872 protein-coding genes, 11 tRNA genes and 5 pseudogenes (2 of these 888 running past the window's edge) are annotated in these 915372 nt (G+C 61.4%); 409 read left to right on the top strand and 479 right to left on the bottom strand.

The features are described from left to right. Both BB347_RS06985 and BB347_RS19275 read right to left on the bottom strand, forming a co-directional pair. Positions 1 to 1178, bottom strand: partial view of an NAD(+)/NADH kinase gene (locus BB347_RS06985; protein ID WP_076582258.1) — the 5' portion only. It extends 622 nt beyond the left edge of the window; the window shows 1178 of its 1800 coding nt (coding positions 1-1178); the start codon lies at positions 1176 to 1178; its stop codon lies beyond the left edge, outside the window. Between the two features lie 103 nt (positions 1179 to 1281). Next, positions 1282 to 1458 carry a DUF7838 family putative zinc beta-ribbon protein gene (locus BB347_RS19275; RefSeq protein WP_168170937.1) on the bottom strand — a complete coding sequence of 59 codons (177 nt, stop codon included), beginning with the start codon at positions 1456 to 1458 and terminating at the stop codon, positions 1282 to 1284. A 157-nt stretch (positions 1459 to 1615) separates the two neighbouring features. On the opposite strand from BB347_RS19275, the gene BB347_RS06990 reads away from it, so the two are divergent. The 3 genes from BB347_RS06990 to BB347_RS07000 all read left to right on the top strand — a co-directional run bounded on the left by BB347_RS06990 (position 1616) and on the right by BB347_RS07000 (position 6513). Continuing rightward, positions 1616 to 2149, top strand: coding sequence for a cob(I)yrinic acid a,c-diamide adenosyltransferase (locus tag BB347_RS06990; protein WP_076582260.1), 534 nt, complete (start codon positions 1616 to 1618; stop codon positions 2147 to 2149). A 98-nt stretch (positions 2150 to 2247) separates the two neighbouring features. After that, positions 2248 to 2322, top strand: a tRNA-Val gene (locus BB347_RS06995). 390 nt (positions 2323 to 2712) lie between these two features. Continuing rightward, a complete protein-coding gene (locus tag BB347_RS07000) occupies positions 2713 to 6513 on the top strand; it encodes a helicase-related protein (RefSeq protein ID WP_076582261.1) in 3801 nt (1266 codons plus the stop codon). 280 nt (positions 6514 to 6793) lie between these two features. Here BB347_RS07000 and BB347_RS07005 read toward each other — a convergent pair whose 3' ends face one another. Further along, positions 6794 to 7705 carry a DUF4268 domain-containing protein gene (locus BB347_RS07005; protein WP_076582263.1) on the bottom strand — a complete coding sequence of 304 codons (912 nt, stop codon included), beginning with the start codon at positions 7703 to 7705 and terminating at the stop codon, positions 6794 to 6796. Positions 7706 to 7858: 153 nt separating this feature from the next. On the opposite strand from BB347_RS07005, the gene BB347_RS07010 reads away from it, so the two are divergent. Next, positions 7859 to 9649 (top strand): homing endonuclease associated repeat-containing protein, encoded by a 1791-nt coding sequence (locus BB347_RS07010; RefSeq protein WP_077202631.1) that lies wholly within the window; start codon positions 7859 to 7861, stop codon positions 9647 to 9649. Between the two features lie 19 nt (positions 9650 to 9668). Here BB347_RS07010 and BB347_RS07015 read toward each other — a convergent pair whose 3' ends face one another. The 7 genes from BB347_RS07015 to BB347_RS07045 all read right to left on the bottom strand — a co-directional run bounded on the left by BB347_RS07015 (position 9669) and on the right by BB347_RS07045 (position 21192). Continuing rightward, a complete protein-coding gene (locus BB347_RS07015) occupies positions 9669 to 10232 on the bottom strand; it encodes a hypothetical protein (RefSeq protein ID WP_076582268.1) in 564 nt (187 codons plus the stop codon). A gap of 9 nt (positions 10233 to 10241) precedes the next feature. Further along, positions 10242 to 13868: an Eco57I restriction-modification methylase domain-containing protein gene (locus tag BB347_RS07020; protein ID WP_076582270.1), complete on the bottom strand. Its 3627-nt coding sequence runs from the start codon at positions 13866 to 13868 to the stop codon at positions 10242 to 10244. 1017 nt (positions 13869 to 14885) lie between these two features. Beyond that, a complete protein-coding gene (locus BB347_RS07025; protein WP_076582514.1) occupies positions 14886 to 15908 on the bottom strand; it encodes a hypothetical protein in 1023 nt (340 codons plus the stop codon). A gap of 214 nt (positions 15909 to 16122) precedes the next feature. Next, a complete protein-coding gene (locus BB347_RS07030) occupies positions 16123 to 16953 on the bottom strand; it encodes a prenyltransferase (RefSeq protein WP_076582272.1) in 831 nt (276 codons plus the stop codon). Then, positions 16950 to 18476 (bottom strand): phytoene desaturase family protein, encoded by a 1527-nt coding sequence (locus BB347_RS07035; RefSeq protein WP_076582273.1) that lies wholly within the window; start codon positions 18474 to 18476, stop codon positions 16950 to 16952. Before BB347_RS07035 ends, BB347_RS07030 begins: the two co-directional genes overlap by 4 nt. Then, the gene (locus BB347_RS07040) at positions 18473 to 19540 is read right to left on the bottom strand and encodes a phytoene/squalene synthase family protein (protein WP_076582275.1); all 1068 of its coding nucleotides are present in this window, start codon (positions 19538 to 19540) and stop codon (positions 18473 to 18475) included. Before BB347_RS07040 ends, BB347_RS07035 begins: the two co-directional genes overlap by 4 nt. 74 nt (positions 19541 to 19614) lie before the next feature. After that, complete coding sequence (locus BB347_RS07045; protein WP_076582276.1) at positions 19615 to 21192, bottom strand: bacterio-opsin activator domain-containing protein; 1578 nt, start codon at positions 21190 to 21192, stop codon at positions 19615 to 19617. A 479-nt stretch (positions 21193 to 21671) separates the two neighbouring features. Here BB347_RS07045 and BB347_RS07050 point away from each other — a divergent pair, with 479 nt between their 5' ends. The 3 genes from BB347_RS07050 to BB347_RS07055 all read left to right on the top strand — a co-directional run bounded on the left by BB347_RS07050 (position 21672) and on the right by BB347_RS07055 (position 24248). Then, positions 21672 to 23498 (top strand): MBL fold metallo-hydrolase, encoded by a 1827-nt coding sequence (locus BB347_RS07050; protein ID WP_083687757.1) that lies wholly within the window; start codon positions 21672 to 21674, stop codon positions 23496 to 23498. Between the two features lie 100 nt (positions 23499 to 23598). Beyond that, positions 23599 to 23733: a hypothetical protein gene (locus BB347_RS19775; RefSeq protein WP_257787638.1), complete on the top strand. Its 135-nt coding sequence runs from the start codon at positions 23599 to 23601 to the stop codon at positions 23731 to 23733. Between the two features lie 62 nt (positions 23734 to 23795). Further along, entirely contained in the window at positions 23796 to 24248 is a 453-nt protein-coding gene (locus tag BB347_RS07055) for a MaoC family dehydratase (RefSeq protein WP_076582278.1), read from the top strand. An 8-nt stretch (positions 24249 to 24256) separates the two neighbouring features. Here the strand turns inward: BB347_RS07055 and BB347_RS07060 are convergent, their stop codons facing one another. From BB347_RS07060 to BB347_RS07075, 4 genes are all read right to left on the bottom strand, one after another. Continuing rightward, a complete protein-coding gene (locus BB347_RS07060) occupies positions 24257 to 24664 on the bottom strand; it encodes a hypothetical protein (RefSeq protein WP_076582279.1) in 408 nt (135 codons plus the stop codon). 715 nt (positions 24665 to 25379) lie between these two features. Next, positions 25380 to 27341, bottom strand: a complete 1962-nt coding sequence (locus BB347_RS07065; RefSeq protein WP_076582517.1) for an archaea-specific SMC-related protein — start codon at positions 27339 to 27341, stop codon at positions 25380 to 25382. A gap of 92 nt (positions 27342 to 27433) precedes the next feature. Further along, on the bottom strand, positions 27434 to 28060 hold the full coding sequence (gene rdfA, locus BB347_RS07070) for a rod-determining factor RdfA (protein WP_076582281.1): 627 nt from the start codon (positions 28058 to 28060) through the stop codon (positions 27434 to 27436). Between the two features lie 312 nt (positions 28061 to 28372). Then, positions 28373 to 29149: an IclR family transcriptional regulator gene (locus BB347_RS07075; protein WP_076582283.1), complete on the bottom strand. Its 777-nt coding sequence runs from the start codon at positions 29147 to 29149 to the stop codon at positions 28373 to 28375. A 146-nt stretch (positions 29150 to 29295) separates the two neighbouring features. Here BB347_RS07075 and BB347_RS07080 point away from each other — a divergent pair, with 146 nt between their 5' ends. The 6 genes from BB347_RS07080 to BB347_RS07105 all read left to right on the top strand — a co-directional run bounded on the left by BB347_RS07080 (position 29296) and on the right by BB347_RS07105 (position 36123). Further along, positions 29296 to 30492 carry an acyl-CoA dehydrogenase family protein gene (locus tag BB347_RS07080; protein WP_076582285.1) on the top strand — a complete coding sequence of 399 codons (1197 nt, stop codon included), beginning with the start codon at positions 29296 to 29298 and terminating at the stop codon, positions 30490 to 30492. Positions 30493 to 30495: 3 nt separating this feature from the next. Next, a complete protein-coding gene (locus BB347_RS07085; RefSeq protein ID WP_076582286.1) occupies positions 30496 to 31491 on the top strand; it encodes an MBL fold metallo-hydrolase in 996 nt (331 codons plus the stop codon). 176 nt (positions 31492 to 31667) lie between these two features. Continuing rightward, positions 31668 to 32615: a carbohydrate ABC transporter permease gene (locus BB347_RS07090; protein WP_076582288.1), complete on the top strand. Its 948-nt coding sequence runs from the start codon at positions 31668 to 31670 to the stop codon at positions 32613 to 32615. Next, a complete protein-coding gene (locus tag BB347_RS07095) occupies positions 32612 to 33511 on the top strand; it encodes a carbohydrate ABC transporter permease (protein ID WP_076582289.1) in 900 nt (299 codons plus the stop codon). Before BB347_RS07090 ends, BB347_RS07095 begins: the two co-directional genes overlap by 4 nt. A gap of 65 nt (positions 33512 to 33576) precedes the next feature. Beyond that, positions 33577 to 34653 carry an ABC transporter ATP-binding protein gene (locus tag BB347_RS07100; protein ID WP_076582291.1) on the top strand — a complete coding sequence of 359 codons (1077 nt, stop codon included), beginning with the start codon at positions 33577 to 33579 and terminating at the stop codon, positions 34651 to 34653. A gap of 90 nt (positions 34654 to 34743) precedes the next feature. After that, complete coding sequence (locus tag BB347_RS07105; RefSeq protein WP_083687758.1) at positions 34744 to 36123, top strand: ABC transporter substrate-binding protein; 1380 nt, start codon at positions 34744 to 34746, stop codon at positions 36121 to 36123. Here the strand turns inward: BB347_RS07105 and BB347_RS07110 are convergent. From BB347_RS07110 to BB347_RS07125, 4 genes are all read right to left on the bottom strand, one after another. Further along, positions 36117 to 36662: an RDD family protein gene (locus BB347_RS07110; protein ID WP_076582292.1), complete on the bottom strand. Its 546-nt coding sequence runs from the start codon at positions 36660 to 36662 to the stop codon at positions 36117 to 36119. The two genes, BB347_RS07105 and BB347_RS07110, sit on opposite strands and share 7 nt — an antisense overlap. A 115-nt stretch (positions 36663 to 36777) precedes the next feature. Then, positions 36778 to 38259 carry an APC family permease gene (locus tag BB347_RS07115; RefSeq protein WP_076582294.1) on the bottom strand — a complete coding sequence of 494 codons (1482 nt, stop codon included), beginning with the start codon at positions 38257 to 38259 and terminating at the stop codon, positions 36778 to 36780. 397 nt (positions 38260 to 38656) lie between these two features. Further along, positions 38657 to 39844, bottom strand: a complete 1188-nt coding sequence (locus BB347_RS07120) for an acyl-CoA dehydrogenase family protein (protein WP_076582295.1) — start codon at positions 39842 to 39844, stop codon at positions 38657 to 38659. A 164-nt stretch (positions 39845 to 40008) separates the two neighbouring features. Beyond that, a complete protein-coding gene (locus BB347_RS07125) occupies positions 40009 to 40281 on the bottom strand; it encodes an MTH865 family protein (protein ID WP_076582297.1) in 273 nt (90 codons plus the stop codon). A 243-nt stretch (positions 40282 to 40524) separates the two neighbouring features. Here BB347_RS07125 and BB347_RS07130 point away from each other — a divergent pair, with 243 nt between their 5' ends. Next, entirely contained in the window at positions 40525 to 41673 is a 1149-nt protein-coding gene (locus tag BB347_RS07130; protein WP_076582298.1) for an acetyl-CoA acetyltransferase, read from the top strand. After that, the gene (locus BB347_RS07135; protein WP_076582300.1) at positions 41670 to 42110 is read left to right on the top strand and encodes a Zn-ribbon domain-containing OB-fold protein; all 441 of its coding nucleotides are present in this window, start codon (positions 41670 to 41672) and stop codon (positions 42108 to 42110) included. The genes BB347_RS07130 and BB347_RS07135 overlap by 4 nt, the downstream gene beginning before the upstream one ends. Before the next feature lie 115 nt (positions 42111 to 42225). Here BB347_RS07135 and BB347_RS07140 read toward each other — a convergent pair whose 3' ends face one another. After that, positions 42226 to 43212: an FAS1-like dehydratase domain-containing protein gene (locus tag BB347_RS07140; protein ID WP_170872014.1), complete on the bottom strand. Its 987-nt coding sequence runs from the start codon at positions 43210 to 43212 to the stop codon at positions 42226 to 42228. A 293-nt stretch (positions 43213 to 43505) separates the two neighbouring features. Here BB347_RS07140 and BB347_RS07145 point away from each other — a divergent pair, with 293 nt between their 5' ends. The 4 genes from BB347_RS07145 to BB347_RS07160 all read left to right on the top strand — a co-directional run bounded on the left by BB347_RS07145 (position 43506) and on the right by BB347_RS07160 (position 48207). Beyond that, entirely contained in the window at positions 43506 to 44276 is a 771-nt protein-coding gene (locus tag BB347_RS07145; protein ID WP_076582301.1) for an SDR family NAD(P)-dependent oxidoreductase, read from the top strand. A 112-nt stretch (positions 44277 to 44388) separates the two neighbouring features. Further along, on the top strand, positions 44389 to 45975 hold the full coding sequence (locus BB347_RS07150) for a class I adenylate-forming enzyme family protein (protein ID WP_076582303.1): 1587 nt from the start codon (positions 44389 to 44391) through the stop codon (positions 45973 to 45975). A 48-nt stretch (positions 45976 to 46023) separates the two neighbouring features. Further along, entirely contained in the window at positions 46024 to 47376 is a 1353-nt protein-coding gene (locus tag BB347_RS07155) for an MFS transporter (protein WP_083687759.1), read from the top strand. 93 nt (positions 47377 to 47469) lie between these two features. Next, positions 47470 to 48207: a 3-hydroxyacyl-CoA dehydrogenase family protein gene (locus BB347_RS07160; protein WP_076582305.1), complete on the top strand. Its 738-nt coding sequence runs from the start codon at positions 47470 to 47472 to the stop codon at positions 48205 to 48207. A 71-nt stretch (positions 48208 to 48278) separates the two neighbouring features. Here BB347_RS07160 and BB347_RS07165 read toward each other — a convergent pair whose 3' ends face one another. After that, entirely contained in the window at positions 48279 to 49073 is a 795-nt protein-coding gene (locus BB347_RS07165; protein WP_076582306.1) for an enoyl-CoA hydratase/isomerase family protein, read from the bottom strand. A 204-nt stretch (positions 49074 to 49277) separates the two neighbouring features. Between BB347_RS07165 and BB347_RS07170 the strand changes: the two genes are divergently transcribed. After that, positions 49278 to 50255: an MBL fold metallo-hydrolase gene (locus tag BB347_RS07170; RefSeq protein WP_236995989.1), complete on the top strand. Its 978-nt coding sequence runs from the start codon at positions 49278 to 49280 to the stop codon at positions 50253 to 50255. Positions 50256 to 50298: 43 nt separating this feature from the next. Next, positions 50299 to 51456: a thiolase family protein gene (locus BB347_RS07175; RefSeq protein WP_076582308.1), complete on the top strand. Its 1158-nt coding sequence runs from the start codon at positions 50299 to 50301 to the stop codon at positions 51454 to 51456. 454 nt (positions 51457 to 51910) lie between these two features. Here BB347_RS07175 and BB347_RS07180 read toward each other — a convergent pair whose 3' ends face one another. Then, on the bottom strand, positions 51911 to 53161 hold the full coding sequence (locus tag BB347_RS07180; protein WP_076582310.1) for an acyl-CoA dehydrogenase family protein: 1251 nt from the start codon (positions 53159 to 53161) through the stop codon (positions 51911 to 51913). A gap of 186 nt (positions 53162 to 53347) precedes the next feature. Here BB347_RS07180 and BB347_RS07185 point away from each other — a divergent pair, with 186 nt between their 5' ends. The 3 genes from BB347_RS07185 to BB347_RS07200 all read left to right on the top strand — a co-directional run bounded on the left by BB347_RS07185 (position 53348) and on the right by BB347_RS07200 (position 58570). Continuing rightward, positions 53348 to 54901 (top strand): class I adenylate-forming enzyme family protein, encoded by a 1554-nt coding sequence (locus BB347_RS07185; RefSeq protein ID WP_076582311.1) that lies wholly within the window; start codon positions 53348 to 53350, stop codon positions 54899 to 54901. Between the two features lie 1322 nt (positions 54902 to 56223). Then, the gene (locus BB347_RS07195) at positions 56224 to 57285 is read left to right on the top strand and encodes a zinc-dependent alcohol dehydrogenase family protein (protein ID WP_076582314.1); all 1062 of its coding nucleotides are present in this window, start codon (positions 56224 to 56226) and stop codon (positions 57283 to 57285) included. Between the two features lie 1069 nt (positions 57286 to 58354). Next, positions 58355 to 58570, top strand: coding sequence for a hypothetical protein (locus tag BB347_RS07200; RefSeq protein WP_076582316.1), 216 nt, complete (start codon positions 58355 to 58357; stop codon positions 58568 to 58570). A gap of 72 nt (positions 58571 to 58642) precedes the next feature. Here BB347_RS07200 and gvpM read toward each other — a convergent pair whose 3' ends face one another. The 8 genes from gvpM to BB347_RS07240 all read right to left on the bottom strand — a co-directional run bounded on the left by gvpM (position 58643) and on the right by BB347_RS07240 (position 63595). Further along, positions 58643 to 58939, bottom strand: a complete 297-nt coding sequence (gene gvpM / locus BB347_RS07205; RefSeq protein WP_076582318.1) for a gas vesicle protein GvpM — start codon at positions 58937 to 58939, stop codon at positions 58643 to 58645. Further along, positions 58936 to 59838: a gas vesicle protein GvpL gene (gvpL, locus tag BB347_RS07210; protein WP_076582319.1), complete on the bottom strand. Its 903-nt coding sequence runs from the start codon at positions 59836 to 59838 to the stop codon at positions 58936 to 58938. Before gvpL ends, gvpM begins: the two co-directional genes overlap by 4 nt. Continuing rightward, on the bottom strand, positions 59835 to 60179 hold the full coding sequence (locus BB347_RS07215; RefSeq protein WP_076582321.1) for a gas vesicle protein K: 345 nt from the start codon (positions 60177 to 60179) through the stop codon (positions 59835 to 59837). The genes gvpL and BB347_RS07215 overlap by 4 nt, the downstream gene beginning before the upstream one ends. Further along, positions 60176 to 60808, bottom strand: a complete 633-nt coding sequence (gvpJ, locus tag BB347_RS07220; RefSeq protein ID WP_076582322.1) for a gas vesicle protein GvpJ — start codon at positions 60806 to 60808, stop codon at positions 60176 to 60178. The genes BB347_RS07215 and gvpJ overlap by 4 nt, the downstream gene beginning before the upstream one ends. 167 nt (positions 60809 to 60975) lie before the next feature. Then, positions 60976 to 61914 (bottom strand): hypothetical protein, encoded by a 939-nt coding sequence (locus BB347_RS07225; RefSeq protein WP_076582324.1) that lies wholly within the window; start codon positions 61912 to 61914, stop codon positions 60976 to 60978. Then, positions 61911 to 62714, bottom strand: coding sequence for an Hsp20/alpha crystallin family protein (locus BB347_RS19885; protein WP_076582325.1), 804 nt, complete (start codon positions 62712 to 62714; stop codon positions 61911 to 61913). Before BB347_RS19885 ends, BB347_RS07225 begins: the two co-directional genes overlap by 4 nt. Continuing rightward, the gene (gene gvpF, locus BB347_RS07235) at positions 62714 to 62968 is read right to left on the bottom strand and encodes a gas vesicle protein GvpF (protein WP_076582327.1); all 255 of its coding nucleotides are present in this window, start codon (positions 62966 to 62968) and stop codon (positions 62714 to 62716) included. Before gvpF ends, BB347_RS19885 begins: the two co-directional genes overlap by 1 nt. Before the next feature lie 3 nt (positions 62969 to 62971). Then, positions 62972 to 63595 (bottom strand): GvpL/GvpF family gas vesicle protein, encoded by a 624-nt coding sequence (locus tag BB347_RS07240; protein WP_076582328.1) that lies wholly within the window; start codon positions 63593 to 63595, stop codon positions 62972 to 62974. A 426-nt stretch (positions 63596 to 64021) separates the two neighbouring features. Here BB347_RS07240 and gvpA point away from each other — a divergent pair, with 426 nt between their 5' ends. The 4 genes from gvpA to BB347_RS07260 all read left to right on the top strand — a co-directional run bounded on the left by gvpA (position 64022) and on the right by BB347_RS07260 (position 66506). Next, complete coding sequence (gene gvpA / locus BB347_RS07245) at positions 64022 to 64306, top strand: gas vesicle protein GvpA (protein ID WP_076582330.1); 285 nt, start codon at positions 64022 to 64024, stop codon at positions 64304 to 64306. 6 nt (positions 64307 to 64312) lie between these two features. Then, complete coding sequence (gvpN, locus tag BB347_RS07250) at positions 64313 to 65350, top strand: gas vesicle protein GvpN (RefSeq protein ID WP_076582331.1); 1038 nt, start codon at positions 64313 to 64315, stop codon at positions 65348 to 65350. A gap of 84 nt (positions 65351 to 65434) precedes the next feature. Beyond that, a complete protein-coding gene (gene gvpO, locus BB347_RS19590) occupies positions 65435 to 66010 on the top strand; it encodes a gas vesicle protein GvpO, halophile-type (protein WP_076582333.1) in 576 nt (191 codons plus the stop codon). Positions 66011 to 66173: 163 nt separating this feature from the next. Continuing rightward, positions 66174 to 66506 (top strand): CHY zinc finger protein, encoded by a 333-nt coding sequence (locus tag BB347_RS07260; RefSeq protein WP_076582335.1) that lies wholly within the window; start codon positions 66174 to 66176, stop codon positions 66504 to 66506. Positions 66507 to 66631: 125 nt separating this feature from the next. On the opposite strand, the gene BB347_RS07265 is transcribed toward BB347_RS07260, so the two are convergent. Further along, positions 66632 to 67024, bottom strand: coding sequence for a DUF7344 domain-containing protein (locus BB347_RS07265; RefSeq protein WP_076582336.1), 393 nt, complete (start codon positions 67022 to 67024; stop codon positions 66632 to 66634). A gap of 240 nt (positions 67025 to 67264) precedes the next feature. Between BB347_RS07265 and BB347_RS07270 the strand changes: the two genes are divergently transcribed. Both BB347_RS07270 and BB347_RS07275 read left to right on the top strand, forming a co-directional pair. Next, positions 67265 to 68446, top strand: a complete 1182-nt coding sequence (locus tag BB347_RS07270; protein ID WP_139327024.1) for a DUF7504 family protein — start codon at positions 67265 to 67267, stop codon at positions 68444 to 68446. Next, on the top strand, positions 68443 to 70593 hold the full coding sequence (locus BB347_RS07275) for a hypothetical protein (RefSeq protein ID WP_076582340.1): 2151 nt from the start codon (positions 68443 to 68445) through the stop codon (positions 70591 to 70593). The genes BB347_RS07270 and BB347_RS07275 overlap by 4 nt, the downstream gene beginning before the upstream one ends. 135 nt (positions 70594 to 70728) lie before the next feature. Here the strand turns inward: BB347_RS07275 and BB347_RS19980 are convergent, their stop codons facing one another. Continuing rightward, entirely contained in the window at positions 70729 to 70860 is a 132-nt protein-coding gene (locus BB347_RS19980; protein WP_449289607.1) for a DUF7503 family protein, read from the bottom strand. 285 nt (positions 70861 to 71145) lie between these two features. On the opposite strand from BB347_RS19980, the gene BB347_RS07280 reads away from it, so the two are divergent. Then, positions 71146 to 71583, top strand: coding sequence for a universal stress protein (locus BB347_RS07280; protein ID WP_076582342.1), 438 nt, complete (start codon positions 71146 to 71148; stop codon positions 71581 to 71583). 29 nt (positions 71584 to 71612) lie between these two features. Here the strand turns inward: BB347_RS07280 and BB347_RS07285 are convergent, their stop codons facing one another. Next, a complete protein-coding gene (locus BB347_RS07285) occupies positions 71613 to 72314 on the bottom strand; it encodes an RAD55 family ATPase (protein ID WP_449289608.1) in 702 nt (233 codons plus the stop codon). A gap of 335 nt (positions 72315 to 72649) precedes the next feature. Between BB347_RS07285 and mutS (BB347_RS07290) the strand changes: the two genes are divergently transcribed. After that, positions 72650 to 75451, top strand: a complete 2802-nt coding sequence (mutS, locus tag BB347_RS07290) for a DNA mismatch repair protein MutS (protein ID WP_076582345.1) — start codon at positions 72650 to 72652, stop codon at positions 75449 to 75451. A gap of 62 nt (positions 75452 to 75513) precedes the next feature. Here mutS (BB347_RS07290) and BB347_RS07295 read toward each other — a convergent pair whose 3' ends face one another. Both BB347_RS07295 and nucS read right to left on the bottom strand, forming a co-directional pair. Then, entirely contained in the window at positions 75514 to 75972 is a 459-nt protein-coding gene (locus BB347_RS07295) for a DoxX family membrane protein (RefSeq protein WP_076582347.1), read from the bottom strand. Between the two features lie 107 nt (positions 75973 to 76079). Next, on the bottom strand, positions 76080 to 76859 hold the full coding sequence (gene nucS / locus BB347_RS07300; RefSeq protein ID WP_170872013.1) for an endonuclease NucS: 780 nt from the start codon (positions 76857 to 76859) through the stop codon (positions 76080 to 76082). Positions 76860 to 77011: 152 nt separating this feature from the next. Between nucS and BB347_RS07305 the strand changes: the two genes are divergently transcribed. Then, entirely contained in the window at positions 77012 to 77689 is a 678-nt protein-coding gene (locus tag BB347_RS07305) for a hypothetical protein (RefSeq protein ID WP_076582348.1), read from the top strand. A 12-nt stretch (positions 77690 to 77701) separates the two neighbouring features. Here BB347_RS07305 and BB347_RS07310 read toward each other — a convergent pair whose 3' ends face one another. Continuing rightward, complete coding sequence (locus BB347_RS07310) at positions 77702 to 78184, bottom strand: hypothetical protein (protein ID WP_076582350.1); 483 nt, start codon at positions 78182 to 78184, stop codon at positions 77702 to 77704. 332 nt (positions 78185 to 78516) lie between these two features. Here BB347_RS07310 and BB347_RS07315 point away from each other — a divergent pair, with 332 nt between their 5' ends. Continuing rightward, a complete protein-coding gene (locus BB347_RS07315) occupies positions 78517 to 80451 on the top strand; it encodes a beta-CASP ribonuclease aCPSF1 (protein WP_076582352.1) in 1935 nt (644 codons plus the stop codon). A gap of 565 nt (positions 80452 to 81016) precedes the next feature. On the opposite strand, the gene BB347_RS07320 is transcribed toward BB347_RS07315, so the two are convergent. The 9 genes from BB347_RS07320 to BB347_RS07360 form a co-directional block, all read right to left on the bottom strand. Then, positions 81017 to 81820 (bottom strand): ABC transporter permease, encoded by an 804-nt coding sequence (locus BB347_RS07320; protein WP_076582528.1) that lies wholly within the window; start codon positions 81818 to 81820, stop codon positions 81017 to 81019. Then, positions 81813 to 82691: an ABC transporter permease gene (locus BB347_RS07325; RefSeq protein ID WP_076582354.1), complete on the bottom strand. Its 879-nt coding sequence runs from the start codon at positions 82689 to 82691 to the stop codon at positions 81813 to 81815. The genes BB347_RS07320 and BB347_RS07325 overlap by 8 nt, the downstream gene beginning before the upstream one ends. Further along, positions 82688 to 83839: an ABC transporter ATP-binding protein gene (locus BB347_RS07330; protein ID WP_076582356.1), complete on the bottom strand. Its 1152-nt coding sequence runs from the start codon at positions 83837 to 83839 to the stop codon at positions 82688 to 82690. The genes BB347_RS07325 and BB347_RS07330 overlap by 4 nt, the downstream gene beginning before the upstream one ends. A 41-nt stretch (positions 83840 to 83880) precedes the next feature. Beyond that, positions 83881 to 85011 (bottom strand): ABC transporter substrate-binding protein, encoded by a 1131-nt coding sequence (locus tag BB347_RS07335; RefSeq protein WP_076582357.1) that lies wholly within the window; start codon positions 85009 to 85011, stop codon positions 83881 to 83883. A gap of 273 nt (positions 85012 to 85284) precedes the next feature. After that, positions 85285 to 85935 (bottom strand): 5,6-dimethylbenzimidazole synthase, encoded by a 651-nt coding sequence (bluB, locus tag BB347_RS07340; RefSeq protein WP_076582359.1) that lies wholly within the window; start codon positions 85933 to 85935, stop codon positions 85285 to 85287. A gap of 190 nt (positions 85936 to 86125) precedes the next feature. Then, on the bottom strand, positions 86126 to 86935 hold the full coding sequence (locus tag BB347_RS07345; RefSeq protein ID WP_076582360.1) for an endonuclease III domain-containing protein: 810 nt from the start codon (positions 86933 to 86935) through the stop codon (positions 86126 to 86128). A gap of 51 nt (positions 86936 to 86986) precedes the next feature. Continuing rightward, entirely contained in the window at positions 86987 to 87406 is a 420-nt protein-coding gene (locus BB347_RS07350; RefSeq protein ID WP_076582530.1) for a DUF371 domain-containing protein, read from the bottom strand. Positions 87407 to 87482: 76 nt separating this feature from the next. Beyond that, entirely contained in the window at positions 87483 to 88913 is a 1431-nt protein-coding gene (locus BB347_RS07355; protein WP_076582362.1) for a sodium:solute symporter, read from the bottom strand. Between the two features lie 81 nt (positions 88914 to 88994). Next, a complete protein-coding gene (locus BB347_RS07360) occupies positions 88995 to 90017 on the bottom strand; it encodes an NrpR regulatory domain-containing protein (RefSeq protein WP_076582363.1) in 1023 nt (340 codons plus the stop codon). An 86-nt stretch (positions 90018 to 90103) separates the two neighbouring features. Between BB347_RS07360 and BB347_RS07365 the strand changes: the two genes are divergently transcribed. Beyond that, the gene (locus BB347_RS07365; RefSeq protein ID WP_076582365.1) at positions 90104 to 91423 is read left to right on the top strand and encodes an aspartate aminotransferase family protein; all 1320 of its coding nucleotides are present in this window, start codon (positions 90104 to 90106) and stop codon (positions 91421 to 91423) included. Beyond that, positions 91420 to 92427, top strand: a complete 1008-nt coding sequence (locus tag BB347_RS07370; RefSeq protein ID WP_076582366.1) for an agmatinase family protein — start codon at positions 91420 to 91422, stop codon at positions 92425 to 92427. Before BB347_RS07365 ends, BB347_RS07370 begins: the two co-directional genes overlap by 4 nt. A 95-nt stretch (positions 92428 to 92522) precedes the next feature. Here the strand turns inward: BB347_RS07370 and BB347_RS07375 are convergent, their stop codons facing one another. From BB347_RS07375 to BB347_RS07380, 3 genes are all read right to left on the bottom strand, one after another. Beyond that, complete coding sequence (locus BB347_RS07375; RefSeq protein ID WP_076582368.1) at positions 92523 to 93866, bottom strand: alkaline phosphatase family protein; 1344 nt, start codon at positions 93864 to 93866, stop codon at positions 92523 to 92525. A gap of 206 nt (positions 93867 to 94072) precedes the next feature. Further along, entirely contained in the window at positions 94073 to 94207 is a 135-nt protein-coding gene (locus BB347_RS19780) for a hypothetical protein (RefSeq protein ID WP_257787639.1), read from the bottom strand. Between the two features lie 149 nt (positions 94208 to 94356). Continuing rightward, positions 94357 to 94890 (bottom strand): inorganic diphosphatase, encoded by a 534-nt coding sequence (locus BB347_RS07380; protein ID WP_076582369.1) that lies wholly within the window; start codon positions 94888 to 94890, stop codon positions 94357 to 94359. Between the two features lie 205 nt (positions 94891 to 95095). On the opposite strand from BB347_RS07380, the gene BB347_RS07385 reads away from it, so the two are divergent. Continuing rightward, positions 95096 to 95455 carry a PadR family transcriptional regulator gene (locus tag BB347_RS07385; RefSeq protein WP_076582371.1) on the top strand — a complete coding sequence of 120 codons (360 nt, stop codon included), beginning with the start codon at positions 95096 to 95098 and terminating at the stop codon, positions 95453 to 95455. 25 nt (positions 95456 to 95480) lie between these two features. Here the strand turns inward: BB347_RS07385 and BB347_RS07390 are convergent, their stop codons facing one another. After that, positions 95481 to 96146, bottom strand: a complete 666-nt coding sequence (locus tag BB347_RS07390) for a DUF7108 family protein (protein ID WP_076582373.1) — start codon at positions 96144 to 96146, stop codon at positions 95481 to 95483. A gap of 75 nt (positions 96147 to 96221) precedes the next feature. Then, the gene (rnhA, locus tag BB347_RS07395) at positions 96222 to 96815 is read right to left on the bottom strand and encodes a ribonuclease HI (RefSeq protein ID WP_076582374.1); all 594 of its coding nucleotides are present in this window, start codon (positions 96813 to 96815) and stop codon (positions 96222 to 96224) included. 162 nt (positions 96816 to 96977) lie between these two features. On the opposite strand from rnhA, the gene BB347_RS07400 reads away from it, so the two are divergent. Next, entirely contained in the window at positions 96978 to 97940 is a 963-nt protein-coding gene (locus tag BB347_RS07400) for a transcription initiation factor IIB (RefSeq protein ID WP_076582376.1), read from the top strand. Positions 97941 to 98260: 320 nt separating this feature from the next. On the opposite strand, the gene BB347_RS07405 is transcribed toward BB347_RS07400, so the two are convergent. Continuing rightward, positions 98261 to 98665, bottom strand: coding sequence for a hypothetical protein (locus BB347_RS07405; protein ID WP_076582377.1), 405 nt, complete (start codon positions 98663 to 98665; stop codon positions 98261 to 98263). Between the two features lie 297 nt (positions 98666 to 98962). Next, positions 98963 to 99619, bottom strand: a complete 657-nt coding sequence (gene gfcR, locus BB347_RS07410; RefSeq protein ID WP_076582532.1) for a transcriptional regulator GfcR — start codon at positions 99617 to 99619, stop codon at positions 98963 to 98965. Positions 99620 to 99759: 140 nt separating this feature from the next. On the opposite strand from gfcR, the gene BB347_RS07415 reads away from it, so the two are divergent. The 5 genes from BB347_RS07415 (at position 99760) to BB347_RS07435 (ending at position 104825) form a co-directional block, all read left to right on the top strand. Further along, complete coding sequence (locus tag BB347_RS07415) at positions 99760 to 101013, top strand: HAD family hydrolase (protein WP_076582379.1); 1254 nt, start codon at positions 99760 to 99762, stop codon at positions 101011 to 101013. Positions 101014 to 101357: 344 nt separating this feature from the next. Then, positions 101358 to 102035 (top strand): helix-turn-helix domain-containing protein, encoded by a 678-nt coding sequence (locus BB347_RS07420; protein ID WP_076582380.1) that lies wholly within the window; start codon positions 101358 to 101360, stop codon positions 102033 to 102035. 54 nt (positions 102036 to 102089) lie between these two features. Next, positions 102090 to 103010 carry a dihydrodipicolinate synthase family protein gene (locus BB347_RS07425; RefSeq protein WP_076582382.1) on the top strand — a complete coding sequence of 307 codons (921 nt, stop codon included), beginning with the start codon at positions 102090 to 102092 and terminating at the stop codon, positions 103008 to 103010. Positions 103011 to 103069: 59 nt separating this feature from the next. Next, positions 103070 to 104200, top strand: coding sequence for an acyl-CoA dehydrogenase family protein (locus tag BB347_RS07430; protein ID WP_076582383.1), 1131 nt, complete (start codon positions 103070 to 103072; stop codon positions 104198 to 104200). Between the two features lie 85 nt (positions 104201 to 104285). Next, positions 104286 to 104825: an HAD family hydrolase gene (locus tag BB347_RS07435; protein WP_076582385.1), complete on the top strand. Its 540-nt coding sequence runs from the start codon at positions 104286 to 104288 to the stop codon at positions 104823 to 104825. Positions 104826 to 104859: 34 nt separating this feature from the next. Here BB347_RS07435 and BB347_RS07440 read toward each other — a convergent pair whose 3' ends face one another. Continuing rightward, entirely contained in the window at positions 104860 to 105093 is a 234-nt protein-coding gene (locus tag BB347_RS07440) for a DUF5822 domain-containing protein (RefSeq protein WP_076582386.1), read from the bottom strand. A gap of 138 nt (positions 105094 to 105231) precedes the next feature. Here BB347_RS07440 and panB point away from each other — a divergent pair, with 138 nt between their 5' ends. Further along, positions 105232 to 106044 carry a 3-methyl-2-oxobutanoate hydroxymethyltransferase gene (gene panB / locus BB347_RS07445; protein ID WP_076582389.1) on the top strand — a complete coding sequence of 271 codons (813 nt, stop codon included), beginning with the start codon at positions 105232 to 105234 and terminating at the stop codon, positions 106042 to 106044. A 91-nt stretch (positions 106045 to 106135) separates the two neighbouring features. Here the strand turns inward: panB and BB347_RS07450 are convergent, their stop codons facing one another. Beyond that, positions 106136 to 106927: an alpha/beta fold hydrolase gene (locus BB347_RS07450; RefSeq protein WP_083687760.1), complete on the bottom strand. Its 792-nt coding sequence runs from the start codon at positions 106925 to 106927 to the stop codon at positions 106136 to 106138. 207 nt (positions 106928 to 107134) lie between these two features. On the opposite strand from BB347_RS07450, the gene BB347_RS07455 reads away from it, so the two are divergent. Then, a complete protein-coding gene (locus BB347_RS07455; RefSeq protein WP_076582392.1) occupies positions 107135 to 107383 on the top strand; it encodes a DUF7127 family protein in 249 nt (82 codons plus the stop codon). After that, complete coding sequence (locus BB347_RS07460) at positions 107380 to 109647, top strand: CDC48 family AAA ATPase (RefSeq protein WP_076582394.1); 2268 nt, start codon at positions 107380 to 107382, stop codon at positions 109645 to 109647. Before BB347_RS07455 ends, BB347_RS07460 begins: the two co-directional genes overlap by 4 nt. Before the next feature lie 112 nt (positions 109648 to 109759). Here BB347_RS07460 and BB347_RS07465 read toward each other — a convergent pair whose 3' ends face one another. The 5 genes from BB347_RS07465 to BB347_RS07485 all read right to left on the bottom strand — a co-directional run bounded on the left by BB347_RS07465 (position 109760) and on the right by BB347_RS07485 (position 114535). Then, positions 109760 to 111052 (bottom strand): MFS transporter, encoded by a 1293-nt coding sequence (locus tag BB347_RS07465; RefSeq protein WP_076582396.1) that lies wholly within the window; start codon positions 111050 to 111052, stop codon positions 109760 to 109762. A gap of 163 nt (positions 111053 to 111215) precedes the next feature. After that, positions 111216 to 111671 (bottom strand): peroxiredoxin, encoded by a 456-nt coding sequence (locus BB347_RS07470; protein WP_076582534.1) that lies wholly within the window; start codon positions 111669 to 111671, stop codon positions 111216 to 111218. A gap of 147 nt (positions 111672 to 111818) precedes the next feature. Further along, entirely contained in the window at positions 111819 to 112724 is a 906-nt protein-coding gene (locus BB347_RS07475; protein ID WP_076582398.1) for a DNA replication complex subunit Gins51, read from the bottom strand. Continuing rightward, positions 112721 to 113896 carry a DNA primase small subunit PriS gene (priS, locus tag BB347_RS07480; protein ID WP_076582400.1) on the bottom strand — a complete coding sequence of 392 codons (1176 nt, stop codon included), beginning with the start codon at positions 113894 to 113896 and terminating at the stop codon, positions 112721 to 112723. The genes BB347_RS07475 and priS overlap by 4 nt, the downstream gene beginning before the upstream one ends. A 162-nt stretch (positions 113897 to 114058) precedes the next feature. Next, positions 114059 to 114535 carry a GNAT family N-acetyltransferase gene (locus BB347_RS07485; RefSeq protein WP_076582401.1) on the bottom strand — a complete coding sequence of 159 codons (477 nt, stop codon included), beginning with the start codon at positions 114533 to 114535 and terminating at the stop codon, positions 114059 to 114061. A 137-nt stretch (positions 114536 to 114672) separates the two neighbouring features. On the opposite strand from BB347_RS07485, the gene BB347_RS07490 reads away from it, so the two are divergent. The 3 genes and pseudogenes from BB347_RS07490 (at position 114673) to BB347_RS07495 (ending at position 118143) form a co-directional block, all read left to right on the top strand. After that, complete coding sequence (locus BB347_RS07490; protein WP_076582403.1) at positions 114673 to 115179, top strand: archease; 507 nt, start codon at positions 114673 to 114675, stop codon at positions 115177 to 115179. A gap of 66 nt (positions 115180 to 115245) precedes the next feature. After that, a pseudogene (locus tag BB347_RS19920) lies at positions 115246 to 115560 on the top strand (RtcB family protein); the annotation flags it as partial. Then, on the top strand, positions 115561 to 118143 hold the full coding sequence (locus BB347_RS07495; protein WP_394329262.1) for an RtcB family protein: 2583 nt from the start codon (positions 115561 to 115563) through the stop codon (positions 118141 to 118143). It begins immediately after the preceding pseudogene. 52 nt (positions 118144 to 118195) lie between these two features. Here BB347_RS07495 and BB347_RS07500 read toward each other — a convergent pair whose 3' ends face one another. After that, complete coding sequence (locus BB347_RS07500; protein WP_076582405.1) at positions 118196 to 118411, bottom strand: hypothetical protein; 216 nt, start codon at positions 118409 to 118411, stop codon at positions 118196 to 118198. 152 nt (positions 118412 to 118563) lie between these two features. On the opposite strand from BB347_RS07500, the gene moaA reads away from it, so the two are divergent. Continuing rightward, on the top strand, positions 118564 to 119553 hold the full coding sequence (gene moaA, locus BB347_RS07505) for a GTP 3',8-cyclase MoaA (RefSeq protein ID WP_076582407.1): 990 nt from the start codon (positions 118564 to 118566) through the stop codon (positions 119551 to 119553). A 45-nt stretch (positions 119554 to 119598) separates the two neighbouring features. Here the strand turns inward: moaA and BB347_RS07510 are convergent, their stop codons facing one another. From BB347_RS07510 to BB347_RS07520, 3 genes are read right to left on the bottom strand one after another with little or no spacing between them, the layout of a single operon-like run. Beyond that, positions 119599 to 120123 carry a DUF7519 family protein gene (locus BB347_RS07510; RefSeq protein WP_076582408.1) on the bottom strand — a complete coding sequence of 175 codons (525 nt, stop codon included), beginning with the start codon at positions 120121 to 120123 and terminating at the stop codon, positions 119599 to 119601. Further along, positions 120120 to 122129 carry a DUF58 domain-containing protein gene (locus BB347_RS07515; RefSeq protein WP_076582410.1) on the bottom strand — a complete coding sequence of 670 codons (2010 nt, stop codon included), beginning with the start codon at positions 122127 to 122129 and terminating at the stop codon, positions 120120 to 120122. Before BB347_RS07515 ends, BB347_RS07510 begins: the two co-directional genes overlap by 4 nt. After that, a complete protein-coding gene (locus BB347_RS07520; protein ID WP_076582412.1) occupies positions 122126 to 123079 on the bottom strand; it encodes a DUF4129 domain-containing protein in 954 nt (317 codons plus the stop codon). The genes BB347_RS07515 and BB347_RS07520 overlap by 4 nt, the downstream gene beginning before the upstream one ends. Positions 123080 to 123376: 297 nt before the next feature. Here BB347_RS07520 and BB347_RS07525 point away from each other — a divergent pair. The 14 genes from BB347_RS07525 to BB347_RS19785 all read left to right on the top strand — a co-directional run bounded on the left by BB347_RS07525 (position 123377) and on the right by BB347_RS19785 (position 129958). Next, positions 123377 to 123459 (top strand) — tRNA-Ser (locus BB347_RS07525). 97 nt (positions 123460 to 123556) lie between these two features. Then, on the top strand, positions 123557 to 124081 hold the full coding sequence (locus tag BB347_RS07530; protein WP_076582413.1) for a 30S ribosomal protein S13: 525 nt from the start codon (positions 123557 to 123559) through the stop codon (positions 124079 to 124081). After that, entirely contained in the window at positions 124081 to 124602 is a 522-nt protein-coding gene (locus tag BB347_RS07535) for a 30S ribosomal protein S4 (RefSeq protein WP_076582415.1), read from the top strand. The genes BB347_RS07530 and BB347_RS07535 overlap by 1 nt, the downstream gene beginning before the upstream one ends. Before the next feature lies 1 nt (position 124603). Then, the gene (locus BB347_RS07540; RefSeq protein WP_076582417.1) at positions 124604 to 124993 is read left to right on the top strand and encodes a 30S ribosomal protein S11; all 390 of its coding nucleotides are present in this window, start codon (positions 124604 to 124606) and stop codon (positions 124991 to 124993) included. Positions 124994 to 124996: 3 nt separating this feature from the next. Beyond that, positions 124997 to 125746: a DNA-directed RNA polymerase subunit D gene (locus BB347_RS07545; RefSeq protein ID WP_076582418.1), complete on the top strand. Its 750-nt coding sequence runs from the start codon at positions 124997 to 124999 to the stop codon at positions 125744 to 125746. A gap of 129 nt (positions 125747 to 125875) precedes the next feature. Next, positions 125876 to 125960 (top strand) — tRNA-Leu (locus BB347_RS07550). 153 nt (positions 125961 to 126113) lie between these two features. Continuing rightward, the gene (locus BB347_RS07555; protein ID WP_076582420.1) at positions 126114 to 126467 is read left to right on the top strand and encodes a 50S ribosomal protein L18e; all 354 of its coding nucleotides are present in this window, start codon (positions 126114 to 126116) and stop codon (positions 126465 to 126467) included. After that, complete coding sequence (locus BB347_RS07560; RefSeq protein WP_076582421.1) at positions 126464 to 126913, top strand: 50S ribosomal protein L13; 450 nt, start codon at positions 126464 to 126466, stop codon at positions 126911 to 126913. Before BB347_RS07555 ends, BB347_RS07560 begins: the two co-directional genes overlap by 4 nt. Further along, a complete protein-coding gene (locus tag BB347_RS07565) occupies positions 126907 to 127305 on the top strand; it encodes a 30S ribosomal protein S9 (RefSeq protein WP_076582423.1) in 399 nt (132 codons plus the stop codon). Before BB347_RS07560 ends, BB347_RS07565 begins: the two co-directional genes overlap by 7 nt. 12 nt (positions 127306 to 127317) lie before the next feature. Beyond that, on the top strand, positions 127318 to 127512 hold the full coding sequence (locus BB347_RS07570; protein ID WP_076582425.1) for a DNA-directed RNA polymerase subunit N: 195 nt from the start codon (positions 127318 to 127320) through the stop codon (positions 127510 to 127512). Position 127513: 1 nt separating this feature from the next. Next, positions 127514 to 127699, top strand: coding sequence for a DNA-directed RNA polymerase subunit K (locus tag BB347_RS07575; protein ID WP_076582427.1), 186 nt, complete (start codon positions 127514 to 127516; stop codon positions 127697 to 127699). Beyond that, positions 127696 to 128907 (top strand): phosphopyruvate hydratase, encoded by a 1212-nt coding sequence (gene eno / locus BB347_RS07580; protein ID WP_076582428.1) that lies wholly within the window; start codon positions 127696 to 127698, stop codon positions 128905 to 128907. Before BB347_RS07575 ends, eno begins: the two co-directional genes overlap by 4 nt. Continuing rightward, positions 128904 to 129719 carry a 30S ribosomal protein S2 gene (gene rpsB / locus BB347_RS07585; RefSeq protein WP_076582430.1) on the top strand — a complete coding sequence of 272 codons (816 nt, stop codon included), beginning with the start codon at positions 128904 to 128906 and terminating at the stop codon, positions 129717 to 129719. Before eno ends, rpsB begins: the two co-directional genes overlap by 4 nt. A gap of 113 nt (positions 129720 to 129832) precedes the next feature. Beyond that, positions 129833 to 129958, top strand: a complete 126-nt coding sequence (locus tag BB347_RS19785; RefSeq protein WP_257787640.1) for a hypothetical protein — start codon at positions 129833 to 129835, stop codon at positions 129956 to 129958. A gap of 33 nt (positions 129959 to 129991) precedes the next feature. On the opposite strand, the gene BB347_RS07590 is transcribed toward BB347_RS19785, so the two are convergent. Then, positions 129992 to 130882, bottom strand: coding sequence for a glycosyltransferase family 4 protein (locus BB347_RS07590; RefSeq protein WP_394329261.1), 891 nt, complete (start codon positions 130880 to 130882; stop codon positions 129992 to 129994). A 62-nt stretch (positions 130883 to 130944) separates the two neighbouring features. Then, a complete protein-coding gene (locus BB347_RS07595) occupies positions 130945 to 132060 on the bottom strand; it encodes a DUF354 domain-containing protein (protein ID WP_076582434.1) in 1116 nt (371 codons plus the stop codon). A gap of 237 nt (positions 132061 to 132297) precedes the next feature. Between BB347_RS07595 and BB347_RS07600 the strand changes: the two genes are divergently transcribed. The 4 genes from BB347_RS07600 to BB347_RS07615 are packed head-to-tail and all read left to right on the top strand — an operon-like array spanning position 132298 to position 137831. Beyond that, positions 132298 to 133236, top strand: coding sequence for a DUF7283 family protein (locus tag BB347_RS07600; RefSeq protein WP_076582435.1), 939 nt, complete (start codon positions 132298 to 132300; stop codon positions 133234 to 133236). After that, positions 133214 to 133729: a DUF7285 family protein gene (locus BB347_RS07605; protein ID WP_076582436.1), complete on the top strand. Its 516-nt coding sequence runs from the start codon at positions 133214 to 133216 to the stop codon at positions 133727 to 133729. Before BB347_RS07600 ends, BB347_RS07605 begins: the two co-directional genes overlap by 23 nt. A 2-nt stretch (positions 133730 to 133731) precedes the next feature. Continuing rightward, positions 133732 to 134811 (top strand): DUF7284 family protein, encoded by a 1080-nt coding sequence (locus tag BB347_RS07610; RefSeq protein WP_236995990.1) that lies wholly within the window; start codon positions 133732 to 133734, stop codon positions 134809 to 134811. Further along, positions 134808 to 137831 (top strand): DUF7286 family protein, encoded by a 3024-nt coding sequence (locus BB347_RS07615; RefSeq protein ID WP_076582438.1) that lies wholly within the window; start codon positions 134808 to 134810, stop codon positions 137829 to 137831. Before BB347_RS07610 ends, BB347_RS07615 begins: the two co-directional genes overlap by 4 nt. A 37-nt stretch (positions 137832 to 137868) precedes the next feature. Here BB347_RS07615 and BB347_RS07620 read toward each other — a convergent pair whose 3' ends face one another. From BB347_RS07620 to BB347_RS07630, 3 genes are all read right to left on the bottom strand, one after another. Beyond that, entirely contained in the window at positions 137869 to 139059 is a 1191-nt protein-coding gene (locus tag BB347_RS07620; protein ID WP_083687765.1) for a PQQ-like beta-propeller repeat protein, read from the bottom strand. Between the two features lie 105 nt (positions 139060 to 139164). Beyond that, positions 139165 to 140352 (bottom strand): outer membrane protein assembly factor BamB family protein, encoded by a 1188-nt coding sequence (locus BB347_RS07625; RefSeq protein WP_083687766.1) that lies wholly within the window; start codon positions 140350 to 140352, stop codon positions 139165 to 139167. A gap of 220 nt (positions 140353 to 140572) precedes the next feature. Then, positions 140573 to 141499, bottom strand: coding sequence for a thiamine-phosphate synthase family protein (locus BB347_RS07630; protein WP_076582443.1), 927 nt, complete (start codon positions 141497 to 141499; stop codon positions 140573 to 140575). A 121-nt stretch (positions 141500 to 141620) separates the two neighbouring features. Between BB347_RS07630 and mvk the strand changes: the two are divergent. The 4 genes and pseudogenes from mvk to idsA3 all read left to right on the top strand — a co-directional run. Continuing rightward, a pseudogene (gene mvk, locus BB347_RS07635) lies at positions 141621 to 142610 on the top strand (mevalonate kinase); the annotation flags it as partial. Further along, entirely contained in the window at positions 142607 to 143359 is a 753-nt protein-coding gene (locus tag BB347_RS07640; RefSeq protein ID WP_076582446.1) for an isopentenyl phosphate kinase, read from the top strand. The pseudogene mvk and the gene BB347_RS07640, both read left to right, overlap by 4 nt. A gap of 300 nt (positions 143360 to 143659) precedes the next feature. Next, the gene (locus tag BB347_RS07645; RefSeq protein ID WP_076582448.1) at positions 143660 to 145012 is read left to right on the top strand and encodes a ribonuclease J; all 1353 of its coding nucleotides are present in this window, start codon (positions 143660 to 143662) and stop codon (positions 145010 to 145012) included. A gap of 1 nt (position 145013) precedes the next feature. Further along, a complete protein-coding gene (idsA3, locus tag BB347_RS07650) occupies positions 145014 to 146063 on the top strand; it encodes a geranylfarnesyl diphosphate synthase (RefSeq protein WP_076582449.1) in 1050 nt (349 codons plus the stop codon). 121 nt (positions 146064 to 146184) lie between these two features. On the opposite strand, the gene BB347_RS07655 is transcribed toward idsA3, so the two are convergent. After that, positions 146185 to 147402, bottom strand: coding sequence for a mechanosensitive ion channel family protein (locus BB347_RS07655; RefSeq protein WP_076582451.1), 1218 nt, complete (start codon positions 147400 to 147402; stop codon positions 146185 to 146187). A gap of 178 nt (positions 147403 to 147580) precedes the next feature. Here BB347_RS07655 and BB347_RS07660 point away from each other — a divergent pair, with 178 nt between their 5' ends. Then, positions 147581 to 149299, top strand: coding sequence for a glutamate--tRNA ligase (locus BB347_RS07660; protein ID WP_076582452.1), 1719 nt, complete (start codon positions 147581 to 147583; stop codon positions 149297 to 149299). Between the two features lie 32 nt (positions 149300 to 149331). On the opposite strand, the gene BB347_RS07665 is transcribed toward BB347_RS07660, so the two are convergent. From BB347_RS07665 to BB347_RS07670, 3 genes are all read right to left on the bottom strand, one after another. Further along, positions 149332 to 149646 carry an FmdB family zinc ribbon protein gene (locus BB347_RS07665; protein WP_076582454.1) on the bottom strand — a complete coding sequence of 105 codons (315 nt, stop codon included), beginning with the start codon at positions 149644 to 149646 and terminating at the stop codon, positions 149332 to 149334. 123 nt (positions 149647 to 149769) lie between these two features. Further along, complete coding sequence (locus tag BB347_RS19280) at positions 149770 to 149943, bottom strand: hypothetical protein (RefSeq protein ID WP_168170938.1); 174 nt, start codon at positions 149941 to 149943, stop codon at positions 149770 to 149772. Positions 149944 to 150015: 72 nt separating this feature from the next. Further along, the gene (locus tag BB347_RS07670) at positions 150016 to 150501 is read right to left on the bottom strand and encodes a DUF456 domain-containing protein (protein ID WP_076582456.1); all 486 of its coding nucleotides are present in this window, start codon (positions 150499 to 150501) and stop codon (positions 150016 to 150018) included. 170 nt (positions 150502 to 150671) lie between these two features. On the opposite strand from BB347_RS07670, the gene BB347_RS07675 reads away from it, so the two are divergent. Further along, entirely contained in the window at positions 150672 to 151412 is a 741-nt protein-coding gene (locus BB347_RS07675; protein WP_076582457.1) for an SDR family NAD(P)-dependent oxidoreductase, read from the top strand. Positions 151413 to 151439: 27 nt separating this feature from the next. Here the strand turns inward: BB347_RS07675 and tmcA are convergent, their stop codons facing one another. After that, positions 151440 to 153806, bottom strand: coding sequence for a tRNA(Met) cytidine acetyltransferase TmcA (gene tmcA / locus BB347_RS07680; RefSeq protein WP_076582459.1), 2367 nt, complete (start codon positions 153804 to 153806; stop codon positions 151440 to 151442). Between the two features lie 278 nt (positions 153807 to 154084). Here tmcA and rpl7ae point away from each other — a divergent pair, with 278 nt between their 5' ends. The 6 genes from rpl7ae to sod all read left to right on the top strand — a co-directional run bounded on the left by rpl7ae (position 154085) and on the right by sod (position 157080). Next, on the top strand, positions 154085 to 154447 hold the full coding sequence (rpl7ae, locus tag BB347_RS07685) for a 50S ribosomal protein L7Ae (RefSeq protein ID WP_076582460.1): 363 nt from the start codon (positions 154085 to 154087) through the stop codon (positions 154445 to 154447). An 11-nt stretch (positions 154448 to 154458) separates the two neighbouring features. Then, entirely contained in the window at positions 154459 to 154683 is a 225-nt protein-coding gene (locus BB347_RS07690) for a 30S ribosomal protein S28e (protein ID WP_006064297.1), read from the top strand. Positions 154684 to 154686: 3 nt separating this feature from the next. Continuing rightward, positions 154687 to 155124: a 50S ribosomal protein L24e gene (locus tag BB347_RS07695; RefSeq protein ID WP_076582462.1), complete on the top strand. Its 438-nt coding sequence runs from the start codon at positions 154687 to 154689 to the stop codon at positions 155122 to 155124. Then, positions 155121 to 155585 carry a nucleoside-diphosphate kinase gene (gene ndk / locus BB347_RS07700; protein WP_076582464.1) on the top strand — a complete coding sequence of 155 codons (465 nt, stop codon included), beginning with the start codon at positions 155121 to 155123 and terminating at the stop codon, positions 155583 to 155585. The genes BB347_RS07695 and ndk overlap by 4 nt, the downstream gene beginning before the upstream one ends. A gap of 297 nt (positions 155586 to 155882) precedes the next feature. Continuing rightward, positions 155883 to 156302, top strand: coding sequence for a DUF7344 domain-containing protein (locus BB347_RS07705; RefSeq protein WP_076582465.1), 420 nt, complete (start codon positions 155883 to 155885; stop codon positions 156300 to 156302). A 175-nt stretch (positions 156303 to 156477) separates the two neighbouring features. Beyond that, the gene (sod, locus tag BB347_RS07710; RefSeq protein WP_076582467.1) at positions 156478 to 157080 is read left to right on the top strand and encodes a superoxide dismutase; all 603 of its coding nucleotides are present in this window, start codon (positions 156478 to 156480) and stop codon (positions 157078 to 157080) included. Positions 157081 to 157154: 74 nt separating this feature from the next. On the opposite strand, the gene BB347_RS07715 is transcribed toward sod, so the two are convergent. Beyond that, on the bottom strand, positions 157155 to 158981 hold the full coding sequence (locus tag BB347_RS07715) for a histidine kinase N-terminal 7TM domain-containing protein (RefSeq protein WP_076582468.1): 1827 nt from the start codon (positions 158979 to 158981) through the stop codon (positions 157155 to 157157). A gap of 196 nt (positions 158982 to 159177) precedes the next feature. Between BB347_RS07715 and BB347_RS07720 the strand changes: the two genes are divergently transcribed. Both BB347_RS07720 and BB347_RS07725 read left to right on the top strand, forming a co-directional pair. Further along, positions 159178 to 159480, top strand: a complete 303-nt coding sequence (locus BB347_RS07720) for a DUF5827 family protein (protein WP_076582470.1) — start codon at positions 159178 to 159180, stop codon at positions 159478 to 159480. Continuing rightward, a complete protein-coding gene (locus tag BB347_RS07725; protein WP_076582471.1) occupies positions 159477 to 160322 on the top strand; it encodes an ATPase in 846 nt (281 codons plus the stop codon). The genes BB347_RS07720 and BB347_RS07725 overlap by 4 nt, the downstream gene beginning before the upstream one ends. A 23-nt stretch (positions 160323 to 160345) precedes the next feature. Here the strand turns inward: BB347_RS07725 and BB347_RS07730 are convergent, their stop codons facing one another. After that, entirely contained in the window at positions 160346 to 160924 is a 579-nt protein-coding gene (locus BB347_RS07730) for an MBL fold metallo-hydrolase (RefSeq protein ID WP_076582540.1), read from the bottom strand. Positions 160925 to 161135: 211 nt separating this feature from the next. Between BB347_RS07730 and BB347_RS07735 the strand changes: the two genes are divergently transcribed. Together BB347_RS07735 and BB347_RS07740 are read left to right on the top strand one after the other, a co-directional pair. Continuing rightward, the gene (locus tag BB347_RS07735) at positions 161136 to 162428 is read left to right on the top strand and encodes a helix-turn-helix transcriptional regulator (RefSeq protein ID WP_076582473.1); all 1293 of its coding nucleotides are present in this window, start codon (positions 161136 to 161138) and stop codon (positions 162426 to 162428) included. Positions 162429 to 162584: 156 nt separating this feature from the next. After that, a tRNA-Glu gene (locus tag BB347_RS07740) sits at positions 162585 to 162659 on the top strand. 231 nt (positions 162660 to 162890) lie between these two features. Here BB347_RS07740 and BB347_RS07745 read toward each other — a convergent pair. Both BB347_RS07745 and BB347_RS07750 read right to left on the bottom strand, forming a co-directional pair. Beyond that, on the bottom strand, positions 162891 to 165761 hold the full coding sequence (locus tag BB347_RS07745) for a UvrD-helicase domain-containing protein (protein ID WP_076582474.1): 2871 nt from the start codon (positions 165759 to 165761) through the stop codon (positions 162891 to 162893). Next, complete coding sequence (locus tag BB347_RS07750; RefSeq protein ID WP_076582476.1) at positions 165758 to 168460, bottom strand: PD-(D/E)XK nuclease family protein; 2703 nt, start codon at positions 168458 to 168460, stop codon at positions 165758 to 165760. The genes BB347_RS07745 and BB347_RS07750 overlap by 4 nt, the downstream gene beginning before the upstream one ends. Positions 168461 to 168992: 532 nt before the next feature. Between BB347_RS07750 and BB347_RS07755 the strand changes: the two genes are divergently transcribed. Next, entirely contained in the window at positions 168993 to 169358 is a 366-nt protein-coding gene (locus BB347_RS07755) for an asparaginase domain-containing protein (protein WP_076582477.1), read from the top strand. A gap of 202 nt (positions 169359 to 169560) precedes the next feature. On the opposite strand, the gene BB347_RS07760 is transcribed toward BB347_RS07755, so the two are convergent. Together BB347_RS07760 and BB347_RS07765 are read right to left on the bottom strand one after the other, a co-directional pair. Next, positions 169561 to 171036 (bottom strand): COG1361 family protein, encoded by a 1476-nt coding sequence (locus tag BB347_RS07760; RefSeq protein ID WP_236995991.1) that lies wholly within the window; start codon positions 171034 to 171036, stop codon positions 169561 to 169563. A 146-nt stretch (positions 171037 to 171182) separates the two neighbouring features. Further along, positions 171183 to 171857 (bottom strand): IS6 family transposase, encoded by a 675-nt coding sequence (locus BB347_RS07765; RefSeq protein WP_077202633.1) that lies wholly within the window; start codon positions 171855 to 171857, stop codon positions 171183 to 171185. Between the two features lie 82 nt (positions 171858 to 171939). Here BB347_RS07765 and BB347_RS07770 point away from each other — a divergent pair, with 82 nt between their 5' ends. After that, positions 171940 to 172386 carry a hypothetical protein gene (locus tag BB347_RS07770; RefSeq protein ID WP_076580271.1) on the top strand — a complete coding sequence of 149 codons (447 nt, stop codon included), beginning with the start codon at positions 171940 to 171942 and terminating at the stop codon, positions 172384 to 172386. 92 nt (positions 172387 to 172478) lie between these two features. Then, positions 172479 to 173240 carry a sugar phosphate isomerase/epimerase family protein gene (locus BB347_RS07775; RefSeq protein WP_076580273.1) on the top strand — a complete coding sequence of 254 codons (762 nt, stop codon included), beginning with the start codon at positions 172479 to 172481 and terminating at the stop codon, positions 173238 to 173240. A gap of 45 nt (positions 173241 to 173285) precedes the next feature. On the opposite strand, the gene BB347_RS07780 is transcribed toward BB347_RS07775, so the two are convergent. The 3 genes from BB347_RS07780 to BB347_RS07790 form a co-directional block, all read right to left on the bottom strand. Continuing rightward, positions 173286 to 173714 carry a universal stress protein gene (locus BB347_RS07780; protein ID WP_076580275.1) on the bottom strand — a complete coding sequence of 143 codons (429 nt, stop codon included), beginning with the start codon at positions 173712 to 173714 and terminating at the stop codon, positions 173286 to 173288. 167 nt (positions 173715 to 173881) lie between these two features. Next, on the bottom strand, positions 173882 to 174760 hold the full coding sequence (locus BB347_RS07785) for a VOC family protein (protein ID WP_076580277.1): 879 nt from the start codon (positions 174758 to 174760) through the stop codon (positions 173882 to 173884). Between the two features lies 1 nt (position 174761). Beyond that, positions 174762 to 175712 (bottom strand): winged helix-turn-helix domain-containing protein, encoded by a 951-nt coding sequence (locus BB347_RS07790; protein WP_076580279.1) that lies wholly within the window; start codon positions 175710 to 175712, stop codon positions 174762 to 174764. A 196-nt stretch (positions 175713 to 175908) separates the two neighbouring features. Between BB347_RS07790 and BB347_RS07795 the strand changes: the two genes are divergently transcribed. Then, on the top strand, positions 175909 to 176091 hold the full coding sequence (locus BB347_RS07795; RefSeq protein ID WP_236995992.1) for a hypothetical protein: 183 nt from the start codon (positions 175909 to 175911) through the stop codon (positions 176089 to 176091). Between the two features lie 276 nt (positions 176092 to 176367). Here BB347_RS07795 and BB347_RS07805 read toward each other — a convergent pair whose 3' ends face one another. Then, the gene (locus BB347_RS07805) at positions 176368 to 176790 is read right to left on the bottom strand and encodes a universal stress protein (RefSeq protein WP_076580283.1); all 423 of its coding nucleotides are present in this window, start codon (positions 176788 to 176790) and stop codon (positions 176368 to 176370) included. A 260-nt stretch (positions 176791 to 177050) separates the two neighbouring features. On the opposite strand from BB347_RS07805, the gene ppc reads away from it, so the two are divergent. Continuing rightward, entirely contained in the window at positions 177051 to 179756 is a 2706-nt protein-coding gene (ppc, locus tag BB347_RS07810; RefSeq protein ID WP_076580285.1) for a phosphoenolpyruvate carboxylase, read from the top strand. Positions 179757 to 179782: 26 nt separating this feature from the next. Here the strand turns inward: ppc and BB347_RS07815 are convergent, their stop codons facing one another. Next, positions 179783 to 180319: a DUF7097 family protein gene (locus BB347_RS07815; protein WP_076580287.1), complete on the bottom strand. Its 537-nt coding sequence runs from the start codon at positions 180317 to 180319 to the stop codon at positions 179783 to 179785. Between the two features lie 118 nt (positions 180320 to 180437). Here BB347_RS07815 and BB347_RS07820 point away from each other — a divergent pair, with 118 nt between their 5' ends. Further along, complete coding sequence (locus BB347_RS07820) at positions 180438 to 180881, top strand: DUF192 domain-containing protein (RefSeq protein ID WP_083687724.1); 444 nt, start codon at positions 180438 to 180440, stop codon at positions 180879 to 180881. A gap of 112 nt (positions 180882 to 180993) precedes the next feature. Here the strand turns inward: BB347_RS07820 and hpt are convergent, their stop codons facing one another. Then, on the bottom strand, positions 180994 to 181554 hold the full coding sequence (gene hpt, locus BB347_RS07825; RefSeq protein WP_076580289.1) for a hypoxanthine/guanine phosphoribosyltransferase: 561 nt from the start codon (positions 181552 to 181554) through the stop codon (positions 180994 to 180996). Between the two features lie 231 nt (positions 181555 to 181785). On the opposite strand from hpt, the gene BB347_RS07830 reads away from it, so the two are divergent. Continuing rightward, a complete protein-coding gene (locus BB347_RS07830) occupies positions 181786 to 183312 on the top strand; it encodes a (R)-citramalate synthase (RefSeq protein ID WP_076580291.1) in 1527 nt (508 codons plus the stop codon). A gap of 163 nt (positions 183313 to 183475) precedes the next feature. On the opposite strand, the gene BB347_RS07835 is transcribed toward BB347_RS07830, so the two are convergent. The 8 genes from BB347_RS07835 to BB347_RS07870 form a co-directional block, all read right to left on the bottom strand. Further along, positions 183476 to 183955: a type II toxin-antitoxin system VapC family toxin gene (locus BB347_RS07835; protein ID WP_076580293.1), complete on the bottom strand. Its 480-nt coding sequence runs from the start codon at positions 183953 to 183955 to the stop codon at positions 183476 to 183478. A gap of 11 nt (positions 183956 to 183966) precedes the next feature. Next, a complete protein-coding gene (locus BB347_RS07840; protein WP_004216296.1) occupies positions 183967 to 184236 on the bottom strand; it encodes an AbrB/MazE/SpoVT family DNA-binding domain-containing protein in 270 nt (89 codons plus the stop codon). A 188-nt stretch (positions 184237 to 184424) separates the two neighbouring features. Further along, on the bottom strand, positions 184425 to 184622 hold the full coding sequence (locus BB347_RS07845) for a hypothetical protein (protein WP_076580296.1): 198 nt from the start codon (positions 184620 to 184622) through the stop codon (positions 184425 to 184427). 123 nt (positions 184623 to 184745) lie between these two features. Beyond that, positions 184746 to 186365: a 4Fe-4S ferredoxin N-terminal domain-containing protein gene (locus tag BB347_RS07850; protein WP_076580298.1), complete on the bottom strand. Its 1620-nt coding sequence runs from the start codon at positions 186363 to 186365 to the stop codon at positions 184746 to 184748. A 352-nt stretch (positions 186366 to 186717) separates the two neighbouring features. Next, positions 186718 to 187575, bottom strand: coding sequence for a phosphate ABC transporter ATP-binding protein PstB (gene pstB / locus BB347_RS07855; protein ID WP_076580301.1), 858 nt, complete (start codon positions 187573 to 187575; stop codon positions 186718 to 186720). A 270-nt stretch (positions 187576 to 187845) separates the two neighbouring features. Next, positions 187846 to 188778, bottom strand: coding sequence for a phosphate ABC transporter permease PstA (gene pstA / locus BB347_RS07860; protein WP_076580303.1), 933 nt, complete (start codon positions 188776 to 188778; stop codon positions 187846 to 187848). Further along, complete coding sequence (pstC, locus tag BB347_RS07865) at positions 188775 to 189698, bottom strand: phosphate ABC transporter permease subunit PstC (RefSeq protein WP_076580305.1); 924 nt, start codon at positions 189696 to 189698, stop codon at positions 188775 to 188777. Before pstC (BB347_RS07865) ends, pstA begins: the two co-directional genes overlap by 4 nt. Positions 189699 to 189756: 58 nt before the next feature. Then, complete coding sequence (locus BB347_RS07870; protein ID WP_076580307.1) at positions 189757 to 190743, bottom strand: PstS family phosphate ABC transporter substrate-binding protein; 987 nt, start codon at positions 190741 to 190743, stop codon at positions 189757 to 189759. Positions 190744 to 190947: 204 nt separating this feature from the next. Between BB347_RS07870 and BB347_RS07875 the strand changes: the two genes are divergently transcribed. Next, complete coding sequence (locus BB347_RS07875) at positions 190948 to 191943, top strand: phosphate signaling complex PhoU family protein (RefSeq protein WP_076580309.1); 996 nt, start codon at positions 190948 to 190950, stop codon at positions 191941 to 191943. A 147-nt stretch (positions 191944 to 192090) separates the two neighbouring features. Here the strand turns inward: BB347_RS07875 and BB347_RS07880 are convergent, their stop codons facing one another. The 3 genes from BB347_RS07880 to BB347_RS07890 all read right to left on the bottom strand — a co-directional run bounded on the left by BB347_RS07880 (position 192091) and on the right by BB347_RS07890 (position 195851). Further along, entirely contained in the window at positions 192091 to 192417 is a 327-nt protein-coding gene (locus BB347_RS07880) for a DUF5789 family protein (protein ID WP_076580311.1), read from the bottom strand. A gap of 293 nt (positions 192418 to 192710) precedes the next feature. Beyond that, entirely contained in the window at positions 192711 to 193079 is a 369-nt protein-coding gene (locus BB347_RS07885; protein WP_076580313.1) for a 30S ribosomal protein S8e, read from the bottom strand. Between the two features lie 516 nt (positions 193080 to 193595). Further along, positions 193596 to 195851, bottom strand: coding sequence for an NADP-dependent malic enzyme (locus BB347_RS07890; protein WP_076580315.1), 2256 nt, complete (start codon positions 195849 to 195851; stop codon positions 193596 to 193598). 148 nt (positions 195852 to 195999) lie between these two features. Here BB347_RS07890 and BB347_RS07895 point away from each other — a divergent pair, with 148 nt between their 5' ends. Beyond that, positions 196000 to 196482, top strand: coding sequence for a phosphopantetheine adenylyltransferase (locus BB347_RS07895; protein ID WP_076580317.1), 483 nt, complete (start codon positions 196000 to 196002; stop codon positions 196480 to 196482). 180 nt (positions 196483 to 196662) lie between these two features. Here BB347_RS07895 and BB347_RS07900 read toward each other — a convergent pair whose 3' ends face one another. Further along, on the bottom strand, positions 196663 to 196971 hold the full coding sequence (locus tag BB347_RS07900; protein ID WP_076580319.1) for a transcription initiation factor IIB family protein: 309 nt from the start codon (positions 196969 to 196971) through the stop codon (positions 196663 to 196665). Positions 196972 to 197449: 478 nt separating this feature from the next. Between BB347_RS07900 and BB347_RS07905 the strand changes: the two genes are divergently transcribed. The 4 genes from BB347_RS07905 (at position 197450) to BB347_RS07920 (ending at position 201123) form a co-directional block, all read left to right on the top strand. Continuing rightward, positions 197450 to 197534: transfer RNA gene (locus BB347_RS07905), tRNA-Leu, on the top strand. A 278-nt stretch (positions 197535 to 197812) separates the two neighbouring features. Next, positions 197813 to 198625 carry a diadenylate cyclase DacZ gene (dacZ, locus tag BB347_RS07910; RefSeq protein WP_076580321.1) on the top strand — a complete coding sequence of 271 codons (813 nt, stop codon included), beginning with the start codon at positions 197813 to 197815 and terminating at the stop codon, positions 198623 to 198625. A 1-nt stretch (position 198626) separates the two neighbouring features. Next, positions 198627 to 199391, top strand: a complete 765-nt coding sequence (locus BB347_RS07915) for a mechanosensitive ion channel family protein (RefSeq protein ID WP_076580323.1) — start codon at positions 198627 to 198629, stop codon at positions 199389 to 199391. Positions 199392 to 199749: 358 nt separating this feature from the next. Further along, a complete protein-coding gene (locus BB347_RS07920; protein WP_076580325.1) occupies positions 199750 to 201123 on the top strand; it encodes an APC family permease in 1374 nt (457 codons plus the stop codon). A 279-nt stretch (positions 201124 to 201402) separates the two neighbouring features. On the opposite strand, the gene BB347_RS07925 is transcribed toward BB347_RS07920, so the two are convergent. Next, the gene (locus tag BB347_RS07925) at positions 201403 to 202230 is read right to left on the bottom strand and encodes a nucleoside phosphorylase (RefSeq protein ID WP_076580327.1); all 828 of its coding nucleotides are present in this window, start codon (positions 202228 to 202230) and stop codon (positions 201403 to 201405) included. A gap of 202 nt (positions 202231 to 202432) precedes the next feature. Between BB347_RS07925 and BB347_RS07930 the strand changes: the two genes are divergently transcribed. The 6 genes from BB347_RS07930 to BB347_RS07955 all read left to right on the top strand — a co-directional run bounded on the left by BB347_RS07930 (position 202433) and on the right by BB347_RS07955 (position 208829). Continuing rightward, the gene (locus BB347_RS07930; RefSeq protein ID WP_139326988.1) at positions 202433 to 202819 is read left to right on the top strand and encodes a hypothetical protein; all 387 of its coding nucleotides are present in this window, start codon (positions 202433 to 202435) and stop codon (positions 202817 to 202819) included. A gap of 260 nt (positions 202820 to 203079) precedes the next feature. After that, a complete protein-coding gene (locus BB347_RS07935; RefSeq protein WP_077202634.1) occupies positions 203080 to 203730 on the top strand; it encodes a twin-arginine translocation signal domain-containing protein in 651 nt (216 codons plus the stop codon). A gap of 376 nt (positions 203731 to 204106) precedes the next feature. Then, entirely contained in the window at positions 204107 to 205033 is a 927-nt protein-coding gene (locus BB347_RS07940) for a PKD domain-containing protein (RefSeq protein WP_076580333.1), read from the top strand. Between the two features lie 196 nt (positions 205034 to 205229). After that, positions 205230 to 207527, top strand: coding sequence for a methyl-accepting chemotaxis protein (locus tag BB347_RS07945; protein WP_139326989.1), 2298 nt, complete (start codon positions 205230 to 205232; stop codon positions 207525 to 207527). A gap of 114 nt (positions 207528 to 207641) precedes the next feature. Next, the gene (locus BB347_RS07950; RefSeq protein WP_076580337.1) at positions 207642 to 208073 is read left to right on the top strand and encodes a DUF488 family protein, N3 subclade; all 432 of its coding nucleotides are present in this window, start codon (positions 207642 to 207644) and stop codon (positions 208071 to 208073) included. Between the two features lie 162 nt (positions 208074 to 208235). After that, entirely contained in the window at positions 208236 to 208829 is a 594-nt protein-coding gene (locus BB347_RS07955; protein ID WP_076581667.1) for a flavin reductase family protein, read from the top strand. A gap of 68 nt (positions 208830 to 208897) precedes the next feature. Here BB347_RS07955 and cdd read toward each other — a convergent pair whose 3' ends face one another. From cdd to BB347_RS07990, 7 genes are all read right to left on the bottom strand, one after another. Then, positions 208898 to 209290: a cytidine deaminase gene (cdd, locus tag BB347_RS07960; protein ID WP_076580339.1), complete on the bottom strand. Its 393-nt coding sequence runs from the start codon at positions 209288 to 209290 to the stop codon at positions 208898 to 208900. Positions 209291 to 209435: 145 nt separating this feature from the next. After that, positions 209436 to 210482, bottom strand: coding sequence for an ABC transporter permease (locus BB347_RS07965; RefSeq protein WP_076580341.1), 1047 nt, complete (start codon positions 210480 to 210482; stop codon positions 209436 to 209438). Next, positions 210475 to 211719 carry an ABC transporter permease gene (locus BB347_RS07970; RefSeq protein ID WP_076580343.1) on the bottom strand — a complete coding sequence of 415 codons (1245 nt, stop codon included), beginning with the start codon at positions 211717 to 211719 and terminating at the stop codon, positions 210475 to 210477. The genes BB347_RS07965 and BB347_RS07970 overlap by 8 nt, the downstream gene beginning before the upstream one ends. Continuing rightward, positions 211716 to 213362 carry an ABC transporter ATP-binding protein gene (locus tag BB347_RS07975; RefSeq protein WP_076580345.1) on the bottom strand — a complete coding sequence of 549 codons (1647 nt, stop codon included), beginning with the start codon at positions 213360 to 213362 and terminating at the stop codon, positions 211716 to 211718. The genes BB347_RS07970 and BB347_RS07975 overlap by 4 nt, the downstream gene beginning before the upstream one ends. Before the next feature lie 6 nt (positions 213363 to 213368). After that, positions 213369 to 214430 carry a BMP family lipoprotein gene (locus tag BB347_RS07980; RefSeq protein WP_076580347.1) on the bottom strand — a complete coding sequence of 354 codons (1062 nt, stop codon included), beginning with the start codon at positions 214428 to 214430 and terminating at the stop codon, positions 213369 to 213371. A gap of 183 nt (positions 214431 to 214613) precedes the next feature. Next, complete coding sequence (locus BB347_RS07985) at positions 214614 to 216020, bottom strand: phosphohexomutase domain-containing protein (RefSeq protein WP_076580349.1); 1407 nt, start codon at positions 216018 to 216020, stop codon at positions 214614 to 214616. 159 nt (positions 216021 to 216179) lie between these two features. Continuing rightward, on the bottom strand, positions 216180 to 216815 hold the full coding sequence (locus BB347_RS07990; protein WP_076580351.1) for a MaoC family dehydratase: 636 nt from the start codon (positions 216813 to 216815) through the stop codon (positions 216180 to 216182). A gap of 245 nt (positions 216816 to 217060) precedes the next feature. On the opposite strand from BB347_RS07990, the gene BB347_RS07995 reads away from it, so the two are divergent. From BB347_RS07995 to BB347_RS08020, 6 genes are all read left to right on the top strand, one after another. After that, the gene (locus BB347_RS07995; protein WP_076580353.1) at positions 217061 to 217381 is read left to right on the top strand and encodes an AbrB/MazE/SpoVT family DNA-binding domain-containing protein; all 321 of its coding nucleotides are present in this window, start codon (positions 217061 to 217063) and stop codon (positions 217379 to 217381) included. A gap of 21 nt (positions 217382 to 217402) precedes the next feature. Further along, positions 217403 to 217888 carry a hypothetical protein gene (locus tag BB347_RS08000; RefSeq protein WP_076580355.1) on the top strand — a complete coding sequence of 162 codons (486 nt, stop codon included), beginning with the start codon at positions 217403 to 217405 and terminating at the stop codon, positions 217886 to 217888. A gap of 50 nt (positions 217889 to 217938) precedes the next feature. Further along, the gene (locus BB347_RS08005) at positions 217939 to 218481 is read left to right on the top strand and encodes a poly(R)-hydroxyalkanoic acid synthase subunit PhaE (RefSeq protein WP_076580357.1); all 543 of its coding nucleotides are present in this window, start codon (positions 217939 to 217941) and stop codon (positions 218479 to 218481) included. Further along, the gene (gene phaC, locus BB347_RS08010) at positions 218478 to 219827 is read left to right on the top strand and encodes a class III poly(R)-hydroxyalkanoic acid synthase subunit PhaC (protein WP_076580359.1); all 1350 of its coding nucleotides are present in this window, start codon (positions 218478 to 218480) and stop codon (positions 219825 to 219827) included. Before BB347_RS08005 ends, phaC begins: the two co-directional genes overlap by 4 nt. Positions 219828 to 219987: 160 nt before the next feature. Beyond that, positions 219988 to 220731: a beta-ketoacyl-ACP reductase gene (locus BB347_RS08015; RefSeq protein WP_076580361.1), complete on the top strand. Its 744-nt coding sequence runs from the start codon at positions 219988 to 219990 to the stop codon at positions 220729 to 220731. A gap of 124 nt (positions 220732 to 220855) precedes the next feature. After that, complete coding sequence (locus tag BB347_RS08020) at positions 220856 to 221260, top strand: VOC family protein (RefSeq protein ID WP_076580363.1); 405 nt, start codon at positions 220856 to 220858, stop codon at positions 221258 to 221260. A gap of 120 nt (positions 221261 to 221380) precedes the next feature. Here the strand turns inward: BB347_RS08020 and moaC are convergent, their stop codons facing one another. Together moaC and BB347_RS08030 are read right to left on the bottom strand one after the other, a co-directional pair. Continuing rightward, entirely contained in the window at positions 221381 to 221902 is a 522-nt protein-coding gene (gene moaC / locus BB347_RS08025; protein ID WP_076580365.1) for a cyclic pyranopterin monophosphate synthase MoaC, read from the bottom strand. Continuing rightward, positions 221895 to 223328 (bottom strand): bifunctional ADP-dependent NAD(P)H-hydrate dehydratase/NAD(P)H-hydrate epimerase, encoded by a 1434-nt coding sequence (locus BB347_RS08030; RefSeq protein ID WP_076580367.1) that lies wholly within the window; start codon positions 223326 to 223328, stop codon positions 221895 to 221897. The genes moaC and BB347_RS08030 overlap by 8 nt, the downstream gene beginning before the upstream one ends. Before the next feature lie 121 nt (positions 223329 to 223449). Here BB347_RS08030 and BB347_RS08035 point away from each other — a divergent pair, with 121 nt between their 5' ends. Both BB347_RS08035 and BB347_RS18955 read left to right on the top strand, forming a co-directional pair. Further along, a complete protein-coding gene (locus BB347_RS08035; RefSeq protein WP_076580369.1) occupies positions 223450 to 223932 on the top strand; it encodes a hypothetical protein in 483 nt (160 codons plus the stop codon). A gap of 190 nt (positions 223933 to 224122) precedes the next feature. Next, complete coding sequence (locus tag BB347_RS18955; protein ID WP_157524988.1) at positions 224123 to 224293, top strand: hypothetical protein; 171 nt, start codon at positions 224123 to 224125, stop codon at positions 224291 to 224293. A gap of 186 nt (positions 224294 to 224479) precedes the next feature. On the opposite strand, the gene BB347_RS08040 is transcribed toward BB347_RS18955, so the two are convergent. Both BB347_RS08040 and BB347_RS08045 read right to left on the bottom strand, forming a co-directional pair. After that, positions 224480 to 224758 (bottom strand): acylphosphatase, encoded by a 279-nt coding sequence (locus BB347_RS08040; RefSeq protein WP_076580372.1) that lies wholly within the window; start codon positions 224756 to 224758, stop codon positions 224480 to 224482. 61 nt (positions 224759 to 224819) lie between these two features. Then, on the bottom strand, positions 224820 to 225701 hold the full coding sequence (locus BB347_RS08045; protein ID WP_076580374.1) for a DNA-3-methyladenine glycosylase family protein: 882 nt from the start codon (positions 225699 to 225701) through the stop codon (positions 224820 to 224822). A 141-nt stretch (positions 225702 to 225842) separates the two neighbouring features. Between BB347_RS08045 and BB347_RS08050 the strand changes: the two genes are divergently transcribed. Further along, positions 225843 to 226388: a DUF555 domain-containing protein gene (locus BB347_RS08050; protein ID WP_076580376.1), complete on the top strand. Its 546-nt coding sequence runs from the start codon at positions 225843 to 225845 to the stop codon at positions 226386 to 226388. Between the two features lie 165 nt (positions 226389 to 226553). Here BB347_RS08050 and BB347_RS08055 read toward each other — a convergent pair whose 3' ends face one another. From BB347_RS08055 to BB347_RS08070, 4 genes are all read right to left on the bottom strand, one after another. Beyond that, positions 226554 to 226790, bottom strand: coding sequence for a UPF0058 family protein (locus tag BB347_RS08055; RefSeq protein WP_076580378.1), 237 nt, complete (start codon positions 226788 to 226790; stop codon positions 226554 to 226556). Between the two features lie 264 nt (positions 226791 to 227054). Next, positions 227055 to 227234: a DUF7836 family putative zinc-binding protein gene (locus BB347_RS08060; protein WP_076580380.1), complete on the bottom strand. Its 180-nt coding sequence runs from the start codon at positions 227232 to 227234 to the stop codon at positions 227055 to 227057. A gap of 120 nt (positions 227235 to 227354) precedes the next feature. After that, a complete protein-coding gene (locus BB347_RS08065) occupies positions 227355 to 228326 on the bottom strand; it encodes a transcription initiation factor IIB (protein ID WP_076580382.1) in 972 nt (323 codons plus the stop codon). A gap of 346 nt (positions 228327 to 228672) precedes the next feature. Beyond that, positions 228673 to 228957 carry a DUF357 domain-containing protein gene (locus BB347_RS08070; RefSeq protein WP_076580384.1) on the bottom strand — a complete coding sequence of 95 codons (285 nt, stop codon included), beginning with the start codon at positions 228955 to 228957 and terminating at the stop codon, positions 228673 to 228675. A gap of 173 nt (positions 228958 to 229130) precedes the next feature. Between BB347_RS08070 and BB347_RS08075 the strand changes: the two genes are divergently transcribed. The 6 genes from BB347_RS08075 to BB347_RS08100 all read left to right on the top strand — a co-directional run bounded on the left by BB347_RS08075 (position 229131) and on the right by BB347_RS08100 (position 237195). After that, entirely contained in the window at positions 229131 to 230456 is a 1326-nt protein-coding gene (locus BB347_RS08075; protein WP_076580386.1) for an FAD-dependent oxidoreductase, read from the top strand. Between the two features lie 326 nt (positions 230457 to 230782). Then, positions 230783 to 231976 (top strand): sugar phosphate nucleotidyltransferase, encoded by a 1194-nt coding sequence (locus tag BB347_RS08080; protein WP_076580388.1) that lies wholly within the window; start codon positions 230783 to 230785, stop codon positions 231974 to 231976. Further along, positions 231976 to 233772 carry a glutamine--fructose-6-phosphate transaminase (isomerizing) gene (glmS, locus tag BB347_RS08085; protein WP_076580390.1) on the top strand — a complete coding sequence of 599 codons (1797 nt, stop codon included), beginning with the start codon at positions 231976 to 231978 and terminating at the stop codon, positions 233770 to 233772. Before BB347_RS08080 ends, glmS (BB347_RS08085) begins: the two co-directional genes overlap by 1 nt. Before the next feature lie 208 nt (positions 233773 to 233980). After that, the gene (locus BB347_RS08090; protein ID WP_076580392.1) at positions 233981 to 236413 is read left to right on the top strand and encodes an MFS transporter; all 2433 of its coding nucleotides are present in this window, start codon (positions 233981 to 233983) and stop codon (positions 236411 to 236413) included. A gap of 96 nt (positions 236414 to 236509) precedes the next feature. Then, positions 236510 to 236782: an AbrB/MazE/SpoVT family DNA-binding domain-containing protein gene (locus BB347_RS08095; RefSeq protein WP_076580394.1), complete on the top strand. Its 273-nt coding sequence runs from the start codon at positions 236510 to 236512 to the stop codon at positions 236780 to 236782. After that, positions 236779 to 237195: a type II toxin-antitoxin system VapC family toxin gene (locus BB347_RS08100; protein WP_076580396.1), complete on the top strand. Its 417-nt coding sequence runs from the start codon at positions 236779 to 236781 to the stop codon at positions 237193 to 237195. Before BB347_RS08095 ends, BB347_RS08100 begins: the two co-directional genes overlap by 4 nt. A 100-nt stretch (positions 237196 to 237295) precedes the next feature. On the opposite strand, the gene BB347_RS08105 is transcribed toward BB347_RS08100, so the two are convergent. Continuing rightward, positions 237296 to 237697 (bottom strand): hypothetical protein, encoded by a 402-nt coding sequence (locus BB347_RS08105; RefSeq protein ID WP_076580398.1) that lies wholly within the window; start codon positions 237695 to 237697, stop codon positions 237296 to 237298. 247 nt (positions 237698 to 237944) lie between these two features. On the opposite strand from BB347_RS08105, the gene BB347_RS08110 reads away from it, so the two are divergent. From BB347_RS08110 to BB347_RS19290, 5 genes are all read left to right on the top strand, one after another. Continuing rightward, entirely contained in the window at positions 237945 to 238202 is a 258-nt protein-coding gene (locus BB347_RS08110) for a winged-helix domain-containing protein (protein ID WP_076581668.1), read from the top strand. Positions 238203 to 238284: 82 nt separating this feature from the next. Next, complete coding sequence (locus tag BB347_RS08115; RefSeq protein WP_076580400.1) at positions 238285 to 240093, top strand: ABC transporter ATP-binding protein; 1809 nt, start codon at positions 238285 to 238287, stop codon at positions 240091 to 240093. Beyond that, the gene (locus BB347_RS18960) at positions 240093 to 240878 is read left to right on the top strand and encodes a hypothetical protein (protein ID WP_139326990.1); all 786 of its coding nucleotides are present in this window, start codon (positions 240093 to 240095) and stop codon (positions 240876 to 240878) included. Before BB347_RS08115 ends, BB347_RS18960 begins: the two co-directional genes overlap by 1 nt. Positions 240879 to 240919: 41 nt before the next feature. Beyond that, on the top strand, positions 240920 to 242008 hold the full coding sequence (locus BB347_RS08120; protein WP_083687725.1) for a glycosyltransferase: 1089 nt from the start codon (positions 240920 to 240922) through the stop codon (positions 242006 to 242008). 79 nt (positions 242009 to 242087) lie between these two features. After that, a complete protein-coding gene (locus BB347_RS19290; RefSeq protein ID WP_168170913.1) occupies positions 242088 to 243341 on the top strand; it encodes a hypothetical protein in 1254 nt (417 codons plus the stop codon). Here BB347_RS19290 and BB347_RS18790 read toward each other — a convergent pair. Beyond that, positions 243284 to 243617: pseudogene (locus tag BB347_RS18790) on the bottom strand (IS6 family transposase); the annotation flags it as partial. The gene BB347_RS19290 and the pseudogene BB347_RS18790 sit on opposite strands and share 58 nt — an antisense overlap. Before the next feature lie 169 nt (positions 243618 to 243786). After that, positions 243787 to 244542, bottom strand: a complete 756-nt coding sequence (locus BB347_RS08135; protein WP_076580406.1) for a class I SAM-dependent methyltransferase — start codon at positions 244540 to 244542, stop codon at positions 243787 to 243789. A 371-nt stretch (positions 244543 to 244913) separates the two neighbouring features. Between BB347_RS08135 and BB347_RS08140 the strand changes: the two genes are divergently transcribed. Then, positions 244914 to 246023, top strand: coding sequence for a glycosyltransferase family 4 protein (locus BB347_RS08140; protein WP_076580408.1), 1110 nt, complete (start codon positions 244914 to 244916; stop codon positions 246021 to 246023). 26 nt (positions 246024 to 246049) lie between these two features. Here the strand turns inward: BB347_RS08140 and BB347_RS08145 are convergent, their stop codons facing one another. The 3 genes from BB347_RS08145 to BB347_RS08155 all read right to left on the bottom strand — a co-directional run bounded on the left by BB347_RS08145 (position 246050) and on the right by BB347_RS08155 (position 249803). Then, positions 246050 to 246796: a class I SAM-dependent methyltransferase gene (locus tag BB347_RS08145; protein ID WP_076580410.1), complete on the bottom strand. Its 747-nt coding sequence runs from the start codon at positions 246794 to 246796 to the stop codon at positions 246050 to 246052. Positions 246797 to 246841: 45 nt separating this feature from the next. Further along, positions 246842 to 248581 (bottom strand): phosphotransferase, encoded by a 1740-nt coding sequence (locus BB347_RS08150; RefSeq protein WP_076580412.1) that lies wholly within the window; start codon positions 248579 to 248581, stop codon positions 246842 to 246844. Positions 248582 to 248702: 121 nt separating this feature from the next. Further along, positions 248703 to 249803 (bottom strand): glycosyltransferase family 4 protein, encoded by a 1101-nt coding sequence (locus BB347_RS08155; protein WP_076580414.1) that lies wholly within the window; start codon positions 249801 to 249803, stop codon positions 248703 to 248705. A gap of 289 nt (positions 249804 to 250092) precedes the next feature. Here BB347_RS08155 and BB347_RS08160 point away from each other — a divergent pair, with 289 nt between their 5' ends. The 3 genes from BB347_RS08160 (at position 250093) to BB347_RS08170 (ending at position 251643) form a co-directional block, all read left to right on the top strand. Continuing rightward, positions 250093 to 250590: a single stranded DNA-binding domain-containing protein gene (locus BB347_RS08160; protein WP_076580416.1), complete on the top strand. Its 498-nt coding sequence runs from the start codon at positions 250093 to 250095 to the stop codon at positions 250588 to 250590. Next, positions 250583 to 251068 carry a metal-dependent hydrolase gene (locus BB347_RS08165; RefSeq protein WP_076581670.1) on the top strand — a complete coding sequence of 162 codons (486 nt, stop codon included), beginning with the start codon at positions 250583 to 250585 and terminating at the stop codon, positions 251066 to 251068. Before BB347_RS08160 ends, BB347_RS08165 begins: the two co-directional genes overlap by 8 nt. Before the next feature lie 215 nt (positions 251069 to 251283). Beyond that, complete coding sequence (locus BB347_RS08170) at positions 251284 to 251643, top strand: hypothetical protein (protein ID WP_211137172.1); 360 nt, start codon at positions 251284 to 251286, stop codon at positions 251641 to 251643. 25 nt (positions 251644 to 251668) lie between these two features. Here the strand turns inward: BB347_RS08170 and BB347_RS08175 are convergent, their stop codons facing one another. Next, entirely contained in the window at positions 251669 to 252748 is a 1080-nt protein-coding gene (locus tag BB347_RS08175) for a hypothetical protein (RefSeq protein WP_076580418.1), read from the bottom strand. Between the two features lie 193 nt (positions 252749 to 252941). Continuing rightward, positions 252942 to 253184, bottom strand: a complete 243-nt coding sequence (locus BB347_RS08180) for a hypothetical protein (RefSeq protein ID WP_076580420.1) — start codon at positions 253182 to 253184, stop codon at positions 252942 to 252944. Positions 253185 to 253367: 183 nt separating this feature from the next. Between BB347_RS08180 and BB347_RS19925 the strand changes: the two are divergent. Beyond that, positions 253368 to 253566 (top strand): annotated as a pseudogene (locus BB347_RS19925) (hypothetical protein); the annotation flags it as partial. A 222-nt stretch (positions 253567 to 253788) separates the two neighbouring features. Here the strand turns inward: BB347_RS19925 and BB347_RS08185 are convergent. Further along, the gene (locus tag BB347_RS08185) at positions 253789 to 254049 is read right to left on the bottom strand and encodes a winged helix-turn-helix domain-containing protein (protein WP_076581671.1); all 261 of its coding nucleotides are present in this window, start codon (positions 254047 to 254049) and stop codon (positions 253789 to 253791) included. Positions 254050 to 254185: 136 nt separating this feature from the next. Between BB347_RS08185 and BB347_RS08190 the strand changes: the two genes are divergently transcribed. The 3 genes from BB347_RS08190 to BB347_RS19295 all read left to right on the top strand — a co-directional run bounded on the left by BB347_RS08190 (position 254186) and on the right by BB347_RS19295 (position 255397). Beyond that, the gene (locus tag BB347_RS08190; protein ID WP_236995993.1) at positions 254186 to 254419 is read left to right on the top strand and encodes a HalOD1 output domain-containing protein; all 234 of its coding nucleotides are present in this window, start codon (positions 254186 to 254188) and stop codon (positions 254417 to 254419) included. Between the two features lie 375 nt (positions 254420 to 254794). Continuing rightward, entirely contained in the window at positions 254795 to 255193 is a 399-nt protein-coding gene (locus BB347_RS18965; RefSeq protein WP_076580424.1) for a type II toxin-antitoxin system death-on-curing family toxin, read from the top strand. Positions 255194 to 255226: 33 nt separating this feature from the next. Then, positions 255227 to 255397, top strand: a complete 171-nt coding sequence (locus tag BB347_RS19295; protein WP_168170939.1) for a hypothetical protein — start codon at positions 255227 to 255229, stop codon at positions 255395 to 255397. Positions 255398 to 255555: 158 nt separating this feature from the next. Here the strand turns inward: BB347_RS19295 and BB347_RS08200 are convergent, their stop codons facing one another. Together BB347_RS08200 and BB347_RS08205 are read right to left on the bottom strand one after the other, a co-directional pair. Beyond that, positions 255556 to 257055 carry a sugar transferase gene (locus tag BB347_RS08200; RefSeq protein WP_076580426.1) on the bottom strand — a complete coding sequence of 500 codons (1500 nt, stop codon included), beginning with the start codon at positions 257053 to 257055 and terminating at the stop codon, positions 255556 to 255558. Positions 257056 to 257461: 406 nt separating this feature from the next. Further along, positions 257462 to 259906 (bottom strand): BGTF surface domain-containing protein, encoded by a 2445-nt coding sequence (locus BB347_RS08205; RefSeq protein WP_083687727.1) that lies wholly within the window; start codon positions 259904 to 259906, stop codon positions 257462 to 257464. Between the two features lie 587 nt (positions 259907 to 260493). On the opposite strand from BB347_RS08205, the gene BB347_RS08210 reads away from it, so the two are divergent. Beyond that, positions 260494 to 261609, top strand: a complete 1116-nt coding sequence (locus BB347_RS08210) for a hypothetical protein (RefSeq protein ID WP_139326992.1) — start codon at positions 260494 to 260496, stop codon at positions 261607 to 261609. A 216-nt stretch (positions 261610 to 261825) separates the two neighbouring features. Here BB347_RS08210 and BB347_RS08215 read toward each other — a convergent pair whose 3' ends face one another. The 5 genes from BB347_RS08215 to BB347_RS08235 all read right to left on the bottom strand — a co-directional run bounded on the left by BB347_RS08215 (position 261826) and on the right by BB347_RS08235 (position 266927). Beyond that, positions 261826 to 262620 carry a VOC family protein gene (locus BB347_RS08215; RefSeq protein ID WP_076580430.1) on the bottom strand — a complete coding sequence of 265 codons (795 nt, stop codon included), beginning with the start codon at positions 262618 to 262620 and terminating at the stop codon, positions 261826 to 261828. Positions 262621 to 262719: 99 nt separating this feature from the next. After that, positions 262720 to 263481: a hypothetical protein gene (locus BB347_RS08220; protein WP_076580432.1), complete on the bottom strand. Its 762-nt coding sequence runs from the start codon at positions 263479 to 263481 to the stop codon at positions 262720 to 262722. A 116-nt stretch (positions 263482 to 263597) separates the two neighbouring features. Continuing rightward, positions 263598 to 265298, bottom strand: coding sequence for a Na+/H+ antiporter NhaC family protein (locus BB347_RS08225; protein WP_076580434.1), 1701 nt, complete (start codon positions 265296 to 265298; stop codon positions 263598 to 263600). 194 nt (positions 265299 to 265492) lie between these two features. After that, positions 265493 to 266602, bottom strand: a complete 1110-nt coding sequence (locus tag BB347_RS08230) for an OBG GTPase family GTP-binding protein (RefSeq protein WP_076580436.1) — start codon at positions 266600 to 266602, stop codon at positions 265493 to 265495. An 82-nt stretch (positions 266603 to 266684) separates the two neighbouring features. Then, positions 266685 to 266927: a PRC-barrel domain-containing protein gene (locus tag BB347_RS08235; protein WP_076580438.1), complete on the bottom strand. Its 243-nt coding sequence runs from the start codon at positions 266925 to 266927 to the stop codon at positions 266685 to 266687. 242 nt (positions 266928 to 267169) lie between these two features. On the opposite strand from BB347_RS08235, the gene BB347_RS08240 reads away from it, so the two are divergent. Then, positions 267170 to 267373 carry a VNG_1110C family protein gene (locus BB347_RS08240; RefSeq protein WP_076580440.1) on the top strand — a complete coding sequence of 68 codons (204 nt, stop codon included), beginning with the start codon at positions 267170 to 267172 and terminating at the stop codon, positions 267371 to 267373. 12 nt (positions 267374 to 267385) lie between these two features. Here BB347_RS08240 and BB347_RS08245 read toward each other — a convergent pair whose 3' ends face one another. Continuing rightward, positions 267386 to 268684, bottom strand: a complete 1299-nt coding sequence (locus tag BB347_RS08245; RefSeq protein WP_076580442.1) for a tRNA(Ile)(2)-agmatinylcytidine synthase — start codon at positions 268682 to 268684, stop codon at positions 267386 to 267388. Between the two features lie 277 nt (positions 268685 to 268961). Between BB347_RS08245 and BB347_RS08250 the strand changes: the two genes are divergently transcribed. Beyond that, positions 268962 to 269933, top strand: coding sequence for a transcriptional regulator (locus tag BB347_RS08250; RefSeq protein ID WP_076580444.1), 972 nt, complete (start codon positions 268962 to 268964; stop codon positions 269931 to 269933). 118 nt (positions 269934 to 270051) lie between these two features. On the opposite strand, the gene BB347_RS08255 is transcribed toward BB347_RS08250, so the two are convergent. Both BB347_RS08255 and BB347_RS08260 read right to left on the bottom strand, forming a co-directional pair. Beyond that, on the bottom strand, positions 270052 to 270297 hold the full coding sequence (locus tag BB347_RS08255) for a glutaredoxin family protein (RefSeq protein WP_076580446.1): 246 nt from the start codon (positions 270295 to 270297) through the stop codon (positions 270052 to 270054). A 97-nt stretch (positions 270298 to 270394) separates the two neighbouring features. Further along, positions 270395 to 271837, bottom strand: coding sequence for an NCS2 family permease (locus BB347_RS08260; protein WP_076580448.1), 1443 nt, complete (start codon positions 271835 to 271837; stop codon positions 270395 to 270397). A 288-nt stretch (positions 271838 to 272125) separates the two neighbouring features. Between BB347_RS08260 and BB347_RS08265 the strand changes: the two genes are divergently transcribed. Together BB347_RS08265 and BB347_RS08270 are read left to right on the top strand one after the other, a co-directional pair. Then, positions 272126 to 273478 (top strand): glycerate kinase type-2 family protein, encoded by a 1353-nt coding sequence (locus tag BB347_RS08265; protein WP_076580450.1) that lies wholly within the window; start codon positions 272126 to 272128, stop codon positions 273476 to 273478. A gap of 66 nt (positions 273479 to 273544) precedes the next feature. Then, positions 273545 to 274207, top strand: a complete 663-nt coding sequence (locus BB347_RS08270; protein WP_076580452.1) for a potassium channel family protein — start codon at positions 273545 to 273547, stop codon at positions 274205 to 274207. Between the two features lie 247 nt (positions 274208 to 274454). Here the strand turns inward: BB347_RS08270 and BB347_RS08275 are convergent, their stop codons facing one another. From BB347_RS08275 to BB347_RS08285, 3 genes are all read right to left on the bottom strand, one after another. Further along, positions 274455 to 275543 (bottom strand): DNA methyltransferase, encoded by a 1089-nt coding sequence (locus BB347_RS08275; RefSeq protein ID WP_076581675.1) that lies wholly within the window; start codon positions 275541 to 275543, stop codon positions 274455 to 274457. An 89-nt stretch (positions 275544 to 275632) separates the two neighbouring features. Next, positions 275633 to 275908: a DUF7513 family protein gene (locus BB347_RS08280; protein WP_076580454.1), complete on the bottom strand. Its 276-nt coding sequence runs from the start codon at positions 275906 to 275908 to the stop codon at positions 275633 to 275635. After that, positions 275905 to 277479, bottom strand: a complete 1575-nt coding sequence (locus BB347_RS08285; protein ID WP_076580456.1) for a Na+/H+ antiporter NhaC family protein — start codon at positions 277477 to 277479, stop codon at positions 275905 to 275907. Before BB347_RS08285 ends, BB347_RS08280 begins: the two co-directional genes overlap by 4 nt. 256 nt (positions 277480 to 277735) lie before the next feature. Between BB347_RS08285 and BB347_RS08290 the strand changes: the two genes are divergently transcribed. Next, entirely contained in the window at positions 277736 to 278749 is a 1014-nt protein-coding gene (locus tag BB347_RS08290) for a glutathione S-transferase family protein (RefSeq protein ID WP_076580458.1), read from the top strand. Between the two features lie 567 nt (positions 278750 to 279316). Here BB347_RS08290 and BB347_RS08295 read toward each other — a convergent pair. After that, entirely contained in the window at positions 279317 to 279535 is a 219-nt protein-coding gene (locus BB347_RS08295; RefSeq protein ID WP_076580460.1) for a DUF7535 family protein, read from the bottom strand. 125 nt (positions 279536 to 279660) lie between these two features. Beyond that, positions 279661 to 280434, bottom strand: coding sequence for an NAD-dependent epimerase/dehydratase family protein (locus BB347_RS08300; protein ID WP_076580462.1), 774 nt, complete (start codon positions 280432 to 280434; stop codon positions 279661 to 279663). Positions 280435 to 280574: 140 nt separating this feature from the next. On the opposite strand from BB347_RS08300, the gene BB347_RS08305 reads away from it, so the two are divergent. Next, a complete protein-coding gene (locus BB347_RS08305; protein ID WP_076580464.1) occupies positions 280575 to 281360 on the top strand; it encodes an IclR family transcriptional regulator in 786 nt (261 codons plus the stop codon). A 25-nt stretch (positions 281361 to 281385) separates the two neighbouring features. Here the strand turns inward: BB347_RS08305 and BB347_RS08310 are convergent, their stop codons facing one another. The 4 genes from BB347_RS08310 to BB347_RS08320 all read right to left on the bottom strand — a co-directional run bounded on the left by BB347_RS08310 (position 281386) and on the right by BB347_RS08320 (position 286127). Then, on the bottom strand, positions 281386 to 282855 hold the full coding sequence (locus BB347_RS08310) for an amidase (RefSeq protein WP_076580466.1): 1470 nt from the start codon (positions 282853 to 282855) through the stop codon (positions 281386 to 281388). Continuing rightward, a complete protein-coding gene (locus BB347_RS19795) occupies positions 282852 to 282983 on the bottom strand; it encodes a hypothetical protein (RefSeq protein WP_257787603.1) in 132 nt (43 codons plus the stop codon). The genes BB347_RS08310 and BB347_RS19795 overlap by 4 nt, the downstream gene beginning before the upstream one ends. Positions 282984 to 282985: 2 nt before the next feature. Continuing rightward, positions 282986 to 284527 (bottom strand): sodium:solute symporter family protein, encoded by a 1542-nt coding sequence (locus tag BB347_RS08315; RefSeq protein ID WP_083687728.1) that lies wholly within the window; start codon positions 284525 to 284527, stop codon positions 282986 to 282988. 367 nt (positions 284528 to 284894) lie between these two features. Next, the gene (locus BB347_RS08320) at positions 284895 to 286127 is read right to left on the bottom strand and encodes an HD domain-containing protein (RefSeq protein ID WP_076580468.1); all 1233 of its coding nucleotides are present in this window, start codon (positions 286125 to 286127) and stop codon (positions 284895 to 284897) included. 177 nt (positions 286128 to 286304) lie between these two features. Between BB347_RS08320 and BB347_RS08325 the strand changes: the two genes are divergently transcribed. Continuing rightward, a complete protein-coding gene (locus tag BB347_RS08325; protein ID WP_076580470.1) occupies positions 286305 to 286583 on the top strand; it encodes a hypothetical protein in 279 nt (92 codons plus the stop codon). Here BB347_RS08325 and BB347_RS08330 read toward each other — a convergent pair whose 3' ends face one another. From BB347_RS08330 to BB347_RS08380, 11 genes are all read right to left on the bottom strand, one after another. Further along, complete coding sequence (locus tag BB347_RS08330) at positions 286584 to 287714, bottom strand: Gfo/Idh/MocA family protein (RefSeq protein WP_076580472.1); 1131 nt, start codon at positions 287712 to 287714, stop codon at positions 286584 to 286586. It lies immediately after the preceding gene. A 139-nt stretch (positions 287715 to 287853) separates the two neighbouring features. Then, positions 287854 to 288636: a class I SAM-dependent methyltransferase gene (locus BB347_RS08335; RefSeq protein ID WP_076580474.1), complete on the bottom strand. Its 783-nt coding sequence runs from the start codon at positions 288634 to 288636 to the stop codon at positions 287854 to 287856. An 85-nt stretch (positions 288637 to 288721) separates the two neighbouring features. Further along, positions 288722 to 289333 (bottom strand): nitroreductase family protein, encoded by a 612-nt coding sequence (locus BB347_RS08340; protein ID WP_076580476.1) that lies wholly within the window; start codon positions 289331 to 289333, stop codon positions 288722 to 288724. Between the two features lie 225 nt (positions 289334 to 289558). Further along, positions 289559 to 290587, bottom strand: coding sequence for a hypothetical protein (locus BB347_RS08345; protein ID WP_076580478.1), 1029 nt, complete (start codon positions 290585 to 290587; stop codon positions 289559 to 289561). Positions 290588 to 290707: 120 nt separating this feature from the next. Beyond that, positions 290708 to 291781, bottom strand: a complete 1074-nt coding sequence (locus BB347_RS08350; protein WP_076580480.1) for a methionine synthase — start codon at positions 291779 to 291781, stop codon at positions 290708 to 290710. Further along, complete coding sequence (locus BB347_RS08355; protein WP_076580482.1) at positions 291778 to 292782, bottom strand: 5-methyltetrahydropteroyltriglutamate--homocysteine methyltransferase; 1005 nt, start codon at positions 292780 to 292782, stop codon at positions 291778 to 291780. Before BB347_RS08355 ends, BB347_RS08350 begins: the two co-directional genes overlap by 4 nt. Positions 292783 to 292951: 169 nt before the next feature. Further along, positions 292952 to 294145, bottom strand: coding sequence for an outer membrane protein assembly factor BamB family protein (locus BB347_RS08360; protein ID WP_076580484.1), 1194 nt, complete (start codon positions 294143 to 294145; stop codon positions 292952 to 292954). A 49-nt stretch (positions 294146 to 294194) separates the two neighbouring features. Further along, positions 294195 to 294773, bottom strand: a complete 579-nt coding sequence (locus BB347_RS08365; RefSeq protein ID WP_076580486.1) for a HemK2/MTQ2 family protein methyltransferase — start codon at positions 294771 to 294773, stop codon at positions 294195 to 294197. Continuing rightward, positions 294773 to 296089: a mechanosensitive ion channel domain-containing protein gene (locus BB347_RS08370; RefSeq protein WP_083687729.1), complete on the bottom strand. Its 1317-nt coding sequence runs from the start codon at positions 296087 to 296089 to the stop codon at positions 294773 to 294775. The genes BB347_RS08365 and BB347_RS08370 overlap by 1 nt, the downstream gene beginning before the upstream one ends. A gap of 118 nt (positions 296090 to 296207) precedes the next feature. Continuing rightward, positions 296208 to 297059 (bottom strand): 16S ribosomal RNA methyltransferase A, encoded by an 852-nt coding sequence (locus BB347_RS08375; protein WP_076580488.1) that lies wholly within the window; start codon positions 297057 to 297059, stop codon positions 296208 to 296210. A gap of 77 nt (positions 297060 to 297136) precedes the next feature. Next, positions 297137 to 297718: a DUF655 domain-containing protein gene (locus BB347_RS08380; protein ID WP_076580490.1), complete on the bottom strand. Its 582-nt coding sequence runs from the start codon at positions 297716 to 297718 to the stop codon at positions 297137 to 297139. A 200-nt stretch (positions 297719 to 297918) separates the two neighbouring features. Between BB347_RS08380 and BB347_RS08385 the strand changes: the two genes are divergently transcribed. Continuing rightward, positions 297919 to 299064, top strand: coding sequence for an acyl-CoA dehydrogenase family protein (locus tag BB347_RS08385; protein ID WP_076580492.1), 1146 nt, complete (start codon positions 297919 to 297921; stop codon positions 299062 to 299064). Between the two features lie 79 nt (positions 299065 to 299143). Here the strand turns inward: BB347_RS08385 and BB347_RS08390 are convergent, their stop codons facing one another. The 3 genes from BB347_RS08390 to BB347_RS08400 all read right to left on the bottom strand — a co-directional run bounded on the left by BB347_RS08390 (position 299144) and on the right by BB347_RS08400 (position 300951). Then, positions 299144 to 299500: an RNA polymerase Rpb4 family protein gene (locus BB347_RS08390; RefSeq protein WP_076580494.1), complete on the bottom strand. Its 357-nt coding sequence runs from the start codon at positions 299498 to 299500 to the stop codon at positions 299144 to 299146. 7 nt (positions 299501 to 299507) lie between these two features. Next, positions 299508 to 299816 carry a 50S ribosomal protein L21e gene (locus BB347_RS08395; RefSeq protein ID WP_076580496.1) on the bottom strand — a complete coding sequence of 103 codons (309 nt, stop codon included), beginning with the start codon at positions 299814 to 299816 and terminating at the stop codon, positions 299508 to 299510. A gap of 139 nt (positions 299817 to 299955) precedes the next feature. Then, positions 299956 to 300951 carry a hypothetical protein gene (locus BB347_RS08400; RefSeq protein WP_076580498.1) on the bottom strand — a complete coding sequence of 332 codons (996 nt, stop codon included), beginning with the start codon at positions 300949 to 300951 and terminating at the stop codon, positions 299956 to 299958. Between the two features lie 138 nt (positions 300952 to 301089). Between BB347_RS08400 and BB347_RS08405 the strand changes: the two genes are divergently transcribed. Further along, positions 301090 to 301788, top strand: a complete 699-nt coding sequence (locus tag BB347_RS08405) for an MBL fold metallo-hydrolase (RefSeq protein WP_076580500.1) — start codon at positions 301090 to 301092, stop codon at positions 301786 to 301788. Between the two features lie 77 nt (positions 301789 to 301865). Further along, positions 301866 to 302306, top strand: coding sequence for a hypothetical protein (locus BB347_RS08410; RefSeq protein WP_076580502.1), 441 nt, complete (start codon positions 301866 to 301868; stop codon positions 302304 to 302306). 96 nt (positions 302307 to 302402) lie between these two features. Here BB347_RS08410 and BB347_RS08415 read toward each other — a convergent pair whose 3' ends face one another. The 3 genes from BB347_RS08415 to BB347_RS08425 form a co-directional block, all read right to left on the bottom strand. Then, entirely contained in the window at positions 302403 to 303695 is a 1293-nt protein-coding gene (locus BB347_RS08415) for an MFS transporter (RefSeq protein ID WP_076580504.1), read from the bottom strand. A gap of 173 nt (positions 303696 to 303868) precedes the next feature. After that, positions 303869 to 304135, bottom strand: coding sequence for an elongation factor 1-beta (locus BB347_RS08420; RefSeq protein ID WP_076580506.1), 267 nt, complete (start codon positions 304133 to 304135; stop codon positions 303869 to 303871). Between the two features lie 9 nt (positions 304136 to 304144). Next, on the bottom strand, positions 304145 to 304324 hold the full coding sequence (locus tag BB347_RS08425) for an HVO_2753 family zinc finger protein (RefSeq protein ID WP_076580508.1): 180 nt from the start codon (positions 304322 to 304324) through the stop codon (positions 304145 to 304147). 301 nt (positions 304325 to 304625) lie between these two features. Here BB347_RS08425 and nreA point away from each other — a divergent pair, with 301 nt between their 5' ends. After that, positions 304626 to 305927, top strand: coding sequence for a DNA repair protein NreA (nreA, locus tag BB347_RS08430; RefSeq protein WP_076580510.1), 1302 nt, complete (start codon positions 304626 to 304628; stop codon positions 305925 to 305927). 69 nt (positions 305928 to 305996) lie between these two features. Next, positions 305997 to 306206, top strand: a complete 210-nt coding sequence (locus BB347_RS08435; RefSeq protein ID WP_076580512.1) for a hypothetical protein — start codon at positions 305997 to 305999, stop codon at positions 306204 to 306206. 47 nt (positions 306207 to 306253) lie between these two features. Here BB347_RS08435 and BB347_RS08440 read toward each other — a convergent pair whose 3' ends face one another. The 4 genes from BB347_RS08440 to BB347_RS08455 all read right to left on the bottom strand — a co-directional run bounded on the left by BB347_RS08440 (position 306254) and on the right by BB347_RS08455 (position 309071). Further along, entirely contained in the window at positions 306254 to 307369 is a 1116-nt protein-coding gene (locus tag BB347_RS08440; protein ID WP_076580514.1) for an AI-2E family transporter, read from the bottom strand. A 153-nt stretch (positions 307370 to 307522) separates the two neighbouring features. Further along, the gene (locus BB347_RS08445) at positions 307523 to 307987 is read right to left on the bottom strand and encodes a DUF302 domain-containing protein (RefSeq protein ID WP_076580516.1); all 465 of its coding nucleotides are present in this window, start codon (positions 307985 to 307987) and stop codon (positions 307523 to 307525) included. Positions 307988 to 308081: 94 nt separating this feature from the next. Then, entirely contained in the window at positions 308082 to 308780 is a 699-nt protein-coding gene (locus BB347_RS08450) for a CPBP family glutamic-type intramembrane protease (protein ID WP_076580518.1), read from the bottom strand. Positions 308781 to 308786: 6 nt separating this feature from the next. Next, positions 308787 to 309071 (bottom strand): DUF5789 family protein, encoded by a 285-nt coding sequence (locus tag BB347_RS08455; protein ID WP_076580520.1) that lies wholly within the window; start codon positions 309069 to 309071, stop codon positions 308787 to 308789. A 165-nt stretch (positions 309072 to 309236) separates the two neighbouring features. On the opposite strand from BB347_RS08455, the gene BB347_RS08460 reads away from it, so the two are divergent. Further along, positions 309237 to 310217: a DUF7139 domain-containing protein gene (locus BB347_RS08460; protein ID WP_076580522.1), complete on the top strand. Its 981-nt coding sequence runs from the start codon at positions 309237 to 309239 to the stop codon at positions 310215 to 310217. A 128-nt stretch (positions 310218 to 310345) separates the two neighbouring features. Further along, positions 310346 to 311281 carry a M48 family metallopeptidase gene (locus BB347_RS08465; protein ID WP_076581676.1) on the top strand — a complete coding sequence of 312 codons (936 nt, stop codon included), beginning with the start codon at positions 310346 to 310348 and terminating at the stop codon, positions 311279 to 311281. Positions 311282 to 311439: 158 nt separating this feature from the next. Here the strand turns inward: BB347_RS08465 and BB347_RS08470 are convergent, their stop codons facing one another. The 3 genes from BB347_RS08470 to BB347_RS08485 form a co-directional block, all read right to left on the bottom strand. After that, positions 311440 to 311925, bottom strand: coding sequence for a metal-dependent hydrolase (locus BB347_RS08470; protein ID WP_076580524.1), 486 nt, complete (start codon positions 311923 to 311925; stop codon positions 311440 to 311442). 47 nt (positions 311926 to 311972) lie between these two features. Further along, complete coding sequence (locus BB347_RS08480; protein WP_083687730.1) at positions 311973 to 312656, bottom strand: hypothetical protein; 684 nt, start codon at positions 312654 to 312656, stop codon at positions 311973 to 311975. A gap of 158 nt (positions 312657 to 312814) precedes the next feature. After that, positions 312815 to 313351, bottom strand: a complete 537-nt coding sequence (locus BB347_RS08485) for a CinA family protein (protein ID WP_076580526.1) — start codon at positions 313349 to 313351, stop codon at positions 312815 to 312817. A 128-nt stretch (positions 313352 to 313479) separates the two neighbouring features. Here BB347_RS08485 and BB347_RS08490 point away from each other — a divergent pair, with 128 nt between their 5' ends. The 3 genes from BB347_RS08490 to BB347_RS08500 all read left to right on the top strand — a co-directional run bounded on the left by BB347_RS08490 (position 313480) and on the right by BB347_RS08500 (position 316707). Then, positions 313480 to 314580, top strand: a complete 1101-nt coding sequence (locus BB347_RS08490; protein ID WP_076580528.1) for a pyridoxal phosphate-dependent aminotransferase — start codon at positions 313480 to 313482, stop codon at positions 314578 to 314580. A gap of 103 nt (positions 314581 to 314683) precedes the next feature. Continuing rightward, on the top strand, positions 314684 to 315322 hold the full coding sequence (locus BB347_RS08495; RefSeq protein ID WP_338141499.1) for a hypothetical protein: 639 nt from the start codon (positions 314684 to 314686) through the stop codon (positions 315320 to 315322). Positions 315323 to 315486: 164 nt separating this feature from the next. Next, on the top strand, positions 315487 to 316707 hold the full coding sequence (locus BB347_RS08500) for an ArsA family ATPase (protein WP_076580529.1): 1221 nt from the start codon (positions 315487 to 315489) through the stop codon (positions 316705 to 316707). 54 nt (positions 316708 to 316761) lie between these two features. Here BB347_RS08500 and BB347_RS08505 read toward each other — a convergent pair whose 3' ends face one another. The 3 genes from BB347_RS08505 to BB347_RS08515 all read right to left on the bottom strand — a co-directional run bounded on the left by BB347_RS08505 (position 316762) and on the right by BB347_RS08515 (position 319000). Further along, on the bottom strand, positions 316762 to 317223 hold the full coding sequence (locus BB347_RS08505) for a universal stress protein (protein ID WP_076580530.1): 462 nt from the start codon (positions 317221 to 317223) through the stop codon (positions 316762 to 316764). Between the two features lie 66 nt (positions 317224 to 317289). Further along, positions 317290 to 318486: an MFS transporter gene (locus BB347_RS08510; protein ID WP_076580531.1), complete on the bottom strand. Its 1197-nt coding sequence runs from the start codon at positions 318484 to 318486 to the stop codon at positions 317290 to 317292. 118 nt (positions 318487 to 318604) lie between these two features. Beyond that, positions 318605 to 319000, bottom strand: a complete 396-nt coding sequence (locus BB347_RS08515) for a tautomerase (RefSeq protein WP_076580533.1) — start codon at positions 318998 to 319000, stop codon at positions 318605 to 318607. Between the two features lie 268 nt (positions 319001 to 319268). On the opposite strand from BB347_RS08515, the gene BB347_RS08520 reads away from it, so the two are divergent. After that, positions 319269 to 321053 carry an SLC13 family permease gene (locus tag BB347_RS08520; protein ID WP_076580535.1) on the top strand — a complete coding sequence of 595 codons (1785 nt, stop codon included), beginning with the start codon at positions 319269 to 319271 and terminating at the stop codon, positions 321051 to 321053. 192 nt (positions 321054 to 321245) lie between these two features. Continuing rightward, complete coding sequence (locus tag BB347_RS08525; protein WP_076580537.1) at positions 321246 to 321512, top strand: helix-turn-helix domain-containing protein; 267 nt, start codon at positions 321246 to 321248, stop codon at positions 321510 to 321512. A gap of 569 nt (positions 321513 to 322081) precedes the next feature. Here the strand turns inward: BB347_RS08525 and BB347_RS08530 are convergent. From BB347_RS08530 to BB347_RS08540, 3 genes are all read right to left on the bottom strand, one after another. Then, positions 322082 to 323035: an SDR family oxidoreductase gene (locus tag BB347_RS08530; protein ID WP_076580539.1), complete on the bottom strand. Its 954-nt coding sequence runs from the start codon at positions 323033 to 323035 to the stop codon at positions 322082 to 322084. 188 nt (positions 323036 to 323223) lie between these two features. Beyond that, a complete protein-coding gene (locus BB347_RS08535) occupies positions 323224 to 324015 on the bottom strand; it encodes an endonuclease V (RefSeq protein WP_076580541.1) in 792 nt (263 codons plus the stop codon). Between the two features lie 62 nt (positions 324016 to 324077). Further along, complete coding sequence (locus tag BB347_RS08540; protein WP_076580543.1) at positions 324078 to 325013, bottom strand: rhomboid family intramembrane serine protease; 936 nt, start codon at positions 325011 to 325013, stop codon at positions 324078 to 324080. Between the two features lie 240 nt (positions 325014 to 325253). Here BB347_RS08540 and BB347_RS08545 point away from each other — a divergent pair, with 240 nt between their 5' ends. Genes BB347_RS08545 through BB347_RS08555 form a run of 3 tightly spaced genes read left to right on the top strand, consistent with a single transcriptional unit; the run spans position 325254 to position 327964 of the window. Continuing rightward, a complete protein-coding gene (locus tag BB347_RS08545; RefSeq protein WP_076580545.1) occupies positions 325254 to 325694 on the top strand; it encodes a DUF5788 family protein in 441 nt (146 codons plus the stop codon). Next, positions 325694 to 327445: a DNA polymerase/3'-5' exonuclease PolX gene (gene polX, locus BB347_RS08550; RefSeq protein WP_076580547.1), complete on the top strand. Its 1752-nt coding sequence runs from the start codon at positions 325694 to 325696 to the stop codon at positions 327443 to 327445. The genes BB347_RS08545 and polX overlap by 1 nt, the downstream gene beginning before the upstream one ends. 21 nt (positions 327446 to 327466) lie before the next feature. Beyond that, the gene (locus tag BB347_RS08555) at positions 327467 to 327964 is read left to right on the top strand and encodes a Mut7-C RNAse domain-containing protein (RefSeq protein WP_076580549.1); all 498 of its coding nucleotides are present in this window, start codon (positions 327467 to 327469) and stop codon (positions 327962 to 327964) included. Here BB347_RS08555 and BB347_RS08560 read toward each other — a convergent pair. Next, the gene (locus BB347_RS08560; protein ID WP_076580551.1) at positions 327958 to 328722 is read right to left on the bottom strand and encodes a PHP-associated domain-containing protein; all 765 of its coding nucleotides are present in this window, start codon (positions 328720 to 328722) and stop codon (positions 327958 to 327960) included. The two genes, BB347_RS08555 and BB347_RS08560, sit on opposite strands and share 7 nt — an antisense overlap. A 203-nt stretch (positions 328723 to 328925) precedes the next feature. Here BB347_RS08560 and BB347_RS08565 point away from each other — a divergent pair, with 203 nt between their 5' ends. Continuing rightward, positions 328926 to 329207, top strand: a complete 282-nt coding sequence (locus BB347_RS08565; RefSeq protein WP_076580553.1) for a DUF7565 family protein — start codon at positions 328926 to 328928, stop codon at positions 329205 to 329207. 232 nt (positions 329208 to 329439) lie between these two features. Here BB347_RS08565 and BB347_RS18970 read toward each other — a convergent pair. The 3 genes and pseudogenes from BB347_RS18970 to BB347_RS08575 form a co-directional block, all read right to left on the bottom strand. Then, positions 329440 to 329508 (bottom strand): annotated as a pseudogene (locus BB347_RS18970) (transcription elongation factor Spt5); the annotation flags it as partial. Between the two features lie 107 nt (positions 329509 to 329615). Beyond that, positions 329616 to 330053, bottom strand: a complete 438-nt coding sequence (locus BB347_RS08570; protein ID WP_007109343.1) for a transcription elongation factor Spt5 — start codon at positions 330051 to 330053, stop codon at positions 329616 to 329618. Beyond that, complete coding sequence (locus BB347_RS08575; protein ID WP_076581678.1) at positions 330053 to 330232, bottom strand: protein translocase SEC61 complex subunit gamma; 180 nt, start codon at positions 330230 to 330232, stop codon at positions 330053 to 330055. The genes BB347_RS08570 and BB347_RS08575 overlap by 1 nt, the downstream gene beginning before the upstream one ends. 129 nt (positions 330233 to 330361) lie before the next feature. Between BB347_RS08575 and BB347_RS08580 the strand changes: the two genes are divergently transcribed. Next, the gene (locus BB347_RS08580) at positions 330362 to 330574 is read left to right on the top strand and encodes a hypothetical protein (RefSeq protein ID WP_076580555.1); all 213 of its coding nucleotides are present in this window, start codon (positions 330362 to 330364) and stop codon (positions 330572 to 330574) included. Positions 330575 to 330716: 142 nt separating this feature from the next. On the opposite strand, the gene BB347_RS08585 is transcribed toward BB347_RS08580, so the two are convergent. Together BB347_RS08585 and BB347_RS08590 are read right to left on the bottom strand one after the other, a co-directional pair. Further along, positions 330717 to 330965 carry a hypothetical protein gene (locus BB347_RS08585; protein WP_236995930.1) on the bottom strand — a complete coding sequence of 83 codons (249 nt, stop codon included), beginning with the start codon at positions 330963 to 330965 and terminating at the stop codon, positions 330717 to 330719. A gap of 466 nt (positions 330966 to 331431) precedes the next feature. Then, a complete protein-coding gene (locus BB347_RS08590; RefSeq protein ID WP_076580559.1) occupies positions 331432 to 332592 on the bottom strand; it encodes a S1C family serine protease in 1161 nt (386 codons plus the stop codon). A 222-nt stretch (positions 332593 to 332814) separates the two neighbouring features. Between BB347_RS08590 and BB347_RS08595 the strand changes: the two genes are divergently transcribed. Continuing rightward, a complete protein-coding gene (locus tag BB347_RS08595) occupies positions 332815 to 334752 on the top strand; it encodes a glycoside hydrolase family 15 protein (protein ID WP_076580561.1) in 1938 nt (645 codons plus the stop codon). A gap of 136 nt (positions 334753 to 334888) precedes the next feature. Then, complete coding sequence (locus tag BB347_RS08600; RefSeq protein ID WP_076580563.1) at positions 334889 to 335248, top strand: hypothetical protein; 360 nt, start codon at positions 334889 to 334891, stop codon at positions 335246 to 335248. A gap of 88 nt (positions 335249 to 335336) precedes the next feature. Here the strand turns inward: BB347_RS08600 and BB347_RS08605 are convergent, their stop codons facing one another. Continuing rightward, a complete protein-coding gene (locus BB347_RS08605; RefSeq protein ID WP_076580565.1) occupies positions 335337 to 336575 on the bottom strand; it encodes a mandelate racemase/muconate lactonizing enzyme family protein in 1239 nt (412 codons plus the stop codon). Between the two features lie 169 nt (positions 336576 to 336744). On the opposite strand from BB347_RS08605, the gene BB347_RS08610 reads away from it, so the two are divergent. Beyond that, entirely contained in the window at positions 336745 to 337452 is a 708-nt protein-coding gene (locus tag BB347_RS08610) for a DUF2270 domain-containing protein (protein ID WP_076580567.1), read from the top strand. A 25-nt stretch (positions 337453 to 337477) separates the two neighbouring features. Here the strand turns inward: BB347_RS08610 and BB347_RS08615 are convergent, their stop codons facing one another. Then, entirely contained in the window at positions 337478 to 338380 is a 903-nt protein-coding gene (locus BB347_RS08615; protein WP_076580569.1) for an alanyl-tRNA editing protein, read from the bottom strand. A 94-nt stretch (positions 338381 to 338474) separates the two neighbouring features. Next, on the bottom strand, positions 338475 to 339005 hold the full coding sequence (locus BB347_RS08620; RefSeq protein ID WP_076581680.1) for a helix-turn-helix domain-containing protein: 531 nt from the start codon (positions 339003 to 339005) through the stop codon (positions 338475 to 338477). A 141-nt stretch (positions 339006 to 339146) separates the two neighbouring features. On the opposite strand from BB347_RS08620, the gene BB347_RS08625 reads away from it, so the two are divergent. The 4 genes from BB347_RS08625 to BB347_RS08640 all read left to right on the top strand — a co-directional run bounded on the left by BB347_RS08625 (position 339147) and on the right by BB347_RS08640 (position 341812). Then, positions 339147 to 339231 (top strand) — tRNA-Leu (locus BB347_RS08625). A gap of 233 nt (positions 339232 to 339464) precedes the next feature. Next, entirely contained in the window at positions 339465 to 340028 is a 564-nt protein-coding gene (locus BB347_RS08630) for a DUF420 domain-containing protein (protein ID WP_076580571.1), read from the top strand. A 200-nt stretch (positions 340029 to 340228) separates the two neighbouring features. Then, positions 340229 to 341113 (top strand): SDR family oxidoreductase, encoded by an 885-nt coding sequence (locus tag BB347_RS08635; RefSeq protein ID WP_076580573.1) that lies wholly within the window; start codon positions 340229 to 340231, stop codon positions 341111 to 341113. A gap of 108 nt (positions 341114 to 341221) precedes the next feature. Continuing rightward, positions 341222 to 341812, top strand: coding sequence for a methyltransferase family protein (locus BB347_RS08640; RefSeq protein ID WP_076580575.1), 591 nt, complete (start codon positions 341222 to 341224; stop codon positions 341810 to 341812). 9 nt (positions 341813 to 341821) lie between these two features. Here the strand turns inward: BB347_RS08640 and purF are convergent, their stop codons facing one another. Continuing rightward, complete coding sequence (gene purF, locus BB347_RS08645) at positions 341822 to 343294, bottom strand: amidophosphoribosyltransferase (protein WP_076580578.1); 1473 nt, start codon at positions 343292 to 343294, stop codon at positions 341822 to 341824. Positions 343295 to 343552: 258 nt separating this feature from the next. On the opposite strand from purF, the gene BB347_RS08650 reads away from it, so the two are divergent. Further along, positions 343553 to 345331: a MutS-related protein gene (locus BB347_RS08650; RefSeq protein WP_076580580.1), complete on the top strand. Its 1779-nt coding sequence runs from the start codon at positions 343553 to 343555 to the stop codon at positions 345329 to 345331. Here the strand turns inward: BB347_RS08650 and BB347_RS08655 are convergent, their stop codons facing one another. After that, positions 345332 to 345916, bottom strand: coding sequence for a DUF6735 family protein (locus BB347_RS08655; protein WP_076580583.1), 585 nt, complete (start codon positions 345914 to 345916; stop codon positions 345332 to 345334). A 232-nt stretch (positions 345917 to 346148) separates the two neighbouring features. On the opposite strand from BB347_RS08655, the gene BB347_RS08660 reads away from it, so the two are divergent. Further along, positions 346149 to 346802 (top strand): HAD family hydrolase, encoded by a 654-nt coding sequence (locus tag BB347_RS08660; RefSeq protein ID WP_076580586.1) that lies wholly within the window; start codon positions 346149 to 346151, stop codon positions 346800 to 346802. A gap of 24 nt (positions 346803 to 346826) precedes the next feature. Here BB347_RS08660 and BB347_RS08665 read toward each other — a convergent pair whose 3' ends face one another. Beyond that, positions 346827 to 347273 carry an SRPBCC domain-containing protein gene (locus BB347_RS08665; protein ID WP_076580589.1) on the bottom strand — a complete coding sequence of 149 codons (447 nt, stop codon included), beginning with the start codon at positions 347271 to 347273 and terminating at the stop codon, positions 346827 to 346829. Between the two features lie 130 nt (positions 347274 to 347403). Here BB347_RS08665 and BB347_RS08670 point away from each other — a divergent pair, with 130 nt between their 5' ends. Then, positions 347404 to 348426, top strand: a complete 1023-nt coding sequence (locus BB347_RS08670; RefSeq protein ID WP_076581681.1) for an amidohydrolase family protein — start codon at positions 347404 to 347406, stop codon at positions 348424 to 348426. A 116-nt stretch (positions 348427 to 348542) separates the two neighbouring features. Continuing rightward, the gene (locus BB347_RS08675; RefSeq protein ID WP_076580591.1) at positions 348543 to 349019 is read left to right on the top strand and encodes a universal stress protein; all 477 of its coding nucleotides are present in this window, start codon (positions 348543 to 348545) and stop codon (positions 349017 to 349019) included. Between the two features lie 47 nt (positions 349020 to 349066). Here the strand turns inward: BB347_RS08675 and BB347_RS08680 are convergent, their stop codons facing one another. Next, positions 349067 to 350005 (bottom strand): biotin--[acetyl-CoA-carboxylase] ligase, encoded by a 939-nt coding sequence (locus tag BB347_RS08680; RefSeq protein ID WP_076580593.1) that lies wholly within the window; start codon positions 350003 to 350005, stop codon positions 349067 to 349069. Positions 350006 to 350139: 134 nt separating this feature from the next. Between BB347_RS08680 and BB347_RS08685 the strand changes: the two genes are divergently transcribed. Beyond that, positions 350140 to 350676, top strand: coding sequence for a hypothetical protein (locus tag BB347_RS08685; RefSeq protein ID WP_076580595.1), 537 nt, complete (start codon positions 350140 to 350142; stop codon positions 350674 to 350676). 21 nt (positions 350677 to 350697) lie between these two features. Here the strand turns inward: BB347_RS08685 and BB347_RS08690 are convergent, their stop codons facing one another. The 3 genes from BB347_RS08690 to BB347_RS08700 all read right to left on the bottom strand — a co-directional run bounded on the left by BB347_RS08690 (position 350698) and on the right by BB347_RS08700 (position 353470). Continuing rightward, positions 350698 to 351678 (bottom strand): tyrosine--tRNA ligase, encoded by a 981-nt coding sequence (locus tag BB347_RS08690; protein WP_076580597.1) that lies wholly within the window; start codon positions 351676 to 351678, stop codon positions 350698 to 350700. A 103-nt stretch (positions 351679 to 351781) separates the two neighbouring features. Then, the gene (locus BB347_RS08695) at positions 351782 to 352567 is read right to left on the bottom strand and encodes a pirin family protein (RefSeq protein WP_076580599.1); all 786 of its coding nucleotides are present in this window, start codon (positions 352565 to 352567) and stop codon (positions 351782 to 351784) included. A 126-nt stretch (positions 352568 to 352693) separates the two neighbouring features. Then, entirely contained in the window at positions 352694 to 353470 is a 777-nt protein-coding gene (locus BB347_RS08700; protein ID WP_076580601.1) for a 4-phosphopantoate--beta-alanine ligase, read from the bottom strand. Positions 353471 to 353601: 131 nt separating this feature from the next. Between BB347_RS08700 and BB347_RS08705 the strand changes: the two genes are divergently transcribed. Next, positions 353602 to 354315, top strand: coding sequence for a class I SAM-dependent methyltransferase (locus BB347_RS08705; RefSeq protein WP_076580603.1), 714 nt, complete (start codon positions 353602 to 353604; stop codon positions 354313 to 354315). Positions 354316 to 354336: 21 nt separating this feature from the next. On the opposite strand, the gene BB347_RS08710 is transcribed toward BB347_RS08705, so the two are convergent. The 3 genes from BB347_RS08710 to BB347_RS08720 all read right to left on the bottom strand — a co-directional run bounded on the left by BB347_RS08710 (position 354337) and on the right by BB347_RS08720 (position 359184). After that, on the bottom strand, positions 354337 to 354984 hold the full coding sequence (locus tag BB347_RS08710; protein WP_076580604.1) for a helix-turn-helix domain-containing protein: 648 nt from the start codon (positions 354982 to 354984) through the stop codon (positions 354337 to 354339). Between the two features lie 182 nt (positions 354985 to 355166). Further along, a complete protein-coding gene (locus BB347_RS08715; protein WP_076580606.1) occupies positions 355167 to 358058 on the bottom strand; it encodes a YegP family protein in 2892 nt (963 codons plus the stop codon). Positions 358059 to 358350: 292 nt separating this feature from the next. Next, positions 358351 to 359184 carry a pantoate kinase gene (locus BB347_RS08720; RefSeq protein WP_076580608.1) on the bottom strand — a complete coding sequence of 278 codons (834 nt, stop codon included), beginning with the start codon at positions 359182 to 359184 and terminating at the stop codon, positions 358351 to 358353. Between the two features lie 222 nt (positions 359185 to 359406). Here BB347_RS08720 and BB347_RS08725 point away from each other — a divergent pair, with 222 nt between their 5' ends. The 3 genes from BB347_RS08725 to BB347_RS08735 all read left to right on the top strand — a co-directional run bounded on the left by BB347_RS08725 (position 359407) and on the right by BB347_RS08735 (position 362750). Next, entirely contained in the window at positions 359407 to 360282 is an 876-nt protein-coding gene (locus BB347_RS08725) for a lipase/acyltransferase domain-containing protein (protein ID WP_076580610.1), read from the top strand. Positions 360283 to 360627: 345 nt separating this feature from the next. After that, positions 360628 to 361512, top strand: a complete 885-nt coding sequence (locus BB347_RS08730; RefSeq protein ID WP_076580612.1) for a lipase/acyltransferase domain-containing protein — start codon at positions 360628 to 360630, stop codon at positions 361510 to 361512. A 344-nt stretch (positions 361513 to 361856) separates the two neighbouring features. After that, the gene (locus BB347_RS08735; protein ID WP_076580614.1) at positions 361857 to 362750 is read left to right on the top strand and encodes an alpha/beta hydrolase; all 894 of its coding nucleotides are present in this window, start codon (positions 361857 to 361859) and stop codon (positions 362748 to 362750) included. Positions 362751 to 362973: 223 nt separating this feature from the next. On the opposite strand, the gene BB347_RS08740 is transcribed toward BB347_RS08735, so the two are convergent. Beyond that, positions 362974 to 363537 (bottom strand): CHRD domain-containing protein, encoded by a 564-nt coding sequence (locus BB347_RS08740; protein WP_168170940.1) that lies wholly within the window; start codon positions 363535 to 363537, stop codon positions 362974 to 362976. Between the two features lie 59 nt (positions 363538 to 363596). Here BB347_RS08740 and BB347_RS08745 point away from each other — a divergent pair, with 59 nt between their 5' ends. Beyond that, positions 363597 to 364595 (top strand): zinc-binding dehydrogenase, encoded by a 999-nt coding sequence (locus tag BB347_RS08745; RefSeq protein WP_076580618.1) that lies wholly within the window; start codon positions 363597 to 363599, stop codon positions 364593 to 364595. A 406-nt stretch (positions 364596 to 365001) separates the two neighbouring features. On the opposite strand, the gene aspS is transcribed toward BB347_RS08745, so the two are convergent. Then, complete coding sequence (gene aspS / locus BB347_RS08750; RefSeq protein WP_076580620.1) at positions 365002 to 366306, bottom strand: aspartate--tRNA(Asn) ligase; 1305 nt, start codon at positions 366304 to 366306, stop codon at positions 365002 to 365004. 156 nt (positions 366307 to 366462) lie between these two features. On the opposite strand from aspS, the gene BB347_RS08755 reads away from it, so the two are divergent. Next, positions 366463 to 367305 (top strand): SIR2 family NAD-dependent protein deacylase, encoded by an 843-nt coding sequence (locus BB347_RS08755; RefSeq protein ID WP_076580622.1) that lies wholly within the window; start codon positions 366463 to 366465, stop codon positions 367303 to 367305. A 24-nt stretch (positions 367306 to 367329) separates the two neighbouring features. Here BB347_RS08755 and BB347_RS08760 read toward each other — a convergent pair whose 3' ends face one another. From BB347_RS08760 to BB347_RS08780, 5 genes are all read right to left on the bottom strand, one after another. Then, the gene (locus tag BB347_RS08760) at positions 367330 to 368034 is read right to left on the bottom strand and encodes a phosphoglycerol geranylgeranyltransferase (RefSeq protein ID WP_076580624.1); all 705 of its coding nucleotides are present in this window, start codon (positions 368032 to 368034) and stop codon (positions 367330 to 367332) included. 84 nt (positions 368035 to 368118) lie between these two features. Then, on the bottom strand, positions 368119 to 369048 hold the full coding sequence (locus BB347_RS08765) for a branched-chain amino acid transaminase (protein WP_076580626.1): 930 nt from the start codon (positions 369046 to 369048) through the stop codon (positions 368119 to 368121). Between the two features lie 111 nt (positions 369049 to 369159). Further along, positions 369160 to 371298 (bottom strand): copper resistance CopC/CopD family protein, encoded by a 2139-nt coding sequence (locus tag BB347_RS08770; RefSeq protein WP_076580628.1) that lies wholly within the window; start codon positions 371296 to 371298, stop codon positions 369160 to 369162. A 3-nt stretch (positions 371299 to 371301) separates the two neighbouring features. Beyond that, entirely contained in the window at positions 371302 to 372543 is a 1242-nt protein-coding gene (locus BB347_RS08775; RefSeq protein ID WP_076580630.1) for a cytochrome D1 domain-containing protein, read from the bottom strand. A gap of 124 nt (positions 372544 to 372667) precedes the next feature. Then, positions 372668 to 373186 (bottom strand): winged helix-turn-helix transcriptional regulator, encoded by a 519-nt coding sequence (locus BB347_RS08780; RefSeq protein ID WP_076580632.1) that lies wholly within the window; start codon positions 373184 to 373186, stop codon positions 372668 to 372670. A gap of 212 nt (positions 373187 to 373398) precedes the next feature. Between BB347_RS08780 and BB347_RS08785 the strand changes: the two genes are divergently transcribed. Continuing rightward, on the top strand, positions 373399 to 373818 hold the full coding sequence (locus tag BB347_RS08785) for a DUF7471 family protein (protein WP_076580634.1): 420 nt from the start codon (positions 373399 to 373401) through the stop codon (positions 373816 to 373818). 54 nt (positions 373819 to 373872) lie between these two features. Here the strand turns inward: BB347_RS08785 and ribB are convergent, their stop codons facing one another. The 7 genes from ribB to glpK all read right to left on the bottom strand — a co-directional run bounded on the left by ribB (position 373873) and on the right by glpK (position 380460). Then, positions 373873 to 374586 (bottom strand): 3,4-dihydroxy-2-butanone-4-phosphate synthase, encoded by a 714-nt coding sequence (gene ribB / locus BB347_RS08790; protein ID WP_076580636.1) that lies wholly within the window; start codon positions 374584 to 374586, stop codon positions 373873 to 373875. Continuing rightward, positions 374583 to 375290, bottom strand: coding sequence for a DUF120 domain-containing protein (locus tag BB347_RS08795; protein ID WP_076580638.1), 708 nt, complete (start codon positions 375288 to 375290; stop codon positions 374583 to 374585). Before BB347_RS08795 ends, ribB begins: the two co-directional genes overlap by 4 nt. A gap of 234 nt (positions 375291 to 375524) precedes the next feature. Beyond that, positions 375525 to 376550 (bottom strand): 4-demethylwyosine synthase TYW1, encoded by a 1026-nt coding sequence (twy1, locus tag BB347_RS08800; RefSeq protein ID WP_076580640.1) that lies wholly within the window; start codon positions 376548 to 376550, stop codon positions 375525 to 375527. 97 nt (positions 376551 to 376647) lie between these two features. Next, entirely contained in the window at positions 376648 to 376938 is a 291-nt protein-coding gene (locus tag BB347_RS08805; protein WP_076580642.1) for a hypothetical protein, read from the bottom strand. Positions 376939 to 376982: 44 nt separating this feature from the next. Next, entirely contained in the window at positions 376983 to 377666 is a 684-nt protein-coding gene (locus BB347_RS08810; protein ID WP_076580644.1) for an HAD-IIB family hydrolase, read from the bottom strand. A 101-nt stretch (positions 377667 to 377767) separates the two neighbouring features. Next, positions 377768 to 378919 (bottom strand): hypothetical protein, encoded by a 1152-nt coding sequence (locus BB347_RS08815; protein WP_076580646.1) that lies wholly within the window; start codon positions 378917 to 378919, stop codon positions 377768 to 377770. Beyond that, positions 378916 to 380460, bottom strand: coding sequence for a glycerol kinase GlpK (gene glpK / locus BB347_RS08820; protein ID WP_076580648.1), 1545 nt, complete (start codon positions 380458 to 380460; stop codon positions 378916 to 378918). The genes BB347_RS08815 and glpK overlap by 4 nt, the downstream gene beginning before the upstream one ends. A 308-nt stretch (positions 380461 to 380768) precedes the next feature. Here glpK and glpA point away from each other — a divergent pair, with 308 nt between their 5' ends. The 4 genes from glpA (at position 380769) to BB347_RS08840 (ending at position 386361) form a co-directional block, all read left to right on the top strand. Beyond that, entirely contained in the window at positions 380769 to 382439 is a 1671-nt protein-coding gene (gene glpA / locus BB347_RS08825) for an anaerobic glycerol-3-phosphate dehydrogenase subunit GlpA (RefSeq protein ID WP_076580650.1), read from the top strand. Then, positions 382440 to 383753, top strand: a complete 1314-nt coding sequence (gene glpB, locus BB347_RS08830) for a glycerol-3-phosphate dehydrogenase subunit GlpB (RefSeq protein WP_076580652.1) — start codon at positions 382440 to 382442, stop codon at positions 383751 to 383753. Between the two features lie 109 nt (positions 383754 to 383862). Beyond that, positions 383863 to 385209 (top strand): anaerobic glycerol-3-phosphate dehydrogenase subunit C, encoded by a 1347-nt coding sequence (locus tag BB347_RS08835; RefSeq protein ID WP_076580654.1) that lies wholly within the window; start codon positions 383863 to 383865, stop codon positions 385207 to 385209. A gap of 3 nt (positions 385210 to 385212) precedes the next feature. After that, positions 385213 to 386361: a Cdc6/Cdc18 family protein gene (locus BB347_RS08840; protein WP_076580656.1), complete on the top strand. Its 1149-nt coding sequence runs from the start codon at positions 385213 to 385215 to the stop codon at positions 386359 to 386361. Between the two features lie 77 nt (positions 386362 to 386438). On the opposite strand, the gene BB347_RS08845 is transcribed toward BB347_RS08840, so the two are convergent. Both BB347_RS08845 and BB347_RS08850 read right to left on the bottom strand, forming a co-directional pair. Beyond that, on the bottom strand, positions 386439 to 387365 hold the full coding sequence (locus tag BB347_RS08845; protein ID WP_076580658.1) for a DUF368 domain-containing protein: 927 nt from the start codon (positions 387363 to 387365) through the stop codon (positions 386439 to 386441). Between the two features lie 152 nt (positions 387366 to 387517). Beyond that, positions 387518 to 390517: an oligosaccharyl transferase, archaeosortase A system-associated gene (locus tag BB347_RS08850; RefSeq protein ID WP_076580660.1), complete on the bottom strand. Its 3000-nt coding sequence runs from the start codon at positions 390515 to 390517 to the stop codon at positions 387518 to 387520. A 198-nt stretch (positions 390518 to 390715) separates the two neighbouring features. On the opposite strand from BB347_RS08850, the gene aglG reads away from it, so the two are divergent. From aglG to BB347_RS08880, 5 genes are all read left to right on the top strand, one after another. Then, positions 390716 to 391633, top strand: coding sequence for a glucosyl-dolichyl phosphate glucuronosyltransferase (aglG, locus tag BB347_RS08855; RefSeq protein ID WP_076580662.1), 918 nt, complete (start codon positions 390716 to 390718; stop codon positions 391631 to 391633). A gap of 56 nt (positions 391634 to 391689) precedes the next feature. Next, positions 391690 to 392838: a glycosyltransferase family 4 protein gene (locus BB347_RS08860; protein WP_076580664.1), complete on the top strand. Its 1149-nt coding sequence runs from the start codon at positions 391690 to 391692 to the stop codon at positions 392836 to 392838. A 1973-nt stretch (positions 392839 to 394811) separates the two neighbouring features. Beyond that, the gene (locus BB347_RS08870) at positions 394812 to 395729 is read left to right on the top strand and encodes a glycosyltransferase family 2 protein (RefSeq protein WP_076581683.1); all 918 of its coding nucleotides are present in this window, start codon (positions 394812 to 394814) and stop codon (positions 395727 to 395729) included. A gap of 97 nt (positions 395730 to 395826) precedes the next feature. Further along, positions 395827 to 397287, top strand: coding sequence for an oligosaccharide flippase family protein (locus BB347_RS08875; RefSeq protein WP_076580668.1), 1461 nt, complete (start codon positions 395827 to 395829; stop codon positions 397285 to 397287). A gap of 108 nt (positions 397288 to 397395) precedes the next feature. After that, on the top strand, positions 397396 to 398379 hold the full coding sequence (locus BB347_RS08880) for an SDR family oxidoreductase (protein WP_076580670.1): 984 nt from the start codon (positions 397396 to 397398) through the stop codon (positions 398377 to 398379). 264 nt (positions 398380 to 398643) lie between these two features. Here BB347_RS08880 and BB347_RS08885 read toward each other — a convergent pair whose 3' ends face one another. After that, complete coding sequence (locus tag BB347_RS08885; protein WP_076580672.1) at positions 398644 to 399189, bottom strand: CDP-2,3-bis-(O-geranylgeranyl)-sn-glycerol synthase; 546 nt, start codon at positions 399187 to 399189, stop codon at positions 398644 to 398646. Positions 399190 to 399394: 205 nt separating this feature from the next. Between BB347_RS08885 and BB347_RS08890 the strand changes: the two genes are divergently transcribed. Together BB347_RS08890 and gdhB (BB347_RS08895) are read left to right on the top strand one after the other, a co-directional pair. Continuing rightward, positions 399395 to 400573 carry a M24 family metallopeptidase gene (locus BB347_RS08890; RefSeq protein WP_076580674.1) on the top strand — a complete coding sequence of 393 codons (1179 nt, stop codon included), beginning with the start codon at positions 399395 to 399397 and terminating at the stop codon, positions 400571 to 400573. Positions 400574 to 400613: 40 nt separating this feature from the next. Then, positions 400614 to 401903, top strand: coding sequence for a glutamate dehydrogenase GdhB (gene gdhB, locus BB347_RS08895; protein ID WP_076580676.1), 1290 nt, complete (start codon positions 400614 to 400616; stop codon positions 401901 to 401903). A gap of 159 nt (positions 401904 to 402062) precedes the next feature. Here gdhB (BB347_RS08895) and BB347_RS08900 read toward each other — a convergent pair whose 3' ends face one another. The 5 genes from BB347_RS08900 to BB347_RS08920 all read right to left on the bottom strand — a co-directional run bounded on the left by BB347_RS08900 (position 402063) and on the right by BB347_RS08920 (position 407780). Continuing rightward, positions 402063 to 402404, bottom strand: a complete 342-nt coding sequence (locus BB347_RS08900) for a type II toxin-antitoxin system PemK/MazF family toxin (RefSeq protein WP_076580678.1) — start codon at positions 402402 to 402404, stop codon at positions 402063 to 402065. Then, positions 402401 to 402751: a MarR family transcriptional regulator gene (locus tag BB347_RS08905; RefSeq protein WP_076580680.1), complete on the bottom strand. Its 351-nt coding sequence runs from the start codon at positions 402749 to 402751 to the stop codon at positions 402401 to 402403. Before BB347_RS08905 ends, BB347_RS08900 begins: the two co-directional genes overlap by 4 nt. A gap of 342 nt (positions 402752 to 403093) precedes the next feature. Beyond that, positions 403094 to 403474 carry a VOC family protein gene (locus BB347_RS08910; RefSeq protein WP_076580681.1) on the bottom strand — a complete coding sequence of 127 codons (381 nt, stop codon included), beginning with the start codon at positions 403472 to 403474 and terminating at the stop codon, positions 403094 to 403096. Positions 403475 to 403590: 116 nt separating this feature from the next. Further along, positions 403591 to 406803 (bottom strand): FAD-binding and (Fe-S)-binding domain-containing protein, encoded by a 3213-nt coding sequence (locus BB347_RS08915; protein ID WP_076580683.1) that lies wholly within the window; start codon positions 406801 to 406803, stop codon positions 403591 to 403593. Positions 406804 to 406805: 2 nt separating this feature from the next. Then, positions 406806 to 407780 (bottom strand): D-2-hydroxyacid dehydrogenase, encoded by a 975-nt coding sequence (locus tag BB347_RS08920; protein WP_076580684.1) that lies wholly within the window; start codon positions 407778 to 407780, stop codon positions 406806 to 406808. A 145-nt stretch (positions 407781 to 407925) separates the two neighbouring features. Between BB347_RS08920 and BB347_RS08925 the strand changes: the two genes are divergently transcribed. The 3 genes from BB347_RS08925 (at position 407926) to BB347_RS08935 (ending at position 410865) form a co-directional block, all read left to right on the top strand. Next, positions 407926 to 409323, top strand: a complete 1398-nt coding sequence (locus BB347_RS08925; protein ID WP_083687732.1) for an amidohydrolase — start codon at positions 407926 to 407928, stop codon at positions 409321 to 409323. Next, positions 409320 to 410558, top strand: a complete 1239-nt coding sequence (locus tag BB347_RS08930) for a threonine ammonia-lyase (protein WP_076580686.1) — start codon at positions 409320 to 409322, stop codon at positions 410556 to 410558. The genes BB347_RS08925 and BB347_RS08930 overlap by 4 nt, the downstream gene beginning before the upstream one ends. Positions 410559 to 410658: 100 nt before the next feature. Continuing rightward, positions 410659 to 410865, top strand: a complete 207-nt coding sequence (locus tag BB347_RS08935) for a hypothetical protein (protein ID WP_139326997.1) — start codon at positions 410659 to 410661, stop codon at positions 410863 to 410865. Between the two features lie 176 nt (positions 410866 to 411041). Here the strand turns inward: BB347_RS08935 and BB347_RS08940 are convergent, their stop codons facing one another. The 7 genes from BB347_RS08940 to BB347_RS08970 all read right to left on the bottom strand — a co-directional run bounded on the left by BB347_RS08940 (position 411042) and on the right by BB347_RS08970 (position 419509). Continuing rightward, positions 411042 to 411848, bottom strand: a complete 807-nt coding sequence (locus BB347_RS08940) for a DUF6612 family protein (RefSeq protein ID WP_139326998.1) — start codon at positions 411846 to 411848, stop codon at positions 411042 to 411044. A 138-nt stretch (positions 411849 to 411986) separates the two neighbouring features. Next, positions 411987 to 413345 (bottom strand): aminotransferase class III-fold pyridoxal phosphate-dependent enzyme, encoded by a 1359-nt coding sequence (locus BB347_RS08945; protein WP_076580694.1) that lies wholly within the window; start codon positions 413343 to 413345, stop codon positions 411987 to 411989. 166 nt (positions 413346 to 413511) lie between these two features. After that, a complete protein-coding gene (locus BB347_RS08950; RefSeq protein ID WP_076580696.1) occupies positions 413512 to 415188 on the bottom strand; it encodes a BCCT family transporter in 1677 nt (558 codons plus the stop codon). A 334-nt stretch (positions 415189 to 415522) separates the two neighbouring features. After that, positions 415523 to 416170, bottom strand: coding sequence for a hypothetical protein (locus BB347_RS08955; RefSeq protein ID WP_076580698.1), 648 nt, complete (start codon positions 416168 to 416170; stop codon positions 415523 to 415525). Positions 416171 to 416296: 126 nt separating this feature from the next. Next, positions 416297 to 417577 carry an amidohydrolase gene (locus BB347_RS08960; protein ID WP_076580701.1) on the bottom strand — a complete coding sequence of 427 codons (1281 nt, stop codon included), beginning with the start codon at positions 417575 to 417577 and terminating at the stop codon, positions 416297 to 416299. Between the two features lie 102 nt (positions 417578 to 417679). After that, positions 417680 to 418069: a Rid family detoxifying hydrolase gene (locus BB347_RS08965; protein ID WP_076580703.1), complete on the bottom strand. Its 390-nt coding sequence runs from the start codon at positions 418067 to 418069 to the stop codon at positions 417680 to 417682. Positions 418070 to 418135: 66 nt separating this feature from the next. After that, a complete protein-coding gene (locus BB347_RS08970) occupies positions 418136 to 419509 on the bottom strand; it encodes an aspartate aminotransferase family protein (protein WP_076580705.1) in 1374 nt (457 codons plus the stop codon). Positions 419510 to 419748: 239 nt separating this feature from the next. Between BB347_RS08970 and BB347_RS08975 the strand changes: the two genes are divergently transcribed. Next, on the top strand, positions 419749 to 420597 hold the full coding sequence (locus tag BB347_RS08975; protein WP_076580706.1) for a proline dehydrogenase family protein: 849 nt from the start codon (positions 419749 to 419751) through the stop codon (positions 420595 to 420597). 39 nt (positions 420598 to 420636) lie between these two features. Continuing rightward, positions 420637 to 421377, top strand: a complete 741-nt coding sequence (locus BB347_RS08980; RefSeq protein WP_076580708.1) for a DUF502 domain-containing protein — start codon at positions 420637 to 420639, stop codon at positions 421375 to 421377. An 8-nt stretch (positions 421378 to 421385) separates the two neighbouring features. Here BB347_RS08980 and BB347_RS08985 read toward each other — a convergent pair whose 3' ends face one another. The 3 genes from BB347_RS08985 to BB347_RS08995 all read right to left on the bottom strand — a co-directional run bounded on the left by BB347_RS08985 (position 421386) and on the right by BB347_RS08995 (position 423135). Beyond that, complete coding sequence (locus tag BB347_RS08985; RefSeq protein ID WP_076580710.1) at positions 421386 to 422576, bottom strand: threonine synthase; 1191 nt, start codon at positions 422574 to 422576, stop codon at positions 421386 to 421388. A 158-nt stretch (positions 422577 to 422734) separates the two neighbouring features. Further along, a complete protein-coding gene (locus BB347_RS08990) occupies positions 422735 to 422911 on the bottom strand; it encodes a 50S ribosomal protein L37e (protein WP_076580712.1) in 177 nt (58 codons plus the stop codon). Beyond that, entirely contained in the window at positions 422908 to 423135 is a 228-nt protein-coding gene (locus tag BB347_RS08995; protein ID WP_076580714.1) for an LSM domain-containing protein, read from the bottom strand. The genes BB347_RS08990 and BB347_RS08995 overlap by 4 nt, the downstream gene beginning before the upstream one ends. 219 nt (positions 423136 to 423354) lie before the next feature. On the opposite strand from BB347_RS08995, the gene BB347_RS09000 reads away from it, so the two are divergent. Further along, positions 423355 to 423669 (top strand): hypothetical protein, encoded by a 315-nt coding sequence (locus BB347_RS09000; protein ID WP_076580716.1) that lies wholly within the window; start codon positions 423355 to 423357, stop codon positions 423667 to 423669. Between the two features lie 67 nt (positions 423670 to 423736). Continuing rightward, entirely contained in the window at positions 423737 to 424699 is a 963-nt protein-coding gene (locus BB347_RS09005; RefSeq protein ID WP_076580718.1) for a zinc-dependent metalloprotease, read from the top strand. Positions 424700 to 425252: 553 nt separating this feature from the next. Here the strand turns inward: BB347_RS09005 and BB347_RS09010 are convergent. Next, the gene (locus BB347_RS09010; protein ID WP_076580721.1) at positions 425253 to 425543 is read right to left on the bottom strand and encodes a hypothetical protein; all 291 of its coding nucleotides are present in this window, start codon (positions 425541 to 425543) and stop codon (positions 425253 to 425255) included. Continuing rightward, the gene (locus tag BB347_RS09015) at positions 425540 to 425941 is read right to left on the bottom strand and encodes an AtzH-like domain-containing protein (protein WP_076580723.1); all 402 of its coding nucleotides are present in this window, start codon (positions 425939 to 425941) and stop codon (positions 425540 to 425542) included. The genes BB347_RS09010 and BB347_RS09015 overlap by 4 nt, the downstream gene beginning before the upstream one ends. Before the next feature lie 220 nt (positions 425942 to 426161). Between BB347_RS09015 and BB347_RS09020 the strand changes: the two genes are divergently transcribed. Then, positions 426162 to 426977, top strand: coding sequence for an SRPBCC family protein (locus BB347_RS09020; RefSeq protein ID WP_076580725.1), 816 nt, complete (start codon positions 426162 to 426164; stop codon positions 426975 to 426977). An 81-nt stretch (positions 426978 to 427058) separates the two neighbouring features. On the opposite strand, the gene BB347_RS09025 is transcribed toward BB347_RS09020, so the two are convergent. Then, positions 427059 to 427610 carry a hypothetical protein gene (locus tag BB347_RS09025; RefSeq protein WP_076580727.1) on the bottom strand — a complete coding sequence of 184 codons (552 nt, stop codon included), beginning with the start codon at positions 427608 to 427610 and terminating at the stop codon, positions 427059 to 427061. 289 nt (positions 427611 to 427899) lie between these two features. Between BB347_RS09025 and BB347_RS09030 the strand changes: the two genes are divergently transcribed. Beyond that, positions 427900 to 428163, top strand: coding sequence for a hypothetical protein (locus BB347_RS09030; protein WP_076581684.1), 264 nt, complete (start codon positions 427900 to 427902; stop codon positions 428161 to 428163). 18 nt (positions 428164 to 428181) lie between these two features. Here BB347_RS09030 and BB347_RS09035 read toward each other — a convergent pair whose 3' ends face one another. Continuing rightward, positions 428182 to 428778 carry an SPW repeat domain-containing protein gene (locus tag BB347_RS09035; RefSeq protein WP_076580729.1) on the bottom strand — a complete coding sequence of 199 codons (597 nt, stop codon included), beginning with the start codon at positions 428776 to 428778 and terminating at the stop codon, positions 428182 to 428184. Positions 428779 to 429414: 636 nt separating this feature from the next. Between BB347_RS09035 and BB347_RS09040 the strand changes: the two genes are divergently transcribed. The 5 genes from BB347_RS09040 to BB347_RS09060 all read left to right on the top strand — a co-directional run bounded on the left by BB347_RS09040 (position 429415) and on the right by BB347_RS09060 (position 437404). Continuing rightward, positions 429415 to 431343 (top strand): asparagine synthase-related protein, encoded by a 1929-nt coding sequence (locus BB347_RS09040; protein WP_076580731.1) that lies wholly within the window; start codon positions 429415 to 429417, stop codon positions 431341 to 431343. After that, positions 431336 to 432535, top strand: a complete 1200-nt coding sequence (locus BB347_RS09045; protein ID WP_076580733.1) for a carboxylate--amine ligase — start codon at positions 431336 to 431338, stop codon at positions 432533 to 432535. The genes BB347_RS09040 and BB347_RS09045 overlap by 8 nt, the downstream gene beginning before the upstream one ends. Before the next feature lie 58 nt (positions 432536 to 432593). Next, entirely contained in the window at positions 432594 to 435359 is a 2766-nt protein-coding gene (locus BB347_RS09050) for an AAA domain-containing protein (RefSeq protein ID WP_076580735.1), read from the top strand. A 64-nt stretch (positions 435360 to 435423) separates the two neighbouring features. Then, a complete protein-coding gene (locus BB347_RS09055; protein WP_076580737.1) occupies positions 435424 to 436323 on the top strand; it encodes a hypothetical protein in 900 nt (299 codons plus the stop codon). A 139-nt stretch (positions 436324 to 436462) separates the two neighbouring features. Next, positions 436463 to 437404: a phosphatase PAP2 family protein gene (locus tag BB347_RS09060; protein WP_083687733.1), complete on the top strand. Its 942-nt coding sequence runs from the start codon at positions 436463 to 436465 to the stop codon at positions 437402 to 437404. Here the strand turns inward: BB347_RS09060 and BB347_RS09065 are convergent. The 6 genes from BB347_RS09065 to BB347_RS09090 all read right to left on the bottom strand — a co-directional run bounded on the left by BB347_RS09065 (position 437401) and on the right by BB347_RS09090 (position 444143). Continuing rightward, on the bottom strand, positions 437401 to 439320 hold the full coding sequence (locus BB347_RS09065) for an ATP-binding protein (RefSeq protein WP_076580739.1): 1920 nt from the start codon (positions 439318 to 439320) through the stop codon (positions 437401 to 437403). The two genes, BB347_RS09060 and BB347_RS09065, sit on opposite strands and share 4 nt — an antisense overlap. Positions 439321 to 439517: 197 nt before the next feature. Continuing rightward, a complete protein-coding gene (locus BB347_RS09070) occupies positions 439518 to 440504 on the bottom strand; it encodes an AIR synthase family protein (protein WP_076580741.1) in 987 nt (328 codons plus the stop codon). Between the two features lie 113 nt (positions 440505 to 440617). Further along, positions 440618 to 441571, bottom strand: a complete 954-nt coding sequence (locus BB347_RS09075) for a phosphatase PAP2 family protein (protein WP_076580743.1) — start codon at positions 441569 to 441571, stop codon at positions 440618 to 440620. 98 nt (positions 441572 to 441669) lie between these two features. Beyond that, the gene (locus BB347_RS09080) at positions 441670 to 442083 is read right to left on the bottom strand and encodes a DUF4870 domain-containing protein (protein WP_076580745.1); all 414 of its coding nucleotides are present in this window, start codon (positions 442081 to 442083) and stop codon (positions 441670 to 441672) included. 171 nt (positions 442084 to 442254) lie between these two features. Next, positions 442255 to 443259: a TIGR04024 family LLM class F420-dependent oxidoreductase gene (locus BB347_RS09085; protein ID WP_076580747.1), complete on the bottom strand. Its 1005-nt coding sequence runs from the start codon at positions 443257 to 443259 to the stop codon at positions 442255 to 442257. A gap of 107 nt (positions 443260 to 443366) precedes the next feature. After that, a complete protein-coding gene (locus BB347_RS09090) occupies positions 443367 to 444143 on the bottom strand; it encodes an SDR family NAD(P)-dependent oxidoreductase (protein WP_076580749.1) in 777 nt (258 codons plus the stop codon). Between the two features lie 197 nt (positions 444144 to 444340). On the opposite strand from BB347_RS09090, the gene BB347_RS09095 reads away from it, so the two are divergent. From BB347_RS09095 to BB347_RS09105, 3 genes are all read left to right on the top strand, one after another. Further along, the gene (locus BB347_RS09095; protein WP_076580751.1) at positions 444341 to 445558 is read left to right on the top strand and encodes a lactate 2-monooxygenase; all 1218 of its coding nucleotides are present in this window, start codon (positions 444341 to 444343) and stop codon (positions 445556 to 445558) included. Next, positions 445555 to 446313, top strand: a complete 759-nt coding sequence (locus BB347_RS09100) for an HAD family hydrolase (protein ID WP_076580753.1) — start codon at positions 445555 to 445557, stop codon at positions 446311 to 446313. Before BB347_RS09095 ends, BB347_RS09100 begins: the two co-directional genes overlap by 4 nt. A gap of 159 nt (positions 446314 to 446472) precedes the next feature. After that, entirely contained in the window at positions 446473 to 447129 is a 657-nt protein-coding gene (locus BB347_RS09105; protein ID WP_076580755.1) for a TetR/AcrR family transcriptional regulator, read from the top strand. A gap of 34 nt (positions 447130 to 447163) precedes the next feature. Here BB347_RS09105 and BB347_RS09110 read toward each other — a convergent pair whose 3' ends face one another. Next, positions 447164 to 448459, bottom strand: coding sequence for an MFS transporter (locus BB347_RS09110; protein WP_076580757.1), 1296 nt, complete (start codon positions 448457 to 448459; stop codon positions 447164 to 447166). A gap of 535 nt (positions 448460 to 448994) precedes the next feature. On the opposite strand from BB347_RS09110, the gene BB347_RS09115 reads away from it, so the two are divergent. The 6 genes from BB347_RS09115 to BB347_RS09140 all read left to right on the top strand — a co-directional run bounded on the left by BB347_RS09115 (position 448995) and on the right by BB347_RS09140 (position 455918). After that, entirely contained in the window at positions 448995 to 450056 is a 1062-nt protein-coding gene (locus tag BB347_RS09115; protein WP_076580759.1) for a phosphotransferase family protein, read from the top strand. A gap of 42 nt (positions 450057 to 450098) precedes the next feature. Beyond that, on the top strand, positions 450099 to 450635 hold the full coding sequence (locus BB347_RS09120; RefSeq protein WP_076580761.1) for an SHOCT domain-containing protein: 537 nt from the start codon (positions 450099 to 450101) through the stop codon (positions 450633 to 450635). Between the two features lie 394 nt (positions 450636 to 451029). After that, the gene (locus tag BB347_RS09125) at positions 451030 to 452691 is read left to right on the top strand and encodes a tRNA uridine(34) 5-carboxymethylaminomethyl modification radical SAM/GNAT enzyme Elp3 (RefSeq protein WP_076580763.1); all 1662 of its coding nucleotides are present in this window, start codon (positions 451030 to 451032) and stop codon (positions 452689 to 452691) included. A gap of 149 nt (positions 452692 to 452840) precedes the next feature. Next, entirely contained in the window at positions 452841 to 453338 is a 498-nt protein-coding gene (locus BB347_RS09130; protein WP_076580765.1) for a DUF411 domain-containing protein, read from the top strand. Between the two features lie 162 nt (positions 453339 to 453500). Further along, positions 453501 to 455459, top strand: a complete 1959-nt coding sequence (locus tag BB347_RS09135) for a 3-hydroxyacyl-CoA dehydrogenase/enoyl-CoA hydratase family protein (RefSeq protein WP_076580767.1) — start codon at positions 453501 to 453503, stop codon at positions 455457 to 455459. A gap of 3 nt (positions 455460 to 455462) precedes the next feature. Next, complete coding sequence (locus BB347_RS09140) at positions 455463 to 455918, top strand: PaaI family thioesterase (protein WP_076580769.1); 456 nt, start codon at positions 455463 to 455465, stop codon at positions 455916 to 455918. 10 nt (positions 455919 to 455928) lie between these two features. Here BB347_RS09140 and BB347_RS09145 read toward each other — a convergent pair whose 3' ends face one another. From BB347_RS09145 to BB347_RS09160, 4 genes are all read right to left on the bottom strand, one after another. Then, the gene (locus BB347_RS09145) at positions 455929 to 456444 is read right to left on the bottom strand and encodes a winged helix-turn-helix domain-containing protein (protein ID WP_076580771.1); all 516 of its coding nucleotides are present in this window, start codon (positions 456442 to 456444) and stop codon (positions 455929 to 455931) included. A gap of 297 nt (positions 456445 to 456741) precedes the next feature. Beyond that, positions 456742 to 459591, bottom strand: a complete 2850-nt coding sequence (locus BB347_RS09150) for an ATP-dependent helicase (protein WP_076580773.1) — start codon at positions 459589 to 459591, stop codon at positions 456742 to 456744. Positions 459592 to 459789: 198 nt separating this feature from the next. Further along, positions 459790 to 460044 carry a hypothetical protein gene (locus tag BB347_RS09155; RefSeq protein WP_076580775.1) on the bottom strand — a complete coding sequence of 85 codons (255 nt, stop codon included), beginning with the start codon at positions 460042 to 460044 and terminating at the stop codon, positions 459790 to 459792. A gap of 78 nt (positions 460045 to 460122) precedes the next feature. After that, positions 460123 to 461208, bottom strand: a complete 1086-nt coding sequence (locus tag BB347_RS09160) for a zinc-dependent alcohol dehydrogenase family protein (protein WP_076580777.1) — start codon at positions 461206 to 461208, stop codon at positions 460123 to 460125. 115 nt (positions 461209 to 461323) lie between these two features. On the opposite strand from BB347_RS09160, the gene BB347_RS09165 reads away from it, so the two are divergent. The 3 genes from BB347_RS09165 (at position 461324) to BB347_RS09175 (ending at position 466775) form a co-directional block, all read left to right on the top strand. Then, complete coding sequence (locus BB347_RS09165) at positions 461324 to 462058, top strand: MBL fold metallo-hydrolase (RefSeq protein WP_076580779.1); 735 nt, start codon at positions 461324 to 461326, stop codon at positions 462056 to 462058. Between the two features lie 266 nt (positions 462059 to 462324). Then, positions 462325 to 466017: an efflux RND transporter permease subunit gene (locus tag BB347_RS09170; protein WP_076580781.1), complete on the top strand. Its 3693-nt coding sequence runs from the start codon at positions 462325 to 462327 to the stop codon at positions 466015 to 466017. After that, entirely contained in the window at positions 466014 to 466775 is a 762-nt protein-coding gene (locus BB347_RS09175) for a TrmB family transcriptional regulator (protein ID WP_076580783.1), read from the top strand. Before BB347_RS09170 ends, BB347_RS09175 begins: the two co-directional genes overlap by 4 nt. A 34-nt stretch (positions 466776 to 466809) precedes the next feature. Here BB347_RS09175 and BB347_RS09180 read toward each other — a convergent pair whose 3' ends face one another. Further along, positions 466810 to 467877 (bottom strand): mRNA surveillance protein pelota, encoded by a 1068-nt coding sequence (locus BB347_RS09180; RefSeq protein ID WP_076580785.1) that lies wholly within the window; start codon positions 467875 to 467877, stop codon positions 466810 to 466812. 185 nt (positions 467878 to 468062) lie between these two features. On the opposite strand from BB347_RS09180, the gene BB347_RS09185 reads away from it, so the two are divergent. After that, the gene (locus BB347_RS09185) at positions 468063 to 468632 is read left to right on the top strand and encodes a hypothetical protein (RefSeq protein ID WP_076580787.1); all 570 of its coding nucleotides are present in this window, start codon (positions 468063 to 468065) and stop codon (positions 468630 to 468632) included. Between the two features lie 197 nt (positions 468633 to 468829). Here the strand turns inward: BB347_RS09185 and BB347_RS09190 are convergent, their stop codons facing one another. Then, the gene (locus BB347_RS09190) at positions 468830 to 469390 is read right to left on the bottom strand and encodes a cupin domain-containing protein (protein ID WP_076580789.1); all 561 of its coding nucleotides are present in this window, start codon (positions 469388 to 469390) and stop codon (positions 468830 to 468832) included. Between the two features lie 331 nt (positions 469391 to 469721). Between BB347_RS09190 and BB347_RS09195 the strand changes: the two genes are divergently transcribed. Further along, complete coding sequence (locus tag BB347_RS09195) at positions 469722 to 469997, top strand: hypothetical protein (RefSeq protein ID WP_076580791.1); 276 nt, start codon at positions 469722 to 469724, stop codon at positions 469995 to 469997. Positions 469998 to 470116: 119 nt separating this feature from the next. On the opposite strand, the gene BB347_RS09200 is transcribed toward BB347_RS09195, so the two are convergent. Then, entirely contained in the window at positions 470117 to 470410 is a 294-nt protein-coding gene (locus BB347_RS09200) for a hypothetical protein (RefSeq protein ID WP_076580793.1), read from the bottom strand. 103 nt (positions 470411 to 470513) lie between these two features. Between BB347_RS09200 and BB347_RS09205 the strand changes: the two genes are divergently transcribed. Beyond that, positions 470514 to 472301 carry an asparagine synthase-related protein gene (locus BB347_RS09205; protein WP_076580795.1) on the top strand — a complete coding sequence of 596 codons (1788 nt, stop codon included), beginning with the start codon at positions 470514 to 470516 and terminating at the stop codon, positions 472299 to 472301. Between the two features lie 56 nt (positions 472302 to 472357). Next, on the top strand, positions 472358 to 473419 hold the full coding sequence (locus BB347_RS09210; RefSeq protein WP_076580797.1) for a thiamine ABC transporter substrate-binding protein: 1062 nt from the start codon (positions 472358 to 472360) through the stop codon (positions 473417 to 473419). 39 nt (positions 473420 to 473458) lie between these two features. Here the strand turns inward: BB347_RS09210 and BB347_RS09215 are convergent, their stop codons facing one another. Then, complete coding sequence (locus tag BB347_RS09215) at positions 473459 to 473773, bottom strand: thiamine-binding protein (protein WP_076580799.1); 315 nt, start codon at positions 473771 to 473773, stop codon at positions 473459 to 473461. Between the two features lie 10 nt (positions 473774 to 473783). Beyond that, positions 473784 to 473969: a hypothetical protein gene (locus BB347_RS09220; protein ID WP_076580801.1), complete on the bottom strand. Its 186-nt coding sequence runs from the start codon at positions 473967 to 473969 to the stop codon at positions 473784 to 473786. A gap of 5 nt (positions 473970 to 473974) precedes the next feature. On the opposite strand from BB347_RS09220, the gene BB347_RS09225 reads away from it, so the two are divergent. Together BB347_RS09225 and BB347_RS09230 are read left to right on the top strand one after the other, a co-directional pair. After that, a complete protein-coding gene (locus BB347_RS09225) occupies positions 473975 to 475768 on the top strand; it encodes an ABC transporter permease (protein WP_076580803.1) in 1794 nt (597 codons plus the stop codon). Continuing rightward, on the top strand, positions 475758 to 476921 hold the full coding sequence (locus BB347_RS09230; RefSeq protein ID WP_076581686.1) for an ABC transporter ATP-binding protein: 1164 nt from the start codon (positions 475758 to 475760) through the stop codon (positions 476919 to 476921). The genes BB347_RS09225 and BB347_RS09230 overlap by 11 nt, the downstream gene beginning before the upstream one ends. A gap of 39 nt (positions 476922 to 476960) precedes the next feature. Here the strand turns inward: BB347_RS09230 and BB347_RS09235 are convergent, their stop codons facing one another. After that, complete coding sequence (locus tag BB347_RS09235; protein WP_076580805.1) at positions 476961 to 477698, bottom strand: SDR family NAD(P)-dependent oxidoreductase; 738 nt, start codon at positions 477696 to 477698, stop codon at positions 476961 to 476963. Between the two features lie 188 nt (positions 477699 to 477886). Further along, on the bottom strand, positions 477887 to 480085 hold the full coding sequence (rqcH, locus tag BB347_RS09240) for a ribosome rescue protein RqcH (protein WP_076580807.1): 2199 nt from the start codon (positions 480083 to 480085) through the stop codon (positions 477887 to 477889). A 189-nt stretch (positions 480086 to 480274) separates the two neighbouring features. On the opposite strand from rqcH, the gene BB347_RS09245 reads away from it, so the two are divergent. Continuing rightward, positions 480275 to 480913, top strand: a complete 639-nt coding sequence (locus BB347_RS09245; RefSeq protein ID WP_076580809.1) for a hypothetical protein — start codon at positions 480275 to 480277, stop codon at positions 480911 to 480913. Between the two features lie 13 nt (positions 480914 to 480926). On the opposite strand, the gene tenA is transcribed toward BB347_RS09245, so the two are convergent. From tenA to BB347_RS09260, 3 genes are all read right to left on the bottom strand, one after another. Beyond that, positions 480927 to 481586: a thiaminase II gene (gene tenA, locus BB347_RS09250; protein WP_076580811.1), complete on the bottom strand. Its 660-nt coding sequence runs from the start codon at positions 481584 to 481586 to the stop codon at positions 480927 to 480929. Between the two features lie 522 nt (positions 481587 to 482108). Beyond that, positions 482109 to 484331 carry a DHH family phosphoesterase gene (locus BB347_RS09255; protein WP_076580813.1) on the bottom strand — a complete coding sequence of 741 codons (2223 nt, stop codon included), beginning with the start codon at positions 484329 to 484331 and terminating at the stop codon, positions 482109 to 482111. Positions 484332 to 484448: 117 nt separating this feature from the next. Then, positions 484449 to 484712 (bottom strand): hypothetical protein, encoded by a 264-nt coding sequence (locus tag BB347_RS09260; RefSeq protein ID WP_076580815.1) that lies wholly within the window; start codon positions 484710 to 484712, stop codon positions 484449 to 484451. Positions 484713 to 484829: 117 nt separating this feature from the next. On the opposite strand from BB347_RS09260, the gene BB347_RS09265 reads away from it, so the two are divergent. The 7 genes from BB347_RS09265 (at position 484830) to BB347_RS09295 (ending at position 489470) form a co-directional block, all read left to right on the top strand. Then, on the top strand, positions 484830 to 485555 hold the full coding sequence (locus BB347_RS09265; RefSeq protein ID WP_076580817.1) for a metal-dependent hydrolase: 726 nt from the start codon (positions 484830 to 484832) through the stop codon (positions 485553 to 485555). Positions 485556 to 485767: 212 nt separating this feature from the next. After that, the gene (locus BB347_RS09270; protein ID WP_076580818.1) at positions 485768 to 486163 is read left to right on the top strand and encodes an OsmC family protein; all 396 of its coding nucleotides are present in this window, start codon (positions 485768 to 485770) and stop codon (positions 486161 to 486163) included. 87 nt (positions 486164 to 486250) lie between these two features. Then, positions 486251 to 487342, top strand: coding sequence for a ComEC/Rec2 family competence protein (locus BB347_RS09275; protein ID WP_076580820.1), 1092 nt, complete (start codon positions 486251 to 486253; stop codon positions 487340 to 487342). Further along, the gene (locus BB347_RS09280; RefSeq protein ID WP_076580822.1) at positions 487339 to 487617 is read left to right on the top strand and encodes a DUF3006 domain-containing protein; all 279 of its coding nucleotides are present in this window, start codon (positions 487339 to 487341) and stop codon (positions 487615 to 487617) included. Before BB347_RS09275 ends, BB347_RS09280 begins: the two co-directional genes overlap by 4 nt. A gap of 325 nt (positions 487618 to 487942) precedes the next feature. Next, positions 487943 to 488443, top strand: a complete 501-nt coding sequence (locus tag BB347_RS09285; protein WP_076580823.1) for a gamma carbonic anhydrase family protein — start codon at positions 487943 to 487945, stop codon at positions 488441 to 488443. 130 nt (positions 488444 to 488573) lie between these two features. Beyond that, complete coding sequence (locus BB347_RS09290) at positions 488574 to 489041, top strand: DUF5799 family protein (RefSeq protein WP_076580825.1); 468 nt, start codon at positions 488574 to 488576, stop codon at positions 489039 to 489041. 141 nt (positions 489042 to 489182) lie between these two features. After that, complete coding sequence (locus BB347_RS09295; protein ID WP_076580827.1) at positions 489183 to 489470, top strand: DUF7545 family protein; 288 nt, start codon at positions 489183 to 489185, stop codon at positions 489468 to 489470. A gap of 258 nt (positions 489471 to 489728) precedes the next feature. Here BB347_RS09295 and BB347_RS09300 read toward each other — a convergent pair whose 3' ends face one another. Beyond that, positions 489729 to 494282: a DUF7282 domain-containing protein gene (locus BB347_RS09300; protein ID WP_076580829.1), complete on the bottom strand. Its 4554-nt coding sequence runs from the start codon at positions 494280 to 494282 to the stop codon at positions 489729 to 489731. Positions 494283 to 494711: 429 nt separating this feature from the next. Here BB347_RS09300 and BB347_RS09305 point away from each other — a divergent pair, with 429 nt between their 5' ends. Genes BB347_RS09305 through BB347_RS09315 form a run of 3 tightly spaced genes read left to right on the top strand, consistent with a single transcriptional unit; the run spans position 494712 to position 496777 of the window. Beyond that, entirely contained in the window at positions 494712 to 495299 is a 588-nt protein-coding gene (locus BB347_RS09305; RefSeq protein ID WP_076580832.1) for a biotin transporter BioY, read from the top strand. A 40-nt stretch (positions 495300 to 495339) separates the two neighbouring features. Then, positions 495340 to 496044, top strand: a complete 705-nt coding sequence (locus tag BB347_RS09310; protein WP_076580834.1) for an energy-coupling factor ABC transporter ATP-binding protein — start codon at positions 495340 to 495342, stop codon at positions 496042 to 496044. A 28-nt stretch (positions 496045 to 496072) separates the two neighbouring features. After that, positions 496073 to 496777: an energy-coupling factor transporter transmembrane component T family protein gene (locus BB347_RS09315; RefSeq protein ID WP_076580836.1), complete on the top strand. Its 705-nt coding sequence runs from the start codon at positions 496073 to 496075 to the stop codon at positions 496775 to 496777. 2 nt (positions 496778 to 496779) lie between these two features. Here the strand turns inward: BB347_RS09315 and BB347_RS09320 are convergent, their stop codons facing one another. From BB347_RS09320 to BB347_RS09330, 3 genes are all read right to left on the bottom strand, one after another. Beyond that, positions 496780 to 497271 (bottom strand): MOSC domain-containing protein, encoded by a 492-nt coding sequence (locus BB347_RS09320; protein WP_076580838.1) that lies wholly within the window; start codon positions 497269 to 497271, stop codon positions 496780 to 496782. A gap of 48 nt (positions 497272 to 497319) precedes the next feature. Further along, the gene (locus BB347_RS09325) at positions 497320 to 498867 is read right to left on the bottom strand and encodes an FAD-dependent oxidoreductase (protein ID WP_076581688.1); all 1548 of its coding nucleotides are present in this window, start codon (positions 498865 to 498867) and stop codon (positions 497320 to 497322) included. Between the two features lie 176 nt (positions 498868 to 499043). Further along, positions 499044 to 501482, bottom strand: a complete 2439-nt coding sequence (locus tag BB347_RS09330) for an MEDS domain-containing protein (RefSeq protein ID WP_076580840.1) — start codon at positions 501480 to 501482, stop codon at positions 499044 to 499046. A 798-nt stretch (positions 501483 to 502280) separates the two neighbouring features. Between BB347_RS09330 and BB347_RS09335 the strand changes: the two genes are divergently transcribed. Continuing rightward, a complete protein-coding gene (locus BB347_RS09335) occupies positions 502281 to 503354 on the top strand; it encodes a tyrosine-type recombinase/integrase (protein WP_236995933.1) in 1074 nt (357 codons plus the stop codon). Between the two features lie 2 nt (positions 503355 to 503356). On the opposite strand, the gene BB347_RS09340 is transcribed toward BB347_RS09335, so the two are convergent. After that, a complete protein-coding gene (locus BB347_RS09340; protein ID WP_076580845.1) occupies positions 503357 to 503539 on the bottom strand; it encodes a hypothetical protein in 183 nt (60 codons plus the stop codon). A gap of 588 nt (positions 503540 to 504127) precedes the next feature. On the opposite strand from BB347_RS09340, the gene BB347_RS09345 reads away from it, so the two are divergent. The 11 genes from BB347_RS09345 to brxC all read left to right on the top strand — a co-directional run bounded on the left by BB347_RS09345 (position 504128) and on the right by brxC (position 515689). Continuing rightward, positions 504128 to 504685 carry a hypothetical protein gene (locus BB347_RS09345; RefSeq protein WP_139326999.1) on the top strand — a complete coding sequence of 186 codons (558 nt, stop codon included), beginning with the start codon at positions 504128 to 504130 and terminating at the stop codon, positions 504683 to 504685. 538 nt (positions 504686 to 505223) lie between these two features. Next, positions 505224 to 505379, top strand: a complete 156-nt coding sequence (locus BB347_RS19595; protein ID WP_236995934.1) for a hypothetical protein — start codon at positions 505224 to 505226, stop codon at positions 505377 to 505379. A gap of 77 nt (positions 505380 to 505456) precedes the next feature. Further along, positions 505457 to 505702: a hypothetical protein gene (locus BB347_RS19600; protein WP_236995935.1), complete on the top strand. Its 246-nt coding sequence runs from the start codon at positions 505457 to 505459 to the stop codon at positions 505700 to 505702. A 94-nt stretch (positions 505703 to 505796) separates the two neighbouring features. Further along, positions 505797 to 506063, top strand: coding sequence for a hypothetical protein (locus BB347_RS19605; RefSeq protein WP_236995936.1), 267 nt, complete (start codon positions 505797 to 505799; stop codon positions 506061 to 506063). Between the two features lie 527 nt (positions 506064 to 506590). Further along, complete coding sequence (locus BB347_RS09355; RefSeq protein WP_076580849.1) at positions 506591 to 507775, top strand: hypothetical protein; 1185 nt, start codon at positions 506591 to 506593, stop codon at positions 507773 to 507775. 60 nt (positions 507776 to 507835) lie between these two features. Beyond that, positions 507836 to 508894 carry a hypothetical protein gene (locus tag BB347_RS18980; protein WP_139327000.1) on the top strand — a complete coding sequence of 353 codons (1059 nt, stop codon included), beginning with the start codon at positions 507836 to 507838 and terminating at the stop codon, positions 508892 to 508894. A gap of 48 nt (positions 508895 to 508942) precedes the next feature. Then, entirely contained in the window at positions 508943 to 509980 is a 1038-nt protein-coding gene (locus tag BB347_RS09360) for a hypothetical protein (RefSeq protein ID WP_139327001.1), read from the top strand. Between the two features lie 140 nt (positions 509981 to 510120). Next, positions 510121 to 510726: a BrxE family protein gene (locus BB347_RS09365; RefSeq protein ID WP_076580853.1), complete on the top strand. Its 606-nt coding sequence runs from the start codon at positions 510121 to 510123 to the stop codon at positions 510724 to 510726. Further along, entirely contained in the window at positions 510723 to 511514 is a 792-nt protein-coding gene (locus tag BB347_RS09370) for a BrxA family protein (protein WP_076580855.1), read from the top strand. Before BB347_RS09365 ends, BB347_RS09370 begins: the two co-directional genes overlap by 4 nt. A gap of 16 nt (positions 511515 to 511530) precedes the next feature. Then, entirely contained in the window at positions 511531 to 512067 is a 537-nt protein-coding gene (locus BB347_RS09375; protein WP_211137166.1) for a BREX protein BrxB domain-containing protein, read from the top strand. A gap of 1 nt (position 512068) precedes the next feature. Continuing rightward, positions 512069 to 515689 carry a BREX system P-loop protein BrxC gene (brxC, locus tag BB347_RS09380; protein WP_076580859.1) on the top strand — a complete coding sequence of 1207 codons (3621 nt, stop codon included), beginning with the start codon at positions 512069 to 512071 and terminating at the stop codon, positions 515687 to 515689. An 8-nt stretch (positions 515690 to 515697) separates the two neighbouring features. Here the strand turns inward: brxC and BB347_RS09385 are convergent, their stop codons facing one another. Next, entirely contained in the window at positions 515698 to 516363 is a 666-nt protein-coding gene (locus BB347_RS09385) for a hypothetical protein (protein ID WP_139327002.1), read from the bottom strand. A 146-nt stretch (positions 516364 to 516509) separates the two neighbouring features. Here BB347_RS09385 and pglX point away from each other — a divergent pair, with 146 nt between their 5' ends. Further along, entirely contained in the window at positions 516510 to 520217 is a 3708-nt protein-coding gene (pglX, locus tag BB347_RS09390) for a BREX-1 system adenine-specific DNA-methyltransferase PglX (RefSeq protein WP_076580863.1), read from the top strand. 1315 nt (positions 520218 to 521532) lie between these two features. Here pglX and BB347_RS09405 read toward each other — a convergent pair. After that, positions 521533 to 523392 carry a DUF262 domain-containing protein gene (locus BB347_RS09405; RefSeq protein ID WP_083687734.1) on the bottom strand — a complete coding sequence of 620 codons (1860 nt, stop codon included), beginning with the start codon at positions 523390 to 523392 and terminating at the stop codon, positions 521533 to 521535. A 136-nt stretch (positions 523393 to 523528) separates the two neighbouring features. Here BB347_RS09405 and BB347_RS09410 point away from each other — a divergent pair, with 136 nt between their 5' ends. Beyond that, positions 523529 to 525964 carry a PglZ domain-containing protein gene (locus BB347_RS09410; protein ID WP_076580869.1) on the top strand — a complete coding sequence of 812 codons (2436 nt, stop codon included), beginning with the start codon at positions 523529 to 523531 and terminating at the stop codon, positions 525962 to 525964. Then, positions 525964 to 527991: a protease Lon-related BREX system protein BrxL gene (gene brxL, locus BB347_RS09415; protein ID WP_076580871.1), complete on the top strand. Its 2028-nt coding sequence runs from the start codon at positions 525964 to 525966 to the stop codon at positions 527989 to 527991. Before BB347_RS09410 ends, brxL begins: the two co-directional genes overlap by 1 nt. A gap of 278 nt (positions 527992 to 528269) precedes the next feature. Here brxL and BB347_RS09420 read toward each other — a convergent pair whose 3' ends face one another. The 3 genes from BB347_RS09420 to BB347_RS09430 all read right to left on the bottom strand — a co-directional run bounded on the left by BB347_RS09420 (position 528270) and on the right by BB347_RS09430 (position 531197). After that, positions 528270 to 529886, bottom strand: a complete 1617-nt coding sequence (locus BB347_RS09420; protein ID WP_076580873.1) for a DUF7845 domain-containing protein — start codon at positions 529884 to 529886, stop codon at positions 528270 to 528272. An 87-nt stretch (positions 529887 to 529973) separates the two neighbouring features. Next, a tRNA-Thr gene (locus BB347_RS09425) sits at positions 529974 to 530047 on the bottom strand. Between the two features lie 133 nt (positions 530048 to 530180). After that, positions 530181 to 531197, bottom strand: a complete 1017-nt coding sequence (locus tag BB347_RS09430; protein WP_076580875.1) for a class I SAM-dependent methyltransferase — start codon at positions 531195 to 531197, stop codon at positions 530181 to 530183. A 108-nt stretch (positions 531198 to 531305) separates the two neighbouring features. On the opposite strand from BB347_RS09430, the gene BB347_RS09435 reads away from it, so the two are divergent. From BB347_RS09435 to BB347_RS09445, 3 genes are all read left to right on the top strand, one after another. Further along, positions 531306 to 531710 (top strand): Rieske (2Fe-2S) protein, encoded by a 405-nt coding sequence (locus tag BB347_RS09435; RefSeq protein ID WP_076580877.1) that lies wholly within the window; start codon positions 531306 to 531308, stop codon positions 531708 to 531710. Positions 531711 to 531792: 82 nt separating this feature from the next. After that, positions 531793 to 532581, top strand: a complete 789-nt coding sequence (gene dph5 / locus BB347_RS09440; RefSeq protein ID WP_076580879.1) for a diphthine synthase — start codon at positions 531793 to 531795, stop codon at positions 532579 to 532581. A gap of 198 nt (positions 532582 to 532779) precedes the next feature. Continuing rightward, complete coding sequence (locus tag BB347_RS09445) at positions 532780 to 534678, top strand: polysaccharide deacetylase family protein (protein WP_076580881.1); 1899 nt, start codon at positions 532780 to 532782, stop codon at positions 534676 to 534678. Positions 534679 to 534729: 51 nt separating this feature from the next. Here BB347_RS09445 and BB347_RS09450 read toward each other — a convergent pair whose 3' ends face one another. The 12 genes from BB347_RS09450 to BB347_RS09505 form a co-directional block, all read right to left on the bottom strand. Further along, the gene (locus BB347_RS09450) at positions 534730 to 535842 is read right to left on the bottom strand and encodes an alpha/beta fold hydrolase (RefSeq protein WP_076580883.1); all 1113 of its coding nucleotides are present in this window, start codon (positions 535840 to 535842) and stop codon (positions 534730 to 534732) included. A gap of 54 nt (positions 535843 to 535896) precedes the next feature. Then, the gene (locus BB347_RS09455) at positions 535897 to 536391 is read right to left on the bottom strand and encodes a protein-tyrosine phosphatase family protein (RefSeq protein ID WP_076580885.1); all 495 of its coding nucleotides are present in this window, start codon (positions 536389 to 536391) and stop codon (positions 535897 to 535899) included. A 163-nt stretch (positions 536392 to 536554) separates the two neighbouring features. Beyond that, positions 536555 to 537538: an isocitrate/isopropylmalate dehydrogenase family protein gene (locus BB347_RS09460; protein WP_076580887.1), complete on the bottom strand. Its 984-nt coding sequence runs from the start codon at positions 537536 to 537538 to the stop codon at positions 536555 to 536557. 141 nt (positions 537539 to 537679) lie between these two features. Beyond that, on the bottom strand, positions 537680 to 538594 hold the full coding sequence (locus tag BB347_RS09465) for a DMT family transporter (protein ID WP_076580889.1): 915 nt from the start codon (positions 538592 to 538594) through the stop codon (positions 537680 to 537682). A gap of 201 nt (positions 538595 to 538795) precedes the next feature. Further along, a complete protein-coding gene (leuD, locus tag BB347_RS09470; protein WP_076580891.1) occupies positions 538796 to 539437 on the bottom strand; it encodes a 3-isopropylmalate dehydratase small subunit in 642 nt (213 codons plus the stop codon). Beyond that, a complete protein-coding gene (leuC, locus tag BB347_RS09475) occupies positions 539434 to 540855 on the bottom strand; it encodes a 3-isopropylmalate dehydratase large subunit (protein WP_076580893.1) in 1422 nt (473 codons plus the stop codon). The genes leuD and leuC overlap by 4 nt, the downstream gene beginning before the upstream one ends. Continuing rightward, positions 540852 to 541130, bottom strand: a complete 279-nt coding sequence (locus BB347_RS09480; RefSeq protein ID WP_076580895.1) for a hypothetical protein — start codon at positions 541128 to 541130, stop codon at positions 540852 to 540854. The genes leuC and BB347_RS09480 overlap by 4 nt, the downstream gene beginning before the upstream one ends. A gap of 42 nt (positions 541131 to 541172) precedes the next feature. Next, positions 541173 to 542231: a ketol-acid reductoisomerase gene (gene ilvC / locus BB347_RS09485; RefSeq protein ID WP_076580897.1), complete on the bottom strand. Its 1059-nt coding sequence runs from the start codon at positions 542229 to 542231 to the stop codon at positions 541173 to 541175. Next, the gene (ilvN, locus tag BB347_RS09490; RefSeq protein WP_076580899.1) at positions 542224 to 542892 is read right to left on the bottom strand and encodes an acetolactate synthase small subunit; all 669 of its coding nucleotides are present in this window, start codon (positions 542890 to 542892) and stop codon (positions 542224 to 542226) included. The genes ilvC and ilvN overlap by 8 nt, the downstream gene beginning before the upstream one ends. Further along, complete coding sequence (gene ilvB / locus BB347_RS09495) at positions 542889 to 544715, bottom strand: biosynthetic-type acetolactate synthase large subunit (protein ID WP_076580901.1); 1827 nt, start codon at positions 544713 to 544715, stop codon at positions 542889 to 542891. The genes ilvN and ilvB overlap by 4 nt, the downstream gene beginning before the upstream one ends. 362 nt (positions 544716 to 545077) lie before the next feature. Continuing rightward, positions 545078 to 546319 carry a homocitrate synthase/isopropylmalate synthase family protein gene (locus BB347_RS09500; protein ID WP_170872003.1) on the bottom strand — a complete coding sequence of 414 codons (1242 nt, stop codon included), beginning with the start codon at positions 546317 to 546319 and terminating at the stop codon, positions 545078 to 545080. Between the two features lie 416 nt (positions 546320 to 546735). Continuing rightward, positions 546736 to 547329 (bottom strand): winged helix-turn-helix transcriptional regulator, encoded by a 594-nt coding sequence (locus BB347_RS09505; RefSeq protein WP_076580903.1) that lies wholly within the window; start codon positions 547327 to 547329, stop codon positions 546736 to 546738. Positions 547330 to 547450: 121 nt separating this feature from the next. On the opposite strand from BB347_RS09505, the gene BB347_RS09510 reads away from it, so the two are divergent. Both BB347_RS09510 and BB347_RS09515 read left to right on the top strand, forming a co-directional pair. Beyond that, entirely contained in the window at positions 547451 to 547906 is a 456-nt protein-coding gene (locus BB347_RS09510) for a ferritin-like domain-containing protein (RefSeq protein ID WP_076580905.1), read from the top strand. Between the two features lie 209 nt (positions 547907 to 548115). Beyond that, positions 548116 to 548406 carry a DUF5779 family protein gene (locus BB347_RS09515; RefSeq protein WP_076580907.1) on the top strand — a complete coding sequence of 97 codons (291 nt, stop codon included), beginning with the start codon at positions 548116 to 548118 and terminating at the stop codon, positions 548404 to 548406. A 46-nt stretch (positions 548407 to 548452) separates the two neighbouring features. Here BB347_RS09515 and BB347_RS09520 read toward each other — a convergent pair whose 3' ends face one another. Both BB347_RS09520 and BB347_RS09525 read right to left on the bottom strand, forming a co-directional pair. Continuing rightward, positions 548453 to 548950, bottom strand: a complete 498-nt coding sequence (locus BB347_RS09520; RefSeq protein WP_076580909.1) for a YciE/YciF ferroxidase family protein — start codon at positions 548948 to 548950, stop codon at positions 548453 to 548455. Between the two features lie 108 nt (positions 548951 to 549058). Further along, positions 549059 to 549745, bottom strand: coding sequence for a VOC family protein (locus BB347_RS09525; protein WP_076580911.1), 687 nt, complete (start codon positions 549743 to 549745; stop codon positions 549059 to 549061). An 83-nt stretch (positions 549746 to 549828) separates the two neighbouring features. Here BB347_RS09525 and BB347_RS09530 point away from each other — a divergent pair, with 83 nt between their 5' ends. After that, positions 549829 to 550518: a hypothetical protein gene (locus tag BB347_RS09530; protein ID WP_076580913.1), complete on the top strand. Its 690-nt coding sequence runs from the start codon at positions 549829 to 549831 to the stop codon at positions 550516 to 550518. Between the two features lie 38 nt (positions 550519 to 550556). Continuing rightward, complete coding sequence (locus BB347_RS09535) at positions 550557 to 550979, top strand: MPN domain-containing protein (RefSeq protein WP_076580915.1); 423 nt, start codon at positions 550557 to 550559, stop codon at positions 550977 to 550979. 280 nt (positions 550980 to 551259) lie between these two features. On the opposite strand, the gene BB347_RS09540 is transcribed toward BB347_RS09535, so the two are convergent. Further along, positions 551260 to 551469: a ribbon-helix-helix domain-containing protein gene (locus tag BB347_RS09540; RefSeq protein WP_076580917.1), complete on the bottom strand. Its 210-nt coding sequence runs from the start codon at positions 551467 to 551469 to the stop codon at positions 551260 to 551262. 135 nt (positions 551470 to 551604) lie between these two features. Between BB347_RS09540 and BB347_RS09545 the strand changes: the two genes are divergently transcribed. Next, positions 551605 to 551934 (top strand): DUF5789 family protein, encoded by a 330-nt coding sequence (locus tag BB347_RS09545; RefSeq protein WP_076580919.1) that lies wholly within the window; start codon positions 551605 to 551607, stop codon positions 551932 to 551934. A 188-nt stretch (positions 551935 to 552122) separates the two neighbouring features. Here the strand turns inward: BB347_RS09545 and aglJ are convergent, their stop codons facing one another. Together aglJ and aglM are read right to left on the bottom strand one after the other, a co-directional pair. Next, a complete protein-coding gene (gene aglJ, locus BB347_RS09550; protein WP_076580921.1) occupies positions 552123 to 553139 on the bottom strand; it encodes an S-layer glycoprotein N-glycosyltransferase AglJ in 1017 nt (338 codons plus the stop codon). A gap of 90 nt (positions 553140 to 553229) precedes the next feature. Next, a complete protein-coding gene (gene aglM / locus BB347_RS09555; RefSeq protein ID WP_076580923.1) occupies positions 553230 to 554537 on the bottom strand; it encodes a UDP-glucose 6-dehydrogenase AglM in 1308 nt (435 codons plus the stop codon). Between the two features lie 108 nt (positions 554538 to 554645). Here aglM and BB347_RS09560 point away from each other — a divergent pair, with 108 nt between their 5' ends. Continuing rightward, positions 554646 to 555047: a VOC family protein gene (locus tag BB347_RS09560; RefSeq protein WP_076580925.1), complete on the top strand. Its 402-nt coding sequence runs from the start codon at positions 554646 to 554648 to the stop codon at positions 555045 to 555047. Positions 555048 to 555131: 84 nt separating this feature from the next. On the opposite strand, the gene BB347_RS09565 is transcribed toward BB347_RS09560, so the two are convergent. Next, positions 555132 to 556115 carry an alpha/beta hydrolase gene (locus BB347_RS09565; protein WP_076580927.1) on the bottom strand — a complete coding sequence of 328 codons (984 nt, stop codon included), beginning with the start codon at positions 556113 to 556115 and terminating at the stop codon, positions 555132 to 555134. Between the two features lie 152 nt (positions 556116 to 556267). Here BB347_RS09565 and pyrE point away from each other — a divergent pair, with 152 nt between their 5' ends. Beyond that, positions 556268 to 556795, top strand: coding sequence for an orotate phosphoribosyltransferase (pyrE, locus tag BB347_RS09570; RefSeq protein WP_076580929.1), 528 nt, complete (start codon positions 556268 to 556270; stop codon positions 556793 to 556795). An 85-nt stretch (positions 556796 to 556880) separates the two neighbouring features. Here the strand turns inward: pyrE and BB347_RS09575 are convergent, their stop codons facing one another. Continuing rightward, on the bottom strand, positions 556881 to 557522 hold the full coding sequence (locus BB347_RS09575; RefSeq protein ID WP_076580931.1) for a class II aldolase/adducin family protein: 642 nt from the start codon (positions 557520 to 557522) through the stop codon (positions 556881 to 556883). Continuing rightward, on the bottom strand, positions 557519 to 558220 hold the full coding sequence (locus BB347_RS09580) for an HAD family hydrolase (RefSeq protein ID WP_076581691.1): 702 nt from the start codon (positions 558218 to 558220) through the stop codon (positions 557519 to 557521). Before BB347_RS09580 ends, BB347_RS09575 begins: the two co-directional genes overlap by 4 nt. A 253-nt stretch (positions 558221 to 558473) precedes the next feature. On the opposite strand from BB347_RS09580, the gene thrS reads away from it, so the two are divergent. From thrS to glmS (BB347_RS09595), 3 genes are all read left to right on the top strand, one after another. Next, a complete protein-coding gene (thrS, locus tag BB347_RS09585) occupies positions 558474 to 560429 on the top strand; it encodes a threonine--tRNA ligase (RefSeq protein ID WP_076580933.1) in 1956 nt (651 codons plus the stop codon). Positions 560430 to 560629: 200 nt separating this feature from the next. Further along, positions 560630 to 561343 carry a phosphoribosyltransferase family protein gene (locus BB347_RS09590; protein ID WP_076580935.1) on the top strand — a complete coding sequence of 238 codons (714 nt, stop codon included), beginning with the start codon at positions 560630 to 560632 and terminating at the stop codon, positions 561341 to 561343. A gap of 184 nt (positions 561344 to 561527) precedes the next feature. Then, positions 561528 to 561977, top strand: coding sequence for a methylaspartate mutase subunit S (gene glmS, locus BB347_RS09595; RefSeq protein WP_076581692.1), 450 nt, complete (start codon positions 561528 to 561530; stop codon positions 561975 to 561977). Positions 561978 to 562042: 65 nt separating this feature from the next. Here glmS (BB347_RS09595) and BB347_RS09600 read toward each other — a convergent pair whose 3' ends face one another. The 3 genes from BB347_RS09600 to BB347_RS09610 form a co-directional block, all read right to left on the bottom strand. Beyond that, the gene (locus tag BB347_RS09600; RefSeq protein ID WP_076580936.1) at positions 562043 to 562477 is read right to left on the bottom strand and encodes a universal stress protein; all 435 of its coding nucleotides are present in this window, start codon (positions 562475 to 562477) and stop codon (positions 562043 to 562045) included. A 163-nt stretch (positions 562478 to 562640) separates the two neighbouring features. Further along, positions 562641 to 563231, bottom strand: coding sequence for a 50S ribosomal protein L15e (locus tag BB347_RS09605; RefSeq protein ID WP_076580938.1), 591 nt, complete (start codon positions 563229 to 563231; stop codon positions 562641 to 562643). A 245-nt stretch (positions 563232 to 563476) separates the two neighbouring features. Further along, positions 563477 to 564010 (bottom strand): hypothetical protein, encoded by a 534-nt coding sequence (locus tag BB347_RS09610; RefSeq protein ID WP_076581694.1) that lies wholly within the window; start codon positions 564008 to 564010, stop codon positions 563477 to 563479. A 319-nt stretch (positions 564011 to 564329) separates the two neighbouring features. Between BB347_RS09610 and BB347_RS09615 the strand changes: the two genes are divergently transcribed. The 4 genes from BB347_RS09615 to BB347_RS09625 all read left to right on the top strand — a co-directional run bounded on the left by BB347_RS09615 (position 564330) and on the right by BB347_RS09625 (position 573019). Beyond that, the gene (locus BB347_RS09615; protein ID WP_076580939.1) at positions 564330 to 565862 is read left to right on the top strand and encodes a S8 family peptidase; all 1533 of its coding nucleotides are present in this window, start codon (positions 564330 to 564332) and stop codon (positions 565860 to 565862) included. 167 nt (positions 565863 to 566029) lie between these two features. Continuing rightward, on the top strand, positions 566030 to 566152 hold the full coding sequence (locus BB347_RS19800) for a hypothetical protein (RefSeq protein ID WP_257787604.1): 123 nt from the start codon (positions 566030 to 566032) through the stop codon (positions 566150 to 566152). Continuing rightward, positions 566149 to 569409, top strand: a complete 3261-nt coding sequence (locus tag BB347_RS09620; protein ID WP_076580941.1) for a helicase-related protein — start codon at positions 566149 to 566151, stop codon at positions 569407 to 569409. The genes BB347_RS19800 and BB347_RS09620 overlap by 4 nt, the downstream gene beginning before the upstream one ends. After that, on the top strand, positions 569402 to 573019 hold the full coding sequence (locus BB347_RS09625) for an Eco57I restriction-modification methylase domain-containing protein (RefSeq protein ID WP_076580942.1): 3618 nt from the start codon (positions 569402 to 569404) through the stop codon (positions 573017 to 573019). Before BB347_RS09620 ends, BB347_RS09625 begins: the two co-directional genes overlap by 8 nt. A gap of 15 nt (positions 573020 to 573034) precedes the next feature. Here the strand turns inward: BB347_RS09625 and BB347_RS09630 are convergent, their stop codons facing one another. Beyond that, positions 573035 to 573646, bottom strand: a complete 612-nt coding sequence (locus tag BB347_RS09630) for a hypothetical protein (protein WP_076580944.1) — start codon at positions 573644 to 573646, stop codon at positions 573035 to 573037. A gap of 745 nt (positions 573647 to 574391) precedes the next feature. Continuing rightward, positions 574392 to 575303 (bottom strand): serine/threonine-protein kinase RIO2, encoded by a 912-nt coding sequence (locus BB347_RS09635; RefSeq protein ID WP_076580946.1) that lies wholly within the window; start codon positions 575301 to 575303, stop codon positions 574392 to 574394. 233 nt (positions 575304 to 575536) lie between these two features. On the opposite strand from BB347_RS09635, the gene BB347_RS09640 reads away from it, so the two are divergent. Beyond that, complete coding sequence (locus BB347_RS09640; protein ID WP_076580948.1) at positions 575537 to 576373, top strand: lipoate--protein ligase family protein; 837 nt, start codon at positions 575537 to 575539, stop codon at positions 576371 to 576373. 30 nt (positions 576374 to 576403) lie between these two features. On the opposite strand, the gene BB347_RS09645 is transcribed toward BB347_RS09640, so the two are convergent. The 3 genes from BB347_RS09645 to BB347_RS09655 all read right to left on the bottom strand — a co-directional run bounded on the left by BB347_RS09645 (position 576404) and on the right by BB347_RS09655 (position 578352). After that, complete coding sequence (locus BB347_RS09645; protein WP_076580950.1) at positions 576404 to 576682, bottom strand: hypothetical protein; 279 nt, start codon at positions 576680 to 576682, stop codon at positions 576404 to 576406. A 99-nt stretch (positions 576683 to 576781) separates the two neighbouring features. Continuing rightward, a complete protein-coding gene (locus BB347_RS09650) occupies positions 576782 to 577456 on the bottom strand; it encodes a class I SAM-dependent methyltransferase (RefSeq protein WP_076580952.1) in 675 nt (224 codons plus the stop codon). Between the two features lie 119 nt (positions 577457 to 577575). Beyond that, on the bottom strand, positions 577576 to 578352 hold the full coding sequence (locus BB347_RS09655; RefSeq protein ID WP_076580954.1) for an NAD(P)H-hydrate dehydratase: 777 nt from the start codon (positions 578350 to 578352) through the stop codon (positions 577576 to 577578). Positions 578353 to 578511: 159 nt separating this feature from the next. Between BB347_RS09655 and BB347_RS09660 the strand changes: the two genes are divergently transcribed. Continuing rightward, complete coding sequence (locus BB347_RS09660) at positions 578512 to 579132, top strand: phosphoribosyltransferase (protein WP_076580956.1); 621 nt, start codon at positions 578512 to 578514, stop codon at positions 579130 to 579132. 40 nt (positions 579133 to 579172) lie between these two features. Here the strand turns inward: BB347_RS09660 and gdhB (BB347_RS09665) are convergent, their stop codons facing one another. From gdhB (BB347_RS09665) to BB347_RS19300, 7 genes are all read right to left on the bottom strand, one after another. Beyond that, positions 579173 to 580495, bottom strand: a complete 1323-nt coding sequence (gdhB, locus tag BB347_RS09665) for a glutamate dehydrogenase GdhB (RefSeq protein ID WP_076580958.1) — start codon at positions 580493 to 580495, stop codon at positions 579173 to 579175. Positions 580496 to 580509: 14 nt separating this feature from the next. Further along, complete coding sequence (locus BB347_RS18985; RefSeq protein WP_139305409.1) at positions 580510 to 580650, bottom strand: rubrerythrin-like domain-containing protein; 141 nt, start codon at positions 580648 to 580650, stop codon at positions 580510 to 580512. Between the two features lie 91 nt (positions 580651 to 580741). Continuing rightward, complete coding sequence (locus tag BB347_RS09670) at positions 580742 to 583726, bottom strand: bacterio-opsin activator domain-containing protein (RefSeq protein WP_076580960.1); 2985 nt, start codon at positions 583724 to 583726, stop codon at positions 580742 to 580744. A gap of 132 nt (positions 583727 to 583858) precedes the next feature. Beyond that, a complete protein-coding gene (locus tag BB347_RS09675) occupies positions 583859 to 584716 on the bottom strand; it encodes a YihY/virulence factor BrkB family protein (protein WP_076580962.1) in 858 nt (285 codons plus the stop codon). 141 nt (positions 584717 to 584857) lie between these two features. Continuing rightward, positions 584858 to 585064, bottom strand: a complete 207-nt coding sequence (locus tag BB347_RS09680) for a DUF2196 domain-containing protein (protein WP_076580964.1) — start codon at positions 585062 to 585064, stop codon at positions 584858 to 584860. Positions 585065 to 585159: 95 nt separating this feature from the next. After that, positions 585160 to 585579: a peptide-methionine (R)-S-oxide reductase MsrB gene (msrB, locus tag BB347_RS09685; RefSeq protein ID WP_076580966.1), complete on the bottom strand. Its 420-nt coding sequence runs from the start codon at positions 585577 to 585579 to the stop codon at positions 585160 to 585162. A gap of 86 nt (positions 585580 to 585665) precedes the next feature. Further along, complete coding sequence (locus BB347_RS19300; protein WP_168170941.1) at positions 585666 to 585827, bottom strand: hypothetical protein; 162 nt, start codon at positions 585825 to 585827, stop codon at positions 585666 to 585668. A gap of 184 nt (positions 585828 to 586011) precedes the next feature. Between BB347_RS19300 and BB347_RS09690 the strand changes: the two genes are divergently transcribed. From BB347_RS09690 to BB347_RS09710, 5 genes are all read left to right on the top strand, one after another. Beyond that, positions 586012 to 587292 carry an ornithine cyclodeaminase gene (locus BB347_RS09690; RefSeq protein ID WP_076580968.1) on the top strand — a complete coding sequence of 427 codons (1281 nt, stop codon included), beginning with the start codon at positions 586012 to 586014 and terminating at the stop codon, positions 587290 to 587292. A gap of 153 nt (positions 587293 to 587445) precedes the next feature. After that, the gene (locus BB347_RS09695) at positions 587446 to 588396 is read left to right on the top strand and encodes a phytoene/squalene synthase family protein (protein ID WP_076580970.1); all 951 of its coding nucleotides are present in this window, start codon (positions 587446 to 587448) and stop codon (positions 588394 to 588396) included. A 549-nt stretch (positions 588397 to 588945) separates the two neighbouring features. Next, a complete protein-coding gene (locus BB347_RS09700; protein WP_076580972.1) occupies positions 588946 to 590106 on the top strand; it encodes a poly-gamma-glutamate biosynthesis protein PgsC/CapC in 1161 nt (386 codons plus the stop codon). Beyond that, positions 590103 to 591380, top strand: a complete 1278-nt coding sequence (locus BB347_RS09705; RefSeq protein ID WP_076580974.1) for a Mur ligase family protein — start codon at positions 590103 to 590105, stop codon at positions 591378 to 591380. The genes BB347_RS09700 and BB347_RS09705 overlap by 4 nt, the downstream gene beginning before the upstream one ends. A 159-nt stretch (positions 591381 to 591539) precedes the next feature. Next, positions 591540 to 592586: a poly-gamma-glutamate hydrolase family protein gene (locus BB347_RS09710; protein ID WP_168170942.1), complete on the top strand. Its 1047-nt coding sequence runs from the start codon at positions 591540 to 591542 to the stop codon at positions 592584 to 592586. A 109-nt stretch (positions 592587 to 592695) separates the two neighbouring features. On the opposite strand, the gene cruF is transcribed toward BB347_RS09710, so the two are convergent. The 6 genes from cruF to BB347_RS09740 form a co-directional block, all read right to left on the bottom strand. After that, a complete protein-coding gene (cruF, locus tag BB347_RS09715) occupies positions 592696 to 593589 on the bottom strand; it encodes a bisanhydrobacterioruberin hydratase (RefSeq protein ID WP_076580978.1) in 894 nt (297 codons plus the stop codon). 2 nt (positions 593590 to 593591) lie between these two features. After that, complete coding sequence (locus BB347_RS09720; RefSeq protein ID WP_076580980.1) at positions 593592 to 594452, bottom strand: prenyltransferase; 861 nt, start codon at positions 594450 to 594452, stop codon at positions 593592 to 593594. A gap of 21 nt (positions 594453 to 594473) precedes the next feature. Next, a complete protein-coding gene (locus tag BB347_RS09725) occupies positions 594474 to 595970 on the bottom strand; it encodes a phytoene desaturase family protein (protein WP_076580982.1) in 1497 nt (498 codons plus the stop codon). A gap of 155 nt (positions 595971 to 596125) precedes the next feature. After that, a complete protein-coding gene (locus BB347_RS09730; protein ID WP_076580984.1) occupies positions 596126 to 596410 on the bottom strand; it encodes a translation initiation factor eIF-1A in 285 nt (94 codons plus the stop codon). A 205-nt stretch (positions 596411 to 596615) separates the two neighbouring features. Beyond that, a complete protein-coding gene (locus BB347_RS09735; protein ID WP_076581695.1) occupies positions 596616 to 597128 on the bottom strand; it encodes a YkgJ family cysteine cluster protein in 513 nt (170 codons plus the stop codon). 106 nt (positions 597129 to 597234) lie between these two features. Further along, complete coding sequence (locus tag BB347_RS09740) at positions 597235 to 597957, bottom strand: fumarylacetoacetate hydrolase family protein (protein WP_076580986.1); 723 nt, start codon at positions 597955 to 597957, stop codon at positions 597235 to 597237. Positions 597958 to 598095: 138 nt separating this feature from the next. On the opposite strand from BB347_RS09740, the gene BB347_RS09745 reads away from it, so the two are divergent. Then, positions 598096 to 598332 carry a hypothetical protein gene (locus BB347_RS09745; protein ID WP_236995937.1) on the top strand — a complete coding sequence of 79 codons (237 nt, stop codon included), beginning with the start codon at positions 598096 to 598098 and terminating at the stop codon, positions 598330 to 598332. A gap of 200 nt (positions 598333 to 598532) precedes the next feature. Here BB347_RS09745 and BB347_RS09750 read toward each other — a convergent pair whose 3' ends face one another. The 11 genes from BB347_RS09750 to BB347_RS09800 form a co-directional block, all read right to left on the bottom strand. Then, on the bottom strand, positions 598533 to 598739 hold the full coding sequence (locus BB347_RS09750; RefSeq protein ID WP_076580990.1) for a hypothetical protein: 207 nt from the start codon (positions 598737 to 598739) through the stop codon (positions 598533 to 598535). A gap of 214 nt (positions 598740 to 598953) precedes the next feature. Then, the gene (locus tag BB347_RS09755; protein WP_076580992.1) at positions 598954 to 599376 is read right to left on the bottom strand and encodes a hypothetical protein; all 423 of its coding nucleotides are present in this window, start codon (positions 599374 to 599376) and stop codon (positions 598954 to 598956) included. 70 nt (positions 599377 to 599446) lie between these two features. Beyond that, positions 599447 to 600205 carry an adenosylcobinamide amidohydrolase gene (locus tag BB347_RS09760; protein WP_076580994.1) on the bottom strand — a complete coding sequence of 253 codons (759 nt, stop codon included), beginning with the start codon at positions 600203 to 600205 and terminating at the stop codon, positions 599447 to 599449. Then, entirely contained in the window at positions 600202 to 601365 is a 1164-nt protein-coding gene (locus BB347_RS09765; protein ID WP_076580996.1) for an aminotransferase class I/II-fold pyridoxal phosphate-dependent enzyme, read from the bottom strand. Before BB347_RS09765 ends, BB347_RS09760 begins: the two co-directional genes overlap by 4 nt. After that, a complete protein-coding gene (locus BB347_RS09770; protein WP_076580998.1) occupies positions 601355 to 602380 on the bottom strand; it encodes a nicotinate-nucleotide--dimethylbenzimidazole phosphoribosyltransferase in 1026 nt (341 codons plus the stop codon). The genes BB347_RS09765 and BB347_RS09770 overlap by 11 nt, the downstream gene beginning before the upstream one ends. 1 nt (position 602381) lies before the next feature. Then, a complete protein-coding gene (locus BB347_RS09775) occupies positions 602382 to 603002 on the bottom strand; it encodes an NTP transferase domain-containing protein (protein WP_076581000.1) in 621 nt (206 codons plus the stop codon). Then, positions 603002 to 603763 (bottom strand): adenosylcobinamide-GDP ribazoletransferase, encoded by a 762-nt coding sequence (gene cobS / locus BB347_RS09780; protein ID WP_076581002.1) that lies wholly within the window; start codon positions 603761 to 603763, stop codon positions 603002 to 603004. Before cobS ends, BB347_RS09775 begins: the two co-directional genes overlap by 1 nt. Continuing rightward, complete coding sequence (cbiB, locus tag BB347_RS09785) at positions 603760 to 604803, bottom strand: adenosylcobinamide-phosphate synthase CbiB (protein WP_076581004.1); 1044 nt, start codon at positions 604801 to 604803, stop codon at positions 603760 to 603762. Before cbiB ends, cobS begins: the two co-directional genes overlap by 4 nt. Before the next feature lie 91 nt (positions 604804 to 604894). Continuing rightward, positions 604895 to 605530, bottom strand: coding sequence for an HAD family hydrolase (locus BB347_RS09790; protein WP_076581006.1), 636 nt, complete (start codon positions 605528 to 605530; stop codon positions 604895 to 604897). 202 nt (positions 605531 to 605732) lie between these two features. Continuing rightward, a complete protein-coding gene (locus tag BB347_RS09795) occupies positions 605733 to 606344 on the bottom strand; it encodes a translation initiation factor IF-2 subunit beta (protein ID WP_076581007.1) in 612 nt (203 codons plus the stop codon). A gap of 146 nt (positions 606345 to 606490) precedes the next feature. Next, complete coding sequence (locus tag BB347_RS09800) at positions 606491 to 606877, bottom strand: DUF5789 family protein (protein ID WP_076581008.1); 387 nt, start codon at positions 606875 to 606877, stop codon at positions 606491 to 606493. A gap of 741 nt (positions 606878 to 607618) precedes the next feature. On the opposite strand from BB347_RS09800, the gene BB347_RS09810 reads away from it, so the two are divergent. The 3 genes from BB347_RS09810 to BB347_RS09820 all read left to right on the top strand — a co-directional run bounded on the left by BB347_RS09810 (position 607619) and on the right by BB347_RS09820 (position 613940). After that, complete coding sequence (locus tag BB347_RS09810) at positions 607619 to 608080, top strand: type IV pilin (RefSeq protein WP_076581010.1); 462 nt, start codon at positions 607619 to 607621, stop codon at positions 608078 to 608080. Between the two features lie 18 nt (positions 608081 to 608098). Further along, positions 608099 to 608635 (top strand): type IV pilin, encoded by a 537-nt coding sequence (locus BB347_RS09815; protein WP_076581011.1) that lies wholly within the window; start codon positions 608099 to 608101, stop codon positions 608633 to 608635. A 442-nt stretch (positions 608636 to 609077) separates the two neighbouring features. Then, positions 609078 to 613940, top strand: a complete 4863-nt coding sequence (locus tag BB347_RS09820; protein ID WP_076581013.1) for a S8 family serine peptidase — start codon at positions 609078 to 609080, stop codon at positions 613938 to 613940. 305 nt (positions 613941 to 614245) lie between these two features. Here BB347_RS09820 and BB347_RS09825 read toward each other — a convergent pair. Further along, a tRNA-Tyr gene (locus BB347_RS09825) sits at positions 614246 to 614319 on the bottom strand. Between the two features lie 128 nt (positions 614320 to 614447). Here BB347_RS09825 and BB347_RS09830 point away from each other — a divergent pair. From BB347_RS09830 to ftsZ, 3 genes are all read left to right on the top strand, one after another. Then, positions 614448 to 615044, top strand: a complete 597-nt coding sequence (locus BB347_RS09830; protein WP_076581015.1) for a double zinc ribbon domain-containing protein — start codon at positions 614448 to 614450, stop codon at positions 615042 to 615044. Positions 615045 to 615238: 194 nt separating this feature from the next. Further along, the gene (locus tag BB347_RS09835; protein WP_076581017.1) at positions 615239 to 615418 is read left to right on the top strand and encodes a ribbon-helix-helix domain-containing protein; all 180 of its coding nucleotides are present in this window, start codon (positions 615239 to 615241) and stop codon (positions 615416 to 615418) included. 3 nt (positions 615419 to 615421) lie between these two features. Next, positions 615422 to 616603, top strand: a complete 1182-nt coding sequence (gene ftsZ, locus BB347_RS09840; protein WP_076581019.1) for a cell division protein FtsZ — start codon at positions 615422 to 615424, stop codon at positions 616601 to 616603. 235 nt (positions 616604 to 616838) lie between these two features. Here ftsZ and ncsA read toward each other — a convergent pair whose 3' ends face one another. Beyond that, the gene (gene ncsA / locus BB347_RS09845; protein WP_076581021.1) at positions 616839 to 617798 is read right to left on the bottom strand and encodes a tRNA 2-thiolation protein NcsA; all 960 of its coding nucleotides are present in this window, start codon (positions 617796 to 617798) and stop codon (positions 616839 to 616841) included. A 69-nt stretch (positions 617799 to 617867) separates the two neighbouring features. Further along, the gene (locus tag BB347_RS09850) at positions 617868 to 618608 is read right to left on the bottom strand and encodes an alpha/beta fold hydrolase (RefSeq protein ID WP_076581023.1); all 741 of its coding nucleotides are present in this window, start codon (positions 618606 to 618608) and stop codon (positions 617868 to 617870) included. A 324-nt stretch (positions 618609 to 618932) separates the two neighbouring features. Here BB347_RS09850 and BB347_RS09855 point away from each other — a divergent pair, with 324 nt between their 5' ends. Further along, positions 618933 to 619601: a DUF7095 family protein gene (locus tag BB347_RS09855; RefSeq protein WP_076581025.1), complete on the top strand. Its 669-nt coding sequence runs from the start codon at positions 618933 to 618935 to the stop codon at positions 619599 to 619601. Here the strand turns inward: BB347_RS09855 and BB347_RS09860 are convergent, their stop codons facing one another. Continuing rightward, complete coding sequence (locus BB347_RS09860; RefSeq protein WP_076581026.1) at positions 619602 to 619979, bottom strand: DUF7344 domain-containing protein; 378 nt, start codon at positions 619977 to 619979, stop codon at positions 619602 to 619604. A gap of 111 nt (positions 619980 to 620090) precedes the next feature. Between BB347_RS09860 and BB347_RS09865 the strand changes: the two genes are divergently transcribed. Beyond that, positions 620091 to 620753, top strand: coding sequence for a helix-turn-helix domain-containing protein (locus tag BB347_RS09865; protein ID WP_076581028.1), 663 nt, complete (start codon positions 620091 to 620093; stop codon positions 620751 to 620753). Between the two features lie 101 nt (positions 620754 to 620854). Here the strand turns inward: BB347_RS09865 and BB347_RS09870 are convergent, their stop codons facing one another. Both BB347_RS09870 and BB347_RS09875 read right to left on the bottom strand, forming a co-directional pair. Further along, positions 620855 to 621649: an ABC transporter permease subunit gene (locus BB347_RS09870; RefSeq protein WP_076581030.1), complete on the bottom strand. Its 795-nt coding sequence runs from the start codon at positions 621647 to 621649 to the stop codon at positions 620855 to 620857. Then, entirely contained in the window at positions 621642 to 622646 is a 1005-nt protein-coding gene (locus BB347_RS09875; protein ID WP_076581032.1) for an ABC transporter ATP-binding protein, read from the bottom strand. The genes BB347_RS09870 and BB347_RS09875 overlap by 8 nt, the downstream gene beginning before the upstream one ends. A 109-nt stretch (positions 622647 to 622755) precedes the next feature. Here BB347_RS09875 and BB347_RS09880 point away from each other — a divergent pair, with 109 nt between their 5' ends. After that, the gene (locus tag BB347_RS09880) at positions 622756 to 622956 is read left to right on the top strand and encodes a hypothetical protein (RefSeq protein WP_076581034.1); all 201 of its coding nucleotides are present in this window, start codon (positions 622756 to 622758) and stop codon (positions 622954 to 622956) included. A gap of 15 nt (positions 622957 to 622971) precedes the next feature. Here BB347_RS09880 and BB347_RS09885 read toward each other — a convergent pair whose 3' ends face one another. The 3 genes from BB347_RS09885 to BB347_RS09895 form a co-directional block, all read right to left on the bottom strand. Beyond that, positions 622972 to 623784 (bottom strand): class I SAM-dependent methyltransferase, encoded by an 813-nt coding sequence (locus BB347_RS09885; protein ID WP_076581697.1) that lies wholly within the window; start codon positions 623782 to 623784, stop codon positions 622972 to 622974. A gap of 103 nt (positions 623785 to 623887) precedes the next feature. After that, positions 623888 to 624385 (bottom strand): hypothetical protein, encoded by a 498-nt coding sequence (locus BB347_RS09890; protein WP_076581036.1) that lies wholly within the window; start codon positions 624383 to 624385, stop codon positions 623888 to 623890. Positions 624386 to 624544: 159 nt separating this feature from the next. Then, the gene (locus tag BB347_RS09895; protein ID WP_076581038.1) at positions 624545 to 625417 is read right to left on the bottom strand and encodes a deoxyribonuclease IV; all 873 of its coding nucleotides are present in this window, start codon (positions 625415 to 625417) and stop codon (positions 624545 to 624547) included. A 396-nt stretch (positions 625418 to 625813) separates the two neighbouring features. Here BB347_RS09895 and BB347_RS09900 point away from each other — a divergent pair, with 396 nt between their 5' ends. Together BB347_RS09900 and BB347_RS09905 are read left to right on the top strand one after the other, a co-directional pair. Further along, positions 625814 to 626089, top strand: coding sequence for a hypothetical protein (locus BB347_RS09900; RefSeq protein ID WP_076581040.1), 276 nt, complete (start codon positions 625814 to 625816; stop codon positions 626087 to 626089). Positions 626090 to 626180: 91 nt separating this feature from the next. Continuing rightward, complete coding sequence (locus BB347_RS09905) at positions 626181 to 627380, top strand: redox-regulated ATPase YchF (protein WP_076581042.1); 1200 nt, start codon at positions 626181 to 626183, stop codon at positions 627378 to 627380. A gap of 178 nt (positions 627381 to 627558) precedes the next feature. Here BB347_RS09905 and BB347_RS09910 read toward each other — a convergent pair whose 3' ends face one another. The 4 genes from BB347_RS09910 to BB347_RS09925 all read right to left on the bottom strand — a co-directional run bounded on the left by BB347_RS09910 (position 627559) and on the right by BB347_RS09925 (position 630302). Continuing rightward, complete coding sequence (locus BB347_RS09910) at positions 627559 to 627792, bottom strand: hypothetical protein (RefSeq protein ID WP_076581044.1); 234 nt, start codon at positions 627790 to 627792, stop codon at positions 627559 to 627561. Next, positions 627789 to 628949, bottom strand: coding sequence for a sugar-transfer associated ATP-grasp domain-containing protein (locus BB347_RS09915; protein WP_168170943.1), 1161 nt, complete (start codon positions 628947 to 628949; stop codon positions 627789 to 627791). The genes BB347_RS09910 and BB347_RS09915 overlap by 4 nt, the downstream gene beginning before the upstream one ends. A 44-nt stretch (positions 628950 to 628993) precedes the next feature. After that, positions 628994 to 629950, bottom strand: coding sequence for a 7TM domain-containing protein (locus BB347_RS09920; RefSeq protein ID WP_083687735.1), 957 nt, complete (start codon positions 629948 to 629950; stop codon positions 628994 to 628996). Positions 629951 to 630077: 127 nt separating this feature from the next. Beyond that, a complete protein-coding gene (locus BB347_RS09925) occupies positions 630078 to 630302 on the bottom strand; it encodes a hypothetical protein (RefSeq protein ID WP_076581050.1) in 225 nt (74 codons plus the stop codon). Positions 630303 to 630464: 162 nt separating this feature from the next. On the opposite strand from BB347_RS09925, the gene BB347_RS09930 reads away from it, so the two are divergent. Then, positions 630465 to 631130 carry a hypothetical protein gene (locus tag BB347_RS09930; protein ID WP_236995938.1) on the top strand — a complete coding sequence of 222 codons (666 nt, stop codon included), beginning with the start codon at positions 630465 to 630467 and terminating at the stop codon, positions 631128 to 631130. Here the strand turns inward: BB347_RS09930 and BB347_RS09935 are convergent. From BB347_RS09935 to BB347_RS09945, 3 genes are all read right to left on the bottom strand, one after another. Then, on the bottom strand, positions 631127 to 632974 hold the full coding sequence (locus BB347_RS09935; RefSeq protein ID WP_076581052.1) for a carbon starvation CstA family protein: 1848 nt from the start codon (positions 632972 to 632974) through the stop codon (positions 631127 to 631129). The two genes, BB347_RS09930 and BB347_RS09935, sit on opposite strands and share 4 nt — an antisense overlap. A gap of 122 nt (positions 632975 to 633096) precedes the next feature. Then, a complete protein-coding gene (locus BB347_RS09940) occupies positions 633097 to 634047 on the bottom strand; it encodes an ArsA family ATPase (RefSeq protein ID WP_076581054.1) in 951 nt (316 codons plus the stop codon). After that, a complete protein-coding gene (locus BB347_RS09945) occupies positions 634047 to 634343 on the bottom strand; it encodes a hypothetical protein (protein ID WP_076581056.1) in 297 nt (98 codons plus the stop codon). The genes BB347_RS09940 and BB347_RS09945 overlap by 1 nt, the downstream gene beginning before the upstream one ends. 156 nt (positions 634344 to 634499) lie before the next feature. Here BB347_RS09945 and BB347_RS09950 point away from each other — a divergent pair, with 156 nt between their 5' ends. Then, positions 634500 to 635828, top strand: a complete 1329-nt coding sequence (locus BB347_RS09950; protein WP_076581058.1) for a CobW family GTP-binding protein — start codon at positions 634500 to 634502, stop codon at positions 635826 to 635828. 42 nt (positions 635829 to 635870) lie between these two features. Here BB347_RS09950 and BB347_RS09955 read toward each other — a convergent pair whose 3' ends face one another. After that, the gene (locus BB347_RS09955) at positions 635871 to 636284 is read right to left on the bottom strand and encodes a polyketide cyclase (protein WP_076581060.1); all 414 of its coding nucleotides are present in this window, start codon (positions 636282 to 636284) and stop codon (positions 635871 to 635873) included. Positions 636285 to 636374: 90 nt separating this feature from the next. Between BB347_RS09955 and BB347_RS09960 the strand changes: the two genes are divergently transcribed. Both BB347_RS09960 and BB347_RS09965 read left to right on the top strand, forming a co-directional pair. Continuing rightward, a complete protein-coding gene (locus tag BB347_RS09960; protein ID WP_076581062.1) occupies positions 636375 to 636602 on the top strand; it encodes a hypothetical protein in 228 nt (75 codons plus the stop codon). A 169-nt stretch (positions 636603 to 636771) separates the two neighbouring features. Further along, positions 636772 to 638457, top strand: coding sequence for a spermidine synthase (locus tag BB347_RS09965; protein ID WP_076581064.1), 1686 nt, complete (start codon positions 636772 to 636774; stop codon positions 638455 to 638457). Between the two features lie 30 nt (positions 638458 to 638487). On the opposite strand, the gene BB347_RS09970 is transcribed toward BB347_RS09965, so the two are convergent. The 3 genes from BB347_RS09970 to BB347_RS09980 all read right to left on the bottom strand — a co-directional run bounded on the left by BB347_RS09970 (position 638488) and on the right by BB347_RS09980 (position 639599). After that, positions 638488 to 638817 carry a hypothetical protein gene (locus BB347_RS09970; RefSeq protein WP_076581066.1) on the bottom strand — a complete coding sequence of 110 codons (330 nt, stop codon included), beginning with the start codon at positions 638815 to 638817 and terminating at the stop codon, positions 638488 to 638490. Between the two features lie 132 nt (positions 638818 to 638949). Continuing rightward, a complete protein-coding gene (locus BB347_RS09975) occupies positions 638950 to 639369 on the bottom strand; it encodes a universal stress protein (RefSeq protein WP_076581068.1) in 420 nt (139 codons plus the stop codon). Between the two features lie 44 nt (positions 639370 to 639413). Then, on the bottom strand, positions 639414 to 639599 hold the full coding sequence (locus BB347_RS09980) for a hypothetical protein (RefSeq protein WP_076581070.1): 186 nt from the start codon (positions 639597 to 639599) through the stop codon (positions 639414 to 639416). A 137-nt stretch (positions 639600 to 639736) separates the two neighbouring features. Between BB347_RS09980 and BB347_RS09985 the strand changes: the two genes are divergently transcribed. From BB347_RS09985 to BB347_RS10015, 7 genes are all read left to right on the top strand, one after another. Then, positions 639737 to 640591 carry a hypothetical protein gene (locus BB347_RS09985; protein ID WP_076581071.1) on the top strand — a complete coding sequence of 285 codons (855 nt, stop codon included), beginning with the start codon at positions 639737 to 639739 and terminating at the stop codon, positions 640589 to 640591. Beyond that, complete coding sequence (locus BB347_RS09990; RefSeq protein ID WP_076581072.1) at positions 640588 to 641160, top strand: hypothetical protein; 573 nt, start codon at positions 640588 to 640590, stop codon at positions 641158 to 641160. Before BB347_RS09985 ends, BB347_RS09990 begins: the two co-directional genes overlap by 4 nt. Positions 641161 to 641285: 125 nt before the next feature. Beyond that, a complete protein-coding gene (pdhA, locus tag BB347_RS09995; RefSeq protein ID WP_076581700.1) occupies positions 641286 to 642413 on the top strand; it encodes a pyruvate dehydrogenase (acetyl-transferring) E1 component subunit alpha in 1128 nt (375 codons plus the stop codon). 77 nt (positions 642414 to 642490) lie between these two features. After that, positions 642491 to 643006, top strand: coding sequence for a hypothetical protein (locus tag BB347_RS10000; RefSeq protein ID WP_076581073.1), 516 nt, complete (start codon positions 642491 to 642493; stop codon positions 643004 to 643006). A gap of 245 nt (positions 643007 to 643251) precedes the next feature. Then, positions 643252 to 643515 (top strand): hypothetical protein, encoded by a 264-nt coding sequence (locus tag BB347_RS10005; protein WP_076581075.1) that lies wholly within the window; start codon positions 643252 to 643254, stop codon positions 643513 to 643515. Then, complete coding sequence (locus tag BB347_RS10010) at positions 643499 to 644884, top strand: APC family permease (protein WP_076581076.1); 1386 nt, start codon at positions 643499 to 643501, stop codon at positions 644882 to 644884. The genes BB347_RS10005 and BB347_RS10010 overlap by 17 nt, the downstream gene beginning before the upstream one ends. A 167-nt stretch (positions 644885 to 645051) precedes the next feature. Next, positions 645052 to 645987 carry a ferritin family protein gene (locus BB347_RS10015; protein WP_076581078.1) on the top strand — a complete coding sequence of 312 codons (936 nt, stop codon included), beginning with the start codon at positions 645052 to 645054 and terminating at the stop codon, positions 645985 to 645987. Positions 645988 to 646029: 42 nt separating this feature from the next. Here BB347_RS10015 and BB347_RS10020 read toward each other — a convergent pair whose 3' ends face one another. After that, positions 646030 to 646794, bottom strand: coding sequence for a DUF6517 family protein (locus BB347_RS10020; RefSeq protein ID WP_236995939.1), 765 nt, complete (start codon positions 646792 to 646794; stop codon positions 646030 to 646032). Positions 646795 to 647178: 384 nt separating this feature from the next. Between BB347_RS10020 and BB347_RS10025 the strand changes: the two genes are divergently transcribed. Further along, positions 647179 to 648822 (top strand): long-chain fatty acid--CoA ligase, encoded by a 1644-nt coding sequence (locus tag BB347_RS10025; RefSeq protein ID WP_076581080.1) that lies wholly within the window; start codon positions 647179 to 647181, stop codon positions 648820 to 648822. 130 nt (positions 648823 to 648952) lie between these two features. Here BB347_RS10025 and BB347_RS10030 read toward each other — a convergent pair whose 3' ends face one another. Further along, entirely contained in the window at positions 648953 to 649918 is a 966-nt protein-coding gene (locus BB347_RS10030; protein ID WP_076581082.1) for a TIGR03885 family FMN-dependent LLM class oxidoreductase, read from the bottom strand. Between the two features lie 421 nt (positions 649919 to 650339). Then, positions 650340 to 651695, bottom strand: a complete 1356-nt coding sequence (locus tag BB347_RS10035; protein WP_076581084.1) for a glutamine synthetase family protein — start codon at positions 651693 to 651695, stop codon at positions 650340 to 650342. 125 nt (positions 651696 to 651820) lie between these two features. Between BB347_RS10035 and lrp the strand changes: the two genes are divergently transcribed. Beyond that, the gene (gene lrp, locus BB347_RS10040; RefSeq protein WP_076581086.1) at positions 651821 to 652282 is read left to right on the top strand and encodes an HTH-type transcriptional regulator Lrp; all 462 of its coding nucleotides are present in this window, start codon (positions 651821 to 651823) and stop codon (positions 652280 to 652282) included. Between the two features lie 146 nt (positions 652283 to 652428). Here lrp and BB347_RS19305 read toward each other — a convergent pair whose 3' ends face one another. The 9 genes from BB347_RS19305 to BB347_RS10080 form a co-directional block, all read right to left on the bottom strand. Further along, positions 652429 to 652569 carry a hypothetical protein gene (locus tag BB347_RS19305; protein ID WP_168170944.1) on the bottom strand — a complete coding sequence of 47 codons (141 nt, stop codon included), beginning with the start codon at positions 652567 to 652569 and terminating at the stop codon, positions 652429 to 652431. A 381-nt stretch (positions 652570 to 652950) separates the two neighbouring features. Next, positions 652951 to 654612: a thermosome subunit beta gene (gene thsB / locus BB347_RS10045; protein ID WP_076581703.1), complete on the bottom strand. Its 1662-nt coding sequence runs from the start codon at positions 654610 to 654612 to the stop codon at positions 652951 to 652953. Between the two features lie 245 nt (positions 654613 to 654857). Beyond that, a complete protein-coding gene (locus BB347_RS10050) occupies positions 654858 to 655622 on the bottom strand; it encodes an SOS response-associated peptidase (RefSeq protein WP_076581705.1) in 765 nt (254 codons plus the stop codon). 674 nt (positions 655623 to 656296) lie between these two features. Then, positions 656297 to 656377 (bottom strand) — tRNA-Ser (locus BB347_RS10055). A 27-nt stretch (positions 656378 to 656404) separates the two neighbouring features. After that, positions 656405 to 656662 (bottom strand): hypothetical protein, encoded by a 258-nt coding sequence (locus tag BB347_RS19610; protein WP_076581707.1) that lies wholly within the window; start codon positions 656660 to 656662, stop codon positions 656405 to 656407. A 31-nt stretch (positions 656663 to 656693) separates the two neighbouring features. Continuing rightward, positions 656694 to 657074, bottom strand: a complete 381-nt coding sequence (locus BB347_RS10065) for a Rid family detoxifying hydrolase (RefSeq protein ID WP_076581088.1) — start codon at positions 657072 to 657074, stop codon at positions 656694 to 656696. 91 nt (positions 657075 to 657165) lie between these two features. Then, the gene (ilvA, locus tag BB347_RS10070; protein ID WP_076581090.1) at positions 657166 to 658377 is read right to left on the bottom strand and encodes a threonine ammonia-lyase; all 1212 of its coding nucleotides are present in this window, start codon (positions 658375 to 658377) and stop codon (positions 657166 to 657168) included. Between the two features lie 368 nt (positions 658378 to 658745). After that, positions 658746 to 659894 carry a citrate synthase gene (gene citZ / locus BB347_RS10075; protein WP_076581092.1) on the bottom strand — a complete coding sequence of 383 codons (1149 nt, stop codon included), beginning with the start codon at positions 659892 to 659894 and terminating at the stop codon, positions 658746 to 658748. 313 nt (positions 659895 to 660207) lie between these two features. Further along, a complete protein-coding gene (locus BB347_RS10080; protein WP_076581093.1) occupies positions 660208 to 660570 on the bottom strand; it encodes a cell division protein SepF in 363 nt (120 codons plus the stop codon). 212 nt (positions 660571 to 660782) lie between these two features. Between BB347_RS10080 and BB347_RS10085 the strand changes: the two genes are divergently transcribed. Further along, on the top strand, positions 660783 to 661547 hold the full coding sequence (locus BB347_RS10085; RefSeq protein ID WP_076581095.1) for a DUF1028 domain-containing protein: 765 nt from the start codon (positions 660783 to 660785) through the stop codon (positions 661545 to 661547). Between the two features lie 30 nt (positions 661548 to 661577). Here BB347_RS10085 and BB347_RS10090 read toward each other — a convergent pair whose 3' ends face one another. Then, positions 661578 to 662057 carry an RNA-binding protein gene (locus tag BB347_RS10090; protein ID WP_076581097.1) on the bottom strand — a complete coding sequence of 160 codons (480 nt, stop codon included), beginning with the start codon at positions 662055 to 662057 and terminating at the stop codon, positions 661578 to 661580. 171 nt (positions 662058 to 662228) lie between these two features. Between BB347_RS10090 and BB347_RS10095 the strand changes: the two genes are divergently transcribed. Further along, complete coding sequence (locus BB347_RS10095; protein ID WP_076581099.1) at positions 662229 to 662522, top strand: DUF7562 family protein; 294 nt, start codon at positions 662229 to 662231, stop codon at positions 662520 to 662522. 151 nt (positions 662523 to 662673) lie between these two features. After that, positions 662674 to 663972 carry a ribonuclease catalytic domain-containing protein gene (locus tag BB347_RS10100; protein ID WP_076581101.1) on the top strand — a complete coding sequence of 433 codons (1299 nt, stop codon included), beginning with the start codon at positions 662674 to 662676 and terminating at the stop codon, positions 663970 to 663972. 19 nt (positions 663973 to 663991) lie between these two features. Here BB347_RS10100 and BB347_RS10105 read toward each other — a convergent pair whose 3' ends face one another. From BB347_RS10105 to rtcA, 3 genes are all read right to left on the bottom strand, one after another. Beyond that, the gene (locus BB347_RS10105) at positions 663992 to 664543 is read right to left on the bottom strand and encodes a GNAT family N-acetyltransferase (RefSeq protein WP_076581103.1); all 552 of its coding nucleotides are present in this window, start codon (positions 664541 to 664543) and stop codon (positions 663992 to 663994) included. 116 nt (positions 664544 to 664659) lie between these two features. Then, positions 664660 to 665613 carry a bifunctional 2-dehydro-3-deoxygluconokinase/2-dehydro-3-deoxygalactonokinase gene (gene kdgK1, locus BB347_RS10110; protein ID WP_076581105.1) on the bottom strand — a complete coding sequence of 318 codons (954 nt, stop codon included), beginning with the start codon at positions 665611 to 665613 and terminating at the stop codon, positions 664660 to 664662. A gap of 234 nt (positions 665614 to 665847) precedes the next feature. Next, complete coding sequence (rtcA, locus tag BB347_RS10115; RefSeq protein ID WP_076581107.1) at positions 665848 to 667023, bottom strand: RNA 3'-terminal phosphate cyclase; 1176 nt, start codon at positions 667021 to 667023, stop codon at positions 665848 to 665850. 123 nt (positions 667024 to 667146) lie between these two features. Here rtcA and BB347_RS10120 point away from each other — a divergent pair, with 123 nt between their 5' ends. After that, positions 667147 to 668463 carry an MFS transporter gene (locus BB347_RS10120; RefSeq protein ID WP_076581109.1) on the top strand — a complete coding sequence of 439 codons (1317 nt, stop codon included), beginning with the start codon at positions 667147 to 667149 and terminating at the stop codon, positions 668461 to 668463. A gap of 20 nt (positions 668464 to 668483) precedes the next feature. Here the strand turns inward: BB347_RS10120 and BB347_RS10125 are convergent, their stop codons facing one another. The 9 genes from BB347_RS10125 to BB347_RS10170 all read right to left on the bottom strand — a co-directional run bounded on the left by BB347_RS10125 (position 668484) and on the right by BB347_RS10170 (position 680807). Next, the gene (locus BB347_RS10125) at positions 668484 to 668693 is read right to left on the bottom strand and encodes a hypothetical protein (RefSeq protein ID WP_076581111.1); all 210 of its coding nucleotides are present in this window, start codon (positions 668691 to 668693) and stop codon (positions 668484 to 668486) included. A 118-nt stretch (positions 668694 to 668811) separates the two neighbouring features. Further along, positions 668812 to 671001, bottom strand: a complete 2190-nt coding sequence (mutL, locus tag BB347_RS10130; protein ID WP_076581113.1) for a DNA mismatch repair endonuclease MutL — start codon at positions 670999 to 671001, stop codon at positions 668812 to 668814. A gap of 199 nt (positions 671002 to 671200) precedes the next feature. Further along, on the bottom strand, positions 671201 to 672097 hold the full coding sequence (locus BB347_RS10135; RefSeq protein WP_076581115.1) for a dihydrodipicolinate synthase family protein: 897 nt from the start codon (positions 672095 to 672097) through the stop codon (positions 671201 to 671203). A gap of 197 nt (positions 672098 to 672294) precedes the next feature. Continuing rightward, complete coding sequence (locus BB347_RS10140) at positions 672295 to 673092, bottom strand: SDR family NAD(P)-dependent oxidoreductase (protein ID WP_076581117.1); 798 nt, start codon at positions 673090 to 673092, stop codon at positions 672295 to 672297. A 116-nt stretch (positions 673093 to 673208) separates the two neighbouring features. Continuing rightward, complete coding sequence (mutS, locus tag BB347_RS10145; RefSeq protein WP_076581119.1) at positions 673209 to 675944, bottom strand: DNA mismatch repair protein MutS; 2736 nt, start codon at positions 675942 to 675944, stop codon at positions 673209 to 673211. A gap of 148 nt (positions 675945 to 676092) precedes the next feature. Beyond that, positions 676093 to 676428 (bottom strand): tRNA-binding protein, encoded by a 336-nt coding sequence (locus BB347_RS10150; RefSeq protein ID WP_076581121.1) that lies wholly within the window; start codon positions 676426 to 676428, stop codon positions 676093 to 676095. Between the two features lie 99 nt (positions 676429 to 676527). Further along, the gene (locus BB347_RS10155; protein WP_076581123.1) at positions 676528 to 677499 is read right to left on the bottom strand and encodes a TIGR03560 family F420-dependent LLM class oxidoreductase; all 972 of its coding nucleotides are present in this window, start codon (positions 677497 to 677499) and stop codon (positions 676528 to 676530) included. Further along, positions 677496 to 678860: a bifunctional hydroxymethylpyrimidine kinase/phosphomethylpyrimidine kinase gene (thiD, locus tag BB347_RS10160; RefSeq protein ID WP_076581125.1), complete on the bottom strand. Its 1365-nt coding sequence runs from the start codon at positions 678858 to 678860 to the stop codon at positions 677496 to 677498. Before thiD ends, BB347_RS10155 begins: the two co-directional genes overlap by 4 nt. A gap of 894 nt (positions 678861 to 679754) precedes the next feature. Then, complete coding sequence (locus tag BB347_RS10170; RefSeq protein WP_076581128.1) at positions 679755 to 680807, bottom strand: AIR synthase family protein; 1053 nt, start codon at positions 680805 to 680807, stop codon at positions 679755 to 679757. A gap of 392 nt (positions 680808 to 681199) precedes the next feature. Between BB347_RS10170 and BB347_RS10175 the strand changes: the two genes are divergently transcribed. The 3 genes from BB347_RS10175 to BB347_RS10180 all read left to right on the top strand — a co-directional run bounded on the left by BB347_RS10175 (position 681200) and on the right by BB347_RS10180 (position 683288). Continuing rightward, entirely contained in the window at positions 681200 to 682300 is a 1101-nt protein-coding gene (locus BB347_RS10175; protein ID WP_076581129.1) for a putative sulfate/molybdate transporter, read from the top strand. A gap of 399 nt (positions 682301 to 682699) precedes the next feature. Beyond that, entirely contained in the window at positions 682700 to 682822 is a 123-nt protein-coding gene (locus BB347_RS19805) for a hypothetical protein (protein ID WP_257787605.1), read from the top strand. After that, positions 682815 to 683288 (top strand): DUF7384 family protein, encoded by a 474-nt coding sequence (locus BB347_RS10180; protein WP_076581131.1) that lies wholly within the window; start codon positions 682815 to 682817, stop codon positions 683286 to 683288. The genes BB347_RS19805 and BB347_RS10180 overlap by 8 nt, the downstream gene beginning before the upstream one ends. Before the next feature lie 43 nt (positions 683289 to 683331). Here BB347_RS10180 and BB347_RS10185 read toward each other — a convergent pair whose 3' ends face one another. After that, a complete protein-coding gene (locus tag BB347_RS10185; protein WP_076581132.1) occupies positions 683332 to 683883 on the bottom strand; it encodes an XTP/dITP diphosphatase in 552 nt (183 codons plus the stop codon). A 140-nt stretch (positions 683884 to 684023) separates the two neighbouring features. Further along, complete coding sequence (locus BB347_RS10190; RefSeq protein ID WP_076581134.1) at positions 684024 to 684308, bottom strand: DUF5808 domain-containing protein; 285 nt, start codon at positions 684306 to 684308, stop codon at positions 684024 to 684026. A 162-nt stretch (positions 684309 to 684470) separates the two neighbouring features. Here BB347_RS10190 and BB347_RS10195 point away from each other — a divergent pair, with 162 nt between their 5' ends. Further along, complete coding sequence (locus BB347_RS10195; protein WP_076581136.1) at positions 684471 to 684683, top strand: YgaP family membrane protein; 213 nt, start codon at positions 684471 to 684473, stop codon at positions 684681 to 684683. Positions 684684 to 684686: 3 nt separating this feature from the next. On the opposite strand, the gene BB347_RS10200 is transcribed toward BB347_RS10195, so the two are convergent. The 5 genes from BB347_RS10200 to BB347_RS10220 form a co-directional block, all read right to left on the bottom strand. Then, positions 684687 to 686360, bottom strand: a complete 1674-nt coding sequence (locus BB347_RS10200) for a bifunctional N(6)-L-threonylcarbamoyladenine synthase/serine/threonine protein kinase (protein ID WP_076581138.1) — start codon at positions 686358 to 686360, stop codon at positions 684687 to 684689. 55 nt (positions 686361 to 686415) lie between these two features. Then, entirely contained in the window at positions 686416 to 686550 is a 135-nt protein-coding gene (locus BB347_RS10205; RefSeq protein ID WP_090507336.1) for a 30S ribosomal protein S27ae, read from the bottom strand. A 1-nt stretch (position 686551) separates the two neighbouring features. Beyond that, positions 686552 to 686893 (bottom strand): 30S ribosomal protein S24e, encoded by a 342-nt coding sequence (locus BB347_RS10210; RefSeq protein ID WP_076581142.1) that lies wholly within the window; start codon positions 686891 to 686893, stop codon positions 686552 to 686554. Positions 686894 to 687044: 151 nt separating this feature from the next. Beyond that, complete coding sequence (locus tag BB347_RS10215; protein WP_076581144.1) at positions 687045 to 688064, bottom strand: WD40/YVTN/BNR-like repeat-containing protein; 1020 nt, start codon at positions 688062 to 688064, stop codon at positions 687045 to 687047. 47 nt (positions 688065 to 688111) lie between these two features. After that, the gene (locus BB347_RS10220) at positions 688112 to 688840 is read right to left on the bottom strand and encodes a helix-turn-helix domain-containing protein (RefSeq protein WP_076581146.1); all 729 of its coding nucleotides are present in this window, start codon (positions 688838 to 688840) and stop codon (positions 688112 to 688114) included. Positions 688841 to 689072: 232 nt separating this feature from the next. Here BB347_RS10220 and BB347_RS10225 point away from each other — a divergent pair, with 232 nt between their 5' ends. Then, positions 689073 to 689384: a hypothetical protein gene (locus BB347_RS10225; RefSeq protein WP_076581148.1), complete on the top strand. Its 312-nt coding sequence runs from the start codon at positions 689073 to 689075 to the stop codon at positions 689382 to 689384. 802 nt (positions 689385 to 690186) lie between these two features. Here the strand turns inward: BB347_RS10225 and BB347_RS10230 are convergent. From BB347_RS10230 to BB347_RS10285, 12 genes are all read right to left on the bottom strand, one after another. Beyond that, positions 690187 to 690258 (bottom strand) — tRNA-Ala (locus BB347_RS10230). A gap of 113 nt (positions 690259 to 690371) precedes the next feature. Further along, positions 690372 to 691070, bottom strand: a complete 699-nt coding sequence (locus BB347_RS10235) for a rhomboid family intramembrane serine protease (RefSeq protein WP_076581150.1) — start codon at positions 691068 to 691070, stop codon at positions 690372 to 690374. A 262-nt stretch (positions 691071 to 691332) separates the two neighbouring features. After that, complete coding sequence (gene rpsJ / locus BB347_RS10240) at positions 691333 to 691641, bottom strand: 30S ribosomal protein S10 (protein ID WP_076581152.1); 309 nt, start codon at positions 691639 to 691641, stop codon at positions 691333 to 691335. Continuing rightward, a complete protein-coding gene (gene tuf, locus BB347_RS10245; RefSeq protein ID WP_076581154.1) occupies positions 691642 to 692904 on the bottom strand; it encodes a translation elongation factor EF-1 subunit alpha in 1263 nt (420 codons plus the stop codon). A gap of 294 nt (positions 692905 to 693198) precedes the next feature. Then, the gene (locus BB347_RS10250) at positions 693199 to 694146 is read right to left on the bottom strand and encodes a homoserine dehydrogenase (RefSeq protein WP_076581156.1); all 948 of its coding nucleotides are present in this window, start codon (positions 694144 to 694146) and stop codon (positions 693199 to 693201) included. Next, positions 694143 to 694733 carry an amino acid-binding protein gene (locus BB347_RS10255; protein WP_076581158.1) on the bottom strand — a complete coding sequence of 197 codons (591 nt, stop codon included), beginning with the start codon at positions 694731 to 694733 and terminating at the stop codon, positions 694143 to 694145. The genes BB347_RS10250 and BB347_RS10255 overlap by 4 nt, the downstream gene beginning before the upstream one ends. Positions 694734 to 694894: 161 nt before the next feature. Then, complete coding sequence (locus BB347_RS10260) at positions 694895 to 695299, bottom strand: NifU family protein (protein ID WP_076581160.1); 405 nt, start codon at positions 695297 to 695299, stop codon at positions 694895 to 694897. 75 nt (positions 695300 to 695374) lie between these two features. Next, positions 695375 to 696790, bottom strand: coding sequence for an LVIVD repeat-containing protein (locus tag BB347_RS10265; protein WP_076581709.1), 1416 nt, complete (start codon positions 696788 to 696790; stop codon positions 695375 to 695377). Between the two features lie 98 nt (positions 696791 to 696888). Continuing rightward, positions 696889 to 697860, bottom strand: a complete 972-nt coding sequence (locus BB347_RS10270) for an ROK family protein (RefSeq protein WP_076581162.1) — start codon at positions 697858 to 697860, stop codon at positions 696889 to 696891. 133 nt (positions 697861 to 697993) lie between these two features. Then, positions 697994 to 698668: a dihydrofolate reductase family protein gene (locus BB347_RS10275; RefSeq protein WP_076581164.1), complete on the bottom strand. Its 675-nt coding sequence runs from the start codon at positions 698666 to 698668 to the stop codon at positions 697994 to 697996. Positions 698669 to 698875: 207 nt separating this feature from the next. Continuing rightward, complete coding sequence (locus BB347_RS10280; protein ID WP_076581166.1) at positions 698876 to 699340, bottom strand: universal stress protein; 465 nt, start codon at positions 699338 to 699340, stop codon at positions 698876 to 698878. Positions 699341 to 699450: 110 nt separating this feature from the next. Next, a complete protein-coding gene (locus BB347_RS10285) occupies positions 699451 to 699915 on the bottom strand; it encodes a universal stress protein (protein WP_076581167.1) in 465 nt (154 codons plus the stop codon). 112 nt (positions 699916 to 700027) lie between these two features. On the opposite strand from BB347_RS10285, the gene BB347_RS10290 reads away from it, so the two are divergent. The 4 genes from BB347_RS10290 to BB347_RS10305 all read left to right on the top strand — a co-directional run bounded on the left by BB347_RS10290 (position 700028) and on the right by BB347_RS10305 (position 702760). Next, complete coding sequence (locus tag BB347_RS10290; RefSeq protein WP_076581169.1) at positions 700028 to 700768, top strand: SDR family NAD(P)-dependent oxidoreductase; 741 nt, start codon at positions 700028 to 700030, stop codon at positions 700766 to 700768. Positions 700769 to 700830: 62 nt separating this feature from the next. Further along, positions 700831 to 701289 carry an MOSC domain-containing protein gene (locus tag BB347_RS10295; protein ID WP_076581170.1) on the top strand — a complete coding sequence of 153 codons (459 nt, stop codon included), beginning with the start codon at positions 700831 to 700833 and terminating at the stop codon, positions 701287 to 701289. 98 nt (positions 701290 to 701387) lie between these two features. After that, a complete protein-coding gene (locus BB347_RS10300) occupies positions 701388 to 702185 on the top strand; it encodes a YqcI/YcgG family protein (protein WP_076581172.1) in 798 nt (265 codons plus the stop codon). Next, positions 702182 to 702760: a cysteine hydrolase family protein gene (locus BB347_RS10305; RefSeq protein WP_076581710.1), complete on the top strand. Its 579-nt coding sequence runs from the start codon at positions 702182 to 702184 to the stop codon at positions 702758 to 702760. The genes BB347_RS10300 and BB347_RS10305 overlap by 4 nt, the downstream gene beginning before the upstream one ends. Before the next feature lie 80 nt (positions 702761 to 702840). Here BB347_RS10305 and BB347_RS10310 read toward each other — a convergent pair whose 3' ends face one another. Beyond that, the gene (locus BB347_RS10310) at positions 702841 to 703659 is read right to left on the bottom strand and encodes a ZIP family metal transporter (protein WP_076581712.1); all 819 of its coding nucleotides are present in this window, start codon (positions 703657 to 703659) and stop codon (positions 702841 to 702843) included. 207 nt (positions 703660 to 703866) lie between these two features. On the opposite strand from BB347_RS10310, the gene BB347_RS10315 reads away from it, so the two are divergent. From BB347_RS10315 to BB347_RS10325, 3 genes are all read left to right on the top strand, one after another. After that, the gene (locus BB347_RS10315) at positions 703867 to 704334 is read left to right on the top strand and encodes a phosphopantetheine adenylyltransferase (protein ID WP_076581174.1); all 468 of its coding nucleotides are present in this window, start codon (positions 703867 to 703869) and stop codon (positions 704332 to 704334) included. A gap of 100 nt (positions 704335 to 704434) precedes the next feature. Further along, positions 704435 to 704839, top strand: coding sequence for a hypothetical protein (locus tag BB347_RS10320; protein WP_076581176.1), 405 nt, complete (start codon positions 704435 to 704437; stop codon positions 704837 to 704839). Positions 704840 to 705180: 341 nt separating this feature from the next. Further along, positions 705181 to 705396, top strand: coding sequence for an Mn2+/Fe2+ transporter (locus BB347_RS10325; protein ID WP_076581713.1), 216 nt, complete (start codon positions 705181 to 705183; stop codon positions 705394 to 705396). Positions 705397 to 705531: 135 nt separating this feature from the next. Here BB347_RS10325 and BB347_RS10330 read toward each other — a convergent pair whose 3' ends face one another. The 6 genes from BB347_RS10330 to BB347_RS10355 all read right to left on the bottom strand — a co-directional run bounded on the left by BB347_RS10330 (position 705532) and on the right by BB347_RS10355 (position 711062). Then, a complete protein-coding gene (locus BB347_RS10330; protein WP_076581177.1) occupies positions 705532 to 705975 on the bottom strand; it encodes a universal stress protein in 444 nt (147 codons plus the stop codon). 124 nt (positions 705976 to 706099) lie between these two features. After that, positions 706100 to 706864: an ABC transporter ATP-binding protein gene (locus BB347_RS10335; RefSeq protein WP_076581179.1), complete on the bottom strand. Its 765-nt coding sequence runs from the start codon at positions 706862 to 706864 to the stop codon at positions 706100 to 706102. Positions 706865 to 706867: 3 nt separating this feature from the next. Continuing rightward, a complete protein-coding gene (locus tag BB347_RS10340) occupies positions 706868 to 707932 on the bottom strand; it encodes an ABC transporter permease (RefSeq protein ID WP_076581181.1) in 1065 nt (354 codons plus the stop codon). 6 nt (positions 707933 to 707938) lie between these two features. Continuing rightward, positions 707939 to 709027, bottom strand: coding sequence for a hypothetical protein (locus tag BB347_RS10345; protein WP_076581183.1), 1089 nt, complete (start codon positions 709025 to 709027; stop codon positions 707939 to 707941). 115 nt (positions 709028 to 709142) lie between these two features. Continuing rightward, the gene (locus BB347_RS10350) at positions 709143 to 710372 is read right to left on the bottom strand and encodes a digeranylgeranylglycerophospholipid reductase (protein WP_076581184.1); all 1230 of its coding nucleotides are present in this window, start codon (positions 710370 to 710372) and stop codon (positions 709143 to 709145) included. A 279-nt stretch (positions 710373 to 710651) separates the two neighbouring features. Continuing rightward, on the bottom strand, positions 710652 to 711062 hold the full coding sequence (locus tag BB347_RS10355; RefSeq protein WP_076581186.1) for a universal stress protein: 411 nt from the start codon (positions 711060 to 711062) through the stop codon (positions 710652 to 710654). 209 nt (positions 711063 to 711271) lie between these two features. On the opposite strand from BB347_RS10355, the gene nrfD reads away from it, so the two are divergent. Continuing rightward, on the top strand, positions 711272 to 712621 hold the full coding sequence (gene nrfD / locus BB347_RS10360; RefSeq protein ID WP_076581188.1) for an NrfD/PsrC family molybdoenzyme membrane anchor subunit: 1350 nt from the start codon (positions 711272 to 711274) through the stop codon (positions 712619 to 712621). Positions 712622 to 712736: 115 nt separating this feature from the next. Here the strand turns inward: nrfD and BB347_RS19310 are convergent, their stop codons facing one another. After that, entirely contained in the window at positions 712737 to 712880 is a 144-nt protein-coding gene (locus tag BB347_RS19310) for a DUF7557 family protein (RefSeq protein WP_168170945.1), read from the bottom strand. A gap of 193 nt (positions 712881 to 713073) precedes the next feature. On the opposite strand from BB347_RS19310, the gene BB347_RS10365 reads away from it, so the two are divergent. Continuing rightward, positions 713074 to 714747 (top strand): AMP-binding protein, encoded by a 1674-nt coding sequence (locus tag BB347_RS10365; protein WP_083687736.1) that lies wholly within the window; start codon positions 713074 to 713076, stop codon positions 714745 to 714747. Between the two features lie 29 nt (positions 714748 to 714776). On the opposite strand, the gene BB347_RS10370 is transcribed toward BB347_RS10365, so the two are convergent. Next, entirely contained in the window at positions 714777 to 715634 is an 858-nt protein-coding gene (locus BB347_RS10370) for a hypothetical protein (protein WP_076581190.1), read from the bottom strand. A gap of 84 nt (positions 715635 to 715718) precedes the next feature. After that, the gene (locus BB347_RS10375; protein WP_076581192.1) at positions 715719 to 716495 is read right to left on the bottom strand and encodes a hypothetical protein; all 777 of its coding nucleotides are present in this window, start codon (positions 716493 to 716495) and stop codon (positions 715719 to 715721) included. Positions 716496 to 716617: 122 nt separating this feature from the next. On the opposite strand from BB347_RS10375, the gene BB347_RS10380 reads away from it, so the two are divergent. Further along, entirely contained in the window at positions 716618 to 717736 is a 1119-nt protein-coding gene (locus BB347_RS10380) for an aminotransferase class V-fold PLP-dependent enzyme (RefSeq protein WP_076581194.1), read from the top strand. A gap of 46 nt (positions 717737 to 717782) precedes the next feature. On the opposite strand, the gene BB347_RS10385 is transcribed toward BB347_RS10380, so the two are convergent. Beyond that, positions 717783 to 718286, bottom strand: a complete 504-nt coding sequence (locus BB347_RS10385; protein ID WP_076581195.1) for a hypothetical protein — start codon at positions 718284 to 718286, stop codon at positions 717783 to 717785. 196 nt (positions 718287 to 718482) lie between these two features. Here BB347_RS10385 and BB347_RS10390 point away from each other — a divergent pair, with 196 nt between their 5' ends. Further along, positions 718483 to 719133, top strand: a complete 651-nt coding sequence (locus BB347_RS10390; protein WP_076581196.1) for a hypothetical protein — start codon at positions 718483 to 718485, stop codon at positions 719131 to 719133. Between the two features lie 144 nt (positions 719134 to 719277). Here BB347_RS10390 and BB347_RS10395 read toward each other — a convergent pair whose 3' ends face one another. Then, positions 719278 to 719874, bottom strand: a complete 597-nt coding sequence (locus BB347_RS10395) for a DUF192 domain-containing protein (RefSeq protein ID WP_076581716.1) — start codon at positions 719872 to 719874, stop codon at positions 719278 to 719280. A gap of 225 nt (positions 719875 to 720099) precedes the next feature. On the opposite strand from BB347_RS10395, the gene uvrA reads away from it, so the two are divergent. Beyond that, positions 720100 to 723063 (top strand): excinuclease ABC subunit UvrA, encoded by a 2964-nt coding sequence (gene uvrA, locus BB347_RS10400; protein WP_076581197.1) that lies wholly within the window; start codon positions 720100 to 720102, stop codon positions 723061 to 723063. A gap of 23 nt (positions 723064 to 723086) precedes the next feature. Here the strand turns inward: uvrA and BB347_RS10405 are convergent, their stop codons facing one another. Both BB347_RS10405 and BB347_RS10410 read right to left on the bottom strand, forming a co-directional pair. Beyond that, positions 723087 to 723650, bottom strand: a complete 564-nt coding sequence (locus BB347_RS10405; RefSeq protein WP_076581198.1) for a DUF3368 domain-containing protein — start codon at positions 723648 to 723650, stop codon at positions 723087 to 723089. Continuing rightward, positions 723647 to 723943, bottom strand: a complete 297-nt coding sequence (locus tag BB347_RS10410; protein WP_076581199.1) for a ribbon-helix-helix protein, CopG family — start codon at positions 723941 to 723943, stop codon at positions 723647 to 723649. Before BB347_RS10410 ends, BB347_RS10405 begins: the two co-directional genes overlap by 4 nt. Positions 723944 to 724164: 221 nt before the next feature. On the opposite strand from BB347_RS10410, the gene BB347_RS10415 reads away from it, so the two are divergent. The 3 genes from BB347_RS10415 (at position 724165) to BB347_RS10425 (ending at position 726690) form a co-directional block, all read left to right on the top strand. Next, the gene (locus BB347_RS10415; RefSeq protein ID WP_076581201.1) at positions 724165 to 724584 is read left to right on the top strand and encodes a hypothetical protein; all 420 of its coding nucleotides are present in this window, start codon (positions 724165 to 724167) and stop codon (positions 724582 to 724584) included. A gap of 54 nt (positions 724585 to 724638) precedes the next feature. Further along, positions 724639 to 724998 carry a hypothetical protein gene (locus BB347_RS10420; protein ID WP_076581203.1) on the top strand — a complete coding sequence of 120 codons (360 nt, stop codon included), beginning with the start codon at positions 724639 to 724641 and terminating at the stop codon, positions 724996 to 724998. Between the two features lie 246 nt (positions 724999 to 725244). Next, complete coding sequence (locus tag BB347_RS10425) at positions 725245 to 726690, top strand: APC family permease (protein ID WP_236996002.1); 1446 nt, start codon at positions 725245 to 725247, stop codon at positions 726688 to 726690. 74 nt (positions 726691 to 726764) lie between these two features. Here the strand turns inward: BB347_RS10425 and BB347_RS10430 are convergent, their stop codons facing one another. Further along, entirely contained in the window at positions 726765 to 727169 is a 405-nt protein-coding gene (locus BB347_RS10430) for a CBS domain-containing protein (RefSeq protein ID WP_076581207.1), read from the bottom strand. Between the two features lie 144 nt (positions 727170 to 727313). Between BB347_RS10430 and BB347_RS10435 the strand changes: the two genes are divergently transcribed. The 3 genes from BB347_RS10435 to BB347_RS10445 are packed head-to-tail and all read left to right on the top strand — an operon-like array spanning position 727314 to position 734620. Then, on the top strand, positions 727314 to 729680 hold the full coding sequence (locus BB347_RS10435) for a hypothetical protein (RefSeq protein ID WP_076581209.1): 2367 nt from the start codon (positions 727314 to 727316) through the stop codon (positions 729678 to 729680). Next, on the top strand, positions 729673 to 730740 hold the full coding sequence (locus BB347_RS10440) for a PD-(D/E)XK nuclease family protein (RefSeq protein ID WP_076581211.1): 1068 nt from the start codon (positions 729673 to 729675) through the stop codon (positions 730738 to 730740). Before BB347_RS10435 ends, BB347_RS10440 begins: the two co-directional genes overlap by 8 nt. Then, entirely contained in the window at positions 730733 to 734620 is a 3888-nt protein-coding gene (locus tag BB347_RS10445) for a UvrD-helicase domain-containing protein (RefSeq protein ID WP_076581213.1), read from the top strand. Before BB347_RS10440 ends, BB347_RS10445 begins: the two co-directional genes overlap by 8 nt. A 48-nt stretch (positions 734621 to 734668) precedes the next feature. Here BB347_RS10445 and BB347_RS10450 read toward each other — a convergent pair whose 3' ends face one another. Then, a complete protein-coding gene (locus tag BB347_RS10450) occupies positions 734669 to 735088 on the bottom strand; it encodes an EamA family transporter (RefSeq protein ID WP_076581215.1) in 420 nt (139 codons plus the stop codon). Continuing rightward, positions 735088 to 735507 (bottom strand): EamA family transporter, encoded by a 420-nt coding sequence (locus BB347_RS10455; RefSeq protein ID WP_076581217.1) that lies wholly within the window; start codon positions 735505 to 735507, stop codon positions 735088 to 735090. Before BB347_RS10455 ends, BB347_RS10450 begins: the two co-directional genes overlap by 1 nt. 135 nt (positions 735508 to 735642) lie before the next feature. Here BB347_RS10455 and BB347_RS10460 point away from each other — a divergent pair, with 135 nt between their 5' ends. From BB347_RS10460 to BB347_RS19485, 3 genes are all read left to right on the top strand, one after another. Beyond that, positions 735643 to 736152: an 8-oxo-dGTP diphosphatase gene (locus tag BB347_RS10460; RefSeq protein WP_076581218.1), complete on the top strand. Its 510-nt coding sequence runs from the start codon at positions 735643 to 735645 to the stop codon at positions 736150 to 736152. Positions 736153 to 736268: 116 nt separating this feature from the next. Next, on the top strand, positions 736269 to 736856 hold the full coding sequence (locus BB347_RS10465) for a polymer-forming cytoskeletal protein (protein WP_076581220.1): 588 nt from the start codon (positions 736269 to 736271) through the stop codon (positions 736854 to 736856). Between the two features lie 263 nt (positions 736857 to 737119). Beyond that, positions 737120 to 737656 carry a hypothetical protein gene (locus BB347_RS19485; RefSeq protein ID WP_076581222.1) on the top strand — a complete coding sequence of 179 codons (537 nt, stop codon included), beginning with the start codon at positions 737120 to 737122 and terminating at the stop codon, positions 737654 to 737656. A 47-nt stretch (positions 737657 to 737703) separates the two neighbouring features. Here the strand turns inward: BB347_RS19485 and BB347_RS10475 are convergent, their stop codons facing one another. Then, positions 737704 to 738675, bottom strand: a complete 972-nt coding sequence (locus tag BB347_RS10475) for a quinone oxidoreductase family protein (protein WP_076581224.1) — start codon at positions 738673 to 738675, stop codon at positions 737704 to 737706. Positions 738676 to 738812: 137 nt separating this feature from the next. On the opposite strand from BB347_RS10475, the gene proS reads away from it, so the two are divergent. The 3 genes from proS to BB347_RS10490 all read left to right on the top strand — a co-directional run bounded on the left by proS (position 738813) and on the right by BB347_RS10490 (position 746414). Beyond that, positions 738813 to 740294: a proline--tRNA ligase gene (gene proS, locus BB347_RS10480; protein ID WP_076581226.1), complete on the top strand. Its 1482-nt coding sequence runs from the start codon at positions 738813 to 738815 to the stop codon at positions 740292 to 740294. 513 nt (positions 740295 to 740807) lie between these two features. Continuing rightward, positions 740808 to 745358 (top strand): glutamate synthase large subunit, encoded by a 4551-nt coding sequence (gene gltB / locus BB347_RS10485; RefSeq protein WP_170872002.1) that lies wholly within the window; start codon positions 740808 to 740810, stop codon positions 745356 to 745358. 105 nt (positions 745359 to 745463) lie between these two features. Beyond that, positions 745464 to 746414: a mechanosensitive ion channel family protein gene (locus BB347_RS10490; RefSeq protein ID WP_076581228.1), complete on the top strand. Its 951-nt coding sequence runs from the start codon at positions 745464 to 745466 to the stop codon at positions 746412 to 746414. Between the two features lie 30 nt (positions 746415 to 746444). On the opposite strand, the gene BB347_RS10495 is transcribed toward BB347_RS10490, so the two are convergent. After that, on the bottom strand, positions 746445 to 747044 hold the full coding sequence (locus BB347_RS10495; protein WP_076581230.1) for a peroxidase-related enzyme: 600 nt from the start codon (positions 747042 to 747044) through the stop codon (positions 746445 to 746447). Between the two features lie 183 nt (positions 747045 to 747227). On the opposite strand from BB347_RS10495, the gene BB347_RS10500 reads away from it, so the two are divergent. Then, positions 747228 to 748289, top strand: a complete 1062-nt coding sequence (locus BB347_RS10500) for an NAD(P)-dependent glycerol-1-phosphate dehydrogenase (protein WP_076581232.1) — start codon at positions 747228 to 747230, stop codon at positions 748287 to 748289. Between the two features lie 55 nt (positions 748290 to 748344). On the opposite strand, the gene BB347_RS10505 is transcribed toward BB347_RS10500, so the two are convergent. Further along, positions 748345 to 749370, bottom strand: a complete 1026-nt coding sequence (locus BB347_RS10505) for a lysylphosphatidylglycerol synthase transmembrane domain-containing protein (RefSeq protein WP_076581234.1) — start codon at positions 749368 to 749370, stop codon at positions 748345 to 748347. Between the two features lie 176 nt (positions 749371 to 749546). Between BB347_RS10505 and yqeC the strand changes: the two genes are divergently transcribed. The 3 genes from yqeC to BB347_RS10520 all read left to right on the top strand — a co-directional run bounded on the left by yqeC (position 749547) and on the right by BB347_RS10520 (position 753195). Then, positions 749547 to 750275: a selenium cofactor biosynthesis protein YqeC gene (yqeC, locus tag BB347_RS10510; protein ID WP_076581236.1), complete on the top strand. Its 729-nt coding sequence runs from the start codon at positions 749547 to 749549 to the stop codon at positions 750273 to 750275. A 190-nt stretch (positions 750276 to 750465) separates the two neighbouring features. Continuing rightward, positions 750466 to 750864 (top strand): hypothetical protein, encoded by a 399-nt coding sequence (locus BB347_RS10515; protein WP_076581238.1) that lies wholly within the window; start codon positions 750466 to 750468, stop codon positions 750862 to 750864. A 201-nt stretch (positions 750865 to 751065) separates the two neighbouring features. Next, positions 751066 to 753195: a hydrogenase iron-sulfur subunit gene (locus BB347_RS10520; RefSeq protein WP_076581719.1), complete on the top strand. Its 2130-nt coding sequence runs from the start codon at positions 751066 to 751068 to the stop codon at positions 753193 to 753195. A 122-nt stretch (positions 753196 to 753317) separates the two neighbouring features. Here BB347_RS10520 and BB347_RS10525 read toward each other — a convergent pair whose 3' ends face one another. The 5 genes from BB347_RS10525 to BB347_RS10545 form a co-directional block, all read right to left on the bottom strand. After that, positions 753318 to 754091, bottom strand: a complete 774-nt coding sequence (locus BB347_RS10525) for a hypothetical protein (protein ID WP_076581240.1) — start codon at positions 754089 to 754091, stop codon at positions 753318 to 753320. Positions 754092 to 754576: 485 nt separating this feature from the next. After that, positions 754577 to 756064, bottom strand: coding sequence for a geranylgeranyl reductase family protein (locus BB347_RS10530; protein ID WP_076581242.1), 1488 nt, complete (start codon positions 756062 to 756064; stop codon positions 754577 to 754579). Positions 756065 to 756192: 128 nt separating this feature from the next. Continuing rightward, positions 756193 to 756381, bottom strand: a complete 189-nt coding sequence (locus BB347_RS10535) for a hypothetical protein (protein ID WP_076581244.1) — start codon at positions 756379 to 756381, stop codon at positions 756193 to 756195. A 68-nt stretch (positions 756382 to 756449) separates the two neighbouring features. After that, positions 756450 to 757373, bottom strand: a complete 924-nt coding sequence (locus BB347_RS10540) for a DUF7124 domain-containing protein (RefSeq protein ID WP_236995940.1) — start codon at positions 757371 to 757373, stop codon at positions 756450 to 756452. Continuing rightward, positions 757370 to 759169 (bottom strand): aldehyde ferredoxin oxidoreductase family protein, encoded by a 1800-nt coding sequence (locus BB347_RS10545; protein WP_076581246.1) that lies wholly within the window; start codon positions 759167 to 759169, stop codon positions 757370 to 757372. The genes BB347_RS10540 and BB347_RS10545 overlap by 4 nt, the downstream gene beginning before the upstream one ends. 186 nt (positions 759170 to 759355) lie before the next feature. Here BB347_RS10545 and BB347_RS10550 point away from each other — a divergent pair, with 186 nt between their 5' ends. From BB347_RS10550 to BB347_RS10565, 4 genes are read left to right on the top strand one after another with little or no spacing between them, the layout of a single operon-like run. Then, positions 759356 to 762352 (top strand): molybdopterin-dependent oxidoreductase, encoded by a 2997-nt coding sequence (locus tag BB347_RS10550; RefSeq protein ID WP_076581248.1) that lies wholly within the window; start codon positions 759356 to 759358, stop codon positions 762350 to 762352. Positions 762353 to 762362: 10 nt separating this feature from the next. Then, on the top strand, positions 762363 to 762965 hold the full coding sequence (locus BB347_RS10555) for a 4Fe-4S dicluster domain-containing protein (RefSeq protein ID WP_076581250.1): 603 nt from the start codon (positions 762363 to 762365) through the stop codon (positions 762963 to 762965). Between the two features lie 7 nt (positions 762966 to 762972). Next, complete coding sequence (locus BB347_RS10560) at positions 762973 to 764094, top strand: dehydrogenase (protein ID WP_076581252.1); 1122 nt, start codon at positions 762973 to 762975, stop codon at positions 764092 to 764094. A 52-nt stretch (positions 764095 to 764146) separates the two neighbouring features. Next, the gene (locus BB347_RS10565) at positions 764147 to 764815 is read left to right on the top strand and encodes a TorD/DmsD family molecular chaperone (protein WP_076581254.1); all 669 of its coding nucleotides are present in this window, start codon (positions 764147 to 764149) and stop codon (positions 764813 to 764815) included. A 27-nt stretch (positions 764816 to 764842) separates the two neighbouring features. Here the strand turns inward: BB347_RS10565 and BB347_RS10570 are convergent, their stop codons facing one another. Both BB347_RS10570 and BB347_RS10575 read right to left on the bottom strand, forming a co-directional pair. Then, entirely contained in the window at positions 764843 to 765715 is an 873-nt protein-coding gene (locus BB347_RS10570) for an NAD(P)-dependent oxidoreductase (RefSeq protein WP_168170946.1), read from the bottom strand. A 111-nt stretch (positions 765716 to 765826) separates the two neighbouring features. Beyond that, the gene (locus BB347_RS10575) at positions 765827 to 767701 is read right to left on the bottom strand and encodes a S9 family peptidase (RefSeq protein ID WP_076581258.1); all 1875 of its coding nucleotides are present in this window, start codon (positions 767699 to 767701) and stop codon (positions 765827 to 765829) included. 213 nt (positions 767702 to 767914) lie between these two features. On the opposite strand from BB347_RS10575, the gene BB347_RS10580 reads away from it, so the two are divergent. The 3 genes from BB347_RS10580 (at position 767915) to BB347_RS18990 (ending at position 770246) form a co-directional block, all read left to right on the top strand. Continuing rightward, positions 767915 to 768580, top strand: coding sequence for a hypothetical protein (locus tag BB347_RS10580; protein ID WP_076581260.1), 666 nt, complete (start codon positions 767915 to 767917; stop codon positions 768578 to 768580). A 121-nt stretch (positions 768581 to 768701) separates the two neighbouring features. After that, positions 768702 to 769763 carry a glycosyltransferase family 4 protein gene (locus BB347_RS10585; RefSeq protein WP_076581262.1) on the top strand — a complete coding sequence of 354 codons (1062 nt, stop codon included), beginning with the start codon at positions 768702 to 768704 and terminating at the stop codon, positions 769761 to 769763. 219 nt (positions 769764 to 769982) lie between these two features. Continuing rightward, the gene (locus tag BB347_RS18990; RefSeq protein ID WP_139327006.1) at positions 769983 to 770246 is read left to right on the top strand and encodes a hypothetical protein; all 264 of its coding nucleotides are present in this window, start codon (positions 769983 to 769985) and stop codon (positions 770244 to 770246) included. Positions 770247 to 770632: 386 nt separating this feature from the next. On the opposite strand, the gene trpB is transcribed toward BB347_RS18990, so the two are convergent. From trpB to BB347_RS10620, 8 genes are all read right to left on the bottom strand, one after another. Next, positions 770633 to 771784, bottom strand: a complete 1152-nt coding sequence (gene trpB / locus BB347_RS10590) for a tryptophan synthase subunit beta (RefSeq protein WP_076581264.1) — start codon at positions 771782 to 771784, stop codon at positions 770633 to 770635. A 164-nt stretch (positions 771785 to 771948) separates the two neighbouring features. Further along, positions 771949 to 772788, bottom strand: coding sequence for a phosphate ABC transporter ATP-binding protein (locus BB347_RS10595; protein ID WP_076581266.1), 840 nt, complete (start codon positions 772786 to 772788; stop codon positions 771949 to 771951). Then, complete coding sequence (locus BB347_RS10600) at positions 772785 to 773645, bottom strand: PstA family ABC transporter permease (RefSeq protein WP_076581268.1); 861 nt, start codon at positions 773643 to 773645, stop codon at positions 772785 to 772787. Before BB347_RS10600 ends, BB347_RS10595 begins: the two co-directional genes overlap by 4 nt. Continuing rightward, positions 773645 to 774586 (bottom strand): phosphate ABC transporter permease subunit PstC, encoded by a 942-nt coding sequence (gene pstC / locus BB347_RS10605; RefSeq protein WP_076581270.1) that lies wholly within the window; start codon positions 774584 to 774586, stop codon positions 773645 to 773647. The genes BB347_RS10600 and pstC (BB347_RS10605) overlap by 1 nt, the downstream gene beginning before the upstream one ends. A gap of 8 nt (positions 774587 to 774594) precedes the next feature. Then, positions 774595 to 775569, bottom strand: coding sequence for a PstS family phosphate ABC transporter substrate-binding protein (locus tag BB347_RS10610; protein WP_076581272.1), 975 nt, complete (start codon positions 775567 to 775569; stop codon positions 774595 to 774597). A 487-nt stretch (positions 775570 to 776056) separates the two neighbouring features. After that, positions 776057 to 777040 (bottom strand): YeiH family protein, encoded by a 984-nt coding sequence (locus BB347_RS10615; RefSeq protein WP_076581274.1) that lies wholly within the window; start codon positions 777038 to 777040, stop codon positions 776057 to 776059. Between the two features lie 4 nt (positions 777041 to 777044). Further along, the gene (locus BB347_RS19315; RefSeq protein ID WP_168170947.1) at positions 777045 to 777185 is read right to left on the bottom strand and encodes a hypothetical protein; all 141 of its coding nucleotides are present in this window, start codon (positions 777183 to 777185) and stop codon (positions 777045 to 777047) included. Between the two features lie 335 nt (positions 777186 to 777520). Continuing rightward, positions 777521 to 779206, bottom strand: coding sequence for an NADH-quinone oxidoreductase subunit D (locus BB347_RS10620; protein ID WP_076581276.1), 1686 nt, complete (start codon positions 779204 to 779206; stop codon positions 777521 to 777523). Between the two features lie 578 nt (positions 779207 to 779784). On the opposite strand from BB347_RS10620, the gene BB347_RS10625 reads away from it, so the two are divergent. Continuing rightward, positions 779785 to 780684, top strand: a complete 900-nt coding sequence (locus BB347_RS10625) for an acyltransferase (protein WP_076581278.1) — start codon at positions 779785 to 779787, stop codon at positions 780682 to 780684. A gap of 124 nt (positions 780685 to 780808) precedes the next feature. Next, positions 780809 to 781138: a DUF7577 domain-containing protein gene (locus tag BB347_RS10630; protein WP_076581280.1), complete on the top strand. Its 330-nt coding sequence runs from the start codon at positions 780809 to 780811 to the stop codon at positions 781136 to 781138. Between the two features lie 32 nt (positions 781139 to 781170). On the opposite strand, the gene BB347_RS10635 is transcribed toward BB347_RS10630, so the two are convergent. Then, positions 781171 to 781920: a hypothetical protein gene (locus BB347_RS10635; RefSeq protein WP_076581282.1), complete on the bottom strand. Its 750-nt coding sequence runs from the start codon at positions 781918 to 781920 to the stop codon at positions 781171 to 781173. A 265-nt stretch (positions 781921 to 782185) separates the two neighbouring features. Here BB347_RS10635 and BB347_RS10640 point away from each other — a divergent pair, with 265 nt between their 5' ends. Further along, the gene (locus BB347_RS10640) at positions 782186 to 782431 is read left to right on the top strand and encodes a hypothetical protein (protein WP_076581284.1); all 246 of its coding nucleotides are present in this window, start codon (positions 782186 to 782188) and stop codon (positions 782429 to 782431) included. A 121-nt stretch (positions 782432 to 782552) separates the two neighbouring features. On the opposite strand, the gene prf1 is transcribed toward BB347_RS10640, so the two are convergent. Beyond that, positions 782553 to 783812, bottom strand: coding sequence for a peptide chain release factor aRF-1 (gene prf1 / locus BB347_RS10645; protein ID WP_076581286.1), 1260 nt, complete (start codon positions 783810 to 783812; stop codon positions 782553 to 782555). A 222-nt stretch (positions 783813 to 784034) separates the two neighbouring features. On the opposite strand from prf1, the gene minD reads away from it, so the two are divergent. Both minD and BB347_RS10655 read left to right on the top strand, forming a co-directional pair. Next, on the top strand, positions 784035 to 785039 hold the full coding sequence (minD, locus tag BB347_RS10650; protein WP_076581288.1) for a cell division ATPase MinD: 1005 nt from the start codon (positions 784035 to 784037) through the stop codon (positions 785037 to 785039). 347 nt (positions 785040 to 785386) lie between these two features. Then, the gene (locus tag BB347_RS10655; protein ID WP_076581290.1) at positions 785387 to 785902 is read left to right on the top strand and encodes a hypothetical protein; all 516 of its coding nucleotides are present in this window, start codon (positions 785387 to 785389) and stop codon (positions 785900 to 785902) included. 90 nt (positions 785903 to 785992) lie between these two features. On the opposite strand, the gene argS is transcribed toward BB347_RS10655, so the two are convergent. The 5 genes from argS to BB347_RS10680 all read right to left on the bottom strand — a co-directional run bounded on the left by argS (position 785993) and on the right by BB347_RS10680 (position 791341). Next, positions 785993 to 787780, bottom strand: coding sequence for an arginine--tRNA ligase (gene argS / locus BB347_RS10660; RefSeq protein WP_076581292.1), 1788 nt, complete (start codon positions 787778 to 787780; stop codon positions 785993 to 785995). A 91-nt stretch (positions 787781 to 787871) separates the two neighbouring features. Further along, entirely contained in the window at positions 787872 to 788552 is a 681-nt protein-coding gene (gene udk, locus BB347_RS10665; RefSeq protein WP_076581294.1) for a uridine kinase, read from the bottom strand. Between the two features lie 94 nt (positions 788553 to 788646). Then, positions 788647 to 789198, bottom strand: a complete 552-nt coding sequence (locus tag BB347_RS10670; RefSeq protein ID WP_076581296.1) for an NUDIX domain-containing protein — start codon at positions 789196 to 789198, stop codon at positions 788647 to 788649. 27 nt (positions 789199 to 789225) lie between these two features. Beyond that, a complete protein-coding gene (locus tag BB347_RS10675; protein WP_076581298.1) occupies positions 789226 to 790380 on the bottom strand; it encodes a pyridoxal-phosphate dependent enzyme in 1155 nt (384 codons plus the stop codon). Position 790381: 1 nt separating this feature from the next. Further along, positions 790382 to 791341 (bottom strand): succinylglutamate desuccinylase/aspartoacylase family protein, encoded by a 960-nt coding sequence (locus tag BB347_RS10680; RefSeq protein ID WP_076581300.1) that lies wholly within the window; start codon positions 791339 to 791341, stop codon positions 790382 to 790384. A 274-nt stretch (positions 791342 to 791615) separates the two neighbouring features. Here BB347_RS10680 and BB347_RS10685 point away from each other — a divergent pair, with 274 nt between their 5' ends. After that, on the top strand, positions 791616 to 791819 hold the full coding sequence (locus tag BB347_RS10685; RefSeq protein WP_139327007.1) for a hypothetical protein: 204 nt from the start codon (positions 791616 to 791618) through the stop codon (positions 791817 to 791819). A 231-nt stretch (positions 791820 to 792050) separates the two neighbouring features. On the opposite strand, the gene BB347_RS10690 is transcribed toward BB347_RS10685, so the two are convergent. The 3 genes from BB347_RS10690 to BB347_RS10700 form a co-directional block, all read right to left on the bottom strand. Further along, positions 792051 to 793211, bottom strand: coding sequence for an acyl-CoA dehydrogenase family protein (locus tag BB347_RS10690; protein ID WP_076581302.1), 1161 nt, complete (start codon positions 793209 to 793211; stop codon positions 792051 to 792053). Between the two features lie 145 nt (positions 793212 to 793356). Further along, entirely contained in the window at positions 793357 to 794889 is a 1533-nt protein-coding gene (locus BB347_RS10695) for a stage II sporulation protein M (protein WP_076581304.1), read from the bottom strand. A gap of 77 nt (positions 794890 to 794966) precedes the next feature. Further along, the gene (locus BB347_RS10700) at positions 794967 to 795245 is read right to left on the bottom strand and encodes a hypothetical protein (RefSeq protein WP_076581306.1); all 279 of its coding nucleotides are present in this window, start codon (positions 795243 to 795245) and stop codon (positions 794967 to 794969) included. Between the two features lie 245 nt (positions 795246 to 795490). On the opposite strand from BB347_RS10700, the gene BB347_RS10705 reads away from it, so the two are divergent. Further along, a complete protein-coding gene (locus BB347_RS10705) occupies positions 795491 to 796687 on the top strand; it encodes an MBL fold metallo-hydrolase (RefSeq protein WP_076581308.1) in 1197 nt (398 codons plus the stop codon). 124 nt (positions 796688 to 796811) lie between these two features. Next, positions 796812 to 796985, top strand: coding sequence for a hypothetical protein (locus tag BB347_RS19320; protein WP_168170948.1), 174 nt, complete (start codon positions 796812 to 796814; stop codon positions 796983 to 796985). A 22-nt stretch (positions 796986 to 797007) separates the two neighbouring features. On the opposite strand, the gene BB347_RS10710 is transcribed toward BB347_RS19320, so the two are convergent. After that, positions 797008 to 797331, bottom strand: a complete 324-nt coding sequence (locus BB347_RS10710; RefSeq protein ID WP_076581310.1) for a nuclear transport factor 2 family protein — start codon at positions 797329 to 797331, stop codon at positions 797008 to 797010. Between the two features lie 159 nt (positions 797332 to 797490). Between BB347_RS10710 and BB347_RS10715 the strand changes: the two genes are divergently transcribed. The 3 genes from BB347_RS10715 (at position 797491) to BB347_RS10725 (ending at position 800203) form a co-directional block, all read left to right on the top strand. Beyond that, complete coding sequence (locus tag BB347_RS10715) at positions 797491 to 799314, top strand: Rieske (2Fe-2S) protein (RefSeq protein WP_076581312.1); 1824 nt, start codon at positions 797491 to 797493, stop codon at positions 799312 to 799314. 116 nt (positions 799315 to 799430) lie between these two features. Next, on the top strand, positions 799431 to 799967 hold the full coding sequence (locus tag BB347_RS10720; protein WP_076581722.1) for a DUF367 family protein: 537 nt from the start codon (positions 799431 to 799433) through the stop codon (positions 799965 to 799967). A gap of 86 nt (positions 799968 to 800053) precedes the next feature. Beyond that, a complete protein-coding gene (locus BB347_RS10725; protein WP_076581314.1) occupies positions 800054 to 800203 on the top strand; it encodes a 50S ribosomal protein L40e in 150 nt (49 codons plus the stop codon). A gap of 124 nt (positions 800204 to 800327) precedes the next feature. Here the strand turns inward: BB347_RS10725 and BB347_RS10730 are convergent, their stop codons facing one another. Next, complete coding sequence (locus BB347_RS10730) at positions 800328 to 800687, bottom strand: DUF7344 domain-containing protein (protein ID WP_157524991.1); 360 nt, start codon at positions 800685 to 800687, stop codon at positions 800328 to 800330. A gap of 287 nt (positions 800688 to 800974) precedes the next feature. After that, positions 800975 to 801586, bottom strand: a complete 612-nt coding sequence (locus tag BB347_RS10735) for an MBL fold metallo-hydrolase (RefSeq protein WP_076581316.1) — start codon at positions 801584 to 801586, stop codon at positions 800975 to 800977. A 147-nt stretch (positions 801587 to 801733) separates the two neighbouring features. On the opposite strand from BB347_RS10735, the gene BB347_RS10740 reads away from it, so the two are divergent. After that, complete coding sequence (locus BB347_RS10740; RefSeq protein WP_076581318.1) at positions 801734 to 801907, top strand: DUF5786 family protein; 174 nt, start codon at positions 801734 to 801736, stop codon at positions 801905 to 801907. Continuing rightward, entirely contained in the window at positions 801907 to 802485 is a 579-nt protein-coding gene (locus BB347_RS10745) for an endonuclease dU (RefSeq protein WP_076581320.1), read from the top strand. The genes BB347_RS10740 and BB347_RS10745 overlap by 1 nt, the downstream gene beginning before the upstream one ends. Before the next feature lie 20 nt (positions 802486 to 802505). Here the strand turns inward: BB347_RS10745 and BB347_RS10750 are convergent, their stop codons facing one another. From BB347_RS10750 to BB347_RS10760, 3 genes are all read right to left on the bottom strand, one after another. Further along, positions 802506 to 802712, bottom strand: a complete 207-nt coding sequence (locus BB347_RS10750) for a hypothetical protein (protein ID WP_076581322.1) — start codon at positions 802710 to 802712, stop codon at positions 802506 to 802508. Positions 802713 to 802912: 200 nt separating this feature from the next. After that, a complete protein-coding gene (locus tag BB347_RS10755) occupies positions 802913 to 803977 on the bottom strand; it encodes a phosphoribosylaminoimidazolesuccinocarboxamide synthase (RefSeq protein WP_076581324.1) in 1065 nt (354 codons plus the stop codon). A gap of 152 nt (positions 803978 to 804129) precedes the next feature. Then, positions 804130 to 805500 carry an MFS transporter gene (locus BB347_RS10760; protein WP_077202636.1) on the bottom strand — a complete coding sequence of 457 codons (1371 nt, stop codon included), beginning with the start codon at positions 805498 to 805500 and terminating at the stop codon, positions 804130 to 804132. 169 nt (positions 805501 to 805669) lie between these two features. Here BB347_RS10760 and cofH point away from each other — a divergent pair, with 169 nt between their 5' ends. The 3 genes from cofH to BB347_RS10775 all read left to right on the top strand — a co-directional run bounded on the left by cofH (position 805670) and on the right by BB347_RS10775 (position 808468). Beyond that, positions 805670 to 807043: a 7,8-didemethyl-8-hydroxy-5-deazariboflavin synthase subunit CofH gene (gene cofH / locus BB347_RS10765; RefSeq protein ID WP_076581328.1), complete on the top strand. Its 1374-nt coding sequence runs from the start codon at positions 805670 to 805672 to the stop codon at positions 807041 to 807043. 139 nt (positions 807044 to 807182) lie between these two features. After that, a complete protein-coding gene (locus BB347_RS10770) occupies positions 807183 to 807941 on the top strand; it encodes an SDR family NAD(P)-dependent oxidoreductase (protein ID WP_076581330.1) in 759 nt (252 codons plus the stop codon). 245 nt (positions 807942 to 808186) lie between these two features. Next, positions 808187 to 808468, top strand: coding sequence for a hypothetical protein (locus BB347_RS10775; protein ID WP_076581332.1), 282 nt, complete (start codon positions 808187 to 808189; stop codon positions 808466 to 808468). Between the two features lie 96 nt (positions 808469 to 808564). Here BB347_RS10775 and cofG read toward each other — a convergent pair whose 3' ends face one another. The 4 genes from cofG to BB347_RS10795 form a co-directional block, all read right to left on the bottom strand. Continuing rightward, entirely contained in the window at positions 808565 to 809761 is a 1197-nt protein-coding gene (gene cofG / locus BB347_RS10780; RefSeq protein ID WP_076581334.1) for a 7,8-didemethyl-8-hydroxy-5-deazariboflavin synthase subunit CofG, read from the bottom strand. 71 nt (positions 809762 to 809832) lie between these two features. Beyond that, on the bottom strand, positions 809833 to 810537 hold the full coding sequence (gene cofC, locus BB347_RS10785) for a 2-phospho-L-lactate guanylyltransferase (protein ID WP_076581336.1): 705 nt from the start codon (positions 810535 to 810537) through the stop codon (positions 809833 to 809835). A 248-nt stretch (positions 810538 to 810785) separates the two neighbouring features. Beyond that, complete coding sequence (locus BB347_RS10790) at positions 810786 to 811967, bottom strand: tubulin/FtsZ family protein (RefSeq protein ID WP_076581338.1); 1182 nt, start codon at positions 811965 to 811967, stop codon at positions 810786 to 810788. A gap of 250 nt (positions 811968 to 812217) precedes the next feature. Then, on the bottom strand, positions 812218 to 813138 hold the full coding sequence (locus tag BB347_RS10795; protein WP_076581340.1) for a complex I NDUFA9 subunit family protein: 921 nt from the start codon (positions 813136 to 813138) through the stop codon (positions 812218 to 812220). Between the two features lie 124 nt (positions 813139 to 813262). On the opposite strand from BB347_RS10795, the gene tmk reads away from it, so the two are divergent. Further along, complete coding sequence (tmk, locus tag BB347_RS10800; protein WP_076581342.1) at positions 813263 to 813865, top strand: dTMP kinase; 603 nt, start codon at positions 813263 to 813265, stop codon at positions 813863 to 813865. Positions 813866 to 814352: 487 nt separating this feature from the next. On the opposite strand, the gene BB347_RS10805 is transcribed toward tmk, so the two are convergent. Together BB347_RS10805 and BB347_RS10810 are read right to left on the bottom strand one after the other, a co-directional pair. Next, positions 814353 to 814583 carry an Lrp/AsnC family transcriptional regulator gene (locus BB347_RS10805; RefSeq protein WP_076581344.1) on the bottom strand — a complete coding sequence of 77 codons (231 nt, stop codon included), beginning with the start codon at positions 814581 to 814583 and terminating at the stop codon, positions 814353 to 814355. Further along, positions 814583 to 815302, bottom strand: a complete 720-nt coding sequence (locus tag BB347_RS10810) for a potassium channel family protein (RefSeq protein WP_076581346.1) — start codon at positions 815300 to 815302, stop codon at positions 814583 to 814585. Before BB347_RS10810 ends, BB347_RS10805 begins: the two co-directional genes overlap by 1 nt. 121 nt (positions 815303 to 815423) lie before the next feature. Here BB347_RS10810 and BB347_RS10815 point away from each other — a divergent pair, with 121 nt between their 5' ends. Then, positions 815424 to 815654, top strand: a complete 231-nt coding sequence (locus BB347_RS10815) for an Lrp/AsnC family transcriptional regulator (protein WP_076581348.1) — start codon at positions 815424 to 815426, stop codon at positions 815652 to 815654. Between the two features lie 275 nt (positions 815655 to 815929). Here the strand turns inward: BB347_RS10815 and BB347_RS10820 are convergent, their stop codons facing one another. Beyond that, the gene (locus BB347_RS10820; RefSeq protein WP_076581350.1) at positions 815930 to 816454 is read right to left on the bottom strand and encodes a DUF5813 family protein; all 525 of its coding nucleotides are present in this window, start codon (positions 816452 to 816454) and stop codon (positions 815930 to 815932) included. Positions 816455 to 816649: 195 nt separating this feature from the next. On the opposite strand from BB347_RS10820, the gene BB347_RS10825 reads away from it, so the two are divergent. Further along, positions 816650 to 816829, top strand: coding sequence for a hypothetical protein (locus BB347_RS10825; protein WP_076581352.1), 180 nt, complete (start codon positions 816650 to 816652; stop codon positions 816827 to 816829). Positions 816830 to 816860: 31 nt separating this feature from the next. On the opposite strand, the gene BB347_RS10830 is transcribed toward BB347_RS10825, so the two are convergent. Both BB347_RS10830 and BB347_RS10835 read right to left on the bottom strand, forming a co-directional pair. After that, entirely contained in the window at positions 816861 to 817250 is a 390-nt protein-coding gene (locus BB347_RS10830) for a DUF7522 family protein (protein WP_076581354.1), read from the bottom strand. A gap of 95 nt (positions 817251 to 817345) precedes the next feature. Continuing rightward, the gene (locus BB347_RS10835; RefSeq protein WP_076581356.1) at positions 817346 to 818638 is read right to left on the bottom strand and encodes an O-acetylhomoserine aminocarboxypropyltransferase/cysteine synthase family protein; all 1293 of its coding nucleotides are present in this window, start codon (positions 818636 to 818638) and stop codon (positions 817346 to 817348) included. A 128-nt stretch (positions 818639 to 818766) separates the two neighbouring features. On the opposite strand from BB347_RS10835, the gene BB347_RS10840 reads away from it, so the two are divergent. Then, positions 818767 to 819411: a helix-turn-helix domain-containing protein gene (locus BB347_RS10840; RefSeq protein ID WP_076581358.1), complete on the top strand. Its 645-nt coding sequence runs from the start codon at positions 818767 to 818769 to the stop codon at positions 819409 to 819411. 62 nt (positions 819412 to 819473) lie between these two features. Beyond that, positions 819474 to 819806, top strand: a complete 333-nt coding sequence (locus tag BB347_RS19325) for a HalOD1 output domain-containing protein (protein ID WP_236995941.1) — start codon at positions 819474 to 819476, stop codon at positions 819804 to 819806. 181 nt (positions 819807 to 819987) lie between these two features. Here BB347_RS19325 and gpmI read toward each other — a convergent pair whose 3' ends face one another. Further along, a complete protein-coding gene (gene gpmI, locus BB347_RS10850; RefSeq protein ID WP_076581360.1) occupies positions 819988 to 821532 on the bottom strand; it encodes a 2,3-bisphosphoglycerate-independent phosphoglycerate mutase in 1545 nt (514 codons plus the stop codon). Between the two features lie 163 nt (positions 821533 to 821695). On the opposite strand from gpmI, the gene BB347_RS10855 reads away from it, so the two are divergent. Continuing rightward, entirely contained in the window at positions 821696 to 822112 is a 417-nt protein-coding gene (locus BB347_RS10855) for a thiol-disulfide oxidoreductase DCC family protein (RefSeq protein WP_076581362.1), read from the top strand. Positions 822113 to 822125: 13 nt separating this feature from the next. On the opposite strand, the gene BB347_RS10860 is transcribed toward BB347_RS10855, so the two are convergent. Further along, a complete protein-coding gene (locus BB347_RS10860; RefSeq protein ID WP_076581364.1) occupies positions 822126 to 822386 on the bottom strand; it encodes a hypothetical protein in 261 nt (86 codons plus the stop codon). A gap of 138 nt (positions 822387 to 822524) precedes the next feature. Between BB347_RS10860 and BB347_RS10865 the strand changes: the two genes are divergently transcribed. Then, positions 822525 to 823802, top strand: coding sequence for a DNA double-strand break repair nuclease NurA (locus BB347_RS10865; protein ID WP_076581366.1), 1278 nt, complete (start codon positions 822525 to 822527; stop codon positions 823800 to 823802). On the opposite strand, the gene BB347_RS10870 is transcribed toward BB347_RS10865, so the two are convergent. Then, entirely contained in the window at positions 823799 to 824146 is a 348-nt protein-coding gene (locus tag BB347_RS10870) for a DUF7113 family protein (RefSeq protein ID WP_076581368.1), read from the bottom strand. The genes BB347_RS10865 and BB347_RS10870 overlap by 4 nt on opposite strands. Positions 824147 to 824518: 372 nt before the next feature. Here BB347_RS10870 and BB347_RS10875 point away from each other — a divergent pair, with 372 nt between their 5' ends. Further along, positions 824519 to 825148 carry a DUF7344 domain-containing protein gene (locus BB347_RS10875; RefSeq protein WP_076581370.1) on the top strand — a complete coding sequence of 210 codons (630 nt, stop codon included), beginning with the start codon at positions 824519 to 824521 and terminating at the stop codon, positions 825146 to 825148. 236 nt (positions 825149 to 825384) lie between these two features. After that, complete coding sequence (locus BB347_RS10880) at positions 825385 to 827244, top strand: ATP-binding protein (protein ID WP_076581372.1); 1860 nt, start codon at positions 825385 to 825387, stop codon at positions 827242 to 827244. Between the two features lie 25 nt (positions 827245 to 827269). Here the strand turns inward: BB347_RS10880 and BB347_RS10885 are convergent, their stop codons facing one another. The 4 genes from BB347_RS10885 to BB347_RS10900 all read right to left on the bottom strand — a co-directional run bounded on the left by BB347_RS10885 (position 827270) and on the right by BB347_RS10900 (position 831857). Beyond that, positions 827270 to 828187: a CAP domain-containing protein gene (locus BB347_RS10885; RefSeq protein ID WP_236995942.1), complete on the bottom strand. Its 918-nt coding sequence runs from the start codon at positions 828185 to 828187 to the stop codon at positions 827270 to 827272. Between the two features lie 457 nt (positions 828188 to 828644). Next, positions 828645 to 829229 carry a CAP domain-containing protein gene (locus tag BB347_RS10890; RefSeq protein ID WP_076581376.1) on the bottom strand — a complete coding sequence of 195 codons (585 nt, stop codon included), beginning with the start codon at positions 829227 to 829229 and terminating at the stop codon, positions 828645 to 828647. A gap of 403 nt (positions 829230 to 829632) precedes the next feature. Continuing rightward, a complete protein-coding gene (locus BB347_RS10895) occupies positions 829633 to 830265 on the bottom strand; it encodes an alpha/beta hydrolase (RefSeq protein WP_076581378.1) in 633 nt (210 codons plus the stop codon). Between the two features lie 26 nt (positions 830266 to 830291). Next, a complete protein-coding gene (locus BB347_RS10900) occupies positions 830292 to 831857 on the bottom strand; it encodes a M23 family metallopeptidase (protein ID WP_076581380.1) in 1566 nt (521 codons plus the stop codon). A 122-nt stretch (positions 831858 to 831979) separates the two neighbouring features. Here BB347_RS10900 and BB347_RS10905 point away from each other — a divergent pair, with 122 nt between their 5' ends. The 3 genes from BB347_RS10905 to BB347_RS10915 all read left to right on the top strand — a co-directional run bounded on the left by BB347_RS10905 (position 831980) and on the right by BB347_RS10915 (position 834403). After that, the gene (locus tag BB347_RS10905) at positions 831980 to 832849 is read left to right on the top strand and encodes a winged helix-turn-helix domain-containing protein (protein WP_076581382.1); all 870 of its coding nucleotides are present in this window, start codon (positions 831980 to 831982) and stop codon (positions 832847 to 832849) included. A 174-nt stretch (positions 832850 to 833023) separates the two neighbouring features. Next, the gene (locus tag BB347_RS10910) at positions 833024 to 833863 is read left to right on the top strand and encodes a PspA/IM30 family protein (RefSeq protein ID WP_076581384.1); all 840 of its coding nucleotides are present in this window, start codon (positions 833024 to 833026) and stop codon (positions 833861 to 833863) included. A gap of 195 nt (positions 833864 to 834058) precedes the next feature. After that, entirely contained in the window at positions 834059 to 834403 is a 345-nt protein-coding gene (locus BB347_RS10915) for a hypothetical protein (protein ID WP_076581386.1), read from the top strand. A gap of 95 nt (positions 834404 to 834498) precedes the next feature. On the opposite strand, the gene BB347_RS10920 is transcribed toward BB347_RS10915, so the two are convergent. Then, the gene (locus BB347_RS10920) at positions 834499 to 834999 is read right to left on the bottom strand and encodes an FxLYD domain-containing protein (protein WP_076581388.1); all 501 of its coding nucleotides are present in this window, start codon (positions 834997 to 834999) and stop codon (positions 834499 to 834501) included. A 230-nt stretch (positions 835000 to 835229) separates the two neighbouring features. On the opposite strand from BB347_RS10920, the gene BB347_RS10925 reads away from it, so the two are divergent. Together BB347_RS10925 and BB347_RS10930 are read left to right on the top strand one after the other, a co-directional pair. Then, positions 835230 to 836279, top strand: coding sequence for an AAA family ATPase (locus tag BB347_RS10925; RefSeq protein ID WP_076581390.1), 1050 nt, complete (start codon positions 835230 to 835232; stop codon positions 836277 to 836279). A 99-nt stretch (positions 836280 to 836378) separates the two neighbouring features. Beyond that, complete coding sequence (locus BB347_RS10930; protein WP_076581392.1) at positions 836379 to 836945, top strand: HPP family protein; 567 nt, start codon at positions 836379 to 836381, stop codon at positions 836943 to 836945. A 72-nt stretch (positions 836946 to 837017) separates the two neighbouring features. Here the strand turns inward: BB347_RS10930 and BB347_RS10935 are convergent, their stop codons facing one another. After that, positions 837018 to 837605 (bottom strand): hypothetical protein, encoded by a 588-nt coding sequence (locus BB347_RS10935; protein WP_076581394.1) that lies wholly within the window; start codon positions 837603 to 837605, stop codon positions 837018 to 837020. Between the two features lie 176 nt (positions 837606 to 837781). Between BB347_RS10935 and BB347_RS10940 the strand changes: the two genes are divergently transcribed. From BB347_RS10940 to BB347_RS10950, 3 genes are all read left to right on the top strand, one after another. Next, positions 837782 to 838807: a hypothetical protein gene (locus tag BB347_RS10940; RefSeq protein ID WP_076581396.1), complete on the top strand. Its 1026-nt coding sequence runs from the start codon at positions 837782 to 837784 to the stop codon at positions 838805 to 838807. Between the two features lie 123 nt (positions 838808 to 838930). Further along, positions 838931 to 839980 carry a hypothetical protein gene (locus BB347_RS10945; RefSeq protein WP_076581398.1) on the top strand — a complete coding sequence of 350 codons (1050 nt, stop codon included), beginning with the start codon at positions 838931 to 838933 and terminating at the stop codon, positions 839978 to 839980. 58 nt (positions 839981 to 840038) lie between these two features. Next, entirely contained in the window at positions 840039 to 840323 is a 285-nt protein-coding gene (locus tag BB347_RS10950; protein WP_076581400.1) for a hypothetical protein, read from the top strand. Between the two features lie 39 nt (positions 840324 to 840362). Here BB347_RS10950 and BB347_RS10955 read toward each other — a convergent pair whose 3' ends face one another. The 3 genes from BB347_RS10955 to BB347_RS10965 form a co-directional block, all read right to left on the bottom strand. Then, complete coding sequence (locus tag BB347_RS10955; protein WP_076581402.1) at positions 840363 to 840707, bottom strand: cupin domain-containing protein; 345 nt, start codon at positions 840705 to 840707, stop codon at positions 840363 to 840365. A 135-nt stretch (positions 840708 to 840842) separates the two neighbouring features. After that, a complete protein-coding gene (locus BB347_RS10960) occupies positions 840843 to 843923 on the bottom strand; it encodes an FAD-binding and (Fe-S)-binding domain-containing protein (RefSeq protein WP_076581404.1) in 3081 nt (1026 codons plus the stop codon). 138 nt (positions 843924 to 844061) lie between these two features. Further along, a complete protein-coding gene (locus BB347_RS10965) occupies positions 844062 to 844580 on the bottom strand; it encodes a peptidylprolyl isomerase (protein WP_076581728.1) in 519 nt (172 codons plus the stop codon). 200 nt (positions 844581 to 844780) lie between these two features. Between BB347_RS10965 and BB347_RS10970 the strand changes: the two genes are divergently transcribed. Next, entirely contained in the window at positions 844781 to 845752 is a 972-nt protein-coding gene (locus BB347_RS10970; protein ID WP_076581406.1) for a succinylglutamate desuccinylase/aspartoacylase family protein, read from the top strand. An 18-nt stretch (positions 845753 to 845770) separates the two neighbouring features. Here the strand turns inward: BB347_RS10970 and BB347_RS10975 are convergent, their stop codons facing one another. From BB347_RS10975 to BB347_RS10995, 5 genes are all read right to left on the bottom strand, one after another. Then, a complete protein-coding gene (locus tag BB347_RS10975; protein ID WP_076581730.1) occupies positions 845771 to 846529 on the bottom strand; it encodes an SDR family NAD(P)-dependent oxidoreductase in 759 nt (252 codons plus the stop codon). A 218-nt stretch (positions 846530 to 846747) separates the two neighbouring features. Then, positions 846748 to 847815 (bottom strand): anthranilate phosphoribosyltransferase, encoded by a 1068-nt coding sequence (locus BB347_RS10980; RefSeq protein WP_076581408.1) that lies wholly within the window; start codon positions 847813 to 847815, stop codon positions 846748 to 846750. 101 nt (positions 847816 to 847916) lie between these two features. After that, positions 847917 to 848861, bottom strand: coding sequence for an alpha/beta fold hydrolase (locus BB347_RS10985; protein ID WP_076581410.1), 945 nt, complete (start codon positions 848859 to 848861; stop codon positions 847917 to 847919). A gap of 4 nt (positions 848862 to 848865) precedes the next feature. Continuing rightward, positions 848866 to 849285: a hypothetical protein gene (locus BB347_RS19615; protein ID WP_076581412.1), complete on the bottom strand. Its 420-nt coding sequence runs from the start codon at positions 849283 to 849285 to the stop codon at positions 848866 to 848868. 198 nt (positions 849286 to 849483) lie between these two features. Beyond that, complete coding sequence (locus tag BB347_RS10995; protein WP_076581414.1) at positions 849484 to 850686, bottom strand: iron-containing alcohol dehydrogenase; 1203 nt, start codon at positions 850684 to 850686, stop codon at positions 849484 to 849486. A 188-nt stretch (positions 850687 to 850874) separates the two neighbouring features. Between BB347_RS10995 and BB347_RS11000 the strand changes: the two genes are divergently transcribed. From BB347_RS11000 to ahbB, 3 genes are all read left to right on the top strand, one after another. Then, entirely contained in the window at positions 850875 to 852047 is a 1173-nt protein-coding gene (locus BB347_RS11000) for an MFS transporter (RefSeq protein ID WP_076581731.1), read from the top strand. 117 nt (positions 852048 to 852164) lie between these two features. Continuing rightward, entirely contained in the window at positions 852165 to 853397 is a 1233-nt protein-coding gene (locus BB347_RS11005; protein WP_076581416.1) for a hydroxyacid-oxoacid transhydrogenase, read from the top strand. A 266-nt stretch (positions 853398 to 853663) separates the two neighbouring features. Beyond that, positions 853664 to 854701, top strand: coding sequence for a siroheme decarboxylase subunit beta (gene ahbB / locus BB347_RS11010; protein ID WP_076581418.1), 1038 nt, complete (start codon positions 853664 to 853666; stop codon positions 854699 to 854701). Between the two features lie 148 nt (positions 854702 to 854849). Here the strand turns inward: ahbB and BB347_RS11015 are convergent, their stop codons facing one another. Further along, complete coding sequence (locus BB347_RS11015) at positions 854850 to 855047, bottom strand: hypothetical protein (RefSeq protein ID WP_076581420.1); 198 nt, start codon at positions 855045 to 855047, stop codon at positions 854850 to 854852. A 182-nt stretch (positions 855048 to 855229) separates the two neighbouring features. On the opposite strand from BB347_RS11015, the gene BB347_RS11020 reads away from it, so the two are divergent. Next, entirely contained in the window at positions 855230 to 855826 is a 597-nt protein-coding gene (locus BB347_RS11020) for a hypothetical protein (RefSeq protein WP_076581422.1), read from the top strand. Positions 855827 to 855968: 142 nt separating this feature from the next. Here the strand turns inward: BB347_RS11020 and BB347_RS11025 are convergent, their stop codons facing one another. Both BB347_RS11025 and BB347_RS11030 read right to left on the bottom strand, forming a co-directional pair. After that, positions 855969 to 856628 (bottom strand): ArsR/SmtB family transcription factor, encoded by a 660-nt coding sequence (locus BB347_RS11025; RefSeq protein ID WP_076581733.1) that lies wholly within the window; start codon positions 856626 to 856628, stop codon positions 855969 to 855971. A gap of 92 nt (positions 856629 to 856720) precedes the next feature. Next, positions 856721 to 857383, bottom strand: coding sequence for a hypothetical protein (locus tag BB347_RS11030; RefSeq protein WP_076581424.1), 663 nt, complete (start codon positions 857381 to 857383; stop codon positions 856721 to 856723). Positions 857384 to 857858: 475 nt separating this feature from the next. Here BB347_RS11030 and BB347_RS11040 point away from each other — a divergent pair, with 475 nt between their 5' ends. The 7 genes from BB347_RS11040 (at position 857859) to BB347_RS11070 (ending at position 864568) form a co-directional block, all read left to right on the top strand. Next, positions 857859 to 858233 carry a DUF5802 family protein gene (locus BB347_RS11040; protein WP_076581428.1) on the top strand — a complete coding sequence of 125 codons (375 nt, stop codon included), beginning with the start codon at positions 857859 to 857861 and terminating at the stop codon, positions 858231 to 858233. Between the two features lie 29 nt (positions 858234 to 858262). Further along, positions 858263 to 859195, top strand: coding sequence for a Vms1/Ankzf1 family peptidyl-tRNA hydrolase (locus tag BB347_RS11045; protein WP_076581430.1), 933 nt, complete (start codon positions 858263 to 858265; stop codon positions 859193 to 859195). 62 nt (positions 859196 to 859257) lie between these two features. Continuing rightward, a complete protein-coding gene (locus BB347_RS11050) occupies positions 859258 to 860277 on the top strand; it encodes a DUF1611 domain-containing protein (RefSeq protein ID WP_076581432.1) in 1020 nt (339 codons plus the stop codon). Between the two features lie 2 nt (positions 860278 to 860279). Then, positions 860280 to 861320, top strand: coding sequence for a dipeptide epimerase (locus tag BB347_RS11055; protein WP_076581434.1), 1041 nt, complete (start codon positions 860280 to 860282; stop codon positions 861318 to 861320). A 49-nt stretch (positions 861321 to 861369) separates the two neighbouring features. After that, positions 861370 to 862617, top strand: coding sequence for a Glu-tRNA(Gln) amidotransferase subunit GatD (gene gatD / locus BB347_RS11060; protein WP_076581436.1), 1248 nt, complete (start codon positions 861370 to 861372; stop codon positions 862615 to 862617). 370 nt (positions 862618 to 862987) lie between these two features. Then, on the top strand, positions 862988 to 864001 hold the full coding sequence (locus BB347_RS11065) for a GNAT family N-acetyltransferase (RefSeq protein ID WP_076581438.1): 1014 nt from the start codon (positions 862988 to 862990) through the stop codon (positions 863999 to 864001). Positions 864002 to 864199: 198 nt separating this feature from the next. Further along, positions 864200 to 864568, top strand: coding sequence for a hypothetical protein (locus BB347_RS11070; protein ID WP_236995943.1), 369 nt, complete (start codon positions 864200 to 864202; stop codon positions 864566 to 864568). On the opposite strand, the gene BB347_RS11075 is transcribed toward BB347_RS11070, so the two are convergent. Further along, the gene (locus tag BB347_RS11075; RefSeq protein ID WP_076581440.1) at positions 864555 to 864836 is read right to left on the bottom strand and encodes a ubiquitin-like small modifier protein 1; all 282 of its coding nucleotides are present in this window, start codon (positions 864834 to 864836) and stop codon (positions 864555 to 864557) included. The genes BB347_RS11070 and BB347_RS11075 overlap by 14 nt on opposite strands. A 220-nt stretch (positions 864837 to 865056) precedes the next feature. Between BB347_RS11075 and BB347_RS11080 the strand changes: the two genes are divergently transcribed. Further along, positions 865057 to 866238 (top strand): NAD-binding protein, encoded by a 1182-nt coding sequence (locus BB347_RS11080; RefSeq protein ID WP_076581442.1) that lies wholly within the window; start codon positions 865057 to 865059, stop codon positions 866236 to 866238. 40 nt (positions 866239 to 866278) lie between these two features. On the opposite strand, the gene deoC is transcribed toward BB347_RS11080, so the two are convergent. Continuing rightward, positions 866279 to 866914 (bottom strand): deoxyribose-phosphate aldolase, encoded by a 636-nt coding sequence (gene deoC, locus BB347_RS11085; RefSeq protein WP_076581444.1) that lies wholly within the window; start codon positions 866912 to 866914, stop codon positions 866279 to 866281. A 71-nt stretch (positions 866915 to 866985) separates the two neighbouring features. Here deoC and BB347_RS11090 point away from each other — a divergent pair, with 71 nt between their 5' ends. The 5 genes from BB347_RS11090 (at position 866986) to BB347_RS11110 (ending at position 871190) form a co-directional block, all read left to right on the top strand. Then, positions 866986 to 867963: a ribose 1,5-bisphosphate isomerase gene (locus BB347_RS11090; RefSeq protein ID WP_076581446.1), complete on the top strand. Its 978-nt coding sequence runs from the start codon at positions 866986 to 866988 to the stop codon at positions 867961 to 867963. A gap of 118 nt (positions 867964 to 868081) precedes the next feature. Beyond that, positions 868082 to 868903: a DUF63 family protein gene (locus BB347_RS11095; RefSeq protein ID WP_076581448.1), complete on the top strand. Its 822-nt coding sequence runs from the start codon at positions 868082 to 868084 to the stop codon at positions 868901 to 868903. Positions 868904 to 868941: 38 nt separating this feature from the next. Beyond that, entirely contained in the window at positions 868942 to 869823 is an 882-nt protein-coding gene (locus BB347_RS11100) for a carbohydrate kinase family protein (RefSeq protein WP_076581450.1), read from the top strand. A gap of 141 nt (positions 869824 to 869964) precedes the next feature. Further along, a complete protein-coding gene (locus tag BB347_RS11105) occupies positions 869965 to 870267 on the top strand; it encodes a HalOD1 output domain-containing protein (protein ID WP_076581452.1) in 303 nt (100 codons plus the stop codon). 194 nt (positions 870268 to 870461) lie between these two features. Next, complete coding sequence (locus BB347_RS11110) at positions 870462 to 871190, top strand: nucleoside phosphorylase (protein ID WP_076581454.1); 729 nt, start codon at positions 870462 to 870464, stop codon at positions 871188 to 871190. 40 nt (positions 871191 to 871230) lie between these two features. Here BB347_RS11110 and BB347_RS11115 read toward each other — a convergent pair whose 3' ends face one another. Next, positions 871231 to 872103, bottom strand: coding sequence for a hypothetical protein (locus BB347_RS11115; protein ID WP_076581734.1), 873 nt, complete (start codon positions 872101 to 872103; stop codon positions 871231 to 871233). A gap of 211 nt (positions 872104 to 872314) precedes the next feature. Here BB347_RS11115 and BB347_RS11120 point away from each other — a divergent pair, with 211 nt between their 5' ends. Next, entirely contained in the window at positions 872315 to 872902 is a 588-nt protein-coding gene (locus BB347_RS11120; RefSeq protein WP_083687738.1) for an amphi-Trp domain-containing protein, read from the top strand. Positions 872903 to 872954: 52 nt separating this feature from the next. Here BB347_RS11120 and BB347_RS11125 read toward each other — a convergent pair whose 3' ends face one another. Beyond that, on the bottom strand, positions 872955 to 873689 hold the full coding sequence (locus BB347_RS11125) for a DUF547 domain-containing protein (protein WP_076581456.1): 735 nt from the start codon (positions 873687 to 873689) through the stop codon (positions 872955 to 872957). A gap of 115 nt (positions 873690 to 873804) precedes the next feature. On the opposite strand from BB347_RS11125, the gene BB347_RS11130 reads away from it, so the two are divergent. Beyond that, positions 873805 to 874830, top strand: coding sequence for an AI-2E family transporter (locus BB347_RS11130; RefSeq protein WP_076581458.1), 1026 nt, complete (start codon positions 873805 to 873807; stop codon positions 874828 to 874830). Positions 874831 to 875010: 180 nt separating this feature from the next. Continuing rightward, positions 875011 to 876123, top strand: coding sequence for a glycoside hydrolase family 26 protein (locus BB347_RS11135; protein ID WP_083687739.1), 1113 nt, complete (start codon positions 875011 to 875013; stop codon positions 876121 to 876123). A gap of 111 nt (positions 876124 to 876234) precedes the next feature. Here BB347_RS11135 and BB347_RS11140 read toward each other — a convergent pair whose 3' ends face one another. From BB347_RS11140 to BB347_RS11150, 3 genes are all read right to left on the bottom strand, one after another. Continuing rightward, positions 876235 to 877842, bottom strand: a complete 1608-nt coding sequence (locus BB347_RS11140) for a glycosyltransferase family 39 protein (RefSeq protein WP_168170949.1) — start codon at positions 877840 to 877842, stop codon at positions 876235 to 876237. A 77-nt stretch (positions 877843 to 877919) separates the two neighbouring features. Continuing rightward, positions 877920 to 879428 (bottom strand): glycosyltransferase, encoded by a 1509-nt coding sequence (locus BB347_RS11145; protein WP_076581462.1) that lies wholly within the window; start codon positions 879426 to 879428, stop codon positions 877920 to 877922. Continuing rightward, entirely contained in the window at positions 879425 to 880450 is a 1026-nt protein-coding gene (locus BB347_RS11150; RefSeq protein ID WP_236995944.1) for a DUF2334 domain-containing protein, read from the bottom strand. The genes BB347_RS11145 and BB347_RS11150 overlap by 4 nt, the downstream gene beginning before the upstream one ends. A gap of 742 nt (positions 880451 to 881192) precedes the next feature. Between BB347_RS11150 and BB347_RS11155 the strand changes: the two genes are divergently transcribed. Beyond that, the gene (locus BB347_RS11155) at positions 881193 to 882446 is read left to right on the top strand and encodes a tRNA (N(6)-L-threonylcarbamoyladenosine(37)-C(2))-methylthiotransferase (RefSeq protein WP_076581739.1); all 1254 of its coding nucleotides are present in this window, start codon (positions 881193 to 881195) and stop codon (positions 882444 to 882446) included. Positions 882447 to 882466: 20 nt separating this feature from the next. Here BB347_RS11155 and BB347_RS11160 read toward each other — a convergent pair whose 3' ends face one another. From BB347_RS11160 to BB347_RS11170, 4 genes are all read right to left on the bottom strand, one after another. Further along, positions 882467 to 883990 carry a glycosyl hydrolase family 28-related protein gene (locus BB347_RS11160; RefSeq protein ID WP_076581466.1) on the bottom strand — a complete coding sequence of 508 codons (1524 nt, stop codon included), beginning with the start codon at positions 883988 to 883990 and terminating at the stop codon, positions 882467 to 882469. 2 nt (positions 883991 to 883992) lie between these two features. Beyond that, on the bottom strand, positions 883993 to 884133 hold the full coding sequence (locus BB347_RS19000) for a hypothetical protein (RefSeq protein ID WP_157524994.1): 141 nt from the start codon (positions 884131 to 884133) through the stop codon (positions 883993 to 883995). Positions 884134 to 884276: 143 nt separating this feature from the next. Further along, positions 884277 to 884672, bottom strand: a complete 396-nt coding sequence (locus tag BB347_RS11165) for a hypothetical protein (RefSeq protein ID WP_236995945.1) — start codon at positions 884670 to 884672, stop codon at positions 884277 to 884279. 126 nt (positions 884673 to 884798) lie between these two features. Next, the gene (locus BB347_RS11170; RefSeq protein ID WP_076581470.1) at positions 884799 to 885281 is read right to left on the bottom strand and encodes a redoxin domain-containing protein; all 483 of its coding nucleotides are present in this window, start codon (positions 885279 to 885281) and stop codon (positions 884799 to 884801) included. Between the two features lie 88 nt (positions 885282 to 885369). Here BB347_RS11170 and BB347_RS11175 point away from each other — a divergent pair, with 88 nt between their 5' ends. After that, the gene (locus tag BB347_RS11175; protein WP_076581740.1) at positions 885370 to 885606 is read left to right on the top strand and encodes a glutaredoxin family protein; all 237 of its coding nucleotides are present in this window, start codon (positions 885370 to 885372) and stop codon (positions 885604 to 885606) included. 23 nt (positions 885607 to 885629) lie between these two features. Here BB347_RS11175 and BB347_RS11180 read toward each other — a convergent pair whose 3' ends face one another. Next, entirely contained in the window at positions 885630 to 886031 is a 402-nt protein-coding gene (locus BB347_RS11180; RefSeq protein WP_076581472.1) for a cupin domain-containing protein, read from the bottom strand. Between the two features lie 146 nt (positions 886032 to 886177). Then, positions 886178 to 886717, bottom strand: a complete 540-nt coding sequence (locus BB347_RS11185; RefSeq protein WP_076581474.1) for an HIT family protein — start codon at positions 886715 to 886717, stop codon at positions 886178 to 886180. A 285-nt stretch (positions 886718 to 887002) separates the two neighbouring features. Here BB347_RS11185 and BB347_RS11190 point away from each other — a divergent pair, with 285 nt between their 5' ends. Beyond that, entirely contained in the window at positions 887003 to 887203 is a 201-nt protein-coding gene (locus tag BB347_RS11190) for a DUF7835 family putative zinc beta-ribbon protein (RefSeq protein WP_076581476.1), read from the top strand. Positions 887204 to 887278: 75 nt separating this feature from the next. On the opposite strand, the gene map is transcribed toward BB347_RS11190, so the two are convergent. From map to BB347_RS11200, 3 genes are all read right to left on the bottom strand, one after another. After that, positions 887279 to 888175, bottom strand: coding sequence for a type II methionyl aminopeptidase (gene map / locus BB347_RS11195; RefSeq protein ID WP_076581478.1), 897 nt, complete (start codon positions 888173 to 888175; stop codon positions 887279 to 887281). Between the two features lie 70 nt (positions 888176 to 888245). Next, on the bottom strand, positions 888246 to 888380 hold the full coding sequence (locus BB347_RS19810; RefSeq protein ID WP_257787606.1) for a hypothetical protein: 135 nt from the start codon (positions 888378 to 888380) through the stop codon (positions 888246 to 888248). 79 nt (positions 888381 to 888459) lie between these two features. Continuing rightward, positions 888460 to 889359, bottom strand: a complete 900-nt coding sequence (locus BB347_RS11200) for an isoaspartyl peptidase/L-asparaginase (RefSeq protein WP_076581480.1) — start codon at positions 889357 to 889359, stop codon at positions 888460 to 888462. Between the two features lie 99 nt (positions 889360 to 889458). Between BB347_RS11200 and BB347_RS11205 the strand changes: the two genes are divergently transcribed. The 4 genes from BB347_RS11205 to BB347_RS11220 all read left to right on the top strand — a co-directional run bounded on the left by BB347_RS11205 (position 889459) and on the right by BB347_RS11220 (position 893172). Continuing rightward, positions 889459 to 889740 carry a hypothetical protein gene (locus BB347_RS11205; protein ID WP_076581482.1) on the top strand — a complete coding sequence of 94 codons (282 nt, stop codon included), beginning with the start codon at positions 889459 to 889461 and terminating at the stop codon, positions 889738 to 889740. Between the two features lie 231 nt (positions 889741 to 889971). After that, complete coding sequence (icd, locus tag BB347_RS11210; protein ID WP_076581483.1) at positions 889972 to 891234, top strand: isocitrate dehydrogenase (NADP(+)); 1263 nt, start codon at positions 889972 to 889974, stop codon at positions 891232 to 891234. Positions 891235 to 891583: 349 nt separating this feature from the next. Next, positions 891584 to 892666, top strand: a complete 1083-nt coding sequence (locus BB347_RS11215) for an alpha/beta hydrolase (protein WP_083687740.1) — start codon at positions 891584 to 891586, stop codon at positions 892664 to 892666. 74 nt (positions 892667 to 892740) lie between these two features. Beyond that, positions 892741 to 893172: a GNAT family N-acetyltransferase gene (locus tag BB347_RS11220; RefSeq protein WP_076581485.1), complete on the top strand. Its 432-nt coding sequence runs from the start codon at positions 892741 to 892743 to the stop codon at positions 893170 to 893172. Between the two features lie 33 nt (positions 893173 to 893205). On the opposite strand, the gene BB347_RS11225 is transcribed toward BB347_RS11220, so the two are convergent. Beyond that, positions 893206 to 893985, bottom strand: a complete 780-nt coding sequence (locus tag BB347_RS11225) for an SDR family oxidoreductase (protein ID WP_076581487.1) — start codon at positions 893983 to 893985, stop codon at positions 893206 to 893208. A 78-nt stretch (positions 893986 to 894063) separates the two neighbouring features. Beyond that, the gene (locus BB347_RS11230; RefSeq protein ID WP_076581488.1) at positions 894064 to 895428 is read right to left on the bottom strand and encodes an NRAMP family divalent metal transporter; all 1365 of its coding nucleotides are present in this window, start codon (positions 895426 to 895428) and stop codon (positions 894064 to 894066) included. 187 nt (positions 895429 to 895615) lie between these two features. Between BB347_RS11230 and BB347_RS11235 the strand changes: the two genes are divergently transcribed. Next, positions 895616 to 897103, top strand: a complete 1488-nt coding sequence (locus tag BB347_RS11235) for an alpha/beta hydrolase domain-containing protein (protein WP_139327009.1) — start codon at positions 895616 to 895618, stop codon at positions 897101 to 897103. Between the two features lie 56 nt (positions 897104 to 897159). On the opposite strand, the gene BB347_RS11240 is transcribed toward BB347_RS11235, so the two are convergent. Continuing rightward, entirely contained in the window at positions 897160 to 897498 is a 339-nt protein-coding gene (locus tag BB347_RS11240) for a cupin domain-containing protein (protein ID WP_076581492.1), read from the bottom strand. Between the two features lie 135 nt (positions 897499 to 897633). On the opposite strand from BB347_RS11240, the gene BB347_RS11245 reads away from it, so the two are divergent. Both BB347_RS11245 and BB347_RS11250 read left to right on the top strand, forming a co-directional pair. Then, positions 897634 to 898158: a DUF5817 domain-containing protein gene (locus BB347_RS11245; RefSeq protein WP_076581493.1), complete on the top strand. Its 525-nt coding sequence runs from the start codon at positions 897634 to 897636 to the stop codon at positions 898156 to 898158. An 85-nt stretch (positions 898159 to 898243) separates the two neighbouring features. Beyond that, complete coding sequence (locus BB347_RS11250; protein WP_076581495.1) at positions 898244 to 898600, top strand: hypothetical protein; 357 nt, start codon at positions 898244 to 898246, stop codon at positions 898598 to 898600. Positions 898601 to 898663: 63 nt separating this feature from the next. Here BB347_RS11250 and hmgA read toward each other — a convergent pair whose 3' ends face one another. Both hmgA and BB347_RS11260 read right to left on the bottom strand, forming a co-directional pair. Continuing rightward, the gene (hmgA, locus tag BB347_RS11255) at positions 898664 to 899914 is read right to left on the bottom strand and encodes a hydroxymethylglutaryl-CoA reductase (NADPH) (protein WP_076581497.1); all 1251 of its coding nucleotides are present in this window, start codon (positions 899912 to 899914) and stop codon (positions 898664 to 898666) included. A gap of 53 nt (positions 899915 to 899967) precedes the next feature. Beyond that, entirely contained in the window at positions 899968 to 900354 is a 387-nt protein-coding gene (locus BB347_RS11260) for a hypothetical protein (RefSeq protein WP_076581498.1), read from the bottom strand. A gap of 169 nt (positions 900355 to 900523) precedes the next feature. Here BB347_RS11260 and BB347_RS11265 point away from each other — a divergent pair, with 169 nt between their 5' ends. Beyond that, a complete protein-coding gene (locus tag BB347_RS11265; protein ID WP_076581500.1) occupies positions 900524 to 902089 on the top strand; it encodes an amidohydrolase in 1566 nt (521 codons plus the stop codon). Between the two features lie 139 nt (positions 902090 to 902228). Next, the gene (locus tag BB347_RS11270) at positions 902229 to 903212 is read left to right on the top strand and encodes an LLM class flavin-dependent oxidoreductase (protein ID WP_076581501.1); all 984 of its coding nucleotides are present in this window, start codon (positions 902229 to 902231) and stop codon (positions 903210 to 903212) included. Between the two features lie 11 nt (positions 903213 to 903223). On the opposite strand, the gene gfo6 is transcribed toward BB347_RS11270, so the two are convergent. Beyond that, complete coding sequence (gene gfo6 / locus BB347_RS11275) at positions 903224 to 904294, bottom strand: D-xylose 1-dehydrogenase Gfo6 (protein ID WP_076581503.1); 1071 nt, start codon at positions 904292 to 904294, stop codon at positions 903224 to 903226. A gap of 204 nt (positions 904295 to 904498) precedes the next feature. Here gfo6 and nadA point away from each other — a divergent pair, with 204 nt between their 5' ends. The 4 genes from nadA to BB347_RS11295 all read left to right on the top strand — a co-directional run bounded on the left by nadA (position 904499) and on the right by BB347_RS11295 (position 909597). After that, positions 904499 to 905632: a quinolinate synthase NadA gene (gene nadA / locus BB347_RS11280; RefSeq protein ID WP_076581505.1), complete on the top strand. Its 1134-nt coding sequence runs from the start codon at positions 904499 to 904501 to the stop codon at positions 905630 to 905632. A gap of 2 nt (positions 905633 to 905634) precedes the next feature. Beyond that, positions 905635 to 907176 (top strand): L-aspartate oxidase, encoded by a 1542-nt coding sequence (locus BB347_RS11285; RefSeq protein WP_076581506.1) that lies wholly within the window; start codon positions 905635 to 905637, stop codon positions 907174 to 907176. Between the two features lie 5 nt (positions 907177 to 907181). After that, positions 907182 to 907997 (top strand): carboxylating nicotinate-nucleotide diphosphorylase, encoded by an 816-nt coding sequence (gene nadC / locus BB347_RS11290; protein ID WP_076581508.1) that lies wholly within the window; start codon positions 907182 to 907184, stop codon positions 907995 to 907997. Between the two features lie 106 nt (positions 907998 to 908103). Continuing rightward, positions 908104 to 909597: an aldehyde dehydrogenase family protein gene (locus BB347_RS11295; protein ID WP_076581509.1), complete on the top strand. Its 1494-nt coding sequence runs from the start codon at positions 908104 to 908106 to the stop codon at positions 909595 to 909597. A gap of 22 nt (positions 909598 to 909619) precedes the next feature. Here the strand turns inward: BB347_RS11295 and BB347_RS11300 are convergent, their stop codons facing one another. The 5 genes from BB347_RS11300 to BB347_RS11320 form a co-directional block, all read right to left on the bottom strand. Continuing rightward, complete coding sequence (locus BB347_RS11300) at positions 909620 to 909862, bottom strand: hypothetical protein (protein WP_076581511.1); 243 nt, start codon at positions 909860 to 909862, stop codon at positions 909620 to 909622. Between the two features lie 435 nt (positions 909863 to 910297). After that, positions 910298 to 910381 (bottom strand) — tRNA-Leu (locus tag BB347_RS11305). Between the two features lie 208 nt (positions 910382 to 910589). Beyond that, positions 910590 to 910931, bottom strand: a complete 342-nt coding sequence (locus BB347_RS11310) for a ferredoxin (protein ID WP_076581512.1) — start codon at positions 910929 to 910931, stop codon at positions 910590 to 910592. Positions 910932 to 911055: 124 nt separating this feature from the next. Next, on the bottom strand, positions 911056 to 912003 hold the full coding sequence (locus tag BB347_RS11315) for an oxidoreductase (RefSeq protein ID WP_076581514.1): 948 nt from the start codon (positions 912001 to 912003) through the stop codon (positions 911056 to 911058). A 436-nt stretch (positions 912004 to 912439) separates the two neighbouring features. Further along, a complete protein-coding gene (locus BB347_RS11320; RefSeq protein ID WP_076581743.1) occupies positions 912440 to 913324 on the bottom strand; it encodes a 3-hydroxyacyl-CoA dehydrogenase family protein in 885 nt (294 codons plus the stop codon). A 221-nt stretch (positions 913325 to 913545) separates the two neighbouring features. Here BB347_RS11320 and BB347_RS11325 point away from each other — a divergent pair, with 221 nt between their 5' ends. After that, the gene (locus BB347_RS11325) at positions 913546 to 914904 is read left to right on the top strand and encodes a metallophosphoesterase (protein ID WP_076581515.1); all 1359 of its coding nucleotides are present in this window, start codon (positions 913546 to 913548) and stop codon (positions 914902 to 914904) included. 120 nt (positions 914905 to 915024) lie between these two features. Continuing rightward, positions 915025 to 915372: the 5' portion of a thiolase family protein gene (locus BB347_RS11330; RefSeq protein WP_076581517.1), read on the top strand. Its footprint extends 795 nt past the window's final position; the window shows 348 of its 1143 coding nt (coding positions 1-348); it begins with the start codon at positions 915025 to 915027; its stop codon lies off the right edge, out of view.

Genomic DNA, 915372 nt, shown 5'->3' on the forward strand with positions numbered 1-915372 from the left:
TGCTCTGGAAACTCGTTGTCGATGACCGTCGAGATAATTCGATCCGCCTGATGGTCGGCTTCGGTGGCAATATCCGATTTGTCCGTCTTGTGGTCGATCGACTCGACCTGTCCGTGGAGTTCGCGCAGGGGTTCGCCGGCAGCCTGCGCCGCTTCCGTCGCGACCGTGAGCGCGCGTTCGACGGTCCCGGCGGCCTCGTCGGAGCGGCTGCCATCACCGGCGGCCGAGTCGTGCCGAGCGCGGATCGACGTTCGACTCGAGTCAGTCGCGTCGATCGGCGGGGACGTCGCTGCTGGAGCCTCGCGTTTTTTGTCGCGGGGGACGTCCGCGTCTCGGACATCCCAGCCGAGTTTCTTCGTAATCGCAGTGAAAAAGTGATCGTCGTAGCTGGTTCTGACGACGTGTGCGAGTGTGTCCGCCCCCGTGACGACCACCTCGTCGCCGACCTCGAGAAGTGTCTGTGCGCGTCCGCCGTCGACGAGCAGGTTCGCACCCCCCCGTGAGATAATTCGCAACTCCGTCTCGGGGGAGACGACGATCGGCCGGACGCCCAGTTTGTGGGTGTGGAGGGGGACGAGTTGGAGCGTGTGGTTGTTCACCGGATAGTGGACGGGTCCGTTCGCAGAGAGCGAGATGCCAGTCGAACCGGTCGGCGTCGAGACGGCGAGTCCGGTCCCCTCGAACTCGCCGACGTACTCGTCGTCCGCGTAGACGTCCAGACGAGTCACTTTTCGATCGATCGGATCGTCGGGCGGGACCTGCTGGATCATCACGTCGTTGATCCCCGTCGCCTCGACGCCCGGCGCATTCACGTACACCTGCTGGCGGCTGTCGACTGCGGCTCGACCCCGAAGGACCTCCTCGAGTGCGTCCTCGAGGTCTTCGGGTTCGACTCGAGCCAGAAACGCGAGCGTCCCCGTGTTGACGCCTAACTGTGGAATCTTCCGCGGGGCGAACGTCTTGATGCCCTCGAGAAAGGTGCCATCGCCGCCGAGCGTCACGCCGAGGGTCGCGCGGCTCTCGTCGTAGACGTCTCCGATGTCGTCTCCGACGTCGACCGTCGTCAGTTCGATCCCGCTTTGCTCCGTCCACGCGGTGAGCGTCTCGAGGGGCTCGTCGCTGTCGGGACTCACGATCGCGATGATCTCGTCCGTCGTCGCGAGCCTCCGTCCTTGCATACCTCACTTCACGAACAGGGGTCAGAAGTACGTTTGTACTGTTTCCCGTCGTCGGGGCGTCCACTCGGGTAGAAACGGGTCGGTTGGGGTGGGCGACCGGACCTTACGTCGCACTCGAGTCGACAGCCGTCCCGTTGTCGCCGATTCGCACGAAGCCGTAGTCGCAGTTCGGACAGTGCCACTTGACCTTCTCACCGAGGTGAACTTTCGTACTCGCCGCACGGTAGAAGGTCTGCTCTCCGTCACAGTCCGGACAGTAGTGATCGAGTTCCATGGCCATACGAGCGACTTGTGCACGACATCTGTTTAACGTACCGGTTGGGCACACTCTCCTCGTCGTGACAGGGGGCGCGGCGACCGGCTCGAGTAGGGTCGCCTGTGGTGGACTATTTGCCACCCCGACAGCAGTTAAGTGGCCCCCAGCCGTCGACTCGCGTATGTCTATTTACACCGGCCGCGGGGACGACGGACAGACCGATCTTCGTGACATGACCCGCGTCTCGAAGACCAGCGCACGCATCGAAGCCTACGGTACCGTCGACGAACTCAACGCGCTCATCGGAACGATTCGGCCCACCGGCTACGACGACATCGACGACCAATTGCGAACCGTCCAGAACCACCTCCACGTCGTTCAAGCTGACTTCGCGAACCCGGATCCCGACGAGGAGGACCCGGCCATCCGCACGGAACACATCGAAACCGTCGAAGACTGGATCGACGCTTCCGACGACGAACTCGAGCCACTCACCTCGTTCATCCTCCCGACCGGCAGCGAACACGGAGCGAAGCTCCACCACGCCAGAACGGTCTGTCGACGCGCCGAACGCCGCGCCGTCGCACTCGCCAGCGAGGAGGAGATCAACGAGCAGGCCGTCCAGTACCTGAACCGACTCTCCGACGGCCTGTTCACGTTCGGGCGAGTCGTCAACGCTCGAGACGAGACACCCGAGGAGTCGCCGGAGTATTGAGCGTGGACTCGCGGGGAGCGGTGGTGGGCTCGAGGGTGAGCCGTTCGCTGGCCGCTGAAAGGAAGTCTTAAGTTTGACCCAGCGATATAATCGGCTGCGGGTTGGTGATCTAGTCCGGTTATGATACCTCCTTCACACGGAGGAAGTCGGCAGTTCAAATCTGCCCCAACCCATTTCTCGAGCGACAACCGACGAGGAGCGGCGCGACGAGTCCGTCGCTCGAGAAATGGAAACGGGTAGATTTGAACTAGACGAGCCGCGCGCAGCGAAGCGAGCACGTCTCGGCGGAGTTCAAATCTGCCCCAACCCACTCGGAGTTAGAACGGTTCCTACCGATTTACGAACGGGGTCGTTAGTTCCCATTTCGTTAGTATTCGCCATGTTCTCTAATTCGTGATGACAGTCCGATTGTACACTTCGTTCGAACCACGAATGTAGCCAGACGCCATCTGGATTCCGGATAAGGAAACTCGTCATTTTGTGAGAATGTAGCGCTCGCATCTACCACACATTGAGTTTGCGGAATGTTTTATCGGGTTGGGGTTTAGAGAGAGTAGCAGCAAATGCTCTCGCTGGATCCGATCGTCGACAATACTGATTCGACACTCGAGGAGACGTACAGGAAGGTCGTCCCATTGAGTGAAGAGATCCGTATTTCGACAGGCTACTTCTACCTGTCCGGCTTCGATCTGGTTTCGGAGGACCTCGACCAGTTAGCCGATCCCGAGACGCTCGGCCGCTCACCGATGCGGGTTCTGATGGGACGAAAGACGGACCGCCGGACTGCTTCGGAGATCGAGGAAGGATTCTCGTTACGCGAGCAGTTCAGAGAAGAACTCCAGGAGGACATCGAGGGCCTAAACCGCGCTCAAATCGAACGTCTCGATCGGCTTCGGGACTTCATCGCGAACGACCTCATCGACGTCCGAGTGCGAGTCCCGGAAGATGGCTACTTCCACGCGAAGGGTGCGTGTTTCAGAGCGCCACCAGATTCCGAACGGGCGAAGGACCACGAAGAGGACAAACGCGGAGCGGTAACCATCGTCGGATCCTCGAATTTTTCAGCAAGCGGGCAGCGAAGGAACGTCGAGTTGAACATGACGAGTCAGGATCGACGGGAGGCGGAAGCGTTCGAGGAGTGGTATGACAACCAGTGGGCAAACGCCGAGGAGTTCAGCGAGGACATCGTCGAGGTCATCGAGACCAGTGACAAGTACCAAGAGTGGCGAGAGAAGCAGCGAGCCGAATCGGAAAGCGACCAGGACGAAGGCGAACTCGGGACCTATCTCGAGCCCTTCGAACTCTACAAGCTCCTCGCGTACGACGAACTCGGCGGAAACGTCAGCAGCCGAGACAGTCCGCTCTATCACTTTCAGCGGCTCGGGTACGAGAGCGCGAAAGAGAAGCTCTCCACGTACAACGGCTGTATCATCAGCGACAGTGTCGGTCTTGGGAAGTCGTTCATCGGTTCGGAACTCCTCTACGACTACCGACACCGAGGAGACAGCTGTCTCCTGATCGTTCCCGCGAACCTCACGGATCAGTGGGAACATCTGCTCCAGAACGAAACAGACGAGGACGGCGACCCGTTCTTCGGTCTCGAGGTCGACGGCGCGCACCTCGAGGTCATCAGTATATCCGACTTCCAGAACCGATCGTACGAGGAGGTGCAGAAACTGCGCGAGGCGTTCGACGTGGTACTTATCGACGAGGCCCACCGCTTTCGGAACTCCGGCAAATGGCGGCCGAATCCGAGCCACGACGACGATTACAAGGGAACGCGCAGACACGCCAACCTCCGGCAGCTCCGTGGCAAGACGATGATCATGCTGACAGCGACCCCGATCAACAACTCCGCGACGGACCTGCGGAACCTCATCAGCCTGTTCACAAGCAAAGAGGAGTTGCGAAACAAGTCCAGTCTCGACTTCGACGCGTTCGCTGAGTACATCGATCTCGCCGACCAGCGAAAGCGAATCGTCGCCGGGAACGAGGAGGCCGACGAGGAGACGGAACGTCGAATCACCGAGCAACTGCAACGCCGCGCGCTCGAAATATCGGACATCCTAAACGAAGTGATGGTCCTTCGGACGCGAAAACACGTCAAGGACGAGGTTCAGGACGGTGAAGAGTTCGAGATGAGTTTCGAGCCGCCGAGACTCTCCAAGGAAGAGTACTCGCTGCCCACTGCCTACCAGCCCATCTATCGAATGCTTCCGGACGTGATGGACGCGCTTCACCTCCCACACATCACGATCAAGAACCCGCAAGGCGGGAGCACGCTGAAGGCGCTGTACAAGCTCAACCTGCTCAAGCGACTCGAGTCCTCGACGTACGCGTTCGTCCAGTCCCTCGAGACGCTACACGAGAGCGAACGTCGGCTCCTCGGCCTGCTCGACGGCCTTCCCGAGGACGAGGACATCGACGCACTCCGGTCCCTGCAGGAGGAAGAGAACGCCTCTACGCTCGAGGACTTCGTCGAAGGCAAAGACGCCGCGACGGATCTCGAGGAGACCCTAGAGGAGTTCGGATTCGACACGGGCGTCGTTCGGGCCGGCGAAACCGACGCGCCGGACGAACTGGCCGACGCAACCGTCCGAGAGGTGAAGCGATACATTCGAGAGGACCTGACGCTGCTCGCGTACTTCCTGTCGCAGTTCATCGGCGACGTCGCCCACGACGCTGGCGACGTCAGCGATCACGCCGTCGAAACCAGAAGCTGGCTACACGAGCACGGCGCCGGAACGCTTCCAGAAGTGCCCGAAGAGGAACGGGATCCGGTCTTGTACCCGGACAACGACCTTAGTAACGTCGACGGAGCGACCCGCGAGTTCTACGAGTCGGTCTTCAGCCTGCGCAAGTTTCGGGATCCGAAGATCGATCGGCTCGCCGAGATCCTCGGCGCGTACGACAAGAAGACCCTCGTCTTCACCCAGTACCGGGGGACCGCGGAGTACGTCCATCGAGCGCTCCGAGAGGACCCCGAGTCGCCGCTCACCGACGCGAACAGCGCGGTCGTGAAAGGCGGCGACGAGAACAAGCGAGCGGTCGTCAAGCGGTTCGCACCCGAGGCGTCCGGCTACCAACAGACGCTCGCAGAATCCGACGAGAGCGAACTCCAGTACGTTGTCGCGACGGACACGTTGAGCGAGGGCGTGAACCTCCAAGACGTTAATGTGGTCGTGAACTACGACCTACCGTGGAATCCGATGCGAATCGTCCAGCGCGTCGGCCGAGTCGATCGAATCGGGAGTACCGCGGAGAAGTACGTCCACAACTTCTACCCCGACGGAGACATCGAAGCGGCGATCAAATTGCTGGAACGACTGCAGGCGAAGATCAACGATATCGCCCTTATCGTCGGAAAGGAGAACAACATCCTCGATCCGAACGAGGACCAGATCCTCGAGCAGGCGGGCGTCGAAACGCAGAAAACGATCGGCGAACTCGAGGTCGAGGAGATCGAGCGCTCGCTCAGAGAGTCTCGCGACGTCGAGGACATCAACGAGCTCGATGACACGAGCGTTAACCCGCTGCTGCGCAACGCGGGCAGCGACGAACAGGGGGCGTTCCAACGGTTCCGCCTCAAACACGAACTGAACGAAGAGTTCGGGCTCTCGACGGACGACTTCGAGTTCGCCGAGGAGTACTTCGACTCACCGGTTGGTGAGCGGGGATTCCTGTATACGAACGCGGTCGATCACGAGCGAGGACCGCGACCAGGTGTGTTCGGACTCGCGCACCTTTGGTTCGACGAGGAGGACGACGCGCCACTCGGACGGGTACGGAGGGCCTTCTACTACAAACCATTCGGCGACGACGTGAAGGAACGACCCGTCCGGATGCTCGGGTTGACGCCGGCGGTGGACGGGGACCCGATCACCGACGAAGATCGAACCGACCGCGTACTCACAGACCGAGGACAGATCGAGGACGTCGTCGATGCCCGCCTCGAGGAGATTCGCGACAGCCAGGTCGAAGGAGCGTACCTCCAAGGTGGTCAGCACTCGAAGGAACAAGAGACCCTCATCAGCTTCTGCCAGCAGTACGTCGAGCCGAGACGGGGTGACGATCCGGATCCGAGCGGAGAGTACGACACTATCGAGGATCGCTCTCGCGAACTTCGCGGCCGACTGAGCGACGTCGGTCTCAAAAATACCGACGAGGACCGCGTACTCCGCGAAAAGTTCCGCGACGACGCCGAGTACGACGCACTCACCGAGTGGCCCGTCGAGGAGTTTCTGGGGACGCTCGAGGCGTTTCTCGAGGAGTACGTCGACGGATCGACCGAGTATCAGGATACGCTCGTCGGCGAGAGCGAAGTTCGCGCTCGATTGGTGTGCTGGGGCGTCATCGGATCGTAGTTCGATCAACTGGAAAGTCGATAACGATTCGTTCGGAGGGGGAGATCAGTTCGATCTCGTTTCGTCGTTACACACCACTCACAGATCGACTCCCTCAGATATATTTGCCAGTCGTCGCCGAGTGGTGATGACTCGAAGAGCGATGCAAGCGCGTCGCCAGTAACATTGACGACTATATGGTAGCCCCGTGGATTCGGACTTTCAGATTACCGATTGAGTCGACAGCTATGCCGCCGCGAGTGGACTTCTTACCCGACCGGATAGTTGGACGGAGACGTGCTCAGCTAACGCGACTTGCGAATACGTCCCTGAATCGCTCCCCCATCTCGAGGAACCAATCGACGTACTCCACCCACCGTTCGTCGTCGCCGAGGTCAGCGTCTCGCTTGACCATCACGATGCCGTCTTTTCGCTCTTCGTCCGGGGGGAGCCACTCGGCGGCTTGCCCGAGCTCATCGTCGATAGTTTCGCGCTCCGCTTCGAGGGAATCGTAAATCGCGTCGTCCTTGACGACGATTCGCGTGTCGATCCAGTCGTCGCGAACGTGGAGCCAGAACCGCATCTTCACGTCCTGGGTTCCCACGGGCTGGCCGTACCAGCTGCTCTTCGAAGGCTTCCGGGCCGAGAGCGGCGTCTGCTGGGCCTGAATCTCGTTGCGCACCGTCGTCCAGAACTCGAGGCGAAGCGCCTGCGTCTCGGTGAGCTCATCGCTCTGTTTGAGCGAGTCTTTCCAGGCGCTCGGCTCCTCAATGGGGTTGAGTTTGACCGCGGGCGGCGAGTCCCCGATCTGCCACACCTCGAGCCTGATCGCGAAGAAGTCGACGCCCTCGCGCGTGTTGTCGTTGAGCCACTGGACCGCGTCGACGTGTTCGTCGTCGAAACTCTCGGCAACCCAGACGACGACGTCACCCTCGACGCCCGACGCGTAGGCGATCGACTTCCCTAGGTGGGCGTGATCGGAGCTCCGGAGCTGGTTCTCGACGACGACCTCGCGGTCGGTGTCCTCGTCTCGAGCTAGTAAGTCCAGTCGGTACTTTCCGACCCACCGTTCGGTGTCGACGACTTCGAGGTTGAGCCCGAGGACATCCTCCAAGTGGTCGACGTTCTCGGCGAGCCAGGGGGTGAAGTCGGCCTCCTCGTCCGGCCAGTGGTCAGTCAAATCGCGTTGCTCGAGATCACCAAATCCGCTCATTGGATCCTCATCTCGAGCGCACTATATAGAAAGCTGCTACTTAGAGGACGAAATGAGAGTGACGCTTCCCTGAGAACCGGCGAGTATCTGCGATATCGTGAGTGCTTCCTCTCTAGCCAAGTTTATTATGACTAGATAACACTCGTAACTGTAATGGACACAATACCCACGAAGGAACGTTTGATTGAAGATCTACAGTCATTTGCGGAGGAAGTAGACGGCGTTCCGACTGTTCGTGGAATGAGAAATGACGGTCCACATTCTCCTCATCATTACAAACAAGAGTTCGGGACGTGGCACGACGCGTTACGAGCGGCAGATATTCAGCCGACTCACGGAGTGACACCGGATGTTGATCGGGACGCGCTAGTAACTGAACTACAGAAAGTTAACGAAATAACAGAACGCCCACCACGACGTGCTGACATCGATGAACACGGCCAATACCCGTATACACTCTACGACGAAGAGTTCGAGTCGTACATTCGCGCCCTCGAGGAAGCCGAGATAGACCCTGACGAGAAACAGTACCGATTTAGTTCGGTAGAAACGCCCGAAGAAAAGCAAGGATCCGCGAACATCGAAAAGTTACGGAGCAACGGACCAACCCCTTCCTCCGAGTTACCACAGGGACGGAGTACTAAAGATCGTCAGCTCGGGGTATGGAAGTTCGATATGAACTCCGGATCTACACAACCTGCAGATGCCATGTATTATATACACGAGGAACACCCACCCGAGTTGGTTCTTCGTCGGTTCTTCCAACACAATCTCCACGTACTGGAATACCGTGATGCCCACGGAATCAAGATGGCGATCAAGGACCACCAACCATCGTGGAAAGAAATTGGACGGAGGATCGTCGACGAACTGTTAGAAGAGGGAGCTACTCCAAGCGCTGAGTTTCAGAATCTGGTCGTGATACGGACTCACGACGATAGTGTACTGAATTACTGCTTCGATAGTTCCGTTTCTACGGTAGTCGACGTGGATGAACTCCCCGTCACAGCGGGAGGCCAGACTGGTACCAGACCGGTCTGGGGCTTCCCTCGAGAAACCCAGGATTTGTGGCGAACCCTGTCCGAACGTGATGGGTTGATATTCAGTACACAAGCAGGCACCCTCACTCACTACGTTCCAATCGTCGAAAAACTCGAGAATACCGACGTTATGACCGAGTTGTGGGTCGAATACGAAAACGGGGTACGAAGCAACGGGATAGATCGGCCGTGGCCGTACCTGGTGATTGGTGGGGAGGTACAGGAGATCGATATCCAGGTGGAAGTTCTCCTCGAAGAGATCGGGTCGGAACGAACTGATGAGCCGATACAGTGGTTGGATGAAGAGGCGCTAAAGCCGTTTGTAAACACGTACGGGGACTTCGAGTCGTACGCGCGTCATTGTGAGTCTTCGGAGTCGGAAACTCCCAGCTCGCCAAACAGCACTGTCGACGATCGCTCTTCGCCTCAAGACGTAATAGACTCCCTGTTCCAGATCACTCCGAAAGACATTCCTCGAACTGAATCGAACTCCAGTCTCGGAGAGATAAATCACGGAACGCTCGAAGCCGCGTTCAGACGTGGGATACGCAACATCTATCAGAAGTGTTCCATCTGTGGCGATCTGCTCGAGTCTCCCGATGGAAGCCCGGATTTAGAAGCTGCACGTATCCTCCCGAAGGAACACGATGGACCAGCCGTACTCCAAAACGGACTTGGACTTTGTTCTCGCCATCACTGGGCGTTCACCAATGGATGGTTCGAGATCGACACGGATTACGAAATCCGCCTTCGAGAGTACCCTGAGCTACAGGGCTACGACGAGTTGAAGCAGTATGACGGCACGTACCTACACGTGCCTACGGACGGATCACTCCAACCACATTCTCACTACATCCGGCAACGAAACCAAATCGGTACTACCACTACGACACGCAGTGAGTGAGGCGTTCAGGCAGTACGAACTATCGTAACTGCTCTGTGATCTGCAAGAACCGGAACGCCGGCTCGCCGTAGGCTTTCGTCTCGTCGGCCGCGAGCGTCCGAAGCTCGTTGACGCACTCGGTGTACGTCTCGTTGATCACGAACTCGATGGACTCGCCGTGCTCAGCTTGGAACTCGCTGGACAGCACCTCGAGCCCGTCGGTTAGAATCCCGTCGACGACGTAGGGTGCCCAGAGCTGGAAGACGTACTCGTCGGCATCGTCGAATACCCTGGTCACGTAGCCGTGGTCGGATCGGAACTTCGTTTCGAGCTTCTCGAGGGAGTACTGGTAGCTCTCGTTTCCGAAACTGGACCAGTTGTCGGTGTCGGGCGTTCCGGAGTACAACTTCCCGTTCAGGTGGGTGACTACCTCGCAGGCGTAGACGGTCTGGGTGCCATCGCTCGAGTCGATCGCGACGACGTCGATCTCCATCTGCTCGCCGTCCTCCTTCGACCTCGAGTTGTAGCTGACGACCTCGGCGTCGGTGACGACTTTGTGGTACGCGCCGACGATGAGTTCGCCGATCTGGGCGTTTGAAACCATTCGTCTCGATTACTCCATCGGCCCTGCTTCGTCGAGTTCGTCGTATTTCTCGAGCACCATGTCGAAATAGGCCTCGTCCATCAGCCGGGGGTTCTCGACGCGGTGGAAGTCCTCGAGTACGAACGCCGTGTCCTCGCGCTCGAGGCCGTAGGCGTGGAACGCCGCGGCGTCGATCTCGGCCTGGAGTGCCCGGCGCTCGGACGTCTCGGTCGCGGGGTCGATTCCGCCGAGTCGCTCGCGCATCTCGGCGAACGCCTCGCCGTAGCAGTTGAGGCGAGCGGCTCGAGCGGAGATGTAGTGGAACCAGTCGTCGCCGTCGGTGAGGCGGGGCATCTGGGACTCGAGGAATTTGTATTTGACAATATGGGTGTCGACCTTGGTCCGTATGAGAAAGTCGAAAGGAATACTGTTCAGTAACCCGAGATGGACAAACAGTTCTTTGTCAGTGAACTCCCGCTCATATGCATCATGAAGTGGGAAGTTTGACAAATTTTCCTCTGTAGGATTAATTCTAAATGGTTTGATAGTCTGGACAGTGTGAAGACACGTTATATCTGGTGGCAACACCGAAGCAACTAACGTACGTTCGTTAGTGGAATTCGTAATGTCTCGATATGCTATTCGGTAATCTGAACAGTCTAAGAGAATATCTTGTTCCTGAAGTTGCTTTCCTCGACGTTCTTCAAGTAAATCATTGACAAATTGGATCTGCGATTTACTGGTAGAAGGGCCGTCAAAGTTCTCGTAGATTGATTTCTTTAAGGAACCTTTATTGAATTTCTTCTCCCGGATACGATTCTTGGTACTGTTTTCGGGATCGTCTAAGCCCTGACTCCAGTATTGGGGCGGATTAAGATCATCTAAAAATGAATTATCATGATTGAACTGATAAAAATTCTCTCCGCTATATATTGGGTAGTCACCCTCATTCTTCGAATTAGTGAAGAGATGATTATCCGATGGTTCGTGCAATTCTTTCGTTAGAACATTCACCTCCCATTTATTCTTAATTTCTTCACCAAGTGACGGGTTGTTTAGGAGCTTTTCTAAAACATTTGCCTCTTTTTGAGATCTAATTCCTGGAAAGATTCTTGCCTCAGAGGAATAACTGGCTAAGACTTCTCTCGAAATATCAATTGACTTTTCCTCCAAAGAGTGGAGGATATCAGTGTCTTTCTGCGCAAAAATTCCGCTGATAACATCTGTTTGACCACTGTTCTTGAAAGTCATTATACCGAATCTGTACCGATCATCAATCTCCGCAAAAATACCTTTATTCACAAATCCAGCGATTGTTTCTAGAGTGGTGTTTTCGAGTAAATATTCCCGAAGCCCCTTGGCAATCGCCCCGGAAAGTACAAAGCCTGGAAGAATGAGGCTAACATGGCTAGTTGAAGAAGCGATTTGGAACACACGTTCAAGGAAGAGTGCTGAAAGATCATTTTCACTGGCGACCGTTCTTCCAGCAACTTTTGGAGACTGTAATTGATACTCTTGGCTGCTGTTGAAATATCTTGCTCGCTGTTCCAAATTCTCCTGATAGCTTTCCCACATATGGTTAATGTCGTTTTCTTCAAGTAGCATCTCTTGAATATCATCCTTTTTCTCAGCGCCGTATGTTCTGAATAGCTCGTCGTATTTCGAGAAGAAATCGTCTCGGTTGGGACTCAGTACGTCCCACGGCGGATTTCCGATCACCACGTCGAACCCACCATCCCGATACACGGGTGCGAACTCGAGCACCCAGTGGAACGGATGAAACTCCTCGAGATCCGCCAGATCCACGTCCTCGAGTCCGGCCTCGTGGAACTGCTCGAGCACCTTCTCGTCTAGCGTCTCGCTGTGGGTGTCGATCCGGGACTCGGCCAGCTTTCGGGCGTTGGTAGCCTCTTGGCCGCTCGTGGCGTCCTGGTGGCGCTCGATCGCGTCGATCACGTCGTCGTACAGTTCCTTGACGCTCGTACCGACGCCGCCGCCGTAGTTCGTCAGCGCGGCGTCGCCCTCCTCGTTCGCGACCTCTTGGACCTCCGTGAAGCCGATCAACGAGTTCCCCTGCCGAATGTTGAAATCGATGTTGGGCAACGGCTCGACTTCCCTGGGCTCGTCCTCAATGTCGGCGACCATCGAGAGCCACAACCGAAGCTTGCAGATTTCGACCGCCCCATCGTCAATGTCGACCCCATACAGATTATTGAGAATGATCTTGCGCTTGGCATACAGCGATTTGCCACCCTTGCCATCGCGAATCCGATCGAGTTCGTTTCTCGTTTGGTTCTCCCAAACCCGGCTCTCCGCTTCGAGTTGCTCGAAGTACTCGAGACACTGCAGGTAGACGTCCAGTAGGACGTCCTGGGCTGCGAGCAAGAATGCGCCGCTGCCGACCGCGGGATCGAGGACTCGAGTCTCCTGCAGGACGTCGAAGTACAGCGTCTCGACGTGGTCAGTCTGGACGCGCTCGGTGGGTGCCTGCTGGGTGATTGCACCTCCGTCCGCGATGGCCTCCCCCTCCGCCGCGGCGGCGTCGACCGCTGAGAGCCCGAACACCTCGTCGATCTCCTCGTACTCGGCGTCGACGGCCTCGTTCAGCTGATCGAGGAGGTATGGGTGGATCGAGCGCCGGGCCATGAACCCGGTAATTTCCTCGGGCGTGTAGTACGCGCCCATCTCCTTTTGGTTGACCGTCTGCTCGAAGATGTGACCCAGCACCGCGGGCGAGAGATTCTTCGGGTCGACGATGTCCAGGCGCTCGTCGACGTTCCAGTTCCAGTCCGAGAGGAACTCGAGGATCCGACCGAACAGCTCGTTCGTCTCCTCGGCAGTGCTGCCGAGTCTCGCCTCCGGGAACTCCTCCTCGATCGGATTCGTGCTGAACAGTCCGCCGTTGAGGTACGGGAGGTTGCCAAACTCGAGGCTCTGCTTCCCCTCCGCGAGCAGGTCGAAAAAGAGTGGATGGTAGAATTCGTCGTAGACATCGCCGCCCTCGTCAACGATCCGCTCGTGGTGCTCGTGGAGGTACTCCGGATCGCGATCGAGCAGACGCTTCTCCTGAATGAAGTAGAGGAAGATCATCCGGTCGAGCGTCACTTGGACGTATCGTTGCTTGGCGTCCCCGCGATCGTCCGGCACGTTCGCGACCTCTTGGACGAGATCCGTCCTGAGGGCCTCGAACTGCTCGTAGAACTCCTCGACGATACGCTGCGTGTCGTAGAGATCGCCGTAGATCGCCGCCGAGGAGCCGTACTCGATCTCGTTCAGCTTCTGGAGGATAGTGTTCCTCTCACCGCCTTCGCCGGTGAATTGCGACCTGCTGAACGAGAGTTTCTGGTGTTTGATCTGGCCGTGCTGTTGGCCGAAGGTTCGGATTCGGGTGAGAAAGGTGAACTTCTCGAAATCGTTCGTGGCAACGAGGTTAGTGTGGCGACGGTCGACGTCCTTCGGCTTGAAGTCGGTCGCCGACTCACCGAGACCGGCTTCGATTAACTCGATGAATTCGTCGTCCGCGAGTTGGAGCACGAGCGTGTTCTCGTCACCTAGGTTCGGTTTCGGTCGCAGTCCGCGTTTTTCGAACGAGTCGGCGATGTCCTCGAGAGAGTCCCAGCCCTCGATATCAGAGGCGGTAATCGGCCGGAGAGTCATACGGTGGTGGAGACACTCACTTCATATGAATGTAGGGAACCAGTGACTACGGCTGTTGGTCAAATGCCGTTTGACATCCATTGCTATCCCTTGAGCAATGTATTCAGGACAACAATATCACATTCAACACTGCGTTCATTTCTCTCGGGCCGAGACAGATTCACCTGGGCCGACGAACAAAATAAATTCGAATCTGAATGTTTCCTCGGTAATGGACTAGGTACGTTGGAATTGTCCGTACAACCACGGAGGAACGGCCGACCGAACAGCAGTTGAAGGACCTCCACGCTCGCCGACAAGCAGATACGTTCAATTCCGTTTTCGCTGTGGGACTGCACGAAGACGGGAGTAGGGCGGGCGTCTGCAGTCTTGGTGTAGAACACCTCGCCACCGTTCGAAACCTGAGTCCAGATCGAGTCGAACGAATTTGCAAGACTATTTTGACACGTCGGGTTCGGATGACGTCCGACGGTTCCTTCGACTACAGCGGTAGGATCTCAACGGCGGCCAACCCGACGACTATCCACAACAGAAGCACGGAAGCCATGATTCGTTGTATCTAAACCAGTTCGACAGGTCAAACAGCTTTGCGAAGGTGGTGACTGTGACGAGGCGATCCAAGAGTTCTCTATCGGAACCATGATGATGAGTCGCTCTCCGAAATCACGGGTACAGCAGAATTAGAGCAGGCAGTTAGAGGCGAGTATTGGGATTCTAGGTATACGGAAAGATTCCGAACTCCAGAGGGGTGGTCGTACGTGGCCGGGAACGAGGTGGTATGGTCTGGAAAGCTGAAAAATCGTCGAGAAAACCTCCAGATGGATTTCGTATCGGTAGTGATCTCTTCAGCACTGTCCAACGTAGCGAAGAAGAACCAGAATCTGCTGTCAATGAAGACGAATCCTCAAAAAGCGTATCAGTTGTGATTTCCACGTTAGTCAACCGCTCAAAATCACAGTATCTGGTATAACTCGGAGAGTAGTATTCCCTCTCAGCTACGGGCGTTCCACTAGGTGTTTATTTGTCTATAGAAAACTCGAGTTCCGAACACTCGTACGTGTAGCACTTGATTCCGTTCTCCGCACAGTGGTCTGCCAACTTCGACGGCCAGACGTCCGTCTCGTCGAAGTCACCCAGATATGCGACCGTGACTTTATCACTACTCTGACTGGTTTCACTCTCGACCACTACGGCCGTATTCGGATCGTCGTGGCTCGTCTTGATCACGCAGTCACCCGGTACGTAGGGGTTCGAAGCGAACTCGAGATTCTCGTGTTTGTACCGCCAAAGTTTGATATCGGTATCGACACAGTACGACGCGAGGATGGCGGGGTGATACTCTCGCCACTCTGCCGGCCCCTCGTCAAGCGAACTCGGGAACGCAACGCTAACGGCTTCTCCGTCCATCTCTTGGCCGTACGCACCGGTATTCTTCTCGGGAGGCATCACCTCGATAACGACGCCTACCGACGGCTCGTCGGTTCCAGCTTTCACGACACGATCACCCGGCTTAAACGGGTTCTCGGGCTTTTGATTCATGTGGGCTGTGTTCGGACCGAGGTCGATCAGTTCGTTCATCGGTCGGGCCGCTAGATGGTCGAGTTTCTCCGGTGACTCCCCCGAGTACGCCGCTTCGGACTCGACCTTCGACTTGAGCGTCTCGAGTCGCTCCCACCCGAGCAACATCAGGCTGTCTTCGTTGTCTCGGTGCCAGACCATCACGACGATATCGTCGTCTGGATCACGCTCTACGAGTGACTCCGGGAGGAATGCAGAGACGTCTCGCGACGACTTGACGTCAACCTTGTAGCCGAAGACCTCAAAGTCATGCCCCGAGAAACTTTCGGAGTTGCACCGTCTAATTGCCTCTTCGTTCTTCCACTCCCACATCTCGACTGGCAGATATTCACGACAGAACTGTTCGAATGCAAGCTCCCCCAAGTTCCCAATTCGTTTGACATCCAAGTCGTCGACACCTTGAATGACTGCCTGATGATGTGCCCGTTTGTGGTCGATTTCATTTGGCGTATATCGATACACCATGTTGATTTATAATCCAATAAAAATAAAATTTCGCGTTTTTAGATATGAGCGCACAAGAACCTGTTCGAGCCGTAGAAAATACTATCAGATAGAGTCTATCTAACCACACGTTAGCTGTTCGATCAGTGTACAACTCGATCTAGTTGGCACTACAACTTCTGATCACCGTCTTGCTGGAACCCATCTTATTTGTTTGATTCTGTTGGTTACCCTACCCACAAAGCAATGCCCACAATCCGCCGAGTGTGAACACCATGCCAATACTGGCGTTCACTGCCGGATACCACCAGTACGCTCGCTCGAGGTCCACCTCGCCCAGCGTGATTCCGGCGAGCAAAATCGGATACGCCAGCATCAACAGCCCGAGTCGATGGTCGAGGAGTGCGAACACGCCCGCAGCGAGTGCCCAGACCGAACCGCAGTAGACCGTCGCGAGGTGCCCACCGAGACGGGTTGCGGTGGTTTCGATGCCCGCCCTACGGTCGGGTTCGATGTCCGGGATGGCCGAGAACGTGTGCATGGCCATCGCCCAGAGCCATCCCCCGAGGAGTGCGAGGGCGGGCGGTGTCGTTCCGGCGACCGCGGCGTACGCTGTCGCACCGGGGAGGATATAGAGGCCGTTCGAGAGCGAGTCCAGGGGTGGACGGGTTTTGAGACGCAGCGGCGGCGCGCTGTAGGCCGCCCCGAGAACGAGGAACCCGAGAAGCCAGGGGGCAGCGACGGTCGGGGTGATCGCCAACAGCGCGAAGCCGAGTGCGAACGACAAGGTGACTGACCAGCGAGTCGCGGCGTCGCCACGGTAGCGTGATTCCCGGTCGGCTTTTTTCGGATTTTTGCGGTCGGCATCGGCGTCGAAAACGTCGTTGATACCGTAGAGGAAGAGATTCGCGGGGACCAGGAAGTACCCGAACAGGACGAGCACCGTAGGGGTGAACAGCCCACCAACCGACTCGGCGGCATAGACGGCACCCACGAGTACGGGACCGGCGAGGTAGAGCCAAAAACGTGGTCGTGATCGAACCAGAAGCGCTCGAGAAGTCATATCGTCGGTGTCTCGGTGGCAACGTCGGCGATGAGCGCGTCGGCGGTGTGTTGCCCGCTGATAAGACACATCGGCACGCCGATGCCGGGCGTCGTGTACGCGCCGGTGTAGTACAGCCCCTCGAGTGCGGACGAACGGTGACCCGGACGGAACGGCCCGGTTTGGCGGAGCGTGTGAGCGAGACCGAGCGCGCTCCCTTCGCGGGCGTTGTACCGAGTCGCGAAGTCGGAGATGCAAAACGATTCCTCGACGAGGAGACGGTCCCGAAGGGCCACGCCAGTGTTGGCCGCGATATCGTCGAGGAGGAAGTCGCGATAGGCGTCGCGGATCTCCTCGTCGTCCTCGAGACCGGGGGCGATGGGGACGAGCGCGAAGAGCGCGCTACAGCCGTCCGGAGCGACGGTGTCGTCGGTGACCGACGGCGCACAGAGATAGTACGCTGGGTCGTCGGGCCACTCCGGGTCGTCGAAAATGGTCCCGAAGTGGGGGTCCCAGTCGGTCGGGAGCACGAGGGTGTGGTGGGCGATGTCCTCGAGGTCGCCGGTGATGCCGAGGTAGAGCAAGAAGGCCGACGGTGCGTAGGTTCGAGCGTCCCAATACGCTTCGTCGTGTTGCCGAGATTCGGGTTCGAGGAGTGATTGTTCGGTGTGGGCGTAGTCGGCGTTACTGACGACGAAGTCGGCGTCGACGTGCCCGGCCGACGTCTCGAGGTTGAACCCAGTTTGCTGGGGCGCGATCTCTCGAACCTCGTATCCGGTTCGGAATTCGACGCCGAGTTCGGTGCAGAGGTCGACGATTCCGTCAACGACGGCTGCGATTCCCCCTCGTGGATAGTAGACGCCGACGTTGAAATCGACGTGGCTCATCAGGTTGTAAAGTGCGGGGGTGTTCGACGGCGACCCGCCGAGGAAGACGAGCGAGTACTGGACGACCTGCTGGAGTTTCGGGTGGTCGAAGTACGACGACACGTGATCGTCCATCGAGCCGAGCAAGCCGAGTCCGCGGGCGTTTTTCAGGACGTTCCAATCGACGTAGTCGCGAAACTGCGGCCGGTTCGTGTAGACGAAGTGTTCCATCCCGATGTCGTAGGTTTCCCTCGAGCGCTCGAGGTAGTCCTCGAGTGCGTCAGCGGCACCGTCCTCGTAGAATTCGAACGCGGCTTTGGTGGCCTCGACGTCTGGTGTGACGTCGAATCGATCGCCGTCTTTCCAGAAAATCCGGTAGTGGGGATCGAGTCGGTCGAGAGCGTAGTAATCGGCGGGTTCGCGCCCGAATGCGGCGAAGAATCGCTCGAAGACGTCGGGCATCATGTACCACGACGGGCCCATATCGAATCGGAACCCGGCGCGCTCGAGGACGCTCGCGCGGCCGCCGAGTTGGTCGTTCTTCTCGAGGACGGTGACGGACGCACCTGCCGCTGCGAGATGGGCGGCCGTCGAGAGCCCACCGAACCCGCTGCCGACGATGACGACGGAGTTTCCCTCGAGAGCGTTCGGTGGGGCCGACCACGGCTCCGTAGTCATTCTGACCTCGTTCCGAAGTAGGCTCGAATGCGACCGACGGTACGGCGGGCCGAGTGCATCGGTCGGGGGAAGTTCGATTCTGATTGCGTCGATCCCGCGTTCGTCACTTGCGTGGTCTCACCCCGGCTGCTCGAGTCGGAATCGGCTGCGTCAGGATCGCCCGGTGAAATCGCGCTGACAGCCTCGAAGACGGCCTCCGGGTCTCGTGTTCGTCGCCAGTGATACCACGTTCGGGCGGTGACGGCGAGTCGTCGGGGTCTCGAGAGCGACGGCCGACTCGAGAGCGTGTCGTACCCGTTCTGGCGGATGAGTCGGTGGTGTTCGGCGTACAGTACGGCGGCGAGGAGGACGCCGAACTGAACGTCTTCTGGGAGGTGGGGGATGCCGGCGACGCCGTTCCTGTAGAGCGATTCGGTGCGTTCGAGTTCGTCTTCGATCACCGCGGCGACGCCGTCGTCGAACCGAAGCGATTCGATATCGTCGACGGTGACGCCGTGACGGTGGAGGACCTCGCGAGGGAGGTAGATTCTGTCGTACTTCCGGACGTCCTCGCGAACGTCTCGAAGGAAGTTGGTCAACTGGAATCCTTCGGCGAGCGCGGCCGCCTGAGAGTGAGCGGCTGGGTCGAGATTGGCGGCGAAGACGTCGGTCAACAGGTACGCGACTGCGACCGAAGAGCCACGAAGGTAATCGTCGACGTCGTCGATCGTGTCGTATCTGGCTCGCTCGAGGTCCATCGCCATGGCGTCGAGGAATATCTCGATCTCACGATGATCCAGGTCGTGTTCGTTGCGGACGGCGGCGAATCCCTTCATCACGTCGCTCGTCGGATCGCGTTCGCCGAGCGCTTCGGCGCGAAGTGCCTCGAGTTCGCGGCGTTGTGCCGTCGTCGACTCCGGTTCGGGATCGTCGACGATTTCGTCCGCGACGCGAAAGAACGCGTACAGGACGTGGGTCGGGCCCCGCGTTCGCGCGGGGAGAAGCCGCGTCGCGAGGTGGAACGTTTTCCCGGTGCGTCGATGGATGGACTCCGCGGTAGCCCGGTGAGACGATGGCGTAGACATGGTGGTTGCGTACCCTCACGTAGCGACCCTCGATCCGTATCACCGATACCTTACCAGTAAGTACTGGAGAGACTTCAGCCTAAAACGGCCGTGAGAAGCTTTCGTTCGGCTGCACGGAGGTGCTGGTGGAACGTCGGTCGAGAGACGCCCATCGACGCCGCGAGTTCATTACCAGTCGTCGTGCGGGGATCATCGTAGTACCCCGAGTAAAACGCGCTGTAAAGCGCCGTCGCCTGTCGGTCTGTCAGTCGGTCCTCCAGCGTCGCCTCGAACGCGCTGGGGGTCGTCGGGCGGTGCGTACGTTCCCGGTAGGCCACGAGTTCGAGCCCGTCGTATCGATCCTCGAGCAGTTCGAGGATCACCCGACCGCCGGTTTCGGCGGGCACGGTAATCTCGAGTTCTGCGACGCCGGGCTCGGCCGTCAGTGCCTGCACTTCCGCGCCGCGTTCGGCGAGGTGGTCGACGACCGATCCGGGTGCGAGTTCGAGTTCGATCAGTGGGGTTTCACCGCCACCGATCCGCGTCACCGACTCGAGATGTTCTGGCGTGGGTGTGGATTCGACGGTGCTCACCGCGTCGCCCTCGGAGGTGTCGACGAATAGGTGTAAACGACCGTCACCGCCTTTTGCGGAGCCACGAAGCTCGAGGGAAGTGTCCCAGGTGTCGGCGAGCGCCACCGGGAAGAACGACTCGTCGGTGATCGTGAACTCGAGCTCGATGAGATCGTCTGCTGTCAGTCCGCGCCGGCTCTGGGCTGCGTTGATCGCCGTCGCGATGGTTCGACCGACCGACTCGAGAACCACCAGTTCGCGCTCGTCCAGCGCGTCCGTGTTGGTCCCGACGACAACCAGCACGCCGTAGGTTGCGTCGCCGTAAACGAGGGGGATAGCGGCGAACCGTCCGGCGTCGCGCTCGAGTCGAAACCCGGGTTGGTCCTCGAGAGAGCCGAGGACGACCGTTTCCTGGGAGAACGCTCGAGCTATCGGGGAGTCACCGTCGAGACCGATACTGAGGTCCTCGAGGGAGTCGTCGAAGTGGGCGTGCGTGGAGGTCTCGAGAGTGTTCGTCGCGAGATCCGGTTCGCCGATCCACGTTGCGGCGTAGGACTCCGTCGCGGCGATTCGCTCGACGATGGCTTGTTCGGTTTCTTCTCGGTCGACCCCGTGCATCAGGAGTTCGGTGACGTCTGCGAGCAGGCCGTTGATTCGATCGACGAGACGGTCGAGGCGTTCGCGCTCGGCCGCCAGCGCGAGTTGGGCCTCCTTGCGCTGGGTGATATCGACCTGAAAGCCGACGTAGTTCGTGACGTCGCCGGTCTCGCCCCGAAGCGGTGCGACGGTGACTTCGTTCCAGAACGGGTCGCCATCTTCGCGGTAGTTGAGCAGTTCGACGGTGACGGGTTCAGCGCGCTCGATACCGTCTTTGAGCGCGCTAACGGCCTCCGGGTCGGTATCCTCACCCTGCAAAAACCGACAGTTTTTCCCGAGGACGTCTTCGGCCGCATACCCGGTGAGTCGTTCGAAGGACTCGTTCACGTAAACGAGCGAATTATCCGGCCGGTCCGGGTCACTGATCGTGATGCCGACGGGTGCCTCGTCGATTGCCCGTTCTTTGAGTTCGAAGTCGACCTGGTCCAGGTCCCGCGTCTTCATATGATGACTGACGAGTTCGAGGACAAGAAGGTTTGCTCGAGGCCGTCGTCTCCGAGCGAACCCAGTTCTAATCCAATTCTGCTTCTCGAGTGCGAAAGAATGATAAAAATATCGACTCTTCGCCGTCTCTTATACACCTTCATCCGCGCCTGACAAAGTAATCCGATACCTGATTTATCTCGATACACATCGATCCATGGTCTCGGAGATAATAACACGAAATATAGCTAGAAGCGATCTAATGCCGCCTTTTAGTAGAAAAGTTCCCGACGACCCAAATAGAGTTTGACCTAGTTAATAATAGTCGACTTTCAGAAGTGTTTCGTCTAAATTAGTACTGGGATTCGAGCTCACCACGGAGACTCGAGTACTCACTTCCCATACACGATTCGTTTGCAGGCATGATTTACCCCGAATTCAGTTCACATTATAATTCTGATACCAGAAACTCCAAATGAATCGTGGCCAACAGTATCGGTATGTCAGAACTGAATTCGGAGAGGCCGTGGATTCCGGCCGATACGGGTCCCGAGTTCGACCCGCTCGAGCACGCCGATATTCACCCGTCGTCGGACACCCCGATGGTCGTGACGCCGCGGGGTGGCGACCGCGAGGTCGGCCGAAGTTGCTATCAGGTCGATACCGTCTCCGGGACCTACCTCGTCGATTGTGGATTGAATCAAGGGGATGGCGACGCGTTTCCCGATTTTCGTGGCCTCGAGCCAGAATCCGTCGATGCTGTCTTTCTCACCCACGCGCACATTGACCACTGTGGCGGCCTACCGGTGCTCGAGGCCCGCGGCCTGCTCGCGGACGACGCACCGGTCGTCGCGACGCCGCCGACGGTCGACCTCGCGACGACGCTTCTGACGGACTCGCTGAAGATCCACCGACGCGAGACCACCCGTACGAAGCGAGATCAGGAGTTCACGCGACAGGATGTCGACGGGATATTCGAGCGGTTCGAAGCCGTCGACTACGGCGGTGGAACGCTCGAGGCCGTCGCGGACTCCGTCGTGCAAGATCCGATCGTCTTCCAGTTCGGAAACGCCGCTCACCTCCTCGGTTCGGCGTGGCTCGCCCTGCAGACCGGCGGCTATCGCGTCGTCTTTTCGGGCGATATCGGCGACAGGGCGAGCCACTTGCCGGATCTCGCGGCGCCGCCACAGGCCGATCTGTTGTTGCTCGAGTCGACCTACGGCGCGACGCATAGCCATACAGCCTTCCGAGACGCGCAATCGACGATTTACGAAACGGTCGAACGCGCGCTGAACAACCACGAACCGGTCCTCGTTCCGACGTTCGGCGTCGGCCGGGCCCAGACGCTTCAGTTACTGTTCGCCGATCGATTGCACACGCTTGCGAGTGACCTGCGCGACGACGTGCGACTCGTCGTCGACGGGATGGCGGAGGAGGCCACCGAAATCTACCACGAGTACGTGAGAAACACCGACTACGTGGACGAGTCGATCGCGAATCGCGCGACGGAGAGCGGCGATACGACGCCGTTCTCTCCGCCACACACCGAATTTCCGCAAAGTGATGCGGACCGGCGGGCAATTCTCGAGGACGCTGACCCAACTGCTGGCGGAAACATTCCGATCATCGTCGCCCCCTCGGGCATGCTCACCGGCGGTAACTCGCCGAGATACCTCCTCGAGATCGCGGCCAGATTCCACTCGGCGACGATCGTGCTCACCGGCTATCAGGCGACGCGGACGACGGGGCGAACCATCCAGAACCAGGTCGATGCCGGTGCCGAAGAGATCCAGTTCACCGTCGATGCCGATCCGTTCGGAACCGAGTGGCCAAGCGCCGAGAACGTCTCCTGGGTCTCCGCCGAGAACTCGAGCGAACTGGTGACCAGAGCGACGATTCCAGCGGAGTGGGTGTCTCTCGTCGGCGGCCTCAGCGCCCATGCCGCCCAACACGGACTACTCGAGTTCGCACGGACGGCCGACCCGGAGACGATCGCGCTGATCCACGGTCCGAATTACGCGCAGGAACACCTCGGCCCCCATCTGGCGAAGAACGTCGAAAGCGTCGAGAACGTAACCCGTAGTCGACGACTGACGCCGATCGCCGTCGACCGTGGGGCGACTCCGGAGACGCCAACGCTGTCTCCCGAACAGTTCGAGACGGACCACGAGAGCGCCTACGACCAACTCGAGGATGTCTTCGACCGCCTTGCAGCGTTGAACGAGGAGGTTGCCACGGCACGGACCGAAACGACTCGGAGCGAAGCCGAGATCCGCGCCATCGTTCGAGACGAACTCGAGCGAGCGGGTGTACTCGAGGGAGAGTGAGGACGCCTCGGAAATTCGGTATCGTCGCAGTGATTGCCAGTGTGAAAATCAGGGTTCAGGACAACGAACGCTTACAATCGTTACTGCCGTACGTTCCCGTATGGCATACGAATTGCACTGCGACAGCTGTCACCTCGAGCGAGAGTGTGCCGATTGGATCGAGGCGAGCAGCGACGCGAACGACCACGAAGCCGCGTATCCCGACCACTGGGTGACGATCGTCGCGCTCGAGTGATCGTCTGCAAGCGGGTTCGCCTTCCCATACGCTCATTGTCGTGTCGAACACAGTAGCGAGCGATGCAATACTACGAGGATATCGAGGTTGGCGACACTGCCGAGTTCGGCGAGTATCACGTCACGAAAGAGGAAATCGTCGACTTCGCCGAACGATACGATCCACAGCCGTTTCACACCGACGAGGAGGCAGCGGAAGACTCCGCCTTCGGCGAACTGGTCGCCTCGGGATGGCACACGGCGTCGATGTGCATGCGGATGCTCGTCGACGGCCCGCTTCAGGAGCGAGCGGGGATGGGTGCCCGCGGTGTCGACGAACTGCGCTGGAAACAGCCAGTGCGTCCCGGAGACACGCTCTCGATTCGCTCGGAAGTCATCGACAAACGCGTCTCCGAAAGTGACCCAAAACGCGGTTACGTGGACAGTTTCCTCGAGGGCCGAACCCAGGACGGCGACGTCGTCATCTCCTGGATTGGTCTGGGGATGATCGAGCGCCGAAACCCCGGTGAGGAGTGACCGAACGGCTACTCGCTCGGATCGGTCTCGAGGTATGCGGCGAGAATCGCCGTCTGTACCGTCCGAAGATCACTCTCTTGGATCGTCGCCGCAGCCTGAAAGCGCTCGCGTAACTCGGAAATTCGGCGGGGTTTCGCCGCGAGGTGAACGAGCGAAAACGCGTTCGGATCGACGGTGCGTGCCGCGTCGAACGCCGCGCGATCGTACAACGGCGCGAACGATTCGAGAACGGCCTGAAGGAGTTCGTCGGTCGCATCGGCACCCGGATCGCCGACGGGGACGGCGTCCTGACTCTCCTCGAAGTACGTCTCGAGGTCAACGACGCCCGCGTCGTCGTAGAGCGCTTTCGCGAGAGAATCAACGGTCGACGGCGAGAGGTAGACGCCGTAGAGTTTGTATCGATCGTCGCTCGTCATATCCACTCGTTCGTGACCGACCTACAAGAACGGTCGCTCGAGAACGAACGGACTCCAACGGTGATTTATCGCGTCGACGGGCCGTATCAAAATACGTAGTGAGCGATTTCGCTCGAGTCACACGCTGGGCACGCCTCTGGCTCGGCGTCGAATTTCGTCCCGCAGTTTCGACACTCGTAGAGTTCAGCCTCGTTTTGTACGAGTACCCGAAGCCGTGTCACTACTCCCATCCCACGTAGTGCTTGGATCGGCACAACCATGAATTGTCTTGCCAGCATTGTTCGAGAACAGACTTCGGTCGTGAGTCTCACGACGAGGCGACAGTCGTTTGTTACTCACCTTGCACTTTCAGTCCTAACTCCTCTCTTTCTCAACTATCGTTGTATTCTTCCATATATGGGGCGTAATAACTACTGGCTGACAACCACATACGATGATTCCGGAAGTATACAAAACTGGGCGAGTATCTGCGGTAGTCTGTGACTACTAACCATCATTCACAGGCAAATCTATAACTTGTACTCCCATCTTACCACAATATAGGGGCAATTCCTCTCCGCCTATGCAGTACATATCAGGAACGAGGCCTTTTCTCTGAATCATACTGAGTCTATCATAAGTTAGTGAATCGGTGAATGGACTCGAGACGATCCGTCGACGTACGTTTCGATGTTGGTGTACGAACGGGAAGGCCAGACAACAGTCGACGCCGCGTTCAGATCTCGGTGACGTACGTGTGCGAGTCGGGGAGGGCCTGTGCGTCCTCGTGAAGGAGAGCAACGACGAGACAGTCGGCGTACTCTTCGAAGTACGCGACGAGATCGGCGATGCGATCGGAGTCGATCGCCTCGAGTGAGTCCAAGAGCACAGTTGGGACGGCCTCGTGGACCTCGTGGACGAGGAAGCCCGCGAGGGCGAAGATCAATCCGGTCACCTCGCGTTCGCTCTCCGAGAGGTGGTCGATGCGATCCTCGTAGGTCGTCCCGTCGTCGGCCGCGCGGACGACGTGGAGGTCGAAGGCAGTCTTCGTGACTTTTCGACGGCCCTCGCGAACGGAGCGCTCCCGTCGTTCGATCCAGATCCGCTCGATGTTTCCGTACTCGAGGATCGAGAGAATCGAGTCCATGTGCTCGTTGAACGCGTCGACGGCGTTTTCTTCGAGTCGGCCGACGCGGGTTCGAAGGTCGGTCAGTTCGTCGTCGATCTCCTCGCGTTCGGCTTCGAAGTCCGCTCGCTCCTCGAGTTTCGTCTCGATCTCGTCGATCTGGGAGTGGACGTCGTCGTACTCCGATTCGAGGGACTCGATTTCCATCTCGAGTTGGGTGCTCTCACGGTGGGTTTCGATGACGTCGCCGTAATCTGCCGTCTCGAGCGTCTCCGCTTCCTCCTCGAGTTCCTCGACGCGGTCGCGCTGTTCGGCCTGTTGGGTTTCGAGATCGTCGATCCGCGACTCGCGGCGCTCGAGTTCCTCCTCGACGGCGGACCGACGGTCCTCGAGTTCTCGGTGATTATCTCGGCGCTCGCGAAGTTCGCGCTGGCGCGTTGAGAGTTCGTCGATCTGGGATTGGAGGTCGTTTCGCTCGCCGAGTTTGGCCTGATGCAGCGATCGAAGCTTTTCGACGGTGGTTTCGATGCGTTCGCGTTCGACCGACGATCCGCAGGTCCAACAGACGACGTCGCTCGACTCTTCGAGGAGTTGGTCGGTGACGTCACCGTCTGTATCGGAGCCTGCACCGGTGTCGCCGTTTGGCTCGATCTCGAGGTCGAGTCCGTCTTCCTCGAGTCGGTCCTCGTTGAACCGGATGACGCTCTGGAGTTCGTTCAGCGTCGTATCGAGTGCGCGTTTTCGGTTTCGAAGCTCCTGAACACGCCCCTCGAGGTGCTCCGGTGAATCGAGATCGTCGTCGACGGCCTCGAGTTGGTCGTCGATCTCCTCGCGTTCGGCCTCGAGTTCGGCCTTGCTCTCGCGTTCGGTTTCGAGTTCGTACTCGATCGAGTCGAGCGTCGACTGCGCGTCCTGGAGGTCGGCGACAGTCTCCTCGATGTCTGCGCGTTGCTCTCGACTCGCGTCGATATCGAGGTCGAACGACTCGAGTTCCGATTCGAGTTCCTCGAGTCGCTCAGTTTTGGCTTCGATGTCGTCTTCGATGGCCTGCCGTCGCGTTTCGAGAGCCGGCCGTTCGGACTCGAGATCGTCGAGGTCGGCGAGTCGGTCGTCGATCTCTCGCTTTCTGGATTCCAGTCGCGATATTTCGGCTTCGATCTCGTCCGTGTCGATCGGTCGCATAATCAACTCGCGGAGGTCGTCGCCCCGTCGAACGGTCTGTCGAGCCTCATTGGACTCGAGTAAGAACGCGAAGAGATCGGCGAGTTCGGCGTCCTCGAGGTACGGATCGCCGTCGAATCGGACGGCACCGTCGTGGCGCTCGAGCGTGCGAGTGTAGGTTTCGCCGTCGAGAGCTAATTCGACGTGGCCCGACTCGGCGTCGCCCTTCAGCGACGGGCGGTCGCTACCGATCGCGGCCATGATGGACTGGAGAAACGACGTTCGGTTAGTCGCGTTCCGGCCAGTCAGGACGTTCACACCGGGTTCCAGCGTAACCTCGGTGGAATCGATCCCGCCGATTCGCTCGGCGGAGACAGTGATCGACGACGTAACTGACTCAGGTGGTGACACACGGGTTCGTTGTCTGTCGGAGTAAAAAATAGTATCGACTGGCGACTGCTGTCGAATTGTCGCCATCATCGATCGCGGCTGTTTCGTTCCGGTCAGGTGCTACCCGCCGGCTCGCAATCGCAGCCGCCTCGCTCGAGTAAGTCGACGATCGGATAGTCTGAGCCGCAGTTCTCACAGACGACGCGGACGTTGACGAACACCTCGTAGCTGCGGTCCGTGAGCCGGTCTGCGGTCACCAGTTCTTCGAGTGTGGCGTCCGTGACGACCTGCGTCCGGCCGGAGAGGCGTTCGATCGTGGTCCGCTTTCGCTCGAGGCGGTCGGTCGGGTCTTCGTCGGGGAGGGCAGCGTCGCGGACGGACGTCAGGTAGGTGTGGACCGCCTGATGCGTGACGAAGTGTGACTGGAGCGCCTCGACGTCGATTCCGGATCGTTCGAGGTCACGGCGCTTTCGGACGGTGTCGGACCGGGGGACGCTGTCGTCCGTCAGCGTCTCGTAGAGGTGACCGACGTCGGCGTCGGTGACGGATTCGCCCGCATCGATGAGTGCAGCCCTGAGAACGGCCCGGTTGAACAGGTCGGCCAGGTCGCGCAGACTCGTTCGCTCCGTTCCGTCACCGATCCACTCCGCCTCGAGGCGAGCGCCCCACTCCTCGAGTCCGTACTCGTCGATGATGCGTTCGACTTTCGTTCGTCGTCGCCCGCTCTCGTCCTCGCCCATACCAACTGAGACAGAAGCCGCCGATACAAGCGTTGTGGTTACGGGCGGAAAGTTCGGTGTACTCGGTCGGTTGCAATCCGCGCCGGTTCGGCGGTCGACACAGTAAGACTATCGGCTGACGCGGGTGCCGATAGACTGACGGTACAATTACAGACATATATTTGTAATGGGTGGCTGTGTTCGTATCGGTCGAACGGGAGTATTTCGATGATTTCCGTCAATTGGCCGCCGTGCTCGAACAATTCTATTCTCGCGCATTCGATGAGCCGTTCAACCCAACCGAACACTCGCGCTCTTTCGCCGTTGGGTGGTTTACTCCGAGAACAAGAGGTTGACTTCGACGGTGTTCGCCGCCGAGAGCAGTTGGTTGTGCAGTTCGTCGTGTTCCCACTCGTTCTCGAGGCGGTGTTGTGGGCCGGCGACCGTAATCGCGCCGTGGACCTCCCCCTCGTTCGAGAGTACCGGGGCACCGACGGCGCTAATACCGGGCAAGTACTCGCCGTGGCTGTACGCGATGCCGGTCTCGCGAATCGTCTCGAGTTCGATTTCCAGCGTCTCCCGGTCCGTAATGGTCTCTTCGGTGAACGCGGGGAGGCCCCACCCCTCGACGATCCGACTCACACGGTGGGATTCGAAATGGGCGAGCATCGCCTTTCCACCCGCAGAACAGTGGAGGTACGTCGGCGTCCCGACGGTGATACTCGAGGAAACGGAGCGTTCGCCATCACACGCGCGGATGATCGTTCCTAATCCGTTTTGTACGGTCGAACACAGCACTCGTTCACCGGTCCACTCGGCGAGGTCTTCGAGAGGGGTTTCGGACGCAGCGTGGAGTGGTTCGGCGTGTTTGACGTGCTCGCCAAACGAGAGGAATCGAAGGCTCAGACGATAGTCGGTTCCGTCCTGAACGACGTACCCTTTCGAAGAGAGTGTCGTCAAGTGAGCGTGTACCGTGCTTTTGGGGAGCCCCGTTCGCTCGGTCAGTTCGGTAACGCCTGCGCCTTCGGCCTGCCAGAGTGCCTCGAGGATGTCGAGCGTCTTGACGACCGCTTGAACCCGATCCACCTCGTCCGTGCCCTGGATTGTCATACCAATAGTTCCAGAGAGAGCGCTATAATTGTTCTGTTCTGTCGAACGGCGTAATCACAAAACACCCCGAAACCGGGCACCAATTGGCGCGACGACGGCCTGTGAGCCACGATAACACTTATGTAGTCGGTTCTGTCATATAGGATATGGACTTTAGCGAACCGTCCGAGGCAGTGCAGATTACCCAAGCGCTCGACGATTTCATCGATCAGGAAGTCTCCCCACTCGAGAGCGAGTACGAGGAGTTCCTCGGCCCGGATTACGAGAAACACATCGTCGACGAGAATCACCGACAGGTGCCCGAATATCGAGATATCGTCGAAACCATCCGGAAGAAATCGGTCGAGGCTGGGTTCTACGGGATGACGATGCCGGAAGAAGCGGGTGGCGGTGACGTCGATATCCTCACTCGAGCGATCGTCGGCGAGCACATGTCGAACCGACCGCCGGGCTTTCACAGTGCGATCTTCGGCGGTGCAGGCGGACCGACGCCCATTCTCCTCGCCTGCGACGAAGACCAGCGCGAAGAGTACCTGAAGCCACTGATGGACGGTGAGATCACGACCTGTTTCGCACTCACCGAGCCGGGTCACGGTAGCGACGCCCATTACATGGACACGACCGCCGAGAAAGACGGTGACGAGTGGGTGATTAGCGGCCAGAAGTGCTTCATCACGAACGGCCCCTACGCGGACTTCGTGATGGTCTTCGCGCGAACGAGCGGCGAAGATGGTGACCTCGGCGGGATCACGTGTTTCCTCGTCGACGCGGACAACCCCGGCTTCGAAGTCGGGACGATCCACCGCTCGATGGGAATGACCCCCGGCACGCACTCGGAACTGTACTTCAACGACTGTCGCGTCGGCGAGGACAAAGTCCTCGGCGAGGTCGACCGCGGTTTCCAGTCGGCGATGGACTGGATCGGCGGCGGCCGAATCAACATCGCCGCTGGCTCCGTCGGCACGGCGCAGTTCCTCCTCGACATGTCCGTCGAGTACGCCCGCGAGCGAGAGACCTTCGACAAACCGATCGGACACCGACAGGGCGTCTCCTTCCAACTCGCCGAACTCGCGACTGACATCGAGCAGGTCAGACAGCTCTATCGCTACGCCGCCTGGAAGATGGACGAGGGCGAGCGCGCACGCAAAGAGGAGTCTATGGCGAAGCTTCGCGGAGCACAACTCGCCAACGACGCCGCCGACATCGCGATGCAGGTCCACGGTGGTGCCGGCTTCATGAAGGAACTCCCGATCGAACGCAACTACCGCTCGGCTCGCGTCTTTCGCATCTTCGAAGGAACCGACGAGATCCAAAAGCGCACGATCGCTCGAGAACTCATCTGAGCGATGTCCAAGCCGACCAAACAGACCGAGCCGTCGGTCGCCTCCATCACCCGACTCGAGTTCGACATCGAGTGGCCGCCCAAACACGCCGCCGCGTACCTGATAGAGGCTGACGCGCCAATCGTGATCGACGCGGGTGATCCAAGCGACCGCGCGAGTGAGACGATCCGTGAGACCCTCGCGACGAAGGGGTACGCCCCCTCGGACGTCGAGGCAGTCATCGTCACCCACCCCCACAGCGATCACATCGGACAGGTCCCCCTGCTTCGGGAGGCCGGTGCGACCATCTACGCGCCCCAACCCGTCCTCGAGCGACTCGAGCGCGACGGCGACGAGTTGGCCGCGGGCGTCAGTGAGGTCGGACAATCCGCTGGCTACCGCGGAGAGGCGATCGAACGCGAGATCGAACGCGCGCGAGACTCGTTGCAGCGAAATCGTCGGCTCCTCGCCCCGACGGAGGCGGTCGGTTTCGAGTTCGGCGAGGCGTTTACCGTCGGGGGCCTCCAGTTCGAGGCGGTTCACACCCCCGGCCACCAGCTCCATCACGCGAGTCTCGCGACGACGATCGGTGACCAGCGAATCCTGTTCAGCGGCGACGCACTCATCGAGCCGTTTCGTTCCGGCGCGATCCACGTCGGGATCGACCACGGCGCCTACGAGGCGATCGACGCGTTTCACGACGCGTTGGATCGCCTCGAGCCGTACTCGTTCGACAGCGTCTTCCCCGGCCACGGGCCCGTGTTCACGGATTTCGACCAGACGATCGAGTTCACGCGCAACGAACTCGAGTCGCTCACGGCCGAGACGCACGAAGCGATCGTGACCGTGGGGCCGGCCACGCCGATGGAGATCACGCGCCACCGAATGGGCGAGGTTCGCTATCCCGCCCAACTCCTCGACACTCTCGGCGCACTCGGGACGTTAGAGCGCCGCGGCCGCGTCGAACACGTCACTCGAGACGGCGTGCGGTCGTACGCGACGGTAAAGCCGACGCCGTAGCCGCCGTAGCCGGATCTGACACGGTGTCTCGACTCGACACTCATTTTTGCGTCTGCTCTCTGTGGGAGCTGTTGCAACGACCAGCACAATAGACTCAGATTCCAGTGCGCGAATAAAACTCGAGACAGATGCGATTCGGCGAAAATGTTAACAATTACCTTGTGTATAGTGTTGGCATGGCAACCGACATGGAGCCTGTCGACCAGTCACGTCGTTTTTACGACGACGGGATTTCGATCGGCGGGTTCGAAATTACCTCGGAGGACTTCTGGGGCTGGTTGACGATCCTGCCAGTGTTGGTCCTCTACACGCTCGTCGCACTGATACCGATCGGCTTCGCGTTCGTCGCATCGTTACACAACCTGCCGCTTTTGAACCCACAGTGGGAGTTCGTCGGGCTCGACAATTACATCGAGGTCTTCCAGATCGATCGGTTCTGGGGATCGATGTGGCGTGGCTTCGTGTTCATGGTCGGTTCGACGGTGATCCAGTTGGTCGTGGGCGTCTGGATGGCACTCGTCTTGAACAAGATATCGCGCGGCAGTCGGTTGCTGAGCACGCTCGTGTTCACGTCGTATCTGATCCCGACGATCATCGTCACCATGGTGTTCTTGTTCATGCTGGATCCCTACGACGGGGTACTCCACGCGGCGGGGACGCAACTCGGTCTCTGGGACGACTACTTGCTCGGGAACACGAGCCTCTCGATGACGGCGGTTATCCTCATCAGTAGCTGGAAGTTCTCGGCGTTCGTGACGCTGTTCACGCTCGCACAGTTGCAGTCCATTCCAGACCGGTTCTACGAGGCCGCGAAGGTCTGTGGGGCGACGACTTGGGAGATGTTCCGCGACATCACGCTGCCTCGACTCTACGGAGCGATCTTGGTCGTGATCTTCCTGCGCGCGGTGTTCATGTTCAACAAGTACGACATCATCTACCAGTTGACCCAGGGCGGACCGGGAAGTGCGACGACGACGATGCCGATTCTCGCCTACAGGGAGACGTTCGAACTCGGCGCGTACGGAATGGGTAACGCTGTTGCCATCGTTATGTTCCTGTTCTTGCTCGTGAGCGGGATCCTCTACTTGAAACACATGAACCCGAGCCAGGAGGTCCAAACATGAGTACCCAGACCGGCGGAGACGACACGCCTGACGAACCGTCCCTCGGCCGCTCGTTCCGCCTCTCGCACACCTACCGGAGCCTCATCTACCGAACGGGACTCTACGGCAGTATGACCGTCCTCTTCGTAATTTTGGGCTTCCCGATCTACTGGATGGCTCAGAACGCGTTCAAGACCCGTCTCGGGCTCCAAGAGGGGATTACGTTCTTCCCCACGCCGGACATCTTCACGGTCCAGCAGTTCGACGTGATCTTCAACCCGACTGTCGGTCGCTACCTCTTGAACAGCGTCATCGTCACGATCGGGGTCGTCGTGACCGTCATCGTCGTCTCCCTGATCGCGGGCTACGGCCTCGCCCGGTTCAACTACAAACACAAGGTCAAGACGGCGCGATTCTTGCTGGTCGGCTACATGTTCAGCCCGATCGTCCTCGCGATTCCGCTGTACCTCATCTGGGATACGCTCGGACTCCTGAACAGGTACGTCGGCCTCATCCTCGCACTGAGCGCGATGTCGATGCCGTTCGCCGTCTGGTTGATGTGGAAGTACATCCAGACCATCCCGGCCTCGATGGAGGAATCCGCGTGGGTCGCCGGCGCGCCGAGGTGGCGTGGCTTCCTCGACGTGATCGTCCCGCAGACGAAACCGGCGATGATCGCCAACTCGGTCTTCGCGTTCGCGATCGCCTGGGGCGACTTCACGTTCGCGTACATCCTCATGCCCGACGATTCGGCGACGACGTTCCCGCCGGGGATCTTCCGACTGTTTCACTCCTCGTGGGAAACCGGCTGGCCTGAGTTCATGGCCGTGAGCCTCCTCGTCTCACTGCCCGCACTCCTGTTCGCGTTCTTCCTCCAGTCGTACCTGCTGAAGGGCTTCAAGATTCGCGCACTCTGAGCACAGTCATTCGAACAGACGATCACACGACACAATCGACACAACCACACTAACACAACAAAATCATGGCAGCAATCACCATTCAGAACCTCACGAAACGATTCGGATCGCTCGTCGCCGTCGACGACTTCAGCCTCACCATCGAGGACGGCGAATTCATCACCCTCGTCGGCCCATCGGGCTGTGGGAAGACGACGACGCTTCGCTGCGTCGCCGGCCTCGAGAGCACGACCTCCGGCACGGTCATGTTCGGCGAACACGACGTTACCGACTACCCCGTCCAGCAGCGGGGAATCGCGTTGCTCTTCCAGGACATCGCGTTGTACCCACACATGACGGTCGAAGAGAACATCGGCTACCCGTTGAAACTCGAGGGCCAGAGCAAGGAACAGCGCAGCGAACGAGTTCGCGATGCCGCGGAGATGCTCCAGATCGAAGATCAACTCGAGAAACACCCGAGCGAACTCTCCGGGGGACAACAACAGCGCGTCGCGCTGGGGCGGTCCATCGTCAGGGAGCCCGCGATGTTCCTGTTCGACGAGCCGATGAGCGACCTCGACGCGAAGCTCAAACACGAATTGCGGCCGCTGTTCGCCGAAGTAACTGAGAAGGTCGGCTGTCCGACGATGTACGTCACCCACGATCAGGAAGAGGCGATGACGATGTCCGACCGTATCGCCGTGATGAACGACGGCGAACTCGAGCAGGTCGGGACGCCGAGGGAGGTCTACGACGAGCCACAATCGTCGTTCGTCGGGGAGTTCATCGGTCGACCGAACATGGAGTTCTTCGACGCCGACGTCTCTCGACAGAACGGAACGATGGATCTGTCGATCGGAGATACGGCCTATCAAATCGCCACCTCGGAGGCGTTAGCCCAGTACGAAGACGGAAACGTTCGAATCGGTATTCGACCACAGGACATCTCGGTTTCCTCGGATGCCGACGACGGACTCACCGGCGAACACGTCTTCGACGAGACGCTCGGCGATCAGACGCACAGCCTCTTCGACACGCCGCTGGGACGGCTCACCGTCGTGACGCCGCCGAAGTTCCGCGGAAACGGCCAGCAGTACGGCCTCGAGTTCGACACGAACGCGATGAAGGCGTTCGACCCGAAGAGCGGGCTTCGGATCGAGTAATTACCACTGCTCGATTTTCCGTCGTTCGTCGGCGAACGCGGTGAATACAGACGATATCTTTATAATGATTGTTAACAACAAGCACGGTATATGCCAGGTAGTGGTATACACAGGCGACAGGTACTGTCAGGCCTCGGCGTCGGAGCGGCCGGACTCTTCGCGGGGTGTCTCGGCGGCGGAGACGACGACGAACTACACATCCTCACCGATCTGACCGGCGGCGAGTGGGAAACGTACTGGGAGGAAGAGCTCATCCCGGGATTCGAGGAAGACTCGGACGTCCCGGTCAACATCGAGTACACGGGCTTACACGGGTCGGGCGAGCAACGGCTCGCGACGCTGTTACAATCCGGTGACGCACCCGAGTTCTATCACGGAACGACCTCCGAGTTCGGCGACCTGATCAACCAGGGGCTGACCAGACAGGTCGACGACGTGGTCGACGACCTCGAGGAGGAGTGGGGTGACGCGCTGTTCAAGTACACGCTCCAGCCGATGACCGGCGACCGCGACGAAGAGACGCACTCGATTCCCCACGGCGTCTACGTGGGTGGCTGTCTCAACTACCGAGCCGACGTGTACGAGGCGCTGGATCTCGAGGTGCCCGAAACCTGGGACGAACTCGTCGACAACGCCCAAGCCATCGACGAGTCGGACGAGTTCGAAGAGATGCGCGGGTTCGGCCTCGCCGGAGAGCCGGTCGGCAAATCCGGCTCGGACTTCGCTAATTGGCTCTACAACTCCGGCGGCGACGTCTGGCAGGAAAACGGCGACGGCGAACTCGAGTTGTGGTTCGACGAGGAACACGTGATGCCGGTGTTAGACGTCTTACTCGAGCTGTCGGAGTACTCACCGGACGCGTCGGCGATCGGCTGGGAGGACACCATCGAAGACTGGATCGGCGGCAGATACGGCCAGTGTTTCATGAACAACGCGTGGCTCTGTGGTCCAGCGTACGAGGCGGGCGCGGAGGACCTCGCCCTCGCAACCGAGCAAGCGCTGATACCGACTCGAGATGGTGCCGACCCGGTAACGCGAGGGTGGGTGCTCGTCAACGGGACGCCGATCATCGACGGCTCGAGCAACCCGGAGACCGCCGAGGAGTTCAAACGGTACATGTACGGGGCGGACAATCACGTCGAGGTCTCCCTGATGGAGCCGATGCGGTTCATCCCGCCCTACGAGGAGATCATCGACGACGACGAGTATCAGGAGGCGGAGATCTTCCAGGTCGAAGACGGGGCGTTCCTCGAGAAAAACGAGTTCATCATGGACGAGATCGTTCCCGAACTCGAGAGCCCGGAACTGCCCTCGAGCCCGGAGACGCTCCACGTCGGGACGTTCGACATCCCCGCAGAGTTGACCAACCGAGTGCTGGTCGACGGCGAGGATCCCGAAGAGGCCTACGAGTGGGCGGTCGGCGAGTACGAGACACGCTACGATGACGTCCAAGACCAAGCAAACTACTGACGCTCGCTCGAGGCGGAAGCGCCTCGCGCGTGCCTATCGCGATCATAGAGCGACTCCGCGGTCGTGACCGGTCGGACGACGAGCGTCCCGGCGAGACGATCACCTAATCTACGACCGGTCGGCGAGCGACGAACGACGAACCAGCCGAGGACGTAGCCGACGGGGAGCCAGTCGACGTATCGCAGGACGTTTCGAATTGCTGCATCGTGGACGGACAGGTGAGCGCCGTCTTCGCTAACGACGAGGAGTCCCATTCGCTTTTTCCCTGGCGTTCGGCCGTAGCGCCACTCGAAGCAAAACGTATAGCCGAGGTAGATCGGGACGAGCCCGACGAGGCTCAAGAGAAACGCACCGTTTCCGAGTGCCAGAAAGGCGTCCGTGAACGCGACCAGCAACACGGCCAGTATTGCCGTCTCGATAACGAAATAGCACACGGCGAGGTCGATTCCCGTCGCGATCGCTCGGCGTTTGAGCAACGACGGCGACGCCGACTCGAGGTCGGGGTCGGGCACTCGTTTGGTGGGAATCGAATCGAGCACTATTGCTCACCTGTATTAGCCACCGAGAGGCGTGTCGAGGTCCGCTCGTGGCCACGCTCGAGCGCCGGGTCGATTGCGATTGCGGAGTCGTTTCGTTCGCGTGCCGTGACGTCCATCAGTCTTCGGTGGTCGATGAGGTGTTCGATTGCGCCTCTGGCGTCTCAGTCTCTGCTTCGTCCTCGGACTCCGAAGCGCGAGAACCCTCTTCGGCTCGCTGTTCCTCGTAGTCGTGCAGTGATTTCATGCGCTTTACGAGGTCGACATCTTTTTTCTTCTGAAGGGAACGAACCCGGTAGCGGTAAGCCGGGTACGCGAGGATGATCCAGCCGAAGATGATCGCGAGGATCCAGCCGAGTTCGAGCGAGACGCCGGCCAAGAAGATCGACGACACGAGCGCACTCGAGACGGCGACAACTTTCAGTACCGGTCGTGGCAGTTTGTAGATCGAGTACTCGTAGCGACGCTCGAAGCGCTTCGGCAGGTTCCACAGCGCGACGGCACTGATGATCGCGCCGATCATCGACGTGATCGACAGAACCGCGGCCATGATGACGGGCGTCGTCGAGCTAATCGGCGGCACCATAAGCAACGCCGGGACGGCGAGCAACAAGATCGCTCGGTGTGGCGTCTGGTACTTCGGGTGAAGTTTCGCGAAGAACAGCGGAATTGCCTCGTCTCGAGCCGCTCGCATGAGCTGTCTCGAGTAGGCGGTATAGAGCGTGTTGAGCGAGGTGAACGCCCCGACGACGGCGGCGAAGGCGACGAAGTAGGCACCGCCGGTCGGCAGGAACTCGAAGGCCGCGTACGCGACGCCGGCATCCCGATTCTCGATGTAGAAGTCGAGCGGAACGACGCCGACGGCGACGACGACGAGGAGCACCATGAGCCCGATCGAAATCACGGCGCTGAGTCCTAACACCCTGGGAATGTTCTTCACCGGATCCTCGAGTTCCTCACCTAAGTCGGTCGCGAGGTTGAACCCGTGCATCGCGATCGATAACGAGACGATCGCGAGGAAGAACGCACCCGTTCCGGATTCGAACATACCCGTGTAGTTCGCGGTGTCGATGTAGAGCGATCCCGGCACGATAAAGAGCAACATGCCGCCGATAATGATCGAGACGAGGACGATCTGAACCTGCGTCACGATCCGGATGCCCAGAATGTTCAGGATGATGAACGGAATCATGACGGCGTACATCAACGCCCACATCGGGATCCAATCGAACGTCGGGAAAAAGCGCATGAACTCGGCGAACCCGAACGCGAGGTACAGTTGACCGAGCCAGATCGAGGGGATGACGATCCACGGGAGTAAGAATCCGAAGAACGGACTGATCAGCCTCGAGCCGTAAACGTAACTCCCACCCGCCGCGGGCATCGCGCCACCGATTTGGAGCGTGCTGAGGATGCTGAAGGTTACCGGCAGGATGACGAGCATCATGGCGATGGCGACCTCCGGTCCGAGGCCGTCGTCGGCGATCAGGTGAGCCGGTAACAGGAACGCCGTCATCGCGATGACGTTGCCGACGAGGAGTAACGTGCCCCCGAAGAGACCGATCTTCTCGTCGATAATCTTGAACTCTGCGTTAGACATGGGTATCGACACACTCCACGTTACTTCCCGTGACGTTCACGCCAACAACGCCCTCCAACGGCGGTCGGTTTCGCATTTTCTGTCGTCGAGGAACCGACGTCCTTCGAGACGGCCAGTCGAGTCGAGCGTCTCGTCTTCCGTTTCGGCTAGATCCCAATCGAATAGTCGGCTGTCTGACTATATTCACCCACGTATCCATGGCAAGAATATTCGATCCGAGTGCCGTAAATCTAGTGGTTGGTTATCACGGTTGATAGTAACGTGAATGGTGTTCACACTCAATGTGCTTCGACGTTACGCACGTAAACGGTGTGGTCGATGGCGTTAACGGTGAGTGAACGCGTCCTCGACGAATCCGACTCCCGACTCTCACACTCAGTGTCTCGTGGGTAGCGATTCAGGTGTACGCTTGCATGTCGGTCAGTTCGTAGCCGACGACCAGTTTCTGAATTTCGGTGGTGCCGTCCGGAATGGTCATCGTCCGCGCATCTCGGTAGTAGCGCTCGAGCGGGTACTCCGTCGAGAGGCCGTTCCCGCCGTAGATCTGCATGGCGTCGTCGGCGACGTCGACCGATTTCTCGCAGACCCACCCCTTCGAGAGTGAGGAGAGCATTCGGGCGTCCGGGTCTCCGGCGTCGATCTTCTGGGCGGTGTGACGCGTCAGGAGTCGCCCCGTCTCGAGGCCGGCACGGATATTGTAGAGCTTTTCCTGGATAAGCTGGTGCTGGCCGATGGGTTTTTCGAAGACCTCCCGATCGGTCGCGTACGCGAGTGCGGCCTCGTAGGCGGCTTGCATGATGCCCACGGAGATGGCGGCCATTCCGTTTCGCATCGAGGCGAACATCGTGTTCAAGGGGTTTCCGCCGGCACCACCGCCCGTCGCGAACGACGACTCGCTCGGATCCATTCGACCGTCGCTCATCGCCTCCATCACCGCTCGAGAGAGTTTGTTCTCCTGTGGAATGCGACACTCGTCGAAGAAGAGTTGGCCCGTCGGTGAGCCCTTCCAGCCGAGTTTCTCGAGCGGTCTGGTCTCGAAGCCGGCGGTCTTCTGGTCGACGAGGAACATGTCCCGTTGGTCGTGTTCGTCGTCCCAGGCGACGACAAGCGCGATATCGGCGATGGGGGCGTTCGACACCCACGTCTTCTCGCCGGTGATGACGTACTCGTCGCCGTCTTTAGTCGCGGTCGTGTTCGGCACCTTGGTATCCGACCCGCCCGCCGGTTCCGTGATCGCGAAACAACCGATGAGTCGGTCGGTCTCCCACTCCTCGGCGTAGGCCTCGCGCGTTCGCTCGGAGAAGATTTCGAACATCGTCACCGGTAGCGACATCCCCATCGTCACCTGCAGGCTCGGCCACACGCGAGACACCTCCTCGCTGACGATGGTACTCGTCAGCGGGTCGTCGAAGCGTTCCTCGGCGTACGGCCCCACGTCTATTTCGGCCATCTTTTGCATGTAGTCGATCGCGTCGTCTTTCGACAGGGGTTCGCGATCGGCCTCGGGTAACTCCGGTGCGATCTCTTCGTCCATGAACTCTCGAACCGAGTCTCGAACCATCCGTTGTTCGTCGTTGAGCATCATCGTGTATTCACTCCTGACAGCAACTCGACTATCTCTGCAGATTATGTTAAAACTTCTCACAAGAAGGGGAAGAACAAAACGCGACTCGAGCGCGGGGATCCGGACGACGCGTCGCTCGGACGCCAAAACGACGCTGCTCGGAGAAGTATCGTGCGCTCGAGCGCTCAACTCGGGAGTTCGCCGGCGTCTTGAAGGCCGTCGACGATGTCGTCGGCGACTTCCTCGGGGCCGTGGTAGGGGTATCGATCGGAGTCGCCGCCGTCGGACGCGTTCTGGAGTTCCATAATCGACATCGAGAAGTCGCCCGACTCGAACGTCGTGGCCGGGCCGTTTGGCAACGCCGGGAGGAACTCCATCGGGTTCGAGACGGGGTAGTCTGCACCGTCGAACGCCTCGACGAGCTGTGATCGGATCTCTTCGGGATCTGGCTCGGACATAGTACGGTTTGTGGTAACAGTATCCATCCACATAATCTTTTCCGCCGAGCAATCTCCGTTGATTCAAGCAACCAACACCTCGCACACACGCAACTGACTGGTCGAAACGGCCGACTGTGGCTCCGTCGCTTCGTCGCGCCAATGACCTTTGTTACCGGCCAGCGTGGCACACCACCACAATCTATTTGGCGACCGTCGGAAAAACGCCGTCCATGACTGCACTCGCTGTCAGGAGGCACGACTGTGGCTGAACCGATCGTCGCCGGCGTCGCCGAGAGCGACCTCGGTGAAACACCCGACCGAAACTGGCTCGACAACGCGGGCATCGCGACCGTTCGCGCACTCGAGGACGCCGGGCTGGCACTCGAGGACGTCGACGGCGTCGCCGTCGCCGGCGGGAACGACTACATGCCCGCGCTGGTCCTCTCGGAATATCTCGACCTCGAGGAGCCGTCGGTGCTCGAGGGCACCGAAATCGGCGGCTCATCGTTCGAGAGTTTCTGCGGGCACATCGGCGACGCGATGGCTCGCGGGCGAGCGGACGTCGTCGTGATCGCCTACGGCTCGACGCGCAAGACCGGACCCGGCCGGGATCAGTCCCTCGAGATCACCCACCCCGTCGACGGGTTCGTCCGGCCGACGGGGCTCTTTCGCCCGCCCGGTGCGTACGCGATGGCCGCCCAGCGGCACATGCACGAGTACGGGACGACCGAGGAGCAATTGGCCGAAATCGCCGTCTCAACGCGCGAGTGGGCCTCAATGAACCCCAAAGCGGCACACCAGGACTCGATCAGCGTCGACGACGTCCTCGAGTCGCGTCAAATCGCGGAGCCGTTCAACCTCCTCGACTGCTGTCTCGTCTCCGACGGCGGTGGCGCGGTCGTGTTGGCCTCCGAGGAGAAGGCTCGAGAACTCGGGGTTCCCGAAATCGCCGTCTCCGGCGTCGCCTCGACGAGCACGCACCGACAGGACATCAGCGAGATGCCCGACATGACGACCACCGGCGCGGCTGTGACGGGACCGAAGGCGTTCGAACAGGCCGGGATCACCCCCGACGACGTGGACGTCGCCCAACTCTACGATTCGTTCACCTACACCGCGCTCGTGACGCTCGAGGATCTCGGCTTTTGTGAGAAAGGCGAAGGCGGCTCGTTCGTCGAAGGTGGAACCACGGCTCCGGGCGGCGAGTTGCCGATGAACACGCAGGGCGGCGGCCTGTCGTACTGCCACCCCGGCCACTTCGGCGTGTTCGTACTCATCGAGGCCGTCCGCCAACTTCGGGGCGACTACACGGGTGATCGACAGGTCGACGGCGCGGAGGTCGCCGTCGCACACGGCACCGGGGGCATCCTCTCCTCGAGTAGCACCGTCGTCCTCCGGAGGGAAGCATGAGCGGCTCCGAACCCGCCCCCGTCGAGGATCGACGAGACTCGTGGGAGGGGCCGGTCCCGATTCCCAGCGGCGCGAACGAGACGTTCTGGGAAGCAACGCTCGAGGGCGAGTTGCTGTACCAGCGCTGTGAGGAGTGTGGAACGTCACAGCTCTACCCGCGAGCGGTCTGTACGGGGTGTGGGACCACCGATCCGCCGTTCGAGACGAGTGAGGGCGTCGGGACGGTGTACTCCTACACCGTCTGTCACGTTCCCGGCGAACCCGGCTTTAGCGACCGCACGCCGTACGCCGTCGCCGCGGTGGCGCTCGAGGAGGGACCGCGGCTGCTCGCTTTGCTCGATTGCGATCCGGAGGCGGTCGAAGTCGGCATGCCACTCGAGGTCACGTTCTGGCAGGTCTCCGAAGAGGCGGCGATCCCGGTGTTCGTGCCTCGGTGAGTGGGCTGCGCGAAGAGCGTCGTCACTATCTGATTTTCCTATTCGAACACCTGGATGGCCTCGAGTTGGCTCCCCTCGAGAATTTCTCGTGACGGCTGAAGCGACGGTCGCTCGCTCAGTCGTCGGACAGCGTCGCCGTGGCGGAGCCGGTCAGCAGCGTTTCGCCGCGTTGGTTCTCGACAGCGAGATCGATCTCGACGCCGCCGTCGTCGGGGTGGCTCTCGACGACTTCAGCCGTCGCGGCGATCGAGTCGCCGGGGAAGACCTGCGACTGGAAGCGGACGCTGAAGGAATCGACGGCCGCGAGGCCGAACCAGTCGGTGACCGCTCGAGAGGCGACGCCGGCGGTGAACATTCCCTGCCCGAAGACGCTCTCGTTACCCGCTTCGCGGGCGTAGGGTTCGTCGTAGTGAATCGGGTTGAAGTCCCCGCTCGCGCCCGCGTACTTGACGAAGTGCATTCGCTCGAGGTCCTCGACGACGACCGTCGGTCCCGTATCGCCGACGGCGAGGTCGTCCGCGGAACGAACGCGTTCGACCTCCGTCGCGGGTGGGACGGTGTCGTCTGTAGCCGTCGAATCGTCTCCGTCCGTCGGGTCCTCACCGTCACCGGCGTCGCTCTCGTCGTCGTCGACGGCGCCGTCGGTCTCGATGACCGTCGCGCGGTCGGTGAGTACGAGGTCGTCGCCCTCGTCGCGGTACTCGGTCTCGTAGACGGCGAACGTCATCGTTCCGGCTCGGCCGCCGTCGCGTTGGAAAACGTCCGTCAGGGTGGTCGTCCCCGTCAGCACGTCGCCGACCTGGAGCGGTCGCTCGTACTCGTAGCCTTGTTCGCCGTGGAGGACGTACTCCGGTCGAAAGCCGAGGTCGAAGCCGTACATCTCGAGGTCGTCGGGTCGATAGCGCGGGAATCGACTAACTCGAGCGTACGTCAGGGGCGCGGGCAGGCGGTCGAATCCGCGTTCGGCGGCGACGTCGGCGTCGCGAAAGACGGGATTTGGATCGGTGATCGAGCGGGCGAACTCCTCGACTTTCCCCGGTTCGATTCGGAAGTCCTCGACGGTGACTCGCGAGTCGCCGACCATCGCCTCGAGGTCGGCCATCGACTTACTCGGCACGAGCGACACCCCCGAGGATCGTCCGGCGGGATGGTTTGGGATACTGACTCGGCGATCGACGCGCGGTCTCGCTGTGAATGGTCACCATTTCCCCTACCGTTTTTCGACGAATCTCATAAGCGTATTCCTCGCGGTCAACGAAGCGAGGCGGGACCGAATCCGGAGACGCGACCGGTCACATGATTTATTACACCGATTGTCGAAGTTGCGTGCTGTATCATGATAGCAAATGCCACGTTGTGGCCAACAGTGAGTCGACTGTTCGCGGGGCGGTATCGATGACGACCAGCCAGTTCAGCCTCGAGGGCGAGACGGTCGTCGTCACGGGCTCCTCGAGCGGGCTCGGGAAGGCGATGGTCGAACGCTTCGCCGAGGACGGCGCGAACGTCGTCGTCACCTCTCGAGAACTGGACAACGTCGAACCGGTCGCGAGCGCGATCAACGAGGGCGACGCCGATGGGCGCGCGCTCGCACTCGAGTGCGACGTGCGAAATCGCGGGTCGGTCGACGAACTGGTCGATCAGACCGTGAGCGAGTTCGGGTCGCTCGACGTGTTTATCAACAATGCGGGCGCGAGCTTTCAGGCACCAGTCGCCGAGATCAGCGAGAACGGCTGGAAGACCATCGTCGACATCAACCTCCACGGGACGTTCCACGGCTGTCAGGCCGCGGGCGAGTACATGCGGGACAACGGCGGCGGCAAGATCATCAACATCGCGAGCGTCGCCGGCCAGCGAGGCTCGAGACAGATGAGTCCCTACGGCGCGGCGAAAGCTGCTGTGATCAACTTCACGAGTTCGCTCGCGGCCGACTGGGCCGAAGACGACATCTGGGTCAACTGCATCGCGCCCGGATTGGTCGCCACCGAGGGCGTCAAGTCCCAGATGGGCGTCGATGACGACGCGGACGCGATCGATCGCTCGAGAGCGGATCGAACGATCGGGAGGCCCGAAGAGGTCGCGGATCTCGCGCAGTTCCTGGCCAGTCCGGCTTCCTCCTACATCGTCGGCGAGACGATGACGATCAAGGGAACGCCGCGCCTCGAGTGAGGCGGTCGGCGTCTCTGACCAGCGTCGTCGGTATCCACCGACCAGCGAGAGTTCCGGTTCGTGTTACCAAGATCCATACACTTTTCAGTGATATCGACAAACCACTTGACAAATGAACGACCTCGAGTTGGTTCCAGCAGCGTCGCTGTTCGAACCACCCTACGACGGAAACATTGCAAAACTCCTGGACAGAGCGGTCGCCGAACAGCCCGAACAGATCGCGATCGAACACGCCGGAGAGACGGTAACCTATCGGGAATTTTCGCGCCTCGTCGAAACCTACACCCGCGGATTGCGCGGGCTCGGTATCGAGCCCGACGATCGGCTCTGTCTCTACATGCCAAACGGAATCGCGTTCAGCGCCGTCGTCTGGGCGTGCGTTCGGGGCGGGATCGTCGCGAGTCCACTCAACCCGGCCTACCGTCGCCGCGAAATCGAGTACCAGGTCGACCACGCCGACGCGAAGGCCGTCGTCGTGGCCGGCGAGGCGAGCGAGCACGTCGTCGACGCCCTCGGCGGCCTCGAGGCGGAAATTGTGAGTACGAGCGCCGACGCCGACCACACGTCACTCCCGTCGGTTGCGGAGGGAGGTGACGACGGCAACGGCAACCTCGTCGAACGCTCGGACGACGACGTCCTCCTCCAGCCCTACACCTCGGGGACGACCGGCGATCCGAAAGGCGTCCTTCTCACCCATCGAAACTTCCGGGTCCAGATCGCGACCAGCGTCTCGAATTACAGCGCGAGTCCGATTCAGGGCGATTCGCTCATCATCCTCCCGATGTACCACATCACCGGCCTCTTGCAGATGCTCTCCTCGCTGTGTTCGGGGCGGACGCTTCACTTACTTCGACCCGATCAGTGGGACCCAGAACGCGTCCTCGAGTTGATCGACGAACACGACATTCCGGCGTTCATCGGCGTCGCGACCATGTTCAGCGACTTGCTCGAGGCCTACGATCCGGAGAAACACGGCCTCGAGGCGCTCCAGCGGGCGGGACAGGGTGGCGACAAACTGCCGAAGCCGGTTCAAGAAGCGTTCGAGGAGCGAATCGGCGTTACGCTCTCGGAGGGGTACGGACTCACGGAGACGACGGCGACGACGCACACCATTCGCTGGTCGACGCTCGGCAACCGACCGGGGAGCGTCGGCCAGCCCGCCGGACACACGCGCTCGAAAATCGTCGACGAGAACGACGAACCGGTCGGGACCGGCGAGGAAGGCGAGTTGCTCATCGACGGTCCACAGGTTATGGCGGGCTACTACAAGAATCCCGAGGCGAACGAGGCCGTCTTCACCGACGACGGCTACTTCCGGTCCGGCGACATCGCGTCTCGAGACGACGATAACTACTACTACATCAAGGGGCGCGAGAAGGAGATGATTCTCACGGCGGGATACAACGTCTACCCCCGCGAAATCGAAGACACGCTCTACGATCATCCGGGCGTGCTCGAGGCCGCCGTCTTCGGCGTCCCCGACGAGCGACGGGGCGAGACCGTCGCCGCAGCCGTGGTGCCCACGAACGGGGCGTCGATCACCGACGAGGAAATCGAGGAGTACGTCCTCGGCGAACTCGCACCGTACAAGCACCCTCGGTACGTCGAAGTCCGTGATGAACTGCCCAAAACCGGGAGCGGGAAAGTACAGAAGACGGTCCTGCGCGAGGAGTTCGGTCGAGAGTATGTCGATGAGTGAGAGTCGCACACAAGCGCGGGACGTGGTGAACGGAGGCCCCGCGCTTCGATGAGTGACCGAGGGAAAGGGACGGAGTCCGCAGGTGGCGAAGCGCCAGATTCGGAGTCGGCGTCCGAGTCGGAGACGTACTCGAATCGCGAAATCCGAACGATCGCCCTCGCGGTCATCGGCGGCGTGTTCTTCGGCGGCGTCGCGACGGGTGTCGCCTATCCGACGCTCCCGTTGTTAGACGAGCACCTCCTCATCAGCGCCGTCATGTTGAGCATCATCCTCTCGGCGAATCGAATTGCGCGGCTATTCATGAATACGCCGGCGGGGTCGATCATCGACCGCTACGGGACGCGAAAGCCGATGATTTTCGGCCTCTACACGCAGGCACTGGCTCCGTTTGGTTACATCGCCGGCTTGTACACCCCGGCGTACGTATTGGGCACGCTTCCGATCATCGGCGAGGTGTCCGCACCCGGTATCGTCTTCGTGTTGGCCCGCCTCTTCTGGGGCGTCGGTAGCGCGTTCGTCTTCATCGGCGCGTTCGCAACCATCACGTACGTCACGACGACGCAGAACCGCGGCCAGTGGGTCGGCTACATGCGCGGATTCGACTCGCTTGGCTTTCCGGCCGGACTCATCGTCGGCGGCGTGCTAACGGACCTCGCGGGGATGGAAATCGCGTTCCTCGTCGGCGGAATCCTCGCGCTCATCGCCGGAACGATCGCGACGCTCGTCCTACCGGACGTTCACGCCGGGACCGACAGAGACTCGGCGAGAATCCGCGACATTCCGGGTATTCTCCGCGAGCGGCCAGCCGTTCTCGCGATCGGCTACGGTAACTTCACGATTCAGTTGCTCTGGGGCGGCATCGTCCTCGTCACGCTCGCGCGCTACGCCGAAGTCCACGGAATGCAGATCTCCGCACTCGAGGCCGCGGGCATCAGCGGCGTCGTCATGGCACTCGGCGTGGTCACGTCCGGCGTGACGACGTTGTTTACGGGCTGGGTCTCCGATCGAATGCGAGATCGATCGCTCCTGACGGTCCCCGCGTTCGTCGCCATGGCCGTCGGGTTCCTCGTCATCGCGTACTACCCCGTCCTCGAGTTGCTCCTCGTTGCCATCGTCCTGATCGGGTTTGGCATCGGAATGTCGGCACCCGCGTTACTCGCGATTCTGGGCGATCTGACGCCGGGGGACGAACTCGGACGGATGGGCGGCGTCTACAACGTAATGGGCGATATCGGGTTGAGTCTCGGGCCGCTCGTCGCGATTCCCGCCGTCGAAAGCTGGTTCGGCTACCAGTGGACGTACGTGCTCTGTGCACTGTTGGTCGTCAGTTGTCTCACCGTCGTCTCGATTCCGCTCCTTCGAGACCCGGCAGTCTCGACGACGACCGTGAACGCGGACTGAACATCGATCTCGAGCACCCGTCTGTTTTGGAGAAAGTCGCAAGCAAGCGGAGTGTTCACAAGAACTAAGTTCTCTCCTGTGAAGCGTGATACCATGTCCCGAGACACAGCCGCCGTCGTCGGCGGCGGAATCATGGGCGCAGGCATCGCACAGGTACTCGCACGAAACGGCTACGACGTTCGCGTCCGCGAGATCAACGAGGAACTGGCCGAGGAGGCCAGAGAGCGCGTCATTTCGGGAAACTACGGTCTCGACGACGCCGTTTCCGGCGGCTATCTCTCCGAGGAGGAAAAGGCAGAGACGCTCGAGCGAATCACGTTCACGACGGATCTCGCGGCAGCGACGGACGGCACCGACTTCGTCATCGAAGCCGTGACCGAGAACCTCGCGATCAAGGGTCAGGTCTTCCGTGATCTCGACGAGGTCACCGACGATCAGCCGCTGTACTCGAACACGAGCGGTTTCTCCGTGACCGCGATCGCGAACGCCGTCTCCGATCCCTCGCGCGTGGCCGTGACGCACTTTTTCAACCCGGTTCCGGTCATGGACATGGTCGAAATCGTACGCGCGCCCGAGACCGACGACGCGGTCGTCGAACGCGCGGAGGAACTGATCGACGAACTCGACAAGACGCGAGTGACTATCGACGACGCGCCCGGCACCTACGGCTTCATCGCGAACCGCTGTCACGCGGCGATGCGCGAGGAGGCTCAACAGATCGTCGACGAGGGAATCGCGACCGAAGACCAGGTCGACAAAGCACTCGAGGACGGCTACAACCTCCCCGTCGGCCCGTTCTCGCTGCGCGGGATCGGCGAGGAGTGGGACTGACCGAACACAAAAACTGCGAACCCGCGAACCCGCAAAATCGAGAAACCGAGAACCAACGAGACAGCGCGTTCTTACTTCCCTTCGAACTCGGCGTCGCGCTTTTCGGCGAACGCCGCGGCGCCTTCTGCGTGGTCTTCGGTCGTCAACAGCTCCGCGAAGACCTGACTGTCGTAGCGCAGGCCTTCGTTCAGGCCGGAGTGGACGGCCATGTGGGCGGACTTTTTGACGGCCTGCACGGCGAGGGGTGCCTGTCCGGCGAGTTCGGTGACGAACTCGTCGACGTCCTCGTCGAAGGAATCCGCGTCGTAGACGTGGTTGATGATTCCTTCGTCGGCGGCGCGTTCGGCCGAGATGTGGTTGCCGCGCATGGCCAGTTCCTTCGCGACCGCGGGGCCCGCCAGTTTCGTCACGTACTGGACGCCGCCCGCACCGGGGATGATCCCCAGGTCGACTTCCGGGAAGCCGAACGTACTCCCCTCGGCCGCCAGCCGGAAGTCACACGCGAGGGCCGTCTCGAGGCCGCCGCCGAGACAGTAGCCGTCGATCTTCGCGATGACGGGCGTCGGGAAGTCCCGGATGAAGTCGTAGTGCGTGCGCCCCGAGGAGCCGCCGGCCGACTCGTCCGAGAAACCGCCGATGTCCGCCCCGGCACAGAAGGCTTTCTCACCGGCCCCCTCGAGTACGACGGCTCGCAGGGCGACGCCGTCGGCGTCTTCGTTTGCGGTCTCGAGTTGCTGGAGTCCAGCGATGATGTCGTCTCGGAGCTGTCCGTTGAGGGCGTTGAGCGCGTCCGGACGGTTCATCGTGAGCGTGCCGATGCCAGTTTCGCTGTCGTACTCCACCAGGACTGTGTCGAGGTCGTCCATGGCTGACAGTCAGTATCGATCACCAAATAAGTACACGAATCGGGTATGCGAATCGCGTCTCTTCCCCGAATGTACTCGTTCGAGCCGACAGTTCGCGTAAGCCTTGCCGGTGAACAAACCATCACCCACACCGACCCCGAATGCGAGTACGTGTCATGGACGAATCGACCGGACGCGGACAGCGATCGGTCACGAGTTCATCGCTTGGAGTGCAGCGTCGAGTGGCCGCCCGGTCACGTCGCAGCGTATCTCCTCACCGGAGCCGAACCGATCCTCGTCGACGCCGGCATGGCGGGCGAGCAGGGTCGCGACGAGTTATTCGAAGGACTTCGATCCCACGGCGTCGATCCCGACGCTATCGATCACCTCCTGCTTACGCACCCACATACGGATCACGCCGGCCAGGTCCAGACCCTTCGCGAGCTTGGAACCCCGACGGTCCACGCGCCCGGACAGACCCGAGACCGGTTCGAACGCGACCTCGAGACCGTCGAGGCGGCGACCAGACGGAACCTCCGCGAAGCGGGAGTCGACGAACGGTACATCGAGAGTTCCCTCGAGCGACTGCTCGACGCCCATCGGTCTCACCGCGACTGTTTGCCACTCGAGGCGGTAGACAACTGGATCGAGGACGAAGCACCCGTAACGATCGGAGACAGAACGTTCGAGCCAATTTACACGCCCGGTCATCACGCGCCACACTACTGCTACGCAACGACGCTCGGCGAGGAACGCGTCGTCTTTGCGGGCGACATGGCCATCGAACCGTTCCGGGCGATCGCCCTCCACGTCAACTTCGACGACGGCGTTCGCGACGGGATTTCGGCCTACCTCGAGGCCCTCGAACGACTGGAGGGTCACTCGTTCGATCGCGTCTACCCCGGACACGGGCCGGTCCACGACCGATTCGACGCCGTCGTCGATCGTTCGATTTCCGACCTCGAGACCCAACTCGAAGACTGCCTCGAGGTCCTCGAACAGGCTGGCGACGCGCTCACCGCAACCGGGGTTGCACTCGAGCGGACGGATTCCGTCCGCGAACGAGCCCGGAAGATGCCCGAAATCGTCGGTTCGCTGGCCACACTCGAGCGCGAGGGCCGCGTTCGCTCGCGCCTCGAGGAGGGGGTTCGATACTACGAACGTGAATACGAACACGACGAATACGAAGACGAACACGTGTAACGCGAACAGAATTGCTATCAGTGTGGTCGTGTAATGGTGTGTCATGCACGACGCAGTTATCGTCGACGCAGTTCGAACGCCATTCGGAAAACGCGACGGCTCGTTTCGGGACACCCACCCGCAGGATCTAGCCGCCAAGCCACTCGAGGCCCTCGAGGAACGCAACGACTTCGAGCCAGAGACGATCGAAGACGTGATCTACGGCTGTGTCTCGCCGATCGACGAGCAGGGACTCAATATCGGCCGTCTCGCGCCGATGGTCGCCGGCTGGGGCGATATCGTTCCGGGTGTGCAACTCAATCGAATGTGTGGTTCGGGCCAGCAGGCGCTCAACTTCGCCGCGGCGAACGTCATGGCCGGCCAACACGACGTATTGATCGCCGGCGGCGTCGAGCACATGACCCGTGTCCCGATGGGGTCGGACGGCGGCGACGGGGCCGGCGTCACGGACACCTACTTCGAGCACTTCGACGAACTCACGCACCAGGGAGAGGGAGCCGAACGCATCGCCGAGAACTACGGCTTTTCGCGCGAGGAACTCGACGAGATCGCCGTCGACTCCCAGCGCCGCTGGGGCGAGGCGTGGGAGGAAGGGCGCTACGACGAGCAGGTCGTGCCCGTGGAAACGGAAGTTGACGGCGAGCCCGTCACCGTCGAACAGGACGAACATCCGCGTCCGGAAACCGACCTCGAGACGCTCTCGAACCTCCCGCTTTCCTTTCGCGAGGAGGGCAACGGTAGACACCACCCCGGCAACTCCTCGGGAATCGTCGACGGCTCCTCGGCGCTGCTCGTCGCCAGCGAGGAGACGGCCCGCGAGCATGGCTGGGAACCCATGGCTCGAATCGTCCAGACGGAAGTCGTCGGCGTCGACCCCGTGACGATGCTTACGGGTCCGATTCCGGCGACCGAGCAGGTCCTCGAGCAAGCCGACCTGGATATTTCGGACATCGACCTCTTCGAGGTCAACGAGGCCTTCGCCGCCGTCGTCGCCGCCTGGCTCGAGGAGACGGGCGCGTCCTGGGAGCAGGTCAACGTCAACGGCGGGGCCATCGCTCACGGCCACCCACTCGGGGCGACCGGCGCGATGCTCACCACGAAACTCGCCCACGAACTCGAGCGCACGGGACAAGACCGAGCGCTTTCGACCATGTGTATCGGCTTCGGGCAGGGAATCGCGACGATTCTCGAGCGAGTTTGAGCCGTCTTCGGGCGGGTCGCAGATCGCGACGGGGAAGGCCCGTTTTCTGACGGGAAACGCGCGCTCGTCGGGACGGGCTCCCTCGAGACGCCGCTTACGACTGTGTATGCTCTGAAACATCGCTTACGACTGTGTACAGTGGCAACGAGGAATTCCCACATCCTCCCCAGCCGATTCGCTCTCTCGCGTCGCTCGCTCGCTCATCCCTCGCACAGGTCGATCCGCGCTTCGCCGGTGGCTCACCGCGGATCAGCGCGCGCCACCACAGATTGTTCGGTCAGTCGAATGTCGGTCAAATCTCAGTTGGTCGAATGCGGTCGGTCAAATGTCGGTCGAACCTCAGTTGGTCGAATGTTGGTCAGTCGAATGTCGGTCGGTCGAATCGACAGACCGTTGCTCGACTCTCGAAGTCGGACGCCGACGACAAAAAACCGTCTTTCAGAGACCGCGTACGTTACTCGTCGAGGGCGTCGATTCGAAGGTCCTCGTCGAACTGGAGGGCGTTCTCCACTTCCGTTTCGTCGATGTCCTCGAAGGCCCAACGGGCGATCGAGCGGCGGTGAACTTCGTCGGCACCGTCGACGATTCGGAACGCGCGAACGTTCTCGTAGAAGTGTGCGATCGGGAGGTCCTTCCCGATACCGTTGCCACCACAACACTGGAGTGCGAGGTCGATGGTCTCGTTCGTGACGTTCGCGGTGAACATCTTCGCCATCGCGACCTCGATCCGAGCGTCGCTTCGGTCGAGTTCGCGGGCGGCGTGACGGACCATACAGCGAGCGGCGTGAAGTCGGGTTTCGGCGTCCGCGATTCGGTGGCGAAGCGCCTGCTTTTCCTCGAGTGTCGTGCCGAAGGCTTCGCGCTCTGCGAGGTACGCCTTCGCGACGTCGAGCGAGCGTTCGGCCATGCCGGAGTAGCGCATACAGTGGGTGAGTCGGCCGCCACCGAGTCGCATCTGTGCAATTTGGAAGCCCTCGTTCTCCTCGCCGAGGGTGTTTTCGACGGGAACGCGCACGTTGTCGAACTTCACTTCGGCGTGGCCACCTTTGCGCTCGGTGATGCCGTGACCGCCGAGGTGGGGCACGTTGCGGACGACTTCGACGCCGTCAGCCTCGGACGGCACGAGGATGATCGAGGTCCCCGAGTAGGGGTGTGCATCGAGGTCGGTGCGGACCATCGCCAGGTAGTAGTCCGCGTTGAGACCGTCGGACGTCCACCACTTGTGGCCGTTGATGACCCACTCGTCGCCGTCTTTGACGGCCGTGCTCTGGAGCATCTTCGGGTCCGAGCCACCACCCTGTTTCGGCTCGGTCATCGCGAACGCCGTCTGAATCTCTCCCTGGACGAGCGGTCGCAGGTACTCTTCTTTCTGTGCTTCCGTGCCGACCATCTCGAAGGTGTGCATGTTCCCTTCCTGTGGAGCGTTTGCACGGATGGCGAGCGCGCCGATGAGCGAGCGCCCGACCTGCTCGAACGACGGCAGCATATCCTGGAAGTCGAGACCCTGCCCGCCGTACTCTTCGGACACTTGGGGGGCGAACAGGTTCCGTTCTTTCGCCTGATCCCAGAAATCGTGAATCTCGTCCATCGTAATTTGCTCTCCCGTGGCGAGCGCTTCTCGCTCGCGAGGGAGGACGACTTCCTCCATGAAGTCCTCTACCCGCCCTGCAACCTCTTTCGCCTTCTCGGAGTCGTGGTACTCCATACCGGGATATGCACATACAACATTGTAAATGTACAACAAAGCGGTCAGATACAACGTTGTGAAATGAAGTCGCGATACTCGTCTAGTTCTGTTCCGTCGGGCGGTCCCGCGTACACAGCCACTGATTGTGAGAGAGGGGATATTGGCCGGGATACGTTTTAGTACCAGAGTGTGTTATATGAGAACATGGATCTCGACGATGTCCGCGAGACCGCGAGAGCGGGGAATGCAGCACGATTGCACGACGAAACGGCCCGTCTCCACGGCGATGCGACGGCCATCGAATACCACGGAACGACGCTGACTCACGACGAACTCCGCGAGGAAAGCGCCCGTTTTGCCGGCGGGTTGGCAGCACTCGGCGTCGACCCCGGCGACGTACTGCTCCAGTATTTGCCGAACTGCCCGGCGTACCTCATCGGTGCTCTGGGGGCGTTTAAAGCCGGGGTCGCGGTCTCCCCGGTCAATCCACAGTACCGCCGTCGGGAACTCACCTACCAACTCGAGGATACTGACGCTTCGGCCGTCCTGACTCACGCGGCGTTGCTCCCGTATCTGCAGGAGGCACTCGAGGGAATCGACTGGGATCCGGTGGTTATCGGCGTCGGCAGCACCGAGGAGGGCGTTCATATGTTTTCAGACGTTCGAGAGGAGGAGCTGTTCGTCGAACGCTCGGACGACGACCTAGCCCTGCTTCCGTACACGTCGGGAACGACGGGGAAGCCGAAAGGCGTCCGACTCACCCATCGGAACTTCCGCGCGCAGATGTTCTCGGTGCTCTCCCAGACGGGCGAACTCGAGGACGAGGACGTTCGGAGTCTCGTCTGGTTGCCGTTGTATCACATCACGGGATTTACGCACACGGCGTGGCAGCCGCTGTTACGCGGCGGCAGCGTCTTCCTCCGGAGTGCAGCCAATTGGGACGGCGACGCGGCCATGGAACTGATCGAAGAGGAAGGGATCACCCACTACGTCGGCGTCACCGCGATGTACGTCGACATGGTCAACAGCGAGAACTTCGGCGAGTACGACCTGACGAGCCTCGAATCGGCAGGCGAGGGCGGCGCGAAGATGTCCGTCGCGATCCAAGAGGAGTTCGAAGCCGTCGCCGGCGTCGAAATGGGTGAAGGCTACGGCCTCACCGAAACCCACGGGGCGACCCACTCGCAGGCGAGTTCCACGTTCGGCCTTCGCCACGGAACGATCGGGCAACCGACGCGCCAGACCGACTGCAAGATCGTCGACAGCGCCGGTGAGGAGGTCCCACCCGGTGAGGAAGGAGAACTCATCGTCCGCGGCCCGCAGGTGATGGACAGCTATCACAACCTGCCCGACGCAACCGACGCGGCGTTTACCGAAAACGGCTACTTCCGGACCGGCGATATCGCCCGCAGAGACGCGAAAAACTACTACGAGATCGTCGACCGGAAGAAACACATGATCAACTCCGCGGGCTACAACATCTACCCCAGCGAACTCGAGGAGTTGCTGTCGGAACACGAGGCCATCGCCGAGGGGGCCGTCGTCGGGATTCCCGACGAGCGACGCAACGAGGTGCCGAAGGCGTTCGTCGTGCTCGCACCCGACGTCGAAGCAGGCGTCGACGTCACCGAAGAGGCGATCAAAGACTACTTCCTCGAGCGAGTCGCCGCGTACAAACACCCGCGAGCGGTCGAGTTCATCGACGAACTTCCCCGAACGACCAGCGGGAAGATCCAGAAGTACAAACTCGAGGAGTGAGCCGTTCGAAGGGACCGAACAGTCTCGCTGAATCTACTGGGTCGAACGACACCGCTGTCTGGACCGTCTCATCGATTGTGGCAAGTATCCCTTTACAGAATTCGGTTCAACAGTTGAACGAGTATCCGCCAGTGCGTTCACTCAGGCGGAACGCCAGTGTCAATCGAGTCACTGAACCACTACGGTCGATTTCAACCGTGTGCGTCGTACACACCTGAACTCTCTAGACGAACCGTTCGTCCGGTAGCGATCATTCGACCCGTGGCCGTGTCCCCTGTTCGGTCGTTTCGATGGTACACGACGGAGGCCCCCAAACGTGTTCACCACAGCAAACCGAGTGAATTCGAACCGAGACACGTCATATTCCGTTGTCGATCCGGTTTCGATCGATATCTCACGAAAGAGACGTGTTCAATCGGACAGAACAACACCGATAGTAGTTAGCAGTCGAGAAGGTGATGGAAAACATCATCACACGATTACGTGTGTAATGTTTGGGGACAAGTGCTGGAAGACGCACTACAGGCGTTAGCGAGTCCCGGCGTCGCATCTCGTTTGCGGTGGCGCTGAGTCCCAAAGCAGGGAAGTGACCGAACCAGTTTCCCGTCAGTTTCGAGAGAGTAATAGTTTAACAGAGCCAATGTATTGTCATTACTGTCAAATATTAGGTGCTTCTACCAATTCGACGTACACGCGTGTCGACTCGAGTTCCGATACCGATGAGTTAGTAGCTATCGGCCACCAGTTCGCCGGACGACTCGAGGAGTGGAGTGCCGGGTGCCATCCATTCGAACCAGTCGTCGAAGCGGTCAGTTGCTACCGACGGACCGTCCGCTTTTGGAAGAAGAGATGGGGTTGGACTATCGATCGACCGAAACCCGATTCGCTGAAAGAAAACGCTTGATCCGGGACAGATAGGCGTATACAAGTGCCGCGTATCGTTCTCGAGTCGGTTCAAACTCGAGCATGGTGTCTCGCGTTCGATTCGACTGTGGCTCTCAGATCAACTGTCGTAGTGACTGCAAGTCAGTGCACAGCTACTCGGCAGCCGCGTTGGTCTGGAGCGTGTAAATCGATGTAACCGATCGGAGACGGGCTGGCGCTTGACTCCGAATACCGACGGACGCTCGTCCACCTGACGTACCGGATATCCTCAATATATGTCGGATATAAGAGTACTATGTGAAAGAGGTAGCTTTTGGAAAGTAGGGGAGGTCCATTGTGTAAACGATCGCGCAAAATGCCGGTGTGCGTTCGTTCGTCACGACCAACTAGATCCGTATGTCACATACTTTTGTATTGCCACGTAAAATGATGAACGTATGCGAGCCGCCGTAATCGACGAGCATGGGGAACCACTCGAGATCGACGACGTCGACTATCCGGAGCCGCGATCGGATCAGGTCATCGTCGAGACGAAAGCGTGTGGAGTCTGTCGCAGTGATTGGCACGCCTGGCAAGGCGACTGGAGCTGGATCGGGGCTGGCGTCCCCGAAGGACAAATTCTCGGCCACGAACCGGCCGGCGTCGTCTCTGCCGTCGGCGAAGACGTCGAAACGCTCGAGGAGGGTGATCGAGTCGCCGTGCCGTTCCACCTGGGCGATGGCACTTGTACACACTGTCGAGAAGGTCGGGCGAACAACTGTGAAACGGTCTTGCCACTCGGCCTCTCTGAGTACGCACAGGGTGCATTCGCGGAGGCCTTCCCGGTTCGGGAAGCCGATTACAACTGCGTCAAACTCCCCGATTCCGTCGGGTTCACGGAGATGGCCGGCCTCGGTTGCCGGTTCATGACTGCCTACCACGCGCTGGCCGACCGCGCGAACATCCGTCCCGGCGACTGGGTCGCCGTCCACGGCTGTGGTGGCGTCGGCCTCTCGGCGATTCACATCGCACAGGCGCTGGGCGCACACCCGATCGCGATCGACGTCCTCGACTCCAAACTCGAGCGTGCCGAGGAACTGGGTGCCGTCGAGACAATAAACGGCGCGGACGTCGACAGCGCCCCCCAGGAGGTAAAGCGCATCACCGACGGCGGCGCAGACGTCTCCCTCGACGCGCTCGGAATCGCCGAGACCTGCCAGAACTCGGTCAACAGCCTCGCCACCCGCGGCGATCACGTCCAGGTCGGACTGACGACCGGCGAAGAACAGGGGCAGATCGATCTCCCCGTCGACGTGATGACGATGCAAGAAATCGATTTCCACGGCTCCTTCGGCATGCCCCTGGTTCGCTACGAGGAATTGTTCAACCTCATCGCACAGGGAACGCTCGAGCCGAGTAAGATCATTGGCGAGACGCTTTCACTCGAGGAACTGCCGGAGACGCTGGGTTCGATGGACGACTACGAGACGGTCGGCATTCCCGTCGTCACCGAGTTCTGAGTAGCGCTGTTCGCCTTCCGAACCCGATTTCGACTTTTTGTCGGATCACTCGACGGAATGCACAGCCGTCTCGGGTGGTGTACGTCGTGACTACGTTCGAACTGTCGGAGAGAACGCTCGCTCGAGTCGCGTATCGGTACCCTGGTAGCTCAAAACCCGGGCGGGGACGGGAGCCCGCCCTGGCGTGAGAGACATGAGCTAACTCGAAGCGGGGGCGAGTCCACTTCCGAGCGATCCGGGTACGAGTGCAACCCATTTGGCTGGTCAACACGTCGCAGACTGGTGGAGCGTGTACCCGACGGGGCCTTGCATCCCCGCAGCACCACCGATGGGTGTGTTACCCATTGTTATGCAGCTACTTGTCCACGAGTAGTTGAGACAATCCACTGACAGGAGAACACTAGCACGAGCCAACGGCCGAATTCGGTGACGGAAACGCTGACGTGTCCCATCATGTCTCGAGTGCGCACCGGCCACGACATCGCTGGCACGACGATATCCGAATTCGACTCCGGTCACGGTTGAGAGGGTCTCCTCGGCGGAAATTGTAGGGCCGACCCCGTGATGGAGTCCATTGGAGTGACCCCTCGGTGTCCGTCGGTGGGATGGAAAGACCGTCGATTTGTGCGCGTTCGAACGGTTGAACGTCGGTTTCGCCTCCCTCACTCGTTCTTGTTGGCTCAATTCCCATCGTCTCCCAAGAAATTCACGCGAGTTCGAAAGCAATGGGCTAGCTGTCGAATCCAGTCGAACGTCGACTCAGTACGGGTTCAAATCGTCGCGGTGCCTGGTTCACCCGTCCGGGAAACGGATCGCTATCGCTCGGTAACGACCCTCTGACGACTGCGTGTGGGATCACTCGAGGTCGATTGTCCGACGAGCAATCCGAGCCGTTCGGGCGAGTAGGCGGTGGTTACGAGGGGGCATGTGACATCTTGACAAATGCTTTCGAACGATGACCGGGTTGTAGCCCACGTTCGGGTAGAACAGTTGGTAAGAACTCCATAGGCGGTCGTGGCTTTCCGTTACAAGCCGGATAACTACAACTGGTCACAGCTATCGGTCGAGTATGATCACCTGCAGTAACTGCGAGACCGCCCAATTCCTGCAGATCACGCAGAGCCGCGTCTACTTCGAGGACGGCGAGATGATCAACGAAATCTCCGAAACCTACGAGTGTACGCTCTGTGGGTCGACAGGCCAGTACATCTACGACGAAGACCACGACGAGGAAACCGTTACCGGCGACGTCGAATTGACGACCGAACGACCGAAGTTCGCCTGACGGTCACCGCCCGAATCGGAGTCGATACTGCGTATCGATTCGGTGATCCCGTCTCCGAGAGAACCCGATAGTTTACGAGTCGCGTCGGACGTGGCTACTTCCGACGGCGATTTCGTCTCGCTCTCTCGCTTGCAGGCGCTGTTCTCGATCGTACCCCGGATCGTCGACCCCTCGGTGCTCGCGATCCCACTCTCGGAAGAAGCCGTACTCCGTCATCGTGTCCATCCCCGCGAGGGCCGCGGAGAGTTTGAGCCCGACGAGGGGAATGCCGGCGACCGAAACGATCACGTCCGCCCGAAGGACGGCACCGTCTCTGAGCAACACGTCGATGACGTCTACGAGCGCATCGTCGTTCTTTTCCGGTTTCATGGCTGTGATCGTGCGTTCGTCGCGTCCTCACCACCGCCCAGTTCGGGGGCGAACGTGTACGGCGGCCACGGTCCCGTGAATCGAACCTCGAGGCCGTCGTGGGCCGCCACGTCGTCGAGCACCGACCCGATCGACGATTCGTCGGTTTCGTGTGCGAGGACCGTTAGCCGACAGAGCGTTTCGCCGTCGTCCGTCTCTCCAGCACCGGCGATATCGTCGGAGATCGACGCACCGGCTTTTCGCTCGAGGGCGTGGACCTCCCGTGCGTGCTCGTCGAGTCGCGTCTGGAGGTCGGCGGTGATCGATTCGCGACGATTCGCCCGGACTTCGGTGAGTCGCTGATCGAACTGTTTCTCGAGTAAGAAGGCCGTGCCGTCTTCGGACCCGCTCATCTGTTCGTCGAGTTCGCGCAATCGCTCGTCGTGGTCGATCAGCGCCTCGTCACTGATCGGCTCGGTTTCGACGACTTCGATTCGATACTCCCAGTGGTCCGCGAGCCCCGAGAGCACCTGCTCGAGCGTGTCGGATTCGGAGCGAATCCACTCGCGGACGCCCTCGTCGTCAGATTGGAGGATCGTGTCGAACTGGAAGGGGACCGGCGTGCCAAACGCCTCGCCGGCCTCGTCGACGACCGTCTGGTGGCGGACGAGCCAGCGTCTGATCTGTGCGAGATCGTCCGAATCGTAGATCTCCTCACAGGCGTGAACGACCGCGCCGATGCCGTCTTCCGTGACGACCGAAACGGGTTCGCCGTCGACGCCCGTCGTCTCGAGCGTCGGTTCGTCGCTCTCATCGACCCGTACGAGGCAGTACAGATACCGCCCGTCGTCGATCGACGGCACGGCGTCTGCCTCGGCGTGGTCGTTCGCTCCGTGCTCGTCGCTTCGATCCGAACTCACGCGTCATCACCCTCGAAGACGGAGTATCCGGGCGAGTTCGTGTTCGTCGTCTTTCCGTGTAGTTGTTCGATCGCATCGCTGACGAGGCCGTCGAGGTCTCCGCGGAGATTGTCGACGCTGTCTTCGATCCCTTCGTCGGATTTGAGCTGGTCGAGTTCGGCCTCGATCCGCGCGAGTTGTTGGCCGAGGCGTTCGATCTCCTCGTCGGAGAGGTCTCCCGATTCCATGCGACGAACCGCCTCGCGCTCTAAGGCGTCCATCAGGAGTTCGACGACAGTGACAACGAGCGACATCAGCCCCTCTCTCGCGTCTTCGCCGTCGCCGACGTCGATCTGTTTCATGTATCGTGGGCCCCCGCACTCGTCGCTTCGGTGGGTTCGTCCTCGTCTCCGGTCTCCTCGGCTGTCTCGCTTCCGCTATCTCCGTCGGCTCCGTCGGCCTCCGATTCGTCGCTGAGGAGGTCGAACCCGCCGCTCGTCGGCTCACGCGGGTCTGGCCGTGCGTTGAAGTGGTCGGTACCACGGTCGGACTCGTCGCTTTCGGTTCCGGTTTCGAATCCCTCGAGTCCGTCGAAGACGCTCGAGGCCGCTCGCTCCTCGCCGTCGCTCGATTCACCGTCTTCCGTTTCGGACTCGCTCGAGTCGTCGTCATCCTCCTCGGTCTCGTTTGGAGTGACGTTGACGGATCGCGTCGGATCGATCGGCGGCGCTGGCCGATCCATCTCGGCGAGTTCCGGCTCTCCGGCGGCCGCGGCAACGCGGCGCATGTCGGTTCCCTCCGGGAACTCGAGGCCGTACTTCGCCGCGGTTTCGAAGGACGCGATTGCGGCGCGAATCTGGACGCCGAGGAGTTGGGTGTCGCCGATCGAGACGGCGATGTCAGCGTTGATGACGATGCCTTTGTCGAGGAGCATCTCCACGACTTCTGCGAGGTCTCCGCGATGTCGTCGCGGTTGGAATTCAGTACTCATGTGACTCACCCCCTATAACGGAGCGGGCTTGCTGGAGTGGCTGGGTCGGTTGCACCGCTGCTCCGACCGGTGTGATCTGTGAATTGAACGGTCGACTTTCGTGATCCGGCGGCCGGGTGGTCGACGCAGTTGGGTGGTTCACCTCGTTTCGGCTGGTTGGTATTCGGTCAGTCATGTTGTGATCTCTTTCGTTCTCGTTCGATTTCGAATCGACGGCCGTAGATGCGCTTGAAGCCGGAGGCAGTCGAGCCCTTGACCTGTTTCGGAACCGTCGAGTGGAGCGTTCCACCGCCGGTGTCTCTGCTACCCAGTTGCATCGTCGAAACGGCCGTTGGATTGCGCGAGTTCGTTCGCGAACCCTCCTGGCTCGTCTTCTTTCGATTCTCTTCAACGATATGCTCGAACTCCTCGTGGGTCTCGAGGAGGGCCTCGCGGAACGCTTCGATCCCTCTCATTGCCTGCTGCTGGATGGCGACCTGATAGGCTTCTGGATCGTCCTCGATGTCGATATCTCCGAGCAGTTCCATGGCTTCCTCTCCGTCGAGATCCGTCTCGAGGAGGCCGTCGTCATCGTCGCCGTCATCGTCGTCACCGAGCAGACTCTCGTCGTCGTCGGAGACCGTTTTGGCAGCCTTCGCAGCCAGTCCGTCGTCGTCAGCGTCGTCGGCGAGGTCCTCGACGGCGTCGTCGACGGCCCGTTTTTGCTCCCAGACTTTGCCGAGATCAGCCGCGTCCCAGGTGTTGAGCAGGTCGATGGCCGAGAGCACCTGCGAGAGGTCGACGACGTCCGTTGCCCCCGTCTCTTCGTCGGCGATCGCTTCCGGGATAGCCTCTCCTTGAATCGCATCCAAGAGGTCGTGAGCGTCGACGGCCTCGGGGAGGTCGCTCACGTCGAGCGTTTCGAGCATCGTTTCGACCTCCGAGACGACCGTCGTGATCTTCTCGACGTCGCCGAGAAGCGACTCGAGGGTGCTGTCCTCGAGGGAGTCGAGATCGTCGACTCCCTCGAGCGTCTCAGTCACTCGCTCGAGGCTCTCCGTCCCGTTCTCGAGGAGCGTCTCGAACGCGACGTCGCCGGCTTCCTCGAGTGAGGAGTCGTCGCTCACGGTGTGTTCCCTCCGTTCGGGTCGGACCGGCCTTCCTCGTCACCCTCGTGTGCGCCCTCGTCGATAGGCTCGACCTGGACGGTGAGGATGCCGTTTTTGATCGTCGCGTCGGCCGTTCGGTCGCGCCAGGGGACCTCGACTCGATCGAGTTCGGTTCCCGAAATGGCGACGACGAGCGCCGAGTCGTCGAAGCCGACGGTGACCTCGTCCGGGTCCGTGCCGGCAACGTCTGCCGTAACGGTGAGTTCGTCGCTCGTCGTTCGGGTCGTCAGATGTGCCCCCGACGTGGGAGATTTGCGACGTCGCGTTCGTGATCGGGACTGTCGATCCGGACGCTCGTCCGTTCCCATCTCGGGTGACGATGGACGCCGTCCCCCCTCGTCGGGACGATCCCTCCCCGACCTGATCGAGATATCGTAGTCGAGCACCGTCCGATTCGTTCGCCGCCGGCCGGACGCGGCTCCGCGCTCGAGTGACTCCAGCGCCGAGAGGAGACTCGAGAGCCAGTTCCCCTCCCGATTGGTCGACTCCTCGCGCGTCGATCCGACGGGGACGTGGCTGGCGTCGCCGTCCGCTCGGTCGCCGTCTTCACCGGGGTCGTCTGCGTCTGCTGCGTCGTCGGACGCTGCACTTTCGTCGGTCCCGTCGGTGTCGTCGAGGCCTGTCCCCCTGTCGGAACTGGCGACCTCGTCAAACTCTTCGGTCTCGTCGACCTCGTCGGCGTCGTCGATATCGACGGAGTCGTCGTGCTCGTCTGGCGATTCCTCGCGTCGGTCGTTCGAGTCGTCTGGCGGTGTCATTAGGATTTTACCTCCACGCGACCGCTCGTGAGCCGTTGGTGGACGTCCCGCGCGATTTCGATCTCTTCCTCGAGTTCGCGTTTGCGACGCCGGTACTCCTCCTCGGGGCGCTCGCCGAGTTCGTACAGCAACTGGTTCTCCTTTAGTTCGTCCTGTAAGGCCTCGATATCGTACATCTCGTTGAGCGCCATCGTGTGCAGTGAGTTGACGATGTTGACGAACGGCCGGAACAGGAGGTCGTCGATGATGAACATGGTCTACTGTTGAGTGCCGATCGCCACGTCGACGAAGCTATACGGCGCGAACGGACCGGTGTAGCGAAACATCAACTCGTCGTGCTCCGCTTCGAGTCGGGCGACGGCGTCGTCGAACGTCTCGCGGTCTTCCTTCGCAACGAGATACGACTGATTGAGCACGAGTCGGTCGCTAAACAGCCCGTTTGGAACCGACTGGTCGGCGATGGACTCGAGTTCGTCGGCGACGGCTTCCTCAATCGCCTCCTCGTTAACGTCGGCGTCTTCCTCGCGGACGACTTTCAACCCGAGTTCGATTCGACCCTCGATGTCGTTTATCGCGCGGCGAAACGCCGGTCGCGCACCCCGAAGGATGTTTTTCAACGCGCGGTCGCTCTCGAACGCCATGCCGAATTGCATCGGAACGATGGTCCGTCCACCGTCGCGTTCCATGATTTCTCGGAGGATTTCGTCGTGACGTTGTGCGTCTTCGTCCGTCTCCTCGGGATCGGTCGTGTCGATGTCGGAGACGACCGCATTGAGCCGACGGTGAGACACCGTGTACACGTAGTCTGCTCCGCCGACGGCGTCGGCTTCGAACTCCACCGGATCGTCGTTCATGACGCCGTAGACGTAGCGGTTCGTCATCCGTTGCTCACCCCGATTCGACTCGGTCGAGTTCGCCTGCGAGAGCCACCAGCGTGTGCTGCGTGGCTGGTTTTCGGTGAACGTCGGCTACCGGCCAGTGAGTGCTGTCGAGTCGTCGCGTTCGATCGAGAGATCATGGATAGGGAGCGTCGACTACCCGAATGGATGTGCGTCAACGCGCGCGACGTGAGGTGCACCCGCGGGTACTCGAGGAACACGTCACGTGAGATTCGATACCACGATGGGTTATCGTGGTGCTTGCAGGTGCAGCCGCGAATTGAGTAGTCGTCACGGAGTGAGCGTTCCACTAAACTGACTGTACAGGTCTCCTACCAGTCGATGGTCGCATTTCCCAAATATGTGAGGGCGGCTTGCACGTGCAGCGCAAGCCGTGTTAGGAAGTCGGAAAGAACGTGTCGCCGTAGTATGGCACAACCACAACGGAGACCCGACTCCTCGAGTCTCGCAGAGGTGCTGGATCGCATCCTCGACAAGGGTGTCGTTATCGATATCTGGGCTCGCGTCTCGGTCGTCGGGATCGAGTTGCTGACGATCGAAGCCCGCGTCGTCGTCGCCTCGGTCGACACCTTCCTCCACTACGCGGAGGAGATCGCAAAAATTGAGCAAGCGACGGCAGAGGGCGACCTCGAAGAACTCGAGGAACTCGAGGTCGAAGAACGTCCGGAATCGTCACCCCAGTCCGCTGGATAACACTCCATGGCCGACGATTCCTCGCGCAAGCGCAAGGTCAGAGGTCGAAAGATCAGGAGTGACCGCTCCGGGAAGGAGGGTCGGCGAGCGAAGAAGGAACTGGCCCGCAAGGCGTCCAAGGCCCGATCACAGAACGGCGACAGTCCGCTCTCCGATCCCGAGGAGGTCGAACCGGAGCCGTTCGTCGAGACCGACGCCGTCACGTCCGTGCGAAACCGGATTACGGGCTGGTTACGAGCGGATCAGCCAGTCCACCTCATCGGTCCCACGGGCTGTGGGAAGACCGCGCTCGCGCTCTCGGCGGCCGCAGAGCGTGGCCGGCCGGTCGTCTGGCTCAACGGTGACGAAGCGGTCGACACCGCGGCGCTCGTCGGCGACCACGCCGGCGGCGAGCGCTACAAAGAGGACGACCGCTTCGTCAGCGGCGTGAGCAAGCAAACGGAGATCGTTCGCGAACGATGGGTCGACAACCCACTCTCCGTGGCCGTCCGAGAGGGCGCGACGCTCGTCTACAACGAGTTCTCCCGAAGCGATCCCTCGGCCCACAACGTCTTGCTCTCGGTCTTCGAGGAGGGCGTCCTCGAGCGACCGGGCAAACGCGGCGAGGATCGATCGATCGACGTTCACCCCGAGTTTCGAGCGATCGTGACCTCGAACGACGTCGAGTACGCGGGCGTCCACGAACAACAGGACGCGCTGCTCGATCGCTTCGTCGGCGTTCACGTCGACTACCACGACGAAACGACCGAGCGAGAGATCGTCGACTCGCACGTCGACCTCTCCGAGGCGGACGTCGAAACGATCGTGAAGACGACGCGAACCCTGCGCGAGGACCTCGAGGTCGTCGTCGGGACGCGAGCGGCCATCACGGCCGCGAAAGGCCTCGCCGTCTTCGAAGACGCGCGCCAGAACGGTGCCGCCGACGGCGAGTTCGACGACGACCTACTGACCGACGTCTTCATGGACGTGCTTGCGCCGAAAATCGCCGGCGAGGGCCCGGACGATATCGAAGCGTTGCGCACACAGATCGCCGAGTCGGTGTAACTCCCCTCTCTCTGCACGAGGGGCGTCGAGATACCGACTCGAGGTGCCAGCCACGAACCGACGACCAAAATTTACCAGACGCCAATGGCCGAAGCCGATACAGAGCAGTCGACGGATCAGTGTAAGGCGCTCACTGCGGACGGTGAGCGCTGCTCGCGGCCGGCCCGGGAGGATGGCTTTTGCTACCAACACAACGAGAGTGACCAGACAGTGAGTGACAGTCAATCAGCACAATCGGAACAGGACGAACAGGAATCAGACTCAGCGGACGAGCAACAATCAGAATCCGAAACCGAGGAGGAGTCCCGAAGCCACTCGCTCGGCTCGGTCGAGATGAGCGACGAGGAGAAGACGGATCCCGACGAGGTCGACGTCGATGTCGAGACCGAACACGACCAGATCGCCGGCGTCCTCGGCGTTCGCCAGTCCGTCCAATCGTCTGCCGGCGAACTCATCGGTCGGGAGTTCGACGCCGTCAGCGAAATCGTGCCGACCGACGACGGCTGGCGTGCGGTCGTCGAAGTGATCGAACGCCGCTCGGTCCCCGACACGCAGGACATCATCGGTCGCTACGAGATCGAACTCACCGAAGACGCCGTCGTCCACGGCTACCGCCGACTCGATCGCTACCGTCGCGGCGATACGGCAGCCTTCGAGTAACGCCGTCGATGAGTCGACCAGGCCGTCGCTCGTGATTCGATTACGAGTTTCCATCGTGCGTCGACTATGAGTACCCTGACACGTCGACTATCGGTCGGGTGTCCGCTCGAGTTCGAGAACGCAACGGCGAAATAGCACGCTCGTGTAGCGGCGACTACGATCCGTGTCTACTCACTCCGTCCGCGGGCTGACTGTCGACGACGACACTCGGTGTACACACTATCGAACCGACCGAGACGTCGTCGCGTTCAAATTCGACTGCTGTGAGCACTATTATCCCTGTTTTCGGTGTCACCAAGCCGTCACCGATCACAAAGCGATTCCCTGGCCGAGCGATCGATTCGACGAACCCTCGGTGTTGTGTGGTGTCTGTGCCACCGAACTGACCGTTCCGGCGTACCTCGAGGCCGACCATCGCTGTCCGTCGTGTGACGCACCGTTCAACCCTGGCTGTCACGAGCACGCGTCGCGCTACTTCACACCTGGTGATCGATGAGTCGATCGACCGGTGTGGCTCGGACAAAAAGCGACGAAACGTGAGGAAGATCACACGGGAGTAAAACGGCGACGAAGCGTGCGCGAAGCCCAAAACGGAGACGGGTGATGGTGACGGGATGAAGGCTACTCGTACTGGATCTCTTCGATATCTTCACACGTTTCGACCAATGCTTTCAACGTGTCCGGAAACGTTCGACAGCGGATATCCCCATTTCGCGAATCGAAGTCGATCGCGCCGATTTCGGCCAGTTGCGGGAGGTCTGAGTGGTGAAGATTCAGTTTGATCTCCTCGTACACTGGCTGTGGAATGTCGTCGATCGGTTTTCCTTCGCGTGCAACTGCAATCCTCGAAGCGAGCGTCTCGAGGTCTGTAGCGTCGACCGAATGGAGATGATAGATCAGAAATCGGCGTTCGCTATCCGCGAGCGCGTGCAAGATTTCGTCGACCCAGTTGCGTCTCTCCTCGCTTGCGCCGATCGGAATGTTTCCGTTCTCCGGCCGATCATCACCGCTCATAGTAGGACGAATGCCGTGGATAAATAAAAGTAAGCGGGTAACGGCCGCTTCAGCGGCCCTAACGCGTCGTTTAGTAAATACGTTACATCTTATCTTTCTCGGGGTACCCAATCGAATGATTCACGTCGGTGCGACCCCTGTAGTACCCATATGGAAATCGACGAGGTGGACTGCCGCTGGCCGTTCCCGATACGCAGTGCGCCTCAGGTGACGCACGCGGTCGACCTGGGGAATGTGCACGTGGCCTCAGCGCTCGTCGTCCCTGCGACGAACATACTGGATACCGATCCATACGAGCTTTCCGCACTCTACGATCGTATCGATCCCGACAGTGTGGATCAGCTGTTGGATTCTATTCCGCGTGAGTCCCCGACCGGACTCCGCGTCGCGGTCGAGTCGTCGTGGGAGGACGCATCCGTGGTCGCCACGGATTCGGGCCACGTTGCAGCCTATCCGTCCAACCGAACCCCCAATCGGTTGAACCCCACAGCCCAGATTCACCACGAGTGGTCGGACGACCCCTCGCTCGTCTGGTCCATCGGACGGGCAATTTCGACGGCCGCGAGCGACGCTGTGACTGGCACGGATTCGAGTGCCAAACCCTCCACCGCCGATATCGCCGACTCGCTCCTCGAGCAACTCGATGCCGACGCCCTCGAGCGGACACTTCACCCGCGGTTGACCGACGAGCGCACCGACAGCCGACTGCTCCTCTCGACGAACGGATACGAAGTCCAGATCGAACCCGATGGCACAATCGCTACTGAACCGTCGCTCACAGTGTTAAAACGGGCCGGCGGAACCGTTCTCGTCGTGGGCTCCGTTCCAGAGGACGCGTTCGATCGTGCCACGGCGACGTTGCTCGGCTCTTCGGACGAAGAGAACACCCCACTGTTCGTCCACCACGGCCAGAATGTGGCGACGGCCCGACGACGGCTCTCGATGGCCGGTCACCCACAATCGACGGCCACCGTTCTCGACCATCGTCCCTCCGCCACTCGATCGACGGCCGCCGCCCCCGGCGGGGACAGCCCGCTCGACCACGACGCAAGCGGTCCGACCGTTATTTCTCATACCGACAGCATCGAATCCCTCCCCGGGGCCGTTCACAACGCGATCGTCGACGGTGAGTTGTCGGATCGCGGTCAGTTGCGAGTCGGCGTCGATTCCGTTCACTCGATGCTCGAAGCGACCTCTCTCGAGCGGACGCAAGCCGTCATCGACGGAATCGGCCGGGAGGTTCGTGAACATCGGGGAATCGCCCATTTCCACCTTTCAGCTCCGAGAGACGGCGACGCAGTGGCCTCGCTCGAGCCGTTGTTCGATGCGGTCGTCGAGTTGCGAGTCGGCGACGTCGACGTCGAACAGCGGTGGCGTCTGACCGAAACCGGCTACGAAACCGCCTGGTTTCCGCTTCCATGACCGTCGAGTTCCGCGCGAACGAGGACGGGCCCGGAATCGTCGCCGTCGATAGCGTCGAAGGCCGCCAGTTCTCGCTCTCGACCGACGAACCTGTCTCACTCACGCCGGCTAGTCGTCCCTCGTTTAGCGAGCCAGTCGATGCAGTCACGAGCTGTCACATTAGAACAATCACGTTACCGTACGTCGTTCCGGTCTTCGTCCGTGAGGCGGACGAGACGCTGCTCGTCGAGTGCGATAATTTCACACACGAGAAGCTTCCTGCCGGTGAGTACGAAATCGAAATTGCCGCGGCGATCAAGTTCTTCCTGCGAGTGTCGGGACCCGTGACCGTCCAGTCGCTAAGCGACAGTATGCACATCTCATTCGACGAGACAACTCGCGTGGAACTGGCCGCGCAGTCGTACTCCGAAGGACCGACAGCCACGGTTACCACGACAGCCGATCCGGAAGACGTGATGGCGGCAGTGTCGACGTTCGGTTCCTCACTCGAGACGACCAGTCCGGAACGGTCGTTTCCGTCACAGCGAGGCCATCCACCCCAACTCGAGCTCGGTTCGACGCTGATGATCCCCGATTCGATCGACGTTCCGGAGACGGGACTCGAAATCGAGGTACCACCGGAGCTCCCGGCCGTCTACGCGGTCGCTTCGCTTTCGTATTACCTCGGCGCTCGAGTGGTTCCGGGTTCGAACCCTCGCCTGTTGGCTAACGGAACGGAAATCGTCTCACTCGCCGACTCGAGTGAGATCCGGGGAGAGCCTACCGGCGTCGATACGTCGGAGACGAACGCTGAGCGCACACCGCTCGAGCAAGCGGTTACTGACGTGTTACAACACGTATTCGTGCTGGACTGTATCGTTCGGACGGAGGGACAGTACCCGATCGATCTCGCTGAACGAAGGCAACTCGAGGAGCGCGTCGACCTCCCGTTGGCGACGCTCTATGCGGCACCGATCGCCGAGCGAGTGACGACGTACATGGACGTCCCATTCGATGTCACGGACGACCTCGTCCCAACGTGGCAGCTTTCGACGCACGTCTCGCCGGATCCCGACTCGGTCGAGATTCTCTCCTACGCGGCGAATACGCTGTCACTGATCTCTGTCGAGCACCAGCACCAACAGGTCGAGGCGGCACCCGAACCGCCCGGATACGGCGCGCTCATCAGGAGCATCTCCCGTGAAACTGAACCCGTAGAACCAGCCGTCGAGCCGTCTTACATTCGGATTTCGTCGTCCGAAACGCTCGAACAGGCCTGGTTCGGCGAGGGTCGCTCGGTCAACGCGAACGATCTCTCTATCGAGAGCGTTCAAAATCGGTTCACGTCAGAACCCGCCGACGGCCCGATCGAAATTGGTGTCGTGTGCAACGAAGCGCAGATGGTCTCCGAGGTGAGCGAGGAGGCGCTCTACGGTGATCGAAAGGACCTCCCGTTCGACATATCGTCGTACCGAAATCTCTCGTGTCGCGAACTCGAGAACGTGCTTCGGAGCGACCTCGACTTCCTCCACTACGTCGGCCACGTCAACAGATCCGGGTTCGTCTGCCACGACGGCACGCTCGACGCGAGCGACCTCGAGGGGGTCGGCGTCGACACGTTCTTGCTCAACGGCTGTCGGTCGTACGATCAGGGGCAGGTGATGATCGAACGCGACAGCATCGGCGGCATCGTCACCACTGGCGCGATCAACAATACGAAAGCGATTCCGGTCGGACGGCTCATCGCCGGACTGCTCAACAGAGGGTACTCGCTGCGTTCGGCGCTGACCGTCGTCAGTCAACGACACACGGTGGACGGGCGCTACACCGTCATCGGCGACGGTGGGATCCAGATCGCTCAATCGGAAAATGGGACGCCGAATCTCCTGCAGATCGATCGGGCATCGGACGGGCACGGCTACGACGTTCGGATCGCAACCTTCCCCGTAATCGGTCGCGGAATGGGGTCGTGTTACACGCCGTACGCGCCGAGCGTCGATCGATATTTCCTCGTCGGCGGCGACCTCCCGACGCTTACGATGTCGCTTCCCGACGTCGTCTCGTTGCTCTCACTCGAGCGGGTCCCCACCGTTATCGACGGGGAGTTCAGGTGGTCGACCGACATCGCGCCGACAGAACTTCCCGGCAGAGATTCAGACGCCGAGTAATTCGGGGTTACTGCTCGAGGATGCTAGCGCGACTCGCTCGAGGGGGTGTCGTCTGGGACCGATACGTGCGAGGCTGGTGTCCTATCGACGATGTCCGCAAGAAAAGCCGTTCGAATTCGAAACTGGTGAGCGCACTTACGAGATTGTTCCACCGTTCGCTGCAGCTGCGGTTCCGGCCTGGGAAATGAGCAGGCAAATCGTAAACAGCGCGCCGATTAATCGTGGGTTGTTCGCCAGGTAATCCGTGCATGAGTTTCTCTCGGACATTGCAACTGATCATCAGGAGGGTGTTATTGTGGGCTTTTTGGTTTTAAACGCCGAATGAAATAATATTCCAATGGAGTAATTAAATAGAAATAGTTGATTTACTTTGTCTAGTCATCCCGTAGCCTACTAATTAGGGAGCAATGGTCGATTACTACCGGTCGTTTCCTGAGGGTTACGCTCGAGGGATTCGCCCAGGAGGTTTATCGGGTTGAGCAGTCCTCGTAACGTTCCCGTGTGGCGACTAGCATGGGCAAGAATCACCTCTTTACGCGTGGTATGGCACCTATGAACGCGACCGGCGAGTTCGACGATATCCTCGTCCCGACTGACGGAAGCGAGGCGGCCTACAACGGTGCCCAGCAGGCGATCAAATTGGCCCAACGAAACGGTGCGACTGTACACGTCCTGTACGCGATCGACATGGGCGACGCCGACTTCGTCGCTGTTCCAAGCGATATCAAAGAAACACGAACACGAATCGAAAAGAAAGGACAGACGTTCGTAGCGGAGATCGAGGCACTCGCGGATGATGCCGGGGTCGAGACCGTAACGACGGTCACGCCGAATACGCCCCTCCAGGCTATTCGGGAGTACGTCGACGAGCACGGCATCGACCTCGTCGTCATGGGCAAACGCGGCCGATCTGACCCGGACAAACCACTCATCGGTTCGGTCACGAATCGAGCGATCGGCGAACTCGACGTTCCCGTATTCACCGCGTGAACGCCGTTCGATATCGCCCTCAACGCGTTTCAGGACAGCGTGATCGACCGCGAGGTATCGACGCTGACGCCGCCGTCGAAGTTCAACTCGAGGGGTTCGGAGAGGACAGGTCCAAATCGATTCTTCTCGATCGAGAGATAGTGCTCGATAGCAGCATCGGTTCGCTCACTCGAGAGTGTCCAGACCGAGTCAGAAACGTTGAGCGTGTGTTCTCGATTCGTGATTTCCGTCGGTTCCAGTTGCTCGTCGTTGAGCACATGGACGTAGAGAACGTGACCCGCGTCGTGGACGATCGATTGCACTCGCGTGAGAAACTGTAGATACTCCTGTTCGGACTCGTCCTCGAGACGGTTGATCGAGTCGAGGATGATCGTCGTTGGAGCGGACAGTGCAGCAATCTTCTGCTCTACAGCTGAAAGCGGCGTTTCGAAGTCTGCGAACGTGATTGTCACCGAGACGCTCTCGGGTTGGTGAGTACTGGAACCCGAGGCGGACGTCCTCGAGCGAGGGCGCGTTGACAGTGCTTCGGCGTCGGTTAACCACTCACGAACCGCCTCGGGCGTACGAACCGTCGAGATATACAGGACGGTTTCGGCAACGGTCAGTTTCCGTAACAGGATCTCTCCTTCGGTCATCGGGTCTGTCAATAGACTTATGATAGATCCGTTTGGGACACCTCCGTTGAACAGTCGGTCCAAAACGTCGAGACCGGTGAGTTGGGATTCGTTCATTATCTGTGAATTAGAAACACAGCGTTATAACTCCACGCGTTACGAATGGGAATTACCTCCTCTCAAACTCTCTACCCCGTTCACACCCCGTCTTCTGAAATCAGTCTCGACTCGAGATAGTAGTACTAACTATCTTATGCATTTATAAAAAGGAAGCGGCGAGACGAGTCGAACCTGGCTACGTTCTCTCCCCAAATCATCTCTCTCAAACACAATTGTTTTCTGATACTTATTGGCCTCCCTCGGCTAACGCGTCGCCGTCTACTACCGCGTCGTCTCGAGTCGACCGGTTGATCCAGCAAGCTATTTCCGCGTTCGGGGCCGGCATTCTCGGTATGGATCCGGCGCTTGGCCCGCCCGAAAAGATGGCCGAGAAACGCGACGAGTTGACGCCGATGATGCGTCAGTACCACGATCTCTGCGCCCGCTACGACGACGCGCTCGTGCTCTTTCAGGTCGGCGACTTCTACGAGGCATTTTGTGGGGCCGCCGAGCGAACCGCCCGCCTCCTCGAAATCGCCCTTACCAGCCGGGAGGACAGTACCGGCGAGTACCCGATGGCGGGCATTCCGATCGACAACGCCGAGTCGTACATCGAGACGTTACTCGAGGCCGGCTACCGAGTCGCCGTCGCCGATCAGGTCGAAGAACCGGGTGAGTCACCGGGGGTCGTCGAACGGGCCGTGACGCGAGTCATCACGCCGGGAACGCTCACCGAGGACGAACTCCTCGCCAGCGACGACAACAATTTCGTCGCCGCTCTCGCCGGCGACCCACACTCGAGCGGACAGACCGAGGACGAACTCGCGCTCGCCCTGCTCGACGTCTCGACGGGCGACTTTCTCGCGACGAGTTCGAGCGCGAACGAGACCATCGCCGACGAAGTGAGTCGGTTCGATCCGTCGGAAGCCATCGTCGGGCCCAACGCACCGACGGATCTGCTTCCCGAGACGTGCATGGTGACGCCGTTCGACCCGAACACCTTCGAACGCGAGCGCGCAGAAGACACCCTCTCGCAGTACGTCCGTAATCCCGACGCGCTCCTGGCGAGTGCGGTCGAAATCAGCGTCTGCGGCGCGTTGCTCGCGTACGCGGAGTACGTCCGCGGCGGCGCTCACGAGGGCGAACGCGGCGAGGACGAGCGAAGTGGCGGCGACGATGGCGACGGAGCCAACCGAGGAGAGTCCGCCGACACCAGTTCCGAAGAAACCCGTCTCGAGTACATCACCCACCTCACGCGCTACGACCCGAGGGAGTACCTGCTGCTCGACGCCGTCGCGCTCGAGAGTCTGGAGTTGTTCGAGCCGCGAGCCGTGCAGGGTCGCGAAGACGCGACGCTCGTCGACGTGCTCGACGAGACGGCCTGTGCACTCGGCGGCCGGCGGCTTCGCGACTGGATCCGTCGCCCGCTGCTCGAGCCCCGACGGATCGACGCCCGACTCGACGCCGTCGAGGAGTTACAATCGGACGTCCAGACGAGAGAATCGCTACACGACGACCTCCGGGCCGTCTACGACCTCGAGCGACTGATCGGACGCATCTCGCGCGAACGAGCGAACGCGCGCGACTTGCGTTCGTTGCACGACACGCTAGCCGTCGTCCCCGACGTTCGCGAGAACCTGGCCGACGCCGACTGCGAGCGCCTGCTGGACCTTCACGAGCGTCTCGATCCTCTGGCCGACGTGCGCGAGTTGATCGACGGCGGTATCGTCTCGGACCCGCCGATCGAGATCACGGAGGGCGGAATTATCGCCGACGGTTACGACGAGCACTTAGACGAGTTGCGATCGACCGCCCGCGACGGCAAACAGTGGATCGACGACCTCGAGGACCGCGAGCGCGAACGGACGGGAATCGACTCGTTGAAAGTCGGCTACAACTCGGTTCACGGCTACTACATCGAGGTGACGAACCCGAACCTCGAGTCGGTGCCCGAGAACTACGAGCGCCGACAGACCCTCAAAAACTCGGAGCGATTCGTCACCCCGGAACTCAAAGAACGAGAGGACCAGATCGTCGGGGCAGAAGAGCGCGCCGACGAGCACGAGTACGAACTCTTCCGTGAGATCCGCCGGAGGATCGCGGACGAAGTCGAACGAGTCCAGGACCTCGCGGACGCCCTCGCGACGCTCGACGCGCTCGTCTCGCTGGCGGACGTCGCCGCACAGTACGATTACTGCCGCCCCGAACTACTCGAGCACGAGACGGGCGACGATGGTTCGGGCCTCGAGATCGAGATCGACGGCGGTCGTCACCCAGTCGTCGAGCGAACGCAGGAGTCGTTCGTGCCAAACGACGCGCAACTGACGCCCGAGCAGCGACTGGCCATTATCACGGGGCCGAACATGTCGGGCAAGTCGACGTACATGCGACAGGTCGCACAGATCGTCTTGCTCGCACAGGTCGGGAGCTTCGTTCCGGCGACCGCCGCGCGACTCACTCCCGTCGATCGGATCTTCACTCGAGTCGGGGCGAGCGACGATATCGCGGGCGGTCGCTCGACGTTCATGGTCGAGATGGACGAACTCGCGACGATTCTCGAGGAGGCCGACGAGCGCTCGCTGGTCTTGCTCGACGAGGTCGGTCGGGGAACCTCGACGGCGGACGGACTCGCCATCGCCCAGGCGATCACCGAGCACCTCCACGACGACGTCGGCGCGACGACGCTCTTCGCGACCCATCACCACCCGCTGACGGAACTCGCCGACGACCTCGAGTCGGCGTTTGCCCTCCACTTCGAGGTCGAACGGTGCGACGACGACGTCGTCTTTCACCACGATATCGCGCCGGGTGCGGCGACCGGTTCCTACGGCGTCGCGGTCGCCACCGTTGCGGGGGTTCCCGACGAGGTCGTCGAACGCTCGAGAGAACTGGTTGTGGACGCGGCCGAACGCGATAGCGGGGTTAGTCTCGAGGGTGGCGACGGAGGTGAGCGGGACGATCCAACCTCGGCAGTCGCGAGCGCCGACGGGGGCGAGTCGCCTGTCGAGTCGCGACCCTCGTTAGGTGACGAAGCGGACGCCGACGAGGTACCGGCCGACGTGGCCGACGAACTCCGGGCGCTCGATCTCGCACACCTCACGCCCGTCGAAGCGTTAACCGAACTCGATCGATTGAAACGGTTACTCGAGGAGTGACAGTCGCGAGTGAATCTGGGGCTACTCTCCTGAGAACGTCGATTATCGACTGTACTCGAGTATCACTCCGATCGCTGGCCAACCTTGAGGAACGCGAGCGCGGCACCGAACAGTGCCATATTCTTCAGGAAGTGAATCATCTCCTGTTGTTTCTGCTCGGGGTCGTCGACGTTCCAGAAGTCGTGCATCACCGGCGTGACGCCGAGCAGAAAGCCCGCGACCGCTGCGGCGGCCGCCGCTGGCACGCGCCAGAGTGCGACGCCGAGGCCACCGACGAGTAAACCCGCACTGATCGTGGGAACCGAGAGCCCCGGCTTGGGGGAGTCCTTCGCCTCGGCGTACGCGATTCGTTCCTCGAGATTCCGCAGGTTGTCGAGCGCGTTGAAGGCGAGAATGCCGCCGAAAAGTGCCCTCCCGAGACGGAAGATCGGCGTCTCGGTAACCGGCGCTGTCGAACTCGAGTCGGCGGATTCGTCGCTCGAGCGATTCTGTCGTGCGGTCGACCCCGATCGTACTCGCATGGATATCACCCACAGTTCGAGGGGGAGTAGGTGTCCGGGTAGCAGGTGCATGGATCGCCGATGAGATCGGACCCCGTCGAAGCGAAACCGATCGATGGAGAACCGGGCTACTGCGAGTCGCTGGGTGGCTCGAGCGAAACGAACTCGAGGCCGTGTTCGCCCAGCAGTCGACTGGCCCGGTCCGTGACGGAGGGGGCGACCAGAATCCCCCGCAGCGAAGCGTCGGCGTGGAGGTCACGCTCGAGCGCGTCGACGTACCGCCGGAGTTGGCCGACGGCGTCCGGCCCGACGCGGCGGCGTTTGAGTTCGACGACGACCGTCCGTCCGGCCGTATCCTCGCCGTAGATGTCGATCGCACCCGCCGGCGTTGTCCGTTCGGTTGCGAGGGGCGTAAATCCGGGCTCGAGCAGGTCAGGGTTCTCGAGTATTCGCGTTCGAAGGTCCGCTTCGGTCCCCGAAAGCGTGAGGTCAGTTTCGTCGGTTCCGGAAAACGTCGACACCTGCAACACGCGCTCGAACTGCACGAGGAGGTGTTCCTCGGGTGTCGAGCGCTGGCTCTCGAGGACGAGGGTCGTCTCGCTCGCCGTCTCCTCGGTATCCTCGCAGTACACCTCGTGCTCACAGCCCGGGGGCTGCCAGTTGACGGGCTGTTGGCCCTCGTCGGTGTGGACGAGCGTCGTCCCGTCCGGTTTGACCATCACGTGTCTGTCGCCCGCCTCGAGCGTACTCGAAGCTCGTCCGTCGTACTCGACCGTACAGTGCCCGAAGATCGTCACGAGGGCCTCTCGGTCGATTCCGGCGGCGATCGCATCGCAGGCGGCCTCGAGCGAGGGCTGCTCGAGGGTGATTGCGGTCGACGATTCCACGGACGGCTGGCCGGATGTCACTGGAGAGTCGTAGCCGACCGATCCCTAAAAGCACCCCGGACGGTCGGTGGGTGCGTCCGACAGCGAACCGATCCGAGGCCACGACAGGACGATTCGGGTGCGCACAGCGAGTACGAGGGTTTATTCGCCCACGCCCCTGAAATCCGGCCACGATGACACCCGATCCGACCCGACGCCGTGTACTGCAATTGACCGGCGCGGGGGCGACCGCATCACTCGCTGGCTGTAGCTCACTCGTCGGTGACAACGACGAGGAACTCGAGGCCGACGAAGAGCCGGATATCGAGCCGTCCGAGGGCGTAACTGCCCTCACGCACCCTCCCGAAGAGGAGATGATGGAACTCCAGGAGGAGGTGATGGCTGACGTCGAAGCCGGCGAGATTGACGAAGCCGAAGTCGAACAGGAGATGATGTCCCGTCAACAGGAGGTCGTCATGTCCACCGCGGTCGAGTTCGAATCGGCGCACGCCGACGACGACGATATTACGATCGAAGCCGGCGTCGGTGAAGAGGGAGCGTTCTTGTTAACGGGGTCGGAGGAACGCTTCATCGAATTGCTCCAGGAAGGTGAGATCGACGGCCTGCTCGCCGGCGAGGAGTACGAAATAGCACTGGGAGCGGACGACGGTCAGCCCGAACCGGAGCCCGAACCGGAGCCCGAACCCGACGAGGACGAAGTGGAAGACGATGACGACAGCGATGAAACGGACGAAGACGAGTCCGAATCCGACGACGATTCGGACGACGAGGACGCCGACGACTCGAGCGACGACGGTGACAGCGATGCGGGCGACGACGGTGACAGCGACGCGGGCGACGACGAAGCGTAGTCGACGCGACAATCAGTCAACGCTAAACGGACTCTCGCGCTCGGTCCAGTCCCAGCCGGGAATCCGCTCTTGGAACCCGGCAGCGAGGGCCGCCTCGAGGTCGTCGACTCCCGCATTTTCGCTTTCGGATCCGTGTACCTGCAGATCCGCGTAGTGAAACGTCGCCTCGCCGAGTGTCCGTAACGGTTGCGTGCCGGCGATCGTCGCGGCGAGTTCGCGGCCGAGGAGTTCGTCGACGACGAAGCCGGGATAATCGCCCTCGACGTCGAGTTCTCGGAGGATGGCGACCATCGCGGCGACGTTGACCGCGAGGTCGCCGTCTGCGAAGACAGCGTCGACTTCCTCGAGATACTGTTCCTCGGTGACGTGATCGACATCCGTTTCGAAAATATGCCCGAGATCGTCTCGCACGTCGTTTATGATGGGAACGACGGTTTCAGCCTGTGTTGCGACCCAATCGCGTTCCGAAGCGACGCGTGCCGGTGTGAGGTGCATAGCTCCCCGTTCGTGTCGGAGATCCCTGGTTTTTGCGAAGGCTTATATACGACGCAAAGAATAGCGTCGAATAAGCGGGTTCTCCCTGGCATCTTCCCGCACGAACCAGGACACCGACCTGGGAGCGTGTTCGTCACAGCACGGGACAACGCGATGATTCGGGATCGTAAACTGTCTACGACAGACGGTGTTTCACGACGGCGCTCGACGATACTGCGTCTGATACGTCGTGTCGATCGTGTTATCAATGCGTTCGTCGGTCCCCGATCACTCGACTCCCATTCGACACGTATTCCAGTCGGCGAGTTCACGCAAGCCACAATTGGCGACATATGAGTACTGTAGAGCAGCAACTCGACGATTTGCAAGCAGAGATCACGAGCGAGCTACCGGCCGACATCTCGGTCTCCTCGGTGAAATACGAAGGCCCCGAACTGGTGGTCTACACGCGTGACCCGAAGAAGTTCGCCCAGAAGGGCGACCTCATTCGAAAACTCGCGAGTAAGCTTCGAAAGCGGATCACCGTTCGTCCCGACCCGAGCGTGCTCTCGCGGCCCGAAGAGGCTCGCGAAGAGATCATGGACGTCATTCCGGAAGAAGCCGGCGTGACCGACCTCGATTTCCACGCAGACACCGGTGAGGTCGTCATCGAAGCCGAAAAGCCGGGCATGGTGATCGGCCGCCACGGCTCGACGCTCCGCGATATCACCAAGAACGTCGGCTGGACGCCCGAAGTCGTTCGAACCCCACCGATCGAGTCCTCCACGGTGTCGAACGTCCGGAGCTTCCTGAAGCAAGAACGCGACGAGCGACGGGACATCCTCGAGACGGTCGGCCGACAGATCCACCGCGAGGAGATGTCCGACGACGAGTACGTCCGTATCACGACGCTCGGGTGCTGTCGCGAGGTCGGACGCGCCTCGTTCATCCTCTCGACACCCGAAACGCGGATTCTCGTCGACTGTGGTGACAAACCCGGTGCGGAAGGCGAGGTTCCCTACCTCCACGCACCAGAGGCTTTCGGCGCTGGTCCACAGACGATCGACGCTGTCGTCCTCACGCACGCCCACCTCGACCACTCCGCGCTCATCCCCCTCCTGTTCAAATACGGCTACGACGGGCCGATCTACTGTACCGAGCCAACGCGAGACCTGATGGGACTGCTCACGCTCGACTATCTCGACGTCGCCACCAAGGAAGGACGCTCGCCCCCATACGAGAGCGAGCAGGTTCGTGAAGCGATCAAACACTGTATTCCACTCGAGTACGGCGACGTCACGGACATCGCGCCCGACGTCAAACTCACCTTCCACAACGCGGGGCACATCCTCGGCTCGGCTGTCAGCCACTTCCACATCGGAGACGGCCTCTACAACGTCGCGTTTTCCGGTGACATTCACTACGAGGATACCCGCCTGTTCAACGGGGCGACCAACGACTTCCCGCGCGTCGAGACGCTCGTCTTGGAGTCGACGTACGGTGGTCGAAACGACTACCAGACAGACCAACAAGACTCTGAGGAAACGCTCAAGGAAGTCATCACGGAGACCTACGAGCGTGGCGGCAAGGTCGTGATTCCCGCGTTCGCAGTCGGTCGTTCACAAGAGATCATGCTCGTCTTAGAACAGGCGATGCGCAGCGGCGACATCCCCCGGATGCCGGTCCACCTCGACGGAATGATCTGGGAGGCGACAGCGATTCATACGACCTATCCCGAGTACCTGCGCGACGACCTCCGGGATCGGATCTTCCACGACGACGAGAACCCGTTCCTCGCCGAGGAGTTCAACCATATCGACGCCGGCGAGGAGGAGCGACAGGACGTTGCGGACGGCGAACCCTGCATTGTCCTCTCGACGTCGGGGATGGTCACCGGCGGTCCGATCATGTCCTGGCTCGGCCACCTCGGTCCCGACCCGGACTCGACGCTCGTCTTCGTCGGCTACCAGGCCCAGGGGACCCTCGGCCGTCGGATCCAGAACGGCTGGGACGAGATTCCGACGAGCGAAGTCGGTGCCATGGGCAACGGCGGCGGTCGCGGCACCCTCGAGCTCAACATGGATGTCGAAACCGTCGACGGCTTCTCCGGCCACGCCGACCGCGCCGGCCTCGAGAACTTCGTGAAGACGATGAACCCCCGGCCCGAGAAAGTCCTCTGTGTCCACGGCGACGAACGCTCGACACAGGACCTCTCGAGTGCGCTCTATCACGACTACAATATGCGGACGTTCGCACCGAAGAACCTCGAGACGTTCCGCTTCCTGTAACGGCTCTCCGGAAACGAGGGGCGTTTCGAGATACGAACAATCACAACGCGATTCTGAGCGGGCTCGTAACCGCTTAGCAGCGGTCGCTCCCGCTTTTATTCCACGGGAAGAGGCACCTGCTCGCGTCGCTGCACGAGCAGTGACTTCCGAGCCCGGCTCACGTCGGTCGCTGCGAGACAACTGACCCACACCACAGCGCGCCACACGAGTCTGCGAGCCACGCGAGTCTGCACGCCACGCGAGTCTGCACGCCACGCGAGTCTGCACGCCACGCGAGTCTGCACGCCACGCGAAGCGCCTGCCCTCCCCCGTGCCTCGAGCACTCGCCTCAACTGGAGGCGAGCGCGCTCGTCGGCCGGGTCGACTGCCCGGGCAGCGACGGTCAACGGGAGGTCGACCGGTAGTCTTGAAGCTGCCCGTATCCGGTTCGACTCGAGACGAGTCAACAACCGAGTAGCACAGCCGCCGCTACCGCGATTCGGTTCAGCTGCGGGCCACCACGAAGGCGGTCGACTCGAACTCAGTCGGCGGCGAACACGTCCGAAAAGCCGGTGTGAGTCGCAATTTAGGAGAGTTGCTTCGAAACCCACTCGAGGTTCGTCGCGATCACGGCGAGCACGAGCGTGCCGAGCGAGATGAGGATGAGGAACGTCGAGACGACGCTCACCATCGGATCCATCGCCTGCCGGAGTTCGGTCCAGGCCAGGACGGGAATCGTCTCCGTGCTGGACGTCGAGAGGAACAGCGCCATCACGAACTCCTGAAGGCTGATGATGAACGCGAGCAGGCCACCGACGAAGACGCCGTGTTTCACGTTCGGAAGCACGACGTGGACGAACGACTGGACGGGGCCGGCACCGAGGTCGTGAGCGGCGTCTAACTGTTGCCAGTCGAAACGGCTGAACACCGACCGCATCACGAAGTAGACCAGCGGCGTCGCCCAGAGGGTATGTGCGAGGATGATGCTCGCGTACGAGCCCCGAAGGCCGACTTCGTTGAAGTAGATCAGGAGCGTGATGCCGAGGACGACGGGCGGGATCAACAACGGCACGAGAACCAGCGGTGCGACCACGGTCCCTAACAGGCCGTCGTCGAACTCCTGGCCGAACGCTCCGAGGACGCCCAGCGCGGTCGCGAGCACCGCGGTGCCGACCCCGACGAGGATGCTGTTGGTAAAGGCCTCGAGCCAGTTGATCCGGTCGAAGAACTCGCCGTACCAGGCCAGCGAGAGATTCTCGGGCGGGAACGCGATTCGAGCCCCGTCCGAGAACGAGGTTGCGATGACGACTAACAGCGGCGTGACCATGAGCGCGAACAGCGCTAAGTAGCCGGCGCGGAACGCGACGGTTTCGACGGTTTCTCTATGCAAGTTCGAACTCACCTCCGAATCGGTTGAGGACGCCAAAGATCGCGGCAATGCAGAGTGACATCAGACCGAGCATGACGGCCGAGAGCGCGGCTGCGGTGGGGTAGCTCATATCGCTGAGCATCAACTGCTCGACGTAGATGGCGAACGTGATGTTGTTCGAGAGGAGTTCCGGCGCCGCGTACGCCCCGACGCTCCAAGCGAACGAGACCACCGTCGCCACGATGATTCCCGGCATCACTTGGGGTACGACGACCTCGAGGACCGATCGCGGCCGACTCGCCCCGAGGTCGCGGGCGGCCTCGACGACGTGCCAGTCGGTCGTCGCCATGACGCTGTAAATCGCCAGCACGGCGTACGGGAGGACGATGTAGAGCTGTGCGATGACGACGCCGACTGTGCTGTACAGCAGGCCGGCGGGTTGCAACAGCGGATCGAAGGCGTACGTCCGGATGACCAGCGTCGTGAGTAACGGGAGAACGACCGAAAACAGCAGGAGCGACTTTACGAGCCCGCTCGAGCGCCAGATCGCGTACGCGTAGAACAGCCCGATCGCGACGGAGAGCACCGTCACGACGGCACCGAGGAAAAACGAGTAGCCGACGATGCTCCAGATTAGGTCGGTGGCGAGGACCTGCTGGTAGGCCTCGAGCGACCACGTTCCGTCGGCGTACACCCCGTCGCTCGAGGGAGCGGCGAAGCTGATTCGCAACAGGATGGCGAACGGGATCACGAAGATCAGGAGTTCGAACACGATCAGCGGCGCCATGAGCAACAGCGCGCGACGCGACCCCGACTGGGTAGTCAGCCGGGACCAGGCGGAGCTAATCGGGTTCGACGGCGTCGACGTTGCAGTGGACGGTATCTCCGTCATGGGTTATAAAGTGGTACACGAGTTCCGTCCGCGCGAAATGCGAGGACGTCTTCGCTGTTCCACTCGAGGGTCACGTCGTCGCCGGCCGACAGCGACCCCGAACTCGCGTCCGTCCGTTCGGCGAACACCGACGTGCCGTCGATCGACACGGAGTAGCGAACGGTCGAGCCGCGATAGATGACGTTCGCGACCGTTCCCGTGACGGCGTTGGTCGTGCTGCCGTCGGTGACGGCCCGCTGATCGGCGGGCGCAGTTGCGTCGGTGCCGGGCTCCCCTCGGTCGATCGAGAGAATCTCCGGTCGCAGCGAGAGCGTGAGTTCGTCGCCGGACTCGAGGCCGTGGTCGCCGCTGCTCGGAAGAACCAGTTCGGCACCGAGTTCGGTTTCGACGGCGACCGTCTCTCCCGGCGATTGTACAATCGTCGCGTCGACGAAGTTGGTGTCGCCGAGGAAGGCTTCGATGAACCTGTTCTTGGGGTTCTCGTAGACTTCGTCCGGATCGCCGACCTGGATCAGCTCGCCTTCGTTCATGATGCCGATGCGGTCGGCGAGCGTGAACGCTTCGTCTTGGTCGTGGGTTACGTGGACGAACGTCTCCTCGAGGTCGTCGTGGATCTCGCGGAGTTCGATCTGCATGTCTTCCCGGAGGCGCTTATCCAGGTTCGATAACGGCTCGTCCAGCAACAGGACGTCCGGATTGACGGCGAGCGAACGCGCCAGCGCGACGCGCTGTTTCTGGCCGCCACTCAGCGTCGTCGGATCCTCGTCGTCGTAGCCGCCCATCTGGACGCGCTCGAGCATCGCTTGGGCGCGCTCCCGGCGCTCGTCTTTCGACACGTCGCGCATCTTGAGCCCGAAGGCGACGTTCTCCAGGACCGTCTTGTGCGGGAACAGCGCCCAGTCCTGGAACACGGTCGACGTGTTTCGGTCGTAAGCCGGCTGATCGGTGACGTCCTCGCCGTCGAGTCGGATCGCGCCCTCGGTTGGCGTCTCGAGGCCGGCGAGCATTCGCAACGTCGTTGATTTGCCGCTACCGCTCGGTCCGAGCAGGCAGAGCAGTTCGCCGTCGTCGATCTCGACGGACACGTCTTCGACGGCGGTGGTCTCTCCGTATCGTTTCTCGAGTCCCTGCAGGGTTATATCGGTCATGACTGTTGAAATGTAGTGAAATGGAAATCCGTGCGAGTTGTCTATGAGGAGTGTTGCATACTGTCGAACGCCTCGGAGAGTTCGCCGTCGTAATCCGAGAGGTACTCCCAATCCGGGAACGCGACATTTCGAGCCTCCTCGTCGGTCGTGGGGAGGTCGTTCTCGAGTTCCTCTGGATACTCGATGTTCTCGTTGCTGAACATCATCGGGTGGTCTTCGGCCCACTCCGACTGGACCTCGGCGTCCAGCAGGAAGTCGATGAACTCCTCGGCTTCGTCTTGCATGTCGGTGCCACGGACGACACACCAGTTGTTGATCCACCCCGTCGTCTGCTCGGGCATCGTGTGGGTCAGTCCGTCTTCGTCGTCGATGTCGTAGGCCGTCTGGTCGTAGTACCACTGTGCGACGTCGATCGCCTCGTTGTCGAACGCCTGCCAGATGTCCTCGCCGGAACTGGCCCACTCGTCGACGCCCCACTCGTCGACGCCGTCGAGGATCTCCTCGTGATTGGTATCGTCGTACATCTCCTCGGCCTCACCTTCCTCGCCCATCCCGAGCGCCGCGGCGTACATCGGGTACCACCAGAAGCCGGTGTCGATGCCGACGCCCTCGCTGTCGGCGACGGTGTCGCCGGAGAGGTCGGCCCACGTTTCGGGGTCGACGTCGGCGTCCTCGCGGTGGATGATCGTACAGGGCGCGCCGTCGACCGGCATCCCGTACTCGGGGTCGCGAATCTCCGTAAAGAAGTCCATGATCTCGTCTTCGTTGGAGATATTGTCTCGGTCGATCGGCTCGAAGAGGTCGTCCTGACGGCCGTAGTAGTAGAAGTTGCCCTCCGCGACGGTGACGTCGAACGGCGGATCGTCCTCGGGCGCGTTTCGGATCTGCTCTAAGACGCCGTCCCAGCCGCGTTCGATCTGGATCTCGGTGTCGTGGTCTGCCTCCCACTGACTCACCAACCCATCTTCGAACCGGTCAGCGTAGTTCCCGCTCCAGACCATCACGCGGAGCCCCTCGTCCCCACCGAAGAGTTCCGCACATCCCGCCAGCGCGGTGGCCGAACCGACCGCCGTCGCCGATAACAGCCCTCGACGCGAGATCGCCGACGCGTCGGCGACTGATTCGGAACCTGTCTCGCTCGTCTCTGCAACCCCATCTGGGTCTGCAGCCATTGGTGCTCCGGTTCTTCTTTGATGGCGACATAAAGACGTTGTGAACTCCGATGACGTGGACAGACGACTGCCGTCGGTCGAGGCCGACTCGAGCGTTCGTCTCGATTGACTATCCCCCAACCCAATCATGGATATGAGTCGGTCACTCCTCCGACACAGGCGTCAGTTCCATCGGTCTCGTCGGTTCCACAGTCATCTCCCATCCGTCTCCGTCCGAGACGTGCGCGCAGGCGACGAGCGAGACGCGGAATCACCGCCACACCGCTCGGACGGTCACTCGTCCCTCCAGGCCCCCTCGTGGACGAGTTCGTCCACCTCGAGTCGTTCGCGCCACCCTTCGGTTTCGAGGACGGGTTCTTCGGGAAAGTCGCCCTCCGGATAGCCGAGACAGAGGTACGCAATCGGGTCGATGTGCGGCGGGATTTCCAATACTTCTCGTACCTCTGCAGGATAGAGCACGCTCACCCACCCGACGCCCACCCCCTCCGCTCGAGCCGCGAGCCAGAGGTTCTGCACGGCGAGACACGTCGAGTAGACGTCCGTCTCTTGCATGGAACTCCGTCCGAGGACGTGGGGTTCTCCCCGCGTCGGATCGCAGGTGACGCAGATGTTGATCGGTGCCTCGCGGATGCCCTCGAGTTTTAACTGAGCAAACTCGGATCGACGCGGCTCCTCGTAGCCCTCTCGAGCGGCAGCGATCGCTCGCTCGGCAATCTCGGCAATTTCCGTTTTCGTCTCGTTCTCGCGGACGATGACCAAGTCCCACGGCTGAGAGAAGCCGACGCTCGGGGCGTGATGAGCGGCCTGAATGAGGCGATCGAGAACGCTCTCGGGCACCGGATCCGACCGAAATCGTCGAATGTCCCGGCGCGCGTAAATTGCCTTGTAGAGCGCATCGCGTTCTGCATCGGTGAATGAAACCATTGTTTGTGAAGATCAAGTGCGGTTGGTTAAACCCGATGATCGGCGCGGACGGGAGCGTCGCTGGCGCGTAGGGACGCCTGCGTGCAAAAAGGGACCTCGAGAATAGACGACGCGACGAACCGACGACCCGACAACCCGATGACCCAATTATTCGACTATCCGACTCTTCGACTATTCGACTCTTCGCCGGTCACTCGGGCGCATCCGCCGGATCGATTACGTCGTCCGTCTCCGGGTAGACGCCGACTTGCTCGCACAGATCACCCATCGGACAGGCGTCGGGATCCTCGAGACAGGCCGGTTTTCGGGCCGTGCAGTACTCGCGGCCGAATTGGATCGTCGCGGTGTGGGCGAAGCCACACTTTGGGGCGGGAACCTCGCGCTCGAGGACCTCCCTGACGGTTTCGTGATCCGCGTCGGCCGGCGCAATTCCGAGGCGGCGATAGATTCTGTGGACGTGCGTATCGACGGGAAAAACGCCGGGGCGGCCCCCCGCGAAGAGCAGGACGCAGTCGGCAGTCTTCGGCCCGACGCCGCGGACGGAGAGAAGCGTGTCACGAACCGTCTCCGGCGCCTCGTCCGTGACGTACTCGTCGAAGGCATCGGCGGAGCCGAACGCCTCGAGCACCCACTCGGCCGTCTCGATCATGATTTTGGACTTCTGGTTGTAGAGCCCTGCGGCGCTGATCGTTTCGGCGAGCTGGGAGCGTTCGGCAGTGGCGAGGGACGCAGCGAGGTCTCCCTCCCCACCGTAGCGCTCGAGCAACGCGTCGTGGGCAGGCTGACTCGCTTTGTCGCTCGTATTCTGACTCAAGATCGTGCGGACGAGGCAGGTGAAGGCGTCCTGTCCGCCGTAGGTCTTCTGCCAGTAGCGTTCGCCTAATCGGTCGACGATTTCTTCCGCGCGAGTGTCCGCGCTCGCGGGGTCGAACTCGACGGCCACGCCGCCGCCAGCCGTGCCGCCGCTAATGTTGGCCGTCGGCTCGGAATCGTCGCTCATAGCTGTCCTTGGAGTCCACGAGACAAAACGACGGCGGAGCCCGTTCTCCGTTCACTCGACGCTGATCGTCACCGTCGCCTCGGCTCCGTCGGCCAGCGCGTCGACGAGCTCTCGATCGAAGCCCTCGGCTGCGAACTCGGCGTCGTTCACGATCGTTCGGTCGTCGACGTACTCGCTCGTCCGGCCGACGATGCTCCGCTCGTTGGTCAACTTGAGGTCGGGATCGCCACGGCCCGTGACGGAATCCGCGTGGCCGCCAGCTTCGATCGTGATCGTGATCGTCGCGTCCGAGTCCCGGCAGGCGTCGACGAATTCGGGGTCGAAGTCGGTCGGCGCGCGGTCGGCGTCGACCGCGAGAATGCAGTCGCCCGCCGGGGTGAGATAGTCGTCCGTCGTGACCTCGAACGTGCTCGCGTGCTCGGCTGTAACGTGCTCGTGACCGCGAGCGTGGATGACTTCCTCGAGAGACATTGGATAGTACAGCGAACTCATTGCGGTCGGAAAACGAGTTCGAATTCACCCGGGAAAAGGCGTCGACGGGGACGAGCTAGTCGAAGTGGTCGGTCGCCTCGGTGTCCATCCACTCGGTGTCCTCTCTACCGGACGGTGGCCCGGTGAGAAAGCTGACGACGACGAAGCAGACGAGGCTGACGCCCAGTCCAGTGACGATCGGGAGGTCGGATCCGAAGCCGTAGAGCGCCATACTTCCCACGACGGCGACGTTGCTGACCACGATCGAACTGATCGCCCCCTGCCAGGTCGCCCCCTTCCAGAAGAACGCCCCGAAGATCGGAACGAAGATCGAACCGACGAGCAGGTTGTACGCGAGCGTCAGCGCGTTGACGACATCGCCGATCCAGACGGCCGTCGCGGTCGCACCCGCGCCGAGAACGAGAATCAACAGTCGAGAGATCAGCGTGTACTTCTCGTCCGAAGCGTCGTCGTCGACGAAGCGCTTGTAGACGTCGTTCGTGAAGAGGGTGCTCGAGGCCAGCAGCGCCGAGTCGGCGGTCGACATCATCGCGGAGATGAACCCGGCGAGGATGAGTCCCGAGAGACCGACGGGGATGACCTCGAGGACCATCATCGGGAGTGCGAGGTCGGGGTTGTCGAGTCCCGGAAACAGGAGCAACGCGATCATGCCGAGGACGGCCGTCGCGATTCCGTAGAAGATCGCGTACGCACCGGTCGCGATGTTACCGATACGAGCGGTTTCGGGACTGTCGGCCGTGAAGACGCGCTGCCAGATGTCCTGGCCGATCATGATCCCCAGACAGTACAGGAGGAAGTAGCTCACGACCGTCGAGACGCCGATTCCGGTGGGACTGAAGTAGGAGGGCTCGAGTTCGGCACTCAGTCCCGAGACGCCGCCGACCTCGACGAGACCGAGCGGCAGCGCGAGCAGGAAGATCCCGATCGTCATGATGAACCACTGAACGAAGTCGGTAATCGTCACCGACAGCATGCCGCCGAGTGCGGTGTAGACAACCACGATCACGCCGGCGGTGATAATCGTCGTCGTCATGTCGATCGCGAAGAGCGCCGTGAGCGCCGTCGCGATCGAGATGATCTGCGTGATCGCGATCGTCAGCGCGTAGACGCCCGCGATCGCCGCGCCGACGGTTCCGGAGTACTTGTCGAATCGACGCTCGAGAATGTCGCCGATCGTGTAGGCCTCGAGGTTCGCCAGGTCGGTGGAGATGAGCACGCCGATCACGGCGACGCCGACGCCGAGCCAGATAGTGAGCCAGGCACCGGAGACCCCGTGTTCGTAGCCGAGTCCGCCACCGCCGACCGTCGACGCACCGCCGAGAATAACTGCCGACATCACCGGAATGTACATCCACAGCGGGATGTTCCGGCCGGCGACGAAGTAGTCGTCGAGCGACTCCGACTGTCGGTACCCCCAGTACCCGACGCCGACCATCGCCGCGAAGTAGAGTGCGACGATCGAGCCGTCAATGAGTAACTCTGTCATGGAAACACCATGCCACCTAATGCTATTTAGGAGTTTCGTGACCGGGCGACCGATCTGGAGCACCGAAACTACCGAAAACCATCACATGCGACTCGCGTTCGCAGCGGATTCGAACTCGCTCCGAGCCGTCAGTCCGGCGAGCGTTTCGAACGACGTTGGTAGCGAGCGCTCGACGAGTACCGAGAGGGCAATTTCACCCGCACCGTACGTGAGCGAGGCAAAATCCCACGACGGCGTCTCGAGCGGGAACGGTCCGCTCGCTCGCGGGCGTCGGAGATCGAGTATGCCACCGAGACGGCTTCGAACAGCGTCCGAAATATCGCGCGTCTCCTCGTAGCGAGCGAGCGGAATTTCGCGGTTGTCGACGACCAGCAGGGCAGAATCCTCACCCTCGAGTAGCCGGTTCGTGGTCGTTCGACCGGCCTCGAGCAACAGGGAGACGACGTCCATCGTGGATTGCTTTCCGCTGATCGCGTCGGTGTAGCGAACGATGGTCCCGCCGTTTCGAGTGCCGACGTGAGGGGCGGTGGACGCGGGGCTCTCCGCTGCGTCCGGATCGGAGTGGAACTCCGCGAGCCCCGCCGTCTCGAGGTCCGTTCTGATCCCGCGAGCGAGCAAAACGCCGTCGAGCGTGAGACTCGACGGGACGAGCAGTCGATACTCGTCGTCACCCTGCTCGATCGCTACCGGGACGGGTCCAACCGGTGTTTCGCTGAGTGCCGCGAGCGTCTCGAGCGCGTCGTCGACGTGGTCGCCCGGAACGATCGCTCGAGAGGCGATGACCTCGCCGGTATCGTCGAACGGGTCGTACGTGACCTGGCTCGTCAGCGTCGCAATTCGTGCGCGCACCTGTTCGCGCCGACCGTGAATATCGCCTCTCGAGAGTTCCGCTCGGCCGTCGTCGGTGAGGCGGCGTCCCTTTCCGGGAACTTTCTCCGTCAGTCCGCGTTCGTCGAGATCGGAGAGCGCGAGGCGAACGGTTCGTCCTTTGATCGAGTACCCTCGCTGTTGCATGGACTCCACCAGTCGAATGCTGCCGATCGGCTCGCGGTCGGCGATGAGACGCAAGAGATCGTACGATCGACGATCGAGAGAGTCGGCCATTGGTGAGTACTGTCCAGTCCTGGGAAATAAACGTACCCCACACTTTTGGTGGTGCACGCCAAAGTTGGTGGCAATACCTTTCCACCATGTCAGAGCAGACGTCACGGTCGAACGACGCAGTAACGGCCCAGTACGACGCGTATCTCACACCGATCTGGAAGAACCTCAACGTGCCGATCAAACGCGCGTCGGGTGAAACGCTCGAGGATTTCGACGGCAACGAGTACCTCGACGCCTTTTCCGGAATTTCGGTGACGAACGTCGGACACAACAACGAAGCCGTCGTCGAGGCGGCGAAAGACCAACTCGACGAGTTCGTCCACGGCTGTTCGTACGTCCACCCGAACGCCCCCGTCGGGGAACTCGCCGAACGCCTCGCGTCGGAAACGCCGGGTGACCTCACCAAGTCCTTCTTCTGTAACTCCGGCACCGAAGCCGTCGAGGGTGCGATCAAGTTGGCCCGAAAGTACACCGGCAGCACGGAAGTGCTGGCCCTCGAGATGGGGTTCCACGGTCGAACCCTCGGGAGCCTCGCGTTGACCGGCAACAAGGCCTATAAGAACGGCATGGCACCGACGATAAACGACGTCTCACACGTCGAGCCACCCTACGGCTATCGGTGCCCCTCCTGTGAGGGCGAGACGTGTACGGCTGCCTGCGCCGAGAACGTCGAACGGGTCATCGGCACCCACACCGCAGACGACCTCGCAGCCATCGTCGTCGAACCCGTCATGGGCGAAGGGGGCATCATCGTCCCGCCGGAGGGCTGGCTCGAGCGCGTCCAAGAGATCGCCCACGAGCACGACGCGCTGTTGATCGCCGATGAGGTCCAGACCGGCTACGGTCGGACCGGCGAACTCTGGGCCGTCGATCACTTCGACGTCGTTCCGGACATCATCACGCAGGCGAAGGGAATCGCCAACGGCCTCCCGCTGGGCGCGTTCACCGCCCGCGAGGAGATCGCAGACGCCTTCGAGTCGGGAGACCACCTCTCGACCTTCGGCGGGAATCCGGTCGCCTGCGCGGCCGCGCTGGCGACGCTCGAGGAACTGCAGGACGGGATTATCGACAACGCACGCGAACAGGGTGCGTGGCTGGAAGACGAACTCGCAGCACTCGAGTCCGAATTCGACGTCGTCGGCGACACGCGTGGACTCGGACTAATGTACGGCCTCGAGATCGTCGATCCGTCCACCGACGGGCCGCGAGGCGTCGCACCGGCACCGGACGCGAAATTGGCGAAGTCCGTCGCGGCCGACCTCCGCGAGGAAGGCATCGTCATCGGCGTCGGCGGCTACTACTCGAACGTCATCCGTCTTCAACCGCCGCTGACGATCGATCGCTCGCAACTCGAGCGGATCGTAGCCGCGCTCCGCTCGGCGCTCGAGGCGGAGGAGGAACGATGAGCGAAGAATCCCCCGCGTCGGCGTTTCGCGAGCGGACGACTGGATCGGACGTCGAACTGGCCTACGCAGGTCACAACACGTTCCTGAAAGGCGACCCCCGCAGCGTCGACGACCTCGACGACGTCGACGTGGCGGTGCTCGGCGCACCCTACGACGGCGCGGTCAGCAACCGTCCGGGCGCGCGATACGGTCCCGAGGCAATTCGACGAGCCAGCGCCTGGTGGGCGTACCTCTCGGGGTACAAGGGCGGCCTGACGAACATGGACAGCGGGAAGCAAGTCGACTTCTCCCGGTTCGCCGTCGCGGACTGTGGCGACGTGCCAGTCTTCCCGATGGATCGAGAGACGACGGCCGAGAGCATCACGGCTCACGTCGCGACGGCGGCCGAACGGGCGTTTCCGGTGGTACTCGGCGGCGACCACTACTGTACGTACCCCTCGGTGACGGGCTTCGCGGAGGGGATCGACGCCGACAGTATCGGATTCGTCCAGATCGACGCGCATACGGATACCGTCAGCGAGAGCGCCGTCTTCGGCGAGCACTTCCACGGCTCGCCGACCCACCACATCGCCGACTCCGAGTACGCGGCGTACGAGAACGTGAGCCACGTCGGCATTCGTGGCTACGAGGGTCCGGCCTTCTTCGAGTTCGCCGACGAGTCCGGATTGAATCTCTTCACGATGGCCGACGTGCGCGAGCGAGGGATCCGTTCGGTCGTTACCGACGCGATCGACGCGGCCGCCGACGGCGTCGACGCCGTCTACGTCACCTTCGACATCGACGGCGTCGACCCGGCCGTCGCACCCGGCACCGGAACTCCCGTTCCCGGCGGACTCTCCGCCAGAGAAGCGCTCACCGTGATGGACATCCTCGGCGCTCGAGACAGCGTCGGGGCGGTAGACCTGATGGAAGTCGCGCCGACGTACGACCCGACCGAGGGCACCCAGCGGCTCGCGGCGTACCTCCTCGTGCGATTCCTCGAGCAAAAATTCGCCAGCGCATAATCACTCCGTGGCTCACCACGGCCTACCGTGTCTATCAGCGCGATGAAAACAAATCAGCTTTCCCGGTCTTGTCAACTCGACCGATCGAGCGGCGCTTAGATCAGGCTCGCACCGTCGAAATCGCCGCGACTGTACTCGACGTCCATGAGGTCGAGGATAGTCGGCGTGATGTCGAAGAGGTCGGCGTCGCCGATCGTCGCGTCGGGATGATCGATGTACAGCGAGGTGTCGTCGAAGCTGTGCATTCCGTTTCGCGGACCCGTCGTGAAGACGTCCGAATCGGCCTTGAAACCGGACTTGAGGTCGAAGCCGTTGTTCGGAATCGCGACGAGATCCGGCGCGATGTCGTCGTGGTCGCCCCGGAACGCCGCTTCCTTCTCGACGACGCGGTCGACGACCGGGTTGCCCTCGGGCCCCTCGAGTGCCTCGAGGTCGGCTTTGAGTTCGTCGCGGACGTCGTCGTACTCGTCTTCGGAGACGCTGCCGCGGGGCTCGCGGCCCTCGAGATTGATGTAGAACCGCCCGGGGATGAACGAGTAGGCTGTGGTCTCGTCGGCGATGTCGCCCAGTTCCTGTGGCTCGTCGGTGTCGAAGGAGAGCCACCCTTCCTCGCGAAGCCACTCGTTGAAGTGGACCTCGTAGTCGAGGCTCGTAAAGCCGTGATCGGAGGCGACGATCATCGTCACGTCCTCGGGCAAGGCCTCGCGCAATCGGCCGATGTAGTCGTCGACCTTTTGGTAGAACTCGATAAAGTCGTCCTTGTACTCTCCGTCGCGTTCGTAGTCCTTGAAGAGGAAGTGGTTGACTCGGTCGGTCGTCATGAAGACGCCGAAGAACAGGTCCCAGTCGTCCTCCTCGATGTAGTGTTCGAACGCCTCGAAGCGTGCGTCGAGGGTCGCGTGAGCGTCCTCGATGAAGTCCCCTTTGTCCGCCTCGTGACCGAGTTTCGGGTTGACGTCGATACGGTAGTCGAGTGACTCGAGGTAGTCGCGAACGTCGTCCGGATACGCTGCCTTCTCGAGGTCGGGCGAGAGAAAGCCGGAGACCATCCGCTGGACGTTTCGTTGCGGTGGGAACGTGACGGGGACGTTCATCACCGTCGCCCGCCGTCCCTCCTCCTGGACGCGATCCCAGACGCGATCGGCCTGGACCTCGTTGCCCATCGGAACGTACGTATCGTAGGTGCCGACCTCCCGATCCTGGAAGCCGTAGACACCAGTTTCTCCCGGATTCTTACCGGTGGTCAACGATGGCCAGCAGGCGCTGGATTCGGGCGGGACGATACTCGATATTTCGCCGGCCGTCCCGTCGTCGGCGATCGCGGCGACGTTCGGAAACAGTTCTTCGTTCTCCGAGAGGAGACTGTACGGCACGCCGTCAATCCCGATAAATGCGACTCGAGGCGTTTCATCGCCCCGCAATCGGTCGAACAGACCCATGGGCGGACGTAGTTCAACCGGATACAAGAAGGTTCGTTTCGGAACACTGTATTGAGAGGGGATGGCACTCGTTGACGTGACGTGACGTGATCACCGAGTGCTCGAGTCGCCGCGTTCTCGTGAGAGGGGGTGGGATCGGAGCGGGAGGGGGTCGAAATCGTCGGACGTCGAGTCTGGGTCGGAATCGCCGCTCGGAGCGTCGCGAATTACTCCTCGCGGTCGTCGGATTCTGGGGGCTCGAAGTTCGTCGGAACGACCGTCAGGTGTGCCATTCCGACGCCGGATTTGGCCGCGTCGTCTGCTGGAGCGGACGATCGGGCGGACGAGTTGGTTGCTGCCATAACGAGTCGTGTTTCGGTCGCAGCGGGGATAAAATTACCCATGCTCATAATGCATGAGCCACGCCGGTGGAGATAACTCTCGAGAATCGGCGCTGATCTATATCGAGTGGAGATACCGAAAATGGACCCGCCGAGGGTCGTGGTCGGCGTTAGGAGAAGTTCTCTTCGTAGAGATCCTGTGCGTGTTCGATCGCGTCGTAGGCGGCCTGTTTGTCCTCCCAGCCGAGCGTCTCGACTTCCTTGTCCTCCTCTAAATTCTTGTAGGTCGCGAAGAACTCGTCGATCTCGTCGAGTTGTTGTTGGGTGATGTCGTCGAGGTCCTCGATGTGGTCGTAGCGCGGGTCCTCGCTCGGAACGGCGATGACCTTGTCGTCTTGCTCGCCGTCGTCGTCCATCTTCATCAGCGCAACGGGACGGGCTTCGATGACGCAGCCGGGGAACGTCTGATCCTCGACGAGTACCAGCACGTCGAAGGGATCCTCGTCGTCGTAGTACGACTGCGGGATGAAGCCGTAGTCGCTCGGGTAGTGAACGTTGCTGTGAAGCACCCGATCGAGGACGACGCCCGGCACGTCCTTGTCGTACTCGTACTTGTTTCGCTCACCCTTGAGACACTCGACGACGGCGTAGATCTCTTCGGGCGGGTTCGGTCCGGTCTCGAGGTCTTCCCAGAGGTTGACCATGTACTGCACACTCCGCGGTCGATCAAAAAGTACTTTCGTAATCGAGTGTCATATCGCAACTGAAGGTCATCGGACACCGACAAGACAACACCCCGACGATATTCACCAGTAGTCGCCGACGTAAACCCGATCAACGGCCGTTAGATCGGTACTGATGAAGGAATGGTTGGGAAGTCTTAAATAGTCTGATGACATTACCATAGGTATGTCAGAGGCACAATCAATTACCGGCGAACAGAGTATTGCACGCGAACTTACTGCGTTCCAGAACAACATCCTCGTCATTCTCGCAAAAGAGCCGATGTACGGCCTGGCGATCAAACGCGAACTCGAGGACTACTACGGAACGGAAGTAAATCACGGACGACTCTACCCGAACCTCGACGAACTCGTCGAACTCGGTCTCATCGAAAAGAGCGAACTCGACAAACGAACGAATCAGTACTCGCTCACCGACGACGGCTACGACGCCGTCCTCGACGGCGTTCAGTGGTCGCTCTCGAAAATCGTCACCGGCGACGACCGAGCGGCCGAAATCGAAGAAATCGTCCAGAACAGCTACTAATCGCGCGGTCAATTCCACCAGAATTTTACCGATCGTGCGGGCCCGGGGTCGATTCCCCACCCTGTTCGTACACGTACTCGAGTGACTCCTCGAGTGCCTCCCGTTGTCGTTCGGACGGCCAGACGTTTCGCACGAAGTACTCCGTTCGAAACTCCTCGAGTTCCTCGTCGGTGAGGTCCTCGATCCGTTTTGCGTAGTGATTACCGACGAAATCCGCGAGCGAAGCAACGTTGTCGCCGTGAACGTCGCCGTACTCCGATCGAACCTGTTCGACGAGCGTGCGATTGTGCGCGTCCACCGCGTCCCAATCGTCGGGGTCTCTCGTCCCTTCGAGCGGGAGTTCGACGGCACGGGACGTATCGTCGATTCGGTCGGTTCGGATGACATTTTCCTGGTCGTCGTGCCACTCGTCCGGGTGCAAAACTAGCACGTCCTCACCGTCGTCCTCGCGAACCCGCGACGTGAAGTCGTGCTCGGTGAGGAGCGTTTCTCGCCGCGTCGCGTGTGCTCGCGCTTCATCGTCGTCGGCGACGGAACGCTCGAGTCGCGTGAGTCGCTCCGCTTCGTCGACGACGCCGGCCGGAAGCTCCGAGTTCTCGTCTGACTCGGCGTCTTCGTCCCGGTCGTGCTCGTCTCGATCCGCCGCGACGTCGGACGCGGAATCTGCATGGGCCTCGCTCGAGTCGGTCATACCGGTCGGTACGCACTCGAGTGGTTTTGGTGTGCTGGTCTGGATTGCGTGGGACAGTTGCAGACGGCTCTCGCCTCAGCGTCCGTCGAGGGCTTCGTTAGCTAACTCGTCTGCGCGATCGTTGACCTCGCGCGGCACGTGCTCGAGGGTCCACTCGTCGAACGAGGTGAGAAGTTCGTGGACCGTGACGCGTTTCTCGCGGAGTTCGGGGTTGTTCGTGTTGTACTCGCCGCGAACCTGCTTGACGATCAACTCTGAGTCACCGCGTACGTGAATTTCGTCGTAGCCGTACTCGCGAGCGGCCTCGAGTGCCTCGATCAACGCCTCGTACTCGGCTTGGTTGTTCGTCGCGGTACCGATCCGTTCGCCACCCTCGGCGACGATACCGTCTCCCGTCACGATGAGCCAGCCGGTCGCCGCAGGACCGGGGTTGCCGCGACAGGCGCCGTCGAAGTAGACGTGTGCGCGACCGCCACTCTCGCGCAGAATGGCCTCGATGTCTCGTGGACTGTCGCCCTGAATCACGACTTTGTCGTCGTAGGCCACGGCTGTCGCGCCGCCGCGACTCGCTCGCCATCGTTCGTGATCCGTGTTTCCGGACTCGACCGTCACACCTGCGTCCTCGAGTCGTTCTCGAGCCGTCTCGACGTCGCACTCGATAACCGGCATTCGTAGCTGTTCTCGTCGAGAACCGGATAAATGCTTTCCGGTTCCGAATCGTAAACCTCGCATTTGAGTGCCTCTATTGCCCCATATCGGCATAATTGCGACAACCGGCAAAAGTGATTACCGAGGATTTATATACCTTGGTGATACTACTATAAAAGTGCGATGACACGGTCCACCCGCCAGCGGGAGCGAATGCGTGAGACGGACGAGACCGAAGACCAGGAGGGGGTTCGTGCGTGCCCCGAGTGCGAATCGGATAATCTCGTTAAGGACTCCGACCGGGGTGAGCTCATCTGTGAAGACTGTGGGCTCGTCGTGGAGGAAGAAAAGATCGATCCTGGACCCGAGTGGCGTGCGTTCAACCATCAGGAACGCCAGGAGAAGTCTCGTGTCGGTGCGCCGACGACACAGACGATGCACGACAAGGGGCTGACGACGACGATCGACTGGAAGGACAAAGACGCCTACGGTCGTTCTATCTCGTCCAAAAAACGCAGTCAGATGCACCGACTGCGCAAGTGGCAAGAACGCATCCGAACCAAAGACGCCGGCGAACGAAACCTGCAGTTCGCACTCAGCGAAATTGACCGAATGGCATCCGCGCTGGGTGTCCCACGGTCCGTCCGTGAGGTCGCGTCGGTCATCTATCGACGTGCACTCAAAGAAGACCTCATCCGCGGACGATCCATCGAAGGTGTCGCGACCTCTGCGCTGTACGCTGCCTGTCGAAAGGAAGGCATCCCGCGGAGCTTAGAGGAAATTTCGGAAGTCTCACGCGTCGAACGAAAGGAGATCGGTCGCACGTATCGGTACATCTCGCAGGAACTCGGCCTCGAGATGCGCCCCGTCGACCCGAAAAAGTACGTCCCGCGCTTTTGTTCCGAACTCGAGCTGTCCGAAGAAGTCCAGACCAAGGCCAACGAAATCATCGAGAAAACGGCCGAGGAAGGACTCCTCTCGGGCAAGTCACCGACCGGCTACGCTGCCGCCGCGATTTACGCTGCGTCGTTGCTCTGCAACGAGAAGAAGACGCAACGTGAAGTCGCCGACGTCGCCCAGGTCACTGAGGTGACGATCCGGAATCGGTATCAAGAGCAGATCGAAGCGATGGGAATTCACGGCTAAGTACACGCACAAATTCGCTATTTTTGATGGTGTCATCCCCTCGAGCGACGCCACTACCTTCAGCCGGTACTCGGTCCCGAGGGAGACGACGTATCCGTGCTGCAACGTCCGTATTCGTCTCTCGCGCTCGTCGCAATCCTCGCCTGTGAACGTGACGACGGATCGACCTCAGCACCACCGAGCACTGACTCGTACGGACGCGAGTTCGCACTATCTGTGCGAGACGGTACGCAGGTCGCTCTCTCGTTTACATTCGTCACCCGAAAAATCGTCGTTCGGAGGGCAATACGTCCGATTGGAGGTCTCGAGGCTGTGGGCGATTATGATTCGTCCTCGTCCTCGTCCTCATCCTCATCCTCAGGATCGTCTTCGTCTTCGTCTTCAGGGTCCTCCTCGTCCTCGGGATCTTCTTCGTCCTCATCTTCGTCTTCAGGATCCTCTTCATCCTCAGGATCTTCTTCGTCTTCTTCATCGTCCATCGGATCGTCTTCCTCGTCCTCAGGATCCTCTTCATCCTCAGGATCCTCTTCATCCTCAGGATCCTCCTCATCCATCGGATCATCTTCTTCGTCGTCCATCGGATCGTCTTCCTCGTCCTCAGGATCCTCCTCGGCAGGGTCTTCTTCCTCTGGATCTTCACCGTTGTCGTTACATCCAGCGATCGCTGCGAAGCTCACTGCGCCACTCAGCGCGAGCAGTCGTCTACGTGTTAATCGATCCGTCATTATCCCACCCGAGAGTGGGGCAGTGACGGTCAAGAGAATTCGGAGCCTAGTATCAAATTCCAATGCACAACCGGCTGTTACATCGAGGGCGTTATTTCGTGAGTTTAACGACAGTGGTATATCGTTTCGCTCGTCCTCGAGACGACTAAGCGGCTGTAGGCGTACGAACGAAATCCACAGCCCGAACGGCCGAACGAAGTTGCTGAAAACAAACAATTACTCGGCGTCGTCCGGTTCGATTCGGTTTTACTACGGATTGATTCTGGCGCGATACGGGGCGAAACACGTATTGAATCGTTATTCGTCCTTTCCGACGCTGATTACTTGTAAGAGCGAGTAAATTGGCACGCCCTCTAATTCCTCGAGGCCTTGTTTGTCGGCGAGGACGACACACGCCAGTGGCTCACCCCCTTCTGCGCGAATCGCTTCGATCGTCTCGCGCATGGTGGTGCCGCTGGTGATGGTGTCGTCGACGATGTAACATTCCCGGTCGCGAATGCCCGCGAAGTTCCGGCTAAACGTACCGCCGAGGTCCTCGATGTCGCCTTCCTCCCACTGGTGTTTCGCCGGCGTGTACGTCGCCAGATCGGTCTCGAGTTCGCGCGCGATCAGCGTCGCGATCGGGCCGCCTGCCTTCTCGATGCCGATCGTGAGGTCGACGTCCTTACCGTGTTTGACGAGGAGGTCGGCCATCGCCTCCGCGATCGCCCCCATTCGTTTGCTATCTCGACCGATGGCGGACCAATCGACGTGAATGTCCTGTGGCCCACCAGCGGGGCTGGCGGCTGATTCCTGTCCCGACTGATTCGTTTGCTGGGTCGTTGCGCCGCTTCGTTCGACGAGCCAACTGGCCGTCTCCCGGGAGACGTTCAGTTCGTCCGCAATTTCACCCTTCGAGAGGCCACGAGCGGCGAGCTCGGCGGCACTCTCGATCAAGTCGTCGACGTTTTTCATATACTCGCGAATTCGAGCGCCGTTTTTATAGTCGTGTCGTCGTTCTCCGACGAATCGGAAACCCCGTTCGCTCGAGCAATCGGGCACCGACCTGTCTCCACCTGAAAACGATTATCTGCCTGCTCCTCTCTGCTAGGACCATGGAACGGTACGATCTCGTCTATCAGCTGTACGACGAGTACGACACCGGAACGTTGGGAGAGTATCAGGCGTTCGTCGACGTGTTTCCGGCCGTCGACTCCCGGGTCGCCCTCGAGCACTGGCAGGACGCGAACGAGGAACTCGAGCGACGTAAGAACGAGATCCGGGCCGATTTCGCGGCCGGAGAGACGTTCGCCGAAATCGCCTCGCGTGCCTCTCGCGATCAGGCGTTTACGGCGCTCGATCTCGAGGCGAAGTACGGCCGCGCGGTGAACGTGCTCGTCCTCGACGTCGACGAGACGCTTCGATCCGCCGGCGGCACGGACAACGAAATCCCACGCGATACGCTGCACGTACTGACCGAATTTCACGAGGCCGGCGTGCCGATCGTCATCTGTACGGGCCAGACCTTAGAGAACGTCAAGGGGTTCGCGATCCAGGGATTAGGGAGCGAAATCGTTCACTCGGGCGAACTCTCGATCGTCTACGAGGCTGGGACGGGAGTGTTCACACCCGGCCACGGCGAAGCGACGAAGCAACTGCTCTACGAGGAACTCGACGAGACGATTCGAGACGTGTTCGACGACATCCGCTCGCGGGTGTTGCCCGAGGCTCCGGGAGATCTGCGACGTGGCTGTCACCTGCAGGGCAACGAGTTCAACGTCACGATGAAGCCGAACTACGAAACCGGCTCGAGCAAGGCCAGAGAGACCATCGACACGGCGTTGGTCTACCTTATCGACTTGCTCGCAGACGCCGTCGGAACCCATCTCGGGGACGATATCGAAAGCGAGGAAACGCTGGTCGACTGGACGCGGGCGTTCTACGCCGCGCAGGATCCCGAGATCAGAGCGGTTCTCGAGAGCGAAGGCGGATACCCCGACCTCGATGCTGATGAGCTACCCGGCACGCTCGAGTCGGTCTTAGAGCGCATCGACGTGGCCTACTACGAAGCCGACGCGGCCGAAATCGGGAGCCTCGAGTTGAACAAGGTCGTCGGTGTCGAACGATCGCTTGACGTGCTCGGCGTCGACGACCCGTTTTCGCTCGTGATGGGCGACTCGAAGAGCGATCTACGCGTCATGCGGTGGGTCGACGAGAACGACGCGGGCATCTCAGCAGCCCCCGAACACGCCTCACAGGATACGCTCGAGCACGTCCTCGAGACGGACGAACTCGTCTTCGATCGCGGGAAGAGCGTCGACGTGTTGCGGACGGTGTACGCGCTCAATCGGTTGGCTCGACTCGGCTAATTCTCGACTTCGGGTACTCCTCGAAGAGACCGATCTCGTGAGTTCCATCGCTCGTGATGGGCTGTGGTAAACGGCCGGAACACACAGGCCAGCACATCAACCGATACGAGGCAGTACGGGGTGGTACCACGAGCCACGTGGGTGTGTCACGGTCACGGAGTGTCTGATACTATGAGCCGAATCGAGTCCCAACCCTTACCCGACGACGGTCGAATGATAGTCAAACTGGACGCAGGTCCGCCGATCGATCGATCCGTATTCTCCGATCGACCTCAGAGGCAGTTGCGTCGACCGAGAGATCGGTACCGGTCGACAGGGAGTCGTCTGACCGACGTGATCGGCCGATGACGACGATCGCAGAACTCACACTCGGTGCCGACGAGTTCGCGCTCGGCGATACGTTGGCACAATTGCCGGACGTGTCGATTTCCGTCGAAAGCGTCGTCGCCGAAGGGCCGACGCGCACGATGCCACTCGTCTGGTTCTCGAACGTCGAACGGGAGGAACTCGAGGCGACGCTCGAGGCCGACGAGACGGTCGACGACTACCAACGGTTGCTCGAGGCGACCGAGGGCGGAGACTGGTTCTACCGGCTGGAATACGGGGAGGGCGTCGGCTCCGTCTGTTGTGCGGTCTACGAGAACGGGGGGACGGTCCTCGACGCACAGGTAACGGACGGCCAGTGGACGCTCCGACTGCTCTTCCTTCACCGAGAGGAACTCTCGGAAACCGTCTCGGCGATGGAAAATCGGGGTTGTCGCGTCGACGTCCGTCGAATGGTCGAAGCCGGACAGGACGACGACCTCGAGACGACGGCCGCACTGACGGATCCACAACAGGAGGCGATCGCCGAAGCCTACCGCCAGGGCTACTACGACGTGCCGCGCAAGATTTCGCTCGAGGAACTGGCGAGCAAACTCGGAATCTCCCATCAGGCGCTCTCCGAACGACTTCGTCGAGCGAATCGCGTGCTCGCGAGCGAGCAACTCGAGAACCCGACGGGCGAACTGGCGACGGAGTAACCATCCGACGCAGCCACGGCCGACTTTTATGCGCGTCCGCGACGGATACCACCCATGGCGTCTCACGATTCCGGTACAGCCGATCCGCTGTCGCTCCACGGCGTCGTCCCGCCGACCGTTACGGCCTTTCACGACGACGAGTCGGTCGACTACGAGACGACGGCCGAACACGCTCGGTTCGTCGTCGACCGCGGCGCACACGGCGTCTTTCCGCTCGGGACGAACGGCGAGTTCCCGCTCTTGACGGGCGAGGAGCGCCGCGGCGTCGTCGAAGCGGTCGTCAAGGAAATCGACGACGTTCCAGTCATCGCCGGCGTCGGTGCGCCGAGCACACACGAGACCATCTCGCACGCAGAACACGCGGAGTCGGTCGGCGTCGACGGCGTCGTCGTCGTCACGCCCTACTACTATCCGCTCGATCACGAGGCGGCCCTGACTCACTACCGACGCGTCGCCGAATCCGTCTCCGTGCCGATCTACATCTACCACATTCCGAGCAAGACAGGGAACGAACTCGGCCTCGAGACGCTCGCCGACCTCGCAGCGATCGACGCCGTCGCCGGCGTCAAGGACTCGAGCAAGGACGTGCCGTGGCTCGCCCAGGCGATCGACGCCCACCCCGAACTCACCTTCCTCGCCGGGTCGGACTCGCTCCTGTTCACGGGCCTCTCAATTGGCTGCTCGGGGCTCGTAAGCGCCGTCGCGAACGTCTTTCCGGAACTCGTCGTCGACTGTTACGACGCCTTCGAGGCGGGCGAGGAAGACCGCGCTCGCACGCTCCAGAGTCACGTCTTCGACGTTCGCGACGCGTTCAAAGCCGGCGGCGCGTACATGTCTGGCGTCAAGACGGCACTCGATTTGCGCGGCTTCGACGCCGGACCGCTTCGCGATCCGCTGCGGCGAAAAGACGCCGAGTCGGCGGGCGAGTTGCGCGAGCAACTCGAGTCGCTCGAGTCGATCGACCTGTCGCCGTAGTCTCGTTCGGTTCGGCTGCGATGTGAGCACCTTTGTGGAACGATACCGTGGACGACCGTATGGAGCTCTCGGCGGAGCAATCGGCGATCGAGGAGACGGTACGAGCGTTCGCAACCGAGGAAATTCGACCGACGGCGATGGAGGCCGACGACAAGCAATCGTTTCCGGAGGATGTCTGGGACGGGCTCGCGGAACTCGACCTGACGGGGCTGACGGTCCCCGAATCCTACGGCGGGTACGACGCAGATCCGCTCACGTCGGCTATCGTTTACGAGGAGGTTGCCTCCGGCATGCTCGCGGTCGCGACGGCGCTGTCGGTCCACTCGCTCGCGACGTCGTGTCTCGCCGAATTCGGGAGCGAGGAGCAACGAGAGCGGTGGTTACCGGAGATGGCGGACGGACGCCCGGTCGGCGCGTTCGCCCTCTCGGAGCCCCACGCTGGCTCGAATCCGGCCGAAATGTCGACGGTGGCGAGACGCGAGGGCGACGAGTACGTCATCGACGGCGAAAAGCAGTGGATCACCAACGGCGAGCGCGCAGGCGTCTACATCTGCTTCGCGAAGACGGACCGCGACGATCCCGGCTCCGTCACGCAGTTTCTCGTCCCCGGCGACGTCGACGGGCTCTCCGTCGGCGAGCCGGAGGACAAATTGGGGCTGCGAGCGAGTGATACCACGAGCCTCACCTTCGACGGCGTGCGCATTCCCGCCGCAAACCGACTCACTGAGGAAGGAAACGGACTCTCCGCGGCGTTCCACATCCTCACGGGCGGCCGAATCGCCATCGCCGCTCAGTCGGTGGGTCTCGCACAGTGTGCGCTCGAGGAAGCCCTCGCCTACAGTCAGGAACGCGAACAGTTCGGCGGCCCGATCGCCGACATTCAGTCGATCCGGCACAAGCTGGCGGAGATGGCCACTCGAACTCGAGCGGCGCGTCTGCTCACCCGTGACGCTGCTCGGAAACGACACGAGGCGGACGGCGGGGCAGCGCTCGAGGCCAGTATGGCGAAGTACTTCGCCAGCGAAGCGGCGATGTTCGTCACGAACGAGGCCGTCCAGATCCACGGCGGCTACGGCTACGTCACCGAAGGCGAGGTCGAGCGACTCTACCGTGACGCCAAGATCACCGAAATCTACGAGGGGACGACGGAGATTCAGAAGACGGTGATCGCACGGGAGTTGCTCGAGTGAACGCGGTGTCGACGGTTCGGAGTTGCGATCGCTCAGTTCCGAACTCACCGAAGTCACTATTCGTCTCCCGTCCCTTTCGAACGGTATGAGCGAGTACGATGCCGTCGTCTACGATATGGACGGGACCCTCGTCGATTTGGACGTGAACTGGGACGTCGTCGCGACCGACGTCCTCAAGGTGTACGAACGGGCGAACGTCGAGGCTCCGAGCCAGGACCTTTGGGACCTCCTCGGCGGAGCGAGCGACGTTGGGTTGGGGCCAGACGTCGAGTCGGCCATCGCTGCACACGAGCGACAGGGTGCCGAGACGGCGCCACGGCTGGCGCACGCGGACGAACTCCTCGAGCGAACGGTGCCCGTCGGCGTCTGTTCGCTCAACTGCGAGGCGGCCTGTCGGATCGCCCTCGAGACGCACGATCTCTCCCACGCTGTCGATGCAGTCGTCGGGCGAGACACCGTCGAGACGCGAAAGCCCCACCCCGAGCCGTTGCTCGAGACCGTTCGCGCGCTCGAGGCGGAGCCGGGGTCGTCGCTGTTCGTCGGCGATTCGGAGCGAGATCAGCTAACGGCCCAGCGAGCGGGCGTCGCCTTCGAGTTCGTCGGAGAGGGTCCATCAGGCGTCTGAGTGTCAGTTCTCGAAATCCGATCTTCCGGTCGTCTCACTCCTGGTGTCGCTTCGCGTACGCGAAGACCGAAATTGCGGTCAAAAACCAGATTGGGGCACCCACGCGAATCGCGAACTCGGCTCGAGCGCCCCAGGAGGGGAGGTCGGCGGAGAGCGAGAATACGGCGACGATGGGCGCACCGACGAGGATGGTGACGACGAAGGTAACCTGCATCACCCAACCGTAGTCGACGCCCTCGGGAGCGGTCGTTTCGACGGGTTCTGGCACGACTAGCAGTCGTTACCCGCCCCCCTTAATTTCTCCGAGTTCCTGTTCGTGGTCCGCAGATTTCGTCGTCGATAGCCGGGACGCTCGAGCGTGGCCGAAGAACGGTGACGTTTACTTGTCGCGGACGAACGTGTGTGTATGGCTACCGTGCGGGATGTCAGAGCGAAGGCAGGGGAGGAAGCGATCACGATGCTAACGGCCTACGATGCTCCGACGGCAGGAATCGTCGACGACGCTGGGGTCGACATCATCCTCGTCGGTGACAGCGTCGGTAACGTCGTCCTCGGCCACGAGACGACGGTTCCCGTCTCCGTCGATGGTATGGCCCACCACGTCGGTGCTGTCACACGCGCGACTGACGAGGCACTGGTCGTCGCCGACATGCCGTTTCTCTCCTTCGGCGTGGACGAGGCCCAGAGCCTCGAGAACGCCGGCCGGATGCTCAAAGAAGCGGGTGCGCAGGCCGTCAAACTCGAGAGCGGCCCACACACCGTTTCGCTCACCGAGAAGATGGTCCAACTCGGCATTCCGGTGATGGCTCACCTCGGATTGACTCCACAACACGTCAACCAGTACGGCGGCTACCCACGGCAGGGAACCGATCAGGAGGCCGCCGAGCGGATGCTCGAGTTGGCACTCGAGCACGAGGAAGCGGGGGCCTTCTCGCTCGTTTTAGAGCACGTTCCCGCCAATCTCGCCGCAGAAATCACCGACGCGCTCGACATTCCGACGATCGGAATCGGGGCCGGACCCGACTGCGACGGCCAGGTTCTCGTCTTCGACGACGCCGTCGGCATCAGCGAGTGGACGCCATCGTTCTCCGAGCAGTTCGGGAACGTCCGCGCGGAGATGGAGTCGGCCGTCGACGACTACGTTTCGGCCGTCGAATCCGGAGATTTTCCCGCTGAAGAGCACAGTCACGAGGAGAGCGACCTCGAGGAGTTGTACTGATTTTCGCCGCTCCGTCTCCGGTCTACGTTCTCCGCTACCCAACCGAGACCGGCCTCGGCCCAACTGCGCTCCGGACATGTTGGGAGTCGTGTCACTCCAGCGAGCGATGGTCGTAAACGATGTCGAGAAACTCGCCGACGGCACCGTTGAAGGACTCGGATTGTTCGAGCATCGCCAGGTGAGCCGCATCCGCGAGTTCGGCGATCCAGGCGTCGGGAATCTCCTCGGCGAGGTACTCGTGGAACCAGGGTGGCGTGAGCTGATCGTACTCGCCGTACATTGCGAGGACGGGTGGCTCGATTCCCGAAAGCTCGTCTCGAACGTCGAACTCGTGGCAGGTGAGGAAATCTCGATGTGTGACCGATTGGCCGGTGTCGGTGAGTTGCTGTTTCGATACGTCCTCGAGTCGCGGATCGGGGTCGTGAAAGAGCCGGTTTGGCCCGTGAAGGAACTCGACGGCTCTCTCGAAGTCGTTCGCCAGCCACTCGAGTAAGTCGTCGAGGACGCCGAGTCGCGCGCCGGCTCCCGTCAGGACGACGGCGTCAGGGTCGTACTCGCGCTCGAGAAGGATGTGCATCACGACGGCTCCCCCGAGCGAGTTGCCGACGAGTACCCGACTCCCGGTCTCCTCGACGACGGCCAGTACGTCGTCGGCGTACGCTGAGAGCGTCGTGTACCCCGCACTGGCGGCGATGTCGTCAGACTCGCCGTGGCCGCTCAAATCGAGCGTCACGATCGGGTGTTGATCGGCGAGTCGGTGTTGTGATCGCCAGACGTTGCGCGACGCGCCACTCCCGTGGACGAAACAGACCGGTGGCCCGTCGCCGCCGCGGTCGGCGATGTCGTACGCCGTCTCCCGTCCGTGATGTGTTACCGAGTCCATATTGGTTCGAACGGGGGGCAGCGGCTTAAGTTCTCGAGACGAACGCTGGTGATACGCTGTCATCGATACGAACGAACAGCTAGCCCGGACTCGAACTCAACCTGGTGTGAACTACGAACAACGTTCTTTCCGGAAACACCCCCACGTGTGGGCCCTTGCTGGCGGTAGGTTTAAATAGTAGTATTGCTTACTTTGGGTTAGTTGAACATGAGTCTCGAACAATTCACCCGAAACGAGGGACAGGTTGCTCGTCGGTTCCAATACGACGATGCAGTGGTGTTCGCCGTCGACTTCGGGGCCAGCGAACCCGAGGCCTCGGTCGATCTCGTCGACGAAACCGTTATCGTCGTCATCGGCGAGGACCAGTACGAATTCGAACTGCCCGAGACGGCAGATGAGGCGCACACGTTTATCAAAAACGGCGTCCTCACTGTCGAACTGGAGGGCGATCTATGAAACTCACCGTCAAACCACTGAAACAGAAGGACGCAGGCCGTGGACTGGCTGCGATCGACCGCGTCTCGATGCGCGAACTCGACCTCGAGAACGGCGATTACATCCTCATCGAAGGGAAAGACGACAACCAGGCCGTCGCGCGCGTCTGGCCCGGTTATCCCGAAGACGAGGGTCGTGGGATCGTTCGGATCGACGGTCGGCTCCGACAGGAGGCGAACGTCGGCATCGACGACAGCGTGACGATCGAGCCAGCGGACGTCAAACCCGCCAAGTCGGTGACGGTCGCGCTTCCACAGAACCTCCGAATCCGCGGTGACATCGGTCCGCTCGTCCGCGACAAGCTGAGCGGACAGGCCGTCACCGAAGGGCAAACGGTTCCGTTCTCGCTTTCGTTCGGCCCGATGGCTAGCTCCGGTCAGTCGGTCCCGCTAAAGATCGCGAGTACGTCGCCGTCGGGAACCGTCGTCATCACGGACTCGACGAACATCGATATCTCCGAGACGCCGGCCGAGCAGGTCAGTTCCGGTGGCCCCGGGACCTCCGCCGAGGGCGTCCCGAACGTCACCTACGAGGATATCGGTGGGCTGGACGACGAACTCGACCAGGTCCGCGAGATGATCGAATTGCCGATGCGCCACCCCGAGTTGTTCCAGCAACTCGGCATCGAGCCGCCGAAAGGTGTCCTCTTGCACGGTCCACCAGGGACAGGCAAGACGCTGATGGCGAAGGCCGTCGCCAACGAGATCGACGCCCACTTCGAGACGATCTCCGGCCCGGAGATCATGTCGAAGTACTACGGCGAGAGCGAGGAACAACTCCGTGAGGTCTTCGAGGAGGCCGAGGAGAACGCCCCCGCGATTATCTTCATCGACGAACTCGACTCCATCGCCGCCAAACGCGAGGAAGCCGGTGGCGACGTCGAGCGCCGCGTCGTCGCACAGCTCCTCTCGCTGATGGACGGACTCGAGGAACGCGGTCGCGTTACCGTCATCGCTGCGACGAACCGTATCGACGACATCGATCCCGCACTCCGCCGCGGCGGCCGATTCGATCGCGAAATCGAGATCGGCGTCCCGGACAAGGACGGTCGCAAGGAGATTCTGCAGGTTCACACCCGCGGAATGCCACTCGTGGAGGAGATCGACCTCGATCACTACGCGACGAACACGCACGGCTTCGTCGGTGCCGACCTCGAGAGCCTCGCTCGCGAGGGCGCGATGAACGCGCTCCGTCGAATCCGTCCGGATCTCGACCTCGAGGAAGACGAAATCGACGCCGAAGTGCTCGAGTCGCTCGAGGTCACCAAAGGCGACTTCAAGGAGGCGCTCAAGGGCATCCAACCCTCGGCGATGCGAGAGGTCTTCGTCGAAGTTCCCGACGTCACGTGGAACGACGTCGGTGGACTCGGCGACACGAAAGAACGCCTCCGCGAGACGATCCAGTGGCCACTCGACTACCCCGAGGTCTTCGAGGCCATGGATATGGAAGCGGCCAAAGGCGTCATGATGTTCGGTCCACCCGGCACCGGCAAGACCCTGCTCGCGAAGGCCGTCGCCAACGAGGCCGAGTCGAACTTCATCTCGATCAAAGGCCCCGAACTGCTGAACAAGTACGTCGGGGAGTCCGAGAAAGGAGTCCGCGAAATCTTCGAGAAGGCCCGGTCGAACGCACCGACCGTGATCTTCTTCGACGAAATCGACTCGATCGCTGGCGAACGCGGCCAGCGACAGGCTGATTCCGGCGTCGGCGAACGCGTCGTCTCCCAACTGCTGACCGAACTCGACGGACTCGAGGAACTCGAGGACGTCGTCGTCATCGCGACGACCAATCGACCGGATCTGATCGACAAAGCGCTGCTCCGTCCGGGTCGCTTGGACAGACACGTCCACGTACCCGTGCCCGACGAGGACGCACGGCGGAAAATCTTCGAGGTCCACACCCGTGACAAGCCACTGGCGGACGCGGTCGACCTCGAGTGGCTCGCCGGCGCGACGGAAGGCTACGTCGGTGCAGACATCGAAGCCGTCACTCGCGAGGCCTCGATGGCCGCCAGCCGAGAGTTCATCAACTCCGTCGATCCCGACGACATCGACGACACCATCGGCAACGTTCGGATCGGCAAAGACCACTTCGAGCACGCACTCGGAGAGGTTAAGGCGAGCGTGACCCCGGAGACGCGCGAACGCTACGAAGAGATCGAAGAACAGTTCCAGCAGGCCGAGCCAGCCGAAGAACAGGACCAACTCGGTCGAACGTTCCAGTAACGTCCGAGTGACGCCGAGTGCGTCTCTCCCCCCCGTCCGTTCCATTATTTTGCTGTTTGTCCCAGAGACGAACGGTAACGGCGCGTATCGAGACCGATACGTCGACGCACTATCAATCGTCAGCACCGCTACTCGAGTGGGTGCTCGAGTCGCTACCGGGCGGACGTGGGCGAACCACCAGCCCGACGGAGATTGCTGCACCGACGAGGGCGAACAGGGCGAGCGTCGCGAAGAGGACGGCGACCGAGACGTGATCGAGTAAGAACCCGCCGAGAGAGATGCTGAGCGCCCCGAGTCCGAACATGCCCAGATACGTGTAGCCGTAGGAAAGCCCGCGCGTGTCCGGTGGCGTGTAGACCGCGACTGCCTCCTGATAGAAGGGCTCGATGGCGAACAGCGAGAAGCCGAGGACGAGACAGTAGGCGACGACGGCGAGCAGCCCCATCGACGACACCGGGACGAAAAGCGCCGCGAGAATCGCCAACCCGAGGAAGACGACGACGAGTCCCCTCGAGACGGCGATGCGATCGGTCAACTTCCCAGCGACGTACTGTCCAGCCATTCCCGCGACGAGCAACCCGACGTAGACGTACTCACCGAGGGAGAGTTCCTCGAGCCCGCCCGGCGGCTCGATCCCGTCCAGCGCCGGCAGTCCCTGGAGCAGTTCTGGCAGATAGGTCAACACGCCGCGATAGTAGAGGCCGACGAACGTGACGATCGCGAAGACGAGGAGAAACGAACTTGCGAACAGCGTTCGCGAATTGGTGAGGAACTCGCTCACGCCGCCAGATTCGTTTCGACTCTCAGTCGAGGCACGCTCTTCTGGATTCGTCGAATCGAGTGCCGCGGTCGGATCGAACTCGAGGCGGAGGCCGTAGAGCGTCGCCAGAATCCCCGGTATCGCGAGAATCACGACGACGAGTCGCCAATCGAACGCGAGCAGCAAGGTCGCGGTCGCGAACGGCCCGAGTGCGATCCCGACATTGCCGGCGATGCCGTGCCGGGCGAACACCGTCCCGCGGCGTTCGACGCCCGTACTGATGAGCGCGAGTCCCGCCGGGTGGTAGATGCTGGCGAGGATGCCCCAACAGAGGAGGCTAATCGCGACGGCGTAGATCGAGGGTGCGATCGCCAGCGTCGCGAACGCGACGCTCATTCCGGCGAGACAACCCAAGACGAGTCGCCGCGGGCCGTAGCGATCGACCAGCACACCCGCTGGCAACGCGCCGAGTCCGAACGGTGCGTAACCGAGGGCGACGATCACGCCGACGAGCGCGACGCTCACGTCGAAGGCCTCGAGCCAGACGACCAGCAAAATCGGGATCGCCAGTTCGAACCAGTGGACGATTCCGTGGGCGAGCATGGTGAACGAAGCGATGGCCCTGTCGTTCTCACTGAGCCCCACGGCTACGCCACCTCATCGACCGTCAGTTCAGACATCGCGACTGTCGGATACCTCGACTCAGCGCACGGGTTCGCCACCACGGCCGTCACGTCGATCGATTCGGGTGTCACTACTGCGAGGTCTTCGCCGTCGCATTTAGGGGTGCTGAAATACCCTCACTCGATCACTCGAGGTCCTCGAGCACGGCTTCGGCGTGGCCTTCGGGCGACACACCCTCGTAGACTTCCTCGATTCGGCCCTCGGGCCCGACGACGTAGGTGTTCCGGAAGACGCCGTCGAACGTGTTGCCGAACATTCGCTTCTCGCCGTAGGATTCGTAGAGCGTTGCGACTTCGCCGTACTCGTCCGAGAGCAGGTCGAACGAGAGGTCGTACTCCCCGGCGAAGGACTCGAGGTCGTCGACCGGGTCGTCGCTGATTCCGACGATGTGCGCGTCGAGATCCGCAAACGCCGATTTGGCGTCGTCGAACTCGCAGGCCTCGGTCGTACAGCCGTCGGTGTTCGCACGCGGGTAGAAGTAGACGACGAGTCGCTGGCCGTCGAAATCGGATCGGCGGACGGGTTCGCCGCGTTGATTCGGCAGTTCGAACTCGGGTGCGTCCTCGCCAACGTCGAGCATGGCCGTGAGTTCGCGACGGTCGTTGTAGGCGTTGTGATTTCCCCTTGCAGGCATTCGAGTCGTCGTTCCTGGGTCGGTACACGCACCCTGACCGAAGTCGGTTCTATCGGATGCGTTCACTGACTTTCCGCGGAGAAAAACGGCACCTCACTCGAGCGATTCGGCGGCTTCTTGCTCGAGCAACGGCGTGGCGTTCTGTTCGGGGAGCGTAACGATGTCGTCGGTCGACAGCGAGTACTCCCGCTCGTCGACGCCGAGAATCTGCCCGATGTCTCGAGTGATTTTGACGGTGACGCGTTCGACGGGCGACGATTCGTCTTCGTTGGGAGTCATGGAACCGTCCGAATCGCGTTCCGCTTCCGTCTCCGCGGATGGCTGCGAGGTGGCTTCGTCGTGGGCCGTCGGGCCGTCAGCGCCCATCACGTCCGCTGGTGTGACGCCACTCTCGTCACCATCCGCGTTCGCCACTCGGGGAGACTCATCGTCCGTAGACGCTGCCGGCGAGTCCTGGGTCGCCACCGGCGGTGCGTCGTCGCCGGGGTCCTCGGGGACAGCGTGATCGGCCGCACTCGAGTCCGATCGGGCCGGGTCGCTGGTGTCGGGCGACCCGTCGCCAGCGGCCGAGGTACTCGAGTCGCTGGCTGTGCTCGCCGGTGAGCCGATGTCGACTCCCTCGAGCACGTCGAGGACGCGGGATTTGTTCGAGGAAATTCGCTCGACGAGGTCGTCGAAAAGGTCGACTTCCTCCGCGGTCAGGCCCTCGTCGTTAGCTGGCATTCCGGCCGCGGCGAGACTCGCCTGTTTGACGAGTTTGCCCATTCGTCGCTCGTAGATGGCTTCGACGACGTCTTTGGCGGTTTCGATCTCGTCGGTGAGTCGGCCGACTTCGGGCGAGGAAAAGGGATCGTCAGCCTGTTCGGCGACGCGATCGCGTTCGTCCTCGAGATCGGCGATATACTCGCCGACCTCCTGATAGAACGAGGGGCGCAGATTCTGGAGGCTGTCCTTCTGGCGCTCCTTGCTCTGGACCGAACGCAACTCGTCTAAATTCATTCTTTCTCTTTTTCGGCTCTGCCGCGTGCCATCAGGAACACGGCAACGTACTCTCTTAGTGACTGGTCTCCCTCCGAGACCGTAAAGCTATCCCCACCGAGTTCGATCTCGCCACCCTGGGTCACGTCGACGGCGATTTCGTGCTCGCGGAAGGTCTCCGGGACGGCGTCGTCGAGCGGATCGAAGTCCGCGATTTCGTCGCGCTCGAGTCGCACCGTCTTCAGCCCGCTCCCGCCGTGGAGACTCCCCGGAAGCCGAATGAGTCGATTCGTGTCGGTCGTGACGGGCTCGTCGATCGGCGCGTTGTCGCGTTCGACGGCCTGTTTCGCGAATCGCTCGGCCAACTGCGCGACGGCCGTGTGGACGGTGACGTTACCCGCCTCGAGTTGCTCGCGGTTGTTTCGGGCCGCGTTGAGCGTTGCCGTCGCCTTCCCCTCGCCGATTCCGTCGAACGCCTGGAGTCGCTCGAGGGCGGCTTCTTCCTCCAGTTCGAGCAACTCGTCGACGAACGCCATGAGGTGGTTGTGCGTGCGCCCGCCCCAGCCGCCGTCGACCTCGAGCGTCCGTCGCTCCGTCGGCGTCTTGCGGCCGAGACCGGCGACGGTTTCGGCCTCGATCAGTTCCTCGAAGTCCATGCCGATGCCCCGAACGTAATCGACAATCTCGCGGCGATGTTCGCGCTCCAGGTGGAGGATGTTCTCGTCTCGGACGTGAACGTGGTATCCGCGACCGCCGGAGAAGACGATCTCGAGGTCGTCGAAGCCGAAATCATCCTCGAGGAACTCGAGGAGTCGCATGAGGGCATCTTTACACTTTGCGAGCATCTCGGCGTAGGAGTCCTCGCCGAGGGTTACACTCGGCAGGTGGTCGGCGTCGAGGTCGAAGACGAGGTCGGCCGATTGCCAATCCTTCTCGTTCATCGAACTCGCGCCGGGATCGCGAAAGCGCCCCGCAGAGAAGTAGACGTGGCGCGGTCGCTTTCGGACGAGAAACTCCGAAATGTCGCCTAACTCGAGGAGCGACCGGTGACGGACCATCGTCGTGTCGGGGCCGTCGGTCCAGGGGATGAATCCCCACTCGCGTTCGTTCGCCGCGGGCGGCGGCGTGATCTCTGTCCGTCGGTAGTGATCACGAAATCGACCCCGGAGATAGGCTCTCGTTCGCTCCTCCATGCACCTGACGTAGTCGTCGATACGGGACTATAGTTGTGCCGGACTGTTCTGGACGCTAGTGGTTGTAGTATATTCGACGGATTCGTGACGAGTGTTGGCGCGGTATGACTCGTAGCGGAACGTCGCTGACGGCAGGAAACAACCGGAGCGATTCGTCGCGTGTTACCGTCGCATCAGATCCGAGATTTTGTCGGTGATGCCGACGTCGGAGCCGAGTTTCAGGTAGTAGGCGTCGCCGCCGTCCTCGTAGTAGTCGTCGATTCGGCGTTTGATCTCGAAGCCGAGATGTTCGTAGAACTGGAGGGCGTTTTCGTTACTGGTTCGAGCGTGGCAAGTGATCGTGTCGTTGTCCGCTGCGACGCGGGCGATCAGTTGCCTGCCGATTCCCTCACCGCGGAGTTCGGGCGACACTGCCAGAAAGAGGATGTATCCGTCGCGACGAACGGCTGCAAATCCGACTAGCTCGCCTTCTTGAACGTAACAGTGGACCGTCGAACGACGAAACGCATCGGAGAAGAAGTTGCGTCGCTGCTTGAGTACGCCTTCCTGGCGATTGATCTCCTCTTTGAGTTGCCAGGCCGAGTCGACGAGGTCGTCGTTGCCCGGCGGGACGACACGACTGTCGATGTTGACGCTCACTAGCTGGTTCTACCAGCGTGGCCAATATAATTCCACCGGCAGCCACCGACCACACGGTCGATCGTGTCGGTTCGACACGACGTGATCGAAACCGACGGGCATACCACCATCGTCGTCGAATCCGAACGCATCGAGTAATGACACGATCACAGGACGAGCGGTTCGAACTCCGCGACCACACGGCTGACATCGCGGTCGAAGCGACCGGCGACTCCCTCGAGGACGTTTTCGGTGCCGTCGCCGACGGACTCGCAGCCGCCTCCTGTGATTCGATTCCGGAGGAGGCGACGGAGCGCTTTTCCCTCGAGGTGAGCGCCGAAGGTCGCGAGGCCCTCCTGTTCGACTATCTCGACGAACTGATCTACCTGCGAGACGTGCGAGCGGAACTCCCGGTCGACCACCACGTCGGGCAAATTCGTGGACCAGAGGACGAATCGGCGGCCGGCGCGACAGGGGCGGCCACCGACTCCGACACAGCTGCTGTCGACGAGTGGGTGCTCGAGGCCAGTGCGCGCGGCGTCTCACTCGCGGACATCCACGCTCGAGAGATCAAAGCGGTGACGTACTCGGAGATGCGCCTCGAGCGATTCGACGATGACGGCGGGCGAGACGGCTGGGAAGCGTACGTCGTCTTCGACGTCTGAACGAGATAACTGTCCGCTCGAGCGACGAGACGAAGCCCTTTCACCCTCGGGAACCGACGGACACGTATGAGCAACGCCACGTTCGACGCCGACGGAATCACGCTCGAGCAGGTGCGTGAGTACGTCTGGGAGGTTCCACAGACGGGTGACATGCGCACACCAGCTCGCATCCTGGCGAGTGAAGCGCTTCTCGAGGAGATCACGGAAGACAAAACCCTCGAGCAGATTTCGAACACGACTCACCTGCCGGGGATCACGAATCACGCGATCTGCATGCCCGACGGCCACCAGGGCTACGGCTTTCCGGTCGGCGGCGTCGGTGCACTGGACGCCGAAAACGGTTGTATATCGCCGGGAGCGGTTGGCTACGACATCAACTGCTTGTCAGGAGAGTCGGACGTACTTCTCGAGCACGGCCGTCGAATTCCGATCGAAGACCTGGAAGATCGATTCGAAACGGAGACTGCGATGGTTGCCAGCGATGAACTCACCACATCACCGATCCAACTGTTTACCGGACGGGACGACGCGGAGGTGTACGAAGTCGAGACGGAAACCGGGGATACGATCACTGCAACTCCAGACCATCCGTTCCAAACGCCGGCAGGCATGCGCCCACTCGAGGAACTCTCCGAAGGTGACGAGGTTCGGCTACAACCGTTCCGTGGCGTTCCAGACGAAGAACCCGAGGAGTTTACCGTTCTCAGTGAAGCGGATTTTTCCGACGCAAATTCACAACTCGTCCGGGCACTCGACGACCGTGGCCTGCTTCCGTTGAAGTCGACCGACGACGCGTTCAACCGGCTCCTCAAACTCGTTGGGTTTCACACTGGCGACGGTGCGATCGGAAGCGGCGGGCAGACGTGGTTTTATGGTGAGCCAGCGGATCTCGAATCCATCCAGGACGACATCGAAGCGATCGGGTTTACTCCGTCGAAAATCTACGAACGAGATCGATCACACGAGATCGACGGGAAGCGCTTCGAGACGACGGAATACAGCGTTCGAGCGAACTCGAAAGCGTTCCAGAACGTCCTCCTTGCACTCGGTGCGCCCGACGGACGAAAGATCGAATCAAACTTTACGACGCCGTGGTTCTTCGACCGGCTGCCGAACTGGCAGAAAGCGCTGTACGCCGCAGCCTATTTCGGGGCCGAAATGAATGCTCCCGCGGCACAGCACGACAAGAATCTCTACTGTCCGAAAGTCTCGCAAACACGAGTTGTCGACGTCGCTGATGCGGGCGAAGAATTCATGGCTGATCTCGCTGCCTTCCTCAGCGACCTCGGTATCGAAACGAACGAGATCGAACGGTTCGAGACCGACTCGAGTGCGGACCGTGAGACGATCAGACTTCGGCTCGGAATCAAAAACGACTCCGAGAATCTGATCCGATTCTTTTCGTCCGTCGGCTTCCGCTACAACCACGAAAAGCGTCGAAAAGCTGTGAAAGCCCTCCAGTATCTCAAAACAAAAGCAGCAGTGATCGACCATCGGGCGACGATTGCCCGCGAGGCGAAAGCGATGGCCGATGGCGGAACGCCAGCAGGTGATATCAAGTCGGAGTTCGACATCAACGAACGGTTCATCGAACGGAGTATCTGGGGTGGACGAAGCGGCCGACCGCGACCGCCAGCGGAGTTCCCTGGATTCGACGAGTACTGTGAAACCATTTCTGTTGGTGACGATTATGCCGTCTCAACTCGAATCCGATCTATCGAACTGGTCGACGAAGAGCACTCGGTATACGATATCGGTGTGGCCCACGACGCCCACAATTTCATCGCTGATGGTTTCGTCGTCTCCAACTGCGGCGTCCGAATGATGCGGACGAACCTGACCTACGACGACCTGAAAGGCCGCGAGGAGGAACTCGTCGACTCTCTCTTTGCCAACATCCCGTCGGGACTCGGCGGCGGCGGGGTCGTCGAGGCCGGCGTCGACACCGTCGACGAAATTCTCGCACGCGGCGTCGATTGGGCACTCGAGAACGGCCACGCCGTCGAAGACGACTTGCGCCACTGCGAGGACGAAGGAATGCGCGAGGGTGCGGACCCCTCGAAGGTCTCCCAGAAGGCCAAAGATCGCGGAAAGAACCAGATCGGCTCGCTCGGGTCGGGGAATCACTTCCTCGAGGTCCAGCGGGTGACTGACGTCTTCGACGACGAGGTCGGCGACGCGTTCGGACTCGAAGAAGACCAGATCGTCGTCCTCATCCACTGTGGCTCGCGCGGACTGGGCCACCAGACGTGTAACGATTATCTTCGGAAGATCGAGAAACAACATCAGGGCTTGCTGAATCAGCTTCCGGACAAAGAGCTGGCCGCAGCGCCCGCCGGCTCCCAACTCGCCGAGGACTACTACGCGGCGATGAACGCGGCGATCAACTTCGCGTGGGTCAACCGTCAGCTCATCATGCACCGTACGCGAGAGGTGTTCGAACGGGTGTTCGATCGCTCGTGGGAGGCAATGGAGATGGACCTACTCTACGACGTGGCTCACAACATCGCGAAGAAGGAAACGCACGACGTCGACGGCGAGGATCGGGAGCTCTTCGTCCACCGGAAGGGTGCCACGCGGGCGTTCCCCGCTGGCCACCCCGAAGTGCCGAAAGCGTACCGCGACGTCGGCCAGCCGGTCATCATCCCCGGCAGCATGGGCGCGGGCAGCTACGTCCTCCGCGGCGGCGAGAACTCGATGGACCTCACGTTCGGCTCGACGGCCCACGGCGCGGGGCGGCTGATGAGCCGAACGCAGGCGAAAGACGAGTTCTGGGGCGGCGACGTCCAGGACCAACTCGAGGAACAAGACCAAATCTACGTGAAAGCGCAGTCGGGCGCGACGGTCGCCGAGGAAGCACCCGGCGTCTACAAGGACGTCGACGAGGTCGTCCGCATCTCGGACGAACTCGGCATCGGCGATAAGGTGGCGCGGACGTTCCCCGTCTGCAACATCAAAGGGTGAGCGAGATTCGGACCGTAGCACGCTCGAGGAACGTGTTCTCTCGAACGCGACGCTACTGGAGCCTGTACGGGTTCTCGTCGTCCGAACTGTCGTTCTCGTCGTCGCTCTCGTAGGGCTTTCGCGCCGTGATCGTCACCGTCGCTTCGGGGTCGTCCTCGTCCGCCCAGGGACTGTCGTAGGCGGAGATCTCGAGATCGGTGACGTCCCACCCCTCTGCCTCGACGAGTTCGACCAGTTTCCGCTGATCCTCGAGCATGTCGTCGTCCATACACCTGCGTTTGCGAGTCAGTCGGGTAGGTCTTCCGCCGGTCAATTGAAACTAATTTTCCCACTAAACTGTCCGTTTTCGAAACCGAAATAGGTTACATAACGGTCCGCGAACCCAGCGAGTTTAAGCGGTTCCGTCTGCAATCAAGTGGCATGCTCACCGACGAGTTCGGGCGGGACGTGACGGGGGTTCGAGTATCCCTGACCGATCGGTGTAATTTCGATTGCGTCTACTGTCACAACGAAGGGCTCGGTGATACCCGCGGGCCGATGGATCCGCAAGACGACGAGATGTCGACCGACGACGTCGTTCGATTTCTCGAGGTCGCAGCCGAGTTCGATGTCGACTCCGTCAAATTCACTGGCGGGGAACCGATGCTCCGACAGGACTTAGCAGAGATTATCGAACGCACGCCGGACCAGATGGAGGTCTCGATGACGACGAACGGAACGTTTCTTCCCGGCCGTGCCGAGGACCTCGTCGACGCCGGCTTAGAGCGCGTCAACGTCTCTCAGGACGCACTCGACGCGGACGATTTCGCCGCCGTCACGAAGAGCGGGGCGTACGAGAAGGTTCTCGAAGGTGTCGACGCGGCGCTCGAGGCGGGTCTCGATCCGGTCAAACTCAACATGGTCGTCTTCGAGCACACCGCGGGGTACGTGCCGGAGATGGTCGATCACGTCGCGGAAAACGATGGACTCCAGTTGCAGTTGATCGAGTACATGCCCGAGCTGACGGGCAAGCCGGAGTGGAACATCGACATCCAGCGCGTCCACGACTGGCTGGCCGAACAGGCCGTCGAAATCGAACACCGCGAGATGCACGACCGGAAACGCTATTGGATTGAAACCGACGACGGCGACGGAAGGGGAATGGTCGAAATCGTCGATCCGGTCGAGAATCCGACCTTCTGTGCGAACTGCCACCGCGTTCGCGTCACCCACGAAGGCTACCTGAAGGGCTGTCTCAATCGCAACGACGACCTCAAATCGATGGGGGAGATGACCAAACCGGAGATTCGCGAAGCCTACCGTGACGTCGTCGCGAATCGCGTTCCCTACTACGGCGAGTACATGGTACAAAACGACGCCGGCGAGTGGGAAATCAACGACGAGTACGTCGGCGAGTACGCCGAACCCTGAATCGTTCCGTCGGTGAACGGAAAACCCTCGAGCGCCCGTCGTCGATTACGGCTCCGTTCGTTCGGGGCGCGTTCCGAGACCGATCGTGAGGAGGACGGCCGCGAGCAACAATGTGACGATCGCAGTCACCGGCTGTCCACCGCCTGCAACGCTGTAGACCACGAATCCTGCCGTTCCAGCAACCAACCCGACGAGCAGACTCGAGACCGCATGGACGGCCTCGAGTCGAATCGTCGTTGCTTCTCGCCCCAGTTGCTCGCCGAGGACGATTGCACTGTGTCCGAGCTCCCACGCGACGATGGCTGCAATTGCGCCGACGACGGTCTGTTCGATGGGGGGTTGTTCGAGGGCGGCGATTCCGACGGCGAGACACAGGAGTACGCCGCCGAGGTCGAGTGCCGTCGATCGCGATCGAGAGAAGCCGAACGCGAACGCGGCGAAGCCGGCGACTGCAACCGGGATTGCCCTGAACGAGCCACTCGCAGCGATCGCCGAAACGAGGGTTGCGACGAGCGAAACGGTCTGTAACGCGACGGTCGGTCGTCGCGTAATCGCGTCGTCGTCCGTCATCGTCGCCCCCTCGAGTATCGTGCGAGCGCCGCATCTAGAGATTCGTCGTCGGGCCAGTCAACGACCGGAATGCCCGCTCGCTGGAGGTCGAGTCGTCTGATCGATCGGGCGACACTCGAGAGTTGCTCTCCGGCGGTTCGGTCGGCCGTCGGATCGGGACTGACGACGGTCACCTGGTGGCCGTGGGCCTCGAGGGTGCGCGCGAGTTTTGCCGCCTCGAAGTCCAGAAGCGGCGTCAACAGAACGAGTTGACTGTCGGCGGGCAGCCGACGGCGAAGCGACCGAAGTTGGCGTCGCCATCGACACTCAGCGGTCGGCGGGCGGGTGTCGAATTGGGGGTGCGTCGCGAGTTGCGAGCGAAAGCGCGCCTCGTGATGGCGACCCGAGCCCGGTGGGAGCCAACACGCATCGACTCCATTCGAGTCGACGCCGTCTCGAGCGACGGGACCGATCGCGGCGAGCCCGACAGTGTGATCCGTATCGAAGAGCGTCGCCCCGATTCTGCCAGCGGCATCGACTGCTCGGTCGACGGCGTGGGCCGTGTCCGCCTCCGGTGCTCGGTAAGACGCTTTACGCGCGTCGACCAGAACCACGACACGAGCCGCGCGTTCTTCGTGAAACTCGAGCGTCGCGAGGTCGCCCGTCTTCGCTCGCCGCTTCCAGTCGATTCGGGCGAGCGAATCGCCGCTTCGGTACTCTCTGACGGAGTGGATCGTCGTTCCAGTCCCCCCTTTTGCAGTTCGTATTCGCCCAGTAGCGGTCGTCGTCTCGTTTCGAAGTGGAATCTGCGTGGCGAGCGGACGCATCGATGGCTCGCTGGTGAGCGTCGTCTCCGCGAACAGTGAACACTCGAGTTCCGTCGACCGGGACAGGTCACGAACGAACACGAGCGCCGGGTCGAACGTGTGTCGCCCCCGTCGAGCGGTCACGGTGTACTTGTGAACGAGTGATTCTCCCGGCCTGAAAGCGGTACCGAGTCGACTCGAGCCGCCCGTTACGGCCAGCCCGTCGGGGACGCCGTCGACGAATCGAAGATCCGGAACGAATCCGTCGCTTTCGTTCGTAATCGTGAGCGAAACCGTCACGTCGTCGCCGGGTTCGGGATCGTCGTCGCTGAGCGTTCGCTCGAGCGCCAGATCGGGTCTCGTGGGCTCGAGCGCGCGAGCGAAGCCGGCATAGCCGATCCCGACGACGCCGGCGAGGACGAGTGCGGGTGCATCGGCGAGGGCTCCGCTGCCGACGGCGAGCAGTGCGATCGCACCGACACCCATCCAGTGATTAGTCGGGTGGCGACGGTGCTGGACGAGACCCTCAGAGTCGGCAGTTGCGTGAACCGATGTCGTGAATTCGTCGCTCGAGAGCGAGTTGGTCGCCGACGACGATGACCACTCGAAGGTGGGTAGTGACTCCTCCCTACGGAGCGTTCCCCTATCGTCTTCGAGTGGATCGGCATCCCGAAGTGCGACGATCGCCGCGACCGTGTGTCGAACGCCGAGTCGAAACGGACTCTCGACGCTCCGAGTGACGACGGACTCGAGTCGCGTTCGAATCGACCGACTCGGCAACTCCTGGGGCGATTTGAGGAAGTCCGTCGCGATCTGATTCGACGACCAGGTCCCATTCGCGACTCGTGTGGCAGCCTCGTCCGTCGAGAGTCCTCGAAAGCGAGTCAAGCTAGTGACGGCAGCGCCACGTAAGCCAGCCGTAATGCGAGGACCGAGGTCCGTGGACCCGCTCATCAGCGCACGGAAGTCGGTGAGGACCGTCGAGATGGAGTGGCCGGGAGTCGGAACGGTGAGTCGGCGCTCCGGATCGGGTGTCTCAGTGTGACTTCGCGAATCGTAGCCTCGAGAGAGTATCGAGAGACCGAGTATGACGGTGGCAACTCCGACGAGGACGATCGTCTCGTCCGTCAGCCCGAACCCCGGTGAGTCGACGACGATGGCACCGACTCCGAGGAGGAACGTCGCGACGCCGAGTGCCGTCGTGATGGATTGTCTCCTCACGACAGCTCACCTCGTCCACCACGGGTGTCAGCTCCCTCGCGTTCGTCGGCGTACTCGGCTTCGATCCGCCGGAGTACCTCGATCGCTCGGCGTTCTCGAGTCTGCGTCGTCGCTTCGCCGCCGTATCTGACGTCCTCGAACAATCGAGTTAGTTCGTCGACATCGTCTCGATCCAATCCGGCATCGGTGGCTGCACGAGCGAATTCGCGCGGCGTGCTCGAGGCCGGCCGGTCGACCTCGAGGAATTCGGTCATCTCTCTCCACGCGCGGTAGACCTCGTTGTCGAACTCGTCGGCCGACTCGAGTCGGTCGGCCGCCACGCCTGCGGCGGTTCCGACGGCAGCGCTCACGTCCGCCGGAGACTCGGCGTCGGTCGGGGAATTTGCGTCGAGTCCGGAACGTTCCGACTCAGAGCGTCCGCGCGTGAGGAACACGCCGCCGAGGAAGATAGCCGTGAGCAACGCGAGCGTGACGAGCAACGGTCCGGGAGAGATGGTGGTATCGGTGTCCGCCGAACCCGACGTCCCGTCGGATTCGTCATCACCACCCGCCAGTACCTCTTCCATCGGTTCGACCTCACTCCCGGAAACGGAGACGAACTGAAGGAGCGTATACACGATTACTACGAGAAGAAACACGGCGAGTAGCGTGATCGCGACGATTTTGACGGCTTCCCGTCTGTGTGCGAGAAAGTACCAGACGACTGCGATTGCCAACACGATGAGAACGGCATAGATCAGGTACTCGAGAAACGGTGGAACCCCACCGTCACCAGCCGATCCGGGAGTCATCGGCTGACCGGTACCCTCGCCGTCTCCGGGGTCACTTCCGGACCCCGACCCGTCGCTCCCGGACTCGAGCGGTGTGCGAATCGTCGCAGCGACGAGCGCGGTTGCGACGATGGCACAGCACGCGATTGCAATCCGACGGATCGAGAGAGAGTCTGTCACTTGATGTCCCCACGCTGTCGTTGTCGCTATCGTGTCGTCGGACGATAATAAATCGATGCGATTGCACTCTTGCCTGTAACACCGGTAATCCATCGAATCGGATCGGACGATTCATAGGGTGTGCTGTGATACCACGGCGGAAGGATCAACGGCGAAACACGGGTCAAACTACCAGAGCGAGGTTACCCGGACGTCGCTACCTTTCGTTGCGCTTAAGTACCCGTCGGCGGTAGGTTTGGCTGCAATACGTGTAGGGGTGCAGTCCCCGAGTCCGTGAGGGCGATGATAGATCACGGTGTTGTGGTAGCCAAGCGGCCCAAGGCGCATGGTTGCTAACCATGTGGCGTCAAGCCTCCGGGGTTCAAATCCCCGCCACAACGTCGGATATGCTGGCGACACGACGTCAGTAATCACTACACCGGCGACTTTCGCCGGTCGGTTTGCAACGCGCGCATACCAGACAGACATACACGACACATGAGCGAGGAAGAACCTCAAGAACAACAGGACGACGAAGATCTCCAGTACTTCGTCCGCATCGGGCAGACTGACCTCGATGGGACGAAGTCCGTCGAGCGCTCGCTCTCGGAGATGAACGGGATCGGTCGACGAACCGCCCGACTCATCGCCGACGAAGCGAGCGTCGACCGAACAGCGACGTTCGGTCGACTCGACGACGACGTCATCGACGAGGTCGTCGAGATCGTAGAGAACTACGCTGCTGAAGTACCGGACTGGCTCAACAACCGCCAGTCGGACTTTTACACCGGCGAGACGACTCACGAGATCGGAAACGATCTCCAGTTGACCCGGCAGCACGATATCAACCGGATGAAGATGATCGACTCCTACAAGGGCTCGCGCCACAAGCGCGGCCAGAAGGTCCGCGGCCAGCGTACCAAGTCCACCGGTCGTACGGAGGGCACCATCGGAGTCAACGTCGAAGAAATCCGCGAAGAACAGGCAGAGGAAGCTGCCGCCGAAGAGGAGGATGACGAATAATGCCCCTCGGAACCGATACCAAACAGTACGAGACACCGAATCACCCATATCAGGGTGAACGCATTGCCTCCGAGCACTCCCTGCTCGACCGCTACGGCCTCTCGAACAAAGAGGAACTCTGGCGAGCACAGTCCGAACTTCGCTCCTACCGGCGCGAGGCTCGAGAACTGCTCGGCCAGGCCCAGGACGACGAGACCGTCATCCGCCGCTCCGAGGAGTTCCTCGGTCGACTCAAACGCGTCGGCATTCTCGACGAAGCCGACGAACTCGGCGACGTCCTCTCCCTGGAAATCGAGGACGTCTTAGAGCGCCGTCTTCAGACGGTCGCCTACCGCAAGGGACTGGCAAACACGCCACAGCAGGCCCGACAGTTCATCGTCCACGGCCACGTCGTGGTCGGTGACCAGCGCCAGCGCATCCCATCGTACGTCGTCGATGTCGACGAGGAGGACCTCGTCGCGTTCGACGAAACGAGTCCACTCGCGGACGATCTCCACCCAGAACGAGCGGAGGGTCAATAACATGAGCCAAGACGACGACAAGTGGGGAATCGCCCACGTGCACGCATCGTTCAACAACACCGTCATGACCGTGACCGATCTTACGGGCGCGGAGACGATCGCTAAGTCCTCCGGCGGGACGGCGGTCAAACAGAACCGAGACGAAGCGTCGCCGTACGCGGCGATGCAGATGGCGGAATCCATCGCCGAGGAGGTCAAGGCCGCCGGTATCACTGGCCTGCACGTCAACGTGCGCGGTCCCGGTGGAAATCTGCAGAAATCCCCCGGCCCCGGTGCACAGGCGACGATCCGCGCACTCGCCCGCTCGGGCATCGAGATCGGACGCATCGAAGACGTCACGCCGATCCCACACGACGGATCGCGCGCACCAAAAGGAAAGGGCGGCTACTAGACCATGACTGAATCGTACGACGTCGAGTTCGTCGAACGCGAGGATCGTGACGCACGCTTCCTCGTCCGCGGTGTAACACCCGCATTCGCTAACGGGATCCGTCGCGCGATGCTCGCCGACGTCCCGACGATGGCGATCGACACCGTTCGGTTCGTCGAGAACTCGTCGGTCATGTTCGACGAGCAACTCGCGCTCCGACTCGGACTCGTTCCGCTGACGACCCCACCCGAGGGAGAGTTCGGCGAGGACGAGGCCGTCACGCTCTCGATCGACGTCGAAGGGCCGGAAACCGCGTATTCGGGCGACCTCGTGTCGAGCGACGACCTCGTCCAGCCTGCGGACGAGAACGTCCCGATCATCGACCTCAAGGACGGCCAACGTCTCGAGGCCGAGGCCGACGCCGTACTCGAGCGTGGCAAAGATCACGCGAAACACCAGGGTGGCGTCGCCGTCGGCTACCGACACCTCCAGCGTGTCGACGTTGGCGACGATATCCCCGAGTTCGAAGAGCAAGAACCACAGATCGTTCGCGGCGTCATCGAAGACGATGGCGAACTTATTCCGACGAGCGAATTTGATCACGACCTCTCCGAGCGCTATCCAGGAAAGGAAGTGACGGTCGAAGACGTGCCAAACGCCTTCGTCTTCCGCGTCGAGACTGACGGCTCGTTCTCCGTCGAGGAGATCGTTACGCGAGCCGCCGACTCGATCGAGGCGCGTGCGACCGAACTCGAAGACGCAGTACAGCTGTAGACATGATCCGACGCCCCAACACCTACGCGAACGAGACCGCTGCCGGCGCCGTGAGCGACGAGACCGGTACAGCCTCGTTCACTGGAATCGAAAGGGGTTTGAAGGGGCGACGGATAGACGGAAGTGCGAGCAGGGATAGCCAAGTCAGGCCAACGGCGCAGCGTTCAGGGCGCTGTCTCGTAGGAGTCCGCAGGTTCAAATCCTGCTCCCTGCATCCACTTCTATTCAGCCGATCACGAAGAAACTCCGGCGACGAGTCGACAGCCCGTCGACCACCGTCGGAGTTCGATCGGCAGCATATCGATTCCAACAGTACTCGAGACACGACCGATCGTGTCCTCGAGCCCGCAGTATTTGGAGGAAATCAATGAGTAGCAAAACCAATCCGAGGCTCAACGATCTCATCGCCGAGCTGAAGTCGACGTCCCGCGAAGCGGACGCCGACGTCTGGCGAGACGTTGCGGATCGACTCGAAAAGCCCCGTCGCACCCACGCTGAGGTGAACCTGGGCCGCATCGAGCGATACGCACGCGAAGAAGAGACTGTCGTCGTTCCCGGCAAAGTGCTGGGATCCGGCGCACTACAGAAGAATGTCACCGTGGCCGCCGTCAACTTCTCTTCGTCAGCAGAGACGAAGATCGATCAGGTCGGCGAGCCAGTACCGCTCGAGCAACTGCTCGAAGAGAACCCAGAAGGATCCGACGTGCGGGTGATTCGATGAGTATCGCAGAATTCGACGCGGACGTCGTCGTCAACGCACGTGACTGTATCCTCGGTCGCGTCGCCAGCGAAGTCGCACAGCGAGCGCTCGACGGCGAGCGCGTCGCAATCGTCAACGCAGAAGACGCCGTCATCACCGGGGACAAAGAGGACGTGTTCGGAACCTACCGAAAACGCCTCGAACTCGGTTCCGACCGTGGTCCCTACTACCCGAAGCGACCGGATACGATCTTCAAGCGCTCCGTTCGCGGAATGGTGCCACACAAGAAGCCACGCGGTCGCGAGGCGCTCGACAACGTTCGCGTCTACGTCGGCAACCCCTACGAAGACGACGATGACCGCGAGGCCGAAGTTCTCGAGGGCACGTCGTTGGACCGCCTGTCGAACATCCGCTTCGTCCACCTGGGCGAAGTCTCCGATCAACTCGGTGCTAACGTCACATGGTAACGAATACGAGTGGGAAGAAAAAGACCGCCGTCGCCCGCGCGACCGTCGACGAGGGCGAAGGTCGTGTCCGAATCAACTCCAAACCAGTCGAACTGGTCGAACCCGAAATGTCGCGGCTCAAGATGCTCGAGCCGTTTCGCATCGCTGGCGACGAACTTCGTAACGAGGTGGATATCGACGTTCACGTCGAAGGTGGCGGAATCAGCGGACAGGCAGACGCTGTCCGAACCGCTATCGCTCGCGGAATCGTCCAGCATACGAACGATGCAGAACTCCGCGATGCGTACATGGAGTTCGATCGCTCGCTGTTGGTCAACGACGTTCGCCAGTCCGAACCAAAGAAGTGGGGCGGCCCGGGCGCTCGGGCGCGCTACCAGAAGTCCTACCGCTAAGGTGATTCAAGTATGATGGTACCGGTCCGGTGTTTCACCTGTGGCACTGTCGTCGGCGAACACTGGGAGGAGTTCGACGAACGAGCGAACGAGGGCGACGAAGACCCACAGAAGGTCTTGGACGAACTCGGCGTCGAGCGCTACTGCTGTCGGCGCATGCTCGTGAGTCACACCGACCTCGTCGACGTGGTCTCCCCATACCAGTAACATGCAACAGGAACATCACAACCGCTACGAGAAGGCACGCATTCTCGGCGCACGAGCGCTGCAGGTGTCCTACGGCGCGCCGGTGTTGATCGAATCGGAGCAGACCCAACCGATCCTCATCGCCGCCGAAGAGTACGACGCTGACGCGTTGCCGTTTACCGTCAAGCGGGGGTACGATCGAAAATGACGCTCATCACCGACGTTCGGCTCCGACGGATCCTCGACTCGCGGGGGAACCCGACTGTCGAGGCTGACGTCGTCACCGAAAGCGGCGGATTCGGCCGTGCTGGCGCACCAAGTGGTGCCAGTACGGGCGAGTACGAGGCCGTCGAACGGCCGCCTGCGGAGGCGATTGCCGCGGCCCGTGAACACGCTGTGCCGCGACTCGTCGGTGAGGCGTACGCCGGGAACCAACGAGAAGTCGACACCATTCTACACGCTGCAGACGGAACGGACGACTTCTCGAAGATCGGTGCGAACAGTGCGGTCGCCATCTCGATGGCCGCCGCAAAAGCAGGTGCCGACGTGCTCGGCGCACCCTTATTCCAGCACCTCGGTGGTGCGTTTCGCGGCGAGAACTTCCCGATCCCGCTCGGAAACGTCGTCGGTGGTGGCGAACACGCCGCCGATGCGACCGACATTCAGGAGTTTTTGGTCGCACCAGTTGGCGCGCCCAGTATCGAAGACGCCGTCTTCGCGAACGCCGCCGTCCACGGGGTCGTCGCCGAATTGCTCGAGGAACGTGACGTTCCATCGGGCAAGGGCGACGAAGGTGCGTGGGCACCGTCGATCGACGACGAAGCGGCGTTCGAAATCGTCGACGAGGCGGTTTCGCAGGTCGAAGACGACGTCGGCTTCGAGATTCGATTCGGTCTCGACGTCGCGGCCGCCGAGATGTACGACGCCGACTCGGAAACCTACGAGTACGAGTCCGCGGGCATCAACCGCGACACCGACGAGCAGATCGAGTACATCGCCGACCTCGTCCGTGAATACGACCTCGTCTACGTCGAGGATCCACTCGACGAGAATGACTACGAGGCGTTCGCCGATCTCACCGACAGAGTCGGCGACCGGACGCTGATCTGTGGCGACGACCTCTTCGTCACCAACACCGATCGACTCACCGAGGGCATCGACCAAGGGGCTGGAAACAGCATCCTGATCAAGCCCAACCAGATCGGAACGCTTTCCGACGCCTTCGACGCGATCGAACTCGCGACGGAGCACGGATACGATTCGGTCGTCTCCCACCGTTCGGGCGAGACCGAGGACGCGACGATCGCACACCTCGCCGTCGCGACCGACGCACCCTTCATCAAGACGGGTGCCGTCGGCGGCGAGCGAACCGCTAAACTCAACGAGCTCATCAGAATCGCAGACGACGCGACATGACAGATAACGACGCAACCCAGGAAGGGCTCGACGCTGCCGAGTCGGAGATCGACGAGGAGCCAGCAGAAGGTGCTGGTCCCGCCGCCGACCCCGACGACGACGTCGAGCCAGCCGACGAACAGTCCACCGACGCCGAGGCCGACGCGGCCGACGCTTCGGAAGAACCAGTCACTGGCGAGGACGCCGACGACGCCGGTCCAACCCTCGACGACGACGTAATGTCCGACGAGGAAGCGGACCTCCTCATTCCCGTCGAGGACTACCTCGGTGCCGGTGTTCACATCGGGACCCAGCAAAAGACCGACGACATGGAGCGGTTCATCCACCGCGTCCGAACCGACGGTCTGTACGTGCTGGACGTCTCGAAGACCGACGGCCGTATCCGAACGGCCGCGGACTTCCTCGCGAACTACGACCCAGAACAGATTCTGGTCACCTCGAGTCGTCAGTACGGTCGCTTCCCAGCGGAGAAGTTCGCCGAAGCCGTGGGCGCTCGTGCCCGTACCGGTCGCTTCATCCCGGGAACGCTGACGAACCCCAAGTACGACGGTTACATCGAGCCTGATGTTCTCGTCGTCACGGACCCGATCGGTGACGCCCAGGCAGTCAAAGAGGCGATCACGGTCGGAATTCCAGTCATCGCGATGTGTGACTCGAACAACCAGGTCAGCAACGTCGACCTCGTCGTCCCGACGAACAACAAGGGTCGCAAGGCCCTTTCGGTCGTCTACTGGCTGCTCGCCAACGAAGTCCTCGACCGCCGCGGCGCAGAGCCGTCGTACTCGCTCGAGGACTTCGAGAGCATGGTCTAACCCGTTGTAATCGACGCTGTTCGTTTTCGACACTGTGTACTGCCATATTGGCGCTCATCGTTCCTAGCGAGTGCGAACAAAGGAATTACGTAGCGTCCGGGGCAACGACGAGTATGCTCGAGTCGCTGTTCGACTTCGAAACGGAGAAAATCCCGCTTCCAGTTGTGGCTGCGACAGCGGCACTGATCGCTATCTTCGCCGTTGGGATTCCAGTCCGACTGCTAGTCGGATTCGGGTAGGTTATCGGCCGATATCGTCGCTGATAAGCGAATTCACGCGTCAGCGAGACAGCGTTCGTAGACGCCACGGAGACGCGTCCCCATCTCGGCGGTCGTATACTCGGTCACTCGCCTTCTCCCATCTGAGGGCTCATCACGCTCGAGGACTGCTGCCAGTTCCTCGCGGAGTGAGTCCACGTCGTTTGCGATTGCAGAGTTTGACACGTCCTCGAGTACCTCCCGGGCAAAGCCGACGTCGCGCGAGACGACTGGCGTGTTGCAAGCGGCAGCCTCCTTGAGCGACATCGGGCCGCTTTCGAATCGTGAGGTGATCAACACGGCGTCAGCGGCATTGAGATAGGACGGCATCTCGTCGTAGGGCTCGTTGGCGACCGTTCGGAGGCTCACTTCGTGCTCGAGTTCGTCGACGACACGTCGTGCCAGTGGGTAATTCTTTTCTTCGCGCGACGGTGCGTAGGGAAAGAGGACGATCCGTTCGTCGGTGGGCCACTCAACGCGTTCACGCGCCTCGGCTCGAGGAATCGGTCGAAACTGAGTCGTATCGACGGGAAATGGGACGACGTGGCTCGGTTGGTCGACGCGATCTGCCATCGTGTTCGAGGGAACGACGATCCGATCGCTTCGAGCGGTGAACCGTTCGATGATCGACGCGAAGGGGTTGTCTCGATACTCGCCGCCCCAGAGGGTCGAAACGACCGGTAATTCGGTTCGTGGGAGCGACGCTGCGGCGACGGCGAAGGGGACGGTGAGGCCGTAATTCGCGTGAACGAGGTCGTACTCGCCCCTCGACTCGCGGAGTACCTGTGGCAGATACTGCACGTAGTCGAAGGGCGTTCGACGACTGACAGCGTCCTCACGAGCACGGTGCTCTCCGGGAACTGGAACGGTCGTCACCTCGATACCGGCGTGCTCGAGAGCGGTCATCTGTGTTTGATAGAAACTGCGCCAATCAGTCGTGGTGAGGCTGAGAACGTGCATATTCCTGATCAGTTTGGAATCGAGTCGTTGCGCTCGTCCCTCGTTGCCTCCGATGTCTGGGGTGTGAGACGGTCCGTCGTCGAAACGCCACGCTCGTGAAGTTGGGAAATTACGTACGCCGTAACGTCTGTCGTCTCCGACAGGAGCGTCTCACGTCGATCCGCCCAGGTCGCTGTAGCAGTCGGATCACGATCGATTCGTTCGATGACCTCGAGCGCCTCGGCTTCTCGACTCGTACGAAACGATCGAACGAGCCCTCGGTCTTCGAGTTCGCGGAATTTTCCCATTTCGTTCTGACCAGCAAATGGGCTGATCCGAACGGTTGGCGTGCCGAGAACGCCGGCCTCGAGCGTTGTCGTCGCGACTTCGCCGACGACGATGTCGGCGAACGCGAGTAAGTGATGAAACGACTCCGGTGGAACGGGAAGAGGTTCACCGCCCATCGGAACCTCATCGTCACCCTCGACGGAGACGTACACGTCGCCGTTCGCTGCAAGCATGTCGGTGATCTCCTGTCGGCATTCGGGCGAGATACCGTTCTTTCCGACGTCGTGATTCCCCTTCCACGCACCGAATCGGAGCACGGCGTATCGGTCGTCGGGGTCGACACCGTGTCGTCTGAGAATCGACTCGTTCGGCTCGAATCGACTCGGGTGGAGATACGCAAGTTCGTGAAATCCTGGGTAGGTAACGTGGTCCCCACTGTATCCCTCACGGAAGCTCTCCGGTGTGTAGATCGTGTCCGCAAACGGAGTCGTCAGACGGTTCCCACCATTGATCGCCGTCTCGGTGTCGATGTAGACGTGACTCCTCGCACCGACGAGCGTCGCGACGTGTGTCGCTGCAATCCCGTGACTGGAGACGATAACCGCTGGCTCGATTTCACGTGCTCGTTGAAGCAACCGATATTCGTATCGTACCTGCGTCAGCCCCAATCCGAACCACCCGTCGGGTTCTCCACACAGGAGTTCGTACTCGATCCGATAGGCGTCGAGCAGTCGCGTCGTCACACCCTTCTCCCGAGCAAACACGTGCACGTCGTGTCCCACCGCCTCGAGCTCGCAGATAACGTGTTTGAAAAAGTGCACGTTCGCTGCATGCTGAATCGTGATGATGATATCCATACGATCGGCTCGTCTCGGAATACCCACTACTCAGCCATTATTATCGAATCCATAGAAGCGTCCGACTCTGTGAAATCGACCTCGAGGACGTAACGATCGTCGAATGTAAAACATCACTGTGATGGTATGGTCGGGCGTTTGATCTCACGAAGCGAACTGGTAATCTGTCGTCGCCGCCTGGTAGGTCGAAGCTGATACCTGCGGACATTTATATACGAAAGCGCGGCCAACCCGGCCATGGATTGGGAGGCCCCTCTCGACGGATGGTACGTCTTTTTGGCCGTGTCCCTCGTCAGTATCGCGGTTGCTGGTCTGGTTCTCGGCCTTCCAACGGGACCACCGCCAGACGCGCCCGAAGCAGCCAACGCGATCGAACCGGTTGCCGCGAGCGACAGCGAATCGAGTTCGTCGTGGGAGTACGACGCCGAAACTATCGTTTTCGACGGTTCGACGCTCGAGTTAGCGAACGATCACGGCACTGCACACGCGAGTGTAGACTACGACACCTTCGTCGTCCCGGTAAGCGGGTCTGATCGGTTAGAAAACATTACGCACGGCGTCGCGTTCGAAGACGAATACGAAGCGGAACTCGCCGACGGCGATACACATGCGGTTAGCGAGTTCCTCGCGGACGCCGGTGACCGATACGACGAAAACAGTGGCACGGAACTGACCGCAAGCGGTGAGTTAGTCACCAGACAGATCAGCGTCGAACCGGATAGCGATTCGCTCGATCCGCTCGTCGAAACTGTCGAGTTCGAGACGACGACGTCCGAATTCGGGATCGGCGGCGCATCCATTACCGGGATCGGCACCGTCACTGCATCGTACGACGGGGTCGCTGGCAACGAACTCGAGTTAGACGTCGACGGCGAGTACGTCTGGCTAGACGGTACGTCCATCAGCGACGCAAGCACCTCGGAGGTGATTCCCGGCCGAACTGGAACACTCGACGTAGAAATCGAATCGTCGAACATCAACCGCCCCGGTAGCGAACCGGTCGATGCGACACTCGAGTTCGACGACGGCGAGACGTGCGAACGCGAACTCGGGTTCGACACGACCGAAACGTGTACGAATTCGATCCCGCGAACGGCAGCGTTCGACGATGACGAACCGTTTGTCGACTACAATACAGAGACTGAACACTATCATGTCACACTCGTCAGCGTCTAGAGGCCAAACCGAACCGATCGCCGCACTCTTCGCCGTGATGGCACTCATCGCCGGCGTCGGATTGTACACCGTCTACGTGAGCGATGTCCTTCCGGGAACGAGTGATCGCACCGTCACAGAGACCGCCATCGACAACGTTTGGGACGACCTCGAGGACGCCGAGCGTGGCACCTTCCCGGCCTACGAGTACGAATCCGAGATGGACCAGGAGATGCTCGAAGCAATCCAATCCAACTCGTTGCCAAACGGCGAGAACGTATACATAGAGGTCAGGGCCTACGATGACGGTGAACCGACCGTCTTCGCTGCTGCACACTTCAATTCTGACGGCGACGACCTGCGTGACAGACAACTTCAGTCTACCCACAGTGACTTCGGTCCGCCTCGAGCGGCCGGTGAACCGGATGAGACGGACATTTCCACGCGATCAATCTCCATCGAGGTCACGGAAGCCGACGTCCGAGGTGGGACCGTACACGTGGAGGCCTGGTAATCGTGACCGACTTTCCGTCTGAACGTGGCGTCAGTACGGTCATCGACGTTGCACTCGCACTCCTCCTCATCTCCGCGAGCGTGATGATCGTCGGCTACTATCTCGCAACGACAGCAGACGAATCCCCAGTAGATAGCCACGGACACGAAACGACAGGTGCAGGGCAAACTCACGGCGGCGAAAGTCTCTCTGCGGCGCAAATGACGGATGTGCTGAGTGAATCCACGATTTCCGTTACGTACAGTATCGAAGACATACGCGACGAAGACGAATTTTCTGAACCAGTGATTACGAACGACAATACTTACTCGCGAACCGATCACGGTTCACCCCTCGGGTTGCTCGCTGATGCAGCCGTGATGAATTACCAGATCGACGGGAAATCTGTTGTAGCCTACAGTGATGCATACGAGGAGGCCGTCGACTGGTCGATTCGTGAGAATCTCGTTGGAACGGAACAGGACTTCTACGTCGTCGCTGAGTGGGAGCCGTACGCTGATGCAACAATCAACGGCACAGCGACGGCTGGCACCCGACCGCCTGCAAATGCTGACGTGTCGAGTACCTCGACGACAGTTTCGAGTGGCGTCTCTCCAATCGACGACTCACACTTCCAAGACTATCAAATTGATGATAACGAATCGTCTGCCGTCGCAGCAACGGTCATCGGTAAAGAAATCGTCGATGGCTTCTTCCCCCCAGAATCGTCCCAGTACGCCCTCGAGGACCAGGGCATCAACCGCGAACAAACGGTCTATCAGTACCAGTCGATGGCCGAGGCAGTCGGTGAGTTCTCGTTTCGCAGCCCGGACACCCACCCACCATTGACGCGCACCGAAGCAAACGCACAGGCGGCCAATCGAAATCTCCTCGTCGGGCAGGAAGGCGGGTACGATGTTACCGACGCCGACGCCCTTGCGGCGTGGCTCGCGTCAGACCTCGAGGACGCGTTCGAATCCGAGTTCGAGGAAATCGACGACAACAACGACGAAACCGACCGCGACGAAAAGCAACTCGAGGCAATTCTCGATGAAACATCGACCGATACGGTCACGATTACGATTCAGACCTGGAACGAATGAGACGCACCCGCTCCCAGACGATTTCGATTGCATCAGACGACAGAGCACGGATTCCGTTCGCGATCATCGGCGTCTTACTCCTCGTGAGTTCGATCATGATTGTCGCGATACTCGAGACCAGAGACGAACCAGAAATCGACACCAGCACGGAGAGGGCAATCGACCGTGGCGAGGCGTATGCGACTAGCGAAATCCGTCACGCGACCGTACGCGCGAGTGACGACGTCGTTCAATCTCCACTCACGACCGTCGATTCGGATCTAGAGGAGGTGGTAGACGAAGAGAATGCGTTCGAAGAACAGACGAAACTCACCATTCTCGCCGAAGCCACCGCGTCCCTCGAGGGCAGACACCAAGACGTCGGGCAGGGACAGACAGTCTCGGTATCACTCCCCGAGGTCGACGACTGGGGAGACGGAACGGATCTCGAGAGCGCACTCGAGGTCGTCGACATTGACGAAGATGACGGCATCATGGATGTAACGATCGACGATGTCGAGATCACTGTTCGAGACGAGGATGGCACTGTAGTGGCGGAACATTCCCGCGATATTACCGCGTCGGTCGGGACCACCATGATGGAACTTCACGAACACGTCGAGGACTACGAGGAGCACCTCAACAAGGGGATGATCGAGAGCATTGACGATCGAGAAGGCTATGGTTACGATTTGGCGAAGCGAATGTGGCCACTCACCTGGGGGAAGGCCTACTACGATCGGTTATTGGGTGATCCAGCGGACCGAGCGTTCGAAAACGTTACGCCGAACGACCACACGGAAGTGATGGCCAACGATGCTCGGTTTACAGCCCAACAGGAGGTGTTTGGTACGCAAGATGACTACGCCAATCGCGTCATGGCAGGGCCGCAACTCTGTATGGCCTACGACCTCTCGGAAGACGCACTCGATTTAAACTACGATTTCGACGATATCGCGGCCCAACTGCATCCTGACGAGGACGTCGACACCGTCGATGCACTGTGTGAGGAAGGGATCGTATCACCGGATGGCGAACTTCCCGACATGCCGACCATCGAGGAGCTCGTCGTCGGCATGCTCGAGGGAGTTGACATGGAAGGGGAAATCCAGGGACACGTCTTTGCAGATATGGCTATGTACGAGATGGAGGCCGATCTTAGTGAGGGTGACCTCGAGAGCGAGATGCGAGAGCCGCTTAACGATACGTCTACGTTTACTGAAGAATATCTCGAGGACTACTATGGTAATAGTGAAAGGTCTGAAAACATTGATGAAGAGGACCATGACGACGAATCTATTGCCAATATTGGAAATATTCAAAACGATTTGGAAAGCATTCGGGAGACTAGTATTGAAGAAGTAGATAATACGGAAAATATTGTTGAAAGCATATATTCTATTGACACACGTATCGGGGAAGGGTATAATAGTCCAAGTAAAGATGGCCCCGCTTATCCTACAACACCTACACTTAATCCAGATGAGTATGACATCGACAACTTATCTGAGATGGACCCGACGTACACGTCTTCTGTTGAGGATGTGGTCGCCAATATCAACGAGGTTGGTTCGGATAATGGTGACTCGAGCTTAGAACGGTCACTAGTCGATGTCGATATCGACGTCGAAATGAGATACGGTACGACTGGCCGATGGAACGACACCAACACGAACTCTTCGCCAGATGTCACGAGGTCAGATTTCACGACAACGAACTACACGACATCTTTCGAACTAGATGGCGAGATTGCACCAGACATAGAAATCACCCCACACAGCGTCGAACACGTTCTCGATAGTGGTGGGTCACCAGATCCATACGTCGGTGGATCGCCGACAAATTGGGAGGGTGCATCTGAAGCCGTAACTGAGGAGTACTTCGGACAACGTATCGATAGTGATGCAGAGTTAGAAGAATGGGTTGAATCGAGATCGGATAACATCGAATCTGTCGACGATTTTGAGGATGCGATCAATTTCGAGAGAGGGTTCAACGAAGAAGTTCAACTGTCGCCCCGAAGCGCTGACGAACTTCAGACAGAAATTGTACACGACGATCTCATGGATGTTCACCTCGAGGTAGTCCAAGAAATTGAACCGGTCGAGGCAGACATTATGGAGATGCTCACTGCTGAAGAGAGCCCGATGCGCGAGATTGAGGAGAACATCGAAGAGGTAGAACGACAGTACGTAACCGAGACTGACGACTTCGAGAACGCACCAGCTGTTGCTACGATGGAGGCTCGTCAAGTGTACTTTAATAGCATGTACGATTACGTCGATGAATTGGCGACCCATCACGAACAGATTTCGACCGGCGGTGGGAATCTCATCGACGATTTGCTCGGTGGAATGCTTGACTCTGCAAACGACCTCATTGGTGGGCCGATGGATCTTCTCGATGAGATGCTCGGCTCAGGTGAAGAACTGCTTCAAGACGAAGGTGGCTCTGAAGTCGACACTCCGGACGTACTCAACGACGTTCACATCGATGTCGATGGTTCTCCGACGTATCACTCCTCACAGAGGACGGTGAATCAAACGGATGTACCAGCAGTACGGGGAGAGGGTGAAGGTCCACTCGATATTGACGAGAACACTGAATTTGCTCCGATGGGTGCTGCCTACGAGAATCAAGTCGGATTCCCTGGTTTTCCGTTGATTCCGTGGCCGCCTCTGTTCTACCTGCAAGTAGATGCCTGGGAGGTCGAACTCGAGGGAGAGTACACACGGTTTGAAGTCCAGGCAACGAGTGGTGATCCTTCCTCGACTGGCACAACGACGTATGTTCGCGAAGACAGGGACGTATCGTTAGAAACACCAAGTGGAAGCGAACTCGAGTTGGGTTCGAGTGACGCTATTAGCTACGAAAATAGTCAAACGATCATGGCTGTGGTACCTGCTCCACAGTTTATGCCACAAGGTGCGCCAGGTGTTGGTGATAATGAGTATAGTAATGCCCCCGGGGAAGCATGTTCGGAGTTTTGGAATGATGTAGGGCCAAATACGAACACTCACTCTGAAGGAGATTGCTTATAGAATATAGAAAAGTGACAAATAACTATCCGATGATAGTTCAGGTGTCTTCAAGGGAATACAGTTTTCCATTAGTTGATATACAATATATGGCATCATCGAACACCGCTGGCGGTGTTGAGAAGCCGTCTTCAGTTGGTTCCTCAATTTCGAATTCCCATTTGAGGGTTCCGGAATGCATATCGTGAGCACGGAGGCCAAAAATGTCTGAACTATATACTGTCTCATTTGCTACAACAACCTCGTTAGTTCCCGCAGGTGTCTCTACATCCCAATCAATTTCACCCGTGTGTGAATCAATTGCAGTTAACTTCTGACCATCATCAATATATATCAACTCCTCAGCAACAGTAGGACGTTCTTCAATACTGTCATATATTTCGACCGTCCATAATTCCTTACCAGAATCAATATCAAAAGCGTATATCATTTTTCCACCACCAGGTACATAGATGATATCGTCAAATACTGATGGGTTACCAATGTGTAGGACGTTTTCACTCTCGACACTCCATTTATGCTCACCACTTTCAATATCTAATGCAAATAACTCGATCCCCATAGCATGATAGAGTACACCATCATTGTATGCAGGAATATCAGTAGTTCCAGTAAGATCACGCGAATCTCGAGGGTATTCACGGACACTAATATACTCTCCAGTGTCTATATCAATCTTCCAAACGTTGTGATCAGAGATGACAAAAATACCGTCTTCCGTCACAATAGGCTCGTTGTTTAGATTGAGACTTCGCTGAAGGTCAATTTCATCTGATTCCCATCGCACCCCATCTTCTCTGTCGTAACCGTATATACGGTGGCTTCCACGCGGACCATAGACACGGTCCTCGAAAACCATCAGTGGGCCATGACCTTCTGCTTCCCAGATGAGTTCCTCTGTTTCACGATTTAATGCTAATACGACACCATCGCGACTCGTCACATAGATGTGGTCGCCAGCAGTTACGACTGGATACGAACTTCCACCACCAATATCATAAACTTCTCTCAGCTCGATATTATCGCCTTCTGGTCCAGATACATTCGGTTGATACCCAGTGTTTTGCACATCGATCCCGTACATTGGCCAATTTGGGTCTTGATTACTATTCTTTCCATTACTATTATCATTGTTGTCTTCCTCGACACATCCTGCAACTGCAGTTCCACCTACGACAACTGCACAAGTATTGATCCACTCGCGGCGTGTCTGGTTAGGTGTATACACCATTATTATACAGTATGATTAAATAAACAAATAATATATATTAACATAAAACCACTACGAACCAGATCGAGCCTACACTCGATATGTTGGATTTTCCAGGCAATCATATCATGAACCCCCAATAGAATACAATTTTTCATCGTCAGACGGGACGTATATTTGTCCATCCGAAATAGTTGGGGGAGCATTGAAGCCTACATCACTCTCGTCGGGAATACGATATTCCCAATTGAGGTCGCCTGTAGACGCGTCATGAGTCCAGATACCAAATCGAGTTGCTGTATAACACGTTTCACCCACAATTACCATATCTTGTGGTTTTCCGATGATTGATTCAGCATCTTCCCACACTATTTCACCGGAATCAGCATCAACAGCAACTGCACGTCCTGATTCTGCGAGGTAAACAATGTCATTTGCGAACGCGGGACTGGTTTCAGCACGTGTGTCTGTGTCAATTGACCAAACTTCGTTTCCGGACTCTATCTCAATAGCATGCAAATTTTGATCACGACTCGTTGTGTAAATTAGCCCGTTCCCAATTGTCGGATTACTATCTGCCATACTTCCCCCACCCTCAGGTTCGAAAGTCCACAGAATTTCGGGGGTTTTTACGTTTATTGCATGCATTTCGGACGATCGAGACATATAGATGACACCATCTTGAAATGCTGGCCACTCACTATAACCACCAATATATGGTGGTAATTCAATAACTTTCGTGTATTCTCCTGTTTCATAGTCAACCTTCCAAAGTACTTCCGAACTAAAAACGAAGATTGCCTCTTCAGTTGGTAATGGATAACCAAGTCCATCAATGGAATCAATTGTTTGTGATTCCCAGTGGTCGCCATTCTTTATATTATATCCGTGAATTCGTTCATCTGTAGTTGGGCCGTAAACAGTGCCATCATGAATAATAGGCCTGCCAAAATTCTCTCTTTCCCACAATATATTTCCAGTGTCGATATCTATCGTAAACATTTTCCCGCCGGTACTATGGCCACAAATATATCCTTCAGAAATAGTAATTGGATGGGTACTAATCCCATCCAATTCAATAACACTGCTTTTGGTTAATTCATCTCCCTCTACCTCTGTTGCATTCGACTGATAGTTTGTGTTCTGCAGATCAACGCCATACATCGGCCAATCTGCACCTGTCACATTTTCCTCTTCAGGGCTCGAGTCATCATCACTGTCACTTCCGAAACACCCTGCAAGGACGGTCGCACTTCCAAGACTTGCACAGGCACCGAGCCACTGTCGGCGCGATTGATTCCAACGCTCTTTCATCAGTCAATAATATATAATCTCTAACTAAATAACTTCTGAATTTCCATCTTATTTACTAAAATGAGGGGGTGTAGATGGAGTTATTCGCTATCATCGATTCGAAGCGCCAGGCGATTCCAACCAATTGCGCTGGGAGTGAATAGCAGCGAAATGCGTGATCAGAACGCTGCGTTGAGGCTACAGCCTCGTCAGTTTTCGCAACTTACGTCAGCGACGAAAATTAGCTCTCCGACGATTCAGTAACGAGTGTCCGAACCCGTTCAGTTGCTGCCCCAGCGTCGACTCCGAACACGTACGTCGTTGGCTCGATGCCAAACGCACCACGGTGATACGCGACTGGTGGGACACCACCTCGTTCGTCGAAGCGTGACCGAAGGTGATCGCCGCGGTTTTCGTACTCCGCGTCGAACTCGAGTGGATCTAATCCCAGCACTCGAGCGGTTTCGAGCAACGCGTCATCGGTCGCGATGTTGGTCGCCCCGCGGATCGTCTGGTCAGTATCGTTCGCTGCGAGAATGGCGGTGGCGACGTGTTTCGAGGCACCGAATTCGGGATTTGCGGGAATCTCGATTCGTCTTCCCATCGCGTATATTCGGCCGGGAATTGCGGCGATGTCGGTCTCGTCGTGTGGGTCCGGAAGTGCCATTCCGACGTTGGTTCCAACGTTTGGGACGTAAGATACCATTTCAGGGATGGCTGCAAGCGTCCGCGCAGCGGTTCGAACGGAGGCGAGCACGTCGCGCTCGGCGCGGACGTCGGAATCGAGTCCGCGCACGCAGAGGTCACATCCGAGCCCTTGGAGCCCTGGCATTTCCTCTTCGTGGAGTTCACAGATTGGCCCGCGATCGACGAGACTGTGAACGAGGGCTAGTAGCTCGGACAGCGCGTCGTAGCCGTCCATCTCTTCACTCGAGAGTCCATCGGCGATCCGATCGACGGTAGCAACCGTTTCAGGGTGCTCTCGAAAGCGATCGTCGCCGCCGCCGTCACCGCTAATGTACTTACTGACGGCAGCTTGTGTCACTCCGAGATTCGTTGCAATCTCCTGTTGGGTCAGACCGCGCTCAGCCAGTCTGGTCGCGAGCATGGCTCGAACCGTCGGGAGAAACCGATCGACGACGAGTTCGCTGGGTAAGACGAGAGACATACGACCGCGTAGCGTGGACACTGGCTTAAATCCGACTACCGATATTCGAACACGTCGTCGGTGGGGGTGCCAGATTCGCGCTCGAGAGGATAGGTATTAACCATCGTCGTACGAACGCTCGAACATGGCAGTTTCGAGCGCTCCCGGGAAGGTGTATCTGTTCGGGGAGCACGCGGTGGTTTACGGCGAACCCGCAGTTCCGTGCGCGATCGAGGTACGGGCGCAGGTGGGCGTCGAACAACGGTCGGATAGCAAACTTCGGATACACGCCGAGGACCTCAGTTTGGATGGCTTTACCGTCGAATACGGTGGTACAGCAGGCTCGCCACCGGATGTCGACGTCTCTGAGTCCCTTCTCACGGCGGCGATGGGGTACGTCGACGTCGCGATCGAGCACGTAAGAGACGTGACGGGTGAAGAAGACGTTGGGTTCGACGTTACTATCGAGAGCGATATTCCACTCGGTGCAGGCCTCGGATCGTCAGCCGCTGTCGTGGTTGCGGCCATCGATGCCGGGACTCGAGAACTCGGAACGACGCTCGAGATCGACGAACTGGCCGAACGAGCGTATCAAACCGAATCGGCGGTTCAAAGCGGCGAGGCCTCACGAGCCGATACCTTCTGTTCGGCCACGGGTGGAGCCGTTCGAGTCGAAGGAGACGATTGTCGAACGCTCGATGCCCCGGATCTACCGATCGTCGTCGGATTCGACGGCGGGGCGGGTGACACGGGGCAACTCGTTGCTGGCGTCCGTTCGCTTCGTGAGGAGTACTCCTTCGCCTCGGATACGGTCGAAGCGATCGGCGACATCGTTCGAAAGGGTGAACGGGCACTCGAGAGGGGAGATATCGAAGAACTCGGCCGGTTGATGAACTTCAATCACGGGCTTCTCGGGGCACTCGGTGTCTCCTCTCGGTCGCTCGATTCGATGGTCTGGGCTGCTCGAAACGCGGGAGCACACGGCGCGAAACTGACCGGTGCTGGCGGTGGCGGGTGTATCGTCGCGCTCGATCCGAGCGACGAAACGGAGACTGCACTGTCGTACACGCCCGGCTGTCGGGACGCCTTCCGTGCGGAACTTGCCGAAACTGGGGTGAGGAGGCTCGAATGATCGTGTTGAAACTCGGGGGGAGTGTCATCACTCACAAGGACCGGGCTGAAACCCTCGATGGAGCGTCCCTCGAGCAAGCGGCTGATTCGATTGCACGTGCCCTCGAAAACGAGGGGGGTGCACTCGAGGGCGGACTCGTCCTCGTCCACGGTGGCGGCAGTTTCGGCCACCACAACGCCAGCGAACACGGTGTGAGCACGACGACGGGAACGCACGACGCGGGCGCTGTCCTCGAGATTCACGGAGCGATGAAGACGCTGAATCAGTTCGTGTTGACGCGGCTGCTCGAACGCGACGTGCAGGCAGTTCCGGTACATCCGTTTTCGACAGCGTGCCGGGATGGGGACGGGGCCCTCGAACTTCCGACCAGCCAGGTGAAGTCGATGCTCGCGGAGGGGTTCGTTCCGGTCCTTCACGGCGACGTGATCGCACAGACGGGCCGCGGGGCAACCGTCGTCAGTGGCGACGAACTGGTCGTCGAACTGGCTCGAGCCCTCGAGGCCGATCGAATCGGCCTTTGCTCGACGGTTCCGGGCGTGCTAGACGAGGAGGATGCCGTAATCGAGCGGATTTCGAACTACGAAGCCGTCGAGTCCGTACTGGGTGCTAGTGAGACGACCGACGTCACTGGTGGAATGGCTGGGAAAGTCAACGGGTTACTCGAACTCGAGGGAGCGTCGTCGATCTTCGGACTCGACGGATTGGCGTCATTTCTCGAAGGGAAGAATCCAGGGACGACGATCGAGTAGGTATTCGAGTTCTCTGTGGAGAAACGGTGCTCATTCCTCTATTGTCTGATCTGTAAGAGTGAACGAGTGTGGAGACAGCTAACCCACTGTGTTTTTAACACCCCGGGATGTATACTTCACTAGCGAAACCCGCGGGCAAGTGCGCACGGAGTGTACAAACGTTGTACACGTGGAGGCGGTTTACCTCCTCGTGCGCATAGCGGGAGGCCGACGCGCTGAAAGACGCCGGGGCCGAATAACCGGGAGTCCGCGGACCGTTTCGATGAGAGTCAATCCACACGGCTTTCAGTACAACGAACCATGGAAATAGAAATTGCAACAATCGGCGGCTACGAAGAAGTTGGACGGCAGATGACTGCCGTCCGCGCCGGTGACGACGTCGTCATCTTCGATATGGGCCTGAACCTCTCGCAGGTTCTCATCCACGACAACGTCGAAACCGAACGGATGCACAGTCTCGATCTGATCGATATGGGTGCGATCCCCGACGATCGGATCATGAGCGACCTCGAGGGCGACGTTCAGGCGATCGTCCCGACGCACGGTCACCTCGACCACATCGGTGCGATCTCGAAACTCGCACACCGTTACGACGCACCCATCGTCGCGACGCCGTTTACGATCGAACTCGTCAAACAGCAGATCGAAGGCGAGCAGAAATTCGGCGTCGAGAACGACCTGATCAAGATGGACGCCGGCGAGACGATGTCGATCGGCGACTCCGGCAAGGTCGACCTCGAGTTCGTCAACGTCACGCACTCGATCATCGACGCGATCAACCCAGTGTTGCACACGCCGGAAGGCGCTGTCGTCTACGGACTGGACAAGCGTATGGACCACACGCCGGTGCTCGGCGATCCGATCGACATGGAGCGATTCCGCGAGATCGGTCGCGAAGGCAACGGCGTCCTCTGTTACATCGAGGACTGTACGAACGCGAACAAGAAGGGCCGCACGCCCTCCGAAAACGTCGCTCGCGAACACCTCCGTGACGTTCTCTACAGTATGGAGGACTACGACGGCGGCATCGTCGCGACGACGTTCTCGAGTCACATCGCACGCGTGAAGTCCTTAGTTGAGTTCGCAAACGACATCGGCCGTCAGCCAGTCTTGCTGGGCCGTTCGATGGAGAAGTACTCGGGAACCGCAGAACGACTCGACTTCGTCGACTTCCCGTCGGATCTTGGGATGTTCGGTCACCGGAAATCCGTCGACCGCACCTTCAAACGCATCATGAACGAAGGCAAGGAGGACTTCCTACCGATCGTGACCGGTCACCAGGGAGAGCCTCGAGCGATGCTTACGCGGATGGCCCGCGGCGAGACACCGTATCAACTGGACGACGGCGACAAGGTCGTCTTCTCCGCACGTGTCATTCCGGAGCCGACGAACGAGGGCCAGCGCTACCAGGCCGAGAAACTCCTGGGTATGCAGGGCGCTCGCGTCTACGACGACATCCACGTCTCCGGGCACATGAACCAGGAGGGCCACTACACGATGCTCAATGCGCTGCAGCCACAGCACATCATCCCGGCTCACCAGGATCTCAAGGGCCTCTCGGGGTACGTCAACCTCTGTGAGAGCGAGGGGTACAAGATGGGCCGAGACATCCACGTCTCGAGAAATGGCAACCTCATTCAGCTCGTCGATTGATATGACAACCCCAGAGGCACGAGAAGAGGCGGTGCTCGAAGCGGTCCGGAAGCGCCGCGAGCAGGTCAACGACGCGATCCCGGAAGAATTGCCAGTCCAACGGCCCGAACGGCTCTACGAAGCCTCACGATACCTGCTCGATGCGGGTGGTAAGCGACTACGCCCGACCGTGTTGCTTACGACGGCAGAGTCGCTCGTCGACGTCGAACCACTGTCGAGTGACTACCGTACATTCCCGTCGCTCGATGGAGGCACGATCGACATCATGAACGCCGCGGTCAGCGTCGAAGTCATCCAATCGTTTACGCTGATACACGACGATATTATGGACGACGACGACCTCCGACGCGGCGTTCCTGCCGTACACAAGGAGTACGACCTCGAGGCGGCTATCCTCGCAGGTGATACGCTCTACTCGAAGGCGTTCGAGATCATGCTCGAGACGGGTGCCGACCCCGACCGAATGGTCGAAGCGCTCGGCATCCTCGCGACGACGTGTACGAAAATCTGTGAGGGCCAATCGTTGGACGTCACGTTCGAAGAGCGAGCCAACGTCTCTCCCGAAGAGTACCTGGAGATGGTCGAGCAAAAGACGGCCGTGTTGTACGCCGCGTCGGCGTGTCTTCCGGCCGTCTTGCTGGGAAGCGACGACGAGACGATCGAGGCCCTCTATGGCTACGGACTCGATATCGGTCGCGCGTTCCAGATCCAAGACGACGTGCTCGACTTGACGGTTCCGAGTGACAAACTCGGCAAGCAACGAGGGAGCGACCTCGTCGAAAACAAACAGACGCTGATTACCGTCCACGCTCGAGAACAGGGCGTCGTGATCGACGATCTGGTCGACTCAGACACCGTCGAAGCCGTTACCGAAGCCGAAATCGACGCTGCCCTCGCCGAACTCGAGAAAGCAGGCTCGATCACCTACGCGAAGGAGACGGCGGAAGACCTCGTCGAACAGGGGAAATCCCGACTCGAGGTGTTGCCTGACAACGAGGCTCGACAGCTCCTGTGTGAGCTGGCGGATTATCTGATCGAACGCGGCTACTGATTCGCCAGCCCGCTGATGTGCTGATGCGCTGATTCACCAATTCACCGATTCGCTGGCTCGCTACCGTGGTGCCTCGCAAACGGGCCACCACACACCACAAGCACTCCGTTTCTGTTGCATGCTACCTATTCGTGACCTCCCGGTCTTGCGCTGGTTCTACCGCGTCTCCCTTCGTCTCAGGTTCCGTACTCGTACGCGGCTCTCCTCTGTCGGACTCGAGTCTCCCGTCTCCCTCCATCGACGCCGCCGACGCCACCCGAAAGCCGCGGTCGTTCCGCGACTGATGTGTCCGTTGTGGGTACGGAATCGTAATCGCTTCTTGCTCGAAGGCGTTCTTGATCGCGTCGATAACGACCGTCTGGGCCTGCCAGACGCGCCGGCGCTTCGGGTCCTCGATCCAGAACTGTAACTCGAGTACCACTGCGGAGTCGCCGAAGCGTTTGGAGACGACCTGGGGTTCTTTGAGTGGGCTGATGATGTCGATGCCGTCGACGGCGTTGCGGATGACGGTTCGGGCGCGGTTGAGGTTGGTGTCGTAGTCGACGCCGAGTTCGACGTCGACGCGGAGGCGATTGCTTCGCGAGTAGTTGATGAGTTCGTTCGAGGTGAGCTCGTCGTTCGGAACGAGGACGTGTTCGTCGTTGAACGTCCGGATCTTCGTGTGCGAGATGGTAATGTCCTGAACGATGCCGGCAGTCTTGCGATCGTTCTGGTTTGCGACCTCGATCCAGTCGCCGGCCCGGAAGGGACGTGTAAAGAGGAGGAGGAAGCCGGCGACGAACGCAGCGACGGTTTTCTGGGCGGCCAGGCCGAAGACGGCGCTGACAACGCCAGCGCTGAGGATGAGATTCGTCAGTTCGATCCCCCAGATCGACATGATAACCAGGCCTGCGATGACGAAGATACCGGCGTCGGCCGTGTGGTAGGCGACCTCTTTCTGGTGGTTCGTGATGAGGTCTTCTCGGTAGAGACGGTCGAACGAGCGGTTGACCATTCGAACGAGCAGATAGCCGGTGGTGAGGATTGCGACCGATACTGCGCCACGGATGCCGGTGAAGCGGTCGACGAAGATGACGTCGAGAACCTCGCCGAAGACGAACGAAAGTGCCCAGATATCGGCGAGCACGTAGGCCGCGACGACGATACTGCCAGCGAAGACGGCCATCTCGACAGCCTCGGCGAAGTTCCGCGTATAGCGGTCGCCGAGAAGACGTCGCAGACCTCGAGTCAGTGCAAATAACGCGACGAGTGCGAAGATAACGGCGATACTGGTCAGCAGTTGCAACGGCGGGGAGCCGTAAAGCACCTCCTGCACCCAGTTACTGTAGAACGCAGTCACAGGTCAGTTTTTCGTCACTCTGCCGTTCTAAGACCACTACTTGCGATAGACGGCCCGCTACCGTTTGCGAACGAATCACTCGGAGCGTGTCATCCTTCTCATCTGACCACGACTACTCCGCCACAACACCGACCCGACACCGCGGAGGTTTTGGTCCGTGCATGAATACCCCCCAGTAATGAACGACGATCTCCGCGAGCGTGTCGAGCGCGAAGCCGAGAAACACGCGCTGTTGAACGCTGTCAAACACGAGAGCGACGCCAACGTCGGTGCGATTATGGGGCCGTTGATGGGTGAGAACCCGGACTTCCGCGAGCACGGGGACGAAATTCCGGGCGTCATCGGTGGCGTCATCGGCCGGGTCAACGATCTCTCATACGACGAAAAGCGCGACCGACTCGAGGAACTCGCCCCCGAGGAACTGGCAGAGATCGAAGCCGAGGACGAAGAAGACGAACACGACCTGCCAGACCTTCCGCGGGCCGACGAGTACGACGAGATCCGAATGCGGTGTGCGCCGAACCCGAACGGCCCGTGGCACGTCGGCCACGCTCGCATGCCGGCCGTGATCGGAACGTATCGGGATCGCTACGACGGCTGGTTCTGCGTCCGCTTCGACGACACCGATCCCGAGACGAAACGACCGGATCTCACGGCGTACGACTCGATTCTCGAGGATCTCGAGTACCTCGGCTTCGAGCCTGACGACGTGTTCCGGGCGAGTGATCGACTCGAGACCTACTACGACCACGCCCGCGAATTGATCGAACTCGGCGGGGCCTACACGTGTTCGTGCTCGGGCGAGGAGTTCTCGGAACTGAAAAATTCGGGCGAAGCCTGTCCTCACCGTGACAAGGACGTCGAAACCGTCCTCGAGGAGTTCGAGGACATGATCGTCGGCGAGTACGAAAGCGGCGAGATGGTTCTGCGCGTGAAGACGGACATCGAGCACAAGAATCCGGCACTCCGCGACTGGGTCGCTTTCCGGATGATCGACACGCCACATCCGCGCGAGGAGGCGAGCCAGTATCGCTGCTGGCCGATGCTCGACTTCCAGTCGGGTGTGGACGATCACCTGATCGGCATCACGCACATCATTCGCGGAATCGATCTTCAAGACTCCGCGAAGCGCCAGCGATTCGTCTACGACTACTTCGATTGGGAGTATCCGGAGGTCGTCCACTGGGGACACGTCCAGATCGACGCCTACGACGTGAAGATGAGTACCTCGACGATTTCGGAACTCATCGACGCCGGCGAACTCGAGGGCTGGGACGATCCGCGCGTGCCGACGCTCAAGAGCCTCCGTCGACGCGGGATTCGTGGCGAAGCGATCGTCGAGTCCATGGTTGGGCTCGGAACCTCGACCAGCGACGTCGACCTCGCGATGAGCACGATTTACGCGAACAACCGCGAGTTGATCGACGAGGAGACGGACCGGCGCTTTTTCGTCCGCGAGGGTAACCAGATCCCGTTGGGCGGAAGTCCACCTGACGAAGCGAACCCACTGCGTCACCCGAATCACGAGGACCGAGGCGTGCGCGAGATCCCCGTCGGCGATTCAGTGTTGCTCGAACCGGACGACCTCCCACAGCGCGAGGAACGAATTTGGCTCAAGGGACTGGGTTGTTTCCAGTACACTCGAGACACGCTCCAGTACACCGGCGACGACATCGACGTCGTTCGAGAGGGAGACGTCGACGTGATTCACTGGGTACCAGCGACAGAGAGCGTCTCGTTTCGAATGCGAACCCCCGACGGCGACGTCCGCGGGCACGCCGAACCCGGCGTCGGCGACCTCTCATCGGACGAACTCGTCCAGTTCGTCCGGGTCGGCTTCGCGAGAATAGATCGACAGGACGAGGATGAGACGGTCGCGTACTTCACGCACGAGTAACTCGCGCTAGGTTTGGATCAGGGGCTGAGAACTTACTCTTCGCCGCTGGTGTCGGTGTCGTCGGGGCCACTCTCACCAGTGGAATCGGAGGCCGTCTCGCCAGGTTCTCGGTCGGTTTCTCCCTCGCTGTTTGGCGTTTCGCTCGTGGAATCGTCCGACTCGTCTGCCGTGGGTTCGTCAGCGACCGACTCGACTTCGGTACTGCCACACTCGGGACACGACGATTGTTCGTTGTAGATTTCGGACCCACAGTTTCGACACCGGTACTCGGCACTGTCGTCACGGGCGGCGACCGCTTCCTGTTTGAATCGCTCGACCTTCTCACCCAGCCGTTCGAACATGCTCATAGCGATGTAATGGAGCCACAGCGGGATAAATTCCACCGCTGACAAAATGCGCGAACCCGTTTGCGTTTCTCCTGACCGCGAAAATGGGTGTTGTCGGTTAACTGCCCGTCTCTTCGGGTGCGTTCAGCGATCGCTCTCGAGGAGGTCGTCACCGCGTTCGACAATCGGGTCGGCGACGACGCCGTCTTGCCGGCCCAACACTCGAGCGTGGGGGGCACAGACCAGTCGATTGTCGCGCCAGGGAATGTGGAGTTCGACGGCGACTGGTCGGTCGCAGTCGTCTTCTGCACAGGTCATACTCGCGCCCACGACGGCCAGTGACTCATCGGTTTCGGCGACGGACGGCGTGGGGAGGATTCCCCCGCGCGTTCAGAGGGCGAAGACGGAAACGACGAACACGAAGAGCATCGTCGCGGTCAACATCGCCTGAATCGCGCTCGAGGCGAGCGTCCCGACGGTCGCAAAGAGTGCAGAACGGGCGCTGTGGTTGGCGTCGCCTCGTCGGAGGTACTCGACGACGAAGACCGTTCCAAAGAGCCCGATAAGCAAGCCGACGGGGCCGACAACGAGTAACGAGACGACAGCGACGACCCCCGCGATTGTCGTCGTTGTCCACGACGCACCGCCGACTCGAGCGGCGAGGGCCCCGGCGAAGAACTCGGCGAAGATCGTCACCGCTCCGAGTACCGTGAGGATGACGATCGTGATCGTTCCGGGTTCGCCAAAGCCACTCGTCCACCAGTAGAGATAGACACCGGAGAGCGAGAGCAATCCGCCGGGAACGAGCGGCACGAGCGTTCCGACGACGCCACCCACGAGCAAAGCAACTGCGACCATGGTGACCGCGTCGACCATATTCGGGCCACGACGGGGTGGGGTAAAGGCGTAGCGTCTTCACACCGACGTCGTACGTGTGCTCACTCGAGTACGTCCGAACCTTGTACGTCCGGCCGTCATTTTGATTGTGAGTCGTCCGTCATCACTGTTACCCATATCATTAGGTGTGTCCCTTCGAACGTTACCACATGACGGAAACTCGCGGTGCGATCGTCGTCGGCGCGTCGTCGGGTATCGGCGAGGCACTCGCCAGAACGCTCGCCGAGGAGGGATACGAGGTCGGATTGACCGCCCGCCGAACCGAGCGACTTCGACAGATCGGGACGGAACTCCCGACGAAGTCGTACGTCGCGACGATGGATGTCACGAACCCCGAAGACGCTCGAGCGGGCTTTTTCGAGCTCGCCGACGCCATGCTGTCGGTCGATCTGGTCGTCGTTAGTGCGGGCGTCGGGGACGCGAACCACGATCTCGAGTGGGAGACGGAACGGCGGACGATCGACGTCAACGTGCGCGGGTTCGCAGCCATTGCAACGGCCGCCGTATCGTACTTCGAGGAGACGTCGACTTCGACGGGCGGACGCGACGGTCACCTCGTCGGCATCTCGTCCGTCGCAGCCCGCTTCGGAACCGGCGGAACGCAGGCGTACAACGCCTCGAAAGCGTTCGTCTCGACCTATCTCGAGGGACTTCGGAGTCGCCAACGAGCCCGCGAGAGCGACGTGAGGATCACCACCGTCGAGCCGGGGTTCGTCGACACCGACCTCGCCTACGGGACGTTCTGGGACTGCAGCCCAGAGACGGCGGCGACACAGATCGCCAGAGCGATTCGGAAGGGACGAACGCACGTCTACGTGACCCGGCGCTGGCGTTTGATCGCGTGGTTCTTCGAACTGGTTCCCTCGAGGATCATCCGACGACTGCTTTGAATTGCGATCCATCGACGCTGGGCGCGTTCACGGGTCACGGAATCGCTCTCGCACCTCACGAGCAACGTCGGTTCCGTAGTGGTCGACGAGTGGGCGAATTGCGTCACCGAGGGCTCGTTTGCACTGCCCCGTCGAGTGGTACTCGAGACGAGACGCAACGGTTTCCCAGTCTCGGGCCTGGAGCCCTTTCTCGACGAGCAGTCGCTCTTCGCGCTCCGTCAACTCGATGTTCGGCGGGTTTTCGACGAAATAGTGCACGATCAGGTCGCGAAACGGACCGGGATCGACGTCGAAGAGACCCGGTCCGTACGCAGCAGCGGCGAGGAGTCGCCACTCGTGGGCGGAGAGTCCGAGTGAGGTGAGCGCACAATTATCGACTGATCGTAACGCTTCTCGAACGGTATCGGGCTCGAGGGTTGCGAGCGAATCGGTACACAACGCCTGCACCCGACTCGCGAACCACTCTGCGTGCCGATCGTGGAGGGTGCGCCCGCTGTCGCTCGTCGGTGCGAGCATGAGTGCGGAGTGCTCGCCGCTGGCCTCGTTGCGCGTCGTCGAGAGGTGTACCGTCCGATAGCCGTTTTCCCGCCAGAAGGAGAGCAAGTCGGGCGTCGCGCCGAAGCCGGTTCCGAGCCAATCGAGCGAGTCGGCGAATTCGTCGTGGATGCACTCGAGGACGTGCGAGCCGAGGCCGTTAGATCTGACCGCGTGGTGAGTCGCGATGCGAACGACGCGGAGCCCCGACGGCGACGCGGCGGCTTCGTCTCGCAATTGGCTCGTAAGCACGTCTGGAAGCATGTTCCCGCGAACGCGACCGCCCTCGTACATCGTCCTCCGCGTTTCTGCAGAGAGGTTCCCTTCGCGAGCGAGCAACGCGACACTGGCGACGTGTCTCGATCCGGCGGCGTCCGGCTCGGTAAGGAGGGCACGAGCCTCGAGGTTCGGTGCATCGAGCAGCCTCGCGAGGTCGTCGGGTGTGGTCCGGTAGTGTGCGAGGACGAGGAGTCCGAACGCCTCTCTGAGCAGTCGTTCGTTCCCGTCAGTGTCGTCTACGGTGTTCGAGACGAGTTCCGACGGTTCGATGCGACGATACTCGACGGTTTCCGGCCGGGCGTCGTCGACCAGTGACTCGACGGGTGGTCGAGCGTCGAGCAACAACGCGTTGAACGCCCAGACCTCGATCGGATCGCCCCCGGCGTAGCGAATCGGCTCGAGGAGCGTTCGTTCGACCACCTCGTGTTCGGCGTCCGCGAGGCGGTCTCGGAACCGAACCGAGAAACCACGTCCCGCGCCCTCGTAGCCGTGAATCGTCGTCGCGAACGCGACTCGGTCGGCTTCGAGAAACGACTCGAGCCTCGAGACGGGGAGCGCGGCCGCCTCGTCGACGATGACGGCGTCCCAGGGCTCGAGTCGAGCGGTAGCCTCGGTCGGTTCGAGGTACTGCACTCGCCCCCCGGTACTCGTCTCGAGGTGACGGGGCGTTTCGTCGGTAACCGTCACCTCCGGAAGCGCCTCGTACAGCGCGGTCGCACGCTCGAAGAGTTCGCTCACGTTTCGACTGCGCGGGGCCGTAACGAGGACTGAGTGTCCCGCGGCGGCCATCGCCCCCGCTGCAAGTCCCGCGGCGCTCGACTTGCCTCGTCCTCTGTCAGCCTCGAGAACGACGGCGCTCGGACGGTGTGACTCCGGCGTCGATTCGGGCGGCTGCATTTCCTCGACACTCGACGCTGATCGTGGGTCTATCGACTCGAGTGTGGCGACGGCGTCGGACTGATCTGCCGTGAGACACGCCTCGTAGACGGCAGTCGGAAATATTCCGTCAGGTGGCTGTGCTCGGTCCGGTCGTCTGCTATCGATCAACTTCGGCGAGGGCTCGGTCAATCCGCTGTCGACGATTCGCTCTGCCTCGAGGTCGACGATGCCGATTCCCCGATGCGCGCGGAGGGTGTCGATCAGCCGGCGTTTAAAGTTGCTCGTCACGTCCGACAGCGAGTACGGTGGAACGGCGAGGGACTGGGCGAACTCTCCCCGATGAGTGGGCCACTCATCGAGCGATGGTGTAAGGAAGATGAGTAACCCCCCGCCGTCGACCGCACCGACGAGCTTACCGAGTGCGTTCGGACGAAGTCCCGCGTGTGCGTCGAGAGCGATCGCGTCTCGAGTCGTTCCGAGGAGTTCGCTCGCGTTCGACTGCGGGAGCTGTTCACAGCGGAGTCGGTCGTCGGGACCGACGAGCGTCGTGGCCGTGATCGGAATCGGAAGGCTCTCGAGCACGGACGCGAGCGTCTCGTATCCGCGCTCACGCTCGCCTGCAAGTACCAGCAGCCGTCGCTCGTTCGTCTGCTGTGCTTCCTCGAACAGCGAGTTGGCGAGGTCGACGGCAACCGCGTCCATGTAACCGACTGTGGCTCTCGAGAGTAATAGCCATCGGAGCAACCTGACACGACCGGTGAGATCTCCTGACGAAATCCTGTGTGGAGTAATCGCACGGCCCTATTCGTTTGAACACGCTTTTAAGGGGGGCAACGCTACAGACGTAGTACACCCTACGCGGGGTTGATGATGCTCCTAGCCCCACAGGACTTTCGCCGGAAATCGGTTCCGGAACGGGGTGTCCAGCGCCCCGGACGGCAGGGGAGCGAGAGCCCACGTGTAGGAGAGGTGAACAACCAATGTCAGTTTACGTAACAACCGATATCCCAGCCGACCTCGCCGAGGACTCTCTCGAGGCCCTCGAGGTCGCACGAGACACCGGACGAGTAAAGAAAGGAACGAACGAAACCACGAAAGCGATCGAGCGCGGCAACGCCGACCTCGTCTACGTCGCAGAAGACGTCTCCCCCGAAGAGATCGTCATGCACCTGCCAGAACTCGCAGACGAGAAGGGCATTCCTGTCGTCTTCATCGAGACCCAAGACGACGTCGGTCACGCCGCCGGCCTCGAGGTTGGCTCGGCTGCAGCCGCCATCGTCGACTCCGGAGAGGCTTCGGACGACGTCGAAGACATCGCTGACAAGGTCGAGGACCTCGACTGAGGTGATCAGAGATGAGTGCTGAAGAGGAAGAAAGCGGCTCTACGCCCGCCGAGGTCATCGAGATCGTCGGCAAGACCGGCATGCACGGCGAAGCCATGCAGGTCAAATGCCGAATCAAGGAGGGCGAGAATCAGGGACGAATCATTACCCGAAACTGCCTCGGGCCGGTCCGCGAAGGGGACGTACTCCAGCTTCGCGAGACCGCTCGAGAGGCCGACTCCATCGGAGGACAATAACCAATGGTCGAGAAACGAACGTGTGATTACACGGGCGAAGACATCGAGCCCGGCACGGGCATCATGTACGTCCGCAACGACGGCACCGTGCTCCACTTCGTCGACTCGAAGGCAGAGAAAAACTACAAGCTCGGACGCGAACCGCGCGACCTCGAGTGGACCGAAGAAGGTCGTGCCGGCAAGGGCCCAGCCCAGGCCGACACGCCAGCCGACGAGGACGAATCACAGGACGACGTCGTCGAGGCGAGCGAAGACGAGGACCTCGAGACCGAATCCGATCTCGAAGACGAAAATGAAGACGTCCCCGCCGGTGACGAATCGGTCGACGAGACCGAAGCCGACGGTGACGCTGACGTCGAAACTGACGCCGACGAATCCGACGAAGCGGAAGAAGCGGCGGACGCAGACGACGCTAGCGACGAGGACGAGGACGACCAATGAGCGACCACGAACGCACCTTCGTGATGATCAAGCCCGACGCGTTCGCACGCGGGCTCGTTGGCGACGTCGTCTCGCGACTCGAGGACCGTGGTCTCAAACTCGCCGGCATCAAGGTTATCAACATGCCCGAAGAGCGAGCGAAAGAACACTACAGCGAACACGAGGACAAGCCGTTCTTCGACGACCTGATCGAGTTCATTACGGCCGGTCCCGTCGTCCCGATGGTCTGGGAAGGTCAGGACGCGACCCGCCAGGTTCGCCAGATGATCGGTGCGACCGATCCGCTCGAGGCACAACCGGGAACCATCCGCGGTGATTACGCACTCGACCTCGGTCGAAACGTCGTTCACGCCGCCGACCACGAAGACGAGGGCGCGAACGAACGCGAGATCGCGATTCACTTCGACGACAACGAACTGATCGACTACGAGCAACACGACGCCGAGTGGCTCTACGAGTAACGACGCCCTCACGATCCAACCGTTCTCTTCGAACTGTTATTTTTACGAACAGGTTACGCGGATTTTCCTCAGTACTACCACCGACGGGTTTTCCTCGAGTGGCAAAACGTGATATACAGTCGACTGGTCGAACGCTGACCGGTGACACACGAACGACGGTAAAACGCACCAGCGTCGGACCTCCGTATTACATATTTCGCACATGTGTTTTTCTAGATAAACGCAACATCTAATGTGGCGGCAGTGGTAGCAGTTGGTGGTGGTTTCGAATGGTAACACAGGGTAGGTGGTTCGTGAATGCGTGAAACCGAACAAGGCCCAGCCGAACTCACAGCCGAAGTGACGCCGTCACTGAGTGTCCTCTTCGACATCCTTTCGAGCAGTTGTCGCCGGTACGCCCTCTATTACCTGTACGATCAGGCTGATGGCGTTGCAACTGTCGACGAACTGACCGACGCAATCGCCACGTTTCAAAACACGGTTACAGCCCAGTCTTCGGGGGAAAATACGGTCGAATCGGCCAACTCGAGTGATTTTGAGTCCGAACGAGAGGAACAACGCCAGCGAATCCGGATGGAACTTCAACACACGCATCTACCGAAACTCGCCGATATCGGTGTCCTCGAGTACGATCAGCGAAGCGACACCGTTCGCTATTGGACGCAACCGTCACTCGAAGAGTGGCTCGAACACGCCAAACACAAAGAACAGCTCTGAGAGAGACTCTCATCAGCACTGGTGGGTGTTGTAAGTTTTAACCCGAACCCCGTGGTGTGAGTACCGTCGGTAGCGAATCGCACAACGAAATCGGGGCGAAACATGAGACATGATACCGTCCCTCTCCTCAAAACTTAACAAGCGAGATGTTGATACAATACACAGGTGAATTCCAATGACTGACCACGAACTTCCACCACTCCCATACGATTACGACGCGCTCGAGCCATCGATTTCCGAACAGGTCGTGACCTGGCATCACGACACCCACCACCAGGGCTACGTCAACGGTCTCAACTCCGCCGAGGAGACGCTCGCGGACAACCGCGAATCGGGAGACTTCGACTCGACGCCCGGTGCACTGGGCAACGTCACCCACAACGGCTGTGGACACTACCTCCACACCCTGTTCTGGGAGAACATGTCGCCAAACGGTGGCGGCGAACCCGAGGGTGACCTCGCCGACCGAATCGAAGAAGACTTTGGCTCCTACGAAGGCTGGAAAGGTGAGTTCGAGGCCGCTGCCGGCGCTGCCGGTGGCTGGGCACTGCTCGTTTACGACCCGGTTGCCAAACAACTTCGTAACGTCGCGGTCGACAAACACGACCAGGGCGCACTGTGGGGCTCCCACCCAATCCTCGCACTGGACGTCTGGGAACACTCCTACTACTACGACTACGGTCCAGACCGCGGCGAGTTCATCGACGGCTTCTTCGAGGTCGTCAACTGGGACTCGGCCGCAGACGAGTATCAGAAGTGCCTCGACCACTTCGAGTAAGCGACGAGTACGTCAATCCTGATTCTTTTTTGCGCCGTGATTGGATAGCCAATAGCGACTGGCAACGAACGTGGTTACTTGCGCGACTCGCCACTCGAGGTGAATTCAGATGGCGACTCTCGACTCCCGCTCACATCACGGTCGATCCCTCGGAGTTCGAATCTCGCCCCACCCGTCGAACTCGTCGCTACCGTGATCGACCACCCGTGGGCCTGTGCGAGCTGCTCGACGATGCGCAAGCCGAGTCCAGTGTTCGTCTCCGCCGTGGTGACTCCCTCCTCGAAGATCCGTTCGCGAATACTCGAGGGGATACCTCGACCGTCGTCTTCGACCGTAAGGACGGGTTCCCCAGTGCCCGCATCCTCGAGAGCGACGGTAACCGTAAGTTCGGTCGACGTATCCGGTGATTCACTGGACGGCTCATCCGCGTAGTGGTGAGTAACACCGTTTTCCGGCGTGTGTGAGTCTCCGTCCTCGATCCCGTGTTCGACTGCGTTGCGAAACAGATTCTCGAACAACCGCTGGAACCGTGTCGGATCGGCAACGATCTTCTCACGCGAGTGGACCTCGAGTGTCGCGTTGTCGGTTTCGACGCTGTTCCACGCACGTCTCGCGAGAGCAGCGACGTCGACGGGTTGTGGTTCAGTTACGGTTGCCCCGCCTCGAGCGAGCGTCAACACGTCGTCGACGATCGCTTCCATTCGCTCGTGCGATCGTTCGACTCGGTCGAGATACTCCGCAGTATCCGCTTCGTCTTCGGTATCTCGTGCGATATCGAGGTACCCCGAGGCAACAGAAAGGGGGTTTCGAAGGTCGTGAGAGACGAGGTCGGCAAATCGGTCGAGCCGTTCGTTTTGTCGCTCGAGTTCGGATTCACGGCGTTTTCGTGTCGTAATATCGTATACGAGAATCAACCAGCCGACGTGGCGGTCGCGTCCGTCCGTAATGGGTGTTGCTTGAATTTCGAAGTGACGATCCTCGAGGGAGAACTCCGTCGTCGACTCGACGGGCGTCTCCGTCAGCTCCTCGAGCATGTCGACGATTGCAGGATTAGTTTTGAAGAGCGTGTGTACGTTGTGGCCGATAGCCGAGGAGGCGGAATCGACGGCGAGCATCTCACAGCCTGCGGGATTGACGTCGATGAGGTGATTATCGTGGTCGATCACGAAGACGCCTTCTGAAACCGTATCCACGACCCGATTTCGGGCGATCGGTGCGACGTCGATGAACTGGTATCGGACGATTGCAACCGTGTATAACACCCCCGTGAGAATGTACCCGATCGGCGTCGTATCGTAGGAGACCAGACCGAATATGTACACCATGTTTGCGAGCCACGGAATCGTCGTCGCGCCGAACAGTGCGAGTGCTTGCCCACGATACAAGCCTCGTGTCGAATAGAGGAATTCGAGAATCAACACGGTGACGCAGGCCAACAGCAGATACGAGTAGAGCGTGTGAAGAACGAATGCAACGCCGGGTTCGAAGTAGATGTCGGTAGGCGCGGCCGGATTGTACTCGAAAGTTGCAAAAAAGACGTTTCCGGGGTTCGTAACTGCGAGCGCGACGACCACGACCGGATGAATCGACAGGAGGCCGACCGTTTTGGGCGTCACGAGGTGCTCTCGACCGGTGTACTCGAGACTGAAGAGGAAGATGAATAGCACACTGGTACAGACACCGACGAACAGCAACCGAATCATGAGCGACGAGAGCAGATGCGAATCGGAAGCGGTTGCGACGAACACCGGACCCGACAAAAACGCGGTGGCGAACAGACTGCCAGCCAGCGGGACGACGCCTGGCTTGTCTCGATACTGGAGGAGATAGACCCCGAGTACAAGACCAACGAGTGTCGCAGCGGCGTAAATCACCAGCATCGCGTTATGGCCGAAAACCATCACGTTACGTGAATAGCGAACCGTATAAAATCTTGTGGCAGTTTTCACGACCCCTGAAATACGTCTCTTCGACCAATACCCGGACGAGACAGTTCGTTGGGTACGAAAGAGAACTCCGGGTCTGTTTACTGCTGGTGTTGTAGTATGACGAGAGACGAACGAACGATTTAGGCGTTGGCCGACAGTATGTCCTTCTATGCCGGTCTCAAAATCGGAATTCGATCAGCTTCCGCCGTGTGACTTCTACACTCCAGCGGAACTGCTCGAGGACGATCAGATGTACACCGTCTACGAGATTGCCCGACTCCTTCAAGGAGTCGACGTCGATGCCGACCTCGATCGAAATACCGAGGACATTCTCCTCGATTGGGCCATCCCATGGGTTATGACGAACGCCGACGAACTCGTCGTCGCCGAACCGCGAAACGACGACGAACCGGGCTACTACGGCCTCAAAGGGACCGACACCGACGACGGGGCCACAGACGAATCCGAATGATCCTCCTCGTCGTCGGATCGGATCGAGTCGATGCCGGCAAGACGACGTTCTCCGTCGGTCTCCTCGAGCGAACCGGCGCGGTGGGGTACAAGCCACGCGCGGGTAACGATTACTGGTTCGATCACGACGACTGTCAGCGTGCCCTCACCGAGGGGCGTCTCTACGGAAAAGACGCACGAAAACTGGCTCGAGCAGAATCTCGAGGTCGGGAACCGGAATCGCTCAATCCCGTCCATCGACTGTGGCGACCCACTCCCGACGATGGGACCGGATTGCTCGGAAAGACAGACCGTGAGTTCCTCGTCGATCGAATCGGACGACCTGGGGTCGAGGACGAACCGGCGTTCGTCTACAATGACACGGCGACGATTCCCGAGCACGTTGTCGAGTCCCTGCCACTCGAGGACGCCGTTCCGGTCGAGACTGTCGAGGAATTCAACGAAATCGCCGATCAACGGTACGTCCCCGCGTTTGAGGACCTCGCACGCGAGATCGAATCGACTAGCGTCGCCGTCGTCGAGTCCTACAGCGATATCGCACAACCACTCCAGTCACTCGACCACGCAGCAATCAGTGCCGTTGCAGCCGTCGAACCCGGCCGCGTGCGAATCTACCCGGGTGATCGGTACTGTCGCGCCTGTGAAGTCGCCAGTTCGAGCCCGAAAGACGGCACACTCGAGAAACGTGTTCCCGACGTGCTCGAGTTGCTCGATCCCCTCGAGCGGATCCGATTACCGCCGCTTGGAAGTGCGACTCGAAGCGCTCCAGATAGGGTTGCACGAGCGTACGAGACGGCCTACGACGAACTTCTCGCCGCCGCCAATCGCGTCTCGAGTCACTGACCAACCCGACGATTGATTCCGTTTCAGGCACGACGCGCCATCTGCGCCGAGAGTTCGACGTGATCGGCCGGTTCGTTCGTCACGCTCGGACCGTGTCCCGTGTGCATTGCTTCGAGGTCGCCATCGATCCACTCGAGCAGTCGATCGATGCTCTGAATCAGCGTCTCGCGGTCGCCCTCCTCGAGATCGGTGCGACCGAAGCTGCCGTTCTGGAAGACGAGATCACCTGCAAAGAGGACGCCAGCATCCGCCGAGTAAAAGCAGAGATGGTCGTTTTTGTGCCCCGGTGTGTGGAGGGCAACGTACTCGTGATCGCCGAGTGTGACGCGTTCCTCGTCATCGATTGCGTGGTCAACACCGTCGATATCGGTATCGTACCCCCAGACGTCGACGTCGAAGGCGTCCGCGACAGCCTCGAGGTTTCCGACGTGATCCCGATGGGTATGTGTTAGCACGACCGCGTCGAGGTCGTCGACACGTTCGTGAATCGATTCGACGACGTCGAAGTTCGCTCCCGTATCGATGAGGACCGTTCGGTCGCCGGCGACGAGATAGACGTTACTGGTGAAAGCCTGGACACCCTGTGCGAGGTTCGAGATCATGCCGGTCGCTACGTGTCGAAGTGGTTTGTGCGTATCGACACAACGAGAGAGACGCTCGCCGTTCATGTGGGGCGATGTGAACTGAATCGCTTGTTCTTCGAACTGTCGAAAATCGGGGAGTAAGCTATCAACGACGACGACTTCCTTGTTCGGGCGGGTGACCCTCTCGTATTCACAAGCATTTTTACCTCCGCCACGTAGTGATAGACGAATGAATCGGTCGGCTCCCGTTGGCATCGTTGTGCTCATCGTCACTGTCTTTCTCGTTAGTATGGGGAGCGTCGCTGCGCCGGCAGCGATGGCCGATACCGGTGTCGATGACCGCGCTACGTCCGCGTCGACGTATTCGACGGCGGATACACAATCGTCTCAGTACACCTCGAGTGAGTCCGCTGCGATGCTCGCGGAGGCTCAAGACTTCGATACGACGACGTTCGAGATTACCGTTCACGAAGACGGGAGTGCAACGTGGACGTTCCAACACGTCCACTACTTCGACGAAAACGACTCCGAGGAACGCGAGGCGTTCGAGGAGTTCGCCGACGAGTTCGAATCCGAGGAAACCGACCTGTACGAACGCTTTACCGACCAAGCGGAGCGAATGACTGAAAGCGGAGACGAAGCCACGGACCGGGAGATGAACGCAACGGACTTCGAACGCTCTGCAACGATCGAGGACAGCTTCGGTGAACGCGGTATCGTCGAAATGTCCTTCACGTGGGAGGCGTTCGCCGAAACCGACGGCGATACCGTCGAAGTCGGCGACGTCTTCGAGAACATGTACATTGGACAGAGTCAATCGATCGTCATCGTGGCCGAGGACGACCTCGTCTTCCAGCACGTCGAACCTGACGACGAAGTCGAACACTCACACAGCTCGCTCGAGAACGCAAGCGCCGTTCAGTGGAGTGGCGAACAACAGTTTCTCGATGGCAATCCACGGGCCGTGCTCGCACCAGAAGATGCCGATACGTCTGGGAGCGGTGGTGACGGAAGCAACCCCGGTACCTCCGCGCTCATAGATACCGAGGAGACACCGTGGGAACTCGGCCTTGGTCTTCTTTTTGCCCTCGCAGTTAGTGTCGGTGCCGTCTGGTACTATCGACAGGGCGACGGCCTCCCTCGAAACGACGGAGAGAGCGCGTCACAACCTCCCGGACCCGGGCCAGCGTCTGAACAGTCGCCAGCAAAACCGACGGAACAACCAGCTGAGACGACGACAGCCGTCCAATCCAGTCACGACTCGGCCGACCCGGAACCAGCCGCCAGCGACGAGTTCCTTACCGACGAAGATCGCGTGATGAAACTCATCCGCGAAAACGGCGGCCGGATGAAGCAAGTCGACATCGTCGACGAAACTGGCTGGTCGAAATCCAAAGTGAGCATGCTTCTCTCGGAGATGGAAGACGACGGCGCGATTAGCAAACTCCGTGTCGGTCGAGAGAACATCATTAGCCTCGAGGGGTTCGAACCAGAGGCGACGAAGTCACCCTTCGAAGAGTAACGCACCTGTCAGTGCTCGTATCTGTGACAGTGCCGAACAGTGGCGCTTCGAAACGGAATCCTTAAACTGTCCACCGCGTAACGAATGAGTGTACTTGCTTCGGTGATGAGGCGGGCGTTGACCCGTCGTGGAACGAAGCGAGCACAGTATGAACGAGCTCCGTTGGTGTAGTCCGGCCAATCATATTGCCCTCTCACGGCAATGACTAGGGTTCGAATCCCTGACGGAGCATTTTCTGTAAACGACGAGTGAGCGGCGAAGGCGACCAAAGATTCGAAGAAGAACGGTCACTGCCTGCGAACAACGTGAGCGAATAGGGCTGTCTTCGCGTGAGTACAATCCGTGATAGAGCGTTCCCCCTCACCGTTACCCCGTAGTTTTGACCCTGAATTACAGACAAACGTATGTTTATAACCAATCAGAATTGCCTCTCTTGTGTAGCATCCCGCAACGTTGTTGTGGTCAGATTTTAGTGACCGCTTCGAGGTCTGTCTTCGATAACGGATCAACCTCGACTTGAGCGTTGTCGGCCGTGTAGAAGATCGATGCAGTCACCGAGTAATCGCTGAACCACTCGGTAAGTACGTGATAGTAGACGCTAAGTTGAATCCGATACTCCGAGTCGGCGTTACGGGTGAGATCCGTTTTGAAGTCGATGATCTCGGCGGTGTCGTCGGTCAAGTGAACCAAGTCGATCACCCCCGAAAGTGTGACCCGTCTCCCGTCAATCTCGAGTGGCAGATAGGCCCGCTCCTCGACTAATAACTCACCCGAGAGTCCATCGAGAAAGGCCTTCACGTTCCGTTCGTCGTCGTTGTCGGGCGTAACGTCCATTCCAAGTGCATAGTCTTCGGCGAACTCGTGTACTCGAGAGCCAAAGTCCATCCCTCGTCCATCGCTTCCGTCCTCGTAGACGCTGTCGTCCATGAACGAGTGCGGCGAGTAGCTCTCGAATTCCGGTGACGAAGGTACGTCAGTGCGAAACTGTGTATGCGTCGTCTCGTCGACGTTCACTGGCGAAACGGCTGGCTCGAGTGCCTCGATATCGACTGGTAACTGCTCGAGAAATGTGTTGGGTTCCTCCCCGGCGGCGAACAACAGATGAGTTTCGGCACGAGTCATCGCGACGTAGAGGAGACGCCGTTCCTCGCCGTATTTGGTCGGCTGACAACACCCCAGAACGTCGGCCCGCCAGTTGTCGTAGACGTGTGGATCGCTGTGGCTGTCGTCGTAGCACTTTCGTCGACGGAGTCCGGTGGGTTCGGCGTACGTAATGGTGCCGTCGGATCCTCCCGACGGCGGGAATGCTCCGCTGTTCATGTTCCCGAGAATAACGATTGGGTGTTCGAGCCCCTTTACGGAGTGAATCGTCTGGACGGTAACTGAATTCGTACCTGCAACGGCCTGTACCTCCTTCGTGTAGCCGTTCTCGATCCCGTCTTTGATAATTCGAATCAGGTCCCCTCGAGTCATCGTCGTCGAACTGTGAAGCGACTGGACCGTCGTGAGGACGACGTCGGCCGTTGTCCCGTCGTAGCCGTAGTGATCGAACACACGTCGCGTGACAGCTGCGTGTGTCTCGAAGGCCTCGAGTTCGGACCGGAACGCGGCCATCTCGCTTGGGTACGCGTCGTGTTCGAGAACGTATTCGATCTCGTCGAGCGTGTACCCAGCACGCTCTAGGACGACCGCCCAACCTCGATCGGCGGCCGGTCCGCCCACGAGAATACGCAGCCAGGCGAGCAAGAGTTTCGCCTGGTCAGTACGGAAGAGTTCGATCCCACCTTCGTAGGCCATCGGGAATTCGTACGCGTCTGCGGTCGAGAGCAATTCGCGACCGAAATCGCGGGTTCGAGTGAGGACGGCGATATCGCCGTACGTTGGCGGACGAACTTCGCCGTCTTCTTCGATTGCGTACTCGTCGTTGCCGACGATTTTTTGGACCTTCGTGAGGATCGCTTCGTGTTCGTCTGCGTGCTGGAACGCCTCGATCTGTGAGTGGTTCTGGTCGGTGTTCGAGTGAAGGGAGACGACCCGCTCGAGAATCGACTCTCGATCGATCGATTCCCGATTGCTCCCCGGTGTAACGAGTGCGTTCTCGGAAAAATCTAGAATCGACTGCGTCGAGCGATAGTTCTGTTCGAGTTCGACTCTCGTGACGGATCCGAGGGAAAACGAGACGCGCTCTGCATCGTCGTTCAACTCGGCAGCGAAGCGCTCGAGTCGGGCCTCGAATTCGGTGATGTTCTCGACGGCCGCGTATTGGAACGAGTAGATGCTCTGTTTCCAGTCACCGACGACGCAGAAATTGTCCGTCCCCGAGAGGAGCAAGGCGAGTTTGAACTGGATCTCACTCGAGTCCTGGAACTCGTCGATCATCACGTACTCGAACGCCAGCGACTCGCGGAGATCGGCGTCCTCACAGCATAACACGAACGCAAACAGCTGGAGGAACGAGAAATTCAAGTAGTTCCGTCCGAGCGCGAACTCGAGATACTCGACGTACACGTCGTGAACGAACTCGATGAGGTGGTCCCGATTCTCGGTGAAGACCCGTTCGGCGACGTCTTCGGGAACGGCTTTCGACCCGTACTCACCGCGTAACTCGTCGCGGTCGGGTGCGTCCGGGAGGTAGCACTTGTTCTTCCCGTATCGGCCGAGATTCGACCGGAGTGTCGACTGTTTGTTCCCGCCGTTTCGCGGCCGATTCACCTCGTCGAACATATCTTTGAACGCGTCGAAATCACCCTCGAGGGCGTCTCTGGAGTCGCGATACCAGCCGTCAGCAGTCGGAAAGACGCCCTTCGCGGCGAGGTTTGTGATGAGATCGAGTAACGCCGTCGGGTCGGATAAACACCGAAGGAGATCGTGATGTTCGTCGTGATCGTCGCTGAAGCGGCCAATAAACTCGCGGAAGTACTCCCGTTCGATCGTTTCGTTCTCGAGGAGCTGCGTCGACCCGGTGATCGCATCGTCGATCCCGAGATACGACGGTGCGTGAAAACCGTGTTGATCGAGAATATCACGACACAGGCTGTGGAAGGTCTGAATGGGAGCGTCGGAAAGTGCCCGCATATCGTACTCACAGCTGGCGACGATCCTGTCTTTCATTTCCGTCGCCGCGTTTCGGGTGAACGTGAGTAACAGGGTATCGTCGGGCTCGACACCGTCTTTCGTGACGATGTTGGCGTACCGGTGGGTGACCGTGAACGTCTTTCCGGTCCCTGCGCCGGCGTCGACAAGATACAATCCGTCCGTTCCCTCGATGAGTTCACGCTGGCCCTCGTTGGGTGTTGGTGTTGCAGTCGACGACTCGTCAGTTGGTGACGTCATCGTCTCACCTCTGAGTCCGCTACACCGGATGTGGGCGTTTCTTCGGCCTGAACGCTCGAGGAGTCGTCTCGAGGTACTAGGAAGTCGTCTCGAGTCGATCGGGAATCAGTGAGTAACATATCGCGGTTGTCCACGTAACGGTAGTTCGGTTCGCCGGCGCGGCCATCGATCGGAAAGCGGTCTTCGCCGCAGCGATAATGGTTTACCTCCTCGAGTTGCCCGTCGACGAAGCGCTCGAAGGCGTCGAGATCTTCCGCGAAGTAGCCCGACTTACGGTAGCCACAGAGGTGTCTGAACGCTTGCATGCAGCCCTTCTTGACGTACTTGTAGTCGCCGACGTCGTCGACGAGGCGTTCGACCAGCGTCTCGCCGAACGGTGAGTGAGCCATCTCGTCTGCGTCTCGCGTTCTGGGGACATCGTCGGTGTCGAACACCGTCAAGTACGTCTCGTAGTCGGTCTTCGAGAATGTCTTGTTACAGTCGTTTGGGGCGTCTTCACGGAGTTCTTCGAAGACCGCCCGGGACTGCACGAACTCGTCGAACGCGGTCGGACGGTAGGTTATCGTCGTCAGGCAGTCCTCGAGCGTCGCGTCGCCGGTAACGACGTCGTCGAGCGTCTCGAGGAAGTGAACGAACGTGAACTCGAGGGACTCGTCGGGCTGTTGGCGACGCCAGTAGGTGAGGTACGAAAGCGCCTGAAAGTTCGGTTTGTCGCTCGGCTTGCCGATCGAACTGGCCTTCGTCACCTGCGACGCGGACTTTCGACTGCCGCTTTTGAAGTCGACGAGGTGCGTCGGAGACTGCACGAGATCGATCTTCCCCTCGAGTCGAAGGTCGTCGTCTTCGAACCACCGCTCGGTCACCGGCGAGTCGACGTCGCGGTCGAAGTGCTTCGCGAAGAAATTCTCACCCCAGCTCCTCGAGGGCGCTAGAACCGTCGCGTCGGTCGGCGCGTATTTGTCGAGGTACTTATAGATCGTCTCGAGACCGACTCGATACCGAGTGCGCTGCGTCTCGAGGTCGATTCGCCGATGAAACGCACGCGTTTCCTCGATCATGACGTCGGCGACGTCCTCGAGACACGCGTCGTCGACGAAATCGGGGTGATTGACGGCGAACTCGGCGAAGTCGTGAAAGAGGTTTCCGTCGACGAAGTAGTGTTCGTCCGGGGTCTCGACGAGCCGTCCGAAGCAGTAGTCTCGCGGCGAGTTCGCATACGTGTTCAGACTCGACTGACTGACCGTCTCGACGCGTTCAGGTTCGATGTCTGCATCCAGTGGCTCCCGGGCGAATCCGTCATCGATCGGTCGGCCGCTTCGAGCGTGGCGGACCGACTCGAGATCGCTGAACCGTTCGAACTCGGTCTCGAGTAACTCGTCGAAGTACAAACACGGCGTAACGGGTGAGCCATCGACCGCATCCTGCACGAGATAGTGCCGGTCGATGCCGCTCTGGAGGAGCGACTGGAAGCCGTCGACGGTTCGCTCGTACTCCTCGTCGCGGTCGACCCACGGCCGATTCGGCGAGTCCCGGGTCCAGTTCTCGTCGAGTCCAAGATAGAAGACGACCGGCCGATCGACGAACGAGGCCGATTTTGCGTCTGCCAGCAGAACTCCCTCGTTCTCCCGGTCGATTGGCACCTCGTAGGTCTCGAGATAATACGCGAGTTGATCGATCCTGTCGGTCGTAATCGGCTCTTCGAGCAGGCTAAGTCTCTCGAGTTCCTCGCGGAACGCCTCGAGTGTTCGTCCCGTTCGAGTCTCGTACGCGTTCAGCGCCGATTCGAAGGTAAGTGCGTCCGTTCGACCGATGAACTCGCGGAGCCAGTCGATTTCGGGAATGTCGACTTCGAGGTCAGCGAGTCGTTTCTTGTCGTGCTCGATTGGTACCGTCGCATCGAGACACGAGAGGAGCGGTTTTACGGAGTGAACGCGGGTATCTGAACCGGCTGTCGTACACCGAAGTAACTGGACGAACGCGCGGTGATCGCGATCGTCCATGAAGCCGGGGCCGCCATAGTAGGGAACCTCCGCCGTCTCGAGCGCCGACTCGACGAGCGGCGAATACTCGCTGCTCGAGTCGAGCACGATACCGATCTCGTCCGCGTTGCCCTGCGTGACGGTGTCGAGGATCGCGTCGACGATCGCTGTCGAAGAGTCGAAGAGTCGAAACGCCGGGAGAGCGAACGCGTCCTCAGTGAATCGGTCGATCGAATCGTACTTGTCGGGGAGGATCGACCGCTCGAGGTTCGTCAACTGGCGTTCACCGACGACTGCGACCGACCCGTCTGCACCGACATCGATATTGTACGTTGCGAGCAGTCCCGAGGACGTCTGCAGCGAACTGATGATGTCGACGATGGTTCTGGTCGCCGGTGTATCGAACGCGTCGTACTCGAAGATTGCGTCGGCGCGTCCACGGTACTCCCAACACTGGAGCACGTTGCCGACGGTGTAGGCGATTTCCCTCCAACTGAGGTTAGTTTGGCCGATTACCTCGAGGAACGCGGTCCGATCCTCTGCCGTCTCCCGGCGGCGCGTCGCGAGCCGGCGGGGCGTGATCGCGAACGGCCCGAAATGGGCCCGCTCGAGGCGACGGTTGAGGGCATCCGCGAGTGGTGAATCGGGAACGATGACGAGTTCGTAGTCGGAGACTTCCTGATACAGCCGATCGATCGATTTCGACTGCGTAAGTGACACGATGCATACCGTGTTGGATCACCGGACAATAAGTCTGTATGTCGGCCCCAACGGATAACCATCTCCGCGGATACGTCGGTATTCAGACGGGAATTCGGAAGGCAGGCAAACGCGACGGCGTCCTCTTCGAGCGCCGTTAAAACTCGTACTTCGCTATGCTACTGGTTCCGCACTCGGTACACGACTCCTCGTCCGATGAAAAGCAGGTGCCACACCGCCGACATTCGAACACAGTCGTCGTCGATGAGTACCCAACCATCCGCTTCAAAATACGTCTCATAGGTATTCGGAATAAGGTGTCGTAGAGTTGGTGAGTCAGCGAGCAGTGTTCGTTCTCAGTTCTATTCCTGAGTACCCGGCAACGACACATATACCTCCGCCAACCAGAGTGAAAGTGAACAGCCACGAACCGACCGCCGTCCGATTAGGGACACATCACAACTCGAGAGAGGGACCTCGCTTCGTACTGCACTCGCCAGTGGACCGAAGAGGTGGGTGACACGTCAGGTGTATTCAGTCAGAACACCAGCCCATGACACACGTTCGCGTGTTGAGTGCCGATGAAACGATCGCATCGACGGGCGGTTCTGGCGGGGCAACGCCGTCGAACGGCGGCGACGACCTCGTCGCTGCCGTTCCTGAACTCGAGGGGGTCGCGGATATCGACGTCGAGTCGGTTTGGGACGAACTGAGCTTTCACCTCTCGGTGTCGGATGTCGCCTCGCTCGCCGAATCGGTCGAAGCGGCGGCGACGGACGGTGTCGACGGCGTCGTCGTGACGCACGGCACGGAGACGATGGCGGAATCGGCGTACTCTCTCGATCTGATGACGGCCGACGCGCGCTTTCAGGACGGTGCCTGTATCGCATTCGGCGATTTCGTTCGCGCGGCCAGATAGGTGACGAAGGCTCGAGCGGGTCGTCCGGACGCCTACGCCTCAGCGGCGGGCGGTCCCGTCGCAGAGATCACAGCCGATAGGGTCGGACTCCGGCGAGAACCCAGGAGCGAGTCGGTGTCGATTCCACGTACCGACATGACGGCTCGAGCGACGTCATTCCCGGCGGAGTAGGAAGTGACGGAGACGAAATCGCCTGGTGCGGTCACGACGTGACGACGACCATTTCGGTCGCCGAATCTGCACCGGTGTCGACTTCGATGGGGAACGCTTCGCTTTCGCCTGCGGGCTGGCCCGCCTCGAATGGGAGGCGAAGTGTCGCTTCTTCGTCTGGCTCGAGTGTGAGCATCTCGCTGTACTCGACGACGGGGTCGTGGCCGACGACGAGGTCGATGTCGGTCGTTCCGGATTCGTCGCCGACGTTTCGAATTGTCGCTTCGGTTTCGAGAGTTTCTCCGCCGCTGACCGGTGCATTCGTCGACAGCCCCTGTACGTCGAACGTTGCCGGTGTGGGTTCAGCGTCTTCCACGACGATCTGAAACTCGGATTCGTCGTCGGCCGTTTCGATCACCCCTGGGAACGCTTCGCTCTCCCCAGCGGGGTCGCCCGCCTCGAACGTCAGGGAGAGCGTCGCAGCGTCCCCGGGCCCGATTTCGACGGACTCGCTGTCGGCCAGTTCCGGATCGTGGCCGACGACGAGGTCGACGTCGGTCGTGCCATCCGTGTCGCCCGCGTTCTGGATGGTGACCTCGACTTCCAGCGTCTCGCCGCCCGAAATCGGAGAGTTGGTGTCGACCCCCTCGATCTCGAATTGCGATTCGGCCGTCGGAAAGCCGAACTCCCAGACTCCCGATTCGACCATGCCCCCGTGCTCGTTGAGCACCCACGCGACCACGCCCTCCTGGACCAACTCGTCCGCGTCCGGGGAGATGCTCGCGGTATCTTCGCGTCCGCTAACCGGAGTGACGTCGTAGACCACATCGGCTGCCCGTACCCACCAGACGACCTGATCTAAATTCCCGTCCGGATCGGTCGCGGAGACTTCGAACTCGATCGTGTCATACTCGTCGAGGTCGGCCAACTCGTCTCGAGGCGGACTGCTATCGGTGATACTTGGCGAACCGATCCCGTCTGAATCCAGACTGACGTCCCACGCCGTCGTGTACACGTCGCCGTCGTCGTCGACCGCAGCACCGATTTCACCCTCCGATTCGACGGTGTGCAGCCAAATATCTGCCCCCTGGTGGTCGATGTACGCGCTCTCCCACGGTCCCATCGAGATATCCTCTTGTTCACCGTCGAGCAACCACTCCGTCCGTTGTCCGATCCCCGCCTCCGCACTCACCTCGAACATGAGCTGGGTTCCCGGCTGGACGGTGAGGTCGCGATCCGGCGGTCTGAGTCGCTCGAGCGATCCGTCGGAACGTTCCTCGTCGACGTCCGGTTCGGTCGTATCGCTCCGTTCGTCTGCTTCTTCCCGCCCGTCCGTTTCGTCCGTATCGCCCCCGCGTTCACCCCACGGTGGCCACCACTCACCTAGCATCGGCGACAGGAATGGTGTCACACCGATACCGAACAACACGGTTCGGCGGTTGTCGGAAACGCGTTCTGTCGAATTCGGACAGTCGTCCCCATCACTCGAGGCGCTTCCCCCATCGTCTCGGTTTAGCAACCGGCTCATAGACTACGTACCAGAAATGTGGCAAAATAGTTCACACAATGGAATCTGATAGCAATACGTCACACACTATTGTGATATCGAACACGTCGCGTTCCGTTCGCGTCGAACCTGTCGGTGGAGAACGTATTTACGAGAGACGGCACTGTCTAGTTTAGCACCTCCGCTGGCGTCTGTCCGTTGAGTGATTGATGTGGTCGTTGTGTGTTGTAGTAGTGTACAAACTGTTCAAGCCATTCTCTGACGCTCGCCCGACTGCCCACCCACGAGTTATGGAAGCGGTCAACTCTCATCTTCAAGGTGTGAAACCACTTTTCGATCAGGTTTCGATCAACGTAGTCGAGCTGACCGCTCAATCCTAATCGAGAGAGGGCAGTCAGATATCCATAGCCATCAGCGAGAAACACGGTATTGGATAGATCGTGTTTCTCGGTCAACCGATGCAGAAACGCAGCAGCTGGATCGGTGCCTCGACGTCCGAACACTGCGACATCGAGAATTAGTTTTGAGTCCAAGTCTATTGCAGCGTATACCCAAGACCAGTCTCCGTTAATCCTGACAGCGGTTTCATCAATGGCGACCCGCGACGGCTTCGCCGTCGGCGGGTCTGGAACGCTGTCAGCCAGCCGATGTACCCAGTTCCAGATCGCTTGATGAGAGCGTTCCACACCGATCAAGCGAAGAATTGCTTGTGTCTCTCGAAGAGAACAACCGGTCGCGTGGAGACGGACTGCGAACACCCTGACGGGCGTCGCCGTCCGCTCACGCTCCCAACATTCATCAAATTCCGCCGCGTAGCTCTCGCTGAGCAGGTCTACGAGCATTGTTCCAAACTAACTCTACGACCTGCTCACTTCTCAAACTGGCCTAACTAGACACTGCCCGAGAGACGGAGAAACTGCTGGTATGAACCGGCGTCGACTCCTCCAACTCTCGACACTCCCCGCCCTCGTCGCGCTCTCCGGGTGTAGCGAGTACGTCCACCGAGCGAGAGGGGTAGAGACGCCAGCCGACCTCGTCGTCCGAAATCAATCCGGCGATCTACAGACTATCGCACTCGAGATGAAACGAGACGGAGACCGCGTCTTCGATGGAACTGTCGAATTGGACGAAGACGGCAGCGTCCAACGGATCGAGGGCGACGATTTCAGAGAGGTGGAGTTTACGGAGGCAGGAACGTACGCGTTCGTCGTCGACGCAACCGGGACACGAAAACGGACGGAATCCGAGCTTTCCTGGAGAGACCTCGCCGATTGCAATACGAACACGCTGGAGGTCACCGTCCACGAAGACGAGATTCGTGCGGGTCTCTCTCGGACGGATGCGGGTTGTTCCTTCCCCGATACGCTTTGATCAAGATCCACCGTGTTTCGAGAGCGCCCGCTGGCCCGTTCCTTGCACCAGATGGTCCACCGATATAAGCGGGTGGCCGTCGTCGTCTCCGTATGGACGTTGGACTCACCGTCGGCGACTCGCTGGATCGACTCGAGGCGACGCTCGATGGGTTCGACCTGGCGGAGCTATCGATCGGCGAGTCGGCTGGTACGGACGACTTCGATACGACTCGCCTCGAGGAGGCGCTGACAACAGCCGATGCCGACCTGTGCGTTCACCTTCCGTACGATCAGGTCGTCGTCACGCCGGTTCCGGAACTCAACGACGCGATCAGTGCGTACCTGAGTCGGCTCCTCGCGTGGGCCGGTTCCGTCGGCGCGCGGAAAGCGGTGATGCACGCGACGGCCAGAGACCCACACGACACGTCACTGCGTCCGCTGTTCACCTCCCAGCTTACTGAGATCGGTGCTGCGGCGGACGATGCCGGCGTCGAATTGGTCCTCGAGAACGTCGGCCACCAGCGCCGGGGCTACCCGCTATCGGTGGTCGGTGACCTTGCACGCGAGGCGGACATCGCCGTCTGTTTCGACGTCGGTCACGCGTACATGGAGGACGGCCACGACGGGATCGATCGATTCCTTTCGAGCCACGGCGACCTCGTCTCACACCTGCACGTCCACGACGTCCGGACGCGTGGCGATACCCACATACCGATCGGGGCCGGTGAGATCGACTACGACCTCGTCGGGTCACACCTCACGGACTTCGATGGAACCGTCGCCGTCGAGGTCTTTACGGACGACGAGGTGTTGCTTCGGGACAGTGCACGGCGAGCGAGCGCCGCCCTCGGAGCGACTGGTGCCGACAGATGACGTGGGTTGTGGGTTCGTCATGCAAGTGGTGGTCAGGGCGTTTGCCTATCGGACGACGACGACCGGAACGTCGGCACGCCTGACGACGAGTTCGGCCGTGCTCCCGAGTCGCACGTCGACGGCGTCGTTGCGACCGCGATTCCCGACGACGATGCCGTCGACTCCAGCGTCCGCGGCGTACGCGACGATCGTCGGTGCCGGCGTGCCAACCGCGGTGTCGGTTTCGATTCGGGCGTCACCCGTCTCGAGACCCTCGAGCGCGACCTCGAAGAGTTCACGTGCGTCCTCGCGATGTTCCTCGAGCCACGCTTCGGACAAGGGTGCCGACGCGTCGGTCGCGTCGGGAGTGACGGCGAACGGGTCGATCGCGTGAAAGAGAACGAGATTCGCGTCGGGATACGTCTCGAGTGCGTACTCGAAGGCTTCCTGTGCGTGCGTCGAGCCGTCGTGTGCGACGAGAATCGATTGTCCCATCGGTCGTCGTACATCACTCGTGGTCGTAAAACTACCACGGGAGACTCGACGCGTGTGAGAACCTCACCGAAACTCGACGCGTGTCTGTAGTTGCGAACGACACGAAGCGTGCACGACCTCTACAGGCGGAGCAGGCTGAGTGCCTCGGGGTCAAGCCCCGAGGTAGTTCACGTCGAGTGTTTTAGACGGAGTGAGTCGTTGTCTCGTTCAATGATTTGCTTCTTGGTGAGTCGGTCAATCGCGTCTGAAACGACTTGCTGGTCATTCTCTGAAAGCGCCCGCACGTTCGAGAGAATAGCGTCTTGAATCTCTTCGTCCTCGTGCTGGCCGTCCTCAATCGCTCCCAGAACAAAATACTCAACCTCGAATTCGGTTGCGAACGTACTGATACGCGTCGTGAACGCTGTCGACAGACCAGAAAGTGACTGAACCGCGGTTTCGATGGTGAACAACGGGTGGGATTGATCGCGGATCTGCCGTGCCTCAGTCGAACCCGTGTTGAACGGGCGCTGTTTCTCTATCTCTTCGATGATTGCTTCGTACGCTAGGCCGCGTTGTGCGTAGATTCGCATGTCTTCAATGTCTCGCCGCCTTCCGCTTCCTAAATCACCGCCGGAGACAGCTTTCAGCAAGAACATGTCCTCGTCAGCGAGCACGTACGCTGTCACCTGCGAACCGGTCCAGAACTCGTCTGCTCGGTCATGCATTCGGTCTGTGATCCATACCTTGCCGACGACTTGCCGTTCAAACAGGTCAACGCGGAGCCCTCGATCCGGATGGCGAAGTTCAATCGTTTTCCCCACACCGTCGAACGATCTAGTTGGTTCGTTGATCACCTCGAATCCGTGCTGTTGAAGCGCTTGGTGAGCGTGCTCGAATTCGGTGGTCACGGCGAGCGCGAGGTCAATGTCTTCGGTCTGGTCTTTCAGACCTTGGATCGTCATCGCGGATCCGCCCAACAAGTACACGTCAACCGGTTCTGAAAGCCACTCGTCAAACTCACCGAGGAACTCCTTGATTGCTTCACCACCACTAAACACGGTCATCTTAGGCGACCCCGTATTGTTCTTTCAACGCGGCGTATTCTCGATCACTCGGGACACTGATCCCCACATCATCGGTCGCTGCGTAGTCACCTTCGATGAGTTGGTAGATTCGTTTAATCAGCGATTCGATCCTGTACCACGACGCGGCCTCAGTTAACTTGTCTTCGCCGATTCGCTCCTGTTCAATGAGAAGCATCGCGTAACTCACGTTCCGTGAGTCCGCTTCAAGTACAAGCGTATGGCAGACGATGTCCGCAGGTGTGAGTGGGTTATCTGGCGCGTACCAGAACGCTGGTTCGCCTGCGAGGAAGAATTGCAGGCCATACGCTTGGAACTTCGCCAACCCAGTCATCTCCCAGTCGGGGGCGTGTTGAAGTGCGTCCGTGTCTCCGGGTTCTTGCACGTGAACGAGTGCGCGTTTCGGGTCGCACCACTCTACGGTCGCACTTGGGGCGAGTTTTCGAACCTCTGTTCGGTGCTCGTGAGTCACGACTTCTTGAACGAAGACGAGTAGCGGTTGTAGATCGTCTGCAAGGGCGTAGTCTGGACCGGATAGGGCTAACATCGCTCGGTTCTTGAGTGGTGATAGGGCTTTGTGAACGGCTTGTCGCGTGATTCCTAGTCGGTCAGCGATTGCCGTGACGCGGTGGGGTTCATCAAGGTACCAGCAGACGCGAATAGTTGCTGGTGACAGGAGTCCTGGCCAGTCTACGTGACCGAGTTTCGATGTTAGGTGACGGTACGCTTCGACTACCGGATCATCGGTTGCACGTACGACGCGTTGATTACGATAACGCCGAGTTTCGTCTACCAGCCCGGCTTCAAGTAAGTCATCAACAACACGGTAGATCTGCTTTCGACTGTGCCCAGTTTCTGCTGCAAGGTTCTTCGCGGTTGCTTCCCGCTTAGAACATAACACATCAAGAATTTTGAGTCCAGTCTTCGAGAGCATCTTTGTAAACTATATTGTCTGGACAGTTAAAAGAGTTCCGACAAAATGGTTTACAATATGCTGTCTGAAGCGTTCAATCGTCTTGCTTGAGCAGCCGGTACTGATCCTCAAGCCACTCTACGTCGTGGTACGTTACGTCGTCGCTGATGTCGAATTCTAATGGCAGTGGCTCACTGGCCCGGTTCGTGTAGGATATGTGTACGATAACCGCGCTGCGATCGAGAAGAGCTACACCTCTATCAAAGAGTGCGCTGCATGGACGACGTCGAAGGCGTTCCAAGTCCGGTGGTTCCTCTTCGTCTTTGCTTGTATTGTCTACAATATGTGGCTGCTCGTTGACTTCCTTACGCAGGAACGAATCGGCGTGCTCGAGACGTGAAAGAAACCGAGGATCACGCTGTCACGCTTCCTCAGTTGGCTTAACCGGGTGCTCGACACAGTCATTTAGAGCTCGTTCCGGGCTCGCAGATCGTGAGAGGCTTCTTCGGCCAACTGCTGTTTTTCGAGAGGGAATCCGACTAATCGAATCACTCCGTCAGTTATTTGAGATAATTCGGAGTGGGTCATCGCTGTAATTTCTTGACTGAGGGTCTGTCGTAGCAGGTTTCCCGTGAACGTTTTGACCGGCATTCGCAACTGAACGCGTGTGAGGACCTTATCGGACGACGACGACCGGTGTCGGTGCCCGGCGGACGACAGACTCCGCGACACTGCCGAGTAGAATACGGGAGACCCCCTGTCGGCCGTGACTGCCGATGACGATGGTGTCGTAGCCCTCCGCGGCTCGCTCGACGATTACCGCTCCCGGGCGTCCCGTCTCGATCTCGGTCGTGAGGTCGTGTCCGGACTCCTCGGCTCGGTCGACCGCCTCGTCCAAGATGGTCTGTCCGCGTTCGGTCGCCTCGTCGGCGGCAGGGATTCGATCCTCCGGATTCTCGAAGGCCTCCCAGTACCCTTCCGGGACTGGCACGACGTACAGGACAGTCACGTCGACGTCGTCGAACGTCTCGAACGTGTACTCGAGGGCTTTCTTCGCCGGTCCAGAGCCGTCGTACGGAACGAGTATTTGCTCAGTCATTACCCCTGTGTTAGTGCTTTGGACGCATAATACAACGTCCGGGACTGAGCAGGTGTTTATATCGGCTCGACGGCCGACCGCTCGCTTCGAGTCACCCTTCGCGGACACGTTGTGGAGACGACAGGAGACGTCATCCGAGAGCCCGTACCGACGGAATCGTTCCGTCACGACAGCGCCAGTAACTATCACAGAAAAGCATGAATATAGCAGATAGATCCCCTATACGGGGGTTTTTTGGATGGGAGCCGTACGGATACGGTATGGGACTACACAACAGAGAGCTCCGTCAGGACGTGCGAGAACTCGGCGCGTTGCTGGGGGACGTCCTCGAGGAGCAGACCTCGAGACGCTCGTTCGAGACGGTCGAGTCGTGTCGACGGGCCGCGATCGAGTACCGGAGCGGTGATCTCGAGTCCCGAGAGCCGCTCATTTCCGAGCTTCACGGACTCTCGCCACAGCAACAGCGAATCGTCGCGCGTGGCTTTACGACCTATTTCGAACTGATCAATCTCGCCGAGGAGCGCGAACGAGTACGGACGATTCGGAGTGCGTCCGATGAGGGGGTCCTCGAGCACAGTCTCGAAACCGCGGCCGAAGAGTTGGCCGAAGCCGACACCGAGACCGCAACACGGGTGCTGGACGACGTGCTGATCGAACCGACGTTTACGGCTCACCCGACGGAAGCGCGCCGAAAGACGGTCAAGTCGAAGCTCCGGGAGATTTCGACGCACCTCGAGACCGTAGACGAGCGCTCGCTCACGGCGAAAGAAGACGCCCAGCACTGGCGCGATATCGACGCCGAAGTGACGAGTCTCTGGCAGACGCCACAGGTTCGCAATCGCCAGCCCGAACCCACGGACGAAGCCCGAAACGTCCAGTGGTACCTCGAGAACACGCTCTTCGACGTCGTCGGGGAAGTGTACGACGAACTCGCCGACGCCCTCGACGACGAACTCGAGGGGACGATCGACGTGCCGAAGCTGTTCGAGTTCCGCTCGTGGGCGGGAAGCGACCGTGACGGAAACCCCTACGTCACCCCCGACGTGACCGCGGATACCCTCGAGCGTCAGCGTTCGGTCATTCTGGAGAAGTACCGCGAGCAACTCAAACGTCTCTCCGGCGTCCTCAGTCAAGACGGCAGTCGGATCGACGTCGGCGAGGCGTTCGAAGCCTCGCTCGAAGCGGATCGTGAGCGACTGCCCGGCAGCGCACAAACTGCGGAGACGCGTTATCCCGGCGAACCCTACCGACAGAAGCTCAAACTGATGCGTGAGCGTCTCGAGCGCGTCGGTGACGTTCGCCCGGATGGCTACGCAGACGCCGGAGAACTCCAGACGGACCTCGAAATCATCGCTCAGAGCCTTCGGGACAACAACGGTGAAACCGTCGCCGAAGCACACGTCGATCCCATCCGCAGGCAGGTCGCCACGTTCGGCTTCTCGCTCGCAAGTCTCGACCTACGGGAACACCAGCAAAAGCACACCGACGCAATTGCGGCAGCACTCGAGAGCGAGGGAATCGATTATCACCGGCTGTCCGAAGACGAGCGCGTCGAGTTACTGACCGACGCGGTTCTCCAGGACGATCCCATCGTCGACCTCTCGGACACCGAGGGGCTCTCGGACGAGTCCACTCGCGTGCTCCGCCTGTTCGACGAACTCGGCGACTGGCAGACGGAGTACGGCGTCCACGCCATCGACACCTACTGTATCTCGATGACCGACGAGCCGAGTCACGTCCTCGAGGTACTCTTCCTCGCCGATCAGGCGGGCGTCGTCTCCCTGCCCGAACACTGTGGCATCGACATCGTGCCGCTACTCGAGACCGAGTACGCCCTCTCGGGAGCCCGCCGGATCATGGGGTCGCTCTTCGAGAACGAGGCCTACGCGCAGGCCCTCGAGGCTCGCGGGCAAACGCAGGAGATCATGCTCGGGTACTCCGACTCGAACAAGGAAAACGGATTTTTAGCGGCGAACTGGTCGCTGTACAAGAACCAGCGCCGACTCGGCGAGATCTGCGACGACTACGACGTGACGATGCGACTGTTCCACGGCCGCGGTGGCTCCATCTCTCGCGGCGGCGGGCCGATGAACGAAGCCTTGCTCGCGCTGCCGAACTCGACCGTCACGGGTCAGGTCAAGTTCACCGAACAGGGCGAGGCCATCGCAGAGAAGTACGGCAATCCGCGCATCGCCGAGCGAAACATCGAACAGATGCTGAACGCCCAGCTTCGAGCGCGGTTGTACGCGATGGACCAACCCGAATCCGACATCCCCGAGGAGTGGCTCGAGGCGATGGAGACGATGGCCGACGCCGCCCGTCGAGAGTACCGCAACCTCCTCGAGAGCGAGGGGTTCGTCCGCTACTTCGAGCAGGCGACGCCGATCACGGTCATCGAAAACCTCGATCTCGGTTCGCGTCCCGCCTCTCGCTCGGGCGAGCGAACCGTCGAGGACCTCAGAGCGATTCCGTGGGTGTTCTCCTGGACGCAATCGCGGTGTATCATCCCCGGCTGGTACGCCCTCGCGACTGGCATCGACGCGTATCTAAACGGCGAGGGAACGAACGACAACGGTTCGTTGGAGACGCTCCAAGAGATGTACGAGGAGTGGCCGTTCTTCCGGACGACGCTCGACAACGCCGCGCTCTCGCTCTCGCGAACCGAACTCGAGATCGCGCACCTGTACGCCGACCTCGCGGACGACGACCTCGAGGGGCGGTTCTTCCCCCGGATCAGCGATGAGTACGAGCGAGCGACGGCGCTAATCACCGACATCGGCCAGCGCGAAAGCCTCCACACCCGCGATTGGCTCGGCGAGAGTCTGGCGCGACGAAATCCCTACGTCGATCCGCTGAACCTGTTACAGGTTCACTTGCTCGACAGAAACCATCGAACTGACATCGAAGAGCGAACGCTCCGATTGACGGTGAAGGGAATCGCGGCAGGAATGAAGAACACCGGTTGAACCGTCGTCAGTTCGGAGTGCTATCGCTATTTCTCGTCGACGTCTTCGTCGTACCGTTCAGCAGCTGATTCGAATCCCAGCTCGTCGTACTCGCGGCCGCGGCGCTCCTCGAGTGCGGCAATCGCGTCGGTGTCGGGGGAGGCGTCGTCGGTAATCCGCGCCCACGAGTTGTGGACTTTGGCGTGACACCACCGACAGAGGTAGATCGTAATCTCGTGAGAGAGCGTCTCGCCGTCGCGGTGATACGATAAGTGGTGTTCCTCGAGCAACGGTCGCTCGTCGTCGTGGGCCATGCGTTTTTCCTCGAGGCCACAGCGGACGCACTCCCGGTCGTGATTTCGCGACCGAAAGTGGGGACAATCGCCCCACGTCTCGTCGGTTTCGGGGTCGACGACGGGGCAGGCGTAGTCCTCGCTCGCGCGCTCGCGGGCGAACTCGGGGTCGTGCTCGTAGTGGTCGAAGGCGTAGCGACACGTCCCCTCGCCGGTGAGGTAGTCGCAAACGCCGGCGAACTCGTAGGGGTCGTCGACGCCGACCGACGTTCCCCGTGGCGTTTTCTCCATTCGCGCTCGTCGTTCGTTCGGGTGGCGAGCAGTTGAATCTCACGGCTCCACCGTTGGCGCGAGGGAGTGCCATCCTCGAGCGAGAAGACTTTTGCAATCGGCTTGCCGACTCGAGGACGTGCGGTTGGTTCACTACCCGGCGAACGCAGACGGTGCGGACACAAACGACGGTGTCGACGGAAACGACGGAGACGATATCGACCCGGCCACGTCGGAGAGCGCCCGCCACGTCGTCGCGTCGACCGTCGACGTCGCCGATACCGTTCTGAGCCAGACCCGCGGCCTGATGTTTCGTCGATCGATTCCCGACGACTACGCGCTCGCGTTTCGATTCGACACGATCAGAACGCGGGATATCCACATGCTGTTCGTCTTCTTCCCCATCGACGCCGTCTGGGTCGCCGACGGTGTCGTCCAGCGCATCGAACGGATGCACCCGTGGCGGAGTTTCGCTCGAGCGCGCTGTGACTTACTCCTCGAGCTACCGGCCGGTTCCGCCGACGATATCGACGTTGGAGATCGGCTGGTACTCGAGACGACTGCATCCGACAGTGATCACTGACTCGACCCGACCGTGCTGACCGACTCGACCCGACCGTGCTGACCGACTCGACCCGACCGTGCTGACCGACTCGACCCGACCGTGTTGACCGACTCGATTCGCAACCGCCCCGTCATTCGACGATTTCGACCGCCCCGTCCCGCACGCGGATGTCGAGCAGGCTGGTAACCTCGCGAGTGAGATCCTCGTGTGGAATGTCGACGCGTCGAAGGACGACGACTACGTCTGCGATTTCGGCTTCGGCGGCCTCGAGCGCCTCGCAGACGGCCTCGATCGTCCCGCCGGAGGAGAGCACGTCGTCGACCAACACGACGCGGTCGCCCGAGTCGACGCCGTTGAGAAAGAGGTCGCTCTCGCCGTAACTGGTCTCCTGGTGGACGGCGACCTCGTCCGGAAAGCCGTACGAGCGTTTGCGGACGACGGCGAGGGGGAGGCCACTCGCGAGCGAGAGCGCCGTTCCGTGATGGATTCCCATCGCTTCGGGCGCGACGAGCGTGTCGACATCGGCGAGATCAACCCGCTGGCGAATTCCGTCGGCGATCGCTTCCAATACCGCCGGCTCGATCGGTGGGACGCCGTCGCTGACGCCGTGAACGAAGTACTCGTACCCCTCGCGGTCGACGACCGGGGCCTCACGAACCGATCGGGCCAGCGGCTCCAGCGTTGGATCCATGCTCGAGAGACGATACAGCGCGCGAGTGCAAGGCTGTTCGGGTGACTCGAGCACTGTGGACGCGTTCGTGGTGCCCGCGTGTGATCCACACTCGAGCGGGACCGGCGGATTTAAGAGCGGACACTGCGATAGCATCGCATACCATGTCCGAGGATAGAGGAAGTCGGGGCAACCCGGCTGGGCGTGAAATTCTCCGATGAACAGCTTCCAACTACCGATTCACTCCTACCTGTGACTCACTCCGCTGCAGATACGATTTCCCCAGACCGCACAGTCCGTCTGCTCGACACGACACTTCGCGACGGCGAGCAAGCGCCGGGCGTCTCGCTCTCGCCCGACGAAAAAGTCGACATCGCTCGCGGCCTCGAGCGCGCCGGCGTCTCCGTCATCGAAGCCGGAAGCGCCTGTACCGGTGCGGGTGAGCGACAGGCGATCTCCCGCGTGACCGACCTCGATCTCGACGCCCGCGTCACCAGCTTCTGTCGCGGCATCGAAGCCGACATCGACCTCGCACTCGAGTGTGACGTCGACGGCGTCCACCTCGTCGTCCCCGCGAGCGATCGCCACGTCGAAGGCAAGGTCGGCACCTCCCGCGAGGACAACCTCGCGACGACCGCCGAACTCGTCGGGTACGCATCCGATCACGACCTCTGGGTCGAAGTTATCGGCGAGGACGGCTCTCGAGCCGACCTCGAATACCTCGAGGAACTTATGTCGACTTCCCTCGAGGCCGGAGCCGACCGAGTCTGTTTCGCGGATACCGTCGGCCACACCGGCCCCGAACGCACCGCCGAGGCCGTCTCGCGACTCGCCGAACTCGGCCCCGTCAGTGCCCACACGCACGACGACCTCGGGTTGGGCGTCGCGAACGCGCTCTCGGCCGTCTCCGCCGGTGCCGACCTCGTCCACTGTACGGTCAACGGCCTCGGCGAACGCGCCGGAAACGTCTCGCTCGAGGAGGTCGCGATCGCCCTCTCGCACGTCTACGACGTCGAGACGCTCGAACTCGAGGAACTGTACGACGTGGCACAGAACGTCTCACGAGCGACGGGCGTCCAACTCCCGCCGAACAAAGCCGTCATCGGCGAGAACGCGTTCACCCACGAGAGCGGCATCCACACCGACGGGACGCTCAAGGACGACAAGATGTACGAGCCCTACGCCCCCGAGACGGTTGGGCGGGAACGACGCCTCGCACTCGGAAAACACACCGGGCGCGCGGGCGTCAAGGCCACGCTCGAGGAACACGGCGTCGAGGCCGACGACGATTCGATCGCCGAAATCGCGACGCGGGTTACGGAACTGGGCGACCGCGGCCGTCGGGTCACGGACGCCGACTTGCTCGCCATCGCCGAAGACGTGACCGGGGACGACCGCGAACGCGTCGTCGAACTGCTGGATCTCTCCGCGACCAGTGGCGGCGCGGTTCCGACCGCGAGCATCCGACTCGCCGTCGACGGCGAGGAACGCGTCGCCAGCGGTACCGGTTCCGGACCCGTCGACGCCGCCGTCTCCGCCGTCCGCGAGGCGCTCGGTTCGATGGCCGACGCGGAACTCGAGTCCTACCACGTCAACGCCGTGACGGGCGGCACGGACGCCGTCGTCACCGTCGAAGTCACGATGGTCCGTAACGATCGCTCGGTCACGGTCGCCCGCAGCGAAGCCGACATCACCCGCGCCAGCGTCGAGGCGATGGTCGACTCACTCGACCGGTTGCTCGCCGCTGACACCAAACCACTCACACCAGCCGACGACTAACCTCGAGGGTGACGTGGAATTCGCCACGGTCGCAAATGCTCAGTCGGGGTACCGACTGAGAGCCGACGACTACGTTTCCAGTAGTTGGTAATACGGTTTCTTTATTCAGAGTAAATCGTGAAAATCGCGGTAAGTACAGGCCGCATCTGCATCACAGACCATACTATCCATCAATTAGGGTTAATTTCTCACGTGTCTCAGTTGGGATTGGATTGACGTATTTCACATCTTCGTCGTCACAAAGATCGTCGAAATCGCCGTCAGTTGTAATCAAGTAATCGGCGTCATATGCTCGTGCAAGCGCAACGATGAACGAATCGTACACGTCGTGGTTTTTCTCAGCGCTGATCTCGTACGCCTCAAGCAGCGTTGTCTCGGTGGCACTGACGATTCGTGCAGGGCTACGAACAAGTGATTGGATAGCATTTCGAGCAGCAACTGCGTCTACTCCAAAATTGCTCGTCATCAGATACTGCGCTCGCAACGGATAATAATCAAACACGAGCAAGACGTTTGGCCCATCAATTGCGTTTTGGACCCACGGATACACATCGTCATGTGCAGGATGATCATCGGTGAGCGCGATTGCTAGTACGTTCACGTCAGTGAGAACTGTCACTTCAGTAGGGAGAGAATCAGTCATCGGATAGTCGCTCACTGGTCCATCGGCCCGAAGAGGGTTTCTCCGGCATCAGTTGGTGTCGTGTTCTCCCAGTTCTTCTGACCGGCTGTTGCTGTCTCCAATTTCGAGCTTGGTTTGGGGTTGACTTCAAGGACCGACCCGACGAGGGTTGCAGGAATCTCATCGTTTGATTCGATTCCTAATCGGTCCCGAACCTCTTTTGGGAGTGTTACCCGCCCTCTATCGTCCACTGTGAGTGTGAGTTCTTCTCCATTGTTCGCTTCAAATGCGGACTTTCCCATTTCGAATCACCTAATTCCCACTACTATGCTGACATACAAAACTCTTGCGCCACTCGAAATGCTGATCAGTTCGTACATGGAGTGACCGAATTGTCCCGATTCGATTTTAGGTTCGATTCTGAATAAAGAAACTGTGCTACTATCTACTGTTTCGGTTCCCGACTCCGAGCACACGCTCGCTCCCCTGCCTACTCGAAGTACTCTCGGCTGTGGATATCCCACGGGTCGAAGATGTACACGACGGCGAGAAAGAGCGCCATGACCACGACGAACAGGCGTGCACCTTCGCCGAGCGTCGATGGAAGGCCGGGCTCGAGTGTCGTTGCCATCACTGCTGCGACGCCAATCCAGAGACTGCCGACGATTAGCCGCTGTCGAACGCTCATACGTCGTCTTTCGAGTGAGGCGTACTAAAGCCGACGAGTCTCCACGGACTGATGAGTTTCCACGAACTGCTGAATTTCCACGATCGATGAGTCATCCCGGGCCGGCGGCGTTCTCGTTCCGCCTCAGATAGACGGGCCGTCGACGCCGACGGTTCCCTCGTCGAGGACGTCCTTTCGATTGTCGGTCTGACCGATATCGTCGTACGCGACGGGTCCTTCGACCTGTTCTGCATTCGGCCCGGGTTCGTTACCGAGGTAGACGATGTTCGGGTCCGTGCCGATATCGTCGAGGAGTTTGAACGTCGAGGGCGCGTCACCGGTGTACGCCTCGAGTCGATCCTGCGCCATCGCGTCGCTCGCTCCGTCGAACTCTTCGTCTTCGTCAGGTTCGTCCGCCAGTTCGAGTTCGACGAGCAGGTCTTCGTCCTCGGTATCGAGGCCCTGGTCGTCGAGGACCTCGACCAGTTCGATCACGTCTTCTTCTTGGCTGGCTAACGTACTGTCCGCTTCGATTTCGGGGTGGCCGTCCTCGCCGAGAACGTCGATTGCGAGCGCGAGTCCGAGCAGTTCTTCGTCGAGTTCCTCGACGGCGTCGGTGACGGCCTCGAGTTGGTCGTCCTCGTCTTCGATATCCTCGTCCTCGAGTTGTTCTTCGATCTCGTCGGGAGGTGGCAACTCGCCGGAAATCCGTGCCAGCGTGCGACTCTTCGCCGTGTTTTCGATGTATCGCTGTGGGTCGCTGCTCGGGTCGTTCATGTTTCCGAACTGGATCACTTCCGGCGGGCAAGCCTCCTCGCAGGCGGTCGACCCGATCATGTCCTCGTCTTTCGAGCCGTCCTGTCGAGTCGGGCAGAACGTACACTTCTCCATGACGCCTCTGGGGCCGCGACTGTCGACCGGTCGGTCTCGGCCGTCGTAGATGTGATCTTCGTCCAGTTCGCCCTCGGGGACGTCCGGGTCCTCCCACTGGAAGTAGTTAACGCCGTAGGGGCAGGCGACCTGACAATATCGACAGCCGATACAAACATCGTAGTCCGTCAGGACGAGGCCGTCTTCCTCGCGGGTGTGTCTGGCCGTCGTCGGACAGACCTTCTCACAGGGAGCGTCGGTACAGTGTTGACACGGGCGAATCATCGCGTTGTTCGCCTCTCCCGGCGTGTCGTCCTCGAAGTAGAGGACGTACATCCAGTTCGCGCCCTGCTCCCAGTTGTGTTCTTCCGCGCAGGCGGTGACGCACGCGAGACAGCCGTCGCAGTGCTCGAGATCCAGTGCCATCCCCCACTGCACGCCCTCCTCGTCGGACTCGTCCGGTTCGTCGGCTTCTTGCTCGTCGTCCTGTGCGAACGCCGACTCCGCGTTTCCGTCGCTGTTCGATGCCCCCCACGCGCTCATGCCGACCGCGCCAGCGCCGCCCATCTTCTTCAGGACGCCGCGACGTGATTCTTCACCGACGCCGACCTGGGCGAGAGCGCGGTCGACGTGACCCTCCGCCGTCGACTCCGTGCCGTCGGCTATGGGCCGATTATCCTCGCCGAACTCCTCGAGAACGTCCTCGTGATACCGGTCGTAAAACGCCTCCTCGGAGAGCGTCCCCTCCGTGACGCGCATGGCGTCTTCCGCCATCTCCATCCCCAACTCCGCGTCGTACTCGGTCTCCTCGAGCGCCTCCTCGAGGCTCGTTTGCCACGACTCGCCGAGTGGATGAAACGGCTCTTCGTCCGAGCGCTCCTCGTCCGAACTCATCGCGGTCTGGCACCCCCGAAGACACTATTGCTGAGATTCTCGCGAACCATTGGTAGTTACTGACACTGTAGCTACCAGACTGATTTCGATAAACAGGGTGCTTGCGAGTGACACGGACCACGGAGGCGTCCGTCGATAGCGGGGGCTGGCGATTGTACTCCACCAGTGACTGATTCGGCGAAGTCGGTAAAACCGAACGGCCTCCAGTACCAACTGAACCGATTCACACACTGATCGCCGACACGGCTGGCGATCAGCGGTGTACTACCTCACAATGGCTACGAGGGTCACTCACGAACGGATCGATACGTCAGTTCGTGCAACTCGAGAAACACCACTTCGATCGCCGTCGTTACCCGAACTTCCCGGTGATGTAATCTTCGACCCGGTCGCTTTCGGGATTATTGAAAATCTTGTTCGTGTCGTCGAACTCCACGAGATTCCCGCCCGTCAGGAAGACGGCCGTCTTATCGGAGATACGCGCCGCCTGTTGCATGTTGTGCGTGACGATAACGACGGTGTACTCCTCGGCTAACTCCTCGACCAAGTCCTCGATTTTCGAGGTCGCGACGGGATCCAGCGCCGACGCTGGCTCGTCCATCAAGATGACCTCGGGGTCCGGAGCGATCGCGCGAGCGATACAGAGTCGCTGTTGTTGGCCCCCAGAGAGATCGAGCCCGCTCGAGTCGAGTTGGTCTTCGACTTCTTCGAAGAGCGCCGCCCGCTCGAGTGCCGTCTGCACTTTTGCCTCGACGTCGCCGTCGTCTTTCCCCTGCACGCGGAGACCGTAGGCCACGTTGTCGAAGATACTCTTCGGGAACGGATTCGGTTTCTGGAAGACCATGCCGATTTTCCGACGGAGGGCGACGGGGTCGACGTCCTCGTCGTAAACGTTCTTCCCGTGGAAATGGAGGTCGCCCTCGACGCGCGCGACGTCGATCAGGTCGTTCATTCGGTTGATCGAGCGCAGGAACGTCGATTTCCCACAGCCGGAGGGCCCGATGAGCGCCGTGACTCCGCGTTCAGGAATGTCCATATCAATTCCGTGAAGGGCCTGATCGTCACCGTAGAAGACGTCGAGATTGCGCGATTCGATGACGGCATCGTCGACCCGCGGGGAGCCAAGTGGCGCGTTGTCGGCCATCGCGGCGTCAGCAGTGGAATCGCTGGATTCCGATGTCGTGACGGTTTGAGGTCCGTTCGCGGTCATTTGGGATACGTAACCCTTGAGCCTCGAGCAGTTACTTGTTGCGGAATTCGCTCCGGCGCCTTTTCCCACGGACGCGAGGAACTCGCCTCGTCGTCGATTGTCGGTGCCATCTATACGACAATTCATCAGCTGACCGACTAAGTAGGATACTATGATGGCTCTTGTCGCCTCGTGATGGCTCTGTACGACTATATAGGTCGACGGCTGCGGATACGCCCACTTACTGGGAGTAAAACGAGTCGGTGAAACCGAATCCTCGCCCGTCGACCGTCACCGACGGTCGTACTTGTTCCGAATGTAGATCGCGACCGCGTTCATGAGCAACAATACCGCCAGCAGGACGATGATGCCGGCTGCGGCGATGTGTTGGAAGTCCCCTTCGGGCTCTTTCGCCCACGTGAAGATCTGCATCGGCATCGCGGCGAACGAGCCGGTCGGCTCCGTAATGTCGGGCGGCGCGAACATGGATGTCGCCGCACCGACCATGATGATCGGGGCCGTTTCACCGATCGCTCGAGAGAGCGAGAGGATGATCCCCGTCATGATGCCGGGAATCGCTTCCGGGAGCACGACGTTTCTGACCGTCTGCCACTTCGTTGCGCCGGTACCATACGACGCCTGACGCATCGAGTCCGGGACGGCACGAAGCGATTCCTGTGTTTGGACGATGACGATCGGTAAGATCAACAGCGTGAGCGTGAGTGCACCGGCGAGGAGGCTCGAGCCAGCACCCATCGCTCTGACGAAGACCGCCAGTCCGAGTAGACCGTACACGATCGAGGGGACACCGGCGAGGTTCGCGATGTTCGCCTCGATGAAGCGCGTGAGGAACGTCTCCCTCGCGTACTCCTCGAGATAGATTGCGGCCCCGACGCCGAGGATCAGCGTGAAGACGGCGGTCATCGCGATGAGATACACCGAGCCGACGAGTGCCGGATAGATTCCACCCGGACCGGTCGGGAGATCGCCGTAGTTCGACGGGTCGTAGTTCTCGGCGAGGTACGACGGCGGGTGGGTCAGGAACTCGAGCGTGAGCCAGCCCCAGGCTTCGTTGACCACGTCGAGGACGAGGGCGACGAGGGCGACGATTCCGACGAGCGTCGCCAGGATACAACAGGCGAGGAAGATGCGTCCGTACAGCCGCATCCGACGGATCGAGGAGTCGTCGACGTCGAGTCCGTCCGAGTGGGTGGGGGTACTCATTCGTACTCCTCCCGGTAGCGCGAGCGAATCCACATGCTACCGACGTTCATCAAGAAGGTCATTACGAACAGCGTCAAGCCGAGCGCAAAGAGACTCATGTACCCGATTGATCCGACTGAGGCGTCACCGGTGCCGATTTCGACCATGTAGGCCGTCATCGTCTGCATCTCGGCGAACGGACTCATCGAGATCTGGGGCAACATCCCGACGGCGAGCGTGACCGCCATCGTCTCACCGATCGCCCGCGAAATCGCGAGAATGTACGCCGAGAGGATTCCCGAGAGCGACGCCGGTAAGACGACCTGCGTCGACACTTCGAACTTCGTCGCACCGAGTCCGTAGGCCGCGTTCCGAAGTGAGTCCGGAACCGAACTCATCGCGTCTTCGGAGATCGAAGACACCATCGGGATGATCATGACGCCGACGACGATGGCACCCGAAAGCACGTTGAACGTCCCGACATCCGGATTGAAGTACTGAATCACCGGCGTGATAAACGAGAGCGCGAAGAATCCGTAGACGATCGTCGGAATCCCGGCCAGCACCTCGAGCGTCGGCTTGACGAGACGGCGAACGCGCTCGTTGGCGTACTCCGAGAGGTAAATCGCCGTCAGCGTCCCGACCGGAAGCGCGATGATTGCGGAACCGACGGTAACGACGAGCGTCCCCCAGACGAGCGGTAAGACGCCGAAGCTCGGATTACTCGCGTCTCGAGGGCTCCACTCCGTTCCCGTGAGGTATTCGACGATCGAGACCTCCGAGAAGAAGTCGACCGCGCCATCGACGAGCACGAGGATGATCGCCAGCGTCGTCAAGACGGTGACGAGCGCACACGAAAAGAAAATCCACTTCGCGAATCTGTCGATAAACGACCCGACGTCATTGTCCTCCCGACTGAGATTGACCGGCTCGGTACTCATTTGAGCCCCCCTACTCGTCGCCACGCTCTCAGTATCGTCGTCCGTCTGCGATCAGTGTTCATTCGTACTCCTCGGTTATCTCGTCGAGTTTCTCACGTTGTTCTTCGATCGTCTCGTCGGGAACGGCGTAAAACCCGACGTCTCGAGCCGTCTCTTGGGTATTATCGAGGTAAAACCGGAGGAACTCTCGAACGGCTTCCCGACGCAACGACTCCTCGCGAACGTAGAGGTACATCGGTCGCGCGAGGGGCGTGTACGCCCCCTCCTCGTCTTCGTCCATCTCGATCGTGTCCGGTTCGGGGTAGATACAGCCGTCGCCGTCGTCCACCGCGATCAGATCGAGATCGTCCTCGTTCTCGTAGTAGTATCCGGCACCCCCAAAGCCCATCGCGTACTGGTTGCCGCTGACGCCGTTGATGATCTGATTCGTATCCGGCGTGCCACTGTAGTCGCTTCGAATGTCCCCGACACTGCCGTTGATCGTCTCCGTAAAGTAATCGAACGTCCCCGACGCGGTGTCTCGACCGTACAGGGAAATGTCCTCGTCAGGCCACTCGTCGTCGATATCCTGCCAGGTGTCGACATCCGAGCCGTTTTGCCACACCGCCTCGAGTTCCTCGGTCGTCAGGCAGTCACACCAATCGTTTTCCGGGTGCTTCATGATCGCGAGTCCGTCCATCACGACCTCGAGTTGAATCCACTCAGTGCCGTTCGACTCACAGAGTTCTAACTCGTCGTCCGAAATATCTCGGCTGGCGTTTTGGAGGTCAGTTTCACCCCGGCAAAACTGCTGGAAGCCAGCACCCGTCCCCGATCCCCTGACCGGGATGTTCACTTGATTGTTCTCCCAGTTGAACAGGTCCGCGACGAGTGCACTGTTCGGCAACAGCGTGTTCGAGCCGTCGATCACGATTTCGCCGTCGAGACCGCTGTCCTCGCCGTGGACGATACACCCAGACAGTCCCATCAGACTCGATCCTGCGACACCGAGTAAAACGCGACGACGTGAGATGTCGCCACCACCGGAAATCGGGTCGGTACCCATCGCATTGCTCTAGCGTTCCTCCCGTCTAAATACCCTACTATGTTATCTATATAGCCCTATGTTCGACACTGGGTACCAGAGAACGCTGTTTCCACCTTCTCGGCCACGTCGGTCACAATCGTACCAATATGATAATCGAGACGAGAGGTGCTCCATCTATAGAGACCTAGTGTATTTATACAGATGCCGCCGAATTTCATCCGTATGGAGACGCGAAAGGTCCAGGTAACTGGTGGGTCGACGTACACCGTCTCGTTACCGAAGTCGTGGGCGACCGACAACGGTGTCAGCGCTGGAACAACGGTCGAATTCTACCCCGAGAGCGACTCGCTGCTCCTCACACCACAGAGCGAGACCAACCGCCAAGAGGGAACCCTCGGGATCGACGACCTCGAGGGCGAGCGCCTGACTCGAGCCGTCATGACGATGTACGTCAGCGGCTTCGACATCATCCGACTCGAGGCCGGACGGATCACGACCGACCAGCGAAGTGCGATCCGAAGCGCGACGCAGAGTCTCGTCGGCGTCGAAGTGCTCTCCGAAACGACCGACAGCGTCGTTATTCAAGACCTCCTCGACTCCGCCGAACTCTCGATCGTCAACGCTGTCTCTCGTATGCGTCTGATCGCCAGTTCGATGCTCGAGGACGCCGTCACCGCCCTCGTCGAGAACGACGACGACATCGCACAGGACGTCATCGAACGCGACGACGACGTCGACCGACTCTGGCTCGTCGTCTCGCGAATTTTCCGGGCGACGCTTCGCTCACCTCGTGCCGCGGAGGAACTCGGCGTGCCCCGCGAGGACTGCTTCGACTACCACTCGAGCGCCCGCCAACTCGAGCGAGTCGCCGATCACGCCGCCAAGATCAGCAATCTCGCGTTCAAACTCGAGGAGATTCCCGAAGCCGTCGCCGAAGCCCTCGTCGAACTCCACGGCGACGCCTCCGGCGTCCTCGAGAAGTCGATGGACGCGCTCGTCACCGAGGACAGCCAGGAGGCGAATCGACTGGGCCACGCCGCCCGCGAAGCCGTTCTCGAGATCGACGAGCACACGCGGACGATCGACGACATGTTGCGCGACTTAGAGCCCGTCCAGGCCCAATCGCTCGGGCTGATCGTCGACTCGCTCTCTCGAAGTGCGGATTACGGCGGGAACATCGCCGAGACAGCGCTTCAGAAGGCAGCGCCACGGCCCTGAGCGATAGGTTCGTGAAACTACCGAACGAGAGGTCGTGATGGGAGGAATTTCGGCTCGTCCCGGTAGAATCGGAGACAGTGTCGTTCGCTCCTTTCGATGGGACTGACAGGACACGGCTGCGAGGAGAGAGAGACCGAATCGAGGGTATCAGAACGAGAGTTGTTCGTCTTCTCGTCTCTCCCCCAGTGCGGGCGGCGTGCGATCGGAGTAGTACCGTCGGCCGATCGCTCGGCTACCGACCATGTTGAACATCGCTTGCCGTGCCTCACTCGGCGACTCGTACGTTTCGTTCGCAAACGAACCGAGGATATCGCGGACCGTTTCTGCCCCGTTCGGAAGTTCGATCATATGCTCGCCGAACGTTTCGACGAGTTCCTCGTTCGTACTCGGGTAGGAGTGTTCCTCCAGTTGCCCCGCTAACTCACCGAATTCGACTCCAAGTTCCCGGTGTGGGATGATGGTGCTGTCAGTCATTGTCGATCCGGCCCTCCTACACCACCGATTCACAAATGGCTGTGGGGGTGTCAACTGGGGTGAACGAGTCTGCCCATTCGGACCTCAAGCGCTCGTACTCCTGGGACGGGACGGACCGATCTCCCCGTTAGGCGAACCACACGAACAGCGTCGCTCACGTTGGCCCGTGGGCTGAGAAGAGAGTCGCACCTCGAGTTTGGTTCCGGATCGCTCTATAGTACCAACTAAAACGGGTTAGAGGACTGATCGCCGAATTGTCTGGCGATCAGGTGTGCACTGACGTGCAGTGGCTCCTACAGGAGAACGGCGTTGACCTGTCCGGTCTGGCCGGGACGGGAGGTGACGCGAGCCTGCCCTTCCGAGGTGTCGATGACGGCGCCTTTCGTGATGATGTTTCGGCGGACGTAGTTCGGGTTGGCGTCGTTCTCGACGACGTCTTCGATGTCGGCCGAGACGGTCTCGCCGTCTTTGTTCACGCTGACGACGTCAGTCGCGAGTGCGCGAGTTTTCGTTCCGTTCCCGCGAACATCGACGGTTCGGAATCGTGGCTCGCCAACTTGCGTTTCGGTCGGCAGACGGCCGAGTTCGTCTTTACGGCGCTTGCGGACGTTTTTGAGTCGGCCACCGGTTCGCTTTCGCGTAGAGCCTGCCTGATCTTGCATATCCACACCCAGTCCCGGCGGATATTTATATGCAACGAGATACGCGCCAGCACGACTCGAGCGGTTACGTTCGAATGACACCAAAAACGATTAAAGCGCGACTCACTCGACGTCTGAGGCGCGAACGAAGGCGACACCTGGCTACTCGAGGGGAGTTCACCCGCTCGGCTGTCGCGATTCTCACCCTGCAGGCTCCAAATCGCGCTATTCTTGTTGCGCGTCGACGACCGCAACCCCCGCCAGATTGACGATGTTGCTTGGACCTTTTTGCGCTCGGATTCGCTCACACGTTCGCTCACCACTCGCGCAAAAATCTCCACCAAAAAGCCGCTCGCTCAGCGTTCCGCTTCGCTCGCGTGACTACTCCTGTTGCGCGTCGACGACCGCAACACCAGCCAGATTGACGATGTCGCTTGGACCTTTTTCCGCTCGAGTTCGCTCACACGTTCGCTCACCGCTCGCGCAAAAATCTCCACCAAAAAGCCGCTCGCTCAGCGTTCCGCTTCGCTCGCGGGACTACTCCTGTTGTGCGTCGACGACCGCAACCCCCGCCAGATTGACGATGTCCTTGACCTCATCGCCCCGCTGGAGGACGTGCACTGGCTTGTCCATCCCGACCAGCATCGGTCCGATGGCGTCTGCGCCGCCCAGACGCTGGAGCAGTTTGTAGCCGATGTTCCCCGACTCGAGGTTCGGGAAGACGAGCACGTTCGCGGGTTGCTCGAGTTCCGAGAAGCCGTAGGTTCCCTCGAGAATGTCCTCGACGACGGCCGTGTCCGCTTGCATCTCGCCGTCGACCGGGAAGTCGATCTCGGGGTCGTCCTGGAGCATCCGCGCCGCGTTACGCGGCTTGCGGGTGCCCTCGTTGTTGACGCTACCGAAGTTCGAGTACGACAGAAGCGCCGCTCGCGGTTCGATATTGAAACGACGGGCGAGCTTTCCGGTCTGTTTGGTGACCTCCGCGAGGACTTCCTCGTCGGGGGCCTGATTCACCGTCGCGTCGGCGACGAAGATCACGCGATTCTTGAACGCGAGCATGTAGACGCCGGCCGCGTAGTCGACGTCGTCCGCGGTGCCGATCACCTGCAGCGGCGGGCGGAGGGCCGACGGGTAGTGGTGGGAGAGGCCGGTCAGCATGGCGTCGGCGTCGCCCTGTTCGACCATCACGCTCCCGAAGTAATTCGAGTCGCGTTCGATCATGTCGCCCGCTTCGGTGCGCGTGACTCCCTTGCGTGCTCGAAGTTCGTGCAGTCGGTCCGCGTACCCTTCGTAGTCGCCGACCGCGGGATCGGCGACCTGCGGATCGAAATCCAGTCCGAGGTTGGCCGCCGTCTGGCGGATCTCGCTCTCGTCGCCGATGAGGACGGGTAGGGCGATTCCCTGCTCTTGAATCTGGTAGGCCGCGCGAATCATCTTCTCGTTTTCGCCCTCCGCGAGCGCGACGGTCTTCGGTTCGCTCTTGGCCTTATTGAGGACCACGCGCATCATCTCGCGCGATTTGCCGAGTCGAGCCTCGAGTTCCTCTTCGTAGGCCTCGAGGTCGATTTCGGTGCGCGCGGCACCGGAGTCCATCGCAGCTTCGGCGATCGACGGCGCGACGCGGAAGAGGACCCGCGGGTCGACGGGTTTCGGGATGATATAGTCCGGACCGTACTGGATCGGGTCGTCGCCGTAGGCCTTGACGACTGCGTCCGGAACGTCCTGGCGGGCGAGATCGGCCAGCGCTTGGGCGCAAGCCACCTTCATCTCTTCGTTGATCTCGGTCGCGCGCACGTCCAGCGCGCCACGGAAGATGAACGGGAAGCCGAGCACGTTGTTGACCTGATTCGGGTAATCCGAACGGCCCGTCGCCATGATGACGTCGTCGTCGCGGGCGGCTTTCGCCTCCTCGTAGCCGATCTCCGGGTCCGGGTTAGCCATCGCGAAGACGATCGGATTCGCGTTCATCGACTGGACCATCTCCTGGGAGACGATTCCGCCGATCGAGAGGCCGACGAACACGTCTGCACCCTCCATCGCGTCCGCGAGGTCGCCTTCTGGAACGTCACGGGCGAATTGCTGTTTGTACTCGTTGACGTCGCCTCGCTGTGCCCGCTCGGCGGTGATGATCCCCGAGGAGTCACACATGGTAATGTTTTCTTTCTCACACCCGAGTGAAACGTAGAATCGGGCGGTTGCGATGGCACTCGCGCCAGCACCCGAGAAGACGATTTCGAGATCCTCGAGGTCCTTCTCTGCAATATCGGCGGCGTTGAGCAACGCGGCTCCAGAGATGATCGCCGTGCCGTGTTGGTCGTCGTGGAATACCGGAATGTCGATCTCCTCGCGCAGGCGTTCCTCGACGGTGAAACACTCGGGAGCTTTGATGTCCTCGAGGTTGACGCCGCCGAAGGTCGGTTCCATCATTTTGACGGCTTCGACGAGTTTGTGCGGGTCGGCTTCGTCGAGTTCGATGTCGAAAACGTCGATGTCGGCGAAGCGTTTGAAGAGGACGCCTTTCCCCTCCATCACCGGCTTGGACGCCTGTGCACCGATATCGCCGAGACCGAGGACGGCCGAGCCATTCGAGACGACACCGACGAGGTTGCCTTTTGCCGTGTACGTGTAGGCTTCGTCGTCCGCTTCGTCGATTTCTAAACACGGGGCGGCGACGCCGGGTGAATACGCGAGCGAGAGATCCCGCTGGGTATTCGTCGATTTCGTCGTCGAAATCTCTATTTTTCCGGGAGGATCGGTGCGGTGATACTCGAGTGAGTCCTCGTCTAATCCCATACCGGGGACACTGCAGGGGAGTACTAAAAACAATGTGGAGGTGAGTTTCGACGGATGACGTATTCCCTCGGGCGTGGGTCGTCGTTTTGGGCGCGAATTCGTTCGGTGATTCGACCGTTTTATACGCACCGCCCAAGTGAGGTGGCGTATGGACGTCGCGCTCGGTGGGACGTTCGACCCCGTCCACGATGGGCATCGTCGGCTCTTCGAACGGGCGTTCGAACTCGGGGATGTGACCGTGGGACTGACAAGTGACGAGCTCGCTCCAAAGACACGACACGTCGAACGACGCGTGAGATCGTTCGACGAGCGAAAAGCGAATCTCGAGGCGGAACTCGAGCCAATCGCGGCGACTCACGGCCGCGAGTTCGAGGTTCGATGTCTCGAGAAGCCGACTGGTATCGCTACAGAGCCCCAGTACGACTACCTCGTCGTCTCTCCTGAGACCCGTGAGGGTGGCGAGCGAATCAACGAGATTCGTGAAGAACAGGGCCACGACCCACTCGAGGTCGTCGTCGTCGAGCACATGCGCGCCGACGATGGTGATATCATCTCGAGTACGCGAATCGTGATGGGCGAAATCGACGAACACGGGAACGTAGTCGAGGAAGAAGAAACGGACCCCCGATAGCACCTGTTACTCGACGTGAGCGTCTGATTGTACGTACGTCACACTGTCGAGAATTCACGCCCGCCGTGAACGGCGGGATTCTCTCGCTGCTCAAAGATAGTTTCACCACCGTATCGTCCACGTACACTGACGCAGTGTGAGACTGTGGGAGTGAAACGATCGGAACGGCAAACAATCAGCCTACCACTGGGGCGGCTCGAGACCCGCATCCGCGAGGATATCTTTCCACCGGGATTGAATCGAAAGCCGTGAGACACCTGCTGCCTCGGCGACATCACCCTGCGTTCGGCCGTCGCCTGCGACGAGTGAACCAGCGTAGATACTCGCCGCGAGAACGGGTTGCTTCGATCGGTCTTCGTCCGGGACATCGGCGAGAAAGAGGTCGACCGCACACGAACGAGCGTCGCTCGTAAGCTCGAGGCGATCGGCCACCTGGTCCAGTTCCTCGAGCCAGTCATCGTACTCGAGTCTGTCGCGGGCGGAGTGCATACGCCGACGTATTGCCCCAATGAGGATAACGTTACGGGTCACGCCATACATATCGATAATTCGACCTGATTCGGTGTGCAAATCTCCGAAACAGTGGTCCAATGGGGTTCTGTCCCGGACAACGTTCAGCTACGAACGAGTCCGGAAATTGGCCGTTCACTGCCAATTTCACTAGGATACAACTACTAAACCGTGGTACTCGCGCCAGTATACGATGACGCTCGTCGTTCGGGTTCGGACCACGGCTGCGTCTCGTCTATGAAAGAGCCAACCTGCAAGCTTGTGTGTACCGGTTGCGGCCTCGAGATGCCGTATCGGAATCGATCGCTGGCCGAACAAGCGGCGGAACTCCACCAACTCCGGGATGCAGAGCATGTGACGTTTATCGTGCCGCCGGACTGGTCGCCCGAAGAGCCAGTGAAACAGCGATGACGCGTATCGACAGGTACTTACTCAGTTCGTGAAAATTTGTTCGTGAGCGCGGGTAGCCAAGCCAGGCCAACGGCGCAGCGCTTAGGACGCTGTCCCGTAGGGGTCCGCCGGTTCAAATCCGGTCCCGCGCATTCTCCGCGAACAACCCCGTGAGCGGAGAATGCGGTCGGCGGTTCGAATTAGACCGAGGTTCTGTGCCCACGGCGCAGGTTCTCGGGCGTGGTTCGAATCCGGTCCCGCGCATTGTTGCGGCGAGCAAATACGCGAGCTACAGCTCTCGAGTATCGGACCGAAGCTGAAACTGGCCACTGCCCCAACAGTGGCCTCGAGTGAAGTCGAAACGCAACGTGGCAGACACGCGTCAGACGGTCCACAACGTTTATTCGCGCGGACACGACTTATATGATCAATGGACGGCTTAGACGACGTGTTCGGCGATCTCTATTCGGACGTCGATGGGGTTTTCCTCTTCTCGCCGAGTGGCTCGTATTACGAGCGATTCAAAGCGATCGAGGATGTCGACGTAGTCGTCGTCGGAACGGAAAACGCGGTGGGTGCAGAGACGTTCGTCGAACTCCCACTCTCGTTCGACGATCTTACCGACCGAATTCGATTCGCGCTCGAGGGCGCACTCGAACAGGACGTCATCGAAGACGGGGACGAACTCGTCTGTGCGACGAGTGTGTTCAGCGGCGAAACCGATACGCTCGCGCGCGTTCGTGCGGACGGCGAGGCACACACCGGCATTTACGACCTCTTCGTGAAATCTCGAGCGGACCCGGAAGTGATTAAATCCGTCCTCGAGTTGGCGATCGAACTCGGACAGAAGGGACAGAAAGGAAAGCCCGTCGGTGCGCTCTTCGTCGTCGGCGACGCGGGCAAGGTGATGAACAAATCCCGACCGCTGTCGTACAATCCGTTCGAGAAATCCCACGTCCACGTCGGCGACCCCATCGTCAACGTGATGTTAAAGGAGTTCTCGCGACTCGACGGTGCGTTCGTCATCTCCGATGCGGGGAAGATCGTCTCCGCCTATCGATACCTCGAGCCGTCGGCCGAGGGCGTCGACATTCCGAAAGGACTCGGCGCGCGGCACATGGCCGGGGGTGCGATCACTCGAGATACGAACTCGATAACGATCGTGCTCTCGGAGAGTGATGGGCTCGTCCGGGCGTTCAAGGCCGGTGAGCTTATTTTGGAGGTCGATCCGGAGGCGTACTGATATGGACTGGCAGACCCTCATCGACGAACCGGCCGTCATAGCCATGGCGGTGTTGGCACTCGGTGTCGTCGTCGGCTACCTCGTCGGCCGACTCAACGAAGAACTGTTGACGGCATCCGGTGTTCCGGACGCGGTCGAGGGAACGCCATTCGAGCGGACCGCCCAGTCGATCGGCACGTCGACGGTCGAAATCGTCGCTCGATTGAGTTCGTGGTTCATCTACGGCATCGCCGTCCTCACGGCGATTCACATCGCGCAGTTACTCGACACCGATGCGTTCTGGATGCGGGTAACGGAGTTCATTCCGCAAGTGTTCATCGCCGTTCTCGTCCTCATCGTCGGCTTCATCGTCGCCGATAAGGCCGAGTTGGTCGTCGGCGAGTCGCTTCGCGGCGTTAAAGTCCCGGAAGTCTCGTTGGTGCCGAAACTCGTCAAGTACACCGTCTTGTTCGTCACGTTCGTCATCGCGCTCGGTCAGATCGGCGTCTTCGTCTCGCCGTTGCTCATCTTGCTCACGGTGATCGCAATCGGCGCGGTCATCGTCGGGGCCATCGCCTCACAGGACTTCCTCGTCTCGAGTGCCGCGGGAATCTATCTGTTACTCAACCAGCCGTACGGGATCGGCGACCGGGTCGAAATCGGTGAGCAATCCGGCATCGTTCAAGAAGTCGACCTCTTCGTCACGAAAATCGAAGACGACTCCGAGGAGTACATCGTTCCCAACCGGAAGGTCTTCGAGGAAGGAATCGTCCGGGTCCGAGACTGACGGCTCGGTGATTCGTCCTCGCGCATCTACGCTGTTTGGTTCCCGTTCGGGCCACGGACGAAACGGAGAGTCTCACACCGGACGAACCGATGCCGTCGCAGCAAGGTCGCGTCCTCGAGCGTTGACTCAACGACGGCTACCGCTCCTCGAGATCTCAGCCGTCGACTGGCTCGGGCGGACTGGACGCGTTCTGGACTCGAGTGACATCGACTCGATCTTCACCGGGTGGTTTAGATACAATGACATATGTTAACAAATATTTCACCGCATACAACCAATGTATCCATGCGGATCGGTAATTCGCAACATTGTTATCGAATACCAGTCTTGTTCTAACCGACCCAACTAATTGGCAACAATGGCAGACCATAAAATAATCGACAAAAAAGTCGGGCTCATTGGGGCAACGGTACTGATTATCGGCAACGTCATCGGGGTGAGTGCGTTCGTGCTTCCTGGCGAGCTCGCGGGAGATGCAGGGCCAGGGATCATTTTCGCGTTGTTACTCGCGTTGATTCCGCTCACGTTTGGAATCATCATGTCGTTGCAACTCGGGAGTGCGATTCCCGTTGCGGGTGGGACGTACGTCTACGCGTCTCGACTCGTCGGTCCGTTCTGGGGGTTCTTGCTGCCGTGGATTACGATTCCCGGCGTCTGGGCAGGGATGTTGTTCATCGCGCTCGGATTCGCTGAATACGCTGGGTTCGTCGCGGACAACATCTCGGTCATCCCGGAGATCCCAGAACTTGGGTTGATCTACGGACTCCTTATTCCCTTCATCGTCCTGAACGTTCTCGGGATCAAGATGGTCGCGATCATCCAGTTCCTGATGGTGGCGGTCATCATCCTCGGGATGCTCGCATTCATCGTTCCCGGTGCGTTCATCATCGATACCGGCAACTACTCGGAGATGTTCCCGTACGGCGGTGGCGAGGTCATCGTCGCCGTCGTCTCGCTTTACTTCCCGTTGCGCGGATTCCGACTCGTCGTCGAACTCGGTGAGGAGATGAAAGATCCGGCGAAAAATATCCCACGCGTTCTGGGACTGTCTGCGGCGATTTCGATCACGCTATTAGTGGGCCTCATCGTCGTCCTCATCGGCACGACGAGTCACGTCGCTCTCGGGAACATGGATGCGGCGTTCGCACAGGTCTCGCTGGACAACTTCCCGGCACCGATAACCGCACTCATCCTTTCTGCCGCGGCGATGGGTGCGCTCACGTCGATCAACATGACCTACACGGCGTACTCGAGACTGTTGATGCGTGCCGCGCGTGACGACATTATCCCGTCACCGATTGCCCGGATCCACGATCGGTACGACTCCCCGCACGTCGCCGTGCTCGTGCTCGGAATTCCACCGCTCCTGGTCGCACCGTTCTCCCCAGGCGTCGTGACCCTCTCTGTCGCGCTCTCGTTGACCATCCTCTTCGGCCTCGCGGTCTCCGGCATCGCGCTGTGGAACCTGCCGAAGGTCTTTCCACAGCGATACGAGTACTCGCTGTACAAACTGCCGTCCTGGCTGCTCAAGTTCACTGCGGTCGGTGCCGTCGTCTCCGCGGCGTTCCTCTGGATCCTGACGACGACGCAACTCCCCCTGATGACCGGCGTCATCGCCGCCTGGATGCTCGTCGGGTACATCTTCTATCGTACCCGTGTCGCGTACTTCAACAAGCGCGGTATCGACCTCGAGAGTCGGATGTCCCAGCTTCACGAGAGCGAGCAAACGTAATCGCAGGCATCTAACTCTCTCCTCTCTCACTCTCTCCTCTCTCACTCTCTCCCTCTCACTCGAGGCCTCGTTTTCACGGCCACCGAAACGCGCCACTTTATCGATGGACCAGACGCCACGCTCGAGGCGTCGTTCCACGTGAAGCCGTCAATCACAACCCACGCGGCCAGTCTGGAAGATAATCGGCCAGTGTGTGACTCAACTTCGCCGTCGTCGTTTCGTCAGCGTTCTCTCAGTCTGTTCGCTCCCGCCCAGGCGTTCCGGCTCAGAAATTCCGACTCAGTCCTCCTCGAGTGCAAGCCCGGCGTGCCAGCGTTCGGCCCCGTGCGCTCGTTTGACGGCGTCCATCTTCGCGAGTAAGTGAGTTGCGAGCGTCGCGGTTTCGGCTGCTCGAGATTCTCCTTCGGTTCGGAACGCACCGGTCTCGCGATTCGCGTAGACGGTGCAGACAGCTCCCGCGCGGAGTCCATAGAGGTTCGCGATGGTCATGATCGCGCTCGCTTCCATCTCGATATTCTTCACGTTCGCGTCCTTCAACTGATCGACGAGGTCGTCGGCTCCCGCGGCTTCGAAGCCCTCGAATCCCGGACGGCCCTGGCCGGCGTAGAAGGAGTCCGCGCTCATCGTCACGCCGGTGTGGTAGTCGTAGCCGAGTCGCTCCGCGGCGGCGACGAGCGCACAGACCACTTCGTAGTCGGCCGTCGCGGGGTAGTCTTCGCGGACGTACTCGTCACTGGTGCCTTCCTGTCGGACGGCTCCGGTCGTGATCACCAAGTCACCGACATCCATCTCGGGTTGGATCGCCCCACAGGAGCCGACGCGGATGAACGTCTCGCAGCCGACTCGAGCGAGTTCTTCGACGGCGATTGCAGCCGAGGGGCTCCCGATGCCGGTGGAGGTGACCGAAATCGGCGTTCCGTCGGTCGTCCCCGTCGCGGTGCGATACTCGCGGTGGTGGGCCCTGATCTCGTGGTCGTCCCAGAACTCCACGATCTTCTCGAGGCGTTCGGGATTGCCGGGGAGGAGCACGGTGTCCGCCACGTCGTCGGCCGACACCTCGAGGTGGTACTGCACGTCGCTGTTGGGATTTTCGCTGTCGCCGGTCATTGAGTACAGCGGTTTGAGCTACTGGTGTAAATACCTCCGGACGCCAGAACGTCCGTACGTGCACGCTCAAGGAGCAACCGATGCTCCTGACAGGCGTGTGAACACTGCCTTCGCAGCTGAATCCGTGGCTATTGTAGGTCGTCGTCGCAGTGATAACTCAAAGCTAAAAACTTATCTTCCCTGAGTTATCTGATCAGTGATAATGAACGGATACCTGATGCGTGTCTCGGGGCTGGCCGGCCTCGCGGCGTGGTTCGCGATGGAACTGTACGCCCAACTCGTGCGCGATCCGGTCCTCTACGGCGGCCAAAGCGTCCCGCCGGAGTTCCTCGAGGCGGCCCAGCAGTCGTTGCTCGTCGGATCGATCGTCGTGGTCGTTTACGGCCAGGTCCTCACGCAGGGATCGGCGGACAGCGAACCCGGGTGGCTGCGCTCGCTCGCGATTGGCGTCCAGTGGGGCGTCCCGACGCTGATCGCCCTCGATGCAATCGTCGGCGGGGTCTCGAACCTCGGATTCCTCGTCTTGGTCTCCCTGCTCGCCGGAGTTGTCGTCATCCTGGGAATTATCACGACTGATAGGCCCAACTAACGGTTGTGTGACACTGTCATAGGTGTATTTTTGGATGTGTTCTCGAGGAGAAGCGTCCCACGACCGATTCTGCAGAAGTGGCTGTTTCAGCTACAAGAGGCCTTTTGACGTACTCGAGGAATTTATAGTAGTATGGTATCTTTCACCGATTTGTTGGATAGTACAACCTATTAGATAACACGATATTCACGAACGAAAGCTTTACCATATCTCATACAAATTCACTGATATCAACCCTACCCAGTGGTTGAAGTGCAACAATGACAGAAGATAACGGACTACTGACGCGACGGACAGTTCTCAGATCAGGCGCGGCGACGGCAGCTCTCACCACAGTGGGTGCCGGTGCACTGTTTTACGGGTCTCAGTCTGCACTAGCAACAGATTACGACCTTGACGGTGACTCTGCAGAAGTTCAAGCAGATGAGAATGGTGAAATTGAATCGATCGAAATCACCCCAGAGATCACAGTTGAGTGGTCAAACCTAGACGGGGAGGAGACCCAAGCGGATATCACTATTGATGCCGCTGTTGATTACGATGAGGATGAAGATGACTTGGTTACTATTTCAGAAGGCGAACACAACATTGACCTAGAGGAGTTTGATCAAGAAAGCGACGAAACAGTGTATGAATCGGGTTCAGCAACTGAGTCACTCGGTTCAATTGATATTTATGACGACCTCGATGGTTTAAATGAAGAGGAAATTGAGGAAATTGAGGATGAAGAAACATTTGACATCTATGTTGAAGTAACTGTGACTGTCAATAGCGAAGAAGACGATAACGTTGGAGACGAACTCAGTAGCAGCGCCGGCAGTGACCTTGACTTAACCATCGAGGGTGGGGCAAATATAGATGAGATTAGTGGCGAGATCGAACTTGATGCAGAATCAACGCTTGATAATTAAATAGCAAAACGAAATAAGGTCTATATCTTGATACAAACATATTCTATTAATGGGGTACAGTCTATACAAATATAGAATGTCGTTGGTGTTAGCGACTCGAAATAGTCAACTTAAACAATCGAGAACAGATGTGCCACTATAACTGCCAGTAAAGCTACTTAAGGAAACTGGCTATAATTTTCCTTCTATGGGATCAAAGACTCATCACCCCGTTGTATTCGGTCTACTCGGAGTGATGATTCTATTTGGTCTCACAATAGGAAGCGTTTCAGCAGTTACCATGCTGACTGATGATGGAGCGACTATAGAATCTGTTAGTGGTGACATAGGTGTCACCGTAAGTTCATCGGTAGATGAGGACAACACATCAGTTGAATTGAATGAAACAGATGATAATGACGACGATGACGACGGCAGCGGAGGCGGCATCTCCCTCCCCCCACCCGACTCCGGTGGAGACTCCTCGGACGACCTAATCGGCTCCACACCAAGCGGCGTCATTACCCAAGAGTCCGAATCCGGCACGGTCTCCCAGACGGAGCCGACGACGTTCGTCCAGACGGCCGTCGAATCGCTCGAGTTCGAGGACCCGGATCCGTCGTGGTCGGTGGCGGCTCGAGACCTGAATCAGGAGCCAGCGACGAACGGGGACGCGCCGGGTGAGACCCTCGGGGTCAGCATGGTCAGCGTCTCCGATAGTGCTGTCGGGGAATCCACGACGATGGAGTTTGCGCTCGATCCGGCCACCCTCGAGGGCGTCAGTGACAGTGCCAGTGCAAGCGAGGTCCGAATCTTCGCCGCGACGGACGACGGCTGGGAGCCACTCGGCACGTCCGTCGTCGAGGAGGGCGAGGGTGGAAGCGATCACCTCCTCGAGACCGAGACGTCCGCGGCGGAAAACGGCGTCTACGCCGTCAGTCACACCGGCCAACCGACGGCTGCCATCGACCTCGCAACCGAGACGGTCGCGGCCGGGGAGGACCTCGAGTTCTCGGCCGACGCGTCGATCGACAGCGACTACGACCTCGAGTCCTTCGAGTGGACGATCGACGACACGGAGTTCGAGGGCGAGACGGCAGTGGAGTCGATCGACGAACCCGGCGAGTACACGGTCTGGCTGACGGTCACGAACGAAGCCGGCGAGACCGACTCCACGTCGTCGACGCTGACCGTCGACGCCGCGGACGACGAGGCGGACGACGACGGGATTCCGGCCGGTGGCCCCGTCCTCGTCGCCCTCGCCGCCGTCGTCACCGCGCTCGTCGCACGCGCGAGGAACTGGCTTCGCAATGAGGCCAGCTAATCGGACTCGAGATTACCGCTCGAGACGGCGATTCGCAGCCATCGAGTCGGTGACTCGAGGTCCATCGGCCGCACAAACTATTCGTACCACTTTGGGAACGTATTTTCACTGAGTAGTTTCGTTGGATGATACTCTCGTTTAGAATAATAATATTCTCGATACCTTTTTACTGGTCACAATCTTGTGTCCGGCCACGGTGAGTACTCTATCAAGCCGGCTCCCCGACGAGATCCGGCGGTCGTATTCGCGGAAAATGCTCGTCCTCTTTGCAGTCATTATTCTCTGTATCACCTCGATCGGCGGGGTAATCTACCTGCAAACGGGCAGTGCACTCGAGGCCGAAACGGCGGATGAACTCGAGCAGTCGACGCAACTCCAATCGAACGTGTTGGCCGAGAGCATCGATCGGTACCAACATCACGTGCGGACGCTGGCCGAGTCCAACGTGATCAACAGCGGCACGGACGGCGAGATCGAGTTGACTCTCGAGAGCGAGGTCTCCTCGGCCCCGGATAGCGTCGTCGCCGCCCACTACATCGAGACGGACGACTACGAGGTCCTCATTAGTAGCGACGACGAGGCCGAAGGCGTCAGCTTCGCGGACGAGGGCGTCGACTGGGCGACAGACGACACGCTCCACGACGGCCAGTCGGGAATCCACCTCACGGACCCGTACGACGATCCAGTGACCGATAACGCCTCGATCGCGATCACGAGTTCGGTCCCCGAGGACTCCGATCGCGGGGTCGTCTTCGTCATCGATCAGGACGACCACGCGAGCGAACTCGCCTCGCCGTCGCTCGAGGACGACGCATTCACCCAGATCGTCAACGAGGATGGCGAGGTCGTCATGAGCCACGACGACGAGGCCGCGACGGACGAACACCACGCGGTCGACGACGAGGACGATCCGCGTGCGACCGCAATCGAGAGCGGACTCGAGGGCGAAACCGGCTACCTCGAGTCCGACGTCGGCGGCAGCGAGATGGCCCTCGGCTACGCGCCGGTCGACGGAACGGACTGGGTCATCATGGCCCACACGCCGATGGACGCGGCCTACGACCTCCACCAGAGCGTCACGCGTTCGGTGATCGCGCTCGTGCTCGTCTCGTTGCTCGGCCTGGGAACGATCGGCGTCGTCGTCGGCCGAAACATGTCTCGGTCGCTGAACGAACTCACGGCCAAAACGCGGGAAGTCGAGCAAGGGAACCTCGAGACGGAACTCGAGTCGGATCGAATCGACGAAATCGGCGAGTTGTACGCCGCGTTCCGGAGTATGCGCGACTCGTTGCGAGAAACGCTTCACGAGGTCAACACGGCGAAAAAGCGAGCGGAGCGCCGAGAGCAGACGCTCGAGGTGCTGGTCGAACAACTCGAGCAGGAAGCGAGCGACGTGATGAAGCAGGCAGCCGAGGGCGACCTCACGCAGCGAATGGACGTCGAGGAAGGCAACGAGGCCATCGAGCAGGTCGCCGCCGAGTACAACGAGATGATCGAGCGGATCGAGACGACGATCGACGATCCGAAACGGTTCGCGGGCGACGTCGCCTCCCACAGCGAGCAGGTCACGGCGAACGTCGAGGAGGTCCAGGCCGCGAGCGAGCAGGTGTCGACGGCCGTCCAGGACATCTCCTCGCACATCGATCACCAACACACGATGTTCCGCTCCGCGGCCGGGGAGATGGCCGAAATCGAACAGATGGCCGACGACATCGCGTCGCTGTCCGAATCGGTGAGCCACTCGGCGACGCAAACGGCGGCGGCCGGAGAGGAGGGGCGCTCGACGGCCCGTAATGCGAAGGAGGCAATGTCTCGCATCGACGAGGAATCCAAACAAACCCTACGAGAGATCGAGAAACTCGAGCAACAGATGGCCGAAATCGAGGAGATCGTCGACATGATCTCCGAGCACGCGGCACAAACGGACCTCCTCGCCTTGAGTGCGAACATCGAGGCGTCGAGACAGACGACGGAGACGACGGAGTTCGGAACCGTCGCGGCTGAGGTCAAAGAACTGGCCAGGGAGACGAAAGAGTCCGCCGCCGAAATCGACACGATCATCGCCTCTCTCGAGTCGCAACTCGAGCGGACGACTAGGGAGGTCGAGACGACGCGAAGCGAGATTGACGAGAGCAAGGCGGTGATCGAAGAGACCGTCGACACTCTCGAGAGCATCGCGACGTACACGACCTCGACCTCGAGTGGCGTTCAACAGATCGCGTCGCTCAGCCAGCAACAGTCCGACTCGACCCAGGACGCCAGGCAGTTGATCACGAACGCGACGGAACTGAGCGAGCAGGTGACGGCGGAGACGGAGACGGTCGCCGCTGCGACCGAAGAGCAGACGAGTTCGCTCGAGGAGGTCACCACGAGCGCGAATCAACTCGCGAGCGAGGCCCAGTCGCTTCACACCACGCTCGATTACTTCGAGACCGCGGCGGACGACGAACCGGACCACCACTTCAAGTTCTCACACGGCACGCTCGAGGAGTAGTCCCTCGAGCGCGACAGTTTCGGAGCGGACGTCGATCTGTCGACGAGCGTCTTGACCCCATATTCGAATTTGCCCGCCAACAGGTTTGTCCGTGCGGACGGCCTCCAAGCGGCTATGAGCGAGGGAACGCTCGCGGACACCTACGTCGCCGCGATCCAACACGACCTCGCGTCGCTACCCGCGGAGGCGACGCTCGTCGGCGTCGTTCGCCAGCCGACGTCGTGGTTCCACGCCGCCGTCGACGAGAACTATCCCGAACTCGGGCCGCCAGCGGACCTCCTCGAGTCGTTTCAGTCGACCGTCGAGGACTACAAAATGCGCGGCCTCTGCGAGGAGGGAGCCCACAACGCCGCCTGGGAGGAAGTCGACTTCGAGGAGCGCTATCGCTCCTCTCTCGAGGACTCGAGCAAAGCACGTGAGGCGCGCAGCGACCTCGAGACGCGTCTCGAGAGCGGCGAATCGATCGCGCTCGTCTGTTTCGAAAACACCGATTCGAAACGCTGTCACCGGACGATTCTGCACGACGTACTCGAGGGCGACGAGTAACCGTGCTGGTTGGCAGGATCGGCCCCTGATACCGACGCTTCGCAGGTGACGCGAGTCCGTATCCGGAACCCGTTCGATCCCGCCACAGTCCGGTTAAACTAACCGAACGCCCCCGACGAACGACACAAACAGTTACAGCAGCCAGGTCACTATGTGAGAGAGATGCACGCGTTCGACCCATCGGAACGAACACAGGACGAAGTCGCACGATTCGTAAAAACCGTCGTCACGCCGCGTCCGATCGCCTGGATCAGCACGCAAAGCGCGGACGGCGCCGAGAATCTGGCACCGTTTAGCTCCTACAACTACGTCTCGTTACAGGAACCGACCGTCTTGTTCAACTCGCCGAACGGCGAACCGGACGAACTGAAAGATACGGCCAGAAACGCCCTCGAGACCGAGGAGTTCGTCGTCAACGTCGTCACGGAAGCCGATATCGAACGGATGGACCACACGTCGGCGGCGATTCCCGAAGACGAGAGTGAGTTCAACCTCGCCGAGGTCGACCGCGGCGAGTGTGAAACCGTCGCTGCGCCGCGGGTAGCCGACGCGGCCGTCTCGATGGAGTGTACCCTCTACGATTCGATCGAGATTCACGACAAACTGATGATTCTCGGCGACGTTCAGTACGTCCACGTCGACGAAGGACTGCTCACCGACGGCAAACTCGACATGCGCGACCTCGATACCGTCGGTCGTCTCGGCGGTCCGTACTACACCGTTTCCGACACGCTCCCGTTCGAACGGCAGTTCTAACTCGAATACCTCGAACGACGCGAATGACGCGGACGCCGCGATCGACGACCGACCTCACTCGAGCGTCTTCACTCGAGCATCTCCTCGGTGATCGTATCGGGTAACAACTCGCCCAGCGTGTACTCCGCTGGTGGTTCGTCGTCGCCGCGATCACAGAGCACGACGAGGTCGTCGTCACAGAACTCGGCGAGCGTCTGGCGGCACATCCCACAGGGCGTCACGCCATCTCGCTGGCCAGAACTGACGGCCACTCGAGTGAACTCGCGATGCCCGTTCTTGACCGCCTCGGCGATCGCGACCTCTTCGGCGTGAAGACTGTTGCTGTAGTTCGCGTTCTCGAGATTGCAGCCGACGAAGACCTCGCCGTCTGCCGTCTCGAGGGCAGCGCCGACCGGGTACTCGGAGTAGGGGACGTGGGCGTTCGACTGAACGTCGCGGGCCGTCTCGAGTAAGTCCGTCATAGCTGCTACTGGCTCGAGGACGGGCAAGAAGCCATCGACCGACCGACTCGGGACGTGCGTGTGGTGTCGAATGGGCGACAGTGGAACCAAAGTTGGAGAATCGGGCGCTCGAGGCGTTCGTTCGATGCCTCGAGCCGACGGAGAGTCAGTCCTCGCCGGATTCGTAGTGATCGCCGGCGGCGTCGGGCAGTCTGGTGCGACCGACGAGTGCGATCACGACGATCACCGTCGCGTGGGGGATGATTTGGATGAGGTTCGTCGGGACGGAGATGCCGGCACCCTGGAGTTGGGTCTGCATCGCGTCCAACCCGGCGAAGAGGAGCGAACCGCCCAGTGCACCGACTGGGTGGTAGTTCGCGAGCAGGTACGTCGCGATCGCGATGAAACCGCGACCGTCGATCACGGTTTCGCCGGTTCCGGTGAACGTGCCGAGGTAGCCGAGTGCGAACCCGGCACCGCCGAGGCCCGCGAACACGCCCGAGAGGATCACGGCCGTATATCTGACTCGTTGCACGTCGACGCCGGCCGTGTCGAGAGCTTTGGGATTCTCGCCGCTCGCGACGACCCACCGGCCAAAGCGCGTGTGATTGAGGACGAACCAGCCGAAGACGAACGCGCCGAGCATGATGTAGACCTGCGGTGGCGTGTCGAACAGCAGGTGTCCGAACAGCGGAATCTCCGAGAGGAGCGGGATCGTGACGTTGTCGAACGTCCCGACGTCGCTCGTGTTTGGACTCTCGAAGACCAGCCGCGAGACGAACGGTGCGAGTCCCAGCGCGATCAGCCAGAGCGCGAGGCCGGCGATGATCTGATCGGCCTTGAACTCGATACAGACGATCGCGAACAACAGCGCGAAGAGCGTACTCACGAGCACGCCGGCGAGCAGCCCCCACCAGTGATGAGAGATGGTGAACGTGGATTCGCCGCCGCCGAGCCAGAACGTCGCGACGATTGCACTAAACGCCGAGACGATGAGCAGGCCTTCGATCCCGATGTTGATCACGCCGCTCTTCTCCGCGAAGATGCCGCCGAGAGCCGCGAGCGCGATCGGAACGGCGAGTCGGAGCGTCGCGGCCTGCCAGCTCGCTGGAGTCGCCCAGAGGAACACGACGAGTGTGAGGGCGCTGACGGCGAGCACGGCAGCCGGGCGACGGTTGTACCACCCCTTGAGGATCGAGAACGGATTACGCATCGTCCTCACCCCCTTCGACGGGTTCACCGCCGTCCGTCTGGACGGGCTGTACGTCCTCGAAGTCGACGTAGCGGCCGCCGATCATGCGGAAGAACTCCGGCATGGCGACGAACAGGATGATGAGTCCGCTCAGGATTCCTACCAGCTCCGGCGGGACGTCCGTCGCGGTGCTGATCGACTGCGAGCCGCTGTCGAGGAGGCCAAAGAGGAACGCGGAGGCCCCGATACCGAGCGGGCTGTTCCCCGCGAGGATCGAGACGGCGATGCCGTCGAATCCGAGGTCTGGAACGCTCGTGATCCACTCGCCCTGAACCATGAGCACCCACAGCGAGCCCCCGATGCCGCCGAGTGCGCCCGAGAGCGTCATCGCCCCGACGATCATTCGTTTCTCGTCGACGCCGCTGTACGCAGCAGCTTCTGGCTGGACGCCGCTCGTCCGGAGTTCGTAGCCGAAGGCGGTCCGCGAGAGCATCCAGGCGATGCCGATCATACAAACGATTGCGAACGCGAGCGCGAGTAGCGAGAAGTTCCACCGACCGCTGAAGCCGAGAAATGGAACGTTCGGAATTTCGGCGTACGCGGGGATCGATTCCGTCTGCTGGTTCGTGCTTTCCGGGTCCTGAAACTGCCAGGCCAGGAGCGTCGCCGCGACGCCACCGGCGACGAAGTTGAGCATAATCGTCGTGATAACCTCGTTCGCGTCGGCGTACGCCTTGAGCGCCCCCGGAATCGCACCGTAGAGCCCGCCCGCGACCGCGCCGGCGAGGAGGCCGAGGGGAATCAAGACGACGGTCCCGATAAACCCGCTCGGCACGATCACCGACGCGTAGAGGACGGTGACCGCCGTCGCGAGACTCCCCATGATCAGTTGTCCCTGCGTTCCGATGTTGAACAGCCCAGCGCGGAACGCGACCGCGAACGACAACCCGGTGAAGATCAACAGCGTCGTCTGCGCGAGCGTCTCCGCGAGGTTGTAGTTTCGAAGCGCCCAGTCTCCCTCGAGCGGGTGACCGATCGCTCCGAAGAACAGTTCGTAGAAGACTTGCATCGGGTTGTAACAGAACGTAAATCCGGCCACGTTCAGGCCTGCTTGACAGGACGCGTACGCGCCGGAGACGAAAACGAGGACGCCGCCCACGACGATCGCCGCGAGCAGCGAGGCCACGCTGATCGCGATTCGCTCGAGGACCGAGGCGTGGACGAGTCGCCTGAGAAGGCGTTTCAAACGGGTTTTCATCGCTCACCTCTGCGCTCAGAACCGAACTCGGAGACGGGTTCGGCAGTAGTCGATGCCTCGTCGGCGTCGTCTGGATCTTCGCCGGCCATGAGGAGGCCGAGGGTCTCTTCGGTGAGTGACTCTGGATCAGTAACGTCCATAAAGGAACCTTCGTAGATGACCGCCAATCTGTCGGAGAGACTCCGTACTTCGTCGAGATTCGACGAGATGAGCACAATCGCAACGCCCTCTCGACGCAACTCGAGGAGGCGTTCGTGGATGAACTCCGTCGAGCCGATGTCGACGCCGCGAGTCGGGTGGGTCGCGACGACGAGTTCCGGGTCTCGTTCGAACTCCCGGCCGACGATGAACTTCTGTTGATTCCCACCCGAGAACGCTTCGGCGTCCGCATCCGCGTTGGGCGGTCGAACGTCGTACGTTTCGATGATGTCTTCTGAGTGTTCGCGGACGGCCCCCCAATCGATCTGATTCGACTGCGCGAACGTCTCCGCGCGTTGGCTCCCGAGCACGCCGTTTTCGACGAGGTCGAACGGCATCACCAATCCGCGCGTGTGCCTGTCCTCGGGGATGTAAGACATGCCGGCGTCGATCCGGTCGCGTCGCGACCACTCCGTAATCTCGGCTCCCGCCATCGAAATCGTCCCCGCTTCTGGCTGTCGGAGTCCGGTGATGGCTTCGACCAGTTCGGCCTGCCCGTTGCCGTCGACGCCGGCGATACCGAGGACCTCACCGGCGCGCACTTCGAGATCGATCCCCGAGACGGCTTCGACGCCGCGGGAGTCCTCGACGGTGAGATCGGCGACCGAGAGCACCGTTTCTCCGGCGTCGTTGGCCTCCGTCTCGGCCTCGAGGAGGACTTCTCGCCCGACCATGTGTTCGGCCAGGTCCGATCGCGTCGTGGTGTTCGGGTCGACGGTGCTGACGGATTCGCCGTCTCGAAGGACGGTGATCGCGTCCGCGGCGTGGGTCGCCTCGCCGAGTTTGTGCGTGATGAAGATGATCGTCTTGCCCTGGTCGGTGAGCTCCTCGAGAACGTCGTAGAGTCCCTCGACTTCCTGGGGCGTCAACACGGCCGTCGGCTCGTCCAGGATGAGCACGTCCGCCCCTCGGTAGAGGGCCTTGAGGATCTCAACGCGCTGTTGGACGCCGACGCTGCAGTCGGCGACTTTCGCGTCCGGATCGACGTCGAATCCGTACCGATCGCAGAGGTCGCGAATCTCCCGAGTGACTCGCTCGCGGTCGACCGCCAGCCCGAACCACTTTCGGGGCTCGTTGCCGAGGGCGATGTTCTCCGCGACGGTCATCGTGTCGACCAGCATGAAGTGCTGGTGGATCATGCCGACCCCCGCGTCGATCGCGTCTCGAGGGGACGAAAACGATCGCGTCGTCCCGTCGACGACGACGTCGCCCTCGTTGGGCTCGTAGAGCCCGTAGAGGACGTTCATCAGAGTCGTCTTTCCGGCTCCGTTCTCGCCGAGCAGCGCGTGAACGGTTCCCCGTTCGACGCGCAAGTCGACGTCGTCGTTCGCGATAACGCCCGGAAAGCGCTTCGTGATGCCGTCGAGATGCACCGCGAGATCGCTTGCAGACGCTGTGCCCCCCACACCCGCATCGTCGGTTTGTCCCGGTCCCGGCTCGCTCATGCGCTATTAGACGTCGTCTGGGTCGTCTGGAACGTCGATATCGCCGTCGATGATCTCTTCTTCGGACTCCTCGAGTTCGTCGAGGATATCGTCCGGGATCTCGTCGCCGATCGTGTCGCCGAGGACGACGTCGACGCCGTCGTCCTCGAGTCCGAGTTCTTCGACGTCGCCGCCTTCGAACTCGTCGTTGACGATCGATTCGACCGCCGTGAGGACTGCTTCGTCGACTCGCTTGACCATGCTCGCGAGGATGACGTCCGCGTAGTCTTCTTCCTGAACCGATTGATCGGCGTCGACGCCGATCGCGAACCGACCTTCTTCCTCTGCGACTTGGAAGACGCCGATTCCGGCACCGCCAGCCGCGTGGAAGATGATGTCCGCGCCTTGATCTTCGTACAGCGTCGAGGCTGCTTCACGGCCGCCGGACGTGTCGTCGAAGGAGTCGACGTAGATGCTCTCGACGTCGACGTCGTCGTTCGCGTACTCGACGCCGGCGGTGAAACCGGCCTCGAAGGATTCGATCAGCGGCGATTCGTCGCCACCGACGAAGCCGACGACTGTTTCGTCCGGGTCTGTCTCGCTGTCCCCGGCCGAGAACTCTTCGGTCGTCAGCAGACCCGCGAGGTGGCCGACTTGAAACGAGCCGCCGGGTTCGTCGAACGTGTAGCTACGGACGTTGTCCGCGTCGACGACGGTGTCGATGATGATGAAGTTCTGTTCGTCGTACTCCTCGGCGTTGTCCTCGAGTGCGTCTTCTTGCTCGTAGCCGACGCAGGTGACGAGGTCGTAGTCACCGGGTTCGGCGTAGTCGCGTTGCATGTTGTCGAACTCGCTTTGCTCGCTGGGCTCGGACTCTTGGTATCCGACGTCGAACTCGTCCGTCGCATCGTCGATGCCCTGGCTCGCCATGTCGTTAAACGAGTTGTCACCGAGGCCGCCGGTGGAGTACACCATCCCGACCTGGTACTCAGATTCGTCTTCGTCACCGAATCCCCCAACGCAACCGGCGACAGTGGTTAATCCCGCAATACTTGCACCCGCAAGGAACCGCCGTCGATTCTGCGCCATGAACCAGATTAGCGTAGACCTCCGGTTTATACTCGTCGGAATCGACGAATGCAATGGGAACTGAACGCGTACTGGGCAACCATTGACATCCCAAAACAGATCGTGTTAAATTACACAACTCTCCCTTCGTTCAAATAGCAGATGATAGCGAGTTGGCCGATCTGACTGGACCGACGCGAACCCCTACCGATGTGATTCGACCGTGGCTTCGACGACCGACCGCGCGTCCGCGACGAGTTCGTCGACGGTGTCGCTTTCGGCGTAGATCCGCACGTAGGGCTCCGTTCCGCTCGGTCGCACGAGAATCCAGGAGGCGTCCTCGAACTCGAGGCGGACGCCGTAGTCGGTGTCGACAGCCGCCCCGGCGAAGGCCTGGGGGAGTTCTCGCTCGAGGGCGGCCATGGTCTCGGCTTTGGCGTGATCGGGACAGTCGACGCTGACTTTTCGGTACGGCCGTTCGGTGACGGGTTTGCGGAGCGTTTCGGTATCGCCAGCCTCGGCGACGAGCGTGGCGACGATCGCCGCGCTGGCGACGCCGTCGATCCAGCCGCCGAAATGCGTGTGGATGTGCTTCCAGGGTTCGGCGGCGAAGACGACGGCCGTCTCACCACCGGTTTCGGCCGCTCGCTCGCGCTCTCGAGCGATCCCCTCGTGAAGCGCGCCGAGTCGGACGCGTTCGACGCGGCCGCCCGCCTCACGAACTCGTTCGTCGATCCGCGCGGAGGCGTTCGGCGTCGTGACGACGACCGGGTCCTCCGCGTCGCTTTCAGCGGTGTAGTGGGCCGCGACGACCGCGAGGACCGTATCTTCGTGAATCACGTCGCCGTCGGGGCCGAGGACGACCAGTCGGTCGGCATCCCCGTCGTGCGCCAGACCGACGTCGACGGAAGCGGACTCGAGGAAGGCGGCGAAGTCGGTGAGCGTCTCCGGCGTCGGCTTGCTCGGGCGAGCGCCGAAGTGGCCGTCGACGTTCGCGTTGAGCGCGACCACGTCCGCACCCAGGCGGGAGAGGACGTGTGGCGTCGCGTGGGCGGCCATCCCGTTGCCACAGTCGACGGCGACGGAGAGCCCCTCGAGCGGCGAGCGGTCGGCTGTCGACCCGTCGTCACTCCCGGGGGCCGCCTGTTCGGCCACGTACTCGACGACCGCATCTCGGTACTCCTCGAGCACGTCGAACGAGCCCGATTTCCCCCACTCGTCCCACTCGGCCGGTTCGCGTGGCTCCTCGCCGACGACCAGCGATTCGATGGCGTGCTCTGCGGTCTGATCGAACTCGACGCCGTCCGTGAAGAGTTTGATGCCGTTGTCCTCGGGCGGGTTGTGACTCGCGGTGAGCATGACTCCCTTGCGCCCCCGCGAGGCGTACGCGAGCGTCGGCGTCGGAACCTCTCCGAGTCGATAGACGTCGGAGCCGGCGCTCTCGAGGCCGGCTTCGATGGCTGCGGCGAGTGCCGGGCCGGTTTCTCTGCCGTCGCGTCCGACGACGAACGCCGTGTCGGGATCGCCGGCGGCCTGGCCGACCGCGAGCGCACGCGACGGAGAGACCGCTTCGACTGGACCACGAATCCCCGCTGTTCCAAAGAGCGTCATAGCTGAGCGTTCCGTGAGGAACTACTTAGCACCGGTGGGATAGATCGATTCTGAACTGGCCTGATGGGTGGGCACGAAACGTGAGCACGAACCGTGAGCGAAACGTGAAAGAGAACGACCGACGCGCGAGAACAGGCGACACCGACCCGTGCCAAGAACCTATTGGTCCGGAAGTTCGTCGATCAGAACGACGGCTTCGCCGTCGATGACGGTGACGTCCTCGGCTTCGTTCCGGACGACCGTCTCGAGGCGATATTGACGGTTGCCGAGATCCTCGGCGACTTCGACGCGGGCGGAGACGCGATCGCCGATGGCGACGGGCCCGCTGAACTCGAGGTCCTGAGAGAGATAAACCGTGAGGCCGGGGAGGCGAGCGAGGGCGGCACTGATGAGCCCGGAGACGAGCGTCCCGTGGACGATTCGCTCGCCAAAGCGCGTGTCCGCGGCGAACGCCTCGTCTAGATGTAAGCGATTGGTGTCGCCGCTGATGCGGGCGAACTCGCGAACGTCGTCTTCGGTGATGGTCTTCTCGAACGTGACGGCGTCTCCGACCTCGATCTCGTCCGGATCGTCGACCGTTCGCTCGAAGTCCCACTCGAGATCCGAGTGTTCGACCGACGAAATGGACGCGGCGACGGCCTCGCTGTCGGAACCATTCGCAAACTGCGGCGTCAGGAAACTCGAGGCCATCGACCGGTTGAGGGCCGTTGCGTTCTCGACGAACGTCCGTGCCATCGACGTCCACGCCTCGGTAACGGCTGTTACGTTTCGTGCCGCGGTGTTCTGGTCGGACATCTACCGGATGGTAAGCCTGACGTGGTTATGACTTCTTTGGCTGCACCAAGCCACGTTTACACCGAACACAACTGAACGTTATCTGTTCGGTCATCCCCGAACGCAATATACACGGAAAACGGACATTCTCCATTCCCACCTAGTCAGTGACTCGAGATCGTCTCCACCCCATTAGATACCATTAGATGGTATTTGATGGTTTTCTTCGGAAATGCTTATCACGACTGTGCTCGTTGACTCTGGTGATGACGGACGACCCCGATCCATCGCGCTGGTTCCCGCCCGCACTGTTCGCCGAGCAGATGCAAGAAACTGGAGAACAGTGGGCCGAGTCCCAACAGGAGTTGCTCGAGGCGATGATGGCCAGCAGTCAGTCGACGCCATTCGACGCGTCCTCGGCGATCGGACCGATGACGCTCGGCACGGCGACGTTCAAGGCTCGCGTCCAGAGCGGCGGCCGAATCAGCGTTCCCGAACCGGAACGGGACGCCCTCGACATCGAAGAGGGCGACATCGTTCAGACGATCGTGGTCCCCGTCAAACGCGACCGCGAGGAAGACGACTGACTCACGAACCACTACCCAACCATGACCCAGAACCCATTCACCGCGATGCTCACCGCCCAGCGAAACGCACTCGAACGCACGCAAACGCTCACTCACGACAGCCTCGAGGCCCAACAGTCCTCGATCCGCGCGTTCGGCGAGTTCGTCGACCGAACGAAGGAGCTGACCGAGTCGAACGCCGAACTGTCGAAGGGAACGATTCACGCCTCCTTCGACGCGCTCGAGGCCTCGACGCCCGAGGACGCCGCCGACTTCAGCGATCTCCGCGAACTCGTCGACGACGGCTTCGAGTCGGGAACCGAGGCACAACTCGCCACCCTCGAGGCCGTCAGCGAGACACTTTCGGAAGCCGAAGCGGCCTCCGAGGAGTTCTCGGACAGTTACGCCGAGGTCGTCGACACCTCCTTCGACGCGTTTCTCGACGCACACGAACAGGTCGAGCGCAACGTCACCGCCGTGGCCGACTCGGTCGAGGACGCAACCACGGAATTTGACGTTTCTGCCTAGTTGAAAGACGGGTTGCAGTCTTTTCACGCCGACTACCGTAGGTACTACTCATGTCCGATTCACAGCCTCCCGCTCAGCAGTGGAACAGCGTCGTCGAACAGTGGAACGAGCAGTTCCTCGACGCCCTCGAGCAAAACGTCGAAGCCCAGGCCCAGTTCGTCGAGAGCTGGTCCGGTAGCGTCGACGACGTCACCGAGGGCGAGGAACTCTCCGAGGGCGTCCAGGGCTACGCTCGAGCCTACGAGACGTGGATGAGCGCGTCCCAGCGGATGGTCGAACAGCTAACTGAGACGCTCGAGGGCGAGGATCTCGACGTCGAAGCGTTTCGTGATATCTGGCTCGACACGGCCAACGAAGCGTTCAAAGAGGTCATGTCGACGACGGCGTTCGCGCAGGCGACCGGCGAAACCGTCGGCGACGTCTTCGAACTCCAACAGCAAGCCGACGAGGCGTCCCAGGAGACCCTCCGAACGCTCGGCTTCGCGACCGAGGACGACGTCGTCGAAGTCGGCGACCGACTCGTCGAACTCGAGCGTCGTCAACATGCCGTCGAAACGAAACTCGATCGTATCCTCGAACACCTAGACGAATGAATAACCCATACGCGACCGTACTGGACATGCAACGACAGGCCTGGGAGGTTTCCGCCGAACTGGCCGAAAAGAGCGGCGTCGCCCCCGAACGCGCGCAAACGGTCGAGTCCGTCGAGGTCGGAGCGACGCCGAGCGAGGTCGTCTACACGGAGAACAAACTCGAGTTGCTCCACTACGAGTCACGGACGGAAACCCAACACGATATTCCCATTCTCGTCGTCTACGCGCTGATCAACAAACCATACATCCTCGACTTACAGCCGGATCGCTCCGTCGTCCAGACGCTGCTCGAGGCTGGATTCGACGTCTATCTGATCGATTGGGGCGAGCCGTCGAAACTCGATCGGTCGCTGGGTCTCGACGACTACGTCAATCGCTACATCGACAACTGCGTCGACGAAGTTCGCGAGCGATCGGGCCAAGACTCGATCAACATCCTCGGCTACTGCATGGGCGGCACGAAGTCGGCGATGTACGCCTCGCTCTACCCCGAGAAGGTCGAGAACCTCGCGCTGATGGCCGCCGGACTCTGCTTCGACGGCGAGGGGGGCGTTCTCGAACTCTGGGGAAGCGAGGAGTACTACACTCCCGAGACGATCACCGACACGTTCGACAACGTCCCCGCAGAGTTCTTGGACGTCGGCTTCGCGTTGATGGATCCAGTCGCGAACAACGTCACGAAGTACGTCCGATTCTACGACAATATGGACGACGAGGAGTTCGTCGAGAACTTCGCGCGGATGGAACGCTGGCTCGACGAAGGCATCGACGTGGCCGGGCGAGCCTACGAGGAGTTCATCCGCGACATCTACCAGGAGAACGCCCTCGCCGAGAACGACCTTCACCTGAACGGCGAGCACGTCGACCTCTCGAACATCGATATGCCCGTCCTCCAGATCGTCGCGGAGTACGACCACCTCATCCCGCCGGAGGCGTCGAAACCGTTCAACGAACTCGTCTCCTCCGACGACACCGAGATCCTCGAGTTCGCGACGGGCCACATCGGGATGTCGGTCTCCTCTCGAAGCCACGCCGAACTCTGGCCGCAGGTCTGTGAGTGGTTCGAAGAGCGCTCGACCGACTCCGACCTCGAGTCCGAACCCGAAACGCCCGCTCCGTCCGACGACGACGCGGCTCTCGCGGAAGACGTCGCCGGCGACGAATCCGGCCCGACTGATCTGACGGAGATCGACGGCATCGGACCGACGTACGCGGCACAACTCCGCGAAGCGGGAATCGAAACCGCGGGTCAACTCGAGAACGCGCCCGTCGCCGAAATCGCGACGGAGACGGGACTCTCACCGGGGCGTCTCGAGAACTGGATCGAACAGGCGCGATCTCGATAGTCCGTCTCTGACGGACGACCGACGCCGTAACGATCGGGTCCGATCGGTCTCCTCGTTGTCCGCGACGGTCGCCGACGTATTTTTACCCGGTTCGTCCCCGAATTGTATATTTTGATGATGGGCAGGCCGTTATTTAGCCCCGGTCGTTGAACGGTCGACTATGACGATGGAAGGACGGACGTGCGTTATCACCGGGTCAGCACGCGGTATCGGCCGCGGAATCGCAGAACACCTCGGGGACGAGGGTGCAAACGTCGTCGTGAACTACCGGACGTCGGAGCAACCCGCTCTCGAGGCCGTTGAAATGATCGAAGCCGCGGGTGGAAACGCGGTCACCGCGAGAGCCGACGTCGCCAACAGAGACGAGGTCGAGCACATGCACGAAATCTGTCACGAGGCGCTCGGGCCGGCGGACGTGCTGGTCAACAACGCGGGGATCACCGCCGATGATCAGTTCATGGAGATGACCCGCGAGGAGTGGGATCGGGTCATGGACGTCAATCTGGGCGGGATGTTCAACTGCACCCAGACGTTCTTCGATGACATCTGGAACGCCGAGGAGGGTCGACTGATCAACATCTCGAGCGTCGTCGGCAAGCAAGGGAACTTCGGACAGGCCAACTACGCCGCGGCGAAGAGCGGCATGTTCGGCTTCACGCGAACCATCGCGCTCGAGTTGGCCAAAGGCGGGTCGACGGCAAACTGCGTCGCCCCCGGCTTCACCCGCACGGACATGCTCGAGAGCGTCCCCGAGACGGTCTTAGAGCGCGTCATCTCGGGCATCCCGCTCGAGCGATTGGCCGAAGTCGAAGACATCGCCGCCGTCGTGCGCTTTCTCGCGAGCGAGGACTCGTCGTACGTGACGGGCGAAGTGATCGATGTCAACGGCGGGATGGACCTCTAGAAACGCAGTTTCGGAGGTCGGCCAACGCGCTCGAGTCCGCTTGTCGTGCCGGTCTCGATTCGTGTCACCGTCTCGATCTCACCCGGGCGCTAGGAATTATCACTCATGCTGTCTTTCGATCGGTATGGTCACGCCGGAATCGTTCTATCACGTTGCGCTGAAAGTGACGGACGTCGACGCAGCCGTCGCGTTCTATCGAAACCACCTCGCAGGTGAGGTCATCGAGCGAAAGCGACCCGACGAGGACGCGACGGGTGCGGAAAACGTCTCACACGCCGCGTTGCAAGTCGGTGATAAGCGTCTCTACGTCTTCGATCGGGCACCCTACGAGGCTGCCGGACTCGTCGAGGATCTCCCCTACGGCTTCCTCCACTTCGGCTACGTCGTTCCCGACGTCGCGGCCGCCGCTGCGGACCTCGAGGGAGACGTTCTCTTCGTCATGGAGCCGACCGTCTTCGGCGATATGAAAATCGCCTTCATCGAGGGCCCCGCAGGCGAGCGAATCGAGTTGCTCGAGTATCTGGACTGATCGGCGGAGACGACCCAAAAGTGCCACAGAGCGCTCCTGAAGTGCATACTCGAGTCGGTACCTTCCCGCCCGTCGAATATCAGTCACAATCGAGTCCCGAACCGACGCGCCGGTTCGTCGCTACGCCTGTCGTTTCTCCTTCGAAAGCACCCGCACGTTCTCGATTCCCGTGTCGGGATACTGACCGTCGTCGTCCTTCTCGACGGCCTTGACCATATCCCAGACGACGTTTAGGCCGGTCGTGACTCCCTCGAGTGCCTCCATCTCACAGCCCGTCTTGCCGGTCGTCTCGACGCCGACCTCGAGTTCGAGGTGATCCTCGACGAGGTCGAACTCGGTGTCGACGTTCGTGATCGGGATCTGGTGGCACATGGGGATCGTCTCCCAGGTGTGCTTGACGGCCTGGACGGCACCGATTCGGGCCGTCGCGAGCACGTCCCCCTTGCCGATTTCGTCCTCGCGGATCGCCTCGACGGTCGAAGGTTGGAGGTGAATCTCGCCGACGGCGACCGCGCGACGCTCGCTGTCCGGTTTGTCGCCGACGTCGACCATCTGCACGTCGCCGTCGTCCGTCGTGTGCGTGAGGTCGCCGGCGTTCCCCTCCCCATCCCCGGCCGAACGCTCCTCGGGTGTGTCACTCATCGGTTTCGTTCCAGAGTGCTGCGGGAATCTCCTTGAGCATGTCGGATGCGAGGAAGCCGAACGCCTCGGTTTCGGCCAGTCGCTCGCCCGCGAGTCCGTTGACGTGGGCGGCCGCCGCCGCGGCCTCGAGCGGGTCTGCGTGAGACATGAGCGCGGCGACGATGCCTGCGAGCGTGTCGCCGGTGCCACCGACTTTCATGCCGGCGGTCCCGGAGCGACTGATTCTGGTCCGCTCGCCGTCCGTGATCACGTCCGTCGCCCCCTTCGCGAGCACGAGGTGGCCGAGTTCGGCCGCGAAGTCCTCGACCTCGTCGGCCGCCGCCGCGAGATCGTCGACATCTGGGCCGCCCATCCCCGCCAGTTCGCGCCGGTTCGGCGTACAGACCAGCGTCGCGTCGGTCTCGAGATCGGGAACGACACGCAGGGCGTCCGCATCGACGACGACCCGGCCTTCGAAGGACTCGAGGAACTGCCGGGCCGCCTCGAGCGTCTCGTCTGCGGTGCCAAGTCCTGGCCCCAGCACGACCACGTTGTCGTACTGATGGGCCGTCTCGAGTAGTTCTTCGGCCGTCTCGGGAGTGAGCACGTCGTCGTCGCTTTCGTAGGGTTGGACGATGAGGTCCTCGCTGTAGCCCTGAATCTCACCGGCGACGGCGTCGGGTGCGGCGACGAAAGCGAGTTCGCCACCGCCACGCAGTGCGGCCTGTGCGGCGAGTGCGGGCGCGCCGGTGTAAGGGCCGCCGCCGATGATGTAGGGTCTCCCTTCGCGCCCGTCCGGTCGCGCGAGGTCGACGTCGCCGGGGCCGACGAATCGCTCGGCCGCGGCGGGAATCCCGATATCGGCGACGGTCACGTCGGACGCGAGGTCCGCGAGTCCGGGTTTCGTGTCGTGGAAGGTAACGACGTGATCGGCCTCGACGCCGTTGTCCGCGTGTTCACCATCGTTCGCGTCGAATCCCGAGGGGACGTCGACCGAAACGACCGTCGCGTTTGCGTCGTTGATCGCCACCGCGGCAGTCGCCGCCGGCTCTCGAAGGTCGCCGCTGATTCCCGTTCCGAGCATCGCGTCGACGACAACGTCGCAGTCCGGGAGGTCGAAGTCACTCGAGTCCGTCACTTCGCGGGTATCGAAGTCCGCTCGCCGGAGGGCGTCCCAGTTTTCTCGAGCGATGTCGGTGCCGATGCGTTCGGCGCGGCCGAGCAAGCTGATCGTCAGATCGTAATCCTCGAGGAACCGAGCGGCGACGAACGCGTCGCCGCCGTTGTTTCCGCGACCCGCGACGATGGCGACGCCCGAGCCGGCGTCGGCGACCTCTCGGATCGTGCGGGCGAGTGCGTGTCCACTCGACTCCATGAGCTGTTTCTGTGAGACGCTGAGCGCCGCGGCGTTCTCGTCGACGACAGCCATTCGCTCGCCAGTAATCATACGCGAGCGTTCGACGGGACGACCGTTGAAGATTGCGGACGTCGGGGGTTGGCAACCGGGTGTGGATCGTCCGCCCACGGTGAACCAATATACTCAATCTGTTTCGCTCCCTACTCACCGTGTGAACGTCTTCTGGCTCGACGACGACCCACGGCTCGCAGCTCGCTATCACTGCGACCAGCACGTCAACAAGCTCCTGCTCGAGGCCGCGCAGGTGCTCTGTACGGCGGCTCGAGAGAACGGGTACGAGGCGGATTTTCTCTACCAGTCGACGCACGCAGACCATCCAGTGACGGTCTGGGCCCGCGAGTCTCGAGCGAACTGGCGTCAGTTGCGAGAGCACGCACAGGCGCTCAACGAGGAGTTCGTCGAACGATACGAGAAGGACGAGCCACACGCTTCCTGGCAGGTAATCGAGCGCATCGATCCCAGCGAAATCGAGTTTCCGTCCGCAGAGCCCACGCCAAAGCCCCAGGCGATGCCCGATGAGTATTGCTGTTCCGACGATCCCGTCAGCGCCTATCGAGCCTACTACGCCGGCGAAAAGGCCGAGTGGGCCGAGTGGAAGTACACCGAAAAGCCGCCGTGGCTCGAGACGCAGTGACGATAACTCGAGTAGACACCAGCGACGTCGAGTAGACGCGACAGGTCGAATCCCGCGTGCATTCAGCAGTCCGGAAACACTGCTCAGTGAGTCCGTCTGGCGTGCGACAGTTACTCAATAACGATTGTTGCTTTTGGATACGGGAACTATATTTGCAAATACCTAAATCCCCGCGGCCCATACATCGATCATGGACGCAATCGACGCCGAACCAACTGTTGAGCCAACTGCCGAATCGACCCACGCTAACCACTCCCAACTACCAACCGAGCAACCCGAACCGTCGGTCTATCTCCCCGGAACGCCGACCGCGTCGTTCCTCGAGTACATCGAAGTCGCAATCAAGACGCTCACACGCTGAAAACGGCTGACACTCCGTCTAAAATACCCAATTCTCACGATCCGTTTTCACCGATCTGCACGGAGGGCAGTTTCGGTCGATTCGAAACCGTTCGAGCCTGTCGTCTCTTCCTTGAGTCTGTCGTCTCTTCCTCGAGTCGATACTTCCTTTCCTCAAGTCGGTCCTCTCGAGGGCACTCCCGGGCAGTCAGTAGCGAATCTCGAATCCGTCCTCTCCCTGTGGTTCTTCGTACGTCGCGTCGACGTCGTCGACCACAGCCGCCGGGCTACCCGTGTGACACCACTCGACCATCCCCTCGACGGTGGCCTCGTCGCCTTCGAAAACCGCTTCGACGCGCCCGTCCTCGAGATTCTTCACCCAGCCGTCGACCCCCTTCTCGCGAGCCGTGTCGCGGGTATTCGCACGGTAGTAGACGCCCTGGACTGTGCCGGTGACGAAGACGTGTACGCGAGTCCGTTCTGCCATGGCCGGACACTCGAGCGCCGGCGGCAAAAATCTGGGTTACGCACCGATTCGAAAGTTGAGGTCATCCGCCGGTTCGAAGGTGATGAAAGAGGTACGTCTGTGCGTACCCCGCGTGCTGGCCGCCGAGCTCCTCGCGAATGGCTCTCGAGGTGGCCGCGTACCCGTTCTGAGAGCATTCGGGATAGTACTCTTCGATCGCCGACTTGATCCACGTGTCGAGTGGCACGGCTTCGTCGAAGTCGAGCGAGAACAGGAGGACGCAGTCGGCTACCTTGTCGCCGACGCCGACGAAGCGCGTCAGGTACTCTCGAGCGGGTTCGTACTCGAGGTCGCGAGCCTCGGCCGGGTGGGCCTCGCCGTCGGCGACCATCTCGGCCGTGCGAACGACGTAGGGTGCTCGGTAGCCAAGGCCCAGGTCGCGCAACTCGGCTTCGGTCGCGCTCGCGAGTTGGGCCGGCGTCGGAAACGAGTGATACGTCTCGTCGTTCCACTCGAGTGGCGTGCCGTACTCGCGAGCCAGCGTCGACACCATCGAGTGGATCCGACTGACGCGCATCTGCGCCGAACAGATAAAAGAGACGAGACACTCGAAGGGCGGATCTTCGACCAGTCGCATGCCCCGGTGTGCCTCGTAGGCTTCGGTCAGGAGCGGATCGTCCGGCGACGCCGCTTCGATCGCCTCGAGGTCGTCGTCCAATCGCAGCAGTCGACGGACGAGCGACTCGGCATCGATTGGCGACTGCCACTCGAGGGTCCGTCCGGTCGTTCGGACGCGGATCGGGCTCCCGTCGACGACGGTGTAGTACCACGCCTCACCCGGTGGCGTTTCGGTGTACATGGCATCGTCGCTGCGTCGCCAGCAGTAGGTTTGGCCGCTCTCGAGCGTTCGATACAGGTCGAGTCCGCCTGAAAGCTCGCCGATCGGAATCGTGCCTGTTTCCATCTGCTCGGTTCCTCGAGACGCGACGCCGTGTGCCTTTCGACACGCGTGCAATGCCCGCCTTCACACTGAACGAGACACTCTTTCGTAGCGGGCGTTCGAACGAGGCGAACCTTCATACCGCAGGCGACACAATACCATGGTATGCACTGCAGGGTTGTTGTCGAAGCCGCGGTGCCGGTGTTCGACGTCGAGACGGAAGACGAAGCCATCCGGATCGCCATCTCGAAGACGGGCGAGATGCTGAACCCTGACTTGAACTACGTCGAGATCAACATGGGTGAGCGAACCTCCCCATCGGGTGAGGAGCTCCCACCCGCGTTCATCGCCGCCGACGAAGCACTCGTCGCACTCGAGTTGGAAATGACCGTCTTCAACGTCGAGCGCGAGGAACACGCCTCGCGAATTGCCCGGAAAGAAATCGGCCAACTCCTCGAGAACATCCCACTCGAAGTGATCCAAATCGAAGAGTTCGAAGACGAAGATGAAGGCGAGGAAGACGAGGAAGATGAGGAAGACGGGGAAGCCGACGAAGACACGGCAGATGCCGTCAACGCTGACGATGACGGCAGCGGAACGGAGGCGAGCGAGAATGATGACGCCTCGAGCAGCGAAGACAGCGCCGAATCGGACGAAGACGCAGACAGCGACGACGAAATTCTCCCCGAGTTCGAAGACCTCGTCGAGTAACTGAAACTGGAGATTGCGTTCACTATCGGGCGATTACGAACGAAAATACGGCTAAATTGTGGGACTGTATTCGGAAGCGCGACAGGAGTCTGCCCCACGGCCGGGGGCGAATTCCCGAGTCTCGCCAGTGTGAAGCGTTGTACTCGAAGGAAGCGACGTACTCGTTCAGTCAGCGGTCGCGGCGACTGCTTCTTGCTCTCCCTCACGCATGTTCATCGTGATTCCGCCAGCGAGTGCAAAAACAGCGGCCTTGTGGTCCGTTTTCGATTTGTGGATCGATGTTGGTCGAATACCGCGCGACTCGTACTCGTCAAGGTTGATCTGACAGTCTTCCCAGGCTGCACACTGGTTCGATACCTCCGCAAGAAGGCCGTGAAGGTGAATGAGCTCCTGCTTCTTCATAACCATCCAATCCTACCCACTGCAGGGTTATATTATTATCTTGAGTCGCGTTAACACGCGCCCTGAGGCTGAAACGGACTATGTCACGGCCTGTCAGGAAACGAAGGCTCTCCCTACCGAGTGAAAACCACCCGACGAAACCCCGATCAAGAGTGGGTTACTATCGGTTGTGAATTCACAAATTCGGATGTTACCCACAGTCCAATCGATGCCTACGCTGCCCCTACCGGAGGGAAGAACGGAGACCAGCGCGGTAAGTATCGGTTATCCGAGCTGTTTGAGCGTCTGGAGGTCCCGATCCGTTCGCATGAATTCCGAGAGGCGACGCGACGCGTGGCAGTTTGGGCAGTGAAACATCGATGCGGGAGTCGGGAGGTCGTTGGGAGTAATCTGCCACTCTTTGGTACATTCGGGACACAACAGTTGCACGGTCGTCTGGTCCATGCTACGCCATTGCACACCATGCCTCAAAAGTGTTGTCGCCCGGGGACGCAAAAATCGAGTCGAATCGCACATCCCGACGGCACGTCACACCGTTCGCTGGCGACAGTCGAAAAGTGGCATTTACGCCGGTGCCGCCGTGTCGGACGCCTCGAGCAGTTCCTTGTAGCGGTTGCGGATGGTGACTTCGGAGATGCTCGCGACTTCGCTGACGTCGTTTTGGGTGACCTTCTCGTTCGTCAAGAGCGCCGCGGCGTAGACGGCGGCGGCGGCGAGGCCGACCGGCGACTTACCGCTGTGGACGCCTTCCTGACGGGCCGACTCGAGTAGCTCTCGAGCCATGCGCTCGGTCTCGTCCGAGAGATCGAGGTCGCTGACGAAGCGTGGCACGTAGTGTTCGGGGTCAGCAGGCTTGACCTCGAGACCGAGTTCTCGGATGATGTATCGGTACGTGCGGGTTAGTTCCATCTTCTCGACGCGGCTGACGGCCGAGATTTCGTCGAGGCTGCGGGGCGTCCCGGCCTGGCGAGCCGACGCGTACAGCGAGGCCGTCGCGACGCCTTCGATCGAGCGACCGGGGAGGAGGTCTTCCTCGAGTGCGCGACGGTAGATGACGCTGGCCGTCTCGCGGACGTTCTCTGGGAGACCGAGCGCGCTCGCCATCCGGTCGATCTCGCCCAGCGCCTGCTTGAGGTTACGTTCCTTGGAGTCGCGCGTCCGGAAGCGCTCGTTCCAGGTGCGCAGCCGTTGCATCTTCTGGCGCTGGCGACTCGAGAGCGAGCGGCCGTAGGCGTCTTTGTCCTGCCAGCCGATGTTGGTCGAGAGGCCCTGGTCGTGCATCATGTTCGTCGTCGGTGCACCAACGCGGGACTTCTTGTCCTTCTCGGCGGCGTCGAATGCGCGCCACTCCGGACCGCGGTCGATCTCGTCTTCCTCGACGACGAGGCCACAGTCGCGACAGACGGTCTCGGCGTGTTCGGCGTCGGAGATGAGTCGGCCGCCACACTCTGGACACTGTTCTTTCTCACCCGACGTTTCCGTCGATTCTTCCTCTTCCGTCTCGCCCGTATAGCTTCTAATTGTGGTATCTGTCATGGTGTATCGGGATGGTTACTCGGGGCTCCCGGGTGGGGTAACCAGAAGAAACCCGGTCGCCTCGGCTAACATATTGTTAGGTCGTAAGCCATATAAAGATTTCGCCCACATTATAAACTGATCGGATTTTCTATTATATATGTTTCGGATATATGCTGATTAATCGTTCGGTTAGTCGGCGGGTACTCGAGCGAACGTCAGTGGTGCTGGTTCGACCTCTGGAGTGGTACTCGACCAAGCCATCCTACCAGTGGGACGGAGGCGTTAGAATAGTTGTGTCCACATACGTTGGTATTCATCCCCCAAATCGCAAGGCACAGAGTCGATCGACAGCTCCTCGAGGCGGTCACACGGTGAACAGATGTCCATCAGTCGGGACGTCGAACAGGCCGACGCGCGCTCCCGCATCGAGCCACGCGTGGCCGTAGGAAAACGACGCCAACGCGTTGACCAGGTCGCCTTCCTCGCGGAAGTGACGGCCGTCCTCGAGGTACGAGGACGCCATCTCGTAACACTCCTCGGCAGCCCTCTCCATCGGCGTCCCGGCTGGCGGCGCGACCGACGCCGCCTCGAGCGCCTCCGCGAGTAACGCTCCGTAGCGATTCGTCTTCTCCTCGAGGTCTGCAGTCATGGGTTGTCCTTCGGCGTCCGTACCGTAAGTCCGTCGCCATCGTGTAGGGTTCGACGTGGACGCTATCGGCAAGGTCGCAGGAACGATACCGTCGAGGTTGCAGGGTACTCGCGTGGACGGGTGGGTGGCAGAGAACGCAAGGGGTTTAGGCGCTGTGTCCCAAACCTGGACTCATGAGCGAGCAGCCTCGAGTCGAGATCTATACCAAAGAGGACTGTCCGTACTGCGACAAGGCCAAGGACCTCTTCGACGCGAAGGAGGTCGAGTACGAAACGTACAACGTTACTGGTGACGACGACCTGTTCGAGGAGATGGTCGAACGAGCGGAGGGTCGCAAAACCGCACCCGAAGTCTTCATCGACGACGAACTCATCGGCGGCTGGGACGAGACCAGCGCGCTCGACGAAACCGGCGAACTGGACGCGAAACTCGGTATCGAAAGCGACACCGAGGACGGCGAAGTGCTCGAACACCGTCAACTGATCATCGCCGGAACCGGAATTGCAGGCCTCACGGCGGCGATCTACGCCGGCCGCGGCGACAACGAGCCGTTGGTTATCGAAGGCGACGAGCCCGGCGGCCAGCTCACCTTGACTACCGACGTCGCGAACTACCCCGGCTTCCCCGAGGGGATCGGCGGCCCCGAACTGGTCAACAACATGAAAGAGCAGGCCACGCAGTTCGGCGCCGACCTCAAAAACGGGATCATCGAGTCCGTTGATGCGGACCAGCGCCCGTTCCGCGTCGAACTGACCAACGGCGACGTCTACACCGCAGACGCCGTCATCGCCGCCTCCGGCGCGAGCGCGCGAACGCTCGGCATCCCCGGCGAGGACGAACTCATGGGCTACGGACTCTCGACGTGTGCCACCTGCGACGGCGCGTTCTTCCGCGACGAGGACATGCTCGTCGTCGGCGGCGGCGACGCCGCGATGGAGGAGGCGACGTTCCTGACCAAGTTCGCCGACACGGTCTACATCGCCCACCGTCGCGAGGAGTTCCGCGCCGAACAGTACTGGGTCAATCGCGTCCACGAAAAGGTCGAAGACGGCGAGATCGAAATCATGAAGAACACCGAAGTGACCGAGATCCACGGCTCGCAGGCCGAGGGCGTCGATCACGTCACCCTCGTCGAAAACGACAAAGGCCACCCGACCGACCGACTCGACGACCCCGAAACGGACGAGTTCGAGTTCGACGTCGGTGCCGTCTTCTTCGCCATCGGCCACACGCCGAACACGTCCTACCTCGAGGGCACGGGCGTCCAGATGGACGACGACGGTTACCTCCGAACGCAAGGCGGCGACGGCGGCGGCCAGACCGAGACCGACGTGCCCGGCATCTTCGGTGCCGGCGACGTGGTCGACTACCACTACCAGCAGGCCGTGACCGCCGCCGGTATGGGCTCGAAAGCCGCACTCGACGCCGACGAGTACCTCGAGGACCTCGAGCGAGCGGAGGCCGCCGGCGAGGCCGATGCCGTCGCCGCGGACGACTAACTGGCTGCTCACGACGTCCACTTCCCGCACACCGACTGGCTCTCGAGGGTGCACGCTCTCGATTCACGTCCTTCGAGTGAGCGCTGTCTCGGTGGACGCAACCGGCGTGCAACCGCTCTCGAGTGGTCGAACCCTGCGAACGAGCTATCATCTCAGTGGCTTTTCTGTCGAACCGTCGTACGTACGTAGTTACCAGTAGTTCTCTCGTCAATCGTTTTTGCCAGTAATCAGTGGGATAAAGATGGCTGTGACACGTACACTCCTGTTCGACATCGAATACTTTCGGACCGGAAGACATACACCGACTGTGTCACGACACCTGTGCAATGGCTGTTCGATCTGCAATCGTCCTCGCCGCAGGGGAAGGAAAACGGCTTCGACCGATGACGGAACACCGGCCGAAGCCGATGCTTCCCGCCGCCACCAGACCGATTCTGGCGCACGTCTTCGATGCCCTGGTCGAAAGCGGGATTACGGAAATTACCGTGGTCGTCGGCTACGGACACAACCGAGTGCAATCCGCGTTCGGGTCGACCTATCGCGACGTTTCGGTGACGTATGTCACGCAGGACAAACAACTCGGAAGCGGTCACGCCCTGAGCGTTGCCGATTCGGCGACGACCTCGCCCTGTCTCGTCGTCAACGGCGACCAACTCGTCGACACGCAAATTCTGCGTGACGTCGTCGACGGACACGACGATTCCGTGGCGACGATCGGTGCGATCCAACACGGCGACGTGACCGACTACGGCGGCGTCCTCCTCGAGCGCGACGAAACGGGCGGATCACCGCGAGTCCGCGAAATCGTCGAGAATCCCCGCGACGACCGCGGCTACCTCCTCAACGCCGGCGTCTACGTCCTCGAGCAACGGGCGATCGACGCGATCGGCGGAGCGAACTCGCGACCCGGCGAGCACTCGCTCGTCGACGGCCTCGCGACGTTGATCGAGGGCGACGAGACCGTTCGTGGCGTCCGCTCGAGTGGTCTCTGGATCGATGCGACCTACCCGTGGGATCTCCTCGAGGTCGCCGACGCGTTGCTCGAGGCGAGTGAGGGCGGCGTCGACCATCGAATCGCGTCGTCCGCTAAGATACACGACAGTGCGACGATTCGTGGTCCGGTCGTGATCGCCGAGGACTGCGTCGTCGGGCCGGGTGCCGTCGTCGGACCCAACGTCTGTCTCGGGGAAAACGTCACCGTCGGATCGAACGTCGTCTGCGAGCACAGCGTCATCGACGCCGACACGCGAATCGGTCCGAACGCGACGCTGATCGACTGCGTGAGCGGTCGCGGCGTCCGGGTCGGCCCGGGGTCGACCGTCGTCGGCGGCCCCGGCGACGTTCACGTCGAGGATCGCATCCACCGAAACGAAGGCCTCGGTGCGTTGCTCGCGGATCGGGTTCGCGACGGCGGCGGCGTCACGTACCGGCCGGGAACGATCGTCGGCTCGAACGCGACCCTCGAGTCGGGCGCGACCGTGAGCGGTACGATCGACTCCGAGACGGAGGTTCGATCCTGATGTGTGGAATCGTCGGCTACGTCGGGACGGAACGCGACGCCATCGATGTTCTGCTCGACGGCCTCTCCGGCCTCGAATATCGGGGCTACGACTCGGCGGGAGTCGCGCTGGCGAGCGATCCACTCGACGTCTACAAGCGAGAGGGGGAGCTTTCGGCCCTCGAGTCCGCGGTTCCGGTAAAGGACCTCCGCGGGCCAGCCTGTGGCATCGGTCACACGCGCTGGAGTACGCACGGACCGCCATCGGACCGGAACGCGCACCCACACGCAGATGAGTCGAATCGGGTTGCCGTCGTCCACAACGGAATTATCGAGAACTACCAGTCGCTTCGCGACGAGCTCTCGGCCGACGGCGTGGCGTTCACGAGCGAGACGGACACGGAGGTCGTCCCCCACCTGATTGGTCGAGCCCTGGAGGAGGGACGCTCACCCGAAGCCGCGTTTCGCGCCGCAATCGATCGCATCGAGGGGAGCTACGCTATCGCGGCCGTCTTCGCCGATTCGGACGCCATCTACGCGACCCGGCAGGCGTCGCCACTCGTCCTGGGGGTCGGCGACGACGGCTACCACCTCGCGAGCGATGCACCGGCGTTCGTCGAGTACACGGACCGCGTCGTCTACCTCGAGGACGGACAGTTCGCCCGCCTCGAGCCCGACGCCATCGCCGTGACGGACGCGAACGGTACGCCAGTCGAGACGACGGTCGAAACGCTCGAGTGGGACGCCGAGGACGCCGGCAAGAGCGGGTACGACCACTACATGCTCAAAGAGATCCACGAGCAGCCGACGGCCCTTCGCCAGTGTCTTCGCGGGCGCGTCGACGAACTGAGCGGAATAGTCACGCTCGAGGAACTCGACTCCGTTGGGTCGGTTTCAGACGTTCAACTCGTGGCGTGTGGAACGTCGTATCACGCCGCCGTCTTCGGCGCGTCGTTGCTCTGCGATCGCGGCGTTCGCGCGACGGCGATGCTGGCCAGCGAGTACTCGAGCGAACGGGTGCCGGTCGATTCTTCGACGCTCGTCGTCGGCGTCACCCAGAGCGGCGAGACCGCCGACACGATGCGGGCACTTCGCGAGGCAAACAAGGCCGGTGGGGAGACCGTCGCCGTGACGAACACCGTCGGAAGCTCGGCCGCTCGCGAGTGCGACCACGCGCTGTACATCCGCGCCGGGCCGGAGATCGGCGTCGCCGCGACGAAGACGTTCGCGAGCCAGCAAGTCGCCCTGACGCTGCTCGCCTGTCACCTCGGCGGCGAGGCGACTCACGAACTGGTTCGGACACTGCGGGACGTCCCCGACCAGATTCAGACGATTCTCGACACCTCCCGAGCCACCTCGATCGCGCAGACGTACGTCGACTCGGACGCGTTCTTCTTCATCGGTCGTGGCTCCCAGTATCCCGTCGCGCTCGAGGGCGCACTCAAACTCAAGGAGATCTCCTACGAGCACGCCGAAGGGTTCGCCGCGGGCGAGTTGAAACACGGGCCGCTGGCGCTCGTCACGGAGGACACCCCGGTGTTCGCGATGGTGACCGGCGACGACGAACAGGCCCGCAAGACCGTGAGCAACGTCAAAGAGGTCAACGCCCGCGGCGCACCCGTCGTCGCGGTGACCGACGGGCAAACGAACGTGGACCGGTACGCCGATCACGTCCTCGAGGTGCCGCCGTCGACCGAGATCGGGACGGCGATCACCGCGAACGTCCAACTCCAGTTACTCGCGTACTGGATCGCCCACGAACTGGGGCGATCGATCGACAAACCGCGGCATCTGGCGAAGAGCGTGACCGTCGAGTAGTTGACCGGAGGAGAGGCACGCACTCGCCGACATCAAAGAGACGGGGACGCGTTAAGCACGGTACTGACACTGCACTGCTACTGACGCGCTCGTTTCTTGCATTTTACCACTTCAGATTTCTCTTTGCTTCGTCCGTTCTACCGGGCCCGAAACTCACCAGCCACGGAGAGCGAAACCATCATAATTGCGTACACTCACGTGACGAGCAATGACCGACGACTCGAGCGCACTCGCAGACGCCACCGCCTCGTTTCTCGAGACGTACGACGAGGGCGAGCGCGCGCTCGAGGCCGTCCTCGAAGCCGATGCTAAGAGGGAGACGTGGACGTTCGACGACGTGGGGGTGGATTCGGGGACGTTCGGTGAGCTGGTTTCTCGAGGAATTGTGGAGAAGGAAGCGGGCGAGTATCGGGTTGGGAATCCCAGAGTGGTCGAGGCAGTGCTCGCCGGGGAGGAAGTAGCGGCGGATGATCGCTCGAAGGTAACTGCAGTCCCGTCTCTCGAGCGGCCGCACTGGGCAGCGCCGCGGGCCATTGCGGGAGTGGTCGGTGCACTGATCTTCTTGTTCGCGACGCGTATTGTCGGCTTTCGGTCGGTGTTTCGAGGTGACGATGTCGTTCTCCCAGAGAACGACCCGTACTACTATCGGTACTGGATGGAACAGTTGATAGCGGAGTCATCCGGCCCGACTGATTTCGGAACGATTGCGGAGATGCCCGATCGCGCCGCGGGTACACGACCGTTCTCTCACGCGGCGAACTGGTGGTTCGCCGAACTCGCCGGAGGTGACGCGTGGGCCGCCGAGATGGTGGCCGCGTGGCTTCCCGTCGCCGGCGCACTCGCCCTCGGAGTCGTGCTCTACTTGCTCGGTGTCGTGATGACTGGCGACGTGCGGGTCGGTATCGCAGCGATTCTCATGATTGCACTGGCCCCGATGCACGCGGTGTACACCGGCGTGGGTTTCCTCGAGCACCGGGTTCACCAGTACGTTTGGCTCGGCGTGACGCTTCTCGCGCTCGCGTGGTTGGCCGTGGATCTGACGAACCGACGGGATCGAACCGACGACTCGTGGACGGCCGTTCGTTCCCACCTCGAACAGCCGTGGACGTGGGTCGCCGCGGTAACGCTCGGTGTTGCCATCGCGTTGACAAATCTGGCCTGGGGTGGTGGAACGTTGCACTTGATTCCGTTAGCCGGGTACATCGGGCTCCGGGCGGCGCTCGACGTTCGATCGTCAGTTTCACCCCTCGGTGCAAACCTTCCAGTCGTCACCGGTGTCGGCCTCGCCACGGCCATTTCGGTCGGCGTGCACCGACGGTGGGAGTGGCACGACTCGTTCGTGGCGTACGCGCCGACGTTGGTGCTCGGCGGGTCGATCGCCGTCCTCCTCGCGGGGGAAGTGTGGTACCGACGACAGTGGGCTGGGACTCGATTGGTCGGTGTTCAGGTCGTCGTGACGGTTGCGGGGATCGAGCTATTCCGTCGGTTCCGTCCGGAGGACATCGTCTGGGTACGCGAGCGATCCCAGGACCTGTTCGCCAGAGACAGCGCCGCGACGGAAGCAGCGTCGCTGTTCGCAGCCGAGCACGCGTTCCTCTTCGGGCCGCTCATGCAACTGGGGATGGGGTATTACATCGCCCTCATCGTTCTCGCGTGGGCCGTGTGGGCCCTCTCTACGCGATACGAGCCAGCCTGGCTCCTGTTGATCGTGTACGCCGCGTGTTGGACGGTTTACGCGGCGTTCATGATGCGATTCGGAGCCCAGTTGATGGTCGTGCTCGCGGTTCCGGCAGGAATGGGTCTCGTGTACTTACTCTCAGTGCTCGACCTCGCTCGCGCTCCGAAGCCGTTCCGTTCGGACGAGGGTACAGGGAGACGACGGAACGACGTGAGCGAACATTCGGAGGCGACGATCGAACTCCCCTCGAGTCCGCAGATTGCCGCGTACACGGTCGCCGTCGTCGTGGTCGTCTCCGCGTTCAGCTTCGTCTACCTGCCGGGTTTCGTCGGACAGGTGGCGACCGACGACGAACAGTACGAAACCGCACAGGCGATCGCCTCCCACGCGAATGCGACTCCCGACCAGGGCCACGACGAGTACGTCCTGAGTTCGTGGGGAGACAATCGGCTGTACAACTACTTCGTGAGCGGTGATTCGGACAGATACGGGTACGCGAGTTCGAATTACGAGGAGTTCCGCACCGACGGTGATCCCGACGGCTGGTACGACGAGTTCGACGGGGAGGTCGGATACGTCGTTATGGAGGGTGGCGGTGGGAACGTCGAGTCCGACGACGCCCAATCGCAGCTTCACGGTGGGGTCACCGGGGGCAACGCCCCATCGGTCGATCACTACAAGGCCATCTACGTACACGACGACCGATCCGTCTCGGCGTTTGCCGTCGTTCCCGGGGCGACGCTCGAGGGCTCTGTTGAGCCGGACGAAACGCTGGAGGTCGCGACCGACGCGTCGGTCTCCGGCGAGACGCTCGAGTACGAGCGGGACGTGACTGCCGACGACGACGGTGATTTCGAGGTGACGGTTCCGTACGCTGGCGAGTACAGCGTTGGGGACGACACAATCGACGTGACGGAGGAGGACGTGATGAACGGATCGGAGGTCGAGGCGGCCTCGAGGTAGTCGTTTTGCGTGGTGTCCGGGTGAACGGGTGCAATTCCACCGATCGGAAGTAAGGGGAAATTTTTGTAGTAAGGAGTACGTATATTCGGTAAGATCATGTCCGTCTCTGAAGATGCGACGGTTACGAGCAAAGGCCAGGTCACGATTCCAAAACGGATTCGTGACAAACTCGAACTCGAGGAAGGGACAGAGATCGAATTCGTCCTCGGTGACGAGGGAACACTCGAGATTCGACCGAAGAAACCAGCGATGGACCAACTTCGCGACGTCCGAGAGAGCCTCGCGTCCCACGACATCGACCTCGACGCGATGCGACAGGAGTCGAAGAACGCGTGGCGCTCACACGGCACGGACGAGGAGTCGACGTGATCTTCCTCGACTCGTGGGTCTGGTTAGAATTCGTTTTCGACGGGGACAGTGCACGCGCCGCAGAGGCGGCGATCGAACGCGCCGACAGCGCCGACGAAGGCGGTCTTATCACACCTACCGTCCTCGCGGAAGTTTCGTATCGGATTCGGACGGTCGAAGACGAACGAACAGCCGACGACGCGATTCAGGCGATTCACGCGTACGAACACATCGAAAGCGTCCCGTTGATCGACGAGATCGGCGAGTACGCAGCGGCCCTTCGGTTCAAGTACTACGAACCCGGCGAGCGAGAACTATCCTACGCGGATACGATCCACCTGGCGACTGCGGCGATTCACGACGACTGTCACACGCTCTATTCGGGAGATCCAGACTTCGCGGATCTCGAGGAACTCGAGACGGTTATTTTGTAGCTGGGACGGGTGAGCGAGCCCTTCGTCCGGAATGGAGAGGGAGTAGCTATGATCGTCGCGTGGACCGTTCGGTTCCAGCGTCGGCCGGTGGTCTGACTCGTTATCCCTGCCCGTTGCGTCGGCGGTTTGCAGCCTCGTGTAGCGCTTCCATCGGATCACTGACCGTCGTCACTCCGGCGAGTCGGTCGTCGCTTTTGGGACGGACCCCAGCCGATTCTCGGTTCTCGTTCGGCGGGCCTGGGGAAACGTTCCGTCCGTCGTCCGTCGCCGTCTCGGGGAGGGAACGGCGAATGCACTCGAGTTCCGCGCGCACCTCTCGGCAGTGCCGTTTCGCCGTTCGACGAGCGTCCGACTCGAGCGTCGGGTCGGTCATCACTGCCTCGAAGAGTACGATCGATTGAGACTCGAGTGACTCGAGCATCACGGCGTAATCGTCCGTCAAGGAAGGAGGTTCGATTCGTTCGTCAGCGGTGATTGGGGTCGGTGTTTCGTCGTTCTGCATGGTATTTTAACATCTTGTGGTGGATTTTTCACGAGTTGCGGTCACAATCGTCGACTACTCGTTTTGTTCTCGGTTCGTCGTGGCCGTGTGAGTATCCCTTGAGGAATAGACACTAACTCAGCTCACTTATAGGTTAGCGTATTTACGCTATAATTAGATACTGAATACGACATACTATTCAGAAACCAAACGAAGTTAATGCTCGTCGGTGGGACAACAGCGTCGAATGCGACCCCGACCAGAGTGGATGTCTCTCAAAGACGGGCTTATTCTCGAGTTTCTTCGGGAGCACGACCTCGAGCTTCCTGCAAAGCCACTCTATCGGAATCTGAACCGGCACGGACACGAGATTGGGTACTCGACCGTGAGACTACGCCTCGCCGAACTCGAGGAGAACGGATTGATCGAAAAAGTGGACGAAGCAGGCTACTATCAGGTGAGTTCGAAGGGAAGGGCATATCTCGATGGCGAACTCGACGTGAGTGACCTCGAGCGACCCGAGTAACGCAATCTGGGAGGGGCGAAGCGACGCGCCTATAGTGATTGATTCGAGAATGCCAGTATAACGGAGTCCCTTCATTTCCTTCATGTCTCACGACGATTCTTCGCTCGACCTCACGTGGCGCGAAAAGGGAAAGGCCCTCTACCGAGTTGCAACGTTCCAACCGTGGTTCGCCGCCGGTGTCATCGTTCTCAGTGTAATCGCGGCCCTGTTCGAAGGGGTCGGTCTGAGTTTCATCATGCCGATCGTCGAGGTCGCGCAGGCGAACGATCCTGCAGCAGAGGCCGACGGCATCTTGGCAGCGTTTCTGGCGGTGTACGACTTCTTCGGCATACCGTTTTCGCTTGGATTTCTGGTCGCTGGCGTCGCGCTGGTGATGACTATCAGATTTACGACGTCGTTTCTCGTCGGCTGGTTTCGGGCAGCGATCGAGACGAAATACGTGCGTCACCTTCAGGAGGAGTCGTTCCGACACGCACTGGATGCAGAAGTCACGTACTTTGACGAAGAGGGATCCGACGACATTCTCAACGCGATCGTGACGCAGGCCGAGTATGCGGGGAAGGTCATCAGGTACGCGATCAACGTACTCGAGCAGGGGCTACTCGCGGCGATGTACCTGACGATCGCAATGATTCTCTCGCCGTCGTTAACCGTCGCGACGCTCGTGTTACTCGGTGGCGTCACGATTTTGTTCCGTCGCGTCCTCGATACCGGCTATTCGCTCGGTGACGAGGTCGCGGACGCGAAAGAGGGCATTCAGTCGAACGCGCAAGCGGGCACGCAGGGCGTCCGCGAGGTGAAATTGTTCGACATGATCGAGGAGTTGAAGTCCGGATTTTCGCGCTCTGCAGAACGATTCGAGCGAAACCGGATCAAGGTCGAGCGTAACGACGCGGCGATCACCAACTTCTACGAGTTGGCGACCGCCGTGACCGTCTTCGGACTCATCTACCTCGCGTTGACGTTCTCGTCGATGAACCTCGCCGAACTCGGCGTGTTCCTCTTCGCGATGTTCCAGCTCGGGCCGAAGGTCTCGAGCCTAAACAAGTACGTCTACCGCGTGGAGAGCGAACTTCCCCACCTCGTTCGCACGCAGGAGTTCATCGACGAACTCGAGCGAAACACCGAACCCGACGGGGACAGTGAGCCAGTGCCGAACCCGATCGAACGAACGGAGTTCGACGGCGTGACGTTCAGCTACGACTCGAGCGACGAAGCCGTGCTACGAGACATCTCCTTCGGGTTCGATCGCGGCGAGTTCGTGGCCTTCGTCGGTCCGTCGGGTGCAGGGAAGTCGACCATCGCGTCCTTACTCGGGCGGATGTACGAGCCGGACGGCGGCGAGATCACGGCCAACGGAACCCCGATCGACGAGTTCGACATTCAGGAGTGGCGCTCTCGAGTGACCGTCGTCCGTCAGGACCCCCACGTGTTCAACGATACCCTTCGTCGGAACGTCACCGTCGGCAACCGAGATGCGACACAGGGAGACATCGAAGAGGCGTGTGCAATCGCACAGGTTACGGAGTTCCTCGAGGAACTGCCAGAGGGTTACGACACCGTACTGGGCGACCAGGGCGTGAAATTGTCGGGTGGGCAACGTCAGCGGGTGGCGATCGCTCGAGCACTGCTGAAGGACGCAGATCTGTTGATTCTTGATGAGGCGACTAGTGATTTGGATACGTCGCTCGAGAAAGAGGTTCATGAGGGAATCGAAGGGATGGAACGTGATTACGCGATGTTGGTAATAGCGCATCGCTTGTCAACTGTGACGAACGCAGATCATATCTACACGGTTGAAGATGGGACGATAGTTGAAGCAGGTACACACGAGGAATTGATAAACGACGGGAGTGAATACTTTGAATTATATACAATTCAATCACAGTAATGAATAAGAAGTCACTTCGCAGAAGCGTCTCAAAAAGCAATCTGCTGTCGAAATTTGCGTCTCCCGTCCACCGAAAATATATGCAGTACTATTGTCAGTCATACACGTGGACAAATCATGGGCGTCACTGGAAGACTCGTGTCGAACCGTTTGAGTTGATCTCTGTTGACCCAACCACAATTAAAGAAAGGCAAACAAAGCGAGATGTCTTTCATGGCCCATATGTATCTGAGATTCTCTCAGGTGACTGGGATAAGGGCACGGAACCATTGGCCGACTACGATCTTTATCAATCTCTCCGAAATCACTTTGAGAGCGGAGTACCTTGGAAAAATACCGAATTTTACGAGCGGGTATCTGCGAACGTGGATGATGAAGGCTGGCAGAAGTGGGGATGTAACACACTGGAAGAGTTCGAAAGCCGGTTAGATGCAATTGACCAATTGTACTCCACTATCAAAACCGAAGGATATCGGACACAGCGGGAATTGATCTCTGAGGATTTGGACGATCCAATATATAACGGCTGGCGATCGCTTCCTCCAGAATTGTACGAGATCAGCGTAGTGATTAACCGTTCCGGTGAGGCCGTTTTTTTCGAGGGGCGACATCGGCTAACGATAGCACAATGTCTCAATCTGGACCGGATTCCTGTACGAGTAAAAGCAAGACATATGGAGTGGCAGAAATATCGAGAGAGTAGAGCAATCACACAAGATGTAGATCAGGTCTTGGCTAGTACAAACTCAGTTGATGAGGCTGAACCCTCACACCCAGATTTATAGTATAGAGTTTAACATTATTAAGCAATTTGTTATTCCAGCCTATGAAATCGCGTAAGATTGCATTTTTCACTTCAACTCTAGGTGATGGTGGTGCACAGCGTACCGTGGCCAATCTATCCCGCGGATTTGCTGAGAAAGGCTACACTGTTGATCTAATCACTATTAATTGTGAGGGGCCCTATATTGAAACGATTCCCGATAGCGTAAATATAATCGAAATTAATTCCGATCGAGCACTGACATCAGTTCTACCAATTGCCAAATATCTTAGGAGTGAACAACCAGAGGTGTTCTTCACTACAATGGAATATCTTAACGTCATTTCATTATTGGCGTCTGAGATAGCGAAAACTAAGACAAATATAGTTATCCGGTGTGCCAATATTCAGAATAAACAAGAATCACAGGGAATTAAACGTATTGTCCAAAGGAAACTTGCTAAACTTCTCTATCCGAGAGCAAGTGAATTAATCGCATTGTCGGAAGATGTCCGAGAAAATATGTCCGAAATATATGGGTTGGAGGGGAATCGAAATTCAGTTATACACAATCCGGTTCAGGTATCTGAGATTCAAAAGCAGTCTACAGAACCAGTTGATTTGTCCTTCTTAGATGAGGGTTCTAAAATGGTTCTGAGTGTGGGTAGCTTATCAGAACAAAAGAATATGGCAACAGCAATAAAATGCCTCAGTAATCTTTCAGATGGTCAACCTACAGAGTTAGTAATCTTAGGCAAGGGTCCAAAAAAGGAGAGTCTCAAAAGACTTGTGAACAAGCTAGGGCTTCGTGACAGAGTACACTTCCTGGGATTCGTGGATAACCCTTTCCCATATATGAAAGCCGCTGATGTGTTTGTCCTTACTTCACGGTGGGAAGGATTCGGTCATGTGATTGTCGAGTCATTGGCTTGTGGGACACCTGTGGTTGCAACAAACTGTCCTGGCGGTCCATCAGAGATTCTCAAAAACGGTGAATATGGGAGGTTAGTTCCCGTAGGCGATGATGTTGAGTTATCAAGAGAAATAAGTGATATATATGACAGACCCGATGAGAGAGAACACATCTATGACAGGGCAAATGATTTTGAGTACACAAAGATAACTGATAAATATGAGGAAGTGATGTTTTAGATACGATTTTCAACCAACAATACAATCATATTAGCAAGATAGATATATCATTATAACCAATGCTCCAATAACCGAACTAATGATTGAGTTATTCCCATTCGTATCGTTATCATTACTTTTCATATACATCAGCTTATCGGACATAAAGCGTTCGAAGCTCGATTTCCTCACCGTATTTGATGTTTTCTATACCTTCGCATATATATTAACGCCCCTCCATATAATTTATTTGGGGGAAAATTATGTATCGTCAGGACATCTTGGCGTATATTCTAGCATAAATGTGGGATCTGTAACCTCCATATTGGTTGTAATTATCTTCTATCTAACTCTAAGGACTACATATGTAAAATTCAGTCCAAATTTTAACAATACTAATATTCGTATGGAAAATCACTCAGGATATATATTTTTGAGTACCATGTTCATCTTCTTGTCAATTATTGGTATTGTTGGATACACATCAGTTTCTGGCGAAAGTCCATTAGCTTTCTTGAAAATCCCAATTAGGTTTGTCTGGGCTGCACTAATGTTGTTAATACCGGTTGCGATAATCAGAAAAGATAAACTTTCTATAATTTTGTTAATTTCAGCCAGTACCATTTCAGTCATCAGTTATGGGATCCTGCAAGATCGCACTAGGATCGTTATTGCCGCTATTGTATTTGTATGTGTTATATATTCAATTAGCAGCAGAGCAGGGAGGTGGATTTTAGCAATTTCATCAATAACGGTTCCAGCATTTCTTGTATCTGCAGGTAGTCGTTCTGGTCAAGGACAATTCATTACGGATTTTAATGGAATAACGGACGCATATTCATCTGTCATACGAGAAGGTTCACATGCATATATGTCTCTAGAAACATCGTTACAACACCCTGAGAGTGATACGCTTATTGGTATACAAGATGTAATAATTGGGCCGCTTCATCTTCTCCCACAACGCCTAATTGGTGTGGATTTTCCAGGAACCATCACACATTGGAACACCTACTTGATTACAGGAAATTACGAAAGTGTAGTATTGCCAGGTATAGTAGGATACAGTTGGTATTCAGGGATTTATATTGGTATAATAGCCATTCCGATTTTATATTCATTATTCGGTAAATTAATAAGTGAGTTTCTCAACAGTATGGAGGATAACTTAGCAAACAATGTGGTATATTACACGTTCGCAGCTCTATGGGGATTTTCATTTGTACGGAGTGGGGACATACGGGTCTTTTTCAGAGGACATGTCGAATGGATTTTTGTAATAGTAGTTCTAATAGTCCTATACGGATTCAACCAGCGGTGTGCGCTGGCTGGACTGCTCCGCCAGAACGAGTGAAATCGCTCCCGACGGGTTTCGGTCGCTGTGGTTAAGCTAGACGCTCAATTCGTGGCGGGCAAGTGCAGTCAGACAGCCGCCAGCATCGACGAGAAAATCTGTCTCGCCTATATCGTGTTTCTCGGTAGGCCGATGTAAGAACGCTGCCGCGGGGTCAGTACCGCGGCGGATAATGACATCGATTTCGAGCAACAACTTTGAGTCTGTGTCGATCGCGGCGTACAGTCACTTTTTCTTACCATCTACCTCAATCAGTTTCTCATCAACCACGCCCCGTCTAAGGTCTTCTCTGAGCAGTCTAGCGAGTTGCATGAGCTCTTCTAGCCATCACCTGTTCGTTCCCTAAACACTCATTTAGATGTGCCTCTGGTCCCGACTCAACACTATAATTAATACTCACTCTATCCGATCGTATAATGGTGAATTTCCTGCTAAATCTGAACTATTATTGCTCAGCACGCGCGACATACCGGCTAGGAAGGTAGCGATGTGGTGATGGAATAGCCGCGGCTTTTGGTAATTTTCGCTGAAGGAGTACTCCAACATGAGTATCTTTTGACTCAATTGAAAAACCACGGTCGGAAAGTTCCTGCTCGATCCATGGAACCGTCGGGATTGGAGCATGATACTCTGCGAAAGAGTTGATCTTACGCTGGTACCAGCTACCCCCTTCAGGATTATCTGGTTTGAAACGGCTGTTGCGGTTTCGAACCGACGGCGTGACAGGGTGATCGATACAAAGCGAATTTTGTGTAAGGTCTGATAGAATGTCAAGGAATCTTTTCTGATCTTGAATGTAGTGAAGAACACCGAAGCAGATGACAACGTCAAACTCGCGATCAAACTTGTGTTCCATTATGTCGTCAATTATGAGTTGCAGGTCAAATTCAAATATCTCATTCAGTGTGTCATAGACACCCTCACGCTCGGCGTTGATGTCGATCGCGGTGACGGACTCTGCACCGCGATTCATTGCTTCAATCGAGTAAAAGCCATGTTTCGGACCAATATCAAGAACGTGCTTACCCGAGAGGTCGTCCGGTAGGTGATCAATTTTCAGCAGTTGGTTTGAGTAGTGAACGTACCCTTCTGTACTTACTGAGTCTGTAAATGGGATTGAGTGATGCCAGTTGTGGTCAGATATCTTAGATTCAATATCAGATTCAGACAATGATGGTTTGACAAGATGGCTATAGTTCATTTTCCTAAGAGTTATAAAACAGTGCTATCATTTATTTGTTCGGTTGTTCGTCAATGTGCCTCAAGACTACAAATTGTGATTATACACACACCTCTATCAGGATGATACGCGAAAAGAGGTTGGTAATTGCGTCGGCATCTATCGATTCACGACGCGTCGATGGCTGGCGCGTGAAATGACGTGGGTATCAAGGGGGTCCGTCCACACTTCGGCGGTAGGCGGCCGCCAAAGCTCACACTGTACAGTTCAACAACACCGTAAATACTCCAAAATGGCCAACCCAGGACATTGCAACCAATTCACGCACTCACCAAAGAGATCAGTGGTATTAACATTGCATACTGATTGGAGAACAACCAGTACGACCTCAAATGAGAATCTGTTTCATATCCTCAGACATATACACATATATTAATCAGGTGGACAATGACGCCTCGGGCGGGGCTGAACGACAACAATACATTATTGCAAACGAACTCCTCGAGAGAGGCGATGAGGTAGCGACAATAGTCGGTGACTTTGGACAGCCCCCGTACAAACGCCAGGATGGTTTCGAGATTTGGAAAGGTTGTCCGGGTAGTATTTCTAGCATTACATCAATTCCCGCAAGCGTAATTAGCCTGTGGAGAGCCATGAAAAATGCAGACAGTGATATGTATTATATTCGTGGATCACCCCGTCTATTTGTGATTTCGACACTGCTGAGTCGGTTTCTCCGTAAACGGGTTCTCTTTTGCGTTGCCAACGAATCAGATGTTGATCTCGAGTATCTCGAGCAAAAGTATGGATCGCTGTTTGTGAAAACCTATTCAAATTTCATTCGTCGGGCAGACATAGTCGTTGCACAGACAGCGACGCAACAGCAAATGTTACAAGAAAATTTTGGAGTCGATTCGACGATAATCCCGAATTGCTACGATCTCCCACCGGAATCGGAACTCCTAGATCACGACTCGAGAGAGTACGTGCTCTGGGTCGGTCGAAGCAACAAAGAGAAGAAAAAGCCGATGCGGTTTCTAGAGTTAGCCAAATCTGCCCCCGAGATCCAATTTGTGATGGTTGCCCAGCCAAGCAATGATGGGAGTCATCACGAACACGTAATGGCAGAAGCTGCCAACGTCGATAACCTGCGTTTTGTCGATACGGTTCGACCGGATAAGATTCACAAATACTACCGAAAAGCCAGTCTTCTCGTTAACACCTCCGATTACGAAGGATTCCCGAATACGTTCCTCGAGGCTTGGAGATATGAAACACCCGTTGTATCGCTCTACTATTCACACGACGATGCGTTTACGGCAGGAAATGCAGGTTTCCGATCGGGATCAATAGATCAATTGAGAAAGGATGTAGCCGAATTGTGCAATAATGACGAGACACGAGCAAAGATGGGTACTGACGCGAGGGCGTTCCTGAAAGACAACTACCTTTTGGAGAAGGTCGTTGATCAATATGAAATATTATTCGAGAATGAGTTATGAAGAAGGTTAGTTCCGATAAATATGGATTATTGGCCAGGACTCTCTTTTTTTCCATACCAATATACAGCAGAAGGAAGTGCCATTGCCGCGTCCTCAAGTCCGTGTGATTTCTTTAGTACCAAATCGACATATTTCAACCAAAAAGTCGGGATTCGCAGAGCCACACTCAAAATTTTCCGTATATTCGAGTTCCCAAAGCTAAGTAGATAGGCTAAATACTCACAACATATCCAAATGAGTGTACTTGTTGGCCCTTTTGATGCGCCACAGTTAATTGTATTGAAGTCGTCATTGGTGCAAATTTTGTTTTGAAGGCCGTTGCTGGTAAATCGCCTGAAATCTGTTGGCAGAGCATGATACCCCTGTAGAAATGGGACATCAATGTAAACGTAGCCAGAAGGCTTGGTGATACGTTTCAACTCCGAAATGGCAAGATCGATTTGTTCTATATGCTCAAGAACAGCTTGACAGACCACCGCATCGACACCTCCATTAGGGACAGGGAGATTGTGTATGTCCCCAAGGAAATTTGTGAACTCCGTTCCTCTAATATCAGTCCCGATCACATTTTGTTGGAGGAATTCATCTGAAAACCCAGATAATCCTTCACCACCGTTTCCACAGCCAACAATCAAGACAGTACCATTATTTCCGACCCTCTGTTCAATATCAGAACAGATTCGTTTTGCAACTAAGTTATGAGTCGGTGAGGGTATGAGACCTTGAATAGAAGTTTGGAACGGGAAAGATAACGTGGTATCATAATCGAGCATAGTGCGTAATCAAAGTAATTATACAAAATTATTGCCGTTTCAATCTCACACTATTCGATTAGCTACCTCCTCCTGAAAATTCCAAATTGAATGGACACGAGTAGGCCAATCAACATCTGACTTCCTATTATATCTCAGGTCAGTCTTCGTCTGGTGAATGTATCCAAGTGGAAGATATACAGCAATACAGTGAGGATCAATTCCTATCTGATCAGAATAATTTTGGAGATGACTACACAGCAGCTTTCCAATCGGCATATTATTGATAAAATAGTTCTTGAATGACGAATTAAAATTAGTACCGAAGGCGTCAATGAGTTGTAGTATAAGATATCCAACATCGATAATTGGATTAGCACTAATTTTAGAAAACTCCCAATCAATAACGTATGATACCTCCTGGTTCCTGAGGTAGATATTCGATCCAGATAGATCCCCATGCGTAACCACTTGAGGAACCTCGAGTTCGCGATCCACTGACGGGGGATTAGATAAACCCACTTGCTCTACTGTCAGTTCCCGTTCGATCTCGGCTGGCGTTTTGGTGACCCACCTATCACACGTTGCTCGCTGGAACTCGATCAACCAATCGAACACGGCCTCGAGGTGGCGATCGACGCTCTCGGGCGTCGCTTCTAACGTTTGATCCAGCGGCGTCCCACTCACGGGTTGTTCGATCCGTTCCGGTCCGAACGTCGTCTCCTGCGATTCCCCAGTCGGCACCGTGTCTGCGAGTGAATCGGGCACGGTATTGAGTGCGGCTTGGGCGTTCTCGTTTACCGTCGCCTGCCAACTGCTGTTCGGAACTTTTCGGATTCGTTGAATCTCGTTGTCCTCGAGTTCGAGGACGGTCGATCGATTCTTCCCGGCTAGAACGATACCGTTCGGGGAAGACAGCTCCCCCGCTGCGTTCTGGCGGCGACAAACGAACAGATATCTCGGATAGCACTGCCGAAGGATCCCTGCTCGCTGTGCGAGTCGGGAAATCTGACGGGCAATAACGAACGGCGTCGTACTCGCCGTTTTATTCGACCCGTGGAGCAGCCAGTCGTGGGCTTCTTGACTCCGAACATCGAACGCCCGCTGGTTCTCGTGTCGCGACGTCGAAAGCAGTGCGTGTTCCCCCACAACCGACAGGCCAGCACGCCGTACTGCACGAGTAATTCCGAAGGAATGCCCTCGAAGCGACGACTCGAAACGCTCGCGAACGCCACTGGACGAATCACCCAACCCGAGTCGTTCCGTCAGACCAATCTCTCGCGTCCAGCCGTCGGTCAGTACCAGGAGCGACCCGTCCTCGGCCAAAATGGGTTCGAGTTGCTCGAGGTACTCATCAATCTGGTTCGCTCGACACTGCACGACGATCACGTCGAACGATTTCGGAGGGAACGAAAGTTCCTCGAGATCGCTGTGAACGGGGTTCACAGTCGTTCCCGTCGCGTTCGCAACTGCCTGTTGTGCTCGAAGGCGGGGCACGCTCGTGTCAACTGCGTACAGTTCCTCCACCACTTCGCTCAAGAGAATCCCCACGCTCTCGTCGTGGGTGCCGACGACCAACCCACGTCCGGAAAGTACCGACGAAACGAGCACGCGCCAGCACGCCGTTCGCGTCTTGAAAAATCGATCGACTATCGAGCCGTCCATGTAATCGTCCCTGACGCGTGCTAAGACCTCGTCGAGTGTGTCGGCTTGCACGGTTGCGAGCGCTTCGAGATCGTCCACGTCTGTTTCTTCCGTCTCGAAATCGATGGTGCTTGGAATACCCTCTCTGAGAGTTACGTCCATCCCACAATGGTCACAGGAGGGGGCGACGAGATGACCGGCGAAACAATACGGGCAAATAGGAGACGTACCGTTCGAGCCACTCATTATCTCTGTCGCCTCACATCAGCCCAGATCCTCTTCTTCATCCGCCAACACCCTGCAGTTCCCGCGGTGCTCGAGTGCCAAGCTCTACGAGGACCTCGGTCGTCTCCTCGACCGTTCGTTCCCAGCGAAACGCATCGTCTAACGTTGGCGTGGTTTCCCCCTCGAGTTTCCGTCGAATACGTCTAGCAACCGCCTCGGGTGTCACCTCGGAAACGTACGTCACCGAATCGCCGAACGTCGACCGAACCTGCGGTAGATCCGAACTGACGACCGGGACACCCGTCGACAGGGCCTCCATGATCGTCCGCGGGACGCCTTCGGCCCGACTCGCGAGAACCAACAGGTCCGCACCTCGATAGACGCTCGACATCTCGCCGTAGGGAACCGAGCCGAGGAAGGTAACGTTCGACCCAGCGCGCTCCTCGAGCACCGATCGAAGTGCTCCGGTGCCACAGAAGTACAGCTCGGCCTTCGAATCCGCCAGCCGTTCGAACGCCTCTAGTACCAACTCCGGACGCTTCCCCTCGACCAACCGTCCGACGAACAACACGACGGGACCCTCGCTGTCGATCAGCTCGCTTTCCGGCCCGGCGGGCGTAAAGCGCTCCGTGTCGATGCCGTTCGAGACGACCTCGATCCGACTCGAGACGCCGAACTCCCGAACCCGTTCCCGGTCGGTCTCGGTGTAACAGAACACGACATCAGCTTGGTTGAACGTCCATCGACCAATAGACCGCAGATACAGATCGAAGACCCACTCGGGCGCGTTCTGCGAGTAGAGGCCGTGGTTCGTGATCGCCAGTGGGGTGTCGCCCAGAAACCGCTTGAGCGCCGCGAGGTTCGTCGCAGCGTAGAGGTGAGAGTGGGCGTGGATCACGTCGAAGTCCGCCGCCGCGGCCAGATACTGCGCCAGTCCGGGGCTCAGATCGTTGCCCAGCGGGCTCGCGACGGGATCGTATCGCACGACCGTGTATCCGTCTCGCTCTTCCGTGTGTGGCTCTCCCGGATCCGTTCGCACCGTCACCACCGTCACGTCGTGTCCCATCGCCGCCTGATCGCGACTCATCGCGTGGACGTGGTACGGGCCGCCGCCTTTCACGTCCGGGTACACCTTCTGTGCGACGCGCAGAATCCGCATTATCTGTGAATTCTCGAGGAATCTGATATGTCGTTCGGTTCGGCGTGTCGTCGCCAGACAACCGTATTTAACTGGCCGACACACGACCATCGGCGATGCCAACACAGCGGGGAGACGAGTCCCCTCGTGTCTAACGTGACCCGTCGTCGAAAACCCGGTCTGAGGGGGACACTCGACACCGACGGCGAACACTGCACGGAAAGCGTCTCCCTCGAGACCGAATCGTCAGCGCAACTGACGTTCTATTGATCGATACAATCAACACGAACAAGACCGACCACTGAGACGAATGCGACTCGCCACCAGAATCGTGCTGACCGCACTCTTTCTCGGTGCGCTCCTCGGTCTCTGTGTTCACTACGGCGGGACGTACGACGACAATTGGCCACATCCCTCGGGCGATCAACTACAGGATGACCCCGACGCCGCCGTCGGTGAGCGAGTTCTCCTGTTTGGGTCCGTCGAGTCGGTCGAAGACGATACCCTCGAGATTCACGTCACCGATTCCGAGGGCCGAGTCGCTGTCGAACTCGAGATCGACGGCGTCGACGAGTCTGTCGCTTCGGGGGGTACTGTGCAAGTCTATGGCGTTCTCGAGGACGACCAAACGATGACTCCCGACGAGACGGTCGTCGTCGAGGAAGATGACCGAGCGTTCGAGTACAAACTCGCCACGTCCCTCGTCGGCGTCGTACTCGCAATCGCGTACTTCTGTCGCTACTGGCGAATCGACTGGACTACCGTCGCCTTCGAACCGCGATCCGGAGGTGACGATCGGGATGGCTGAACTCCTCTCGCACGTTCTCGTCGCCTACGCCCTCGCGACTGTAGCCAAGTGGTCGCTCGAGTGGTTCACCGAGCGCCACGTCGGCGTCGTCATGATCGGGTCTCTCCTGCCCGATCTAAACCGAATTGACCTCTTCGTCTCGGAGACGACGTTCGAATCGGTCCTGGGCGTCCCGTTCGGTCTCGACGCGATCCACACGCTCGGTGGGGTCGTCCTTTTGTCGGCAGTTGGTGCAATGGTCGTCACGACGCATCACCGCCGAGTGTTCGGCCTGTTGCTCGCGGGTGCGGTCTCGCACCTCATACTCGATGCGTTCAAAGCCTACGCCGATGGGGCAGCCGACGCGTGGCTGTATCCGATTACCTGGATTCGTCATCCGACTCCGAATCTCTACGTCTCAGCCGATCCAGCTGTCCTCGGTTTCACCGCCAGCGTCGCACTTCTCGTCTGGTGGGGAGACTATTCTCAGGGCAACTGAATCCTCCCCCGGTTGAAACACTCTCGTTCGAGACTAACGGAGACGCGACTCGAGGCGAGAAGCCGACGAATCGACGGCGAATCAGCCCGCCGTCCGCATCCACCCGCTCCGAAAACCGAACAGACGCCCGTTACGGTGTGTAACGGAGAGCATTACGAACGGTGCTCTCGCGGACGTGTCGATCACTGTCGACAACGTCGACAGGCACGACCACCATGGCCCCCGCAATCGTCCACTTCCTCGTCGGCGCATCGATCTTCCTTCTCGTCGTAAGCCCCTTCGCCATTCGGTACAGGGTGTCCCCGGTCGCACTACTGTGGATCATCGCAATCGGCGGGATCTGGGGACTGGGACCGGACATCCACCACATCGCGCCGATCTACGAAGCGGAGTTGCGCGCGTTTCACGACTCCCCGTGGGCCGACCTCTTCGCGTTTCACTACACGCTCGATCGGCCGGCGGTGCAAGCCCGTTACAACGAGACCGTCTTCGGCGCACTAGTGGGGTTCCTCGGAGCCGTGAGCGCATTCACGCTCGCAGACGTGCTGGAACGTGGACTTCCGTTCGGGAGATAGATTCACTCTCCGCCACCGTAGACGATCACTCAGAGAGATGTTGCCAGATATTCGTTGGTTCGGCGTCGTTTAGATCAGCATTTGTCTCCATCTGACGTAATTCAGAGAGACAACGTTTGGCGACGAGTGGATAGACGTCTGCAGGCGTGACCGCGAATTCGAGTTGCATGATTTCTGTCCAATTCTCCGCCCAAATGTCCGCAACGACTCGTGGATAGAGTTCGTCATTCAGATGCAGACCGAACTCGTGGCCTTCTTCGACGACCATCGTTCGGATCTGTTTGCGAATCCGGGCTGATGTACAATAGGTTGCTACCAGAAATTCAGCACCGGATTCCACCTCATCGGGGTTTCGACCGAATTGCTCGCGATTCAGTTCTTTGAACTCCTCACGGACTAGCTTGACGCGACGACCATGCTCGTCACTGCGGACGACCACACCCTCGACCGGTACGTCATCAGCGAGAGTTGAGGACGGGAATGTATACGCCTCCGGATCGAATCCATTGTCAACGTGTTCGAGAATCGATGCTGGAACGAACGATGACGTAATCGGCGTGTCCTCCATTCGAATGCGCTCGAACACATCCCAAGCAGCATCGATGTCAAGGAATTCCGCGAACGTCTCCTCGTAGGGATCCCCCGGCGGCGTCATCGTCTCGATCGGTTCGAAAGGGAGGACGTCGAACCCGACGAGTGCCGGAAGGTCGCGGTCAGAATACCCGTAATCAAGCGTCGAGTAGACGAGGTTCTCCGCGTAGATGATCAGTGGTCCATCGTATTCCTCGTGGAGCGTCCGTAGCACAGCAGTGTTGATACCCGTTCGAAGACAACGGACAGCTCGATGGAGCGCACCATCGATCTCAGTCAAAGAATCGGTGTGTGAACCACGGATTGAGCGTCGTGTCCCGAATACGAGACTCCCATCGCCATCTGCGGCGGTCTCAACGGCTCCTGGGTAGGAGTCTGCGTACCGCTCATCGAATAGCGTGAACCGGAATGCACTCCCATCGAACTTCTCAACGAGAGCCAGGTCCTCGGCGTCGAAGAACGTCGCTGGCACGACAGGGTGGTCGTATCTTGGGACTTTTGGATAGACTTTCATTGTTTTCGTTAGAGATATCCGTTCGTTCGTGTCGAATAACCGTCCTCCTGCCTGAGTGAAATAGTGTTCGTGTCAATAGTGGCCAACCTCATAAGAACAGTGCTGGTCTTTGACACCACTCCAGAGTCACTCGGTAAGCGAGCGCTCTCACAGTGTCAACAGTACCGTTCGAACGAACGGAATGTCTTGAACGTTACTCGTCCGGCGTGCGACTGCCTTCTTCGAAATCCTCGAGATCGCGTTCAAGCCGTTCGATGTGCGTTTCAAGCTCGTCAACGCTCATTAATGCCAGTCGAAGGAACTCATCGTCACGGTCTGGCATGAGCGGCAGGCGGGTCTCTGCCTCGGTCGATTCCTCAGTTCGCTGGGATCGCTTGCGAACGAGTTCTTCACGCGCTGCACGGATTTCTTGTCGAAGTAGTTCGGCGTCGTCCATGGATAATTCCACGCCACCAGAAACGCAGCTCGCTACGGCCCGAGAGGGGCGGTCGCGCGAACCGCTTACTGGAAGCGTGACTTTCCAACCAGCGAAAGTCACTCCATATCAATCTTCTACCGATGATGGTATAAATGCTTTCTGTGGGCCAACCACGTACTGGATGCGTGATCTCGAGGCTCCCTGGACACCGTGATCGACGAGGGCTGGGTTTCGGTCACAGCGTCGGTAGAATTCCCGGAGCCAATCGTCTCCGAGCGATGGACGGCGTCCAACGATACGTCGCGAACCTCGATAACCGGCCCGAAGATCAGGTCGAACGGGCGGACACCGCACTCGCTGCGCTCGCCACTCAGCACCCCAGTGCTGGGGACGGCGACTGATACGGATTGCTGTAACGATTTACCGGTGCAACCGCCGCCCGGGTCGCGGTTGCGCCGGTAATGACTTACAGTAAACCGTATGAGGTGTACTCGATACGACCGATATCGTGGCCGATGAGGGGGGCTGAAAACGTCCTGGTCAATGACGGATATGCGAACCGAACCACGTTCGTGAACGGCTTTCGGTTCATCGAGGACCTGCCCTCCGGCGATAGCTGACGTTACTGTGGGTCCAGATCGCGAGCGTCGAGATCGCCAGCGAGATACTGCTGACCCTCGCGGGTAATATCGTAGACACCGTTCCCGAGATGAACGAGGAGACCGTAGGTGACGAGTGTTTTACAGCGGGCGTTGATATGCTGTCGAGAGAAGCGGACGCGATCACTGTCAGCCATTTCCTTTGGGGTATCGGGTCCCTCTTCGGCAAGATGCTCCAGAATACGATCATCGGCGCGTGACATCCAGTCGGCGTCAAAGCGCATAATCATCTTTGATTGCGCCGACACTATCCCAAACGCGCTAAGTCAATTAGAAAAGCTAGTAGCAACTATAATTGACTCCCAACCTTTTAAACGCCAGCCGTCCTAAGTGTTGGACGCTACAATGAATCGCTCGTCAATGACTGGGCCTGGAGAATCGACTGACCTCTTGGTCGACATCATCGAGACGCTCGAAGCATGTGGGGTGGATCGAGATGAGTACCAGCTGTACGACTCCATCGACGTTACGGCCCTCGCGGGGATCCTGCACTCGTCGAGTGGGGACGTCGAAGTACAGTTCACAGTGGAAGGAATTCGGCTCGCGGTGACACCGGAGAGCGTCGACGTCATGATCGACGAAGAGCCCAGTTAACCAAACCAATAGTGAGATTGCGGTCGATCCCTAAGATCATCGCTGAAAGCCCATGGCCGTCCACGTCGCTTCGCACCGTTAACTCGGGAGAACTTGCTTTCCCGGTAACCGAGGCGGCCGCGCCCTTTCTGGGCCTATCAGGCCACCGGTTGCATCACCAAGTGTCAAGCCTAGGTGAACGAGTGGTTCCCAACGGCACGCCACGCTCGCCGCGTTCTGCCCTCCGCTTGCTCACGTCTCCCTGCAGTCACCGTTCGTCACGAGGTCCACCTCGCTTCGCTCCTGACTGACCATTCCGGGCAGGTCGCCGCGTGGGAGTGGGTGAGGCGTAGCTCATCAGAAACGGTTATCGGGTGGCGCGAAAGAGCCGAGAGTGTGACTGACGACGTCGCGTATCCCTCCGTCGGATTAATCCTCGATATCCACGAGCAGATCGTTGCGGAAGGCGATGCGACGGAGCCGGGAATTCGATCAGAAGATGCGATTGAATCCGCACTACAGTATGTTTCAGAAGGGTTCTTCGGTGAGGTACCGCAGACACTTCACGAAAAAGCGGTTCATCTAATGCGACTGCTCGTTGCGGATCATCCGTTCGTCGACGGGAACAAACGAACTGCACTCCGAACGGTGGTCGTCTTCTATATGCTGAACGGATACACGTTCGAATACGGCGACGAAATCCGAGCACTACTGCACCGTTTCGCCACCGACGAAGCCGAGGTCGACATCGAGACAGCAGTCATCTACTTCCGAGCATGCGCTCGGCGCAACTGATAAGGGGGCACAATGAGTACATCCGACACAGATATGGCGTCCAGCACTGATTCGACGAAAGCGGTCGATGACGAAGTCCGTCGGCTGTACGAGCGGTATCAGTCGGCTGAGAGCGACGAGGAACGCCGTGAAATCGCCCTCGAGATGGGAAAACTCGATGGACGCCGTCACGCAGAGATCTACGCCGCACTCGAGAACGAATAAGCCGTTCGGCAATCATCGGGTGTCGAAACGAAATCCGACCGAGACACACTTTTGACTCTCCGTCTCTCGTTCTCTCATCGTGGCGTTCTCGCCTCGGCTCCTCTCACACCCCGCTCTCCCTTCTCACTCCCCGTGTGACTGGTTCCCGTCAGCCCACCCTACCGCCGCACCATCGTCCACACGTCCTCGAGCACCGCCCAGATCTGCCGGATCACGATCGACAGGTCGACCCAGAACGACTGGCGACGGATGTACTCGAGGTCGTAGCGAAGCTTCGCACTCGGATCGGTGCTGCTCGCGTCGTGGATCTGTGCTAGCCCCGTCAGGCCGGGTTTCACGAACCAGCGCTTTCGCCACGAGGGCGCGTCTTGCTCGAGGAGCACTTCTTCTTGCGTCCAGACGGCTCGCGGTCCGACGACGCTCATGTCCCCGACGAAGATCGACCACAGCTGCGGGAGTTCGTCGAGATGAGTCTTGCGCAAAACCCGGCCGACGCGAGTGATGCGATCGTTGTCCTCGTCCTCGGTCGGCGTCGCGTCCTCGCCTTCGGGGATCATCGTCCGGAACTTGTAGATCGGGAACGTCTCGCCGAACCCGGCCGTTCGATCCTGGCTGTAGAACACCGGACCCGGACTATCGATCTTGATCACCGCGGCGATGACGGCCATTAGCGGGGCGAAGACGAGCAAGCCGACCAGCGCGAAGACGACGTCGAACAGCCGTTTGCACAGGTAATCCAGCGGGTCCCACGGCTCGAGGTCGACGTCGACCAGTTCGCCGACGGCTCCCTCGGAGACGAGCACGCTGTCGGTGTACTCGCGGTGGACCTTCGCCGAGACGCCGTGTTCGTGACAGGCGTCGAGCGCGCCGAAGAACTCCGCTCGGTCTGCGTGTCGGAACGCGAGCACGACGGTGTCGATATCACGCTCGACGAGGACGTCCTCGAGTCGCGAGAGGCCGCCGAGGCGCGGATAGCCCGCAATTTTCTGCGAGCCCGCCGACAGGTGAGTCACGCCATCGCGTCCGTCGCTCTCCACCGTCTCGAGTGCGAGCCCGCCGTCCGTCACGGCGTTCGCGCCGGTGCCCGCCTCACCTGCGTCGTCGATCTCGTCCTCGTCGAAGGTGTGAAAGCCGACGCTCGAGGGGCAGAGATAGCCGAGGACCGGCGCGTCGACCGTCGGTGCGATTCGCTCGAGTTGGGCGATATCGTCGCCGACGAAGAGCGTCCGTCCCGGTTCGCCGTTTGGCGGGCGGCGGATCCAGACGAACCACGCGGGAAGCGCGACGCCGAGGAGGCCGATAATCGTGATCAGCGTCGCGCGCGGGAATCGAAGCGACCAGTTGAAGTAGCCAAGCGAGGCGAGTGCGAGGCCGGCGACGATGACTCGCTTGTGGGTGAGCGCGACGGTGTCGAGGATCCGCTGGGGTCGGGGTCGATACAGCGGGAGCAGACACAGCGTCACGGCGAGGACGCTCAGGCCGAGCATCCAGTACAGTTCGCCGCCGGTGACCAGCGTCGGCTCGAGGCGATTGAACAGCGGGACGTACGTCGTCACGAGCGATTGGGTGAACGGATGGTTGGCGCTCGCCACGGCACCGACGGTCAACCCGACGACGCCGAGGAGGCTGACAATCCGATAGCGCCACCCGGTTAGCATTCGTTACGAGTAACTATTCGACAGTGGCATAACGTTGTTGGCAGGCAAGACAGTCACGAAAAAGATCACTCGAGGGGAGGACGTCTCGAGGTGTCATGGGAGCTGAAATTCGAGGGTGTATTCTCGAGTCGGATTTCGACGGCTGGAATTGGTCGATTTAGTTTGATTACTCGGATACCACCGCGTGAGGTGAAATACGAACGGAGAGTGAATCGTCCTATCAGCGACTGAGTATGGGACCACATCGGTCGCATTGGAGGCCGTATCTGGAGTGACGTTCGTCGTCTCGAGCGGACTCGAAGTGGACGCACAAAAACTCGCGAGCGCTGTCGCTGAGTGGTGTAGCGCGCGAAAGAAATGAAAGTGCTGCGAAACCAGAACGGATTCTGGTGGTTAGTTAGCTGCGTTAGTTCTGCTGTCGGAGTGCCAGCATGGCGGCTCCGAGCAGGGCGACAACAGCGACGGCAACGCCGAAGCCGGGCGTGTCGTCGTCGCCGTCGTCGTCAGCTTCGCCGTCGTCGTCAGCTTCGCCGTCGTCGACGCCGTCGTCGGAGTCGTCACCATCGTCTTCTTCGGCGACGGTCACGGTGCCGTCGTACTCATCGCTGAAGTCGTCGTTCTCAGCGGTGATCGTGAAGTCGTGGTCACCTTCGCCGAGGTCCTCACCGTCTGCGGTGGTGAGCGTCTCGGTCAGCTCGTCGTCACCGTCAACGGTGATTTCCTCGTCAGCGACTTCGCCGTCGAAGTCGAGTTCGAGGGTGAGCTCGAGTTCATCGTCTTCGTAGTTCGAGACGATTGCGTCGATGTCGGTCTCTTCGTCAACGTCGATGTTTGCGTCGTAGTCAGCGTCGACGGAGATTCCTTCTTCGTCAGAGTCGTCAGCTTCACCGAGGACGAGGTCCTCGAGTTCAGCGTCGTCTGCGTCGCCTTCTGCGTCGTAGGCGAACAGGTCGAATTCAACACCCTCTTCCTCATCTGCGAGGTCGAATGTGGTGGTGAATTCACCGTTTTCGTCAACGGTTGCGTCGCTGCGGTCAACGAAGCCACCTTCGTCGGAGTCAGCTTCAGTGTCAACCTCCGAGTGTGGTGCAAAGTTTGCGACACCGGATGCTTCAGCGTCCTCGTCAGCTGGGAGTTCATCGATGTCGTCCCACTCGAGGGTGCGCTCGTCGAAGCTCAGGTCGATTTCTTCGTCGTAGTCTTCGTCGTCATCTTCATCGAAGTAGTTGGAGTCTTCGATAGAGATGTTAACTTCGTGATCTGCGTCGAAGTCAAAGTCCTCACTGGTGCTGCTGTTTTCAAGGTCGTCAAGGTCTTCAACTTCGAGGATCAGATCTCCATCGTAGTTGTCGCTGTCGGTAATAGCGTTCAGATCGAGTTCGTCTTCAGAACTGAACTCGAGATCGTCACCGACTGCACCACCAGCTTCCTGGGTGATGTTTACGTCAACGGCACCTTCGAGCACATCGTATGCACCGTTTGCACCGAGATCTTCAACCGTCACGAAGAGCTGGTCTTCCTCAGCGATCTCGTCGCTTTCGGTCGCGTACTCTTCGTAGTCGTCGAGGTCATCAACAGCATCGACTGGTGCGGTGGATGTCGAGACGTCGTCAAATCCACTGAACTCGTCAACAGGGAGCGTGTCCCGGTCGAAGTCGTTCTCTAGGGTGAGGTTGTCCGTCCGATCGTATTCGGGCTCGTCACCAACCGTTAGATCCCAGTTGTTTGCTGGGAGTGGGTTGTCGTCCAGAGCACTGTCGTCAACTTCTACCCACTCGATTTCAGCATCGTCTTCATCTTCTTCTGCAATGTCCCATGCACCGTCACCACTATCGTCGCCGTTTCCTGCAAGGTGCGTGTTGTAGGTGAGGGTTAGCTCATCAGTGTCAACGTTCTCCAGTGAAATGGCGGCTTCGTAGTTGTCATCTTCGTCACCAACAACTACGACACCCTCATCAACATCTTCTGCATCGAGTGTGATATTGGCAACGTCGCCAGTCTCAACTTCGTCAACGTCGGTGAAGGCAAATTCACCTTCTTCACCTTCTTCAACTTCGATAGTTGCGTTGTCCTCGGCAGTCGTGTCAGTCACGTTGGCCGTGAACTCGTACTCGCCGGTATCGATGTCAGTGAAGTTTGCTGCGAAGTCATCACGGTTCTCGAGGACAATCTCATCTTCGTCGTCATCGACATAAACAACGTCTTCGTCAATGTCAATGTCTCTGTCCTCGTAGTCCTCTAGATCTTCTTCTTCGGTGAAGATGTTCCAGAGATCCTCGTAATCGAGGCCGTCAGCACTCACTGCGGTAGTGATGTCGGATCGCTCGGAGTCAATTTCGAGGTCAGTCAGTGCGCTACCGCCAGCGTCACCAACAGTCTCGTCATCGAATTCGGCATCAAGGTCGTGGGTGCTGATGTCGAACTCCACGTCAAGGTCATCAGCGTCTGAGCTGGTGACGTTGTATGAACTACCATCGAGGGTGTCGGTGTCAACCTCAATGTATTCATCTTCAGGATCGATCTCACTAAACTCATCTGCAAGGTCCTCGCTTGCCTCGTCTACATTAAGGTCACGGACCCAATCACCGTCTTCATCCTCTAGCTCAACGGTATCATCATCTTCAAATTCATTGCCATCGTGATCATCAACGATGAGCCCAGTTTCACCTTGGAAAAGACGATCTTCATCTTCCAAGATGGTAGTACCATCATTTACTTCGCTTTCGTCGCCGTAGTTCCCTGCTGCCGCTGCCCCCGCAAACGCTGCGGACATGGCAACAACGGAAACTACCATAATCGCGGCAAGGAACAGTGCGCGTCCCTTTTCGCGATATGTGGTTTCGTTTGTCATTTATGTTGTGTTTGTGTTTGTGTTGATTGTTGGTTTGCGCGCGATTCACCAGGAGTGCGAGTATGTGTGCAGTACAACGATTGTACTGACTCGCACCGGGTAGGGGTAAGAGAAACTATAAAGCATCCCGTAATAAGTTTTCTGGATACTTCATCCAGCTATTTATTCAGCAAAAGTTGAATAACCGGCGGTGGAGGAAACCGATAGAATTGCCACTCAAAGTGTCGATTTCGGCATCCACCACAACCTGAACGTCTCGAGAAAGACATACTATTCCATAAAAGTCTCTGGAAAGAAACTGTTTGTGATCGGTGAGGTCCATCCCAAATTCGCTTAGGAACTCCCTCGAGTACGTGCCACCTACAGCAACCGACCGAACCCGTTGGCTGACCCTACTCGAGCACCACTGGACTGCGACAGCTCACCAGTGAAACTCGAGACCTACCATCTCCCCATTCATTCAATCAAAATATAGAATCCGTATTTCGTGAACGTCGTCGTTGGCGCTGCTACCGACTCGAAAGCCCCAAATCCCCGCCTCAGCACTCCGGAACTAATTTGAAGAGTGCTTGTCAATACAGCACTCGATGACAGTCGACAGGCGAACGATGTTGAAGGCGGCGGGAACGGCAGCGGTCCTCTCGACGACGGGACTCGCTGGCTGTCTGGGTGGAAACGGCGACGATGACGACAGTGGCTCTGAGTCCGACGCGCTCCCCGCGTACGAGTCGTGGATAGTCATGGACGACGAACGCGCAACCTTCGCGTACATCGACTGGGCTGGCCTCGAGGAACTCGAGGACGACGCCGACGATGACGAGGCGGATCCGACGGACCCCGAGGAAGACGACGCGTCCGACGAATACGAGGACGAAGATCCGATGATTGCCGTCCCGATGGCGGGCATGCTCGCGGTCGCGATGGGCGCGTCGTTCGGAACCGCTGGCACCGGATTGGATACCGTGATCGACATGGAAGGTGACGCCCTGGCAGCCGACGACGCCGAGACCACGCTCGAGGAACTCCTCCTCGTCAACGACGCGTACGTGTTCACGGGTGACGTCGACGTCGAGGAGGTCGAAACGGCACTCCTCGAGGAACACGACGACCCGCTGATGGACGCGGCCACGTTCGAGCAGACCGACGAGCACGGCGAGTTCACCGTCTACGAATCGGAACCGGAAGACGACGCGGAGTCCACGGCGACGAGCGACGCCGTCGCCGTCAGTGCCGAGGCGATCGTCCTCGCACCCGGCGGCGAGACCGACGACGGCATCGACAGCCTCACCCCCGTTCTCGAGGGCGTCGAGGGCGACGGTGAGCGCGCGACCGACGCAGAAGCGGACATCGAGTGGCTCCTCGAGACGGCGGGCGAGGGGCAGATCGTCTTCGGCGGCTACGGCGAGGACGAAGACGACGAGACGACGGCCCCCGACGAGGAAGAACTCGAGGAACCGAACGCGGCAGGTGACGAGGAATTCGACGGAGCCACCGGCATCGTCGCCTCGCTCTCGCTCGAGGAAGACGAGAGTGCGGACGGAAACCTCGCAGCGACCTTCGACTCGATCGACGACGAGACGGAGTCCGAACTCGAAGCCGACGTCGGCTCCTCGGCTGACGACGTCACGCTCGAGATCGATAGGGACGCCGGACGGGTGTCGGCCTCGGCGACGTGGGACGCCGACAACGACGCCCTCGAGTAACGCCGACCGGCCGCTCGAGTTCGAGTCCGTCGGCGAGTCTGTGTCGACGGCGAACAGCCACGAAACGCACGGGTATCGCACGCCCAAAACGAGAACGGCGAGTCAGTCTCGAAATCTCGCCCGAGCAGCCCGATCTCGTGCCCGTCGGCTGCCACCGCTTTCTTCACTCTCGCCGCGTCCGCGGCGCTCGCCCGAAAAATCTGGACCAAAAAACGCTCAGAACGGGAACAGCGAGTCGGCCTCCGGATCTCGCTCGAGCAGTTCGATCTCGTGGCCGTCCGGATCTTTCGTGAACGCGTACATGTTGTCGTTGCTCTCTGGGTCTCGGTAGTCGGGGGCCTCCCGAACCTGCAGTTGCTCCCAGTCCTCCTCGAGGTCGTCCACGCGCACGCAGAGGTGTCCCCAACCGTTTTCCTGGGTGTAACTCCGTCCGTCGTAGTTGTAGGTCAACTCGACCGACATCGCCGCCGGGGCGGCGTCGCTCGGTTCGACGAAGTAGTTCGCGAACGTGTCCGACTCCCAGCGCTTGACCTCGTCGTACTCGAACTTCCGCGTCCAGAAGCCAAGCGCCTCGTCGGCGTCCTCGACGCGAATCATGGTGTGGTCGAGCGACCAGAGCGCACCCTCGTCGGGGTCGCGCTTGACGATCTCGATCTCGTGACCGTCCGGGTCCTTGATGAACGCGTAGCGACCGTCACAGCTCTCCGGATCGCGGTAGTCCTCGACGCCCTGGTCCATCAGTTGCTCGTAGTGCTCCTCGAGTTCGCCGTCGGGAACGCGAACGGCGATGTGGCCCCACGCGTCGCCGATCTCGATATCCTCGCCCTCGTTGTGCGTGAGTTCGAGCAACGCGCCGTCCTCGTGCATCTCCTCTGGTCCGAGGTAGACGATGGTGAAGCCGTCGCCCTCGAAGCGATCTTTCTCCTCGTAGGCGAGGTGGGTCTGGTACCACTCGAGCGATTCCTCGAGATCCGAGACGCGGATCATCGTGTGGTCGACAGTGCCGTCCATACGCGACACAACGGGCAGAGACTCAAAAAACGTGGCGAAGCCGGTGGTTTGCTCGCCTCCCGTGCCCCATCGACGACGCCGCGACCACACCGAAACCGATCAGTCCTCGGCGTCCGACCCGGTGTAAGCGACCTCGACCCGTCGCGAGAGTCCGATCAGTAAGAACAGTCCGACTCCCGCGGGGACGAAGGGAAGCAACGCGTCGATTACCGGCGTCACGAGGACCGAACGGCTGCTCGAGCCACTCTCGTAGACGCGATAGTAACTCCCGTCGTCGGTTTCGATCGGCGTCTCGGGAACGTCGATCTCCTCGTCGGTCTCGAGGTGCCCCTCGTTCGCGACCGTCGCGGCCTCCGAAGACACCGCCGAACTGTCGACCGCGACGTCTGCGAGCGCGGCGTCCGTCGAGGCGGGCTCGAGGCCGATATCGATTCGGTACCCGCCGTCGTCGGACGGTGCGGACTCGTTGGCCGCGTGGGTCGTCTCGTAGAGCGTTTCGTCGAGGAGGACGTACCCGTAGCGATCCCAATCGGAGAGTGTCTCCGCGTCAGAATCCGGATCGGACGACGTGTACTCGGTGGTCACGGTCTCGTTCTCGAGTTGGCCCTCGAGCGTGCACGTTCGGATCTCCCAGGGGTCGGCACAACCGATTTCGTCGCTGACCGGAACGGTGGACGGCATGCCGCCGTCGACGTACTCGATGGACGTCTCGGTCGAGACGACCTCGGCGCGATCGTACTGATAGGACGTGGTCGGCGGAATGTACGAGGCACCCCAGAGCGGGACCGCCAGGAGCGCGAGTGCGAGAAGTGCGAGCGCCAGATCACGACGGAACGGCGTCAACGAGGGAAGCCCCTGCATCGTGAAACCGTTTCGACACGTCGGTCATAAGCGTTGGTACTTCGGAATATCGCCCCCAGAATCAACTCCGCGAGTCGAAGACCCCCGTCAGTGCCCCCAAATCGAGCCGGGGTACGTTACTCCTCAGGGTCCGTCCCAGCGTCCGATCGACTACTCGAGTCGCCGTTCTCGAGCCGAGAGTCGACCGAGGACGCCTTCGGCTCGACGCCTCGGCGACGAGCGTCGAACTCCGAGAGGCCGTAGACGAGGCCGACCAGCGCGAGTGCGCCCAGCGGCACGAAGACGACCGGCGGGACGCTCAGGTAGCCATAGAGCAGGTAACAGCCCACGACGACGAGCATGACCGTTCCCGCATAGTACAACTGCGTGCGCACGTGGTCGATCAGGTCGGCCCCGGTAAACGTCGACGACAGCACCGAGGTGTCGGAGATCGGCGAGGTGTGATCGCCGAAGATCGCCCCGGAGAACACCGCGCCGACGATGACGGGCATCATGTCGAACGAGCCGGTGAGTTCGTAGGTCACCTGAATCGCGATGGGCGTCACGATCCCCATCGTCGCCCACGAGGATCCCATGGTGAACGCGACGAAGGCGGCGACGAACAAGACGGCGATCGGCAAGAGCTCGAGCGGAATCGCCTCGCCGACGAAACCGGCGACGAACTCGCCCGTCTCGAGGACCTCGGCGACCTCAGTGATCGTCCACGCGAGGACGAGGATCGTCACGGCGGTGATCATCAACCGGAAGCCGTCGAGGACGGTATCGACGCCGTCGCCGAGATCGAAGAGGTCGTAGGCCACGCCGATGGCGATTGCCGTGGCGACCATCGCGAACGAGCCCCAGACGAGTGCCCCAGCGAAGTCGCCGGCCCCGACGATGTCGACGAGCACCTGCAGCGTTCCGTCCTCGGCGACGGCAGCGTCGAGCGCCGTCGGCGCACCCTCTTCGGCCTGCTCCCCGACCCACTCGTCGTACCCCGTCCAAAACGCGCCGGCCAACGTGACGGTGATGAGAACGACCACGGGGGCGAAGAACGTCCGCAGCATCGGTCGCTTCTCGATCGGCTGGCCCAGGTCCTTCTCGACTTCCTGGAGCGGCTGGGCGTCCTCGCGGTTGACCTTCCCGGTCTGCCAGGCCCGGTGTTCGGCGTCGAGCATCTCGCCGAAGTCCCGGCCCGTGTAGACGATGATGCCGACCATCATGATCGCGAGCAGCGCGTACGTGTTGTAGGGAATCGACCAGACGAACGTCTCGAACGCTGTCGGTGCCTCGCCGTCCGCGCCGAGGTCCTCGTACGCGCCCGCGATCAACGAGAGTTGGAACGCGACCCAACTCGAGAGCCCGATCGTCGCGACGGGGGCGGCCGTCGAGTCGACGATGTAGGAGAGTTTCTCGCGAGAGATGCGCATCTGATCCGAGATTTCGCGCATCGTCGAGCCGACGATTGCCGTGTTGGCGTAGTCGTCGAAGAACATGAGCATCCCGAGCACCCACGTCGTCAGCCCGACGTTTCGCTGGGTCTCGAGGCGACTCGTCGCCCAGTTCCTGACCGCGAGAGCCCCGCCGAGTCGCCAGATCAACGCGACGCCGGAGCCGAGCAAGATCGTAAACAACAGGATCTGGACGTGAAAGCCTTCGTCGTAGATGATCGCGGTGGTGATCCACTCGAACGTCTGTCCGAGTCCGAGACTCTCCGTGTAAATGATCGCCCCCGACCAGATGCCCAAAAATAACGAGAGCATCGGTCGCCGCGTCACGATCGCGAGCGCGATCGCGAGCAACGGCGGGACGATCGAAAGCGCTCCAAAGTCAGACATGGCTATTCACTCGTCGAACGAGCTGATAATGGTGTTGATAGTACAATTCGAGGGTGAAAATACCAAAATTTGAAACGAGAGGGCAGTACGCGACGCTTCGAGAAGTTCGGCTGCGATCGGCCCAACGGCGAGAATCCGATTTCACTCGAGACCGACCGGTTCGGAGTCACTCCGCCTCGAAACCCGGATTACGCCTACCGCCGCAAAATGAGCTTCAACACGTCTTCGTCCTCGAGCACGTGTTGGTCGCCGACTTGCTGTTCGTCGTGGGTCGCGCTCGGCCCCGACACGCGGGCGAACCGGAATCGCTCTTTCATCTCGCCACCGAGTTTGTCGACGGCGTCCTCGATGGTCGACCCGCGCTCTAACATGAGCGGTTCCTCGTAGTCGACGCCACGGCCCGGCTTGTCCATGTAGACCCGGATGAGGTCCAAGTTATCCCAGAGGTCATCCTTGAGCGACTCGAGCCCTCGCTCCGCCTCGGCGCTGATGAAGGTGACCTCCTCCGGGTCGAGCCCGCGCTCGCGGAGTTGCTCGTCGACGGTTTCCTTGTAGTCGGGTTCGATCAGGTCGACCTTGTTGACGCAGGTGATCGAGGGGATGTACTCGCGATTTTCCATCAGCCCGTCGATCAACCGGTCGATGTCGACCTTCTCGCCGAGGTTCACGTCGGCGTTGACGTAGCCGTGTTCGCGCAACACGTCCGAAATCGTCTCCTCGTCGAGATCCTGATCCGCGCTCGAGGTGATCTTGATCCCGTCTTTGATCTTCGGCCGGACCGTCACCCGCGGCGGGTCCTGATCGACACGGATGTTGATGTTGTACAGTTCCTCCTGGAGTCGCTCGTACTGTTCGATCTCGAACACCGAGAGGACGAAGAGGATGAGGTCCGCGTTTCGCACGACCGAGAGGACCTGTTTGCCGTCACCCTTGCCCGTCGCCGCACCCTGAATCAATCCGGGGACGTCGAGCAGTTGCATGTTCGCCCCGCGGTGTTTGCACATCCCGGGGTTGACGTCCAGGGTCGTGAACTCGTATGAGCCGGTCTCGCTGTCGGCGTTGGTCAGCGAGTTCAACAACGAGGACTTCCCGACGCTCGGGAATCCGACCAGCGCGACGGTCGCGTCGCCCGTCTTTTCGACGTCGTAGCCGGTGCCCCCACCGGCGGACGACTGGTTCTGCAGCTTCTCTTTTTTCTCCGCGAGTTTCGACTTCAGCCGGCCGATGTGGGCCTCGGTCGACTTGTTGTAGGGCGTATTGGCGATTTCCTCTTCGATGTCCTCGATTTCCTCCTCGAGCCCCATTTGTCTGTACTCTACCGTCCGTGCCGAAAAACACTTTCGACCCCTTCGCGAGCGGGCGACAACCCGACCCCGGTCGAACCCACTACTGAACGATGATCGTGTCTTTGACGACCTTGATCCGGTCGATCGGAATCAAGAGCCGTCCCTCGCCGTTGGTCTCGAAATCGATCGATCGCGATTTGATCTTCTCGGCTGGCGTGACGACGAGGTCGTGTAGCGTGCCGGATTTCGGACTCAGCGTGATGTTGTGGACGGTTCCGAACTCGATGCCGTCGACGCCGACGACTGATTTCGTCGTCAGCGATTTCGCGAGCACTTCGGCCATACGTCTCGCGACCACTACGTCGCTATTAATCGCCGGTGATCGTTCGTCACTAATCGATCGTCCCTCGATCGTTGCAGGAACGAAAACCGTGACTATGAGCGACTTAGTCGGCCCATCACCGGCACGCAGCGCGAACGGCAATCGACGCGGAGGACGAGACGTGAGCGACTCGTTTCTTCCGTCGGAGCGCCGTGAAAACGTAATACGACACCCATAAATCGGATGCGCGGCTTCGAGTACGTATGTCGAACGCGGCGCAGCTGCGCGACAGCACGCAACTCGTGCTCACGCGATCGATCGTCGACGCCCTCGAGCCCTCGTTGGACGAGGCGTTTACCGTGACGATCGTTCCCGAGGGCGACGACTACTACCGAGTCATCGGCAGCCCGGTCGAAATCAACGACGCGAGCGACTACCTCGCCCGGCGCGGAATCGCCCTCGAGTAATTCGGTCGAAAATCACCGCTCACACCGCGTCGGCGCGTCGAACCCCCCGCGAACCAGCGGCTTCGCGATGTGGCGACGCGCGCACGGCGGCACCTCGTACCATTCTTCTTCGAGATCACGATCCAATTCCCGTTCGACTTTGCCCTCGGCACTCGTCCCACAGTCGCGACAGCGATAGCCCTGATCCCGCCCGGCGCTTTTCATCGTCCGCTCGCAGGCGGGACACGTCGGCGTGGTTCGCTCCGTCCGCACGAGGTCGCGGACGGCGAACTTCTCGAGTTTGAGTGTCCCGTCCGCGACCTCGCCGCAGACGGTGAGTCGATCACCCGTACGAAGCGCGCGAATGCGGTCGCGAAAGCGCTTCGTCGGCTCGAACGCGGCGCACTCGAGGCGTGACTCGCCCGCCGGCACGCTCTCGAAGGTGAAAAAGACGTGGCCGCCGCGGCGGGTTTCAGGCTCGCTCGCGACCCGGCCGTCGAGCCGGTAGGCGCGGCCGTCCGACGCACGCTCGATTGTTCCGTTCCGCAGGTGAGCGTCCGTTCCCTGATTCGTCACGAAGAGGCGACTCGAGGCGACGGGTTCGCCCTCGATTCGGTTCGCAACCTCCTGGACGGCGTCCGGATCGTCGCCCCGAATCCCGTGAAGGATCGGACCGGGAGTGTGGGGGACGCACACCGTTTCGTCCTCGCCGCGGTCGACCGTGTCCCAGACGTCGGGATAGCCCCGCGCCGCCGCGTCGAAGACGCTCTCGTGGTCGATCGCACGCGGGTCGCCCCAGCGACTCGAGTCGCGATAGGAGATGTACTCGTAGGTCCACTCAGAGCGTGCCTGCCAGCTTCCGATAGCGGCCAGCGCACCGATTCGTCCGCGTCCGTTCCCCGCCGACCACGAGCGATAGTCGTGACTGTCGATCAGGGCCGTCGCGTCGGCGATTGAGAGGTGCTCGCGGATCGCTCGCTTGGCGAACGCGCTCACGTCTGTCGGGACGGTTTCGGGCTCGTCTCCGGTGACCACGAGTCCGGGATTCGTCCGCTCGTCGGCCGTCTCCGCGAGCGACTCGAGTCGGTCTCGTGCGATAGCGAACGCGCGGTCGGGGTCGACGTCCGCGTGGATGGCGAGTGCGGCGTTCCCCCTCGTCTTGTACGGAACGGCGGGGTTGAGTCTGACGAGACAGACGCGTGAGACCGGATCTGAAGGGGAACTGTCGCTCGCCGGGTCGCAAGCCAACCGCTCCGCGATCTGGGCGGCGACGTACGTCGTGCACATGCCGCGCTCTCTCGAGTCGGTATCGTCGAGGCCGACGACGGTCATCGGGAGAGCGTTAGGACGGAGCCGAGTAACCGCTTTCGGAGCGACCTCGAGTGCCGACCGTCGTTCCAACGATCAGCCCCTCTCGAGTGCCTACCATCGACCCGACGATCAGGCCCCCTCGAGCACCCGCCGTCGTCAAAAATATCGCAGTCGCAGCGTGGTTACCGCTGGTAAAGAGGAGTGTTACATAAGGCTACTCCCGTCTCCGATCGAACCGCGACACGGCGGGCAGGCATCGGGGAAAACGTCTTATACGAGGAATCGCTTATATCCCTCTATGTCCCGCTCGGCACTGGTCGGCAACGTGACCGCGATGCTCGAGGACGCGGGGTTCGTGGTCAGTGACCGGTGTGCGATCCGGCCGAAGAGTTTCGATATCGCCGCCCGCCGCGGCGACGATCTGATCTTGGTCAAGATCCTCGGCAATATCGACGCGTTCAACGAGGCCACGGGCCACGAGATGCGTCGTCTCGGCACTTACCTCGAGGCGACGCCGCTGGTCATCGGCCTGCGCAGTCGCGACGAGGATCTCAAACCCGACGTGACGTACTTCCGTCACGGCGTCCCGGTCTTGAGCCCCGATACGGCGTACAACCTGTTCATCGAGGACGTGCCGCCGCTGATCTACGCCGCACCCGGCGGCCTCTACGTCAACATCGACGGCGACTTGCTCGCCGACGAGCGCGAAGACAGGGAGTGGAGTCTCGGGCAACTCGCCAGCGAACTCGGCGTCTCCCGTCGCACCGTCTCGAAGTACGAAGACGGCATGAACGCCTCCGTCGAGGTGGCGATGGCACTTCAGGAACTGTTCGAGACACCCCTGACGAGCCCGGTCGACGTTCTCGAAGGCGCAGACGACGTTCACGAGACGGAGACGACGCCGGACGATCCGGACGCCGACCCGGACGACGAACAGGTCGTCGCCGTCCTGACGAAAGCCGGCTACAGCGTCCACCCGACGCTTCGATCACCGTTTAAAGCCGTCAGTCGTGACGAAGACGACGGCGACAACGACGTCGTGCTCACCGGCCACTCGAAGTTCACGAAGGCAGCGAAGAAACGCGCTCGGATCATGAGTTCGATCGGTCGCGTCACCCACACGCGGTCGGTGTACGTCGTCGAACGAGCGAAACAGGAGTCCGTCGACGGCACCGCACTGGTCGAACGCGAGGAACTCGCGGAACTCGGCGACGTCGCCGAACTCCAGAAGGTCATCCGCGAGCGTGCCGAACACGAAGAAGCGGCCTGAATCGACGACGGTACCCGACGGTCCGTATTCTACTCGCCGTCGTTACGTTCGTCTTTCATTTACCTCCCACTCAGCGATTGGATCGCGCAGAACGACGAAACCGATGGGTCGTCGAAACTCAGGCGTACGTCTCTTCTAAGTACTCGACGATGTCGTCGCTCTCGTGCATCCCCTCGACGCCGTTGGCCTCGTCGGTGATGACTGGAACGCCGGTCTGACCGCTCAGACGCTCAACTTCGGTTCGGTCTTCGTGGGACCGAGGAACCTCGATGACGTCGTACTCGAGTTCGAGTTCGTCGAGTTTGCTTCGCACTTTCGCACAGAACGGGCAACCGGGGAGTTCGTACATCGTAATGTCTGCCATACGTGTGTGTAGCGGCCACAGACTCAAGAGAACACTGGTTTCTGAAGTGTGGTGGCGACAGTGAACGCGAAAAACGAGAAATCGGAGTGTCTGCGGGTTAGAACGCGACTTCGCCGGCTTCGACGGCGAAGTAGACGACGAAGTAGACGATGAACGAGATGGCGAGTGCCCACTGACCGAGCGAGACCTCGCGGCGTTCGCCCATCGCGGCTTTGATCAGCGGGTAGCTGATGATCCCCGCGGCGAGGCCGTTCGCGATCGACATCGTCAGCGGCATGATCGTGATGGTCAGCCCGCCCGAAATCGCCCACGCGGGGTGGTTCCAGTCGATGTCGACGACGCCCTGGAGCATGATGATACCCACGACGACGAGCGCGACGTACGTCGCGTAGCCGGGGATGAGCTCGAGCAACGGAACGAAGAGCAAGGAGACGGCGAAGAGGCCACCGACGACGAGCGCGGTGAATCCGGTTCGGCCGCCCTCTTCGATCCCGGTCGAGGACTCGATGTACGTGGTCACGGTCGAAGTCCCGATCATCGAACCGACGGTCGTCCCGACTGCGTCGGCCATCAGCGGTTTCTCCATTTCGGGGAGGTCGCCGTCTTCGTCGAGGAAGCCCCCGACCTGCGAGACGCCGATCAGGGTGCCCGCGGTGTCGAAGAAGTCGACGAAGAAGAACGTGAAGACGACGAGTAAGAAGACGAGTGGATCCTCGGCGACCATGCCGAAGCCGTCGAAAAAGCCGCTGATCAGCGGCGTGATGTCGTAGTGCGTGCCGCCGATGACCGACGCGAGTCCGTCGTTCGTCACGTCGTCGTACGCCCCCTCGGGGGTGAGCACGTCGGGGGTGACGAGGCCGGCGATGGTCAACAGCCAGCCGCTGACTGCGGTCGCCAGGATGCCGAGTACGATCCCGCCCGTGATGCCCCGAGCGTAGAGCATGAACGTGACGACGAGGCCGACGATTCCGAGCGTGGCAGCCGGACTCGTGAAGAGATTCGCTAACTCGACGATATCTCCGTCTTCAGGCCCCGGAACGACGATTCCCATCTGTTCCAGTCCGATGAAGAGTAAGAAGACACCGATACCAGCCCCCACGGCATATTTGACGGGTTCGGGGAACAACTGGATGATGTACTTTCGCGCCCCGACCGCGGTGAGCGCGATGAAGACGATTCCCTCGACGAACACCGCGACGAGCGCGAGTTCCCACGGCACGCCGAGACCGAGAACCACGGTGAACGCGAAGAAGGCGTTCAATCCCATTCCCGAGGCGAGTGCGAACGGTCGATTGGCGTACAGCGACATGACGAGGATCGCCGCGATGCCCGATATAATGGTGGAAACGGCGATCATCTGCATCACGGCCTCCTCCGAGTAGCCGTCAATGACGATCGCGTCGCTCAGGATCACCGGGTTGACCAGAATAATGTACGCCATCGCCAGGAACGTCGTCACGCCGGCGAGCGTTTCCGTTCGATAGTCAGTCTCGTGTTCGTCGAATCCGAAGTAGTCCGCGAGTGTATCGGAAGCCCCCATTTTGGACGATCGAGCATAACAACAGCGGTTAGTTAAAACTTCCCGTCCGAGTTCGTCGTAATAGTAACCACGTTCTTGCATAACACCTGCCCACTCGAGCGTTCCTCACCTCGGACAAATGTGAGGAAACCCGCGCAACATCCCGTGTGTGGCCCTCGAATTTTACACGGACCGACGCGAATGGTTGACTATGAACGGCAGAACGTCCGTAGATGCCTCGAGGACGGCGAGTGTCGATCCCAGATACTCGACGGTTCGAGCGGCACCGGTATCGAGTGGTGAGCGGGCGTGATCGACAACCGGACGCAGTTAGCCACGAGCGACGCACGGGAGACGGCGCTCGAGTGTCTCGAAGCCGGCCTCGCGGCGGGCCATCCCGAGCGCGTGATCCGGGACGCGGTCTCGCTCGAGGGGGACGCGCTCCGCGTGGAGGACGCGACGTACGACCTCGCGGTCTACGAGAAAATCGTGGTTCTCGGCGGCGGAAACGCGGCGGCACACGTCGCGAGCGCGCTCGAGGTCGTCCTCGGCGACCGAATCGACGGGGGCGTCGTCGTCACCGACGATCCGGCCGAGACGAGTCGCGTCAGGGTGCTCGAGGGCGATCACCCGGTGCCGAGCGAACGCGGCGTCGAGCACACGCGGGAACTCCTCGCTGCGGCGGACGCCTGCGGGGACCGAACGCTCGTCCTCGCGGCGATTACCGGCGGCGGGAGTTCGCTCATGGCGGCCCCCGCGGACGGCATCTCGCTCGAGGCCCTCGAGCGGACGACGACGGCCTTACTCGAGAGCGGAGCCGACATCCACGAGATCAACGCCGTCAGAAAGCACCTCTCGGCGCTCAAAGGCGGCCAGTTGGCGCGGCGGATCGAACCGGCGACGGCCGTCTCGCTGGTTTGCAGCGACGTCGTCGGCAACGATCTGAGCGTCGTGGCGAGTGGGCCCCTCGCGCCCGACGAGTCGACGTACGCCGACGCACTCGCCGTCCTCGAGCGATACGACCTCGACGTTCCTCGGTCCGTCGCGGACCGACTCGAGGCCGGCGAATCCGGCGTCCACCCCGAAACGCCCGGCCCCGAAGCGTCGTCGTTCGACGCCGTTTCGACGCACGTCGTCGCCGACGGGATGACCGTACTCGAGGCTGCTCGGGACGCGGCGACGAAGCGAGGGTACGAAACGCTCGTGCTCTCTTCGCGCATCCGCGGGGAGGCTCGAGCGGCGGCGACCGCACACGTCGCGATCGCCGAAGAAGCCCGCGCCATGGGGACGCCGGTGTCGACCCCGGCGGTGATCCTCTCGGGCGGCGAAACGACCGTGACGGTCGAGGGTGACGGTCGCGGCGGGCCGAACCAGGAGTTCGCGACGAGTGCGGGGATCGAACTCGCGGCCGTCGCTGCGGGCGACTCTTCCGGCGGTGACGACACCACCGCCGTTGCCGCGATCGATACGGATGGCGTCGACGGCACGAGCGCTGCGGCGGGGGCGCTCGTCGACGCGACGACCGTCGAGGATCGAACGCTCGCGCGGGAGGCACTCGAGGCCAACGACGTCGCGCCGTATCTCGAAGCGCGCAAGGCGGCGATCCAGACGGGACCGACCGGGACGAACCTCAACGACCTCCGAATCGTCGTCCTCGAGTGACCGAGCCTCGCGTCGACGAACGAATCGAGGGAACGTATTTCACTCCGGAGCACGTCTCTTCGTACCATGATGTTCGTTATCGTAGGGTACGGCCGCGTCGGCTCGAGAACGGTCCGGATCTTAGACGACGAGGGTCACGAGGTCGTCGTCGTCGACGACGACGCTGACCGGTGTGACCGAGCCGAATCCGACGGGTTCGAAACGGTGCGGGGGAGCGGCGCTGACGAGGAAGTCTTGCTCGACGCTGGAATCGATAGGGCCGACGCCATTGGCGCGTTCACCCCCGACCTCAACGTCAACTTCGCCGCCTGCATGGTCGGCGAGCACCACGGCTGTCGAACGGTCTTGCGGATCGACGAGGACTACCGAGAGGACATCTACGAGAAGTACGCCGCGGACGTCGACGAGATCATCTATCCCGAGCGACTCGGGGCCGCCGGTGCCAAGACGGCCATGCTGGGGGGCGATTTCAACGTCGTCGCCGACCTCGCCGCGAACTTGCAACTCACCGTCCTCGAGGTTTCGAGCGATTCGCCGGCGATCGGGAAACGAATCAGCGAAGTCGAGTTGCCCGCGGACGCGCGGATCTACGCCCACGGGCGCGAACGCGATTCGCTGACGATTCCGCTGCCGGGCATCGAACTCGAGGCCGGCGACGAGGTCGCGATTATCACGGAAACCGAGCGCTCGGACGATGTTCGGGCGGCGTTGCAGACGGCGAGTTCCTGAGGCGAAACCGGGTCGCGAACGGTCACACGCAACGAGAACCGGCTTGGAAGGCCGTCGTCGCGAAAGGGTCGATCGACTCGTCTCGAGTACCCGACGGACGAAAGCGAGGGGGGGAGAGGAATGCTGGCGCGCGGATGGAGTGGAGTGGATTGGGGAGCGATTCCGCCAGTGCGCGCCAGTTGTACCAAACGTCGTGAGAGTCAATAAAACCGCGTCAGACGCTTGAACGACGCTGGTCAGACCCAACTCACGCGGGGTCCTCGGGTCGGAAGACGAGGACGTTCTGGTGGACCATCGACGGCACGAACGAGAACGGGTAGCCGTAGACGTGGAGGTCTTTCGTCGGGTCGTACCAGATTAGGTTCGCGACGAGCGAGAGCGGCGCCGTCGATTCGATCGCTCGAGCGAGGTCGGCCGACAGAAATTCGTAGGAGCGCTCGCGGTACATGTCGCCGATGAAGACGACGACGTGGCCGTCCGGAGCGAGCGCCTCGCTGAACCGATCGAACTTTTCGGCCATGTCGGCCAGCCAGTCGGCTTTCGACGGCGTCGCGGCTACGTCGGCGTCCCCCGCGTCCGTTTCAGTGGCGGCCTCGCTCCCCGCATCGCTGTCGGCCGTTCCGTCCGATCCGTCGTTCGCGTCGAACGACCCGAGTTTGCTCTCCCGGGTCGCCCGTTCGTTGCGCGTCTGCTCGAGTTCGTCCATGTGCCAATAGGGAACGTCGGTCAACAGGAGGTCCACCGAGTCTGCGGGCACGTCCGCGATCAACTCGGCGCAGTCGCCGTGGCGGACGTCCTGTTCGGCCAGCGGCGGTTCGCCGCGAGCGAGTCGCTCCTCGTTCTCGCGCTCGAGGGTTTCCTCGTAGACCTCGATCCAGCGCTCGGTTCGTTCGAATCCGATGGCCTCGCGGAGCCCCGAGTGTTCGTGCTCGCAGAAACTCGCGCCGAGTAAGGTGCCGCCGACACCCGCGAAGGGGTCGAGGACGGTGTCTCCGGCCTTGCTAAACCGACCGATTAGGTCCGCACAGAGTCTGGGCGGCTTCTGCCCGCCGTGTTCGCTTCGCAGGTCGTGTTGGACGTCCGGCGGATAGCTCTCCGCGATCACCGACTTCGTCGCGAACTTCCACTCCTTGCCGGTGAGGTCGTTGACCCGATTTCGTTCGTCGTAGATCCCCCGTCCTTCGACGTAACGTTGGTGATCCGCCAGTTCGTCGGTGTCGATCACCTCGCCGTCTTCGACCGGAAGCGACTCGTCTCGAGCCCGGTCGGCGTCGAATTCGCCGTCGTCGTCGGTTACCAACCGACTCTGTCGGTGTCGGTCCCCGTCGTCTGTCATACCCTCGGGTGTGTCTTCCGGTCGCATAAAGGCGTGGCTCTCGGCGCTCGTCTCGACGCACGTACCGATAGAACCCGAACGGAGAAGGCCTACTGGGAGTAGGAACTCTCGCCGACGACCTCGAGGAACTCGCCTCGACCGGTCGCGTTCGTTTCGTCGAACTCGGTGATTCGGACCCGAACGCGTTTTTCGACCGTTTCCGGACCGGCGTCCTCGACGATCAGGTGCGTGTCACCGATGTAGGCGTGGCCGTTTCCGTCGCTGTTCGATTCGGCGACGAAGACGTCGATCTCGTCGTTCACGTCGAACGACGGCGTGGTGCTCCGGAACGTCCAGCCTTTGAGGTACTTACTGAAGAGACTCATAGTCGTGCCACCTCCTCGCTTTCGCGGTCAGTCACGTACTCGCGCCCGAACCCGGTGATCGCCGCGAGGACGAACACCGCCACCAGCAACCAGCCCTGGAAGACGAACGGTACGACGTCGATGGGCGTCACGAGCATGCCCGACTCGAGCCAGTCGTGAGCTTCGGGTAAGTCCTGCATCGCCGTGTAGCCCGCGAGGACACCTCCGGACCACGGGAAGATGTACCCGAGTGCGGCGGTCTGGCCGTCCAGAATGTTCGCCCGGCGGTAGCCGTTCAGATTGAACCGTTCGCCGATCTTCGAGATGTACGGCCCGATCGCGACTTCGGCGGCCGTGTTGATGGTGATCACGCCGTTGATCAGCGCCGCGGAACCGACCATCGTCAGTTCGGCGTTGCGAACGTTCGTCGCGAGATTCTCGATCGACCACTCGAGGATCGCGTCGAACGCGCCGCCGCGGATCATGATCTGTGCCGCGGCAATGATCAACAGGACGAGAATCGCGAGTTCGAAGAAGCCTGCCGCGCCGTTGATCAGGCTCCCGCCGACGCTGACGGCATCGGGATCTTCGACGATCGTCAGGATTGGAAGGAACTCGAGCGGTTCGGCGACCGGCGCGTCCGACGGTGCGTTGAACACGACGATGTCGCCGAGCGTCATCAATCCGAGTGCGAGGTTCGCGACGATCGCCGTCACGATCCCCCACGAAATTGCTTCGACGATGTGGCGGCCTGCGACGGCCGTCCCGATAACGACGCCCATCGAGAGCAAGTGGACGAGTCCGATCGGATTGCTCTCCTCGGCGAGCATCGCCTGCCCGTCGACGCCGATGTCGAGCGGAGAGGACATCATCGAGCCGGCGACGAGGTAGCCGGCGAACGCGAAGGTCGCAGCGATAATCACGTACTTGAATCGAGAGGCAACCACGCCCCCGATATCGGAGTCCTGCGTGACGGCGCTGACGATCGTCGTGTCGCTGACGGGTGCGAGATTGTCGCCGAAGATCGCCCCGGAGAGAATCGCGCCGAACATGAGAACGGGGTTTGCCCCGAGCAAGATCCCTGCCGGGAAGAAGAGGACGACGAACGCGACTGCCGCCCCGTAGCCGGTTCCGATTCCCGTCGTGAACAGTGCGGCGAGAACGAACGTGACGGCGGGGAACAGTGTCGCGCCGATACCCGCGGCGTCGGCGAGCCAGACCAACCCGTCGACGAAACCACCGTCTTGCAGCAATTCGGCGAACATGCCGGCCCAGATCCAGGCGACGATCGCCGTCACCGCGACGGGTTGGGTCATCCCCTCGAAGATCGTGTTCGCGTACGTCGCCCAGTTGCCACGAACGAAGAACATCCCGAGAATTAGGCCAATCAAAATCCCGACGATCAATCCACCTTCGTCGGAGACGCGCCACAGAGCGGTCTGAACGATCGCCCAGATAATGAAGAACACGATCGGCAGTGCGCTCATCCCACGACCGCCGTAAAACGTTATTCGTGGGTCATCGTCGTCACCTCCCTGAACGAATGATTCAGTTGGATCCCCATCCGTTGAATTATCGTTGGCTTCACTCATCGTAATTGCACGAACTGTATAATAAACTCGTGACTGATAAGTCTTACCGAGGAGACGGACTCTCAGTGTCAATTGTGTGGGTTAGAACGACTGTACGCCATGTGATCTATCGATCCTAATCTGTTTGATAATCATCAGCTATCGAACGACGACTCGGTGTGACCGGCGATAGTTGATAGACGACCATCTCAGTCGCCGACGGAAGTAACACGAGTGTTAGCGGGGTGCTTTCAGTCTCGAGTCCGTAGTAGCGCCTATGAACAAACTCGTCGACGGCGAATGGGTGACTAATGTAGACGATGCCACCGACGACGGCTCCTTCGAGCGCCAGGAGACGACGTTTCGTGACCGGGTCCGCGACGACCCCGATGCGACTCACCAGCCAGAAGCCGGTCGCTACCACCTCTACGTCTCCTACGCGTGTCCGTGGGCACACCGAACGCTCCTCGTTCGGGCGCTGAAGGGACTCGAGGACGCGATTTCGGTCTCGGTGGTCGACCCCTATCGAGACGAAGACGGCTGGCAGTTCACGCCGGAAAAGGAGGGCTGTACGGCCGATCCGATCGTCGACGCGGACTACCTCCGGGAGCTGTACGTGGAGGCCGATCCGGACGCCACCTGCCGCGTGACGGTGCCGGTGTTGTGGGATCGCGAGGAGGAGACGATCGTCAACAACGAATCCGCAGAGATCATGCGGATGCTCGACACCGAGTTCGAGGGCGTCGCTTCGCGAGACGTCGATCTCTACCCGGAGGGCTATCGAGACGAGATCGATCGGATCATCGATGAAATTTACCAGCCGATCAACAACGGCGTCTACCGGGCCGGCTTCGCGACGAAACAGGAACCCTACGACGAGGCTGTCGACGACCTCTTCGGCGCGCTCGATCACTGGGACGACGTGCTGGCCGACCAGCGGTATCTCGCGGGTGACCGACTGACCGAAGCCGACATCGCGATGTTCACGACGCTCGTCCGGTTCGACAACGTCTACCACACCCACTTCATGTGTAACGTCCAGTACATCCGCGAGTACGACAATCTCTGGCCGTATCTCCGGGATCTGTATCAGACCGGATTCGCACAGACGGTCGACATGGACCACATCACAGAACACTACTACACGACCCACCCCGACGTGAACCCCCACCGAATCGTCGCTCGAGGCCCGGATCTCGACTTCGAGGCACCACACGATCGGGATGACTTGCCGGGGAACCCGCCCGAGGACGTCGACTCGAGCACCGAGTACGACGAACGAACTGCGTGAGGAAATCCGCGCGAGGTAACTCGGCGGATCGTCGAGTTCGTGGACTCGCTCGAGGAGGCCCACGACTGTCGAATTCAGTTCGTCGGTGTGGTCACCCGCTATCCCGACGACTGGGAGGTCCGTGTCGACGGAACCCCGCGTTCGAGATCGGACGCCATCGCGACGAGGGCGGGAACACGGTCTACGAGATGACGGCCGAAGTGTTCCTCGAAGCAGTCGAAGAACACTTCACAGGAAGGTAACTCACCGACTGTCGAAGCGGTGTACAGACCAAGTACACCTCGCTCAGTACAGGTAGAGACGTTAGCACTGCCAGCATCCGCGAACGAAGTGAGCGGTTCACCGCCGGAACGGGCACAGCCCGTGAAGGCGGCCTTTTTAGCGTAGATTTTTGCGCGAGCGGTTCCGCGCTTCGCGCGGAATCCCGACGCGGAAAAAGGTACGTGTGCATCTGTAGTGAACGGCCGTCCCACAAGAATTAGTGTTCAAAACGGTGGAATTTCACGAGTAGAAGCGCTGTTTCAGGGTCGACATGGACACCTCGAGTCGACCATCGAATCCGAGTCCTTACGAGTCACCCGGGGGTCGCCCGGACTCGGCGCGCCACGATTCAAAACTGTGCGTTTCGTCCTCGCGGAAGAAAATACGCCAGAGGAGATAGGCGGGCACGATCACCGGCAAGAGCGGCAGTGCTAGGATAACGAGAATCGCGGCCATGATGTACCCGAACGCCGACATCTGGAAGTTCGGCCCGTAGCCCGTCGACTCGCCGACTCGTGTAGACATACGTTACAGTTCGAACCAGTCGCTATTCGGTCTTGCGGTCTCGAGACTCCGTGCTATCGACCGGGAACCCACCGAAGCCACCCATTCGCGTACTCCGCTCTCCCCCCACACTCCGCTCACTCCGGTCAGTCCTCGAGAACGTCCGCCGAGTCGTCCTGCGGTCGATAGTTCAACTCGAGCATCGTCTCCGTCAGCGAGAGGAACCGCTCGGCGTTGTTCGAGATTCCGTGTGCGGTCAGCGGCGAGGACTCGAGGGTCGTCGTCGCTGCGGCGTCCATCAGCCGCTGGCAGTCGCCGGGGCTGAGCCACATCGCTCGCGCGTAGCGTTCGCCCGAGGCGTCCCGGTCGGCGAGTTCGTCCTCGAGTTCGTCCGTAGAGAGCAACCAGCCGATTCGCAGGTTGATCACGTCGAGTCCGTGGCGGTTCGCGTAGTAGTGGCCCATCGCCTCGCCGAAGACCTTCGTGACGCCGTAGTACGTGTCGGGGTCCATCGCCTCCGCTGGGCGGACGGTTCGTGGCGAACCCACGGTGGACTCCGGACGGACGGACGACACCGTGTTCTGCATGTTCACCGCGTGGTTTGAACTCGCGAAGACGACTCGCTGGACGTCGTTCTGGACGGCAGCTTCGAAGGCGTTGTAGACTCCCTCGATGTTCGGCCCGGAGAGTGCGTCCCACTCGGCCCGCGGATCCGGATTCGCCGCGAGGTGGATCAACACGTCCTCGTCCTCGAGCGCGCCGACGAACGCCTCGCGGTTCGCGACGTCGATCGGCGTCGTCTCGAGGTCTTCACTTTCGCTGTGTGAAAACAGGCTGAGTTCGACGTCCGTGTCTTCGAAGGCTTCGATGGTCTCTCGGCCGACCCGACCTGATGCACCAGTGATGGCGATAGTCGTCATTACCGAAATAGACACGGAGCGGGTTAAAATAGGTCGGGCCGGCGCGTTCTGGGACCGAAGAGACGCCCCTTTCACGCCCGTGACACGTCGAAGACAACGGTCCCAAACCTACTTGACCCGTGGTTCACCACTACGTACGCATGCCCCCTGGTGATGGTCGGGATCCTGAAACCGTCCGCGCGACCGAAACGTCTTTCGAGGTTATCGACTGTGTTCAGGCCCATCAGGGTGCAACGTTGTCGACGGTCGCAAACGACCTCGGGAAAGCAAAGAGCACCGTCCACCGACACGTGAAAACCCTCGAGGAACTGGGGTATCTCACGCGAACTGGCAACGAGTTGTACGTCGGGCTTCGCTTCTTGAAACTCGGCGAGACGGCACGAACTCGCGAGGACGAGTACCAACTTGCCGCGGAGAAAGTCGACGAGTTCGCACGCAAGACGAACGAACGAGCCCAGTTCATCGTCGAAGAGGGGGGATACGGTATCTGCGTTTTCAGAGCATCCGGCGATCAGGCCGTCGATACCGAACCACGCGTCGGTTCGCGAATGCCCCTCCACGCCACGGCTGCCGGTCGAGCGATCCTCGCGTTCGAGACGGACGACGCACTCGAGCGGGTAATCGAGCGACAGGGACTCCCCGCCTACACCGAAGAGACGATCACCGACGAAGCGACGCTTCGAACCGAACTCGAGGAAACGAAAGAACGTGGGTACGCGATCAACCGGAACGAACACATCGACGGGCTGACCGCGTTCGGCGCTCCGGTTCGTGGCGCGGACGACGAGATTATCGGCTCGTTCAGTATCTCCGGGCCGACGCACCGCTACGACGGCGGCAAAGAAGACGAAATTATCTCCATCCTGCAGGGAACGACGAACGAACTCGAGTTGAACATTCGATACGGCGACGCGGTCGATTCCTGAGCGAAAAATAACGATCGATTGCGGGCTACGCGGGAAGCGCCGGCGTCTCGAGTGAGTCGGACTCCGCGACGAGTTCTTCGAGTAGCCGCGCACAATCGATCGCAACCCCATCGTCGTGACGCGGCGCGACGACTTGCACGCTAATCGGGAGTCCGTCGGCCTCGTCGACGGGGAGCGAGACGGCCGGGTTTCCGGTCAGGTTGAACGGTGCCGTATTGCCGAGCACGTCGAACAATCGATTGTGCGCGGATACGTCCCCCCGCTCGGGCGGGAGTGTGCGAAGCGTCGGGACGAGGAGCGCGTCGACTCGGTCGAACGCGGCCTCGAGACGGCGTCCAAAGGCCTCTGCCTCGAGACGACCCGCGACGTACGAGTCGCCGTCGGTCTCCGCATCGAGCGTCGCGGAGGGGAGCACCCGTTTTGCCACGTGATCGCTGAACCCGTCGTCGTCGACGAATTCCTGGAGCGCACGCGACCAGCGACGCGCGTACGTCGACCCGTTTCCGCGAACGAGCCCGCGCTGTCGAAGGTACCACGCGAACTCCGTGGCCCCGACGAGCAGGTAGGCGTCTTCGATAGCGCCGAGGTCGACGGAGACCTCCTCGAGTTCGAGTTCGGACGCGGACTCGGCTTCGCCACACAACGAGCGAACGCCACGTGTAACGGTCTCCGAACACTCCTCGAGGAATTCCGTTACGACGCCAACGGTGAACGTCTCGTCCGAATCGGCGGCGACTGTCCGCGATTCGCTTGGGCTCGAGGGTCGTCCGAACGAATCGTTGCCGTCGTCGCTGATGACCGAGAGCGCGTCGGCAGCCGTTTCGACGGAGCGAGCGAGCGGACCGACGGTGTCGAGTGAGGGTGCGAACGGGACCACGCCGTGCGTCGAGACGGTGTCGAACGTCGGCTTGACGCCGACCACGCCACAGCAGGCGGCCGGAATGCGAACGCTGCCGCCCGTGTCCGTCCCGAGGGCCACGTCCGCCAACCCTGCCGCGACGGCGACGCCGCTGCCACTCGAGGAGCCACCCGGAACGCGATCCGCAGCGAGCGGGTTCCACACGTCAGCTCGGCCGCTAAACTCGCCGGTCGGTCCGAACGCGAAGGCGTCCATATTGGCCTTCCCGAGGAGGTCGCCTCCGGCCTCGAGCAGTCGTTCGACGACGGTCGCGTCGAACCCGGGAACGTGCTCGAAGCCCGCCGAGCCACAGGTGAGCCCGAGGTGCTCGACGGCGATGTTGTCCTTGACGACGATTCGGTGATCGGCGAGTGGACCATCCGTTTCGCGCGTTCGTGGTGTCTCGAAGCCGTCGAGGAGCGCTCCGTACTCGTCCTCGAGGGGTGACCCCGTCCGTTCGACAGTGCGTTCGGAGTCGTCGCTCACGCCCGCAGCGATGTCGGCGAGTCGGTCGGCCGACTCGCGACAGTCCGCGATATCGTCGTCGTTCAGATCGAACGCCAACGATTCGGCCATCGTTTCGATGTCGTCGCTCACGATTGCCCTCCGGCCGCCGAGTCGTCGTCGAAGTTGTCCACGTCGTACAGTACCCGTAACAGCACGTAGATCGTGCTCAGCGAGACCAGCGTGCCGACGAGCCAGATCGTCCACATGAGTGTTGCCATCGTTAGTCACCTCCGAGGGTGGCGTCAGTTTGCTCCTCGAGTTGTGCACCGCGTTCGTCCGTGATCGCTGAATCGTCCATCTGTGCGACGCCGTCTTCTTGTTCCGTGAGCGCGCTGACGACGATCATCACGGCAGTCGCCAGCAACAGCGCGTAGGTCCCACGGACGAAGACGCTCGGAGTGCTTGCTGTAAAGTGAATGACGATATAGCCGAAGACGCCGACGACCATCGACACCTGCGCGCCGATCCGGGTCACGAAGTTCGGGAAGTAGATGCCGAGCATCACCGGCGGAACGGTCGCCGCGGCGACGCCGGAGATGCCGATCCAGATGAGTTCGCCGATGTTCCAGGGGGCCGTCAGCGCGATGGCGAACGAAACCGCACCGATCGCAAGCACCGACGCTTGAGCAAGGTACCGCGAGAAGACGTCTGCACGGTCTTCGTCCATGTCGACGTACTCCTCTTCGACGAGGTACTTGAGGAAGATGTCGTTCGCAATCGCCGTCGAAAGGACGATAAAGAGACCATCAGTCGTCGACAGCGCCGCGGCCAGAATCACCAGGCCGAGGAACGCCGCGATGATCGCCGGCATGTACTCCATCGTGTAGATGAAGATCGCTTCGTCCGCGACCTCGAGGCCCTGATCTAAGGCGAACATGTAGTAGCCGCCGAAGAACGTCAGCAGGAAACAGATCGTCAACACGAGGTAGGTGCCGATCATCTTGCGGAGGTTCCGCGGATCGTCGAGCGCAAGCACCTTATTGAACAACTGCGGCTGTGCCGAGAAGGCGAACTGCAGGATGAATATCGAGAGGATCGCGAACCCGCTGTAGTAGATCGCCGAATTTTCGTTGATCGGTTCGACGAGCGTCGGATCCTGTGACTCGAGTTCGGTGCCGAGGAAGTCGAACATCTCGACGGGCCCCGTTCCGAAGATCCAGAATCCCGAGACGAAGACGATGATACCCATGATGGCCATCAACACCGCCTGGATGGCGTCGGTGTAGACGTCGGCGTACGTCGCACCCGCAATCACGTAGAAGACGACGAGCGACGTGATGATGACGAGTGCGGTCGTCTGGTCGAAGCCGAGTAACACGGTGAAAAACAACGCTCCAGCGTCGAGTTGTGCCGCGATGTAGAAGACGTTGAACATCACCGCGATGCCCGCCCAGACGCGGACGAACTGGCTGCCGTAGAACGCGCCGAGCCAGTCGGGCAACGAGAGCGAGCCTTGGACGACGTTAATCTCACGAACGCGCTTGGCGAAGAGGACTAGTGCGATCGGCGATGCGCCGATCAACGTCAGGAACAGCCACAGATTCGAGAGGCCGTAGTCGTACGACCAGCCGACGTAGCCGACAAATGTCGCCGCGCTGAAAAAGGTCGCTGCGAACGCAGCGCCGAGCGTGTACGGTCCGAGCGTTTCGCTCGCAATCGCGAAATCGGACATGTTGTGTGTCTGTGTCCATCCCAGGTATGCGAGTCCGAGGACCACGAGCAAGAAGAGCCCGAGTCCGACCCACAAGTAGGTTTCTAACATGGTGGTTTTTAGCATACAATCTATCCATCATAAATGCTTCTATGAGAATTCAAATATTTCCATCCCATCGTCGCGAATTTGGACGAATTAGGAACAATACGGTCAAATCGTTCGTAGATGGGTTCTCGGTGGTCGCACTTCCCTCCGCTGGCGTTCCACTACGCAGAACAGGTTACTGGTGAATAGTGCCATGCGAGACAATATCAACACTCGAGACGAGTGTTCTCGAGCCCACACGCCAATCGTCGGCATTTCTTCGCCACCGCGTTCCACTCTCGCGAACGTCTCGGGAAATCGTCAATTCTGATACGCGACACCGGGTTCAACCGATCGTGACAGGAACGTCACAATACGTTCGGTCAGACGATTACTCGAGAAACTGATCGAGCGTCGTATCCATTCCGTTTCGAACCTCGCGCACCAGTGCGCCCTCGATGTCCAATCCGAGTACGTCGACGGCTGCCCGGCCAATTCGATCGCGCATTTCCGGCGGCGAGTAGACGCCGAGTCGCCACTGAGAGTATTGAGCGCCCCGAAGCGCGTCGACGAGTGGCGACTGTTGGCCGAGTTGGCGAACGTCGCCGTTGACCAGCACGCGCGTCGTGGACTCCGTCATCGATGGTCGACCCGGAACGTCGAGGATGACGCACTCGGGATCGACGTCTGCGGATGCCGCGATTTCGCGTTCGAACGAGCGAATCTCCTCGTGGTCGGCCTCGATGATCCCGCCGGGAACGTCGTCGATTTCGGCCCACACCGCACGCTTGTACAGATCGCGCTGGTCGAGTCGCCTCGAGAACGTACTCGTCGCTTCACACGAGCGAAGCGCGACGATCAGGTCGTGGTCGTCCATTCGCTGAAGGGCCTCGCCGTCGGTCGCGTTTTCGGGAGACTCGAGGAGGCGCTCGGCCGCCCGTCGGAGCATCGCCTTGCTGATCCGGGCGACGCTGTGGCTGTAGACGGTCGGGTTCATCAATGCCCGGGCGACGAGCAGACTCTCTGCGGCCTGAACGTTCCCCTCGTCGAGGACGAGTTCCTCGTCGGTGAAGGTGAGTTCGCGGACGAGGCGACCGTGGTCGATCGTACCGTAGGGAACGCCCGTGTGGTGGGCGTCCCGGACCAGGTAGTCCATCCGATCGACGTCGAGTTCACCCGAGACGAGTTGGCCGAACCGGCCCTCGCCCGCGACGAGGTTCGCGACGGCGTCCGGCTCGAGGTCGTGCTCGCGAAGCACCTCCCCGACCGCCCCGTCCGAAAGCACGTCGTGGACGTCGTCGTGATAGCGTCCCGTCCGGCGGTGGGTGAGTGACTCGAGGTTGTGGCTGAACGGCCCGTGGCCGACGTCGTGGAGGAGTGCTGCGGCGTGAACGCGCTCGGCCTGCGTTCCGTCGACACCGAGTTGCTCGAGGGCCTCGCAGGCGAGGTGGTAGACGCCGAGGCTGTGCTCGAAGCGCGTGTGATTCGCGGACGGGTAGACGAGCGAAACCGTCCCGAGTTGGCGAATATTCCGCAGGCGCTGGAGGGCTGGCGTATCGAGGAGGTCGCGCGCCACGCCGTCAACCTGAATGTGATCGTGGACGCTGTCCTTGATCGTCGTCATAGCCCGTCTTTGGCCCCTCTCGCACAAAAAGTATCGTGTGCAGAATATGTCGATTCGCTCTCGAGTCGGGACCCTACTGGCAGACAGCAGGCAGCGAGTGTCCGTCGTCGACGTAAAAGCTGCCGTCACCTGACGCGTCGAAACTTACCCTCACTGGTCTCGTCAGTTTGGTTCGGAATGACTGAACTTACCGTCCCGCCGGATGCCGACGAAGAGCGCGCCGCCGACCTCGTCCGCGAACACGTCTCGGTCGGCGACACCGTCGAAATCTGGGAGCGAGAACGAACGGACGCCGACGACCCCGAGCATTCGGGTGTGGTGACGGGGTTCGAGACGGGCTACCTCGAAATAGAGGGGGACTCACCCGAGGAAAAGAGCGTTCGCTACGACGAAATCGACACCGTCATTCGCGCCCAGACGGACGACGAGACGCCGGATAGTGGCCCCTACTCCTGATCACTCGAGCGTGATCCACTCGCCGCGTTCGTCGCTTCGTTCGACTGCGTCGAGGACGCGCTGGGCTGCGAGTCCGTCCTCGAAGCTAGGTTCGAACCGATTCCCCTCCGCGACTGCGCGCAGGAATTCGTAGTTTTCGTGGACGAAGGTGTGCTCCCAGCCGAGGACGTGTCCCGGCGGCCACCAGTGGTCGACGTAGGGATCGTCCTCGTCGGTGATCAACACCGTCTCGTAGCCCCGGTTCTCGTCGTCCCGAAGGATCTCGAGTTCGTTCAATCGCTCGAGTGAGAACCGCAGGCTCCCCTCGGAGCCGTGGATCTCGACCGTGTGATCGTTCTTGTGGCCGGCCGCGACGCGCGTGCCCTCGAGGACGCCCGTCGCTCCGCTGGCGAACTCGAGTTGGCCGGTGTAGGCGTCGTCGACCGTCACCGGCCGCGTCTCCTCTTCCTCACCGGGGACGGGCCGCTCGTCGACGAACGTTTGGAGCTGCCCGCTGACTCGCTCTATCTCGCCCGCGAGGTCGTCGCTGCCGACCAGAAACCGGAGCAGATCGACCGTGTGCGAGCCGAGATCACCGAGCGCGCCGGACCCGGCCAGTTCCTCGTCGTTTCGCCACGACCACGGCGCGTCGGGGTCGACTAACCAGTCCTGGAGGTAGCGCCCGCGGACGTGTCGAATCTCGCCGAGTTCGCCCGCCTCGAGCAACTCCTTCGCGTACTGAATCGCCGGCACGAATCGGTAGTTGAACGCGCAGCCAGCGGGGACGTCCTCGCCCGCCTCGCGTGCTGCGTCGGCCATCGACTCCGCTCGCTCGAGCGTCGGTGCCAGCGGTTTCTCACAAAAGACCGGCGTCCCGGCCTCGAGCGCCGCGATCGACGGCTCCGCGTGGACGTGGTTCGGACCGAGATTGTAGAAGACGTCGACCTCGTCGACGACGTCGGCCCAATCGGTGGCCGTCGAGGAAAACCCGAACCGATCTGCAGCCTCCGAGAGGGCGGTTTCGTCCCGTCCGACGAGGACACTGCGTTCGATCGCTGGCGCGTCCGGGAAGAACATCGGCAGCCGCGCCATGGCGTTCGCGTGTGCGTTACCCATAAACCGATAGCCGAGCACGCCGACCTCGAGCGTCATGGGAGGACGCACGCCGGGCAGAAAGTTAGGCGTTGGCCCGACGTGGACGATGGGGTCGCCGGAATCGCGAAACGTCGTGACCCACGAATCATCGGGGCCGATGCGTCACCGTGGTCGGTGAGTCGACGTGATCGGTCGCCTACACACGAACCGCTCGGAATCGCAGCCGTCGGTAGTCCGCCGTCCATGTCTCCTCCTCGGGATCGTAGAGGCTCGACTCGAGTTCGGATTCGACGTCGTCGATCACCGCCGCCTGTTCGTCCTCGGAACACGCCGCGAAGAAGCTGTCACCGAACATCCCGAGCCAGTTCTGGAGCCCTCCCTCGCCATCCTCGAGTTCAGTGGGTCGATCGAAGAGGCGTGCGAACCGAACTTCGAAGCCGTGAGACTCGAGGCGACCGGCGTACTCGCCGATGCTCGGGAAGTACCACGGGTTGGCCGCGTCGTACCCGCGCTCCTCGAGTGCATCCATCGTCGCCTCGACGATTCGCTCGACGTTCCTGGCCCCGCCGAGTTCGGCGACGAACCGGCCACCCGGTCGGAGCGCGTCTCGAACGGACGCGAGCACGTCGTCCTGGTCCTCGTCGTCGATCCAGTGCAAGGCCGCGTTCGAGAAGACAGCGTCGACGGGCTCCTCGACCGTCAGCTCTCGCGCGTCGACCCGTCGGAACGTCGGACTCGCGTGGGCGTCTCGCGCTCGTTCGATCATCTCGGGTGCAGCGTCGACGCCGACCGCCTCGGCTCCGGTCGCCGCGATCCGGTCGGTCAGGTGGCCCGTTCCGCACCCGAGGTCGAGGATTCGTTCGTCTGGATTCGGCTCGAGAAGCTCGAGGACGTCGGATCCGTACTCGTGGACGAACGAGTGGTTTCCGTCGTACTCGTCAGCGTCCCACCGGTTCGAAACTGTGGGCTCTTCGGTCATACCACTGGTACTCGCTCACACGGTCGAGAAGTTTCCGGTTGGCGTCTCCCCCTCGAGAGGGCGGATTCTCCGAGGGCCCGCCCGCCTACTCGAAGCCGCCGCAGTGGACGATCTCCTCGAGGGGCTTCCGGTCGCTCGGCACCTCGCGGTCTTGTACTTCCTCGGGCAACGTCTCGGGCGGCGCGCGCTCGCCGATCGCGGCCATCGCCTCGACCTCGTACTCCTCGGGAACGTCGAGTTCCTCGGCGGCGCGCTCGTAATCGAAGCCGGCCATCCCGTGCACGACGAGTCCGCGGCGCGCGCCCTCGAGCGCGAGGTTCTGCCAGGCTGCACCGGTGTCGAAGGAGTGGACCGGTGCAGGTTCGTCGTTGTGATCGAACGTCGTCTTCGAGACGATCACGACGAGAACGCCGGCGTCCGTCGCCCACTGGTTGCCGTCGAAGAGCAAGTCGACGAACGTCTCCCACTCGTCGTCCTCGGGCGTCGCGTAGAGGAACCGCCAGTGTTGATTGTTGTACGCGGAGGGTGCCCAGCGAGCGGCTTCGAAGAGTGGGAGGAACTCGTCGTCCGCAAGGGGCTCACCGGTCATCGCGCGTGGCGACCAGCGGTTGACGAACAGCGGGTCGATTTCGTGATCGGGGTCGCGATGTTCGGCGACTTCCTCGTCGAGTTCGCGGTTCCGAACGGTTTCTTGCATCGTTTAATCGAACGACCTCGATCCTCCTGTACGTTTCCGGACAGCCCGGTTACCAGGTGACGATCGTGTCTCCGACTCGTGTTCACGCGTATCGTGGTACGACCTCCTTCTTGACGGTTGATACGAAGGTGAGTCGAGCTATCGACCGTTCACCATCCTCGCTCGAAGCGGGTTCGCCAGACGAATCGAGGCGATAGCCGACCGACCTTCGCGCCACGCACGCCGTTATTTTTCCCAGTCGATCGCGTCCGTTCGCTCCGCCTGCCGAAGGATGAACGGCCCGAGCGAACCGGTTCGTTTCGAGATGGTCGCAATGCGCAGGACGTAGGCCGCGAGGAGGAAAAACGGCACGAGCGTGATCGTCGTACTGGCACTGACGACCCACACCATGTTGTCCACGCCGAGGATCGTTCCGGGAACGGAGTCCGGCTCGAGATACAACACCGTCGCCGTCGCGACGACGACACCCGGCAGCCCGGCGTACAGTATCGACCGGGTGAGGTGAACGAGCTCCCACTGGAAGTACAGCGACTTGAAGTGCTCGAGGGCCGGGCCGAACAGCCCCAACACGTCGATCAGTTCGTCGAAGGTCTCGAGTTCGTCGTCGCCGAGGCTATCCTCGTGTTCGTGTCGAAGCCGTCGCACCGCGTAGATCTTCCACGAGTAGTTGTAGTTCAACCCCGATCGCAGGACGCCGAATTCGCCGAACTCGGAGGTCTCGAGCTGGGAATCGATCTCCTCGGAGTTTCGACGGACGTTCTCGACCAGTCGGTCGGTTCGACTCCGGAGGGTCTCGTCGGGGTTGTCGGCGACGGCTTCCTGAAGCGCCTCGGCCCGTCCGGCGCTCGTCTGGACGAGCGCCTGCAGGAACTGGGAGGGATCGGGCGGACCGACCGTTCCGAACAGTTCCTCGACGCTGCGTCGGTACTCCATCGCCTCGTTCATCCACGCCTGCTGGTCGCCCAGCCGACCGAGTTCCTGCGAGAGCACCAGCTGGTTGATCGAGACGACGAGCGTCACGCCGGTGAGTATTCCGGCGATAAGCGCCTGAAACACCGTATCTACCGGCGATCCGTTCGCCATCATCTCCCGAAGCGGCAGAGCGAGTGCGCCGAGTCCGACAAGCGCCACGAAGGTCGCGGCCGAGAGGAGTCCCGCGAGCAGCCACCGGTTCGAATCGAGCAAGAGCCAGTGTGCGATCCGACTCTCGCCGGTTCGCCCTCGGAGGGTGTCCGTCGATAGCGGGTTTTCCATACCGATCGGTCACTCTCCGACGGAAAAGCGGTTGAGCTTGTGAGTGTAACTCCGCGAGAGCCAACACGGTTCGGTTCAGTCCGCAAAAAGACGGATTCGACTGGATCGCGTCGTCAGTCGTCAGTCGTCGGCAGGCGCGGGCGCGCCGCGCTCGACGTCGATCTCTCCGGCGTCGAGTTTCTCCTCGACGTTTCGGGCGGCTTCGACCATGTTCGCCATCTTCCCGTAGGCGACTTCACGCGGAAGCAGTTTCACGCCACAGTCAGGCGAGAGGACGAGTTGTTCCGGCGGAACGATCTCGAGACCCTTCAGGATGTTCTGTTCGATCTGCTCGACGGATTCGGCTTCGCCGACGTGGACGTCGGTGACGCCCAGCGCGAGGTCCTTCGTGAACTCGGGGTCTTTGAAGACGTCGAGTTGGTCGTAGTCGCCGTTGGCGAGTTCGAGGTCGAACTCGTCGACCGGGAACTCGAGGATCTCGGGGTAGATTCGCGAGTAGTCGCCGTAACAGACGTGCAGGCCGATTCGGACGTCCTCGGGGATGTCCTCGACGATGTGCTCGAGCGCCTCGCCGACGATGGCGTGGTCGTCCGGCGTGGTCGCGAGCGCCGGCTCGTCGATCTGGATGTAGCGCGCGCCGGCGTCGACGAGTTTCTCGATCTCTTCGTTGACGAGGTCCGCGAGCGCGTACGCGAGTTCGGCGTCGTCCTCGTAGGCCTCGTTGAACGACCAGCTCGCGAGCGTGTACGGGCCGGTGATCGGGACCTTGACGGGGCGATCGGTCGCGCTCGCGGTGAACTTGTACTCGTCGACGAGCCAGTTTTCGTCGTACTCGACTTCGCTGACGACGGAGGGCTTGTCGAAGTAGTTGTGTCCCCAGACTTTGACCGGGCCGTTGAACTCGTAGCCCTCGATGCGGTGGGCGAAGAACTCGACCATCTCGTTGCGGCGCATCTCGCCGTCGACGACGACGTCGAGGCCTGCACGCTCGTGTTCTTGCGTGATGAGGCGGGCGGCGTCGTCTTTGGCCTCGTCGTAGTCGCCGTCGTCGAAGCCGTGATCCGGGTCCTCGTAGAGTTCTTTCGCGCGGTTGAGCCACTTCGGCTTCGGATAGCTGCCGACGACGGTCGTCAGCAGGAAGTGGTCGTTGTCGTGATCGTCGGGTCGGAACTGGTTCTTGTTCTCGTTGCTCATAGTGCTTTCACCTCCGCGAGGTCCGCGGCTTCTGCAAGGACGGCGAGTTTCTCCTCGTACTTGGCGTACGGCAGGTAGAACGTCTCCGTATTCGTGGTCAGGTAAACCGTCTCGAAGTCGGTGACCTGCAGTTGGTCTTCGACCCACTGGACGCGCTCGCGAATCGCTTCCGCGTCCTCGACGAGCGTACTCTGCCCGTCTGCGAGGCCGAGGGAGACGTCGTCCGTCGCGCCGTACTCCTGAATGTTGTAGATGTTGTCGTCCTGATTCGCGACGAAGTCGAAGCCGACCGCGTCGATATCGGCGTCGAGCAGGTGGGCGTAGACTTTCTCCTCGAGTGCGCCCCAGTAGGGCTGGACGACGACGTCAGCGTCCGTGGCGCTCGCGACCTGATCGATCGCTTCGCTTGCGCGTTCGTCCTGACCGTCTTCCGGCGCGGACTCGACGAGCGACGGCTCGAGCAAGAACAGCGTCTCGTGGTCCGGGAAGGCGTCGACTTCGCCCGCAAGGAAGTCAGCGACCGCACCGAGGAACTCGGCGTCGTCGCCGTAGTGGTCGTCGGTAGCGAGGTCGGCGAGCGAGTACGGGCCGGGGAGGACGGCCTGCAGGTCGTCGCCGTCGACGAGTTCGCTCGCTGCCTCGAGTTCGTCCGCGACGTCGCCGGAGAAGTCGAGGTCGCCGCTCACGACGGGGTCGCGATAGAAGTTGTTGTTGTCGTAGTAGCGGACGATGCCCTCCGTCTCGACAGCGTCGTGGACGGCGAGAGGGTGTGCGAGCATGTCGTCCCAGCGAAGTTGGCCCTCCACGATTCGGTCGAGTCCGGCCTCCTGTTGGCCCTCGAGCACCTCTTCGCGGGCGTCCTGGTAGGCCGTCGCAATCTCCCCACCTTCCTCACCGCTGATGAGGTCGTGTTTCTGGTGTCCCTTCAGATCCGAGAGGTCGTCTTTCGCCCAGTCGGGGAGCGGAAAGAGCCCCGGCGTGGTCGAAACGTACTCAGTCATCGTACTCGCAGCTAGGCTATACCGACGCTTAATATTTTCCATCCATACTAATACACACCAGTAATTTCCACAGCCTTCTGCCGATCACCCATTCCTGTTTGTGAGCCACTCACACCCACGTATATGGGAGAATTTACGGCACGTACGCACTCTCTCCAAAACGAACTCGTTACTCGAGTGCGAGCAGCGCGTGCACGTCGTCCTCGACTTCTGCAACGACGTAGATGCTGCCGTCGTCGAGTATCGGCCCAGCGCCGACGCGACCCGCAAACTCTCGATCGAACCGAACGGCTGGGCCACCCTCTGGGCTGTCCCCCGGCGTGGGATCGAACGCCCAGAGCCGGTCGCCGCCGACGAAAACCGTTTCTCGACCGTACGCGGGCGCAGTGTGGTTCCAGTCGCCGATCTCGTGGTCCCAGTGGTGCGTCCCGGTTTCCGCATCTACCGCGTGCAAGTCCTGTCCGTCGGTAGCGAGAACGAGGTCGTCGACGTACCCGATTCCGTGATTGACTACGCCGGTCTCCGCCGACCAGACCGGATCCCGCTCCTGTATAGTCAGGGCGTACGTCGTTCCGTCGCGACAGGCGACGTAGATCGCGTCGCGACCGGCAGTCGGCGGGCACGTCAGTTCCGTCGGGAGCTGCCAGCGCCACCACCCTTCGCCGATCACCTCGTCGAAGACGTACACCATACCGGCCGCCGTCGCGACGACGAGTCCCGACGGTCCGAACGTCGCCCCGTGTTCGAGCACGTTTCCGAACACGTCCCGTCGCCACTCCACTGACCCGTCGTCGGGTTCGAGACAAACGACTTCCTCGCGGACCCCACAGACCACGCCCGTTCTGGTGTGTGCGAGTACCATCGCCGTTCCCGACGCGTCGAACTCGTGTTCCCACAGCGCGTCACCGGTATCGGGCTCGAGCGCGTAAATCGTGCTGTCGACTGTGGCGTAGACGACGTCGTCCCGGCAGATCGGTGCCCGTCGTGCGTCCTCGAGCGTCCACAGTTCTGACCCGTCGTCGGCGTCTAATACCTGCAACTCGCCGTGATCGGGGTGGTACACTCGGCCGTCGGCGACCACCGGGGTTCCCCTGGAAAGTTCGCCGACCTCGACGCGCCAGCGTTCGGAGACGCCGTCGACCGGAGCTTCCCCGTCGGCGACGGCCCGGGTGTTCGACGCGTTGCACCCGAAACTCGACCAGCTCCCGTCCGCGCCGAAGATGTGATCGTCCGGGTCCGGCAGTTCGTCGACACCAGAGTCCGGTGGCTCGTCCGGCGAAGCGGACTGGAACGTTGTACACCCGGCGAGGCCGGCGCTGCCGACCGCCGCGCTCGCGAGGAGGGTTCGGCGTGTTGGATTCATTACCAATCGTTCGATTAGACATCTGAAAAGTCTTGGGCCACGACCACTTTTAGCGATAGAGCGCAAGGATCGTCAACGTCTCGAAGGGAAACGACTCGTCCGCAACACTAACGGCGCTGAATCCAGCCTCGCCGGCTTGCGCTGCAACCTCGTCGACGCCCGTCAGACTACTGACAAGCAAGTAGACCACGCCGCCGGTCGCGAGCACGCGCCCGACGCCCTCGAGAAACGGATCGATGACGGCGCGGCCGTCCTCGCCGCCCGAGAGCGCGCGCTCCATCCAGTCGTCCCACTCGTTGTCCGGGTCCGTCGGCAGGTACGGCGGGTTGAAGACGACCGCGTCGAACGCCTCGTCCGCGAACGGCGACACGAGGTCCGCTCGGACCGCCTCGAGTCCGTCCGTTCGAGCCTGTCGAACGGCGTGTGGATTCAGATCCGCGGCGACGACGCGCGCGTCCGTCTCGGCGTCGATTCGACCCGCGACGTACCCCGACCCCGTGCCGACCTCGAGAACGAGATCGGTTTCGTCGACTGACAGGTGCTCGAGGACGGCACTCGCGAGCAAGTGAGAGTCCTCTGCTGGCTGGTACACGTCGGTCTCGAGGTCGCGTCTGTCTTCGAGCCCCATCAGTCGTCCTCCGATGGCGGGTTGTGCGTCGTCTGGTGGGGTTGTTCGTTCGAGTCGTCCGTTCCGCCCGTGTCGTCCGTTCCGCCCGTGTCGTCCGTTTCGCCCGTTTCGTTCGTTTCGTCCGCGGATTCTGACCCCGCGTTCGTCTCCCCTCCGGCGTCCAACGCCGATCCGTCTGCTGGCGACGCCGATTCCGTTGCATCCGGCGACGAATCCGTCGCTCGAGTCCCTTCGCCTGTCACCTGAAAGCCACCCGTTTCGGCCCGACCGGAGAGCTCCTGTTGTGGGTACGGAATCTTGATCCCCTCGTCGTCGAACGCCCGTTTGATCTCGTGGATGGCAGTCGTCCGCGCCTGAACGAACCGTCGCGAACTCGGGTTGTCGATCCAGAATCGGACGCCGAGCGTGACCGCCGAGTCGTCGAAGGATTTGGTGACGACCTGGGGCGACGGAGCGTTGAGCGACTTCTCGAGGTCCTCGACCGCATCCTTTGCCAGCGTCGACGCTCGCTCGAGGTCTGCCTCGTAGTCCACACCGACGTCGACTTCGACGCGGAGGCGACCCCGTTTCGACCGGTTCGTCACCATCTCGGAGGAGACGACGTCGTTCGGGATCATGATGTACTCCCCGTCGAACGACTGGATTCGGGTGTTGACGATCGAAATGTCGGTAACGATTCCCTCTTCGTCCTCTATTTCGACCCAGTCGCCGATCTCGAATGGCCGATCGAACATCAAGACGAACCCAGCGAGGACCGTCCCCAGCGTCTGCTGGGCAGCGATGCCGACGACGATTCCGAGGAAGCCAGCACCAGCGAGCAAACTGGCGAGGTCGTCGGTCCAGACGCCGAGGATAACGACGATCGCCATCGCCCAGACGACGACCTGCGAAATTCGCTGTGTGATCTCTCGCTGGTGGTCCGTGACGGCCGATGCCGATCCGAACACTTCGTCGATGAGTCGCTTGACGAATCGCGTGAAGATGAGGGTCCCGACGGCGATAACGAACGTGACCGACGCTTGCAAGACGACATCGTCACTGAGTCCGAGATCTTCGGTGTAGAGCGTCTGCACGTCGTCGGTAAGGTCCCACACACCCAGGATAATCGCGAGAGTGAGGAAACACGAGCCGATGAGAACCGTCGTCGCGAGGATATCCCCGTACAGCGGTTTCGTCCGGTTACTGAACCATCCCTTTATCTTTCGATACGAGAGGAGGATCGCCACGAGGAACCCGATGGCTGCGATCGTCATGCCAATCCGAGCGTTGAACCCAGTGGCTTCAGACAGCCGCTCGAGGACGGTCAGTGGGAACATAGTGAAGGTGCGTCTCTTGAGCGAGTGGACGCTGCAACTACGAGTATCCGTCGGTCGTTCGCGACCCTGCGAACAATTCGCTCCCGGCGCTCTCGAGCGATCCGTCGACTGACCGCACTTACTGGCCAGGCCCTGGCTCACCGACGGACTGTGCGAGCGTCGCCAGCGCGGCGAACTCCGCCGGTGCCATCGCGTCCGCACGCTTTCGAAGAATTTCTTCGTCGGCCGCCTCGACGACCGCGTCCGGTTGCTCGAGTCCCGAGATGTGTGCCGTGTTCCGAATCGCGTTTCGGATCGTCTTCCGTCGCTGGGTGAACAACGCCTTCACGAATCGGAGGAAGAACGCCTCATCGTCGACCTCGTAGTCGGGTTCTCGAGGCTCGAGGCTCACGACGGCGCTCTGGACCGCCGGTGGAGGCGAAAACGCCTCTTTCGGAATCGACTCGACGAGTTCGGGTTCGGCGTAGTGTTGGGTCGAGACGGAGAGGCGACCGTACTCGGAGGTGCCGGGTTCGGCGACCATCCGCTCGGCGAACTCCTGTTGGAACATCAAGACGAGCGGCCGCTGTTCGGGGAGGAGTCGGAAGGTAATCTCGCTCGAGACGCCGTAGGGAAGATTGGAGACGGAGGCCGTAAACTCCGGCAAATCGACCTCGAGTGCGTCACCCTCGATTACGGTCAACCGTTCGGCAGCGATTTCGTCGGCGAACTCCTCACGCAGAAAGTCGGCGAGGTCGGGGTCTCGTTCGACGACGGTGACTTCCTCGTCCGCGTCCCCCATTGCAAGCAATCGATCCGTCAGCGCACCCGTTCCGCCACCGATCTCGAGGAGGTGGGAGGTGTCGGCCTCGAGTTCCGTGAGGTACGTCGGCAGTCTGTCGAGGACGCGATCGTCGACGAGAAAGTGCTGGTCGCGGTTGGGGTCGCCGCGGACGCCTGCCCGCGCGATCAGCCCGTCTGGATCTCTCATTGCCGGCGTTTTGGTGGGGGCAGGTGTAAACGCACCGTCTCGGAGAAGATTCGAGGACGCGACTACTGATTTTGTTCTTATTCGCCGTGGCCGACGAACGTCTGATACTTCAGGTCGTCGTCGCGCAGTTCCTCGATAATCCGTTCGACGAGGATTTCGTCTGGATCGTGGAGTCCGGAGACGCGTTCGGAGAGTTCCTCGAAGCTCTCGAATGGCTTGCGCTTGCGTTCGTCGAGAATGCCGTTACGCAGTTTCTTCCCGATTCCCGGCAGGAGATTCAACTGGTGGAGTCGCAGCGTAATCGGCTGGGCGTCGTTGTAGAAGTCGACGAACCGCTGTTCGTTCTCCTCGACGAGGTCGGCAACCACGTACTCGAGTTCCGACTGGGCACCCGAGGAGAGGTCTGTGTATTCGACTCGGTGGGACTGGGTGACGATGTCGCGTTCGTCAGCCGGCTCGACGACGACCTCGCTACCGATGGTCAGACGTTCGTCCTCGTCGAAGGCGACCTGATAGAGCTGAAAGTCGTCGACCCCGAGGGCGTAGCCTGCCGGGGACTTCTCGTACTGGGGACGACCATCGCCGGAGAGCCCGTGTGCGAGATAGTCCAACACGACTGCGCGGCGAGTGTCCGTCCCATCGTTGTCGGCTTCGCTCATTGCGGGTTGCTACGGCGAGGGCACACTTAAAGAGTCGGCCCTGCGTCACGAACGGAAGGCTCACCAGTGGCCTACTCGCCCCGTCGACTCCCAGAGTACCGAGCGGCCGGTAGCCGTCAGTTTCGGGTGGTCGGTGCTCTCCCCCTTCACCGTGTGATATAGTAACAGTGTTTATCGCCTCGGCCGAGAGAGACTCGATTATGCTCGACCTGACCGAAGATCAATCGGCCTTTCGCGACGACGTCCGGACGTTCGTCGCGGAGGAAATTCGACCGAATGCCATCGAACTGGACCAGACGGAGACGTATCCGGCGGACATCCTCGCAGAACTCGGAGACCGCCGCCTCACCGGGCTGACGATTCCCGAGGCCTACGGCGGAATGGGCGAGGGCCACCTCGAGTTGGTCGTGCTCATCGAGGAGCTCTCGACGGCGCTCATGTCCGTCTCGAGTTCACTCGCGCTCCACCTCGGCGTCGCGGGCGTGATCGAACAGTTCGGAACGGACGACCAGCGCGAGACCTACCTCCCCGAGATGGCGACGTTCGACACCGTCGGTGCGCTCGGCCTCAGCGAGGCCGGGGCCGGGGCGAACAAACTCGAGATGGAGACGACGGCGACCCGCGAGGGCGACGAGTGGGTCCTCGAGGGACACAAACAGTGGGTCACCAATTACTTCGATGCTGACTGCGTGCTCACGTACGCGAAGACGGGTCCCGACGAGGAGGCACCGCACAATATCTCGGCGTTTCTCGTCCCCGCGGAGGAATTCGAGGTCGAAGAGAACTGGGGAACCCTCGGCGCGTGGAGCGTCAAATCGCCGCGCGTCCGCCTCGACAACGTCCGAGTGGACGACGCCGCTCGAGTCGGGGCCGTCGGCGAAGCCTACGTCCAGCGCGGAACGCTCCACAACGGCGTGAACCTGCCGGCTCGAGGCGTGGGCATCGCCCGTGCCGCACTCGAGGATACGGTCGCCTATCTCCAAGAACGAGAGCAGTATCAACAGCCGGTCGGGGACTTCCAGGGTGTCCGCTGGGCAGTTGGAGAGATGGCCGAGCGGGTCGAAACGGCACGATTCCACACGTACCGGGCCGCTACGAAAGCCGACGCTGGCGAAGACGTGACGAAGGAGTTCGCGATGGCGAAGCTCAACGCGAGCGAGGCGGCGATCGAAAACGCGAACGACGCGATCAGATTCCTCGGCGGCCGCGGCTACACGACCGAACACCACGTCGAACGCTACCTTCGAGACGCACAGTTGCTCACGATCGCCGGCGGACCGAACGACGTCCACCGGAATACGCTCGCCGACGCTGTCTTCGAGGAGTATTCCGACCGGGAAACGTAGCCGGCCGCTCGAGGTCGTCACTCCGCCGGTTCGATCACCGAGTTACGGACCGAAGAACAGTTCCGGAACAGTGTCGACGCTATTCGTACTGCGCGACGACGTTGAGAATCTCGTCGAGTTCGTCTCCCGACAGCGAGTAGCGTTGCTGTGCGTACACCGAGCGGAGTTCGTCTCGGTTTCGTGGGAGGAGGTTCGCGATCTTGTACGCCGTCGCCTCGTCGACCTTCTCGAGGTCCTCGAGGTCGTCAACGAGTGCCTGTGCGTCTTCGGGATCCAAGACGGTGAAGCGATTGACGTGTTCGATCGCTCGCGCGAGTTCGTAGCGAAGCTCGCGGTCCTCGTCGAGTGCGCGTTCGGCTTCGATGTCGGCGAGCAGTTCCTTCGTTTCCGAGACGGTCAGGAACTCCTCGTCGACGATCTCTTTGAAGATCGTCATTCCTGGCTCAGATCCGGTTCTTCTCTTGGTTCTGAGCGCGCATGTGGGCTGCGGTGACGATCAGCGTCTTCTCTTTGCCGCGATCGTCGATCTGAACCTTGAACGCAGCGCCTTGCTTCCCGATGACTTCGCCGGTCTGTCCGTCGAAGCGAGGGTGGAACCGACCGTCTGCCACGCTCGGGTCGATCTTCAGATGCACTTTTTCGCCTTCTTCGTACTCCTGAATCGCTCGCTGTGGCGGGGACGTTCCGCGGTCTCGAGGATCGTTTGCGAGTTTTCTCCGAGTTCCCTGACGAGGGCCATTAGAGTTCGGCATAGTCGTACGACGCTCTTGATCGGTGACGGTTATAAAACGCACGTCTTTCGCCCAGAATCTGGACACCACATTCACGCGGATCGCTCACGGCGAGTGAATCTCGAACCGACGGCGACAGCCCCAACCCGGTTCGCAATTGCTACGACGACGGTCGGTTTGCGAGTTGGGCGCGGAAGATCGTCTCGAATCCCTCGAGGTACGTCCGAAGGTCGACGCTGTCGGCGGCTGGAGCGAACGTGGCTGCTGCGGCGTACTCGTCGTCCCAGCGATCGACGAAGTGTTCCTCGACGGAGGACTCACGAATGGCCGCAACGACTGAATCGACGGATACCTCGCTCGAGCGTTCCTGAATCGCTCGCAGCTGTGAGGCGTCGATGACGCCCGTCTCGAGGGCGCGGACGACGACCGCGGAGCTACAGTCTCCCTCGGCGAGTTCGCGCTCCCACGTCGCGATCCAGTTGCCGATGCGCGCCAGTCGCTGCGTGCGAAACACGACGCGTCTCACGAGCGAGAGTTCGTCGATATCGAACGACGGGGCGTTCGCGAGGTCGATGTCCGCGAAACAACAGACCATCATGTTGTGGGCGTCGTACGTCCAGAGTTCGCGTTCCGTAGCGAGTGTTGGATACTGCGCCATCAACGCGGAGTACTCGACCGCCTGAAACGCCTGTCGAATATCGAACAAGAGCAGTTCGACGAACTCCTCCGCGCGCGGCCCGTCGGAGTAGGCGTCCAGCAATGCTGACCACAACTCTCGTTGGTATTCGACGTACTCGCCTGCAACGCCGGCCCGTGTGGGATCCGCCCGTTGGTGCTCGAACGGCACTTTCAGGAGTTCTGCGACCGTCTCTCGGTCGCCGTGACACTCGGCAACGTCGTCGATAACCGTGATGAACATCGTCGCGAGCACTTTCGCGTCTCGAGCAACCTGTGCCTGTTCTGGATCGACACACGAGAGTTGAAATTCGGCCGTCGACCGGGTGAACCACCGCCAGAGCGAACGATCTCGGTCACCGATTCGTTCGTCGTAGGCGTCTGCGAGTGGCTTTACGCGAGGCGATAGGGACCGCGTTCCAGCGTCAGCGAACGGATCGGTCTCGACCCCGAGTGTGCCAGAACCAGTATCGTTTTCCATTATATGAACGTATTTGTTACATGAATATATATCCTTTCACTAATCCGCGTTACTGACAGAGACGGACTAGCAGGTGAGCTGTGGTTCGAACTCGACCAAACGAACAATCCTTTCGTTCTCGCGGTGAACGTGGATGGCATGGGAACGAACGAAGATCGCGACGCTGGCGTTCACACGCTGCCGCTTACGGTCGAGTACGGTGGTCGAACTATCACGATCACGCCCACGGTCGTCGAAACCGAGCGCGGCCTGGTCCTGATCGACGTCGGGCCGAGTGGTGGGCTCGAGGGACTCAAGACCCACCTCACCTCGCTCGGTTACGACCTCACGGACATCTGGCTCGTCCTCCTCACGCACCACGACGGCGATCACGCCGGTGGACTCGCACAACTCCTCGAGCGCGTCGACGCGGTCGTCGCGACCCACCGCGAGGAAGCGCCGTACGTCCGCGGCGACCGGATGCCGATCAAGAGCGACGGCGATCGGTATCCTCCGGTATCCGTCGACCTCGAGTTGACGGACGGCGTGCGGATCCCGACGCTCGCGGGCCCGATGGAGTGTGTCCCAACACCCGGCCACACGCCGGGCCACCTCTCGATTCACCTGCCGGAGGGGAACCTCCTCGTCGCCGGCGATGCGCTCGTTGGGGACGGCGACGACCCACTCTCCGGTCCGAAGCCCGAGTTCACGCCCGATATGGACCGAGCGCTCGAGTCCGTGTCACAGCTCGCAGCGCTCGAGATCGATCACGTCGTGTGCTTTCACGGCGGGTACGTCGATCACGGCTCCGAACAGATACGCGAGATCGTCGACAGTAACACCGGTGACGACCGCTAAGACGGCTGGAATCGGCGTCATCTTCCCGGGTGTTCGAAACGGAATTCTCATCGGTCTCGAGTACCAATCGACGGACAATGCGACTCGAACTTCGCGTCTGTCAGCACTGTCTCGACGGCGACGACGGCCACGGCGGCCAGCAGAAAGCGGCACTTCTCCAGGACATGGTCGGCTGCGCCGAAGTGATTCAAGAGCACAAGGACGCCCTCGACCTCGAGGCCGTCCACATCCGAAAGGTCAGAGACGACGAGCAGGGCAAGCCCGAGGCGTTACCCGTCATCGCGGCGACGATTCAGAACGATCAAATCGTGTTGAACGACACGCAACTCGTCGCCGAAGGTCAGGACGGAAACATGCTCCTCTACGCGAATCCGGACGACATTCTGACGGTGCTCGCGGGGAACGTCGACGAGATCAGCAAGGCCGTTCCCGGTGACGTCACCGTCGATCTCTCCTCGAAAGGCGCGGAGATCATCTCCGCCGCCGGTCTCGGTGCCGACCCCGAGAAACAGCCTTGATTTTGCGTCAATCTCGGCGTTGAAACTGCCGTTTCGAAATCGAGGACAGCGTCTCGAGCCGGAACCGGTCTCAAAAACGTTGCTCCCCCGAATCTCTCACCTCGCGCCGTAGCCGTTTCGACGGTCGCGCACGAGCAACCAGAGCGAACACAGAAACGCCACTGCGACGGCACAGGTGAGGATACCGAACGCCATTCGATACCCGAATTCGGAGTACGCAACAGTTCCCTCGACGGTTTCGTCCATCTGGTACGCATCGAGTGCGACGCCCATGATGGCCGGGAGGACCGTCGCGCCGACGAACCCCGCGGTGTTGACCGTGGCCGTCGCAACGCCGCTGGCACCGGACGGGTACCGATCCTTGATGACCGACAGCGAGAGCATGGCAGCCCCGAAGAGGAATCCACAGGTGAGATACGAGAATGCGATGACGGCGATCGGGGGTGCTCCAAAAATCGGGATCGTGCTGAACGCGACCGTCAGTAACCCGGTTCCGACGGTCATCGGCAAGAGTCGTTGCCCGCGAGCATCCGAGATCCAGCCGATTGCCGGCGGGCCGACGAGCAACCCGACCGAACCGAGGAGCGTGAAGTACGACGCCGTCGTCACGTCGAGTTCGTACACGACGACGAGATACGGAATGCCCCACAGTCCGACCAACGTCAGCACCGCCCCGTTTCCGGCGAAGAAGATGGTGGACAAGAGCCACTGGTCTACGTCACCGGCAAGCGTCCGCAGGTGGCCTTTCGTCTGATCGAACGTCACCGTCGGCTGCTCCGGGACGCCCGAGATCGGCTCGAGTCCGGCGTCACTCGGCGATTGACGAACCAGGACGTAGACCGACGTTGCGGCGATAAATCCGACGAGTGCGAGGCCGAAGATAGTTTCGCGCCAGCCGAAAATATCCACGGAGACGGCGAGGGGCGTCGTCGAGAGAATCGCCCCGAGTCCGGCGACGCTTCCCGTGAGCCCGGTCATCGTGGCGAACTCGTCGGCACGATACCAGTTCGCACAGAATCGGAGTATCGAGACGAAGATGACGCCACTCCCCAGGCCGATGAGCCCGCGGGCGGCGAACGCGCCCAGGTACCCGTCACTGAGGGCGAAGCCGACCGCACCGATACTGAGTGTGAGCCCCCCGATGGAACCGACGTAACGGGGTCCGACTCGATCGGCGAGTATCCCGGTCGGAATCTGTATCGCGGCGTAAATGAGGAAAAACGAGGCGTGTAACGTACCCAGTTGGGCGGCCGTCGTCTCGAAACCGCTGGTCAACTCCTCTGAGAGGACGGCCGTCGACAACCGGTGTAAGTTGACAAGTAAGAAGACTACTACGAGCGCTCCCCAGGCCAGCCACCGTCGTTTTCTCGGGTCCGACAGAACGTTCACGCGTGTGCCGTTTCTCGAGGGAGATGGTAAGATTTGCGAGATGAGAACGAGTGACATCGGACGTGAGAGGGCTGTCACTCAGGTTGGCGAGGCGGAGTGTTCCGCTCGTGATCAACAGCGAGCGCAGTGGCTCACCGGGGAATGAACGGGAGGAGAATCAGCCGTCGTTCGCGTTAGATGCGACCGACGTTGGCGACGTCGACACTTTCGACGCCGTCGACGTCTGCAAAGTTCTCTTCGACGGTTTCCGTTCCACCCGAGCCGTCGGGAACGATGACGGTTGGGTAGAGTGCAATCAGGCCGAACGCGACGTCTTCGCGCTCGACACCGTTGATTTTCGCACCCTCAGGGAGGGCGCTCTCGAGGCGCTCCTGGAGGGCGTCCAGGTCGATTTCTGGGCTGTCCGGCATGACCTTGATTTTGGCAGCTACTTTCCCCATTGGAACACCTTATGGTCCGGTAAATCCGCAGTCGGGACACTCATAGAGGTTGCTCTGCTTTCGGCATTTTGCACAGCGGAAAATCTGTACCCCACAGTCCGGACACTTGAAGGCAGCAGCGTTCGTGCCCGAGATGTTGATCCCACAGGAGACGCAGGATCGTGCTCGCGTTTCGTCCGTCGTACTCATACCCCTTCCTTTCCGCCCACCGGTTTTAACGGTTTCTTTTGAGGAGTCCCGTGATCACCTCGAGACCGCCGCGTGGTCGGACGCCAGTGTGTGATAGCCAGACACACGTCGTGCGTCTGCCAGCCTTCCGAGGGGTCCCGGTAGTGTTTTCTCGTTCAGAGAACGCGCTTCAAGTTACTTTACACACGGGTCGAAACGAGTGAGTGAGGTTCGGTTGGTGAACGCCAAACCGGACCTCTGCCTCTGACATTCTGCCGGCAACATGCAACATTCAAAGCGGTTGGGCACCTACCGAAAGTGAATGCGCCTCGACGACTACATCGAGGACTTAGAGCCCGACGAAGAAGCCAAGCGACGCCGACTCGCGAAAGAGAAGTCCTACGCGATTACGGACCACCTCGAGGAGTTCGAGCAGCGCTTCGATCAGTCGCTGAGCGGCGACTCTCTCGTCGGTTCGACGGCACCGTCCATCTTCGTCGGTCGGTCGAATTATCCCGATATTCCCGTCGGCTTACTCTCCCCCGTCGGCGACGAGGACGCTGCCGAAGAGTACGTCACCGACGGTAACTGGTACCAGGAGGGCTATGGAATCACGGACGTTCTCCAGCGCCGGACCAACCTGTTGAACTCGAACAAGCGCGCGAACGTCGACTCGCCGAGTATCGCGAGCCGACTCGCACCCTCGGTTCACGACACGTGGGACGGCTTCGTCGGCGTTCAACGCGAGGTCGCCATCGCCGGGCGCCCCGTCGACCTCGAGATCGGACTCGACGGCACGCCCGACCTCGGCCTCGACGCCGGAACGGACGTCGCCACGCCGCGTGGGCCGCGCGCTACCGCACAGAACGCGGAGTTGCGCGAGAACCCCTACGTCCCAAAACAGGTCAAGAAGACCTTAGAGGACGACGACTGGCAGGCACAGGGGGCGATGACCTACCTCTATCGTCGCGGCTTCGACGTCTACGACATCAACTCGATCCTCTCGGCGGGTGCCCTCGGCGAGGCGAAACAGCGCCGTCTCGTGCCGACGCGGTGGTCGATTACGGCCGTCGACGACACCGTCGGCCAGTACCTTCGCGGGCGGATCAAGAGCGAACCGAGCATCGACGAGGTGCAGGTCTGGGCGAACGAGTACATGGGTAATCGGTACTGGATCGTCATGGCCCCCGGTAACTGGGAGTTCGAACTCGTCGAGATGAAAGCGCCGGGCAGCATCTGGAACCCCAATCCGAACGACGACATCTGGCTTCAGAGCGCGAGCGAGGGTTACGACGGGCGGACGAGTTACGTCGAGGAAACTGCCGGCGCGTACTACGCCGCACGCCTCGCCGTCTTGGAGCACCTCGAGTCGATCGGTCGACAGGCCAAGTGCCTGGTCCTCCGGGAGGTCTCCGACGACTACTGGGCCCCCGTCGGCGTCTGGCAGGTTCGAGAAAGCGTGCGCAACGCGTTCGACGGAGCCTACGGCGAAGCCGAAACCTTCCACGACGCAATCGGGGAAATTTCGACCCAGCTTCCCGTCTCTCACGCCAGACTCAGACGAAAATCGGAGCTCGCTGCCGGTCTCCAGGCGAACCTCAGCGCCTTCTCGAGCGGTGAGTGACGGCTCCAGCAGGCGTGGCTACCGGCGAGAACCCGAGCGTTCAAACCGATCGAGTCCCTCCAGTCGGCTATGGCGCTCGCAGTTCTCAGCTCCGAAGCACTCTCCCTCGTTTCGATGCTCGTGTTGCTCGTGGGTGTCCCGCTGTTCGTCGTCGCCGTTATCGCCGTCGCCTCCGGCTACATTCGCTTCGACGCCGAGCGTCACCTCGAGGAACTCGAGGAAGGTGAGGGCGGCGAGTCGTTCGAAACGGCCGACGCTGAACGTGACGACAATTTTTGAACGCCGACGTCTCGAGAGGCCGAAAATCACGGAAGAAATTGGAGTGTTCAGTCAGCGCCGTCCGAATCGGCGACGCCTCGTTCGACACCCGCTGGCGGTTTCGGTGGGGCGCTCGGTTCGCTATCGGTCGATGAGGCTCGGGCCTCGCCCTCGAGGGACATTCGATTGAAGACGTTCAACCCGGCTTTGAAGACCGCGAGCAAGACGGGACCGAGGAACAGCCCCATGATACCGAGGAGGTAGATCCCCCCGATGACACCGACGATGACGACCGCCGGGTGGAGGCCCGACCCGCGGTCGACGAAAATCGCACGCAGATAGTTGTCGACCAGCGAGAGGACGGTGATTCCGTAGAGCAAGAGCAACACGGCTGGAAGTGGTCCGCTCGTCATCGCGAGGTAGCCGACGGCGGGTGCCCAGACGAGCCAGACGCCGACGGCGGGGAGGAAGGCGACCACGATCATGATCACGGTCCAGAAGGCGACGTTCGGCACGCCGAGTAAGTAGAGCCCAAGTCCACCGAGGACACCCTCGACGAGTGCGACCAGCACGTGGCTGTAAATGACGGCCCACGTCACGGTGCTAACCTCGTCGAACAGTTCTTCGCGTACGGACGGATCGATCGGGGCGACGTCGGAGAGCCACGCGACGAGTCTGTCGCCGTCGACGAGCAGATAGTACAGGAGAAAGACGAAGACGATCAGTCCGAGTCCCATTTCGATGCTCGCGTTCAGCAAGCCGATGACCTCGAGCAGGACGAACTCGACGGCCTGGGAGAGCGACGCTTCGACTTCGGTCAAGACGGCGGTTTCGATCGCCTCGAGTTGACCGTCTTCGACGCCGAGGTCGTCGACGAGGAAGGCGAAGACGGATTCGATCGCCTGTTCTTCGTCGAAACCGTCCAAAAACGAGAGTACGGTGTCGAGGACGATAATGGAGATAATGAGTAGCGGGACGACGGCGGCGACGATCGCGAAGGCCGTCAGTGTGAGTGCTGCGGGTCGTGGCCCGATTCGCTCCGCTAACCGTTCGTAGGCCGGATGGAGAACGAAAGCGAGCAGCGCAGCGGCGAGCACGTACTGGAGGAGCGGCGCGATCATCAACGTCGCGATTGCCCCGAGAACGACGAGGAGGAGGGCGAAGAACGCAGTTCGAACGTCCATACCGGACAGTGGCCCCAACAGTACATAAATGTAGATAGTATAAATTTCTGATTTGTTCGGGGGAATCGATAGCCCATTGTGATACGTGGCCGAATCACCGCAAGTGCTGGGAGTGCGCCAATGTCGAAAGGGAAAAACAGGTCGCGGCGCGTCTCAGTCTGAAACTGTCGTTTCGACCGCGTCGAAGCGCTCGAACGCCTCTTCAGTGAGTTCCCCCGTTTGATCGAGGATGTCGTCCCACGCGTCGTTCTCCGGTGCCGTGCCGAGCAGTTGGGCGATCTTCATGATCGAGACGTGGTAGACGCGTTGACGCCCCGGTTCTTCCTCCCAGACGATCACGTTACAGGGGAAGAGACCGCCGATTTTCATCGTCTCGTCGAGTGCTTGATTCGCAATCTCGGGGTTGCAGGCACCGAGGACGTAGTACGGGTCGCGGTCGGCGTCGACTTTCTCGTTGAGCAGTTCCGAGGGCGAGAATTCGACGGGAATGCCGAATCCGACGTTCTCACAGACCTCGCGAACGTGTTCGATCGCCTCCTCGTGGTCCATCTCGAGGACGGCCTGTTTCTCGCCGAAGTCGTCCGGATCGATCGCTGCCGGGTCGATTGGAAGGCTCATACGACTCTCATCACCGCGGACGTACTAAAGCCCCAGCGTCATCGGTTCGACACCTCCGATCGCCGGCAGGGTAACTCGTCGGAGGGTGCGTCCGTCAGAGTGGAATTGGGAGCCACTCGAGGTACACCAAGACACCAGTCGGATCGAACAACGGGTCGTGGACGACGAGCCAATCGAGGAGGACCAGTCCGGCACCGTGGGCGATCACGGAGGGGAGAATCGAGTTCGATTGGTAGTCGACGGCTCCAAAGAGGATGTCCGTCGGGCCCGACAGGAGGAACTCGATCGGCGGCTTCCCCGCGTGGTGGATCATGTAGACGACGGGGCTGATGAGCACTGCTTTGAATCCGATCTCTTTGACGCCGACGCAGAGCAGGCCCCGATAGTACGTTTCGGCCGCCAGCGCGAGGATGAACAGCTGAACCGCGTGAGGGATAAACTCGCTCAGCGCGCTCGAGGTGTGCCACATCGGGTAGAATTCCCTGATCGTCGGTAGCGTCGAGCCGACGAGGTAGAAGGGCAAGACGAACAGCGAGAGCAAGACGGCGTTTCGAATCGCGACTCGATTGATGTTCCAGCCGATGTGCCTGCCGTGGGTGAGGCCGAGCGCGAGTGGCCCGCCGATCAGGATGGCTGCATCGACCCAGACCCGTCGCTCGAGTTCACTGGGGACGAACTCCATCCAGAGAATCGTCAGGAGTGCGCCGGCCAACAGCGACTTCTGGACCCACGAAAGGCGATCGAACTGCTCGCGAAGCCAGCGACCACCGTGACGAGCACCCTCGGTCGCCACGGTTCGTTACTCGTCCGCCGTGGGGACGGGCCCGGTGTCGATAACGGACCGGACGTGCGCTTCGAACTCCTGTCGACGCTCGAAGTACGTCTCGTCGACGGCCTCGATGACACTCGAGAGCTCTCGCGGACCGTCACCCGTCCGAATCGTGCGCTCGCCCTCGAGGCGGTCGATCTCGCTCGCTTCGATGGGCCAGGTCAGACGGGACGTCACGCGGGCGAGGGGTGCACCCTCGACGGGCGTGTGCGTTCCGAGCGTCACGGCCGGCTCTTCGTCGTCCTCGTCGCTCATAGCAGGGCGTTTGCGAGCCCATCGATTCAAGCTTTCGCTTCTCGAGGGCGTCTCCGAACCGCGTGAGCTACCGTGAGCTATCGTGAGAAGCGAGTGTGGAAACCTTTCTCTTTCCAGAAATGTGTCTGACGTATCGTTTTGTGGTGGGAGGCCCAAGCGCTGTGCATGACAAGCCTGACGGAGGCCTACGACGGGAGTACGGGGGAGATAGCGAGCCCCCAGCGCCTCTACACGGGAACGGCACTCGTTCTGTGTGGCGCGGTTTTGGCGGTCGTCGCCGTCCTCATGGCGACGACCGACCTCTTCAGTGGTGTCGCAGCCTCGTTCTCCCAGGGTATCGACGCACACTACGCGTCCATTCGCGTCGCCGGCGTGCTGGCCGGACTCGGCGTGCCAATCGCACTCGTCGGCGTCTTCCTCGTGTTGCCGGCAGATCGGCGCATTCAGGCTGCCGCCGCGATCAGCGTGAGCCTGTGTGTGCTGGGCGTGATCCTGTTCTGGAGCGCGTATCCCCACGACTGGCGAGCCCACGGTGCCGATCACACGCTCCCGGTCTCCGCGGTGTACTTGCTCGGCCTGTTCATCGCACTCTGGAGCCTGTTCACGGCCGTCGTCAACTTCAAGGTCCGGAACGACCCCGGCGGCGCACTCGAGATGAACGTCACCCGGCACAACCAGACCGTCCTCGAGGTCTCCGAATCGGAGGAGTCGGGCAGCCTCGGTGGCGTCGGCTTCCTCGGTGGCACCCCGGACGGTGAGGTCGAAACGCAGACGAACGACGCCGATTCCTCGAGCGGTAAGAACTCGAGTACCGCTGCTCGATCCGCAGGATCGACGTCTCGGTCGCTGTCACGGGAGCGATCCACCGCGTCGAGCCGAGGCCGGAGAGCGACCCCCGGAACGCCGACGAGCGACGGCGGGACGGCCGCGTCGGATCTCTCCTCACCGCTCGAGGAGGATGGACGCGACGCGGAAATCGTCGATTCGCCCGATCCGGAACCGTCGAAGCCGACGGATCGCTACTGTGGCAACTGCACGCACTTCGAGTACGTTCGATCGTCGAACGGAATGGTCCCCTACTGTGGGTACCACGACGGTGCCATGGACGACATGGACGCCTGCGAGGAGTGGACGGCGAATCGCTGAGGAACGTCCACGTTGGATACTTTGGGTCTAGTTGGGAGTTTACGAATAGCGAAGACTTCAATATACTCGTCACCTTGAGTTTACAACACACTGGTATGTCTTCGCCGGCCACACGCCTTTATGTTCAAATGGTGGCAGCTGCTGGAGCACTTACTCTCGTTACGATAGGTTTTCTGATCGGCCTCTGGCTTGTGTTCTACGGAATCTTCACGTTCTTCGAAATTGGCTACGCTACTCACCTCGCAACGCTTATCACGGCGATGTGTCTCGCGACGATAGTCTACCTCGAATATACGCACCTCGATAGGGTTGAACAACTCATAGATGCGGAGCCAGTTACTCGAGGAGATACGCCGGACCTCTCCCAGACGACTTCAAAGGTTGCGGCCCAGCTCGATGTTCCCGTTCCAGAACTATATCTCTCTGACCGTGAGGTACCCGAGGCCTTCGTCATCGGCTTTCGACCACAACACATTCATCTCGTTATCTCTGAAGGGGCGCTCAACTCGCTCGACAACCGAGAGGAGTTAGAGGCGGTGATCGCACACGAACTCGCTCACGTGAAAAACATGGATGCGGTCGTGATGACGATCATTTCAGTTCCAGTCGTAGTCGCTGATGGACTTCGATCGCGGGTACTAGAGCTCAGTAAGGACGGTGGGGTACCTCTCATATTCACCGTTCCACTGGGTATTCTTTCGACTAGTGTCTGGATTATCGGGAACACGGCGATAGCGAGGTTCTCTCAGACCAGAGAGCGAGTAGCGGACCGGGCTGCCGCTGAGGTGACAGGATCACCTGCTGCGGTCGCAACTGCGCTTCAACGATTAGACCAAAAAATGACGACAGTACCTGATACGGACCTGCGGGACCGTTCTGCAATTTCATCACTCTCTATCTTGCCTTTGAGGCCGGAAGAACCGATTATGCTCGGCCCTGCAGAGGAGATCGAACCGTTTCACTGGAAAGTCGAAAAGAGACTCCACCGGTTGTTCAAAACGCATCCGCCAACAGCGGAGCGTATTGAGGCCTTGGCGATGATCGCGCAGAATAAACGACAGTAATCGGGGAGAATCGCCCTCCGTGAGAGGGTACTCAGCGGTTGGGTAGTACGCCCGCCTATCTGCTGTTCTAGCGATGTGGGGGTTCGAATAATAGCGTTTTTCAACAGGACACTCAGGCGGTGAGGTCCATCTGTAGAGAGCGCGTGTCCCACACGGAGTTACAGCCCGAACGCTTGCTGGCCAAACTCGAGTCCGACTTGCGGAATCTGATAGATGACCAGCGCGATGAGGAACAACTCGAGAATGGTGACGCCGATCGTCGCGAGCGTCGCGTAGTTGCTGCTCACGGCGACGCCGATCGGGAGTCCGAACTCCCGCTTCCAGAGGGGGTAGAAGAGCGCGATGCCGCGTTTGCTCCCCGCAACGTCGAGGACGTAGTGGGTCGCGATGCCGATCCAGACGTACTCGAGGTTTCCGAAGTAAAACGGAAAGAGGAGAAACGCCGCGAGGATCGGCAGGTTGTGCAGCGTTTTGCGGTGTTTGCCAAACGCCGTGTCGACGTCGGGAAAGAGGGCACCGAGCGTGACCGGGACGCCGATCATGATGATCGTCCGAAACGTCTCGAGGTCGCCTGCCGGCTCGAGTAGGTAGCCAATTCCGAGACTCAGAAGAACCGCATTGAGAACGTGTCCCTTTTTGTTCATCTATTCATCACTGATCGATCGAGTGATGAATAGCTTTCTTTTGGACGTTATCGTTCGGTGAGTGCGAGCCCCGTGAAGAGCAAGACGGCACCGAACTCCGCGAGCTTGGTCGTGAGGGCGATTACGTCGTCGCGAAGGTGGTCGACGGTGACCTCGATCACGCCGCCGTCGTGGTCGTGGTCGTGGCTGTGGTCGTCGTCGCCACTGTGGTCGTGGTCGTCGCCGTGTCCGTGATCATCGTCACCGTTGTGTTCGTGGTCGTCTCCATTGTGTGAATGGTCGTCGTCACCGTTGTGGTCGTGGCTATGATCGTCGTCGCCGTGTGCGTGGTCGTCGCCGTTGTGATCGTGGCTGTGGTCGTCGTCACCGTTGTGATCGTGCCCGTCCCCGTTGTGGTCGTGATCGTGTTCGTGACCCAGACCGTACTCGTCGAGGTTCAACGCGGACTCAGTGTATCCTGCGGCGTGCCAGTCGGCGTAGCCGACGATGGGCAAGAACATGATGAACGCACCACTCGCGTACGCCTGTGCCTCTCGGAGCAATCCCTTCGAGTAGGTGTAGATCAGCAAGAAGACGATCAACGAGAATGCCACGAAGGCGAACGGCATAATCGAGAGGGACCCGCCGTTGACGGCCCAATCGAGGAGATCGAGAACGCCAAAGAGCAGATGAACGATCGCGGTGAACAGTGCGAGTCCACCGGCGAGAAAGACAGCGTGTTGTCGGTTCATAAGGGTACTAGCCGAACATGATCAGAAGCCGATTCTGGTTCGATAGTCGAAAGCCGATCCGCCGGTGGTGGTCGATCTGGCGATGCGGCGAGCGTACGCCTCCAGCCGTTCGCTATCGCCGGAGTTACTGACCGGGATCTCTCTCGAGTCGTCCCTACTCACGACTCGGTCGATTCGCGCAGTGGCTGGCCGTCGATTGCCGCGAGGAGGTCCTCGAACGCTTGATCGACCGTCCGTGCGCGCACGGTCGCTCGGTCGCCGTCGAAGACGTAGCGAGAGACCGACGAGAACGAGGTTTCGCTGCCCCAGGGACCGGCGTAGGAGACGGCGATGTAGACCGTCCCGACGGGATCTCGCTCGGTGCCCCCGGTCGGGCCGGCGATACCCGTCGTCGCCACACCCCACGTCGTGTCCGTGACGTCGCGAACGCCGCGTGCCATCTCGAGCGCGACGGGTTCGGAGACGGCCCCGTGTTCGTCGAGTGCTTCTCGAGAGACGCCGAGGTGGCGTCGTTTGGCGTCGTAGGCGTACGTCGTCAGCCCCGAATCGAAGTAATCGCTCGCGCCGGGGACGGCCGTGATCGCGGCCCCGATTAAGCCGCCCGTACAGGATTCGGCGACGGCGAGCGTCTGCTCGCGGTCCCGGAGCGTATCGGCAACTGCCATCGGTAGCTCACGGTCGATATCGTCGTTCATCGGGTCCACGTAGCAGCCGAGAATCCGTCAATGGATGGGTTCGGCAACACGTCGACAGGACACGCACACCGACTGGCGGGGGCGCACAGAACGAAACACACGTCGGTGTGGGCTCCCGTGTCTCTGCCATGGAGTACGAGACGCCGTTGTTCTTTCACGTGATGGAGTACGCGGACCGTGCGGATCGCGACGTCATCGACATGGTCAGTGGCAATCCCGACTGGGAGCCCCCCGAAGCGCTTCGCGACGGCCTTCGCGAGTACGCCGACCTCGAGCCGGATCGATTCGAGTACCCGCCGAGTGACGGCCTGCGCGAGCTGCGCGAGGAAATCGCCGCGCGACGCGGCGTCGACGCGGAGCAGGTGATCGTCACGAACGGGACGGGCGAGGCGAACTACCTCGCGATGGCCCGCGCGCTCGAGCGCGGGCGAGGTGACGAGATCATCCTGACCGATCCGGTCTACCCCTACTATCCGGGGAAGACGACGATGCTCGGCGGAACCCAGCGCTTCGTCGAGACCGACGAGGACGGCCAACTCGACCCAGCGGTCGTCCGCGAGGCGGCGAGCGAGGAGACCGGCGCGATCGTCGTCAACACGCCGAACAACCCGACCGGAGCGGTCTACCCCGAAGAGACGATGGAAGCGCTCGTCGACGTTGCGGAGGCAAACGACGCGATACTCGTCAGCGACGAGGTGTACGACCACTTCGACCTCTCGGGGACGTTCTCGAGTGCGTTACGCTACGAGTCGGATCACTGCATCGTCACGAACGGCTTCTCGAAGTCGATGGCGAGCACCGGGTTGCGCGTCGGCTACGCCGTCTTCCCGGAACATCTGATCGAGAACGCGCGAAGCCGCCACATGCTCGTCAACGTCGCGACGACCCGGCCGGGACAGTACGCGGCGCTCAGATCGCTTCGGGAGACCAATCCAGCGTATCACGAAGCGAACCGCGAGTTGCTTCGCGACCGCATCGCGGCGTTTACCGACGCGCTGGACGCGGCGGGTGCCGAGTACACAACCCCCGAGGGCTCGTTCTACGTCATGGCCAGATTCGAGGGATTCGACGGCAGCCTCGAGAACGTCGAGCGACTCATCGACGAAGCCGGCGTCGCCGGGATGCCCGGGGAAGCCTTCGGCGACTCTCGCGGCGACTGGTTCCGGTTCGCGCTCGTCACGCCACAGGTAACAGAAGCAGCGTCCCGGCTGGCGGCGTTTTTCGAGTAGCGAGACTGGCCGACACTTCTCTACGTGCCCGTGGTGTTCCCGGTTCGACGTCCCAGCACTCGCAGCGAAAGGCTGTCCCGTCACTTCGTAGAGAGTGCACGCAATGGCCACCGTGACCGTTCTACAGGTGAGCGGCGAGTCGGTTCTCGAGGCGACGCTCGTCTCGGTGGTCGCACTCGTTCACCTGCTTCCACGGCAGGTGCCGTTTTCAGTCGGCATCGATCGCTCCACGGTGCGCTCTGCTGCTGGCGGCGTCTCCCTCGCGTACGTCTTCGTCCACCTCTTCCCCGAACTGGAGGGCAGACGTCCAACACTCGAGGGCATCGGCGGGTTCGCCACGGCGACACAAGCGAGCTACACCGCGGTGTTCGCCGGACTCGCGCTCTTCTACGGCCTCGAGCGACTCGCGGCACTCTCTCGCTCTCACGAGTTCGAACGCGATCTAGGAACGATTACCGACGAACCCGTATTCTGGATCCACGTGGGCAGTTTCGCGGTGTACAACGCGTTCATCGGCTACGTGCTGGTTCGCGGCGAAACCGGGGCGGAGAGCGATGTGCTGTTCGCAATCGCCATGGCGTTGCACCTGTTCGGAAACGACGAGGCGATGATGACCCACCATCGCGAGTCCTACGTGCGATACGGTCGCTGGATACTCGCGACAGCCGTTCTGGTGGGCGCGCTCGTCGGCGCCGTCGAGAGGCTATCGGAGGAGACGGTGACGTCCTCCTGGCGCTGTTGACCGGCGGGATCGTGTCCAACGCGATCAAGGACGAACTCCCGCGAACGAGTGCGAGTCGATTCTGGGCGTTCGCGCTCGGTACCGGCGGGTATACGGCGATACTGTTTGTCGTGTAGTCACTCGAGACCGACGGGTACTCGTGTGATGGCACAGAACCGGTCCGTATGAGTGGAATCGACGTCGATCCGGTCGAGGACGCGGATTCGGACGCGTTAGACGGCGACGAGGACGAGCACACGATCGAAGTGACGCCGACCGACTCCGTCTCGGAGGACGGCCGCGAAACGATCGACGTGGAGCCTGCCGACGGGTCGATCGACGGCCCCGACTACATCCTCTACGGCGGCAAGGGCGGCGTCGGCAAGACGACGATGGCTGCGGCGACCGCGCTCGATAGCGCCCGCGCCGGAACGAGCACGCTCGTCGTCTCGACTGATCCAGCGCACTCGCTCTCCGATACGTTCGAGACTGACGTTCCAACCGAGCCGGCCCGACTCCGAGAGGACATCCCGCTCTACGCCGCCGAGATCGACCCGGAGGCCGCGATGGAACGCGGACAGGCCGCATTTCTCGGGGGAAGCGCCGCTGACGGATCCGACGGGAAAGGCGGATTTGACAACGCGTCCGACGGGTCGGGACTTGGCGAAGGCGCCGCAGGCGGCCCGATGGGTGACCTCGGTGGTCTGGGCGGAATGCTCGGCGGTGAGTCCCCGATGGAGGCCCTTTTCGGCGGCGAGATGCCCGGTGCCGACGAAGCTGCCGCGATGCAACTCCTCCTCGAGTACATCGACGATCCGCGATTCGAGCGCGTCGTGGTCGACACGGCACCGACGGGACACACACTCAGACTCCTCAAGTTACCCGAGTTGATGGATACGATGATGGGGCGCATCCTCAAATTTCGTCAGCGAATAAGCGGGATGCTCGAGGGGATGAAAGGCATGTTCGGCGGACAGGAACAACCAGAAGAAGACGACCTCGAGGATCTGAACGAGCTTCGCGACAGAATCGAACGCCTTCGAGGGCTCCTTCGTGATCCCGCTCGGACGGACTTTCGCATCGTCATGGTCCCCGAGGAGATGAGCGTCCTCGAGTCCAAGCGCCTGCGCTCACAACTCGAGGAGTTCGAGATTCCGGTCGGAACGGTCGTCGTCAATCGCGTGATGGAGCCACTCTCAGACGTAACCGACGACGTCGAGGGGGAGTTCCTGCAGCCGAATTTAGCGGAGTGTCAGTTCTGCCAGCGACGCTGGGACGTCCAACAGGACGCGCTCGCTGAAGCACAGGATCTCTTTCGCGGCCCCGACGTGAGGCGCGTGCCGCTTTTCGCGAAAGAAGTCCGAGGCGAAGCGATGCTCGGGGTCGTCGCCGCCTGTTTGCGCTGAGTGTTGTGGACACCCTCCGTCGGCGGCCGTTGGGGGGCAGCCGCCACTCGTTTCTCACTCGGAAGCGGCTGGAACGACCGTGACGGGTCGATCGCTCTCGAGGATCACGGCCTGGACGACGCTCCCGAAGAGGACCTTGCCGACCGGGGAGTGCTTGCCGACGCCGAGGACGATCACGTCGCTGCCGAGGTCTTCGGCTCGCTCGAGGATCGTCTCGGCGGGGTCACCGCTCTCCTCGTAGAGCGTACACTCGACGTCGCTCGCCTCGAGAACGTCGACTGCGGCCGCGACCGACTTGGGAAGTCGATCTGCCTCGCCGACCTGTTCGGCCATCTCCTCGGCGTAGGTTTCAGAGAAGCCGCCCGCGGCCCACTCGGCGTCGGGGGCGGAGACGTCGTCGTGGACGTGACAGATATCGACGGCGAAGTCGCTCGATCCCGGCTGATCGAGAATCGATTCTGCCTGCGTGCGCGCTCGAGCCTCGTTCTCGTCGATCGGGAGTAGAACGCGGTACATAGTCGAGGCTTCGGGCTCGGAGGCTAAAAATGATCCACACGCCAGCCGGCGGGGCGCAAACCGGGGTTACTCTTGCATCGCTGGCTCGTCGGTCGGCGGCTCGAGGCGAATCGCGTACAACAGGAGGGAAACGGCGACGAGCGTCCCGCCGGCGAGGAGCAACCACGAGCCCTGATAGCCGACGGTGTCAGCGAGGAAGCCGAACGCAGGCGGCGCTACGACGGACCCGAGGACGAGCGACAGTTGCCCGCCGGCAGTTGCACCGCCCATCTCCTCGGACGTGACCAGCGTGGCCATATAGGAGTAGTAGACGCCGGTGTTGCCGAGGATGAAGAAGCCGAGAACGGAGAAGGCAATCGCCGCGTTCACGGGGGTGTCGGTCGCGGCGACGATCACGAAGAGCACGGCACCGACGAACGCCTGCACGATCAGGATCGAGCCGATTCGAACCTGCGGATCGCCGGGCAGTGCGTCGCTGAGCCAGCCCGTGACGATTCGACCGATGCTCCCGAACAACTGCACGAGTGCGAGGACGACGCCGCCGAATGCGACTGAGGCCCCGATACTTTCCTCGACGTAGAGAACCGTGTAGCCGGTCGTCGTAAAGAACGCCGCCCCGAGGAAGAACCCCGCGAGAACGAGGACGCGATACGGCCGGTTTTCCGACAGCGCCCGAAAGTCGGGATACTCTGCGGTTCCGCCGTCACCGACACCGCTGTAGAATATCGCGAAGACGATCGCGACGAGTATCCCGAAGCCGGCGGCGATGAGAAAACCGGCCTGCCAGAAGAGAATTCCCGCGAGTCCGGTGACGAGCAACGAGCTAATCCCGCTGCCCGCGGTGACGCCGACTTGCTTGATTCCGAGCGCGAAGTTCTGTCGACCCGCCTCGATTCCGTCGTAAATCGCCTTGTTCGTCCCGGGAATCGCCGACGCGTACATCGACCCGAGAAAGAAGGCCGCGGCGAGCAACAACGCGAACGTTGGCGCGCCGGCAACCAGTAGTGCTCCGGACGCTAAGCCGATGAGACCGAGCGTCAGCGAGCGCTTCTCGCCGAAGCGATCGATCAACGCGCCCACGGGCAACAAACAGAGCGCGTAGCCGAGCGTCAACGCCGTCACGACGAAGCCGACGGAAAACCGAGAGAGACCGAACTCGTCCCGGAAGAACGGCGTCGCCGCGAAAACGGCGTAATAACAGATACTTGCCGACACTTGCCACAGTGAGACGAGCGAGACAGTCCGCCAGTACGACCGATCCATCGAACGTCGCCGTCTTTCTCGAGGGAGGGCTTTACTGTCCCGGTGTCGGAGACACGTTCCGGGTCACGGGTAGTTCGAAATCGCCAGCAGATGGGCGGCCTCGAGTCCCGCTACCGTCTTACTCACCGGCTTCGTCGGGGTCCGATCCCTTCCACTCGCCGCCGACTCGGTCGACCCCCATCATGTGCTCGCCGGGATGTTCCGTGAACACGACCTTCATGTTCTCGTCGGGGACGTCGAACGTCTCGCCGAAGTACGAGAACGTCTCAAGCGCGAAGGTGCGTTTTCGCTCGAGCGACCGACCCTGTCGGATTTCGGCGTCGAGAAAGAGCAGCGGTCCGTCGACGCTTCGCCCGAGATGCACTGCTGCAGGCTCCCGCTCGCGAATCGAAATCGCGACGTGACCGGCTGTCGTCGCCATCGTCGTCGTGTACAGGTCGGTGACTCGGTCGGCGATGGCGCGCTTTTCCTCGGCCGAGAGCGTGCACGTCGTCTCGAATTGGAGCAATGGCATGCGTTCTTCTCGAGTGTCCGCTGAGTTGGGTATTGTGTCTTGGAACGACCACTGCTGTCGTCGACGCCACCGAATTTCTCGCGATAATGGTGGGTGCTGTCAATGGACCTACCGAACATGGTCGTTGGTCTTTATGGATGTCAAGAGAGGATAGAAACACTTTACGAGTTTACAAAACTGGATACTGTAGCGAGAAAACATCATTAACTAAAATCGTAGACTGATGGATCGTTACCATTTATATCCTGGATTCGAAACAGAGGGAAAAATGGTGAATAATCGCCTGAAAACCTATCAAAAGTTTATTAGAAGATTCTGGACGTATCTCTGGCGGCTCAACGAGCAGACGAAAGCGTATGTCCGTCTCGATGGGGCGAAGATCGTCGAGGACATGGACTCCGTCTCAGAGGAAGAAAAGCAGGTGGCGCGTGAGGCGTTCACCGACGGTGGTGCTAACCCGAACGGCAACGGGTCGAATGGCGGATCTGGTAACGGCGACGGGCGAGACGACGACCAGAACCCGTTCGACGTCGGCGGGTCCTACGGGCTTCGACAGAAGGTCGGATTCGTTCTCGGCCCGATCCTGTTCGCCCTCATCATGTTCTCTCCGACGCCGGAGGGACTCGCCCCCGCAGGGCAAGCGGTCGCCGCCGTAACGGCGTGGGTCGCCGTCTGGTGGATGTCCGAAGCGATTCCGATTCCCGCGACCTCCTTACTACCGATTCCGCTGTTCCCGATGACTGGCGCACTCGGGGCCGACGAGACGACACCGTCGTACGGCGATCCCCTCATCTTCCTCTTTATGGGCGGATTCTTCCTCGCGATGGCGATGCAACGGTGGGGACTCCACCGCCGAATCGCGTTGCGGACGATCAAAGCCGTCGGCACCGAGCCCTCGAGGCTCATTCTCGGATTCATGCTGGCGACCGCGTTCCTCTCGATGTGGGTCTCGAATAGCGCGACGGTCATGATGATGGTACCAATCGCACTGGCTGTCATCTACAAAACGAGCGACCTCATCGACGACGCTGGACTCGACATCGAAACCGGCGAAGGAAACTTCTCCTTCGGCGTCGCGCTCATGCTGTGTATCGCCTACGGCGCATCCGTCGGCGGCGTCGCGACACTCATCGGCACGCCACCGAACATCCTCTTCGCCGGGCAAGCGGGGGAACTCTTCGGCCAATCGATCGGCTTCGCCGAGTGGATGCTCTACGGCGTCCCGATCGCACTCATCGGACTCGCAACCGTCTACTTCTACGTGACGCGTCTCGCCATCTCGCCCGAGTTCGACCAGCTCCCGATCGGCGACGACACGATCGATCGACAACTCGAGCAACTCGGCGCGATGAGCACGCAAGAACGCATGGTGCTCGTCGTCTTCGTCGGAATGGCACTCGCCTGGATCTCCGCCAGCCTTCTCGAGCAATTCGAATACATCGGTCTCTCCGAACCTGATACGGTGGTCGCAATCGCCGGTGCGCTCGTCCTCTTTACGTTACCGACGAAAACGGAAGACGGCGAACACACCTTCCTGCTCGACTGGACCAACGGCGTCAAGATTCCGTGGGGTGTCATCCTCCTGTTCGGTGGTGGCCTCGCGATCGCCGCTGGGTTCGACGAATCCGGCCTCGCGGCCTGGCTCGCCGAGCAACTCCAGTTGCTCGAGGGCGTCTCGATGGTCGTCATCTTACTCGCCGTCGTCGTCCTGACCGTCTTGCTCACCGAGGTCACGTCGAACACCGGAACGACGGCGATGCTCATGCCGATCCTCGCGAGCGTCGCGGTCGGGATCGGCGTCCACCCGTACGGACTCATGATCGCCGGCGCGACCGCAGCCTCCTTCGCGTTCATGCTCCCCGTCGCGACGCCACCGAACGCGATCGTCTTCGGCAGCGGATACATCACGCTGCCACAGATGGTCCGCGTCGGGTTCGGGCTCAACGTCATCGGGATCATCCTGATTACGGTCATTGCACTCGCGTGGCTACCGATCGCCTGGGGCATCGATATCGGAACGCTCCCGACCGAGTTCGCAGAGGCCTGGGACTAACCCCGTCTCCCGTTTACTATTCTTCGCGGGCCACACCGACTGTGGCCATCGCTGTTAGCCGAGAACGTCACTCACAACGTTCGAAATCGCGTATTACCCGTCCAGTATGACCGTTGGTAATCGCTTTCTAACTCGCTGGGAACCGGCGGAGTGGTTGATATATCCGAGTTGGCTTGTACTGAATGAGACGGTATGCCAGACCACGAGCACACAGATCCACCCCGAGCGCGCGACGTTTTCGAGGCGCTCGAGACGTCCAGTCCGACGACCGTCGTCGAACTGGCGACCGCCCTCGACTCTCACCCCGCAACCATCGAACGTCACTGCCAAACGCTGCAGCGAAACGGTTCCATTCGCCAGTGTACCGGCGGCATGTACACGCTCGCCGAACGCGACGAAGACGCTCCGGCAACCAGTCTCGCCGACAGCCACGCGACCGCGACCAACCCGGCCGACTGAGGTCGTCCCTCGAGGCGTCCGCGAATCGGTCGTCCCATAGCAACGATCTCCGGTTCCGACGCTCGAGAACGCGACCGCAAAGCCGGACGGCGCAATCGGTCCGGTTTCCACTGCTGGCTGCCGACTCATTCGTACTTCGAGAGAGCTTCCTCGAGAGCCGCCACCACGTCAGGCGTCGAATCAGTACCAGTAGTTGGGAAAACGGTTTCGTTATTCAGCGTGGCTCGTGAAACTCGCGGTAAGTACAGGTAGAGACGTTAGCACTGCCAGCATCCGCGAACGAAGTGAGCGGTTCACCGCCGGAACGGGCACAGCCCGTGAAGGCGGCCTTTTTAGCGTAGATTTTTGCGCGAGCGGTTCCGCGCTTCGCGCGGAATCCCGACGCGGAAAAAGGTACGTGTGCACGTGTAGTTACTGAACTGCCCGGTTCAGTTTCGGGTCTGATTCTGAATACCGAAATCGTGCTACTATCTACTGCTAAAAACGTTCGAGGAACACTACGGAACGTCTCGGAGAGTCGAATCGGCTGCGTTACGAGCGTGCTGGAGGCGAGGCCGTCTACGAGGGACTCAGACCAGTTTTCGGAGCAGCCGATAGCCGGCATCGCGAAGCGTATCCGGTAGGAATCGAGCATAGACGCCGTACTGAGCGAGCGGACCGACTGGATAGCGGGCCGGTGGCTCGGGCGTCGTCGCGCTCTCGAGAATCGCCCGCGCGACGTCTTTGGGTTCGGATGCGAACGGGCCGCCGCTCCCGCCGCCGATCAGTTGCATCTCGTCGTAGAGTTCGTAGAGCGTCTCGTACGCTGGCGTGCGTTCGTTTTCTGGCAGCTCCTCGTCGACGCGGTTGGTGAAGTTCGTCTCGACCGGCCCGGGTTCGATGACGGTGACGTCGATGTCGAATTCGTCGACTTCCGCGCGCAACGAGTCGCTCATCGCCTCGAGGGCGTGTTTCGAGCCGGCGTAGGCACCCGACCCCGGCACCGAAATGCGACCGATGACGCTCGAGACGTTGATTATCCGGCCGGCACCCTGTGCGCGCATGTGCGGGAGTGCGGCCCGAGCGAGTCGGTGTGGTCCGTAGACGTTGACGTCGAACTGTCGGTGGAGGTCGGCCGTCGACACGTCCTCGAGTGGCCCCATCTGGGCGTAGCCGGCGTTGTTGACGAGGCAGTCGATCGCGCCGGCGACCTCGACGACGCGTTCGACCGCTCGCGAGACCTGGTCGGGATCGGTTACGTCCAGTTCGAACGTGGTGCACCCTGCTTCCTCGAGTTCCGCGATATCGTCGGTATTGCGCGCGGTCGCGAACACCTGCCAGCCGTCGGAGAGAAACGCCGCGGCCGTCGCGTGGCCGATGCCCGACGAACAGCCGGTGATCAGGACGGAGCGCTTTCGCGTGTAGCGATCGTCGGCGTCACCCGGTGCGTCCGTCTCGGTCGTCGTCGATTCGCTTTCACGGTCTCCCTCGCCGGTGCCAGCCGGCTGGTCGTCGGCTCCCTCGAGATCCTCAGCGGTGGCCATACGTGTGGTGTTCGAGAGACGATACCTAAGTATCGACGGTTTGTCGCGCTGCTCGTAAATTCAATTGGGATGAACTGCCACCGCGTCGGCTCCTTCGGAACTCCAAACGAGCAGAGGTCCACACCCGCCCAGCGTCGAAGCGAGGGGTGTCCGGTGTCGACGCGGCTAACTGTCCGCACGCGCCCACGTCAGTGGTCGATTTCCCCTTTGGCTGTTTCGGCGTAGCTGTCGGCCAGCCTGACCGGTTCTGGGAGTTTGTACGACGACGCGAGCGCCAGCACGGCGTCGGCCGCCGTTTCGGGACCGACGCGATGGCCGGGACTGACGTAGAGCGGGTTGATGTACCGATCCGGGGAGTCGTACTGTCGGGTCTGGACTGCGTAGCCGAGGAGGTCGCCGTCGGGCGCGTCGACGCTCGAGTCGGCCTCGATTGGGACTCGAGCCCCTTCCGGCAGGTTTTCGGTGGATTCGCGGGGCGTCCCACAGAGGAGGCTCTTCGCGACGCCGATACTCGGCAGGTCGCGGACGACGCCCACGTGTGTCGCGATTCCCGCCTGCCGAAAGTGTATGCGGCCGCTGCCGTCGAACAACGCCAGATCCGGATCGACGGGGAGGACCTCGAGTGCCTCGAGAATCGGTCCACCCTCTCGAAACGCGAGCAAACCCGGAATGTAGGGAATCTCGAGGGGCGTCACGGCGTGTGCGCGTTCGATCACCTCGCCGCCTCGCATCGCGACCACGGCGCTCAGCGCCCGGTCGAACTCGCCGTCTTCGCCGCGCAAAAAGGATTGGTCCACGCCGACGATAACTGGTGGGTCCGCCCCGCCTGCGGCCGTCGCGAGCGGATCCCCGAGCGTCGACGGATCGAACACGAACTCGTCGTCGAACACCGCAGCGTCGCCGATTTCGCGTTGCATCGCTTCCATCTCCTCGCGCTCGAGGGAGCCGTCGGGTGCGAGGTCGGGCCGAGTGGGAGGCATGGGTGCTCGAGCGTTGGGTCGGGACGAAAATCAGTGGTCGGGTTGTAGTGGGAAACGCAGCCTCAGAATCGACGGCGTCCGCCGGGGCCACCTGGACCGCCTGGACCGCCGGGACCGCCACCGCCGAGTTGCAGTTGGCTCGGGGCCCGAATGTTCTGCGTGCGTTTGACGTACTCGCCATAGGCGAGACCGATGACGAGGCCGACGAGGTGAGCCATGTGCGCGATTCCGCCGCCGCCTCCTGCGCCGGTTCCGATGAACAACACACTGATGAGCGCCGTCAATCCGGTCAAGATCCAGATTGGCATCGGAATCATGAACATGAGGTAGACCGTCAGGTTCGGGTTCAGTACCGTAATGACACCCATGATCGCGAGTGCGGCACCGCTGGCACCGAGAACGGGGGTCACTCCGCCCTCTACTGCGGTGAGGCCGATCTGGCTGAGTCCGGCGAGTGCGCCGGCACCGATGAACAGTACTGCGAACGACTTCGAACCGACGTAGCGCTCGACGAGCGGTCCGAAGAAGAAGATCACGATGCTATTGAAGACGATGTGGAAGAAGTTGCCGGTGCTGTGAGCGAAAATCGAGGTGACCCACGTCCAGACGTACTCCGGGTTGAGCGGTGACAGCGTAAAGAGCGCGTTGTGGAGCGACCATCCGCCGATCAGCAACGTGATGTACTGCAGGAGGAACGTGACCCACATTATCGCGAGGAACGTGTACGTCATGTTCCCGCGGAAGTAGGCGAGTGGCCCGCCGACTCCCGTGTCGATGGGGATCTTATCGGTTAGACTCGAGGCCCGCGATGTACTCCCCCCGCCGTTGACGCTTTCGTCGAACCCGCTGTCGAAGACGGCGTTCGGGTCGTTCCAGTTCTGCAGCCCCGTACAGTCGTGGTTCTCCGGGAGCCTGTGTTCGCCACAGTACGTCCCCCCGCAGTGCCGACAGTTGTAGGGCATGCTTTCGTCTTTCCCACACACGTCGCACGTGGCCATTGCGCGGGGATATGTGTGGCACCGCTAAGGGATTTGGGGTTTGTCCCGCCCAACGCGCGACGATTCGAACGCGTTGTCGAACACGACCGTCCAGCGAGCCACACCAACCGATCCGGGCGACGGTATTGGACCGTTACTCGGCTTCGTCCGAGAGTTCCCTCGAGGGGGCGCGACAGACTGGACGGCCTCGCCAGCGCGGTAGACTGTACATTTTTTGCCCTCCCACCCGGATACCGAGGTGTGCAAGCTTACGAGCGAAAGCAGCTCCTCGAGCGAGTCGAGCGCGAGGGGGCGACCGTCGGCGCGGACATCCCGGAGACGATCACCGTCCAGGGCGAGGAGATCGACCTCCGGACGTTCGTCTTCGAGATCAAGCGCCGCGAGACGATCCCCGCCGGCGAGCGCGACCGCGTCGAGCGAGCGAAGAAGAATCTCCGTCGCGAACGCGTCGAGCGACTCGAGCGGATCGAAGACGGGGCGATCAGCCGCGAGGAAGGGGAAGAACTCGCCCAGAGCATCATCGGCATCGATCGCGCCCTGAACGCCCTCGAGAGCCTCGGTCCGACCGACCTCGAGCGTGAGCAACAGACCAAGCAAGCCGCCGATCGAAAGCGCTGGATGTCCTTCCTGAAGAAGGCCCTCGGCGACGACGACGGCGGCTCCTCACGGAGGGGACGCTGATGGCGACCAACGCCGAAATCGCCGGCCGATTCGAAGAGTTCGCCGACCTGCTCGAGGCCGACGACGTCGAGTACAAACCGCGGGCGTACCGCCGCGCGGCCGAGAACATTCGCGCCCATCCCGTCCCGATCGCGGGCCACATCGAGGACGGAAACGAGGAGGTTCTCGAGGAGATCGACGGCGTCGGCGACGCCATCTCCTCGAAGGTACTCGAGTACGTCGAGACGGGCGATATCGAGGAACTCGAGGAACTGCGCGCGGACCTCCCGATCGACATTGCCGATATCACTCGCATCGAGGGCGTCGGACCCAAGACGGCCGGAAAGCTCTACCGCGAACTCGGCATCGAAACGCTCGACGACCTCGAGGAGGCGGCCGAGGCCGGCGAGATACAGGAGGTCAGCGGCTTCGGCCCGAAGACCGAGGCGAACATCCGCGACAACATCGACTTCGCCAGGGAAGTCGGCCAGCGACAGTTACTCGGCGAAGCGCGCCCGCTCGCCGACGACGTGCTGGCGTTTCTCGAGTCGCTCGAGGCGGTCGAGCGCTGTGAAGTCGCCGGCTCGATCCGGCGCTGGCGCGAGACGATCGGCGACGTGGACGTACTCGTCGGCACGGACGCGAACGAGGACGTGATCGAGTCCTTCCTGGATTGGGGCTCAGTCGACGGCGAGATCGAGTCCGGCCCCGACAAGGCGAGCGTCCGCGTCGGCGAGATCCGCGTCGACCTGCGAGTCGTCGTCCCCGAGGAGTTCGGCTCGGCGCTCCAGTATTTCACGGGGAGCAAGGACCACAACGTCCGGCTTCGTAACTACGCGATCGACCGCGGGATGAAGCTGAACGAGTACGGCGCGTTCGACGTCTCGAGCGTCGACGATCCCGACGCGGGCCAACGCGTCGGCGAGCGCGTGGCGGGCGAGACCGAAGCGAGCATGTACGACGCGCTCGGGTTGCCGTTGATTCCGCCGGAACTCCGCGAGGATCGCGGCGAGATCGACGCCGCCGAAGCCGACGCGTTGCCCGACCTCATCACGCGCGAGGACATCCGCGGGGATTTCCACACGCACACCGAGTGGTCCGACGGGAACACGTCGATCGAAGCGATGGTCGACGCCGCCGCGGAGATGGGCTACGACTACTACGGCGTCGCCGACCACGCCGAGGGCCCCGGCATCGTCGGCGACATGGGCCTCTCGGACACCGAAATCCTCGAGCAAGTCGAGCAGATCCGCGAGGTCGCAGCGGCGAGCGAGATCGAAGTCTTCGCGGGAATCGAGGCGAACATCGACGCCGACGGCGAAATCGGGCTTTCCGAGGAGGTCATCGACGCGCTGGACGTGATCGTCGCCTCACCACACAGCGCGCTCGATCAGGATGCGGCGACGGCGACTGCCCGCCTCGTGACGGCTATCGAGAATCCGGCGATCGACGTCATCGGCCACCCGAGCGGCCGAATGCTCAACGAACGATCCGGACTCGACTTCGACGCGCGCGAACTCGCCCGCGCCGCGGCCGATCACGACACGGCCCTCGAGATCAACGCGAATCCCCGACGGCTCGACCTCTGGGGCAGCGCCGTGCAGGCCGCACTCGAGGAAGCCGCGCCGATTTCGGTCAACACAGACGCACACCAGCCCTCGACGCTCGAGTACATGCGCTGGGGCGTCCACACCGCTCGCCGAGGCTGGGCCGAACCGGCGGACGTGATCAACACGTGGGAACTCGACGACGTTCGCGAGTTCCTCCACTGACGCGCCGACTCCACTTCGACAGTGCAATTCCTTCTCGACGTCATGTGCGGTGGGCTCGTAAGTTACCTCCGAATGTGCAACTACGACACCGTCTACGCCGGCGACCGAGGGCTCGAGGCCGACGACGAGTTGCTCGCGCTCGGCCGGAACGAGGAGCGCACGCTGGTCACGAGAGACGTCGAACTCGCAGGTCGGGCCTCCCGCCCGACGGACGAAGCGAGGGAGGCGATCCTCCTCGAGTCACTCTACGTCGAGGACCAGCTACGGGAACTCACGGCAGCCGGGGTCGACCTCACGCTGCCCGCCGAGCCGGCCGTCTGCAGCCGGTGTAACGGCTCGCTCGAGCGAGTTGACCGAGGTGAATCGACACCCGAGTACGCGCCGGACACCGGGGAGACGCCACTCTGGCGCTGTCGGTCGTGTCGGCAACACTTCTGGCGCGGCAGCCACTGGGATCGGGTACAAACGACGCTCTCGGGACTATCTACGGACACCGAGGGAGAACGGACGGATCAGTAGACCGCGACGTCGTCGAAGCGACCGTCGTACGCGATGTGGTCGGGGTGGGTCGGCTCGGTTCCCGAGAGAAAGAGTCGGTCGACCTTCTTCCAGGTATTCTCGTAACCGAGGTGGGCGAGTTCACCGGCCGTCGCCTGCCAGCGTCGGCGACCGTTCTGATGGACGACGCGACGAGAAACGGAGTCCCTGAGCGCGTCGACGAGATCCGCCTCGTCGTCGACCGACTCGTCGAATTCGGTATGTGCAACGCCAACCGTCCGCGGCAGGTGTGCGTACGACGAGGCAAACGGTGTACACGAAATCTGATCAGCGAGTTCGCGTGCACGGCGATTGTGCGAGGGGAGATGCTTTGGGTTGAAAATCTCGACCGCGTCGATGACGTCCTCGAAGCGCTCGAGATCCGACTCGTTCAGACTCACCGTCGCAAACTCTGGGTGTGGAGCCAATACGGCGGCATTTTGCCGTTCGAATTCCGCCATCGCCGTCTCGAGCGGGATGAAATCCGGAACGGGCTCCTCGAGACCGATCGCGAGCACGTGTTTGCGATTCCGCCAGGAGCCGGTGAACACCTCACGCGCAGGGACGACCGTGAGTTCCTCACTCGAGTAAGCGGCTGCCGTGCGTCGGATCTCCGGCAGCCGAGTGAAGTGGGGGGCATAGACGATCGCGTCGAGGTTGGCAGCGATCGCTCGCTCGACGATTCGTTCGTCGAGGATCTTCACGTGGCAATCGACTCGAGTCGCTGTACCCTCGCTCACGTCACCTGCTTCTTGGAGTGACGAGTTATGAATTCTGATTTAGCCGCCACCCGGTGGTACCGCCGAGACAACACACGTTCACTCGCCGTTGTCGAGTCTCGGCCTCAGGCGTCCATGTTGACTGACTGGAACAGTCTCGAGTCCGTGAATTTCGCTGCGAAAGGATCATTAGGGCGGCCACTCGATACTGACACTGAGAGTACATGGCTTGGGAATGCGGAATCGAGGGCTGTGGTGAGACGTTCGAAGAAGTCGAATCGACGGTCGTCCATCAGGCGACGGAGCACACCCGACAAGAGTGCAAAGTCTGTGGAACGGTCGTTCCGGACGGCTACCTCGCGATTCGACACGTGTTCACCGAACACAGCCGAGCCGAGTACGTTCGCGCGTACGGCGCTGACTCAGAAGACGTCCGGACGCGCGAGGAACTCCTCACGGAAATCGAGGACGTCGCCGACATGCAAGCGATCGTCCAGCAACTGTAACGACCCACACCTGCCCTCGAGTCTCTGCCGAATCCGACGTTTTTCACAGGCTTCAGCTGAAACGCTCTCTCCTCGCGCCCACCAGTCAGGAGTCAGTAGCTGCCACAAAAATCCGTTTTCGCCTCGAGTTGTATCCGTTCGCACTCGCTCACGGGTCGTCCCTCCCCGTTCGCTTTTCGAGACACTCGCTTCGCTCGTCCCTCGTATCGCTCACACCGAGCGAACCGACTCACTACCGCTCGTCGGAATCCAGCACGCGAATCTGGTCGCCCCGAACCGTCACCGGAATCGGAACCGTCACACTCCTAAATTTTACTGCGTCGGGTTCGCTCACGGCGTTCGCTCACCGTTCCTTGCAAAATTTAGTATAAAACTCTCTCGGCGCGAAGCGCCGAGTGAACCGACTCACTACCGCTCGTCGGAATCGAGCACGCGAATCTGGTCGCCCCGAACCGTCACCGGAATCGGAACCGTCGCTTCGTACAGTTCGACCGTGACCTGGTCCTTGCCTTCGTCGATGCGCTGGACCTGTGCCTTCTCGCCTTTGAACGGGCCGGCGATGAGTTCGACGATGTCTCCTTCGGCGATTCCCTCGACGTCCGGCTTCGGCGAGAGGAAGTGCTCGACTTCCGAAATGTCGGATTCACCCGGAACGATACTCCGGGCGTGGGGAATGTCCTCGAGGACCCGATTCAAAACGGCGTCGCCTTCGGCTTCGACCATCACGTAGGAGGTGAGCGAATCCGGGGCGAGGGCGGCGTGGATTTCGGGCTCTTCGCGGTTGATAATCATATCTGCGACAGTGCGTTCTTGACTCGCCGTCGTTTTGACCGCGAAGATACCCATCAGAGACCACCGCCCGCGGGTAAGAACAGCATGATTCCCCCGATGAGGAAGCCCATCAATCCGACCAGCAAAATGCCTGCACCAGCGATCTTTGATACCTGAAGGAACTCCTCAGTCGTGGGTGTCGTTGCCATCTTTAACACCCGAACGTACGAGGTCAGGTCGTACGGAACGTCCATGTCTATCTGTTCACAGCGCGGCATCTTTTATCTGTCTTTCGTGTCCGAAGACAGTTCGGCCGACGAATACGACTCGAGGTTGCACGTGACGGCCCGTTTCCCAACTCACTCGAGCGCCAACGTCGTCGCATGGCTGAAGACGATACCGACCGCGAAGACGAGTACGAAGCGGAGCGAGAAGCCGAAATCGAAGAAGAACTCGAGCGAGTCGATCAGGAGTCGTCACAGGCCGAGGGCGACGACGACCTCGGCACGCAAAACGCACCGAGAGAAGACGCCGAGGACCTCGAGGACCTCGAAGAAAACCCAGAGGAGACAGAGGAATCCACGGCGGACGAGTGAGCGGCGGGTCGGCCCTGTCGGTAGTGGGTATTTGTCGGGTTCGAGAAGCAGGCTGAGTGACTGCGTCGGGAGGAACGCTCCGAGACGCTGGCTAAGTGACGACGTTTCGACACGCAGTCTGCGTGCGTTCTGACCGCTCGTCTCAGAGTGTCACAGAGCGAGGTCGAGATGGTTCCTCGAGGAGTTCGTGAAAGTGTTCGTCACAGAGACAGGGAACGGCGTCGCCGGTTTCGATCGACGACTCGACGACGAGGTCCCCATCGCGGACGTGCGTCTCCGGGACGTACCGCGGGAACTGCACCTGTCCGTCCCGGTTGCAAAGCGAACAACACCGATCAGCGTCCGTCGAGCTGTCGAAGTGTCGCCCGAACTCGTCTCGCTCGCAGTTCATACAGAGTCCCCCGATTTCGACGCCGCTGAACAGTTCGATCACGGCACGGTTATAGCCAGCATTCTTCCTACAGTTCACACATCGCATCAGTAATCCACTCCATAGGGGAGTTGGTCTACAAATGGACCCCGCATAAAAACCAGTTCCCGGGTGAAATTGAACGAATCTGTCGAGATCGATAGGTTCTTTCTCACTTTGAGGACCGTGCTCGCGTGTAACGGTTTCGTGACTTCGACGGTAGAAATCGTCTCCACGTTTTGAGGTAATTCGTTTAAGCTACTCGCAGTTGTTTCTGAATCCAAACTTCTTCGAAATGGCTGCCGTCTTGTGATTCTTCGAGGAAATTCCATATGAAGTGACTGTCAATCCAGCTTACGTCACTCCATTTCGACGCACTGCTCTCTCCCTCCCTTCAGTTGGAAGTCGCTCACCCGGAACCGTCCCGCTCGATCTGACACCACACTCGTTAGAAATCGGTTTCACTGGGCCGTTCCTCGAGGGTGAGTTCGACCGTTTCCTCGTCTCCGTCACGGAGGACGTCGATCGTAACCGTCTCGTCGGGTTCCGTCTCGAGTGCCAGCGTGGAGGAGAGTCGTTCCTGTGAGGAAATTTCGGTGTTGTCGATCGCAACGAGGACGTCACCGTCGACGGGAACGGGGACGCCGTCGACAGTGGGACCGGGCTCCGCTGTTTCAAGCGCACCGTCGGCGGGCCCGTCGGGAACCGTCTCGACGACCATGACGCCGCGTGCGTCCTCGAGGTCGTTCGCCTCGGCGACGATCGGACTGACGGGGACGACGCTCACGCCGAGGTACGGGTGATTGTATGAACCGTCCTCGAGGAGAGACGGAACGACTCGATTCGCGAGCGCGGCGGAGATCGCAAAGCCGATCGTCTGGCCCGCACCGGCGAAGACGACGCCCACGGCGTCGCCCGCGAGGTCGACGAGTGGGCCGCCGCTGTTTCCGGGGTTGACCGGTGCGTCCGTCTGAATCGCCGCCGGAATGGAAAACCCGGTCGGACTCGGCAGCGAGCGGTCGATACCGCTGACGATCCCCTGGGAAATCGACGCGTCGAGGCCGAGTGGATTTCCGAGTGCGAGGACCGCTTCGCCGACCGTCGGCTCGTCCTCGGCGAGCGTGATTCCCTCAGTTTCCTCGGGCAGATCGTCGACCTCGAGCGCGGCGAGATCGCTGTGAATATCTGTTCCGACGACGTCGGCCGTTCGCCATTGCTCGTCGCGAAACTGAAGTTCGACCGTTTCGGCCTCGCGGACAACGTGGTGGTTGGTCACGACGGCATCGTCGACGACGAATCCCGAACCGATTCCAGCAGGCGTTTCGGGATCACCACCCTCTGGTACACCCGCCTCGTCGTCGAGGCCACCGAATACGTTGACGAGGACGACGTCGTCGATGTACTCGTCGTATACGTCTGCAGGGGTGTTCTCGGTGTCGCCGTCGTCCTGCGTGACACTCGAGGCGACCGCGGTGGAGTGTTGCTCGGAGATACCCGACGCTGCAGCGCCGGTTCCACTACCCGCAGCAACTCCGAGAAGAGTTACGCTCACGCCCCCACAGCGTTTCAGTACCTGGCGACGAGCAAGCCGCGACTGATCTGACGACATGCCGCGTTCCTCCCCGGGGAGTGGAATAAAACGCGCCCCGGCACAGGCACCCTTGGAGAGTTCGACACAGGTGCCATTGGGGAGTTCGAGTATTCGACTTCGATGCTGCCCTGACGAGACAGTCTCGAGTGATTCGAGGTGAAACGACCGGCAACCCGGACGCTGCTGGCCAATACTTATTGACGATTTCCGGTGAGGTGCACACGAAGTCAGTTTTCGCCCATGACGTACCCACCACTTCGAGACTACGGCATTATCGGCAACGACGATCGCTGTGCGCTCGTCAGTAGACGGGGATCGATCGATTGGTGTTGCTTTCCACACCTCGAGTCGCCGAGCGTCTTCGCTCGACTCCTCGATGCCGACCGAGGCGGTCACTTCGCCGTACGGCCGACCGATCCCCACGAGTCGAGCCATCGGTACGTCGACCGAACGAACGTTCTCGAGACGACGTTCGAGACGACGAACGGGCAAGCGACGGTCGTCGATTTCATGCCGATCCGCGACGACGAGCGTGAATCTACCGAAGCGTCACAGCAGGCGATCTATCGCCGACTCGAGTGCGAACGAGGCGCAATCGACCTCGAACTCGAGTTCGCTCCCCGATTCGACTACGCGCGGACGGACCCGACGCTCGAACGGGTCGAAAACGGTGTCGTAGCCACGGCCGGGGAGGACGGAGTCGATGCCGACTCTGCCGACCCGGAGCAACTCTTCTTGTACACCGGAAACGCCCTCGACGACGCACTCGAGTTCCGCACGTCCGAGACGAACGTGGAGGCAACGGTTTCGCTCGAGGCGGGCGACTCGTGTTGGAGTGGCGTCCAGTACGGCGCAACGGAGCCACTGGCATCGGTCGACCACCAGCAAGCGCTCGACGAGACGAAACGCTATTGGCGCGAGTGGCTCAGCCACCGCGATGGTGCGCCCGAATCGATGCCCGAACGCTGGCACGAGATGGTGGTTCGTTCGGAACTCGCGTTGAAGGTCTTGATCCACCACGAAACGGGTGCGATTCCCGCTGCAGCGACGACGTCGGTTCCAGAAGCGGTCGGTGAGCCACGGACATGGGACTACCGCTACAACTGGATTCGGGACGCGAAGTTCACCGTGCAAGCGCTTCACGACACCGGTCACGAACAGGAGGCGCGGGAGTACTTCGAGTGGTTTTCGGACATCGCCCAGACCGATCCGGCCGAGATCAATCCCGTCTACGGCCTCCACGGCGACACCGGTGACGCCCTCTCCGAGCAAACGCTCGAGCACCTCGAAGGCTACCGTGAGACGGGGCCGGTTCGAATCGGCAACGCGGCCGCGCCACAACAGCAACTCGACGTGTACGGCACGATCGTTCAGGCCGTCTACGAGACGATTCAGTTTGACTCCGAGGCGATGGTCACCGACGAGGAGTGGGACGCACTTTGTGACATTGTCGAGTACGTCTGCGAGCACTGGGACGAGCGCGATGCCGGTATCTGGGAGTTCCGCGACGAACGGCGACACTTCTTGCACTCGAAACTGTTGTGTTGGGTCGCGCTGGATCGAGGAATTGCACTCGCGACCGAAAACGATCTCGAAGCGCCCCTCGAGACGTGGCGCGAAGAGCGCGACGCCGTCCGAGAGGCCATCGAAGCGCGCGGCTATAGCGAACGGGCCTCGAGTTTCACCCAACACTTCGAGAGCGACGAGGCTCTCGACGCAACGGCGCTCTTGCTTCCGATCTACGAGTTCCTCCCGCCGGAAGACGACCGCGTGCAGGCGACGATAGACGCCGTCATCGACCGACTGACGACCGACGACGGCCTCGTCGTCCGGTTCGTCGACAGCGACATCCGTCGCGACGAGGAGAAGGCGTTCTTCCTCTGTTCGTTCTGGCTCATCGACGCACTCGTCCTCTCGAATCGACTCGAGCAAGCCCGAGAGTACTTCGAAAACGTCCTCGAGCGAGCGAGTCCGCTCGGGTTGTACTCCGAAAAGGTCGACCCGGAAAACGGTCAGTTACTCGGTAATTTCCCGCAGGCGTTTTCGCACCTCGGACTCGTCAACAGCGTTACGTACCTCGCTCGGGCGCTCGAGAGCGACGGCGACGTCACGCCAGCCGATTTCGACCCTGGAAACGTCGAAACGCTCTTTCGGCGAAGCGAGTCGTCCGGGTCGTAAGCGCCGTGTTCGCGGCGTACTCGCTGGTTCTCGGTGACGGCGGCGTGACGCCGACAGCGAGGACGCGACTCTATCGCGGCCGGAAAAGCGAGAAAGTTTATGCCGAAGGGGTCGGATTTGCAGACAATCAACGAGAATGTCAGAACAGGCGGTCCCACAACACGTTCCCGAGCGCATCCTCTGTCCGAACTGCCCAGCGGACTATCCCCAGCCGTTTTCGGAACATCATATCTGCTGTCGACGCTGTGGCACGAGGTTTCTCGCGCCGACAGATGCCCGAACCCCAAAGAACGCCGACGATCAGTGGGTGACAGAGAGTCCCATCGCACACGACCTCACTCGAGCGCTCGAGGGTGCCGTCGATCACTTTCCACTGATCGGCTTGAGTTTCAACCTTCTCGCAGTTCTGTTGTGGCTCGGCGGATACGTCTCGTTCGAAGTAACGGTCCTCACAATTTTGCTGATCACCAGTGCGTTCGTCGCCGAACGACACTAACCGGAAAGCGTGAACGAACGAGTGAATCGGACTCGAGTAACTCCGCGCTGACAGACCGATGTAAAGTGGCCCCCACAACCTGTCTCGATCAGGCTTCGTCGAAAAGTTCCTCGCCGTCGACCATCTGCTCCGCGACGACGTCCATATCCAGCGTGACCCCGAGGCCGGGTTGCTCCGGTACTTCGATGTAGCCGTCCTCGATGACGTCCTCTTCGACGAGATCGCCCCACCACTCGAGTTCGTAGGAGTGGAACTCGACAGCGAGGGCGTTCGAAATCGCCGCTCCGACGTGGACGCTTCCCATCGTCGCGATGGGTGACGCGACGTTGTGCATCGCGACGGGAACGTAGTAGAGATCGGCCAGATCGGCGATCTTCCGCGTCTCGCGCATGCCGCCGACCTTGGGCATGTCCGGTGCGATGATGTCGACGGCCTGCTCCTCGATGAGTCGACGCTGGCCGTGGGTCCGATAGACGTTTTCGCCGACGGTGATCGGCGTCGTCGTACTCTGTGTGACCTCCCGCTGCACGTCGTGGTTTTCGGGTGGCACGGGATCCTCGAGCCACCAGACGTTGTACTCCTCGAGGCGGTTTGCCAGGCGCTTCGCGCTGTCGGCTGAAAACGTCCAGTGGCAGTCGAAGGCGACGTCGGCGCGGTGACCGACGCGTTCGGTGATCGCCTCGACGATCGATGCTTTGTGGTCGATTTCGGGACGCCGAAGGTGTCGGTTCGCACGATCTTTCTCGTGACCCGAGGGCACGTCGAGGTCGAATTTGAGCGCATCGTAGCCCAGTTCCTCGACGACGCGTTCTGCTTCGTCGGCACAGGCGACGGGATCTGCCTCGTCTTCGGTGTGACAATCGCAATAGACCCGGACCTCGTCGCGATACTTTCCGCCGAGTAACTGGTAGGCTGGCACCTCGAGAATCTTCCCTACGAGATCGTGTAACGCGACTTCGATCCCCGCGATGGCGGTGACGGTGACGCCCCCGATCGATCCTTCGCCGGACATTTTCTGGAAGAGGTGTTCCGTAAGTCGGTCGATATCGAGCGGATTCTCGCCTTCGAGGAAGGAACTCATCCGTTCGATCAGTTCCGGTGCGCCTGCGCCCCAGTAGGCCTCGCCGGTGCCGACGATACCCACGTCGGTGTAGATTCGAACCAGCGTCCACGGGAAGTTGCCGTCGACCATCGTCGTCTGTACATCCGTGATCTCGACGTCTCGACCCTGACCGCGTTCTCGCGTGACCTCCATCGTCTCAGCCGAGAGATCTCGCATCGTATACTCGGCGTTTGGGTCACGCAGCTGCGAGTAATCGATCCCCATACCCCAACAGTCACTCGCACAGTAGTAATAGGTTTCACCCGCGGGTGACACGGGCTGGGAGTCGACAGAAGAAAGGGTGTAGAGACGCAAACTTCGTCGCTGACGCGACGCCAGTGAAACGTCCTGTGACTGCTGTGGTACTTTACAGCAGGTTCGTGTAGCGCGTGCCATGAGTGAGGACGAACACGAAGAGAGCCCACTCGAGCGATCGGATCAAGAGATCGGTGCCGAAATCGCAGACGATCCTGAAGCGCTCATCGGTGCACTCCCCCACTATTATCGAGGCGAGGTAACGCAATCGACGACCTCGCAGGATCGGATCGATCAGACCACGAACTGGGCGATTACGGTGCTCGCGGCAATCCTTTCGGTCGTGTTTTCGAGCCCCGATATGCCTGCGTACTTGCTTCTCGTGGGCATTCTCGTCCTCAGCGTCTTCCTCTCGTTCGAGGTGAGACGGTACCGATTCTACGACATGTACCGGTCTCGAGTCCGCTTTTTCCAGGAAAACGTCTTCGCGAACGCGCTTCAGCCCGTCGGCGTCGAACACGCACACTGGCGCGAGGAATTGAGCGAAGACCTTCGGTATCCGACGTTTAAAGTAACGGCCTGGGAAGCCCTCTCTCGGCGCCTCAGCCGGATTTACATACTCTTATTCGTCGTTCTCGGCGTCTCGTGGATCGCAAAGGTGACCCTGTTCACGCCGGAGACGCAGTGGACGGAGGCCGCGGAGCTACCCGGAGTACACGGCCTGATCGTTGCGGCGACACTCGGTGTATTCTATCTCGGAATCTGCATCATCGCGTGGTGGCCCCACAGCCGGCGAGCAAAAGGGGAGGTATACGGCGAAGAACCCGGCGAGTGGAAAGACGAGTGAGGACGGCCGTCTGTGACTGGACGCGTCAGTCTCTCGGTGAGGGGTGCTCACTCGAGGCGCCTAGCCTGTCGATCGTCCGTGGAACGCGATCGAGATCGACACCGAGTTCGTCCGTGACCGCCAGGGCGGCGCGCTTTTCGGCCGCTCGACGTTCGATCGCCGCGGGACCGACCGCCAGTTCGATCCGGCTCGAGCCATCGTCTCGAGTCGTCCGGCCGACGACCGTCACCGGTCCGACTTCGCGCGTGTTCCGGACGTGGGTTCCGTCGCAGGCGGTCACGTCCCACGAGCGGCGTGTGTCAGCGAAGGACGAGCCGTTTCCGTTGCCCGATTCGTCACGGGTACCGATCGTCACGGTCCGAACGCGGCCGCTCTCGACGGCGGCCGCCGTGTGCTCCTCGTCGAAGGTGATTTCCTCGCGCTCGCGGGCGTCTCCGATCGACACGTCGTCCCACGACACCGGTCTGGACTCCCAGACGACGCGGTTGATCGTCGCGTCGAGTTCGATCAGCGCCTCGTCGTCGATCGCCCCCGTCTCGAGGTCGAGACCCACCGTTTCCTCGCCGATTTCGTGGCCGGCGTAGGTCGCCTCGGCTGGCTCGAGGACGCGTCTCGCCGCGCCGTAGCAGATGTGACTGGCCGTGTGAGCGCGCATACAGTACATGCGAAACGACCAGTCGATCGAACAGAGGACGTGGTGGCCGGTCCGAAATGACGGTTCCGTCTCGAGGATGTGGACGTGCTCGCCGTCGACCGTGCGCACGTCGGCGACGGAGATTCCACCGATAGTTCCGCGATCCGCTGGCTGCCCGTCGCTCGCCGCGTAGAAAAAACTCGTCTCGAGCCAGACGCGTCGGCCGTCGATGGCCGTCACTTCGGTTTCGAATCGCGTGGTGTAGGGCTCTCGAGCGGCCCGTTGTCCGGTCATTGGAGGAGACTCTCTCTGCAGCCATCAAAAGTCTGACTGCCGAGTCACCCAAACGTCTCGGGTTCGAAAACGGCTCAATTAGTCGATGTCGAGGTTATTCTGCGAGCGAGACGTCGAGATACTCCTCGAGGGCGTCGATCAAGCCGCCGCCGACGCCGGCTTGGGTCGCCCGTCCCTGCTCGATCGCGAGGAGGTCTTTTTCTTGAGCGCCGAGTTCTTCGGCGAGTTCGTCGCGCTGGAGGCCGGCGTCCTGGCGCGCTTCGGTGAGCGTCTCACCGTAGTCGGTGACGAGATAGGGAAGCGGGTCGTCGTCGTAGTTCGTGCCCTCTTTCTCCCAGTGTTCGGAATCGCCGTCCCAGACGGGATTCGCCTTGGCGACGTTCTGGGCGGCCTTTTGCTTCCGACTCGGTTCGTCGTTCGAGCGGTCGCTTCCCCCGCTTTGTTGTCCGCTGCGCCGGCGGGAAGACGATTGCTTCTGGGCGTCGTCGTGTGGCGCACATTCCGAACAGACCTCGAGTTCGGCCCCGGCGACGCTCGCACGTCGAAGCGAGTCGCTCTCGGCACCACAGAGTTCGCAGTTCGTCCCGCTGCCGCCCGAGGCGGAACCGGTCGAATACTTAGCCATGGTATCCTTTGGCACCTGTCGCATTTCAAATCACCGCCTCGAGACCGGTCAGTTGCGTGTGACCCCGGCGCAGGCATGGGAACAAAGGAAAGGGCTTTTATAATCACACTGGATACGATTGAGTGCAGAAAGACACAGCGAGCGTGGGTAGCCAAGCCAGGCCAACGGCGCAGCGTTGAGGGCGCTGTCCCGTAGGGGTCCGCCGGTTCGAATCCGGTCCCACGCATCGCACGGGTGGACGATGTCCACCAATTGCGAGGCGGGTCACCGCCGAGCACAACGATGCAGGTGATTTCCCTTCGCGGACATCACCCACGCATAACTTCTAAGGAAACTACACCCGATAGCGATAGATGTCAGTATACGGGCGCTATTCGAGTGAACAGTTCCGATCAGTACCGCGAACGTGCACTCGAGCGGGACAGTAACCACTAACCCGTCTCGCTCGAAGGTCGACGTATGGCGTACGTTTCTCGAGAACGAGTGGCTCCGCTCACGGCAATTTTGAGCGTCGTCTCGCTCGCGATCGTCTTCGCGGCCGCGGGTGGACGGGTGCCGCCATCGACGGTTCCGACGGCCCCCGAGTGGGTTCTCGACGCGATTCCCCACGTCAACGTCGCGATTAGTGCGGCCGCAATCGGGACGATCACGCTCGGCTGGCGAGCGATTCGTCGCGGAAACGTCGCCAGGCACCGACTCGCGATGGTGGGCTCGTTCGGGCTGTTCGCGAGCTTTCTCACGCTCTATCTCTACCGGCTGGTCGCGACCGGCGGGGCACAGCCGTTCCCGGGTCCCGACGCCGTCTACCAGTTCGTCTACCTCCCGATCCTCGCGGTTCACATCCTCCTCGCGATCGTCTGCATCCCGCTGGTGTACTACGCGCTGTTGCTCGCCTCCGCCCACCCGATCGAGGAGCTTCCGCGGACGAGTCACGCCCGGTTCGGTCGCTACGCGGCGTCGCTGTGGCTCGTCTCGTTCTCGCTGGGAATCGTCGTCTACGCCCTCCTGCACGTCGCCTACTGATCGCGCTCGTTCTCGTCGCGCTCGTTCTCGTACTCGAGTGAATCGGCTTGCAATTGCTCTCCAGCCGTGTCGCTTGGGGCTGTCCCCAGAACTCCCACCGAGCGCGGCCTCGCCGACGAGGCCCAGACGCCTCGTCTCAACGCCCGGTCCATTCGAGTGCAACGGACACGCCCAACGGGTGCCGTCGCGTACCACCGTCGATGACGCGCCAGCACCCGCGCGAAACGGCCGCGGAGATCGAGCCACAAGAACAGAACCGACAGCCCGGCCTCGAGAGCGAGATGGAACCGCCCGCCGAGTTCATCCGCGACGACTACGAGGGCAGCGGGAAACTCGAGGGAAAGGTTGCGGTCGTCACCGGTGGAGACAGCGGCATTGGCCGGGCCGCCGCGGTCCACTTCGCTCGAGAGGGTGCCGACGTCGCCGTGATGTACCTCGACGAAGAGGAGGACGCGGAGACGACGGCCGAGATGGTCGAAGACGAGGGCCAAGCGAGTCTGACCCTCGCAGGCGACGTCCGCGACAGCGCGTTCTGTCAGGCGGCCGTCGAGGAGGTCGTCGACGAGTTCGGGGACCTCAACGTCGTCGTCAACAATGCGGCGGCCCAGGTCGTGAAGACCGACCTGACGGACATCTCCGACGAGCAGTGGGAGGAGACGTTCGCGACGAACATCCACGGCTACTTCTACCTGACCAAGGCGGCCCTCCCTCACCTCGAGGACGGGGATACGATCGTCAACACGACTTCGATTAACGCGTTCCGCGGTCACGACACGCTCGTGGATTACTCGACGACGAAGGGCGCGATCGTCGCGTTCACGCGCTCGCTGTCCCAGCAGCTTGCCCCCGAGGGGATTCGCGTCAACCAGGTCGCACCCGGGCCGATCTGGACGCCGTTGATCCCCGCGACGATCGGCCAGTACGACCCCGAAATGGTCGAATCGTTCGGCGAGGACGTCCCGATGGGCCGACCGGGTCAACCCAGCGAACTCGGGCCAGCGTACGTCTACCTCGCCTGTGAGGACTCTTCGTACGTGAGCGGCCAGACGCTGCACGTAAACGGCGGCTCCGTCATCGGCGGGTAGCGACCGTTGGTCCGTCCCGTCGGCCGGTCGCGTTCGCCGTCGATGACGACGCCCCGCTCGTCGAGTCAGGTATGCAACACTTATGCGGGTCGCGGAGAATCGTGTCGTATGCTCCCCGAAATCGGTTCGGAACTGCTGTCAACGGTCGCCCTCCTCGCCGCCATCGGTGTCTGGATCGTTTCGGACTGGTCCATCGCCTTCGCTCACCGCGGGACGGCCGACGACTCGAGAGACCGTGGTTCGAAGTACGCGATCGGCGCGGCCGTCGTTGGAGGCGTCCTCGCGGCCGTCGTGCTCTCGCAGGTTACCCCCGGCCTCAGCGTTCCCGCGCCGACCGTTGCCTTCTGGCTCGGGGTAGGGACGATCCTGCTCGGCGTCGTCCTCAGACAGTACGCCGTTCGCACGCTCGGGGACGGGTTCGACCTCGAGGTGACCGTCGACGCGGCGGACGAGGTGGTCGATTCCGGTCCGTATCGGTGGGTCCGCCACCCCTCGTACACGGGGGCGTTGCTCTCGCTGGTCGGCGTCGGGATCACCGTCGGAAACTGGCTGAGCATCGCCGTCGCCCTCGTCGCCGGAATCGCGGGCTACGGTTATCGAATTCGCGTCGAAGAACGAGCCCTGCGCGAGACGCTCGGTGAGCGCTACGCCGCGTACACGAACCGGACGCCGTACCGACTCGTTCCCGGCGTCTGGTAACGACCGAGGTCAGTCGTCCGCGTGCATCGTTTGGCCCTCGAGTTCGGGCCGCGTGACGTCTCGGTCGGTCGCCTCGCCGTCGATGTCGTAGGGGTACTCCCCGGTCACACAGCCCAGACAGAGATCGATTCGGTCGTTGCCGAGGACGTTCGCGACGGCGTCGGTCGAGAGGTACGCGAGACTGTCCGCGTTGATGGTGTCGCGGATCTCCGCCGCCGATTTGTCCGAGGCGATGAGTTCCTCGCGGGTGGCCATGTTGATCCCCATGTAACAGGGGGCGACGATTTCGGGCGCGCCGATTCGGACGTGAACTTCCTCGGCCCCGCAGTCTTTGAGCAGTTGCACAAGTTGTGTCGAGGTGGTCCCGCGGACGATACTGTCGTCGATGACGGTGACGGTCTTGCCTTCGATGGTCGATTTGATCGGGTTGAGTTTGAGGCGGACGGCGCGCTCGCGTTCGCTCTGGGTCGGCATGATGAACGTCCGTCCGACGTAGCGGTTTTTCATCAGCCCTTCTGCGAACTCGACGCCGTCATCGCTTTCCTCGCGCAGGTCGCCGTCAGCCGTCGTCTCGCTCGCGGCGTCGGCGTACCCCGAGGCGAACGCCCGTCCGGAGTCGGGGACGGGCATCACGACGTCGCTCTCGACGCCGCTTTCCTCCCAGAGCTTGCGGCCGAGGTTTCGGCGCGCCTCGTAGACCAGCGTCTCGTCGATGACGCTGTCCGGGCGCGCGAAGTAGACGTGTTCGAAAAAGCAGTGAGCTGTGTTCTCGTTGTCGACGAGTTGGTAGGAGTCGAAGCCGTCGCCGTCTTCTCGCAAGACGACGAGTTCGCCGGGTTGCACGTCGCGAACGAGGTCGCCGTCCAGCGTATCGATCGCGGCCGACTCGGAGGCGAGCATGTAGCCGTCCTCGAGTTCGCCGATACACAGCGGGCGATTCCCCTGCGGGTCGCGCACGCCGAGGATCGTATCGTCGTGGCTGATCGCGAGGGCGTAAGAGCCGTGGATACGACCCATCGTCCGTTTGACGGCGCGCACGAGGTCCTCCTCGAGTAAGTTTCGCGCGAGGTCGTGGGCGATCACTTCGGTGTCGCCGTCGCTCGTAAAGGCGTGGCCGACGGCGGCGAGTTCGTCGCGAATCTCGTCGGCGTTGACGAGGTTGCCGTTGTGTGAGAGCCCGAGGGAGCCGCTCTTGAACGAGACGGAGAAGGGCTGGGCACACGAGGAGTCGACCGAGCCGGCCGTTGGATACCGAACGTGGCCGATTCCGGTCGCGCCGTTGAGAACGTCGAGGTCGTCCTCGTCGAACACCTCGCCCACCAGCCCCATGTCGACGTGGCTGTGTTGCTGGAAGCCGTCGTGTGTGACGATTCCGGCGGACTCCTGGCCGCGGTGCTGGAGTGCGTAGAGCCCGTAGTACAACGGTCGTGCCGCGTCTCGACCGTCGAGTGAGACGCCGACGACGCCGCACTTTTCGGTCATTCCTGTTCGCCGGGGAGTTTCGCCCCGCCCATCAGTCATGGATGAGTGTAGGCGATCCAGTCGATAAAAATCCCCGTGTTTGTGCCTTCCGATAGTCCCCCACCCCAGGCCATTATACACGTTCTTGAATAGAATCGCCAACGGACTGCCACTCGACGTACGGATCTCGCCTTTCAGGCGAGAACGCACGTCTGTACAGCAACGCTTCTGGCCGAGTGATAACACAGTTTCAAGACAGTTGCCGCGAGTGCACCACACATGCGACTCGAGGAGTACTGGGGAGTCGGGCCGAAGACCCGGGAGACACTATTCGAGGAGTTGGGTGCCGAGCGAGCGATGCAGGCCATCGAGGGCGGTGACGTGCGTGCGCTCTCGGATGCGGGACTCGCTCGCGGTCGGGCGACGCGCATTCTGCGTCGGGCGACAGGCGGCGACGGAATGGAGATGTTAGCGACGCGCGATGCTCGCTCCGCGTACAAGGAAGTACTCGACCTTGCCGTCGAACATGCCGTCACGCGACGAGCGGCCGACCGAATCCGCGTGCTGACGCCGCTCACCTCCCAGGAGGCCATGGACGACCGACTGGACGACGTGCTCGCGGCCCGGAACGCCTGGGGGACACTCGCCGACGAGGACCGCGACGCCGTTCTCGACGCCTACGAACGCTACGACGAGCGAAACGAGAGCGAACGCGCAGCCGTCGAGACGGCATTAGCCTTGCTCGAGGCAGGGGTCGACTCCGGGCCGTTCGCGACTATCGCCGAACTCGAGCGAGAGCGACTCGAGGACGCTGCCGACGCGCTCGCGGCGTTCGACGGCGACCGGCGGCGGGTGCAATCGGACGTCGACGACGAACTCGATCGACTCCGCGATGCACTGGGGACGATCGAAGATATGGACGCGAACGCCCTCGAACTGATCGAGGAACTCCGTTCGGACGGCGTGCGCGACGTCGGGCAGTTCCGCGAGTCCTTCGAGGATCACCTCCTGAGCGAGACTGGTGTGACGCTCGAGCAGGTTCACGACGCGATGCCCGCCGACGCGACGGACGCGACGGATTTCGTCGGGAGCACCCTCCGAACGCTTCGAAGCGATCTTACGAGTGCGATCGACGAACGAGAAGCGACGGTCGCGAGCGATCTCGAGGAAACGCTCGAGGAGACCAGTGACGCGACCGACCAGGCTGTTGGCGCGGTCGACGAGATCGCCTTGCACCTCTCGTTGGCTCGGTTCGCACTCGCGTACGACTGCACCCGTCCGGCGTTCGTCGAAGGAGACGGCGCGGTGTCCGTCGTCCAGGCCCAGAACCTGACCATCGCTGCGAACGACGACGAGTCGGTCCAGTCCGTCACCTACGCGCTCGGCGAACACGCCGTGACCGAGGTGTCGGCAGACGTCAACGCCGTTCCAGGCGAGGAACGCGTCACCGTCCTCACGGGAGCCAACAGCGGCGGGAAGACGACCCTGCTCGAGACGCTGTGTCAGGTCGTCTTGCTGGCGACGATGGGGTTACCCGTCCCCGCCGAACGCGCAGAGGTGACGCCCGTCGACTCGCTTGTGTTCCACCGCAGACACGCGAGTTTCAACGCCGGCGTGCTCGAGGCGACCCTGAAGTCGATCGTGCCGCCGCTCGCGACGGAGGGGAGGACGCTGATGTTGGTCGACGAGTTCGAGGCGATTACCGAACCCGGCAGCGCGGCCGAGTTGCTCCACGGCCTCGTCACGCTGTCGGTCGACCGGGACGCACTCGGCGTCTTCGTCACGCACCTCGCGGACGACCTCGAACCGCTGCCGCCGACGGCCCGCGTGGACGGCATCTTCGCGGAGGGGTTGAACCCGGACCTCGAGTTGGAAGTCGACTACCAGCCGCGATTCGACACCGTCGGCCGTTCGACGCCGGAGTTCATCGTCTCGCGATTGGTCGCGAACGCGGACGGGAGGGGTGAACGCGCCGGGTTCGAGACCCTCGCGGAAGCCGTCGGGAACGACGTCGTCCAGCGAACCTTGGCCGACGCGCGCTGGAGCGAGAGCGAGTAATTACCACCGATCGCGGACGTCTTCTCGGTCCGACAATCTGGCCTCTCCTTCGGGTCGTCGATCCGGCGGCGAGGCGTACTCTCCACCGTCGACACCTCCTTCGCCGTACGTGTACGCTGTCCCGTCTTCTTCCTCACAGACTCGAGCCTCGAGGTACGTCCGTGCGGCGCGACGAGAGAGCGCGCCCATCTCGACGATATCCGCGAGCGTCGTTTTCGTCGCCTGAAACCAGATCCGGACCCGTTCGTCGACGGCGAGCGTGTCCACGGCGACGATCCCGCCGCGACACCCGCCGTGGCTGACGGTCCACTCGAGCCAGCAGACTCGGTACGTGGTGGTCCGGTAGTCTTCCCCCGGTGCGACGAGGACCAGTCGCTCGTACGTACAGGGGTCGAGATAGGCGCTCAGAATACGGGTGCGGGAAACTGCGTGGCCGACCATTTCGGGGTCGATCGAGCCGTCGGCCAGCGGCGTCTCGGCCGTGATCTGCTCGCCGAGCGCGACCCGCTCGCCGCCCCAGTGGCTGTACCTGATATCGTATCGCTGGTCCGGCCGCCGATAGGCGACGAGTGCTCTATGCCCCATCGACTCCCCTCCGCGTTCGCGAGACGTCCACGGCGTCGGTCCGTGAACGAGCGCCGACCTGGCTCGGACGGTCCATCACGGGGTCTGGCCGCCCGCCAGTATTTGAACCTGCGGACGGCGGGGGTGACCGAACGGCGGAGTCAGCATTCGATTCGGTTCGATTCGACCGTCTCGACTTGCGGACAGTGGGGAAAGGCAGAACTTCGTCGGCGTCGTAGGGAGACGCACGCAGATGGCGACGGCATACGACGCGGTCGTGTTCGACAACGACGGCGTACTGACGACACCGACGGACCGCAGCGCACTGCTCGAGGCGATGGACGAGGCGTTCGACGCGGTCGACGTGCGCGAGCCACCGGATCACCACCGCGAGACGCTGTTGAGCCCCAGCGTCGACTCCCTCCAGACCATCGCTGCTGCACACGACGTCGACCCGCGAGCCCTCTGGTCGGCCCGCGAAGACGCGGCGATTGCCGCCCAGCTCGCGGAGATCGAAGCCGGGCGAAAGCGCCTCTACGACGATATCGACGCCCTCGAGGACCTCGAGACGCCGACGGGGATCGTCAGCAACAACCAACACGAGACCATCGGCAACATCGTCGACCACTACGGCCTCGACTCGTTCGAAATCTGGTACGGTCGCGAACCGAGCCTCGAGGGAATCGAGCGCAAGAAGCCCACGCCGTACTACCTCGAGCGGGCGCTCGCGGATCTCGAGGCCGACGACGCCCTCTACGTCGGCGATAGCTGGGTCGATATCGCCGCGGCCGATGCGGCGGGCGTCGACGTGGCGTTCATCCGGCGAAAACACCGGCGCGAGTACGAACTCGAGCGCGTTCCGACGTACGAAATCGAGGGGCTGGGAGAGCTTTCGGAACTGCTGTGAGAACCCGATTCCCCGCCGGGAAGATTATTCTGTTGTGCTGGCTCTCGCCTCCGCACGCGCCTTGACGGCGGCGTTCATCGCCTCGAATCCGGCTTCGATCGCGTCGGCGTCTAACAACACCGGAACGAGTGCGCCCCGGAACGTCTCGCGGTGTAACAACCGCGTTCGCTCGCCCTGATCGACCGGCTCGAGGTGGAACTCGTGGTAGCCGTCGAAGGCGAAGGGGACGACCAGTCGGCCGAGCCAGACGAGACGACGGTTCTCCTCGACGGCGATGACTTCCGGGGTGAACGTCATCGCTCGAGCGCCGGGGGGTTCGATCCGGACGCGGAGTCGCTCGCCCTCGCTCGGCGTTCCGTCGATCGCGCGCACGAACGGATTCCACTCCGGGTAGCTGTCGAACTCGAGGAGGACGTCCCAGACGACGTCGGGCGGGGCGTCGATCTCTTCGAAGACCTCGATCTGGTTCATTAGTTCGGGTATGCGCCACAGTGACATGCGTGTGTCGCCGTCGCAGGCTGGGACGGCGGGCGTACCCCGAATCGGTGACCGACGAACGTACCCCGAATCGTTGAAGGCCCAGACGACGGAAGAGACGAGTATGGAACGAACGGGGACGATTCTTCGGGGCCGCGAGTTCGAGCCGATCGAGGGCCGAATCGTAATCGACGACGACGGTCGCATCGAAGCCATCGAGGAGGCGTCGGTCGAGGGTTCAGACATTATCCTGCCGGCGTTCGTCAACGCCCACACGCACATCGGCGACTCGATCGCGAAAGAGGCGGGTGGCGGACTCTCCCTCGAGGAACTGGTCGCGCCGCCGGACGGACTGAAACACCGACTGCTCCGACAGGCGTCACCGGAGGAACTGATCGACGCGATGCGTCGGTCCCTGCAGTTCATGCAGCGTTCGGGGACGGCAGCCTGTCTCGATTTCCGAGAGGGCGGTATCGAGGGCGTCCGCCACCTCGAGCAGGCTGCAGAGGGCCTTCCGATCGACGCACTGTCGTTCGCTCGCGGCTCGATCGACGCCATGCACGCGGGCGACGGCTTCGGCGCGAGCGGAGCGAACGACGCGGAGTTCGGCGACGAACGAGCGGCAACCCGAGCGGCCGACAAGCCCTTCGGCATTCACGCGGGCGAGGTCGACGCGAGCGACATCGATCCGGCCCTCGATCTCGAGCCCGAGTTTCTGGTCCACGTGGTCCATCCCGAGCGAGATCACCTCGAGCGCATCGCAGAGCAAGCGGTGCCGGTCGTCGTCTGTCCCCGCTCGAACGTCGTCACGGACGTCGGCCTCTCGCCGTACACCGCGCTGAACGAACGAACGACGCTCGCACTCGGGACGGACAACGTCATGTTAAACTCGCCGTCGATGTTCCGTGAGATGGCGTTTCTGTCGAAGTGCTCGGAGCTACCGGCCGACGAAATCCTTCGGATGGCGACGATCAACGGGGCCGAGATCGCCGGCCTCGAGTGCGGACTCATCGAACCGGGCCGACGCGCACGGCTGACAATTCTCGACGGCGACTCGCACAATCTCGCGGGTGCGCGCGACCCCGTCCGGGCCGTGGTCCGCCGAGCGGGCGTCGACGACGTTCGAGAGGTTCTCCTCGACCCGTGAGATCGATTCCGTCCCCCGATTTCTGACGCAGATTCCGTTCTATTCGCTCGAGTGAGGGTCTCTCGACACCACAACAACGTTATTATACTCTCGGGAGCTATATGTTCACATATAGCATGTACGACTGCATCCTCGTTCCGACTGACGGATCGCCCGAAGTCGAACGCGCGCTCGAGTACGCGTTCGAGTTGGCACAGGTCCACGACGCGACGGTCCGGGCGATTTACGTCGTCAGCGTCGCGGGCTATGGGGGGCTGCCCATGGAGACCGCACTGGAGGGAGTCAGCGGGGCCCTCCGCGACGAAGGGGAAGCAGCCGTCCGCCGAGTCCAGGAGCTAGCTCCCGACGGTGTCGAGGTCGAAACGCTGGTGCTCGAGGGCTCCCCGAGTCGCGTCATCGTCGAACAGGCGCAGCCGGACCGGTGTGACCTCGTGGTGATGGGGACCCACGGCCGTGGCGGCATCGACCGACTCCTGCTGGGCAGCGTGACGGAACGAGTCGTCCGGCGCGCCCCCGTTCCCGTGCTGACCGTTCAAGTCGATCCGACCGAATCGGGCGAGCAACCAGAACAGCCGTCGCTCGCCGTCGAGTGAGTGTTTCGGCACACAAGTCGATTTTCTCGAGTCTCCGAAGCGGTTACTCAGACGGGACGCAAATGCTCACAGTCGCCGGCAGCGACCGTTTCGTTGCCGTCTGCCGTTTCCACCACGAGGGCACCCGAGTCGGTGATATCCACCGCGTCGCCGACGAGTTCCCCCGACGGCCGCTCCACGCGCACCCGCTGGCCGAGCGTGAGCGCCAACTCACGCCAGGCTGGAACCACGCTCTCGAGGTCGGTTCGGTACTCCGCTAACTCCTCGAGTAGGCGTTGAACGAACCGTCGTCGGTCCACGTCGCCGGCTTCCTCGCGAATCGTCGTCGCCGTTTCGGGGAGGTCGGCGGCATCGATGTTCGCGTTGACGCCGATGCCGACGGCGATCCACTCGACGCGGTCCATCTCGCCTTCCATCTCCGTGAGAATGCCTGCGAGCTTTCGGTACTCGCCGTCCTCGCCGACGGGGACGACGACGTCGTTCGGCCACTTGATCCGCGCGTCGACGCCGGCCTCGCGGGCCGCTCGAGCCGTCGCCACCGACGCCGCGAGCGTGTACAGCGGCGCCCGTGCGGGCGTGATTTTCGGCCGCGTGAGCAGGCTGAGCCAGACGCCGCCCGACGGTGCCGACCACGCGCGCTCGAGTCGACCGCGCCCGCCGACCTGTTCGTCCGCCACGACCGCCACGTCCGTCGCCCCCGTCGCCGCCAGTTCTCGAGCGCGATCGTTCGTGCTGCCGATCGAGTCGTGATACTCGACGGAAACGGGTGCCTCGAGTTCGTACTCGATGGCGGGGGCGTTGTACGCAGCCACGTCGGTGAGTTCGTATCCGCCGGGTGCGCTTTCGATCTCGAAACCGGCGTCTCGAAGCGCGTCGACTTGCTTCCAGACTGCGGCCCGCGAGATGTCGAGCGAGTCGGCCAGCTGCGGCCCCGATATGGGGCCATCGGCGAGGGACTCGAGGATGGCGCGTCGCGTCTCGTTCATTGCTATGCATTCGACGGGGGCGCGCTCGTACTTGAATCGGCAGGATCTCCCGACGAGAAGCCGAGAACATTCCGGACCGCGAGAGACCGACCGCATCCCAAATACTGATACGGGTTTGAGGTTTCGTATCTGACATGCTCGGTCGCCCGTCCTGTCCAGACTGTGAGAGCACGTTGCTCGTGTCGAAGATACGGACGAGTGGCGCGTTGCTTCGGCCCTCAGAGAACTACTACCGCTGTTTTCGGTGTTTCAGTAAATTCACCCCAACGACCGAAACTGATCGTGAGGGAGGCGAAACACGGAGTCCGCGCAGGACGCCGCTACCGAACGAAGCACAGACGCGAACGGATATCGTCGACGTGAATCTGGAACTGACCGAACGCGAAACGAAGTTCCGCGTCGACGAGTTCACCGTCACGGTCGCAAACAAGAGCGACGAACCCCGTCGAGTGACGCAGATCGATTTGCGATTCGACGACGGAAAACGAAAGACCACCCCGAAAAACGAGACCGTCGTCGCGAGCGAAACGACCGAAACCGTCGACGTCCGCTGGAGTTGGATTCATCCAGATCAGCACACGATGGCCATCGACGTCGAATTCGACGACGAGAGCGTCGTGTCGACCGAAACGGAGTTACCCGGCATTCGAAACGACGGGGAGTCACGCTGACGGAACCGTGTTCGAGGCGGACTACTCCCGAAGTTCGCGAAGCTTCGCTCGGCCCGGCGCGATCAGTTCGTCGAGGGAGGTTGCGAGCGTCCCCTTCGCGTCGGCGGGATGAAGTTCGCCCGACTCGAGGTCGGCGGCGAGCGTCTCGTAGTCCTCGTAGGTGAGGTTCCCGCCGTACTTCTCGGGTCGTTCGACGACGACCTCGTCGAATCGCGGGAAGACGTGGTACTCGAAGAGTTCGAGGACGGGATTCTCGAGGTCGCCCTCGGGGTCGCGCGTCGGTGGACAAAAGGCCGAATTAACCTTCTCCGCGAGGTCGTCACTCGAGTCTTCCATCGAGATGGTGATCCCTTCGCTCGAGGACATCTTGCCCTCGCCGCTGGTGAGGTCCGCGATGATCGGCGTGTGGAGACACGGCGGCGCGTCGTAACCCAGTTCCGGCAGTTCCTCGCGGGCGAGCATGTGGACCTTTCGCTGGTCGAGACCGCCGACGGCGAGGTCGAGATCGAGGTACTCGATGTCCAGACACTGCATCAGCGGGTAGACCAGGTGACTGACCTTCGCCGTCTCTCCCGACTGCAGTTCGGCCATCGCGCGCTGGGCGCGGTTCATCGTCGTCGAGAGCTCGAGTTCGTGGAGGTCGAGCGTGTAGTCGTCCTCGAGTTGGAACTCGGAGCCGTAGACGAACTCGGTGTTCTCCTCGTCGAGGCCGTAGGCGACGAACTGGGCTTTCATCTGCTCTGCCGTGTCGCGGATCTCCTCGAACGATCCCTTCCCGTTGAGGTAGGCGTGAACGTCCGCGAGCAAGACGACGACCTCCATCCCGGCGTCCTGTAAGTCGATGAGCTTGTTGGCCGTCAGGAGGTGGCCCAGGTGCAACACGCCTGAGGGTTCGTAGCCGACGTAGGCTCGCTTGCCCTCGGAATCCGTCGCGAGGGCCCGGACCTCCTCGTCGGTGACGACCTCCTCTGCGTTTCGCGTGATCAGGTCGTAGGCATCCATCACTCGAGTGGTATCAACGAACGGATTTATGCCTTTGCGAACGACGCTCGGGATGTGACAGACTCTCTCTGTTGGGATCGGGACACGATTCGCCGAGTAGCGATCATCGACCGATCGTTCCCTGTCGCGTAATTGCCGCGTCTGGGTCGATCGAGAAAGCGACGGCCGTCGTGTCCTCCGTCGCGGTGAGCGTGAGCCCGTCGTCGCCGACGAACAGGCCCTGTTCTCGCTCGTCGAATCGGGTCTCACCGGCCTCGAGCGCGCCGTCGAAGACGTAGAGGTACGTATCCCGTTCGCGAGTGTCGACGCCGTCGACGCGAGGAAGGTCGACGGTCGAGCCGGCCTCGAGACGCACGTCGAAGAAGTCGACCTCGTTTCGGACGAAGAACGGAGCGTCGCCACCATCCGGGCCGAAGAGGTGTCGCCACTCGCCGACATCGGAGTCCGGCATCGGGCCGTGTTGGATTTGCGCCTCGAGGTCGAGCCCGTGGGGCCGGACGAAAATCTGTAGCATCCGAAGCGGCGGGTCCGAGTCGAGCGTTCGCTCCTCGTGCCAGAAGCCCCGCCCCGAGTTCATCACCAACAGGTGCTCGGGATCGGTGAGGAGTCGATTTCCCTGTCGGTCGTTGTGGCGCATCACGCCGGCGGGCACCCACGACACGATTTCATCGTTCCGATGCGGGTGCATCGAGATCAGCGTGTCCGGATCCAGAACCGATTCGACGACCGTGGCGAGCGGGCCGTACCCGTGGTCGTCGTGGTCCGGATGGAGCCGCCCGGGGAAATTGAAATACGTTCGAAACGAGCCCTGATTCTGGGAGACGGTCGTCGGCGGGGCCTTGTAAAACGTTGTCTCGGTCTCAGTATCCGTTTCAGAGTGGCCTGTCATGGGAGCTAAATTACGGAGACGATCCGTTTATCTTGCGGTAACACCGACCCAATCGGGTAACGTCGGCGTCCACGATAAGTCCGAGTAGAATACTTCTAACAGCGTCAGTACTGACCTGACGCGGTGTTACAGTCCGTCTCGAATCCGTCTCTCGGCGTCCTCAAGCGCACGCTCGCGGTCGAACTCCTCGACGACCGTCCGAAGTTCCGCCTCCTCGGCGTCGGTCAACGCGTTCGCGTGCTCGGTCATGTTCGGAACCGCGCGAATGATGTTGTCGACGATCGGGACGTCTGCAACCTGTGGCGAACGCGAGAGCGGGTTGAGGTCGATGACGATTTCTGTCTTGTCCATCTCGTTCAACGCTTCCGCGCGGTCGCCGTCCTCGAGGGGAACGAGCACGACGTCTGCCGCGTGGATTCCGTCTTCGTCGACTTTCGCGCGCTGGTGGTCCAGATTCGGGATTCGAGCGTCGGCCTCGAGTCCCTTTACGTCCTCGGCACCGTGTTCGCGGAGGTGAGCCGTGATCGCGCCGATTCGCTCCGGCGTCCGATTGAAGAGGTTGACCTCGAGGTCGGCTCCGGTCGCGTCAGCCAGCTCGACCATCTCGCCGGGAACCAAGGCGGCGACGTTGCCGTTGATCGAGAGGACCGGGTCGTCGGCCAACAGGAGGTGGGCCGCGGCCGCTCGTTCCGCGTCGTCCGCACTGGGAATGGTCTCCTCGCCGAGTAAGTAATCGAACGCGCTGCCTCGCCCTTCGGCGTGCATCCCCTGGAGGTGCGTGATCCCCTTCTCGACACCGCGCTCGATTCGGTGGCGCGTGAGCAGGTCCTGGTATCTCGGATGGTCCTCGGGAATCTCCTCTTCGTGCTCGACGTCGGCGGAGACGGTGTCGTAGTCGGTCACGATCGATCACTGGAGACCGTCGATAAAAAACGGCCCGATCGATTCTCGAGCAAGCGGGTGTGGGATCGTCGTATAAAACCCCGATATGCTTCGTGCAAACGCACTCCCCTTGGTCCACGCTACGTCCGTCCATGGACTCCGACCGTCGAACACGGAAGGCGACGGAGACGACCGAATCCGCCGTCGTGGACAACCGCGAGTACGAAGCCCACCTCGAGCGAAGTCGGACCGTCTGGGATCGGTGGAGCGACTGGTACACGCTGAGCGAGCGGGACTTCGAACCGATGCGCGAGGACGCGATGGATCGCCTCGAGTTACAGCCGGGAGACCGCGTCCTCGATATCGGCTGTGGCCCCGGCGTCAATTTCGAACGACTGCGAAACGAGATTGGGCCCGATGGCGAACTCGTGGCCGTCGACTACAGTCCGGAGATGGTCGTGAAGGCGCGCAAACGCGTCGAGGAACACGGATGGAAAAACGTCGAGGTTCGTCGGGCCGACGCCGCGAGGGCCGAATTCGACGTGCCGTTCGACGGGGCTATCGCGACGCTCTCCATGAGCGTCATGGCAGACATTCGCGACACGGCCGAGACGATCTACCGCGCGCTCACACCGGACAGTCGGTTCGTCGTCTTCGACGTTCGGCCGGTTCCTGACGGACCCACACGCGTGTTCAACCCCGTCATCCGCCGCTTTCTCCGGTGGTACGCGAACTGGAATCCGGACGAATCCGTCATCGAGGCGTTCGCGACGGTCTTCGACGAGTGTGCTATCGTGGCCACCTACAACGGGGGCTGTACGTACACGACTGTCTGTGAGAAGAGGAATCAGTCGGCTGGCGGCTGAACCGACTCGAACGCCGACACGTCACGGGCGGTCTTCGAGCACGCGCTCGACAGCGTGTGCTTCGCCTCGGCGCAGGAGTTCCGAGGCGGTCGAAACGGCACACTCGAGTTCGTCGGCGACGACTTCGATTCCAGCCTCGCGTGGCACCTCGTAGAAGCCGACGTCCCACGCAGTCTGCAGTGCCGTCCGCTGTCGATCAGAGACCGATGTCCCGCTCACCGTCACGTCGGTGCTCACCCAGCGAACGTCCAGGCGGATGCCATCCGGAACCGTGCTCACCAGCTGCTCGAGACCCGACGGATGGCCGACCAGCGTCAGTCGAATCGTCCGATCCGACCGTATCTCGATCGGTGGGACGACCACGACGGTATCCTGTGAGAGTGACGACAGCAGCGACAACCCGTCCGACCCGAGTTCCCGTCGCAGGTACAGGAAGAACCCCTCGGTAGCCGGCGTCACATCGTACTCGAGCACCGACTCGAGATTCGACAGGAGCGGTTCGTACGCCGCTGGCTCGCCGTATACGAACGACGTGATCGTTTCGACGCCGTCGACGGCCTGTCCCCCGACGACGAGTTCGCGATCGAGCGCGTCCGATTCGCAGATCCCCTCGTGGATCGGCGGAATCGTCTCCGGCGTGTACTCGAGTTCGACACGCATCGACTTCATCGACCGAATATTCACCTGCTGGGTGAAAAGTCCTGACCGCCCTGGAAGACGGATTCGTCGACTCGGGCCTCGTGACTCGGGGGCAGTGTCGGTCGCTCACAGCACGTTTGACTCTCGGGTGGAAACCACGTCAAAACAGCCGAGACGTTCGAAAACCTCCGTTGCGAATCGAGCCCGCTCGCTCACTCGGTAAAGGTGATCCAGCCCTCTGGCGCGTGCGATTTCACGTCGTTCATTGCTTCGCGGGCGTCCGTTCGGTTCTCGTAGTGTTGGGTGCTCTCGGCCATCGTCGAGCCGTACTCGTCGACCAGCCGCCAGACCCAGCCGTCGTCCGCCGTGTGCAGTTCGAAGGAGACGCTGTCGATCTCGAGGATACTCGCCTCCTCGATCAGCGGGCGGACGTCCTCGAGTGCGCCTCGAGCAGCCTCGCTCGACTCGTGTGTCTCTGCGGCGGTGGCGATCGTTCGACCGTCCTCGTCGATGAGCCGCCAGCGCCAGCGGTCTTCGTCGTCGGCCACGAGTTCGAACGACGCGACGTCGAAGTCGACGCGACCGGCTTTCGGTGCGAGTTGTCGAACGTCTTCGACGTTAGAGAGGACCCCGTCTTTTGACGAGGCAGTGTCGACTGCACTCGCGCTCACGTCGCGATCGGTGTCGACGAGTTCCCACGTCCAGTCCTCGCTGCCGTCCAGACGAATTACCGCGTCTTCGATCGTGAAGATCGGCGCATCGCCAGCATGGGATTTGAGACGGTCAGCAGCGTCTTTCGCAGCCACCCGAGAGTCGTAGGTGACGGTCGAATCGGCGATTTCTTCGCGGTCACGATCGAGCAGTCGCCAGCTCCAGCCGCCGTTGTCGTACAACTGTACGGCGACGTCGCCGACCGCGTGGCGGTGTGCCGATGCGGCCGACTCTCGAACGTCCCCGAGACTGTCGACGAGTTCGTCTCGGGTCGGATGTGCTTCGCCTCCTTCAGCGACGGTTTCGCCCGTCGGCAAGACGAATCGCCAGTGCCACTCGTCTTCGGCGTACGTCTGAAAGATCGCTCGATCCATCGTTCGAATGTCGGACTCGAGGTGCTCGAGCAAGCGATTCATCGCCTGTCGGGCAGCGCCCCGCGTCGGGTGCGTTGCTGGATCCTCGGCGACGAGTTTGCCAGCTTCGTCGATCAGCCGCCAGCCCCACTCGTCGTCTTCGTTGACGAACAGTTCGAACGCCGCGGTCTCGATCTCCAGTAACTCGGCGTCGGGTGCCTGCTCTTTGAGCGTCATCATCGCTTCTGCGGCTTCGCCTCGAGAGGTGTGCTCTTGGCCGCTGTCTGCGAGGACGTTGCCGTCTTCGTCGATGAGCCGCCAGCGCCACTCGCCGGAGTCGGCTTCGTAGACCTGGAACGCCGCGTGTTCGAACTCGATGAGGTCCGCCTCACTGGCCTGCTCGCGAACGCGGCGAATCGCATCGGCCGCCGTGTTCGCGTTCGGATGCGGTTCGGTACTTCCGGCGACGATCTCGCGGCCGTCCGTCACGAGCCGCCAGTGCCAGTCCGATCCGGTCTCGTCGTCGTACTCGAGCGTCGTTCCGCCGTCGGTCTGGGCCGCCGGTTCTTCCTCGAGGGTCGCCGGAAGATCGTCGCCCGGTTCGTCGGGCGCGGTCGTGGACGCTGCGGGGTAGACCTCGTACTCCGCAGCGTCGATTTCGACCGTCTCGGCCTCGAGGGCCTGTGCGCTGAACTCGTCGGCACTCGATTCGATTGGTGAACGTTCGGTAATATCGGTCGGGTTTCGGGCGACGACGTGTTCGTTCTCGTCGACGAGTCGCCAGCGCCACGTCGAGCCGGATTCGTACAGTTCGTAGGTCGCTTCGCCGGCGACGGTGACCGACGCCGAATCGAGTTCGGGCAAGAGCGCTTCGGACGCCGCTTCGGCGTCGCGGCGCGTGTCGAAGCTGTCGGAGGCGTTGGCGACGACCTCGTCCGCGTCGTCGACGAATCGCCACGTCCACGTCCCCTCGCTCTCGAGCAGTTCGACGCCGACGTGTTCGATGTCGAGCACGCGTGCGCGGTCGAATCGTTCGGCGAACGTCTGGGCGGCCTCCTCGGCGCGTTCCTGGGATTCGTAGCGATCCTCGCTCGAGGCCAGTGGCGTCCGGTCGTCGTCGACGAGTTGCCAGACCCACTGATCTCGATCTTCGGCGTACGTGAACGCGGCTCCCTCGATTTCGATGACGTCGGCATCCGGGCCACGGTCTTTGAGGAAACTGACGGAGTTTTCGGCGCCATCACGCTCGTCGAACTCGCCGGTGCTCGAGCCGACGACGCTCCCGTCGTCGCGTGCGAGCGTCCACTGCCAGTTACCCTCGCGATCCTCGAACAGTCGAAACGCGGACGTCGTGAGTTCCATCAGTCCCGCGGAGCTAATCTGGGACTGGACGCGTTCGATGCTCTCCGTCGCGTCTGGCCGCGTCACCGCACTCTCGTCGCTCGTCGCGAGCGCCTCGAGGTGAAGGACGTTCCACTGCCAGTCGCCGTTTTCGTCGCGGAAGACGGCGAACTGTGCACCTTCCATCGCATCACCGGTCAGAATCTCCGGGTCGTCGGTCTCTTTTTCGTCGACGAACATCCCCCTCCGCCCCGTGAGGATCGGAACGAGCGCGGTGACGCCTGCGATCAAACCGACACCGGCCGTATAAACGGAAATAACCTGGACGCTGTAGTCCGTTCCGAGTTCCCGCCAATTGTTGGGATACGCCCAACCGAAAAAGACGACGCCAGCCAACGCGACCAGTAGCCCGATAGCACTCACGTAAATCCCGATTCGCCTGACCGGCAACATGAGGACGATGCCGAACAGACAAAACGCCAGTCCGGTCGCCGCCGTGACTCCCGACGCACGAATGAGCGTGTAGGAATCACCAGCCCCACCGTAGCTGATGATGAACGCCACGAGCCCCGCACCACCGAGTACGTAGCCGAAAATGAACAGCCAGTACCCGTACACGTCAGTACTCGAGTCGGGTTCGCCAACGTAGTGTTCGTACAGCCGAAACAGCTTTTGATTGACCCCACTTGTCGATGACATTTACAAACTTGAACTGATAAGTGAAACCCACCATAATAAAGCTCTGGCCAATTCCAATAATACTGACATAAATTATGTCGATTCAATCAGCCATTGAGAGTATCCATTCGATCGAGAAACAGGCCGTTCTGAGACGTCTACCGCCCGACTGAAGAGAATTAGGTGGCTGAAAGCGGAAAAACAGGCAGGAATACACAATTATCGAACTCGTCGACACTCATGAGAGGGTCGGGTTACAATCAGTTAGTGTGAATAACCAGAGCTGTGGTGGTTCCCGATCTCGGCTGCCAGTTTACTTGAGGAATGCGCCCGCAGGATGCGTCGCACAGACGTTCGGTTCGTAGCCCGCATCGGAGAGGCCAGTCCCGAGCGCGAAGACGGATTCGCCGAGCATCGCCATCGACGCCTGTCCATCGGCGTCGGTGACGTCACCAATCACGCCAGCGACCGTCTCGGTGAGCAACTCCGCCTCGCGCGCGAACGATCTCGAGGCGTACATGAACGACAGGAGCGTCGGCTCCTCGACGACGTTCGAGAGGGCCTGTTTGCCAGCGGCCGAAAGCTGGTCGGTGTCCGCCGAGAGCACCTCAGCCGTCGAGAGTTCCCCAAACGTGACGTACTCGACGCGCGCTCGCGATGGAATGGCATCCAGTTTGTTGACGAGCGGCCCCCCCGGCTCTAACCGAATCGGAATGCCACCGTGGGCCTGCGCGACGACATCGCCCAGGCCAGTCTCCGCCTGTACTTCCGCGCCGTGTGCGATCGTTACCAGTTCGTTTCGAGATAACTGTCGGTCGAAGACGTGGTTCGCAGCTAGGACCGTCCCGAGTGCCAGTGCGCCCGAGACACCAAAGCCTGAGCCGAGTGGAATCTCCGAGTCCGCTTCGACGCGAGCCGTAACCTCGAGCGTCTCGAGAACGGTTTCGACGGGCTCGACCGTGATCGTCTCACCGTCGAGAACGACCGTCGACGTGTCGTCAGCTGCGGGTTCGACGGTCACCTCGACGCCGTCGGTGAGTGTCAATCCGGCTCCTCTCGAGCCCGCAGTCGTTGGATCCGACGCCGGATGAGCGCTGAAAAAGCCCGTTATGTGCCCCGGGACGAACGCCGTTGCCTCGTCACGCATTGGCGGGTCTTGCGACTCAGGTAATTTAACAGTACAGGTTCGTCTCGGAGTGCGACTCGCTGGCGTCGAACGGTGAACTGTCGTAACCGCTCGCTGACGCGAGTGTCGATTCTGAACTTCCCAAACGGAGACCGAGACGAAATTCGAGACACTGATTAGTTAAATACATTCAATTGTGAGGGAATATAATGATGCGGATAGCGTTGGAGAACTCAGTTGGCGATGTCAGAGAAAGATACACCACACGGACGATCGACGAACGAATCGACGGCGACGAACCGACGGACGATGCTCAGAGGAACCGGCGCGGCAATCGTTGGAATGACTGGAGTAGCAGCGTCCTCGAGTACGGCGAGTGCCGTTTCGACGACCGAAATCGAGGTGCTCGACGTCGGTGGGAGCGTCTTCGGCAGCGGCTCGACGCCGTCGATTCCCGTCGGCGAGGAAGTCTTCATCTTCGCCCACGGCTGGTTCGGCGACACGACGGTCGCGAGCCAGGCCTCCGACGTTGCAACCTCGATGGCGGATGTCGGCTACGAAGCCGACGAGTACGTCGCCATCGAGTGGGACGCCACCACGATCAACTTCATCGGCGCGGAGAACGAAACCGAAGACGTCGGCGAGACGGTCGCCGAAATGCTCGAGGAGTTCTACGACGACGGTGGCGGTGACGTGCGCTTGGTTGGTCACTCGTTGGGCGGCCGCGTCGTCCTCGAGACGGTCAACCACATCGACGACAGCTACGAAGTCGAGACGGTCGCACCGTTGGGTGCGGCCGCTGACGGAGAGACGGTCTGTGGTGGTGGACTCGGCTCCGGCGAGTGGTACGACGGGATCGCTGATAACGCCGCTGATGTCAGGAACTATCACTCCGAGGACGACTCGACGGTCGGCGCAGCCTACGGCGGCATCGGCGGCGCTGCACTCGGAACTGACGGGTCGGGCTGTCCAGACGATACAGCGGATACGTACACGGACGTCGACGTGACCGACAGCGTCGGCAGCCACATGGCCTTCTTGGGTGACGACGAAGTCGGGTCCGACCTCGCCGAGGCTGCCGGCGTGGATGTCGACGACAACGGCGGCATCTTCGACTGAGTCAGCACAGGCTCATCCCAACCGGTTACAACCTGCGTTCGTACCGGTCCACGTCAGTGGCCCCGATGCGTCACCGTACGCTTTTTGTCGACCTGTCGTGCACCGTCGGTAGCAGACCGACGGGACTGGCGATCAATATCGGCCATGTCGACTCGAGTCGCTCGAGTGAGAGCATATCATAGAACAGAGGCAATCACCAACACGTCCCGTTTGAGATACTTACCCGACGAGTTCACAGCGTTATTCATTCCGCATCGGAAAAGATACCGTGTACGTTTGCTATAAATACACCACTATATGAGTGATAATAACTAACGCTGACACGCCCCTTCGCTCTATCGTCGCATGACAAATAATGACTCACGGCACGAATCAGTGGATGACACACGAACGACAGATCGACGAACGATGCTCAAAGCGAGTGGAACGGCACTCGCAGCCGGAGTTGGACTCTCCGCGTCGTCAGGGTCGGCAGCCGCTGTTTCGACGTTCGACATCGAGGTGCTCGACGTCGGGGGGAGCGTCTTCGGCAGCGGCTCGACACCCTCGATTCCCGTCGGCGAGGAAGTCTTCATCTTCGCCCACGGCTGGTTCGGCGACACGACCGTCGCGAGCCAGGCGGCAGACGTCGCGTCCTCCATGGAAGACGTCGGCTACGAAGCCGACGAGTACGTCGCCATCGAGTGGGACGCCACTACGATCAACTTCATCGGCGCGGAGAACGAAACCGAAGACGTCGGCGAGACGGTCGCCGAAATGCTCGAGGAGTTCTACGACGACGGCGGCGGTGACGTGCGCCTCGTCGGTCACTCTCTCGGCGGCCGCGTCGTCCTCGAGACGGTCAATCACATTGACGACGGGTACGAAGTCGAAACCGTCGCCCCACTCGGGGCAGCAGCGGACGGTGACATGGTCTGTGAAGGCGAAGGTGGGCTGTTCGGTGACAACTGGTACGACGGCATCGCGGACAACGCTGCGGACGTGCGGAACTATCACTCCGAAGACGACTCGACGGTCGGCGCAGCCTACGGCGGCATCGGCGGCGCTGCACTCGGAACTGACGGGTCGGGCTGTCCGGACGACACGGCAGAAACCTACACGGACGTCGACGTGACCGACAGCGTCGGCAGCCACATGGGCTTCCTCGGAGACGAGGCGGTCGGTGCTGACCTCGCCGAGGCCGCCGGTGTGGACGTCGACGACGATGACGGTGGCTGGGGCTGGCTCTAACGAACGAGACGCTCCTGCTCTCGAATACTATCGTTTCTACCGATTCTCGAGCGATTTTCACCGACGAGCATTCGGTCGGTCGGAAAACGGGTCATCGCCCCGAGTCTGTTCGTCGCCAGCGAAGCCAGTTCCTCGACAGCGACTCTCTCCAAGAGGCGTCGTACTTGGCGACCGACTCGAGTTCGACCCCCACAAGCGATGGCCCCGCCTCTTCCGCGAACTGTCTCGAAGCCCAATAGCGCAATTAGCCCGATATCGGATAAGATGTTTTTGAGCCGTATATAAATGATCGCGTTAGTGAGGAGAAATGAATATCGCTACATCACGAGACGAACGATTGAAGCATGGTAGATAACAACAAGCAGAAAGTAGACGACGAATCGTTCAGCCCTGATCGCCGCGCAATGCTCAAAGGAACCGGCGTCGCGCTCGCTGGGACAACAGGACTCGCCGCCTCGACGGGCTCAGCATCCGCCGTGTCCTCGTTCGATATTGACGTCATCGAGGTCAGCGACAGCCTCTTTTCGCCGGCCGACCCCGACCCGTTTCCAGTCGAAGACGAACTCTTCGTCTTCATCCACGGCTGGTTCGGCGACTCCACCGTCGCGAGTCAAGCGGCGGACGTCGCAGAATCACTCGAGGACGGCGGCTACGAACCGGACGAGTACGTCGGCATCGAGTGGGACGCCACCACGATCAACTTCATCGGCGCGACCGCGGAAACCGAAGCGGTCGGCGAAACCGTCGCCGAACTGGCACAGAACTTCTACGACGACGGCGGTGGGAGTATCCGTCTCGTCGGGCACTCACTGGGTGGACGCGCGGTCCTCGAGACGATCAACGCCCTCGAGGATGGCTACGAAATCGAGACGGTGGCACCACTCGGTGCCGCTGCAGACGGCGACGAGGTCTGTGACGTGAGTGGCGTCTTCAGCGACAGTTGGTACGACGGCATCGCGAACAACGCCGGCGAGGTTCGAAACTACCACTCCGAAAACGACTCGACGGTCGGTGCTGCCTACGGTGGCCTGACCGGGAACGCGCTGGGGGCAGAGGGCTCCGACTGCGACGACGTCGCCGACACGTACGCGGACATCGACGTGACCGACAGCGTCAGCAACCACTTCTCGTTCCTCGGTGACAGCGTAGTTGGCGAAGACCTCGCCGCCGCAATCGTCGACGGCGAGGGTGCAGACCACGGTGAAGCGCCGGGCAACGGCGGTGGCTGGTGGGGATAGCTCCCATCACTCGAGTCACGATCCATCTTCTGTCACCGCAGTTTTGCAACCCAGATAGGCGCTCACAGTCGTTCTCGTCATGTTTTCGTTGTCGCCACGCCTCCTCGAGCACGCTCGTGGCAGGCGAAAATCCCGATGTGGGAACTTTACGAAAAAGATTCAGAATCGTTTTCCGGATGATCCTCCTCAATCAGAGAATTTGCATCTCGCGTGAAAGTGCCAATTATCGTGGCACAAATTCACCAGTAGCGGCACCATCTGGATGGTCTTCGGTCGAGATTTCGACGGTGAGCTCGCCACTTCTGAGAGCTTCGATTTCTTCATCAGTGAGTTCATACGATCCCGCAAACTGACCACTTCCCTCGTCATCTTCGATATCAGCAATCAACTCGTACGTAGAGGAGTTGTCTCCGTTGGTGTAGATAGTAATCGCCGGCGCAAGCACGTTCTCCATTTGATTTTCCAGTCGGCTACGCAGACCACTGAAATCCCCTCCGACAGTAAGTTCACCATCGGTAAGGGATCCAGTAGCGTGGCCGAGAACAGTCGTGGCGCCGGTAAGGTCTGCGTCAAACAATTGCACGTCTTGGTCCGTGGGTGTAAGCTGGTCACGTACTTCACCGTCTTCGAACTCTTCGGTGTGGACATCCTGGTAGAACTCTTCGTTGTATAGGGTGATTATTTGGCTCTCAGTTACCGTGAACGAGCCGGCGTATCGTGAGCTTATTTCACCGAACTCGTCTCGAGTGGCTCGCATCGAGTAGGCGTCGTCGGTCTCAGTAATCACCCACACCGATCCCCGCAACCGCCGCATATTCCCCGTCGGCGACCGACTGTTGAATCGGTATGCCTTCCGAGATGACATCCCACGTGATCGAAGAATACGGAGAACCGGACGTACTCACGGAGACGACCATCGACGTTCCCGAACCTGATCCGGACGAGGTTCGCGTCGAGGTCGTCGCCTCGAGCGTCAATCCCGTCGATTACAAGATTCGACAGGGAGCCATTCCCGATTTCGCGCCGGAACTCCCCGCGACGCTCCACTGCGACGTGTCGGGCGTCGTCGACGAAGTCGGCGCGAACGTCACGCGCTTCGACGAAGGCGACGAGGTGTACGGCATGCCCGGCGGCGCGGGCCAGCAGGGCTCGCTCGCGGATTACGTCGTCGGCCACGTCGGGACGTTCGCCCACGCGCCGGAGTCGATCCCGCTTGAGGACGCAGCGGCGTTGCCAGTCGTCGCGCTCACCGCCTGGGAGATGCTCGTCGACAAGACGACCGTCTTCCTCGGCGACGAGGTGCTCGTCTACGGCGCGACCGGCGGCGTCGGGCACATCGGCGTCCAGTTAGCCGACTGGTTTGGGGCCAACGTGACCGCGACGGCCTCGAGCGAAGAAAAACGCGCTCTCGCCGACGAGTTCGGTGCCGACGCGACGGTTGACTACACCGAGACCGACGTCGAGTCGTACGTCGAGAAACACGCTGGCGGCGACGGCTTCGACGTCGTCTTCGATCCGATCGGCGACGACCATCTCCAGACGGCCTTCGACGCCGTGGGGCCGTTCGGAACCGTGGTAACGACGGAATCGAGCTCGACGCAGGACATCTCGGCGATGCACGAACGGTCGCTCGAGCTCGGCGTCGTGCTTGTGATCCTCCCCGTGTTACTCGGCGAGCGACAGGAGCGGATCGGAGACGAACTCGCGGATATCGCGACGCTGGTCGACGACGGCGTCGTCGAACCGCACATTGACGAGCGATTCGCCTTCGAAGACGTCACTGACGCACATCGATTGGGCGAATCAGGTGACTTCCAGGGCAAGATTCTGCTCGTCAACGAATAATAGGTCAATCGAATCCGCTGAATACGACGTTACTGTTTTTGAACAGTAACATGACTCGATAGACAACAGACGGTTCGGTAAACTCACTTCGCTCACGACTTCGCCGTTCGTGTTCGTCGTTCGAGTGAAAGGAGAGTTACGCACCGTTCGTCTCGCTAACCCCCAGATTTGCCGCCGCTCGCGTGTCGGTGCGCTCCCGCTCGCAGTTTTGAGGACGCTCCCACCGGTCGCGTCCTCGTCTACGGAGACAAACGCTGGCGATCTCTCGGGAACAACGCGGGATCAAAGATCCCACGAGCACCCACTCAACGGTCAGCGACCAGTCCTACGGACTGAGTCGCTGCCGGTCTCGCAAGACGTTGCTCGATAACGCTCGCAACGACTTGCCAGCTCTCAACGTCTTCGTCTACGGACTCAGACGTTGACGATCCCGCGGGAAGAGCACTGCTTCTCGGATGTTGTCCAATCCGAGGATCGTCATCACGAGTCGCTCGCCGCCGAGTCCGAAGCCGGCGTGTGGCGGCATGCCGTACTTGAACATTTTCGTGTAGTACTCGAACTGTTCTGGATCGAGTCCTTGCTGCTCGAAGCCTTCGATGAGCTTCTCGTGTCGGTGCTCACGCTGGCCGCCCGAGACGAGTTCCATCCGCGGGTGCATCAGGTCGAAGCCGGTCGAGAGTTGCTCGTCGTCGTCGTGATCTTTGATGTAGAACGGCTTGATCTCGCTCGGCCAGTCGGTGATGAAGTAGTGGCCACCGACGTCGTCGCCGAGTGCCTTCTCGCCTTCCGTTGGCAGGTCGTCGCCCCAGACGAGTTGCTCGTCGAGTTCGCCCGTCGCGTTGATGCGCTCGATGGCTTCCTCGTAGCTAAGACGTGGGAACGCCTCGTCCGGAACCTCGAACTCCGCGGCGAGACCGAGTGCCTCGAGTTCGTCCTGGCAGTTCTCGACGATGGCCTCGTAGGCTGCCGTGACGACGCCCTCGACGACGTCCATCGCGTCGTTCTGGTCGCAAAAGGCGCCCTCGAAGTCAATCGAGGTCGCTTCGTTCAGGTGTCGCGGCGTGTTGTGCTCTTCGGCGCGGAAGATCGGACCGATCTCGAAGACGCGCTCGACGTTCGACCCGGCGATGAGCTGTTTGAACAGCTGTGGCGACTGGTTCATGAACGCTTCCTCGCCGAAGTACGTGATCGGGAAGAGTTCGGTACCGCCCTCGGTTCCCGTCGCAACGATCTTCGGCGTGTTGATCTCCGTACAGTCGAACGCGCGGAACTGCTCGCGGACCGCGCGAAGGATTTCGGCGCGAATCTCGAACACTGCCTGAACCTCGTCTTTCCGGAGGTCGAGCGTCCGGTTGTCGAGTCGCGTCGAGAGTTCCGCGTCGACCTTTCCGGACGGATCGAGTGGGAGTTCGGGTTCGGCAGGAGCGACGACCTCGAGTTCCTCGGGCGTGACCTCGACGCCCGTCGGTGCGCGTGGCTCTTCTTCGACCGCACCGGAGACCTTCACGACGCTCTCTCGAGAGACGCTGAGGCCAGTTTCGACCAACTCTTCGTCCATCTCGTCCTTTTCGAACTTGATCTGAATCTTGCCCGAGCTGTCCCGGAGAATCAGGAAGGCGATTCCGCCCAGGTCACGAATCTCGTGTACCCAGCCAGCGACCGTCGCGTCGTCGCCCGGCTCGGCGTCCGCAGTGTGAATTCTATCCTGCATACCACCCGATTCACGTAGGCGGGACTTAAGCGCAATCGTTCGCGGTCGAAATACAGCCCACGACGTGAGAGTCGTGAACCGTCGACGCCTGCCGAGCACACGGTGTGAGAAGTCCCTACCACGACGAGTTTTGATCCTTCGGCCCAATCATTCGATATGAACGACCTCGAGGAACTCGCCGAGCAAATCGACCGCGACGCGACGGCCGTCGCGTTCACGGGAGCGGGAATCTCCGCACCGTCGGGCGTTCCCACGTTTCGCGGCGACGACGGCGTTTGGGAGAAGTTCGACGAAGGACAGTTCACCTACGGGCGCTTCCAGCGCGATCCGGAGGGGTTCTGGGACGACCGCGTCGATCTCCAGCGGGAGCTATTCGGCGGCGAGTACGAACCCAACGCTGCTCACGAGGCGCTGGCATCGATGGGCCAGGACGGCCATCTCGAGGCAATTCTCACGCAGAACACGGACGGGCTTCACGAGGACGCACTCGAGTCGGTGAGGGACGACGCGAGCGCGACGGACGATGTGACTGCGACGGACGGCGTGGCGGCGACGGACGACGCGACGACCGGGACGAGCGAGCCGACGCTCCTCGAGTTGCACGGGAACTCTCGACGGGTCCGATGCGTCGACTGCGGGAAACGAGTTGACGGCGACCCGATCGTCGAACGCGCCGCGGACGGCGAACTGCCGCCGACCTGCGACTGCGGCGGCGTCTACAAACCCGACGTCGTCCTCTTTGGCGAACAGTTGCCGGGAGCGGTCATCCAGCAAGCCCGCACGCTGGCACGAAAGAGCGACGTGTTCCTCGCGATTGGCTCGTCGCTGGTCGTCGAACCCGCGGCGTCGCTGCCCCGAATCGCCGCGTCGAACGGCGCGACGGTCGGCATCGTCAACCTCGAGTCGACGCCGGTCGATAGCAGTGCCGAGGTGGTGATCCGTGAGGACGTCACCGAAGTGTTGCCCCACCTCCAGTCGCTCGTGAACGCCGATTGCTGATCGCGGGGAGAATTGGACCTCGCGTTATGCGTCTCGCGCTGCTTCGACCGTCTCGCGAACGGCACCGACGCCCTCGTCGTGTGCGAGGTCGCCGACGACGATGACGTCCGCGTGTGCGGCCATCGTCGCCGCGGAATCGTAGTCGTGAATACCACCGCCGTAGAACAGCGTCGATTCGTCGGTCGCCTCGCTCGCGGCTTCGACGATACCCTCGTCGCCGAACGTGCCGGAGTACTCGAGGTAGACGAGTTCCTGGCCGAACATGCGTTCTGCAACCGTCGCGTAGGCGGCGACGTCGTCGGCGCTGAGGTCGCAGTCGGCTTCGGTGTACGTCGCGACGTCGGCGTCGGGGTTCATCACGATGTAGGCTTCCGTCCACGTCCGGTCCCAGTCCATATCGCCGTCCAGTCGCACCCACTCCTTGTGTGCGCCCGTGATCCAGAAGGGAGAGCCAGCGTTGAGTACGGTCGGAATGAGGTAGCCTTCGAGCGCCCGATTGTCGATGACGACGTCCGGACTCGAGGGTTCCTGATAGAGCGGCACGTCGTGTTCGGCGCAGGCGTCGACGACGGCTTCCATGTTCTCCTCGGTGATACCCATGGTGCCGCCGACTTCGATCGCGTCGGTGCCGGTCGCACAGAGATCCCCGTACGTGACGCCCTCGGGAAGGTCCTTGTCGGGATCGATCTTCAGAACGTGGTTCCAATCGTCCCAGGGGCAGGTAGTCATACCCGTCGTTTCCCGACAACCGGCAAAAACGCTACGAAAGTGAACACTTCGAAGACAGTATTCGAGAACCGAGCGTGGGAACGTTCAGACGTAGTCGAACCACTCGTCGTACTCGCCGGTCTTGCGCTCGACGACGTCGAAGAACTTCTGTTGAATGTCCTCGGTCACGGGGCCACGCGAGCCGTCGCCGATGACGACGTTGTCGACCTTCCGAATCGGCGTCACCTCGGCCGCGGAGCCGGTGAAGAACAGTTCGTCGGCCGTGTTGAGTTCGCCTCGAGAGATCGAGACGGTGTCGTGGACGGTGTAGCCGAGATCCTCCGCGAGCGTGATCACCGTATCTCGGGTGATGCCGTCGAGGATCGACTCCGAGAGGCCGGGCGTGTAAATCTCGTCGTCGCGGACGAGGAAGACGTTCTCGCCGGGGCCTTCCGCGACGTTGCCCTCCTTGTTCAGGACGATCGCTTCCGCGTAGCCGTTTCGTCGGGCTTCCTCGCCCGCGAGCATGCTGTTGACGTAGAGACCGTTCGTCTTCGCGTTCGTCGGAATCTGGCTCGAGGCGTGCTTTCGCCACGAGGAGATCATCACGTCGATTCCTTCCTCGAGTGCCTCCTCGCCGAGGTACGCTCCCCACGGCCAGACGGCAATCGCCGTCTTCGTCGGGCAATCTTCCGGACTCACGCCGAGTGAATTGTAGCCGTAGAACGCGACCGGACGGATGTAACACGACTCGAGGTCCTGTTGGCGGATGAGCGTTTTCGTCGCCTCGGTTAGCTCTTCTTTCGAGTGATCGATATCCATCTCGTAGGGCTTTGCGGACTGAAAGAGTCGCTCTAAGTGTTCCTCCCAGCGAAAGATCGCCGGGCCCTCCTCGGTGTCGTAACAGCGGGCCCCTTCGAAGACGCCGCTCCCGTAGTGAAGTCCGTGCGTGAGGACGTGCACCTGCGCGTCGTCCCAGTCGACATACTCGCCGTCCATCCAGATCGTGTCGACGTCCATCTCGTCGAATCCCATGATCGTGAGTGTTGAAAGCCAACGTAGTAAGTGTTCGCGATTTCGCGACCGGAGGCGAAGAGTATCAGCAGGGAGATGGAAAGAGGGAGTCCCGAAGAGATCTGACAGTCGTTACTCGGACCGACCTCGGAAGCGAAGCGCCTCTATCGTTACGGCGACGGAGCCGACGATACCGATCGCGACGGCACCGAATTGCAACAGCGTTGCCAAGGCTGAATAGTCCGTTTCGTCGCCGTGGTCGTGCTCGTGATCATCGGGTGCCTCCTCGTCGTGATCGTGACCGTCGTCTTCTCCGTGATCGTGGTCGTCGTCGCCGTGGTCGTGACCGTCGTCGTCCTGCTCACCGTCGGCGGCCTCGCCCGGTGAGACGTAGACGTCGACCCACTCGCTGACGAACTCGCCCTCTGGCTCGCCCGTGATACGGAGCTCCCAGTCGCCGTCGGACGGGAACGGCTGGACGGTCGAGTACGTGCCGTCGTCGTTCTCCTCGAGGTCGACGTCGAACGTGTCCTCACCGTCTGCGGTCAACCGGACGGTCTGGTCCGATTCGACGGGTTCCCCGCCGTCGTCTAAGAACGCGACCTCGATGACGATCGGATCGTCCTGTAGGACGTGGAGTCGGTCGTCTCCACCGGTGTCGGTCGCCGCGGGAATCGCCGTCAACTCGAGGTCGATGTCGCCTTCGCGTTCGATCGTCGCCGTCTCGGGACCGTCGTCGTCACCGACGACGGCAGCCGTCGGAACGGAGGTGAGCAGTCCCGTGAGAAGCAAGACGAGGACGATCACGCCGACCTCGAGTCGGACCGTGCGGGTGAACGCCGAAATTGCGCCGGTAGAATCCGACGGACTACCGCCGTCTTCTCGGATCTCGGCGTCTGTACCGCTGGTGTCTGTACCGCTGGTGTCTGATCCGCCGGCGTCGGCATCGCCGAACCGGTCGAGGAATCCCAAGCGGCCACCCCCGCCGTCGGACTCGAGTCGACGGAGGTAAACGAACCGAGTGAGTCCGCCGAGTCCGAGCGCGACAATCACCAGGAGCGTCTTCGCGGTGAGCACCGTCCCGTAGAAGGTCGCCCCGAGCGCCTCGAGGTCGGGAACGTGCCACGCCGCGAGTACGAGTCCGGTCGCTCCGGCGAGCGTCACGCCGCCGAGCGCGAGCAGCGAATACCGTCGAATCGTGCTGGCGGCGAGTCCGGAACGATCCGCGGGGGGCGCGTCGCGAAGCATGGGCGGGACGACCAGCGCGAGAACGACTAATCCGCCGAGCCACAATCCTGCGCCCGCGATGTGAGCGAAATCGACGGCCGTCCCTTGCAGGCGGTCGATCGCCGTCGCGGAGTGACTCGTCCAGCTAAGCGCACCGCCGACGCCGATTGCGCCGACGAACGTCCCCCCGAGCCAGACCGACCGCGGGACCGTTCCTGCGACGGCACTCCCGAGGACGACGGCGAGGCCGAGCGCCAGGACGGCCTGAACGAGCCACGCCTGACCGAGTGGCATCCCGAGGAACTCGCCGAACGTCTCGAGCGACGGCGAACCGACCGAGGTCGCCTGAACGTAGCCGAGGAGGGCGACTGCCGTGAGCACACCCGCTGCCAGTACACCGAGGACGGTGGTGAGGCGGCCGTCGACGGCCCGCTTCGATACTCCGGCGCGGTCGGCGACCGGATAGACTGCCATCGCAGCCGTCACCGGGGCCCCGACGAGGCCGACGAGCGAGACGAGCAACAGCCCTCTCGCGGCGCTCTCGAGCGGCGGAACCGATTCGTCGACGCCGTCCTCGTCCTCGTAGGTCTCGAGGACCGAGTCGCGATCGAGCGGTTCGTCGCCGACGCTGAAGAAGAACGTGCCCGACGTCGTGTGTCCGTCGTCGGCGAGGACTTCCCACTCGACGGTGTACATGCCCTCGGCGTCGTCGTCGTCGCCCTCGAACGGAACGTCGACGAGTTGCGTATCGTCGGGGTCGATCTCGGCGTCCCCGCTGACGTCCTCGTCGTCGGGTCCGACGATACTGACGTCGGCGTTCTGGACGCCGTCACCGGAGAAGGTGAGCGTCACGTCGTCGGGTGCGGTCTCGAGTTGTTCGCCGTTCTCGGGGTCGGTTTCGCTGAGGTACGCGTGTGCGGCAACTGGACTCGCGACGCTCGCCAAAAGAAGCGCGGCGACGAAAGCGACCGCGAGGACGGTGAGGCCTCTCCTGGCCCGGGATTGCGTGCGGTAGTCGTGGAGAGCGGACTCGTTCGAACGCATCGGCTATCGAATCTGTCCAGTGTAGCCGACCCCCGAGTCGCCGACGTACTGAATCGTATCGACGCCGTCTTCGACGTCGACCTCTGCGACCTCCTGTTCGGCCATGTCGACGACGGCGACGAAGCCGTCTGCTGGTGCAGGTGTGAAGAAGTACTCGTCGCCGGCGACGCCGGATCGGTGAAGGTTCTCAGCGTCCTCGGGTCGCTCGATTTCGCCGACCTCGAGCGTGTCGACGACCTCGAACTCCTCGACGTCGATGACGGCAGCCCCGTCGTTATCCGTGTTCGCCGTAAAGGCGTACAGCCCGTCGTCGCCGTCGTAGTAGCGCAACGCGTCGGGGCCACCTTCGACGGAGACCGAGCCGACCTCCTCGCTGTCCTCGCTCGTCGCGTCGAGGAACCGGATGTCGTCGCCGTCGAGTACGCCCATGAGTTCCTCGTCGGGCGTGAGGTACATCCCACCCGCTAGCTCGAGTTCGTCGACGACGTCGTCGTCGTCGGTGTCGACGACGACCGTCTGGTCGCCGTATTCGAAGTAGGCCAGTCCCGTCTGCGGGCTGTAGGCCTTGTAGTGGGTCCCCTCGTCGGGGTCGTCGAACTCGATGAAGTCGCTTCGCTCGTACTCGTCCAGATCGATTACCGGCGCACCCGGATCGTTGACGTTCGTGGCGTAGCCCATCGAGCCGAAATCCTCGTGGTAGAGCAACTTGCCGTGGCCTTCGTCGTCCATCCCGGATTGGACGGTTTCGATAACCTCGTGATCGTTCGTGTCGATGACGTAAAACGCGCCTTCCTCGTCCGAGTGAGCCCATATTTCGTCGTCGTTCGGGTGATACATGTGCGTCGCGTCGGGCCCGATGTCGACCTCCGCGACGACCTCTCGAGCCTCGGTGTCGATCACGAGCACCTGATCGAGGGACTCCTCGATGACGTAAATCTCCGAGAGATCGGTCGTGATCTTCGCGTCGCCCCAGCTATTGTCGTCGATATCGTCCGTGATTTCGTCGACCACGTCGCCTTCCTCGGGGTCGATGATGGCGACCTCGTTTGGCCCGAACGCGAACGCGAGACCCTCGCTTTCCTCGCCGCCGGACTCCCCGTTGTCGTCGTGATCGTGTCCATCGTCACCGCCTGAGCCGTCGTCCCCTCCGTCGTCATCGTCACCACTCGCACAGCCTGCAATACCAACGAGTAGACCAGTACTTGCAAGTTGAACGTATCGTCGTCGATCCATCTGTCGAGCCATAGGCGGCCCTTTGTAGACAGCTACATTTGTGCTTCTGGTACGGTAGCCGAAATTATGGTTCGATCGTCGAATCGGCTATCGCTACCGCCGCCGAGCAAGCGTAGATGCGTAAAAACAGGCCGTCTTACGACGGGGTCTCGAGCAAGCTATCGACGAGTCGCGTGAACCGATCGACCAGTCGATCGGGCACCGTTGGCGTGATTTCGGAGAGCAACGGTGCGGTTCGCTCCGGATTCACGAGGACGAGCGAGACCCGGTTTCGCGAATCGTAGCGTTTCTCGACGACATTCTGCTCGAGTAAGTGATCGAGGTGATACTCGAGCGTGCTGCGAGCGATGTCGAGGTCCGCAGCGACGGCTTCCGGGCCGACCGGTTCGTGTTCGATGAGGTAGACGACGACCGCTCGCGTCGTCTCGCGGCGAAACAGTGCGAGGGTCGCGCGCTCCCACTCGTCGTACTGTGGCGGGTAGTAGTGTGTCTGGCCGTACCACTCTTCTCGGACGAGGTCGCCTGCGTCGGTGAGTCGTCGAATATGATACTGCACTTGCCCCGGTGCGAATTCGGACTGTCTGACGAGTTCGTTGAAGTGAATGCCGGCGTGTTCGTGTACGTGCGTGCTAATCTGTCGACGAGTGGAGTTCATTGAAATCGAGAGTTGTGTCCGTTTTCAATCCTGTTTCAGGGAGTCGGTCGTATCACCAGCTAGCACAGCAACGGTGATAACGCCTTTTGATCGTTCCCGACAAGTAAGAACAACGGACGTACCTTCCTGATGGTTGCTCGAGCCGTCACTCGTCGAGTCACGGAGTCGACCGAAGAGCATAGATACTCTCCGACACGATGTAGTATCGGTAGATGCACCACTCGAACCCGTTCGATATCGCGTGGTTGGATCCACAACTGGCTCCGATTTTACTCGCCGTGATCGTCCTCGCCGTCATCGGGACGACGATTCTCTTCTGTGTCGGCGTCGTCGCCTACTCTCGCCGCCGGTCGTTGCGATACCTCCTCATTACGATCGTGTTGGGGCTGCTCGTCGGTCGATCACTCATCGGGTTGGGGACCGTCTTCGGCCTGTTACCGATGACGTTTCATCACCTCGTCGAGCACAGCGTCGACTTTACGATCGCCGTACTCATCCTCTATGCCGTCTATCGAAGCGGCCCCGTTGGGAACACCGAGAGTCAAATTACGTCCGACGGCGGACGCGACCTCGGGAATAGCTCCGAGGGCAGCGGTAATTCCGGGAATGGCCCCGACGACGACTGGCAGTAATAACCAGGATTCGAGTAGCGAGTAGCGACAGCCAGAAATCGGTGAAAGCCAGTCCTATGCTAATCGGTCGAGAACGTCACGACCCTCCAGATACGTGAACCCGTGGCGTTGAGCGTACGCTCGAGCGTCTGCCGGGGTTCGTGCCTCGCCGGTTTCGTCGTCGAGCATCTCACAGACGACGACCGCGGGCGACAGGTCGGCTTCGTCGGCGAGGGCGACGCCCAGTTCGGTGTGGCCCGCTCGCTGCTCGAGGAGGTCGGGTGCGGCTTTGAGCAAGTGGACGTGGCCGGGGACCCGAAACGTCTCGGCGAAGTCGGTCGCCGTCGGCGACGCCGCCGCCTCGCCGAGTGACCGAATCGTCAGCGACCGATCGGTGTCCGTAATGCCGGTGAAGGTGTCTCGGTGGTTGACCGTCAGCGAGAACGACGAGCGCTCGTCGTAGCCGAGTTCGTGGTCGCCCGCGGCGGGGTGGTCGATCGCGTCGGTGTAAAACGGAAGGTCGAACGCGTCCGCCGTCTCGTGACCGAGTGCGACGCAGACGAGTCCGCCGGCGTCGTTTCGCATCCGACTCACGGCCTCTGGCGTCACGCTGTCGGCGTGATAGATCAGGTCCGTTTCGCCCTCTCGGTCGGCCGCGTCGTGAACGAGTACCGGCTCGCCGGCGCGAAGGGACTCGAGCGCGTCGTCGACGGTCCCCGTCGTCGCCGCCGGGTTCGTCTCACCGTCTGCACCCGCGTTCGAGCGAGGGCCGGCGTGGTGGCCGGTCATCGTCGATCACCCACGTAGACGGTGACGTGATCGTCGTCCTCGAGGCCGAGTTCCTCGCGAAGTTTCTCCGGGGCGATCACCTCGAGTTGGTCCTCGTCGTGGTGCGTTCGTTCCGGGGCGATGATGTGGGCGTCATCGTAGCGCTCGCCCGTCGCGGTCTCGATGGTCGCGCGATGGCAGACGGCGGGCCCGTACGTCCGTTCGTCGTCCTCCCAGCCGTCGATCGGAACCGGCTCGAGCGAGGAAATCGCACTGCGTCGGCGGACGCTGTCCTCGCGAAGGTCGACGTTCAACGTACCGGGGAAGGGCTCGTAGCCGAGTCGGTCCTCGAACTGACTCATGTAGCCCGACAGCGAGATGTAGTGGCGACCCTCGCCCATGCCGCTGGTGACGGTGCCGTCGAGTTCGATCTCGGAGTCCGTCTCGAAGATGCGACGGTAGTCCTCGTACTCGCCGTGGAGCGTCTGTTCACCGTCGTCGGTGATCGCCACCCACTGACCGTCACTGACCGTATCGCGCTCGAGTAAGCCCTCGCTCTCGAGGCGCTGGAGGCGTCGCGACGCGGTCTGATTCGACGCGTCCAATCGATCCGCGAGGTGAGAACAGGAGATCTTGACGTCGCCTTCGAGACCCCCCTCGAGGGCGAGCAGTTTGAGCACGGCGAGTTCGTCGTGCCCGACGGCAGCCGCGGCGGTAATTGACATACCACTTGGTTTGAGACACGACCCTAAAAGCATACCGAATGTGGCATGCGTAACAGAATTGTGAAGGCGAGCGACATCGAGACGCCGCGTCGGTACTTCATCGTCGTGGATGCGGGTGAAAAAGCCATCGGTCGCGGCGGTGTCTGGGGGCCAAACGGCGTTTCCGAAATTGGCGGGGCAGATCGAACCGATCCGCAACTCGACCGAGATGGACAGATTCGCAACCCGACCGCTTCAGTCGCCGACGACCGGATCTCGCTCCCAGAACTCGCTGCCCTTCTTCAGCTTTGGCACCCAGGTGTCCTTTTGTTTCGCGAGCAAGGCGACGCGGGACTCCGGAACGCCGCGACACTCAGTGAACTCGGGCATGTACGATTTGACGTCCTCGGCGAACTCGAGGACCTCCTCGTGGTCTGGCATCGCCGACCGGTCGAGACGCCCCTGGGAGTGGCCGACGTGCATGTAGGCCTTGAGTTCGATAAAGTCCGGATCAGCCTGCTGGTAGAAGCCGGCGTACCAGTCCGGGTGGTGCATGTTCTCGCCCTTGACGAGCGTCGTCCGAAGGACGGTTCGCGTCTCGTCCTTCTCGGCGAGCACGTTCATCGTCTCGAGTAACTTGTCCCACGCGTCGTCTTCCATCGCGCCGACGACCTCGTCGAAGGTGTGGCGTTCCGGGGCGTCGACGCTGACGTACAGTTGGGTCGGGTCGCACGCTCTGAGCATCTCGGGACGGGTGCCATTCGAGACGAGAAAGGTCGTGATGTCTCGGTCGTGGAAGGCGTCGATCAGTTCGGGCAGGTAGGGGTAAAGCGTCGGTTCGCCGTCGAGCGAAATCGCGACGTGGCGTGGCTCCATAGACTGCTCGAAGACTTCACGGGGAACCTCGTCGTTGCCGCCAAAGCCCGAGAGGAGACGCTTTTGCAGGTCGATAGAGGCATCGACAACGGCTTCGGGGTCGTCCCACTCCACGCCGTCCATCTCGTAGGAGTGGCCCTGATGGTCCCGCCAGCAGAAAACGCAGCGCTCGTTACACCGAACGACCGGCGTCATCTGGATGCACCGATGGGACTCGATGCCGTAGTAGATGTACTTGTAGCACTTCCCCTCACCCCGAAGGGCGTTCGCCGTCCACCCACACGTCTGGGCGGCCGTGTGGTTCTCGCTGTGATAGTCCGGGCTCGAGACCTGCATCGCCCCGTCGTCTTCTCCTTCCTCGGCGTCGGTCCCAGAATCGACGCCCGTCTCGGCGGAGTTACTCATGTTGTCCTCGCTTGAACGGGCGCAGTCAAAAGCCGTGTGGTGTCTTCGCTGTGAATCGGTGCTCGAGCCACCAACCGAACAACCCGACGTCGGTTCGTTAGTCGTGGGGCAGTTCTCCCGGTTCGGCGGGTTCGTCGTCCTCGGAGACGATTTCGCGTTCGAAACCGTACAACACCAGCCCCGTGTTCGCGGTCATGATGACGCCCGTCATCGGCGCTGCCGGGACGAAGAGATACAACCCGACGCCGACCGCGAAGGGAGCCGCGACGACGACCGCCCAGAACACCGGCCTCGAGATGTCCACGCGCGAGGCGTCCCAGTAGGCCACGCCGAAGAGCGCGACCGTCGTCACGGAGCCAAACACGGCGACGAGGATGTCGACGACCATACGTCGTAGTTCGTCGGCCGGAAGAAAAGCGTTCTGAGTACCGCCTAGACCGTCCGGCTCACTCGCTCGAGCACCGCGAGCGTTCCGTCCGCGTGGCTCGCCTCGAGCACCTCGTCCGCCGCCGCTCGCGCCAGTTCGTCGGCGTTGTTCACGGCGAAACTCCGACCGACGGCCTCGAACGTCGAGACGTCGTTGACCGAGTCCCCGATTGCGACGGCCGTCTCGAGGTCGATCCCGACGCGGTCGGCGATCGTCTCGAGGCCGTCGCCCTTGTTCGGCTCGGTGTCCTTGACGTGGTAGGCGTAGCCGGTGTCGACGACCTCGAGTCCGTGCTTCGCGGCGATTTTGCGCAGCGGCTCGAGGGGCTGGTCACGGTTGACTGCAACTTCGGTCTCGCGCCAGCGGTTAACCGTATTCTCCTGGCCCCAGCCGGGCGAGTAGCCGGCCGCACGGTAGTCCTCGACGACGGCCTGTGCAGCCTCCCGGTCGGCGGTGAAGAAGACGTCGTCCCCGGTGTAGACGACGCCGCCGTTTTCGGCCACCACGAGTTCGGGAATGCCGGCGAAGTGACAGAGTGCGACGGGGTAGGGAAAGGCCTTCCCGGTGGCGATGACGACGGGTGCCTCCCAGTCGCGAACGGGGTCGAAGATGCGCGGATCGATTCCCCAGCCCTCGGGACGGGTCAGCGTCCCGTCGATATCGAGCACGAGCGGCGGATCGGTTGTCATACTTGCCTCTGGGCGTGGCGTCGCCTAAAGCGGACGGGTCCTGGAACGGGACTCGAGTGAGCAATATCTACCGAAAGTGAGAAGAAGTCAGCAGCTTGCGATCAGAACCACGGCACCCAGACCGTGTGCGGGAAGACTCCAACGACGTACAGCAGTGCCACGAGGAACGTTCCGAACACGATCGCTGCGGCGGGTGGGTCCACGTGCGTGTCGCCGTGGGCGTAGAAGACCCGCTGGAACAGTTCGCCGAACAGCGCACAGATCACACCGAAGACGAGGCCGACGACGAGTGCGACTTCCGCGGACTGGGCGGCTAACACCGCACCCTCTTGATAGCTCACGAGGTCCGTATCGTAGAAGTCGCTCCCGCCGAAGTCGTAGACTGCCATCGCGGCGGTGCCAGCGGGGAGCGTGATGTGATGGGTGACGGGAACCTTCTCGATACCGAGGTTGAGGAACAACAGCGACGCGGCGCTGATCCCGAATCCGAGGAACGCACTCTCCGTCATGATCGCAATCCACGCACCGAGGATGCCGACGAAGAGTCCGAGCGTGGCAACGTGACCCCACTTGTACTGGTGGGGAAGCCACGGTTCGACGGTGAACCGACCAGCGCTCGCCTCATCGCCTCTGTCTTTTTTGTCGGGCGTGATGGCGTCGCCACCTTCGGGTGTCTCGTCCGTCGCGGCGTTCGAGTCGACGACTTTCGATCCGCCGTCCGCGGACGTGCGGCGTTCCCCGCGTTCGAAGGGACTCATGTCGAGGATACCGCTTCCTCGAACCTTGCCGATGATGCTGTATCCGAGGATGAGTCGGTGGAAGATCGCCGAGAGGACGACCCCCATCGCGATCGGATCGTAGGGCATTCCAAGCCCCTCCGACGCGACGGTCAACCAGTAGCCGAGGACGCCGAAGAGCGCACCGACGACGAGCACGTCGGGTTTCGTCCCGAGCGCCTGCGCGATGTTCTTCGCCTGATGATAGTCGTCTTCGAAGCCGTCCATGTACCCTTTCTTCGCGGCGTAAGCCGTCGCGGCCACACCACCGGCGAAGCTCACTGCGGGAGAAAAGGCCGGGCCGAACGCGATCTCGTCCGTAATCGCGCCGCCCCCGCCGGCGATCGCAGACGCCTCGCCGGCGATCACCATGAAGCCGGTGAAGACGAACGCGGGAAGCGGACCGATCGCCGCGCCGAACGCGCCGCCGGCGAGTGCAGCGATGATGTACGCGAGGTCGGTGAGCGCCTCGATCATTCTGCGTCACCGTCGTTAGCCCAGCCCAGCGATCGGTCGACGGCGTCCTGCCAGCGCCCGTAGCGCGCGTCCGCCGTGTCGCTATCCATCTCGGGATCGAACTCGCGGTCGACCTGCCAGTTGTTCCGCAGGCTGTCGACGTCATCCCAGTAGTTCACCGCGAGCCCGGCCGCGTACGCCGAGCCGAGCGCCGTCGTCTCGTCGACGACCGGCCGGACGATCTCCGAGCCGATGATGTCCGACTGGAGTTGACAGAGGTAGTTGTTCTTGACCGCGCCGCCGTCGACCTTCAGCGAGCGCATCTTGATGCCCGAGTCGGCTTCCATCGCCTCCGCCACGTCCCGCGTCTGGTAGGCGATCGACTCGAGCGTCGCGCGAACGATGTGTTCTTTCTTCGTGCCGCGGGTCATCCCGACGATGGTCCCGCGGGCGCGTTGATCCCAGTGTGGCGCGCCGAGGCCCGTAAAGGCGGGCACGACGTAGACGCCGTCCGTCGAATCGACGCTTCGGGCTAGTTCGGCCGTCTGTGCCGGATTGTCGATCAGCGAGACGTCCTCGAGCCACTCGACTGCCGCGCCGGTGATGAATATCGATCCCTCGAGGGCGTACTGGACGGGCTCACCGGAGCGCTGGAAGCCGATCGTCGTCAACAGACCGTGGTCACTCTCGACGGCCTCGTTGCCGGTGTTCATCAGGAAGAACGAGCCCGTGCCGTAGGTGTTCTTGGCGTCGCCGGCGTCGAAACAGGTCTGGCCGAACAGGGCCGCCTGCTGATCGCCGAGTGCGCCCGCGACGGGAATTTCGGCCTCGAGGAACCCTTCGGGGTGCGTCGAGCCGTACGTGTCGTCGTCGCTCGAGGGCCGAACTTCGGGGAGCATCTCGCGGGAAATGTCGAACTCCGAGAGGAGGTCGTCGTCCCACTCGAGGTCGTGGATGTTGTAGAGCATCGTCCGCGAGGCGTTCGTGACCTCGGTGATGTGGTTGCCCGTGAGGTTGTAGATCAGCCACGAGTCGATCGTGCCGAAGAGCACGTCGCCGCGTTCCGCGCGGTCGCGGATGTCGTCGGGACGCGAGCGTTCCATCTTGATCGGGTCGGCGTTCTCGAGCAACCACTCGGCTTTCGTCGCCGAGAAGTAGGCGTCGGCCTCGAGCCCGGTCTTCTCGCGGATCGTCTCGACCATCCCGTTTTCCTCGAGCTCCTCGACCCGTTCTGTGGTCCGCCGATCCTGCCAGACGATGGCGTTGTGAACGGGCTTGCCCGAATCGGCGTTCCACAGCAGCGTCGTCTCGCGCTGATTCGTGACGCCGATCGCCTCGAGTTGCTCGGGACTGATGCCGGCCTGTCCGAGCGCCTGCGTGATGACGGTCTTCGTATTCTCCCAGATCTCCATGGGGTCGTGTTCGACCCACCCGGGCTCCGGATAGATTTGCTCGTGCGTTTCGTATGCGTTCGCGACAACCTGCCCGCTGTGATCGAACACGATAAAGCGCGTGCCGGTCGTCCCCTGGTCTACCGCTCCGACGTATGTGGTTTCTGTCACTGGTATTCACCCCTTCGGTGTCGCCACGCGATGATTTTACTGCTGGTCGCGTGATACTGGTAAACAATATCGACGTTCATTATAAAAGTTGCTGACCATTACGATTACGAGAAATCGAGACCTGCTCGAGAAGGCTCCAAAATAGCGTATCCTCCGTTTTAACGAACAGTTTCGAAGTCAAACACGTGTCGGTGTCGCCTCGATTCGAGTACTCGCGACGGTCGAATCCGGCTCCCGTCCGTATGTTATGTCTGTTCGAGGAGCGCCGATAAAATAATGAATCGGGGTACCTAGAGTCGAACGAAGGGATGGCAGACGACACCGAGGTCCTCGTGCTCGGCGGTGGCTCGACTGGCTGTGGTATCGCCCGGGATCTGGCGATGCGCGGCCTCGAGGTCACCCTCCTCGAGCGCGGGACCCTGACCGACGGGACGACCGGCCGCATGCACGGCCTCTTACACAGCGGCGGGCGATACGCCGTCTCTGATCAGGCCAGTGCGACCGAGTGTATCGAGGAGAACGAAATTTTGCGAGACGTTGCGAGCCACTGCGTCGAGGAAACCAGCGGCTTGTTCGTCCAACGACCCGAGGATCCCGACGAGTACTTTCAGGAGAAACTCGAGGGCTGTCGCGACTGTGGAATCCCCGCGCGGGTGCTCTCGGGGCGCGAGGCCCGCGAGGTCGAACCCTACCTCGCGGACGACGTCTCGCGCGCGATCGAGGTTCCCGACGGCGCGGTCGATCCGTTCCGTCTCTGCGTCGCGAACGCCCTCGACGCGCAGAATCACGGCGCACGCATCGAGACCCACGCCGAGGTGATCGACCTGCTGCGTGAGGGTGACGACATCTACGGCGTTACAGTTCGCCACGAGTCAGGACCCGGGAAGCGAACGCACGACACCCCCGGAACGACCGAGGAGATCACCGCCGAGTACGTCGTCAACGCGACGGGCGCGTGGGCGGGCCAGATCGGAGCGATGGCCGATCTCGACGTCGCGGTTCGGCCTTCGAAGGGCGTCATGACCATCATGAACGTCCGGCAAGTCGACACGGTCATCAACCGCTGTCGGCCGAAAGGCGACGCCGATATCATCGTTCCCCACGAGACGACGGCGATTCTCGGCACGACGGACGAGGAAGTCTCCGATCCGGACGACTACCCCGAAGAACAGTGGGAGGTCGACCAGATGATCGACACGCTCTCGGAACTCGTCCCGATTCTCGAGGAGGCCCGAACGATCCGTTCGTTCTGGGGCGTTCGTCCGCTGTACGAACCGCCGGGAACGGGAACGACGGACCCAACGGACATCACGCGGGACTTCTTCCTGCTCGACCACGCCGAGCGCGACGGCGTCTCCGGCATGACGAGCATTGTCGGCGGCAAATTCACGACCTACCGCGCGATGGCCGAAGAAATCTCGAACCACGTCTGTGCAAAACTGGGTGTCAGCGCGTCGTGTGCGACCGCCGAGGAGCCACTCCCCGGGAGCGAGAACATCGAAGCGCTCGAGGCCGGGATGGACCAGTTCGGGCTTCGATCACCGGTCGCTCGCCGAAGCACGCAGCGACTCGGCAGTCGGGCACAGGAGGTCCTCGAGACGAACGAGGCGAATCCTGTTATCTGCCAGTGCGAGGGCGTCACGCGCGCCGAGGTCTGTGATGCGATCGAGCAGTCGGGTTCGGACCTGAACGCCGTTCGCATCCGCACGCGCGCCTCGATGGGGAACTGTCAGGGCGGCTTTTGCTGTCAGAACATGGCGAACGAACTCCACCCCACCTACGACGAGGCGACGGTTCGGGCCGCACTCGACGAACTCTTCCAGGAGCGCTGGAAGGGCGAGCGCCACGCCCTCTGGGGTGAACAGCTCTCCCAGGCCATGCTCAACTACGCCCTCCACGCGACGACGATGAACCGGGACCAGGATCCCGCCGACGCGTCGACTGGGTTCGACTACGCCCGATTCGACGGAGGTGCCTAGATGGCGATCGAAGACGACGTTCTCGTGATCGGCGGCGGCCTCGCAGGTACGACGGCCGCACTCGCGGCCGCGGCGTCTGCGAAGGACGCTCGAGTCCGTCTCGTCACGTACAAACAGAGCACGCTGCGACACGCGAGCGGCCTGATCGATATTTTGGGCTACGCGCCGGGTGACGACGCGAACGCGCCGCTCGTCGACCCCTTCGACGCACTCGAGGACCTGCCCGAGGGCCATCCCTACGAACGCGTGGGGAGCCAGGCCGTCCGCGACGCGCTCGCCTTTTTCGACGACATCGCGGGCGACGCCTACGCGGGTGGACACACTGACGCCAACGCGCTCGTCCCGACCCACGGTGGGACGGTCAAACCGACCGCTCGCTATCCAGTCTCGACGGCCGAGGGGCTGGCGAGCGACCCTCGAGAGACCCTCCTCGTCGGCTTCGAGACGCTCCCGGACTTCGACGCCCCACTCGCCGCGAGCCACCTCGAGGCCGCGGGTGCTCCCTTCGAGGCGCGCGGGGTGACGCTCTCGTTCCCCGGCATCGTCCGCGACGACGCCAAAGTGACGCGCTACGCGCACCTGCTCGATCACGACGAGACGGTGTCGACGGGAAGTGGCGAGACAGGCGCGCGGACGGCGCTCGTCACTGCTGTAGAGAGTTACCTCGAGGACGAACCGCGCGTCGGGTTCCCGGCCGTGCTGGGCGACGAACACGCCGACGAGGTCCGAAACGTACTCTCGGACGAACTCGGCGTCGACGTCTTCGAGATCCCGATGGGTCCCCCGAGCCTGCCCGGAATGCGACTCGAGGAGCGACTGTACGACGCGCTCGAGGACGCTGGTGTTCGCGTCACCTCGGGCGTGCCGGTGGTCGAGTACGAGACGGCAGACGGAGACGACGACAGGGGCTGGCGCATCGATCACGTCGTCGTCGACCGCCACGGAGCCGAGATTCCCCACCGAGGCGATCAGTACGTGCTGGCCACCGGCGGGCTGGTCGGGAAGGGAATCGAGTCCGACCGCGAGCAGGTGTCGGAGCCAATCTTCAACTGTCACGTTCCACACGCCGAGGACCGCTACGACTGGTTCGTCGACGACGCTTTCGGCGAACAGCCCTTCGCCGCGTTCGGTCTCGTTCCCGACCGGGAGCTTCGCCCGCTCGACCCCAACGGCGAGCCCGAATTCGAGAATCTGCGAGCCGCTGGGTCCGTTCTGGGCGGCTACGACTACGCCGCGGAGAAATCCGGCGCGGGCGTCTCGCTCGCGACGGGCTACGTCGCCGGCACGCGGGCCGGCGAGGAGGCGACACGATGACCGACCCGAAACCCGTGTCGCGACGCGATCACAGCCAGGCCCGACGCCGACGTGCCGACTCGAGCGACCGTCTCGAACGCGAGCAACCGACTGTGGTGATTTCGATCTCATGAGCAACGCAGAACAACCGAGCGACGAGCAGCCAGGAAACGACGAGTTCGAACCGATTCAGGTCTTTCCAGAGGCCGAAGAGATGGACCTCCGACCGGGCGCGGACGACTGTTACAAGTGCTCGACGTGCGACACGAACTGTCCGGTCGCGAAGGTCGACGACGAGTTCCCCGGACCGAAGTTCCAGGGGCCAGAGCAGTGGCGACTCAAGCGCCAGGACGACCACGACATCGACGACTCCGTGATGAAGTGTTCGAACTGCATGCGCTGTGATAGCGCTTGCCCCTCCGAAGTGCCCCTCTCGCAGATGCACAACACGGCTCGAGGGGAGTACGTCGAGGAGAACATGAGCAAATTCTCTCGGGAGTACGTCCGGAACCGGATGCTCGCGAACTACCGAAGTCTCGCCCCGCTGGCGTCGATGTTCCCCCGCACGGCGAATTTCGTGATGGGGCTTTCGATCACGCAGTGGCTGGGCGAGAAGACCCTCGGCATCACGAGCGAACGGGAGTTACCGGAGTTCGCCACGGAGACGTTCCGCGAGTGGTGGGCGAAGCGAGGCGGCGCGCAGGTCGAGAGCGAAGATAAGCGCATCGCGTACTTCCACGGCTGTTACTCGAACTACAACACGCCGGAGGTCGCGAAAGCTCTCGTCCGCGTCTACGAACACTTCGGCTACGAGATCGTCGTTCCCGAGCAATCCTGTTCGGGGACCCCGATGTTCGCCAACGGGATGCTCGAGGACGCCCGTCGTGCGGCCGAGACGAACGTTCGCGAACTCGCCGCCGCCATCGAGGACGGCGCGGACGTGATCGCCTCCTGTAGCTCCTGTTCGATGTCGCTTCGCCAGGAGTACCCCGAACTGTTCGATTTCGAGGGCACCGAGGACGTCGCCTCGAACACCTGGGACGCCATCGAGTACCTCCGCGTTCACGAGGATCTGCGGGCCGAACTCGAGGGGACCTCGGTCGGCGAGGAGTACGACGATTTCGCCTATCACGCACCGTGTCATTCACGTAACCAGGGACTCGATGGACAGACGATAGCAGTGCTCGACGCGATCGACGGCATCGACGCCCACGACGTCGGCGACTCCTGCTCGGGAATCTCCGGTACGTACGGGTGGAAAGAAGAGAACTACGAGACGTCCATGAAAATTGGCGAGGAAATGTTCGAACACATGGAGAACTCGAACGCCGAAACCGGACTCACCGAGTGCCCGACCTGCTCGATGCAGATGGGCCACGGCACCGGCTACGAGATCAAACACACGCTCGAGGTGCTCGAGGCCGCGCTGGTGGGAGCAGACAGCGATGGCGTGGAGCCCAAACGCAAGGAGGAGTAGGAGATGGATCTGGAGGAACGAATCGCTCGACGACGGTCGGCTCGACGGGGACGGGCCGTCGTCGTCGACCACGACCAACTGAGCCCCGTCGTCCACCGACCGGACCCGATCGGACGCGGCCCCGTGTTAGAACAGCTACTCGACGCACTCGAGGCAGTCTTCGACGGCGAGTTGCCACCTCCAGTCGCCGTCGTCGGCCCGTCAGGATCCGGGACGACAGCGATCGTCACGGCGCTCTTCGGTGCACTCAACGAACGCCTCGGCGAACCCACTCGAGCGATCGGCACGACGACGCGAGCCGCGAGTTCGAAGCCGGTAACGTGGTTTATCCACGTCGACGGCCGGCGCGTCGAGAGCGATTTCGCGTTCTATCGAACGGTCCTCTCCGTCGTCTCGAACAACCACGTCCCAGAGAGCGGCGTCGGAACTGCCGATTTGCGGGATCGACTCGCCGAGCGGCTCTCGCGACCGGACCGCAAAGCCATCGTCGCAATCGATCACCACGACGAACCCCAAACTCTCTCCTACGGCCGCGTTCGCGAGTTACTCGAGCCCCTCGCTGACAGCGTCTCGACCGTCGCGGTCGGGCAGGAGCCACCAGACGAATGGACGGACGACCAGCCAATCGTCACCGTCCCAGCCTACCGGCAACACGAACTCGTCGACGTGCTCACCGACCGCGTCTCGACCGGCCTCGCGGCGGGCAGCCTCGATCACCAAACGATTCGAGACGTTGCGATGTGGGCGGACGGCAACGCACACGACGCGCTCGCAGTCTTGTTCAGCGCCGCCAGCCTCGCGACCGAGGAAGGCAGCGACCGAATCGAACCCGAGCACCTCGAGACGGCTCGAGTCGACGTCCCCAACGAGAGCGTCCACTTGGATCGCGTGCTCACGCTCTCGGAGACGCGCCAGCAAGTGCTCGCCGACCTCGTCACCGTCGATTCCGAGGAGCAGCCGATTCGAGCCGTCGCGACGGAGATCGCCGAGCGTTCGGAACTCACGAGAGGGACGGTCAAACGATTCCTCTACGAACTCGCCGATCAGGGAATTATCGAACGGGTGCCGTTGGAAGCGACGGGAAGCGGCCGTCGTCCCAGTGCCGTCGTTCCACGGTTTCCGACGATTGCGTTCGAAGAACTCACGGAGTAGGGCTCACCGATTAGCCCGAAGTCACCGATTTTCTCTCAGTACTCGATTGGTCCTCAGTTGTCAGTAGCGATTGGCCCTCAGTACTCGAGGTCGTCGGTGTAGCGGTCGACGAGCAAGACGGCACCGACGCCGATTGCGGCTGCGACGATGGCGATTGCGGGCGTCCCGAGGGCTGTTTCACCGAGGTTTCCGCCCACTTCTTCGACCGGTAACCGGAGCGCGCCGACCATCAGACTCACCAGAAAGGCCAGCGTCGCGGCTCGATAGCGTTCCAGAGCGTACCCAACGATGTGTGCCATCGTGAACAGACCGATCACCGCTCCGACGCCGAAAATCGAGACGACCGTGCCGGACTCGATTACGGGGGCGAGTGCGTTCCCGGTCGCCAACCCGAGGACGCCGTCGACGAACTCGCTCAAAACGCCCGTCATGTACTCGTACTGGCCGAGAATCAGGAGGAAGAACGCCCCCGAGACGCCCGGTAACACCATCGCACAGATCGCGACCGCACCGGCGACGAACACCATCAACGGCCCGTGAGAGACGTCTCCCGTCGTCACTCCCGTGACGAAAAAGGCGATTGCGATGGCAACCGCCGAGACGAAGATCCGCTCGCGCGTCCAGCGATCGATCTGTCTGTAGAGGACGATCGCCGACGCGGCGATCAGGCCGAAGAAAAAGCCGTACGTCGGCACCGGATACGTCGTCGCCGCGACGTGCATCACTCGTGAGAGGACCACGATCGCCGTCGAAATCCCGAGTCCCAGTGCGAGCAAGAACACGACGTCCATCCGCTCGAGTGCCGTCCGAACCTCCGCACGAGCCTCGGGATCGGTTGGGTTCAACGCAGGCTGGAACGCTCTCGGATCGATCGCCGTAATCGCCTGAATCAATCGATCGTAGATGCCGACGATCAACGCGATCGTTGCGCCCGAGACGCCCGGAACGACGTCGGCCGTCCCCATCGAAAACCCCTTGAGATAGATGGCGAGAAGCTCCCGCATTACTCGAGGGTATTTCGGATGCGTGCAAAAGCCTTCTTACTTTTGTAGCAGAGTGCATCGTGACAGCCACGACACCGCCGACGGTTCGGTCGCTGCCCGACGAATCAGAATCACGGTACAGAAACCGGCGAGCGGCCAAAACGTGGTAATCCCTACTCGGCGGGGTCTTCGCCAGCGCCGTCGTCCTCATCCTCGGCGTCAGCCATCTCGTCTTCGAGTTCGTCCTCGTCGATCTCGAGTTCGTCTTCCATCTCGTCGTCGTCGATCTGCTCGTCATCCGCGTCGAGTTCGTCGTCGTCCGCTTCCTCAGGTTCCTCGAGTTCGGTCTGCTCGAAGTCCTCGAGCGTGACCGTCTCGCCGTGGACGACGGCCTCTTCTGGCACTTCGGTTTGGGTCTCGTAGCCGTCCTCACCGAACTCGCCGACCGAGACGTTGTAGTCGCCGGTCGCCATCACGTCACTGTCGGTGTAGCCGTCTTCGACGCCGAGTTCGTCGTCCGTCGCGTACGGCACCGTCACCTCGAAGGAACCGTCGTCCTCGACGTCGACTTCCTGCGTGTACGTGAACTCCCGATCGGCGTTCGTCTCGAGGTCGACGTCGACGGTCGCCGTCGCGTTATCGTCGAGCAGGTCGTCTTCGTCGTCGACTTCACCGCTGAGTGTTGCGCCGTCGACGCGTTCGAACGTCTGGACCGGCTCGCCAACTTGCAAGTCGATCAGTTCGTTCATCGGATCCTGCTGAATCTGGCTGAGTTCGGCCTCGGTCATCGGACCGATACTCATCGACGGCTGTCCCTCACCAGGCGCTGCGAGTTCGCCGTCGTCGACGTGAATCACGTCACCGTCCGAGTACCCCATCTCCTCTAAGTCCTGGGCGGCTTCAGCCTGTGGATCGATGACCTGACTGTCGTACACCTCGGCGGTGGTTCCGATGAGCATCGGCGGCGTCTCCTCGCTCTCGTGGACGGCGCGGTAGTGTTCCATACCGTCCGCGTCGTCGTAGTACAACTGTGCGAGCATCGTCTCGTGGAACGGTGCCTCATCGAAGTCCTCCTGAAGGTCCTCGACGTTGAGGTGCTCACCGGTGTCGTGATCCGACGGCGTCATGTAGTAGCCGTAGTCCGGACCGGACCACTGTGAGATAGCGTTGAACTTGCTACTCGCCATCGCGCTGTCGATCATGACGTAGCGCATCTCCTCGTCACCGGCCTCTTCGGCGTAGGTCTCGAGTTCCTGGTCGGAGAGATCGGTCGGGTTCTCGCCAGCGGCGATCGTATCGAGGACTAACTCACCACGATCCTCGGATTCGGCCGTCAGGAACGCCGACGACGAGTCGGCGTGTTGCTGGAACGGGTTCGAGTGTGGCATCCGTTCGCCCTGCGTCGTGATCAGGTGTCCGTAGTCCCACCACGACATGACGCCGTAGGATCCGGCCGGATAGTCGTAGTCACCGTCCTCTGGGTACTCGTACGTACCCATGTAGTCGAGTTGGTCCGCGTTCTCGTCTTCGCCCCAGTTACCCGGTTCGGGGGTGTTTTCGGCGAGCCAGTGGTTCGATTCCTCCCAGGTCATCGCCTCGTGGTGTGGCCCCATATTTTGGCCCTGCTGCCAGGCAGTTGCTCCGCCGGCCATCGGCGTGAGCAGCGGAACGAACACCAACATCGCGACCAACACGAGCACGATGATCTGGTACGTCTCGACCTGGCGGAGCGAATCGACGCCGCCGCGGATATCGAGGTCGAAGAATCGAACGACGTCAGCGACGAAGATCGCGTTGACGACGGCAACCGCGAGCACGAGGTAGTAGCTAAATCGGGTCTGGGTCGCCGTCATGCTGATCAGGAACAGCGACCAGATGATGACGAGCGTGTATTCGGCACGGAACTCACGCCCCAGGAACGGTCGCGCGACGAGGAACGCGAGACCGGCGAGCATCGTGTAGAACGCCGCACCGAACTCGCCGAAGACGTGGGCGTTGAAGTCGTCCGGCGGCTGGACTTCCGAGACGGTGAGGCCCGTCTCGGAGGGATCGAGCGGGAGGAGTCGTCCCGTGAGGTTGCCGACGAACGTATCGTAGAGATCCGGCAGTGCGAGCCACATCACGACGAACGCGCCGAGGAGCAATCCGCCGATCGCCGCCGGATAATAGCGGCGGTCAATCTCTCGGCTGTTCCAGACTCGAGCGAGTCCGGCCATGAACAGACAACCGAATGCGACGAGGGCAGCAGCAATCGGCTGCAGGAGACCGAAACTGGTCGTACTTCCCAGCGAAACTTCCTCGATCATTACGAGCATGAAGAGCGCGGGAATCGCCATGCTGATCGCACCGACGAACGCGAGGTGGTCGGGCGACGTTCCACGAACGTAATCGAGACAGAGCTGGACGGTGAAGAAGACGGCAAAGATCCCGACGAGGACGACGCCAGGCGGCCACACCCAGAGGTACAAGCTGAGTGCGATACCGGCGAGGGCGCTGTACTTCGCGGGTTCACGGAGTGCATCCCAATCCCTGTCGGCCACGAGTTCGTAAATCGGCTGTTCGCGCTCGGCGACGCGAAGCGCGACCATCATCGAGAGGACGGCGAGTGCCATGAACAACACCTCTGCAACGTGGTGTTGAAGCTGGCCGACCGTCGACCGATAGAAGAACGTCCCCGGTGCGAGCGCGAGAACTGCGATCGACACGAGTCCGCCGATCGTGCCGCCGAGTCGACGACCCATGTAGAAGACAGGAATCGCGACGAGTGCCGCCATTGCTGGGACAGTGAGCAGCGCGACGGAGTAGAGCGTACTCGAGGACGGATCGCCGAGCCCGACGATCATCGCGACGGTGACGATAATCTGATCGAACAGAGTCCCGAACTGACCGACGTAGTTACCCGTCGGAAACCCCGTCCAGATCTCGTAGGGCATCGTATTCGGGTAGTTTTCGGCCGTCCACTCGACGGTCCGCCAATGGTACCACGAGTCGACGGCGTTCAACGCCGGCCGACCGTCGTCGGTGATGAAATTCCCGTACGACAGCACTCGTGTCACGAACATAAACAGTATCACGACGCCGATAAGCGGCAGGTGATACCAATCGCGCCACGTCTCGAGGAGGGAGGGCGAGGCCGCGACACCCTCGTCGACGTGTTCGGTATCCGTACTCATTAGCTTCCACCAGACACAAGTCAAGAATAAGCCTTGTCATATGCCACTCAGCTTTTGTTTGCCAGGTCGAACGACCACCTGACGAGAACGTTGCTTCGACTCGTTATCGCCTCGCTTCACTATCCAAAGACAGCTGAGAATTACCGTCGTTGGGCGAAGGAAAAGGCTTATTCGCCGCTCACAGTAACGGAGAGCCGAATGAAGGTTTCCGTCGTCGCCTGCACGTACGCGATGGATCGATACGACGACTTCTCGGAGTGTATCGACAGTCTCCTCTCTCAAACATACGATCAGATCGAGATTATCGTCGTCGTCGACGGAAACCGTGACGTGTTCGATCGGTTTCGGTCGGACTTTGGAGACAACGCAGCCGTTGCAGCCTACTGCAACGACGAAAATAGGGGCGTCTCGTACAGTCGCACTCGAGGAGCCGAATTGGCGACGGGAGACGTTGTGGCGTTCATCGACGACGATGCGACGGCAGCACCGACCTGGGTCGAGGAGCTGGTAAATACCTATGAGGAAACCGATGCCATCGCTGCTGGCGGAAAAATGACCGGCGATTGGATCGCAGGTAAGCCGGCGACCCTCCCCGAAGAATTCTACTGGCTGATCGGCGTCACGTACCCGGGATTCGCCTCGAGCGGCGACGAGATTCGGAACACGTTCGAATCGAACATCTCCTTTCGCCGCGACGTCTTCGTGAATCTCGGCGGGTTCGACCCCGAACTCGGACCGGATGCCGACTCCTACAGCCATTCAGAGGGGGCCGAAATCGGCACTCGACTCCAGCGCCGCTACGGGCGCGGCGTCGTCTACAATCCCGACGCTATCGTCGCCCACAAGGTATTCGAACACCGAACGAAACTCCGCTGGCTCCTCGCTCGAGCGTTCGAACAGGGCCGATCGAAACGTCGACTCGAGCGTCGAGAGACGGGTTCGAAGGATTCAGAGACGGCGTATTTACAGCAGTTGCTCGGTGGTTTCGTTCCCCGACGGCTTCGGTCACTAGCCGTGTCCCCATCTTTGGCAGGATTCGTGCAATTCGTCATGTTGTTCGTGTTTACTGGGGCTGTAGGAAGTGGGTACGTGTACGAAACGCTCTCCCGTCACTGAGTCGTTCCGTATCAGATAGTATTTACTGAAGACTCCAGAATCCACACTCAATCCGAATGTCGAACGATGACGTTCTCGTCGTGACGCACCCGCTCGCGCCGGCGAGTGAAAACCACGTCGACGCGTTGCTCGAAATACTCTCGGCGATCACATCTGTCGCGCTCGTAACGACCAATCTCTCTGCCGAGTCGGAGATGAGAGAGTCACACGAGGTACTCGAGATCTCAGATCGGGCTGTGGGTGACTCGATTCCAGTCGCCGCACTTCGGTTCGTCCTGAATCAGCTTCGAATGTGCCGAACGATCGCGAAACGGGACGAATCTATTGTGCTCTTTTTCGGTGCAACGTCGTATTTGCTGCCGATCGCCTTCGCAAAGCTTCTCGGACGAACAGTCGTCCTCGAGCCGCGCGGTGATGTCCCACTGACACTGCGATTGCAGTGGGAACAGCGAGTTCCGAATCCGATTGCGCGATTCCTAGCGGGTCTCGTCTGGGGACTCGAGCGAGTCGGCTACCGGGTATCGGATGCTATTATCACCTACACGCCGTCGATGGCCGCGCAACTGGACCTCGAGGGATACGATCACAAACTGTACCCGAACGGTGCACGCTACGTCGATACGGATCGGTTTTCACCGAAAACGCCGTTCGAAGAACGTGATCGTGTCGTGGGATTTCTGGGTCGACTCGACGAAGAGAAAAACGTTCGTACGCTCGCCAGTGCAGCCGCGGCGTTACCGGATGACATTACGTTTCGGTTTATCGGTGATGGACCGTTGCGAGAAGCGTTGGAACACGAACTGAGCGAGGAAATTGCAACTGGTGACGTCGAGTTTACGGGATGGGTCGATCACGAAGACGTTCCTCGAGAACTGAGTTCACTACAGTTGCTAGTATTGCCATCACAGCCAACTGAAGGACTCCCGACGGTAATTTTGGAGTCATTAGCCTGTGGAACACCTGTGCTTGCGACACCTGTGTCTGGTGTACCAGATGTTGTGCGTAAAGGTGAAACTGGATTTTTACTCCATAATACAACTCGACAGGAGATTAACACCTCCATTCAGCAGATCCTTTCTCGAGAGTGCCTTTTGACCATTAGCAAACAGGGTCGAGAGGTTGCCGAAACAACGTATAGCATCGACGGTGCTGTGAACCGATACGAACGGATTCTTCGATCGATCTCCGTTCCAGAAACCAGCTAAACTGAGGGGTCAATTAGTCTTTCTAAGGGCTTCTCAATCAATCAAGACTCCTATACAATAAGGGGAAACACGATTCAAAGATGAATCCGATTACCACTGCCCGAACGCACGGTCTGCCATTTCTCTGGTATTCACTCACAGACCAAGTTCATTCGTCGATAGCCGTGCTGCCAAAATATCGAACTATTGCAGCGAAATACTACCGACGAAAGCAAAGGCCTGTCGACACATATGAGATTCCGATGCAGCCGTTAGAGCGGCGCTTCGTTGACCCACAGCGAATAACGCACGTTAGTGAGTTCCCGAAGCACGGTTACCCAACAAAAAACCGCATGGATCAACTTGGACGGGTTGTCAGTGGAAAATGGGATACAGAGACGCCACGATTCGATTCACAACCGCTAGTCCAATCACTCCGACAACGGTTCAATGACGGAGTAGCCTGGAAACAAACCCCATATGTAAAGGATGTAACTACGGCTGTCGAGAACGATGAAATGGCATGGCACAACTGCCAAACGGTCTCAGATATCGAACAGCGATGTGAGTTTGTTGATCAATTGTACGAACAAATTCGAACACAAGGATACCAAACCCAAGCCGAAATAACTATCCAGACGAGTTACCCTCGGGAGCTCACAAACGAAGTTTTAGTAGATATTGGACGGAATGGACAACTATTATTCATTAATGGTCAACACCGGCTGGCGATTGCAAAGATACTCGAACTCGAGACCATCCCCGTAACGGTCATGGTTCGTCATACGAACTGGATGGAGACACTAGCAGCTGAATACCAACGTGGGGATGTACGGACACATCCAGATGTGGGCCATCTCGAGGCTTGAAATGACTGACTACGTATCGGGTAGTCGTCGTTCGAAAAGCGGTTCAAGGTCAGGATGGTTCAGTCCAAACTGGATCGCTTCAAGCTCTCCTGTGAGACTCTCGTTGACATCGTGACGGACGTTTTTTGGGTCGACTCCGCGGTCTAAAGCGTCATCGATCGTTTGTGCAACAGTGTCTCGGAGTGACTGCCACTCTGTGTGACGAACAACGATTCTGACGGGGATTTCCTCGAGGTTGGTGAGTAACGCAAGCGCGAGTCGGTGACGACCGTCATTACGAAACAATGTGCCATCGCGTCCGATATTAATCGCGATTTCGTGACGAAGCAGTGATTTGTCAGTTCGCGACGGGAACAACGCACGGCCACCATCACCCGGGAGTGTGATCACTCCCTCCGCAACAAGGTCTGCCTGAGTACGATATTGACCGTTTGAAAATTGTTCGTACAGTTTTTCATACCGCTCGAGTTTGTCGTGGAGTTCCTCGAGAGAGACGTATCGGGAATGACTCCCCTCTTGAATTGCCGTTGCATGTTCTGTGTACCATTCCGTTTCCTGCCACTCTCTGCCATCACAAAATCGGGCACGAAAAAGGTTGTATGCTGGTTCAGTTGTGAGTGGGCGTGGGTTCTGGTCCCAGGCTCCGTCGACGAGGCGTGCTGTATCAGTAAAGGAATCGAATGACGAGCCAGAAAGATGATATATATTTGACGGTGAAACCCAGATAATACGGGTTGGATCAATGTCTGCGCAAGAGGAATTAGAACGTAGATGTTTACGACAGTAATAGGTGAATTTGAGGTGTTCGTATGTATTCCAAAGGCGATTGATCGGTTTCTGGAGCATGAGTACGTTGCCCAACTTCTTTGTATATAATCGAACATACCGCATAAGAGACCGATTCATTGTCGTTATATATTCTGCTGTTAGTATCTTCTATCGTTACTGGTACATCCAAATTACGATTTAGATGACAGTCTATGTTTGAGTAGAAGAGAGGGTCAATAGATCAATATTTAACATATATATTTGTGAATTCTTTATCCCCATTGGCTTTTGGATTGGGGCTTGGATTGGAAATAGATTGCCAAAATAATAAAATGACGCGGAATTACGTGTATGCATATGACTGAAGTAAGCGTTATTATACCTGCCTACAATGCTGCCGATACGCTTCCTCGAGCTATCGAAAGTGCATTAGATCAATCCGTTTCAAATATCGAAATAATCGTCATTGATGATGCATCAGAAGATTCGACTGCACAGATTAGTACGTCCTACGATGATGAGCGAGTTCAATACGTTCGGCATACCCAGAATCGGGGTGGAAGTGCTGCCCGGAATACCGGATTAGACCATGCTTCCGGAAAATACATATCATATCTTGATGCTGATGACGAGTGGAAGCCCGACAAACTCGCGAAACAATTGACAGAACTCAAATCACGATCAGATGAGTGGATTGCTGCACATTGTAAGCGAGTATTTAATGTTTCGAGGTGTCAACAGCTAGCCTTCGCGTTATCTACGGCAATTGGAGCAAAAAAGAAAGGCACACCAAAAGAGGGCGGAGAAGACTTAATCAAAGAAATTTTCCTACTGAATCTATCAACTGGTTCCTCCACTTTACTTGTTAAACGAAATGTCGTCGAAGAGATTGGTGGTTTTGATCCGTCCTTCCCACGTCACCAAGACTGGGAGTTTCTGATTCGAATTCTTCAACAGGGTAAGATTGCTTACGTTGACGAGCCACTTGTGTATAAACACGGAACTGGGCGTCCACCAGTCGAGACCTACAGAGAGGGAAAATCACGACTCTTATCGAAATTCTCAGACGAAGTAACTCGCCTCGAATCAAATGGATACCCAGTAACGCATGTACAGCATCTTGAGCTTACAAAGCTGTATATCGAAGAAGGAAAACTCAGTCAGGGGTTCCAAAGACTTCCCATTTGTAATCTTGGAACAAGGGAACTATTGAGTGTACTGTGGTATGTTCCAGCAGGCGTATCTAACAACTTGCGTAATTTGTTATCAGTATAGGTATTGCTATACCAGCCTCGTTGTATAGGTTATACCATATTAATAGAAAAGTACCTAAATCCACACTCTAAACGGTCGTTGAAGAATTTCGACACGTATGAATATTGGCCAAACATCGCTTATCGTCTTTTTATCGAAGCTTCTTGGCTCAGCCCTCGGCTTCGTCGCGACCCTCTATTTCGCTCGAGAACTGGGCGCGGAGGTAATCGGGCTCTATACCCTGGTTCTGACGGTCGTCGGATGGCTGATTCTGGCTGGTGAACTTGGTATCGGAAAGGCAGCGACAAAGCGGATTAGCGAGGGAGACAAACAGGGAGCCTATCTTTCTGCGGCGATCATCTGGGTCCTAACGTTTGCAAGTGGGCTTTCGGTCGTAGTCATCATTTCACAGACGCTCCTCGAGCGCTATATTGCCGAGTTCGACCAGTACGTTGCACTCTCGGTCGTCTGGTTCGTCGTGGCGCTATTGTTCATCAAACTGTTTTACAACATGGTTTTCCGAGCCCTAAAGGGTGAGCGGAAGGTCCACATCGAAGGCTTACTTGATCCGGTCAAAATCGGCGGACAGAGCCTCATTCAGATCGTGCTCGTGATAGCGGGCTACGGACTCCTCGGGATGCTCGTGGGCTACGCCCTCGGTGGAATCATCGTCGGCATTCTCGGTCTGTACTGGGTCTCCACTCGACCGTCGATGCCGAGCAAACGTCACTTCGTGAGCCTCTTCGACTACGCGAAGTTCTCGTGGCTCGGGTCGCTCAAGTCCCGGACGTTCAACGAGGTCGACATCCTCCTCCTCGGCGTCTTCGCGCAGTCGGCACTCGTCGGTGTCTACTCCGTCGCGTGGTCCATCGCGAAGTTCCTCGACATTTTCGGGAGCGCCGTCAGCTCGACGATGTTTCCCGAGATTAGCCACACGTCCGCTCGAGACGCTCGAGAAGCCGTCTCCGGCCTCGTCGAGGATTCACTCGCGTTCACCGGACTGATCGCAATTCCGGGCATCGTCGGCGGGACACTGCTCGCGGATCGACTCCTCGAGATCTACGGGCCGGAGTTCGTCGAGGGGGCGACCGTCCTCGCACTGCTCATCGTCGCGACGACGCTGTACTCCTACCAGAAGCAACTGATGAACGGCCTCAACGGAATCGACCGACCCGACCTCGCGTTCCGAATCAACGCGGTGTTCATCGCGCTCAACGCGGGGCTAAACGTCGTTCTCATCCCACGGTACGGCCTCGAGGGAGCAGCAATCGCGAGTATCGCGTCGGTTGCGATCGCGACCGTTCTCGCGTACCTCACGCTCTCGCAACTGGTCGAGTTCCGGACGCCGTTTGGCGAAATCGGACGCCAAATCACAGCCGCACTGGTGATGGGCGTCGTCGTCTACGGTGCACTCGAGGCGATCGAAGCGACCGACGCACTCCAGCACAATGCGCTGATCGTGATACTTCTCGTCGGCTTCGGAGCGGGCGTGTACGGACTCACGTTGCTCGGACTCTCCGCCCGATTCAGAGCGACCGTCGAACGAAATCTACCGTTTCACGTGCCGTTCTCGGGCTAGTGTGGCAATCCGTCGCGTTATCCGGAGACGCTAACGCCGAAGGTGAGCAGTGTCACCGAACCGACTGTATTCGAAACGCACTACCGACCCCCGTTCGTTCACGCCAATATGAACGTTCTCGTAACCGGCGGCGCGGGGTTCATCGGATCGCACATCTCCGAGGGGCTCCTCGAGTCGGGACACAGCGTCGTCGCACTCGATATTCTCGATCCGTACTACGACGTGGGAATCAAGGATCGAAACGTCGAACGCTGTCAGGAAGCCGCCCCCGAGCGATACGAGTTCGTCGAGGGATCGATCACCGACGAAGCGCTCGTCCGCGAACTCGTCTCGAGTCGCGACGTCGAATTCGTCTACCATCAGGCGGCACAGGCGGGTGTCAGAACCAGCGTCGAGAATCCCAAGAAGCCCCACGAGATCAACACGACCGGGCTGCTCAATCTGCTGCAAGCGGCGGCCGACCACGGCGTCACCCGCTTCGTCAACGCCTCTTCCTCCTCGGTCTACGGCGAGGTCGAGTACCTTCCCTACGACGAGGATCACCAGAACGTCCCCCAGAGCCCCTACGGTGTGACCAAACTGGCCGCCGAACACTACTGTCGGGTCTGGACCGACGTTTACGACCTCCCGACGGTCAGCCTCCGGTACTTCACGGTCTACGGGCCGCGGATGCGTCCGAATATGGCGATTACGAACTTCACCTCTCGGTGTCTCAACGGCGAGCCACCAGTTATCTACGGCGACGGCCAACAGACCCGTGATTTCACCTACATCGACGATATCGTCGGGGCGAACCTTTCGCTCCTCGAGACGAGCGCGGGAGACGGCGAGGTGATGAACGTCGGTTCGACCGGGACCATCACGATCGAGGAACTCGCGGAGTACATCATCGACGAGACGGGTGCGGACGTCGACCTCGAGTACGCGGCTGCGAAGGAAGCCGACGCGCGCCACACGCACGCGGACGTTTCGAAAGCCACCGAGTTGATCGACTACGAGCCGTCGACGAGCATTCGCGACGGCGTCTCACAGTTCGTCGAGTGGTACGATCGAAATCGAACGTGGTACGAGCCGCTCGTCCGCAATTCGTAGTTACTCGGAGACACTCTTCTGGCGAGGAGGGCGGTTTGGTCGACTCGAGCGAGTGAGTCGTCCATCGATACCTGCAAAAATCGAGAGAAAGCAACAGAGCGAATTTACGGCCCAGAGACCGTGCTTCCGAAGCAACAAGGGAGCTGGCTCGAGCAGTTGGCAATTCTCGTTGCCGAAACGACTCTAGGTTGTGGCGTTATCCGATTCGTGGCGTTATCCGATTCGTGGCGTTATCCAGTTCGTGGCGTTATCCAGTTCGTGTCGTTACCAGGGTTCGTTTTTCAAGCCGAGTTGGTAGGCGATCATGTTCGTCGTCACGTGGAGGATCGGCGTCAGGACGACGACGACCGCGATAACGTCCCACGTGAACCATGTAAAAAACCACTCTGAAGCGAGCAACGCTGTCAGCGGAAGCGAGACGACGACGAAGTCGAGTTGGTCGAGTCCGGGGAACATCGCGCCGCGTTCGCGTCCCGATCGACGTTTGAGAAACGACGCGAGGATGTCGCCGAGCATCGCCCCGCCCGCGAGTCCGAGTGCCGCGAGCAGCGTAAACTCGGGGACGTCGACACCGAGCGCGCCACTCACGTCGTCGGCGGCGAGCGTCAGTACGCCGGCGAGTGCGAGCCCAGCAGTCGTGCCCGCTGCCGTGCCGCGCCAGGTCTTTCCGTCGCCGAGAAGTCGGCTGCCACCCATGGTCCGACCGCCGTCGATCGGTCGACCGCCACCCGCCAGGACGGCAATATTGTTCGGAACGTAGGCGGGCAACATCGCCCAGAACGCGATCACGATCGTCTCGAGTAGTGCCATATCCGCGCCAATGAACCCCCGTCTCTTAACGGGCGGTGTTTTGGTTTGCAGACTGGACAGTGCGTTGCCAGACGAAAACCGATCGCGGCCACTCGCGTCCGGCGACGTGTTGCTCACCGATAGGTTATACACAGTATCTGTGAACTACGTACACGAAAAAGTTTTAGCACTGCTGATCGATTCTTCTCGTAGAGGGCCTGTTATCATGTCACGAGCCGTCTTCGACGACGCGGAGTACGAGCGTCGACTGAGCCGAACGAGAGACCGATTGCGCGAGGAGGACCTCGACGCGATCGTCGTCGCCGATCCGGCCAATATGAACTACCTGACGGGGTACGACGGCTGGTCGTTCTACGTTCATCAGGCGGTCGTCGTCACCCTCGAGCACGAGGAACCCGTCTGGGTCGGCCGACAGATGGACGCCGACGGCGCGCGGGCGACGACCACCCTTTCCGAGCCGAACATTCGCGCCTACAGCGACGATCACGTCCACTCGCCCCACGACCTCCACCCGATGGACTACGTCGCCGGTGTCTTGGAAGACCTCGAGGTCGCGGACGGACGAATCGGTCTCGAGATGGACGCTTACTATTTCACCGCCAAGTCGTATACCCGTCTCCAGCAAAACCTCCCCGAGGCCGAGTTCGAGGACGCGACGCTCCTCGTCGGCTGGGTTCGCGTCAAGAAGTCCGACCAGGAACTCGAGTACATGCACCAGGCTGCCCGGATTTCGGAAAACGCCATGCAAGCGGGATTAGACGCCATCGAAGCCGGCGTTCCGGAGTACGAAGTCGCCGCCGAGATCTACGAGGCGCTCATCACCGGGACCGACGAGTACGGCGGCGACTATCCGTCGATCGTCCCGCTGATGCCCTCGGGCGAGCACACCGGAACCCCGCACCTGACGTGGACGGATCGAGAGTTCGAGGACGGCGACCCGGTCATCATCGAACTCTCAGGCTGTCGCCACCGCTATCACTCGCCGCTCGCACGGACGACGTTCGTCGGTGAGCCACCGGCAGAGCTCGAGCACACCGCCGAGGTCGTCGTCGAAGCCGTCGACGCCGCACTCGACGCTGCCGAGCCTGGTGTCACCTGCGAGACCGTCGAAAAGGCCTGGCGCGACACCATCGCCAAGTACGACATCGAGAAGGAGGATCGAATCGGTTACTCGATGGGACTGGGCTACCCGCCGGACTGGGGCGAACACACGGCGAGCATCCGCCCCGGCGACGAGACCGTCCTCGAGGAGAACATGACGTTCCACATGATCCCTGGCATCTGGACGGAGGACATCGGGATGGAACTGAGCGAGACGTTCCGCATCACGTCCAGTGGCGCGGAGACGCTCGCAGACTTCCCCCGAAAGCTGTTCCGTGCGTAACCCATCCCCAACGAACCGCCATACTGATCGCACTCCCACAATGACTTCGTCAACAACACACGAGACCGAACCGACGGCAGAGAGCGACCTCGATTCAGCATTGGTTACCGCACGCCGCCAACTCGAGCGTGCGGCCGCACACGTCGACGTCGATCCCGGCGTCATCGAGCGACTCAAACACCCGACGCGGGTTTCACAAGTTTCGGTTCCACTCGAGCGCGAGGACGGCTCCGTCGACGTGTTCACGGGCTATCGGGCCCAACACGACGACGTGCGCGGGCCGTACAAGGGCGGCCTTCGCTACCACCCCGAGGTAAACGCCGAGGAGTGTATCGGCCTCTCGATGTGGATGACCTGGAAGTGTGCCGTCATGGACCTCCCATTCGGGGGCGGCAAAGGCGGTATCTCCGTCGATCCGAAATCGCTGACCGACGGCGAGACCGAACGGCTCACACGCCGGTTTGCCGAAGAGTTACGCGATGACGTCGGGCCGACGAAAGACGTGCCGGCACCCGATATGGGCACCGACGCCCAGACGATGGCCTGGTTCATGGACGCCTACTCGATGCAACAGGGCGAGACCATTCCCGGCGTCGTTACGGGCAAGCCCCCCGTCGTCGGCGGCTCTTACGGCCGCGAGGAAGCGCCCGGACGATCCACTGCGATCGCGACGCGAGAAGCCATCGACTACGAGGACCGCAACGTCTCGGACACCACCGTCGCCGTCCAAGGCTTCGGCAGCGTCGGCGCGAACGCCGCGCGCTTGCTCGAGGACTGGGGTGCGACCGTCGTCGCCGTCAGCGACGTCAACGGAGCCATCCACGATCCCGCGGGTCTCGACACCCACGACGTTCCGACCCACGACGAGGAACCGGAGGCCGTCCTCGAGCAAGACGCGCCGGAAACCATCTCCAACGAGGACGTGCTCGAACTCGACGTCGACGTGTTGATCCCCGCCGCCGTGGGGAACGTGATCACCGCGGACAACGCCGACGCCGTCGAGGCCGACATCGTCGTCGAGGGCGCGAACGGCCCGACGACGTTCGCCGCTGACACCATCCTCGAGGAACGCGACGTCACCGTCATTCCCGACATCCTCGCCAACGCCGGCGGCGTCACCGTCAGCTACTTCGAGTGGCTGCAGGATATCAACCGCCGCCAGTGGACTCTCGACGAGGTTAACGCCGAACTCGAGGACAAGATGCTCGCCGCCTGGGCGGATATCCGCGAGGAAGTCGAGAAACAGAATCTGACGTGGCGCGACGCCGCCTACGTCGTCGCACTGTCACGGATCGCCGAGGCGAAGGCCAAACGCGGACTCTGGCCGTAATTTCGGCCGGCCAACTGGCGATCGTCGTCCTGGCCTCTCGACATCCGTTCAATCGACCGATCGCTGAAACGTCACTTTTGAGCGTGTATTCGAGAGTCGCGTTGTGCGAGGAATACCGACATTACCGACGATAGACAGCCAGTCGACCGGAGTTGGTGGTCAGCGCCGCTCGACACCGATATAGGATCCGAACTGTCTGGCGACATCGTCGACGAGCGTCTCCTCGAGCGTGCCGAGCACGCGATCGATTCGAGTCGCTTCGACCGATGCGACCGCCCACGGGAGAATCGAACTGTTTTTCGGGAGACCACCGTCGATGAGATCGTCGTCGTCGATCGGAACGCGCTCGTCGTACCACGTTTTCGTTGAGAGCGTGAGTGTGATGTACTGGTCGCCGTGAAACGGTGCCTCATCCGTTCCGATAATCAGCCACGGTCGACTCGCGTCGTCACCCTTGAACGGATCGTCCGCGAAGACGATCGTCCCTCGCTCGTGCGTCATTCGCTCGCCTGGTCACTCGCTTCGGTCCACTCGTCGCGATCCTCTTCGCCGTAGAGTTCGTTGAATTGCTGGACCGTCCGATGGAATTGGTGCGCACGACGAAGCCGTTCCGTATCGTCCGTAATGGCCCAGTACGAGCCCTTGTGTCGGACGAGGTCCTGCTCCTTCAGCCGGTTGAGTACCGCCGAGATCGAGTTCTTGTTGACGCCCGATCGTTCGGCGATCGTCGACGCCTTCCACGCCTTGTCTCTGTGTTCGTAGAGGAATCGGAGCACTCGTTCGGCGTTACTCGGCTCCTCGAGTTCTTTGGGAGACCGCACCTCAAAATCCTCGATGTCGATCGACATACGTGAGATAACGGGCCGTCTCAATAAGAATGTACCCACCCTACTTCGATTTGGTATGTAGGAATGTATCTGATGTATGTACTGTATCCACACCCTTCGTCGGCGGACAGATCTTCCCAAAAAGAAATTCGAAACTCGAGAAGCACACGCTCAGGGCCTAGATCGATGTCCGCGAGGAATTCGAGTAGCGGAGCGAACGTGGCGCGACGCCATCTACGTTATCACGCTACCGCGAATCGCCGAAGCGCGGGAGACCCGCGGACTCTGACCGTAGTGAATGGGAGCCGACACGTTCGATTTTCACACGTCGGATGCACTGCCCGTCACCGACGTTTTCCGCCGTCAGTCGTCGTACCGCCCAATCTCGACGAGATTTCCATCGGGATCTCGAACGTACACCGACGTAATCGGACCGACGGCACCCGTCCGTTCGACCGGGCCCATGACGATCTCGACGTCTCGCTCTCGAAGTCGGCGCTCGACGTCCTCGATGGGCGTCTCGGTCACCAGACAGCAGTCGCCCCCGCCGGGCGTCGGTTCCCTCGCGACGATGTCAACGTCGTTGTCGACTGGGTGGAGATTGATCTTCTGCTCGCCAAAGCGCAGCGCCTTGCGATCGTCCCCGAACGTTACGATCTCAGCACCCAAATCTTCGTAGAACTCACACGTCGCCTCGACGTCCTCTACCGTGAGCACGAAGTGATCGATCCCGGTGAGCTTCATCACAGTCCTCCTCGCGTCGCTGGTTGCCGTTCCATGAACTCCGATTCGCGACCTCCCGAAAAATAACCCGACGATGGCCGGCGATCGGACTGGCCGACGGTCGACAGCGGCCGTCGTTACGCTGACAGGGCCGCGGCCACCTTCTCGATCGGATGCGGCGGGTCGTTACAACCGTCGTATTCCGCTAATTGCGACCGACAGGAGGCACCCGGTGCGACGACCGTCTCGCCGTCGCTCGAGTCCACCTGATCGAAGAGGATTTCGCCGATAGCCTGACTCAACGAGTAGTGTTCGGCCTCGTAGCCAAAGGAGCCTGCCATGCCACAGCAGCCCGAATCGAGCGCGTCGACTTCGTAGCCGACGGTCTCGAGCACGCTGGCCGCGTGGCCGTCGTTCTTCGTCGCCTTCTGGTGGCAGTGGCCGTGGTAGGTGAGTCGTTCGTCGAGGTCGTCGGGATCAGCGGTCGGCAGCCCACTCGCCAGATCGAATCGCTCGAGGTACTCGAGCGCGCCGTAGGTGTTCGCGGCGAGGCGTTCCACGTCAGGGCCCGAAAGGAGGTCGAGGTAGTCCGACTGGAACATGACGGCGTCGGAGGGCTCGACGAGGACGACCTCCCAGCCGTCCGCGAGTTCGGGCGCGAGGGCCTCGACGTTCGTCCGGGCACGCTCTCGAGAGACGTCGAGAAAGCCCTTCGAGTGGGCGGGTCGGCCCGTCGAGGTCACGTTCTCAGGTATCCGAACGTGAACGCCCGCGGTCTCGAGGACCTGCACGGTCGCCTTCCCGGCTCGCGGGTGGTTGTAGTTCGTGTACGTGTCGGGGAAGAGCAGGACCTTACGGTCGGCGTCCTCGAGTGGGATTCGGGAGCCGCCTCGCTTCTCGAACCAGTCCTCGAAGCTCTCGCCGGCGAACGTCGGAAGGTCGCGCTCGCGGGCGATTCCGAGCGTCTTCTCGGCGAGGATTCCCGATCCGGGAAGCGACGCCGCCCAGTTCGACAGCGGCGCGAGCGCGGAGCCGAGCGCGTTCAGCCGGTCGATGTTCGCGAACACTCGCGCACGGAGGCTCGCCCCGTCTCGCTGGTGGGCGGCGTGCTCGACTTCGGCTTTGAGCTTCGCCATGTCGACCTCGCTGGGACAGTCTCGAGCGCAGCCCTTGCAGCCGATACAGAGGTCCATCACCTCGCTCAGGAACTCCTCGTCGGTAGCGTCGGTGTCCAGTTCGCCGCTCATCGCGCCCCGGAGCATGTTCGCCCGGCCGCGGGTGCTCAGGCTCTCCTCTTCTGCCGCGCGGTAGGTCGGACACATCACGCCGCCGGTCGTCTCCTGGTCGCCGCGACAGCCGGCACAGCCGTGACAGAGTTCGACCATGCCCTGGAAGCCGTTCTCGTTCTCCCAGTTCAGCGCCGGCTCGAGCCCCGAGTCGAAGGTGTAGTCGGGATCGAACCGCAGGTGTTCGGTCATAGCGTGGTCGCCGCAAACGTTGCCCGGGTTCAGGAGCCAGTCGGGGTCGAACGCCGTCTTGAGCTCTCGGAAGAGCTCCCAGACGTCGTCGCCGTAGAGTTTGTGGTTCCACTGGGTGCGGGCGCGGCCGTCGCCGTGTTCGCCCGAAACGCTGCCGCCGTACTCGACGACGAGGTCGGTGACGGCGTCCGAGAGGGCCTCGAACTCCTCGAGTCCCGCCTCGGACTTCGTGTCGACGAGCGGGCGCATGTGCATACACCCCGGCCCCGCGTGGGCGTAGAAGCTGGCGAACGTGTCGTACTCCTCGAGGACCTCTTGGAAGTCCGCCACGTAGTCCGCGAGGTTCTCGGTCGGCACGGCCGTGTCCTCGATGAACGAGATGTGCTTCGCGTCCGAGGTTCTCGAGAGGAGGATCGGTGCCGCACTCTTGCGGAGTTTCCAGAGTTCGGCCTTCCCGGCCTCGTCGTGGGCCTCGAGGGCGTCGAACGCCCGAACCGGATCGCCCTCGGTCCCGGATGCGGTGACGTTTCCCTCCTCGTCCGCGTCCTCGGCGTCGGCCGTCGGATCCGGCACGTCCTCGTCGGGTAGTCGGTCGGCCAGTAGGTCCGCGACCTGTTCGCGCCCGTCGTCGTCACTGTCAGCGTAGAATTCGACGAGCAACGCCGTCTCGGTCCCCGCGGGTAGTTGTTCGGCGACGGGGGCGAACTCCTCGGTGTTTTCCGCGAGTTCGATCAACACGTCGTCGATGGCCTCTATGGCTGCCGGATCGTGCGTTCTGACGATCGTGTCCACGTCGGCCATCGCCTCGAGCAAGTCGTGGTAGGTCAACAAGGCGACCGACGTAGTTTCGGGCACCGCCTCGAGCGAGACGGTCGCTTCCGTGACGACGCCGAGCGTTCCCTCGCTGCCCGCGAACACCCGTGCGAGATTGACGGTCGCGTCGGGATCCGGGCTGGCGTCGGCGTCGAGTTCGATCTCGTTGTCGGCGTTCTCGTCGAACGCGCTGGGCTCGCCGTAGGCCTCCGCGACGAGTCGATCGAGGTTGTACCCCGAGACGTTCCGTTTGAGCTGTGGGAACACCGCCTGAATCGACTCCGCCTCCTCGTCGACCACTCGCCGGAGCGACTCGTAGATTCGCTCGAGCAACTCCCCGTCCGGGTCGGCCCGTTCGCGGAGTTCGGCGACGGTGAGCTCGCCGAAGCGTTCGATCGAGCCGTCGGCGAGGACGACCTCACACGCCTCGACGTAGGCGTCGGTCTTGCCGTACTGCAGGGAGTGTGCGCCCGTCGAGTTATTGCCGATCGCGCCGCCGATCGTGCTCCGATTGCCCGCGGCGGGGTCCGGCGCGAACTTCAGGTCGTGCGGAGCGAGTTCGTCGTTGAGGTTTTCGAGCACCGCGCCGGCCTGGGCCGTCGCTCGACGGGCGTCGGGGTCGACGCTGTGCAACTCTCCCATGTGGGTCGTGAAATCGAGGACGACGGCCTCGTTCACGGCCTGTCCGGCGAGGCTGGTGCCGCCACCGCGTGGCAGGACGGGAATCTCGTGTTCCGCACAGTAACTGACGACGCTCGAGACGTCGTCGCTCGAGCGCGGGAGGACGACCCCGATGGGCGTCAGCTCGTAGGCGCTGGCGTCGGTCGCGTACAGTCGTCGCGTCTGCTCGTCGAACCTGACTTCGCCGTCGATACGTTCGCGAAGCGCCGAGACGAGCGCCGGCCGGTCGACGTCGCCGGCGACGTAGTCGTACTCTGCTCGAGCGTCCGCCGAAGGGTCTTCGTCTCGCGGATCCGACGGCGGGCCGAGGTCGGTCTCCGAGGGCGTCTCCGCCTGATCGCTGTGGTCGGTCGTGGTCGGCGAGTTGTCCGTGGCCATTATCAGGGATCGGGTTGGTAAACGACGTTCTCGAGGGCACTTCCGTCCGCCGCTTCGAGCGCGTCGACGTTGTGGGCGACGATATCGGCGAGTCGGTCCCAGTGTTTGGGCGTGTGGCCACCCGTGTGGGGCGTGATGAGGCAGTTCTCGAGGTCCCAGAGTTCGTGGTCGTTCGGAAGCGGTTCGGGGTCGGTGACGTCGAGGGCCGCGCCGCGGATGCCGTTTACCTGCAGCGCCGAGAGGAGCGCGTCGGTGTCGACGATCCCGCCGCGGGCGGCGTTGATGAGCACCGCGTCGGTCGGCAGCGTCGCCAGCGCCTCCGCGTCGACGAGGTTCCGCGTCAGGTCGTTGAGCGGGCACGCGAGGACAACGTACTCGCTGCGCGAGAAGGCCTCGTGAATATCAGCCTCTTCGAATCCGAGCACCTCGTCGGTCGGGCCGCCTTTCTCCGGCGTGTAGCGAATGCCGACGGTTTCGACGCCGAAACCCTCGAGTCGCGTCACGATCTCCTGGCCGATCGAGCCGAGGCCGACGACGGTGACCGTGCTGTCGGTGAACTCCCGCGACTGGAAGTGACGCCACTCGTTGTATTGCTTGCGTCGCCAGCCCTCGTGGAGGTTGCGCGCGAAGACGAGCATGTTGGCGATCGACTGCTCGGCGATGCCGGGGGCGTGGATGCCGCCCGCGTTCGTGACGGTGACGCCGTGGTCCGCGAGCGCGTCCATCGGGAGGTGATCCGTCCCGGCGAAGATACACGCGAACACCTCGAGTCGTTCGGCGGACTCGAGGAGCGATTCGTCGATCGAGATGCCGGTGACGATTCGCGCCTGCGTGACGAGTTCGCGTTCCTCCGCGGGCGTTCGGGCGAGTGCGACGGTGTGATCGGGCAATCGCTCCCGGAGGGTTTCGGCGTACGATTCCATCGACAGTCCTTCCGTCCCCTCTCGGAGAACGACGATATCTGGGTTCGTGCTCATGGTGCGTTCGCGCGTTACACTGGGTTATCGCCGGTGCAACGCATCTATACCCTACGGTTGTCATCGACTATCTTATCCCTTTTGTGTAGCCACCGTTAACACTGATTGTGTACAATTAAGGTCGTCGGACACGTCAGTTACTGACATGACCGAGCCGATACGGGACCGCCTCGTGTCCCTTCGACGACGTTTTCACCGCCACCCGGAACCCGCGTGGCGAGAGTTCGAAACGACCGCCCGACTCGTCGAGGAGATCCGATCCATCGGCGTCGACGAGTTGGCAGTCGGCCCGGACGCATACGACCCCGCCGATCGAATGGCCGTCCCCGACGGCGACCTCGAGCCGTGGCTCGAGGGGGCTCGCGAGCGCGGCGCGGACCCCACCCTGCTCGAGTCGATGGCCGGCGGCAACACGGGTGCCGTCGCCGTCCTCGAGCGCGGCGAGGGACCAGCGATCGGACTGCGCGTCGACATCGACGGGCTGTTCATCGAGGAATCGATCAGCGAGGACCACGAGCCGGTCGCCGAGGGCTTTCGCTCAGAAATTGAGGGCACGATGCATGCCTGTGGCCACGACGTCCACATGACCTGGGGGCTCGCCGTTCTCGAGGCCATCGCGGAGAGCGGCTTTTCGGGACGGCTGGTCGTCTTCTTCCAGCCCGCAGAGGAAGTGAGCGGTGGCGGCTGTCCGATGGCGAAAAGCGAGTACGCGGACGATTTGGATTACCTGCTCGCCGTCCACGTCGGATTGGATCACCCGACTGGCGAAGTCGTCGCCGGAATCGAGAAACCACTCGCGATGTGTCACGTCGACGCGACGATCCACGGCACCTCCGCGCACGCTGGCAAGGAGCCCAACGAGGGCGACAACGCGATGCACGCGATGGGGACGGCGATCGAGAACGCCTACGGCATTCCGCGCCACCGCGACGGCATGACTCGAGTTAACGTCGGCTACGCGGAAGCCGGCTCCGCGAGCAACGTCATCGCCGAACGAGCGCACGTGGAAGCCGAGGCGCGCGGCGAGACCACCGAACTCATGGAGTACATGAAGGACCGCCTCGAGCGCGCTGTCGAGTCCGCGGCGACGATGCACGGCTGTCGAGCAGACGTCGAGGTCGTCAGCGAATCGCCTCGAGCCGACAGCGACTCCGAGTTACAGGCCCTCCTCAGCGAGGTTGCAACCGACGTGCCCGGAACCGAGTCCGTCGTTCCCGCCGCGGACTTCGGCGCGAGCGAGGACGCGACCTTCCTGATGGAGCGCGTCCAGCGCGAGGGCGGACTCGCGACGTACCTGATCGTCGGCACCGACCACCCGACGAGCCACCACACGCCCACGTTCGACGTCGACGAGGCGAGTCTCGCACACGGAGTCGACGTGCTCGTCGAGTCGATCCGGGAACTCGAGCGGAGGCACCCGGTTCCGCAGGTCGACGAGACGGAAGGCGGACGAGAGCAGAACGAGCCAGCGGGGAACGAGCGAAATGGCAACGAACGAGACAAGAGCGAACGAAACAGGAGCGAACGAGAGGACGAGCGATGAGCGACCACCGTGTCACCGTTGCGGACGTCGAGGCTGCACGCGAGCGAATCGACGACGTGGTTCATCGAACGCCCCTCGACACGTCGCGCACGTTCGCCGAGCTGAGCGGAGCCGCCTCCGTCGGGCTCAAACTCGAGAACGTCCAGCGAACGGGGTCGTTCAAGATCCGCGGCGCGTACAACCGGATGGCACAGCTTCCGTCCGCGGAGCGCGAGGTCGGCGTCATCTCCTCGAGTGCGGGCAACCACGCACAGGGTGTCGCGCTGGCCGGCCAGTTGCTCGATATCGAGACCACCATCGTCGTGCCGGAAGTCACCCCCGCCGCCAAAATCGAAGCGACTCGGGGCTACGGGGCCGAGGTCGTCGTCGAGGGCAACATCTACGAACGATCCTACGAGTACGCCCTCGAGCGAGCCGACGAGACGGACGAGACGTTCGTCCACCCCTTCGACGACGAGGCCATCATCGCGGGTCAGGGCACGATCGGCCTCGAGTTGCTCGAGCAGTACGCCGAGATCGACACTGTCCTCGTCGCGATCGGTGGTGGCGGGCTCATCTCGGGAATCGGCACCGTGTTGAAGGCTCACGACCCCGATATCCGAGTTGTCGGGGTCCAACCCGAGGGGGCCTTCCACGCGAAACCGTCGCTCGAGAACGACGCAATCCACGAACTCGAGGGCGTAGACACCGTCGCGGAAGGCATCGCGGACACCCGACTGCTCGAGACCACATTCGCGAACGCACGCGAGGTCGTCGACGACGTGGTGAGCGTCAGCGACCGCGAGATTACAACCGCCGTCACCCTGTTGGCCGAGCGGGCCAAGACGGTCGTCGAAAGCGCTGGTGCGGCCCCGCTGGCGGCCGCACTCTCGGAGTCGGCCGGACTGGATCTCGAGGGCGAACACGTCGGTATAATCGTCTCGGGGGGCAACGTAAATCTCACCGAACACGCCGAATTGACCCGAACGGGACTGCACGAACTCGAGCGCTACGTCGACGCGCGAGTGGCCGTTTCGGGCTGGCCGACCACCGTCGGTCGCGTGGTCGAGACCGTCGAATCCGAGGGGGCCGAACTCGACGTGCTCGAGCGCGCCCGTCGCGGACCCAGCGATGAGCCGAATCGGGTTCCCATGACGCTGGGGCTCGAGGGCAGCGGGAAAGCGCATCTGGAAGGCGTACTCGATGAACTAGACGGGACAGATGGCGTGTCGGTACTCGAGCACTCGTTGGAGTAGCTACCTCGAGCACTCACTCCCCCTGGTGGAGAACGTTTCGACGAAAATATTCTGGAGTGTGTGGAGATGATATATGAAAGTGGAGCGTGTCAGAGATACTATGGAACGGGCAATCTTCCAGTCGGATTATCGGGAGGGGAACGTTTCCTGGGTAGATTGGACGCTACTGGTGATTCTCCTCTCTCTCGGAGTCGCTGGCTTCGTCCTTTTGGACAACGTCGCGCTTGGGAGCGTTGCACTGATCGCCGGGGCTAGTTTCGCCTTCTTCATCGCCGTCGTGAAGTCTGGCACGTTGACGAATGCGTGAGACACCACACTGCGACTCGAGCGTCGTGTGCTCGATTTGCATCGAACGATGGAGAAATTCACACCCAGAACACTCGAGGAGCCACGGTGAGACCACACGCACCCTCGAGTTACCGACACGGATCGATCGACGAACACACTACCCACAGCGGGACTGAATTCACGTGATCGGGTAGTTCACGTCATCGGATGGTGAATACCACTCGCATCCTCCGCGTTGTCTCGGACGTCGTCCGGAATCTCCGCGTCGACGTCTTCGTCGTGGTCGTCGTACTCGCTTTGCATCGAGAACGTCGCGGTGTCGTCACCCTCGCTGATCTCGCCTTCCATGTCGACGGTGAGGGGCAGATTCGTCTCCGCGTCGATTTCCTCCTCGATCGTCACGTCCTCGAACGAGGCGCTGCCCCAGCCCTGGAGGCTCGAGACGTCCTCGCCTGATTCCCCCAGTGCGGCTTCCATCTCGTCGCCGTCGAGTTCGGTGGTGACGGAAATCGTGTCGCCGTCGTCCTCGACGGAGACGTCGCCGTAGTAGTAGTGCTCCTCGGTCGCCGTCGTCTCGTTCACGTCCCAGAACTCCTCCGTGTTGTCGTCCTCGAGGTCGTCGAGTCGGAGGCGTTCCCACTCGTCGTCGCCGGTGTCCGTGTACACGAACACGTCGTCGAAGTACGCCTCGAAATTCGAGGGCTGACCGGGGCCAGTGGTGCCAGTCATGTCGTACTCGGCCCAGCCTTCCGTCGCCGTATCGTTGATGGCACCGTCGACACTCATACCGGTACTCGGTCCGTCGTCCACCGAGATGTCCATCTCCATGCTCATCGTGTGCGTCTCGAGTTCCTGTTCGGCCGCCTCGCGGTCCTCGATGAAGGCGTCGAACTCGTCTTCGGACATGTCGCCGTCCAGCTCACCCTCCGAGGGCCCGAAACAGCCTGCGAGGAGAACGACGCCCAGCACGCACGCGAGGACCATCAATTTCCGCCGATTCATATCAACAGAAAACAGTCAATGGATAATAATTCCACGCTTCGTTCGAGTGTCATCTCTCGCGAGTATACCGACGCGAGCCAAATCGCGGCGAAGCAGTCCCCACCCGCTCGAAGAAAATTGAACGGGGTCGCGCCCTCCTCAGGCTGCCTTCGCGCTCGCCCCGGCCGCTTCGACCGCCTCGAGGAAGATCCCGATACCCAACTCGATCTCGCGTTCGCTCGAGTCCAGCGGCGGTAAGAGACGAATCGTCTGTTTGCCACAGCCAAGCGTCAGGAGGCCGCGCTCGAGCGACTCCTGGACGACGGCGTCTCGTCGCCCGGGCGAGTCGAACTCGACGGCGAGCATGAGGCCCTTGCCGCGCACGTCTTCGACGTAGTCGGGCGAGTCGTCCCGGAGCAACTCCTTCGCGTGTTCGCCCCGCGTGGTGGCGTTTTCGAGCAGGTCGTACTCCTCGATGGCCTCGAGCGTGAACGCGCCCATCATCGAGCCGAGGAGGTCGCCGCCGCCGAAGGTCGACCCCAGCCGGTTCTTCTCGCTGGGGAAGAGTTCCGAGCGCGAGATGGTCGCACCGACGCGTAAGGCCTTCGCGCTCGCGATGACGTCCGGTTCGATGGGATAGTGATCCGACGCCCAGATTTCGCCCGTCCGGCCGACGCCGGATTGGATCTCGTCGACGACGAGCGGGATGTCGTACTCGTCGGTCACGTCCGCGATTTCCTGCATGAACGTCTCGCTCGGGAAGCGATAACCGCCGACGCCCTGAATCGGCTCGAGGGTGAGAAACGCGATTTCGTCGGGGTTGATGTGGCCGCCTTCGGGCGAAAGCGAGTTCCGGAGTTGTGAGCCGCCCGCGAAGAAGCCACAGTCACAGCTTCCGGCGTCGCACGCGCGGTCGGCACAGAAGGGGATCGTCTCGATGCCGCTGATCTCGGGATAGTGACGCGTGTAGACCTCCTTGGATTTGGTGATCGAAAGCGTGCCGAGCGTTCGACCGTGGAAACTGCCCTCGAACGCGACGCCGTACTTCGCCGGTGCCCGGTAGTCGTGGGTGACTTTCATCGCGTTCTCCATCGACTCCGCGCCGGAGTTCGAGAGGAAGACCGTGTCCATACCGTACTGACTCGAGACCTCGATCAGCTTTTCCATCAAGTGACTCGAACCCGGAACCGACGACTCCTCGGGTGTCGGGCCGGCACCGAAGTACATGTCCTGGCCGGCGATTTTCATCGGCTCGACGAGGTCGAACTCGCGGAGTTTCTCGGTGACTTTCGGGTTGTTGTAGCCGAGGGGTGCCGCGCCGATATGACAGGTGAAATCGAGCAAGACGTTTCCGTCGACATCGGTGACGAACGGGCCGTCTGCCTCGCGAGTCACGTCCCAGACGAACTCGTGGGAGTACTCGCTGGGTGCGGCGTGTTCCCCGTGGTAGGCGACCCATTCGCGGGCGTTAGGGCCGGGGAAGGCACCCACGTCCGGTTCCGCAGTATCCCTATCCATACACAGAATATGTGTACGTCATCCATTAAATGTTGTTATAGGTGGGCACGATAGTCGGCGACTCGGTGAGCTTCGCCCCCGCTCGGGGCCACACTCCTCGAGGGAAGTCAAAACACGAAAACCGACGCACGAATACGAAAATCGAATACCGCAGCGAGGTCGACCGTTAGTCGTCGTCTCCCGGTTCCGCTGCCGGCGTCGGCTCGTCATCGTCATCCGTTCGAGCGGAACTCGAGCCAAAGAGCACCGTTTTCTCCTGGAGCAGGACCCGGCCCTTTGTACTGCTGAAGTCGTGGACGAGCGCGAACAGCGCGAGCAGACAGACGAACGCGAACGGCGCGCCCGTGATGACCACCGCTTGCTCGAGTGCGCCGGCTCCTTCGTCACCGCCGAGAATCATGAGGATCGCGGCGGTTAATCCGAGGACGACGCCCCAGAAGAGGCGGTTGATCGTCGACGGAGACGCCTTGCCGCCGGTGGTCATCATCGACACGGCGAGCGTGGAGGAGTCGGCGGAGGTGACGAAGAACGACGTGACCAGGATCAGGAAGCCGATGATCAGCGCCGACCCGATCGGAATGGTTATGCCGGCGACCGAGAACGAAAGCGCGTCGAATAAGATGAAACCGGACACCTCCGCGCCTGCCTCACCTGCCAGCACCTCACCGAAGTCGGCGATACCGTTGTGCTGGGCCCAGACGGCGGTGCCGCCGACGAACGTGAACCACGGGATAGTCGCCGCGGACGTGGCGACTATTCCCGTAAACGCGACCTCACGAACGGTTCGGCCCTTCGAAATACGGGCGATGAACAGGCCGGCGAACGGCGACCACGAGAGTGCCCACGCCCAGTAGAAGACCGTCCATTCTTCGACCCATCCGGTCCCACCCTCTCCGGTTCCGGCTCCAGTGTAGAGGCTCATCGAGACGAAATCGCCGATCATCCCGCCCATGGCTTGCGAGCCGAGCAAGAGGAGGAACATCGTCGGGCCGACGATAAACGTGACGAGCATTAACGCGACGAACAGGATCATGTTGAAGTTCGACAGCCGGCGAATCCCCTTGTCGATCCCGAGCACCATCGAGATCGTAAAGAGGATGGTCATGGTCGTGACCACGAGCAAGATGCCGGTATCGCCCATGCTGATCCCCCACTGGTAATCCAGCCCGCTGACGAACTGGCTCCCGATGAAGCCGAGCGAAGTCGCGACGCCACCGATCGTCGCGAAGACGGCCAAAATGTCGATCACCTTCGCCGCCGGCCCGTCGAGGTTCTCCTTGCCGAGGATCGGCGTGAGCGCCGAGGAGACCCGCAACGGGACCGTATCGTAGTTGTACGCGAAGTACCCGATCGCGATGCCCATGATCGTAAACACCGCGAGCTGGGGCAGCGCCCAGTGGAACAGTGTCTGCTGAATCGCGAGCGGAATCGCTTCGGCCGAGCCGCTTTCAGCACCGAACAGCGGGTTCGGATCGTCGTAGTAGAACAGTCCTTCAGTCGGCCCCCAGAAGACGACGCCGGCGGCGAAGCCGGCCGAGTACAACATCGCGAAAAACGAAAGGAAGCTGTACTCGGGGTCGTCGTCTCCGAGTTTGATCTTCCCCCACGGACCGACGATCAAGAACAGTAAGAACAACACGATCAAGAAGACGATCACCAACAGTGCCCAACTCAGGTAGCTGAGCATCTCGTTTTCCGCGGCATCGATCGCGCTCGCGACGGCGTCCTGATCGATGAAAAACGCGACGATCACCCCCACCGACAGTAACGCTCCGAAGACGAAGACGACGGGATCGAGTTCGTCGACGAACCGGCCAACCGCACCCCGTTCTTCACTGCTCATGACACGTTCCCCCCTCGAGTACGCCCCAGTTCACTCGGTAGCTGCCCTGATCACGGTCAACAGCAACCATGCTGCGTGATGGCATACCGAAGCAAACGTGAGTCTCCCGCATAAATATTTTCTTTTTGTAACCGACATACACAGATGTCGTTTATTCAAATCCGCCACTGACATCGACCTGGTGATAGAAATAACTGGACAGTCTATTCGCTGGCAGGAAAGAAGCGACCGAATACCAAAAAGTGGAGGGGGACGTGCCGTCTTTACGATTTCATCGGCTGTACTCGTGGCGGATTGGGACTTTCCGAAAACGGGTTCGTCTCGCCCATGCGATTCAGTTCGTGAGTTCCTCGAGTTTCCCGTCGCGAGCGTCGGCGCTCTCGCTGACCTGGGTAGTGTACTCGTCGACGCGATTTTTGATCTGCTCGCGGGCCGACTCGGGCGAGAACTCCTCGGACATCGTTAGCAGCCTGACGAACGCGCGGAGTTCCTCGTCGGTGAGCTGGGCGAACTCCTCGTTCTCGAGTTTGTCGACCACTTCGTCGACGTCGATCTGGCCGACCGGTTCGACGTTGAACTCGACGTTGACCATCCGGTAGTTCGACCCGGCCAGTCGCTGTTCGGCCTGCCCGACACCCTCCGAGAGCATGTCTTTAAAGGGCGTGTGATAGCCCATCGTCCCCAGATGGAGGAAGGCGAGCATATCCGTAATCCCCTGCGTGTAGGCGTCTCGCTCGTCGTCGTCAGGGTCGAAGACGGTCTGTCGATCCCGTTCCTCGAGGTACTCGAAGAGGATACTGAAATCGAGGACCGCGTTGCGAACGCGCCGACGAATGCGGTTTCGTTTTTGCTTTTTCGAGTGATCGGTGTAGTCCGTCTTCCGTCCGAGAAGAAAGTCACGATCGGACGGTGTGAGAATCCCGCGCGGTCGATCCGCATCGGCTGCCGTCTGCAGTGACGCCGGCACGTCATCCTGGCTCATACAGGACACACGGGTATCGCGCGAATTAACGTTTCTGATCTACTGAACATGTGTTTCAATCCACATATCCCGAGCTACGGCGAGTCATTCGCCCGTCACTCCGGTGAGCAGTGCTCGCGGATCGACTCACGACCGTCGGCGTTCGCACTCGAGGACGGCCTCCGTAAGCACCGAAACGCCGATTTCGAGACTCGCCTCGTCGATATCGAACGTCGGCGTCTGGTGATTCGTCGGGTGGTCGGTGCCGACGAGAACGTAGGTCGCGAGGCCGCCCGACTCCTGGACGCGCTCCATCAGGTACGTCGCGTCCTCGCTCGCACCAAGTTCTGCGGTATCGACGACCCGAGTAACGCCGTCGGTTCGTCGCGCGACGGAACCGACGAGGTCGCGAAGTTCGGGGTCGCTGTCGACGCTCGGCGACTCGCTGATCACGCGCGGGGTCACGTCACAGTCGTGCATCTCCGCGGCGGCGTAGCAGACGCGCTCGAGTTCGGTTCGCGTGTACTCCATCAGGGCCGTCGTCTCGCCGCGAACTTCGCCCTCGAGGGTAATCTCCTCGGCGATGACGTTGCTCGCGGTGCCGCCTTCGACGGAGCCGAAGTTCACGCGCGTCATGCCGTCGTTGTGACGAGGAATCGCGTAGCCGTTTTGAATCGCCGTCGCGAGCGCCTGCATGGCGTTCGCCCCTTCGTTCGGGGCCGTGCCGGCGTGGGCGCTCGCCCCCTCGAACGTGGCGGTGATGTGAGCCATGGCTAGGGGTTTTTCGACGCCGGCGACGACGGTTCCCGTCGGCTGGCCCAGGCCGAGGTGGACGGCGAAGAGGTCGTCGACCCCCTCGAGATAGCCGCCTTCGGCCATCGCCTTGCCACCTCCTGAAATCTCTTCGGCGGGCTGGAAGAACACCGTGAACGTTCCCGAGAAGTCGCTGTCCCGGACCGCCTCGAGCGTTCCCAACCCCATCGAGATGTGGGCGTCGTGCCCGCAGGCGTGCATGTAGCCGTCGTGTTCTGACCGAAATCCTTCGTCCGCGGGTCGGTGACCGGCCTCCGTCGACTCCTCGATTGCCGTTGCGTCCATGTCGACCCGAAGGCCGACCGAGGGGCCCTCGCCGCACTCGAGGACCGCGACGACGCCCGTGTGTCCGTCGGCCGTCAACTCGAGGATGTCGTCTCGAACGCCGGCTTCGCGGGCTCGCTCGAGCCACGGCTCGATCTCTTCCTCATCGGGAACGGCCATCCGCGCGTCGCTCGCGAGACACTCCCGACCGACGGCGACCTCGTCGACGCCAATTCGCTCGAGTTCCGCGACGATTCGATCGGTCGTCCGAAACTCCCGCCACCCGGGTTCGGGGTGGCGGTGAAACTCCCGGCGGAGTTCCGACAGCCGAGTGCGTACGTCGTAGGACATTCTTGGCGGTGATAGGAACGGACCCCACTTAACCGTACTCGATACTCGAATACGCGGAGGAGACTCGGAAACGCGGAGATAACGGTGAGAGCGGCGAGCGGGTCAGCCGAGGTACGCGGTCGCGTCCAGTTCGACGCGAACGTCCTCGGGAAGTCGCGAGACTTCCACGCAGACGCGGGCAGGCGGTTCCTCGCCGAATTGCTCGCCGTAGGCCTCGTTGACCCGCTCGTAGTCCGCGAGGTCGGTCAGATAGACGGTGACTTTGACGACGTCATCGAGTCCGTCGCCGCCGACCTCGTCGACGACCGCCGCAATGTTCTCGAGGACGCGGTCGGTCTGGGCCTGAATGTCCCCCTCCACCACGTCGCCCGTCTCCGGGTCGACGGGGCCGTAGCCGGAGACGTAGAGGGTGTCGCCGGCCAGTACACCCTGGGAGTAGGGGTTGTCGTTGCTCGGTGCGCCGTCGGTTTCGATGGATTCTGTGTCGGACATGGAAACGGTCGAATCGCGTGTCAGTCGGTGAACGATGGGAAGTGAGTCTGCGGGTCGGGTCAGTGCTCAGGTTTCAGCCTCGACGGCGTGATCGATCGCCTCGACGACGACGTCCAGGGCTGTCTCCGCCAGATCGCGGGTGAGCACGAGCGGCGGGATGATTCGCAGGATGTTGCCGTGGCGGCCGGCCGTCCAGACGAGGACGCCGTGTTCGAAACAGTACTGTTGAATCGCGTCGACGAGGTCGTCGCCCGGATTACCGTCGCTGTCGACGAACTCGGCACCGATGAACAGCCCCTTGCCCCGCACGTCCGCGAGGTGGTAGGTCTCGTCTGCGGCCTCGAGCAGTCGATCTTGAATGTACTCGCCGAGGTCTCGAGCGTGCGCGAGCAGGTCGTGTTCCTGGATGTACTCGATGGCGCGGGTTCCGGCGCGCATGCCGACGACGTGGCCGCGATAGGTTCCGGCGTGGTCGCCCGACCCCCAGGTGTCGAGTTCTTCCTTGTACATCGTCGCCGAGAGCGGGAAGCCGACGCCGCCCAGCGCTTTCGCGGAGGTCATCGCGTCGGGCGTCACGCCCTCCCAGTCGCTGGCCCACCACTCGCCGGTGCGCCCGAGGCCGGTTTGAATCTCGTCGAAGACGAGCGTCACGTCGTTGTCGTCGGCGAGGTCACGAAGCCCTTGCAGGAATCCCTCCGGGGGCGTGACGATGCCGCCTTCTCCCTGAATCGGTTCGACGATGATTCCGGCCGGGTTCGCGAGGCCGCCGTAGGGGTCCTCGAGAATGGCCTGGACCTCCTCGAGGGCGTGATCGACCGACGCCTCGGGCGAGCGTCCCTCTCGGAACGGGTAGGGGTAGGGCGCGTGGACCACGTCGGAGAGCAACGGCGTGTAGTGACCCTTGAACTTCTTGTTCGACGTGACGCTCATCGCGCCGGTCGTCGCGCCGTGATACGACCCGCGGAAGGCGATGAGGCCGTCGCCATCGGAGTTGTACTTCGAGAGCTTGATCGACGCCTCGATGGCGTCGCTGCCCGTTGGGCCACCGAAAACCACGCGGTTGTTCCCCTGCAACCCGGCGGGCGCGATTTCGTCGAGTTTCTCGATCAACTCGAGTCGCGCGTCGGTCGGGAAATCGACCGTGTGGACGAACTTGTCGGCTTGCTCGTGGACGGCCTCGAGCACGTAGGGGTTCGAGTGGCCGACGTTGAGCACGCCGATCCCGGCGAAGAGGTCGATGTAGGTGTTGCCGTCGGCGTCGCGAACGGTCGCCCCTTTGCCCTCCTCGAAGGCGATCGGAATGTCGTTCGGATAGGCGACCGCGCTACTGTCGATATTTTCCTGTTTCTCGAGTAGCGCCTGCGTGTTCGGTCCCGGGACGCTGTCGACGTTCGGTGCGTCGTCGAAGTGAATCTCGTCTATCGGCGGTCCTGCCGTCATACGTGATCCGAGGTGAAACAGGCACTAATAATTTGTCCACAATATCCATGAAGTGTGTATACGGATTTTGATTACAGGTTTGAACTCGAGTGCGGGGGGACCGAGAGAACGCCTCGTTGACGAACGTCTAAAACGGATGTCGATGAAGTGGGATTCTGTGTCGAATGTAGGCGCTGATGAACAGATCAATACACGAGACGGAACAAAATTCCTTATAATCAGCGACCGAAGGGACGGGTATGATCCCGCCGATCGCGAATCGGTTCGTCGCCGGGGAGTCCCCCGCGACGGTCCTCGAGCACGTGCGACGGCTCGACGACCGAAACGTCCGCGCTATCGTCAACCTGCTCGGGGAACATTACGACGACCGCGCGGACGTCCGCGCCGACGCTGCGACGTATCGCACGCTAATCGAAGACATCGCTCGGGCCAATCTCGAGGCCTGTCTCTCCGTCAAGCCGACCCAACTCGGTCTCGACCTCGGCGAGGACGTCTTTCGAGAGGAACTCGAGGGCCTCGTAGAGGCGGCCGTCGAACACGGCGTTTTCGTCTGGGTCGACATGGAAGACCACACGACGACCGATGCGACACTTGACGCGTTCGAATCGCTCGCGGACGAGTACGGCGACGACGAGAATCCCCGCCTCGGCGTCTGCGTCCAGGCGAACCTGAAACGCACCCGCGAGGACGTAGAACGCCTCGCCGACGTTCCGGGCAAGGTCCGCTTCGTCAAAGGAGCCTACGACGAACCAACGGACGTCGCCTATCAGGATTCAACGCGGGTCAACGAGGAGTACAGACGGTTGCTCGAGTACGCCTTCGAGCACTTCGACGGCGGAATTGCGGTCGGTAGTCACGATCCGGCGATGATCGATTACGCGATTTCGCTCCACGAGGAGTACGGGACCGAGTTCGAACTGCAGATGCTCATGGGCGTTCGCGAAGACGCGCAGGAAGCGCTCGCCCGGGAGTATCCCGTCTATCAGTACGTTCCCTTCGGCGATCGGTGGTCGTCGTACTTCTATCGACGGGTCACGGAGCGGAAGGAAAACCTCTGGTTCGCCCTCCGGGCCATTGTCGGGCGCTAAAGGGAAGGGCTCATTAGCCCTTGGTGTGAGTCTGCGTACATGGCTTCGTGGAAGCGGGATTTCGCGAGTGGGCTGATCGTCCTCGGCCCGATTCTCGTCACCCTCTACGTTATTTACTGGCTCTACGGCTTCATCGCCGGGATCACACCCGGACTCATCCTCGAGGCGGAGGCCCTCGAACCACTAATCCCCGGTGACTCCGGACAGGCCCAGCAGTCACGCGAGGAACTCGCACGGTTCCTTCGCGTCGTCGTCGCGTTGACCGTCTTCACCATCCTCACCTTTTCCGTCGGCTACCTCATGCGAACCGCCGTCGGCGGCCTCTTCGAACGGGTCGTCGACAACGTCGCGAACCGCGTCCCCGTTATGCGAGTCGTCTACAACGCCTCGAAAATGGCCGCCGAAACCGCCTTCGGCGAGCAGGAATCCCTCCAGACGCCCGTCAAACTCGAGACGTGGAACGGGCTGCGAATGACGGCGTTCAAAACCGGCAAGACGACCGACGACGGCCGCGAAGTGTTGTTCTTACCGACCTCGCCGAACATCACCACTGGGTTCGTCATCGAAGTCGAATCCGATCGCATCACCGTCCTCGAGGAAGACGTCGAAGACGCCCTTACACGCGTCCTGAGCGCCGGATTCGGCGACGCGAACCGAACGCGGGGCATGGAAGCCGGCGTCTCCATCGACGTCGTCGACGAGACGAACGTCGACTCCTTCGAGGAATCGACGCGACGCGAATTCGACCGAGAGCCGACCGATAACGCTGACGACGACTGACCGCAGAATTAGATTCCCTGACTCATCAGGTGACTGCGCAACACGTCGCCTTCTTTGTTCCCGGCAGTCGTGTTCACGATGACGACCGTCTCGTCGCCGTCGAACGCGCCGTTTTCGGCGAGTTGCCAGACGCCAGCGGCCGCCGTGGCTGGACTCGGTGCCATTTCGAGACCCTCGTGAGCGGCGACCTGCACGCCGGCCTCGAGAATATCCGTGTCGTCGACGGTGACGCCACCGCCGTCGGTCGCCGCGAGCGCCTCGAGTACGCGGGAACTCGCCGGGGGATCGGCGATCTCGAGTTCGCCGCAGATAGTGTCCGGGGTCTCGACCGGCTCGTGGGTTTCGCGATCGTTCTCGCTGGCTTCGACGATGGGTGCACAGCCCGCCGGTTGGGCGGCGTAGAGACCCGGGAGTTCGTCGACGAGGCCGAGTTCGCGGAGTTCGGTGGCGGCTTTGTACGCCCCCGCGAGACCGAGGCCGAGCCCGGTCGGATAACAGACGACGTCGGGGACCGACCACTCGAGCTGCTCGACGAGTTCGTACAGCGTCGTCTTTGCGCCTTCGTGACGGTAGGGGTTGTCGAACGCCTGGAGAGAGTGCCAGTCGTCGTGTTCCCCACAGGCCTCCTCGAAGGCACCGACGGCGTCGTCGTAGCGGCCACCGACGACGTTCATGTCGCCGCCGTGGACGTTGATCATCGCCTTGTTCGAGAAACTCGAGCGCGAGGGGACGTAGGTGTGTGACTCGAGGCCGGCCCGTCCGGCGTAGGCGGCGGCCGACTGTCCGCCGTTGCCCGTCGAGGCGAGTGCGACGTCGTTCGCGTCGCGACCAGCGCCAGCAGTGACGGCGAGCGATTGGCCGCGATCCGTCGTCGATCCCGTCGGGTTTCGACCCTCGTCTTTGAGGTAGACGGATTCGACGCCCAGTTCGTCCGCGAGGGACGGACAGGGAACGAGCGCGGTCGCCCCTTCGTTCATCGTCACCGCGGACGAACGCGAGAACGGGAGCAGTTCTTCGTACCGCCACTGGGTGTCGAACGGTCGGGAAGCGAAGGTCTCGCGACTCACGTTGATGGCGTCGTAGTCGTAGGTCGGATCGAGTGACCCGCCGCAGTCGGGACACGCCTGCACGTCGGGGCCGTCGTGGATCGATCCACACTCGAGACACTCGAGGCCGAGAAATGCGTCCGTCAGTTCCATACTCGAGTGTTCGCGGCGCTGAACAAATGGGTGTTCATCGACGGAAGAGCGGTGGTCACCGGCGGGCGCGGGCGAGTACCGACGTGAAAACCATCGTCGTCACTCGAATTCGTCGAAAGCAGGAGATGAAGACCGCCAAACGCGTTAGTCCGTCGTCCTTAGTGGTCGCCGGTCTTCGACTGCCACTCGTACTCGCGGCGTTTGGCCGATTTGCCAAAGCCACACGACGAGCAGACCTTCTTCTTGGTGTGATACGATTTCTCTCCGCAGCGACGGCACTTCGTGTGTGTCGTCTTGTTCTTCTTTCCTTGGCTCGGGGTTCCTGCACCAGTCATGGAGTGATCGAAACGACGTTATCGCCGCGTATAATGGTTGTGTCTTCGGCCGGCGACGTCTCGCCGGTGTCGCCCTCGAGCGGGATTGTTACGTCCTCGAGGACGAGATTCATGTGTTGATCGTAGCCGGCGAGGTCGCCGACGTACTCGTCGCCACTCTTGAGTCGTACCGTCACACGGTCGCCGAGCGACGCCTCGAGGACGTCAAGCGGTCGTCCACTCATATAACAGAGCGCAGGTGATGGACACTTAATCGTACCGGTCCTGCGTCCGCAACGACCGGTTTGGACGGCGATGATCGCTCGGTTTCGCCAATAAATAGCACACCGATAGTGGCAACCGTCCGTCATGAGATCGTCGATTCCACGACCGAATGCCGACTGCGTCGCTCCGGCTATACACCCAACCCAACGGCTAAGTGCCCGCTCGTTGACCCCCTGCTCATGGGAGAGAAGAAATTTACCCTCATCGAGTTGCATCTTGACGGAGACACCCAGTTCGGACTCGGAACGATTGACGGCGCCCTTCCGTTCGCCTCGAGTGGTGACGACACCGAAACGGAGTCGGAGTACGAGGCTGGCGAGGCCACAGACGAAGCTTCGGACGCAGAATCGGAAGACGGCTCGGGCGGAAAAGCCGTCGGCGCACTCGTCGCCCTCGTCGTCCTCGTCGCGGCGGGCGTCGCCGCCAAGAAGTTCCGCGGTGACGACGAGCCAGAACTCGAGGAGGAAGAACAGCCGGACGTTATCGTCAACTGACCCAATCTAACGCGAATCGACCCGCTCGGCCGAACGCTTTTGCGCGTGCTTCCCGTATCCGGTATTCGTGAACCTCTATCGTAGCGCCCGGGCCGTTGCCGGGGCATCCGGCGATGACGTCATCGATTGGGAGTCGGCCGCCGACGCCGCCAAGGCGGTGACCGACCCCGGCTCGCTCGAGCTCGAGGCGGGCGAGCGCGAGGCCTACGCTCGCGACGTGCGAGAGGCGCGAGACGCCGTGCGAACGGTGGCGAACGTCGAGTTCGACGTTCCCGACACCGTCGAGATCCAGAACCGCCACCACTGGATCGACGCCAATATCGCGACCTTCGAACGCGTGATGGAGACGCTCGAGCAGCAAGTTCCCCCCGGCACGTTTCCCGGCGTCGCCCGAACGATCAATACGGGCACGATGACCGTGCTTCTCGCTTTCCTCGGCCGGAACGTCCTCGGCCAGTACGACCCCCTCCTCCTTGCGGAGACGCCCGAAGACGACCACGCGCTGTACTTCGTCAGGCCGAACATTCTAAGCGCCGCCGACAAACTGAACGTCGACCCGGACCGATTCCGCCGCTGGATCGCCTTCCACGAAGTGACCCACGCCGCGGAGTTCGGGGCCGCCCCGTGGCTCTCCGATCACCTCGAGTCGCGGATGGAAGCCGGCATCGCGACGCTCACGGAGGGCTCGTTCGACCGCGCCGCGTTCCGCGATCTCGACGCCGCAATGACGGTCGTCGAGGGCTACGCGGAACTGCTGATGGATCACGCCTTCGACGACGAGTACGCGGATCTACGCCGGAAACTCGACGCACGACGGCAGGGTCGGGGGCCGCTTCAGCAGCTGTTCCGTCGATTGCTCGGGCTCGGCCTCAAAGAGCGACAGTACGAGCGTGGCAAGAACTTCTTCGAGACGGTCGTCGAGAGCGCCGACCTCGAGACGGCGAGCGTCGTCTGGGAGGGCCCGGCACAGTTGCCGACGCAAGACGAACTCGACGATCCGACGCTGTGGCTGCAGCGCGTCGATCGGTGAGACAGTCGTTTCGATATCGCTCCGTCTCTCCTCGTTTCGATTGTAGCAGTAGATAGTAGCACGACCTCTTTAGTCAGGAGTTCGCCTGAACCTGAATTAGGAAGTTCGATAACCGTGTGCGAATCGAACACGAGCATTCGCGCGAACGAGCGGTCCGAAGGACCCGGTAGTGAGCGCGATTCGCCGGTCGAGCGAAGCGAGACCGGCTTTTTGGCATGAACGGGTTTTCGTCGAGCGGTGCGCCAAGCGCACCCGAGACGAAAAGAGGTTCGTCTATACTGACCGCGAGTTTCACGGGGTACTCTGAATGACGGAACCGACTTAGCAACTACTGTGAGGGGTGTTTCGGCGACGTTGCAGACTCGTCCAGTTCGATCGCTTGCTCGCGATAGCGATGGGCGAGCGCCGAGACGAGGAGCAGACTCGAGACGAGCAGTGCCCAGCCGAAGCCGCTGACTCCCGCGAGCGGAGCGATTCCTAGCCAGGCGAGTACGACGAAGGTCAGTCAGCTATCGATCGGCCGACTGCACACTCCACTCGAGATGACGTTCGATTAGTCGAAAATCGTCTGTAGATACCACACCAGCGCGGCCCCGGCGACGAGTCCGATGATCGTCGCCAATCCGATAGCGCGCGCGGATGCGCCTCCCTGGAGCGCCATCGTGGCACTCGAGAATCCGACGAGCAGGACGAACGCGCCCTTGAGTCGATCGGAGAGTTGCGTCTCTGAACTGGCACAGGCGCGGTCGTACTCGGCTGGGTCCGGCCGATGATCGTCGCCGCCGTCAGATGCATCTGAACTCCCCTCAGTAGCGGACTCGAGTCCGTCTGCGTCGGGCCTCATACGGTGTCGGCCGTGCTAACGTGCATCGTTTCGAACAGCCACTCCGGTCTCCCTCCCGACTCCACCGAAGGCTGGTGGACGAGCGATCCGCTCCAGCGCGTTTCGAATCGCCGGCGTTCACCACTTTCCGTGTCCGTCCAGGCCATCGTCACCTCGTCTGCGAACGTCGCCGTATCCGTGTGGGTCGTAACCACGAGGTGGCCGCTCTCGACGGACCACTCCGCGGTCGTCTCGGTTTGATTTCGGAGCGCTTCGCCCACTTCGTCGGAGCCGAACAACGCCTCGCTGATACCGAATTTGACGGTCGATTTGTCCCCCTCGAAGTACGCTTCGAGTGGGTCGCCGGTTCGAAGGGCCTCGTAGTAGTCGCGGATGACGGCCGTCGGTTCGTCGCTCATGGTGGGAATGTCGGCCTGTGGCCGCAAATGCCCACCGGACGCGTACGCAGGTCGTCCCTGTCCGACGGTTTGCTCCCCGACCTCACGGCGAGCGTTGCACGTGCAGCCCATACATCCAATGAGCGAGTGCACCGGAGTATACGCATACCACGCCGACGCGACGCAGTGATGCACTCCCGGCGTTTCCCACAGCCACACTCCCCAGCGGCCACTTCGAACGATGACATCCCAAACGAACACGCAGACGGACGCCCACTCGAGGAGCGACGACCGACCAGCAACCGGAACGAACCGAGGACTCGGCCGACGAGAGCGCATCGCGAGCGCGACAGCGGGCGGCGCGCTCCTCTGGCACGGCCTCACGCGACGTTCGCTCACCGGCGCGCTCACGACTGGCGCTGGCGGATTTCTGCTCTATCGCGCCGCGACCGGGCGCAGTCGTCCGTCGCGAAGCCTCGAGCGCGAAGGAGAATCCGCACCCGTTCACCCGGAGACGACACCGACGCACGACGAGCGGACGGCCGACTCGAGGGCTCGCGAACCGACCGTCGAACGCTCGATCACGGTCGGGAAACCGGCCGAGGAACTCGAGTCCTACTGGCGAGATCCCGAGCACCTGTCCCGGATCGTCGGCACGTTCGCGGAGGTGTCTCAACCGGACGACGAGGACGGTGATCGACACCGCTGGCAGGTCGACGCCCCCTTCGGTCGCCGCTTCGAGTGGGACTCCCGACTCGTCGACGAACAGCCGGGGAGTCGACTGACCTGGCAATCGCTCTCGGGCGCACCGATCCCCTACGAAGCGACGGTTCGCTTTCGGTCGGCACCCGACGACCGAGGGACTGAGGTCTCCCTCGAGGTTCGGTACGACCCGCCGGGAGGCCAACTCGGAAACGCCGTGATGCAGCGACTCGGCGTCGTCCCCGAATCGCTCGTCGGCACGTCGCTCCGGCGGTTCAAAACGCTCGCAGAAACGGGAGATTTGCCCTCCCTCGAGACCAATCCATCGGGTCGGGGCACGGGAGACCTGATGTAATCGCGGGAGACCTGACGTAACCGCAAGAATCCTCGTGTAAACACAGAGGGCCCGGCGTAACCGCAGGAGGCCCGGTGGGGCTCACATGAAGCCGCGGTCGACCTCGTCGGTCTCGATGAGGTCGTCGAGTTCCGCGTTCAGCAATTCGTCGGCCTCCTCGAAGCGGTCGCCGAGTTCCTCGAGTTCGTCCGGACGGTCGTACTGATCGTACGCCATCGGCCCGAACGCCGGGCTCTCGAGGGCGTCCATGACGTCGTCGAAGAGGTCCTGTGGCCGCGTCGGGGCGTCCGCGTGGGTCTCGAGGACGGTCTCGAGGCGTTTCGAAACCGTCTCCGCGTGAGACTCGTCTTCGGGGGGTGACTGGACGGCGAAGCGGCCACCCGCGTCCTCCCGCGGGAGGAACGAGCCGATTTCGTCGTCGAGGCTTCGAGCGACTCGCGTTCCGACGCCCCGAACCTGGTAGGGATTCTTCGCGTACGTTTTGAGGAAGAAGACGCCGGCTCGAGGGTGTGCGAGATACATGTCTTCGCCGACGCCGCCGGCTCGGTCGCCCGCGACCGCCCGCCAGTGTTCGGCGTCGACGTCTCGGTCCGTGACGTCCGCAAGCACGTCTTTCCACTCGCGAATCCGCATAGGCGGCAGTAGTATCCCGGCGCGAATGAACGTATCGATACCGACGAACGACGCGGTCGACGGGGGAGGGAAACCGTTTCAGCCCCCATTCCGTCGTGTCGAAACTGTTTCACGAACGTAGTGTGGCGTGTCGGAACCGTTTCACACCGTTTCGTCGAATAGGCGAGTCGCATACGGTACCCGTGTCGACGAGGTGAACGCCCTCCCCAGCGCGACGTTGCAACCGACGCTTTCGAACCAAAAGGGATACATCGACGCTCTTCCCAGCACGGATAACCGACGATTGACCATGTCCACCAGGCGATCATTCACGCTCGTCGAACTATTCTGGGATACGCCAGCTCAAAGCTCACTTCTCGCACTCGGACCGCTGGCCCTCGCACTCGGCCAACTCGGCAATAGCTACGTCAACGGCGTCTCCCCGACCGTCTCGCTCGCCTTCGCCGTCGTTATGATCGCCTTCGCCGTCACCGCGCTCGGACACCACGCCGCCGAGTACCGCCGTCAACGACTCGAGGCCGAACTCGAGTCGGTACGTCGCTCAACGCCGTAAGTTCGGTTCGGGGGCTGCTCAGGCCCGCGGAGACTCGGATTCGGTCGCAACACGTCGGGCGTCACGGGCGTCGTAGGCGTTGTACCCGGCTAACGCGGCGATGAGCACACCGGAGCCGAGCGTGCTCCAGAACGGACTTTCGGTTAGCCCGAGTCCGACCGGCATCTCGAGGAGTGCGGGCGAGACGATCAGCCAGATGCCGAGCAACGCGACGAGTCCCGAGATGCCGACGCTGAGGGGAATATCGTTGACGATGCGGTAGTAATTGTACGTGCCGGCGAGGAAGACGACGCTTCCGACGAGCACGTTGTTCCAGAACGACGCTGCCGACACGTCGTAGATGACGATTACCGAGAGAGCGACCCAGACACCGATGGCGGCGACGAGAGCGCTGATGACCGAAACCTTGCGTCGTCGTTCTTCGTTCGCGATTTGGGTCGTCTCGTCGCGCGGGTCGCGACCGGTATCGTCACGGTCGCCGACGCCCGTTCCCGAGTCGGTGTCGGAGGGAGACGGCGGCTGCTCGGGACCAGCAGTCTCGTCCCGGTGATCCGGTTCCGAACCGGCGTCTGCTGTCGGTCGAGAATCACCGTCGTCCCGATTCGAGTCACTCATGACGGGTACCAACTTGCGGCATGCGTGCAAAAACGTCGGCGACTGTTACGGTTCCCGTCGCCTCCCGTCTCGAGTAATCACGAATTGTTCGGCGAGTGAAACTGAGTAATGGCGCTCAATCGACGCCGGCGGACCGACGAGAACGGAGCCACCGAACGTCAGCCGTTCGAACGAGTGCCAGCGATGTCTGAGAAGCGACGAACCTCGTGTGTGAATACTATCACTCGAGGGTTCCCGACGTGCGTAAATTAGCATAAAATCAGAGCAATTCGTCGGACAGATACTCTCCCCCATATAACATACAGATGCATAGACAGTTTTGTGGCGTACAATCGTCGACTCGTTTCGCGCTCGTTAGCCACATTTCCGTGTCGGGAACGGCAGTTATCATTCTCACGGAGAAAATCCGGGATTCGCACACGTTTCGAGGCTCAGGAATTGTCGCGGGGATTGCGCAGTTGCGAGAACACTCGTTTTGACTAAATTCACCGCGTTCGACGATCACTCGAGTGCTATCGAACGTATAATAATTGGTTGCTCGCACTTTCATCGAGTCATGATGGTGCTCCCACAGAGAACGTCTGTGAAAGGGATCGACCGAACACGTCCGTCCTTCCTCGGGTGGAGGTGAGTGAAATGGGGAACACTCACGGGGTGGTATGCGTCGACGGATCGTCACCAGCAGGCCTTCTCGAGGAGTGGCTCTCGTCCGACGCGGGCGTCCACTACGAGACAGAAGACGTCGCAATCACGACCGCGCCACAGGGGTGTCGGACGGCCAATCGATCCGTCGCAACCGGAACTGGCGACGACGCGATTCGATGCTGGGTGATCGGCGACATCTACGGATACGACCGATCCGCCGCTGGGCACAACCTCGGGGGGTACGTGACTCGCCCCGAAGACGTGACGCCCGCGGAGTTTTTGGTTTCACACTACGACCGCCACGGGTTCGACTCGTTGAGCGGGTTAAATGGGAACTTCACAGCGATCGTCTACGACGAAGCGCGTCGAGAACTCGCGCTCTGTACCGACCGGTTCGGGACGGTTCCACTCTATTGGACCCAATTGACCGACGGGACGTTCGTGTTCTCGAGTAACATCCAGTTTCTGCCCTTCCATCCGGACGTCGAGACCGAGTTCGACGCGCCGTACCTCCACGAGTACCTCGCCTTCCGGCGAACGTTCGGCGTGAAAACGCCGTTTACGGGCATCGAAAAACTCGAGCCGGGAACGGTGACGACGGTTTCGCTCGAAGACGGCTCGATGCGAACCGACCAGTACTGGCGGCCGCGCTATCGGCCGCGCGACGAATCCGTCGAGTGGTTCGTCGACGAACTCGCCAGCCGATTCCAGACGGTCGTCGACGAGTGGACGCGCGACAACCGCGACTACGGCGTGTTGCTCTCGGGTGGCAGCGACTCGCGACTCGTCCTGGCTGCCCTCGACGACGCGACGGCGTTTCACATGAACGACTGGATGAACCGTGAAGCGCAGGTCGCCGAACGGGTCGCCCTCGAGGCGGACATCGAATTCGAACTCCTCGAGCGCGGCGCCGAGTATCGCATCGCCTCGCTCGAGCGAAACCGGTGTGCGGGCTCGTTCAACGGCTGGTTCACCCAGCCCTACACGAGCGGGTTCGACACCGAGTTGACCGGTCGGGTCGATGGATTGCTCTCCGGGCTGTACGCCGATTCCCTCTTCGGCAACTACGGCATTCCGTCACCGGAGGTCTCTCTCGGTCCGTTGGGATCGATGACGATCCCAACCGAGCGATCGGTCGAGACCATTGACGACTACATCGACCTATTACTCGAGGACGCCCACGACGGCCACCGAATGCCGACAGACCTTCGCTCGGTGCTCGAGGCGAACATCTACCGGGATGGCGAGACGGTCGTCCACCACGGCGTCACCTACGACTCGCTCGAGGAACTCGTCTACTACGGCAACTGCTACCCGCTGTCGAACGACGACGACATGCGCTTTCACACTGGCCTTCGGCGAACGCTTCCCTACCGGTCGCCGTTCCTCGACAATCGGTTGCTCGACCTCTCGCTGTCGGTGCCGATTCGCTACCGTCTCCGCCGGGACCTCGTCGGGCGAGCGACCGAGCGCCTCGATCCGTCGCTGGCGACGATTCCGCACGCGAGTACCGGCATGGCACTCTCTCAGCCGTTCGCGAAGTCGTACGTCGGCGAACACCTGCGTGCGTTCTACCAGAAACACGTCTCTCGTCAGTCGCCGCCGGCTCCCTACCTGACGAACGGGCCGTGGCTGGACGACGCCGAATTGCTTCGCTCGTTCGACTTCGCGGGCGACGTCCTCGAGTCGAACGACGACCTGCTCGAGGAACTTCCCGGTCTCGATCCACACTCGGTCTCCGACCTCTATCACGCCCATCAGCGGGGTGAAGAGCGCGTCGGCGAACTCTACACGCTGTTAACCGTGCTGACGATGCCCGTTACGGAACACGTCCTCGAAACTCAGACGAGTGATCGAACAGACGATGTCCACGATCAGTGCGGGCGCTGTCTCAAACCCGAGGTGGTCTCCGTTGCGTAACGACCGCCCCGCCGTCGTCGTCACCGCCTCGCGCTACCCACACGGGTACGCGTCGATCAGGTCGCTCTCCGCGACGGGCGTTCACACCATCGCCGCGGTCGACGACGAATCGCTGAGCGTCACCGCCTCCCGCCACTGCGACGAGTCGGTGCTCGTTCCGCCGCCGAGTGACATCGCGGCGTACAAAGACGCCCTCCTGGGGCTCGCGGCTCGACCGGACGTTCGGACGATCGTCCCGCACCGACCCCACGATCCCTACATCCTCTCGAAGTACGCCGAGGAGTTCGAGCGCCACGTCGACGTCGTCGTTCCCGACCTCGAGAAACTCCGGAACGTTCACGATCGAAAGCGACTCGCGGACGCTGCGGCCCGGGCGGGAGTAGCGATCCCGGACACGAAACTGCTCGGCGACGTCGAGGACTGGCGCGGCGACCGAATCGTCAAATCTCGCTACAACCTGCTCACCGACGAGTACCTCGACGACTTCTCGTTCGCGGACTCGAAAATCGCCAAATCGGTCGAGCACGTCTCGGCCGGCGAAGAACCGGACGTCGACGCGCTTCGCCAAAAGATGCACCACGAACCGATCGTCCAGGAGTACGTCGAGGGCGAGGAGTACCTCTTCGGCGCCCTCTACGACCGCGGCGAAGCGGTCGCCACGTTCCAGCACGAACAGCTTCGCGGCGACTCCTACACCGGCAGCGGCGGCGTCTTCAGGAAATCAGTCGATATTCCGGCCCTCGAGGAGGCGGGTCTGGCGATCCTCGACGAACTCGAGTGGCACGGCCTCGCCTGTATCGAGTACGTCCGAGACGCGGAGACGGGCGAGTTCTCCATCGTCGAGATCAACCCGCGGATGTGGCAGTCGCTCGCGTGTGCGACCCGCGCCGGTGCCGACTTCCCCGCGTGGTACTGGGACGTGGCCCTCGGTCGCCAAGATTTGATCGAGCCAGGCTACGAGACCGGCGTCGGCACCCACTACCTCTACGGCGAACTCGAGCACCTCGTGAGCGTCGTCCGCGAGGACTCCCCGCTGGTCGAACGACCCTCGCTCTCGGATCGGGCGAGCGAGATCCTGCAATCGTGCTACGAGGTGCCGAACTTCGATTACCTCCACCTGGACGACCCGGCCCCGGTCGTTCGACAGGTCCGCAGCGAACTCGAGGGAACGGTGCGAAGACGCCTCGATTGACATCCTCCTCGCGGCCCGACCGATAGCGTTTTTGATGGCTCGGCCGTGACGAACACTCGTGTACGTACGCGGAACCGTCGCGGGCGAGGTCGAAGTCAGGACGGTATCGACGAGCTACGGCGAGAGCGACCTCGCCGAAGTGCCCCTCCGACTCGAGGACGACGACTCTGAATCCGAAGACGCGAGCGACCAGCAACCCGAGTACGAGACGACGACGGTGACGCTGTGGAACAAGTGGACCGAGTCGGCCAAGTACGTCGAACCCGGGATGGAACTCCTCGTCACGAACGCGAAAGAAGAGGAGTACCAAGGCGAGACCCGGTACGCGACGACCGGGGACTCCTACGTCGTCGTCGAGCCGACCTTTCTGGTGAACGTGACGGCGATCCGCAACTGGGTCGAGTGCCCCCGACTCTACTACCTGAACAAACTCTCGGGCGTTCCGCTCAACTACCCCGTCGTGAAAGGGACCCTCGTCCACGAGGTCTTCGGCGACCTTCTCCGGGGACGGGACCTCGAGGAGTCCATCGACGCCCGCGTCGAGGAACGCGGCCTCGAACTCGGCTTGCTCGGCGAGACGGCCGAGGGGGTTGCCGAGGACGTTCGCGAGAACGCAAGCGCCATCGAGGGCTGGCTCGAGCAGGGTCGTCTCACCGAGGACGATACTGAGACGACGACGGACGACGACTCGACGCAGTTCTCGCCCGCGGAGAGTAGCTGGCGCTCCGAGCAACTGCTCATCAGCGAGACGTTCGGCATCCGCGGGCGCGCTGACGCCGTTCGGCGGGGCTCGCCGGTCGAACTCAAGACGGGCAAGAACCTGAAGAAAGAACCCCGGTTCAAGGACAAGGTCCAGGCCGCCTGCTACGCGCTCATGCTCGAGGAACACGGCGGGAGCGTGGACACGGGAACCTTGCTCTACACCAAGAACTCCGCGCTCGACCGAAACGAGGAGACCGGCGACCTCACTCCCGCGAAGGACTTCTCGATGGGCGACGGCCTCCTGAAGTTCGTCGTCCGGTTGCGCAACGAACTCGCGGCGATGGAGATCAAAGGCGACGTGCCGACGGGCTACGAGGGCTCGGCGAAGTGCGAGTACTGTTTCGAGCAGGACACCTGCATGGTCGTCTCCGGGCGACTCGATCAGGAGTCCAAAGCCGGCCAGATCGGCCAGCCGATTCCCGCGGACGAACGCGAGTACTTCGAGCGCTTTTACCGCGCAATCGAGGAAGAACGACGGGAGGTCCACCACGAGTACGCCAAACTCTGGGAGCAAGACGCCCAAGAACGGGCCGACGACGACCGTGCGCTGATCGACCTCGAGTTCGTGGAGAAGCGCCCGCTCGAGGAAGGTCGCTGGGAACTGCGAGCGAAGCGGACGAGCGGGGCGAACTCGAAAATCCGAGAGGGCGACTTCGTCCTCGCGAGCGACGGCCACCCGGTTCGCGGAAACTCGGAACTCGCGACTATCGAGCGACTCGACGACGAAGTCGTCCTCACGGCCGACGAACCCGTCGAAGTCACGCGACTCGACGTCTACCCCTCCGAACTCACCACCGACCGACTGCTCGCGGCGATGCACGACGCGCTCTTGAAGGGATCCGATCGCCGCAAGGACATCCTGTTCGGGCGGGCCGACCCGGAGTTCGACACCGTCTCCGAGACCTTCATCGACAACAACGCCGCCCAGAACGAGGCCGTCACGAAGGCCGTCGGCGCGAACGACTGTGCGCTGATCCACGGGCCGCCGGGCACCGGGAAAACCTACACCATCGCCCGCGCCATCCGCGCGATGGTCGAACGCGGCGAGCGCGTCCTGCTCTCGGCGTTCACGAATCGGGCGGTCGACAACGCGCTGGAGGCGCTGCTCGAGCAACTCGAGGAACACGGCGAGATCGACGCGGATCGTGTCGTTCGCGTCGGCAGCGAGAGCGGCGTCCGAGAGGACATGCAGCCATACCGACTCGAGCGAGCGGGAGAGCCGGAAGACCGGGTCGAAACGCTCCAGAACGCGCAGGTCGTCGCCGCGACGACGGCGACCTGTGGCTCCCGGGTAATGAAAGAGCAGGCGTTCGACGTCGCGCTGGTCGACGAGGCGGCCCAGTTGACGGAGCCGGGAACCTGCGCGGCGATCAACCTCGCCGAGCGGTTCGTCCTCGTCGGCGACCACGAGCAGTTGCCACCCGTCGTGAGAGCCGAAAACGACCTCACCGAGTCGCTGTTCGAACGACTCGTCAACTGCCATCCGGACGCCGGCGTGATGCTCGACCGGCAGTACCGGATGAACCAGCGAATTCAGGCGTTCGCCTCGAGGGAGTTCTACGACGGAAAGCTTCGCCCTGCCGAACCCGCAGTCGCCGGCCGAACCCTGGACGACCTCGAAGACGTTTCTCGAGACGCCCTCCCCGAGAACCTGCAGGACTCCGTCGCGTTCGTCGACGTCGAGGGCGATTCCAGCCAGTACACCGACAGCGAGGAAGCCGCCCGAATCGCCGACCTGATCGAGACCTACGAGGCTGCGGGGGTCGAGCGAGACGATATCGGCGTCATCGCCCCCTTCCGCGCACAGGTGTCCGAAATCTCTTCGCACGTTCCCGACGACGTCACCGTCGACACCGTCGACCGGTTCCAGGGCTCGAGTCAGGAGGTCATCATCGTCTCGTTCACCGCGACCGGCACGCTCGAGGGACCGATTTTCGAGGACTACCGCCGGATCAACGTCGCGCTGACGCGACCGAAACGGGCGCTCGTGCTCGTCGGCGATTCGAACGCGCTCGCGACCGATCCGGTCTACGCTCGATTGCTCGAGTGGGCGAACGCGTGAACGCGACCAGCAGATCGTATCAATATTCGAAACTTTCAATTTTCCGTGGTTGTATCCTCGAACAATGAGCGAACAGACGAGACGACGCCTCCTACTCGCAGCCGGATCTGCGACGGTCGGGACGCTCGCGGGCTGTCTCGACGAATTATCCGGTTCGGGTGACGACGGCGAGTCCGGGAGCGACGATACCGACTCAGGTAATGGCGACTCCGAACTAGCTGGTGCCGTCACCGACGACGGGACGGTCGACTATCCGGCGTTCGTCGACGGCGATATCACCGTTGACGAAGACGAGCACCGAATCGAGTATCCTGATCCCGACGTCGAGTTCGTCCTCGAGGTCGAGTTGTCTGGTGAAGAAGACGTCTCCATTACCCGCGAGTTAGATACCGACGCGCGTGCCGTCTACGTCGCACCGGCGTACGACGACGGGTTTACCCACCACGTCTTCGCGAACGAGGCGTTCGTGGCGGACGAAGCGTGGAACGCGTTTACGTCCGAAGACGGCGAGGAAATCGACGAGAGGTCGTTCTCGTTCGACGAACTCGAGGAGGGTATCTTCCACGATACCATCTCACTGTCGACAGCGAATGAGAGAGCGATCGTCGCTGATGCCGACCTCGAGAGGGTCGAGCGCGGCGAGGACGACGTAACGGCAGTCGGTATCGGCGAATCTCTCGGTGGGGAGAACGAAGCGAGCACGCCGGAAGTCAGTTTCGAGAGTTTCCACGAGAGCGACGGGGATGGGACGTATACCGTCGAATTCCGCCACGTGGTTGGGGACGAACTCGAGACAGACTCGCTCACCGCTATCGTCGACGGCGACACGCACGACGATTCGTTCGAGACGGATTCGATAACGGTCGGCGACGTCGTCACCATCGAAGACGTTCCCGAGGGAGAAACGCTGTCGCTCGTGTTCGACGGCGAAACCGTGATCGCCGAGATAGCAGTCGGCGACTGACCGCGACGGCCGTCCACAGCTTCGTGTGTCGAGTTCCATCTCTTCGCGTAGCGGCCGCCCACGCTCTCGCCGTCCGTGACGCCGTCACTCACCCGACGTGACCTAGATATATGTATCTCGAGCGACCAGTCCTCACGTAATGCGTCTCGAGGACGAGAGTGCGCTGATCCGCGAGGAGGTTCCATCGTCGTACGCGGATCTCGTCGTCGCGATCACCGAACTCGGGAGCCCGGTTCCGTTAATGATCGTCCTCGCCATCGTGTTCTGGTGGGGCAACCGTCGTCGGAGCGCACTCGTCATCAGCTACGGCGTCGCCGGCCTCGGCTTCATCTTGACCCTCGAGACGGTACTCGGAATCCCTCGCCCGCCCGAAGATGTCATGCTCACCTCCCTCGAGGTCGAGGGATACGGCTTCCCGAGCGGGCACGCCTTCGCCTCGATGGTCGTCTACGGGGGCCTCGCCGCCGCCTACGACCGCCTGCGTGATCCGTGGATCGTCCTCGGCGTCGTCACGCTCGTCGTCGCCATCTCGCTTTCGCGGGTCGTGTTGGGCGTCCACTACCTCGGCGACGTGATCGTCGGTGCGATACTCGGCGTCGCCTTCATCGTCGCGATGAACCGAATCAGTCGCGGCATTCCGACGGTCGGCTTCGGCCTCGCCGTCGTCCTCTCGGCACCCGCCGTCTACGTCACCGACGCGAGCCCCTACGCCGTCCTCGCACTCGGCAGCGCCATCGGCGGCCTCCTCGCGACGTGCTGGATCGACCGACTGCCGCGGCTTCGCTCGCGACTCGAGGGCGTCACACTGGTCGCCGTCGGCGGTGGGGTCGCCATTGCCCTCTTGACCCTCGAATCGGTGGTGACGTTTACGCCGGGGCTCGTCGTCCTCTACGCGGCGCTCGTGGGCTGGATCGTCGTCGCACCCGCAGTCGTCGGTCGACTTTCGACGCTGCTTTTCGGGTCAACTCGAGGCGGCGTCGCTGACGGTCCCTGTGGCGCACGTTCGTCGAAGTCGCCACAGCGGATGGCTATCCCGAATCGTTTCGCTACAGCAGACGGTGTGTCGGCGGCCAGTTTTTAGCCGTCTGGGTCGACCGCAGGTAGGTTCACTGAAAACGTCGACCCCGAACCCTGTTCCGAGTCGACCCAGATATCTCCGTCGTGGCGCTCGACGATCCGACGGCAAATCGCCAGGCCGATACCGGTTCCAGGGTGCTCCTCGTGGCTGTGGAGGCGTTCGAACACTTCGAAGACGCGCTCTTGATCGTCGGGATCGATTCCGATTCCCTGATCGCGGACCGACACCCTCCACTTCTCCTCTATTCGCTGTGCAGTGACGTGGACGCGCGGTCGTTCCTCGCCGGCGTACGTCAACGCGTTCCCCACCAAATTCTGAAACACCTGGCGCAACTGACTGGCGTCCCCGGACACGCGGGGCAACTGCCCCGTCGTAATCTCGGCGTCCGTCTCCTCGATTTGCAAGGAGAGATCCTCGAGGACGTCGCCGAGTAAACACTCGAGGGCCACCGGTTCGAACGGATCGCCACGCGTTTCGACGCGGGAGTACTCGAGCAAGCCGTCGATCATCTCGCGCATGCGATCCGACCCGTCGATCGCGTACTCGATGAACTCCTCGCCGTCGTCGTCGAGTTCGTCCGCGTAGCGACGTTCGATGAGTTGGAGGTAACTCGAGATCATCCGTAACGGCTCTTGCAGGTCGTGAGAGGCCGCGTACGCGAACTGCTCGAGTCGCTCGTTCGAGGCCTCGAGTTCTCGTTCGCGCTCGCGACGCTCGGTGATGTCCCGAGCGATTCCGATCATGTACGGCCGGTCCAATTCGACGTGTGCGACGTTGACCTCCGCGGGGTACGTCGTCCCGTCTTTTCGGACGTGTTCTCCGGTAACCGTTATCGACCCCTCTGACTCGACGTCGTCGACGTGGGATTGCCAGTCGTCGATATCCTCGAATCGGTGTTCCATCTCCGGCACCGTCATCTCGAGGAGTTCGTCTCGATCGTAGCCGAGTCGTCGACAGGCCGTCTCGTTGGCGTCGAGGAATCGGGCCGACTGCGGATCGATGACGAGCAGGCTGTCGTTGGAGTAATCGAGAAGTGTCCGAAACAGTTCGCGCTCTCGCTCACGGCGCTTTCGCTCGGAGATGTCGCGAAAGTAGACGGAGACGCCGGTGTCTGAGGGGTAGACACGAATCTCGAACCACCGCTCGAGCGGCGCAGGATAGTAGCCCTCGAAGGAGACAGTCTCTTGCTCGTACATCGCCCGCTCGAAGTGTTCGTCGAACTGGCCGGCGATGGCGTCGGGGACGACCTCACACACCGACCGACCGACGAGCGTGCGACCGTCAGGATTGATCAACTGGTTGGCGCGGTCATTGAGGTAGGTGAACGTCCACGATTCGTCGATTGCGAGAAATCCGTCCGAGATGCGCCCGTAACTCTCCTCGAGTTCGCGCCTCGTGTGTTCGGTTTCGATGGCCGTCCCGATGACGTTCGCGACGCTCTGGAGGAAGTTCGCGTCGTGTTCCGTGAACGCACACTGGTCGTCAGTGTACACACCGAGGACGCCCCACGGAGAGTCGACCGAGCCGATGATGACGCTCACGCCGGCGGAAACGTCGTGGTCGGCGAGCAACGCCGGTTCGGAAAATCGATCGTCAGCCTGCAAATCGTCGACGATAATCGGATGTTCGGAGAGCAGCGTATACCCCGCTTGCGAATCGACACCGGCGGGAATCCTCGAGCCGACGGTAAGATCGTCCCACCCGAGTCCACTGCGAAGCGCGAACGAGTCGTTTTCCGAGCGAAACTCCAAAATCTCCCCGTACTCCGTTCCGAGCGTCCCGGTCACTGCACGCAACGTTTCCGTTAATAATTGGTCGATGTCGCGCGTCTCGAGTGCCTGCTGTCCGAGTTCGGCGACGACTTCCTGCTGGCGAATGCGCGTGCGGCGTTCTGCAGTCGCGTCGGAAGTCGGATCCATTCTGCTCTGAATATACCCGAACAACGTGTAAATGCTTCCATATATTATCACTTTATTTGAAAATTCTCTATCTCAGAGAGTATTTGAACGCCACGGATTGAAGAAGTAGAACGTTCCCGTCGATAGCATTCGTGTCTCTCGTTCACGGAGAACGGAGTACCACCCCGTCTACGAAATCGACGACCGTCGCCGGAGCGCTATTCGTCGGTGTCTACTCGCTCCCAGAGCGGATAGAGATCGTCCTGGACCGGCTCAGTGATCGTTTCCGCGCCTATTTCGAGGGCTGGCTGGCCGTCCCGAACCGTGCCGATAGCCGCGCCGTCGATCCCTCGCTCGGCGAGCGCCTCGAGCGCGTCGTCGACCGCAGCGTCCGGAACGGTTGCGAGTAAGGCCCCCGAACCGAAGATGCGCAGCGGGTCGACGTCGGCCGCCGTACACAATTGCTCGGTTTCCTCCCGGATCGGAACGGCCTCATGATCAATCTCGAGGCGCACGTCCGACGCCCGAGCGACCTCGAGCAAGCCGGCCGCGACGCCGCCTTCGGTCGGGTCGTGCATCGCGCTCGTCCACGCTCGAATCGCTCGCGAATCGGGGAGAACGCTGATCTCCTCGAGGAACGTGGCTGCGCTGTCGACGACGCCCTCCTCGACCGCGAATTCGTCGCCGAAGTCGGTCGCGAGAATAGCCGTCCCTTCGATTCCCGCCGCCTTCGTGAGGAGGACCGTGTCGCCGGGTTCAGCTCCGCCAGTCGGGACGAACGAGTCGGCCGTGCCGATCGCCGTCAGCGAGACGAGCGGGCGCTCGAGTTGGTCGACGTACTCCGAGTGGCCGCCGACGATCGATGCCCCGATCTCCGTTGCGGCGCTATCGAGGTCTCGCGTGATGGCCTCGAGCGACTCGTTCTCGCCGGGAAGCATGATAACGGCCGTGAGCCACCGAGGATCGGCCCCGGAGGCGGCGACGTCGTTCGACGCTACTGGGACCGCCAGCGTACCGACGCTCTCCGCCGCGAGCGAAATCGGATCCGAACTGACGACGAGCGTCTCGTCGCACTCTGGCAGTGCAATCGCCGCAGCGTCTTCCCCGTCTGCGGGTCCCTGAAGCACCGTCTCGTCGTCTCGTGCAGTCCCCGTGCGCTCGAAGACGTGCGCGAGTAGATCGTCCGGGCTCACCTTGCCGGGCATAGCGGTACTGGGACGATCTGGGGTTTGTAGTTGTCGGGTTCGCCTGTCCCTCGTGGGTACTGAGCGACTCGAGCGCCTCTCCGACGAAAAACAGTACGGAAAAACGGCGCACCCTACGCGCTCGTCACGCCGAGTGGCACCAACACGTCGTCTCGAGTCGGCACGACGTGTGGGATGACGATGACGCCGGCGAAGACCACGCCGGCCCACAGCATCGAGACGAGGGGATGCGTGATCGACAGGTGAATCGCGTACGTCACGCCAACGACGGCCAACACGCCCGCGAACGAGGCGACGGTGCCGAGTCGGGGTGTCGTAAACTGCCACGTCGAACGCTCTCCCCACTGCCAGGCGAGGAGCCCACCGACCGCCCCGCCGAGGGCGAGCACGCGGTTCGATCCCTGAATGCCCTCCCACGTCGGGACGCCCGTCCCGCCGCTTCGGAGCCAGACGCTCGCAAACGCGAGGGCGATCGCGAGCGCGAACACCGCCGTCACGCCGTCCTCGAAGTGGCGACGACAGAGCAGGACGACGCCGAGCACGGCGAGTCCCAGCGCGATGCCGCCGACCACGTCGATCGGGTAGTGAACGCCGAGTCCGAGGCGGGTGAAGCCGACGAACGCGATCGCGAAGCCGCCGACGAGTGCCCGACGCGCGAGCGTGCTGATGCGAAGGTCGACGATCATCAACCCGATGATCACCGCCGGAACCATCGCGTTGCCACTCGGAAAACTCGTCGAGGAGATCGCCGTCGCGTGGCCGTACCAAGTCGAGAAGATGGCCGGAAACAGTTCTGGCCCGACGGCCGGGTCGATGTCCGGTCGGGTCGCCGAGTTGAGTGACTTGATACTCGCCATTAGCCCGTAGTACGCGAAGAACGCGGGAATCCAGACGCCGAATCGATCCGGCGCCCACCAGTATGCAAGAATTATCAGCGGTACGATGACGAAGACGCTCCCGATGTACGTCGTCGGGACGAGCAAGACGCCGAGCCACTCCGGTATCGCCTCGACGATCGCCTCGAGTATCTCGGGATCGAGCACCGGATGTTGTTGCCCACTGAACATTTCCTGTGTCGACTCGAGAACTGTTGGTTTCTTTAGTGTATCGAATAACCGTTCCTCGAGTCTGGCGTAAATTCAGTCGAGTTCCGGTGCGGACTGGCTCAAAACGTTCGCGAAACCGTCGGTGACTCGACGACGCGAATCGCGACCGGGTACTCCCAGTGGTCGCCACGGATCGCCGTGATCGCTGCGACGACACAGAACAGGAGGTTGCCACCGAGGACGACCACCGCGAGGACCGAACTCCAAAGCACGGGAGTCGAGTCGCCGGTGACGACCGTGAGAGCGACGAGCGCCGCCGCGAGATAGCCGACGATGCCGACGGTGAGTTGCCAGTTGAGAGCGTCTTTTGCGTGTTCGCTGACGTACTCGCTTCGAGAGAGCCACATGACGACCAGCGGCCCGACGATCCACGTCACGAGCGCGATCAGGTGCGTCGTCGCCGCGATCGAACGCGTTAGCGTCGTACTCGAGGTCGTATGCCGTGTCGGTGTCGTCGTGGATGTCGCTGTCATTCGTTCGTGATCCTCACACCCACGTGTTTTGATTCTGTCGGAAATACTGATAACTCGAGACCAGAAATCGCTGCAGACTGAGGGGCGACGGGCACGTGACGGTGGAAAACGACGGTGTGAAGGCCGCGATGCGCTCGAGGCCACGACTCAGCCGGCAAACGCTGCGTACCGTTAGGACGCGTTCGGCGCGACGGCGTCCATCGTCTGCGTGATCTGGTCTTCGTCTGCACCGCGCGGGAAGCTCACGGCGACGGCGTCGATGCCGTCGACGGCCTCGTAACGCTCGATCTGCTCGCGCACGGTTTCCGGACTCCCGGCTGCACAGAGGTCGTCGAGCAGGTCGTCGCCGAGTAACTCGAGGGCGCGTTCGCGCTCGCCGGCCTGCCAAGCGTCGTGGATGTCGACGGCCTCCTCGTAGCCCTGGCGCTCGAGGGCGTCCCGGTAGAACGTTCCCATTCCGCCGACGTAGAAGGCGACGTGCTGGCGGGTGAGTTCGCGCGCCTGTTCGGCGTCGTCGAGAGCACAACAGGTGACGCCGGCGGTAACGTGCACGTCGTCGGGATCGCGGTCGCCCAGTTTCGCGCCCCGTTCGATGTCCTCGATTCGTTCTTCGGTCCCCTCGGGCGTGAGCATGATGCCGTGCCAGCCGTCGGCGAACCGGCCGGCGAGTTCGACGGCTTTGGGGCCCATTCCGGTGACCTCGATCGGCGGGGCGGGCTCCGGTGCCTCACAGCGCAGGCGAAAGCCCGACAGTTGGAACTCGTCGCCGTCGTAGTCAACCCGTTCGCCGGAGAGCACCTCTCGGACGATATCGACGGTTTCGCGGGTTCGGCGAAGCGGATTGCCGTACTCGACGCCGTGCCAGTTTTCGATGACGACGGGGCCGCTCGGGCCGAGTCCGAGCCGGAATCTCCCGTCTGAAGCCTCCTGTAAGGTCGCCGCAGTCTGACCCAACAGCGCCGGCGTGCGCGAATAGGTGTTGAGGATGCTCGGACCGATATCGATCGTCTCGGTTCGCTCTGCCATCGCGGTCAGGACGGTAACGGCGTCTCGGCCCCACGTTTCGGGAAGCCACGCACAGTCGTATCCGCCGTCTTCCGCACGTTGAGTGTATTCGACAATCGAGTCGACCGTCGGCTGAGCGGCCACGGGCAAGTGGACATCTCTGTCAGTCATCGTCACTCACAGACGAGCCGACCCCTTTTGGCTGTATGGGAATTGCCGACGACAGAATTGGAGTTGTCTCGCCTCGAGTCAGCCGAAAAAGTCCCTGTGAGCGCGGCTCAGACGTCGCGCTCTTCGCTGATCTGTGGGACGCCCTGGACGGTGATCGTCTCGCCGACGACGTACGACGAGGCGGGACTCGCGAGGAACTGCGTAACGTCCGCGACTTCCTCAACGGTGCCGATTCGGCGGGCGACCTCCTCCCGGTCGATGTTGTCGGCGGAGACGCCCATCTGGCTCTCGACGCCGGGCGTCGCGACGAAGCCGGGGGCGATACAGTTGACACGGACGTCGTCGTCGGCCCACTCGTAGGACAGCGTCGTCGTCATGTTGACGACCCCCGCCTTCGACGCGCCGTAGGGACTCATCAGGGGCGAACCGCGCTGACCGGCGACGCTCGCGAAGTTGATGACCGAGCCGCCGTCGTCCTTGAGGTGCTCCGCCGCCGCGTGCGTGCAGTTGTACGTTCCGTTGAGGTTGATGTCGACGATGGTCTTCCAGCCGTTCTCGGAGATGTCGTCGAAGTCGGCCATGAACGACGCGCCGGCGTTGTTGACCAGAATGTCGATTCCGCCGAACTCCTCGACGGTCGTCTCGACGAGGGCGTCGACGGCCTCGCGCTCGGTCACGTCACACTCGAGCGCCAGCGCCGTTCCGGGTCGCTCGCTCTCGTTGATCTCCTCGGCCACGGGGTCGACGTTCTCCTGTTCGCGCGAGCAGACAACGACGTCGACGCCGTCGGCGGCGAAGCGTTCGGCGATCCCCTTCCCGATTCCGCTCGAGGAACCGGTGATAATGGCGACGTCGCCGTCGACGCTGAACTGTGCGGTACTCACGCGCGGTCACCCGCGAACTGCAGCCAGTTTGTTACCATTGTTAGATACGACATGAGATATGGAGACACTGTTAATAAAGATGGGCATCACTACCGAAGAGCGTAGGATTAAGTGAGTGGCAATCGCTGGCACAGACGCACGGACGGCGACGGATCGTCGACGCCGAGAGTCGGCGCGAGCCCGTCGCCGAGGGATCCATGACAGACGACAATCCATCAGAGACCCCACAGTACGGACCGAAGCGCCAACAGGACGTGTATCGGAAGGGAATGCTCGAGGCTCGGACCCCCGAGTTCCCGGTCGCCTACGAAGACCTGGTCGAGCGCGCCCGCGAGGAACTGAGCGACGAGGCGTTCGCCTACGTCGCCGGCGGCGCGGGCTCGGAGTCGACGGTGCGGGCCAACGACCGGGCGTTCGACGAGTGGCAGATCGTTCCCCGGATGATGCGCGACGTCTCGAGTCGCGACCTCTCGGTCGAACTCTTCGGGCGCGAGTATCCCGCTCCGGTCATGCTCGCGCCCATCGGCGTCCAGGGAATCCTCCACGACGAGGCCGAACTCGCCGTCGCCCGCGCGGCCAGCGAGTTCGAGATCCCGATGATCCTGAGCTCCGTCTCCTCCTACACCTTCGAGGAGGTGGCGGACGAACTCGGCGACAGCCCGGGTTGGTTCCAGCTCTACTGGAGTTCCGACCGGTCGGTTGCGGCCAGTTTCCTCGAGCGAGCCGAAGCGGCGGGTTACGAGGCCGTCGTCGCCACGCTCGACACGCCGAAGATGGGGTGGCGCGAGCGCGACATCGAACTCGGCTACCTCCCCTTCCTGCAGGGCCTGGGGCTGAAGAACTACTTCGAAGATCCCGCCTTCCGCGACCGACTCGAGGGTGACGATCCGTGGGCCGACCCGGAGGCGTCCATCGAGTCCTGGCACGAGTGTTTCGGCGACGCCTCGCTCACCTGGGACGACCTCGAGTGGCTGGACGACCGGACGGACCTCCCGGTCCTCGTCAAAGGCATCCTCCATCCCGAGGACGCCCGCGAGGCCGTCGAGCGCGGCGTCGACGGTCTGATCGTCTCGAACCACGGCGGCCGGCAGGTCGACGGAGCGATTCCCGCGCTCGATGCGCTTCCGGACGTGGTCGACGCCGTCGAGGACGCGACCGACGACGGCGAGGACGTCCCCGTCCTGTTCGACAGCGGCATTCGGCGGGGGAGTGACGTCTTCCGAGCCCTCGCACTCGGTGCCGACGCGGTGTTGCTCGGTCGGCCCTACGCGCTGGGGCTCGGTGTCGGCGGCGAGGACGGCGTTCGGGCGGTCCTCGAGAACCTGCTGGCTGACGTCGACCTGACAGTGGGCCTCTCGGGTTGTGCAAGCGTCGACGAGGTCGATCGCTTGAAGATACGGAGGGCAGAGCGGTGAGTGGCGACGGATTCGCCGACGGCGACAGCAGCGGCGCATCTAGCACTGACGCCACCGACACCACAGCGTGGGACGCCGTCTTCTGGGACATCGGCGGCGTCATCCTCGACCTCGAGTCCGTTCAGGGCGCACACGCCGCGTTCGTCGCGGAACTCGTCGACGAACACGACCTCGAGATGGCGGTCGAGGATGCCGTCGACGCGTGGCGGACGGCCGTCGGAAATCAGTTCCGCGAGCGCGAGGGGACCGAGTTTCAGTCGGCCCGCGAGGCCTACGCGACGGGCGTCGAGGCCCTCGTCGACGAGGATCTCCCGCGAGAGCGGTGGGAACCCGTCTTCGAGCGACACGTCGAGTCGTCGATCGAACCGGTTCCGGGCGCCGTCGAGACGATTCACGAACTCGCTCGACGCGACGTCCACGTCGGGGTTCTGAGCGACGTCGACGACGACGCCGGTAAGCAGATGCTCGAGCGCTTCGGCGTTCGCGAGTCGTTCGACTCGATCACGACCTCCGAGGAAGTCGGCCGGACGAAACCCGATCCCGCGATGTTCGAGACGGCACTCGAGAAGGCCGGAGCGGTTCCGAAACGGTCGCTCATGATCGGCGATCGCTACGATCACGACGTGAAGGGAGCCGACGAAGTCGGCATCAACGGGGTCGCGTTCGGTGCCGAGGACGGGCCGGCCGTTTCCTATCGGATCGACGACCTCACTGCAGTCCTCGAGATCGTCGAGGATACTGAGCCGGGCGTCTAACATCGAGGACGACGAACCGGACAGCTACCGTCGAGGACGACGGGCCGTGCGTCTACCGAACGCGTCGTCCCGACGAGGACGCTACCAGCCGCCGAGGTGAGTGCCCGTACGGCCGATACCCAAACGCTTTTTGGGATATTTTGCGACGAACGAACTAATATGGGGGTAAACAGCGACGACCCGCCCGTCGACACCGAGGAGGCGATCATGCGGGCGACCTATCGAGCGCTGTGCAATCACGGCTACGCCAACCTGACGATGCAGGCCATTGCCGACGAGTTCGACAAAACGAAGGGGGTCTTACACTACCACTACGACACCAAACAGGATCTGCTCGTCTCGTTTCTCGAGTACCTGCTCTCGGCGTTTCAAGAGAACATCGCCGTCGACGGCGCGGATCCGGCGGAACGACTCGAGGCGCTGATCGAGACGCTGCTGTTCGGGCCGCCAGAACGCGGCAGATTCGACCACTGGGAACTCACAACGGCGATGCTCGAGATTCGCTCGGAAGCGCCACACAACAATGAGTTTCGCCGGCAGTTGAGCCGGAACTACGAAACCGTCGAAGCGACCGTCGTCGCCATCGTCGAAGCGGGCATCGAACAGGGCATTTTTCGGGACGTCGATCCGGAGCAGGTCGCGACGCTGTTGCTCGCGAGCATCAACGGCGCGCGGATTTACCAGGTTACCCTCGAGCGAGACGACGTCGCGGAAGTGACGCGCTCGAGTCTCGACGCGATTCTCGAACACTGGCTCTACTGTCCGGACGAACTCGATTCCGGGGCCAACGCAGACGGAACCGTCGGCGAGGACTGACGGCTGACGGAGGGGTGTCGGCGTGGTCGGACTCTCAGTCCGCGTGATCTGACGCTGATCCCGGCGCGCACGGGTCATCGCGGAGGTCGACTCGTGGCATGAACTGCCCAGTCTCTCGATGGACGCCCGCGAGGAGGATCACACCCGCGATGAGTGGGAGGACGGCGCAGACGACGTAGATCGGCAGGAAGCCGAACGTTTCGACGAGCGGAAGCGAGACGATCGGTCCGAGTCCGCCGCCGATGTCGCCGAGAACGTTGTTCGTTCCGACGGCCCGTCCCATTCGCTCGTCGGGCGTGAGGTCGGCGAGGAGCGCCATGAGCGGGCCACTCGTTCCGCCCTGTCCGGCACCGATGAGGAGACAGGCGACCGTCAACGTCGCGATCGAGTCGGCCAGCGCGAGCATGAGAAAGCCAACGAACGTCGTCCCGAGGAAAAACAAGAGCGTCGGAACTCGCGACTCGGTTCGGTCGCTGACGTGCCCGCCGATGAACATGAACAGGCCCGCAGCGACGACCGTGATCGCCATGAAGATCCCCGACGAGCCCTGCGCGTCGAACCCGAACACGCCGAGGTTGTTGTGATCCAAGAAGAGCACGAGCGTCGCGAACAACGCGCCGATGTAGGCGAACAAGACGGCGAAGTTCACGAAGCCGACCGTCAGCGACGGGAGGGTGGTGTCGATATCCGTCAGCGAAACCGATCGATGACCGTCCCCGCTGACGTGGGTCTCCGGAATCGTGACGTATGCGATCACGCTCGCCACCACCGCGAAGAGCGTCGCGACGGCGAACGCCGTGACCGTCGTCGACACTTCGCTGATGACGCCGCCGATGACGACGCCACTCGGGAATCCAAAGAGTACGCCGCCGCGAATGAGACCCATGCTCGCGCCTCGAGAGTCGTCCTCACTGACGTCCGCGGCGATCGTGTACGCCGTCGCGAAGACGGCCGCGCTCCCGACGCCCCAGATGATCCGAGACCCGAGGAACCAGCCTTCGGGAACGTCCGGAACGAACCACATCGAGGGGTGGGCCGCGATCATCGCGACGACGTACCCGAACGTCGCACCGGCCTGAATGATCATCCCGACGACGAACGGCGTTCGGGTGCCGATTCGGTCGACCAGCACGCCTGCTGGGGCGTTCGCGAACAGTCTCGAGAACCGATTCGCACTCAGGATGATCCCGACGAGCAGCGGTGAGATTCCCAGAACCTGGCCCAAGTTCGGGAGGATGGGAAAGATCACGCCGCCGCCGAAACCGACGAAGAACGTACTCAAAATGACCGCGCCGACAACCACGTATTGGCTGGGATTCTCGTCGCTCATCGCCTCACGAATGCGCCGAGACAGGCCATCACTCGAACTCACGGCGTCACCTCCTGACCGCCTGCAGAATGGAACCTGATTTCGATCGTCCGGATTTCTCGTGTGAACAGCCTGTAGAACGCACAGCAGTCATCGCTCGAAACTCACTCACTATCTGACTGACCAGTTAGTCAGACCAGCGTAAAAACGTTTGGAAACGAGTCAGCAGCCGTGTGGCCGAATGTCTTTCGTGGCACGGTCGGCGGAGAGGGAAGGTGGATCGCTCCGAACCGAGCAAAAGGCCGGGTTCGTCGGTCGCCGGGCTCACCCATATTCCGGACCAAAAGCGCCTGAGATAGCGGATTTCGACGACGACGGATCGTGTGACTAGCTAACTACAACCCCACATACGTTGTAAAATAGTAGACGAGTCACAACTACCTTCGTTAAGGAAAGGAGTAATAGTCCTGTACAACATCGTGTCGAGCAACGACCAACGTTCGAGAACCGATGGCGACGACCATCCCGCCTCGAGCGTCGGTTTCGAAACCCATCCATGAGCGAAAACTACTACGAACGCCTCGTCGACGAGGATGCACTCGCCGCGCACTTGGCGGAGCACCTCGGAGAGGCGGACGAATACGACGTCGAACGACACCAGGAAGGACACTCGAACGAGACGCTCTTCGTGACGTGGGGCAACCGCGAATTGGTCATCCGACGTCCGCCGCCGGGCGAAACGGCCGACACGGCCCACGACGTGATCCGCGAGTATCGAGTCATGGCCGCGGTCGCGGAAACAGACGTTCCGGTCCCGACGCCGGTTCTCAGCTGTGAAAACCACGATATCATCGGCAGCGATTTCTACGTCATGGAGCGCCTCGAGGGCGACGTGCTCCGGGAGGACGAACCCGAGCGCTTCGCCGCCCCCGACTACCGCGAGCGAGTCGGCGAGGAACTCGTCGACACACTGGCGAAGATTCACCGACTCGACTACGAGGAAATTGGCCTCGGTGAGTTCGGCCGCCCGGCAGGCTACACGCAGCGACAGGTCGACCGATGGGGCAAACAACTCTCGTGGGCGTTCGACGTCACGGAGGACGAACGCGAGGTGCCGGACCTTCACGAGGTCGGCGACTGGCTCCGTGACAACGTCCCCGACGACCACCCCCACACGCTCGTCCACGGCGACTACAAACTCGACAACGTCATGTTCGCCCCCGCCACGCCGCCCGAACTCAACGCCGTCTTCGACTGGGAGATGGCCACCCTCGGCGATCCGCAGGCCGATTTGGGCTGGATGCTCTCTTACTGGCGCGACGAGAAGGACCCCGAGCCATCGATTCCCGAACTGACGACCCGATTCATGGAACGCGAGGGCTACTCGAGTCGCGTCGAGCTCGTCGAGCGCTGGGAGGAACTCACCGGTCTCGAGTTCGAGCACGAACGGTTCTACCGGACGCTCGCAGTGTACAAACTCGCGGGCCTCGGCGAGATGTTCTTCCGGCGCTACCTCGAGGGCAACAGCGACAATCCGATGTACCCGAAGATGGAAGCGCGCGTCCCGGCACTCGCCGCACGCGCGAAGCGGATTATCGAGGGAGAGGAACCGCTGTAATCGGAAGAAACAACTTTCGTCGTCGCCCGAGAAGTCTCATCCATGAGTGACGATCCGGCGACTCGAGTCCGTGAGAATATCACGGAGATCACTTCGATGGTCGTCACGGCCCTGTGGCTGGGGCTGATGTTCGCGGGAGTCGGCGGAAACCTGTGGCTCGTCGTCCTCCTCGTCGGGTACATCGTCGTCGTCCCGCTGGTCGCGCTGTTGTTCGGCGACGAGGAAGACAAAGCCGAGTGGTGGGACGACTGGTGGGGTGAGGAATCCTGGGAAGAATGGTGGAGCGGCGAGTCGGACTCGAGCGACGGCGGCACGGAGGAGACGGATCGTCACGCCACGCGCGAAACGACTTCGAAACAGGACAACCGCGAGGCCCTCGAAACCCTCCGGACCCGATACGCCGCCGGCGAGTTGACCGACGAGCAGTTCGAACAAAAACTCGAGCGCTTGCTCGAGACGGAGACGCTCGAGGACGTCGAGCAGTGGCGAGGATCAACGACTGACCCGCTCGAGCGGACGGGGACAGACGGTCGTGATGGGCGTGCTGAGCAGGATCGGGATTTCGAGTACGAGACCTGAGAATTCAATCGACGGACGACGAGTCCCCGGTCCGCTGCGTATTGCTCGAGTGAAGGTGGTTGTCTCCCGGAAGGCCCTCAGCCCGCTGGCGGTCACACACCGACATATCGCCTGCGGCGATAGGGGTCGCCGTGGTGACCACGCAAGCGCAGCGGGCTTCGCCCCTTCACTCCGCCAGGCCCCTCACCGCATCCGCCACGCAGGCCTGCCCTCCCCCAGGTCGCACGTCTCGCAAGTTGCGAGACGTGCTTCCGGCCACAGCCTTTCAGCCGTCGGCTCTGCGGTGGATTGCGCTGGCGGACCACTCGGGCGCTCGGTCCATCCGCGCGGGTGGCGGGAAACGCGAGAATACACTCCGACACGCTTATTCGCCGACAGCCCCGAAAACGGGGTAGTGAGTACCGACACGCCCGAACCGACCGAGACCGAAGCGTTCGAACGGGTCTGTGAGACGCTCGTCGAGCGGATCCTCGCGGGCGACCTCGAGCGCGAGGAGGTCGAGAAGGCAAAACTCGAGGCCTGTTCGGAGTTCTCGGCACCGAAAGTACCCAAAAACTCCGAGATTCTCGACTACGCGCCACGGGAGCAACGTGAAGAACTCGAGGCCGTGCTACAGCGCAAGCCGGTTCGAACGGCCTCTGGCGTCTCGCCGGTCGCGATCATGACGTCGCCCGAGCGCTGTCCACACGGGAAGTGTCTCTACTGTCCCGGCGGTCCAGACTCGGAGTTTTCCTCTTCACAGAGCTACACGGGCAACGAGCCAGCCGCGGCTCGCGGCGTCCAGAACGACTACGATCCCTACGGCCAGGTGACGCTGCGACTCGAGCAGTTACGCGAAATCGGCCACCCTATCGACAAGGTCGAACTCATCTTGATGGGCGGGACGATGACCGCCCGGAGTCACGACTATCAGGAGTGGTTCGTCAAGCGCGCTCTCGAGGCGATGAACGACTACGACGTCGACAAGGAACCCGAGCCAGCGGAGGGTGTGAGCTTCGCCGAGGACCCCGAGGAGTACGAGTGGAAGTACCTCGAGGACGTCATCGCCGAAAACGAGACGAACGAGATCCGAAACATCGGGACGACCTTCGAGACGAAACCCGACTGGTGCGATCCCGAACAGATCGACCGAATGCTCGATCTCGGCGGGACGAAAGTCGAGGTGGGCGTCCAGACGACGTTCGAGCGGATCAACCGCGAGATGCACCGCGGCCACGGCGCGCAGGCGTCGATCGACGCCAACCGGCGACTGCGAGATTCGGCGTTCAAAGTCGGCTTCCACATGATGCCCGGCCAGCCCGGCATGTCCAAAGAGATGTGTCTCGAGGACTTCCGGCGCATCTTCGAGGAAGAGCAGTGGAAGCCGGACTACCTGAAGATCTATCCGACGCTGATCGTCCGTGGCACGGCGACCTACGACTGGTGGCACAAGGGCAAGTACGACCCGCTCGAAAACGAGGAAGCCGCCGAGTTGGTCGCCGAGATCAAGGATATGATTCCGCGCTATACGCGACTCCAACGCGTTCAGCGGGACATTCCCGCGGACTTCATCGACGCCGGCGTCTGGAAGTCGAACCTCCGACAGCTCGCGCGACAGAAGATGGATGGCCACGACTGGAACTGCGAGTGCATCCGCTGTCGCGAGGTCGGGATGAACGACGCCGAACCCGACGAAATCGACCTCGACGTCATGACCTACGACGCAAGTGGTGGCACGGAACACTTCATCTCGTTCGAGGACTTCGAGCAGGACCTCCTGATCGGCTTTTGCCGGCTCCGGTTCCCGAATACACCCGTCCGTCCGGAACTCGAGAACGCGGCGTTAGTGCGCGAACTCCACGTGTACGGCAGCGAGGTCACCATGGGCGACGAGGGCGAGACCGACCAGCACCAGCACAAGGGGTACGGCCGACGCCTGATGGAACGCGCCGAGGAACTGGCCGCCGACGCCGGCTACGATAAGCTGAGCGTGATCTCGGGAATCGGGGCCCGAGAGTACTACCGGAACAAACTCGGCTATCATCAGGACGGCCCGTACGTGAGCAAGCGACTGTGAACCGGTTTTAGGCCGTTTGGGCGATCCTGATTCGGATGCGGGCCCGATGGGCTGTACAGTTCTACCGGTCGCTATTCGTCGGTTGGTGTGAGTGTCAAAATCAACCACTACGTCGACAGAATCTTGTGGCTGAGCCGGTACATTCAGCTATGGAACTGACGCGGCGGAAACTGTGCGCCTCGGGGTCGGCGTTCGCAGCGGTCGGGTTCGCGGGCTGTTTCGACCTCGGTGGCTCGAGCGATATCGACGACTGGGAGTGGTCCGGATCGCTTCCCGTCGATTCGGTCGTCCAGCATCACGATCCGAACTGTGGCTGTTGTGCGGAGTACGTCGAATACCTCGAGGACAACGGGTTCGAGGTCCAACTCGAGGAAACGGAGGATCCCGGCGCGGTCAAGCAGGAGTTGGGCGTCCCCAGCGATGCGGAGAGTTGTCACACCGTCGAGTTCGGCGATTACGTCGTTGAAGGGCACGTCCCACTCGAGGCGGTCGAAGAAGCGTACGAAGACGATGACGACGACATCGAAGGTGTCGCCGCACCGGGAATGCCCGAGTACTCGCCCGGAATGGGGCCACGCGGTGACGATCCGTTGACGATTCATGCCTTCGACGACTCGGGTGACGTCTACGAGTACACCGAAATCTAACGACCGGTCCCCCTCCCGTCAGCGGCGGAAACTCCTTCGACAATTACCGAAGTTTATCTCCTCCGGGAGCCGACGAACGAACAGTCAGTCCGAATAGTAAACGCTTAACATTGCTAAAGCGGTGTCGGTGGTATTAAGACGGTGCCGGTAGACCTCCCGTCCATGTCACTGGACAGCATCGACCGCGTCGCCGTCCTGGGCGCGGGCAACATGGGGCACGGAATTACCGAAGTGACCGCGATGGCCGGCTACGACGTCACGATGCGCGACATCAAAGACGAGTTCGTCGACGACGGCTACGAGTCGATTGCCTGGAGCCTCGAGAAACTCGAGGAGAAGGAACTGATCGACGAATCCGCCGACGACGTCCTCTCGCGCATCGACACGACGACCGACCTCGAGACGGCCGTCTCCGACGCCGACCTCGTGATCGAGGCCGCACCGGAGAACCTCGACTTGAAACACGACATCTTCACCGACTTAGAGGAGTTCTGCGACGAGGACACGCTGCTCGCGACGAACACCTCGAGTCTGCCGATTTCGGACATCGCGGAGGTCGTCGACACCTCCGAACGCGTCCTCGGCTTGCACTTTTTCAACCCGCCGGTCAAGATGGACCTCGTCGAGGTCATCTACGGCAACGACACGAGCGACGAGGCCGCCGAGGCGGGCTACGAGTGGGTCGAATCGATCGCTAAGACGCCGATTTACGTCCGCAAGGACGTTCGCGGCTTCGTCGTCAATACCATCGTCGGCCCATTCGGCGGCGAACCGGCGTTCATGGTCTCGGAAGGCGAAGCCGACATTCGACAGGCCGACGCCACGATGTCCCACGAACGCGGCTACCCGATGGGGCCGTTCGAGCTCGCCGACCTGACCGGCATCGACGTCGGCTACCACGTCCGCAAGGAAGGCGACTCGCCCATTCCGCCGATCACCGAGGAGAAAGTCGAAGCCGAGGAACTCGGCCAGAAAACCGGAAAAGGATTCTACGACTACGAAGACGGCGACGGCGCGGACTACCAGCCCGACGACGCAGGCGGCTTCGACTGGCTGCGCGTCGAAGCACGCATGATCAACCGCGCGGCGTTCCTCGTCGGCGAGGATGTCGCCAAACCCGAGGAAGTCGACACCGGCGTCCAACTCGGCCTCGGCTTCCCCGAAGGGATTTGCCGACGCGCCGACAAGATCGGGCTGGACGAAGTCCTCGAGAAACTCGAGACCCTCCACGAGGAGACGGGCTCCGAGCGATTCGAGCCACATCCCTACCTCGAAGAACTCGTCGAGGACGGCAAGACCGGCGAGGACGCTGGCGAAGGCTTCTACGAGTACGACAATGAGGACGGCGGCTTCGATTCCTATCACAACATCAACGTCGAACTCGCAGACGGCGTCTTAGCAGTCGAACTCGACCGACCGTCGCGCATGAACGCGCTCTCGGAAGATCTCTTATCCGAAATCGACGACCTGTTCTCGAGCGTTGACACAGACGAGGTTCGCTGTGCGACGATCGAGGGCGCGGGCGACCGCGCCTTTTCGGCCGGTGCCGACGTCAGCGGCTTCTCGAGTGCGAACCCGACGGACCTGATGGACGTCTCCCAAGCCTTCGAGACGGTCAACGAGTTCCCACGGCCCGTCCTCGCCAAGATCGACGGCTTCTGTCTCGGCGGCGGCCTCGAACTCGCGTTAGCCTGTGACCTTCGCGTCGCGACCGACCGCTCCGAGTTCGGTGCCCCCGAGATCAACCTCGGATTGATCCCCGGCGCCGGTGGGACGCAGCGACTCACGCGCATCCTCGGCGAGACGCGTGCCAAGGAACTGGTCTTCCGTGGCAACCACATCGACGCAGACCGTGCCGAGGAGTGGGGCCTGATCAACCGCGCCGTCGACCGCGAGGCGTTCGACGACACCGTCGAGGAGTTCGTCTCGGACCTCGCCGGCGGCCCGCCGATCGCACTCAAGATCGCCAAACAGGTCATGAACGAGGGCCAGGACGCGAGCATCGACGCCGCACTCGCGATGGAGAGTCAAGGGTTCGGTCTGCTCACGAGCACGGAAGACGTTCTCGAGGGAACGATGGCGTTCGCCGAAGACCGAGAGCCGGAGTTCGAAGGGAAGTAACACATGACGACACTGGACGACGCGACCGACTGGCCGGAGTGGCGATCGTTCGTCGAGCGCCACGGCTACCTCTCGTGGCTCGATATCGACGCGGAACACCTCGCGGACGGTCGCGCCGTCCTGACGATCGACCGCGACGAGGACTTCGAGAATCCGGTCGGAAACGACGGCTACGACCCGGTCCACGGCGGCATCGTCGCGACGTTGATCGACACCTCGAGTGCGTTCGCGCTCCGAACGACGTTCGACAAACCGAACGAGACGCACCTGACGACGACGGATCTCAACGTCTCGTACCTTCGCCCGGCAACGGGGACGTTGCGCGCCGACGCGGAAGTCGTTCGCGTCGGTGGGTCGACAGGCGTGACGCAGGTTTCCGTCAGCGGTGCCGACGGAGAAGCGGCCGTCGGCCGCACGACGTATCGGCTGTTTCGACCGGACGGCGAGACGAACTCGTAGGCGAGTCGCTTCACTCGCCGCGTAAGTCTTTGTAGATTTGTGGATCAGTCTGGAACTTCAACACGTTGTGGACCGACGAGTTTCGGATGTTCGCGATGACATCCCCGTGTTCTTTGTAGCAGTCGTGGATCCACTTCGAGACTTCCTGTCGGCCACGAAACATCATGACGGTCTTCCACTGGTACTCGCCGTCGGAGAGGAAGAAAAACAGCGTGTGCTTATCGCTCTCGATGTACTCCATCGCGTCTCGCCAGCCCTCGGCGAAGTGTTCGGCGTTGAACTTGAACTCGAAGAGCGCGAACGTGTAGTACTCTTCGTTCGGGATAATTGCTTCCCGAAACACACCCTCGTCACGCATCCGCCGAATCGATTCGCTGACGGTGACGTGTGAGACGTCGATGTCGTACTCCTCTTTGAGGACGGACGTCAACTCCCTCGAGGAGAGTTGGGGGTCATCCGAGAGTTCACAGAGGATAGCAATGTCACGGTCCTTGAAGTCCCAGTTCGGTGGTTCAGTATCTGTCATAGTGGGTATAGTTTTCGCGTTCGAAGTGCGTCGTATGCCCGTGGGAAGTCGGGTCGGAAACTCCGGTCACGTCGTACTCAGGTGAGAACGGCAAGCATCTGCCGATACTCCGACACTGAGCGGCGCTGTTTCGCAGTCCCCGCGACAACGTACACCCCGTTTCGTTTCCAAGATAAAGGTTGTTTGGGAGAACGCTACCGCTGTTAAGCGGACAAACGGAGAGCGCCTAGACACGGTGGCTGAAATAGAACGGCCTCGATGGCGATTGGATAATATGACATACCACAGATACGTTTACTATTCGTCACTCGAGCCGGTCGCAATGTCGGGCAGCGACTGTTCGCCGATTTCCTCGAGTACGTGGTCGTGAAATGCCTGCAACGCGGCGCTCTCGTCTTCCGCGAGGACCACGTCGCTCGCCGACAGCGTCGCCAGACCGAACGCCCGAGGGGAGGGCGAATCGAAGAGTTGGCGCTCGACGGAGAGGTCACCGGACTCGAGCGCAGCGACGACCGACTCGATCATCTCGACGTCGAGTTTGTCTTCGAGGATTTCGCGGTAGGTCTCTTCGATGACGGCGAAGTTCTCGAGGTCTGTCGCAAAGCCGAGGAGCATCTCGCTCGAGACCTGTTGTTCGCTAGCCGATTTCTCGTAGCCCTTGTACCGTTTGAGGATCATCAGGGCACGGGTCGCGTTGATGCGGAAGTATCGCTGGAGGAGGTCGGTGTCAGCGAGCGACGCTCGCAGATCCTCGCGAACGGCACCGGCCGCGAGGTCGTCGATGATGCCTTCGATGTCGACTTTCCGGTTGAGGGGCATCGAGAGGACGAAGCCGTTGTCGGCGACGGCGACGCGAACGTTGGCGGTCGCCTCCTGTGCACAGCGGTAGGCGAGCAGGCGCGAGAAGCCGTCGTTGAACTGCCTGCCGTACAGCGAGTGGACGTAGTAGTGGCGCTCGTACTCATCACGGTCGCGGACGACTTCGATAGCGAGGCGCTCGCTCGTGCTAATGCTTTCAGGTCCGGCGTATCTGAGTTGGTGTTCGAAGAGACGGGCGAGCGCGCGGACGCTGTCGTCGTCGAGTGGGAGGTCGCGAAGCCACGCGCGGACTCGAGGGGGCCCACCGTCCTCGTAGTGCTCAAGGAGGGTCTGTTGAAAGGTGAGCATCTTTCGACCGAGGTCGGGCGAGAGCGGCAGCCGTTCGGAGAACCAGGAGGGAACGGTCGGTCGCGCGCTCGTGTGGTCGACGTACACCTTCGAGCCGCGTCGGTATCGGTACTCGAAGTGGTCGCCGCCGAGGACGAAGACGTCGCCTTTCTCGAGCGTATCGAGGTAGTTCTCGTCGAGTTGGCCGACCCACTCGTCGCCGGCGCGGGTGAACACCTCGCAGGTGAACGAGTCCGGAATGGTGCCGATGTTGGTCATGTAGATGACGCGCGCTAATCGGCCTCGCTTACCGATCAGCGTCTCGCCGACGGGATACTCCTCGTAGTGGTGCTCGCCGTCAGGTGAATCGTTCTCGTCGCGCCAAATTTTTGCGTAGACGTTGCGATCCTCGAGGCCGCCGTACTCGGCGGTGAGATACCGGACGAGGGACTCCCACTTCTCGTCACCGTAGTTTCGATACGGGTACGCGCGCCGAAGAATGGACTTGAGGTCGGTTTCGGGACGGATCTCGGCGATAGCCATCCCGTAGACGTGCTGAGCGGCGACGTCGTGTGCGTTCTCCGGAATCGACACCGAGTCGACGAATCCCTCTTCGGCCGTCTGGAGCATCACCGCACACTCGAGGAGTTCGTCCCGATCGAGGGCGATTACCCGGCCCGTCACGGTCTGGCCGACCCGGTGGCCTGCACGACCGACGCGCTGGAGCAACGAGGCGACCGATTTGGGCGAACCGACCTGCACGACGAGATCAACGTGGGGCATGTCGATTCCCAACTCGAGGCTCGTCGAGGTCGTCACGACGTCGAGTTTGCCCGTCTTGAGTCGCGCTTCGACGTCCTGGCGAACCTCCTTCGAGAGGCTACCGTGGTGACAGCCGGAGTTCGCCTCGTCGTAGTCGGAGAAGGTCTCGCGGAGATTGTGCAGGACTCGTTCGGCTCCCGAACGCGTGTTCGTGAAGACGATCGTGTTCGTGTGTTCCTGAATGTGGTCGTGGAGCAGTCGATAGAATCGCTCCTGAACGACCTCCCGGGACGTGTTGATCAGGTCGTCCGTCGGACACTCGAGTTCCACGTCGAACTCGCGCGCGAAGCGGGCGTCGACGATCTCGTAGGGACGGTGAACGGGACCGTCTCCGTCAGCAGTAGGAGCTTCGTCAGTAGTATCGCCGCCATCGTCGCTATCATCGGTACCGACTCGTGGGTCGTCACAACCGACCAGAAACTCCGCGACCTCCGAGAGCGGGTCGATGGTCGCCGAGCACCCGATTCGAGTGATCTCGTCGTCGGCCAGCGCCTCGAGTCGCTCGAGGCTCACCGAAAGGTGGGTCCCGCGCTTGCCCGACGCCAGCGCGTGGATTTCGTCGACGATGACGTACTCGACGGTGCGGAGCTTCTCGCGGAACTTGGGGGAATTGAGGAGGATCGCGAGCGTCTCGGGGGTCGTGTTGAGGATGTGTGGCGTCTCCTCGAGCATCTGCTGGCGTTCGTAAGAGGTCGTGTCGCCGTGGCGAATCGCGTGGCGAATCTCGCCCGTCTCCGCGTCGTCGTCTCGTCCCTCGACGATCGACTCGATTCCCTCGAGAGGTACCTCGAGATTTCGGTGGATGTCGTTAGCGAGGGATTTGAGCGGCGAGACGTACAGACAGTAAACCGAGTTCTCGAGGCCGTCAGCAGACTCTCTATCCCGCCGGTACAGTTCGTCGATGATCGAACAGAAACTGGCCAGCGTCTTCCCGCTGCCAGTTGGCGCACAGATCAAGGTGTTAGTCCCGTCGTGAATCTTCGGAATCGCCCCTCGTTGAGGCGGCGTGAAGAAGCCGTCATTTTCGGGGACGAACTCGCCGAACTCCTCGAGCCACCACTCCTGGACCGCTGGCTCGAGGCGATCGAAGACGTCGCGGTCCTCGATGACGACATCGTCGGGGTCGAACGGGAGGGCGTCGTCACCGACCGGCAACTCGCGGCCGTCGGTTCGACTCATTGTCTCGACTCAGAGGCCGGCGTGTAAGAGGGTTTGGCCACCGCAGTGAAAGTGATCGTGTGAGGGTCGCGTGCGCAAATAGACCATCAGCATTGGACTGCGAACCGCGGCGGCCGGCGTCTACCGGTGCCCGAGCGAACGCTCGTCCCGCACCCTTCCGATAGCAGCTGTCGTCTCGAGACGAGTGTGAGTCGCACTTCAGAGCAACGCAGCGACGATCGTGACCACCAGAAATGCGTGCCAGACGACAGCTGTGGCTTTGACCTGCGCGGACGTAACAGGCCCCGGCGGATTTCGGAATATCGCTTCGTAGACGAACACCGTCGCTACCACGGAGCCCCCGGCGATTCCGGTCGAGACTGCGACGGAGGTCGTGACACCGATCACGACTCCGAGGATCAGGCTGCCCGCGATGGCCAATAGGAGCTTGTCGTAGTACTCGAGTGAGGCCATGTAACTCACTACGTGCTCGAGATCGAAAACACCTCGTACACCCCTCGAAACCGGTGATACTACGGCACGGGTGATCGTTCAAAACGACGTGACGACTTCGACCCCCCGAGTTTCGTAGTCGGTCATCGCTGCGAGCCGTTCGGAGACCTCCTCGAGGTCGACGCGGCGAGTGACCAACCGTTCGGGCTCGAGGACGCCCGCGTCGATCATCCGAACGAGTTCGTCGTAGCGCGAGGGCGGCATCCCGCGGGAGCCGACGATCGTAACGTCCCAGCGCGTCACGTCGTCGATCGGCAGGGTAACCTCACCCTGCTCAGCGGCTGTCGTGAGACCGACCTGAACGTGTGTCCCACGGATTCGGAGACACTCGAGGCTGTTCCGGCACGTCTCGGCGCGCCCGAGTGCATCGACGGAGACGTGTGCCCCCTGTTGTGTGATCCCTTCGATTGCAACCGGAACGGAAGCCGGCCCGTCCGTCGCTCCGTCCTCGAGTGCCGACGCATCGATCGTTTCCTCCGCGCCGAGGTCACTCGCCATCGACAGTGGTTCCTCGCGAACGTCGACGGCGATCACCCGCGCGCCGAGCGCGCTCGCAATTTGGACACCAGCCAATCCGAGGCCGCCACAGCCGTGGACGGCCACCCAGTCCCCCGCGTCGATATCGGCTCGGTGAGCGAGCGCGTGAAACGCCGTCACGTACCGACACCCTAAGGCCGCGACGGCCTCCGCGGAGACACCACCCGGAAGCGTCACGACGTTGAAATCGGCGTGTGGAACGTGGATCTGCTCCGCGAATGCACCGGGCACGCTCGATTCGAATCCGAGCGCGTAGCCGTCCTCACAAACGTTTCCGTGCCCGTTTCGACACTGGTAGCACGATCCCTCGCCGAGGTTGAACGGAACGGCGACGCGCTCGCCGACCTCGAGCGTGTTGACTCGCGCTCCGACTCGCGCAACCCGGCCGGCGGGTTCGTGGCCCAGAATCTGCCCGAGTGGAACCTGATCGTCGGCCCACTCGCCGTGTCCTTGCCAGGCGTGCCAGTCGCTCCGGCAGATGCCACAGGCGTCGACGTCGACGATCACGCCGTGTGGAGATAGCTCCGGTTCGGCGACCGACTCGATCGAGAGCGGTTCGCCGTAGGCCTCGAGTACTGCTGCTCGCATATCCGCTGTGACGAGCGCCGGGGTGGTAATAGCTCTGGACGGTCACGACTCGGTCGGCCCATAATTCGCGTTCGAAGCAGCTAGCCTTATCGGAGCGGCCGTCCGAAAGGCCAGTATGCGCGTCACCTTTCTCGGAAGCGGCAGCGCGATGCCGACGGGCGAACGGTTCCAGACTGGCATTCTCGTCCAGGAAGACGGACGAACCCTCCTCGTCGACTGTGGCTCCGGTGTGCTTCATCGACTCCAGCAATCCGGCGTCGGCTACGAGAGCGTCTCGAGCGTCCTCCTAACACACCACCACCTGGATCACGTCGCGGATCTGCTCCCGCTCATGAAAGCTCGCTGGCTGGCCGGCGAAGAACACCTCGAGGTCGTCGGCCCGCAGGGAACGAAACCGCTGCTCGACGACCTCCTGGATGTCCACGAGTACATGCAAGACAAACTTGATTTGCAGGTGCGGGAGGTCGTTCCCGGCGAGTTCTCGGTCGCCGGGTTCGACGTCTCGGCGTACGAAACCCGCCACTCGCTGCCGTGTCTGGCCTACCGCTTTGGCGATCTGTTCACCTTCAGCGGCGACACCGAAGCGTTCTCCGGGCTCGCGAACTTCGCCGAGGGGTCGGCGATCCTCGCACACGACTGTTCGTTCCCGGACGACATCGACGTCTCGAACCACCCGACGCCGGAGACGCTCGGCACGGCCCTGGCTGGCCGCGAAATCGGTCGCGTCTACCTGACACACCTCTACCCGCACACGGACGGTCGCCACGACGAGATGCTCGAGTCAATCGGTGCCCACTACGACGGCGACGTTCGCTTCGCATCGGATCTCAAAACGATCTCTATCGACTGACAGTTGGTCACATTCGGTCAGCGAATCGATCACACGCCGCAGGCGAAACAGGAAGCAGGCGACTCGTTCGACTAAAATAACACGAATAGTCAATTCTACATCGTATTTCAGCAAGAGTAGGAAGCGGCACTCCCTCGACACCCATCCATGGTAATTAAACACACTCCGATGCACGGATCCGAACAAGTTTATAGCGGTAGTTTGTAGGATCATAACAACAGAATGGTTCCCCGTATTCAGCTGACGTGTTTGACAGAGGTGGGTGGATGAGTCTCCCCAACCGGATTGCGGATATCGTCACCGGACACTCCAAGATCGTTATCGTCGCACTGCTTCTCGTGACGACGCTTGCGGGTGCCGGGATGCCGATGGTCGACGACGATTCGTCGCTCGATCAATTCGAGAGCGAATCCGACGAAGCGCAGGCGCTCGAGGACATCAACGACAACTTCGTCGTTGAAGATGACGACGAGAATACGACGTCGGTGCAGTTGATCGCTAAGGGCGACAACGTCATTGCACAGGAGTCGTTGATCAGTTCTCTCGAGTTCCAACAGGACATCCACGATAACGAGTCCATCAACGACACGCTCGTCGACGACGACCCCATCATGGGTGTCGAAAACCTCGTCGCAATCTCCGTCATCTCCGACGAGATGATCGACGACCTCGAGGACCAAGCCGACGATCTCGAGGAACGCCAAGACGAACTCGAGGAGGAAAGCGACGAACTCGAGGAGATGGGTGACGAACTCGAGGAAGACGCTGAAGATCTCGAATCTCGTGCGGACAGTCTCGAGAGCGATTCTGCTTCACTGGAAGAGGATCAGGCTGAACTCGAGGAAGAAGTAGAAGTTCTCAACAATACATTAAACGAAGTTGCAGGTCTACACGGGTTATACCTCGACGGGCAATTGGCAGAACCTGAAGCAGAGGCGTTAATCGACGAGGAGATAGAAGAGGCGATTAACGAAACAAACCTCGATGAAGACCAGCAGAGATCGGAATCCGATTTCCGTAACGCAACAGATGACATTCAGACACTGGTCGAACTTGAACACGAGTATGATGAGGTTCAAGACTTAGCAGAGCAAGACGAGCAAGCAGATCAAGATGACCTGTTAGCTGGACTTGAAGCAACTAGAGGCCATTCAGCGGAGAATCCAAATGCTCCAGATAGCGAACTTGAAATGGTCTTCAATGAGTCCACTAACACTGAGATTGAGGAAACTTCCAACGAGGAAGAATACACGAATGCAGCATTAGACGTTGCAGACCTTCAAACCGATCTTGGGACTCAGGCTTTCGAACTTGAAGCGGCCTTCGAGGAAACATACGAAACCGGAACTGCAGGCGTCTTCGCCGAAGAGTTCGAAGAACTCGAGAGCCAAGCCAGTTCCCTCGAGTCCAGAGGAGAGACGCTCGAGGAAGACGGCGACGAACTCGAAGAACGCGAAGAGGAACTCGAAGAACGGGGCGACGAACTCGAGGAGCGAGGTGACGAACTCGAGGAAGACGCCGAAGCCCTCGAGGATGACGCCGAGGAACTCGAGGACCTCGATCCGACGCTCGAAGAGCAGATAGAAGCGCTCGAGGACCTCGACGACGAGGAGTACGAAGAGGCGATCGAGGATGCGATGACGGAGGACGACGAGACGGACGATGCGCCGGCATTGGACTTCATGTCGACGGATTACGAGCCGGGTGCACTCGAGGCGGACGCCCGGATGACGATGATCACCCAGGAGTCCGAGATGGGTGACGCGATGGGCGGTGAGGAGATGGACGGCAGCGGAGACGACGCCCTCGATAGCCAACTCGATCTGCGCGACCTCGCGGAGGACGACGAACAAGAGTACCTCGTCTTCGGTGGGGGCGTCCTGACGGACGAAATCGAGAACTCGATGGACGACAGTCTCGCGATCGTCGGCCCACTCGCCTTACTGTTCGTCGTCACGGCACTGGCAGTCGCCTACCGCGACCCGCTCGACATCGTGTTAGGTGTCGTCGGCATCATCGCGGTATTAATCTGGACGTTCGGCTTCATGGGCTGGGCCGGAATCGTGTTCAACCAGATGATGATCGCCGTCCCGGTCCTCCTGATCGGGCTCTCGATCGACTACGCGATACACGTCTTCATGCGCCATCGAGAGCAACGCGAAAACGAAGGCGTAGACGATACGGTCCGCGGATCGATGACCATCGCGTTGGCAGGCGTCGGGGTCGCACTCGTCTGGGTGACCGCAACCACCGCCATCGGCTTCCTCGCGAATCTCGTGAGTCCGATCGGCCCGATTCAGGAGTTCGGCGTCGTCAGTTCCGTCGGGATCATCGCCGCCTTGATCGTCTTCGGCGGACTGATCCCCGCGCTCAAAGTCGAGATCGACTCGTTCCTCGAGTCCCGAGGGTGGAGCCGACGCAAGCGTGCGTTCGGGACCGGCGAGGGTCGATTCACCAGCGTCTTGACGGTCGGATCGACGGCAGCACGACGGATTCCGATCATCGTCATCGTCGCCGCCCTGTTGCTCACCGCAGGCGGCGTTTACGGTGCGAGTCAGGTCGACACCAGTTTCGAGGAAGAAGACTTCCTCGCCGAGAGTCCACCCGGCTGGACCGAGCACCTCCCCGGCGACATGGCTCCGAGTGAGTACCAGGCCGCTGACGACCTCGAGTTCGTCAACGAGAACTTCCAGCGCGAAGACAGCGAGGCCCAAATCTTAATTGAGGGTGATATAACCGACGACGACACCTTACAGGAGTTCGCCGACGCGCAGGACGAGGCAGCCGAGAACGACATCGTCTACACGCTGCCAAACGGCGATGCGGACGTCGAAGATCCGCTTACCGTGATGGAAGACGCCGCAGCCGAAGACGACGGTGAGGACGACTCGTTCGACTTCGACGACAACGACTCGGACAACGATTCCGACGACGACGACGACTCGTTCAACGACTCGTTCACCGAAGCGGATACGACCGGTGACGGTGTTCCCGACCAAAACGTCGAGGAACTCTACGACGAACTGTTCGAAGAGCACGAAGACGAAGCGAGTAACGTCATCCACCGAACCGACGACGGCGAGTACGAGGCCGCACAGCTAATCGTCGGCGTGCAGGGTGACGCAGGCTTCGACGAGACGACCGAGGAGTTGCGAGCGATCGCGAGCACAATCGACGCCAGCGGAACGGGTGACGAGCGCAATCTCGACGCCGGCGACGGCGAACTGAACGCAATCGCGACGGGCGATCCGATCGTCAATCACATCGTTGAGCAGGACCTGCTCGACACGGTGCTCGAGAGCCTGCTGATCACGCTCGTGACTGTTTTCGGATTCCTGACAGTAGCCTACTGGCTCACCGGGAACAGCGCGGCCCTCGGGACGGTAACCCTGATCCCGGTTGCGTTCGCGGTCAGCTGGATCCTCGGCACGATGTACCTGCTCGACATCCCGTTCAACGTGTTGACGGGGATGATCACGAGCCTCACGGTCGGGATGGGAGTCGCCTACAGCATCCACATCAGTGCCCGATACACGCTCGAGTTAGAGCGACAGGGCAACGCCTGGTCGGCGATGCACACGACCGTAAGCGGAACTGGCGGCGCGTTGCTCGGCAGCGCTGCGACGACGGTCGGTGGCTTCGGGACGCTCGCCTTCGCGATCTTCCCGGCGCTCCAGCAGTTCGGGATCATCACTGGGTTGACGATCACGTACTCGTTCCTCGCGAGCGTGATCGTGTTGCCAACCCTGTTGATCCTCTGGACGCGATACTTTGGCCCCGATGTCTCGTTCGACACCGCCGGATCGACGTCACGAGCGCCGACTGCAAGCGACGGCGGAACGACGACCGATGTGGATACCGACACTGACACCGAAACCGGAACCGGAACCGGAACCGGAACCGAAACCGAAACGGTTTCCACAGCCGATTCCGACGACCAACGAGGGACCAACGAGTGACGATCGACGAGAGCGAGGCCATCGACGCGTTCGAACGACTCGGACTCACGAGCTACGAATCCAAGGTGTTCATCGCGCTCCACCAGCTCGGGTCTGGCACTGCACGCGACGTCGCAAATACCACCGACGTCCCTCGCTCGCAGGTTTACAGCGTCGCCGAAAGCCTCGAGGAACGGGGCTTACTCGAGGTCCAACAATCGAGTCCGATTCGCTATCGCCCGGTCAGCATCGAGGAAGCACAGGAGACGCTCCGAAACCGGTTCGAGCGCGAACAAGAGCGCGCGTTCGACTACGTCGACTCGGTCAAACAGGAGCCGACGACCGAAGAAACCCAGGAGGATATCTGGACCGTCCGGAGTCGAGAGCGGATCAACAACCGGTCGGTCGATCTCCTCTCGCAGGCTGAAGAGCGAATTATCTTCGGGACGCGACTGCCGGGATTCGTCACCGATGCGATCGAAGAGACGATCCAAGAGCGGGCCGCAGCTGGCGTCTCGGTCATCGTAATCAGTCGAACCGACGACGTACGGGATATGTTCGAGGATACCGAGGGAATCACGACCACGTTGCCGCCGTCTCGACGCGCGAGCGACGACCGTTCGGGCCGGATCGTCGTCATCGACGACAATAGTCTCCTATTGAGCGTCGTCGACAACGACGGCAGCGAGACCGCGATCTGGAGCGCTGGCTCGCTGTTCGCCGATGTCCTCATTCAACTACTCGAGGCGGGCGACGACATCGAGTCGTCGTTCCCATAATCCGTCCGGACGAAATTTTCGACGGGTGAACGAATCACTCGAGTCGGTATCGCAAGAGTGCCGCGATCCCGCCCAGATTCGATAGCTGCTGGCCGGGTGGAAACTCGCTCGAGAAGACGGTAACGTCGCCGCCTTTCTGTTCGGTCGTGCGGACGATCTCGTCGATGCGGACGGCCCACTCGCCGTCCGGCCCGCGTTCTTTTTGCAATCGGTCGTCGAGGACGAGCAGTCGCTCGATGGCACCGAATTCGGCGGCTTGTTGGACCTGATCGGGTCCGTAAGCGGCCTTGGCCCCGTCGGCCATTCGCTGGGTAAGTTCGTCGATGTACTCGGCCTCGCTCTCGATGCGCGTCTCCTGTTGAACGTCAGCGACGGCACCGCGCTTGAGCACCTCGTGGACCCCGCGGTCGCCGACGGCCGCCGTATCGACCATCGTGATCTTCTCGGCGACCTCGTGGTGGTTGTCCTCGAGGTACTTCCGTGCGTCCTGTTTGGTGAAACCGGGACCGGCGAGGATAATGGCATCGGCGTCCTGGCGCTTGAGGACATCGCCGAGTTCCGAGAACAGTTCCGAGCGTTCGCGGGCGTACTCGCCCTTGCCGGTGGGGCCGGTGATCGTCGCTCGCTCTTCGGTGCCGTACTGGGCAACCGTGTGGACGTGGGCCTGTCCTTCCTCGACGGTGGCGATGGCGACGTCCGGGTTCTCGGTTGCCTCCTCGGCCTCCTCGAGTCGGGCTTCCTGGTCGGGTTTGAAGCGCTTCTCGATCGAGAGTTCCTCGCGCTCTTCGACGTTGAGCGTGTGGTGAAAGCCCAGTTGATCCTCGCGCGAGCAGGCGACGATCTCGCCGCCGACGCGCAGTCGGTTGGCGAACTTGTGGAACTCGACGTCGTCGACGGCGATAGCGACCCACATGGGTTCGCGTTCGCCGCCCGTGTCGCGCATCTGCTCGTCGTTGCGCTGGATGCGCCGGGTCGTATCGCCTGCAACGCGATCGCCGGGCTCTAAGACGTACTGCAGGTGCCAGAGGTCGTCGACGCTCTCGGGGACGACCGTCACCCGCTCGCGCCCGCCTTCGACCTGCTCCCGGTCTTTGATCTGCATAGGCGGCGATTCGAGGAGGACGGGTAAGTGGGCTGCGATCCCTCGAGCGGGCGTCGAGGGCGGTCGATTCCGCCACGAGTCGGGCACGCTCGAGCGTTCGTATCGGCCCCCGCTACACTCGCGTTTGGCACAGTATGGCACAGTCAGGCGTGTGCGACTTCCCCATTCGGAACCGAGGAGTGCGTATGAGACTCGCCCACATCACGTTCTTCGAAGACTTCGGTACTCGGTCGATCGCCATCCACGCGGTCATGGTGCTCGCCTTCGTGAACGCGGTGCTCGCAGCGCTGGTCGTCGGCGGACAGGTCGGCCTCGTCTCGTTCATCGCCTTGTTCAACTTCACCGCGGGGCTGTGGGTCGCCCACTCGGTTCACTCGCTGGGCAATATCTCGAGCGACGGCGAGTACAGCGGCGTGGTGAACGAACTACTGGGCAGTACCAGCGATTCTGACGCTGGTATCGACACCATTGGGGAAGCCGATACCGAAACCGACACGTCTGGCCTCGATACTGGCCGCTTCGGTCGACTGCTCGCGCTTATCGCCGCCGTCACGGCAGTCTCGCTGCTGACCTCGGCACAGGTTCTCCCTGGGTCGGTGCTCCCACTCGCGGTCGTCGCCATCGGTGCAATCGCCGTCGTAACAGCGATCACCGGGTTCCTGATCGCCCTCGGGGCGTCCTACGACGATTCGGAAGCCTACTGGGCCGACGAGGTCGACCGCCACCAGCGTGCAGACCTCGAGGAGCAACGGTAGAGACGACCCGTTCGGACGACGATACTGTACCCATCCGTAATTTTCTCAGACTGCACCGCTGTACACGACAGGTGCCTCGTGACCGCTGAGAGTCCTCCCGAGTAGCGTCTCCCGTTGACAAGTTGTGATAATAGACAGCGCGAACGGGGCACAAACTGTGGTTCGACCGACGAAGGCCAGCGATAGAGTGAGGGCTGTCAGCACTCGACCGCCTCGACCCACTCCGTCGCGGGTTCGCCGTCGGGGATCCCGAGGAAGGTGACGTGTGCGAGCGCGCCCTCCTCGCTGTCTGCCTTGTGGACGTGACCGGGGTCGATCCACGCGTCACCCGCCGAGTACGTCCGCGACACGCAGTCGTCCTCCATCGTGTGCTCGATCTCGCCCTCGATCATGCGGACGATCGACATCCCTGGGTGGCGGTGCCACCCGGACTCCGCGTCTTCTTCCCACGTCGCCTCGGCGAGGATGACGGTCGAGGCGTCCTCGAGGTCGACGACGATCGGTTCGTCGACGTCGTCGTAGGTCACCTCGAACGCCGCGGCCACGCCGTCGGCGAACGACGCGTGCTCCTGGAGAATCTCGACCTCGAAACCGTCAGGTTCGTCTACCTCATCCGCTTCATCGTTCTCGTCGTCGTCCACGTCGTGCTCGTCGCCGACCGTTGTCCCGCTCAGGGTGACCGCCCCCGCCGCGGCCGCGCTGGCTTTGAGAACTGTTCTCCGTAGGATTCCACCTTTTGGAGTGAGTTTTGTAGTCATGATCCCTCCTACCCCCGGACTGAGTAGAGGCGACCATATACACGTTAGCATACCACATATAGGTGTCATCCTTCGACCAGTACTGACTGTCAGATAGGCCAGCGCGTCGTGGACGATCGTCGATCAGTTCGCGATTGTACTGACGGTTGGTACGCTGGCTCGGGCGTGGAACGAACAAAAGCCCCGGACAGAGTGTATCCGCCGTATCCAGCACGTCGATCTCGAGGACCAATAGCGAAAGACGACTGAACGCACCCGTTGATTCCGAAGTGCTGTCGGTACACGGTTTCTGACCGGAACAAAGACGGTGTCTGTGCGTGTCGAGGCACGTATGACACGAACCGTCGACGAACTTCGGAACGAAATCAGGGTCGCAGTCGGTCGATTTGAACGAGAGCGATCGGCACCGTTCACGAAAGAGGACCTGGCCGCCGTTTGTGACGCGGTGGGGTACGAGGTTGAGACGAGTGGACGTCTGCCTCCGAAAGCAGAAATGAGGGCGGGGATCCTGTGGAAGATCGGCGTCGTAGCGGAAGTTAATCCGGAAGAAGCACCGTCATCGTTCCGAAAAGACGAGCTGGATGCGATCGTCGCAGCTGTTCAGTAGGTGTTGAAGGCGGGGGACAGCGGGTGCGTCCGGAGATTCTGACGTCGACCTGCTATTTGCACAACCCCCACCGAACAGTGCTCGAGCGACGCTGCTCACCGTCGAATCTGGACGCCTGCTCAGTCGACCAGATTCTCGAGTTTCCCCTTCGCCTCGTCGACGGCCGTCTCGAATCGCTCCTCGATCTCCTCGACGGAGCGCTCCACGAGGCGGACGCGCTCTCTTGGCACCCGGCGAACGACGTCGTTGCCGTCCGAATCTGTACCGTAGGCGAACAGCCAGTGGCCCTGGAAGTAGGCGATGTGATCGTTGTCGACGGTGGCTCGCTCGAGGTCACCCGTCGCGGTTTCGTAGACGATCGTCGCCTTGCCTAACTCGAGATCGGATTCCGTGTCAGTGTCGATGTCGACCATGTCCGGAGGATCCGTAGTCGGAAGTGTAGGGTTGGGGCCGGCAGGTGCAACTGTCGCTACCGCCAGCCGCCGTTGCTAAATACCCGTCGGCGAAAGCACGACTATGCAGACGCGTCTGTGCGGAGACGGCTGGACGCACGAGGATGGAATCTCGGTTCGCGGCCGGGCGTTCGCCGAAGAGTCACTACTCGAGGGCGAGGCGTTGGCCCGGCGGTTCCACGACGCTGTCGACCGTGCGGACCCAGACAATTCCCTCGAGTCCATTTCCGAGGCCGTGGCGGACGCTGCAGTGACGCTCGAGGGGTTCTACGCCGCCGTCGTGAGGACGCCAGACGTGACGATACTCGTTGCAGACGGAGCCAGATCGATTCCGCTGTACTACGACGCGTCCGGAACGATCGTCTCCGATCGCGGGACCGTCGTTCGCGATTCGATCGAGGCCGAACGCGACCCGGTCGCCGAGAACGAGTTCCTCTTGACGCGCTACGTCACCGGTCCGGAGACGGTCTGGCAGTCGGTGTTCGCGATCCAACCTGGCGAGGTCGTCCGTCTCGAGGACGGGAACGTCACGAGAGGCACGTACCGCGAGTACTGGCCGGCCGGGCCGAGCGTCGGCAGCGGGGCCGAAGATCCGGAATCGCGACTCGAGGCCGCGCTCGAGACGGCCCTCGACAGACTCGAGCGCGTCGCCGGTGACCGACCGGTCGTCCTCCCCCTGTCGGGCGGGTACGACTCGCGGCTGCTGGCCTCGTCGCTCGTCGCCCGCGGCCGGGAAGTGATCGGGTTCACCTTCGGTCGCTCCGGCCACCCGGACGTCGAAATGAGCCGAGCGGTCGCCTCGCGGCTGGGAATTCAGTGGGAGTTCCTCCCCTACGACGAGGAAACCTGGCGCGAGTGGTACCACGCCTCGAGTGGCGTTCGCTACCGCGAGCGCGCGTTCGGGGGCGACGCCCTCCCGTTTCTCGCGGAGTGGCCGGCCCTTCGGGAACTGCTCGAGCGCGGGCGCATTCCCCAGGATGCGCTGTACTGTCCCGGCCACACCGTCGCGACGCCGAGCGAACGGCTTCCCGTCTTCACGGGTGAATCGAGCCGCGGGCGAAGCGGACGCAGCGGCGGGTGTGTTCCGGCGACCGACGGAGCCGACGATGAGTCCGAGTCCAAGCCTGATTCCGAACCGGAATCCCGCATCGAAGCCTCGCTCGAGGCGCTCGTCGAGTACGTCCTCGAGACGCACTACGGCCTCTGGGAGTGGGACGACGACGCGTTTCGGGAGGCCGCACTCGAGCGGATTCGACGGGGAGTACTCGGCGGCCGACAACCCGAACAGCTTACCGACCCCACGAGGCTGGCCGCGGGGTACGAACGCTGGGAGTGGCGCGGGCGGATGTCGACGTTCACGAACGGCGACCTAAGAGCGTACGAAGACGCCGGCGTCGACTGGTGGCTTCCGCTCTGGGATCCGGCGTACGTCCGCGCGTGGGAGCAGGTACCACTCGAGCAACGACGCGAGAAGGCGGCGCACGCCTCGCTCGCGGTCGAGGCGTATCGGAACGCCGCCAACGTTTCCAAACGACGTGCGAGGCGGACCGATCGGTCGCTTTCCCCGTTCGATCGCTGCCTCTCGTTGCTCAGGCACACGCCCGTGCGTCAGTTCAGTGAACGTGACGGTGACTGGCTGCCACCGTTTCTCGCCCCGCGGTCGTCGTGGAGCGAGCCGGGGCAACATCCCCTCGCCTGGTACGGGGCAGTCGACGACGAGGTACTGGAGCGGGTCCCCGACTCTCGAGGGTTCTACGCTCTCCGGACGGCGGCAAAAACCGGCCGGTTGCGCCTCTCGAAGCTAACCGAATCGGTGCCCGAGAACGGACGGATAGAGCTGTCGACGGAGTGAACAGTTTTGGCCGAGAAGCGCGGCCCTTACGTACCTCCGGATAAGATTACCCGGTAATGAGACGACGAACGGTTCTCTCGACAGGAGCGGCTCTCGCCACCGCAGGCCTCGCTGGTTGTTCGGTAACTGACATGGGATCCGACGACGACGTGTTCACCGTCGGAACGTACACCTCCTTCGTCGACGCGCCGAGTGACAGTCCCGGCGAGTGGATCAAAGAGGAGTTCGAATCCCGCCACGACGTCGAATTCGAGTGGCACACGCCGGATCAGGAACTCACGTACTACGTCGAGCGACACAACGACGGGAGCGAAGTCGAACCGGAACTCTACCTCGGCGTTCGCCCGCAGAACCTCGTGCAGGCCGACGAGCAACTCGAGGGAGACCTCTTCACGAGTACGGACGAGAGCGTCCTCTCGAACGCAGAAGACATCGACGATGAGTTCTACTTCGATCCGGAGGAGCGAGCGATTCCGACGTTTCATAGCCACTGTGGCATCGTCTACGACGGCCGCAACGTCTCGGAACCCGAGACGTTCGACGACTTGCTTTCGAGCGAGTACGAGGGCGACCTCGCGATGTCGAACCCAAACAGTTCGACGACCGGACTCCTGTTTTTCCTCTGGACGGTCGATCACTTTGGCGAGGACGGCTACCTCGAATACTGGAACGACCTGATGGACAACGATGCGCGGGTCTTAGACGAGTGGGGCGAGGTCTACACGCAGTTCGAAGAAGAGGAGATCCCCGTCGTCGTTTCCTACACCGACGACCGCGTCTACGCGAGTAGAGACGGGAACGACCTCGACAAGCACCAGGTCGCGACGCTTCACGATCAGGGGTACGCGAACATGGCCGGAATGGCTCGCTTCGCGGACGGGACCGACGATGACCTCGCACACGAGTTCATGGACTTCATCCTCGAGCCGGAGGTCCAGTCCGTCATCGCCGAGCGAAACGTCACCGGACCCGTCAACGAGGAGACCGAACTTCCCGAGGAGATCGAGGAGTACATGATCGAACCCGAGGAGGTCGTCTTCTTCGATTACGACGAACTCGAGGGCAACCTCTCGACGTGGCTCGAGGAGTGGGAACGCGAGGTCGCGGGTGGGTTCTGACGTGCCAGCACGAACCCCGTATCGCCGTCGATACCGGGGTCACTCCCGTTGGCTGCGCGCGTCACGTCCGAGTTCGCCTTCGACGGCGTCGATCTTGTCGTCGGTGCTCAACTCCGTGTCTCGTTTCTCCTCGACCTGGACGAGCGTCTGGATCTCGGCCGTCTCGACGGCTTCGTGGGCCGACGCACAGGCCGCGAAGAGTTCGCGAACGTCGTCGCCCTCGAGAATCGTCGCCATCGGCGTCGTCTCGTACTCGACGTCGTGGTCCTCGAGCGCGTCGATCGCTGCGGCGACGTCCGCGGTGATGTCGTCTTCCGTTACTGGCGTCACGCGAAGCAGTGCGAATACCGACATACCTCCGCGTTCACGCGAGCGCCGGATAGCCGTTGGGTTCGAGGAGTCCGATTGTGATGGGGTGGAGAAGTCCGATTGCGATGGGGTCGAGGAGTCCGATTGCGACCGGCGACGCCGCGCCGAGGCGAATACCCCTCTCGCGACGGTCGCCCGCGTGACAGCGGGCGCGAATACCGGGACTAATCCACCCATACATCACGCATGAGCGACGAACGGCCCGTCTCGAGTCGGATCAGTGATCGCCTCGAGCGCCGAGCGATCGCCGTCTTCGGCGTCGGGACGGCCCTGTTGTTGCTGGTGTTGTTCTACTACCCGGTCGCGACCGTCTTCGTCGAGTCGGTCGTCGTGGAAGGGGCGCTCACGCTTTCCGTCTTCGCTGACCTCCTGCGCGATCCGTTCTACTTCGGTGATCTCGCTCGCCTGTTCGCCTTCGAGTCGCCGATCGAGGTCGGCCGGGACCTCCTCTCGAGCGACCGGCGGTTCGGGATCGTCGGCTTCACGGCCTATCAGGCGTTTCTCTCGACGCTCCTCAGCGTCGCCCTCGGGTTGCCCGCGGCGTACGTCCTCGCGCGCTACGAGTTCCGCGGCCGGCGACTGCTCCGCTCGCTCACGATCCTTCCATTCGTGATCCCCTCGATCATGGTCGCGATCGGCTTCGTCGCGACGTTCGGCCAGAACGGGACGCTCAACGGCGTCCTCGGCGTCTTCGGTCTCGGCCCGGTCGACCTCATGTTCTCGCTCGAGGCGATCGTGATCGCCCACGCGTTCTACAACGCGCCGCTCGTCGCCCGCGTGACGACGGCGGCGTGGGAGTCCGTCGACGCGAGCGCGATCGAAACCGCTCGCAGCCTCGGCGCGAGTCCGACGCGGGCGTTTCGCGACATCGTCGCCCCGCAGCTCTACCCGGCGATCCTGATGGGGGCTGCGCTCACGTTCGTCTTCACGTTCGGCACGTTCCCAATCGTCCTCGCACTGGGCGGGTTCCAACTCGCGACGGTCGAGGTGTTCGTCTACCAGCTGATTCAGGACCTGAACTACGCCGAGGCGGCCGCGCTGGCGATCGTCGAACTCGCCATCTCGCTGGGAATCCTCTACGCTTACCTTCGCTACGAGGCGAATCACGTCGTCCGTTCGCGAGGTATTCGCCCACTCCCGCGACGTCCCCTTTCGCCGCCGACGTTCTCCGCTCGGGAACTTCTGCCACGACTCGGAATCGGCGTCTACGCCGTCGTCGCGCTGGTCGTCTTCGTCTTCCCGATCGCGAGCATGATCTACACGAGCGTGAACGGCCCGAACGGATTCACGCTCGAAAACTACCGATTCCTCCTCGAGCGCCAGGCGACTGGCGCGGCGTTTCAGGTCCAACCCGGAGAAGCGATCGTGAACTCGCTGCTCTTCGCCGCCGGCGCGCTGGCACTCGCGGTGCCGATGGGCGTCGTCATCTCCGTTCTGACGACGCGTCGCTATCGCGGGCGGAAACTCGTCGACGCACTCCTCATGGCGCCGCTCGCGGTCTCGGGAGTTATCGTCGGAATCGGCCTCCTGCGCGGGCCCGTCTTCGGAATCGAGATCGGGAGCATTCGGCTCACAGTTGCCGGTTCGCTCGCCATCGTCGCCGCCCACGCCGTGGCGTGTTATCCGTTCGTCGTGCGGACGGTCGCACCCGGCCTCGAGTCGATCGACCGATCGTTGATCGAGTCCGCGCGGGCCCTCGGCGCGTCTCGGACGCGCGCGCTGCTCGACATCGAGTTGCCTCTCGTCTGGCCGGGGATCGTCGCGGGCGCGGCGTTTGCCGTCGCCATCTCGATGGGGGAGTTCTCCTCGACGGTCGTCCTCGCGACGGGAACCGACCAGTACACCATGCCGGTCGCGATCGAACGCTTCATCGGCCGTCGGCTCGGACCGGCAACCGCTATGGGTGTCGTCTTGCTCGTCGTCACGAGCGTGAGTTTCGTCGTCATCGACCGACTCGCAGGTGATCACGTTGGCCTCTGAGGAATCTCGCTTCGACGAGCAGCGCACTGCGAGGGCGAGCGACCAGCCACGTCCTTCGGCGGACGCACCGATCGCGCTGGAACTCGAGAACGCGGCGAAACGTTACGGCGAGACGACGGCCGTCGACGATGTGTCCCTCGCCGTTCGCGAGGGCGAGTTCTTCACGCTCGTCGGCCCCTCGGGCTGTGGCAAGACGACGACGCTTCGGCTGATCGCCGGCTTCGAAACGCTCTCGGACGGGACGATCCGCTTCGGCGGAACGGACGTGACCGGTGTGCCACCCGAGGATCGCGACGTCGGCGTCGTCTTCCAGAACTACGCCCTGTTCCCGCACATGACCGTCGCCGAAAACATCGCGTACGGCCTCAACTTCGCCGACCCGCCGGGGGGTGTCTCCGACGACCAGCGAGTGACGGAACTCCTCGAGTTGATCGACCTCGGCGGAATGGGCGACAGGGAACCCGACCAACTCTCGGGCGGGCAACAACAGCGAGTGGCGATCGCTCGCGCGTTAGCCCCCGGTCCCGACGTCCTCTTGCTCGACGAGCCGATGAGCGCGCTCGACGCGCGGCTACGCGAACGCCTCCGGTTGCAGGTCAAAGAGATCCAGTCGGAACTCGGGATTACGACGGTCTACGTGACCCACGACCAGGAGGAAGCGCTCGCGATCTCCGACAGAGTCGCCGTGATGAACGCTGGCGCTCCCGAACAGATCGCGACCCCCCGCGAGATCTACCGTCGGCCCGCGACGCGCTTCGTCGCCGAATTCATCGGCGACAACAACGTCTTCGAGGGAACGGTCCGGTCGCTCGAGGGCGAGCGAGCGACGCTCGAGGTCGGCGCCGAGACGCTCGCGATCGATCTCGAGGAGCGTGAAGTTGCGACTGGTGACACGATCACGTTCTGTGTCCGCCCCGAGAACCTGCAGGTGGGGGTCGGGGCTGAGCGAGGGGGATCGGGCGGGGAAAACGCGACGACGGCGAGCGTCGAGAGCGCGGAGTTCCTCGGCGAGACGACGCGGGTGCACCTCGAGTGGCACGGCCAGGAACTGCTCGTCCGGACGCCCGATCCGCTCTCCGGAGACGTGGCCGTCGGATTCGCCCCCGAGGACGTCCACGTCGTCGCGGTCGATCGAACCGCGTCGTCGCGATGACTGCGTCGAACCCTACCGACCGCCAGCTCTGCCGAACTGTTACTGGGCGAGATAGCCGCCGTCGATAACGAGTTCCGACCCAGTCATGAAACTCGATTCGTCGCTCGCGGCGAACAAGACGGCGTTCGCGACCTCGCGTGGCTCTGCCATGCGACCCATCGGCGTCGCCTCGATGACCTCCTCGTTGATCGCGTCGTCTTGGGCCTGCATGAGCGGCGTATCGATCGGCCCCGGGTGAAGCGAATTCACGCGGATGTCGTCGTCGACGTACGTGAGTGCCGCGTTTTTCGACATGTTGCGAACCGCGCCTTTCGTCGCCTGATACGCGGCTGCCCCCTCGGAACCGACGTTCCCCCAGATCGAGGAACTGTTGATGATCGATCCGCCGCCGCTTTCGCGCATGAGCGGGACGCTGTGTTTCATACCGAGCATCACGCCGGTCTGGTTGACGCCGACGTCTCGCTCCCACGTCTCTAAATCGACCTCCGTAATCGAGTCGTAGGAGATGATACCCGCGTTGTTGAACAGCACGTCCAACTCCCCGTACTCCTCGTCGATGTGGGAAATCGTGGCCTCCCAGTCGTCCTGACTGCTCACGTCCAACTCGACGTAGTCTACCTCACCCTCTTCGTACGAATCGGGTTCTTCGATGTCGCCGACGACGACTACTGCGCCTTCTTCCAGAAAGCGTTCTGCGGTCGCGCGACCGATGCCGTTCGCTCCGCCGGTAATTAGCGAAACCGATCCCTCGAGTCTTCCCTGCTGTTGCTCGGACATAAGACGTCTACTGCCTCCATCGCTTGCGCCGAGTAAATGAGCGTGCCCTGCTCTTGCATCATACTTATCGCCCCATCGCATCGTCCCTATACCCTCGCAGGCCTCGTGGACGGAAGGAACCTCGAGGCCCAAAAGAACCCTGTAGGCGACGGGAACCCCGAAGCCCAAAAGAATCCGTTCTGTAGCGGTTACTCCTCGGCGATCCGACTGCCACCCGGCGGCATGAAGTGTTGAATCCGATCCGGACTCGCAATCTTGCGGACGAACGATTCGTCTTCGAATCGCTCGCGGAACTGTCGGTACACCCGCTTGGCCGCGTCGGCCTGGGCGTAGCGACCCGGCTCGAGTGAAATCGTGGTCGCGGCCTGTCCCTCGATCGCCGACGACGGGCCGCCGATGACGCGGGTGTAGGGCTCACACTGGATGCCGACGGCGACGTCGACCGGCGTGTCGTCGTAGTAGGTTCGATCGCCGCGGATCGCGAAGCCGCCTTTCTCGAGGTACTCACCGCTCTCGGGCGTCTTGGTGACCTGATCGGAGTCGACGGCGTAGACGTCGCCCGCGTACCGGCCGTCCTTCCAGACCGACGCGTAGGAGACGGCGAACTGGGCGGCCTCTTCGAGGCTCGAGTCGGGCAACTCGATGTCGCTCGAGGACGCCTCGCTCGGGTCCGTCGCTTTGAGGACGGTAACGGGGCCGCCGTGGGCCTGTGTGTGAAACACCGTGTCGCCGGGCTCTAGGTACTTCTTCACCAGTTCCTCGTTCTGATCTGCGTTTCGGCCGCCGATGACGAGGTAGCCGTCGCTGGTGTGGAACCAGCGGAACCGATCGTACCAGGGCTCGTTCTCGCGGATCGGAACGGAGGGCATCGAGAGCCACTCTCGATCGTCACGATCCTCCTCGTCCGTCTCCTCGGTTTCGTCCTCGCCGTCGTCCGCCTCCCAGCGCTCGCGGCGGGCTTTCGCGTCCTCGAGATCCTCGCGAGTGTCTTCGATGGCGGCCAGTGCGCCCTCCTTTTTCTCCTCGACGCGCTTGGCTTCGGTGTAGAGGCGATCTGCGTTTTGCTCGACGCCCCGGCCCGCCTCGAGATCGACGTACTCGCCGTCGACCTCGATCGTCACCGTCCCCTCGCTGCCGTCGACGTCGACGACCGCTTGCGCGGCGTCGATCCCGCGCTCGGCACCCTCCTCGAAGCGGGACTCGATCTCGTCCCACGGGCGATCCTGCGAGCGGGCGTCCTGAATCGTCGAGAGGATGTCGTCGATCAGTCCGTACTCGGCGTACAGCGATTCGGCCTGCTCCCGAAGCGCGTCGGCTTCCTGCTCGAAGCCGTCGATCGCTCCCTGTTGTTGATCGATAATCCGTTCGTACTTGGCGATCTCCTCCTCGAAATCCGGACGCTGATCGGTCGGGTCCGGTTCCTGCTCGTCGGCGAGTTCGAGCCGGAAGAAATAGTCGTCGAGGGCGGCGAGGAAGGAATCGTAGGGCTCGGCGGCCAGTTCGACGTGTTCCTCGAGCGGGAACGGCGTGGCGTCGACGACGCGATCCGGACTCGAATCGTCTGCGTCTCCGTCGCCGTCACCGTTTGCGTCTCCGTCTCCGTCTCCGGAGTCACCGCCGTTCCCGTCTCCCCCGTCGTCCGCGAAGTACATGCGCGGCTCGAAGTTGCTGTTTCGGAGGTCCAGTGCGAGTCGCTCGATCGCCTCGTAGAGGCGGTCGTAGTCGTCCTCGTCGGCGTCGTCGATGTCCATCCCCTTCTCGATGCCTGCACGGGTGCAGACCTCCTCGGCGTAGAGTCCGCCGAAGTTCAGTTGCGTCGCGAGGGTTCGAACGACGTCCGTATCCGACTCCTCCATCTCGCGGTCGAAGGCGTCCCGAGGGACGGTGAGCGGGTTCGTCCTGCTGTCGGGAAATTCGTAGCGCGAGCCCGGAACAACCGTTCGGGACTTGAGTCGGACGGTCTCGAGACAGTCGATCACCTCGTACTCGCCGTCGGTGACGGCGACGTTTCCCTGTCCGAACAGTTCGACGATGATACGCGTCGTCCCGTCCTCGCGATCGAAGACGAACTCGAGGATGCGGTCGAACTCGAACTGTTCGACGCCGGCGAAGTCGGCCCCCGAGAGCCGATTTCGGAGCATCATCGCGAACTGGGGTGGTCGGCCCGGGGCGTCTGGCACCCGTTCGGGGGCGACCGTATGCGCCCGCTTGATCTCGCCGACTTCGATGATGAGTTCGATGCGCCCGCGGTCGAAGTCCCGCATCTTGAGGCGAAGCAGGTCGTCGCCGTAGAGATAGGCCTTGTCGACCTTCGCTCCCTCGTAGGTTCCGAACTCTCCGACGAGGGCGGCGAGGTCGACGCTGGTAAGCTCCCGCTTTGGATCCATACCTATACCCTGCCCCGCGCGGTCAAAAAGACGTGTCGCTCCGCCGTGGCGAGGAACGCGCTCGCAGTCGGAAAGGCTAATCCCCGCCGGACACCTTGCTGATGGTATGAGCGTGACGACCGACGACGGAACCAGACGAGCGAGGACACCGACACCGTCTGGGACCCACCACACCGGAGGGAAGGTGCCATGAGTCAGTCGGCCGATCGACCGTGGGATCGCGTCTCTAAGTTCCCCACGTTCGTCGACCACTTAGAGGACGAGGGAGCCTTTTCGGTCCGCGAGATCGTCGACCAACTCGAGGTCGACGTGCCCCTCGACGGCATCGTCTACCACGACCGCGGGATTCGTGCGCCGGGATACGACGCGACGTTCGTCCACGAACCGAATCGAAGCCGACCGGCGTTCAGCGTCGAAGTCAACACGATCGGCCCGCGAAACACCTGGGGCGTGTTCGACGCCCAACTCGCGTGGGACCTCTACCTCCTGCAAACTGACGGCGTCTCCGCGCTCGCGTGGGTGAGCGACGAAGAGTACAAGACCGAGGAGGCGACGCACTTCCAGACGAAACAAGACGCCCTCGCGGCCGGCAGATTCTCCTTCGGCGTCTTCTGTTACGCCGGCAGCGACTGGGAGGAACGCGTCGATCGAATCCAGCGCACCGACGCCCCGGCGTACCTCAAGCGAGACGACGGCACGCCGATCATCCCCCAGACCGCCTCGGAGTTCTACGACTACATCGGCTCGACCGCGACCGAGTTGCGCCAGAACGGCGGCGGCGCACCGCCGTACCTCGGCATGCTCGAACTCGAGGTCTCGATCGACTGATCGAACCGCCTTCTTAGAGTTCCCAGCCCTCGAGCGTGTACGCCATCTCCCAGAATCGGTACTCGAGTTTGGCGCTGGTCAGGAACGCCTCCCGCATGGCGTCGTGGTCGCCGGGATACGTCTCGCCACAGTAATCGACGAACTCCCGACACCAGGCGGTCGCCTCGCGAAATTCCTCGCTCGTGTACAACTCAATGAACGGGGTGTAGCGGTGCTCTTCCGTCGCGAGGTCGGCCGCGTGCTCACCGACGTCGAGGTAGCCCTGCATGCACGGATACAGCGCCGCCGCAATCTCCGCGATCGAGCCCTCGTAGGCCGTTCGAACGAGAAAATTCGTGTACGCGACGCAGGTCGGCGCTTTCTCGACGGCCTCGAGTTCGTCCTGAGAAATCCCGTAGTCGGCGGCGAACTCGCGATGGAGATCCATTTCGTCCTCGAGGACCTCGTGAGCCACCCCGAGGAGGTGCGTCATCGTCTCCTCGTCGGTGGCTTTCGCGCCGGCGATCGAAAACAGCCGCGCGTAATCGAGCAGGTACCGATAATCCTGTCTCACCCAGTGTTCGAACGCCGACTCCTCGAGCGTTCCCGCCGCGAGTTCCCGAACGAAGGGATGGTCTTTCTGTGCGTCCCAGATGTGTGTGCCGTCCTCGAGGAGTTGCTCGCTGTATCCCATCTCGCGTGTGTATAGCCCCGGACCGCTATTATAAGTAATTAGTATAATCAGATGATTTCTCGTCTGGGAGCGAGGCTATCGACGTTACCAGGAGAGAGTGCCACGGTTTCTTATTCAGAATCATGTGCGGAACGAATCGGGCAATCCGGTCACTCCACGTGCCAACCTTTTGCGCTGCGCTCCCTCGCTGGCACTCGGTCGCTCGGCAAAACGTTGATGAAAAGCACTCCTCCCTCCCCGACCGGTCGGTCGTCGGCCCGCTCGCTCACTCCGTTCGCTCGCGGTGAGTGCACACGTCTCCGTTTGTACTTGCCGCGAGTTTCACGAATCACGCTGAATAACAAATCCCATTCCAAACTACTGTTACAGAAACGCACGCCACAATGGTCCCTCGGTAGGCGAACGGTTCGGGAAGTTGGGCGTGCGAACAGGCAACTCAGTGTCCCATCGGTGAGAGCATCGTCACTATCGAAGGAGTAGAGCGGTGAGGAACGGGACTGTCGCGCGTTCGACGAGCGCAGCTTACGCGAGCGTTTCGCCGAGTGCGTCGAGTGCGGCGTCGCGGACCGAATCGCGTTCGCCGGGGAGGAATTCGACGTGGCCGTCCTGGCCGCCGACGACGGAAACGCCCGCATCGGGTGCGACGGATTCGATCGCTTCGCCGAGTTCGCGGACGTCGATCGTCTCGGTCGTCCGGACGTGTAGTTCGTCGTCGCCGAGACCGAGCGTAACGAACGGCGTGTCGGCGCGGTCGCGCTCTTGACGGTGGAGTTCGTCGAGGAGCAAGACCGTCGTCGGGAAGTTGTAGCGGTGCGTGAACGCGTCCGTGTCGAGCAACGTGATCGTGACGCCGTTTTGGCCGCGAACCGTGAGGTTCTCCTGGGCCGTCTCGAGTTCGGTCTCGAGTTTCGCGCGGAACTGCTCGGAGACGTGTGCTGCGAGGTCGCCGTCGCCGGGTGCGTCGCCAACCCCACCGTCTTCGAACAGCAGGTCGATCACGAGTTCGCGCTTGTCCTTGTAGGACTGGTAGAACGCCTCGAGCGAGACGGCTTCGCGGCGTTCGGAGATGCCGGTTTCGTCGTAGCCGGCCTCGCTCGCGAGGTCGACGTACGCGTCGGGCGTCTCCTCCCAGTAACTGACGGCGGGGAGGTGCTCGAGGTCGTCGCGAACGTCGTCGTTGACGTGTGCTGCGACGTTTGCGGCGAGTGCACTCGAGGTGAGGTCATCGACGGAGACGTCGGCGAGCGACGGCGTAACGGCCGTCGAAACGGCGTCGGTGATCTCCTCGTCGGCACGACTGTCGTCGACGACGATCGTCTCCGCGTCGTACAGCGAGAGCATATCGTAACCGTCGACGGATTCCGCGGTCGAGCCAGCGTCGACCAGGACGACGAGCGGCAGTTGCTCGTCGTGGCGGTCACGGGCTTCGAGCATAGACGTCACGTCGTCCGTCGCGGCGTTCATGTCGTAGACGCGGCCGTCGAGCGGTCGGCGTTCGAAGTAGTGGTACTCGGCGTCTTCGCGAGTGTGCTTCTCGCGGATCAGCGGCAAGACGGCGCGTTCGATCGCTGCGCCGGCAACGTAGCCGTCGGCGGTCGCGCCGTGACGAACGATGACAGGGCGCGCTTCCATGACGGCTCGGCGGATCGCCGTCGCGGCGTCGACGAGTTCGTCTTCGACGGCCTCGACGGGTTCGTGTGCGGCGAGCAACGAAACCTCGGCGGGTCGTGCTTCGGATTCGATCGCGTCCTCGAGTCGCTCGCGAACCGTCTCAGATTCGTCACCCGAGAGGACCTCGAGCGTCTCGGTTTCGACCTGCAAGTCGCCGTAGTGGCGCTCGACTTCGCCCTCGAGTGCGACGGCGTCGTCGGTCGAGACGTCGGGGTACGCACGAACGCCGGCTTCTTCGAACGCGGCGCACTCGACGGTCGCCGTTTCGTCGCGGAGTTCGAAGACGGTCGGACCGCTCGTCTGGCGAACGCCGGTGATCTCGCCCTCGAGGCGGACCACGCTACCGACCTGATCGTCGATCGAGTCGACGGTCGTTCGGTTCAGGGCTGGTTCGGCGTCGGCTTCCGCCTCGACTTCGGAGTCGGCGTCAGCGATGTCGTCGGTCGCCGGTGTCGATGCGGCGGCGCTTTCGGTTGTAACGGAGCCGCTGGCGTTCGAGACGGTTTCGGACGCGTCCGGTGGGCTGGCACCGTTGTCCGCTTGACTCGTCTCGTCGACAGCAGCCTGGAGATCGCCGGCTGAGGGTTCCGCGCCCCCATCGGTCGTGCTCGCATCGGAGTCGCTGGTGGATGCGGCGGTGTCGGTGGTCGATGTGTCGGCGTCGCCACTCGATTCGGTCTGCTCGCTCTCGTCGTCTTCGGGAAGCTTCTCGGTGGATCCCGTGTCGATCAGTTTGCCGCGGAACTCTCGTTCTCGCTGGCGGATCGACCAGCCGAGGTCGACGTTGTCGTTGTCCCGAACGCTGAGGACCTGCACGTAGACGTCGTCGCCAGCCTCCCAATCGAGACTTTCGAGACGTTTGTCTAGTTCGCTTCTATGCAACAATCCGGTGACGTGATCTCCGATGTCGATGAAGACACCGAAGTCGGCGTAGCCGTCGACGGTTCCCCGGTAATACCGGCCGGGAGAGAGGTCTGCAGGGGAGTTGCCGTCAAATTCGAAGACAGCATCCTCCTCGTGACTCTCGCAGATTTCGCCGTCAACGGGTGTGCCACAGATGATACAGTTACCCATCTACTCGAACCAAGCAGTTTCGCCCTAAAACGGTTGTCGAAATGCGCTCGGATATTCGAGCGTCTGAACGAAACACGTAGACTGTATTGTACGTCCGCGTCGAACCGAGAGACGGCGTTACTCGAACACCGGTGAGTCGTCCTCGAGCGCCTCGACGTCGCGGACGATTTTGTGAACGTCTTCGGGAAAGAGCGAGACTTGCACTTCGTTTCCGTCAGCGTCTTCGAAGACGAGTTTAACGCGTTTATCGCCAAATTCTCGGGCCTCGGCGTCTTCGACCTCGAACAGTTTGACGGTCGCCGACTTGTTCGTCGGGCCGACGTTCTTGATCGATCCTTCGTTCAACTCCACCATGAACTCCTCGAGCGAGAGGGTGAGCATGGTCGTCGTACGTACTCCGGGTAAAAAACGACACGGCATCGCTATCGATGGTTCGACTCCCGTGTGGACCACGCTCGGCTACCTTTAAGTTCCACTCAACCCAACGAATGACCCGCTATGGAGCTCACCTGGTACGGCCACTCGACGTGGCACATTACGGTCGGAGAAACGGAGCTGCTGATCGACCCGTTTTTCGACAACCCCAAGACGGATCTCGATCCGTCGGACCTCGAGACTCCCGATTACGTCCTGTTGACACACGGCCACGCGGACCACATCGCCCACGCCGGCGAGTTTGCCGAGGCGACGCTGGTCGCGACACCCGAACTCGTCTCCTACTGCCAGGAGGAGTTCGGCTTCGAGGACGCCGTCGGCGGGATGGGGATGAACCTCGGGGGAACCGTCGAGTGTGGCGACGCGTTCGTCACGATGGTCCGTGCAGATCATACGAACGGCATCATGACCGAGAACGACGCGAGCGGCGGGATGCCCGCCGGCTTCGTGATCTCGGACGCCGACCCAGCAGACGCAGACTCCTCGTCGACCACGCTGTACAACGCCGGCGACACCAGCCTCATGAGCGAGATGCGCGACGTCATCGGCGAGCACCTCGAGCCGGATGCCGCCATCGTCCCCATCGGCGATCACTTTACCATGGGGCCCACCCAGGCCGGAATCGCCGTCGACTGGCTCGACGTCGACACCGCATTGCCACAACACTACGACACATTCCCGCCGATCGAACAGGACCCGGCGGACTTCGAGCAGGCAGTTTCCGACGCAGGTAGCGACGCGGAGGTCGTCGCACTCGAGGGAGACGAGTCGTTCTCGATCGGGAACTAGACGTATCGTTCACCCTCGAGAACTAGAATTCTCAGCTCGACCGGCGACAACAGTTTGCCCGCGAATCGCCCTCCGTTTTGCGTCGTTCAGCACCGACGTGAGTGATCGTCGACTCAGCCCACAGGTCGATTTCGAGCCGACCATTGCTCTCGGAAACGTGTTGCAGCGCGTGAACAACGTTTACACGGCTCGCTGTCGACCCACCGAATGGGATGGCAAAACAAGTCACGACAGTATCAGACGACGGATTCGCCGCGACGAACGAAGTGCGCGATTTCGAGGCGACGATCGACCCGAACGGTGAGGAGTCACCGGACACGCTCGAGACGCTCCTCTCTGCGTACGGAAGCTGCTACGTTCCCGCGCTCCGAGTTGGTGGCCAACAACGCGGCGTCGACGACCTCGGTCGGATCGAAATCGAGACGACGGGTGACCTCAACGACGACGACAAACTCGAGTCGATTTCCTTCGACATTAGCGTCGAAGCCTCGATCGACGACGAGACGGGATCGGAGATTATCGAGCGCGCAAACGAACTGTGTAAAGTTCACGATGCGTTGAAATCGGAGCTTCACGCAGAGACGAGTATCCAAGGCGACGCCGCCTGAGGAACGAGGACGCATCAGACTTCTCCTGTCCGGCGAGTGGAATAAACGAACCCAAGCCACATATTGCACGGCTTCCAGAGAACACGTATGTCACGGGGACGGGTGCTGTTGATCGTGTCGGTGGGGGCACTCGTTGTCCTTTCGGGATGTCTCGGAGGATTCGAGGCGGGGAGTGAGCGCGACGAGACCGAACCGGAACTCGAGGGCGAACTCGAGATTCACCACATCGACGTCGGACAGGCCGATTCGACGCTGCTGGAAACGCCGGCGAACGAGACGATTTTGATCGACACGGGTGACTGGCGACAGGACGGCGACGGCGTCATCGAGTACCTCGACGAAGAGAATATCGACCGCATCGACCACCTCGTCGCCACACACGCACACGCAGACCACATCGGTGGCCACGCGGCCGTCATCGAACACGTCGAAGAACACGGCGACGGCGTCGGCGCAGCCTACGACTCGGGCGTCGCCCACTCGAGTGCGACCTACGACGACTATCTCGACGCGGTCGAAGCGTACGACGTGCAACTCTTCGAGGTCTCCGAGGGCCACACGCTTGGACTCGAGGGTGAGGCGCTCGAAGCGACCGTGTTGAACCCGCCCGAGGAACGAAGTGGCGACGACCTCCACTACAACAGCATCGCGCTTCACGTCGAGTTCGACGAGTTCGAGTATCTGACGACCGGCGACGCCGAAGACGACGCCGAGGAACGCATGATCGACGAGCACGGCGACTCGCTCGACGCCGACGCGTATCAGGCCGGCCATCACGGCTCGTCGACGTCCTCGACAGAGGCGTTCCTCGACGGGGTTGATCCGGACGTTGCGGTCGTCTCGAGCGACCTCGAGTCGCAGTACGGCCACCCACACGACGAGGTGCTCGAGAGCTTCGCCGATCGCGGTATCGAGACGTACTGGACCGGCGTCCACGGAGATATCGTCGTCGCGAGCGAGGGCGACGACGCCTCGCTCTCGACGAGCGCCGAGCACAACGAGTCGACGGATCCTGCGGTCCTCCTCGATCTCAAACACGATGCAGTCGAGAGTTCGGACTCCTTACAGCCGATATCCTCGATATCGGATCAGTCGACGGCTATCGAATCGGACCAGCCGTCGGCTGTCGAGTCGAGCCCACTAGTTGATGGGGCAGTCGCGCCTACTATCGCACCATGACCGACGTCGATCTCGCAGTCGTGGATCGAATCGTCGACGGAACGACGGCCGTCCTCCTCCTCGAGGCAGACGAAACCGTCGTCGACGAGTACACGCTCGAGTGCGCTCGGCTTCCCGAAGACGGACGCCACGAGGGTGCCGTCTTCGACGTCGAACTCGAGGACGCGGATGCTGAGCTACGAGAGTTACGGTATCGGCCGGAACTCGAGGAGCAACGCCGAGAGACGGCACAAGAGCGATTCGATCGGCTCTCAGACCGACTGCCAGACGAGTGAGGGCACTGGCTCTCACCGTCGCTAACGGATGGAAACTGTCGAAAGGGTAGGGGTGGGACGGAAGTGGTGAAACGAAGCGGTTGTCGAATTCCCCAGTGGTGGAGTGGGGTCTTGGGTTGGGTGGGTTGGGATGCGTTCACGACGACGAGATGCCGTTCTTGAAGACGGGACGTCGTCGGCACTTACGAATACTGGGGTCGTAGTAAAAGCGCTACTGCCAAAGCATGTTGGAACTCACGATAGTCGAACACTCTCGTGGGCTGAACCCTGTTCGATGCGAGCGATGATGAGCAGGTTCAAGACAATTCTCGAGTCACGGGCAGGTATGAGACGATCATTCGACGGAATGAAACCACAGATTGCCGACTCGGCGTACGTGGACGAGGCGGCAGTCGTCATCGGGAACGTCGTCGTCGAGGAGGACGCGAGCGTCTGGCCGAACACGACGCTTCGGGGCGATCACGGACGGATCGTCGTCGGCGAGGGGGCGAACGTACAGGACAACGCCGTCCTCCACGAGACGGCCGAACTCGAGCCCTATTCGACGGTCGGTCACAGCGCAATCGTCCACGACGCGACCGTCGGCGAACGCGCGTTGGTCGGCATGAACGCGGTCGTCCTGGACGGCGCACACGTCGGCGAGGGTGCCGTCGTCGCCGCAGGCAGCGTCGTTACCGAGGGCACTGAAATTCCACCGAAGACGCTCGTCGCCGGTTCCCCCGCGGAGGCGAAGACCGAAATCGAGGACTCCCACCTCGAAGCGACGGCCGACCGTTACGTCGAACTCTCACGTCGGTACGCCGAGACGTCGGAGCGACTCGAGTGACGGCCCCGCGCCGCGACGGCTGAGGCCTATCCGGCGTCGCAACGATCCAACGCTGGGACGCTATTTACCCAACGCTGGGACGCTATGAGTGATGAAAACCCTGATACAGTTACCCGTCTAATCGGATCCCATGAGTGACACCTCGTGGACGGATCAGATCGTCGGCGCGCGCATGACCGTCGATCAGGAGTTCTCCTCGCGGATCGCAGATTCTCGCTTTAGCAACCAACAGTGGAGTCTGATCATGACCGCGACGGAGTTCGAAATCGAACAGCCAGCGGACCCCGAGAGCGCCCGAATCGTCGCCAACACGGAGAACGTCGAGCAGATCATCCCCGAACTCGAGAACATTCCGACGGGGATGGGTGCGATGGGCGGCGGCCCCGGCGGTCAGCAAGGAGGCTCCTCGAGCGGCGGGATACTCGACTCGATTTTGGGGGCATTCGGCCTCGGCGGCGACGGCGACGACAACTCACACGCCGAACAGGAGCGAGCGGCCGAATCGCTCACACAGGAGTACGCCGAGCAGTTACAGGCCGAACTCGAGTCGAAGGGACGTTGGGACACAGTTCGACAGGCCGCGGCGTCCGAGCAGTGACGCGAGTCGCCGTGAGTTGGTGATATCGTCTGTTGTGATTCGTCTGGGAGACGTGCGGAACTCACCGGCGAGAACGCGTGAACACGGGCGTCGCCGTCGCAAGCCACAGCATCTTTAGGGACGCTTGCCGACGATAGGGGTATGTCCGACGATATCGAGACGACGACGTTCGAAATCAGCGCCGACGACAGTACCGACGACGTGACTATTCCGTCCGGACTCGTCGATCTCGTCGCCGAAGGCGACCAGTCTGACGCCGAAACTGTCGGCGACGTGATGCTCCTCTCCTTCGCTAGTCGCGCCCATCACATCGTCCACCACGGCGAAGGCGCAGACGAGGAACTCGAGGCTCAAGAGCAGCGTATCATGGACCTCTTCGAGGAGCGATTCGGCGTAACCTACGGCGAAGCGACGGGTCACCAGCACTGATACGGATTACTGTAACGGTTTACTGGCACAACCGCAGGACTGGACGCGGTTTCGCCGGAAATGACTTACAGTAAACCGTATTAATTAGCGTTCGATCGCAGCTAAGTCACGTACTCGAAAGTACTTTTCACCCGTTTTTGACCCAGAACGACCGAGCGCTCACTCAGTTGAGTGGCGTCGCTACTGGACGGTGATACTCGTCAGTGTTCGCCTGCGCCACCAACCCGAATGCGAACCTGAAGAACCAACGGCGACGAGTTAGCCGAGAGATTCGGTGGGCGCAGGTTCGTCTGCCGTGTCGGGCGATTCTGGTTCCGCTGGTGGATCGACAGGTGGGACGTCTTCGGGCGGTCCGTCGTCGATCGGTACGTCATCCGGTGGTCCGTCGTCATCCGGCACGTCGTCCGGTGGGCCGTCATCATCCGGTTCCTCGCCCGGCACGCCATCCGGCGGCACTTCTTCCGGCGGACCGACCTCGTCTTCTGGTACCTCGTCCGGAAGTCCCTCATCCGGTTCCTCACCTTCCGCAGGCACCTCCTCGTCGGTGTCGTCGATCGCTTCGATCGTCACCGAGACTTCGTCGTCTTCGGTAGCCACCGCGTGCGTCGACTCGCCCTCGGGGAGCGTCGATTGGAACGCGACCGTCTCCGACCCGCCTTCCTCGAGTTCGAGTTGCTGCTCGTCGATCGTGTCACCGTCGACGCTGTAGGTCACCGTCTGGCTGCCGGCATCGTCGCCGACGTTCTCGATGGTCGCACTCACGTCGATCGTGTCTCCAGGCTCGCCGGTTTCGGGTGCCTCGAGCGAACTCACGGCGAACTCGGCTTCGCCGGGTTCGTCGACCACGACCGTCGTGGCCTCCGTGTCGTCCTCGCTCGCGACCGTCGCCGTGTACTCGCCAGCCTCGAGACCGTCCGTCTCGGCCGTGAGGGTCACTTCTTCGCCGTCCTCTGGCTCGAGTGAGAGGTCGGTTTCGTCGACCAGGTCGCCCTCGAGTGCCAGTTCGATGGTTTGGGTGTCCTCGGCGTCGCCGACGTTCTCGACGGCAGCAGTAACCTCGAGTGGCTCGCCCGGTTCCACGGGATCGTTCGTGTCGACGATCTCCACACCGAATTCGGCTTCGCCGGGTTCTTCGACCGTGACCGTCGTTTCGTCGGCGTCGTCGTCGCTCGAGACGGTTGCAGCGTACTCGCCGGCTTCGAGGTCGTCGGTCTCGGCCGAAAGCGTCACCTCCTCACCCTCCTCGGACTCGAGTTCGAGGTCGGTCGCGTCGACGGGTTCGTCCTCGAGTGCCAGTTCGATCTCCTGTTCACCCGCATCGTCGCCCACGTTTTCGATCGCGGCGTCGATCTCGAGTGGCTCACCCGGTTCGACGGGGTCGTTCGTGTCGACGATCTCCACGTCGAACTCGGCCTCTTCGGGATCGTCGGGTGCGATCTCGCCCGCTGGATCCGTCGCGGCGGGCTCAACTGCGTCCTCGTCGTAGTCGTAGATGCTCATGTCCACGCCCCAGACGAGTCGCTCGTCGTCGTCTTCGGGCGTCCACTCGACCGTGAACGTCTCCGTTCCGGGCTCGAGTTCGCTCGGTGGCTCGTCGTCGGTCGTTCCCTCGAGGAACTCGCTGCCGACGATGAGTTCGGCGTCGTTCGGATTCTCGTAGCCGAACGTCACCGCGATAGTGTCGTCGTTCGGATCCGTATTTTCGACGGTGAGGTCTGGGAGTTCGGGCCGGACCTCTTCGACGCACTCGCCCGCGTCGGGATTCGGGTGGTTGATCTCGCCCGGCACCGCATCTGGCGAGGAGAAGCCCGTAATCGCCGCGCCGAAGTCGCCCTCGGGAACCGTCACGGTCGCGCCGTCTGCCGTCTCCTCGACGGTGAACTCGTCACCGGTCTCGTAGGTGATCGTGCCCTCGAGCGGTTCCTCGGTGTCCTCGCCGACCGTGATCGCGTACTCGCCGAGCGTGTTTCCAATGCCACTCGACTCGTAGAACGAGGTCGCGACGATAATCGTATCGCCGTCCTCGAACGAGCCGGTCACCTCCGCTTGCGTGCAGTCGACGAACGTCGCCTCGAACGGCTCCGTGTCGTCGTCGACGGTGTACTCGATCGTTTCGGACGCGAGGACGCCGTCGTCAGTGGCCTCGTCGTCAGTCTCGGTATCGTTCGCTTCGTCGTCAGCCGTCTCCGTATCCGTATCCGTCTCGAGGTCGGCGTCCGCAGCCACTTCGTCATCGTCTGCACCGTCGGCCGCCTCGAGAGCGACCTCGAGCGTGGCGTCTTCCTCGAGCGGTGGCTCGAGGTCGATCGATTCCGGACCGACGGAGTCGTTCGCCTCGAACGCCTCGCTTTGGCCCAGTTGCTCGCCGTCGTCGCTCACGGTGAGGACGAACGGAACGTCGGCGCTCGCTTCGTCGACGACGAGCGAGTCACCCTCGCCCGTCTGGTCGCTGACCTCGAGGGTCGCCTCGGGGTCGGGCGGGTCGTCCGCGAGTTCGTACTCGATCGAGTCGGTGGCGAGTTCCTCGCCCTCGTCGTCGACGACGGCCACGTCGACGCTCGTGTCGTTCTCGATTGGCGGCTCGAGCGCGAGTTCGAGATCGGTCTGCGTGTCGTTCGCCTCGAAGCGCTCGCTTTCGACCTGTTCGCCGTCGTACTCGGCGGTGACGGCGAAGTCGGTGTCGGCGCTCGCCTCGTCGACGACGAGCGTCTCGCCGTCACCCGTCTGATCGCTCACCTCGAGCACGGCCTCGGGGTCAGGATCGTCGACGTCCTCGACCGTCACGAGCGCCGTGTCGAGCACCGGCGCGCCGTTCGGCGTCACGTACGGTTCGTCCTCCACGCCGTCGGACGCCGCGTACTCGAACGAGCCGTCGTCGGTGGTATCGTGGTGAGCCACCGCGACGAGCGTTTGGTCGTCCTCGAGTGGCTCCTCGAGGTCGATTTCAACGTCCGCGTGCTCGCCGGACTCGAGGGACTCCGAGACGCCGAGGACGGCGTCCGGATCGGCCACCGAATCGCCGGCGTAGATCGCGACGAAGCCGCCCTCGGAGAGGTCAACGCTGTCGACGACGACGCGTTCGCCGTCCTCGCGCTCCTGATCGGCGAAGGTGATCGACGCCTCGCCCTCGAGTTCGTCGATCACTTCGATTCGTTGCTCGAGTTCGATCTCGACGTACTGTGCGAGTACGACGCCGTCGTCGATTCCTTCGGCGATGGCGTACGCGGTCGCGTCGCTCGCGGCGTCTTGCGTGAGCACCTGCAGTTGCGTGATGCTGATCTGCTGGTACTGGACGACCTTCGCGGTCTCCTGGCAGGCGCTGCTCGCGGCGATCTGTAGCTGTTCGACGGTCGCCTCCTGGTGTTGGGCCAGAACGCCGCTCGCGCTGCCGGTCGCGAGTTTCTGGACCTGCGTGACGTCGACGACCTGGTGCTGGACGACCGCGCCCTCGCCCGCACCGAACGCCGCGGCCTGAATCTGCTCGACTTCGACGACTTGCTCCTGTATCGCGCCTTCGATCGATCCTTCAGCAGCACCGACCGCAGCGTACTGCAACTGCGAAATCGACACCTCCTGTTGCTGGACGAGGACGCCGCCCGCAGCCCCGTCAGCCGCGGCCTGGACCTGCTCGACCGTCGCCTCCTGACTCTGGGAGATCGATCCCTTCGCCCCACCGAAGGAGGCTTCCTGAATCTGCGTGCTCGAGACCCGCTGGACCTGCTCGACGCTCACCGTCTGCACCTGCTTCAACGCGCCCGCGCTCGCGCCGTGGGCCGCGGATTGGGTCTGCTCGACGCTCACCTCCTGTTGCTGGACGAGTGCGCCCTTCGCGCCGCCCGTCGCGGCCTTCTGGACCTGCTTGATGTCCACGCGCTGTTCTTGCTCGACGTCGATCCGCTGATCCTGCTCGAGCGCCGTTTCGGTCGACCCGTCGAGCGCACCCGCCGACGCCCCCGCCGCGGCGTGTTGGACGTGCTCGAGCGTGACCTGCTGGCGCTGTTCGGCCGTGAGCTGTTGGTGTTGCTCGAGGACGCCATAGGAGGCCCCCTGTGCGGCTTCCTGAATCTTGGGCTTCTCGTCGATTTCCTTCTCGCCAGCCTCGGCGGCGGCACCGGCAGCGCCGCCGTACGTCGCGACCTGAATCTGTTCGACGGCCACGCGCTGTTCCTGTGCGAGCGCACCGTGGGTCGCACCCCACGTCGCAGCCTGCATCTGGCTCGCCTCGACCGTCTGGTGTTGGGCGAGCGCGCCGTCGGTCGACCCGCCGACGGCAGCCTGAATCTGCTCGACTTCGACGCGCTGTTCTTGCATCAGCGAGCCGTGAACCGCACCTTTCGCCGCCTCCTGGACCTGTTCGGACTCGGCGTCTTGGTGTTGGGCCGCCGACTCGCTCGCCGCCTCGAGCGCGGCGTCTCGCTGTTCTTGACTCACCTCGACGCCCTGCGATTGGGCCAGTTCGACGCCCTCGTCGATGCCGTCCTCGACGGCGTCATCGTCGGCGTCGATGTCGATATCGTCCCCAGCATCGGCGTCGTCTCCATCGTCCGCATCGGCTCCATCATCAGTGTCGTCCGTCTCGTCTACACCGTCGATTTCGACGGTTTCGTCTGTGTCGTCCTGTGCGAACGATGCCGGCGTCGCCGTCAGATCACCGGCGTCAGCGTCGATCGCTTCAGCATCCGAACTGTCGGCGGCCTCACCGTCTGCAAACGGCGACACGCTGTCGCTGATGACGGGCATCGCCAGCACGCTCGTCACCATCAAAAACGCGACGACGAGCACCGCCCCCGCCACACCTCGCTCACCAGTCATGGCTCGAGTCTCCCCGCTGTCCCGCTCGCGAACCCAGCGCCCGTCGGCTCCGGCTGTCGCGGCTGTCGCTCCCGATGCGCCCCATCGAACCCGTGATCGTCTCTCATTGTCACACTCTACCCTGGTTCTCTGACAGCGTGGCGAACGCGTGCTTAAGCTACCCCGGTCGTTTCAGTTAGGTGGTTGGCACAATCGCCCATTACGGCCCCCGAGACAGCCGAAATTACTTGAAAAAGCACATCCGAGGGGCGACTGATAACAGTCGTCGAGGGACTCGTGACAGTACTTCCACCACACACGTGTTGACGGGAATTGGTGTCTTTCAAGTGGCTATTCGACCACCTGTCTCGGACTCGAGACGACAGAATTTCACTGACCACACATCTCGGAAACCGAAGTGTTGAACTTGGTTTACGAGAGAGGACGGCCATGGAAACTGAACAGGCTTCGGTTGACCTCGTCGAGGGCGACGTGGTTCGTCAGTTCGCTCGAGCGGCGGTACTCGCCGCGTTGCTCGGTGCCGTTGCACCGATCGCGATCCCGTTGCCGTTGTCGACAGTGCCGGTCACGTTGCAGGTACTGTTCGTCTTTCTCGCCGGCCTCGTCCTGGGCCCGGTCTGGGGGACGGTGTCGCTCCTGTTGTACCTCACCGCCGGGGCGATCGGGTTGCCGGTCTTCTCGGGGCTCGAGGCCGGACTCGGAACGTTGTTCGGTCAGACGGGTGGCTTCCTCTGGTCGTACCCCCTCGCCGCCGCCCTGATCGGACTGATCGTCCACCGCGGGACGAGCCTGCGCGACCCGGCCGCCGTGGCGCTGCCGACCGTAATCGTTGCACTCGTCGCCGCGACGGTTCTCATCTACGCGATGGGTGCCGCCTACGCGGCCTGGCTCCTGGATCTCGAGGCCTGGGAAGCGATCGCCGTGTTTGCGCTCCCGTTCGTCCCCGGAGAAATACTCAAGATGGCCGCCGCGATCGCAATCGTCCGGAGCGGCCGACTCGAGCCGATTCAATCGTGACGGCCCACACGAAAACGAGAACGCAATACACGAGAACGCAATGATCGAATTCGATTCCGTCTCCCACGCCTTCGACGACGTCTCCGTCCTCTCTGACGTCTCGCTGTCGATCGACGACGGGACGTTCGTCGTCCTCGCGGGAGCCAACGGTAGCGGCAAGACGACGCTCCTACGTCACTGTAACGGCCTCCTGTCGCCGGGTTCGGGCACCGTGCTCGTCGACGGAACGCCCGTCGAAGACGACCTGATCGGTGCCCGCTCGAGCGTCGGCATGGTCTTTCAACACCCGCGGGATCAGTTCGTCGCCGCGACGGTTGGCGCCGACGTCGCCTTCGGCCCCGAAAATCTCGGCCTCTCGCGCGAGGAGATCGACCGTCGGGTCGAGGGTGCACTCGAGGCGGTCAACTTGGCCGGGCGCGAAGACGACCTAATCGAGCACCTCTCGGGCGGCGAGCAATCCCGCGTCGCCATCGCGGGCGCACTCGCGATGAATCCGACCCACCTCGTCCTCGATGAGCCCTTCACCGGCCTCGACGCACCCGCCCGTCGATCCGTGCTCGCTCGCCTCGAGTCGCTCGTCGACGACGGGACGGGCGTCCTGCTCGCGACCCACGACCTGCGGGACGTGCGCGAGCTTGCCGACCGAATCGTCGCCATGCGCGACGGCCGGGTCGTCGTGGACGGCCGCCCCGACGCTGCACTCGCGGAACTCGGCGCACTCGAAGTGCGCGTTCCCGATCACTGAGTTCCGCACGGTATCCGCACTCACACCGATGCTCACCTACGACCCCGACGACACGTTCGCCCACCGACTCGATCCGCGGTCCAAACTGGCCGTCCAGATCGGATTCGCAGCGACCGCGCTGGCCCACACCAGTCTGCGCGCGCTGCTCGCGCTTACCGTCGTGACGGGGGTCATTCTGCTCGTCGCTCGCGTCCCCGTCCTCGAGGCGCTCTCCGCCTATCGGTTCGCGCTGGTCTTTCTGGTACTCGCGCCCCTAGTCGCTGGCCTCACGCTCGGCCCACCGTGGTTCGATCTCGCAGACGCCAGCGACTCGGCTCGAGCGAGCTACCGGGTGCTCCTCATCTTGCTCGTCAGCGCCGCCTACATCCGTTCGACGCCGGTCCGAGCCTCTCGAGCGGCGATTCAACGCACGATCCCCGGAAAGGCGGGTCAGATACTCGGAATCGGCGTCTCGCTCGTCTTCCGATTTCTGCCGGTCATCCGAGGCGACCTCCGAACGATCCGCGACGCGATGGCGGCCCGACTCGGCGGGGAACGGCGCGTCGTCGACCGCGCCAGCACGCTCGGGATTCTGGGGCTCACGCGGGCGTTCGATCGCGCGGACAGGCTCGCACTCGCCATGCAGGCGCGCTGTTTCGCCTGGAATCCGACGCTGCCAGCGCTCTCGTTTTCCCGAACGGACTACGTCGCCCTCGCGGTCGCCGTCGGATTCGGACTATCCGCGTTCATCTGAGGTCACTCGAGCAAAGAAATTTCCGCGCCAGCCCTGATGGTCCCGCCCTCGAGAACGTCGGCTCGAAGCCCACCGCGATGCGTCAGGGCGGCTTCCACCCCGTCTTCGGTGTGACGCTCGAGGAAGCCACACGGTTCACAGAGTCGATCACCCACGCAGACGACGTCTCCGACTCGGAATCGTTCGCCGACGAGGTGATTCAGCGGCGTCCCGCTGGTCTCGATGTTGCGTCGGTGGTCGCCGGGTGCGAGGTCGATGTCCGCTTCTCGTTCGATCGCCTCGAGGGCCTCCTGTTCGATCAGCGTGAGGTCGTAGCCGTCCGGTCGCTGCTCGTCCGCGCTCCAACTGACGAACGTTCCCGTCTCGATCTCGCTGAAGTACCGATCTCCGCGTAAGCCGCTGCGCTCGAGGGCTTCGACCTCGCGGCGCTCGCACATCTCGGCTTCGGCCTCCGGTGCGGTGAATATCCGTTCGACCGTCCCTGTCTCGTGCATAGGAGCCGTTGAACGTCGACCAACAAATACGTACGCCGCCACCGGAACTCAGGCATCCCGAAGCGTTCCCGAGAGCACCTTCGCGGCGACGAGCACCGGATCCCACGTCGTGTTGAACGGCGGCGCGTACGCGAGGTCGTAGTTCTCGAGGTCGAAGACGGTCGCGTCCTCCTCAAGCGCCCCGACGATGGCGTGACTGCGATGGACCGCGCCTTCGCCGTACTCGCTCACGAGACTCGCGCCGAGGACGCGCCCGGAGTCGCGATCGGCACACAGTGTGACGGTGACGGTGCCGCCCTCGGGGTAGTAGCCCGCGCGAGATTTCGCGTCGACGGTCTCCGTAACCGGGTCGAATCCGGCTGCTCGCGCATCGTCGTGATCCAGAATGCCGGTCCGGGCCGCCTCGAGGTCGAACGTCTTGACGGCGGCCGTTCCCGCGATGGTTCCACCGTCCGTCGGCGTTCCCGTCACGGTCTGGCCGACCGCGCGACCGTGACGATTCGCGGTGAGCGCCAGGGGGACGTACGCCGGCTCGCCGGTGACGGTGTGGGTCGCTTCGGCACAGTCACCCGCCGCGTAGACGTCGGCGACGTTCGTCTCGCAGTAGGCGTCCGTCGCGATCGCCCCCGTCTCGCCGCACTCGATCCCGGCCGCCTCGGCGAGTGCGGTCCGTGGCGTTACACCGGTCCCGACCAATACCATGTCGACGGAGACTGACTCGTCGTCCGTGACGACGGAATCGACCTCCCCCGTGCCGTCTTCACCGTCGCCGCCACCGTTACCGTCACCGTCACGGCCACCGCCGCCGCCACCGTTACCGTCACCGTCACGGCCACCGCCACCGCCACCGTTACCGTCACGGCCACCGCCACCGTCATCGCCAGCCAGTTCGCGAACGTCGCTCTCGAGGTGAACCACAACGTCTTGTTCTCGAAGGTGCGTCGCCACCTTCTCGCTCGTCTGCTCGCTAAATTGGGTCAGCACACGCTCGCCGCGCTGAAAGAGGTGGACCTCGAACTCGTGTTCGGCCAACGCCTCGGCCATCTCGAGGCCGATGTACCCACCGCCGACGATGCCGACGGGGCCGGTACAGTCCTCGAGATACTGACAGGCCGGGCCGCGATCTGGTTGGGAAAACGATTCGCCGTCGCGGGCGCGAGCGACGTACTCACGCAGTTCCTTGCCGTCGCTCATCGACCCGAGCGTGTAGACGCCTTCGCGCTCGGTGCCTTCGATATCCGGCATCACTGGCTCTGCACCGGTCGCCAGCAACAGGTGATCGTACGACTGAACGACCGTCTTCGACTCAGATTCGGCCGTAACCGTTCGCTCGTCCGGATCGATCGAGACAACCTCGTGGCCCGTCCGTAAGTCGATACCTCGCTGCTCTCTGAACTCCTCGGGCGTCACCGAGACGAGCGACTCGAGCGATTGAATTTCCCCTTTGACGTAGTAGGGCAATCCGCACGCGCCGTAGGAGACCCACTCACCCTTTTCGAAGACGACGACCGCGAGGTCTGGGTCGTCTCGTTTGGCCTTGCTCGCCGCGGACATCCCAGCTGCGTCGCCGCCGACGACGACGAACGTTTCCGTCATCGGACCACCGTGGCGACTCGTTCGCGATCGGTCGCGTCGCGACAGCGCTCGTTCATAGTCGGCCACTTCGAGTCGAAGCGGCGTAAATGGTTCCCGTCCGTCGTCAGCGGATAGTGGCCGAGGTCGAGACGACCACCAACGACCAGACGAATACCATCCAGTTCTTCGCTGGGTGCTCACTCGGTCGTGTTCGAGGGCAGCGTCACGAAGAACGTCGACCCGACTCCGGGCGCTGATTCGACCCAGATGTCCCCGCCGTGATTATCGACGATCTTCTGACACAACGAGAGCCCGATTCCGGTTCCCGGGTACTCGTCGTTCTGATGGAGTCGTCTGAACACTTCGAAGATCCGGTCGGTCTGCTCGGACTCGATTCCGATTCCGTTGTCGCTAATCGCGATCTCCCACCATCCCGAGCGCTGAGTCGCCGTGATATCCACCCTCGATTCGCCGTCCCCGCTGTACTTGATCGCGTTCGAAACGAGGTTCTGGAACAGTTGCTCGAGTTGCTCGCGATCACCTTCTACGAGCGGCAACGGGTCGACGGTGATCCTCGCCTCGCGATCGTGAATCTGGACCCGGAGGTCGTTGAGCGCCCGTTCGACGACGGCGTTACAGTCGACTGTCTCGAACGATCCCTCCGCCTGTTCGACCCGCGAAAATGCGAGCAGATCGTCCACCATCGCCCGCATTCGATCGGCACCGTCGACCGCGAATCCGATGAACTCGTGGGCGTCCTCGTCGAGTTCGTCACCGTAGCGATTCTCGAGCAACTGCAGGTAACTCGAGATCATTCGCAACGGCTCTCGAAGGTCGTGTGAGGCCGCGTACGCGAACTGTTTCAATCGATCGTTCGATCGTTTGAGTTGTTCGACCGTTCGCTCGAGGTTTCGTTCGTACTGTTGTCGTTCGAGTTCGTCCGTCACCCACTGGCCCATCAAGTGATGAAACGTCCGCTCGGACTCTGTGAAGTCACTAGTGCGAGGTTCACTCGAGGCGAACCAGAACGTTCTGTCCGGCTCACCCTCGAGGTCGAGGTGCGTTCCGAGATACGCCTGCATATCGAAGCGGTCGTAAGTCAGCGTATCCGCGAACCCGTGCTCGACCGGGTCGACGACCGCACACGTCTCCTCGACGGACGCCGTCTTACGACAGTACGTTTCCGAAAGCGGGAGCTGCGCCCCGGAGACGATTCTCTCGTGGCCCCCGTTCGTGACCTCCACCTCGAGTCGATCCGAATTCCGATCGATAGTCGCGATTCCCGCAAACTCCATGTCAAATCGGTCGCAGCCGAGTTCGAACATCGACTGTACCTTCTCGTCGAACGTCTGTTCCGTGTCAGCCGCGATTTCGTACAGTGTCCGCTGTGCCCGCTCACGATCCTCGCGCTCGAGTTCGGTCGTGATCCACTCGCCCATCAACTCCAGGAACGTCACCTCGTCCTCGCCAAACGAGTGCTCGCGGGGCGACGTCGACGCGAAGCAAAGGGTTCCGTACGGCGTCCCGCGAACGTCTATCTGCGTTCCGATGTAACAATCCAGTCCGTACGTTTCGTACGCCAGGTCGTCGTTCCACCCCTCGGCCGGCACGTCGATAGTACAGATCGGATCGGGGGAGTCGATGACTACCTGGCAATAGGAACGCTCGAGCGCGTCTCGAGACCCCTGCTGGATATGTTCGTGAGAACCGCGTGCGTGAAGGATTTCGAACTCGTCGTCGTGGATCCGGGCGAAAAAACCGATCTCGACGCCGAATCGCTTACAGCCAAGTTCGAGGAACTGTTCGACGGTTTCCGCGAACGATTTCGTGTCGTTCGCAGTCGCCTCGTAGAGTTCCCGTAGATACCGTTTGTGCGATCGGAGCTCCGATTTCGTCTCGGTCCGTTCCGCGGCCGTCTCGAGCATCTGATCGACGGCAGTCTCGTCTTCGTCGGTGTCGGGTGGCTCGTAGTAGACGTTCTCGGAAACGCCGTCCTCGAGAGTGATGTATGGGTGCGTCTCGAGGACGTCCTCGACGACCGCATCCGAAAACTCGTCGCGGTTGTACTGGCACAACACGGTGTACTCCTCGTTCCGATAGAGCGGGTTGAGCAACGCCTCGTACTCGACCAGCGCCTCGTCACTCGCCCGTTCACCCACTGCCCACGTCATCTCCGCGGTTGCCCGCAGACCCGTAAATCCGTCCGCCTTCGATTCCGCGAGCGTCTCCTCCCAGAACTCGAGCATCGCCTCCGGATCGAACTCACCGTCCTGACTGTACATCTCGGCCGGCGTGAGCAGGGACAACGATCCGCTCTCGAGGGCGTCGTCCACGTCGATGCCATTGGATCGCATCGCCGTGAGGACGTCTCCCCTCGAATTGTCGTCTGCGACGTACAGACACCGTTCGCCTCGCTCGAGTCCCTGACGAACGAACGACGCTGCCAGCGCCAACTGGTCGACACCGTCGTCGTTGTCGTAGATGAATGCGTAGTGATCGGTCGAGCGGGCGTGATCGTGCCCACAGGCGAACTCGAGATCGTCGTAATCGTCGTGATCCAGATCGGTCGTTCCTGGGTTCGTCGGGGGAGAGCGACCGGTCTTAGCACCGTTCTCTCGCCCGACGTGGTCACTCATTTGAGGAACCTATTCGACCCGGCCACATAACCATAACACCATAGATAAATGGTGTGATAAAATGCTAATACTCGATCGAAGATCATTCGACTCCTCGAGTGGTCGCTCGACGGAGTACGCCGTCTCGACACCAAACGGGAGCGAGTCGAATCGATGAGGTCTCGGTTCAGACGGTGCTAACATGCACTCGAGGGGGCCCAGTACCGAACTCGTACAGCCAGTCACTCGATCGATTCGGCGATGATGAAATTGTAAACGACGGGTGATGCGATGCTGTCCCCCGATTCAAATTCGTTAAACCGTTCTTCCGGCCCGCGTACTGGTTCCCTGAAAGAACGTCGGTGGAGGGATTGTGAACGACGTCCACTTCGCTCGCGTTGCTCGCTCGTGGTCTAATCCCACCAGAACCCACTCAAATCCCACCAGAACGCACTTCCGGCTCACGTGTTTGTTCGCCAGAAGGAAGCCGGTGGAGGGGATTGTGAACCACGGTCGGTGCAAACTCCTCCCTGATTCAAATCCCTCGACGGCCGGTGCTGCTCACGTAGTGTTCGCAGCAACAAGCCGGTGGAGGGACATTAACGATAGGTTCAATGTCCCACTTATTAAAGATAGCTTATCCCCGATATGCCAGACATACGAAAACAAATCACAAGCCTGCAGGACAGAATTGAGAGATCTAATGACATTAGCGAGAAGGATAAACAACTCCTCCTCGCATTCAGCGACGAAATAGACCTCCTCAAATCCAAGTATTCCGATCACCGTCACAACAAACTGCTTCGCCACTGTACCATTATGGCTGAAGAGGTGGGCGGGCTCTCCGAGGCACTCGAAGACCCGGGAGCTGCCAAAGGTCTCGTCCGTTGGATCCACCGAAACTACAACAACGAGTACACGAATCACGACTATCGGACGGCACTTCGTGTCTTTGGCCAGCGAGTCACTGAGGGAGAAGACTATCCACCAGGTATCGAATGGATTCCGTCTGGTACATCTAGCAGCCACGATCCCGTCCCCGACCCGGCGGATATGCTCGAGTGGGAAACAGACATTTTGCCGATGGTCGACGCAACGAGAAACTCGCGTGATGCAGCGCTTATTACTGTCGCGTTCGATGCTGGGCCGCGAGCCGACGAACTGCGGACTCTTTCTATTGGAGATATCAGCGACACCGAACACGGACTCCGAATATGGGTCGACGGCAAGACCGGCCAGCGATCGGTCGATCTCATTCCCAGCGTTCCGTATCTCAAGCGGTGGCTCAGTGACCATCCGGCATCGGACGACAGCACGGCACCCCTCTGGTCGAAGCTGAACAGTCCAGAGGGAATCAGCTATCGGCAGTTCCTGAACTGTCTCAAGGACGCCGCGAAACGAGCCGGCGTCACTAAATCGGTCACACCGACCAATCTGCGAAAGTCCAACGCGACCTACCTCGCTCGAAAGGGGATGAATCAGGCCTTCATCGAAGATCGCCAAGGACGCAAACGTGGGAGCGATGCGACCGCTCACTACGTCGCCCGGTTTGGGACCGATAGCGAAGCCGAGTACGCCCGACTCCACGGTCTCGAAGTCGAGGAAGAAGAACCCGAGCCGATCGGTCCAGTCAAGTGCCCCCGCTGTAGCAAGGAAACCCCTCGTCACGAAAGTTCCTGTGTCTGGTGCAACCAGGTCCTCGAATACGATGCGATCGACTCTATCGAGGACGCACAACGGGATATCAGAGATGTCGTCCTGCAGTTCGCTCGCGATGACCCCGAAATCCTCACTGACTTCCAGCGAAATCGAGAGTTGATGGATCTCTTCGAAAGTAACCCCGATCTCTACGAAGAAGCCCAGGAGTTCGTCGAGAGTCTGCCCGACGAATAGCGTCATTCGAGTTCTCGTTTGATCCGGTCCAGTTCCGCCTGTACCTGATCGATCGCGTCGACGTTCCCACTGTTCGCAAGGACCGTCAGGGCGTACGCGCGTGACTCGGAATCTCCGTATGCGAGGAGCCGGCTCAGTAGTTCAGTATTCGATTCCGCATAGCGGCTGATCTCAGCGCCGCTCATCGAATCACCGTGATTTCAGCGTATTCGGTTGGCATTCGGTGCTGCATTTCGTGAATGCGAGTTGTGGTCAGTAGCATTCTGATGATATCTGGTCGTCTGGAGGAACCCGGTTGATCTCAATCGGGATTGCCGTGTGAGAGTCTTGCCAGTCACTAGTTGGGTAGTGATACTCTCGACCCGATCGAATCATGGTTGCCGATCAGAGCTTCCAACTCCGGACCAACCGCGTTCGACGCTGTCTATCTGCAACTCAATGTTGCAGTTTTCTACAGATAGAACGACTCAGACGGATGTATTAAATTTTCACTTCTTGTGAGGGGGTCTTAAGTTCTCACTTCTTTTGAGTATCTTCAGCTGACTTCCCGCAAAGGAGCTTCAAAAGCTTGTCACCAATGTAATTTAGTTGTCTGTTTGGGTGGTATATATACCTCTCCGATGCCCTAAATGATAAATTGCTGATTATATAGATTCGAAAATCAACTCAAAGAGCTAGAAAGATGCTATGGCGCATACCATCGCTCCGTAATTAACTTGACCTATAATGTAAATGGAAATGATTATCGGATCCCGTTAGAGAGTGCAATCAGTGTGATAACCAGACTACTCCCCAACTGGGACCGAGACGATAAATTCCAGTTTCTAAATTCCATGTATCGTCTATCCCATTTTTCCCGTCAGCAGGCAATCATACTGTTTCTGCTTTCTGGGCCGATCGCCATATTACCGACCTTCTTTGAAGCAAGGGCTGGTGTAGATTCCACTATTGGTTATGTCTTTGTCTCAATCAGTATGTTTCTCTCGTTTGGTATTGTTGCAAAATATTTTGACGGATATTTTTTGGATGAGCTGAAATCAAGAACGAGAGAGAAACCCCATATCAAACATTCAAATGTTGGCATCCATGTTGCTCTTTTGGTGTTTTCTATGGTAATACTATCTGTCATCGCGTTTGGAATTGATATCAGTGGTGTAATGCAATTTTCTACTACAACGACGAATCTGTTAGCAGCAGAAACAGAATATGGCGGGGTGGATGGATTCCTTAATTCCATCGCAGCGACTGTTCTCTATTCGTCTATGGTGTTTTTTGTTGCATCAATAGTCATGGGCGGCATCTGCGTGATATACTACCGTTATCTTTTGTGATTTTCTGATTATATACGCCAAATAATGGTCCAACAACATCGGTAGCTATGAGTCCAACTTGAGAGTTCACTAACTTCTCCAACTCAGTAGTCTTTCTTCTTTTTTGGTGAAGATATTCTGAGAGGCTCTCTAAATTGTCCTTTCAGTTAAGGTATATTTGGATGCCACAATAAGCAGGCGTTTTCCTTTCAGAAAAACCACGTCGACCTTCCGTAGAGATTATGACTATTACTAAAACAAACGTCTGAGTCGCCTCAGACATGTAAATCGATCTGTCTGGATATGCTCTAATGAACAGAGATGACCCGACTACCAATAGTCGGCTTCATACTCAATTCTGGTATCCATACCCGGCTATAAGATCACCCCGCTGAGGTAGCGGGCAAAATCGATTTCTGACCCGGCTACTGGTAGTCGGGGGCACAATCTATACTCTGTCGGCTAAACAGGTATCTATGTCGGGTGAAATACTTGGATTCAGATCAGTGAAATTACCGACGAACAGCCATTATGTATCCCCGGTGTGTTCCCGACTGCAATGACCGATCTCGTCCACTATCACCACCCCGATGACGAGCAGTACTCACTCGCGTACGTAACCCTGGATCCAGACGAGATCAACCCCGACGACGGGAGGGTCGAAGCCTACCACCTGACGAAACGGTTCATGTTCTGTTCACCAACTCCGGTGTGAGCGGCACCATCGACGAGCTTTCCGGCGAGTTGGAAACGAAGTTGGACGGAATGTCAGAGTCGGATCGTCTCGTTACTATGCGGATTCTCCAGACGTTCGAAGGTGTCCTCGATGCCATGGAACTCAAGGAAGGTGAGAAACTCGAGATCTACAAACAAATCGAAGTTGGTCGGATCCCGGCTGCACTCGATCACGTTGACTGGTCCGGCTCGGTCGTCGACGTAGCTGGCCAGTTGATGTCGTCACTCATTTTGGCACATCCGCTTCTGAACGCTAATCATCGCGTCGATCGCGTTCGCCGAGTAGTACATCGAGAGCGCTGATTCGTCGTTTTCACTACCGGAGTTAGCAACTGAGACGTACGATTGCCAGAAGTGGGTCGATCCGTATATCGTCGACTCAAAACGTCTCCTCACCGTGCGCCGGAATACGATGCCGTTCAGGCTGCTCAGCCAGTGGGGTTGTGATGTCGTCTTGCGAAAGGGCGATATCGAAATCGATCTCTCGGAGTACGATCTTGAGATGCCGCATTCAGATGCCTTGTCGAGATATGCTGTGCGACATTCAGACCTCTGTATGGACTTCGTGACCGAGTCAGTTACCCGAGCCGGAGCGCCTCATCTCCGCTTTGAGCAGGGGGTCGACAAAGAGGAGTTCCTCGAGTATCTGAAAGACACCAACTGAGATTCCAACTTAGTCCTGCAGTTGAGCAACGGTTCGGCCGAGTTCTCGCGCACGCTCACTTTCAGAAATTTCGTACCGTTCTTCCAGCGAGCGAAGTTGTTCCTTGAATTCCATAGTGCTTTGTGCGGAAGTGCTGCTCTCCTATGCAGAAGATAGTACGCCGCTGAATAAGTAGGTTCCCGTGCCCAGATACACTACCTTCTCACTCGCCACTACGAAATTATCATTAGCGATTCTTGGCAAACAGATATATTATCAATTTATTCGATAGTCACAGTATGATTGATCCTGACATCGAACGTGCTCAAAAGCTCGCTGAACGAGCGAAACACGAGTCGGTCACGGCAGAACGATTAACCGAGAACAAGATTAGGCTCAAACGGTATCGGCTGCGAGACGATCCACTTTACCGACTACTCCGTGAGGATGAACAACCTCATTTTTTGTTTCACTCAAATCGGCACACGCCATCGTTCAGTGGTCCTGCGGCCCCAGAAGGTATCGAGCGATCCCGGCGTTCCCGGGTAATGCACCTCGTTACCGACTTGAGGTGGATAATGGTTGCCGGAAACCGAGATGGGGATCAGAGACAAGAACTCATATTATATGATATCAAGGCCACGAACTACGAAACTGGCGACTCTTTCACCTCAAAACTCTCAAAAAACGTGTTCGCTCTAGAGACAGATGGTGCTCACTATGCTGTTCCATTGTCGAACGACTATGATGAGAGTGATCTCGAAGAACTGAGCCTCTACCTTCGAGATAACTATGGAGCCAGTCGCGGCGGAGTCGCAGTTGACTCTGACGAGGCAGGATACACTATAGCTGGCAATGATGCGATCAAATACGACGCAAGCGACGTTCGCACACGAATCGATCGACTTCCCGACTCCGCATTAGACGAAGCTGATGAGTTGATCGCGCAGACAGATGATCTCGAAGAACTCATTCCCAGGTTGGATGAGCTAATTGAGGAGAACGAAAAATCGAATCGGTCTCTCAATGACCGAGTGAGTGAGGCTTCGTCAGTTGAAGAATTGAGACGAGGGATTGAGACTCCAGCAGAGCGTGCTCAACGTCACGCCAAAGAACGCGCTGAAAGAGGGTTAGAACAGGCACGGGAGACATTCAACCAGGCTGATCCGGAAGAAGTTGGAAAATGGGGTGTGAACGTCGGTCGATCTGCCGCTCCACTAGCGAAGGTGGCACCTGGGTCCACGCCACTGTGGATCGCAGCGTATCTCATGCTTGGTGGTGTTGCAGGTACACACGCTAGCGGGGCCAAGAATTCGCCGCTGGCCGATGTAGATCCCGAAGCGCTTGCGGCTCACGCTACTGCATTAGCTGACGCTGGTAAAGGACTCGAAAATATCGATGGAGAAGCAGCCGGTGCCTTGCTTGGTGCTTTTTCGTACCTCGGTCACCAATTGACTCCTGATGAATACGCAAAATGGATCGTGGCGGCAAATCCAGAAGCAATCCTCGCTGGAGCTGAAGCTGGTGCGTCTTTCGCAGTAAGCGATGATGTTTCCGGCACGCGACGACAGGGTGCTGTAGCCGGAGCGGGACTAGGAATCCTTGGGAGCTACGCAAACATAGACGATAACTCAGACGCACTTCAGGCTATAGTGGATGCAGATCTCTACGAAGAGTACCTAGAGGAACTTTCAGACAGTCGAGAGCGAACTCTTGAAGAGTCAACGGTATAGGGACTATTTGGATAGGCATTTACCACAAATACATTGATGGACGGGTATGTGTGACTGAATATGCAAGATGATTCTAATTCCATACTACAATCTAATTATGTTGGATCCATAACTGTACTGGGTGGAATGCTTGTCACCGCTGCACTGTTTTTGACAATTATACTCATGATCGGGATCATAATAAATACATTCCAAAATTCGGTTCCAGACGATCCCACAATAGAAGCTATAGGAATATTTGTCAATGGGATACTCACTATTGGACTTTTGTATCTTTATCATCAATCTTCAAAGACACAGGAAAGTCAAGAAAAGTCCCTCTCTGAACAGGCTAAAGCGCTGAATTCCCAAGCAAGTACATTATCAGACCATACAAAAGAGTTAGCGACTCAAAGGCAAATATTGGCTGAGCAGCGTAACCTTGCAGAATATAGTCAAAAATCAATCATATCCATCACAGACTTCCATTTTGTTCCTTTATCAGCGAGCCAAGAACGGCACGATTTTCAAGAAAACCCTTATTTATACTACTCTGAATTTTTAGAGTTGGATATCTCGAATTATGGCGCAGCTCCAGCACATGACTTTCATATAGAATTATACATATGCACTGGCGATGAAGATTTCAGCTTCATTTCCCCTTTGCTCAGAGAAAGTTGGAAGGAGACCTCGGACAAGCTATACTCTGAAAAGGCCACTCCAGTCTTATTGAATAGGGAAGGTGCGGGAATTTCATCTAATGATGAGAAACGGACTATGTCCGCAACACTCCTTTCGCCAATTGAAGATATACCTGACAGTTGGGTTTCGAAAGCCCGATTTGGTGTCTACAAATTCTCAGGACCATCTGGTGTCCTTGAACATATCACTGATAATGTCGATGGTGATGTGACAATTGGTACCCATCTGTGGTTTAAGGATGGGACAGGAACAAGAGGGCCAAAGTATCTCAGATGGGTTAATATATCCACTGAAGATCTAATCGGTAGAGAAGGCTTTGTGGATGATGACTATGATATGGAAGAAGATCGGATAGATTTGAGCCGAATATTCCATACCGTAGGCACAACAGCCGATGATGATGATATACCTGTCTTACAACATCCGGCTGAACGCTGACTAAGATCTACAGAACATTCAAGCATCTAACTTTCAACTTACACCATAATGTCACGTCTCTATATCGCTCCGATCGGATCTGATTGGATGGAACGATTTGAACGAACAGTCGCCTCACCGGTCGACCTTTCCGATATCGAGCTGCCACCTGCACTTGAAGACAAACAGGAGGTGCGAATTTGGGGAACGACAGAAGGTCAGCAGAAACGCCGGTACTTCACCGCGATGGAAACTGGGGATCCGATCCTCTTCTACTCGGATGGTGAGTTCTTTGCTTCAGGTCGTGTCGGGGCGACTGTTCAAGACGTGTCTCTCGGTGAAGCGATCTGGGGAAGCGACGATAGCGGCTATATATACACGGTTACGGACTACGAGCCGATCTCTATAACACCGGACGAACTCGGAGACCTCTTAGGTTACGGTGATGGCTGGCATCCTCGGGGGTTCGTACACGTCTCCGAGCGGGCGATCAATTCGCTACTGACCGAGTATAGTTCCATCGAGGAAGCGTTCCAGGACCTGAGATCGAGTGAACCGACCACCGGACCGTCCGGGCCCGACGATGAGGGGGGTAGTGAAGAAGAAGGGGATGACGGCCGTGTTCATACCGAGATTCAGTGGTACCTTGTCCAGCTGGGACAGCAACACGGCTACGACGTCCACGTTGCGATCAACGACAAGAACCGAACCTACAATGGTGACCGGCTGGGCGAAGATTGCCTCGACAAACTGGTGTTGCCAGGGTTCAGCGATGCAGTGACCAATATCATCCGCTACGTCGACGTGATCTGGCTCGAGGGCGACGCGATCGTCGCGATGTTCGAGGTAGAGAGTACAACGAGCATCTACAGCGGTATTCTACGAATGACTGATTTCGTAACTCGAGTTCCGAACTTCGCCGTAGATATGTACATCGTCGCGGCCGAAGAAGACTCAGACGATGTTCGGAAAGAAATGACCAGGCCAACCTTCGAGACGGTTCTCGCGCCCGTTGAACATAGTTCACTGCAGTTCTTGAGCTTCGGGGATGTTCGAAAAACGTATGAAACGGTCGAAGCCGCAGGACCACTGCAGGACGTATTCTAAGTCCTTTCACTCGTTATCGCGGCTTACTGCAACTGAAAATATCCCATAACTCTCGAGCACACATCGGCTTTCGTGACCGTGAAAATACCATGTAGTGAAAACACGTGAATACTATAGGGGCGGTCACCAATCGACACAGTATGTCAAGTGAATCGCTCGAGGACGCACTCGAAACCGTCCAAGAGGAGTTGGAATCACTAGGGGTGGACGATGCGTTAGCACGGGAGGTTGTCTCGTATCGACTTCTTGTTGAGAGGCTCGGAGAAGAGCGGAACAACGAGTGGTGGGAATCGATTGTTTTTACCGAAACGGGACGGGATCGACTCGAAGAAGTCACTCCCAAAACCGCAGTCAAAGCGCGAATAGACCTTGCACAGCGTATTGGCCGGAAAGTAGAACAGGACAGGTTACCCGAAAACACGGTCTCTCTCTTCTATCTCGGGCCGACTGCGGAGTCACAGATCGACGCTGAACTCGAGAACATTGGGAAGGAAGACGTTCCGTTCGATGCACTCGAATCGCTTTCAATTACCTTTGACGAGGCGGGATGGGCGGATGGTCTCGTCGATGACACCGAACCCGCTATAGATACTACAGAGACAGTGATGCAGATCGGAGATATTAGCGACGAATCGGAACTCAAGTCACGGCGTACGCTTCGTGAAGTCGCACGCCAGTGTGTAGTAGCATACGGCCACTCTACTCACAACAGCCTTCGAGTGCCCTACTACAACATCGATCGATGATGACTCAACCAGTTGATTCGGAAGACGTTGAGTACGACTCCTGGATAGCTCACAATACGACGTATATCGAGGAGACAAAACGCGTTCTGGAGGAGTACGTTGAACTCCAGTCTTTTGACGATACCAAGGAACGCGTCGTCGGGGATAATATTCTAAATAAAGAGACTAGCAAGTATCGAAAGACCGTATTCCGCGAGATTGCTCGTCGATACATCCCTCATGAAGATGAGTATGTTGAAACACCGCTGATGCGCGTACTAGCATCCGAGGTGGATGAGACCATCAAAGAGTGGATCCTCTACTACGAATTTTCGCAGAATAAGTTGATCCGTCAGTTGACGATCGACTTCCTGTACAAGAAATACACCAGTGGCTCACTCCTTATTCAAGCCCCAGAAATACGCGAGTACATCACTGAGTTAGGAAAGAATCATCCGGAGATACAGGACTGGTCTCAGAGTACGCTTGAGGAAGCGAGTACGAAGTACCTGAGCGCTCTGAAGAATTTTGGACTGTTAAAAGGGACTCTGGAAAAAGAGTTTGAGGTGTTCTATGTTCCTGACGAAGCGATAGCGTACGTCTGCTACCAACTCTATGGAGACGACGCTGAGACAGTGGAGGAACTCGTTTCGCATCCAGATTGGCGGCTATTCTTCTTCGACGAAGATGAGGTTCGGCGAAGATTGCAAGGAATCAGCCCCCGGTATATCCGATACGAAAAGCGAGGTAGTACCGAACGAATCGAGCCGGTTTTCGACGATATTCACGAGGCCATCGATGACTTCTAGTAAGATACAATCCCGAATGGAGGAACTCGAGTCGTTGACAATAGACAACCGAGAGCGTATCGGCCGACGTACTGGGGTCCCATTTATCGTGTTCACATACGATCCAAAAGACGAACTCTCGGTCGATGACACGGTAGAAGCGTACGTCAAAAAACTGCGTAACCGAGGACAGTCAGTGGAGCGCATTGATATGCGCGACCTCGTCTTTACTCTCCTCGAGGAAGAACGCATCCTCGATGCTGTCATCGAGAAAGAGCAGGCAAATGAGGGGGAATTGCGTGAGGGACTCTCTTCCGTCCTTCTCGGCGGGAGGACTGACGAACAGGGACTGATTGCGGAAACGATCAAGGACCGAATCGACGATGTCGATACTGCAGTGGTGTACAGAACTGGAGTCTTGTACCCCTTCGCTGGCATCTCTTCGATTCTCATGCAGCTAGAGAACGAAATCGAAACACCATTCGTCGTCTTCTATCCCGCAGTCAAAGAAGACAAGAGTTTAAAATTCCTCGACAAAACAGAGGGGACATACTACCGCGCTCGGGTGATCTAATATGAGTTCAAACACGATAACCACGATTGACGATATCTTCTATCGGTCGATAGACCGGCACATCAACCGCGTCGTTAAGGTTGAACAAGACGACACAGAGACGGTAAAACAGGAACTCGACGAATACGTACTAACCGGGTCTCTCGAGCAACACTACCTAAAGATTCTGGAGGCGATCCGAGATACGGAGCACAATCCGACCGACGAAACGGGGGTCTGGATTTCCGGGTTCTTCGGCTCAGGAAAGAGCCACTTCATGAAGATCCTCGGCTACATTCTGGAGGATAAGACGCTCCCCGACGGCCGATCCGCCGCAGAGGCGTTCAAGCCTCGAGCGCAAGATGAAACCCTGAAAGCGACCGTTGACGCCGTTAGCCGAACGTTCGACTCGGAGGTGCTGATGTTCCAGATCGGCTCGCGAACGAGCCGAGCCGGTGAGGATTCGATCACAGACGTGATCAACCGCGAATTCAATCGCAAGCAAGGCTACGCGGAGCTCCCGTGGGTCGCGCGTCTGGAAGAGGACCTCGAAAAGGAAGGACGATACGAAGCGTTCAAAGAGGCAGTCGAAGCCAACGACGGACGAGACTGGGAGGAGATTCAACAGAGCGCTGCGTTCATCGAGCCAAAAATCGAACAGGGGCTCGTCGATGCCGTTCCCGATTTCGACGAGCAGGACGCGAAGAACGCGATAGAGAACGTCAAAGACGAGCCGGAGATCACTCCTGCCTCGCTCGCGGAACGAATTCTCGAGTATGTCGAGCAGAAAGAGGCCGAAACGGATCAAGACGTTCGATTCTTCGTCTTCTTGGACGAGATCTCGCAGTTCATCGGTGACGACGAGCAGTTACTCCTTGAACTCCAGAGTATCGCCGAAAAATTCGGCGAAAAGGGGATGGGGAAGCTCTGGCTCGGAGTGACTTCCCAAGAGAAACTCGAGGAACTCGTTCCGGGAGTTCTTGCGAAGAACCTCGAAGAGTCGAAAGTCGGCGACCGGTTCCCGCACCAAACGGATCTCATCTCGGATAACCTCGACGACGTCGTTCGTGACCGTATCTTGCAAAAGAAGGGAGATGCAATCCCATCGATCGAGACGCTGTACGGTGATAATGAGGGTCGGCTGAGTGCCAGATACAAACTAAACTCATCCCGTCAGATGGAAACGGTCAACGACGAGTCGTTCGTCGAGTGCTATCCATTCCTCCCCTATCAGCTGGAAATATTGCCCCAGATCTTCGCAGCCCTTCGTGGCCGAGGATCCGACGACCGGTTGACCGGCCGCGAACGGACACTCATCGACGTTACGCAGAGCGTCTTCAACGAACCGCACAACCTTCGTAATCGTAAGATGGGGGCACTCGCGACACTCGATCTCGTATACGAGGAAATTGTTGAGGACATTGACGACGATGATCAGCGGACGATTGCCGATGCATCTCCACAGGATGTCGATAACGAACTGGCACGCCGAGTACTGAAATCACTGTACCTCTTGCAGCGTCTCGACTGGATTCCCAACACCGCTTCAAACATCGCGACGACCCTGTACGACGAAATAGGGGACATGAGCGCCTTCGAGAGCGAGGTTGAGGGGGTTTTAGAGCAGTTGGTCGAAGAAGGATACGTCGGTCGTGGCGAGGAAGGATACCGGTTCCTGCAGGAATCGGAACGGAAACTCGAGGACGAAATCGCGTCCGTAAAGGTCAACGAAGGGAGAGTCCGCGGTCGCTCAAAGGAATTCGTTCGTGAGGCCCTGGACAGTGCCGATACGGTTCGGTACCGAGAACAGCCGTTCCCGGTTTCGGTCGAAGTAGACGGCGAACAACTCTCCGGTAGCGGCCACATCCACCTCCACGCCTACTCTCCGGTTCACCAGCAGTTCGAAGAAATCAACCCACGGACGCTGAAGACCCAGAGCTTCGATCAAGAGGATACGGTCTACTGGATCGCTGATGATAGCGATGCAAACGATATCAAGAGTCGAATCAAACGGATCAAGCAGATCGAACAAATTGCGACGGAAAAACAGGGTCAGCAACTCAGTACTGAAGAGCAGGAAGCACTCGATCAAAAGAAAGAGGATCTTGGTCGAATGCGACGCAGCGTCCAGCGGGACATCGAGATCGCCTTCCAGACTGGAACGCTGATTTACCACGGGAACGAGACGGAACTGGAAGAGTCGGGAACGCGTCTCGATCGAATCATTCAGGACCCGGCCCGAGACGCCGTCGAGCGGGTTTTCACCAAACTCGAAGACGGACTTGGGAGTGTCAGTAACCGAAACATCGAGAAGCTGTTCGAAGATCTCGAAAGCCGATCGAATCCGGCCGTATTCAAAGAGTTGAACGTGGTTCTCGATGGCGAGCTAAATCCAGAGGCGCGGATCGCGACTGAGGTCGCTGACGAGATCGACTCGCGGGAGAAAGCCGGTGACGTTCCTACCGGAAAGGCGTTGATCGAGCACTTCTCCGAGCCACCGTACGGTTGGAGCCGCGATGTTGTCCGGCTGGCGGCGGCCGTGTTGTTCAGAAACGGATCGATTATGGCGATCTACAAGGAGCAAACCTTCGACAGCTACGTCGACGACGGCGCTCAAGATGTGTTCACTCAGATCTCGAAGTTCCGCGAGGCTTCGTTCAAAGAGCGTGAAACGGTCGATCCAGAAACCCGAAACGAGGCAAAGCAGCTACTCGACATCCTCTTCGACAAGAAAGTCAAGCAAACAGACCAGGAGGTTGCACAGGGGATCTCGGAGGCTGCAAGCGAATGGATCGAGACGTGTAAGGAGCGACAGACGAATCTCGACGACGCGTTCTTCCCACTGCGTGACGAACCCAAGCGGCTCGTCACGCTACTCACGGCGATTCGAGACAAGGGTACGTCGGCGGCAAAGATCAACGCCTTCCTCGAGCACGAAGACGAGCTTGAGGACCTGGTCGGTACGGTGAAGAAGGTCGTCGAGTTCGATCGATCGGGCAAGCTCGACAAGTATGCGATCTATCGTGAATTCCTCGAGAACGAGTGGGAGGAGTTCGAAGACCTCGCGAAGACATCCTCATTCGTCGAGATCAGTGACGACGTACAAGAGGCAGCACGTCAGCTCGAAGGGGAGATCGATTCGAGGGCGGTCATCGAGAACTGGTCGAACATCGAGACCGACTACCGATCGGTTGCGAACGCATACGCCCGAACGTACGAAGACCTCTACAAGCAGCGATACGAGCTGTATTCGCGAGCCGCGGACGACGTGCGTGCACAAGGTTCCGATCTCGATACCGATGATCTCGAGACGGCTGTCGAGCCACTTACGAATCGGATGGGGAGTTCGTCGATCTCCGTGGATATCGACGAGCGTTCGCATTTGAACCTCAATCCGAGTCTGAAGCAGCTGACCGAGTATCTCCAGACCGTCGATTCGTATCGGAAACAGTCGCGTGATCGAATCGACGAGCTTCGGCCAGAAGACGAGGATGTTACGCACTATCGCGTCGACCTCGAGGAGTTCTTCGGAGGCATCATCGTGACGGAGGAAGAGGAACTCGATGCACCCGTTGATCGGCTTCGGACCGAAGTGCTGGAGTTACTCGACGAGGAGGATGATGTCGAGGTACACTTCGAGTAGCGTCTGAGTTAAAGGATCTTAGTCGCTTGTCGTTCGATAGCTGTCTTCTCCATTACATCGACATCTCCCATTGCCTGTCGCGTCTGGAACGTGTCATAGGACTCTCGTTCTTTGTAGCGGAACGGAAGTCGTGCAAAGGTTTCGGACAGATCGATCGATGCAATTAGTTTATGCTCATCGTCTTTTGCTGGTCGAGCGTATACCTTCCATTTGATACCGTCGGTCGCGAACGCGACGGTTGGATCACCGAGGTCACTCTTAAGATATTCCACGATGTCCATTTCAGCATACTCGAATTTGTTCGGCGTTTTGACCTCGCCAATGACTGCACACTTGATGTTACTCTGGAAGTTTTTGATGGCGAAATCCGGGGTAGAGTGGTCCCATTTCGGGTAGCCGTACGGCTGCGCCCAATGGTCGAAGCCGAAGATATCCAGTGAGGGCCAGACAAGAAACTGTTCTACGAAGCGTTCTGGCTCTTGTCCAACTTTCTTCCCTTTGAGGTACTTCCCATCGTTGGCAATCTGATCGAGGTGGACGGGGACACCTCGGCGTGAGAACTCGTCAGCAAAGTTCTCGAGAACGCGGAGCAACCGTTCAGCAATTGAAGAGTGGTCGTCGAAACTCGTGTTCCTGTATCCGTTATCCGTCATTCGTTGGTCATCGGTAACCATCAACTGATTGCTCAATAGTAGTTCGAAGCATGTTTGTTGAAGAGTCAGTTTCTCGAACCCACTAGATTGATACGGCTGCTGTTTGTGGAAGGTAGTATACTGGAAGAGGGCAGCACCACGCTCCCTCGAATTCACGGACTCTACATATGTCAGCGAAAACTCGACACAACGGTCTCAGCGCGGACGTTCGATCGGACATCCGAAGCACCATTTTACAGGCTCGCAAGACGCTCGAGGACGAATTTGAACGCCAACTCGAGCGCTACGGGATATACGATGACGAGCGAGTCCCGGTGAGTTCGCTATCTCACCTGTCCGTCGAGGATATTGCGACACGGAAAGAGATCGATGCAGCGCTCGAGCGTGAACTCGAGGCAACAGATGGACTCTACGGGCGGGCATATCAGAACTACATTCGCGAAGCGACCAAGGAGCATCTCAACCGGCTCGTCGGGCTGAAGACGATCGAAGCGCGAGATCTAGTCACAGAGACGCTTCGGACGCGGGCGGAGTACGGGAATCGCTCGTACATGCACTACACTGTCGACGAGATCGCCGGGGAGTTGACCGATACCTCCGATGACGGCCTGGGGGTTGCACTGGATTTAGCCTACCAGGAGATTGGATCGGAAATTCAGGTGCTGTTCGATGGGTCGGATTACACGGCAATTGAGCCGGGCTTTGCGGTTCGACGGGAGGTGCTTGAGGAACTTGACGATCTTGAGAACGATGTCTGGGCATCGGACGAGGCAATGGGATGGGTATACCAGTACTTTGGCAAGAACGAGCGCGAGGAAATCGACCACCGAATCAACGAAGGTGATTATAAGGTACGGGACACGGATGTCGCAACGAAGACACAACTCTTCACGCCCCGTTATATCGTCGAGTGGATGGTCGATAATTCGCTGGGGCGATTATGGCTCGAAATGTACGGCGATCAGACGGACATCAACGACGAAAACAAATGTTTCTACCTCGCTCCTCTTGAGGAGTCGCTAACCGACCGAAATGTAAAGGATGTCCGTGAAATTAAGGTACTGGACCCAGCCTGTGGCAGCGGACATATGCTGTTCTACGCCTTCGATGTACTGTATGAGATGTATCTTGAGCACAGTGATGTTGCCGAGAAGTACATTCCCCGAGAGATTTTAAAAAACAATTTATATGGGGTTGATATTGATGAGGGCGCAGCCCAGATTGCGGCTCTGTCACTATATGTGAAAGCGAAGAGCCACTCACCGAATGTTGCTATTGAAGGGATGAACATCGTATCAGCAAACGCTGTATTAGTCAATGGTGAAAAAAAGGAAGAAGTGCTAAAGCGGGCTGATTCAGAGTTAGAACAGCGAGTTCTTGAGCAAGTATGGACGAGTTTTGAGCATATTCGAGAGTGGGGGAGTTTAGTTCGGATCGAAGAACAAATCGAGGAAATTATCGAGGAAGAACTTGAAGAGATTAGCTCAACAGGTCAATCACAGTTTACAAACGATGGGAAGTTGGCAAAGCAATCCTCTGTAGTTGCGTTTTCAGATGATGAAGATGAATCATGGGAACAAATAAAAGAGAGACTTTTGACACAAGTCAAGTATTTGGCCGAAGAAGCTTTGGAACAAAACGACCCTGTTGAAGAAATGTTTGCCGAGGAAGTGGAAAAAAGCGTACGCTTGTTAGATGTTTTTGTAGAAGATTTTGATGTTGTAGTGTCTAATCCTCCATATCTTGGAAGTAAGAAAATGGGTGAGGACCTGAAAAAACATATAAAAAGTTATAAGGGCAGCAGAAATCTCTATACCGCGTTTATTGAACGATGTACAGAATTCGCTGATGAAGATGGCTATGTGACAATGGTAACTCCTGAAGATTTCATGTTTCTTTATAGTTATAGGGGTCTCCGAAAAGAACTCGTGTCAAACCAACAATTGATAGAGGGTGCACATCTATCGCGCTATGGTTTTGATCAAGCTAAAGATTCGTATACAATTCCGTTTGTGCTACGTAATACTAATCCTTCCAACTTTCAGTCATCTAGATTCTACCGCATGACTCACGAACAAGAGAAGTATGAAGACTTCGAGGACAAAATCAATGGTTTGAAAGAGATAACGAATTATAACAGATCAAATAAACCACATGATGATGTATATGTTGTGAATCAAAATACATTCCAAGAAATAGACCGCCAACCATTTGTCTATTGGTTTGGATCAGAAATATTGAATTTATATGAGGAGTATCCACTATTAGACGATCTTGCAGATGTTGTTGCTGGGCTCCAGACCGGAGACGATGATAAATTCACTAGGTGCTGGTGGGAGATAGAAGAAGATCAAATAGGAAATCAATACAAATGGTATATGTTGAGTGGTGATGACGATGTCTATTACTACTCTCCAGAAAGAATCGTTCGCTGGGAAGGTGATGGGGAAAGCATAAAAAATGAAGACGGGAGTCACGTGAGGAATGAAGACTATTATGGCAACCAAGGAATCACTTTCCGTCGAGCGAGTAAGCGATTCACTGCACGTGTCCAGCCTAAAGATCACATCTTTAGTAACCATGCACATTTTGTAGATGTTCAAGACGATGAAAGAACAAAAGAACTCGTCACATACCTTTGTTCCTCACTCGTTCGCTTTATATTGCAGGGATTAAATCCTGGATTAGATTTCCAAGTGGGTGATGGGAAACGAATTCCAGTGAAAGAAGAACCGTCTGAAAAGCTTCAAAGCTTAGGGCAGAGTGCAATTGAAGTACAAAAATCAAAATCATCTCTCTATGAAACTAAGCGCGAGTTCAGTGGAGAAATTTTCCAGAAGTCATTTGATCAATACTTATTACAGAAGGATTTGGCAACATCAGATATTGAAATCATACATGGATTAGCTGACAATAGTGTCTTCGAAGAGTATGGGATTGATGGAAGGGCAAAAGATCGTGTATTAGATGAAAATTTGGCAAATCTGTCAGAATATCCACACTTGAAAAACTCAGGGGAAATTGAATCTGACTCGCGAGAGTTCCGTGAGAGAATACCCACAACCGAAGTTGACAACGAAACTTATGATAATATTGTAAAGGTCATTAGAGATAATATGGGGGACTCTATCCGAGAGATAGCGGAAAAAACTGAAGTCTCACCATATACGATCACTTTGATTAGATCCCAAAACGATCTGTATACTCGTGGTGAGAAACAAGAAGCAGCAGGCCGGCTTCTGTCATATTATCTTGGATATGTTTTCGGCAGATGGGATCATCTCGAGCAAGTCACACCTATCGAAGACGATATCCTCGTCTTCGACGATCAGTTTGACAATAACGTAACTGGTCGCATCCGCAAGTGCATCAAAGCCAATTTCGACAACGTTTATGAGAAGGAAGCCGAGATCGAGGAGTTACTCAACAAGGATATGACCGACTGGCTACAAGAGAACTTCTTCCGCTATCACCACACGAAGGAGTACCGCCGTCGCGGTCAGCGCATCCCTATTTACTGGCACCTCGAGAGCGACGACGGTGCGTTCAGTTGCTTCCTCTACTATCACGCCATGGACGCCGAAACGCTTCCAAAACTCCGCGGTCAGTACGTCGACGCCAAGATCGAAACCCTCGAGAATCGGCTCGAAAGCATCGAGAGTCAACTCGAGGGCGCGAGTGACGATCGGAAACCCGAACTCAACTCCGAACTCGAGGAGGTTCAGGAACAACTCGATGATGTTAGAGACTTCGGTGAGCGACTCGACGAGTTGATCGATGAGGGCTTCGAGCCGGACTTCGAGGCTGGCATCTGGGAGAACATCCAACAGGTCGATGAGTACGATCTCCTGCAGACTGAATTGGATAAGCTCTGATTTGGATGTCGTTCTCGCATCGGTCCCGTCTCAGTTAGAGCGGTTCTAATATGCAAACTTACCGTGGACCGTCACTGGAGAAGGCCAGCAAATAACGGCACCGATAAGAACGATCATTTGCCTGGTTTCACGGCGAAAACCGACTTACCAGTGTCTACTAGAAAAGTCGGTATTCTGTCGGTTCGCAAAGAGTGAGTACGGAACGCCAATAAAAATAACAGCTAACCTCTATATCTTTAAATCATGCCTGTACTACCTGTTGATAGGACTCGAGAATCGAACGTCGAACTTCATCCGTGATATCACCTGTTCCCCGTAACTCGACCGTATACTTGAACGAGCCACGCCACTTCCAGCTCCGTGGAATTTCGCTAAACTGATTGCTCTCTTTTGGCGTCTGAAGCGGGGCCTCACGAACGGAATCCTTGACCGACCCATCTAGGTGGATGTACACGAATGAATCACCTCGATTTGGCTGGACAGTCATAAATGCCAATCGCCGACTGTCGGGTCGATCAACGTAGTAAGTAAAGCCCTCACCGGACTGTTGTTTGCTCCATCCCTCGAGTTCTCCCGAAACGAACCTTTCGACAGCAGACATAATCTCTTCCATAGATTCCCTTCTTACGGAATTGTGAAATTAGTATCGGCTCGTCTACATTGAGCGCACACGCAGATGCCGTCAAAGATATTAGCATACAAGCAAGTAATGCTGGATGGACTTTTGCAACCAGTGTGGTGTCCTTCTCATACCTGACGCAGATAGTGATCAGTGTACGGACTGTGATTCAGAAAACGGTTCACCAACTATCTCACGCCAGGCAGAAGCAGTTGGAACTGATCTTGAGCAACTTCGATCAACAAAAAGTGGTACCATCCGCAAGCGGAATGCGGAAAAGTGGCTTCGCAATTGTGATAGACCGAGTTCAACGGAATTCAAGCGGTCAATTCTCCCGAAACCAGCGGGATTCGAAGGCAGTACCTATGAAACGGATATTTCGAATATCCGTGTTACCGGTGATGCGCAGTTCGTCGAAACCGTCGCCGGACTCCTAAAATCGATCCTCGATCTCGAAAACGACGAGACACGGGTCGAATTAAATCTCCAGCGAACGAGGGTCCGTGACACTAAACAGTATACAGGGAACTACGCGCTCTATCTCTCCGTAGCTGAACGAGGTGGTCAATGAGCTGTTACAAGAACGTGTTCGGTATTATTTCGACCTGTGCGAACCTTGGTCACATGGATCATTGAAATACACCCCCCTGTATTCGAAAATCGGGCGTGGTTTCTTTGGCTCACCGCAAGAGCAACCTACCACTCAGCTGCACTCGCATGAGTCCTTGGAGTATCCCACTTATCCATCACAAACTGTATTAATCTCTCTTCACGCTCACCAATGCTCTTAACCGACCATTCATCGTAATCTTGGAGATCCCACTGTACCCATAGCTTCGATTTCTCGTATCCTTCGTCGCGTTTCGTCTGGAAATCCTTGTTCCCCCACTTCGAGTTCCAAGATTTGCTCGCAAGCGTTAAATTACCAAAGCGATGTTTGTAGGCATCATATCGCGCCTGGGCACTTGGATAATCTCCTGGCTCCTCAATAGGCAGTTCATCGGGGCTCTGTGGCCAGATATGCTCGATAGTGTAATTCTCACCCATTGCATCATCTAACGAAATCGATCCTGTCTCTCCTTCGTCTACGGCGCGGTGTTCATTGTAAAAGTAGAAGAGGTATCGGAGATCTTGTGAGGTAACATTTGTGTATAGATCAGACGACGACAATACTCGTCGGAACTGTGAATCGTTTTCGTATCGATGCATGATATTGACGATTTTATGTATCCACACATTGATAGAACTCGTCTCAGTCGTATCTCTTGCCAGTGTTTGGAGCGATGATCGACCAGTGTAAGTTGGATGGTTTCCAACAGCGTATACTCTGAAAATGTATGTTTCAATGGCATCGAGAAGTTTTCGTCGACCTTCACGGTCTAGATGAGGCCACGCCTTGAGTAACAACGGATAGAACTTCGTTGCATGGCGTAGTTTGTGAATCCGGTCAATCAGATCAGCAATCTCATCATCTTTCCGGTGTGAGAGAATATTCCCGAGATTATCAAATGCCCTCTCAAGGCTTTCGACGTACTCTTGAATGTACTCCAAGCATGCTTCTGGGTCCTTCTCTCGTAACGAACGCACGTGTGATTTGAGATTTTCGAGGAATGCTGGAGTCTGGTGATCTTGGCGGTCGGACCAATCGAAGAACGTGATAAAATGATAGCGCTGGACCGCATCGTCTTCAATATCGTCGATGTATGGAGAATCAATCATTCGCTGGTGGTCGTCATACATCTGACCGAACGCTTGACGAATCTGACGGATTGTCCCCTGTCCATCATCTTCGTCTTCTGCTGCGAGATAAGCCATTCTCATGAGAAATGACTTCGTCTTGTCGAAGGTAGACAATGCTCGCCCTCGGTCATTTACACTGTCGAAAATAAGCGTCGCTTTTTCTGGGTTTTCGGCGTCTACGACGTATACCATCAACTCCAAGTCAAGAATTGTCTCCCAGAGCTGCTTGAGTTCAGTAGCAATTTCGATCGCTTCGACTTCTGGTTGCTCCCAGAGCTCTTCCAATTGATCGTCAAAATACTCCTTTGCTTCTATCATCTTTCGTTGGGAGGGGCGCTCTGGTTCAGAAAGATTCCGACCGTCAATAATCCGTTCAAGATATTCGCTATCTTCCCCATCGAGTAATTTGAGGAAGTAGATGTTATCTTCGACTAAGATTTTCTTTCTCATTTCCTCTACGTCGTTGAGTATTTCCTCTTCATGGGCAGTCTTCGGCGCGATCTGCTCGAGAAATTCAATCATTGACTTAGCCAATAGTGTAAGCGAGGTCAGTCGCTGTTGACCATCGATTAGGAGATTAATATTCTTCTCTGTTTCACCGCCGTATCCATCGATTTGTTGTGCTGTTTCTGTCTCGTTCGTCTTTTGAATGATGATCGTTCCGAAATAATGTTGTTTCCCATCGGGTAGCGTTGACAGGTCGGTCCAGAGATCGCTCCACTCTGGTTTCTTCCACGAGTAGTACCGTTGATAATCGGGAATATGGAAAACCCCGGCCGTCGTAAGTTCCTCTAACGATTTCTTACCAGACTCCATACTCCCACTCCTCACAGCGAAGTAATAATTCCTGTCCCCATCGAACTACCTGACTATTATAGTAGCAGTCACTCTATGACCGACAAGTGAGATTCATGCAACGAAGGAAAATCGACTGTACGTCGGTGATTCGCTAATGTCGGACACGTTCACGGAGGTCGTCACCGAACTCGAGGAAAAGTTCGATCGCCATCCCGTCTGGGTCTGGTACGATTCGAGCGAGAAGTACGGCAACGTCATCGACGATATCGAAGCGACGATGGAAGATCGAGGGGTGAACGTCGCCCGATACGATGGAAGCTTCCTCGAACTGAAACGTCGCCTCTGGGAAGAGGACAACGACATCGAAGAGGAGTGGTTGTTCTACATCCCGAAATGGCGCGATGAGGCGGAGTGGTTTATGGACGTCCACCGGCTGGGTCGACAGTTCCGGCCCGGCGCAACTGTCGGTGATCGCCCCGCTTCGAAGTATCTCGTCGGAAAGGAGGATCGAATCCCGGACGAGTACGCCAACTGGGGGCAAAACGAGACGCAACTGAGTCGAGCGTTCTTCTGCGTCCTCTTCGAAACGCCGAACCATTCTCCGCGAGACTACATCGTCCAGTACCTCGCGGATCCCGACGCGTACCGTGATACGATCGAAGAACACGGGCAGGGGCACGAGTGGGAACACCTTCTTCAAGACACGTACGGCATCTCGGCGGGGCTCGACGCGGAAGAGATCGCAACCGAAGTACTCTTCGGCGAACTCCAACACAACTCTCCCACCGACCGGTATGACCGTCTCGCTGCCGACGATACGAAAGCAGCAACTGAACTCTGTGAATACTGGCAGAAGATCGATACCGCGACCTATCTCGAGTACGCCGCTTCGGTTAGCGAGGACCGGAATCTCACCCAAGAGGTCGTCGGCTCGGACTCGCTCGAGTGGGCGTCGAATTCGTTCCGACAGGTCGACGACGGCCTCGTCCAACTCTGTCTGAATCGCCTTTCCCAAGCCGACTTCGATGAACTCCCCACAATTGCAACCGAGCTCGAGTCCGTCGTCGAGCGGCGACGGAACGGGTTCTGGTACGATGAGGGACACGCTGGGTACTGGGATATTCTCGACCACGGATTGGAAGTCCTCGACGATGCAGGATCCGCAATAGACGAAATCGAAGCCGAGGGATACGATCCGAGAACTCTCGCTGACCGGTACACTGACGACTGGTGGACGATAGACGCTGCGTACCGTCGATACGTCCGCAGCGTCAAAGACAACCGTCGTCCCGTCGAGGGATTGCACGACGTTCGAGACCGGATTACGAACTACTACGTGTCGTTCCTTCGGACGCTCAACCGTCCGGTCGCCGAATACCTCGCCGACGACCCTGTGCTCGGAACACCACAGACGGGCTTCTTCGACTCACACGTCGATCGTGAAGATGGAACGGCAGTCATCATCTGTGATGGATTGCGATATGAACTAGCCCGTGAGTTAGAGGAACGGTTCGAATCCGACGACGAAACCGACCAGCACACTGCGCTCGCGTCGGCTGCACTTCCGTCGATCACGGAGGTCGGGATGGCGACTCATCTTCCCGGAGATCTTTCGCTCAAACTTGACTCGAGCGAAGACTTAGTCGTGGAAGTCGACGAAACCGAAATCTCGTCGAAGCAGGATCGGAAAGCCTGCTTGAACGATGCCGGGTTCACGGTTTCGGATATCGATGACGTTCTGAGTACCCCTCAGAAATCCCTGAAAGAAGAGGGTGTACCACCGAGAATTGTTTACTCCGGTATTATCGACAAGCTCGGGGAAAGTCTCGACGATGATAAGGCACTTGCACAGGCTGCCGACCACGTTCGCGACGTAGAGGACGTAATTCAACGCCTCCGCGCTGCAGGGTACACTCGGTTCGTTGTGACCGCAGATCACGGCTTCCTCTACACCGAAGAACTCTCCGACCGGGATAAGGTCGAATCACTCGATGGGGTTGCGTTCACGAAGCGAAGATTCGCAGCAGCCAATGCTGATGCTCCGGTTATTCCGGGTGAGGAGATCATCGAGTTCGACGAGAGCCAACTGAGTCAATTAGGGATCGAAGCGGACGATCTTCGACTGTTCTTCCCGCGAAGCGTCGCCTGCTTCAAAGCAGCCGGTGGAAACATGCGTTACTTCCACGGGGGTATTTCGATGCAGGAGTTAGCAGTCCCCTGCCTTACAGTGACGACCGTTGAGCGCGAGGACGAAGACGCTCCGATCGAATACGACGTGTCGTTCCCAGACAACGTAACAAACACCATCGTCGACGTAACGATTGCTGCTCGGAGTAGTCAGCTTTCGTTTTCCCGGACGCCGACACTCCGACTCACGGCAACGGTCGATGGTCGAGAGGTGGCGGAACCGAAACTCATCGAGGTCAACCAGGGCGAGAACGAAGCAACGCTCCGTCTGAAAAGCGGCGAACTCGACGAGGACGCAACCATTTTGTTCGAGGCGATTGACGAAGAGACGCGTGAGACAGTGGCCAAGGGTGAAGCGAAAAATGACATCATTATGCGTGAAGACTTCGAATTCGATATCTAATGACCCGACGTGAACTCGACCAAAAGGCGCTCGAGCACTTTTCTGGGCGCGTCGTCCGGAAAGATCTCGTCCAGGACATCAAATCGGGTGCGAACGTCCCGACGTATGTCTTGGAGTATCTCGTCGGTCAGTATTGTGCCACCGATAGTGAGTCGGCGATCGAGGAAGGCGTCGAGAGAGTAAAAGAAATACTGAAGAAACACTATGTCCGGCCCGACGAGGCGGAGTTCATCAAGTCGGAGGTTCGTGAACGGGGCCGCTACCGCGTGATTGACAAAGTGAATGTCCACCTCGACGAACGTCAAGACGCATACGTCGGCTCGTTCGTCAATCTGCAAATTAGCAACGTCGAGATCAACGAACATCTCGTCAGCAAACACCCCAAACTGCTTGGTGGAGGCGTGTGGGCGGTTATTGACCTCGAGTATCTCCCAGACAACGTTGGATCGGAGCACAGCCTCTTTGGAATTGACTCGTTCAAACCGATTCAGGTATCGAGTCTCGATCTCGAGGAGATCAAAGAGCGTCGTCGAGAGTTCACACGCGACGAGTGGCGCGATCTACTGCTGCACAGTCTAGGATACGATCCAGCTACGTTCTCCGATCGAGAGAAGATGCTCTTTCTCACCCGATGCCTCCCTCTCTGTGAGAATAACTATAATTACGTTGAGCTCGGCCCACGGGGGACCGGAAAGAGCTTCTTGTACCGCGAGATCAGCCCTCACTCAATCCTTATTTCTGGAGGCAAGACGACGGTCGCAAAGCTGTTCCTAAACCTCAATACGGGACAAATAGGTCTCGTTGGTCGATGGGATGTCGTCGCTTTCGACGAGGTCGGGGGGCTGCAATTTTCCGATTCGGAGGCAGTCCAGATGCTCAAAGATTACATGGAGTCTGGGAGTTTCTCGCGCGGCACTGAAGAACTCTCAGCGCGTGCATCAATGGTCTACGTCGGAAACATCGATCTCGATGTTGAAGGTGTTCTCAAAAGCTCACATCTCTTCAAGCCGTTCCCCGATGATATGCAAGATCTCGCGCTAATCGATCGCTTCCACTATTATCTTCCCGGCTGGGAAATTCCAAAGATGCGCTCGGAGTTCTTCGACGATCAGTTTGGATTCATCGTCGATTACTTCTCCGAGTTCATGCGTGAACTGCGGAAAGAATCCCACGGCGACGCGATAAACGAGTACTTCGCCTTCGGCGATCACCTGAACCAGCGAGATGAACGAGCGGTCCGAAAGACCGTTTCAGGATTCCTGAAAATGCTCCATCCGCACGGTGAGTACACAAAAGAAGAGCTCCGGGAATACCTCGAATTCGCTATGGAAGGGCGGCGACGAGTGAAAGAACAGTTGAAGCGGATGGGTGGAATGGAGTACAGGGCGGTCAACTTCTCGTATATCGATCTGGATACTCGAGAGGAGATCTTCGTCACCGTTCCGGAGGAAGCAGAGGAGACACTCATTCCGCAGGGAACGCAACAGCCGGGCTCTATCTATACGATTGGGAACACCGAGTCTCAGAATGCCGTTTTCCGGATCGAGACACAGGCACTTCCAGGGAAAGGGAAAAAGAGCATCTCGGGTACTCCCGGATCTGAAATGAAAGAGGAGTTCGAAACAGCGTATGACTATCTGAAGGCAAACATGCGTGAGCTTTCTCGCGAAGAGTCCCTTGACGATCACGACATCAAAATTCAGGTGTTAAACCCATCAGATGCCTCGGAAGGAAAGGCTACCAGTGTCGGGTTCCTAGTTGGAATCATCTCGAGTATACTCGATCGACCAGTACGTCCGCGTCTCGTAGTGCTCGGGAGCATGAGCCTCATGGGAGAGCTCGTGGAAGCAAGTTCGCTCGTCGATAAACTCCAATTAGCAGTCGACTCGGGAGCGGGGACGGTACTTCTTCCGGCGAAAAATAAAGACAGCTTCAGCAAGATCCCTGATGAGATTCTTGATGAACTCGAACTCGTATTCTATACCGATCCAATAGAGGCAGCAAGCAAGGCACTCCAATTAGAATAGCATATCTGGGACTAGGGACAGTCCCTGGATCCACACCCCCGTTTCGTGTGCATCAACTCGAGCTCGCGGAGGCGTAAGTAATTTTTTGAGCAAGTGCCCTTAGGCACACTCGCTAAGGGGGTTGTCCCAGCGGTCGGGAACGGATAACCCGCCCAAACCATATTCTGGCGTTATCGTGCCGATTGGCTCTCCAGTCGAAACACGCGTTCGGCGATATTCCGGTAAAACAGACCGCTAATTAGACCCGTACGACAGTGTTGCCACTCACTGGGACAGCGCTATCTGAGGGTCGGATTCACCTTTCCGTATTCCCACGCATCGGGATCGGATCGCCACTGGACATCGGCTGTCCGCAGTTCGAGTGGATCCCGCCCGATTGAACGCCAGGCGTCGACAGCCTCGGCGAGTACATCTTGGATACGCGGATTGGACGAACTCTTCAGCTTCGAGAGGATCGTATCGATCCGTAGTGTCGTATCCTCCTCATCGGCAACGCCGACGAGACTCGCACTGTACTTCGTACAGAACTGTTGCCAGGCGTTCGATGATGCGCTCTTGGTCTCGAGATTGTAGAGCTTCGAGACGCGATCGGCAGCGTTCTCGATCCCGAACTCGACCTGCTCGACGATTGCGGTGATGTCTTGCTCGAACTTCTTGCTCGCGAAGGAGACGCACGCGTTGTCGTTCCGTAGTACACCCCGGAGTCGATCGAGCGTCCGATACACCGTGCTGATACTCCGCCCAGTGTTCTCCGCCAGCTCGTTCGGGTGTTGCTTCCCACCATCGGTGACGAGCGTCTCGAGGACCCTCTCGTCGCTCTCACGGAGTCCGACGAACGTCTGGAGAATCATCGCGTTCTGCTCGGTCTCGAGTTCCGGCGTCGGATCAGCGAACAGCTCGACGGGCTTCTCCGAAGCGACTGCGTCGAAGTGATCGTCGGGGACGTACGTCGTCTGATCGACCTGGACCGGAACTCCGCTCCAGGAAAGAACGTTGATGAGCGTCTCGTCGATCTCCCGACGGAGCTTACGATGATCTTCCCATCGGAACGAGCGATTGCTGTTCAGCTTCTTTTTCAGCAAAACGCCCACCTTCGGATGGTAGAGCGGATCCGTCTCATCGTCTTCGCGGACGTACTTCGGGTGGTAGTGCTTGATCTGCTTCCCGAATCGGTGGCCCGATATCAGTCGCTTCGCGTCCGGCGTCGGCAGCCGGACCCGATGGTTGTATCCGACGATGTCCTCGTTGTCGACGCGGTACTCGAACTTGCTGCCCTTCTCGGTCGCACAGAGGTGCATCAATCGCTGCATGATTCCGGCTCGACCGACGACCTTGGGACTCCAGGATCGATTTAGCCGGACGTATCGTTCGTATGTCGTGATATTACTCATCCCGTGGACCTCTCCCGCGAAATAGTCCGTATTGATCGGGAGATTGCCTTCTCGAGCCAGCACCTGGACGAACGTCGGCAACAGACGACGGAACTCGAGCGGCTCGAGGTTCGAGCCGGCGAAGCGAACGTTGACGCCCTCATCTTCGGGGATGTTATCGAACGGTGTTGAGACCTGATCGCCGGTCTCGTAATGGCGCATATCGGCGAAGCGCGGTTGAATCAGGAAGTTCGCTTTCCGCTCACCACGTCCGTATCCGCTTATCCGATACTCGTAGAGACGTTCGTTGGTGACATCGTCCTGCAGACGCGGCGCGATCCCGCTCTTCTGGTACTTGAGGTTGACCGTCCACTCTTCGCCGTCGACTTCCGTCTCGATCTCGCCGGAGTAGCCGTCGAACCGTTGGATAAGGAGTCGACCGAGAATCCAGTAAGGGCTGAGCCCGTTCTCAGTGAAGATGAGGTTCCCTTCGCACTCGTGAGGCGCGGTCGCGATCTGCCTCACGCGCGACACCTCAATTTATGGGGGTTGGGACTAGAGTATTCAGGTGTATTTCTCCCGTTAACGGGGGAAATTGAAGGAATCGTCCGAAGCCGGTGGAGGGATTTGAACCCTCGACCTAATCCTTACGAAGGATTCGCTCTGCCAGTCTGAGCTACACCGGCGCGTTCGCGTGCCACGCATCGGCGTCGTCGCCTCGACACTAACGCGCATTCTATCGTAGGGCCGAAGTCAGCCATAAGGATTGCGAATCGGCGCTGTCGTGCGATCGGTTCTCGCGGTCGGACTCGAGCCCGATTATCGCTCGAGTCGAACGTCGAGACAGACGTTGAGTTCGTGTGGCGCGTAGGAGCGAACGACGCGCTCCGTCTCGACTCCGACCTCGTAGTCGGGTTCGGCTGCCTCGCGGATCGCTCGTTCGCCCGGCCCAAACGGGTCGTCTTCGTGCTGAATATCGTAGTAGTGGATGACGCAGTCGTCGCTCGCGAGGGTAACGGCGGACTCAAGAAAGTCGTCCGCGCTGTGGGGCAGGTTCATGACGAGACGGTCAGCCCAGTTCTCGTACTCGGCTGCGACCTCGCGCACGTCCTCACAGATCGCCGTCACGCGATCCTCGACGCCGTTCCGACGCGCGTTCTCGCGCAGGTACTCAATCGCGGTCTCGTTGATATCGACGCCGACGCACTCCGCGCCGCGTTTGGCGAAAGGGATCACGAACGGCCCGACGCCGGCGAACATGTCTAAGGCTCGTTCGCGCTTTGCCCCGTTCTCATCCACCGACGCACGTCGTAACTCCCCTACCTGCTCGGCGACCCGATGGCGCTCGGTCGCGAGTCGCGGCGAGAAATAGACGTCCGAGAGATCCAGCGCAAACTCACAGCCGTACTCGCGGTGGACGACCGTCGTGTCCTCGCCGGCGAGGAGATCCCAGTCGCGCACCCGCGTTTCGCCTTTGACCTTCGAGGCCTTGTTCACCACCGTCTCGAGGGGGAGATCCGATTCGACGACGGCGTCTGCGATCGCTCGAGCGCGTTCGTCGTCGTCTTCGTCGAGTAAGGCGGCAGTTCCGAGTCGTTCGTAGGACGGTTCGAATCCCAGCAGGTCCGCGGGCGTCGTCTGCGTCTCGCGTTCGGAGACGGGTCGGGAGACGACCTCGAGGTCGTCGGAGACGGCTTCGGGATCGACGACCGGAACGTAGAGGTCACCCTCCGCGACCGAGATTTCGTACTCGTCGTCGATCAGGTCCGCCTCCGCCAGTTGGCGACGCGTCGCTTCGCCCTCCTCTCGCGGGACGCGGACGCACGGCACTTCCATACCGCTACTCTCCGACGGGCCGCCGTAACGGTGACGTTTTTGGACTCGCGCACTCGCCGCTGGTCCGTTCCGTGAACAGTTTTCAGGTAGCCGGCGATAGTCACTGGCATGGAGCAACTCACGACCGTCGACACGGTCCACGAGGAGGGCTCGTGGCTGTTCACGGTGAGCGACCGGTTCGGCGACGAAGAAGAGGTGATTCTCGTTCCCTGCGAAGATGGGGTTGAGGCCTGGGTCAACCGCTGTACGCACGAATCTCAACGATTCGATACCGGCCGTGGCGCGCCGATTCGTAACGGGCAGATCGTCTGTCCCCGCCACGGCTCGATGTTCGACTCCTGTTCGGGTCACTGTGATAACGGCGAAGCGGCCAACACGACGCTCCCCGCGGTCGATATTACGGTCCACACCGACGGGACGGTTTTTCTCACCGACGACGACGTGACGTTCGCACACGAGGGCGGCATCGACGATGACGACGATCCGGACTCAACCTCGCACATTTCGTTGTGACGATCGTTCGGCGTACCACTCCGGACCAGCGTTCGATACCCGTCTCGAAAGCGTATTCCCGCCGCTCTCACTACACGAACGCATGCTCACCTTCATCGGCCTCGGCCTCTACGACGAGCGATCGATCACCGTCGAGGGCCAGGAAGCGCTACGTGACGCCGACCGCGCCTACGCGGAGTTCTACACCAGCAAACTCATCGGGACGACCGTCGCCGACCTCGAGTCCACCCACGATGTCGACATCGAGGTTCGTGACCGGGCCGGAGTCGAGCAACACCCGGACGACATCCTCGAGCGAGCCGAAACCGAGGACGTCGCCTTCCTGACTGCTGGCGACACGATGATCTCGACGACGCACGTCGACCTCCGCCTGCGCGCTCACGAGCGAGGCATCGAGACGCGGGTTATCCACGGGATCACGGCCCAGACGGCGACGAGTTCGCTCACCGGCCTGCAAAACTACCGCTTCGGGAAGGCGACGACGCTCCCCTTTCCCTACGCCCATGGAGCCGACGGCCTCCCGGCAAGCGTGACCAACACCATCGACGACAATCGCGAGGATGGCCTCCACACCGTGGTCTATCTCGATATCAAGGTGGGCCACGAGCGAGCGGACGAAGACGAGTACATGACCGCGGATATCGGCGCGGAGCTTCTCGCCGAGGAGTACCCGGACCTCGTCGGGGTCGTCGTGGCACGTGCCGGGAGTCCGGACCCGCTCGTCGAAGCGGGTACGATGAGCGACCTCTCGACGCGGGAGTTCGGCGATCCGCTGCACTTGCTCGTCGTCCCGGGCGAGTGTCACCTGCTCGAGGCCGACGCGGTCGTCGCGCTCGCCGGTGCCGACCGATCGACGCTCGACGTCGTCTGAGGGGATTGGCTCAGTCGCTGGTGAGTGTTGCGAGCGAGAAATTTTCGTTCAGTTCACGGCCGTCGAGCGGCATGAAACGGTTAGTTATCGAACCAATAAGCCCCGCGAATGCGGGCGTGCACGTCGATTTTGGGCGGGGAACGGTTTATCCACTCTATTAACAAGTAGCCGTGGCGCCAGCGGAGAGATACGGATAGCATGAACAAGGAACACGACTCACGCGGCCCGTCGCGACGATGGCTCTTGAGCACAGTCGGCGTGGCGTCGGCCGCGCTTGCAGGGTGCACGGACATATTGTCCGACGAGGGGTCCGGTGACGACGCAGACGGCGAGGGGTCTGACGACTCAGGGAGCGACTCGAGCGGCGATGGCTCCGCACAGTGGCCTGCGATCGAGGCGGGCGAACAGCTCTCCGATTTCGAGGATCTCGACGAGTGGTTCCCACAGAACAGCGAACTCTCGGCGGCCGAGGACGAGGCGCGAATCGGTTCACAGGCGGCCGTCGTCGAGAGCGACGGTCGCGAGGCCAGAATCGACATGCGCCTCGACGGGATCGACCTCGAGGAGTGGGACGTCTCGCTGGCCGTGAAGCCGGAGGCGGCAGACCAGATCGTCGTCGAATTCCTCGCGCCGGATCGAGACGCGCGTCTCAACACCGTCAGAACGGTACCGGACGGCTACGAGGGCTGGTTCCGCCTCGACTGTGGCTACGAGCACAAACCCGAGGGCGAACCCGATCTCTCGAACGTCACGCGGATCAACGTCGTTGCGGTCGGTTCGGAAGACGGCGAGACGCGGATGCTCGTCGACGACCTCCGACGGACGGAGGCGGCCGACAACGGGAAAGCCATCCTCGCATTCTACGGCGGCTACGACTCCCACTACGATATTGCCGCGGAGATGCTCGAGGAGCGCGACTGGACGGCGGCCGTGCCGATGAGTCCCGACCAGATCGGTGCGGACGGACGGATGGGCCTCGAGGAGCTACAGGACCTCCAGGATCGCGGCTGGGACGTCTGTTCGCATCCCCAAATTTCGACCCCGCTGCCCGAAATGCCCGAGGACCGCCAGCGGGACGTTCTCGAGACGAATCGCGACTCGCTCGAGGATAACGGCTTCGAAGACGGTGCCAGACACCTGTTCGTTCCCGACGACCGAATGGACGAGACGACCGTCGAGGTTGCCAGGGATGTTCACGACTCGGCCTTTCTCTTTGGCTCCTGTCCGAGCGGCGTCCCGCCGACGGGCATGCATACGATTCCGCTCATCTGGGGACCGGCGCTCCACAACGGCGTTCGGCGACACATCAACCTCGCCGATCAGTACAACCAGTTGACCGTCATGGAGGTCCCGCGAATCGTGGATGAGGAGGACGTCGACGTCGACGAGAATCGGATGTCCCTCGACGACTTCGAGCACCTGCTCAACCACATCGAACACCGCGGACTCGACGTCATCACGCCCTCGGATCTCGTCGACGGGACGTACGAAAGCGACGAGGAGGACGAAGACCACGACGACGGCCGACCGGACGGCACTATCCTCGAGGAGGGCCAGGCCTACGAGTTCGACGACACCGGCTCGACGACCGAATCAGGAGTCGACCTCGAAGAAGGCGTCGCTTCCGCGAGCTTCACGCACGACGGCGACGACGAGTTCGTCGTCGAATTGGTAGCAGACGGCGGCGGAAGCGACGTGACGCTGGTGACCACCGACGGAAACACGGCCGGCGAGTCGATCGCAGCGGTCGAGGAGGGCTCCTACGGCCTCGAGATCCAGGCCGACGGCGAGTGGACTATCGACCTCTCGCAACCGGAAGTTCACGCCGACGACCTCGACGAACTCGGCGTGGAGGCCAGCGGAACGGGCTCGTCGTTCGTCGGGCCGATCTGGGCCGAAGACGACGTTCGACTCGAGGTGGCTCACGACGGCGACGGCGAGTTCCTCGTCGACGGCTACGACGCGGACGGCGCCAGCGAATCGATCGTGAGCGACACGGGATCCTTCGACAGTTCGCGCTCGTTCAGTGCCGGCGGAACCGTCTGGATCAACGTCGAAGCGGACGGCGACTGGTCGCTCGAGGCCAGCGACGCCTAACTTCGCCCGGTCGCGAGCAGTTCCGCGTTACAGCACCGCGAGCATTCCTCGCTACAGAACCGACTCGAGTCGGTTCAGGAAGTCACCGGGAACCTCGACGTGTGGCGCGTGGCCCGTCTTGCCGAAGACAACCTCCTCGAACTCGCCGCCGGCGTCGGCGTACTCCTCGAGGGCCGCGCGCGTCTGGTCGACCATCGGCTGGGGCGGGAACACCTCCTCGCCGGGCCAGTCGGGAACCGTTCCCATCCGTCCGAGCGTGCCCACGTCGAACAGCGACTCATTCGAGACGATCTGGTCCGAATCGCCGCGTAGCCAGAGCACGGGTGGTTTCTCGTCGGGGTCGATGTCGGTAATTTGCTCGAGCGAACAGTACTTCGGCGAGATGGCGTTGTTGACGCCGGCGTCTCCGGGGGCGACGCCCGGCCAGTTCTCGCTCTGCGTCGCGTTTCCGGGGTAGTTCTCCGCACCGGTGACGGTGTCGAGCATCCCCGTCAGGTACGACTCCTCGCGTTCGGTATCGAACGTGTGACTCGGAGCGACGTAGTACGTCCGCAGAATCTTTCGCGGCGAGGCCTCGCCTCCTTCGCTTCGATCCCGATCCGCCAGTCCGCTCACGAACGCGTCGTTTCCGAGCCCCCCGCCGGAGCCGGCGTAATCCTCGAAGCAGGGCGTTCCGTCCTCGCCTTTCGTCCCGCCGAACCCGTACGGCGAGAGAGGGTTCACCAGTACGAGCGAGTCCACGTCCCCGGGGTTGTCGATCGCGTATCGCATCGCGACGCCGCCGCCGTTGGACCACCCGACGAGCGTGAACGGTGTCCCGAGGTCGAGTTCAGAAACCAACGCCCGAAGGTCGGCCTCGAAATCGCCCAGCCCGTTAGTGGCGTCGACCGGTTTCGTCTCCGAATCGCCGTAGCCTCGCAAGTCGGGTGCGATGGCTCGATACCGCTCCGGCAGCGAACTTATGACGTCTTCGAAAAATCGCGAGGAAGAGACGTTTCCGTGGAGAAAGACGACTGTCGAATCGGTGTCTACCGCTTCGCGTTCGCCGCCCGTTTCCCCGGCTCCAGTTCCCCCACCAGACTCGAGGTAGTGCGTCTCGAGACGGTCGGTCGTGACGCTGCGTGAGGCAACCCCCTCGAGGGTATCGTCTCGCGTTCGTGTCATACCCGCGGTACCACGTGCCCCCTGATAACGTTCCGTCCGGCAGAGCGCCGGCCTTTACAGTCGGTCGAGTAACTCGAGCAGTTCGGCTTCGGTCGCGTTTCCGTCCCGAATCGCCTCTCTGGGTGCCCGTGGCCACGGCCTGGTCTCGACGGCCTCGAGCGCGGCCTCGGGCGCGTATCCTCGATCACCGACCAGCCAGCCGGCGGCGACGACCCCCGTCCGACCGAGGCCGGCGTTGCAGTGAATCGCGACGTTCTCGCCCGCAGCCGTCTGCCGACCGAGGATATCGACGGCACTCTCGAGGCGCTCGAGATCGGGGAGGTGACGGTCTCGAATCGGAACGTGGGCGGTTTCGAACGCGTCGTCGTACGCCGCCGGACAACCCCACCGACCCGCCTCGCGCTCGGAGAGTAAGCAGACGACGCCGGAGACGTTACGAGTCCGGAGAATCTCGCGCCACTCCTCGAGGTCGCCCCCGAGGTGGCCGGGCCGACAGGCTCCAAAAAGCGGTTCGTCCTCGACGATCCGGCCGAAATTCGCGCTCGTCATTGGGTGAATTGTCACCACAGAGACGACGCAGTGACTTTACTGTTGATACCACCGGAATACCCTGCCCCACTCAACCACTCCTGCCCGCTTCGCTATCCGTCGTGAGCGAGCGCCGACTCAGAAAAGCGAATCCGCCCCAATAACCAAAACGAGAGTCGTTCGACTACAGTCGCTCGATAATCGCGTCCGTCACGTCGTCGGTCGACGCGTCGCCGCCGAGGTCGGGCGTTCGTGGCCCCTCCTCGAGCGTCGCTTCGACGGCCTCGTGAACCGCGTGGGCCTGCTCGTCGTAGCCCAGGAACTCGAGCATCATCGCAGCCGAGATGATCGTCGCAGCCGGGTTCGCGACGCCCTCGCCGGCGATGTCGGGTGCGGTGCCGTGGACGGGCTCGAACAACCCGCGCTCGGAGCCGACGTTCGCCGATGGGAGCAAGCCGAGGCCGCCGACGAGGCCGGCGGCGAGATCGGAAAGCACGTCGCCCGCGAGGTTCGGACAGGCGATCACGTCGAACTGCTCGGGCTCGAGACAGACGCGCGTCGCGAAGGCGTCCATCAGCACCTCGTCGGTCTCGACGCCGTTCTCGTCGGCGACCGATTTGATGGTGTCCCGAAAGACGCCGTCCGTCTCGCGCATGACGTTCGCTTTGTGAACGATGGTGAAGCCGTCGTGGTCGTCGGACTCCGACACGTACTCGCAGGCGAACTCGCCGAGCTCCGCCGAAGCCGACTCGGTGACGACGCGCGTCAGCGTCGCGACGTCCTCGGTGAGTCGATCCTCGTGACCCGCGTAGACGCCCTCGGTGTTCTCGCGCAGGAAGACGAGATCCGTCTCGGGACGAACGGCGTCGATCCCCGGGTACGCCTTCGCGGGACGGATGTTGACGAACGAGTCCACGGCGTCCCGAAGCGGGAGGATGACGTCCGCCGCCGTCTCGCCGGCCGCACCGAACAGCGTCGCGTCGGCCGACGCCGCGAGGTCGTAGGTCTCCTGTGGCAGCGCCTCGCCGGTCGCTTCTTTTAGCGAATCACCCGCGTCGGCCTCGACGAACTCGAAGTCGATCTCGAGTGCCTCGAGTACGTCGACGGCGGCTGGCGTGACTTCCTTCCCGATTCCGTCGCCCGGAATGACGGCGATTTCGTGAGTCATGTGCAACCATCTCGCGGGGTACAAAAAGAGGGTATCGATACCGCGATCCGAACTCGAGTGGAGCACCGCTCGACGTTCGGACGTGCGGAGAAAAACGCGCTATCGTGAGCGCTACCGAGGCGAAAATCGACGACACGCCGCTCAAGCGTATCCGAGACCGCTCGAGAGTCCTACTGCCTCAGCAATCGCACGCCGCTTGAGCAGGACGAACCCGACGGCGACCAGCGCGAATCCGCCGATCGTCAACGCGCTGATCTCCTCGCCGAGCACGACGACGCCGGCGACCGTCGCCACAACGGGTACCAGATACCCGATCAGCGCCGCCTCGAACGCACCGTGGGTCTCGAGGATCGAGAAGTAGATCACGAAGGCGATCGCAGTCGCGAAGATTCCGAGGTAGAGCAGCGCGCCGAGCGACGCCGCGTCGAGCACGTCAGCGCTCGGGAACTCGCCGGTGCCCAGGCTCACGACGTGGAGGACGACGGCGCCGACGAGCATCGACCAGCCGACCAGCGGGAGCTGTGGGAGCGTCGGTCCGGCGCGCTGGATCAGGACGCCGCCGAGTGCGACGCTACAGACCTGTCCGACGACGAGCAGCCGCGCGGCCGTATCGCCGGCCAGCAGATTTCCAGGGTCGGGTTGGACGATCAGCCCGACGCCCAGGAAGCCGACTGCAGCGCCGGCGGCGCCGACCCCCGAGAGGCGTTCACCGAGCAGCGGGATCGCCCACAACGCGGTGACGATCGGCACGAGCCCTTGCAGGATCGCGGCGACGCCGCTCGGGACGGTCTGCTGGCCGAGAAAGAGCAGTCCGTTGCCCGCGACGAGGAAGACGCCGCCGCCGGCAATCGCCGCCAGGTCGTTTCGCGCGCTCGGCCGCCAGTCATCGACGCGATAGACGGCCACGGCGAGCAACAACACCGCCGCGATATCGTAGCGCACGGCGGCGAAGAGCAACGGCGGAAGCGACTCGAGACCGATCGAAATCGCCGGGAAGGAGAGTCCCCAGAGAACGGCCAACGACAGGAACAACGCGACATCAGCGTTCCGAGACACACGCGCTATTTGGGCGGTCGGCCGAAATCGATGTCGGTGGGTGCCTCGTTCTGCCGGTTTCGGCGTGCTACCACTGAGTGTGACAGACGGAGGCGCTCGCTCGAGCGGACGCGAACAGCGGTGAAAACGACGGTGAAAGCGAGAACGGTGAAAAGGAAATGACGGACGAACTCGAGCGAGTATCGAGTCCGTCGCTCGAATCTATTCGGCTTCCGGAATCGCGTCGTCGGTGACGTACGGCAGCTCCCGTGCCTTCTCGCTGACCGCACCGGCGTTGGACTTCATCAGCGCCGTCGTGTCCCAGACGCCCTCGACGAGGGCCTTGCGCTGGGCGTCGTCGACGGTAACGTCGATCGTCTCTCCGCCGTAGGTTACCTCCTCGGCTCCCACGTCGATATCGATCTCGCCGTCGGGATTCGCATCGACCCACTCCTGGAGCTCCTCGATGGTCTCGCTGTCTGCCGTGACGGTTGGAATACCGAGTGCCAGACAGTTACCCGCGAAGATCTCGGCGAAGCTCTCGCCGATGATCGCGTCGATTCCCCAGCGCATCAGGGCCTGTGGCGCGTGCTCTCTCGAGGAGCCACAGCCGAAGTTGCTGTTGACGACCATCACCGAAGAGTCCTGGAATCGATCCTCGTTGAACGGGTGTTCCTTCTGGTTGTCGTCGTCGTCAAATCGGACGTCGAAAAACGCGAACTCGCCGAGTCCGTCGAACGTGACGACCTTCATAAACCGCGCGGGGATGATCTGGTCGGTGTCGATGTCGTTGCCCCGGATCGGAACGCCCGAGCCGGAGACGGCCTCGACTTCCGGAATTTCGACCTCGTCAGTTCCAGTCATGCCGTCTGCACCCCCTTCAGGTCGCGCACGTCAGAGACTTCCCCGTTGATCGCGGCCGCGGCGACCATCCGCGGGTTCATCAGGACGGTGCGTCCGTCCTTGCTGCCCTGCCGACCGACGAAGTTGCGGTTCGAGGAGGAAGCACAGGCCTCGTCGCCCTCGAGTTGGTCCTCGTTCATGCCCAGACACATCGAACAACCGGCGTTGCGCCACTCGAAGCCGGCCTCCTCGAAGGTATCTTTGAGCCCTTCCTTCTCTGCGGTCTCCTGGACGCGTTGGCTGCCGGGGACGACCAGTGCGCGAACGTCGTCGTCGACCTGCCGGCCCTCGACGATTTCGGCCGCGCGACGCAGGTCCGGTAGGCGAGCGTTCGTACAGGAACCGAGGAAGGCGACGTCGATGTCGTAGCCCTCCATCGTCTCGCCGGGGTCGACGCGCATGTGCTCCTGTGCGCGTTCGGCCGTGGCCTCCTTGTCAGCGGGCAGGTCCTCGGGCGCTGGAATCGAGTCCGTGATACCGATTCCCTGTCCCGGCGTCGTGCCCCAGGTGACGACCGGCTCGAGTTCGTCCGCGTCGATGTGGACGACGTCGTCGTACTCTGCCGTCTCGTCGCTCGCGATCGACTCCCAGTAGGGTTTGAGTTCCTCGAACTCCTCGGGGTTCTCCTGGAAGTAGTCGGTCTCCTCGAGCCACTCGTAGGTGGTCTCGTCGGGGTTGACGTAGCCCGCACGTGCCCCACCTTCGATCGACATGTTACAGATCGACATCCGCCCCTCCATCCCGAGGTTCTCGATGGCCTCGCCGGCGTACTCGTAGACGTAGCCGACGCCGCCTTCGGTGCCCAGTCGGCTGATGATCTCGAGGATGACGTCCTTCGCCTCGACGCCGTCGCCGAGTTCGCCGTCGATCTGGATCTTGCGGACCTTCTGCTTCTCGAAGGCGAGAGTGCCCGTCGCGAGCACGTCCCGAATCTGGCTGGTCCCGATCCCGAACGCGAGCGCGCCGAACGCGCCGTGCGTCGAGGTGTGGCTGTCGCCACAGACGATCGTTTTGCCGGGTTGGGTGAGCCCCTGCTCCGGGCCGACGACGTGGACGATTCCCTGGTCGCCGCTGTTCGGGTCCGAGAACTCGATTCCGGCCTCGCGGACGTTCTCCTCGAGTTCGCTCATCATCTCTTCGGCCGCATCCTCTTCGTAGGGGCGAGACTGATCCGCGGTCGGGATGATGTGATCGACCGTCGCGTGGGTGAGTTCGGGGTAGGCGACCTCGAGGTCGCGTTCCTCGAGCATCCCGAACGCTTGTGGACTCGTGACCTCGTGGATGAGGTGCAAGCCGACGAACAGCTGATCCTGTCCGGTCGGCAGCGTCGTCACCTTGTGGTGATCCCAGACCTTGTCGTACAGTGTTCCGTCGCTCATTCCTCGTCCTCTACGGTTGGATTGCGCCCACGCTCGAAGACGCGATTCGCGTCGTCTGCATGTTGGGGCGGCGTATGTGTCACGTCTTTCATCGTCTGTTCGTTCCCGTCCGCTGTCTCTTCCTCGTCGGTCGACTCCGACGGCGTCGCAGCCGGTTCGCCACCATCTGCGGCGACGATCGGTCCTCGGCTGAACAGCTGGCCGGCCGTCTTCCCCGTGTAGGGATTCGTGTGGCTGACGTCGGCCATCGCATCCGTGTGCTCGTTCTGACTCATGTTATTGTCGTCTCCTGATGTTGTAACGCGGTTCTCGAGTCCCTAGTCGTCCGCCTGCACGCGAACGGACTCGTCTTCGTCGTCCGTTTCAGTGCCTTCATCGGCCCACGCGAACAGATCGCGCAGTCGCTCGCCGACTTCTTCGATCTCGTGGTCCTTTTCGGCCTGTCGAAGCTGCGTGTAGCTCGGTCGGCCGGCCTGGTTCTCGACGATCCATTCGCGCGTGAAGTCGCCGTTTTGGATCTCCTCGAGCGTCTCTTCCATGTTCTCGCGGACGTTCTCGTCGACGATCCGGTCGCCACGCGAGAGGCCGCCGTACTCGGCGGTGTCGGAGACGGAATCCCACATCTCGGAGTGGCCACCTTCGTACATCAGATCGACGATGAGTTTGAGCTCGTTCAGGCACTCGAAATAGGCGATTTCGGGCGAATAGCCCGCGTCGACGAGCGTTTCGTAGCCGTGTTTGACCAACGAGGTGACGCCGCCACAGAGGACGGCCTGCTCACCGAAGAGGTCGGACTCGACTTCTTCCCGGAACGTCGTCTCGATGACGCCAGCGCGGGTACACCCGATTGCCTTCGCGTACGCGAGTGCGCGCTCGTCTGCCTCGCCCGTTTCGTCTTGATAGACTGCGAGCAGACCGGGCGTGCCCTCGTCGTTCTCATAGTTTCGGCGAACGAGGTGGCCCGGGCTCTTCGGTGCGACCATCGTCACGTCGACGCCTTCTGGCGGCTGAATCTGGTTGTAGTGAATGTTCAGTCCGTGTGCGAACTGGAGTGTTTGACCCGACTCGAGGTTCGGTTCGATGGCGTTCTCGTAGACGTCCGCCTGAACGGTGTCGGGGACGAGGACGGACACGTATGAGGCCTGTTTGACTGCGTCGGCTGGCGTCGTCACGGTCAGGCCGTCCGCTTCAGCGGCCGAGCGCGAGGAAGAATCCTCGCGCAGGCCGACGACCACGTCGATACCGCTTTCGTGAAGATTGAGCGCGTGTGCGTGTCCCTGGCTGCCGTAGCCCAGTACGGCCACGGTCTCGTCGTCGAGCGTCGATACGTCTGCGTCGTCGTCGTAGTAGATGTCGGTGGTGAATTCGTCAGTCATCGGTTTGTGGTTGTGCGTTCGGTTGTTGGTTCGCCTCGTCGGCGGTCGATACCGTCGAACTGGCCGCGGCCGTGTCGTCCGTGCCACGCGCCAGCGCCGTCAACCCGGTCCGAGAGATCTCTCGAATTCCAAATTGGGTGAACGTCTCGATCGCCGCGTCGATCTTCTGGCGCGCACCCGTCACCTCGAACGTTGCTGATTCGGGACTCGAGTCGACCGTCTTCGCGCCGTACATATCCGCGACAGCGGCGACCTGATCCGGACGCTCGGCGTTGACCTTGATCAAGGCTAGCTCCCGGCGCATCGCGTCGGGCTCGAGCTCGCGCACGGCGATCACCGGCACCAGCTTTCGCAGCTGTTTTTTGATCTGGTCGATACCGGGATCGGGTTCTTCGACGACGACCGTGATTCGAGCACGGTTCTCGTCTTCGTCCTCGGTAGGCCCGACGGTCAGACTCTCGATGTTGAACTGCCGCCTCGAGAACAGTCCCGAGACGTCAGAGAGCACGCCGGGTTCGTGTTCGACCAGCGCCGAAATGACGGTGCGTCGAGGTTCGCGTTTCGCCTCGACTTCGGGGTCGATGCGAATGCCCTGTTTGTTTCGCCGGCCGGCCGGCGTCGGTCGCTCCTCCGGGGTCGGGCCGTCGAGACCCCGTTTCATAGTTGGTCCTCCGTCAGCGCGAACTGACCGTTGTCCCCGCCGGCCGGAACCATCGGGTAGACGTTCGCCTGCGGATCGATGTGGACATCGATCACGGACGGGCCGTCGTACGCGATGGCCTCCTCGATCGTGTCGGCGACTTCGTCGTAGTCGTCGATTCGGAAGCCGGCCGCACCGAACGCTTCGGCGAGTTTGTCGAACTCGGGCATCCAGTTGTAGTTCGACGCGGAGTGACGGCCCTCGAAGAAGGCGTCTTGCCACTGTCGAACCATCCCGATGTACTCGTTGTTGAGCACGGCGACCGTAATGTCGAGGTTCTCGCGAACGGCCACGGACAGGCCCTGCATCGTCATCAGGAACGAGCCGTCGCCGTCGATACAGACGACCGTCTGGTCGTCGTCGGCCGCGAGTCGTGCGCCGATAGCGGCCGGCAGCCCATAGCCCATCGTCCCGAGACCGTGACTCGAGACCCACGTTCGGGGTTCGGTGTACGTCCAGTACTGGCAGGCCCACATCTGGTGTTGGCCGACGCCGGTGGTGACGATAGTGTCGTCGTCGGTAGCCTCGTCTAATGCTTCGACGACGAACTCCGGTTGGACCGGTTCGTCCTCGGGTGCGTCGTAGGCCATCGAGTAGTCGGATTTCCACTGCTGGCACTGCGCGCGCCACTTTTTGGCCTGTGGTGAGGCCTGAACGGCGTCGGCCAGTTGTTCGACGACCGTTGCTGCGTCGCCGATCAGCGGGTAATCCGCGTGAATGTTCTTCGAAACCTCCGCGGGGTCGATGTCGACGTGGATGATCTCCGCGTCGGGCGCGAACGTGTCGATGCCGCCGGTCAGGCGGTCGTCGAATCGGGTTCCGATCGCCAGCATGGTATCACAGTGGGTGATCGCCATGTTGGCGTACCCGGTGCCGTGCATGCCGGCCATCTCCATCGAGAGTTCGTGATCCTCGGGGAACGCCCCGATTCCGGGCATCGTCGTGACGACCGGAATCTCGTGTTCGGTCGCGAACTCGCGACAGACCTCGCTGGCCTCGCCTTTGATGACGCCGCCGCCCAGAAGCATCACGGGTCGGTTCGCGGACTCGAGGCGGTCTGCTGCGGCCTCGACGATGGCCGACTCCGCGTGCGTCTGGACCTCGTAGGTGTCGGGCGTCTTCGGCGCGTCGGGTTCGCAGTCAGTCTCGGCTTTCGTGACGTCCTTGGGCAGGTCGACCAGCGTCGGCCCGGGTCGTCCTTCGCGGGCGAGCGCGAACGCCTCGCTCACGTCGCTCCCGACGAGATCCGGATCCGACGAGAACGTGTTGTCCTTCGTGACCGGCGTCGTGACGCCCGTCGTGTCGGTCTCCTGGAACGCGTCGTTACCGACGAACTCCGTCGGAACCTGTCCCGTCAACGCGAGCATCGGATCCGAGTCCATGTCGGCGTCCGCGATGCCCGTCACGAGGTTCGTCGCGCCGGGCCCAGAGGTAGCCAGACAGACGCCCGGCTCGCCCGAGACGATACCGTAAGCGTCGGCCGCGTGCGAGGCTCCCTGTTCGTGGGCCATCGTCACGTGGTAAATGTCCGAATCGTACAGGGCGTCGTAGACGGGCATGATCGCGCCACCTTGCACGCCGAAAGCGTACTCGACGCCCGCGTTCTCGAGGGCGCGAACGACTGACTGCGCTCCGTTCGTCACGGGTTCGGGCGTCGTCTCCGCGGGCGCTTCGGCGTCGGATTCGGCCTCGCTGGGCGGATCCGTCTGTGTGCCGTCGGTGGGATGGTCGTCGGACTGTGCTTCCGTCTCTGCTGGGGGTATTTTGGTTGCTCGTTCGCTCATCGATTACCTCCCGCCGCGGTGGAGGGGCCCACCGATCGTGCGTTCGGTGTATGCGCTGCTGTCATCTGTTGTATTGCGTGTCGCTGTGAATCCGATGCGACCAATTCCGAACCGAATCGACGAGGTACTAGAATAGGGGCAGAGTCGCCCCTACAATACGAATCGGGGCGTGCACACTCTCCGCGTCTGCGTGCGGATGAACCGAATCGAGTGTGCCAACCGTCATTATTGATACTGTAGCTCGCTCGAGGAACATAATGCTTGCGAGTCGAGCGACACCGCTCGTCGTTGTGACTCGCTTCGCGTCCGCTCGAGTGCCACAGCAGAGGCTCGCGGCCGGTAGCAAACGTAGTGGACATGCCTCAGATGCGCACCTCCTCTTCCTCCTCGCTCTGGCGGTCGACGCCAGCTTCTTCGGCGAATCGCTCTAAGTCGTCCACCGTTACCCGGCGCTTTTCAGCGCCGTAATCTTTGACTCGGCGAGTGACCGCCGTGACTTGCTCGTCGGACGGGGCGAACCCGCGCTCGCGAAGTCGTTCGCGAACCGAGTGGGTGCCGGTGTGTTTGCCCATGACGAGCTTGCGTTCGGCACCGACCATCTCCGGCGTCATGACGCCGGGTTCGAACGTGTCCGAGTTTTCGATCACGCCCGCGGCGTGAATACCGCTCTCGTGGGAGAACGCGTTGTCGCCGACGATGGGCTTGTTGCCCGGCGTTCCCATTGCACTCTTCTCTTCGACGATGTCGGAGAGTTCGGTGATGCGCGTCGTGTCGATTCCAGTATCGGTCTGGTAGAGCGACTCGACGGCCATCACGTACTCCTCGTAGGCGGCGTTTCCGGCCCGCTCGCCGATCGAGTTGACCGACACCTGCGCCTGGTCCGCGCCGGCTTCGATGCCGGCCAGCGCGTTTGCGGTGGCCAGTCCGAAGTCGTCGTGGGTGTGGACGTCGATCCGCGCGTCGGTGTGAGCAGAGACCTTCTCGATCATGGCTCGGAACCGACCGGGGGTGGCGACGCCACAGGTGTCCGGAATGTTGATCCAGTCGACGCCTGCCTCGGTGACCGCTTCGATCACTTCGAGCAGGAACTCCTCGTCCGTCCGCGTCGCATCCATCGGCGAGAACATGCAGGTCGTTCCCGACTCGACGATGCGTTCGACGGAGTCGACTGCGCGCTGTGCTACTTCCTCCCGTGTCGCGTGCATCGAATCCTCGATCTGAACGTCGCTGGTGCTCACGAACGTGTGAACCATTTCGACGCCGGAATCGAGTGCGGCTTCGATGTCCCCGTCGACGACACGGGCTAACCCGCAGGTCGTCGTCTGGGTCGATGACGCGATATCACGAACGGCCTCGAACTCGGCGTCCGAGTTGACCGGGAACCCTGCCTCGATGACGTGGGTACCCATATCGTCCAGAATGGACGCGATCTGCCGTTTGTCGTCGTAGGAGAACGAAGTACCGGGTGACTGTTCGCCGTCCCGGAGGGTCGTATCGAAAACACGTGCTGACTCTATTTCGTCAGTGGAATCTAACGTGCCCTGGAAGAACTCGACCCCCCTGACTGGTGTCAGAGGACGGGTTGTCTTGTGAAGACATTGTATCTGAAACCGACGTGCGACGAGGTATATAACTCTGGTGCTGTCACCGTCGTTCGACAGATCGCTCACACGATCGCTCGAGTCGTCGTGAGAGAAAATCGCAAGACATCAACGCCCTAATATTCTATTGAAACTACCCAACGGATATTATCACCCCTTCGAGAACGGAGGGAATCCGGGTCCGAGTCGACCTCCTCTCGACTGATTTGCTCGAGCGAGCGCTGGCGCGCGCACCGGTGTGGACAGTTGACCAGAACACGCAGAAGAATACGCCCGAAGAAGTTCATTTCCGATAGTAGTGGCGGATAATTCACTGATCGTAAATTTCGGCAGTGTAATTCGGACGAGTCGGCACCGATCAGTCGTTAGTGTCGACGACACCACAATTGTCGTCGGTCGCCGCCGACTACCGTTCACCCCTATTCGAGCGCCTCGCGATGCGATTCGTACTCCTCGAGATAGCGCGCTTCGCAGGAGGGACAACAGAACGTCTTCACGTCGCCGTCGACCGTCGTCGTCACGCCGTCGCCGCTGACCTGCTTGCCACAGACGACGCACTCGAGTGAGAATCCCGACGCCGAGAGCCCGGTGAACCGATCCGAGCGAGCGAGCAGCGTCACGTCGTACCCCGAGAGTAACGCGAAGTCGAGTTCGGACTCGAGCCACGGGCGAACCCTCGAGTCAGGGACCGTCGCGTGGACGATGATGCGCCCGTCCATTCCCTCGAAGACGGTGTCGACGCCCGGCAATTCGCTCGCGGCCACGTAGACGTCGTCGACTGCGTCCGGGGTGGCCTCGAGTTCGACCAACACGGGAACGTCGTTCCGAAGTTTCTCTCGGTCGACGTCGATCGTGAACCCGCGGATAACGCCCTGTTCCTCGAGTCGCGAAATGCGATCCGAGACGGCCGGCGGCGTGAGATCGACGCGGTCTGCGATCTCGTTGTAGGGTCGTCTCGCGTCCGCGAACAGCAACTCGAGAATCTCGAGGTCGGTGTCGTCGAGGTCGCGCATGTGTGTTCGGTAGGGAGGGGAGAGACAAGAGTGTACGGCGCGAACGTGTTGCTCGCCGTTCGATCGAACACGCACGCGCGTGTGGTCCGACTTTGGTGTTCCTCGTGGTAGCCTCGCCGGTATGACGACCGACGAGATCACCGACCTGTTGACCGAGGCGTACGTCGACGAACTCGAGACCGTGATGAACTACCTGACGAACGCCATCGTCCTCGACGGCGTCCACGCCGAGGAGGTCAAAGAGAGCCTCGAAGAGGACGTTCAAGAGGAACTCGAGCACGCGCGGATGCTCGGCGAGCGGTTGAAACAACTCGAGCACTCGCCGCCCGGCTCCGAAGCGTTCGAGGCGAGCCAGTCGAGTCTGCAACCACCCGAGGACACCACCGACGTACAGTCGGTCATCGAAGGCGTCCTCGAGGCCGAAGACGACGCGATCGAGACCTATCGAGCGCTCCACGAGGCTGCCTCGGACGCGAACGATCCGGTAACCGAAGACGTCGCCGTGTCGATTCTCTCGGACGAGGAGGCCCACCGAACCGAATTCCGTGGTTTTCACAAGGAGTTCCCACAGAACTAGCCGTTCAGTACCCGACGGTATCTGCGGGATAGGCTCACAGTCTCCGCGAGTGAACCAAGAGCGCTTTCGCTCGGAACGGAGAGGAGAGACTTTTGATCACCCGTTTCCCGAGAAACGCCGTGCTGTGTGGTGCAGCCATCAACACGGCAGGCCGTAGCGCAAACGGGTGGAGGCGAACGTTTTTCTCGTCACGGTTCGACCCACCCGGTATGAGCGATTTCGACCTCGACCTGCGAACAGTCGAGGAACACATCGACGAAGAACTCGAGCTCGAGGGGAGTATCATCCTCGGGGTGCTCGACGGGACGACGGACCCCGACGAGTGGCTCGAAGCAATATCCAAGGGAAACGTCCTCGTCCTCAACGTCGACGGGGATGTCAACGATCTGGCCGCCGGCTTCGCTCGCGACGTGAAAGAATCCGGTGGGAACCTCGTGCACTTTCGTGGCTTCTTGCTCGTAACGCCGCCAGGTGTCGACGTCAGTACGGACCGTCTCTAATCCGACCACTGCCGAAAAAGCAAATGCGGGTGCGCCGCTATCGGCGCTATCCGGCAGCCTCGAGTTCCTCGTAGTCGAACTGCTCGCCCATCTCCGAGAGCGTCTCGAGTTCGTCCTGTTCCTCGCGGAGCGTCTGCTCTAAGGTGTCGGCCGCGTCGTCCATCCCGATCTGATCGGCCATCGGGATGAGGTTGCCGTAGACGGCGATTTCGTAGTGTTCTGACTTCTGGCCCGCCGCGATGTTGAACCGGTCGATGGCTTGCTCGCTCGGATCTTGGTCCATGAACTCCTCGTGGGCGGAGATCATCCCCTCGACGACGGGATCTTCTTTCGCTTCAGCGTTCGCGTCGAGTTGCTCGAAGACGTCCTCGATGCGGTCGATGTGGATCTGAGTTTCCTCGCGGTGCTCGGCGAATCCGCTTTGCAGTTCCTCGTTCGAAGAGGACTGTTCGAGTTCCTCGAGCGCGTCGAGGAGTCGTTGTTCGGTGTAGTACGCGTGTTGTAGCCCGGATACGAAGAGGGATTGGGTTGAATCGATGCTCATGACTCCGTCTGATCCGACAGTCCTCCACTCGATAAACGGCTGGCTTGCACTCGGCGGGATGCGCTGTCGTCGCCGTATTCTGCCTCTCGCGGCGTTCTCCGTCGGCAGTCACGCTTCAGTGACTGTCAACACGTGGCCGTCCGGATCGCGAATAACGGCCGTCGTGTCGGACGCTCGCTCGAGCGAGCACACCCGTTCCGAGACGGCGGAAACCACCGCGTCCAGATCGTCGGTTTCGAACCCGAGATCCACGTGAACCCCCCCTCTCGCGTCCGCGAGACCGAGGTGTGGCTCCCACAACTCGAGGGCCATCGGCCCGTCCATCCGGACGCGTTTTCGGTCGTCGCCCACGTCGACGGTCTCGAAGCCCAATTCGCCGTACAGGTCGGCCGCGCGCTCGAGGGCTTCGACTTCGAGAACGACCTCGAAGATGCCGTCGATCCCCGGCCCGTCGACGGACTGTTGACCCAATTCGACGCAGTTGCCGTCCGGGTCGTACAGGTACAACGACCGACTCGACCCGAACTCGGCTTCCTCGAGGTCGTAGGTTTCGCTCAGTCGGTCCCACCAGTCGTCGTACTCTCCGCTCGGAATCGAGAAGGCGTAGTGAGTGTGCAACCCGCCCCGAGGAACGCCGTCCGGGCGTCTGAGAACGAGGTCGGTCGATCCCGCGGAGAACCGCAACTCCGAGTCGGTTTTCCCCTCGAGCGTCAATTCCAGCGTCTCCTCGTAGAACGACCGCGCTCGCTCGAGGTACTTGACCTCGAGGGCGAGCCAGGACAGGCCAGTGAGCATGTAGCCAGGTGTACACCAGACAGTGTCATAGAAGCGTCGCCGAGTGCACGTACGTTTATGGCCGAAACGACCGTATCGACGGTATGACCTTCCGCGTCGACGAGCACGCCAGCGAGATTCAGGAGATCGACCACTTCGACGGTGGTATCGGCTGGATCGCCCATCCCGAAGAGCGGATGAAACGGGCGAGTCACGCCCTCGAGAAAGACGGCGAGGTCTGGGTCATCGATCCCGTCGACGCGCCGGGAGTCGATAATCTGCTTACGGAACTCGGCGACGTCACCGGCGTCGTCGTCTTGCTCGACCGACACACGCGGGACGCCGAGACGGTCGCGAACCGGCACAACGTTCCCGTCTACCTCCCCCGATTCTTCGACGGCGTCACCGAAGACCTCGACGCGCCGGTCGCTCGCTTCTCCGACGAGCTTTCGGATACCGGTATCGGAGCCCTCGAACTCGTCGACAGCCGATTCTGGCAGGAAGCCGCGTTGTACGACCGCGAGGAGGGAACGCTCGTCGTCCCCGAATCGCTCGGCGCCTCGTCGTACTTCCTCGCCGGTTCCGAGCGCCTGGGCGTCCATCCGATGCGTCGACTCGTTCCGCCGAGGGATGCCCTCGAGCGATTCTCGCCGGAACGGATCCTCGTCGGTCACGGGGCTGGGATTACGACCGACGCACCGAGTGCGCTCGAGGAGGCACTTTCGACCTCGCGTCGGCGCATCCCGCGACTCACCGCGGGAATGCTCTGGCGACTCGGCCCGTTTTCAGGGTGAGGGAACACAGCTAACTACGACCGGCGTGTACGTTCGATGTGGTATACATCACGCGGGCACTGGTCGACGTACTGCTCGATCTGGCGAGCGACGCCGATCCGGACCGCGTGACGACGGGCGTCTCCATCACGCCGGCAGGCGAACTCGAGGGTGCCGACGGACTCCCACCCGAGACGCCCGTGTTCACGGACTTTCTGCTCCCCAATCTGGGAAACGCCGTCAACGCCGTCTTCGGCGTCGATCTCTCGACGCCGGCCAGACAGTTTCAGGGGCGGTTCGTCTCGCACCCAGTTCGCGAACTCGAGGTGACCAAACGAGACGACCTCGCACAGGTCGTCTTCGTCGCCGTTCCGCCCTGGGAGTACGGCGAGCGGACGTTCGCCGCCTTCGACCGTCGCGGCGAGCGACACCCACTCGAGGTTCTCGACGCACATCCGCCGGAGCAGTCGCTTCGCGGGTGAGTGGTCGGAAAATAGGGGCTCGAATTGCGACGTCCGTCCGTTCGGCCGACACTGGCGCCAAAAGCTGCTTATCCGCTCGGCGTCGACGGCCCGTCACCGATTATCTGGTCGATGATGCTTCCACGGTTCGATTCCTCTCGTTGGTCGTCTTCGTTCGATCGAGAGGGGAAATCAGGAATGTGTGGCATGCGAGTTCGACCTCCACGCGATCCTAGCCGCCTCGCTTCGGATAAACGGAGGGCTTACATGCAAAACGGGCCCGCCTTCCCCCGGTTTTCGCTCACTCGAGGTAGCCTAATCCGCGTAGCTGTTCGGTGATCTCTTCGAACTCGGCTTCGGTGAGCTCGCCCTGTTTCTGGTGTTGGATGACGATGCTGCGGAGCAAAAAGCGTGTGAGGTCGCTCGTGCTCTGGAAGCTGGTTCCTTCGATCGTGTCTTCGACGCGATCAGCGAGGTCCTTCGGGATCGACACCGTCGTGTATTCGGTCATAGTCGGATACTCCGTGGCCGTCGCCAAAGGCGTGTCGACACTCGAGGCTGGGCCTCGACGCGAGAGCGTACTGGAGCAGTGACAGTCGCGTCAGTCTTCGTAGCGGTTTTGCTTTCGGACTCATTACCCCTACGTATGGGAGTCCGGCCACCGTCGAACGGAGACGACGACGAACCCGAGAGCGTCGAGTTCGGTATCGCTGCTGTGGACGCACAACTCAGAGACGCTGACCTCTCGTTTCCGGCGACGAAAGACGACGTCGCCGCGGAACTCGGTCACGAACAGATCGCCTACGATGTCCACGGGAACACGGTCTCACTCGGCGAGATGATCGACCGAGTAGAGACCGGAGAGTTCCGCTCGCGTCAGGAACTGCTCAACGAACTCCATGGCCCCTTCGAGGAGTACCGAGAGAACAACTCCGGTGGCATGTTCCAACAGATGCGCTCGATGCTTCCGTTCTGAGGACACTCGAGGACATTCCGAGGATACTCGAGGTCGTTCTGTAGAACACTTTCAGAGGCTGCGTTCGGACGGGTAGCCGATTCGGCTGTGACCTCGTTCTTCGCCACCCTTTTGCCCACGGTCAGCACCGAGACCTTCATACGCGATACGCGTTCGTTGGATACCGCTCGCCGGACACCGTGAGTTCGTTAGTCGTCGTCGCGCTGTCGACTCCGGCGGGTGATCTGCTCGAGGCGACGGCGTTGTTCGCGATGGAGCGTGACGAGCATGTCCGAGAGGACGCCGAACATGAGCAGTTGCACGCCCAACAACACCGCGGCCGCCGAGACCATCGCGAGGATTTCGTGACCGATGCCGTATTGGACCCATCGCCAGAGGACGTACGTCGCGATGACTCCACCGGAGGCGATTCCGCCGATCCCGAGGCTCCCGAAGTAGAATAGCGGGTTGTTCGTCTTGGCGAGCGAGTAGAGCGCGAGGATGATCGTGCCGCCGTCTGTGACCGGGTGGAGGTTCGTCTCCGATTCGTCGGGCCTGGCGCCGTAACTGACCGGGACGACCGTCGTCTCGACGCCATGTTTGACGCACTCGACGGCGAGTTCGGTCTCGATCGTAAACCCGTCGGAGTCGAGCGAAAGCCGTTCGAACGAGTCGACGGTGAACGCGCGGTACCCCGAGAGAATATCGTCGTAGTCGGCCCCGTGTATGAACCGAAACGACCTGTTGATCACCCGATTGCCGAAGCCGTTCAGGGCCTTCATCGCGTCGTCGTCCATGTCCGCAAAGCGGTTGCCGATGACGTGCTCGTACCCCCGAGAGAGCGGCTCGAGCATGCGATCCGCGTCGGCGGGATCGTACGTACCGTCGCCGTCGAGCATCAACACGTAGGGGACGTTGACGTACTCGAGCGCCTCGCGGACTGCCTGTCCCTTTCCGTTTCCGGACTGAACGAGGACGTGTGCGCCGCGGTCGCGGGCGATCTCGCACGTCTCGTCGTCCGAGTCGCCGTCGACGACGAAGACGTTCGTGTATCCCTCGTCGTGAAACCCGTCGATAACGTCGCCGATCGTGGCCGCCTCGTCGAGCGTCGGGATGAGGATACAGACCTCGTCAGTGCTGATGTCGCGCGTTTCCTGACTCATGGCGATAACCTCGCCGTCGCCCACGGAGATATTCGGACCCGCGCGAACCGCATCATCATCCATCGGCAGGTATTCTGCCCCGTGACTGCAAAAGTATACTGATCGAGTTCTCAACAACAGTGTCACGAAAAGCGATCTGTCTCGATCGCTGGGTCACCAGGTCAGGCCCTCGTATGCGTCGAGCGTCGACTCGTCGACGTCGATTCGCCGCCCGTCGACGACGATTCGCTGGGCCATTCCCTCGAACGATAGCTCGTCGAACTCCGGCCAGTCTGTCGCCACGACGGCCCCGTCTGCACCCTCGAGTGCGTCACTGGCAGATCCGGCGAACTCGACGGTCGGGTACTCGGAACGGACGTTCTCGACTGCAACCGGGTCGTACGCGACGACGGTGGCGTCACGCTCGTGTAGCGTGTCGATGACGTCTAACGCGCGCGACTTTCGGACATCGTCAGTTCCCGGCTTGAACGACAGCCCGAGGACGGCGATTCGGGACCCCTCGAGCGACTCGTCGCCTTCGCCCGAGACGTGCTTCTCGAGGAGGTCGACGAGTCGTCGCGGCTGGGCGTCGTTGACCGCGACGACGGCATCGAGTAGTTCCGGTTCGTACTCCTGTTCGCGTGCCCCCGCGCGTAAGGCGGCGACGTCCTTCGGGAAACACGAACCGCCCCAGCCGAGCCCCGAGCGCATGAACTGGGCCGAAATTCGATCGTCGAGTCCGACCGCCTCGAGCACCTCGTAGGCGTCCGCACCGTAGGCCTTGGCGATGTTTCCGAGTTCGTTCACGAGCGAGACTTTCGACGCGAGGAAGGCGTTGTTCGCGTACTTGATGAGTTCGGCTTCGCGGATGTCGGTCTCGACGAGGTCGGTATCCTCGCGCTCTAAAATCGGGGCGTACAGTTCGCGAAGCGTCGCTCGGGCTTCCTCGTTCGTCGCTCCGACGACCACCTTGTCGGGCTCGAGGAAGTCCTCGACTGCCGTTCCCATCCGCAGAAACTCGGGATTCATGGCGAGTTCGAGACCGTCGCCAACTCGCGTTCCGGCGTGATCTTCGAGGACCCGGCCGACGACGTCCTCGGTCGTACCTGGCAAGACCGTACTTTTGACCACGACGAGGTGGTCGCTGTCCTTCGCGGCGAGTGCACGGCCGAGCGATTCGGCCCCGGCTTGCATGATCGCCAGGTCGAGACTCCCGTCGTCGGCCTGTGGCGTCGGGAGACAGAGGAAGGTGACGTCGGTCTCGCGGACTGCGTCGTAGTCGGTCGTCGCCCGCAGGTTTGCGCCCGCGTGTTCGGCGATTCGCTCCTCGAGTCCGGACTCGTGGATCGGGGCCTCGCCGGCGTTGATCGTCTCGACGATCTCCTCGTCGATTTCGACGTTGACGACCTCGTGACCGAGATCCGCGAGGCAGGCGGCGACGGTCGTTCCGACGTAGCCGCTGCCGACGATAGAAACGTGCATGGACGTGTCGAGGAACGCCCGTCGTTAGACGTTTTTGACTTCGCTCGAGGGATGGGCGGCCCGGTAGGTCGGGCGCTCCTTTTTGCGCCTTCCCCGTGAACAACCCACATGGAACCCCGAATCAGCATGCTCACGTTAGGTGTGACGGACCTCGAGGCATCGACGCGGTTCTACAGAGACGGACTCGGGTTGCCAGAGTACGAGTCTGAGGGAGACGTTACGTTCTTCGAAACCGCCGGCGCGTGGCTCGCGTTGTATCCGCGAACCGCACTCGCCGAGGACGCCACCGTTTGCGCCGACGGGGACGGGTTTCGAGGAATGAGCATCGCACACAACGTCGAGTCGAAACGGGACGTCGATACCGTCCTCGAGGAAGCGAGCGGCGCAGGGGCGACGATCCGTAAACCCGCTCGTGATACCGATTGGGGCGGGTACTCGGGATACTTCGCGGATCTCGACGGCTTCCTCTGGGAAGTCGCGTGGAATCCCGATATGGACCTCACGGGGTAGATGGATCGGACCGTGCTTCGGTAGCCAGCGTGGATCGTGTTCCGAGAGGCAGTCCAGATCGCACTTTCGGAGACGACCGGTCGATCACTCGAGGTGTCGCCGAAGGTCGCCGACGGCGTCGTCGTACGCCGCGTGGGCCTGGTCGAGGTTGACGGGATCCGAGATCATGCCGAAGAAGCCGTGGATCATGTCATCGTAGTTGCGATAGGTGACGGAGACGCCCGCCTCCTCGAGTCGATCTGCGTAGGCCGCACCGTCGTCGCGTAGCGGATCGAAGCCGGCAGTGACGACCGTCGCCGGCGGGAGTCCGGAGAGATCGTTCGCGAGGCGTGGCATCGCGTAGACGTTCCCTTGGTCGATTTCGTGCTCGAAGTAGTGTTCGCGAAACCAAGTCATGTCGTCGGTGGTGAGGAAGTAATCCTCGCCGTTCTCGGCGTAGGCCGCCGTCTCGGTGACGTCGCCCGTTCCGGGGTAGACAAGCAGTTGATAGGCGACGTCGGGGCCGTCGCGGTCCCGCGAGAGCAATGCTGTCGACGCCGCCAGATTCCCGCCCGCGCTGTCGCCAGCCAGTACGAGTCGCTCCGGATCGGCATCGAGCGCCGGCGCTGCGTCCACCGCCCACTCGAGCGCCGCGTAACAGTCCGTGAGTCCCGCCGGGAACGGGTGTTCGGGTGCGAGGCGGTAGTCGACGCTGACGACCGGATACCCCGTCTCCGTCGCGAGTTTTCGGCAGGTGTTGTCGTGCGTGTCGATACTACCGATGACCCAACCGCCGCCGTGGAAGTAGACGATCAGCGGTCGGTCGCCGTCTTCAGGCCCACTGCGTCCGTCTTCACTCGGTCCGGGTTCGTAAATCCGAACGTCGATCGCTCCATCCGGGCCGTCGATGGTTCGGTCGTCGACCGACTCGAGCGTGCAGACGGGGTCGCCGCCGACGCGGAGTTTCTCGAACATCTCTCGAGCCTCCTGTGGCGAAACCTCGGTGAACTCCGGTGTGTCGAGGGAGTTGTACATTTCGAGGAACGCCTTGATGTTCGGGTGTGGCTCCGGTGCGCGAGATGGTGTCATAACCCACTATTTTCATCGACGACGACAAAAAGATATCCTCGCGAAACGACCCGCGTCACGCTCGAGCGAATAGAAACTCACCGCAGACTCCGGACTCAAGGTGACGGCGAGTTCCACACCGTTTATTTCGGTGCGGAACGGCCCTTCGAGCAATGACGAACCAGGCACTCATCGACGCCTTACGCGAGGCAGACGCCGTCCAGTTCGGCGAGTTCGACCTCGCCCACGGAGACACGAGCGAGTACTACGTCGACAAGTACCTCTTCGAGACCGACCCGGACTGCCTCGAGACCGTCGCCGAAGCCTTCGCCGAGCGCGTCGACGCCGACGACAAACTCGCCGGCGTCGCACTCGGTGCCGTCCCGCTCGCCGCAGCGACGAGCGTCGCAGCGGGAGTTCCCTACGTCATCGCGCGCAAGCAGCGAAAGGAGTACGGCACCGGCAATCTCGTCGAGGGACGACTCGAGGACGGCGAAGAGGTCGTCGTGCTCGAGGACATCGTCACGACAGGGACCAGCCTCGTCGACGCCATCGAAGCGCTCCGAGAGGCGGGTGCGACCGTCGAGCGTGCACTGGTCGTCGTCGACCGCGAAGAAGGCGGTCGCGAGAACGTCGAAGCCGCCGACGTCGAGATGGAGTCGCTGGTAACGGCGAGCGAGTTGCTCGCCGACCGGGAGTGAGCGAGTAAGTGAGTAAGTGTGTGAGTGAGTGAGGGGGTGAGCGGCTGAATTCGCGCCACCGAATTGCCGTCTTTGCCGTCTTCCGTTACTGTCCGTACGATTCGAACTGCTCGAGGACCGTCTCGAGTTGCTCGTCGGTCAAGGGTCGGGGCTCGAGGCTCGCCGATCTGATCTCGAGGTACAGCCGTGCCAGACTCTCGACGTGGTGGGTGTTCTCGAGGGCGGTCTCGAGATCCGGTGCGGTGACGACCAATCCGTGGTTTTCGATGAACGCGGCGGTCGAGTCAGCCGCCGACATGGCTTCGACGATATTTTCAGCCAGTTTGTCGGTTCCGTAGGGGGCGTACGATGCGACGGGAACCCGTTTCCCGACCGCGACGATCATGTAGTGAATCGGCGGTAGGGGCTGGTGGGCGGTCGCCATCGCCGTCGACCACGGCGAGTGCGTGTGGACGATGGCACCGACGTCTTCGCGTCGGTAGATCGCGCTGTGCATCGGAACCTCGCTGCTGGGGGCCATCTCGCCGTCGCGTTGCTCGCCGTCGACGCCGACGACCGGCGTCTCCGCGACGTCGAAACTGTCGTAGGGAACCCCAGTCGGCGTGATTGCGAAGGCGTCGCCGTCAGTACTCTCACGGACGCTCAGATTCCCGGTTCGTGCGGGGGTCAGTTCGGCCAGTTCAGCAGCGTGTTCGACAACCTGTCGGCGCTCGGACTCGAGAATCACAGTACAACCTCCGTTAGTTCCTCGAACGCATCTATCCTGTGGTCGGGCGCTCGTCGCCCCTCGAGGGGTTCGTCCGGGTCGGCGTTCCAGAGCACCGTCTCGAGGCCGACCGCGTTCGCGCCGAGGATATCTGCTTCGACGTCGTCACCGACCATCACGGCTTCCGAGGGCCGACACTCGAGTCGGGCCAGCGGCAGGGTGAACATCACCGATCCCGGCTTCTCTCGACCCGTCTCCTCGGAGGTGAGCAGGAGGTCGATGTACGGCTCGAGTCCCAGTTTCTCGACTTTCGCGAGTTGAATTCGAGTCGTCAGGTTGGTCGTGATAGCGACGTCGATTCCCGCCGACTGCAGCGTCTCGAGGGTCTCCTCGACGGCGGGGAAGAGCGTCATCTCCTCGAGGTAGGCCTCCCAGAACGCGTCACCGAGCGCCAGGGCGTCACCGGGTCTCGATTCGTCGGTAAGTTCCTCGAGCGCGCGCTTGAAGTAGATGAACCGCTCGTGGGTAGCCGCCGTTCCCGAGAGTTCGCGTTTGACTTCCGTGCGACCGGTCTGGTAGAAGTCCTCGAACGACTCGCGGTCGAAGTCGTAGCCGAACTCGCGGGCGGTTTTGCGGGCCGCCTCGAGGCCCGCATCCCGGCAGGGCGAGTATGGATACAACGTGTCGTCGAGGTCGAAGAGCACGGCGTTTGCCATCATACACCTCAGTGAGTCACGAGGCGAAAAACGAGTATCGGTCCGAAACGTCGACTCGTAGACCATCACAACGCTTTTATCCCGCTCGAGACAACTCGTAGCTACGATGGTAGGTGTCCGCTTTACAGGGGCTCTCGCCCGCTTCTAACTCTCACCTGCTGCTCGCTGTGTCAGATCGGATTCACAGTCGAGTGGTACCCGCGGACGCTCGACCGAACTTCTCTGTGAAGTTCACCACCCAGCGATAGCGATACCAATGTCAGAATCAGATTCCCACTCCCAAGAACAGATTACGGTCGTACTGCCAGACGGATCCGAACTCGCAGTCGCCCCCGACGCGACGGTTGAGGACTGTGCCTACGAGATCGGTCCCGGTCTCGGCCGCGACACGGTCGCCGGGAAACTCGACGGCGACCTCGTCGCCAAAGAAGCACCCGTCTACGACGGCGTCGAACTCGAGATCGTCACCGACGGAAGCGAGGAGGCCCTCGAGGTTATGCGTCACTCGGCGTCACACTGCCTCGCACAGGCCGTCGAGCGACTGTACGACGCCGAGGAGGTCAAACTGGCCATCGGCCCGCCGACGGACGAGGGCTTTTACTATGACTTCGACAACCTCGAGATCGACGAGGAAGACCTCGTCGATCTCGAGCGAGAGATCGAGGAGATCATCGCGGAAGACTACGAGATCGAGCGCGAGGACGTCTCGATCGAAGAGGCTGAGGAACGACTCGCCGACGAACCGTACAAACTCGAACTCCTCTCTGAGTTCGCCGACGAGAACGACACCGTCTCGTTCTACAAACAGGGCGAGTGGGAAGACCTCTGTGCCGGCCCGCACGTCGACTCGACCGGCGAAATCGGCGTCGTGAAACTGCTCGAGATCGCTGGCGCGTACTGGCGCGGCGACGAGGAGAACACGATGCAGACGCGAATCTACGGGACGGCCTTCGAGGACGAAAGCGACTTGGAAGAGTTCCTCGAGCGCAAGGAAGAAGCCGAAAAGCGAGATCACCGCCGCATCGGCAACGAGATGAACCTCTTCTCGATCCAGGACGTGACCGGTCCCGGCCTCCCGCTCTATCACCCGCCGGGGAAGACGATTCTGAAGGAACTCGAGGACTTCGTCGAGGATCTCAACCAAGAGGCGGGCTACGACTACGTCGAGACGCCCCACGTCTTCAAGACGGATCTCTGGCACCGCTCTGGTCACTACGAGAACTACGCCGACGACATGTTCATCTTCGACGTCGGCGACGACGAGTTCGGCCTGAAGCCGATGAACTGCCCCGGTCACGCCGCCATCTTCCAGGACCAATCCTGGTCGTACCGTGATCTACCGATTCGCTACGCCGAGAACGGCAAAGTGTACCGAAAGGAACAGCGCGGAGAGTTGTCGGGGCTCTCTCGCGTCTGGGCCTTTACGATCGACGACGGTCACCTGTTCATCCGTCCCAACCAGATCCGCAGCGAAGTCGAACAGATCATGGACATGATCACGGACGTCTTGGAGACGTTCGACCTCGACTACGAGATGGCGCTCGCGACGCGCCCCGAGAAGTCCGTCGGCAGCGACGAAATCTGGGAACGCGCGGAGGAACAACTCGAGAACGTCCTCGAGGCGCGCAATCAGGAGTACGAAATCGAGGAGGGTGACGGCGCGTTCTACGGCCCGAAGATCGACTTCGCGTTCGAGGACGCGATCGGTCGTTCGTGGGACGGCCCGACGGTCCAACTCGACTTCAACATGCCCGAGCGCTTCGACCTCGACTACGTCGGCGAAGACAACGAGGAACACCAACCCGTCATGATCCACCGCGCGCTCTACGGCAGCTACGAGCGCTTCTTCATGATGCTCATCGAGCACTACGAGGGACGGTTCCCGCTGTGGCTCGCACCCGAGCAGGTTCGCGTGCTCCCGATTTCGGACAACAACCTCGGCTACGCCCACCGGGTCGCCAACGAGTTCGACGACTTCCGCGTCGAAGTCGACGGTCGAGATTCGACGTTAGAACGCAAGATCCGTGCAGCCCACGACGACCGCGTCCCCTATCAGATCATCGTCGGCGACAACGAGGAAGCAGACGGCAATATCTCGGTCCGGGATCGCTTCGAGGATCAGGAGTACGACGTCGGAATCGAGGAATTCAGGGGCCACCTCGAGAGCGAGCGAGCAGAACAGCGGACCGAACCGGACTTCCTGCAGGAGTAACACTCTCGCCACCACGGTCTGCCACTTACGAATTACCACGGTCTGAAACACCTGTGAAACGACAGAGGCGCGGACGCGCTACTCACGGTCTCGTGACTCGATACAAAATCCTACGTGCGTGATATCTAATCACATACGTGGGGATCTGAGCGAACAACTCGATCGAAATACCCATACTTGCAGGATCGTGCATACTAGTTATGAACCGCGCCGAGAAAGCCGCCCTTCAGCTTCGGGCGGTAGATGTCTTGCGAATGTTAAAAGAGACGAGAACGTACGACGAACTCGCCGAGACGACGGGGCTACCGGCGGGAGATCTCAACCGCTACGTCAATGGCCACGTCCTTCCGGGAACCGAACGCGCACGAGACGTCGTCGAAGAACTCGGCCACGAAGCCCTGAGTGGGGAACTCGAGGCGCGTATTCGCGTCGACGACGAAGGCTACGTGGACAACTCCGCTGCGGTCTTCGATCAGCCGTTTCTCGACCTCGTCGCCCCCGTCGTCGCCAACGGGTTCGACTTCGAGCGACCCGACGTGGTTCTCACGGCCGCAACGGACGGAATTACGCTCGCTGCGTCGCTCGCGAGTTACTACGGAACTCGGTGTGTCTACGCGAAAAAGCGAAAGGAGACCGCCGTCGAGGAGTTCATCGAGGCTCGAGAGCGCCTCCAATCCGGAATCGAACTCACCTACTATCTCCCCGAATCGGCGATCGACGACGGTGACGCGGTGCTCGTCGTCGACGACCTCATCCGCTCGGGTGAGACACAAGAGCTGTTGCTCGATATCGTCGAGACTGCCGACGCCGACGCCGCCGGCGTGTTCGCACTCATCGCAGCGGGTGAAGAAGGAATGCATCGCGCCCGCGAGCAAACTGATGCGCCAGTCGGTGCCCTGACGACCGTCTACTGATCTACGCCGTCGCGTATCGGTACCCCGAATCGACCGACGGTCGCCAATTCAGGGCCACGAGCATCGGTCGCTGTCGAATTACCGTTGGTTCTCGTTTCGATCGTGAATGGGGAGTGTGCGAACGGCTAGCACATTATTAATCATTAGGTTTATGGTGGTCCCCGTCTTCGGTGGGAGTACGACCATGACGAAGACAGTCATCCTCGGCGTGATTGGGTCCGACGCCCACGTCGTCGGAATCACCATCTTAGAACGAGCGTTTGAGGCGGCCGGATTCGACGTCATCAACCTCGGCGTGCAAACGTCCCAGGAGGATTTCGTCGACGCCGCAACCGAGCACGACGCAGAGGCTGTACTCGTCTCCTCCCTCTACGGTCACGCGAAACAGGACTGTGAGGGCTTCCACCAGCAGATCGTCGACGCCGGACTCGAGGACGTCACGACCTATATCGGAGGCAACCTCGCCGTCGGTCAGGACGACTTCGAGAACACTCGAAAACACTTCCGAGAGATGGGCTTCGACCGGGTCTTCAACTCCGAAACCGATCCCGAAGACGCGATCGAAGCACTGCGTGCCGATCTGGACATGCGCTCTTCGGAATCCGAACGAGAAAGCCAAACGATTTCCGCATAACGAGGCGTACAGCCTCGCCTCGAGTCCGTTAGGAGAGAGAACGCGAGCGGTAGGTGGATTCGGTGTTATCGGACGATCGTAACTGGAACCGGTGAGCGACGAGCGACCTTTTCTGCGACGCTTCCGAGGAGAATTCGACTCGCACCCGTTCGTCCGTGGCTTCCGACGGCGACGTGGTCGACGTCGTGTTCGTCGGCGTACTCGACGATCGATCGAGAAATGCCGCCGATGACCTGATCCGTTTCGATATCGACGTCGTACTCACTCGCCTGGGCTTTCGCCTGCTCTAAGAGGTTCTCTGCTTGGGTTTCCTGATGTTGTTGAATCTCGTCGTAGTTCGCCATCGCACCGCCTTCGATCCCCGTCGCGGCGTAGAAATCACCCGGATCGAGGACGTGCAACGCCGTAATCGTGGCATTCGGGTACTCCTGACAGGCGAACTCGAGTGCCTGCATCGAACGGTTCGAGTCGTCTACGGGAACGAGGACATGTTGTGCCATGTGTCCAGAAATAGGCCGTCCATCAAGATAAGCCCCGGGTTCGTTTCGGCATTCGACACTCTCGGTCGAATACGTTCGTTTCGCCACGGTTGGCTCTCGCCGAAGCTGATTCGTTCTCGAGTCCGAAAAGCGAAATCTGCAGTAATCTTGAATCTCGACGGCGTTACTTGCCGCGACCCTTGCCGCCGTTGTTCGACGGACGGACCTTCTCGGCACCCGTGCCACGGTTGTTGAGTCCGCGGTTTGCCTTGCCCGCGTTGGTCAGGCCACGGAACGCACGGTTCTGGTGGCTGTTGCCACAGATCCAGTTGAGGTCGTCGTCGTTTTCGATCGCCGGGTGATTCGGATCGACGAGGATCGCTTCGAACCACTTCTGGGAGCCGTCTTCGCCAACCCAGTAGCTGTTGAGCACGCGCAGGTTGGGGTACTTTCGCGAGACGCGTTCCTCACCGATACGCTGGATGTTCTTGCGCCGTCCGATACGGTTGACACCCTGGCGTTTCGTTCGGCGACCGGCGGTGAAACGCTCTTTGCGAGCCGTCCCTTTCCGAACCGAGACGCGAACCACGATGATTCCCTGTTTGGCCTTGTAACCGAGTTCTCGAGCCTTGTCGAGGCGCGTCGGTCGATCGATACGCTCGATTGCGCCCTGATCGCGCCACTCCTGTTTTCGCTGCCACTGCAGTTCGCCGAGTTTGCCGTCGTCGGGGTCTTTCCACGCGTCCTTGATGTGGGAATAGAAGCTTTTTGCCATTGGTATTCACCGCGGGCGTTTCCTGGTTCAATCCCGACCGGGGCCGATTCCCCGCGGATCACATCCCGACCTGTGGTGGCGTCGACCGCCGAACAGGTGCCCACTGATGCCCGCGACTCAGCGAGACTACGTGTTGGTAGCCAACTCTCGAGTATAAGGGCTTCGAACTCCGAAAGCGGATTCACCGAACTGAGACACCGACTGAAACGCGGGCGAGAATCCCACCGCACGTGTCGATAAACCGCTCAACGCACCAGCGGAACTCGCTTGTGCAGTCCAACTGGTGTGACGCCGTTGATTGTCGCAAACACAGCCCCCAGTACCAACCCGTAAACGAGGTGACCGAGTGCAAACACGAGCGCACTAAGCAACTCTCCAGCGACGCCCGGAACTGGCAGGAACGGAAGGGGAAACGTCGCGATGCCGGCACCCTGCATTGCGACTGGAAACAAGAGCCCCCCGGCAAAGAGACCGAGGACTGCCCCGAAGAGTAAGCCCCCGATCACGTAGTCGGTGAACGTGGCCACCTGTTCTTGCACCATCGGCCTCGAGGCGACAGCGGCGAACAGCAGTCCAAAGACGACGCTGAGCGACAGGTGAACGGTCCAGCCGACCGCGACTGCTACACCCGTTCCTGGAATAAGCCCTCCCAGTAATTCGACCAAGTTCGCGCCGAAGTGGAGTACCAGTCCCATCGCGATTCCGGCAACTAGGCCACCAATGAATCCACCACCCCAGATACCGGTACCGTCGGTCGCATGCATGTTATTGACACCCATGTCACAATATACGCCCCCATAGTGGATTAAACTGACCACTCGTCGATAGTAGTTACTTATCGGTACGCGTACCAACGGAGCCAATCGAGTGAGTGCGCTCGCCGGGGACAGTAATTGAGTACTGTCGACAGTCAGAACGCGAATTCCGAGAACGGTAGTGCTCGCATCGATACTGGCGGAACAGCCACCAATCACGAGTAGAACGAGTTCGAAATCGATGACGAGACCTGAGTGTTTTTAGTTCCGATTTGTACAGTTTAAAACTAGTTACCGAGTTAATAGTTACCAAGTCGCAACGAAAGAGGCGATACGGGATACGATGCAACCCGACGACTCAACCAATCGACGAACTCGACGCACAGTACTCACAGGAATCGGTACCGGAGTTACCGGTAGCGTTGCACTCTCCGCCACGGGAACAGCCCTCGATCTCGGCGATGCACTGGAGGGACTCACCGCTGTCGGTGACACGCTCGTCGACGACGATCTCGATCTCGGAAGCGAAATACTCCAGGAGGTGCTCGTCGTCTTCGAGTCGAACGACGATATCGTCCGCCTCGAGGCCCTCGATGTGGAACTCTCGATCGGCTTCGACGTCCTCCCGATCGCGTACGCCGAACTACCGGGATCACTCATCGAACTCGTCGCCGAGTGGGACGAGGTCCGATACGTCTCCTCGAATTACGAACTCGAGTACCACAACGACGACGCCCGGAGCGACACCAACGCGGACGCGGTACAGGTAGGTGACGGACTCGAGACGGGCTATACCGGCGAGAACGTTCACGTCGCGGTCATCGATTCGGGTATCGATGGAGCGCATTCGGACCTCGAGGCCGATCTCGAAGCGAATTACCGATACATTGGAATCCCCGAGGTACAGGACGAACCACTCTGGTGGGAAGAACTCGGGAGCCTCGACACCGACCGCAGCGGTCATGGAACGCACTGCGCCGGCAGTGTCGGTGCTACCGGTGGCAAGAGCGACGGCGAGTACGCGGGGATGGCACCCGACGCCGATCTGACGGTGTATTCGGTTGGTCTGGCTGGGCTCCTGATGGTATTCGTCGTGGCAGCGTACGACGACCTGCTCAGTCGTCAGCGCGACGGGGAACACGATATTCAGGTTGTTTCGAACTCCTACGGGACGGTCGAAGACGATCGGCCGTTCGTTCCCGACGATCCGATGAACGTCGCGACGTGGCACGCTCACGACGCGGGGATCCTCCCGGTGTTCTCGGCGGGCAACGACGGCCCCGACCACGGGACGTTGAGCCAGTTCGCAAAGGCGCCACACGTCCTCGGCGTTGGGGCAACCGACGACGAGGAAGCCGTCGCGGACTTTTCTTCGCGCGGACGACCACAAGACGGCTCGTTCGACGAAGACAACCACGACCGTGAGCTCGCGTACGAAAACCTCACGCAACACTTCGACGACGTTCCCGAAGACGAAATCGACGGTCCACTAGGTCTCTACCGCACCGGCGTCACCGCGAAGGGAGAGGACGTGGTGAGCACGCTCAATCCGGTGGATCCGCTAAACATCGTCGAGCCAAACGAAGAACTCTACTACGGCCCCATGTCCGGCACCAGCATGTCCTGTCCCGTCACCGCTGGCTGTGCCGCGTTAGTCTACGACGCGGCAATCGAACACGGCGACGAGCCACCCGATCCGATGGACGTTCTCGTGACGCTCGAGGCGACCGCGGACGAACAACGACACGAGTCCTACACAGCCGAATCCGTCGGTGCCGGCTACGTCGACGCGCTCGCGGCGCTCGAACACGCCGAATCTGGAACGTTCGCGACGTTCGACGACATCGATATCGCACCGAGTAGCGACGCCGAGTAACCGTTCTCGGCGCATCCCGATACGTTTTCTTTCCAAATTATCCAGATGAACTGAGAGGTGGGAGGACAACTAAAGGAGGCATATAAGTGTACTACTGGTATACTTTTGGTGAACTGGAATGACGCCTCGACAGTACATTTATGGAATGGTCCTCCGACCTCACACTCATGCCGACGATTAAAGTCCAAGAGTGGACGAAAGAACGTCTGGAAGAAATCAAAGACGAAGAAGACCACACGTCACTTGATTCAGTCATCAAGTCACTACTAAAAGAGCAAGAAAACCGATGAGGGATATTGGAAACCGGGTTATCGATAACAATGCTGGCTTGTTGACGGATGAGAAGGAGGGCAGTGTCCAAGATGTCTTTGAACACTACCTGAAGAAGGCAATTGAGGAAGACCGTGCGAACAGCTTCCGAATGGATATTGGAACGGGATTCCTCTTTTTCTCCGGATTTGAAACGATCTCAGACACCTTTCAGGAATTAATTGAGACGGACACCATTAGTCAAATCGAAGATCCAGACTGGGGGACTGAGGCACCCATCAGGGTTGTAATGGGGCCAGAAACCTCCAATCGAACGAAATCAATCTTGCTCTCTCTTGTCACCGATCAGGTCATCGAGTACGATGACGAAGCAATCGAAGTTCTTCGACAGCTCATCAAACGGGACTTGGTTGATTTCCGGGTTATCACCGACCGTAAGTTCCACCCAAAACTGTACAGCTTTTATCTCCGCTCTGATGTCCCAGATGACATTTGGGCTGGTTCGGCTAACTTCAGTAAAGGAGGGCTGCAAAATAACATCGAACTCTCGGTTCAAATGCAGACCGGGAATCAGGATCGAGAGCTGTTTCGGGAGTGGTTCGACAAGTTGTGGGAATACGGTGAAGAAGATCTTGATGTATTAGAAGTTCTTGAAAACGTTCAACAGAGCGACTACGTATACCAGCCACCGTCGGTCTTCTTTGCCAAGCTCATTCGTTACCTTGACCGAGACTACTTGTTGGACAGCACCACCTCGACCGATGGATCACCGCTCTTGGAGTATCAAAATTTAACGTACAACATCGTGATGGAGCGACTCCAGCGTTACGGAGGATATATTCTTTCGAACAGTGTAGGGACTGGCAAGACATACGTCGCTGCGCAAACTGCAGCAACCTATCAGCGCCGATCACCAGATAAAGAAATCCTGGTTATCGCTCCCTCAAACGTTACCGAAGAGTGGATAGAAGTGTTCGAGGAATTCAACATCGACTCCGAAACAGAATTCCTCTCGATGGGGATGTTGCAGAAACAACCACTTGAAGAGGCAACCGAGGGTGATCGCGTCTTTGACTATCGTGAATACACCGACCGGTTCAGTCTGATTATCGTTGATGAGGCTCACAACTACCGGAACGACAGTAATCGGCGCAACAACCTGGAAGACATTATCCGCCAGAATAACGATTCTGACGTACTCTTAACGAGTGCTACACCGATCAACATTAGTCCCGAAGACCTATTCTCTTTGATCGACTTATTTTATCGGGCAGGAAGAGTACAACAATTCGAGAAAGCCGGTCTGAAGTCCCATTACGAGAGCACCAGACAAGAACTGAAGCAGTTAGACAACTACGACGATCTAAGCAATAGCCTTATTCAGGATATCAAAAAGATCGAGAACGAACTGTCCATTAAGATCACATGGCGGATTATTCAAGAGGAATTCAAAGAGGATCTTCGGGAATTAGCGGGTGATGATGTTGAGTACGACGATCCCGAAATCACCGAAGAAGAGTACGACTACCCCTCCCGGTATCAGAGCGAAGTTTTCGAGGAAATTGTTCCCTTCCTTGATCAACTCAATTACGAACCCTCGAAACTTTGGGACGGTCAAGGGTATCAGGACTTCGATAACCTAATCTTCCGACATAAGTGGCGGTTATACAAACGGCTGGAAAGTAGCCTCAAAGCATTTCACGACAGTATCGACAACCTGCACAAGCGTTTTATTTTGTACTATGAGTCACTCAAGAGAGATATCGCGATCGAGGAAAATGACGTGTCCTCGTTGTCTACCAGTGTTGACCCACAGGAAGCCGCCAATGCAACTGATTTCGAACGACTGGAAACCGTCGTCGGTACCTACCGGACTCTCGATTCAGACCTTCAGGAGAAGGTACTTACGAACCTCAAATCGGACATCGATCTGATTGGACAGATGTTAGATCGAATCAGGTCCTCGTTCGGCCAATCCTCGACCGTCCCCTATCCTGGCGACCGGAAGGTTACGCGACTACGGTCGATCATCGAAGACGAACTGACTAAAGATAAGCCAGTTGTTATATTCTCACAGTACAGTGATACGGTAGAGTACCTGTATCAAAGCCTCTCTTCAGAATTCGGGGGTGTACGACGTATTCACGGTGGTTTGTCTAAAGACAAAGAAGAGTTCGTATCCGCCTTCAACCGCGGTGAATTTGACGTCATAATAACCACAGACATGTTAGCAGAGGGGGTCAACATTCCGCGCGCGGACGTCATCGTAAATTTCGACCTTCCGTACAATCCGATTACGCTAATTCAGCGAACTGGCCGTGCATTACGCATTACGAACCCGAAAAAGGTCGAGGTCCATAACTTCCGGCCAGCAGATTCCATTGACCGAGAGCTGGAACTTTACGAAAAATTGGACGCTCGACTCGACACTATACTGGATATCGTGGGCCTGGACTTCATCGTCTGGTTGATGGATGAGAAGAAGGTCGAGCAATTGCACGAGGACGAACGTGAGGAGTACGTCGAGAGTTTAGCGGACTACAATGAAACAATAGCCACCTCCGACCCAAGCGAGATCGCTCCGGAGCAAACACCACCGGAGGAGACGCGGACTGATCGTATTCTGCGGCGGGCGATTGACACCTATAACCTGACGTCCGACGATGTGACAGCAGTCTCACCATCGATACGACGGCCGATTTATACTGTGTTGAAGCCCTCCGGTCGCCAAGAGCAAAACACCGCTGATAGCGACGCTGAGGTTCGGGAATCGGTACTGTCTGACTTCGCTATCCTTGGTGAGACTGGGGGTGCCCCCTCAATTTGGACTCCGTTACACCGGAGTGTAAAAGCCGGACCGAGTGACGAGGAACTTACCGAGAGTGATATGGGTACCATCGAAGAAATCCGAGAGGAACGGCAAGAACAGTACAACCGAGAGCGAGTCACAGCTGGTCAATTAGGCCGTGCAGCTTCGCAGTTAGTTGGCCAGGTTGAGGATGCGATGGATCTGATTTCTGACGAGGAAATGATGGAGACACTAAGTGCTGTCCGGGGACGATTGGAAGCAGACACGTACACAGTCCCCCAACGAAATAGCCTGGCGGACAACCTAACGTCGATTCAAGAAGAGGACTACAGTTGGATGGCGAACCCCGACAACGAAATTCGCAACTCACCAGAATGGCAAACAATTATTCAAATGTCCGAGAAAGGGGCGGGCAAGTCCGGAGAAAGCGAAGTGAAGGCTGTCATCAAATACCAGAACAATGACTAGCGAAATGAGCTATCCGAATACGTTGGACGCGACACCGACGGAAAACGTCAGCGGTGATTATGGGTATGAATACTTAGTGAGTGCGGGGTACTTCGAGGATCCAACATCGGACACTGTAACGTACGACTCTGACCACGATGTCAAGTACCGATTCAGTATTGAGGGCTCTGTACGGATCGCGTACTTCGAATTCCCGATGGCAAATGTCCCTCGGGATACGCCGAAGAAGATCGCGCAGGAACTGAAGCGGAGAACCCGTCTGCAGTACTTCTGGTTCTTCGACCCGGAAACCAACCGTGTCCAAGTATTCCGTGCGTCCCGGGGGAACTTCCAGTTCATCTACAACCCCAACATCCACACCGGTACGACGGCAGGAAGTAAACTCGATAAACTGGAACAGGTCGCTGAAGACATCAACGTCCTTTTCGACTACAAGGACGTTGTTGACCGCTTCTACCGAGAGCTCTGGGACCACCGCTCCGACCTCGCAAGTTCCCTCACCACGAAGAGCGGATACACGCTCAGTAAGCAAGAGGAGCTCCTTTCCGCGCAACGAATCATCGACCGCTTAATTTTCCTCTACTTCCTCGTTGAACGCGGCGTCGTTATCCCCGTGAACGATTCCAAGGAGATGGTTCCAGGGAAAACAGACCGCGTGTTCAACACGCTCGTGGACGAGCACGATGACTTCTGGACGCTCCTCCAAACCATCTTCTTCGACCGGCTGAACTCCCGAAACACCAACGGCGTTAAATTCACCGGTTCCTACTGGCTCTCCGTCCCGTACCTAAACGGCGGGCTCTTCCAACCGGAGGACCTCACCACGACGGACGGAACCATCGTCTCCGAGGACGAAGAACTCGTCGTTGAAGACTTTGACTGGGACGCACTAATCAGCGAACTCAACGAGTACAACTGGCTTCTGGACGGACTGGAGGGAACAGACGAAGATGAAGCAGACACCGTCGGAAACCTCACCCCGGCCGTCTTGGGGTACATCTACGAGAAGTTCGTCATTTCGGTGAGCAAAGTAGGCGATGACGTCCGGCTTAGTGATTTAGACGCTTCCGAGCGAAACGACCTGCTCTCCGAGGGTAACAGCGAGGTCGGTGCGTACTACACCGGTGAGGACATAACCGACTTCAAAGCCCGCCGTGCGCTGTGGGAAGGCCTACTGGAGAAGATTGACGAAGACCTCGACGAAGGAAAAGCACCGACAGCCCTCAATCCTGACGACCTGTACCGGGCTGGTGAGAACCAAACCGAGACAATTGAATCTAACCAGAAGGACGGCTTCGACGTCCTTTACGAGGCTTACGAAGCCTCCCCGGAAGTCTTGGAGTACCTAGATTCGAAGCTACAAGAGTTGAAAGTGTGTGATCCTGCAGTCGGGAGCGGCTCGTTTGCTCTCGCAGTAGCGAACACGCTATTCGGGTGGCGGTCGATGTGTCGACCTCACACCGATGAGTACGTACTCCGGCGACAGATCATCGCCCAGAACATCTTTGGTGTAGACATCCTCGAGGGGGCAACGGAAATCTGTAAGCTACGGCTGTGGCTGTGGCTGATCAGCGCGACTCCAGTAGCAACAACCGAAGGTGCACTCGTAGACGAACGTGACGAGATCCCACCCTTGCCGGACATCACGTTCAATATCCGAACCGGAAACAGCCTGCTTGGGTTCACTGAAACCGCTACAGCAACCGGGAAACAGCACACTTTGGGTTCTTCTACGATGGAGAACCAACTACGACAATATGGGGAAGATGTTCGTGACTATAGAGAAGCTACTGACCCCGAGAAAGAGACGAAGCGTAAGCTCGAACGTCGCCACGACGACCTGAAAGAAGATCTCGATGAGTGGTACGCAGGAGCTCAGAGCGATTCGAACAACAATCGTCTCTCGATTTCCGATCACGTTGATGACGTGAGTGCAGCATGGGACAGTCTGAATGCGGCCCCACAATCCTCCACGACACTCAGCATCAAAATCCCGGACGGAATACCCGAATCCGTTGACGAATATTTGGAAAGTCAGGAGTTCACCACGTACAAATACAAGGCACGGTTGGACAGCCCGACACTCAATAAGCAGGGTGTCGAGAACATCTTCGACCAACTCCGGGAGCACTTCTCAGACCCAGACGATTGGAGTGTTCTCATCGAACGGGAGTACGCCGGACAAGACTTCCGAGAAGACAAACTGGATGCGTGTCACTGGCCCCTCGAATTCCCGCTCGTGTTCATGAAATACGGCGGGTTCGACGTCATCATCAGCAATCCACCGTACGGGGCGTCCGTGAGCCCGGAAGCGGAACCCTTGTTGAAGAACGAGGCCAACTACGAATGCCAAGGGACGAATGACTCCTGTGAGTGGTTCTACGAACGAGCACTGGACCTCGTGCATGAACAGGGAGTCATCTCTTACATCGTCAACAAGAGCATAGCCTTCTACAGTTCGTGGTCCGACATTCGGGAACGACTGCTGGAAGAAACCGAATTCAAGCACGTCTTCGATGTCGGACTCGGGTTCGTCGGAGTGAACCTCGAAACCATTGCCATAGTCAATACTCTCGGTAGTAATGGCCGGACAAGTGTCCCAACTGTACACCGAAGTAGAGACCTTCGAAGTACGACTGCGAACCAGCCGGTCCACCTTGGGTGGGTGGACCAGGAGTTCATGATGGACTCGAAAACCATCATTTTCCGACCGATAACTGACGATCAGAGCGACGTTCTGAAACGGCTGCGCTCTCACGACCGTCGTCTTGGCGACGTAATGTCTACCGAAGACACGACGAGGCAGTTGTATATCCCGGATAGCAAGAAGAAGAAGTTGGACGATGGCGACGACCACTACATCAACAAAAACCCGTGGGTTCAGGAGTTCTACTTGGAGGACATCTGGCACAAGGACCTCAGTGACTACCAGGACTCCGTTACCGAATACGCCGTTCCTCGCGTCATGTTGAAGGTACTCCGTGGTACCCGACTCCGGGCGTGGATCGACGCAAATGGAGAGGTAGTGGGTACGGAGAAGCTCGTAAATGTGCCCCTCGCAGACAGCAGTCCGGAGGAGATCGCATTCGTATACGCAGCACTCAACCACCCGTGTGCCTCCTACTACCTGCAGAAAGCAATTTTCTCAGAAACAACGGAGAGTGCACGGGTGATGGACGGACAGTACTCTAAACCGATCCCGATTCCAGCGGTTCCCTCTACCATCGAAACCCCAGTGGCACATCTCGCGTGGGCACTTACGCTAGCCAAACAACTGAACCACGACTCCAACCGGGATCTTTCAGATCAAATAACAACCCTACAGACCAGCCTGAACGCAATTCTCAGCTCTCTGTACTTAGACATCCACTCAGAAACGATCAACCGTTGGTGTACTACTGTCGGCAGCGAAGGGGCAGAGACGGAACGGTTTCAGGAATTGTTTAACCAGTTCTACACTGAACAGTTCGCCAACCGGAACGGCAGTCCGGAACAGTACTGGGACGAAATCGAAACAGTAGTGGACTCAACAGCCAACGCTGTCTCGCAGTGGGATACTGAACAAATATTGAATTCACACGAGATGGAGATTATCGAGGAAGTCCTCTAAAGTCCTCGGCGGAAATTAATGAAGGTCTCGAGGGTCACTACTACTTTCGCGGTTGATCTTCCGGAACCACGTGCTAAACTCATCCCAATCCATCCCATTCCCTGATTCTGGAATTGGCTGTGTGTCGATGGGTTCAGCATCGTAATCATTGAAATCAGCGCTGAGGTCAATGTCGTTGACCTGTATGACGTGAGCCCCCTTATCTTTCGCAATGTAGTAGTAAACTTTCTCCTCCTCGTCGGTTCCTGGAGGAATTCGGATATAGGGCTGAGGGATACAGTCGTCCGGTACACCGTCTTCTGATTCAGCCTCTCTTACCGAGTAGTTTACGAGAAAGAGCACTCCGTCAAGTGCTTTCGTCAGCTGCCACAGCGACACGAACTTTCGTCCGTTTTTGTGCCAATAATTGTTCGGATGACTTGCATGAATGTCGAGTCGGTCCCGCCATTTGTACGGGGGATCAGAAAACGGCCCGCCGAGTTTCAGAAATTCAAATAGTACCCAACCCATTTCTGGATGGTTCAGCAAGCGTTCCACGTTAACCCCGAAGGTAGGATCATCGCCTAAAGCCTCTTTCACGAAGAGGACTTCAGTCGCGTCTTCCTTGGCCAGTTTCTTACTAGACATGTAATAGACGATGCAGGTAAAACGATATAATACCACTGGCTGGAGAGCGGAATTGAATACACTGTGTCATAGAACGAGTCGCACAACTCCGATTCACTTTTGGACACCAGCCGTCACTGACAGGTTCCACATGTGATTGTTGGGGGGTGGTGTCGCAGTTTGAGCCGTAGCTAACAGCGCTAGTGTAAACCACGTATTGTTTTGTACGCTCGTCCCCTCCGAACTTGTAGTATCCATCAATTCCATATTGCATTATACGATTTATTCTGACTGACCAACCGATATTTCTATCGCTACAAACCTCGCCGTGCAGCCTCTCTCATGGGTAAAACCATCTATAATCTAAATCGGGGTGCCAACAGGACACAGATCGACTCAGACACGTCGCCAACAGCACAACAGTGCAGGGTCGCCTTCGAGAAAGCTGTCGTAGACTCACGATCGGAACGGCGAGACGAATACCCGAAACGATGTACGCCTGATCGTCGACGTGTCCAGCGATCTGGTGTACACTGACGTGCAGTGGCTACTCTACCCGTTGGTAGGGCACCCGTCACCACACACCCCCTTGATCTCCTCGTCGGTATCCCCGTCACGAGAAGACACTGTGATGACCGTCCTACCGCGGTCGACGACACCGCTCGAGCACTCGTTTCGAAACTAAATTCAGCCACCGAGAGCCATCGACTGTCAACGTCGGGGTGCGTGGCTCGATCAGGGCAGTGATGACTCGTTCTTTCTTCGTTTACGCTCCGAGATTGGTCACCGTCACGAACGATTCGTCGGCGACCGAGTCAGCCAGTTCGTCGGTAGCGATATCGTCTGGAACGTGCTGGGGGTACTTCCGTCGGAAGTATCCGACAATATTACGCAAGTCGCGTCGGAGAAACTCGGCTGCATTTTCGTGGTCGGTCGGAACGGCCTGTGGCCAGTCGAAGATTTTCACGCCCTCTTCGCTGACGAAGACGTTGTACTCGCTCATGTCCGCGTGGACGTATCCGTTCGCGTACGCGTTGGCAACTTCGGAGAGGAGTAAGTCGAGGACGCCGAGTACCTGGTCAGCCTCGAGTTTCGTCTGGGAAAGCTCGACGCCGTCCATCTTCTCCATCACGATCGCGTGACGGTTCTGATCGATGGGGCGTGGAACCGAGACGTCGGGATAGAGCTCCTCGAGGATGTCGTACTCTCGCTCGGCGGCCTTGCGCGCGGTGTACATCCAGGAGACGTGGTCGTTGTCCGACGTGTAATCGCGTTCTTTGTGCACCTCGCGGAAGTTCGTGTAGCCCTCGCGGTGATACTTTAGCGCGTGTGGCTTGTACGATTTGACCTCGTAAACGTCACTTTCTTTGCCGACGCCCAGCGGGACACCGAACTCACTGATCGTATCGCGTTCGACGAGTGCACGCAAGGCGAGGGTATCGTATCCCTCAAATTGGAGGGTGTACCCCTCGTATTGGATCGTTTTCTTCTCGACTAACCCCCGTTCGAGACAGCGCTCGAGTCGGTAGTCGACTTCCTCTTCGGTTAGATTCGAGAACTTCGGTAGCTTTCCTCGCTGGACCCACTCGGAAAAGCGCATTCCCTGTTCGACCCCAGAGAGGAGATAGTAGTCTTCGGCCTCGAGTTCCGGTAGAAGACCGGCGACGTTCCGGACCATACCGTGCGATAACCGGCGAGTACGTAAAAGCGTCGTGACGTGAGTCTCGAGTGCGTACCCTCGCGGGCACCGACAACCCGGTCAGGACGATCGGAAAGCAAACGGGAGCGATCATAAACCGCATGCTGGGATAGTAAATCCGATCAGCGAGAGATTACCGACGCGTCGCGGACACCGGACGGAGAGCGCTTCTCGTCGCAATTCCTAACACGCTCGCCGGCGAGTACATCGATATGAGCGACCTCGCCGAGAGAGAGTGGCGGCTAATCCGGGATGATCCGCGCGAGGGACCACTCCAGATGGCCGTCGAAGAAATTGCCGCACGAACTGCACTCGAGGACGACCGCCGAACCGTCCGCGTCTACTCGTGGGAGCCGAGTACGCTCTCGCTCGGCTATCGACAGGAGCCGGAGACGGTCGATTGGGAGTACTGCGAGCGAAACGGGATCGACGTCACTCGGCGACAGACTGGCGGCGGCGGAATCTATCACGACAGCTACGCCGATATCTCCTACACGATCGTTGCGCCCGCAGCGGAGGTTCCCGGCGATCTGATGGACTGTTACGAGCTGTTTTGTGAACCGATCCTCGAGGGACTCAGGCGGATGGGCGTCGACGCGGACTTCGCCAGCGCCGAGCAGTCGTCGATCTACCAGCCCTCATGTTACCTCCGGGACATCAACCCGGCCCACGACGTCGTTGCACCGGCGAGTGCGGGTGCGGACGCGAAGAAAATCAGCGGGAACGCCCAGTACCGCCAACGAGACGTCGTCATCCAGCACGGCTCGATCAGTTACGACCTCGAGAGCGACCACCACGTCGGGGTGTTCGAGACGGACCTCGAGACGGACACGTTCGACGAGCGAGTTACGAGCATTCGAGACGAGGTCGGTATCGAGCGCGACGCGGCCGTCGACGCGCTCGCGACGGCACTGGCCGAGTGGTGTGGGGCCGAAGAAGGGACGTGGCGATCGAGCGAACTCGAGGCAGCGCGCGAGCTGGCCGATCGAAAGTTCGGTTCGGACGCGTGGATTCGCAATCGAGAGGTACTCGAGGCGGAAGAACACTAACGCGAAGAAAAGGGCTGGGAGAGGCTGTTCTTAGCTGATGATCGCCTTCCAACTCCAGCCGCCGACGATGAGCACGATCAGCGCGAGGACGAAGAAGACGCCCCACTGCTGGCCTTCGGTGTCGGCGATCGGTGCAAACACGTCGACGACGCCGGTAAACTGCATCGCCGCGATGACGATCAACAGTAGCGCGAAGATCGAGACGACGGCGATCCCGATCCAATTTCGGGCCATCTCCTGCCCTTCCTCCTCGGCTTCCTCCTTGGAGGTGGTGGGCGTTTCCGTTGGTTCTCGGTCCGGTTCGGACATATATTACGCTTGAAGGGACTGGCGGGAAACGGTTGCACCTGCAGGTTCCGGGTGGGAAACGACGGGTAGGGGAGTCACACGAGACGGCCACCGAGAACCCTACTCGAGCGTGCTCCCTCGTTTTCGACGAAGCGTTCCGCGAACGAACGGGGCGACCGGGAAGAAACCGAGGTCGAGTCGCTCGATTTCCTCGACGGTAACCGCTTCGTGGGAGACGAATCGAGGGATCGTTTCGCGCGTGAGCTGACAGCCGCCCGCGGTGTGCGCCCAGAGCGGATTGAGCAGTTCCTGGCCGGACCCTCGCCAGCCGTCGGCGTGGACGTGCTCGAGAAAGCGAAACTCGCCACCGGGTTCGAGTACGCGCAGGGCTTCCTCGAGTGCAACGTCTGGGTCCTGAATCGTACAGAAGACGAGGCTGGCGATCACGACATCGAAGGAGTCGTCGGGATAGGGGAGTGACTCGGCACGAGCGCCGCGAAGGTCGACCGCGAGACCGGTTTCTCCCGCCCGTTTACGGGCTCGTTTACGCATGTGCGGGTCGGGTTCGATCGCGTGATACTCGAGGGAGGAGGTCGCGTGTTCGGCGACGTACGGAAACATGTCGCCCGTTCCGCAGCCCAGTTCGAGGACGCGACCCGAGAGGTCGCGAGCGAGGTACTCGCGATGGGGCTCGAACAGAATCGATTGCGGAAGGACGTCGTAGAGTTTTGCGAAGAGTGGGTGTGAGATTTCGTCGTCCGCTTGTTCGGCCGCCCGTGTACTCGAGTCGGACATCTCGTTTCCTGTAACGGCCGAGTGCCTAATACTCGTTTCCCCGATTCGAGGACGGTGAGCGCGACAGATGCGGACCGTGGCACAACAGATCCTCGCTCGAATAGGCCCGCCGCTACCGATCACCGAATCGTGTCCGGAATGCGGTCGATGACGTCGGTCGCGAGCACGCCCGGGCCATACTCGGCGGTGGCTAACTCGCCGCTCTTGCCGAGGACCCACGCGCCTAATTCCGCGGCGTCGCTGCGATCAGCCCCCTGTCCGAGCAGCGACGCGGTGATTCCGGCCAGCGTATCCCCGGTTCCGGCGACCGTCAGCGCCGACGTGCCCGTCTCGTTGCGGATGCGTTCACCGTCGGCGACAATTTCGTCGGTGTCACCGGTCAACGTCAACACGGCACCCGTTTCCGTCGAAAACGCCTCGAGCGAGCCGTACTCCTCCCGAATCGGATCGTCTTCCGAGCCGCTCGGTGTGAGAATCGACTTCGAGAGATCCGCCTCGAGTGCGGGTTCGATGGCGAGGGCGTCGACGACGATCGGGATGTCGACGGTGTCGATTACCTCCCGAACGGCAGCCGGCTCGGCGTCGACGAGTCCGGGCCCGACGACGAGGGCGTCGGCCCACTCACACATCTCGCGGGTGCGTTCGACGGCGGTCTGTTCGAACTGTTCACCCGCGTATCTGTCGACCAAGAGATTCGGGTCGTGACTCGCGACGATTTCGTAGATCGGATCGGGCACGAACGCCCGAACGTGATCGGAACCGGTTCGGAGCGCTGCGCGCCCGACCAGCGCGGGCTGATTCGGGTACTCGGTCGCCCCCGCGACGATGCCGACGCGCCCGCTGTCGGTGCCGGTCTCTTCCGAGATGTTCGAGAGCGTTCGCTGGAGTCGACTCATACGATACGTCGAAAGCGCCGCGAGGTAGCCCTTCGGCAGGCGAGTTCTGGTTTGGACGGGTATACCACAAATTCTCGGGTCGCCATCGCGGATCCGTTACACCACCGTCCCGTCGTATGCTACACCAAAACATAGGTGATCGCCCGCGTAGCTAGAGCCATGTTCGACGACAGAACCGACGCCGGCGAACGACTCGCCGGAGAACTCGAGTCCCGCGGGCTCGAGGCCGATATCGTCCTCGGAATTCCCCGCGGTGCACTTCCCGTCGCTAGACCGGTCGCGGACGCGCTGAACGCAGACCTCGACGTGGTCGTCGCCCGGAAGATGGGCGCGCCGAGCAATCCGGAGTTGGCAATCGGTGCCGTCGCGAGCGACGGCAGCGTCTGGTACAACGACGACCTCCTCGAGCGACTTTCGGTCGGTAAAGAGTATCTCGAGACCGTCCGAGAACAGGAGGCGGAGAACGCCAGCGAGAAGGCGGATCGGTATCGAGAGAGTCCCGGTTTGCCGGATCTCGAGGGGAAGCGAGTGGTCGTCGTCGACGACGGCGTTGCAACGGGTGCGACCGCGACAGCCTGTCTTCGACAGGTGCAAGCGAGCGACGCTGCGTCCGTCGTGCTCGCGGTGCCGGTCGGCTCGCCGCGTGGCGTCGGCGACCTCCGAGACGAAGCGGACGAGGTGATCGCCCTCGAGACGCCACAGTCGTTTCGTGCCGTCGGACAGTACTATCGCGTGTTCGATCAGGTGAGCGACGAGGAGGCGATCGCGTACCTCGAATAAAACGCGGACTCGTCAGCGTGAAAATTGTAAACGCGCTCGATCAGGGCCACAACCCGCGTGCGTCGTGGGCCGCCGCGACGCGAGAGAGCGCGACGATGTACGCCGCGTCGCGCCAACTCACGTCGCGTTCGTCCACCGTCTCGCGCAACCCGTTCCAGGCGTCGACCATCTCCGTCTCGAGTTCTTCGTGCACGCGCTCGAGTGACCAGGTTCGGCGGTTGATGTCCTGGAGCCACTCGAAGTAGCTGACGGTGACGCCGCCTGCGTTTGCGAGGATATCGGGGATCACGGGGATACCGCGTTCCTCGAGGATCGCGTCAGCGCCGAACGTCGTCGGCCCGTTCGCGCCTTCGATGACGATGTCCGCCTCGATGGCGTCGGCGTTGTCCGCGGTGATGACGTTCCCGACGGCAGCCGGAATCAACACGTCGACGTCGAGTTCGAGCAGGTCCGCGTTCGACAGTCGGGTCAGCGAGCCCGTGCCGGCGGCGGTTTCGGCGTACCGAGTGACCGCTTCCGGCTCCTCGTCGTGCGACGGAATGGTCTCGACCGCGATGCCGTCGGGATCGTGGACGCCACCGTTGACGTCGCTGACGGCGACGACGGTCGCCCCCCACTCCTCGAGCAAGCGGGCGGCGTTCGCACCGACGCTGCCAAAGCCCTGGACGGCGACCGTCACGTCCGCTAACGGGCAGTCGTAGTACTGACATGTTTCGCGGGTGACGATAGCGACGCTCCGTCCGGGAGCCTCCTCGCGACCCGCAGAGCCACCGACGACGGGTGGCTTGCCGGTGACGACGCCCGGAATGGTCTCGCCTTCCTGCATGCTGTAGGCGTCCATCAGCCAGGCCATCGTCGCGGGGTCCGTTCCCATGTCCGGTGCCGGAATGTCCATCGTCGGGCCCACAACCGGCCGAATTTCTTGCATGAATCGGCGAGTCAAGCGTTCGGTCTCGTCCGTCGAAAGTGACTTCGGATCGACGACAACCCCACCTTTCGCGCCACCGAACGGGAGGTCCATGACGGCGCACTTCCAGGTCATCCACATCGACAGGCCGACGCACTCGTCTCGAGTGACGCCGGGGTGATAACGAAGACCGCCCTTGTACGGGCCGCGGACGCTGTCGTGTTGTGCCCGGTAGCCGGTGTAAATGTCGACCGACCCGTCGTCACGCTCGAGTGGAATGGTGACCTCGTGGACTTTTGCCGGGTGTTTGAGACGCTCGATGACGGAATCGCCGATATCGAGGTGTGTCGCGGCACGCTCGAGTTGCAGACGCGCGGTCTCGAGTGCGGTTTCGGGTTCGTCGTCGGTCACCTGTCGGTTCGTCGAAGATTCATCTGGTGTGAGTTCAGGGGCCATACAAGAAGCGGTGATTACTCGATCGGCGTCCGTCGATTACGCATGTCCGTCCCGCAGTCGGGACACTGGGCGGGCGCTGTCGTCCGAACGAGCGTCCCACAGTTGAAACACTCGTAGGTCGATTCGTCCTCGGGGTTGAAACGGATGTCTTTCATGTGACGAAGGTTGCTCCATTTAGGAATAATAGGGATATTAGGATAGTGGTATCCATCAGATAACTAGCGTCGGGGATCGAATACACGTTCACTATTCAACGGGTGCCGTCGTTTTTGCCGGAAGGCCGATTTCGTCGAACAGGATGGTAAACAGTTTCCGCTGAATCGTCCGAATGTGCCGGTAGAACGCGGCCGGCGAAATCTCGAGCGTCGTGGCGATTTCCTCGCCCGAACGCTCTCGCGGCGACTCGAAGTAGCCGCCGTAATACGCTAGTTGGACGACCTCGAGTTGGCGGTCCGTCAGTCGCTCGAGGAGTTGAGCGCGAAGGGTGCGTGCAGTCGTCCGGTCGACGGTTCGCTTGGCGACGAGTGAAACGTCCGAGAACGCGTTCGAGACGACGTCGATGCTCTCGCTGGCGTCGACGGTTCGGGGGACGTCGACGACGACGTGCGTATCGGTCGGCGTCGCCTCGACGCTTCGTAAGACGACGCCGTGGTCTGCAAGCTGGAGGGCCAAAAACGGCGGCGCGAGGTTGATGAGGACGGTCTCGCCCGACGCGGGGTCGTCGACGTCCGCACCGTCACCGAGGTGCTGGATGTCTTCGACGGCGACGAGATCCGCGGCCGCGTCGACGACGTCGGTGGCGGGCGCTCCCTCGACGGTGGCGAACACGGCCGCCCCGTCTTCGTGAAGCTGGATCCCGCCGTCGAACGAGAGAGTACACTCCGCACGCGTCGCGAGTCTGGTAAAGATGAAGCCGTCGTCGATCACCTCGAACTCGAGGCGAGTACGGGAGTCGGTCAGCAGGGCCTGTTTGCGTTCGACGGCCGCGATTGCGGACGCGATCGTTTCGCCGAGTTCGATCAGCACGGAACGGATGACGCCCTCGAACGCGTCCGGCTCGTCTGCGTAGACGGTCAACACGCCGTACGTGAACTCGTCGTAGGCCAGCGGGACGCCCGCGACGGATTGGTACTCCCGCGAGAGCGCTTCGGAGCGCCACGGTTCCTCGCGAAGACGCTCCGCGACGTTCGAGACGACCGTGACGTCGTTCGTCGCGGCGGTTCGAGCGGCAGGCTCGCTCGCCTCCTGAAGCAACGTAGAGACGCTGTCCAGGTACTCCCGTCCGCGGCCCGTCCCGCCGTGCGTGTTCGCCTCGAGGCGCTCTCCCGTGACGTCCGTCGTTCCGATCCAGGCGAAGGAGAACCGATCGGCGGACGTGAGTCGCTCGCAGACGGCGGCTTCGATCTCCTCGCGCGTCTCCGCCTGAACGAGCGCCGCGTCGATCTCACGGATAATCTCGTTGACCTGATTGAGTCGGGAGAGTTTTCGATTCTGCTGTTTGAGTTCGCGGTCGCGTTCTCGGAGCGTCTGTTCTCGTCGCACTCGATCGAGTGCGGCTTCGGCCGTCGTCGCGAGCAGATCGGTGAGTTCTCGAGTCACGTCGTCGAACGCGTCGGCGTCGGGTGAACCGACGACGAAGACGCCGTGGTCCCCGAGCGGGACGAGTCCGACGCTCGTGAGGTCCGTCGCCGGATTCGACACGGCCGATGCGTCGTGAACGTCCGCGAAGAACGTCGCGTCGCCGTCGACGAACACCTGTCCCGCGAGGCTGCCGTCCGCCGCCCGCCGCTCCGGGAGCGGGCCGTGGGTTCGCTTCATCGCCGGCGATGCGGCCGCCGGAGTGAGTACGTTTTCGTCGGTATCGAACAGGTATGCACCGGTGTTCTCGAGGTCGAGGACGTCCGTCGCGTCGTCGACGACGATCTCGGCGATTTCGCGTTCGCTTTCGGCGTACAGCAGTTCCCGCGTCGTCCGGTGAAGTGCCGTGAGCGCCTCCTCGCGGCGTTTACGCTTCGTCACGTCGCGACAGCTGTAGAGGGTCGTTCCGCCCTGAATCGAGACCGTGCGGACGTTGACTAACAGCGTGTGCTCCCGGCCCGCGCGGTCGGTCGCCGTACACTCGATGTTGGTCAACACGCCCTCCGACTCGAGTTCCTCGCGCTCGAAGAGGTCCGGACCGAGGAGGTCGTCGATCGAGCCCATCTCGTGAATTTCCTCGTCCGAGTAGCCGAAGATAAAGTGGACGTTCGGGCAGACGTAGGTGAACTCGCCCGAGTCGTCCGTGATCAGGACGGTGTCTGTCATGTTGTTGAGCGTCACCCGGTGGAGTTCCTCCGATTCACGGACCTCCTGCTCGAGGCGCGCCCGGTCAGTGACGTCGGTCACCTGTGCGAGGACGGAGACGACGGTCCCCGATTCGTCTCGAACTGGTCTGACCGTTACCTCGAGCGTCCGCGGGACGGTACGCTCCGCGGCGCGTTCGGCGTCGGTCTCGAGTTGAGGCTCCTGCGTCAGCGTGAGTTCCCGGTGGGCGACCGTGCCGGCCGCCGCCGTGTCGATCGCCGTTCGGATCGACTCGCCTCCCGAGTCGGTGGCGTCCCACCACGGAAGCGCCGCGAACTGCCCTCCGCAGGTGACGTCGTCGCCCCCGTGGACGGTCTCGAGCGCGCGGTCGTTCGCTTGGCGGATGGTACCATCGCGGTCGACGACCCACGCGTACGTCTCCGGATCGTTGAACACGGCTCGAAACTGCCGAGCCTGCACGCGAGCGTGTCTGCAGTCGTCGCCCCGTTCGAGCGCTCGCTCGAGCGTCTCGGTAAGCGGTTCACTCGAGTCCGCGGCCGGGACGTACTCCGTGACGCCTGCAGTGATCGCTTCGCTCGCGAGTGCCTCGTCGCCGTCGCGGGGCGCGAGTACGAACGGGAGCGCGACGTCGCGCTCGCGAACGCGCTCGACGAGTTCGGTTCCGGTCCCGTCGATGAGCGACTGCGCGCTCACCACGCAGTCGATCGAATCCGTCTCGAGGGTCTCGAGCGCTGCCTCCACGCTCGAAGCCGTCGTGACGACTCCCGCGAGTTGCGTTGCACTCGGTTCCGACGAGTCGGCGTCGGTCGCGCCCTCGCCCCCGTCGGAAAGTCGACCCGAGAGGCTGGGCGGGTTCCCCTCGACCCGGTCGTCTGCCGACTCGACGACGAGGAGATGGGCGTCGTCGAGCGTCCGTGCAGTTGCCATTCGATACCCGTAGGGCCCCGTGATGATAGAAGCCATCGGATTGTTTCAGCGTGAGAAGTGCGTAACGTCGTTCGAGGAGTCGACGGTCGGGTCACTCGAGCCAGCAGAAAACCGCGGCGCAACGCGTCCAATTTAGGGATTCGACTCCGTCCAGACGGCCTGCATCGGGATCCAGCCCTCGTCGGGGTCGACGTGGCCGGAGAGGACAGCGTTCAAAACGGCACCCAACAGGAGACAGAAGCCACCGAGGTACACCCAGGTGAGGACGAGCAAGATCGCGCCGGCGATTCCAAAGAGCGCGATGCTCTCGGAGGTGGCGACGTATACCCTGAAGCTGACGGCCAACGCGGTCCACGAGAGGGCGGCGAACGCGACCCCCGGCAGTACCTCGCCGACGACGACGTCCGGTTGTGGAAAGAGGTAGTACATCGGCGTGAAGACGGCTACGAGCAGAATCGCGAGGAGAACGGCGCTGGCTGCCGTCGCCACGACCCCGCCGAGGAAGACCGAGAGACTGATTCCGACGACGCTGACCAACGCGACGGCCAGCGCGACCGTCGCCGTCACGAGCGCCGCGTTGAGCACCGTGACGAGCGTTACCGTCGTCGCCGTGTTCACGTACGATTCGTCCTTCCGAGAGCCGTAGACGTCCGTAAACGCGCTGTTGACTGCCTGAAACAAGCGAGCAGCGCTCCACAGCAAAATGAGGAGCGCGAGGATCGCAGCCCGTATCCTGTCGCCGCTGTTGCCGGCCGCCTCCTCGAGTCCGCCGTCGGTCACGATACCGTCGAGGCCGGCCGCTGACTCGAGCGTCGAAACCAGCGGCTCGAGCGAATCCGTGAGCGTGGCACCGACGAGCGCGAGGATGACCAGCGGTACGAGGGTGTTGAACGCGTGGTAGGCCAGCCCGGCGGACTTGACGCTGATCTGGCGTTCGCGGGAGACGGCAGCGACGTCGCGGGCGAGCGACAGGAGACTCGAGTCGGCCATGTATCGATATCGGCGGCGTCGCGGATAGTGGTTTGGCCGGCACCGGGGCCTGGTGTCTATGGCTGCGGAGAGAACACACGAGTTGAGAGAGGGGCGCTCGACGGAGCCGATACGTAATCGATGCGAGAACGGGACCGCGTACTATTCGTCGTGGACGACCGACTGGACGTGCCCGACGACGCCGTTTTTCAGTTCGACCTGTGGTCCCTTCGGGTCGTCTTCGTAGACGGTCGCCACTTCCCCGATGAGGGGCTCTCGATCCTCGGACTCGACGTCCTGATCGCCCTGCACGATTTCGACGGTGATCCCCTGCCGGAGGTCGGATGCAGCTGGTCGTTCGTTGGACATGGACGAACGTGCGCCAGTGAACAGAAAAACGATGGTGCCTGCACGTTCGCCCTCGTCGTCCGAGCATTCACAAGCGGCGACTTCGAGCGGTCGTCTTACTCGTCGAAGTCGAGGGCGGCGGAGTTGATACAGTAGCGCTTGCCGGTCGGTTCCGGGCCGTCCTCGAAGACGTGGCCGAGGTGGCCGCCGCATTCGGCACACAGCACTTCGGTGCGGCGCATCCCGTGGCTGGTGTCGAGTCGGGTTTCGACACGGTCGGTATCCGTATCGTAGAAACTCGGCCAGCCACAGCCGGAGTCGAACTTCGTCTCGGAGTCGAACAGTTCGGCCCCACAGCCGGCACAGACGTAGCTTCCGTCGTCTTTGTGATCGACGTACTCGCCGCTGAACGCGGGCTCGGTTCCGGCTTCTCGCAGGATTCGATACTCCTCGTCGTCGAGTTCCTCGCGCCACTCTTCGTCGCTCGTGGGGAGGTCGGTGCTCTCTCGAGGGGTTTCGTCTGTCTCGTGTTCCATGGAAGGGACTACGGACGAGTCACCCAAGAGTCTGTTGTGCGTTCGCCGGGTGCGAGTCGTTGGTCCTCGCTCGAGTTCAGTTCGTGCTACCGACTCGTGATGACGTCCGTGCTCTCACAGTCGGGACACTGAGTCATTCGGCCCAGTTTCGGTACGTCGATTCGTCGCCAGGCCGCGTCGCCACCAGGTGCTTCGAACCCGCATCGTCGACAGCGAGACTGCCCAGCAGTAACTGATCCACTCGTCATACGCTCGAGTATGGGATACACTCGCATAGTCGTTGTTCCGAACGATCGTGACTGTTCGCTCGAGAACGAGTTACCAGCCGTCGAGCGACGAGTAGGGAATTGGATCTGTCTCGGGTTCAGAACCTCCGAGAGACCCGGTCGATAACGCACACATTCACGGTCCCCGGTCGCCAACGCCATAGCAATGACAGTTGCGCGAACCGTCGAACTCGAGGGGCACATCATCGACTCGGGGACGATGGGCATGTGTTTCGGGGTCGTGATGGACATGGGCGGTGAGTTCGAGGTCGAAGACTTCGAAGTTGGCCGTCACAAACACGCCGAGACGTACTGCCGGATGCGAGTCATGGCCGAGTCCGAAGACGACTTGCGGGCGATCCTCCACGAACTCAATCAACAGGGAGCGACCGTCGCCGATCCGCGGGATGCGACGCTCGAGAACGCTCCCGAAGACGGCGTCGTCCCGGTCGATTTCTACTCGACGACGAACCACCCGACGTACGTGCGCGTCGACGGCGAGTGGGTCGAAATCGAGGATCCGGAGATGGACTGCGCGCTCGTCGTCGAAAGAGCGGATCCGGAGGATCCACAGGGAGTCGGCAACGCCGACGAGAGGAGAAACGGTGACGGGAACACCCGCGTGCTCACGAAAGTGCTCAACGCCGTGGAGGAAGGCGACCTCGTCGTCACCGGCGAGACCGGCATTCGCGTCGAACCGCCCGAGCGACCCCGGAACGGCGGTGGCTCCTTTGGCTTCATGCAGGGCGGCGTCTCGAGCGAACGACCCTCTGCGTCGCTGATCGAGGAAATCGCGGACGAGATGCGCGAGGTCCGCGAGAACGACGGGAACGTCCTCGTCGTCTGTGGGCCGGCGATCGTTCACTCCGGCGGCCGAGACGCCCTCGCGGACCTCGTCCGTGCGGGCTTCATCGACAACCTGAGCGCCGGCAACGGCTTTGCCGTACACGACTTAGAGCGGGACCTCTATGGCACCTCGCTGGGCGTCGACACGGAGAGCCTCGAGCACCCTCGGAAAGGACACAAACACCACATCTACACGATCAGCGAGATCGCCCGCCTCGGCAGCATCGAAGCCGCCGTCGACGAGGGAATCGTCGACGAGGGCGTGATGTACGAGTGCATCGACAACGACGTGCCGTTCGTCCTCGCCGGCTCGATCCGCGACGACGGTCCGCTGCCGGATACGATCACTGACGCAATCGAGGCCCAGGATGCGATTCGCGAGCAGGCTCACGACGCCGATATCGTGCTCATGCTCTCGACGCTGTTACACTCCGTCGCCGTCGGTAACTGCCTCCCCTCGACCACGAAGACCGTCTGCGTGGACATCAACCCGGCCACCGTTACGCAGTTACTCGACCGCGGTAGCGCGCAGGCTATCGGCATGGTCACCGACATCGGGACGTTCATCCCGATGCTTCGCGACGAGTTGCTCGAGGAGTGACGCTGCGATAACCGGCCTCACACCGACTCGCCAGGCCGGTGATGAGACTCTCGCTAGTAAGGGCCGTACGACCCTACTAATGAGGGGCTGTCTATTTTATAGCCATCTGACGTAGCTGGTTCATCCGGGCTACTGTGGATCGGAGACAACAGAATGCAACAGGAGCATATCGACGCGAGCAAGGCGATCCAGAGACGAACCGGCAAGACGTTTTACCTCGCGACGCGCTTTCTTCCGGAGCGCGTTCGTCACGCGACCCACGTGCTCTACGCGTTCTTTCGAATCGCCGACGAAGTCGTCGACGACGCGGGCGGAACCCCGCCGGAAAAACAGGCCGCCCGGCTCGAGTCGCTTCGAGCACAGGCGCTTGGCGAGTCCGAGCCCGAGGACGACGTGCTGATCGCGTTCACCGAACTGCGCGAGCGCTACGACATCTCGGATCGAGAGATAACCGCCTTCATCGACGCGATGAAGACGGACATCGAGCGGAGTCGATACGAGAGCTACGACGAACTCGAGACGTACATGCGCGGCTCTGCGGCCGCCGTCGGCGTGATGATGACCGCAATTATGGACCCAGAGGACCGCCAGACAGCCCAACCCCACGCGATCAAACTCGGCGAGGCGTTCCAGATGACGAACTTTTTACGGGACGTTCGCGAGGACGTTCTCGAGCGTGATCGAATCTATGTTCCCCTCGAGACCCTCGAGAAACACGGGGTCGATCAGCGCGACGTCGAACGCCTCGAATTTTCGGAGTCGTTCGCCGCGGCGATGCAGTCAGAGCTCAAGCGGACCGAACGGTTGTACCGCGAGGGCGTCTCTGGGATTCGATACCTTCCGGCGGATTGTCAACTCCCCGTATTGCTCGCGGCGGTGCTCTATGCGGAACACCACGCGGTGATCCGAGCGCAGGGTTACGACGTGTTGAACCGGGAGCCGTCGCTGTCGACGGCGCGGAAACTGCGGTGTCTCGCGAAAACTCGTTGGCACTGGCACTGGAACCGGGACCCCGAGGCCGTCTTCGAGCGTGTTTCGGCCGCCTTGTCGACCGACGCTGGGCGGCGAGGACCGGAACACGGAGAACAAGTGCCTACCAGATGAACGTCCTGAAAGAGGTGAAAGTGTCCCGATTGGTGTACTGTTCGGATGACCGAAACGGTTGTCCAGTGTACAATCTCTACACGCTTGGTTCGAGTTCGTGACCAACGGACGAACGGGATCGTTTCACTCCGCCGGCCGAACAACCAGTTTCGGTCGTCTCGAGCGATTTGAACCCACAATAGTACGTAGATTGATAGAACGGATGGGCGTTCGCGACAACACCAGACACGTTCGAGGGGAGGCTGATTTTCCCGAATGTGATCTCTTCGCAGTATTTCGAGGACAACAACGATATATTGCTGCTGTAATCACTTCCGAGGCACACAATGAATTGCTAGCTAGATGATAGTTAAACAGGGGAGAAGCGAACGAGTTGTTGATGCTGAAGGTGATAGGATCGAGAACGTCCGATCCATTCGGGTGTGTTCGGTCGAGAGCAGTCGCAGGCAATAGCGGGGGATGGTGCCGCCGGACGGGGTTATCGCATACTCGTCGGCAACGGGAACGATTGGTGCACGTCTGTCAGGACCTCGAGAGGCTTCTCCGGTAATGTTCGCTGCAGCAGCTGTGACGATTCTTGGACTCGTAATCGGGAGTATCATCACCCAGGAGACCGGGTACCGCCTCGGCGGGGTGATCGTGGTTCCGCTTCTGGCGGTGTATTCGCTCTATTCGTTCGCTGCACTTCCGTTGTTCCTCGTCAGTGGCGTCGTCGCGTACTACCTGGTCGGAATTATCCGATCGCGGACGCTCGTCCACGGGCGGCAACTGCTCGTAACGAGCCTTCTCGTCGGCGCGATTGTCCCCGTCGGATCCTTCGCGCTGTTCGGATCTTGGAACGTCTTCGGATCTGCCGTCGAAATCGCGTTCTTCGGGGCGATCCTTCCGGGAATTGCGGCGTACAACTACCACAAACTCGACGCAGACCAACGCCGCGCGGACGTACTCTACAGCGCGGGTCTCCTGGCGGGACTGATCGCGTTCGGCGCCGCGATCGTCAACCCGACGATCGCGACGCAACTCGAGAGCGGGATCGCGTCGATCCTGTTTGCGCCCGCCTCCGACATCGCACAGTTCCGCCAGGCGGTGCGTGGCACGCCCGGAACCGAAGCCGTCCTGGGTCAGTTGTGGATGCTTTTCCTTCTCGGCGCGGGGTTGCTCGTAGCCGAGTGGGCGAACTCTCGATGGGGCGTCAGATTGGGTGGCCTTATCGCGATACCACTGCTGGTCGCGCTGTCGCTCAGTAACGCGTGGGCGATCGGCGTCTACGCCCTCGCGCTGGTGATCGTCTACGCGACGATCACGCTCGTCAACGCGAGCACGCTCGTTTACGGTCGCGCGTTGTTGAGCGTCGGCCTGATCGCGGCGATGACGGTCGGCGCGCTAGTCGCGTCGATAGCGCCCGTCGTGACCGGTTTCACGCTGTATTTCGTCGTGCTCTTAGCTGGGGTCGGCGCGTACAACTTCCACCGGGTAGCCCCTGCCGAACGGTTGGCATCGGTCAGCCTCTCGGTCGGAACGTTCGCCGCCCTTCTCGTCGGCACTCGGTTGTTCGTGGAGCCGACGTCAGCGGGCGTACTAACGGAACCAACGACCGTCGAACTAACCGTCCTCGCAGCCGCAATTTCCCTCGGAATCTACTGGACCCTGACACTCGAGGGACGTCGCCTAGCAGTTTCGAAACGACACGCCAGAGGTATGTTTTCATGAGTCAACAACATCCGACGAACCCGTCTCAAATCGAAGAAGATCGAAGCATCGTCAAGACGATCAAACGCGCCGGTGAGCAGTTCCTACAGCGTGTTCTCCCCGGCGTCGCTCACTCCCGGCGACTCGAGGAGATCGATGCGAAAATCGTCGTCTCGGGAACCCGCGGCAAGTCGAGTCTCACACGGTGGATGCACGATGTCCTCCACAGTCGAGAGTACGATGTCTACGCGAAAATCACGGGAAACAACCCGGTCTCTGTCCGTTCGGGGGTCGAAGAACCGATCGACCGGAACGGACTGGTTCGCCTCTACGAGAACGAGCGGGAAATCCGCTCGCACACGCCAGAAGACGCGATGGTCGTCGAAAACCAGGCGATTTCTCCGTACACGACTCGGCAGTTCAACTCCCGCTTTGCGAAACCGGACGTGCTCGTACTCAGCAACGTTCGCGAGGATCACCTGTCGACGCTCGGAACAGACCGCTACGAGGTCGCACGCGGACTGGTTCGGTCGATTCCCGAGGGAACCCACGTCGTCAACGCCGAGCAGGATCCGGCGCTACGCGAGTACATCGAAACCGAAGCGACCCGTCGCGGCGCGACGGTGAGTCACGTCTCGGTCCCGTCCGAGCACGAACGGATCCCCGGTATCGAATTGATCTACGCGCTGAACGAGATCCTTGAGGCGATCGACGAGGAGCCACTTTCCGCGGACGAGTTGGCCGTCTACCGCGAAAAGATGGACGTCGAGTGGACGCGACTCTCCACCGGTCGGGTCTACAACGCTGCAGAGGTCAACGACGTTCAAAGCACTGAGATGATCCGCGAGGCGCTGTTTTCCAAGGATCCCTCGGTGGACCAGATCGTCCCGTTTCTCTATCTCCGCGGCGATCGTCGCGGTCGAACCGTCTCGTTCCTGCACTACTTGAACGAGCTGTATCGAGCGGACGATCCGGTCTTCGAGCGCGTCCACGTCGCCGGCGAGACGACCGACGCCTTCGAACGGAAAGCTGCCTTCCCCGTGACGGTCCACGACGCAACGACTGACGCGGGAATCGTCCTCGACGAGATGCTCGCCGGCCAGCAGCCCGTGTTCGTCATGGGTAATACGGTCGCCGACTTCATGCGGGACCTCGAGGTCGCGATCGACGCCCGCAAAGCGACCGACGAGCCGGTGAAGTTGTTCGACGGTCCGACGACCCCCCAACCCGTTGCCGAACCATCGCCACAAGAGAGGTCACGACACGCATCCTCGCAGCTACCGAGCGACGACTGACACCCCATCGTCCGAAGGAGAATACGCGTTTTACGGCAAATAGACCCATCCAAAACAGTTATTTTCAATACTCAAACCGATGTTTTTAACACGTATGGGAGAGGATATTGGTGTATGGGTGACAAACAGAACGAACGTGCGGTATCGAGGCGAAAAACGATGGCTGGGCTGGCCGGTGCTCCCGTCCTGTTCGGTGGGGCGATCGCCGCGTACGAAGCGAGTGCTCGAGACGACTCCGTGGAGTCGGTCGATAATCAGGCCGTCGACAGGGACGGCGAGGCGACTGGAGTCGCGCTCGGCTTCGAATCGCAGTCGGAGACGGACGACGAGACGTTCACCTATCTCACGGCGAGTTCGGACGCCCTGAACGACGCCGGGCGGATGACAGGCGAACAGGTTCGCGTCCGACGAGGGGACGACGAGTACGCAGTCTACACGGTTCGTCGAGCCGAAGACGACACGGATCGTGGGGCGTTCGCGAACGAACTGGCTCGTGCCCGACTCGACCTCGAGAACGTCGAGTGGGAGGACATCGGCGACTGTCGGGTCATCTGCCCGCGACCGGAGGGGGGCGCTCCGATCAACGACGAGGACGAGATCGAGGTCGAACTCGATCCGGCCGTCGTCGACACCGAGGCGTCCGTCGAGGAAGCCAAAGAACAGGACGAGTACGTCGAAGTCGTCAACGCGACCGGGGCGAACGCGATCGTCCTCTCGCCACACGGCGGCGACGTCCAGCCCCACACCGACGAGCAAGCCGAAACCGTCGTCGACGACCTCGACGGCGAGGTCGCCCACTGGGGGACCCGCGGCTACCGCGACGGTGGCGGCGCGTTCGTCCGCTGGTACGTCCCATCCTACAACATGGCCGAGGCCTCCTACCCTGGGCTCGCCGAGGTCAGCGAGGACGAGTACGAGTACGCGATCGCGTTCCACGGAACCTGCGATCCGGTGATCCAGGTCGGCGGACAGGCTCCCGAATCGTTCCGGATCGAGATCCGCGACGCGATCAACGAGGTCCTCGAGGATGCCGAGTACGAAGCGGTTCTCGGCACCGGAGAGTACCGCGTCGACGGCGACCAGACCCTGGCCAACCGACTCGCGACCCGCTGTGGTATCTGGATCGGCCAGGACGAGGAGTCCAGAGAACGCTACGGGACCGAGATCGCACAGGCGGTCGCCGACGTCCTCGAGACGCGAGTCTAACCGACCCGTTTTCGACAACGCCGTTTTTCACCGGTTCAGTTCGACTCGAGCGCTGAGGCCGGCTGATCAGTACAGTGACTCGAGTGATACGGCTGTCCAAGCAGTCGCCTTACCGCGACGGCTCGTTGGCAGATCGTCCCAATCGATCGGACAGCGCGGCCTTCAGCATCTCGAGGTCGTAGCGCTCCGTCCGAAAGAGGCCGACACAGAACAGCCCCGCGACTCCGGCTGCCACCCAGTTTCCGTAGACGACGTTAATCGTCCCCCACAACAGGACGAAGCTCACCAGATCGTCCAACACGAACTCACAGCGCTCGACGCGCTCGAGTAGCGAGGACCGATTAAACGCGAAATCGACGAGGAGAACGGCAACGGTTCCCGAGAGCACCCAGCCCAGATAGTTCGAGAGCGGGACGCCGTAGAAACCCCCTGCTGGGACGAATTCCCAGAAGCCGATCGCTACGGCAGCGGGGTCGAGCACGAGGTCGATCGCCACGACGGAACCGATCGCAACGGGAATCCGAACGAGCGGCTGTCGACTCCACTCGCCGAGAACGAGCAGCGTCAGTAAGTAGGCGTTCAACACGAGCGGAATGAAAAACAACGGCAGCGCGAGCGGGACGGTATCGACGAGCATCGGCCCGAGTTGAATCGTGTATTCGAAGGTGCCGTAGGGCCAGCCCGTCCAGACGCCGACGAGTTCGATCGCGTAGGTGTACGCCGTCAGCACGCCCAGACAGGCGAGCGCTCGCCACCCGATTCGAGGTAAGATGCCGACGACGAGCGGCGAGCGCATGACCGCCGTTCCGACGAGGATCAACAACGGATTGTACGCCAGCGGCTCCGGCAACAACCCCTCGGCACTGGCGATCAGCGTCAGCGCACCCACGACGGGAAAGACAAACGCGATGGTCACTCGGTTCTCGCGAACGATCGTCTCGAGTCGTCGCTGGACGGTCGTCCTGAGTCCCCGCTCCCGACTGTTGTGGTCCGTCGTATCCATCTTTACAGGAGTCTCCAGAGGCCCCCCATCGTCAAAAGCGCCCCGACGACGGTGTTAACGGCCGGGAACCACCAGTAGGCCCGGTCGATGGCGACGCTCGAGTACCAGACACCGACGAGAAAGGCGGGATAGACGGCCACGAGCGCACCGAGGCGAAGATCCAGCGAGGCGAACGCGAGCGCGCTCGCGAGCCAGCAGCCGGTGCAGTAGGCGTAGGTCCTGCCTTCGCCGAGGAGGGTCGCGGTCGTCTCGATTCCCGCTTCGCGGTCGGGATCGATGTCGCGAATGGCCGAGACGGTGTGCATGCCCATGGCCCACAGCCACCCGCCGAGGACGGCGAGGGCAGGCGGGTGAACACCCGCGACGGCGGCGTACGCCGCTGCGCCGGGGGCGATGTAGAGTCCGTTCGAAACCGAATCGAGGAACGGCGTCGTCTTGAGACGGATCGGTGGCGCGCTGTAGGCCGCTCCGAGAACGACGAAGACGGCCAGCCAGAGCCACGCGGCACGCGGGACGAACGGGACGAGTCCCAACGCTAATAGCCCACTAGCGGCGACGGCGACGGGAACGATTCGTTGCCCTCGGTAGCGGGCTTCTTTCCGCTCTTTCTTTGGATTCGCGGCGTCGATCTCGCGATCGAAAACGTCGTTGATTCCGTAGAGGAAGACGTTCGCCGGCACGAGGAAGTAGGCGAACAACGCGACCGTGACGGGCGTGACCAGTTCGTCGACCGACGGCGCTGCGTACGCGACCCCGACGAGGACGGGCCCAGCGAGGTAGAGCCAGAATCGCGGGCGTGAGAGTGTCAGCAAGTACGACAGCCGTGATCTGGGGCGTCTCTCGCCTGTAGTCGTCGATTTCATAGCGCAGCAGTCCTCGATCGGTTACGGCGAGTGCGATTGGGCGTGGTCCTCGAGTATCGCTTCGGCGGTCAGTCGGCCGCTGATGAGACACATCGGGACGCCGATACCGGGCGTAGTGTCGCCCCCGACGAAGTAGAGCCCGTCGACACCCTTCGCCCGATGCGGTGGCCTGAAGAGCGAGGTCTGACGAAGGGTGTGTGCCAGCCCGAGCGCCGTTCCCTCGTAGCTGTTGTAGCGATCGGCGAAGTCCTCGACACAAAAGCGCTCCTCGAAGACGATGCGGTCGCGAACGTCGACACCGGTCGTCGCGGCGACGTGCTCGAGCATCGTATCCCGATACGCCTCGCGGATCTCGGGCGTGTCCTCGAGGCCGGGTGCGACGGGAACGAGGACAAACATGGCGCTGTGGCCGTCGGGGGCGACCGTCTCGTCGGTTTTGGATGGCGCGCAGAGGTAGTAAGCCGGGTCGTCGGGCCACTGGGGGTCGTCGAAAATCTGTTCGAAGTGTCCGTGCCAGTCGGTGGGGAGAACCAACGTGTGATGTGCTAGCTCCGGAAGGTCGCCCTCGACGCCGAGGTACAGGAGGAACGCCGATGGTGCGTAGGTTCGTGACTCCCAGTAGTCGGCGTCGTAGCCGCGGCGTTCGGGAGGTAACAGTTCCTGTTCAGTGTGGGGATAACTCGCGTTAGAGACCACGAGATCGGACTGGAGTGGACCCCGTCTCGTTTCGACGAGAAACCCACCCTCACGGCCCTTGATCGCGGTCGCCGGTCGATCGGTGTCGTAGGTCACGCCCAGTTCGCGTCCGAGGTCGACGAACGCGTCGATGACGCCCCCGATCCCGCCCTCGGGGTACCAGACGCCGAGATTGAAATCGACATGGCTCATCAGATTGTAAAGCGCCGGCGTGTTGGTTGGCGAACCGCCCAGAAACACGAGCGTGTACTGCATAACCTGCTGCAGTTTTGGGTGATCGAAGTAGCCCTCGACGTGATCTTGCATCGACCCGAGCAAGGAGAGACCGCGGGCCTGTCGGGCCACGTCGCGGTCGACGTACTCCCGAAGCCGGGTTCGGTCCTCGTAGACGAAGTGTTCCATCCCGACCTCGTAATTCGCCCGCGACTTCTCGAGATAGCGCTCGAGCGCCTCGCCGGCACCGGCCTCGTAGGACTCGAAGACGGCTTTCGTTCGCTCGAGGTCGGGCGTGACATCGATCCGATCGCCGTCGGTGAAGAAGAGTCGGTAGTGCGGGTCGAGGTGCGTGAGTTCGTAGTAGTCCGAGGGAGTTCGATCGAATTCCGCGAAAAAGCGCTCGAAGACGTCGGGCATGAGGTACCACGACGGCCCCATGTCGAAGCGAAACCCCTCGGCCTCGAGTCGACTCGCCCGCCCGCCGAGTTGCTCGTTTTTCTCGATGACGCGAACGTCTGCACCGGCGTCGGCGAGGTGACACGCCGTGGATAGACCGCCGACGCCGGCCCCGATTATCACGACGGACTCGCCAGCGAGCGAATGCATCTACTCAGTGGTCGAGACAGCGAGTGATGAGCGGTACGCTTGCAGGTGTCGTTCCCGTTTACGGTGAGGTGGGCTGGCTCTCTCGAGGCGGAGCGTTCGCTCGAGCAGACTGGAGAGTGCGCGGAGAAGTATCGTTCAGTGACCGAGGCCGAGAATCAATCGATGTGGCCTTCGCGACGCAGTTGATCTGCGTCCTGGCCGGTGTATCGCCATTCGATCGTCGCCTTCTCGTCTTGCCAGTCCCAGGGTTCGGCGACGACGATGTCGTCTTGTTCGATCCACGTCCGATATTTCATTCGTCCGGGAATGCGGCCGAGGCGTTCCTTGCCGTCCTCACACCGGAGTTGGACGTGGTTTCCGCCCAGATGTTCGGTTACGACGGCGAATACTTCATCGCTGTTGGGCATACGGAGATTCCGACGCCCGGAGTCTTCTGTCACAGGTTACCTACGAACGCGAGACGGTTAAACCATTGGAGAGGCGTGATACCACATCACGAAGGTATGTCGCCCGGTTTGGCAGTCGCAACCCCACCCCGACGCCAGAACGCACCAGGATTTGTTTGATTTCCGACACTACTCAATTCTCTGACTACCAGTTCCTTTTCTGTAATACTCTCCGTTTCGCCGATTCGAATCAAGAATACTACAGTTCTCTGTTCGAATCGGGGTCGTCGAGCTCCCACAGAATTTCGGGCAAAAAGGCCTCGAGATTGTCGATAACGCTGCGGTCGCTGACATCGAGTCCCTCGCAGTGTTCGTGGGCCGACTCGCGGATGTCGACGTGGAGGTCGCCATCCTCGAGCCAGACGGAAAGCGGGAAGACCGAACATCGCGTCGGTTTCCAGTCTTCCTCGAGGTGGAGCGTACAGAGGCCGTCCTCGCGGAGGAACGCACACGCACAGCCGTCCTCGGCGACGTGGTCGTCTCGTCCCTTTTCCTCTCGAGTGACGAACTTCTCGCCGCGAAAGTCGGTCGTCGTCTCGGCGAGGTTCGCTCGCTTGGCGAGGCCGATCAGGTCGTCGTCGTAGAGGAGGACGCCGTGGTGACAACACCACGTGCACTCCTCGACACACTCGAAGGTGAGGTCGGGATCGAACTCGACGACGACCTCACGGTCGGGGTAGACTTCGACGCGTCGCGTAGCGTTCGCGCTCACGAGTTGACGGAGGGACAGCGAACTCAAGTGCCTTTCTCCCTGCGTGCTCGACACCCGGGCGGCGAGGCTCGAGGAAGGGACCCCAAGATTCGCCGACGAGGGGTCGTCAGTCACTCGAGGACGCGACCGTGTTCTGCAGCGTTCCGACGCCCTCGTAGGTGATTTCGACGGTATCGCCGGGCTCGAGAAGCCCCGGGTTCGCCGGGCTACCGAAGGCGACAACGTCGCCGGGCTGGAAGGTGAACCGCCGAGAGAGGTACGAGACGATTTCCTCGGGGCCGAACAGCATTAGTTCGGTGTTCGCCTCCTGACGTCGCTCCCCGGCGACATCGGTCCACATGTCGATTGCCGTCGGGTCGACGGCCGTCTCGATCCAGGGCCCGAGCGGCCCGGAGCCGTCGAAGGCCTTTCGCGCCGTTCGGCCCTGCTGGTCGAGTGCGTCCACGTCGTTCATGATGGTGTAGCCGCGCACGACGTCCGAAACCTCGGCTCTCGAGACGTCGTGACAGGGTTCGTCGATGACGGCCGCGAGTTCGCCAGCGTACGTCAGTTCCTCGGTGAACTCGGGATAGGGAATCGGATCACGGTGGCCGAGCACCGACGCGGGGGGTTTGATGAAGAAGTCGGGTTCGTCGGGTCGCTCGTACTCCATCTGGTCGAGCGTCGCCGCGTAGTTTCGGCCGACGCAGTACAGCGCCGAGGGCTCACAGGGAGCCAACAGTTCGCCCTCAGAGCCGACTTCGTACGCGCCGTCGTCGCCGTGGACGACGCCGTCTTCGTACCGTCCGGTGATTGTCCCATCCTCAGTCGCGATTCGTGCGAGTTTCATCGTCGGGCATCTCGCAGCCGGCCGATTAGTGATATCGGTTTTCGGGCACCGGACCGTCGTCTACTCGAGTCTAACCGGCAACTGAAAGGCCGTCGTATTCTACTCTCGAGAAGGTACCGTCAACTGATGTGTGCTAATTTGACGGTCGACGACGAGGGGAAACGAGTCCTCGATACGAACCGACAGGAAATCGGCGTCGTTCGAGACGTCGAGGCGGGAATCGCGTACGTCGAACCCGGTCCGGAGATGTCCGACGCGATCAAATCTCGGCTCGAGCGCGACCGCGAGATTACAGACGGGATGGAACAGTACCACATCAACGAAGCGCACGTCGACGAGATTACGGACGACGAAATCAGACTCCAGCGACTCTAACCGTCGAAACGTCCCGGGCTTCGAACTACCGGTTCATCACCCAACCAATCCCCCGTTTTCTGGCCCCCTCATCCGACCCCCATCGGATTCGGCCGTTTCGTGTCTCACGTCTACGTTCTGACTCCACGTCCACTCAGCCAGGCTAGCCCTTCCCTCGAGTGCGTCTGGCTGTGCGAACTGTTTTCGATCGAAGCCGCAGTTCACTCCTCGAGCACGAGGAACGTCCGTGCACCGCGGTGCTCGAGCGAGACCGCGTCGGTGTCGACGTTCGATGCGACGTACTCCTCGATGCCCGCCGCGTGCATGTCGGTGACGTCGATTCGACGTCGCTCCGTCGGTTCACGGCCCGGGTCGGCGTCGTAACGATCGTGTCGGTCGTGTCGATCAGTCGCTGCGATCAGTGCCATACAGGGGGATGTGACGGGAGGTACCTTAATGCGATCCAGCCGGAGTGAAAGTGAAAGTGTGCGACAGGAGAGGTGTCCCGAACTAATTCAACAGATCGGAGCGACTCGCTCGAGACTGATTTGTGGACTTCGAGAGATGGTACCCAGACTGGTAACAGAATTTGTGACAGTCTCGAGAATGGAGACTGGTCCGGCGCGGTTTTCGACAGTGATGCTACCCGACCAGTTTGAGGTCGACCGTTTGATTCCCCTCGTCGGTCTCGAGTGTCACTCGCTCGCGAATCGACTCGCGAGCGCGTTCTTGCCACGCCTCGACGGCCGCCGCGTGTTCTTTTCGGACGGCGTCCGTCTCGTCGGCGTCGGCCGCCTCCAGCGTCGACTCGAGGTCGGGATAGTCGGCGACGGCGCGCTCCTCGAGAACCGATTCGGGCGAGAGGTGGATCGCACCCGTAACCATGGTGTCGTCGGTTCGAAACACGTGGATTCGGGCGCGCATCCGCCCGTGAAACGGCGGCGTGACGCGAAGCACGGCCGCGCCGGGATTCTCTTGCGTGTACGCGAACGCGTCGACGACGTCCGCCGGCGCGAGTGCGATCGAGCGGATCGCCGACGGGTCGACGGTATCGTCCTCGCTCATCGGAGAATCGTTCGTGGCGAAGCGGGTTAACGTTTCGAGACGCTCGGCTCAGGAGCCGTCTGTCGGATCGTCAGCAGTCGTCGGCAGGATCGAAGACGGTCGCCCGTCCGTCGGTCGAGACGCCGTAGGGAGCCTCCGCAACCGATTCGGGGAGGGTGTGGTCACCGTCATCGTAGTGTGCCTCGAGCGCGGCGCGTACGGCGTCTCGAACGCAGGCGCGCGCCGCCGCACCGACGTCGGTACCGCTTCCGGAGAACGCGACGCGCTCGCCCGTCGGATCGTGTCCGGCGACGATGGCGTCCGTCGTCGTCCCCGGAAAGCCGGTTTCCGCGAGCAGCGTCGTCGCCTTCGCCTCCGCAGCGACGGCGATCAGGTTCGCCAGCGCACCGGGTTCGAGTGCCCGAGTGGTCCCGATAACAACGTTGACCGTGCCGCGACCGGGCGGGACGCTCGAGGTGACATCGTCTGCGCCGTGATCGACAGTCGACGCGTCGTCGTCGGCCATCGGCAACGCGGCGGGATTCGAGATGCCGGCCGTTGCGTAAGCCGTAACGGAGCCACAGCGCGCGCCGCGGGCGTCGTCCTGATCGACGCCGGTGAGTAAAACCGGGGCCTCGAGCGGAGTGTCGAAGCCAGCGCCCTCGAGGCGCTCGTCGACGTACGCCTCAAGGTCCGTTCGGTTCCACCCCTCCGGGACCGACACGTTGTACGCAGCCGACGCGACTCGTCGGCCGCCGTTCCAGCCAGTCGAGAGCCACTCGGTTTCGGGCCGGTGAACCCGAAGCACGCCGTCGCTGCGAGTCGCGTCGTACGCGCCGTCGCCCGTCATTCGCGCGTCTCTCCATCGGTCGAGGATACGCTGCCGTTCTCGTCGGCCACATCGCTCGACGGTTCTCCTCCGCCTCGAGTGCACCCCAGCGCCTCGAGCAATCGATCGTTCGACTCGCGGTCTTTGATCGCCACGCGAACGTGCGAATCGAGCCCGCGAAACGTCGTCGCGTCGCGGATCGCCACGCCCTCGGCTCGAGCGGATTCGACGAGCGCCTCGACGGCGTCATCCGCGTCGGAGGGGGACACGGCCTCGGCGTCACCAACCCTCTCGGCGTTACCGCCGCGGTCGTCGACGGCACAGAGCAGGTAGGGCGCGTCCGAGGGAGAGACGTCGAATCGCCCCTCGAGGTGCTCGCGGAGTCGCTCGCGCTCGCGTTCGACGCGTTCGCGCGTGTCGCGAACGAACTCGTCCTGTCGCAAGCAAAATGCTCCAACACGTGCGGCCGGCGTGCCGAGCGACCAGGCGCGACGGGCCGTCTCGAGCGCGTCTCGGTTCTGCCCCGAAGCGACCGCGAAACCCGCGCGCAGCCCCGGCAGCCCGAACAGTTTGGTCAGCGAGCGTGCGACGATCACGTGCTCGGCCTCGAGCGTCGCCGCCGACGGCAGGGTGGTGAAGCCGAGAAACGCCTCGTCGACGAGTAGCGTCGTGTCGCTATCGCCACAGCGGGCCGCGAACGCAGCCAGTGCGTCGGGGTCGGCCGCTTCGCCGGTCGGGTTGTTCGGCGTGCACACGACCGCAAGCGAGTGCGTCTCGAGTCGTTCCGCTGGAACCGCCAGCAGTTCGTCGTGGGCGACGAACTCGGGAGTCGCTCCCTGGAGGTGCACTTCGCGGGCGTACTCGCCGAAGCTCGGGGCGGGGAGCACGGCCGTCTCTCCGGGCTCGAGCGCGGACTCCATCGCGAGGCGAATCGCGGCCAGTCCGCCGGGCGTCGGAATCACCTGGTCGGGTTCGCAGTCGACGAACTCGGCCGCAGCGGCCCGAAACGCCGAGTACTCGTCGTCGGGATACCGGCGGGACTCCTCGAGTGCGTCCTCGTACACGCTCGAGACGCCCGCGGGCGTGTTCGGGTTCGTGTTCGCCGAAAAGTCGAGAATTTGCTGGTCGGGTTCGCCGCCGTGTGGGACGCGCTCGCCCGTGTGAATGGACTCAGGATCCACGCTCTCCCTCCGTCGGCGGCCGTGCGCGCTCGTCGTCGATCCCGAGCCGGTCGCAGACGACCTCGAATCGGTCCAGTACCGTCGGCAGTCGATCTTCGGAGACGAGCGAGAGCGCACCGCCCATCGCGACGCCCTCCTTCGCCTCGCCGGCGCAGTAGCGCTCCATCGAGACGTGCTCGCGCTCGTCGAAGCCGGGATCGGTCACCGTCAACTCGCAGTTCAGTCGATAGCAGGCCTCGCCGAGTCGATCTCCCTGCTCGTCGGCGACGAACGAGGTGGTCGCGATCGAGAGCGGCCCCTCGAGCCCAGCGTGTCGGAGGAGGGCGGCGACGGCGATCATCTGCGTGCCGCCGGCGAGCGTCACGTCGATATCGGCCTCGAGCGCACCCGTCACGAGTCCCATAACGGTCGCCTGAACCGGATCGCCCATTCGTTCGATGGCCTCGAGGGGCTGGCCGTCGAGCCCGCCGGAACGGAGGTCGCTCGCCTCGAGCGCCTCGTCGACGACGCGGCGTTTGCGCTCGATCGGGTTGGCCGGGAGCGAGGAGGAGACGGCGGCGGGTTCGCCGAGAGCAGTGAGGACGGCGAGGGCGGTCGTCGTCCCGCCGGGGACCGTCTCGCCGATGACGAGGTCGTCGTCCGGCAGGCTCGAGGCGTAGGTCGCTGCGCGGTCGAAGATCGACGCCGCGTCGGGTACCGGGGTTGATTCTCGGATGTCAGCGCCCGGATCGACGCCGAGGTCGACGGTCGGGGCCGCCGTCGGTTCCGCGAGTCCCGCGTCGACGATCGAGACGTCGAACTCGCAAACTTCGCGGACGGCCCGCGTGACGGCCGCCGGCGTCGGACAGCCGTTCGGACTCACCGGGGTGACGGGAGCTGCTACGGGCTGGCCGTAGGCGAGGATCTCGGCGTCGGCCGAGGGCGTGTGTTTCATCAACTCGGGCGTCGCGCCGGCCGCGCTGATCCCGTCGACGAGCGCCGTCTCGGTGGTTCCAGCGGGGAGCAAGAGGCGCACGTTAGGGCCCCTCCGAGCTCCTCGCGGTACCAGAGGTCTCTGGATTCGGTTCGTCGGAGCGCAGGAAGCGCGTTGCAACCCGCGCGTCTTCACGTCGGTTCACGTTGATCGCGAGGCGTGGATCGTAGTGGATGTCTGTCATGGTCTGCTCAGTCGCTGTATCGCCGACGACGTTGACCCCCGTCGGCGTGAGGTGCTCGCGCGACTCGAGGCTCGAGTCGACGCTCACGCCGAGTCGTCGTTTGAGGGAAACGGGAACGCAGACGGTTCGGGAGGCGTCGCGTCCGGCGTGTCGCTCGAGGATTCGGTCGATCGAAGCGGCCTCGAGCGCGGGCAAGTCGGCCGCGACGGTCAGAACCGGCGTCGAAATATCTGGGCGCTCGAGGAGGGACACGAGATCCGACACGTAGCCGTCGCCCGCCGTTTCGATAGTCGTAAGCGTCGCGTCGGTTTCCAGGTGTGCTCGCGTTTCGGGTGCGTTCTGTGAGACGGCGGCGTACACCGTCTCGATTCGGCTCCGCTCGAGGGCCCGGTAAACGCGATCGACCATCGCGACGCCGTCGATCGAGTGGAGAGGCTTTTCGTGAGAACTCTCGAGGCGGGTTCCCTTCCCCCCGCACATCACAAGAGCGTCCACACGATCACCCCCGCGTGGAGCCCGGCGAGTCGGCCGATTTCGTTCGCCGCGCCGAAGACGTCGCCGGTGACTCCCTCGAGGTGTCGTCTCGCCCACAGCCAAGGAAGACACGCCCCGGCGGTGGCCCCCAGTAGCGCCGTGGCGGCGACCGGTTCCGGCCACGAGAGGAAGACCACGGGAACGGCTGCGACGGCGGGCGCGGCGAACGAATGGGGGGCTGCTTTCGCCGTGAACTGACTGCCCATTCCGTCGTGGCTCGCTCGAGCGCCACAGGCCATCGCGGCCATCCCGAGTTTCGCGCCGACTTCGGCGGCGACGACGACGGCGACCGCAGTGGCAAGGGGGAGGGCGGCGACTCCGAGGGCCCCGAGCGCGAGGCCGGCGACGGCGAGCGAGACGGCGAGGAGGGCCCCCACACCAGTCGTGGTGTCTTTCAGCACCTCGCGTCTTCGGGCCGGGTCGCCGTGAACGACGAATGCGTCTCCGAGGTCGGCGACGCCGTCGAGGTGGTGGATGCCCGTGACGGCGTAGACCGCGAGCAGGTAGCCGAGCGCGATCGTTGGCTCGGGGAGCGCGTTTGCTGCCAGGAGCGGAATCGCTGCGATCGCGCCCGCGATTGCGCCGACGATCGGAAAGACGACCGGCCGTGCGCGAAACGCGTTCCAGTCGCCCTCGCGCGTGGTGACGGGCAGTCGGGTCAAAAACGCGAGTGCACCTCTGAGGGCAGCACTCGGTGACGAGCTCACCGGACCACCTCGAGGACCGTTTCGAGGACGAACGAGTCGAGTGCGAGCAAGAGGGGAGACGAGCCGGAAAGTTCGTACTCGAGCGCGTCGCCCTCGAGCGCCCTCGTCACGGCGAGTGCGAGGACGATCGCGGCGACGATCGCGACGACGCCGGCCGTGGCGACGACTCGAACCGCGCGCCGGCCGTCCTCGAGAGTCGGCAAGTCGGCGTGCGGGTTCAGGTCGTACACGCCGGGCTTCGTGAGTCGGACCGAGAGGACGCAGGCGAGCGTCGCCATCGGCCACCCGGAGTTCGGCGACGGCGGGGCGCGTGCCCAGCGTCGAGCGTCATCGAGGGCGAACGCGTTACGTCCAGCGATCGCAATCGTGAGCGCCGCGAATCGAGCCGGAATCCACATGACGAGATCGTCGAGCAGTGCGCTCGCGGTGCCGTGGGGTTTCGACGGGTAGCCGAGCATCGAGTCCAGAGTGTTGACGCCCTTGACCCACGCGGCGGCGGCGGCCGCAGCCGGCAGCGAAATCGGTGCCAGGAGTGCGAACGGCAAGAGCGGGGCGATCAGCCCGTCCGCGAGGTTCTCACTGACGCTCTCGACGGCCGCGCTCCGGAGCTCGGCAGCCGAGAGATCGGTGGTATCCCGACCGACGAGCCCGCGAATCTGGTCGCGGGCTGGGTCGAGGGCGTCGGGTTCGCCGTCGGTGGCTGGTTCCGTCGCGTCGACGACCGTTCGCGTCAACTCGAGCAGCGAGCGGAGGCTCGTCGAAACGAAGAGCACGACGGCGGCGGCGACGGTTCCGAGAAAGGGCGAGTACGCGAGGAGGGCGAGCACGATCGTTCCGGCGAGCAACGCTGGCGCCAACGGTGCGAAGAGTGCGATCGCGACGCCGACCAGTCGCTGGCCGCGTTCGCTCTCGGCGTCGGTGCGATCGAGTCGCGCGACGAGACGGCCGAACCAGGCCACGGGATGGAGCGCGTTCGGTGGTTCGCCGATCAGGGTGTCGAGGCTGAACGCCAGCACGAACAACGCGATCGTCGTCAACATCCCAGCCACCGGGAGTTTGCGTCGGTCGACGACGAGTCGCGTTCTCGAGTCGGTTCCGTCGAACGCGTCGTGTCTTCGATAGTCGTCGGCGTCATGACTTCGGTGATCGTCGTGTCGCCAGTGCCGCCGGAATCGTCTCGAGCGGGTGTTCCTCGAGCAACAGCGGCGTTCCGTCGACGGTCTCGACGCCGCCGTCCGCGTCTGCGTCGTCACCGATGTGAATCAGGTTGGATGGAGGAGTCTCGAGGTGGGACGCGGTGAGTTCGAAAATCTGGGGCGCGGGCTTTCGCCAGCCACAGCCGACGCTCGTGACGATGGCGTCGAAGTCCGATCGGTCGAACGCGGAGCGAACGAGCGTGCGACCGACCAGTTCGGGAACGCTGCAGTTCGAGCAGATCGCAACCGGCCCGTAGTCGCGGGCGGCCTCGACGGCAGCCTCGGCCCCGTCTCTGGTCTCGACCGTCGGATCGAACGCGGAGACGACCGCCCGACGCGGCGCGTTTCCGTCGAAGTCGACGCCGCGACTCGCGAGCGCTCTCGAGACGTGTGCCGGGAGCGGTATCTCCGCGCCCTCGGGGGCGTCCACGTGGGCCTCCGCGTACGCGTCGGCCCAGTCGTCGGGGACGGTCACGTCGCGAGCCTCGAGTTCGGCCGCGACGGCGGCGGCTGGATCGGCTGGCTTCTCGGCGCTGACGAGCGTCCCGAAGAGGTCGAACGATACTCCCACGGCTATGTGACTAGCCCAATCTACCTTTAATTTCGCGGTTAGCTACCGCTGGGTATCCGGCGATGAATCCGTCTCGAACAGGATGAGACTCGAGAGTGCAGCGGGGTGGACGGGCGAACGGCGAGACGGTGGGAAGTACAGCGGAGCGAAAGTGAGTGCAGGGAAACGGCAGAGAGAATAACGGAGCGGAAGGGAGATTCGATTACTCGCGGCGAGCGAACGCGAGGTTTCCGGAGATGTTCTTGATGTAGATCTCGACGACGTCGCCTTCCTCCGCGCCGGGGACGAAGATCGTGTACTTGCCTTTCTCGGCGACTCCGTCGCCCTTGCGGCCCGTGCCGGTGATCTCGACGGTGTAGGTCTTGCCCTCTTCGACGGCCTCGGCCTGTTGTTGCTGTTGGCTGCTCGAGGAGCGCTTCGTGACCGGGCGGAAGGCACCACAGGCGTCACAGCGAAGCATCGGGGTGCGATCCTCGCGGACGAGGCGCGTGTCCGGCAGGCCACACTCCGAACAGAGGACGTACTCGTCGACGTAGGCCTCGACGGCCATGTTGAAGTCCCGCTCGGAGAAGGTGCCGTTGTAGCGACCGCGGCCGTCCTCGAACTTGCCGCTGGTCCCCATTTCGCGCTGGATGAATCGGTGGAGGTGTTCGTCCTCTCGAGAGAGGACGTCCGCGATCTCGCCCAGGTTGGTAAATCGGGTGAACGCGCCGTCCTTTTGGGTCTGGGCGTCGGGAATCTGCAGTCGCTCTTCGCTGCCCGCGATGTCGGGTACGTCGTCCATCGCTCGATCGAGGCTCGCTTCGTAATCCATACGCGAAACCAGGCGACGGTGACGTAAATCCGTTCTGCTATCAGAATCGGGCGACTGAACGGCCCGTCGATAGCGTCCGGGGAGTGCCTCGAGCGAGTCTGGACGACCCAGCGAGTAGTGGGTCCGGACAGCCACGACGGGGTGGCTTAGAGCGCGTCACCCCCGCGCTCGCTGGGAGAGCCCTGGGCCTCCTCGTCGAGACTCGAGAGGTCGCGTTCGGGATTGGCCTCGTTCGGACTACCGGCTTCGCCGGTGACCTCGCCGTGGACCGCCTCGCGGACCTCCTCGGGCGAGTCGTACTGCTCGCCGGCCAGTCGGTCGAAGACGCTGCCGAGGGACTCGGTTTCGTTGGGCATATCCACGGGATCGGTCGCGTACTCCGCGGCGAGTTCCTCGCTCGAGACGGGATACTCGAGACTGCCAAGGTCGCGTTCGACGGACTCGAGGATGGATTCGGCGCTGTCGGCGCGCTCTGCTTGTCGGGACTCGGCGCGATCCTGTGCGCGGTCGCGGCTCGGGCCGTCGTTGCTCATGTGCGTGGCTATCTCGAGCGGAGGGAAAAGCGACTGGCCTGTGTTCGCCTGTCGGATCGTGGGTTCGGGGAGTCGTCGGCTCTCGTCGGTTCCAGATCGTGTTCACTCGGGGAACCGGGTTGGGCGAGACTCGAGCGGACGGGATTGGTCTCGAGCGGTCGCACGCGAGTGGGGTGGCCAGCGGGACTCGAGCACCGGCGCTAATCGGTCGGCGCTCGAGCGCGGGCGGTCCGGCGAGAATTCGGCTCGGACACAAAGGCGTTGTGGCCGGAAACGACGGTTTCGCGTACGATTTAGGCCATTTTGGTTGAGAGAAACCCCCTGGGAACGGGCTCGATGGGACCCGTTCAACCCGTCCTTGGAAGCTTCACAGAGCGTTTATTCCGGGCCGACTCGCTGAGCAATCAGAAACGGTGTGTCTCGACTGAGGAATCGGTTCTCGCGACCCCATCGCTCGAGACGGGGTATTTCGACCACCTGAGGGACTTCAAGGCAGTGCTGGAACCGCTCCACGGTCGCCTGATTCTCAACTCTGAAAGTCACATCAGGTAGATAGACTTTCACGATACTGTACTTATTTATGCACTTACTGCCGACAGTTGCTCGAGCACCAACTGCGAACGGTACGGATGGCTGACGTGTGCTAACGACGAGGTGGTGTGGTAATCACCCGCGGTGGGCACGCGAGGGACGGGTCCCTCGAGACGAAGCGTTCGGGCTGTTCCGGGTGCGTGACAAACCATGGATTTGAAAGAATACCGAAACAAGTTAGTCGGCAACGAGGAGGAGCGTGCTGTCTCCCCGGTTATCGGCGTTGTATTGATGGTCGCAATTACCGTGATCCTGGCTGCCGTGATCGCAGCGTTCGTGATGGATATGGGCGATGATATGGGTGAATCTGCACCTGCGCCATCGATGGACGTTGAGGAAGGCGCTGGCGAGAACATCACTATCAATCACGAAGGCGGAGATAGTCTAGAAGCTGGGGATATTACAGTACAGATTGATGGTGGAGAAGTAGGTGATGATGACCTCTATGAAAGCGATAGTGAAGAGGATTCTCTAGCGACTGACGACGAAATCTCTGCTGGAGGGCAAATTGTCGTAGATAGTGACGCTAATGAGTATGGTGAGCATGAAGGAGATGAGCTACAAGTCATTCACGAGCCAAGTGACAGCATTGTCTACGATACTGAAATATAACTCAAACGCCATAAAATAATGAATCTGAAAAAATGTCGTAATAAGTTGGTTGGAAGCGAGGAAGAACGAGCAGTCTCCCCAGTCATTGGCGTTGTGTTAATGGTTGCAATCACCGTTATCCTGGCCGCCGTGATCGCGGCGTTCGTGATGGATATGGGTGACGATATGGGAGAATCAGCGCCGAATGCGAACTTCGAATTCGAGGAAAATACGAGTTGGGACTTCGACGAAGCGGGAGAGGGTGACAGTGTTGGAACACTTAGCCACGATGGCGGTGACGCAGTAGATACCAGTAATATCGAAATTCAGATTAGTGGTGACATTGATTCTGACATAGCCCTTAACTCGAGTAATGACTTTGGCGACGAAGACAAGGACATAAAACTCGAAACAGATGTCAATGATGATGATGATATTAGCACTGGGGCGTCGTTTGACCTCGTGAACAACGATACTGGCCAAGGCGAATTCGATGACGAAGATGATGAATATGAGTTGACCATCATTCACGAGTCGAGTGACAGTATTATCTTCGATACTGAATTCGAGTTGTAAACTCTCACCCGACTTAATCGTCTTCTAATATTTTCATCCGAATATAACCCTAAAGGATGAGCACTAACGAATAACACGAAACGTCATTATTTGATTTAGCCAAGCAGTATCATCGAACAATTACTGTAGTGAACTCCCTTCATCACCTTTCTACCAAGCCTCGGTCACTATCTTCCTCGAGTCTGCGCCGTTAGTCAAAATCTGTAGCCGTAGACGGTGAACAGAACGGTTCGCGCCCAGAAGGGCTTCTCAACCATTCGATGAGAGAACTCTGCTAACACAAGACGAACACATACCGAGAAAGAACAAGAGGTTGACATATACACCCCATGCAGAAACGGGGTCCTCGAGTCCGCTACCACTACCCAACCCAAATGCCTTATTAGCTTATCAATTTCAAGAAGACATTTAACGTCCAGTGATACTCTCTGTAGACAACTAAATGCGAGTTGGCGGTCTTGGAATCACCTGTTTGATTCTCATCATCCTGTTAGGTGGAGTAACCGGCGTCGTCGGTAGCGACGCGTTAGAACTGAACGACAACGAGTCCGAACTGGATTCGGGTGGCCACGATATCGAGATCGACGCCGCACTCGAGGACAGCGACGGCGAAACGACCGTCCTCGTACACCTCGAGGACCGACCCGACGCCGCGGTGCAGGCGACGACCGACGAACACCAGGTCGAGTCGATGCAATCGCACGCGAACGACACGCAGACGCCGTTCGAGCGATTCGCCGCGGGCAATCCACACGTCGAAATCGAACGCCAGTATTGGGTCACGAACGCCGCACTGGTCACCGTGGATACCGATCGCGTGCCACTCGAGCGACTCGGAACGGTCGATCACGTCACCGACATTCACGACAACTTCGAGGTGGAAAGCCACCACACCACCGCGCCGACGGACGAAGCGACGGTATGTAACGAAACCGACGACAACGAGACCGTCGACGGCCCCAATTCCGAGCCGGACGACGAGGTGACCCCACACACCGGAGACCACACCTGGGGTCTCGAGCAGATCGACGCCCCCAACGCGTGGGAGACCTTCGATACCCGCGGCGAGGGCTCGAGCGTCGCCGTCCTCGACACTGGCGTCGACGGTGACCACCCGGACATCGATATCGACGACGAGAACTGGCGGGATTTCGACGACGAACCTACCAGCGACCCCCACGATTACGATAGCCACGGCACCCACGTCAGCGGCACCGTCGCCGGCGGAAACGAGAGCGGCGAATCCATCGGCGTCGCACCCGAGGCGGAGTTACTCCACGGGGCGGTCCTGACCAACTGCGATAATGGGGCGTGTTCGGGCACCGTCGGCCAAATCTTAGACGGGATGGAGTGGGCGCTCGAGGAAGACGCCGACGTCATCAGTCTGAGCCTGGGGTCGGACGGCTACACGGACCTGTACATCGACCCCATCCGAAACGCCGAATCCGCCGGAACGCTCGTCGTCTCCTCGAGCGGAAACGACGGCCCGGACACGAGTGGGTCACCCGGAAACGTCTACGAGGCGTTCAGCGTCGGCGCGTCTACTGAGGAGGGGGACATCGCGGGGTTCTCGAGTGGCGAAACGATCGACACGGAGAGTGACTGGGAGAGTGTTGCGCCCGACGACTGGCCGGAATCGTACACCGTCCCGGACGTCACCGCACCGGGTGAGGACATCACAAGCGCGGTACCCGTGGATCACCCGGAATTCGACGACGAGTACAGATCGACGAGCGGAACCAGTATGGCCGCACCCCACGCCTCCGGGTCCGCAGCGATCGTCCAGTCGTCGACCGAAGACGAACGCTCGCCCGCAGAACTCCGGTCGACGCTCGAAGACACTGCGACTTCACTCGAGGAAGACGAGGAGAGAGCGGGTGCCGGACAGATCGACGTCTACGAAGCCGTGTTACAGACGCTCGAGGACACCCTCGACCCCGAAATCGAGGTCGAAACAGCCCAGGTCGGCGAGTCGACGGCCGTCTCCGTCGAAGCCGATCACTCCTTCGAGTCCTACGACTGGGAAGTTGGCGGTGAATCCATCGACGAAGACGGATCCCAAATCGAACACACGTTCGACGAGGTGGGCGAGGAATCGATCGACGTGACCATGTCGGACGGGTCAGACCTGGAACTGACGACGTCCACAGCGATCGACGTGATCGACGAACGCTCACCCACCGCGGCTCTCGAGGTCAACCGGACCGAGGACGTCGAAGTAGGGATCGACGCTGTCGAATTCGATGCAAGCGAGTCGACGGACAACGACGGAATCGCGGCGTACGAGTGGACGGTCGACGGCGACCGTCTCTCGAATACGACGGATCCGACTATCGAACACACGTTCGACGAACCTGGAACGCACTCCGTAACCGTCACTGCGGTCGACGAATCAGGGAACGAGAACACGACATCGGTCCCCGTCGACGTCGTGGACACGACCGATCCCACACCGGCGCTAGACGCGCCGGGGAACGTCAGCGCCGACTGGGACGCGTCGTTCGATGCGAGCGATTCGACCGATAATCACGAGATAGACACCTACACGTGGGACTTCGACGACGGAACGACGACGACCACGACAGATGCCGTCGAAAATCACTCGTTCGACGATGTCGGTTCGCACACGGTGAACGTAACCGCCGTCGACCCGAGCGGAAACATTGCTGTCGTCGAAGAAACGATTCAGGTCCACGATCCACCGTCGGTTTCTCTCACAGAGCCTGCGAACGACACGGTGACGAACGAGTCGAACGTCACCGTCGAGTACGACCTCGAGAACACGAACGTGGCGGATGCAGCCGGCGTCGAACATCGAGTACTCGACGCGAATAGCACCGACGACGGTGCCGACGAGTGGACGGACGGCGATTTCACTGAAACGGGCACGTCGAACACCTCCACGTTCGCCGCGACCACTGGCGACCTGGACGATGGGACCTACGAAGTCGAACTTCGCCTGGTCGACGAGGAGGGAACGCCGCTACCTCACGAGAACGCAACTGACAGTCGGACCGTGACCGTCGACACGACCCCACCGACCGTCACCCTCGACGTCGACCCGGCTGACGAGAGTTACGACGAAATTGGTTCAGCAAATCCAGCGTCGATAAACGTGAACGCCACGGACGAGAATCTCGAATCGACAACGGTCGCAATCACTCCCGTCGATGAAGACACGGAAGACACGGAAGACACGGAAGCGGCGGTCAAGAAGTGGGACCGAAGCGACGCAACCGGCGGGGAGGAATCGACAGCGATCGAGTGGCCCGCGACTGACTCGAGCGACGAACCGGTCGACAGCGGAAACTACACGATCACGCTCTCAGCGACCGATACAGCTGGCAACGAAAACGCCACGTCGGAAACGGTGACTGTCGACACCGATGACCCAACTCTTTCGTTCGAAACCATCGTCGACGAATCGAGCGACGAATCGGGAGAGGTCGTCCACGCGAACGACTCGAGTGAGATAACGGTAACAGGGAAGACGACCGACGGCGGAAGTACCACGGGGTCCGTCTCCGATGTGTCAGTGACCCTCGAGTCGACAGACACGACGTACCGACACGAAGTCCCCGCTGAATACGACAAAGCCACCCACGAGTGGGACGCGACGATCGAAGCCGCCGACATCCCGGACGACGGCCGGTACGTACTCGCCGCTACCACGGAGGACTCGGCGAACAATACGGTTCGAGAGCGCGCTGACGGGCCGGAAGTGGACATCGACCGAACCTCGCCAACGTTGACCGCAGTAGTATCCGACGTCGACGACGCTGAAGCGGTGGTGGACGTCCACTCGAGCGAAGCACTCGACGGAGATCCGACGGTCGACGTAACTGACGCCGACGGGACGAACACGACGGTCGAGAATCTCACGCAGGAGTCCGAGCACCAGTGGAATGGCTCGATCGACGTCGATCCAGACGGCCGTTACGACCTGACGGCGTCCGGTACCGATCTCGCCGGAAACGCCGGGAACGAAACGACGACGGTGTCGCTCGAGACGGACCCAACGACGGACGACGGAACGGTGACCATCTACAACGAGCAATCGGGTGCCTTCCTCACGATGAACGCGACGGAAGACGTTTCAGCGTCGCCCCTCGCCCTCTCAGAGACCGACACCGCACCGACCGATCTCGACTCGAGTCGACTCGGTGTGGAGTTTCTGACCGCCGGAGCAGGTGACGCATTAGACAGAAACATGGAGAACGCGACGATTGGGATTCCGACCGACGAAGCGCAACTCCCGGAGGGAGTCAGTGTCGACGACGATACCGTTGGGTTACAACAGTACGACGAAGAGACCGGCCAGTGGGATGAACGGAGTGTCGACGTAGAATCGTTCGAAAACGGCCAGGGACCAGTTGGTAGTCCCGACTCGGTCGATGGTGAGTACTGGATTGCAACCGTTGACGACGTGTCGACGTACGGGATTACGGTCGAAGACACCAGTTCGCCGAATTTTGTCGAGAGCGTACCGGAAGACGGAACCACGATTGACGAAGCCGAGGAGACGGCGACCATCGAGTTCGCGTACGAAGATAACGTCACCGGGATCGACGCCTCCTCGGTCGACCTCTCCGTCACTCAAGAAGAGGGGTCGTCGACTGCTCTCACAGACGACGACGCGACGCAGATCACCACTACCGAAACCGTTCACGAAGACTTCGACGTCGAGGCCAACTCGACGTACACTGCAACACTCACCGTTTCCGACCACGCCGGTAACGAAGCCGGCCCCGACGACGGGTTCGAAACGACGTTCGACGTTGCCCCAGAAGACGACGGCGATGACGATGATGACGATGATGACGATAGCGGTGGCGGTGGTGGCGGCATGCTCCCACCAACTCCGGACGAGACGGACGACGACGATGACGGTCCCTCGGCGGAGATAACCATCGACCCGGAGACGGCAACCGTAGACGACGAGGTAACGTTCTCGGCGAGTGACTCTTCGTACGACGGCGGCGAACTTGCAGACTATACCTGGGAAATCGACGGAGAGACGTACGACGGAGAAACGGTGACCGAGCGCTTCTCAGCGGGCGGAACGGTCGACATCCACCTCGAGGTCGCTACTCACGCGGGCAATAGTGATCGCGTGACGGACACGCTATCGGTCGACGAAGCTGATTCACCCGATTCCGATGCTGACGATAATGAAGCCACCGCCGACGATGAAGGAGACGATACCGGTTCGGACGACGATAGTGACGATGGTGTCCCAGGTTTCGGCGCGGTGAGTGCGATCGTCTCGTTGCTCGCTGTGATAGCCCTATTCAAACGGCGATAAGGAATGGACTCGACAAGACAGCGTGTTGTTCGATCCACGTTTTTTGGTATATTTGGATGCGTTGTGCCTCTCGGTCGTTCTACGAGCGTTGAGGAGTAGGGAGTCTCGAGTTATCCGCCTTTAGACCGAGTTCACTCGAGAAGCGAAGTTCGCCCTCCCCGATTTGAACAGATGGAAGACGGTCCTGCTCGCCTCGCTCACGCTCGGCTGTGCGGGCTGCGACTTCCGTGTTCAAAATCGGGTCGAGATCTCCTTTTGCGACGACCAGTCGTTCGCATTGCTCACGAGTTTGGTCGTCGCAAAAGTCCGCCCTCCCCGATTTGAACGGGGGGCAAGTCGATCTACAGTCGACTGCTCTACCAGTCTGAGCTAAGGGCGGTCGCATATGAACGTAGCCGCCCTGTGTGACATAAGGGTTATTATTCGAAGCCGAAAACGCGGCTCCCATCACCGAATCGGGAGTATGATTGATATAGGAGTATGTTGAATACAAGTACACTCTCGAGCATGAGTAAGATCACGTTCCGCGCCGACGACGACCTCGTCGAGCAACTCGAGGCCCTCGAACTCTCGAAGAGCGAAGCGATGCGGGAGGCCCTTCGCGAGTACCTCACCGCGTCGAGTCAGACGGAGGGCACTCGAGGCGCGGACTCATCGATGGCCGAGCGTGACGCGACGCAGGCCATCGACGACCTGATTCGCCACCGTGTCGACACACTCCTCGCAGCGCGTTCGGACACGAGCGAACACGCACGCACGGAAACACACGCACCCGACGTAAACATCACCGTTACACTCGAGGACGAGCGAGCCACGACTCGAGTTACCGGAGAGTCCTCGTCCACGCGTGAGGACACGTCGTCGGACACGACGTCCCACGACGCCAACCGTCGATCACTCGAGGACGAATCGACGTGTGAGTGTAATCAGTGTGGCGAGCACGTCGACGACGAGCACGTGTACTGCCCGAACTGTGGGGAGAAAACCTCGCGACGACTCTTTTGTGAGTGTGGCGACGAAATCCGTTCGGACTGGTCCTTTTGCCCCGGTTGCGGTCGTCGGACCCCGGCTGCAGACGTACTCACGCGTGAGACACAGCCGTAACGACCAGTGTAAGACACGGACAGTCACCGTCGCCGAAACCTTTATTATCTAAGCCAGTATTCGACTTATTCGCGTAAGACGGTCGTCTTACAACGCTCGGCGAAAGTCGAAATCGCCCGATGGCGGGCATCGCGTGTAAGACAGACCGCGTCTGACAGGGGCGCGCGCCGTCTTACCCCAGAGGGAATACAATAATGGAGCGTGTGACACTGCGAATTCCGGAACAGCAGATCGACGAGGTCGAACAGCTGGTCGACTCGGGCGAGTTTCCGAACCGGAGCGAGGCAATCCGGTCGGCCGTCCGAGAGATGATCAACGAACAACACGACGCCACGAGCGAGCGCACTGGCAAACGTAACTGGGCCAAGGTTTAAACGATGCAGGATATCGTACAAGACGCACTCGAGAACGCAGAAGAAGAGGCCCAAGAGATGGACGCCGACATGGATGGCGACGAGTTCGGCGATCCACGAATCGTCATCGTCGGTGCCGGTGGCGCGGGGAACAACACGATCAACCGACTGTACAACATCGGCGTCGACGGTGCCGATACCGTGGCGATCAACACGGACAAACAGCACCTGAAGATGATCGAAGCCGACACGAAGATCCTCGTCGGCAAGTCGCTCACCAACGGACTCGGTGCTGGTGGCGACCCATCGATGGGCGAACGCGCCACCGAGATGGCTCAGGGAACGATCAAAGAGGTCCTCGGTGACGCAGACCTCGTCTTCGTAACCGCAGGTATGGGTGGCGGAACCGGTACCGGTGCCGCCCCCGTCGTCTCGAAAATCGCCAAAGAGCAGGGCGCAATCGTCGTCGGCATGGTCTCGACGCCGTTCAACGTCGAGCGTGCCCGGACGGTCAAAGCCGAAGAGGGTCTCGAGAAACTCCGCGATCAGGCGGACTCGATCATCGTCCTCGACAACAACCGGTTGCTCGATTACGTCCCGAACCTGCCGATCGGCAAGGCGTTCTCGGTCATGGATCAGATCATCGCCGAAACCGTCAAGGGTATCTCGGAGACGATCACCCAACCGAGCTTGATCAACCTGGACTACGCGGACATGTCCACGATCATGAATCAGGGTGGCGTCGCCGTCATGCTCGTCGGCGAGACGCAGGACAAGAACAAGACCGACGAGGTCGTCAAGGACGCGATGAACCACCCGCTGCTGGACGTCGACTATCGCGGTGCATCCGGTGGTCTCGTCCACATCACTGGCGGTCCCGACCTCACCCTCAAAGAGGCAGAGGGCATCGCGGACAACATCACGGAACGTCTCGAGGCCTCCGCGAACGTCATCTGGGGCGCTCGCATCCAGGAGAACTACAAGGGCAAGGTTCGCGTCATGGCGATCATGACCGGCGTCCAGAGTGCCCAGGTACTCGGTCCAACGACGCAAAAGCAAGCGGACAAGTCCCGACAGAGTATCGAAGGCGTCAGTAATGCCGACTTCGACGCGAGCAAGAACGCCGAAGAAGCCGGCTACAACGCCCACAGCGACGGCGGACGCGACGAACTCGAGAAAGAAAACGGCGTCGACGTGATCCGGTAACCGCAGGCAGACTTCGGCCGGCGTTCGGAGAGCCACACCACACTATCGACACACCACTGACACACCACCGCGCTCTCCTCGCCGTCGATTTTTCCGTTCTCCACGAGTCGAATAGCGACCGCTCGATTCGACGGGATCTCGAGTGCGTCGCCTCGCCAGTCAACTACCAGTGCTAAACTAACCACACACCTCGTTTACGGGCGTATACGGGCCTCGAGACGAAGTTCGTGTGAAATTAGACGAGCGACTCGAGAAGCGAGCACTTTCGGCAAATCTCTCGCGTCGTGGTCGACCCGCACTCGGCACAGTTTCGCAAATCAGCGCCGTCCTCGCCGCTGAATTCCTCAGAGGTGATCGCACCGAGTTCTTCGTAGCCCGAGAGAATCGAGTGGCGGGTCCCGGGGTGATTCTCCTCGAGATCGTAGAGTAACTGCTGTATCTCGCCGCGGTAGGCTTCGCTCGAGTGGGGACACTCGGTAATGTGGGCGGGAAGGTCGTTGACGTGGGCGTACAAGGCGACTTCCTTCTCGGGAACGTCGCGCAACGGTTTGGCCCGCGGGACGAACTCGTCCTGTTCGTCGCGTTCTGAGAGGGGACCGAGGCTCGCGTCGAAGTGTTTCGCGACCTGCTCGACATCTCCTTCGAGGAAGTTCATCAGGGCGGTCTGGGCCTCGTCGTCTAGATTGTGCCCGGTCAACAGCAAGTCGGCCTCAAGTTCGTCGGCGTAGCGAGAGAGCACGTCTCGCCGGAAGACGCCACAGTAGGCACAGGCGGCCATGTTTTCGGGGTCGTCTTCAACCACGTCGTCCATCTGAATACCAAATTCCTCTTCGTAGCTGACGACTTCGTGGGGAATCTCGAGGTCTTCGGTGAGATCGACACAGGCTTCGAGGCTCTTATCGCGATAGCCCTCGATACCCTCGTGAATCGTCAACCCGACGAGTTCGATGCGGGGGTCGTCGGCGAACGTCTCGGAGAGGATCTGCGTGAGGACGACGCTGTCCTTGCCACCGGAGAGGCCGATTACCCACGTCTGGGGGTTCTCCGGCGTCGCCTCGTGAGGGACGAGGTCGTCTCGGCGGACCCGTCTTCGCACCCGCTTTTCGACCGACTCGCGAAAGTGATCGGTACAGAGGTGTGCCCCGGAGTACGCCGCGTGCATGATCGCGTCCTCCCCACACCGGTTGCAGTCCATCGGGGGGACGTTACCGACGGATGCGTATGTCCGTTTCGTCTCGAGAACTCGCGCGAACGTGAAATCGTCTTAGGCGGTCACGTGAGCCTGCTCGTCCGTGTCGTCGGACTCCTCGACGACCGCGGCACCGTCCTCGAGTGCGGCGAGGAGGGTGTCGATGTGTCGCTCGCGACTCGCGGAGGAGAAGAGTTCGTGGCCGCCGTCGTAGAGGACGACGTGCTCGGCGGGAACGCGAGTTCCAATCGGTCGCAGACTGACGACGGGGTCGCGAAGCGAGCAGAAGACGACGGCGTCGTGATCGATCGTCAGCAGATCCTGCTGGGCGAGACGGGTCTCTCGGACGAATGCGGGCGAGACCCAAGACGGCGTCGTTGCGATTTGGTGGTCGGTCGCGAGTTCGCCGAGTGCCTCCCGATCCATCTCGTCGACCGGTAGACACGGCAACGTCGTCGGGACCTTCGAGACGGCCTCGAGTACCGGTTCTGGGTAGGCGTCGCTGTAGCCCCACCACGGGCTGAGATAGACGTGGTTTTCCGCGCCGTCTAAGGCCTGAGCGACGAGTGCGCCCGCGCTGTGGCCGAGGAGCTGGTACTCCTCGTCGAACTCGACGACGTACTCGGCGATCGGCTCGAGCCAGTCGGCTTTGAAGTCGCCGATGTTCGTCGGGAGTTCGAACGCGTGGACCCGGTAGCCGGCGTCAGTCAGCTTTCCGATGAGCCAACTCACGTTCTCGTGGGTCCAGCGGTTGCCCCAGCCCATGACGAACACGAGTTCCGACTCGCCGTCTTCGTTGAAGATCCGGTGTCTCATACGATTCCCTTCGCAACGAACCGATAAAAAAGGTGCTCTCCTGACACGAGGGCGCGTCGGTCGAGAACTCGAGTGCGCACCGAACTCGTGAGTGCGGGCCGACCGACAACACGTCGAGAACAGTACCCCGACTCAACAGTCGGCACTCGAGGCCTAGTAGCGAGTCGAACCGAGCAGTGGCGAGTCTGTCGGAGTACGACCCACTGCGAGCAGTTTGGTCAGTAGATACGACACCCTCGATGGATTGTCAGACGATGTCATACATTCGCCGTTCGACTGGGCGGGGAAGAAACCGTTTTGCGACTCGAGGTCCGAGTTTCGTCAATGACTGGCTTTACCCGCCACGACGCGGTCGACCGTCTCGAGACGCTGGTCGACACGGTCGAAGACGAGCGGATGCCGGTTCCAGTGCGAGAGGTCTGGGCCGTCGGCGACGTTGCACTCGGACTCGACCCCGTCGAGCGCCTCGACGTCTACCTGACGAAGGATATCCTGTTGCGCGACGAGAGTGCGGCCGACGATGTCCTCGAGTCTGCGTCACCCCCGAAGGCTAACAGTGTCGAGGGCGTCGGGAAGTCGGTACGTGCTGACTGGGCCGCCGAGCACCCCGAGTACCTCCGGGCGAACGCGAACGGCCACGCTGCACCGGAGCAGTGTCTGGCGGCGCACCTACTCGAGGACGAGGAGCCGATTCACCTCGAGGTCTGCAACGCTTCGTTCGAGGACAACGTCACTCAGCGCCTGCGCGGGGCGAAGCTACGCGAGGACTATACCCAACTCCTCGACCCGCGCGGCGTCTGCCTCTGGGCGGCGGGGACGCGCAGCGAGGAGGCGTTCCGAAAGCTCCGAGAGAGTGACCTAGCGTTGCCGACGCTGTCGGCAGCACTCGAGATGCTCGGTATGGACGAGGACGAAGCGACGACGGCCGCACGAGAAGTACACGCGTGGCGGGAAGACCAGGACGGCGTCACGGTTCGTGGCGACGTCGTGTAATTAATCGATTCCCATCCACTCGCTATCCGCGCGTTCGTGTTGTATCTCCTCGACCGTCAGTCGAAGCGAATCGAGCGCACCGTCCAGAAGCTCGTAATTAGGGCTGATTCGTTCCGCAACCAGATCGTACTCGAGGAGTCCCGCGTCGGCCAGTTTCGGGAGGTGTACGTGACGAAGTTTCGTTTGCACGTCTGTGAGGTCGAGGGGACCGACGACACGATCCGTGAGTGCGGTAGCGAACTCGTCGACGAGAAACGTGCCCGAACGATATCGTGTGGCATATCGGGCGAAAAATCGACGCCACGGATGGGAGAGTACGACGACTGCAGTTTCGAGCAACTCGTCCTCGTCGTGCGATATCATACCAGTATCCGGCATTGTTCACTAGTGGTGAGATCTGTCGGATAAGGCCATCGCGTAAGTATTCACGTCGTTTATAACGTGGCCGTAACCGAGTTATAGTATTGGTTCTTACCAACGGTATCTCGAATGTTGCTCAGTGTTTTTTGGATCGACAACCCAATTTTGCGTCATACGCTTTCAGTTGCGCCGTCCGTAACCGTCCGATGGGAAAAGTCCGACATCACCGTCGATGGTGTCCACCAGTTGCTCGTTTGGGTACACGCCGATGAGTACGAGGCGTTCGAAGCGGGACTCGAGGACGATTCGACGATCGAAGAGCCACACCAAATCGTCTGCTTAGACGACCGTCGACTCTATCGCCTCGAATTGACGTGTGAAGGCCACCAGGCGAGCGTCTATCCGCTCGTCGTCGAGGTCGGTGGGGTACTCCAAGAAGTGACGGCAGATCACGACGGGTGGCGATTTCAGGCGGCATTCCCATCTGAGGACGCCCTCGAGCGCTTCCATCGCTTCTTTCGTGAACGTGATTCTAGCATCGAACTCCGTCGACTGTACGAAGAACGGGAGGCGACCGGGCGAACGCGCTACGGCATAACCGAAGAACAACGCGAACTGCTCGTCGGAGCCGCCGACGAGGGGTATCTGGACATTCCGCGAGCGTGCTCACTCGAGGAACTCGGCGCGGAGTTCGGTATCTCCTCGAACGCGGCCTCCGAGCGCTTTCGGCGCGGCGTGAGCACGCTCGTCGAGAACACGATTCATCCGTCCTCGAGTCCCCATCGATACTGACGGCACGAGTCGGCGTCGAGTACACCTTGCTCGGGCCCAAATTGGGGTCATTGCAGCCGTTTACGAACGCGGAACTCGATCGCCGTCGACGATATCGACGGTCAGTTGATGTCTCGTCGACTGAACCAGTACTGGGCGACGAGCAGACAGGCGAGCGTCATCGCGAGGAGCACGGCGACGTTCGTGAGGTCGTACGTGCTCTCGAGGAGGACCTCGTTCGGATCGAAGTAGCGCATCGGAGCGATCGCCCCAACCGATTCGTAGTCGGTGTCCACGAGCAGCGACTCGAGCATGAAGAGGCCGAACGTGACGCCGAGAGCGATGCGCTGGGCGATGCTCGTACGATCGACGGCGACAGAGGCGATCACGCCGATGCCGGCACAGGCGAACAGGTACGGAATCGAGAGCGCGTGGAGCGCAGCGAGATCCGCGGCAGAGAGCGATTCACCGACGGCCAGTGCGGCCGCGTAGACGACGACCGGCGTGACGACGTTGACGGCGACGATCGGAACGGAAAGCGAGAGGAACTTCTCGGTGACGACGCGAGTCCGGGAGACCGGCATCGAAAGCAGAATATCCATTCGCCCGCGTTCGACGTCGTCCGCGATCGACCCTGCGCCGAGGTAAGCGAGGTAGAGGCCGAGCAGAATAACCCACCCGAAGATGTAGAGTTCGAAGGCGAGAAACCCCTCGAGTGACGTCATCGTCTGAATGTCGAAGAGTTGGATGATCTGATCGGGGTACGCCTGCAGAAACTCCTCGTCGACGTCCTCGAAGGAGTCGCTGAACGAGGGATAGATCCAGATGACGACGACGGCCAAAAGCGACATCGCGATCGAGAGGTAGAAGCTTCCCTTCAGCCGGTGACGGCCATCGTATCGCGCGAGTTCAAGCATCGTCGCTCACCCCGGTTTCAGCCGAGCGGTCCCCCGGACTCGTCTCTTCCGCCGCTCCCTCCCCTTCTTCACCGTAGAATCTCATGAAAACGTCCTCGAGGGGCGCTTCTTCGATCGAGAGATCCTGGAGGGGATACTCGCGAAGGCGCTCGAGTAACGCGTTGACGTCGCCCGTGAACGTAAACGTACACTCGGTGATCGTCGCTTCCGAATCGGCTCCGTCGACACCGTCGCGGTGTCCGTCGAATCCGTTCGACGTCGCCTCGAGGTCGTGAACGCCGTCGATCGCGAACGTCTCGATCGGGATTCCTTCGACGGCACGAACCCGGACGACCTTCCCGCTTCGATCGAGGAGGGATTCCACCGGTTCGACGGCGACGAGACGACCGTTTCGAATAATCCCGACACGATCACAGAGCCGTCTGACTTCGCCGAGCACGTGCGAGGAGAAAAAGACGGTCACGCCCCGCTGGCGCTCGCTTCGTAGAAACTCGGCGAATCGGTGTTGCATCAGCGGATCGAGGCCGCTCGTGGGTTCGTCAAGAATCACGAGCTCCGGTTCGTGCATGAACGTCGTCACCAGCCCGAGTTTTCGAACGTTTCCGTGTGAGTACTCGCGGACGAGCCGATCGAGCGGCGGATCGAACAACTCGAGGAGGTCGTCGCTGCGTTCGTCGCCGGTGATCGAGGCGTGTAACTCGAGGATCTCTCGCCCGGTCGCGGTTTCGTCGAACGCCGGAGTGTCGGGGAGGTAGCCGAGTTTTCGTTTTGCTTCGATAAGTTCGGCTTCGTCCGTTACGTCGTGACCGAGCAATCGACCCGTGCCGGACGTCGGCGAGAGTAAGCCTAGGAGCGTGCGTATCGTCGTGGTCTTCCCGGCACCGTTTGGCCCGAGGTAGCCAAAAATTTCGCCGCGCTCGACGCTGAACGTCACGTCGTCGTTCGCGCGAACGTCTCCGTAGTGTTTCGACAACCCCTCGAGTTCGATCGCAGCCATACTTCGCCTACGGTTCCCGTTCACATGTATCCTGACACTCGTTCAGTCCTGAGTTACTCGAGTCGCTGACGACAACAACGGCTATAACCTGCTAGCTCACTTTTCGAGTATGAACGATTCGTCGGTCCTCGAGTGGGTTCGCTCACCACAGGTCGCGTTGCTCGCGAACGTCGCCCTCGTCATGACGGGGTCGGTGCTCGCCCTGCTCGCACTCGTCGATATCGTCACCGGAATCATCCTCGTCTCCATCGGCTTCGTCGGCATCGCAGCGTCGTTACTCGGACAACGCGAAACGCAGACGAACGGGTAAACCCCGGCAGTGACGTTAGACGCGACCGACGGTGACGTAGAACGGAACGGATTCGCTGCGGCGATACGCGCGGTCGTCCATCTGCTCGACGACGGTTCGGCCCATCTCTCGCCACGCACCGCGCAACTCGTCGTATTCGGGTTCGGTCAGCGGTCCCGACAGGAGCGTCTCGCGGTCGTCGGCCAATCCCGCCCCGGTCGCTTTTCGTCGCGCCGCGAGCAGCGCTCCCTCGCTGTAGGGCGGTTCGACCGTTCGAACGTGATCGTAGCGTCGCGTTTCACACACGTCGAGTCCGGCGGTCTCGAACGCCTCACGCGCGTCGGCACCTAACGCGACGTCGGTCGAGACGCCCGCCAGATAGGCCCGTCTGGCCCGTCGTTCGAGAGAATCTTCCGCGGGCACGCTCGAGTCGAGGCTCACGTCGGCGTTGTTCGGTTCGACGGCCGCGACCAGGTCGCGTGAGACACGGGCGAACTCGGCGAGTGCGGCCGTCGGATCCGGCAGGTTGATCAACAGCGCCTGACAGACGACGAGGTCGAACGTGTCGTCGGGGAACGGCAACTCGAGTGCGTTCCCCGCGAGAAACGAACTCGAGTCGGCCCCGCGCTCGGCGGCCACCTCGAGTAAATCCGTATCGACGTCACAGCCGACGAGGGTTGCCCCAGAGGCCATCTCCGTACGCAACACGCGGCTCAACTCGCCGGTTCCACAACCCACATCGAGAATTCGGTCGTGGGACTCGAGCGAGAGGGTCTCGAGCGCTTCGCGAGAGTCGTCCCACATGCCCTCGCGGGTTCGGCGGAGGTAGTCCTCGGAGAACTCGCGCACGGCCGGGAATTCGGGAGTCGTGAGTAAAAACGGGTCGGTTCGGAGTCGGTTCGGAGTCGGTTCCAGAGGCAAGTGCGGTATCGCCTCGGCTAGCGAGCAGCGATCAGTCAGGGGATTCCTCGCGGTGGCCCCGATAGTCGTCCCTGACGGTCGAGCCGATCACGAGCGCGGCCCCGATGATCACGAGGTTCTTGACGATGTATTGGCCCTCCACCGTGAGCGCGTAGGGGAACGAGACGAACACCACGTCCGGGAGGAGAACGATCGGCAAAAAGGTCCCCGGGAGCTGGAAGAAGAGGAGGAAGAGCCCCACTCGGATCAGCGGGCGATAGAGGAGACACAACCCGATCAGAACCTCCCAAACGCCGAGGATCGGAACGAAGAGGTCCGCCGGAACCAGATAGACGGTCGCGGCGACGAGATCTCCCGCCGGTGACACCTCGAAGATCTTGAGCGCGCCGAACCAGATGAAGACGATCGCGACCGCGCCCCGCAGTATCGTCATTCCCCAGCGGTCCATCTGGGCTGCGATCGCGGCGTCGAGTTCGTCGAATTTTCGTCGGTATCGTCGCGCCCGCTCGCTCGTGAGCGTAGGTAACACGGTAATCTGCTACGTGTACGGTATCCAGCCGTGATAAACCCTCTCGCCGACAAGGCCAGGCCGAACCGTTCGGCGCTCACTCGAGCACACAGCCGCGTCGTAGCGTTACGGTCGTCAAATCAGTCCTCAGATTCGTCAGGTCAGCCGTCGACCGGCAACTCAGCCGTCTTCTCGGAGTTCTTTGACTTTCTCGATGTTCCAAGCGAAGCCGCGGCCGTCCTCGGTCGGCGTCTCGAGTGCGAACGGCAACTCGCGGAGGTCGGGGTGGTTCACGATGGCTTTCATGCCGTCCTCGCCGATGTAGCCCTCGCCGATGTGGGCGTGTTCGTCTTTGTGCGTGCCCACGTCGTGTTTCGAGTCGTTGAGGTGGATGTACTCGAGGTGCTCGAGGCCGACCTCGTCGTCGAAACGGCCGACCGTCTCGTCGACGGCCTCGGGCGTCGTGAGGTCGTTGCCCGCGACGAGCGTGTGCGCGGTGTCGATGCAGATGCCGATATCGGTCTCGGTACGGTCGATGATACCCGCGAGTTCGGAGAACTCGCCGCCGAGTTTCGTCCCGCTGCCGGCGTCGGATTCGATGAGGATCTGAACACCCTCGGGAACGTCGAGTTCGTCGATGAGACTCGCCGCGTTGTCGAGGCCGCCTTCGACGCCGGCACCCGTGTGCGCGCCGAGGTGGACGTTGACGTACGGAATGTCCAGTCGCTCGGCGGCGTCGAGTTCCGCCTGCATGCTCTCTTTGGACTTCCGTCGGAGGTCGTCTTTGGGGGTACAGAGGTTGACCAGATAGGACGAGTGGATGACCCACGGCCCCTCGAGTTCGTCGTCGGTTTCCGCTTGAAAGCCTGAGGCAGCCTCGTCGCTGATCTCGGGTTGTGCCCAGACCTGCGGCGAGGTGGTAAAGACCTGGCCGCAGTTGCCGCCGAAGGCGAGTTGTCGGTGGACCGCGTTCCGAATGTCGTCGTAGGGCGGTGTTTCGTCGTCGGACGAGACGCGCGAGCCGGAGATGGATACGTGTGCGCCGACCTTCATGGTCACCTGTCAGTACCGGTTCGTGATAGGGATACTGATTTCTGGAACCGCTGGAGGATCGTTCGACGCGCCATTCCTAAGAGTAGTGTCAACGGTGGTAAGAGCGAATAGCCGATTCCCATCGTAATAGAAACGGACGACGCTTCACTTCCCTGCGATTCGTACGTTCACTCGATGTCGTTGAGTGAGATTCTCAATGGAGAGAATATGACTGGAAAACAGGCGGCCACGGTATTCTTCCTGTGGCTCGGGTTAGTACTGACTGCCGGCTTCTTGCTCGTTCTTACTGTCCCGTAATCCGGTCGGCCCGCCTTTAGAAGGCGAGCGCCGTTCGCGAATCCGCTCGTGTTCCGCTTCACAGGTATCGTACACGAAAACCACCCCTTTCACTGAAACATGGACTCATCACCGGACATCCTGAAACGCTTCGATATCGACGCGACAGACGCGGTCGTGAAAGCACACCTGCAGACGGCATTCGTCGACCACCCGACGCGAGGGCCGTACGTCACCTCTCGGAAGTTGTACGAGGACGTCGAAGGAGAGATCGACGACCGGTTCTCGGTCGAACTCTTCGGCATGTTCTGTGAGAGCCGATCGTACCTGGAACGGTGGTCGCGCGGATACAGCGGCGCGTACCGCTACCGAATCATCGAGTCCGAACTCGAGTAGTCGCCAGTAGCCGTCGTTCGTGCCATGGTCCCTCGTAGCAACCCGCTACCGGAAGGAAACGCGTTTAGTGAGGGCGGACGAGAGACGGCTAATGAGCAAGAGTTACCGGATCGGACTCGTCGGCAAACCCTCCGTCGGCAAGTCCTCCTTTTTCAACGCCGCGACAATGAACGACGTGCCCGAGGGTGCCTACCCCTTCACGACCATCGACCCGAGCGTCGGCGAGGCCTACGTTCGCGTCGAGTGTGCGGCCCCCGAATTCGACGAGGAGTGTACGCCGAACGTCGGCTACTGCCAGCACGGCACCCGATTCGTTCCGACGAAACTCGTCGACGTCGCTGGGTTGATCCCCGGCGCTCACGAAGGCAACGGGCTTGGCAATCAGTTCCTCTCGGATCTCAACGAGACCGACGTGCTCGTCCACGTCGTCGACTTCTCGGGGGAGACCGACCTCGAGGGCGAACCCACCGAGGGTCACGACCCGCGCGACGACATCGCCTTCCTCGAGGAGGAACTCGACCAGTGGTACCTCGGCGTCCTCGAGAAGGGGATCAATAGGTACGAATCCGGGTATACGACCGAAGACGACGCCATCGAGGAAGAGCTCGCCGAACAGATGAGCGCGTTCAAGACGAACGAAGACGAGATCAAGCGACTGATCCGGCGGACGGACGTCGGTTTCGAACCCGAGGAGTGGGGCGACGAGGACAAACTCGAGTTGGCCCGCGAAGTTCGAAAGGAGACCAAGCCCATGGTCATCGCGGCGAACAAGATGGACACGCCCGAGGCACAGGACAACTACGAGGAGATTACGGGCGACCCCGACTACGAGCACCTGACGATCGTCCCCTGTAGCGCACACGCCGAGAAAGCGCTCAAATCGGCCGAGAAAGCCGGCGTTATCGACTATCGACCCGGCGACGACGACTTCGAGATTCTGGACGATGTCTCGAGCGACCAAGAAGACGGCTTAGAGCAGATCCGCGACTTCCTCGACGCCTACGGCGCGACGGGCGTGCAGGCGGCCCTCGAGACCGCGCTCTTCGACGTGCTCGGTGTGACGCCGGTGTTCCCCGGTGGTGCGAACGGATTGGGGAACGAACGAGGCGAGGTGCTTCCCGACTGCTACCTGATCCCGCCGAACTCGAGTGCGGAGGACTTCGCGTACAGCCTGCACTCCGACATCGGTGACGGCTTCCTCCACGCCATCGACTGTCGAAGCAACCGCCAACTCGGGAAGGACTACGAGGTCGAGTCTCGAGACGTCATCGAGATCATCACGACGAACTGAGCGCTGCGCTTCTACCGCCACCGAGACGACGCCAACGAAACCGGTTCCCCGTAAACGGGTGACTCCGTTCGGCGAGAGTGCGTAAATCGGGTGTTCGAAAAGCAGTGGTGAACCGACCGCACGTGACTCGCTCGGACAACGCGAACGGCGAGCGACGGTGTTCGAGTAGCGAATCCGACTACGACGGCGGCTTTCGTTCGCGGACGTGGCCGGTCGCCTCGAGGAACATCACGATCGTGAACACCGTTGGGATGCCGGCGAAGATGAGGACGGGGAGTCCCACTTCGACCGTTCCGGCCGTCTCGAGTGGCAGTTCGGCCGGTATCGGAATCGGAACCGTCTGTCCGTTCACCAGCCAGACGCCGGGTAACAACAACGCGAGCATCGCGACCGCGCCGAAGGTTCGTTTCATCGGTCGTTCACCCCTCGAGAGTCGCCGACGGTGTTTCCTGGGGCGGAATCGGTCGCCTCGCTCGAGGACGACTCGTCGGCGCTTCCGTGTTCACCGTACATGGTGAGTTCGACCGCGGGCTGGCCTCGCCCGTCGTCGTCGAGGTCGGCGTAGACGCCGCCGACCATGTCGCTGGGTGGTTCGACGGGAAGTTCACCGTCGCGCTCCCACTCGGGGGCGTCCCAGCGTTTGGCCAACTCGATACCGTTTTCGTGCCAGTTCGCCGCGTCCCACTGACGCGCCAGTTCGATCTTCTCCTCGGGGGATTTGAGGTCGAAGGAGTCCGGCAGCGACTCGATGAAGGAGGTTCGCTTGAGGAGTCCGTTGAACGTCGAGTTCTGGATCCCGAGACCGGGTCGGGCGTTGATCTCGAGGACCATCGGTCCCTCGTCCTCGTCGATAACGATGTCGACACCGGTGTAGCCGAGTCGGGAGACTTCGGCCGCTTTGACGGCCGTCGAGAGTACCGACGACCAGCCGGGGATAGCGAACGACTCGAGGTCGACTTTGGTGTCGGGGTGTTCGTTGAACCACTTGTTCGTACTCTGGTAGCCACCCTGTGCCTGACCGTTGGCGACGTCGAGACCGACGCCGACGGCACCCATGTGGAGATTCGCCGCGCCCTCGGACTCTTCGGTCGGTAGCCGGGTCATCGCCATGATCGGGAACCCTTTGAAGACGATCACGCGGATGTCCGGAACACCCTGTCCGGCGATCGAGAGCAGGTGATCGTCCGGGTGGATCAGGCCCTCGATGACTGCAACTCCCTCGAGTCCCATCGGGTCGTACTGCCCTTCGGTGATCGACCGGACGTGGGCGAGCAACTGGTCCGGCGATTTGAGTCCCTTCGAGGTCTCGAAGTCGCCGGCGTCGGTTCGGTCCGTGACGACGATGATCCCTTCGCCGCCGTAGCCGCTGTCGGGTTTGATGACGAACTCGTCTTTCGCCTCGAAGATCGCTTCGGCATCCTCGAGTTCGGACGGAGATTCGACGAGCGCGTACGTCTCCGGCGTTGGGACGCCGGTGCCGTGGAACGCACGTTTCATCGAGGCCTTGTCGAGTTCCGGATTGAGGTGGGGCGGGTTGTATTCTTTGATGAGTCGGTTTCGCCGGTTCATCGACATGACTTCGGAGGGTTCGACGCGCGAGGCGTCACTGCCGACTAGTCGTCGGACGGGAACCGTGAGGTTGTGGAGTTTCGCCGGTTCATCGACATGACTTCGGAGGGTTCGACGCGCGAGGCGTCACTGCCGACTAGTCGTCGGACGGGAACCGTGAGGTTGTGGAGTTTCGCGCGGATCGTACTGACGACGGCTCCGAGCCGTGAGCCGCCGTAGACGTTTGAGAATCGAAGGTACTCCTTGACGCGCATGGACGACTGCGTGCCGAGATAGACGTTCGCTGCGAGAATAACGGCCCACGTCTCCGGCGTGTCCATAATCCAGGTGATCAGCGTCTCGTTGCCGATAATGGCTGCGGCGATTATGATCGAGACGACCGTCCAGGAAAACCGTACTGCGGGTGCACGCCAGCCGCGTTCGGAGAGTTCACGCGCGAAGCGGTCCGCGTACCAGGCGGTGACGATCGCCGGGAAGAATACCTGCAGGGCATCGATCTGCTGTGGCAGTACGCCCGTATCGCTCATCACGTGAAACGACGTGATCCCGATGGAGACGACCATGACGAGTCCGCCGATTCGGTGTGCCGTCCCGAGTCGGAACGGCTCGAGGATGAGGTACGTTCCGAGCGCGAGCAAGAAGACGTTAGTAAACAAGACGAGCCCCCAGAAGATTCCGCTTTCGACCAGGATGAACGAGATGATGATCGGCCCGAACATGCCATACGTGACGAGTCCGACCTTACTCCGAAGGACGGCGATGATGAGGCCGGCGATCAGCAACTCGAAGAAGATGCGATAGGGCTCGAGTGGCTGTTGTGCGAAATCGAGTTGATATCTAAACTCAACGCCGAGAATGACAATAGTCGCAAGTAACCCGAGGAGCGGAGCGTACTTCGCGAACGCCGAAGCGAGTGCAGACGAGATGCGCGATCCGTCTGCCGTTGATCCGACGCCTCCATTTCGAAGTGACATTACCGGATCGTCGGCAAAGTTAGTCATTGCTATCAACGAGATAAGCGAACATACGAAGACTGTATCAACGGCTGCAAACAGTTGCAAAGTTTGAAAGTGTTGACTGACTCCCACTAACTGTTCGTTAGTAGATACTGGCCTCGAGCGCGAATCGTCACCGATTCCAGACGAAACGGGTCGTCGCTCGCTCGAGTTTGCTCGTTACCTTCGAGAGCCAGAATCCCGGAGAGACGTAGCGGAGTTCTCGTTCCTCTACCTCGATTCGCTTACCACTGTACGGGCCGTACTCGCCTTCCTCATCGGTCCCCTGGTGTGCACGCACAACGTCGACCGTAACGGACATCGAACATCGGCCACACGATTCACGGTCGGGTGCCATATCGGATGTACGCTCGCTCGAAGCAAAACCATTGTGTCCCGATCAACATTCTGTGTCGATTCTCAGACGATCACGATCACGATAGGTGTCAATTAAATTTTAGAATTCCGGTAAGGCCCCCGACGCCGACGCACTTTTCCCCTCCCCGTGGTATCACCAGCCATGGACGGAACCGACCGCGACTCGCCGATCGAACGCGAGGAGTCCGAGCAGACTGGGTCTGGGGAAACCGAGTGGGACGAGTCGACGGTACCACCCGAAGTCGTCGAAAACGTCCCAGTCTGGGACGACGAGTACCTCGATCGCGTCAGCGACCGGCTCATGCACACCTACGACCTCGATAAGGACGTCCGAGTCGACGGCGAGTCGTTCGACCTGTACGGAGAGCTACGAGTCGAGAGCAGCAAACACCTGTTTCATCCCTCAGTTCAGTACGCGAACCACCACATGCGTGAGTATCTCTACGCGGATCGTCGCTCGAGCGTCTCGCTCGCCGACCTCGAGCGCCTCGTGGAGTTCGGCCACGAACTGGCAGACGAACGCGTCGAACCCAACGACCAACATCGGGCGACGGAGTTTACGTTCGTCGTAATCGTGCCGGAAATTTCCGAGGACGTCCACTCGTTCGTCAGAGGATTTACGGACCGAACGCTCCTTCGTTTCGGGTTTCACGGTCACTACGAGATTCATTGTTGTGTCGTCGCACCCGAGGAAAAACGACTCGTCGCGAGCAAACGCACGGAGATCGACGACGCGTTTCGACTCTGGGAGCGAATCGACCACAAAAGAAGCGTGTTCGAACAGCTGCGAGCAGCTGTCTTCCGTTAGTCGTCGTCTGCACCCGGCGCTTGACTACCGGGATCGGAGTCGAGGAGGTCGTCTCGTTGTTCTTGCAGGTTCGCGTATCCCAGTCGGATGATCGCGATCGCGAGCCAGATCAACACGAGCGCGATGGCCATTCGCAGGCCACTCGAGACAAGCTCGAGTATCGTCGCGTCGGCCCGTGCGTCGGCGTCGAGGAACATCGTGTAGAGGTTCTCGTAGACGACGAGCCAGAGCAGTCCGATGATCGTTATGGCCGTCATCACGACAACCGGGATACCGGTGCTCAGTAGCTGTTTCGTGTCCTTCCAGTTCGCCAGCCAGATGGTCGCTGTCAGCAAGGCGAGTGCGGCCAGGAGCTGGTTCGCACCGCCAAAGAGCGGCCAGAGTTCTTCCCACTGGCCACTCGAGACGAGCAAGAAGGCGGCGAACGTCGCCAGACCGGTGTTGACGTACTTGTTCGCGGCCGTTTCTTCGACTCCTGTCTCGGGCGTGCCGACCAGTTCCTCGATCATGTACCGACCGAGTCGAAGGCCGGTGTCGAGGCTGGTCAACAGGAAGCTCACGAAGACGAGCGCCATGAAGATCTCACCGTACTCGAAGGGGATGCCGAGACTCGTCAGAATGAGTCCACCACCCTCCGCGAAGTTCGGGAGTGCGGCGTCGATGCCGCCGATGTCGTCGACGTCCGTAATCGCGACGACGGACACCGCTGCGAGCGCCGTTGCCGCGAGCAGTCCCTCGGCGAGCATGCCGCCGTAACCGATCAGACGCGCGTCGCTCTCCTTGTTGAGTTGCTTCGCCGTCGTCCCGGAGGAGACCAGCGAGTGGAAGCCACTGATCGTCCCGCAGGCGATGGTGATGAACAACAGCGGGAACAGCGGCATCGCAGCGGGTGCGAGGTCGCCGCCCATGAAGCTCGTGTATGCAGGGAGTTCGGCCGTCAGCGGTTCATCGGACGTTCCAAACGCCGTCCCGACGAAGACCGCGGTAATCGCTCCGCCGACACCCGCGTAGAGCAGGAACGACGAGAGGTAATCTCGAGGCTGGAGCAAGATCCACACGGGAAGGATGCTCGCGACGAATGCGTACCCCAGTGACACGAGGATCCACGCGGCGGTGTTCGCGCCGAAGAGGGCCTCACCGGGCACCCACGACGCTAATTCGGCCGGCAGGAGTACCGTGGTGTCACCGGCGAATCCGGACGGCTCGAACAGTGCAATCGGGAATTGAATCCCCGCCCAGATGCTCGCGAACACGCCAAGGACGAACAGGACCGTCCCGCCGATAAACGACAGGTTGAGTTGGTACAGCCAGACGCCGGCGAACAGCGCCAGCGTGATGTACAACAGGCTCGCGGTCGCCGCCGGTGGGTAGGCGTCCAGAATCACCGCGACGAGCAGTGAGAACACCGCGACGACGAGGATGATCACGAGGAACGCGAACCAGAGGAACATGTTCTTCCCCCGTTCCCCGATGTACTCGCCGATCACGAATCCGATCGACTTCCCCTCGTGGCGAATGCTCGAGGACAGCGCCATGAAGTCGTGGACGGCACCCATCAGCGGGTTCCCGATCGCGACCCACAGCAACGCCGGGAGCCATCCCCAGACGAGTGCTGCGGTGACCGGGCCGGCGATCGGTGCCCCACCCGCGACGCTCGAGAAGTGGTGTCCCAGCAAGACCGGTTTCTTCGCCGGAACGTACTCTTGTCCGTCTTGATACTTGTGGGCCGGCGTCTCACGTGAGTCGTCGAGTTCGACGAATCGCGAGAGATACCTCCCGTATCCGATGTAGCCGACGGTGAACAACACGACCACCGTCGCGACGATCCAGATTACCCCTGTCATAGGTTTCCACACAGTGGATTAGAGTAGTACAATATAAATCGTGTGGTACAACCGGTCGTTCGACCCTCACAGAAGTTGATAATAGAAACGCCGCTCGGGGAATAATCGGAAAATTGGGTAGCTCAGGTGTCGATCTCGAGTTCTGACGCGACGTTCGCCAACGAATCGCGGCGTACTTCGCTGACGCGCGATTCGATTTCGGCCACGATCGGCGGTGAGAGTGTCGTCCGGGCGGTCTCGAGGCGATCTCGCTCGGTTTCGACTCGCGACCGGAGGTACCGTGCACCCCGTCCCTCCTCGTCGGGGTCGGGCTCGGGAGTCAGTTTGTTCGCGACGAGTCCTCGAACCTCGAGTCGGTGTGAGTCGAGTTCGTCGATGGCGCGGCCGGTTTCCCGAATCGAGAGCGAATCCGGGTTGAACACGAGGAAGAACGCGGCGTCCTCGCGCAGCGTCTCCCCGGCGTACTCGAAGAACTCCTTGCGATTTTGGAGATGAGCGAGGACGGGATCACCCTCGAGCACCCGTCGGGGCTCTCTATTCCCCAGTGCGGCCTTCTCGTAGAGATCGATGCTCTTGCGGCGTTTGGCCATCAGCCGGTCGATCCAGCCCTCGAGGTATTCGGGCAGCGAGAGCAGGCGCAACGTCCCCCCGGTCGGCGACGTGTCGAAGACGATTCGGTCGAAGGCGTCGGCCTCGCGCATCACGTCGACGAACCGATCGAACAGGGCCGCTTCGTACGCTCCCGGCGTGCCGTGGGCCATCTCGATCTGTCTGTCGACTTCGTTGACCATCGCCGCCGACACCTGCTCTGAGAGCTGTCGCTTGACCGACTGGAGGTGATTCGACACCTCCTCCTCCGGATCGATTTCCATCACGTGGAGGTTCTCGACGCCGTCGACGGCTCGCGGTTCGTCGGCGAACGATTGCTCGAAGAGGTCGCCCATCGAGTGGGCCGGATCAGTCGATACGACCAGCGTCTCGAGGCCAGCATCGGCACACTTGTGCGCGTACGAGGCCGAAACCGTCGTTTTCCCGACTCCACCCTTCCCACCGAAGAAGACGTGTCGGTCCATTAGAAGTGATACTGGCGACCTTTGCGCTCGACGAGCGAGCCTCGATCCCACAGTCGACGCTCCCAGGCTTCGAACTCGTCCTCTAAGTACGGCAGCAGTTCCGACGTGTAGTAGGAGACGGGCGACGGAACGCCGAAGGCGTCCGGGAAACAGGCCAACATGAACGTATCCTCGTGATCCTCGGCTGCCGCCTCGATCTTCTCGTAGGCGGGATGAGAGAGCATTCCGTGATAGAGCCCGCGGAGCCACTCCTCGAGGTCGGTTCGAAACGCGGCGATCCGGTCGGCGAGTGTCATCGTCGGTCATGCTCGGCCCCGAAGACAAAAAGATGTCGCGTGCGTTCGGCCTCGAGGGCCAGAGACGCGCCGCTGCGTCGAAACCGAAACCGGGTGGTGAAAAGACGGTGACACGAATACCACAGTTCTTGACGCTCGAGTCACAACCGCCACGGTATGCAACTCGACTCCGGTGGGATTCCCGTCACCGTGCTCTCTGGCAGCCTCGGTGCGGGGAAGACGACGCTGCTCAATCACCTGTTGGAAACCGCGGGCGATCACGACCTCGCCGTGTTGGTCAACGATATGGGCGAGGTGAACGTCGACGCCGAACTCGTCGCCGAAGGGTCGGATCTCGACACGGGCGGCGTCACCGAACTCTCGAACGGCTGTATCTGCTGTGAACTCCAGGACGACCTCGAGACCGCCGTCGTTCGACTCGCCCGAAACAGGGACTTCGACCACCTGCTCGTCGAATCGTCGGGCATTTCGGAGCCCGAACCCGTCGCCCGGCTCTTTACGACCTCCTCGCGCGTGGCCGCGAGTTACGACCTCGACGCGCTCGTCACCGTCCTCGACACCCGGCTCTTTCTCGACGCCTTCGCGGGCGAGGTCATCCCAGTACGGCAGGTCGACCCCGAGGCAGCCGATATCGATGCGGACGCCGGGGCCGTCGAGGACGAGCCACGTCCCCTCTCGGACCTCCTCATCGAGCAACTCGAGGTAGCGAACCTCGTCTTGCTCAACAAGAGCGATCTCTGTACCGACGACGAACTTGAGGAGGCGACGTCGCTCGTCCGAGCGCTCCAGCCCGATATCGAGACGGTCCGCACCGAGTTCAGCGCCGTCGATCCGGATCGCCTCCTCGGCGTCGACCTGTTCGACGCCGACCGAATGGGCGAACTGGCGGGCTGGCAACGCGCACTCGAGGACGAACCGGACGACGATCACGATCACCACGCCGACAGTACCGAAGCCGACGATCACGGTCATAGTGACCACGCCGACCACAGCGACCACGCCGATGAGGGCCATAACGACGGCCACGACCACCGCCACCCCGACGAGGTCTACGGGGTCGAATCGTTCGTCTTCCGGTCGCGTCGCCCGTTCCACCCGGAACGATTCGAAGCCTTCCTCCGAGAGCTCCCGGAGGAGATCGTTCGATCCAAGGGAACCGCGTGGATCGCCGGCCGAGACGTGAAAGTCGAACTCTCGCAGGCTGGGCCGTCCGTCCGCGCGAGCGTCATCGGTCCGTGGATCGCCTCGCTCTCGGATGCCGACCAACAGCTCTATCGATCGAATCGACCCGGCCTCGAGTGGCACGACGAGCACGGTGACCGACAAACGGAACTCGTCTTCATCGGCACCGAACCCGACGAGGACGCGCTGCGAGCCCACCTCGAGGACTGCCTGGTCACCGACGAGGAGTGGAACCGCACGGACGACCTCGAGAATCCGTTCCCCGGCGAGGCGGGCGAAGAAGTGGTCGTTCGCGAGCCCTGAAGCCGGGTATCCGCCACCTCGTTTTCGGCCGCTGACCCGGACTTAGCCGAACGCCGCCTCGAGTTCCTCGAGTGCGCGGTTCAACTCGCCCTTGCGCTTCCAGGCGGCGATTCGGTCGCCAAACGGCAGCGGAGCGGCGAGTGAGACCGACGAGCGAATCGTCACGACGGTTCCCGATCGTTCTTCCTCGAGTTCGATCCACGTCTCCATGTGCGAAAACGGCCCGCGTTCGCCCTCCTGCGTGTAGTAGATGGCTTCCTCCCGGTCCTCGAATCGCAGCGGCAATTGCATTCCCGGCCCACTGGCGACGACGAGCGTCGCGCCCTCGTCGTCGGCGTCCTCGACGTGGTCGACGGTGAAACTCCCCTCCGCTTCGACGATCGTCTCCGGCTCGAGCCACGCTGAAACCGCTGCAGCTGAAGCGTCGACCGCTCGAGACACCGTAACTTCCCGCATATCGTCACTATTCGACTCGGCCGATATAAATGCCGGCGGCCGAATCCGCGCAGGGAAACGGCTAAGTGGGAGACGGACCCGTATTCAGCCATGACGAGTGCCGACAACAACCAACGCGGCTTTCGCGACGGACTCGAGTCCTCTCGGGGCGACCCTCGCGTACTGGCCGTCATCAACGCGATCCTCTCGACGCTATTCGCCTGGCTCGCGGTGTTCGCGAGCGACATCGTCGGCATCGCCTCGCTCACCGCCACGAACGTGATCGTCGTCGCAATCGGCGTGTTCCTCCTCACGCACGTCATGACCCGAAGTAGTTGAGGCGTCTCAACGCTCCAATCGATTTTCTGGGAAGACTGGCACTCGCCCGCACTTGTCGCGTTTGCGCCGTTCTCGCTGTCGGTTCGGGGTCGTCGCACTCGAGTACCGCGTTCACGTCCATCGCGTCAAGCCGACAGGTACTCACCGCCCGGCCGTTTTCGAACAGGCAATGGACGCGCGGACCGTCGCGAACTACCGGCCCACGAAACCCGAACTCGCCGTCTTCGTCTCGGGTGTCACCAGTATGGGCCTCGAGATTCTCGCCGTTCGCCTCATCGCACCGCAGTTTGGCAATCACATCTACACGGTCGGCGGCATCCTCACGGTCGTCCTCGCCGCGTTGAGTCTCGGCTACTGGCAGGGTGGAAAACGGGCCGCCACCGCAACGAACCGAGAGATGTCGTGGCTCATGCTCGCGACGGCGGTCTACGTCGCCGTCGTCATCTACGCCAGCGAGTTCCTCATGCAGTACACGGCGACGCTCGCGTTGCCGCCTCGGTACGCGTCGCTCCCCGCCGCGATTATTCTCTTTGGCCCGCCGACGTACTTACTCGGGTTCATCAGCCCCTACGCTGCCGAACTCTCACAGAAACGCGGAACCGGCGAAGCCTCGGGCCACGTCTACGCCCTCGGGACGATCGGCAGCATTCTCGGCTCCGGGGCGACGACGTTCGTCCTCATTCCACAGCTCAGCATCGACGGCATCGGCCTCCTCTTCGGCGTGATCCTCGTCGGAACCGCACTAATCCTCGTCTCGCCCTCCCTTCCCCGGAAGCCAGTCCTCACGAGCGTCGCCGTCGTTTTGCTGCTCGTCGCCGCGACCGGTGCTGGCCCCGTCGCGATCGATCACCGCGGAGACGTCGTCTACCAGACCCAGACGGCCCACCAGGAACTCGAGGTCGTCGACGACGGCGACGAGCGAACGATGTACCTGGATGGAGCCCGCCACAGCGCGATGGACCTCGAGGATCCCGACCGACACGTCTTCGCCTACACCGAGTACTTTCACCTGCCGATGCTCGTGAACGACGATCCCGACGACGTCGACGACGTCCTGTTTATCGGTGGCGGCGGCTACACTGGTCCACAGGACTTCGAAGAACGCTACGACGCGGACGTCGACGTGGTCGAAATTGATCCCGAAGTCACCGACGCCGCCGAGGACTACTTCGGTCTCGAGCACGGCGAGAACATGACCTCCCACGCCGAAGACGGCCGGCAATTCCTCCAGGATACCGACCAGACGTACGACGTGATCGTCCTCGACGCCTACAAACAAGATCAGGTGCCGTTTCACCTGACGACGGAGGAATTCATGGAACTCGTCTCCGATCGACTGGCCGACGACGGCGTCTTACACGCGAACGTGATCGCCGCACCGAGTGGCTCAGCCGCCGAGTTCTATCACGCACAACAGGAGACGATGGACGCCGTCTTCCCCGACACGTACGCATTCCGGACGTCTGACTCGAGTTCCATCCAGAACATCCAGGTCGTCGCGACCAACGACGAGACGAATGTCTCCGCGGACGACCTCCGCGAGCGAAACGACGAGCGAGAGATCGGCGTCGACCTCGAGGACGCCATCGACAACAAACTCGGGGACCACGACGCCGACGCACCCGTGCTCCGGGACGACCGCGGCGAGGTCGACACCCTGCTCGATCCGATGCTCGGCCAGCGCTACGTCATCGAGGAGACGGATGGTGACACCGAGAGCGGGGGCACAGGTCCCGCCGAACCAGCAGTGATACTGGCACCTGATTCGGGTATCTCGTCGCTCGAGACGGACTCGCCGTTGCTCGAGAGTGGTGTCTCTTCGCTCGATGCGGACGCGGTTTCCGTTCAGGAGTAACGCGTTTTCGCCTCGAGGGTGTCGGGACGGTCACGATCCGCCGCCCCGAAACAGTCGAATCACCGCGGCGATGGGGCGGACCACGTACAACGCTGCGTCGGCGATGACCAGGTCCCGTTCGTGGCGACGGTCGTAGATGTACAGCGCAAGCGCGAGTACGATCGGGAAGATCACCACGACGGCCGCACTGATCGCGGGATCGACCCACTCGAGCACCGCCGGTCTGAGCCAGGAAACGCCGAATACGACCAGAATCATCACCGCGGCGGTAATCCCGACCGCGTAGGCTACTCGGGTCGACTCGAGCACGACGCTCCGGCGGGGATAGCCGAAGATCCGGTCGGTCTCTCTCCGTCCCATCGATCCTTGTTTCCCACGACGGGACCAATCGACGTAGTTCTAGCGGCGCGCTGGGCGTACTCGAGGGTTGGTACCGACCGTTTGTGGTGTCGTTCCCACCCGGAGAAGTAGCGCGAAGAGTTCCCGAGAGCCCTATCCGCCGCCAGTCACGACGACCGGTCGGTCGGTGTTCAAGATCACCGACTGGGTGACGCTGCCGAAGACGGCCTTTCCGACGGGAGAGCGTTTGCGGCCGCCGAGAACGATGGCGTCGACGTCGTACTCCTGGGCCGTCTCGAGGATATCGCCGTCTTCGACGGTACCGCTTTTCTCGAGGATGGTGACGTCGACACCGGTGTCCTCGAGGTGGGTGTTCGCCCGTCGAACGGATCCGATCCGGGACGCGGATTTGTACTGCTCGAACTCCTGTGGCAAGTCCGCACTCTCCTCGTCGAAGATGAAGAGGACGTAGGCCTCGACGATTTCGTCTGCGTCGGGCAGTGAGGCGACGTACGATGCCTGTTCGAGCGCTCGATCTTCGTTCGTGTCGACGGGGACGAGAACGCGGTGCATAGCGAAGCATTCACACAGCGAGCTAATAAAACCGACTTCAGTTGTCACGTCGCTGGAAGTGCGAGCGTCTCGTTCCTCGTCGTCGCGAAGGCCGCGGCGTTGAATCTCGCCGCTCGATGGACGTCGAACGAGTCGGTCTCGAGGGCGTTCGAGCCGTCGTACTGGCGCACGACGGTCTCGACAGACGCCGGGATTTCGGGGCCAGCACGTCGCGTGTTTCGACACGTCACACGCTGATCGTTCGGCCGTGGGTCGCTACCACCCTCAGTGTAAATACAGCTTGATCGAGCGACACAACAGTCAGAATTGGTGCAACAGTGGGAAGTCACTGAACAACTATCCACAGAAGACGTGATCGTTCGGTCTGATGATCCCTCACTCGAGACGAAACGTACTCAGAGCAGTCGGCGCCAGCGGCCTCGGTCTCGCCGGCGTCGCCGGAACCGCGAGTGCAACCTGCCAACCCGAACCTTCGGGACAACGCTACGAGGTACAAGTGTTCGTCACCGACGCGCTCTACGAGCACTGCGCTCAACAGTACGGCGACGGATTCCGCGCGAGAGACCGGGCCGAGACCTGGATCGAAGGTGCCTTCGATCAGGTCAACCAGGAGGTCACGGTTCTCTCGACCGACGAAGTGATCCCCGCACCGGCCGAGATTATCCGCGGTTCGGAGACGGTGTGCGTGCAAAACCCGTGTGGCTCGACGACGACGTGTTACCCGTCGGTGCTCCAGTGGTGGCGAGACTACGCGTGTCAACTCGAGTCGCCGCTGGCGGCCGATTCGAACGTGTTGCTCACGGCGGCGTTGAGCGCCGCTGGAAATCGACTGTTGAGCGGCGGTCGGGCCTACCGCGGCGGCAACATGGCGGTCGCGTACACCGGTCGAGCGGCGGCGGACGCCGGTACGACGTACAGCGAGACCGTCTCCGCACCGAACACGGGCGCAAACGGCATGCACACGGTGCTTCACGAACTGGGTCACACCCTCCAGATGACGAACGGCGAGGCGGGGGCCGCACACGGGAACGACGGCTACGACGTGCACAACGTCGGCGGCGCGACGACCGCCTCGGGCGGGTTCGTTCCGACGACGGCGGTCAGTCCGCTCGCCGATCCGACCGCATCGACGAGCGAGTGTGGCTGTGGAGTCGGCGACCGCGACGCGTTCTTGATGCGCTGGACCGGTTGTAGCATCTCCTACTGGGGTGACGCACGATGAATCCAAATCCGATCGAACTCGAGGTGTTCAACAACACCGCTCACCCGCGTACGGTGACGGTGTTACTGACACCCTACGACGAGGACGACTCCGTCGTCGACGAACGAACGGTTCGCGTTCCACGGATGCCCGAACCCCTGCAAAATGGGTCGGTCAACGGAAGCGTTCCTCGGGACCAGCTCCCGAATCACCGCGTGATTCGCCTCGAGTCCGGCGAGAACGAGTCGCTCACCTGTCGCGTCGACGTGCCACTCGAGGACGGAACGGAGTCGCGTTCCGCATCGGTCTCAATCACGGTCGACCAAGAACCCGACGAGGCGACGACCGTCGTGTCGATCGAGGCGGAAGACAACGGCCTCGAGGCTGACGAAACCGACGGGGAGAACGTCGATATCGACCGTGGCAATCACGGGGGCGCTGAACCGGGGCGTGGCCGTTCGAAAGGCGACGGAAATCCCGGCAGGAATCGATCGAAACGGTCCACACGGACGGAAGCAAACGACGGCCGAAGCGACGACGAGGTCGTACTCGTGCTCGAGCGACTCGTCTACTGCGATACGGCGGCGTAAACGCCCTCTGCGGGCCTTTCGCCTCGGGTCGACACAAAGACGCACCCGAGACACCCTCGAGACGCACCCGAGACGCGGACGAACCGACGGGTACCGTTATGGTCTCCGACCACCACGGTCGAGGTATGTCACAGGACGTCCTCGAGAGCGGGCTCTTCGAGCGAGCCCCTGACGACCCGATTCGGGTGCTCGACAGCGACGGCGAAGTCGTCTCGGCCGCTCTCGAGCCGGATCTCGACGTCGAAACGTTGCTCTGGATGTACCGGGATATGCGATTCTCCCGTCGATTCGACGAACGGATGATCAGTTTGCAGCGACAGGGGCGACTCGGAACGTACGCCTCGCTCGCCGGGCAGGAAGGCTCCCAGATCGGCTCGACGTACGCGCTCGCGGACGACGATCTGCTGTCCTACCAGTACCGAGAACACGGCGCGGTTATCGCTCGAGAGCTCCCCTGGGAGTACCTGCTCTACTGGATGGGCCACGAGGACGGCAACGCGGCGCTCGCCGAACTGGACGTCTTCCCGCTCAACATCTCCATCGGCGGGCACCTCCCACACGCCGTCGGCTGGTCGTGGGCGGCGAAGCGAAACGACGACGAGCGCGTGAGCGTCGTCCACTTCGGCGACGGCTCGACCTCGGAAGGCGATTTCCACGAGGCGATGAACTTCGCGGGCGTCTTCGACACGCCGACCGTCTTCTTCTGTAACAACAACCAGTGGGCGATTTCGGTCCCGCGAGGGGCACAAACAGCCAGCGCGACGCTGGCCCAGAAGGCTGACGCCTACGGCTTCGCTGGCGTCCAGGTCGACGGCATGGACCCCCTCGCGAGTTACGTCGTCACGGCGGCCGCTCGAGAAAAGGCGCTCGAACCCGGCGACGAGCAGTTACGCCCGACGCTGATCGAAGCGATCCAGTATCGATACGGCGCGCACACGACCGCCGACGACCCGTCGGCCTACCGCGACGACGACGAGGTCGAACAGTGGCGCGAGCGCGATCCAATCGACCGGTTCGAAGCCTACCTGCGCAATCGAGACCTGCTCACCGACGATCGGATCGAATCGATCGACGAGGAGATCGAAACGACGCTCGAGGACCTCCTCGAGCAGGCCGAAGGAGCCCACGCGGATCCTCGAGAGCTATTCGAGTACACCTACGAGACGCCCACGCCGCGACTCGAGGAACAGCGGGCCGAACTCGAGCGGCTTCGAGAGACGCACGGCGACGAGGAGTTACTCGAGGACGAGTAACGCTCGAGTCCCCCGGATAAAGTCGACACTGAGACAGGGAAACGACTACCCCCGATTCGTGTGCATCCACGCATACGATGGAACTCGAGCAGTCGGCACGTGAGCCGACGCAGTCGGGACAGGCTCGTTGGGAGGGGACGGTTCCCAGCGCGATCGATGCGCGAATTCTCGGACTCGTGGTAGTGACCGCGGGAGTAGCCGCGTCCGTGAACATTCCCGCTGGCGGCGTGGTGGTTGCCCTCGCAGCCTTCGCGTTGCTCGCGAGTGCGGGCGTCGTCGTTCACCTCCTCGGCGAGCGGAAACTGCGTCGAATTACGGACGAACTCGTCGAGCGCTGGGTCGCCGCTGGCGGCGAGATTACCGACGTGACGCGAACGTCGGCTGGGATGCGGACGGAGTGGACAATCGAGACGCCCGACGGCGAGGTAACCGTCGGCGGAATCGCACTGGTTCCGGTCGCGCAATTTTTCGTCGAGTGGCAGGGCGTCGGCGACTCGATGGCCGCCAGCGAAGCGGAGGAAAATATCGACGCGCTGGCTGAGAGTCTCTACGAGGAACTCTTCGAGATTGGCTCGGCACCCCAGCGATCGTAATCGGCGAACGGGGCAGTCATCTATCTTCGTACGGCCCAATCATCTATCTTCGTACGACTTAACCATCTATCTTCGTACGGCCCAATCATCTATCTTCGTACGACTTAACCATCTATCTTCGAACGACCGTTTCGGCGACGGAGGCCGTCGTTTTCGAGTCCGAACGCGGACTCGAGTCGGACGTGCGGAGAACTCATGTCAAATCGTCCGAAAGGTATTTGGCCCATATCATGGTGAGTCATGACATGGCAATTGGCCGATACCGCGACGTCCCCGCCGAGATGGACGAAATCGAGCGCGAAGTCGCCGCAGCGCAGTACCCCGAAGGCGGCCTCGTCGTCGGGCTCGGCATCGGCATCGTGCTCCCCTTGGCACTCGCCGAGATCCTCCTCTTGTTCGCGCCGCTCGCGGGAGGGATGCTCGGCTTCGCACTCGGGCGTCGGCTCAGAGACTACAAGATACGCCGCCGGCTGGCAAAACGCCGCCTCGAGCATGAGCGACACCACTGACAGCGAGTCGACGACGCTCTCCTCGAGCATCGGGCTGGTGGGCGTGCTCGCGTTGCTCGTCGGAAACGCGATCGCCGTTCCGATCTTCGTGTTACCGGGTCCACTGGCCGGAACGTCGGGGCCCTCGCTCGTGTTAGCTATCGTGCTGGCGGCGATTCCGGCGAGTTTCGTCGTGTTGTACAACGCGTTGCTCGGCTCAGCGATGCCCGTCGCTGGGGGACTGTACGTCTATATTTCGCGGCTGACAGCGCCCTACTGGGGGTTTCTGGTTCCGTTTACGATCCCGCTCGTGGCGTGGGCGTCACTTTTGATCACGGCGACGGGGTTCGCCGAGTACACGCGCATCTTCTTCGACGTGCCGTCGTTGTTGCTCATTTACGTCTTGCTCGGATTCGTACTCGTCATCAACCTCATCGGACTCAGGATGGTCGCACAGGTACAGATCCTGTTTTTCCTCGGACTCGTCGTCACCCTGCTCGTCTTCATCGTCCCGGGGCTAGGGTCCGTCGAGACGGCCAACTACACGCCGTTTTTCCCCGATTACGGCGCGTTCGCGCTCGCCGTCGTCGCCCTATTCTACCCGTTTCTGGGCTTTGGCTTGCTCATCGAACTCGGCGAGGAGATCGAAGATCCCGGCCGGACGATTCCCCTCGTCCTTGGATTCGGAATCGGGATCGTCGCGCTGTTCTACGTGGCGCTCATCGCGGTTCTCGTCGGCGTCGTTCCGTACACGAATCTCGGCAGCGAAGCCGACCTCGCACTCGCCGCCGCGACGTTCCTCCCCTGGTGGGGCGAGTACGTCGTCGCTACCGGCGCAATCTTCGCGGTCGTGACCACGGTGAACACGACGCTGCTCGTTTTCTCGAGAACGCTCATGCGAGCGAGTCGTGATGGCGTGTTTCCCGAGTTCCTCGCGACGATCCACCCGCGTTTCGAGACGCCTCACTACGCGATTTTGGTCCTCGGGCTCCCGCCGTTCGTGCTCGTGCCCCTCGCCGGCGAAATCGTCGGCCTGTCGACGTTCATCGGCCTCGCTAGTCTCACCGCGTACTTCTTCTGTGCGATCGGCCTCTGGAACCTCCCTCGAGAGTTCCCCGAGCACTACGCGAACGCCCCGTTCCGACTCCGTCGGTACCGGGGCCTCCTGTTCGCCGTCGTCGGCGGCGGGGTCGTTACGGGCGCGTTCTGGCTCGTCACGCTCTTTCAGCAACCCGTCGTCGGCGTCGTCCTGATCGGCTGGTTCATCCTCGCGTACTGCTACTACCGCTATCGGCTCCGGAGTAGCGATCGAGCGGCGGTCTACCGGACGATGACGACGCTCGACGTCCACGAACGAGTCGATACGTCGGGAGAGCACGGTGACGATTGAACAAGGGATTCCGTGCGTCAGAACGAAGCCAAAGGGGAAGTCGAGTTACTGGAAAGCAACGAGAGCAAACGACTCAGCAACTGGTATCGGAATCCGACAACGGCGCCACGGTTCCTATCAGTTGATAGTGTACTCACAGTTAAGGGACGGGGCAAGGATGTTGTACTATGCCAACAAAGTACACACCGACCGAGATGATGAACCGGGAGTCCCGGTCTAATCGCTACTATCGAAACGCAGTCGAACGCCACTGGGATCCCGGTGAAATCGACCTCGAGCGAGACGTTGAGCGCCTCCTCGAGTACATCGAGGGAGCGGAGAACTACGACGAACAGTCGTGGGATCGGACGCTCAACGGCATCGCGAAGTTCGGCGCGGGCGAGGACGCCGTCACAGAGGACCTCGCGCCGCTGGCGACGGTACTCGAGGATATCGACGACCAGCTGTTCTTGACGACCCAACTTTACGAGGAGGCCAAACACGCGGACTTCTTCGATCGCTACTGGCGCGAAGTCGTCTGGGCGGTCGAGGACGAACTCGGCTGGGAGCGATCGAATCCGCGCGATGACAAGTGGTTCAACGAGCCCTACGTCGAACTCTTCGACCGAAACAAGAAGGCCCAGTATCGCCTGCTCGAGGACGACACTCCCGAAAACCGCGCGAAAGCGTACTGTCACTACCACCTGACGGTCGAGGGGATCCTCGCTCAGACGGGGTACTACGGTATGCAAACCTCCTACGGCGGCGAGTTCGAGGAGTTACCGCACCTGCCGGGGCTCGTCGAGGGCTTCACGAAGATTAGAAGCGACGAGGGTCGACACGTCGGCTTCGGCATGAACCAGCTGAAGACGCTCATCAAATCGGAGGGTGTCGAACCGACGTTGATCGAGAACACCGTCAACGAACTCCTCCCGCTCGTCCAGGGAATCACCGAGGACAACCGGTACCAGCCCGACGAGGACGAAGAGCGCGTCGGTCTCCAAGACGGCGAACTGGCCGCCTACGCCGTCGACAAGCACACCGACCGAATGCAACAGATCACCGACGCCGCGGCCGATATTCCGGACGTCGACGAACTGGTTCGACTCGAGGGCGACGATTGACCGGACGGACACCTCGATACACGGGGTGGAATTTTCTGCGCGTTAGATCTCGATGGCGTCAGCATCTTCGTCGTCTTCCTGGTCATCGCCATCTGACTCGTCGTCCGATTCAGCATCATCATCATCGACACCATCACCGTTGCCACCATCACCATCCATCTCGTCGACGTCTTCGATGACACCTTCGATCAGCGAGCGGACGTTTGCTTCTTCCTCTGCTTGCACGTACTCCGGATAGACACCGATCGCGATCAACAGATCGTCGTTGCTTTCGACGGCCTCAGTGACGTGTAGATAGACGTCGAGGTCGGTGCCGTCGAACGTCGCTTCTGCACTGAATCGAGATTGAGTCGTATCTTGCTCGAGCAGGGAGACGTCGTCGTCTTCTTCGTGAGTGATGTTGCTGATGTCGTCGTAATTGTCTTCGACCAGTTCGACCAGTTCTTCGGTATTCATCTCTCCAACGGGGTTGAATTCCTGCCCGGCGACGCTTACCTGCGGCGTCGTCAAGAGCAAGAACACGGCACCCCGCTGGCGACCTGCTGGCCCCATATCGACCGTCTTCTCGTGCTCCGTGAGGTGGTTCAACACGGTAACGCTCTCCTCGTACAACAGGAGATCAACCCCCTCGTCGATGGGGATTTCTTCGACTTCGGTTTGCTCGTACCCCGTGTCGTCGCGGATAGCCCGTTCGACGCCAGCAGGGGACGAGGCATGTTCGTCGAGTCCGGCTAACCCTAAACAGCCGGAGAGACCGACGAGCCCTGCCGTTCCAGCACCAGCAAGGACGGTTCTTCTGTTCATCATGTTCAGAATTTCTTTTAGGTTTACTTTAGTTTATAGGTTCGGTATCGTAGACACTCCGAGCCGAACGACCGTCAGACGACTCACAACTCGTTTTCATACGCCCAGCCGGTTGATCCGTCGGACGATTCGCGTCCACAACGCATGTATGCAACCGCAACACCCATACGAGAATGCGACGGATACCCACACTTTCAGAGTACGGGTCGGTCGAGTGGGTTTCGAGGTTGACAAGGCTTCCGTACCCGACGTGACACTCGAAACAGCGATTACCGTCTGACGGTCAGATACAGCGTATTTCAGGAGATACATCCACTCGAGTCCGTTCTCACCGGGGTTCGTCGGTCCAAACGTTCAAATCCCTGTCCGTCAATATTTGCCACAGCCATGATGGGTGTTCAGTTAACACTTGACAAGATACTCGAGCGAGCGGTCGACCTCTTTCCCGAGCGGGAACTGGTGACGAAACTGCCGGACGGGAGCACGCACCGCTACACCTACGGCGACGCGTACGAGCGGATCTGTCAGCTCGCTCACGCGCTCGACGAGATGGGACTCGAGGAGGGAGCACGCGTCGGGGTGGTCGCGACGAACCACTATCGCCACTTCGAACTCTACTTCGGGCCTGCGTGCTCGGCGCGGTCGATTCACATGTGCAACATGCGACTGCCCGACCACCACTTCGTCCACACGATCGAAGACGCCGAGGACGAGGTGATCTTCGTCGATCCGGCGCTCGTCGAGAAAGTCGAGGCGAACGCGGACGAACTCGAGACGGTCAAACAGTACGTAATCCTCTGTGAGGAGGACGAGCTGCCCGAAACCGACCTCGAACCGGTGGTCGCCTACGAGTCGCTGCTCGCCGGCCACCCGACGGAGTACGAGTGGCCCGACATCGACGAGGATCGCGAGTACGGCATGTGTCACACCTCGGGGACGACGGGGCTCCCGAAGGGCGTCCCCTACACTCACCGGGCGATGTACCTCCACAGCATCATGTGCGGGCACGTCGACGCCAACCAGGTGAGCGAGGGTGACGTCGCCCTGCCGGTCGTGCCGATGTTCCACGCCAACGGCTGGGGAATCCCATACGCCGCGACGTTCGCCGGCGCGAAACAGGTGTTCCCGTCCGTCCACACCGACCCCGAGTCGCTCGCGCACCTGATCGACGATGAGGAGGTCACCGTCTCGGCGGCCGTCCCGACCATCTGGCTCGAGATGGCGAACTACCTCGACGAGAACCCGGACGTCGACATCTCCAACATCGACCGCCTTACTGTCGGGGGCTCCGCGCCGCCGGAATCACTCATCCGCAAGTACGACGAGGAGTACGACGCGCCGATCATCCAAGGCTGGGGGATGACCGAAACGTCGCCACTCGGCACACTCAGCACGCTCCGAACGGAAGTCGAAGCGCTCTCACCGGAAGAACAGTACGAGTACCGGACGATGGCGGGCTTCCCCGTGCCGGGGATGCAGGTCCGTATCATCGACGACGACGGCGAGGAAGTCCCCCGAGACGGTGAGACGATGGGCGAACTCGAGGTTCGCAGCCCCTGGGTGACCGATCACTACCACAACCGGCCGGAGGAAAACGAGCAGGCGTTCACCGACGACGGCTACCTCAGAACCGGCGACATCGCCGTACGCGACGAACTGGGCTACGTCGACGTCGTCGACCGCGACAAGGACGTGATTAAATCGGGCGGCGAGTGGATCTCGTCGGTCCAACTCGAGAACGACCTCATCGCCCACGAGGATGTCGCCGAGGCGACGGTCGTCGGCGTCGAACACGAACGCTGGCAGGAACGGCCCCTCGCGATCGTCGTTCCGACGGCTGACGCGGATCTCGTGGCGGACGACCTCGCGGACCACCTCGGGGAGACGTTCCCGGACTGGTGGCTGCCGGACGCCTACGAGTTCATCGACGAAATCCCGAAGACCTCAACCGGGAAGTTCGACAAGAAACGCCTCCGTGACCGCTTCGATATAGTGCTCGAGGCAACCGACGAGGAGGAAGCGGAACTGTAAGACGTTCGACGGAGGCCGCGATACAGGCCATCACTACGACCGGCTACAGTGAGTTCGTGCTCGAAAAGGCGAGTGAGTACGGTACCGACGCGTTCCGAACGCAGGCGAGCACACGCAACGAACTCTCGAGTTACGTGAGTTCGGGAAGTACTCTCTCTCCGAAATCCTCGATGAAGCGCGATTGCGATCGAGCGACGTTGTGCAGGTAGATTCCGTCGACATCGAGCGCGCGATCGCGCTCGAGCCACTCGATGTGGTCCTCGAGATCGCTCGAAACGCGAACGTTCGCTTCGACCTCCTCGCGGGTGATCGACTCGCCGAGTTCGTCGTACTCCTCCGGTGTTCGAAGCTCCTGCGTGACGGCCCCCGGAACGCAGTTCGTCCGCCACTGATCGTACGCGCCCTCGAGTGCCGCCTCGTTGTCCTTGTCGTAGGACAGTTGCACCTTGAGAAAGACCGATTTGTCGGGCGCGTGCTCGCGGAAGGCCTCGACGCGGTTTTCGACGCCCTCGTGATCCGGCGTCGCGATGGTGATCAGGCCGTCGACCCACTCACACGTTCCGAGCCAGCGAGCTGTCTCTTCGGAGAGGGCCGCACCGATCACTGGCGGCGGCGTCTCCGGGCGGGAGTACAGTTTCGCTCGTTCGACCGTAACCTGACCGTCGTGGGTCAGTTCTTCGCCGTCCCAGAGTCGTCGCATGATCCGTGCGGATTCCTCGAGACGGGCGTTACGATCGTCTTTGATCGGCCAGTCGGTGCCCGTAATCCCCTCGTTGAGCAACTGGCCGCTACCCACGGCGAGCCAAAATCGCTCGGGATACGTTTCCCGAAGCGTCGCCGCCGCCTGCGCGATGATCGCCGGGTGATACCGGTACCCCGGCGCGTTGACGGTCCCGAACGTCATCGACGTTCGCTCGAGTGCCGACCCGAGCCAGGACCAGACGAAGCCGGACTCGCCTTGACGCTCGCTCCAGGGATGGAAGTGGTCCGAGGCGAGTGCAGCCTCGAAGCCGTGTTCGTCGGCCTGTTCGACGTACTCGAGCAGCGTCGAGGGTGAAAACTGTTCGTGGGAGGCGTGGTATCCGATGAAACTCATAACTGGGGTGAGCGTCGTGGCGACCGGCCGCCTGCCGGTGAGTGACGGACGACAGTTCCAGACCGAGACACTTCGACGCTCGCCCGGAACGTGTAAGCAGCGCCACGATTCAGCCGTTCGTCGATCGGTCCGTTTCAGACTCGGCTCCGGCGGAATCGACGCGAGGACACCGTTTCTGGGCACTCGTCGGCATTCTCGACGACTCGATACGTTGCTAGCGCCGACTCGTCGTCACTCGGGTCCCTCGGCGGGACGTATTCACTCCAGGAAGGAGCCACACAGAAACGCGATGTCGTGTCTAATCAGTCGGTATTCGAGACCCACGAACAATCGGTGACGAAGGAGCCAAGAACCAATCAAAAGCCCAATCAGCAAGAAAACCCACCCAGTCGAGAATCGTCGAGAGCGACAGTATCGGCACTCAGAACGTCTCGAGGTAGCGATCGAGTTCCCACTCGGAGACGTCGATGAGGTACTCTTCGAACTCCTGGCGCTTGGCTTCGACGAACTTCTCGCCGATGTGCTCGCCGAGTGCGTCGAACATCGCGTCGTCTTCCTCTAAGGCGTCGACCGCCTCGCCGAGGTTCGCCGGCAGCGTGTCGATGCCGTACTCCTCTCGTTTTTGCTCGTCGAACTCGTAGATGTTCTCTCGAACCGGATCTGGACACTCGAGGTCCTGTTCGATGCCGTCGAGACCCGCGTGGATCATGACAGCGATGGCGAGATAGGGGTTACACGAGGGGTCGGGCGAGCGCAGTTCGACGCGGGAGGCTGCAGGGACGCGGGCAGCCGGTTTACGGATCAGCGACGAACGGTTGCGGTCGGACCAGGCCACGTAGACGGGTGCCTCGTAGCCGGGCACGAGTCGCTTGTAGCTGTTGACCGTCGGGTTCGCGACCGCCGTAATTGCGGGTGCATGCTCGAGGACTCCGGCGGTGAAGGCGCGGGCTTCCTCGCTGAGGTTGAACTCGTCGTCCTCGTCGTGGAAGGCGTTCTCGCCGTCCTCGGTGAACAACGAGATGTGCGTGTGCATGCCCGACCCGTTAATCTCCGGAATCGGCTTTGGCATGAACGTCGCGTGATAGTCGTGTTGGGCGGCGATGGCCCGAACGACGGTGCGGAAGGTGGCGACGTTGTCGGCCGTGGTGAGCGCGTCGTCGTACTCGAAGTTGATCTCGTGTTGACCTTCGGCGACTTCGTGGTGGCTCGCTTCCACTTCGAAGCCCATGTTCTCGAGGCCGTAGATGATGTCACGTCGGACGTCGCTCGCGAGGTCTTTCGGTGCGAGGTCGAAGTACCCGCCTGCGTCGTTGGTCGTCGTCGTCGCACGGCCCTCTTCGTCCTCCTCGAAGAGGAAGAATTCGGGCTCTGGGGCGGCGTTGACTTCGTAGCCCATCTCGTGAGCACGGTCGAGTGCGTTCCTGAGCACGCGACGCGGGTCGCCCTCGAATGGCTCGCCCGAGGTCGTGTTGTAGACGTCACAGATCATTCGGGCGGACGCACCATCCTCACGGTTTCGCCACGGGAGAATCGCAAACGTGTTCGGGTCCGGAACCAGACGCATGTCCGATTCCTGGATGCGAACGAACCCTTCGATCGACGAGCCGTCGAAGTAAATACCTTCGGCGAACGCTTTTTCGGCCTGTCGGGCTGGCACTGAGACGTTTTTTACAGTGCCAAGAATATCGGTAAATTGCAGTCGCAGGAAGTCGATATCGTTCTCCTCAATGTCGTCGAGTACGGCCTGTTCGGCCTCAGTGATGTTTCCGCTTGTCATCTTCTCGTCGTCCTACCCAAGTAACTCTGCTACTAAAACCCTACTGCTCCAAGCAAATCTTCTCTCTCCCCTCTGGAATTGTATATTCGTAAAGTTCTAAAGGGTCGAGTGAGAGGGTAGATGTGATGACGTACGAAAATCTCGATGCAAAACTAGTGAATGCACTCTTGGGTGACGGTCGCGCGAGCCTCCGTAGCCTCGCCGAAGAGCTCGACGTCTCTGTCACCACGGTTTCGAATCATCTCTCGGATCTCGAGGAGGATGGCGTAATCGAGGGCTATACACCGCGTGTCGATTACGACGCGGTCGGATACGACGTCACCGCCGTTATTCAGCTTCAGGTCGAAGGGAACGCGCTCCCGGACATCACCGAAACGCTTCGCGATCACCGTCAGATGACCAGCGTCTACGAAGTGACCGGCGACTACGACGTGATCGCCATCGGCAAGTTCAAAGACACCGACGGGATGAACGATCAGATCAAGGCGTTGCTCACTGATCCAGATATCAAAGCATCGAACACGAGCGTCGTCCTCAACGCTGTCAGCGAAAACGAGCAGTTCGAACTCGACGTTACCGATACCTAATCGACCGGCAACAGATCGAAGGGCGGTTTTACCGTACGTTCCGACCACGGAGCGACTGCCACTCGAAAACTTCGGCCTCGAGTCCGTTTTCGATACGACACGTCGATCAATCGCGAGCGTTCGAATAGTGACGAGAGAACTCGACGCTACCGAAGATACAAGATTAGGAGGCCGAGTGCGAGAAGCATGAGTCCCCACCACAGCGAATCACCGGGCAGAACGATCAGGATGAGCGTGACGATACCGGACGAAAACAACGACCAGCCAATGGTAGTTTGATACGCCATAGGCGGCGTACACGAGCGAGTACGAACAACCATCGGCTTGCAACGCAAGTACGGTGTGACATCAAGCAGATTCGGGAGGACTCGAGTCAGTGAACGGTTGCTCGAGCGGTCGTAATCGCTATGCTGTTATCGGCGAGTGAGCGTTCGGCAAACCCCAATCACTGCTGTTCGCCGAGCGCTTCGGCCTAGGCCGACGACTGAAGTGGAGTGCGCAGCGCTACGAGCCGCTACGATCAAGCGAACGGCGCAGCCGTAAACTGAGAACGTTCCGCGTCTCCTAACGGAAGAAAGAAGCTTTTGCACTGAATTTTGCTCGCGGGTCACTGTGTTCCCCGCTCGCTCTCAGCGATTCTCGTTCATCGCGGTCGCTCCGAATCGCTCCTACATCATGCCGCCCATGCCGCCGCCCATGCCGCCCATGCCACCGCCGGGTGCGCCTTCTTCGTCGCCACCCTTGTCGGTGGAGAGGTCGCCGGCGGAGATGATGTCGTCGATTTTGAGCACGAGGTTGGCCGCTTCGGACGCGGAGGTAACGGCCTGCTCTTTGGCGTGTGCCGGCTCGACGACGCCTGCTTCGTACGTATCCTCGATATCGCTCGAGAAGACGTTCAATCCGGCCTGTACGTCGCCGTCGTCGTGTGCTGCGCGCAGGTCGACGAGCGTGTCGATGGAGTCGAGGCCGGCGTTCTCGGCGAGCACGCGGGGGACGAGTTCGAGCGAGTCCGCGAAGGCCTCGACGGCGAGTTGCTCACGACCGGAGACGGAGTCGGCGAAGTCGCGCAGTCGGGACGCCAGTTCGACTTCGGTTGCACCGCCGCCTGCGAGCACGCGGCCGTCGGAGACCGTCTGTGCGACGACGTCGAGGGCGTCGGTGACGCCGCGCTCGAGTTCGTCGACGACGTGGTCGGTCGAGCCACGAAGGAGGAGGGTCACGCCGTGGGCGTCCTCGCCTTCGACGTAGAACAGTTCGTCTTCCTCGTCACGGGTAACGTCACCGTAGCCGAGGTCGTCCTCGCTCGCGCTCGAGAGGTCGGAGACGATGCTCGCGCCGACGACTTCCGAGAGGAACTCGAGGTCGCTCTTCTTGGCGCGGCGGATGGCGAGGATGCCCTCCTTCGCGAGGTAGTGCTGTGCGAGGTCGTCGATCCCCTTCTGACAGAAGACGATGTCTGCGTCGAGGTCGACGATCTGCTGGACCTTCTCCTTGAGCTGTTTCTCCTCGCGGTCGAGGAACTGCTGGAGTTGGTCGGGGTCGGTGACGGAGACTTCCGTGTCGACGTCAGCCTCCTCGACCTCGATGGACTGGTTGAGCAACAGGACGTCGGCGTCCGTCGCCTCAGTCGGCATGTTGTCGTGGACGGGGTCCTTGTCGACGATGCCGCCCTCGAGGAGGTCAGATTCGCCGGTTGCGCGGCCGGTCTGGGTCTCGATGTTGAGGAACTCGAGGTCGACGACGTTGTCGCCATCCTCGGTTTCGACGGTAACCTGACTGACGGCGTCGACGATGAGTTGGGCGAGGTGTTCCTTGTTGACCTCGGTGCCCTTGCCGGTCATCGACGTTTCGGCGGTCTTCCGGATGAGTTCCTCGTCCGTCGTGTCGATGTCGGTCGCGATATCGTCTACTTCCTCGCGAGCCTGCTCTGCGGCCATGTGGAAGCCTTTGATGATCGCCGTCGGATGGATGTCCTGTTCGAGGAGATCCTCCGCGTTCTTGAGGAGTTCGCCGGCGATTGCGACGGCGGTCGTGGTCCCGTCACCAGCCTCATCCTCCTGCGTTTCGGCGACCTCGATAATCATCTCGGCCGTCGGGTTGTCGATGTCCATCTCCTGGAGGATGGTGACGCCGTCGTTGGTGATCGTTACCGATCCCATCGAGTCGACGAGCATCTTGTCCATCCCTTTCGGACCGAGTGTCGAGCGGACGGCCTCGGCGACTGCACGGGCCGCGCTGATGTTGTAATCCTGCGCGTCTTTGTCCTTGACACGCTGGGAATCTTCGCTCATCACGATCATCGGCTGTCCCTGCTGCATTCGCTGGCTCATAGTCAGCTGATTCATTGATTGCCCTTCTATATATATTCTTCGCTATTCGATATTGACACATGATAACATACGAAAGACGGTATTGCCGAAGAACCCCCGTAACGGACGCCGACCACCGCCATCACGTGCTCAGTGAAACCAGTTCACAGAACCCGTCACGAAACGGGATTACCCCGCACATTTAAATACGAGTTAGATTGCGGTCACACCGGAACGACCAGCGCGACACGGAGACGCCCCCGACGTCAGGACTCGAGCGGTTCGACTAAGGAACGGTCGTCGACTGTCGGGTTGTTGACCGCCGTGGAAACGGGATACGCGCGCATGTCGGCTGCGGAAATCGGCTCGAGAAGATTCGACGGATCGTCGGCCGTCAGCCACTCCCGTTCGGCCGCTGGCTCGAGAATAACGGCCATTCGATGGTGAAGGTCCTCGACGACCGCGTTCGGCTCCGTCGTGATGATAGTAAAGGTCTCGAGTGAACCATCGTCGTCCTCGTCGGTTTCGACACCGCCACCGAAGCTGTCGAGGCCCGCCTGCGTCGTCTCGTCGTCCGGTTCCCAGCGCGTCCAGAGACCCGCCAGCGCGAACACCCGATCGTCCTCGAAACAGACCCTGTAGGGCTGTTTTCCGTCGTCGGTCTCGACCCACTCGTAGAAGCCATCCGCGGGAACCAGACACCGACCCGCCGACGGCAAGTCGTGTTCGCCGTCGCGTTGCTCCGAAGCGCTTGGGCGGCGTTCGTACGCGTCTCGAAAACTCGGCTTTTCGGCGACGGTTTCCGCACGCGCGTTGATGAGTCCGTCGCTGTCGTCGTCGGCCCACGAGGGAATCAGCCCCCACTCGAGTCGCCGAATCGTCTCGGGTGCGTCGTTCGTGATCACTGGGAGCTGTTGGCCCGGTGCCATGTTATATCGCGGACTGAACCCGCCACTCGAGTCCACAAACCGCGCGTCGAATCGGTCCTCGAGTTCAGTTTGTTCGACGAATAGCGTGTAGCGCCCGCACATACCCGAGTCTTCGCTCGCGACGCGTATAGCGTTGTTCGCTTCTAACGCCTGCCCCTCGGGACGATCCGTTGCATCGCGCACAACTCGGCTGGTATCGGCCCCGTACCACCTCGGACCACATCGGTAGGACCCGTGTTACGATACCCGGCCGCACCGGACATCTCGACGAGACTCCCATGACGGATCGATACGAACTCCTGGTGTGTCAAGACGGCCAACTCGAGATCCGCGACCCCGACGATCCCCGTCGCTGGATCACGACCGATTCGCCCATCGAGATCAGACGGTGATCGGTCGGTCACCGTCCGTCGACCGCAGCGTCATTCGATTGCTGTGAGTCGGTCGGTGAAATCGTCACGCTCGAGCCTGCTCGACGCCGTTCGGTGAGGCCGCAGTACTCTCGAGTGTGTACGACGGAGAAGACGCCGTGACTGGGAGTTGAACGACGCGAAACCGTTCGCGCACGTTCGTGGTTGTGACTCGAGAGTGTGAAATTACAGAAACGCCAGGACTGGGATTTGAACTACGTGAAGACGTTCCGGGCGTGCGGCCTCACTGCGTTCGGCCGTTCCGGGGCTGCGACTTCTCCTATTCAAATCCTGCTTTGTGGCGTTTCGCGATTTCGAATAACTCGCGTCGCGATGCGCCGCTCGTCGGTATTGAAATCGCGAAAACGCCAGGACAGGGATTTGAACCCTGAATCCCAAAGGGAACACGCTTTCCAGGCGTGCGCCTTACCGTTCGGCCATCCTGGCTCGAGTGAACGTAACCACGTCCGTCGTTTAACTCTTACTTTTACTGTCGCCGTCGTGTGATTGGGGATCATCCGACACGCGGCCGGCCATCCACGCGAGGAGTCGGTGCTCGAGCGCGTACGCACCGACTGCTGTCACCGCACCGACGCACGTCGCGACGAACACCCCCTGCGTGATCGACACCAGTGGCTCGACGACGAGGGCGTACCCTTGCACGAGCGTCAGAAACGCCGAGAAGCCGACGGCTCCCCACAGGAGCGCCGACAGTACACGCGAGCGATCGATTGGAGTGTTTGGAGCGAACACGCTCGAGCGCCTACTCGAGCGTCGCCACGGCTTCGATCTCGACGCCGACGCCCTTCGGGAGGGCCGCGACCTCGAGTGCGCTTCGTGCGGGTGGCTCGTCGTCGAAGTAGTCGGCGTAGGTCTCGTTCATCGCCCCGAAATCGTCGATATCGTCGAGGAAGACGGTGACCTTGAGGACGTCCTCGGCCGTCGCGCCGTCGGCCTCGAGCACCGACGTGAGGTTGTCCAGCGCCTGCTCGGTCTGGGCTTCGATCGGTTCGTCCGCGAGGAGTTCACCGTCGGTCGTCAGGGGAATCTGGCCGGCGGTGAACAGGAGCGAACCGTCGGTGGTCGCCTGGCTGTACGCGCCGACCGCAGCGGGTGCGTCGTCGGTCTCGATGACACGTTTCATACACGACGTATATGGTCGAGTACGCTTAAATCGGTCCGTCGTCTCGAACGGCGTCGAAAAGAACACAAAGTGAGACTCGCGAGCGATCCAGTTAGGCCAGAATGTCCACGGCGTATCCCGCTTCCCGCAGATCCGAGAGAAACGCGTCGACGTGATCTGGCCCGCGCATCTCGAGTTCGATCTCGACTTCTGTATCGCTCATCTCGACCTCGCGGGACGTACGGTCGTGATGAATCGCGTAGATATTCGCTCGATGTGCGGTGAAGATGTCGAGCAGGTCCTCGAGCGCGCCGGGGCGGTCTTTGAGCACCGTCCGAATCTTCAGATACCGACCCGTCTCGACGAGGCCGCGGACTACAACGTTCGTCAACTGGTTGAGGTCAATATTGCCCCCCGAGAGGACGGGCACGATCGTCTCGTCCGCCTCGTACTCGAAGGATTCGAAGAGCGTCGCCGCCAGCGGAACCGCCCCTGCACCCTCGACGAGCGTCTTCGAGCGCTCGAGGAGGTAAACGAGCGTGACGGCGATTTCCGAATCCGAGACCGTGACGACCTCGTCGACGTACTCCTGTATGTACGGAAACGTGTGTTCGCCGACGCGCCGCGTTGCGATTCCGTCCGCGATGGTGTCGACGCCATCGAGGGAGATTCGCTCGCCCTTCTCGAGTGACGACGCGGCGCTCGAGGCTCCTTCGGCTTGCACCCCGACGACGCGAGTCTCGGGGCGGCGTTCTTTGATCGCCGTCGCAATTCCGCTGATGAGGCCGCCGCCACCGATCGGGACGACGACCGTCTCCACGTCGGGACAGTCCTCGAGGATCTCGAGACCGATGGTGCCCTGACCTGCCATGATGTCTTCGTCGTCGAAGGCGTGAACGTACGTCCGGCCTTCCTCGCGTTCGATCTCGTGTGCGCGGTCGGCGGCTTCGTTGTAGTCGCACCCGGAGAGGACGACCTCCGCGCCGTAGTTCTTCGTCGCCTTCACCTTCGAAATCGGCGCGTGCTCGGGCATGACAATCTTCGAGTCCACGCCGGAACGCGTCGCCGCGAGTGCGACACCCTGGGCGTGATTCCCCGCGCTCGCGGTGACGACGCCGGCGTCCTTTTCCGCCCTCGAGAGCGTCGCGATCCGGTTCGTCGCGCCGCGGATTTTGAACGCGCCGGTTCGCTGAAAGTTCTCGAGTTTCAGTCGAACGTCGGCATCGGTCATCGACGAATACGTGTGTGAGTGCTCGAGCGGGGTGTGTCTGGACGTTTCGCGGACCCGTTCGCGTGCCTCGAGAATATCGGCGAGTGTGAGCATACACCTGACTACTCGGGACGTAGTGTAAGACTGTCGGGGATCGGCCGGTCGGTCGTCCCAGCCCCGGCCCCGACAGAATTGTGTTGCCAAAGGCAACACGACAGGGAATACAGGAAATGCACGGCGTGTGACGTGCAGATGAAGAAGGGAACGCGGTGCATATAAAGCTCATGGCTCCACGGTGAAAGTGAAAACGCCAGACTGGAGCGGTGACGCGGCCGTGTCTGACACCTGGCAGACGGTCGTCGTTCGTGATATATCAACACGGTATAGCGTATCATGCTGGTGATGAGTCTGGCTGTGCCATTCGTCGTGAACGTAATCGACAGGAAAATGGCCGGGGCCGAGTGCCCGGTCGTAAACGGTACTTATCGGTCCTCGAGCGGGACGAACTCCTGGTCTTCCGGGCCGGTGTAACGCGAAAGTGGGCGAATGAGACGGTTATCCTCCTGATACTCAAGGACGTGACCGACCCAGCCGCCGACGCGGCTCATCGCGAAGATTGGCGTGTACATATCGATCGGAATGCCGAGTTGGTAGTAGACTGAGCCGGAGTAGAAGTCGACGTTCGGGGCGATTCCTTTCTCGGCGAGTCCCTGTTCCTCAGAGAGGTACTGTTCGATGGTGGTGGTGTAATCGTACCACTTGCTGTCGCCTTCGTTGGCGAGTTCCTTGCTTCGTTCCTGCAGGATCTCCGCACGCGGGTCCTTGACGTTGTAGACGCGGTGACCGAAGCCGGGAATTCGTCGTCCCGCTTCGTTGGCTTGCTCGACCCACTCGCGGTGATCGAGGTCGCTCTCGTCGATTTCGAAGAGGACCTCCATCACGTCCTGATTCGCACCGCCGTGGAGTGGACCGGAAAGAGCGCTCACGCCGCCGGTGACGGCGCTGTAGATGTCGGCCATCGTCGAACCGATCACCATCGACGTGAACGTCGAGGCGTTCAGGCCGTGGTCTGCGTGCAAGATGAGCGCCTGATCGAACGTTTCGGCGTGGATGTCGCTTGGCTCCTCGCCGGTGAGCATGTAGAGGAAATTCGCCGCGAGCCCCAGCTCTGGGTGGGGGTCGACGGGCTCTTCGTCGAGTCGGTAACGTTCGAAGGCCGCGAGCGCGGTCGGAATCTTCGCGGTGATCCGACGACCCTTTCGAAGCGTCGCCTCGAGATCTTCGGGGTCGGCATCGGTCTCGGGTTCGGACGCCGAGAGCATCGAGACCGCAGTCCGGAGTGCGGCCATCGGCTGTTCGTCGGCTGTCGCGAGGCGTTCCATCGTTTCGAGGACGTCCTCGGAAACGTCGCGTTCTTCGTTGATCGCGGCGGTGAACGACTCGAGTTCATCCGCGCCTGGGAGTTCGCCGTGCCAGAGGAGATAGAGGACTTCCTCGTAGCTCGCGCCGCGAGCGAGTTCCTCGATCGAATACCCTCGATAGATCAGCCGACCGGCGTCACCATCGATCGAGCTGAGCCCGGACTCTGCAACAAGGACTCCCTCCAGTCCTTTCTTGAGATCGTCAGCCATAGTGGGAGTTTCGCACCCCGGTGGAAAAGTATTGTCGTTTGGTCGCCGTGACCGTCTATCACGGGCGATGTTTCCGTTTCGTTCAGGATATTCGAACAATTGAGCAGTCCATTCGGGTTTGGAAGTAGACACCCGTACACCCATTAGAAGAGTGAATGGATTATTTTCATTATTTTTCGGGGAGTACACCATCACGGATAGTGACAGAAATCGCCACACCGCGGCGGTGATAGACGGAACGATCGTTCACCACGACAGGAGACGTCGTAGTTCGGGACGAGAAGAGTCGCGCTCGAACGCCGAGCCGTTCGCGTTAGGATCGCTTGCCCAGTTTCTCTCGGCTGATCCGGACGCCGGTCGGCGTGATGATCATCTGATCGTCGCCTTTTCGAACGATGTCGCCGTCGACTTCGTGCGCGACTTGGCGGAGTTCGTCGACGATGTGTTCGACGGTGGCGTCTTTCGTCCGCAGTCGCGTGATGTCGGCGATGACGATGTCACCGTCGTAGACGGCGTCTTTGATGTCGATCGCATCGGCCTGTCCGCTGACCTCCGCGATGTGTACCTGCATGGCTGCCTCGGCCGATTCCGACGACACGTCGTCGAGGTCCAATTCGACGTAATCCTCGGCAGCCCGCGAGTCGCCCCCGCCGAGAATTTTACTCATAAATCCCATTGGCGTAACCCACCGCCGCCGCCAGTATAGTTCTTACGTCAGACGGTCCCGAGCGCGCACCGATCACGGTCGGTGCTCACGCGGAGGACGACGACAGCCACGTTCCTCGAGAGCCCGGGCAATACGTGTCCGACAGGAGCCATCGAGCGCTCGCGTCCGACTACGAGGTTTTGCCAGCACGTATTTATCCAAAACGGAAGTATAGTGACGCGATGACGTTCAGCATCTGCGTCCGCGAGCGCTACGAGACAGACGACGGAGAGAGCCACCATCGATTCGGCGTCGCCGTGACGACGCGCCTCCCCGGCGTCGGCGCGCTCTGTCCGTTCGTCAGCGAACACGGAGCCGTCGCGACACAGAGTCTCGTCAACGTCGAACTCGGCGAGCGGGGTATCGAGTACGTCGACGAGGGACTCGCCGTCGACGATTCGATCGAAGCGCTGCTCAACACCGACGACGGCGCACCACAGCGACAAGTTCACGGCGTCGACCGCGACGATTCGTTTGCGTTCTCCGGCGAGGAGTGCGTCGACTGGTTCGGCCACCTCGAGCGAGACCACGCGACCGTCGCCGGAAACATGCTGACCGGCGAGGACGTCCTCGAGTCGGTCGCGACGACGTACGAGGACCACGCGGTTCACGAGGCGACGGATCGATCGACCGGCCCGGGTGCCGTGGTCGCCGACACCGAGACCGAACCGCTGGCGAAGCGACTGATCGACGCGCTCGCTGCGGGCCATCGGGAAGGTGGCGACAAGCGCGAGGAGTTGTCCGTTCAGAGTGCGGCCGTCGTCGTCGAGTCGACGGAGTCCCACGAGTGGGAGCCCCCGTACAACGATTTGCGAGTCGACGCGACTGAGACGCCGATCGAGTCGCTCCGCGAGACGTACGACCTCGCGGTGATGGGCTACGAGGCGACGCTCGAGCGCTACAGCGACGCCTTCGAGGAAGATTCGTTAGCCGAAGCGACCGACTGAGAGACGGGTCAAAAACGTTGATTCGCTGCGTTAGCCGCTAAATTCGTAGAGGTCATCGCCGACGTGGTGAAGCGAGTCGACCACCTTTCCCTCCTCGCCGGCCATCTCCGCGCCGTCGACTCGAGCGCGGCCGACGGCGAGGACCTTGCCGTGTGATTCTTCGGCGATGACGACCAGATCGTCGGGAGAGATGTCCTCGGTCGCCTCGGTGATGCCCGGTCGCATCACGTCCGCGCCGTCGCTGACGAACGAGATCGCACCGGCGTCGACGGTCACGACGCGTCGGTCCGGACCGTACGCGTTCGCCCCTCGCACGGTCACGAACGGCTCCTCGTCGAAGTAAGCGACCTGTGGCTCGCCGTCGATGAGGACGACCTCCCAGTCGGTGTCTTCGAACTCGACGCGCTCGTAGGTATCACCGTCGGGGGAGACGCCGAGTTGGTCCTCGAGCGTTCCCTCTACGTCCGAAACGGCATCACTTCGGAGGTGATGTCGAGATTTGACCTGCATACCCGTAGTATCGCACGTGTGCATTTAACAGATTAGATTCGTCTCGAGGCCGACAGCGGTCGCCACGCAGCCACTGGCAGGTCACCGAAATCGAAAGACCGGTCGCTCGAATACTCACCGCCGCCAAGGAGTGTGCTAATTGCTAAATAATAGCATGGCGTTCTCTCTAGTATGTGGCCTTCCCGAACGCAGACTGAGACGGTCACGTGTCTCGCCTGCGGCGATCAGGTGACGCGATCGATGGCCCGAGAGTACGACAAATACGGTGATCGGTGGAATCGTGAAGAGAAGGCGTTCGAGTACCTCTGTAAGTCCTGCGACGACGAACTCTGTCGACAGCCCCGCGAGGACCTCGAGGACCTCCTCGTCGAGACGCGCGCCGGCGAAACCGACCGCGAGAGCTTTCTCTCGCGGTACCTCCACACCGTCGAAGAGCGATACGGCAGACTCGAGGAAGAGTCCTGAGCGTGCGCGGGCAGAGACGGGCGGTCGCTACTGACAGCCACCCTGTCCTCAAACGGCTGTCCCCGACGCTCGAGAGAGGAGATGGCGACGGGTCGAGTTCCCGCCCCGGCGTCCCGACACGACTTTCACCCTTTCGTCCGTAGGCCACGCTATGAGTGACGACGCACAGGCCGAAGCCGGCACGGCCGAAGGGCAGGGCCCCGTCGAGGTCAGCGAAGAAGTGGCACGCCATCTCGAGAACAAACGCGACGAACTCTTCGAGAAACTCGAAATTCGCGACGAGTTCCCTCCGAACGTGATCGAGGAGGCCGAGGAACGAACCGACGGCGTTCAAGCGGAGATCGAGGACGAAATCGACGAGCGCGAGGATCTCCGGGATCTGACGACGTGGACGACGGACCCCATCGATGCACAGGACTTCGACGACGCGCTCTCGATCGAAGAGCGCGAGGACGAGTACGTCCTCTGGGTTCACATCGCCGACGTAACCCACTACGTCAATCCCGAGACGGCGATGTGGGACGAGGCCGTCGAGCGCGGGAACACGGTCTACCTGCCGGGCTACACCATCCACATGCTGCCGCCCGTCCTCGCCGAGACCGTCTGCTCGCTCGTTCCCAACGAGGACCGACTGGCACACACCGTCGAGATGCACCTCGACAAGGAGACGCTCTCGTACGACGACATCGAGATCTACAAGTCCGTCATCGAGTCCGACGAGCGACTCACCTACAGCCAGGCCGAGAACCGACTCGAGGATCCCGACGCGCCCCTCCACGAGGAGAACAAACTGGTCCACGAGGTCGCCGACCGAATGCACGAGATCCGTAAGGAGGACGGCTCGCTCGTGCTCAACCCGGCCCGCGACCGCGCCCACACCATCATCGAGGAGTGCATGCTCAAGGCCAACAAGGCCGTCACGCACGAACTGATGTGGAATCGCGGCGTCGAGGCGATGTACCGCGTCCACCCACAGCCCAGCCCCGACGAATGGTCGAAGGCGCTCCAGGAGATTCAGGACTTAGACGGCGTCTCGATCCCCGGTAGCACGTGGGACGATCCGCGAAAGGCCGTCAACGCGACGCTCGAGGACGCCCCGGGTCGCCAACTCGACAAGATCCAGTGGGCCGTGATGAAGGTGATGCCCCGCGCGAAGTACATGAACGACCCCTTCGGCGGCCACCACGCCCTGAACTTCGAAATCTACGGCCACTTCACGAGCCCGATCCGCAGGCTTAGCGACCTGATCAACCACTGGATCGTCTACCAGAACGACGTGCCCGAGAACCTGATCGAACTCTGCGATCGCGCGAGCGACAAGCAAAAGGACGCAGAGCAGTGCGAACGCGAGTACAAGACCTTCCTGCAGGAGGTCGGCCTCGATCCGATGGCGGTCAACAACCGCGGGATCGAGGTCGTTGATGACGACAAAGCTGAAAAGACGCTCTAAGCTGGGGCGATAACCTGCCTCACAGCGATTTTTCGTAGACGCACTCCTCGAGCCCGTCGGCCAGGTCGGTCGAGCGCACCTCGACGCACTCGAAACCGGCCGATTCGTAGAACGAAATACCGATTTCGTTGTCGGCGAGGACGGCGAGGCGGATTCGATCGAACGACGACTCGAGATCGGCCTCGAGTCGCTCGAGCAGCGTACTTCCTGCACCTGCTCGCCAGTAGTCTGGCCGAATGTACAAGCGCGCGAGGTACGCCACGGACCGATCCTCCGGCCACGGAACGACGTGAGCGAAGCCCAGACAGTCACCGTCGAAATCGGAGCCGGAGTCGCTCGGTTCCACTCGCTCGGTCCCCTCGGGCTCGACGACGAGGAACGTCGCGTTCTCTCGCTCGAGTGCGTCGGTGATCGCCGACTCGAGATCACCGATCGCGTACCAGTCGTCGACCACTTTGTCGACGAAACGTGGCCCGAGAATATCGTCATAGGCGGCGTGCCAGCTCTCGCGGGCCGTCTCGTGGACGGCCCACACGTCGTCGCTCGTCGCGCGCCGAACGACTCGAGTCATGGTGAATTTATACTCGGCCCGCAGGGAAAAGTTCGCACCCAGCCCGTGAGCGGTCGTTCACTGTTGAGACGCGATTAGGGGAGTCGAGCGTTCCGACGCGCCGCTGCGAGCGAACGTCATCGGGAGATCGTGGTCCCGTCGTCCGCGACGACGGCGTCGACCTCGTCTTTGGTGAGGAGCGCCACGTCCCCCGGAATCGTGCGTTTGAGCGCCGCTGTCGCCGCGGCGTACTCGAGCGCTTTGGGAACGTCGTCGCCGTGGAGTCGCCGAGCGATGAACGCGCCGCTGAAGGCGTCACCGGTGCCGATCGGCGAGACGGTGTCCGTCTCGTAGGCGGCCTGATCGTGGACGACGTTGTCGTGCCAGGCGAGTGCCCCCTCGGAGCCGCGGGTGACGACGACGGTCGTGAAGTCGTACTGCGACCCGAGCTGGTGGGCGAGTTGGCGCGGGTCGCCCTCGAAATCGAGCACCGTCCGCGCGTCTCGAGCCGCGATGAGCAAGACGTCGATTCCGGGGAACAGACGGGTCAGTGTCTCTCGAGCTTCCTCCGGCGTCCAGAGCTTTCGACGGTAGTTGAAGTCGAACGCCGTCGTGGTTCCACCCTGTCTGGCCGCCTTGAGCATGCTCGCCGTCGTCTCTCGCAGCGTCGAGGAGAGCGCGGGTGTGATCCCCGTCGTGTAGAAGACGCGGGCGTTTTGCACCTGGTCGATGTCGAACTCTCGAGCTTCGGCGCTCGAGATGGCAGTATTTCCCCGATCGTAGATGACGTTCGTCCCTCGCGGGCTGCCCGCCCGTTCGTGGTAATACGTCCCCTGTCGACCCTGCTGACTCCAGACGACGTCGGTTTCGATACCGTGTCCCCGAAGTTCGTTGACGACGCGTCGACCGAGGGGCGAATCTGGAACTTTCGACACCCAGGTCGCCGTCGCGCCCAGTCGGTCGGCCGCGATCGCGGCGTTGCTCTCCGCCCCCGCCGCGCGGACTTCGAACTCGCCCGCGTTCTCGAGTCGTTCGTCTCCCGGCGGCGTCAATCGCAGCATCGTCTCGCCGAACGTGACGATATCGCTCACGGGTCGGTCCCCCAGACCGGACCGCACGTGTGTTCCACAGCCATACCGAGAAAAACGAACGGCGGTGGCATAAGTTATGGCGTTATCACACTTGCTCGTGTGCACACGCTCGCACCTTGCTCGCGCGCACAGGCTCGAGACGGCTCGCGGTTCTTCGTCGACATCTCGTCCGTCCGTAGAACGCAGTCCGGTCGAGGAACTGGTTCACTCGCGTCGGAAATCGGTCTCGATCGTTCAGCCCTCCAGTGGCGAGTCGACCGAGAGCAACGCGCTCGCCGTGTCCGATGTCCCTGCTCCGTCGTCGCTCACCGACGACCGCTCAACGTCGACCGCAGCCCCGAATTCGGCGAGCAGCTCACGACTCGAGGCCACGTGGTCGGTCACGCTCGGCACGCGAAGGCGGCCGCCAGCGAGCGCGAGGAAGACGAGCAACTGATCCGCCAGGTGTCGGTCGATCGGTGGGGCTGGCTCGTCCGACTCAGCACCTCTCTCGAGAAATCGAAGCAACTCGTCGGCCGCGTCCTCGCCGACGCGTTCGGCCGGTTTGCCGCGCTCGCCGAGCGCCGCGAAACCCGCAACGCCGTGCGTGTGGTCGAGTCGGAGCACGATGGCCGACCCCGGCGACGGACTGTCGACGACCTCCTCCCGTCGCTCGAGCAGTTCGAGCGCTCTTCCGTCAGGTCCGCCGTTTCCGACTGAATCCGCTTTTCCTATTCCCAGTCGCTCGAGTGCGCCTTCGGCCTGTCTGTACGCGACGTCGCGATCCGCAAGCGATTCCGATTCCGTCGAGTAGAGCCGGACACCCTCGAGTTCGCCCCGTTCGGTCGAGTCGATCGGCTCCACGCTCGAGGGGTCGACGTGCAGCGTCACTCGGCCGCCGCCGTCGGGGTAGAACCCGCGTCGCTCGACCTCGCAGGACGCGGAGAGGCCGTGTCGTCGGAGGAAGGGAAGCTTGACCCGGCGGAAGTACTCGAGGGGCGGCGACCACTTCACGTCCGTGCCGCCGGTGGCCGTCACGGTGAGTCGAGACTCGAGAATCGCCGCGAGCGGGAGCATGGCGTCGAATAAGAGCGTCACGCTGCCCGCCGTGTCGATATCGACGGCGTACTCGCCGCCGGGGAGGCTACCGGGTCCGCGGCTTTGCCAGTCTGTCGCCCCGTCGGTCGACTCGAGGCCGGGATCGAATTCGACGGTTTCGGACCCGAGTTCCCCGCCGGAGATGTCGGCGTCGCACAGTTGAGCCATCGTCTCGAGCACCGCGAGGTGTTGGTGGCGAAGGCCGGGCGTCGGTCGGTCGCCGCGGACGGACTCGATGCGGATCGACTCGTTTCTCAGGGTGGCGAGGGTGAGCGCGCTCCTGACGAACTGGCCGCCCGCGTCAGAACCGTCGAGTTCGTGGTCCGGAGACATGGGGAGAATACGTCTCTCGAGAAGCGTATTGTTACCGATGACGACAGCGAAGCCGTGTGATGAATGGTACCTACTGTGCCGCTTTCTGAAGCTTTTCCGTGATGGATCGACGAGTGTGGACGAATGCGAATCTGGGCCGATCCACTCAAACGCCGCTGGCTGCTCTGGGCGACGCTCGGCGTCGTCTTCTTGCTCGTCAACGTCAATCGTCTCTCCTCGGCGGTGCTGGCGGAGGATCTCATGGGTGCGTTCGAGACGACGGGAGCCCAGTTAGGAACGCTTCACGCCGTCTTCTTCTGGGTGTACGCGTTCATGCAGATCCCCACGGGCATCCTCGCGGATCGCGTCGGGCCGCGGGTGACGGCGACGGTCGGCGCGGCGGTGATGAACGTCGGCGTGATCTGGTTCGCGCTGACCGACAGCTACCTCGCCGCACTCGCCGCCCGCGGACTCGTCGGCCTCGGCGGCAGCGTGATCTTCGTCTGCATCCTTCGTTTCTGTGCGAACTGGTACCGCGCCGATGAGTTCGCGACGATGAGCGGCGCAACGTTCGCGATCTCCGGCATCGGTGGCGTCGTCGCGACGACGCCGTTGGCCCTCGCCGTCGACGCCACTGACTGGCGAACGGCCATCGGCGGACTCGGGGTCCTCGGCCTCCTCTTCGCGGTCGTCGTCTTCGCCGTCGTCCGAAACAGTCCGCGTGAGGCCGGTTACGACTCCCTCGAGGGCGTCCCCGACCAGCCGACGCTGACGAACGCCGAGCTCAAGACCTACCTCTCCGATATCTTTCGCGATCCCCTCATCTGGGTCGTCGCCATCATGCTGTTCTGTGCGAGCGGCGTGAACCTCACCCTGTTCGGCCTCTGGGGGATTCCCTACATCGTCCAGGTGTACGACGTCTCGGTCACGTACGCCTCTTTCTTCACACTCCTCGGCGGCGTCGGCGTCATGATCGGGCCGCCCGCTATCGGCTGGCTCTCCGATCGAATCGGGAAACGAGGCGAGTTGATGGTCGGCGGTGGGGCCCTCTTCGTCGCGAGTCTCGCGATTATCGCCCTCGTGGGCGACCCGCCGCTGGTCGTCGTCGGTGCCGTGTTCTTTTTCAGCGGCCTCTTGCTCGGGTCGTTCTTGCTCGGCTACGCGGTCGTCAAGGATCGCCACCCCGACAGCGCGAGCGGCATTTCGACGGGAACGGTCAACGGTGCGGGCTTCTTCGGCGCGGCGATCTTGCCGACCCTGATGGGGTGGGCCCTCGACGACTACTGGGCGGGCGACATCGTCGGCGGCACCCGCGTCTACACGGAGACCGGCTACCAGATCGCGTTCGCCATCGCGACGGTGGCCGGTTTGATCGCCCTGTGTTGTACGATCTGGCTCTATCGCCACGAGCGACGGACGTCAACAGCCACCGTCGAAGACGGACGACAGCCCTCGCACTGATCCTCCCGGACTCGAGCCGTTCACGCGGCTTCGTCGTCGATCCCCGAAAACAAGGTCCAGAAGGCGAGGAGGACCAGGAAGAAGACGACGCCGATCGCGACCCGAAGACCGATCTCTTCGATGCCGGTCGCCTCGGCGTGGACGAGCGAGGCCGCCCACCCACCGCCGGCGACGGCGAATCCGGTCGCGACGATGAGCATGAGCAAGAGCCGATCCGTGGGTACATCCATGCCAGACGCTCCGCTCGAGAGCGAGTTAAGCCCGCAGCCTGAATTAGCCACTCCTTCAGCCTGAATTGGCCACTCCTGCATCCACGACGCGGCGACAGCCGAACGCAGCGCCAGCAGGTTAGCCCTGGTGGCCCGGATAATCGCGCTCGAATCGGTCCTCGAGTTCAGCCTCGTCGAGTTCGACCAGCACTGGCCGCCCGTGCGGGCACGCATAGGGATTCGCACACCCATCGAGTGCCTCGAGCAAATCGAGCACCGATCCCTCCGTCAGCGACGTGTTGCCGGTGATCGAGGGGTGACACGCCAGATCGCCGAGGAACTCGTTCGCCAGCGCGTCGACGGTCTCCGATCCGGCGTCTCGATCGCCCTCGAGCACCGACGTGAGAACGTCTCGCAACCGTTCGGGCTCGAGGGTCTCCTCGAGGACGGCGGGGACCGTTGTCACGGCAACCGTCCGGTCGTCGACTCGATCCGCGTAGAATCCGAGTCGCGACAGTGCCTCGCGGTAACTCTCGAACGCCTCGGCTTCGACGGCCGTCAACTCGAGTTCGACGGGGGACGCGAGCGCCTGTGCAGCAGAATCGGCAGCGAACGCTCGCTGGAGTCGTTCGTAGTTGACGCGCTCGTCGGCCGCGTGCTGATCGATCAGTACCAGCCCGTCCGCCGTTTCACAGACGAGGTACGTGTCGTGTAGCTGCCCGAGGACGCGAAGGGGCGGCAGCGAATCGAACTGCGTCTCGTCGCCGGTCGCGGCCCCGCCCTCGAGCGTTCGCTGTTCGGTCTCGACGGAGAACGTCCGGTCCGAGTTGGGGTCGGGACTCGAGTCGGTTCCTTCCGGACCCGTGGACGTCGAGTCGGCAGACGAAGCGTCTTCAGCGTGCGTGTTCCCTGGAGACGGAGACTCGGTGTCGGTCGTCGCTCGAGCCGTCTTTGGCCGGGGTTCGGCAGTCGACGCTGCTCGAGGAGCCGCCGCTGGTTGTCCCTGGGACGGGGACGACTCGGACTGAGCGGTAGTGTCTGGCGCTGAGTGAGCTTCGGATTCGCCGCCTGCCTCCACTGCAGCGTCTGATTCACCCGACGCGACGGAACGCGATTCCTCGTCTCGAGTCCGCTGATCGGAGTCCGCGCCGGACTCGTCGCTCCCCGATTCGCCGCTCGCGCGCTCGTGAGACGACCGTGCCGTCGACTCGAGCGTTCCGGGCTCGAGTCGGGCTTCCTCGGGTGCCGAGCGACCCCGCGGCGCGCGCGAGCGAAGGAGGCCGTGCTCGAGCAGCGCGGACTCGACGACCGTATCGACCTGCCGGCGGACCGCGTCGTCGTCGTCGAAGCGAACCTCGCGTTTTCTGGGGTGGACGTTCACGTCGACGGCGTCGCCGGGAACCTCGAGGAAGAGGGTGGCGAACGGGTATCGATCGCCGCCCAACTGCGTGCCGTAGGCACCCATGATTCCCTCGCGAATCGCGTCCGCGGTGACCGCGCGGCCGTTGACGTACGTCGCGAGGTACTCCCGACTCGAGCGGTTCGTTTCGGGGTGTGAGACGAGTCCCGAGACGGACTCGAGCGGGCCGGGCGGGAGTTCGTCGCCGTCGATTTCGACGGAGACCATCGCGCTCGCGACCTCGCGGCCGTAGACGGCCAGCACGGCTGCCTGCAGGTCACCCTGCCCGGTCGTCGCAAACACCTCGCGGCCGTCGTGGGTGAGCGAAACGGCGACGTCCGGGTTCGCGAGCGCGTAGCGCGTGACGATCCGGTTGACGTGGGCGAACTCAGTCGCCGTCGTCTTGAGGAACTTCTTGCGAGCGGGCGTGTTGTAGAAGAGGTCCGCGACCTCGACGATGGTTCCCGTTGGACAGCCCGTCGGTTCAACGGTCGTCACCTCCCCGCCCTCGTAGACGAGTTTCGTGCCAGCGGCGTCTCGACTCCCCCCGTCGACAGCCTGCGGTCGGGACTCGATCGTCACTCGAGACACCGACCCGATCGTGTGGAGCGCTTCGCCGCGGAAGCCGAGCGTCGTGACGCCCGACTCGAGGTCCTCGAGGTCGTCGATCTTGCTCGTGGTGTGCTCGCGGACGGCTGCACGAACGTCCGTTTCGCTCATCCCGTCGCCGTCGTCGGCCACGCGGATCAGCTCCGTGCCGCCGTCGTCGATCGTCACGTCGATGGTTTCGGCCCCGGCGTCGAGGCTGTTCTCGACGAGTTCCTTGACCGCGCTGGCGGGCCGTTCGACGACCTCGCCGGCGGCGATGCGAGCGACCGTGTCCTCGTCTAATTGGTGGATGTCGGTGTCCTGTGGTGGCTCTGCTGTCATAGCTCGATCTTCGGGCGAACGGCGGAATTTCGGGGCGCTTCGAGCGTGTGAAATCGCGATCGAACGTGCTCGAACCCGTCCGTTCGGTTCATGCCGTTCGCTCTCGCTCGAGCGTGGTTAAACTGTGGGTTGGCGTCCGTCCGAGCGAACGACGCAACGACGAACGGGCAACCGAGTGGGGAGTGCTGGGCAAGCAGACCTATCCGTCGAGCAAGTCGTCGACGGCGACCTCGATAGTACCTCGACTATCCGCAGGGACCTCGACGAGCGGCGGTCGAACTGCGTCCGTGGGAATCACGCCGGCGTGCTCGAGGGCCGTCTTCGTCGCCGGGGCGAAGCCGTAGTCCGCACAGGCGTCGAACAGCGGGACGATGGCATCCTGAATCTCCGCGCCGCGGGGATCGACAGCCGTTTCGTAGAGTTCGGAGTACTGCGCCGGGGCAACGTTCGAGAGCGCGTTCAACCCGCCGTCAGCCCCCATCCGCAGCGCGGGAACGAGCAGCGCGTCGTAACCCTGTAGCGCGAGGAAGTCTTCGGGAGTCTGGCGCATCACGGAACAGAAGTACTCGAGGTCGCCACTCGAGTCCTTGATCCCGAGGACGTTCTCGTGGTCGGCAAGTGCCCGAATCGTCTCGATGGGGATCGAGTCGCCGGTACACGGCGGGATATTGTAGAGCAAGAGTGGCAACGGCGAGCGGTCGGCGACGGCCTCGAAGAACCGCTGGTTCCCGGCGGGGTCGTTCGCTCCGTGAAAGTACGGTTCCGTGACGACGGCCGCGTCGGCACCGATGTCGGCGGCGTGGGCGGCGTAGTCGACGGCCTCGTCGACGCTCGTCGCGGCCGCCCCGGCGAGCACTGGGACCGCACCGTCGACCACTTCGACCGTTCGTTCGTGAACTCGCTTGCGTTCTGCAGGCGTGAGACTGGCGAATTCGCCCGTGGTCCCACACGGAAAGATGCCGTCGATGCCACCCTCGAGGAGGTACTCGATCAGGTCGTCGAACGCGGCTTCGTCGACCTCGTTCGCCCCGGCGGTATCCTCGAAGGGCGTGACGACTGGACAGGTGATTCCGGAAAGTGCCTCGGTGAGCGTCATGCACAGAGAATGTGTCGGCGAGCGCAAAAACGTACCTGCTCTCGAGAACGACTCGAGTCACCGAACGGCTGAGCGACGGCGAACGGGTCTCGCTCACGCTCGTCGCATTCGCGCTACACCGCGCACCTTCGTTCGGCGGGGCCCCGCTGACCGGGATGTCGGCTGGGCGGCGGAAAGTCGCTACAAGGTCGGTCGCGTTACTCGAGGCCCAGATCCTTCGACATCGAGTTGCCCGCGCGTGGAACGCCCTTCACGGTCACCGTTTCGCCGTTCATGAACGAGGCGGCGGGACTCGAGAGGAACTGGGCGACGTCGGCGATCTCCTCGACGTGACCGATGCGACGGTCGGTCTTCTCGCGGGGCGGCATGTCCTCGCTGTCGATGCCGAGCGTCTCGGCGACGCCGGGAGTCTGGATCAGGCCGGGCGCGATACAGTTGACGCGGATGCCGTCGTCGGCCCACTCAGTTGCCAGCGTCTCGGTCAGGCGGATGATCGCGGCTTTCGAGGCCCCGTAGTGACTCTCTCCGGGGGCTGCGTGCTGGCCGTTGACCGACGAGAGGTTGATGATGGCACCACCAGAGCCCTCGCGCATCACTTCACCGGCGAGTTGCGTGCAGTGGACGGTACTGTTGAGGTTGAGGTCGACGATAGTCTGCCAGCCGTTGGCCGAGATGTCCTCGAATGGGGCGACGAACTCGCCTCCCGCGTTGTTGACGAGAACGTCAATATCGCCGAACGTTTCGACCGTTTCGTCGACGAGATTCTGGACCTGCTCGCGCTCGCGGACGTTACACTCGAGAGCGAGTGCCTCGCCAGCGTCGTCCGCGTCGTTGATCTCGTCCGCGACCGGGCCGACGCGATCCATCGAGCGCGAACAGATCGAAACGTTCGCGCCGCTGGCGGCGAGCGTCTTGGCGATGGCTTCTCCGATTCCCTGACTTGCACCCGTGACGATCGCGGTCTTCCCCGTGACGTCGTAGTCCGGTTCGTGCATCGTGTTAGCTGGCTATCTGGCACGTGATAACAATACCGTTCCCGGATAGTTGAGTTCGATTGACAGTATGCCCGCGTTAGACCAACGAGAAACGCTTTGAGCGTGTACAGGTCGGCCTATGAGTCCTCGAGTCGCCGCTGTAAGTCCTGGACTTTCGACATGAGTTCGATTGGCGGCGTCGTGTTCACGTCGAGTGACTCAAGATCCTCGAGGACGGCTTTCGCGTCCGGATCGATTGGTTCGTCTCGCTCCTCCTCACCCGCCTGCTGTCGATCTGGTTCACCGCCGTCGGCGTTGGCTGGCCCACGGAACTGGCCGCTCGAGACGTCGAACACCGTTTGAACGGGCTCCCTCGAGGAGCCTCCCTTCGCTTCGATCGCCTTCTCCTCGCGCAAGCGCTCGAGAACGTCTCTCGAGCGGTCGACGACGGGGTCGGGGACGCCAGCGAGGTCTGCGACGTGGATCCCGTAGGATCGGTCGGTCGGCCCGTCGCGGACGCTCCGCAGGAAGGTGACGTCGCCGTCGCGTTCGTCCGCCGCGATGTGGACGTTCGCAACGCGTGGAAGCCTCGAGGCGAGTCCGGTCAACTCGTGGTAGTGGGTTGCAAAGAGCGTCTTCGCCTGGATTTCGTTGTGCAGGTACTCGGTCGCCGCCCACGCGATGGAGATGCCGTCGTACGTCGCCGTGCCGCGGCCGACTTCGTCCAGGATCACGAGCGACTCCTCGGTCGCGGTGTGGAGGATGTTCGAGAGTTCACTCATCTCGACCATGAACGTCGAGCGACCCTGTGCGAGTTCGTCGAGCGCACCCACGCGGGTGAAGATGCCGTCGACCAGCCCGATCTCGGCCGCTTTCGCCGGGACGAAACTACCGATTTGGGCCAAGAGCACGATGCAGGCGACCTGTCGCATGTACGTCGACTTCCCGGACATGTTGGGACCGGTGACGACTAGAAAGCCCCGCTCGTCGCTCGCGCGTCCGTCAGCGCGTTCCTGGCTGGCGGCGGTAGCCGCCCCATCCATCCGAACGTCGTTCGGAACGAACTCCGTCGTTTGCTCGACGACAGGGTGGCGACCCTGCTCGATGTCGAGCACGTTGCCAGCATGGAGGTCGGGCTTGATCCATCGATTCTCCGCCGCGTGGGTCGCCAGACTCGAGAGCGCGTCGACGGTCGCGAGCGTTCTCCCGACGTCTTGAAGCAGTTCAGCCCGGCTAGCGACCGCCTCGCGGAGTTCCGCAAAGAGTTCGTACTCGAGTTCGCCCCGTTGTTCCTCGAGGCGGAGGATCTCGCGTTCTCGCTCCTCGAGTTCGTCGGTCGTGAACCGCTTCGAGTTCTTGAGCGTCTTGATCTCCTCGTAGTGGTCAGGGACGCCGTCCGCTGCGGACTTGCCGACCTGAATGTAGTAGCCGTCGGTCTTGTTCCGGTCGACGCTCACGTGCGAGAGACCGTGGGCCTGTTTTTCGCGATCCGCGAGCGTCTCGAGCCACCGCTTTACCTCCTCGTGGCGCTCGATCACCTCGTCGAGTTCGTCGTCGTACCCTCGCTGGAGGAGTTCACCCTGCGTGACGGTCGAGGGCGGATCCTCGGCGATGGCCTCCTCGAGCGTCGCGTGGAGTTTCCGAGCGGCCTCGCGGTCCGGCTGATCGACGATGTCCGACAGCGGCGCATCGGCCAGTTCCGGCGTCGACGCGATGGTGTCCGCCAGTGCTGGCAACACCGCCAGCGTCTCCTGGACGGCCTGTAAGTCTCGTGCATCCGCACTGCCGTGAGTCGCCTTCGACGCCAATCGCGCCAGATCGTACGCGTCATCGAGCGTGTCCTGAATCTGATCGCGTGCTAACGCTGCCGACGACAGCGCTGCGACGCTCTCCTGTCTGCGCTCGAGCGTCTCGAGCGAGCGTTGTGGACGCTGAAGCCACTCCTTCAACAGCCGGCCGCCCGCGCTGGTCTCGGTGTGATCGATCGTCGTGAAGAGCGAGCCGTCGGTGTCGCCTTGCATCGTCTCGGTCAACTCGAGGTTGCGCTGCGTGGTCGCGTCGAGCGTGACGTGATCGTCGCCCTGGTGGCTCTGAATGCGCGTCATCGACGCGAGTACGCCCGCACCGGTTTCCTCGACGTACGCGAGAATCGCCCCCGCAGCCGCGAGCGCAGGCTCGCCGACGGCCAGTCGGTCGACCGCCTCCGACCCGAAGTGCTCGCGAACCGCGTGGGTCGCCCGCTTCGGGGCGAACGACTCCGTCTCGTGGAGGCTCAACGTGGCGTCGACGCGTTCGCGGACGTGCGTCAACAACTCGTCGTCGGTTCGGGCCTCCGGCCCCGGCAACACCTCGACGGGATCGAATCGGTACAGCTCCGTCAGCGCGTCGTCGACGTCCTCGCCCTCCGCGACGAGAAAGCGACCGGTCGTCACGTCGGCGAACGCGAGTCCGTAGCCCTCGGCGGATCCGGAGGAAGACGAACTCGAACTCGAGCCCGAGCCGTCGACGATGGCCGCCAAATACTGGGCGTCCGCGTCGGTCGTCTCGAGGAGGGTTCCCGGCGTGACGACGCGAACGACTTCGCGTGCGTGGCCGGCATCGGTCTCGTACTGGTCCGCGACGGCGACCCGGTAGCCGCGCTCGACGAGGGCCTTCAGGTAGGGCGTCAGGTCGTTAACTGGCACTCCGGCCATCGGATACGACGAGCCGTGGGAGGACTTCTGGGAGACTTTGAGATCGAGTTCGTCGCTGACGGTCTCGGCGTCCTCGCCGAAGAACTCGTAGAAATCGCCACACTGCATCGCCAGCAAATCGGCGTCGGTGTCCTCCTTGAGCGAGAAGAACTCACCGACGATCCCCGTCGCCTCGGTCATGTACGGTGACTGTTCGGCCACCGCTAAAATCCTGCGGGTTCCGCGGTGGGCTATCTGTCAGCGTTTGCGATGGACCATCTGACAGGTTTCGCGATGGACCATCTGACAGGTTTTGCGATGGACCATCCAACAGCTCCCGCAGTTCCCCTCAGAACAACAGGCCGCCGAGCGGAACGTCCTTCTCCGTATCCGGCTCGACGAGAATCGGGTACTCCTCCTCGTCCGGAACGCCGACAGTCAACGCTTCGGATTTGAACCCCGCGATTCGGACCGAGCCGAGATTCGTCGCACAGAGCACCCGCCGCCCCTCGAGTTCGTCGGGATCGTAGTGGTGATCTAACTGCCCTGCAGATTGAATCTCGCCGTGCTCTTCGCCGAGGTCGATCCACAGCTTTGTCATCTTCGGCTTGTTCGCCTCCGGAAACGATTCCGCCTCGAGTATCTCTCCGACGCGAATCTCGACGTCGAACGGACTTTCGACCATGCGTCGCGATATCATCCCCCTCCAAAAAGATCCTTTCTGTTTCCGTACCCGGATCACTTCGCGGTCGTCGTCGCTCGCGGAGTTCAGCGGCGATCGGCGTTACTCTCGAAGCACCTCGGCCAACAGCGAGAGACTCTCGTCGTCCGGATCGGCCGCGTCCGGAATCACGAGCATGGCCGTCTCGATACCGACGGCAGCGTACTCCTCGAGTCGCCTCGCTACGTCGTCCGGCGTCCCGGTCGGTGCCGACTCGAGGTAGCCCGCGAGGAAGTGCTCTCGAGGGGTCGTCGGGCCATCGGGGAGGAATTCGCTCTTGAACCGCTCGCGTTTGTCTTCGGCGGCGTCTGCGGTCTCGGCGACGAACACGAACAGTTCGGCGGAGGTTCGGATCTCCTCGAATCGCGCGTCGTCCGCGCAGTGATCCCGCAGTACCTCGAGTTTGTCGGCAAAGCCCGACGGCGTTAGCGTGCCGTAATTCCAGCCGTCGGCCAGTTCGGCGGCGTACCGGAGGGTGAACTGCTCACCGCCGCCGCCGATCCAGATCGGCGGGTGGGGGTCTTGCACCGGTTTCGGTTCGCAGATGGCCTCCTCGAGGTCGACGTCGAGGTGGTTCCCCGTGTGCGTGTACGTCTCGTTCGTCCAGAGCCCCTGAAGGATCTCGATCGTTTCGGCGAGCCGGCGGATTCGGTCGGCCGGCGGCGTCCGAAACTCGTAGCCGAACCGGTCGTACTCGTCCTCGTACCAGCCGGCACCGAGTCCGAGCTCGAGTCGACCGTCGCTGAGGTGATCGACCGTCGTCGCCATCTTCGCCAGCAGCGCCGGGTGACGGTACGATTGGCTCGTCACCAAGGTCCCGAGGCGAATTCGGTCGGTCGCCTCGGCGATTGCACTGAGCGTCGTCCAGCACTCGTGGGTATCCCGCCGCGGGTCGCCGATCCACGACTGCAAGTGATCCTCGAGCCAGACCGCGTCGTACGCGAGTCGCTCGGCCTCGAGTGCCGTCTGGCGAACCGTCTCGACCTCGCTTCCGTACTGCGGTAGGATGATACCCACTTCCGACAGTCCCGTCATCGCTGTCCCACCTCCGCCGTGAGTTCGATCACGCGGTCGACAAGCGTCTCCGGGTCGCTCGCGACCAGTTTCGCCATCGCCTCCTTGCCGACGTCGCCGCGGTCGATCACGGCTACCGGGGGTTCCTCGCGTCCGCCGAACGCCTGCCGGGCACCCCAGCCCATCGTGTGCCCCTCCTCGCTCTTCCCCGCTGCTGGCTCGTCCGCTCGATCGTACCCAGCGATCGACCACTCGAGGGCCTCGAGCGCGTCGTCGACGTCCGGACCGAACCGGCAGTTGACGGCGAATCGGAGTTCGGGGAAGAATTCCCGGGCCGAGAGCAGGAACCGGGCAACGTGACTCGAGGCACCGAAGCGAACACCGCGGTTCGGTTGGACGCCCGAGAGCGTGCGCGCGATTCGTCCCTCGACGGCCGCCGTCTCCTCGACCGTTTCGGCGGAGGGCGTTGCCCCGACCACGTTCATCCCGACCTCAGGCACGAGCGGGGACACGTCGCGTTCGACGAACCGATCGACGACGCCCTGCACCGCTTCGGCAGTCGGCTCCCGGGCGGCCTCATTTCGCAGGTCGACGAGGTGGTTGACCGCGCCGGGACCGCCCCCGACGTCGGAGTGGTAGCGCACGGCGCGCTCGAGGAACGCCGTCGCGCCCTCGACCGCCGCCTCGAGCGAGTCACCCCTGGCGAGACGGGACGCGATCGACGCGGCGAGCGTACAGCCAGAGCCGTGGGTCGCCTCGGTGTCGACCCGCGGGTGTTCGAACGTCCGAACGCCCTCGCCCGTGACGAGCACGTCCCGAATTCGGTCGCCGGGAACGTGCCCTCCTTTGACGAGCGCCGCGTCGACGCCGGTCTCGAGGATTTCCTCGCCGGCTTCGCGTGCGCGCTCTTCGTCCGTCACTTCGATCCCCGTCAGCACTTCGGCCTCGTCCGCGTTCGGCGTCGCGACCGTCGCTTCCCCTAACAGCGCTTCGTACGCCCGTTCGGCTTCGGGCTCGAGCAACCGATCCCCCGAGGTGGCGACCATCACCGGATCGACCACGAGCGGAAAGTCGAACGACTCGGCGTGGTCGGCGACCGTCTGAACGATTTCGGTCGTCGCGAGCATCCCCGTCTTCGCCGCGCCGACCGCGAAGTCCGTCGTGACGGCCTCGAGTTGGGCGACGACTTCGTCGCGGGGGAGCGTGAACGAGGAGTCGACGCCGCGGGTGTGCTGGGCCGTGACGGCGGTGATCGCCGAGGTTCCGAAGACGCCGTGGGCCGCCATCGTCGCGAGATCGGCTTGAATGCCGGCTCCGCCGCCGGAGTCGCTACCGGCGATCGTCAGCGCGACGGGGCGGGAGTCGGGTGCGGACGTTCTCATGCGAGTGTGTATTTTCCGGTTATACTAAGCGGTAATGGTCATCAATCCTGAATAGCCACCCGCACGGAAACTAGCTGCTTACGCAAAAACTGCCCACTCGCACGATACGAACCACCGTAGTGGCGCGTGCATAGTCGTGACCGCGAAGGCGCGTACAGGGCCGTGACCGCGAAGGCGCGTGCGGAGCCGTGATGAGTGGCGACGAATCACGGCTCGACTCCGCGCGAGGGATGAACGAACGACCGTGGGAGTGAGTGAATCGGTTGGGGAGGACGTGGAAATCATCGCGCCCACGAGTGGAGCGGTGGGCTGCGTCTCGAGCGTCCGATTTCTACCAGCGTGTCGACCCTGGACGGCGTGTCGACCCCGGACGAAGTGATCCCCCGCTCGCCCTCTCGCGTACCAGCGCCACTCTCCGATGTTTTCTCCCCCAGTAGATTTTCTCGCGCCGGCTTCACCCTCGTCGCCAGTTGCATCGTCTCAATTTCACTCGAGACCGAGATCATCGCCACGCCAAGACTACCGTGAATCCAGTTCCACCGTCACGCCAAGACTACCGTGACACCAGTTCCGCCGAGTCGCTTCCTGCACACGCTGGCAACAAGGGTTTCCACGTCCTCCCCAGCCGATTCGCTCGTTCGCGACGCTCGCTCATCCCTCGCGCGAGTTCGAGTCGCGATTCGCTACGACTGCTCATCGCGACTCCGCACACGCCACTGCGGTAACTGCAGGTGGGGCCGGCCGCGTGGCGAACGCCCATCTCGAGGAGCCACCACCATCCTCGATCGAAATCCACTCGAGCGTAAATCCACTCGAGCGAACTCGAAGCAAACGAGTGTCGAATCGATCCTCCAGGTCGATCCGATCAAACACATCCCACTCGAGAGAGATCGACTACTCGTTTGCCGCCCCGGCCAGGTCGGCGTACGCCCGCCAGGAGGGATCGACGCGCGGGTGCTCGAGTCGGTCGCCGTCGACCAACACCTCGCCACCCTGGTCGTCACCATCGCCGTCGCGGTCATCGCCGGTATCCACGACGCGGCCGATTTCGGCGACGGCCGTCCCTCGCGCCTCGAGCGCCTCGCGAACGGCGTCCACCCCGGCGGGATCGACCGCGATCACCAGCGAACCGCTGCTCGTCGCCGCCCACGGATCGATCTCGAGGTGCTCGCACACCCTTTCGACGCCGGGTCGCATCGGGACGGCCTCGCTGTCGATCGAAAACCGAACGCCCGCACCGTCTGCCATCTCGTTGAGCGCGCCCGCCAGTCCGCCCTCCGTGACGTCGTGCATCGCCGTCACCGGCCCCGCCGCGGCCGCGGTCAACGCATCGCGAACGCAGTAGACGTCCTCGAGTCGATCCTGTGCGGCACCGACGATATCGTCCGGGAGCCCCAACTCCGCCGGGAAGAGCGTGCTCAGGAGGCCGACCGTCTCCGCGGCCGGGCCCGTGGTCAACAGGAGTCGATCACCGTCGCTGGCCCCGTCGGGTCGGACAATGTCGTCGTGCTCGCCGACGCCCATCGCGGTCGCCGCGCCAACCCAGGGATGGGACGGGTCCGAGTATCGGGCCGTGTGTCCGGTTACGACGGCAACTCCGAGATCCACACACTCCGCGTGGATCGTCTCCCAGACGGTGCCAAACTGCTCGTCGGTCATCGTCTCCGGGAGCGTAAAACAAATCGAGAGGTGTGACGGCGCGATACCACTCACCGCTACATCGGCGAGTACGAGGTCGAGCGCGAAGCGCGCCGCGCGCTCGAATCCGAGCGGCGGAGCGATAGACAGTGGATCCGTCGCGGTTACCAGCGCCCGGCCGTCGATATCGAGGACGCCGAAATCGACGCCGTGAGTCGGGCCGATGGCGACATCGTCTCGTTCCGCACCGAGATTCGGCGCGACGCGACGGTCGAAGAACTGCCGATCGATTTTGCCGAGATCGCTCACGCTCGAGTCGTTCCGGCGAGTCGCCTTAGCGATTGCTGATTCGGCGCTCGAGATAGCCTGTGGACTGTCTCTCCTGGCGAATCAATGCGGACGACTCGAGGCGCTCGAATCCGATTCGATATAGCGATTTTCAGTTCATGGACTCGGTGAGGGGGAGTCGGTATGGAGCACAAAATCTGGACCGTCGAAGCCCTATTCCACTGTATACTGCACTTCCGAGGGTGTTCGTTGCCGCCTTCGGGTCCACTCCGTCCGCGTTCAGATCACCCCGGTCAGTCGGTTCGCTCTACTCGCACCATATCCGAAATCAAATTCCCTTACGCCGAACGAGTATCGAAACGGCGAAAAGTTACAGAGAATAGTAAAGTGCGTCACGGCCTTACCGGCTGTAGATGGCGTACTCACTCGGTTCGTCGACTGACTCCGATCTCGAGTTCTCGATGTCCGAACTGACGGGTGCGCTAGGTGATTCGGTTACCGTTCTCCCCCTTCTCATCGCCCTCGCAGCGACGACGAGCGTCTCGCTGCCACACGTCCTGGTCGGGTTCGGCATCTTCCAGATCGTCTGGGGGCTGTACTACGGGATGCCCCTGTCCGTCGAACCGATGAAAGCGCTGATCGGATTGGCCATCGTCGGCTCGCTTTCCTACCCTGAACTCGCCGCAGCCGGATTGCTCGCGGGCGGCGTCTTGCTCCTCGTCGGGAAACTCGGACTCGTCGGCGAGATCCAACGACTCGTCGGCGAACCCGTCATCCGCGGCGTCCAGTTCGCAGTCGCCTTGCTCTTGCTCGAGGCAGCGCTGGATCTTACCGTCGAGAGTATCCCGCTCGCGCTCGCCGGCCTGGCAATCGTCGGACTCTTCGCGCTCGCCGGCCACCAGGGAACGAGCATCCTGCTCGTCCTCGGCCTCGGGGGACTCGCCGCGGTCGCGACGGCTGGCATTCCGACGCCGCGTCTTCCCGACCCGACCCTCTTTCCCGCAGGCACGCCGACGGTATCGAGCGCAGCACTCGAGGGCACCGTCGCTCAGCTGGGGATGACGGTCGGCAACGCGGCTATCGCGACCGCGTTACTCTGTAGTGACCTCTACGATCGGAACGTTTCGGCGGATTCACTGTCCAAAAGCATGGGCGTAACGTGTCTTGCCGCGGTTCCGATCGGTGGCGTTCCGATGTGTCACGGCAGCGGCGGCCTCGCGGGGAAGTACGCCTTCGGCGCTCGCACCGGGGGTGCAAACGTCATTCTCGGGGTCGGCTACCTGGCCCTCGCGCTCGTCGCGACCGGGGCCTTACTCGCCGCGTTCCCCGTCGCCGTCCTCGGAGCCTTGCTCGTCGTCGTTTCCATCGAACTCGCTCGAGCATCGTTCGCCCCCGTCGACGGCCGGCAATCGCTGGCGATCGTCCTCGGCGTGGGGATTCTCGGATTAGCGATCAACGTCGGGGTCGCGTTCGTCCTCGGTGCCATCGTGTTCTGGGTGCTCGCTCGCGAGTGAGACGGCGGCGCTTCGTTCTCGAGGAGAAGGGTGTAATCGTCGTCAGCAACGCGCCCTTCAGGTGATTGTGAAACCGGGCAGACGACGAGAACCGGTCTCGAGAGTGACGAGGGCGAATGGCAAACCACTGATGGCGGCCTCGAGAGACGAAGTCCACTCGCGTAAGTGCTGAATCCGTCTGCCATCTCGTTCTGAGAGTGTCAGCGATACTAACGAACGCCCTGGACAGGCGGATACACGCCCGGACGGGCAGTTACACGACAACCACGAACTCGAGAACGGTCGGCTACTCCGACGTAGAAATGGTTCCGGACAGGCCGTATACTATTGAGCGCTATATCAAATCATCTCGACACGGGAGACACGCCGTTTTTCTCGCTCGAGGGTCAACGTTCGACAATGACCACGAGTTGGGACGATCTCTTCGATCGAGCCAGCGAATCGAGCGTGACGCTCGAGGAGTTACGAGAAACGGCCGGGAAACGATCCGACAGATCCGGAACAGAGGAGGGCGATGCCTGACACTCCACGTCTCGAGCGCGTCGTCGCGGACGCGGACGTGCTCGCAGCCGACCTGTTGGTTGGAGGAGACGCTCGAGACGCGCTGGATCACGTTCGCCGCCACTCGTGGGTCGAACTCGTCGCGAGCGATGCGTTGCTCGAGCAAACCGAACGACTCGTGACGGAACTGGCCGATGCGAAGTTGGCGAGCGATCATCGCGACCGACTCGAGGCAGAGCGAGTCGCCGTCGACCACCCCCCGGAGGACCACCCGGCGCTGGCTTCGGCCTACCACGGTGACGCTGCACACCTGCTTTCCTACGACGAGACGCTGCGCTCGCCGCAGGCGGCGCTATCGCTCCAACCACGCGTGTCGGTGAGCGTCCGCCCACCCGACGCCTTCGCGCGGTTGTTCGATCCCGAGAGCGTCTATAGAGAAGTCGAAGACGGAGCGTATCCGGGACCCGATCGAGATCCTCGAGACTGACCCGGTCGAACGCGTCACTCGAGTCGCCCCGAGACTGTCGGAGTCAATCCTCGTTCGACGCGTACCACTCCGCAAACGCAGCGAAGGCACGGCCGCGGTGTGAGATGGCGTTTTTCTCCTCGGTGCTCATCTCCGAGAGCGTCTGTCCGTTGTACTCGAAGAGCGGATCGTAGCCGAACCCGCCGTCACCGCGTGGCGCAACGAGCGTTCCGGCGACCGATCCCGTGAACGTCTCTGTCCCGTCTGCGTCCGCGTAGGCGAGCACCGTCCGAAAGCGCGCCCGTCGGTTCGCTTCCTCGCGTGCGAGTCGCCAGAACCGTTCGATACCGACGGTATCCTCGACGTAGGCGGAGTAGGGACCCGGAAATCCACCCAGTGCGTCGACGAACAGTCCCGTGTCGTCGACGATAACCGGGTCGTCACCCTCGCGCGCCTCGAACGTCTCTCGAGCGCCGTGTCTCGCGATCTCCTCGAGCGAGTCGCTCTGGATTTCGGTGTAGTCGTACTCGATCTGTTCGATGGTGTCGATTCCCTCGAAGTACTCGCGCGCTTCGCGGACCTTGCCGTCGTTTCCCGTCACGAATCGGATGGTCATGTGCGAGCAACGTCTCGGTGACGCCAAAGCGTCGTCGGTTGCACGCGAGCGATCGAAGATCGAGAGAAAGCTAGCCACACGGCTGGCTACGAGCGGAAAAAGCGTGTGCGGCGGCAATGGAGTGGCTTCGTTCCCGCGTCTCAGTTCTCGTCGTCGTCGACGATGACTTCGACGGGGTCGTCCTGGGTCTCTTGTTCTTGACTCGAGGTGCTCTGTTCTTGGTGCCAGAGGAGGACGCCGGCGACGAGGACGACGACCCACGAGCGCCAGTTCGCGAGGTTCAGCGTGTAGCCGACGCCGAACGGTTTCTCGACGAGCATGCCCTTGCCCGGTTTCCAGTACGACGAGAGCATGCGGCTCATGCTTGGTCGTTCGAAGTTGTACGGTACCCCGAGAATTTCTCCGGACGTCGGTTTGTCTGCCATGGGCGAATGTACGGCGTCCCCTAATATGAGTATTGGGTGCTCGTCTCCATGGTCGAAACAGGGGTGGTCGTGTTCGAGGGAGTGGCGGCGGTGCAAACTCGCCGTCGATCACCGTCGCTGGCGGGCCCGAACTGTTTTGTTCGCGTCCGTCGAGAATCGGCTATGAAACGCAACGTCGGCCGGAGAGACCGTATCGTGAGAGGGGTCCTCGGTATTTGGCTCCTCGTCGTCGCGAGCGCAGCGTTCTCCGAGGACAAGTACGACAGAGCCGCGATCGCGGCGATTGCCGGCCTCGGGCTCCTCCAAAATGCACTGACCAGTTTCTGTGGCGGGAATTTCCTGTTCGGCATCGATACGACGAGCGACGCCGAATAACGCTCACTCCTCGACGTACCGACCGCGGCCTTCGATATCTCGCAGGCGCTCGAGGACGCGCTCGTGGCCCACCTCACGATACCCCGCTTGGACAGCATCACGAAGCAGTTCGGGATCGTCCGCGGTGCCAACCAGACTCTGATCGAAGACGTGGAGGTCCATCGCGTAGTCTTCGACGTGGTCGGTGTGATAGCCGAGGCCGAAATCGATGAGGAACGTCCGTTCGGGACTCACGCGAACGTTTCGCGTCGTCGGATCGCCGTGGACGAACCCCGCTTCGTGGAGCGTCGCGAGGTGTCGACCCACGGCACGAACCCGCTCGCGAGACAACCCGTCGCGGAGGTCCGCGTCGCCGACGTACTCGAGTTCGAGCGTCGCCTCAAGTGGATCGACGTCGGAGAGCACGGGCGTCGGAACCCCCTCGCGGCGAGCGAGACTCGTGAGTCGGGCCTCGAGCGTCGTCCGTTCGCGTCTGAGACGGTCGTCGAGGACGGGATGACGGTACGTTTTGGCCACCCGACGCTTACGGACGCGTCCCGCCGTCGGATCGAGGTCGACGAGCGCCTCCGCGCCTCGAACCTCGGTTTCGTCCTCGCCACGACCGACCACCAGTTCGGATTCGTCGCTGCGCCACGTGACCGGGACCTGATCGGGTCGGTAGTTCGGATCGACGCGCGAGTCCTCGAGCGCGATCGTCTCGCCGGCGTCGTACATCTTCGCACCGAGGACGGCGATCATCCCGGCGTTGTCCCGGAGGAATCGAGGCTCGGGCGCGTGGAAGTCGGCCCCGCGTTGGTCGCACATGTCCGCGAGCATCTCGCGCAGTCGGGCGTTCTGGCCGACGCCGCCACCCAGGACGAGTTCGTCGCTCCCGGTCAACGAGAGCGCGCGCTCGGAGACTTCGGTGAGCATAGCGAAGACGTTCTCTTGGAGTGAGAAACAGACGTCCTCGAGAGGCGTTCCATCGTCGGACGCCTGCTTCGCCGCGCTCATAATTCCCGAGAACGAGAAATCCATTCCCTTGACGACGTATGGGAGGTCGACGTACTCGCCGTCTTTCGCGGCCCGCTCGACTTTCGGGCCGCCGGGGTGTGACCAGCCGACGTGGCGCGTGAACTTATCGATCGCGTTTCCGACGCCCGTATCCATCGTTTCGCCGAGGACGCGGTAGCGACCGTTTCGATACGCCAGCAGGTGGGCGTTCGCCCCGCTCGCGTTCAAACAGACCGGCGAGTCGAACTCGGCCGTGTGCCGGCCGATCTCGAGGTGGGCGACCATGTGATTGACGCCGACGAGAGGTACCGAGAGCGTCTGGCTCAGCGTGCGTGCGGCCGTTCCGACGATTCGCAGGCAGGGGCCGAGTCCGGGGCCCTGTGAGAAGGCGACGGCGTCGATGGGCGAATCCCGCTGGCTCGAAGAAGAGCGCTCGCTACCGTCTGTTGCTCGGGGCTCACTCGCGCTGTCAGCCGTTTCTCGGGCGTGTTCGAGGACGTCCGCCACGACCCGCGGGATCGCCTCGTGCATGTGTTCTGCGGCCTCGCGCGGATGGATGCCGCCGCTGTCGGGTTCGTACGCGTCGCTCTGGATGTATACGTCGTCGGACTCAGAATCGTACAGCGCCGCGCTGGCCGCCCAGGCGGTGCCTTCGATCCCGAGAATTCTGGTAGTAGAACTCACGTATCGTGTCTACGCGCTCGAGGTCGAAACTGACCGAGCGCAGTGGTTGGCTCCGTTACTCCCACTCGGTGTAGCCACACTTACCGCAGTGCGTGCGGTCACCGTGGTCTGCGAGGAACGCGTCTCCGCATCGTGGACACTGTTCTCGCTCCGTGGTTCCGTCGTCGCCGTAGAGTTCGTGTCGGGCCATCTTAGGCTTCCTCCGCTTCGGCTTCCGCGTCGGCATCAGCCTCAGCCTCTGCGTCGGCTTCTTCGTCGCCGATCTTGTTTCGCTCGAGCATGTGGTCTTGCTCGACGTCTCGGGCGTTGTCAGCCGTCTCGTAGACCTTCGCCTGTCCGACCGTCTTTCGCATACCGAATTTGGTGTCGAGTTTACGGACGACGACCTCGTCGGCGTCCTTGTTCAGTTTCGCCGCGAGGCTGTCGCGAACCTGCAGTCGCGACGGCGTCGCGTCCTCGTGGACCAGTTCGAAGGTTACGTCGGTACGATGCAACATGGGATTTTCCGTTTCGGAAACGATGTCGACGTCCATGATATCACTCAGTTACACTACTATCCCCGTGTAGCGCCTAAAAGGATTTCGAAGCACTCACCGACTTCGACCGGAGAACGATGGGACCGCCACCGAATCAGGCGCAACCGACATCAAATTCAGGCGCGACCGACACCGGATCGGAGACACGTCACTCGAGAACGACTAGTCCGCGCGGCGTCTGGGACTCGTAGCCGTCCGTCCACTCGAGTTGCAGTCGTTCCCAGCGGTCGCCGAAGTCGTCGCTCCGGAAGAGTCCGCGGTTATTCAGCGCGTAGACGCTCCCTTCGTTGGTGGTATCGAAGACGGCTCTGACGACACCCGACCCCGTCGGCAATCCGCGGTCGTCGAGTCGGGTCCACGCCTCGCCGTCGGTTTTTCGGTAGACGTACGATTCGGCTGTGTCGACGCTGTGCGCGCTCGAGGCACCGCTCGCACTCGAGACGATCACGGCGTTCGGATCGGACGGATCGACGGCGAGCCCCCAGCAGTAGGTGTGCTCGAGACCGTCTTGAGGCCGGCGCCACGACTCGCCGCCGTCGTCGCTCTCCGCGTAGCCGTCGCCCGCGGCGGTGTACACCCGGCCCTCTCGATCAGGGTGTACTGCAAGCGTGTGGTTATCACGCCGGGAACCTGCTGGACGCTCCTCCCACGTCTCACCACCGTCAGTGCTCAAGACGAACGCGCCGGCCTCGATACCGACGTAGAGTCGATCCGGATCGAACGGATCGACCTCGAGCCACCGAACGTGATGGGTGTGTGGTCGGGGCGGAAAGTACCACTCGTCCGACGAGGGCAGGTCCGTCACGTCCGAGAGGTGCGTCCAAGAGTTGCCGCCGTCGGTGGAGCGGTAGATTCGACTCGGCTCCGTTCCTGCGTACAGGACATCCGGATCGTGGGGACTGATCGCGAGCGACATCACGGCGTCACTGACAAATGGTGTCTCGAGGTGCTCGATCGAGATATCGTCGCCGTCCGTCGGTGCGTGGACCCGAACGAGTCCGTTCTCGAACGTCCCGGCGAACGCGCGATCCGGCCGTTCTGATGAGGCGACTACGCACTCGAGTTCGTGACTCTCGAGGGTGCTCAGGACACGCCAGTCGCTGCCCCGTTGGGCGTCTGTCTGGCACACGAGGAGCCGATCTCCTAACGCGACGAAGAGCGTTGACATACGTCAACAGACGGCAGCCAGCTACTAACGCTGTTGGGGTGGGTTCACTACCTCGAGGGTTTCGTTTCAGCGCTTCGATCGGGTGTCGACGGCGTCCCATGATCCGTCCTCGAGGTGCCGCCGAGGACGATCGTCGACATGAGCTGGGACTCGATTCGACGAAGGTGCTGGCCGACAGTCCCCGCCGAACAACCCAGTTCGTCCGCTATCTCTTGGTACGTGACTTCTCGTGGTTCCTGGTAGTATCCTTCCTCGATCGCGACGGACAATACTTCTCGCTGGCGATTCGTCAGATCGATCAATGGTTGGCCATCGGAGGGATCGTACCGACCGAGTCGTTCGATATCCAGGTCAGTGAGGGCCCGCGTTTCGGAGATCAACGACCGAAGTTCGCTCTCGCTGCCGATCTGTGAAACGCGGAGGTGTGCATTGTTCGGACCAGTGTATTCCATCGGATAATCGAGCAACACCGCGTGTCGCTGATGGATCTCGAGGAGATTCGTCGTCAACTCGCTTGGCTGGTAGTGCATCTGCAAGATTTTGCTCTCGTTGACGTCACTGAGCATGTACTCGAAGACGTTCGACGACGGATGCTCGAGCGCGCGGGTCACGTCCTCCCGATCCCCAACGATCTCTCGGCGCGTCACGATCGTACCGTCACTGAGGAAATCAGTATCCTGGATCGTTCGAAGGGTGACGCCGTACTCGCTCAACACCTGTTCACCCGGATCGAAATACCCTTGCTGAGGTGTGAGTACGTATGTCACATATCGCATGTCATCTATCTCAGACGTGCCGGTAAATAATAATTACGGTTTTAAATAAATTGAATAAATTGTTTAACAGAAGATGGTGAAGGTTCCGTTCGTGGCGAACGGAGGCAGCGATTCGCTACGCAACACCGAACGGTGTAATCGTCTGGCGCGGAAGATGCGCGGCCTCCAGGTTCTGAAGTCAACACTGGTTCACCAGAACTATTAGGTCACAGCGGCCAATCGGTTTTCGACGATGACCGATCGGCCGCCCTCCCCTCCATCGCCGACACTTTCCAGTACGAAGAGTACCGAGAAATCGCGCACCGTCGTTACGACGTCCCAACTTGCCAGTCGCATCGAAACCACCCTCGGTTGTCGACTCGAGGACGCGTTTCTCGAAGACGTCTTACTCGAATTAGACCGGAGCGACTACGTCGAGTGGGTGCGAATCACCCGCGACGGCGAGTACGTCTGGGATTTAACCAATTCGGCCGACCGAATTGCGACAACCATCGCGACTCGTGTCGTCGACTGGGTCGTCGATTGGCTCGAGGGAACGGACTGAGGACCCGTGACGACGTTCGTCTCGAGAACAGAGACATCGAAGAATAGCGTCAAAGTCGTCGTAAGTGATGTCGATCGAACCGTGAGTCGTGGACTCTCCCTACTACAAACCGAACATCTCCGTCCGTGGACCAGTGAGTAGCGAGTGAAACGACAGCATAGACGACGCTGGTCGTGTGTCGAGACGCACCCACGTTTCGGACAAAAATCACGATAGACGTCGGTGGTGAGCCGACGTTACCGCCTCCCCTCCCCCTTCCGAGCGTTTCAACCGCACGGGGTCGTTATCGGTAGGTGCGATAGGGTGGTGACGTTGGGTTGTGCGTGATCGGTGACGGGGACGTTGTAATTGTCTCATATCGGATGGAACCTGCCGGCGACGACAGTATCCCAATCCCCGTCAGTAAGGGAGTTCGAGCAAGACAAAATATACTTACTGGCAGAAAAACCGGCATTCAATTGTATTATCCGTTCTGAAGCGTGTTTTCAACAGAAATCGTGTCTCGAGTATGACGCTTCGACGAGTCCACGACTGACCGAGCGAAGCGACATGAAAGAGTAGACTCGAGAAGACACAGTTTGCCGAGCAGTTGCTCGGTTCCCTCTCAAAGACACCGGGATGTGACCTCGAGAAAAGACGAGTGCTCGAGACGCTGGCACTGCGACGTCCAGGCTTCAAATCCCGCCTCGACCATTCTCGCTCATAGAACTCGCTCCGATGGACCCGTCGGGATTGAGCAAACGCGAAGCGTTTGCGATGTTCGACGAGTCCACGACTGAACGAGCGAAGCGACGTGAAGAAGTGGACTCGTCGGGATTTGAACCCGAGGCCTCTTCCTTGCGAAGGAAGCGATCTACCACTGATCTACGAGCCCGCGACCGTTTCTACCCGCGAGATCTATTTGTAGCTTATGCTTCGAGATTAGACGACGGCCGCCGAGTTTAGATGCAAAGCGATCCAACCGGCCGTCGTGCCTCGAGTCGATGCTCACCGGCTCGCGGAAGTTCCGACGTGCAAGATGCGAGCGCGCCCGGCGAGCATCCCGACTAAGAAGCCGGTGAAGTGGGCGAGAAGTGCGATCCCGGGGCCAGCAGTCGCCAACGTTACGGCGGCTGCGAGACCGACGAAGACGACGGCCGTCAGCCACTGTGGAACCTCGACGAACGACGCGAGTCCGGCCGACAGTCGGTTCGACGCGATCAGGTAGCCCAACAAGGCGAAGACGCCGCCGCTGGCGCCGATGACGCCTCCGGTTCCGGGGACGCCGAATATCGGTGCCGCCGCTGCGGCGTTCGTTAGAACGATCTGTGAGAGGCCGGCAATCGCCCCCGTCAGGAGGAAGAACGCGTGAAATCGAACTCGAGTGGTCGCTCGAGCGACGGGCCAGCCGAAGACGACGAGCGCGATACTGTTCGACAGTAGGTGTCCGAGCCCCTGATGCGCGTAGACGCTCGCGACGACCGACAGGAGGTTATCGGTCACTGGCGGTGACAGGACGAACAATCCAGCCACGAGTCCTAGCCCGACGATCAACGCGAGGTGGTAAACGAAGAAGACGACGGCGAACACGACCAAGAGATCGACGATAGCGCCACTCGAGCCGGTAGCTGTGGATCCATCGTCGGGACTCGACTCTGGGAACGGGTTTGGAGAGGGTTTCACTCGTGAGTGCGAGCGACCAGCCATGCTCGTACGTGCAACGTCACGAACCAAAAGTCTCTGCAATAGTCGCTGTTTTTCAGGTGTCGTCCGGTGAGCGTCGGGAATCTACTCCTCGAGGTCCTCGAGTGAGCGGTTCAGTACGGGGTGAGTAGGTCACTAAGAGTGGAGAACCAGGGGGCGATTCAGTATCGTCGGATCGGCTACTTCGGATGGGCGAAGTTGCAATGATAGCGCTACCGCTGGGTTGGGTACGAAAGGTGAAAACGAATCTGACCGCGATCGGCCGTTAGTCTTCGAGGACGATCTCGATCGAGACGTCGTTTGGCACCTGAATGCGCATGAGCTGGCGGAGTGCGCGTTCGTCGGCGTCCAGATCGATCAGGCGCTTGTGGACGCGCATCTCCCAGTGCTCCCACGTTGCAGTGCCTTCGCCGTCAGGCGACTTCCGGGCCGGCACCTCGAGGGTCTTCGTCGGCAGTGGGATCGGACCGCTGAGGTTGACGCCGGTGTTGTTCGCAATCTCGCGGACGTCGTCACAGATATCGTCGAGGTCGTCTGGACTCGTGCCTGCGAGTCGAACGCGTGCCTGCTGCATTTATTTGCCGTCGACGTCGAGGACCTTGCCGGCCGCGATGGTCTGACCCATGTCACGGATGGCGAAGCTCCCGAGTTCTGGGATCTCGCTCGATGGCTCGATGCTGAGTGGCTTTTGTGGTCGGATCGTGACCACAGCAGCGTCACCAGACTGGATGAAGTCGGGGTTCTCCTCGGCGACTTCACCGCTTGCGGGGTCCATCTTCTTGTCGATGGATTCGATGGTACAGGCGACCTGTGCCGTGTGGGCGTGGAAGACTGGCGTGTAGCCAGCCGTGATCACGGATGGGTGTTGCATGACGACGACCTGTGCCTGGAACGTCTCGGCGACGCTCGGTGGCTCGTCGGCCGGGCCACAGACGTCACCGCGGCGGATGTCGTCCTTACCGATGCCACGAACGTTGAATCCGACGTTGTCACCCGGCTCTGCTTTTGGCACCTCTTCGTGGTGCATCTCGATCGTCTTCACTTCGCCACCGACGTCCGATGGCTGGAAGGAGACGTTGTCGCCGATGTTCATGATACCGGTCTCGATTCGGCCGACTGGGACGGTCCCGATTCCCGAAATCGTGTATACGTCCTGAATTGGGAGCCGAAGCGGCGCGTCCGTTGGTGGCTCCGGCGCTGGCAGGTCGTTGAGTGCCTCGAGGAGGGTACGTCCGTCGTACCACGGCGTCTCGCCGGATTCGTCGGCGATGTTGTCGCCTTCGAATGCCGAAATCGGGATGAACGAGGCACCGTCGGTCTGGAACTGAACCTGCTTGAGCAGCTGGTTGACTTCCTCGACGACCTCGTCGAAGGTGTCCTCCTTGTAGTCGACGACGTCCATCTTGTTGACGCCGATGATGAGTTCGTCGATACCGAGGGTCCGAGCCAGGAACACGTGCTCCTGGGTCTGGGGCGCGACACCGTCGTCGGCGGCGACGACGAGGACGGCGTTGTCCGCCTGGGATGCGCCCGTGATCATGTTCTTGACGAAGTCGCGGTGACCAGGACAGTCGACGATGGTGAAATCGTAGGCGTCCGTCGAGAACTCCTGGTGGGCGATGTCGATGGTAACACCACGCTCTCGCTCTTCGGCGAGGTTGTCCATGACGTAGGCGAACTCGAAGCCGCCTTTGCCCTTCTCTTCTGCTTCTTCGCGGTGCTGTTCGATGACGTGCTCTGGTACGCTCCCCGTCTCGTAGAGGAGGCGTCCCACGAGCGTACTCTTCCCGTGGTCGACGTGGCCGATGATGGCCAAGTTTTGATGTTGTTCGCTCATTGTTGTAGCTCACGCGCAGAGGCGCTTATATCGGTGTAGTTTGCCCGTTGCGGTTAAAACCATTTCGAAAGCGAATTCTCCCGAACCCGACGCTTTCGTGCGGTTTGACTAGCATTCACACGATGGACGTGGCGCACTACAACTGGTTTGTTTGGCCGACGGAGGGACCTTCGTTACGATTTCAATCGTGAGAAGAGACCGAAAGTCACCCGCGTCGACGTACTCACGATTCGTCGACACGAACAGCACTCGAGCAGTGACGAACGATGCAGTTTCCAGACCGACATCGCGAGCCTACAGCGGTGGGAGCCTGCCGACGTCGGAGAGCACGGCCGTCGCCGTCTCCGGGCCACCCGCACCGCGACCGCTCGAGTGTAACGACCCGGCGTTTCGGGTTTCGATCTGGACGATGTTTCGCGTGCCGGTGACGGCGAGCGGCCCGTTTTCGGGGACGAGTCGTGGTCCGACGCGGACACCGTCGCGAGTCGCCTCACCGATGAGGCGAATCGTTCGGCCGTCCTCGGCGGCGAGGTCGAGTGCGCTGCCGGGGATGTTCTGAATGCCGTCGACGGTCGCGTCATTGAGTGCGAAGCCGCCGTCCGCGAGAACGTTCGCGAGGATGACGAACTTGAGCGCGGCGTCGGTGCCGTCGACGTCGAACGTCGGATCAGCCTCGGCGACGCCGAGGTCCTGCGCTTCTGCGAGAACGTGTTCGTAGTCGAGCCCCTCGGCAGCCATCCGGGTGAGGATGAAGTTCGCGGTACCGTTGAGCACCCCTCGGACGGCCGTTACGGCCTGTGGCGTGGAATCCTCGACCGTCGAGAGGATCGGAATCGCGCCGCCGACGGTCGCTTCGAACCGGATCGAGCCGGCACTGGCCGCCTCGAGTGCGCGGAGTTCTTCGTAGCGTTCTGCGACGGGACCTTTGTTCGCTAACACGACGTGGCGGTCGGCTTCGAGTGCGCGTTTGGTGTGTGAAAAGCCGGGCTGGGCGTCGCCGAGGGTCGTCGGCGTCGCCTCGACGAGCACGTCGTAGTCGGCCTCGAAGACTGTCTCGAGGTCACTGGAGCCGAGGGCGTCTCCGGCGAGTTTGCGCTCGAGTGCGCCGTCGATGTCGATGCCATCGTCGTCGACCGTTGCGGTGGTCGAATCGGCGAGCGCGACGACGTCGTGGCCGTAGTCACCGGCGAGGTCGGCGACCGATCGGCCGACGTCGCCAGCACCGAGGATTGCGAGTTTCATGCGGTCTCACCTCCGAGAAGCGGTTCGACGACGGTGAGCTCTTTGTCCGAACCGATCGAGCGAATCGCCGACAGCGCGGCGTCGGATTGGCCGGAGTCGATCGCCAGTCGAATGCGAGCGCTCGAGACGGCTTCCGTTCCGTCGGGAGCCGTCAGCGAGAGGTCGCGAACGACGGCGTTCGCGTCGGATTCGATCTTCGAGAGCGTGTCCGAGAGATCGGTTTCGACGATGTTACCGACCAACACGACGCTGATCTCCTCGCCGTAGTGTTCGGCACCGGCTTGAATGACGTTGACGCCGGCGTCGCGAAGGGCCTCGACGATGCCGTCGAATCTGTCCGGCGGACTTTCCAGGTCGACCTCGACGGGAATGTGTCCGCGAGGAGTGATACTTCCGCGTTCGTGGTGGATGCTCAACAGGTTTCCACCGTTGTCGGCGATCGGTGCGAGCGCGCGAAGTAACTCGCCAGGTTCGTCGACGAGTTCGAGGCGGACGGTGTAGGCACGAACGCCGCCGTCTGTTTCCGCTTTCTCGTCGTCGGCGGGGTCGTTACTCACTGCCGTCACCTCCGTGTCGCAAGCGTCCACACGTCGTCATGGTGTACGAGTCCGTAATGGGCGCGTAAAAGGATATAGGACTTCCCAAAACTCTCCGCCCCTGTTACCGTGAACCATACTCGAGGCGAGCGGCGAGCAGGCGGCGAACGACGCTGGCAGGGGCACGATTCGAGGCCCGAAAGGGAGGCCAACTAGAGGTGGTCTTTCCCCGGGTTCGACGAACCCCAGTCACCGCGACCACCTTCCGTCCGGTCGACGCCCATGATCGATTCGGCCTGATCGGGGCCACCGAGGCTCTCTCGAGCGTCGGGAACGCGGACGGTGACCTCGTCGATTTCGGGCCACGTGATGAGTTCGGCCTCGATGTTGTTCGTCGTAATGCCGCTGACTGAACAGCCTTTACAGCCGCCGCCGAGTTCGACGATGACTTCGCCTGTTTCGGGGTCGGCCTCGCGGACGGCGCTCGTCCCGCCGTGCATCTGGATGATCGGCATCTCGCGACTGAGCCACGCTTCGACGCGCTCTTTGAGCGACCGCTCGCCGTCTGCGGCGTCGGCGTCACCGGACGCGTCGGATGCGGCGTCGGGAGGTGTCATGGTTCGACGTACGCGCTCGAGCGGTGAATAAGGTTTTGACACTCGCTACCATCCATCAGGATCGATCCTGATGGTTTACTCACCTTCACCGGCGGGTTCGCCAGCAGACTCACCGTTGTTGCGCCAGTTACGTCGGCGCAGCCACTCGAGGGCGACGACCCCACCGGTAATGCCAGCAGCACCGGCGGTGACGCCACCGCCCGGGATCGCCTCGAACAGGCTTTCAGCGGTGCCCGCGTCGATGTCGATCGAGAAGGTGTAGAGGGCGCCCTCGGTGTCCGCGCCCGGGATCAGTTGCGTGCTGCTCGCGACGAACGTCTCGCCGGGGTCGGCGACTCGAGCGGTCCAGAAGCCGGCCGTATCGGTATCACGCCAGTGGGCGAGTTCCTCGGGCTCTGCGGGGTCGCTCACGTCGTGTATCCTGACGCCGCCCTGGTACCACGAGGAGTAGAGACGGTCGTCTCGGAGTTCGAAATTGTGTGCGGTCGTCCACTCTCCGCCGTCGTAGGTTGCGTCGCCGGCGGCCGGGGCGTCGATCGACGCGAGCGATTCTGGCTCGTCCGGATCGCTCACGTCGTAGAGGTCGATCCCGCCGGGGCCGTCGGGGTCGTCGCCGCCCGTCTCCCAGGCCTCCCGACCCACCGCGAGGAGGTCGCCGGTGTCGTCGACAGCCGAATAGTGGTCGTTCCCCGGGAGGCCGAGTTGAGCATCTTGGTCCGACAACTCGAGTGACTCCTCGAGCGTCGCGTCGCTCACGTGCGAGCGGTACGTCGGTTCGCTCGGGTCGCTGACGTCGACGAGGTAGGTGCCGGCGTTCCAGTGAGCGAGGTACGCGATGTCGTCGTGGACGTAGACGTCGTGGTTGTACCGTGCGAGCCAGTAGACGTCCTCCCAGTCGGGTTCGCGTTCGAGGAGCGACCAGCTCCCGATTTCGTCGACCTCGTCGTCGCTCACGTCGTAGATCACGAGCGGGTTATCGTCCTCGCCGTTGGCCACTACGTAGAGCAGATCGTCCTCGAGAAAGCAGTTGTGGATGTGAAAACCGGTTTCGTAGTCCGCGACGACGGTCGGTTCGGCGGGGTCGCTCACGTCGTAGAGTTCGAAGCCGTGAAAGACGTCCTCGTCCGTCCTGTTGGCCGGGCCGACGACGGCGAGGCGGTCGCCGTCGACTTTGACGTCGAGAATCTCGCGAAACGGGGTTCCATCGACCTCGAGCATGAACTCCTCCGCGAGGACCTCGGGGTCGGAGGGATCACTGATATCGACCGTCGCGAAGCCGTCGGCCGCGGCGACGTACACCGTATCGCCGTCGTCGCCGACGACGGCTTCGGTTGCACCGTCGACCTCGACGCGACCGAGCGGTTCGTACCCGGAGGGCGTCGACTCGGCCGCGACAGCCGTGGCTGCAGGGGACGACGAGACGAGCGCCTCAGAGAGGAGGAGCGATCCGCCCGCGCCAGCGCCGGCCCGGAGGAAGGATCTCCGCTGCATACGTCGTCCACGGGTCGAACGAGCAAGAAAGACGTGGTCAGTCTCGATTCGTGCCGGTTTCTCGACTGGGGGAAGACGGTCGTCGTCGGTCGATTTGCTCACAGCCGTCGACGGTCGCCCGTTCCGCCGGTCAACGCGCTGGCGAGCGCGCCCTCAACCACCACGTCGTCGCCCTGATCGGTGACGCGAATTTCGGGGACGTTCGTCATCACCAGTTCCGCGACTCGTTCGCGGATCGGATCGACAACTAACTCCTCGTTGTGTAGGGCCACGGCCCCGCCGAAGGAGACCACGATCGGTGCGAACGCGTGAATGACGTTCGTGACGCCGATCGCGTTCCAGTGGGCGAGTTGGTCGATGACGTAATCGGCTAGCTCGTCGTCGCCGGCCAGCGCGAAGACGTCCTTTGCGGTGAAATCAGGGCCTTCGAGCGGCAGATCGGTCGAGATCGTCGGGTCGTCTTCGGCGAGCAGTCTGGCGTAGTTCGGGATCGCGTTCCCCGAACAGTAGGCTTCCCAGTGGCCGTCGCGGCCACAGCCACAGGTCAGCCTGCCGTGGGGGTCGACGACGTAGTGGCCGACTTCCCCGGCGTTGCCGTCCCAGCCGTCCATGATCTCGCCGTCACAGCAGACCCCGGCACCGATCCCCGAGGAGATCGTGATGTAGGCCATATCGTCCGGGTTGCTAACGGCGTGAAACCGCTCGCCGATGACGCCCGCCGTAGTGTCGTTGTGCAGGTAGACCTCGTCGCTGTCGATCAGTTTCTCGAGCGGTCCAGTCAACGGAATTCGGTCGATCGAGTCCGGGAGATTCGCGGGATCGATAACGGCACCCTCTGCGAGGTCGAACGGGCCGATCGAGCCGATTCCCGCGGCGACGATTTCCTCGGGGGCAATTCCGGCGTCGTCACACGCGTTTCGAAGCGTTCGAAGGACGCCCTCCGTTACGTCGATCCCCGTCGGGCCGCGCGGCGTCGATCGGCGAGCCGAGCCGATCGTCGCTCCGTCGGGTTCTGCGACGACCGCTCGAACGTTCGTCGCACCGAGATCGACGCCCGCATAGTAGTCCATCCTGTCTGAGGGACAGCCGCCGTCGTACTTAACTACACATACTCGCGGGCGAGTAGTATTTCGAAACAGTCAACGTTTCTGATAGCCGGTTCGCCCTACGTTCTCGCGCTACTCGGCTGGCGACCCTCTCACGCTACTCACTCGACGCCGACTCGTCCTCCCCGGCGTCCACTGCGAACGAACCGTACTCGAGGTCGCCCGCTCGCTCGTATCGAAGCATCTGGACACCCGTACTCGAGGTCTCCGCGTTCTGCAACTCGAGGGCAGCAGGGATCGTTCCGTCGGCGAACAGTCGCTTTCCCTCCCCCAGCACCAGCGGGAAGACCCAGAGCCAGAACTCGTTGACGAGGTCGGCAGCGAGCAGTGACTGGATCATATCGTGGCTTCCCTGAACCACGAGCACATCGTCGGGATCCAATTCGAGGTCACCCACAGCGTCCGCGACGTCGCCCGAGAGGAGCGTCGAGTTGGTCCACGTCACCTCCTCGAGCGTTCGCGAGGCGACGTACTTCGGCATGGCGTTCAGCCGGTTTGCGGTCGGGTCGTCCTCGGGGTCGACGTTGGGCCAGTGGGATGCGAAGAGTTCGTACGTCTTCCGGCCGAGTAACAACGCGTCGGCCTCGGCGAACTGGCGGTCCATGCGCTCACCCATCAGTTCGTCCCAGTAGGTGACCGACCACCCGCCGTACTCGAAACCTCCCGCTCGGTCCTCCTCGGGGCCACCCGGTGCCTGCATCACGCCATCGAGCGTGAGAAACGTTGCAACGACGATAGTGCCGGTCGGTTCGTCGGGTCGATTCTCGCCCATCTGGGAATTCACACGAGCAGCGGCGATAATTGGACCCCCTGCAGTACTCGAGGGCGCCACTCGCGGCCAGCAGCGCCACTCGCGACCGGTATCGACACGACCGAGTGTGAACCTCACGAGTCGAGACGAGAGCGAAGAGCAGCGACAACAACGAACGGCGAGAAAGACGAGAGCGAGCGGATTGCCTCGACGGTGTGCGGCCTCGAGTTACTCCATTACGTCGAGATCGCGGAAGTACGTTACCGGACAGGGTGCTTGCAGAATGATTTCCTGTGAGACGGATCCCATCACGGCCTTTTCTGCGGGCGAGCGCCGGCGACCGCCGACGACCATCCGATCCGCGTCGACGTCGATCGCCATGTCGACGACTTTGGTGCTGACGTCGCCGAGTGCACCACGGATCTCGTAGTCGACGCCGGCGTCTTCGAAGATGTCCGCCAGGTCTCCCACCGGCGAGCGTCGCCTGGCGACCTCGTCCGGATCGACGTCGTCGACGCGCGCGTCGAGATCGAGGTCGTCGTAGATATCCTCGTATTCGTCAGCCGTGAAGGCGTGTCCGATCACGACCGACGCGTCGAGAGGGTCTGCGATCTCGAGGACGGTATCCGCGAGTTCCTCGGCACGGACGGTATCCATCGGCCCGACTGCAAGCAGTATCGTATCGATCGCCATACCACGACAGTGGTCTTGCCACCCGCTTAAGTATTCTCGTCTCCACAGTATTCCCGAAACGAAGGGACGAGGAGCGTGCGTGGACGAGCGGGGGCTACTGCGAGAACGAGTCAGTCGTCGAAGTAATCGCCGCGGACGAACGTGACCGGACACGGTGCCGAGAGCAAGACTTCCTGCGCCGTCGAGCCGAATACCGCCTTTCCGGTCGGAGAACGGCGTCGACCGCCGACGATGACGCGGTCGGCGTCGACGCTCGTCGCGAGGTCGACGATCGCCGGGCCGTGTTCGCCGATTGTGCCACGGATTTCGTACTCGAGGTCCTGATCCTCGATCGTTTCGCGGAGGTCGATGATCGTCTGGTGGCGTCGAGCGACGTCGTCCGGTTCGACGTCTTCGGCTTCGCGATCGAACTCGAGTCGCGAGAGCACGTCGTCGTATTCGCTTTTGGTAAAGACGTGTGCGAGGACGACGGTTGCATCGGCTGGCGCTGCGACGTCGACGACGGCGTCGATCAGTTCGTCGCTTCGATCTGCGTCGCCGGGACCGACGGCGAGTAAGACGGTTTCGAGCGTCATACCGAGAGTAACCTGACGAGGGACCGTAAAGCCACGTTTCGAGGTGAACGCCGCCGGTCGGCTGAACGATCCGCGCGCTTTTTTGGCGCTGTCCTCGGTAGTGAGGTTACGAATGAACGGACCTGCCCTTTCGGATCGGACGGTGCTCGTGACTGGAAGCGCGCGAGGCGTCGGTCGGGAACTGCTGTTGGCGACGGCCGACTGTGGCGCGAAGACGGCCGTTCACTACCACACGAGTGCCGAAGAAGCCCGCGAGGTGGCCGAGGAAGCCACGGAACGCGGCGCGAGCGACACGATGGTCATCCAGGGCGACGTCACCGATCCGGAGAGCGTCGACGGCCTCTTCGCGGCCGTCGAGTCGGAACTCGGCGCCGTCGACGTGCTCGTGAACAACGTCGGCGACTTCGCCCCGACACACTGGGAGGAACTCTCCCTCGAGACCTGGAATCGGGTGCTCGAGACGAATCTCACCGGAACGTACCTCTGCTCGAAGCGCGCCCTCCCGGCCATGCGAGAGGGTGAGTACGGCCGGATCGTGAACGTCGGCTACGCCTCGAGCGAGAAGGGACTCGTCAGCCCGGTGAACTTTCCCTACTTTGTCGCGAAAGCGGGGGTTCTGATGTTCACGCGGATGCTCGCGGCGGATACGCAGGACGACGGCCTCACGGTGAACGCGATTTCGCCTTACGTCGTCGAGAACTCCGACGAATTCCCCGACGAACTGCCACGAGACCGACCCGCGAGTTACGAGGATCTGATTCAGCCGCTGTACTTCTTCCTCGATCCGGAGAACGAGTACATCAGCGGACAAAACGTCGAAGTCGACGGCGGGTGGCTCCCCGAGACGGTCTGACTCGGGCTGACGGGGTGGAGTCACCCACTACTATAACTCGAGCCGGCTCTATTCGGTTGCATATGACGGGACGGGTACGAGCGATCCACATCGCGGCCGAACGGGGAGCGCAGGTGGAACGCGTCGAGTCGGTGCGCGCCGTCGCCGGACGCGGACTCGAGGGTGATCGCTACTACGACACCGAGGGAACGTTCGCCGACCGAGACGGCAGCGACCTCACGCTGATCGAAGCGGAAGCGCTCGAGGGAGTCGAACGCGAGTACGATATCGCCCTCGAGCCGGGCGCTCACCGGCGGAACGTGACGACCGAAGGGGTCGGGCTGAACCACCTCGTCGGCGAACGGTTTCACGTGGGATCGGTCGTCTGCGAGGGCGTCGAGCTCTGCGAGCCGTGTTCGTCCCTCGAGCGTCACCTCGAGACGAGGGGCGTTCGCGACGCGCTGGTTCATCGCGGCGGGCTCAGAGCGCGGATTCTCGAGGGCGGACCCGTGAGAACGGACGCGACGGTTGAACGGGTGTAAACTGGTTCGAGAGGGTCGAAAAGCAGTTTTTGCTACCGCGACGGGCTTCGAGAGTCGAACCTAAACGCACAAGCGTTCGAAGTCCGAACCGACTGACAATGAACGAGCCGGGTATCCAGTCGCTGATGGATCAGGATACGCTCGAGCGCCGCGTCCGGGCGGGCGAGACGCCCGAGTGGGTGGCCGACCACTGGCGGACGTTTCGCGAGGGGCTGCTCGGCGAGCGAAACGGAACGCCGTTCCCGTGCTTTTTCGGGGCCGAGTCGGTTCAGCAGGGCGAACCGCTGTATACGGCCGTCCCGTCGATGAGCGAGGCCGACGACCTACTGACGCTTCGCGATCGAATCCTCGAGTACCTCGAGTGCTATCGGGATCACTCCGATCGGGCGTCGCTCGTGACGTTCTTCAAACCGCCCGAGAAATCCTCCTCGGAGCGCGAGTATCACGACGCGCTCTGGCACATTCTGCAGACGCTGCACCTCCACGATCCCGAGCCGTGGCCGGAGGATATTCCGACCGATCCGGACGACCCCTACTGGGAGTTCTGTCTCGGCGGCGAACCCATGTTTCCGACCTGTCGCGCCCCCTTCTACGAGGAGCGAAAGAGTCGCTACTGTCCGATCGGCCTCGAGATCACGTTCCAGCCGCGGGCGCTGTTCGAGAACCTCGGCGTCACGGCCGACACCGACGCCGGCCAGCACGCTCGAGAGGTCATCCAGGACCGACTCGAGGGCTACGACGGCGTCTGTCCTCACGCCGATCTGGGCGATTGGGGCGTCGAGACCGACCGAGAGTGGCCCCAGTACATGTTCTCGGAGGACGAGGCCCAGGCACCATCGACGTGTCCGATGACGGTCACGCGAGAGCACCCGAAACCGGCCGCGAGGCTGCCGTGACGGGTCGGATTCGATTGGACGAGGAACGACTCGAGAACGCCGCCTTGCTCCTGATCGACCTCCAGACGGGCTTCGACGACCCCGCGTGGGGTGAACGAAACAATCCGGACGCGGAAGCGAACGCCGCGCGAGTGCTCGAGCACTGGCGAGAGAGCGGGCGTCCGCTCGTTCACGTCCGTCACGGGTCGACGGAGCCGGAGTCCCCACTTAGACCCGAAGAACCCGGGTTCGCGTTCAAATCCGAGACGGCCCCGCTCGAGGACGAGCGAACGATGGTCAAGTCGGTCAACAGCGCGTTCATCGGAACGAATCTCGAGGAGTGGCTCCGCGAGCGCGAAATCGAGACGGTCGTCTTCGTCGGGTTGACGACGGACCACTGCGTCTCGACGAGCACCCGGATGGCCGACAACCTCGAGTTCGAGCCGGTCGTCGTCGCCGACGCGACCGCGACGTTCGGCCGCGAGTTCGACGGTCGCGAGTTCGACGCGGAAACGGTCCATCAGACGGCGCTGGCCCACCTCGAGGGCGAGTTCGCGACTATCGTAGAGACCGACGAGCTCGTCGATCTCGAGTAGGTTCGGGGCGCGGTCTCCCGCTCGTATCGTCGCGGCCCGGCGTGTGCCACTCGCTGATTCTGTCGGCCCGACGCAACTTTTCAAACGGTTCCGATACCCTCTATCGCTGCGACGATCAGTAGCGTCGCGATGAACCCGACGGCGGTACCGGAGAGGAGTTCAGGGTGTCCGCGCCGGGGCAGCGATCGGCCGGCCTCGAGGCCCGCCGGGAGAAATTCGACGACAGCGAGGTAGAAGAGTGCGCCCGCGGCGAAGCCGAAACTCACGGCGAGCACGCCCTCGAGCGTGCTGACGAAGTAGTAGGCGGCGACCGCGCCGACGGGCTGGGGCAGGCCGGAGAAGACGGCCCAGCCGACCACTTTCCAGCGACTCATCCCGTAGGCGATCAGCGGGATGGCGATCGCGAGCCCTTCGGGAACGTTCAGGACCGAGATGGTGATCCCGACGAAGACGGCCAGTGCGGGGAGTTCGACGCCGGCGACGGTAACGCCGGGGTCCGACCCGAGATCGACGAACGAGACGCCGACGGCGATTCCCTCCGGAATGCTGTGGATCGTCATCACGGCGACGGTCAACACGACCGTTCGCGGATCGACGGCCGACACCGAGTGCGGGGCGAACTCGTAGCCGGAGACGACCCGATCGGACAGGTACACGAACGCGACGCCGACGATTGCACCGATCAGTACGTGCGACACCGCCCCCTCCGTGAGCGCTTCCCCCACCAGTCCGAAGAGGGACGCCGAGAGCAGAATGCCGAGGGCGAGGCCCCACAACACGACGAGCCACCGGTCGGCGAGTTGCCGGACGACGAAAAACGGAGCGACGCCTAACCCCGTCGCGAGCGCGGTGACGAGGCCGACGATAAAGACGATCGAGAGTTCGGTGGCGAGCGTCATCGAAGCGAGATCAACGTATCTAATTCCGTGATCGATCTCCGCACGCATATATTGGGGTACTCGAGGCGGTTATTCGAGGCGGCATCCAGCGGTTGTTCGAGGCTCGACGTCCCATCCTGACCGGAACCGAGACCGGTGGCGGCCCGAACCGAACTCACCGGTCGAGAGAACGTGACACATATAGCCCTCCCCGTTGCGGGAAGCCGTATGCACGTCGCAGTCGCCGGAACATTCGGGCCGCTACACGACGGGCATCGAGTCCTCTTCGAGCACGCGCTTCGCTTTGGTACCGACGGTGTCGTCGTCGCTCTGACGAGCGACGAACTGGCACGCGAGACGCGCCAACAGTCCCGGGAGATCCCCTCGTTCGACGAACGGGTTCGAGGAGTTACCGACGCCGTCGCCGACCTCGACGAGTGGGGTCGCGACGTCGACGTTCGAGCGCTCTCGGGCGAGTACGGTATCGCCGAAGACGACCCCTCGATCGACGCGCTCGTCGTCTCACCTGAGACGGCGCACGAACTCGAGGGGATCAACGATCGACGCCGGGAACGCGGCCTCGAGCCGATCTCGGGAATCGTCGCGCCCTACGTCCTCGCGGACGACGGCGACCGAATCTCCTCGACGCGGATCGTCGCCGGCGAGATCGACGAACACGGGGCCGTCCTCGAGTGACGGATCCGTCACGTCACACCGAACGCGAGGGTTTCGACGGACCACCGAAGACGTTTCGACGACACAACAGTAATGAGCCGCGAGACTGTCGTTTGAACCAATGAGTGCAGATCGGTGGCCGTTGCTCGTCGTGCTCCTGGTCAGCGCGTCGCTCGTAACGCTGGTGATCCACCTCTCGTTCGTCCCGCGATACTTCCCCGAGGACGTGTTCACGACCGGACTCGCACTCGTTTCCGGGTGGGTGACGTACACGCTCGCGTTCTACGCGGCGGGGCGACTCGGGTCCAAGCCCGCGGACCTCCCCAGTATGCGACTCGCGGACATCGGGATCGCGCTCTTTCTCGTCTCGGTGTTGCTCGCGGCGGCGCTCGATACGTTTGGATTCCCGCCGGAAGCGATCCTCGAGGCGTACGTCCTGCCGGCGATCGGCGTCTACATCGGCCTCGCGCTGTTGGGTTGGTCCATCGGCCGACGCACCGAGGCGATCAACGAGATCGTTCGGTGATCGGGCCGAAGCCGACCGCCTCGCCGACAGGATCCTCGAGTTCGCGTCTCCCAGCCCGATGAAGTGGACGGAATAGGTGGACGACGTATTAGTTTGGACCGACCATTCCTCCTGCGGTGGCGCGCGCTGTCGGACGACCGAGCGTAAGCGAGGGCGGTCGACGATGCCGCGCGAGGGGCGAACGAACGCAGTGAGTGAGTCGGCTGGGGAGGGGGTGGCGATCCCGTGTGTTCATGTGAGCAGGACGCTTTTCGGCGTGAGTACCGCGAAAATCGCTTGGTTCCAGGCTGGTATTCGATAGAACCAATAGAACGATGTTTTATCGGTCGCGTGCTAACGTCATGGGCGAACAAAAGGAAGCACAGTTGTCAAACCCGCCGATAAAGAACGTCCTGGTGGTATCTGGAATTCTTTGGGGTGCTATCGTTGTCGGATACTTAGGTGGTCAAGCCACTAGATCGGTAACAACCTGGCTCTGGGTCGGGATCGGAATTGGTGTACTGTATCTCCTCTACGACATTGCAAATAGTGTGAAGGAGCTTCGCTACAGTTCCTAACTTCTCAGTCTCGACTCAATAAACAACCACTACCGTTCCGAATTGAGCTAAATCTCGTGCGACATTCGTGCAATGTACTCATCACGACTCGGAGTAGAAATACGCTAATTGGGAGGAATCCCCACTCGTCAATAACTAATCAGCGTGAGCGCTCGAGTTCGCGACGAATACGGGAATGTCACCGAATCTCACGATGTGATCCGTGGTGCTTCCGAGGGCCATCCGGTGGACCCCACCCCGGCCGCGCGTCGCCATCACGACGAGGTCTGCGTCGACCTCGTCGGCGTACTCGAGCAGTTCGTCCTCCGGCGGGCCCTCGAGTACCGTCCCGGTCACCTCGAGTTCGGACGCGTCGGCCCGATCGACGATCGCGTCGACGGCCTCCTGTGCTCGGTCGCCCATCGCCTCTTTTGCGCTCGCAGCGTCCCCCGGGAGCCGAAGGTCGCTCAGCGGCCCGGTGTCGGCGACGCAGACGACGTGTACCGCCGCCTCGTGGATACTCGCGAGTTCGAGGCCAGTCTGGGCGGCGGCTTCGGCGTGCTCGCTGCCGTCGGTCGGGAGCAAGATCGTGTCGAACATCGAGCGAACGTACGAGGAGTGCGGCCAAAGGTTTCCCGGAGCCGTGAGGTCACGAACGCCTCCTGAGCCGTCAGGTCACGAACGCCCCTCAGAGCCGCCAACTCACGAACGCCTGTCGGGGCTGTCAGACCGCGTCCTCGAGGACGGATCGATATTGGGCGACGACGTCCGCGTCGGGAGAGCCGTCGTATCGACGCTCGCCGTCGACGACGACGGTGAGTCGATCGAACTGCTCGGCGAACGACGCCACGTTGTGCGTCGAAACGACGACCGTCCGGTCGTCCGCGCGATACTCCTCGAGAAAGCTCGTGATACGACGCCGCGAGTGGTCGTCGACGTCGGCCAGCGGTTCGTCGAGCAAGAGAAACTGCGGACGCTTGACGAGCGCCAGCGCGAGGTCGAGTTTCGTGCGGAATCCGCCCGAGAGTTCGTCGGCCCGACGGTCCGCGACGGGCTCGAGTCGGAGCTCCTCGAGTAGCGTCTCGAGCCACGAGTCGGGCGGCGGATCGTCGGCGAAGCCCCGGAAGACCTCGAGGTTCTCCCTGACCGTCAACGCGGGGTAGAATCGAGGCTCCTGAAAGCTGTAGCCGACGGTCGCGTCTTCGGGGACCGAGATTCGCCCGCTCGAGGGTCGCGTCAATCCGGCCAGTATCGCGAAGAGCGTCGTCTTGCCGGAGCCGTTCGGGCCGACGAGCCCGTGAAAGGTGCCGGGTTGGATGGCGACGGAGAGATCCTCGAGCGCCGTCGTGTTGCCGTAGCGTTTCGTCACGTTGCTCAGCGAGAGTGAGTCCGCCGAGGACGGAGACGAGGTTGCCGACTCCCGTGACGCGTTTGGGTGCTCGGACTGGTGATCCGCGCTGGCGTCGTGTTCTGAGTGCGTGTCACCCACGGGTTATCGCCTCCGTTTGTAGACGACGAGTGCGAATTTCAACGCGAGGAGCGACGCGACGGCGCTCACGGCCAGCCAGAGGAGGTGCTCCGCGTACAGCGACGCTGGCGCGTCGCGCAACATCGCGCTCCGGGTCGTCACCGTCGAGTAGTACGTCGGCAGGGCGCGGGAGACCGTCCCTTGTATCGACGAGAAGAAGCCGGTGGGGTAAACCAGACTCGAGAATCCGAAGACGGCGAGCGCGAGGCCGAGGTTGACGAACAGGGCGGCTTTTCGCAAGCCGAGGGCGAACGTCACGGCCAATCCGAGCGCGGCCAGGTAGACGTAGGTGAGCCCGAAGGCCGCGACCGAAAGCCACGAGAGGAGCGTGACGTCGTACTCGAGCCAGGCGGCGACGCCGGCGACCGTGGCGGCCGGAATCGCGAGCGCGAGGCCGTAGAACAGCAGCTTGCTCGCGACGACGGTCTCGAGTCTGGTTTCGGTCTGAAGACGGTCGAGGACGAGTCGCTCGGAGCGGACCTGATACGGCAGATAGACCAGTGCGAAGAGGGTGAGAAACGCGAACGCGCCCGTCGGAACGAGGAATTCGGCGAGCGTCCGTTCCTCGCCGACGGGCTCGTGTTCGACGGTGACGTCGGATTCGACCAGCGCGTCGAGTTCGGATTCGGCGACGCCGGCGGTCTCGTTGACCGGTTCTTCGAACGGCACGAACGCGCGATCGGAGACGACCGTCACGTTCGCGTCCGTCTCCTCGTCCATCACGCCACCCGGAACGTGAACGACCAGGTAGACCTCTTCGCGCTGGAGACCATCTCGAGCGTCCTCGGCGGAGTCGTACTCGACCGGCGACGTGAACCCGGCCATGCCGGCTTCGGCGATGGCGACGTCGTCCGCAGTTGCGTCGTCCTCGGCGACGACGCCGACCGGCACGTCGCGCGGAATCGTCTGTTCGAAGACGGCGGTACCGGCGACGATGCCGCCGGGGAGCAACACGAGCAAGACGACGATCAATCCCAGATTCCGTCTGGCGGTGATCGCTTCCGTTCGAAGCAACGCGACCAGATCCACTCGCGCTCACACTCCCTCGAGCACGGCGAGTAACGCGGCGACCGCGTCGGCGTCGCCCTGATAGGCGATCGAAACGACCGTCTCGTCGCGCTCGAGTGTCGCCTCGTCGGAGGCGTCGCTCAGTTCGTCGTCCAGTTCCCCGAGCGCCGAGAGTCCGCCCTGCAGGACGGTCTCGAGTTGTTCGGCGTCGCCGTCGTCGCCGACGTGAAAGTCGAGTTCGAGGTCGACCGTCTCGTCGTCGATCGTGTCGTACTGGAGGCCGACGGCGTCGATCTCCTCGAAAATATCGTCATTACCGCCGGCGAGAAACGCAAATTCGTCCGGAAGCGGCGAGCCGTCGGGCACAGCGGCGACCGTGACCGGACCGTCGTTGGCACCCTCGTACGCGCTCCGGATCGAACCCGAAACCGCCTCCTCGTCGCCGGCGTGGGTCTCGAGTGCCGCGTCGACACCGTCCTCGTCACCGACGACGTATCGGCCGTCACCGAGAACGCCCAGAACGGGTGGCTCGTCACCGTCTCCGTCCCCACCGTCGTCACCGTCGCCGTCTCCACCGTTACCGCTCGCGCCTGACGCCGGTTCGTATCGCTCGGCGTCGCCCCCAGCGGACTCGGCCTCGTACTCGAGGTCGGTCGTCTCCTCGAGCGACGCGACGACGTCGTCCTCGCTCCAGTCGCCGTCGACGATGATGGTCTCCTCCGTGGCCGCGCTAGCCAACTCCTCCTCGGAGACGTCGCTCGAGATTGCGTCGACGTCGCCGAATAAGACCGCCTCGTTCGCCTCGAGCGGGTCGAGGCCGGTTCGGTCTTCGAAGGCGACGATCGCCTCCGTCGCGCGCTCGGAGCCGAACGCGTCCAGGCCCTCGAGTGCCGCCTCGAGGTCCGCTTCACTCGCCTCACCGTCCGCAACGGCCCCCACGTCGAGATGCGCGAGCAGCGTCGTTTCACCGGGGACGGCGTCGACGAGCGACGACTCGGCGTCGCGCTCGAGAAATCCGGTACAGCCAGCCGTCAGTGAGATCGCCGCGGCGCTCGCGGCGAGGAGCGACCGTCTCGAGAGGGAGGCGTCACGGGCTCGTTCCGGGGGAGTCAGCATATTGGCATGTCTCGGCGCCACGAACCATTAACGGTTCGCCCGTAAGCGGCCGTTTCAGTCCGCATTCGCGGTAAGTCAGTCATCGAGGAGAGAACACGCGAGTAGCCGGTTAGGCTCAGCGCAGTTGTTGCTTCGCGAACCGTGCGAGCAGCGGCAGGTCACTGGGGCTGAGCAGTTTCAGGATCGACCGAACGTTACCACGGTTTGCCTTCGCGAGCGTCTCTTCGTCGAGACGGTTCAGGTCGGCCATGAATTTGTCGTAGCGCTCGTTCGAGGCGAGATAGAGCAGTTGAGTCATGTACTGGCGGTTCTGGACGGCCGGTGCGACGTCCCGGTGCCAGAGCGTCTCGTAAACCTCGAGATTCTCCGCCGTCGGTTCGATCTGGCCGTGTTTGAGACAGGCGTCTGCGGCGACCGCGGCGACGCGTGCGGATTGCATGCCTTTGTTGATCCCCTCACCCCAGAGCGGGTCGATCGTCGGGACGGTGTCGCCGATGGCCATGAACCGATCGGTGTGCATCTGCCCCGGCGGCTGGATGTGCGCGGAGCCCCGGTGTTGCTTGCCCTCGAGTCGCTCGGCGTTTTCGAATCGCGGATCCGTCCCGATCCAGTGATCGAGGTAGTCGTCGATCGCGAAGTCGTCTCGCGCGTACCGGTCGTGGCTGCCGTTCTGGATGTAACAGAGGCCGACCTTGGCGGTATCCTCGCCGGTGTGGAAGATCCAGGAGTAGCCGCCGGGGGCGATTTCGTGGTCGAGTCGGAGCATCATCGCGTCGTGGAGGTCGGCGAATCCGGGGCGGTCGATGTCGATGCCCTCGAACTCGTACTCGATACCGATCGCGTGGTTCTCGCGCTCGAGTTCGACGACGTCGAGTTGCTTCGCGAGCGGTGCGGCGGGCCCCGTCGCGTCGATGACGATGTCGCCGTAGACCTCTTCGTCGCCGTTGTAGGTGACGCCGACGATCTCGTCGTTTTCCATGATCGGGCCCGTTACGCGAGCGTCGAATCGATACTCCGCACCCTCGGCCCGGCTGTCTTCGACGAGGAATCGCTTGAAGTCGGCGAACTCGAGGACTGCTCCGGGTTGTTCTCGCACGTAGTAGTCGGTCGGGGACTCGAGGACGACGTTCTCGGTGTACTGCATGACGACATCGTCGGGGATCCCGAAGGAGGCCATCATGGACGGGAACGTCCCCGCAGTTGACTTGTTACTCTGGCGCGGGAACTCGTCCTCGGATTCGGTCTCGAGGACGACGACCTCGTAGCCACGGGTAGCGAGGTCGCGAGCACACTGGCCGCCCGCTGGACCAGCACCTGCGATAACCACATCGTAGCGGTTGTTCATACCGCGAGACTGTTTCGAAGCCTCATTAGTTTATTCAGTTCCGGCGGAGAGACTGATTGTTCACACATATCATCTCGGATATGCGGAGCCGTACTGTCGACCTATTCACGTACTCGGACTCGTCGGTGTGACGGTTCTACTGACATCGGTTCGACGGTCCGGAGTGTCGGCGGTATCGCCGGCTGAGACGGGTATTCGCTCAACTCGAACGTGCAGATTGCTCGAGTCAACGACGGATCGTCCACGCGCTCGAAGACGATTACGGCGTACCAGTATCGCTCAGCGAACGATCGTCACAGGGACGGGTGCCCGGCGTGCGATCTGTTCGGCGACGCTCCCCAACAAGACGCGAGAGACGCCCGATCGGCCGTGACTGCCGACGACGACGCGATCAACGTCGTGCTCGCTAACGTGGGTGACAACGGACGATGCCGGCGGACCAACCAGGAGTTCTGTCCGCACCTGTTGTGGGCGGTCGGCCACCCGGTCTCGGGCTTGCTCGAGCAACGCCTCGCCGTGTTCGCGAAGCCGTTCTTGCATCGAGTCCGTTCCGAAGTGGGCGAATTCACCGTAGCCACTCTGACTGGGGTCGACGGCGTGGACGACGACGATGTCGTCGGCTTCCTCGAGTGCATACTCGAGTGCTGCCCACCCGGGTTCGGAGTCGTCGAGTGCCACCAGCAACACCATGTTGAATGAGTAGTAACGAGTACACTTGAGTTGTTCCCTTGGTAGCATTGGGCACGGTTGCGCGTCCGGAGACGTGACGAGTGCGAATAACGGAGTGACGAGTGCGAATAACGGAGGGGGAGAAACGACAACACGCGCGCTTCGTGCTTGCATGACCAACGAATGGAATCACACCCGTCGCAGTAGTACGTTTGTGAAGTTCAACCACGATGAGCACGAAAACGCCACGGAAAGCCGACATTCTCCGACCGATACAGAACACGTCGACGACGTACTTCGTGTTAGTTGCCGTTGCCGGGCTAGCGTTCGCCCTCTTCCTCGTCGGATGGATCTACCAGCTCTATCAGGGAATGGTCGTCACGGGTCTCTCGGATTGGGGAACCGGTGGCGGCGTGACGTGGGGCGTCTACATCGGCGCGTTCATCTGGTGGGTCGGCATCGCCCACGGTGGGATCATCCTCTCCGCTGCGGTTCGGTTGCTCGGCATGGAGCGGTACATGCCGGTCGCTCGCCTCGCCGAGTTGTTGACCCTCGCCGGTCTCTCCGCGGCTGGCTTCTTCATCGTCGTCCACCTCGGCCGACCGGATCGAATGGTCACGAGCGTGCTCGGACACTACCACATCACCGTTCACGCCTCGCCGCTGGTGTGGGACGTGACCGTCATCACGGCCTACTTCGTGTTGACGGCGACGTACCTCGCGTTGACGATTAGGTACGACGTGAGTCGGTTACGCGACGACCTGCCAGACGCCCTCGATCCGATCTACTCGCTCGTAACGTTCGGCTACACCGAGGAGGAAGACGAAGTCGTCCAGCGAATGGTCTGGTGGCTCGCCCTCGCGATCATCATCATGGCACCACTCCTGCTCCACGGCGGCGTGATCCCGTGGCTGTTCGCCGTGATCCCGGCGATACCCGGCTGGTTCGGTGCCGTCCAGGGCCCACAGTTCCTGACCATCGCGCTCACCTCCGCGATCAGCGGCGTCATCCTCCTCTCGTTCGCGTTCCGGCGAGCGTACGACTGGGACCACATCATCACCGACGACATCTTCCGCGGCCTGCTCCTCTGGCTCGGCTTCTTCAGCCTGCTGTTCCTCTGGCTCCAGCTTCAACAGCGAGTAACCGGCGGGTTCGCCGCGCCGACCGACGTCGCACAGATTTCGGCTGCCACGCTCGAGCACCCGATCTACATCGTCTCGATGGGACTCGTCGGCGTCGTGCTCGCGTTCATCTTCGCGCAGGCGATCCGTCCGGCGCTGTTCACCAAGGGCCGGGCCGTCGTCGCCGGCCTCGCAGTCCTCACGGCCACGTTGCTCGAGAAGATCCTCTTCGTCGTCGAGGGGTTCATGTACCCGACGTTCGACATCTACGGCGCGACGCCCGGCGAGTACTTCCCGAGTTTCATCGAGTTCGCCTCGATCACGGGAACGATCGGCATGGTAATGTTGTTCTTCTTGCTCGTCGCGAAAGTCATCCCGGTCGTCGAACTCCACGCGATCGAACACCTTCAGGAACGCGACCACGGCCACGAACGCGAGCAGATCACGCACGACGATTAGGCCGAGTGTATCGACTATTTGATGATTGAGCCGGCACCGTCGTCAACGGTAGCGTTGTCGGGCCCGACGACGTTCGACGATAAAAACGAGTCGAGGTCGGTCGGGACGGTCACCCTCAGATACCTTCCTGCAAGAATCTGCCCTCCGTCTCGTAGATCGACACGAGTTCCTCGATGAACTCCTCGTAAGTTTCGTCCTCCTCGAGGTGACCGTCGAGTCGCTCCTTCAGGTCGTCGCTGATTTCGATGGTGTGAGTCATGGTGGAGCGCGTCGTCACTTCTCAGGATAGCCACGAGCAAATACGTCGGGCGCGCAGTTGCAGCGTCGCGCGTCGACTCACTCACCTGCCAGTCGGCAGCCACCTCGAGACGCGCTGACCGACAGCGGCAACGACTTTACCGTGGAATCGCTTCAACGCAATTACTTTGTGTTTGTTCGTTATTGTCGCGGGTATGGTTACCACTGATCAGGACGAGTTCCCTGCGGGCGTCCCGTCGGAGCCGTCGTTCCCGCTGGGACGGCGGCCACTCCACGAGTACGTCGCCCACTACGCAGGCGAGACGCCGGAGCGAGTCGCCATCAACTACTACGGCACCGACCTGACCTATCGCGACCTCGAGTCCGCGATCTCGTCGTTCGCGACGTGGCTCGACGAGCAGGGGTACGAAGCGGGCGAGACGCTCCTCCTGTGCCTGCAGAACTGCCCGCAGTACGTAATCGCCTACTACGGGGCACAGCGACTCGGAATGCGGGTGAGCCCGTGTAGTCCGATGGCCAAGGAACACCGACTCTCCTACCAACTCGAGGACGGCGACGCCCGAATCGCCGTCGCGGGCGACACCCACGCCTCGCTGCTCGAGGACGTTCGAGCGGAGACGCCCCTCGAGCAGGTCGTCTACACGCGCTTCGAGACGTTCCTCCCAGACGAACCGGTGCCGGCGATCCATCCCGAGATGGTCGACGCAATCGAGATGCATCGACAGCCTCCCGCCGACGACAGCTTCTACTTCGACTCGGTACTGGAGGAGACGCCCGCCGATCCGCCAACGGTCGACGTGGCGATGGACGATATCTGCCTGCTGCAGTACACCTCCGGAACGACGGGGCTGCCGAAGGGCTGCATGCACAGCTACGAGAACGTGCTCTTCGCTGCCGCCACCTCCTCGGCGCTGACCGACCGGGACGGCGGGACGCGCCACCTCGCCGTGATGCCCGTTTTCCACGTCGCCGGCAAGCTCAACGCCGTCGACTCGCCGATGATTCGGGGCGGGACGTCCATTCTCCTGACGCGCTACGAGGCCGAGGCTTATCTCGACGCGCTCGAGGCCCACGATCCGGACAACGGCTGGATCACCACCCCGATGGTCCGCGAGCTATTGGAAACGCTGGGGGACGAGGACGACGAGCGAGAGATCGATTCGCTCGAGTCGATGCCGGTGACGAGTTTCGGCCAGGCATTGACGGACGACCTCTGTGAGCGCTGGGCCGATGCCACCGGGGCTGAGATGTACGAGGCAGCCTACGGATTGACCGAGACGCACACGCGAGATACGTTCACCAACGAACTCGGCGTCGTCGAGGAAGGGTTCGTCGGCAAACCAGTCTACGAGACCGATATCGTGATCCGCGACTGGGAGACCCACGAGGAACTCCCCCAGGGAGAGACCGGCGAGATCACGGTGAAGACACCCTCGCTGTTCGAGGGCTACCTCAACAAGCCCGAGGAGACCGAGGCAGCGACGCACGACGGCTACGTGCTGACGGGTGATATCGGACGGTTCACCGAGAACGGCCACCTCTACTTCCTCGGTCGCCGAAAGTACATGATCAAGTCGAGTGGCTACTCCATCGCCCCCGCCGAGGTCGAGGAGGTGCTGAAGACCCACCCCGGAATCGAGAACGCCGCCGTCGGCGGCCGCGACCACGAGACGAAGGGCTCGGAGGTCGTCGCGGGCGTGATCGTCTCCGACGAGTCGCTGAGTGCGGACGCGATCGTCGAGTGGGCCGAGGACCACCTCGCCGCGTACAAGCGACCGCGGGACGTGGTCGTCCTCGAGGAGTTGCCCGTCACGAACCTCGGAAAACTGGATCGGGAGGGACTCGCCGACGTGCTCTCGGCGGAATAACCGGCCCACGGGTGGCGGAATCAGTACCGCTACGAGACGTCGACATACCCGGCGAACGTCGCGGCCGCAAATGCGAGCAACACCAGTGCAAAGAGGACGTTCTTCGCGATTTCCATCCGAAGGCGGCCGATTAGGTCGCCGATCGAGCCGTTCGCGAGGACGAGGGACGCGCTCGAGCCCTCGGTGAGCGTCAGGCCGTCGTCGCCCATCTCGAGTTCGCCGTGTGCGATCACCTGATCGCCGTCGTCGATCCGGCTAACCTGAAAGCGAGAGCGCTCGCCGGTGCTGAGCGGCCCCACGTTGATGTCGACCGGCAGATCCGGTCCGATGTCCCGCGGATCGTCGATTCGCGTGTCGATATCCGGCTCTCCAAGGTGGAGCCCGGCCGAATCCCACGGGTCGGCCGTTCCGAAGGTGGCACCGCCGGGCATGAGTTCCTTCGTCGCGTCCGGATCGAGGGCCACCGTCCCCGCGTCGGATTCGATCTCGAGGTCGCCGACCTCGAGGCCGCCGCGTTCGGTCGACCACTTGTAGCGTCGGCCGCGACGACCGGAACCCGAACTCGAGGTACCCCGTCGCTTGCGTTTTCGTCGGCGAATTCGCCAGGCGACCACGCCGGCGTCGGCGTCGTCCGCGTCTTCTGTGCCGTCAGTACCGTCACTGTCGTCAGTGCGTTCTGCGTCGCCTCTCGGATCCGGAGTCGGTGCCGATTCGCTGACTCGGGCCCGCCCGGTGAGCGTCACCGTCTCGCCAGGTTGCATCGTCGGCGTCGCGTCGGGATCGACGCTCGAGATCGTCCGATACTGACTGACGTACGTCCAGGTGTTCCAGAGGAAGAACAGGGCGACAGCTACCAACACGCCGCCGAATGCGGTTGTGAGGACCATCGTTTGCAGTGGTACTATCGATCCACTATAAGTTACTCGAATGTGGACAAGGTTCTGTCACGTTTGCGCGACGGTCGCCCGTGGCTACTCGAGTGACTGATCGCGCCAGGTCGTCCAGTCGTAGAGGCGCTCGAGTTCGCCGCCTTGCTGGCGAATCGCGACGGCGGTGGTGAACAGAAACGCGCCGACCAGGGTCGTGCCGACGATCCACGTGGCGTCGGCGAGCGCGGCGTACCCCGAGAGGTAGCTAGTTACCAGGTCGACGACGACGATGGCGACGAGACAGACGATCGCCGGGAGGAGGTGGCGCGTCAACGCTGCGAGCGTCGTTCCCTCGTGGACGCGAACGGTCTGAACGCCGTAGTGAATCGCCCACGCCGACGCGAGCACCCAGCCCACGGCGACGACGGGTCTCGTCCACGCACTCTCGAGTAAGAACGTGCCCCACCAGGCGACGACGAAGATGGCGATCACGGCGACGTCAGCCCACGCGGGAAGGAGTTGCGAACGTTCCTCACGCGTCCGTTCGGCGTGGTACATCGCCCGGATCGCCAGCGTGAGAAAGAGGATACAAAACAGGATGGCCCCGTCGCCGAACAGCGGAATCCCCGCCGACTCGAGGAAGACATCCCCGATGCTGGCTCCGGCGTAGACGACCGCGGCTCCGAGTCCGATCGACAGGTACCACTGTGCGCCGCCGACGTCCGCCGCGAGAACGTCTCGGACGTATATCGACGTGTAGTACAGCAAGACGAGTGCGCCGAGTGCGATCGCGAGCGACGCGAACAGGTGGCCGATCGCAACCGTCGTCTCCGGATCGTTCGCGTCGAACGTAGTCGAGGTCGCGAGCAGCGACAACATTAGTTACGTGTTGGTCCGGCGGTCGATAAAACCCTATCCCCAGTTACCGACCGTCGGGAAGACCACTCCCGTAGCGGGTCGATCGAGGGGTTCTAACAGGGCCGCACTCGAAGACGTCCTCGATGGAACCACTGGACCTTCGCGAGACGATTCCTGCCCTCGAGTCGGGGACGTACCTCAACTGGGGTGCCGGCGGGCCGAGTCCCACTCGCGTCGTCGACGCCGTCGAATCGAGTCTCGAGCATCACGAGTACGAGGCCCCGACGCGCGAGGGGATGTATCCCGCTGCGTTCGACGCTTACGACGACGCCCGAAACGCGGTTTCCGACCTCCTCGGTGCCACTGCCGAGGAGATCGCCCTCACTCAGAGCACGACGGACGGCATCAATCGCGTCGCGGGTGCACTCGAGTGGGACGACACCGACGTCGTCGTCCGAACCGACCTCGAGCACTCCTCGGGCATCCTGCCGTGGCAACGACTCGAGCGCACGCGAGGTGTCGAGATCCGCGAACTCGAGACCGAAAACGGCCGGCTAACTCTCGCGGACGTGAAATCGGTGGCGAGCGACGCGACGCTCTTGTGTGTAAGTTCGCTCACCTGGACCCACGGCACCCGGTTGCCGATCGAATCGATCGTCGACGTCGCTCACGACGCCGGCGCGCTCGTCCTCGTCGACGCCGTGCAGGCACCCGGACAGGTCCCGATCGACGTCCACCAGTGGGGTGCCGATTTCGTCGTCGCCGCGGGCCACAAGTGGCTGCTCGGTCCCTTCGGTGCCGGATTTCTCTTCGTGCGCGGAGGACTCGAGCGAGAACGGGCGCTTCGGCCGGCAGCCATCGGCTACCGGAGCGTCGCCGAGGAAAACGCCGTCGACTACGAGTACGCACCGGGGGCGAAACGCTTCGAGGTCGGAACGGCGAGTCCGGCACCGTACGCAGGGCTGAGCGAGGCGATCGACTGTTTCGATGAAATCGGCATCCGGACGATCGAACGGCGAATCGAAGCGCTCACCGATCGACTCAAAGACGGACTTCGCGACGACCGACTGGTGAGTCCGCGCGAATTCGAATCCGGCCTCGTGACGATTTCCGTCGACGAACCGGAAGCGACCGTCGAGCGTCTCGCCGATTCGGGACTCGTCGTTCGAACGCTTCCCGGCCTCGAGGCCGTTCGGGCGTCGGTCCACGCGTACAACACGAACGCGGAGATAGACGCGCTGCTCGAGGCGCTGAGTGCGTAATCGGCCTGAGCTGGTGATCTGCCAGTGCAGGTGATCAGCCAGTCGATCAGGAACCCTCGGAGGACTCGTCGCTGGCCGCTGCCGCGGCTTCGACGAGCGTCTCGCGACTCTCGAAGTACGCCGGCGCGTCGTGGTCGGCTTCGAAGTGGATCACGCGCTCTAACGCGGTTCCACCGTCGTCGAACTCGGATTGGAGTTCCTCGGCGAGGTCAGTGTAGTTCGCGGCGAGGTCCTGAAAGGCCTGCATTCGCGCCTGTTTCGCTTCCACGAGCAGTTGCTTCTCCTCGACGTCGCGCTCGAGTTCCTCGAGTTCCTCGAGATCGAGGTCACCGGGTCCAGCAGGTGTCGACGGGGCGTCGACACCCTCGACGCCGGTCGCGTGGTCCTCGAGTCGCGTGCGGAGTTCGGCCATCTCCTCGTCGATTTCGGTGAGCAACTCGTCCGCTTCCTCGCGCATCGTCTCGACGCGTCCCGAGAGCAAGCCGGCCTGCGTGTGACAGTACTCGACGAGTTCCCCGATAGCGACTGTCTGGCCGGAATCGTCGCTCATACCGTCCCGTTCGCGCTTCCGACCGAAGTCACTTTGGTCTGGCTGGCAGACACCGGATAGAGTCGGCAGACGCCGGAGTTGTGACGTATTGGGCGGCTGAGTTAGCCCGACAGATGTGTGATTCGGCGCGTCTCTGGGTGTCGAACGCGACGACCGTCACCGGGCGATTCATTACTCAGAAAACACGATAGAACGTATGGTCCGGCGCTCCCTCCCCGCGGTCGTCCTCATCCTTCTGGCGCTCGTTCCCTCGAGCGTTGCCGCACAGAACGGTGCTACTGCACCCCGAACGCTCGCAGAAATTCTCGTCGTGATGGGGGTTTACGCCGTCATCACGTTCGGCGTCGGATTGCTCCTGCTGGCCGTCTCGCAGTCGTACGTCCGTGGCGTCGGAACCCGCATGAGGCGGCACACGCTTCGGTCGTTCCTCCTCGGTCTCGGCGCGTTCGTCGCCAGCTTCGTGGCCGTTTTCGTCGGCATGTTCCTCATCACCGGAATAACGGCACTCGGCGCGCCCGACACGGTCAGCGTCGCCCTCATGCTCGCGCTGGTGCTCGTGTTCTTCGGGTTTTGGCTCCTCATCTTGCTGGCGGACGCACTCGCCATCATCGCCGTCGGTGCACTCGTCCTCGGATGGGTTCGCTCGAGTCCGGACCCGAACCTGTGGCTCGGACTCGTCGTGGGCATCCTCGTCGTGCATCTCGTCTACTTGATCCCGCTGGTCAACATCGTCGTCATCCTCGTTCTCCCGACTATCGGAATCGGCGCGATGATCGATTCGTGGCTGCGGACTCGAGACGAACCGTCGGCCGAGTCCGAACCACGGGAACCGATGACTGGTGACTAACGAGAAGAAATGACCTACGGTGGTTTCCTCGACGGAGACTGGTTGGCAGGCCGGAACCGTCGATCACATCGCCCCGTTCGGTCTTCCGATCGAAGCCATAGCGGCTGTTCGGACGTTACCAGCGTGATCGAAACCCGCGTCGAGTTACAACTCGAAATTGAGAACGTCACCCTCCTCGATGTCGTTTTCGGCGGTCCACTCGTAGACGACCTCCAGAACGTACTGTCCGCTGCCGGAGTAGGTTTGTTCGGAGCCGTCCTCGTCCGGTTCGGGTTCCGGTGCGTGGAAAATACTCGTGATGACGCCCTCGTCGTCGGCGAACACGATGTCGATCCCGAACGACATTTCCGGCATGGCGAACGTCCGATCTTCGATCGTATCGTAGACGAACAACATTCCCCGGTCGTCGGGAAGCGTATCGGTATCGCTCAGCCCGAGCTCTTGTGATTCCGGCGTATCCGCGATAGCCGCCGTTACCTCACCCAGTTCGTCCCCATCAGAGGTCGTCACGAGCACGTCGGTCGACTCGTACTCCGAGTGAACCGTCTCGTCGTCGTTCGAGTCTAGGTCCTCCGCCTCATCGTCGTTTGAATTCGAGTTCTCGGTCGGCTCGTCGCCGTTGTCGTCGTCATCGTCCTCGTCACCTCCGGTACACCCCGCGAGTCCGACGGACCCGAACGTCGCGGCGAGTCCTGCCAGCATCGTCCGTCGGTCCGCAGTTGCTGAGCGTTCTGAAATCATCACGAGTCGATACCGACCACGAACGATTGCATAACTGTTTGTCAGAAACATCGTGAACGTCATCGACGAGTTAGTACCGGACCGCGGGCCCGTCCGGCAACATATGCTAGCACAGCCCACGCTGCCGGGCTTCCAGACGCGTTAAGTCCTTCCGGCCACTGACTCACGCACAGTGAATCGAGCGTTGCGTCGCGACCCAATTCGATCACCACTCACCACCTACACATGAGCAAAGACTACATCGAGGTGCGAGGTGCAGAGGAGCACAACCTCAAAGACCTCGACGTCACGGTCCCCCGCGAGGAGTTTACCGTCGTCACCGGACTCTCCGGATCGGGGAAGTCCTCGCTGGCGTTCGAGACGATCTACGCCGAGGGACAGCGTCGCTACATCGAGAGCCTCTCCGCGTACGCCCGGAACTTTCTCGGGCAGATGGACAAACCGCAGGTCGAGACCGTCGAGGGCCTCTCTCCGGCGATTTCGATCGACCAGAAGAACGCCGCGAACAACCCTCGTTCGACGGTGGGGACCGTCACGGAACTCCACGACTATCTCCGCCTCCTCTACGCCCGCGTCGGTACCCCCCACTGTCCCGACTGTGGCCGCGAAGTCGGTGAGCAATCCGCCCAGAACATGGTCGAGCGCATCCTCGAGTTGCCCGGGGGAACGCGAGCGAAACTCGCCGCTCCGGTCGTCCGCGACCAGAAAGGAGCCTTCGAGGACCTCTTCGAGGAACTCGTCTCGGAGGGGTACTCCCGCGTCGAAATCGACGGCGAGGAGTACGATCTCACCCTCGACGACCCCGACCTGGACGAGAACTTCGATCACACCGTCGACGTTGTCGTCGACCGCGTGAAGGTGAGCACCGAGGCCCGTCCGCGGATCATCGACAGCGTCGAGACGGCCCTCGAGGAAGCCGAGGGCGTCCTGAAGGTTATCCTGCCCGACGCACCCGAGGAGGTCGCGTCGGATTTGGGCGAGGCGGCCCGCCGAACTGGTGCGCTGGGCGACGAGACCGAGGAGGAGGATCGCTTCGTCGTCGAGTTCTCGAAGGACCTCGCGTGTACTCACTGCGGAATCGACGTGCCCGAAATCGAGACCCGTTCGTTCTCCTTCAACTCGCCCCACGGGGCCTGTCCGGAGTGTGAGGGACTCGGCGAGACGAAAGAGATCGACGAGGGACTGGTCATTCAGGACGAATCCAAGTCGCTCAAACACGTTTTCGAACCCTGGAGCTACAACCGGTCGTACTACCAGACGCGACTCGACGCCGTCGCCGAACACTTCGACCTCTCGCTGTCGACGCCGTTCGAGGACCTCGAGGAAGAGACCCAACAGGCCTTCCTCTACGGCACCAGCGAGAAGGTGACATTCGAGCGACACACCCGAAACGGGACCCGACGCAAGCGAAAGCGCTTCGAAGGCGTCATTCCGAACCTCGAGCGTCGATACCTCGAGACCGACTCCGATTCGACCCGCGAGCACATCGAGGACTACATGTCGGCGACGGAGTGTCCGTCCTGTGACGGCACCCGTCTCAAGGCCGCGAGTCGGGCCGTGTTCATCGACGGGACCGCGATCACCGAGATCAACGGGCTGAGCATCGGCGACGCCTTAGCCCACTTCGAGTCGATGGAAGCTGACCTCACGGAGCGTGAGAAGGTCATCGCCGAGGAGATTTTGAAGGAGATCCGGGCTCGACTCGGCTTCATGGTCGAAGTCGGCCTCGAGTACCTCACCCTCGACCGGGAAGCCGCGACCCTCTCGGGCGGCGAGAGCCAGCGTATTCGACTCGCGACGCAGATCGGGTCCGGGCTGGTCGGGGTGCTCTACGTGCTCGACGAACCATCGATCGGACTCCACCAGCGGGACAACGACCGACTGCTCGATACCTTAGAGGAACTCCGAGACATCGGAAACACCCTGATCGTCGTCGAGCACGACGAGGAGACCATGCGACGTGCGGACAACGTCATCGACATGGGTCCCGGTCCGGGCAAACGTGGCGGCGAAGTCGTCGCCAACGGCTCCGTCGAGGACGTCAAAGACTGTGAGGAGTCCATCACCGGCGACTACCTCTCCGGCCGTCGGCAGATTCCGGTTCCGGACGAACGCCGCGACCCGGAGGGCGCGCTGACCATTCGCGGCGCTCGCCAGCACAACTTAGCCGACCTCGACGTCGACATTCCCCTCGGAAACTTTACCGCGATCACGGGCGTCTCCGGCTCCGGCAAATCGACGCTCATGCACGAGGTGTTCTACAAGGGCCTCGCCCGCCAGATGAACGACAACACGAGCGTCATCCCGGGCGACCACGACGGCCTCGAGGGCCTCGAGGAGATCGAGACCGTGCGCTTGATCGACCAGTCCCCGATCGGTCGGACGCCCCGGTCGAATCCGGCCACCTACACCAACGTCTTCGACTACATCCGCGACCTGTTCGCCGAGACGAAACTCGCGAAACAGCGCGGCTACGAGAAGGGGCGCTTCTCGTTCAACGTCAAGGGCGGACGCTGCGAGGAGTGTGGCGGACAGGGCACGGTGAAAATCGAGATGAACTTCCTCAGCGACGTCTACGTTCCCTGCGAGGAGTGTGACGGCGCACGCTACAACGACGCGACCCTCGACGTGACCTACAAGGGCAAGACGATCGCCGACGTGCTCGAGATGGAAGTCGACGAGGCCTACGAGTTCTTCGAGTCGAACTCCCAGATTCGCCGGCGACTGAAACTCCTGAAGGACGTCGGACTCGACTACATGACCCTCGGCCAGCCGTCGACGACGCTCTCCGGTGGTGAGGCCCAGCGGGTCAAACTCGCCGAGGAACTCGGGAAGAAAGACACCGGCGAGACGCTCTACTTGCTCGATGAACCGACGACTGGACTCCACCACGAGGACGAACGAAAACTCATCGAGGTGCTCCACCGGCTGACCGACAACGGCAACACCGTCGTCGTCATCGAACACGAACTCGACCTCGTGAAGAACGCCGACCACATCATCGACCTCGGCCCCGAAGGTGGCGAACACGGCGGCGAACTCGTCGCGACGGGAACGCCGGAAGAAGTCGCTCGACTCGAGGACTCACACACCGGTCGGTACCTCCGGGACCTGCTGCCGAAAATCGACCTCGAGGGCCCACGCGGCGAGCGCGTCGAGCCCGTAACGGCGCCGATGGACGACGACTGAGTAGGTTCGGCTGGGTCGGTCGCCTACGTTTCTGCAGCCTCGTCGATCAATCGTTCTGCACGCCGTACCAGTCGTACGCTCAGTCGTGCACCGACTTCGTCCATCGCCCCGAGTGTTTGCTTCGCTTCGGATGCACCAAGATCGCCGCATTCGACGGCTCGAATGAGAAGGCCGATGGTCCCAGAAACGGGAATTGAGAGGATGTTGCAGGTCTTTCGGAGCGGTTTGTCGTCAGTAATTACAACCGAACGTTCGTGAGACAGCGCCGCTGCCAACAACGGGACGTCACCACCCCACTCTTCTGGGTCGGATGCTCTTCCGAGGTGAGTGCGAGCGGTCTCGAGGTGCTCGTCCCATCCGTCGACAGCCGTTTCGTTACGGATGAGTGTCGAGGAGACGATCCAGTCGTCGAGCGCCCGGTCGAGTTCACGTTCGGCTGGCTCAGACGTTATTTCTTCGACGACCGTCTGTGGCATCGTCGCTCGTCCGTCCGTGTCACGGAGAACGTCGAGTGTTCCGAGATCTGCGAGCGTGATGAACACGCACGCATCGACGAGCAGTGTTCGCGGACCACTGTCGTCGGTCATCGGAGTGCGTCCACGTCCGACGGAAGATCTGCTTCATCGTAGTTCGAGAGGACGTTACGCTCGTTTGCTTCGACCATCATCTGTGCAACCGATACGTCGGCGATCTCAGCGGCTCCACGCATTCCGACGGCCCCCTCTCGATAGCGCTCGAGGGCGATTTGAACGAGTTCTTCGCGCGCGCCGCGACGGACTGCTTCCCGAATCGCATCGCTTCGTCCGCCGCCGCGCTGTTCGGCGAGTCGATCGAGGAGATCGAGTTCCTCGTCGCCCATCCGCGCAGTGACGTTTTCCATGGATACTACGATGTGTTGCATCGCATTAAGACTAGCCCTACCGACGGTCGAGCCACGATTTGCCACCGGTCACGAGAGCCGACACCGACCCGTTCTGCGGTCAATCCGGCAGACGGTTACAGTAAATCGTACGATTTAAACGAAGACACGAGTCCACCGAAGTCACGAGGGCTCGAGACGATCCGAACGGTTAACCAAACCGACCGACGAACTGTCAGGAAATGAGCGAACAGAAAGGGGTGATCAAACACGGACTCGCCGGTGGGGGGTTCGTGACGCTACTGTTGGCCGGGCTCTTCGTCGTCGGACTCGGCGTCCCGACGAGCGTGTCGATGGTCGGTATCGTCCTCTGGCTCGCCCTCGTCGGCGTCACAATGCTCGTCGCCGGCCTCCGAGAGCGAGTCATCCTCGGGCCGGCGACGCTCGAGTGGCCGCGAGTCGCTGCCATCTCGATCACGATACTGACGCTCGGATGGGTGACGATCAGCCTCGCGGGCATCCTCACCGGACAGACGATGACCGGCCTCGGTTCGCTCGAGGCCGTCCTGACGCTCGGAATGGCGGCGTACTTCGGCTGGTTCGCCCGCGAGTGTTGGGTTGGCGGGGACTGGATCGACGACGCGACGTTCACGGTCGAGTGAGGTACCAAAATCCGTGAGCGGACAGCCAAGACCGTTGCAGTTCTACGACTACCTATGGGTGACCCGAGCCCCGACGACCGACTCGAGGAGACCACAGAGAAACCGAACCGAGCGCCTCCCGAAGACGATCCGACGGACTCGTTCGATCTCGAGCACGCCCAGCGCGTCCGGGTGGGCGTCACTCGCGGCGAGAGCGACCTCGAGGTCGGGCCGCCACGAGAGTATCCCGATCGAGCGGACGTTTCCGTGCGTCCGGAACCGACCGATGACCACCGAATTGTCCTCAGTATCGACGCGATGGCGGGCGATCACGCGACGGGCCACGCCGACATCGAACTGACGCCAGCGGAAGCTCGGACGTTAGGCGACCGCCTCGAGGAGACTGTTCGGTGGATGAGCGACGCCGGCGATTGACGAGCAAACTGTCCGTCTCTCCGTAGCGACGAACCGAGCGATCACCGTTTTCGTTCCGAGTCGTGATCAGAATCGAACTCGCATGCGTGCACTTGTCACTCAAACACACTGTATAAATATATGTGCATTTAGCTTCCATCGTTAACCCACTACATTTCGAAACGAATACATTAATGAGGGGCGGGGAGCCATGACAGCCCGTGATACACCGTGGGTGCTGACGATTTCAAATTAATTAACGAAAAGGTGGGGCCGGGGATAGCGATTGCATTGTTAATCGGGACGGCGCTCGGAATGAGTATCTTTCTCGTTCCGACGCAGATGGCTGCCGAAGCTGGACCGAGTATTATACTCGCAATTTTGTTGGCAATTATCCCGATGGCACTCGGGGTCTTGCAACTCCTTCAACTCGGCGGGGCGATTCCCGTCGCGGGCGGGGCGTATGTCTACGGCTCGAGGCTCGTCGGACCGTTCTGGGGCTTTCTCAACATCATGCTTCCCGTCGTGGCCGTCTGGGCGTACCTCCTCTTCGCTGCGCTTGGATTCGCCCAGTACCTGCCGTACTTCCTCGAGTTGCTCGGATACGGTGTCGACGTGAACACGACTCTCGCGGTGTGGGCGATCCTCGGATTCTTCCTGATCGTGAACTACGTCGGCATTCGAGTGGCGGCGAAGGCACAGATCGCGCTCGTCACCGTGTTGATCGCGGGAATGCTCACGTTCATCGTCGGCGGCCTCGCGTCGTTCGACCCGGGGAACTTCGATCCGTTGTTCCCCGACGGTGAGGGCCAGCCCTTCGAAGACGGACTCGCGCCGTTCTTCCTCGCGATCGTCCTCCTGTACATTCCCTACCAGGGGTTCGCGATGATCATCGAAATCGGCGAAGAACTCGAGAACCCGGTCGAGAACATCCCGCGAGTCCTCGCGGTGGGAATGTCGTTCGTCGCCGTGTTATCGGTCGTCCTCGTCGTCGCGCTGATCGGCGGCGGGTCGTGGGAAGCGGCCGTCGGTGCCGACGGTGAACCCGTCGACGGCGCACTCGCAGCCGTCGGCGAGGAGTTCGGGACGCTGCCCACCGCCGGAATCGTGTTGATCGCCGTGGCCGCGCTTGTCGCTGCGGCGACGACCGTCAACACGCTCTATACCTCGTACTCCCGGACGGTCATGCGCGCCTCGCGTGACAACCTCCTGCCCGGCTTTTTCGCGGGCATTCACGACCGATTCGACACGCCCCACCGCGCCGTTATCTTCATGGGCGTGCCGCCACTCGCCGTCGCACCGTTTATCGGCTATCTCGACGAATTCACCGGCCCGGAGTTCATCGACTGGCTGGTCGTCATCGTCGTCACCGGAACGTTCCTCTCCTTCATGATCAGCGGTATCGCCCTGTGGAACCTCCCCAAGAAGTATCCACAACGCTACGAGTACTCGGTCTACAAACTGCCGCTACCGGTGCTCAAACTCGTCGCTATCGGCAACATCGTGATGTCGTTCGTGTTCATGTTACTCGTGGCCGCGAGCGCACCGACCGCGCTGATCGTCGTCGTCGTCTTCGCGATTCTCTCGACGATCGCCTACGTCTACCAGGTTCGCACGCTCGAGCGAAACGGGACCGACCTCCGCGAGGAGATGTCGTCGCTGCACCACCACGAGGGGAGTTCCCTCCAGACGAGCGAGGGTGACGACGACTAACGAAAACAGGGTTCGCTCGAGACAGCCGTGAAGGCAACACGTTCTCTCAGGGCGTGACAGTCGAGAAGAACCCGTTACTCGGGACTCGGCGTCTGCGCGTGAGAGAGGTACGAAGCCAGATCGGACGTCGTCAGAATGCCGATGACGCCCTCGTCGTCGTCCACGATCGGGAGGTGATGGAAGCCGTGTTCGACCATCGTGTCGGCGGCGTCGCGAATACTCTCCTGTGCGCGCCCCGTCGTGACGTTCTGGCTCATGTACGTCGACACCGGCGTCCGGTCCTTCGGCTTGCGTTCGGCGACGATCCGCACGAAGTCGGTCGTCGTCAAGATACCCTCGAGTCCACCGTCGTCGTCGACGACGATGACCGAACCGATCTCGTTCGCGAGCATCTCCTGTGCGGCATCTTCGACCAGCGTCTCCGGCGAAACCGTCGTCAGCGACGACGACATGACGCGAGCGACGAAAATATCGTCCATACAGATGTGTGCTCGGTCACTCCTATAAGAATTTGCTATGCGGAATCATCGCATAGTCGGTCCGCCATCGACACCATACAAACGAGATGCCGCGGACGGCGCACGTTTATATACGAACATCGCACAAGTCGGTCATATCAATCGATGGCGTCTCAGGAACCCACCCTCCAGGGTACGTGTACGCTCCTTGCTGAACCCTGCTCGAGCGACGCTCTCTTCGACCACATCGCGACGGAGTACGCCGCACTCGCGGACGAGTACGAGCCACAGAACGTGCTGGTCTTAAAGCGCCACCCAGCAGGCCTCGAGAACCTCACCGAAGCCCTCGCAGCCGCCTCGACGGCGGACGATACGCCGAAATCACCGCGCGTCGAGTCGCTGCCCGAACACGCCTCGAAAGTACTCGAGGAGCACGACCCGACGCTGGATCGACTCGAGTACGAAGAACGGATCGAACTCATCTCGCTCGTGATCGACGGCGCGAGTCGCGACGTGCCGGCGTACCTCGAGCGCGCGAGCGACCACGAGAGTTTCGCCCGCGACGTTGGCCAGTTGCTGCTCGAGGCGACCCGCCAACAGTTGGGACTCACGGACGTCGAAGCCGAGGAGCCACGCGAGTCGCTGGCGTTTCTCTACGCGATGAACGACCGGTTTCACGCGGTTCTCGAGGAGCGAGAGTACGTCGAGCGTGCGGACGTCGTTCCACAAACGGTCGATCTGCTCGAGGGCGACGTCGGGGGGCTGCGAACGCGAGTGACGGACTCGATCGACGCCGTCCTCGCCGTCGAGTTCGAGGAGTATCGGCGACTCGATCGGCGGTATCTCGCCGCGCTTTCCGAAGACACTGCACTCGTCTGTCTGGGCGAGCGCCACGCCAGCGTCGAGCGGACTCGAGTCGAACCCGGTTGTATCGAAGATCACGTCGGGGACGGACTGACGGTCGAGATTCTCGATCCGCGACGCGATTGCAGGGAGACCACGCCCGCCAGCCGTTCGCCACAGCAGGCGGTCAGTCGCTTCCTCGCGACTGGGGCGTGCCCCCAGGACTCGGCCGACGATAGTCCACAGCACTCGGCGGGCGCCGATCCAGGACACTCAGCCGGCGATGGATCGCGATCCGACGGGAGAAAACTCGAATCGAACGTCGCCGACGGCGTGTTCCGAATTCGAACGCAGACGGCAGCCGAGCAGGTGAGCACCGTCGCGAGCGAAATTCAGGCGCTTCGCGATCGACACGGCTGGGGATTCGAGGAGTTCGCAGTCGCCGTCCCCCGAATCGAACGGGTCCCCGAAACCAGACGACGGCTTCGAGAGGCAGGGATTCCGACGGCGACGATCGGGACGCCCTCGCTCGCGGAGGACCCAGTGGTGCACGAACTCTACGCGTTCGTCACCCTCCAGGGCGAACGCGAGCGTCGATCGGACCGCGTCGACGCCGAACTCGCCACAGAAGACGCTCGCGAACGGGCGAGTTCCGACCAGCGTGCTCGAGGTCCGATCGATCCACGGGATCCGACGACGGAACCGAGTGACGTGGCTCTCGAGCGACTGCGTGCTCGAGTCGACGGACTCTCCCTCGAGACCGTCGAGTCGTGTTCACACTCGAGGGTCTCCCGCTCGCTCGAGCGCTGGATTCGACGGACGGACCTCAAGGGCCGAATCGCACGCGAGGAGAAGTGGGTCGACGCCCGCGAACAGTTCGCCAGTCTCCGGCGCGTGCTCGAGATCGCTCGCTTTGTCGAGGAGACCGACCTGGTCGGTCCCGACTGGCAGGGCTTGCGGCGGATGCTCCGCCGGACGATCCAGTACGACGCTCCCTACGTCCACGCGGTCGACGCCCAGCCACCGACCGGCGGCGTCACGGTCTGTGCGATCGACGATCTGAAGTACGACACGCGAGAGGCAGTCTTCGTGCTCGATCTGATCGACGACGCCTATCCCGGCGAGCAGTTTCTCACGCAACTGTTTCCGACGGCGTGGGTTCGGGAGATGCCGACGTATCCGGCCGTAACCGACCCGTCCGTCGAAGACGTCACGGCGACGTTCGCCAGCGCGGATCCGGATGGCATCGGCGATCCGTTCGAGGCCTACCACGCTCAGCGCTCGCGTCGCCGCCTCGCACTCGGGGCTCGCGCGGCACGGTCGGCGCTCTACTGTTGTTCGTTCGAACGCGGTGCGGGCGGCCTCGATCGGACACACGACGTATCTCGGTACCTGCAACTGCTCGAGTCCGCACGCGGCAGTGATCTCCCGACCGTCGAACCCGAGACGACGGCAGCGATCCACGGCGAGCAAAACGCACTCGAGGCCGTACTCGCCCAGCCACACGGCGAACTCGAGCGAATCGTTCGGGAAGCGAGTACGGGCGGCGACGCCGACCTCGCCACCACGGAAGAACTGTTCGAAGAGATCGCACTCGTCCTCGCACACGACGAAATCGACGACGAGCTAGCCGACGCCGTCCGCTCACAGTTCGAGTTCGCCGCCGGCGAGGTGATTCGTAATGAGTGACAGTCCCGATACGCCGACGCCGACGCAGACCGGGTCAACAGCCAGTATCGAGCGTCTCCACGTCGACGGACTCACGACCTCCGTTCGCTGTCCACGCAAGTACGAGTTAGCCCACGAACACGACCTCGAGTCGACCAGCGACGAGACGGCGGCTGAGGACCGAGTCGATCTCCTCGGAGGTGCGCTCTGTGCGGCGTTACGAACCGGAGACACCGATCCGGATCGACTCCTCGATGCTGCCACGACCGCGCTCGAGGAACGCTGGAACGACCACGACGAACGGTTTCACTCGCGCGAACAACGCCGCCACGTGCGCCGAGTACTCGACGCGACGCTCGAGGCGTACGTCGACCGGATCGGCGTCGAACACGCCAAAGGGATCGACCGACTCACGAGCGAGACGAACGGCGAGGTGATCGGACCGACCCTCCCGCTCTCGAGTCGCGTGTCGCTGCCCGAGTCGGAAGCAGGTGACGCGAGCGTGACGCTCGAGTCGACCGTCGACTACCTCACCGCGGACGGACGATCCGTCGTCGGCGTTCGGTTCGTGCCGACGCTCGCACCGCTGGGACGACTTCGGTACCGACCCGAGTGGGAGGGAGATATCGAAGCCCAGTTCCACGACCACTTCGATCCCGAAGCGGACGTCTTCGAACCGGGATTCGTCGGTTCGCTGTTCGAGACGGCTGCCGTCGTCGACGGACTCCGCACCCGCTGTCAGCAGTTAGGGCTCGAGAACCGAACGTGTCGGTACGTACAGATACCGGTCGCCGATCGCTCGCAGACGACGGTGAACTGGGTTCAAGAGTCGGTCGACGCGAGTCTCGAGGTACACGACCTGACCGATCGCTACATCGACCACCACACCTACGGGATGACGCACGAACACCGGAATCGAGCGGTCGACGACCGACTCGCGGCCGCCGTAGCGCGAATCGTCGACAGGAAATTCGAACCGGAAACGCGCTGGGAATCGATCTCGAGTGCGTCCTGTCCGGAGTGTGGCTATTCGGTCTGCTGTCAGGAGTATTTGGCCTCGGAGGTGCGATTCGATGGGTGAGAATCCTCACGAGCCGCGGGGCAATCAACAGGGCGTGATCGATAGTACGGCCGCCTGTACCTCCGTCGATGCCGGTGCAGGCACGGGGAAGACGACGACGATGCTCATGCGACTCGAGCAGGCGATCGAGCGAGGCGACGTCGACCCCGCGGACGTGCTGGTGTTGACGTTCGCGAACGAAGCCGCGAGTAGTATTCGCGCTGCGGTGAGCGATCGCCTCGACCCGGAGACGGCCGCCGCGATCGACATCAACACGTACCACTCGTTTTGTTACGGGCTGGTCCGCGAGTACGCCTACTACCTCGGCTACTCGCCCGAATTCGACGTCGTCACTGAACGGACGCGACGCCGGATCGTGGGTCGTTTGCTCGCCGAGAACGAGTACGACTTCGCGACGACGATGGGACGTGGTGAGCCGTCACCGGACGACGTCACCGCCGGCGTCGACCGGTTTATCCAATCGATGAGTCAGGAGGATATCACCCCGGACCAACTGGACGACCAGCTTCCCGCCGTCCGAACGCTCGAACTCTGCCACGAATTCGTGCTCTGGCTCGAGGAAACCGCCGAGGAGCGCCTCTCGTTCGACAACGAGGCGCTTCGGTACTTTAACCGAGACGAACACCTCGAGGGGGCAGAATCCGCGCTCGTCGACTACGGGAAGCTGATCACGTTCTGTCGCGAAAAGATCGCGGAAGCGCCCGCCGCGTTTCGCGGCGACGAATTCGTCCGCGAGATCGATCACTACCTCACGCTCCTCCAACAGAGCGTGACGAACACGATCGACGCGCTCTCACTCGAGGAGCCGACGACGAAACAGCTTCCTCGAGCGCTCTTCGGAAACGAAATCTGGCGCGGCTCGACGGGTCGACTCGAGCAGAGCCCCTTCGGAAGGCTAAAGCACTACGTCGAGTTCGTGCGTCTCGCGCGCCACTACACGGCCGTTTACGCCGATTACCACGCGACTCTCGAGGACGAACGGACGCTGGATTTCGACGAACTCGTGCGGACGGCGACGACGCTGGTTACCGACGACGGCGTTGCGGACGAGATTACGAGCCAGTGGACCCAGGTCTATTGCGACGAATTTCAGGACACAGACCGGACCCAGTTTCGACTCATCACCGAACTCACGGACGGCCCCGACCGGCCCGATTTGCTCGCGATCGGCGACAAGGACCAGTCGATCTACGGCTGGCGCGGTACGGACCGGGAAGGCCTCGACAGACTTGCGACGGTCTACGACGACCACGAATCCTACGAACTCGAGCTCAACTTCCGCTCGAAACAGGAAATTCTGGCCCTAACGAACCATTGCGACTACGGTCAACAGGGCTCGAAGACGCTTCGAGAGGCAGACAGAGCAACGTCGTCGACACCGGCAGACGAAGCTGACCTTGGCTCTGGCCCTCACACCATTTCCGAGTGCGACCGCGACCGCGAATCGCCGACCGGCGGCGAGCGCCGCGGCGACGAGTCAGCCGTCGACCGCGTCGTTAAAGTCGAGAGCGACGAGATCGACCGATCGACGGCCGAGCAGGTCGGGACGACGGTCTCGAGGCTGTTGAACGGCGACGCCGACGCCGTGTCACAGCGCTCGCTCGAAGATATCGCGGTAATCGTTCGGACGAATCGCCACGCACAGGCCGTCGCCGCGGAGTTGAACACCCGTCAACTCCCCTACGAAATATCCGGCTCGGCCTACGGGGAGGTGTCGCCGGGACTGCAAACGCTCCTGTCGTATTTCCGCGTGCTCGTCGATCCCGCCGCAGACGCGCACCTGCGTCGGGTGTTACTCTACCGGTATCGGGTGAGCGAAGCCGACCTCGCGACGTTACAGCGTCGAGACGGAACGCTGTACGACGCCGTGATGGGGCTCGAGTCGGATGCTGACGCCGGTGATGACGCAGACGCCGGTGCTGATACGGGCCTCGAGAGCAGCCTCGAACGACCTAAGCGAGTCCACAACGCACGGACCCACCTCGAGGAACTCGAGACGCTGCGGGACGTCTACCCACTCTCCGGGTTCGTCGGCCGATTTCGGGAGGTGACGCGACTCGAGTGGTACTGCACGAGCGACGAGCGCGACGAACTCGGTCGCCTCGAGCGCTTCATCGAGTCATACACCGCAGATTCGGTGGTCCAGACGGTGACGCCGGCGTTCGTCGACGCGCTCGAGCGTACGCTCCGGAGTGGCTCGGGCGATCGGACGCGGGGTACCCACTCTGCCGACGCCATCGACGTGATGACGGTCCATCAGGCGAAAGGCCTCGAGTTCGATACCGTGTTGGTGCCGTACCTCTCCGACGAGGAGTGGTGCGTCGAGCGCGATTACGCCCGACGGGCACGATACCAGCTACTAGCGGCCACCCTCGACGACGACGTCGACTCGCCGCTGCGTGCGGATCTCGCGGCCGAAACGGTCGGCGAGGAGTGGCGGGTCCTCCACGTCGCGCTCACTCGAGCGGAGAACCACCTCTTCGTTTTCGGTTCGACGTACGATTACGACGGCGAGGACGAGGAACTCGGCGCGTCGACGGCAGATGCGTGTTTGGCGGACGACCTCGAGTGGTCGGTCACCGGCGAGCAAATGACCCTCTGGGAATCCCTCACCAAGAGTTTCGAACGCGTTAGGGAGTCGTTTCCCGAAACAGTCGCCGACAGAACCGACGAAATCGCCGACTCTGCAGATCGAACGCCCGGAACGATCACCTACTACTCCGGCTACGACGACCGGACCGCCGAGCCACTCGAGACCCGGACGGCCATCGAGACGGTTCACGACCTCGGGCGGATGCTCCGGGAGGGCACGTTGTTGCCTGTAGCCGACGCAGTGAGCGCTACCGGTGACGACGTTTTCGGTGGCACAAGCGACGACAACAGTGAATCGAGTACAACTGAGGCTGGCGGAACTGTCGCTGAAACCTCGAGTGCGAGTGCGAGTCGACGAGTGCCGAGCGAACGGCGGCTTTCGTCGCTGACTGGTGAAACCGTTCGATTCCCCGTCGGCACGCTCGCGAACGCGACCGACGTCCCCGCCGCCTTGCGACACAGCTACACCTCGCTTGCGACCCACGAGACGTGTCCGCGAAAGCACTACCTCGATCACGTCGTTCACGCGATCGGCGATTCGTCCGTTCGGACACTCGAGGATGGGACACCTCTCGAGTCTCACTCTGAAGACGACGGGACCGTATCTGGCGATACCGCCGTCCCACGCCTCGTCGGGACGGTTTTCCACGACGTTGCAGAGGAGGCGTTCTATCGAAACGACGCCACTCGAGACGACTGGCGAGAAGTCGCGATCCGGCAACTGACGGCGAGGGGCGTCCTCGAGCATCGAGAGCGCGTCCTCAGTTGTGTGGATCGGTACTTCGACGCGAGTGCGCCCGCGTTCGACGACCCGGTTCACGAGTGGGAGCCACTCGCCGCGGAAGTGCCGTTTACCCTCGCTGACGTGCCGAACGTCCGCGGTGACGTCGTCGGATTCATCGACTCGGTGCGACGGACCCCGGAGGGCGACCTCGTCGTGCTCGACTACAAGGCGACAGCCGAACGAATTTCGCCGTCCGAGGCGTCCCAACTGGCGTTGTACGTCCGAGCGTGTGAGCAGGCGTTCGACGAGCCAGTGACGGCTGCTGGCTACGTTTACGTCGGTCCCGTCGACGGCCCACGCGTCGACCTCTTCGCACCCGAGGAACTCCCCCCGTGGTCCAGTATCCATCGGACGCTCGAGGCGGCTGATGACCCCTCGTTCACCGAAACGACGACCGGCGAGCACTGCCAGTACTGTCCACACCGGTCACTTGGCTGTGCTCCCGAGGAATACATCGATGACCATCTAGAGACGGAACTGGCCGAGTCTGCGGGAGACGACTGAGCTGTAAAATCACTCGCTGTACGGTTGGAACGGTCCACGACTGCGCGCTCACAGCGACATGAGCACGACGGCGAGAACGGCGAACACGATTCCGAGACCGTTTCTGACCGTCAGCGACTCCTCGAGTGCGACGATCCCGATGATCGAGCTCACCGCGATGAACAGGCCGTAAATCGGGACGACAATGCTGACGGGACCGAGCTCGAGTGCGCGGTAGTACGCCAGGAGTCCGATCGCGAGAAGCACACCCCAGGCGACGATGTGTGGCGTTTTCGGGTGGGAAAGATACGGCCGAGGGGAGACACCCTGGTAGAGCAACAACCCGCCGAGCAGTCCGAGCATGATGGTATTCGAAAGGAAGACCGCCATCGTACTCGGAACCGTCTCCATCGCGACCTTGAGCAGCGGCGCGACCAGACTGTACGCGACGAACGCGAGCACCGAGAGTGCGAGGTACTCTCGTTCCATTAGCTCTCACCCGCACTAAGGACGATCGCGAGGACCGCACAGCCGATTCCGGCCGCGCGCGTCACCGACATCGACTCGTCGAGAAAGAGGATTCCCAACACCGAACTGCCGACGATGAACATACCGAAGATCGGGACGACGACGCTGACCGGGCCAGTCTCGAGTGCGGCCGTGTACGCCAAAATCCCCGCCGTGAGAAACGCGCCCGCGATGTAGATGTAACCGGCCTCGAGCGAGACCACGAGCGATGGATCGGCACCGCCAGTCACCACCAGTACGCTGCTCGCAATCGCGAGAAAGACGAGCGTCGAGAGGAACAATCCCGGCGTCGCCGGCACGTCTTGCATCACGACGCTCGTGAGCGGCGCGACGAACGAGTACGCGAGGAGTGCTATCAGAACCCACAGTAAATACTCCATACAACGTCACTGCTATCGAATCAGTATAAACACCACGGGCTATCCGTCAGGACCACTCCCCTCGACGCCGTTCCCGACGACCGGGGTCGAAGTGCGATGGTGACGGTTTATCTTCACTCGAGCGAACATTCCCGTATGACCGAGACGACGCTGTGTTTTCCGCGACGGACTCGCGAGAGCGCTAGTGGATCTGTCGAAGAAGTGCTCCTTATCGAAAAACGGCGAGGGCTCGGCGACGGCCTGTACAACGGACCCGGCGGTAAACTCGAGACCGGTGAAACGCCACGCGAGTGTGCCGTCCGAGAGACGCGAGAGGAGGTCGGCCTCGAAATCGATCCCACGGACCTCGAGAAGGCGGGGGAACTCACCTTTCTGCTCGACGGCGAGCGACACTCGGTCTGTCACGTCTTTCGAACGCGGTCGTTTTCGGGGGAACCGACGACGACCGCGGAGGCGAGGCCGACGTGGACCCGCGTCGACGATGTTCCCTACGATCAGATGTGGGACGACGACCACCGTTGGCTCCCGGGCGTCCTCGAGGGCGAGACTGTCGTCGGTGACTTCCACTTTGAAGGCGGAAAGCCGCTGGACGAAGCCGAATTCGTCGAGTATGATCTCGAGTGGAACGTTTCGTTAGACGAGTGATCGAGACGATTTCGCCCGACGACGAGATTCTCCTCCGTTCAAGTCTGTATAAAATCTACAGCAATCATCGATCCACAAATCTTTTATAAGAAATGAAAGTACGAAGGCGTGCAACGATGACTGATCTTACCCGCCGACGAACGATTGCTGCAGCGGCAGTTGGAACTGTTGGCGCAATCGCCGGCTGTGTCGACGATCTCGCGAACGGAGACGACGACACTGACGACGCCGGTAGCGGTGACGACGACGCCGATAACGGCAACGGAAACGGAGGGGACGAGGAAGTCATCGACGAGGATATCGACGAAATCTCAGCAGACGGCGACGTCGAAGTGCAGGCCGATATCGACGTCGACGGTCCGATCGACGCCGACGGCGACGTGTACCTCGAGGAAGATGCAGACGTAGACGGAGACGTCGAAGCAGTCGGTGCTGTGACGACCGAACCCGATGTCGATATCGACGGCGGTATCGATGCCGGTAGCGACGTCGACCTCGGTGAAGACACCGATGTCGATGGCGATATCACCGCAGGCGGGTCTGTGACGACTGATGCTGACGTCGATATCGATGGTGATGTCGACGCAGATGGCGACGTCGAACTCGGCCCCGACAACGACGTCGACGGCGACGTCAGCGGTGAAACGGTCGAACAAGGCGACGGCACCGACGTTCAAGGTGACGTCGAGGAAGCAGACGAATAACGTCGCTCGCAACGACCGTCGATCCGATCGTCACGCGGTTCATTTATTCTGGCACTGGGACTTACCGTCGGTCAGACGACGGTCTTGTGCTATCGTTGACGTCAACTCTCGAGTAAGACGGTTGATGATACCAGATCAAATTGCACATACGTACTCGAGAAAACGACTTCAAACACTGCGAGAAGGACAGTATCAGTGGATTTACTCGAGTGAGTATCGGCTGAATACTCTTTTACCCGTTCGTGGTACGACGGACCGAGAGAATGACACAGACCACTCGTCGCCGAGCGATCGTCACAGTCGTCGTCGGCACTATCGGAACACTCGCAGGCTGTGTAGACACAACGTTCGACGACGATCCCGACGAGGAGAGCGAAACCGAGGACAATATCTTTGGAGACGACGCTGGCGACGTCGGTAACGAAAACGAATCTGACAGTGACGACGATGAGGACGATGAGGACGATGACGGCGATGACGATGATGACGAGGGCGAGGACGACGATGACGGCGATGACGATGATGACGAGGGCGAGGACGACGATGAGAGCGATGACGATGATGACGACGAAGACGACGAAGACGACGATGACGGCGATGAAGACGATGAAGACGATGAAGACGACGAAGACGATGATGACGAAGACAGCGAAGACGACGACGATGAAGACGACGAAGACGATGATGACGAAGACAGCGAAGACGACGACGATGATGACGAAGACGACGAAGACGAAGACGATGACGACGATGACGACGAAGACGAAGACGATGATGACGAAGACGACGACGGTGATTAAAAAAGAGCCAACTGGGTACTTTCACACCGCCCAGCCTGCATCGACACTCAGGACGTAAGAACGACCTTTCCGGCGCTTTTGCGGTCTTCGATATACTGGTGAGCAGTCGCTGCATCCTCGAGTGCGAACGATTCGCCGAGGACGACCTCGAGGTCGCCGTCGGTCAGCCCCTGCGTGAGTTCCGGAACGGCCTTCATAACCGTACTGGGATCGTGAACCGATGCCTGACCGAGGTGAAAGCCCTTGATGGTCTTGTTCTCGAAGAGCAGTCTACGATTTTCGATTTCGCCGGGGACACCACTGGCGACGCCGTAGGTGACCATCCGGCCGAAGTGCGTCATTGCATCGAGGCTGCGCTCGAAGACGTCGTCGCCGACGCTCTCGAGGACGAGATCGACGCCTGCTCCGTCGGTTTCCTCGTCGACGGTCTCGCGGAAGTCGGTCTCGGTGTAATTGATCGGGTGATCGCAGCCCAACTCGGCTGCGAGGTCGAGTTTCTCCTGCGTACTCGCCGTTCCGAACACCTCCGCACCTGCATTAGACGCGAGTTGCACCGCCGCCGTGCCGACGCCGCCCGCCGCAGCTTGAATCAACACCGACTCGCCCTCCTCGAGGTCGCCCCACTCGAACAAACAGCTGTGGGCGGTCAGAAACTGAACGGGAAAACCAGCAGCTTCCGCGAAACTCATCTCCTCGGGAATCGGGAACAGCATCTGTGCGTTCGCCGTCGCGTACTCGGCGTAGCCACCGGTGTTGAGCATCGCGACGACGCGGTCACCCTCCTCGAGGTCGACTCCGTCGCCAGTGGCGTCGATCGTGCCTGCGGCCTCCATTCCGGGCACGTAGCCCTCGTCGGGTCCGCCCGGGTAGACCCCGCGGCGCTGCATGATGTCGGCGAAGTTGATCCCCGCCGCTTCGACTTCGATGCGGACCTCACCCGCGCCTGGTTCGGGGACGTCGGCGTCGATTACCTCGAGTTGGTCGCTGTCTCCGTATTCGGACACCTGAATGGCCTTCATGGGTTCTAGTGGGCGACACACCTGCATAAAGTCCCGAGAACCGGAGTGAACGAGTCGACCGTTGTCACTCACGCGCAGTGTCACGAGCCGTCTCCCCTTCGTATGGTTTAAGAGCGCGCTGACTGCATAGCGAAACAATGAGCGACGAGAGCCAGGAACTCGGGATCACCGAGTCGAAATCGCACAAACCGGGCGAGTGGTACGCCGAAGTCGTCAAGAAGGCGGACCTCGCCGACTACGCGCCGATGGGCGGCTTCATCGTCACGAAGCCCCGCGGCTACGCCCTCTGGGAGGCTATTCAGGACGCCCTCGACGGCTGGTTCAAAGAGACCGGCGTCGACAACGTCTACTTCCCAATGTTCATCCCCGAAAGCTTTCTCGAGCGCGAGAAAGATATCGTCGAAGGATTCGACCCCGAAGTCGCGTGGGTGACCCAGGGCGGCCACGACGAACTCGAGGAGCGCCTCGCCGTCCGCCCGACGAGCGAGTCGATTATCGCGCCGTTCATGGCCGACTGGACGCGCAGTCACCGCGACCTGCCGATGCGAATCAACCAGTGGTGTTCGGTGGTTCGCTGGGAAGCGACGGAGACGAAGCCGTTCTTCCGGACGAAGGAGTTCATGTGGCAGGAAGGTCACACCGCCCACGCGAGCAACGAGGGCGCGTGGGAGGAAGTCTGGACCCGGCTCTCGCAGTATGAACGCGTCTACGAGGACGTGCTGGCGATTCCGGTGTTGCGCGGGAAGAAGCCCGAACACGACAAGTTCCCCGGCGCGGATACGACGACGACCGTCGAGGCGCTCATGCCCGACGGCAAGTCCGTTCAGGGTGCGACGAGTCACAACCTCGGGCAGAGCTTCGCCGAGGCGTTCGACATCACGTTCTCGGGCGAAGACGAGGAAGACCGTACCGCCTACACCACGTCGTGGGGGCTCTCCTGGCGAGCACTCGGCGCGCTCATCATGACGCACTCCGACGACCAGGGACTCGTCCTGCCGCCGACGGTCGCCCCGACACAGGTCGCCATCGTCCCGATTTGGCAAGAGGACACGAAAGACGACGTCCTCGAGTACTCCGCAGGAATCGCCGAGGAACTCGAGGAGGCCGGCTTCCGCGTCGAACTCGACGACCGCGACGAGCGAAACCCCGGCTTCAAGTTCAACGAACACGAACTCAACGGAGTTCCTCTGCGACTGGAAATCGGACCCTACGAGGTCGAGGACGACGAGGTGACGCTGGTTCATCGACCGGACAACGAAGAGGCCGTCGAGGACCGCGCAGAAATCGTCGACGCCGTCGACACACACCTCGACGACGTCTTCGACAAGTTGTACGACGAGGCGGAAGCGAACCTCGAGGAGAACGTCCGCGAAGCCTACTCACCGGAGGAAATCCTCGGCACGATTGGTAAACACGGTGGTTACGTGAAGACGTCGTGGTGTGGCGACGAGGCGTGTGAGGAAGCGATCAAGGAGAAAATCGCAGCCGAAATCGTGATGCAACCGCTCGAGGACGAAGGTGGGGAGACGGCGGGCGAGGTCCCCGAACCGGACCGCGAGGAGTGTGGCGTCTGCGGGGACCCCGCAGATCAGATCGCGTACTTCGCCAAATCCTACTGACGAAGAGACGATTCGACCGGTATCCAATTTCGAGACCGAGCGTAATATTCCAAAGTGCCGATATCGGCTCGTCCAAGCGTTCATCGTGTACTCTACACAAATTCGAAGCGAGCAGATTTCCCCAGAACCGTGCCTGTCACCCACACCCATACCTAACTCTTTAACCCAATACTGCTTACGGCTGGCATTTAAACGAAGAAATGTGGTGTTCACTCTGGTGGGTGAGCACTACGTGCCTCTGACACATTCTGCCCTCGTCGGGCAGTTTTCCTCGACTCGAGTACCGACTATCCGATACGTGACACTCGAATTCTGATTGTCTTCTCACAGTGGCGGGGAAGTATACAATATCTAATACGAGCAAACGAGGCGCACTGAGTCACCCGGACTGAGTGGTCAATAATCGACGATAAATCGTGATAGTCGATAGACCTTATATACGATAATATGTGTCTATAATACACTTAGTCATTATGGAGTAGCCTCATATAGCAGTTCTCGCTACTGGAGTGTATGCCACAGCCACAGATAGCGTCATCCACCGAGCGTTCACAGGGGCTCGCAGACCCTTCGGACGAGCGGTCGAACTGCGGCGTCGGCGTCGTCATGGACCTCACTGGGGACGGGGGTCACGACGTCGTCGCTGACGGACTCGAACTACTGCGGAATCTCGAACATCGAGGGACGACCGGCGCGGAGAAAAACACCGGCGACGGGGCAGGAATTATGCTCCAGACGCCTCACGCATTCTTCGAGGACGTTCTCGAGACGACGCTTCCCGACATCTATGCGGTCGGCTCGCTCTTTCTTCCACAAGACGACGGGGCACGCGAAGAAATCGTCTCGATCGTCGAAGAAACGCTCGAGACGTACGATCTCGAGGTCCTCGAATGGCGAAACGTTCCGACCGACAACGCCGACCTCGGCGCAACCGCCGTCGAATCCGAACCCGACGTCAGGCAACTCGTCGTCGCACCCGTAGACGATATCGGTAGCGACGATTTCGACCGACGCCTCTACGTCGGCCGGCGCGCACTCGAAACGGCGGTCGGCGAGAGCGATATCGACGGCAACGACCGATTCTACGTCTGCTCGCTCGATTCGGACACGATCGTCTACAAGGGCTTGCTCAAGGGAGTGCAGGTCCCCTCGTACTATTCAGATCTTACCGACGACCGTCTCGAATCGACGTTCGCGATGGTCCACGAGCGCTTCTCGACGAACACGCTCGGGGCCTGGCACCTCGCACACCCCTACCGAAACGTCATTCACAACGGCGAGTTCAACACCATTCAGGGCAACATCAACTGGATGCGCGCCCGCGAGACCGACATCGAGAGCGACGTTTTGGACGATCTCGACGCCGTTAAGCCGATTATCGACGATCCAGAACAATCCGACACCGCGAGCGTCGACAACGCGCTCGAACTCCTCATGCAGGACGGCCGGGACCTCGAGCACGCACTGCGAATGCTCGTTCCCGAAGCCTGGCGCGGTGACGACGCGATGGATCAAGATCGGAAGGACTGGTACGACTTCCACGCCTCGCTCGTCGAGCCGTGGGACGGTCCCGCACTCGTCGCGGCAACCGACGGCGAGCGCGTCGGTGCCGTCCTCGACCGAAACGGTCTCCGACCGTGTCGTTACGACGTGACGACCGACGACCGTCTGATCATGGCGAGCGAAGCCGGTGCACTCGAGCCCGAACCCGAGGAAATCAAAGAACGGGGGCGACTCCAGCCCGGCCAGTTGTTCCTCGCCGACCCGAACGAGGGACGCGTCATCCCCGACGACGAAGTCTTCGAGGACCTCACCGACGACCGCTACGGCGAGTGGGTCGAGCAAGAGCAAGTCTCACTCGAGGAAATTCGGACGGCCGACGACAGCGAACCTCGCCAGCCAGTCGATGGCCTGCGAGACCAGCAGGCCGCCTTCGGCTACACGCACGACGAACTCGAGAACATGATCGAGCCGATGACCCAGAAGGGTAAAGACCCCGTCGGGTCGATGGGCGACGACACGCCGTTGTCCGTGCTCACCGAATTCAACCGGCCGCTGTTTTCGTACTTCAAACAGCTCTTCGCACAGGTCACGAATCCGCCACTCGATTACATCCGCGAAGAACTCGTGACGAGTCTCGAGAGCCGACTCGGCTACCAGCGAAACCTGCTGACCGAATCGCCCGAGCACGCTCGCCAACTCGTCCTCGACTCGCCGATCCTGACGGACGTAGAACTCGAGTCGATCCGGGAGTGTGAGGCGAACGACATTACGGCCGCGACGATCGATATCACCTACGAACGGACGAGCGAGGTGCCCGGACGTGACCTCGAGGCTGCACTCGAGCGCGTCCGTGAAGACGCCGTCGAAGCCATCGAATCGGGACACGACGTGCTCGTATTGTCCGACCGAAACGTCTCCGCGGACCGAGCGGCGATTCCGAGCCTGCTCGCGACCGGTGGCGTTCACCACCACCTCGTGCGCAACGGCCTGCGAAATCACGTCGGACTCGTCGTCGAGTCCGCCGACCCCCGAACCGTCCACCACTTCGCGACGCTCGTCGGCTACGGCGCTGGGGCGGTCAACCCGTACCTCGCCTACCAGACGATCGACGACCTCACCGCCGGCCCCGACGGCGCGGATACCGAAGTCGCCATCGACGCCTACGTCGGTGCGCTCGAGGACGGCCTGTTGAAGATCATGGCCAAGATGGGCATCTCGACGGTCGAGAGCTACCAGGGCGCACAGATCTTCGAGGCCGTCGGACTCGACTCTGACCTCGTCGCCGAATACTTCGAGGGAACCGAAAACCGAACCGAGGGGATCGGACTCGTCGAAATCGAGGCAGATGTCCTCGAGCGCCACGACGCGGCATTCGCCGAGGACGAGTCTACCCTCGACCGACAGGGCGAGTTCGAACACCGATCCGATGGTATCACTCACCAGTGGAATCCACAGACCGTCGGCGCGCTCCAACAGTCCGTGCGCTCGAACGACTACGAGCGCTACCAGGAGTTCGCCGAACTCATCAACGACCAACAACAGGACCTCCAGACGCTTCGTGGATTACTCGAGTTCGATTCCGATCGAGACTCGGTCCCCATCGAAGACGTCGAGCCGATCAAGGACATCGTCCAGCGCTTCTCGACGGCGGCGATGAGTCTCGGCTCGCTCTCACCGGAAGCCCACGAGAACAACTCGATCGCGATGAACCGCATCGGCGGCAAGTCCAACTCCGGTGAGGGCGGAGAGCCACCGGAACGCTTCGACACCGAACGCGAGTGCAACGTCAAGCAAGTCGCCTCCGGGCGATTCGGCGTCACCTCGACGTACCTCTCCTCGGCGGACGAACTCCAGATCAAGATGGCCCAGGGTTCCAAGCCCGGCGAAGGTGGCCATCTCCCTGGCGAGAAGGTCAACGAGATGATTGCGCACGTCCGGAAGTCGACGCCTGGCGTCGGTCTCATCTCGCCGCCGCCGCTGCACGATATCTACTCGATCGAGGACCTCAAACAGCTAATCTTCGATCTGAAAGCGGCAAACGAGGAGGCGGACATCAACGTCAAACTCGTCTCCGAGGCCGGCATCGGTACGGTTGCCGCCGGCGTCGCGAAGGCGAACGCCGACGTGGTCCACATCTCGGGTCACTCCGGGGGTACTGGGGCCTCTCCGCGGACCTCGATCAAGAGCGCTGGGCTCCCCTGGGAGCTCGGCCTCGCGGAAGCCAACCAGATGCTCTGTCAGACCGGCCTTCGCGGCCGCATTCGCGTCTCCGCGGACGGCGGGATGAAGACCGGACGGGACGTCGCGGTCGCCGCGTTGCTCGGTGCCGAGGAGTACATTTTCGGGACGTCCTCGCTCGTTACGGGTGGCTGCGTGATGGCTCGGCAGTGTCACAAGAATACCTGCCCGGTCGGCGTCGCGACCCAGCGCGAGGACCTGCGCAAACGGTTCCCCGGCGAACCCGAACACGTCATCAACTACATGACGTTCATCGCCCAGGAACTGCGCGAGATTATGGCCGAACTCGGATTCCAAACGATCGACGAAATGATCGGCCACGTCGAGGTGCTCGCCCAACGCGAGAACGTCGAGCACCCGAAAGCGCGCAAGGTCGACCTCGCTGCGGTCCTCGCAGATCCCGGCAGCGACGTGCGCCGGAAGATCCGCGAGCAAGATCACGAACTCGAGGAGCAACTCGATCGCGACCTCATCGATGCGGCAGCGAACGCGATCGAAAACGAGGAGCCAGTGACGCTCGAGACAGCGGTTTCGAACGTCGATCGAACTGTCGGCGCGATGCTCTCCAATCGCATCACGAGTCGGTACGGTGAGCCCGGATTGCCAGAGGATACGATCACGGTCGACGCGGAGGGGACGGCCGGACAGAGTTTCGGTGCGTTCCTCGCGAGTGGCGTCTCAATGCACTTAGACGGCAGTGCGAACGACTACGTCGGCAAGGGCCTCTCCGGCGGAAAGATCACCCTCCGAACGCCGGAGACGGCGACCTACGATCCGGCAGAAAACATTGCGATCGGGAACGTCGCACTGTACGGTGCGACCGACGGCGAATTATACGTCAACGGCGTCGCCGGCGAGCGATTCGCGGTCCGCAACTCGGGGGCCAAAGCCGTCGTCGAAGGCGTCGGCGATCACGGCTGTGAGTACATGACCGGCGGCGTCGTCGCCGTGTTGGGCGAAACGGGCACGAACTTCGCGGCCGGCATGTCCGGCGGCGTTGCCTACGTCTACGACCCCGACGGCGAGTTCGCCGACCGCGCGAACACTGGGATGGTTTCGCTCCACGACGAACTCGAGGAGAAAGACGAGGAGATGCTGCGTCGCCTGGTCGAGAACCACGTCGCCTACACCGGTTCCGAGCGGGGCGAACTCCTCCTCGAGAACTGGGAGCGCACGCTCGAGGCCTTCGTGAAGGTCATGCCAGAAGCCTACCACGAGGCGATTACCGAGCAGGGAAGTGACGACGTTCGCGCCGAACTGCCTGGCACGCCCGAGGCCGGAATCGAAGCCGAGTCGGCTAATTACGCTGCGAGCGACGACTGACTCGGTCCGGTCGCGAAGACGGCACGCTCGAGCGTTGGTGACGCCATTGTTCGTCGACTCCGTTGCTGGCCCAACGCACATTCGTCCCGACGTTGAGCGTCCGGTATGACGTCTCTGACATCGCAATCGATCGTCGGAAACGATGGGATTCCCGACGGAATCGCACCCGATTGGGTACTCGCACTCGTCGTCCTGTTGGTGGGTTGGTACGGTTCGAAACTGCTCGTTCGCGCGGGCCGACCGTACGTCGTCGAACGGATGCGGCGTCGGTCGGTCGCGGAGATTGGGTTACGAATAGCGCGCGCTGTCGTGATGCTCGCCGCCGTCTTCGTAATTCTGGGCATCTTCGGCGTCGAACTCTCCGATCTCTTGCTCTCGGTGACGATCCTCTCGGTCGTCGTCGGCGTCATCCTCACACCCGTCGCGAGCGATCTCGTCGGCGGCCTGTTCGTCCTCGCGAATCGACCGTACGAAGTCGGCGACATGATCGAGCTCGTCGACCAGGAGGCGAGCGGTCACGTCGTCGACGTCACGCTACGCTACACGAAGATTCGGACGCTCGAGAACACGTTCCTCGTCGTGCCGAACTCGACGATTCGTGAGCGTGACGTGGTCAACCTCTCGGCCGACGACGAACGGAGCCGAGTCTCGATCGAGTTCGTCGTCACCTACGAGGGTGACCTCGAGGAGGCGCGGACGCTGCTCGAAGAGGCCGCGGAAGAGATCGACGGCGTCATCGAGGGCGGTCCGGGGATCGCGATGGGATCGACGAAGTACCCCGTTCGTCCGACGGCGTTCATCGAGTCGTTTGCCGATCACGGCGTCAAACTCGAACTCAACTTCTGGGTCGAGCGCCCCTATCTGCCGCGCGTGATGCGCTCGAAGATCCACGAAGCCGTCTGGGAACGCCTCGAGGACGCGGACGTCGAGATTGCGTATCCCCACACGCACCTCGTGTTCGACGAGACGAGCGGGACGGCACAGGTCGCCGTCGACCGCGCACACGGTGAGATTCCGTCCGACACGGGCTCGATTGACGAGCAAACTGCGGATTGACGTCCGGCCGCCGGGAACCGGATTCCGGTCTTACTCTCGCCCCAGCGTGTGAAACTCCTCGTTCGGTCGCATCTCCGCGAACATCGCTAGTCGATTGCTCAGGTTGTAGAAAGCCGTGACGGCACCGATATCCCAGATCGCCTCCTCGCTGAATCCCGCCTCGCGAAGGGCCTCGAGATCCGCTCGCTCGACGTCGGTCGGCCGTTCGGTGAGTTTCACGGCGACGTCTAACATCGTTCGGTGGGTATCGCTGATATCTGCGGTTCGGTAGTTCGCCACGAGTTGATCGGCCAACAGCGGGTCGTCAGCGTAGATTCGGACGAGCGCGCCGTGAGCCACGTTACAGTAGTAACAGTGGTTGACGCCGGAGACGGCGACGACGAGCATCTCTATCTCCTCGCGCTCGAGGGCGGTGTCCTCGACGAGCGCGTCGTGGTACTCGAAAAAGGCCCGAAAGTGTGAGGGCTTGTACGCCATCGCGGCGAAGACGTTCGGCGTGAATCCCGCACGCTCCGTCTCGTCTTCGATGCGCTCGCGGAGGTCGTTCGGGAGGTTCTCGAGGTCGGGAACGGGGAACCGGGCCATCGCGTCGTCGTTCAGTACCGGATCGTCGACAGCGTGTTCGGACATAGCTACCAATTCACAATGGAGGACAATAACTCGTGGTGGGCGATTGGTCGGTCGACAGCAGGGTTGCCACCGCGTGGACGACCGACTCGGTGCTCGAGGGCGACGGAACGGTCAGTCGAATCGACGCGCGATCTGACCCGCCGACAGGAAAAACACATAGCCCACCGGTGAGTTAGGTGGCGTATGTTCGAGAAGTCGACGTGGATTCGCCTACCGCGAAACGTCGTCGTCGGTCACGGCGTCATCGATCAGGTCGTCGACGTCGTCGACGAGTTACACCTGCAGGGTCGCCCGCTGTTCGTCACGAGTCCGACCCCGCGCGAGGTCGCGGCGGATCCGATCGCCGCGCAGTTCGAAGCTGCAGGCATCGATCCGGTGATCGTCACGGTCGAGACGGCGTCGTTCGACGCCGTCGAGCGCATTATCGAGACGGCCGAGGCGGAGGAGGTGACGTACCTCGTCGGGATCGGCGGCGGGAAGGCGATCGATATCGCCAAGATGGCGAGTCACCACCTCGAGATGGGCTTTTGTTCGGTGCCGACGGCGGCCAGTCACGACGGAATCGTGAGCAATCGCGGCTCGGTTCCGGACGGCGATACGCGCCACAGCGTCGCAGCGAAGCCGCCACTGGCGGTCGTCGCAGACACGAGCGTGCTGGCGCAGGCACCGTGGGAGTTGACGACGGCGGGGTGTGCCGACATCATCTCGAATTACACCGCGGTGATGGACTGGCGGCTGGCGAAGCGACTCAAGGACGTCGAGTACTCCGAGTACGCCGCGGCACTGTCAGAGATGACGGCCGAAATCCTCGTCGGAAACGCCGACCTCGTCCGCCCCGGCCTCGAGGAGTCGGCGTGGATCGTGAGCAAGGCGCTGATGTCCTCGGGCGTCGCGATGAGTATCGCGGATTCCTCGAGACCGGCAAGCGGTGCAGAGCACCTCTTCTCACACCAACTCGATCGATTGGAGCCAGACGCGGCGCTCCACGGCCATCAGGTCGGCGTCGGGTCGATCATGACGGCGTACCTCCACGGCGGCGAAGACGGCATCTGGCGAGACATTCACGACGCACTCGACAGCATCGACGCGCCGACGACGGCGGCGGAACTCGGCATCGACGACGAGACCGTTCTCGAGGCGCTGACGACCTGTCACGAGATTCGCGATCGCTACACGGTACTGGGCGACGGGATGAACGAGCGAGCGGCACGCGAAGTCGCGACGGTGACGGGAGTAATCGAGTGAGAGTGAGAGAGGGTCGTCAGTCGGTGAGAAACTCGAGTTTCGAACCGGTGTCGGGTCAGTACTCCTCCATCCAGGTCCCCTTCGGGCCGGAAATCGTGAGGTGGATCGCAGCGATTCCGCCGATCCCGAGGTGGAGCCAGTACGTCGTTACTCGGTAGAGAATCGCCGCGGCAGTCGCCGTATCGCCGGCGATGCCAACGACCCCGACGAGCAAGCTTGCGAGGACGACTTCGATTCCGCCGGTTCCGCCGGGAAGGGGCACGATACCGCCTAACGAGGCGAGGGGCGCACAGAGAAGGGCGACCGCGACCGGTGTGTCGACGCCGAGTGCGAGCAACGAGAAGTAAAGCGGCAACGCGTTGAACACCCACCCAACGATGGCGATAGCGATAGCCACAGCGAGCGTTCGACGAGACGCCTGCAGCACCTCGAGCGTCCGGAAGAAGCCGTCGATTCGGTCCGTCAACGTTCCCTCGATAGTCGGCACTCGAGGGAGTTTCTCGACGATCGATTCGATCCAGGAAGCGAGCGAAAGCGAGAGCGTTCGAGCCAGGCCGCGATTGAGCGCGACGATGAAAATACCGACGGCGAGGACGGTGCTCCCGCTTGCGACGGCGATACTCGTCGTGACCGTCTCGGTCGTCCCGACCGTGAGCGCGAGCATTCCGAAGCCGACGCCCGCGACGACAAGACTGGCGAAAAAGTTGAACGCTTCCCCGACGGCGACGACCGCGAGGTTGTCCTCGAACTCCGAGTCGGAGCTCGTCGCGAGCAGGTACGCCATCACCGGGGTTCCAGTCGACCGACCCCACGGCAGCGCGCTTCGCGCGAAGTATCCCGAGAGAAACGCGCTCACGAAGCCACGGCCTCGAGCGGCGCCGTCGATGGGATCGAGCAGGCGCTTGACGACGCCGGCCCGGAAAGCGAGCATGGCGAGGCCGGTGAGAAACGCCCCTGCGAGTGCGCCAGGGTGGGCGTCCTGAATGTTCTCGAGGACCTCGTCCCAGCCGACGCCGTAGACGAAGAGTGCGACTACCGCCACGGCGACGGCGAACCCGGCTGCCGCACGCCAGCGGCGCATTGTCGGAAGTACCGTGAGGCGGCGGGTTAACGCACGCTAAAACGGTAAGGTTGGCCGTTTGTTGGATCCCAAACCGGTTGCGCGGTTTGGTGTCGACTCGACCGACTAGACGGACGTAATTTGCGTCCGAGCGGACGAGTGGACACACTCAAGACGAACGCTCCCGACCTCCGCATATGGATCTCGTCGAGGCACTGCACGCCGAAGGGAACACGACGTGCGTCGTCGGCGCGGGGGGGAAGAAGTCGACGCTCTACGCACTCGCCGAGCGACTCGAGCGAGCGATCGTCACCGCGACGGTTCGAATTCCGCCGTTCGAAGAACACGTCACGGAGGTCAGAGTGACCGAGCAGCCACTCGAGGCGCTCGAGTCGAACGTCGAGTGGCCGATCGGACTCGTGCGAGCACAAGAGCGTTCGGATCGGTACCGCGGCTACGAGCCAGCACTGGTCGACGACCTCGTCGCTGAGATCGACGACGAGGTGAGCATCGTCGTCAAAGCCGACGGTGCACGAACGCGATGGTTCAAGGCACCCGCGGACGACGAGCCCCAGCTACCGGCGACGGCCGACGTCGTCGTTCCGATCGTGAGTGCGAAAATCGTCGGCGAACCCCTCGACGAGGAACACGTTCACCGACCCGAGCGCGTCGAGGCGGTCACTGGACTCGAGCGAGGCGAGGAAATTTCGACGACGGACGTCGCAACCGTCCTCTCGAGCGATCGGGGCGGGTTCCGTGACGTTCCAGATGAGGCGACGGTGATTCCGGTGATCAACATGGTCGACGATTCGACACTCGAGGACACCGCACGGGAGATTGCTGCCGAGGTACACGATCGACGGGACGTTTCGCAGGTCGTGTTGACGTGTCTCCTCGAGGAGGAACCCGTCGTGGCCGTCGTCTGAATCGGGTGTGGAGGCTGCTCGAGCGGTGGTTCCAGTAGCGTACTCGTCTCGAGTCCGTCAACCAACTCGTGTCGTCTCATTCTCGGGTAGTACACGCTCGAGTCGAGAGGAGGTGAGTGGGCTGGCGAACGGAGCGGTTCGTTTGCTGCGCTCCGTAATGGTCATGACCGTTCGATAGTAACGGACGGGTATGCAGATGGAACTGCGGGTGTGCAAACAGTGCCATACGGGCGAGCACGGAAACGAACGAAAGACGGCGATCACGCAGGACATGGTCGCCTGCGCCGAGCAGATTCGCGAGTACAAAGACATCATCGGCCTCGATGCGGTGTACATCACGAAAGTCGAAGCCGGGGACGCCGGGGGCGCGGAAGCGCTGGACGTGATCGTCGCGGGCATTCAAGACGACACGGTGACGCTTCAAGACACGCAACTGGTCATCGAGGACAACGACGAGAGTATCCTCGTTTACCCGGATCACGACGACATCATCGAGGTGCTGACTCGCAACCTCGATCAGATCAGCGAACAGACTCGTCAAGACGTCTCCGTCGAACTCTCAGCGGAGACGGCGGAGCTAATTACGTAATTTACTCCCGTGGAGGCAGTAATGACCGTCTTTGTCGCCACCCCTCGCCCGTTGGACGGTTCCTAACCCACCAATAGTAAAGATAGTCAATTTTCATCATAGAATTCGAGAGATTCAATCGGCTTTTGGCCGTAGTGTTGTATAGCTGTTAGTTGGTGATCACGACAGGTTTACAGACCCCCTTTTCCTTATATGCGAGCAATGAACAAGGGTGCGTTTGTGTGTTCCTGTGCTGGAACCTGTGACATCGACCTCGAGGAGGCGCGCGAACAGATCGAGGACGTCGAGGTGGCGGCGAGTTCGCGCTTGCTGTGTCAGGACAAACTCGACGCGTTCGAGACGGTGATCGACGAGTACGAACTCGACGAGATGACCGTTACGTGCCCGGAAGCGAAAGCCCAGGAGAAGATCACGGCGGCGGCCGAGAATCAGGGCCTCTACCCCGAATCCGTCCAGTTCGTCGACCAGCGTGAGGGGGCTGGCTGGGTCCACGACGAACAGACCGCCACGGCCAAAACGGCACGCCTGGTGAACGCAGCGCAGGCCGGCAGCCAGACGGAGTCGCTGCCGCGCTCGAGCATCCACCGAGCGGAGTACGATGTCGTCGTGGTCGGCGATCCGGATGCGGCAGCGGCGATCGCCGACTCCGCGGACGTGACCCTGCTCGCGAACGGCCAGGAGCTAGCCGGCACCGACGCGGACCTCGAGAACGTCGACGTCGAGCGGGGGCGCGTCGTCAACGTGGACGGCACCTATAGCGAGTTCGAGATCACCGTCCGGGCGCGAGTGACGGACGACTGTATCTCCTGTATGAAGTGCGTCCACGAGGGGCCGGACGGAATGGTGACGCGGTACCCAGTCGACATCGATCCGGACGCGCCGGTGGGCGAGTGGGTGAACGTTTGTCCGACGGACGCCATCGAGATGGGCGGCGTCGAGCGGACGCTCGAGTGCGACCAGGTGATCTATCCCGGCGGCGACGACGGGACCATCGGTGGGCAGCGGGGCTTTCACACCACGGTCGACGCGGCGACGATCGACGAGGTCGAACGGCTCCTCGGCGGGTTCGAAGTGCGGAACTTCCTCGACCTCGAGATGGACGTCTGTGCGTCGGGAACCGCCGGCGAGATGGGCTGTAACGAGTGTGTCGAAGCCTGTCCGCACGGCGCAGTCGAGCGCGCGGCGATCGACGAGGTCGAGTTCCACCTCGATAGCTGCCAGAACTGCGGTGCCTGTACCAGCGCCTGCCCGACCGGGGCAACCAGCCTCGACGAACCGAGCAACGAGCGAATCGCCCGCGAGGTCGAAGCGCTGCTCTCCTCGGACGACGACGGCGGCTTCGTCAGCGGACTCCTCGGTGGCTCGAGTGCGAGCATCGAGACGCCGATCGTCGCGTTCGTCTGCTCAGAGCAAGCCGGCGACGCGCTGCGCGAGTACGGCCGGATGGCGGCAGCGGGACGCGCAGATATCGAGTACCCGCCGATCCTCCCCGTCTCGGTCAACTGCGCCGACACGGTCGGCGAGGCGCACGTCCTCCACGCGCTGGCCGCCGGCGCGGACGGCGTGGCCATCGTCGGCTGTGGCGGCAGTTGTCTGCACTCCGGCCCGGACCCGAAAGCCGAACTCGTCGAGCGAGTGAACCAGGCCACGACGGATCTCGGTCTCGGCGAGCGCGTCTCGTTCTTCGCCCCCGATCCGACCGACCCGGACGCCTTCGTCGAGGAGGTCTCGGAGTTCGCCGAGGTCGAACTCGAGGCGTCGCCGGTTCCTGCCGGCGAGCACGAGGCGACGGGCCAGATCGACGAGGAGCGACCGAATCCCGACTTCGACAACCACGGCTGGGCGCTCGAGAGCGTCCGCGCGATCCTCGAGCACGCGGAGCCACAGCGAGAGGTCATCCGCGGGCTGAAGGACTTCGGCATCGTCGAGGTCGGCGACGGCTGTACGCTCACGCCGACGTGTACGAACTACTGTCCGACCGACGCACTTCGGCGGACGGACGACGGCCTCGAGTTCAATCACGAACGCTGTGTCAACTGCGAACTCTGCGAGGAGGTCTGCGTCGAAGGCGTCATCGAGGTCGAAGACGGCCTCGACCTCTCGCTCCTGCCCGAAAATAGGGACGACGAGGTGGACCCCGCGTGGACTGAGGTCCACGAGGGGACCATGCAGGCGTGTGCGGGCTGTGGTCGGGAGTTCACGAGCGAGGCGACCGTCGCCGCGATCGAAGATCGAATCGGCGAGCGCGTCGCTGAACTCTCGCCGACGGCCGACAGGAGCATTATCGAGTACTGTCCGGAATGTCGAGCGAACTTGCTCCACGAGCGCTAAACCAGCGACGACGCGAAAACCGAGGTCGGCGTGTTATTCTGGCTCTGATTCGCCAACAGTCACGAGGAGAGGCACGTCCGTCGGTGTGACGACTGTGAGTGTGATAGACCGACCGAGTCCGCTCAGTCCCCGCCCTCGTCGGCGACTTCTTCGTCGGATTCGATCTCGAAGGTCCCCTGTCCACCGATCTCGAGGTCGGCTTCCTGGTTGGTGACGGTAATCGTGGCAGTCGCCGTCTCCGTAACGGTCAAGTCTCCCTGCTCTGGGACGACGACCTCGAGAGTGGCCTCTAACTCGCGGACGGTCGTCTCGCCGTCACCCGGCGCTTCGAAGTCGCTCAGATCGATTTCGGAGTGGTCCGCGACGGAGACCGGCTCTGATTCGCCGAACACGTCCTCCCAGGTGAAGGCCTCTGATCCGGTCGTTCCCTCGACCTGTTCGGTTCCGGACGCTAACTCCTCCGACTCGGTCGTTTCGGTCGGCTCCTCACCGCCGGTCCAGTCGCCGCCGTCGCCGCCGTCGGTGCCCGCGAGGAGGATATTGAACGTGAGTTCGCGATCGTCGTCGAAGCCCGACCACTCGACGATCAAGCGATCGTCGTCGTCCTCGAGTTCTCCGCTGTCCTCGATCTCGTCGGGGTCACCGAACGTAACCGCATCGACGCTACCGTCTTCGGTCGTAATTTCGGCCGAGTTGGCGATCCACTCTTCGGGGTTGTCGACGGCGAGTGTCGGCTGGCTCCCCCACCACAGATAGCCCAGTCCTGCACCGCTTACGCCGGCGGCGACCGCGGCACCTTTTCCGAAGTTGCGACGGGTGAGCATCGATCCGCCCGACGACGACTCGGCTTCGCTTGCTGACTGTGCGTTCGAACTGGGTGTGGAATCGAATCCCATGATGAACAACCCGGCAAGGATCGATAAAGTTATAGATCTATAAGATGAAATAAAGAGTTGGCTACTTCAGTTGTTCATCGACGAACACGGAGGATACGACCCACTGAAATGGAGTACGGTCCGCGAACGTCGGGGTCGATATCCACTCCAGAAGCGATTACCCTCGCGCGCCTGAGGACGACTGCCGCGAGACGCGGCGAGCACCGATTTCGAGAGCGCCGTCGTTCGCGACTCTCGTTTTTGGTCGACGGCTTCAGCCGGTGCAATCGATGGTTCAGCGGGCGTACAGGCGAGAGGGATTTGCCGCGATCAGGGTCGAATCGGACGTATCTGTCGAGTTTCTCGCGGTCGTCGCTCGAAGATGCGACACCCGCACTACGCAAAGTATGTTAGTCCTACGACAACACTCGCGAGTGAAACGACGAACGTAACTCGGCTTTCCTCGAGCCAGCGTGTCCCGATCACCCACCCGACCCAGTCGGGTTTCAGTACTTGTGCTCGCTCGAGGGGAGGCCGAGGCTCTCGTAAAAGTTCAGATCGATGTGGTTGCGCTCGGCGAGCCACCCTTCGAACGTGGAGCGTTCTTCCGGATAGGACTCGTAGTGGTGTTCGTACGCGGAGACGTAGTTGCGCGTCTTCCGTACGGTTCGGATGGCCTCGAGTAGTTCGCCCGTGCTCACGTCGAGTGCGTCGAAGGTGTGCTTGCGATACTCCGAAACGAAGTTTCTGAGGACGCCGGTTCCCACGAGAAGTTTGCTCTTGAGACTGTCTACTTCCGTCGAGGTGCCGACGATCTCTCGGAGTTCTTTTTCGGGAAGTAACGCGGTGAGTGCTCGGAGGAGGTTCACCTCGATGGAACTCGCGGCGACGTTGTAGGCGTCCCACGAGGCGAGTTTCGCGGCTTCACCGTGCTCGCGGAACAGCCAGCGGTTGTGCTCCCAGAGTCCGGCCTCGGAGACGTCTCCGTCTTCGACGGCTTCGGCGGCGGCACGTCCGGCGGAGTAGCCGGAGTACGCCGCTCCACGGATACCTTTGCCCGTTATCGGGTGTGTCGTCCCTGCCGCACCGCCTGCGGCCAGGTAGCCGGGGGCAACCATCGAATCCAGGGGCCGACGGAGCGCGATTGCCGCGCCGAGTTTGTTCGTTTTGCCGAATCGCTCGGCGACTGTTGCACCCTGATACTCGGGGCGGTTCTCGATGTCGCGGCGCAAGCGATCGGCGAGCGGAATCGGACTCTTGTTCATCTGGAACCCCAGGCCAACGTTGATCTGGGTGGGCGTCCGCGGGAAGTACCAGATGTAACCCATCTCTTCTAAGGGCTTCCCGACGATGGCGTTGTGATACTCGACCGGCTCTTCGGTCTCGATGATCTCGCGGTAGGCCGACCCGAAGTGGGTGTAGTGGGGGACCTCGAACGTCGGCTGGCCGGGCGTGTCGAGGCCGTCGAAATCGACCATATCCTGGAGGATCGACTGCGCGCCCGCGGTGTCGATCAAGACGTCACACTCGTAGGTCACCGCCTCGCCGTCGCGAACCGCTTCGACGCCGGTAACGCGACCGTTCTGGGTCACGTCGTTGACCACCGTGTCGTAGTGTTGCTCCACCCCTCGGTCGGCGGCCTGCTCGAGGAGCCGTTGACCGAACTCGTACCGGTCGACGACGTTACTGCCCGTCTCGTAGGGCAAGACCTTCCGCACGTCGAGTTCCTCGTCCCAGTACTCGATCTGATCGATGTTGTTGTCGACGAGGACGGACTCGTCGTCGGCGATGGCGGCCATGTCGATCGGACCCGGGTAGTGGCCTGGATCTCGAGGGCTCTTGATCGCGTCGCCACAGGCGATGAACCCGCCCTGTTCGCGGGGTTTACGTTCTAATTGAACGACGTCGATTCCTTCGACCGCCGCTGTGGCCGCCGCAAAACAGCCCGCTATCCCGCCCCCGACAACGATCACGTCATACTGGTTTCGCACCATTTGGTACTGTTCGTTCCTTCGGAAAAGCGGAACGTAACTCTTGCTTTTGCGATAGCGTCGTGAGTGAGCACGCAGCGAAGCGGTGAGCGGACACCACCTCACATTCGAAAACGACGCGAGTTTACGGGTTACTCGTCCTCGAGTTCCTCGACACGGCGCTCGAGCGCCGAGAGTCGCCGTTCGTAGCCGCGTTTCGCGTCCAGGAAGTTGTAGACGGCAACGACGATGAGTACCGGTACCGTCAGAGAGATGAGCGCCATGCCGAGCAAGACCAAAAGTTCCGGCCCGCCGGGGACGGGTGCGACCAAAGGGTGCATACGAAACCGTATCCGATCGAATAAATATAGGTATTTTGACTGATGGAGAGTTCGGCGAGTATCGGCCGTTACTCGGCGTGTTCGATCTCCCAGTCGGCGTTCTCCGCTGCCGTCTCGAGCGGGACGAACTCCCAGTCGGCGGCCTCCGCGATCCACTCGTCGCCGGCCGTGCCGACGAGGACCATTCGCTCCGCGTAGAACATCGATTCGGGTGTGACATCGGCGAGTCGCTGATCTGGCCCGTTCTCCGAGCCGCCGAAGAAGTCCAGTTCGATGGTGTGATCGCGCTGGAACTTCCGGATCGCCGGGGTGGAGACCTTGCCGACGATGCCGATCCAGTCGGACCAACTGCGGGCGTCGGCAATACAAAAGCGCGGGTCCTCGAGTCGGTTGATCGCCTCGTAGGTCATCGCGAGCGTCATATCGTCCGCCTCGGTTTCCTCTCCGTGATTCGTCGTTCGCTGCGAGGACCCACTCGAGGCGGTTGTCGTCGGCTCGTCCGCGTTCGCACTCGAGGACGCGCTGCTCGAGGACGGGGAGCCACCGCCGGAGCCGCCCTTGGATTCCGGGACGCCGACCGGCCCGGACGGCCCGCCGGGGACTTTCGGCGTCCTGGGAGCTGCGGACTCGTCGTCGCCCGAATCGTCGACGTCGACAGCGGAATCGGAGCCGTCGGCGTCGACGGCCGAATCCGAATCGTCGGGATCGCGAACGTCCGCGCTCGCTTCGGCGCTTGCTGGTGAATCGCCACTCGCCACCCCGACTTCGTCGCTGGCCGGGATCTCGTCACCGTCCGGCGATTTCGGTACCTCGCTCGAGCCCCCATCGCCAGCGTCGGTCGCTGCGGAATCAGAGCGGACCCAGCGTGGCTCCGGTTCGTCGTCCGGGTCGCCTTCGCCACGCCAGAGCCAGTCGCCGTAGTTGGCGTCGCTTTCTTGATCGTCTGCCGAGTCGTCGACTGTCATTTCGTCGAGGTCGATGCTGTCGGTCATTGTCGAGTACCTCCGTCTTGGGGTTCCAAATCTGACGCGCGTGGAATCGGCGTCTCCTCGTCGGGAACGTCCGCGAGGTCCAGTCTGTGAAGCAGGTCTCGCGTCGGGCGACCCTGTCGGTCCCACTCGCGCTGTGCGTAGTAGTGCTCGAGCAGGGAGTCGAACGACGCGCGGTCGACGGCCGACTCCGCACTCGAGTCGTCCTCGAAGGGTTCCGTCAACGGCGACGGGAGTTCGTCGTCCGCTCGCGTGAAGCCCTCGCGGATGTTGAACAGTCGCACGAGCGTCCAGACGCGTTCGCCGACGCGAGCGAGGTCTTCGGGCTCGAGGTCGTAGCCGACGGCCGCGAGCCACTCCGCGCCGTCGTCGACGCGCAACACGTCCTCGAGGAAGTCGTCCGCGATCAGACTCCAGAGGAGCGCCCGGTGGTTCTGCTCGGCGACGACTGCAGTTGCACGTTCTCGGACGCTTCGTTGGGAACCGGACACCGGCTCGATTTCGACCGGGCGGGCGCGTCGGTGACAGCCGCCGCGGTCGCTCGTCGCGTACGCGAGCGCCATCGTCTCCGCGCTGCGCGGGTCGTACGAGGAGAGTTCCATCCCTTTCACGGTCGGGATCAAGTCGTCGCCGCCGAATCGCTCCACCGCACCGTCGACGCCCTCCGCGAGCGCGTCGCCGAGTGGAGTCGAGCGGTGGGCGATCTCCTCGATCAGTGCTCGAGCGGCGTGTTCGTCGCCGAACGAAAGGTCGCGGTCGATCAACCCCTCCTCGCTGGCGCGGACCGCCCAGGCAACCGCGTTGCCCGCGGTGATCACGTCGAGCGCGAGGTGATCGCAGATCGCGCCGAGGGTCGCGACGGCGTCGAAATCGTCGATTCCGAGCCCCGCGCCGAGGACGATCGGCGTCGCGCCGCGGGGGACGCTCTCGCCTTCCTCGCTGTCGACGCGAAAGCCACCCGGTACGGCGTCGTCCGGACGCTCGCGCCCGGTCGATGCCTCGCGCGCCCGTTCGATACCGATCGCGTCAGCTCCCTCGAAGCTCCCCTCCTGCCAGCCTCGAGTCGGGAGTACGCCAACCTCGTTGGCGAAATCGACCGTCTCGAGCGTGTCGCTCGCCGCGAGCCACTGGCCGGCGTCGCTCTCGGCGAACGCGTCGTCGTATTGGTCTCGCAGCGCGTCTAAGCCGTCGGGCGCGTCGTCGTGGGCGACGACGGCCTTCAGGTTCTTCGAGCCCATGACGGTGCCCGCGCCGCCGCGGCCCGCGTGGTGGTCGCCCCCGTCGGAGGCGATCGTCGCGTACTGAACACCCTGCTCTCCCGCGGGTCCGATGGATGCGACCGAACCGTCCGGAAACCGCGCGTCCGTTTCGCCGGCGTCGAGTCCCCACACGTCCGCTGCGGGCTCGAGTGTCGCGTCGCCGTCGGCGACCGACAACACGACTGGTTCGTCGGCCTCGCCGGTGACGAGAATTCCGAGGTGGTTCTCGAGCGACCCGGCGAGGCGACCCGGGAACGTGCCGCCGCCGTAGGAGTCCAGAAAGGCCCCCGTCAGTGGCGATTTCGTAATCGCCGCGTACCGCTGTTCGCCCGGCGTAAATCCGGTCAGCGGGCCGAGCATGAACAACAAGACGTTCTCCGGACCGGCTGGATCGGTCCCCGCCTCGAGTTCCTCGTAGAGGTATCGCGCACCGATTCCTTTGCCCCCGACGTACTCTTGGAGCCATCGCTCGGGAATCGCGTCGCTGCTCACGCGTGGTGCCGAGAGATCGACTCGCAGGATTCTATCTGGCCGGGGCATCACACGATGTTGGCGGTGTAGCCAAATTAAATGTCACGGTGTCACAGACGAGTGACTAAAATTCTACAAAAGATGGAGGTATTTGTATGGAACTATAATCAAAATAACCGCTATCATTAGTTGAGTAACCAATAATTGTAGATCTCATCCGATGTCTTTATACTATATACACATGTATGGGTTCCTATGTCACGGGCATCACTAGACCTCGATCGGCGAGGCTTCCTTAAAGCCGGCGTCGGTGGAAGCCTTGCAGCGGCGGTCGGGGGACGAACCCTGTTGCAGCGAGACAGTGAAGACGGTGAACCGCTCGACCCAGACGCAGCGGACGAACTGGTGAAGACGGTCTGTACGCACTGTTCTGTTGGCTGTGGTGTGCACATGGCCGTCGAAGACGACGCCGTCATCGGACAGGAAACCTGGGACGACAACCCGGTCAATCAGGGCGGAGTCTGTTCGAAGGGGGCATCGTTGACCCAGTCCGTCAACTCCGAACAGCGCCTGAAGGAGCCGCTGAAACTCGAGGACGGCGAGTGGGTGCAGATGGATTGGGACGAGATTCTGCCGGAGATTACCGAACGCCTCAACGACATTCGAGAGGACGTCGGCCCCCACGGCACGATGTGGGTCGGCTCCGCGAAACACTCGAACGAGGCGGCGTACCTCATCCGAAAGCTCTCGGCGCTCTACGGCACGAACAACATCGACCACCAGGCGCGAATCTGTCACTCGACGACCGTCGAGGGCATCGCGAACACCTGGGGCGTCGGCGCGATGACGAACAACTCGAACGATATGGCCAACGTCGACGTCAACCTGATCATCGGCCACAACCCCCTCGAGAGCCACCCCGTCGCCTGGCAGTACTTCCAGGACGCACAGGAAAACGGCGGGAAACACATCGTCGCCGAGCCACGGTACACGAAGACGGCGGCAGCCTCGGACGACTACTTCCACTTCCGGTCGGGGACCGACGTCGCGTTCATCTACGGGCTCATCTACCACATCGTCAACAATCTCGAGGCTCACGACGAGGAGTTCATCGAGAGCCGCGTCATGGTCGAGACGTGGGAGGAGTTCCGGGACGACTACCTTCCAGAGTACGACCTCGAGACGGTCTCCGACATCTGTGGAACGCCAGTCTCGGACCTCGAGGAACTCGCGGAGGAACTCGCCGACGCCGACGTGAGTTGCGTCGAGTGGGCGATGGGTGGCACCCAGCACAACAACGCGACGGGCAACGTCCGAGCGTACGCGATGTTGAACCTCGCGCTGGGCCACTCCGCACAATCCGCGGGTGGCACGCCGATTTTCCGCGGCCACGACAACGTACAGGGAGCGACCGACCTCGGCGTCGACGCCGGGAACACGCCCGGCTACTACGGACTCGACCAGGGAGCCTGGGAACACTGGGCCAACGTCTGGGACGAGACGGAGAGCACCTCGGGCGACCTGACCTACGACGAACTGGCAGATCGATACCACGATACGGAGCTGATGGAGAAAAACGGCTTCACCGTCGCCCGCTGGTACGAAGGCGTCCTGGACGACGAGTGGGAGATCTACCAGCCCGATCCGCTGCAAGCGGCCGTCTTCTGGGGCCACGGACTCGCCTCGCTGACGGAGTACAAGAAGGTCAGAGAGGCGGTCAACCAACTCGACTTCATCGTCAACGTCGACGTCTTCCCGAACCAGGTCGCCGAACTCGCGGACAGCGACACGGACGTCTACATGCTGCCAGCCGCGACGAACATCGAAGAAGCCGGCAGCGTCGTGAACACGGGACGACAGCTCCAGTGGCGATCCCAGGCGATCGAGCCACGCCACAACTCCAAGACCGACTGGGAGTTGCTCTGTGAGTTTGCTGACCACCTCGGCTTCGGCGAGCACTTCGACTACGACGAGGTCGAAGACGTCACCCGGGAGATCAACCTCGGCGTTCGGTCGGTCGGCTACGTCGGCCAGACGCCCGAGCGTCTCAAGGCTCACCAACAGAATGCAGACCTCTTCAGTCCGGAAGACCTGCGGGCCGATTTCGACGAACTCGACGTCGACGAGGACGACGTCGACGGCGTCCAAGACGGCGACGTCTACGGACTGCCGTGGCCGTGTTGGCACGACGAACACCCCGGAACACCGATTCTCTACGACTCTTCGTTGCACCCCTCCGACGGTGGCATGGACTTCCGATCCAACTGGTGGGACGACGCGGTCGACGAAGACGACCCGGAGATCGAACCGGAAGACCACCTCCGAGATCCGTTCACGCCGGAGTGGACCGATCAGGAACTCGAGGGGGTGCCACAGTACCCGCTTTTCACCACGGTACTGCCGGACCCGGAGAACCCGGCGGCAGCGACGATTCCGATCGAGGGCGCGTTCGACGAGGACACGTCCGTCGCGGACGTCGCTCAACAACTCGACGAGGAAGGCTACGACGTCGACCTCGAGCGCTACGAGGAGTTCGACAACCCACAGCCCGACGCGCCGTGGGGTCGCGGTCGCGCCCGGATGAAGGCCTGGAACCTCACCGACGAGATTCCAGTCCACCGCGAACCCGCGGTCACGCCGCGACCGGATCTCGTCGACGAGTACCCGTGTAACGACCGAACCGAGGACCACTGGCGCGTCGAACTCGACAACGCGCAGGTCCAACAGGACAATATCGACGCCGTCGACGACCACGACCTCGTCCTCACGTCCGGACGGCAGGTCGAGCACAAGGGTGCCGGGGCAGTCACCCGGAGCACGCAGGGAACCGCCTCGCGCGCGCCGATGATGTACCTCGAGATCCACCCGGAGGTCGCCGAAGAGCAACTCGACGGCGTCGAGGAGGGCGAGTGGATCGTCGTCGCGACGCCACACGCCGAGATGGTCGTGCAGGCGCGGCCAACCGAACGAGTCGCTCCGGATCACGCCTTCGCGCCGTACCACTGGAGTGGGATCCTCGAGGGCGAGAAGATGACGGATCGGTTCGGCGGCGAGATGGAGGGACTCGAGCCGCTGGTGATCGGCGAGTCGATCAACGCCGGGACGGCCCCAGCGTACGATCGCGAGACCCAGATGCAAGAGTCGAAGGTGACGCTGTGTAGCGTCCGACTGGCCGAGGACGACGAGGTTCCGGATCTCTCACAGCGCCAACTCGACTGGCAGGAACAGCGAATCAACCGACACAAGCGATAGGTGAACGAAAATGAGCACACAAGATTCCAACGGCGGACCGGCACGAGTCATTCCCAACTGGGAGTCCTGTATCGACTGTGGTGCGTGTGAGGTCGCGTGTCAGCGGACGTGGGACCTCCCGCCCGAGTCCGATCGAATTCAGGTCGTCGCGATCGAACACGGGACGGACAACGAGACGAACAAGCCGATGCAGTGTTACAACTGCGCGGAAGCGCCGTGTATCGACGTCTGTCCGACGGAGGCGCTTCACTACACGGACAACGGCAGCGTCCGCGTCAGCGGCGACAAGTGTATCGGCTGTCACTACTGTGGCGTCGGCTGTCCGTTCGGCGCACCGCAGTTCCCCGACGGCGAGGTTCCAGAAGCACAGGAATCCGAGCCGCTGGGGGCCCGCGGAAACGGTCTGATGGACAAGTGTACGACCTGCGAACCGCGCCAGGAGAACGACCTCGAGCCGGCGTGTTCCTCCGAGTGTCCGACGGACGCCTTGCTGTTTGGCACGCCGGAAGAGCTCTCCGAAAAGCTCGACGAAGACAACGTTTCAACGCCGTTCAACGAGGAGTCCGCACAGATCATCTTCGGCGATGACGCGGACGAGGTTATGGGGGACTAGATCACCGATGCCAACTGAAGTCACGTACGGCCTACCGTACGACCAATGGAACTGGCGTATCGGCGTCTACATCGCCATGATCGGACTCGCAGGCGGGGCCTACCTCACCGGGTACGTCGCCGACTTGCTCGCCGAAAAACGCGACTCGAGGCAGTACGGACAGGTCGCTACGTTCGGCTACCTCGTCGGATTAGGTGGGCTGGCCATCGGGCCGCCGATCTTGCTCTCACACCTCGCGGCACCGTTCCGTGCCATGATGATTCCGCTGACGATGACGAATCTGGGGTCGTGGATGTCCATCGGCGCGTACATGCTGATGGGCTTCGGACTGGGAACGACGTTGATGTTCCTCTGGCTTGCGTTCGGCACGAACCGTCCACACGTCCAAACGCTGGACTCGAGTAACGAGGTTGCAGCCGACGGCGGCGAAGATGTCGCAGCCGACGGTGGCCCGGCCAAAGCCGCGACCAGCGACGAAACGGCTGGTGGCTTCCGCGGCGCTGCGAACAAGGTCGGCCTCATGAACCTCCTCGACAGTATCGCGGACTACACCCGTCCGTCCCGGCGAAACCGACTCGTCGTCGGTGCACTCTTCGGGATCTTCGCGGCCGGCGTGTTGGTCTACTCCGCGATGGCCTACGGCTCCGGTTCGACCGAACGCGTCGCGCTCTGGGACCCGACGTTCTTGCTCCCGGTGCAGATCCTCACCGGTCTCGGTGCCGGACTCACCATCGCAGTCGGCCTCGCCGCACTCGCCGAGCGAGACGTCGGGCGACCCATCCAGAACTGTTCGCTCGGTGCTGCCGGCTTGCTCGCAGGCGGACTCGTCGCAGTGCTCGCGACGCTGTTCCTCTTGCCCGAGCAAATTCCGGAAGCCCAACCAGCAGTCGACAACCTGACGTCGGCCTACGCACTCGAGTTCGTCGGCATCGCACTCGTCGGCGGCCTGCTCTTGCCGATCGTGCTCTCGATCGCTGGGACACTCGGCGTGCGTCGTGACGCGCTCTCTGACTCCGGTGCCGTCGGAGCCTACGTCGCCGCGGCCGCGCTGGTCGTCGCCGGCAAACTCGCGCTCGCGCTCAGCTACCTCATGGCCGCCGAGTTCACGCCGATGCCGCTCCCAGTATAGCCCGGCCGATTTCCGAACCAACTGATTTCCCTTTCGAGGACGACACCTACCTATGACACAGCCGAGCAACACGACGGGCGAACTCGCGGAACTCTACGCCTTCGTCTCGAGCGTACTCGCAGATCCGCCCGACGAGATCGCCGTCGAACGACTCTCGACCGAACAGTTTCCCGCACAGGCCTCCCCGCAGTCACTCGAGAACGGGTTCCGACTGCTCCGCCAGTGGCAAGCCGACGTAGACGAGCCAAGCGAGACAGCCGACGAACTCAAACGAACACATACGAAGCTCTTCGTCGGTCCGCGACCCAGACTCCAGATTTACGAGTCCTGGTACGCAGACGACTACCTCGGCCAGCCCCTCGCGGCCGTCAAGAGCTCCTACCGAGATCTGAACATCCACCCGACGGAGGACCTCAAGGAAGAAGCAGACCACGCCGCCGTCGAGTTAGCAGCCCTCCAGACGCTCGCTCGAGACGGCGACGACGAGCACCGACGCGCGTTCCTCATGGCCCACGGCTGGTGGCTGACGGACCTCGCGACGGATCTCCAGGAGATGGTCGACGACACGTTCTACGAGGCCATCGGCTGGCTCGTCGAGGGCATCGTCGATCTGGACTGTTACCTGCTCAGCCTCGATCCGAACGACCTCGAGCGCGGGTACGACGACAGTCCCTACACGCCGGTCGAGCCGTCGTTCAAAGCGCCGTTCGAAGAGCAGTAACTCGACGACGCCGACTCGAGGGTCGGCTCACTCGAGCATGAATTCTTCCAGAAAGTCGTACACCCGAGTCATGTCGCTGTCGAAGCCTTTCTTCGTCTTCGCGTAGCCGGCGAGGTCGCGGGTGAGGTGACCGAGGAGCATCGGGACCTGTTGTTCGCCCGCGAACTCAGAGAGCAGCCGCATGTCCTTCTCCATGAGGCCGATTTTGAAGCCCATATCGTACTCACCGGTGAGCACGTAGTTCGGAATCTTGTCCTGATTCGCGCTGTTTCGTCCGCTAGAGACGCTGAAGACGTCGACGAGCGTCTGCCTGTCGAGACCCGCCGCGTCGCCGAGGATCACCGCCTCGGAGGTCGCCAGCAGCGCGATGTTCGAGAGGTAATTGTTGAGGAGTTTGACCGCGTGGCCGTGACCGACGCCGTCGCCGACGTGGAAGACGTCCGAGCCGATGACCTCGAAGAGTGGCTCACACGCCTCGAAGACCGCCTCGTCGCCGCCGACGATGATCGATAGCGTCCCGGCATCCGCACCGGAGGAGCCCCCGCTGACGGGCGCACCCAACACGTCGATATCCCGGTCAGCGAGTCGGTTTGCGATCGCTTCCGTCGTCCCCGGCGTCGAGGTGGTGAGATCGACGAGGATCGACCCCGCCTCGAGGTCGGCTTCGATTTCGTCGACGACCGCGGCGACGTTGTCCGGGCCCGGAAGCGAGAGGAAGACGACCTCCGCGCCCTCGACTGCGTCCGCGGTGGACGTCGCCGCCGTCGCGCCGGCGTCGGAGATCGCCTCGAGTGCGTCGTCGTCGAGGTCGTACGCCGTTAGGTCGTGGTCCGCCGAAACCAGGTTTTTCGCCATCGGTCCGCCCATCGAGCCGAGTCCGATGAATCCAAGAGAAGACACATCCGTGTATCTCGCGACCATCGCAAAACTGTTTGGGACGCCAGCGCCGTCGTCGGGCGCGTGCGGCCACCGCCACTCGAAAGCCAGCGAACGTCGGGGTTCGGGCGTCGGCTACACGTGTTCGTCGAGGAAGTCGACGATTTCGGTGTAGGCTTCGATCCGGTTCTCGAGTTTCGAGAAGCCGTGGCCCTCGTCGTCGAAGATGAGCGTGCGGACGGGCACGCCCTGTTCGGCCGCCCGCTCGGCGATCTGTTCGGCCTCGCCGACGGGCACGCGGGGGTCGTTCTCGCCGTGGAGGACGAACAACGGCGAATCGATGTGTTCGACGTTGTTGATCGGCGAAATTTCCTCGAGGAACTCGCGATCCTCGGCGAGGCTGCCGTACTCGGCCTCTCGAAGCTCCCGACGCCAGTCTCCGGTGTTCTCGAGGAACGTGACGAAGTTCGCGATGCCGACGACGTCGATGCCGGCGGCCCACAGATCGGGATACTCGGTCAGCGACGCGAGCACCATGAATCCGCCGTAGGAGCCACCCTTGGCGACGATTCGGTCGGGGTCGACCGCGGGGTGGTCCTGGAGCCACTCCACGCAGGCCTCGATATCCGCCACGGAGTCCATCCGCTTCTCGACGTCATCGAGGGCGGCGTAGTTGGCACCGTAGCCCGCCGACCCGCGAACGTTCGGCTCGAAGTAGGCGTAGCCCCGATCGAGGAAGTACTGCTTGACGCTCGAGAAGGAGGGGCGACGCTGGCTCTCGGGGCCGCCGTGGATGTCGACGATAACCGGCGTGGTCCCCTCCCCTCGGTCGTCGGGGAGCGTCAGAAAGCCGGGGACCTCCAACTCGTCGAAACTCTCGACGTGGACGAGGTCGGACGCGTCGAACGACGCTCGAGGGATGCCAGCCGTCGGGGCGTCTGTCCAACGCTCCGTCTCGCCGGTCTCGATATCGACGACGAAGACGTTCGTGTTGACCGTATCGCCGCTGGTAGACAGCGCGAAGCGCTCCGCGTCGGGGTCGAAGCTGACGCCGCCCGCGATTCCACCCGGCAGATCCGGTTCCGGGAACGTCTCGAACGCGGTCGGATCGTCCGCGTCGAACTCGCCGACCGTGAGTTCGGTGTAGCCCTCGACGTTTCGCGAGTAGACGAACCGGCCCGTCTCGTCGTCGAGCGCGATGCCGTCGACGTTCCACTCTCCTCCCTCGACGACCGTCTCGAGAGTCGCGCTCTCGCGGGTCGCTTCGCTTCCCGATCGAGTTTTCGAGTCGCTTTGTGACCCACGCTCGAGGTCGAGATACGCCAGATAGAGCGTGTCCGCGTCGCCCTCGTCGGTGACGAGGTAGAGGCCGCTTCCGTCGGGGGCCCAACTGGCGCTCTGGTATCGGACGTCACCCTCGTGGGGCGTCAGGTGCTCGAGTTCGGGTTCCTCAGCTTCGATATCGAGCACGTAGAGGTCCTGATCGAAGTTCGAGTACGCCTGCGAGACGAGCAGTTTCGAATCGTCGGGGCACCACCCCGAGAGCGAGAGCCAGCCGTCGCCCTCGTAGACGAGCGTCGCCTCGTCGCCCGTCTCCGTCCGATTCTGAACGTAGATGTCGAAAACCGACTCGTCGCGTCGGTTCGAGGCGAACGCGAATCGCTCTCCGTCGTGACTCCAGCCACCCCAGCGGTGTTTCGCGTCCGGCTTGCCCGTGAGGTTCGTGATCTCGCCGGTCTCGGCGTCCAACTTGAATAGCTGCGCGCGCTCGTTGCCGCCTTCGTCCATCCCGAAGACTACTTCCGGACGCTCCGGCGACCACGACGCGAACGTCACGCGTTCGTCGTAGAACGTCCGTTGCTCGGGCCAGGCCCGGGGCTCCTCGAGCGTCCAGAGCTGTCCGGTTCCGGTCGTGTTCATCAAAAACGAGAGGCACTCGCCGTCGGGGCTAAAGGACGCGCCGTACGCGCTGCGGATGTTGAGGTAGCGTTCGATCTCGTAGCTGTCCATACACCCCACACTCCCTTCGACGCGGTAGTGGTTTTGGTTGTCACGCTGTCGCGAGGTGGCTCGCTGAGCGTCCGCTGGCCCCCGCTGTTAGACCGGTAATACCGGCTTCAGTCGGAACTAAACAGTGTACGTGAACGATACTCGAACGAGTCTATCCCTCCGAGTGGTTTCGGTACGGGTAACAAAGCGTCTCGAGTCACCCAGAGAAGAGTGATGGACGATACGGGCGAGAGACGGGACGAAAGCGACGGCGATCGATCGACGGCGGCCGTTTTGATCACCGTGGGGGTCGTCCTCGTCGCGTTCGGGGTGACGATGGCGATCGTGGGCGCCGGATTTTCACCCGGCGAATCATCGCCGGAGACGAACAGCAGCGACGAAAATCCGATAGACGGCGGTGAGGACGACTCCGAGGACGAACTGGTCGACCTCGAGGAGGAACTCGAGAACGTCACGGACGACGAGAACGGCACCGATGGGCTGGATAGCGTCGGTATCGATGACGACGCGGACGACGAGACCGAAGACGATGCGGAAACAGACGAGAACGAGACGGACGGCGATGACGCTGACGATGCACTCGAGGAGGAAAGCGATGACGAGGCCGAGGATGACGCAGACGACGCGGACGAGGAAGATGCTGACGGCGACGATGAGACAGCCGACGACGAGGCGGACGACGGGGACGATGGCGACGCAGAGGCAGACGACGATGACGAAACTGACGACGGTGCCGAGGCAGACGACGATGACGACGCAGACGACCAGGCAGACACTGTCGACGTGGACGACGGCGATGACGCTGACGAGGACCAGAGCATTCTCGATCGTGTGACGGAGTTCTTCACCGATACGTTCTCATTCGGTGACACGGAGTAACTGATCGCTGGACGCGTCGCGTTGGCTGTGAGACCCGCCGTAGGTGGTGTGGAGTCCCGTCGCCGTGAGCGAACAGTCCAAAAGAAGTGACTTTTTATCCCACCGCTGCGTCCCGCGACACATGCAGATTGCGTTCGTCTCGATCGAGACGGTTCACCACCACGACACCGAGGCGAACCGGCGGTGCCAGACCGTCCTCGAGGTGCTACGCGATCACGGCCACGACGTTCACTGTTTCTGTGCAAAGTTTTGGGACGACGAGTCGCCCTCGCTCGAGCGAGACGACATTACGTATCACGCCGTCACGGACGACGTGGCGTCGCGGCGGTCGTTTTGCCTCCGGCTGCCCTTCGATCTGGCCGCGGAAAGTCCGGACGTCGTCCACGCGAGCGCTCGGCCGCCCACAACGGTGCTCGCCGCCGCGGGTGGGGCAATGCTCGCCCGGACACCCCTGCTCGTCGAGTGGTACGGCGACGACGGCGTCGCCGACGATTCGTGGACCCAGCGGGCGGCCAAGCGCGGCGACCGACTCGTCGCTCCCTCGGAACTCGTCGCGACGTGGGTCCGAGAGCGAGGGGGCGACGGCGACCGCGTCGAGACGATTCCGAACCCCATCGACATCGACAGCATTCAGGAGGTCTCGCCGGGCGAGCGAGTCGACGTGGTCTACGCCCGCCGACTCGACGAGGGCGCGAACCTCGAGAGCCTCTTACTCGGATTGGCGGAGCTTCGCGACCGAGACTGGTCGACGACCGTCATCGGTGACGGGCCGGAACGGGAGGCCTACGAACGCCTCGCGAGCGACCTCCGGATCGACGACCGAATCACGTTCGCCGGCGAGTGCTCGCTCGAGGAACGGCTCGCAGCCTATCGGGGCGCTCACGTCTTCGCCCAGACGGCAGAACGCTGCGTGTTCCCGACGGAAATGTGCTGGGCGCTAGCCTCGGGATGTGTCGGCATCGTCGAGTACCACGCGAACTCGAGCGCCCACGAACTCGTCGAGGGCTGGGACCGTGGCTTTCGCACCACGAGCGAGGAGGAGCTGGCCGACGCGATTCTCGAGGCGGGCAACCTCGAGTACCGCGACTTCGACGATCGATTCGGGGCGTACGACGAGTCGGTGATCGGGGATCGCTACCTCGAGCAGTACCGGACGCTACGGGACGAACAGGGTCTATTATAGGTAGATTTGTCCGTCAGAATCGTCAGTCGAGTTGGTAGAACACCTGGATCGACCTAACCGAGATGTCACGGGGAGAGGGTACAATGAAGAGCGTGTCATAGAATCGCCCCACAGGATTTTTTCACCAGGACCTTCAACGAACCAGCCGTTAGATAGAGCGTGCGAACCTGACAGAGAAATATGGATGGATATTTAGGACTTGTTTCAAATAACAGTCGTATGAACCAGTGGTATCTCTATCATCTCTTAATGGGAATCATTGGTCTTAGTGTGGGATTTGTGGGTTTTAGCGAGATTCTCTCGCAGGGAATTAGCCTCGGAACTTCACTGATGGCTGTCGGTGCTCTGGCTATTCTTTCTCAGACTGGATATGCTCTCTTTATAAGAGAATCCTCAGAACTTACAGAAAGGCAGAGTATTGAAATTGTTGCTATTGGTGCAATACTTTGCTCAGCCGGAGCACTACTTCATATTCTCGTATAAGTGCTCAGTAGTGTTTCCTCCATCTCCTGTATCTGTCACTTCGATTACTTCGGTCACTTCGAAGGGGATTGAAGAGTTCTATAACACACTCATGAAGGCTACAGCGAGCGTTTCGTTCACTCTGGCAGCAGGGATTTCCACGTCCTCCCCAGCCGATTGCGGTCCTCGCTCCTCACGTCGCTGCGGTCCTCATCCCTCGCACGGCTTCGTGGTGGGATTCGCGTTCGCTCACCCCACCACAGCGTGCGCCACCGCGCGTGGTTCGGGCGACGGGTCGAAACGAGAACGGAGAGAACGACAACTGAAAGACCGAGAACGAAGGGGAGTGAGAACGGACGAAACGAGAACAGAGAGAACGAGAACGGACGGGAGTGAGAGACTTCGAGTTACAGGTCGAACTTCGAGGCGGCGGTTTCCATATCCTTGTCGCCACGGCCCGAGAGGTTCACGAGGATGGTGTCGTGCTCGCCGGCTTCGGCGAGGTGGATCGCGCGGGCGATGGCGTGACTGGACTCGAGGGCGGGGACGATGCCTTCCGTCTCGCTCAGTTCGCGGAAGGCCGCGAGGGCCTCTTCGTCGGTGATTCCGGTGTACTCACAGCGGCCGACGGCACGGTACATGGCGTGTTCCGGACCGACGCCGGGGTAGTCGAGGCCGGCCGAGACGGAGTGGACGTCGACGTCGTCGTCGATGACTCGAGTCTTCATGCCGTGGATGACGTCGTCGGCCCCCGACGCCAGCGGCGCCGCGTGGCGACTCGAGTCCGCACCCTCACCGCCGCCTTCGGCACCGTAAAAGTCCACGTCGTCGTCTCGGAAGGCGTGAAAGAGGCCGATGGCGTTCGACCCGCCGCCGACGCAGGCGACCGCGGCGTCGGGGAGGCCGCCCGTCCGGTCGCGAATCTGCGCGCGGGCTTCTCGCCCGATGACGGACTGGAAGTCCCGGACCATCCGCGGGAACGGATCGGGGCCGACGACGCTGCCCACGAGGTAGTGGGTGTCGTCGACGTTCTCCGCGAAATCCTCGAGCGCGGCGTCGACGGCGTCTGCGAGGCCCTGCTCGCCGCGCGTGACCTCGTTGACCTCGGCACCCATGAGTCGCATCCTGAAGACGTTCATCTCCTGGCGCGCGACGTCTTTCGCGCCCATGTAGATCTCCGTCTCGAGGTCGAGCAGCGCGCCGACCATGGCCGTCGCGGTGCCGTGTTGGCCGGCCCCCGTCTCGGCGATCAGTCGCTCTCGACCGGCGCGTTTGGCCAGCAGCGCCTGCCCGAGCACGTTGTTGATCTTGTGTGCGCCGCCGTGGAGCAGATCCTCGCGTTTGAGGTAGATTTCGGCCCCGTAGCGTTCACTCAGGTTTCGGGCGTAGTACAGCGGGGTCGGTCGCCCGGCGAACTCCTCGAGGAGGTCGCGCAGTTCGGTCTGGAACGCCTCGCTCTCGGCGACGTCGTCGTAGGCCGTCGCGAGTTGCTCGAGTGGCTCGAGAAGCGGGTCGGGGACGTGACGGCCGCCGTAGCCGTCGAAGACACCATCGGACATACTGGTGGAGTAAAGCCGAGGCTGGAACTATATTCTGTCGGTGCCACGTCGATTCGGGCCATCGATCCTGTTCGACCGGTAGAAAGCTGGGTTCTGGTCCGTGAAATCCAGAAATCGGAAAATGAACGCGTCAAGACGGGGAGGAAGTGCACGCGGCTGCGGGACTACTCGGCCGTTGGGGTGTCCACTTTCGTGTTCGAGTCTGTCTCGTCTTCGGAATCGTCGTACTCGACTGCCGTGTGACCTTTGACGAACTCCTTGGTCCGCTCGTTCTGTGGGTTCTCGAAGAACGATCGAGTGTCGTTCGCCTCGATGAGGTCCCCGAGGTAGAGGAAGACGACGTCGTCGGCGAGTCGTTTCGCCTGATCCATACTGTGGGTGACCATGATGATCGTGTACTCCTCTTTGAGGTCGGCGAGGGTTTCCTCGACGGTTTCGGCCGAGACGGGATCGAGTGCTGAGGTGACCTCGTCACAGAGCAACACCTCCGGTTCGACGGCCAGCGAACGGGCGAGACAGAGTCGCTGGATCTGGCCGGTCGACAGCTCCGCACCGGGTGTGCTCAGCCGGTCTTTTACCTCGTCCCAGAGGTTCACTTTCCGCAGGTAGCTCTCGACGATGTCGTCGAGTTCGTCTTTGTCCTCGTAATTGCCGTGGATCTTCGCACCGTAGGCGACGTTGTCGTAGATCGAAAGCGGAAGCGCGGTCGGCGTCTGCGGAACGTAGCCGATCCGCCGACGGATCTCCGGTGCCGGTTCGTCGGTGTCGTAGATCGGCTCCTCGCCGAGGTAGACGTCACCGTCGATGTCGACGTTCGGTTGAATCTCGTGGAGTCGATTGAGCGATTTCAGCAGCGTCGACTTGCCACATCCCGACGGGCCGATGATGGCCGTCAACTGGTTCGAGGGGAACTCGAGCGAGACGTTCTTCAACGCCTCGACGTCCTCGTTCCCGGTGTACGTTACGCTGAGTTCGTTTGTGGTGAGTGCTGGTTTCGAGGTCATGAGTGTCTTCCTCCTGGTGTGTACCGAGCGAACCGTCCCGCCAGTACCTTCGAGATGGCGATCAGCGCGAGGACGACGACGATGAGCAGGAACGACGCCGCGTACGCCTGCGCCACGAGTTCGTCGTTCGGCGACGTCGCGTTCTCGTAGATGAGAATGGGGAGCGTCGTCGCGCCGTCCATCGGACCTCCCGGCATGTTCGTGCTTCGCCCAGCCGTGAACAAGACGGTTGCAGCGTCACCGATACCACGAGCAAAGCCCATGATGACGCCGGCGATAACACCCGGAAGCGCCGAGCGGACCGTCATCCGTGCAGTTTCGAATCTCGTCGATCCGAGCCCGTAAGAGGCCTCTTTCACCGTATCCGGCGCAGATCGCAACGCCTCGTCGGTGTAGCGAGTCATGATCGGATACTGGAAAATCGCGATCGCGATGATCCCGAACAACAGGCTCTGTCGAGCGCCGACCGTGAAGATGATGGTCAGGACGAACACCCCGTAGACGATCGGTGGGGTCCCCCAGAGCACGTTGAGGAACATGTTCGCCAGGTCGGAGAACCGTTCGCTCGAGTAGTCGCTCTGGAGGTAAATTGCGGTCGAGATCGCCAGTATCGTCGAGACGATCGTCGCCGGGATCACGATGAAGACGCTCCCCACGATCGCGTGGAGGAAGCCGCCCTCCGCCTGGAGCGTGTACTGTGAACCCGGCGGCGTGACGACGATCGACGGGTCGGTGAGGAGGATACGCGCACCCCTGTAGATCGTCACGCCGACGACGAACACCATCACGCTGACGACGATGGCAGTTGCGCCTCGGGCGAGGAGGCCGATGAGGCGCTGCTTGGCGTAACGGTCCATCAGTACTGCCACCTCCGTCTGAGCCGCCGTCGGATAAGCATGGCGCTGAAGTTGAACAGCCAGACGACGACGAGCAACATGACGCCGACGAAGATCAGCGCCGACTGGTTCAGTGGCAGGCTCATCAGTTCACCGAAGTCGTTGACGATCAGCGTCGGGAGGGTCTGGCCCGTCGCGAACGGCGAGTCGGGAATGTGCGTCTGTCCCCCGATGAGCATCGCGGGGACGATCGTTGCGCCGAAGACGCGTCCGAACCCGAGCAAGACGGCCGAGAAAATCCCCGGCCCGGCGGCTCGAAGCAGTACCGTTCTGATCGTCTCCCACTTGGTCGCGCCGACGCCGAGTGAAGTCTCGCGGAGTTCGTCCGGGAGCGCCTCCAGGGACTCGACGGACAGCGAGATCATAAACGGCGTCACGATGATCGACATGACCAGACTGACGGTGAAAATTCCCTGACCGGTGGCGCTCGAGCCGAAAGCCGGAGCCAGGTGGTTGCCAACGAACGGAACGACGGCGAACAGGGCGACCAGCCCGAAGATGACGCTCGGGATGGCCGCGAGCACGTCGATGAACGAGCCGACGAGGGTCTTCATCCGCCCCTCGGCGTACTCGGCGAGGTAGATCGCGGTGAGAATCGCGATCGGCGTTCCCATGACCATTGTAAGAATGCTCACGTACACCGTGCCGACGATTGCGGGCAGGAATCCGAACTCGTTCTGGTCGGGGTTCCAGTTCGAGGACGACACCATCTGGGCGATCGAAAACTCCTCTAACAGTGGCAGCGACTGGTAAATCATCGTCACGACGATCAGCACGAATATACCGATCGCGAAGTAGCCAGCGACGGTGAACCAAGCGCTGCTCAGTCGTTCGCGTCGGAGTCGCTTGGAGAAGCGACCCCCCGTTTGGTTCGACTCGGCCGATTCCGTTGATTCTGCCATCGTTCAGATCAGGGACCCTCTTCGAGCGTCTGCTGTGCCTCCTCGAGACGGTCCTCTTCGAGCGGAACGTACCCGCTGTCGCGAACGTACTCCTGGCCGTCGGACAGAACCCACTCGACGAAGTCGTACGCCTCGTCCTCGAACTGGCCGTCCGAAGCCAGGAACATCTCCCGCGCCGGCGGCATCGGATACTCGCCCTCCTCGACGGCGTCGAGGAACTCCTCGCGGTTCCCGTAGAAGTCCTCCTCGTCGGAGAGTCCGTCACCGTCCTGATCGAGAGGGATGGGCCGGATGGCACCCTCGAGTTCGCCGCTGTCGAGGTCGTAGACGTAGTTGATGTTGTTCAGTGAAACGGCGTTCTCGTTGTTGGCGATCGCCTCTTGAACCGCCGAGTCACCGTCGTGATTTCCATCAGAGAGGCTCTCGAGTTCGTTCTCGGTGTGATAGTCGTCTTCCCCGCCGAGGAAGTCACCCCACTTCTGATACGCTGCAGAGGCGTCCGACCGACCGTAGACGGTGATATCTTCGTCGGCGTCGACGTCGTCGTAGACGTCACCCCAGTTCTCGGTCTCTTTCGTGAAGATTGCCTCCATATCTTCGCGGGTGAGTCCTCGTTCCTGGATCTCGTCGATGATCGGGTTGTCCTCGTGGACTGTGCCGACGACGGTGTCGATGAGCATCGGGACGGCGAACAGTCCCTGATCGATCTCGTCTTCATCGGGGGTCCGGCCCATCATCGCGATATCGACTTGATTCTCGAGGACCTCGGAGACGCCCACACCGGTTCCACCGCCACCGACGTCGAACGACACGTCGTGTTCGTCGTTGTAGAGGTCCGCCCACGTTTCGACGGCCATTCGCGGTCCGACACCGCCGGAGATATTGACATCAGTGCTAGAGCCAGAGAGACAGCCGGCCATCGCAGCAACCGATCCGCTTCCAAGAATTCCTAATACAGATCTTCGCGAGTAGTCTCGTTCCATGCGTACCCCACCGTATTAGCTAGTCCCTTGTAGGACCTCTCTACCCAGCAATTCTGCGGTGTACAACACGATACCAGCAACATTTGCGCCCCCGTGAGTGCTGATCACTACCATAATTTGCTCGAGAAACTACTCACGCAAATACGCTCGAGAGAGACCCGGTCGGATCCAGTTAGAGTCGACTCAGATCAGCGCCACCACGAACGGTCGAGCGGAGACCGATAATTCGACAGAACAGGTCCTGAGTCGGCGTTTCAGACCGTCACGAGGCCGATTTCGATCTCACGATAGATGACAGTTTTACCGGTACCTAAAACAACCTAATCGAGGAGTCGAACGACGACTCCGAAGGCGTACTCGATAGGCTCTCGAAATCGGCGAACCGGGCGGGTTCGGCCATAGCGACTCGAGTGGCAACGATCGACCATCGAGGGCCAACGACCAGTGAGTTGAATCGAACGGCTGCAGGAGTTGCATTCGTCGCCGACTAAAACAGCGCCACCAACACTGCGAGCGACGCGAGGCTGCTGAGGAAGAACGCAACGAGGACGACGAGCGCGGGTGTCACGCCGGTATTGCGAAGGTCAGCGAGTCTGATTTCCGTTCCGAGGCCGACGAACGCGAGGACGAACAGCCAGTTGTAGGCGTTCTCGATCGAGTTCAGTTGGCCAGCGGAAAGCACGCCCGCGCTCGCGAGGAGTGCGAGCGCGAGGAACCCGAGGACGAACTTCGGAAACTCGTCCCAGAGGGTCCGGACCGAGGGACGACCGCCGCCGACGTGGCGAGCGTAGTAACTCGCGTACGCGAGGACGACCACGCCGATCAGCGCGTTTCGTGACAGTTTCGTCATCGTCGCCCACTGGCCGGCCGCGTCGGAATGCGCGAACCCCACGGCGACGACCGGACCCGTCGAGAACATCGTGACTCCGGCCCACGTCCCAAAGACGACACTCGAGAGATCCAACAGATCGCCGATGATCGGATAGACGACGATCGTGATCGCGTCGAACAACAGGACCGTCGCGGCCGCGTACGCGATCTGTTCTTCGCGGGCACGAACGGCACCGGCGACCGCGACGACCGCTGAAACCCCACAGATGCTGGCACCGGCTGCGAGCAGCGATCCCATTCGATCGGTCAACCCGAACACGTTGCGCGCGAGAAGTTCGACGACGAGCAACGTCCCAGCGGTCACTCCGACGACGATAACCAGAATAGGGCCGCCAACTTCGAGGACGGTCTCGAGCGAGATCGACGCGCCCATGAGGACGATTCCGGCACCCAGCCACACCTTGTGCGTCGCGATTCCTGGCTCGAGTCGATCGGGAATTCCGACCACGTTCGTCGCAACGAATCCGAGTGCGATCGCGAGCAAGAGGTGATTTACTCCGAACGAAACGGCGAGCACTCGAGCGACGATCGCGCCGAGACAGAGAGCCACCAATCCCGGGGCCAGCCGACTGACGTTCATCGCGTCACCACGGAATCGGGAGTTCGAACGCACCGACCAGCACGACGATAGCAACCCCGATGAAAACGCTCTGCCAATCACGCTCGAGCGCGCTCCAGCGATCCGTCACGTTGTCGACGGGCGACCACAGGCTATCGATCGACATATCTCTGTTCGCGCGACGGTTGCAGTTAACTGTTATCGATTCCGTCGCAGATACAGGAAATATTCTCTTCTATCTACGACAAGGTTGCGGCAACGTATCGGACCTATCTATGATAACAATCGGCATATTACTGCTACCTACGACAGAATGACACTGAAATATACAGGTATTGCCGCACATGATAACGCGAGTCGACAGACTTCAGATCGAGAAAGAGAACACGTCGCTTCCGATCGCTCACGACACGCAGACCGGAACGAATGCCGAAAACGTGTCCCCAGAGTCGTGGTCCGAATCTCTGCGTTCAAGCCAGTGAGCCAATCAGCGGACGGTGGTCAGCGGTCGACGCTTCCGAGCACGATATCCAGACTGCCGAGCGAGGCGATGAGATCCGCAACGTACTCGCCTTCTGCCATCTCGGGCAACGCAGAGAGGTTGTGGAAACAGGGGCTTCGAATCTTGAACCGTGCCGGCGAGTTCGAGCCGTCGGCACGGATGTAGATACCGAGTTCACCCTTGGGAATCTCGACCGCGCGATAGGTTTCCTTCCCAGCGTCGGGTTTGAGCGTTCGCGGGACGTTGCTCTGGACCTCCCGCTCGTCTTCGGGCCAGGCCTCGAGCACGTCGAGACACTGCTCGACGATCTTGGCCGACTCTTCGACCTCGCGCATTCGGACGAGGACGCGACTGTAGTTGTCACAGCCGTCCTCGGTGACCACGTCCCACTCGAGATGATCGTAGTAGCCGTAGGGGTCGTCGCGTCGGAGGTCGTAGTCGATGCCCGAGCCGCGGGCGACGGGCCCGGTACAGCCGTAGGATTTGGCGACATCAGGCTCGAGAATGCCGGTGTCGATCGTCCGGATTTGGAAGATTTCGTTGCCGGTGAGCAGGTCGTGGTACTCGTCGACTTTCGCGGGCAGTTCGTCGAGGAAGTCCCGCGTCTTCTCGAAAAACGCTTCACGGGGTTCGGGAAGGTCCCAGGCGACGCCGCCCAGACGGAAGTAGTAGAACATCATCCGCTGGCCGGTGAGGTCTTCCATGATGTCCTGGACGACCTCTCGATCCCGGAACGCGTACTGGAAGATGGCCGTGAAGTCGCCGTAGACGTCGAGTGCGAACGTCCCGAGCGCGAGGAAGTGACCGAGCATCCGAGTGAGTTCGGTCGACATCGTCCGAAGGATCTGGGCGTATTCGGGCACCTCGAGGTCGGCGATGTCTTCGATCGCCCGGGCGACCGCCCACTCGTTAGGCAGGTTCGCCGTGTAATCCCAGCGATCCGCGTACGGAATGATCTGGTGACGGTAGGTCCCCTGCTGGCACATCTGTTCCTCACAGCGGTGGAGGTAGCCGATGTCGGGATCGACGTCGGCGACCGTCTCGCCGTCCAGCGTCGCCTTGAGGTGGAGTACGCCGTGCGTCGCCGGGTGGTGGGGCCCGATGTTTAGTAACATCGTGTCGCTCTCGGCGACGCGGTGGTCGGGCTGGACCGGGTTGACGTGTTCCGCGAATCGGACGACTTGCGGTTTGTTCTGATCGTACTCGAGGGACAACGGGTGGCCCTGCCAGGATTCGGGGAGCAGGATTCGACGCGGATCGGGGTGACCCTCGTACTCGATTCCCACGAGGTCGAACGCCTCTCGCTCGTGCCAATCCGCCGTTCGAAACACGGGTTCAGCGCTCTGACAGACGGGGTCGTGCCGTGGGAGCTGTGCGATCAGCGTCACCTCGTGCGTTCGCTCGTCGTACTTCGTCACGTGGTAGATCGACTCGTAGCGATCTTCGTACTCCTGTGGCGTGACACACGAGAGGTGGTCGAATCCGGCCTCGTCGCGCAAGCGTTCCAGTACCTCCTGGACGTCGTCCGGGCGAATAACGAACGCCGGTGCGTTCTCGTGGTCGTCGCGACCGAGCGCGTACTCCGCGAGCGCGGCCTCGAGTCGGCCCTCGTCGACGCCGCTCTCCCTTCGGTGGTCGTACTCGGGATCGATACCCGCCGGATCGTGGTGGTGCGTTTCGCTCATCGAACTTTCCTCCCGTGTTGAGATAGCACGGCACGCGTCTGCCGGAGCTACGGCAGACGGGGGGTTGAGAATTTTCCCGGGTCGCGCCGACAGTCTTCCCCGGCGGACGGTCACCTGTCCCAGCCAGAGCACGTCGTGAATTTTCGGCGGGTTTCCTCCCAGAGCGCCGCCACAACGGCGAAATACTCCAGTCTCGCAGTCGAATGCAACGGGGCGTCTCGAGGCGCTCGAGCGCGTCGCACTCGGCGAGGAGCACGACGAGTGTTGGAAACGTGTCGACGCCTTCGGCAGGGGTCACGGCGTGAGATCGACGGTGAAAGTCGGTGTGGAACACGGACACGTCTGAAAGCGCTTCGACCAGCCATCGGCCGGTATCGGCGACGGCACCGTCGAACCCCCTCGAGACGAGTCCGGGGGCTGTGAACCTGTGAACGCTACGTCGCGGGGCTGCACGCGATGGGGTCGAAAGCGTATCTGGTCAGAGAGCCGGCGAAAACTGTGCTTATACAGAGGATAAGGATCGGCAAGGCGAGCACACAACCGAACCACTATCAATACTGCGGCCAATACCACGGCATATGACAAAGCGGTACGTCTCGCTCCCCGACGAGGCGGAGGCGGGAATGCGCGAGTTCATCAGCGAGGTCGACCAGCGTCTGGCAGGCGAGGAAGACACCTGTTCTGTCGTCGAAGACGTCCTCATCGATCTCTCGGGCGATCGCGAGGCCTACGAACGCTGGCAAGCCGGCGAGTCCGTCTCGACGGCCGAACGCATTCGACTCCAGAGTTACGACCCCTGTAACACGACCCTCGAGAGCGAGTACTACGCCGAAAAAGACGAGGCACAATTCCGCCGCTCGAAGCACCTCCAGTGGCTCTGGCGCCAGTTCGACAGCCTACCGATCGCGGACAACGTCGAGTTCGCCCTCCGGTTCCGACGGATGCTCGCCGACCACCTCTTCGAGGAGTGTGGCGACGGCTGCCGATTCTTCAAAGGAATCTCGTTCACCTACGGCCACAACATCACGATCGGCGACAACACGGTCGTCCACGACGACGTCCACCTGGACGACCGCGGGAAGTTGACCATCGGCGATCGCGTTTCGATTTCCGACGGCGTGCACATCTACAGCCACGATCACGACGTCGTCGACCAGACCGAGGTGCGAAACTACCACACGACCGTCGAAGACGACGTTCGACTCACCTACGACTCGATGGTCCGGGCGGGCTGTACCGTCGGCGAAAACGCCATCGTCGGCGCTCGAGGCATCGTCCAACACGACATCCCCGCCCACCACATCGCAATCGGCGCGCCCGCCAAGAGCGCCAAAATCAAACCCGGCTGGGAAGACGTTGCGACACCAATCGAGGAAGCCGGCATCAATCGACAGGAGGAGCGACGACTCGAGTACGACCTCCCCGAAGAGCTAACCGTTTTCGACGAATTCGGCCGCGACCTCTCGACGCCGGAGTAGGAACCCTCGAGCGTCGACTCGCCGTCGCCCGGTAGCTAGTTGCAACCTCATTTCGACCGTTTGGACACTCTCTGTCTCGTGATTCAGGGAATATCCAAGTGGCTTGAGACCATATCACACAGTGATGGAGCTCTGGGGCTGGCTCATCGGATACGTCGTGCTGTTCACCCTCTTGCACCTGCTACTGTACTACGTCTACGTCAAGAGTGACAGCGACGAGCGCGCCGGGTCGCCGTCGTTCGCCGACCCGAATCGAACGAGTCCCCACAGGTCGTCCGGCCCGGATCGCTACCCCAGGAGGGCCGACGACCTCGACGACCCGGACGACCTCGAGGAAGAGTGCGACCTCGAGTTCGACGGCGAAACGATGCGCTGTCCACATTGTGGGGCGCGAAACGAAGCCGATCAGACGTTTACCTTCTGTTGGAACTGTATCTCGATGCTTCGGCGCTGAGACCGAATCGGGAGCAAAACTCGGTAGCGCTCTCAGGACTCGAGTGCGTCCGCGAGGCGCTCGAGGTGATCGACGCCGACGACGGCGACGAGGTCGCCGTCTTCGCTCGCGCGCAACTCCTCGAGTCGGTCGACCATACAGCGCTCGCGGGTCTCGTCGCGGTAGGAGAGGGCGCTTCCCTCGGTGGAAACGCTTCTGAGGAGGGCCTGCACGCCGCTGACGTGTGAACGCTCGTGGGACGCCTGTCGCTCCGGCGTGTCCTCGTGCGTGCACTCGTACTCGATGGGGTCGTCACAGGCGACGGTGATCGAGGTCGCGTTGGTCAACGTCGCGGCGACGCGACAGGTCAACACGTCCCGCGTCGCGCCGCCGAGACTCGAGATGACGCGTCGGGCCGTCGCGGCCGAGACGCGGTCGGCGACTAATCGCGTCACGAGTCGGCGCAGGAACGACCAGTTCGGCGCGTCGATGCCGACGACCGAGTTCGCCGGCGCGGCCCGAATCGCCGCGCTCATCTCGCCGCCGAACTGCGGCGGGACGTCGTCGGAGCCGTCTCGAGCGTACGCTCGATACAGGGGCACCGCGGCGGCGGGTAACTCGAGTGCGACCGTCTCCGGTTCGACGGACTCGAGGATAGTCGTGACGCGGGCGACGCTCGCGGGGTGGTCGTGGACGACACCGAGGAGGAGGTAGTCGCCCGACGATCCGGTGACACGCCGACAAAACTGGGGCGTGATCCGCGGGTCGTCGAACGATTCGGTGAGGGAGGGCGCTTCGTCCATTGATCGAGTGGTAATACGTGACTACCGCCATAACCCTTCTGTTGTGCTCGAGTGTCATCGAGCGAGTAGTCGGCCAATGTGGAGTAAGGTCAGCCTACTCGGGGGCCGTCGGCGGAAGGAGCCGTAACTATCGTCTGGAAGGAGGGAACGATTTTATCGGTTTATTAGCCACGCATCCATGCGACCGATATCGGGTGTCGTGCACACCATGCCGAGTGGCCGTCTCGGAGACCGTTCGGCTGGGTGCACGATCCGGTCTCAGAGAATGACCGACGAGACGCTGACGAAAGCCGACGAAGGAAAACGGGTGGTCAACGCCGACGGGACGACCGTCGGCCGACTCGTCGACGTTCGAGACGGATACGGCTACGTCGAGCCGAACTCGGGCGTCGTGGACACGCTCAAAGCGAAACTCGGCTGGGGAACCCGAAGTGACGAGGCCCACCCACTCGACGAGGGGAGTATCGACGAAATTACCGACACCGAGGTTATTCTGCGGGGAACCCTCTGAGGGGCGTCTCGAGTGAGTAATACGACGTTACTCCGGGCTTCACGAGGGTTGATCCATCCTCGAGCGGGTGTAAACGGTCGAGAGCGGAGCGGGTGTAAACGGTCGAGAGCGGAGCGAGTGATTAGACGCCGGTGCTGTAGCGAAGCAAACCGGCGAAGCCGCCGAAGGCGTTGTAGAGTTGTTCGCCCTTCTCGAAGTCCGTCGAGATGAACTTCGTCTCCGTGCCCCGTTGTTCGGCGATTTCGATGAGGTGATCGATGGCGTCCTCTCGGTCCTCGTCGGTCGCCTCAACCTCACTTCCACAGTCGTTGCAGGTGTGCTCGGGCGTCGACTTACGGCGGTCGATCACCTCGTAGTCGGTGTTGCCACACTCCCCGCAGTCGTAGGTGATGGCGTCCTTCCGGAGGTCCTCGCTGATGAGAAGTCGGTCGACGGCACCCATCATCAGGTTGCGCCGCGTCTGCGCGAAACCGTAGGTCGCGCGGTCGCCCGCGTTGAGCTCCTCGAAGAACTCCTCCATCTGCTTTTTGTCCTTCATCACCTCGGCGTCGGCCAAGGCGTCCTCGGCGTTATCGACGAGGTCCTTCAGGCCGGACTCGTCCGTGTAGGCGACGTCGAACTTGCCGATCACGTTGTCCTGAATCTCGTGGTGGAGGTAGTCGCCGTCGAGGAACTCGTCTTTCGTCGGGGAGGGACCGCCGACGAGGATGCCGTCGAGTTCGTGTCGGCGCGGGACGAAGAGATCGTTCGCCATCCCTGCAACCTCCTGATAGAAGTTGTCAATGGCCTCGAGGCGCAGTCGGGCGAATCGCTGGGCGGACTGGCCACCCTTTCGCTGCTTACCGGGGACGAGCGAGGAGGCGGATTTGACGGGCTCGATACGTTTTCCCTTCAGCCAGCCGACGTTGGCTTCGCGTCGGTCGAGGACGACGAGTCCGTAGAGGCCCTTGTCGGCGAGCATCTCTTCGAGTGGCTCCGTCAGGAAGTCCGAGTCACAGTGATAGCGGAAGGACTCGACGGGCTGTGGCGGGCTCTCTAAGACGTTCGTCACCATCTCGGTGCGGCCGCCGCCGGAGTCGACGGCACCGGAGAACAACACCAGTCCGTTCTCCGGCGGGTAGGTGTCGTAGTAACGCAGTCTGTCTTTGATGCTTGTCAGCGCGTCCTGGACAGCCGTCCGGGTCTGCTTGGACTTGATGTTGGCCGCCTCGCTGTGTTCTTGCGTGACGTGTTGGACGACGTCACTGATCTGTCTATCGTCGGGCACGTAGATCGTTACGAGCTGTGTCCCGGAGCCGTCGAAGTCCTTGAGATCCTCGATGACCTTCCGGAACTCGTATTTTTTCCGGTCGGATTGCTCCTGCTCGCCCTCCTGGCTCATTGTCCGTACAAAACGGTGCTGTGGGTAAGAATCCTTTGACACAGCCGCTAACGTGGTACCGTCTGTCGGGATCGAAGGAAACGGCAGCCACTCGAGTCCCACCGTGTGCGCCGTCGGCGATCGGGACAGTATTTTCGAGTGATTAGTCCGACGGCTGAGATAGTCAGCGTGATGGGGTAAGATTCACGGTGCTCCCGTGTGACTGTCCGGACAGTATTCAGTATGTCTCAGGAGACGGTTTATGCGATCGCGAGTGGCAAGGGTGGCGTCGGAAAAACGACAACAACGGTGAATCTCGGGACGGCGCTCGCCCAGGCAGGCGAACGCGTCGCCATCGTCGACACGGATCTCGGGATGGCGAACCTCGCCGGCTTCGTCAGTCTCTCGGCCGACTCGACGACGTTACACGACGTTCTCGCTGACGACGCGCCCCTCGAGGACGCGACGTACGAGATTACGGACGACATCGTCGCCGTGCCGAGTGGAACCGGACTCTCCGAATACGCAGATATCTCGCCCGAAGGGCTTCGCGACGTCGTCTCGGAGCTTCGCGAGGAGTTCGACTACGTCTTCCTCGACGTCGGTGCCGGTATCAGCCACGAAACCGTCCTTCCCCTGGGGCTCGCCGACACCGTCATCCTGCTTTCGACGCCCGAACCCGCCGCCGTCCACGACGCGAAGAAAACCCTCGAGTTGACCGAGCGATCCGGCGGCGACGTCGCCGGACTCGTTCTCACTCGCACGCGCCCGGATAGCGACGTCTCCCACGACGAAATCGCCGCCCGTCTCGAAACGCCGTTGCTCGCGACCGTTCCGGAGGATCCGTCCGCTCGAGAGAGCGTCTACGCGGGAACGCCGCTGGTCGTCTACAGTTCAGAGGGGCCCGCCGCGACCGCCTACCGTCGACTCGCGGCGCAACTGGTCGGAATCAAGGTTCCCGAACCCGCGACGCAGACGGCGAACGAAGGCGACACGACCGACTCTGAGGACGGTACCGACGAAGCGGACGATACCGACGAGGCGGACGCACCCGCCGACTCGAGTGAAGCGGATGCCGACGCGTCCGACGACTCGAGCGGAGTAGACGATGATGCGGACGACGACTCGAGCGACGGCGACGAAGACGAACCGACGACGGCCGAACCGGCGACCGGCGAGTCGGGCAATCGCGAGGCCGCACACGACGACGTCTCGAGTGCGATCACGGAAGCCGAATCCGACTCGTAACGCCCGCGGTCGGCCGGAGCGCCGTCTCGCTGGATCACCTCGCGAAAGCGTACCGACGTCGGACGATCGTCGAATCACCACCGTAGGCGGTTCCTGCGTGCCGCATTCACTCGAGAAACCCCCGGAAACTCGTGTTTCAGTGAACATCTGAAACGTGGGAAAGTCGTGTGGAACGATCGTTTCACCTCCATTACTTCGCGCACACTCCGTTCAGGACCGTCCGAATAGTGGCTACAGCGGGTTCAGATAGATCGTTCACGGTCCGCTGTCTGTCTCGCAACGATTCACTTTATTGCAAGACAGTAACGAGCTGATTACTAATCATACCCGATACCGATCCCTCGAACATGGAGCGACGTAAAATCCTCCTCGGCAGTGGCGCAGCATTGGCAACCGCACTCGCTGGCTGTTCGGAAACCAGTGGCGGGTCAGACGACGACTCGAGCGACGATGGCGGGTCCGACGACGGTGGTAGTGACAACGGCGATGACAACGGGTCGAACGGGAACGGAACGGACGACGTTCCCGGGTTCGACGGCTCGAAGTTGGATATCGACAGCGACGCGCTGTCGATCACGTCCATCGAGAAGAAAGACGACACGGTGCAGGTCCTCGTCGAAACAGACCTCACCGACTACCAGGAGTTGATCGACGAACTCGAACCGCTCGCGGGTAAACACGACGACGCGATCGACGACATCGAAGCGTTCGTCGCGGAAATCGACACGATCGAGTGGATCGCCGAACACGACGGGGCGAAAGTCGTCTCGCTGTTCGTCGACGTCGAGTGGGTCGTGAGCTTCCTCGAGGACGAACTCTCCGAAGACGAGTTCTTCGAGAAGGTCGAAGAGACAGCCGAGTAACACCGGCGTCTCAGGTAATCGGTCGCTGTTCGACACCGGATTTTTGTGGACGACCGTCACCAGTAGAGAGTCCGACGGGTCAACCGACAGTTACATCGAGCGCGGAGCCTCGACGCCGAGAATCGACAGCGCGTTCGCGACGGTGTGTTTCGACGCCGCCACGAGCGCGAGTCGAGCCTCGCGAGTCTCGGGATCGACGTCGTCGGCGAGCACGGGACACTCCCGGTAGAAGCCGTTGAACCGGTCGGCGAACTCCCGCGTGTACGTCGCGATCTGGTGGGGCTCGAGGTCGTCCGCGGCTTCCTCGACGACGGCGGGGAATCGAGCGATGGTCTCGAGTAAGTCGCGTTCGGCGTCGGTCTCGAGGGCGTCGGCCTCGAGTGCCTCGAGTTCGACGTCCTGGGTCGCGAGCGCGCGCTCGGGATCGAGTCCCGCTTCCTCGAGAATACCGCAGGTTCGGGCGTGGACGTACTGCACGTAGGGTGCGGACTGGGCTTCGAAGTCGAGGGCTTGCTCCCACTCGAAGGTGATCGCTTTCGTCGGCTGTTTCGAGACGATGTCGTAGCGAACGGCACCGATACCGACCTGGTGGGCGATTCGATCGATGTCGTCCTCGGAGAGGTCGTCGTCGCGGATGCGCTCGTCGAGTCGGTCCTCGACTTCCTGGCGGGCGCGGTCGATGGCCTCGTCGAGGAGGTCGTCTAAGTCAACGCCGGTACCTCGACGGGTGCTCATCTTCCCTTCCGGCAGGTTGACGTAGGAGTAGAGCACCTGCTGGAGGTCGTCGGTGTCGTTGCCGAGTAACTCGAGGGTCGTCCGCAGTTGCCTCGCTTGCAGCTTGTGGTCCTCGCCGAGGACGGTCACGGCCTCGTCGTAGTTGTCGAACTTCCACTCGTGGTGGGCGAGGTCACGGGTCGCGTACAGCGAGGTGCCATCCGAGCGAAGGAAAACGAGGTTCTTGTCGATGCCGTGGTCCTCGAGTTCGAGTTGCCAGGCGTCTTCCTCGTAGACCGCTTCGTCGAGATTCTCGAGGCGTTCGACGAGGTCGTCGGTGTCGCCGTTTCGCATGAACCTCGTCTCCTTGACGAACTCGTCGAACTCGGCTGGGAGGCGCGCGAGGCAGGCTTTCATCCCCGAGAGAACCTGATCGACGACCTCGCTGACGCGCTCGTAGGCTTCCTCCTCGCCCTTCTCGAGACCCTGCATGATCGACCCGATTTCGGCTTCCGCCTCGGCGACCTCGTCCTCGGGTGCGTTCTCGAGGAAGGCGTTGCCCCTGCGGTAGTAGCGCACGAGGTCGTACTCGATGCGGTCGCGTTCCGGCTCGCCCTCGAGGTCGTCCTCGTCGAAGGTTTCGTAGGCCCAAGTGAAGACGGCCATCTGGCGGCCCGCGTCGTTGACGTAGTAGTGTCGGTCGACGTCGTAGCCCGCGAAGTCGAGGAGGGAGGCAACGGCGTCACCGACGATCGGGTTCCGCGCGCGACCGACGTGAACGGGTCCGGTCGGGTTCGCGCTCGTGTGCTCGACGACGACGGACGTCTCTCGGTCCTCGAGTCGCCCGTAGGACTCCTCGGTCGCCGTCTCGAGCGTCGTCGCGAAGTAAGCGTCACTCGGCAGGAAGTTGAGATAGGGGCCTTGCGTCTGGATCGCAGAGACGTACGTCAACTCGTCGGTGTCGATTTCCTCGGCGAGTTCGCCGGCGACCTGTGGCGGCGGTGCGCCGGCTTCACTGGCGAGTCGGAAGGCAACGCTCGAGGCGAGGACGCTCTCGACGTCGTCCGGCGGTTCTTCGATCCCGAGGTCGTCGGTCGGGTACTCGAGTGACGACAGCGCGTCCTCGAGGGCGGCTTCGACTTCCGCGCGCAAAGAGAGGAACATACCCGCCCGTATTCAGGGCTGGAGTAAAGGAATGTCGGGTTCGTCCGTTCGGACACAAGAGGGAGCCGTCGACGGGCCCGCGTGACGGGAATCACTCCGTCGTCGGGCTGTTGAACGACAACTCGGGATCGACGCCAGCCTCGCGTTCCACGCCGTCGTCGGTCAGTTCGGCCTGGACCTTCTCGGTCAACAAGTCGACGGCCACCCGGTTCGCACCTTCGGGGATAATCACGTCCGCACTCTTTTTCGTCGGTTCGACGAACTGTTCGTGCATCGGTTTGACCGTTCCCAAGTACTGCTGGATGACGCCCTCGAGGTTGCGGCCGCGGTCGATGACGTCGCGTTCGATCCGGCGGAGGATTCGAACGTCGGCGTCGGTCATTACATAGACGCGCAGATCGAGCATGTCGAGGATCTCCTCGTCGTACAGCGAAAGGATTCCCTCGAGGACGATCACGTCCGTTGGCTCGACGGTGACGCGTTCGTCCTTTCGGTTGTGAATCTCGAAATCGTACTGTGGCATCTCGACCGATTGGCCCATGAGCAGGTCGTTCAGTTGCTCGCGAAGCAGTTCCCACTCGAAGGCCGAGGGGTGGTCGTAGTTGACGTCCGCTCGCTCCTCGAAGGGCATGTGCGAGAGATCCTGATAGTAGTTATCGAGCGGAATGCGGGTGACGGCTTCGCCGACCGTCTCCGCGACGGTTCGCGAGACGGTCGTCTTCCCCGCCCCCGTCCCGCCGGCGATTCCGATGGCGAACGACGGTATACTCATCGTCCGATTCTCGGACGGGCCGATAATGAATCCCTTGATACCGAGTCGAACTGCGCCGAGCCCCCGTCAGGTTTCCAGAGACTCCGAGACCACCTCACCGAGAACTCGAGAAATCGTCGCTGGCGACGGCCTCGCGAAACCGCTGTTCGTGAATCGGCCGGAACGTTTCGGCCGTGTCGTCAAATGCCGCAGGCGACCAGAACCGGGCCGAGCGCGCGTCGCTGCCGGCCGTCGGTTCGCCGCGTGCTTCGGACGCGTCGGCCACGTAGTGGATCGTCACGACGTGTTTGCCCTCCCGAGGCGGGAACGCCGTCGCCTCGAGCAGCGAGAGCGCGTCGGGGTCGAGCCTGACGCCGGTTTCTTCCTCGAGTTCGCGGACGGCAGCCACGGCGGGGTCCTCGCCGATTTCCATGTGCCCGCCGGGGAGCGTCCACTCGCCGACTCCCGGCGGCACGTCGCGTTCGACGCACAGTACCGCGGGGTCGGGTCTCGATCGATCGACGACGGCGACGCTCGCACAGGGGACCGGATTGTGCCAGATAATCTCCTCGCACGTCGAACAGCGCGCGCGTTCGCGGCCGTCGAACGAGGTCGTCTCGAGGGATCCACCGCAACGCGGACAGAAGCGAGCAGGGCGGCTGACCATCTGTTCACCCTGTCGGAGCCGAGGGTATCAAAGCGTTTTCAATCCGCTTCCCGTCAGCGGGACGACGACGTCCGCGTCGGAATCCACTAGCCCGAGTTCCCGATACTCCTCGAGCGCTGCAGGGGCGACCGCACAGGTCGGTTCGACGTAGAACCCGTTACGGTGGAGTCGATCGAGGGCGCTCTCGATCGGATCCGCACCGAGGGCGATCGCGTCGCCGTCAGTCGCCTCGATGGCCTCGAGAATTTCGTCTTTGCGGGCGGGTTCCGCGATCTGGATGCCGTCGGCGATGTCGGTTTCGAAATCGTCTTCGTCGGCCGGTTCCCAGCCGAGTTCGTCGACGATCGGCGCGTGTCCGGCAGCCTGTGCGCCGAACAATTGGGGCATTCGGTCGACGATTCCCGCTTCGGCGAGCAACGAGAACCCACGATACGCACCGAGAAAGAGCGTGCCGTGGCCGATCGGGAGAACGATGGCATCCGGTACGCTCCAGCCACGTTGGGCGGCGATTTCGAACGCGAATGTCATCGTCCCCGCGTAAAAGGCCGGATTCCAGGCGTGGCTGGCGTACCAGCCCGCGTCGGTCTGTCGGGGGGCGTTCCCGCTCTCAGTTCTCGAGGCGCTTTGGGCCCCGCTCTCGACGGCGTCGATACAGGCTTCGGTCACGTCCTGGCGGCTCCCCTCGATCCGAACCGGACGGGCGTCGGCGCGCTGAATCGTCATCAGCTTCGATTGCGTGACGTCCGCCGGCACGTAGATGTCGGCGTCGATACCCGCACGGGCCGCGTACGTCGCGATCGCAGCGCCGGCGTTGCCCGAAGAGTCCTCGACGACCTTCTCGACGCCGAGTTCGACGGCTCGAGAGAGCGTCGTCGTAGCTCCGCGATCCTTGAACGACCCCGTCGGAAAGACGTACTCGAGTTTGAACTGCGCGTCCCACTCGGGGGCGTCGACGAGGGGCGTAAAGCCCTCGTGGAAGGTGACGTGTTTCTCGATGGGCAGGAACTCGTGGAACGTCCAGAGTCCGTCGCTGGTGTCGAGGTTGTGCAAGGGAAGCGGATCGCCCTCCGGATGGGGCCGTTCGGTGAACTCGAGGGCGTGGCCACACGCACAGCGCCACGGTTCTGCTGGTCCCGCGTCGTAGACACGCTCGCAGGCCGGGCAGATGAGATCAGCCGGCATGTTAGTGCTCGTCGATGTCGGTGGCGACCGAGCAGACGTACTCTCCCGTCGCGACCTGTGGCAGTCGGCGCGTTCGCCAGAGGATGCCGTCGCTGTCTGCGCTCACCGTCGTCTTCGGTTCGCCGAAGGGCGTCGTCACTTCGAAGAGCGTCTCGCCGCGCTGGACGCGCTCGCCCAGTTCCACCTGAAAGGAGATGAGACCGCCACACGAGGCACCGTACTGTTCGAATCCGCGAGCGCGCGTCTGCGGGGACGGGTCGACGCTTCCCTCGAGGAAGTCGTAGTACGTGAGCACGTTGAAGATTCCTTCGACACCCTTCTGGATGCTCGTCTCGTCCCAGCCGACGGCCCCGCCGAGTTCGGGGTCGACGGTCGGCACGCCTTCGTCGGGCGCGGCACGAGCGAGTTGGCCTTCCGGTCCTTTCTGGTCGAGAATGTAGCCACAGCCGAACACCTTGGCCAACTCGAGACACGACGAGTGGAGTCGATGGCGTTTGCCACAGCGGACGCGAACCTCGTCGATCATCCGACTCGTCGAGCCCTGGTGGAGGTCCAACACGAGATCCGCTCGCATCGCCGTCTCGAAGGTCACGTGGGCGATCCGTTCGCTCGAGGTTCCGGTTTCGGTACCTGGGTAGGCGCGGTTCATCTTCGTGTCGTCGATCGGATTGCGGTGTTGGGCGACCTGAAACGCGTGATAGTTGACGATCCCGACGATCAAAATTGTGCCCGCGAGTTCCGTCGGATCGAGTTGCGGGACGAGTCGCTGGACAACGCCGACACCGTTGAGTTCGTCGCCGTCACTCGCCGCCTGTATGTAGAGCGTCTTCCCCGACCGTTCGCCGTTGATCACGGCGACTGGGAGACCGAACGGGCTGCCGTCTCTGGTTTCCCCGACCTCGAGACGGCCCGTATCGATCTCACCGGGATCCGCGCTCGCCGTTCCGAGCGTCGTCGTCATGTGCCAGCAGACGGAACCGCTCACCTTTATTGGTTCGGTGTTCACCGGCCTGCGCCACCCACAGCGCATCGTTCGCCCGGCAACTGCGGGCCTCGTACCAAGTGTTACCACTAGCTGTGAAACTGCTCGGTCAAAATAGGTAAGAAAGGGACTACGCATCGTTCTCTCTCCAGCAGCTCCCAAAAATTCCCAGGCAGAGATGAGAAAGGAATATGATGAACGTAAAGCCAAACAGCCCTATACTTTCTTGTGTTTAGAGTTTTACTTCAAATGTATGTCCAGTAATAGTGGCCAGAATGAAATGATTCCACATGCAGCTATCGTGAGCCTTCTCGTCATTTTCGGTTTCGTCGTTGGAATGGGATTTGAAATGTTAGGAGTGATAATACAGGTGTTCGGGGTCGTTCTCGGGCTATTTTCAGTATATCTTCTCTATCGGATTACCGTCGCTGTTGAACACATAGCCGATAATTCGTAATCACGAAATCAATCAATAGTGTTGCGCTGGACGAGACTATTGAGTAATTCACAGCGCTACTGAACGACCGATTCACTACCTTCTGCGAGAAATAAACGAGGGTTCCGTGCAGAATTCTTTCTCTGTCTCTTACACACCGTTCTTCGCAGCTATTGAGGAGTTGAACAGGACCTTCGTCCCGAAAAGAAGCGGAACACACTCGAGCCCGAGAGAATCTGCCTCGAACGGGTGTTAGGAAGACAGCAAGTCGTCGGCGATGATACGCTTTTGAATCTCGCTGGTGCCCTCGAAGATTCGGGTGAGCCGGGCGTCTCGCCAGTAGCGTTCCACGTCGAACTCGGTCGTGTAGCCGTAGCCGCCGTGGATCTGGATCCCTTCGCTCGTCACCTCTTCGGCGATTTCGCTCGCGAAGAGCTTCGCCATCGCCGCCTCCGCGTCGGCTCGTTCGCCGCTGTCGACGGCCTCCGCGACGAGCAAGGAGAGGGCTCGAGCGGCCTCGACTTTCGTCGCCATCTCCGCGAGGTTGAATCGGATCGCCTGGAAGTCGCTGATCGGGCCGTCGAACTGCTCGCGCTCCTGTGCGTACTGGAGGGAATCCTCGAGTGAGGCGCGAGCGAGGCCGACGGCTCGAGCGGCCGTGTGGACGCGCCCTTCCTCGAAGAACTCCATGATCTGGTAGAAGCCCTGGCCCTCCTCGCCGCCGACGAGTTTGTCCGCGCTCACGCGAACGTCGTCGAAGTTGACTTCCCAGGTCTTCCAGCCGTGATACCCGATCTTATCGATTGGCTGGCCGCTCAGGCCCTCACGGTCGAACGTGCCGGCTGGTTTTTCGACGATGAAGCCCGATATCCCCTTGTAGGCGGGTTCTGCGTCCGGGTCAGTGACGGCGTACGTGAGGATGAAGTCGGAGCCCTTCGCGAACGTACACCACATCTTCTGGCCGTTGAGGACGTACTCGTCGCCGTCTTTCTCCGCTCGCAGGCGCATGTTCGAGACGTCGCTGCCCGCGTCGGGTTCGCTGATGGCGATACTCTTTAACAGCTCGCCGCTGGCCATCTTCGGCAGGTACTCTTCCTTTTGTTCCTCGGTCGCGCCGGCCAGGCTCTGTCCGCGGGCGATGATGCTGCCGACGCTGAGCCAGCCTCGAGAGAGTTCCTCGGCGATGACGGCGTAGGCCTTCAGATCGAGACCGAGTCCGCCGTACTCCTCGTCGATGAGAATGCCGAAAAAGCCCATCTCGCCGAGTTGGTCGATGAGGTCCCCAGACATCTCCTCGCCCTCCGAATCTCGCTCGCGCGCTTCGGGTGTGACTTCGTTGTCGACGAAGCGTTTCGTTTCGTCACGAAAGAGTTGGTGTTCGTCCGAGAGGATTACGTCACTAAGATTCTGCATACCGTAGGTCTCACCGTGTGCCTATTAGTACCACCCGAAATCGTTCCTGGCAATTTTTCTGAGTGTTCACCGTGAATAGGGACCACTCACGCGATTTTCCAGCTTTGAATGCTGATAGAAACCGGACGAGGGAGGACTGGCGGACTCAGACGAACGGCTGGAAGTAGTAGGGACTCAGAAAGCCCTCGATGGCCGCCGCGATCGCGAGCAAGATGCCCACGCCAACGAGCACCCAGAACGTCCGCTCGAGCGCGTCCGCGAACTCGACGCGACTCGCCCGGCCACGGAGCGCCCGCCACCAGATCCGGCCGAGCCAGACGCCGACTGCGGTCGCGATGAAGATGGCCGGAATCTCGAAGATGCCGTGTGGAATCACGAACGCGAGCAACTCGAGGGGTTCGACCTCGGTTCGCCCGTGGAAACCGAGGAACAGGCCGTTGAACACCAGCGAGGCGATCGCGGGGGCGACAAGGGCAACCCCGGAGAAGGCCGTCGTGAGCGCGACCATCCAGTTGTTGCCGAAGAACTCGAGCGTCGCCGCGAGGGGGTTGTGATCCTCGAGACGGGCGGAGATCGAGGTCTCGAGGCCGGCGTTGGCGATGGGTTCGGCGGCTTCCCAGCCGACCCAGAAACTGAGGAGGCCGAGCGCGACGACGAGCGCGTGCGTGCCGAGGCTCTGTCTGATAAACGTCGTCATTTCGCGCCAGCCGCGTCCCATTCCGCTCTTGAACTGTCGACGGAGCGTGCGATCGGGCGTCGACGGCGGAGCCAGCCGGTTACGGTAATCGTTGTAGAGGGCGACCTTCAGTAGGTCGAGGAACGGGAAGAGGAGGATCATCGTGAGGAGCGAGGAGAAGGCGACGACGTCGAAGAACACGAGGACCCCCGAAACCGTCGACACGGCGATCATCGATCCGATCGTGATGAGGTAGTAGAACCCGGCGGCGACCGGACTCGACCAGATGAACGACGCGGCGTTCGAAACGGAGGCGAACGTCGTCGTGTCGTCGACGACGACGGCGACCGGAGCGAACGCGAACACCGCCCGGATAGCTGCGAGGACGGCGATGAAGCCAAACAGCGCGACGACCGCGAACACCCCGGCGAGGAGTCCTTCCCCCGTTAGGGCAGTGACGACCGTCGCGGTGAACGCCACCCCCATTCCGACTGCAATGACGGCACCGACCCAGAGCAGAAATTCGAGGATGTACAGCCCGAGAAAGCGCAGCCAGTACCGGCGTGCGCCGGCGATCCCGGCGGTCAAACCACGTTTGTCGATGAGTCTGGCACTACAGGCGGTGAGTTGGCCGGCGCTGACGAACGGGAACAACACGAGGATCAGCCCGACCGAGACGATGATCGTCGCGAGCACGATGAGGGCCATCGTCGGCGTGAACAGTTGCTCGAAGACGGGTTCGAATCCGCCCGCCCACTCGTCGAACGCCTCCTGGTCTGCGTGTTGATCCGGCGGCGAACCGTCGATCTGGCCGAGAGAGTCGTGCATCACCGCGAGTCGCCCGGTGAGCTCGAGATAGAGGTATCCGACGACGACGGCGAGAAACGGCACGAGTCGCACGATCGCGGGGATCGCCGCGCCGAGGAGATACCAGGGGAGGAAATCCGACGGACGACGCCGAAACACCGCCACGGCGGCAGTGATGGAATCGGAGAGGGACATAGCCCTCCATTGGAGGGACTATCAGATAAGTTACCCTCTCTGGGCTCTGCGATTCCCGTCGAACGAAACAGCCTCGATCAGTTGAAGGTGCGATCTTCGAACGTCTCGTCGCCCTCGTCGCTCGAGCCAGAACCGGACAGACGAGGCGTAAACCCGCCGGTGAGAATGACGGAGACGACGACTAACGCTGCGGAGAGGACGACGAAGTCCGCGCTTGGGTCGTAGCCGGCGAGGCCGGCTCCGGTCGAGATGACGAAAATCGCCACGGCGAAGACGATCGTCGCGAGCAGGCCGATGACGATGATGCCGATGACGCTGGCGAGGAGTCCACTGAGGATACCACGGATTGCTGTCATTCGTTGAACCTGAATTTCGAGCGAACGAACGTAACCATTGTGACATCGACGGGAACTCGAGAGCAGTCGGTGAGCCGGCCGACGCTCCGATAGGAGGGCGGATGGCGACGAATCAGTCATCAGCTGACAGCAGGCCAACTGGTCTGTGCCGGCCTTCCAGTCCCAAAGATCACCGCACACATACGCCGCCGGGCGTGGATACGCCGTGACGACGTTTACAACGCCGGCGAACGTAGGTGATACACATGGTCACGACCCTCTCTGCTGACCGACTCGCCGCGTTACTCGACGAGGACGAGGAGTTCACGCTCGTCGATACGCGTCCCGAAGAGAGCTACAAATCCTGGCACATGCCGGGCGCGCTCCACTTTCCCTTCGGGCCGGAAGAGGAGCTAAACGGGCGACTCGAGGAGTTCGAGGAGACCGTCGGCGACGCGGAACGCGTCATCACGACCTGTGCGAAGGGGATCTCCTCGGGGAACCTGGCGACCCAACTCGAGTCGGCGACGGACGAGTACGACGTGCAGACGGTCGACGGCGGGATGGAAGGCTGGAGCGGCGTCTACAGTCACGTCGAAATCGAGACGGACGAACGCGGCGGGGACGGTCTCACGGTCGTTCAGGTCCAGCGGCGAGCGAAGGGCTGTCTGGGCTACGTCGTCGGCTGTGCCCGATCCGGCGAGGCGGTCGTCGTCGATCCCACCGCCGACATCGACGAGTACCAACTCGCCGCCGAAGAAGCCGGGCTGACGATCGCCGGCGTGATCGACACGCACGTTCACGCCGATCACATCTCCGGCGGCCGGGACCTCGCCGACCGACTCGAGGTCCCCTACTACCTCGGCGAGCGGGCGACCGGACGTGACGTCGAGGTCGAGTTCACGCCCCTCGAGCGAAACGAGGTGGTGTCGGTCGGCGAGCGCGAGGTGAAAGCCGTTCTCGCGCCGGGGCACACGAGCGAGATGATCAACCTGCTCGTCGACGACGTCGCGCTGTTGAGCGCCGACACGTTACACGTCGACTCGACGGGACGGACGGAACTCGAGTTCGACGAGAGCGAGTCAGAAGACGACTCGGAATCGAACGACGAACCTGCGAAATCGGGCGAGACGGGTGCGCGGCTGCTCTACGAATCGCTGCACAGGACGCTCCTCGCCGAACCCGAGAGTATTCTCGTCCTGCCGGGACACGTCACCGTCACCGCCGACGGCGAGTTCGAACACGGCTCCCCGGGTGAGGCGGTCGAGACGACCATCCGCACGGCGCGAACCGAGATCGATCTGCTCGACCTCGAGGAGGAGGAGTTCGTCGACCGGATGGCCGACGCGGGCGAGAAGCCGGCGAACTACGAGGAGATCATCGACCTCAATCGCGGGGCGAAAGAGGCACCCCCCGAAGAACGAACGGAACTCGAACTCGGGCCGAACAACTGCTCGGCCTGAGAGACTCGAGACCGTGTCACGGGTCGGGCGAACAGTCGGCAAACGGGCCAGTTTCGGAGTGTCTCCAGCCCGCCTGAAAATTTGTTATATACTACCGAGTCAAAGTTTAGCACGGTGGACGCGAATGCAACTCACAGCGACACGCCAGGTCAAGTGCTACCACTGTGATGCACTGACCAGTATCGAAGTTCCCGACGAGGACGTCAACCTCGAGACCAGCCACTCGGTCGCAGCGTTCGGTGAGCAACGGAAAGTAACCTGTGCGAACGGACACACGTACTGGGTCCACTTCTGCTAACGTCTTTTCGGTGCGCCCGCTGTTATCGCGAGTACGTCTCGAGCCGCGTGATTCGCCCGTTTTCGAGGGCGAACACGTCCGCAAACTCGAGCAAGACCGCCCCATCGTTGAGGACCCGACCGCTGACTGCGACGTGATCACCGTCGGCAACGACCCTCTCGAGGTCGTGGCTGGTGTCGGGATTCGGTCGCTCTTCGCGCATGAACCGGACGAACGCCTCGCGGTTCTCGAACGTTCTGTCGGGGCGACGCTGGACGAACTGGGGGGAGAGCACGTCCTCGAGCGTCTCGTACTCGTGTTGGTCGAGCGCGTCGTAGTAGCGCCGGACGAGGGCGACCGAGTCCATAGTCGAAACGGTTCGAGCGCGAGCGCCAAAAGCGTGGCACTTCGAGCGACCGTCTCTTCGTCCTGACGTACTCGGAAAACCCGACTCGCCGGTGATCGACCTGCGTCCGATAACTGATTACAGCGAACACTTACGCCGGTTCGTGTCAACAGGTAACGTATGGCGTCCGAAGACGGGTTTCACGCGGCAGTCTCGTTGGCCGACCTCGAGGAAACGGGTCGCGAACTGGTGAGTATCGACGGAACCCCACTCGCCGTGTTTTCCCACGAAGACGAGGTTCGAGCCGTGAACAATCGCTGTCCGCACATGGGATTTCCGCTGGTCGAAGGGACCGTCGACGACGGCATTCTCACCTGCCACTGGCACCACGCGCGGTTCGAACTCTCCTGTGGCGATACGTTCGATCCGTGGGCCGACGACGTCCAGACGTATCCGATCGAGATCCGAGACGGCACCGTCTACGTGAATCCGAATCCAGCGCGCGAGTTGCCGCCCGAAGATCACTGGGCGACGCGCCTCGAGGCCGGCCTCGAGGAGAACCTTCGACTCGTCACCGCGAAGTCGGCGATCGGACTGCTCGACGCTGGCGTCGACTACCGGGAACCCATGGCGACGACCCTCGAGTTCGGGACGCGATACCGGGAGTCCGGTTGGGGTCCCGGCCTCACGATCCTCGGGTGCATGGCGAACGTGATCGACGACCTCGAGGCGATCGATCGAAAGCGCGCCCTGTATACGGGCGTTCGCCACGTCGCGAACGACTGTGCGGGTGAACCGCCGCGCTTCGGCCAGCCCTCGTTTTCGACCGAGAACGTCGACTTCGGCCGATTGAAATCGTGGTTTCGCGACTGCGTCGACGTTCGCGACCGCGACGGTGCCGAACGGTGTCTCCGCACCGCCGTGGCGTCGGGGCGTTCCGAATCCGAGGTCGCGGAATTGCTCGTCTCCGCCGCGACCGACCACCCCTATCTCTCGACCGGGCACGTCCTCGACTTCGTCAACAAGGCCTTCGAAAGCCTCGAGCACGTCGGCTGGGAGGCCGCCGACGAGATTCTGCCGAGTCTAATCGAGCCCCTCGTGAGTGCCGATCGCAGCGACGAGCGGTCGTCGTGGCGCCAACCGGTCGACCTCGTCGCGATCCTCGAAGACGTTTACGGCGGCGACGTAACGGAAACGAGCGGCCTCGAGGAACTGGTCGCGGCGGGTGCGGCCGCGGAGGCGACCTGGTCGCCGCCCGCCGGGTTCCAGGAGACGCTGCGCAGCGACGATCCCGACGCCATCGTCGACGCGCTCGCCGACGCGGTCAGCGCGGGAGCGACGGCCGAAGCCCTCGCCGACGAAGTTACCTACGCCGCCGCGACGCGCGTCGCCCAGTTTGGCACTGCGAACGAGTTCAGCGACTGGAACACCGTCCATCACACGTTCACGTACGCGAACGCGGTGCAGCAGTCGACACGACGGACGGACGCGGTCGAGTGCTATCGCGGAGTCTTCGACGCGGCCATCTCGGTCTACCTCGATCGGTTCCTCAACACGCCGCCCGCGCCGATCCCCGAACCCGGTGACAACGACACCGGCCGCGACACGGAGGCGATCCTCGACGACCTCCTCGAGACCTTCGACACCGAGGACGACGTGAACGAAGCCGGACGGCTCGTCGCCGAGTTCTACGATTGCGACGGCGATCCTGACGCGCTCCGACGCACGCTGGGCCACGGACTGCTGCGCGAAGACGCTGGGTTCCACACGCTCCAAAACCTCGAGGCGGCGTTCCGACAGGCCGAACTCGCCGAGGAACGGGCGAACGACGGCGAGGACGCTCGAGACGGCGAGTCGACGATCGACCTCGAGCAGCGACGTCGAGTCCCGCTGATCGCGAGCGCCCGCTATATGGCCGCGCACTTCCCGACTCGACGCGAGGCGGATCAGACGTTCTCCATCGCGGTGCGTCTGAATCGCGGCGAGACGATTCACGAAGCCTGAGTCGGGACTCGGAACCCCTCGCGTCGCTCGCCTCCCCGGCCGACCGAGATGTCGTGCTCGAGGCGGTGGCCACGGTTATCGACTGGCTTTTCCCGGGTCCGATCGTATTCGAGGCCGTGGAGTGTCACGTCTACTACGAGGGCGACGACGACCCGAAGAAGTGTACCGCCCGTCGACTCGAGAAGTTCGACGAGGCGACGCTCTACCGACGGATGGAGCAAGTGCCCTACGGCGTCGTCTTGAATCCCCACGCCGAGCAGGCGCTCTCGCCGGCCGACCTCGAGGACGGACTCGGGACGCTCGTGGCACTCGATTGTTCCTGGGAGTCCGCCGAAGCGGCCTCGTTTCGGATGAACGGCGTCCACCGGGCGCTCCCCTTCCTCGTCGCGGCGAATCCGATCAACTACGGTCGCCCGTTTCAGCTGACGACCGTCGAAGCCCTCGCCGGGGCGTGCTGTATCTTCGACCGTTACGAGCGGGCCGAAGCGCTCCTCGAGCCGTTTCGCTGGGGCGAGACGTTTCTGACGCTCAACGAAGAGCCCCTGCGACGCTACAGCGAGTGTGGCGACTCGAGTGACGTCGTCGCCGTTCAAGACGAGTATCTGGCAGACGAGGACCCTGCCGACGAGTCGACTGCGACGGACGGCTCCTGAGCCGGATTCGGCTCCCTTTGCGATCAACGGCCCCGGCGGAGTGTCGGACCACAGCGGTTATATGGTCGACAGGCTAACGAAGCGATATGGCCAGTTTCGACGCCGCAGAAAAACGAACGCTAGAGAAAATGATCTGCATGCGCTGTAACGCCCGTAACTCCCAGAGTGCGGACAGTTGCCGCAAGTGCGGTTACAAGAACCTCCGACCGAAGGCGAAAGAAGCCCGCGCAGCATAATCCGACGGCAACGGTCTTTTCGACTTCTCACAACACTTACGACCGACAGGACTCCGTTCGATTCGCGTCGTGTGCCAGCGACGCGGAGCGGGTCACACGGTGGATACTCGTCCGCCAGCACGTCTCAGTCGACGGATACGGAAACTCCCTCGAGAGTCGCACACGCCGCGAGAAGCGGCGGCAATTCGGTGTAACAGCGTCGATAACGGACCATCTGGCTTCGGGTGTCGTACTCGACGATACCCGCGCCCGCCAGTTTTGGCAGAGTACCGTGTACGAGTGCGGTGTGGACGGCATCGAAGTCGCCGCCTCCGTGCTCGAGTGACGGTCGTTCCTGGTACTCTCTCAGAAGGTACTGGGTCAATTCCTCGACCGTCGCAACCTCGTGTTCGAGCAAATAGTACAGGGCAAACCGACGATGGCAGTTCGACAGAACGTCCAAGAGGAGTCCCAACCGACGATACGTCTCCGTTCCCCCATCCACGGATGATAGTAACTCACACCCTCCGTCAGTGCTGGACCCGTCGCTCTTGTCGTGAGCCATGCACACTAAAAATTGCCGCAATACCGTATTCTTTTCGGTAGTTGAACAGGTCCTAACGGTACACGACGGTGAAAGCCATCTGACAACTGTTGCACGATCGAGTTGGCGTCGAAGTCGTGACCTCGCGTGAACGGTTTACTCGAGAACCGTTCTGACGATGAACGGATGCGTCTGAACGGTGCGTGAGTGTCTCCGAGGAGCTGACGCTCGTTCGGCAGGAGACTCACTCACTCGTCGGGGTACTTCGGCTGGCGCTCGCTCGCTCGCTCGAGAGCGGTTTCGACGACGTCCCGGACATCGCCGTGAAAGATGCCGCCGTGACCGGCGTACATGTGTTCGATTCCGTCGGGCAGCCGCTCGAGGAGTGTCTCGATGCTCTCGATGAGCCGCTCGCGGGATTGCCCTGCCATGTCCGTCCGACCGAAACTGCCGTAGTCGAACGCGCCGTCGTCGTGGACCACGACGTCACCCGAGAAGAGCGACGACTCGGAGACGAACGAGACGTGGTCGTCCGCGTGGCCGGGCGTGTAAACCACGTCGAAGTCGTCGTCGCCGATCGACACCGTGTCGCCGTCGCGAATCTCCTGCGTCCGCGTCGGATGGTCGTCGTAGGCGTACACGTCCGGATCGAAGGCGTCGACGACGGCCTCGAGTTGGGCGACGTGATCGCCGTGTTGGTGGGTGAGAACGACGCTATCGACCTCGTCCGTGTACAACTGGATCTCGTCGACGACGCCGTCCCACGCGCCGGCGTCGACGAGCGTCGTCTCCTCGCCGAGGACGAGAAAGGCGTTGCAGGTGAACGTCTCCGCATCTGCCGTGACGTGATGAACGTCCATACGTGGCGACTCGAGGGCCGGCCTCAAAATGGTGCCGTCCGGAGGGGGACGACCGAGGGCGCACAGGGAGTGGCGTGGTCGTTGAGGGAGGAGTGTGAACGAACTGACCACGAGATTTTTTACCCGGAAAGACGTAGTGATGCCCGTATGGGTTTCGGGAGTTACGACGAATCTGAGCAACAGGAAGTGGACGCAGATTTTGACGACGAGGAAGCGGTACAATCCGGTGAAAACAACCACGACGGGACGATCGAGTTCGAAAATGGTGCCTCGAGCGACGAGTTACTCGATCGACTCGAGGACATCAAAGACGAGGAGTGATGAAGCCCGGGGTGCGGGCGCTGGGAATCGCCGAATCGGTCGGGCCGAGCGACGAGCGAAGCACCCTCGCCGGCGTTGTCGTCCGTCGTGATCGAGTCGTCGAAGACGCCGCCTTTCGGTCGTGTGCTGTCGGTGGAACCGACGCGACGGACGCCGTCTGCTCGCTGCTCGAGGAGTGTATCCGACCGGACGTCCGGTACGTGCTCGTCGGCAGCGTCGCCCCCGCGTGGTACAACCTTCTCGACCTCACACACATCCATCAGAGAGCCGACCGGCCAGTGATCGCCGTCACGTTCGAAGAGAGCGACGGCCTCGAGTCGGGACTCCGCGATGCCTTCAGCGGTGCGTCTCTCGAGGACAGACTCGAGCGCTACCGCGCGCTCCCAGCGCGTCGGCCCGTCTCGGTCAACGACGAGACGGTCTACGTTCGTCACCTCGGCTGTGATGCGAGCGACGCCGCGACGGTCGTGCGAGCGTTCACTCCCGAGGGCGGGCGACCGGAGCCGATTCGGGTCGCGAGCGCGCTCGCTCGAGCGGGGAATCAGTACGCGGGCCGGCGCTCTCGTCTCGAGAAGTGACGGCAATTGGTCGCGAAGAATTAATCGTCGCTTGGCTCTGCGTCGGGCGTGGCCGAGGCGGCGACTCCGCTCGTCTGACCGCCCCACGAGGAGAAGACGGGAGCGAGTGCGAAGGCGACCATCCCGAGGACGAAGACGGCAAGCATGACGCTTGCGACGACGGCGATACCGTACGTTGGGTCGAACGGAACGATACTCGCGACGGTTCCACTTGCAGCGAGGGTCATTGGTGCTCTAATCGTCCGTTACTTCCCAGCGCATATGAGAATTTCTGTGTCAACCCACGGATGTATACTGGTATCTAGTAGCATGCTTGTGTGAGTCAAACGCACCACGAAGAGATGGTGCGTCGCCACTGAGGAGAGACGAAAATCGCATAGTATAGCTGAGGTGTAGAATATCGGTCGACTAGCGAAGCCGACGAGCGTTACAACCGCTGAACCGCACCGATCGCACTCGAGAGCGGCGGCGCGTCGAACAGTTCGTGCCCGGTGTAGGCGTTTGCCCCGGCACAGTAGAGGTTGCGAGCGAGTTCGATCACGTCGTCCTCGAGCGGGTCTGGCTCCGCCTCACAGAGCGATTTCCAGTCCGCGACGTCGCTCTCTCTGGCTTCGGCCTTCGCGTCTTTGACGGCCTGAACCCACTCCGGCTGGGTTCGCTTGTGATACTGTCGAAGAACCTCTTTGGAGAGTTGGGTCCCTTCGTAGCTGAATCGGTTCTCGTCGAAGGTGCCCACGACGTCGGCGACGCGAACCTCGCCGCTCACGGGCCCGTTGGCCCGTTCGCCATCGGCGGCAGCAGCCGCCCCGTAGTACAGACATTCGATCTTGCCATCCTCGTGGACCAGATCGGCCGATTCGGCTTGCTCGGTGATGACTCGGTTGACCTCACGAGCGAGCGACTCGAGGTCCGAAATAGCGGCGCGGCCGGCGATGGCGTCGGCTTCCTCGCGTGCGAGGTAGCGGTCGCCCTCCTCGTACTTCGTCGAGAATTCGACGATCGGCTCCTCGAGTTCGACGACTCCTTCCGGCCACTCGTCGAAGTCGAGACCGTGATCGGACGGGTCGGTCCGTCGTCGCAGACTCGAGCCGATAGGGACCCGATTCCGGAAGACGATCTCGAGGGGAATCAGGTAGTTCTCGCCGGCCGCCTCGTGATAGTGGTCGTAGTCGTACTCGCGGCCGTCGTTCGGCAGGTCGGGCACCTGCGTGAGGTCGATGGCCATCTCCCAGGGCGGACGCGACGCCTCCTCGAGGGGGACGACTTCGCCTTGCTCGAGGACGCCGCGGTAGTGAGTCGGGACGCCCTCGGACTCGAGCAGTTCGAAGTTGTACGCCCCCATCGCACAGAGGCTCGCTCCCTTCTCGGGGATCTGATCGGGCATCTTCCCCCAGTCGAAGACCGAGTACGCGTCGGTGAAGACGAACGTCCCCCGGCCGAGTTCGTCGGCCGTCGCCGCCTCGTCGATGCGGAACTCCTTGACGCTCGTCACGTGTGACACCTCTGATCGTGACCGCCGCCGCAGTTCATACCTCAGTTGCCGTGTCCGGACCGTAAGAAGGTTTCAGTATCTGTCGCGGACTCGAGTGATCGAGGGCGAAACACCGTCACGGACGGCCTACCGTTGTCGGGACACGACTGCCGTTACCGAGGGGACGCGTCCTCACGGTCGTTGGAGGGACCCTCGAGCACGCCGAGCACGGAGACGACGACGATCACCGAGGCGGCGACGAGCAGGATCCCGGCGACGACGAGGAAGGCGACGAGCACGGACGTCACGTCGATGAGCGCCCCGAGAAGCGCCGGGCTCAAAACGGCACCGAGTGAGAGTCCGGTGAAGAAGAAGCCGAAGCTCTTGCCGGTCGAGCCGGCCTCGGCCATGGTCGTCGCGAACGTGTCTCTCGAGGGCAACGCGATGCCGATCGCTACACCGACGAACGCGAAGATCACGGCGGCCACGACGAAGGACATGTTCGGGGCGACGGCGACCGCCCCAACGGTGCCGACGGCGGCGATGGCGAACGCGCCCACGAGAACGGGCTGGAACGGCACGCGATCGGCGAGTGGCCCGCCCGCGATGACGCCGACCGCGGTGCCGACGAGGTACGCGGTCAACACGTTGTTCGCGCTCGCGTCGTCGAAGCCGAGCGAGTCGACGGCGAACACCGTCGTGAACGACTGCAACGCGACGATCGCCATCATCGAGAGCAGATAGAACACGAAGACGACGAGCAGGCGGGGCTGGAGAAGTTGGGCCGCAGTCTGGCGGAGCGTCGATCCGGAGGTGGTCGATTCAGTGTCACCCGGCTCGCTCGAACCTGACTCGGTCGTCCGCTCGTTGATCGGATTCTCGGTCTCGAGTTCGCTCGCGAACTCACCGTCGTCGCGTCCGCCATTCGTCTCGCGAGTGTGGATCTGCCGGCGGTACACTGGTGCGGCGGTGAGCGCGAGGACCGCGGCGTAGAGAAACCCGAGCGAGCCGGTGACGAACAGCGCCAGTTGCCAGTCGTACCTGATCCCGATTCCGCCGAGCAACATGGGCGCGGCGGCGAACCCGGCGAAGCCGCCGAACGTGTGCAAACTGAACGCCTTCCCTTGATTCGACTCGGTCGTCACGCTCTCGAGAAACGCGTAGTCGGCGGGGTGAAAGACCGACTGGCCGACTCCCGAGAGGAGCGCGAACGCGAGTAGCATCCAGTAGGAGGTCGCCGCGCCGGCGAGCGTGATCCCCAGCGAGGTCACGACGAGACCGCCGATGAGGATGCGTTTCGCCCCGATTCGGTCGACGAGCTCGCCGAGGGGAATCTGGAGGACGAGCGTCGGAATGTAAATCGCCGTCACGAGCAGTCCGAGTTCGCCGGTCGTCAGATCGAACTCGGATCCCAACAACGGAAACAGCGGCGGGAACGCGAGCAAGTAGATGTGAGAGAGAAAGTGCGCACCCGAAATCGCTCCCACGATGTACGCCGTTTCGTCCCGTCGCAATCGTCCCACACCGATCGGCGAGCGTTCCATTCGTATCACGTGCTGATCCTCACACACGTTCATTGTTTCGGACGGAACGACGCGATTCGACCCCTCCCCGGCATAATTCTCCGCTATTCGGGAGAGACAGTCCCGACTTTCCGGTGAGGGACACGACAATCCATCACCCTTTTCTCGCTGTGCGGGTATTGCTTCGTCGATGGAGCGCCCGGTGACCGAGGCAGATCTGACGTTCGAGCACGTCCCCGAGACCGACCAGTCCTTCGAGAATGCACTGGCGAAAGCACGCGCTGGCGACCGACTCACGGTCGACGACGCGATTGCACTACTGACGACGGGAACGGACGACGAGGGAATCGACCGAACCCGCAAAGAGCAGGTGCTCGAGGCTGCCGACCGCCGGCGCGCGGACGTCGTCGGCGAGGAGGTCACGTTCGTCGCGAACCTGAACAACAACGTCACGACGGCCTGCAACGTCGGCTGTCTGTTCTGTAACTTCAAAGACGCCGCACACACCTTCGAGCGCGACGCCGACGTGGAGACGGCCGGGTTCACGAAGACGCCCGCGGAGTCCCGCGAGATCGTCGCCGACGCCGTCGACCGAGGCATCTACGAGGTTACCTCGGTTTCCGGGCTTCACCCCGCGTTCGCACTCGACGAGGAACACCGAGAGATTCTCGAGGCCCACCCCGACCCGAAGGCGGTCAATTACAAGCCCCCGGAACGGTACGCGACCGATCCGGGCACCTACGTCGAGCAGATGGACGCGATGAGCGTCGACGGCGTCCACGTCCACTCGATGACGCCCGAGGAGGGCTACCACGCCCGACGAGGCACGGAGTGGTCCTACGAGGAGGTTTACAGCCGCCTTCACGAGGCCGGTCTCGATACGGTTCCCGGGACGGCGGCCGAAATTCTCGTCGACGAGGTCAGAGACGTCATCTGCCCCGGCAAGATCGATACCGACGGCTGGCTCGAGGCCATGGAGGCGGCCGCGAACGTCGGCATGGGGCTGACGGCGACGATGATGTACGGGCACGTGGAGAACGAGGCCCACCGCGCACTACACCTGAAGCGGGTGCGTGACCTTCAAGAGCGCGTCGACGGCGCGATCACGGAGTTCGTCCCGCTCTCGTTCGTCCACCAGAACACCCCTCTCTTCGAGCACGACGTCGTCTCCGGCGGGGCGAGCACCGACGAGGACGAACTGCTGATCGCCGTCTCGAGGCTCTTTCTCGACAACGTCGATCACATCCAATCCTCGTGGGTCAAGTACGGCGACGAGCAGGGGCTGAAGATGCTCTCCTGTGGCGCGGACGACTTCATGGGGACGATTCTCTCCGAGGAGATTACCAAGCGCGCGGGCGGGGAGTACGGCGAGTATCGATCGTTCGCGGACTACGCCGACCTGATCACCTCGGTCGGTCGCGTCCCGGTCGAACGATCGACGGATTACGAGACCCGCCGAATCGTCGACCCCGACGAGTCGCCGATCGGGCCGCGACTCGGCCCGAAGTCCGACGGCACCCCGTTACTTTCGACTGAGGAACGAGTCGCGCCAGCGGACGACTGACGCCCTCGAGCGGTCAGCGTCTCGAGTCTCACCGCCCAGTTCCGACCCATCCGCAGGTTCGTTCTCGCGTTGGCTATATCTGTGGGAAGTATTGGCATACGCCGGCACTTTATTGTAGGATGTTCTCGGAGCAGAGAGTATGCGACTCGAAGACAAGACAGCGTTTATCACGGGAGCCGGCTCCGGACTCGGACGAGAAGCAGCCACGCGCTTTGCCGAAGAAGGCGCCACGATCGTCGCGGCGGATATCGACGGCGAAGCGGCCGAGGAGACGCTCGCGCAACTCGAGCAAGAGGGGCACGAGGGGGCGGCACTCGAGGTCGACGTCTGTGACGCGGCGGGCGTGCAGGCGGCGGTCGACGAGACGATCGCGGAGTACGGACTCGACATCATGGTGAACAACGCGGGGGTGAGCCACCAGCGCGCGTCGATCGAAGAGATCGACGAGAGCGAACGGGATCGCGTGATCGACGTGAACGTCAAGGGCGTCTGGAACGGCTGTCAGGCCGTTATTCCGCAGTTCAAGGACCAGGGCTCCGGAGCGATCGTCAATACCGCGTCGCTGGCCGGCGTCATCGGCGCGCCACAACTCGGCGCGTACTCGCTGTCGAAAGGGGCCATCGTCAACTTCACCCGCACGGTCGCCTCGGAGGTCGGCCCCCACGGCGTGCGCGCCAACGCGGTCTGTCCCGGCGTCACCGACACGCCGATGCCCCGCAGTAACCGAAGCGAAGGGGAGTGGGAGGCGACCAAAGAGGAGATGTCCCGGTACTACCCGCTGAAACGCCTCGGCGAGCCCGAAGATATCGCCAACGCGATGTTGTTCCTGGCGAGCGACGAGGCCGACTGGATCACCGGCCACGCGCTCGTCGTCGACGGCGGTTTCTCCTGTTCGTAATCGTCGGCACGAGGACGGGCGCACGATTGACCGCCAACGAACTCGAGTCGGTCGAACTCGAGTTGTGGACGACGGTCACCAGTGTGGCGTCCTGTTCGATGTGTGCAAGCGCGAACGTCGACGCGGGGCTCGAGTGGAGAGGGAGGGGAAATATGCGGCGGTGGACGATGTAACCACCGAGAAACACGACACGCCCTCCGACGGCGTACGAGAAGTTATTTATTTCCTGATATATTACGACAGCTATGAAAGAGCGAATATTCAGAGAACCCGATGGGTGGACTACAGGAGGTGTCTGGATAGCCATCGGTCTCTTCTTCCTCGCTCTATACGCCTACTACCATCTCGTCGGCTTGGAGAGTGTCTCGGCTGCGCTGTACTTTGGCATTCTGTGGATTCTAATGGGGATTCCGGAACTGCTCCCAAAGGAACAGGAGCGCACCGCCGCCGGGTTACGAATTATTGGATTGGTGTACACCGCCGCGTTACTCGTGTTCTATCTCTCCCGGCTACCTATCTTCCAATAAGTTGGGAGGGACCAGTGTTTACGTCTACCAATCACACGCATTCGTCGAGCCGAACGTGTGGTTCGGTTGTTTTCCGGCTGCCAAACCGTCGTCCGGTTACTGCTCTCGCGACACGACGGTCGTCTCGCTTCGAAGCACCGACCGGTAGCGCTCGCCAGCCTCGTCGTCGGCCGCGAGTGCGTCGCGAATCGTCGGTGAAATCCACTCGCGATCTGCGTTCGGGTTCCGATTCCCGCTCGCGCCGACCGTTCCGTCAGCAGCCACGCCGTCGAACGCGTTGGTTCGCAGGTCGTCTGGCAGGAATCGCTCGTAGACCGGCAGCCGTTCGCCCAGTGGCAGGTCCGCGGCGGCGGCGATCTCCTCGAGTTCGCGCAGCGCGGGCCACTTGTAGTCGGGGTTGATGTGGTCGTCCGTGACGGGCGAGACCCCGCCGAGGTCGTCGACGCCGCAGTCGATCAGCTCTCGAGCGGGGGCGAGATTCGGCGGGACTTGGACCGAAATCTCCTCGGGGAGGGCGACGCGGGCCATCGCCGTCACCCGTCGCATCGCCTCGAGGGCGGGCGAGCCGTCCGACCAGCGCTCGTTGTCGACGACGGGCTGGACGATTACCTCCTGAATGTGGTCGTAGCGCTCGTGCATCTCGCGGATGGCGAGGAGGCTCTCGGCTCGGTCGCGCCACGTCTCGCCGATGCCGACGAGAATGCCCGTCGTGAACGCGACGTCGAGTTCACCCGCGGTCTGGATCGTCCGGAGTCGCTGTCCCGGCTCTTTCTGTCGGGGGCCAGCGTGAGCGTCGACCTCGGCCGTCGTCTCGAGCATGACGCCCATGCTGGCGTTGACGTCGGCGACCGTCTCCATCTGCTCGCGCGTCTGGTCTCCCGGATTCGCGTGAGGTAAGAGCCCCTCCTCGAGGGCGACCTCGCAGGCCGCGCGCAGGTAGGTGTGAATCGAGTCGTAGCCCCACTCGGAGAGTTGCTCGTGAATCTCGGTGTAGCGCTCGTCCGGGTCGTCGCCGAACGTAAAGAGCGCCTCCGTACAACCTGCGTCAGCACCGCGCTTACAGATGTCTCGGACTTCCTCGAGGCTGAGCAGCGAGGCTTGCCCCGGCGCGTCGAAGTACGTACAGTACGTACAGGTGTAGCGACAGGCCGTCGTCAACGGGATGAAGACGTTCCGTGCGAAGGTCAGTTCCGGCGGTGCGTCGACGTCGTCGGGAGTCACCGCACAGAGGTCCTCGACCGCCGCCTCGTCGACCGTCAGGTCGATACCGTACTCGCTCGCCCCGGGAATCATTACGTCGAATTCCCGTGGCTCGACACATAAGCGCTTCACATCGTGCGACGGCCAGTGGGGGGTGGTCCTATTCAACTCGAGGAAGGCGTTGCTCGAGCGATTCCGACGCGGCCACTCGAGCGCTCGAGTTCGAATCCGAGTCGACGAAGGCAGGTGAGGGTGCGATTCGACGCCGATCCGTGGACGAGCACCTCGACGAGGTCCTCGGGTTCGTCGACGTCCGTACCGAGACGGAACGAATCGAGGGTTTCGAGCGTCGCATCGACGGCCGTCGCCGTCTCACAGTGATCCAGATAGGACGCGCCGTGGTAGTCGACTCGGAACTCGGGGTGGCGAACGACGAGCGCGTTCGTTCCGCCACCACGCCCCGGAGCGACGACCACGTCGCCGTCCGCGCCGAACAGTCGCTCGAGCGCATCGGTCGTCGCGAGCGCGAGATCGGCCATGACGACCGCAACCGCGTCGCGTTCGCCGTTCTGGATGTCGGCGTCCTGCTCTCGCTCGTCGCCGCCCGGAAGGCGCGCGTTGACCGCGTCGGAGAGCGATCGCTCGTCGACCTCGACAGAAATCGACTCGAGGACGTGTCCCTCGAGATCCAGCGCGGTCGTTTCGAGGGGCGTCGTCGATACGATCACCACCTCGTGGCCCGTCTCGACGACCGTCTCCACCACGTCTGCGAGCATCGCTCGAGCCAGTCGCGAGCGCTCCGCTGGGGTCAACAGCGACTCGAGTCGGGTCTTCGGGTCGGCGGCGGCGAAGGGCACGACGACGTGCATTGATCGATCGATTGGGACGACGCGGGCAAAAACACGTCGGAGATTAGTCGTCGCGTCGCTCTCGAGTACCAAAAAACAGTGATAGGAACGGTTGTAAGTCAGTTCCGGTCAGTCACCACTCCACTCTGGCGACTGACCGGTACCCAGTTACAACCGACCCTATGACGCCACAACCCACCGTTCGACCACGATCGTGCCCCCCGACACGAATGCGGCCGCTGGCGTCATCGCACCGGACGAATGCGAGCCTAAAACAGCGGCTCGAGTTCGTCCTCGTCGTCTTCGACGAGTTCTTCTAAGTTCTCCTCGCTCTCTTGTTGGATGTCGTCCATGTTGTCTTGGGCCTCGATCGCAACCTGCTGGAGGCGTTTGATCCGCGGGACGTTCGTGACACCCGAAAGCAGTATCGCCGCAGCCACTTCCGGCTCCTCGCGCGGGAAGTCTCCACCACGGACTTCCATGCTGCCGGTTTCCTCCTCGAGCCACTTCCGGCCGCGCTCGATGCCTTTCCGGTTGAGGTACTCCGATGGTCCGGAGACGACGAGCAACGCACGCTCTGCGCCTTCGATCTCACAGGGTAGCGTCAGCCGGCCGAGTGCAGCCTTGCGGACGAGACTCGTGATTCGGTTCGTCGTGTTCGCGGCGTCCAAGTTGTCGGTGTTCCCACCGCTGTCGCCGGTAAAGCGCGAGAGGAGGCCGCCGCCCGTATTGACCTCGACGTCCTCGCTTGCGAAGCCGACGGTCGAAACACCACCACCCGAGAGGGTGTTGATGATCTCCGAGGAGTCGACGACGCTCTCGGCGACTTCCTGATCGCCGCTGACTTCGCCCGCACCGAAGAGAATGCCGAACCGACGGACGATCTCTTCGTTGATCTGGTCGTAGCCGCCCTCGACGGACTCGCCAGTCTGTCGCCAGGAATCGTTGTCGAAGACGAGCAAGTTGTCGACTTCGCGAACGAACGTCTGGAACGAGCGAGCCGCGTTGAGCGTGTAGATCCCGCCTTCGTCGGTTCCCGGCAGCACGCCGAGTCCGTAGACTGGGATCGTGTAGATCCGTTTGAGGTGTTTCGCGAGGACCGGCGCGCCGCCGGATCCGGTGCCGCCACCCATTCCGGAAACGACCAAGAATGCGTCGACCTCGTGGGTCGGAATCTGATCGATTGCGTTCTGGACCTCGTCGATGTCCTCCTCGGCGATTTCCGCGCCGAGTTCGTTGTCTGCACCCACGCCATGGCCCTTCACGCGGGCCTGACCGATGAGTACGCGATTCTCCTGTGGTATATTCTCGAGACCGATGAGGTCCGCTTTCGCGGAGTTGACGGCAAGCGCCGCACGGACGATTCCGCTATTCGTCCGATCGTCGTAATCGAGGAATCGATCGACGATCTTACCACCGGCCTGTCCGAATCCGATCATCGCCAACTTCATTATTTGTCAGGGGGCTCCGTTGAATTGGAACCAGAGTGATTAAGGACATAAATCTTTTGTTGGCGTGAATGTCTGCTCTCGTTTTGTGTTCGAAGAAACTGAGGGCAAGCGCGCCGTTGAATGCTCGAAATAGGCTCGAGAAACGTTTCCGTAGCGACATTGGTCCGTTGCTTTATACTGTCCTATTGCGCACATAGCCTGGGACTCGAGACGATCGTGGGTCGTGTCAAGGCGCTTTTATATTTACGGTTCAGGCGGACAGTCGCTGTGGGTCCCACTGTCCGTGACCGTTCAATCCGAGGTACGCACCGACCGTCTGCAGGTCGTCCTCTGTGACGCCAAACGCTGTCACATCGTTCGTGACGACCGTGTTGTTCAACTCGAGCGAGCGCGCTTGATCCGGACCGAACGGAACGAACGGGACGGGACCGACCGCTTTGAGACCGACTTTCGTGAGCGCGCTCGGAATCGGGAGGATCGTGACCGACTTGTCCTCGGCTTCGTAGAGCAGTTCCGTCGCATCCGCGAGCGTCACGATCTGTGGCCCGGCGAGTTCGTAGCGCTGGCCGACGTGACGCGCGTCCTCGAGGGCACTCGCGAGCAAGGGAACGAGGTCACCGACCCAGATCGGCTGAAAGCGCGTCTCGCCACCACCCGGCAATCCGGTGACGTACGGCGTCGTGACCAGTTTCGTAAACTCGAGGAACTCGCCGCCGTCGCCGAAGACGACGGAGGGGCGAACGATCGTCCACTCGAGACGTGAATCGGTAACGAGTGTTTCGGCACGGCCTTTCGCGCGGATGAAGTCGGTGGGACCGTTCGGGTCGGCATCGAGTGCGCTCATCTGAAGGAATCGGTCGACGTCGTGTTCCTCGGCGGCGCGGACGAGGTTCGCCGTCCCGCCCGCGTGAACGGTTTCGTGATCGAGGCCATCCGGTGGCTGGTACAACGGCGAGAGCGAGACGAGGTTGACGACCGCGTCGTGGCCTGCGACGGTGTCCACGATCGAATCGTAGTCGGTGACGTCGCCGCTCACGCGCGAAACGTCGGCAGGAAGGTCGCCCTCGTCCGGGTTACGCGAGAGCGCCGTCACGTCGTGGCCGCGTTCGTCGAGTTCCGCACAGAGTTCCGTTCCGATGAAGCCAGTTCCGCCGGCGACGAGGACCTGCATACGGGAACGGTATCCCGTGCAAGGGTAAATAGCTGGTTGACGCTTCACTCACTCGGGTGACTTGAGGGGCCAACCCAGCAACTCGATGGATTGGCCTAAGTAGCTCTCTCCCAGAGGTGCGAGCATGCTGGTCACGCTCGAGGGGCTAGACGGCAGCGGCAAGACGACCGTCTGGGAGGCGCTCCAGGAGACCTATCCCGACGCGACGTTCACCCGCGAACCGACGAACGACTCCTGGTACGGCGACGCCGTCTACCGATCGATCGGAGACGACGACGCGGACTCGCTCGCGGAACTGTTTCTCTACACCGCCGACCACGCCGACCACCTCTCCCGGACGATCGAACCCGCCCTCGAGCGCGGCGACCTCGTGATCTCCGATCGCTACTCCGACTCCCGCTTCGCCTATCAGGGAGCGACTCTCGAGACGTCGGACCGACTCACGGTCGACGACCCTCTCGAGTACGTCGTCGACGTCCACGAACCGTTCTCCAGACCCCCAGACCTGACGCTCTACCTCGACGTCGACCCGAAGACGGCCGCCGAACGCGCCGGCGCGACGAACAAGTTCGAACGCGTCGAGTACCTCGAGTCCGTCCACGCGAACTACGAACGGTTACTCGAGCGCGACCCCGAGCGGTTCGTTCGCGTGGATGCGAGCCAAGAACCGGAGGCCGTGCTCGAGGAAGTGCGAGACGTGCTGGCAGAAGCGGTCGGAGACGAGTAACGGAACTGGTCTCCGTAGAAAACGGATGTATTATCGGCCGAGAAGTACAGACGAACCTCTTTTCGTCTCGGGTGCGCTTGGCGCACCGCTCGACGAAAACCCGTTCATGCCAAAAAGCCGGTCTCGCTTCGCTCGACCGGCGAATCGCGCTCACTACCGGGTCCTTCGGACCGCTCGTTCGCGCGAATGCTCGTGTTCGATTCGCAGATGTATTGAACGATTGTTCGATCTCTGAATAGGTTCTATGGCCGGGCGCGCGCCTCGAGCACCGCGAGCGGCGCGCAACCCGGGGAAAGGCAGGCTGGTGTCCAGAAAATCACCGCGAGCGAGGCCGCAGGCCGAGCGAGCGGGCCGACGACCGATGTGAGTGACTGAAGGGAACGAACGGAGGGAGGAGTGCTTTTGGTCCAGGTTTTACCGAGGGACGCCGCGCTGACGGCAGCAAGGCGGCCGTCAGCGCGGCAGACCGCAGGGTAAAAGCTGGGTTCTAGTCCATCGCGATGTACGTCTGCGTGTTCTCGATGCCCGAAATGCCCTGTATCTGGGTTGCGGCGATTTCTTTGACCGCCGCCGGGGTGTCGACTTGCGCTTTCGCGATGATGTCGACGTCGCCGGCGACGATGTGAGCCGATTGGACACCGTCGAGGTCCTGAATACTCTCTCGCAGTCGATCCGCCTCGCCCGTATTCGCCTTGATCATGATAAACGCTGTTACCATCAGTTCACACCTCCTGTGCTCGAGGTCGCATCCGAGCCCGCGTTAGCACTCGCCTCCCGTTCCGACTCGCCGATCAGCAGTTGTCGAATCGTGCTCAACACGTCGTAATCTGCGAGCACCACGAGTCGATCACCGACCTCGAGCGAGAGGTCGTCGCCGGGTAACTCGAGTTCCTGTCCGGATTTGCCGAAGGCGAGGACGGTCGCGTGTGCGGGCAGTTGCAGTTCGTTGACCGTGTAGCCGTTGGTCGGGGCCTCGTCCGTGATCGTGTGCTCGACGACCTGTAAATGGGGCGCGATATCCGCAATCGCCCGAATCGTGCCCCCGAGCAGCGCGTTTTTCGCGCTGATGGCACCCAGCCGTTCGGGGTAGATCACCTCGTCGACTTCGTCGGCGTACGTCCGATAGATGTTCTCACGGTAGGCCTCGTCGATCCGCATGATCGTCCGGCAGCCGTGGTGGTTGGCGATCATACAGGCCGTGAAGTTGACGTTTAGGTCGCCCGTCAGGGCCCCCAAGGCGTCAGCGTCGGCTATTCCGGCTGTCTCGAGCACGTCTTCTTTCGAGCCGTCGCCGTCGACGACGGTGAACTCTTGGGAACGGGCCCGGCGAATCATCCCCTCGTCGCGTTCGATTAGCGTCACCTCGTGGCCTTCGTCTCGGAGGACGCGCGCCGTGCGCAAGCCGACTCGTCCTGCCCCGATAATCACGAACCGCATGGCCCGGAGTACGCTCGCCCCACCAATAAGCTTGCCCCCAAGTACCATGCTAGACGTTCAGTTTCCGCTCGAGAACGGGCAAAGTTTTTAGTCGTGTGATAGTGTACCACACCTTCGAGCGATGGTTCACGCATTTATTATGGTGAAGACGGCAGCCGGGAAATCAGAGGGGCTCCTCGAGTCGATTCGTGACCTCGAGGCAGTGTCCGACGCGCACATCGTCGCTGGCGACTACGACATTATCGTCGAGATCGACGCCGCGGAAGTCTACGATATCCTTCAGAGCGTCTCCTCAGAATTACAGAGCCTCGAGGGCGTCACGGAGACGAAGACGTACATCGCGATGGACTAGCACCGAAGTTTTGCGCTACGGGTCGGCTTCGCCGACCCTCGGCAAAAATTCGATTAAAAGCACTCCTCCCTCCGTTCGTTCCCTTCAGTCACTCACATCGGTCGTCGGCCCGCTCGCTCAGCCTGCGGCTTCGCTCGCGGTCGATGAACGGTCGCATGCCTGCCTTTCCCCGAGGCGCGCACCGCTCGCGGTGCTCGAGGCGCGCGCCCGGCCATCTGAACGACGTGAATCCGAGCTCAAAAGAGAATAAGCGGACGACGACCGGTCGCTCGTTTTTACATCGGCATCCCGCCGCTCTCTCCCTCGCTGGCCTGCTGGCCGCGGCCCTGTGCGTTCTCGAGCAACGTCGCGGCGGGGCCACGGTACTCGTAGCCGGGGATAATTCCCTGTGCGTACGTTCCTTCGACGTACTCGACGAGCGTCTTCGCGTCCTCGACGCCCTCGCCGGCGTCCCAGGCGGAGTACTCGAGTGAGACCGTCACGTTGCTCGCTTCGCGTTCGACCACCGGGTCGTCGTGGGTGTCGGTGTACGCGACGGTGTAGACGTCCTCGAGTCGTCGCTCGAGCGTCTCGAACCAGCCGTCTTCGACGACTGACGCGACGGTCTCGCCGGCGACGGCGGCGTCGAGGGTGGGGAGCGTGACGGTGACGTGAAATCGGCCGGCTCGCTTATCTGGGGCGGGTTCGGCGTCGATTTGGGTCTCGAAGACGGTCGTCTCGAGTGCGAAAGCGTCGTCTGCGCGCGCGAACGCGTCGTGAGACTCGAGTCCGGCCGCGATTTCCTCGGGAAGGGTGCTCATTATGAATTCGAAGGGGCGTGAGCGAAAAGGGTGTTACGCTGTCGGCCGACTGTATCGTGGGGCTACTATCACGAAGGTAACTGTTACAGCGGGTAAATCGCCATACTGCGGCGGGATCGTTTCACGATCGTAGTCGCGGCTTTCGGGGACAAATGGGCTGCATTACTACAACGGATATTGCCGTTTTCCGTCGGCATGAGTCTCGATAAACACGCCGCCGAACGCCGCCGATTCGCTCGTCTGCTCGGAACCGACGGCGAACTCGGCTGTGGCTTGCCGATCGGCACCCACTCGAGTCGCCACGCCGGCGACGATGCCGACCGCGACCATCCTCCGAAACGAACGGCACCCTCGAGCGACTCGAGCGGTGAGTAGGTGCAGAAAGGGAGTGCGTCGACGCGGGTAATTACTCGATTTCGCGGGAGTCGAGGAACGAATTGAGCGCCGTCGCGACCTCTTCGAAGTCCTTGACGGTGAGTCCGTCGGTCGTGACGAAGACGCCTTCGCTATCGTTCGTGACGCGGATGAGGAAGCCGTTGTCGAAGACGCGGATCGTGTAGTTGTAGTCGCCGAGTTCCGACCCGTCGTAGGCCGTCTGGGCGGTCTTGAAGCCGCGCCACTCGTGGCCGATGAACGTCGAGAGGTCGGCGTCGCGCTCGAGGTCGTCGCGGAGGTACAGTTGTTGGTAGTCGTCGCGCGCGAAGTACGTCGCCGACCGAAGGCTGTCGCCGATGGCCGTTCGGCAGGTCGTGACGATCTGGTCCGCTGCGTCCTCGGTGAGTAGCCCGGTTGCCATAGCGACCACTCGAACGTCCGACACCTTAATGACGATGGATATTACTGTCCACCTGATAACACGTCGGCGACGGAGTCGACCTACGCGAAGTCGACCTACGCGAGTTCGATCGCTCGCTCGAGGTCCGCGATCACGTCGGCGACGTCTTCGATACCCACGGAGAGGCGGACGAGGTCGTCGGTGGTGCCACTCGCCAGTTTCTCCTCCTCGGTGAGTTGCTGGTGGGTCGTGCTTGCCGGGTGGATGATCAGCGTCTTCGCGTCGCCAACGTTCGCCAGCAGACTCGCGAGGTCGACCTCGTTGCAGACGGTCTCGGCCGCGTCGTAGCCGCCTTCGAGACCGAACGTGATCATGCCGCCGTACCCCCCTTCGAGGTACTCGCTGGCTTCTTCGTGAGTCTCGTGGCTCTCGAGGCCGGGGTAGTTGACCCAGGAGACCTTCTCGTGGTCCTCGAGGAACTCGGCGACGGCCATCGCGTTCTCGCAGTGTTTTTCCATTCGAAGGGGCAGCGACTCGAGTTTCTGGAGGGTCGTCCAGGCGTCGAAGGGCGACTGCTGGTTTCCGAGGTCGCGCAGGCCGCGGGTTCGAGCGACCATGGCGAACGCCATGTCGCCGAACGTTTCGTAAAAGTTGACGCCGTGGTAGGCCGGGTTCGGCTCCGAGATTTCGGGGTAGTCGCCCTCTTCCCACGGGAACGAGCCGCCGTCGACCAGCACCCCGCCGACCGTCGAACCCGCGCCGTGGAGCCACTTCGTCGTCGAGTTCCAGACGAGGTCCGCGCCGTGCTCGAGCGGGCGACAGAGGTACGGCGTCGCGAACGTGTTGTCGACGAACAGCGGTACGTCGTGGTCGTGGGCGATGTCGGCGATGCGCTCGATGTCGGGCGTGACGAGGGCGGGGTTGCCGATCGTCTCGAGGTGGACGAACGCCGTGTCGTCGTCGATCGCTTCCTCGTAGGCGTCGTAATCCAGCGTATCGACGAACTTCGTCTCGATACCGCGCTTTGCGACGGTGTGGGTGAGGTAGGTGTAGGTGCCGCCGTACAGCGACGAGGCGGAGACGATGTTGTCGCCGACGTCGGCGAGGATGAACGTCGCGAGGTCGAATGCGGCCATTCCCGACGCGGTCGCGAGCGCCCCGACGCCGCCCTCGAGCGTCGCGATACGCTCTTCTAACATCGCGTTCGTCGGGTTCATGATCCGCGAGTAGATGTTTCCGGCCTCCTCGAGTCCGAAGAGGGCTGCCGCGTGGTCGGTATCGTCGAACTCGTAAGAGGTCGTCTGATAGATCGGCGGCGCTCGAGCCCCCGTAGCTGGGTCGGCCTTCTGCCCGGCGTGGACGCTGTTCGTCGCGAATCGGTGATCGTCGGCGTCGGCGTCGTCGCTCATGTGGTTTTCTCCCACACGGTAGAACGCAAAAAGTGTTCGCGAAAATTGCCATCGGCTGGGAGTCGAGGCGTGGAGGCCACTGCTGTGGCCTGCGCGAAGCTTTTCATCCGTTCAATTGTACGACGTTCATGGCCATCGAAGCCTCGTTCGTCGCAACGGAAGGCGAGTTTCCGCTCGCCGAAGTATTTGCGAAGTTCCCCGCCAGCCGGATCGAACTCGATCGGGTCGTTCCGACGAACAAGGCACTCGTCCCGTACTTTTGGCTCGAGGACGTGGACGAATCAGAAATTACGATGAGTGGTATCGAACATCCCGGCATCGACGACCTCCGCGTCATCGACGACGTCGACGGCCAAGTGTTCGTCCGGATCGGCTGGAACTTCGAATACGAGAGCATTCTCACGGGGATTCTCGAGACGAACGTCTCACTCGTCTCGGCCATCGGCAAAGAGGATCGGTGGACGTTCGAGCTTCGGGCGACGGATCAAGACGATATCTCCGCGTTTCAAACCTACTGTCGCGACCGAGACATCCCCGTCGAACTCACGCAGCTTCACGCGCTCTCCCCAGTCCGAGACGACTACGACCTGACTGACGCCCAGCGGGAAGCGCTGACGCTCGCCTACGCTCGAGGCTACTACGATTCACCGCGTGAGGCGTCACAGGAGGAGCTCGCCGAAGAGTTAGGAATCACCAGACAGGCGGTTGCCTCGAGATTGCAGCGAGGAACCAGACGGTTGATCGCAGGGTCGATCGTCGAATCCGCCGAGTGAGTATATAAATGGGTTACCTAAGCAACAGTCAGAACTACTCGTCGCAGACGCTTTGATTCAGTGTGAGTCAACTCGATTCCCTCGAGGAGGGAGGCACGATTCTGTTACAGTCTGCGGACGAAGTCGAATTTGACGAGCAACACGAACGCTACCGAGTATCGTACGATCCGTCAGTCGACGATACCAGTCTCGCCGTTGTCACCGCTATTGGAGTCGCATCGCGGACCGATCCGACGCGGTTGCCGCCGCTGTACGATGCGGTCGATCCGACTGCTCTCGACAGCATCTTCAGCGAGGCACAGAACAGCTGTCAGGTCTCGTTTCGGTACACTGATTTCGACGTTACGGTCTCGGACATCGGCGTCGTCACCTGTACACCGGTTACGGCAGAGTGAAAATCGAGTGACGAACGGAGACTACGTCGAGTGCAACGGTTGTGAGTTCGTGTACATGCCTCAAGACAAGCCATCACCCGCCCCTCGAAATCACGAGACGTGTCCGAACTGTGACGGCACGACGTTCCAGTTTGTCGACTCGTCGTAACAAGGGTCAATCTCTTTTCCAGAACTGGTAGCGCTACTCGAGCAGCGACTCGCCGGTCATCTCGAGGGGCTGGTCGATATCGAGTATCTCGAGCAGCGTCGGCGCGACGTCGGCGAGGGTACCGTTTTCTCGGATCGATCGGCCGGCGCTCGAGCCATCAGGGGCGACGTACACCAGGGGAACGCGGTTGTACGTGTGTGCCGTGTGGGGCTGCGCTTCGGTCCCCATATCGTCGGCGTTGCCGTGATCTGCCGTCACGAGGACGTGCGCGCCGACTCGCTCGAGGACGGCAGCCAACCGGCCGAGTTGTGCGTCGACGGCTTCGACGGCCTCGATGGCGGCTTCGTAGTCGCCCGTGTGCCCGACCATGTCGGGGTTGGCGTAGTTGAGGACGAGCGCGTCGGGGCTGTCGGCGCGCGTCTCACCACCCTCGCTTTCGATACGAGAAACCGCCGCTTCGGTCACTTCTGGCGCGCTCATCTCGGGTTGTACGTCGTAGGTCGCCACGTCGGGACTCTCGACGATTTCGCGAATCTCGCCGTCGAACTCGACCTCGCGGCCGCCGTTCAGGAAGTAGGTGACGTGAGCGTACTTTTCGGATTCGGCAAGGCGAAGTTGCGTCTTGCCCGCGTCGGCGAGCACCTCACCGAGGACTTGTTCTGGCTGGTTGGGCGGGTACGCAATCGGCAGATCGAACGTCTTGTCGTATTGGGTCAGCACGACGATCTCCGTGTCTGGCGGGCTGGTCGCGAACTCGTCGGCCCAGTCCTCCGAGCGGATGTCCGCGAGCATCCGCGTGAGCTGGCGCGCCCGGTCGGAACGGAAGTTGAACCAGACGACCGAATCGCCGTCCTCGAGCGCTGGCTGGCCGTCGATACAGGTTGGTTCGACGAACTCGTCCGTCACGTCCCGCTCGTAGGAGTTTTCGACGGCCTCGAGAGCCGATTCCGCCTCGTGGTCGGCCTCGCGATTCACGATGGCGTCGTAGGCGCGCTTCGTTCGCTCCCAGTTCTGATCTCGGTCCATCGCGTAATATCGGCCCGAGACGGTGGCCACGTCGCCCGTCCCGTGTTCGTCGACGACGGACTCGAGCGTGGAGAGGTACGCTCGGCCTCCCGTCGGCGAGGTGTCCCGGCCGTCGGTAAACGCGTGGGTGACGGCCTCGACGTCGCGGTCTGCGGCCAGTTCGATCAGCGCGTGGAGGTGGGCCTGATCCGAGTGAACCCCGCCGTCGCTGACGAGTCCGAGAAAGTGGACTCGTCCGTCGTTTTCCCGTGCCTGCTCGAAGGCCACGTTGATGGCATCGTTTTCCCGAAAAGAGCCGTCCGCGATGGAGTCAGAAATGCGCGTGTACTCCTGGTGGACGACCCGACCGGCACCGATGTTGAGGTGGCCGACCTCGCTGTTTCCCATCTGTCCGTCCGGCAGGCCGACCCGTCGGCCCGCGACCTCGAGCGTCCCGTACGCGCCCTCGGCCGCCAATCGGTCGAAGTTCGGCGTGTCGGCCGCGTCGACGGCGTCTCTGCTCGTCCCGTCGCCGAGTCCCCACCCGTCGAGGATGATCAGCGCAGCGTCCATGTGCGAGGGGTCACGTGCGCGGCGTAACTACCTGTCGTTACCCGCCAGGTCGCGTTTTCATCGTCGTTTCCCGCAGTGGCGTTTCGTGGCCGCTCGTCACCCACCCGTCCGGTACCACGATCGGAACGCTGAATTAGCGGACGACCTAACAGTCGGGCAACCGATGGCCACGGAGATTCCGGACGACGAACCGATCGTACTCTTCGACGGCGTCTGTAACCTCTGTCACGGCTTCGTCCAGTTTCTGGTTCCCCGAGACACCGACGAGCAGTTCTACTTCGCCTCGCTGCAATCCGACGTCGGTCAGAAGCTATTGGCCGACCACGGCCTCGCGGACCACGACCTCGAGTCGGTCGTCCTGATCGAGGGCGAGGACTACTACGTCAAGTCGGGGGCGGTCATCCGAATCGCGCAGTTACTCGGGGGCGTCTACCGACTGCTCGGGCCGTCTCGTTTCCTCCCACGTCGACTGCGAAATTGGGCGTACGACCTCGTCGCGAAACACCGGTACCGACTCTTCGGCCAAAAAGAGCAGTGCATGATGCCGACTGGAAACGTTCAGGAACGCATTCTCGAGTAGCTACATCGCCGGCTTAGTCCCGGCGGTGATCGAACGTTGCTCCGCAGTCACCACAGACGCTCGAGCGGCCGGGCGTCGTCCGCTGGGCGAAGACGCCACCGCAGTCGTCACAGATCATGTAGAGGCGGTGTTCGGGCGGGGTTCCTGCTTCGAACGTCATCCGGATCCAGGCGTCGGTGTCGGTTTCATCGTAGAGCGTCACGCTGCTACCGTGTTGACGCCAATTGATAGATGTACTGTCAGTTTCTGCAACACGTCCGGTTCGCTTGGACATCGGTCTATGCGCACGAATTCTGTCCCCTCCCATAATTTTTCTGATGGAATAGTAACGCGATCTCGAGTAAACGTATCGTCGCGGTCGAACTCCGGGCCGACCGCTGACTTTTTGCAGGTGGACTGAGCGTCACAGCGTATGACACTCGATCCGGTTCACTACGACGGGATCGCACGACTCGCGAGGCGGATCGATCACGGTGCCGACGAGCGCGACCGGCGCGCGCTCGCCGAGACGGTCTGGAGTCAGTTTCTCGATCCCCTGATTTACGACGGGCGAACCGTCCTCGAGCCAGTCGACGAGCAGCGTCGCCGTCACGTCGACTGCGAGGACGTCGCCCTCCAGGAACGACCGTTTCCGACCGAACACGCCCTCGACGCGGGGACGATCAACCCGACGACGTTCAAAAACGGGCTCGTCATCGACATCGCGCAGGCGGCGATGAGCGCGACGCCGAGCGACCTCGACCTCCATCGCTCGCGGACGACGGTGATGACGGTCCACTCGAACGACGAGACGATGACCGTCGACGAAAACTGGCAGAAAGACGACGAGGGGTACCTCCGGAGTCGCGCCGTGAAGATTCCGCCGTTGCCCCGGTTCGCCGAGGGCGTCGTCCACGCGCTCGCACTCTACCTCGCGGAGAGCAAGCACGCCCGCGATCACGCCGAAATGGTGGAAGACCTGCTCGTTCTGGACGGTCCAATCTATCCGCGCGGACTGTTACGCTGGGCCGACCAGCACCCCGATCTGGCCGACTTCCTGCTCGAGGACCCGCGCCCGACGACGGTGCTCGAGAACTACGTTCGGCTGGTCGAGCGCTTCGTCGACCGCGAGGTCCCCCTCGTCGGGTTCGTCAAGAATCCGGCGACCCGCGTCATCACGCGAACGCTGAAGAACAAACGCGACGCCGACCTGGCGACGCCGTGGAACGACGACTCGGCGCTGTTCACTCGCCTCCTCGAGCGCGGCGAGTACGTCGACGACGTCGAGGGGGATCGCTGGGAGCGAGACACCTCGGCGCTCACCTACACGAACTGGTTCCGGTCTCGAGGCGGCGTCGATCGGCCGCTCTCGGTCGACGGCGAGGCGCTCGGCGTCGATCGAAAGCTCTCGCACGAGGCCTACGAGGTGACCTTCTTCGTCGTCTACGATCCGCGCGACGACCTCGTCTACCGCGTCGAGGCACCGTACGCGTTCACTCGCCAGTCAGAGCTGCGCGAACGGCTCACGCTGCAGGTGCTACAGAACGTCGCGATCGCACACGGGCCGCCGACCATCGTCCAGAAGGCCGACGAACTCGCGCGAATCAGTCGCTCCGAAAAAGCCTCCCTCCGGGAGCGACTCGAGAGCCAGTTCGATACGACCCAAGCGCGGACCTACGACGATCACCGGTGGGCCGAGGAGCCCTACTAACTCGAGTGGTTCGACTCGACGTCGGGTTCGACCTCGAGGTCGACCGATTCCGGGTCGAGACCGATTCGAGCGAACTGCGTTCGGACGTGTTCTTTCGCGCCCTCGAGGGCCTGATCACGAGTATCGAAGCCACGAGGCATGGGCGATTCGAACGCGAGGTTGACCTCGCGGTCGCCGACGAGTTGCGTCGAGCCGCCGCTGTCGACTTCGTAGAACTCGTCACAGACCCAGACGTACGCGGCGTCTTCGTCCGGTGCGCCACGAAACGTGGGTGCGCGCTCTCCCCGTTCGTACAGCGTCCCGGAGAGTTCGGTTCCGCCAGCCCGTCCGCAGACGATGAGCATAGTCGTTCCTACGTGTCGTAACTGCAAAAGGACACTGGCGCGAACAAAACACGACAGCTGGGAGATGACAGCGTTGGTTTCGATGCCGACTCGTCGCTCGATTCCGACGACCCGTTGCTGTTCGGTGGACGGAGATTGACTAATTTCTCTTCACACTGACAGTGCTTTCGCCTGAGTTACTCGTCTATCCTAGCTGATATAGTTTCGAGTTAGCAATGCGCACAATCTCGGCGAGCGTCGTAAACAGCCATTACATGGCTTGTTCAAGCATACCACGGGAGAGTAGTGGTTGGTTAGCCGAGTAATGAGTACTTCTCGAGCCAAATCGTTTTGGAAACGTGCTTATCCCTGATGCAGCAGTTGCTGTGATTGATGAGTTCGGAAGCGTCATCCGGCAGTGACAGGAAGTGGACTCCGCTCGAAGACATCCCATCGGAGTGGTACGATGTCCTTCGAAACCCGCGACGACTTCGACTCCTCGAGGAACTTCGCATGCATCGAACACGGGTGTCGCTGGCGTCGCTGACCACGGCAATTGTCGAACGGGAATCGCCCGACGTCTCGAACGGGGAGGCGCGCTACAACGTCCGGCTCTCGTTGCTCCACAATCACCTCCCCCGACTGGCCGAGTACGGCATCGTCGAGTGGGACACCGAGAGCGGTGTCGAACTCGTCGACGACTCGCCGCTCTATCCGGCCGACCTCTCACGACTCCTTGAGTACTGTCGCCAGGAAAACGGCGAAGAACTGCTCGAGGCGATCGTCCACCCAATCCGTCTCGAAATCGTCTCGTTGCTCACCGAGCACGAGCAACCGGCCACCCTCGAGTACATCGCGTCGACGCTCGCCGCACACGACGTGGGAAGCACAGATCCCCTCCAGGTGAAACGCACGCTCCACCACGTTCACCTCCCCACGCTGGAAGCAGTTGGCCTCCTCGAGTTCGATCACGACACCGGTGTCGTGAAACGACGGGACCGACACCTTCCGACGGTTCGGTAGTCGGATGGACGGCGTATAGACAGGGGGTCGACGTGGAGTCACTGCCGGGTTCGCTTCGCTTTTCTTCGTCCGCGGTACTTCAGGGAGTCCGCGTAGCACTCGTCCGGGACAGATCCGTCTCGAGGCGTCTCCCGAAACGCTTCCGGAGGGGCGTCCACTCTGTGCGGATAGTGCCGACAGCCGGACAGTCGTGCGAGGAGGGAAACGGGTTTGAGGACGCGCTTTGATGAAGGGATATGAGCGACCTGGGTGACTTCGGTGAGCATTCCGCCGCGTCCAACTCCGAGACAACCGGCGACGCCGCCGAATCCGACTCGAGCGCCTCGAGTGGGGAGTCGACGGGGACGTCTGGCCAACCGATGGACGACTTCGAATCGACCGGCGTGGAGCCACGCGGCGAAGACGTCGGTATCGGTGCCGTCTGCGTCTCGCAGGGACTTCGCGTCGCCGAGGACGGTGACGAGACGACCCTCCGTGCGTACGTTACACAGGAGAATCGATCGGACATTCGACTGGGCAGTTACCTGCTCGCACCGTATCCGGGCGAGTCGGCCGGCCCCGGTGGTGACGGCGAAACGCTGTTCTGTCGCATTACCAGCCTCGAGTACGATCAACAGTATCACGCAGACGACGCGACGGAGATCCACGCCCGACGGGCGATGCGCGCCGACGATGTCGACGAAGCCGACTACAAGTTCGTCGCCGAACTCGAGCCCGTCGCCGTCCTCTACAACGACGATGGCGAACTCAAACGGCGGATGACCGACCGGGTTCCGAAACCCCAGACGGTGATCGAGCAGGCCGACGACACCGAACAGATCAAGACCGGTCTCAAGATGCCCGAAGACGGCGTCTTTCTCGGACACCTCTCCGTCGGCGGCGAGAAGGTCACCACCGCCGCCTCGCCACCCACGATCGATTACCGCCTGAAAGACGACTACGAGGCGGGAGATCCGCTCATCTTCCGCCACAGTCTCATCGCCGGCGGCACCGGCTCGGGGAAGACTCACGGCGCGAAGAACGTCCTCCGGCAGTTCCTCGCCGACGAGCGAACCTACCCCATGGCCGACGGCCGCGAGGTCAGCCCCGCCGTCGTCCAGTTCGATCCACAGGACGAGTACGCCCAGATGCACGACGACAACCCGGACCTCGATAGCGACTTCGCCCGCCGCCTCGAGCGCGAGGGCGTCGCCTACGGCGGAGTGGACGACACGACGGCGTTCGTTCCGAAGGTCGGGTCGGCCTCCTACGCTGCGGGCCACCACCGCGCCCAGCAACTCGAGTTCACGATTCCGTTCTCGATGGTCCACGAGAACCCGTGGTTGGTCGCGGGAAGCGGATTGAACGACAACCAGTACGGCGCGCTGGTGAGCGTCCTCTTACCGCGATTTCGCGAGCAGTACGGCCCGGACGCGACGTACGACGAATTCACGACGTTCCTCGACGACCCCGCCCTGCGCGAGGAGTTGGACGAATCCGGACGGGTCCACGAGGCGACGTTCGACGCGGTTCGACGACGCGTCCTCGGCTTCAGTCACGTTTTCGATCAGGACGCCCGGCCGATTACGGACATGGTCCACGAGTTCGTCCGCCCCGGCGGGCTCTCCGTCGTCCCGACCTACCACATCAACGATACGCGGGCGACAGAGACCATCGTGCTCGCCCTCTCGTCGCTGCTGATCGACGAAAAGCTCTCGAACGACTCGACCTACGAGCGGATCAAGGAGACGCCGCTCGTCCTTGGCATGGACGAAGCGCACAACTTCCTCACTGACGCGGACAGCGTGCAGGCCGGAAAGGTCATCACAAAGTTCACCGAGGCCGCCAAACAGGGCCGAAAGGAGCGTCTCGGACTCTTTCTCATCACGCAGGACCCACAGGACATCCACGACGCCGTCTTCAAGCAGATCAACACGACGGTCGTGCTCAACCTCGGCGACGAGGACGCCATCAAGAGCGTCAACATCCCGAGCAACCTCGAGTCCAAAGTGCCCTACATGGAGAAGGGACAGATGGTGGTCTACTCGCCGGACAATTCCGAACCAGTCGAGTTGATCGGCCTTCCGAAGTGCGTGACGCGTCACGGTCGGGATTGAAAAAAGCGATCGACGCTCCGGTGCGTCAGCAGAAGTTCTGCGTGGCGTACACCTGATCGTCGTCAGTGATGTGGATACCGATACCCTGGTTCTCCCACTGATCAGCGAGGAGGTTCGCCTCGTGAGCTGGTGAGTTCATCCACTGCTCGACGATACCCTCGCCGAGTTCCTGTTCGTCCTCGTAGTGGACGGTTCCGCGGTCGTCCGTGTTAACCGGCGTGTCGTACCACGTCTGGGCGATGTTCTCGCCGCCGACGTAACCGTTCACGTTACACTCGTACCCGGCTTCTTCGTACCTGTCTGAGACGTCGTTACCGTCCGGGTCTTCGTGGGCGAAGTAGCCGCGCTCGGCCATGTCCTCGCTGTGTGCGTAGGCGATGTCACGGAGTTCGTCGTCGAACTCGAGTTCGTCGACGCCTGCGTCGACACGTTCTTCGTTCACCGCGTCGTGGGCGTACTGTTCGACGGCTTCCTCATCGACCGCGTCGTCAGCATCGTCTTCATCGGCGTCGTCGGCATCGTCTTCATCGGCGTCGTCGGCATCGTCTTCGTCAGCATCGTCTTCATCGGCGTCATCAGCGTCGTCTTCGTCGGCATCGTCTTCGTCAGCATCGTCTTCATCGGCGTCATCAGCGTCGTCAACGTCGTCGATCGTATCGACTCCGTCGAGCAGTTCCTCGACGAGCGATCCGAGGTCAACAGTAGGTTCGAGACTGTCGAATATCGACTCGACAATGTCTTCATCGCCCACGTCTACGCTCACGTCACCGGTGGGGGCATCACCGCCGTCACCGCCCTCCGACGTCGACGGTATCGTCGTCTCCTCCGATTGGTCACCGCTACTCGACTGTGAAACATCGTCACTGTCGGCCGACACGTCGTCGACCGTACTCGAGACGGGCGCTGCGGCCCCCGCACCGATCATACTCAGGACGAGTATCATTACGACTGCTGCGGTCAGTATCGATTTACATTTCATCCGCTGTATATTCCACGGGATATTGTCCAATAGTAACCGACGAGCTACCGCTCAAAAGGAGAGTAATAGTCGCTGGATAGTCACCGTTAGCTACGTACACCGATAGTTGAACGACTGAAAAGGGACAGTACGCTGGGCGTGATTGTCGTTCATCGAGCCACAACAGCGCGTATGTTTCCGATGCCATGTAACTCGGCGGTAGGAGAACGTTCGTGGCGAATCGCTCCGCGGACATCCGATTGAAGAGCCTCCTCGTAACAGATCAGTCGAAAGTTCGTTCACGAACTATGGGAGCGTATCACGCCTCTCGTCTTCGACGAACGCACGACACCAGAGAGTGGTTTGTTCGAACGGGGATCTCTTCGCCGCTCCGACGCGGAGGCTCGAGATGTGCGCTTCGATTGTTGCGTGAGGCGAGGCGTCAGCAGAAGTTCTGCGTGGCGTACACCTGATCGTCGTCGGTGACGAAGACGCCGATACCTTGGTTCTCCCAGTGTTCAGCGAGGAGGTTCGCCTCGTGGCCCGACGAGCCGAGCCACTGGTCGACGATACCCTCGCCGAGTTCCTGTTCGTCCTCGTAGTGGACGGTCCCGCGGTCGTCAGTGGCCACCGGCGTGTCGAACCACGTCTGGGCGAGGTTCTCACCGCCGAGGTAGCCGTTGACGCTGCACTCGTATCCCGCATCCTCGTACCGATCGAGGAACCGGTCACCGTCCGGGTCCTCGTGGGCGAAGTAGCTGCGCTCGACCATGTCCTCGCTGTGAACGTACGCGACGTCTCGGAGCTCGTCGTCGAACTCGAGTTCGTCGACGCCGTGGGCGGCGCGTTCTTCGTTCACCGCGTCGTGGATCGCCTGTTCGACGTCGTCGATGTCGACCGAGTCGGCCGACTGGTCGGTGTCCTCGGTCGCACTCGAGACGGGTGCTGTCGCCCCAACACCGATCAAACTCACCACGAGAATAACGGCGAGCGCTCCAGTTCCAATCGATTTCGATCGTCTTCTCATCCGCAGTAGGTCTGGAAACGAGTAATAAAAATTGTCCGAACGTTCATCAAAATTTGAGTCTCTCGCGATCCGGCGGGTGTTGAGAGTGCCGCGAGAACACGGTTGTAGCTAACGCAATCGACAGGAAAGTGCAGTCGTGGCGCCTCGAAGCCCGATCAGCTCGGTTCGAAGGTGAAACTGACTACCCGGATGAACCGCGTCGAGGAGCGAGGATCGCCGGCCGGCCAAACTGTTTCAAACAGTGAAACAATTGAACGTGAGTGACTCGAGAGGCGAGTTCTCGAGGGGAGTCCACGCGTGAACGAGCCAGCGAGGCGGTACCAGCGGCAGTTTCGGAACTCGCTTCGATCACGAGTCGGTCCGCCGATTCCACCCGCTTCGACGCCAACAGTGCGCGTCGAATTCACTTCGAAAGGAGATCGTCGTAAAATCCTGAAACCTCGGCACTGATCGCCGTACGGTCTCCGGAAAAGAAGTGATCCCCAGCCATCGACGAGACGGTGTCACCGCGATCTCGCGCTCGTTCGACCACGGGTTCCCACTCAACGGTCGAATCGCGTTCACCGTAGAGGATCTGAACGGGACACTCGAGTGACTCGAGGGCGGCGACGACGTCGAGATCAGGTGCGATCCGTGCCGTCGGTGCGAGTGCGGAGACGGCCGCGGGATCGGTGTCTGGGGCCGCGAGCAGCGCCATACTCGCCCCGAAACTGTATCCGAAGACGCCGACGGGGAGCGATTCTCGTTCGTCGCCGCTCGCGCCGTCGAAGCGGTCGGTGTCTCTGGCCCAGCGAATCGCGTTTCGCACGTCCTCGCGTTCGCCGTAGCCGTCGTCCCACTCGCCGTAGTCGAATCGCAAGCAGGCGATACCCGACTCGCAAAGGGCCTCCGCGACGCCGACGAGTCGGGCGTCTCGACGCGACCCGCCGTGTCGTGGATGTGGCGGACAGGCGACGACGACGGCGCGTGGCTCGTCGTCTGGTTCCTCGAGCGTCCCGCGGACGTCGCGGCCGCCGGGGATCAATACGTCGGTCATAGCAGTCGCTTGAGCGCGACGGGTAATCAAGACCCGTGTCGCTGCGAGTCGGCGTCGGGTACGGCCTCGAACCCGTCGAACTCCCGCCCCAATCGACGCCGATCGTACTCGGCGACGGCGACGAGACAGCCGAATCCGACCAGGAACAGCGCCCCGCCGACCGTCTGGCGACCAGCGACGAACGTCGACGATGCGGCGTACCAGACGGTCGTCGTCGCGAGCGCGAGTCCGATCGGGACGCCCGTACGCGTCAGTCGGAGACCGACACCCTCGCCCCGAACGAGCGGGCCGACGAGCCAGTACGATCCGCCGATCGCTACCGACGCGGCGAGCAGGGTCACCACGGTCGACCACGACGCGACGATTCCGACGAAAAAGGTGATCACACCGCCGACGGAGACGCCGGTCCCGAACCGCTCGAGCCACGACGATATCGGCCGATCCGACTGCTGGCTCGACGGCGCGCTCGAGGATTCGTCGTCGCAGGTGTCGACGTGGGTAACGCGCTGGCCAGCCGTGATCGCGACGCGGTCGCGCTCGCCGTCGACAGCGGTCGGCGACTGGTCGTCGGTTCCGTCCCCTTCTTCGAGCGTGGGATCCGCGGCCGTCGAGTCGACTGCCTCGCGCTCGAGCCAGGGCGACTCCGTCTCGACGCCGTCGAACGTGATCGGGAGACTCGCTGCAATTTCGAAGTTCGGGTGGTCCTGGATCTGAAAGTGAAGGTGTGGCTCCGAGGAGTTGCCGGAGTGGCCACAGCGACCGATTCGCTGGCCGCGTTCGACGCGGTCGCCTGGCTCGACTGCAACGCTGCCGGGGACGAGGTGGACGAGACTGCTGTATTCGTCGGGCGCGTGCTGGATCACGACGTAGTTGCCGCGAATGTCGCGCTTCAGAAGGTGTGAGAGACCGCCGCCGTGGCTCGCCTCAGGGTCGCCATCCGAGACGTCGACGACGATTCCGTCGGCGGGCGCGAGTATCGGCTCGTCGTAGCAGTAGTAGTTCTCGACGGCCGTTGGCCCCTCCGCCGTCGCCGAGTGGCCCGCGTCGTCCGTCACGACGAAGTCGTAGGCGTAGCGCTGGTTCACCGGGAACCACGAGTGAGAGTACTCTCGCTCGAGGCTGCCGGTGACGACCGTCCAGGTACCGTCGACGGGAAGTCGGTACGAAACGCGTTGCTCGTAGGTTTCGCGGTCGGGAATCGATCCGCGGTGGCGCACGAGCGCGACGGCGCTGCCGAGGAGTTGCCGGAGGTCCTGGGCCATCACGAGCGGGTTGAAAAACGTCGGCACGAGCATGGCGTAGCCGATCGCGTACTCTCGTCCCGTCCCCATGTGGATCCAGTCGGTCGGTTCCGTCGCGTCCGTTTCGTCGGCGTAACGGCCGAAGACCAGTCCGACCAGCGGAGCGACGAGCGGCCAGAGGAAGAAGAGGAAGAAAAGCTGAAACACCTGTAGAAAGGCCAGCGAGTCGAACAGGTAGCCGGGAACCGCGAGCACCGAGAGGGCGACGAGATACATCGGCTCGAACGACCGGAGCGCACTCCGGAGCCGCGCTGAGGGCGTCGCCGTCTCGGTGGTGGCTCGGTCAGTCATTAGTGACTCTCGGTCGGGAACGGACGTAATCGCTTTGTGAAGACGATTTCACAACGCGAGTTGATAGTTCCTCGCAACGTCGCTCCGGAAACATCAATTAGCTATCAAGAGTAGCCCAGGCCATGACCAGGGACGAGAGTAGCGATGCCGGTTCCGGACCCCAGGTTCGGGAGGCGTTCTCCCTGCTCAACCACGAGATCCGCCTCGAGATCGTGCTGGCGCTGCTCGAGGACTGGCAGGCAGTCTACACGGAGCCGCGGTCGTACGCCGAGTTGATGGACGCGGTCGGAATGCGCGACAGCGGCAAGTTCAACTACCACCTCGACAAGCTTCGCGGCGTCTACGTGTGGCAGGTCGAGGACGGCTACGTGCCGACGGCGAGCGTGACGGCGCTCTATCGAGCCGTGCTCGCCCACCAGCCGACTGTCGAGTTCGAGTACGACCCGACCGAGATCGACGCGGCGTGTCCGAGCTGCGACGCGACGCTGGTGTTGGAGTACGAACGCGGTTTCGTCTCCGTCGACTGCAGCGCCTGCGACTGGATTGGATTCACGTATCCGTTCCCCCGACGCGGGTTCGACGGTCGAGATGCGGACGCCGTCGCTCGAGCCGTCACCCGTCGGGCCAGACACCACGTCGCGATGGCCGCCGAAGGCCAGTGTCCGTTCTGTGCAGGGACGACGACGGTCGACCCTCGAGTCGACGCCGTCGAAGACGCCGAGTACTGGATCGAGATCGACTGCGACGCCTGTACGTACACCGTCGGAACTGCGCCGCTCGCGACGGTGTTGTACGACGAACGGGTCGTCGCCGCACTCGAGGAAATCGGGACTGGTCGCGAGCCATACGACTGGGAACTCCCCGAGGTAACGGTGCGAGTCGAGTCGCGCGATCCCTTCGAACTCGCCCTCGAGATCGACGGTGACGACGGGGCGGCGACGGTCGTCGTCGACGACACCGTCACGGTGCAGTCGGTGTGTGTAGACGGCTGATCGGGATTCGAGTCGACGACGTCACCCGATTTTCGGCTACTGCTTCGATCCTGGCGTAGCTGGTGCGTTCGCGTTCGGTCAGTTTACGTTCGCTACCGCGCCAGAGTCTCCGGTTCCGTCATCGTCTGTCGATGATGTGATGTTTTTAAGGGTGACGAGCGTTACGTACCTAGCATGGGCATCCTCTCTCGGACCTCCTACATCATCCGGTCGAAGATCAACTCGGTGCTCAACAGAGCCGAGGATCCAACGGAGACGCTCGATTACTCCTACGAGCAGATGCGGGATCAACTTCAGGACGTCAAACGCGGCATCGCCGACCTTACCACGCAGAAAAAGCGCCTCGAGATGCAAAAGCGCCGACTCGAGGATAACGTGGAAAAACACAACGAGCAGGCTCGAACGGCGGTCGAACAGGGTCGTGAGGATCTGGGTCGGCGCGCCCTCGAGAAGAAGAAGACGAAGATGAACCAGATCGAGGATCTCGAGCGCCAGATCTCCGAATTACAGGGCCAGCAGGATCAGTTGATCGAACAGAAGAACGAACTCCAGAACCGCATCGAGGAGTTCCGCACGAAAAAGGAGACGATGAAAGCCCGCTACGAGGCTGCAGAGGCGAGTTCGACGGTCTCGGAAGCGATGACGGCAACCGGAGAGGAGTTCGAAGACGTCGGTCGCGCCATCGAGCGCGCCGAGGAGAAGACCGAGGACATGGAAGCGCGTTCGGCCGCACTCGACGAACTGCACGAATCCGGTGCGTTCGACAACGTGCTCTCGGACCAGGACAATATCGACCGCGAACTCGAGGAACTGTCGACCGACAGCGGCGTCGAAGCCGAACTCGAGACGCTCAAATCCGATGTCGGCGAGGGTGACACCGAGGGGGAATCAGCGCCGGACGCTGAGGGCGACGTCGACGTCGACGAGGACGAACTCGAGGAACTCGAGGAGGACGTCGACGACAGCGAAATCGATGCCGAACTCGCCGAACTGCAGGACGAAGAGAACGCCTGATCTCCGGTTTCACACGGAGTAGACGATTTTACGGAGGGCCAATGTTACTCGAGTAGCGCTGCCGGAGGCGTTCTCGTGTGTGGACGACAACGTTGTGCGTAAGGCTCACTTTCTGCGGGGTGACGGCCTGAACCGACATTCACACGAACTGGAGAGAGGAGCAACGACTACCACGGGCGACGTGGAAACGCGCTTATGGGGACGAATCCGGGTTTCGAAGCGTTATCGACGACCGAACAAGTGGTGTTACTCTGCGTGGCGACGTGCCAGCGAAGCGACGAGACGCCAGTCCAGGCACACGAGGTTCGACACGCCTGTCGAGCACACCTCGAGAGCGCCGAAACGGACATCGTCGGCACGGTCTCCGAAGCGGACGTAATGCGCTCGCTGTACCGACTCGAGGACGCGGAGTTTCTCGAGGAAGCCGAGAGAGACCGGCGGTCGCCGACGGGAAAGGGACGACCGGCGTACTCGCTCGCAATCGACGCCGACGACGTCGAGGCGGGTGTCGACGACCGATTGCTCGAGCGTGCGGAGTGAGCGAGTCGCCGATGGGCTGGCATCGATCGACTGCAGCTCACTGACGGTGTCAATCTGTTCAGCGTTCCGAATGCGTGAGCGTGATGACGTATCGATCAGTTCGGCGTGCCGAGTGCCGTGATATCGTACTCCGCCAACTCGGACGGCGACTCGAGGATGATGACCTGGAACTCCCATGTCGTTTCGCCGTCTAAATCTCCGATCGTATCGAGGTAGCGTCCGAGTTGATCGCCGTCGTCGTTGTACACGCGGACGCGTACTTCGGCGAGATCGATTCGCTCGTCGCCCGTATTTTCGAGGACCCCTTGGACGGTCGGGCCCCGAAAACCGTCCTCGAGGACGAATTCGTGGCGTTCGAACGAGAGTTCTCCGAGGGCAGAGACCCCCTCGTCGATCTCCTGTTCGGCGAGCGCATCCGCCGCGGTCAGTTCGGTTTCCGAGCGGTCCTCGGCGTCGATGTCCTCGATCGGTTCTCGTTCGTAGTCGGGTTCACCCTCGACACCCGGGCCACCACCGTTACAGCCGGCGAGGAGGGCGCTCGAGCCGGCACCGACGGCGATGAGGAGTCGGCGACGACCGATTGGAGATGCTGTCATCGCCGACCACCGCCTGCAGACGAGGAGCGTTGTACCGGAGTGTGTCCGCGACAAATCATACAAAACGCGACACCACGAGTGCATTTCAGTGTAGGCCCTGAACCGTCAGCGCCGTCGGCTGTCGGTGTGCACGACCAGCAACCAGTCCGAACTCGTCACTGTTCGCTACTGTATCTATAAGCTGGATGTGCAATGCAGGCCTTATTGGTTCGCCCGGTGGGAACGGGAGTATGGCCGCTTCAGAGAGCGACGACTCGCTCGAATCTCACGGCGCTGAGATCGGCAAGCGGACGAGTTCGATCACGAGGGTAAAAGAGTGGGTGCTCGTCGAGGGTGACCGGCTGTTCGTCGCGGCACTCGTCTCGCTCGGCGTCTTCGTGTTGTTTCTCGTCCTCAACGAAATCGGGTTCATCGCCGTCACCAACGACGACTCGATTACCAGACTCGCCGGCGGCATGATCGCCGGCACCTTCTCGCTGGTCACGCTGGTCGTCTCGATCAACCAACTCATCCTCTCACAGGAGTTCGCCTCCGCGGGCGACGCCCGCGAGCAACTCGGAGGCGTACTGGCCTTCCGAGAGAACGTTGCAGAACTAGCTGACGTTCCGGCGAGTCCGGCATCGCCCTCGCGGTTGCTCGAACTCGTCATCGAGACCATCCACCACCAGGCCCAAGAACTCGAGGATGCCGTCGACGACGACCACGAGGCGGCTGAACTGATCGAACGATACACGACTGGGATCAAAGAGAGCACCGACCGTATCGACGAGACCCTCGAGCAGACGACGTTCGGGACGTTTCGGGCGATGTCCGCGGCGGTCGCGTTCAACGCCGCCTGGCAATTGTATGTGGCCAGACAGCTTCGTGAACGACACCACGAGTCCGTTTCCGACGAGGCGTCCGACTCGTTAGAGAAGTTGATCGAATCGCTCGAGTTGTTCATCACGACGCGCGAACACTTCAAGACGACGTACTTACAGCGCGAACTCACCAGATTCTCGCAGTTGACGATCTACTTCGGCGTTCCGGCGATCCTCGCGGCGATGATACTCGGGTTCGTCTACGCGGATCTCACCGGCCCGACGGTGAGCGTGGCGTACTTGCCGTTCGTCGTCAGCGGCCTCATCGCGATCGTCGTCTCGCCGCTCTCGTTGCTCGTCGCGTACATTCTCCGGACGGCAACCATCACCCGTCGAACGTCCTCAATCGGGCCGATGCTGCCACAGAAGGAACCGGAAGCGGGGCCGTTCGAGGTTTCCTACAGCGGGGACGAAGACTGAATAGGCGCGTACAGACGTCCTGCCGTAGTTGCTGGCGACTCGGCGTACAGCAGGTGATGGCGGGTCGTTTATCTGTTACTCCGGAGTATCATGGGGAGAATGGAACTGTTAGAGAAACTTCGACTCGACGCTGGGGAGTCGATCAACCTTCGAGACGACCTCAGCGCGGGAACGAACGTCCTCTTACACTTCGTGCTCCTCGGCGGACTCGCCTGGGGGTCTGGACAGCCGTTTCTCTTTCCCAGCCTCGGCCCGTCGGCGTACCTGCTCGCGACCGGTGAGAAGCCGCGTGCAGAGGGATCGTACCACGTCATCGGCGGACACGCCATCGCCGCCGTCTGCGGACTCGTCACGTATCTCGTCTTCGCCGACGGTCTCGTCGCCGTCGACGTCTTCGAACAGGGAGCCCCGTTCTCGAGTGACGTCGGCTTCCTCGTCCTCAGTGGAACCGTCGCGATGGTGTTGACGACCATCGGCATGCTCTGGACGGACACGAACCATCCGGCCGCCTGCGCGACGACGCTGATCGTCGCGCTCGGACTCATGTCGACGGTGCTCGAGGTCATTATCATCGTTGCCTCCGTGATCCTCCTCGTCTGGTTCCACGGGCTCATCGTCGAACGAGTGCAGGACCTCTTCGGCGTCGAACCGAACGATCCACGCTGAGCTAAGGAGACACGAGAGAGACGTGAAAACGGCTACTCGTACGCTCGAACGTCAAAAAGACCGACAGGTGAGTTATCGACGACTCTCAGTTCGCGGCGAGTCGTCCGCCTCCCTGAACGGTGCGTCGACCGTCTCTATTTCCGACGTCATATCGGTAATCAGCGCGAACAACGCGCCCAGCAACAGGCCGTAGAGCAGGTGACCCGTCAGACTCTCGAGAGCGAGTCCCGGGAAACCCGGATCGGCAGCGCCGCCGATCGTCGTCCACAGCGTCAGGGCGATCACTGGAAGGAACGCCCAGATTGCGAGGCCGTAGACGACGCCCGCGAGCGTCAGTCGAAGACCCGGCCCCATCGCCGAGAGAAATCCGGTCTCGACGTCGGCGGTGATCGTCCCCAGGATCGGCCCTCTCGTGACCAAGAGCCCGAAGACGGCGCCGATGACGAGCCCGTGTGCCAGATGGAACAGCCATCCGGCAGTGCCAATCGGCTCGAGGCCGTATATCGCCGGAATCGCGTCGGTGATGATCGATGGGTCCATCACCCACAGTATCGCGCCGAAGAGCAACGACCCAATAGCGCCACCGACCGCACCACCGACAAGCCAGTTTGCGTACCCGCCGATGCCGAACGTGGTCGGATCGTCTATCTGGTAGCTCATCGCACGTATCAGTAGGAGCGGGAGCCGGATAAAAAACGTGCCAAATAGCTTGTCCGAGCGCCGTACGGACCGCACTGTGAGCGGGCACGAATCTCACGTCGAGCGAGAATGCATCGGCGTGCCGTCACTTCCTGGGTCGGGTGTTTTGCCACTCGCAGTAGTGGAACTGGTACTCGATGAGCGACACCGATACAAGCGGGAATACCGACGGACAGGATCGACTCGGGGGGACGCGACTGTGGGTCTTGCTCCGACTGAACCGTTGGGCGTTTACCGGAGCGATCTTGCTCGTCGTCTACGTCGTGCTCGTGCTCACCAGTTTTTTGCAGCTGACGCCATTGCGGACGATCGTCGAGAACCAAGACGGGATCGAGTTCCTCTTCTCGGCGTTCATCGGCGCGATCATCACGGGGACGTCGATCGTCGTCACGATCAACCAACTCGTCCTCTCACAGGAACTCGGCGCGATCGGCGACCAGCGCGATCGGATGAGCGCATCGATGGACTTCCAACACGACATCGAAGACACGATCGAAGAGGACATCAGCCCGCCGGAACCCGCCGCGTTCCTCTGGGAACTCGTCGACGGTATCGAAGAACGAGCCAGGGAACTCGAGGAGGAGATGGAAGACGAACGCGACGAGGGGCTACAGGCGGAGGTCAACGATTACGTCGAAGACGTCACCGGGAACGCCCAGTTCGTCAAAGACGGGCTCGAGAACGCTCAGTTCGGGACGTTCTCGGTGATCTGGAACGCGCTTCGGTTCAACTACTCGCGAAAGATTCACGACGCCCGAAAGATTCGAACGCACCACGAGGGGGCGCTGTCGGAAGACGCGAACGAGAAGCTCTCCCGAATGATCGAGACGCTGCGCTACTTCGGCCCCGCTCGAGAACACTTCAAGACGCTGTACTTCCAGTGGGAACTCATCAACCTCTCGCGTGCGCTGTTGTACATCTCCGTCCCCGCGCTGACAGTGATGGCGATCATGATCATGTACGTCGACGGGACAACCCTACTCGGAACCACGTTGGGCGTGGACAACCTCGTCTGGGTGACCAGCGCCGGCTTCGTCGCCGGAATCTCCCCGTTCGTCGTCTTCATCACCTACATTCTCCGGATCGCGAGCGTCGCCAAGCGAACGCTCGCGATGGGGCCGTTCATCCTCAGAGAGTCCGCTCGAGACGAGGATCTCGGGTAGTCTCGAGGCACTTCAGTCGGATGCTCGAGGGTCGCCTTCACTCCAGAAATCGGGCCGAGAAGCGCTGAGATTCGCCGCCTGCCACATCTATTTCTGACCGTCCCTGTTTGGTCTGCTCGAGCGATGAGTGACGACGGTTCCACGCCGAGTGACACGATGGCAGAGCGAAGCGACGACCCAACCTTGAAACACGAGTTTCTGTTGAACGCGAATCGCTGGCTCGTCACGGTCTGGTTGATGGTGTTCGTCTTCGTCGGTCTGCTCGTCGTCAGCCACGTCAGCCCCGTCTCGCTCCCGGCGTTGATGGGCGAGAAAGAACCCGTTCACACGCTCTTTCAGGCGCTCGTAACGGCCCTGATCACCGGTGTCACCCTCGTCGTGACGATCAACTCGCTCGTGCTCTCACAGGAACTGGGTGCCGTCGAGGACCAACGAGGCCGACTCGAGGGCGCACTCGAGTTTCGGGAAGATATCGAGAAGTCGATCGACGCGCCGATCAGCCCGCCGGAGCCGTCCTCGTTCATGCAAGCAATTATTGCCGCCTCACAGGAGCGTGCGAGCGAGTTCAAGCGAACCGTCTCCGATAGCCACGACGACGAACTCATCGAGCGCGTCGACGACTTTACCGATAACCTGACGACCCACGCCGATTCGATCGAAGCCGACCTCGAGAACGCTCAGTTCGGCACGTACGGCGTGATCAAGTCGGCACTGGACTACAACTACTCCTGGAAGATCTTTCGCGCCCGCCGGATCAAAAACGCCCACGTCGACTCCTTCGACGAGGAGGCGACCGAGGCCTACGAGGACCTCCTCGAGTCGCTCAAACTCTTCGGCCTCGCCCGTGAGCACTTCAAGACGCTGTACTTCCAGTGGGAACTCATCAACCTCTCGCGAGCGATGATGTACGTCGCGATCCCCGCGCTGGTCGTCACGATGTCCATGCTGCTCTTTTTCGACGCGGACGCCGTCAGCGGGACCCTCCTCGGCATTGACGCCACCGTCTGGGTAGTCGCGCTGACGTCGACCATCGCCGTCACCCCCTTCCTCCTGTTGATCGCGTTCGTCCTCCGCATCGCGACGATGGCCAAACGAACGCTCGCCATCGGCCCGTTCATCCTCCGGGACTCGAGTCGCGGCGAGGAGATCGACTGGAGTAACGATTCGGAGTGAGGACTCACGCTGTCGTCCCCACCCGGGTTACTTCGGCTCCGGCGTCGGAGACGAACGCATGGCCCACACAGCCACCGACGAGGTCCGCGTCTGGTTAGTCGAACGGACGTACTCGGACGATGAGCAAAATCTGATCATCCTCACCTACGCGACGACCGACGGCGACCAATACTTCCGCAAGGAGCGCGCGCTCACCTCGTTTACGGACGCTCGAGACACGACCGCAGCAGTCGAGGTCGAACCCACGAATCTCGGGAACGTCGAGGATTCCGAGCAGCGAGCGAACTATGCTGCCGAAGCGAAACGGATGGCGGAGGTCCACGAACCCGACGACGTCATCTGAAACGTGCGTCTGGGGACGCGAAACGCTCGATTCGCGAGGTTACAGCGGCGCGCCCACGAGCACCAGTTTCACGCGCTCGTCGCCGCGGTTGAAGATCTGTCGTGATTCCTCCGAATCGAGTCGGAGCAGGTCGTCTTCCTCGAGGGTCACCGTCTCGTCTCGGTCGGTCAGTTCGACCTCGGCACTGCCGCTCGCGACGTAGTAGATCTCCTCCTGGTCGGTGTGAGTCTCGTCGTGTTCTTTCCCCTTCCCGCCCGGCTCGAGTTCGAGGATCGAGAAGCCGATGTGGTCGGCCTCGAGTTCGTCTTTGAGAAACCACATGCCGCCGAACTCCTCGGGGACGACTGACTCCGGGTCGGTTTTGGACGCAGTATCGTAGCCCATAGCTGGACAATCGACCGGCGTCGCCAAATCGGTGGGGGAAGCGGAAATCGGTCTGCCGGAGGAGTCGCCACGGCACTCCACCGACGGGGCCTACTCGAGTCGCCGACGGGACCTACTCGAGTCGCCGATGAGGGCCTACTCGAGGGCGGCGTCGACGAGTTCGATCGGGGTGGGCGGCTCCTCGGTCGCACCGGGTCGGTTCTCGAGTTGGGTTCGACAGGACGCCCCGGGAGCGACGACGCGCTCGCCGTCGCTGTCGTCGACTTGCTCGTAGAGGATGGAGGCGATGGCGTCGCTCATCGAGGCGTGTTCGGCCTCGTAGCCGAAACTACCGGCCATGCCACAACAGCCCGAATCGAGGGGGTCGACGGCGTAGCCCGCCCGGCGAAGGACGCCGACGGCGTGGTGGTCCTTCGCGACGGCCTTCTGGTGGCAGTGGCCGTGGTAGACGAGATCCGACGCGACCCCATCAGCGAACGCCATCTCCTCGTCGAGTCGGAACGTGTCGACGTACTCGCAGACGCCGTAGGTCGCGTTCGCGACGCGTTCGGCCCGGTCGCTCGAGAGGAGGTCGAGGTAGTCGAGTTGGAACATGACCGCGTCCGAGGGCTCGACGACGACCACGTCCCAGCCGTCCTCGACGAGCGGTTCGAGCCTCGAGACGTTCTTCCGAGCCGTCTCGCGAGCCTGCTCGAGGAAGCCCTTCGAGAACGCGGGGCGGCCGGTATCGCCGAGGTCGTCGGGAACCGTGACGTGAACGTTCGCAGCCTCGAGCGCTCGAACGGCGGCTTTGCCGGCTTCGGGGTGGCTGTGGTTGGTGTAGGTATCGGGATAACAGACGACTTTTCGATCAGCGTCTGCCTCGCTGACCTGCGAGCCCCCTCGCGTCTCGAACCAGTCGCGAAACGTCTCCGAGTGGAATTTCGGCAGCGAGCGACTCGCGTCGATCCCGATCGTTTTCTCGAGGACCGTTCGCGCACCCGGCACCTTCGCCATCGCGTTCGAGAGGGGGGCGAGACGGGAGCCCCACGCCGAGAGCGTCGCGACGTTCGCGAAGAACCGATCGCGGAGCGTCGCCCCGTGTTCCTGGTGGTACTCGTGGGTCACCTCGGCTTTGAGCTTCGCCATGTCGACCTCGCTCGGGCAGTCGATCGCACAGCCCTTACAGCCGATACAGAGGCCCATCACCTCCTCGACGAACTCCTCCGAGGTCGCCTCCTCTGGCTCGAGATCGCCGCTCATCGCCTGCCGGAGCGCGTTCGCTCGGCCGCGGGTGCTGGTGATCTCCTCGCGACTCGCGCGGAACGTCGGGCACATCACGCCGCCGGTCGTCTCCTGCTCGCCGCGACAGCCGCCACAGCCGTGACAGAGTTCGATCATCCCCTGCATGCCGTTGTCGTTCTCCCAGTGGAGTTCGGGCTCGAACCCGGATTCGAAGTGGTAGTCGGTGTCGAATCGAAGGTGCTCGCGCAGGTCGGTCGGATCGTCGTCGCGGAAGACGACCTGTCCCGGATTCAGGAGCCAGTCGGGGTCGAACGCCGTCTTGAGGTCCTGAAAGCGCTCCCAGAGTTCGTCGCCGTAGAGCTTCTGGTTCCACTGTGTGCGAGCGCGGCCGTCGCCGTGTTCGCCCGACACCGAACCGCCCAACTCGACCACGAGGTCTGTCGCGTCGTCGGCGATCCTGTGAAGCTGATCCATTCCGATCTCGCTCTTCGTGTTCACCAGCGGACGGATGTGCAACACGCCCGGGCCGGCGTGGGCGTAGAAGCTGGCGTACGTGTCGTGGTCCTCGAGAATTTCCTCGAACCGTTCGACGAACTCGGGCAACTGTGCCGGCGGAATTGCCGTGTCCTCGATGAACGAGATGTGCTTGGCGTCGGTCGTCCGCGAGAGCAAGATCGGCAGGCCGGACTTGCGGAGCTTCCAGAGCTGTGCGCGCTCTTCGTCGTCGTAGGCCTCGAGCGCCTCGAGTGCGAGGGTCTCGGCCTCCGCCTCGGGTGTCGATGGCGCGTCGGCTGGCACGTCTCCGGCGGGGCTCGCCGAGGGGACGCGATCGGCGAGCAAGCCGGCGACCTGTTCCTTCCCGTGTTCGGCGTCGTCGGCGTAGAACTCGACGAGCAAGACGGCGTTCGTCCCCTCGGGCAACATCGCGGCGACGGGGCCGAACTCCGCCGTGTCGCGGGCGAGGTCGATCAACACGTCGTCCAACACTTCGACCGCCGCGGGGTCGTGTTCGAGGATCGGCGCGACGTCGCGCATCGCGTCGTGGAGGTCCGAGTAGCACAGGAGGGAGACCGACTTCGTCTCGGGGACGGGCTCGAGCGAGACGGTCGCTTCGGTGACGATGGCGAGCGTACCCTCGCTGCCGGCCAACAGTCGCGCGAGGTTGACGGTCCCCGCTTCGCCGGTTTCCTGGCCGCCGGGCAGAGGCTTCCCGCGAGCCTCGGCGACGAGGCGGTCGAGGTTGTACCCCGAGACGTTTCGCTTGAGGTCGGGGTACGCCTCCTCGATCAGGTCGCCGTCCTCCTCGACGATCCGACTGACCTCGGCGTAGATTCGCGCCTCGAGGTCGCCGTCCGGGTCGCCGCGCTCGGCGAGTTCCTCGAGCGTCACCTCGCCGAACGTGGTTTGGGTCCCGTCGGCGAGGACAGCCTCGACGGACTCGATGTAGGCGTCCGTCTTGCCGTACTTCAGCGAGTGCGAGCCCGTCGAGTTGTTGCCGATCGCGCCGCCGATGGCGCTCTTGTCGCCCCACGCGGGGTCCGGCGCGAACTTCAGGTCGTGGTCCGCGAGCGTTTCGTTGAGCGTTCCGAGGATCGTTCCGGGCTGAACCGTCGCCGTTCGTTCGCGAGTGTCGATCTCGAGCACGTCGTTCATGTGGCGCGTGAAGTCGAGCACGACGGCCCGGTTGACGGTCTGACCGGCGAGACTCGTCCCGCCGCCTCGCGGGAGAATCGGAATCGATCTCGTGTGACAGTACTCGACGATCCCGACGACGTCGGCCGTCGATTCCGGGAACGCGACGGCGATCGGCGTCAGCTCGTACGCGCTGGCGTCGGTCGCGTAGAGTTCGCGGGAGTAAGAGTCGGCGCGAATCGAACACTCGACGAGCGCCTCGAGGTCGTCGACTAGCGCCGGACGGTCGACGTCGTCACTTCGATAGTCGTAGTTCGCGCGTCGGTCGGTAGCCGGATCGGCGCTCGGCTCCAGAGACATGTGGGTCCCTTACGCACAGGTGGCTAAAAGGCTCAGCATTACCGAAGATACCACGACCGATCGCGTTCGTGTCTGAAATGTAACTCGAGGTGATCGCGATCGACGCTCGCGCAAAAACGGTAGTCGCTCGACAACGAATTACTCGTAATCGACGGAGACGGACTCGAGGACGACGTCCTCTCGTGGCTGGTCGTTCGCGTCGGTGTCGACGTTGCCGATTTCCTCGACGACGTCCATGCCGTCGGTAACCTTCCCAAAGACGGAGTGGCGGCCGTCGAGGTGTGGCTGTGCGTCGAGGGTGATGAAGAACTGCGAGCCGTTCGTGTTCGGGCCGGAGTTCGCCATGCTCAGGACGCCGGCGTCGTCGTGACGGAGGTCGTCGTGGAACTCGTCGTCGAACTGGTAGCCGGGGCCGCCGCGGCCGGTTTCGGTCGGGTCGCCGCCCTGAATCATGAAGCCCTCGATGATGCGATGGAAGGCGACGTCGTCGTACAGCGGCTCGCCGTCGACTTCTTCGCCCGTCTCGGGGTCCTCCCAGGTCTTGCCCCCGGTCGCGAGTCCGACGAAGTTGTCGACCGTGCTCGGCGCGCGCTCGTCGTACAGTTCGACATCGATGTCTCCCTTGTTCGTGTGGAGTGTCGCAGTAACGTCTCCCATACGCACGACGACGGTCGGCCGAGTGAAAACGGTAGTGGTCTCGAGTCGCCGAAACCGAACGTTTTGCGCGTGAGTCGGATCCACGGACGACACGCGAGACGACCTCGAACTCGAGACGCCACCGCGACCAGCGCCGCTCGGTGTTCCGTGCGTGACGGACGGCCGCAGCTACATACGACAGGCCGTGGAATAGTCCGCCAATGACGGACGGAACGCACACGACCGAGGAGGTGACCCTCGCACGTCTCCCCTCGGGCGTGGCGCTGAGCACGACGATTCATACGTACGTGGGCGACGAGGACGGCCCGACGCTCTACGTGCAAGCCGCCCAGCACGGCCGCGAGATCAACGGCACCGAGACGCTCCGTCGGTTTCACGACCGACTGCCACTCGAGTCGCTGTCGGGAACGGTCGTCGCCGTTCCCGTCGCGAATCCGCTCACGTTCGATCTCGTCTCCTACGTCACGCCGGAGGAATTGGACAGCGTCAATCCGAACATGAACCGCGTCTGGCCGGGCGACGAATCGGGTAGCCTTCATCAGCGCATGGCCGCCCGTCTCTGGGAGGAAGCCGGCCGGGCCGACGCCATCGTCGACTTACACACGGGCAGCCCAGACATGCAGACCCACGTCGTCTACCGGGAGGGCGACGAGCGAGCGCGCCAACTCGCGCGGGCCTTCGGCACCGACCTCTTGCTCTCCGAGCAGGCCGACGACGACGCCGACGACGAGTGGCACCAGCGCGCGTTCTCGGGAAAGCTCCGCGTCGCCGCCGCCGAGGAGGGGATTCCGTCGATCACGCCCGAACTCTCCCACAAGGAACACATCCTCGAGACGGCCGTCGAAACGGGCGTCGAGGGCCTCCTCGACGTCTGTCGCTCCCTCGAGATGCTCCCCGGCGAGGTGCCAGCGCGAGCGCAGACGGTCGCGCGAAACCACCTCGGGCAGGTGACGGCGACCGACGCCGGATTGTTCCGCGCGAACCCGGGACTCGAGGTTGGAGAGCGCGTGACCGAGGGAACGGCGCTCGGAACGGTCTACGATCCGGCGACGTACGAACCGATTCAGGAGACGAGTGCGGATCGGGACGGAATTCTCTACGCGCTCACGCAGGAAGCGACCGTCGTCGGCGGCGACCAACTCGCGAGCGTCGCAGACATTCGAGACGAATAGGGGCCAAGAGCGAGCGTCTCAGGCCGAGAATCCACCGTCGACGACCAGCCCGTGGCCGTTGACGAACGAGGACTCCTCGCTGGCCAGAAACAGGATGGCGTCTGCGATCTCTTCGGGCTCTGCGAGGCGTTTTAGCGGGTATTGCGCGATCATCTGCTTGCGGGCCTTCTCCGGGTCATCCTGTCGCTCGAGGAACTGATCGAGCAGCGAGGTTTCGGTGAAGCCGGGACAGACCGTGTTCGCGCGAACGCCGTAGGGGCCGGCCTCGGAGGCGACCGCGCGGGTCATGTTCAGGACTGCACCCTTGCTCATCGAGTACGCGGCCTGCTTGGGAAGCCCGAGAATGCTCGCCAGCGACCCGACGTTGACGATTGCGCCGTGACCCTGCTCCTTGAGGTGGGGCAGCGCCGCGTGACAGCCGTTCCAGACGCCCTTGATGTTGATGTCGATGACGAAGTCCCGAATTTCGTCCTCGAGGCTCTCGAGGCTGCCACCGGGGTGGCCGGTCCCGGCGTTGTTGACCAGCACGTCGAGGCCGTGTTTTTCGGCGATAGCGTCGATGACGGCGTGAAACTCCTCGCTATCGGTGACGTCGAGTTCGTAGAAGGTTGCCTCGCCGCCGTCTGCTTCGATGTCCGCGGCGACCTCCTCCCCACCGTCGGTGTCGACGTCGGTGACGATGACGTGTGCGCCCTCTTCGGCACAGCGTTCGGCCGTTGCCTGTCCAATTCCTGCCGCCGCACCGGTGATGACTACCGTCTTGTCCTCGAGTCTCATACTCGCGTATCGCACGGCGAATACATAAATTCGTTCATCAAATTCGACGGATACAAATCCAGTGTTTCGAGTATCGGTCCGAATCGTAAACATCGGTAATTATCAGTTCGATGACAGCGCTTCGAGACGAACGTGTCTCACGTGTTCACGACGTCGCTGAATCGTTTCAAACACGCAATCGAAGCCGCCAGTGAAAACGCAACCGGCTACGCGCAGAATCAGAACGCTCGGAGGGCTTCGAGCACTGCCTTCGCGCTCCCGTCGTCGATAACCGCTCGAGCCTCGTCTATTCCATCCTCGAGCGACGCGACGTCTTCTCGAGCGTGCATGCGGAGCGCGCCGTTGAGAGCGACGGCGTCCGCGAAGTGGTCGTCTCGTTCGCCCGAGAGCACGTCTTCGGTGATCGACGCCGAGTCGGTGGTGACGTCGTCGACGGCGAGATCGTCGTTTTCCATCTCCATGCCGTACTCGCCGGTCTCGATCTCGTAGTCCTCGAGTTCCTCACCGTGGTCCCACTCGGCAACCTTCGTGTAACCGGGTCGGATGTCGTCGTAGCCTTCCATTCCCTGGAAGAAGATCGCACGGGAGTACTCGAGTTCCGCGCTCTCCTCGATGAGATCGGTCATCTTCTTCGCGAACGCGAGGTGATAGAACGAGCCGAGGTGGACGTCGGCATTCGCGGGGTTGGCGACGGTTTCGATCGTGTTGACGAACGTTCGGACGCCCATCTGGTCGCGGCGAGCGTAGAGGTCGTGGACGCCGGGGTTGAACGACGGCTGGTAGTAGAAGCCGAAGCCGGTTTCGTCGACCATCTCGGCGCTCTCCGCCGGCTCGAGTTGCGTTCGAACGCCGAGTTCGTCGAGGACGTGCTTGTAGGCGGTCGCCTTCTGCGTCGGGACGCGGTCGCCGGAGTGGACGACGATCGGGGTTCCCGCGGCGGCGGCGACGAGGCCGGCACCCACGCCGAGGACGGCCGACGTGTGCTTGCCGTCGTAGTTCGCCCCGCAGTCGACCGGATTCGCGTCGGGTTCGGCGGTGAGGACCGACTCCTCGCGCATGACGTCGGTGTAGCCCGCCAGTTCCTCGGGGTTGTTTCGCTTCCAGCGATTCGCGAGGAAGAACGCGCCGAGGGTCGTCTCGTCTGGCTCGCCGGCCAGAATGCGCTGGAAGGCCTCTCGAGCCTGCGCTCGAGTCATGTCGTCTGCGGACTTGGGACCGGAGCCGACGACTTCGGTCATCAGCCGCTTGAGCGGCCACTCGCCGAACGTCTGGGAAGTCTGCGCCATGTGTGTTCGTTGGGAAGCGCCGTGCAAAAACGTCCCGTTTCCGGGGAGGCGACCGAGTCACAAATGCGTGAGTCTACGAAAACGTCAACGGGGGAGCGCCCTCAGTCAGCCGTCGGCGCGTCGACGTCGATCCCGACCGATTCGGGCGTCATCTTCTCGGGGACGTCCACGTCTTCGCCGCGGATATCGTCCAACACCGGTTTGAGGTACTCGATGAACAACTCGGGGTTTTCGCTCATTGGGAAGTGGCCGATGCTCCCCATGTCGACCGCCTGGGCCTGCTCACCGATTCCCTCGGCTACTTCTCGAGCGTCGTCTGGATCGGTCGCGAAATCGTACTCACCGTTCATCACGTAGACGGGACACGACGGGTTGACCTGATCTAGTTTTCCTCTGTAATCGTGATCGACCGAGTAGTAGTAGAGGTCACCACGGAACAGGCCCGTCGAGCCCTGTTCGTAGAGGTGCATCGTCTCTCGTCGCATCGATTCGGGGCCCTGTGGTGCCATCAGCCCCCAGCAGGCGTAGGCGCTGGCTTCAGCGATGTTGACCTGTGGATCGTGAAACCAATCGAGGTAGTAGCCCGGGCTGTAGGTCCCGACCTCGAGACCGACGAGCGCGCGGAATCGGTCCGGGTGCCAGTCACCAAGTTGGAGGATGACGTTCCCGCCAATGCTCGAGCCCATGTAGACGGGATCATCGAGGTCGAGGGCGTCGGCGATACTGACGATGCTCTCCGCGAACTTCTCTTCGGTGAGCGTGTAGTCTTCGTTCCACCACGCTTCGCTCGTCGGCGGGAGCGATTTCCCGTGATGGGGAAGGTCGTACGCGATAACGCGGAAGTGCTCGGTGATCTCCTCGTCCTCGAGGAGGTGTCGCCACTCGTGGCCGTGATTGCCGGCTGTGTGTTGACAGAGCAGCGGAATGCCGTCTTCGGGCCCGCTTTCTTCGTAATACACGCGGTGATTGACCCCGTCTATTTCGACGCCGATATACTGGCCGGTGATCGAGACGCGTTCGCCGTGTTCGGGTGCTTGAATACTCATTTGCTTACGATTGGTGGGTTTCTCGCATCAGTTCGAGCGCTCGCTGGAAGGGGCGGAGATTCTGGAAGACCTTCTTGTTGTTACCGTGTAACTCGAGGTGCCCCTCGTCGCCTCTCACCGCGGTTCGGTAATCCGACGCGATGATCTCGTTGTTATGTGCGGGCGGGACGTCCTGGAGGAATTCTTCCCACGCGTCCCGGTTTCCCTCGACGCCGAAGGACCAGTCGCCGTTGATACCGGGGTTTTCTACGACGTCGACGACGTCACCGCCGTACATTTCGATTAGGTACCGATCCTCGTCGATTTGGACGAAGAAATTGTCGTCGAAGCGGTCGTGCCCGCGAACGCTCATCTCCTGGTCCGAGTTCACGTTCTCCTTGTACGTTTGCCACCATTCGGAACTGGCTAACTCTTCAGCTGACATGTGTTGTTGACTCCATCCATTGGCAGATACTATCTACCAAGGTGTCCAGAATGCCAACAGGCGCAGTCTTATACTTAATTTAGGAGGGAGTGAAGTACTTTTTTACCGAGGGATTCTGCCCCAAACGTCAAATTTCCGCCATATTATCGAGGCAAGTGAACGACGGGGTCTACCCAATCACTCGAGCGAGCGAGCCGGTCACCCGTCGAACTCGACTTCTAACAGGTGCTCCCGGAGGTCGTCCCCAGCCCCTCGAGGGTTCGTCGGCAAGCGCCGTTCCTGCAAGAGCGTGTTCTCGACGATCGTGTCCACGTCGGATCGCTCGAGACCGAGCGCCCGCATCGAGGTCGGTAGGTTCAGCGACCGCCGAAGCCGATCGCACTCGTCGACCAGCGCCTCCGCGGCCTCGTCGTCCGTCGCCGCCACGTTGGCTATCTCGAGTGAGCGCGCGATATCGGCGTATTCCTCCCGGCGAACGGGCAAATTGTACGTCAGCCCGGCCTCGATCGATGCGGCCAGGCACGCCCCGTGTGGGTCGTCCGTGAGCCCGCCCAGCGTGCTCGCGAGGGCATGAACGATACCCAATCCGGAGATCGAAAACGCCGTCCCCGCGAGGTGCGAGCCGACGCTCATCGCCTCCCGCGCGTCGCGGTCGTCTCCGTCGAACGTGGCCCGCTCGAGTGCGCCGTGGACCTGCGAGAGCGCTTCTCGAGCCAGTGCGCGCGAGGCGGGGTTCGCCCCTTGATAGGTAATCGGCCGCGATTCGATCCAGCGGTGATCGCGAGCCGTCAGGGACTCGAGGGCGTGGACGAACGCGTCGAAGCCGGAACGGGCGGTCTGTCGGGGCGGCAGGTCGGCGGTGAGTTCGGGATCGACCAGCGCGTGAGCCGGTCGGAGTGATTCGTCGCTAATTCCGCGCTTGACGCCGTCGTGCGTGAGGACTGCAGTCTGGGTCGCTTGCGACCCGGTTCCGCTGGTCGTCGGGATCGCGACGAGCGGAGCGACCGAGCCGGGAACGGCGTCGACTCCGAGGTAGTCGCTCGCGTCGCCGCCGTGTGCCAGCAGTATCGAGGTGACTTTCGCCGTGTCGATGACGGAGCCGCCGCCGACGGCGACCACGCCGTCGAACTCCCCGTTCGAGACGGACTCGAAATCGGTCGTCGAGGGCTCTGTCGTCGCGTACCGAATCGACACGTCGTCGTCGAGTTCCTCGAGCAGCGGTTCGAGCAAGCCGGCCGCCTCGATTCCCTCGTCGGTCACGACGAGCGGGTTCGTGATCCCCTCGCGCTCGAGGAGGTCGCCGACGGTCTTCGAGACGCCAGCACCGAATCGGGTATCCGTCGCCGTGAACGTGACTGCACTCGACTCGAGGCCCGACTCGCGTGTGTTGGGTGGAGACATATCTCATCGGTTCCCGAGCCTGCTACTAGACGATTGTGTTTGAAACCACGAGACGTGGCTTCGGCTACAGGGGGCACAGTCACGGGGAAACCGTGAGACGGTGACGGTGGAAACCGGTAGCCAGCCGGGGTGATCGACAGCTATACCCGCGGATGGCGGAAACGTTCGGGCGGTCGATCGTCGTAGCTATGGCCTGGCGCTACCGTGACACGGTTCTCGTCTGTTGTACGCTGGCGTTTTTCGTGACGATGGTCGGACGGCTGGCCGTCAGCCCGGTCATCCCGGAGATCATCGCCGAGTTCGAGGTGTCGAACACGCTCGTCGGCGTCGCGATGACCGGCATGTGGCTCGCGTACGCCCTCACGCAGTTCCCGAGCGGCGTCCTCGCAGATCGTCACGGGGAGCGCCTGATCATCCTCGCCTCCGTCGTCGGGACGGGGCTCACGAGCCTGCTGATCGTCCTCGCTCCGCACTTCGCGATTTTCTTGGTCGGCACGGTACTGGTCGGCGGGGCCGCGGGACTCCACTACAGCGTCGCGACGGCACTGCTCACCCGGACATACGACGATATCGGGACGGCTATCGGCATCCACAACGCGGGAGCACCCGTTGCCGGGTTGCTCACGCCGGTCGTCGTCGCCTGGATCGCCGTCCGCTACGGCTGGCGGCCCGCCGTCGCGATCACGGCCGTCGTCACCGTGCCGATCGCGGTGCTCTTCGCCTGGCGCGTTCGGCCGACGCCGCCTCGATTCCCCGAGCGACGGCTTCGGGACAGCATTTCCGTCGAACAGAGCCTCGAGATTCTCTCGCGGCCGTCGATCGTCTATACCGGCGTCATCGCCATCATCTGTGACTTTATCTGGCAAGGCGTGGCAACGTTCCTGCCGACGTTTCTGGTCGAATTTCGCGGCTACTCCACGACGACGGCGAGCATCCTGTTTGGCTGTTACTTCGTCGCCTTAGGGGTGCTCCAGATCGTGATTGGGAACCTCTCCGATCGGTTCGGCCGAGATACGGCGACCGGAATCTGTGCCGTCGCCGGAATGCTCGGATTCGGCCTGCTGATCAGCCCCACCGGCCCGGGCGGCGTCTTCGTCGGCATCCTGCTAGTCGGCTGTGGGATGGGGTGGGGTGCAGCGGTCTTGCCGCGGTTCATGGACCACCTCTCGGCCGAGGAGCAAAGCGTCGGGTTCGGGATGATCAGAACCGTCTACATGATCGTCGCCGCGTCGGGGTCGATCGCCATCGGGCTCTTCGCCGACCTGTTCGGCTGGGCCGTCTCCTTTGGCATCTTGATCGGCATGCTCGCCGTCGTGCTCGCGCTCATCGTCGCGAACTGGGCGTTGGATCTCCGATACTGACCCGACGGACTACTTTCGCCGAACGAAGCCTCTCGAGCGCCCATCAGTCGCTCTCTCAGGGACCGACTGCGTGAAGCTGTATCGTTAAGTGATCGCTCGCTGAACCTCTGCCTACGAATGCACGACCCAGAGACGGTGTGGGACTTCGCGATGGCGGATCAGCTCAAATTCGGTCTCGAGGCCAGTACGGAACTGGGAGACGAACTCGAGGCGCGCGGCGTCGACTCGGCCCTCGTCGTCACTGACGAACAGCTTCGAGAAACCGGCGTCGTCGAGGACGCGCTGTCGTCGGTTCCCGCCGACCTCGAGGTCACAATTTTCGAGGGGGTCGAACCGGACCCGGCCGTCGATGTCTACGAGTCAGCACTCGAGGCGGCCGCAGACGTCGACCCCGACGCGATCGTCGGCGTCGGCGGCGGGAGTTCCCTCGACGTCGCGAAAGTGACCGGCGCGCTCGCCGATACGGATCGCGACCTCCTCGAGTACGTCGCACCGCCCATCGGGGGCGGAGAACCGGTGCCAGCGTCCGAGACCGTCGTGTTCGCCCTCCCCACGACCGCCGGCACCGGAGCCGAAAGCTCGCCAGCCGCGGTCGTCTCCCTCCCGGATCGGGAACTGAAAGTCGGTATCTCGAGTCGTCACCTCTACCCTGACCTCGCCGTCGTCGACCCGCTGTTGACCGTCTCGCTCCCGCCGTCGATCACCGCGGCGTCCGGGATGGACGCGCTCACCCACGCCATCGAGGCCTACACGACGCGTCGATACGATACCAAGAAATCAGTGGAACACGCCTCCGAGCGGGCGAATTACGGCGGCAGAACAGCGATGACCGACATGTACGCGAAGCAGGCTATCGAACTGATCGGCGGGAGTCTCCAGCGCGCGGTCAACAACGGCGAAGACGTCGAGGCCCGTCGCGACATGGCGCTCGGCAGCGTACTCGCCGGAATCGCCTTCACGAACGCCGGACTCGGCGCGACCCACGCCATGGCCTACCCGATCGCCGGCGAGAACCACACGCCCCACGGCGTCACCGTGGCCGCCTTGTTGCCGTCGGTGATGCGCTACAACGCCTCGACGGCGTACGATCGCTACGGAACCATCGCCGAGTTGTTGGGAGAGTCGCTCGAGGGAGCGAGCGACCGCGAGGCCGGCGAGCGAGCCGCAATCGCGGTCGAATCGCTGTGCGCTGACATCGGCATTCCCGACGGACTCGCGGAACTGGGCGTCGAAGACGACGACATTCCGCGACTCGCGGAGAAAACGGCCGAAATTCAGCGGTTGCTGATCGGAAACCCGCGACGCGTCACCACGGACGACCTCGAGTCCATCTTCGCGGACGCGCTCTGAGCTGACGGTTCGCGAACGCGCACTGAGTTGACGGCGAACGTGGGAACCGACACGTGAGGACGACGAAACACGTGAGGACGACGAACGGAGGTGACGAGTTTCTCGGAGTCTCGAGCCCATCGCTGGCGTTCTCGAGAGCGTGAGCGTCCTCGAGTGAAGCACGCACGAGCACGAGCACGAGCGGCCCTGAGCACGAGCGGCCCTGAGCACGAGCGGCCTCGCGTGGACCCGAAAGCAATACGGTGGCCATGTCCCTAGACGAACCAATGAGCAGCCTCTCGGGGGACTGGCGCGAGCAGGTCGACGACGTCGACGCGGCCATCATCGACGGCTACCAGAGTGGCGTTCCCGTCGAAGAGCGCCCGTTTCGGCGACTCGGTCGCGAACTCGAGATCGGCGAAGACGAGGCCGTCGAACGCGTCAGCCGACTCCACGACGCGGGGATAATCCGGCGATTCGGTGCCGTCCTCAACCCGCCGGTGATCGGTTCGTCGACGCTCGCGGCGGTGAGCGCGCCCGAAGATCGCTTCGAAGAGATTGCGACGATCATCAACGAGTACCGACAGGTCAACCACAACTACGCCCGCGACCACGAGTGGAACATGTGGTTCGTCGTCACCGCTGGCTCGCGAGCGAAACGCGACGAGATACTCGACGAAATCGAGAAGCGAACCGGCTGTTCGGTGCTCAACTTACCGATGCTCACCGACTACTACATCGACCTCGAGTTCCCCGTCGTCAACGACGATCGGTTCGCTCGCGAATCGCTCGAGGAGGCGACCGACTCGTCGGCGACGCGAATCAGCGAGAGCGCGACCGGCGACCTGCGTGCCTTCGACGCCGACCTCTTACTCGCGATTCAAAACGGCTTCCCGCTCTCGAAGACGCCCTACCGAGAGATCGCCCGCGCGCTCGAGGCCGACGTCGAACGCGTTCTCGAGGGGATCGAACGGCTCCTCGAGAACGGCTGCATCAAACGGGTTGGCTGCGTGATCAATCACATCGTCACCGGGTTCGACGCGAACTGTATGGTCGTCTGGGACGTTCCCGACGATCGACTCGACGAGTGGGGGGAGCGCGCGGGCGGGCTGGCGTCCGTCACGTTGTGCTACCACCGACCCCGTCGACCGGACCAGGAGTGGCCGTACAACCTGTTCACGATGATTCACGGCCGTGACGCCGACGCCGTCGACGCGAAGATCGACGAACTGGCCACCGAGTACCTGCCGGTCGACCACGAGCGACTGTACTCGACCGAGACGCTGAAACAGACGGGTGCGCGTTACGAAGCACTCGTCGAGTAATCCCAGTGGTCGGCAGATCGACTCGGGTGAATTGGTGTCCGAGTTTCCAGGTCAAGTGCCGGACGGGCTGTATCCGAGTTCCCGGATCGATCGCCGAACGGACTGGTCGCGGTCACTCTGGAAGCAGGCTTCGAGCAGCGTAGATCACTCAACCGAACAGCCCGAGGAGCACTAATCCGAGCCCCGCGAAAAGGAGTACTCCCGCGAGCATCGCCGTCAACAGTCGCAGCGAGGACTCGGCGTCCGCAGTGACCTCGAGTCGCGGATAGAGCTGTCGCGCGCCGACGAGGACGGCGATACCCGTGGCGAGCGACAGCAGTCCGAACGCGAGCAACTCGGCGTTCATCTCCCAGTACTACCGGTTCCGTGGTGAAAAAACGGCCTCCCCGTCTCGGTCGGTGAGGAAAGTCGCTGCGCTCGCCGATTGAAACGGGGAAATCGAGAGACAACGTGTCGAATTGCCTCGCCACTGATCGGCCCTCACTGCGCAGGGAAAAGCCCATGCTGTCGGGCATGCAACGGTCGGTTATGAGCGATCGTTCGGACGAGGTCACGCGTTCCCGTGACACGGACGACCTTCTCGAGGAGACGGAGGACTTGCTCTCGGAGTCGGGTTCCGGGAGCGCGTCCTTCGAGTCGGGAGACTCGTCCGAAACGGGTTCGAGGGCGACCGAGAGTAGGTCCACATCGGCAGCCAAGGCTGGCACTGACGCCGACGCCGGTGGCTTGTTCTCCGGGCTGCGGTCCCGGTTCTCGCGAAGCACCTCGCGACCCCCGATCAGCGAGTACTTCGCGCCGAAGCTGTGTCTTGCGTTCGCCCTCTTGTTCGGGTTCGGCCTGTTCGCCGGCGGGATGACCATCCCCATTGCGGGCCGCGTGCTCGGCCTCTTCGGCGTCGCGTTCGCCCTCGGCATGGTGACGTCGAAACGACGCTACCTCGAGGTGGGAGCGGCCGGAACGACCGTCGGCGGCCTGTCGGCCGTCTCGGGAAACTTCTATCTCGCGATGGCTGGCTCGTTCCAGACCGTCGTCGCGATCGGCATCGCGTTCAGTCTTCTCGCGTGTCTCAGCGGCTACTACTTCGGTCGAGACTTGCGAGACGGCCTCTTCCGAGACGTCGAGTGAGTGCTGGAAAACCCGTTGGGACGGACGGCGACGCAACGAGGTCCGAAGAGAGACGGCTAAGTCCGAAGAGAGACGGCTAAGTCCGAAGAGAGACACGAGGCTCTGAAGAGCCACGAGGAGAAGACAGCCCCGTCGTTCGCCCTCAGTTGCCGGTCGTCAGCTCCCAACCGCGTTCGGTCCGACGAACGACGCCGTCGTCCGCCATGGACTCGAGCAACTCGGCGACGAGTTCGCGGGGTGCGTCGACGTCGCTACTGAGGTCGCCGACCGATTTCGGCTCGGATCGGATGCTCGCCAGGAGGTCGGCGTAAATTCGACTCTCGGGGCCAGTGCCGACGGTTTCGGAGATTGCATCGAGCACGCCACTGAGTCGGCCCTGGACCCACCGCTGGGCCAGCGACAGTTCGTTTTCGAGTTGCTCGAGCGTCTCGAGCGCTCTGAGCAACTCGTCGAGTTCGCCCGTTTCGTCCCAGGAAACGTCGAGTGAGAGGTGTCTACAGGTCGTAATATCGAAACTGCTGTTTGCGGGATAGGCGCTCTTACTCGCGAAGCCGTAGGGGGAGACGTTGACCTCGAGTCGGACGTGACGAGCGATGTGGAAGTACTTTCGACGCTGATCGTCGACGCGACTCTCGATCAATCCAGCCTCCTCGAGTTTTCGGAGGTGTTCGATCACCGCTTTGGGGCTCACGCCGAGATACTCCGAGATTTCGGTCACATAACAGGGTTTGCGGGCGAGCAACCGGAGGATTCGTCTCCGATTTTCGTTTCCCAACAAATCGAGCAACGCGGCGGAGTCCATCGTCATCTCGTTGGGGGTCGTCGCTGAAAAGGGTGTCTGCTCGCTTCGAGAACGAACGGTCGACGGAGCGTGGCCGAGCGACGATTTGGCGCTTATTCGTCGCCGTTCGGGGCCTCTGCTGGTGAACCAGAATCAGTCGACTGTGTGCTCTCGGCCTGTCCTCGGTCGGAAGACTCCGCAGACGAACCGGCATCAGCGACCGACCCACCGCCAGGAGTGCCACTCGGTCCAGCGAGTTCCTGAGCGAACGCAGCGACCTCCGGGCCGGCCATCTCAGAGGCGTTTTCCTGAAGGGCACCGAGTCGGTCGTCGTCGACGCCAGCCTCTGCAGCCTGCTGTTCGGTCTGGTTGATCGAGCGCTCGAGAGCGTTGATCTGAACGGTCAGTTGCGTCATCCGCGCCTGATACTCACCGTCGATCGAGTCGGTTTCTTCTTGCAGCGTTTCGTACTCGTCCTCGAGGGATTCCTGTTGGGACTCGAGTTGGTCCGTTCGGTCGTGGACGACCTCGTCTCTGTCGTCCTCGGCGGATTCGTACTTCGATTCGTACATGCCAGCGTCGACCTCGCTTTCGGCATCTGCCGCGCTCGATTGCATAAACGTGGAGACGTTCGTGTCCGGACTCTCCGCAGACTCGTTATCGATAGACGGACTGGTACTCACCGAACTATCGACGACACCTCCTGCAGCGGGTGCCATCGTGAGCCCGAGGACTGCGAGGAAGACGAGCAGGATAACCGGCCGTCTGGTGGTCATTGACTGAGCGTTGGCTCGAATATCCTAAAAGGGAGGTCTTCGTTTGGATCGTTTACGACTGTAAACGGGTGTTTCTGCGTATCTCAACGGTTTCGACCAGCACAGTTGCCGTCCGCGTTGTCCAACTACCGCTTGAATCACACGAACGGCAGACTCACACGTTGAGTACGCTGATTTGGTGGCTATTCCTCGAGAGTGCGGGTGAAAACTCGCGTCGACGCATCCTTTCCAGCGAGACGTATCGTTTCATGGTGTCACTAACTGACGTGAACGACACCGTGAACTGTTCGAGAGCGTTTTCGACGCCGTTTTCCGGGTCTCGGACGCGTGTACGACCCAGAACGACGAGACAATTGTTCGGACGATAACCGTCCACCAGCGCACAAGTCGACGAACGACAGTCTTCGCTGATAGTCCTCTGACTTAACGTTGTCCGAAAATAGTTATATTCTATCCGACCATGGTACCAACTACCATGTTCGAGCGCTTTTCGCAGGGATACTACCTCGGTCGACTCTACGTCACCCCGACCGACGGCACCCGTGCGCTCATGCACAGCGACCAACACGAGCGGATCAACGAAGCGGTGTACGCCACCGGTTCGGGCGTCGAACGTCTCGATACGCCGCTCGTGATGAAACTCGAGAACCACCACTTCGCGGTCCACGGCGACGAGAACGTGCCGACGGACACCCTCGCCCTCCCCGAATCGATGGTCGAAGAAGCGAACGTCAGAAACCCGCCGTCGCTTCGAGAGATTCTCCTCGCGCGACGCGAGCGCGCCCATCAGCTACTCTCCTGGGCCGGTGAACCGGACGACGACGCGGGGGGTTACAACGTCGGAACCTAGAAGTGTTTTCGCTTCGCCCTTGTGGGTAGATGCTCGACGAGTTGCTCGGCCGTGCCTCGCTCAAGGACCGAATCGACGACCTCGAGGAGGAAAACGACCGCCTCGAGAAGCGCTACGAGGCGGAATCCGAGCGTCGAGCCGAGGCGACGACGGCCAGACAGGACGCCGAAGAGCGGGTGAACCGACTCGAGGACCGCATCGCTCAACTCGAGGGCGAACTCGAGCGAGTCGACGACAGCGGGCAGTCGCTCTCGCTTCGTCGTCGCGAACGTCTCCGGGGTACGCGACTCGAGGACGTCTTCTCCCGACTCGCGTCGTTTCGGACGGCACCCGAAGGAGCCATGACGGCCGTTCTCGAGGCCGACGACGAACTCGAAGACCTGGGAGACGAGTTCGGTGACGACCTCGAGGACGTACTGGGCGACCGACGCGGACTGGTCGCCGACGCCGCACCCTGTGTTCTGTGCGTCGACGACGCCGGCCTCGTCGCCGTCACGCTCGAGCCACCGGTGCTCCCGGAGAGCACGCCGAAACTCGAGTGGGACGACCGATTCGCGCTCGAACGCGAGTGGTTCCTCCCGACAGGGGAGTACGCGCTCGCGCTCCTCAGAGCCGACCTGTTCGCACTCGGCGTCTACGACGGTGGCGAACGCGTCGACTATCAGGGGTTCGAGAGCGACGTCAAGGGCAACCACTCGAAAGGCGGCTTCTCGCAGGCCCGATTCGAACGGATTCGCAACGACCAGATCGACGACCACCTCGAGCGCTGTGAGCGCGCGCTGGCCGACCACGACGTCGAGCGACTGTTCGTCGTCGGCCAGCGCGGCGTGATCGACACGCTCGTCTCGGAATCGGACCTCGAGCCGACCGGAACGGCCGCCGTCGACGCGACGGGGAGTCCAAAATCGGCGCTCGAGGACGCCCACCACTCGTTCTGGACGACCGACCTCCGAGTCCTGTAACGGGACGTGTGACCCTGACTGGAAGTGTCCACCGTTAAGTGGACACTCACCAATTGGCAGGTATGAACGTCGCAATTCTTGCACACGAGAAGTTTCCAGACCGCGCCAAAACTGCCCTGGGCGTGCTTCGCTACGCCGATCACGACGCCGTCGCCGTGCTCGATTGGGACAACGCGGGTCAGCGCGTCAACGATTTCGTTCCGGACGTTCAGGACGCCCCGATCCGCGAGGGAATGGCAGACCTCGAGGCCGACGAGGTCGACACGCTGCTCATCGGCATCGCTCCCATCGGCGGCGGCTTCGTCGAAAGTTGGCGCGAGGACGTCCGGACGGCACTCGAGTACGGCTGTGACGTCGTTTCGGGCCTGCACTACTTCCTGAGCGAGGACGAGGAGTTCGTCCGACTCGCCGACGAGCACGGCTGTAAACTCGAAGACGTCCGAAAGCCCCCGGAGGATCTCACGGTCAGTCAGGGCATCGCCGGCGAGGTCGACGCGGAGATCATCCTCACCGTCGGCACCGACTGCTCGGTCGGCAAGATGACGACGACGATGGAACTGGCTCGAGACGCCCGCGAGGCGGGACACGACGTCGGCGTGATCCCGACCGGCCAGACCGGTATTATGATCGAAGGCTGGGGGAACCCGATCGATCGCGTCGTCTCGGACTTCACCGCGGGCGCGGTCGAAGAGATGATCCTCGAGAAGGCGGACGAGCACGACTACCTCTTCGTCGAAGGGCAAGGGAGCATCGTCCACCCGGCTTATTCGGCCGTCACCTGCGGTATCCTCCACGGCGCGATGGCCGACAAACTCGTCCTCTGTCACGCCGCCGGTCGCGAGGAGATTCACGGCTACGAGTCGTTCGACGTTCCCGAACTCTCGACGTACGTGGACCTCTACGAGGGACTCTCCGCTCCCGTCGCGGACGGCGAGGTCGTCGCCGGCGCGTTGAACACGACGAACCTTGCGGACGACGCCGCCGCCCAGGAAGCGGTCGAGGCGTACGCCGACGAACTCGGCGTCCCCGCGACGGACGTGATTCGCTTCGGAACCGACGACGTACTGGAGGCGCTGTTCTGACGATGTCCCTCGAGACGCGCTTCGAACGACACACGCTGCCCCTCGAGTACCCCTTCACCATCGCCCGCGGGACGACGACCGAGACGGAGGTCGTCACGGTTCGCATCGAGGACGAGGACGGAACCGTGGGTATCGGCGGCGCGGGACCGTCCGCACACTACGGCGAGACCGTCGACACCGTGAGCGCCGTGTTGCCCGACCTGCTCGCGGCCGTCGAGGACGTGGACGACCCCCACCGACTCGAGCGAATCGAACGGCGGATGCGCGAGACGGTGAACCGAAATCCCGCCGCTCGCTGCGCCGTCAGCATCGCGCTCCACGATCTGGTCGCGAAATCGCTCGACGTGCCCCTCTATCGGTACTGGGGACTCGATCCGAGCGAGACGCTCGAGACCTCCTACACCATCGGGATCGACGACACGGAGACCATGCGCGAGAAGACCGAGACGGCCCTCGAGCGCGGTTTCTCGACGCTGAAGGTCAAACTCGGGACGGATCGCGATCGGGAGATTATCGAGACGATTCGGTCCGTCGCCCCCGACGTGACGCTCTTCGTCGACGCGAACGAGGCCTGGACGCCCCGGGAAGCGGTCTCGAAGATCGACCGTCTCGCCGAGTACGACCTCGCGTTCGTCGAACAGCCGGTTTCCGCCGAGGACCCCGAGGGACTCGAGTTCGTTTACGAGCGCTCCGCCCTCCCGATCGCGGCCGACGAGTCCTGCATCACGCTCGAGGATATTCCGCGGATCGCCGACCGCTGTGACATCGCCAACCTGAAACTCATGAAGTGTGGCGGCCTGCGGGAAGCGAAGCGGATGATCCACGCCGCCCGCGCACACGGTCTCGAGGTCATGTGTGGCTGTATGACCGAGTCCAACGCCTCCATCGCCGCCGCCACTCACCTCGCACCGCTGCTCGACTACGCCGACCTCGACGGCTCGCTGTTGCTCGCCGCGGACCCCTACGACGGCGTCCCCGTCGACGACGGCGAGATCGACCTTGCCGGACTCGAGCGATCCGGAACCGGCGCGGTGCTCGAGTGAGAACGGACGAAAGCGTGCCTTCAAGTCCACCGCCGCGCAACGCCAACCCATGAACCCAGGCGATCGCGTTCGCGTCGACCGCGCGGATCGCACGTACGAAGGCGTGTTGCTCCCCTCGAGCACCGACGACCACCTCGTCGTCAAACTCGAGGGCGGCTACAACGTCGGTATCGACAGCGAGGCGGCCGACGTCGACGTGCTCGAGGAGGACGTCTACGAAATCGACGGCGACGGTGCCGAGGAGGAGACGGGCTCCGAAGTCGAGTTCGACGAGGACCTGCCGACGATTTCGCTCATTTCGACGGGCGGCACCATCGCGTCGACGGTCGACTACCGCACCGGCGCGGTGACGGCCCAGTTCGACGCCGAGGACGTGCTTCGGGCGGTTCCGGATCTCGCGGGTCGCGCGAACTACCGCGGGCGCGTCGTCGCGAACATCCTCTCTGAGAACATGGAACCGCCGCTCTGGCAGGACCTCGCACGGGCCGTCGCCGAGGAGATCGAAGCCGGTGCCGACGGCGTCGTCGTCATGCACGGCACCGACACCATGCAGTACTCCGCCTCGGCACTTTCGTTCATGCTCGAGACGCCCGTCCCGATCGTCTTCACGGGAAGCCAGCGCTCGGCGGATCGACCGTCTTCGGACAACGTGATGAACGCCGTGTCGGCCGTCGAGGCCGCAAAGAGCGACTGCGCGGAGGTACTCGTCTGCATGCACGGCTCCGAGAGCGACGATATCTGTGCGCTCCACCGTGGAACTCGCATTCGGAAGAATCACACCTCCCGACGCGACGCCTTCGAGACCGTCGGTGCGGAGCCGCTGGGAACAGTGGACTACGACACCGAGGAGGTCAGCTTCCGTCGTGAGTACCACGAGCGAGACGAGACCGACCTCGAGATCGCGGACGAACTCGCGAGCGACGTCGAACTGCTGAAGTTCACGCCCGGAATGGACCCCGCCTTCCTCGACGTGGTCGAGGGAAGCGACGGGCTGGTCATCGAGGGAACCGGTCTCGGGCACGTCCACACCGATCTGATCCCCCGAATCAAGGAGCTAATCGAGGACGGCATGACAGTTGTCATGACGAGTCAATGTCTCGAGGGCCGGGTCTGTGATCGGGTCTACGACACGGGTCGGGACCTGCTCGAGGCCGGCGTCGTCGAAGCCGGCGACACCCTGCCGGGGACCGCGAAGGTGAAGCTCATGTGGGCACTCGAGAACAGCGAACACGTTGAGGAGGCCATGGGAACGTCGCTCGCAGGCGAGATTCAGGAACGATCCGTTCCCTGGGAGTAAGCGAGTCCGTTTTCTGGCTCGTCATCACTGAAGCTGGTATCTGGAAGGGCGTTTTCGGCGCGGTGGCGCGCGCTGGCTCGCACCGAGCGACCAGCGAGTTGCGAGCCGCCGTCGTGCGAGGGATGAGTGAGCGACCAGCGAGAGCGAACGAATCGGCTGGGGAGGACGTGGAATTCCCTGTTGGCACGAGAGCAGGTCACTCGCGTTTGAGTCCGTGCGTCGTGTGCATCTCTCGTTTAACGTCGTTTCTCACGTATGGCCTTACAAACTCTTCTCGAGTCGACATTCGAAACCTGTCCCCCACCCAGAACCAACAGCGAGCCACCTGTCGATAGTGAGGCCTTTCTCGAGGGACGCCGAATCACCGGGCATGAACGAGCGGACCGACGATGCTGATGAAGACGCCGACGCGAGCGCAGCCACGAGCGAGTTCGACCTCGAGATTCGGCGTGCGACTCACGACGATTACGACGGCGTCGTCGCCTTCACGAGCGACATCTGGCCGGATCGAGGCGGCGACTACATCCCCGACGTCTACCACGACTGGCTCGAGGACGACGAGGAGACGGGGAAGAAGACGTTCCTCGCCGAGGTCGACGGCGAGGCGGCCGGAATCGTTCAGGGCGTCATGCTCACCGACGACGAAGCGTGGTTCCAGGGGATGCGCGTCGCGGCCGACCACCGACGCAAGGGCGTGAGCCACCGATTGAACGAGTCGTTGTTCGAGTGGGCCCGCGAACAGGACGCGACGGTCGCCCGCGTCATGATCTTCTCGTGGAACCAGGCCTCGCTCGGCTCCGCGCGCTACAGCGGCTACGAACCGCTCACGGAGTTTCGCTTTGCCCATCCCGAACCCGACGCCGACCTCGACCCCGGCCCTGATGCTGACTCTGATGCCGACACAACGAGATCGGAACGGGTCTCGAGCGATCCCGCGGCGGCCTGGCGCTACTGGACCCACAGCGACGCCCGCGAGCACCTGAGCGGGCTCGGACTCGCGCCCGAAGAGTCCTGGGCCATGCGGGAACTCACGCGATCGGATTTCGAGCGCTTCGCCGACGAGACGGCCCTCTTCGCCGTCGAACGCGAGGACGGCGTCGCCGGCGTTTCCTACCGCACGCGGACGTACGACCGCCCCGTCGAGGACGGCGGCGAGGAGACGACGGAAACCTGGGCCGAGTACGGCGTCGGCGCGTGGGAGGACGTCGAAGCCGCCCGGTCGCTGTTCGCAGCCATCGCTCGAGACGCAGCCGAGTGTGGTGCAGACGAGACGCGCGTACTGATTCCAGAAACTGCCAGGGACGTCAGCGACGCCCCCTTCGCCGGAGTCGAAATCGCCGAGGAGCCGGATTTCGTTCTCGGAACTGACCTGACTGGAGAGTGATTGGTTGCAAACAATTACGAACGCGACGAACAGAATACGACGGCGAAATAGGCGCTATCGATCGTGTGTCGAACCTCGCTCGAGGAGCAAAATGAGTTAGTAAGTTGTCGTGTGATTTCGACGCGAGCGGAGTTTCTGAGGGAGAACACGCCCGTTCCCATTCATATTATAACGGAACGTTCTTCGGAACGAGAACTCATGCAACACCCTCCATACGAACCGGACGAAACCGTCGACGGCGGTGAACTCTCCTTTACCGACGACGGCCTCGAGACGCCCGAACGCTACGTTGGCTTCGATGGCACGCTCGTGGTCGTGACGCCGGACCTACGCTCCCGCGTCACGCCTATCGACGCGGTGAGTGAGCACACGCCCCTGCTACAGAGCTACCCCGTCGCCGCCGAGTGGTTCCAGGAGCCCTACTGCGACGACGACACCGTATTGATCCACCCCGAAGGCGAGATGACGATTCATCGCTACCGAGTCGTCGACGAGCGCCACGAAAGCGGCGCTCGAAGCCAATCAGAATCGACGCGACAGCAGACCCAGACCGCTACCCTCCGCTGACCGGCGGGAACAACGCCAGTTCGTCGTCCGCCTCGAGTTCGGTCTCGAGACCATCTTCTTCGACTAAGACGTTCGTTCCGTTGCGCAGTACGTTGATCTGCGATCGCAACTCACCGTCGTCGTCGCGAACGCGCTCGTCGAGGTCGGGTCGACCCGCGAGAAGTTCCTCGAGTGCGTCTCCGACGGTATCCCCGGCGGAGGCGTCGACGGTGACGTGTTTGTCGCCCGCACGTTCCGCGAGGTCGGCGAACAGTTTCCACTCCGTCATAGGTGGCGCTATCGCCGCCGCGGGCAAGTAGCTACCGCTCTCGAGTGACTCTCGCCATCGGAACAGCGTACCGTGAAGGAGGTTGGATAGGGAACGGCCGAAGGCGTGTCGGTATCGCTCGAGTCCGTCTACAGTCGGGTTCGCTCGAGTCCGTTCGCGACCTGATTCGCCTCCGAACGGTACCGACGGTGTTTAACTAATCGCGTGATGGAACAGCGATATGGTCGGTGAGGCGTTGCTCCAGCGGCTGCCCAAAAATTGGAAGCGAATCGTCACGGTTCGTGCAGCCGTCGTACTCTCGCTGCTCGTCGCGCTGCTCTCGGTCGTCACCGGCGTCGTGCACATCGGCCAGGACGTCGTCGTCGACGGGCCACTCGTCGGCTTAGTCCCCGAAGTCGTCCAGCGATCGGTCGGCTTCACGGGCGCGTTAACCGGATTTTTGATGGTCGGCAGTGCGCTCGCATTGCGCCGCGGGCTGCGCGCCGGCTGGTACGCCACGCTGGTTCTCCTGCCAGTGACGGCGATTCAGGGCGTGTTGCAGGTGAGTCGGTACTCGGCTCCACTGGTCGTCCTCTCGCTCGCTGCAATTCCGTTCCTGTTGATCACGCGCGATCGCTTCGACAAGTCGATCTCACTGACGACGACGCAACTGGCCGCCGGCGGCGCGCTCGTCGGCGTCCAGGCCTACGGCACCGCCGGCGCGTACGCCCTTCGCGAGGATTTCGACGGCGTCGAAAACATCCTCGACGCGTTTTACTTCACGCTGATCACCTCGAGCACCGTCGGCTACGGCGATATCGGGCCCGAAAGTCCCGAGGCAATCTTGTTCACGATGTCCGTCGTTGTCCTCGGCGTGGCCAGTTTCGGTATCGCCATCGGAGCGCTCGTCGGCCCGGCGATTCAGGCGCGGATCTCGAAAACCCTTGGAAAGATGTCCGATTCACAACTCGAGTTGCTCGAGGATCACCTCCTCGTGCTCGGCTACGGCGAACTGACGGAACCGATCGTCGACGAACTCGCGGGCAGCGGCCGGACGTTCGTCGTCGTAACGAACGACCGGGACGCGGCGTCGGAGCTCTCCGAGCGAGATATCGCGGTCGTTACGGGAGACCCGAGCGACGAGAAACCCCTCCAGCGGGCGAAGATTGGTCGCTCGAGCGCTATCGTCGTCGCGACGAATCACGACGCCCAGGACGCACTCGCAATCTTGACCGCCCGGCAGTTCGCACCCGACACGCGTATCGTCGCCGCCGCGACGGATAGCGAAAACAGCGAGAAACTCGAGCGCGCGGGCGCAGACACGGTGATCAGCCCGACCGTGCTGGGCGGCCACCTGCTGGTTCGCTCGGCGCTCGGTAGCGACGACACTGAACTCATCGATCGACTCACGGGTGACGAGTAGTCGACGGGTCCACGAATCGGCAGAAGACGGAGAAATCGGCTTACTCCGGCGCGCCCTCGAGAATGTCCACGCCGCTCGAGGCCCCGATCCGTTCGGCTCCGGCCTCGAGCATGGCCATCGCCTCGTCGTAGCTGCCGACGCCGCCGCTCGCTTTGACGGGACGGTACTCGCTCATGAGTTCGACGTCCGAGATGGTCGCACCCCCATCAGCGAAGCCCGTCGACGTCTTGACCATCGCCGCGTCGGCTGCGTCTGCCGCCCGGCAGGCCCGATGTTTCTCCTCGTCGGTGAGCAACGCGGTTTCGATGATAACCTTGACCGGAATCGGCACGGCGGCGACGAGTTCGGCCAGTTCGGCCCTGACGACGTCTTCTTCGCCCGCCTTCAGTCGACCAATATTGACGACGACGTCGAGTTCGTCGGCTCCGGCCTTCCAGGCGAGGACGCCCTCCCGTCGTTTCACGTCGTGATCGTTCTGGCCGTGGGGAAACCCGATCACCGTCGCGAGCGTCACGTCGGGGGCGTACTCGTCCGCCTCCTCGAGCGCGTACGGCGGGATACAGGCGTTCATTCCGTGGTCGGCTGCCTCCTCGAGGACGGTTCGAACGTCGGCCATCGTCGTCTCGGGGCCGAGCACGGTGTGGTCGATCAGCGGCGCGAGGTCGCTGCGGTTCATACCCAAGGCTCTCACTCGATAGGGAAAAACCCGACCGATCACTTTTGGCCGCCCGGACGAAACGAGAGAACATGACCGACCGTCAGCACGCCGTCGACTCGGCAGTTGCGTCGACGGCCGACGACATCGCCGAGATGCGGACCCGCGGGGCGGCGACGATCGCGGACGCGGCCGCCGGCGCACTCGCGACGCAGGCCAAGCGATCCGAGGCGACGACGGAAGCGGCGTTCCGGACGGAGCTTCGGGCCGCGGCGAAAACGCTCTACGAGACGCGACCGACGGCAGTGAGCCTGCCGAACGCGCTTCGGTACGTTCTCCGGGGTATGGAGGGAGCCACCGTCGCCGAGTTGCGCGCGTCGACGATCGATCAGGCCGAGGCGTTCCAGCGAGAGCTAGCCCAAGCCCAATCGAAACTCGGCACGGTCGGGTCGAACCGGCTCAGAGACGGTGACGTCGTGATGACCCACTGTCACTCGACGGACGCGCTCTCCTGTGTCGAAGCCGCCCTCGAGGACGGCAAGGAGATCGAAGCGATCGTCAAGGAGACTCGACCCAGAAAGCAAGGTCACATCACGGCCCGACAGTTGCGCGAGTGGGGAGTTCCGGTGACGCTCGTCGTCGACAACGCGGCGCGTCGGTATCTCGATCGGGCGGATCACGTCCTCGTCGGCGCGGACAGCATCGCGGCCGACGGGAGCGTGATCAACAAGATCGGAACGAGCGGGCTTGCAGTCAACGCGCGCGAGCGCGGCGTTCCGGTGATGGTCGCCGCACAGACGATCAAACTCCATCCAGACACGATGACCGGCCACACGGTCGAAATCGAGATGCGCGCGGAGAGCGAAATCGTCTCGGACGACGAACGAGCCGACATCGACGACGAGTACGCCGACGACGACCTCGTCGTCGAGAATCCGGCGTTCGACGTCACCCCGCCGCGCTACGTCGACGCGATCGTCACCGAGCGCGGCCAGTACCCGCCGGAGAGCATCGTGACACTCATGCGAGAGCTCTTCGGCGAGACGACCAGCGAGCCGTGGGAGCCGTAACGTCGAGAATCAGACGTCGATACTGCCGCCCTCGAGGAGTGTAACGGAAACGAGACGTGATCGATTTGAGTAGTTGTCAATCGGAAAGTGTTTGGTAGTGGTGTGTGCCAGTAGCTATATGGTAGTACCAGAGGGGTTCGTGCTTCCACCGTGGTATCTTCTCGTCCCGCTTTTGGTCGTGTTGGTGGGGATCGTGGCGCTGCTGTGGGCGCTCGGACCGCCGGTGACCGATCGAACGGTCCTGGCGTTCGCGCCGTGGATGATGTTCGGGTCGACGCTCCACGTGTTACACCGCATCGACGCCTATCCGGACAACCTCGAGTCGTTGTTCGCCGCGCCGAGCGTCTACCTCGTGACGGCGGTGATCGCCGGCAGCGCCTGGATCATCGGAATCTTCCTCTATGCGGGTGGCTTGCAGCCGACGATCGAACGATTCGTCGGGATCTCGGGGACCGCCTTCTTTGCCGTCTTCGTCATGATCTTCCTCAACATCGGCTGGGCGGTTGGGAATTTCGAACTGTTCTGGCCCGTCATCAGCGTCGTCATCGCCGGCGCCGTCACCGCCATCGCCTGGATCGCGCTCAGCCTCCGCTACACCGACGTCGCCGCCACGACGAGCATCACCGGCGTGATCGTCGTCTTCGGCCACGCACTGGATGGGGTCTCGACCGCAATCGGTTACGACGTCCTCGGCGCCGCAGAAGAGGTCCCGCTCTCGAGGCTCATTCTCGAGGCCGGCGAGTCGCTGCCGACGGACGAGTACATCGGTGCTGGCTGGGTGTTCATCGTGGTCAAAGTCCTGCTCGCAGTGGTGATCCTCGGGCTCTTCAAGGAATACGTCGACGAACGGCCACAGCAGGCGCGAGTAGTGCTTGCCCTGATCGCAGCGGTCGGCCTCGGACCGGGCGTTCACAACGTCTTACAGTTTGTTATCACCTAGATTTTTTTCGGACACCCCCGTCTTTACTGTCGTATCGAATGGGCCCCACCGTACTCGCCGCCGGCCACGTCAACTGGGACGTGACGCTTCGCGTCGACCGACTCCCCGAAGCCGACGGTGAAGCGACGATTCGCTCGCAACGCCAATCCGGCGGCGGCAGTGCCGCGAACGTCGCCGCCGCCCTCGCCGGACTCGAGGTCGAGACGGGGCTGATCGGCAGCGTCGGCGACGACGACAACGGCTTGCTCGCGAGACGCGAACTCGAGGAGGCTGGCGTCGCGTTGTCGGGGCTACAGGTCGTCGAGGACGCCAGTACGGCCGTCAAGTACCTGCTCGTCGACGACACGGGCGAAGTATCGATTCTCGGCACCGACGGCGTCAACGAAGCCATCGAGCCGTCGGACCTCGAGCCGACCCGGATCCGCGGGGTCGACCACGTGCACCTGACGAGCCAGCGTCCCGAAACTGCCAGCGCGATCGCGAGCACCGCTGGGGACGCCGGCGTCACCGTCAGCTTCGACCCCGGGCGTCGATTCGGCGACCGCGAGTACGGAGAGACGCTCGAGCACACCGATATCCTGTTCGTCACCGATCGGGAGGCGACGGCACTGGTCGACGAGCCCGTGAAACACCGAAGCGAGGAACAGCTGCTCGTGACGACCTCCGGCGACGACGGCGCAACGGTCAGACGTGGGGCGGAAACGTACACACATCCCGGCTACGACGTGACCGCGACGGATACGGCGGGTGCCGGCGACGCGTTCGCCGCCGGATTCATCGCGTCGCGACTCGAGGGGGCCGATCTCGAGCAGGCGCTCGAGTACGCGAACGCCTGTGGAGCGTTGACTGCGAGTCGAGACGGTGCGCGAAGTGCTCCGACGGCAACGGCGCTCGAGGAGTTTCTCAGTGAACGATCCTGACCAATAGACCTTTTATCCGGCCGAGAGCCCCCCAAACCCGCCGCCGTCTGGCGATTATCACCGACCGTTGTCTGACGGTAATTATATAGTCCGAGCCGTTGGCCGTTCATATGGAACGTCACGGAAACGTGACGGAGAGACATGACGGAAGGAAGGATTAGCGAGTCCCACGGATGCGAATTTACACGTCGCGTCCGCTACGATCGAGAGACCAACGAACCGCCAAGTATCGCAACCGCAACAGCGCTGGCCCAATACTACGGTGAAGACGTCGCGGCAACCAGCATGCGGCTGTACGACTACATCGATCCCGATGCACTCGATGCCCTCTTCGCGGACACCCACAGCGGAACGACGCGGGCCGCGGGGAGTGTCGAATTTACGGTCGAAGACGTGCAGGTAACGATTCAGCCCGGACAAATCGAGGTCCGGCCGGCCGAGTAACGGGTGTTCACGGACGAGTGAACGACCCAGTGGGTGGAACGGGGACGACGCAGGTCGCGATCAGACGGACGTTCGGGACCCGTCCTCGAGTATTTTCTCACCGAAACTGAGACAGCAACTGCAAAACCGAAACCACGGGCTATCCTGCGGTCGCTCCGGAAATGACTTACCGTAGTCGGCATGAAACGGAGGGTATGGCAACGCAGCCACACCTGTTAGTCGATGACGGAGAGTTGACAGACCGGGTACTCATTCCGGGCGACCCCGGTCGCGTCGACCGAATCGCCAGCCACTGTGACAGTTCGGAAACGATCGCCGAGAACCGCGAGTACAAGGTCGTCAACGCGACGTACGACGGCACGGAGCTGACGATCTGTTCGACCGGTATCGGCTGTCCATCGGCAGCAATTGCAGTCGAAGAACTGGCGAACGTCGGCGTCGAGACCTTCATCCGCGTCGGGACGACCGGCGCACTCCAGTCCGACATCGAAATCGGTGACATGGTCGTCGCGACCGGTGCCGCGAAGAACGAAGGGACCTCGAAACGCTACGAAGACGTCGAGTACCCGGCCGTGCCGGACTACGACGTCGTCTCGAGTCTCGTCGATTCTGCTAAGGCCAACGACGAGGAGATCCACGTCGGGCCGATCGCCTCCGACGACGCCTACTACGCCGAAACCGACGAGCACGTCGCCGACTGGGAAGACGCCGGCCTGCTCTGCGTCGAGATGGAAGCCGCCGCCGTCTTCACGCTCGCGCGCCGAAAGGGCCTGCGCGCCGGGGCCATCTGTACCGTCGACGGTAACCTCGTCGAAGGCACCCAGAAGGGCACCGACACCGAAGACGACGAACTCCCGGACAAAGCCAAGAACAACGTCGGCCGCGCCATCGACATCTCGCTCGAGGCCATCACGCAACACTAACGCGAAAATCGCCTCGTCGACACACCACTCTTCTTCGGGTCTAGGAGGCTTCCTCGCCGGAGAGCGCCTCGGCGAGCGTCGTCGTTTGCTCGGTCAGCGTCTTCGTCGTCCCCGAAGCGGCCTGCAACTCGCTATTGATCGCCGCGAAGAGCCGTTCGAACGCGAGCGTTCCGTCCGGGTCCTCCCACTCGCTCGTCGCTCGAGCCTCGAGTCCACACGTCGAGCACGAACCGTCCGTAACTGTGCCAACGCACGCGGCGCATCGCTCGAGACCGGCCGGAACCGTCTCCGCTCGCTCGACGACGGTGCGAAGCGTCGACTGGAGGGAGTGGCCCGATTCGACCACCGACTGGAGCGACGTGCGAACGTCGGTATCGAACGCCGTCTCGTCGACCGCCTCGAGCGCCTCGAGGTGGGCGTCGGCGAGGTCGAGTGCGAGGATAGCGTCGCGGCGGGTTCGACAGTACTCCTCGAGGGGGTCGCTAGCTGCGTTCTCGGCGGCAGTCTGACCCTCGTCTGCCGACTCGACGTTCGTTTCGTCGACCGACTTTGCAGGTATTTCGTCGGCCTCGAGCGCCGAGGGAAGCGACGTCGCGAGCGACGCGAACGATGCAACCTCGGAGATTGCGCCGCCCTGTCTCTGGGTCGTCTCGCGGACACGTTCGAACAACGCCGTTGGCGTTTCTGGGATACCAGCGTGGTCACCCCGGAGCGTCGTCGAACAGTCGGTACAGACGGTGACGAAGGCGCTTTCGTGGGCGTGTGTTCCGGGTCCAGATTCCGCCGTGTCGATGGGGTGAATCTCGAGGGCCGTTCGGGAATCCCCGGCGTCCTCGAATCCGCAGGATCGACACGCGTACTCGTCTCGGTCGACGACTGCTCGTCGCTCGACCTGCCAGTCGCGAGAGGTCACGAGCGTGAGCAGACAGCGCGACGACAAAAACACACCGGCTCACCCGCTCGCAGGCGAGTTCCACGCTCGGGGAGTCGACATGCTGGTTCGATCCGATACGCACAGTGGCATGCTGGCTCGAGTCCGACCACACGCAGTCGACATGCTGGCTCGATCCCCACACGGCCCTCGCACGGTTCATCACTAACTCGCTGCTCGTTGTTGCCCAGATATGGCCGATCACGACGACGAACGACGCAGCGACGAGGGAGAGATCGACGACGAACGGTCCAGCGACGAAGACGAGCCCGACGAACTCGAACTCGAACTCGAGCGCACGGACGACCGATCCGCCGTCGCCGAGATGGTGCGAACGCTTTCGAACGCGCTGGCAGACGGCCGAGCATTTCGGGTGAGCGCCGAGGAGTACACCGCGTCGGTCGCGATTCCCGAACGGGTCCGAACCGAGGTCGAGGTCGAGTACGAGGGCGACTCCGACCCGCCCGTCGCCGAATTCGAACTCGAACTCGAGTGGGACGATCCCGACGGTTCGAGCGTCGACCTGTCGGAAGGGGGTGCAGATACCACCGGAATTACGCTCGAGGACGGATCACAGGCGAACCGAGACGGGCGAACCAGTCGATTCGAGGTCTACGAAGACCGCGCGGAGGAGTGGCGCTGGCGACTCGTTCACTGGAACGGCAACATCGTCGCCGACAGCGGCGAGGGGTACGCCTCGCGCTCGAACGCCCGGCGAGCCGTTCGCAATATGCGTGAGATCGTTCCATCGGCTCGGTTGGAGGACGTCCAGTCGGAGTGAACGAGTCGAAACCGGACCACGGCGGAGTCGGAGTAAACGAGGCGAGACCGGACTACGGGCGGAAATCGTCCAGTTCGACCTCGAACTCGAGGTCGGGTGTGTGCGGGCCGGACTCGTACTCGAGTGACGGCTTCGCGTCGTCGGGTATCGCGTTGTACGTCCGGAGGAAGTCGACGATACCGCGGACGCCGCCGAAGTCGCCGCGATAGCGACTGAAGAGTTGTGGAACCGTCGCGGCGTTCGAACTCGAGTCGTAGGAGACGTGTTCGGCGAGGAACCACTCGACGGCGATGTCCAGCGCTTCGTCGACGTCGTCCGCCGAGTAGACGGTCACCGGCGGACAGTGTTCCGCGCCGCGACTGATCACGAAGTGCGTCCGCGGATCGCAGGCGGGTAGTCGAAACTCCCGTTCGAACGTCGATGGCAACGGCCGCGGAACGTACCCGAACCCCCAGGGGTGCTTCGAACAGCGGAGGAGGCCGTGCTCGATGTCGTTGAGGCTCAACCAGACGCCGGCAACCGGAATCTGATCGCGAGTTGCGAACTTCCACCGGCGGACCGGACTGCCCTCGAGTGACGACGGAGTCGACTCGAGAAGCAACTGCGCGTAAGCGTTGTAGCAGTTGAGCCAGAACGATAGTTTGGCCTCGCGCGTCGCCAGTGCTCGTCGGAGCGGCGCTCGCTCGAGTGTCGCGAGATGCTCTTGCAGCCAGGCCGTCTCACCCTCCGTCTTGACCGTATACAACAGATCGGCCGAGAGAGAGAGTGGGTCGAGCTGGGTCGACATTCGTCTGTAGATTGGCGTAGGAGCCTCTTGAAGCCGTGTGGCGAGTGCGTACGACAGTCTCCGGGACGAATATGTCTGGTCTAGGCTTTTCCGAGACGGCGTCGAGGTATGGGGCATGAACCGGAGCAAAGGCTATCTGCTGGTGCTCGTCACCATCTTTGCGTACCTCTCGTGGCAACTCGTGACGCCGTTCTTACAGTTCGTTCTCGCTGCCGTGCTCATCGCGTTCGTGCTCTACCCGCTACAGCGTCGACTCGAGAAACACGTGGGGCCAACGATTTCGGCGTTCATCCTGCTCCTGGTTGCGATTGCCGGCTTCATCGTTCCGTTCGTGCTCGTGGCCGCGATGATCGCGGACGACGCGGTCAGAATCCTCCAAGATGCCGACGCAGAGACCCTCCAACTGACGGAAATCGAAGAGCTAATCGAAGAACAGGCCGGACTCGAGGTTGATATCGCCGACTCCGTGATGGACTCGGCTCAAGAGATCGGGACGATTCTGCTCGAGCGCTCGACGGAGTGGTTCAGCATGCTTACGCACACGCTGATCGGCCTCGGACTCACGCTCTTTCTCATCTACTATCTGCTCAAGGACGGCGACAAACTGATGGCGTGGCTCCGAGACAAGACGCCACTTCCCGAGGACGTACAGGACGACCTCTACGGCGAACTCAACGAAGTCATGTGGGCCGTTCTCGCCGGACACGTCCTGATCGCCATCATCGAGGGCGTCATCGCCGGATTAGGGCTGTTCGCTACCGGAATTCCCAACGCGGGCTTCTGGACGTTCGTCATGGTGGTCCTCTCGCTCGTCCCGCTGATCGGCGCGCCGCTGGTCTGGATTCCGGCTTCGATCTACCTCCTGATGATCGGCGAACCCATCCTCGCGCTCGCGCTGGCGGTCTACAGCGCCATCGTCGTCGGCATCGCCGACGACTACCTTCGCCCCATCGTGGTCGACCGCTACGCCGAGATTAGCCCTGCCGTGATCATCCTCGGCGTCCTCGGCGGCATCTACGCGTTCGGCGTCATGGGGCTCTTCTTCGGACCCGTGATCCTCGGCGCGTTCCTCGCGGTCGTCGACGTCATCGACGAGAACTACGACCGACTCGGGGGCGATTCCGAACCGGGGGAGACGTGATTCGTGACCGGTAGTCGAGGATGCTATCCACGTTCGATCTCGAAGAGATGATCGACGATGAGACCGACCTCGCTGAACAGTGAAGAGTTGCCAACATTCGATAATATCGTTTTGTGATCCTCACGGTATCGTGTGCTTTCCACCGTGACAGATATAGGACCAACAGTCGTTACGAACGCTGTGCGTCGACGCGACATACTCGGGACGATCTCCACGGCCGCGATAGCAAGTTCGGTGAGCGGGTGTACTCAATCGACGACCGACGAGGGAACCCGAATTATCGGCTCGTATCCCGGCGACGACGCCACTTCGGCGGAACAGTACCGTCCCTTCGAGGAGTGGCTCGAGACGCGGTTCGGCGTGCTCACGCTCTACGTGAACGCGGACGACGACGAGAGCGTCCGTCAGAACTTCCTCTCGGGACTAACGGACGTCTGGCAGACGGGTCACGTCCCCATGGTGACCTGGCTTTCGTACGTCGATTCGGAGTCGGAGACGCCGTCGACGATCACGCACCAGATCCGCGACGGCGAGTACGACGCTGTCCTCGAGTGGTGGGTGGACGAACTTTCGGCGTGGTTGGCGGCCGACGACCCGGTGATCGACGGGCCGCGACGGCTCTATTTCAGGCCGTTTCCGGAAATGAACGGGGACTGGCTTCCCTGGAGCGTCCTCGAGGACGACGACGTCGAACCGTTCGTCGACGCGTGGCGCTACGTTCACGAGCGGTTGATGGACGCAGTCGATGCGGACGATCCACGTGAACGCGTCCAGTGGGTCTGGAATCCGAACGCAACAGAACACACCGACGTTCCAACCGAAGCGAGCTACCCGGGTGAGGAGTACGTCGACTGGATCGGAATCGACGGCTACAATTTCGGTGATAGTTCGATGGGGGATGGCTGGCAGTCGCCGGAGTCAGTGTTCGAACCGATGCGGACCAGACTAACCGACCTCAGTGACCGACCGCTATCGATCCCCGAATTTGGATCGACATCGGTCCGAGACGGCGAGCACGATGTATCCGCCAAAGACGAGTGGATCGACGATGTCTTCGAGTACATCGAGGCGAACGATATCCGAATGGTGTGTTGGTTCAACGTCGACAAGGAAACCGACTGGGCGGTCTTCGGCGGTGCTCGCGGCACGGATACGTTCGAAGACGAACGCAGAGACGAACGGTATCGCGTCTACGATAGCTTTCGGGAACGAGTTCAGCGGGGTGACTACGTCGGCGGAAGCACCCAGACGCCCGGCGTCCTCTCGAACGATCACTTCCAGGGCCGGTTTTGAGTGACGACACGAGACGTACCGCGACCACGGCGGTACTCGATTCAGGTCGCCCTCGAGTCGGTCACGGAGGGTGGCTCGTCCCCCGAGATCGAAACCGTCTCAGCGCTCGCGTTATTCGGTTTCGTCGTTCTCGAGTGAAAACCGGTAGGTGTCGATCTCGCCGTGCTCGTAGTACTCGTACTCCGCCGCTGCGGCCTCGAGGTCGGTGATCCACTCGTCCTCGTGTTCGTACGCTTGCGGGGCGACGACCCAAAATTGGGTTTCGTTACCGGGAGCATCGGCGAGTGCGGTTTCAGTTTCGTTGATCGTCTCCTCCGGCGAAACGAACGGATCCTGTGAGTCACCGACTGCAGCGTCGGGCGGATCCAGCACGGTTTCGGGCGGTCGATCCGTATAGGCGACGAGCGCGTCTGCAGTATACCCCGGCGTGACGAAAACCGGTTCGTCCGGACTCGCGTCGACCGTCGCTGCCGCTCCCGGCCAATCTTCCTGCGTCTCCGCACCGACGTAGACGCCCGCGGAAGCGACCAATCCGACGAGCAGGAGTGTCGCGAGGAGCCAGCGGAGTGAACGCCGATCGATCCGAGTTACTCCGTGTGCGGCTAGCAACGCGAGACCGCCGAGCGAGACGAACGCGTACTCGAGGTGAAAGACCGGCACGAACACGTGTGAAATGACGTACGGAGCCAAAATCGGGACGAAAGCCCAACACAGGACGACGTACTCGCGTTGAAGGTAGGTCCTGACGACGGTGGCGTCGGCGCTCGCTTCGGCCGAACGGGCGGTTCGTTTCGTCGCGGTCGCGTGTTCGTCGTCGGGTTCGTCCGCGGTGAACGGTGCGCTCTGGTGCCACTCACGGACGTCGTCCGGCGTATAGGTGATAAACGAGTACGCTCCGAGCACCGCGAGACAGCCGAGGACGACGACAGAAAGGGTGTGACTGACCGGGTCGTGAACCGCGAAGGGGTAGGTCGCAAGCCTCCCGGCGTACACGAGGAGCGTCTGAGCGAACTGGCCCAGCGTTGGCGGCGTGAACCACGAGAACGGGTCGGTGTTCCCCAGACGAACGTGCCAGGCGAACGTCGCAAGCCAAGGGAGCGATCCGACGACGATCAGCGTCTGCGCCGTGAGCCACGCTCGAGTCGGGATTCGATCTGGCCACCCTCGAGGGAGTATCCATCGAGCGACGAGGACGTTGTGCGCGAGGATGACGAACACTCCGGTGACGTGAGTGCAGACAAGTAACACGCACGAGAGTACGTATCCGGCCCACACGGTCCGCGAGCGATCCCCGGATAACAATCGTGCGAAGAAATAGAACGAGAGTGTACTACAGAGAAACAACAACGCGAGGAAACGGGCTTCCCGCGAGTACTGAATGTGGAGTGGTGAGAGCGCGAGAACGAGAGCAGCGATAACGCCGACGCGTCGGTCGAACAGCACGCGTCCGGTCGCGTACAGGAGGTAGACCGAGGCAACCCCACAGAGAATCGAGAACGACCTGGCGAGGAAGGTCGTCGAACCGACGAGTCCGAGCCATCCCTGTACGAGCACGATATGCAGCGGCGATTCGGGGACGTTGCCCGCGACGATGGCTTCGATCGTACTCGACGGGTTGGGTGTCCATCCCTCGAGCGCTGCGATTTCGTCCAGCCAGAGGCCGTCCGTCGTCAGCCCGTGAAACCGGGTGACGCCGGCGAGGAGCAAGACGATGGCCATCGATAACTGCGGCCAATACGCGATGAGAACGTCCGAGACACGCGAACGCGCCAATACAACGGAAGAATCGACCACCATTATTCGGTTGGTGAGTCGTCGGCGTCTCGTTGATCGATTCGCTGTGCATGCGTCCAGTCGAGGTCCCGGTCAGAGAGAACGTCGAACAGACACTTGAGGTTCAACGCGTCGTGAAAGTGCTTGTAGCCGATAACGAAAAGCGGCGCGTAGATGATCAACCGCCAGTCCTCGCCCTCGATGAGAATGCCGAGCGCTGCGATGAGGACGATGATGCTCGTAAAGAAGACGAACAGCGCGAGCACCTGAACGACCTGTCCTCCCAGGAGCAACCAGGCGATGAACCCGAGTATGATCCAGGTGGCGACGGGCAAGAAGAACAACTCGACTAACCGAAATGGAACCGCAAGTCGATGAAGGAGGCCGTACGAGGAGTCGACGACCACCCGAATGTGCTTGAACAGTGTCATGTAGTTGCCCCGATACCATCGGAGTCGCTGGTTGTAAAGCGACGTCCAGGTGTCCGGAGCCTCGGTATAGACGCGGGCATCGCTGACGGAAACGCGATACCCCGAGCGGAGTATTTTCATCGTCACGTCAAAGTCCTCGGTTAGCGTCTCCGGATCGTACGCGAAGACGCCCTCGATCGCCTCGCGGCGATACGCACCGAGACACCCTGGAACGATCAGAACGATGCCGAAGTAATCGAGCATGCGACGGTAGATGTTGACCCCGATGGTGTACTCGAGTTGCTGACAGCGCGTGATCAACGAGTTTCGGTTCCAAATCGTCACGTTACTCGCGACGGCACCAATTTCTGGATTCGACGCGAACGGAGCGACGATCTGTTTGAGGGCGTCGGTTGCGACGATGCTGTCCGCATCGACCGTGACGATAACCTCACCTTCGGCGAACAATAGTCCGTAGTTGAGAGCGGAGTACTTGCCGCCGTTTTCTTTCGTCACGACGCGAACCCCCTCGGATTCGAACGAACGTGCTTCCCCGGCCGTTTCGTCCGTACTTCCGTCGTCGATAACGATGATCTCCAACTGTTCTTCCGGGTAGCGCGCCTCGAGTAACGACGCGACCGTTCGACCGACGTAGCCGGCTTCGTTGTACGCCGGAACGAGAACGGTAATCGACGGAAACGGTGGTGACGGAGTGAACTTCGCGTGATCGACCTGATCGTGATAGAGTGCGATGAGGGCAATGAACCAGTAGTACACGAAGATGAGCGCAATCGCGAGGAGGTGAACGAACTGGATGGGGGCCGGATAGACCCAGCCGATCGTGACGACGCCGACCGCATAACCGCACAGAACGACCGCCAGCGTCCCGACACCGAAGACATCTCGGTACCACGGTCTGTACATAACCACGTAGTACGACCACCCGACGTAACAGGCCATGATCAGTCCGAATCCGGCGACGGCGTACACCGAGCCGTCGTCCATCACGCCGACGAGCAACCAGAACGGAAGCAACGCCGAGAGAAACAACGCGACCGAGAGCCACCTGACTGATCGAAGTATCGACCAGAGTCGGAAGCCGACGATTTTCGGAGATTTCATCGGAACAGCACGCTCCGAATCTCACGCCACGGGTTCGGAATGGTCGATTGCGAGGAGTCGTCGTCCGCAGTTTCGTTCACGGTTTCTTCGATCGGTTCGAGAACCCGCCATCCGTCGTCCGTTTCCTCGATATCACCCGACTCGAGGCCATCGCCGAACTGCTCGAGCGTCATGAACGTGACGTCGTCCGTCGCGTTCATGTACTCGATGAGCGATCGCAACATGTCGAGTCGGTCCTCGCTCGTGAAGTACTGGTAGTGAAGCATTTGGACGTACGGTTCGTTGTCTTCGACGGCCTCGTCGAACGACTCTGTCAGCGTCTCGAGGTCGTGGAAGGGCACCTCGTCGGAGTCGTTATCCGCGTTCGACCAGTCCTCGAACGCCTGCGTCTCCGGCACGTGCAAGATACCGTCCTCCTCGAACGGCGCTTCCTCCTCGTAGTACACCGACGTGAACCACTCGCCTCCGGAGACGATCGGATACCCCTCCTCGACGAGGACGTCCACCGTGTTGTCGTCGTACGTGTTCATCGGCGGAATGAACGTCTGAGAGGGTCTATCGACGCAGTCGTGCATGATCTCCTCGCCAGCGACGAGCCACTCGTATTGAGTCGTGATCGAGACGTTGCCGAACTCGCTTCCGTCGTAAAAATCGGTCTGTTCTTCGTGTGTATACCCGTGAATCGCCATCTCGAATTGGTCGGGATACTCGGACTCGAGTGAGCGAAGGTACGAGCAGGTTTCGTCATCGTCGGTAATCGCGTTCTCACCGGCTACCTTTGGGATGATCCCGAGCGTAACGGGAACGTCCGCGTCGATGAACACCTGGTCGACGGCTCGCATCTCTTCTTGATTGTACCACGGCTGAATGTCGTCGTTCCTGAATATGACGATCGTCTCGTGTGTTTCCCACGATCGATCGACCGATTGGTGGTCGCTCGATTCCGAATCGAGTATCGTGCTGACCGAGACGGTGCCAGCGATTCCCGCCAGCAGGATAGCGATGACCAGCGCTGAGACCATCAGTTGCTGTCCGCGCTCCGTGTTCGGTCGATATCGATCCGGGATCCAAGACAGTTCACCACCGGGCGTCGGCGTCGGCAGATCAGGAAACTGAATCCGTCTGTTCGTTTCCGGTGGTTCCTCCGTTTCTCCCTCGAGTTCGAACCGACGCCCACACTCGAGACACCGGCACACGGAATTAACCGCGCGCAGGTCTCCACGCGGTTCAGCGTGACCACACTTCGGACACCCTCCCTCCTCGAAAGCCGTTACCGGTCCAACGTGTCCACAGTCGTGTTCGACAATTTGTTCTGTCGTTACCCTGAGAGAGCCACACCGTCGGCATCCCTCATTCGGACCACCAGTCATCACAATGTCAATACCTGGAATCGGGTTTTGTAATCATCTGCATACAAGCTGGTAATTCTGCTTTTTTCTCCCATATTTACAGATGGTGCAAAAATACAGTATACGAGCCTAGAATCGTTCGATCTGATTTCACGGCTTTTCGATATAACCACACTCATATAATATATAAAACATTTTTCGCCATAACATTCTCGTCGATAGATCGTTTATTTACATATCTTAGATAGATCATCTAGCCATGTTTCGTTTGGACTATTACCAGACAGCCAACAGAGATGAAGGCGGATGGCTTCGGGAAGAATACACGAAACCGTCCGGGAGCCACCTCGTGTTGGAGCGGGTGAAGCGATTCGCCGCGCTTTTGGTCTGTGAGGTCGGATACTCTCTCACGCGAATGGCCCGGTACCACATCGAAACCTACGGCTGTACGTCCAATCGCGGCGAGAGTCGCGAGATCGAGCGACGGCTCCGTGACGCGGGCCATCACCAGGTCGAGGGGCCACGCGAGGCCGACGTCGCCATCTTGAACACCTGCACGGTCGTCGAGAAGACCGAGCGCAACATGCTCCGCCGGGCCGAAGAGTTGGCCGACGAAACCGCCGATCTGTTCATCACGGGCTGTATGGCCCTCGCACAGGGCGAGGAGTTCGCGAAGGCGGAGGTTGACGGCCAGGTGCTCCACTGGGACGAGGTCCCCGAGGCCGTCACCAACGGCGAGTGTCCGACGACGACCCCCGACGCCGAACCCATTCTGGACGGCGTCGTCGGCATCCTCCCCATCGCTCGAGGCTGCATGTCGGATTGCTCGTACTGCATTACGAAACACGCCACGGGCAAGATCGACTCTCCCTCCATCGAGGAGAACGTCGAGAACGCCCGCGCGCTGATCCACGCCGGCGCGAAGGAGATCCGAATCACGGGCCAGGACACCGGCGTCTACGGCTGGGACGAGGGCGAGCGCAAGCTCCACCGCCTGCTCGAGCGAATCTGCGAGATCGAGGGCGACTTCCGCGTCCGCGTCGGCATGGCCAATCCGAAGGGCGTCCACGGTATCCGCGAGGAACTCGCCGCGGTCTTCGCCGAAAACGACGAACTCTACAACTTCCTGCACGCGCCCGTCCAGTCCGGGTCGGACGACGTACTCGGCGACATGCGCCGCCAACATCAGGTGAGCGAGTACCTCGAGGTCATCGAGACGTTCGACGCGGCCCTCGAGTACTGGACGCTCTCGACGGACTTCATCGTCGGCTTTCCGACCGAAACGGACCACGATCACGCCCAGTCGATGGCCTTGCTCCGCGAAACGCGCCCGGAGAAGGTCAACGTCACCCGCTTCTCGAAGCGGCCGGGGACCGACGCCGCCCAGATGAAGGGCCTCGGCGGGACGATCAAGAAGGAGCGCTCGAAGGAAATGAGCGCCGCTAAGCGCGACATCGTGGGTTCGGCCTACGAGGACATGGTCGGCGACACGCGCGATGATTGTCTCGTCGTCGAGGACGGCACCGCAGACTCCGTCAAGTGTCGCGACGCGGCCTATCGGCAGGTCATCGTCCAGCACGCGAGCGAATACGGCCTCGAGCCCGGCGACTTCGTCGACCTCGAGGTGACGGCCCACGAGACGATGTACGCCTTCGGCAAGCCGGTCTGAATCGCGTCGCGAAACCTCTCTTACGACGATGACGACGTAACCCACTCCCGAATCTCGCCGTCGACGACGACTTCTTCCCCAACATCGTCGAACGTGATACCACCGTAGGCGACGCTGCTCTCGGGTCCCGAGTAGATGCCCACGGTGCCACACTCCGCCGCTCGAGCGGTCGTCAGCGTCGCCTCGGCGTTCTCTCGGAATCGGAACGCCTGGTGGTCCGCACCCGTCGCTGTAACCGTGCTCAGCTTCAGGTCGTCCATATCGTCGAAGATAATCGAATTCGTGAACGGACCGTCGACGATGAGGTTCGAAATCGAGGTGCCGTCGAATCCGCTCGCGTACAGCCCCGAACCCGATGCCAATCCGCTGTCGGCGGTTCTAATCGTGACGTTCGTGATCGTCAGCGCCCGCCGTCCGCTTTCAGCGTGACCCAGCGAAATGCCTCTCGCGTTGTCGAGACAGGAGACGCGCTCGATGGTCAAACCGTCGATTAGATCGCCAGGGTCCGACCTGATGGCCGAGTGTCGACAGCCGGTGACGTGGCCGTCCGTGATCGTGATCGACTCGTTTCCGTCGCGGTGGATGTGAATCCCGTACTCGGGATCGTTCGTCGGATCGATTTCGAAGTTTTTCAGGGTACAGTTGCTCGTCGGGGTGCCGTCGTCGTTCGCACGCGCATCGCGTTTTCCGTCCCAGATCCCGTTCGCAGCCGTCCCGGAGACCTGATTGTCGAACTGTATCGGCGCGTCCGAGTCGCCCTCCCCGCCACACGTCGCCCAGTAGCCGTCCACGACCACGTTTTTCGACGAGACGACGTCGATGTGGTGGTAGTAGATGGCGTCGCCGTAAATCCGTTCGAGTCGGACGTTCTCCGCGTGTGCGGGTAGAATTCCGTTCGTGGTCGGTGAGTCGATCCGGACGTTACAGACGCCCCAATTCGACGCGCCGTCGTACCCGGTCGCGTCGTAGCCCACGTTGGAAATGAGCGCCCGTCCTTCCTCACCGTCAGCGCGCACTCCCTCGAGAACCGTCGATCGACCGGCACCCAGGACGATCGTCTCGTCGCCGATCAGCGGCGTTCGCTCGAGGAGGTATCGACCGGGCGGGAAGTACACGATACCGCCCCCGGCCTGCTCGACCGTCTCGAGGAGAGTGTGAACCGCCTGTCCGACCTCGGTCGTTCCGTCGCCCTCGATGCCGTGAGCCTCGACGTTCCACACGGGTGTTTCCTCGGTCCGTGCGTTGACGATACTCGCCGTTTCGACGCTCGTCTCCTCGTAGTGGCTCGTTCCCGGTACCGGCTGGTCGGCGCTCCCGCGACCGCTGAAATACGTCCAGTCCTCGCTCGAGGCGTCCCAGCGCCAGGTAATTCCCTGATCGGTCGCGTGGTAGAGTTCGTCGTCGTACTCGCCGTCCGACGGACGGTCGGTGATCGGCCCGCGAACCAGCGCGTGCTCGTCGAGCGCCTCGACCGTGTCGGTGTGGTCCCACTCGTCCCCCGGGTCGTACGTCCCTAATCCGAGCCGCGGCGTTTCGTCGGCCATCCTCACTCGGCTCCGTACTCAGTTCCGTACGCCGTTCCGTATCCGGACCGAGTGGCCGAGAGTTCCGAACAGCCTGCAAGGGTAGCACACCCGCCCGAAACGGCGACGAGAAGGAGCCGTCGCCGGATGTCGGTACGTGTCATATCATCTGACTATCTCGACGGCGCATAAAGGTACTCATCTACTCAATTGCGAACGTCCACCCCGTTCGGGACGAGGAGCGCCATATTTCGGGCCAATCACCCGTTATCCTGCGTACTCGAGTCGAACGCGAGACGGACGAGGACTACTCGTATCGATTCGAGATCACGAACAGGTAACAGATGATAGAGAGGTTGATAACGAAGCCGAGAAAATCGAACGTGGCCAGGTCGATCACCACGCCGAGGCTGAAGACCACGAGCGCGACTGCGTAGGCCCAGAACCGAAACGCGAGGAGGCCAACGAGCACGACGATCTCGAGTGCGGCTAAGCCGAGCACGACGATGCCGATCACTCCGTACCCGGTACTGATGAGCGTCATCGATCCGAGAAAGCTGAGGAAAGCGCCGAGGAACCCGACCGCGACGATAATCCATAGGCCGATGGGAACACCGTCACTCGAACTCGAGTGTGAACTATCGGACGGGTCGCCCGTCGGCCACGAACCGGTGGGTGGTGGAGGCGGAGGTCGTGAACCCATTGACACAATCGATTCATATCAAACAAAAATGGTTATCGATTTCCAAGTAGTCGTTGCGGGTAATCTGAATCGAGCCCCTGAAACGGTACGAAGCTCCAGAGGACTGTCGTCGTTCGAGACGACCGATTAGGGGAGCGATTCCACCGCATCCTCGATTTCTTCCCGCGGCAGTGGCGAGATCCAGTCGTCGGCGACGAAGGCGTAGTGCACCTCGCGGTCGGCGTCGAGGACGAACGCCGACCGCCACGGCGTCGAGACGTTCGCCATGTGCTCGCGCGACTCGAGTAACTCGAGGGAGTCGCTGACGGTCCCGTTCACGTCCGCGAAGAACTGGAAGTCGGGTCGGTCCAACCAGCGCAGGAACTCGTTTTGCGCGTACGGCCCGTCGCGACTGATCCCGAGTATCGAGACGTCGTCGAACTCGTCCCAGCCGGCGCGAACGAAGCGCTTCCACCAGTTCTGTGCGATCGCGCTGAACGCGAAGCCCGTACAGATCACCACGCCGCCGCGGGCTCCGAGGGCGTCCGAAAGCGCAGTCGATCGGAACGTTTCCCCGTCACACAGCGGTGCCTCGAAGTCCGTAATCGTCTCGCCCGCCGTCGGTGGCATGATCGGACCTCACGGCGAGGAGACAAAAACGTCCGTTCTGCGGCAGGCGCGCACACAGGTTTTTGGGGACCCGCGGCGAATTCCCGCCATGGTCACGCTGTATCGACTGGAGGGCTGTCCGTACTGCGAGTTCGTCGTCGACCGCCTCGAGGAACTCGCGGTCGACTACGAGAGCGTCTGGGTAGAGGGACTCCACTCGCGGCGAAACGAAGTCAAGCGACTTTCCGGCCAGCGACAGGTCCCCGTCGTCGTCGACGACGAACGGGGCGTGACGATGGCCGAATCAGAACACATCCTCGAGTACCTCGATTCGACGTACGCCTGAGCTGTCAGGGTCAGCCGTTCACGCTAGTCGTCGATTTCGTGTGGGTCCAGCCCCGGATCGTCGACGGCTGGGGCACCAATTGCGAGCACGACCCCCTGTTCGTCGCCGACGTTGCGGTGGCCGTGGCCAATCTCTGGTTTGGCGATCCAGAACGTCCCCGCGTCGGCCTCGACGAACTCCTCCTCGCCCGACCGGCCGAGTTTCAGCGAGAATTCGCCCTCGAGGGCGTAGAAGATCTCCTCTTGCTCGCTGTGTGCGTGATACTGGATCTCTTCGCCGGGCTCGAAGTACCAAAGTTTGAGTTGGACGTCGTCAGTGTCGAGAACCTCGTCGAGCGCCCGAATCTGCAGGTCCGGCGGGACGTCGTCGGTCTCGGAGAGATCAGTGAGCGGAACGTCGTCGGTGTGTACGACCTCGTACTCCATGCTACAAGAACGCACGACAACGAGTGTCAAAAGTGTACAGTCGACCGGCATCGCTTGCTGGTTTTCGCGGGAACGTAATGGTTCGAGTTCGGTTGCTCGAGTCCGTTTCGGGTGCGAACGTGATCCGAGTCGGCCGCGAAAACAGCTTACTCGAAGACGACTGCACGCTCGTCGTCGGGAACCGTCGCACCCTCCTGGACCGCGAACGCCTCGTGGACGCGCTCGTAGGTCTCTTCGAGTGCCTCGACGATCACCGACGTGTCGCTGAGGACGGGCATGAAGTTGGTATCGCCCTGCCAGCGCGGGACGACGTGGGTGTGGAGGTGGTCACCGATCGACCCACCCGCGCCATCACCGAGGTTCAAGCCCGCGTTGAAGCCGTCTGGCTCGAGAGCGACCTCGAGGGCGTCGAACGTTCGCTGTTTCAAGCGGGCGTGGTCGAGCAGTTGCTCGTCGGTAAGGTCGCTGTACGAGCCGGTGTGTGCGTGGGGAATCACCATCGTATGGCCCGGATTGTAGGGGTAGTTGTTCAAGAGGACGAAGGCGTGTTCGCTGCGCGCGACGAGCAAATTGTCCCGCTCGGCGGGGAGATCCGGCAGTTCACAGAAGACGCACTCGTCGATATCGGGGTTTTTCTCCTCGCGCCTGATCCACTCGATTCGCCACGGTGCAAAGACCTGATCCATATCCACCACCCACTCGAGAGCCGCCTAAAACGTTTTACTCGGGCCGGTTAGACCGAACGTCTGTACCCATCGGACACTGGTAATCGAATACCAAAATAGTACGGTTTACCGATTTCCAAGGAGTAACTGTCCGATAGCAACGATTAGTAGAATATTTGTTATACGTGAGCTCCAACAGCTCTCGAGGGCGAAACGGCCGTTTCGGTGTCGCTCTGTCATATGATCCACGTACCGGTCCGAATCAAAGGGGGGTTTTAAGTCCCCCCTATCAGAAGAAGTGGATTAATGGCAACGACTGACGACTCTGTCAATGGGCTAACTGAACACTGTGACGACTGCGACCTCGAGACGCTCCACGAAGTGTCCGTCCAGCTCCGAACGGAAAGTGGAAAGGAAGAAAACGCCGAGTTCTCCCGCGAACCGTACCGCGTCGCCGAATGTCAACGGTGTGGGTCCCGTTCGAGTCAGCGAATGAACAACGCCTGAAGTCGCTCGAGGCGAGCATCCGTATCCAGTCAATCTATCAGTAGCAGTGAATAGCATTCACCACTGACAATCTGCTTATGCGGTCGTCACTTCACAGCCGTCTTCGGTGACGATAATCGTGTGTTCTTTTTGGCTGACGAGGAAGCCGTCGTCCTCTTTGAGAACCGGGTAGCCGTGGACGATGTTGTTGCGTTTGAGTCGGCGCAGCGCCATCTCGGCTCGATCCGTCTCGAGCCAGCGCGTCGCAAACGGGAGGGTGCGAAACTCCTCGGTGATCTGCTCGAGTGCGTTCCGAGCCTGCCGGTTTCGGATGGAGCCCTCGCGCTCGAGGGAGAAGATTTCCTCGCTGGCACCCTCGGTGACCTTGCCGCCACCGTCGGTCGCGAACGGCTCGATCGCGACGACGTCGCCAGCCTCGAGTTCCGTGCCCTGGGAGACGGCGCGGTTCGGGATGTTCGGACTGGTGTGTTGTTCCCAGTGACCCAGTCCGTGGCCCGTCAGGTTGACGACTGGGTTGAAGCCGTAGCCGTCGATGACGTCCTCGATTTCGGCACCGATCTCGCCCGTCTCGACACCTGGCTCGATCACGTCGATCGCGGCCTCGAGGGCTTCTCCGGGGGCCTCGGCGAGTTCGGGATTCCCGGAGAGGTCGACGGTAATCGCCGTGTCTGCGAGCCACCCGTCGATGTGGACGCCGATGTCGAGGTTGATCATCTCCTCGCCGAAGGTCGACTCGTCGTCGATCGACGGCGTCGCGTGGGCTGCCTCTTCGTCGATGGAGATATTGACGGGGAACGCTGGTTTGCCGCCGAGTTCGCGGATCCGATCCTCGGCGTACTCTGCGATCTCGAGGTGGCTCGCGCCGACCTCGACGCGCTCGGCAGTCTCTTCGCGCACCTGCGAGAGGATCTCCCCTGCTTCGCGGTGCTTTTCGTACATCTCGGACTCGAGGTCCACCTCGGATTCGGCCATGGGTCGGGGTTGTACCGGTCGACAAAAAGAGGTTCCGTCTCTCGTCGGCGTCATCGACCCCGTCGGCTGTTCAAATCGACGGCTGGACGCGAGCGTCGGCGTCGATCCACTCACACTCCGGACACGCAGCGACACCTTGTACGTTCGAGAGCGTCGACGAACACTGCGGACACTGGCGTGAGGGGTAATACGGCGTTTCGAGCATACGTCCGACGACGGGAACGACAATAATAAAACTACGTCTCGTCGATCGTCGAAATTCTCGAGAGTGCCGTGTGGATTGTTTACGAGTGGCGTGTCGCTCGAGCGGTTTGCATCGCGTCGCTGTTGTACGCCGACCCCAAGGTGCCCCGTGCGTCGATCGCAATGACGCCTGCGGTCGACCCGGTGAGTTCCCCGAACTCCTCGATCGCTATCGTCGCGGCGTCCTGGGCGTCTCGACCGCACTCGACGTGCCGAGCGACGCGCCTCGAGAGCGTGACGCGAGCGATATCCTCGCCGGCACCGGTCGCGCTGACGGCCGCTGCGGGCGAGCAGTAAAAGCCCGAGCCGACCTGCGGAACGTCTCCCACGCGACCCGCGAGCGCGAGCCACCGGCCGCCGGTCGAGGTCGCCGCAGCGAGTGAGTTGCCGTCGAACGCGACCGCGCCGACGGTGTCGTGATCCTTCGGATTCCCGTCCTCGTCGCGGCCGTCCGGGTCCGACTGGCCGTAGCGCTCGCGGATCCACTTGAGGTGCTCGCGGGCGTCTCCGTCGGGGGCCTCGAGGTCGGTCCACCGTTCGCGGGTACGTTCGGACCAGAGGTCGACACCAGTCTCGATATCGAACGCCTCGGCGAGGGACACGGCGTGTTCGCCCGAGACGAAGCCGTGTGGGGACTCTTCCATAACGACTCGAGCGACGCACAGCGCGTGTTCGACGTTCGGCATCGAACAGGCCGCGCCGACCTCCCGGTCGTCGGTCATGATTCCGGCGTCCGTGCGGATCGTGCCGTCGCTCTGGACCGCGCTGCCGACGCCGGCGTTGAATCGCGGATCCGACTCGAGGATGGCGATGGCCGCCTCGAGCGCGTCGACGGGAGTCGTCTGTGCTGCTCCGGTGTCAGCGGCGCGGTCGAGGACCGTCTGCCGGGGTTTGGGGTCGTCGGGATCGCTGCCAGCGCCGCCGTGAACGAGTACCTGCATGCGTAGCTTCCAGTGGGTCGCTCCGACGAGAACGGTTTGTCGGTTCGTCACGCCGAAATCCCTACACTTACCACAGCGGCCTGTGTACCGCTGACGACAATGACACCAGTCGCGATACTCGCCGCGTTCTGCGGGGCGATGGCTGTGATTGCGATCGGTCGACTGGTACTCGACGAGCATCGGGATTGGGTCGATATCGGGTCCGTACTCGTCGTCATCGGGATTACCGTACTCGCCACGTTCTGGGCTGCACTCGAGGAGGGGTGGTTCTCACTAGTCGGGCAAACCGCACTGGCACTCATCGGCACCATTATCGTCGGCGCGGGTGTCGCGGTGATGGTCCGATACTGGAACACTGCTCAACTGTCCAACGCGTCCTGAACCCTCAACTGTCCAACGCGTCCTGACGCGAATTTCGTCGCTCGCCCGCCTCTGACATCTTATATAATGAACAATACAGCCGATGGGAAGTTGCGTTTCGACAACCGAATCGGGTGAAAGGCTCGAACTTTTCGAGTTGTGTGTGGCTCTTCGGGCGTGTCGTCAACTGTTCGTCGTCCGTCGATAGAAATGGGAGACCTTTTACCCCCATCGAAGAACCGTACACACGAGATGAGCTACGACAAGATCGAAGTCCCTGCCGAAGGGGAGAAGATCACGCTGAAGGAAGGTACCGAAACCGAACTCGAGGTACCTGACAACCCGATTATCCCGATTATCTACGGTGACGGTGTGGGCAGCGACGTCGGCCCCGCCGCACAGAAGGTCCTCGAGGCAGCCGCAGAGGCGACCGGTCGCGACATCAACTGGATGCGCGTCTACGCCGGCGAATCCGCTCGAGAGAAGTACGACGAGAACCTGCCGGACGAGACCGTCGAGGCCATCAAGGAACACCGCGTCGCGATCAAGGGTCCGCTGACGACGCCCGTCGGCGCCGGCTTCCGATCGCTGAACGTCGGCCTGCGAAAACTGCTCGACCTCTACGCGAACGTCCGACCAACCTACCACATGGAGGGCGTTCCATCCCCTGTCTCCGAGCCCGAGCAGATGGACATGGTCACCTTCCGAGAGAACACGGAAGACGTCTACGCCGGCATCGAGTGGGAAGCCGGTTCCGACGAAGTCCAAGAAGTCAAGGAGTTCGTCGAAGGAGAGATGGGCGAAGACGACGTCATCCACGACGGTCCCGTCGGTATCGGCGTCAAGCCGATTACGGAGTTCGGCACGAAGCGACTCGTCCGCCGCGCCATCGACTACGCCCTCGAACACGATCGTGACTCCGTTACCCTCGTCCACAAGGGTAACATCATGAAGTTCACCGAAGGCCAGTTCCGAGACTGGGGCTACGAAGTCGCAGAAGAGGAGTACGGTGAGGAAGTCATCACCGAGGACACGCTCTGGGAAGAACAAGACGGCGAAGTCGACGACGACACGCTCGTCGTCAACGACCGCATCGCCGACAACATGCTCCAGCAGTTGCTCACCCGAACGGACAACTACGACGTCATCGCGACGATGAACCTGAACGGGGACTACATGTCCGACGCCGCCGGCGCACAGATCGGTGGCCTCGGCATCGCCCCCGGTTCGAACTTCGGCGACGGTCGACTCCTCGCAGAGCCAGTTCACGGCTCCGCACCCAAGTACGAGGGTCAGGACAAGGTCAACCCGACCGCCATGATCCTCTCGGGTCGCATGATGCTCGAGTACCTCGGCTGGACCGACGCCGCGGACCTCGTGCGCGACGCCGTCGAGGAGACCATCTCCTCGGGCAAGGTCACCTACGACCTCGAACGACAACTCGAGGACGCCGAGAAACTCGCAACCAGCGAGTACGCCGACGAAGTCGTCGCGAACATCGAGAAACTCGCATAAGCGAGTTTCTCGTCCTCTGGCGAGGGAGCCCCCAGACCATCGAACAGTTGGCGTCCGCCGACTTTTCGGCAAGTTAGGCGCTTCGGTCGACCATTTTTCGCTGCCGTCTTTGGATTGTCGTAACTCTGGACCGTGATGTTCGTCGGACCCATTCTCGAGTGTCCGCAACTCGACAGCGAGGGCTCTCGAAGGCAGTGACGGCGATGGCGGGTGATAGCAGTTAGTCCCCGGAGAGTAACTCGAGTCGATTTGTCGGCTATTCGAGACCGTACTAGAAAACTGGCGTAGCGTTCGTGAAACCATCGAATACCGTTATTCGCTGACACGGAATTGGAGCGAATTGACACGTATGCCAACCCGCGACATGCTACCGACACCCCGTCGAGCGTTCCTCGCTGGGGCCGTCGGAACGACGCTCGTCGGAACCACCGGCGTAACAGCCTCGAGTCACCGTGAGGAAACTCGAGACGAACCGAACGAGAAACGAACGCGTCCGTCGTGGAAACCGCCGGCCCACGACCTGGAGATGGACGACGGTCATCGGCTACGCGTCTGGGAACGGTCGCCCGAGGACCCCGAGGAAGCCGTGCTCTTCGTCCACGGGATGACCTACGGCGGCGTTCCGATGTTCGATCCGCCCGTCGCGAAGGACTTCGGCTGGTTACCCTACGCCGCGGCGCGCGGGCAAGCAGCGTTCGCTCCCGATATGCGCGGCTACGGCGAGTCGGAGCCACCACGCGAGTACAGCGAACCGCCGGAGGCGAACGCGCCCCCGCTCTCGTTCGAACGCGAGGCGCGCGATTTGCTCGAGGTGACGCGCTGGCTGCGCGAGGACCGCGGCTTCGAGCGCATCCACTACGTCGGGTTGTCCGGAGGCACCTGGCGCGGCCGAGCGGTCTACGAACTCGCCGACCCCGGCTACGAGACCGTCACGCTCGCGGGCGGATCCCTCGACACGCTCGAGGTGGGCGCGGATCCGGGCGGGCCAGCGTATCTGCCACACCAACGAGAGGAGTTTCTCGCGGGTTGGACCGGCGAAATTCCGGAGGGAAGGGATCACGACGAGTGGATCGGCGGCGGAGCGTTCACGGCTTCGGAGATCCAAACCGCCGTTTGGCGGGCCATTTTCGAGAGCGAGCAGGCTCTCGAGTCGGCGTCGAAATCGAACGACACAGAGACGATCATCGCGCCGTTCGTTCGCCAAGAACGTGAGTACCACCCGAAACAAATCACCGACCCGACGCTGGTCGTCCGATCCTCGAGCGACGAGACCATCTCCCGGGAGGGGGCGTTGAATCTCTACGACGCCGTCGGTGCGGCTGACGACCGAAAACAGTATCGAGAGATCGCGGGTGGGACCCACTTTAGCTTCCTCGAGCGAACCCGACACGAGTTCTTCCACGCGGTACACGACTTCCAGCGACAGCACTGACGGAGGGTCGTATCCCCCACTGCCTCCTCTCAGTGTCGTAACGCTCTCGGTACGGCAGTTCGAACGAGAGCGTAATGGTCGAGGTACGAACGGTCGAGACAGCAGGGGAACGCGAGGACGCGTTCGCGGTCCGGCAGGTCGTCTTCGTCGAGGAGCAAGGCGTCGACGAGGACCTCGAGTACGACGAGCACGAGGACGAGTCGACGCACTTCGTCGCCTACGACGGTGGCGAGCCAGTCGGTGCCGCTCGCCTCCGGAAGGCCAACTCGGGAGTCGGAAAGGTCGAACGTGTCGCCGTATTGGCCCCCTACCGCGAGGATGGCGTCGGGCGGGCGGTGATGAACGTCGTCGAAACCGAAGCAAGAAGTGAGGGACTCGAGTCGCTCAAACTCCACTCGCAAACGCATGCTGCGGAGTTCTATCGAACGCTCGGATACGAACGCTACGGCGAAGAGTTCCAAGAGGCGGGCATTCCGCACGTGAAGATGCGAAAGCCCCTCGAGTGAAGTCAAAATCGAGGTCGAGGGGAAGCGTTCCTCCTACTCGAGTCGTTCCTCCCACTCCTGTGCGGCCATCGACTCGCCGGTGACGGCGTGGGGGTCCTGTGCGGCGAGGCGAACCGCCGCATCGTCCATCACGTCCGGCTGGAGAATCTGCTGTCGCTCTTCTTCCGGCAGGTGCGCCCAGATATCGGTGTTGACGCGGCCGCCCGGATCCAACGCGTTGACGTTGATCCCCTCCTCGTCGGTCTCGAGCGCCGTCGTTCGGGTGAGGCCCTCGAGCCCCCACTTCGAACTGACGTAGCTGCCGGCACCAGCGATGGCACGTCGACCGAGGCCGGAAGAGATGTTGATGATGTTGCCTTGGCCCTGCTCGTACATGTGGGGCAGCGTCTCGCGGGTGAACAGGAAGACACCTTTGAGGTTGACCTCGAGAACCGTGTCCCACTCCTCCTCGGAGACGTCCACGAGGCCGTTTCTCGAGTCTTGCATGCCGAGGAGACTCACGCCTGCGTTGTTGACGAGCGTGTCGATGCGACCGAACTCGTCGATCGTTCGGTCGATGACCCTCGCGACGGCGTCGCTGTCACGAACGTCCGCGGGCACGACGAGCGATTCGGTCGGGAGGTCGGCTGCGAGTTCTTCCAGTCGATCTTCGTCGCGAGCAGTGAGCGTCACGCGAGCACCTTCCTCGGCGAAGCGCTCGACCATCGAGCGACCCAGTCCGCGACTCGCGCCCGTGACGACGATTACGTCGTCGGCGAGTTCGTTGCCGGCTTCGGACACCGTCGGTGACCCCTCGTCATCAGGTGAGGACATGCCACGACCATTGGTGGCGCGTACCTTGAACGTTCGTCCGGCTGAATCCGACCACCGCGGCCGCGTCAGCGGTCTCCGTTATCGGTCTCTGACGTACCGGACGGCGAGTCCGAGCGTCGCGACCGTCATCGCGAGGGCGAAGGCGACGACGAACGCCGAGGCGGGTTCAGTGACCGTCTCGAGTTCGTCCAAGACGAACTCACCCGCGAGCACGGTTGCGACGCCGAACAGGGCGAGTCCCCCGACGTTGAGCAGCCTCGAGTTCGTCTCGGGGACGGCCTCGGGGTCGTTGAGCAAGTAGAGGATGACGGCGAGGGCGAACGGCGTGCCGACGAGTCCGAACGCGAGGACGAGCACGAGCAGGTTGAAGAATCCACCCTCGTAGAACGCGCCGAGCGAGGAGAGCAGTGCGACGGCGACGATAGCAACTCGGTAGCGACTATCCTCGACCGACTGCTCCCAGCCGAGTTTATCGGCGAGGAGGTACGGCGGGACGATCGTGTTGCCACCGAGTGTCGATACGGCCGCGCCGAGCAATCCGGCGAGGAAGATCCAGGTCGCGTGCTCGCCGGCGATCGGACCGAGGGCTTCGGCGGCCCCGATTTCGTCGAGTGTCGCCGGATCGACGCCGGCTTCCGGCAGCACGCTCGCCGCGACGAGGAAGACGGCGACGCTGAAGATACCGAACGCCACGAGCATCGAACTGACGACGTCGAAGGTTGCGATGTCTCGATCCCCCTCGGTCCAGTTGCGCGCCCGCATCGTGTAGCTCTGCATCGTCAACAGCGTGATGTGGACACCGCCGCCGAGGACGCCGGCTGCGACGACCGCGCCGTCGACGCCACCGGGCATCTCCGGTACGAGTCCGGAGACCGCCGCCGCGGGCTCGAGCGGGACGACGAACAGCGAGGCGACGAAGGCGAGGACGACGAACGAGACGAGTACTTTCGCGCCGAGTTCGGCGAGTCGGTAGCCGCCGCCGGCGAGTCCGAGCGCGAGGATGACCGCCCAGGTAACGCCCCAGAAGCGCGGATCGGTCAGTGCGACGATTTCCACGCCGGCATTTGCGACAATCGTCGCGCTGACGTCCGCCAGCGTTCCCATGATCGCGAGTTGGGCGAACCCGGCAGCCAACACGACATCGACGACGAGCACCCAGGCCCAGAACGACCCAAGTCGCTCCTCGACGACGGTGACGATCCCGGCCTCGGTCAGGATTCCCAGTCGCATCGCGAGATACTGCCCGAGCGTGCCCAAAATTGCCGAGAGGACGACGACCCACAGCATGGAGTAGCCGAAACTCGCCCCGGCGACTAACAGGCTAACCATCGTGGCCGGACCCGCCGCAATCGCGCCAGCGAGCCACGTCGGCCCTAATCGCTCGAGATACGATCCAACGCGTCCGACTCCCCACGAATCGGACGACCGTGATTCAGTTGCCATCGGCTACCGTTGCCAACTCGAGTATATAACTGCGTGGTATTCTCCAGTAACCTGTTATCTCACAGATATAACAGTGACGACTGAAGACTGTCCGTTCTTCAGTTGTAGTAACTGTGGAAAAATCGTGAAATGAAGCCAAGAGCCACGCTTAATACTATTTTCAATGACAGGTGGTGTGGAAGTAGAGATGACAGATAGAGAGACGAACACTGAGTCAGGAGCAACGAACCGTGAGAAATATTCGAAGGAGAAACGCACTGCGTCGACGCGGCGGGCCGTTCTCGGCGGGCTGTCAGTGACCGCTGCAGGCTCGATTATGGTCGGATCGGTAGCGGGTGGGAAGCGGCGTGACGCCACAACACCGACGCTCGAGGGGCCGATCACTGACGGAGTTCCACAGACGAGCGCCGTTCACGACATCGACGAGTACGGATATACCGAATCGGAGTACCTCATTTCTGGCGACGCACAGCCACTTGGGCCACCGAATCCGTACCCCGTCGACGAACGCGAAGCGCCACCGGAGACGAAAGCGGAGTACAAGACGCGATTGCTCGTCTATCGGCCCAAACACCGTCGTGACTTCAACGGAACCGCGTTGGTCGAGTGGCCGAACGTGTCGACTGGCCGGGATTCACCCGTCGCCTGGATCAACACGTTCGATTACGCGATGCGAGAGGGCTACGCCGTGGTAATCGCGTCGGCACAGAAGGTCGGTGTCGACGACTCACCGACGGACCAAGACCTCCGAACGGGGAACCCAGAACGGTACGGGGACCTTCACCACCCCGGAGACGTCTACTCCTACGATATCTTCTCGCAGGCGATTCGAGCGATCAAGACGCGTCCCCGACCGAAACCGGATCCGATGGCCGGATTCAACGTCCAACACGTGATCGCGACGGGGATGTCACAGTCGGCCCAGTACCTGCGATACTACCTCAACGAAATTCAGGAAACGCACGGACTCGTCGACGGATTCCTGCCGTTCGCAACGACCCACACCCCAGAAGAGCCAGCGGACCAACGCGACGACCTCGTCCCCGTTCTGTGGGTCGTAAGCGAGGACGAAGCGGACAGGGTGCGCCGACCCGACTCCGGCCTGTTCAAACTGTGGGAAGTGACCGGAACCTCCCACATCAACTACTGGCTCATGGCCTGGGCCGGCGCGATGGACGTTCGTGACTTCGAGGGAGACGACCCCGGCTGGGATCCACTCGAGGCGGGCCAGTACGGCGAACGTGCAGACGCCGACTACGGCGACTGTCAGGGCAACTACTTCCCGATGCGCTACGCCTACAACGCTGCGCTCTCTCACGTAACCGAGTGGGTGAAACGAAACGAAAAACCGCCTGCTGCACCCCGGATCGAGCGGGACGTGGCATCCGACGGGACGGTCGAAGTCGTCACCGACGAGTACGGAAACGCCAAGGGTGGACTCCGACTGCCACCGATCGACGTCCCTGTCGCGGTCTACGACGCGCGGTCGTGTGAGAGCTACGGCCAGACGTTCCGGCTCGAGGAGTCGGCACTCGCGGAGTTGTATCCGACTCACAAGGTGTACGTCTCGAAGATGCGGGAGGCGACCGAAGCGGCCGTCGACGACGGCTACCTGTTGCCGGCAGACGCCCAAGCGCTACTCGCTCGAGCCGAGGCGTCATCGATCGGGAAGTAACGCCGACCGAACGAGTAGATCACAGACAGTCCAAACCGGCCTGAACTCGGACGGTCTCACTCCTGCCAGCTCGGATTTTCTCGAGGCGGGCTGAAGATGTCGACGCCGCGAACGGGTACGTCGCCGCGGTTTTCCGCTGCGTGGGGTTGCTCGCCCGGAATCGCGTAGGAGTCGCCGGGGCCACAGACGAACTTCTCGCCGTCGGAGACGAAGACCACTTCGCCCTCGTAGATGAAGCCGGTCTGTTCGTGGGGATGGCTGTGTTCCTCGACGACCGCACCGGGTTCGATCTCGAAGTGCTGGACGTTCATCGACTCGCTGCCGGCCATGACGGCCAGGTTGACGCCATCGGCCGCTTCCGTGGGCTCGAGGTCGGAGAGTGAGACGCGTTCCATACGACGCGACACGAGGCGGATCGCCTAATACGTTCACCACGTCGGCCTCGAGCCACGATGGACGACCAGCGCTCGGTCGTTCACTTTCGCCCCGCGTGCCGAAGGTTGAACTACGAGCCCCGTCCACCTCGAGACATGTACGCCGTCGTCGGCTGTAGCGAGTGTTCGAACCTCTGGATCATCGAGGGGCGTTCCGAGACGACGCAGTGTCCCCGCTGTGGGTCTCGCCGCGGCTACGAGAAGCGCAAGAAATTCGTCGAGACCGAAGACGCGAGTCACGCGCGAGACGTCCGCGCGTCGATGCTCGCGAACCGGCAGGGGGAAGGCGAGGCGTTCGCCAAACTGGATTCCTACGACGAACTCGAGGAGACCGTGTCGGAGGGCGTCGTCGACGACGAGACGTACCTCGCGGAGTCCGGCCTCGACGTGGAGGAAGTCGACGCGGCGGGCGAGCGAGACCCGCGCGGGTCGACCCAAAGTGGGAGCAAGAAGGAAATCGTCGAGCAAGCGCTCGCGGACCTCGAGCGGCCGACCGAAGCCGAGGTGATCGAGTACGCGGGTGAACGCGGCGTCTCGGCGAAGTACGTTCGGGACGCACTCGAGAAACTCGTCCGGCGCGGGACGGTCAGCGAGAGTCGAGGACGGTACCGCCGACTCTGAGGCACGAAATACGGCAGCTTCACCCGTTTCCCGCGTCGACGGCGGAGCGCCAGTGCTTTGCACCGGGCGTCCGAACGACTGGCAAATGGACGAGTCGGAGGACGTGCAGGGGACGGTCATCGGTATCGGGACGGTGGTGGCGCTGGTGCTCTACGCCTACGGAAGCTTCGCCGACGGAACGGTCCTCGGCATCGAGGCGACGAACCTGGCGATCAGCGCCTTCGGTGCGACGTTCGCCGCGCTCGCGATCCTCCACGGCGCTTACGGTCGCCGGGATTTTGCAGTCGCCAACGGCGTCGCCGCGGTCGGTCTCTTTCTCGTCGCACCGGCAACCAGCGGCCCGCAGACGCTCGGTGGCTACCTCCTGCTCGCCGCTGGCGGAGCCTACATCGCCATCGTGACGGTTCGCGCTCGAGACGAGACTCCCGACGTTGCGGGCTGAAGAAGAGAAGACGGGAGTTTGCGAACAGGAGATTGAGACAGTTTACGACGCCAGGACGGACGGTTACCGACCGAGGTCTTCGTGTGCGCTCGCTAGGTGCCGCGAGGCGAGCGCCGCGAGCAAGGAGAGTTCGCCGGCGAGCGTGCCGACGGCGATGATCTCCGCCAGTGCGTCGGCGTTCGATCCGGCGGGGTCGCCGCCGCCGCGGAGACCGAGCACCTCGAGGGCCTCCGACTGGGTCGGGAGCTTCGTCCCGCCGCCGACGGTTCCGACCTCGAGGGAGGCCAGCGAGACGCTGGCGTAGAGGTCGGTCGTGCCGTCCTCGCGTTCTCGCGCTTCCATCGTCGTGATGGTGTTGGCGGCCTCGACGACCTGGGCTTCGTCCTGGCCCGTCGCGAGGAACGCGGCGGCGACGACGTTGGCCGCGTGGGCGTTGAATCCGAGCGCGCCGGCTTTGGCGCTGCCGGTGAGGTTCTTGCGGGTGTTCGCCTCGGCGATGGCTTCGGGGGTCGTGTGGAGGCGATCCTCGACGAGTTCGCCCGGAACGAGTACGTCGGCCGTCACGGAGCGGCCGCGGCCCTCGACGGCGTTGATCGCGGCGGGCTTTTTGTCCGAGCAGAGGTTGCCCGAGAGGGCGACGAGCGAGGCGGGCGTTTCGGCCTCGACGAGTTCGCAGGCCTCGCCGGTCGCGATGGTCGCCATGTTCATGCCCATCGCGTCTTTCGTGTCGTAGGCGAATCGCAGGAAGACGGAGTCGGCGACGACGTACGGTTCGACGTCTAACAGTTCGCCGTGACTCGTCGTCGACTCGGCTCGCTCGCGGAGCGCGTCGAGGTTGTCTGCGACCCACTCGACCGTCCGTGCGGCTTCCGCGACGCCGTCGACTCGGAAGACGGGCGCTCGAGTCATGCCGTTTTTCGTCACGCGAGCGGTCGCCCCGTCGGCGTCTCTGATGACGCCCAGTCCGCGGTTAACCGACGCGAGCAGCGCACCTTCCGTCGTCGCCAGCGGGAGGTAGTACTCGCCGTCCGCCGCGCCGCCGTCTGTGGCTGCGGTCGCCTCGCCGTTGACGGCAACCGGGCCGACGATTCCCATCGGAATCTGGGCCGCGCCGATCATGTTCTCGATGTTGGGCTCCGCGGCCTCCGCGGGGAAGCCGTAGTCGCCGATGGAGTCGAGTTCGGTTCCCGTTTCGCCCTCCACGACCAGCCGTCGGGCCGCGACCGCGGTGTCGTAGTCGGCGTGCTCCTCGAGTTCGTGAATGCGAAGGTCGCCCTCGCGTACGCGCTCGGCGAGGTCCGCTGGCTCTGTCATGCGTTGGTCGAGACGGTGGGACGCCCTAACAGTTGCTGATTCCACTCGAGCGATTACTGCGTCTGTTGTGGACGCTCGTCGACCGTGAGCCGGTGCCAGCGATACACTTCGTAGGCGACGAGGCCGAGCAGCGAACACGCGCCGATGGTCGAGATAATCAGGTAGTACCCGCCCTCCGCGTCGGCACCGAAGGCGATGGCCAGCACGGCCGTCGTCACCGTCGCGAACTGAACGCGTTCTCGAGCCCACGGATCGTCGTCCACGACGGCGAGGTAGAGCTGTGGAGCAGCGATCGCGACGCCGGCGAACACCACGAACGCCAGCAGCGGCTGGTCGAACAGCGACACGCCGAACTGGCCTTCGATCAGCGTCGAGCCGCCGAGGATGACGACGAACGCCAACAGCGACCCGAAGACGACTCGTCCGTCTCGATCGAGCATACCACTACGCTCAACGGAGAGATAGGTCAACGTTGCGCCGAGACACAGCAACCGAATCGACTTCTCGCGCCGAATTTTCGACCCCTCTCGCCGAACTTTCGACCCCTCGCGCCGAACTCTCGCCCCATCAGACCGAACTATTTTGCCCGTCGCCCGCTCGCTGTGAGCTATGACCGAGGCTGCCGATCGTCTGCTGATCGACGCGGCGATTCACTCCCTCACGGAACCAGACACCGTCCACGACGCGATGGCCACCCGCGACGGCGATATCGTCCGGCTCGGCCGACGCGAAGAGGTCGAATTCCTCGAGGGCGTCGAGACCGACGTGATCGACTGCGGCGGGAGGGTCGTCCTCCCCGGCTTCGTCGACGCCCACACCCACATGGAACAACTGGGCCAACACCTCGTGCACGCCGACCTCTCGAGGGCCGAGAGCGCCGCCGAGTGTCTCGACCGATTGTGTGACCGACTCGAGTCCAGCGAAGACGGCGAGTGGATTCAGGGCTTCGGCTACGACGAGAGCGCCTGGGACGACGCGCGAACGCAGCCATTGACGCGCGACGACCTCGATCAGGTCGCCACGGAACGACCCGTCGTCGCGATGCGCGTCGACCTCCACACCGCTTCGTTGAACACGGCCGCCCTCGAGTACTTCGCGGGCGAGGTGCCAGAGGACGACCTTCGGTACGAACACGGCGAACCGAATGGAATCGTCGTCGAGGACGGTGCCGAACGCGTCAGAACGGAGCTGACAGCCGACCGCGAGGAGATGAACGCCGTGCTTTCGGCGGCGACGGGGCGCGCAGTCGAACTCGGCGTCACCGGCGTCCACGACAAAGTTCGAAACTCGAGAGCGCCGCAGGTCTACCGCGAACTGGCGGCCGAGGGCGACCTGCCCCTTCGCGTCCGGATCGACTACTGGAGCGACCACCTCGAGTCGCTCGTCGACGTCGGCCTGACGACGAACGCGGGCGACGAGCGCGTCCAGACGGGGGCGATCAAGTCCTTCTCCGACGGCAGTCTGGGGAGTCGGACGGCGAAGCTCAGCGAGCACTACCACGACGCCCAAGGGGGTGAGAGCGACGACGGCCGCGGCCAGTGGGTCGTCGACCCCGACGACCTCGAGTCGCTGCTCACGCGAGCCGACGACGAGGGATTCCAGCTCTCCGTCCACGCCATCGGCGACGAAGCGATCGAGGAGACACTCGCGGTGCTCGAGTCGACAGACGATCCCGAGGCGGCGCGCCACCGAATCGAGCACGCGGAGCTGGCGACGGACGACCAACTCGAGCGGATGGCGGACGCCGGCATCGTGGCGTCGATGCAGCCCAACTTCCACCGATGGGCACAGGAGGGTGGGCTCTACGACCAGCGACTCGGGCTCGAGCGACGGAATCGGACGAATCGGTTCCGGGACGTGCTCGAGGCCGGCGTCCCCCTCGCGTTCGGCTCGGACGGCATGCCCCTGGATCCGCTGTTCGGCGTCCACCACGCCGTCAACGCCCCGACGGACGCCCAGGCGCTGTCGGTCACCGAGGCCCTGCGAGCCTACACGAACGGAGCGGCCTACGCCGGCTTCGACGACGAGCGACTCGGCACGCTCGAGGTCGGCAAACGAGCCGACTTCGTCGTGCTCGAGGAGTCGCCGTGGGAGCACTCGGGACGGATCGAGGAGATCGACGTGGCGATGACGGCCGTCAGCGGCGAGATCGTCCACGACGCGCTCGAGCGATAACGGGCGACCGTTCGTCCGCGCTCGAGGACACACGACGTCGGCACTCGAGGGAAACGGTTCGTCGACGCTTCAGGGCGAACACACCTCGAAGCCCCACCCGATCGGCCGTCTTTTTGTACTGGGAATAGTTGGCACGGACATGCACGCAGGACTCATGGTTACGTCGTTCGGTGACGTCGATCAGGCGGATGTCGCCGTCCGCGCGGAGGAATTGGGGTACGACGCCGTCTGGGCCGGCGAACTCTGGGGCGAGAGCAGCGTCGTCCAGCTCACCGAGATGGCCTGTCGAACCGACGAGATCGACCTCGGCACGGCGATCGTCAACGTCTACTCGCGGACGCCGGCCGTCCTCGCGATGACGGCCGCGTCGCTCCAACGGGCGTCCGACGGGCGGTTCACGCTCGGCGTCGGCACCAGCACGCCGAAGGCCGTCGAGGACCTTCACGGATTGTCCTTCGACCGGCCCGTCCGCCGCGCCCACGAGACGATCGAACTCGTTCGCGAGTTCACCGCTCCCGGTGGCGAACCGGTCGCGTACGAGGGCGAACTGCTCGAGGCCGCGGATTTCCCCGCGCTGGACGTTCCGCTGCCGATCTACCACGCGGGCCTCGGTCCCGCGAACCGCCGCGTCGTCGGTCGCCTCTGTGACGGCTGGATTCCACACAATATTCCCTTCTCGCAACTCGAGGACGCCTTCGAGGAAGTCGCGGACGCGGCTCGAGAGCGCGAGCGAGATCCGAGCGAGATCACGATCGCGCCGTACGTTCCGTCGGCCGTCAGCGAGGACCGGTCCGAGGCTCGAGAGACGCTGCGTCGACACATCGCGTACTACGTCGGCAGCGGCGAGGGGTACCGGCGAGCGGCCGCGATGGCCTACCCCGACGCGGCCGAGCGCGTGGCCGAGGCGTGGCGAAACGGCGACAACCGCGAGGCCGCGGCGGCCGTCACGGACGAGATGCTCACGGATCTCGGCGTCGCCGGGACTCCCGAGGACGCGCGCGAACAACTCGAGACGCTCGTGGCCGAGACGGAGATCGATCACCCGATCGTCGTGGTTCCGGAACCGGCCTCGAGCGAGATCACCGAGGCGACGATCGACGCGCTGGCTCCGACGCGCTTCTAGCAGGTGTTCGATCAATCGATGTCGACGCGACGGCCCGTGTCGGCCGATTCGTAGGCTGCCTCGATCGCACGGATGTCCGCGAGGCCGTCCTCGCCGTCGGGTTCGGGATCCGTTCCGGTGAGCACGCAGTAACCGAAGTAGTCGAACTCCTCGCGGACTTCGTCGACCGGCACCCCCGTGTACTCCATGCGAAGGTCGCCGCTCTCGACGACCATATCCTGGGGCACGACGCCGCCGAAGGGCGAGGCGATCGAGATCATCCCCTCCGTGCCGACGATCTCGAGTCGGCTGCTCGCGTGAGCGTCGAAACTCGCCGTACAGGAGGCCGTCGCGCCCGTGTCGAACTCGAGTTGGAACGCGACGTGCTCGTCGACCCGCTCGAAGGGCTCCCCGCTCGAGTGGGTCGTCGCGTAGATTCCCGTCGGATCCGTCTCGAGGATAAATCTGGTCGTGTTGAGGGGATAGATACCGAGATCGACCAGCGCGCCGCCGCCCGCGAGGTCCGGATCGAGTCGCCAGGAGTCGGGGCTGGCTGTGTCCAACAGCGGGTGTGAGAACGCGCCGTGGACCTGCACGATGTCGCCGAGGACGCCGTTGCGGACGAGTTCGCGCGTCCGTCGAACCGTCGGCTCGGTCTGCAATCGGTAGGCGGTCATCAGTGTCACACCGGCGTCGCGGCAAGCGTCGACGATCCCCTGTGCGTCCTCGAGGGACGTCTCGAGGGGTTTCTCACAGATGACGTGCAGTCCGCGGGAGGCGGCGGCGCTCGCGTAGGTGCCGTGGGTCGCGTTCGGCGTCGCGATGTAGACGGCGTCGTAGGAGTCCGCGTGGTCGCCGGCCAGAAATCCGTCGTAGTCGACGACGTACGGGATGTCGAACCGTTCGGCGACGGCTCGCGTCCGATCCGGCGAGCCGGTGACCAGCGTCGTCGTCTCGCAGTACGTGCTCTCGGCGATGCCGGGAAGCGCGCGCTCTCGGGCGAAGCCGCCGATTCCGACGACGGCCATGCGAACCGTCCCGTCGGGCGACTCGGTCTCCCAATCTCGTCGCGTGAAATCGACGAACGTGTCCTCGAGTTCCATACTCATCCTACGAGCGACAGTGAAAAATCGTTAGTTCACAGCGTTCAGAGCGTCACGGCCGTCTACGTGTTCCGAACGTCGATAACTGACTATCTCGTATTCGAAGGTCGTACCCATCGATGGTATCCGACCGAAATGGTTGTTCGAAGGAAAAAGTTATTCAATAGAGCCATGTGATGTGAGACTACCAAAAAGTGACCTACGATGGTGAAAATGGAAACCACAGCGCTGGACACCGATCTCAGTCTGTTCAAATACGACTCCCTCGAGCAATTGCCGCCCCGCTATCGGGATCTCGAGGAAGATGAACGGACGAGACGTATCGAGACGACACTCGAGGAACTCGGCGACGACGTCGTGATCCTCGGGCACAACTACCAGCGACGCGAAATCGTCGAGCACGCCGATTTCGTCGGCGACTCCTACCAGCTTTCGAAAGAGGCGGCGAATGCGGACGCCGAGTACGTGATCTTCGGTGGCGTGACGTTCATGGCGGAAAGCGCGGACATCATTACGGACGACGAGCAGACCGTCATCCTCCCGAGCATGGAGGCGTCGTGTCCGATGGCCGGGATGGCCGAAGCCCTGCAGGTCGACGCGGCGTGGGCCGAAATTACCGCCGCCGCGCCCGAGGAGAACATCATCCCGATCACCTACATGAACTCGTACGCTGACCTGAAGGCGTTCTGTGCGAGTCAGGGTGGCTTGGTTTGTACCTCCTCGAACGCGCACAAGGCGTTCGAGTACGCCTTCGAGAGGGGTGATAAAGTCCTCTTCCTGCCCGATAAGCACCTCGGCGAGAACACCGCCTACCGGCTGGGCATGGAAGCCGACATCGCCGAGTGGGACCCGTGGGATCCCGAGGGGAAAGACGCCGCGGACGTCGCCGAGAGCGACATCATCCTCTGGGACGGCTACTGCCAGGTTCACGAGCGATTCCGCGTCGATCACGTCGAGCAAATTCGGGCCGAACACGAGGATGCAAAGGTCATCGTTCATCCCGAGTGTCGCCGCGAAGTCGTCGAAGCTGCGGACAAAGCCGGCTCAACGGCGACGATCTGTGAGACCGTCGAAACGGCCGACCCTGGCGACACTTGGGCGATCGGCACCGAGATCCACCTCACCGAGCACCTCCAACGCTGGCACCCCGAAGTAAACGTCCTCCCACTCTGTGGGGACGCCTGCATGGACTGCAACGCGATGCGCCAGATCGACCCCAACTACCTGACCTGGGTGCTCGAGGAACTCGTGGCCGGCCGCGAGCGCAACGTGATCGAGGTCGCCCCCGAAGAGAAAGAACTCGCGACCGTCGCCCTCGAGCGCATGCTCGAGATCTAGCCATGACTGACTCACAGACTCCAGACGACCACGACACTGCGGAGGTCCTCGTCGTCGGCAGCGGCATCGCCGGCTGTGCGGCCGCGTTGCAGGCTGCCCGGGACGGTGCCGACGTCTGTCTGGTCACGAAGGCCGAACGCCCGGACGACACCAGCACCGACTGGGCCCAGGGCGGTATCTCGACGACGCGGGACGACCCCGAGAGCCTCAAAACCGACATCCTCGCAGCCAGCGACGGGACCGCCGATCCCGACGCCATAGACGTGCTCGTCGAAAACGCCGACGACGCAGTCGAGGACGTGCTCCTCGAGACGCTCGAGATCCCCTTCGACGAAACCGCGGACGGCGAGTTCGACTACACGCGCGAGGCAGCCCACTCCGAAAACAGAATTCTCCACGTCGACGCCGAGACAGGAACGCACGTCTTGCGGCCGTTTTTGAACCACATCGACGAGCACGAGCGAATCGAGGTGCGCCAGGATACGGCCGCCCTCGAGTTGCTCACCCACGAGGGGCGCGTCCACGGCGTCCTGACCGACGAGATGGCGACGGGCCACCCCGTCTTTGCGGGGACGACAATCCTCGCGACCGGCGGCATCGGCGCGCTCTACTCGCGTTCGACCAATCCCGACGACGCGACCGGCGACGGCATCGCCATGGCCGCCCTCGCCGGGGCCGACGTCGCGGACCTCGAGTACGTGCAGTTTCACCCCACTGCGTACGATGGTGACGACCCGTTCTTGCTCTCGGAAGCCCTGCGCGGCGAGGGGGCCGTCCTGCGAAACGGTGACGGCGAGCGGTTCATGGCCGACTCCCACCCCGACGCCGAACTCGCACCCCGCGACGTCGTCGCCCGCGCCGTCGAGACCGAACTCGAGGCGACCGGCGAGGTCGTCCTCGACGTGAGCACTCTCGAGGGCGAGTTCGACGCCGAGTACCCCGCCCTCGCTCAGAAGTGCCGGGACCGAGGCATCTACGGCACCGAGATTCCGGTCGCGCCCTGTGAGCACTTTCTGTGTGGCGGAATCGACGTCGACGAGCGCGGGCGAACCTCGCTGGACCGACTCTACGCCGTCGGCGAGTGCGCTCGAACGGGCGTCCACGGCGCGAACCGACTCGCGAGTACGAGCCTGCTCGAGGGCCTCGTCTGGGGGCTGCGAGCGGGCGAGGATGCCGCGACTACGGACGCCGACCCCGAGGTCGTCGAGACTCCCGACCTCCGCAACAGCGACCCCGAACTTCCAGAACGCTTCGCCGCCGAGAAGGCGGTCCGACTCAGACAGACGATGGACGAGTATCTGGGCCTCGAGCGAGACCCCGACGACATCGCCCGAGCGGGTGCCGTCCTCCGACGGCTCAAAGGCGAGGTCGACGCCTACGTCCGAACGCGGACCGCTCGAGACCTCTACGAACTCCGCAACGCCAGCGTCGTCGCGCTGTTGATCGCGCGCGCTGCGAGCGAGAACGGGGAGTCGGCGGGGTGTCACTACGTCGTCGAGGACTCGAGTGACGAACAAATGGCCGAACACCCAACCAGCGACTGATCCAGATGATCACCGACGCACAGGTCGAACGCTGGCTCCGGGAAGACGTCGGCCACCACGACGTGACGAATCAGGTGCCCGGCGAGACGACGGGTCGACTCGTCGCGAAAGAATCCGGCGTCGTTGCGGGACTCGAGGCCGCGACGGCCGTCTTCGAGTCTCTCGGCGTCGACGTTCGCGACGCGCTCGAGGACGGCACCCCCGTCGAACCCGGGGCCGAACTCCTTCGCGTCGAGGGACCCGCACGCGACGTCCTCAGAGGCGAGCGCGTCGCCGTCAATCTCGCCGGTCACGCATCGGGAATCGCGACGCGCACTCAGCGGGTCGTCGACGAGGCTCGGAGCGAATCCGACGACGTGCGAATCGCCGCGACCCGAAAGACGACGCCCGGCCTGCGCGGCCTCGAGAAACGGGCCGTCGTCGCGGGCGGCGGCGACACGCATCGACTCGACCTCTCGCACATGGTGATGGTCAAGGACAACCACGTCGCCGAGATGGGCCTCGAGGGTGCCATCGAGCACTTCCGGGAACGAACCTCCTTCGCGACGAACCTCGACGTGGAAGTCGAGACGATTTCGGACGCTCCGCGGGCCGCCGAGGCCGGCGCAGACGTCGTCTTGCTCGACAACCTGTCCCCCGACGAGACGGCCGAAGCCGTGTCGTTACTCGCTGACTACGACGACGTGTTGACGGAGGCGAGCGGTGGCATTACGCTCGAGACGGTCGCCGACTACGCCGCGACGGGCGTCGACGTGATCTCGATGGGATCGCTCACTCACTCCGCGCCGTCGCTGGACCTGTCGTTTCGGACAGGCGAGTGAGCGTCGACACCCACTCGAGGGCTGCTCGCTGCTGAGAGCAGGGTAGTTCCGTCTCGTTGCGCCTGCGCGTGTGTCCCTTTTCCACGCTCGTCGGGAAAGAGTGAGCATGACGGACCTACCGTTAGCACCGGAGACGGGGTGGAACGCACTGTACCTCGCGGGCGAGTGGACGGAACCCGACGACCGCGAGACGATCACCGTCGAGAACCCCTTCACGCGCGAGGAGATCGCGACCGTTCCGGCCGGAACCGAGGACGACGTCGATCAGGCCTACGAACGCGCGGCCGCGGCTCAACGGGAGTGGGCCGACCAGCCACCACAGGCTCGAGCGGGCGTGATCACCGCCGCACTCGAGTTCGTACAGGACCATCGCGAGGAGATCACGGAGTTGCTCGCCCTCGAGTCGGGCAGCACGCAGGTCAAGTGTGGGGCAGAACTCCAGACCGCGACGGGAATGATGCAACAGGCCGCGAGCTACCCCTTCAGGATGGACGGGTCGCACAAGGGATCGACGATTCCCGGCAAGGAGAACGTCGTCGAACGCCAGCCCGCCGGCGTCGTCGGCGTTATCTCGCCGTGGAACTTCCCGCTGCACCTCTCGATGCGAGCAGTTGCACCGGCGCTCGCGACCGGAAACGCCGTCGTGCTCAAACCAGCCTCGAACACGCCCATTTCGGGCGGATTACTCCTTGCGCGCATCTTCGAGGAAGCCGGCGTTCCGGAGGGCGTCCTGAGCGTCGTCACCGGCCGCGGTTCGGCGGTTGGCGACGCGGTTTCGGACCACGATGTTCCGCGCGTGCTCGCCTTTACCGGGTCGACCGAAATCGGCCAGCACGTCGCCGCCAACGCGGCCGGGAACTGCGCGCTCCCCGCCCTCGAACTCGGTGGCAACAACGTCCACGTCGTCACCGAGAACGCGGATCTCGAGCGCGCCGTCGACGGCGGCGTCTTCGGCTCGTTTCTCCACCAGGGTCAGGCCTGCATCTCGATCAACCGTCACCTCGTCCACGAGGACGTCTACGACGAGTACGTGGACGCGCTCGCCGACCGCGCGGCGAGTCTGCCGAGTGGCGATCCGACCGACGAGGAGACGGTGATCGGCCCGATCATCGACGAGAGCCAACGTGACCAGATCCTCGAGTACGTCGAGGAAACCGTCGACGAAGGTGCGACACTCGAAACCGGCGGCGGGGCGGCCAACATCGACGAGGTCGCTGACTCGCTGGTCGTCGAGCCGACGGTTCTCTCCGAGGCCGACAACGACATGGCCGCCGCGTGCAACGAACACTTCGGCCCCGTCGCACCAGCGATCCCCTACTCGAGCGACGAGGAGGCGATCGAACTGGCCAACGAGACGATCCACGGCCTCTCCGGATCGGTCCACAGCGAGGATCTCGCGCAAGCTCGACGGATCGCCGACGGGATCGAAACCGGAATGATCCACATCAACGACCAGCCGATCAACGACGAGCCACACGTTCCCTTCGGCGGGATGAAACAGTCGGGACTGGGGCGGTACAACGCCGACTCGATCCTCGAGGAACTCACGACGACCAAGTGGATCTCGATCCAGCGCGAGTCACGCGAGTACCCGTTCTAAGAAGCGACGGCGACGGGAACTCTTAGCTGAACCACGAAAACAGGCGACTCCAACTCCAGACCACGAGCACGAAGAGGACGACCGCAACCAACACGTACAGCGGTAACGCGTCGGCTGCGGGGCCGTGTTCCGGCACGAGAAGGTCGATCCAGCCCGATCGAACGAGCACGACGACGAGCGCGGCGACGATCAACGAGCCGACGACCACGGTGATCGCTAATCGGTTGTTCTCGACTCGTGATTGTCCCTGGTCTGGATCCGACATCGGTCGCTCGAGTGTGCTATTAGTTCCGGACGTGAAACGGTTGCACCTGCACGCTCCACCGACGATCAAGTTCCAAGCCTGCGTTCGCCGTTGAAACCCGAGCGTCCTAACACAGCGAGACTCGAGGAGTACGCCGACTCGAGTGGGTATGTGAGGAGCGAAGAGTGATGAGAATTGGCGAGAGTTGGCGAGGGTTGGGATTTGAACTACGCCGAGACGGTCGCCCTCGCTTCGCTCGGGCGCTGCGACTCGTTTACTTCAAATCCAAATCCGATTGCTGTTGCTCGCGAATTGCTCACAACAGCAATTCGAGGGTTGGGATTTGAACAACGTGAAGACGGTCCAGAACGCTCGTTTCACCCGCGTTCGGGCTGCGACTTCTCTCGTTCAAATCCCGCTTGGCGCAGTTGCCACTCACGGGTGTTCGTGGCAACATGCGAGGGTTGGGATTTGAACCCAAGGACCCCTACGGGAGCGGGTCTTAAGCCCACCGCCGTTGGCCTGCTTGGCTACCCTCGCGCAGAATGCACTCGTTCGTTGGCCATACGGTGGGATGTGCGTTTCGATATCGGTGTTCGCATTGTCCTTCCGCGAGCGACCTTCGCGAGCGGGCCGACAATCCCCCAAGTGGGGGTGAGGAGGCTTTTGGCGGAGGTTTTGCCAGTGACGTGAACGGAGTGAACGGACCGCAACAAAAGGTCCTCCTCGAGTATCGACTCGAGAAACGCTACCAGTCGACGCTGAGCGTGCCGTCGCCGTGGGGATCCGGCGCGATCTCCTCGTCTGTCCGTCGGTCGACGACGTGGATACAGCCCTCGTCTTTCTTCGCGGGACAGATCTCCGCCGCACGAACGTTGTGCTCGAGGTCGTCCTCGTCGAAGAAGTAGGTGTTCGGCTTGGCGATTCCGGAGGCGATGGACATCTCCCAGTTATCGCTGACCTCGGCGCACTTGCCGGCCCCGAAGCACTTGTTGGCCTCGAAGATGAGTTTGTAGGGCTTTTCCTCGATCGGCGGGGCGTCGCTCGAGCCGACGTCGCTTGCACGCTGGATACCGTCGTCGTCGCTCATTGCTAGCCTATTCGACTGGGTCGTCTTTCAGGTTACGGTCGCCGCGAACGATGCCCCAGAGAATCACACTGATACTGGAGTAGGTCACACTGAGACTACGTGAGTCACACCGAGACTGCGTGAGTTACGTCGAAACGGCGGGTTCCGGAAGGTCGTAGGTGATACCCGTCAACTCGCTCGAGACGGCCCAGAGTCGGCGAGCCGTTTCCCGATCGTAGGACCGATCCGAGGACGCCTGGCGCTCCGGCGACCCGCGCATGGTCGCCAGTCCGCCGGGGCCGTAGTACGCCCCGCCTTCGGCGTCGAGTGCCGTCGCCGCGTAGAGCGTCGGGAGGGCTCCCGCCTCGGCCGACTGCGCGAAGACGGCGTTCGCGAAGCGACGAAGCGCCGTTCGAATCCACGTGCCGCGGCCCTCGATCCCCCGAAACTGCAGTTTCGTATCCGCGTATCCGGGGTGGACGGCGACGCTCATCGCGTTCGCGTCGCCCGCTCGAAACCGTCGCTCGAGTTCGTAGGCGAACAACACGTTCGCGAGTTTCGACTGGGCGTAGGCGTCCCAGCCGTCGTAGCTCCCCTCGCCGTGGAGGTCATCGAAGTCGATCGTTCCGCGTTCGTGAAGTCCGCTCGAGACCGTCACCACGCGTGCAGGGTTCGATTCGTCGTCGGTCCGAAGTCGCTCGAGGAGGAGCCCCGTGAGCGCGAAGTGGCCGAGGTGGTTGACGCCGAATTGCGTCTCGAACCCGTCTTCGGTCTCCCGACGCGGGATCGCCATCGTTCCAGCGTTGTTGATCAGAACGTCGACCGACTCGCCCTCGAGACGGGTGGCGAACTCGCGAATCGACTCGAGACTCGCTAGATCGCACGATTCGACGCGGAGGTCCGCGTCGGGAACGTCGCCTCGAACGTTCCGGGTAGCCCTTTCGGCGCTCGAGGCGTCTCGACACGCCATGATAACCGTCGCGCCGTTGCGAGCGAGTTCGCGGGTCGTCTCGAGACCGATTCCGCTGTTCGCACCGGTGACGACGGCCGTGGTGCCGTGGAGGTCGGGAACGTCCGTTACTGTCCAGCCCATAGCTGCCCACTGGTCGCGACGGCACCTAAGCGTCGGCCGTGCATCCACAGCGAACGCGATGACGGACGCGAACGAAGCATCAAATTATGACGAGAAGCGGGCACGTAACTCGAGCGCATCCGAACACAACCTATCAATTTCGAAGCTATCATTTGTATCCATCATTTTCTCGACAGCGTGTCGAAATTCCCGCTCGAGTCGCAACTCACCTCCAGTTAATAGCCGTCTGTAACGCCCCAGATATCCGTCAAACTACCCGACGAAGAGGTTTCGACCAAAGACTCTCCAAAAACGCTCGTCGACACGGAAGTATACATCACCTAATTGTAAATAACGTTTTGAACACTACAGGTCGAGTTCATCAGATGTTTGAGTTTGAAAGATGTTCGAGTAGAAATCGACTCCCGTCCTCGAAACCGACGACGTTCGCGGCGAGTTACTCGTCGTCCCAGTCGCCGCTCATCCCGACGCGTTCGCCGTCCGCCCAGACGTAGTATCCCTCGCCAGTCTTCTTACCGAGGTTGCCCGCGCGAACCTTCCGTCGCAGGGACTGTGGCGGCTTGAATCGCTCGCCGAGTTCCTCGCGGAGGTGTTCGGCGATGTGGAGGCGAACGTCGAGGCCGACGTGGTCGGTCAACTCGAGTGGCCCCATCGGGTGGCCGTAGCCGATAGACATGCTCTCGTCGATATCTGCGGGACTGGCGACGCCCTGCTCGACCATCCGAATCGCCTCGAGGCCGAGCGCGATGCCGAGACGCGAGGAGGCGAACCCGGCGGTGTCGCGGACGACGACGTCTTCTTTCTCGAGGTCGCGGACGTAGTCGACGGCGACCGATTCGGTGCGCTCGTCGGTCTGTTCGGCGATGATGATCTCGACTAAGTCCATGAGGTGCGGTGGATTGAAGAAGTGCAATCCGACGACGCGCTCGGGGTGCTTGAGCACGCTCCCCATCTCCGTCACCGACATCGAGGAGGTGTTCGAGGCGATGATCGTCTCCTCGCCCGTCGCGGCCTCGATGTCCGTGAAGACGTCCTTCTTGAGATCCATGTCCTCCGGGACGGCCTCAATGACGAGGTCCGCGTCCGCGACGGCCGCCTCGAGGTCCGTCGTGCCCGAAATCCGATCGAGGGCCGTCTGCATCTCGTCTTCCGTGACCTTGTCACGGTCGACGCCACCCTGGAGGTTGGTTCGAATACCCTCAATGCCGTCTTCGACGAACTCCTCCTCGATGTCCCGCAAGATCACGTCGTGACCCGCCATTGCGGACACCTGTGCGATACCGTGGCCCATGCTTCCGGCTCCCAGCACTGCGATTTGCATGTGCGTGTCGACTCGAGTCGCAAGCAAAAACGTTCCTCTCTCGAGACGAGTGGCAACGTTCGCCCGAACGATTGAAACGAAATCGACGCGTGGGAACGCGAGGTGACGAGCGATGACGGGAAGCGGTGACGCAGTGGCTGAAGGGAACCGACATCGAAACACGAACGTTCTGAGTCCCTCTGGGCCCAGCATTATACGTATTCGAGGTGGATAGCTGACCGATGGACGAACACGACGGGTCGGGGGTAGATCACGACGACAGCCCGGTCTACTACGTGATCAGCGATCTCCACATCGGCGGCGACGAACAGTTAGGGCAGATCGATTTTTTAGCGGAGTTGCTCGCGTTTCTCGAGCGCCTGGAGACGACCGACGAAAATGCCGAATTGGTGATCAACGGCGACGCCTTCGGCCTGTGGGAGTTCACCGAGGTCCGCGGGTTGGCGAAATTCGACGTCCTCCTCGAGCGCTACCCCGAACTGTTCGAGCAGTTGCGCGCGACCGGCGACTCGATCCCGATCACGCTCTTGCCGGGCAATCACGACAGCGAACTCGCGGCCTACGACGAGTACGTCGAGCGATTGGCCGAGTACAACGTCGACCTCGTGCAAGCCGAGTCGATCACTCGCCCGGTTGGTGATCGAACGATCTGGTTCGAACACGGTCACCAGCAAGATTCCAACAATCGATTCGAGGACTTCGGCAATCCCTACGAGAGACCCCTCGGCTACTACTACAACACCCTCGTGACGAGTCGCGCGGGCCAACTCTCGGATCGGGGCCGGTTCAACTGGCTGAAAGACGTGCAGGCGATTACGCCCACCGAACGGGTGCCTCGTTGGCTCCTCTCGAAGTACTTCTACCGAGAGATGAATCCCCTCTTGCGATACGCCGCGATCCCGTTTTTGCTGTTGTTCAACGTGAGCGTTGTACTGGCGGTGCTTGCAGGGCTGGACGTCGCCGGCGTCTGGCGGATGCCGGTCGAGCGAACGGACGCCGTGCTCACCCAGCTCGGATTCGTGGGGGAAGCCGTTCACTTCCTCCTCGTCGTCAATGCGGCGATTGCCGGTGTCCTCCTTCTCGCAGCCGTTCCGATTTACTTCATCCTCCGCGACTTCGGGAAGACCGTCGATCGATTCGGCGTCCTCGAGACCGATCTCACCGTCGACCCCGACGAGCCCTACGAGCGGGCCGCCCGCGAGGTCTTCGCCGACAGGCCCGAGACGGCGGTGTTCTGCTACGGACACACGCACCGCCCGCTGGTGCGCGAGGTCGACGAGCGGGTGCTCGTCAACACCGGAACGTGGCTCAAACGGCTTCATCGACGGGACGTGGTCACCGGGGTGCTCCCACCGGTGTTCTACCCGTCGTATCAACTCTGCGCCGTCCGGATTTCGGCCGTTCCGGAGGGCGTCGCCGTGGAGTACGAAGAGATCGAGAAAGCGAGTCCGAGTTCGGATGAAGTCACCCGCACCGAACGCCTGCTGACGCTGGGCCAGGCTCCGCCGCCAGCGCTTCCCGATCGGACGCTCGTTACGGCCGACGGTCCGAAATCATCAACCGAGATCCCGAACGACTGATTCGTCGAGATCCGAACGATTGACTCGTCGAAACGATGCGCGACTGACTCGTCTGAGAGCCCCACTCGGCGTCGACAAACGGAGTTACTTTACCGACCGAGTGCGAGTCAATCAGTATCAATGAGCGATCAGCAACCAGTCATCGTGCAGGCGTGTCGAACCCCACAGGGCAAACACGGCGGTGTCTTCGCCGACACCGGCAGCGAGGAACTCTCCGTTCCGCTCGTCAATACGATGCTCGAGCGAAGCGGACTCACGGGCGACGACGTCGACGACGTTCGCTGGGGCTGTGCGAAGCAAGTCGACGAGCAGAGTAACAACATCGCCCGCGTCATCGCCCTTCTCTCGGAACTCGGCGAGAACGTGCCGGGGACCACCATCGACCGACTCTGTGCCTCCTCTGCCGAAGCGATCATGAGTGCGAGTGACGCCATCCGCGCCGGCCAACGCGAGGTGATCGTCGCCGGC

Source organism: Natronorubrum daqingense, from assembly GCF_001971705.1.
Taxonomy (GTDB): domain Archaea; phylum Halobacteriota; class Halobacteria; order Halobacteriales; family Natrialbaceae; genus Natronorubrum; species Natronorubrum daqingense.

Coding starts and splice junctions, on each gene's coding strand:
- BB347_RS07955 (WP_076581667.1), top strand. CDS start 208,236: ATGCACGCGTTCGACCCATCGGAACGAACACAGGACGAAGTCGCACGA.
- BB347_RS09620 (WP_076580941.1), top strand. CDS start 566,149: ATGAGGGATATTGGAAACCGGGTTATCGATAACAATGCTGGCTTGTTG.
- BB347_RS07435 (WP_076582385.1), top strand. CDS start 104,286: ATGAGCGAGTACGATGCCGTCGTCTACGATATGGACGGGACCCTCGTC.
- BB347_RS09105 (WP_076580755.1), top strand. CDS start 446,473: ATGGGGGTAAACAGCGACGACCCGCCCGTCGACACCGAGGAGGCGATC.
- BB347_RS08440 (WP_076580514.1), bottom strand. CDS start 307,369: ATGGACGTTCGAACTGCGTTCTTCGCCCTCCTCCTCGTCGTTCTCGGG.
- BB347_RS07705 (WP_076582465.1), top strand. CDS start 155,883: ATGCGTGAAACCGAACAAGGCCCAGCCGAACTCACAGCCGAAGTGACG.
- BB347_RS08600 (WP_076580563.1), top strand. CDS start 334,889: ATGTCAGAACAGGCGGTCCCACAACACGTTCCCGAGCGCATCCTCTGT.
- BB347_RS09450 (WP_076580883.1), bottom strand. CDS start 535,842: ATGACACGAACGCGAGACGATACCCTCGAGGGGGTTGCCTCACGCAGC.
- BB347_RS10955 (WP_076581402.1), bottom strand. CDS start 840,707: ATGGGCTACGATACTGCGTCCAAAACCGACCCGGAGTCAGTCGTCCCC.
- BB347_RS07605 (WP_076582436.1), top strand. CDS start 133,214: ATGTCACACTCGTCAGCGTCTAGAGGCCAAACCGAACCGATCGCCGCA.
- BB347_RS09675 (WP_076580962.1), bottom strand. CDS start 584,716: ATGGCCGACTCGAGTCTCCTGTCGCTCGCCCGCGACGTCGCTGCCGTC.
- BB347_RS08500 (WP_076580529.1), top strand. CDS start 315,487: ATGAGTGGAATCGACGTCGATCCGGTCGAGGACGCGGATTCGGACGCG.
- BB347_RS07500 (WP_076582405.1), bottom strand. CDS start 118,411: ATGGACGACGACATGCTCGAGGATCAGCGGAAACTGGTCGAACTCGTC.
- BB347_RS08760 (WP_076580624.1), bottom strand. CDS start 368,034: ATGACTACCTGCCCCTGGGACGATTGGAACCACGTTCTGAAGATCGAT.
- BB347_RS07045 (WP_076582276.1), bottom strand. CDS start 21,192: ATGAAGACGCGGGACCTGGACCAGGTCGACTTCGAACTCAAAGAACGG.
- argS (WP_076581292.1), bottom strand. CDS start 787,780: ATGTTCCTCTCTTTGCGCGCGGAAGTCGAAGCCGCCCTCGAGGACGCG.
- BB347_RS09525 (WP_076580911.1), bottom strand. CDS start 549,745: ATGCTCACTGGCCTGTCCTGGCTCGCCCTCGAGGTCAAGTACCTCGAG.
- BB347_RS11080 (WP_076581442.1), top strand. CDS start 865,057: ATGGTCGGTGAGGCGTTGCTCCAGCGGCTGCCCAAAAATTGGAAGCGA.
- BB347_RS07895 (WP_076580317.1), top strand. CDS start 196,000: ATGGACGTCGCGCTCGGTGGGACGTTCGACCCCGTCCACGATGGGCAT.
- BB347_RS08835 (WP_076580654.1), top strand. CDS start 383,863: ATGAGCAACGCAGAACAACCGAGCGACGAGCAGCCAGGAAACGACGAG.
- BB347_RS09940 (WP_076581054.1), bottom strand. CDS start 634,047: ATGGACCGACACGTCTTCTTCGGTGGGAAGGGTGGAGTCGGGAAAACG.
- BB347_RS09315 (WP_076580836.1), top strand. CDS start 496,073: ATGCTCACCTACGACCCCGACGACACGTTCGCCCACCGACTCGATCCG.
- BB347_RS08020 (WP_076580363.1), top strand. CDS start 220,856: ATGGTCACGCCGGAATCGTTCTATCACGTTGCGCTGAAAGTGACGGAC.
- BB347_RS08250 (WP_076580444.1), top strand. CDS start 268,962: ATGTCCCGCTCGGCACTGGTCGGCAACGTGACCGCGATGCTCGAGGAC.
- BB347_RS09065 (WP_076580739.1), bottom strand. CDS start 439,320: ATGGATCCGACTTCCGACGCGACTGCAGAACGCCGCACGCGCATTCGC.
- BB347_RS10285 (WP_076581167.1), bottom strand. CDS start 699,915: ATGACGCTCGAAACCGTCTTACTCGCCGTCGGTCCCGGCGACGCAGAT.
- aglM (WP_076580923.1), bottom strand. CDS start 554,537: ATGCACGTTTCTATCGTCGGCAGCGGCTACGTCGGAACGACCGTCGCC.
- BB347_RS08065 (WP_076580382.1), bottom strand. CDS start 228,326: ATGACAGATACCACAATTAGAAGCTATACGGGCGAGACGGAAGAGGAA.
- BB347_RS19805 (WP_257787605.1), top strand. CDS start 682,700: ATGACCACGAGTTGGGACGATCTCTTCGATCGAGCCAGCGAATCGAGC.
- BB347_RS08360 (WP_076580484.1), bottom strand. CDS start 294,145: ATGAATCCAACACGCCGAACCCTCCTCGCGAGCGCGGCGGTCGGCAGC.
- BB347_RS08410 (WP_076580502.1), top strand. CDS start 301,866: ATGCGACTCGAACTTCGCGTCTGTCAGCACTGTCTCGACGGCGACGAC.
- BB347_RS19485 (WP_076581222.1), top strand. CDS start 737,120: ATGACACAGACCACTCGTCGCCGAGCGATCGTCACAGTCGTCGTCGGC.
- BB347_RS07770 (WP_076580271.1), top strand. CDS start 171,940: ATGAACCGGCGTCGACTCCTCCAACTCTCGACACTCCCCGCCCTCGTC.
- BB347_RS08755 (WP_076580622.1), top strand. CDS start 366,463: ATGAACGACCTCGAGGAACTCGCCGAGCAAATCGACCGCGACGCGACG.
- BB347_RS10050 (WP_076581705.1), bottom strand. CDS start 655,622: ATGTGCGGGCGCTACACGCTATTCGTCGAACAAACTGAACTCGAGGAC.
- BB347_RS07265 (WP_076582336.1), bottom strand. CDS start 67,024: ATGAGCGGTGATGATCGGCCGGAGAACGGAAACATTCCGATCGGCGCA.
- BB347_RS08055 (WP_076580378.1), bottom strand. CDS start 226,790: ATGAAGAAGCAGGAGCTCATTCACCTTCACGGCCTTCTTGCGGAGGTA.
- BB347_RS09540 (WP_076580917.1), bottom strand. CDS start 551,469: ATGACCGAATACACGACGGTGTCGATCCCGAAGGACCTCGCTGATCGC.
- BB347_RS09670 (WP_076580960.1), bottom strand. CDS start 583,726: ATGGCAACTGCACGGACGCTCGACGACGCCCATCTCCTCGTCGTCGAG.
- BB347_RS11225 (WP_076581487.1), bottom strand. CDS start 893,985: ATGTCCTCACCTGATGACGAGGGGTCACCGACGGTGTCCGAAGCCGGC.
- BB347_RS07325 (WP_076582354.1), bottom strand. CDS start 82,691: ATGACGGAGATACCGTCCACTGCAACGTCGACGCCGTCGAACCCGATT.
- BB347_RS07630 (WP_076582443.1), bottom strand. CDS start 141,499: ATGTCTCTCGTCTTACCCAGCGAACTCGTCGTCGATCGGTTTCTCCCG.
- BB347_RS08575 (WP_076581678.1), bottom strand. CDS start 330,232: ATGGACGTTCCGTACGACCTGACCTCGTACGTTCGGGTGTTAAAGATG.
- BB347_RS08995 (WP_076580714.1), bottom strand. CDS start 423,135: ATGAGTGGACGACCGCTTGACGTCCTCGAGGCGTCGCTCGGCGACCGT.
- BB347_RS09955 (WP_076581060.1), bottom strand. CDS start 636,284: ATGCGGGAAGTTACGGTGTCTCGAGCGGTCGACGCTTCAGCTGCAGCG.
- gvpN (WP_076582331.1), top strand. CDS start 64,313: ATGGCCGACGATTCCTCGCGCAAGCGCAAGGTCAGAGGTCGAAAGATC.
- BB347_RS09335 (WP_236995933.1), top strand. CDS start 502,281: ATGGCTGAAGAGGTGGGCGGGCTCTCCGAGGCACTCGAAGACCCGGGA.
- BB347_RS09365 (WP_076580853.1), top strand. CDS start 510,121: ATGTCAAGTGAATCGCTCGAGGACGCACTCGAAACCGTCCAAGAGGAG.
- BB347_RS09880 (WP_076581034.1), top strand. CDS start 622,756: ATGAACGATTCGTCGGTCCTCGAGTGGGTTCGCTCACCACAGGTCGCG.
- BB347_RS11185 (WP_076581474.1), bottom strand. CDS start 886,717: ATGGATCAGGTCTTTGCACCGTGGCGAATCGAGTGGATCAGGCGCGAG.
- BB347_RS09945 (WP_076581056.1), bottom strand. CDS start 634,343: ATGACACTCGCCGACCGGATCGCCGCGTTTCGAACCGACCTCGAGGAG.
- BB347_RS07815 (WP_076580287.1), bottom strand. CDS start 180,319: ATGGAGAAAACGCCACGGGGAACGTCGGTCGGCGTCGACGACCCCTAC.
- BB347_RS07145 (WP_076582301.1), top strand. CDS start 43,506: ATGACGACCAGCCAGTTCAGCCTCGAGGGCGAGACGGTCGTCGTCACG.
- BB347_RS08135 (WP_076580406.1), bottom strand. CDS start 244,542: ATGAACTATAGCCATCTTGTCAAACCATCATTGTCTGAATCTGATATT.
- BB347_RS10155 (WP_076581123.1), bottom strand. CDS start 677,499: ATGACGGGACTGTCGGAAGTGGGTATCATCCTACCGCAGTACGGAAGC.
- ilvB (WP_076580901.1), bottom strand. CDS start 544,715: ATGAGCGAACGAGCAACCAAAATACCCCCAGCAGAGACGGAAGCACAG.
- BB347_RS07490 (WP_076582403.1), top strand. CDS start 114,673: ATGACACGATCACAGGACGAGCGGTTCGAACTCCGCGACCACACGGCT.
- BB347_RS10035 (WP_076581084.1), bottom strand. CDS start 651,695: ATGACAAGCGGAAACATCACTGAGGCCGAACAGGCCGTACTCGACGAC.
- BB347_RS07080 (WP_076582285.1), top strand. CDS start 29,296: ATGGACTTTAGCGAACCGTCCGAGGCAGTGCAGATTACCCAAGCGCTC.
- BB347_RS07135 (WP_076582300.1), top strand. CDS start 41,670: ATGAGCGGCTCCGAACCCGCCCCCGTCGAGGATCGACGAGACTCGTGG.
- BB347_RS09835 (WP_076581017.1), top strand. CDS start 615,239: ATGGAGCGTGTGACACTGCGAATTCCGGAACAGCAGATCGACGAGGTC.
- BB347_RS08185 (WP_076581671.1), bottom strand. CDS start 254,049: ATGCGCTTTGACGCCGACTGGATGTCACGCGCCGATGATCGTATTCTG.
- BB347_RS08890 (WP_076580674.1), top strand. CDS start 399,395: ATGTCACGAGCCGTCTTCGACGACGCGGAGTACGAGCGTCGACTGAGC.
- BB347_RS08515 (WP_076580533.1), bottom strand. CDS start 319,000: ATGCCATTGCTCCAATTCGAGACGACGTGCACGCTCTCGGCCGAGGAA.
- BB347_RS11175 (WP_076581740.1), top strand. CDS start 885,370: ATGGTCACGCTGTATCGACTGGAGGGCTGTCCGTACTGCGAGTTCGTC.
- BB347_RS09505 (WP_076580903.1), bottom strand. CDS start 547,329: ATGCGCGACCTCGACGACACCGACCTCGAGATTCTCGAGTTGCTGTTC.
- BB347_RS10380 (WP_076581194.1), top strand. CDS start 716,618: ATGGAACCACTGGACCTTCGCGAGACGATTCCTGCCCTCGAGTCGGGG.
- BB347_RS07030 (WP_076582272.1), bottom strand. CDS start 16,953: ATGACTTCTCGAGCGCTTCTGGTTCGATCACGACCACGTTTTTGGCTC.
- polX (WP_076580547.1), top strand. CDS start 325,694: ATGGCGACCAACGCCGAAATCGCCGGCCGATTCGAAGAGTTCGCCGAC.
- BB347_RS09655 (WP_076580954.1), bottom strand. CDS start 578,352: ATGAGTCGACTCCAGCGAACGCTCTCGAACATCTCGGAAGAGACCGGC.
- BB347_RS09600 (WP_076580936.1), bottom strand. CDS start 562,477: ATGGCACAACATGTCCTCGTTCCCGTAGACGACTCGAACCGTTCGATG.
- BB347_RS08840 (WP_076580656.1), top strand. CDS start 385,213: ATGGATCTGGAGGAACGAATCGCTCGACGACGGTCGGCTCGACGGGGA.
- nadC (WP_076581508.1), top strand. CDS start 907,182: ATGATCACCGACGCACAGGTCGAACGCTGGCTCCGGGAAGACGTCGGC.
- BB347_RS09340 (WP_076580845.1), bottom strand. CDS start 503,539: ATGAGCGGCGCTGAGATCAGCCGCTATGCGGAATCGAATACTGAACTA.
- BB347_RS07560 (WP_076582421.1), top strand. CDS start 126,464: ATGAGTATCGCAGAATTCGACGCGGACGTCGTCGTCAACGCACGTGAC.
- BB347_RS11325 (WP_076581515.1), top strand. CDS start 913,546: ATGGACGAACACGACGGGTCGGGGGTAGATCACGACGACAGCCCGGTC.
- BB347_RS08920 (WP_076580684.1), bottom strand. CDS start 407,780: ATGAGCACGAACCCAGATATCGTCGTTCTCCGAGAGGGGACGGAAGGA.
- BB347_RS09295 (WP_076580827.1), top strand. CDS start 489,183: ATGTCCGACGATATCGAGACGACGACGTTCGAAATCAGCGCCGACGAC.
- cofH (WP_076581328.1), top strand. CDS start 805,670: ATGGAGCGCCCGGTGACCGAGGCAGATCTGACGTTCGAGCACGTCCCC.
- BB347_RS08145 (WP_076580410.1), bottom strand. CDS start 246,796: ATGCTCGATTATGATACCACGTTATCTTTCCCGTTCCAAACTTCTATT.
- BB347_RS09280 (WP_076580822.1), top strand. CDS start 487,339: ATGACCGACGTCGATCTCGCAGTCGTGGATCGAATCGTCGACGGAACG.
- BB347_RS07115 (WP_076582294.1), bottom strand. CDS start 38,259: ATGTCTAACGCAGAGTTCAAGATTATCGACGAGAAGATCGGTCTCTTC.
- BB347_RS08030 (WP_076580367.1), bottom strand. CDS start 223,328: ATGATTACTGGCGAGCGAATGGCTGTCGTCGACGAGAACGCCGCGGCG.
- BB347_RS08175 (WP_076580418.1), bottom strand. CDS start 252,748: ATGAAAGTCTATCCAAAAGTCCCAAGATACGACCACCCTGTCGTGCCA.
- BB347_RS08215 (WP_076580430.1), bottom strand. CDS start 262,620: ATGGACGGCACTGTCGACCACACGATGATCCGCGTCTCGGATCTCGAG.
- BB347_RS19615 (WP_076581412.1), bottom strand. CDS start 849,285: ATGTCAGCTGAAGAGTTAGCCAGTTCCGAATGGTGGCAAACGTACAAG.
- BB347_RS08535 (WP_076580541.1), bottom strand. CDS start 324,015: ATGCCTCCCACTCGGCCCGACCTCGCACCCGACGGCTCCCTCGAGCGC.
- BB347_RS09615 (WP_076580939.1), top strand. CDS start 564,330: ATGCAACCCGACGACTCAACCAATCGACGAACTCGACGCACAGTACTC.
- cofC (WP_076581336.1), bottom strand. CDS start 810,537: ATGCACGTCGTCGTGCCCTTCGCCGCCGCCGACCCGAAGACCCGACTC.
- hpt (WP_076580289.1), bottom strand. CDS start 181,554: ATGGATCCAACGCTGGAGCCGCTGGCCCGATCGGTTCGTGAGGCCCCG.
- BB347_RS07470 (WP_076582534.1), bottom strand. CDS start 111,671: ATGCTCGACGTTGGCGAGGACGCACCCGAGTTCGAACTGCCGAATCAA.
- BB347_RS08735 (WP_076580614.1), top strand. CDS start 361,857: ATGGTAGATAACAACAAGCAGAAAGTAGACGACGAATCGTTCAGCCCT.
- rpsB (WP_076582430.1), top strand. CDS start 128,904: ATGACAGATAACGACGCAACCCAGGAAGGGCTCGACGCTGCCGAGTCG.
- BB347_RS11240 (WP_076581492.1), bottom strand. CDS start 897,498: ATGGAACGCGTCTCACTCTCCGACCTCGAGCCCACGGAAGCGGCCGAT.
- BB347_RS07925 (WP_076580327.1), bottom strand. CDS start 202,230: ATGACCGGCGACAGCGAAAATCCCAACAGCGACGTGCAGTACCACCTC.
- minD (WP_076581288.1), top strand. CDS start 784,035: ATGTCTCAGGAGACGGTTTATGCGATCGCGAGTGGCAAGGGTGGCGTC.
- BB347_RS10535 (WP_076581244.1), bottom strand. CDS start 756,381: ATGCACCCTTTGGTCGCACCCGTCCCCGGCGGGCCGGAACTTTTGGTC.
- BB347_RS08775 (WP_076580630.1), bottom strand. CDS start 372,543: ATGGCTCGACAGATGGATCGACGACGATACGTTCAACTTGCAAGTACT.
- hmgA (WP_076581497.1), bottom strand. CDS start 899,914: ATGACAGAGCCAGCGGACCTCGCCGAGCGCGTACGCGAGGGCGACCTT.
- BB347_RS08320 (WP_076580468.1), bottom strand. CDS start 286,127: ATGACGACGATCAAGGACAGCGTCCACGATCACATTCAGGTTGACGGC.
- BB347_RS10900 (WP_076581380.1), bottom strand. CDS start 831,857: ATGACTGACCGAGCCACCACCGAGACGGCGACGCCCTCAGCGCGGCTC.
- BB347_RS11055 (WP_076581434.1), top strand. CDS start 860,280: ATGTCCCTCGAGACGCGCTTCGAACGACACACGCTGCCCCTCGAGTAC.
- BB347_RS07670 (WP_076582456.1), bottom strand. CDS start 150,501: ATGGTCGACGCGGTCACCATGGTCGCAGTTGCTTTGCTCGTGGGTGGC.
- BB347_RS10915 (WP_076581386.1), top strand. CDS start 834,059: ATGGGGACGAATCCGGGTTTCGAAGCGTTATCGACGACCGAACAAGTG.
- BB347_RS10775 (WP_076581332.1), top strand. CDS start 808,187: ATGAAAGAGCGAATATTCAGAGAACCCGATGGGTGGACTACAGGAGGT.
- BB347_RS07845 (WP_076580296.1), bottom strand. CDS start 184,622: ATGAGCGTTCGACAGCGGCTAATCGTCGGCAGTCTCTGGATTGGCGTC.
- BB347_RS07805 (WP_076580283.1), bottom strand. CDS start 176,790: ATGACTGAGCAAATACTCGTTCCGTACGACGGCTCTGGACCGGCGAAG.
- BB347_RS08695 (WP_076580599.1), bottom strand. CDS start 352,567: ATGACAGGCCACTCTGAAACGGATACTGAGACCGAGACAACGTTTTAC.
- BB347_RS07975 (WP_076580345.1), bottom strand. CDS start 213,362: ATGAGCGAGCCGGGACCGGGACAAACCGACGATGCGGGTGTGGGGGGC.
- BB347_RS11000 (WP_076581731.1), top strand. CDS start 850,875: ATGGCCTGGCGCTACCGTGACACGGTTCTCGTCTGTTGTACGCTGGCG.
- BB347_RS07020 (WP_076582270.1), bottom strand. CDS start 13,868: ATGACTCTCCGGCCGATTACCGCCTCTGATATCGAGGGCTGGGACTCT.
- BB347_RS07990 (WP_076580351.1), bottom strand. CDS start 216,815: ATGTCCGACCAGAACACCGCGGCACGAAACGTAACAGCCGTTACCGAG.
- BB347_RS09850 (WP_076581023.1), bottom strand. CDS start 618,608: ATGAGACACCGGATCTTCAACGAAGACGGCGAGTCGGAACTCGTGTTC.
- BB347_RS08935 (WP_139326997.1), top strand. CDS start 410,659: ATGGAACGGGCAATCTTCCAGTCGGATTATCGGGAGGGGAACGTTTCC.
- BB347_RS09625 (WP_076580942.1), top strand. CDS start 569,402: ATGACTAGCGAAATGAGCTATCCGAATACGTTGGACGCGACACCGACG.
- BB347_RS08705 (WP_076580603.1), top strand. CDS start 353,602: ATGGACTCCGACCGTCGAACACGGAAGGCGACGGAGACGACCGAATCC.
- BB347_RS10100 (WP_076581101.1), top strand. CDS start 662,674: ATGAGTGACGACGCACAGGCCGAAGCCGGCACGGCCGAAGGGCAGGGC.
- BB347_RS10980 (WP_076581408.1), bottom strand. CDS start 847,815: ATGGCGCAGACTTCCCAGACGTTCGGCGAGTGGCCGCTCAAGCGGCTG.
- BB347_RS08305 (WP_076580464.1), top strand. CDS start 280,575: ATGCCCCCTGGTGATGGTCGGGATCCTGAAACCGTCCGCGCGACCGAA.
- BB347_RS08170 (WP_211137172.1), top strand. CDS start 251,284: ATGGCCCCCGCAATCGTCCACTTCCTCGTCGGCGCATCGATCTTCCTT.
- BB347_RS08640 (WP_076580575.1), top strand. CDS start 341,222: ATGCTCCCCGAAATCGGTTCGGAACTGCTGTCAACGGTCGCCCTCCTC.
- mutS (WP_076582345.1), top strand. CDS start 72,650: ATGGATCCGGCGCTTGGCCCGCCCGAAAAGATGGCCGAGAAACGCGAC.
- BB347_RS10735 (WP_076581316.1), bottom strand. CDS start 801,586: ATGGACGTTCATCACGTCACGGCAGATGCGGAGACGTTCACCTGCAAC.
- BB347_RS09320 (WP_076580838.1), bottom strand. CDS start 497,271: ATGCACGAGACAGGGACGGTCGAACGGATATTCACCGCACCGGAGGCC.
- uvrA (WP_076581197.1), top strand. CDS start 720,100: ATGAGCAAAGACTACATCGAGGTGCGAGGTGCAGAGGAGCACAACCTC.
- BB347_RS08585 (WP_236995930.1), bottom strand. CDS start 330,965: ATGAACTGCGAGCGAGACGAGTTCGGGCGACACTTCGACAGCTCGACG.
- rqcH (WP_076580807.1), bottom strand. CDS start 480,085: ATGGATCCAAAGCGGGAGCTTACCAGCGTCGACCTCGCCGCCCTCGTC.
- BB347_RS07870 (WP_076580307.1), bottom strand. CDS start 190,743: ATGGGTACCGACCCGATTTCCGGTGGTGGCGACATCTCACGTCGTCGC.
- BB347_RS07775 (WP_076580273.1), top strand. CDS start 172,479: ATGGACGTTGGACTCACCGTCGGCGACTCGCTGGATCGACTCGAGGCG.
- BB347_RS08520 (WP_076580535.1), top strand. CDS start 319,269: ATGGTGAATAATCGCCTGAAAACCTATCAAAAGTTTATTAGAAGATTC.
- BB347_RS10610 (WP_076581272.1), bottom strand. CDS start 775,569: ATGGAACGAGACTACTCGCGAAGATCTGTATTAGGAATTCTTGGAAGC.
- BB347_RS10195 (WP_076581136.1), top strand. CDS start 684,471: ATGAAACGCAACGTCGGCCGGAGAGACCGTATCGTGAGAGGGGTCCTC.
- gdhB (WP_076580676.1), top strand. CDS start 400,614: ATGACTTCGTCAACAACACACGAGACCGAACCGACGGCAGAGAGCGAC.
- BB347_RS10235 (WP_076581150.1), bottom strand. CDS start 691,070: ATGGCTGGTCGCTCGCACTCACGAGTGAAACCCTCTCCAAACCCGTTC.
- BB347_RS11180 (WP_076581472.1), bottom strand. CDS start 886,031: ATGGAGTACGAGGTCGTACACACCGACGACGTTCCGCTCACTGATCTC.
- BB347_RS09145 (WP_076580771.1), bottom strand. CDS start 456,444: ATGACAGATACTGAACCACCGAACTGGGACTTCAAGGACCGTGACATT.
- thrS (WP_076580933.1), top strand. CDS start 558,474: ATGTCAGAATCAGATTCCCACTCCCAAGAACAGATTACGGTCGTACTG.
- BB347_RS09290 (WP_076580825.1), top strand. CDS start 488,574: ATGAGTGACACCTCGTGGACGGATCAGATCGTCGGCGCGCGCATGACC.
- BB347_RS11235 (WP_139327009.1), top strand. CDS start 895,616: ATGACAGATAGAGAGACGAACACTGAGTCAGGAGCAACGAACCGTGAG.
- BB347_RS10515 (WP_076581238.1), top strand. CDS start 750,466: ATGCAGATGGAACTGCGGGTGTGCAAACAGTGCCATACGGGCGAGCAC.
- BB347_RS08050 (WP_076580376.1), top strand. CDS start 225,843: ATGCACTGCAGGGTTGTTGTCGAAGCCGCGGTGCCGGTGTTCGACGTC.
- BB347_RS09930 (WP_236995938.1), top strand. CDS start 630,465: ATGGACGGAACCGACCGCGACTCGCCGATCGAACGCGAGGAGTCCGAG.
- bluB (WP_076582359.1), bottom strand. CDS start 85,935: ATGGTTTCATTCACCGATGCAGAACGCGATGCGCTCTACAAGGCAATT.
- BB347_RS08680 (WP_076580593.1), bottom strand. CDS start 350,005: ATGAACGAGACGCGACGCGCCATCCTCGAGTCCCTCGCCGATGGCCCC.
- BB347_RS09310 (WP_076580834.1), top strand. CDS start 495,340: ATGATCGAATTCGATTCCGTCTCCCACGCCTTCGACGACGTCTCCGTC.
- BB347_RS10655 (WP_076581290.1), top strand. CDS start 785,387: ATGGAGCGACGTAAAATCCTCCTCGGCAGTGGCGCAGCATTGGCAACC.
- BB347_RS07165 (WP_076582306.1), bottom strand. CDS start 49,073: ATGGACGACCTCGACACAGTCCTGGTGGAGTACGACAGCGAAACTGGC.
- brxL (WP_076580871.1), top strand. CDS start 525,964: ATGACCCGACGTGAACTCGACCAAAAGGCGCTCGAGCACTTTTCTGGG.
- BB347_RS11030 (WP_076581424.1), bottom strand. CDS start 857,383: ATGACCACCAGACGGCCGGTTATCCTGCTCGTCTTCCTCGCAGTCCTC.
- leuD (WP_076580891.1), bottom strand. CDS start 539,437: ATGACTGGAACTGACGAGGTCGAAATTCCGGAAGTCGAGGCCGTCTCC.
- BB347_RS08385 (WP_076580492.1), top strand. CDS start 297,919: ATGCTCGACCTGACCGAAGATCAATCGGCCTTTCGCGACGACGTCCGG.
- BB347_RS10330 (WP_076581177.1), bottom strand. CDS start 705,975: ATGTTCGACACGATCTTGCTCCCGACCGACGGCAGCGAGCACGCCGAA.
- BB347_RS07415 (WP_076582379.1), top strand. CDS start 99,760: ATGGAACGGTACGATCTCGTCTATCAGCTGTACGACGAGTACGACACC.
- BB347_RS07405 (WP_076582377.1), bottom strand. CDS start 98,665: ATGACGGATCGATTAACACGTAGACGACTGCTCGCGCTGAGTGGCGCA.
- BB347_RS11090 (WP_076581446.1), top strand. CDS start 866,986: ATGACCGACCGTCAGCACGCCGTCGACTCGGCAGTTGCGTCGACGGCC.
- nrfD (WP_076581188.1), top strand. CDS start 711,272: ATGAGCACGAAAACGCCACGGAAAGCCGACATTCTCCGACCGATACAG.
- BB347_RS09445 (WP_076580881.1), top strand. CDS start 532,780: ATGAACAAGGAACACGACTCACGCGGCCCGTCGCGACGATGGCTCTTG.
- BB347_RS10270 (WP_076581162.1), bottom strand. CDS start 697,860: ATGGACTACTATGCGGGCGTCGATCTCGGTGCGACGAACGTTCGAGCG.
- mutS (WP_076581119.1), bottom strand. CDS start 675,944: ATGACCGAGGCGACGGGGATCGTCGGTGAGTTCTTCTCGCTCAAGGAG.
- BB347_RS07400 (WP_076582376.1), top strand. CDS start 96,978: ATGACACGGTCCACCCGCCAGCGGGAGCGAATGCGTGAGACGGACGAG.
- BB347_RS09330 (WP_076580840.1), bottom strand. CDS start 501,482: ATGAGTGACCACGTCGGGCGAGAGAACGGTGCTAAGACCGGTCGCTCT.
- BB347_RS09325 (WP_076581688.1), bottom strand. CDS start 498,867: ATGACGGAAACGTTCGTCGTCGTCGGCGGCGACGCAGCTGGGATGTCC.
- BB347_RS10670 (WP_076581296.1), bottom strand. CDS start 789,198: ATGGTCAGCCGCCCTGCTCGCTTCTGTCCGCGTTGCGGTGGATCCCTC.
- BB347_RS11105 (WP_076581452.1), top strand. CDS start 869,965: ATGACGGAAGGAAGGATTAGCGAGTCCCACGGATGCGAATTTACACGT.
- BB347_RS07285 (WP_449289608.1), bottom strand. CDS start 72,314: ATGAACGAATCCCAACTCACCGGTCTCGACGTTTTGGACCGACTGTTC.
- pyrE (WP_076580929.1), top strand. CDS start 556,268: ATGACGAACCAGGCACTCATCGACGCCTTACGCGAGGCAGACGCCGTC.
- BB347_RS10750 (WP_076581322.1), bottom strand. CDS start 802,712: ATGACCCTCGCTGCAAGTGGAACCGTCGCGAGTATCGTTCCGTTCGAC.
- BB347_RS09580 (WP_076581691.1), bottom strand. CDS start 558,220: ATGATGGCAAACGCCGTGCTCTTCGACCTCGACGACACGTTGTATCCA.
- gvpJ (WP_076582322.1), bottom strand. CDS start 60,808: ATGAGTACTGAATTCCAACCGCGACGACATCGCGGAGACCTCGCAGAA.
- BB347_RS08860 (WP_076580664.1), top strand. CDS start 391,690: ATGTCGAACGATGACGTTCTCGTCGTGACGCACCCGCTCGCGCCGGCG.
- BB347_RS10530 (WP_076581242.1), bottom strand. CDS start 756,064: ATGGTGCGAAACCAGTATGACGTGATCGTTGTCGGGGGCGGGATAGCG.
- BB347_RS07880 (WP_076580311.1), bottom strand. CDS start 192,417: ATGACTGACAGCACCATCATCCCACACCGGGAACTTGGAGTCGAATTC.
- ncsA (WP_076581021.1), bottom strand. CDS start 617,798: ATGGACTGCAACCGGTGTGGGGAGGACGCGATCATGCACGCGGCGTAC.
- gvpF (WP_076582327.1), bottom strand. CDS start 62,968: ATGTTCATCATCGACGACCTCCTGTTCCGGCCGTTCGTCAACATCGTC.
- BB347_RS10640 (WP_076581284.1), top strand. CDS start 782,186: ATGACCGACGAGACGCTGACGAAAGCCGACGAAGGAAAACGGGTGGTC.
- BB347_RS07970 (WP_076580343.1), bottom strand. CDS start 211,719: ATGAAAACCCGTTTGAAACGCCTTCTCAGGCGACTCGTCCACGCCTCG.
- BB347_RS09075 (WP_076580743.1), bottom strand. CDS start 441,571: ATGTTCAGTGGGCAACAACATCCGGTGCTCGATCCCGAGATACTCGAG.
- aspS (WP_076580620.1), bottom strand. CDS start 366,306: ATGCAGGATAGAATTCACACTGCGGACGCCGAGCCGGGCGACGACGCG.
- BB347_RS08350 (WP_076580480.1), bottom strand. CDS start 291,781: ATGAGCAACGAGAACAAGAACCAGTTCCGACCCGACGATCACGACAAC.
- BB347_RS09165 (WP_076580779.1), top strand. CDS start 461,324: ATGCGCGTCACCTTTCTCGGAAGCGGCAGCGCGATGCCGACGGGCGAA.
- pglX (WP_076580863.1), top strand. CDS start 516,510: ATGTCAGCGAAAACTCGACACAACGGTCTCAGCGCGGACGTTCGATCG.
- BB347_RS08765 (WP_076580626.1), bottom strand. CDS start 369,048: ATGGGATTCGACGAGATGGACGTCGACACGATCTGGATGGACGGCGAG.
- BB347_RS07310 (WP_076582350.1), bottom strand. CDS start 78,184: ATGCACCTCACACCGGCACGCGTCGCTTCGGAACGCGATTGGGTCGCA.
- glpB (WP_076580652.1), top strand. CDS start 382,440: ATGGCGATCGAAGACGACGTTCTCGTGATCGGCGGCGGCCTCGCAGGT.
- BB347_RS10455 (WP_076581217.1), bottom strand. CDS start 735,507: ATGGAGTATTTACTGTGGGTTCTGATAGCACTCCTCGCGTACTCGTTC.
- BB347_RS10190 (WP_076581134.1), bottom strand. CDS start 684,308: ATGGCAGACAAACCGACGTCCGGAGAAATTCTCGGGGTACCGTACAAC.
- BB347_RS19290 (WP_168170913.1), top strand. CDS start 242,088: ATGATTGAGTTATTCCCATTCGTATCGTTATCATTACTTTTCATATAC.
- BB347_RS08540 (WP_076580543.1), bottom strand. CDS start 325,013: ATGGCCACGTGCGACGTGTGTGGGAAAGACGAAAGCATGCCCTACAAC.
- BB347_RS10890 (WP_076581376.1), bottom strand. CDS start 829,229: ATGAGAAGACGATCGAAATCGATTGGAACTGGAGCGCTCGCCGTTATT.
- BB347_RS08465 (WP_076581676.1), top strand. CDS start 310,346: ATGGTGGCAGCTGCTGGAGCACTTACTCTCGTTACGATAGGTTTTCTG.
- BB347_RS07535 (WP_076582415.1), top strand. CDS start 124,081: ATGCCCCTCGGAACCGATACCAAACAGTACGAGACACCGAATCACCCA.
- BB347_RS07665 (WP_076582454.1), bottom strand. CDS start 149,646: ATGAGCATGTTCGAACGGCTGGGTGAGAAGGTCGAGCGATTCAAACAG.
- nadA (WP_076581505.1), top strand. CDS start 904,499: ATGGTGAAAATGGAAACCACAGCGCTGGACACCGATCTCAGTCTGTTC.
- BB347_RS11315 (WP_076581514.1), bottom strand. CDS start 912,003: ATGGGCTGGACAGTAACGGACGTTCCCGACCTCCACGGCACCACGGCC.
- BB347_RS08315 (WP_083687728.1), bottom strand. CDS start 284,527: ATGTTAGAAACCTACTTGTGGGTCGGACTCGGGCTCTTCTTGCTCGTG.
- BB347_RS11130 (WP_076581458.1), top strand. CDS start 873,805: ATGAACCGGAGCAAAGGCTATCTGCTGGTGCTCGTCACCATCTTTGCG.
- gdhB (WP_076580958.1), bottom strand. CDS start 580,495: ATGGCCCCTGAACTCACACCAGATGAATCTTCGACGAACCGACAGGTG.
- BB347_RS07315 (WP_076582352.1), top strand. CDS start 78,517: ATGAGTACTGTAGAGCAGCAACTCGACGATTTGCAAGCAGAGATCACG.
- BB347_RS08910 (WP_076580681.1), bottom strand. CDS start 403,474: ATGAAGCTCACCGGGATCGATCACTTCGTGCTCACGGTAGAGGACGTC.
- BB347_RS10385 (WP_076581195.1), bottom strand. CDS start 718,286: ATGAGCGACGATTCCGGCCAGACAGTCGCTATCGGGGAACTCGTCGAG.
- BB347_RS10405 (WP_076581198.1), bottom strand. CDS start 723,650: ATGACCGACGACAGTGGTCCGCGAACACTGCTCGTCGATGCGTGCGTG.
- BB347_RS08075 (WP_076580386.1), top strand. CDS start 229,131: ATGAGCGAGCAGCCTCGAGTCGAGATCTATACCAAAGAGGACTGTCCG.
- BB347_RS10350 (WP_076581184.1), bottom strand. CDS start 710,372: ATGAACAACCGCTACGATGTGGTTATCGCAGGTGCTGGTCCAGCGGGC.
- rpl7ae (WP_076582460.1), top strand. CDS start 154,085: ATGTCAGTTTACGTAACAACCGATATCCCAGCCGACCTCGCCGAGGAC.
- BB347_RS07715 (WP_076582468.1), bottom strand. CDS start 158,981: ATGGTTTTCGGCCATAACGCGATGCTGGTGATTTACGCCGCTGCGACA.
- BB347_RS11215 (WP_083687740.1), top strand. CDS start 891,584: ATGCCAACCCGCGACATGCTACCGACACCCCGTCGAGCGTTCCTCGCT.
- BB347_RS07790 (WP_076580279.1), bottom strand. CDS start 175,712: ATGCTCTCGAAGACTGGACTCAAAATTCTTGATGTGTTATGTTCTAAG.
- BB347_RS08665 (WP_076580589.1), bottom strand. CDS start 347,273: ATGAACCAGATCGAGGTCTTCGAAGAGATCGACGCCCCGCCCGACGTC.
- BB347_RS11190 (WP_076581476.1), top strand. CDS start 887,003: ATGGCAACGACTGACGACTCTGTCAATGGGCTAACTGAACACTGTGAC.
- BB347_RS08930 (WP_076580686.1), top strand. CDS start 409,320: ATGAGCGACCACCGTGTCACCGTTGCGGACGTCGAGGCTGCACGCGAG.
- BB347_RS09510 (WP_076580905.1), top strand. CDS start 547,451: ATGACGACCGACGAGATCACCGACCTGTTGACCGAGGCGTACGTCGAC.
- BB347_RS11025 (WP_076581733.1), bottom strand. CDS start 856,628: ATGGACTCCGCCGCGTTGCTCGATTTGTTGGGAAACGAAAATCGGAGA.
- BB347_RS09815 (WP_076581011.1), top strand. CDS start 608,099: ATGAATCTGAAAAAATGTCGTAATAAGTTGGTTGGAAGCGAGGAAGAA.
- BB347_RS07595 (WP_076582434.1), bottom strand. CDS start 132,060: ATGGATATCATCATCACGATTCAGCATGCAGCGAACGTGCACTTTTTC.
- BB347_RS19595 (WP_236995934.1), top strand. CDS start 505,224: ATGACCGATCTCGTCCACTATCACCACCCCGATGACGAGCAGTACTCA.
- BB347_RS08220 (WP_076580432.1), bottom strand. CDS start 263,481: ATGCAGGGGCTTCCCTCGTTGACGCCGTTCCGTCGTGATCTGGCGCTC.
- BB347_RS08345 (WP_076580478.1), bottom strand. CDS start 290,587: ATGGAAAACCCGCTATCGACGGACACCCTCCGAGGGCGAACCGGCGAG.
- BB347_RS07735 (WP_076582473.1), top strand. CDS start 161,136: ATGAATCGGTCGGCTCCCGTTGGCATCGTTGTGCTCATCGTCACTGTC.
- BB347_RS10010 (WP_076581076.1), top strand. CDS start 643,499: ATGAGCGACACCACTGACAGCGAGTCGACGACGCTCTCCTCGAGCATC.
- BB347_RS10000 (WP_076581073.1), top strand. CDS start 642,491: ATGGAACTCGAGCAGTCGGCACGTGAGCCGACGCAGTCGGGACAGGCT.
- BB347_RS08780 (WP_076580632.1), bottom strand. CDS start 373,186: ATGAACTCCACTCGTCGACAGATTAGCACGCACGTACACGAACACGCC.
- BB347_RS11285 (WP_076581506.1), top strand. CDS start 905,635: ATGACTGACTCACAGACTCCAGACGACCACGACACTGCGGAGGTCCTC.
- BB347_RS08390 (WP_076580494.1), bottom strand. CDS start 299,500: ATGACGATCTTCAAAGAGATCGTCGACGAGGAGTTCCTGACCGTCTCG.
- BB347_RS09990 (WP_076581072.1), top strand. CDS start 640,588: ATGAATCCAAATCCGATCGAACTCGAGGTGTTCAACAACACCGCTCAC.
- BB347_RS19295 (WP_168170939.1), top strand. CDS start 255,227: ATGGCGTCCAGCACTGATTCGACGAAAGCGGTCGATGACGAAGTCCGT.
- BB347_RS10500 (WP_076581232.1), top strand. CDS start 747,228: ATGTTCGAGAAGTCGACGTGGATTCGCCTACCGCGAAACGTCGTCGTC.
- BB347_RS09265 (WP_076580817.1), top strand. CDS start 484,830: ATGGAGCTCACCTGGTACGGCCACTCGACGTGGCACATTACGGTCGGA.
- BB347_RS08040 (WP_076580372.1), bottom strand. CDS start 224,758: ATGGCAGAACGGACTCGCGTACACGTCTTCGTCACCGGCACAGTCCAG.
- BB347_RS10685 (WP_139327007.1), top strand. CDS start 791,616: ATGTCCAGTAATAGTGGCCAGAATGAAATGATTCCACATGCAGCTATC.
- BB347_RS10790 (WP_076581338.1), bottom strand. CDS start 811,967: ATGAAGTTGGCGATGATCGGATTCGGACAGGCCGGTGGTAAGATCGTC.
- BB347_RS11155 (WP_076581739.1), top strand. CDS start 881,193: ATGGCCCGGTACCACATCGAAACCTACGGCTGTACGTCCAATCGCGGC.
- BB347_RS09130 (WP_076580765.1), top strand. CDS start 452,841: ATGGAACTGACGCGGCGGAAACTGTGCGCCTCGGGGTCGGCGTTCGCA.
- BB347_RS10595 (WP_076581266.1), bottom strand. CDS start 772,788: ATGACCTCGAAACCAGCACTCACCACAAACGAACTCAGCGTAACGTAC.
- BB347_RS10410 (WP_076581199.1), bottom strand. CDS start 723,943: ATGGAAAACGTCACTGCGCGGATGGGCGACGAGGAACTCGATCTCCTC.
- BB347_RS08885 (WP_076580672.1), bottom strand. CDS start 399,189: ATGGCACTACTCGAGACGATCGTGATCGCGTTCTGGGCGATGTTGCCC.
- BB347_RS07005 (WP_076582263.1), bottom strand. CDS start 7,705: ATGAGCGGATTTGGTGATCTCGAGCAACGCGATTTGACTGACCACTGG.
- BB347_RS08525 (WP_076580537.1), top strand. CDS start 321,246: ATGCCAGACCACGAGCACACAGATCCACCCCGAGCGCGCGACGTTTTC.
- BB347_RS10490 (WP_076581228.1), top strand. CDS start 745,464: ATGACGTCTCTGACATCGCAATCGATCGTCGGAAACGATGGGATTCCC.
- BB347_RS08105 (WP_076580398.1), bottom strand. CDS start 237,697: ATGCAGAACGACGAAACACCGACCCCAATCACCGCTGACGAACGAATC.
- BB347_RS08725 (WP_076580610.1), top strand. CDS start 359,407: ATGTCAGAGAAAGATACACCACACGGACGATCGACGAACGAATCGACG.
- BB347_RS10860 (WP_076581364.1), bottom strand. CDS start 822,386: ATGTCCAAGCGAACCGGACGTGTTGCAGAAACTGACAGTACATCTATC.
- BB347_RS07745 (WP_076582474.1), bottom strand. CDS start 165,761: ATGACGTCACCAACTGACGAGTCGTCGACTGCAACACCAACACCCAAC.
- BB347_RS08845 (WP_076580658.1), bottom strand. CDS start 387,365: ATGCGGGAGCTTCTCGCCATCTATCTCAAGGGGTTTTCGATGGGGACG.
- BB347_RS08400 (WP_076580498.1), bottom strand. CDS start 300,951: ATGGAAAACGATACTGGTTCTGGCACACTCGGGGTCGAGACCGATCCG.
- BB347_RS10220 (WP_076581146.1), bottom strand. CDS start 688,840: ATGCGATATGTGACATACGTACTCACACCTCAGCAAGGGTATTTCGAT.
- BB347_RS07015 (WP_076582268.1), bottom strand. CDS start 10,232: ATGGTTTCAAACGCCCAGATCGGCGAACTCATCGTCGGCGCGTACCAC.
- BB347_RS08370 (WP_083687729.1), bottom strand. CDS start 296,089: ATGTTCCCACTGACCGTCCTCGAGCGGCTGTCTGAAGCCACTGGGTTC.
- BB347_RS10140 (WP_076581117.1), bottom strand. CDS start 673,092: ATGCACGAACCGGACTACGACGTCACGGGGAAGACCGCGATCGTCACG.
- BB347_RS09875 (WP_076581032.1), bottom strand. CDS start 622,646: ATGGCTGCGATCGAACTCGAGGGGTTGTCGAAACACTACGGAGACGTT.
- BB347_RS07540 (WP_076582417.1), top strand. CDS start 124,604: ATGAGCCAAGACGACGACAAGTGGGGAATCGCCCACGTGCACGCATCG.
- BB347_RS09760 (WP_076580994.1), bottom strand. CDS start 600,205: ATGACGGGCGACGGCGCGTACGACGCGACTCGCAGCGACGGCGTGCTT.
- BB347_RS07590 (WP_394329261.1), bottom strand. CDS start 130,882: ATGACCGCTCTCGAGCACGCCGGTATCGAGGTGACGACCGTTCCAGTT.
- BB347_RS09060 (WP_083687733.1), top strand. CDS start 436,463: ATGCGTCTCGAGGACGAGAGTGCGCTGATCCGCGAGGAGGTTCCATCG.
- BB347_RS09235 (WP_076580805.1), bottom strand. CDS start 477,698: ATGTCCGAGCAACAGCAGGGAAGACTCGAGGGATCGGTTTCGCTAATT.
- BB347_RS10030 (WP_076581082.1), bottom strand. CDS start 649,918: ATGAGTTTCATCGGATACCACGCCTCCCACGAACAGTTTTCACCCTCG.
- BB347_RS10705 (WP_076581308.1), top strand. CDS start 795,491: ATGGTCACGACCCTCTCTGCTGACCGACTCGCCGCGTTACTCGACGAG.
- BB347_RS09810 (WP_076581010.1), top strand. CDS start 607,619: ATGGATTTGAAAGAATACCGAAACAAGTTAGTCGGCAACGAGGAGGAG.
- leuC (WP_076580893.1), bottom strand. CDS start 540,855: ATGAGCGACGGAACACTGTACGACAAGGTCTGGGATCACCACAAGGTG.
- BB347_RS09460 (WP_076580887.1), bottom strand. CDS start 537,538: ATGACTCACGAAATCGCCGTCATTCCGGGCGACGGAATCGGGAAGGAA.
- ilvN (WP_076580899.1), bottom strand. CDS start 542,892: ATGAAACGGGGTCTCGACGGCCCGACCCCGGAGGAGCGACCGACGCCG.
- BB347_RS08290 (WP_076580458.1), top strand. CDS start 277,736: ATGAACAAACTCGTCGACGGCGAATGGGTGACTAATGTAGACGATGCC.
- BB347_RS07335 (WP_076582357.1), bottom strand. CDS start 85,011: ATGGCTGCAGACCCAGATGGGGTTGCAGAGACGAGCGAGACAGGTTCC.
- BB347_RS09985 (WP_076581071.1), top strand. CDS start 639,737: ATGATCCCTCACTCGAGACGAAACGTACTCAGAGCAGTCGGCGCCAGC.
- BB347_RS08270 (WP_076580452.1), top strand. CDS start 273,545: ATGATGTTCGTTATCGTAGGGTACGGCCGCGTCGGCTCGAGAACGGTC.
- BB347_RS07530 (WP_076582413.1), top strand. CDS start 123,557: ATGAGCGAGGAAGAACCTCAAGAACAACAGGACGACGAAGATCTCCAG.
- BB347_RS19315 (WP_168170947.1), bottom strand. CDS start 777,185: ATGTCGATCGATAGCCTGTGGTCGCCCGTCGACAACGTGACGGATCGC.
- BB347_RS10710 (WP_076581310.1), bottom strand. CDS start 797,331: ATGGACTCGGTCGCCCTCGTCCGGCGCTACTACGACGCGCTCGACCAA.
- BB347_RS08960 (WP_076580701.1), bottom strand. CDS start 417,577: ATGTCCTACGACGTACGCACTCGGCTGTCGGAACTCCGCCGGGAGTTT.
- cdd (WP_076580339.1), bottom strand. CDS start 209,290: ATGACGGACTTACTCGAGACGGCCCGCGACGTTCAGTCGAACGCCCAC.
- BB347_RS10085 (WP_076581095.1), top strand. CDS start 660,783: ATGACGTTCAGCATCTGCGTCCGCGAGCGCTACGAGACAGACGACGGA.
- BB347_RS11220 (WP_076581485.1), top strand. CDS start 892,741: ATGGTCGAGGTACGAACGGTCGAGACAGCAGGGGAACGCGAGGACGCG.
- BB347_RS09795 (WP_076581007.1), bottom strand. CDS start 606,344: ATGGATTACGAAGCGAGCCTCGATCGAGCGATGGACGACGTACCCGAC.
- BB347_RS11205 (WP_076581482.1), top strand. CDS start 889,459: ATGACACCAGTCGCGATACTCGCCGCGTTCTGCGGGGCGATGGCTGTG.
- BB347_RS10760 (WP_077202636.1), bottom strand. CDS start 805,500: ATGGAACGCTCGCCGATCGGTGTGGGACGATTGCGACGGGACGAAACG.
- BB347_RS10210 (WP_076581142.1), bottom strand. CDS start 686,893: ATGGACGTCGACATCGTTTCCGAAACGGAAAATCCCATGTTGCATCGT.
- BB347_RS07620 (WP_083687765.1), bottom strand. CDS start 139,059: ATGGTGTATACACCTAACCAGACACGCCGCGAGTGGATCAATACTTGT.
- BB347_RS07175 (WP_076582308.1), top strand. CDS start 50,299: ATGCACGACGCAGTTATCGTCGACGCAGTTCGAACGCCATTCGGAAAA.
- BB347_RS09705 (WP_076580974.1), top strand. CDS start 590,103: ATGAGTCAACAACATCCGACGAACCCGTCTCAAATCGAAGAAGATCGA.
- BB347_RS07010 (WP_077202631.1), top strand. CDS start 7,859: ATGGACACAATACCCACGAAGGAACGTTTGATTGAAGATCTACAGTCA.
- ilvC (WP_076580897.1), bottom strand. CDS start 542,231: ATGACTGACGAATTCACCACCGACATCTACTACGACGACGACGCAGAC.
- BB347_RS10520 (WP_076581719.1), top strand. CDS start 751,066: ATGAACAAGGGTGCGTTTGTGTGTTCCTGTGCTGGAACCTGTGACATC.
- BB347_RS10420 (WP_076581203.1), top strand. CDS start 724,639: ATGGGTGACCCGAGCCCCGACGACCGACTCGAGGAGACCACAGAGAAA.
- BB347_RS09055 (WP_076580737.1), top strand. CDS start 435,424: ATGAGCGAACAGACGAGACGACGCCTCCTACTCGCAGCCGGATCTGCG.
- BB347_RS07755 (WP_076582477.1), top strand. CDS start 168,993: ATGACACACGTTCGCGTGTTGAGTGCCGATGAAACGATCGCATCGACG.
- BB347_RS08590 (WP_076580559.1), bottom strand. CDS start 332,592: ATGTCGTCAGATCAGTCGCGGCTTGCTCGTCGCCAGGTACTGAAACGC.
- BB347_RS07095 (WP_076582289.1), top strand. CDS start 32,612: ATGAGTACCCAGACCGGCGGAGACGACACGCCTGACGAACCGTCCCTC.
- gfcR (WP_076582532.1), bottom strand. CDS start 99,619: ATGAAAAACGTCGACGACTTGATCGAGAGTGCCGCCGAGCTCGCCGCT.
- BB347_RS09020 (WP_076580725.1), top strand. CDS start 426,162: ATGACATCCCAAACGAACACGCAGACGGACGCCCACTCGAGGAGCGAC.
- BB347_RS07380 (WP_076582369.1), bottom strand. CDS start 94,890: ATGGTCAACCTCTGGGAAGACCTCGAGACCGGACCGAACCCGCCCGAA.
- BB347_RS07875 (WP_076580309.1), top strand. CDS start 190,948: ATGGAGACGCGAAAGGTCCAGGTAACTGGTGGGTCGACGTACACCGTC.
- BB347_RS10150 (WP_076581121.1), bottom strand. CDS start 676,428: ATGGTCGAAAGTCCGTTCGACGTCGAGATTCGCGTCGGAGAGATACTC.
- BB347_RS10505 (WP_076581234.1), bottom strand. CDS start 749,370: ATGCGCCGCTGGCGTGCGGCAGCCGGGTTCGCCGTCGCCGTGGCGGTA.
- BB347_RS08230 (WP_076580436.1), bottom strand. CDS start 266,602: ATGGGGCTCGAGGAGGAAATCGAGGACATCGAAGAGGAAATCGCCAAT.
- BB347_RS11020 (WP_076581422.1), top strand. CDS start 855,230: ATGAGCGATCGTTCGGACGAGGTCACGCGTTCCCGTGACACGGACGAC.
- BB347_RS09565 (WP_076580927.1), bottom strand. CDS start 556,115: ATGACACCATCTCGCGCACCGGAGCCACACCCGAACATCAAGGCGTTC.
- BB347_RS10460 (WP_076581218.1), top strand. CDS start 735,643: ATGACCGAGACGACGCTGTGTTTTCCGCGACGGACTCGCGAGAGCGCT.
- BB347_RS09635 (WP_076580946.1), bottom strand. CDS start 575,303: ATGGTCCGGAACGTCGCCGGTCTTCTACCGGAACTCGAGGCCGAAGAC.
- BB347_RS11015 (WP_076581420.1), bottom strand. CDS start 855,047: ATGAACGCCGAGTTGCTCGCGTTCGGACTGCTGTCGCTCGCCACGGGT.
- BB347_RS10585 (WP_076581262.1), top strand. CDS start 768,702: ATGCAGATTGCGTTCGTCTCGATCGAGACGGTTCACCACCACGACACC.
- BB347_RS10300 (WP_076581172.1), top strand. CDS start 701,388: ATGAACGAGCCGGGTATCCAGTCGCTGATGGATCAGGATACGCTCGAG.
- glmS (WP_076581692.1), top strand. CDS start 561,528: ATGACGAAGACAGTCATCCTCGGCGTGATTGGGTCCGACGCCCACGTC.
- BB347_RS09190 (WP_076580789.1), bottom strand. CDS start 469,390: ATGACTACAAAACTCACTCCAAAAGGTGGAATCCTACGGAGAACAGTT.
- idsA3 (WP_076582449.1), top strand. CDS start 145,014: ATGACAACCCCAGAGGCACGAGAAGAGGCGGTGCTCGAAGCGGTCCGG.
- BB347_RS09150 (WP_076580773.1), bottom strand. CDS start 459,591: ATGAGTCGAACCGACGGCCGCGAGTTGCCGGTCGGTGACGACGCCCTC.
- BB347_RS09220 (WP_076580801.1), bottom strand. CDS start 473,969: ATGTATGGGTGGATTAGTCCCGGTATTCGCGCCCGCTGTCACGCGGGC.
- BB347_RS08405 (WP_076580500.1), top strand. CDS start 301,090: ATGGGAACGAACGAAGATCGCGACGCTGGCGTTCACACGCTGCCGCTT.
- BB347_RS08620 (WP_076581680.1), bottom strand. CDS start 339,005: ATGGCTAAGTATTCGACCGGTTCCGCCTCGGGCGGCAGCGGGACGAAC.
- mutL (WP_076581113.1), bottom strand. CDS start 671,001: ATGACAGCAGAGCCACCACAGGACACCGACATCCACCAATTAGACGAG.
- BB347_RS10820 (WP_076581350.1), bottom strand. CDS start 816,454: ATGAGCACCCTTCCCGAGGAAATCGCGGCCGGACTCGAGTCTCACGAC.
- BB347_RS08060 (WP_076580380.1), bottom strand. CDS start 227,234: ATGGACCAGACGACCGTGCAACTGTTGTGTCCCGAATGTACCAAAGAG.
- sod (WP_076582467.1), top strand. CDS start 156,478: ATGACTGACCACGAACTTCCACCACTCCCATACGATTACGACGCGCTC.
- rnhA (WP_076582374.1), bottom strand. CDS start 96,815: ATGCCGGTTATCGAGTGCGACGTCGAGACGGCTCGAGAACGACTCGAG.
- pstC (WP_076580305.1), bottom strand. CDS start 189,698: ATGAGTACCGAGCCGGTCAATCTCAGTCGGGAGGACAATGACGTCGGG.
- BB347_RS08915 (WP_076580683.1), bottom strand. CDS start 406,803: ATGGCCACGGACAACTCGCCGACCACGACCGACCACAGCGATCAGGCG.
- pstB (WP_076580301.1), bottom strand. CDS start 187,575: ATGACCGCGAACGGACCTCAAACCGTCACGACATCGGAATCCAGCGAT.
- BB347_RS10185 (WP_076581132.1), bottom strand. CDS start 683,883: ATGACCATCCGATTCGTGACGGGAAACGACGGCAAGGTCCGCGAAGCG.
- BB347_RS09120 (WP_076580761.1), top strand. CDS start 450,099: ATGAGTGACGATCCGGCGACTCGAGTCCGTGAGAATATCACGGAGATC.
- BB347_RS09700 (WP_076580972.1), top strand. CDS start 588,946: ATGTTCGCTGCAGCAGCTGTGACGATTCTTGGACTCGTAATCGGGAGT.
- BB347_RS08635 (WP_076580573.1), top strand. CDS start 340,229: ATGACGCGCCAGCACCCGCGCGAAACGGCCGCGGAGATCGAGCCACAA.
- BB347_RS09015 (WP_076580723.1), bottom strand. CDS start 425,941: ATGAGCGACGAACCGACGGCCGTCATCCGCGACTACTACGAGGCCCTT.
- BB347_RS08870 (WP_076581683.1), top strand. CDS start 394,812: ATGACTGAAGTAAGCGTTATTATACCTGCCTACAATGCTGCCGATACG.
- BB347_RS09300 (WP_076580829.1), bottom strand. CDS start 494,282: ATGACTGGTGAGCGAGGTGTGGCGGGGGCGGTGCTCGTCGTCGCGTTT.
- gfo6 (WP_076581503.1), bottom strand. CDS start 904,294: ATGGAACTCGAGGACACGTTCGTCGATTTCACGCGACGAGATTGGGAG.
- BB347_RS07695 (WP_076582462.1), top strand. CDS start 154,687: ATGGTCGAGAAACGAACGTGTGATTACACGGGCGAAGACATCGAGCCC.
- BB347_RS08510 (WP_076580531.1), bottom strand. CDS start 318,486: ATGGATCGGTCGTACTGGCGGACTGTCTCGCTCGTCTCACTGTGGCAA.
- BB347_RS10635 (WP_076581282.1), bottom strand. CDS start 781,920: ATGGACGAAGCGCCCTCCCTCACCGAATCGTTCGACGACCCGCGGATC.
- BB347_RS10250 (WP_076581156.1), bottom strand. CDS start 694,146: ATGAAACTCGCAATCCTCGGTGCTGGCGACGTCGGCCGATCGGTCGCC.
- BB347_RS08900 (WP_076580678.1), bottom strand. CDS start 402,404: ATGACGCACGAGCGAGGGACGATCGTCTTCGCGGACGATCCGTTCAAG.
- BB347_RS08950 (WP_076580696.1), bottom strand. CDS start 415,188: ATGAGCAGTGAAGAACGGGGTGCGGTTGGCCGGTTCGTCGACGAACTC.
- BB347_RS07450 (WP_083687760.1), bottom strand. CDS start 106,927: ATGGACTCGGTAACACATCACGGACGGGAGACGGCGTACGACATCGCC.
- BB347_RS10445 (WP_076581213.1), top strand. CDS start 730,733: ATGGGTGAGAATCCTCACGAGCCGCGGGGCAATCAACAGGGCGTGATC.
- BB347_RS10370 (WP_076581190.1), bottom strand. CDS start 715,634: ATGGTCCTCACAACCGCATTCGGCGGCGTGTTGGTAGCTGTCGCCCTG.
- BB347_RS07645 (WP_076582448.1), top strand. CDS start 143,660: ATGGAAATAGAAATTGCAACAATCGGCGGCTACGAAGAAGTTGGACGG.
- BB347_RS10805 (WP_076581344.1), bottom strand. CDS start 814,583: ATGGTAACAGCGTTTATCATGATCAAGGCGAATACGGGCGAGGCGGAT.
- BB347_RS11075 (WP_076581440.1), bottom strand. CDS start 864,836: ATGACGGAGTGGAAACTGTTCGCCGACCTCGCGGAACGTGCGGGCGAC.
- BB347_RS10810 (WP_076581346.1), bottom strand. CDS start 815,302: ATGCGGTTCGTGATTATCGGGGCAGGACGAGTCGGCTTGCGCACGGCG.
- BB347_RS09255 (WP_076580813.1), bottom strand. CDS start 484,331: ATGGGTAACTGTATCATCTGTGGCACACCCGTTGACGGCGAAATCTGC.
- BB347_RS11070 (WP_236995943.1), top strand. CDS start 864,200: ATGCAACACCCTCCATACGAACCGGACGAAACCGTCGACGGCGGTGAA.
- BB347_RS10615 (WP_076581274.1), bottom strand. CDS start 777,040: ATGAACGTCAGTCGGCTGGCCCCGGGATTGGTGGCTCTCTGTCTCGGC.
- BB347_RS11040 (WP_076581428.1), top strand. CDS start 857,859: ATGTTCGAGCGCTTTTCGCAGGGATACTACCTCGGTCGACTCTACGTC.
- BB347_RS10995 (WP_076581414.1), bottom strand. CDS start 850,686: ATGTCTCCACCCAACACACGCGAGTCGGGCCTCGAGTCGAGTGCAGTC.
- priS (WP_076582400.1), bottom strand. CDS start 113,896: ATGGAGGAGCGAACGAGAGCCTATCTCCGGGGTCGATTTCGTGATCAC.
- BB347_RS09430 (WP_076580875.1), bottom strand. CDS start 531,197: ATGGAAGTGCCGTGCGTCCGCGTCCCGCGAGAGGAGGGCGAAGCGACG.
- BB347_RS08240 (WP_076580440.1), top strand. CDS start 267,170: ATGTCGAACGCGGCGCAGCTGCGCGACAGCACGCAACTCGTGCTCACG.
- BB347_RS10415 (WP_076581201.1), top strand. CDS start 724,165: ATGAGCGAACAGAAAGGGGTGATCAAACACGGACTCGCCGGTGGGGGG.
- BB347_RS07510 (WP_076582408.1), bottom strand. CDS start 120,123: ATGACGGACGACGACGCGATTACGCGACGACCGACCGTCGCGTTACAG.
- BB347_RS10280 (WP_076581166.1), bottom strand. CDS start 699,340: ATGGCGATCGATACGATACTGCTTGCAGTCGGGCCGATGGATACCGTC.
- BB347_RS10225 (WP_076581148.1), top strand. CDS start 689,073: ATGACCGATCGGCCGCCCTCCCCTCCATCGCCGACACTTTCCAGTACG.
- BB347_RS07100 (WP_076582291.1), top strand. CDS start 33,577: ATGGCAGCAATCACCATTCAGAACCTCACGAAACGATTCGGATCGCTC.
- gltB (WP_170872002.1), top strand. CDS start 740,808: ATGCCACAGCCACAGATAGCGTCATCCACCGAGCGTTCACAGGGGCTC.
- BB347_RS08435 (WP_076580512.1), top strand. CDS start 305,997: ATGGCGCTCGCAGTTCTCAGCTCCGAAGCACTCTCCCTCGTTTCGATG.
- yqeC (WP_076581236.1), top strand. CDS start 749,547: ATGGATCTCGTCGAGGCACTGCACGCCGAAGGGAACACGACGTGCGTC.
- BB347_RS08745 (WP_076580618.1), top strand. CDS start 363,597: ATGCCTTCCGAGATGACATCCCACGTGATCGAAGAATACGGAGAACCG.
- BB347_RS08155 (WP_076580414.1), bottom strand. CDS start 249,803: ATGCGGATTCTGCGCGTCGCACAGAAGGTGTACCCGGACGTGAAAGGC.
- BB347_RS08955 (WP_076580698.1), bottom strand. CDS start 416,170: ATGAGCCAGGATGACGTGCCGGCGTCACTGCAGACGGCAGCCGATGCG.
- BB347_RS09970 (WP_076581066.1), bottom strand. CDS start 638,817: ATGGGACGGAGAGAGACCGACCGGATCTTCGGCTATCCCCGCCGGAGC.
- BB347_RS09385 (WP_139327002.1), bottom strand. CDS start 516,363: ATGGTTACCGATGACCAACGAATGACGGATAACGGATACAGGAACACG.
- BB347_RS18985 (WP_139305409.1), bottom strand. CDS start 580,650: ATGAAAGACATCCGTTTCAACCCCGAGGACGAATCGACCTACGAGTGT.
- BB347_RS10565 (WP_076581254.1), top strand. CDS start 764,147: ATGACACAGCCGAGCAACACGACGGGCGAACTCGCGGAACTCTACGCC.
- BB347_RS10680 (WP_076581300.1), bottom strand. CDS start 791,341: ATGACGACGACGCTCGGAACGGCGAGCGCGGATCCCGGTGAGATCGAT.
- BB347_RS07545 (WP_076582418.1), top strand. CDS start 124,997: ATGACTGAATCGTACGACGTCGAGTTCGTCGAACGCGAGGATCGTGAC.
- BB347_RS09895 (WP_076581038.1), bottom strand. CDS start 625,417: ATGAAGGTCGGCGCACACGTATCCATCTCCGGCTCGCGCGTCTCGTCC.
- BB347_RS10795 (WP_076581340.1), bottom strand. CDS start 813,138: ATGCAGGTCCTCGTCGCCGGCGGAACTGGCTTCATCGGAACGGAACTC.
- BB347_RS08090 (WP_076580392.1), top strand. CDS start 233,981: ATGACCGACGACTCGAGCGCACTCGCAGACGCCACCGCCTCGTTTCTC.
- BB347_RS10315 (WP_076581174.1), top strand. CDS start 703,867: ATGCACGTCGCAGTCGCCGGAACATTCGGGCCGCTACACGACGGGCAT.
- BB347_RS10715 (WP_076581312.1), top strand. CDS start 797,491: ATGGCGTCCGAAGACGGGTTTCACGCGGCAGTCTCGTTGGCCGACCTC.
- purF (WP_076580578.1), bottom strand. CDS start 343,294: ATGACCGAAAAGTGCGGCGTCGTCGGCGTCTCACTCGACGGTCGAGAC.
- pdhA (WP_076581700.1), top strand. CDS start 641,286: ATGTCACAGGACGTCCTCGAGAGCGGGCTCTTCGAGCGAGCCCCTGAC.
- BB347_RS07920 (WP_076580325.1), top strand. CDS start 199,750: ATGGCAGACCATAAAATAATCGACAAAAAAGTCGGGCTCATTGGGGCA.
- BB347_RS07935 (WP_077202634.1), top strand. CDS start 203,080: ATGACAGAAGATAACGGACTACTGACGCGACGGACAGTTCTCAGATCA.
- BB347_RS09720 (WP_076580980.1), bottom strand. CDS start 594,452: ATGAAATCGACGACTACAGGCGAGAGACGCCCCAGATCACGGCTGTCG.
- BB347_RS09640 (WP_076580948.1), top strand. CDS start 575,537: ATGAGCGACCTCGCCGAGAGAGAGTGGCGGCTAATCCGGGATGATCCG.
- map (WP_076581478.1), bottom strand. CDS start 888,175: ATGGCCGAATCCGAGGTGGACCTCGAGTCCGAGATGTACGAAAAGCAC.
- BB347_RS08945 (WP_076580694.1), bottom strand. CDS start 413,345: ATGGATAGGGATACTGCGGAACCGGACGTGGGTGCCTTCCCCGGCCCT.
- BB347_RS07055 (WP_076582278.1), top strand. CDS start 23,796: ATGCAATACTACGAGGATATCGAGGTTGGCGACACTGCCGAGTTCGGC.
- BB347_RS10105 (WP_076581103.1), bottom strand. CDS start 664,543: ATGACTCGAGTCGTTCGGCGCGCGACGAGCGACGACGTGTGGGCCGTC.
- BB347_RS09245 (WP_076580809.1), top strand. CDS start 480,275: ATGAGTCAGTCGGCCGATCGACCGTGGGATCGCGTCTCTAAGTTCCCC.
- BB347_RS19000 (WP_157524994.1), bottom strand. CDS start 884,133: ATGACACGTACCGACATCCGGCGACGGCTCCTTCTCGTCGCCGTTTCG.
- BB347_RS09070 (WP_076580741.1), bottom strand. CDS start 440,504: ATGCCCGGCAAGGTGAGCCCGGACGATCTACTCGCGCACGTCTTCGAG.
- BB347_RS10290 (WP_076581169.1), top strand. CDS start 700,028: ATGAACGGACCTGCCCTTTCGGATCGGACGGTGCTCGTGACTGGAAGC.
- BB347_RS09910 (WP_076581044.1), bottom strand. CDS start 627,792: ATGAAACGAACCTTCGGCGCGGTCGCGATGCTCGCGTTGTTGTTACCC.
- glpA (WP_076580650.1), top strand. CDS start 380,769: ATGGCAGACGACACCGAGGTCCTCGTGCTCGGCGGTGGCTCGACTGGC.
- BB347_RS09960 (WP_076581062.1), top strand. CDS start 636,375: ATGACGAGTGCCGACAACAACCAACGCGGCTTTCGCGACGGACTCGAG.
- BB347_RS07385 (WP_076582371.1), top strand. CDS start 95,096: ATGTCAGAGGCACAATCAATTACCGGCGAACAGAGTATTGCACGCGAA.
- BB347_RS08770 (WP_076580628.1), bottom strand. CDS start 371,298: ATGCGTTCGAACGAGTCCGCTCTCCACGACTACCGCACGCAATCCCGG.
- BB347_RS09095 (WP_076580751.1), top strand. CDS start 444,341: ATGACAGACGACAATCCATCAGAGACCCCACAGTACGGACCGAAGCGC.
- BB347_RS07475 (WP_076582398.1), bottom strand. CDS start 112,724: ATGAATTTAGACGAGTTGCGTTCGGTCCAGAGCAAGGAGCGCCAGAAG.
- cruF (WP_076580978.1), bottom strand. CDS start 593,589: ATGGATACGACGGACCACAACAGTCGGGAGCGGGGACTCAGGACGACC.
- BB347_RS07120 (WP_076582295.1), bottom strand. CDS start 39,844: ATGATGCTCAACGACGAACAACGGATGGTTCGAGACTCGGTTCGAGAG.
- BB347_RS08810 (WP_076580644.1), bottom strand. CDS start 377,666: ATGACAACCGATCCGCCGCTCGTGCTCGATATCGACGGGACGCTGACC.
- BB347_RS08115 (WP_076580400.1), top strand. CDS start 238,285: ATGTCTCACGACGATTCTTCGCTCGACCTCACGTGGCGCGAAAAGGGA.
- BB347_RS09830 (WP_076581015.1), top strand. CDS start 614,448: ATGAGTAAGATCACGTTCCGCGCCGACGACGACCTCGTCGAGCAACTC.
- BB347_RS09605 (WP_076580938.1), bottom strand. CDS start 563,231: ATGGCAAAAAGCTTCTATTCCCACATCAAGGACGCGTGGAAAGACCCC.
- BB347_RS10175 (WP_076581129.1), top strand. CDS start 681,200: ATGGCGTACTCACTCGGTTCGTCGACTGACTCCGATCTCGAGTTCTCG.
- tenA (WP_076580811.1), bottom strand. CDS start 481,586: ATGGGATACAGCGAGCAACTCCTCGAGGACGGCACACACATCTGGGAC.
- BB347_RS19305 (WP_168170944.1), bottom strand. CDS start 652,569: ATGGCGTATCAAACTACCATTGGCTGGTCGTTGTTTTCGTCCGGTATC.
- BB347_RS08565 (WP_076580553.1), top strand. CDS start 328,926: ATGGCTTGGGAATGCGGAATCGAGGGCTGTGGTGAGACGTTCGAAGAA.
- BB347_RS10435 (WP_076581209.1), top strand. CDS start 727,314: ATGGCGTCTCAGGAACCCACCCTCCAGGGTACGTGTACGCTCCTTGCT.
- BB347_RS07615 (WP_076582438.1), top strand. CDS start 134,808: ATGAGACGCACCCGCTCCCAGACGATTTCGATTGCATCAGACGACAGA.
- BB347_RS07240 (WP_076582328.1), bottom strand. CDS start 63,595: ATGACGAACCGCTACGTCTACGGCGTCATGAACGACGATCCGGTGGAG.
- BB347_RS09195 (WP_076580791.1), top strand. CDS start 469,722: ATGACACGAACCGTCGACGAACTTCGGAACGAAATCAGGGTCGCAGTC.
- BB347_RS09695 (WP_076580970.1), top strand. CDS start 587,446: ATGCAACAGGAGCATATCGACGCGAGCAAGGCGATCCAGAGACGAACC.
- BB347_RS08330 (WP_076580472.1), bottom strand. CDS start 287,714: ATGACGCTCGAGGTCGGCGTGCTCGGCTATCGGTTTATGGGTAACGCA.
- BB347_RS10630 (WP_076581280.1), top strand. CDS start 780,809: ATGGAGCTCTGGGGCTGGCTCATCGGATACGTCGTGCTGTTCACCCTC.
- BB347_RS18990 (WP_139327006.1), top strand. CDS start 769,983: ATGAACCAGTGGTATCTCTATCATCTCTTAATGGGAATCATTGGTCTT.
- BB347_RS10260 (WP_076581160.1), bottom strand. CDS start 695,299: ATGACACCTCCCGACGCCGCATCCGACGCGTCCGGTGACGCCGACGCC.
- BB347_RS08795 (WP_076580638.1), bottom strand. CDS start 375,290: ATGTCAATTACCGCCGCGGCTGCCGTCGGGCACGACGAACTCGCCGTG.
- BB347_RS07625 (WP_083687766.1), bottom strand. CDS start 140,352: ATGAAAGAGCGTTGGAATCAATCGCGCCGACAGTGGCTCGGTGCCTGT.
- BB347_RS08235 (WP_076580438.1), bottom strand. CDS start 266,927: ATGGCCGAAGTGCTCGCGAAATCGCTGACGACGAAATCAGTCGTCGGC.
- BB347_RS08285 (WP_076580456.1), bottom strand. CDS start 277,479: ATGAGTGAAGCCAACGATAATTCAACGGATGGGGATCCAACTGAATCA.
- BB347_RS09530 (WP_076580913.1), top strand. CDS start 549,829: ATGACCTTCCGCGTCGACGAGCACGCCAGCGAGATTCAGGAGATCGAC.
- BB347_RS09965 (WP_076581064.1), top strand. CDS start 636,772: ATGGACGCGCGGACCGTCGCGAACTACCGGCCCACGAAACCCGAACTC.
- ribB (WP_076580636.1), bottom strand. CDS start 374,586: ATGACCGGCCACCACGCCGGCCCTCGCTCGAACGCGGGTGCAGACGGT.
- BB347_RS09750 (WP_076580990.1), bottom strand. CDS start 598,739: ATGGCACTGATCGCAGCGACTGATCGACACGACCGACACGATCGTTAC.
- BB347_RS08015 (WP_076580361.1), top strand. CDS start 219,988: ATGACGATGGAAGGACGGACGTGCGTTATCACCGGGTCAGCACGCGGT.
- BB347_RS10675 (WP_076581298.1), bottom strand. CDS start 790,380: ATGCCGGCTGATCTCATCTGCCCGGCCTGCGAGCGTGTCTACGACGCG.
- BB347_RS09710 (WP_168170942.1), top strand. CDS start 591,540: ATGGCTGGGCTGGCCGGTGCTCCCGTCCTGTTCGGTGGGGCGATCGCC.
- BB347_RS08005 (WP_076580357.1), top strand. CDS start 217,939: ATGTCCGATTCACAGCCTCCCGCTCAGCAGTGGAACAGCGTCGTCGAA.
- BB347_RS09285 (WP_076580823.1), top strand. CDS start 487,943: ATGAGACGATCATTCGACGGAATGAAACCACAGATTGCCGACTCGGCG.
- BB347_RS10465 (WP_076581220.1), top strand. CDS start 736,269: ATGACTGATCTTACCCGCCGACGAACGATTGCTGCAGCGGCAGTTGGA.
- BB347_RS07785 (WP_076580277.1), bottom strand. CDS start 174,760: ATGACCGTGTTTAGTGGTGGTGAAGCAATCAAGGAGTTCCTCGGTGAG.
- cofG (WP_076581334.1), bottom strand. CDS start 809,761: ATGATTCCCGGGGCGAGCGAGTACGGTATCGACCTGACGGTCGACGAG.
- BB347_RS08425 (WP_076580508.1), bottom strand. CDS start 304,324: ATGAGTACGACGGACGAAACGCGAGCACGATCCTGCGTCTCCTGTGGG.
- BB347_RS09405 (WP_083687734.1), bottom strand. CDS start 523,392: ATGGAGTCTGGTAAGAAATCGTTAGAGGAACTTACGACGGCCGGGGTT.
- BB347_RS10005 (WP_076581075.1), top strand. CDS start 643,252: ATGGCAATTGGCCGATACCGCGACGTCCCCGCCGAGATGGACGAAATC.
- BB347_RS08120 (WP_083687725.1), top strand. CDS start 240,920: ATGAAATCGCGTAAGATTGCATTTTTCACTTCAACTCTAGGTGATGGT.
- BB347_RS09030 (WP_076581684.1), top strand. CDS start 427,900: ATGTCCACCAGGCGATCATTCACGCTCGTCGAACTATTCTGGGATACG.
- BB347_RS10925 (WP_076581390.1), top strand. CDS start 835,230: ATGGCCGCTTCAGAGAGCGACGACTCGCTCGAATCTCACGGCGCTGAG.
- BB347_RS08205 (WP_083687727.1), bottom strand. CDS start 259,906: ATGACAAACGAAACCACATATCGCGAAAAGGGACGCGCACTGTTCCTT.
- BB347_RS07965 (WP_076580341.1), bottom strand. CDS start 210,482: ATGCGTAATCCGTTCTCGATCCTCAAGGGGTGGTACAACCGTCGCCCG.
- BB347_RS09360 (WP_139327001.1), top strand. CDS start 508,943: ATGTCACGTCTCTATATCGCTCCGATCGGATCTGATTGGATGGAACGA.
- BB347_RS07850 (WP_076580298.1), bottom strand. CDS start 186,365: ATGAGTTCGGACGAGGAGCGCTCGGACGAAGAGCCGTTTCATCCACTC.
- BB347_RS10895 (WP_076581378.1), bottom strand. CDS start 830,265: ATGACCGACGTATTGATCCCCGGCGGCCGCGACGTCCGCGGGACGCTC.
- BB347_RS19800 (WP_257787604.1), top strand. CDS start 566,030: ATGCCGACGATTAAAGTCCAAGAGTGGACGAAAGAACGTCTGGAAGAA.
- BB347_RS10345 (WP_076581183.1), bottom strand. CDS start 709,027: ATGCTGACTCCCCCGGAACGAGCCCGTGACGCCTCCCTCTCGAGACGG.
- ilvA (WP_076581090.1), bottom strand. CDS start 658,377: ATGCTCACACTCGCCGATATTCTCGAGGCACGCGAACGGGTCCGCGAA.
- BB347_RS10600 (WP_076581268.1), bottom strand. CDS start 773,645: ATGGACCGTTACGCCAAGCAGCGCCTCATCGGCCTCCTCGCCCGAGGC.
- BB347_RS09355 (WP_076580849.1), top strand. CDS start 506,591: ATGCACCTCGTTACCGACTTGAGGTGGATAATGGTTGCCGGAAACCGA.
- BB347_RS09755 (WP_076580992.1), bottom strand. CDS start 599,376: ATGAGCGAGGACGATACCGTCGACCCGTCGGCGATCCGCTCGATCGCA.
- BB347_RS07370 (WP_076582366.1), top strand. CDS start 91,420: ATGAGCGAAGAATCCCCCGCGTCGGCGTTTCGCGAGCGGACGACTGGA.
- BB347_RS10125 (WP_076581111.1), bottom strand. CDS start 668,693: ATGGATGTACCCACGGATCGGCTCTTGCTCATGCTCATCGTCGCGACC.
- BB347_RS07690 (WP_006064297.1), top strand. CDS start 154,459: ATGAGTGCTGAAGAGGAAGAAAGCGGCTCTACGCCCGCCGAGGTCATC.
- BB347_RS11050 (WP_076581432.1), top strand. CDS start 859,258: ATGAACGTCGCAATTCTTGCACACGAGAAGTTTCCAGACCGCGCCAAA.
- BB347_RS11230 (WP_076581488.1), bottom strand. CDS start 895,428: ATGGCAACTGAATCACGGTCGTCCGATTCGTGGGGAGTCGGACGCGTT.
- thiD (WP_076581125.1), bottom strand. CDS start 678,860: ATGAGAACGTCCGCACCCGACTCCCGCCCCGTCGCGCTGACGATCGCC.
- BB347_RS08375 (WP_076580488.1), bottom strand. CDS start 297,059: ATGAGAGATCCAGACGGGCTGATCGCGCGGGCAGGCGTCCGCGGCGAC.
- BB347_RS07780 (WP_076580275.1), bottom strand. CDS start 173,714: ATGGGACAATCGATTCTCGTCGCACACGACGGCTCGACGCACGCACAG.
- BB347_RS11150 (WP_236995944.1), bottom strand. CDS start 880,450: ATGGTCTCAGCGCTGGTCATCGCTATCCTGCTGGCGGGAATCGCTGGC.
- BB347_RS07425 (WP_076582382.1), top strand. CDS start 102,090: ATGGCGTCTCACGATTCCGGTACAGCCGATCCGCTGTCGCTCCACGGC.
- BB347_RS09115 (WP_076580759.1), top strand. CDS start 448,995: ATGAGCGAAAACTACTACGAACGCCTCGTCGACGAGGATGCACTCGCC.
- BB347_RS07280 (WP_076582342.1), top strand. CDS start 71,146: ATGAACGCGACCGGCGAGTTCGACGATATCCTCGTCCCGACTGACGGA.
- BB347_RS10940 (WP_076581396.1), top strand. CDS start 837,782: ATGAGCGACACCGATACAAGCGGGAATACCGACGGACAGGATCGACTC.
- BB347_RS08990 (WP_076580712.1), bottom strand. CDS start 422,911: ATGACTGGTGCAGGAACCCCGAGCCAAGGAAAGAAGAACAAGACGACA.
- ppc (WP_076580285.1), top strand. CDS start 177,051: ATGGGACTACACAACAGAGAGCTCCGTCAGGACGTGCGAGAACTCGGC.
- BB347_RS09900 (WP_076581040.1), top strand. CDS start 625,814: ATGGACTCATCACCGGACATCCTGAAACGCTTCGATATCGACGCGACA.
- BB347_RS09000 (WP_076580716.1), top strand. CDS start 423,355: ATGGGAGAGAAGAAATTTACCCTCATCGAGTTGCATCTTGACGGAGAC.
- BB347_RS08965 (WP_076580703.1), bottom strand. CDS start 418,069: ATGTCCGACACAGAATCCATCGAAACCGACGGCGCACCGAGCAACGAC.
- trpB (WP_076581264.1), bottom strand. CDS start 771,784: ATGTCCGATGGTGTCTTCGACGGCTACGGCGGCCGTCACGTCCCCGAC.
- BB347_RS11265 (WP_076581500.1), top strand. CDS start 900,524: ATGACCGAGGCTGCCGATCGTCTGCTGATCGACGCGGCGATTCACTCC.
- BB347_RS08165 (WP_076581670.1), top strand. CDS start 250,583: ATGGCTGAACTCCTCTCGCACGTTCTCGTCGCCTACGCCCTCGCGACT.
- BB347_RS11300 (WP_076581511.1), bottom strand. CDS start 909,862: ATGTCGGATCCAGACCAGGGACAATCACGAGTCGAGAACAACCGATTA.
- BB347_RS10440 (WP_076581211.1), top strand. CDS start 729,673: ATGAGTGACAGTCCCGATACGCCGACGCCGACGCAGACCGGGTCAACA.
- BB347_RS10295 (WP_076581170.1), top strand. CDS start 700,831: ATGACGGGACGGGTACGAGCGATCCACATCGCGGCCGAACGGGGAGCG.
- BB347_RS07460 (WP_076582394.1), top strand. CDS start 107,380: ATGAAACTCACCGTCAAACCACTGAAACAGAAGGACGCAGGCCGTGGA.
- BB347_RS09545 (WP_076580919.1), top strand. CDS start 551,605: ATGGGAGTCCGGCCACCGTCGAACGGAGACGACGACGAACCCGAGAGC.
- BB347_RS07000 (WP_076582261.1), top strand. CDS start 2,713: ATGCTCTCGCTGGATCCGATCGTCGACAATACTGATTCGACACTCGAG.
- BB347_RS09035 (WP_076580729.1), bottom strand. CDS start 428,778: ATGAGTGACTCGAATCGGGACGACGGTGATTCTCGACCGACAGCAGAC.
- BB347_RS09920 (WP_083687735.1), bottom strand. CDS start 629,950: ATGACTAACTTTGCCGACGATCCGGTAATGTCACTTCGAAATGGAGGC.
- BB347_RS07075 (WP_076582283.1), bottom strand. CDS start 29,149: ATGACAATCCAGGGCACGGACGAGGTGGATCGGGTTCAAGCGGTCGTC.
- BB347_RS09275 (WP_076580820.1), top strand. CDS start 486,251: ATGTCACGGGGACGGGTGCTGTTGATCGTGTCGGTGGGGGCACTCGTT.
- BB347_RS08045 (WP_076580374.1), bottom strand. CDS start 225,701: ATGGAAACAGGCACGATTCCGATCGGCGAGCTTTCAGGCGGACTCGAC.
- BB347_RS19775 (WP_257787638.1), top strand. CDS start 23,599: ATGGCATACGAATTGCACTGCGACAGCTGTCACCTCGAGCGAGAGTGT.
- BB347_RS07305 (WP_076582348.1), top strand. CDS start 77,012: ATGACACCCGATCCGACCCGACGCCGTGTACTGCAATTGACCGGCGCG.
- BB347_RS10945 (WP_076581398.1), top strand. CDS start 838,931: ATGAGTGACGACGGTTCCACGCCGAGTGACACGATGGCAGAGCGAAGC.
- BB347_RS10885 (WP_236995942.1), bottom strand. CDS start 828,187: ATGATACTCGTCCTGAGTATGATCGGTGCGGGGGCCGCAGCGCCCGTC.
- BB347_RS09480 (WP_076580895.1), bottom strand. CDS start 541,130: ATGAGTCAGAACGAGCACACGGATGCGATGGCCGACGTCAGCCACACG.
- BB347_RS08280 (WP_076580454.1), bottom strand. CDS start 275,908: ATGAGTCTCTTCAGTAAGTACCTCAAAGGCTGGACGTTCCGGAGCACC.
- BB347_RS08340 (WP_076580476.1), bottom strand. CDS start 289,333: ATGCAAGAAACCGTTCGGAACCGCGAACTCGACGAGGAAGTCGCCGAA.
- BB347_RS07765 (WP_077202633.1), bottom strand. CDS start 171,857: ATGCTCGTAGACCTGCTCAGCGAGAGCTACGCGGCGGAATTTGATGAA.
- phaC (WP_076580359.1), top strand. CDS start 218,478: ATGAATAACCCATACGCGACCGTACTGGACATGCAACGACAGGCCTGG.
- BB347_RS19300 (WP_168170941.1), bottom strand. CDS start 585,827: ATGACGAGTGGATCAGTTACTGCTGGGCAGTCTCGCTGTCGACGATGC.
- BB347_RS09085 (WP_076580747.1), bottom strand. CDS start 443,259: ATGACTGACAGAGATGTCCACTTGCCCGTGGCCGCTCAGCCGACGGTC.
- BB347_RS07420 (WP_076582380.1), top strand. CDS start 101,358: ATGACGACGATCGCAGAACTCACACTCGGTGCCGACGAGTTCGCGCTC.
- BB347_RS11095 (WP_076581448.1), top strand. CDS start 868,082: ATGGTAGTACCAGAGGGGTTCGTGCTTCCACCGTGGTATCTTCTCGTC.
- panB (WP_076582389.1), top strand. CDS start 105,232: ATGGCTACCGTGCGGGATGTCAGAGCGAAGGCAGGGGAGGAAGCGATC.
- BB347_RS09820 (WP_076581013.1), top strand. CDS start 609,078: ATGCGAGTTGGCGGTCTTGGAATCACCTGTTTGATTCTCATCATCCTG.
- BB347_RS11200 (WP_076581480.1), bottom strand. CDS start 889,359: ATGCAGGTACTCGTTCACGGCGGCGCTGGCAGCGATCCCGACGACCCC.
- BB347_RS07330 (WP_076582356.1), bottom strand. CDS start 83,839: ATGACCGATATAACCCTGCAGGGACTCGAGAAACGATACGGAGAGACC.
- BB347_RS08190 (WP_236995993.1), top strand. CDS start 254,186: ATGACTGGGCCTGGAGAATCGACTGACCTCTTGGTCGACATCATCGAG.
- BB347_RS10580 (WP_076581260.1), top strand. CDS start 767,915: ATGGACGATACGGGCGAGAGACGGGACGAAAGCGACGGCGATCGATCG.
- BB347_RS10880 (WP_076581372.1), top strand. CDS start 825,385: ATGAGCGACCTGGGTGACTTCGGTGAGCATTCCGCCGCGTCCAACTCC.
- BB347_RS08850 (WP_076580660.1), bottom strand. CDS start 390,517: ATGAGTACGGATACCGAACACGTCGACGAGGGTGTCGCGGCCTCGCCC.
- BB347_RS08940 (WP_139326998.1), bottom strand. CDS start 411,848: ATGAATCGGCGGAAATTGATGGTCCTCGCGTGCGTGCTGGGCGTCGTT.
- BB347_RS08785 (WP_076580634.1), top strand. CDS start 373,399: ATGCACCACTCGAACCCGTTCGATATCGCGTGGTTGGATCCACAACTG.
- BB347_RS08530 (WP_076580539.1), bottom strand. CDS start 323,035: ATGGCCACCGCTGAGGATCTCGAGGGAGCCGACGACCAGCCGGCTGGC.
- BB347_RS10025 (WP_076581080.1), top strand. CDS start 647,179: ATGATGGGTGTTCAGTTAACACTTGACAAGATACTCGAGCGAGCGGTC.
- BB347_RS09455 (WP_076580885.1), bottom strand. CDS start 536,391: ATGACGAGCGCGAATTTCGGCCGGATCGTCGAGGACGAACCGCTTTTT.
- BB347_RS08160 (WP_076580416.1), top strand. CDS start 250,093: ATGCGACTCGCCACCAGAATCGTGCTGACCGCACTCTTTCTCGGTGCG.
- BB347_RS08150 (WP_076580412.1), bottom strand. CDS start 248,581: ATGGACGTAACTCTCAGAGAGGGTATTCCAAGCACCATCGATTTCGAG.
- BB347_RS11045 (WP_076581430.1), top strand. CDS start 858,263: ATGCTCGACGAGTTGCTCGGCCGTGCCTCGCTCAAGGACCGAATCGAC.
- BB347_RS08925 (WP_083687732.1), top strand. CDS start 407,926: ATGACCGAGCCGATACGGGACCGCCTCGTGTCCCTTCGACGACGTTTT.
- BB347_RS18955 (WP_157524988.1), top strand. CDS start 224,123: ATGGACGCAATCGACGCCGAACCAACTGTTGAGCCAACTGCCGAATCG.
- BB347_RS08480 (WP_083687730.1), bottom strand. CDS start 312,656: ATGAACCGACAACACGCTGTCTTTCTCGCCGGTGGACTCGCACTGTTC.
- BB347_RS07835 (WP_076580293.1), bottom strand. CDS start 183,955: ATGACTGATTCTCTCCCTACTGAAGTGACAGTTCTCACTGACGTGAAC.
- BB347_RS11120 (WP_083687738.1), top strand. CDS start 872,315: ATGGCCGATCACGACGACGAACGACGCAGCGACGAGGGAGAGATCGAC.
- BB347_RS11320 (WP_076581743.1), bottom strand. CDS start 913,324: ATGCAAATCGCAGTGCTGGGAGCCGGAAGCATGGGCCACGGTATCGCA.
- BB347_RS10310 (WP_076581712.1), bottom strand. CDS start 703,659: ATGACGCTCGCCACCGAACTCTCGATCGTCTTTATCGTCGGCCTCGTC.
- BB347_RS07365 (WP_076582365.1), top strand. CDS start 90,104: ATGTCAGAGCAGACGTCACGGTCGAACGACGCAGTAACGGCCCAGTAC.
- ftsZ (WP_076581019.1), top strand. CDS start 615,422: ATGCAGGATATCGTACAAGACGCACTCGAGAACGCAGAAGAAGAGGCC.
- BB347_RS07675 (WP_076582457.1), top strand. CDS start 150,672: ATGACGGAAACTCGCGGTGCGATCGTCGTCGGCGCGTCGTCGGGTATC.
- BB347_RS11165 (WP_236995945.1), bottom strand. CDS start 884,672: ATGGGTTCACGACCTCCGCCTCCACCACCCACCGGTTCGTGGCCGACG.
- BB347_RS10090 (WP_076581097.1), bottom strand. CDS start 662,057: ATGCAGGTCAAATCTCGACATCACCTCCGAAGTGATGCCGTTTCGGAC.
- BB347_RS09775 (WP_076581000.1), bottom strand. CDS start 603,002: ATGTGCGGGGGGAAGGGAACCCGCCTCGAGAGTTCTCACGAAAAGCCT.
- BB347_RS10555 (WP_076581250.1), top strand. CDS start 762,363: ATGAGCACACAAGATTCCAACGGCGGACCGGCACGAGTCATTCCCAAC.
- BB347_RS08260 (WP_076580448.1), bottom strand. CDS start 271,837: ATGGGGGCTTCCGATACACTCGCGGACTACTTCGGATTCGACGAACAC.
- BB347_RS09225 (WP_076580803.1), top strand. CDS start 473,975: ATGAGCGACGAACGGCCCGTCTCGAGTCGGATCAGTGATCGCCTCGAG.
- BB347_RS08815 (WP_076580646.1), bottom strand. CDS start 378,919: ATGATCGAGGCGCTCACCGACCTCGCGTACATCATCGCTGCACTCGCC.
- BB347_RS08905 (WP_076580680.1), bottom strand. CDS start 402,751: ATGTCGATCGACATCGAGGATTTTGAGGTGCGGTCTCCCAAAGAACTC.
- BB347_RS08670 (WP_076581681.1), top strand. CDS start 347,404: ATGGAACGAACGGGGACGATTCTTCGGGGCCGCGAGTTCGAGCCGATC.
- BB347_RS09180 (WP_076580785.1), bottom strand. CDS start 467,877: ATGCAGATCAAAGACCGGGAGCAGGTCGAAGGCGGGCGCGAGCGGGTG.
- BB347_RS07430 (WP_076582383.1), top strand. CDS start 103,070: ATGGAGCTCTCGGCGGAGCAATCGGCGATCGAGGAGACGGTACGAGCG.
- BB347_RS07720 (WP_076582470.1), top strand. CDS start 159,178: ATGCCGGTCTCAAAATCGGAATTCGATCAGCTTCCGCCGTGTGACTTC.
- BB347_RS11250 (WP_076581495.1), top strand. CDS start 898,244: ATGGACGAGTCGGAGGACGTGCAGGGGACGGTCATCGGTATCGGGACG.
- aglJ (WP_076580921.1), bottom strand. CDS start 553,139: ATGGATGATGATGCGGTTCGCGCGGGTCCGAATATCTCCGTGGGCGAC.
- BB347_RS09645 (WP_076580950.1), bottom strand. CDS start 576,682: ATGTCCGAACCGGACCGAGAACCAACGGAAACGCCCACCACCTCCAAG.
- BB347_RS08720 (WP_076580608.1), bottom strand. CDS start 359,184: ATGCGTGACGAGGCAACGGCGTTCGTCCCGGGGCACATAACGGGCTTT.
- BB347_RS10275 (WP_076581164.1), bottom strand. CDS start 698,668: ATGGGCGAGAATCGACCCGACGAACCGACCGGCACTATCGTCGTTGCA.
- citZ (WP_076581092.1), bottom strand. CDS start 659,894: ATGGCTGACGATCTCAAGAAAGGACTGGAGGGAGTCCTTGTTGCAGAG.
- BB347_RS08455 (WP_076580520.1), bottom strand. CDS start 309,071: ATGAGCGACGAGGACGACGAAGAGCCGGCCGTGACGCTCGGAACGCAC.
- BB347_RS08255 (WP_076580446.1), bottom strand. CDS start 270,297: ATGGCAGACATTACGATGTACGAACTCCCCGGTTGCCCGTTCTGTGCG.
- BB347_RS19780 (WP_257787639.1), bottom strand. CDS start 94,207: ATGGCAGCAACCAACTCGTCCGCCCGATCGTCCGCTCCAGCAGACGAC.
- BB347_RS07155 (WP_083687759.1), top strand. CDS start 46,024: ATGAGTGACCGAGGGAAAGGGACGGAGTCCGCAGGTGGCGAAGCGCCA.
- BB347_RS09650 (WP_076580952.1), bottom strand. CDS start 577,456: ATGTCCGACTCGAGTACACGGGCGGCCGAACAAGCGGACGACGAAATC.
- BB347_RS18980 (WP_139327000.1), top strand. CDS start 507,836: ATGCAAGATGATTCTAATTCCATACTACAATCTAATTATGTTGGATCC.
- BB347_RS10840 (WP_076581358.1), top strand. CDS start 818,767: ATGGCCATCGAAGCCTCGTTCGTCGCAACGGAAGGCGAGTTTCCGCTC.
- BB347_RS09025 (WP_076580727.1), bottom strand. CDS start 427,610: ATGCGGATTCGCGAGTGGAAAGACGTGCTTGCGGACGTCACGGACCGA.
- BB347_RS10450 (WP_076581215.1), bottom strand. CDS start 735,088: ATGGAACGAGAGTACCTCGCACTCTCGGTGCTCGCGTTCGTCGCGTAC.
- BB347_RS11145 (WP_076581462.1), bottom strand. CDS start 879,428: ATGAAATCTCCGAAAATCGTCGGCTTCCGACTCTGGTCGATACTTCGA.
- BB347_RS09110 (WP_076580757.1), bottom strand. CDS start 448,459: ATGAGCGACGAGAATCCCAGCCAATACGTGGTTGTCGGCGCGGTCATT.
- BB347_RS09200 (WP_076580793.1), bottom strand. CDS start 470,410: ATGGTCGACATCGACACTGACACGGAATCCGATCTCGAGTTAGGCAAG.
- BB347_RS11160 (WP_076581466.1), bottom strand. CDS start 883,990: ATGGCCGACGAAACGCCGCGGCTCGGATTAGGGACGTACGACCCGGGG.
- gatD (WP_076581436.1), top strand. CDS start 861,370: ATGAACCCAGGCGATCGCGTTCGCGTCGACCGCGCGGATCGCACGTAC.
- BB347_RS10770 (WP_076581330.1), top strand. CDS start 807,183: ATGCGACTCGAAGACAAGACAGCGTTTATCACGGGAGCCGGCTCCGGA.
- moaA (WP_076582407.1), top strand. CDS start 118,564: ATGCTCACCGACGAGTTCGGGCGGGACGTGACGGGGGTTCGAGTATCC.
- BB347_RS08675 (WP_076580591.1), top strand. CDS start 348,543: ATGTACGACTGCATCCTCGTTCCGACTGACGGATCGCCCGAAGTCGAA.
- BB347_RS07040 (WP_076582275.1), bottom strand. CDS start 19,540: ATGTCTACGCCATCGTCTCACCGGGCTACCGCGGAGTCCATCCATCGA.
- BB347_RS09410 (WP_076580869.1), top strand. CDS start 523,529: ATGTCGGACACGTTCACGGAGGTCGTCACCGAACTCGAGGAAAAGTTC.
- BB347_RS10135 (WP_076581115.1), bottom strand. CDS start 672,097: ATGACGCTCACCGAGGCACTTTCCGGAATCACCTGTCCAGTCGTCACG.
- BB347_RS08505 (WP_076580530.1), bottom strand. CDS start 317,223: ATGTACCGCGTTCTACTCCCGATCGACGAGAACGAGGCTCGAGCGCGC.
- BB347_RS09975 (WP_076581068.1), bottom strand. CDS start 639,369: ATGCACCGCGTTCTCGTCCCCGTCGACACGAACGAAGATCGAGCGCTC.
- BB347_RS09915 (WP_168170943.1), bottom strand. CDS start 628,949: ATGAACCGGCGAAACCGACTCATCAAAGAATACAACCCGCCCCACCTC.
- BB347_RS11270 (WP_076581501.1), top strand. CDS start 902,229: ATGCACGCAGGACTCATGGTTACGTCGTTCGGTGACGTCGATCAGGCG.
- BB347_RS10970 (WP_076581406.1), top strand. CDS start 844,781: ATGACGGACGGAACGCACACGACCGAGGAGGTGACCCTCGCACGTCTC.
- BB347_RS08365 (WP_076580486.1), bottom strand. CDS start 294,773: ATGGGGCTCGAAGACAGACGCGACCTCGAGACCGACGTGTACCAGCCA.
- BB347_RS09560 (WP_076580925.1), top strand. CDS start 554,646: ATGGAACCCCGAATCAGCATGCTCACGTTAGGTGTGACGGACCTCGAG.
- msrB (WP_076580966.1), bottom strand. CDS start 585,579: ATGGAACACGAGACAGACGAAACCCCTCGAGAGAGCACCGACCTCCCC.
- BB347_RS07555 (WP_076582420.1), top strand. CDS start 126,114: ATGAGTAGCAAAACCAATCCGAGGCTCAACGATCTCATCGCCGAGCTG.
- glmS (WP_076580390.1), top strand. CDS start 231,976: ATGTGTGGAATCGTCGGCTACGTCGGGACGGAACGCGACGCCATCGAT.
- udk (WP_076581294.1), bottom strand. CDS start 788,552: ATGAGTATACCGTCGTTCGCCATCGGAATCGCCGGCGGGACGGGGGCG.
- BB347_RS08095 (WP_076580394.1), top strand. CDS start 236,510: ATGTCCGTCTCTGAAGATGCGACGGTTACGAGCAAAGGCCAGGTCACG.
- BB347_RS08295 (WP_076580460.1), bottom strand. CDS start 279,535: ATGTCTACACGAGTCGGCGAGTCGACGGGCTACGGGCCGAACTTCCAG.
- BB347_RS10975 (WP_076581730.1), bottom strand. CDS start 846,529: ATGAGACTCGAGGACAAGACGGTAGTCATCACCGGTGCGGCGGCAGGA.
- nreA (WP_076580510.1), top strand. CDS start 304,626: ATGCGCCTCGACGACTACATCGAGGACTTAGAGCCCGACGAAGAAGCC.
- BB347_RS07090 (WP_076582288.1), top strand. CDS start 31,668: ATGGCAACCGACATGGAGCCTGTCGACCAGTCACGTCGTTTTTACGAC.
- BB347_RS10625 (WP_076581278.1), top strand. CDS start 779,785: ATGACAAAGCGGTACGTCTCGCTCCCCGACGAGGCGGAGGCGGGAATG.
- BB347_RS11125 (WP_076581456.1), bottom strand. CDS start 873,689: ATGTCGACCCAGCTCGACCCACTCTCTCTCTCGGCCGATCTGTTGTAT.
- BB347_RS11170 (WP_076581470.1), bottom strand. CDS start 885,281: ATGCCACCGACGGCGGGCGAGACGATTACGGACTTCGAGGCACCGCTG.
- BB347_RS07185 (WP_076582311.1), top strand. CDS start 53,348: ATGGATCTCGACGATGTCCGCGAGACCGCGAGAGCGGGGAATGCAGCA.
- BB347_RS08200 (WP_076580426.1), bottom strand. CDS start 257,055: ATGCTAACCGGGTGGCGCTATCGGATTGTCAGCCTCCTCGGCGTCGTC.
- BB347_RS08485 (WP_076580526.1), bottom strand. CDS start 313,351: ATGAACGACGATATCGACCGTGAGCTACCGATGGCAGTTGCCGATACG.
- BB347_RS08570 (WP_007109343.1), bottom strand. CDS start 330,053: ATGGGTATCTTCGCGGTCAAAACGACGGCGAGTCAAGAACGCACTGTC.
- BB347_RS08610 (WP_076580567.1), top strand. CDS start 336,745: ATGAGTGAGGACGAACACGAAGAGAGCCCACTCGAGCGATCGGATCAA.
- BB347_RS10215 (WP_076581144.1), bottom strand. CDS start 688,064: ATGTCAACGCTCTTCGTCGCGTTAGGAGATCGGCTCCTCGTGTGCCAG.
- BB347_RS09010 (WP_076580721.1), bottom strand. CDS start 425,543: ATGAGGCCCGACGCAGACGGACTCGAGTCCGCTACTGAGGGGAGTTCA.
- lrp (WP_076581086.1), top strand. CDS start 651,821: ATGACGTACGAAAATCTCGATGCAAAACTAGTGAATGCACTCTTGGGT.
- BB347_RS10740 (WP_076581318.1), top strand. CDS start 801,734: ATGGGTTTCGGGAGTTACGACGAATCTGAGCAACAGGAAGTGGACGCA.
- BB347_RS08080 (WP_076580388.1), top strand. CDS start 230,783: ATGGCTGTTCGATCTGCAATCGTCCTCGCCGCAGGGGAAGGAAAACGG.
- cbiB (WP_076581004.1), bottom strand. CDS start 604,803: ATGTTGACGACGATCGCGTTGTTCGTGCTGGCGTTCAGCCTCGACACC.
- BB347_RS10365 (WP_083687736.1), top strand. CDS start 713,074: ATGGTTACCACTGATCAGGACGAGTTCCCTGCGGGCGTCCCGTCGGAG.
- BB347_RS09925 (WP_076581050.1), bottom strand. CDS start 630,302: ATGGCACCCGACCGTGAATCGTGTGGCCGATGTTCGATGTCCGTTACG.
- BB347_RS09855 (WP_076581025.1), top strand. CDS start 618,933: ATGACTGGCTTTACCCGCCACGACGCGGTCGACCGTCTCGAGACGCTG.
- BB347_RS07375 (WP_076582368.1), bottom strand. CDS start 93,866: ATGGGTCTGTTCGACCGATTGCGGGGCGATGAAACGCCTCGAGTCGCA.
- BB347_RS10830 (WP_076581354.1), bottom strand. CDS start 817,250: ATGGCAACCGGGCTACTCACCGAGGACGCAGCGGACCAGATCGTCACG.
- BB347_RS18960 (WP_139326990.1), top strand. CDS start 240,093: ATGAATAAGAAGTCACTTCGCAGAAGCGTCTCAAAAAGCAATCTGCTG.
- BB347_RS10865 (WP_076581366.1), top strand. CDS start 822,525: ATGACACTCGATCCGGTTCACTACGACGGGATCGCACGACTCGCGAGG.
- BB347_RS07915 (WP_076580323.1), top strand. CDS start 198,627: ATGGACTGGCAGACCCTCATCGACGAACCGGCCGTCATAGCCATGGCG.
- BB347_RS08970 (WP_076580705.1), bottom strand. CDS start 419,509: ATGACGGCAGGACCGCCGATAGACGAGATTCACTTCGACGACGCACCG.
- BB347_RS09260 (WP_076580815.1), bottom strand. CDS start 484,712: ATGCTCACCCTCTCGCTCGAGGAGTTCATGGTGGAGTTGAACGAAGGA.
- BB347_RS09135 (WP_076580767.1), top strand. CDS start 453,501: ATGTCACTGGACAGCATCGACCGCGTCGCCGTCCTGGGCGCGGGCAAC.
- BB347_RS08225 (WP_076580434.1), bottom strand. CDS start 265,298: ATGTCTGACTTTGGAGCGCTTTCGATCGTCCCGCCGTTGCTCGCGATC.
- BB347_RS07640 (WP_076582446.1), top strand. CDS start 142,607: ATGATCGTGTTGAAACTCGGGGGGAGTGTCATCACTCACAAGGACCGG.
- BB347_RS07660 (WP_076582452.1), top strand. CDS start 147,581: ATGAACGACGATCTCCGCGAGCGTGTCGAGCGCGAAGCCGAGAAACAC.
- BB347_RS11110 (WP_076581454.1), top strand. CDS start 870,462: ATGGCAACGCAGCCACACCTGTTAGTCGATGACGGAGAGTTGACAGAC.
- BB347_RS08615 (WP_076580569.1), bottom strand. CDS start 338,380: ATGACCGGACAACGGGCCGCTCGAGAGCCCTACACCACGCGATTCGAA.
- BB347_RS19310 (WP_168170945.1), bottom strand. CDS start 712,880: ATGACTCACACCATCGAAATCAGCGACGACCTGAAGGAGCGACTCGAC.
- BB347_RS07150 (WP_076582303.1), top strand. CDS start 44,389: ATGAACGACCTCGAGTTGGTTCCAGCAGCGTCGCTGTTCGAACCACCC.
- BB347_RS10695 (WP_076581304.1), bottom strand. CDS start 794,889: ATGTCCCTCTCCGATTCCATCACTGCCGCCGTGGCGGTGTTTCGGCGT.
- BB347_RS08000 (WP_076580355.1), top strand. CDS start 217,403: ATGACCCAGAACCCATTCACCGCGATGCTCACCGCCCAGCGAAACGCA.
- icd (WP_076581483.1), top strand. CDS start 889,972: ATGAGCTACGACAAGATCGAAGTCCCTGCCGAAGGGGAGAAGATCACG.
- BB347_RS08300 (WP_076580462.1), bottom strand. CDS start 280,434: ATGACGACTATCGCCATCACTGGTGCATCAGGTCGGGTCGGCCGAGAG.
- BB347_RS09725 (WP_076580982.1), bottom strand. CDS start 595,970: ATGCATTCGCTCGCTGGCGAGTCCGTCGTGATAATCGGGGCCGGCGTC.
- BB347_RS10495 (WP_076581230.1), bottom strand. CDS start 747,044: ATGTCCGAACACGCTGTCGACGATCCGGTACTGAACGACGACGCGATG.
- BB347_RS07885 (WP_076580313.1), bottom strand. CDS start 193,079: ATGCAAGATCAGGCAGGCTCTACGCGAAAGCGAACCGGTGGCCGACTC.
- BB347_RS07160 (WP_076582305.1), top strand. CDS start 47,470: ATGTCCCGAGACACAGCCGCCGTCGTCGGCGGCGGAATCATGGGCGCA.
- BB347_RS10355 (WP_076581186.1), bottom strand. CDS start 711,062: ATGGTGTTGCTGGTGGCACTCGACGACTCCGAACCCGGGTGGGCAGCA.
- BB347_RS07600 (WP_076582435.1), top strand. CDS start 132,298: ATGGATTGGGAGGCCCCTCTCGACGGATGGTACGTCTTTTTGGCCGTG.
- BB347_RS08210 (WP_139326992.1), top strand. CDS start 260,494: ATGACAGTCGACAGGCGAACGATGTTGAAGGCGGCGGGAACGGCAGCG.
- BB347_RS10825 (WP_076581352.1), top strand. CDS start 816,650: ATGAGTCTCGATAAACACGCCGCCGAACGCCGCCGATTCGCTCGTCTG.
- gpmI (WP_076581360.1), bottom strand. CDS start 821,532: ATGGACGCTGCGCTGATCATCCTCGACGGGTGGGGACTCGGCGACGGG.
- BB347_RS10815 (WP_076581348.1), top strand. CDS start 815,424: ATGGTTCACGCATTTATTATGGTGAAGACGGCAGCCGGGAAATCAGAG.
- ahbB (WP_076581418.1), top strand. CDS start 853,664: ATGAGCAGCCTCTCGGGGGACTGGCGCGAGCAGGTCGACGACGTCGAC.
- BB347_RS10205 (WP_090507336.1), bottom strand. CDS start 686,550: ATGGCCCGACACGAACTCTACGGCGACGACGGAACCACGGAGCGAGAA.
- BB347_RS08730 (WP_076580612.1), top strand. CDS start 360,628: ATGACAAATAATGACTCACGGCACGAATCAGTGGATGACACACGAACG.
- BB347_RS11140 (WP_168170949.1), bottom strand. CDS start 877,842: ATGGCCATCGTCTTGCTCCTCGCCGGCGTCACCCGGTTTCACGGGCTG.
- thsB (WP_076581703.1), bottom strand. CDS start 654,612: ATGAGCCAGCGAATGCAGCAGGGACAGCCGATGATCGTGATGAGCGAA.
- BB347_RS10180 (WP_076581131.1), top strand. CDS start 682,815: ATGCCTGACACTCCACGTCTCGAGCGCGTCGTCGCGGACGCGGACGTG.
- BB347_RS08495 (WP_338141499.1), top strand. CDS start 314,684: ATGGCCACCGTGACCGTTCTACAGGTGAGCGGCGAGTCGGTTCTCGAG.
- BB347_RS10320 (WP_076581176.1), top strand. CDS start 704,435: ATGAGTGCAGATCGGTGGCCGTTGCTCGTCGTGCTCCTGGTCAGCGCG.
- dph5 (WP_076580879.1), top strand. CDS start 531,793: ATGCTCACCTTCATCGGCCTCGGCCTCTACGACGAGCGATCGATCACC.
- BB347_RS08070 (WP_076580384.1), bottom strand. CDS start 228,957: ATGACTGCAGACCTCGAGGAGAAGACGAATCGCTACGGAGCGTTACTC.
- BB347_RS08715 (WP_076580606.1), bottom strand. CDS start 358,058: ATGTCATCGACAAGTGGGGTCAATCAAAAGCTGTTTCGGCTGTACGAA.
- BB347_RS10525 (WP_076581240.1), bottom strand. CDS start 754,091: ATGGGATTCGATTCCACACCCAGTTCGAACGCACAGTCAGCAAGCGAA.
- BB347_RS09040 (WP_076580731.1), top strand. CDS start 429,415: ATGGGGAACACTCACGGGGTGGTATGCGTCGACGGATCGTCACCAGCA.
- BB347_RS09140 (WP_076580769.1), top strand. CDS start 455,463: ATGACGACACTGGACGACGCGACCGACTGGCCGGAGTGGCGATCGTTC.
- tmk (WP_076581342.1), top strand. CDS start 813,263: ATGCTGGTCACGCTCGAGGGGCTAGACGGCAGCGGCAAGACGACCGTC.
- BB347_RS08985 (WP_076580710.1), bottom strand. CDS start 422,576: ATGGAACTGACGGACGCATTTCTCGGCCTCGAGTGTCTCGAGTGTGGA.
- BB347_RS07360 (WP_076582363.1), bottom strand. CDS start 90,017: ATGGCCGACTCTCTCGATCGTCGATCGTACGATCTCTTGCGTCTCATC.
- BB347_RS09740 (WP_076580986.1), bottom strand. CDS start 597,957: ATGAAACTCGCACGAATCGCGACTGAGGATGGGACAATCACCGGACGG.
- BB347_RS10325 (WP_076581713.1), top strand. CDS start 705,181: ATGGGCGAACAAAAGGAAGCACAGTTGTCAAACCCGCCGATAAAGAAC.
- BB347_RS10390 (WP_076581196.1), top strand. CDS start 718,483: ATGGTCCGGCGCTCCCTCCCCGCGGTCGTCCTCATCCTTCTGGCGCTC.
- BB347_RS08690 (WP_076580597.1), bottom strand. CDS start 351,678: ATGGATGCCTACGACCTGATCACGCGAAACGCAGAGGAGGTCGTCACC.
- eno (WP_076582428.1), top strand. CDS start 127,696: ATGACGCTCATCACCGACGTTCGGCTCCGACGGATCCTCGACTCGCGG.
- rpsJ (WP_076581152.1), bottom strand. CDS start 691,641: ATGCAGCAGGCACGCGTTCGACTCGCAGGCACGAGTCCAGACGACCTC.
- BB347_RS06990 (WP_076582260.1), top strand. CDS start 1,616: ATGTCTATTTACACCGGCCGCGGGGACGACGGACAGACCGATCTTCGT.
- BB347_RS09630 (WP_076580944.1), bottom strand. CDS start 573,646: ATGTCTAGTAAGAAACTGGCCAAGGAAGACGCGACTGAAGTCCTCTTC.
- BB347_RS08355 (WP_076580482.1), bottom strand. CDS start 292,782: ATGACTGAGTACGTTTCGACCACGCCGGGGCTCTTTCCGCTCCCCGAC.
- pstC (WP_076581270.1), bottom strand. CDS start 774,586: ATGGCAGAATCAACGGAATCGGCCGAGTCGAACCAAACGGGGGGTCGC.
- deoC (WP_076581444.1), bottom strand. CDS start 866,914: ATGAACCGCAGCGACCTCGCGCCGCTGATCGACCACACCGTGCTCGGC.
- BB347_RS09375 (WP_211137166.1), top strand. CDS start 511,531: ATGGAGGAACTCGAGTCGTTGACAATAGACAACCGAGAGCGTATCGGC.
- BB347_RS07725 (WP_076582471.1), top strand. CDS start 159,477: ATGATCCTCCTCGTCGTCGGATCGGATCGAGTCGATGCCGGCAAGACG.
- BB347_RS07140 (WP_170872014.1), bottom strand. CDS start 43,212: ATGGCCGACCTCGAGGCGATGGTCGGCGACTCGCGAGTCACCGTCGAG.
- BB347_RS11005 (WP_076581416.1), top strand. CDS start 852,165: ATGCACGACCCAGAGACGGTGTGGGACTTCGCGATGGCGGATCAGCTC.
- BB347_RS19885 (WP_076582325.1), bottom strand. CDS start 62,714: ATGACACCGCCAGACGACTCGAACGACCGACGCGAGGAATCGCCAGAC.
- BB347_RS09870 (WP_076581030.1), bottom strand. CDS start 621,649: ATGCTTGAACTCGCGCGATACGATGGCCGTCACCGGCTGAAGGGAAGC.
- BB347_RS09370 (WP_076580855.1), top strand. CDS start 510,723: ATGATGACTCAACCAGTTGATTCGGAAGACGTTGAGTACGACTCCTGG.
- BB347_RS08245 (WP_076580442.1), bottom strand. CDS start 268,684: ATGACCGTCGTCGGCCTCGACGATACCGACTCGAGAGAGCGCGGCATG.
- BB347_RS07050 (WP_083687757.1), top strand. CDS start 21,672: ATGTCAGAACTGAATTCGGAGAGGCCGTGGATTCCGGCCGATACGGGT.
- BB347_RS07900 (WP_076580319.1), bottom strand. CDS start 196,971: ATGCACTCCGCCCGCGACAGACTCGAGTACGATGACTGGCTCGAGGAA.
- prf1 (WP_076581286.1), bottom strand. CDS start 783,812: ATGAGCCAGGAGGGCGAGCAGGAGCAATCCGACCGGAAAAAATACGAG.
- BB347_RS09160 (WP_076580777.1), bottom strand. CDS start 461,208: ATGCGAGCAGCAGTACTCGAGGCCTACGGCGAACCGCTCTCGATCGAG.
- BB347_RS08875 (WP_076580668.1), top strand. CDS start 395,827: ATGAATATTGGCCAAACATCGCTTATCGTCTTTTTATCGAAGCTTCTT.
- BB347_RS08180 (WP_076580420.1), bottom strand. CDS start 253,184: ATGGACGACGCCGAACTACTTCGACAAGAAATCCGTGCAGCGCGTGAA.
- BB347_RS07215 (WP_076582321.1), bottom strand. CDS start 60,179: ATGAAACAGATCGACGTCGGCGACGGCGAAGACGCGAGAGAGGGGCTG.
- BB347_RS08655 (WP_076580583.1), bottom strand. CDS start 345,916: ATGGGGCATAGAGCACTCGTCGCCTATCGGCGGCCGGACCAGCGATAC.
- BB347_RS07950 (WP_076580337.1), top strand. CDS start 207,642: ATGAGCGAGGGAACGCTCGCGGACACCTACGTCGCCGCGATCCAACAC.
- ndk (WP_076582464.1), top strand. CDS start 155,121: ATGAGCGACCACGAACGCACCTTCGTGATGATCAAGCCCGACGCGTTC.
- dacZ (WP_076580321.1), top strand. CDS start 197,813: ATGGACGGCTTAGACGACGTGTTCGGCGATCTCTATTCGGACGTCGAT.
- BB347_RS11100 (WP_076581450.1), top strand. CDS start 868,942: ATGGGCCCCACCGTACTCGCCGCCGGCCACGTCAACTGGGACGTGACG.
- BB347_RS09170 (WP_076580781.1), top strand. CDS start 462,325: ATGAGTCTCCCCAACCGGATTGCGGATATCGTCACCGGACACTCCAAG.
- BB347_RS10540 (WP_236995940.1), bottom strand. CDS start 757,373: ATGACCGACAGCATCGACCTCGACGAAATGACAGTCGACGACTCGGCA.
- BB347_RS10965 (WP_076581728.1), bottom strand. CDS start 844,580: ATGGGAGACGTTACTGCGACACTCCACACGAACAAGGGAGACATCGAT.
- BB347_RS19275 (WP_168170937.1), bottom strand. CDS start 1,458: ATGGCCATGGAACTCGATCACTACTGTCCGGACTGTGACGGAGAGCAG.
- BB347_RS19795 (WP_257787603.1), bottom strand. CDS start 282,983: ATGGCAACACTCATGTGGACGATCTGGCTCGTCGGCACGCTGGTCTCG.
- BB347_RS09860 (WP_076581026.1), bottom strand. CDS start 619,979: ATGCCGGATACTGGTATGATATCGCACGACGAGGACGAGTTGCTCGAA.
- BB347_RS08685 (WP_076580595.1), top strand. CDS start 350,140: ATGCTCGGTCGCCCGTCCTGTCCAGACTGTGAGAGCACGTTGCTCGTG.
- BB347_RS08580 (WP_076580555.1), top strand. CDS start 330,362: ATGGCTGAAGACGATACCGACCGCGAAGACGAGTACGAAGCGGAGCGA.
- BB347_RS10550 (WP_076581248.1), top strand. CDS start 759,356: ATGTCACGGGCATCACTAGACCTCGATCGGCGAGGCTTCCTTAAAGCC.
- BB347_RS11310 (WP_076581512.1), bottom strand. CDS start 910,931: ATGAGCGACGACGACGGTATCCAGCGTGCAAGCGACGTCGGCTCGAGC.
- moaC (WP_076580365.1), bottom strand. CDS start 221,902: ATGAGTGACACACCCGAGGAGCGTTCGGCCGGGGATGGGGAGGGGAAC.
- BB347_RS07345 (WP_076582360.1), bottom strand. CDS start 86,935: ATGAGCGACGATTCCGAGCCGACGGCCAACATTAGCGGCGGCACGGCT.
- BB347_RS10690 (WP_076581302.1), bottom strand. CDS start 793,211: ATGCAGAATCTTAGTGACGTAATCCTCTCGGACGAACACCAACTCTTT.
- BB347_RS09590 (WP_076580935.1), top strand. CDS start 560,630: ATGAACCGCGCCGAGAAAGCCGCCCTTCAGCTTCGGGCGGTAGATGTC.
- BB347_RS07195 (WP_076582314.1), top strand. CDS start 56,224: ATGCGAGCCGCCGTAATCGACGAGCATGGGGAACCACTCGAGATCGAC.
- tuf (WP_076581154.1), bottom strand. CDS start 692,904: ATGAGCGAACAACATCAAAACTTGGCCATCATCGGCCACGTCGACCAC.
- BB347_RS09950 (WP_076581058.1), top strand. CDS start 634,500: ATGCAACTCGACTCCGGTGGGATTCCCGTCACCGTGCTCTCTGGCAGC.
- BB347_RS07295 (WP_076582347.1), bottom strand. CDS start 75,972: ATGCGAGTACGATCGGGGTCGACCGCACGACAGAATCGCTCGAGCGAC.
- BB347_RS10920 (WP_076581388.1), bottom strand. CDS start 834,999: ATGACAGCATCTCCAATCGGTCGTCGCCGACTCCTCATCGCCGTCGGT.
- BB347_RS09155 (WP_076580775.1), bottom strand. CDS start 460,044: ATGGCCTCACTCGAGTACTACGACAAGCTCCTATTGGCCATCGCGGGC.
- BB347_RS08460 (WP_076580522.1), top strand. CDS start 309,237: ATGACAAGCCTGACGGAGGCCTACGACGGGAGTACGGGGGAGATAGCG.
- BB347_RS08975 (WP_076580706.1), top strand. CDS start 419,749: ATGATCCCGCCGATCGCGAATCGGTTCGTCGCCGGGGAGTCCCCCGCG.
- BB347_RS09935 (WP_076581052.1), bottom strand. CDS start 632,974: ATGACAGGGGTAATCTGGATCGTCGCGACGGTGGTCGTGTTGTTCACC.
- BB347_RS07760 (WP_236995991.1), bottom strand. CDS start 171,036: ATGAGCCGGTTGCTAAACCGAGACGATGGGGGAAGCGCCTCGAGTGAT.
- BB347_RS08470 (WP_076580524.1), bottom strand. CDS start 311,925: ATGAACAAAAAGGGACACGTTCTCAATGCGGTTCTTCTGAGTCTCGGA.
- BB347_RS10430 (WP_076581207.1), bottom strand. CDS start 727,169: ATGGACGATATTTTCGTCGCTCGCGTCATGTCGTCGTCGCTGACGACG.
- BB347_RS07575 (WP_076582427.1), top strand. CDS start 127,514: ATGCAACAGGAACATCACAACCGCTACGAGAAGGCACGCATTCTCGGC.
- BB347_RS10855 (WP_076581362.1), top strand. CDS start 821,696: ATGGCCACGGAGATTCCGGACGACGAACCGATCGTACTCTTCGACGGC.
- BB347_RS09865 (WP_076581028.1), top strand. CDS start 620,091: ATGTTGCTCAGTGTTTTTTGGATCGACAACCCAATTTTGCGTCATACG.
- BB347_RS11245 (WP_076581493.1), top strand. CDS start 897,634: ATGTACGCCGTCGTCGGCTGTAGCGAGTGTTCGAACCTCTGGATCATC.
- BB347_RS08880 (WP_076580670.1), top strand. CDS start 397,396: ATGAACGTTCTCGTAACCGGCGGCGCGGGGTTCATCGGATCGCACATC.
- BB347_RS10985 (WP_076581410.1), bottom strand. CDS start 848,861: ATGAGTATTCAAGCACCCGAACACGGCGAACGCGTCTCGATCACCGGC.
- BB347_RS07200 (WP_076582316.1), top strand. CDS start 58,355: ATGATCACCTGCAGTAACTGCGAGACCGCCCAATTCCTGCAGATCACG.
- BB347_RS08140 (WP_076580408.1), top strand. CDS start 244,914: ATGAGAATCTGTTTCATATCCTCAGACATATACACATATATTAATCAG.
- BB347_RS07730 (WP_076582540.1), bottom strand. CDS start 160,924: ATGATCTCGAACCTCGCACAGGGTGTCCAGGCTTTCACCAGTAACGTC.
- BB347_RS10015 (WP_076581078.1), top strand. CDS start 645,052: ATGCCAACAAAGTACACACCGACCGAGATGATGAACCGGGAGTCCCGG.
- BB347_RS10950 (WP_076581400.1), top strand. CDS start 840,039: ATGGCCCACACAGCCACCGACGAGGTCCGCGTCTGGTTAGTCGAACGG.
- BB347_RS09905 (WP_076581042.1), top strand. CDS start 626,181: ATGAGCAAGAGTTACCGGATCGGACTCGTCGGCAAACCCTCCGTCGGC.
- BB347_RS10870 (WP_076581368.1), bottom strand. CDS start 824,146: ATGCTCATCGTCTGCGGACGGGCTGGCGGAACCGAACTCTCCGGGACG.
- BB347_RS07350 (WP_076582530.1), bottom strand. CDS start 87,406: ATGTCTCTCGAGGAAGTCATCCACGCTCGCGGTCACGAGCACGTTACA.
- rtcA (WP_076581107.1), bottom strand. CDS start 667,023: ATGTCTCCGGACCACGAACTCGACGGTTCTGACGCGGGCGGCCAGTTC.
- BB347_RS07105 (WP_083687758.1), top strand. CDS start 34,744: ATGCCAGGTAGTGGTATACACAGGCGACAGGTACTGTCAGGCCTCGGC.
- tmcA (WP_076582459.1), bottom strand. CDS start 153,806: ATGGACGCGGTTGCCGTCGACCTCGCCAACTCGCTGTTCGAGGAAGCA.
- BB347_RS07980 (WP_076580347.1), bottom strand. CDS start 214,430: ATGGCGCAGAATCGACGGCGGTTCCTTGCGGGTGCAAGTATTGCGGGA.
- BB347_RS07565 (WP_076582423.1), top strand. CDS start 126,907: ATGGTAACGAATACGAGTGGGAAGAAAAAGACCGCCGTCGCCCGCGCG.
- BB347_RS10700 (WP_076581306.1), bottom strand. CDS start 795,245: ATGACAGCAATCCGTGGTATCCTCAGTGGACTCCTCGCCAGCGTCATC.
- BB347_RS09610 (WP_076581694.1), bottom strand. CDS start 564,010: ATGGGTGTCAATAACATGCATGCGACCGACGGTACCGGTATCTGGGGT.
- BB347_RS08650 (WP_076580580.1), top strand. CDS start 343,553: ATGCGACTCGAGGAGTACTGGGGAGTCGGGCCGAAGACCCGGGAGACA.
- BB347_RS07085 (WP_076582286.1), top strand. CDS start 30,496: ATGTCCAAGCCGACCAAACAGACCGAGCCGTCGGTCGCCTCCATCACC.
- BB347_RS07355 (WP_076582362.1), bottom strand. CDS start 88,913: ATGACAGAGTTACTCATTGACGGCTCGATCGTCGCACTCTACTTCGCG.
- BB347_RS09185 (WP_076580787.1), top strand. CDS start 468,063: ATGAGACTCGCCCACATCACGTTCTTCGAAGACTTCGGTACTCGGTCG.
- BB347_RS19320 (WP_168170948.1), top strand. CDS start 796,812: ATGCAACTCACAGCGACACGCCAGGTCAAGTGCTACCACTGTGATGCA.
- BB347_RS10020 (WP_236995939.1), bottom strand. CDS start 646,794: ATGATGAACAGAAGAACCGTCCTTGCTGGTGCTGGAACGGCAGGGCTC.
- BB347_RS08660 (WP_076580586.1), top strand. CDS start 346,149: ATGGCGACGGCATACGACGCGGTCGTGTTCGACAACGACGGCGTACTG.
- BB347_RS07890 (WP_076580315.1), bottom strand. CDS start 195,851: ATGGGATTAGACGAGGACTCACTCGAGTATCACCGCACCGATCCTCCC.
- BB347_RS08490 (WP_076580528.1), top strand. CDS start 313,480: ATGGAGTACGAGACGCCGTTGTTCTTTCACGTGATGGAGTACGCGGAC.
- BB347_RS10395 (WP_076581716.1), bottom strand. CDS start 719,874: ATGATTTCAGAACGCTCAGCAACTGCGGACCGACGGACGATGCTGGCA.
- pstA (WP_076580303.1), bottom strand. CDS start 188,778: ATGAGTACCCCCACCCACTCGGACGGACTCGACGTCGACGACTCCTCG.
- BB347_RS10905 (WP_076581382.1), top strand. CDS start 831,980: ATGACCAGGGACGAGAGTAGCGATGCCGGTTCCGGACCCCAGGTTCGG.
- BB347_RS19785 (WP_257787640.1), top strand. CDS start 129,833: ATGCTCGAGTCGCTGTTCGACTTCGAAACGGAGAAAATCCCGCTTCCA.
- BB347_RS07995 (WP_076580353.1), top strand. CDS start 217,061: ATGACGGACGACCCCGATCCATCGCGCTGGTTCCCGCCCGCACTGTTC.
- BB347_RS08110 (WP_076581668.1), top strand. CDS start 237,945: ATGTCTCTCAAAGACGGGCTTATTCTCGAGTTTCTTCGGGAGCACGAC.
- BB347_RS10120 (WP_076581109.1), top strand. CDS start 667,147: ATGCGAATCTGGGCCGATCCACTCAAACGCCGCTGGCTGCTCTGGGCG.
- BB347_RS10475 (WP_076581224.1), bottom strand. CDS start 738,675: ATGAAGGCCATTCAGGTGTCCGAATACGGAGACAGCGACCAACTCGAG.
- twy1 (WP_076580640.1), bottom strand. CDS start 376,550: ATGAGTAACTCCGCCGAGACGGGCGTCGATTCTGGGACCGACGCCGAG.
- BB347_RS08445 (WP_076580516.1), bottom strand. CDS start 307,987: ATGAGCCTTCCAATCGACCCGGCAGCGATCGATCCGGACGACTTCGGC.
- BB347_RS19980 (WP_449289607.1), bottom strand. CDS start 70,860: ATGTCCGAGAGAAACTCATGCACGGATTACCTGGCGAACAACCCACGA.
- rdfA (WP_076582281.1), bottom strand. CDS start 28,060: ATGGGCGAGGACGAGAGCGGGCGACGACGAACGAAAGTCGAACGCATC.
- BB347_RS11260 (WP_076581498.1), bottom strand. CDS start 900,354: ATGCTCGATCGAGACGGACGAGTCGTCTTCGGGTCGCTGTTGGCGTTC.
- BB347_RS09435 (WP_076580877.1), top strand. CDS start 531,306: ATGGAGCAACTCACGACCGTCGACACGGTCCACGAGGAGGGCTCGTGG.
- BB347_RS10745 (WP_076581320.1), top strand. CDS start 801,907: ATGAAGCCCGGGGTGCGGGCGCTGGGAATCGCCGAATCGGTCGGGCCG.
- BB347_RS10725 (WP_076581314.1), top strand. CDS start 800,054: ATGGCCAGTTTCGACGCCGCAGAAAAACGAACGCTAGAGAAAATGATC.
- BB347_RS07125 (WP_076582297.1), bottom strand. CDS start 40,281: ATGTCCGAGCCAGATCCCGAAGAGATCCGATCACAGCTCGTCGAGGCG.
- BB347_RS08980 (WP_076580708.1), top strand. CDS start 420,637: ATGGCTTCGTGGAAGCGGGATTTCGCGAGTGGGCTGATCGTCCTCGGC.
- BB347_RS11295 (WP_076581509.1), top strand. CDS start 908,104: ATGACGGACCTACCGTTAGCACCGGAGACGGGGTGGAACGCACTGTAC.
- BB347_RS08275 (WP_076581675.1), bottom strand. CDS start 275,543: ATGACAGACGACGGGGACCGACACCGACAGAGTCGGTTGGTAACCGAC.
- BB347_RS09270 (WP_076580818.1), top strand. CDS start 485,768: ATGGCAAAACAAGTCACGACAGTATCAGACGACGGATTCGCCGCGACG.
- BB347_RS07060 (WP_076582279.1), bottom strand. CDS start 24,664: ATGACGAGCGACGATCGATACAAACTCTACGGCGTCTACCTCTCGCCG.
- BB347_RS10265 (WP_076581709.1), bottom strand. CDS start 696,790: ATGCAGCGGAGATCCTTCCTCCGGGCCGGCGCTGGCGCGGGCGGATCG.
- BB347_RS07275 (WP_076582340.1), top strand. CDS start 68,443: ATGACCGTCGAGTTCCGCGCGAACGAGGACGGGCCCGGAATCGTCGCC.
- BB347_RS10835 (WP_076581356.1), bottom strand. CDS start 818,638: ATGAGCGACGACGCCGACGCCGACGATCACCGATTCGCGACGAACAGC.
- gvpM (WP_076582318.1), bottom strand. CDS start 58,939: ATGAAACCGGAAAAGAACGACGATGCGCTCGTAGACGTCATCGACGTG.
- BB347_RS10960 (WP_076581404.1), bottom strand. CDS start 843,923: ATGTCTCTGGAGCCGAGCGCCGATCCGGCTACCGACCGACGCGCGAAC.
- BB347_RS08595 (WP_076580561.1), top strand. CDS start 332,815: ATGACGTACCCACCACTTCGAGACTACGGCATTATCGGCAACGACGAT.
- BB347_RS09690 (WP_076580968.1), top strand. CDS start 586,012: ATGACAGTTGCGCGAACCGTCGAACTCGAGGGGCACATCATCGACTCG.
- BB347_RS07840 (WP_004216296.1), bottom strand. CDS start 184,236: ATGGGAAAGTCCGCATTTGAAGCGAACAATGGAGAAGAACTCACACTC.
- brxC (WP_076580859.1), top strand. CDS start 512,069: ATGAGTTCAAACACGATAACCACGATTGACGATATCTTCTATCGGTCG.
- BB347_RS08805 (WP_076580642.1), bottom strand. CDS start 376,938: ATGGTCGTCGACATCCTCGTCGCCGTGTTTGGCTCCGTGACGACGGTC.
- BB347_RS08420 (WP_076580506.1), bottom strand. CDS start 304,135: ATGGGGAAAGTAGCTGCCAAAATCAAGGTCATGCCGGACAGCCCAGAA.
- BB347_RS09800 (WP_076581008.1), bottom strand. CDS start 606,877: ATGAGCAACGACGGCCCGAGCCGCGACCGCGCACAGGATCGCGCCGAG.
- proS (WP_076581226.1), top strand. CDS start 738,813: ATGAGCGACGAGAGCCAGGAACTCGGGATCACCGAGTCGAAATCGCAC.
- BB347_RS09305 (WP_076580832.1), top strand. CDS start 494,712: ATGGAAACTGAACAGGCTTCGGTTGACCTCGTCGAGGGCGACGTGGTT.
- BB347_RS07570 (WP_076582425.1), top strand. CDS start 127,318: ATGATGGTACCGGTCCGGTGTTTCACCTGTGGCACTGTCGTCGGCGAA.
- BB347_RS10375 (WP_076581192.1), bottom strand. CDS start 716,495: ATGTTGTCGCTGCTCGCGACCTCGACTACGTTCGACGCGAACGATCCG.
- BB347_RS08710 (WP_076580604.1), bottom strand. CDS start 354,984: ATGAAGTCGATGCGTGTCGAACTCGAGTACACGCCGGAGACGATTCCG.
- BB347_RS10095 (WP_076581099.1), top strand. CDS start 662,229: ATGTGGCCTTCCCGAACGCAGACTGAGACGGTCACGTGTCTCGCCTGC.
- BB347_RS07455 (WP_076582392.1), top strand. CDS start 107,135: ATGAGTCTCGAACAATTCACCCGAAACGAGGGACAGGTTGCTCGTCGG.
- aglG (WP_076580662.1), top strand. CDS start 390,716: ATGAAGGTTTCCGTCGTCGCCTGCACGTACGCGATGGATCGATACGAC.
- BB347_RS19810 (WP_257787606.1), bottom strand. CDS start 888,380: ATGCTCGAAACGCCGTATTACCCCTCACGCCAGTGTCCGCAGTGTTCG.
- BB347_RS07180 (WP_076582310.1), bottom strand. CDS start 53,161: ATGGAGTACCACGACTCCGAGAAGGCGAAAGAGGTTGCAGGGCGGGTA.
- BB347_RS08325 (WP_076580470.1), top strand. CDS start 286,305: ATGACTGAACTTACCGTCCCGCCGGATGCCGACGAAGAGCGCGCCGCC.
- BB347_RS07035 (WP_076582273.1), bottom strand. CDS start 18,476: ATGACTACGGAGCCGTGGTCGGCCCCACCGAACGCTCTCGAGGGAAAC.
- BB347_RS10935 (WP_076581394.1), bottom strand. CDS start 837,605: ATGAGCTACCAGATAGACGATCCGACCACGTTCGGCATCGGCGGGTAC.
- BB347_RS10575 (WP_076581258.1), bottom strand. CDS start 767,701: ATGGACAGCTACGAGATCGAACGCTACCTCAACATCCGCAGCGCGTAC.
- BB347_RS07390 (WP_076582373.1), bottom strand. CDS start 96,146: ATGACCGACTCGAGCGAGGCCCATGCAGATTCCGCGTCCGACGTCGCG.
- BB347_RS10560 (WP_076581252.1), top strand. CDS start 762,973: ATGCCAACTGAAGTCACGTACGGCCTACCGTACGACCAATGGAACTGG.
- BB347_RS09205 (WP_076580795.1), top strand. CDS start 470,514: ATGCAGACGCGTCTGTGCGGAGACGGCTGGACGCACGAGGATGGAATC.
- BB347_RS10620 (WP_076581276.1), bottom strand. CDS start 779,206: ATGAGCGAAACGCACCACCACGATCCGGCGGGTATCGATCCCGAGTAC.
- BB347_RS09660 (WP_076580956.1), top strand. CDS start 578,512: ATGTTCGACGACAGAACCGACGCCGGCGAACGACTCGCCGGAGAACTC.
- BB347_RS11065 (WP_076581438.1), top strand. CDS start 862,988: ATGAACGAGCGGACCGACGATGCTGATGAAGACGCCGACGCGAGCGCA.
- BB347_RS07930 (WP_139326988.1), top strand. CDS start 202,433: ATGAACGGATACCTGATGCGTGTCTCGGGGCTGGCCGGCCTCGCGGCG.
- BB347_RS10930 (WP_076581392.1), top strand. CDS start 836,379: ATGGAACTGTTAGAGAAACTTCGACTCGACGCTGGGGAGTCGATCAAC.
- BB347_RS08630 (WP_076580571.1), top strand. CDS start 339,465: ATGGCGTACGTTTCTCGAGAACGAGTGGCTCCGCTCACGGCAATTTTG.
- BB347_RS08395 (WP_076580496.1), bottom strand. CDS start 299,816: ATGCCGAACTCTAATGGCCCTCGTCAGGGAACTCGGAGAAAACTCGCA.
- BB347_RS10545 (WP_076581246.1), bottom strand. CDS start 759,169: ATGCCCCGGCCAGATAGAATCCTGCGAGTCGATCTCTCGGCACCACGC.
- BB347_RS19280 (WP_168170938.1), bottom strand. CDS start 149,943: ATGACCTGTGCAGAAGACGACTGCGACCGACCAGTCGCCGTCGAACTC.
- BB347_RS10080 (WP_076581093.1), bottom strand. CDS start 660,570: ATGGGATTTATGAGTAAAATTCTCGGCGGGGGCGACTCGCGGGCTGCC.
- BB347_RS08335 (WP_076580474.1), bottom strand. CDS start 288,636: ATGACCGAAGAGCCCACAGTTTCGAACCGGTGGGACGCTGACGAGTAC.
- gvpO (WP_076582333.1), top strand. CDS start 65,435: ATGGCCGAAGCCGATACAGAGCAGTCGACGGATCAGTGTAAGGCGCTC.
- BB347_RS10065 (WP_076581088.1), bottom strand. CDS start 657,074: ATGAAACGTGTCATCGAGACCGACGACGCACCCGCTGCGGTCGGCGCG.
- BB347_RS09210 (WP_076580797.1), top strand. CDS start 472,358: ATGAGACGACGAACGGTTCTCTCGACAGGAGCGGCTCTCGCCACCGCA.
- BB347_RS09520 (WP_076580909.1), bottom strand. CDS start 548,950: ATGAGCATCGATTCAACCCAATCCCTCTTCGTATCCGGGCTACAACAC.
- BB347_RS19600 (WP_236995935.1), top strand. CDS start 505,457: ATGCGGATTCTCCAGACGTTCGAAGGTGTCCTCGATGCCATGGAACTC.
- BB347_RS09215 (WP_076580799.1), bottom strand. CDS start 473,773: ATGTCGGTATTCGCACTGCTTCGCGTGACGCCAGTAACGGAAGACGAC.
- BB347_RS10910 (WP_076581384.1), top strand. CDS start 833,024: ATGGGCATCCTCTCTCGGACCTCCTACATCATCCGGTCGAAGATCAAC.
- BB347_RS09680 (WP_076580964.1), bottom strand. CDS start 585,064: ATGTCCAACGAACGACCAGCTGCATCCGACCTCCGGCAGGGGATCACC.
- BB347_RS10875 (WP_076581370.1), top strand. CDS start 824,519: ATGAGTTCGGAAGCGTCATCCGGCAGTGACAGGAAGTGGACTCCGCTC.
- BB347_RS08380 (WP_076580490.1), bottom strand. CDS start 297,718: ATGAGCGAAGCCGACAACGATGGGACGGACACTCGCCGCGCAGTCGTG.
- BB347_RS07985 (WP_076580349.1), bottom strand. CDS start 216,020: ATGACGCTCTTTGGAACAGCGGGGATTCGTGGTCCAGTCGAAGCGGTC.
- gvpA (WP_076582330.1), top strand. CDS start 64,022: ATGGCACAACCACAACGGAGACCCGACTCCTCGAGTCTCGCAGAGGTG.
- BB347_RS09515 (WP_076580907.1), top strand. CDS start 548,116: ATGAGCGATTTCGACCTCGACCTGCGAACAGTCGAGGAACACATCGAC.
- BB347_RS09080 (WP_076580745.1), bottom strand. CDS start 442,083: ATGACAGCGACATCCACGACGACACCGACACGGCATACGACCTCGAGT.
- BB347_RS08605 (WP_076580565.1), bottom strand. CDS start 336,575: ATGGGGATCGATTACTCGCAGCTGCGTGACCCAAACGCCGAGTATACG.